The 922,746-nt window shown below is 59.6% G+C and carries 855 protein-coding genes, 14 tRNA genes, 3 rRNA genes, 1 other RNA gene, 15 pseudogenes and 1 riboswitch (2 of these 889 cut by a window edge); of the genes and pseudogenes, 364 read left to right on the top strand and 524 right to left on the bottom strand.

Annotated elements, in window-relative coordinates; genetic code table 11:
• The 18 genes from EL217_RS05545 to uvrA form a co-directional block, all read right to left on the bottom strand.
• Positions 1–765, bottom strand: the 5' portion of a protein-coding gene (locus tag EL217_RS05545; protein WP_023017897.1) for an amino acid permease. 753 nt of this gene lie to the left of the window's left edge; only the first 765 of its 1,518 coding nucleotides appear in the window; the start codon lies at positions 763–765; the stop codon falls past the left edge of the window.
• 216 nt (positions 766–981) lie between these two features.
• Complete coding sequence (argH, locus tag EL217_RS05540) at positions 982–2,412, bottom strand: argininosuccinate lyase (RefSeq protein WP_126318957.1); 1,431 nt, start codon at positions 2,410–2,412, stop codon at positions 982–984.
• Between the two features lie 6 nt (positions 2,413–2,418).
• Positions 2,419–3,639 (bottom strand): argininosuccinate synthase, encoded by a 1,221-nt coding sequence (locus EL217_RS05535; RefSeq protein WP_126318955.1) that lies wholly within the window; start codon positions 3,637–3,639, stop codon positions 2,419–2,421.
• A 78-nt stretch (positions 3,640–3,717) separates the two neighbouring features.
• Positions 3,718–4,200, bottom strand: a complete 483-nt coding sequence (locus tag EL217_RS05530; RefSeq protein ID WP_005282729.1) for an arginine repressor — start codon at positions 4,198–4,200, stop codon at positions 3,718–3,720.
• 2 nt (positions 4,201–4,202) lie between these two features.
• Positions 4,203–5,123 carry an ornithine carbamoyltransferase gene (gene argF, locus EL217_RS05525; RefSeq protein WP_005282715.1) on the bottom strand — a complete coding sequence of 307 codons (921 nt, stop codon included), beginning with the start codon at positions 5,121–5,123 and terminating at the stop codon, positions 4,203–4,205.
• Positions 5,120–6,298, bottom strand: coding sequence for an acetylornithine transaminase (locus tag EL217_RS05520; RefSeq protein WP_126318953.1), 1,179 nt, complete (start codon positions 6,296–6,298; stop codon positions 5,120–5,122). The genes argF and EL217_RS05520 overlap by 4 nt, the downstream gene beginning before the upstream one ends.
• Complete coding sequence (gene argB / locus EL217_RS05515) at positions 6,295–7,230, bottom strand: acetylglutamate kinase (protein ID WP_005280334.1); 936 nt, start codon at positions 7,228–7,230, stop codon at positions 6,295–6,297. Before argB ends, EL217_RS05520 begins: the two co-directional genes overlap by 4 nt.
• Before the next feature lie 8 nt (positions 7,231–7,238).
• Entirely contained in the window at positions 7,239–8,408 is a 1,170-nt protein-coding gene (argJ, locus tag EL217_RS05510; protein WP_172596744.1) for a bifunctional glutamate N-acetyltransferase/amino-acid acetyltransferase ArgJ, read from the bottom strand.
• A gap of 28 nt (positions 8,409–8,436) precedes the next feature.
• Positions 8,437–9,480, bottom strand: coding sequence for an N-acetyl-gamma-glutamyl-phosphate reductase (argC, locus tag EL217_RS05505; protein WP_126318949.1), 1,044 nt, complete (start codon positions 9,478–9,480; stop codon positions 8,437–8,439).
• 202 nt (positions 9,481–9,682) lie between these two features.
• Positions 9,683–12,199: a phenylalanine--tRNA ligase subunit beta gene (pheT, locus tag EL217_RS05500; RefSeq protein ID WP_126318947.1), complete on the bottom strand. Its 2,517-nt coding sequence runs from the start codon at positions 12,197–12,199 to the stop codon at positions 9,683–9,685.
• 23 nt (positions 12,200–12,222) lie between these two features.
• A complete protein-coding gene (gene pheS, locus EL217_RS05495) occupies positions 12,223–13,269 on the bottom strand; it encodes a phenylalanine--tRNA ligase subunit alpha (protein ID WP_126318945.1) in 1,047 nt (348 codons plus the stop codon).
• A gap of 120 nt (positions 13,270–13,389) precedes the next feature.
• Positions 13,390–14,196 carry a TrmH family RNA methyltransferase gene (locus EL217_RS05490; protein ID WP_023017887.1) on the bottom strand — a complete coding sequence of 269 codons (807 nt, stop codon included), beginning with the start codon at positions 14,194–14,196 and terminating at the stop codon, positions 13,390–13,392.
• A gap of 93 nt (positions 14,197–14,289) precedes the next feature.
• On the bottom strand, positions 14,290–14,715 hold the full coding sequence (locus EL217_RS05485) for a TM2 domain-containing protein (protein ID WP_005280328.1): 426 nt from the start codon (positions 14,713–14,715) through the stop codon (positions 14,290–14,292).
• 163 nt (positions 14,716–14,878) lie between these two features.
• Entirely contained in the window at positions 14,879–15,262 is a 384-nt protein-coding gene (gene rplT, locus EL217_RS05480) for a 50S ribosomal protein L20 (RefSeq protein WP_023017886.1), read from the bottom strand.
• A 56-nt stretch (positions 15,263–15,318) separates the two neighbouring features.
• A complete protein-coding gene (rpmI, locus tag EL217_RS05475; RefSeq protein WP_005280326.1) occupies positions 15,319–15,513 on the bottom strand; it encodes a 50S ribosomal protein L35 in 195 nt (64 codons plus the stop codon).
• 36 nt (positions 15,514–15,549) lie between these two features.
• Positions 15,550–16,071 carry a translation initiation factor IF-3 gene (gene infC / locus EL217_RS05470; RefSeq protein ID WP_081443661.1) on the bottom strand — a complete coding sequence of 174 codons (522 nt, stop codon included), beginning with the start codon at positions 16,069–16,071 and terminating at the stop codon, positions 15,550–15,552.
• Between the two features lie 271 nt (positions 16,072–16,342).
• The gene (locus tag EL217_RS05465) at positions 16,343–17,197 is read right to left on the bottom strand and encodes a hypothetical protein (RefSeq protein WP_126318943.1); all 855 of its coding nucleotides are present in this window, start codon (positions 17,195–17,197) and stop codon (positions 16,343–16,345) included.
• A gap of 65 nt (positions 17,198–17,262) precedes the next feature.
• Positions 17,263–20,103, bottom strand: coding sequence for an excinuclease ABC subunit UvrA (gene uvrA, locus EL217_RS05460; RefSeq protein ID WP_005282689.1), 2,841 nt, complete (start codon positions 20,101–20,103; stop codon positions 17,263–17,265).
• 64 nt (positions 20,104–20,167) lie between these two features.
• Between uvrA and EL217_RS05455 the strand changes: the two genes are divergently transcribed.
• From EL217_RS05455 to EL217_RS05445, 3 genes are all read left to right on the top strand, one after another.
• Complete coding sequence (locus EL217_RS05455; RefSeq protein WP_023017883.1) at positions 20,168–20,770, top strand: MBL fold metallo-hydrolase; 603 nt, start codon at positions 20,168–20,170, stop codon at positions 20,768–20,770.
• A gap of 77 nt (positions 20,771–20,847) precedes the next feature.
• Positions 20,848–21,864, top strand: a complete 1,017-nt coding sequence (locus EL217_RS05450; protein WP_126318941.1) for a DoxX family protein — start codon at positions 20,848–20,850, stop codon at positions 21,862–21,864.
• Positions 21,865–22,005: 141 nt separating this feature from the next.
• Positions 22,006–24,264, top strand: a complete 2,259-nt coding sequence (locus EL217_RS05445) for a HelD family protein (RefSeq protein WP_126318939.1) — start codon at positions 22,006–22,008, stop codon at positions 24,262–24,264.
• An 89-nt stretch (positions 24,265–24,353) separates the two neighbouring features.
• On the opposite strand, the gene EL217_RS05440 is transcribed toward EL217_RS05445, so the two are convergent.
• The 7 genes from EL217_RS05440 to rpsA form a co-directional block, all read right to left on the bottom strand.
• Positions 24,354–24,794, bottom strand: coding sequence for a universal stress protein (locus EL217_RS05440; protein WP_005280319.1), 441 nt, complete (start codon positions 24,792–24,794; stop codon positions 24,354–24,356).
• 83 nt (positions 24,795–24,877) lie between these two features.
• Positions 24,878–25,330: a universal stress protein gene (locus EL217_RS05435; protein WP_005280318.1), complete on the bottom strand. Its 453-nt coding sequence runs from the start codon at positions 25,328–25,330 to the stop codon at positions 24,878–24,880.
• A 149-nt stretch (positions 25,331–25,479) separates the two neighbouring features.
• Positions 25,480–27,573 (bottom strand): excinuclease ABC subunit UvrB, encoded by a 2,094-nt coding sequence (gene uvrB / locus EL217_RS05430; protein WP_126318937.1) that lies wholly within the window; start codon positions 27,571–27,573, stop codon positions 25,480–25,482.
• Between the two features lie 39 nt (positions 27,574–27,612).
• Positions 27,613–27,975 carry a DUF4259 domain-containing protein gene (locus EL217_RS05425; protein WP_126318935.1) on the bottom strand — a complete coding sequence of 121 codons (363 nt, stop codon included), beginning with the start codon at positions 27,973–27,975 and terminating at the stop codon, positions 27,613–27,615.
• A gap of 75 nt (positions 27,976–28,050) precedes the next feature.
• Positions 28,051–28,653: a dephospho-CoA kinase gene (gene coaE / locus EL217_RS05420; RefSeq protein WP_005280314.1), complete on the bottom strand. Its 603-nt coding sequence runs from the start codon at positions 28,651–28,653 to the stop codon at positions 28,051–28,053.
• Positions 28,654–28,726: 73 nt separating this feature from the next.
• On the bottom strand, positions 28,727–30,775 hold the full coding sequence (locus EL217_RS05415; RefSeq protein ID WP_023031132.1) for a glucose PTS transporter subunit IIA: 2,049 nt from the start codon (positions 30,773–30,775) through the stop codon (positions 28,727–28,729).
• A gap of 313 nt (positions 30,776–31,088) precedes the next feature.
• A complete protein-coding gene (gene rpsA, locus EL217_RS05410; RefSeq protein WP_005280312.1) occupies positions 31,089–32,552 on the bottom strand; it encodes a 30S ribosomal protein S1 in 1,464 nt (487 codons plus the stop codon).
• A 249-nt stretch (positions 32,553–32,801) separates the two neighbouring features.
• Between rpsA and EL217_RS05405 the strand changes: the two genes are divergently transcribed.
• Complete coding sequence (locus tag EL217_RS05405; RefSeq protein ID WP_126318933.1) at positions 32,802–33,533, top strand: class I SAM-dependent methyltransferase; 732 nt, start codon at positions 32,802–32,804, stop codon at positions 33,531–33,533.
• A 10-nt stretch (positions 33,534–33,543) separates the two neighbouring features.
• Positions 33,544–34,011, top strand: coding sequence for an RDD family protein (locus tag EL217_RS05400; protein WP_126318931.1), 468 nt, complete (start codon positions 33,544–33,546; stop codon positions 34,009–34,011).
• Here the strand turns inward: EL217_RS05400 and EL217_RS05395 are convergent.
• Genes EL217_RS05395 through polA form a run of 3 tightly spaced genes read right to left on the bottom strand, consistent with a single transcriptional unit; the run spans position 33,975 to position 37,977 of the window.
• Positions 33,975–34,346, bottom strand: coding sequence for a hypothetical protein (locus tag EL217_RS05395; RefSeq protein ID WP_126318929.1), 372 nt, complete (start codon positions 34,344–34,346; stop codon positions 33,975–33,977). The genes EL217_RS05400 and EL217_RS05395 overlap by 37 nt on opposite strands.
• Positions 34,347–34,373: 27 nt before the next feature.
• On the bottom strand, positions 34,374–35,324 hold the full coding sequence (locus EL217_RS05390) for a DNA glycosylase AlkZ-like family protein (RefSeq protein ID WP_126318927.1): 951 nt from the start codon (positions 35,322–35,324) through the stop codon (positions 34,374–34,376).
• A 4-nt stretch (positions 35,325–35,328) separates the two neighbouring features.
• Entirely contained in the window at positions 35,329–37,977 is a 2,649-nt protein-coding gene (gene polA, locus EL217_RS05385) for a DNA polymerase I (RefSeq protein ID WP_005280307.1), read from the bottom strand.
• 144 nt (positions 37,978–38,121) lie between these two features.
• Here polA and EL217_RS05380 point away from each other — a divergent pair.
• The 5 genes from EL217_RS05380 to EL217_RS05360 all read left to right on the top strand — a co-directional run bounded on the left by EL217_RS05380 (position 38,122) and on the right by EL217_RS05360 (position 41,985).
• Positions 38,122–38,195: transfer RNA gene (locus EL217_RS05380), tRNA-Leu, on the top strand.
• 356 nt (positions 38,196–38,551) lie between these two features.
• The gene (locus tag EL217_RS05375) at positions 38,552–39,388 is read left to right on the top strand and encodes a DUF368 domain-containing protein (RefSeq protein WP_126318925.1); all 837 of its coding nucleotides are present in this window, start codon (positions 38,552–38,554) and stop codon (positions 39,386–39,388) included.
• Positions 39,388–40,275, top strand: coding sequence for an ABC transporter substrate-binding protein (locus EL217_RS05370; RefSeq protein ID WP_126318923.1), 888 nt, complete (start codon positions 39,388–39,390; stop codon positions 40,273–40,275). Before EL217_RS05375 ends, EL217_RS05370 begins: the two co-directional genes overlap by 1 nt.
• Positions 40,268–41,221, top strand: a complete 954-nt coding sequence (locus EL217_RS05365; RefSeq protein WP_005282650.1) for an amino acid ABC transporter permease — start codon at positions 40,268–40,270, stop codon at positions 41,219–41,221. Before EL217_RS05370 ends, EL217_RS05365 begins: the two co-directional genes overlap by 8 nt.
• Positions 41,221–41,985, top strand: coding sequence for an amino acid ABC transporter ATP-binding protein (locus EL217_RS05360; RefSeq protein ID WP_005282644.1), 765 nt, complete (start codon positions 41,221–41,223; stop codon positions 41,983–41,985). The genes EL217_RS05365 and EL217_RS05360 overlap by 1 nt, the downstream gene beginning before the upstream one ends.
• A 28-nt stretch (positions 41,986–42,013) precedes the next feature.
• Here the strand turns inward: EL217_RS05360 and EL217_RS05355 are convergent, their stop codons facing one another.
• Genes EL217_RS05355 through EL217_RS05320 form a run of 8 tightly spaced genes read right to left on the bottom strand, consistent with a single transcriptional unit; the run spans position 42,014 to position 49,251 of the window.
• Entirely contained in the window at positions 42,014–42,760 is a 747-nt protein-coding gene (locus EL217_RS05355) for a sulfite exporter TauE/SafE family protein (RefSeq protein WP_005280302.1), read from the bottom strand.
• The gene (gene coaD, locus EL217_RS05350; protein ID WP_126318921.1) at positions 42,757–43,230 is read right to left on the bottom strand and encodes a pantetheine-phosphate adenylyltransferase; all 474 of its coding nucleotides are present in this window, start codon (positions 43,228–43,230) and stop codon (positions 42,757–42,759) included. Before coaD ends, EL217_RS05355 begins: the two co-directional genes overlap by 4 nt.
• A 15-nt stretch (positions 43,231–43,245) precedes the next feature.
• Entirely contained in the window at positions 43,246–43,848 is a 603-nt protein-coding gene (gene rsmD / locus EL217_RS05345) for a 16S rRNA (guanine(966)-N(2))-methyltransferase RsmD (protein ID WP_126318919.1), read from the bottom strand.
• Positions 43,849–44,061: a biotin/lipoyl-containing protein gene (locus EL217_RS05340; RefSeq protein WP_005282633.1), complete on the bottom strand. Its 213-nt coding sequence runs from the start codon at positions 44,059–44,061 to the stop codon at positions 43,849–43,851.
• A gap of 19 nt (positions 44,062–44,080) precedes the next feature.
• Complete coding sequence (locus EL217_RS05335) at positions 44,081–46,207, bottom strand: ATP-dependent DNA helicase RecG (RefSeq protein WP_126318917.1); 2,127 nt, start codon at positions 46,205–46,207, stop codon at positions 44,081–44,083.
• Between the two features lie 2 nt (positions 46,208–46,209).
• Positions 46,210–47,562, bottom strand: a complete 1,353-nt coding sequence (locus EL217_RS05330) for a DAK2 domain-containing protein (RefSeq protein ID WP_126318915.1) — start codon at positions 47,560–47,562, stop codon at positions 46,210–46,212.
• Between the two features lie 10 nt (positions 47,563–47,572).
• A complete protein-coding gene (locus tag EL217_RS05325) occupies positions 47,573–48,211 on the bottom strand; it encodes a uracil-DNA glycosylase (protein WP_126318913.1) in 639 nt (212 codons plus the stop codon).
• Positions 48,212–48,213: 2 nt separating this feature from the next.
• Positions 48,214–49,251: a thiamine-phosphate kinase gene (locus tag EL217_RS05320; protein ID WP_126318911.1), complete on the bottom strand. Its 1,038-nt coding sequence runs from the start codon at positions 49,249–49,251 to the stop codon at positions 48,214–48,216.
• Here EL217_RS05320 and EL217_RS05315 point away from each other — a divergent pair.
• A complete protein-coding gene (locus EL217_RS05315; protein WP_126318910.1) occupies positions 49,199–50,098 on the top strand; it encodes a DUF3515 domain-containing protein in 900 nt (299 codons plus the stop codon). The genes EL217_RS05320 and EL217_RS05315 overlap by 53 nt on opposite strands.
• Before the next feature lie 15 nt (positions 50,099–50,113).
• Here EL217_RS05315 and EL217_RS05310 read toward each other — a convergent pair whose 3' ends face one another.
• On the bottom strand, positions 50,114–51,181 hold the full coding sequence (locus EL217_RS05310; protein WP_126318908.1) for a D-alanine--D-alanine ligase family protein: 1,068 nt from the start codon (positions 51,179–51,181) through the stop codon (positions 50,114–50,116).
• A gap of 22 nt (positions 51,182–51,203) precedes the next feature.
• Positions 51,204–52,202, bottom strand: coding sequence for an NAD(P)H-dependent glycerol-3-phosphate dehydrogenase (locus EL217_RS05305; RefSeq protein ID WP_126318906.1), 999 nt, complete (start codon positions 52,200–52,202; stop codon positions 51,204–51,206).
• Positions 52,203–52,352: 150 nt separating this feature from the next.
• Here EL217_RS05305 and EL217_RS05300 point away from each other — a divergent pair, with 150 nt between their 5' ends.
• Positions 52,353–53,351, top strand: coding sequence for an NUDIX hydrolase (locus EL217_RS05300; RefSeq protein WP_023028732.1), 999 nt, complete (start codon positions 52,353–52,355; stop codon positions 53,349–53,351).
• A 45-nt stretch (positions 53,352–53,396) separates the two neighbouring features.
• Here EL217_RS05300 and EL217_RS05295 read toward each other — a convergent pair whose 3' ends face one another.
• Genes EL217_RS05295 through leuC form a run of 3 tightly spaced genes read right to left on the bottom strand, consistent with a single transcriptional unit; the run spans position 53,397 to position 56,265 of the window.
• Positions 53,397–54,182, bottom strand: a complete 786-nt coding sequence (locus EL217_RS05295; RefSeq protein WP_023017842.1) for a hypothetical protein — start codon at positions 54,180–54,182, stop codon at positions 53,397–53,399.
• Between the two features lie 48 nt (positions 54,183–54,230).
• Positions 54,231–54,821 (bottom strand): 3-isopropylmalate dehydratase small subunit, encoded by a 591-nt coding sequence (gene leuD, locus EL217_RS05290; protein ID WP_126318903.1) that lies wholly within the window; start codon positions 54,819–54,821, stop codon positions 54,231–54,233.
• Positions 54,822–54,843: 22 nt separating this feature from the next.
• Positions 54,844–56,265 carry a 3-isopropylmalate dehydratase large subunit gene (leuC, locus tag EL217_RS05285; RefSeq protein WP_023017841.1) on the bottom strand — a complete coding sequence of 474 codons (1,422 nt, stop codon included), beginning with the start codon at positions 56,263–56,265 and terminating at the stop codon, positions 54,844–54,846.
• A 52-nt stretch (positions 56,266–56,317) separates the two neighbouring features.
• Between leuC and EL217_RS05280 the strand changes: the two genes are divergently transcribed.
• The 4 genes from EL217_RS05280 to EL217_RS05265 all read left to right on the top strand — a co-directional run bounded on the left by EL217_RS05280 (position 56,318) and on the right by EL217_RS05265 (position 62,604).
• Positions 56,318–57,001, top strand: a complete 684-nt coding sequence (locus EL217_RS05280; protein WP_126318901.1) for an IclR family transcriptional regulator — start codon at positions 56,318–56,320, stop codon at positions 56,999–57,001.
• A 217-nt stretch (positions 57,002–57,218) separates the two neighbouring features.
• Positions 57,219–57,512, top strand: a complete 294-nt coding sequence (locus tag EL217_RS05275; RefSeq protein ID WP_005282583.1) for a hypothetical protein — start codon at positions 57,219–57,221, stop codon at positions 57,510–57,512.
• A gap of 233 nt (positions 57,513–57,745) precedes the next feature.
• Complete coding sequence (locus tag EL217_RS05270) at positions 57,746–60,418, top strand: YhgE/Pip domain-containing protein (protein WP_126318899.1); 2,673 nt, start codon at positions 57,746–57,748, stop codon at positions 60,416–60,418.
• Entirely contained in the window at positions 60,415–62,604 is a 2,190-nt protein-coding gene (locus EL217_RS05265; protein WP_126318897.1) for a YhgE/Pip domain-containing protein, read from the top strand. Before EL217_RS05270 ends, EL217_RS05265 begins: the two co-directional genes overlap by 4 nt.
• A gap of 493 nt (positions 62,605–63,097) precedes the next feature.
• Here EL217_RS05265 and EL217_RS05260 read toward each other — a convergent pair whose 3' ends face one another.
• Together EL217_RS05260 and EL217_RS05255 are read right to left on the bottom strand one after the other, a co-directional pair.
• Positions 63,098–63,979 (bottom strand): hypothetical protein, encoded by an 882-nt coding sequence (locus tag EL217_RS05260; protein ID WP_126318895.1) that lies wholly within the window; start codon positions 63,977–63,979, stop codon positions 63,098–63,100.
• 311 nt (positions 63,980–64,290) lie between these two features.
• Entirely contained in the window at positions 64,291–64,668 is a 378-nt protein-coding gene (locus EL217_RS05255; protein WP_126318893.1) for a hypothetical protein, read from the bottom strand.
• A 190-nt stretch (positions 64,669–64,858) separates the two neighbouring features.
• Between EL217_RS05255 and EL217_RS05250 the strand changes: the two genes are divergently transcribed.
• A complete protein-coding gene (locus tag EL217_RS05250; RefSeq protein ID WP_126318890.1) occupies positions 64,859–65,701 on the top strand; it encodes a hypothetical protein in 843 nt (280 codons plus the stop codon).
• Here the strand turns inward: EL217_RS05250 and EL217_RS05245 are convergent.
• Complete coding sequence (locus tag EL217_RS05245) at positions 65,698–65,907, bottom strand: hypothetical protein (protein WP_126318888.1); 210 nt, start codon at positions 65,905–65,907, stop codon at positions 65,698–65,700. The two genes, EL217_RS05250 and EL217_RS05245, sit on opposite strands and share 4 nt — an antisense overlap.
• A gap of 695 nt (positions 65,908–66,602) precedes the next feature.
• Positions 66,603–66,675: transfer RNA gene (locus tag EL217_RS05240), tRNA-Glu, on the bottom strand.
• Between the two features lie 486 nt (positions 66,676–67,161).
• Here EL217_RS05240 and EL217_RS11480 point away from each other — a divergent pair.
• Positions 67,162–67,296 (top strand): annotated as a pseudogene (locus EL217_RS11480) (IS256 family transposase); the annotation flags it as partial.
• 142 nt (positions 67,297–67,438) lie between these two features.
• Here the strand turns inward: EL217_RS11480 and EL217_RS05235 are convergent.
• From EL217_RS05235 to gltX, 3 genes are all read right to left on the bottom strand, one after another.
• Positions 67,439–67,511 (bottom strand) — tRNA-Glu (locus EL217_RS05235).
• A 39-nt stretch (positions 67,512–67,550) separates the two neighbouring features.
• A tRNA-Gln gene (locus EL217_RS05230) sits at positions 67,551–67,622 on the bottom strand.
• Positions 67,623–67,850: 228 nt separating this feature from the next.
• Entirely contained in the window at positions 67,851–69,344 is a 1,494-nt protein-coding gene (gene gltX / locus EL217_RS05225; RefSeq protein WP_126320035.1) for a glutamate--tRNA ligase, read from the bottom strand.
• Between the two features lie 233 nt (positions 69,345–69,577).
• On the opposite strand from gltX, the gene EL217_RS05220 reads away from it, so the two are divergent.
• From EL217_RS05220 to EL217_RS05190, 7 genes are read left to right on the top strand one after another with little or no spacing between them, the layout of a single operon-like run.
• Positions 69,578–72,055, top strand: a complete 2,478-nt coding sequence (locus EL217_RS05220) for a choice-of-anchor M domain-containing protein (RefSeq protein ID WP_232018398.1) — start codon at positions 69,578–69,580, stop codon at positions 72,053–72,055.
• A 57-nt stretch (positions 72,056–72,112) separates the two neighbouring features.
• Positions 72,113–73,699 carry a choice-of-anchor M domain-containing protein gene (locus EL217_RS05215; RefSeq protein ID WP_126318886.1) on the top strand — a complete coding sequence of 529 codons (1,587 nt, stop codon included), beginning with the start codon at positions 72,113–72,115 and terminating at the stop codon, positions 73,697–73,699.
• Entirely contained in the window at positions 73,699–75,204 is a 1,506-nt protein-coding gene (locus EL217_RS05210; protein ID WP_126318884.1) for an anchored repeat ABC transporter, substrate-binding protein, read from the top strand. The genes EL217_RS05215 and EL217_RS05210 overlap by 1 nt, the downstream gene beginning before the upstream one ends.
• Complete coding sequence (locus EL217_RS05205) at positions 75,197–76,087, top strand: choice-of-anchor M domain-containing protein (protein WP_172596716.1); 891 nt, start codon at positions 75,197–75,199, stop codon at positions 76,085–76,087. Before EL217_RS05210 ends, EL217_RS05205 begins: the two co-directional genes overlap by 8 nt.
• The gene (locus tag EL217_RS05200) at positions 76,074–76,814 is read left to right on the top strand and encodes an anchored repeat-type ABC transporter ATP-binding subunit (RefSeq protein ID WP_126318880.1); all 741 of its coding nucleotides are present in this window, start codon (positions 76,074–76,076) and stop codon (positions 76,812–76,814) included. Before EL217_RS05205 ends, EL217_RS05200 begins: the two co-directional genes overlap by 14 nt.
• Positions 76,811–77,731, top strand: a complete 921-nt coding sequence (locus tag EL217_RS05195; protein ID WP_126318878.1) for an anchored repeat-type ABC transporter permease subunit — start codon at positions 76,811–76,813, stop codon at positions 77,729–77,731. The genes EL217_RS05200 and EL217_RS05195 overlap by 4 nt, the downstream gene beginning before the upstream one ends.
• On the top strand, positions 77,728–79,266 hold the full coding sequence (locus EL217_RS05190; protein ID WP_126318876.1) for a choice-of-anchor M domain-containing protein: 1,539 nt from the start codon (positions 77,728–77,730) through the stop codon (positions 79,264–79,266). The genes EL217_RS05195 and EL217_RS05190 overlap by 4 nt, the downstream gene beginning before the upstream one ends.
• Positions 79,267–79,292: 26 nt before the next feature.
• Here the strand turns inward: EL217_RS05190 and EL217_RS05185 are convergent, their stop codons facing one another.
• Positions 79,293–80,354 carry an alpha/beta hydrolase family esterase gene (locus EL217_RS05185; RefSeq protein WP_232018397.1) on the bottom strand — a complete coding sequence of 354 codons (1,062 nt, stop codon included), beginning with the start codon at positions 80,352–80,354 and terminating at the stop codon, positions 79,293–79,295.
• Positions 80,355–80,454: 100 nt separating this feature from the next.
• Here EL217_RS05185 and EL217_RS05180 point away from each other — a divergent pair, with 100 nt between their 5' ends.
• On the top strand, positions 80,455–81,558 hold the full coding sequence (locus tag EL217_RS05180; protein ID WP_126318874.1) for an isochorismate synthase: 1,104 nt from the start codon (positions 80,455–80,457) through the stop codon (positions 81,556–81,558).
• Positions 81,559–81,572: 14 nt separating this feature from the next.
• Here the strand turns inward: EL217_RS05180 and EL217_RS05175 are convergent, their stop codons facing one another.
• The 9 genes from EL217_RS05175 to EL217_RS05135 form a co-directional block, all read right to left on the bottom strand.
• Positions 81,573–82,091 (bottom strand): class I SAM-dependent methyltransferase, encoded by a 519-nt coding sequence (locus EL217_RS05175; RefSeq protein ID WP_126320032.1) that lies wholly within the window; start codon positions 82,089–82,091, stop codon positions 81,573–81,575.
• A 106-nt stretch (positions 82,092–82,197) separates the two neighbouring features.
• Positions 82,198–83,010, bottom strand: a complete 813-nt coding sequence (locus EL217_RS05170; protein ID WP_023017826.1) for a fumarylacetoacetate hydrolase family protein — start codon at positions 83,008–83,010, stop codon at positions 82,198–82,200.
• 115 nt (positions 83,011–83,125) lie between these two features.
• On the bottom strand, positions 83,126–84,145 hold the full coding sequence (locus EL217_RS05165; protein ID WP_126318872.1) for a 3-isopropylmalate dehydrogenase: 1,020 nt from the start codon (positions 84,143–84,145) through the stop codon (positions 83,126–83,128).
• A gap of 133 nt (positions 84,146–84,278) precedes the next feature.
• The gene (gene serA, locus EL217_RS05160; RefSeq protein WP_005280258.1) at positions 84,279–85,865 is read right to left on the bottom strand and encodes a phosphoglycerate dehydrogenase; all 1,587 of its coding nucleotides are present in this window, start codon (positions 85,863–85,865) and stop codon (positions 84,279–84,281) included.
• Between the two features lie 64 nt (positions 85,866–85,929).
• Positions 85,930–86,841 carry a hypothetical protein gene (locus tag EL217_RS05155; protein ID WP_023028713.1) on the bottom strand — a complete coding sequence of 304 codons (912 nt, stop codon included), beginning with the start codon at positions 86,839–86,841 and terminating at the stop codon, positions 85,930–85,932.
• Positions 86,825–88,615, bottom strand: a complete 1,791-nt coding sequence (locus tag EL217_RS05150) for a GmrSD restriction endonuclease domain-containing protein (protein ID WP_126318870.1) — start codon at positions 88,613–88,615, stop codon at positions 86,825–86,827. The genes EL217_RS05155 and EL217_RS05150 overlap by 17 nt, the downstream gene beginning before the upstream one ends.
• A gap of 124 nt (positions 88,616–88,739) precedes the next feature.
• The gene (gene ilvC / locus EL217_RS05145) at positions 88,740–89,753 is read right to left on the bottom strand and encodes a ketol-acid reductoisomerase (RefSeq protein WP_005282520.1); all 1,014 of its coding nucleotides are present in this window, start codon (positions 89,751–89,753) and stop codon (positions 88,740–88,742) included.
• A gap of 102 nt (positions 89,754–89,855) precedes the next feature.
• A complete protein-coding gene (gene ilvN / locus EL217_RS05140) occupies positions 89,856–90,371 on the bottom strand; it encodes an acetolactate synthase small subunit (protein ID WP_126318868.1) in 516 nt (171 codons plus the stop codon).
• 3 nt (positions 90,372–90,374) lie between these two features.
• On the bottom strand, positions 90,375–92,225 hold the full coding sequence (locus EL217_RS05135) for an acetolactate synthase large subunit (RefSeq protein WP_126318866.1): 1,851 nt from the start codon (positions 92,223–92,225) through the stop codon (positions 90,375–90,377).
• 305 nt (positions 92,226–92,530) lie between these two features.
• On the opposite strand from EL217_RS05135, the gene EL217_RS05130 reads away from it, so the two are divergent.
• The 3 genes from EL217_RS05130 to EL217_RS05120 all read left to right on the top strand — a co-directional run bounded on the left by EL217_RS05130 (position 92,531) and on the right by EL217_RS05120 (position 96,333).
• Positions 92,531–93,073 carry a PH domain-containing protein gene (locus tag EL217_RS05130; RefSeq protein WP_005280251.1) on the top strand — a complete coding sequence of 181 codons (543 nt, stop codon included), beginning with the start codon at positions 92,531–92,533 and terminating at the stop codon, positions 93,071–93,073.
• A 56-nt stretch (positions 93,074–93,129) separates the two neighbouring features.
• Positions 93,130–94,983 (top strand): dihydroxy-acid dehydratase, encoded by a 1,854-nt coding sequence (gene ilvD, locus EL217_RS05125; protein ID WP_126318864.1) that lies wholly within the window; start codon positions 93,130–93,132, stop codon positions 94,981–94,983.
• Positions 94,984–95,061: 78 nt separating this feature from the next.
• The gene (locus tag EL217_RS05120) at positions 95,062–96,333 is read left to right on the top strand and encodes a glycosyltransferase 87 family protein (RefSeq protein ID WP_126318862.1); all 1,272 of its coding nucleotides are present in this window, start codon (positions 95,062–95,064) and stop codon (positions 96,331–96,333) included.
• Here EL217_RS05120 and EL217_RS05115 read toward each other — a convergent pair.
• From EL217_RS05115 to EL217_RS05105, 3 genes are all read right to left on the bottom strand, one after another.
• Positions 96,308–96,625 carry a transcriptional regulator gene (locus tag EL217_RS05115; RefSeq protein WP_005280248.1) on the bottom strand — a complete coding sequence of 106 codons (318 nt, stop codon included), beginning with the start codon at positions 96,623–96,625 and terminating at the stop codon, positions 96,308–96,310. The two genes, EL217_RS05120 and EL217_RS05115, sit on opposite strands and share 26 nt — an antisense overlap.
• Complete coding sequence (locus tag EL217_RS05110; protein ID WP_005282503.1) at positions 96,615–97,070, bottom strand: hypothetical protein; 456 nt, start codon at positions 97,068–97,070, stop codon at positions 96,615–96,617. Before EL217_RS05110 ends, EL217_RS05115 begins: the two co-directional genes overlap by 11 nt.
• 147 nt (positions 97,071–97,217) lie before the next feature.
• On the bottom strand, positions 97,218–98,108 hold the full coding sequence (locus EL217_RS05105) for a DoxX family protein (RefSeq protein WP_005280246.1): 891 nt from the start codon (positions 98,106–98,108) through the stop codon (positions 97,218–97,220).
• 413 nt (positions 98,109–98,521) lie between these two features.
• Between EL217_RS05105 and EL217_RS05100 the strand changes: the two genes are divergently transcribed.
• Both EL217_RS05100 and EL217_RS05095 read left to right on the top strand, forming a co-directional pair.
• The gene (locus tag EL217_RS05100) at positions 98,522–99,730 is read left to right on the top strand and encodes an IS110 family transposase (RefSeq protein ID WP_126318860.1); all 1,209 of its coding nucleotides are present in this window, start codon (positions 98,522–98,524) and stop codon (positions 99,728–99,730) included.
• Between the two features lie 271 nt (positions 99,731–100,001).
• On the top strand, positions 100,002–101,099 hold the full coding sequence (locus EL217_RS05095) for a glutathione S-transferase family protein (protein ID WP_005280245.1): 1,098 nt from the start codon (positions 100,002–100,004) through the stop codon (positions 101,097–101,099).
• Here the strand turns inward: EL217_RS05095 and EL217_RS05090 are convergent.
• Complete coding sequence (locus EL217_RS05090) at positions 101,068–101,940, bottom strand: ArgP/LysG family DNA-binding transcriptional regulator (protein WP_005280244.1); 873 nt, start codon at positions 101,938–101,940, stop codon at positions 101,068–101,070. The genes EL217_RS05095 and EL217_RS05090 overlap by 32 nt on opposite strands.
• A 69-nt stretch (positions 101,941–102,009) precedes the next feature.
• Between EL217_RS05090 and EL217_RS05085 the strand changes: the two genes are divergently transcribed.
• Complete coding sequence (locus EL217_RS05085; protein ID WP_005280243.1) at positions 102,010–102,735, top strand: LysE/ArgO family amino acid transporter; 726 nt, start codon at positions 102,010–102,012, stop codon at positions 102,733–102,735.
• Positions 102,736–102,851: 116 nt separating this feature from the next.
• Here the strand turns inward: EL217_RS05085 and EL217_RS05080 are convergent, their stop codons facing one another.
• From EL217_RS05080 to gatB, 3 genes are all read right to left on the bottom strand, one after another.
• Positions 102,852–104,282 (bottom strand): hypothetical protein, encoded by a 1,431-nt coding sequence (locus EL217_RS05080; RefSeq protein ID WP_005282500.1) that lies wholly within the window; start codon positions 104,280–104,282, stop codon positions 102,852–102,854.
• 202 nt (positions 104,283–104,484) lie between these two features.
• Complete coding sequence (locus EL217_RS05075; RefSeq protein WP_005282497.1) at positions 104,485–105,537, bottom strand: NAD(P)-dependent alcohol dehydrogenase; 1,053 nt, start codon at positions 105,535–105,537, stop codon at positions 104,485–104,487.
• 126 nt (positions 105,538–105,663) lie between these two features.
• Positions 105,664–107,169 carry an Asp-tRNA(Asn)/Glu-tRNA(Gln) amidotransferase subunit GatB gene (gatB, locus tag EL217_RS05070; RefSeq protein ID WP_005280240.1) on the bottom strand — a complete coding sequence of 502 codons (1,506 nt, stop codon included), beginning with the start codon at positions 107,167–107,169 and terminating at the stop codon, positions 105,664–105,666.
• A 57-nt stretch (positions 107,170–107,226) separates the two neighbouring features.
• On the opposite strand from gatB, the gene EL217_RS05065 reads away from it, so the two are divergent.
• Positions 107,227–108,012 (top strand): DUF4261 domain-containing protein, encoded by a 786-nt coding sequence (locus EL217_RS05065; RefSeq protein ID WP_005282491.1) that lies wholly within the window; start codon positions 107,227–107,229, stop codon positions 108,010–108,012.
• Here EL217_RS05065 and EL217_RS05060 read toward each other — a convergent pair.
• From EL217_RS05060 to EL217_RS05050, 3 genes are all read right to left on the bottom strand, one after another.
• Positions 108,009–108,974: a bile acid:sodium symporter family protein gene (locus EL217_RS05060; RefSeq protein WP_126318857.1), complete on the bottom strand. Its 966-nt coding sequence runs from the start codon at positions 108,972–108,974 to the stop codon at positions 108,009–108,011. The two genes, EL217_RS05065 and EL217_RS05060, sit on opposite strands and share 4 nt — an antisense overlap.
• Positions 108,975–109,046: 72 nt before the next feature.
• Positions 109,047–110,078: an ATP-dependent 6-phosphofructokinase gene (locus tag EL217_RS05055; protein WP_005280236.1), complete on the bottom strand. Its 1,032-nt coding sequence runs from the start codon at positions 110,076–110,078 to the stop codon at positions 109,047–109,049.
• 24 nt (positions 110,079–110,102) lie between these two features.
• Positions 110,103–111,479 carry a DHA2 family efflux MFS transporter permease subunit gene (locus EL217_RS05050; RefSeq protein WP_126318855.1) on the bottom strand — a complete coding sequence of 459 codons (1,377 nt, stop codon included), beginning with the start codon at positions 111,477–111,479 and terminating at the stop codon, positions 110,103–110,105.
• Between the two features lie 47 nt (positions 111,480–111,526).
• Here EL217_RS05050 and EL217_RS05045 point away from each other — a divergent pair, with 47 nt between their 5' ends.
• On the top strand, positions 111,527–111,850 hold the full coding sequence (locus tag EL217_RS05045) for a membrane protein (RefSeq protein ID WP_005282483.1): 324 nt from the start codon (positions 111,527–111,529) through the stop codon (positions 111,848–111,850).
• A 77-nt stretch (positions 111,851–111,927) separates the two neighbouring features.
• On the opposite strand, the gene EL217_RS05040 is transcribed toward EL217_RS05045, so the two are convergent.
• The 3 genes from EL217_RS05040 to gatC form a co-directional block, all read right to left on the bottom strand.
• Positions 111,928–112,461 carry an META domain-containing protein gene (locus tag EL217_RS05040; protein ID WP_126318853.1) on the bottom strand — a complete coding sequence of 178 codons (534 nt, stop codon included), beginning with the start codon at positions 112,459–112,461 and terminating at the stop codon, positions 111,928–111,930.
• Between the two features lie 104 nt (positions 112,462–112,565).
• On the bottom strand, positions 112,566–114,053 hold the full coding sequence (gatA, locus tag EL217_RS05035) for an Asp-tRNA(Asn)/Glu-tRNA(Gln) amidotransferase subunit GatA (RefSeq protein WP_005282476.1): 1,488 nt from the start codon (positions 114,051–114,053) through the stop codon (positions 112,566–112,568).
• Positions 114,054–114,350: an Asp-tRNA(Asn)/Glu-tRNA(Gln) amidotransferase subunit GatC gene (gene gatC, locus EL217_RS05030; RefSeq protein ID WP_005280231.1), complete on the bottom strand. Its 297-nt coding sequence runs from the start codon at positions 114,348–114,350 to the stop codon at positions 114,054–114,056.
• A gap of 199 nt (positions 114,351–114,549) precedes the next feature.
• On the opposite strand from gatC, the gene EL217_RS05025 reads away from it, so the two are divergent.
• Positions 114,550–115,212 carry a hypothetical protein gene (locus tag EL217_RS05025; RefSeq protein WP_005282473.1) on the top strand — a complete coding sequence of 221 codons (663 nt, stop codon included), beginning with the start codon at positions 114,550–114,552 and terminating at the stop codon, positions 115,210–115,212.
• Positions 115,213–115,229: 17 nt separating this feature from the next.
• On the opposite strand, the gene ligA is transcribed toward EL217_RS05025, so the two are convergent.
• Complete coding sequence (ligA, locus tag EL217_RS05020) at positions 115,230–117,299, bottom strand: NAD-dependent DNA ligase LigA (RefSeq protein ID WP_126318850.1); 2,070 nt, start codon at positions 117,297–117,299, stop codon at positions 115,230–115,232.
• A gap of 45 nt (positions 117,300–117,344) precedes the next feature.
• Here ligA and EL217_RS05015 point away from each other — a divergent pair, with 45 nt between their 5' ends.
• From EL217_RS05015 to EL217_RS04995, 5 genes are all read left to right on the top strand, one after another.
• A complete protein-coding gene (locus tag EL217_RS05015; protein ID WP_005280227.1) occupies positions 117,345–118,016 on the top strand; it encodes a 3'-5' exonuclease in 672 nt (223 codons plus the stop codon).
• A 40-nt stretch (positions 118,017–118,056) separates the two neighbouring features.
• The gene (locus EL217_RS05010) at positions 118,057–118,554 is read left to right on the top strand and encodes an ArsR/SmtB family transcription factor (protein ID WP_005280226.1); all 498 of its coding nucleotides are present in this window, start codon (positions 118,057–118,059) and stop codon (positions 118,552–118,554) included.
• Positions 118,554–119,543 (top strand): serine hydrolase domain-containing protein, encoded by a 990-nt coding sequence (locus tag EL217_RS05005; protein ID WP_126318848.1) that lies wholly within the window; start codon positions 118,554–118,556, stop codon positions 119,541–119,543. The genes EL217_RS05010 and EL217_RS05005 overlap by 1 nt, the downstream gene beginning before the upstream one ends.
• Before the next feature lie 9 nt (positions 119,544–119,552).
• On the top strand, positions 119,553–119,813 hold the full coding sequence (locus EL217_RS05000) for a hypothetical protein (protein ID WP_126318846.1): 261 nt from the start codon (positions 119,553–119,555) through the stop codon (positions 119,811–119,813).
• Positions 119,814–119,917: 104 nt separating this feature from the next.
• A complete protein-coding gene (locus EL217_RS04995) occupies positions 119,918–121,048 on the top strand; it encodes an ATP-binding protein (protein WP_331855697.1) in 1,131 nt (376 codons plus the stop codon).
• Here the strand turns inward: EL217_RS04995 and EL217_RS04990 are convergent.
• Entirely contained in the window at positions 121,045–121,965 is a 921-nt protein-coding gene (locus EL217_RS04990; RefSeq protein ID WP_126318842.1) for a methionine synthase, read from the bottom strand. The two genes, EL217_RS04995 and EL217_RS04990, sit on opposite strands and share 4 nt — an antisense overlap.
• Positions 121,966–123,051: a tRNA 2-thiouridine(34) synthase MnmA gene (mnmA, locus tag EL217_RS04985; RefSeq protein WP_023031058.1), complete on the bottom strand. Its 1,086-nt coding sequence runs from the start codon at positions 123,049–123,051 to the stop codon at positions 121,966–121,968.
• 96 nt (positions 123,052–123,147) lie between these two features.
• Between mnmA and EL217_RS04980 the strand changes: the two genes are divergently transcribed.
• Complete coding sequence (locus tag EL217_RS04980) at positions 123,148–123,984, top strand: spermidine synthase (protein WP_126318840.1); 837 nt, start codon at positions 123,148–123,150, stop codon at positions 123,982–123,984.
• On the opposite strand, the gene EL217_RS04975 is transcribed toward EL217_RS04980, so the two are convergent.
• Positions 123,965–125,128, bottom strand: coding sequence for a glycoside hydrolase family 25 protein (locus EL217_RS04975; protein WP_034653894.1), 1,164 nt, complete (start codon positions 125,126–125,128; stop codon positions 123,965–123,967). The two genes, EL217_RS04980 and EL217_RS04975, sit on opposite strands and share 20 nt — an antisense overlap.
• A 204-nt stretch (positions 125,129–125,332) precedes the next feature.
• Here EL217_RS04975 and EL217_RS04970 point away from each other — a divergent pair, with 204 nt between their 5' ends.
• Positions 125,333–126,511 (top strand): HNH endonuclease signature motif containing protein, encoded by a 1,179-nt coding sequence (locus tag EL217_RS04970; RefSeq protein WP_126318836.1) that lies wholly within the window; start codon positions 125,333–125,335, stop codon positions 126,509–126,511.
• On the opposite strand, the gene EL217_RS04965 is transcribed toward EL217_RS04970, so the two are convergent.
• The 25 genes from EL217_RS04965 to rho all read right to left on the bottom strand — a co-directional run bounded on the left by EL217_RS04965 (position 126,508) and on the right by rho (position 148,833).
• On the bottom strand, positions 126,508–127,623 hold the full coding sequence (locus EL217_RS04965; protein ID WP_126318834.1) for a cysteine desulfurase family protein: 1,116 nt from the start codon (positions 127,621–127,623) through the stop codon (positions 126,508–126,510). The genes EL217_RS04970 and EL217_RS04965 overlap by 4 nt on opposite strands.
• Positions 127,623–128,564, bottom strand: coding sequence for an electron transfer flavoprotein subunit alpha/FixB family protein (locus tag EL217_RS04960; RefSeq protein WP_126318832.1), 942 nt, complete (start codon positions 128,562–128,564; stop codon positions 127,623–127,625). The genes EL217_RS04965 and EL217_RS04960 overlap by 1 nt, the downstream gene beginning before the upstream one ends.
• A gap of 8 nt (positions 128,565–128,572) precedes the next feature.
• Positions 128,573–129,355 carry an electron transfer flavoprotein subunit beta/FixA family protein gene (locus EL217_RS04955; RefSeq protein ID WP_126318830.1) on the bottom strand — a complete coding sequence of 261 codons (783 nt, stop codon included), beginning with the start codon at positions 129,353–129,355 and terminating at the stop codon, positions 128,573–128,575.
• A gap of 26 nt (positions 129,356–129,381) precedes the next feature.
• Positions 129,382–130,515, bottom strand: coding sequence for a THUMP-like domain-containing protein (locus EL217_RS04950; protein ID WP_126318828.1), 1,134 nt, complete (start codon positions 130,513–130,515; stop codon positions 129,382–129,384).
• Entirely contained in the window at positions 130,512–131,339 is an 828-nt protein-coding gene (locus tag EL217_RS04945; RefSeq protein WP_005280210.1) for an NUDIX hydrolase, read from the bottom strand. The genes EL217_RS04950 and EL217_RS04945 overlap by 4 nt, the downstream gene beginning before the upstream one ends.
• The gene (locus EL217_RS04940; RefSeq protein ID WP_005282434.1) at positions 131,339–132,157 is read right to left on the bottom strand and encodes an ABC transporter ATP-binding protein; all 819 of its coding nucleotides are present in this window, start codon (positions 132,155–132,157) and stop codon (positions 131,339–131,341) included. The genes EL217_RS04945 and EL217_RS04940 overlap by 1 nt, the downstream gene beginning before the upstream one ends.
• 50 nt (positions 132,158–132,207) lie before the next feature.
• A complete protein-coding gene (locus EL217_RS04935) occupies positions 132,208–133,125 on the bottom strand; it encodes a tetratricopeptide repeat protein (RefSeq protein WP_126318826.1) in 918 nt (305 codons plus the stop codon).
• Positions 133,125–133,433: a thiamine-binding protein gene (locus tag EL217_RS04930; protein WP_034653892.1), complete on the bottom strand. Its 309-nt coding sequence runs from the start codon at positions 133,431–133,433 to the stop codon at positions 133,125–133,127. The genes EL217_RS04935 and EL217_RS04930 overlap by 1 nt, the downstream gene beginning before the upstream one ends.
• 10 nt (positions 133,434–133,443) lie before the next feature.
• Positions 133,444–133,728, bottom strand: a complete 285-nt coding sequence (locus EL217_RS11335) for a hypothetical protein (RefSeq protein ID WP_081445490.1) — start codon at positions 133,726–133,728, stop codon at positions 133,444–133,446.
• Complete coding sequence (gene nucS / locus EL217_RS04920) at positions 133,728–134,420, bottom strand: endonuclease NucS (protein ID WP_005280206.1); 693 nt, start codon at positions 134,418–134,420, stop codon at positions 133,728–133,730. Before nucS ends, EL217_RS11335 begins: the two co-directional genes overlap by 1 nt.
• A 21-nt stretch (positions 134,421–134,441) precedes the next feature.
• Positions 134,442–134,921, bottom strand: a complete 480-nt coding sequence (locus tag EL217_RS04915) for a DUF2550 domain-containing protein (RefSeq protein ID WP_005280203.1) — start codon at positions 134,919–134,921, stop codon at positions 134,442–134,444.
• Between the two features lie 183 nt (positions 134,922–135,104).
• Positions 135,105–135,479: a F0F1 ATP synthase subunit epsilon gene (locus EL217_RS04910; protein ID WP_005280202.1), complete on the bottom strand. Its 375-nt coding sequence runs from the start codon at positions 135,477–135,479 to the stop codon at positions 135,105–135,107.
• Positions 135,480–135,489: 10 nt separating this feature from the next.
• On the bottom strand, positions 135,490–136,935 hold the full coding sequence (atpD, locus tag EL217_RS04905; protein ID WP_005280201.1) for a F0F1 ATP synthase subunit beta: 1,446 nt from the start codon (positions 136,933–136,935) through the stop codon (positions 135,490–135,492).
• Positions 136,936–136,938: 3 nt separating this feature from the next.
• A complete protein-coding gene (locus EL217_RS04900) occupies positions 136,939–137,928 on the bottom strand; it encodes a F0F1 ATP synthase subunit gamma (protein ID WP_005280200.1) in 990 nt (329 codons plus the stop codon).
• Between the two features lie 50 nt (positions 137,929–137,978).
• Positions 137,979–139,619 (bottom strand): F0F1 ATP synthase subunit alpha, encoded by a 1,641-nt coding sequence (gene atpA / locus EL217_RS04895; RefSeq protein ID WP_023017789.1) that lies wholly within the window; start codon positions 139,617–139,619, stop codon positions 137,979–137,981.
• Between the two features lie 60 nt (positions 139,620–139,679).
• Positions 139,680–140,495 carry a F0F1 ATP synthase subunit delta gene (locus EL217_RS04890; RefSeq protein WP_005280198.1) on the bottom strand — a complete coding sequence of 272 codons (816 nt, stop codon included), beginning with the start codon at positions 140,493–140,495 and terminating at the stop codon, positions 139,680–139,682.
• Positions 140,496–140,501: 6 nt separating this feature from the next.
• Positions 140,502–141,071, bottom strand: coding sequence for a F0F1 ATP synthase subunit B (locus EL217_RS04885; protein ID WP_005280197.1), 570 nt, complete (start codon positions 141,069–141,071; stop codon positions 140,502–140,504).
• Between the two features lie 43 nt (positions 141,072–141,114).
• Positions 141,115–141,354, bottom strand: a complete 240-nt coding sequence (locus EL217_RS04880; protein WP_005280196.1) for an ATP synthase F0 subunit C — start codon at positions 141,352–141,354, stop codon at positions 141,115–141,117.
• A gap of 104 nt (positions 141,355–141,458) precedes the next feature.
• The gene (gene atpB / locus EL217_RS04875; RefSeq protein ID WP_005280195.1) at positions 141,459–142,259 is read right to left on the bottom strand and encodes a F0F1 ATP synthase subunit A; all 801 of its coding nucleotides are present in this window, start codon (positions 142,257–142,259) and stop codon (positions 141,459–141,461) included.
• Between the two features lie 445 nt (positions 142,260–142,704).
• Positions 142,705–143,136 (bottom strand): hypothetical protein, encoded by a 432-nt coding sequence (locus tag EL217_RS04870; protein WP_005280194.1) that lies wholly within the window; start codon positions 143,134–143,136, stop codon positions 142,705–142,707.
• A 10-nt stretch (positions 143,137–143,146) separates the two neighbouring features.
• A complete protein-coding gene (locus EL217_RS04865; protein ID WP_005280193.1) occupies positions 143,147–144,322 on the bottom strand; it encodes an MraY family glycosyltransferase in 1,176 nt (391 codons plus the stop codon).
• 14 nt (positions 144,323–144,336) lie between these two features.
• Positions 144,337–145,005: an L-threonylcarbamoyladenylate synthase gene (locus tag EL217_RS04860; protein ID WP_023017786.1), complete on the bottom strand. Its 669-nt coding sequence runs from the start codon at positions 145,003–145,005 to the stop codon at positions 144,337–144,339.
• 32 nt (positions 145,006–145,037) lie between these two features.
• Entirely contained in the window at positions 145,038–145,871 is an 834-nt protein-coding gene (gene prmC / locus EL217_RS04855) for a peptide chain release factor N(5)-glutamine methyltransferase (RefSeq protein WP_023031045.1), read from the bottom strand.
• A 9-nt stretch (positions 145,872–145,880) separates the two neighbouring features.
• A complete protein-coding gene (gene prfA, locus EL217_RS04850; RefSeq protein ID WP_023028674.1) occupies positions 145,881–146,957 on the bottom strand; it encodes a peptide chain release factor 1 in 1,077 nt (358 codons plus the stop codon).
• Positions 146,950–148,833, bottom strand: a complete 1,884-nt coding sequence (gene rho / locus EL217_RS04845; RefSeq protein WP_126318824.1) for a transcription termination factor Rho — start codon at positions 148,831–148,833, stop codon at positions 146,950–146,952. Before rho ends, prfA begins: the two co-directional genes overlap by 8 nt.
• 373 nt (positions 148,834–149,206) lie before the next feature.
• Between rho and EL217_RS04840 the strand changes: the two genes are divergently transcribed.
• From EL217_RS04840 to mobA, 5 genes are all read left to right on the top strand, one after another.
• Positions 149,207–150,994: a long-chain fatty-acid--CoA ligase gene (locus EL217_RS04840; RefSeq protein WP_005282405.1), complete on the top strand. Its 1,788-nt coding sequence runs from the start codon at positions 149,207–149,209 to the stop codon at positions 150,992–150,994.
• 61 nt (positions 150,995–151,055) lie between these two features.
• Positions 151,056–152,171 carry a GTP 3',8-cyclase MoaA gene (gene moaA, locus EL217_RS04835; protein ID WP_126318822.1) on the top strand — a complete coding sequence of 372 codons (1,116 nt, stop codon included), beginning with the start codon at positions 151,056–151,058 and terminating at the stop codon, positions 152,169–152,171.
• An 11-nt stretch (positions 152,172–152,182) separates the two neighbouring features.
• Positions 152,183–153,382, top strand: a complete 1,200-nt coding sequence (locus EL217_RS04830) for a molybdopterin molybdotransferase MoeA (RefSeq protein WP_126318820.1) — start codon at positions 152,183–152,185, stop codon at positions 153,380–153,382.
• A gap of 15 nt (positions 153,383–153,397) precedes the next feature.
• On the top strand, positions 153,398–153,877 hold the full coding sequence (gene moaC / locus EL217_RS04825) for a cyclic pyranopterin monophosphate synthase MoaC (protein ID WP_005280185.1): 480 nt from the start codon (positions 153,398–153,400) through the stop codon (positions 153,875–153,877).
• A complete protein-coding gene (gene mobA, locus EL217_RS04820; RefSeq protein ID WP_126318818.1) occupies positions 153,877–154,452 on the top strand; it encodes a molybdenum cofactor guanylyltransferase in 576 nt (191 codons plus the stop codon). The genes moaC and mobA overlap by 1 nt, the downstream gene beginning before the upstream one ends.
• Before the next feature lie 66 nt (positions 154,453–154,518).
• On the opposite strand, the gene EL217_RS04815 is transcribed toward mobA, so the two are convergent.
• Positions 154,519–154,998, bottom strand: a complete 480-nt coding sequence (locus EL217_RS04815) for a molybdopterin-binding protein (RefSeq protein ID WP_232018396.1) — start codon at positions 154,996–154,998, stop codon at positions 154,519–154,521.
• A gap of 228 nt (positions 154,999–155,226) precedes the next feature.
• Here EL217_RS04815 and EL217_RS04810 point away from each other — a divergent pair, with 228 nt between their 5' ends.
• From EL217_RS04810 to narI, 5 genes are read left to right on the top strand one after another with little or no spacing between them, the layout of a single operon-like run.
• Positions 155,227–156,552 carry a nitrate/nitrite transporter gene (locus EL217_RS04810; RefSeq protein WP_023017778.1) on the top strand — a complete coding sequence of 442 codons (1,326 nt, stop codon included), beginning with the start codon at positions 155,227–155,229 and terminating at the stop codon, positions 156,550–156,552.
• A 19-nt stretch (positions 156,553–156,571) separates the two neighbouring features.
• Complete coding sequence (locus EL217_RS04805) at positions 156,572–160,309, top strand: nitrate reductase subunit alpha (RefSeq protein WP_126318816.1); 3,738 nt, start codon at positions 156,572–156,574, stop codon at positions 160,307–160,309.
• Positions 160,309–161,901: a nitrate reductase subunit beta gene (narH, locus tag EL217_RS04800; protein ID WP_126318814.1), complete on the top strand. Its 1,593-nt coding sequence runs from the start codon at positions 160,309–160,311 to the stop codon at positions 161,899–161,901. Before EL217_RS04805 ends, narH begins: the two co-directional genes overlap by 1 nt.
• Before the next feature lie 8 nt (positions 161,902–161,909).
• Complete coding sequence (gene narJ / locus EL217_RS04795) at positions 161,910–162,737, top strand: nitrate reductase molybdenum cofactor assembly chaperone (RefSeq protein ID WP_005282382.1); 828 nt, start codon at positions 161,910–161,912, stop codon at positions 162,735–162,737.
• A 10-nt stretch (positions 162,738–162,747) separates the two neighbouring features.
• Entirely contained in the window at positions 162,748–163,527 is a 780-nt protein-coding gene (gene narI / locus EL217_RS04790) for a respiratory nitrate reductase subunit gamma (RefSeq protein ID WP_005280178.1), read from the top strand.
• A 289-nt stretch (positions 163,528–163,816) separates the two neighbouring features.
• On the opposite strand, the gene EL217_RS04785 is transcribed toward narI, so the two are convergent.
• The 3 genes from EL217_RS04785 to EL217_RS04775 are packed head-to-tail and all read right to left on the bottom strand — an operon-like array spanning position 163,817 to position 167,468.
• Positions 163,817–165,202: a multicopper oxidase domain-containing protein gene (locus tag EL217_RS04785; RefSeq protein WP_005280177.1), complete on the bottom strand. Its 1,386-nt coding sequence runs from the start codon at positions 165,200–165,202 to the stop codon at positions 163,817–163,819.
• Entirely contained in the window at positions 165,203–166,402 is a 1,200-nt protein-coding gene (locus tag EL217_RS04780) for a hypothetical protein (protein ID WP_005280176.1), read from the bottom strand. It lies immediately after the preceding gene.
• Entirely contained in the window at positions 166,392–167,468 is a 1,077-nt protein-coding gene (locus EL217_RS04775; protein ID WP_005280175.1) for a hypothetical protein, read from the bottom strand. The genes EL217_RS04780 and EL217_RS04775 overlap by 11 nt, the downstream gene beginning before the upstream one ends.
• A 70-nt stretch (positions 167,469–167,538) precedes the next feature.
• On the opposite strand from EL217_RS04775, the gene EL217_RS04770 reads away from it, so the two are divergent.
• From EL217_RS04770 to EL217_RS04755, 4 genes are all read left to right on the top strand, one after another.
• Positions 167,539–167,799: a DUF2249 domain-containing protein gene (locus tag EL217_RS04770; RefSeq protein ID WP_005282371.1), complete on the top strand. Its 261-nt coding sequence runs from the start codon at positions 167,539–167,541 to the stop codon at positions 167,797–167,799.
• Between the two features lie 84 nt (positions 167,800–167,883).
• Positions 167,884–168,645 carry a molybdate ABC transporter substrate-binding protein gene (gene modA, locus EL217_RS04765; RefSeq protein WP_023017772.1) on the top strand — a complete coding sequence of 254 codons (762 nt, stop codon included), beginning with the start codon at positions 167,884–167,886 and terminating at the stop codon, positions 168,643–168,645.
• Positions 168,646–168,648: 3 nt separating this feature from the next.
• Positions 168,649–170,505, top strand: coding sequence for an ATP-binding cassette domain-containing protein (locus EL217_RS04760; protein WP_005280172.1), 1,857 nt, complete (start codon positions 168,649–168,651; stop codon positions 170,503–170,505).
• Positions 170,506–170,509: 4 nt separating this feature from the next.
• Positions 170,510–171,169, top strand: a complete 660-nt coding sequence (locus tag EL217_RS04755; RefSeq protein ID WP_126318812.1) for a helix-turn-helix transcriptional regulator — start codon at positions 170,510–170,512, stop codon at positions 171,167–171,169.
• Here the strand turns inward: EL217_RS04755 and thrB are convergent.
• The 4 genes from thrB to argS all read right to left on the bottom strand — a co-directional run bounded on the left by thrB (position 171,156) and on the right by argS (position 176,622).
• Positions 171,156–172,085, bottom strand: coding sequence for a homoserine kinase (thrB, locus tag EL217_RS04750; RefSeq protein WP_005280170.1), 930 nt, complete (start codon positions 172,083–172,085; stop codon positions 171,156–171,158). The genes EL217_RS04755 and thrB overlap by 14 nt on opposite strands.
• A 23-nt stretch (positions 172,086–172,108) precedes the next feature.
• Entirely contained in the window at positions 172,109–173,452 is a 1,344-nt protein-coding gene (locus EL217_RS04745) for a homoserine dehydrogenase (protein WP_023017771.1), read from the bottom strand.
• Between the two features lie 179 nt (positions 173,453–173,631).
• Positions 173,632–174,969 carry a diaminopimelate decarboxylase gene (gene lysA, locus EL217_RS04740; protein WP_023017770.1) on the bottom strand — a complete coding sequence of 446 codons (1,338 nt, stop codon included), beginning with the start codon at positions 174,967–174,969 and terminating at the stop codon, positions 173,632–173,634.
• Positions 174,970–176,622, bottom strand: a complete 1,653-nt coding sequence (argS, locus tag EL217_RS04735; RefSeq protein WP_126318810.1) for an arginine--tRNA ligase — start codon at positions 176,620–176,622, stop codon at positions 174,970–174,972.
• Positions 176,623–176,848: 226 nt separating this feature from the next.
• Here argS and EL217_RS04730 point away from each other — a divergent pair, with 226 nt between their 5' ends.
• The 6 genes from EL217_RS04730 to EL217_RS11225 all read left to right on the top strand — a co-directional run bounded on the left by EL217_RS04730 (position 176,849) and on the right by EL217_RS11225 (position 181,858).
• A complete protein-coding gene (locus EL217_RS04730) occupies positions 176,849–177,634 on the top strand; it encodes a (Fe-S)-binding protein (protein WP_126318808.1) in 786 nt (261 codons plus the stop codon).
• A complete protein-coding gene (locus EL217_RS04725) occupies positions 177,634–179,139 on the top strand; it encodes a lactate utilization protein B (protein ID WP_005282359.1) in 1,506 nt (501 codons plus the stop codon). Before EL217_RS04730 ends, EL217_RS04725 begins: the two co-directional genes overlap by 1 nt.
• Positions 179,136–179,756 carry a LutC/YkgG family protein gene (locus tag EL217_RS04720; protein ID WP_005282357.1) on the top strand — a complete coding sequence of 207 codons (621 nt, stop codon included), beginning with the start codon at positions 179,136–179,138 and terminating at the stop codon, positions 179,754–179,756. The genes EL217_RS04725 and EL217_RS04720 overlap by 4 nt, the downstream gene beginning before the upstream one ends.
• Before the next feature lie 111 nt (positions 179,757–179,867).
• On the top strand, positions 179,868–181,424 hold the full coding sequence (locus tag EL217_RS04715; RefSeq protein WP_126318806.1) for an alpha/beta fold hydrolase: 1,557 nt from the start codon (positions 179,868–179,870) through the stop codon (positions 181,422–181,424).
• A 53-nt stretch (positions 181,425–181,477) separates the two neighbouring features.
• A tRNA-Arg gene (locus tag EL217_RS04710) sits at positions 181,478–181,551 on the top strand.
• 148 nt (positions 181,552–181,699) lie between these two features.
• Positions 181,700–181,858 (top strand): hypothetical protein, encoded by a 159-nt coding sequence (locus EL217_RS11225; RefSeq protein WP_023017767.1) that lies wholly within the window; start codon positions 181,700–181,702, stop codon positions 181,856–181,858.
• A gap of 516 nt (positions 181,859–182,374) precedes the next feature.
• Here EL217_RS11225 and EL217_RS04705 read toward each other — a convergent pair.
• Positions 182,375–182,824: a Panacea domain-containing protein gene (locus EL217_RS04705; protein ID WP_005282350.1), complete on the bottom strand. Its 450-nt coding sequence runs from the start codon at positions 182,822–182,824 to the stop codon at positions 182,375–182,377.
• 197 nt (positions 182,825–183,021) lie between these two features.
• Here EL217_RS04705 and EL217_RS04700 point away from each other — a divergent pair, with 197 nt between their 5' ends.
• Together EL217_RS04700 and EL217_RS04695 are read left to right on the top strand one after the other, a co-directional pair.
• Positions 183,022–183,921 carry an ABC transporter ATP-binding protein gene (locus tag EL217_RS04700; protein ID WP_126318804.1) on the top strand — a complete coding sequence of 300 codons (900 nt, stop codon included), beginning with the start codon at positions 183,022–183,024 and terminating at the stop codon, positions 183,919–183,921.
• Positions 183,922–183,924: 3 nt separating this feature from the next.
• Complete coding sequence (locus EL217_RS04695; RefSeq protein ID WP_023030975.1) at positions 183,925–185,094, top strand: ABC transporter permease; 1,170 nt, start codon at positions 183,925–183,927, stop codon at positions 185,092–185,094.
• A gap of 56 nt (positions 185,095–185,150) precedes the next feature.
• Here EL217_RS04695 and EL217_RS04690 read toward each other — a convergent pair whose 3' ends face one another.
• The 7 genes from EL217_RS04690 to EL217_RS04660 form a co-directional block, all read right to left on the bottom strand.
• Complete coding sequence (locus EL217_RS04690) at positions 185,151–185,354, bottom strand: hypothetical protein (RefSeq protein ID WP_023017763.1); 204 nt, start codon at positions 185,352–185,354, stop codon at positions 185,151–185,153.
• 72 nt (positions 185,355–185,426) lie between these two features.
• Positions 185,427–185,747 (bottom strand): molecular chaperone GrpE, encoded by a 321-nt coding sequence (locus tag EL217_RS04685; RefSeq protein WP_126318802.1) that lies wholly within the window; start codon positions 185,745–185,747, stop codon positions 185,427–185,429.
• Positions 185,734–186,240 carry a MarR family winged helix-turn-helix transcriptional regulator gene (locus EL217_RS04680; protein ID WP_005282341.1) on the bottom strand — a complete coding sequence of 169 codons (507 nt, stop codon included), beginning with the start codon at positions 186,238–186,240 and terminating at the stop codon, positions 185,734–185,736. Before EL217_RS04680 ends, EL217_RS04685 begins: the two co-directional genes overlap by 14 nt.
• A gap of 5 nt (positions 186,241–186,245) precedes the next feature.
• Positions 186,246–188,834: an AAA family ATPase gene (locus EL217_RS04675; RefSeq protein ID WP_126318800.1), complete on the bottom strand. Its 2,589-nt coding sequence runs from the start codon at positions 188,832–188,834 to the stop codon at positions 186,246–186,248.
• 5 nt (positions 188,835–188,839) lie between these two features.
• Positions 188,840–189,955, bottom strand: coding sequence for a metallophosphoesterase family protein (locus EL217_RS04670; protein ID WP_126318798.1), 1,116 nt, complete (start codon positions 189,953–189,955; stop codon positions 188,840–188,842).
• A gap of 2 nt (positions 189,956–189,957) precedes the next feature.
• Positions 189,958–190,779, bottom strand: coding sequence for an SWIM zinc finger family protein (locus tag EL217_RS04665; RefSeq protein ID WP_023017759.1), 822 nt, complete (start codon positions 190,777–190,779; stop codon positions 189,958–189,960).
• Positions 190,780–190,783: 4 nt separating this feature from the next.
• Positions 190,784–193,813 carry an SNF2-related protein gene (locus EL217_RS04660; RefSeq protein ID WP_126318796.1) on the bottom strand — a complete coding sequence of 1,010 codons (3,030 nt, stop codon included), beginning with the start codon at positions 193,811–193,813 and terminating at the stop codon, positions 190,784–190,786.
• Positions 193,814–193,981: 168 nt separating this feature from the next.
• Between EL217_RS04660 and putP the strand changes: the two genes are divergently transcribed.
• Genes putP through EL217_RS04645 form a run of 3 tightly spaced genes read left to right on the top strand, consistent with a single transcriptional unit; the run spans position 193,982 to position 196,654 of the window.
• The gene (putP, locus tag EL217_RS04655) at positions 193,982–195,553 is read left to right on the top strand and encodes a sodium/proline symporter PutP (RefSeq protein ID WP_005282330.1); all 1,572 of its coding nucleotides are present in this window, start codon (positions 193,982–193,984) and stop codon (positions 195,551–195,553) included.
• A gap of 34 nt (positions 195,554–195,587) precedes the next feature.
• Positions 195,588–196,154, top strand: coding sequence for an HNH endonuclease family protein (locus EL217_RS04650; RefSeq protein WP_023026312.1), 567 nt, complete (start codon positions 195,588–195,590; stop codon positions 196,152–196,154).
• A gap of 56 nt (positions 196,155–196,210) precedes the next feature.
• Positions 196,211–196,654 (top strand): hypothetical protein, encoded by a 444-nt coding sequence (locus EL217_RS04645; protein WP_005280147.1) that lies wholly within the window; start codon positions 196,211–196,213, stop codon positions 196,652–196,654.
• Positions 196,655–196,662: 8 nt separating this feature from the next.
• Here the strand turns inward: EL217_RS04645 and EL217_RS04640 are convergent, their stop codons facing one another.
• The 4 genes from EL217_RS04640 to EL217_RS04625 form a co-directional block, all read right to left on the bottom strand.
• Complete coding sequence (locus EL217_RS04640) at positions 196,663–197,901, bottom strand: HNH endonuclease signature motif containing protein (RefSeq protein WP_126318794.1); 1,239 nt, start codon at positions 197,899–197,901, stop codon at positions 196,663–196,665.
• 147 nt (positions 197,902–198,048) lie between these two features.
• On the bottom strand, positions 198,049–199,920 hold the full coding sequence (locus tag EL217_RS04635) for a DEAD/DEAH box helicase (RefSeq protein WP_023017755.1): 1,872 nt from the start codon (positions 199,918–199,920) through the stop codon (positions 198,049–198,051).
• 46 nt (positions 199,921–199,966) lie between these two features.
• On the bottom strand, positions 199,967–201,136 hold the full coding sequence (gene hutI / locus EL217_RS04630) for an imidazolonepropionase (protein WP_005280144.1): 1,170 nt from the start codon (positions 201,134–201,136) through the stop codon (positions 199,967–199,969).
• Positions 201,137–202,813, bottom strand: a complete 1,677-nt coding sequence (locus EL217_RS04625; RefSeq protein ID WP_126318792.1) for a urocanate hydratase — start codon at positions 202,811–202,813, stop codon at positions 201,137–201,139.
• 181 nt (positions 202,814–202,994) lie between these two features.
• On the opposite strand from EL217_RS04625, the gene EL217_RS04620 reads away from it, so the two are divergent.
• Positions 202,995–203,795: an SGNH/GDSL hydrolase family protein gene (locus EL217_RS04620; protein ID WP_232018395.1), complete on the top strand. Its 801-nt coding sequence runs from the start codon at positions 202,995–202,997 to the stop codon at positions 203,793–203,795.
• Here EL217_RS04620 and hutH read toward each other — a convergent pair.
• Together hutH and EL217_RS04610 are read right to left on the bottom strand one after the other, a co-directional pair.
• The gene (gene hutH / locus EL217_RS04615) at positions 203,776–205,326 is read right to left on the bottom strand and encodes a histidine ammonia-lyase (RefSeq protein WP_126318788.1); all 1,551 of its coding nucleotides are present in this window, start codon (positions 205,324–205,326) and stop codon (positions 203,776–203,778) included. The genes EL217_RS04620 and hutH overlap by 20 nt on opposite strands.
• A gap of 74 nt (positions 205,327–205,400) precedes the next feature.
• Positions 205,401–206,144: an IclR family transcriptional regulator gene (locus EL217_RS04610; RefSeq protein ID WP_126318786.1), complete on the bottom strand. Its 744-nt coding sequence runs from the start codon at positions 206,142–206,144 to the stop codon at positions 205,401–205,403.
• Positions 206,145–206,206: 62 nt separating this feature from the next.
• Here EL217_RS04610 and hutG point away from each other — a divergent pair, with 62 nt between their 5' ends.
• Positions 206,207–207,145 carry a formimidoylglutamase gene (gene hutG, locus EL217_RS04605; protein WP_126318784.1) on the top strand — a complete coding sequence of 313 codons (939 nt, stop codon included), beginning with the start codon at positions 206,207–206,209 and terminating at the stop codon, positions 207,143–207,145.
• 3 nt (positions 207,146–207,148) lie between these two features.
• Here the strand turns inward: hutG and EL217_RS04600 are convergent, their stop codons facing one another.
• Positions 207,149–208,495: a YjiH family protein gene (locus EL217_RS04600; protein WP_126318782.1), complete on the bottom strand. Its 1,347-nt coding sequence runs from the start codon at positions 208,493–208,495 to the stop codon at positions 207,149–207,151.
• Between the two features lie 247 nt (positions 208,496–208,742).
• On the opposite strand from EL217_RS04600, the gene EL217_RS04595 reads away from it, so the two are divergent.
• The 7 genes from EL217_RS04595 (at position 208,743) to EL217_RS04565 (ending at position 217,374) form a co-directional block, all read left to right on the top strand.
• A complete protein-coding gene (locus tag EL217_RS04595; protein WP_126318780.1) occupies positions 208,743–211,454 on the top strand; it encodes a Z1 domain-containing protein in 2,712 nt (903 codons plus the stop codon).
• Positions 211,441–212,421, top strand: a complete 981-nt coding sequence (locus EL217_RS04590; protein ID WP_172596713.1) for a PD-(D/E)XK motif protein — start codon at positions 211,441–211,443, stop codon at positions 212,419–212,421. Before EL217_RS04595 ends, EL217_RS04590 begins: the two co-directional genes overlap by 14 nt.
• Positions 212,414–212,851: a hypothetical protein gene (locus EL217_RS04585; RefSeq protein WP_126318776.1), complete on the top strand. Its 438-nt coding sequence runs from the start codon at positions 212,414–212,416 to the stop codon at positions 212,849–212,851. The genes EL217_RS04590 and EL217_RS04585 overlap by 8 nt, the downstream gene beginning before the upstream one ends.
• 101 nt (positions 212,852–212,952) lie before the next feature.
• Complete coding sequence (locus EL217_RS04580) at positions 212,953–214,392, top strand: hypothetical protein (protein WP_126318774.1); 1,440 nt, start codon at positions 212,953–212,955, stop codon at positions 214,390–214,392.
• Entirely contained in the window at positions 214,392–215,303 is a 912-nt protein-coding gene (locus EL217_RS04575) for a hypothetical protein (RefSeq protein ID WP_126318773.1), read from the top strand. Before EL217_RS04580 ends, EL217_RS04575 begins: the two co-directional genes overlap by 1 nt.
• A gap of 8 nt (positions 215,304–215,311) precedes the next feature.
• The gene (locus EL217_RS04570) at positions 215,312–216,067 is read left to right on the top strand and encodes a DUF6339 family protein (protein WP_126318770.1); all 756 of its coding nucleotides are present in this window, start codon (positions 215,312–215,314) and stop codon (positions 216,065–216,067) included.
• Positions 216,068–216,129: 62 nt separating this feature from the next.
• Positions 216,130–217,374: an ATP-binding protein gene (locus tag EL217_RS04565; RefSeq protein ID WP_232018393.1), complete on the top strand. Its 1,245-nt coding sequence runs from the start codon at positions 216,130–216,132 to the stop codon at positions 217,372–217,374.
• Here the strand turns inward: EL217_RS04565 and dcm are convergent.
• Complete coding sequence (gene dcm / locus EL217_RS04560; RefSeq protein ID WP_126318766.1) at positions 217,371–219,329, bottom strand: DNA cytosine methyltransferase; 1,959 nt, start codon at positions 219,327–219,329, stop codon at positions 217,371–217,373. The genes EL217_RS04565 and dcm overlap by 4 nt on opposite strands.
• A 380-nt stretch (positions 219,330–219,709) precedes the next feature.
• Here dcm and EL217_RS04555 point away from each other — a divergent pair, with 380 nt between their 5' ends.
• A complete protein-coding gene (locus EL217_RS04555; RefSeq protein WP_126318764.1) occupies positions 219,710–221,002 on the top strand; it encodes an Nramp family divalent metal transporter in 1,293 nt (430 codons plus the stop codon).
• Between the two features lie 91 nt (positions 221,003–221,093).
• Here the strand turns inward: EL217_RS04555 and EL217_RS04550 are convergent, their stop codons facing one another.
• Positions 221,094–222,332 (bottom strand): MFS transporter, encoded by a 1,239-nt coding sequence (locus EL217_RS04550; protein WP_126318762.1) that lies wholly within the window; start codon positions 222,330–222,332, stop codon positions 221,094–221,096.
• Positions 222,333–222,443: 111 nt separating this feature from the next.
• On the opposite strand from EL217_RS04550, the gene EL217_RS04545 reads away from it, so the two are divergent.
• A complete protein-coding gene (locus EL217_RS04545) occupies positions 222,444–222,956 on the top strand; it encodes a hypothetical protein (RefSeq protein ID WP_126318760.1) in 513 nt (170 codons plus the stop codon).
• Positions 222,957–222,960: 4 nt separating this feature from the next.
• On the opposite strand, the gene EL217_RS04540 is transcribed toward EL217_RS04545, so the two are convergent.
• Together EL217_RS04540 and EL217_RS04535 are read right to left on the bottom strand one after the other, a co-directional pair.
• The gene (locus EL217_RS04540) at positions 222,961–223,815 is read right to left on the bottom strand and encodes a DNA primase (RefSeq protein ID WP_126318758.1); all 855 of its coding nucleotides are present in this window, start codon (positions 223,813–223,815) and stop codon (positions 222,961–222,963) included.
• Positions 223,816–223,896: 81 nt separating this feature from the next.
• The gene (locus EL217_RS04535; protein ID WP_126318756.1) at positions 223,897–225,600 is read right to left on the bottom strand and encodes a carboxylesterase/lipase family protein; all 1,704 of its coding nucleotides are present in this window, start codon (positions 225,598–225,600) and stop codon (positions 223,897–223,899) included.
• A gap of 146 nt (positions 225,601–225,746) precedes the next feature.
• Between EL217_RS04535 and EL217_RS04530 the strand changes: the two genes are divergently transcribed.
• Positions 225,747–226,484, top strand: coding sequence for a hypothetical protein (locus EL217_RS04530; protein ID WP_050749146.1), 738 nt, complete (start codon positions 225,747–225,749; stop codon positions 226,482–226,484).
• 163 nt (positions 226,485–226,647) lie between these two features.
• Positions 226,648–230,403, top strand: coding sequence for a multifunctional oxoglutarate decarboxylase/oxoglutarate dehydrogenase thiamine pyrophosphate-binding subunit/dihydrolipoyllysine-residue succinyltransferase subunit (locus EL217_RS04525; RefSeq protein ID WP_023030954.1), 3,756 nt, complete (start codon positions 226,648–226,650; stop codon positions 230,401–230,403).
• A gap of 542 nt (positions 230,404–230,945) precedes the next feature.
• Here the strand turns inward: EL217_RS04525 and EL217_RS04520 are convergent.
• Positions 230,946–231,686: a hypothetical protein gene (locus tag EL217_RS04520; RefSeq protein ID WP_023017741.1), complete on the bottom strand. Its 741-nt coding sequence runs from the start codon at positions 231,684–231,686 to the stop codon at positions 230,946–230,948.
• A 102-nt stretch (positions 231,687–231,788) separates the two neighbouring features.
• Between EL217_RS04520 and EL217_RS04515 the strand changes: the two genes are divergently transcribed.
• The gene (locus tag EL217_RS04515) at positions 231,789–232,919 is read left to right on the top strand and encodes an Mrp/NBP35 family ATP-binding protein (protein ID WP_005280121.1); all 1,131 of its coding nucleotides are present in this window, start codon (positions 231,789–231,791) and stop codon (positions 232,917–232,919) included.
• A gap of 12 nt (positions 232,920–232,931) precedes the next feature.
• Here the strand turns inward: EL217_RS04515 and EL217_RS04510 are convergent, their stop codons facing one another.
• The 3 genes from EL217_RS04510 to sigE all read right to left on the bottom strand — a co-directional run bounded on the left by EL217_RS04510 (position 232,932) and on the right by sigE (position 234,649).
• Positions 232,932–233,456, bottom strand: coding sequence for a twin-arginine translocase TatA/TatE family subunit (locus tag EL217_RS04510; protein ID WP_005280120.1), 525 nt, complete (start codon positions 233,454–233,456; stop codon positions 232,932–232,934).
• A 21-nt stretch (positions 233,457–233,477) separates the two neighbouring features.
• Positions 233,478–233,954 carry an anti-sigma factor family protein gene (locus tag EL217_RS04505; protein ID WP_005280119.1) on the bottom strand — a complete coding sequence of 159 codons (477 nt, stop codon included), beginning with the start codon at positions 233,952–233,954 and terminating at the stop codon, positions 233,478–233,480.
• A gap of 65 nt (positions 233,955–234,019) precedes the next feature.
• Positions 234,020–234,649 (bottom strand): RNA polymerase sigma factor SigE, encoded by a 630-nt coding sequence (sigE, locus tag EL217_RS04500; RefSeq protein WP_126318754.1) that lies wholly within the window; start codon positions 234,647–234,649, stop codon positions 234,020–234,022.
• A gap of 151 nt (positions 234,650–234,800) precedes the next feature.
• On the opposite strand from sigE, the gene EL217_RS04495 reads away from it, so the two are divergent.
• Both EL217_RS04495 and EL217_RS04490 read left to right on the top strand, forming a co-directional pair.
• Positions 234,801–235,448, top strand: a complete 648-nt coding sequence (locus EL217_RS04495) for an O-methyltransferase (protein ID WP_023030949.1) — start codon at positions 234,801–234,803, stop codon at positions 235,446–235,448.
• 190 nt (positions 235,449–235,638) lie between these two features.
• Positions 235,639–237,081, top strand: a complete 1,443-nt coding sequence (locus EL217_RS04490) for a GH32 C-terminal domain-containing protein (protein ID WP_126318752.1) — start codon at positions 235,639–235,641, stop codon at positions 237,079–237,081.
• A gap of 526 nt (positions 237,082–237,607) precedes the next feature.
• On the opposite strand, the gene EL217_RS04485 is transcribed toward EL217_RS04490, so the two are convergent.
• The 7 genes from EL217_RS04485 to dapE are packed head-to-tail and all read right to left on the bottom strand — an operon-like array spanning position 237,608 to position 242,376.
• Positions 237,608–238,477: a methyltransferase domain-containing protein gene (locus EL217_RS04485; protein WP_126318750.1), complete on the bottom strand. Its 870-nt coding sequence runs from the start codon at positions 238,475–238,477 to the stop codon at positions 237,608–237,610.
• A gap of 9 nt (positions 238,478–238,486) precedes the next feature.
• Complete coding sequence (locus EL217_RS04480) at positions 238,487–238,654, bottom strand: DUF3117 domain-containing protein (protein WP_005280113.1); 168 nt, start codon at positions 238,652–238,654, stop codon at positions 238,487–238,489.
• Positions 238,655–238,665: 11 nt separating this feature from the next.
• The gene (locus tag EL217_RS04475; protein WP_005280112.1) at positions 238,666–238,971 is read right to left on the bottom strand and encodes a DivIVA domain-containing protein; all 306 of its coding nucleotides are present in this window, start codon (positions 238,969–238,971) and stop codon (positions 238,666–238,668) included.
• A gap of 3 nt (positions 238,972–238,974) precedes the next feature.
• A complete protein-coding gene (locus tag EL217_RS04470; protein WP_005280111.1) occupies positions 238,975–239,697 on the bottom strand; it encodes a glucosyl-3-phosphoglycerate synthase in 723 nt (240 codons plus the stop codon).
• Positions 239,694–240,506 (bottom strand): dihydropteroate synthase, encoded by an 813-nt coding sequence (gene folP / locus EL217_RS04465; protein WP_005280110.1) that lies wholly within the window; start codon positions 240,504–240,506, stop codon positions 239,694–239,696. Before folP ends, EL217_RS04470 begins: the two co-directional genes overlap by 4 nt.
• 14 nt (positions 240,507–240,520) lie before the next feature.
• Positions 240,521–241,285, bottom strand: a complete 765-nt coding sequence (locus EL217_RS04460) for a TIGR00730 family Rossman fold protein (protein WP_005280109.1) — start codon at positions 241,283–241,285, stop codon at positions 240,521–240,523.
• Between the two features lie 2 nt (positions 241,286–241,287).
• Complete coding sequence (gene dapE, locus EL217_RS04455; RefSeq protein WP_005280107.1) at positions 241,288–242,376, bottom strand: succinyl-diaminopimelate desuccinylase; 1,089 nt, start codon at positions 242,374–242,376, stop codon at positions 241,288–241,290.
• Between the two features lie 88 nt (positions 242,377–242,464).
• On the opposite strand from dapE, the gene EL217_RS04450 reads away from it, so the two are divergent.
• From EL217_RS04450 to EL217_RS04425, 6 genes are all read left to right on the top strand, one after another.
• Positions 242,465–243,823 carry an amino acid permease gene (locus EL217_RS04450; RefSeq protein WP_005280106.1) on the top strand — a complete coding sequence of 453 codons (1,359 nt, stop codon included), beginning with the start codon at positions 242,465–242,467 and terminating at the stop codon, positions 243,821–243,823.
• Positions 243,824–243,840: 17 nt separating this feature from the next.
• Entirely contained in the window at positions 243,841–244,812 is a 972-nt protein-coding gene (dapD, locus tag EL217_RS04445) for a 2,3,4,5-tetrahydropyridine-2,6-dicarboxylate N-succinyltransferase (RefSeq protein WP_005280105.1), read from the top strand.
• A gap of 101 nt (positions 244,813–244,913) precedes the next feature.
• Positions 244,914–246,245, top strand: a complete 1,332-nt coding sequence (locus EL217_RS04440; RefSeq protein ID WP_269471492.1) for an amino acid permease — start codon at positions 244,914–244,916, stop codon at positions 246,243–246,245.
• A gap of 410 nt (positions 246,246–246,655) precedes the next feature.
• Positions 246,656–247,501, top strand: coding sequence for a type IV toxin-antitoxin system AbiEi family antitoxin domain-containing protein (locus EL217_RS04435; protein WP_126318746.1), 846 nt, complete (start codon positions 246,656–246,658; stop codon positions 247,499–247,501).
• Positions 247,502–247,566: 65 nt separating this feature from the next.
• On the top strand, positions 247,567–247,776 hold the full coding sequence (locus EL217_RS04430; RefSeq protein ID WP_121911075.1) for a helix-turn-helix transcriptional regulator: 210 nt from the start codon (positions 247,567–247,569) through the stop codon (positions 247,774–247,776).
• The gene (locus EL217_RS04425; protein WP_126318744.1) at positions 247,769–248,248 is read left to right on the top strand and encodes a transcriptional regulator; all 480 of its coding nucleotides are present in this window, start codon (positions 247,769–247,771) and stop codon (positions 248,246–248,248) included. The genes EL217_RS04430 and EL217_RS04425 overlap by 8 nt, the downstream gene beginning before the upstream one ends.
• Before the next feature lie 436 nt (positions 248,249–248,684).
• Here the strand turns inward: EL217_RS04425 and EL217_RS04420 are convergent, their stop codons facing one another.
• The 7 genes from EL217_RS04420 to EL217_RS04390 are packed head-to-tail and all read right to left on the bottom strand — an operon-like array spanning position 248,685 to position 254,442.
• A complete protein-coding gene (locus EL217_RS04420) occupies positions 248,685–249,245 on the bottom strand; it encodes a GtrA family protein (RefSeq protein WP_023028619.1) in 561 nt (186 codons plus the stop codon).
• A gap of 29 nt (positions 249,246–249,274) precedes the next feature.
• Positions 249,275–250,063: a pseudouridine synthase gene (locus EL217_RS04415; protein WP_126320031.1), complete on the bottom strand. Its 789-nt coding sequence runs from the start codon at positions 250,061–250,063 to the stop codon at positions 249,275–249,277.
• Positions 250,064–250,115: 52 nt separating this feature from the next.
• Complete coding sequence (dapC, locus tag EL217_RS04410; RefSeq protein ID WP_005280093.1) at positions 250,116–251,204, bottom strand: succinyldiaminopimelate transaminase; 1,089 nt, start codon at positions 251,202–251,204, stop codon at positions 250,116–250,118.
• Between the two features lie 3 nt (positions 251,205–251,207).
• Entirely contained in the window at positions 251,208–251,531 is a 324-nt protein-coding gene (gene fdxA, locus EL217_RS04405; RefSeq protein ID WP_023017724.1) for a ferredoxin, read from the bottom strand.
• A 55-nt stretch (positions 251,532–251,586) separates the two neighbouring features.
• Complete coding sequence (locus tag EL217_RS04400; protein WP_005280091.1) at positions 251,587–251,964, bottom strand: hypothetical protein; 378 nt, start codon at positions 251,962–251,964, stop codon at positions 251,587–251,589.
• Positions 251,964–252,833 (bottom strand): PIG-L family deacetylase, encoded by an 870-nt coding sequence (locus tag EL217_RS04395; protein WP_005280090.1) that lies wholly within the window; start codon positions 252,831–252,833, stop codon positions 251,964–251,966. Before EL217_RS04395 ends, EL217_RS04400 begins: the two co-directional genes overlap by 1 nt.
• Complete coding sequence (locus tag EL217_RS04390; protein ID WP_005280089.1) at positions 252,823–254,442, bottom strand: ABC transporter family substrate-binding protein; 1,620 nt, start codon at positions 254,440–254,442, stop codon at positions 252,823–252,825. Before EL217_RS04390 ends, EL217_RS04395 begins: the two co-directional genes overlap by 11 nt.
• 88 nt (positions 254,443–254,530) lie before the next feature.
• On the opposite strand from EL217_RS04390, the gene EL217_RS04385 reads away from it, so the two are divergent.
• Entirely contained in the window at positions 254,531–255,187 is a 657-nt protein-coding gene (locus EL217_RS04385; protein WP_023017721.1) for a GOLPH3/VPS74 family protein, read from the top strand.
• 9 nt (positions 255,188–255,196) lie between these two features.
• Here the strand turns inward: EL217_RS04385 and typA are convergent, their stop codons facing one another.
• Positions 255,197–257,107, bottom strand: coding sequence for a translational GTPase TypA (typA, locus tag EL217_RS04380; RefSeq protein ID WP_005280085.1), 1,911 nt, complete (start codon positions 257,105–257,107; stop codon positions 255,197–255,199).
• A 271-nt stretch (positions 257,108–257,378) separates the two neighbouring features.
• Here typA and EL217_RS04375 point away from each other — a divergent pair, with 271 nt between their 5' ends.
• The 3 genes from EL217_RS04375 to EL217_RS04365 are packed head-to-tail and all read left to right on the top strand — an operon-like array spanning position 257,379 to position 259,588.
• Entirely contained in the window at positions 257,379–258,107 is a 729-nt protein-coding gene (locus EL217_RS04375) for a hypothetical protein (RefSeq protein WP_172596712.1), read from the top strand.
• Positions 258,107–258,643: a DUF402 domain-containing protein gene (locus EL217_RS04370; protein WP_126318743.1), complete on the top strand. Its 537-nt coding sequence runs from the start codon at positions 258,107–258,109 to the stop codon at positions 258,641–258,643. The genes EL217_RS04375 and EL217_RS04370 overlap by 1 nt, the downstream gene beginning before the upstream one ends.
• A 3-nt stretch (positions 258,644–258,646) precedes the next feature.
• Positions 258,647–259,588, top strand: a complete 942-nt coding sequence (locus tag EL217_RS04365; protein WP_023030934.1) for a DUF808 domain-containing protein — start codon at positions 258,647–258,649, stop codon at positions 259,586–259,588.
• Position 259,589: 1 nt separating this feature from the next.
• Here the strand turns inward: EL217_RS04365 and zupT are convergent, their stop codons facing one another.
• Together zupT and EL217_RS04355 are read right to left on the bottom strand one after the other, a co-directional pair.
• Complete coding sequence (gene zupT / locus EL217_RS04360; RefSeq protein WP_126318741.1) at positions 259,590–260,387, bottom strand: zinc transporter ZupT; 798 nt, start codon at positions 260,385–260,387, stop codon at positions 259,590–259,592.
• A gap of 35 nt (positions 260,388–260,422) precedes the next feature.
• On the bottom strand, positions 260,423–262,339 hold the full coding sequence (locus tag EL217_RS04355; RefSeq protein ID WP_420026259.1) for a BCCT family transporter: 1,917 nt from the start codon (positions 262,337–262,339) through the stop codon (positions 260,423–260,425).
• A 250-nt stretch (positions 262,340–262,589) separates the two neighbouring features.
• On the opposite strand from EL217_RS04355, the gene EL217_RS04350 reads away from it, so the two are divergent.
• Entirely contained in the window at positions 262,590–263,729 is a 1,140-nt protein-coding gene (locus EL217_RS04350) for a hypothetical protein (protein WP_126318740.1), read from the top strand.
• 15 nt (positions 263,730–263,744) lie between these two features.
• Here the strand turns inward: EL217_RS04350 and selB are convergent, their stop codons facing one another.
• From selB to EL217_RS04335, 3 genes are all read right to left on the bottom strand, one after another.
• Positions 263,745–265,529 carry a selenocysteine-specific translation elongation factor gene (gene selB / locus EL217_RS04345; protein WP_126318738.1) on the bottom strand — a complete coding sequence of 595 codons (1,785 nt, stop codon included), beginning with the start codon at positions 265,527–265,529 and terminating at the stop codon, positions 263,745–263,747.
• Positions 265,530–266,792, bottom strand: coding sequence for an L-seryl-tRNA(Sec) selenium transferase (gene selA, locus EL217_RS04340; protein ID WP_126320029.1), 1,263 nt, complete (start codon positions 266,790–266,792; stop codon positions 265,530–265,532).
• Positions 266,793–266,881: 89 nt separating this feature from the next.
• A tRNA-Sec gene (locus tag EL217_RS04335) sits at positions 266,882–266,976 on the bottom strand.
• A 78-nt stretch (positions 266,977–267,054) separates the two neighbouring features.
• On the opposite strand from EL217_RS04335, the gene selD reads away from it, so the two are divergent.
• Positions 267,055–268,041: a selenide, water dikinase SelD gene (gene selD, locus EL217_RS04330; RefSeq protein WP_126320028.1), complete on the top strand. Its 987-nt coding sequence runs from the start codon at positions 267,055–267,057 to the stop codon at positions 268,039–268,041.
• 1 nt (position 268,042) lies between these two features.
• Positions 268,043–268,624 carry a hypothetical protein gene (locus EL217_RS04325; RefSeq protein WP_126318736.1) on the top strand — a complete coding sequence of 194 codons (582 nt, stop codon included), beginning with the start codon at positions 268,043–268,045 and terminating at the stop codon, positions 268,622–268,624.
• Between the two features lie 15 nt (positions 268,625–268,639).
• Here EL217_RS04325 and nrfD read toward each other — a convergent pair whose 3' ends face one another.
• From nrfD to EL217_RS04295, 5 genes are all read right to left on the bottom strand, one after another.
• A complete protein-coding gene (nrfD, locus tag EL217_RS04320) occupies positions 268,640–269,755 on the bottom strand; it encodes an NrfD/PsrC family molybdoenzyme membrane anchor subunit (RefSeq protein WP_126318734.1) in 1,116 nt (371 codons plus the stop codon).
• Positions 269,752–270,810 carry a 4Fe-4S dicluster domain-containing protein gene (locus EL217_RS04315; protein WP_126318732.1) on the bottom strand — a complete coding sequence of 353 codons (1,059 nt, stop codon included), beginning with the start codon at positions 270,808–270,810 and terminating at the stop codon, positions 269,752–269,754. Before EL217_RS04315 ends, nrfD begins: the two co-directional genes overlap by 4 nt.
• Positions 270,811–274,086: a formate dehydrogenase-N subunit alpha gene (fdnG, locus tag EL217_RS04310; protein WP_232018392.1), complete on the bottom strand. Its 3,276-nt coding sequence runs from the start codon at positions 274,084–274,086 to the stop codon at positions 270,811–270,813.
• A gap of 47 nt (positions 274,087–274,133) precedes the next feature.
• The gene (pcp, locus tag EL217_RS04300) at positions 274,134–274,775 is read right to left on the bottom strand and encodes a pyroglutamyl-peptidase I (RefSeq protein ID WP_232018391.1); all 642 of its coding nucleotides are present in this window, start codon (positions 274,773–274,775) and stop codon (positions 274,134–274,136) included.
• A 250-nt stretch (positions 274,776–275,025) separates the two neighbouring features.
• The gene (locus EL217_RS04295; protein ID WP_126318728.1) at positions 275,026–276,144 is read right to left on the bottom strand and encodes a thermonuclease family protein; all 1,119 of its coding nucleotides are present in this window, start codon (positions 276,142–276,144) and stop codon (positions 275,026–275,028) included.
• A 455-nt stretch (positions 276,145–276,599) separates the two neighbouring features.
• Between EL217_RS04295 and EL217_RS04290 the strand changes: the two genes are divergently transcribed.
• A complete protein-coding gene (locus EL217_RS04290; protein WP_005280065.1) occupies positions 276,600–277,961 on the top strand; it encodes a dicarboxylate/amino acid:cation symporter in 1,362 nt (453 codons plus the stop codon).
• A 45-nt stretch (positions 277,962–278,006) separates the two neighbouring features.
• Here EL217_RS04290 and EL217_RS04285 read toward each other — a convergent pair whose 3' ends face one another.
• The 3 genes from EL217_RS04285 to ychF all read right to left on the bottom strand — a co-directional run bounded on the left by EL217_RS04285 (position 278,007) and on the right by ychF (position 280,943).
• The gene (locus EL217_RS04285; RefSeq protein WP_005280064.1) at positions 278,007–278,879 is read right to left on the bottom strand and encodes a cation diffusion facilitator family transporter; all 873 of its coding nucleotides are present in this window, start codon (positions 278,877–278,879) and stop codon (positions 278,007–278,009) included.
• A 346-nt stretch (positions 278,880–279,225) separates the two neighbouring features.
• Positions 279,226–279,759: a type 1 glutamine amidotransferase domain-containing protein gene (locus EL217_RS04280; protein WP_126318726.1), complete on the bottom strand. Its 534-nt coding sequence runs from the start codon at positions 279,757–279,759 to the stop codon at positions 279,226–279,228.
• Positions 279,760–279,857: 98 nt separating this feature from the next.
• Positions 279,858–280,943: a redox-regulated ATPase YchF gene (gene ychF / locus EL217_RS04275; protein WP_005280062.1), complete on the bottom strand. Its 1,086-nt coding sequence runs from the start codon at positions 280,941–280,943 to the stop codon at positions 279,858–279,860.
• A 29-nt stretch (positions 280,944–280,972) separates the two neighbouring features.
• Between ychF and EL217_RS04270 the strand changes: the two genes are divergently transcribed.
• The 3 genes from EL217_RS04270 to EL217_RS04260 all read left to right on the top strand — a co-directional run bounded on the left by EL217_RS04270 (position 280,973) and on the right by EL217_RS04260 (position 284,445).
• Positions 280,973–282,460 (top strand): AI-2E family transporter, encoded by a 1,488-nt coding sequence (locus EL217_RS04270; RefSeq protein ID WP_005282140.1) that lies wholly within the window; start codon positions 280,973–280,975, stop codon positions 282,458–282,460.
• 36 nt (positions 282,461–282,496) lie between these two features.
• Positions 282,497–283,567: a DNA recombination protein RmuC gene (locus tag EL217_RS04265; RefSeq protein WP_126318724.1), complete on the top strand. Its 1,071-nt coding sequence runs from the start codon at positions 282,497–282,499 to the stop codon at positions 283,565–283,567.
• 65 nt (positions 283,568–283,632) lie between these two features.
• A complete protein-coding gene (locus tag EL217_RS04260) occupies positions 283,633–284,445 on the top strand; it encodes a DUF6542 domain-containing protein (protein WP_232018390.1) in 813 nt (270 codons plus the stop codon).
• 78 nt (positions 284,446–284,523) lie between these two features.
• On the opposite strand, the gene EL217_RS04255 is transcribed toward EL217_RS04260, so the two are convergent.
• Positions 284,524–285,474, bottom strand: a complete 951-nt coding sequence (locus EL217_RS04255; protein WP_005280054.1) for a 4-hydroxy-3-methylbut-2-enyl diphosphate reductase — start codon at positions 285,472–285,474, stop codon at positions 284,524–284,526.
• Between the two features lie 153 nt (positions 285,475–285,627).
• Here EL217_RS04255 and xseA point away from each other — a divergent pair, with 153 nt between their 5' ends.
• Genes xseA through EL217_RS04240 form a run of 3 tightly spaced genes read left to right on the top strand, consistent with a single transcriptional unit; the run spans position 285,628 to position 287,552 of the window.
• Positions 285,628–286,869 carry an exodeoxyribonuclease VII large subunit gene (xseA, locus tag EL217_RS04250; RefSeq protein ID WP_126318722.1) on the top strand — a complete coding sequence of 414 codons (1,242 nt, stop codon included), beginning with the start codon at positions 285,628–285,630 and terminating at the stop codon, positions 286,867–286,869.
• 24 nt (positions 286,870–286,893) lie between these two features.
• On the top strand, positions 286,894–287,172 hold the full coding sequence (locus EL217_RS04245) for an exodeoxyribonuclease VII small subunit (protein WP_005280052.1): 279 nt from the start codon (positions 286,894–286,896) through the stop codon (positions 287,170–287,172).
• Complete coding sequence (locus EL217_RS04240) at positions 287,172–287,552, top strand: hypothetical protein (protein WP_005280051.1); 381 nt, start codon at positions 287,172–287,174, stop codon at positions 287,550–287,552. The genes EL217_RS04245 and EL217_RS04240 overlap by 1 nt, the downstream gene beginning before the upstream one ends.
• Here the strand turns inward: EL217_RS04240 and EL217_RS04235 are convergent.
• A complete protein-coding gene (locus tag EL217_RS04235) occupies positions 287,536–288,105 on the bottom strand; it encodes a DUF4245 domain-containing protein (RefSeq protein WP_126318720.1) in 570 nt (189 codons plus the stop codon). The two genes, EL217_RS04240 and EL217_RS04235, sit on opposite strands and share 17 nt — an antisense overlap.
• A 217-nt stretch (positions 288,106–288,322) precedes the next feature.
• Between EL217_RS04235 and glpX the strand changes: the two genes are divergently transcribed.
• The 4 genes from glpX to EL217_RS04215 all read left to right on the top strand — a co-directional run bounded on the left by glpX (position 288,323) and on the right by EL217_RS04215 (position 293,249).
• Complete coding sequence (gene glpX, locus EL217_RS04230; RefSeq protein WP_023017698.1) at positions 288,323–289,336, top strand: class II fructose-bisphosphatase; 1,014 nt, start codon at positions 288,323–288,325, stop codon at positions 289,334–289,336.
• Positions 289,337–289,444: 108 nt separating this feature from the next.
• Entirely contained in the window at positions 289,445–290,845 is a 1,401-nt protein-coding gene (locus EL217_RS04225) for a class II fumarate hydratase (protein WP_126318718.1), read from the top strand.
• A 218-nt stretch (positions 290,846–291,063) separates the two neighbouring features.
• Positions 291,064–291,687, top strand: a complete 624-nt coding sequence (locus EL217_RS04220) for a TetR/AcrR family transcriptional regulator (RefSeq protein ID WP_126318716.1) — start codon at positions 291,064–291,066, stop codon at positions 291,685–291,687.
• Entirely contained in the window at positions 291,681–293,249 is a 1,569-nt protein-coding gene (locus tag EL217_RS04215) for an MDR family MFS transporter (RefSeq protein WP_126318714.1), read from the top strand. Before EL217_RS04220 ends, EL217_RS04215 begins: the two co-directional genes overlap by 7 nt.
• Positions 293,250–293,424: 175 nt before the next feature.
• On the opposite strand, the gene EL217_RS04210 is transcribed toward EL217_RS04215, so the two are convergent.
• From EL217_RS04210 to EL217_RS04195, 4 genes are all read right to left on the bottom strand, one after another.
• Positions 293,425–294,003, bottom strand: a complete 579-nt coding sequence (locus EL217_RS04210; protein WP_005280037.1) for a GNAT family N-acetyltransferase — start codon at positions 294,001–294,003, stop codon at positions 293,425–293,427.
• A 77-nt stretch (positions 294,004–294,080) separates the two neighbouring features.
• Positions 294,081–295,445, bottom strand: a complete 1,365-nt coding sequence (locus EL217_RS04205; protein WP_126318711.1) for a PhoH family protein — start codon at positions 295,443–295,445, stop codon at positions 294,081–294,083.
• 238 nt (positions 295,446–295,683) lie between these two features.
• Positions 295,684–296,283, bottom strand: a complete 600-nt coding sequence (locus EL217_RS04200) for a hypothetical protein (RefSeq protein WP_330919333.1) — start codon at positions 296,281–296,283, stop codon at positions 295,684–295,686.
• Between the two features lie 154 nt (positions 296,284–296,437).
• Positions 296,438–297,112 carry a LysR family transcriptional regulator substrate-binding protein gene (locus EL217_RS04195; RefSeq protein ID WP_005280034.1) on the bottom strand — a complete coding sequence of 225 codons (675 nt, stop codon included), beginning with the start codon at positions 297,110–297,112 and terminating at the stop codon, positions 296,438–296,440.
• A 77-nt stretch (positions 297,113–297,189) separates the two neighbouring features.
• On the opposite strand from EL217_RS04195, the gene EL217_RS04190 reads away from it, so the two are divergent.
• Positions 297,190–297,552, top strand: a complete 363-nt coding sequence (locus EL217_RS04190; RefSeq protein WP_050755837.1) for a DUF5997 family protein — start codon at positions 297,190–297,192, stop codon at positions 297,550–297,552.
• On the opposite strand, the gene glyA is transcribed toward EL217_RS04190, so the two are convergent.
• Complete coding sequence (gene glyA / locus EL217_RS04185) at positions 297,549–298,832, bottom strand: serine hydroxymethyltransferase (RefSeq protein ID WP_005280032.1); 1,284 nt, start codon at positions 298,830–298,832, stop codon at positions 297,549–297,551. The two genes, EL217_RS04190 and glyA, sit on opposite strands and share 4 nt — an antisense overlap.
• A 119-nt stretch (positions 298,833–298,951) precedes the next feature.
• On the opposite strand from glyA, the gene coaA reads away from it, so the two are divergent.
• A complete protein-coding gene (gene coaA / locus EL217_RS04180) occupies positions 298,952–299,878 on the top strand; it encodes a type I pantothenate kinase (protein ID WP_005280031.1) in 927 nt (308 codons plus the stop codon).
• 3 nt (positions 299,879–299,881) lie between these two features.
• On the opposite strand, the gene EL217_RS04175 is transcribed toward coaA, so the two are convergent.
• From EL217_RS04175 to mca, 3 genes are read right to left on the bottom strand one after another with little or no spacing between them, the layout of a single operon-like run.
• On the bottom strand, positions 299,882–300,652 hold the full coding sequence (locus tag EL217_RS04175; RefSeq protein ID WP_005282106.1) for an isoprenyl transferase: 771 nt from the start codon (positions 300,650–300,652) through the stop codon (positions 299,882–299,884).
• An 18-nt stretch (positions 300,653–300,670) separates the two neighbouring features.
• The gene (locus EL217_RS04170; protein WP_005280029.1) at positions 300,671–300,982 is read right to left on the bottom strand and encodes a hypothetical protein; all 312 of its coding nucleotides are present in this window, start codon (positions 300,980–300,982) and stop codon (positions 300,671–300,673) included.
• Between the two features lie 3 nt (positions 300,983–300,985).
• Positions 300,986–301,876, bottom strand: coding sequence for a mycothiol conjugate amidase Mca (gene mca / locus EL217_RS04165; RefSeq protein WP_023017686.1), 891 nt, complete (start codon positions 301,874–301,876; stop codon positions 300,986–300,988).
• Positions 301,877–301,968: 92 nt separating this feature from the next.
• Here mca and EL217_RS04160 point away from each other — a divergent pair, with 92 nt between their 5' ends.
• The 3 genes from EL217_RS04160 (at position 301,969) to EL217_RS04150 (ending at position 303,410) form a co-directional block, all read left to right on the top strand.
• Positions 301,969–302,439, top strand: a complete 471-nt coding sequence (locus tag EL217_RS04160; RefSeq protein WP_005280027.1) for a DUF4307 domain-containing protein — start codon at positions 301,969–301,971, stop codon at positions 302,437–302,439.
• A gap of 120 nt (positions 302,440–302,559) precedes the next feature.
• Positions 302,560–303,081 carry a transcription elongation factor GreA gene (greA, locus tag EL217_RS04155; protein ID WP_126318709.1) on the top strand — a complete coding sequence of 174 codons (522 nt, stop codon included), beginning with the start codon at positions 302,560–302,562 and terminating at the stop codon, positions 303,079–303,081.
• Between the two features lie 56 nt (positions 303,082–303,137).
• Entirely contained in the window at positions 303,138–303,410 is a 273-nt protein-coding gene (locus EL217_RS04150) for a hypothetical protein (protein ID WP_005280024.1), read from the top strand.
• Positions 303,411–303,473: 63 nt separating this feature from the next.
• Here EL217_RS04150 and EL217_RS04145 read toward each other — a convergent pair whose 3' ends face one another.
• The 3 genes from EL217_RS04145 to EL217_RS04135 form a co-directional block, all read right to left on the bottom strand.
• A complete protein-coding gene (locus EL217_RS04145) occupies positions 303,474–305,138 on the bottom strand; it encodes a hypothetical protein (RefSeq protein ID WP_005280022.1) in 1,665 nt (554 codons plus the stop codon).
• A gap of 306 nt (positions 305,139–305,444) precedes the next feature.
• On the bottom strand, positions 305,445–306,170 hold the full coding sequence (locus EL217_RS04140; protein ID WP_023028592.1) for a hypothetical protein: 726 nt from the start codon (positions 306,168–306,170) through the stop codon (positions 305,445–305,447).
• A gap of 369 nt (positions 306,171–306,539) precedes the next feature.
• Positions 306,540–307,313 (bottom strand): Bax inhibitor-1/YccA family membrane protein, encoded by a 774-nt coding sequence (locus tag EL217_RS04135; protein ID WP_035108611.1) that lies wholly within the window; start codon positions 307,311–307,313, stop codon positions 306,540–306,542.
• Between the two features lie 456 nt (positions 307,314–307,769).
• Between EL217_RS04135 and EL217_RS11395 the strand changes: the two genes are divergently transcribed.
• Positions 307,770–307,904, top strand: coding sequence for a hypothetical protein (locus tag EL217_RS11395; RefSeq protein WP_005280019.1), 135 nt, complete (start codon positions 307,770–307,772; stop codon positions 307,902–307,904).
• 193 nt (positions 307,905–308,097) lie between these two features.
• Here EL217_RS11395 and EL217_RS04130 read toward each other — a convergent pair.
• The 7 genes from EL217_RS04130 to EL217_RS04100 form a co-directional block, all read right to left on the bottom strand.
• Positions 308,098–308,171 (bottom strand) — tRNA-Leu (locus EL217_RS04130).
• Positions 308,172–308,212: 41 nt separating this feature from the next.
• Entirely contained in the window at positions 308,213–309,178 is a 966-nt protein-coding gene (locus EL217_RS04125) for a Ppx/GppA phosphatase family protein (RefSeq protein WP_005280018.1), read from the bottom strand.
• A 9-nt stretch (positions 309,179–309,187) separates the two neighbouring features.
• The gene (locus tag EL217_RS04120) at positions 309,188–309,736 is read right to left on the bottom strand and encodes a DUF501 domain-containing protein (RefSeq protein WP_126318705.1); all 549 of its coding nucleotides are present in this window, start codon (positions 309,734–309,736) and stop codon (positions 309,188–309,190) included.
• A gap of 8 nt (positions 309,737–309,744) precedes the next feature.
• A complete protein-coding gene (locus EL217_RS04115) occupies positions 309,745–310,356 on the bottom strand; it encodes an FtsB family cell division protein (RefSeq protein ID WP_126318703.1) in 612 nt (203 codons plus the stop codon).
• A 178-nt stretch (positions 310,357–310,534) separates the two neighbouring features.
• Complete coding sequence (eno, locus tag EL217_RS04110; RefSeq protein WP_005280015.1) at positions 310,535–311,812, bottom strand: phosphopyruvate hydratase; 1,278 nt, start codon at positions 311,810–311,812, stop codon at positions 310,535–310,537.
• A 92-nt stretch (positions 311,813–311,904) separates the two neighbouring features.
• On the bottom strand, positions 311,905–312,666 hold the full coding sequence (locus EL217_RS04105; RefSeq protein WP_005280013.1) for a lytic transglycosylase domain-containing protein: 762 nt from the start codon (positions 312,664–312,666) through the stop codon (positions 311,905–311,907).
• Positions 312,667–312,756: 90 nt separating this feature from the next.
• The gene (locus tag EL217_RS04100) at positions 312,757–313,347 is read right to left on the bottom strand and encodes a MazG nucleotide pyrophosphohydrolase domain-containing protein (RefSeq protein ID WP_005280012.1); all 591 of its coding nucleotides are present in this window, start codon (positions 313,345–313,347) and stop codon (positions 312,757–312,759) included.
• A gap of 69 nt (positions 313,348–313,416) precedes the next feature.
• Between EL217_RS04100 and EL217_RS04095 the strand changes: the two genes are divergently transcribed.
• The 3 genes from EL217_RS04095 to nadC all read left to right on the top strand — a co-directional run bounded on the left by EL217_RS04095 (position 313,417) and on the right by nadC (position 316,954).
• Positions 313,417–314,892: an amino acid permease gene (locus EL217_RS04095; RefSeq protein ID WP_126318701.1), complete on the top strand. Its 1,476-nt coding sequence runs from the start codon at positions 313,417–313,419 to the stop codon at positions 314,890–314,892.
• 133 nt (positions 314,893–315,025) lie between these two features.
• Positions 315,026–316,024 carry a quinolinate synthase NadA gene (gene nadA / locus EL217_RS04090; RefSeq protein ID WP_042403631.1) on the top strand — a complete coding sequence of 333 codons (999 nt, stop codon included), beginning with the start codon at positions 315,026–315,028 and terminating at the stop codon, positions 316,022–316,024.
• Positions 316,025–316,954 (top strand): carboxylating nicotinate-nucleotide diphosphorylase, encoded by a 930-nt coding sequence (gene nadC, locus EL217_RS04085; RefSeq protein ID WP_126318699.1) that lies wholly within the window; start codon positions 316,025–316,027, stop codon positions 316,952–316,954. It abuts the gene before it with no gap.
• Between the two features lie 41 nt (positions 316,955–316,995).
• Here the strand turns inward: nadC and mfd are convergent, their stop codons facing one another.
• The 5 genes from mfd to EL217_RS04060 all read right to left on the bottom strand — a co-directional run bounded on the left by mfd (position 316,996) and on the right by EL217_RS04060 (position 324,871).
• Positions 316,996–320,637, bottom strand: coding sequence for a transcription-repair coupling factor (mfd, locus tag EL217_RS04080; RefSeq protein WP_172596711.1), 3,642 nt, complete (start codon positions 320,635–320,637; stop codon positions 316,996–316,998).
• A complete protein-coding gene (locus tag EL217_RS04075) occupies positions 320,638–321,255 on the bottom strand; it encodes a TetR/AcrR family transcriptional regulator (RefSeq protein WP_005280007.1) in 618 nt (205 codons plus the stop codon).
• A 729-nt stretch (positions 321,256–321,984) separates the two neighbouring features.
• Positions 321,985–322,458: a hypothetical protein gene (locus EL217_RS04070; protein WP_005280005.1), complete on the bottom strand. Its 474-nt coding sequence runs from the start codon at positions 322,456–322,458 to the stop codon at positions 321,985–321,987.
• 354 nt (positions 322,459–322,812) lie between these two features.
• Positions 322,813–323,592 (bottom strand): DUF4300 family protein, encoded by a 780-nt coding sequence (locus EL217_RS04065; RefSeq protein ID WP_232018389.1) that lies wholly within the window; start codon positions 323,590–323,592, stop codon positions 322,813–322,815.
• A 370-nt stretch (positions 323,593–323,962) separates the two neighbouring features.
• Entirely contained in the window at positions 323,963–324,871 is a 909-nt protein-coding gene (locus tag EL217_RS04060) for an NAD(P)/FAD-dependent oxidoreductase (RefSeq protein ID WP_023017673.1), read from the bottom strand.
• A 443-nt stretch (positions 324,872–325,314) separates the two neighbouring features.
• Between EL217_RS04060 and EL217_RS04055 the strand changes: the two genes are divergently transcribed.
• From EL217_RS04055 to EL217_RS11220, 3 genes are all read left to right on the top strand, one after another.
• On the top strand, positions 325,315–325,623 hold the full coding sequence (locus tag EL217_RS04055; RefSeq protein ID WP_126318695.1) for a hypothetical protein: 309 nt from the start codon (positions 325,315–325,317) through the stop codon (positions 325,621–325,623).
• A gap of 86 nt (positions 325,624–325,709) precedes the next feature.
• Entirely contained in the window at positions 325,710–326,330 is a 621-nt protein-coding gene (locus EL217_RS04050) for an Ltp family lipoprotein (protein ID WP_005280001.1), read from the top strand.
• Positions 326,331–326,379: 49 nt separating this feature from the next.
• Positions 326,380–326,526 carry a hypothetical protein gene (locus EL217_RS11220; RefSeq protein ID WP_005280000.1) on the top strand — a complete coding sequence of 49 codons (147 nt, stop codon included), beginning with the start codon at positions 326,380–326,382 and terminating at the stop codon, positions 326,524–326,526.
• Positions 326,527–326,564: 38 nt separating this feature from the next.
• Here EL217_RS11220 and EL217_RS04045 read toward each other — a convergent pair whose 3' ends face one another.
• Positions 326,565–327,281 carry a trimeric intracellular cation channel family protein gene (locus EL217_RS04045; protein ID WP_005279998.1) on the bottom strand — a complete coding sequence of 239 codons (717 nt, stop codon included), beginning with the start codon at positions 327,279–327,281 and terminating at the stop codon, positions 326,565–326,567.
• Positions 327,282–327,418: 137 nt separating this feature from the next.
• On the opposite strand from EL217_RS04045, the gene EL217_RS04040 reads away from it, so the two are divergent.
• The 4 genes from EL217_RS04040 (at position 327,419) to EL217_RS04025 (ending at position 332,254) form a co-directional block, all read left to right on the top strand.
• The gene (locus EL217_RS04040) at positions 327,419–328,615 is read left to right on the top strand and encodes an MFS transporter (RefSeq protein WP_126318693.1); all 1,197 of its coding nucleotides are present in this window, start codon (positions 327,419–327,421) and stop codon (positions 328,613–328,615) included.
• Positions 328,616–328,740: 125 nt separating this feature from the next.
• Positions 328,741–330,129: a bifunctional UDP-N-acetylglucosamine diphosphorylase/glucosamine-1-phosphate N-acetyltransferase GlmU gene (glmU, locus tag EL217_RS04035; protein WP_232018407.1), complete on the top strand. Its 1,389-nt coding sequence runs from the start codon at positions 328,741–328,743 to the stop codon at positions 330,127–330,129.
• 16 nt (positions 330,130–330,145) lie between these two features.
• Positions 330,146–331,120: a ribose-phosphate diphosphokinase gene (locus EL217_RS04030; RefSeq protein WP_005279993.1), complete on the top strand. Its 975-nt coding sequence runs from the start codon at positions 330,146–330,148 to the stop codon at positions 331,118–331,120.
• Between the two features lie 468 nt (positions 331,121–331,588).
• On the top strand, positions 331,589–332,254 hold the full coding sequence (locus EL217_RS04025; protein ID WP_005279991.1) for a 50S ribosomal protein L25/general stress protein Ctc: 666 nt from the start codon (positions 331,589–331,591) through the stop codon (positions 332,252–332,254).
• Between the two features lie 73 nt (positions 332,255–332,327).
• Here the strand turns inward: EL217_RS04025 and EL217_RS04020 are convergent, their stop codons facing one another.
• Positions 332,328–332,483: a hypothetical protein gene (locus EL217_RS04020; RefSeq protein ID WP_005279990.1), complete on the bottom strand. Its 156-nt coding sequence runs from the start codon at positions 332,481–332,483 to the stop codon at positions 332,328–332,330.
• A gap of 154 nt (positions 332,484–332,637) precedes the next feature.
• On the opposite strand from EL217_RS04020, the gene pth (EL217_RS04015) reads away from it, so the two are divergent.
• The 7 genes from pth (EL217_RS04015) (at position 332,638) to EL217_RS03980 (ending at position 339,140) form a co-directional block, all read left to right on the top strand.
• Positions 332,638–333,171: an aminoacyl-tRNA hydrolase gene (gene pth / locus EL217_RS04015; protein ID WP_126318689.1), complete on the top strand. Its 534-nt coding sequence runs from the start codon at positions 332,638–332,640 to the stop codon at positions 333,169–333,171.
• Between the two features lie 5 nt (positions 333,172–333,176).
• Complete coding sequence (locus EL217_RS04010) at positions 333,177–334,016, top strand: fumarylacetoacetate hydrolase family protein (protein ID WP_005279988.1); 840 nt, start codon at positions 333,177–333,179, stop codon at positions 334,014–334,016.
• A gap of 99 nt (positions 334,017–334,115) precedes the next feature.
• Positions 334,116–334,991, top strand: coding sequence for a polyphosphate kinase 2 (gene ppk2 / locus EL217_RS04000; RefSeq protein ID WP_005279987.1), 876 nt, complete (start codon positions 334,116–334,118; stop codon positions 334,989–334,991).
• A gap of 30 nt (positions 334,992–335,021) precedes the next feature.
• On the top strand, positions 335,022–336,200 hold the full coding sequence (locus EL217_RS03995; protein ID WP_023028575.1) for a sensor histidine kinase: 1,179 nt from the start codon (positions 335,022–335,024) through the stop codon (positions 336,198–336,200).
• Positions 336,193–336,852 (top strand): response regulator transcription factor, encoded by a 660-nt coding sequence (locus EL217_RS03990; RefSeq protein WP_126318687.1) that lies wholly within the window; start codon positions 336,193–336,195, stop codon positions 336,850–336,852. The genes EL217_RS03995 and EL217_RS03990 overlap by 8 nt, the downstream gene beginning before the upstream one ends.
• Before the next feature lie 85 nt (positions 336,853–336,937).
• Positions 336,938–337,651 carry an ATP-binding cassette domain-containing protein gene (locus tag EL217_RS03985; RefSeq protein ID WP_126318685.1) on the top strand — a complete coding sequence of 238 codons (714 nt, stop codon included), beginning with the start codon at positions 336,938–336,940 and terminating at the stop codon, positions 337,649–337,651.
• Positions 337,644–339,140: a hypothetical protein gene (locus tag EL217_RS03980; RefSeq protein WP_023028572.1), complete on the top strand. Its 1,497-nt coding sequence runs from the start codon at positions 337,644–337,646 to the stop codon at positions 339,138–339,140. Before EL217_RS03985 ends, EL217_RS03980 begins: the two co-directional genes overlap by 8 nt.
• 46 nt (positions 339,141–339,186) lie before the next feature.
• Here EL217_RS03980 and EL217_RS03975 read toward each other — a convergent pair whose 3' ends face one another.
• Positions 339,187–340,641, bottom strand: a complete 1,455-nt coding sequence (locus EL217_RS03975) for a glyceraldehyde-3-phosphate dehydrogenase (protein WP_005279979.1) — start codon at positions 340,639–340,641, stop codon at positions 339,187–339,189.
• Between the two features lie 63 nt (positions 340,642–340,704).
• Positions 340,705–341,700: a nitronate monooxygenase gene (locus EL217_RS03970; RefSeq protein WP_126318683.1), complete on the bottom strand. Its 996-nt coding sequence runs from the start codon at positions 341,698–341,700 to the stop codon at positions 340,705–340,707.
• Positions 341,701–341,735: 35 nt separating this feature from the next.
• On the opposite strand from EL217_RS03970, the gene pth (EL217_RS03965) reads away from it, so the two are divergent.
• Positions 341,736–342,383, top strand: coding sequence for an aminoacyl-tRNA hydrolase (gene pth, locus EL217_RS03965; protein WP_126318681.1), 648 nt, complete (start codon positions 341,736–341,738; stop codon positions 342,381–342,383).
• Here pth (EL217_RS03965) and EL217_RS03960 read toward each other — a convergent pair.
• Positions 342,380–343,072, bottom strand: coding sequence for a potassium channel family protein (locus EL217_RS03960; protein ID WP_005279976.1), 693 nt, complete (start codon positions 343,070–343,072; stop codon positions 342,380–342,382). The genes pth (EL217_RS03965) and EL217_RS03960 overlap by 4 nt on opposite strands.
• Complete coding sequence (locus tag EL217_RS03955; protein WP_126318679.1) at positions 343,065–344,417, bottom strand: TrkH family potassium uptake protein; 1,353 nt, start codon at positions 344,415–344,417, stop codon at positions 343,065–343,067. The genes EL217_RS03960 and EL217_RS03955 overlap by 8 nt, the downstream gene beginning before the upstream one ends.
• A gap of 117 nt (positions 344,418–344,534) precedes the next feature.
• Between EL217_RS03955 and EL217_RS03950 the strand changes: the two genes are divergently transcribed.
• Positions 344,535–345,371 (top strand): SDR family NAD(P)-dependent oxidoreductase, encoded by an 837-nt coding sequence (locus EL217_RS03950; protein WP_005282036.1) that lies wholly within the window; start codon positions 344,535–344,537, stop codon positions 345,369–345,371.
• A gap of 24 nt (positions 345,372–345,395) precedes the next feature.
• Complete coding sequence (locus EL217_RS03945) at positions 345,396–347,030, top strand: peptide chain release factor 3 (RefSeq protein WP_126318677.1); 1,635 nt, start codon at positions 345,396–345,398, stop codon at positions 347,028–347,030.
• 17 nt (positions 347,031–347,047) lie between these two features.
• On the opposite strand, the gene EL217_RS03940 is transcribed toward EL217_RS03945, so the two are convergent.
• Both EL217_RS03940 and EL217_RS03935 read right to left on the bottom strand, forming a co-directional pair.
• The gene (locus EL217_RS03940) at positions 347,048–348,610 is read right to left on the bottom strand and encodes a TrkA C-terminal domain-containing protein (RefSeq protein ID WP_126318675.1); all 1,563 of its coding nucleotides are present in this window, start codon (positions 348,608–348,610) and stop codon (positions 347,048–347,050) included.
• Between the two features lie 153 nt (positions 348,611–348,763).
• Positions 348,764–349,633 carry a patatin-like phospholipase family protein gene (locus tag EL217_RS03935; RefSeq protein WP_126318673.1) on the bottom strand — a complete coding sequence of 290 codons (870 nt, stop codon included), beginning with the start codon at positions 349,631–349,633 and terminating at the stop codon, positions 348,764–348,766.
• Positions 349,634–349,707: 74 nt separating this feature from the next.
• Between EL217_RS03935 and EL217_RS03930 the strand changes: the two genes are divergently transcribed.
• Entirely contained in the window at positions 349,708–350,091 is a 384-nt protein-coding gene (locus EL217_RS03930) for a hypothetical protein (RefSeq protein WP_126318671.1), read from the top strand.
• Positions 350,091–350,630 carry a gamma carbonic anhydrase family protein gene (locus EL217_RS03925; RefSeq protein ID WP_126318668.1) on the top strand — a complete coding sequence of 180 codons (540 nt, stop codon included), beginning with the start codon at positions 350,091–350,093 and terminating at the stop codon, positions 350,628–350,630. Before EL217_RS03930 ends, EL217_RS03925 begins: the two co-directional genes overlap by 1 nt.
• A 7-nt stretch (positions 350,631–350,637) precedes the next feature.
• On the opposite strand, the gene EL217_RS03920 is transcribed toward EL217_RS03925, so the two are convergent.
• Positions 350,638–351,291: a hypothetical protein gene (locus EL217_RS03920; RefSeq protein WP_126318666.1), complete on the bottom strand. Its 654-nt coding sequence runs from the start codon at positions 351,289–351,291 to the stop codon at positions 350,638–350,640.
• Positions 351,292–351,475: 184 nt separating this feature from the next.
• On the opposite strand from EL217_RS03920, the gene EL217_RS03915 reads away from it, so the two are divergent.
• Genes EL217_RS03915 through EL217_RS03905 form a run of 3 tightly spaced genes read left to right on the top strand, consistent with a single transcriptional unit; the run spans position 351,476 to position 355,653 of the window.
• Entirely contained in the window at positions 351,476–353,854 is a 2,379-nt protein-coding gene (locus EL217_RS03915) for an MMPL family transporter (RefSeq protein ID WP_126318664.1), read from the top strand.
• The gene (locus EL217_RS03910) at positions 353,847–354,446 is read left to right on the top strand and encodes a TetR/AcrR family transcriptional regulator (protein WP_126318662.1); all 600 of its coding nucleotides are present in this window, start codon (positions 353,847–353,849) and stop codon (positions 354,444–354,446) included. Before EL217_RS03915 ends, EL217_RS03910 begins: the two co-directional genes overlap by 8 nt.
• Positions 354,447–354,471: 25 nt before the next feature.
• Positions 354,472–355,653 carry a DUF6882 domain-containing protein gene (locus tag EL217_RS03905; RefSeq protein WP_126318661.1) on the top strand — a complete coding sequence of 394 codons (1,182 nt, stop codon included), beginning with the start codon at positions 354,472–354,474 and terminating at the stop codon, positions 355,651–355,653.
• Here EL217_RS03905 and EL217_RS03900 read toward each other — a convergent pair.
• Positions 355,643–356,677: a 3-hydroxyisobutyryl-CoA hydrolase gene (locus EL217_RS03900; protein WP_126318659.1), complete on the bottom strand. Its 1,035-nt coding sequence runs from the start codon at positions 356,675–356,677 to the stop codon at positions 355,643–355,645. The genes EL217_RS03905 and EL217_RS03900 overlap by 11 nt on opposite strands.
• A gap of 68 nt (positions 356,678–356,745) precedes the next feature.
• On the opposite strand from EL217_RS03900, the gene EL217_RS03895 reads away from it, so the two are divergent.
• Both EL217_RS03895 and EL217_RS03890 read left to right on the top strand, forming a co-directional pair.
• A complete protein-coding gene (locus EL217_RS03895) occupies positions 356,746–357,543 on the top strand; it encodes an HAD family hydrolase (protein WP_126318657.1) in 798 nt (265 codons plus the stop codon).
• 139 nt (positions 357,544–357,682) lie between these two features.
• Complete coding sequence (locus tag EL217_RS03890; protein ID WP_126318654.1) at positions 357,683–360,850, top strand: acyltransferase family protein; 3,168 nt, start codon at positions 357,683–357,685, stop codon at positions 360,848–360,850.
• A gap of 271 nt (positions 360,851–361,121) precedes the next feature.
• Here EL217_RS03890 and EL217_RS03885 read toward each other — a convergent pair whose 3' ends face one another.
• The 4 genes from EL217_RS03885 to EL217_RS03870 all read right to left on the bottom strand — a co-directional run bounded on the left by EL217_RS03885 (position 361,122) and on the right by EL217_RS03870 (position 365,770).
• Positions 361,122–361,445: a putative quinol monooxygenase gene (locus EL217_RS03885; RefSeq protein WP_005279956.1), complete on the bottom strand. Its 324-nt coding sequence runs from the start codon at positions 361,443–361,445 to the stop codon at positions 361,122–361,124.
• Between the two features lie 100 nt (positions 361,446–361,545).
• Positions 361,546–362,124 carry a hypothetical protein gene (locus EL217_RS03880; protein ID WP_126318652.1) on the bottom strand — a complete coding sequence of 193 codons (579 nt, stop codon included), beginning with the start codon at positions 362,122–362,124 and terminating at the stop codon, positions 361,546–361,548.
• A 137-nt stretch (positions 362,125–362,261) separates the two neighbouring features.
• A complete protein-coding gene (locus tag EL217_RS03875; protein WP_126318650.1) occupies positions 362,262–363,995 on the bottom strand; it encodes an alpha/beta-hydrolase family protein in 1,734 nt (577 codons plus the stop codon).
• Positions 363,962–365,770 carry an ABC-F family ATP-binding cassette domain-containing protein gene (locus EL217_RS03870; protein WP_126318648.1) on the bottom strand — a complete coding sequence of 603 codons (1,809 nt, stop codon included), beginning with the start codon at positions 365,768–365,770 and terminating at the stop codon, positions 363,962–363,964. Before EL217_RS03870 ends, EL217_RS03875 begins: the two co-directional genes overlap by 34 nt.
• Positions 365,771–365,861: 91 nt before the next feature.
• Between EL217_RS03870 and EL217_RS03865 the strand changes: the two genes are divergently transcribed.
• Positions 365,862–367,181: a hypothetical protein gene (locus EL217_RS03865; RefSeq protein WP_126318646.1), complete on the top strand. Its 1,320-nt coding sequence runs from the start codon at positions 365,862–365,864 to the stop codon at positions 367,179–367,181.
• A 55-nt stretch (positions 367,182–367,236) separates the two neighbouring features.
• Here the strand turns inward: EL217_RS03865 and EL217_RS03860 are convergent, their stop codons facing one another.
• The 4 genes from EL217_RS03860 to EL217_RS03845 all read right to left on the bottom strand — a co-directional run bounded on the left by EL217_RS03860 (position 367,237) and on the right by EL217_RS03845 (position 371,472).
• Positions 367,237–368,217 carry a 4-(cytidine 5'-diphospho)-2-C-methyl-D-erythritol kinase gene (locus EL217_RS03860; protein ID WP_005279951.1) on the bottom strand — a complete coding sequence of 327 codons (981 nt, stop codon included), beginning with the start codon at positions 368,215–368,217 and terminating at the stop codon, positions 367,237–367,239.
• Complete coding sequence (gene rsmA, locus EL217_RS03855) at positions 368,214–369,077, bottom strand: 16S rRNA (adenine(1518)-N(6)/adenine(1519)-N(6))-dimethyltransferase RsmA (protein ID WP_005279949.1); 864 nt, start codon at positions 369,075–369,077, stop codon at positions 368,214–368,216. The genes EL217_RS03860 and rsmA overlap by 4 nt, the downstream gene beginning before the upstream one ends.
• A gap of 108 nt (positions 369,078–369,185) precedes the next feature.
• A complete protein-coding gene (locus EL217_RS03850; RefSeq protein ID WP_005279948.1) occupies positions 369,186–370,361 on the bottom strand; it encodes a resuscitation-promoting factor in 1,176 nt (391 codons plus the stop codon).
• A gap of 274 nt (positions 370,362–370,635) precedes the next feature.
• A complete protein-coding gene (locus EL217_RS03845; RefSeq protein ID WP_035108602.1) occupies positions 370,636–371,472 on the bottom strand; it encodes a TatD family hydrolase in 837 nt (278 codons plus the stop codon).
• Positions 371,473–371,497: 25 nt separating this feature from the next.
• On the opposite strand from EL217_RS03845, the gene EL217_RS03840 reads away from it, so the two are divergent.
• Positions 371,498–371,992: a GNAT family N-acetyltransferase gene (locus EL217_RS03840; protein ID WP_126318644.1), complete on the top strand. Its 495-nt coding sequence runs from the start codon at positions 371,498–371,500 to the stop codon at positions 371,990–371,992.
• 11 nt (positions 371,993–372,003) lie between these two features.
• Positions 372,004–372,504 carry a GNAT family N-acetyltransferase gene (locus EL217_RS03835; RefSeq protein ID WP_126318642.1) on the top strand — a complete coding sequence of 167 codons (501 nt, stop codon included), beginning with the start codon at positions 372,004–372,006 and terminating at the stop codon, positions 372,502–372,504.
• A 93-nt stretch (positions 372,505–372,597) separates the two neighbouring features.
• On the opposite strand, the gene metG is transcribed toward EL217_RS03835, so the two are convergent.
• The 3 genes from metG to rsmI form a co-directional block, all read right to left on the bottom strand.
• On the bottom strand, positions 372,598–374,430 hold the full coding sequence (gene metG, locus EL217_RS03830) for a methionine--tRNA ligase (protein ID WP_005281993.1): 1,833 nt from the start codon (positions 374,428–374,430) through the stop codon (positions 372,598–372,600).
• Between the two features lie 134 nt (positions 374,431–374,564).
• Positions 374,565–376,421: a BCCT family transporter gene (locus tag EL217_RS03825; RefSeq protein ID WP_126318640.1), complete on the bottom strand. Its 1,857-nt coding sequence runs from the start codon at positions 376,419–376,421 to the stop codon at positions 374,565–374,567.
• Positions 376,422–376,703: 282 nt separating this feature from the next.
• A complete protein-coding gene (rsmI, locus tag EL217_RS03820) occupies positions 376,704–377,552 on the bottom strand; it encodes a 16S rRNA (cytidine(1402)-2'-O)-methyltransferase (RefSeq protein ID WP_126318638.1) in 849 nt (282 codons plus the stop codon).
• A gap of 120 nt (positions 377,553–377,672) precedes the next feature.
• Here rsmI and EL217_RS03815 point away from each other — a divergent pair, with 120 nt between their 5' ends.
• A complete protein-coding gene (locus tag EL217_RS03815; protein WP_172596741.1) occupies positions 377,673–379,202 on the top strand; it encodes a dolichyl-phosphate-mannose--protein mannosyltransferase in 1,530 nt (509 codons plus the stop codon).
• A 20-nt stretch (positions 379,203–379,222) separates the two neighbouring features.
• On the opposite strand, the gene EL217_RS03810 is transcribed toward EL217_RS03815, so the two are convergent.
• Complete coding sequence (locus EL217_RS03810) at positions 379,223–379,924, bottom strand: zf-HC2 domain-containing protein (RefSeq protein WP_005279937.1); 702 nt, start codon at positions 379,922–379,924, stop codon at positions 379,223–379,225.
• Positions 379,911–380,324 (bottom strand): DoxX family protein, encoded by a 414-nt coding sequence (locus EL217_RS03805; RefSeq protein ID WP_005279936.1) that lies wholly within the window; start codon positions 380,322–380,324, stop codon positions 379,911–379,913. The genes EL217_RS03810 and EL217_RS03805 overlap by 14 nt, the downstream gene beginning before the upstream one ends.
• 171 nt (positions 380,325–380,495) lie before the next feature.
• On the opposite strand from EL217_RS03805, the gene EL217_RS03800 reads away from it, so the two are divergent.
• Complete coding sequence (locus tag EL217_RS03800) at positions 380,496–381,158, top strand: DNA-3-methyladenine glycosylase I (RefSeq protein WP_126318634.1); 663 nt, start codon at positions 380,496–380,498, stop codon at positions 381,156–381,158.
• Here EL217_RS03800 and glpR read toward each other — a convergent pair.
• The 4 genes from glpR to EL217_RS03780 all read right to left on the bottom strand — a co-directional run bounded on the left by glpR (position 381,155) and on the right by EL217_RS03780 (position 385,807).
• Positions 381,155–382,618 carry a gephyrin-like molybdotransferase receptor GlpR gene (gene glpR, locus EL217_RS03795; RefSeq protein WP_126318632.1) on the bottom strand — a complete coding sequence of 488 codons (1,464 nt, stop codon included), beginning with the start codon at positions 382,616–382,618 and terminating at the stop codon, positions 381,155–381,157. The two genes, EL217_RS03800 and glpR, sit on opposite strands and share 4 nt — an antisense overlap.
• A gap of 145 nt (positions 382,619–382,763) precedes the next feature.
• On the bottom strand, positions 382,764–383,474 hold the full coding sequence (locus tag EL217_RS03790; RefSeq protein ID WP_126318630.1) for a GNAT family N-acetyltransferase: 711 nt from the start codon (positions 383,472–383,474) through the stop codon (positions 382,764–382,766).
• Positions 383,474–384,808 (bottom strand): gephyrin-like molybdotransferase Glp, encoded by a 1,335-nt coding sequence (glp, locus tag EL217_RS03785; protein WP_126318628.1) that lies wholly within the window; start codon positions 384,806–384,808, stop codon positions 383,474–383,476. Before glp ends, EL217_RS03790 begins: the two co-directional genes overlap by 1 nt.
• 72 nt (positions 384,809–384,880) lie before the next feature.
• A complete protein-coding gene (locus EL217_RS03780; protein ID WP_034658348.1) occupies positions 384,881–385,807 on the bottom strand; it encodes a UTP--glucose-1-phosphate uridylyltransferase in 927 nt (308 codons plus the stop codon).
• Positions 385,808–385,875: 68 nt separating this feature from the next.
• Between EL217_RS03780 and EL217_RS03775 the strand changes: the two genes are divergently transcribed.
• The 3 genes from EL217_RS03775 (at position 385,876) to mscL (ending at position 387,947) form a co-directional block, all read left to right on the top strand.
• Entirely contained in the window at positions 385,876–386,457 is a 582-nt protein-coding gene (locus EL217_RS03775; RefSeq protein WP_023028539.1) for a 5-formyltetrahydrofolate cyclo-ligase, read from the top strand.
• Positions 386,458–386,496: 39 nt separating this feature from the next.
• Positions 386,497–387,222 (top strand): SAF domain-containing protein, encoded by a 726-nt coding sequence (locus EL217_RS03770; RefSeq protein WP_126318626.1) that lies wholly within the window; start codon positions 386,497–386,499, stop codon positions 387,220–387,222.
• A gap of 227 nt (positions 387,223–387,449) precedes the next feature.
• Positions 387,450–387,947, top strand: coding sequence for a large-conductance mechanosensitive channel protein MscL (gene mscL, locus EL217_RS03765; RefSeq protein WP_126318624.1), 498 nt, complete (start codon positions 387,450–387,452; stop codon positions 387,945–387,947).
• Positions 387,948–388,009: 62 nt separating this feature from the next.
• On the opposite strand, the gene EL217_RS03760 is transcribed toward mscL, so the two are convergent.
• The 3 genes from EL217_RS03760 to EL217_RS03750 form a co-directional block, all read right to left on the bottom strand.
• Positions 388,010–388,243, bottom strand: coding sequence for a hypothetical protein (locus EL217_RS03760; RefSeq protein ID WP_126318622.1), 234 nt, complete (start codon positions 388,241–388,243; stop codon positions 388,010–388,012).
• A 28-nt stretch (positions 388,244–388,271) separates the two neighbouring features.
• A complete protein-coding gene (locus EL217_RS03755; RefSeq protein WP_126318620.1) occupies positions 388,272–388,880 on the bottom strand; it encodes a MogA/MoaB family molybdenum cofactor biosynthesis protein in 609 nt (202 codons plus the stop codon).
• Positions 388,881–388,941: 61 nt separating this feature from the next.
• The gene (locus EL217_RS03750; RefSeq protein ID WP_126318618.1) at positions 388,942–390,444 is read right to left on the bottom strand and encodes a S1C family serine protease; all 1,503 of its coding nucleotides are present in this window, start codon (positions 390,442–390,444) and stop codon (positions 388,942–388,944) included.
• Between the two features lie 318 nt (positions 390,445–390,762).
• On the opposite strand from EL217_RS03750, the gene EL217_RS03745 reads away from it, so the two are divergent.
• A complete protein-coding gene (locus EL217_RS03745) occupies positions 390,763–392,136 on the top strand; it encodes an MFS transporter (RefSeq protein ID WP_005281963.1) in 1,374 nt (457 codons plus the stop codon).
• Positions 392,137–392,312: 176 nt separating this feature from the next.
• On the opposite strand, the gene rpmF is transcribed toward EL217_RS03745, so the two are convergent.
• Together rpmF and EL217_RS03735 are read right to left on the bottom strand one after the other, a co-directional pair.
• Positions 392,313–392,486, bottom strand: a complete 174-nt coding sequence (gene rpmF, locus EL217_RS03740; RefSeq protein WP_005279913.1) for a 50S ribosomal protein L32 — start codon at positions 392,484–392,486, stop codon at positions 392,313–392,315.
• Positions 392,487–392,501: 15 nt separating this feature from the next.
• Positions 392,502–392,771 (bottom strand): type B 50S ribosomal protein L31, encoded by a 270-nt coding sequence (locus EL217_RS03735; protein WP_005279912.1) that lies wholly within the window; start codon positions 392,769–392,771, stop codon positions 392,502–392,504.
• 513 nt (positions 392,772–393,284) lie between these two features.
• Here EL217_RS03735 and rpmB point away from each other — a divergent pair.
• The 6 genes from rpmB to EL217_RS03705 all read left to right on the top strand — a co-directional run bounded on the left by rpmB (position 393,285) and on the right by EL217_RS03705 (position 396,212).
• Complete coding sequence (gene rpmB / locus EL217_RS03730; RefSeq protein WP_005279911.1) at positions 393,285–393,521, top strand: 50S ribosomal protein L28; 237 nt, start codon at positions 393,285–393,287, stop codon at positions 393,519–393,521.
• 2 nt (positions 393,522–393,523) lie between these two features.
• Positions 393,524–393,688 (top strand): 50S ribosomal protein L33, encoded by a 165-nt coding sequence (rpmG, locus tag EL217_RS03725; RefSeq protein ID WP_005279910.1) that lies wholly within the window; start codon positions 393,524–393,526, stop codon positions 393,686–393,688.
• A gap of 3 nt (positions 393,689–393,691) precedes the next feature.
• Positions 393,692–393,997, top strand: a complete 306-nt coding sequence (rpsN, locus tag EL217_RS03720; protein ID WP_005279906.1) for a 30S ribosomal protein S14 — start codon at positions 393,692–393,694, stop codon at positions 393,995–393,997.
• Positions 393,998–394,012: 15 nt separating this feature from the next.
• A complete protein-coding gene (rpsR, locus tag EL217_RS03715; RefSeq protein ID WP_005279904.1) occupies positions 394,013–394,267 on the top strand; it encodes a 30S ribosomal protein S18 in 255 nt (84 codons plus the stop codon).
• 330 nt (positions 394,268–394,597) lie between these two features.
• On the top strand, positions 394,598–395,380 hold the full coding sequence (locus EL217_RS03710) for a putative nucleotidyltransferase substrate binding domain-containing protein (RefSeq protein WP_126318616.1): 783 nt from the start codon (positions 394,598–394,600) through the stop codon (positions 395,378–395,380).
• 112 nt (positions 395,381–395,492) lie between these two features.
• Entirely contained in the window at positions 395,493–396,212 is a 720-nt protein-coding gene (locus EL217_RS03705) for a TetR/AcrR family transcriptional regulator (protein ID WP_005279901.1), read from the top strand.
• A gap of 60 nt (positions 396,213–396,272) precedes the next feature.
• Here the strand turns inward: EL217_RS03705 and EL217_RS03700 are convergent, their stop codons facing one another.
• From EL217_RS03700 to EL217_RS03680, 5 genes are read right to left on the bottom strand one after another with little or no spacing between them, the layout of a single operon-like run.
• Positions 396,273–396,887: a hypothetical protein gene (locus EL217_RS03700; protein ID WP_232018388.1), complete on the bottom strand. Its 615-nt coding sequence runs from the start codon at positions 396,885–396,887 to the stop codon at positions 396,273–396,275.
• A 32-nt stretch (positions 396,888–396,919) separates the two neighbouring features.
• Entirely contained in the window at positions 396,920–397,909 is a 990-nt protein-coding gene (locus tag EL217_RS03695) for a hypothetical protein (RefSeq protein WP_232018387.1), read from the bottom strand.
• A gap of 31 nt (positions 397,910–397,940) precedes the next feature.
• Positions 397,941–399,473 carry a bifunctional phosphoribosylaminoimidazolecarboxamide formyltransferase/IMP cyclohydrolase gene (purH, locus tag EL217_RS03690; RefSeq protein WP_126318614.1) on the bottom strand — a complete coding sequence of 511 codons (1,533 nt, stop codon included), beginning with the start codon at positions 399,471–399,473 and terminating at the stop codon, positions 397,941–397,943.
• A 27-nt stretch (positions 399,474–399,500) separates the two neighbouring features.
• On the bottom strand, positions 399,501–400,109 hold the full coding sequence (purN, locus tag EL217_RS03685) for a phosphoribosylglycinamide formyltransferase (RefSeq protein ID WP_172596740.1): 609 nt from the start codon (positions 400,107–400,109) through the stop codon (positions 399,501–399,503).
• Between the two features lie 22 nt (positions 400,110–400,131).
• Positions 400,132–401,895, bottom strand: coding sequence for a DUF6350 family protein (locus EL217_RS03680; protein ID WP_197719665.1), 1,764 nt, complete (start codon positions 401,893–401,895; stop codon positions 400,132–400,134).
• Positions 401,896–402,413: 518 nt separating this feature from the next.
• Here EL217_RS03680 and EL217_RS03675 point away from each other — a divergent pair.
• Together EL217_RS03675 and EL217_RS03670 are read left to right on the top strand one after the other, a co-directional pair.
• Positions 402,414–403,169 carry a M23 family metallopeptidase gene (locus EL217_RS03675; protein ID WP_023017615.1) on the top strand — a complete coding sequence of 252 codons (756 nt, stop codon included), beginning with the start codon at positions 402,414–402,416 and terminating at the stop codon, positions 403,167–403,169.
• A gap of 802 nt (positions 403,170–403,971) precedes the next feature.
• Positions 403,972–404,730 carry a M23 family metallopeptidase gene (locus EL217_RS03670; protein WP_005279895.1) on the top strand — a complete coding sequence of 253 codons (759 nt, stop codon included), beginning with the start codon at positions 403,972–403,974 and terminating at the stop codon, positions 404,728–404,730.
• Here the strand turns inward: EL217_RS03670 and pcrA are convergent.
• Positions 404,727–407,270 carry a DNA helicase PcrA gene (gene pcrA / locus EL217_RS03665; RefSeq protein WP_126318610.1) on the bottom strand — a complete coding sequence of 848 codons (2,544 nt, stop codon included), beginning with the start codon at positions 407,268–407,270 and terminating at the stop codon, positions 404,727–404,729. The two genes, EL217_RS03670 and pcrA, sit on opposite strands and share 4 nt — an antisense overlap.
• A gap of 97 nt (positions 407,271–407,367) precedes the next feature.
• Here pcrA and EL217_RS03660 point away from each other — a divergent pair, with 97 nt between their 5' ends.
• The 3 genes from EL217_RS03660 (at position 407,368) to pgi (ending at position 410,838) form a co-directional block, all read left to right on the top strand.
• Positions 407,368–407,691, top strand: a complete 324-nt coding sequence (locus EL217_RS03660) for a chorismate mutase (RefSeq protein ID WP_005279891.1) — start codon at positions 407,368–407,370, stop codon at positions 407,689–407,691.
• Between the two features lie 65 nt (positions 407,692–407,756).
• Positions 407,757–409,103 carry a Na+/H+ antiporter family protein gene (locus EL217_RS03655; protein WP_126318608.1) on the top strand — a complete coding sequence of 449 codons (1,347 nt, stop codon included), beginning with the start codon at positions 407,757–407,759 and terminating at the stop codon, positions 409,101–409,103.
• 97 nt (positions 409,104–409,200) lie between these two features.
• On the top strand, positions 409,201–410,838 hold the full coding sequence (gene pgi / locus EL217_RS03650) for a glucose-6-phosphate isomerase (RefSeq protein ID WP_126318606.1): 1,638 nt from the start codon (positions 409,201–409,203) through the stop codon (positions 410,836–410,838).
• Between the two features lie 202 nt (positions 410,839–411,040).
• On the opposite strand, the gene EL217_RS03645 is transcribed toward pgi, so the two are convergent.
• The 3 genes from EL217_RS03645 to EL217_RS03635 form a co-directional block, all read right to left on the bottom strand.
• Positions 411,041–411,466, bottom strand: coding sequence for a YccF domain-containing protein (locus EL217_RS03645; protein ID WP_023017610.1), 426 nt, complete (start codon positions 411,464–411,466; stop codon positions 411,041–411,043).
• 35 nt (positions 411,467–411,501) lie between these two features.
• A complete protein-coding gene (locus EL217_RS03640; RefSeq protein ID WP_126318604.1) occupies positions 411,502–412,308 on the bottom strand; it encodes a DNA-formamidopyrimidine glycosylase family protein in 807 nt (268 codons plus the stop codon).
• A 70-nt stretch (positions 412,309–412,378) separates the two neighbouring features.
• Positions 412,379–417,316: a DEAD/DEAH box helicase gene (locus EL217_RS03635; protein WP_172596709.1), complete on the bottom strand. Its 4,938-nt coding sequence runs from the start codon at positions 417,314–417,316 to the stop codon at positions 412,379–412,381.
• A 35-nt stretch (positions 417,317–417,351) separates the two neighbouring features.
• Between EL217_RS03635 and EL217_RS03630 the strand changes: the two genes are divergently transcribed.
• Positions 417,352–418,110 (top strand): 3'(2'),5'-bisphosphate nucleotidase CysQ, encoded by a 759-nt coding sequence (locus EL217_RS03630; protein ID WP_172596708.1) that lies wholly within the window; start codon positions 417,352–417,354, stop codon positions 418,108–418,110.
• Here EL217_RS03630 and EL217_RS03625 read toward each other — a convergent pair.
• Positions 418,107–418,775, bottom strand: coding sequence for a TetR/AcrR family transcriptional regulator (locus EL217_RS03625; RefSeq protein ID WP_005279883.1), 669 nt, complete (start codon positions 418,773–418,775; stop codon positions 418,107–418,109). The two genes, EL217_RS03630 and EL217_RS03625, sit on opposite strands and share 4 nt — an antisense overlap.
• 107 nt (positions 418,776–418,882) lie before the next feature.
• On the opposite strand from EL217_RS03625, the gene EL217_RS03620 reads away from it, so the two are divergent.
• The 11 genes from EL217_RS03620 (at position 418,883) to EL217_RS03570 (ending at position 428,919) form a co-directional block, all read left to right on the top strand.
• A complete protein-coding gene (locus EL217_RS03620; protein ID WP_005279882.1) occupies positions 418,883–419,776 on the top strand; it encodes a hypothetical protein in 894 nt (297 codons plus the stop codon).
• Between the two features lie 48 nt (positions 419,777–419,824).
• Entirely contained in the window at positions 419,825–420,652 is an 828-nt protein-coding gene (locus EL217_RS03615; RefSeq protein ID WP_005279881.1) for a thymidylate synthase, read from the top strand.
• Positions 420,652–421,182, top strand: coding sequence for a dihydrofolate reductase (locus EL217_RS03610; RefSeq protein ID WP_126318598.1), 531 nt, complete (start codon positions 420,652–420,654; stop codon positions 421,180–421,182). Before EL217_RS03615 ends, EL217_RS03610 begins: the two co-directional genes overlap by 1 nt.
• Complete coding sequence (locus tag EL217_RS03605) at positions 421,182–421,463, top strand: glutaredoxin domain-containing protein (RefSeq protein ID WP_005279878.1); 282 nt, start codon at positions 421,182–421,184, stop codon at positions 421,461–421,463. The genes EL217_RS03610 and EL217_RS03605 overlap by 1 nt, the downstream gene beginning before the upstream one ends.
• A gap of 114 nt (positions 421,464–421,577) precedes the next feature.
• A tRNA-Arg gene (locus tag EL217_RS03600) sits at positions 421,578–421,653 on the top strand.
• Positions 421,654–421,766: 113 nt separating this feature from the next.
• On the top strand, positions 421,767–422,369 hold the full coding sequence (locus EL217_RS03595; RefSeq protein ID WP_005279876.1) for a DJ-1/PfpI family protein: 603 nt from the start codon (positions 421,767–421,769) through the stop codon (positions 422,367–422,369).
• Between the two features lie 205 nt (positions 422,370–422,574).
• Positions 422,575–423,210: an MptD family putative ECF transporter S component gene (locus tag EL217_RS03590; protein ID WP_035108592.1), complete on the top strand. Its 636-nt coding sequence runs from the start codon at positions 422,575–422,577 to the stop codon at positions 423,208–423,210.
• Between the two features lie 296 nt (positions 423,211–423,506).
• A complete protein-coding gene (locus tag EL217_RS11410) occupies positions 423,507–423,932 on the top strand; it encodes an energy-coupling factor transporter transmembrane component T family protein (RefSeq protein ID WP_005279872.1) in 426 nt (141 codons plus the stop codon).
• On the top strand, positions 423,929–425,398 hold the full coding sequence (locus tag EL217_RS03580) for an ABC transporter ATP-binding protein (RefSeq protein ID WP_005279871.1): 1,470 nt from the start codon (positions 423,929–423,931) through the stop codon (positions 425,396–425,398). The genes EL217_RS11410 and EL217_RS03580 overlap by 4 nt, the downstream gene beginning before the upstream one ends.
• A 7-nt stretch (positions 425,399–425,405) precedes the next feature.
• Positions 425,406–427,154, top strand: a complete 1,749-nt coding sequence (locus tag EL217_RS03575; RefSeq protein WP_005279870.1) for an ABC transporter ATP-binding protein — start codon at positions 425,406–425,408, stop codon at positions 427,152–427,154.
• Positions 427,147–428,919, top strand: coding sequence for an ABC transporter ATP-binding protein (locus EL217_RS03570; RefSeq protein ID WP_126318595.1), 1,773 nt, complete (start codon positions 427,147–427,149; stop codon positions 428,917–428,919). The genes EL217_RS03575 and EL217_RS03570 overlap by 8 nt, the downstream gene beginning before the upstream one ends.
• Before the next feature lie 62 nt (positions 428,920–428,981).
• On the opposite strand, the gene EL217_RS11330 is transcribed toward EL217_RS03570, so the two are convergent.
• The 5 genes from EL217_RS11330 to EL217_RS03555 all read right to left on the bottom strand — a co-directional run bounded on the left by EL217_RS11330 (position 428,982) and on the right by EL217_RS03555 (position 430,912).
• Positions 428,982–429,515 carry a hypothetical protein gene (locus tag EL217_RS11330; RefSeq protein ID WP_005279868.1) on the bottom strand — a complete coding sequence of 178 codons (534 nt, stop codon included), beginning with the start codon at positions 429,513–429,515 and terminating at the stop codon, positions 428,982–428,984.
• Complete coding sequence (locus tag EL217_RS11325) at positions 429,473–429,736, bottom strand: MFS transporter (protein ID WP_005279867.1); 264 nt, start codon at positions 429,734–429,736, stop codon at positions 429,473–429,475. Before EL217_RS11325 ends, EL217_RS11330 begins: the two co-directional genes overlap by 43 nt.
• 39 nt (positions 429,737–429,775) lie before the next feature.
• Positions 429,776–430,018, bottom strand: a complete 243-nt coding sequence (locus EL217_RS11320) for a hypothetical protein (protein WP_005279866.1) — start codon at positions 430,016–430,018, stop codon at positions 429,776–429,778.
• 2 nt (positions 430,019–430,020) lie between these two features.
• Entirely contained in the window at positions 430,021–430,467 is a 447-nt protein-coding gene (locus EL217_RS03560) for a DUF2871 domain-containing protein (RefSeq protein WP_035108588.1), read from the bottom strand.
• A gap of 199 nt (positions 430,468–430,666) precedes the next feature.
• Entirely contained in the window at positions 430,667–430,912 is a 246-nt protein-coding gene (locus EL217_RS03555; protein WP_005279864.1) for a hypothetical protein, read from the bottom strand.
• A gap of 432 nt (positions 430,913–431,344) precedes the next feature.
• Here EL217_RS03555 and EL217_RS03550 point away from each other — a divergent pair, with 432 nt between their 5' ends.
• The 3 genes from EL217_RS03550 to EL217_RS03545 are packed head-to-tail and all read left to right on the top strand — an operon-like array spanning position 431,345 to position 433,314.
• Complete coding sequence (locus tag EL217_RS03550) at positions 431,345–432,523, top strand: DUF262 domain-containing protein (RefSeq protein ID WP_005279862.1); 1,179 nt, start codon at positions 431,345–431,347, stop codon at positions 432,521–432,523.
• Between the two features lie 12 nt (positions 432,524–432,535).
• Positions 432,536–433,012 (top strand): MAE_28990/MAE_18760 family HEPN-like nuclease, encoded by a 477-nt coding sequence (locus EL217_RS11475; RefSeq protein WP_420026256.1) that lies wholly within the window; start codon positions 432,536–432,538, stop codon positions 433,010–433,012.
• Positions 432,910–433,314 carry a HEPN domain-containing protein gene (locus EL217_RS03545; RefSeq protein ID WP_126318594.1) on the top strand — a complete coding sequence of 135 codons (405 nt, stop codon included), beginning with the start codon at positions 432,910–432,912 and terminating at the stop codon, positions 433,312–433,314. Before EL217_RS11475 ends, EL217_RS03545 begins: the two co-directional genes overlap by 103 nt.
• Positions 433,315–433,490: 176 nt before the next feature.
• Here EL217_RS03545 and EL217_RS03540 read toward each other — a convergent pair.
• The 4 genes and pseudogenes from EL217_RS03540 to EL217_RS03525 form a co-directional block, all read right to left on the bottom strand.
• Positions 433,491–433,934 (bottom strand): annotated as a pseudogene (locus tag EL217_RS03540) (transposase); the annotation flags it as partial.
• 177 nt (positions 433,935–434,111) lie between these two features.
• Positions 434,112–434,939 (bottom strand): TIGR02391 family protein, encoded by an 828-nt coding sequence (locus EL217_RS03535; protein ID WP_035108585.1) that lies wholly within the window; start codon positions 434,937–434,939, stop codon positions 434,112–434,114.
• Positions 434,940–435,623: 684 nt separating this feature from the next.
• On the bottom strand, positions 435,624–435,962 hold the full coding sequence (locus EL217_RS03530; RefSeq protein ID WP_005279856.1) for a P-II family nitrogen regulator: 339 nt from the start codon (positions 435,960–435,962) through the stop codon (positions 435,624–435,626).
• Positions 435,963–435,989: 27 nt separating this feature from the next.
• A complete protein-coding gene (locus EL217_RS03525) occupies positions 435,990–437,312 on the bottom strand; it encodes an ammonium transporter (protein WP_126318592.1) in 1,323 nt (440 codons plus the stop codon).
• Between the two features lie 311 nt (positions 437,313–437,623).
• Here EL217_RS03525 and EL217_RS03520 point away from each other — a divergent pair, with 311 nt between their 5' ends.
• The 3 genes from EL217_RS03520 (at position 437,624) to EL217_RS03510 (ending at position 441,047) form a co-directional block, all read left to right on the top strand.
• Positions 437,624–439,624: a prolyl oligopeptidase family serine peptidase gene (locus EL217_RS03520; protein ID WP_126318590.1), complete on the top strand. Its 2,001-nt coding sequence runs from the start codon at positions 437,624–437,626 to the stop codon at positions 439,622–439,624.
• Positions 439,625–439,634: 10 nt separating this feature from the next.
• The gene (locus tag EL217_RS03515) at positions 439,635–440,063 is read left to right on the top strand and encodes an OsmC family protein (RefSeq protein ID WP_126318588.1); all 429 of its coding nucleotides are present in this window, start codon (positions 439,635–439,637) and stop codon (positions 440,061–440,063) included.
• Between the two features lie 78 nt (positions 440,064–440,141).
• Complete coding sequence (locus tag EL217_RS03510; RefSeq protein ID WP_126318586.1) at positions 440,142–441,047, top strand: DUF1906 domain-containing protein; 906 nt, start codon at positions 440,142–440,144, stop codon at positions 441,045–441,047.
• A 2-nt stretch (positions 441,048–441,049) separates the two neighbouring features.
• Here EL217_RS03510 and EL217_RS03505 read toward each other — a convergent pair whose 3' ends face one another.
• The 6 genes from EL217_RS03505 to EL217_RS03480 all read right to left on the bottom strand — a co-directional run bounded on the left by EL217_RS03505 (position 441,050) and on the right by EL217_RS03480 (position 447,152).
• Positions 441,050–441,979, bottom strand: a complete 930-nt coding sequence (locus EL217_RS03505) for a hypothetical protein (protein WP_232018386.1) — start codon at positions 441,977–441,979, stop codon at positions 441,050–441,052.
• 39 nt (positions 441,980–442,018) lie between these two features.
• On the bottom strand, positions 442,019–443,662 hold the full coding sequence (locus EL217_RS03500) for a cation acetate symporter (RefSeq protein WP_126318584.1): 1,644 nt from the start codon (positions 443,660–443,662) through the stop codon (positions 442,019–442,021).
• Entirely contained in the window at positions 443,663–444,010 is a 348-nt protein-coding gene (locus tag EL217_RS03495; RefSeq protein ID WP_005279845.1) for a DUF485 domain-containing protein, read from the bottom strand. It abuts the gene before it with no gap.
• A 393-nt stretch (positions 444,011–444,403) separates the two neighbouring features.
• Entirely contained in the window at positions 444,404–445,267 is an 864-nt protein-coding gene (locus EL217_RS03490) for an aldo/keto reductase (protein ID WP_126318583.1), read from the bottom strand.
• 111 nt (positions 445,268–445,378) lie between these two features.
• Positions 445,379–445,738, bottom strand: a complete 360-nt coding sequence (locus tag EL217_RS03485) for an FKBP-type peptidyl-prolyl cis-trans isomerase (protein WP_005279843.1) — start codon at positions 445,736–445,738, stop codon at positions 445,379–445,381.
• Between the two features lie 121 nt (positions 445,739–445,859).
• Positions 445,860–447,152 carry a citrate synthase gene (locus EL217_RS03480; protein WP_005279842.1) on the bottom strand — a complete coding sequence of 431 codons (1,293 nt, stop codon included), beginning with the start codon at positions 447,150–447,152 and terminating at the stop codon, positions 445,860–445,862.
• Between the two features lie 157 nt (positions 447,153–447,309).
• On the opposite strand from EL217_RS03480, the gene serC reads away from it, so the two are divergent.
• The 3 genes from serC (at position 447,310) to EL217_RS03465 (ending at position 450,217) form a co-directional block, all read left to right on the top strand.
• Complete coding sequence (serC, locus tag EL217_RS03475; protein WP_023025861.1) at positions 447,310–448,428, top strand: phosphoserine transaminase; 1,119 nt, start codon at positions 447,310–447,312, stop codon at positions 448,426–448,428.
• Positions 448,429–448,534: 106 nt separating this feature from the next.
• Entirely contained in the window at positions 448,535–449,383 is an 849-nt protein-coding gene (gene sepH, locus EL217_RS03470) for a septation protein SepH (protein ID WP_023017574.1), read from the top strand.
• Positions 449,384–449,386: 3 nt separating this feature from the next.
• Entirely contained in the window at positions 449,387–450,217 is an 831-nt protein-coding gene (locus EL217_RS03465) for a DUF6928 family protein (protein ID WP_023017573.1), read from the top strand.
• Here the strand turns inward: EL217_RS03465 and EL217_RS03460 are convergent.
• From EL217_RS03460 to EL217_RS03450, 3 genes are read right to left on the bottom strand one after another with little or no spacing between them, the layout of a single operon-like run.
• Entirely contained in the window at positions 450,178–450,984 is an 807-nt protein-coding gene (locus EL217_RS03460; RefSeq protein WP_005279837.1) for a TrmH family RNA methyltransferase, read from the bottom strand. The genes EL217_RS03465 and EL217_RS03460 overlap by 40 nt on opposite strands.
• 10 nt (positions 450,985–450,994) lie before the next feature.
• Complete coding sequence (locus EL217_RS03455; RefSeq protein ID WP_023028486.1) at positions 450,995–452,398, bottom strand: NCS2 family permease; 1,404 nt, start codon at positions 452,396–452,398, stop codon at positions 450,995–450,997.
• A gap of 51 nt (positions 452,399–452,449) precedes the next feature.
• Complete coding sequence (locus EL217_RS03450; RefSeq protein WP_126318581.1) at positions 452,450–453,118, bottom strand: DUF3027 domain-containing protein; 669 nt, start codon at positions 453,116–453,118, stop codon at positions 452,450–452,452.
• Between the two features lie 5 nt (positions 453,119–453,123).
• Between EL217_RS03450 and EL217_RS03445 the strand changes: the two genes are divergently transcribed.
• Both EL217_RS03445 and EL217_RS03440 read left to right on the top strand, forming a co-directional pair.
• Positions 453,124–453,930, top strand: a complete 807-nt coding sequence (locus tag EL217_RS03445; protein ID WP_126318578.1) for a glutaminyl-peptide cyclotransferase — start codon at positions 453,124–453,126, stop codon at positions 453,928–453,930.
• Positions 453,931–453,936: 6 nt separating this feature from the next.
• Complete coding sequence (locus EL217_RS03440; RefSeq protein ID WP_005279829.1) at positions 453,937–454,470, top strand: DUF2771 domain-containing protein; 534 nt, start codon at positions 453,937–453,939, stop codon at positions 454,468–454,470.
• Here EL217_RS03440 and EL217_RS03435 read toward each other — a convergent pair.
• Positions 454,467–454,847, bottom strand: coding sequence for a cold-shock protein (locus EL217_RS03435; protein ID WP_005279828.1), 381 nt, complete (start codon positions 454,845–454,847; stop codon positions 454,467–454,469). The genes EL217_RS03440 and EL217_RS03435 overlap by 4 nt on opposite strands.
• Before the next feature lie 295 nt (positions 454,848–455,142).
• On the opposite strand from EL217_RS03435, the gene EL217_RS03430 reads away from it, so the two are divergent.
• Positions 455,143–455,763 (top strand): resuscitation-promoting factor Rpf1 domain-containing protein, encoded by a 621-nt coding sequence (locus tag EL217_RS03430; RefSeq protein WP_005279827.1) that lies wholly within the window; start codon positions 455,143–455,145, stop codon positions 455,761–455,763.
• Positions 455,764–455,809: 46 nt separating this feature from the next.
• Here EL217_RS03430 and EL217_RS03425 read toward each other — a convergent pair whose 3' ends face one another.
• A complete protein-coding gene (locus tag EL217_RS03425) occupies positions 455,810–455,995 on the bottom strand; it encodes a hypothetical protein (RefSeq protein WP_005279826.1) in 186 nt (61 codons plus the stop codon).
• A 65-nt stretch (positions 455,996–456,060) separates the two neighbouring features.
• Here EL217_RS03425 and EL217_RS03420 point away from each other — a divergent pair, with 65 nt between their 5' ends.
• The 3 genes from EL217_RS03420 to EL217_RS03410 are packed head-to-tail and all read left to right on the top strand — an operon-like array spanning position 456,061 to position 460,339.
• The gene (locus EL217_RS03420) at positions 456,061–458,088 is read left to right on the top strand and encodes a helicase-associated domain-containing protein (protein WP_126318576.1); all 2,028 of its coding nucleotides are present in this window, start codon (positions 456,061–456,063) and stop codon (positions 458,086–458,088) included.
• Positions 458,085–459,710: a DNA repair helicase XPB gene (locus EL217_RS03415; protein WP_126318574.1), complete on the top strand. Its 1,626-nt coding sequence runs from the start codon at positions 458,085–458,087 to the stop codon at positions 459,708–459,710. The genes EL217_RS03420 and EL217_RS03415 overlap by 4 nt, the downstream gene beginning before the upstream one ends.
• On the top strand, positions 459,707–460,339 hold the full coding sequence (locus tag EL217_RS03410) for a DUF3239 domain-containing protein (RefSeq protein ID WP_005279823.1): 633 nt from the start codon (positions 459,707–459,709) through the stop codon (positions 460,337–460,339). The genes EL217_RS03415 and EL217_RS03410 overlap by 4 nt, the downstream gene beginning before the upstream one ends.
• A 59-nt stretch (positions 460,340–460,398) precedes the next feature.
• Here EL217_RS03410 and EL217_RS03405 read toward each other — a convergent pair whose 3' ends face one another.
• The 15 genes from EL217_RS03405 to ftsE form a co-directional block, all read right to left on the bottom strand.
• Complete coding sequence (locus EL217_RS03405) at positions 460,399–460,662, bottom strand: type II toxin-antitoxin system RelE family toxin (protein ID WP_023017564.1); 264 nt, start codon at positions 460,660–460,662, stop codon at positions 460,399–460,401.
• A complete protein-coding gene (locus tag EL217_RS03400; protein ID WP_005279821.1) occupies positions 460,646–460,882 on the bottom strand; it encodes a hypothetical protein in 237 nt (78 codons plus the stop codon). The genes EL217_RS03405 and EL217_RS03400 overlap by 17 nt, the downstream gene beginning before the upstream one ends.
• A gap of 136 nt (positions 460,883–461,018) precedes the next feature.
• Entirely contained in the window at positions 461,019–462,200 is a 1,182-nt protein-coding gene (locus tag EL217_RS03395; protein ID WP_005281849.1) for a hypothetical protein, read from the bottom strand.
• A 113-nt stretch (positions 462,201–462,313) separates the two neighbouring features.
• A 5S ribosomal RNA gene (gene rrf, locus EL217_RS03390) occupies positions 462,314–462,431 on the bottom strand.
• Between the two features lie 154 nt (positions 462,432–462,585).
• A 23S ribosomal RNA gene (locus tag EL217_RS03385) occupies positions 462,586–465,666 on the bottom strand.
• 510 nt (positions 465,667–466,176) lie between these two features.
• A 16S ribosomal RNA gene (locus EL217_RS03380) occupies positions 466,177–467,694 on the bottom strand.
• Together the 16S, 23S and 5S rRNA genes form the textbook arrangement of a ribosomal RNA operon.
• A gap of 585 nt (positions 467,695–468,279) precedes the next feature.
• Entirely contained in the window at positions 468,280–469,035 is a 756-nt protein-coding gene (locus tag EL217_RS03375; RefSeq protein WP_005277617.1) for an ABC transporter ATP-binding protein, read from the bottom strand.
• Positions 469,032–470,009, bottom strand: coding sequence for an iron chelate uptake ABC transporter family permease subunit (locus EL217_RS03370; protein ID WP_005277616.1), 978 nt, complete (start codon positions 470,007–470,009; stop codon positions 469,032–469,034). The genes EL217_RS03375 and EL217_RS03370 overlap by 4 nt, the downstream gene beginning before the upstream one ends.
• Before the next feature lies 1 nt (position 470,010).
• Positions 470,011–470,976 (bottom strand): ABC transporter permease, encoded by a 966-nt coding sequence (locus tag EL217_RS03365; protein WP_005277614.1) that lies wholly within the window; start codon positions 470,974–470,976, stop codon positions 470,011–470,013.
• A 68-nt stretch (positions 470,977–471,044) separates the two neighbouring features.
• Positions 471,045–472,037, bottom strand: coding sequence for a siderophore ABC transporter substrate-binding protein (locus tag EL217_RS03360; RefSeq protein WP_420026255.1), 993 nt, complete (start codon positions 472,035–472,037; stop codon positions 471,045–471,047).
• Positions 472,038–472,273: 236 nt separating this feature from the next.
• Positions 472,274–472,656, bottom strand: a transfer-messenger RNA (tmRNA) gene (ssrA, locus tag EL217_RS03355).
• 66 nt (positions 472,657–472,722) lie between these two features.
• Complete coding sequence (locus tag EL217_RS03350) at positions 472,723–473,088, bottom strand: DUF488 domain-containing protein (RefSeq protein WP_126318568.1); 366 nt, start codon at positions 473,086–473,088, stop codon at positions 472,723–472,725.
• A complete protein-coding gene (gene smpB / locus EL217_RS03345) occupies positions 473,081–473,584 on the bottom strand; it encodes an SsrA-binding protein SmpB (RefSeq protein WP_023016945.1) in 504 nt (167 codons plus the stop codon). The genes EL217_RS03350 and smpB overlap by 8 nt, the downstream gene beginning before the upstream one ends.
• A gap of 44 nt (positions 473,585–473,628) precedes the next feature.
• Positions 473,629–474,531 (bottom strand): permease-like cell division protein FtsX, encoded by a 903-nt coding sequence (gene ftsX, locus EL217_RS03340; protein ID WP_126318566.1) that lies wholly within the window; start codon positions 474,529–474,531, stop codon positions 473,629–473,631.
• A complete protein-coding gene (ftsE, locus tag EL217_RS03335; RefSeq protein ID WP_126318564.1) occupies positions 474,528–475,226 on the bottom strand; it encodes a cell division ATP-binding protein FtsE in 699 nt (232 codons plus the stop codon). Before ftsE ends, ftsX begins: the two co-directional genes overlap by 4 nt.
• A gap of 120 nt (positions 475,227–475,346) precedes the next feature.
• Here ftsE and EL217_RS03330 point away from each other — a divergent pair.
• Positions 475,347–476,967 (top strand): annotated as a pseudogene (locus EL217_RS03330) (AbgT family transporter).
• A gap of 21 nt (positions 476,968–476,988) precedes the next feature.
• On the opposite strand, the gene prfB reads toward EL217_RS03330, so the two are convergent.
• Positions 476,989–478,092, bottom strand: a complete 1,104-nt coding sequence (gene prfB / locus EL217_RS03325; RefSeq protein WP_126318562.1) for a peptide chain release factor 2 — start codon at positions 478,090–478,092, stop codon at positions 476,989–476,991.
• Positions 478,093–478,152: 60 nt separating this feature from the next.
• On the opposite strand from prfB, the gene EL217_RS03320 reads away from it, so the two are divergent.
• Positions 478,153–478,989, top strand: a complete 837-nt coding sequence (locus tag EL217_RS03320; protein ID WP_005281837.1) for an inositol monophosphatase family protein — start codon at positions 478,153–478,155, stop codon at positions 478,987–478,989.
• On the top strand, positions 478,982–479,764 hold the full coding sequence (hisN, locus tag EL217_RS03315) for a histidinol-phosphatase (protein WP_023016942.1): 783 nt from the start codon (positions 478,982–478,984) through the stop codon (positions 479,762–479,764). Before EL217_RS03320 ends, hisN begins: the two co-directional genes overlap by 8 nt.
• Here the strand turns inward: hisN and EL217_RS03310 are convergent.
• From EL217_RS03310 to EL217_RS03295, 4 genes are all read right to left on the bottom strand, one after another.
• On the bottom strand, positions 479,761–480,021 hold the full coding sequence (locus tag EL217_RS03310) for a hypothetical protein (RefSeq protein WP_023016941.1): 261 nt from the start codon (positions 480,019–480,021) through the stop codon (positions 479,761–479,763). The genes hisN and EL217_RS03310 overlap by 4 nt on opposite strands.
• Positions 480,018–481,955: a ferrous iron transport protein B gene (gene feoB / locus EL217_RS03305; RefSeq protein WP_172596706.1), complete on the bottom strand. Its 1,938-nt coding sequence runs from the start codon at positions 481,953–481,955 to the stop codon at positions 480,018–480,020. Before feoB ends, EL217_RS03310 begins: the two co-directional genes overlap by 4 nt.
• Positions 481,956–481,958: 3 nt before the next feature.
• Complete coding sequence (locus EL217_RS03300) at positions 481,959–482,255, bottom strand: FeoA family protein (RefSeq protein ID WP_126318561.1); 297 nt, start codon at positions 482,253–482,255, stop codon at positions 481,959–481,961.
• Positions 482,256–482,493: 238 nt separating this feature from the next.
• Entirely contained in the window at positions 482,494–483,585 is a 1,092-nt protein-coding gene (locus tag EL217_RS03295; protein WP_126318559.1) for a S1 family peptidase, read from the bottom strand.
• Between the two features lie 209 nt (positions 483,586–483,794).
• On the opposite strand from EL217_RS03295, the gene EL217_RS03290 reads away from it, so the two are divergent.
• Complete coding sequence (locus EL217_RS03290; RefSeq protein WP_126318558.1) at positions 483,795–484,235, top strand: DUF1990 family protein; 441 nt, start codon at positions 483,795–483,797, stop codon at positions 484,233–484,235.
• A 64-nt stretch (positions 484,236–484,299) separates the two neighbouring features.
• Here the strand turns inward: EL217_RS03290 and EL217_RS03285 are convergent, their stop codons facing one another.
• A complete protein-coding gene (locus EL217_RS03285; RefSeq protein WP_126318556.1) occupies positions 484,300–484,917 on the bottom strand; it encodes a kinesin in 618 nt (205 codons plus the stop codon).
• A 318-nt stretch (positions 484,918–485,235) separates the two neighbouring features.
• On the opposite strand from EL217_RS03285, the gene EL217_RS03280 reads away from it, so the two are divergent.
• The 3 genes and pseudogenes from EL217_RS03280 (at position 485,236) to EL217_RS03270 (ending at position 487,116) form a co-directional block, all read left to right on the top strand.
• Complete coding sequence (locus tag EL217_RS03280) at positions 485,236–485,679, top strand: MarR family winged helix-turn-helix transcriptional regulator (protein ID WP_172596705.1); 444 nt, start codon at positions 485,236–485,238, stop codon at positions 485,677–485,679.
• Between the two features lie 74 nt (positions 485,680–485,753).
• Positions 485,754–485,987: pseudogene (locus tag EL217_RS11470) on the top strand (MFS transporter); the annotation flags it as partial.
• Positions 485,988–486,060: 73 nt separating this feature from the next.
• Positions 486,061–487,116, top strand: coding sequence for an MFS transporter (locus EL217_RS03270; protein ID WP_126318552.1), 1,056 nt, complete (start codon positions 486,061–486,063; stop codon positions 487,114–487,116).
• 40 nt (positions 487,117–487,156) lie between these two features.
• Here EL217_RS03270 and EL217_RS03265 read toward each other — a convergent pair whose 3' ends face one another.
• From EL217_RS03265 to EL217_RS03255, 3 genes are all read right to left on the bottom strand, one after another.
• Positions 487,157–488,956 carry a siderophore-interacting protein gene (locus EL217_RS03265; protein ID WP_232018385.1) on the bottom strand — a complete coding sequence of 600 codons (1,800 nt, stop codon included), beginning with the start codon at positions 488,954–488,956 and terminating at the stop codon, positions 487,157–487,159.
• Positions 488,957–489,362: 406 nt separating this feature from the next.
• Entirely contained in the window at positions 489,363–490,346 is a 984-nt protein-coding gene (locus EL217_RS03260) for an ABC transporter substrate-binding protein (protein ID WP_005277584.1), read from the bottom strand.
• Between the two features lie 339 nt (positions 490,347–490,685).
• Positions 490,686–491,702, bottom strand: coding sequence for an iron-siderophore ABC transporter substrate-binding protein (locus EL217_RS03255; RefSeq protein ID WP_005277582.1), 1,017 nt, complete (start codon positions 491,700–491,702; stop codon positions 490,686–490,688).
• Between the two features lie 631 nt (positions 491,703–492,333).
• Between EL217_RS03255 and EL217_RS03250 the strand changes: the two genes are divergently transcribed.
• The 3 genes from EL217_RS03250 to EL217_RS03240 are packed head-to-tail and all read left to right on the top strand — an operon-like array spanning position 492,334 to position 495,298.
• Positions 492,334–493,359, top strand: coding sequence for a FecCD family ABC transporter permease (locus tag EL217_RS03250; protein WP_005277580.1), 1,026 nt, complete (start codon positions 492,334–492,336; stop codon positions 493,357–493,359).
• Complete coding sequence (locus tag EL217_RS03245) at positions 493,359–494,471, top strand: FecCD family ABC transporter permease (protein WP_005281828.1); 1,113 nt, start codon at positions 493,359–493,361, stop codon at positions 494,469–494,471. Before EL217_RS03250 ends, EL217_RS03245 begins: the two co-directional genes overlap by 1 nt.
• Positions 494,468–495,298 carry an ABC transporter ATP-binding protein gene (locus EL217_RS03240; protein ID WP_005277575.1) on the top strand — a complete coding sequence of 277 codons (831 nt, stop codon included), beginning with the start codon at positions 494,468–494,470 and terminating at the stop codon, positions 495,296–495,298. Before EL217_RS03245 ends, EL217_RS03240 begins: the two co-directional genes overlap by 4 nt.
• An 88-nt stretch (positions 495,299–495,386) precedes the next feature.
• Here the strand turns inward: EL217_RS03240 and EL217_RS03235 are convergent.
• Positions 495,387–495,463: transfer RNA gene (locus EL217_RS03235), tRNA-Met, on the bottom strand.
• A 161-nt stretch (positions 495,464–495,624) separates the two neighbouring features.
• Positions 495,625–498,594 (bottom strand): UPF0182 family protein, encoded by a 2,970-nt coding sequence (locus tag EL217_RS03230; protein WP_197719664.1) that lies wholly within the window; start codon positions 498,592–498,594, stop codon positions 495,625–495,627.
• 123 nt (positions 498,595–498,717) lie between these two features.
• Here EL217_RS03230 and EL217_RS03225 point away from each other — a divergent pair, with 123 nt between their 5' ends.
• Both EL217_RS03225 and EL217_RS03220 read left to right on the top strand, forming a co-directional pair.
• Positions 498,718–499,254 (top strand): PPA1309 family protein, encoded by a 537-nt coding sequence (locus EL217_RS03225; protein WP_005277569.1) that lies wholly within the window; start codon positions 498,718–498,720, stop codon positions 499,252–499,254.
• Between the two features lie 36 nt (positions 499,255–499,290).
• Positions 499,291–499,959, top strand: coding sequence for a hypothetical protein (locus EL217_RS03220; RefSeq protein WP_023016930.1), 669 nt, complete (start codon positions 499,291–499,293; stop codon positions 499,957–499,959).
• Positions 499,960–499,981: 22 nt separating this feature from the next.
• On the opposite strand, the gene EL217_RS03215 is transcribed toward EL217_RS03220, so the two are convergent.
• On the bottom strand, positions 499,982–501,046 hold the full coding sequence (locus EL217_RS03215; RefSeq protein WP_034653501.1) for a PDZ domain-containing protein: 1,065 nt from the start codon (positions 501,044–501,046) through the stop codon (positions 499,982–499,984).
• Positions 501,047–501,139: 93 nt separating this feature from the next.
• Here EL217_RS03215 and EL217_RS03210 point away from each other — a divergent pair, with 93 nt between their 5' ends.
• Positions 501,140–502,597: a zinc-dependent metalloprotease gene (locus EL217_RS03210; protein WP_035108331.1), complete on the top strand. Its 1,458-nt coding sequence runs from the start codon at positions 501,140–501,142 to the stop codon at positions 502,595–502,597.
• A gap of 6 nt (positions 502,598–502,603) precedes the next feature.
• On the opposite strand, the gene EL217_RS03205 is transcribed toward EL217_RS03210, so the two are convergent.
• Positions 502,604–503,125 (bottom strand): M48 family metallopeptidase, encoded by a 522-nt coding sequence (locus tag EL217_RS03205; protein WP_126318547.1) that lies wholly within the window; start codon positions 503,123–503,125, stop codon positions 502,604–502,606.
• Between the two features lie 120 nt (positions 503,126–503,245).
• Between EL217_RS03205 and EL217_RS03200 the strand changes: the two genes are divergently transcribed.
• Positions 503,246–504,112 carry a hypothetical protein gene (locus EL217_RS03200; RefSeq protein WP_232018384.1) on the top strand — a complete coding sequence of 289 codons (867 nt, stop codon included), beginning with the start codon at positions 503,246–503,248 and terminating at the stop codon, positions 504,110–504,112.
• Here EL217_RS03200 and EL217_RS03195 read toward each other — a convergent pair.
• From EL217_RS03195 to EL217_RS03160, 8 genes are all read right to left on the bottom strand, one after another.
• The gene (locus EL217_RS03195) at positions 504,090–506,144 is read right to left on the bottom strand and encodes an ATP-dependent DNA helicase UvrD2 (protein ID WP_005281820.1); all 2,055 of its coding nucleotides are present in this window, start codon (positions 506,142–506,144) and stop codon (positions 504,090–504,092) included. The two genes, EL217_RS03200 and EL217_RS03195, sit on opposite strands and share 23 nt — an antisense overlap.
• Positions 506,137–506,868, bottom strand: coding sequence for an NAD(+) diphosphatase (locus EL217_RS03190; protein WP_126318545.1), 732 nt, complete (start codon positions 506,866–506,868; stop codon positions 506,137–506,139). The genes EL217_RS03195 and EL217_RS03190 overlap by 8 nt, the downstream gene beginning before the upstream one ends.
• The gene (locus tag EL217_RS03185) at positions 506,869–507,987 is read right to left on the bottom strand and encodes a potassium channel family protein (protein ID WP_005277555.1); all 1,119 of its coding nucleotides are present in this window, start codon (positions 507,985–507,987) and stop codon (positions 506,869–506,871) included.
• A gap of 99 nt (positions 507,988–508,086) precedes the next feature.
• Positions 508,087–511,266, bottom strand: coding sequence for an ATP-dependent helicase (locus tag EL217_RS03180; RefSeq protein WP_126318543.1), 3,180 nt, complete (start codon positions 511,264–511,266; stop codon positions 508,087–508,089).
• Entirely contained in the window at positions 511,259–514,366 is a 3,108-nt protein-coding gene (locus EL217_RS03175; RefSeq protein WP_172596738.1) for an ATP-dependent helicase, read from the bottom strand. Before EL217_RS03175 ends, EL217_RS03180 begins: the two co-directional genes overlap by 8 nt.
• Positions 514,367–514,398: 32 nt before the next feature.
• Positions 514,399–515,187: a hypothetical protein gene (locus tag EL217_RS03170; RefSeq protein ID WP_005277551.1), complete on the bottom strand. Its 789-nt coding sequence runs from the start codon at positions 515,185–515,187 to the stop codon at positions 514,399–514,401.
• Between the two features lie 10 nt (positions 515,188–515,197).
• Complete coding sequence (locus EL217_RS03165) at positions 515,198–516,151, bottom strand: DUF3152 domain-containing protein (protein ID WP_126318541.1); 954 nt, start codon at positions 516,149–516,151, stop codon at positions 515,198–515,200.
• Positions 516,152–516,217: 66 nt separating this feature from the next.
• On the bottom strand, positions 516,218–516,442 hold the full coding sequence (locus EL217_RS03160; RefSeq protein ID WP_005277549.1) for a DUF3107 domain-containing protein: 225 nt from the start codon (positions 516,440–516,442) through the stop codon (positions 516,218–516,220).
• Between the two features lie 74 nt (positions 516,443–516,516).
• Between EL217_RS03160 and EL217_RS03155 the strand changes: the two genes are divergently transcribed.
• Complete coding sequence (locus EL217_RS03155; RefSeq protein ID WP_126318539.1) at positions 516,517–517,875, top strand: DEAD/DEAH box helicase; 1,359 nt, start codon at positions 516,517–516,519, stop codon at positions 517,873–517,875.
• Positions 517,872–519,110 carry a hypothetical protein gene (locus EL217_RS03150; protein WP_126318537.1) on the top strand — a complete coding sequence of 413 codons (1,239 nt, stop codon included), beginning with the start codon at positions 517,872–517,874 and terminating at the stop codon, positions 519,108–519,110. The genes EL217_RS03155 and EL217_RS03150 overlap by 4 nt, the downstream gene beginning before the upstream one ends.
• Positions 519,111–519,160: 50 nt before the next feature.
• On the opposite strand, the gene EL217_RS03145 is transcribed toward EL217_RS03150, so the two are convergent.
• On the bottom strand, positions 519,161–519,640 hold the full coding sequence (locus EL217_RS03145) for a hypothetical protein (protein WP_232018383.1): 480 nt from the start codon (positions 519,638–519,640) through the stop codon (positions 519,161–519,163).
• A gap of 517 nt (positions 519,641–520,157) precedes the next feature.
• On the opposite strand from EL217_RS03145, the gene EL217_RS03140 reads away from it, so the two are divergent.
• Positions 520,158–520,418 carry a WhiB family transcriptional regulator gene (locus EL217_RS03140; protein ID WP_126318533.1) on the top strand — a complete coding sequence of 87 codons (261 nt, stop codon included), beginning with the start codon at positions 520,158–520,160 and terminating at the stop codon, positions 520,416–520,418.
• Positions 520,419–520,523: 105 nt separating this feature from the next.
• Positions 520,524–520,598: a 50S ribosomal protein bL37 gene (locus EL217_RS11465; RefSeq protein ID WP_369707509.1), complete on the top strand. Its 75-nt coding sequence runs from the start codon at positions 520,524–520,526 to the stop codon at positions 520,596–520,598.
• A gap of 156 nt (positions 520,599–520,754) precedes the next feature.
• Here the strand turns inward: EL217_RS11465 and EL217_RS03135 are convergent, their stop codons facing one another.
• Together EL217_RS03135 and EL217_RS03130 are read right to left on the bottom strand one after the other, a co-directional pair.
• Positions 520,755–521,027: an anti-sigma factor gene (locus EL217_RS03135; RefSeq protein WP_005281801.1), complete on the bottom strand. Its 273-nt coding sequence runs from the start codon at positions 521,025–521,027 to the stop codon at positions 520,755–520,757.
• Positions 521,027–521,629, bottom strand: coding sequence for a sigma-70 family RNA polymerase sigma factor (locus EL217_RS03130; RefSeq protein WP_005277540.1), 603 nt, complete (start codon positions 521,627–521,629; stop codon positions 521,027–521,029). Before EL217_RS03130 ends, EL217_RS03135 begins: the two co-directional genes overlap by 1 nt.
• A 36-nt stretch (positions 521,630–521,665) precedes the next feature.
• Between EL217_RS03130 and ybaK the strand changes: the two genes are divergently transcribed.
• On the top strand, positions 521,666–522,172 hold the full coding sequence (gene ybaK / locus EL217_RS03125; RefSeq protein WP_126318531.1) for a Cys-tRNA(Pro) deacylase: 507 nt from the start codon (positions 521,666–521,668) through the stop codon (positions 522,170–522,172).
• On the opposite strand, the gene EL217_RS03120 is transcribed toward ybaK, so the two are convergent.
• The gene (locus EL217_RS03120) at positions 522,155–522,805 is read right to left on the bottom strand and encodes an SOS response-associated peptidase (protein WP_126318529.1); all 651 of its coding nucleotides are present in this window, start codon (positions 522,803–522,805) and stop codon (positions 522,155–522,157) included. The two genes, ybaK and EL217_RS03120, sit on opposite strands and share 18 nt — an antisense overlap.
• Between EL217_RS03120 and aroA the strand changes: the two genes are divergently transcribed.
• Both aroA and rsgA read left to right on the top strand, forming a co-directional pair.
• A complete protein-coding gene (gene aroA / locus EL217_RS03115; protein ID WP_126318527.1) occupies positions 522,804–524,105 on the top strand; it encodes a 3-phosphoshikimate 1-carboxyvinyltransferase in 1,302 nt (433 codons plus the stop codon). The two genes, EL217_RS03120 and aroA, sit on opposite strands and share 2 nt — an antisense overlap.
• Positions 524,098–525,132 carry a ribosome small subunit-dependent GTPase A gene (gene rsgA / locus EL217_RS03110; protein ID WP_126318525.1) on the top strand — a complete coding sequence of 345 codons (1,035 nt, stop codon included), beginning with the start codon at positions 524,098–524,100 and terminating at the stop codon, positions 525,130–525,132. Before aroA ends, rsgA begins: the two co-directional genes overlap by 8 nt.
• Before the next feature lie 6 nt (positions 525,133–525,138).
• On the opposite strand, the gene EL217_RS03105 is transcribed toward rsgA, so the two are convergent.
• Positions 525,139–525,615 carry a DUF6912 family protein gene (locus EL217_RS03105; protein ID WP_126320018.1) on the bottom strand — a complete coding sequence of 159 codons (477 nt, stop codon included), beginning with the start codon at positions 525,613–525,615 and terminating at the stop codon, positions 525,139–525,141.
• A 38-nt stretch (positions 525,616–525,653) separates the two neighbouring features.
• Positions 525,654–526,064 carry an HAD family hydrolase gene (locus EL217_RS03100; protein WP_126318523.1) on the bottom strand — a complete coding sequence of 137 codons (411 nt, stop codon included), beginning with the start codon at positions 526,062–526,064 and terminating at the stop codon, positions 525,654–525,656.
• A 177-nt stretch (positions 526,065–526,241) separates the two neighbouring features.
• Between EL217_RS03100 and EL217_RS03095 the strand changes: the two genes are divergently transcribed.
• A complete protein-coding gene (locus EL217_RS03095; protein ID WP_023028441.1) occupies positions 526,242–526,625 on the top strand; it encodes a hypothetical protein in 384 nt (127 codons plus the stop codon).
• A 79-nt stretch (positions 526,626–526,704) separates the two neighbouring features.
• Here EL217_RS03095 and secA read toward each other — a convergent pair whose 3' ends face one another.
• The 8 genes from secA to EL217_RS03055 form a co-directional block, all read right to left on the bottom strand.
• Entirely contained in the window at positions 526,705–529,290 is a 2,586-nt protein-coding gene (secA, locus tag EL217_RS03090) for a preprotein translocase subunit SecA (protein ID WP_126318521.1), read from the bottom strand.
• A gap of 236 nt (positions 529,291–529,526) precedes the next feature.
• Complete coding sequence (gene hpf / locus EL217_RS03085; RefSeq protein WP_005277524.1) at positions 529,527–530,171, bottom strand: ribosome hibernation-promoting factor, HPF/YfiA family; 645 nt, start codon at positions 530,169–530,171, stop codon at positions 529,527–529,529.
• 136 nt (positions 530,172–530,307) lie between these two features.
• Positions 530,308–530,931 (bottom strand): ComF family protein, encoded by a 624-nt coding sequence (locus EL217_RS03080; protein ID WP_232018382.1) that lies wholly within the window; start codon positions 530,929–530,931, stop codon positions 530,308–530,310.
• A gap of 69 nt (positions 530,932–531,000) precedes the next feature.
• The gene (gene lpqB, locus EL217_RS03075; protein WP_023030250.1) at positions 531,001–532,746 is read right to left on the bottom strand and encodes an MtrAB system accessory lipoprotein LpqB; all 1,746 of its coding nucleotides are present in this window, start codon (positions 532,744–532,746) and stop codon (positions 531,001–531,003) included.
• Entirely contained in the window at positions 532,747–534,588 is a 1,842-nt protein-coding gene (mtrB, locus tag EL217_RS03070; protein WP_126320017.1) for an MtrAB system histidine kinase MtrB, read from the bottom strand.
• Positions 534,589–534,678: 90 nt separating this feature from the next.
• Positions 534,679–535,371, bottom strand: coding sequence for an MtrAB system response regulator MtrA (gene mtrA / locus EL217_RS03065; protein ID WP_126318516.1), 693 nt, complete (start codon positions 535,369–535,371; stop codon positions 534,679–534,681).
• A gap of 3 nt (positions 535,372–535,374) precedes the next feature.
• Positions 535,375–535,989, bottom strand: coding sequence for a dTMP kinase (locus EL217_RS03060; RefSeq protein WP_126318514.1), 615 nt, complete (start codon positions 535,987–535,989; stop codon positions 535,375–535,377).
• A 63-nt stretch (positions 535,990–536,052) separates the two neighbouring features.
• Entirely contained in the window at positions 536,053–536,406 is a 354-nt protein-coding gene (locus EL217_RS03055) for a DUF4259 domain-containing protein (RefSeq protein WP_005277508.1), read from the bottom strand.
• A 212-nt stretch (positions 536,407–536,618) separates the two neighbouring features.
• On the opposite strand from EL217_RS03055, the gene EL217_RS03050 reads away from it, so the two are divergent.
• The gene (locus EL217_RS03050; protein WP_126318512.1) at positions 536,619–537,491 is read left to right on the top strand and encodes a hypothetical protein; all 873 of its coding nucleotides are present in this window, start codon (positions 536,619–536,621) and stop codon (positions 537,489–537,491) included.
• Positions 537,492–537,567: 76 nt separating this feature from the next.
• On the opposite strand, the gene manA is transcribed toward EL217_RS03050, so the two are convergent.
• Positions 537,568–538,821 carry a mannose-6-phosphate isomerase, class I gene (gene manA / locus EL217_RS03045; protein WP_126318511.1) on the bottom strand — a complete coding sequence of 418 codons (1,254 nt, stop codon included), beginning with the start codon at positions 538,819–538,821 and terminating at the stop codon, positions 537,568–537,570.
• 6 nt (positions 538,822–538,827) lie between these two features.
• Positions 538,828–539,877 carry an exopolyphosphatase gene (locus tag EL217_RS03040; RefSeq protein WP_126318509.1) on the bottom strand — a complete coding sequence of 350 codons (1,050 nt, stop codon included), beginning with the start codon at positions 539,875–539,877 and terminating at the stop codon, positions 538,828–538,830.
• A gap of 41 nt (positions 539,878–539,918) precedes the next feature.
• On the opposite strand from EL217_RS03040, the gene cobA reads away from it, so the two are divergent.
• Positions 539,919–540,671: a uroporphyrinogen-III C-methyltransferase gene (gene cobA / locus EL217_RS03035; protein ID WP_126318508.1), complete on the top strand. Its 753-nt coding sequence runs from the start codon at positions 539,919–539,921 to the stop codon at positions 540,669–540,671.
• Here cobA and EL217_RS03030 read toward each other — a convergent pair.
• From EL217_RS03030 to EL217_RS03015, 4 genes are read right to left on the bottom strand one after another with little or no spacing between them, the layout of a single operon-like run.
• The gene (locus EL217_RS03030) at positions 540,668–541,687 is read right to left on the bottom strand and encodes a sulfite exporter TauE/SafE family protein (protein ID WP_126318506.1); all 1,020 of its coding nucleotides are present in this window, start codon (positions 541,685–541,687) and stop codon (positions 540,668–540,670) included. The two genes, cobA and EL217_RS03030, sit on opposite strands and share 4 nt — an antisense overlap.
• Complete coding sequence (locus EL217_RS03025) at positions 541,681–542,418, bottom strand: sirohydrochlorin chelatase (protein WP_126318504.1); 738 nt, start codon at positions 542,416–542,418, stop codon at positions 541,681–541,683. Before EL217_RS03025 ends, EL217_RS03030 begins: the two co-directional genes overlap by 7 nt.
• 9 nt (positions 542,419–542,427) lie before the next feature.
• Complete coding sequence (locus EL217_RS03020) at positions 542,428–542,679, bottom strand: hypothetical protein (RefSeq protein ID WP_005277497.1); 252 nt, start codon at positions 542,677–542,679, stop codon at positions 542,428–542,430.
• Entirely contained in the window at positions 542,676–544,352 is a 1,677-nt protein-coding gene (locus EL217_RS03015) for a nitrite/sulfite reductase (protein WP_005277495.1), read from the bottom strand. Before EL217_RS03015 ends, EL217_RS03020 begins: the two co-directional genes overlap by 4 nt.
• 276 nt (positions 544,353–544,628) lie before the next feature.
• On the opposite strand from EL217_RS03015, the gene EL217_RS03010 reads away from it, so the two are divergent.
• A complete protein-coding gene (locus EL217_RS03010; protein ID WP_126320016.1) occupies positions 544,629–546,008 on the top strand; it encodes an FAD-dependent oxidoreductase in 1,380 nt (459 codons plus the stop codon).
• Between the two features lie 8 nt (positions 546,009–546,016).
• Here EL217_RS03010 and EL217_RS03005 read toward each other — a convergent pair whose 3' ends face one another.
• Together EL217_RS03005 and EL217_RS03000 are read right to left on the bottom strand one after the other, a co-directional pair.
• The gene (locus tag EL217_RS03005; protein WP_126318502.1) at positions 546,017–547,384 is read right to left on the bottom strand and encodes a phosphomannomutase/phosphoglucomutase; all 1,368 of its coding nucleotides are present in this window, start codon (positions 547,382–547,384) and stop codon (positions 546,017–546,019) included.
• A gap of 107 nt (positions 547,385–547,491) precedes the next feature.
• The gene (locus EL217_RS03000; protein WP_023016906.1) at positions 547,492–547,989 is read right to left on the bottom strand and encodes a DUF3499 domain-containing protein; all 498 of its coding nucleotides are present in this window, start codon (positions 547,987–547,989) and stop codon (positions 547,492–547,494) included.
• A gap of 88 nt (positions 547,990–548,077) precedes the next feature.
• Between EL217_RS03000 and EL217_RS02995 the strand changes: the two genes are divergently transcribed.
• Entirely contained in the window at positions 548,078–548,554 is a 477-nt protein-coding gene (locus tag EL217_RS02995) for a metallopeptidase family protein (protein WP_005281750.1), read from the top strand.
• A gap of 88 nt (positions 548,555–548,642) precedes the next feature.
• Here EL217_RS02995 and EL217_RS02990 read toward each other — a convergent pair whose 3' ends face one another.
• From EL217_RS02990 to EL217_RS02980, 3 genes are all read right to left on the bottom strand, one after another.
• Complete coding sequence (locus EL217_RS02990; protein ID WP_005277485.1) at positions 548,643–548,936, bottom strand: WhiB family transcriptional regulator; 294 nt, start codon at positions 548,934–548,936, stop codon at positions 548,643–548,645.
• Positions 548,937–549,374: 438 nt separating this feature from the next.
• Complete coding sequence (locus EL217_RS02985; protein WP_126318500.1) at positions 549,375–550,469, bottom strand: sugar phosphate nucleotidyltransferase; 1,095 nt, start codon at positions 550,467–550,469, stop codon at positions 549,375–549,377.
• Positions 550,470–550,562: 93 nt separating this feature from the next.
• Positions 550,563–551,471 carry a glycosyltransferase family 2 protein gene (locus tag EL217_RS02980; protein WP_126318498.1) on the bottom strand — a complete coding sequence of 303 codons (909 nt, stop codon included), beginning with the start codon at positions 551,469–551,471 and terminating at the stop codon, positions 550,563–550,565.
• A gap of 134 nt (positions 551,472–551,605) precedes the next feature.
• Here EL217_RS02980 and EL217_RS02975 point away from each other — a divergent pair, with 134 nt between their 5' ends.
• The 7 genes from EL217_RS02975 to EL217_RS02945 all read left to right on the top strand — a co-directional run bounded on the left by EL217_RS02975 (position 551,606) and on the right by EL217_RS02945 (position 558,425).
• Positions 551,606–553,237, top strand: a complete 1,632-nt coding sequence (locus EL217_RS02975) for an LCP family protein (protein WP_126318496.1) — start codon at positions 551,606–551,608, stop codon at positions 553,235–553,237.
• A gap of 25 nt (positions 553,238–553,262) precedes the next feature.
• On the top strand, positions 553,263–553,925 hold the full coding sequence (locus EL217_RS02970) for a TIGR03089 family protein (protein ID WP_126318494.1): 663 nt from the start codon (positions 553,263–553,265) through the stop codon (positions 553,923–553,925).
• A gap of 28 nt (positions 553,926–553,953) precedes the next feature.
• Entirely contained in the window at positions 553,954–554,691 is a 738-nt protein-coding gene (locus tag EL217_RS02965; protein ID WP_126318492.1) for a sulfite exporter TauE/SafE family protein, read from the top strand.
• Positions 554,692–554,880: 189 nt separating this feature from the next.
• Positions 554,881–555,516: an ABC transporter permease gene (locus EL217_RS02960; protein WP_126318490.1), complete on the top strand. Its 636-nt coding sequence runs from the start codon at positions 554,881–554,883 to the stop codon at positions 555,514–555,516.
• Positions 555,517–555,518: 2 nt separating this feature from the next.
• Positions 555,519–556,733, top strand: a complete 1,215-nt coding sequence (locus tag EL217_RS02955; protein WP_126318488.1) for an ABC transporter ATP-binding protein — start codon at positions 555,519–555,521, stop codon at positions 556,731–556,733.
• Entirely contained in the window at positions 556,720–557,472 is a 753-nt protein-coding gene (locus EL217_RS02950; protein ID WP_197719663.1) for an ABC transporter permease, read from the top strand. Before EL217_RS02955 ends, EL217_RS02950 begins: the two co-directional genes overlap by 14 nt.
• Positions 557,469–558,425: a glycine betaine ABC transporter substrate-binding protein gene (locus EL217_RS02945; protein WP_126318484.1), complete on the top strand. Its 957-nt coding sequence runs from the start codon at positions 557,469–557,471 to the stop codon at positions 558,423–558,425. The genes EL217_RS02950 and EL217_RS02945 overlap by 4 nt, the downstream gene beginning before the upstream one ends.
• A 368-nt stretch (positions 558,426–558,793) precedes the next feature.
• Here the strand turns inward: EL217_RS02945 and EL217_RS02940 are convergent, their stop codons facing one another.
• Both EL217_RS02940 and EL217_RS02935 read right to left on the bottom strand, forming a co-directional pair.
• Entirely contained in the window at positions 558,794–560,065 is a 1,272-nt protein-coding gene (locus tag EL217_RS02940; protein ID WP_172596737.1) for a threonine/serine ThrE exporter family protein, read from the bottom strand.
• 335 nt (positions 560,066–560,400) lie between these two features.
• Positions 560,401–561,309: a hypothetical protein gene (locus tag EL217_RS02935; protein WP_126318482.1), complete on the bottom strand. Its 909-nt coding sequence runs from the start codon at positions 561,307–561,309 to the stop codon at positions 560,401–560,403.
• Between the two features lie 225 nt (positions 561,310–561,534).
• Between EL217_RS02935 and EL217_RS02930 the strand changes: the two genes are divergently transcribed.
• Positions 561,535–562,929, top strand: coding sequence for a GntP family permease (locus EL217_RS02930; protein WP_126318480.1), 1,395 nt, complete (start codon positions 561,535–561,537; stop codon positions 562,927–562,929).
• Here EL217_RS02930 and EL217_RS02925 read toward each other — a convergent pair.
• Both EL217_RS02925 and EL217_RS02920 read right to left on the bottom strand, forming a co-directional pair.
• Complete coding sequence (locus tag EL217_RS02925) at positions 562,926–563,435, bottom strand: gluconokinase (RefSeq protein ID WP_126318478.1); 510 nt, start codon at positions 563,433–563,435, stop codon at positions 562,926–562,928. The genes EL217_RS02930 and EL217_RS02925 overlap by 4 nt on opposite strands.
• Before the next feature lie 325 nt (positions 563,436–563,760).
• Positions 563,761–564,702, bottom strand: a complete 942-nt coding sequence (locus EL217_RS02920) for a nucleoside hydrolase (protein ID WP_126318476.1) — start codon at positions 564,700–564,702, stop codon at positions 563,761–563,763.
• Between the two features lie 150 nt (positions 564,703–564,852).
• Here EL217_RS02920 and EL217_RS02915 point away from each other — a divergent pair, with 150 nt between their 5' ends.
• Positions 564,853–566,055: an amidase gene (locus EL217_RS02915; protein ID WP_005281718.1), complete on the top strand. Its 1,203-nt coding sequence runs from the start codon at positions 564,853–564,855 to the stop codon at positions 566,053–566,055.
• 56 nt (positions 566,056–566,111) lie between these two features.
• Positions 566,112–566,528: a nucleotidyltransferase domain-containing protein gene (locus EL217_RS02910; RefSeq protein WP_005281716.1), complete on the top strand. Its 417-nt coding sequence runs from the start codon at positions 566,112–566,114 to the stop codon at positions 566,526–566,528.
• Positions 566,529–566,536: 8 nt separating this feature from the next.
• On the opposite strand, the gene EL217_RS02905 is transcribed toward EL217_RS02910, so the two are convergent.
• The gene (locus EL217_RS02905; RefSeq protein WP_005281714.1) at positions 566,537–567,046 is read right to left on the bottom strand and encodes a 2'-5' RNA ligase family protein; all 510 of its coding nucleotides are present in this window, start codon (positions 567,044–567,046) and stop codon (positions 566,537–566,539) included.
• Positions 567,047–567,395: 349 nt separating this feature from the next.
• Here EL217_RS02905 and EL217_RS02900 point away from each other — a divergent pair, with 349 nt between their 5' ends.
• The 4 genes from EL217_RS02900 (at position 567,396) to EL217_RS02885 (ending at position 573,630) form a co-directional block, all read left to right on the top strand.
• Positions 567,396–569,339 (top strand): fructose-specific PTS transporter subunit EIIC, encoded by a 1,944-nt coding sequence (locus tag EL217_RS02900; RefSeq protein WP_126318474.1) that lies wholly within the window; start codon positions 567,396–567,398, stop codon positions 569,337–569,339.
• 145 nt (positions 569,340–569,484) lie between these two features.
• Complete coding sequence (locus EL217_RS02895) at positions 569,485–570,246, top strand: LamB/YcsF family protein (protein WP_005281702.1); 762 nt, start codon at positions 569,485–569,487, stop codon at positions 570,244–570,246.
• The gene (locus EL217_RS02890; RefSeq protein WP_126318472.1) at positions 570,246–571,847 is read left to right on the top strand and encodes a 5-oxoprolinase/urea amidolyase family protein; all 1,602 of its coding nucleotides are present in this window, start codon (positions 570,246–570,248) and stop codon (positions 571,845–571,847) included. Before EL217_RS02895 ends, EL217_RS02890 begins: the two co-directional genes overlap by 1 nt.
• The gene (locus tag EL217_RS02885; protein ID WP_126318470.1) at positions 571,837–573,630 is read left to right on the top strand and encodes an acetyl/propionyl/methylcrotonyl-CoA carboxylase subunit alpha; all 1,794 of its coding nucleotides are present in this window, start codon (positions 571,837–571,839) and stop codon (positions 573,628–573,630) included. The genes EL217_RS02890 and EL217_RS02885 overlap by 11 nt, the downstream gene beginning before the upstream one ends.
• On the opposite strand, the gene EL217_RS02880 is transcribed toward EL217_RS02885, so the two are convergent.
• Positions 573,627–574,625 carry an ATP-binding protein gene (locus EL217_RS02880; protein ID WP_232018381.1) on the bottom strand — a complete coding sequence of 333 codons (999 nt, stop codon included), beginning with the start codon at positions 574,623–574,625 and terminating at the stop codon, positions 573,627–573,629. The two genes, EL217_RS02885 and EL217_RS02880, sit on opposite strands and share 4 nt — an antisense overlap.
• A 272-nt stretch (positions 574,626–574,897) precedes the next feature.
• Between EL217_RS02880 and EL217_RS02875 the strand changes: the two genes are divergently transcribed.
• The gene (locus EL217_RS02875) at positions 574,898–575,515 is read left to right on the top strand and encodes a GntR family transcriptional regulator (RefSeq protein ID WP_126318468.1); all 618 of its coding nucleotides are present in this window, start codon (positions 574,898–574,900) and stop codon (positions 575,513–575,515) included.
• Positions 575,516–575,535: 20 nt separating this feature from the next.
• On the opposite strand, the gene EL217_RS02870 is transcribed toward EL217_RS02875, so the two are convergent.
• The 3 genes from EL217_RS02870 to EL217_RS02860 form a co-directional block, all read right to left on the bottom strand.
• Positions 575,536–576,315 carry a putative hydro-lyase gene (locus tag EL217_RS02870; protein ID WP_126318466.1) on the bottom strand — a complete coding sequence of 260 codons (780 nt, stop codon included), beginning with the start codon at positions 576,313–576,315 and terminating at the stop codon, positions 575,536–575,538.
• Entirely contained in the window at positions 576,306–577,469 is a 1,164-nt protein-coding gene (locus EL217_RS02865) for an NRAMP family divalent metal transporter (RefSeq protein ID WP_005277435.1), read from the bottom strand. Before EL217_RS02865 ends, EL217_RS02870 begins: the two co-directional genes overlap by 10 nt.
• A gap of 196 nt (positions 577,470–577,665) precedes the next feature.
• On the bottom strand, positions 577,666–578,241 hold the full coding sequence (locus EL217_RS02860; RefSeq protein WP_126318464.1) for a DUF559 domain-containing protein: 576 nt from the start codon (positions 578,239–578,241) through the stop codon (positions 577,666–577,668).
• Positions 578,242–579,030: 789 nt separating this feature from the next.
• Here EL217_RS02860 and EL217_RS02855 point away from each other — a divergent pair.
• A complete protein-coding gene (locus tag EL217_RS02855; protein WP_126318462.1) occupies positions 579,031–580,083 on the top strand; it encodes a ribonuclease HI in 1,053 nt (350 codons plus the stop codon).
• A 20-nt stretch (positions 580,084–580,103) separates the two neighbouring features.
• On the opposite strand, the gene galK is transcribed toward EL217_RS02855, so the two are convergent.
• From galK to EL217_RS02825, 6 genes are all read right to left on the bottom strand, one after another.
• Positions 580,104–581,330 (bottom strand): galactokinase, encoded by a 1,227-nt coding sequence (gene galK, locus EL217_RS02850; protein ID WP_126318460.1) that lies wholly within the window; start codon positions 581,328–581,330, stop codon positions 580,104–580,106.
• Positions 581,323–582,417, bottom strand: a complete 1,095-nt coding sequence (galT, locus tag EL217_RS02845) for a galactose-1-phosphate uridylyltransferase (protein WP_126318458.1) — start codon at positions 582,415–582,417, stop codon at positions 581,323–581,325. Before galT ends, galK begins: the two co-directional genes overlap by 8 nt.
• Positions 582,417–582,659 (bottom strand): cell wall anchor protein, encoded by a 243-nt coding sequence (locus tag EL217_RS02840; RefSeq protein WP_126318456.1) that lies wholly within the window; start codon positions 582,657–582,659, stop codon positions 582,417–582,419. Before EL217_RS02840 ends, galT begins: the two co-directional genes overlap by 1 nt.
• Before the next feature lie 10 nt (positions 582,660–582,669).
• Positions 582,670–584,319: a sodium:solute symporter family protein gene (locus EL217_RS02835; RefSeq protein WP_005281657.1), complete on the bottom strand. Its 1,650-nt coding sequence runs from the start codon at positions 584,317–584,319 to the stop codon at positions 582,670–582,672.
• An 18-nt stretch (positions 584,320–584,337) separates the two neighbouring features.
• Positions 584,338–585,237, bottom strand: coding sequence for an aldose 1-epimerase family protein (locus EL217_RS02830; RefSeq protein WP_126318454.1), 900 nt, complete (start codon positions 585,235–585,237; stop codon positions 584,338–584,340).
• Positions 585,238–585,515: 278 nt separating this feature from the next.
• Positions 585,516–585,971 (bottom strand): YdcF family protein, encoded by a 456-nt coding sequence (locus EL217_RS02825; RefSeq protein WP_126318452.1) that lies wholly within the window; start codon positions 585,969–585,971, stop codon positions 585,516–585,518.
• Between the two features lie 121 nt (positions 585,972–586,092).
• Between EL217_RS02825 and EL217_RS02820 the strand changes: the two genes are divergently transcribed.
• The 5 genes from EL217_RS02820 to EL217_RS02800 are packed head-to-tail and all read left to right on the top strand — an operon-like array spanning position 586,093 to position 591,410.
• The gene (locus tag EL217_RS02820; RefSeq protein WP_126318450.1) at positions 586,093–587,082 is read left to right on the top strand and encodes a LacI family DNA-binding transcriptional regulator; all 990 of its coding nucleotides are present in this window, start codon (positions 586,093–586,095) and stop codon (positions 587,080–587,082) included.
• The gene (locus tag EL217_RS02815; protein ID WP_126318448.1) at positions 587,079–588,629 is read left to right on the top strand and encodes a sugar ABC transporter ATP-binding protein; all 1,551 of its coding nucleotides are present in this window, start codon (positions 587,079–587,081) and stop codon (positions 588,627–588,629) included. Before EL217_RS02820 ends, EL217_RS02815 begins: the two co-directional genes overlap by 4 nt.
• A 9-nt stretch (positions 588,630–588,638) precedes the next feature.
• A complete protein-coding gene (locus EL217_RS02810; protein WP_126318446.1) occupies positions 588,639–589,580 on the top strand; it encodes an ABC transporter permease in 942 nt (313 codons plus the stop codon).
• Positions 589,581–589,590: 10 nt separating this feature from the next.
• Positions 589,591–590,505, top strand: a complete 915-nt coding sequence (locus tag EL217_RS02805) for a substrate-binding domain-containing protein (protein ID WP_126318444.1) — start codon at positions 589,591–589,593, stop codon at positions 590,503–590,505.
• On the top strand, positions 590,502–591,410 hold the full coding sequence (locus EL217_RS02800) for a ribokinase (RefSeq protein WP_126318442.1): 909 nt from the start codon (positions 590,502–590,504) through the stop codon (positions 591,408–591,410). The genes EL217_RS02805 and EL217_RS02800 overlap by 4 nt, the downstream gene beginning before the upstream one ends.
• 18 nt (positions 591,411–591,428) lie before the next feature.
• On the opposite strand, the gene EL217_RS02795 is transcribed toward EL217_RS02800, so the two are convergent.
• The 3 genes from EL217_RS02795 to EL217_RS02785 all read right to left on the bottom strand — a co-directional run bounded on the left by EL217_RS02795 (position 591,429) and on the right by EL217_RS02785 (position 594,320).
• On the bottom strand, positions 591,429–592,292 hold the full coding sequence (locus tag EL217_RS02795; RefSeq protein WP_126318440.1) for an endonuclease domain-containing protein: 864 nt from the start codon (positions 592,290–592,292) through the stop codon (positions 591,429–591,431).
• A gap of 298 nt (positions 592,293–592,590) precedes the next feature.
• The gene (gene purE / locus EL217_RS02790; protein WP_005277415.1) at positions 592,591–593,091 is read right to left on the bottom strand and encodes a 5-(carboxyamino)imidazole ribonucleotide mutase; all 501 of its coding nucleotides are present in this window, start codon (positions 593,089–593,091) and stop codon (positions 592,591–592,593) included.
• 20 nt (positions 593,092–593,111) lie between these two features.
• Complete coding sequence (locus EL217_RS02785) at positions 593,112–594,320, bottom strand: 5-(carboxyamino)imidazole ribonucleotide synthase (protein WP_126318438.1); 1,209 nt, start codon at positions 594,318–594,320, stop codon at positions 593,112–593,114.
• Here EL217_RS02785 and budA point away from each other — a divergent pair.
• Positions 594,306–595,037, top strand: coding sequence for an acetolactate decarboxylase (budA, locus tag EL217_RS02780; protein WP_023016860.1), 732 nt, complete (start codon positions 594,306–594,308; stop codon positions 595,035–595,037). The two genes, EL217_RS02785 and budA, sit on opposite strands and share 15 nt — an antisense overlap.
• On the opposite strand, the gene EL217_RS02775 is transcribed toward budA, so the two are convergent.
• Both EL217_RS02775 and EL217_RS02770 read right to left on the bottom strand, forming a co-directional pair.
• A complete protein-coding gene (locus EL217_RS02775) occupies positions 595,015–595,455 on the bottom strand; it encodes a membrane protein (protein WP_034653800.1) in 441 nt (146 codons plus the stop codon). The genes budA and EL217_RS02775 overlap by 23 nt on opposite strands.
• A gap of 87 nt (positions 595,456–595,542) precedes the next feature.
• Complete coding sequence (locus EL217_RS02770) at positions 595,543–596,412, bottom strand: biotin--[acetyl-CoA-carboxylase] ligase (RefSeq protein WP_126318436.1); 870 nt, start codon at positions 596,410–596,412, stop codon at positions 595,543–595,545.
• Between the two features lie 43 nt (positions 596,413–596,455).
• Here EL217_RS02770 and EL217_RS02765 point away from each other — a divergent pair, with 43 nt between their 5' ends.
• From EL217_RS02765 to treS, 6 genes are all read left to right on the top strand, one after another.
• Entirely contained in the window at positions 596,456–597,445 is a 990-nt protein-coding gene (locus tag EL217_RS02765) for an ABC transporter ATP-binding protein (protein WP_126318434.1), read from the top strand.
• A gap of 101 nt (positions 597,446–597,546) precedes the next feature.
• The gene (locus EL217_RS02760; RefSeq protein WP_126318432.1) at positions 597,547–598,809 is read left to right on the top strand and encodes an ABC transporter substrate-binding protein; all 1,263 of its coding nucleotides are present in this window, start codon (positions 597,547–597,549) and stop codon (positions 598,807–598,809) included.
• A gap of 195 nt (positions 598,810–599,004) precedes the next feature.
• Positions 599,005–600,012, top strand: a complete 1,008-nt coding sequence (locus EL217_RS02755) for a carbohydrate ABC transporter permease (protein WP_126318430.1) — start codon at positions 599,005–599,007, stop codon at positions 600,010–600,012.
• Positions 600,012–600,833, top strand: a complete 822-nt coding sequence (locus EL217_RS02750) for a carbohydrate ABC transporter permease (protein WP_023016855.1) — start codon at positions 600,012–600,014, stop codon at positions 600,831–600,833. The genes EL217_RS02755 and EL217_RS02750 overlap by 1 nt, the downstream gene beginning before the upstream one ends.
• Positions 600,833–601,018, top strand: coding sequence for a hypothetical protein (locus EL217_RS02745; RefSeq protein WP_023028381.1), 186 nt, complete (start codon positions 600,833–600,835; stop codon positions 601,016–601,018). The genes EL217_RS02750 and EL217_RS02745 overlap by 1 nt, the downstream gene beginning before the upstream one ends.
• Complete coding sequence (gene treS, locus EL217_RS02740; protein WP_126318428.1) at positions 601,015–602,520, top strand: maltose alpha-D-glucosyltransferase; 1,506 nt, start codon at positions 601,015–601,017, stop codon at positions 602,518–602,520. Before EL217_RS02745 ends, treS begins: the two co-directional genes overlap by 4 nt.
• 227 nt (positions 602,521–602,747) lie before the next feature.
• Here treS and EL217_RS02735 read toward each other — a convergent pair whose 3' ends face one another.
• Genes EL217_RS02735 through EL217_RS02725 form a run of 3 tightly spaced genes read right to left on the bottom strand, consistent with a single transcriptional unit; the run spans position 602,748 to position 605,193 of the window.
• On the bottom strand, positions 602,748–603,326 hold the full coding sequence (locus EL217_RS02735) for a hypothetical protein (RefSeq protein WP_005277394.1): 579 nt from the start codon (positions 603,324–603,326) through the stop codon (positions 602,748–602,750).
• A 3-nt stretch (positions 603,327–603,329) separates the two neighbouring features.
• Positions 603,330–603,902 (bottom strand): hypothetical protein, encoded by a 573-nt coding sequence (locus EL217_RS02730; RefSeq protein ID WP_005277392.1) that lies wholly within the window; start codon positions 603,900–603,902, stop codon positions 603,330–603,332.
• 22 nt (positions 603,903–603,924) lie between these two features.
• Complete coding sequence (locus EL217_RS02725; protein ID WP_126318426.1) at positions 603,925–605,193, bottom strand: hypothetical protein; 1,269 nt, start codon at positions 605,191–605,193, stop codon at positions 603,925–603,927.
• A gap of 323 nt (positions 605,194–605,516) precedes the next feature.
• On the opposite strand from EL217_RS02725, the gene EL217_RS02720 reads away from it, so the two are divergent.
• The 4 genes from EL217_RS02720 to EL217_RS02705 are packed head-to-tail and all read left to right on the top strand — an operon-like array spanning position 605,517 to position 608,227.
• Entirely contained in the window at positions 605,517–606,977 is a 1,461-nt protein-coding gene (locus tag EL217_RS02720) for an acyl-CoA carboxylase subunit beta (RefSeq protein WP_126318424.1), read from the top strand.
• 6 nt (positions 606,978–606,983) lie between these two features.
• Entirely contained in the window at positions 606,984–607,193 is a 210-nt protein-coding gene (locus EL217_RS02715) for an acyl-CoA carboxylase subunit epsilon (RefSeq protein WP_005281605.1), read from the top strand.
• Positions 607,193–607,780, top strand: a complete 588-nt coding sequence (locus tag EL217_RS02710; protein ID WP_126318422.1) for a Maf family protein — start codon at positions 607,193–607,195, stop codon at positions 607,778–607,780. Before EL217_RS02715 ends, EL217_RS02710 begins: the two co-directional genes overlap by 1 nt.
• Positions 607,781–607,810: 30 nt before the next feature.
• Positions 607,811–608,227: a DUF3151 domain-containing protein gene (locus EL217_RS02705; RefSeq protein WP_126318420.1), complete on the top strand. Its 417-nt coding sequence runs from the start codon at positions 607,811–607,813 to the stop codon at positions 608,225–608,227.
• Positions 608,228–608,316: 89 nt separating this feature from the next.
• On the opposite strand, the gene EL217_RS02700 is transcribed toward EL217_RS02705, so the two are convergent.
• Entirely contained in the window at positions 608,317–609,036 is a 720-nt protein-coding gene (locus EL217_RS02700) for a DUF4282 domain-containing protein (protein ID WP_126318418.1), read from the bottom strand.
• A 335-nt stretch (positions 609,037–609,371) separates the two neighbouring features.
• Here EL217_RS02700 and EL217_RS02695 point away from each other — a divergent pair, with 335 nt between their 5' ends.
• The 7 genes from EL217_RS02695 to EL217_RS02670 all read left to right on the top strand — a co-directional run bounded on the left by EL217_RS02695 (position 609,372) and on the right by EL217_RS02670 (position 615,866).
• Positions 609,372–610,235: a sulfurtransferase gene (locus tag EL217_RS02695; RefSeq protein ID WP_126318417.1), complete on the top strand. Its 864-nt coding sequence runs from the start codon at positions 609,372–609,374 to the stop codon at positions 610,233–610,235.
• A 150-nt stretch (positions 610,236–610,385) separates the two neighbouring features.
• Positions 610,386–612,146, top strand: coding sequence for an acetyl-CoA carboxylase biotin carboxylase subunit (locus tag EL217_RS02690; RefSeq protein ID WP_126318415.1), 1,761 nt, complete (start codon positions 610,386–610,388; stop codon positions 612,144–612,146).
• A 22-nt stretch (positions 612,147–612,168) separates the two neighbouring features.
• Positions 612,169–612,627: a hypothetical protein gene (locus tag EL217_RS02685; protein ID WP_005277373.1), complete on the top strand. Its 459-nt coding sequence runs from the start codon at positions 612,169–612,171 to the stop codon at positions 612,625–612,627.
• 158 nt (positions 612,628–612,785) lie between these two features.
• Entirely contained in the window at positions 612,786–613,367 is a 582-nt protein-coding gene (locus EL217_RS11315; RefSeq protein ID WP_232018380.1) for an ATP-binding cassette domain-containing protein, read from the top strand.
• Complete coding sequence (locus EL217_RS02680) at positions 613,286–614,290, top strand: ATP-binding cassette domain-containing protein (protein ID WP_232018379.1); 1,005 nt, start codon at positions 613,286–613,288, stop codon at positions 614,288–614,290. Before EL217_RS11315 ends, EL217_RS02680 begins: the two co-directional genes overlap by 82 nt.
• A gap of 86 nt (positions 614,291–614,376) precedes the next feature.
• Positions 614,377–614,745, top strand: a complete 369-nt coding sequence (locus EL217_RS02675) for a GntR family transcriptional regulator (protein ID WP_023016844.1) — start codon at positions 614,377–614,379, stop codon at positions 614,743–614,745.
• A complete protein-coding gene (locus EL217_RS02670) occupies positions 614,742–615,866 on the top strand; it encodes a DUF1648 domain-containing protein (RefSeq protein WP_023016843.1) in 1,125 nt (374 codons plus the stop codon). Before EL217_RS02675 ends, EL217_RS02670 begins: the two co-directional genes overlap by 4 nt.
• Here EL217_RS02670 and EL217_RS02665 read toward each other — a convergent pair.
• Complete coding sequence (locus EL217_RS02665) at positions 615,863–617,149, bottom strand: thymidine phosphorylase (RefSeq protein WP_023016842.1); 1,287 nt, start codon at positions 617,147–617,149, stop codon at positions 615,863–615,865. The genes EL217_RS02670 and EL217_RS02665 overlap by 4 nt on opposite strands.
• 201 nt (positions 617,150–617,350) lie before the next feature.
• On the opposite strand from EL217_RS02665, the gene EL217_RS02660 reads away from it, so the two are divergent.
• Together EL217_RS02660 and EL217_RS02655 are read left to right on the top strand one after the other, a co-directional pair.
• A complete protein-coding gene (locus tag EL217_RS02660; protein ID WP_023016841.1) occupies positions 617,351–617,791 on the top strand; it encodes a cytidine deaminase in 441 nt (146 codons plus the stop codon).
• Between the two features lie 34 nt (positions 617,792–617,825).
• Positions 617,826–619,046, top strand: a complete 1,221-nt coding sequence (locus tag EL217_RS02655; RefSeq protein ID WP_023025404.1) for a NupC/NupG family nucleoside CNT transporter — start codon at positions 617,826–617,828, stop codon at positions 619,044–619,046.
• A 94-nt stretch (positions 619,047–619,140) separates the two neighbouring features.
• Here EL217_RS02655 and EL217_RS02650 read toward each other — a convergent pair whose 3' ends face one another.
• From EL217_RS02650 to prpD, 4 genes are all read right to left on the bottom strand, one after another.
• Positions 619,141–622,572, bottom strand: a complete 3,432-nt coding sequence (locus EL217_RS02650) for a pyruvate carboxylase (protein WP_126318413.1) — start codon at positions 622,570–622,572, stop codon at positions 619,141–619,143.
• Between the two features lie 456 nt (positions 622,573–623,028).
• Positions 623,029–624,189, bottom strand: a complete 1,161-nt coding sequence (locus EL217_RS02645; RefSeq protein ID WP_005277363.1) for a bifunctional 2-methylcitrate synthase/citrate synthase — start codon at positions 624,187–624,189, stop codon at positions 623,029–623,031.
• Between the two features lie 13 nt (positions 624,190–624,202).
• Positions 624,203–625,135 (bottom strand): methylisocitrate lyase, encoded by a 933-nt coding sequence (prpB, locus tag EL217_RS02640; RefSeq protein WP_126318411.1) that lies wholly within the window; start codon positions 625,133–625,135, stop codon positions 624,203–624,205.
• Positions 625,135–626,646, bottom strand: coding sequence for a 2-methylcitrate dehydratase PrpD (prpD, locus tag EL217_RS02635; protein ID WP_126318409.1), 1,512 nt, complete (start codon positions 626,644–626,646; stop codon positions 625,135–625,137). The genes prpB and prpD overlap by 1 nt, the downstream gene beginning before the upstream one ends.
• A 165-nt stretch (positions 626,647–626,811) precedes the next feature.
• Between prpD and EL217_RS02630 the strand changes: the two genes are divergently transcribed.
• Positions 626,812–628,125, top strand: coding sequence for a short-chain fatty acyl-CoA regulator family protein (locus EL217_RS02630; RefSeq protein WP_126318408.1), 1,314 nt, complete (start codon positions 626,812–626,814; stop codon positions 628,123–628,125).
• 9 nt (positions 628,126–628,134) lie between these two features.
• On the opposite strand, the gene EL217_RS02625 is transcribed toward EL217_RS02630, so the two are convergent.
• From EL217_RS02625 to upp, 4 genes are all read right to left on the bottom strand, one after another.
• Positions 628,135–629,562, bottom strand: a complete 1,428-nt coding sequence (locus EL217_RS02625) for an NAD(P)H-quinone dehydrogenase (RefSeq protein WP_005281545.1) — start codon at positions 629,560–629,562, stop codon at positions 628,135–628,137.
• 70 nt (positions 629,563–629,632) lie between these two features.
• Entirely contained in the window at positions 629,633–630,823 is a 1,191-nt protein-coding gene (locus EL217_RS02620) for a M20 family metallopeptidase (protein ID WP_023016834.1), read from the bottom strand.
• Between the two features lie 78 nt (positions 630,824–630,901).
• On the bottom strand, positions 630,902–631,264 hold the full coding sequence (locus EL217_RS02615) for a helix-turn-helix domain-containing protein (protein ID WP_051141754.1): 363 nt from the start codon (positions 631,262–631,264) through the stop codon (positions 630,902–630,904).
• 53 nt (positions 631,265–631,317) lie between these two features.
• Complete coding sequence (gene upp / locus EL217_RS02610) at positions 631,318–631,953, bottom strand: uracil phosphoribosyltransferase (RefSeq protein WP_034653796.1); 636 nt, start codon at positions 631,951–631,953, stop codon at positions 631,318–631,320.
• Positions 631,954–632,010: 57 nt separating this feature from the next.
• Here upp and EL217_RS02605 point away from each other — a divergent pair, with 57 nt between their 5' ends.
• The 3 genes from EL217_RS02605 to EL217_RS02595 are packed head-to-tail and all read left to right on the top strand — an operon-like array spanning position 632,011 to position 634,491.
• A complete protein-coding gene (locus EL217_RS02605) occupies positions 632,011–632,289 on the top strand; it encodes a chemotaxis protein (protein WP_126318405.1) in 279 nt (92 codons plus the stop codon).
• The gene (locus EL217_RS02600; RefSeq protein ID WP_126318403.1) at positions 632,290–633,198 is read left to right on the top strand and encodes a C40 family peptidase; all 909 of its coding nucleotides are present in this window, start codon (positions 632,290–632,292) and stop codon (positions 633,196–633,198) included.
• Positions 633,199–633,252: 54 nt separating this feature from the next.
• Positions 633,253–634,491 carry a hypothetical protein gene (locus EL217_RS02595; protein ID WP_126318401.1) on the top strand — a complete coding sequence of 413 codons (1,239 nt, stop codon included), beginning with the start codon at positions 633,253–633,255 and terminating at the stop codon, positions 634,489–634,491.
• A gap of 139 nt (positions 634,492–634,630) precedes the next feature.
• Here EL217_RS02595 and EL217_RS02590 read toward each other — a convergent pair whose 3' ends face one another.
• From EL217_RS02590 to EL217_RS02545, 10 genes are all read right to left on the bottom strand, one after another.
• Positions 634,631–635,308, bottom strand: coding sequence for a type 1 glutamine amidotransferase domain-containing protein (locus EL217_RS02590; RefSeq protein ID WP_023030183.1), 678 nt, complete (start codon positions 635,306–635,308; stop codon positions 634,631–634,633).
• Positions 635,309–635,339: 31 nt separating this feature from the next.
• The gene (locus tag EL217_RS02585; protein WP_232018372.1) at positions 635,340–636,251 is read right to left on the bottom strand and encodes an adenosine deaminase; all 912 of its coding nucleotides are present in this window, start codon (positions 636,249–636,251) and stop codon (positions 635,340–635,342) included.
• Positions 636,252–636,297: 46 nt separating this feature from the next.
• The gene (locus tag EL217_RS02580; protein WP_126318398.1) at positions 636,298–637,191 is read right to left on the bottom strand and encodes an RDD family protein; all 894 of its coding nucleotides are present in this window, start codon (positions 637,189–637,191) and stop codon (positions 636,298–636,300) included.
• Positions 637,192–637,246: 55 nt separating this feature from the next.
• A complete protein-coding gene (locus EL217_RS02575) occupies positions 637,247–638,323 on the bottom strand; it encodes a YhjD/YihY/BrkB family envelope integrity protein (RefSeq protein WP_126318396.1) in 1,077 nt (358 codons plus the stop codon).
• Positions 638,324–638,418: 95 nt separating this feature from the next.
• Positions 638,419–639,450 carry a tryptophan--tRNA ligase gene (gene trpS / locus EL217_RS02570; RefSeq protein ID WP_126318393.1) on the bottom strand — a complete coding sequence of 344 codons (1,032 nt, stop codon included), beginning with the start codon at positions 639,448–639,450 and terminating at the stop codon, positions 638,419–638,421.
• 11 nt (positions 639,451–639,461) lie between these two features.
• Positions 639,462–639,941, bottom strand: a complete 480-nt coding sequence (locus EL217_RS02565) for a DinB family protein (RefSeq protein WP_126318391.1) — start codon at positions 639,939–639,941, stop codon at positions 639,462–639,464.
• Between the two features lie 15 nt (positions 639,942–639,956).
• Complete coding sequence (locus EL217_RS02560) at positions 639,957–640,148, bottom strand: hypothetical protein (RefSeq protein WP_005277318.1); 192 nt, start codon at positions 640,146–640,148, stop codon at positions 639,957–639,959.
• A gap of 50 nt (positions 640,149–640,198) precedes the next feature.
• Positions 640,199–641,146, bottom strand: coding sequence for a trimeric intracellular cation channel family protein (locus EL217_RS02555; protein WP_126318389.1), 948 nt, complete (start codon positions 641,144–641,146; stop codon positions 640,199–640,201).
• On the bottom strand, positions 641,146–642,039 hold the full coding sequence (locus tag EL217_RS02550; protein ID WP_005277312.1) for an exodeoxyribonuclease III: 894 nt from the start codon (positions 642,037–642,039) through the stop codon (positions 641,146–641,148). Before EL217_RS02550 ends, EL217_RS02555 begins: the two co-directional genes overlap by 1 nt.
• A 35-nt stretch (positions 642,040–642,074) precedes the next feature.
• Positions 642,075–643,328 (bottom strand): MFS transporter, encoded by a 1,254-nt coding sequence (locus EL217_RS02545; protein ID WP_042403997.1) that lies wholly within the window; start codon positions 643,326–643,328, stop codon positions 642,075–642,077.
• 191 nt (positions 643,329–643,519) lie between these two features.
• Here EL217_RS02545 and EL217_RS02540 point away from each other — a divergent pair, with 191 nt between their 5' ends.
• The 3 genes from EL217_RS02540 to EL217_RS02530 all read left to right on the top strand — a co-directional run bounded on the left by EL217_RS02540 (position 643,520) and on the right by EL217_RS02530 (position 649,869).
• On the top strand, positions 643,520–645,733 hold the full coding sequence (locus EL217_RS02540) for an NADP-dependent isocitrate dehydrogenase (RefSeq protein ID WP_126318387.1): 2,214 nt from the start codon (positions 643,520–643,522) through the stop codon (positions 645,731–645,733).
• A gap of 598 nt (positions 645,734–646,331) precedes the next feature.
• Positions 646,332–647,744, top strand: a complete 1,413-nt coding sequence (locus tag EL217_RS02535) for a PepSY-associated TM helix domain-containing protein (RefSeq protein WP_126318385.1) — start codon at positions 646,332–646,334, stop codon at positions 647,742–647,744.
• A 55-nt stretch (positions 647,745–647,799) separates the two neighbouring features.
• Positions 647,800–649,869: a M3 family metallopeptidase gene (locus tag EL217_RS02530; RefSeq protein WP_126318383.1), complete on the top strand. Its 2,070-nt coding sequence runs from the start codon at positions 647,800–647,802 to the stop codon at positions 649,867–649,869.
• Here EL217_RS02530 and pdxT read toward each other — a convergent pair.
• Positions 649,866–650,423, bottom strand: a complete 558-nt coding sequence (gene pdxT / locus EL217_RS02525; protein WP_420026258.1) for a pyridoxal 5'-phosphate synthase glutaminase subunit PdxT — start codon at positions 650,421–650,423, stop codon at positions 649,866–649,868. The two genes, EL217_RS02530 and pdxT, sit on opposite strands and share 4 nt — an antisense overlap.
• A gap of 61 nt (positions 650,424–650,484) precedes the next feature.
• Positions 650,485–651,372: a pyridoxal 5'-phosphate synthase lyase subunit PdxS gene (gene pdxS / locus EL217_RS02520; protein WP_126318381.1), complete on the bottom strand. Its 888-nt coding sequence runs from the start codon at positions 651,370–651,372 to the stop codon at positions 650,485–650,487.
• A gap of 81 nt (positions 651,373–651,453) precedes the next feature.
• Here pdxS and EL217_RS02515 point away from each other — a divergent pair, with 81 nt between their 5' ends.
• Entirely contained in the window at positions 651,454–652,770 is a 1,317-nt protein-coding gene (locus EL217_RS02515) for a PLP-dependent aminotransferase family protein (protein WP_126318379.1), read from the top strand.
• A 37-nt stretch (positions 652,771–652,807) separates the two neighbouring features.
• Entirely contained in the window at positions 652,808–653,005 is a 198-nt protein-coding gene (locus EL217_RS02510; protein ID WP_005277293.1) for a hypothetical protein, read from the top strand.
• A 4-nt stretch (positions 653,006–653,009) separates the two neighbouring features.
• Here EL217_RS02510 and EL217_RS02505 read toward each other — a convergent pair whose 3' ends face one another.
• From EL217_RS02505 to EL217_RS02495, 3 genes are read right to left on the bottom strand one after another with little or no spacing between them, the layout of a single operon-like run.
• The gene (locus EL217_RS02505; protein WP_005277292.1) at positions 653,010–653,846 is read right to left on the bottom strand and encodes an SPFH domain-containing protein; all 837 of its coding nucleotides are present in this window, start codon (positions 653,844–653,846) and stop codon (positions 653,010–653,012) included.
• Positions 653,847–654,491, bottom strand: a complete 645-nt coding sequence (locus tag EL217_RS02500) for a hypothetical protein (RefSeq protein ID WP_005277290.1) — start codon at positions 654,489–654,491, stop codon at positions 653,847–653,849.
• A complete protein-coding gene (locus EL217_RS02495) occupies positions 654,491–657,052 on the bottom strand; it encodes a nitric-oxide reductase large subunit (RefSeq protein WP_126318377.1) in 2,562 nt (853 codons plus the stop codon). The genes EL217_RS02500 and EL217_RS02495 overlap by 1 nt, the downstream gene beginning before the upstream one ends.
• Positions 657,053–657,273: 221 nt before the next feature.
• Here EL217_RS02495 and EL217_RS02490 point away from each other — a divergent pair, with 221 nt between their 5' ends.
• Positions 657,274–657,498, top strand: a complete 225-nt coding sequence (locus EL217_RS02490) for a hypothetical protein (protein WP_005277286.1) — start codon at positions 657,274–657,276, stop codon at positions 657,496–657,498.
• On the opposite strand, the gene EL217_RS02485 is transcribed toward EL217_RS02490, so the two are convergent.
• From EL217_RS02485 to EL217_RS11390, 3 genes are read right to left on the bottom strand one after another with little or no spacing between them, the layout of a single operon-like run.
• Complete coding sequence (locus EL217_RS02485; protein WP_005277283.1) at positions 657,495–658,106, bottom strand: anti-sigma factor; 612 nt, start codon at positions 658,104–658,106, stop codon at positions 657,495–657,497. The genes EL217_RS02490 and EL217_RS02485 overlap by 4 nt on opposite strands.
• Positions 658,103–658,711 (bottom strand): sigma-70 family RNA polymerase sigma factor, encoded by a 609-nt coding sequence (locus EL217_RS02480; RefSeq protein ID WP_005281476.1) that lies wholly within the window; start codon positions 658,709–658,711, stop codon positions 658,103–658,105. The genes EL217_RS02485 and EL217_RS02480 overlap by 4 nt, the downstream gene beginning before the upstream one ends.
• Positions 658,712–658,720: 9 nt before the next feature.
• On the bottom strand, positions 658,721–658,855 hold the full coding sequence (locus EL217_RS11390; RefSeq protein WP_269471490.1) for a hypothetical protein: 135 nt from the start codon (positions 658,853–658,855) through the stop codon (positions 658,721–658,723).
• Between the two features lie 162 nt (positions 658,856–659,017).
• Here EL217_RS11390 and EL217_RS02475 point away from each other — a divergent pair, with 162 nt between their 5' ends.
• The 4 genes from EL217_RS02475 (at position 659,018) to metX (ending at position 663,680) form a co-directional block, all read left to right on the top strand.
• Positions 659,018–660,586 carry a cytochrome c biogenesis protein CcdA gene (locus EL217_RS02475; RefSeq protein WP_005281473.1) on the top strand — a complete coding sequence of 523 codons (1,569 nt, stop codon included), beginning with the start codon at positions 659,018–659,020 and terminating at the stop codon, positions 660,584–660,586.
• Between the two features lie 10 nt (positions 660,587–660,596).
• A complete protein-coding gene (locus tag EL217_RS02470; RefSeq protein WP_232018369.1) occupies positions 660,597–661,004 on the top strand; it encodes an MBL fold metallo-hydrolase in 408 nt (135 codons plus the stop codon).
• A 256-nt stretch (positions 661,005–661,260) separates the two neighbouring features.
• Positions 661,261–662,577 carry an O-acetylhomoserine/O-acetylserine sulfhydrylase gene (locus tag EL217_RS02465; protein WP_126318375.1) on the top strand — a complete coding sequence of 439 codons (1,317 nt, stop codon included), beginning with the start codon at positions 661,261–661,263 and terminating at the stop codon, positions 662,575–662,577.
• Entirely contained in the window at positions 662,574–663,680 is a 1,107-nt protein-coding gene (metX, locus tag EL217_RS02460) for a homoserine O-acetyltransferase MetX (protein ID WP_126318373.1), read from the top strand. Before EL217_RS02465 ends, metX begins: the two co-directional genes overlap by 4 nt.
• Positions 663,681–664,017: 337 nt before the next feature.
• Here metX and EL217_RS02455 read toward each other — a convergent pair whose 3' ends face one another.
• The 3 genes from EL217_RS02455 to EL217_RS02445 all read right to left on the bottom strand — a co-directional run bounded on the left by EL217_RS02455 (position 664,018) and on the right by EL217_RS02445 (position 666,261).
• On the bottom strand, positions 664,018–664,986 hold the full coding sequence (locus EL217_RS02455; protein ID WP_126318371.1) for an HNH endonuclease signature motif containing protein: 969 nt from the start codon (positions 664,984–664,986) through the stop codon (positions 664,018–664,020).
• 115 nt (positions 664,987–665,101) lie between these two features.
• Entirely contained in the window at positions 665,102–665,416 is a 315-nt protein-coding gene (locus tag EL217_RS02450; protein WP_023030162.1) for a DUF3017 domain-containing protein, read from the bottom strand.
• Positions 665,413–666,261 carry a bifunctional methylenetetrahydrofolate dehydrogenase/methenyltetrahydrofolate cyclohydrolase gene (locus tag EL217_RS02445; protein WP_023030161.1) on the bottom strand — a complete coding sequence of 283 codons (849 nt, stop codon included), beginning with the start codon at positions 666,259–666,261 and terminating at the stop codon, positions 665,413–665,415. Before EL217_RS02445 ends, EL217_RS02450 begins: the two co-directional genes overlap by 4 nt.
• A 23-nt stretch (positions 666,262–666,284) precedes the next feature.
• Here EL217_RS02445 and EL217_RS02440 point away from each other — a divergent pair, with 23 nt between their 5' ends.
• Positions 666,285–666,755: a tRNA (cytidine(34)-2'-O)-methyltransferase gene (locus EL217_RS02440; RefSeq protein WP_126318369.1), complete on the top strand. Its 471-nt coding sequence runs from the start codon at positions 666,285–666,287 to the stop codon at positions 666,753–666,755.
• On the opposite strand, the gene EL217_RS02435 is transcribed toward EL217_RS02440, so the two are convergent.
• Together EL217_RS02435 and EL217_RS02430 are read right to left on the bottom strand one after the other, a co-directional pair.
• Entirely contained in the window at positions 666,739–668,040 is a 1,302-nt protein-coding gene (locus tag EL217_RS02435) for a PH domain-containing protein (RefSeq protein ID WP_126318368.1), read from the bottom strand. The two genes, EL217_RS02440 and EL217_RS02435, sit on opposite strands and share 17 nt — an antisense overlap.
• Positions 668,037–668,498, bottom strand: a complete 462-nt coding sequence (locus tag EL217_RS02430) for a PH domain-containing protein (protein WP_126318366.1) — start codon at positions 668,496–668,498, stop codon at positions 668,037–668,039. Before EL217_RS02430 ends, EL217_RS02435 begins: the two co-directional genes overlap by 4 nt.
• Before the next feature lie 112 nt (positions 668,499–668,610).
• Here EL217_RS02430 and EL217_RS02425 point away from each other — a divergent pair, with 112 nt between their 5' ends.
• Together EL217_RS02425 and EL217_RS02420 are read left to right on the top strand one after the other, a co-directional pair.
• Entirely contained in the window at positions 668,611–669,159 is a 549-nt protein-coding gene (locus tag EL217_RS02425; RefSeq protein WP_172596701.1) for a hypothetical protein, read from the top strand.
• A 40-nt stretch (positions 669,160–669,199) separates the two neighbouring features.
• On the top strand, positions 669,200–669,370 hold the full coding sequence (locus EL217_RS02420; protein WP_126320012.1) for a helix-turn-helix domain-containing protein: 171 nt from the start codon (positions 669,200–669,202) through the stop codon (positions 669,368–669,370).
• Positions 669,371–669,490: 120 nt separating this feature from the next.
• Here EL217_RS02420 and EL217_RS02415 read toward each other — a convergent pair whose 3' ends face one another.
• Positions 669,491–672,610, bottom strand: coding sequence for an error-prone DNA polymerase (locus tag EL217_RS02415; protein ID WP_126318361.1), 3,120 nt, complete (start codon positions 672,608–672,610; stop codon positions 669,491–669,493).
• Between the two features lie 136 nt (positions 672,611–672,746).
• Between EL217_RS02415 and EL217_RS02410 the strand changes: the two genes are divergently transcribed.
• The 3 genes from EL217_RS02410 to EL217_RS02400 all read left to right on the top strand — a co-directional run bounded on the left by EL217_RS02410 (position 672,747) and on the right by EL217_RS02400 (position 675,397).
• Positions 672,747–673,610 (top strand): MetQ/NlpA family ABC transporter substrate-binding protein, encoded by an 864-nt coding sequence (locus EL217_RS02410; protein WP_023016795.1) that lies wholly within the window; start codon positions 672,747–672,749, stop codon positions 673,608–673,610.
• Positions 673,611–673,682: 72 nt separating this feature from the next.
• A complete protein-coding gene (locus tag EL217_RS02405; RefSeq protein WP_126318359.1) occupies positions 673,683–674,720 on the top strand; it encodes a methionine ABC transporter ATP-binding protein in 1,038 nt (345 codons plus the stop codon).
• Positions 674,717–675,397, top strand: coding sequence for a methionine ABC transporter permease (locus EL217_RS02400; RefSeq protein ID WP_005277229.1), 681 nt, complete (start codon positions 674,717–674,719; stop codon positions 675,395–675,397). Before EL217_RS02405 ends, EL217_RS02400 begins: the two co-directional genes overlap by 4 nt.
• Here EL217_RS02400 and EL217_RS02395 read toward each other — a convergent pair.
• Positions 675,384–676,256: a sucrase ferredoxin gene (locus EL217_RS02395; RefSeq protein ID WP_126318356.1), complete on the bottom strand. Its 873-nt coding sequence runs from the start codon at positions 676,254–676,256 to the stop codon at positions 675,384–675,386. The genes EL217_RS02400 and EL217_RS02395 overlap by 14 nt on opposite strands.
• 110 nt (positions 676,257–676,366) lie before the next feature.
• Here EL217_RS02395 and EL217_RS02390 point away from each other — a divergent pair, with 110 nt between their 5' ends.
• Complete coding sequence (locus EL217_RS02390) at positions 676,367–676,924, top strand: AMIN-like domain-containing (lipo)protein (RefSeq protein ID WP_126318354.1); 558 nt, start codon at positions 676,367–676,369, stop codon at positions 676,922–676,924.
• On the opposite strand, the gene EL217_RS02385 is transcribed toward EL217_RS02390, so the two are convergent.
• Both EL217_RS02385 and EL217_RS02380 read right to left on the bottom strand, forming a co-directional pair.
• A complete protein-coding gene (locus tag EL217_RS02385) occupies positions 676,921–678,453 on the bottom strand; it encodes a DNA polymerase Y family protein (RefSeq protein ID WP_126318352.1) in 1,533 nt (510 codons plus the stop codon). The two genes, EL217_RS02390 and EL217_RS02385, sit on opposite strands and share 4 nt — an antisense overlap.
• The gene (locus tag EL217_RS02380) at positions 678,450–679,118 is read right to left on the bottom strand and encodes a hypothetical protein (protein ID WP_126318350.1); all 669 of its coding nucleotides are present in this window, start codon (positions 679,116–679,118) and stop codon (positions 678,450–678,452) included. The genes EL217_RS02385 and EL217_RS02380 overlap by 4 nt, the downstream gene beginning before the upstream one ends.
• A gap of 58 nt (positions 679,119–679,176) precedes the next feature.
• On the opposite strand from EL217_RS02380, the gene EL217_RS02375 reads away from it, so the two are divergent.
• Complete coding sequence (locus tag EL217_RS02375) at positions 679,177–679,596, top strand: hypothetical protein (RefSeq protein WP_126318348.1); 420 nt, start codon at positions 679,177–679,179, stop codon at positions 679,594–679,596.
• A 137-nt stretch (positions 679,597–679,733) separates the two neighbouring features.
• Positions 679,734–680,798: an HNH endonuclease signature motif containing protein gene (locus EL217_RS02370; protein ID WP_126318346.1), complete on the top strand. Its 1,065-nt coding sequence runs from the start codon at positions 679,734–679,736 to the stop codon at positions 680,796–680,798.
• 63 nt (positions 680,799–680,861) lie between these two features.
• On the opposite strand, the gene guaA is transcribed toward EL217_RS02370, so the two are convergent.
• The 3 genes from guaA to guaB form a co-directional block, all read right to left on the bottom strand.
• Complete coding sequence (gene guaA / locus EL217_RS02365) at positions 680,862–682,436, bottom strand: glutamine-hydrolyzing GMP synthase (protein ID WP_023016787.1); 1,575 nt, start codon at positions 682,434–682,436, stop codon at positions 680,862–680,864.
• A 254-nt stretch (positions 682,437–682,690) separates the two neighbouring features.
• Entirely contained in the window at positions 682,691–683,842 is a 1,152-nt protein-coding gene (locus tag EL217_RS02360) for a GuaB3 family IMP dehydrogenase-related protein (RefSeq protein ID WP_005277202.1), read from the bottom strand.
• 7 nt (positions 683,843–683,849) lie between these two features.
• The gene (guaB, locus tag EL217_RS02355) at positions 683,850–685,370 is read right to left on the bottom strand and encodes an IMP dehydrogenase (RefSeq protein WP_023016786.1); all 1,521 of its coding nucleotides are present in this window, start codon (positions 685,368–685,370) and stop codon (positions 683,850–683,852) included.
• 120 nt (positions 685,371–685,490) lie between these two features.
• Here guaB and EL217_RS02350 point away from each other — a divergent pair, with 120 nt between their 5' ends.
• Positions 685,491–685,862: a DUF5319 domain-containing protein gene (locus EL217_RS02350; protein WP_023028325.1), complete on the top strand. Its 372-nt coding sequence runs from the start codon at positions 685,491–685,493 to the stop codon at positions 685,860–685,862.
• A gap of 47 nt (positions 685,863–685,909) precedes the next feature.
• On the opposite strand, the gene EL217_RS02345 is transcribed toward EL217_RS02350, so the two are convergent.
• Positions 685,910–686,668, bottom strand: coding sequence for a hypothetical protein (locus EL217_RS02345; protein ID WP_023028324.1), 759 nt, complete (start codon positions 686,666–686,668; stop codon positions 685,910–685,912).
• A gap of 65 nt (positions 686,669–686,733) precedes the next feature.
• Positions 686,734–687,305, bottom strand: a pseudogene (locus EL217_RS02340) (sigma-70 family RNA polymerase sigma factor).
• 419 nt (positions 687,306–687,724) lie between these two features.
• Between EL217_RS02340 and EL217_RS02335 the strand changes: the two are divergent.
• Positions 687,725–688,021 carry a WhiB family transcriptional regulator gene (locus EL217_RS02335; RefSeq protein WP_126318344.1) on the top strand — a complete coding sequence of 99 codons (297 nt, stop codon included), beginning with the start codon at positions 687,725–687,727 and terminating at the stop codon, positions 688,019–688,021.
• Positions 688,022–688,394: 373 nt separating this feature from the next.
• Here the strand turns inward: EL217_RS02335 and groL are convergent, their stop codons facing one another.
• The 4 genes from groL to EL217_RS02315 all read right to left on the bottom strand — a co-directional run bounded on the left by groL (position 688,395) and on the right by EL217_RS02315 (position 692,485).
• On the bottom strand, positions 688,395–690,020 hold the full coding sequence (groL, locus tag EL217_RS02330; protein ID WP_023028322.1) for a chaperonin GroEL: 1,626 nt from the start codon (positions 690,018–690,020) through the stop codon (positions 688,395–688,397).
• A gap of 9 nt (positions 690,021–690,029) precedes the next feature.
• A complete protein-coding gene (gene groES, locus EL217_RS02325; RefSeq protein ID WP_023028321.1) occupies positions 690,030–690,323 on the bottom strand; it encodes a co-chaperone GroES in 294 nt (97 codons plus the stop codon).
• Positions 690,324–690,633: 310 nt separating this feature from the next.
• Positions 690,634–691,896 carry an FtsX-like permease family protein gene (locus EL217_RS02320; protein WP_126318342.1) on the bottom strand — a complete coding sequence of 421 codons (1,263 nt, stop codon included), beginning with the start codon at positions 691,894–691,896 and terminating at the stop codon, positions 690,634–690,636.
• Positions 691,880–692,485 (bottom strand): ABC transporter ATP-binding protein, encoded by a 606-nt coding sequence (locus EL217_RS02315; protein ID WP_126318340.1) that lies wholly within the window; start codon positions 692,483–692,485, stop codon positions 691,880–691,882. The genes EL217_RS02320 and EL217_RS02315 overlap by 17 nt, the downstream gene beginning before the upstream one ends.
• Before the next feature lie 112 nt (positions 692,486–692,597).
• On the opposite strand from EL217_RS02315, the gene EL217_RS02310 reads away from it, so the two are divergent.
• Positions 692,598–693,794, top strand: coding sequence for a sensor histidine kinase (locus EL217_RS02310; protein ID WP_126318338.1), 1,197 nt, complete (start codon positions 692,598–692,600; stop codon positions 693,792–693,794).
• Positions 693,791–694,426, top strand: a complete 636-nt coding sequence (locus EL217_RS02305; protein ID WP_005277175.1) for a response regulator — start codon at positions 693,791–693,793, stop codon at positions 694,424–694,426. The genes EL217_RS02310 and EL217_RS02305 overlap by 4 nt, the downstream gene beginning before the upstream one ends.
• 11 nt (positions 694,427–694,437) lie before the next feature.
• On the opposite strand, the gene EL217_RS02300 is transcribed toward EL217_RS02305, so the two are convergent.
• The 10 genes from EL217_RS02300 to EL217_RS02255 form a co-directional block, all read right to left on the bottom strand.
• A complete protein-coding gene (locus tag EL217_RS02300) occupies positions 694,438–694,866 on the bottom strand; it encodes a hypothetical protein (protein ID WP_005277173.1) in 429 nt (142 codons plus the stop codon).
• A gap of 89 nt (positions 694,867–694,955) precedes the next feature.
• The gene (tsaD, locus tag EL217_RS02295) at positions 694,956–695,999 is read right to left on the bottom strand and encodes a tRNA (adenosine(37)-N6)-threonylcarbamoyltransferase complex transferase subunit TsaD (RefSeq protein ID WP_126318336.1); all 1,044 of its coding nucleotides are present in this window, start codon (positions 695,997–695,999) and stop codon (positions 694,956–694,958) included.
• Positions 695,999–696,520, bottom strand: coding sequence for a ribosomal protein S18-alanine N-acetyltransferase (gene rimI, locus EL217_RS02290; protein WP_126318334.1), 522 nt, complete (start codon positions 696,518–696,520; stop codon positions 695,999–696,001). Before rimI ends, tsaD begins: the two co-directional genes overlap by 1 nt.
• Positions 696,517–697,191, bottom strand: coding sequence for a tRNA (adenosine(37)-N6)-threonylcarbamoyltransferase complex dimerization subunit type 1 TsaB (gene tsaB, locus EL217_RS02285; protein WP_126318332.1), 675 nt, complete (start codon positions 697,189–697,191; stop codon positions 696,517–696,519). Before tsaB ends, rimI begins: the two co-directional genes overlap by 4 nt.
• Entirely contained in the window at positions 697,191–697,700 is a 510-nt protein-coding gene (locus tag EL217_RS02280) for a hypothetical protein (protein ID WP_126318330.1), read from the bottom strand. The genes tsaB and EL217_RS02280 overlap by 1 nt, the downstream gene beginning before the upstream one ends.
• Positions 697,701–697,873: 173 nt before the next feature.
• Entirely contained in the window at positions 697,874–699,463 is a 1,590-nt protein-coding gene (locus EL217_RS02275) for an aspartate:alanine exchanger family transporter (protein WP_126318328.1), read from the bottom strand.
• 88 nt (positions 699,464–699,551) lie between these two features.
• On the bottom strand, positions 699,552–700,052 hold the full coding sequence (gene tsaE, locus EL217_RS02270) for a tRNA (adenosine(37)-N6)-threonylcarbamoyltransferase complex ATPase subunit type 1 TsaE (protein WP_126318326.1): 501 nt from the start codon (positions 700,050–700,052) through the stop codon (positions 699,552–699,554).
• Entirely contained in the window at positions 700,042–701,139 is a 1,098-nt protein-coding gene (gene alr / locus EL217_RS02265; RefSeq protein ID WP_126318324.1) for an alanine racemase, read from the bottom strand. Before alr ends, tsaE begins: the two co-directional genes overlap by 11 nt.
• A 211-nt stretch (positions 701,140–701,350) precedes the next feature.
• On the bottom strand, positions 701,351–701,716 hold the full coding sequence (locus tag EL217_RS02260) for an SdpI family protein (RefSeq protein WP_126318322.1): 366 nt from the start codon (positions 701,714–701,716) through the stop codon (positions 701,351–701,353).
• A gap of 372 nt (positions 701,717–702,088) precedes the next feature.
• Positions 702,089–703,281 (bottom strand): IS3 family transposase gene (locus EL217_RS02255; RefSeq protein ID WP_126318320.1). Its coding sequence is split into 2 segments (ribosomal slippage): positions 702,089–703,002 and positions 703,002–703,281, totalling 1,194 coding nucleotides; the frame shifts between segments, so codons are not numbered across the junction.
• A gap of 66 nt (positions 703,282–703,347) precedes the next feature.
• Here EL217_RS02255 and EL217_RS02250 point away from each other — a divergent pair.
• Positions 703,348–704,025 (top strand): annotated as a pseudogene (locus tag EL217_RS02250) (IS256 family transposase); the annotation flags it as partial.
• Here the strand turns inward: EL217_RS02250 and EL217_RS02245 are convergent.
• The 3 genes from EL217_RS02245 to EL217_RS02235 form a co-directional block, all read right to left on the bottom strand.
• On the bottom strand, positions 703,945–704,397 hold the full coding sequence (locus EL217_RS02245) for an ATP-binding cassette domain-containing protein (RefSeq protein WP_232018366.1): 453 nt from the start codon (positions 704,395–704,397) through the stop codon (positions 703,945–703,947). The pseudogene EL217_RS02250 and the gene EL217_RS02245 overlap by 81 nt on opposite strands.
• A 196-nt stretch (positions 704,398–704,593) precedes the next feature.
• Entirely contained in the window at positions 704,594–706,465 is a 1,872-nt protein-coding gene (glmS, locus tag EL217_RS02240) for a glutamine--fructose-6-phosphate transaminase (isomerizing) (protein WP_023030137.1), read from the bottom strand.
• Positions 706,466–706,690: 225 nt separating this feature from the next.
• Positions 706,691–709,495 (bottom strand): FAD-binding and (Fe-S)-binding domain-containing protein, encoded by a 2,805-nt coding sequence (locus EL217_RS02235; RefSeq protein ID WP_126320010.1) that lies wholly within the window; start codon positions 709,493–709,495, stop codon positions 706,691–706,693.
• Positions 709,496–709,698: 203 nt separating this feature from the next.
• Between EL217_RS02235 and EL217_RS02230 the strand changes: the two genes are divergently transcribed.
• Positions 709,699–710,532, top strand: coding sequence for a dienelactone hydrolase family protein (locus EL217_RS02230; RefSeq protein ID WP_126318318.1), 834 nt, complete (start codon positions 709,699–709,701; stop codon positions 710,530–710,532).
• A 22-nt stretch (positions 710,533–710,554) separates the two neighbouring features.
• On the opposite strand, the gene EL217_RS02225 is transcribed toward EL217_RS02230, so the two are convergent.
• The 4 genes from EL217_RS02225 to glmM form a co-directional block, all read right to left on the bottom strand.
• Positions 710,555–710,833 carry a hypothetical protein gene (locus EL217_RS02225; protein ID WP_023016768.1) on the bottom strand — a complete coding sequence of 93 codons (279 nt, stop codon included), beginning with the start codon at positions 710,831–710,833 and terminating at the stop codon, positions 710,555–710,557.
• On the bottom strand, positions 710,833–712,608 hold the full coding sequence (locus tag EL217_RS02220; protein WP_126318315.1) for a hypothetical protein: 1,776 nt from the start codon (positions 712,606–712,608) through the stop codon (positions 710,833–710,835). The genes EL217_RS02225 and EL217_RS02220 overlap by 1 nt, the downstream gene beginning before the upstream one ends.
• Entirely contained in the window at positions 712,608–712,922 is a 315-nt protein-coding gene (locus EL217_RS02215; protein ID WP_034653448.1) for a hypothetical protein, read from the bottom strand. The genes EL217_RS02220 and EL217_RS02215 overlap by 1 nt, the downstream gene beginning before the upstream one ends.
• A 95-nt stretch (positions 712,923–713,017) precedes the next feature.
• A complete protein-coding gene (glmM, locus tag EL217_RS02210) occupies positions 713,018–714,361 on the bottom strand; it encodes a phosphoglucosamine mutase (RefSeq protein ID WP_005277129.1) in 1,344 nt (447 codons plus the stop codon).
• A 196-nt stretch (positions 714,362–714,557) separates the two neighbouring features.
• Between glmM and EL217_RS02205 the strand changes: the two genes are divergently transcribed.
• Positions 714,558–716,483, top strand: a complete 1,926-nt coding sequence (locus EL217_RS02205) for a BCCT family transporter (protein WP_126318313.1) — start codon at positions 714,558–714,560, stop codon at positions 716,481–716,483.
• 327 nt (positions 716,484–716,810) lie between these two features.
• Here the strand turns inward: EL217_RS02205 and rpsI are convergent, their stop codons facing one another.
• From rpsI to eccCa, 6 genes are all read right to left on the bottom strand, one after another.
• Positions 716,811–717,353 (bottom strand): 30S ribosomal protein S9, encoded by a 543-nt coding sequence (gene rpsI, locus EL217_RS02200; protein WP_126318311.1) that lies wholly within the window; start codon positions 717,351–717,353, stop codon positions 716,811–716,813.
• Complete coding sequence (gene rplM, locus EL217_RS02195) at positions 717,353–717,796, bottom strand: 50S ribosomal protein L13 (RefSeq protein ID WP_126318309.1); 444 nt, start codon at positions 717,794–717,796, stop codon at positions 717,353–717,355. The genes rpsI and rplM overlap by 1 nt, the downstream gene beginning before the upstream one ends.
• A 359-nt stretch (positions 717,797–718,155) precedes the next feature.
• Positions 718,156–718,443 (bottom strand): WXG100 family type VII secretion target, encoded by a 288-nt coding sequence (locus EL217_RS02190; protein ID WP_005277116.1) that lies wholly within the window; start codon positions 718,441–718,443, stop codon positions 718,156–718,158.
• 44 nt (positions 718,444–718,487) lie between these two features.
• Positions 718,488–718,802, bottom strand: a complete 315-nt coding sequence (locus EL217_RS02185; protein ID WP_005277114.1) for a WXG100 family type VII secretion target — start codon at positions 718,800–718,802, stop codon at positions 718,488–718,490.
• A 133-nt stretch (positions 718,803–718,935) separates the two neighbouring features.
• Positions 718,936–720,114 carry a type VII secretion-associated protein gene (locus EL217_RS02180; protein WP_126318307.1) on the bottom strand — a complete coding sequence of 393 codons (1,179 nt, stop codon included), beginning with the start codon at positions 720,112–720,114 and terminating at the stop codon, positions 718,936–718,938.
• A complete protein-coding gene (gene eccCa / locus EL217_RS02175; protein WP_126318304.1) occupies positions 720,115–723,804 on the bottom strand; it encodes a type VII secretion protein EccCa in 3,690 nt (1,229 codons plus the stop codon). It abuts the gene before it with no gap.
• 152 nt (positions 723,805–723,956) lie between these two features.
• Here eccCa and EL217_RS02170 point away from each other — a divergent pair, with 152 nt between their 5' ends.
• Positions 723,957–725,405 (top strand): type VII secretion integral membrane protein EccD, encoded by a 1,449-nt coding sequence (locus tag EL217_RS02170; RefSeq protein WP_126318302.1) that lies wholly within the window; start codon positions 723,957–723,959, stop codon positions 725,403–725,405.
• On the top strand, positions 725,405–726,655 hold the full coding sequence (locus EL217_RS02165) for a S8 family serine peptidase (protein ID WP_126318300.1): 1,251 nt from the start codon (positions 725,405–725,407) through the stop codon (positions 726,653–726,655). The genes EL217_RS02170 and EL217_RS02165 overlap by 1 nt, the downstream gene beginning before the upstream one ends.
• Here EL217_RS02165 and eccB read toward each other — a convergent pair.
• The 12 genes from eccB to secY all read right to left on the bottom strand — a co-directional run bounded on the left by eccB (position 726,652) and on the right by secY (position 736,640).
• Positions 726,652–727,935 carry a type VII secretion protein EccB gene (gene eccB, locus EL217_RS02160; protein WP_126318298.1) on the bottom strand — a complete coding sequence of 428 codons (1,284 nt, stop codon included), beginning with the start codon at positions 727,933–727,935 and terminating at the stop codon, positions 726,652–726,654. The two genes, EL217_RS02165 and eccB, sit on opposite strands and share 4 nt — an antisense overlap.
• Before the next feature lie 93 nt (positions 727,936–728,028).
• Complete coding sequence (gene truA / locus EL217_RS02155; RefSeq protein WP_126318296.1) at positions 728,029–728,910, bottom strand: tRNA pseudouridine(38-40) synthase TruA; 882 nt, start codon at positions 728,908–728,910, stop codon at positions 728,029–728,031.
• Between the two features lie 409 nt (positions 728,911–729,319).
• The gene (rplQ, locus tag EL217_RS02150; RefSeq protein ID WP_005277082.1) at positions 729,320–729,832 is read right to left on the bottom strand and encodes a 50S ribosomal protein L17; all 513 of its coding nucleotides are present in this window, start codon (positions 729,830–729,832) and stop codon (positions 729,320–729,322) included.
• A 67-nt stretch (positions 729,833–729,899) separates the two neighbouring features.
• Positions 729,900–730,910 carry a DNA-directed RNA polymerase subunit alpha gene (locus tag EL217_RS02145; protein ID WP_005277080.1) on the bottom strand — a complete coding sequence of 337 codons (1,011 nt, stop codon included), beginning with the start codon at positions 730,908–730,910 and terminating at the stop codon, positions 729,900–729,902.
• Positions 730,911–731,024: 114 nt separating this feature from the next.
• The gene (gene rpsD / locus EL217_RS02140; RefSeq protein WP_023016758.1) at positions 731,025–731,630 is read right to left on the bottom strand and encodes a 30S ribosomal protein S4; all 606 of its coding nucleotides are present in this window, start codon (positions 731,628–731,630) and stop codon (positions 731,025–731,027) included.
• Between the two features lie 21 nt (positions 731,631–731,651).
• Positions 731,652–732,056 (bottom strand): 30S ribosomal protein S11, encoded by a 405-nt coding sequence (rpsK, locus tag EL217_RS02135; protein WP_005277076.1) that lies wholly within the window; start codon positions 732,054–732,056, stop codon positions 731,652–731,654.
• 3 nt (positions 732,057–732,059) lie between these two features.
• Positions 732,060–732,428 carry a 30S ribosomal protein S13 gene (rpsM, locus tag EL217_RS02130; protein ID WP_005281309.1) on the bottom strand — a complete coding sequence of 123 codons (369 nt, stop codon included), beginning with the start codon at positions 732,426–732,428 and terminating at the stop codon, positions 732,060–732,062.
• A gap of 197 nt (positions 732,429–732,625) precedes the next feature.
• On the bottom strand, positions 732,626–732,844 hold the full coding sequence (infA, locus tag EL217_RS02125; protein WP_003854422.1) for a translation initiation factor IF-1: 219 nt from the start codon (positions 732,842–732,844) through the stop codon (positions 732,626–732,628).
• Positions 732,845–733,104: 260 nt separating this feature from the next.
• Positions 733,105–733,896 carry a L,D-transpeptidase gene (locus tag EL217_RS02120; protein ID WP_005277016.1) on the bottom strand — a complete coding sequence of 264 codons (792 nt, stop codon included), beginning with the start codon at positions 733,894–733,896 and terminating at the stop codon, positions 733,105–733,107.
• Positions 733,897–733,975: 79 nt separating this feature from the next.
• Positions 733,976–734,770, bottom strand: a complete 795-nt coding sequence (map, locus tag EL217_RS02115) for a type I methionyl aminopeptidase (protein ID WP_126318294.1) — start codon at positions 734,768–734,770, stop codon at positions 733,976–733,978.
• Positions 734,770–735,315: an adenylate kinase gene (locus EL217_RS02110; RefSeq protein ID WP_126318292.1), complete on the bottom strand. Its 546-nt coding sequence runs from the start codon at positions 735,313–735,315 to the stop codon at positions 734,770–734,772. The genes map and EL217_RS02110 overlap by 1 nt, the downstream gene beginning before the upstream one ends.
• Positions 735,315–736,640, bottom strand: a complete 1,326-nt coding sequence (gene secY, locus EL217_RS02105) for a preprotein translocase subunit SecY (protein WP_023030124.1) — start codon at positions 736,638–736,640, stop codon at positions 735,315–735,317. The genes EL217_RS02110 and secY overlap by 1 nt, the downstream gene beginning before the upstream one ends.
• Positions 736,641–737,018: 378 nt before the next feature.
• Here secY and EL217_RS02100 point away from each other — a divergent pair, with 378 nt between their 5' ends.
• Positions 737,019–738,326 (top strand): class I SAM-dependent methyltransferase, encoded by a 1,308-nt coding sequence (locus EL217_RS02100; RefSeq protein WP_126318290.1) that lies wholly within the window; start codon positions 737,019–737,021, stop codon positions 738,324–738,326.
• Between the two features lie 11 nt (positions 738,327–738,337).
• On the top strand, positions 738,338–739,840 hold the full coding sequence (locus EL217_RS02095) for an FAD-binding oxidoreductase (protein ID WP_126318288.1): 1,503 nt from the start codon (positions 738,338–738,340) through the stop codon (positions 739,838–739,840).
• 107 nt (positions 739,841–739,947) lie between these two features.
• Here EL217_RS02095 and EL217_RS11210 read toward each other — a convergent pair whose 3' ends face one another.
• The 7 genes from EL217_RS11210 to rpsH form a co-directional block, all read right to left on the bottom strand.
• Positions 739,948–740,088 carry a hypothetical protein gene (locus EL217_RS11210; protein ID WP_005277003.1) on the bottom strand — a complete coding sequence of 47 codons (141 nt, stop codon included), beginning with the start codon at positions 740,086–740,088 and terminating at the stop codon, positions 739,948–739,950.
• 142 nt (positions 740,089–740,230) lie between these two features.
• Positions 740,231–740,677 carry a 50S ribosomal protein L15 gene (rplO, locus tag EL217_RS02090; RefSeq protein WP_005277000.1) on the bottom strand — a complete coding sequence of 149 codons (447 nt, stop codon included), beginning with the start codon at positions 740,675–740,677 and terminating at the stop codon, positions 740,231–740,233.
• 3 nt (positions 740,678–740,680) lie between these two features.
• Positions 740,681–740,866, bottom strand: coding sequence for a 50S ribosomal protein L30 (gene rpmD, locus EL217_RS02085; protein ID WP_005276997.1), 186 nt, complete (start codon positions 740,864–740,866; stop codon positions 740,681–740,683).
• 3 nt (positions 740,867–740,869) lie between these two features.
• Positions 740,870–741,493 (bottom strand): 30S ribosomal protein S5, encoded by a 624-nt coding sequence (rpsE, locus tag EL217_RS02080; RefSeq protein ID WP_005276995.1) that lies wholly within the window; start codon positions 741,491–741,493, stop codon positions 740,870–740,872.
• Positions 741,494–741,533: 40 nt separating this feature from the next.
• The gene (rplR, locus tag EL217_RS02075; RefSeq protein ID WP_023016753.1) at positions 741,534–741,935 is read right to left on the bottom strand and encodes a 50S ribosomal protein L18; all 402 of its coding nucleotides are present in this window, start codon (positions 741,933–741,935) and stop codon (positions 741,534–741,536) included.
• 3 nt (positions 741,936–741,938) lie between these two features.
• Positions 741,939–742,475: a 50S ribosomal protein L6 gene (gene rplF, locus EL217_RS02070; protein ID WP_005276991.1), complete on the bottom strand. Its 537-nt coding sequence runs from the start codon at positions 742,473–742,475 to the stop codon at positions 741,939–741,941.
• A 15-nt stretch (positions 742,476–742,490) separates the two neighbouring features.
• Entirely contained in the window at positions 742,491–742,874 is a 384-nt protein-coding gene (gene rpsH, locus EL217_RS02065; protein WP_005276990.1) for a 30S ribosomal protein S8, read from the bottom strand.
• Between the two features lie 354 nt (positions 742,875–743,228).
• Here rpsH and EL217_RS02060 point away from each other — a divergent pair, with 354 nt between their 5' ends.
• Positions 743,229–743,477: a DUF6457 domain-containing protein gene (locus EL217_RS02060; RefSeq protein WP_023030121.1), complete on the top strand. Its 249-nt coding sequence runs from the start codon at positions 743,229–743,231 to the stop codon at positions 743,475–743,477.
• Entirely contained in the window at positions 743,477–744,295 is an 819-nt protein-coding gene (gene fdhD, locus EL217_RS02055) for a formate dehydrogenase accessory sulfurtransferase FdhD (protein ID WP_023030120.1), read from the top strand. Before EL217_RS02060 ends, fdhD begins: the two co-directional genes overlap by 1 nt.
• Here fdhD and EL217_RS02050 read toward each other — a convergent pair.
• Positions 744,292–745,077 (bottom strand): formate/nitrite transporter family protein, encoded by a 786-nt coding sequence (locus tag EL217_RS02050; RefSeq protein ID WP_126318286.1) that lies wholly within the window; start codon positions 745,075–745,077, stop codon positions 744,292–744,294. The genes fdhD and EL217_RS02050 overlap by 4 nt on opposite strands.
• Before the next feature lie 162 nt (positions 745,078–745,239).
• Here EL217_RS02050 and EL217_RS02045 point away from each other — a divergent pair, with 162 nt between their 5' ends.
• The 3 genes from EL217_RS02045 (at position 745,240) to EL217_RS11305 (ending at position 749,890) form a co-directional block, all read left to right on the top strand.
• Complete coding sequence (locus EL217_RS02045) at positions 745,240–746,223, top strand: hypothetical protein (protein ID WP_126318284.1); 984 nt, start codon at positions 745,240–745,242, stop codon at positions 746,221–746,223.
• A gap of 216 nt (positions 746,224–746,439) precedes the next feature.
• Positions 746,440–748,266, top strand: a complete 1,827-nt coding sequence (locus tag EL217_RS11310; RefSeq protein ID WP_232018360.1) for a choice-of-anchor M domain-containing protein — start codon at positions 746,440–746,442, stop codon at positions 748,264–748,266.
• Positions 748,157–749,890 carry a choice-of-anchor M domain-containing protein gene (locus tag EL217_RS11305; protein ID WP_232018357.1) on the top strand — a complete coding sequence of 578 codons (1,734 nt, stop codon included), beginning with the start codon at positions 748,157–748,159 and terminating at the stop codon, positions 749,888–749,890. Before EL217_RS11310 ends, EL217_RS11305 begins: the two co-directional genes overlap by 110 nt.
• A gap of 145 nt (positions 749,891–750,035) precedes the next feature.
• Here EL217_RS11305 and rplE read toward each other — a convergent pair whose 3' ends face one another.
• From rplE to rplN, 3 genes are read right to left on the bottom strand one after another with little or no spacing between them, the layout of a single operon-like run.
• The gene (gene rplE / locus EL217_RS02035) at positions 750,036–750,587 is read right to left on the bottom strand and encodes a 50S ribosomal protein L5 (protein WP_005276969.1); all 552 of its coding nucleotides are present in this window, start codon (positions 750,585–750,587) and stop codon (positions 750,036–750,038) included.
• A 2-nt stretch (positions 750,588–750,589) separates the two neighbouring features.
• Positions 750,590–750,904, bottom strand: a complete 315-nt coding sequence (gene rplX / locus EL217_RS02030) for a 50S ribosomal protein L24 (protein WP_005276967.1) — start codon at positions 750,902–750,904, stop codon at positions 750,590–750,592.
• A gap of 4 nt (positions 750,905–750,908) precedes the next feature.
• Complete coding sequence (gene rplN, locus EL217_RS02025; RefSeq protein ID WP_121910625.1) at positions 750,909–751,277, bottom strand: 50S ribosomal protein L14; 369 nt, start codon at positions 751,275–751,277, stop codon at positions 750,909–750,911.
• A 542-nt stretch (positions 751,278–751,819) separates the two neighbouring features.
• Here rplN and EL217_RS02020 point away from each other — a divergent pair.
• The 6 genes from EL217_RS02020 to EL217_RS02000 all read left to right on the top strand — a co-directional run bounded on the left by EL217_RS02020 (position 751,820) and on the right by EL217_RS02000 (position 756,550).
• Positions 751,820–752,857 (top strand): hypothetical protein, encoded by a 1,038-nt coding sequence (locus EL217_RS02020; RefSeq protein ID WP_126318282.1) that lies wholly within the window; start codon positions 751,820–751,822, stop codon positions 752,855–752,857.
• Between the two features lie 473 nt (positions 752,858–753,330).
• Positions 753,331–754,170, top strand: coding sequence for a MetQ/NlpA family ABC transporter substrate-binding protein (locus EL217_RS02015; RefSeq protein ID WP_172596700.1), 840 nt, complete (start codon positions 753,331–753,333; stop codon positions 754,168–754,170).
• 16 nt (positions 754,171–754,186) lie between these two features.
• Positions 754,187–755,209, top strand: coding sequence for a methionine ABC transporter ATP-binding protein (locus tag EL217_RS02010; RefSeq protein ID WP_126318280.1), 1,023 nt, complete (start codon positions 754,187–754,189; stop codon positions 755,207–755,209).
• Positions 755,209–755,886 (top strand): methionine ABC transporter permease, encoded by a 678-nt coding sequence (locus tag EL217_RS02005; RefSeq protein WP_005281257.1) that lies wholly within the window; start codon positions 755,209–755,211, stop codon positions 755,884–755,886. Before EL217_RS02010 ends, EL217_RS02005 begins: the two co-directional genes overlap by 1 nt.
• A gap of 146 nt (positions 755,887–756,032) precedes the next feature.
• Positions 756,033–756,158 carry a hypothetical protein gene (locus tag EL217_RS11385; RefSeq protein WP_269471489.1) on the top strand — a complete coding sequence of 42 codons (126 nt, stop codon included), beginning with the start codon at positions 756,033–756,035 and terminating at the stop codon, positions 756,156–756,158.
• Entirely contained in the window at positions 756,155–756,550 is a 396-nt protein-coding gene (locus EL217_RS02000) for a multidrug transporter (RefSeq protein ID WP_126318278.1), read from the top strand. Before EL217_RS11385 ends, EL217_RS02000 begins: the two co-directional genes overlap by 4 nt.
• 45 nt (positions 756,551–756,595) lie before the next feature.
• Here the strand turns inward: EL217_RS02000 and EL217_RS01995 are convergent, their stop codons facing one another.
• The 4 genes from EL217_RS01995 to EL217_RS01980 all read right to left on the bottom strand — a co-directional run bounded on the left by EL217_RS01995 (position 756,596) and on the right by EL217_RS01980 (position 760,569).
• Complete coding sequence (locus EL217_RS01995) at positions 756,596–757,423, bottom strand: ABC transporter ATP-binding protein (protein WP_126320008.1); 828 nt, start codon at positions 757,421–757,423, stop codon at positions 756,596–756,598.
• Positions 757,424–757,507: 84 nt separating this feature from the next.
• On the bottom strand, positions 757,508–758,542 hold the full coding sequence (locus EL217_RS01990) for a FecCD family ABC transporter permease (RefSeq protein WP_126318277.1): 1,035 nt from the start codon (positions 758,540–758,542) through the stop codon (positions 757,508–757,510).
• Positions 758,539–759,618 carry a FecCD family ABC transporter permease gene (locus EL217_RS01985; RefSeq protein WP_126318275.1) on the bottom strand — a complete coding sequence of 360 codons (1,080 nt, stop codon included), beginning with the start codon at positions 759,616–759,618 and terminating at the stop codon, positions 758,539–758,541. Before EL217_RS01985 ends, EL217_RS01990 begins: the two co-directional genes overlap by 4 nt.
• Positions 759,619–760,569, bottom strand: coding sequence for an ABC transporter substrate-binding protein (locus tag EL217_RS01980; protein WP_005276951.1), 951 nt, complete (start codon positions 760,567–760,569; stop codon positions 759,619–759,621). It lies immediately after the preceding gene.
• A 101-nt stretch (positions 760,570–760,670) separates the two neighbouring features.
• On the opposite strand from EL217_RS01980, the gene EL217_RS01975 reads away from it, so the two are divergent.
• Positions 760,671–761,492: a siderophore-interacting protein gene (locus tag EL217_RS01975; RefSeq protein ID WP_126318273.1), complete on the top strand. Its 822-nt coding sequence runs from the start codon at positions 760,671–760,673 to the stop codon at positions 761,490–761,492.
• A 71-nt stretch (positions 761,493–761,563) separates the two neighbouring features.
• On the opposite strand, the gene rpsQ is transcribed toward EL217_RS01975, so the two are convergent.
• The 11 genes from rpsQ to rpsJ are packed head-to-tail and all read right to left on the bottom strand — an operon-like array spanning position 761,564 to position 766,738.
• Positions 761,564–761,872 (bottom strand): 30S ribosomal protein S17, encoded by a 309-nt coding sequence (rpsQ, locus tag EL217_RS01970; protein WP_005276946.1) that lies wholly within the window; start codon positions 761,870–761,872, stop codon positions 761,564–761,566.
• A 2-nt stretch (positions 761,873–761,874) separates the two neighbouring features.
• On the bottom strand, positions 761,875–762,105 hold the full coding sequence (rpmC, locus tag EL217_RS01965) for a 50S ribosomal protein L29 (RefSeq protein WP_005276944.1): 231 nt from the start codon (positions 762,103–762,105) through the stop codon (positions 761,875–761,877).
• On the bottom strand, positions 762,105–762,521 hold the full coding sequence (gene rplP / locus EL217_RS01960) for a 50S ribosomal protein L16 (protein ID WP_005276943.1): 417 nt from the start codon (positions 762,519–762,521) through the stop codon (positions 762,105–762,107). The genes rpmC and rplP overlap by 1 nt, the downstream gene beginning before the upstream one ends.
• Before the next feature lie 3 nt (positions 762,522–762,524).
• Positions 762,525–763,271 (bottom strand): 30S ribosomal protein S3, encoded by a 747-nt coding sequence (gene rpsC / locus EL217_RS01955; protein ID WP_005276941.1) that lies wholly within the window; start codon positions 763,269–763,271, stop codon positions 762,525–762,527.
• The gene (gene rplV / locus EL217_RS01950; protein WP_005276938.1) at positions 763,271–763,633 is read right to left on the bottom strand and encodes a 50S ribosomal protein L22; all 363 of its coding nucleotides are present in this window, start codon (positions 763,631–763,633) and stop codon (positions 763,271–763,273) included. The genes rpsC and rplV overlap by 1 nt, the downstream gene beginning before the upstream one ends.
• 3 nt (positions 763,634–763,636) lie before the next feature.
• Positions 763,637–763,915, bottom strand: coding sequence for a 30S ribosomal protein S19 (rpsS, locus tag EL217_RS01945; protein WP_005276936.1), 279 nt, complete (start codon positions 763,913–763,915; stop codon positions 763,637–763,639).
• 13 nt (positions 763,916–763,928) lie between these two features.
• On the bottom strand, positions 763,929–764,765 hold the full coding sequence (rplB, locus tag EL217_RS01940; protein WP_005276935.1) for a 50S ribosomal protein L2: 837 nt from the start codon (positions 764,763–764,765) through the stop codon (positions 763,929–763,931).
• A gap of 35 nt (positions 764,766–764,800) precedes the next feature.
• Complete coding sequence (rplW, locus tag EL217_RS01935; RefSeq protein ID WP_005276934.1) at positions 764,801–765,103, bottom strand: 50S ribosomal protein L23; 303 nt, start codon at positions 765,101–765,103, stop codon at positions 764,801–764,803.
• Positions 765,103–765,756, bottom strand: a complete 654-nt coding sequence (gene rplD / locus EL217_RS01930; RefSeq protein ID WP_005276933.1) for a 50S ribosomal protein L4 — start codon at positions 765,754–765,756, stop codon at positions 765,103–765,105. The genes rplW and rplD overlap by 1 nt, the downstream gene beginning before the upstream one ends.
• Positions 765,753–766,409, bottom strand: a complete 657-nt coding sequence (rplC, locus tag EL217_RS01925; RefSeq protein WP_005276932.1) for a 50S ribosomal protein L3 — start codon at positions 766,407–766,409, stop codon at positions 765,753–765,755. Before rplC ends, rplD begins: the two co-directional genes overlap by 4 nt.
• A 23-nt stretch (positions 766,410–766,432) precedes the next feature.
• Entirely contained in the window at positions 766,433–766,738 is a 306-nt protein-coding gene (gene rpsJ / locus EL217_RS01920; RefSeq protein ID WP_003848085.1) for a 30S ribosomal protein S10, read from the bottom strand.
• A 711-nt stretch (positions 766,739–767,449) separates the two neighbouring features.
• Between rpsJ and EL217_RS01915 the strand changes: the two genes are divergently transcribed.
• From EL217_RS01915 to amaP, 6 genes are read left to right on the top strand one after another with little or no spacing between them, the layout of a single operon-like run.
• Entirely contained in the window at positions 767,450–767,929 is a 480-nt protein-coding gene (locus tag EL217_RS01915) for an Asp23/Gls24 family envelope stress response protein (RefSeq protein WP_005276899.1), read from the top strand.
• A gap of 5 nt (positions 767,930–767,934) precedes the next feature.
• Entirely contained in the window at positions 767,935–768,282 is a 348-nt protein-coding gene (locus EL217_RS01910; RefSeq protein WP_005276897.1) for a hypothetical protein, read from the top strand.
• Positions 768,283–768,284: 2 nt separating this feature from the next.
• Positions 768,285–768,479, top strand: a complete 195-nt coding sequence (locus tag EL217_RS01905; RefSeq protein ID WP_005276895.1) for a hypothetical protein — start codon at positions 768,285–768,287, stop codon at positions 768,477–768,479.
• Positions 768,479–769,642, top strand: a complete 1,164-nt coding sequence (locus tag EL217_RS01900; protein WP_126318271.1) for an Asp23/Gls24 family envelope stress response protein — start codon at positions 768,479–768,481, stop codon at positions 769,640–769,642. Before EL217_RS01905 ends, EL217_RS01900 begins: the two co-directional genes overlap by 1 nt.
• A complete protein-coding gene (locus tag EL217_RS01895) occupies positions 769,635–770,201 on the top strand; it encodes a DUF6286 domain-containing protein (protein ID WP_126318269.1) in 567 nt (188 codons plus the stop codon). The genes EL217_RS01900 and EL217_RS01895 overlap by 8 nt, the downstream gene beginning before the upstream one ends.
• Entirely contained in the window at positions 770,194–770,769 is a 576-nt protein-coding gene (amaP, locus tag EL217_RS01890) for an alkaline shock response membrane anchor protein AmaP (protein ID WP_126318267.1), read from the top strand. Before EL217_RS01895 ends, amaP begins: the two co-directional genes overlap by 8 nt.
• Here amaP and EL217_RS01885 read toward each other — a convergent pair.
• Positions 770,758–771,456, bottom strand: a complete 699-nt coding sequence (locus EL217_RS01885) for a hypothetical protein (protein ID WP_126318265.1) — start codon at positions 771,454–771,456, stop codon at positions 770,758–770,760. The genes amaP and EL217_RS01885 overlap by 12 nt on opposite strands.
• A 347-nt stretch (positions 771,457–771,803) precedes the next feature.
• Here EL217_RS01885 and EL217_RS01880 point away from each other — a divergent pair, with 347 nt between their 5' ends.
• The 4 genes from EL217_RS01880 (at position 771,804) to EL217_RS01865 (ending at position 777,514) form a co-directional block, all read left to right on the top strand.
• A complete protein-coding gene (locus tag EL217_RS01880) occupies positions 771,804–772,787 on the top strand; it encodes an ABC transporter permease (RefSeq protein ID WP_126318263.1) in 984 nt (327 codons plus the stop codon).
• A complete protein-coding gene (locus EL217_RS01875) occupies positions 772,788–773,780 on the top strand; it encodes an ABC transporter permease (RefSeq protein WP_023016732.1) in 993 nt (330 codons plus the stop codon). It abuts the gene before it with no gap.
• Entirely contained in the window at positions 773,777–775,660 is a 1,884-nt protein-coding gene (locus EL217_RS01870) for an ABC transporter ATP-binding protein (RefSeq protein ID WP_126318261.1), read from the top strand. Before EL217_RS01875 ends, EL217_RS01870 begins: the two co-directional genes overlap by 4 nt.
• 147 nt (positions 775,661–775,807) lie before the next feature.
• Entirely contained in the window at positions 775,808–777,514 is a 1,707-nt protein-coding gene (locus EL217_RS01865; RefSeq protein WP_005276887.1) for an ABC transporter family substrate-binding protein, read from the top strand.
• A 540-nt stretch (positions 777,515–778,054) separates the two neighbouring features.
• Here EL217_RS01865 and tuf read toward each other — a convergent pair.
• The 8 genes from tuf to EL217_RS01825 all read right to left on the bottom strand — a co-directional run bounded on the left by tuf (position 778,055) and on the right by EL217_RS01825 (position 786,589).
• Positions 778,055–779,245 (bottom strand): elongation factor Tu, encoded by a 1,191-nt coding sequence (tuf, locus tag EL217_RS01860; RefSeq protein ID WP_005276884.1) that lies wholly within the window; start codon positions 779,243–779,245, stop codon positions 778,055–778,057.
• Between the two features lie 390 nt (positions 779,246–779,635).
• Positions 779,636–781,765, bottom strand: coding sequence for an elongation factor G (fusA, locus tag EL217_RS01855; RefSeq protein WP_023016729.1), 2,130 nt, complete (start codon positions 781,763–781,765; stop codon positions 779,636–779,638).
• A 318-nt stretch (positions 781,766–782,083) separates the two neighbouring features.
• On the bottom strand, positions 782,084–782,551 hold the full coding sequence (gene rpsG / locus EL217_RS01850) for a 30S ribosomal protein S7 (RefSeq protein WP_005276881.1): 468 nt from the start codon (positions 782,549–782,551) through the stop codon (positions 782,084–782,086).
• A 6-nt stretch (positions 782,552–782,557) separates the two neighbouring features.
• Positions 782,558–782,929, bottom strand: coding sequence for a 30S ribosomal protein S12 (rpsL, locus tag EL217_RS01845; RefSeq protein WP_005276879.1), 372 nt, complete (start codon positions 782,927–782,929; stop codon positions 782,558–782,560).
• Between the two features lie 263 nt (positions 782,930–783,192).
• A complete protein-coding gene (locus EL217_RS01840) occupies positions 783,193–783,744 on the bottom strand; it encodes a hypothetical protein (protein ID WP_126318259.1) in 552 nt (183 codons plus the stop codon).
• A gap of 26 nt (positions 783,745–783,770) precedes the next feature.
• Positions 783,771–784,541, bottom strand: coding sequence for an energy-coupling factor transporter transmembrane component T family protein (locus EL217_RS01835; protein WP_023016728.1), 771 nt, complete (start codon positions 784,539–784,541; stop codon positions 783,771–783,773).
• Positions 784,534–785,961, bottom strand: a complete 1,428-nt coding sequence (locus EL217_RS01830) for an ABC transporter ATP-binding protein (protein ID WP_126318257.1) — start codon at positions 785,959–785,961, stop codon at positions 784,534–784,536. Before EL217_RS01830 ends, EL217_RS01835 begins: the two co-directional genes overlap by 8 nt.
• 13 nt (positions 785,962–785,974) lie before the next feature.
• Positions 785,975–786,589 carry an ECF transporter S component gene (locus tag EL217_RS01825; RefSeq protein ID WP_126318255.1) on the bottom strand — a complete coding sequence of 205 codons (615 nt, stop codon included), beginning with the start codon at positions 786,587–786,589 and terminating at the stop codon, positions 785,975–785,977.
• Positions 786,579–786,734, bottom strand: a riboswitch (TPP riboswitch). Its footprint overlaps the gene before it by 11 nt.
• A gap of 285 nt (positions 786,735–787,019) precedes the next feature.
• On the opposite strand from EL217_RS01825, the pseudogene EL217_RS11460 reads away from it, so the two are divergent.
• Together EL217_RS11460 and EL217_RS01815 are read left to right on the top strand one after the other, a co-directional pair.
• Positions 787,020–787,141: pseudogene (locus EL217_RS11460) on the top strand (IS256 family transposase); the annotation flags it as partial.
• Positions 787,142–787,589: 448 nt separating this feature from the next.
• A complete protein-coding gene (locus tag EL217_RS01815; protein ID WP_232018353.1) occupies positions 787,590–788,345 on the top strand; it encodes a hypothetical protein in 756 nt (251 codons plus the stop codon).
• A gap of 161 nt (positions 788,346–788,506) precedes the next feature.
• On the opposite strand, the gene EL217_RS01810 is transcribed toward EL217_RS01815, so the two are convergent.
• The 3 genes from EL217_RS01810 to EL217_RS01800 form a co-directional block, all read right to left on the bottom strand.
• Positions 788,507–792,502 carry a DNA-directed RNA polymerase subunit beta' gene (locus tag EL217_RS01810; RefSeq protein WP_126318253.1) on the bottom strand — a complete coding sequence of 1,332 codons (3,996 nt, stop codon included), beginning with the start codon at positions 792,500–792,502 and terminating at the stop codon, positions 788,507–788,509.
• A 132-nt stretch (positions 792,503–792,634) separates the two neighbouring features.
• On the bottom strand, positions 792,635–796,129 hold the full coding sequence (locus EL217_RS01805) for a DNA-directed RNA polymerase subunit beta (RefSeq protein WP_126318251.1): 3,495 nt from the start codon (positions 796,127–796,129) through the stop codon (positions 792,635–792,637).
• Between the two features lie 375 nt (positions 796,130–796,504).
• On the bottom strand, positions 796,505–797,518 hold the full coding sequence (locus EL217_RS01800) for a DUF3068 domain-containing protein (protein ID WP_126318249.1): 1,014 nt from the start codon (positions 797,516–797,518) through the stop codon (positions 796,505–796,507).
• A 366-nt stretch (positions 797,519–797,884) separates the two neighbouring features.
• Here EL217_RS01800 and EL217_RS01795 point away from each other — a divergent pair, with 366 nt between their 5' ends.
• From EL217_RS01795 to EL217_RS01775, 4 genes and pseudogenes are all read left to right on the top strand, one after another.
• On the top strand, positions 797,885–798,880 hold the full coding sequence (locus EL217_RS01795) for an ATP-grasp domain-containing protein (RefSeq protein WP_126318248.1): 996 nt from the start codon (positions 797,885–797,887) through the stop codon (positions 798,878–798,880).
• Positions 798,881–799,123: 243 nt separating this feature from the next.
• Complete coding sequence (locus EL217_RS01790) at positions 799,124–799,933, top strand: SagB/ThcOx family dehydrogenase (protein ID WP_331855617.1); 810 nt, start codon at positions 799,124–799,126, stop codon at positions 799,931–799,933.
• A 24-nt stretch (positions 799,934–799,957) separates the two neighbouring features.
• The gene (locus EL217_RS01785; RefSeq protein WP_172596699.1) at positions 799,958–801,208 is read left to right on the top strand and encodes an MFS transporter; all 1,251 of its coding nucleotides are present in this window, start codon (positions 799,958–799,960) and stop codon (positions 801,206–801,208) included.
• A 657-nt stretch (positions 801,209–801,865) separates the two neighbouring features.
• A pseudogene (locus EL217_RS01775) lies at positions 801,866–803,214 on the top strand (IS256 family transposase).
• A 383-nt stretch (positions 803,215–803,597) separates the two neighbouring features.
• On the opposite strand, the gene rplL reads toward EL217_RS01775, so the two are convergent.
• Together rplL and rplJ are read right to left on the bottom strand one after the other, a co-directional pair.
• Positions 803,598–803,987, bottom strand: a complete 390-nt coding sequence (rplL, locus tag EL217_RS01770) for a 50S ribosomal protein L7/L12 (protein ID WP_005276856.1) — start codon at positions 803,985–803,987, stop codon at positions 803,598–803,600.
• An 88-nt stretch (positions 803,988–804,075) separates the two neighbouring features.
• Complete coding sequence (rplJ, locus tag EL217_RS01765) at positions 804,076–804,597, bottom strand: 50S ribosomal protein L10 (protein WP_005276854.1); 522 nt, start codon at positions 804,595–804,597, stop codon at positions 804,076–804,078.
• 286 nt (positions 804,598–804,883) lie between these two features.
• Here rplJ and EL217_RS01755 point away from each other — a divergent pair, with 286 nt between their 5' ends.
• Positions 804,884–806,221, top strand: coding sequence for a cryptochrome/photolyase family protein (locus EL217_RS01755; protein ID WP_126318241.1), 1,338 nt, complete (start codon positions 804,884–804,886; stop codon positions 806,219–806,221).
• 111 nt (positions 806,222–806,332) lie between these two features.
• On the opposite strand, the gene rplA is transcribed toward EL217_RS01755, so the two are convergent.
• The 7 genes from rplA to EL217_RS01720 all read right to left on the bottom strand — a co-directional run bounded on the left by rplA (position 806,333) and on the right by EL217_RS01720 (position 809,665).
• Entirely contained in the window at positions 806,333–807,037 is a 705-nt protein-coding gene (rplA, locus tag EL217_RS01750; RefSeq protein ID WP_005276847.1) for a 50S ribosomal protein L1, read from the bottom strand.
• A gap of 68 nt (positions 807,038–807,105) precedes the next feature.
• Entirely contained in the window at positions 807,106–807,549 is a 444-nt protein-coding gene (rplK, locus tag EL217_RS01745; protein WP_005276845.1) for a 50S ribosomal protein L11, read from the bottom strand.
• 170 nt (positions 807,550–807,719) lie between these two features.
• A complete protein-coding gene (gene nusG, locus EL217_RS01740) occupies positions 807,720–808,625 on the bottom strand; it encodes a transcription termination/antitermination protein NusG (protein ID WP_005276843.1) in 906 nt (301 codons plus the stop codon).
• 129 nt (positions 808,626–808,754) lie between these two features.
• Complete coding sequence (gene secE / locus EL217_RS01735; RefSeq protein WP_023016713.1) at positions 808,755–809,087, bottom strand: preprotein translocase subunit SecE; 333 nt, start codon at positions 809,085–809,087, stop codon at positions 808,755–808,757.
• A gap of 172 nt (positions 809,088–809,259) precedes the next feature.
• Positions 809,260–809,332, bottom strand: a tRNA-Trp gene (locus tag EL217_RS01730).
• A gap of 137 nt (positions 809,333–809,469) precedes the next feature.
• A tRNA-Met gene (locus EL217_RS01725) sits at positions 809,470–809,541 on the bottom strand.
• 48 nt (positions 809,542–809,589) lie between these two features.
• Positions 809,590–809,665: transfer RNA gene (locus EL217_RS01720), tRNA-Thr, on the bottom strand.
• 174 nt (positions 809,666–809,839) lie between these two features.
• Here EL217_RS01720 and EL217_RS01715 point away from each other — a divergent pair.
• The 5 genes from EL217_RS01715 to EL217_RS01695 all read left to right on the top strand — a co-directional run bounded on the left by EL217_RS01715 (position 809,840) and on the right by EL217_RS01695 (position 815,225).
• Positions 809,840–810,775, top strand: coding sequence for a sugar-binding transcriptional regulator (locus EL217_RS01715; protein WP_126318239.1), 936 nt, complete (start codon positions 809,840–809,842; stop codon positions 810,773–810,775).
• 113 nt (positions 810,776–810,888) lie between these two features.
• On the top strand, positions 810,889–811,614 hold the full coding sequence (gene deoD, locus EL217_RS01710; RefSeq protein WP_126318237.1) for a purine-nucleoside phosphorylase: 726 nt from the start codon (positions 810,889–810,891) through the stop codon (positions 811,612–811,614).
• 15 nt (positions 811,615–811,629) lie between these two features.
• Positions 811,630–812,985: an MFS transporter gene (locus EL217_RS01705; RefSeq protein ID WP_005276835.1), complete on the top strand. Its 1,356-nt coding sequence runs from the start codon at positions 811,630–811,632 to the stop codon at positions 812,983–812,985.
• A gap of 11 nt (positions 812,986–812,996) precedes the next feature.
• A complete protein-coding gene (gene deoC / locus EL217_RS01700; RefSeq protein ID WP_005276833.1) occupies positions 812,997–813,644 on the top strand; it encodes a deoxyribose-phosphate aldolase in 648 nt (215 codons plus the stop codon).
• A 3-nt stretch (positions 813,645–813,647) separates the two neighbouring features.
• Entirely contained in the window at positions 813,648–815,225 is a 1,578-nt protein-coding gene (locus tag EL217_RS01695) for a phospho-sugar mutase (protein WP_126318235.1), read from the top strand.
• Between the two features lie 165 nt (positions 815,226–815,390).
• Here the strand turns inward: EL217_RS01695 and EL217_RS01690 are convergent, their stop codons facing one another.
• On the bottom strand, positions 815,391–816,386 hold the full coding sequence (locus EL217_RS01690) for an ABC transporter substrate-binding protein (RefSeq protein WP_126318233.1): 996 nt from the start codon (positions 816,384–816,386) through the stop codon (positions 815,391–815,393).
• Positions 816,387–816,568: 182 nt separating this feature from the next.
• On the opposite strand from EL217_RS01690, the gene EL217_RS01685 reads away from it, so the two are divergent.
• Genes EL217_RS01685 through EL217_RS01675 form a run of 3 tightly spaced genes read left to right on the top strand, consistent with a single transcriptional unit; the run spans position 816,569 to position 819,394 of the window.
• A complete protein-coding gene (locus EL217_RS01685; protein WP_005281133.1) occupies positions 816,569–817,516 on the top strand; it encodes a FecCD family ABC transporter permease in 948 nt (315 codons plus the stop codon).
• A complete protein-coding gene (locus EL217_RS01680; RefSeq protein ID WP_005281130.1) occupies positions 817,513–818,568 on the top strand; it encodes a FecCD family ABC transporter permease in 1,056 nt (351 codons plus the stop codon). Before EL217_RS01685 ends, EL217_RS01680 begins: the two co-directional genes overlap by 4 nt.
• 22 nt (positions 818,569–818,590) lie before the next feature.
• A complete protein-coding gene (locus EL217_RS01675) occupies positions 818,591–819,394 on the top strand; it encodes an ABC transporter ATP-binding protein (RefSeq protein ID WP_005281128.1) in 804 nt (267 codons plus the stop codon).
• 172 nt (positions 819,395–819,566) lie between these two features.
• Here the strand turns inward: EL217_RS01675 and EL217_RS01670 are convergent.
• A pseudogene (locus EL217_RS01670) lies at positions 819,567–819,725 on the bottom strand (IS256 family transposase); the annotation flags it as partial.
• 47 nt (positions 819,726–819,772) lie between these two features.
• A pseudogene (locus EL217_RS01665) lies at positions 819,773–820,198 on the bottom strand (transposase); the annotation flags it as partial.
• A gap of 70 nt (positions 820,199–820,268) precedes the next feature.
• Between EL217_RS01665 and EL217_RS01660 the strand changes: the two are divergent.
• Together EL217_RS01660 and EL217_RS01655 are read left to right on the top strand one after the other, a co-directional pair.
• The gene (locus tag EL217_RS01660; RefSeq protein ID WP_232018350.1) at positions 820,269–820,577 is read left to right on the top strand and encodes a transposase; all 309 of its coding nucleotides are present in this window, start codon (positions 820,269–820,271) and stop codon (positions 820,575–820,577) included.
• Positions 820,577–821,101, top strand: coding sequence for an IS3 family transposase (locus EL217_RS01655; RefSeq protein WP_126318229.1), 525 nt, complete (start codon positions 820,577–820,579; stop codon positions 821,099–821,101). The genes EL217_RS01660 and EL217_RS01655 overlap by 1 nt, the downstream gene beginning before the upstream one ends.
• Here the strand turns inward: EL217_RS01655 and EL217_RS01650 are convergent.
• Positions 821,098–821,439, bottom strand: a pseudogene (locus tag EL217_RS01650) (transposase); the annotation flags it as partial. The gene EL217_RS01655 and the pseudogene EL217_RS01650 overlap by 4 nt on opposite strands.
• Positions 821,440–821,658: 219 nt before the next feature.
• On the opposite strand from EL217_RS01650, the gene EL217_RS01645 reads away from it, so the two are divergent.
• The 3 genes and pseudogenes from EL217_RS01645 to EL217_RS01635 all read left to right on the top strand — a co-directional run.
• A complete protein-coding gene (locus tag EL217_RS01645; protein WP_005276821.1) occupies positions 821,659–822,063 on the top strand; it encodes a hypothetical protein in 405 nt (134 codons plus the stop codon).
• The gene (locus EL217_RS01640; RefSeq protein ID WP_005276819.1) at positions 822,056–822,385 is read left to right on the top strand and encodes a transcriptional regulator; all 330 of its coding nucleotides are present in this window, start codon (positions 822,056–822,058) and stop codon (positions 822,383–822,385) included. Before EL217_RS01645 ends, EL217_RS01640 begins: the two co-directional genes overlap by 8 nt.
• A 125-nt stretch (positions 822,386–822,510) precedes the next feature.
• A pseudogene (locus EL217_RS01635) lies at positions 822,511–822,717 on the top strand (IS1249 family transposase); the annotation flags it as partial.
• Positions 822,718–822,841: 124 nt separating this feature from the next.
• Here the strand turns inward: EL217_RS01635 and EL217_RS01630 are convergent.
• Both EL217_RS01630 and EL217_RS01625 read right to left on the bottom strand, forming a co-directional pair.
• Positions 822,842–822,923: transfer RNA gene (locus EL217_RS01630), tRNA-Tyr, on the bottom strand.
• A 110-nt stretch (positions 822,924–823,033) separates the two neighbouring features.
• Positions 823,034–824,038: a polyprenyl synthetase family protein gene (locus EL217_RS01625; protein ID WP_023016701.1), complete on the bottom strand. Its 1,005-nt coding sequence runs from the start codon at positions 824,036–824,038 to the stop codon at positions 823,034–823,036.
• Between the two features lie 98 nt (positions 824,039–824,136).
• Between EL217_RS01625 and EL217_RS01620 the strand changes: the two genes are divergently transcribed.
• Positions 824,137–825,405: a geranylgeranyl reductase family protein gene (locus EL217_RS01620; protein ID WP_126318225.1), complete on the top strand. Its 1,269-nt coding sequence runs from the start codon at positions 824,137–824,139 to the stop codon at positions 825,403–825,405.
• Positions 825,406–825,420: 15 nt separating this feature from the next.
• On the opposite strand, the gene EL217_RS01615 is transcribed toward EL217_RS01620, so the two are convergent.
• From EL217_RS01615 to EL217_RS01590, 6 genes are all read right to left on the bottom strand, one after another.
• Complete coding sequence (locus EL217_RS01615) at positions 825,421–826,125, bottom strand: demethylmenaquinone methyltransferase (RefSeq protein WP_005276807.1); 705 nt, start codon at positions 826,123–826,125, stop codon at positions 825,421–825,423.
• Between the two features lie 11 nt (positions 826,126–826,136).
• Positions 826,137–827,336: a glycosyltransferase family 4 protein gene (locus EL217_RS01610; RefSeq protein ID WP_126318223.1), complete on the bottom strand. Its 1,200-nt coding sequence runs from the start codon at positions 827,334–827,336 to the stop codon at positions 826,137–826,139.
• A gap of 60 nt (positions 827,337–827,396) precedes the next feature.
• Entirely contained in the window at positions 827,397–827,858 is a 462-nt protein-coding gene (locus EL217_RS01605) for a DUF3592 domain-containing protein (RefSeq protein ID WP_126318221.1), read from the bottom strand.
• Complete coding sequence (gene menD / locus EL217_RS01600) at positions 827,859–829,481, bottom strand: 2-succinyl-5-enolpyruvyl-6-hydroxy-3-cyclohexene-1-carboxylic-acid synthase (protein WP_126318219.1); 1,623 nt, start codon at positions 829,479–829,481, stop codon at positions 827,859–827,861. It abuts the gene before it with no gap.
• Positions 829,482–829,588: 107 nt separating this feature from the next.
• Positions 829,589–830,335: a hypothetical protein gene (locus tag EL217_RS01595; protein ID WP_005281101.1), complete on the bottom strand. Its 747-nt coding sequence runs from the start codon at positions 830,333–830,335 to the stop codon at positions 829,589–829,591.
• 75 nt (positions 830,336–830,410) lie between these two features.
• Positions 830,411–832,825, bottom strand: a complete 2,415-nt coding sequence (locus tag EL217_RS01590; protein ID WP_005281098.1) for an excinuclease ABC subunit UvrA — start codon at positions 832,823–832,825, stop codon at positions 830,411–830,413.
• Positions 832,826–833,088: 263 nt separating this feature from the next.
• Between EL217_RS01590 and EL217_RS01585 the strand changes: the two genes are divergently transcribed.
• Positions 833,089–835,068 (top strand): FAD/NAD(P)-binding protein, encoded by a 1,980-nt coding sequence (locus EL217_RS01585; protein WP_126318217.1) that lies wholly within the window; start codon positions 833,089–833,091, stop codon positions 835,066–835,068.
• A 541-nt stretch (positions 835,069–835,609) separates the two neighbouring features.
• Here the strand turns inward: EL217_RS01585 and EL217_RS11300 are convergent.
• The 5 genes and pseudogenes from EL217_RS11300 to EL217_RS01560 all read right to left on the bottom strand — a co-directional run bounded on the left by EL217_RS11300 (position 835,610) and on the right by EL217_RS01560 (position 840,032).
• Positions 835,610–836,521: a hypothetical protein gene (locus EL217_RS11300; protein ID WP_232018348.1), complete on the bottom strand. Its 912-nt coding sequence runs from the start codon at positions 836,519–836,521 to the stop codon at positions 835,610–835,612.
• 116 nt (positions 836,522–836,637) lie between these two features.
• A pseudogene (locus EL217_RS01575) lies at positions 836,638–837,177 on the bottom strand (IS6 family transposase); the annotation flags it as partial.
• Positions 837,178–837,200: 23 nt separating this feature from the next.
• Positions 837,201–837,965 carry an ABC transporter ATP-binding protein gene (locus EL217_RS01570; protein ID WP_005276779.1) on the bottom strand — a complete coding sequence of 255 codons (765 nt, stop codon included), beginning with the start codon at positions 837,963–837,965 and terminating at the stop codon, positions 837,201–837,203.
• A complete protein-coding gene (locus tag EL217_RS01565; protein ID WP_232018346.1) occupies positions 837,958–838,848 on the bottom strand; it encodes an ABC transporter permease in 891 nt (296 codons plus the stop codon). Before EL217_RS01565 ends, EL217_RS01570 begins: the two co-directional genes overlap by 8 nt.
• A gap of 14 nt (positions 838,849–838,862) precedes the next feature.
• Complete coding sequence (locus tag EL217_RS01560; RefSeq protein WP_126318215.1) at positions 838,863–840,032, bottom strand: ABC transporter substrate-binding protein; 1,170 nt, start codon at positions 840,030–840,032, stop codon at positions 838,863–838,865.
• Between the two features lie 227 nt (positions 840,033–840,259).
• Between EL217_RS01560 and EL217_RS01555 the strand changes: the two genes are divergently transcribed.
• Positions 840,260–840,805, top strand: a complete 546-nt coding sequence (locus tag EL217_RS01555; RefSeq protein WP_005276776.1) for an OsmC family protein — start codon at positions 840,260–840,262, stop codon at positions 840,803–840,805.
• A gap of 294 nt (positions 840,806–841,099) precedes the next feature.
• The gene (locus EL217_RS01550) at positions 841,100–841,315 is read left to right on the top strand and encodes a transposase (RefSeq protein ID WP_126318213.1); all 216 of its coding nucleotides are present in this window, start codon (positions 841,100–841,102) and stop codon (positions 841,313–841,315) included.
• Between the two features lie 679 nt (positions 841,316–841,994).
• On the opposite strand, the gene EL217_RS01545 is transcribed toward EL217_RS01550, so the two are convergent.
• On the bottom strand, positions 841,995–843,005 hold the full coding sequence (locus EL217_RS01545; RefSeq protein ID WP_126318211.1) for an o-succinylbenzoate synthase: 1,011 nt from the start codon (positions 843,003–843,005) through the stop codon (positions 841,995–841,997).
• A 77-nt stretch (positions 843,006–843,082) separates the two neighbouring features.
• Here EL217_RS01545 and dcuC point away from each other — a divergent pair.
• The 6 genes and pseudogenes from dcuC to EL217_RS01520 all read left to right on the top strand — a co-directional run bounded on the left by dcuC (position 843,083) and on the right by EL217_RS01520 (position 848,632).
• Positions 843,083–844,482: pseudogene (gene dcuC, locus EL217_RS11455) on the top strand (C4-dicarboxylate transporter DcuC).
• A gap of 72 nt (positions 844,483–844,554) precedes the next feature.
• A complete protein-coding gene (locus EL217_RS01535; RefSeq protein WP_126318209.1) occupies positions 844,555–845,016 on the top strand; it encodes a DIP1984 family protein in 462 nt (153 codons plus the stop codon).
• Positions 845,017–845,318: 302 nt separating this feature from the next.
• Complete coding sequence (locus EL217_RS01530; RefSeq protein WP_126318207.1) at positions 845,319–846,287, top strand: 1,4-dihydroxy-2-naphthoyl-CoA synthase; 969 nt, start codon at positions 845,319–845,321, stop codon at positions 846,285–846,287.
• 15 nt (positions 846,288–846,302) lie between these two features.
• Positions 846,303–846,443 carry a hypothetical protein gene (locus EL217_RS11205; RefSeq protein WP_023028231.1) on the top strand — a complete coding sequence of 47 codons (141 nt, stop codon included), beginning with the start codon at positions 846,303–846,305 and terminating at the stop codon, positions 846,441–846,443.
• Between the two features lie 66 nt (positions 846,444–846,509).
• Positions 846,510–847,646: an o-succinylbenzoate--CoA ligase gene (gene menE, locus EL217_RS01525; RefSeq protein ID WP_126318205.1), complete on the top strand. Its 1,137-nt coding sequence runs from the start codon at positions 846,510–846,512 to the stop codon at positions 847,644–847,646.
• 80 nt (positions 847,647–847,726) lie between these two features.
• Positions 847,727–848,632 (top strand): 1,4-dihydroxy-2-naphthoate polyprenyltransferase, encoded by a 906-nt coding sequence (locus EL217_RS01520; protein WP_126318204.1) that lies wholly within the window; start codon positions 847,727–847,729, stop codon positions 848,630–848,632.
• Positions 848,633–848,639: 7 nt separating this feature from the next.
• On the opposite strand, the gene EL217_RS01515 is transcribed toward EL217_RS01520, so the two are convergent.
• Positions 848,640–848,963: a DUF4229 domain-containing protein gene (locus EL217_RS01515; RefSeq protein ID WP_023016670.1), complete on the bottom strand. Its 324-nt coding sequence runs from the start codon at positions 848,961–848,963 to the stop codon at positions 848,640–848,642.
• A 38-nt stretch (positions 848,964–849,001) separates the two neighbouring features.
• Between EL217_RS01515 and EL217_RS01510 the strand changes: the two genes are divergently transcribed.
• Positions 849,002–849,277: a hypothetical protein gene (locus EL217_RS01510; protein WP_126318201.1), complete on the top strand. Its 276-nt coding sequence runs from the start codon at positions 849,002–849,004 to the stop codon at positions 849,275–849,277.
• On the opposite strand, the gene EL217_RS01505 is transcribed toward EL217_RS01510, so the two are convergent.
• The 7 genes from EL217_RS01505 to hemL form a co-directional block, all read right to left on the bottom strand.
• Positions 849,274–849,531: a helix-turn-helix domain-containing protein gene (locus EL217_RS01505; protein WP_023016668.1), complete on the bottom strand. Its 258-nt coding sequence runs from the start codon at positions 849,529–849,531 to the stop codon at positions 849,274–849,276. The two genes, EL217_RS01510 and EL217_RS01505, sit on opposite strands and share 4 nt — an antisense overlap.
• Complete coding sequence (gene ccsB / locus EL217_RS01500) at positions 849,532–850,638, bottom strand: c-type cytochrome biogenesis protein CcsB (protein ID WP_126318199.1); 1,107 nt, start codon at positions 850,636–850,638, stop codon at positions 849,532–849,534.
• A gap of 82 nt (positions 850,639–850,720) precedes the next feature.
• Positions 850,721–852,352: a cytochrome c biogenesis protein ResB gene (locus EL217_RS01495; RefSeq protein ID WP_126318197.1), complete on the bottom strand. Its 1,632-nt coding sequence runs from the start codon at positions 852,350–852,352 to the stop codon at positions 850,721–850,723.
• Between the two features lie 7 nt (positions 852,353–852,359).
• Positions 852,360–853,163: a cytochrome c biogenesis CcdA family protein gene (locus tag EL217_RS01490; RefSeq protein WP_126318195.1), complete on the bottom strand. Its 804-nt coding sequence runs from the start codon at positions 853,161–853,163 to the stop codon at positions 852,360–852,362.
• Complete coding sequence (locus EL217_RS01485) at positions 853,164–853,781, bottom strand: TlpA disulfide reductase family protein (protein WP_126318193.1); 618 nt, start codon at positions 853,779–853,781, stop codon at positions 853,164–853,166.
• Complete coding sequence (locus EL217_RS01480) at positions 853,781–854,389, bottom strand: histidine phosphatase family protein (protein ID WP_023028225.1); 609 nt, start codon at positions 854,387–854,389, stop codon at positions 853,781–853,783. Before EL217_RS01480 ends, EL217_RS01485 begins: the two co-directional genes overlap by 1 nt.
• A 36-nt stretch (positions 854,390–854,425) precedes the next feature.
• Positions 854,426–855,736 (bottom strand): glutamate-1-semialdehyde 2,1-aminomutase, encoded by a 1,311-nt coding sequence (gene hemL / locus EL217_RS01475; RefSeq protein WP_126318191.1) that lies wholly within the window; start codon positions 855,734–855,736, stop codon positions 854,426–854,428.
• 136 nt (positions 855,737–855,872) lie between these two features.
• Between hemL and EL217_RS01470 the strand changes: the two genes are divergently transcribed.
• Together EL217_RS01470 and EL217_RS01465 are read left to right on the top strand one after the other, a co-directional pair.
• Complete coding sequence (locus EL217_RS01470; RefSeq protein ID WP_126318189.1) at positions 855,873–856,712, top strand: NAD(P)-dependent oxidoreductase; 840 nt, start codon at positions 855,873–855,875, stop codon at positions 856,710–856,712.
• Between the two features lie 115 nt (positions 856,713–856,827).
• Complete coding sequence (locus EL217_RS01465; RefSeq protein ID WP_023030052.1) at positions 856,828–857,874, top strand: HNH endonuclease signature motif containing protein; 1,047 nt, start codon at positions 856,828–856,830, stop codon at positions 857,872–857,874.
• 404 nt (positions 857,875–858,278) lie between these two features.
• On the opposite strand, the gene EL217_RS01460 is transcribed toward EL217_RS01465, so the two are convergent.
• The 9 genes from EL217_RS01460 to EL217_RS01420 form a co-directional block, all read right to left on the bottom strand.
• Positions 858,279–859,661: a protoporphyrinogen oxidase gene (locus tag EL217_RS01460; RefSeq protein ID WP_126318187.1), complete on the bottom strand. Its 1,383-nt coding sequence runs from the start codon at positions 859,659–859,661 to the stop codon at positions 858,279–858,281.
• Positions 859,662–860,696: a uroporphyrinogen decarboxylase gene (gene hemE, locus EL217_RS01455; protein WP_023030050.1), complete on the bottom strand. Its 1,035-nt coding sequence runs from the start codon at positions 860,694–860,696 to the stop codon at positions 859,662–859,664. It lies immediately after the preceding gene.
• A gap of 183 nt (positions 860,697–860,879) precedes the next feature.
• Positions 860,880–861,434 (bottom strand): hypothetical protein, encoded by a 555-nt coding sequence (locus EL217_RS01450; protein WP_023030049.1) that lies wholly within the window; start codon positions 861,432–861,434, stop codon positions 860,880–860,882.
• Positions 861,431–862,516: a proline-rich domain-containing protein gene (locus EL217_RS01445; RefSeq protein WP_126318185.1), complete on the bottom strand. Its 1,086-nt coding sequence runs from the start codon at positions 862,514–862,516 to the stop codon at positions 861,431–861,433. Before EL217_RS01445 ends, EL217_RS01450 begins: the two co-directional genes overlap by 4 nt.
• 9 nt (positions 862,517–862,525) lie before the next feature.
• A complete protein-coding gene (hemB, locus tag EL217_RS01440; RefSeq protein WP_126318183.1) occupies positions 862,526–863,509 on the bottom strand; it encodes a porphobilinogen synthase in 984 nt (327 codons plus the stop codon).
• 29 nt (positions 863,510–863,538) lie between these two features.
• A complete protein-coding gene (locus EL217_RS01435) occupies positions 863,539–865,215 on the bottom strand; it encodes a uroporphyrinogen-III synthase (protein ID WP_232018344.1) in 1,677 nt (558 codons plus the stop codon).
• A 209-nt stretch (positions 865,216–865,424) separates the two neighbouring features.
• Positions 865,425–866,312, bottom strand: a complete 888-nt coding sequence (hemC, locus tag EL217_RS01430; protein WP_126318179.1) for a hydroxymethylbilane synthase — start codon at positions 866,310–866,312, stop codon at positions 865,425–865,427.
• Positions 866,313–867,647 carry a glutamyl-tRNA reductase gene (locus tag EL217_RS01425; RefSeq protein WP_023028215.1) on the bottom strand — a complete coding sequence of 445 codons (1,335 nt, stop codon included), beginning with the start codon at positions 867,645–867,647 and terminating at the stop codon, positions 866,313–866,315.
• A 76-nt stretch (positions 867,648–867,723) separates the two neighbouring features.
• Positions 867,724–867,963 (bottom strand): glutaredoxin family protein, encoded by a 240-nt coding sequence (locus EL217_RS01420; protein WP_126318177.1) that lies wholly within the window; start codon positions 867,961–867,963, stop codon positions 867,724–867,726.
• A 97-nt stretch (positions 867,964–868,060) separates the two neighbouring features.
• Between EL217_RS01420 and EL217_RS01415 the strand changes: the two genes are divergently transcribed.
• Entirely contained in the window at positions 868,061–869,098 is a 1,038-nt protein-coding gene (locus EL217_RS01415; RefSeq protein ID WP_172596696.1) for an HAD family hydrolase, read from the top strand.
• Positions 869,099–869,173: 75 nt separating this feature from the next.
• On the opposite strand, the gene EL217_RS01410 is transcribed toward EL217_RS01415, so the two are convergent.
• From EL217_RS01410 to EL217_RS01385, 6 genes are all read right to left on the bottom strand, one after another.
• Complete coding sequence (locus EL217_RS01410) at positions 869,174–869,479, bottom strand: DoxX family protein (RefSeq protein WP_420026254.1); 306 nt, start codon at positions 869,477–869,479, stop codon at positions 869,174–869,176.
• A gap of 272 nt (positions 869,480–869,751) precedes the next feature.
• Positions 869,752–869,853 (bottom strand): 30S ribosomal protein bS22, encoded by a 102-nt coding sequence (locus EL217_RS01405; protein ID WP_003855542.1) that lies wholly within the window; start codon positions 869,851–869,853, stop codon positions 869,752–869,754.
• Positions 869,854–870,197: 344 nt separating this feature from the next.
• Positions 870,198–870,386, bottom strand: coding sequence for a helix-turn-helix domain-containing protein (locus tag EL217_RS01400; RefSeq protein WP_005276651.1), 189 nt, complete (start codon positions 870,384–870,386; stop codon positions 870,198–870,200).
• Between the two features lie 252 nt (positions 870,387–870,638).
• Positions 870,639–871,430, bottom strand: coding sequence for a pyrroline-5-carboxylate reductase (gene proC, locus EL217_RS01395; RefSeq protein ID WP_023016649.1), 792 nt, complete (start codon positions 871,428–871,430; stop codon positions 870,639–870,641).
• 81 nt (positions 871,431–871,511) lie between these two features.
• Positions 871,512–872,753, bottom strand: a complete 1,242-nt coding sequence (locus tag EL217_RS01390) for a tripartite tricarboxylate transporter TctB family protein (protein ID WP_126318173.1) — start codon at positions 872,751–872,753, stop codon at positions 871,512–871,514.
• Between the two features lie 9 nt (positions 872,754–872,762).
• Positions 872,763–873,692, bottom strand: a complete 930-nt coding sequence (locus EL217_RS01385; RefSeq protein WP_172596695.1) for a Ppx/GppA phosphatase family protein — start codon at positions 873,690–873,692, stop codon at positions 872,763–872,765.
• A gap of 33 nt (positions 873,693–873,725) precedes the next feature.
• Between EL217_RS01385 and EL217_RS01380 the strand changes: the two genes are divergently transcribed.
• A complete protein-coding gene (locus EL217_RS01380; RefSeq protein WP_126318171.1) occupies positions 873,726–874,625 on the top strand; it encodes a hypothetical protein in 900 nt (299 codons plus the stop codon).
• On the opposite strand, the gene EL217_RS01375 is transcribed toward EL217_RS01380, so the two are convergent.
• From EL217_RS01375 to mshA, 4 genes are all read right to left on the bottom strand, one after another.
• A complete protein-coding gene (locus EL217_RS01375; protein ID WP_126318169.1) occupies positions 874,622–875,332 on the bottom strand; it encodes a response regulator transcription factor in 711 nt (236 codons plus the stop codon). The two genes, EL217_RS01380 and EL217_RS01375, sit on opposite strands and share 4 nt — an antisense overlap.
• Positions 875,329–876,591 carry a sensor histidine kinase gene (locus tag EL217_RS01370; protein WP_420026253.1) on the bottom strand — a complete coding sequence of 421 codons (1,263 nt, stop codon included), beginning with the start codon at positions 876,589–876,591 and terminating at the stop codon, positions 875,329–875,331. The genes EL217_RS01375 and EL217_RS01370 overlap by 4 nt, the downstream gene beginning before the upstream one ends.
• A 68-nt stretch (positions 876,592–876,659) precedes the next feature.
• Positions 876,660–877,406 carry a phosphoglyceromutase gene (locus EL217_RS01365; protein WP_005276632.1) on the bottom strand — a complete coding sequence of 249 codons (747 nt, stop codon included), beginning with the start codon at positions 877,404–877,406 and terminating at the stop codon, positions 876,660–876,662.
• Between the two features lie 41 nt (positions 877,407–877,447).
• Positions 877,448–878,713 carry a D-inositol-3-phosphate glycosyltransferase gene (gene mshA, locus EL217_RS01360; RefSeq protein WP_126318166.1) on the bottom strand — a complete coding sequence of 422 codons (1,266 nt, stop codon included), beginning with the start codon at positions 878,711–878,713 and terminating at the stop codon, positions 877,448–877,450.
• A gap of 66 nt (positions 878,714–878,779) precedes the next feature.
• On the opposite strand from mshA, the gene EL217_RS01355 reads away from it, so the two are divergent.
• The 4 genes from EL217_RS01355 (at position 878,780) to EL217_RS01340 (ending at position 884,415) form a co-directional block, all read left to right on the top strand.
• The gene (locus tag EL217_RS01355; RefSeq protein ID WP_126318164.1) at positions 878,780–880,498 is read left to right on the top strand and encodes a long-chain-fatty-acid--CoA ligase; all 1,719 of its coding nucleotides are present in this window, start codon (positions 878,780–878,782) and stop codon (positions 880,496–880,498) included.
• Between the two features lie 20 nt (positions 880,499–880,518).
• A complete protein-coding gene (locus EL217_RS01350) occupies positions 880,519–881,046 on the top strand; it encodes a methylated-DNA--[protein]-cysteine S-methyltransferase (RefSeq protein ID WP_126318162.1) in 528 nt (175 codons plus the stop codon).
• 70 nt (positions 881,047–881,116) lie between these two features.
• Positions 881,117–882,826, top strand: a complete 1,710-nt coding sequence (locus tag EL217_RS01345; protein ID WP_126318160.1) for a long-chain-fatty-acid--CoA ligase — start codon at positions 881,117–881,119, stop codon at positions 882,824–882,826.
• 11 nt (positions 882,827–882,837) lie between these two features.
• On the top strand, positions 882,838–884,415 hold the full coding sequence (locus tag EL217_RS01340; RefSeq protein ID WP_126318158.1) for an AMP-binding protein: 1,578 nt from the start codon (positions 882,838–882,840) through the stop codon (positions 884,413–884,415).
• Between the two features lie 48 nt (positions 884,416–884,463).
• Here the strand turns inward: EL217_RS01340 and EL217_RS01335 are convergent, their stop codons facing one another.
• Entirely contained in the window at positions 884,464–885,633 is a 1,170-nt protein-coding gene (locus EL217_RS01335) for a YihY/virulence factor BrkB family protein (protein WP_126318156.1), read from the bottom strand.
• 70 nt (positions 885,634–885,703) lie between these two features.
• Between EL217_RS01335 and EL217_RS01330 the strand changes: the two genes are divergently transcribed.
• Positions 885,704–886,180: an S-ribosylhomocysteine lyase gene (locus EL217_RS01330; protein WP_126318154.1), complete on the top strand. Its 477-nt coding sequence runs from the start codon at positions 885,704–885,706 to the stop codon at positions 886,178–886,180.
• Positions 886,181–886,397: 217 nt separating this feature from the next.
• Here EL217_RS01330 and EL217_RS01325 read toward each other — a convergent pair whose 3' ends face one another.
• Entirely contained in the window at positions 886,398–887,519 is a 1,122-nt protein-coding gene (locus EL217_RS01325) for a UDP-N-acetylmuramate dehydrogenase (protein ID WP_126318152.1), read from the bottom strand.
• Between the two features lie 24 nt (positions 887,520–887,543).
• Between EL217_RS01325 and EL217_RS01320 the strand changes: the two genes are divergently transcribed.
• The 3 genes from EL217_RS01320 to EL217_RS01310 are packed head-to-tail and all read left to right on the top strand — an operon-like array spanning position 887,544 to position 889,730.
• Positions 887,544–888,035 (top strand): DUF2505 domain-containing protein, encoded by a 492-nt coding sequence (locus EL217_RS01320; protein WP_005276611.1) that lies wholly within the window; start codon positions 887,544–887,546, stop codon positions 888,033–888,035.
• 32 nt (positions 888,036–888,067) lie between these two features.
• Entirely contained in the window at positions 888,068–888,877 is an 810-nt protein-coding gene (locus tag EL217_RS01315) for a class I SAM-dependent methyltransferase (protein ID WP_126318150.1), read from the top strand.
• A 49-nt stretch (positions 888,878–888,926) separates the two neighbouring features.
• Entirely contained in the window at positions 888,927–889,730 is an 804-nt protein-coding gene (locus EL217_RS01310; protein ID WP_126318148.1) for a DUF2993 domain-containing protein, read from the top strand.
• Positions 889,731–889,789: 59 nt separating this feature from the next.
• Here EL217_RS01310 and EL217_RS01305 read toward each other — a convergent pair whose 3' ends face one another.
• Genes EL217_RS01305 through EL217_RS01290 form a run of 4 tightly spaced genes read right to left on the bottom strand, consistent with a single transcriptional unit; the run spans position 889,790 to position 892,331 of the window.
• On the bottom strand, positions 889,790–890,233 hold the full coding sequence (locus tag EL217_RS01305) for a deoxyribose-phosphate aldolase (RefSeq protein WP_126318146.1): 444 nt from the start codon (positions 890,231–890,233) through the stop codon (positions 889,790–889,792).
• Between the two features lie 2 nt (positions 890,234–890,235).
• Complete coding sequence (locus EL217_RS01300; RefSeq protein WP_005280977.1) at positions 890,236–890,526, bottom strand: DUF2516 family protein; 291 nt, start codon at positions 890,524–890,526, stop codon at positions 890,236–890,238.
• A gap of 5 nt (positions 890,527–890,531) precedes the next feature.
• The gene (locus tag EL217_RS01295) at positions 890,532–890,966 is read right to left on the bottom strand and encodes a CGLAU_01105 family protein (protein ID WP_126318144.1); all 435 of its coding nucleotides are present in this window, start codon (positions 890,964–890,966) and stop codon (positions 890,532–890,534) included.
• Positions 890,967–890,999: 33 nt separating this feature from the next.
• Positions 891,000–892,331: a DUF445 domain-containing protein gene (locus EL217_RS01290; protein ID WP_126318143.1), complete on the bottom strand. Its 1,332-nt coding sequence runs from the start codon at positions 892,329–892,331 to the stop codon at positions 891,000–891,002.
• Between the two features lie 163 nt (positions 892,332–892,494).
• Here EL217_RS01290 and EL217_RS01285 point away from each other — a divergent pair, with 163 nt between their 5' ends.
• From EL217_RS01285 to EL217_RS01275, 3 genes are read left to right on the top strand one after another with little or no spacing between them, the layout of a single operon-like run.
• Positions 892,495–895,209 carry a DNA methyltransferase gene (locus EL217_RS01285; RefSeq protein WP_126318141.1) on the top strand — a complete coding sequence of 905 codons (2,715 nt, stop codon included), beginning with the start codon at positions 892,495–892,497 and terminating at the stop codon, positions 895,207–895,209.
• 8 nt (positions 895,210–895,217) lie between these two features.
• Positions 895,218–897,209, top strand: coding sequence for a DEAD/DEAH box helicase (locus EL217_RS01280; protein ID WP_126318139.1), 1,992 nt, complete (start codon positions 895,218–895,220; stop codon positions 897,207–897,209).
• Positions 897,210–897,214: 5 nt separating this feature from the next.
• Positions 897,215–898,408, top strand: coding sequence for a GIY-YIG nuclease family protein (locus EL217_RS01275; protein WP_126318137.1), 1,194 nt, complete (start codon positions 897,215–897,217; stop codon positions 898,406–898,408).
• Positions 898,409–898,966: 558 nt separating this feature from the next.
• Here EL217_RS01275 and EL217_RS11450 read toward each other — a convergent pair.
• From EL217_RS11450 to EL217_RS01235, 8 genes and pseudogenes are all read right to left on the bottom strand, one after another.
• Positions 898,967–899,114, bottom strand: a pseudogene (locus tag EL217_RS11450) (transposase); the annotation flags it as partial.
• Positions 899,115–899,362: 248 nt separating this feature from the next.
• The gene (locus tag EL217_RS11445) at positions 899,363–899,845 is read right to left on the bottom strand and encodes a DUF4411 family protein (protein WP_126318133.1); all 483 of its coding nucleotides are present in this window, start codon (positions 899,843–899,845) and stop codon (positions 899,363–899,365) included.
• A 2-nt stretch (positions 899,846–899,847) separates the two neighbouring features.
• Positions 899,848–900,996 (bottom strand): ImmA/IrrE family metallo-endopeptidase, encoded by a 1,149-nt coding sequence (locus EL217_RS01260; RefSeq protein ID WP_232018402.1) that lies wholly within the window; start codon positions 900,994–900,996, stop codon positions 899,848–899,850.
• 252 nt (positions 900,997–901,248) lie between these two features.
• On the bottom strand, positions 901,249–901,533 hold the full coding sequence (locus EL217_RS01255; protein ID WP_126318129.1) for a transposase: 285 nt from the start codon (positions 901,531–901,533) through the stop codon (positions 901,249–901,251).
• Between the two features lie 209 nt (positions 901,534–901,742).
• The gene (locus tag EL217_RS01250) at positions 901,743–902,117 is read right to left on the bottom strand and encodes a hypothetical protein (RefSeq protein WP_005276566.1); all 375 of its coding nucleotides are present in this window, start codon (positions 902,115–902,117) and stop codon (positions 901,743–901,745) included.
• A gap of 56 nt (positions 902,118–902,173) precedes the next feature.
• Positions 902,174–902,923, bottom strand: coding sequence for a succinate dehydrogenase/fumarate reductase iron-sulfur subunit (locus EL217_RS01245; protein WP_126318127.1), 750 nt, complete (start codon positions 902,921–902,923; stop codon positions 902,174–902,176).
• Positions 902,923–904,938: a fumarate reductase/succinate dehydrogenase flavoprotein subunit gene (locus EL217_RS01240; RefSeq protein WP_126318125.1), complete on the bottom strand. Its 2,016-nt coding sequence runs from the start codon at positions 904,936–904,938 to the stop codon at positions 902,923–902,925. The genes EL217_RS01245 and EL217_RS01240 overlap by 1 nt, the downstream gene beginning before the upstream one ends.
• A gap of 15 nt (positions 904,939–904,953) precedes the next feature.
• Entirely contained in the window at positions 904,954–905,709 is a 756-nt protein-coding gene (locus tag EL217_RS01235) for a succinate dehydrogenase cytochrome b subunit (protein WP_023030021.1), read from the bottom strand.
• A 372-nt stretch (positions 905,710–906,081) separates the two neighbouring features.
• On the opposite strand from EL217_RS01235, the gene ramB reads away from it, so the two are divergent.
• Complete coding sequence (gene ramB / locus EL217_RS01230) at positions 906,082–907,491, top strand: acetate metabolism transcriptional regulator RamB (protein ID WP_126318123.1); 1,410 nt, start codon at positions 906,082–906,084, stop codon at positions 907,489–907,491.
• A gap of 92 nt (positions 907,492–907,583) precedes the next feature.
• On the opposite strand, the gene lpdA is transcribed toward ramB, so the two are convergent.
• Positions 907,584–908,996 (bottom strand): dihydrolipoyl dehydrogenase, encoded by a 1,413-nt coding sequence (lpdA, locus tag EL217_RS01225; protein ID WP_005276561.1) that lies wholly within the window; start codon positions 908,994–908,996, stop codon positions 907,584–907,586.
• 634 nt (positions 908,997–909,630) lie between these two features.
• Between lpdA and EL217_RS01220 the strand changes: the two genes are divergently transcribed.
• The 6 genes from EL217_RS01220 to rfbA all read left to right on the top strand — a co-directional run bounded on the left by EL217_RS01220 (position 909,631) and on the right by rfbA (position 917,160).
• Positions 909,631–910,710 (top strand): alpha/beta hydrolase, encoded by a 1,080-nt coding sequence (locus EL217_RS01220; RefSeq protein ID WP_005276560.1) that lies wholly within the window; start codon positions 909,631–909,633, stop codon positions 910,708–910,710.
• A gap of 36 nt (positions 910,711–910,746) precedes the next feature.
• Positions 910,747–912,072 (top strand): M1 family metallopeptidase, encoded by a 1,326-nt coding sequence (locus tag EL217_RS01215; protein ID WP_126318121.1) that lies wholly within the window; start codon positions 910,747–910,749, stop codon positions 912,070–912,072.
• Positions 912,073–912,225: 153 nt separating this feature from the next.
• Positions 912,226–913,782: an HNH endonuclease signature motif containing protein gene (locus EL217_RS01210; protein WP_023030017.1), complete on the top strand. Its 1,557-nt coding sequence runs from the start codon at positions 912,226–912,228 to the stop codon at positions 913,780–913,782.
• Between the two features lie 134 nt (positions 913,783–913,916).
• Entirely contained in the window at positions 913,917–914,921 is a 1,005-nt protein-coding gene (rfbB, locus tag EL217_RS01205) for a dTDP-glucose 4,6-dehydratase (protein ID WP_126318119.1), read from the top strand.
• A 2-nt stretch (positions 914,922–914,923) separates the two neighbouring features.
• Positions 914,924–916,309, top strand: coding sequence for a dTDP-4-dehydrorhamnose reductase (rfbD, locus tag EL217_RS01200; RefSeq protein ID WP_126318117.1), 1,386 nt, complete (start codon positions 914,924–914,926; stop codon positions 916,307–916,309).
• 2 nt (positions 916,310–916,311) lie between these two features.
• Positions 916,312–917,160, top strand: a complete 849-nt coding sequence (rfbA, locus tag EL217_RS01195; RefSeq protein ID WP_126318115.1) for a glucose-1-phosphate thymidylyltransferase RfbA — start codon at positions 916,312–916,314, stop codon at positions 917,158–917,160.
• Here the strand turns inward: rfbA and EL217_RS01190 are convergent.
• Genes EL217_RS01190 through EL217_RS01180 form a run of 3 tightly spaced genes read right to left on the bottom strand, consistent with a single transcriptional unit; the run spans position 917,157 to position 919,742 of the window.
• Positions 917,157–917,771, bottom strand: a complete 615-nt coding sequence (locus EL217_RS01190) for an MBL fold metallo-hydrolase (protein WP_126318113.1) — start codon at positions 917,769–917,771, stop codon at positions 917,157–917,159. The two genes, rfbA and EL217_RS01190, sit on opposite strands and share 4 nt — an antisense overlap.
• Positions 917,771–918,871, bottom strand: a complete 1,101-nt coding sequence (locus tag EL217_RS01185; protein ID WP_126318111.1) for an S-(hydroxymethyl)mycothiol dehydrogenase — start codon at positions 918,869–918,871, stop codon at positions 917,771–917,773. Before EL217_RS01185 ends, EL217_RS01190 begins: the two co-directional genes overlap by 1 nt.
• Positions 918,872–918,923: 52 nt before the next feature.
• On the bottom strand, positions 918,924–919,742 hold the full coding sequence (locus EL217_RS01180) for a GDSL-type esterase/lipase family protein (protein ID WP_023016607.1): 819 nt from the start codon (positions 919,740–919,742) through the stop codon (positions 918,924–918,926).
• Between the two features lie 152 nt (positions 919,743–919,894).
• Between EL217_RS01180 and EL217_RS01175 the strand changes: the two genes are divergently transcribed.
• Positions 919,895–921,517 carry an AMP-binding protein gene (locus EL217_RS01175; protein WP_126318109.1) on the top strand — a complete coding sequence of 541 codons (1,623 nt, stop codon included), beginning with the start codon at positions 919,895–919,897 and terminating at the stop codon, positions 921,515–921,517.
• Here EL217_RS01175 and EL217_RS01170 read toward each other — a convergent pair.
• The 3 genes from EL217_RS01170 to EL217_RS01160 all read right to left on the bottom strand — a co-directional run.
• A complete protein-coding gene (locus EL217_RS01170; RefSeq protein WP_232018341.1) occupies positions 921,501–921,842 on the bottom strand; it encodes a hypothetical protein in 342 nt (113 codons plus the stop codon). The two genes, EL217_RS01175 and EL217_RS01170, sit on opposite strands and share 17 nt — an antisense overlap.
• Before the next feature lie 223 nt (positions 921,843–922,065).
• Positions 922,066–922,141 (bottom strand) — tRNA-Thr (locus EL217_RS01165).
• A 143-nt stretch (positions 922,142–922,284) separates the two neighbouring features.
• Positions 922,285–922,746: the end of a DNA polymerase III subunit delta' gene (locus EL217_RS01160; RefSeq protein WP_126318105.1), read on the bottom strand. The gene runs 738 nt beyond the window's last position; only the last 462 of its 1,200 coding nucleotides appear in the window; the start codon falls outside the window, past its right edge; its stop codon occupies positions 922,285–922,287.

Here is a 922,746-nt window from a genome sequence, read left to right as displayed (position 1 = left end):
CTTTTCTACGTCCTTGGTCTCACCGGAGGTGGTACCCACCAGCTCGATACCTGCATAAGCAAAGACAACACCCTGGATGACAATCACGGCAGGTAGCAAGCCATTAGGCAGCCAGCCACCGGTACTAGAAATCAGGCTGAAGCCAGTCGGGTCTCCACTCGGATGACCAAAGATTAGAACACCGATGGCCACTAGCATAAAGATAATCAGAGCGACGATCTTAATCAGTGAAAACCAGTATTCCAGCTCACCGAAGATCTTCACCGAAAGCATGTTGAATACCAAGATGCTGCAGATGACGACGAGGGCAAGCGTCCACTGCGGTACCGAGTCAAGCCATGTTGTGTACTGGCTAAACCACTTGATGTAGATGGCCACCGCAGTACCATCCGCGACCAGAGTCATGGCCCAGTTTCCCCAGTACAGCCAGCCGGTAACAAACGCAGCCTTCTCGCCGTAGAACTCTCGAGCATAGGAGACGAAAGAGCCGGAGCTTGGGCGGTAGACGATGAGCTCGCCAAGGGATCGCAGGATTATGTAGCCGAAGAAACCACAGATGAGGTAAAGCACCGCTAGGAACGGGCCGGCGGTTTGCAGGCGGCTACCAGTACCCAAAAGAAGACCGGTACCAATCGCGGAACCGATGGCAATCATCTGTAGCTGGCGATTGCCCATCCCCTTTTGCAGGCCATGATCTTCCGATGCGAAAACCGCCTTCTCATTCTCGTGCGGCCCAGTACTAGACGGTGGAGAATTTTCAGTCATTTAGAGATCGTCCTTTCATTGGCAGGAATGCGTGTACTAGGTCTCATTCCTCGAAAAGACATTAACACAACACTATGTAACCCACGTCACCACTACCCCCAATTTGTTCAACAACACGGTTAGTACCTTGGGAATGGGCCGTTCTCCTACCCCCGTTGGTAAACATAAAAGAACCGCATGGCCGTAGACCATGCGGTAAAAAGAGGATTTCGCCGTTTATCGCAGCGGCTTCTGCGCCCACTCGCGCGCCGCGGCGGCATGCTGGCGGACGGTTTCGCGCTGCTCAGCAACGCGGACGCCGGCGGTTCCGCCTTTTGTTGTGCGGGAAGCAACGGCACCGTCGATGGTGAGGACCTCGCGCACCTCTGGGGTCAGTCGCTTGTCGACGCCCTTGAGTTCCTCATCAGTGAGGTCCACCAAGTCCACTCCCCGCTCTTCGGCGATGCGTACGCACGCGCCGGAAGCTTCGTGCGCTTCGCGGAAGGGCACGCCTTGGCGAACCATCCACTCGGCCAAGTCGGTGGCCAGGGTGAATCCGCGTGGCGCCAACTCGCGCATCCTGTCCTCATTGAAGGACAAGGTGGACACGAGCCCGGTCATCGACGGCAGCAGCAAGTTGAGCTGTGCTACCGAATCCACGATCGGTTCTTTGTCCTCTTGTAGGTCGCGGTTATAGGCCAGCGGCTGTGCCTTCAGCGTGGATAGCAAGCCAGTGAGGTTGCCAATCAGGCGCCCAGTCTTGCCGCGGGTAAGTTCCGGGATATCCGGGTTCTTCTTTTGCGGCATGATGGATGAGCCCGTGGACCATGCGTCGTCCAAGGTGACGTAGCCGTATTCCGGGGTGCACCAGTAGATGATCTCTTCTGCCAGCCTGGACATGTCAACGGCAATCTGTGCCAAGACAAAGGCCGTCTCCGAAGCGAAATCGCGTGAAGCGGTGCCATCCAAGGAGTTTTCAGCGGCTGAATCGAAGCCGAGTTCCGCCGCGATGGCCTCTGGATCAAGCTGCAGGGAGGAACCTGCGAGTGCACCCGAGCCATACGGGGATACGGCTAGCCGCTTATCCAAGTCCTGCAGGCGCTGAATATCGCGCAGCAGTGGTTGGGCGTGGCCCAGCAACTCGTGCGCAAGCAGGATGGGCTGCGCGGCCTGGGAGTGAGTTTTACCCGGCATGATGGCCTTGGGGTGCGCTGCGGCTTGATCCGCTAGGGCATCGACAAGCTCGGAGACCTGCAGTGCGGTATCGCGGATGGCATCGCGCACCCACATGCGAAAGAGCGTGGCGACCTGATCGTTGCGGGAACGTCCCGCGCGCAGGCGGCCGCCTACTTCGGGCCCGACGATGTCGATGAGGCCACGCTCCATGGCGCCGTGCACATCTTCATCGGTGGGCGCTGGGACAAATTCGCCCGAAGCTACCTTCTTCCCGAGCTCGGTGAGCCCGGAAAGCATGGTGTCGAGGTCGGCATCGGAAAGCAGCCCTGCCTTGTGCAGCACCTTGGCGTGCGCCTTCGAGGCGAGTACGTCGTAAGGGGCAAGCACCCAGTCAAAGTGGGTGGAAACCGAAAGGGCGAACATCGCCTCGGAAGGGCCGCCGGAGAAACGGCCGCCCCAGAGCGCGCCTTCGTTAGTCTTGTGTGGTTCCATCGGTGCCTATTTTTCTGCGCTGGTGGGGAAACCACCCTCGCGGTCACGCTGGTTGGAAATCTGGGTGGACAAGCCGTGCAACTGGACAAAGCCCTTTGCAGCGGTCTGGTCGAAGGTATCGCCGGTGTCGTAGGTAGCCAGATGGAAGGAGTACAGCGACTGGCCGGAGCGGCGGCCGGTGACGGTCGCAGTACCTGCGTGCAGGCTCAGGCGGATATCGCCGGTGACGTTCTCCTGGGATTCCTCGATGAAGGAATCCAGGGAACGCTTGAGCGGCGAGTGCCACAGGCCGTCATAGACCTCCTCGGACCACCGCGCATCCGTCAGGCGCTTGTAGCGCGCCAGCTCGCGCTCCACGGTGACATCCTCCAGCGCCTCGTGAGCCTGGATGAGCACCATGGCACCCGGTGCTTCGTAGACCTCGCGGGACTTAATGCCCACCAACCGGTCCTCCACCATGTCCAAGCGGCCGATGCCCTGGGCACCAGCACGGCGGTTGACCTCTTCGATGACCTGCAGCGGGGTCAACTTCTTGCCATCGACGGCAACCGGAACACCCTTCTCAAAGGAAATGATGATCTCATCCGGAGCATTGCCCAGGCCCGGGTCTTCCGTATATGCGTAGAGATCCTTTGTCGGTGGGTTCCACAGATCCTCCAGGAAGCCGGTTTCTACCGCACGGCCCCACAGGTTCTGGTCGATGGAAAATGGCGAGGCCGCCGATTGCTCAATGGGCAGGTTAATCTCTTCGGCAAAATCGATGGCCTTATCGCGGGTCCATGCATAATCACGCGCTGGGGCGACGATCTCTAGCGATGGATCCTGGGCGCGGAAGGACACCTCAAAACGCACCTGGTCATTGCCCTTACCGGTGCAACCGTGAGAAACGTGCGTTCCGCCGTGCTCCTGCGCGGCCTTTACGAGGTGCTTGGTAATAAGCGGACGGGAAATGGCAGATACCAGCGGGTACTGCTTCATGTACATGCCATTCGCCTTAATGGTGGGCACGCAGTATTGCTCCGCAAACTCATCTTTGGCGTCGATAACGATGGATTCCACCGCACCGCAATCGAGCGCACGCTGGCGTACGGACTCCATATCCTCGCCGTCCTGACCCAAGTCGAGGGAAACGGCAACGACATCGCCGCCGGTCATCTTTGCCAGGTATGGAATGGCTACCGAGGTATCGAGGCCACCGGAATAGGCCAAGACTACGCGTGCAGACATGCTAAGACTCCTTAATTAATTGAAAACAATTCGGTTAGTTAAATAATATACGAGCGGGTGTGAGAATGCCACAATTTATTAAATCCTCTGCGAGGTCAGCGTCTCCGCCAATTCTGCGCCGGTAACTCCCTCGCGCGCCAGCACAAAGATGGTGTCATCACCAGCGATGCACCCCACCACGTCATGCAGACCCACTCGGTCGATAAAGCTGGCGAGGTATTGCGCCGCGCCCGCTGGTGTGCGCAGCATCGCAATATTCATCGAGGAATCGTGGGAGACCACCAATTCATCCAACATGCGCCGCAGCTTCTCGCGCGGACCGCCCACCTGGTCTTCGAATTGCTCCAGCTCGCCGGCGACCATATAGTACGAGCGCCCGCCATCTCGCTTGACCTTTTTTGCTCCCAGCTCATCAAGATCTCGCGAGAGCGTGGCCTGCGTAATGTCGATGCCTTCTGCCAACAAGAGCTCCGATAATTGGACCTGGCTCGTGACGCGGTTGCGGTCCAGGATTTCCAAAATCTTTGCCTGCCGGGCAGTACGAGTGCTCGGGGTACTCATGGCTAGCTATTCTCCTTATTGATATCGAGCAACCACACCAGCAATGCCTTTTGGGCATGCAGGCGGTTTTCTGCTTCATCAAATACCCGGGACTGCGGTCCATCGATAACCTCTGTGGTCACCTCGTTTCCACGATAGGCCGGCAGGCAGTGCAAGAAAATCGCGTCCTTCTTTGCCTTTGCCATCACGTCTTTAGAGACCTGATACGGCAAGAACGGGGTGCGCCTGTCCTGCCCATCGTTTTCCTGTCCCATAGATACCCAGGTATCCGTTATTACCACATCAGCGCCGGACACTTCTTCCACATCATCGGTCACCGTCACATTGCCGCGCTGCCGTGCGCGCTCGACAAATTCGGGACGCGGTTGGAACCCTTCCGGTGAAACGATGGAAATATCCATGCCTGCGGTAGCAAAGCCAATCATATAAGAATTGGCCATATTATTATTGCCGTCCCCCAGATAAACCGCCTTGCGGCCTGTAAGGTCACCTAGGTTTTCCCGGCAGGTCAGGAGATCGGCCAGGATTTGGCAAGGATGCAGGTCATCAGAAAGCGCATTGACCAGCGGAGCCGTCGAAGTCTCCGCCATCTGCTCCAGGTTGTCGTGGGCATAAGTGCGCCAGACAATGGCCTCCACGTAGCGGGACAAGACCGCACCCGTATCCTGATAGGACTCGCCCTTACTCATATGAGTGCCAGAAGAATCAACGGTAATGGCGCTGCCGCCCATGTGCGCAATTCCGGTTTCAAAGGAAAAGCGGGTACGTGTAGATGTCTTATCAAAAAGGACGGCTACCGTCTTTGGCCCCTCCAACGGGCGCCGCGCGAACGGGTCGGCCTTGAGCTGGACCGCCAAATCGAGGACTTCCTTTTGTTCCTCTGGGCTCAGGTCATCATCGGCTAAAAAATGGCGCAAGTTCATACTAATTCCTCCACAACGGTGCGTAATTTTTCCAGGGCAGCATCGATTTCCTGCTGCGATATGATCAGCGGCGGGGTAAGGCGCAGGACGTTCTCGCTCGGGGCGTTGAGAATAATTCCCTGCGCGAATCCGCGCTTGACGGCCTCGCGAGCAACCGGTGCATTTAATACAACTCCGAGCATGAGACCGCGCCCGCGCACCTCGCTGACCCCGGGAATCTCCTTGACTTGCTGCGCCAAGTACTCGCCTTTGGCGGAGACCTCATTCAAGAACTCCTGATCCAGGGCATCGAGTACAACATTGGCCGCCGCACACGCCACGGGGTTTCCGCCAAAGGTGGTCCCGTGGGAACCTGGCTGGAATAAGTCCTTGGCGCGCCCACGGGTGATGGTGGCGCCGATGGGCAGTCCGGCACCCAACCCCTTGGCCATGGTGATGACATCGGGGGAAATTCCATCAAACTCGTGGGCAAAGAACTGCCCCGTGCGCCCAGCCCCGGCTTGGACCTCATCGACGATGAGCAAAATGCCGTGCTCATCGCATAACTCAGAAACGGCCCGCATAAAACCGGCAGGAGCAGGAATGACTCCGGTCTCGCCCTGAATGGGCTCGAAGATGATGGCGGCGGTATCCGCGGCGTCTTGCTCCACCAACTGGCGCAGGTAATCGATATCGCCGTAGGGGTAAAATTCCACGCCACTAGGCAGTGGGCGGAATGCCTTTTGCTTATCAGGCTGCCCAGTCATGGCCAAAGAGCCCATCGTGCGGCCGTGAAAACCATGGTGCGCAGCAAGGATGCGCCGCCTACCGGTCAGCCGCGCGAGCTTGAATGCGGCCTCGTTTGCCTCCGATCCGGAGTTGCAGAAAAATACGCGCGCCTCACTATCGCCCACCCGTTCAATCAGCTTTGCCCCAGCGTCTAGCACGGGTTGGGTGGCAAAAAGATTGGAGGTATGCACAAGGGTGCGGCTTTGCTTGGCAACAGCATCCGCTACCTCCGCATTGCCATAACCCAAGGAAGTAACGGCGATACCGGCCAGCAGGTCAATGTAGGTTTTCCCGTTTTCATCAGTAAGGGTGGCGCCCTCCCCGGACACCAAGCCGAGTGGTGGCTGGCCATAGGTATTGGCCAGCGTTTCTGACCACCGGCCGGTTAATGTTTCTTGCGCGTTCATGCGATATCGTCCTTCCTGAACACTGTGCCTTCGGGATAATCGTGCTTTTCGTAATCATCGGGCAGGACCATCGTTCCAATGCCGCCCGGGGTTAAAAGCTCAAGGAGCACGGAATGGCCTATTCGGCCGTCGATGACGTGCGCCGCGGAAACCCCGCCCTGCACGGCGTTGAGGCAGGATTCCATCTTGGGGATCATTCCGGAGCTCAGGCCGGGAAGCAGTCCGGTCAGTTCATCGCTTTCGATTTTGGAGACTAGGGAATCCTTATTCGGCCAGTCGGTATAAAGGCCTTCCACGTTGGTCAAAATGACCAGGCGTTCTGCTCCCAGTGCGCTCGCTAGCGCACCCGCGGCGCTATCGGCGTTGATGTTATACACCTCGCCATCAGATCCTGGCGCGATGGTAGAGACCACCGGGATGCGGCCGGCCTCGATGATGTCATTAACGGCTGCCGGATTGACCTCCACGATATCGCCCACCATGCCGATATCGGTTGCCTCTCCTTCTACCTCCACAAAGCGCTTGGTAGCGCGGAAAAGCCCAGCGTCTTCGCCACTTGTGCCCACGGCGTAGGGCCCGTGCGAGTTAATGAGGTTCACCAGACCGCGGCCGACTTGGCCAAAAAGGACCATGCGTACCACGTCCATGATTTCGGGCGAGGTGACGCGGAAACCGCCCTTAAACTCGCCTTCTATGCCGAGCTTCTCCAGCATGGAATTGATCTGCGGTCCGCCGCCGTGGACGACAACGGGCTTTGCCCCAATGGTGCGCAGAAACACCATATCCGCAGCAAAGGCTTCCTTGAGCTCCTCATCCACCATGGCGTTGCCGCCATACTTGACGACGACGATTTTATCGCGGAAGTGCTGCAGCCACGGCAAGGCTTCAGCCAGCACCGTAGCGCGTTCTTGATTATTTAATCCGGGAAACATTTCTCCTCCTAGGAGCTATACGCCGAGTTAATCTCAACGTAGGAGTAGGACAAGTCCGTGGTGCGGACGAACGCTGTACCCTCACCGCCGGTGCCGAGATCCACGCGGACATCAATATCCGCCCCGCTCAAGTCCACATCGCGGGCTCCGGACGCGCCCGTCGAGTGCACGCATACCGGCTGGTCATTGAAGTAGACGGAGATATTGTCTGGGTCCATGTCCGCATCCGCCATGCCGACGGCGGCCAATACCCTGCCCCAGTTGGGATCGGAGCCAAACATGGCGCACTTAAATAAATTGTCCCGACCCAGGGTGCGAGCGGCATTGAGCGCTTGCTCATCAGATCCCGTGCCTTCGACGGTGATCTTTACGCGCTTTGTCACTCCCTCAGCATCGGCTTGGAGCTGATCCGCAATATCCGCGCAGACCTCTAGGATTGCCTGGTCCAACTCTTCTGAGCTGGGCTGCACGCCGGAGGCCCCGGAAGCCATGACAATCACGGTGTCATTGGTAGAGGTCGAACCGTCCACGTCCAACGTATTAAACGTCTGTGCGCAGGCCTTCTCCAGCGAGCTTTGCAGGATAGCTGCGTCAGCGACGGCATCGGTAGTAATGCAGACCAACATCGTGGCTAGCGACGGCGCCATCATGCCAACGCCCTTGCCCATAGCGCCCACGGACCAACCATCGCCAGCACAAGCGGATTCCTTAGGAACGGTATCCGTGGTCATAATGGCAGTGGCGGCGTCTTTGCCGTGCTGAGGGGTAGTACCCACGTGGTTCACAACCTCCGCGATGCCCGCAAGCGCATTGTCCATGGGCAGCGGCTCACCGATGAGCCCGGTAGAACAGATGGCAATATCCTTCACAGCGATTAACGTGCCATGAGAAACGGCATCGACCATTGTGCGTGCATCGACATCGCCTTGCGCGCCATTGCACGCATTGGCATTGCCGGAGTTGATGACTACGGCACGCAACTGGCCATCCGCTACCGCCTCGCGGGAGACCTTAACGGGGGACGCCACCACGCGGTTGCGCGTGAACACTGCCGCTGCGTCCGAGCGCGGGCCTTCATTGATAATCAATGCCAAGTCCGACTTGCCGGAGGGCTTGATTCCGGCCTTTACCGCGCCGGCGCTAAATCCGGCGGGTCCGGTGATTCCTAGTGTAGTCATCATATTCTCCTCTTCTTAATGCGCAGCCCTACGGGGCGACTGCGGCTTGGGGCAATCCCAAAGTTTCTGTCCATCCCAATGCAAGGTTCATGCATTGCACGGCGGCACCGGCGGTACCCTTGCATAAATTGTCGAGCGCCGCGGTGATGATGAGGCGGTGGGAATTGTCATCGACGTGGATTTGGATATGCACCATGTTCGTACCCACCACGTTCTGGGTTTCCGGTTGCTGGCCTTCTGGCAGCACGAGGCAGAAGGGCTCATCAGCATAGAATTCCTCGAATGCGGTGCGCACCTGCTGCTTGCCGATGCCCCCTTTTAACTCCGCCGTAATCGTCGCCAGAATCCCACGGGTCATGGGTGCCAGCACTGGGGTGAAACTCACGGAAACCTCATCGTGGGAAAACGGTTGCAGGTTCTGCACGATTTCCGGGGTATGCCGGTGAGTGCCGCCTGGTTTATATGCCTTAACGTTTCCCATGGTCTCCGCGCCCAATTGCGCGACGGATGCCTTCTTTCCCGCTCCGGAGACGCCGGTAATAGCGATCACGGACAGGGCGGGCTCAACGAGCTCGCGGGCAATGGCGGGCAACGCCCCCAAGGTAATGGCCGTGGGGAAACAACCAGGCACGGCTACCCGGTTTGTACCTTTGAGGTTCGACCTATTATCAGGGATCTCCGGGATGCCGTACGGCCACTGCCCCGCATAATTCCCGCCGTAATAGGCAGCCCAATCACTCTCCTTGCGGAGCCGAAAGTCAGCGGCGCAATCGATGATGGTGACCTCACCGCCCAATTGCTCCGCCAGCCGCGCCGAGTGTCCGTGCGGCAAGCCCAAGAAGACGACGTCATGTCCCGCAAGTTCCTCGGGCGTGGTGTCAGCAATGACGCGATCCGCCAGCTGCGGGAGGTGCGGCATAATTTCTGCGACGCGCTGGCCCACTTGGGAATTTCCCGTCAAGGCACCAATGCGCAGGTCACCGGAGTGATAGGCAGGGTGGGATAGCAGCAGGCGCAGTATCTCTCCGCCGGCGTACCCTGTGGCCCCTGCCACTGCTACTGAAATCGTCATACGAGAAACTATAGCAAGAAATACGCTCCACTGTATGTTATTCAGTGAACTGAATTACTTTTCGCAGCTCATAGGGCATGAAAATAATTAAAAATCTGCATGAAAAAGCAGAACGGCGAAGACCCAAGACCCGAGTGGCTTATGTGCCACCAAAGTCTGGTTCTTCGCCATTTAATGCAAAAGGCTAGGCTTCTGGCCCGTCCTATGCTCGCATTTCTGCACCGAAGCGCTGCTTGGCCAATTCGGCTGCCGTCGTGCGGTGCTCGTTGACCTCTTCATCGGTCAAGGTACGGTCCGCAGCGCGGAATTGCAGCTGGAAGGCCAAGGACTTCTTGCCCTCACCCAATTGCTCACCGCGGAAGATATCAAACAGGTCGACCGACTCGATGAGGTCTCCTGCGCCCTCTTCCACCGTTGCGCGCACCTTTTCCGCTGGAATATCTTCATCCACCACCAGCGCGATGTCCTGGTGCAAGGCTGGGAATGCCGACAATACCGGCGCTGGGAAGCGCTCGGTCAGCGGCAGCGCGGTGATATCAAGCTCCATCGCGCACGTGCGCGGTGGCAGGTTGAGGGCTTCGAGCACCTGCGGATGCAATTCACCGGCATAGCCCACGATGTCATCTGTTCCTGCCACCTTGATGGCGGCGCACCGGCCTGGGTGCCATGGCAGGTGGTCCGCGGCTTCAACCTCGATATCCAGGCCAGCGGCGCGGGCCACCAAACGCGCGGATTCAATCGCGTCCGCGTAAGTGTAATCGCGGCCTTCGCCCCACGGGCCCTCGTGCTCCATCTTGCCGGTTGCAACGGTTGCCACGTGCAAGGGCTGTTCAGGAAGCGTGCGCAGGAGTTCTTCTACCACTTCATCACCAGGACGCTGTGCAACAGACGGCATGGGCGAAGATTCTGCGCGCTTGAAGGCCACCTGCTGCAAGCCATAGAGCGCCAGATCTTTGCGGCCGCGAGCAACATTGCGGCCCAAGGCCTCAAGCGTTGCGGGAAGCAAGGTCGTGGCCAAGATGGCTTTGTCAGATTCCAAGGGATTCTGCACGGCGACGGTATTGCGGCGGGCATCGTCAGCCGCAAGGCCCCACACATCAAAGGTGTCGTTTGCGATAAACGGCGTGGGCAAAACCTCTGCATAGCCGGCATAAGCCAAACCGTGGCCGATGGCGCGGCGGCGTTTTTGCGCTGGGGTCAAACCGCGACCGCCTGCCGGGGTGGGCAGAACGGTGGGGATATCTTCCAGGCCTTCCAGGCGCAGGACCTCCTCGATGAGGTCAACATCCATGGAAATATCGGTCCGCCACGTCGCGGGCGTGACCTGCAGAACCGAATCCGAACCTTCCTCGACCGTGCAGCCCACCTCTTTAAGGCGAGAGATAACGGTCTCGCGGGAGTATTCGACGCCGGCGTATTCACTCGGCTTTTCCGCACGCAAGCGAATGGCTTGGGGCTCGGCTACCTCTCCGACGAGGGTACGTCCCTTTTCCACCGTTCCGCCCGCGATGGAGTGCAACAATGCACACGCAATGTCGAGGGCCACCTCAACGATGGCTGGATCGACGCCACGCTCAAATCGGCGGGATGCCTCAGAGGAAAGCTTGTGGCGGCGAGAGGTACGGGCGACGGTAATGGGATCCCAGATAGCGGATTCGAAGTAGACATCCGTGGTCTGATCAGAAATCTCTGAGTGCGTGCCGCCCATAACACCGGCCAAAGATTGGATGCCGTTGTCATCGCAGATGACCACGTCCTCACCAGAGAGCTCGCGCGTGACGTGATCAAGGGTCTCAAACCTCTCGCCCTCTTGTGCATTGCGCACCGTGAGATCGCCCGCGACTTCATTGGCATCAAAGGCATGCATCGGGGTGCCCAAAAGCAACATGACGTAGTTGGTCACGTCCGTTGCCACATTGACGCTGCGCTGGCCGCACAGCATGAGCTCGCGCTCCATCCAAAATGGGGTGCGCGCTTGCGGATCGATGCCGGTTACCTTGCGCACGCCAAATCGCTGCGCCTTGGTTTCCTCGCGCAGATCGATGTTGAGAAGTGAACCTTCGACTTCTGGCACAGCAGAGGTATCGATTCCGGCTACTGCAGGGTCATCGGCGACGTCCTTAAACTTCAGATCAAAAGAGGAAGCAATTTCGCGGCTGAGGCCACGCGCAGATAATGCGTAGCCGCGGTCTGGGGTGATATTGACATCAAAATCGGTATCGGACAGGCCGATAGCTGGACGGGCATCTTCACCCACCATGTCCGCGACTTCCTCACCAAGCACGATGATTCCGTTTGCCTGCGCGCCCAGCCCCAGCTCAGCAGCGGAGCACATCATGCCGTTGGAGATATGATCATAGGTTTCGCGCGCAGCGATTTTGAAGCCACCGGGCAGCTCTGCTCCCGGCAAAGAGACAACTACGTAATCGTGCAGGCGGAAATTGCGGGCACCACAGATAATGCCTTGTAGCTCACCGGTGCCATTGGCCTGGCCGACGTTGACCTGGCAATACCGAATGGGCTTTTTGAACTGCGTGAGCTCCTCGATTTCTACGACCTGGCCAATGACCAACGGGCCAGTGGTCTCAGGGATCGGCTCATATCCTTCGGTTTCAAAGCCCACACGGACGAAACCAGAATCCATATCGGCAGCAGACACGCTCCAATTCGGATTGGAAGCACCAAGGATACGGGTAACCCAGTCTTGGGAAATAAGCATGCTGTATCTATCCTTTCTGGGTTTTAAGCCTGTACGCCAAACGGCAGGGTGAAGCGGACATCGCCTTCGACCATGTCGCGCATATCGGTCAGTCCATTGCGGAATTGCAGGGTGCGCTCAAGGCCCATCCCGAACGCAAATCCCGTATATTCTTCCGGATCAACACCTACCGCACGCAGCACGTTGGGGTTGACCATTCCGCACCCGCCCCATTCAATCCAGCCGGCGCCGCCCTTTTTATTGGGGAACCAGACATCTACCTCGGCAGAAGGCTCCGTAAATGGGAAGTAATTAACGCGCATGCGCGTAGTGGTCTCGGGGCCGAAGAGCACCTTGGCTAGGTGCTCGAGCGTTCCGCGCAGGTGAGCCATGGTAAGCCCCTTATCCACGGCAAGGCCCTCCACCTGGTGGAAGACTGGGGTGTGAGTAGCATCCAGCTCGTCCGTGCGGAAAACGCGCCCCGGGCAGGCGATGTACAGGGGCACGTCGCGCTCGAGCATCGTGCGCACCTGCACCGGCGAGGTATGCGTGCGCAATACCTGTTTGGAGCCTTCCTTGCCCACATGGAACGTATCCTGCAGGGTGCGCGCGGGGTGATCGGGCTTGAAATTCAGGGCGTCGAAGTTAAAGTACTCTGCTTCAATCTCTGGGCCATCAGCGATCTCCCACCCCATACCAACGAAGATATCGGCAATACGCTCCGATAATGAGGTAATCGGGTGCAGCGCACCCGTCTGCGAACGGGTCGTGGGAATGGTCACGTCAACAGTTTCGGCCTTCAGCTGGGCCTCGCGAGCCTGCTGCTCCAATTCCTCCTTGACCTGCGCAAAACGCTTCTCCATCTTGCCTCGGGCCATGTTTACGGCCTTGCCGGCGGCTTTACGTTGATCCTTGGGGATTTGTCCAAGAGACTGGCGGGCTTGCGGGATATATCCGTTATCACCCAGGTGCTCGCGGCGGGCAGCGGTGAGATCCTCTAGCGTCTCTGCTGCTTCGAAGGCTGCGATAGCCTTATCGGCCGCGGCCCCCAGGGCCTGTTCGGTCAATTCGATCTGCGGTGTATCGGACACGTACTTCGTACCTTCTTCTCGCGCGAAAACTAACGCGTGCAATCTTACTCTGTCATTAGGACACGGACAGCCCCAGGGACCCCCTTTTCATTCGCTACCGCGGAGCTACGCGATTGCGGCCTAGTTCTGGTCCTGCGCCTTGGCGGATTCGTACAAGCAGATGCTGGCCGCGGTGGCAAGGTTGAGTGACTCCGCGCGCCCCCGCAGTGGGATGCGTACCCGCATATCGGCCTCTTCAAGCAGCTCGCCCAGCCCGTGGGCCTCATTGCCGAAGAGCCAGGCGGTGGGTTGGGAGAGGTCGGCATCGGCAAGCTCTACTTCCCCATCCGCGGCTGTGGCGACGATTTGCATGCCAGACTTGCGCAGCTGCCCCAATACGTCCTTGATATTTGGATCGCGCGCGACGGGGACGTGGAATAAGGAGCCGGCTGAAGCGCGGGCAACCTTGCTGCCTAGGGGATCCACGGTCTCGCCCGCGAAAATCACGCCATCGGCGCCCATCGCATCCGAAGTCCGAATCAACGTCCCCGCGTTTCCGGGCTCAGAGGTAAGAACCGGTACCGAAATCAACTTCGGCTTCCCGTTGAGGATCTTTCCCGCAGACCACAAGACGGAGGAACTGCACAGAGCGAAAATTCCCGTCGTCGTCGCGGTATCGGCCAGGTGCTTGGCGGCCTTGTCCGTAATGGGGTGGACGTAGACATTCATATACCCACAGGCCGTAACGATGTCCGCAAAGCGCTCGGCAGCCTTCTCCGTCACGAATACGTCCGTCGCCGCACCCGTAGACACCGCAGCATCCACCGCATTTTCGCCCTCGATAATGAACTGCTTGGCCTTCTTACGATTAGCAGCCCGGTGCAATTTCGCCGCGTTGACGATGCGCGGAGTGCGTTCAGTAAAGGCGGAGTCAAAGTCTAAATTCATAGGCCCTACCCTACCTTGAGCGCTGAACTGCTCGTTTCACGCCTCAGACATGACAAAGCCCTGCCAGAAATCCGGCAGGGCCATGGCAAAAAATTACTTCTTTAACGGGACTCCGCGTGCGTCCTTGTCGTAATCGCCCACGCCAAGGAGAATCATGAAGAACTCAATGAACACCCAGATTCCTAAAACGGTCCAGAAAAGGAAGCCCAATAGGAACCAGAAGGTAAACCAGCCAAGAATATTCAGCGACAACTGCACGACCCCATAAGTTGTGCGGCCAGTGTAGAAGTTATGCGCGCCGACACTGCCCAAGAAGAAGCACAGAAGCAACGCAGCTACCCAGGACTTTTGGTTACCTGCCGCCGCATATTGTTGCTGAGGATAGCCCTGCTGCGGATAGCCCTGCTGCGGATAGCCACCAGAGTGGAATTCCTGGGAGTAATACGGCCGATCCTGGCCAGGAAATTGACTCGAATAAGGGTTGCCTTCTGGTTGCTCGCGGTTATATGGGCTCGTCATGGCGCGGAGTTCTCCTTGCAAATGCTGGGTTTATAGCCCCATTAATTTAGCACACACATCGGACAGGTTATTAGCAGGCTTGAGGCAGTGAGATAGCACAGAACCCACCCCTCACCGTGTCGAGCGGTGTGGAGTGGGCAATCAGCTATGTAGCTGGAGAGGCTTACGCAGCCTTCGGTGCGTTGACGTCCTCAGGCAGGGCGGCCTTAGCGGTCTCGCACAGTGCGGAGAAAGCCTCGAAGTCGTTGACGGCAAGCTCGGCGAGGATCTTGCGGTCTACCTCGATCTCAGCCAAGCGCAGGCCGTGGATGAGGCGGTTGTAAGTGATGTCGTTCATGCGGGCAGCAGCGTTGATGCGCTGGATCCACAGCTTGCGGAACTCGGACTTACGCGCGCGACGATCGCGGTAAGCGTAAGTCATAGAGTGCAGCCACTGCTCCTTAGCCTTACGGTACAGGCGGGAACGCTGACCACGGTAGCCCTTGGCGGACTTCAGGATCGCGCGACGCTTCTTCTTTGCGTTAACTGAGCGCTTTACTCGTGCCACAGTAATACTTCCTTAAATTCTGGTTGAGATGGTGGATGTGGGTTGATTGGGCGCTATTAAGCGCGACCGAGCAGGCGCTTGACGCGCTTGGTGTCTGCCTGGGAGACGGACTCGGTGCCCTTGAGGCGACGGGTACGCTTGGAAGGCTTGCCCTCCAGCAAGTGGCGACGGTTTGCCTGCTCGCGGCGCAGCTTGCCGGAACCGGTCACCTTGATGCGCTTTGCGGTGCCCTTGTGGGTCTTCTGCTTCATGAGTATTAAGTCCTTAAATCCTACGTGGAATACGGTTTACTTTTTGCCCTTACGAACCGGACCCAAAACCATGGTCATATTGCGACCATCCTGCTTGGGGCGGGACTCAACTACGCCAACCTCGGCGACGTCATCGGCCAACCGCTCCAAAAGCCGGAAACCCAGCTCCGGTCGCGATTGCTCACGGCCGCGGAACATGATGGTCACCTTGACCTTGGATCCCTTTTCCAGGAAGCGAACTACGTTACTCTTCTTGGTCTCATAATCGTGATCGTCGATCTTCGGACGGAACTTCTGTTCCTTCACCACGGTCTGCTGCTGGTTCTTACGAGATTCGCGAGCCTTCTGGGCTTGCTCATACTTGAACTTGCCGTAGTCCATGATTTTGGCAACTGGGGGCTTAGCCTTAGGAGCTACCTCGACCAAATCCAGGTCAGCTTCATAGGCAAGCTTGCGGGCATCATCGGTACGGACGATACCCACCTGTTCACCACCGGGGCCGACAAGACGGACCTCGGGTACTCGGATACGCTCATTAATGCGAGCTTCAGCGCTGATTGTGGTTCTCCTCGATTAGGGGGTTATGGGTAATGAGTTCACCTACCGTGGCCCACAAACGAATTTAACCCGGTCTGCCATAGACAGCCGGGAGATCTCACAGAGCCAGACACGAATGCCTGGTTACCTTTACCGTTATCCAACGAACCTGAAGTTCGCGGCATCGGGTGGGAGAATCTCCGCTTGTGACCCAGGTTCCTAGAAAAGGTACCTTGGGCGGTAGTGGATACGACACTAGCAGCCGCTACCGCCTAAGGCAAACCGCAGGAAACTAGGCCTCCTTGCAGGTGGAATCGGGCTCTAATTTTTCATCCGCGATAGCTTTGTCGATGGCCTTGAGGACGTCATCGGCAAGATCATCAATCGCGGCGGAACCATTCTCATAGTCCTCGCCCTCAACGATCACGCTTAGGGCTACCCCTACCCTTTTGCCGTCCTTTTCATGCACGCCGAATTGCCGGAAGGTGTAGTCATCGCTATTTTCATCCAGCCCCCAGCCGCTTTTGGCCCGGGTGCTTGTGTGTTTGGAGAGGCCAACGTTTTGCCATTCCACGATGTCATTTAATACTTCATGGACGTATTCGGCTTCCTTAATGCAGGGCAATTGCGCACCGAAATTTGCCTGCTCCTGCAATGGCCAGGTGGCATACCCGAAAGAACCTTCCTCGATGGAGGCTTTCGAGCCGTGCTCGCGCAAGAGCTTTTCCACCGCCTCTGAGGCCTCGCCTTCCTCCCACTGCACCTGCGACCACAATGCGTAGGCGGCGTCGTTGTCGGATTCCTTGATGGCCAAATCCACCAAGGATGGATCGGCACCGTCCTGCAGCGCCGTAATGGCGATGGGCACTTTGATGGTGGACCATGCTGGGCCTTCGCCCTTGTCTCCCGCGGAGATTTTTTGGTTACCGGCGGCGATGGCCACGCCAACCTTGGCATCGTAGTCCTTGGACACTGCCTCAACTGCGCGGTCTAGATCTTTGGCGATTGCGGCATCGGCATTATCGCTAGCGCTTGCCGATGCCCCTTCCCCCGCCGTATCCGGCGCCTGCTCAGGCGACGAGCACGCCGACACGGCAGCAAGCGATACCGTGGCCAGTATCGCTCCTAATCTCTGCCGCAGGTTCATTCCTCACAGACTAGTCCATGATTTAAAAAGAGGACAATTTTTCACAGAAACTATCGCCCTTATTTTTAAGGCAGCATTTCCTTGAGGTAGCCGCCGGTATAGGAACCTTCCACTTGTGCAACCTTTTCCGGAGTACCCTGCGCGACCACGGTGCCGCCGCCGGCACCGCCTTCGGGCCCCATATCCACAATCCAGTCCGCTGCCTTGATGACATCGAGGTTGTGCTCAATGATGAGCACGGAATTGCCCTTATCTACCAAGCCTTGGATAACCAGCATCAACCGGCGAATATCTTCAAAGTGCAGACCAGTCGTCGGCTCATCCAAGATATAGATGGTGCGGCCATTGGTGCGCTTTTGCAGCTCCGAGGCAAGCTTCACGCGCTGGGCCTCGCCGCCGGACAACGTGGTGGCGGCTTGGCCGAGGCGGACGTAGCCTAGGCCAACATCGACAAGCGTGGCCAAGTAACGGTGGATGGAGGTGATGGGCTCAAAGAAGTCCGCGGCCTCAGAAATCGGCATGTCCAGCACTTCCGCGATGTTTTTGCCCTTGTAGTGGACCTCCAGGGTCTCGCGGTTATAGCGCGCGCCCTCGCAGACCTCACACGGGACATAAACATCCGGCAAGAAATTCATCTCAATCTTGATGGTGCCATCGCCCTGGCAGGCCTCGCAGCGCCCGCCTTTGACGTTGAAGGAAAAACGGCCGGCCTTGTAGCCGCGCACCTTTGCTTCTTGGGTCTCCGCAAAAAGGTTGCGAATCTTATCAAAGACGCCGGTATAGGTAGCCGGGTTGGACCGCGGGGTGCGGCCAATCGGGCTCTGATCCACCTGCACCAATTTATCCAGGTGCTCAATGCCCTCCACGCGCTTGGCGCGCCCAGGAACCTGCCGGGCGCGGTTCAAGTTATTGGCCAAGGTCTTGGCCAGGATTTCATTGACCACGGTGGACTTGCCGGAGCCGGATACACCGGTAATGCACACCAGCACGCCGAGCGGAATCTCAACGTTGATTCCCTTGAGGTTATTTTCCCGGGCACCAACCACCTTCAGGGTGCGGTCCTTATCGATCTCGCGGCGGTGATCCGGAACGGCCAGGACCTTGGAACCGGATAGGTACTGCCCCGTTAAGGACTCCTTTACCTGCTCCACGCCGGCGGGCTCGCCTTGGTAGACCACTTCACCGCCGTATTCGCCGGCGCGCGGGCCGACATCCACGAGCCAATCGGACGAGCGAATGGTGTCCTCATCGTGTTCGACCACGATGAGCGTATTGCCGATATCGCGCAGGCGCTGCAAGGTCGAAATCAGGCGGTGATTATCGCGCTGGTGCAAACCGATGGACGGCTCATCCAAGACGTACAGTACCCCGGCGAGCCCAGATCCAATCTGCGTGGCCAGGCGGATGCGCTGGGCCTCGCCGCCAGACAGGGTCGAGGCGCCGCGATCCAGGGTGAGGTAGTTAAGGCCCACATCCAATAAGAAGCGCAGGCGGGCTTGGGTCTCCTTCAACACCGCCCCGGCGATGATTTCCTCGCGGTGTCCTAAGACCAGCGAATCCAAGAATTCCGAGGCATCTTCGATGGACAGGGCGCTCAGCCCCGCGATGGACTGTTCGCCATGCGTGGTCGACGCCAGGCGCACGGCGAGGATTTCCGGCTTCAGGCGCGTTCCCTTACACGTGCTACACGGCACCCGGCGGGTGTATTGCAGCAGCCGATCCTTTTGGGACTGCGAATCCGTCGTATCCAATTTGCGGTGCAAGAATCCGACGGCACCCTCAAAGGGCGCGGTCCAATTGCGCTGGCGGCCATAGCGGTTCTTATAGCGCACCCGCACCTCGGTTTCGGTGCCGTAAATCAACGCATCGCGCTGCTCCTTGGTCAGCTCGCTGACGGGGGTCTGCGGGTCAAAGCCCAGGGCCTTGCCCAAACCTTCCACGAGTTTGACGAAGTACCGGGAGTTCGGGCTGGAATGCCACGGCTGCACGGCATCGACGGCCGGGGCGTCCGGATCCGGGATGAGCAGATCTACGTCCACTTCGAGCTTCGTGCCCAAGCCATCGCAGACCGGGCAGGAACCAAAGGGCGCGTTAAAGGAAAACGCGCGCGGTTCGTATTCCTCGATGGTAAGGGTATGGCCATTGGGGCAGGCCGCCTTCTCGGAATAGGTATGCGTGAGTTCTTCTTTATCAACGAACTCGATGGTGACGAGGCCATCGGCAAGCCGCAAAGCCGTCTCCACGGAATCGGTCAGGCGCTGCTTCTGCGATGCCTTAACCTGCAGCCGGTCCACCACCACCTCGATGGTGTGCTTAACCTGCTTCTTCAACTTCGGCGGATCGCTTAATTGATGGGTCTCACCATCCACGCGCACGCGGGAGTAACCCTGCGCTGAAAGATCTTGGAAGAGGTCAACAAATTCACCTTTGCGCTTGCGCGCTACCGGGGCAAGCACCTGGAATTTCAGCTTTTCTTCCTGCTCCAGTACGGCATCAACGATCTGCTGCGGCGTCTGGCGCTCGATGACGGCATCGCACTTGGGGCAGTGCGGGGTGCCGGCGCGCGAGAAGAGCAAGCGGAGGTAATCGTAAATCTCCGTAATCGTGCCCACGGTCGAGCGCGGGTTGTGGTTGGTGGATTTCTGATCGATGGACACCGCCGGCGAAAGGCCGCCGATGTATTCCACGTTGGGTTTATCCATTTGGCCCAAAAACATCCGGGCATAGGAGCTCAACGATTCCACGTAGCGGCGTTGGCCCTCCGCGAAGATGGTATCGAAGGCCAGCGAGGACTTACCAGAGCCCGAAAGCCCAGTAAAAACCACCATTTTATCGCGCGGGATATCGATATCCACGCCCTTGAGATTGTGTTCCCGTGCGCCTCGCACAATCAATCGTTCTGCCACTGCGCTCCAGCCTCCACATCATAGATTTTAATCTCCCCTTGAATGTACCCGTAGGCTGGGACGTATGACTAACGAGCTACATCTTCACCAGATCTCCGTTTCGGAGATGGACAATAACTGCTACCTGCTCACTGCCGGCGACCAAGGCTTGCTTGTCGATGCCGCCGATGATGCCCCCGCCATCCTCGACATGGCCCGCGAGGCAGGCGTTGACATCACCGCCGTTCTCACCACGCACCGCCACTGGGATCACGTGCGTGCGCTCGGCGAGGTTTTGCAGGCCACCAACGCAAAGCACTACGCCTCCTTCATTGATTCGCCGGCCATTCCAGAAGACGTAGACGTTGAGCTGCGCGAGGGCGATTCCATCGAGTTTGCCGGCATGAAATTGCCCATCATCATCCTGCGCGGCCATACCCCCGGCGGCGTGGCGCTCGTGGCCACCGTTGACGGCGTCACCAACCTGTTTGTGGGAGACTCCGTTTTCCCCGGTGGATTGGGTCGAACGACCTCTGAGGGCGACTTTGTGCGGCTATATAAGGACGTCACCAAGCGCGTCTTCGAGGAGTTCCCAGATAACGCCATCATTCGCCCGGGGCATGGCAAGCCCACCACCTTGGGGGAAGAACGCCCCAAGTTGGGTGATTGGTGGGAGCGCCGGTGGTGATCTAGGCGGCTATTTCAGCGTATAATGGTCAATCACACGATTGGTCTAGAACAACGAGCTAAGGAGCTTAAAGGACTATGATTCGCAAGTTTGCCCGCCCCATGCTGGCATCGGTATTTGTATGGGAAGGTGTAGACGACCTGCGCAATGCCTCGGAGCACACCAAGGAAACCGAAGGCTTCCTCAAGACCCTGCGCAAGTTCGTCCCCTCCGGTTACAAGAACCTCATTCCCAATGATCCGGAGCTAGCTACCCGCGCCCTTGGCGGCGCAAAGATCGGTGCAGGTACCACCTTGGCTCTGGGCAAGGCACCGCGCACCTCCGCAGCCGTGCTGGCTGCCGCTACCGTGCCCAACTTGGTGGGCAAGAATAACTTCTGGGCCGCAGATAATAAGAAGGACAAGGAAGACCGTCGCAACGGCTTCATTACCAATACCGCCCTGCTCGGCGCGCTGTTTATCACCACCCAGGACACCGAGGGCAAGCCGTCCCTGCGCTGGCGCGCACAGAAGGCCGGTGAGCGCACCAATAAGAAGATTCAGCAGGCGCTGCCCACCAAGTCTGAGTCCCAGGAAAAGCGCGAGGAGCTTTCCGCTCGCGCCAGCGAGCTGTCCAATAAGGCCGGCGACTGGTTCAATGAGACCTCCCAGAAGGCTCAGGCCTATGTGGATGACAATAAGGATGATTGGCAGTCCACCGGTCGCGGCCTCCTGGATACCGCCAAGTCCTATGTCGATGACGCCAAGGACTACGTCGATGACAACAAGGATGACTGGCAGGATTCCGGCCGCGACTTCTTGGACAACGCAAAGTCCTTCATCGAGGACTCCGTCGATAGCGCGAAGTCCTACGTTGATGACAACAAGAAGGACTGGCTGAAGTCCGCTGAGTCCAACGCCAAGACCGCCCGCAAGGGTGCCGTCAAGGCCGCGAACAAGGCACAAAAGCGCGCCGATGACGCCGCATCGAAGCTCGACAAGGCAGATTCCAAGCGCGCTGCTAAGAAGGCTTCCAAGCAGGCAGACAAGCTGCAAAAGAAGGCTAATAAGAAGATCGACGCCGCTATCAAGAAGATTGAAAAGCGCGCTAAGTAATTCGCCTTAACCCTCGCACACGGCCCAGCCCTACGCTGGGCCGTTGTTCTTTGTCACGGCAAGGTCTAAACTCGAACCTCCCCTACGCGGCACGCGGATGCGCGCCCACCCATATTTTCGTGTTTCATTCTGAGGAGTCTTGTGAACTCTGCACCGAAGAATTCTCCAGCCACTCATTCTCCCGCTGATGCAACTTCATCTAGCCGCGCGGAAAACGCTGGAATTTCTGCCATCGAAGCCGAGCAGAACTATGTCGATGGCCTTTTTGACCGCCTCGATGACGAGGTAGCCGCGGCAAACGCGCGCCTAAATGAGGTCCAGGCCGAGGTCGATCCAGCGACCCCCGATGCCGATGCCTTAGTGCGCCGCGAAACGGAATACCACGGCCTCCAGGCCAAGTTGGATCGCCTGAACGTGGCGCAAATGGGGCTCGTTTTTGGCCGCATCGATATCGATGCCCCCGGCGATAACCCGACGGAAGAAGGACTCGATCGCCGCTATATCGGCCGCATGGGTTTGGATGCGCGCGAAGAAAACTACCGCACCCTGCTGCTGGATTGGCGCGCGCCCATGGCTCGCCCCTTTTACCTCGCCACTACCGCACAACCTGAAGGCGTACACACTCGCCGCCAGATCCGCATGACCGGGCGCACGGTCACTGATGTCAATGACGAGGCCTTAGATGGCCCAGGTGTGCGCGAGGAAGAAGCAGGCGTGGCGAGCGAGTCCGCCCTGTACTTTGCCATGCAACGCGCCCGCACGGGGCACATGACGTCCATCGTGGAAACCATCCAGCGCGAGCAGGACGAAATCATCCGGGATAATACCCGCGGCGTCATGGTCGTAGAAGGCGGCCCCGGCACCGGTAAAACTGCCGTCGCGCTACACCGCGTTGCCTACCTGCTCTACACCCACCGCGAGCAGCTATCTTCCACCGGTGTACTCATCGTTGGACCCAATACCAACTTTTTGGACTATATTTCCCGCGTGCTGCCCGAGCTCGGCGAGACCGGCGTCGTGCTCTCAACCATCGGTGGGCTATTCCCCGGCATCACTCCCACCCATACCGAGGGGCTTGTGGGCCGCGAAATTAAGGGCAGCGCGGCCATGGCGGAAATCCTGAGCGCCGCCGTCAAGGATTATCAGCAGGTGCCAAGTGAGCCCCGGGACATCACCGTAGATGGCCTGACCCTGACCATCACGCCGTCCATGGTGAAGAGGGCGCGCACCCGCGCTCGCCGCTCACGCAAGCCGCATAATCAGGCGCGCGAGGCGTTCATCGAGCACTTCGTGGAGGATCTCGCCCAAGAGATGGCCACCAAGGTGGGCACAGATCCCCTGGGCGGGGAAAACCTCCTAAGCCGCGCGGATGTGGACCAATTCCACGACGATCTTGCCGTTGATGAGTCCGTGGTGGGATGCATCGATGATTTTTGGCCCGAGCTTGATCCCTCTGAGGTACTCGCCGCGTTATTGTCTTCCCGCGAACGCATTGCCTCGGCTGCCCGTGGCTACGATGAGGAGACCCAGTCTGCCTTGTACCGCGCAGATGGATACGCTTGGACCGATTCCGATGCTGCCCTTTTGGATGAGTTGGCCGTCCTCATCGGGCTGCCCAATCCTGAGGAGAAGAAGGCGGCCAAGGACGCCGAGTGGCGCGAGCAGATCGCGGATGCAGAAGATGCGCTGGATATTCTTTCCTCCTCCGAATCCACCGATAACGATGATGACATGTTCGAGGCGGAGATTCTTTCGGCGCACGACGTGATCGACGCGGAGACCCTGGCGCAGCGTCAAGAGGTACGGGATACGCGCACCACCGCGCAGCGTGCCCGGGAGGATCACACGTGGGCCTTTGGCCACATCATCGTGGACGAAGCGCAGGAACTAACCCCGATGGAATGGCGGATGCTCTTCCGCCGCTGCCCGTCGCGGTGGATGACGCTGGTGGGCGATACCTCGCAGACGGGCTCCCCTGCCGGCGTGGATGACTGGGGCGAGGCCCTAGAGCCGTTCATCGCCCAGCGCTTCCGCCACCACCTCCTTACCGTCAACTACCGCACACCTGAGCCCATTACCGAGCTTGCTAATGGCCTGTTGGCCTCCATCGATCCGGACGCCACCCCGGCCATTGCCATTCGCGATGGCGAGCCGGTGCGCCGGCTTGCCGATGCCGGCTTCACCCCCGGCGTGACCACCGAGGACGATGGCCGCCTGACCGCGGTCATTGACGCCACGAATGCCGAAGCAGTCAAGGGCCTCGAGTTCGACCACGTGATCGTGCTTAACCCGCGCGAGATTGTCGATGTCTCCCCGCAGGGGCTGCAGAACCTGTACGTCTGCATCACCCGGGCCACGCAAACGCTAACCCTAGTGGGAGATACGTCCGGCGTGCTTTAGCCCGCTGGGATCACAAAACCCACCGCGCGAATCCAGAGGTGGACTCGCTGCGGTGGGTAAGGCGAAAGCCGGTCAGGCGAAGGCCTAGATTAATTAACGGTGTGAACAATCATGACGTCACAATCGGACTGACGCGCCACATCCGCTGGCACAGAGCCGAGTAGACGACCGGTCAGGGAATTAATGCCGCGGTTACCAACGATGAGCAGGTCTGCATCATTGTCATTGACAATGGACATCAGGGCTTGCACCGGCGTGCCAGGGCGGACGGCGGTTTCTACCTTGGAAACCCCGTGCTTTTCCGCTTCTTCCTTGCCTGCATGCAGGTTGGCTTCGGCTTTCTCATCACCAAGAATAGTGACGGAATCCTGACGCAAGGTCTTCGAAGCCTGCTCTTGATTCTCGTAGTAAGCACAACCGATGATCAGCGTGGCATCGAATGCAGCGGCAATCTTGGCTGCTCGCTCCACGGCGAGGAGGGAGGACTTGGAACCGTCAGTACCGACAACAATCGTGCTGTAGTCGCTCATGATGACCTTTCTTTGTGGGTGTGTACCCTAACTATTCTAGTGTGCCAACTTGGCGTTACTGCAAGTCTAACAATGAAAAGTGATTAACGTTTTTCACTCGTGTTAACCACCACGACATCCACCTTGGATTTATGGGTAAGTTCCGTTGGCACCGAGCCAAAAACGCGCCCGCGCACGGAATTAACACCGCGGTTGCCCACGACTAGGAGCTCAACGTCGTATTTCTCCGTGACCTCGATTAAGGCGTTGACGGGGTCACCGGGGGTGGTGACCACCTCAATGTTTTCCGCACCTTCGGACTCGGCAATCCGCTGCGCGTTCGTGAGGTAGGTATCGGCCATTTCTTCGCTGACCACCGGTAGCCTGGAGCCCTCACCGCTGGGGGCGCCGAGCATGGAGCCAGAATGGTTATAGGCTGCGGAGACGATGATCAGCTTGGCATCGTATGCCCGCGCCATGGATGCCGCCGAGCGCACGGCGCGCAGGGAAGTTTCGGAGCCATCGGTACCGACGGCGATGGTGTGATACGTAAGCATGATTCTCCTTGCTGGTGAATTACTAGGTCGGCACATTGAACCGGCTTTTAGTCGCCCCCAGTATAGTCAGGACGCCGAACCAATAAGCCTATGGTTGCAGTAGTGCGCACTTTTAGGGGGAGCCTGTTATTGAGACACTGCGAGCGGCGTTAAATTCCGGCTTCCTTTAGGCCGCGCAGCTCCTTCTTCAAATCAGCAATCTCATCGCGCAGCCGGCCGGCTAGCTCGAATTTCAACTCGCGTGCGGCAGCGCCCATCTGTGCCTGCAGGTCATTAATGAGAGCCTCAACCTCATCGGTGGCCATGCTGGACACGTCGCGCTTTTCCACCACCGCCGAAGGATCCGACTCGGCGGCCTCTTCCCCATTATTCTCATAGACTTGGTCCAAGATATCCGCGATCTTCTTGCGCAGCGGCTGCGGATCCACGCCGTGTTCCTTGTTATAGGCAATCTGCTTCTCGCGGCGGCGCTCCGTTTCATCGATGGCTTCTTGCATCGAGTCGGTGATTTTATCCGCGTACATGATGACCTCGCCCGATACGTTACGGGCAGCGCGGCCAATGGTCTGGATGAGCGATGTTGTCGAGCGCAAGAAGCCTTCCTTATCCGCATCGAGGATCGCCACGAGCGAGACCTCGGGCAAGTCCAAGCCCTCGCGCAAGAGGTTGATGCCCACGAGCACGTCGAATTCGCCCTGGCGCAATTGGCGCAGCAACTCCACGCGCTGCAGCGTATCGATATCCGAGTGCAGGTAGCGGACCTTAATCCCCTGCTCCAAGAGGTAATCCGTCAGGTCTTCTGCCATGCGCTTGGTCAAGGTGGTGACCAGAACGCGCTCCTTAGAGGCAATGCGGCCGCGGACCTCATCAATGAGGTCATCGATCTGGCCCTTGGTCGGTTTCACCGTGACCTTAGGATCGACCAGGCCAGTCGGGCGAATGACCTGCTCGACAAACTCGCCGCCAGAGGAGGTCATTTCGAAATCGCCAGGGGTAGCGGACATATAAACGGTTTGACCAACGCGCTCTTCAAATTCGTCAAAGGTCAGTGGCCGGTTATCCACCGCGGAGGGAAGGCGGAAGCCAAACTCCACCAGGTTTCGCTTGCGCGACATATCGCCTTCGTACATGCCGCCGATCTGTGGCACGGTCACGTGGGACTCATCGATGATGGTAAGAAAGTCCTCCGGGAAATAATCCAAGAGCGTAGCTGGCGCGGACCCAGCCGGGCGGCCATCCACGTGACGGGAGTAGTTCTCAATGCCGGAACAGAATCCCACCTGCTCGATCATCTCTAGGTCATATTCCGTGCGCATGCGCAGCCGTTGCGCTTCTAGGAGCTTGCCGCGGTTTTCTAGATCCTCAAGGCGCTCAGCCAACTCTTCCTTGATATCGGCCACGGCCTTTTCCATGCGCTCTGGGCCGGCCACGTAGTGCGTGGCGGGGAAAATGCGCACTTCATCGACCTGCTCGATAACATCACCTGTCACTGGGTGGATATAGTACAGCGAATCAATATCATCGCCGAAGAACTCGATGCGCACCGCGCGTTCCTCATATGCCGGAATGATATCGACCGTATCACCCTTGACGCGGAAGGTACCGCGGGTAAAGCCCACATCGTTGCGCTCATATTGGATATCTACTAACAGCCTTAAGAAACGGTCCCTATCGAGCTCCTCGTCGACGGCGATAATCACCGAGCGATCCAAATAGGATTGCGGGGTACCCAAGCCGTAGATACACGAGACCGAGGAGACCACCACAACATCGCGCCGCGAGAGCAGCCCAGAGGTGGCCGAGTGGCGCAGGCGCTCGACGTCCTCATTAATGGAGGAGTCTTTTTCGATATAGGTATCGGTCTGCGCGATATAGGCTTCTGGCTGATAGTAATCGTAATAGGAGACGAAGTATTCCACCGCGTTATTGGGCAATAATTGGCGCAGCTCATTGGCCAGCTGTGCGGCCAAGGTTTTATTGGGCGCCATGACGAGCGTGGGTCGCTGCTGCTTTTCAATCAGCCACGCGGCCGTCGCGGATTTACCAGTACCGGTTGCGCCCATGAGCACAACGTCGCGCTCGTCGCGGTTGAGGCGCTCATCAAGTTCCTTGATGGCCGCAGGCTGGTCACCTGCGGGTTCATAATCAGAAATGACCTGAAACTTGCCGGGGGTACGTTCTACCTCGCCGACGACGCGGTGTTCAGAATTTGGAATAAGGGGATGTTCAGCAGCAAAAGCCATGCCCGCTATTCTACTGCTTATACGCTGCTGATAGCCATTTCATGGGAGCGCGGCTTGGGCGGTGTGCAGCCACTGGTCCAGCTCCCCTGTCGGTTCCCAGAGCGCGTAGACCGACGAGGAATCAGAGCACATCGCTTGATTGATGCGCCGGCGCAGCCACGCCTTAGATTGCGGCGTGTACAGGGACGCTAGATCCGTCGGGGCTACGCCGTCTGGCAGGCCATCGGCAGGCAGCTTCGTCAGCGCCCCTAATGCGATGACCGCTTCGGCTTCATCGGAATCGAGCACTCCAGTGCCGCACGAGCGCTGAAAGTGCCGGAGATCAAAAGAACCATTCCGCAGGCTATCGAGTACGTCTCGCGCCGCGTGATTATCGAATGGTCCAGTGCCCCAAGTTCCCACGCTCAAATAGTGTAGGGACCAAAAGTAAACGTTAATAGGAAAAGACGTTAACGCTACTTACCAAAAAGGTTAAGGTTAAGAAGACGCCGCCTCAATCTCATCGCAGACCGCCGCTGCGCGCTCGGCCAGTTGTTCCTGCGTGCCGTTATTATCTATGACATGGCTTGCTGCCGCGAGCCGCTTGTCATCAGAAATCTGGGCGTTAATCCTTTTGCGCGCGTCTGCTTCATCGAGTCCGCGGAACTCCACGAGACGACGCACCCTCTCTTCTGGATCCACGTCAACGACGATGACAAAATCCATATCCCCGTCGAGCCCATTATCCACCAGCAGCGGCATATCATAAACCGTAAAATCAACGCCCTCTTCGCGCGCAGCAGCAAATTGTCGCTGGGTCTCTTTTTGGATACGCGGGTGTGTAATCGAATTCAGGAGCTCGGTGTGCTCCTTATCCACGAACGCACGGCGGGCTAGTTCCTTACGGTCGAGACTGCCATCTTCCTGCAGGATGTCCTGGCCAAATTTCTCTGCTAGCTCGGCTAACGCCGGTTGGCCAGGCTTGACGATGTCCCTCGCTATGCGATCTGCGTCCACCACCCGCCAGCCGCGCTGAGCGCACAGCTTCGCTACCGTAGATTTCCCGCTGCCGATTCCCCCGGTTAATCCGATTAGCTTCATAAGATACCAGGGTACGCGAAAAGGAGCCCGGCACGACTGCCTAGGCTCCTTGCTGCGGAATTTAAGAGTGCCTTTAGGACTCGAGTTCTTCTTCCAGCTTTGGATGAACCTGCAAGAGTTCATCGCTTGGGGTGACAGCGCCGGTAGCGCCGCTCACGGAACCAAATTTCTTGGCGTTGGTAACAACGACCGGGGTAATCAGGTTGTAGTCCTTGGACTTAATGAAGTCTGCGTCAAAGCTGATGAGCTTATCGCCAGCGGAAACGCGCTGCTTCTTTTCCACGTGGACATCAAATCCCTCGCCGCCCAGTTCCACGGTGTCTAGGCCAACATGGATGAGCAGCTGTACGCCGTTATCCAGGTTCAGACCGATCGCGTGGCCGGACTTTTGGACGGTGAGCACGGTACCATCGGCAGGCGCGTAGACGGTATTGCCGGTTGGCTTCACGGCAGCGCCCGGCCCAAGCTTGGCGCCAGCGAAGATGGGATCCGGTACCTCGGACAGGTCCACTGCCTCGCCCTCCAAAGGAGAGTCCAGCTTCATGATTGCCTGTTCTGCTTCCTTGGTGGCGATTCCGGTGGCAGCAGCAACCCCTGCAGCCTGTGCATTCTCGGAACCGTCCGACTCATCATCGGATCCTCCGATGATGCGGGACTCGGAGCGGCTAGCAACCTCTTCCACGGTCTCGTTATTTTCGCGGGCGATGCGCTCGAGGTCGGCCTGCTTTTCCTCTGCGGTGCGGTAACCAAACAGCAGCGTGAGGGAGAAGGAGGTGAAGAATGCCACGGCGATGCCGATGACGTAGCCCACGTGCGGGATCATGGCTGGGGTGGTCAAGATGGAGGTGAAGACGAAGGCGTTAGCGCGGACATCGAAAAGCCCCATCACTGCGCCACCGATGGCACAACCCGGCAGCAGGCGGTAGTAGGTGCGGCGGAAGCGGAGCAAGATGCCGTAGAGGGACGGCTCCGAAATACCGCCGAGCATGCCGGCTGCGAATGCACCGACGGAAACCTGGCGCATGGAGTTGTTCTTCTCCTTCATGGAGATGACCATTACGGCGCCGGTGACGCCGAAGCAGGCAAAGTTCCACGCACCCATCGGGCCTTGGATGAAGTCGTAGCCGTAGGTCGTGATGTTTTGAATCATGATCACGTTGAGCGGCCAGTGCAGGCCCATGGGCACCAGGAACGGGTACAACAGCGGAATGACAATGGCCAGGATGAACGGCGAGAAGTCATTGATCTGGAACAGTACCCAAGAGATGCCATTGCCCACGCCGATGCCGAATGGGCCGAGCAGGAAGGCCGTAGCCGGAATCATGATGAGCAGCGAGAAGAATGGCACGAAGACCATGTGTACGGCGCTCGGGATGATCTTCTTCAAGCCCTTTTCCACCCAGAACAGGCCGATGGCGGCCAAAATCGGCGGGAATACCTGGGAGCCGTAAGAGTTAATCACCAGCGGCAGGCCGAAGACGTTGACGGTATCGCCCTGTTCACCCAGGGACATGAATTCCGGCGTGAGCAAAGCGGCCGGAATGGCGGCCGAGACCCACATATTCGCGCCCAACTTCTGCGCGGCGGTGGCACCCACCATCACCGGCAGGAAGTAGAAGACCGACTGGAACATCGCGTGGGCCAAGCGGTAGCCCTCAGGCTGTTCTTCCAACGGCGCGCGAAAGTCTTGAATGCCAATGGTATCCGCCAGCACCAGCAGCGTGATGATGAGGGAGGCACCAAGCAGCGCCCACAGAATCGGGCGGAAGGTATCAGAGAGGAACTCGAAGCAGTAGTCGATCCAATCGTACTTACCGCGCACACCGTCGTAGTTCTTCTTAGATGAGGAGGCCTCCTCATCCGGCGGATTGACCCCAGGGTCCTTGATGATTTCGCCGTAGTAGCTGGCCACGCCGCCACCCATGACTACCTGGTAGCCATGGGTACCCTGCGTGACGGAACCGAGAACGGCCGTATCGCTTTCCAGCTTTTCCTGATCTACTTTCCCCACATCAGCGAGTTGAAAACGCAGGCGCGTCGCACAGTGCGTCAGCGACGTGATGTTATCGGCGCCGCCCAAGCTATCGATGATGTGTGTGGAAGTGTCCTTCACAGATGCCACTTCATACTCCTTGCATAAAGACAAAACAATAGTCAGTACTCAACTGGCTATTACGTCACACTTGGATTATAAGTGAGAGGCAACACAAACAAAAGCCCAATTTAGTGGTCTTAAGTGGGGATAGTTGTCTTTTTTGCAGGCGCCATTGCTTTGCCGCAGGTCAAGAACCCGCAAACGAAAAATACCGGGCAATCGTTTGCATATACTGTCATAAAAGTCACAAAGCCGCGTCCTGCCTCCCCGAAGGAGAAGGACGCGGCTAGTGCAGCTGCGTGGAGTTAGGGACTATCTCACCCTAAGCTCCAAAGGCGTCTTAGTTGCCGGCGAGCTTGTCGCGCAGTGCGGCGAGCTGCTCGTCAGAAGCCAAGGATCCGCCGGACTCTGCCTGAGTCTCCGATGCCGGAGCTGCATCGGTGGAGTCAGAAGAGTAGTTGGAGGATGCTTCAGCGGACTCTGCAGCCTCTGCGGCGGCAGCGCGGTTGCGCTCGATCTGAGCGGTGTGCAGGTTGAAGCGGCGCTCGGACTCTGCGTAGCGTGCCTCCCAAGCCTGACGCTGCTCGTCGAAGCCTTCCTTCCACTCGTTGGTGTCCGGGTCGAAGCCTTCTGGGAACACGTAGTTGCCCTGCTCGTCGTAGGAGTCAGCCATGCCGTACTTGGACGGATCGAACTCTTCGGAGTAGTCCTCGTCAGCCTGCTTGACGGACAAGGAGATACGACGACGCTCGAGGTCGATGTCGATGACCTTGACCATAACTTCCTGGCCAACGGTGACAACCTGGTCCGGAACCTCGACGTGGCGCTGAGCCAGCTCGGAGATGTGAACCAGGCCCTCGATGCCTTCCTCGACGCGAACGAACGCACCGAACGGAACGAGCTTGGTGACCTTGCCCGGAACGATCTGGCCCACAGCGTGGGTGCGGGCGAAGACGCGCCATGGGTCTTCCTGGGTTGCCTTCAGGGACAGGGAAACGCGCTCGCGGTCCAGATCAACGTCCAGAACCTCAACGGTTACCTCGTCACCAACGGTGACAACCTCAGATGGGTGGTCGATGTGCTTCCAGGAAAGCTCGGACACGTGAACCAGGCCGTCGACGCCGCCAAGATCGACGAAGGCGCCGAAGTTGACGATGGAAGAGACAACGCCCTTGCGGACCTGACCCTTCTGCAGCTGGTGCAGGAATTCGGAACGGACCTCGGACTGGGTCTGCTCCAGGTATGCACGGCGGGACAGGACAACGTTGTTGCGCTGCTTGTCCAGCTCGATGATCTTAGCTTCCAGCTCCTGGCCAATGTAGGGCTCCAGGTCGCGGACGCGACGCATCTCAACGAGGGAAGCAGGCAGGAAGCCGCGCAGGCCGATGTCCAGGATGAGGCCGCCCTTAACAACCTCGATGACGGTACCGGTAACCGGCTCTTCCTTGGCCTGCAGCTCCTCGATGGCGCCCCAAGCGCGCTCGTACTGTGCGCGCTTCTTGGACAGGATCAGGCGGCCTTCCTTGTCCTCCTTAGTCAGGACAAGCGCGTCAACCTCATCGCCGACCTCGACAACTTCGTCGGGATTGACGTCGTGCTTGATGGACAGCTCGCGGGAAGGGATAACACCTTCGGTCTTGTATCCGATGTCCAGCAGTACCTCGTCGTGGTCAACCTTGACGACGGTACCCCCGACAATGTCACCATCGTTGAAGTACTTGATGGTGGCGTCTACAGCTGCGAGGAAGTCCTCTGCGGTTCCGATATCGTTGATCGCAACCTGAGGGGTAGTAGAAGATGGCATATTGTAAAAATGCTCCGAATAAATGTAGGAAATCGTTCGTGGACAACTGCGTGTCTCTCGAATTAAAAGCCCATCTGCGCTGCACAAATACAGGAGATAGAGGCCACATTCGATCCCGCCGCGTGATTGCCCCAAGCTTTCCTACAATAGCCTGCAACAACCCGTGGCATAGACATGCTTGTAAAAGCCTACATCTGTCCAGCTTATACGGCAAATATTGGACGCCAACCAGAAAGGTAACCCACCCCAGTGACTTCGCCTTCTCACGCCAATCAATCCCACTGGGACGGTGATGCGGCCAACTACCATGCCGAGCACCCCGAGTACCTTTCCTCTTTTTATTGGTGCCCAGAGATGCTGCACGAGGCCGATGCGCAGCTGCTTGGCGATGTCTCCTCTGCCGCCGTCCTCGAAATCGGCTGCGGTTCTGCCGCCTGCACCCAGTGGCTCAGCACCCGCGCCCGCTTTGCCACCGGCTGCGATATTTCCCGCGGAATGCTCGCCCACGCAGATCCCGGGTTGGCGCTCATCCAAGCCGATGCGCTGGCACTGCCCTACGCCACCGACTCCTTTGACGTGGCATTCTCTGCATTCGGCGCATTCCCCTTCCTCGCCGATCTCGATGCCGCGCTCGCGGAAGTTGCCCGCGTTGTGCGCCCAAGTGGGCGCTTCGTATTCTCCGTGACCCACCCAATGCGCTGGATCTTCCCCGATGATCTCACCAGCCTCACCGCTGAGATAAGTTACTTCGACCGCGCCTATCTGGAACACGATTCCGCCGGGACGCTCACCTACGCCGAATTTCACCGCACCATCAGCGATTGGTTCCGCGCGCTCCAAGGTCGCGGACCATTCCTCATCGAGGACATCATTGAACCGGAATGGCCCGAAGGCTTAGACATCACGTGGGGCCAGTGGTCCCCGCAGCGCGGGGAAGTTTTCCCAGGCAGCATGATTTTCATCTGCCGCGCATACAGCTAACGTAGAGAACATGATTGCCGAAAGACTAGGAATTGCCCTGCGCCGCGCCGTGGCGTGGTGGATCGACGCCTTTCTCGTGGCCGCCATCGTCACCGTGGTGCGGTGGGTGATTAATGCTCTTGCCGGTACCCCCTTATCCGGCCGCCCCGAAGAGATCTACGAGGCGGTCGCTCTCGCCGTGGTCTTCTATATCTACCGCGTGTGGGTGGAAACGAAAAAGTCTACGTCCCTGGGCAAATGGTCGATGCAGCTCGAAATCATCCCGGCCCGCTCGCCGTTTGTCACCGCGTGCCTGCGCAATTCGTGGCTGCTGCTCACGCCCCTGACGCTTACCGGCTGGAACATCGACGGCATTATCCTTGCGATTTTAGGCCTTTCGGTTTTAGCCATCGGCCAAACACCCTTTGACCTCTTGGCCGGTTGCCTAGTGGAAAAGCGACCTCAGGAGGATTCCACCGCGATGCACGGCCAGAGGTAGTACACCACGGCAGCAATAGTAATGAGCGCAAATACCCACGAATACGGGAAGGCCACGGCAATGACAGTTACCGCGATCATTACACCGGCCGCCTGTATTCGGTAGCGCCACGGGTTCTCGCCTTCTCTGGCGGCGTTGCCAGCAGAAAGGAAAAACCCAAAAGTTATAACCGCATAGAAAATGAAGTAAGATTTATCGCTGCTTACTGCTTCTTTTAAACCGCTCTCAGCAATTTGTCCCGCCGGGTATGCGACCATGACTGCCCACGTAGTCTCAAAAAAGCGCAAGACGTAGGGATGGGACTTCCAGGTAATACGTTTTCCGAGAAACTCCATGGAACTACTTTAAAATCCTCATCTGCTTCACGCACTTCTCAGCCAGTCTTTCCACTGCCGTTCCACGCGGCGTGACGCGTAGGCGGGAATACCCCAGTCCTCAATCCCCTGCTTATTCCACATGCCGCGCACTTGGCCGTCAATAACGATGGCGCGGCGGAAAATGCCCTGGTTCCCGGGAACGAGCGCGTGGTGCATATCCGCTGACATGGCAAAAAGTCGATCTTGGTAGCCCAAAATGTATTCATCAAAGGCGCCCAATAGCAGCACCGATTTCTTCCTTCTCACCTCTGGCAGCTCCAGCACCTCTGTAGAGACCAGCTCCTCGCCTTCCCTACCTATCCGGATGAGGTCATCCGGCAAATTCTCCGCTGCGGGACGAATGAGCTTTTGGGGCAGCTTGGACCACCACGCAAAGTCTTGCAGCGTCGCCGGACCATGGGTGCGAAAATAGCGCGTCATCAATTCCGTCGTGGCGGCCACCGAGTCGCCGTTAAAGAGGGCCTCCAGGCCGTCTAACTCCACCGGAGTAATGAGCTGCTCTTCGCCTACATAACACGCATGCCCGCTTTCCATGGCGATGCGTACCACGTGCCAGAAAGGTAGCTCGGGCAAGGCCCGGGCGGCGCGTGCTTTCAATTCTGCGCGCGTTAATGGGGCATCGATAAGCTGAAGCACGGCTTCCCGTACCGCTGCATCGCCTTTTCGAGGCTTCGCGCATAGCTCGGTTATCCAGCCCATATCCTTGACGGAGGCGGCGAATAGCGTATTGCGCATCGCATAGCCGCGCACGATCTCGGACTTATCCGATTCATCCGTTGCGCGCAGCGCCAAGGACCGGCGCACCGAATGCAGGTCCTGGCCTTGCGTAACGCCAAAGGCGCGAACCGCCTCTGCAGCGGTGTGCCAGCGTTGGGCCGTGAGCCCCTGGGCGGCCAAGCGCATGCGGGCGCGTTCGCGCCGGTTAAGCGTCATCATCGAACTAGTGGGCCGCGGCGTCCCAATCCGTACCGGCACCTGCAGAGACTTCGAGTGGCACGTTCAGCTCGATGGCAGAATCCATCTCGCGCTCAAGAATCTCGCGGACTTGATCGGCCTCGCCGGGGGCGACTTCCACCACCAATTCATCGTGTACCTGGAGCAAAACACGAGATTTCATATCGCGCAACGCACGGTCCACGCGAATCATCGCGACCTTGATGATATCCGCGGCCGTTCCCTGGATCGGGGCGTTGAGCGCAGCGCGCTCCGCGTTTTCGCGGGCCAGCCGGTTATCGGAGTTGAGCTCTGGCAGGTAGCGGCGGCGGCCAAAGAGCGTGGCCGTATAACCATCCTTGCGGGCTTGCTCCACGACATCATCCAGGTACTTCTTCACGCCGCCAAAGCGCTCGAAGTAGCTTTCCATAATCGACTTGGCTTCACCGGCAGGGATTCCCAGCTGCTGCGAAAGTCCAAACGCGGACAGGCCATAGACAAGGCCATAGGACATGGCCTTTACTCGGCGGCGCAGCTCAGGAGTCACCTGATCCACGGGCACATCGAAGACCCTAGAACCAACGAAATTGTGCAGATCTTCGCCGGCCTTGTAGGCCTCAATCAGCCCGGGATCGGCAGACAGGTGCGCCATAACGCGCATTTCAATCTGCGAGTAGTCCGCGGTCATTAGCTGCTCAAATCCCTCGCCTACGATAAACGCCGAGCGAATCTGGCGACCGGCCTCAGTGCGCACCGGGATGTTTTGCAGATTGGGTTCCGTCGAAGACAAACGCCCCGTCGAGGTCACCGTCTGATTAAAGGTGGTGTGGATGCGGCCATCCGGTTGGACGGTCTTGATGAGGCCCTCCAACGTGGTCTTCATCTTTTGGTACTCGCGGTGAGCCAAAAGGTGATCCAAGAACGGGTGCGGGTGCTTGATAGCCAGCTGCTCGATTTCCTTCGCGGCCGTGGAATAGCCCGTTTTCGTCTTTTTCGTCTTGGGCATATCAAAGGTCTCAAAAAGCACCTTTTGCAGCTGCTTAGGAGAATTTAGGTTGAGCTTTTCATCGCCAGCAAGCTCGCGCGCGGAGCGTTCCTGTTCCGCGACCTGCTCCACAAAGGCATCCTTTTGGGTTTCCAAAATATCTACATCGACCGCGATACCCGTAGCCTCCATGCGCGCCAGGATGGTCACCAGCGGCAGTTCCAGGTCGGTGTACAACTCGAAAGAGTCGATGTCCTGCAGCTCCGCGGTGAGTTTTTCCGCCAGCTCCATGATTGCCGCCGCCTGATCCACCAGGGAGGAACTATCGAGCAACGACATCTGCTCCGTGGCGGCGCCGAGGGACTTTTGAAGGTGGCGCTGGTAGACATCGGAAAGCTCGTAGGTGCGCTGGCCTGGGCGCAGGATATACGCCGCCAAGGCCGTATCGTGCGCAAGCCCGTCGAGCTCAATGCCGCGCCCTGCCAGCATGTGGAACGCGGCCTTCGCGGCGTGGAAATACTTAGGGGCCGGCGATTCTAGCCACTGGACCAAGACCTTTTCCTCATCGGCGGAAAGCTCCCCGAGTTCTACCTGCAAGCCGTGGTGGTTGCGGTCCACAAAAGCGATGGCAGAGGCATCGCCTTGGCCCGGGGTACCCTCACCTTGCACATACACGGCTACGTGCTCGCGGTTAGGTAACCATTCGCTCAGGGAGGCGTCATCGATGGTGAGCTCGACATCTGGGGAATCCGCAACTTGCTCAGCGGCCTCAGCGCCATCGTTGGGAATGGCCGCTAAGACACGATCGCGCAGGTTGGTGCCAAACTCCAGTTCATCGAACTTCGCGGCAACATCGGCAACCTTGACTTCCCTGAATGCCAGATCATCCGGGCCGACGTCTAAGTCCATATCTGTAATCATCTGGGTGAGCTTCCGGTTCATCTGCACCTGCTCGATGCGTTCGCGGAAGTTATTTCCCACCACGCCATTGATTTCTTCGGCGTGCTCTACCAGCGAAGCCAAGTCTCCATACTTGACTATCCACTTGGTGGCGGTCTTTTCTCCCACCTTGGGAATGCCGGGGAGGTTATCGGAAGGATCGCCGCGCAAGGCAGCAAAGTCGGGATACTGCGCGGGGGTCAGCCCGTATTTATCCTCGACGGCTTCTGGGGTAAACCGGTGCAGCGTGGATACGCCTTTCATGGGATAGAGCACCGTGGTCGAATCCGTAACCAGCTGCAGGTAATCGCGATCACCGGTAACGATCAGCGTCTCGTAGTCCTGCGCCTGGGTTGCTAGGGTGGCCAAAATATCGTCGGCCTCGTAATTTTCGCGCGAGAGCGTCGTAATACCCAAGGTCTCCAAGGTATCGCGAATGATGTCTACTTGGCCCTTAAATTCTTCCGGCGCGGCCTCGCGCTGCGCCTTATAATCCGGGAACATCTCCGTGCGGAAAGTCTTCCGGCCAACGTCAAAGGCAACCGCGATAGCATCCGGCCTTTCCTCAGAGACGATATTGGACAGCATGGATAAAAAGCCATACACGGCGTTGGTGTGCTGGCCGCCGGAGGTAGAAAAGTTTTCCACCGGCAGGGCATAAAAGGCACGAAATGCCATGGAATGGCCGTCAATGAGCAAAAGGCGGGTCTTATTGGAAGTCACCTGCCCCATACTAGGCAACACCGTGGACACGGCGATACCCCACCCAGCTTCACCGTCTTGAGCTGGCTTTTTTACTGGACGGGGACCCCAATTAGGAATTGCGCCAACCTCTGCGCTAGTATTTCCAACAGTCAAAGGCGCTCGCTTTTGATTGCCCCTGTAGCCCAATTGGCAGAGGCAACGGATTCAAAACCCGTCCAGTGTGAGTTCGAGTCTCACCAGGGGCACAGTACAACCCCGCTTCCTTCCGGATACATATCCATGAAGGAAGCGGGGTTTCGTCATGCCACTTTCTTTCTCTTACTGCGGCCTCGATTCAGCGTATATCCTTCCGCGAATTGCATATTTACACAACGCCCGAGAACCATGAATGCTGCAAAATAATACCCTCTTACCTCGAGACTTTAAGCACACGCCCATCTCATATAGGGTAGATAACCGTTAAAGTAATGAAAGATATGCAGGATTAGGCCACCTCGGGCGCAGCGTCGCCCCACGGTTCGGTTCTGAGCCACGAGTTTTTGACACCCCGAGTGGCCCGTCAACCGCAGTCATGTCTTATACCCAGGTAGATTTTTAATTTATGCACTTTATTTTGAACGCCATTCGTGGCGCCCTTATCGGTATGGCCGAGCTAGTTCCCGGCATCTCCGGCGGAACCGTCGCCCTCATCGTGGGGATTTATGAGCGCGCCGTCCGCAATGCCAATGACCTCATTTCCGGCAACTTTAAAAAGGTCGAGTGGTCCTTTCTGGGCTCCGTCGCCGTCGGCATGCTCATCGCCGTTTTCGGCTTTTCCACGCTCCTGTCCAACTTCGTCGACAACAACGTCTCTGCCTCCAGCGCGCTCTTTTTAGGCATGGTGGTCATCTCCATCATCGTTCCGCTTTCCATGTTGTCTAAGGCGGAGCGCACCGCCCCCTCCTCCATCATCGCGTTTATCGCTGCTGCCGTCGTGATTTTTATCGTCACGGGCTTTACCTCCGAGCCGCAGGATGACCCGAGCCTTATCGTGGTCTTCTTTGCCGCAGCGATTGCTGTATGCGCGCTAATTCTGCCGGGTATTTCCGGCTCGCTCATCTTGCTGACTATGGGGCTATATCAGCCGATCATCGGTGCGGTATCGGACCGCGAGTTAGGCACCATGGGTGTCTTTGCATTAGGCGCCCTGTGCGGCCTTGCCGCATTTATCAAATTGCTCAACTATTTGCTCAGCACCCACCGCGCTCCCACCCTGGCCGCCATGGCGGGCTTCATGCTGGGATCCCTGCGCGCCCTGTGGCCCTGGGGTGCGGACCAGGACGCCTCTTCGGGCGCCATCATCGGATACTTCATCCTTGGTGCCATCGTCGTGTCCATCTTCATCTACGTAGACCGCAGGAACGCACAAGCCATCGATGAAAGGACGGCGGAATATTAATGCCCTGGGCGATTAATCATCGACCACTAACGGCCGCCGTGATGGCGTGTGTACTGCCCTTGAGCGCGTGCGTGGTCAACGAGGAGGATTCGACTCCAGAGGGCTGGGAGGAGCCACAGACCAGCGAGGTTCCAGAGATCGCCGCGATGTACCACGACGATGATGGCGTGCTGACGGCGGGAACAAACCCGCCCTATGCCCCGTTTCAGCTCAAGGACTCCCACGGAGATCTGCAGGGCGTAGAGCTCGACCTAGCCCGCGCCGTAGCCGGGGTGCTGGGCCTGAAATTCCAGGCGCTGGAGCAAGACTTCTCCATGATCTTGCCGGCGGTACAGTCCGGCCAGATAGACATGGGGGCCTCCGGGTTTACGGATACGGCCGATCGCCGCGATGAGTTCGACTTCGTGGACCACCTCTATGCGGGCATCCAGTGGGCAGAGCTTGTCGATGGCCCCAATAAGGTCGATCCCCAAAACCCTTGCGGTTTGACCGTCGCCGTGCAGCGCACCACCGTGTCAGAGACCGATGATGTGCGCCCCAAGCAAGAAGCCTGCGATGGCGATCTCACCGTCTTGTCCTATGACACTGGGGATAACGCCGCGCTCGCCGTCCTGATGGGCCGCGCCGATGCCCTATCCGCAGACTCGCCGGTAACGGCTTGGGCGGTCAATCGCTCCGAGGGAAAGATGCGCGCAGTGGGCGATATGTTCCAGGCCTCTCCTTACGGCTTCGCAGTTCCGAAGGATTCGGACTTGGGCAAGGCCTCAGCCGCTGCCCTCCAACACCTCATTGATACCGGTGAGTACGCGGAGATCTTGGCCCGCTGGGGAATTGAAGATGGATTAGTAGACCAGGCGATGATTAATGAAAGGCCCATCAATGGTTAACGAGCACAAAGAGGCAACCGGCCCCACGGCACAGCAGGAGGCACCCGCCAAGATCGAAGCCCGGCCACTGCGCCACCCTTGGCGGTGGCTCTGCGCGGTCGTGCTGCTCATTCTTGGTCTGTGGTTTGTCATTGCCTCCGCGCGCAATGAGGCCTTTGGGTGGGATACGTACTTCCAGTATCTCTTTGATCAGCGCATCGCCATCGCCTCTCTGCACACGATTGCGATCACCATCTTGTCCATGATCATTGGCGTGATAGGCGGCGCCATCCTCGCCGTAATGCGCATGTCGCCCAACCCCATCCTGCGCGCCATTTCCTGGATCTTCCTGTGGATCTTTCGCGGCACGCCGATTTATGTCCAGCTTGTCTTCTGGGGCTTGCTATCTGCGATTTATCAATCCATCAACTTGGGCTTTGCAGAGGTCTCCCTGCAAAGCGTGTTGACCAATGCCTTCTTCTTGGCGGTCATGGGCTTGGGGCTCAATGAGGCCGCCTACATGGCCGAAATCGTGCGGTCTGGCATTTCCTCGGTGCCAGAAGGCCAAAAGGAAGCCTCCAAAGCCCTCGGCATGTCTTGGTGGATGACCATGCGGCGCACCGTATTGCCGCAGGCGATGCGCATTATCATCCCGCCGACAGGCAATGAGTTCATTTCCCTGCTCAAGACCTCGTCACTGGTGGTGGCCATCCCCTATACCCACGAGATCTTCGGCCGCGCCACCGATATTTCTGCAGCCCTCTTCCAGCCCATTCCGCTCTTGATGGTCGCCGCCTCGTGGTACTTGGTCATTACTTCCCTGCTCATGGTGGGCCAGTACTTCCTCGAGCGCCACTTTGAGCGCGGCGCCACCCGCGAGCTCACCGGGCGCCAACTTGCCGCGCTTGCCGATGCCGAAGGTACTATCCCCCGCAACGTCTCTGTAATCCAGGAGGGTAAAAACTAATGACTACTCCCATGATTTCCGCCCAGAATGTGCACAAATCCTTCGGGCAATTCGAGGTGCTCAAGGGCATCGATTTAGAGGTCCAGCCCGGCGAAGTTGCCTGTCTTTTAGGCCCTTCCGGTTCAGGTAAGTCGACCTTCCTGCGCTGCGTTAACCACCTGGATAAGGCCACGGCGGGCCGACTTTATGTCGATGGTGAGCTCATTGGTTACCGCGAAAAGAACGGAATCCTCTACGAAATCAGCGAGAAGCAAGCTGCGAAGCAGCGCTCCGATATCGGCATGGTATTCCAATCTTTTAACCTCTTCCCCCACCGCACGGTGATTGAAAACATCATTGAAGCACCGATGCAGGTCAAGAAGGTGCCAGAGGATAAGGCCCGGAAGCGTGCCATGGAGCTGTTAGATGAGGTGGGACTGGCGGCGAAGGCCGATAACTACCCGGTCCAGCTGTCCGGCGGCCAGCAGCAGCGCGTTGCCATCGCTCGCGCCGTGGCGATGGATCCAAAGCTCATGCTTTTCGATGAACCTACCTCCGCCCTGGATCCCGAGCTCGTCGGCGAGGTACTTCGCGTGATGAAGGATCTCGCGGCCCAGGGCATGACCATGCTCGTGGTTACCCACGAGATGGGCTTTGCGCGCGAGGTCGCCGATAAAATCTTCTTCATGGACGGCGGCGTAGTCTTAGAGTCCGGTACCCCGGCTGAAGTGCTCGACAACCCCCAGCAGCCGCGCACCAAAGAGTTCTTGTCCTCGCTGCTTTAGGTAGCCCTCGCGCGGTGTCAGCCGCGCCCTAGGCACCGTAGGTGACGACGCCGCGAATCAGCGCACTGAGAGCGCCGAGGCTAGCTACCGATAGCGACAGTGCGCGCGCGATATCCCTGGACACGATATGCGCGATGCGCGAGCCCAGCCAGATGCCGATGAACATGCCGGCAATGCCTGCGGGCCAAATAACCCAGGGCAGGCCATCGAATGTCGCAGCACCGAGCGCGGTCTTGGTGATAACGGAAAAGAGCCCGCCCACCACAAAGATCGGCTGCAAGGTCGCCGTGTACATTGCTTGCGGCCATTTGGCCGCTTGGGCGTAGACGGTAATGACTGGGCCTGCCACTCCCGCCAAGGTATTGGTAAATCCGCCAAGGATGCCCGCGGAGATGGCCGGGCCCTTGCCCTCCATCGGCGGGACGAACCTAGCGCCGTAGGTCACCACCGCCAGGGCGATAAGCAGTGCTGCACCCACCACTATCAATAGCCCTGCGGTATCGATCTTGCTAATCAACGCCGCGGCCGCCAGAGAACCGATAATCATCACGGGCGCGATGAGCCCAAACATTCTCCAACTGACATTGCGGCGAACAGTCACCGTGGTAAGCAGAGCATTGACCGCCGCCAAGACGTTGATCACGAGGATGCCTTCTACTGGGCCCATGACCAGCATCAGAATTGGCCCGCCAATAAGGCCAAGCCCCATGCCAGAGACGCGTTGCAGGGTGGATCCCGCGACAACGACGGCAAAAATAATCAGCGCCAATATCATCGGCGGTATTTTTCCTTCACCGCTTGTACTACCGGATCAGGAAGCATGCCGGTGACCTCGCCGCCGAATTGCGCGACCTGCTTGCATAGCGAAGAGCTGATGTAGCCGTACTTTTCATCGGTAAGCAAAAAGACCGTATCGATGCCGGACAAGCGCCGGTTCATCTGGGCCATCGGCAGTTCGTATTCATAGTCCAGGGAAGAACGCAGTCCCTTGACCAAAACGTCGACGCCGTGCTGCGAGGTATAGTCCACGAGCAGGCCGGACCAGTAGTCCACGTTAATACGCGCATCCACGCTTTGCCGGATGAGATCCATGCGTTCGTGCACGCTAAATAACCCGGAAGGCTTTTCTGGGTTGCCAGTAACGAGCACCGTAACCTCATCAAACATCTGGCTGGCGCGCTCAAAAATATTAACGTGGCCAAGAGTGATGGGGTCAAAAGACCCGGGACACACGGCTGTGGTCATAAAATATCGCTTTCTCTAGTTATCTAAGGTGTCATCGGTTTCGTCGGCATCGTCGGTACCGGGACGGGTATAGACTGCCATATCCATGCGCGCGATGCCGAAGGTACGCTTCTTTAATTTCTGCCCCGTCGGCTCAAAACCTTCGGGCCAGTCGGTCTCGGGCGATTCGACGTGGCGTTCAATGACCACCATTGCGCTATCTGTAAGCACTCGCTCTATTGCGGCGATGAGCCCGGCGACATCGTCAAACGCATAAGGCGGATCCGCTAGAACCAGATCAAAGTAGCCGCGCGGGGCGCTGGCCAGGTACGTAGATACCTTCCTTTCCTCCACGCGGGCACCGGGATGTTTCACCACGCCTATGTTGTGCTTGATGATGGACACCGCCGCAGGGTTGGACTCCACCAGCACCGCCTCGTCTGCCCCACGGCTTAATGCTTCCAGCCCCAAGGCGCCGGATCCAGCGAATAGATCAAGCACCGTGGAGCCTGCGAACCCCCAGCGGGCATTCAACGAGGAAAACAGGCCTTCCCTCGCGCGATCAGCGGTCGGGCGGGTTCCCTCTGCCGGAACTTTAATAGTCCGCCCCCGCGCTTCGCCTGCAATAATCCGCGTCATTTACGCTTCTCCAATCTCCATAATTAAGTCTCCGCCAATAACATCGCTAAAATCCGCCACCGCAATGCGAGAGATCGTCCCTGGACCAGGGGACACGACCGGCGATTCCAGCTTCGTTGCCTCAACGGTGGCTAGCTCCTGACCAGTGCTGATTTTCTCGCCTACATCGACATGGCAGCGAACGATGCCCGCGAAGGGGGCGTAGATTTTCATACCTATAGCCTATCCCCTCTTAGTTTTTCTCCAAGTATTCCTGCTCGCTTTGGCTCAAATTCCGCGTCAGCTCTTCGGCCAACTGGGGGTTGCGCTGGACCATGGCATACGCATCCGCGTGAGTGCGCTCGACAATATCTTGGTCATCGGCAAGGTTGAGCAACCGCAGCGTCCGGTGCGTACCAGATTGCACCGCACCCAGGATATCGCCCTCGTGGCGTTGCCGAAGGTCTAATTCCGCAAGGTCAAACCCGGACGAGGTCTGGGCAATCTGGGTTATGCGCCTATACGAGGGCGAATTATCCTCCGCTTTCGTATGCATCAGGCAAATGGACGCATTGCCGCCGCGGCCTACGCGCCCGCGTAATTGGTGTAACTGGGAGACGCCGAAGTTCTCTGCCTCGCGGATGAGCATGACCGTGGCGTTGGGAACATCGACGCCCACCTCGATGACCGTGGTGGATACCAAGATATCGATCTCGCCCCGGGCAAATGAGGTCATGACCTCATCCTTATTCGGCATCTTGCCGTGCAAGATATCTACCCGCAGTCCCTTAAACGGGCCAGCAGCAAGCTGTTCCGCCAGTTCAAGCACGCCGCCCTCGCCTTCGATGCGCGGGCAGACGATATACGCCTGGTGGCCATGCGCCACTTCCTCGCGAATGCGCTCAAGCGCCCGCGCCACCCAAATGGGTCGCCACTCCGCCACCACGGCGGACTGGATCGGCTTTCTCCCGCCGGGCAGCTCAGCGAGCGTCGATACGGCGAGATCGCCGAAAATCGTCATGGCGATGGTACGCGGGATGGGGGTTGCCGTCATAACCAGGACGTGGGGGCTTATCCCCTCGCGCGTCTTAGAGCGCAGGCTATCGCGTTGCTCCACGCCAAAGCGGTGCTGCTCATCCACGATCACCAAGCCCAAATCGAAAAACTCGACCGATTCTTGAATGATGGCATGCGTGCCGATGACGATATTCGCCTCACCCGAGACGATATCCAGGAGGGCTTGGCGCTTCTCGGCGGTCCGCATGGAGCCGGTTAAGAGCACAACCTTGACACCGTCTGGAACCGACGTGCCAATAGAGGCCGCGTGCTGGGAGGCCAAGACCTCGGTGGGAGCCAGCAGCGCCGCCTGGCTTCCGGCATCGATGGCCTGCAGCATGGCGCAGGTGGCGACCATGGTTTTTCCCGAGCCCACCTCGCCCTGCAACAAGCGCATCATGGGTAAGGAACCAGACAGGTCATCATCAATCTCAGTGATGACCCTGCGCTGGCCCTGTGTGAGCTCAAAGGGCAGGTGCGTCAATAACTCTTCGCGGAAACCGCCCAAAATGGCGGGCATCGTCGGCGCCGTGTGCGCATGCGCATCGCGCTGGCGCAGCGCCATGACCAGGCCAATGGAAAGCGCCTCGTTGTACTTAAGGCGCTGGATCGCGCGCTGTGGGCCAGCCGCGCCGGGCTCGTGGATTTCGCGCACCGCTTGATCCAGGCTGATAATCATCTGCTGGTCCAAAGGCTCCCGGATGGTGGGGGTATGCGCGAGCACGTAGTGGATTGCCCCCATGAGGTACCACGAGGTTATCTTTGCCGTGGCGGGATATACCGGGATCCATTCCCGCTCGAGCAATAATTTATCGAGCCGTCCGAATTGGGACAGGTTGCGCAGGGACCCGGTCGCCTTCTGCGGTTTTTTCTTTCCCGCCGCAGGCGCCTGGTAGGCGGCGAGTTCCCCGTCTGGGCGCCCGAAGGCATCGATTTCTACGAAATCCGGCTGTTGTAGTTGGGGCTGTTGGCGGAAGTACTTCAATTTTCCGCTCATCATCACCCGCTGCCCGCGGTGGAGCATGCGCAAAACGTACATGGCATTAAAAAACGTGGCGATGATATGACCATCAAGCTGGACGTTGATGATGGTCGTCTTCCCCGTATCGCGGGTTGTTATTCCCGTTACTGTTCCGGTGACGGTGACGATATCGCCCTCGGCGGCATCGCCAAGCCCCACGTCTTGATTATGGCGAATGTAATCGCGCGGATAGTGCGCCAAGAGCTCCCCGCAGGTCTTATATCCCAGCGCCTTGGTGATCTTCGTGGCGTCTTTTTTATCCAGTACATCGGTCAAAGGGCGGTCATCCTGCCAGCCAAGCATCGCTATTCCACCCCAATCTCGGTGGGAATATCCGGCACCTGCAAGGCAACCACATCGACGCCGAGCTCTGCCGCCAATGCTTCTTGCGAGATCTTGAGTGGGCTAATGACCGTGACCTGTTCTCCGCCTGCGGCAAGCAGCTGGCGGCACATCTGCGCGATGGCTGCCTCTGTTTCTTCTGTTGGGTGCGCCACCCGCATCGACTGCGCAGCATCGCGCATGGATTCTACGACCGCGGCGGTATCCGCATTATCCGGTTCATAGACGGAGATGGCGGGCAGCCCCGCCGCAAGGGAAGAAATGTCCACGGTATGCGCTGCAGTTGCGTGTTCTTCTAGCCCGCTGGATAAAACGATATCCTCGCCCGCCGCGTGGATGGTTTCTCCTGGTTCGACCACCGTAACCCCAGCGGACTGCACCAGCTCGGCCATGGGGCCGGCGGGCACCGCGGCATAGACGGTGCGCGTATGACCGGCGCCAGTGTCTCCGCGCGGGGCCGAGGTTTCCGGAAGTGCCTCAAGGCGCAGGTTGCTGACAGATCCTGCGGCAAAGGCGGTTTCGATGACCTTGCCGGCTTGGGTGGAATGGATGTGGATCGAAGCGCTATCGTCGCTTGCTTGCGCGATGACCAAGCTCGTGCCCAAGGGAGCAATCTTCTCCTTCAGTACCGCGCTATCGCCTTCGAAAAAGAAGACCACCTCAAGTTCGGTGACGGCCTCCGGCATGGATTCGGCTGCGTGGCTAGTCGTGCCCTCGATTTCTGCGAGGAGGGCTTCTAAAAGGATGACTAAACCGGCACCGCCTGCATCCACGACCCCGGCTGCGCGCAGTTCTGGCAGCTGCGAGGGTGTTTCCGCAAGGGCTTTCTGGGCGGCGGAAATCGTCTCCGCTACGACGCCGTGAAAACTAGATTCGGGTTGCCGCGCGGTGCTTTCCGCTGTTTCTGCGGCGCATCGCAGTACGGTAATAACCGTTCCTTCCACCGGTTCCGCAATCGCGCGGTCCACGAGCTCTACCGCATGCATAAGCGAAGCTGCAAAGATGGCGCCATCGATGGTGGAATCCACGGTGGCCTCCGCGACCCCGCGCAAGACCTGCGAGAGGACCATTCCGGAATTTCCCCGCGCCCCGCGCACGGCCCCCATCGCAAGCGCGGCCGCAACGTCGCCGTCGCCTTTTTCCACCTCGGCGACGGCGGCTTCCATGGTGTGCGCCATATTCGAGCCGGTATCAGAATCCGGCACCGGAAAAACGTTGAGCGCATTGATTTCGGCGCGCCGATGGGAAAGCTCGCCTACAGCGCGGTGCGCCCAATTGCGCAATCCGTGAGCGTCCAGCGTGCTGGGGTATGACATGCGCAATAGTTTACAAGTCCCACGCGATCTCTCGCGCGCCTTGGTCCCGCAAAAGGGCGTTTGCCCGCGAAAATGGGCGGGACCCAAAGAACCCGCGGCTGGCCGAAAGCGGCGACGGGTGCGGCGAGGTAATGCAGGGCACATCGGGAAGGAAGCGCTCGCAGGATTGGGCATCGCGGCCCCATAAAATGGCCACCATAGGCGTGCGGTTAAGGGCGCGAATGGCGGCCTCGGTCACCTCTTCCCAGCCGATGCGCCGGTGCGATCCCGTCTGCCCCGGCGCCACGGTCAGCACCCTGTTCAGAAGCAGTACCCCCTGGTCGGCCCAGGCGCTCAGATCGCCGTCTTCGCGCCCGCGAACGCCCACATCGTCATACAGCTCACGGTAAATATTGACCAAGGAGCGCGGGGGTTTGACCCCCGGCTTGGTGGAAAAGGCCATCCCCATCGCGTGGCCCGGGGTGGGATAGGGGTCTTGGCCAACGATGAGCACGCGGACATCCTCAAGCGGCATCTGCAATGCCCTGCACACGTCTTCTGCCGGCGGCAGGTAATCCTGGTTGTCCAGCGCCTGAGAAATACGTGGCCACTGCTGCTCCAGCACCGGCGCGAGAACCGGTTCCCACGAGGGATGGTAAGTCGGGTGCATATCTAAAATCCTGCCCACCCTTCTGCATAACGGGGTCGTTGACCATCTACGGTGATGCCGCTCCCGCGCGAGACGGTGCCGATTTCCCGGAACCCCGAAGGCGCCTGCTTCGCGGTGGTTCCAATCAGGGTATGGTCCTCGCCGCCGGCCAGGACCCACTGCCACGGATCGCAATCGAGGACGGCGGCCGCGGCATGCAGGAGCGGATCGGGCTGGATGGCATCGGCATCCAAATCGATGTGCACCCCGGAGCGCTGCGCCATGGTTCCGCAGTCTTGGATGAGGCCATCGGAATTATCGGTCATTGCGGTGACCTCGGCGGCGCGGGCGATAACGCCGCGGCCGGGGCTGAGCCAGGGGGCGCAGTGGGCATCAATAAGCGGGTACAAATCCGCATGCTCTGCCGGTAGATCGCGGCCAAAACGCTGCAGCAACGACAAGCCCGCCGCCGCATGGCCAATCGCGCCGTGGGCTACGACCTTCTGGCCCGTGCGCGCCGCATCAAGGGTCAACGCTGCCCGGCTACCGCCCAAAAAGCCGATGGCGGTGATGTTGATAACCAGCAGGTCCGATTTCGTAATATCCCCGCCCACCAGCTCGGCGTTGTAGAAAGAGCAATGCTCGGCGATGCCCTTAGCCACGCCCCTGACAAAACTCACCGGCGTATCACCCGGTGCGGCGATGGCTAAAAGGGCCGCCACTGGGCGCGCGCCCATGGCCTCGATATCGGCGAAGTTGCGCAGGATGGCCTTCTTACCGATTTCGCGCGGGGTGGACCATTCCCGCAGGAAGTGGCGGCCATCTACCATCAGATCGGTAGAGGCCACCGTGCGCGAATTGGGCGGTGCCGCGAAAAGCACAGCAGCATCATCCCCATTCAAGCTGCTGGGAGCGGCCGCGGTGATTTCTCGAATCACCGCCTGCTCCCCCACGTCCGCGAGAGTCTGACTTAAGTTCACCGGCATCCTTTCGATAAAATGAACCCCTATGACATCCCAATTTAACCGCACCGCGATCTTCATTTCACTTGGGTTGTCCATAGTGATGGTTTTAGCGGTCCTTTTCGGCGCGAAATACGTATTCACAAACACGGCCAAGGCCCCCGTGGCGGTCTCCCCGGTGGATTCGCCAGAGGCCGATTCGCAGGCGTGCACGGACTTCGTGCATGCGCTTCCCGATGAAGCCATGGGCCAACCGCGCGCCGATATTGCAGAGCCCGTCCCCGCCGGCGTTGCCGCCTGGGCCGCTAACTCCCAGGAAAAGGTGACGGCGCGCTGCGGTGTTGCCATGCCCTTCCAGTACACCGATTACTCCACCACGCAAGACGTCGATGGTGAGCAGTGGTTCAAGGTCAAGGATGCGACCTCTGGTTCTAACCTCTCTACCTGGTATTCGACCCAGCGCTTCCCGGTCGTGGCGGTAACGACCTTTAATGATGAAAAGCCGCAAGACCTCAACGAGGCCGTTGCCACCCTGGAGAACAAGCCGGCCGAGGCCCACCCGGCACCCTTGCGCGATCTTAAGGCGGCAAAAAATGACCGCTGCGCCGCGGTAGAAAAAGCGCTACCGGATGAGATTGCGGATGGGTACCACCGCCGCGAGGTGGACGATAAGGACACCTACGTGTGGAGCTCTGAGGGGCACGAGGACATCGTCGCGCGCTGTGGCGTCGCCCAGCCAGAAAACTACGAGGCTGGCGTGCAGCTCCAGCAGGTCAACGATATTGCCTGGTTTGAGGATACGACCTTGGCCCAAGGCACGACCGCAGGAACCTGGTTTGCGCTCGGCCGCGAGAATTACCTAGCGCTGCACGCCCCGCAGGATTCCGCGCAGGCAGCACTGGTGGCGCTCAGCGATATCACCGCGAAGCACGTCCCAGAAAGGTAAAAGGAAGCCGCAGACCTACGCAGTGCGGGCCTCTGCGCTGGCGATGAGCACCTCAAGCAGCGTGGGGTAATCCACGCCAGAGGCCGCCAGCACCTGCGGGTACATGGAAATCGGGGTAAATCCCGGCAGGGTATTGACCTCGTTGATGTACAGGCCCTCTTCGGTAACGAAGAAATCCACGCGGGACAGCCCGGTGCAGTTAAGCGCCTTAAAGGCCCGAATCGCCATATCGCGCAATTGCGCCGTGAGTTCTTCTGGGAAAGGCGCGGGAATTTGGGCCGTGACCACGTTATCTAGGTATTTGGTCTCAAAACCATAAAACCCTTCATCGGAGTCATCGATGCCCTTAAGCAGCGCCGGCACAGAGGCAATAAGCTCGCCATCTGGGTATTGCAGGACGCCGACCTCTACCTCGCGGCCGACGATTTCTGGCTCGACCAAAATCTTGTCATCGTCTTCCAAGGCAATGCGCACGGCTTCTGGGAAATCCGCCCAGTCGCTGACCTTGGAGACGCCAATCGAGGAGCCCCCGCGGGCAGGCTTGACGAAGACCGGCAGGCCAAGCCGTTCTTTTTCTTCCACGGTCAATTCCGTGCGACCCTGCACGATGACCTCTGGTGCCACCGGCAGGCCCGCTGCGGATAAAATCTTCTTGGTAAATTCCTTGTCCATTCCCACCGAGGACGCCAATACGCCGGGGCCCACATAAGGGATTCCGGAGAGCTCGAAAAGCCCCTGCATAGTGCCGTCTTCACCATAGGGTCCATGGAGAATGGGAAAGATAACGTCAACCTGGGCATACAGCGAACCGTCACTAATCGCGCGGATTTCGCCCTTGCGCGTTGGATCCGCAGAAAGCGCCAATTCCGTGCCGCGCTTGACCTCAGGCATGACGCCATCGACGATTTCTAAACCCTCGGTATCGCCCGGTGTCCACGTGCCCTCGCGCGTAATGCCGATGGGCACCACCTGGAATTTTTCCGGGTCGAGGTGCTTCATAATTGCGCCTGCGGATACGCAGGACACGGAGTGCTCGGTACTGCGGCCACCGTAAAGGACGGCCACGCGGGTCTTTTCAGTCATGGGCGATGATTTTACCTTTCTGCTACTCCGACTTCTTGGAGCGACCCATAAGGGCAATGATCATATCGTCTACAGCCATGCCCTGATGACACACGCCGTAGACGGCTTCCGTAATGGGCATCTCTACCCCAGCCTGCTGGGCTAGGCGGAAGATGGAATCAGAGGAAAACACGCCTTCTGCCACCTGTCCATTGGTGGCCGCCTTCGCTTCTTCTAGGCTGCCACCTTGACCAAGGCGGTAACCGAAGGTCCTGTTGCGCGAGAGCGTGGAGTTACACGTGGCGACCAAATCGCCCAAACCCGCCAGGCCGGAAAAGGTAAATGGCTCCGCCCCCAAGGCCGTGCCCAGGCGCGTAATTTCCGCCAGGCCGCGGGTAATCATCGTGGCCATGGTGTTATTGCCCAAGCCCTTACCCGAGGCCATGCCGCAGGCCAAGGCGATGACGTTTTTGCACGCGCCACCGATCTCCGCGCCGATGACATCGGTATTTGTATAGGGCCGCAAGTAGGGCGCGGCGATGGCCGCCTGTACCGCCTTGGCGCGCTCTTCGTCGGTGCAGGCGATGACCGTGGCCGTAACCTGCCCCGCTGCTACTTCTTTGGCTAGGTTGGGCCCAGATAGAACCGCCACGCGCTGCGGATCCACACCCGCTGCATCCACGATGACTTCGCTCATGCGCTTGAGCGTGCTGGTTTCTACGCCCTTAGAAATGGAGACCAGCGTGGAATCCGCGGGCAATGCGGGCGCCCAGCGCTCCACGTTGGCGCGCAGGGACTGCGATGGCACACCGAAGACCACGATATCCGCGCCGGAAAGCACCTCTTCCTCATCGTGCGTGGCGCGCAGTGCCGCCGGAAGGTGGACATCCGGCAGGTAGTCAGGGTTGGTATGCGTTTCATTGATCGCTTCCGCCAATTCGGTCCTGCGCGCCCACAGGGTGACATCGTTTCCTGCGTCCGCAAATACCTTGGCCAAGGTGGTGCCCCAGGAACCGGCACCCATTACCGCTACTTTTACCATGGCTTCCTCCAAACGTTTTTCCTATTAGTTCCACCTTAAGGCATTTATCACTCCGGGCGTGGCAAGGATGCGGCAGGGATCTCCCCCGTGGAACAATGATGATGAGGTTAACGCCAATTTTTCACTTACCGAAGAAAGGCACGAAAAGCTATGCCGAGCGCGAAGAAGATGCACGAGACCGATAAAGATAAAAAGTCCGAAAAATTCATTTCCGGCCGGCACCAAGAAATTCCGGTGGATCCAGCCAAGGAATTTCCCCGCACTACCCTTGCCGCCGGCGCCGTAGTCTGGCGCGGCGACCCCGCGAACCCAGAGATCGCACTCATCCACCGCCCGCATTACGACGATTGGTCCCTGCCCAAGGGAAAGGTGGATCCAGGCGAATCCCTGCCTACCACCGCGGCGCGCGAAATTGAGGAAGAAACCGGCTTCCACGTACGCCTGGGCAAGTTGATTGGCAAGGTCACCTACCCCGTGCAGGGGCGCACCAAGGTGGTCTATTACTGGGCGGCGTTCTACCTCAGCGGCACCTATACCCCCAATGATGAGACCGATGAGCTGCGCTGGGTGCCCATTGACCAAGCACAGCAGTTTTTGTCCTATGACGTGGACAACGACGTCGTCTCCAAGGCACAAAAGCGGCTGCAGCTCGCCCCCACAACGCGCCTATTGTACGTTCGCCACGCCCACGCCCACGACCGCAAAAAGTGGGAGGGCGATGACAACCTGCGGCCTTTGGATAAGAAGGGGCGTCGGCAAGCAGAAATGCTCGTGCCCATGCTGGCGGCCTACCACCCCACCGCGATCTATTCCGCTCGCCCGCACCGGTGCCAGCAAACCGCCGCGCCGCTTGCCGACGAACTGGGCAAGGACATCGCCATTAATAAGGACTTTGGCGACGAGGCATGGGAAAAGAACCCGGCGGCCGCCAAGAAGGCTTTCCGCCGCGTAGTTGAAGACGGCGGGGTGCCGGTCATTATCAGCCAGGGACAGACCATCCCCGGCATCATCGAGGATTTGGCGCCGCAATTCCTCAAGAAGCCACAGGAGGAATTGAAGTTTAAAAAGGCCTCGGTGTGGGTCTTGTCCTTCAATAATGGTGAATTAACCGGGGCAGATTATCTTCCCAGCCCCCTGCCGGTGCGCTAGCTGGCTTGGCGCTAGCTGGCTTGAGGCGAGCGAGCCCCCGCCTCCCTAGCCGTGCATGCCGAGGTTGCGGCGCACGAACAAGGTGGGGGCCAAAGCCATGAGCCCCGGCAGCACGACGATGCCCACCACGGTTGAGCCCAGCGCCATGTAAAGGATGATGAGGACGATGCCCACCAGGAAGGTGGTGCCGATGTTCCTCTTTGCGATCTCCGCGGAAAGCTTAAAGCAGGCCCCTAGGCCTAGGTCAGGGCGTGCTGCCTTGACGGCTGGGACCCACCACCAGAAGAACAGGGCGAAAAGTCCGGGGATTATGAGCAAGACAAAGCCCATGCCGATGACCACGCTGGTCACGAGGTATGCCAGCATGATGCCGCCCATGCCCTTAACGGTAAAGAAATCCCCGAAAGTTAAGTCCTGGCCGTTGACCTGCTTAGTAGCGGCTTGGTACCAGATGGCGTTTGCCCACAGATAAATAACTAACAGGGCTATTACCCCGAGAATAAGTAACAGCACGCCCAGTACGCCAAGGGAACCGTCTAAGGCTCCCTCGGTCGACGCCTCGATGGAAAGAGATCCGCCACCGGCGGCAAAGACTACGGCGATTACGGCGTAAGCGACAAAAAGGACGACCATCTGCACGAGCGGGGCAAAAAGCCACGGCACCCAATTGCGGCCGAAATAGCGGAAGCTATCGCCGATGATGCTGACGGTATCTATGCCGCCTGGGGCGGGCGGCTCGCCGGAATATCCCGGCTGCCCATTTGAATAGGGCTGCTGGGAATAGGGATTGTATCCGTCGTGGTCGCGTGAACCGGAATAAGGCGAAGTCATACCGCAGACAATAGTGGATAATCCCGTTTCACGGCTACGGTGCTGCCGCTATTCCGGGTGAACCGCGGGCTTAAAGCTGGCGCGGGAGTTCTCGAAGCTCGTGATCGCCTCTTCATCGCGCAGGGTGATGCCGATGTCATCAAGGCCTTCCATCAGGCGCCAGCGCGTGTAGTCATCGATGTCGAATGAGTAGGTGTTTTCGCCAACCTGAACGGTACGCGCCTCCAGATCGACCGTAACTTGGGTTTCCCCCGCTTCCAGCTGCTTCCAAATAAGCTCGATGTCTTCTTGTTCCATCAGCCCGGTAAGCAGACCAGACTTTCCTGAGTTACCGCGGAAGATATCCGCAAACCGGGAGGAGAAGACAGCCTTGAAGCCGTATTCGCGCAAAGCCCACACTGCGTGCTCGCGCGAGGAACCGGTGCCGAAGTCGCGGCCGGCGAAGAGAACGGAGCCGTTCTTGAACTGCTCCTGGTTAAGTACGAAGGTGGAATCGGCGCGCCAGTTGGAAAACAGCCCCTCCGCAAAGCCCGTGCGCTTGACCGATTTGAGGTAGCGCGCGGGGATGATTTGATCCGTATCCACGTTGGACGCCCGCAGCGGGACTCCGGTGCCGGTATGGGTGATGAATTTCTCCATTGTTTCAACCTTTCTCGCGTGCTTATTTCAGGTCAGCCGGGCTGGACAGGTATCCGGTGACGGCGGTAGCGGCAGCAACCTGTGGGGAAACGAGGTGGGTTCGCCCGCCAGGGCCCTGCCGGCCTTCAAAGTTGCGGTTGGACGTGGATGCGGAGCGCTCCCCTGGTTTCAGTTGGTCGGGGTTCATGCCCAAACACATGGAGCATCCCGCCGTGCGCCACTCTGCGCCGAAGTCTTGGAAAATCCGGTCAAGGCCTTCCTTTTCCGCATCGGCCTTGACCACCGCGGAGGAAGGAACCACGATCATGCGCGTAGTGGAATCGATGGTGCGGCCCTTGACCACCTCAGCGGCGGCGCGCAGGTCCTCGATGCGCGCATTGGTGCACGATCCCACGAAGACGGTGTCGATCTTGATATCGCGCAGTGGGGTACCTGGTTGCAGGTCCATGTACTCCAATGCCTTTTTCACGGTGGCCTTGGAATTGTCATCGCCGAAGTCTTCTGGATCCGGTACGGTTTCGCCCAGCGGCAGGCCTTGGCCCGGGTTCGTTCCCCAGGTCACGAACGGTGTCAATGCTGAGCCGTCGATTTCTACGACGCGATCGAATTCGGCGCCATCGTCAGTAGGCAGCGTCTTCCAGTACTCCACCGCAGCATCCCAGTCGGCGCCCTTAGGAGCGAACTCGCGGCCCTTGACATACTCGAACGTCGTCTCATCGGGCGCAACCATACCGGCACGGGCACCGGCTTCAATGGACATATTGCAGATGGTCATGCGGGCTTCCATGGACATCTTGCGGATGGCTTCACCGCGGTATTCGATGATGTAGCCTTGGCCGCCGCCGGTGCCGATCTTGGCGATGATGGCAAGGATGAGGTCCTTGGCGGAAACGCCTTCCTGCAATTCCCCGGTGACTTCGATGGCCATCGTTTTAAATGGCTTCAAAGACAGCGTCTGGGTGGCCATGACGTGCTCTACCTCTGAGGTTCCAATGCCCATGGCGATGGAACCGAATGCGCCGTGGGTAGAGGTATGCGAATCGCCGCACACAATCGTCATGCCGGGCTGGGTAATGCCCAGCTGTGGGCCCACGGTGTGCACGATGCCTTGCTGCTCATCGCCCATCGCGTGCAACCGCACGCCAAATTCTTCGCAGTTCTTGCGCAAGGTGGAAACTTGGGTCCGCGATACCTCATCCTTAATCTCTAAGAGGTTGCCGGATTTAATCCCCAGCGTCGGCACGTTGTGGTCCTCGGTTGCCAGGTGCAATTCTGGGTGCCGCATAGTGCGACCTTGCAGTCGCAGCCCATCAAAGGCCTGCGGGCTGGTAACTTCGTGCAAAAGTTGAAAGTCAATATAGATAAGGTCTGGTGCACCTGCATCGCCCTCTTGGACAACGTGGTCGCGCCATACTTTTTCAGCCAAGGTCAGCTTCTGGTTCATAAACATCACTCCACACTTGAAATCTCATAATTTGGGACGTAGATTTCATTATATGGGAGAGTATAGCGCAGTTTCCGGCATTAAGGTACTAGATCGTGCAATGGCCATCATGATGGCCGCCGCGAACCATCCATCGACCCTTAATGAATTGTGTGAAACCACGGGGCTACCTCGGGCGACGACGCACCGGCTGGCCACCGCGCTGGAGGCACACCGCATCCTTGTCCGCACCCCTGAAGGAAAGTGGAAGGCCGGCCCCGCACTTCCCGGTAACCGCGATCACATCCTAGAAGTTGCGGGCCCCATCATGGACCAACTCCTCAACCGCACCGGCGAGTCCATTCAGCTTTATGAGTTCACGGGCACCACCCGCACCTGCATTGCCACCCGCGAACCCACGTCCGGCCTACACAACGTGGTCCCAGTAGGCCGCCAGCTGCCGCTGACCTCCGGCTCTGCAGCCCGCATTATCGCAGGCTATGTGGACTTTCCCCTAGACGCCGCACAATTCAGCGCTGCCGATGTGGAAACCGCCCGCCGCCAGGGCTATGCAGAATCCATCGAGGAGCGCGAAGCTGGCCTAGCCTCCATTTCCGCTCCCATCTTTGATTCCTCCGGCGTTTTCCGCGCGGCACTGTCCATCTCCGGGTCCTCCGAGCGCTTCCGCCCCTCGCCCGCCAAGAAGTACGCCCACCTGCTTACCTCCGCCGCCCGAGAACTTTCGGAACTGCTCTAGCTTTACAACCATCTCACCACTACCCCTGGGCCACCCGCTGGCCCAGGGTTTTGTCATGTTTTACCTCCACATACCCCGCTCCTCCGCGGTCTAATGAAAAAATATCGAAACTCTCCCGCGCGCTATTGAAACCGAACTGAAAACATGATTTAATGAAAACAGAGTGAAAACGAAAAGGACACTCCCCAACCACAAAGCGCAGAAAGGATTCATGATTATGACTCACGCTACCCACACTGAACACGAGCACACCCACGGTGAAGGCTGCGGCCACGTTGCCTTCCCACACGAGGATCACACCGACTTCGTGCACGATGGCCACATCCACCGCGAGCACGAAGGCCACTGGGACGAGTGCGAGACCACTGAGCACGTCGAGGCTGAGCCACACAGCGAGCACACCCACGGCGAAGGCTGCGGCCACGTTGCCGTCCCCCACGGCGACCACGTTGACTACATCCACGACGGCCACCGCCACGCCGCTCACGGCGATCACTACGACGAGCACTAAGCCTCGCCGCCAAGCGCCCCGCAGTGCCCTAGCGCCGCGATAATCCACCGCTTCGATGCAAGGATTATCGCGGTGCTTTTCTACGCATTAGCCCAGCGTGAATTAACCTTTTATTAACCCTAGCCGCATTGATGCGCAAAGCACGGTGCCTGAGAGGTAACCAAGCTATCAATTTCGCGGAATCTGCCTGCTTGACTATTAGTTAACACCGTTTCGGTGCTACGGTCTTTCGAGTGATTACTAGTTGGAAGCTTTTTCTCCAAGACTTCGTCCGCCTGTGGCGGACGCCGCAAGTCTGGGTGATTCTCATCGGTTTGATGATTACCCCTGCCTTATACTCTTGGGTCAACGTCTCCGGTTTTTGGGATCCCTATGGCAATACCGAACACCTCAAGGTAGCCGTGGTGAATGAGGACAAGGGTGCCTCGTCAGATCTCACCGGCGATATTGACGTCGGCGGGCAGATGATGGAAAAGCTGCACAACAACGACAAACTCGGCTGGCAGTTTATGGACCGCGGCGAAGCCGAGCACGCGGTGAAATCCGGCGATGTTTTTGCCTCCATCATCGTCCCGGAGGATTTTTCTTCTGACTTTGTCAGCCTCTTCGAGGGCACGTACTCTCAACCCACCTTGGAGTATCAGGTCAATGAGAAGATCAATGCCATTGCCCCCAAAGTCACTGACTCCGGTTCTTCTACTCTCGAAACCACGATTAGCGCCACGTTTAATGAAAATGTCGCGAAATCTGTAGCCACCGAGTTGAGGAATTCCGGCGGCGATCTCAGCGATAAGATCAATAGCACCGCGGGCAATACCGCTAATTCCTTTTCAGAGACCGCCGATACCGTGGCCAATTCGCGCAATTCCCTGGCGGATGTCAACGCCACTATCGAGGGTGCCCGCCCCACCATCGCGCAGGCGCGCAAGTCCCTGGGCTCCGTGCAGACCACGATCGATGACGCACAGCAGGCTTTAAACCAGGTCACCGCCTTGACCGACGAAGTGCAAAAGGAAGTAACCTCCTTCGCTGACGATGCCACCGCCGCTTATATCCAAGGCACGACTGCGCTTGCCGATGGCACCGCGAACGCCAATGCCAATATCGGTTCTGTCACAGGGAAGTTAAACGGCGCTCTCAACCGCGTCGATGCCGCGACCGACGGCGCACAGGGCATCCTTGGTCAAGCCGATAAAGCCATCGACCAATTAGCCGGTGTCGCTGCCCTGCCGGCCCTTCCCCCAGAGGTATCCCAGCAGATCAACCAGTCGGTCTCTGAGCTGCGCGACCGCAATAACCAAAACCGCGCGGTGCTAGGCGAGCTCGATTCCCTCAATAGCGATACGAATGCCACCCTGGATTCGCTGAATAAGACCTCAGAATTGCTCAATTCCATGGCCTCCCAAGCGCGCGATGATTCCCATGGACTCCGCGATGACGTGGCCAACGGCCTGCCTAAGCTCAATTCCGCGCTTTCTAATGTCTCCGCTACGGCCGGGCGCCTATCTGCCTCGCTCAACAGCCAGAAAGCGCTGGTTGGGCAAACGGACGGGCTTCTCGGGGGCGTCGACGAGCAGCTGACCCACGCCCAAGAAGTGGTAAAGCGCTTCTCGGTCGACCTGGATCGCGTCGAGGAAGGCCTGCGTTCCGCGCGGACCGATGTCATTGCCTTGAGCAACACGGCCACTAATAACACCGTGCTGAAGTCCGTCAATGGCCTTGATACGGACCACGTATCTTCCTTCCTCTCCTCGCCCGCAGAGATGGAAAGCCACGCGGTCTTCCCCGTTACCCACTACGGCTCCGGCATGTCCTCGCTGTTTATCAACCTCACGCTGTGGATCGGTGCCTTCATGCTTTTGATCATTTTCCGCGCCGAGGTTGACCCGCAGGGCCGCCGGGATCTGACCATCAATAAGGCCTATTTCGCGCGCTTCTTGCTCCTCGGCTTTTTCGCCATTGCCCAGGCGCTAATCGTGTCCATCGGTAACTTGGTCATTGGCGTGGAGCACGTCAGCGCCACCGCCTATGTCCTTACCTCCGTATTCATCAGCCTGTGCTACCTCAGCATTACCTATGGCTTGGTCTCGACATTTGGCCACGTGGGCCGCGGTATCGCGGTGGTCCTCGCCTTCATCCAAATTCCCGGCGCATCGGGCCTGTATCCCATCGAGATGACGCCGGACTTCTTCCGCGCCGTCCACCCCTTCTTGCCCTTTACCTACGGCATCGACGCCATGCGCGAGACCGTGGGTGGGTTCTACGGCACCCATTACATCCGCGACATCGCCGCGCTGACCGGTATGGCGGCTATCGCCTACCTCATGGGCACCTTTTTAAGGCGCGGGTTGTCCAACGTCACCATGCTGGTCAATGACGAGCTGGCCAAGGGCGGGCTCGTCATCAACGAGCAGGTCCACCTCATCGGCAGCCGCTACCGCTTCACCGATCTGTTGTATGCCTCCGCGGACCGCGAGGGATATCAAAAGAGCTTGGATACCAAGTGGATGACCGCGCGGAAGAATTATTCTCAGTTGATGAAGCTGACCATCGCCATTGGCTTGGCCTTGGTTACCGTGCTCGTTATTTGCTCCCGGTTCATGCCGGATCAAAAGGCGATCATCTTCGGCATTGCCTGCCTCGTGGCGCTGATTGCGGTCGCGACCATTTGTTCGCTGGAATACGTGAAGCAAAGCATCGCGCACGATAACCGCCTGGCAGACCTCAGCGATGAGGAAATCCAGCAGCACCTTGAGCATCAACGCCGAAACCCCAATCAGTATCGGCTAGAAGATGTGCAGTCGGATAAACACGCCGAAATATCTTCTACCCCACAATCGCAGGGCGATACTGCAGATAAGCCCGCCGACGGCGGCGAAGAATCCGGAAAGGGAGATAAGTCATGAACAACATCCTGACCATTCTCCGCGATGACCTCAAGGCCATCCGTGGCAACGTAATGACCGCCGTCATCATTTTCGGCCTCGCCATTATCCCGCTGCTTTTTACCACCTTTAACGTGCTCGCCAGCTGGGACCCGTTTGCCAATACCAAACAGCTCAAAATCGCCGTCGCCAGTGAGGACAAAGGCCACCAAAGCGACCTAGCTTCGCTCAAACTCAACCTAGGCGATGAGGTTTTATCCCAGCTCAGCCGCAACGATGAAATCAACTGGGTCCTTACAAATAGCGACGATGCCATTGAGGGCACCAAGTCCGGCGAGTACTACGCCGGCATCGTCTTGCCCAAGGACTTTAGCGCCAACCTCCTTACCTTCTATGTGGAAGGCACCGAGCCGAGCAAGCTGAATCTTTACACCAATGAGAAGAAGAACGCGCTGTCGACCACGATTACCCAGCGCAGCGCTACCGGCGTGATCGAAAAGATCGACGAGTCCTTCACCCGCGTCGTGTCCAATGTGGGCCTTGGCGTCATTTCCTCATTGGACCAGTACTTGGATGAGGGTGAAACCCAAGCCGCGCTCAATAACGTGCACCACCGCGTCAACACGGTGCAATCGCGCCTCGATGCGGCCTCAGGCACGGTCATGGCGCTAAGTAATCTGGTTGATTCCACCATTCCGCTGACCCGAGCCGCCAATAACATCCTGAATGAGGCGGGAAACCAGGCCTCCAGCACCACGAATGACAACGGCGAGTCCCCCATCGACATCCTTAAATCCACGCTGGATGAGTCCACTGGCTCTTTGGATGCGTCCCTTGCCGCGACGACACAAAGCTACGAGGTCCTATCCGCGCAGATTGAGGAATTGCTCAACAACGCCAGCGCCACCTCCGCGCAGACCGCTCAGACCTTCCGCACTGCCGCGGACCGCGTGGGACAGCAAACCGCTGCTTTCCAAGGCGTAAAGGACAGCATCCAAAAAGAAGCCGATAAGGTCAATCTTCCCGCCCCTGTGGCAGCGGGATATAAGGCCGTCATGGGGCAACTCGATGCCAGCATCGCCCAAAGCAATGCGCTACACGATTCTTTGACCTCAACGGCCAATAACATTGAAAATGGCGGTAAGTCCCAGGAGTCCAAGCAGCAAACCCAAGCTGCGATCGCTAGCGCCAAGCAGGCCGTAGAAAACGCCCGTAACTCCTATAACTCCAATCTCAAGCCGCAGCTAGCGGCCCTAGGAGATAGCGTGGGCACGGTGGCCAACGATGTTGATGCGGTCAAGCGCGATATCGCGGGCGTCCGCAATACCATCTCCAATGACAACGATGCCCTCGTGCGGGCCCGCGATATGACCGCCGGCCTATCCGGCACCCTGCAGCAGCAGGCGGCCCGCTTTGGTGAGCTCAGCCAAAAGATCGATGAGATCCGCGACGGCGGCGATCTCAGCCAGCTCGCCGATCTCATCGGCGATGATCCCGAGCTACTGGCCTCCCGCATCGCCTCACCGGTCAATGTGGACCGCCAGCCCATCTACGAGGTTGCCGCCTTCGGTGTTGGTATGACGCCGTTCTACCTCACGCTCTCGCTGTGGGTCGGCGCCCTGCTTGCCTGCGTGCTGGTACACACCAACGCCGAGCGCAAGTACTTGAAGAAGAACGAAAACCTCGACAAGAAGGATCACTTCACCAGGAACCAAGTCTTCTTGGGCCGCTTCATCACCTTCGGGCTCATCGGCATCGCCCAATCCACCCTTGTGGTCCTCAGCCTGATTTTCTTCGTGGAGATCGAGCCCGAGCACCCATTCATGATGCTCTTTGCCTCGTGGATAATCACACTGGTGTTTATGTTGATAATCTATTCACTGGTTATCACATTCGATAGCGCGGGCAAGGCCCTCGCGGTGCTGCTCTTGGTCATCCAAGTCTCCGGTTCCGGCGGCGCCTATCCCCTGCCGCTGCTTCCAGAGTGGTTCCAAAATGTCAGCCCGTGGCTGCCGGCCACCTACGGCATCGACGCATTCCGCAGCGCCATCGCCGGCATTTATGAGGCCGATATCCTCCGCGAGCTCGGCATGCTCCTCCTCTTCGCCATCCCGGCACTCATCCTCGGCCTGTTCTTGCGCCCCGCCATGGATAACTATCACAAGCGCCTCCAGAAGGCGATTAAGAAGACGAAGGTCATGGCCTAGCCACACACCTATGCACAACGCCCAGTGCAGCCTGAGAGGCTCGCTGGGCGTTCTTTTTGCAGTGTGGCGGACCCATCCCCCTCCCTTGGCGCTCACGGGCCCACAGCCCGCCCCAGTCCTCGCTGAGTTCGTGAGCGCAAAGGGCGGGCTGCGGCTAAAGCAGACGCTTTCCGATGCCTCCCCCCTCACCCACCTAACGCCCTCCTTCGCGATGCTCATTGCAGCGCAGGGAGAGCCGTTTAAACGCCGCTTGATCAACTTCTCCTGGCCTCTAGAGATGCAGGAAGAAAATGGCAAAAGAAAAAGGCTGCGAGCGGTGAAGCTCGCAGCCAAAATATGGCACTTTCACGAAACTCCCCACCATCCTGAACCCCCGACCTGTTAATACCCCTGCACCACAGAATTCCGGGGTGTGCACCACGGCATGACAACTACCTCGGTGTTCTCACCCAGCGAGGATGCGAACTAATCCACGAGTCACTTCGCTCACAGTCTAAAGTTCCAACTCCATCTGTTCGCCAGTTTCACCATCGTCTGTATATACGGTCAACAGCTCATAGCTCGACTTCTCTTCATCGTCCGGTCCGACCTGAGTCTCTACACGGATCCGCATGTCGTACGACCGCGCAAGGTTCGCTTCGCCCGAGCTAACGAGAGCTGCAAACTCTTCGTCAAGCAGACGAATGGATATCGTTCCAAACTCTTCAGTCTCAATCCGCCATTTGCGCTTAAGAGGCTCAATGAGATTTGCAGTGGCAAAGCGAGCCGAGACGGTCGCAACTTGAACTGTTGGCTCTGGAAGCGTCTCCGCGTAGTTGACCATTCTCCGTGCCTCTTCTTCGTTGATGTGCACTTCAACGCTGCGAGAGCCGGCCAGTTCGACTGCTTCAATCCCTGGTTCGAGAGTCGGCTTTACGATCGCTGCAACATTTTTGCGCCCCCGAGACTTTGCTAAAAGCGCATCAGTTAGCCTTTCAAGTTGCAAGTTCTCACGAAGATCTGGATAGGGAACTTCTGTTTGCTCCTGCATCGCGGCTTTGTTTGACAGTGCCTTCATGACCCAGCCGATGATTTCTTTGACAGTCACAACACCACCCCCAAGGGTGAGTGCAGTGTTGACTTTCGAGCCCGAGGCCCAGTTCAGAACCCCATCGAGAGCCTGACTTCCAACATCAAAGAAGACCGAATACGAGCCTTGCTCGACTCCAACGATCTCCAGCTCAGGCACTTCAGCGGACAGTGGATCGACGTTGCGGTAGATAGCCTTAACGAGTTCGTCCAACGCCAGGAAGACGGGACCGATCTCTGCGACCGACATCGGCTCGGACTGTAGACGTGCGCCGTCGTACTTCAGCAGGAAAGACTCTTCAGACATGGAACTATATTAACGGGTGCACGCTTGGGCCGAGCTGGGCGCACAATAATTCATGATCAATCAAGCCCGTCAGCCACTCCCTTACCGCCGCGAACCTCGTCACCTGCCATGCCGGCAACCTATCCCCCTCCCGCACCGCTGCCACAGCATTCTCAATCAGCCAATGCAGTTAGTTACGCCGCAGTTCCGATCGCCACAATTCCAGTTCGCAGTCAGCAAGCCCAGCTGGGTCGTACGGGAGCGTCAACAAGGCCTCGGGGCTTTGCACCCCATGCTCTTTGAGCACCTTGCGGCCTTCCATCGCTTACCGCTCATCGTTCATGGCCCACAGCAACAGGTCCTCGATGATGCCGCTGCAAAAAAGCGAACTCCTTATCCTCGACCTCGGCTGTTACCCGCGCTACGATTCGCTGGGCTTGACCGGATTCATACAGCCCCGTCCAGCCGCTGAGCATGTCCCACTCGTTGTGCAAAGCGCGCTTCAAGTCAGTGATAAGTTCCTTGGCTCCTAGATGGTGTTGCTCCATCAAGTCAAGGTCCACGTGAGGGAGGTAAGGCCAGTATCGCCGAGCTGTGAGCAGATCAATCATCGCCACGATGTCGGGTGGGAAATCGGATTGTGGGATTGCGGCTTTGGTCTCGACTCCAATGATCCAGTAGCCATCTGATGTGAATAGGGAGTCAGTCATGATGCTCCAGTCTCGTAGGGAGAGGAATGCGTATGCCGGATGGGAGCAGGATCAGCGAACCCCGCGCCGTCGAGTCAACGGAGCGGGATTGGTGTCAACGGCTGAGATTAGAAGGTCAGGCCAGGAATGTTCATGGTCTGAGCCATGAACCTCCGAGTTCGTTGTCCCCCCTCCAGCTATCCTATTCGACATGATGCAAACCCACGCCAATTATTCTCGCCCCTTCCCAGACCACTGGTTTCCAGCATTAGCGAGGCTGTGTCGAGAAACAGCTCAAAATATGCAGACGATCGGCCAGGCCAACCTCAGTCTCACAGCGGAAGAAAAGCAAGACATAAACGAGTATTTCCACGCCGAGGATTACAACGTTGCTCTCATCGGCGAAGAAATAACCGGAGGGTCTGCAGACCTCGTTGGAGGGTGGCTCTACACGATCAACAATCTTCTCGATGGTCCTTTCGTCAGCCCCGTGACCATCGCCCCCGTTGCTCGTGCAGCAATCGAGACCAGCGCACAGATCGCTTACCTCAATGCATTTGAACCAATCGAGCGATGTTTCTGGGCCATGCGAGCGGTCACAGACAAGATTCATTATGAAAAGGAGCGTGACCTCGTTCCAGGTGTATTCCCCCGACTCAAAGAAGCAACAAAGGTCCACACGGACCGGCATCGTGGGACGAAATTTGAGTTCCCTGGCAATACCACGCTAGTACGTGAAACGCTAAAAGTCTTGGGCGGCTACCGGATGTACAAGGAGACGAGCGCATATACGCACCAGCATGCTTGGACAGCCTACAAGCACAGCAATTACGTCATGTACAACCCTTTGCCGTTAGAGCTCCGAACGATTCGCTTCGTCTTAGACGCGTTAGCAGCAGCTGACTACGCAGCACGCTCCTTCATCAACTTTCGAAATACGACAAAGACTGCTACTGCGTACTCTAACCTCGACATATTGCTAGGCAGACGCAAAGCAGTCCATGACGAGTTCGTAGCTTGGATGACCGAGAACAACGTCGCTCTCGCCCCCTAAACCACCCGCAGCCCCTCGCCACGTCCGTGTCCATGAAACAGCCCCCGCACCGCCACCAGATCCTTATCCCTGAGGTCTGGGCGGAACGACTCGAAGCGCTTCAACGTCTCGATCCCCGCCGCGTGACAGATAAACGCATCGGGCACATATCGGTCCATCAAGTCCACGATCCATGTCGCTTTGAGCCGGCGAATATCAGGCTGCATTCCTGACTCGACCTTGTTGCGTGCCGTCCTGCCCGGCACATCATCAGGGTCTCGGCTTGTCACATTGGGGCGCAGGATGTACTCATCTCGCCCCGCCTTGGTCGGACCTGACCCCTGTGGATGCGGCGGCAAAACACGTTCAGACGGGCCAGGCTTGGGGTACTCAGGAATGGGCTGACGCGTATCGTCGTGGACGAAACACGATTGAAAGCCGTAACGCCCTTCTCAAGAACGGTCGTATGGGGGTTGGGGGACACGACTCGGCGTCTCGTCCGTGGGTTCGCTAACGCCACCCTCGTCCCCGCTCTGGGCATTGTGGGTGTCAACATTCACCTGATTCAGAAGTTCCTCCACCGAGTCGTATTCGACTTGAATACGAATCCCAGCGATCCGGTAACAACTCAGCCGCGTAAGCGAGTCTCCAACTGGAACACGTTCGGTAACGCCGCGCCACAGGCTCCCCCCGGCTGCAGCCTAGAGATCAGCAAAGTCCACCGCCCATATGGGCCGTGCTCTACAGGTCGTGGGCTACTGCCCAACTAAACAAAATCTCGCCCGATCTCTGTTGCTTTTAAGCACCAGGAATCGGACAAAACAAGTTAAATCCCGATCCTCGGAAACGAGAATCGGGATTTCGTTTGGCAGTTCGTAGTTTCGTGAACTCTGCAGGTCAGAAAGGTGAAACCGCCTATATGTACCCCGTACGGGATTTGAACCCGTGTTACCGGCGTGAGAGGCCGGCGTCCTAGGCCGCTAGACGAACGGGGCTCGTTCGCACGTAGCAGGCGAAGCAAAAGCTGTACTGCCCTAGACTCGCTTGCTGCGGACTCGTTAAACAGTAAACGATGGGTAAACACAATACAAATCAGCAGATAGTACGGGGATTCGTGCCGGTAAGTCCCCCAGTTAAGACCCACTTTGGTCCCGATTAAGTGGCCTAAACGACAGGATGTGTTGGTGAAGTTATATGATTAGCACGTCTGGCCTGCTGGTATTAGGACTATTTCACTTATCCGGAGGGATAACGCAGCCTCGGACCTGAAATACCGCCGGGGGCATGCTGATGTGCTAAGCGCTGAGGTTCACGATGAATGGATGAGTAAGAATCATCCTCGATACCCCGTCTGTAGCGAGGTGTGCACCAAAATACGGGACTACAAGCACCAATCCGCCAGCGAAGGCGATGGAACGCCTGTAAAGCCACTGTCACTCGCGCTAGAGGCCGACCCAGGAAAGTGGACGCATCAGGGCGCAGACCCACGAGCCAAAGCACACACCCTAGCCAACCAAGAAACACAAGCCACCATCGGCCGTGAATACGGCCGACCAGCAACTTTCGACAGTGCCTACAACCACTCTATGGGAAAACGCAAAGGCCACATGCCCTAAACCACGCAGTCCGCCAACACAAAATGTCGTTTACCCCGACACGCCGGAAAACAACACATTTTGTCGTTTAACCCGATTAAGTCGCAAGCGCACATACGAAAAATTCCTCCAGCCGCAATGACTGGAGGAATCTTTTTATTTGTACCCCGTACGGGATTCGAACCCGTGTTACCGGCGTGAGAGGCCGGCGTCCTAGGCCTCTAGACGAACGGGGCATAGAACTAGTGAGCCTGCTTTAGAAAGCATTTTCACTGCTGGCCTACCAGGACTCGAACCTAGAATGGCGGTACCAGAAACCGCTGTGTTGCCAATTACACCATAGGCCATTTGCTCACTCGCTTGGAACCGCACCGTTACCGTCTGCGCTCCCTTGCTCGCTGCAACGTGTTATAACTATAATGATCGTTGCCCAATGCGCCAAATCGCCAGCACAACCGGCATTTTTAGGCGTTTTCTTAGAGATAAAATAAAGCGGCGGATGACATCTATGTAAGTTCGATGTTCATCCGCCACTTTAGTGGGCTTTCTCCGTCAGGCTTCGGACGGTTCCGGTATTACTCGGCGGCCGGAACGTACGGAGTTGCCTCGCGGGCAGCGCGCAGGCGCGCCAAGGTGGACTCTTTGCCCAGAAGCTCCATGGACTCAAAGAGCGGCGGCGACACCTGAGCGCCGGAGATGGCTACACGCAGCGCGCCGTAGGCCTTGCGCGGCTTTAGCTCTAGGTCCTCGATGAGCGCCTTGGACAGCGCTGCCTCGATAGCGTCGGTCTTCCATTCCTCTACCGCTTCAAGGGTGTCAATTGCCACCTCGAGCGGCTGGACGGCGTCGTCCTTCAGGTTCTTCTTGGCAGCCTTCTCATCCAGGGTGAGCTCAGCATCGGGGGTGATAAGGAAGCTGAGTAACCCGTAGGCATCGGCAAGTGTCTTAATGCGCGTTTGCACCAGGTCCGCGGCGAAGGCGAATTTCTCGCCGTCATAATCGGCCGGGAAGTCGGTGTATTCCGTTAGGTAGTTGCGCAGACGGAAGGCAAATTCCTCGGGTTCGAGCAGGCGAATGTGATCGGCGTTGATCGCCTCGAGCTTCTTCTGATCAAAGCGCGCAGGGTTGCCCAGAACATCATTGACATCGAAGTTCTCAATTAGCTCGTCCATGCTGAAGATGTCCTGATCCGCAGACAAAGACCAGCCCAACAGCGACAGGTAGTTGAGCATGCCCTCTGGGATGATGCCGTTATCGCGGTGGTTGAAGAGGTTGGACTGTGGGTCGCGCTTGGACAGCTTTTTCTTCCCCTCGCCCATCACGAAGGGAAGGTGTCCAAACTCTGGGGTAAATTCCGCGATGCCAATTTCCTTCAGCACCTCATACATGGCCAGCTGGCGCGGGGTGGACGAGAGCAGGTCCTCACCGCGTAGCACGTGGGTAATCCGCATCAGCGCGTCATCCACTGGGTTGACCAGGGTGTAGAGCGGGGCGCCGTTGGAGCGCGCCACCACATAGTCAGGCTGCGTTTCGGACTTGAAGGACATCTCACCGCGTACAAGGTCGGTCCAGGACCAATCCTTGTCCGGCATGCGCAGGCGCCAGACGGGCTTGCGGCCTTCCGCCTCAAAGGCGTCAATCTGTTCCCGAGTAAGGTCACGGTCGTAGTTGTCGTACCCCAGCTTCGGGTCACGGCCTGCAGCCCGGTGGCGCTCTTCTACCTCTTCGGCGGTGGAATATGCGGGGTAGACATGGCCGGCATCGATAAGCTTGTTCAGGACATCCTTGTAAATGTCCATGCGCTGAGACTGCCGGTACGGTTCATGCGGGCCGCCTACATTGACGCCCTCGTCCCAGCCCAATCCGAGCCAGGTCAAGGAATCAATGATGGCCTGGTAGGACTCTTCCGAGTCGCGGGCAGCATCAGTATCTTCGATTCGGAAAATCAACTTTCCGCCGGTGTGGCGGGCATAGGCCCAGTTGAACAGGGCCGTACGCACCATGCCAACGTGCGGGGTACCAGTGGGAGAAGGGCAAAATCTAACGCGAACTTCAGTCATGGCCACCATCGTAGTGGAGCCGGGGGACACAGTCCGCACCAGCCCAAACCATCGCCTCACTCACATACCTAAAAGTGTGCACCCATCTATGTGGACACACACAAAAGGGGGTAGACGATAACGGTATTCATTATAAACCCACAGGTAAACGGGAACCGGTTTCAGTTGATTATCTAGTAATAGGAATCATTTTCTATAGTTTCGGAGTGAACCACTGACAACTGCAGAAAGGTAACGCGCTGGTGGCTTCTCCTCGTATCCGCTTCATGGCCGCGCTCAGCACAATCGCGCTGATTACCCCGGCTACCGCCTACGCCGGTCCAGATGATGGCAAAAACATCGCAACCCAAACCCACGTCGATTCCCCCAAGAGCTTTTGGGAAAGCGACAACTTCCTGCTGCGATCCGAATTTTCCGGTCAAACTCCGCTTATCGATGACACCGTTGCCTGGATTGGCAAAGGCTATTCCCGCGAAGACGAAGACGGTAAGCGCCACCAGAACTTTATGTATTCCCTGCCGCAAAACGGTACGCAGGATTACATCGGCGACCCAGGCACCATGTACTACACTGCCCCGTGGCAAGCCTCCGCTAACCAACAGCCCATCTGGATCGGATTCGGTTCAAAGGGGCTTCCCGTGGAAAATTTCCGCAACAACATCGCCTTCCTCGATCTTTTAAGCGTGGATGGCCCAGGGGACGTGGAGCTTTTTACCAATAAGGACGATAAAGACGGCACCGATCTCAATCGCATGCTGGGTTCGTTCGAGGACTCACCACACTCTGCATTTCTCGAACGTGGTAGCCACACTCACAACTACACGCTCTTTACCAAGCCCGGCCGTTATCGCTTGACCTTTCGCACCACCGCGCGCACGGCGGATGGGCAACTCGTGGCCAGTGAACCGCAGACCACCAGCTACCAAGTGGGTGGTCAAAAGCCAAAGGATGAAAAGACCCCGAGCCTCAAGGAACGTTTCGATAAATCCTCCTCCGGTGATGCCGCCGCTGCTGGCTACAGCCTGAGCATGGACAAAAAGCAGAACCTGGAAAAGGACGGTGACGATAAGCTCACCACCATTTCCTTTGATGCAAAGAATAAGGCATCCGGTACGCTTACGCTGCTTATCGATGGCTACTTCCTCACCGATCTGCCCGTCACCGATGGCCACGCCGAGTGGGATGAGTACATGGGCCCAGAATCGTCCAATATCCAGGCCGTCTTTACCCCAGAAGACGATGCACCGCGCTGGATTTCGCAGCAGGTGAAATTTACCCCCGGCTCTCCCGCCCACACCGATTCTTCCACTACCGAAGAGAAGTGGGAAGAAACCGAGAATCCGCGCCAGCTGGCTCCTACCGAAGAGGTAACGCTGCAAGAAACCGGCTATACGGTGCGGATGCGCAAACAGGGTGAAGAAGGAACCAAAATTATCATCGACATGGATGATAAAAACTTCAGCGGCGTGATGACTGGTGGTCTCTACAAAAACAAGAACGACGAGAAATCCTCTACTTCGGTGGAAGCAGCGATTACCAAGGGCCACGGAGAAGCCACTTTTACCTTCGGTAGGTACTCTGAAAACTACACTGCCAAAGTCAACGTCTTCCCGCACTCAACTGTCAAGGCCGGTCACGGAAGCACGGTGCTGACCGAGTCCTACAAATTCGATGAAAACTACGAAGTAAAAGACGAGCTTTCTACCAGCGCGGACGGGAACACCGCTACTCCAGGCGAAAAGCCTGGGGCCGGCGATTCATCCGCACCCAGCGATTCACCCGCGCCCGGTGATACGCCGGCACCATCTCAACCGCCACAGGACGAGGAAGCTCAGCGCTGCAGCGAAAAGCAGGTACTTGACCGTGGGCACGTCGATATCAAGGCACTGCCTACAGACGATGGTTTCCGTACCGTCCTTCGTGATGACACAGGACAAATTGATAAGAACTCGGTAGACCGCTCGCTGGATGACGTAGTGCTTGGCGTGCACAATAACGCGCTTACTCCTCGCGGCAAGCAGCTGGGTGATAAGAAATTCGATTTCCTTGGCAATATCGGTGACCGTTTTTACCACCTGCCACAAACGCAGAACCAAGCCATCATCTGGCCGGGGTATAACACCGAAAAATTGGATTACTCCAAGATGAAAGATGGCACGGTCAATTTGAACCTCAAGCCCACGCACACACCAGAGGGCGCTGAGTGGGGCGCATATATCGATAAGGCCAGGGGTGTCGGATATGACGTCCTTGCCAATTCCGCCGAAGACGACCACACGATCGAGACCACTTTCGCATCGCATAGGCATACCCATTGGGCTTTTACCAAGCCAGGAATCTACACGTTCGAGGCAACCTATACGGCAAGTACCACCGATGGCAAAGAACTTGCATCCGAGCCACAGACGTTGACCTTTGCCATTGGTGATGACGCGGTGAAGTCTTGTTCTACGCATGCGCCTTCCGATGCCCCATCGGAAAAGCCGTCCGAGAAGCCGTCCGACAAGCCTTCGGACTCGGCCAAGCCCTCGAAACCGTCTAAGCCTTCCAAGCCCTCGAAGCCGTCCGAGCCATCTAAGCCGTCAGCTCCTGCAGGCAACTCGTTTAATCCTTGGGCCTTGGTCTTGCCGGCGGTCCTTGGCATCACCTTCAAGGCCTTCTACAACTTCTTCCGCGACAACCAAGATCTCATTCGTGAGCGCTTTGGCTGGCGCATCTAATAACTAATCCGCAGCTAATGGGAACCCCACCCCAGGCGCTTTAAAGGAATTTCAACCATGGATACCAACACCACTTCGCGCACCAGAGCCCACCGGCCTGGCAGCCGCATTTTCGCGGCGGTGATTACCGCCCTCATCGCGTTTTTCGTTCCGGCCACGCCAGCCTTGGCCTTCGAGGACGTCTTTGACTCCGGCCATATCGATGCGTTCTACGTCACCGCACCGGATGGCCAGCTGCACCTATCCATGCAGGAAGACGTCACCGGTTCGCACGTCCAGCGCCCCGGCGATGACGTGCTGCTCCAGGTCGTGGAATCGGCATGGTCCGATGCCACCGAGGCTGTTCCCGAGATTGGTCAGTCAACCTACTTCCTGCCCCAGACCCAGGACCCGAATATCATCTGGCCAGGCTGGGATACGCAGCCGGCACGCGATGGCGGATTCACCAACATTGACTTCGAGTTCACCAATATCTCCGGGCCGGGCTCGGTCTATGTCTTTGAAACCACTGGGTTTGGCAACGTCGGTGCCGTGACCAATTCCGGTTCGATGGAGCTGACCAGCGGCGAGGTTATTAACCAGCCGAGTCCTGCACACCGCCACGTTAACTGGGCCTTTAGTGAGGCCGGTACCTATGAGATGACCGTTCAGGCCTCCTCCAATGGCCAAACCAGTAACGCGGTGACCTATACCTGGCAGGTGGGCGAAGGCGGAGAGGCAGTCTCCGGTCACCGTTCTGCGGGCGGTTCTGGCGATGCAGATAACTCCGGCAATAACGCTGGACACAGCAATTCCGAGGGTGGCCAAGGCGGCAACGCTGCAAGCGGCGGACAGTCCACGGACCCAGAGTGCCGTCCGGGTATTATCCCGAAGATTAAAGACGATACGGTCTCGCCACCGCAGTGGCGCGATGCCGATGGCGCGACTTTCTACCTCTCCGATAATTCCGGCGTCGAGCTGCCAGAAGATGTTGGACCCGTTTCGGCCGGCCAGGCGTGGATGATCGGTTCTACGCAGGTCGATGGCGTGCCGTGGCTTGGTGCGAATACCCAGAGCCCCTCCATGCGCGAGCACATTCCGGGCGACGTTACCTGGGAACTCGTAGACATGAAGGGCCCTGGTGCCATGATGGTCTACAGCCAGGGTGGCCTGGGCAAGATCGTCGGCGATGAATGGTTCCGCGGTGCCAACGGCGCCGTTGAAGGCAGCTACAATATCGCGCCCAATACCCACGTGCACCCTAACTGGGTCTTCGAAAAGCAGGGCACCTACGACGTCACCATTCGCCAGGTGGCGCAAACCTCCGCCGGCAAGCAGGTGGCAGGCCAAGCAACGCTGCACTTTGTCGTCGGCGGTGGCAGGCCAGAGGGCTCCTTCGATAATGGCCACTTTGACCTGGGTGCGGAAGTGAACCCGGATGGCGGTGACTGTGGTGTTGGCGCCGCAGCCGGCGCGGGCTCTAATGGCTCCGGCGCTGGCCAGGAAGCCGGTTCCGGTGCGAACGCATCCGGTAAGGGCGGCAACGCGGCTCTTGCCAATACTGGGACCCCCACCATGCCGCTCGGGATCGGCGTGCTCGGCTTGGGCATGCTGTTCCTTGGCCTGGGTATTGCACGCCTAGCTGTCGCGAGGGCAAAGAATTAATGCCAGTGCCCCACTACCGTTTCGTACCGCGCGGGCTGCAGGCCGTCGGGGCGCTCTTTAGCGTCTCCCTCCTTGCGGCAGGCTGCACGACCTCGGCAGCGGTGGATACCTCGGATCGCTTCAGCGTGGTGGCCACGACGCCCATTTTGGCGGATATGGCACGCCACGTCGCAGGCGAGGATGCTTCGGTCACCGGCCTTATCCCAAGCGGAAAGGACCCGCACACCTTTGAGCCGACGCTGCGCACAGTGCGCAACGTGGCCAATGCGGATCTTGCCTTGAGCAATGGATACCTCTTGGAACCGCAATCCCTGATAGATACCTTGCACGAGTCCACGGATGCGCCCGTGGTAGAGGTCGCTGACTCCGCCTCCACCCGCGGTGCGACCCTCGTACCGCTGGTTGAAGATGTCTCCCTGGATGCCATCTGGTTGGGCCTGCGCATTAGCGGTGCCGAACAGCGCAACTCCGGCGTGGATTTCCGCATGGTCTCTGCCGAAGGGCCAGGCGATGTCGCAGCCTACGTGGTCTCCACCTTCGGCACGCCGGAGGTGCTATTTAATAGCGCCGATGGCATCGACGCCGGCGATGACGCGGTCACCCTCCCGGCCAATGCTCACACGCACGTCTCGTGGGGTTTTTCGGAGCCGGGCATCTATAAGCTGGGCTTTCAGGCAGATGGCACAGAGGTAGAGCACCTCACCGTCGCGGTGGGCGTGAACCCGCCGGCAGATATGGATGTCATTGATTCCGGCCACGTGGATATTGCCGCTGATGTGGCTAAGGGATCTATTGATCTACGCGATCAAGACCAGCATTTTGATCCCGCGCTTACCGCGGTAGCGGTCCCCTCCTCGGTTTTGCAGCCCATTCCGCCGGACCCCGCCTATCGCTTCTTGGGCACGCCCGGTGCGGATACGTACCTGCTCCCCCAGGCGGTCTTGGGTAAACACATCCACGGCGAGGTGGATCCGCACCTGTGGCACAACGTGGACAATGCCATTGCTTATGTCGATGTCATCGCTGAAGAAATGGCGAATGCGGATCCGTCCCACGGCGCCGAATACCGCGCCCGTGCTGAGTCCTATATCGCGGAGCTGCGCGAGCTTGACGGGTATGTGGACCGCGCGATCTCTTCCATCCCGCAGAGCAACCGCCACTTGGTCACCACCCACCACGGCTATGCCTACTTAGAGCAAGGCTATGGCCTGTCGGTGGCTGGGTTCGTGACGCCCAATCCCGCCATTGAGCCTTCGCCGCGGGAGGTCATTGCCCTGCGCCGGACGCTGGAGAACCTGCACCTTCCCGCGGTCTTTGTGGAGCCGGTGGAACAGGCCAGCGCCAGCACGCTGAAGGAGGCCGCCGCGCAGCAAAACGTGGAGCTATGCCCCATTTACGGCGACACGCTTGATGATGCCGTGCCTACTTATATCGATCTCATGAAATTCAATGCTGACTCGCTGCAGCGTTGCCTACATCCTTCGAATGGAGATAACCATGCTTAACATTGCCTCTCGAACCGTTACCCGCGCGGCCACTCGCACGGCAGCCTGCATCGTCACCGCCGGATTGGCCGTATCCGCAACGCCCGCTTGGGCCGGCGACCTCGCGCAGGTGGTTGGCGCGGATGAAACCGTGGCGCCAGAGGGCGAAGAAAAGGTCATCGATGCGGGCCACGTTGATATCGGCACGCTGCTTAATGGCTCTGATGCCGAGCTATTGGCCCGCGATGATGCAGGCGATTCCCCGGTGTGGCGTCACCTTGATGACCTGGTGTTCTCGGTGGGCGATGCGGCCCAGCAAACCCTGCCGGATACCGATGATTTTAGCTTTGTGGGTGCCCAATCCGGCGAGGATGTCTGGGTTGTACCGCAAACAGAACAGGTCGGCGTCCCGTGGCTGGGGTGGAATACCCAGGCGCCTTCGCTTGTCGATAACGCCGATCGCGGCGTCACCATGGAATTCCTCGGACACTCCGGCCCAGGGGATTTTTCCCTCTTCTTGCAAAACGGCGGCTTTGAGGCACCCCAGCTGCTGTGGTCTACGGCAGAAAAAGGCGAGTCTGAATTCTGGGTAGACCTTAATACGCACACCCACGCCAACTGGACTTTTACGGAGCCGGGCACCCACCAGGTGGGCATCCGGATTAAGGGTGAAACCACAAACGGCGAGGAGTTTAGCACCGATGGCGTACTGACCTTCGCCGTAGGCGATGGCGCAGACATCCAGGCCGCCCAGGATGCGGAGTGGAACCCAGCAGACGCCACAACCGAGGATTCTTCCCTGCCGGTATGGGTGTATGTTTTGGTCGGCGGCGGAATCATCGTGCTGATCGCCGGTGTTGCCGTGCTCGCGAAATCCCGCAAGCGAGGCGATGGCCATGTCTAAGCCGTGCATTCAGGTGCGCGGATTGCAGGTAGCCCTATCTCTATCTGGCCGCACCGTGATTGAGGACGCCAACCTCGAGGTAGGTACCGGTGAATTCATTGGGCTTCTAGGCCCCAACGGTGCAGGTAAGACCACGCTGATGCGCTCTATTTTGGGCCTTATCCCCTCCTCCGGCACGTGTACCGTCACCGGCTCTGTGGGCTATGTTCCCCAGCGCCACGAGGTGGAATGGGGTTTTCCCATCAACGTGTACCGCACCGTGCTCAGCGGGCGTACCGGGCTCATCGGGTGGTTCAAGCGCCCGAGGAAAAAGGATCACGCCGCCGCTGCGGAGGCGCTGCGCTTGGTGCATATGGAGGAATTTGCCTCCCGTCCCATCGAGGAGCTTTCCGGCGGCCAGCGCCAGCGCGTACTGATCGCCCGCGCCCTCGCCATCCAGCCACAGGTCTTGCTGCTCGATGAACCTTTCACCGGGCTCGACGCCCCGAATACCGAGGCCCTTTTGGAGCTTTTCGCCGAGCTTGCGGAGCAAGGAAAATCCATCGTGATGTCTACCCACAACCTGTCTGAGGCGGCGCACACGTGCAAGCGCCTGGTGCTATTTAATCGCACGGTCATTGCAGACGGTCCCGCCGAGGAGCTTTTGGCCGACAAGGATCCGTGGACCCGCGCGTTTGGCGTCAGTGCCTCGTCCCCGTTGCTCGCTGCGATTGGAGTGGCTGCATGATTGATATCTCATTTATCGATTTCCTGCGGGATTTAACCAATCCCCACCTCGATTTCCTCGCCCGGGCGGTGGGCATTTCGCTCATCGCCGCCATCGTGTGCGGGGTCATCGGTTGTTATGTGGTGCTGCGCGGAATGGCCTTTATTGGCGATGCCGTCTCGCACGCCGTGTTCCCAGGCCTAGCCATTGCCTTTGCGCTGCAGACCTCAGTCCTCTTGGGCGGGGCGGTTGCCGGTGCGGTCGTCGCGGTGCTTATCGCCGCGTTTTCGCAACGCAACCACGTGCGCGCGGATTCCATCATCGGCATCTTCTTTGCCGCCGCCTTCGCCTTGGGCATGGTGATCATCTCGCGCACGGATGGCTATAGCGCCTCGCTGACCAGCTTCCTCTTCGGATCGCTCACCGGCGTTTCGAGCACGGATATCACCGTCGCCGCGAGCGTCTGCCTCGTGGTCCTAGCCGTAGTCGTGGCCTTTGGCCCGCAACTCAATGCCACCTGCTTGGACCGAGAGACCGCCCGCGCCATGGGCCTGCCGGTCTTTGCCCTGGATATCATCCTCTACCTGTGTGTGACCGCCGCGGTGGTCATTTCCGTAAGCACCATTGGCAATATCTTGGTCCTCGCCCTGCTGATTACCCCGGCCGCCACGGCGCGCCTGCTGACGGCCAACCTCACCACGATGATGTTCCTCTCGGCCATCATCGGTGCCGTCTGCAGCTTCTTCGGCATCTATTTGGCGTGGGCCATCGATCTTCCCGCGGGCGCAACCATCGTGTTAACGCTCACGGTCCTCTTCCTCATTGTCTGGGCCCTGCACCCCTTCCTGCGCTCTCGCCGCAAACCGGGCCACTCTTCTCCTCGCGTGCCAGCCAACGCTTCCGAGAACACCCCACGAAAGGAAACCATCGAATCATGAAACCCTTGTGCCGTACCGCCCTTGCCCTAGGCACCGCCGGATTCCTCAGCGTGGGAACCCTCACCGGTGTGGGTCTACCCTCTTCCGTTATGGCCACTGCGAATGCCGCAGAGACCTGCAGCGCCGAGGACTTTATCCGCATCACCGAAGGCCACCAAGACATGGCGCTCAAGGATGAAGGCGGGGATATCAGCTTTGTGGTCAAAGACGACCAAAAAGAAAAGGAATACCAGTCCGAAGAATTCGCGGTAGAGGTAGCGGAGAAGAACAAGCAGCGTATTTCTGATCTCAAGATCCCTTCCCTGCCCGACGAGGGATGGGTGCTCCCGCAAACCCAGATTAAAGACGTTCCGTGGTTGGGGTTTAATACCCAGGAACTCTCGGAGGAATACCTCGGCTCGAAGCAGACCGCGACCCTAAGCATGGCCATCGCGTCTGGTCCCGAGGATGGGCGCATCGTGGCCTTCCAGAATGAGGGCATCGGCGATCTCAAAGTCCGTATGGACACCGAGGACGGCACCGCTTGGGACTATCCGGGCAGGTCCCACTCCCACCCTGCCTTCGCTTTTACCAAGCCAGGCACCTACGCCGTGAGCTTTACCTTTGAGCTTCCCGATGGCTCCCGCCACCACCTGCACGCCGGATTCCTCGTGGGCGATGACGCGGATCCAGCAGAGCTGTGCGGCGTGGACTACGACGAGTCCGATGATGCCGAAGGAAGCGTCCCTTCGGGCGGAACCTCCCGCCCAGATCAGCTGGCCAAGGACATCAAGGGAGTAGATAAGGCCATCGCGGGCCTGGATAAGGAGCTGGAAAATACCCTGAAGGAAGGCCAAAAATTCCTCGAGGGCGATAAGAAGAAGGAGAAAGACTCCAAGGATAAATCGGGCGATAAGCCGTCTAAGCAGGGTCAGTCCGGTGGATCCGGCGGCTCCGGTGGAAAGGCCGCAGAGAAAAAATCTGGTTCGAAGCAGGGATCCACCCAAGGCTCTAAGTCGGGGTCAAACTCCGGATCCAACAAGGGATCGGCCCACGGTTCTGGGGCAGGCTCTGGTGCTGCGTCGCGCAATTCGGGTGGAGGCTCATCGAAGGGATCATCGTCAAGCAGCGGCTCTCGCTCCGGTTCTAAGGCCTCGCAATCCAAGTCCGGCGGAAATTCTGGCCAGAAATCCGCGGGCAAGTCCACCCCGCAGTCCAAGAGCAGCAAGTCTAAGGACAGCAAATCCAAGGGCACTAAGTCCGAAAACCGGAGTACGGAGCCTGCACCCAACGCCTCCGCGGGCGGCAAGGGCCAGAACAATGAGGCGCTTGCCGATGCCGCCTACACCGCCTCGCTGACCAAGAGCAGCTTCTGGGCTGGCATCTTGGCAGGGCTCGGCGCATTCGCGCTCGTGCTAGGAATTGGTCTTTTGGTCTATGTCCAATTCTTCCGCAAGAAGGGCGCCGGCGAGCAGGCTGCACAACCCGAGCAGCCAGAGCAATCTGTGCCGCCGCAGGCCGATGATGCCACGACGCAGATTCCGCGCGTGCGCTAATGCTGCCCCGGGTTGCGCCCGGGCCCCTACACGTGGGTTTTGGTGGCTAAAAAGGACCACACAATGTTTGCGGTATCCGGCTGCCAGAACCACGTGTGGTCGCCGGGTACCTTGTACAGTTCCACGTCCTTGGCGCACCCATTAAAGCCCAGGCGCTCGGAGTGACCGGCGGCGGGGTGGGACTGGAAGGTCATATCGCAGTGGTTGCGGTGCAGATAGCCGCCTAAGACGGTGCGCACGGGAAGGTAGCCGGATTCATGGCGGGTGCCACCCTCATAGGTGAGCATTTTATCCCTGGTGCCGTGCATGATGAGCGTGTGCATCGGCGCATCGACGCAATTGGTTTCCACTGGGGTATAAAACGCCCCGGAGACCATCGCTACCGCCGCGAACATATCTTGGGCGTGGCAGCCCAATACTGAGGTAAAACCGCCCCCATTGGACATTCCCATGGCGTAGACGCGGTTGCGGTCCACGTGATAGTCCGCATCCACAGCATCTAAAATGCGCTTGATAAAGCGGATATCCTCGCCGTCGCGCGTCTTTGCATAGGGCGCTGGCTCCCAGGCGCGTTCGAAGCCTTCTGGATAGACGATGATCGCATCATCGGTGGCCTTAGTCGTTCCCATGCGCGCGTAGCCAGAGAACTCCTCCGGGGAATCTCCCCACCCACCAAATCCAAAGAGCACCGGTGTAGGAGCCTCGGGCGAGTAATTATCTGGGATGCGCAGGAGGTAGCGACGCTTTTTGCCTTCATGCTCCATCTCCAGCGACCGCGTGTCCCCAGGAGCAATGGGCGGATGGGGGTTGATGCTGGCATCAGGCGCTGGGCGCGCCGGCGCCACGTCTGGGGCTGGGGCCGGCGCGGGTGCTGGCTGGTTCGGCGTGGATTCCTCAACGCCTTCTGGCAGCAGGTGGGAGTCATCCGGTGCCGGTTCCGGTGCAGGGGCGGGAGGGGCCGGTTTCTCGGGAGCTGCTGGCGTTTCTTGCGCAGAAGCCACTGCCGGGGCAGAGAACGCACCGCTAGCAATCAGGAGCGCTGCAAGGAGATAGCCGGCCCGTAGGGAAAATTTAGTAACATTAGCCACATTGTTAACACTAGCCACAGCCGCCGCGCCAACGGGTGCCCACACGCTTGGCGGAGGGCAATTTCTACCATCTTTTAATAAGGCACTAAGCTAGATCCTCATGCACGAAGACAGACCAAGCACCGCCCCCGATTTCTTGCTCTCCCGAGCAACGGGGTCTGTCCGTACCCAAGGTGCGCGGGCAACCTTTACCAGTGCCGAGGCCGCGGTTGACTCCTTGCGCCGCGGCGATGCCGAGATGGTAGTTGGCGCCATCCCCTTCGACTCCGATACCCCCGCCGCCTTGACCGTTCCAGAGTTCATCATCCGGGAAGACGGGCCGCTAGAACCCCACGCGTTTTACCGCAACCAATCGCTCAATTCCCGCGTCGTGGGCTTTGACCCAGAGCCCGAGGAGCACCTGCGCCGCGTGGAGGCGGCCATCGGCACCATCGAGACCTCCAAACTAGAAAAGGTGGTCCTCGCCCGCGCGGTCGATATCGAATTTGCCGCCCCCATCGACCCCCGGCTCGTGGCCGCGCGCCTTATCGATCTCTCCGTCAACCGCGACGGGTTCATTGCGGATCTCTCCCCCGCAGGCCGCCCAGGGGCCATGCTGGTTGGTTCCTCGCCGGAGGTACTCATCAAGCGCCAAGGCTCGACCGTGTCTGCATTTCCACTCGCCGGCTCCACGCCGCGCCGAGCCAATAAAGCGGCAGACCACATTGCCAGCCAAGACCTCTTGCACTCCGCCAAGGATCTGCTCGAGCATTCCTTCGTGGTAGAACACCTGCGCAGGATATTAGAGGCGCTGTGCAGCAGCCTCGATATCCCCGAGACCCCGCAGCTCATACACACCAGTGAGATGTGGCACTTGGGCACTCCGGTCACCGGCACCTTGCGGGATAAAGAGCTCACCGCCCTGGAATTGGCAGAAGTAGTCCACCCCACCCCTGCAATCTGCGGCACGCCAACGGAAGCGGCGCAGGCGCTTATTGAGACCGCCGAGACCGACCGCGGCTTCTATGCCGGCACCGTCGGCTGGTGCGATAGCTCTGGCGATGGTGAATACATGGTAGCCATCCGTTGCGCAGAAGTTGCCGGCGATGGCCTCTCCGCCCGCGCGTGGGCCGGCGGCGGCGTGGTCGGTGCCTCCAATGCCCAAGCCGAGCTGGAAGAAACCACCGCCAAGCTCCAAACAATCCTTCGCGCGCTCAGCCTTTAAAAGCGCGGTGGGGCTTAGCGCCTCTTCGCTACCAAGACCACATCACTGGTGTGATGGGCGCCTGCGCCGCTAGTAACATGGCGCGGCGATCGCCGCAGGGTCTGCACCGTCAATTCGGTAAGATTTTCTGCCAGCCATTCCGGCATAGCAATTTCTTCTGATTCCATGTCGTGGTGAACATAGAGCAAGGTTCCACCCGGGCCAACGAGTTTTTCCAGCAATGCTACTTCCCCTGCGGTGGCGCGGACGCTGCCGTAGTGGACTGTAACCAGATCAAAGGGGGCGTGGCTAAATTCATCAAAGGTGGCAACCTCGGCGGGGACTCCACGCGCCTTGGTCCGCGCTACGGCCGTGGGAGCAAAATCGATGCCGAGCACTTGCCAGCCACGCTCGTGTAACCACTGGGCGTCAGCGCCTTCCCCGCAGCCGATATCGAGGGCGGTACCGGCCGGAAGGTCGCTGACATGGTCCACCAGCGTGGCATTCGGGCTCCCTGACCACACCTGTGCGGTGGCGCGGTAGCGCTCCTCCATCTCCTGCGCGCTCGGCGCGGACCCGCGGTGGCCTTGATGCGAATGTTCCGGCACGCCGTTCTCCTTCTACCAGTACCTCACCAGCGGCAGCTGCATTGCAGTGAACCTACTGCGCCCTGGCAATCGTATTGCGCAGGGTGCCAACCCCTGGAATCTCAACCTCAATGGTATCGCCCGGCACCATTGGTGCGGTTCCTGCAGGCGAGCCGGTAGTGATGACATCGCCAGGCAGCAAGGTATAGGCGGCAGAAATCTCTTCCAAGATGCCGCCCATCTTGACGATCATCTGATCCGTATTGGAATCCTGCTTCTGCTCCCGAGAACCATCGTGGGTCAGGTACGCATTGATCTTCTGATCATCAAGATCCAAGCTCTCTAGGTCCGTTTCAATCCACGGGCCCAGCGGGCAGAAGGTATCAATACCCTTGGCGCGCGCCCACTGGCCATCCTTAAATTGCAGGTCACGCGAGGAAACATCGTTGCAAATGGTGTAGCCCAAAACGTGGTCTTTCCAGTTTTCAGCCTTGATATTCTTCGATGGCTTGGAAATAACCACGGCCAGCTCGCCCTCAAACTCCACGTTGGTGGCGTAATCGGGAATCTTGATGGCCTCATTCGGGCCGATGACCGCGGTCGATGGCTTCAAGAAGATGGTTGGCGGCAGCGAATCCGAGGACTTCTTAAAGACCTCCGCGACGTGGTCGGCATAGTTCCGGCCGAGCGCTACGACCTTGGTAGGCAGGGTCGGCGCCAAGAGCCGCACCTCGCCCAGCTTCCATTCACGGCCGGTGGGCTCCGGTGGGGTAAATGGCGTGCCGGAGATTTCTTTAGCTACAAGCTCCTCCATCGGGGCATCTTTCGGCCCGTCAATGATGGCAAAGCAAATTCCTTCTGGGTGTGCAATTCGTCCTAAACGCATAACGGCCATCCTACTAAACGGTAGCCTTTACATGTGTGCAAAGTTTGCGGTGTTAATTTGCGAAGATCCTTTAGGTCCCCGCCGGAACCGGATTCGCACTCAGGATTCCTTACGCTTAAGCCTTCAGGCTCCCCGCGATGCGGTCTCCCACCTCGACGGTCTTGATTGGGGCATCGCCACGCTTGGCGATGTCCTCCGCCACCGCCTTTTCAATCTTCTGTGCATTGTCTTCATCACCCAGCTGCCGCAAGAGCATCGCCGCCGACAAGATGGCCGCGGTTGGATCCGCGATGCCTTGTCCAGCAATATCGGGCGCCGAACCGTGCACCGGCTCAAACATGGAGGGGTTCTTACCCGAGGCATCGATATTGCCCGATGCAGCCAATCCAATTCCGCCGGTAATAGCGCCTGCTAAGTCCGTTAAGATATCGCCGAAGAGGTTATCGGTAACGATGACATCGTAGCGGGCCGGATCCGTCACCATGTAGATGGTCGCGGCATCGATGTGGTTGTAGTCCACTTCCACCTGCGGATATTCTGCCGAGACTTCTTCTACCGTGCGGTGCCACAGATCGCCGGCATTGACGAGGACATTCGTCTTGTGCACCAGGGTCAGGTGATTGCGGCGCTGCGATGCCCGCTCAAAAGCCTCCCGCACCACGCGCTCTACCCCAAAGCGGGTATTTTGCGAAACCTCGCTGGCTACCTCGTGCGGCGTACCTTCCCGCAGCGTGCCGCCATTGCCGCAGTACAGGCCCTCGGTGCCTTCTCGCACCACGACGAAATCAATCTCGCCCGGGTTAGCCAGCGGCGAGTGGGCCGTGGGATACAAGATGGAGGGGCGCAGGTTCACGTGGTGATCGAGTGCAAAGCGCATCTTCAATAACAGGCCGCGCTCCAGAACACCTGGGGGGACCTCGCCGGGTGCACCAATGGCGCCCAGCAAAATGGCATCGTGCTCGCGCAGGCTGGCCAGGTCCGCGTCCGTTAAAAGCTCGCCATTGCGCAGGTAGCGCCGCGCGCCCAGGTCATAATCGGTGGTTTCAATATCGCTGCACACCGCCCGCAATACCTTCAGGGCTTCCGCCGTTACTTCTGGCCCAATGCCGTCGCCGCCAATAACCGCTAATTTCATTAGATAAGATTCCTTTCTCACATAGTGGATTAAACATTAGCCTACCAAAGGAAACCCGCCCATCGCAGCAGAAATCTGTGCGATGGGCGGGCACACGTACGCGGTTAGGCCACTCTCCTAACCTGCGCTGAGGTTATTCATCCATGTCGAATTGCTGGCACGTAGCGCCAAGGGCCGAGTTGATCTCCTCGATGAGAGAATCTGGCACCTCGGACTCCACGCGCAAGATGAGCACGGCATCGGATTCCTGCTTGCCCTGCGTCAAGGCCGCGGCGATGATGTTGATACCTGCTGCACCCAGCTTGGTACCCACGGTACCCAGCGCGCCTGGGGCATCGGCATAGCGGAAGAAGAGGTTGCGGCCCTCAGCCCGCATGTCCACGCCGCGGCCATTGATGCGCACAAACTTTTCGGTCCCGTCGATGCCAATGAGAGCACCGGTAAGCGAAGACGTCACGCCCTCTGCGCTAATGACCTTGACCTGCAAGGAAGAACGGTGGCCCTTGGATTCTGGGTTGGTGGATACCGAAACCTCGACCCCGCGGCTTTCGGCAATCTTCATCGCGTTGACGAAGGTAACCGGCTCTGAGGTCACGCCGCTAAACAGGCCGCGTACGACGGAAAGGCCCAGTACGTCCACGTCCTCAGTGGACAGCTCGCCGCAAGCCTCGATCTCCACGGCGACGGGAGCCTGGTCCAACAGGCGTCCGGCCGTAAGGCCCAGCTTGCGGGCGAGGTCGAGCCAGCCGGCAACCTCTTCTCCCACCGTGCCGCCGGAGACGTTGACCGCATCGGGAACGAACTCGCCGGCCAGAGCCTTGAGCACAGATGCGGCGACATCGGTACCCGCGCGGTCCTGTGCCTCCACGGTGGACGCGCCCAAGTGCGGCGAGACCGTGACCTGCGGCAGCTTAAACAACGGGGAATCCGTGCACGGCTCCGTGGAGTAGACGTCAAAGCCCGCACCGCGGTGGTGGCCGGAGGTAATGGAATCCGCCAAGGCCTGCTCGTCTACGAGGCCGCCGCGGGCGGCGTTGATAAGAATCTGGCCTTCCTTTGCCTTGGCCAGAAGCTCCGCGTTGAACATTCCGGCGGTCTCGGGCGTCTTTGGCAGGTGAATGGTGACAAAATCTGCCTGCGCCATCAGCTCTTCCAGCTCGACCAATTCCACGCCAAGCGCTGCCGCACGCGCCGGATTGGCATAAGGATCGTGGGCAATAATCTTCGTTTCAAAGGCGCTTAACCGCTGGGCAAAAAGCTGACCGATGTGGCCGAAGCCGACGATGCCAATAGTCTTACCGTAAACCTCGACGCCCTTGAAGGAAGAGCGCTTCCACTCGCCCTCGCGCAGGGACTGATCCGCCGCAGGAATCTGGCGGGCAGTGGCCAAGAGCAGGGCAATCGCCTGCTCGCACGCAGAGTGGATATTGGAGGTGGGAGCGTTGACCACCATGACGCCCTTATTGGTGGCAGTGTCAATATCCACGTTATCCAGTCCCACGCCTGCGCGGCCCACAATCTTCAGTTTGGGCGCTGCTTCTAAAACTTCAGCGTCGACCGTGGTGGCCGAGCGCACGAGCAGCGCATCCGCCTCTGGAACCGCGGCAAGCAATTCCTCGCGGTTCGGGCCATCTACCCAGCGCACCTCGACGGAATCCCCCAAAGCCGTCACAGTGGATTGGGCCAATTTATCGGCGATAAGAACTACCGGCTTCGACATATCATCCTTCGTTTCACTTCGTTGTGCATTACGCGACAATAACCGCGTGTGAAGGAAGTGTAGTTCAGTTTGGGGTGCCCTGCCGTATTTTTTCCTTAAATTCTTTCACATGACCGAATTCCGGGCCCAAAGCGATAAGCGAGCCCTCATCGAGCCCTGCCACCATGGCCATACTCCGCTTATCTTCCAGCGGATCCGCCGTCGGCATCACCAATACCGAGCCACCATAGGCCGCGGCAGTAATGACATTGGCTACCGGACTATCCGCCGTGGCCACGATATTGGGCGCCATCTGGCCATCGCGCCGCGACTGTGCCGGGACGGCCGGCAGCTTTTTGCCATCATCGTCAGGTTCGCCCTCATAAGGAATCCAGGCAGGACGCAACTCAACGTAGGGTGTTTTATCCAGCCGCGCGATGTCCTTGACCACCTGGTTCGGCGAGGCAACCACCTTGGACTCGTACTGGAAGGCCGTAAAATCCCCCAGCGCTTCATGCGTTCCCGGATCCTTGATGACAGTGAAATCACCGCTGGATTGCGTCCACGGGATATCGCCCACGATGACGAGTCGTTTTACCTCCAAGTCTCCGACCAAGTTGAGGATGTCACCGCGGCGCGAAGGATCGTATTCCACGGCTGGCAAGTGCTGGTTAATCGCCAACGTTGCCGCGCGCAACACGGATTTATCATCGGGCGCAAAGAGCACCATGGAATCTGAATCATCGAAGAAGGCCCGCGCGGCGTCGATGCCACTCGGATCGTCGATGATGTCCAGCTTGCCGGCGAATTTGGGATCGATAAGGCGGTTTTGATTCTCTGACTTGGCGCGCTCAAGCTCAACATCGGACTCGGAGAGATCCGAAAGCCCACGCTTAACAAGCTTGGGCTCCTGCAAGGCATCACCGCAGCCAACAAGTACGAGGGAGGCTGCGATAACCACTGCAGCCGCCCGATACCTCTTAGCGGCCAAACGCATGTGGCCCCTCTTCACCGCCGGCCAGGTTTGCTTCATCGACATCTCGAATGACGGGAATGCCTAAGGTTTCTTCCACTAGATCCACGAAGCGATGGCGACGATCAGCCAAGAATTCCTGAATTTTTGACTCCCTCAGGTTAGCGACATCGAGGTCGTGCGATGCCAGGACGGCATCAAATTCCTCGTCTTCCATGATGGACTTGGACTGCACGCGAGGCAGGTAGCGGTTCGGCGCGAACCCATCGAGGACGACCTCTGTGCGCTTGCCCATCGGAGTGTAGTTCATGACCGAATAGGCCAAGACCGAATCCACCCCGTGGCGCTGGCACCAATTCAGTGGGAATACCGGGAAAAATCCGGGCTTCAATTCTTCAAAGGTGTGGCGAGTAAATTCGCTGCCCGTCCGCCAATCCTTCGCGCCGCGGGCCATAAGCAGGGCGTAGATTCCGTGCCACACCCCATCGTTTTCATCGACCGAAAGCAGGCGGGATTCCCGGAATCCTGCATCCGCGACCGTCTTGGGAACATCGTCGGTGGCCCCGGCAACCCACTCGGTCACCTCGTCCACGTCGCGCGCAGCGCGCAGCGGCACCGCGGAAGAACCGTAGAGCTCGCCAAAGACGCCACACCAGAACCACTGGTCAATGCGATCCCATGCCTGCTGGCTGGAAAGGGCCCCAGGCCGCTTGGCCAGGCGCGCGATGATGACCGCCAGCGGCACGATCTGTTCCGTATAAGGAACCTGATCGAGGCTTAAAATGCGGCGCTGCGCCAAGAATTCGGCAACCTCGTGGAAGGTAATGCGCAGGTCGTGCGCGGCCGCCTTGTACTCGGACAGGGACAGCTTCAAAATGTCTTCGCGCTGGCCGCCGGCATTGCCCTTCTCCCCTGTGACCAAGAGGGATACTGCGGAGAGGAATTCATTACGTCCGATGCCATCGAGCGCAGGAGAATCCCGCAGATCCTTTTCCACCTGCTGCCAATCGTTGGCAAGGTGGAAGGTCGGATCTTCGGAGGCAAAGACGGCGGTTAAGAGATCGAAGACATCCATCTGTAAGCCTGCGGAATTTGCCTGGGCAAAGATGGAACCGATTCCGGAGCGCTCCGTTTCGCGGGATAGCCGGATCATGGGGATATCGTAGCCCGCTAAGGGGCGCACGATGCGGTTATTGAACGCGGCAAGTTCGGCGCTGTATTGCTCGTGTGTGGCGGCGAGCTCGAAAAGCATGCTGGTGCCTTCCTCGCTGAGTAGCGAGGCCACGGGGATGCACATATTGTCCAGCCCATCCTGGCGGCAGGTAATAGCCCCATCAACGTCGGGGCCGAAGTGCGAGCAGATCTCGCCGTTTTGGTCGACGGCGAAAATGGCGTCATCGGCAAGCAAGTCCCCGCTTACCGCGGCGCGGACGTCGATGAAAAAGCGGCGGTGGACCTTCTTTTTCCGGAAGTCAGTGGTCTTGACAAAACCCTCGCCATTAAAGCAGTGGTACAGGGAGGTAAGGCGCTGTTGGCCGTCCAAGAGCAGCAACCCGGGCTCGACGCCAACCTCGGGCGCACCCGCCAGCACCCTAGGGCGGAAACGCATCTTTTCATTGCGGGTATCCAGGGCCATCAGCGCGCCGATGGGGTATCCACGCAGGACCGTAACGATAAGTGAGCGGATGCGGTCTTCATCCCAGGCGTAGCTGCGCTGGAAATCCGGAAGCTGGATATCGCCCCGGTCAATCCGCGAAAAAAGGTCCTTGAGATCATAGCTTGGCGTCGTAAAACCCATAGGGCCAATACTACCCGCAACATCTTCGCGATACCTCACGGGCGTAGCGCTGGAATCCAAGGTACAAGTAAGAAAAGCGGCCCACGGGGAGTTTCCCGCGGGCCGCACTGGATTCAGCTATTGACTAGGCAGTAGCGTCCAAAGGATTCTTGACCCAGCTCATGAGATCGCGCAGCTTGGTGCCGGTCTTTTCGATCTCATGCTGCGCAAATTCATCGCGCAGGTCTTCCAGTTCCTTGTTGCCGCCCTCAACGTTGGCGAGCAGGCGCTTGGTGAAGGTGCCGTCCTGAATATCGGACAGGACATCCTTCATGCGCTGCTTGGTATCGGCGTTGATGATGCGTGGACCGGAGATGTAGCCACCGAACTCAGCGGTATCAGAGACCGAGTAGTTCATGTTGGCAATGCCACCCTCGAACATCAAGTCCACGATGAGCTTCATCTCGTGCAGGACCTCGAAATATGCCATCTCTGGCTCGTAGCCGGCCTCGGTGAGGACCTCGAAACCGTTGCGGATGAGGAACTCGACACCACCACACAGGACGGCCTGCTCACCAAAGAGGTCGGTGACCGTCTCTGCCTCGAAGGTGGTAGGGATAACGCCGGCGCGGGCGCCACCGATGGCAGCGGCATAGGACAGGGTCAGGTCATGGCCCTCGTTCTTCGGATCCTGCTCAGTGGCAATCAGGCAAGGAACGCCCTTGCCGTCAACGAACTGGCGGCGGACCAAGTGGCCCGGACCTTTAGGTGCGACCATACCGACGGTGACGGACGCAGCCGGCTCAATCAGCTTGAAGTGGATATTCAGGCCATGTCCGAACAGCAATGCATTGCCGTCCTCCAGGTTTGGGGCGATGTGCTCTTCGAAGATCTCCTTCTGGGAGGTATCCGGTGCCAAGAGCATCACGACGTCGGCCCACTTGGATGCCTCCGCGACGGACTTGACCTCGAAGCCGGCCTCTTCTGCCTTGGCTGCAGACTTGGAGCCCTCGCGCAGGCCGATAACAACCTCGACGCCGGAATCGCGCAGGTTCTGGGAGTGGGCGTGGCCCTGGGAGCCGTAACCGATAACCGCTACCTTGCGGCCCTGGATGATCGACAGGTCAGCATCGTCGTCGTAGTAGGTATCAATTGCCATTTCAAATCCTCAATTCTTTGGTAGGAAAAGCTGTAATGAAGCGTCCTAACGCAGAGTATATACCACTGCGCGAGACATTGTGTTCACATCGTGAGATTTTATTTACTTTTTGGGAGCCGTAGCCTTCGGGCCGCGCCCCAAGGCTACGTGGCCCGATTGCACGAGTTCGCGAATGCCGAAGGGCTCGAGGACCTCAAGTAGCGCCGCGAGCTTGCCCGGCGTACCGGTAGCCTCCACGATGACCGATTCCTTTGCCACGTCCACCACGCGGGCGCGGAAGATATTTACCGCATCCACCACCTGCGCGCGGTTAGAATTATCAGCCGCCACCTTTACCAACATGATGGCGCGGGCGACGGTGGAATCTTCCTTGAGTTCCACGACCTTGATGACCGGAATGAGCTTATTGAGCTGTTTGGTGACCTGCTCAATAATGACCTCAGAGGCATCCACGACGATGGTCAGGCGGTTAATCCCTGGGGTTTCCGTGTGTGCGGAGACCAAGGACACCAGGCTGTAGCCACGGCGGCTGAACATTCCCACCACGCGGGCGATGATGCTTTCTACATCCTCGACTAATACCGATAAGGTATGGCGAGTTACCTCGTTGTGCGTCATGGTTTATGCCTCCTGGATGGTTTCGTCGATCTCAGCCGGGGTTTCCGCGGCGGATTCAGCTTCATCAAAAAGCGGGCGCAGGCCGCGGGCGTACTGGATTTCCTCATTGGAGGCACCGCCGCCGATCATGGGCCAGACTTGCGCATCTTGGCCGACGATGAAGTCAATGACAACTGGCTTATCGTTAATTGCCTGCGCGCGCTTAATGGCCGGAACGACATCCTCTTCGCACGTGACCCGGATAGCTTCGCAGCCAAGAGCCTCGGCCAAGCGGACGAAGTCCGGGGTGAAGGCGTTTTCTTCGCGCAGCTTGGTGTGCGAATAGTGCCGATCATAAAACAGCGTCTGCCACTGCCGGACCATTCCCAGGTTGCCGTTATTGATGACGGCAACCTTAAACGGGAAGCCCTCCAAGGCTGCGGTGGTAAGTTCCTGATTGGTCATTTGGAAGCAACCATCGCCGTCGATGGCCCAGACTTCTTTATCTGGGCGCGCCGCCTTTGCACCCAAGGCAGCGGGAACGGCGTAGCCCATGGTTCCGGCACCGCCGGAGTTGATCCACGAACGCGGGTGCTCAAAGTCCAAGAACTGCGCGGACCACATCTGGTGCTGACCCACGCCCGCACAGTAGATAGCTTCCGGCCCAACGGTCTCGCTGAGCTTTTCTAGGACGAATTGTGGGTTCAACAGGCCATCATCGGTGGGCTCATAACCGCGCGGGAAACGCTCCTGCATACCGCGCAGGTAATCGTGCCACTGTTTCACATCGGCGGCAGGCTGCACGTCCTTCTTGCGGTACTCCTTGCTCAACGCGGTCAAGCACTTTTGCGCATCGCCGACGATGGGGACCGCAACTTCCCGGATCTTGCCAATTTCTGCCGGATCGATATCGGCGTGGATAACCTTCGCATTGGGCGCGAAAGTGGAGGTATCACCGGTCACGCGGTCATCGAAGCGGGCACCAATGGCGATGATGAGGTCCGCGCGCTGCATGGCCGCGACGGCTGGGACGGTGCCGTGCATGCCAGGCATTCCCAGATGCAGCGGGTGGGAATCTGGAAAGGAGCCCAGGGCCATCAAGGTGGTAACCACGGGGATATTCGTCAGCTCTGCAAACTCCAGCAGCTCCTGGGAGGCGTTGGCTTTCATGACTCCGCCGCCGACGTAGAGCACGGGCTTTTCCGCATGCGCCATCAAATCCACGGCCTGGGCCACCTGCCGGTGGTGCGGCTTGGTAACCGGCTTGTAGCCTTGCAGGTCAAGCGTTTCCGGAAAGTGGTAATCCAAAAAGCCGTTTTGCACGTCCTTCGGGATATCCACGAGCACCGGACCGGGGCGGCCGGTAGAAGCCAAGTGGAAGGCGGCCGAAATAGCGGAAGGGATCTCTGCGGGATCCGTCACGATGTAGTTGTGCTTGGTAATCGGCATGGTGACACCGCGGATATCGGCCTCTTGGAAGGCATCGGTGCCCAAAAGGTTGCTGCCCACCTGGCCGGTGATGGCGACGATGGGAACGGAGTCCAGGTTGGCATCGGCAAGCGCGGTAACCAGGTTGGTCGCACCAGGACCGGAGGTAGCGATGCACACGCCCACCTTTCCGGAGGCCTGCGCATAACCCTCGGCGGCGTGGCCGGCGCCTTGTTCATGGCGGGTTAGCACATGGCGCAGCTTCGTTGAACCATGCAGTGCATCGTAGAGCGGAAGCACGGCACCGCCTGGAATACCGAATACGAGATCGGTGCCCAGATCTTCCAGCGTGCGGACAATAGCATGAGCCCCACTCATTCGCTCCGTGGGCGCAGCAGAAGTCGCAGCGGCCGCGGAAGCGGGCGTGGGCGAGGATGTCGTTACCACGGTGTATGTGCTCCTTGGGTTGGTCTGTCATGGAAACTGATCATCGAGGGAAACGCCCTAGTTACAACTAAAGCCCCCGCGGGCCGGTGGTCTGCGGGGGCGAAAGCGTCGACGTTCAGGAAACGCCGCGGTCACCGCCGCGCTCGCACCACCTGAAGTCGAATAATGATCATATTTCCAACTATATACCGATAGAATTATATCTGGAAGCGGTTACCCCCTTTTGGGAAAACTTTCCCACATGTTGAAACGCGGCGGAAAAATGGTTCGCTTCCCCACCGCATGGTCAATTAGGCTGGCTGATTATGACCCCACCAGCACAGGACAAACAACCTCGTCAGTCCACCTCCCAGGCAGAGGTCTTCACCCCTTCCCGCGACCACATCTTGGGCATTTTAATTCTGTCCACGATCGCCTTGTTGAGCATCGGCTGGGCGCCCAAATACCTGGGATGGCTGCTCATTATCCCCGTCATCGGCCTATGGTGGGTCCTCAAGGCCCGCACGAGGGTCTCTGAGAAGGGCATCTCCATTTCCTATGCATTCCGCAAGAACGTCTCCATTGCGTGGGATGACTTCGCCGGGATTGGGTTCCAGCGCGCCCGGGCCTTCGCACAGACTAAAAATGGTGCGAAGCATAACCTACCTGGCGTAACCTTCAACTCGCTGCCCCGCTTGGCACAAGCATCCCGCGGACGCATTCCCGATGCCCTCACCCAGGGCCGCGAGGCAGCCGATGACAAGGTCGTCATCGTGCACCGCGACGGGCAGCAGATCCTCTTAAGCAAAGAGGAATATGCTGCGTACCTTGAAAAACACCCCGAGCTTAAAGATTCGGCAGATAATTAAATTTACTTTCTCCTCCTCCCCATCTGATTAATCTATAAGGAATGGTGACTTAAACCATGTTCCCGCTGCGCTCTAAAGTAACTACCGTCGGACGCCAAGCCTCCGGTGCGCGTGCCTTGTGGCGCGCTACCGGCACCAAGGAAAATGACTTTGGCAAGCCGATTGTCGCCATCGCCAATTCTTATACGCAGTTCGTGCCCGGCCACGTGCACCTGAAAAACGTCGGCGATATCGTCGCCGATGCTGTCCGCGAAGCCGGCGGCGTGCCCAAGGAGTTCAACACCATTGCTGTCGATGACGGCATTGCCATGGGACATAGCGGCATGTTGTACTCTTTGCCTTCGCGCGAGATCATCTCCGATTCCATCGAGTACATGGCCAATGCGCATACTGCCGATGCCCTCGTCTGCATCTCCAACTGCGATAAGATCACCCCGGGCATGCTCAATGCCGCGATGCGCTTGAATATCCCCACGATCTTTGTCTCCGGCGGGCCGATGGAGGCCGGCAAGGCCGTCGTGGTCGATGGCGTTGCCCATGCACCGACCGACCTGATTACCGCAATCACCGCATCCGCAAACGAAAGCGTTAGCGATGCCGGCTTGGCCCAGGTCGAAGAATCCGCCTGCCCCACCTGCGGTTCCTGCTCCGGCATGTTTACCGCCAACTCCATGAATTGCTTGACCGAAGCGCTCGGTTTGGCGCTTCCGGGCAATGGCACCACCCTGGCTACCCACAGCGCGCGCCGTGAGCTCTTTGAAAAGGCCGGCTCCACCATCGTGGATATGTGCCGCCGCTACTACGGCGAAGAAGACGAGTCCGTCCTCCCCCGCAATATCGCCACGAAGGAAGCCTTTAGCAATGCTATGGCCCTCGATATGGCCATGGGCGGATCCACCAACACCATCCTGCACACCCTCGCCGCAGCGCAAGAGGGCGAAGTGGACTTCACGCTGGATGACATTAATGACATCTCCTACCGCGTGCCTTGCCTGTCCAAGGTCGCGCCCAACGGCACCTACCACATTGAGGATGTGCATCGCGCCGGCGGCATTCCGGCCATCTTGGGCGAGCTGCGCCGCGCGGGCCACCTCAACCTCAAGGTGCACACCGCCCTCTATGACAATGCGGAGCAATGGCTCGATGATTGGGATATCCGCAATCCCCGCGTAACCGATCAGGCCCGCGAGCTGTACTACGCCGCCCCCGGTGGCGTGCGCACGACGGAGCCGTTCTCCCAGTCCAACCGGTGGGATGAACTGGATACTGACGCGGTCAATGGCTGCATTCACGATGCTGACCACGCCTTTTCTTCCGACGGCGGCCTGGTGGTCTTGCGCGGCAACCTGGCACCAGACGGGGCCATCGTCAAGGCAGCCGGCGTGGAGGAAGAACTGTGGACCTTCTCCGGCCCGGCCCGCGTCGTGGAATCCCAGGAGCAGGCCGTATCCATCATCTTGAATAAAGAGGTCCAGCCCGGCGATGTCGTCGTCATTCGCTACGAGGGCCCATCCGGCGGCCCCGGCATGCAGGAGATGCTCCACCCGACGTCCTTCCTCAAGGGCGCAGGTTTAGGCAAGGCGTGCGCCTTGATTACCGACGGCCGCTTTTCCGGCGGCACCTCCGGTCTCTCCATCGGCCACATCTCCCCGGAGGCCGCCCACCAGGGCCTTATCGGGCTCATCGAAAATGGCGATACCATTTCCATCAATATCCATGAGCGCGAGCTCACGCTCGACGTGGACGATGATGTTCTGGAGCGCCGCCGCGCCGCGCAAGAGCAGCGCGAAAAGCCGTGGACGCCGGTGGACCGCAACCGCCCGATTACCAAGGCGCTGCGCGCCTATGCCGCGATGGCGACCTCCGCGGACCGCGGCGCGGTGCGCGTGGTAGACGGCTTTGTAAACTAGCACAATTGGCTGCTAAATCGCTGTGACCTCGAAGGGGGTGCGAGCTCTGTAGTTAAATATCGCGTAGTTTGTATCGCGATGAAATTCGCTCGTACCCCGTTATTCCGATATATCGTGGCCCTGCTGGGGTTCCTTTTCGGCGCTTGGAAGGTCGTTGAAGACACCCGCATCACAGACTTCCCCATCGATATGGTGGTCTACCGCGAGGGGGTCAAGGCCTTCCTCGAGCACCGCTCCGTCTATAGCGCGCCGATGCCCGCCGGCGATATTCAGCTGCCCTTCATTTATCCGCCCTTTGGCGCCTTAGCGATGGTGCCGCTGACGGCCTTTGACGCTGTCGACCACAATCTGGCCGGCAATATCATGGATATCCTTTCGGATCTTCTGGTGCTCGCGTGCCTTTACTTCGTTTTCAGGGCGGTGCTCAAGAAGCCAGAATTCCTCTTACCCGTAACCGCCATTACCTGGGCCATTGTCTTACACTTTGAGCCGGTTGACCTCAATAACAACTATGCCCAAATCAATATAGTGGTCATGGCGCTTGTTATCCTCGACATCGTTCCGCGCAAGCAATTCCTGCCGCAGGGAATCCTCATCGGCGTGGCGGCCGCCATCAAGATAACCCCTCTGGCGATGTTGCTCTACTTCCTTGTGCGCAGGGAATGGAAGCAGATTGCCACCGCGTTGCTCTCCGCCGTAGCGGCCACTCTTCTTGCCGCGGCCTTCCGCTGGGAGGCGTTCGTGGAGTTCTTCAGCTCCACACTGCTCGACATGGGCTCCGGCCGCGACTTCGGCGTGGGAACCGAGTACCAGTCCAATAGCTCCATCAAGGGCGCCATTCAGCGCATGTATCCATCCACCGAACCCATGGAGGCGAATGGCCTGACGATAGGCTTCGCGTGGATCGCGGCCTCCCTTATTGTCATCGTCGTTGCAGCGTGGCTCATCAAGCGCCTGTGTGAGGAGCATTTGCTTGTCGATGCCCAATTGGTCACCGCCCTCACCGTCCTGCTCATCTCCCCTGTTTCTTGGTCCCATCACTGGGTCTGGCTCACGCTTATCATCCCGGTCTTCGCCTACCGCGCGTGGAGCTGGCTTTCTACCGCATGGGCTGCCCGCAGCCTCCTGGCCGTCCTCATCGCTTGGGCAGCCCTGCTGCTCACCGTTCCGCCGAAGTGGTGGTGGGGAGATCAAGTCGATGTTCATGCCATGAACCACTTCCAGAAATTCTGGGTGGATGACTTCGTCTGGCTTACCCTGGTTACAGTAGCGCTGTATACGGCAGCGTTCTTTGCCGCCCAGCGCAAACAGACCACACGTAGCGCTACTCCTGCTCCGCTAGCGACTTAAGCGCGGCGAGGTGGGCATCGAATGCGGACTTGCCGGTAGCAGTGAGCATAACCCACACGGTGTCCTTATCGCGGGAAGACCCGTACTCGCGGAATCGGCTGATATAGCCTTCCTTTTCTAGGGCGGTTAATTGTTTGGATAAGGTGGCGGCCGATTGCCCCACCTCTTCCCGCAGCGCCGCGAAGCGCATTTCGCGGCGCACCTGTCCCTCCACCGCACCTCGTGCGTTTAATACCGCACAGATTTTGAAGCGATTGAGCGGATAGATAACCGGGTCAATATCACTGAGCACTACGGCCTTCTCCTTGCCGCGCTGCAACGTCCAAGGCACGAGATTGCAGCACCCAGACCATTGCCACTGCCCACACCGCGATGAAGATTACCAGAGCCCACATGTGCTCACGCAGCATGTTGGTGACAAAGATCGGGATAAGTATTACTGCCATCCCCGCGTAGTATTTCTTATCGGCCTTGGGCTGGGTATACGGATCCTGGCGATAGCTGGTCCGCACCTTGCCCTGGTAATGAAGTAGCGCCCACACCATGAGTCCTATAAGGACAAAGTAGAAAATCAGAAACGCGACGGGGTGCATTATCTCCGCGAATACGGTCACTCCCACATAGAATGCTGCCAATGCGATCACTAGGAGGATATTTTGCACAAGCCGCTTTCGCTCAGCGCCTTGATCCTGCAGGCTGTCATTAAACTCGAGCGACTTCTTTAGCTCATCTTCCATCTTCTACCACCATCTCCAATATCCAGCTTTGCTTACTTTCCTTTATGGCAATTCTTTCACTTTCCATAGCGGAAAGCAAGAATGGAAAGAAAATCCCCACCGCATGGCCTGCGGCAGGGATCCACTCAAGCGGTAGCGAATAACAGGCTAAGCAATCGGGTTTACTGCCGCGCCAAAGACCCACACGGCAACCAAGATGGCGATACCAACCACCACAAAGACCCACGACGTACCCAGCGGGCGCCGCGCCCAAGAGCGGCCAAAGTCCAAGGAAATGAAACCAGGACCGGTAAATTGCAGGCCAATCGCGATAATGAAAAGTACCAGGGACAGCCATACCGAGTCCGGCCAGTCAAAGACCTGGAGACCAGCACCCGATTCCGCCAGCTCGTGCAATGCGGTAAAACCGGTAACGACCAAGCCAAGCATGGCCGCAAGCGGGCTAATCAGGCCCAAAAGGAGGAATGCTCCGGCGATCAGCTGCACGGTCGGCACCGCTAGGGCAAAGGAATTAGCCCAAGCGTACTGCGAGTAATCGCCTTCCAGCCCGGAGACTCCGGAGCCATCGCCCAGCGAGAAGAACGTGGACACGCCAGCGATGATGAGATAGGCGCTCATCGCCAAGCGGACGAAAAAGAGGCCAAAGTCAATGGTGCCGCGGCGCCCATAGCGCTTGTAGCCTTCCTTGTCCTCCTGCTCCTGCTGCAGCTTGCGCTCTTGTTCCGCCAGCTCTTCTGGACTCAAGCCGGCATCATCTGCCGCAAAACCTTCGGCCTGCGACGCCGCTGCGGGATCCAATACCGCGGTATCCTCACCTGCGGATTGCTGGTTTCCCTGCTGCGTGGCCCCATTAGCGGCAGGGTTGGGCAAAACCTCCGTCTCCGCCGCCTCTTGTTTCTGCGGCCGAATTTCTTGCGGTTCGGCGCGCCCAGCGCGGGCAAAGACATCGGGGTTATCCTGCCGCATGGAATCGTAGGCTGGGACGTTAAGTTCCTCGTCTAAGGGATTGGCTTTATCCGGTTGCTGCTTATCGCTCATATGACCAATTTAAGACAGTTGCCTGCAGTTTTGCGGTACCGTTAACGGCGCGCCGCAATTGTTCCCACGCCCCCATTACGTTGTTAGCAGTTCCACCTCAGGGCGCCGAAGATTCATAGCCTGTCCACCCGATTGGGCGGGTTATGTTTATTTCCGTTCCCTCCGTCTGAAAGGACAGTGGAACTAGTCGCTGGCTTCGGTATGGCTTATTTTCGTCCCTGTCTGACAATGATCCGGGGGGTGATGCCGCCGAAGACAGTGACATACTCCAGACTGCTAATAGGAACCTGACCCAGCCCAGGTGGTATGAGGTCTCACAGTAATGTGGATGCCAGCGTGAAGTATGTCCGACCAACCCAGCGATGAAGCTCAAATAATCCAACTTCTAATTCATCGCTAGGAGGCATACACCCATGGCCTATGACTTCGTCATTGGCGTGGACGTCGGCAAATACTTCCACCACGCCTGCGCCCTCGATCCCCAAGGCAGGCAAGTCCTGTCCAAACGCATCAACCAGCATGAAGGCTCGCTACGCAAGCTCTTTGGCCAATTCCTCGCTGACGACGCCTCGGTCCTTGTCATTGTCGATCAACCCAACAACATCGGCCGGTTAACCGTCGCAGTCGCCCAAGACATGGGCGTCGACGTTCGCTATCTACCAGGACTTGCGATGCGACAGCTTTCTCGCATCCACGTCGGCAACTCCAAGACCGATGTACGCGACGCCTACGTTATCGCCCATGCCGGTCTTAACCTTCCAGATTCCTTGCGCAGTGTCGACCGCGTTGAGGACGTCTTTATCCAGCTGAAAGTTCTCAACGGTATCGACGAAGACCTCGCCCGGGCCTACACACGCCTGATTAACCAGATGCGATCCGCGCTCGTAGGAACCTATCCTGCATTCGAACATGTCCTGCGCGGACAGATGATTCACCGAAAGTGGATCCTCCACCTACTTGCAAAATACGGTGGCCCCACCAAGATTCGACGCATCGGTAGAACACGCCTGAAAGCCTTTGCACGCAAACACAGGGCACGCAATCCTGAGCCTGTCATCGATGCCATGCTTGCTGCCATCCACGAACAGACCGTATCCATTGCCGGCGCAGAATACGCCGAACTTGGCGTAGCAATGTCCGCCACAGATGCACTAGCCAAACTCGAGCATCGTAAAGAAATCGAAGCGCAGGTACTCAAGCTGATTCAGGACATTCCGCAGACCGAGATTCTTTTATCCATGCCTGGTATCGGCCCGCGTAGTGCAGCGCAGATCCTCATGACTGTTGGCGATATGTCCGACTTCCCCGATGCAGCGCACCTAGCATCCTATGCAGGGCTATCACCGCGGACGAATCAGTCAGGAACGTCTATCATGTCGAATTCGCCTAACCGGGCTGGCAACAAAAAATTAAAGAACGCCCTATGGCAATCGTCTTTTGCATCGATCAGATTCCACGAGCGTTCCCGGCAATTCTATGAACGAAAACGCAAAGAAGGCAAAAGACACAACGCCGCAGTCGTCGCACTCGCACGCCGGCGCCTCAACGTTCTCTTCGCCATGATGCGAAACGGCGAGCTCTACCGAGACATCTCCACAGTCCAGGAGGCCGCAGCAGCCTAGAACCAACAGACCCTCACCTCAAGCCGATTGCACAGCAAGCCCAATCGGCTCCTCACCGTGCCCGAAAACAACATCCACAAGGAAAAGCAGAAACCCTTCACACCCCCAACAAACTCACCCACGGAATTGACAAACTATATAGGAACACCCCCCTTTCCCTAGCCCCCATCTTGTTGTAATATCAACAATGTCACATAGTTGACATATAAACATTAATTACCGGCGGGATACTTCCCCGCCTTATGAATCCACCAGAATTGGGAATGAATCGATGACTTCACACGACTCCGATTGGGCAGGAGATGCCCGCAATGCGTCACCAGATGGCGAGTTTATTCGCGATACCACCTACATCGAAGACCGCATTTCACCAGAGGTATCCGAGGTAACCGCGCAGGACGATGGCACCTTTTACTGGCCCATGGAGGCTGGCCGGTACCGCTTAGTTGCGGCCCGCGCCTGCCCGTGGGCGCACCGCGCGGTCATCGCTCGCCGCCTGTTGGGCTTAGAGGACTCCATTTCCTTGGCCCTCGCCGGGCCCGTGCACGATGCGCGGTCCTGGACATTCGATCTCGACGAGGGCGAAGTAGACCCGGTTTTGGGCTACAAGCGCCTGCAGGAAGCCTACTTCGAGCGCTTTCCGGACTACCCCCGCGGAATTACCGTGCCAGCCTTGGTAGAAGAATCCACTGGCCGGGTAGTCACCAATGATTATCCCTCTATGGTGCGCGATTTTATTGAGCAGTGGACGGACTTCCAGGCAGAAGGCGCCCCCGATCTCTTCCCAGAAGAGCACCGCGAGGAGATGGAAGAACTCAACGAGTACATCTTCCATGGCATCAATAATGGCGTGTACCGCTGCGGTTTTGCCGGTTCGCAAGAAGCCTACGAAGAGGCTTATGACCAGCTGTGGGAGGCGCTCGATTGGGCCGAGGAGCGCCTGGGCACGCAGCGCTATATGGTTGGCGATCACATTACCGAAACCGATATCCGCCTATTTGCCACCCTGGTGCGCTTCGACCCCGTGTATTATTCGCATTTCAAGTGCTCGCGCCACAAGATCCAGGAACTGCCCAACCTGCGCGGCTACCTGCAGGAACTATTCCAGCTACCAGGCTTTGGTGATACCACCGATTTCACCGAGATCAAGCAGCATTACTTTGCCACGCACACGGAAATCAACCCCACCCGCATCGTTCCGGTGGGACCGGATATGTCCTGGTTAGCAGACCCCCATGACCGCGATCGCTTTGGCGGCCAGCCCTTTGCCCCCAGCGTGCGTCTCCCGGGCCCCATTCCCTCCGGCGAGGAAGTCAAGAATCCGGAAGACTTTCAGCTTAAGCTCTTCCCAGCCCCGCAGCCGCGTTAATCACAGACCGCGTCAGATCGCTTAAGACCTCGGATTCTAGGCGCCAGCGCTGCCAGTAGAGGTCGATGTCGAGCTGGTGGTCATCGAGAAGCAGCAGCTCTTTCGATTCCACCAGTGGCTGGGCTTGGGCCTGCGGCAAAAGCCCCCACCCCAGGCCCACGCGCACGGCCTCCAGGTAGCCTTCCGAAGAGGGAATCTGCGAAACCCGGGCGCGCACAACGTGGGAATCAATAAAGCGCTCGCGCATAGCATCATCGAGCACCTGATCATTGGGGCCATAGCCCACCAGCGGCATCGTCTCCCAGGTAAACCGCCCTGAATGAAAGCCCTCCGCGATGTGCGGGGCGGCAACAGCGAAATAGCGCATGGTCCCCAAAAACGTGGAATCGCACCCGGATACCGGCGAATGCTCCCTCGTTACCGCACCCAAGACATCGCCGCGCCGCAGCATCGCAAGCGTGCGGGCCTCATCCTCAATGCGGATGCGCAGGGCAACATCACCCCGCTGCGCGGTATCGCTTAATACCTGCGTAAACCAAGTGGCGAGCGAGTCGGAGTTGATGGCCACCGACAGGGGCACGCGCGCTAGGCGCTGGCCCAACCGGGCATCGGTTTCTGCCTGCACCAACGCCATGCGCCGGGCCGCCTGCACCAGAATTTCGCCGGCTTCCGTCGCCCCCACCGGGTTCGCCCGCCGCACCAACACGCGGCCGGTGCTCGCCTCCAACGCCTTAATGCGCTGGCTTACCGCCGACGGGGAAATCCCCAGGACCGAGGCGGCGACCTCAAAGCTTCCTTCCTCCACGATAGCCAGCAAGGTTTCCAAATGTACCGGGTTCATGAAGCTATTCTAAACCATATGAAGATAGATTAACTGGACTTATTTACCGCTTGGATTCACACTAGAGGCATGTCCATCGTGCTTGCTGGTTTTGTGCTTGGTTTATCCCTCATCGTGGCCGTCGGCCCCCAAAATGCGATGCTGTTGAAATACGGCATCCGCCGCGATCACATCGGGCTCATCATCGTGGTGTGCGCGCTTTCCGATGTCATCCTCATTACCTCCGGCACCGCCGGTGTCGGCTACCTGGTTGAGCGCTTTCCCAATGCGCTTGAGGCGCTCAAGTACATCGGCGCGGCATACCTCGCCTTTTTCACCTTCACCTGCTTCCGCGATGCCTTCAAAACCAAGGGCGAAGCCATCGACGTGGAATCCACTTCCCCCAATTCCACCGAGGAAGTAGCGACCTTCGACGGCGACGGCGACAGCACGGGTGGGGTCGGCACCGAGCACGGGTCTGTCGCCACCGCTACCGCCACCCAGCGCCAAGAGATAAAGCGCTCGCCATCTTGGGTCAAACCACTCCTTACCGCGCTGGCGCTAACCTGGCTCAACCCTGGCGCCTATGTCGATGTGTTGGTCATGCTCGGCGGCATCGCCAACCAGTATGGCGACCCCGGCCGGTGGCTGTTCGCCGGCGGTGCCATCGCCGCCAGCTTTACATGGTTCCCCGTCATTGGCTTTGGCGCTGCCCGCTTCTCCCACGTTCTCTCCCGCCCCGAGGTATGGCGCTGGATCAACGTTGGCATCGGCGTCATCATGATTGGCCTGACCCTCAAGCTCCTCCTGCTGTAATCCCCTAGCCCAGCTCCAGCCCCAAGCGTTAAAAGGGGGCATCGGCAAGCACAAGGTATAGAAAATCCCTCCCCCGGGAAATCCAGGGGAGGGAAATTTATTGCTCTAAGGCGAGATTACTTCTGGGAGCTTTCGGCTTCAGACGACTCATCGTCTTCCTCTGGGTCACCGATAGCACCGGTTTCTTCGATCCACTTTTCAATCTCTTCCGGCGAGCGGTCGTGCTCTACGCCCTCGCGTTCGATGTAGTAGGTGTGATCGTCCTGGTTTTGCTTCTCAAATTCTTCCTTATCAAAGTCCACATCGTCATCACCGTCGAGCTTTTCCGTCACCTCGGTCACGAGCTCTTCATAGAGGGACTCGCTATCCATATTGGAATCCTCGAGGTGCTGGCCAATCTCGTCGTCGTAGCGATCCGCGTCGTATTCCTTGTTCGGATTCAGCTTCAGGTGCATCAGCGAACGCACGCGCTCGCGGCGCAGCGCCTCGTCCTGAATCTTGGACTGGCTGCGGAACCATGCAAAGACCAAAACGGCCACCATCGCAATACCCATGTAACCGATGACCGGGTAGACGTACTGCATCAAGGTCTTGAAGCCGAAGAAGGAGACGCCGAAGCCCGCGAAACAGCCAGCGATGAAGATAACGCGGAACTTGGCCTCATTGCCCGCGGAAAGGCGCTTACCCAATGCGTAGAACATACCGATGGCGGTATTGAAAATCATCAGGTAAATAACGATGGCCATGATCCCGCCCAAGACTGGGTTGACGCTATCGACCAAGGACAGCATCGGGATATCGGAGCCCTCGATCTCCTCGGCGTTCATCAACAGCGCAAAACCTGCCAGGCCCATCATGACGGAGTAGACGATGCCACCAAAAATACCGCCCCAACCGGCCTCGCGCGGGCTAATATTATCGCCGCCGATAACCAGGGACATGGATACCGCCAGCATCAAAGCCAGACCGTTGTAGTTCAGCGCGGAGACCAACCAGTTGCCAATCGGGGTATCGATTTGGCTAGAGGCTTCCATCGCTGCGCCAATATCGTCCGGCATATGGAACATGGTGTAGATGGCCACGCCAATGACGGCGATGATGATGGACGGGGTGAGCATACCGATGACCTTGGACACCTTATTGACGTCCATCATGCCGACGGCAATCACGAGCCCCAGCATCAGCGTCGAGCCGATCCAAGCCGACCAACCAAATTGCTGCTCCATATTGGAACCTGCACCGGCCAGCATCACGAAGCCGATGGCAAAGAGCGTGATGATAACGGCCACGTCCAATAGCTTGGACACGATGGGATGGGTGACTTTGCGGAAGACCGTGTTGTGCTCAGTGGCGTGGAAATAGCTGCCCAATTGCAAGAACACGGTGCCCGCCAGCGTCATAATGGCCGCTGCGACAATAATGCCGGCAATACCCCAGGAGCCGAAGGCGGTGAAATATTGCACGACCTCTTGGCCCGTAGCAAAGCCTGCGCCTACCAGCAGGCCCACGAAGGACATGGCCATGGCGAGAATATTTTTATAAGACACAGTTGCCTAACTTTTGTAGCGGATAATTTTCACACACCAGTGCGCGAGTTCCAGGCCCCCTCCTTATCCCCCGACGCATGCAGGGAGGCGCGGCGCAGGAGTGTGCTCCTGTGCACATGGTACGTAAGCCAATAACGAAATCCTACTTGCACGTGCGTGAAATACAATACAACATCTTTTGTCGATGAAGTAGCTTACATACTTAATCCGCGAAAGTTTCTGTATCAATGACGAAGCGGAACTTTACATCACCGGCGACAACCCGCTCATAGGCTGCGTCAACGTCATCAACGCCCACCTTTTCGATGACCGCGCCAATACCGTGTTCTGCACAGAAGTCCAGCATCTCTTGGGTTTCGGCAATGCCGCCAATATTGTTTCCGGTCAATACCTTGCCGCCACCGACGAGGTTGCCCATGGTGATTCCCAATTCCTCTGGGGGCAGGCCGACCACAGACATGATCCCCCGGGGCTTCAACAGCTGCAGGTAGTCATTGAGGGAATAGGAGGCGGAAATGGTAGACAAAATCAGATCGAACTCGCCCTTGTGGTTAGCAAAGAAATCGGGGTCCTCACCCGATGCCAGTACCCGCTTCGCGCCGAGCCCATAGGCTTCTTGTTCCTTGCGCAGGGACCGGGAAATGACGGTGACCTCAGCCCCCTTGGCGGCGGCGATCTGCACACCCATGTGGCCCAGTCCGCCAAGGCCAACGATGGCTACCTTATCGCCTTCCTTGACCTGCCACCGGGCCAAGGGCGAGTAGGTGGTAATACCGGCGCACAAGAGCGGGGCGGCAACATCAAAGTCGAGGCCTTCTGGAATCGTCAACACGAAATTCTCATTGACCACGACCTTTTGCGCATAGCCACCCTGGGTAATGGTTCCATCAACGTCTTCAGAGTTATAGGTTCCCACCGAGCCGTTCAGGCAGTTTTGCTCCTGCCCATTGCGGCACTGCTCGCACACCCCACAGGAGTTGACCAAGCAGCCGACCCCCACGCGGTCGCCCACCTTAAACTTAGTGACCTTGTCCCCTACGGCTTCGACCACGCCGGCAATCTCGTGGCCCACCGTCAGCGGGAAGTGGGCCTCTCCCCACTCATTGCGAATGGTGTGGATATCCGAGTGGCAAATGCCCGCCGCCTTGATATCGATGACGACGTCATCTTCGCGCGGATCGCGGCGTTCGATTTCTACGGTGCGAAATGGTGCACCCGGGCCCGTTTTTTGCAAAACTTTAGATTTAATTGGCATGTCACATAGTCTACGCTTTACCGCCCTGACCTGCCCAAATGAAAATTATGGTCAATTTAAAACCACGAAAGCCAGCCTCCGACCCCGCCGGATGCAGGGCCGAAGACCGGCTGGATTAGTGGGCGTTTAGCTCAGCTTTTCCGCGATCAGCTTATTAACCTGACCCGGATCCGCCTTGCCCTGCGTCGCCTTCATCACGGCACCGACGATCGCACCGGTGACCTTCTTATTGCCGGCGCGGTACTTCTCCACGATGTCCGGGTTGGCGGCCAAGGCATCATCCACGGCCTTTTCGATGGCACCGTCATCGCGCACGACCTCGAGGCCGCGCTTGGCGACGACCTCGTCCACGTCGCCCTCTCCCGCCAGCACGCCATCGACGGCTTGGCGCGCTAGCTTGGTGGTCAGCTTGCCTTCCTTGACCAAGGCAATGACGCGGGCGATGTGGGCCGGGGTGATATCAAGCTCAGCCAGGGTCTTGTCCTGCTCATTGGCCTTACCTGCAAGATAAGACACCCACCAGGAACGAGCCTCGTCCGGCTTCGCACCGGCTTCGACCGTCTCCACGATGAGATCCAGCGCGCCCGCGTTGACCAGGTCGCGCATCTCCTCGTCCTTAATGCCCCACTCCTTTTGGATGCGGGCGCGGCGGACCCACGGCAACTCCGGAAGGGTTGCGCGCAGCTCTTCTACCCACTCGCACGGGGCAATGACCGGCGGCAAATCCGGGTCGTTGAAGTAGCGGTAGTCCTCCGCGGTCTCCTTCGGGCGGCCCTTAGAAGTAGAGCCATCGGTTTCTTGGTAGTGGCGGGTCTCCTGCTCGATGCTGCCGCCATCTTCCAGCACCTGCGCCTGGCGCTGCATCTCAAAGCGCACGGCCTGTTCAACAGAGCGCATGGAGTTGATGTTCTTCGTCTCGGTACGGGTACCGAATTCTTCTTGGCCGATAGGGCGCAAGGAAAGGTTGGAGTCCACGCGCATGGAGCCTTGATCCATGCGGGCATCGGACACGCCCAATGCGGCGACGAGCTCGCGCAGCGCCGAAACATAGGCCTTTGCCACCTCAGGGGCGCGCTCGCCGGCACCGATGATGGGCTTGGTAACGATCTCAATGAGCGGAATGCCCGCGCGGTTGCAGTCCACCAGGGATGCGGTAGCGCCGTGGATGCGACCGTCGGCGCCACCCAGGTGGGTCAGCTTACCGGTGTCTTCTTCCATGTGGGCGCGCTCAATTTCCACGCGCCATTCCGTGCCGTCTTCCAGCACGACGTCGAGGTAGCCGTCATAGGCAATCGGCTCATCATACTGGGAGATCTGGTAGTTCTTTGGCTGGTCTGGGTAGAAATAATTCTTGCGGGCAAAGCGCGAGGACTCCGCGATGGAGCAATTAAGCGCCAGGCCAATCTTGATTGCACCCTCCACACCCTTGGAATTAACCACGGGAAGAGCCCCGGGAAGGCCCAGCGATACCGGATCGGTATTGGAGTTAGGGGCTGCGCTGAAGTTCGTGGCAGAAGTGGAAAACATCTTGGTTTCCGTATCCAGCTCCACGTGGACTTCCATGCCCATTACCGGTTCATACTTGTCGAGGACCTCGTCGAAGTCCATCAGGTCATACATCGCAGCAGTCATGCGTGCCATCTTAATACGTCCGTGCACTCTCGCGCGCTAGCCCCTAGGGTGACTGTCATGACGACTCCACATACAGTAGACACTTCGCTTGTCGATGCCCCACTGATTAACATCGCGGTCTTTTCCACCGCGCCCTCTACCGAAGAGATCAAAGAGGCCGTTACCGGGACCTTTTCGGGGCGTGCCGGCGAGATTACTCCCGGCAAGAACCCGGGCAGCCTCGTAGTTCCTATCGATGGCGCGTTTGTCCTGCACTACCAGACCATCGATTCTGCACCCACCCCAGATAGTTACGGCCTCCACCCCATATTGAGCGCTGATGCCGGCGACCTCGATACCGCGGGAGCCCAGGTACTGGTCTCGGTCCTTCCGGACAACCAGGAACACAACCTCTCCCACCAATTCCGCGAGCCGCGCCGCGAGCACCTAGAGCTGCTATCCCAGGCGACGTCCGCGGTAGTCCAGCACCCCAACTGCCTTATCATCCATAACCCGCGCGGCAACGTCTCCATCTCTCCGGCGATGTTTAACGATGCCGTGCGCAATAACCTCGCCCCCATGCACATCGCGCCGGTGTGGATTACGCAATCGGACGGCGAGCTCCGCGGCTATTCCATGGGACTGGTCCAAGCGGGCCACCCGGAAATCCAGGCGCGCACCAGCTCGATGGATCCCACGGATCTCTATTACAAGCTGGCAAATATCGCCGACCACATCCTGCAAGGCGCCACCGTCAAAGGCGGCGATACCTTGGCCTTCGAGGAAGGCCAAGCCCCACTCACCATCACAGAGGAGCCCTGGTTCGTAGACCAGAACTTCCCCGCTGTCACCATTCTTTTTTAGTTGGCTTTGGCCTTGCGGGCATCGCTAAAGCGGCACAGCGCAGCCAGGATCGCGCCGGACAAGTTGTGCCACACGGAAAAGACAGCACCGGGCAAGGCAGCCAGCGGGCTCATATAGGAAGAGGCAAGGCTGGTGGCCAGCCCGGAATTTTGCATTCCTACCTCCACGGCCATGGTGCGGCGGACCGGAACCGGCTGGCGGGTAAATAGGCCCGCGAGGTAGCCCAAGCCATAGCCGCACGCATTGTGAATGACCACGGCGGCAAAGACCAGCGCACCGGCGGTGGCGATGTTGTCATGCGCGCCGCCGACCACGATGCACACGATCAAGGCAATCGCGGTAACCGAGATCCAAGGCAATGCCGCCTGAATCTTCGCCACGAGCCGTGGAAGCAGCATGCCGATGACGATGCCCGCGATGACCGGGACGAGCACCACCTTCACGATGGACCACGCTATCGACGCCGCGGAGACCGGCATGTATTCGCCCGCCAACCACAAGGTCAATAGCGGGGTGAGGATGGGCGCCAAAAGCGTAGAGATGGAGGTCATGGTCACCGAAAGCGCGACATCGCCGCGCGCTAAGTAGGACACCACGTTAGAGCTCGTGCCACCTGGGGCGCAGCCGACCAAAATCACTCCAGCCGCAACCGCTTCTGGCAGGTCCATGACTGCCACCACCACGAGCGCGATAAGCGGCATGATGACGAACTGCGCCACCACGCCGAGCACCACCGGCAGCGGCCGTCGCACCACGAGCGCAAAGTCTACCGGCTTCAGTGTAAGCCCCATGCCGAACATAACGATGCCCAACAGCGGTGTTACCTGCGGGGCAAAGGATGCCGCGGTATCCGGAGCGATGTAGCCAATAATGCCGCCGATGATAACGAGCACGGGAAAGCCGAGCGCCGCGATGAGCGCCTGCCGTTCTTCCTGTTTTTCTGTAGCGCTATTGGTACTCATATACAAAAGAATACCCTCCCACCACGTGAGAGGGCGATCTTAATATTCGAGACGTTCGAGGTTTAAAGGACCTTAGCCAAAGAGGGCCTGCGCATTGCGGTAGCGGGCATCTGGCACCGTCTTCAGCGTACCCACGGCCTCTTCCAATGGCACGAGGTCGATATCTTCGCCGTGCAGGGCAACGCACATTCCCGAATCTCCATTGTGCGCCGCGCGGGCAGCGTGCACGCCGTAGCGGGTCGCAAGGACGCGGTCATATGCAGTGGGTGTGCCGCCGCGCTGGATATGGCCCAAAACGGTGGTGCGCACGTCATAGCCGGTGCGCTTATTGATTTCATCACCAATGACCTGGCCAATCCCGTTAAAGGTTTGGTGGCCAAACTGGTCGACACCACCGGCTTCAAACTCCATGGTGCCCTCCTTTGGCAGGGCGCCTTCGGCCACGCAAATGATGCCGTACTTCTCGCCCATCTGGAAGCGGCGTTCCATCGCCTTGGTAATCTCCGCGATATCGAAGGGCTCTTCCGGGATCACGGTGTAGTGCGCACCGCCGGCCATGCCTGCGTGCAAAGCAATCCAGCCCACGTGGCGGCCCATGACCTCCACGATGAGGATGCGGTTGTGGGATTCAGCCGTCGTGTGCAGGCGGTCGATCGCATCCGTTGCCACCGATACCGCGGTATCGAAGCCGAAGGTATAGTCCGTGGCATTGACGTCATTGTCAATGGTCTTCGGCACGCCCACGACGGGAATGCCATTATCGTTGAGCCACTTAGCGCCCTTGAGCGTGCCTTCGCCACCGATGGCAACGAGGGCATCGACCTCGGCCTCGCGCATATTCGTCTTGATCTGCTCCAGGCCGGCCTTAAATTTATCGGGGTGCAGCCGGCCGGTGCCCAAAATGGTGCCGCCGCGCAAGAGAATACGGTCGATGCCGGCATCGTCGTAAAGATCGCGCCGGCGGTCTTCTAAGAGACCAACCCACCCGTCTTCGTAACCCACGACGGTATCGCCGAATTCGTTGGATGCGGTTCGCACAACCGCACGGATTACAGCATTCAAACCGGGGCAATCGCCACCGGAAGTCAGTACAGCAAGACGCATATCCCCCAATTTAGCGCAGGATTTTTATCCATGCAGCGTGTCCATGTAGCGCAGCGAGGAGATAAGTCCCACTACCAGCGCGATGACAATCACGAAAAGCGAATTGATGATCGCCGTGGTCGGATTACCCGTTTGCATGACGGCGGAAACTAGGGCCACGCCCACCACGGATCCCACCTGGCGGGAGGTGTTATACGCCCCCGATGCCGCGCCCATGTGGTGAGGTGAAATATCGCGCAGCGTCGTTGCCGCGTTGGAGCCCCAGATAAAGGACTGACCAATTCCTAGAACGGCGATGGGCAGGGCGAGCCACCACGGATTGGCATCGGCATGCATGACCCACCAGGCCAAACACAGCGAGGCGATCATGAGGCTAAATCCCACCAGCCCCATCAGGCGCGGATTCACCGCGTCCGCGAGGATGCCCGCAATGGGCGACATCAGCATCGAGACCAGCGCCATGGGAGCCACGATAATGCCGGCTTCCCCGGCGGATAGCCCCTTGACCGATTGCAGCCACAACATCACGGGCAACATGACCGAAGCTGCCATAAAGCCCATGGTCAAAATGCCCACGGAGCCCGCCGCATAATTGCGGTTGTGAAAGAGCTCCACCGGAAAGAGCGGCGTAGAGCCGCGATTCTGCGCGCTAGCCTGCAAGCGCACGAAGGCGATGCTTGCGACGATTCCGATGGCAAGCACCACCAGGACCCGCCAATCCCAATCCAGCTCTGGGCCTTGTTGGATGCCAAAGACGATGGAACCTAACGCAATGAGCGAGACTATGGCAGAGGGCTTATCGATGTCCTGGGCTGTGGTCGGCAGCTTCGGTATCCACAGCAGGGCCAGCACGATGGCGGCAATGACAAATGGTATGTGCACCCAAAAGGCCGCCTGCCAGCCAAAATAAGCCACGAGGAATCCGCCGAGGAGCGGCCCGGCCAAGGATGCCACCGAGCCGATAATCCCCCACACCCCCAGCGCGCGCCCACGGCGCTCACGGGCGAAGACCCGGTTAATAACGGACATCGTCTGTGGCATTTCCAGCGATGCCCCGAGGCCCTGCACGATGCGCGCGACGATAAGCACTTCCATCGACGGCGCCAGCGCGCACACTACTGCGCCGATCCCAAACAGCGCCACGCCGATGCAAAACAGGGCGCGCTGGCCGAGGACATCGCCAAGCCGCCCCGTAAAAAGCAGCGGCACCACCACGGCAAGCAAATAGGCGGCCGAGACCCACATGATTTCATTGACTGTAGCGCCCAAATCCGCCTGAATCTCCGGCAGGGCGATGGCCACCATCGACTGATCCAAGAGGGACACAAAGAAACCGAGGGATAGCGCGAACATGGCGCGCCATGCTTGGCGCTCAGGTGGCAGGTTAGTCTCCACAGTCATGGCAGGAATTCTAGCGGGGCACACAAATCAGGCCTAGACTGGCCACCATGTCCATGATTGATATCAAAAAACCACAAGACGTATCCACCGCCACCACCGTTACCCTCGGCCTCATCGGTGGTTGGGTCACCGCCCGCGAGACCGGCATTCGCCCGCTCGGCGGCGTCATCCTCGGCGCTGCGGGCCTGTGGGCCGGCCGTTCCTGGGCAAAGAAGACCAACCCAGCCACGACCGCTGGCCTGTCCGCCCTGTACGTCGGCGCGTTCGGCGCTTCCCACCCATTGGCAAAGAAGATTGGTTCCTGGCCAGCAGTCCTCGCCGTGACGGCCGCCTCTGCGGGCGCCGCCTACGCGCTTTCCGATGCCAAGTAGTCCACCCCACCACATACACAACAGCACCATGGTCCCCCGCCAAGGAGGATCATGGTGCTGAGTGATCTTGTGAGTATTTACTCAACAACGTTGAAGACAACGGCGTTGTCCTCAGTGCCCAGTGCGGCCTGGCCGTCAGGCAGGGCGTAGAAGGAAGGCTCGGACTCGAGGACGTCACGCAGCGAATCAGAAAGCTCCTGGGTGTGGTCATCGCATGCCGCCATGGTGGAGGCGAAGTCACCTACGTGGATGGTGCCGTCCTTATCCACATCGTAGGAGGTGGTGTAGGTATTGCAACCATCGTTGAGGACCAAGGACTGATCCTTGTCGAACTGCACGGTGAACTTGCCGTCTTCCTTGACGGAGTGCAGCTCACCGGTGATGGTCTGGCCCTCGATATTCGGCACCAGCTTGTCAGCGTCTGCCGACAGGGATTCCACCAAGTCGCTCTTGGCGGTGGAGTCTGCTACCTCGGTACCGGGCTCAACCGGTGCGGGGTTTTCTGCTGGTTTGGGAGTTGCTGCGGGCTGTTCAGCGTTTGCTACGCCCATGGCCATGAGCGCAGCTGCGGAGACGGACATCGTCGCGGTTGCAATCTTTTTCAAAGTCATACCCAGTAATTTACCCCTGCCGGATGGGCATCCGACAGGGGTGTAAACGAATCGTTATCTAATCCGCAGCTATTTCACAGTGACAACTATTTTAAATAGCGCGGCTAGTTTTGGCGCTTCGCTTCGTAGGCCGCACCCACCTTGTACAGGCGATCATCCTGGAAAGCCGGTGCCATGATCTGCAAACCGGTAGGCAGGTTGGTATCGGCTGCCATGCCGGAAGGCACGGACATGCCGCACAGGCCGGCGAGGTTGAGCGGCAAGGTGCACAGGTCGAAGTTGTACATCGCCATGGGGTCTTCGGCCTTCTCCCCCAGTTTGAACGCGGTGGTTGGGGTCGTCGGCGATACCAGCACGTCAACCTGCTCGAAGGCGCGGGCAAAGTCCTGGGCCACGAGGGTGCGCACGCGCTGCGCCTGCAGGTAGTAGGCATCGTAGTAGCCCACGGACAGCGCATACGTGCCCAGCATGATGCGGCGCTTGACCTCGGGTCCGAAGCCCTCTGCGCGCGACTGGGACATGACCTGCTCCGCGGAGTGGGATCCGTCATCGCCAGCACGCAGGCCATAGCGCATGCCATCGAAGCGGGCCAGGTTGGACGAGACCTCACACGGCATGATCAGGTAGTAGGCGGCCAATGCCTCATCGAAGTGCGGGCAGTCCACCTCGACGATTTCCGCGCCCTGCTCGCGCAGCTGTTCCACGGCGGCGTGGTAGTTTTCCATCACGCCGTCCTGCCAGCCATCGCGCTCGAATTGCTTGATAAGGCCTACCTTGACGCCGCTCAGGTCGCCATTCGCGCCTTCGCGAGCAGCCTCCACCACGGGGGCAGCCGGCTTGTCCACAGATGTGGCGTCGAAGGCATCGTGACCGGCAATAACCTCGTGCAAGAGCGCGGTATCCAGGACGGTACGGCCACAGGGACCCGCCTGGTCCAGCGAGGACGCGGCCGCGATCAGACCGTAGCGAGACACCGTGCCGTAGGTGGGTTTTACGCCCACGGTATTGGTCAGCGCCGCCGGCTGGCGGATGGAACCGCCGGTATCGGTACCAATGCCCAGTGGAGCCTGCCCCGAAGCCAGCGCCGCTGCGGTACCGCCGCCGGAACCGCCCGGGGTGCGCTCGGTGTCATACGGGTTGTGAACCGGGCCAAAGGCGGAGTTCTCATTTGAGGACCCCATCGCGAACTCGTCCAGGTTCGTCTTGCCAAGGATGGGGATGCCGGCCTCGCGCAGACGCTTGGTCACCGTCGCGTCATACGGAGACATGTAGCCTTCGAGCATCTTGGATGCGGCGGTGGTGGGGGCATCGGTAGTAACCAGCAGGTCTTTTAGGGCCAGCGGCACACCGGCCAATGCCGATGCGGGCTTTTCGCCGGCGTCGAGGGCCTTATCCACGGCATCGGCAGCCGCCAATGCTTCCTCCTGCCCCACGTGCAGGAAGGAGTTGAGTTCCGGGTTGGTTTCTGCGATGCGATCCAAAAAGGCCTGGGTAACCTCGCGGGAGGTCACCTCGCGCGCGTGAATCTTGTCCGCCAGCTCGGCGGCGGTCAAAGAGGTCAGTCCCTCCGCAGGTACAACAACGTTGGTCATTTACTCTCCTCCCAAAATCTGCGGCACGACGAATCGCTCATCTTCCACGGCCGGCGCTTGGTCCAAGGCCTGCTCGGCGGTAAGGGTGCGCACGATGACGTCTTCGCGCATCGGTGCATCCACGGAGTGCGGGTGGCTCATCGGTTCCACGCCTTCAGTGTCCACGTTCCTTACTGCGGAAACGGAATCAACAATTTCATCAATCTGGCTTGCGAATTGGGCTAGCTCTTCATCGCTTAATGCCAGGCGGGAAAGCTTGGCAAGGTGGGCTACCTCATCACGCGAAATCTCAGACACGCGAACTCCATCCTTTTTCCATAATCGGCGCGCAGGTGAAAATTATTTTCCCGCGCGTACTATGTAAATTGCTAAGGCTCCATGATACTGCACCAACCCGCGCGGTTGCCGAGTCACCCCGAATTATTGCCCCTTGAACGCCGCACTGTGACCCAGGTATCGTAAATGGGACTACAAGCTACTGAAAGCGTGCGACTTAATGTCTTACCTAATCCGTGTCCTGCTTCCCGATACCCCTGGTAGTTTGGGCCAGCTTTCGGAGGCCTTCGGGCTGGTTGAGGGCAATATCCAATCCGTTGATATCGTAGAATCCTTCCCGGATGGCACCGTCATGGATGACATTGTCATTGAGCTTCCCGCAGACGCTATGGCCGATGCCCTGATTACCGCCGCCGCCTCTGTTCATGGCGTGGAAGTAGATTCCATTCGGCCCTTCAGCGGCCGCGTGGACCGGCGCGGGCAGATCGAGTTATTAGCGCGCGTTGCCGCCAATGCCTCCAATGTCACGGCAGCGATGGAGGAAGTCGTCGCGGCCATCCCGAAGGCGGCGACCTCCACGTGGGCCATCGTCATTGACAATAATGAGCCCATTCACCGCGTGGCCTCCTCAAACGCGGCCCCTGCCGATGACGATACGATTCCGGTCGATCTCAACATCGACAGCGCGCGCACCTTGCACCCCGATAAGGACGAATGGGTGCCAGAAAGCTGGGCGTTGCTCGATTCCGCCCTGGCTGCCGCTCCCCTGGGAGATACCGGGATGGTCATCGCCATGGGCCGCACCGGCGGGCCTGAGTACCTGGCCTCCGAGGTCGAGCACCTCGGCCACATCGGCACGATTTTGGGCGCCTTCCTCAAATAAGCCCCGGCCCGGCGCGCCTATACCTCCCCGGTATCCAAGAGCGTGTGGAACTGCTCTTCGTTCAAGATAGGCACGCCAAGGTCGCGGGCCTTATCCTCCTTTGAGCCGGCATTCGCCCCGGCGACGAGGTAGGAGGTTTTCTTCGATACGGACCCGGTTGCCTTTCCGCCGCGGCTTATGATGGCTTCCTTGGCGGAATCGCGCGTGAAGTCTTCGAGGCTGCCGGTGACAACGATGGTCAGGCCCTCTAGGGTCTGTTCTTTCCTGTCCTCGGCGGCTACCTCCATGGCTAGGCCAGCCTCCGCCCATTTCTCAACGATGGTGCGGTGCCAGTCCACCTCGAACCAGGCGTGGAAGGATTCCGCGATGACCGCACCCACGCCGTCTACCTCTGCAAGATCCTCGGTCTTAGCGGCACGCAGCTTTTCCATGGAGCCGTAACGCGCTGCCAAGGCGCGGGCGGCAATGGGGCCGACGTGGCGAATGGATAGCGAGACCAGCACGCGCCAGAAGTCGCGGTCTTTGACCTCTTCTAAGTTCTGCAGCAGGTTCTTGCCCGCGGTATTGACCTTGACGTTGCCCTCTTTTTTGCTGCGCTTATCCTTCGTATCGCGCTTGGCCGTATAGACATCGGAAGCAAGCAGCTTTTCTTCCGTTAGCTCAAAGAGCTCGGATTCATCGGTGAGGATGCCGTTCTCAATGAGGTTCATGGCTCCCTTCTCCCCCAGTGCCTCGATATCGAGGCCCTTGCGGGAGGCGAGGTATTCCAGGCGTGCGGAAAGTTGGGCTGGGCAGGATTGGGTATTGGGGCATCGCCAGTCAGCATCGCCATCCTTTTGTGGGGCGAGCGTCGTGCCGCAGGCTGGGCATTGCGTGGGAAAGCTCCATTCGTATTCGCTGCCATCGCGCTGTTCGCGCACGGGGCCTAGTACCTCAGGAATGATTTCCCCGGCCTTGCGGATAATAATGGTATCCCCGATAAGCACGCCCTTGCGCTTGACCTCGGACTGGTTGTGCAGGGTGGCCATGGATACCGTGGAGCCGGAGACAAAGACCGGTTCCATGATGGCAAAGGGGGTAACGCGCCCCGTACGCCCCACGCCGACCTCGATGTTCTTCAGCTTTGTTGTTACCTCTTCCGGCGGGTACTTATAGGCAATGGCCCAGCGCGGTGCGCGGGAGGTCGCCCCGAGCTGGCGCTGTGAGCCCAAGTCGTCCACCTTGACCACGAGCCCATCCATTTCAAAAATCGCATCGTGGCGGTGTTTGGCCCAGTAAGATACTTCCTTTTGCACTTCCGCGGCGGAGTGAACCTGCGTGGTATAGGGCGAGACGGGCAAGCCCCATGCGGCGATGGCCTTATAGGCATCGTGCTGGGAGGAGGGGGAAAATCCCTCGCGCGCGCCTAGGCCGTGACACACCATACGCAGGCGGCGTTTTTTCACCTCGGCGGGATCCTTCATGCGCAGTCCGCCGGCCGCAGCGTTGCGGGGATTGGCAAACCGCGCCTTGCCGTCTGCCGCGCGCTCCTCATTGATTTCTTCGAAGTCCTCGGGGCGCATATAGACCTCGCCGCGGATTTCAATGAGTTCCGGGACTGGGTACTCATCGGTGCCTGTAAGTTCGTGCGGGATATCAGAAATAACCCGCGCATTGGCGGTAATTTCCTCGCCCACGGTGCCATCGCCACGGGTAGCAGCGGTATCTAAGCGCCCGTTGCGGTAGACCAAGTCGATGGAGAGGCCATCGATCTTCAGCTCCGTCAGGTAGGTTTTGGCGGGCGTCCTATCCAGCCAGTCCTGCATCTCACCGGCGCTAAAGACGTTATCGAGGCTCATCATGCGCTCGAGGTGCTCGATATCCTCGCCAGCGTTCGGCGTTGCACCTACCTGCTGGGTAGGCGAATCCGGAACCGCCAGCTCCGGGTGCTGCTTTTCTAAGTCCACCAGGCGCTGGAAAAGCGCATCAAAGTCGGCATCGGGAATTGCCGGTTCACCGTTGTAATACAGGTTGCGGTGGCGGCGTACTTCCTGTGCCAGGTCGTTCCATTCACGTTGCACATCAGCTGGATTAGTCACGGTATCCAAGTCTAGCGGTCCCCCATGTCCTGGCGAGCTACTAAGGTATGGACCATGAACTTCGACGCCTCCCGCATGCTCGCCTTCGACCTTGAAACCACCTCCGCTAATCCCAAAGACGCTCGCATCGTGACTTCGGCCCTCGTCCGCATCGACGGCCGCGATGTTCAGAAGGTAGAGCACCTTGCGGATCCTGGCATCGAGATCCCCCAAGCCGCCACCGACGTGCATGGGATTACAACGGAAAAGGCCCAGGCAGAAGGCCACCCGCACGAGGAGGTCCTCAAGAACACGGTTGATGCCATCAAGGAAGCGTGGGACGACGGCCTGACGCTCATCGTGTATAACGCGGCTTTTGATCTTACCGTCCTGCGCAGCCTCACCGGCGATTTCACGGTCACCGGCCCGGTCTTTGACCCGTATGTCATTGACCGCGTGAGCGATAAGTGGCGCAAGGGAAAACGCACCCTCGGCGCGGTGTGCGAGCACTACGGTGTGGAATTGGGCAATGCGCACGAGGCCACTGCCGATGCCCTCGCTGCCGCCCGCGTGGCCTGGAAGCAGGTGCGCCAGCACTACCCCAACCTCGCACAGATGGACGAAAACGAGCTCATGGAATTCCAAGCGGTCAAGTGGTACGAGGACCGCGTCGCCTTCAAGAAGTACCTAGAAGGCAAGGGCCGCGATGCCTCCGATGTCTCGACGGCGTGGCCGCTCATTTCCTAATCCCCTTGCCATATTTCTAGAGTTTTGGAATTCTAGAAATATGAATATCGTTGAATCTCGCCTTAGCGATCTCGAGGCACGCGTCGCCAAACTCGAAGGCCAATCGAGCGCCCCACCGCAGCCTCCCTCGGAGGAGTCGACCTACTGGCTTGTCGATGCCCTTGCTCCCTCCACTCAACTACCCGATGGATCGGTAATTTTCGGCGGCAACATTGCGCTCGGCAAGCGTACCTACGCCTATCAGTGGCAGCGTCCCACTACTGCAATAACTGACGAGGAGTGGTCAGAAAATCTCGAACGCCTCGCCGCACTTGCCCATCCCGTACGTGGCGAGATTCTTCGACGCCTTCTCGCGGCACCTGCTACCGCCGCGGAGCTCGTGGACGAGGATATTATCTCTTCCACCGGCACGGCCTATCACCACCTCAGCGCTCTAACTAGTGCAGGTTGGACTACAAAGACAAGTGGCGAGTACTCAATTCGTCCCGCCCGCGTTATTCCTTTGCTCGCCATTATTACCGCTAGCGAGGACCACTAATGCGCAGACTCGCCCTCAGCATCGGCACCGCCATTTCTATCGCTTCCGTCCTCCTACTGGCTGGCCCTCGGCACCTCACACTCGCCCTAACAGATACAGGAGATGCAGCCCTTGCCTCCACACTGCGAGAACACGCGGAGCCGGGGTTTCATCACCTCACGGCTTTCACACTCCGCGACGGTAACGCCACCTTTGCGGGTATAGGCAGCAACGAGCACACAGAAGTAGAAATTGGTTCTGTCACCAAAATGTTCACCGGCGAACTCACCCACCAGCTTGTAGAAGAAGGCACACTGCGACTCGATAGCACCGTGGGCGAGTTTCTAGACGTAGACAACGCGCCCATAGCGGATGTAACGATTAAAGAACTACTTGATCACACCTCTGGCCTACCTCGCTCAGCAGACGGGGATTTCTTCGCTTCCCTATGGTCCGCAGTGGCCGGTACGAACCCATATGCAGGCGAAAGCACTCAAGATATCGTCGATGCTGCCGCCGCAGCAGAGCTCAGCAACCGCGGGGAGGAATCCTATTCCAACCTCGGATACGCCCTGCTCGGGCACGTAATAGAAACAGCGGCAGACACGCCTTATGAGGGGTTACTAAAACACCGAATATTCGAGCCAGCCGGATTAACGGAGACCTACCTTATGACCCCCGGTGCCGTGCCTGCCGATGCCCCGCGCGGCCGCACCGCCACTGGGCGGCGGGCCCAGCCTTGGGAGATGGACGGTTCTGCGCCTGCAGGGGCGATCCGCTCGACCGCGAGCGATATGGCTAAGTTCGCGGAGTGGTTTATGGCCCACGGCGATCCCGCATACGGATGGCAGAAGAACGATGACGGCACCGGCTTCTGGCATAACGGCGGAACCTACGGCTATTCCACCATGCTCATCATCGACCCAAAGACAAAGCGAGCCGCATTTGCAAACAACGATTCGCTCGCCGGTACCGAAGAACTTGGCCACACACTCTTCGCTGAGCTTTAAGGAAACACTATGCCTACGTCCATTATCCTCGCCGTTTTCATCGCCTCCGAGCTCTGGGCCGCATGGAAGGCTTTAAAGAAACCCGGCTCGACGGCATTTCGCGTCTTTTCGGCGGTACTGACCGCCGTCGTCATTATCTTCTTAGGCCACGCCTTGCCCTGGTACACCTCCGTGCATTTTTACTGGTGGTATACACTGGTTGGCTCCTTCGCCCTCCATGTGGGAGCCATGACGTGGGGTGCCACCAGCCCTGCTGCGGGACGCACCTAACCTTGCAGGCAACAAACGAGGCGCCCACACAAGAGTGAAAAGTCTCCCAAATCTCCGGTTGTTAAAAAGTCTCCCAAATCTCCGGATGGACTACGATGGAGACCATGTCCTTTCACGAGAACCCCTTCCGCCCCACATTTGGCGTCCCACCGCTGTTTTGGGTCGGCCGCACCGCGGTCCTCGATACGTTTCGCGCAGCGCTCGATGCCCAACCTGGACACCCCGGTCGCTCACTCGTCATTAGCGGCGCCCGTGGTATTGGCAAGACGGTCCTCCTCAACGAGTTGGAGGACATCGCCGCCGCCCGCGGATGGATTACGCTGCGCGCCTCCGGCCGCAGCGCCATGGTGGAAGAACTCGTCGAGACCACCATCCCCCGCATCATGGACACGCTTGCGCCGGCAGATAAGCACAAAGTCAACCGCATCGGAATCGGCGGCCTTGGTTCCATAGGAATCGAACACAACACGGATGAAGCCTATAAGCCCACCTTAAATACCCGGCTACGCGAATTACTAGCCCAGCTCAAGGGTGCAGGTGTGCTCCTTACCATCGATGAAGTCCAAGATGCCGATGCCCAAGAATTGGCCTCCTTGGCCGTTACTTACCAAGACTTAGTGCGCGATGAACTCGATGTTGCCATCGTCGTAGCCGGCCTGCCACAGGGCATTAACCGGCTGCTGGAGCTGCCCGGAGTAACCTTTCTGCGCCGCGCGCAAAAGTTTGTGCTGGGCCCGCTGTCACCCGCCAACGCTACCGTTGCATTTAAGGAAACCGCCGCACACTCGGGCCTCGACTTCAGTGCAGATGCAGTCTCCGCCGCCGTGGAGCTATCTCGAGGCTATCCCTACCTGGTTCAGCTCGTCGGATCACTAGCGTGGGCCCACGCACAGCGCTCTGGCGCCACCCGCATAGAAGAAAACACTGTCCTAGCCATCTCGGCCGAGGCGATATCCGTCCTAGGCACACAAGTGCACCAGCCCGCAACCCTCACGCTCCCACCCGCACAGCGCCGCTTCCTTGAAGCCATGAGTGCTGTCATGGACAGCGACACTGCAGAAATTCAAGCTATCGCCGCACACCACGACCGCACGGTGCGGTCCCTATCGGCCACGCGCCAGCGGCTTATCGATGCCGATCTCATCGAACCCACCGGCCACGGCCAGCTTAGATTCGTCATTCCCTATATGGAGGCCTATTTCACAGCCACCGACAGCTTGGGTCGAGTGGATTAAAGGTCACCGGCGTCCCGGACAAGGATGGACGAGGTCTCCGTCACCGAACGCAGGGTTCGGGCAGAGGCCTGCACGGGATACACATCAAAGCGATCAACCAAAAGTTCGCGTGGCATGCCGATGCGGTCGAGGTGCCTAGCCAGCGCGATGGCCTCGGCACGGGCATCCGATCCGGAAATCCCCACACCAATGCGATGGCCTTCGCTCAAGTGCTCTCCCAAGCCATCGAAATGCTCAGGGGTATCGAGGCGATAACGAGGGCTATGGAAATCGACGAGGAAGGTCGTTGCGGCAACAGCAATGGACCACAGCGGCGGGGCATGCAGGTAGTCCGCGTCAAAGCCGAGCAGAGTTTCTAGCGCTACCTCATCAGCCACGGCGGGGATAGAATCAAAGTCGGTGGTTCCTGGAATGCGGCCAGCCACGATATCCACAAGCAAAGGTTCATCAAGCTGCACCACAACCTCGCCGTGGAAGCGGCGTGCCACATCGTCTGCATGCGCGCGCAGCCCATGAAGAAGGGCTTCAGAAAGCTCGGCGAAGGCACCGCGGTCACTAAGAACACGGTGGCCATCGGCAAGCTCAATGCTGGCTGCCAGCGACCACGGCCCTAGCGCCTGGACTTTAACGCGGGGCACGCTTTCTCCCCATACCTGCTGCACCTCGTCAAGATCGCGCTCGAGGCGATCCCACGCGCGGCGGGTAAGCAGCTGGGGGCGAGCCGTCATGCGCCACGAACGAGGGCCGCGGTCGATGGTGATGGCCTCGAGCATGCTGGCGGTGCGCCCCACCGAATCTGAGCCCAGCCCGCGTTCCGGCAGCTGCGGGATGGCGGGAAGCTCGGTCTCGCCCATGATGATGTCCGCTGCCTCCGCCATGGACGTGCCGGGCATGGGCCCGAGTGCGAATCCGGTCATTTACACGGTCTCGCAAATGGTGCCGGAACCAATGACGATATCGCCGAGGTCATCTGGGGACGGCAGGTACAGCACCGCCGCCTGTCCACGGGCAACGCCAGACAGTGGCTCCTTGAGCTCTAGGCGCATCGAATCCGCGGCGCGGTCCACGTGGGCGATGCACGGCACGACGGAACCGTGCGCGCGGACCTGCACCTCGCACTCGAAGTCGCCATCCATGCCAGGGTGCAGGTACTTCAGGCGATCGGCGCGAATGGCGGTGACCGCCAGGTCCTCGCGCGCGCCGACGGTCACCGTGCCCGTTGCAGCGTCAATATCGGTGACGTAGCGCGGGCGGCCATCAGCGGCCGGGGCCTTGATGTCCAAGCCCTTGCGCTGGCCGATGGTGTAGTTCCACGCGCCATCATGTTCCTTAAGCTCCGTGCCCTCTTGATCCACGATCATGCCGGGGCGAAGCCCGATGCGCGCTCCAAGGAACTGCTGGGTATTGCCGTCTGGAATGAAGCAGATGTCATAGGAATCCGGCTTCTTCGCTGTGGAAAAACCGTACGCCGCAGCCTCTTCGCGGATCTGCGGCTTAGGGGTATCACCGATGGGGAAAAAGCAGTGGTCCAGCTCCTCAGCAGAAATGACGCCGAGCACATAAGACTGGTCCTTATTCTCATCCTTGGAGCGGCGCATATAACCGTCATCATCAAGCGTGGCGTAGTGGCCGGTCGCAACGGCATCAAAGCCCAGGGCCATACCCTTTTGCAGCAATGCGCGGAATTTAATCTTCTCATTGCAGCGCAGGCAAGGATTCGGGGTTTCACCGCGGGCATAGGAATCCACGAAGTCCGTGATGACCTCTTCCTTGAATTCCTCCGAAAAGTCCCAGACGTAAAACGGAATGCCCAACTTATCGCAAATGCGGCGGGCATCGGCGGAGTCCTCCAGCGAACAGCAGCCGCGGGCTTTTTCGCGCGTTTGCTGCGCGTCCTTATGCAGCGCCAGGTGCACGCCGACGACATCGTGGCCAGCCTCCACCGCACGGGCGGCGGCGACAGATGAGTCCACGCCGCCAGACATTGCTACCAATACTCGCATTGCATTCCCCTTTAAATACCTCGACTACAGGCCCGAAAGTGTACTCCCTTGCCCCAACGCAGCTTAAATCGATTCCATTCCCTAAGCTTGAACCCCATGGGTAGAAAGCGAGCCGCGAACAGGTCAGGCATCACCGGCACCTACGAGATCTCCACCGGCACCGCCGAGGTTGTGCCGGATGAATTCCGCGACGGGGCCTATATCCTTAACGTCAATGGCGTTCCTAGCAGCCATATCGTGCTGGGCGAGCCGCAGGAACTCGACTTTGAGTACATGCGCTGGATCGCAGCGGCGGTAGAACAGCTAAATACGGTCTCGCCCAATAAACTGCGCGTTACCCACCTCGGCGGGGCAGGTTGCTCACTCCCGCGCTATTTTGCCGACCTGTGGCCGGACAGCCGCCATACGGTAGTCGAGCTCGATGCCAAACTGGGCGAATTAGTCCGCGATCTTTTCGATGTCCCCCGCTCCCCCACCGTCAAGATCCGCCCCGGCGATGCCCGAAAGGAAACCGAAAGTTTTCTACCCGCCAGCCGCGATATCATTATCCGCGATGTCTTCGCTGGGGATAAAACCCCGAAAGACCTAACCACTGTGGAGTTTTTCCACGCGACTAAGTCATCCCTGTCTGCCGGCGGCCTCTACGTGGCGAACTGCGGCGATCACTCGGATCTCCACTTGGCTAAGGAAGAGCTGGCCGGGCTTTCTGGGGTCTTCGATCACCTCGCCGTAATCGCTGACCCGCCCATGCTCAAAGGGCGCCGGTATGGAAACATCATCTTGCTGGCCTCAGACACGAAACTGCCAGCTGAGGGCTCGGTACAAGCCGCTCAACTGGCAAAGGCACTCTTAGGTGGGGCCGTCCCAGCTCACTTTAAGGATGAAAGCTGGACCCGAAAATTCTTTGCGGGAGCTACTTCAGCACACGATTGAGCAGCTCGGCCACCTGATTAGCGTCGAAGTCGGGGACATCGGCACCGGCCTTCTTCGCCGCATCCTTGGCTTCTTCTACCTGAGCTCCAGAGACTTCGCCCTTGTCGACGCCATTGACATGGCCAGCGTTTTCTAGCAACATCGCCAAGTCACCGACGGTGAAGTCACCGACTGCCATCTTGCCAAGCTGCTTGAGAGGCAGAGCGTCCTCGTCTTCCAAGGTCTTCACAAAAGCTGCCAAGCCCTCAGCAGCTTGGGCATCGAGGCCGGCGTCCTTGGCGGCATCGGCAAGCTGGGGCATTGCAATAAGGCCAGCCGCAAGGGCAAAGATTGCACCAATCAGCGGAGTGCTATCGGCGCTCAGATCGACGCCATCATCAAGCACGAGACTATCGAGCGCGCCGCCGATATCGACGTAATTGCCGCCGCTAAAGGAATCAAGCTGCTGCTTCGTGCCATTGAAGAGGTTCAAATCCACATCGGTTGGAATACCGGCAACCTTGCCCGATCCGGAGCGCTGCCAGAAGGACAGGTTCTTCCACCCACCCACTGGATCCGGCGCTTCATCCTGGTATGCCGCCAACCACAGTGGCATATTGGAGAACTTCTGGGAGTTATTCATCTCACCGATCCAGAAGTACTTATAGGTATAAATCATTGGCGTGCGGTTGGTCAGGCGCTTGAGCTCTCTGGTAAATTCCTCGATCCAGCTCTCCAACTGGGAGGCGGACTTGCCCTCGGAAACCTCGATATCGAGCACCGGCGGCAACGTCTGATTCGGCGCCAATGCAATCTGCGTGGCAAAGTTTGCGGCCTGCGTCTTCGCATCGCCAGCTGGACGCGCATAGTGGTATGCGCCGGTCTTCAGGCCATGCAGATTGGCGGCTTGAATATCTTTGACGTAGTGCGGGTTAATCCAGTCCCCACCCTCAGTTGCCTTCACAAAGGCAAAGGACTGGCCATCAGACTTCACCTTATTCCAGTCAATAGGCATGCCACCTGGGTGCTGGTGGGCAGCAATATCAATACCTTTTGGTGCGCTGGTTCCCAATGCTGCCTGTGCGGCAGCGGTCCCGCTTACCGTGACTGCAACTGCAGCGATAACCGCGATGATGCTCTTGCGGAGTGCCCTCATAGTTGTCATGCGCGAGAGTTTAACAACCATTCACACAAACCACATTTGCAACACACATCACGGAGACAAATTTTTCACTCGCGTAGACAATTTCGTTGGAAATGTACCATCTAGAACATATATTCGCTTTTCGGCTTGCGGCAGTCAAACGGATGACTTATGGTAAACCTATGAACATTAGAAACTTAGTGCGAAATTCGGGGGATAATCGCCGTGGAACCCTACTACCTCATCACTGACCCACACGATGACATCGCGGTTAGTGCCACCTGCAATAGAAAGTCCGACTACCTGCTCTGGAAGGAAATTAAACCTAGCCTAGAAGACGATTTCAATATCTCGTGCCATACCTTGGCGGGGCGCACCGGCTTGAGCGAGCGACGTACGAGGGATATCACCATGGCCCTGTACCGCTTAGAAGAGTTGCCGCGCACCCAACTCCTGCAGGAGACCTACTACTTCCTCGATTTCTCTCGGCTTATCACCATCGACGCCGTCTTAAGTAAGCTTGGCGAAGTAGACAGCGGCATCCTTCAGCGCATAGACGCAGAATTAGAAAAGTACCTCACTCCCACAAAGCCGGGCCAAAGTTTTCCATCGAACGCTGCCCTGCGTCGAAAGCTCAATGGGCTCATCACGATGGAATCCCCGGACACTACGGGAGACAAGGACGCCGAGGAAGAGGAATCTCAAAATGAATCCTATTTCATCTACCCGACCGCGGGTGGACGAGCAGGGTTAAACGTAGAATTCGACGAAGACGCGCTCATCCTCATTGACGAGGTTGTTCAGCGCACGGCGGAAGAGCACGGAATTAGCAAGGCCGATGCCCTGGCCCAGCTGATCCTCGGAACCGTCGAAGATAAATCTCAGGTGCACCTTTATATGTATCGCGCCAGCGATATAAAAGCGGCGCCCGGTTTCATCCAGGGCTATGGATGGGTTCACCCAGATACCGCAGACCGGCTAGCCCCGACTACGACACGGGATATGGACCAAGCGGCAACAAGGGTAAGTCCGGCCTACTCCACGCCGCCGCTCATCGGTGCCTATGTGGAGGGTCGCGATGGTGTGTGCCGCTGGCCAGGGTGTAACCGCCCGGCCTACAGGTGCCAGAAGGACCACCGGATCGATTTCTCAGAGGGAGGAAAGACGACGGCTGGAAATTTAGCCTCGCTGTGCCAGCACCACCACAACGTAAAGACGGATAAAAGCGCCTTTTACATCATGGATCCGCACAGCGGGGATATCATCTGGCTCTTCCAAGACGGACGGTGGGAATACGATGAACCGCAGGGTCCGCTAGCGACGAAGAATAGGAACTGGGCACTGACCGTTGCCCAGGCAATCGCCGCCCGGCGGAATGCTGCCAAAGAAAGGGCTGATACTTAAACCGTGCGGGCTCGGGCGACGACCTCTGGTAAATGCGCGAGCACGTAATCCACATCGTCTTCGGAAGTAAGGCGTCCCAGAGTGAACCGGAGGGACCCAATTCCTTCTTCCTCGCTGACACCCATTGCAGAAAGCACATGGGACATGCGGTTGACGCCTGCGCTGCAGGCACTGCCAGTCGATGCCTCAATCTGCAGCGAGTCCAGCAACATGATGAGGCTATCGCCATCGGTGCCGGGGAAAGAAACGTGTAGGTGCGACGGCAAGCATGGCTCGGTGGAATTCACTACAACGTTGTCGATGGATGAGAGGATCCCATCCCGCAGCTTATTCCGAAGTGCAGCGATGCGCTCGCCCTCGGCAGCGCTTTCTGCGATCGACTCCTCCAACGCAGCGGCGAGCGCGGAGGCGCTAGCTACGTCTACCGTGCCAGGGCGAAGTCCGCGTTCTTGCCCGCCTCCGTAGGAAATCGGCTGCGGCGCAGGGGTGCGCTTGGCCAAAAGCACGCCAATACCGCGCGGGCCACCAAATTTGTGGGCGCTGGCGGCAAGCGTTGTGATGCCCAATTCCGCAAAATTGATGGGCAGCTTGCCCGCTACCTGCACCGCATCCACGTGCATGGGAATACCGGATTGTTGCGCGAGGGAGGCAAGATCCTCGATGGGCTGAATCGCACCGGTTTCGTTATTGGCCCACATGCAGGTGGCAAGGTCGGCAGGTTCCGCGAAGGCGCCCCCATCGCTGATATGCCCGTTGCGGTCCACAGGGAGCAGATCCACGGTGGCGCCACCCTGGGCAAGCTTGCTCACGGTATCGCGCACCGCTGGGTGCTCAATATCCGTCGAGATGATGCGGTTGGTATTTCCCGCCGCAAAAAGCCCCTGGATAGCGATATTATCCGCCTCGGTCCCAGAAGAGGTAAAAATGACCTCGATGGGTTCGCACCCAAGGAGGGAGGCGACTTTCTCGCGGGCATCGTCAAGCACGGAGCGGGCCCTACGGCCAGAGGCGTACTGCGCGCTGGAGTTGAGCGATCCGGAGGCGGCAACCCATGCGTCGATGGCGGATTGGCGCATCGGCTGGGTTGCTGCGTAGTCGAAATAGTGCGGCATTACTGGCGCGCCTTCAATTCCTCGGTCAAAGCTGGGGCGATTTCGTGCAGGTCTCCGACGACGCCGAGATCGGCGATTTGGAAGAACGGTTCATCTTGGTCCTGGTTAATCACCACGATGGTGCCGGAGGTCTGCATGCCCGAGGTGTGCTGAATGGCACCGGAAATGCCCAAACCAATGTAGAGATCTGGCGACACGGTCACGCCTGTCTGGCCCACCTGGTGGGTAGCGTCGTAGAAGCCTTCATCGACGGCGTCGCGGGTGGCACCGACGGCGCCACCGAGGGCATCGGCAAGCGGCTCTACGATCTCGCCGAACTTATCGCCGACGCCGCGGCCGCCAGAAACCACAACCTTGGCTGCGGTGAGCTCGGGACGGGCGGACTTCTCGGCCGGAGTAAAGGAATTAACCTTGACATCCTTCTCGGTTGCCGCAGGCAGTGGCATTGGGGCCGCCTGAGTTTCCACCTGCTGGGGCTCCGCCGCAACGGAACCCGGCTGCAGGGTATAAATCGGGCAGCTGCCAGTGGCCTGCGAAGTGGTCTCGTAGGTGCCGCCGAAAATGGTCATCGTTGCAGACCCATCCGCCTCAATGGAATCCACATTGACGAGCGCACCGGAAGCAAGGCGGGCGGACAAGCGGCCCGCAATCTCGTTATTCGTCGGGCTGGCGGCCAGAACGATGGGCGCCGGATTGGCTGCGCCCAGGGCGTGCAAAGCATCAACCTCGGGGGTCACCAGGCGCTGGTCATAATCCTCCGCCGTTGCCTGCACCACCTGGGCGGCGCCGAGGGCGGCTAGCTCGGCATCGAAGGAATCTGCCTGCTTTCCGACGACCACCGCAGACACCGTCCCCAATTCGCGTGCGGCGGTAATGAGCTCACCGGTAACGGGGAGAATGCTGTCTGCATCGTGTTCAACAAGTACGTAAACGTGAGACATTTCTACTCCTAAATCAAGTTCTTTGCGGCAAGGAAGTCAGCAATCTTCTTCGCAGCATCCTGCGGCTGCGGCTCAGAGATAACCTCGCCGGCCGTGCGCGGCGGGCGCTTGGAAGATTCGGTAACGGTCGTGGTGGGCGCAATGGCTTCGATGCCTAGGTCCGCCACGTTCAAAGTGGTGATCTCTGCCTTCTTTGCAGCCATAAGTCCCTTGAAGTTGGGGAAACGCGGCTTATTCGCCTTATCGGTGACGGACACAATCGCAGGAAGGGCGGCCTCGAGCTCCCAGGTTCCGCGGGCGTCTTCGCGGCTGCCTTTTACCGCGCTGCCCGAAAGTTCTACCTGGTGCAGCTCGGTCAAGGCGGGCAGTTGGCGGTATTCAGCGAGCAATCCAGCCAGCGTTCCGGTCGAGGCATCGGAAGCCTCATTGCCCAAGGTGATCAGTTGGACATCCTCTAGCGTGTTAATCGCTGCGTTCAGGGTCCACGCGGTAGACAGTGCATCGGCGCCGGCCAGTGCGTCGTCAGATACGAGGACCGCGTCATCTGCACCCATCGCAAGCGCCTTGCGGAGGGCCTCATCTGCTTGTGCGGGGCCCATCGTTACAGCGACAACACGGTAGTTTTCATCCGGATTTTCATCGCGCAGGCGCAGCGCCTGTTCCACGGAGTATTCATTAATCTCATCAATGATGTTGTCCACGGAGGTGCGATCCAGGGTGTGGTCATCCTCCAGAGATTTGGTGGACCACGTATCCGGTACATGCTTGACCAGAGCCACAATCGTTGGCATTGAGGGCACTCACCTTTCCGATAGATTTATATTGCGTAATTCTCTTCGGACGATAATACTCGGGGTTGGCAGAGCAACGCGATACCCTGTGAGCCAATTCGCGTAATGATAACCGCGAAAGGCCGCGTTCCCTTCAACTTCATCTGTTTCCTTAGCTGGTCAGGGTCAACATCGACGCCGCGCACAAGGATTTCTAGGCTGCCTGCATCATAGGCCTTTAGTACAGATTTTAGGCGCTTTAGGGGGACCTTTTCTATGAATGGAAATCCCGACGTTCCCTGTGGAATGCGCTCGCCCGTCAGGTACGCAATTCGCGGATCAATCTGCCACAAGCCCTCGCGCGCCGCGTAGTGCTGCACGAGTCCAGCGCGCACCACTGCCCCATCTGGATCAATGAGGAAGGTGCCGATGTCGCCAGCCTCAGGCAGGTTCTGCTCTTCATCCGTGAGGACGTCAACTGTCTCGCCCTGAATCATCACCGCGTGCCTGCCCGTTCCGAGGCCTGGTGTGTAGAGGCACGATTCCTTAACTGCCCCATTGACGCTGCTGACGGTGACCAATCCGTCCCAGTCACTAAAATCAAGGCCGGGTGCGCACTTAATGGCCAGGTGTGCGTCCCGGTGCGCGGCGATCAGGTCCGGTAGCGGTGGCAGCAAATCCTCCGGACGGGAGATGCGACGCCCCGCCTTTCTGCGGGCGGGATCGGCGATAATGACGTCCGCTGTGGTGGTTGTGGTGAGTGCATCTGCTTGAAACAAGGCGTTAGAAGCCAAATTATGCCGGGCCATGGCAAGGCGCGAAGCATCGATATCGGAGCCGAAGTAGTCAAGGCTCGTTCCATAGCCTTCGGTACCGATGGAGCACGTGACATCGTGCACGGTGCGCATTCCCCGCTGCCGCAGGAACTCGGACCGATAGCACGCAACCGACAGCGGGGTGGCTTGCTGGGCGGAATCGGCATCCATAAGCCAGGTCTCGGGCAGTTTTCCGCCCCGCCGGGCAGTAAGTAGCTCCATGGCGCAGCGCGCATAGTCGCCGTAGGCTGCTTTCAGCTTTTCCAAATCCTTCAACTGCGAAGCCTTGCTCAGATCCAAGTCCAAGCTAGCCAGTTCGGCGTTATGTTCACTTAAGAAACGGACTTCATCGAGGTTAAAACTCATATGCGCTCTGTAGGGGTGGTGGCGAAATATTCCGCGTACTGCGGGTCATCGCGGGGATCGCCGATGACGGGGCGAAGGTCGGACGAGGAGGCATCATCAAGCACCTCCTGGACGGTGGAGTACTTGCATAACCGTTGCATTTGCGCCCATGTAGGAACTACGAGGCGGACGAGGCCTGCCCGCCAGCCCTCTAGGATGAGCTGCGGCGAAAACCACCCGGCATCATCTGCTTCGTGAGTGTCCCCGTCCGGCTCCTGCCCGCTCGGAAGCAGGCCAACGAAGAAAAAAGTATCAAACCAATGGTTTTTGCTTTGCCCCACCCACCGAGCCCAGGGAAGGAGCATATCGGCATCGACGCGCATCCCGTTATTGCTAAGGAACTCGGTGAAGGAGATGGTGTGGCTTTCTAGGAGCCTGCGCTCGCGGTGATACCGGCGCGCATTAGAAATCGTGCCGTCATCCCGGATCGCAAACAAGGTACCGGATTCCTCGAAGAGCTCGCGGGCCGCGGCGAAGACGAGGGCGTGGGCCTTGTACTTGGTGACTCCCATCCGCCGAGCCATAGCCACAACGGACTTTCCGGCCCACAAATCACCGGAATCCCACGAACGCGGTGGGAAATCGCGCGGGTCTACCCCACCGCCGGGGAATACGGCATGGCCCGGGTAGTTACGCATGGTGCTCACGCGTTCTTGGACCCAGACCTCGAGCCCGTCGGGGCCATCGCGAAGCAAGAGCACGGTCGCCGCCATGCGCCCACCATTGAACCCGGTGGTATCGCTGGCGTCGATCGCATCGAGCCGGTCATGAATCTGGTTGTTCATTAAGATATCCGGCGGGCAAAGTACCGCTGCCCAATGCGATCTACTTGGATGGGCTGGTGGAAGGCCTGAGACAAGTTCTCCGAGGTCAGCACGGAGTTAATGAGCCCCTTCGCTACTACTTCTCCGTCATCCAGAAGCATCGCGTGGGTAAAGCCGTACGGGATTTCTTCCACGTGGTGGGTAATCATGACGATGGCCGGGGCATCCGGATCCATCGCGAGATCGCCCAAGTATCCCACGAGGTCTTCGCGCCCGCCGAGGTCCATGCCAGCAGAAGGCTCATCCAGGATGAGCAACTCCGGATTGGACATCAAAGCGCGGGCGAGGATGACGCGCTTCTTCTCGCCTTCCGAAAGCGTCGTCCACGTACGGTCCTTTAAGTGGCTAGCGCCAACCTGGGCCAAGATGTCATCGGCGCGGGAAAAGTCCATGTCTTGGTATTCTTCGCGCCACCGGCCCAAGACCGCGTAACCGGCAGAAATGACGAGGTCATAGACCCGCTCATCCGCGGGAATGCGCGATTGCACGGCGGCGGAGGAAAGACCAATCAGCGCGCGCAGATCACGCATATCGGTCTTGCCAATTTGCTCGCCCATCAAAAAGGCCGTGCCCTTGGAAGGAAATTCCTCCGCGGCCGCCATGCGCACCAGGGAGGTCTTTCCGGCACCGTTCGGCCCGATGATGACCCAGCGTTCATCGAGCTCGACCTGCCAGTCCACGGGCCCTACCAAGTTCTTGCCACCGCGGCGAAGCTCCACGCCACGGAAGTCGATGAGCCAGTCTTGATCAGTTGGGGTTACGTCGTTCACGCCTTCCATTGTGACTGATCTATTCACCGCCCGCAGTAATTGACACAGCTCCGCCGACTTTAATACAGCGCGCTTGCCAGCTTCGTGCGCGCTTCAAGAACGCGCGGATCATTGCCGGCAAAGAGGCCGAAGAGCTCGAGCAGGCGTTCCCTGAGCTGCGCCTTCTCATCGCCGGCGGTGACTTTCATGGCCTCGATGAGGCGGTCAAAGGCCTTTTCAGGGGCACCTGCCACCACTTCGGCATCGGCGGCACGCATTTGCTTGCCGATGTCCCCCTTATCCCCATCCGCAGCAGCAATCGGGTCCTCGGTTTGATTGGCCGGGTCCAGCCGCTTGAGAAGCTTCGTTGTGTCCCGCGCCTGCTTAATCTGCGTATTATCCGGTTCCGCTTCCAAGATGGATTCGTAGACCTTGATCGCGCCATCGAAATCGCCGGAGTTCAGGAAGGATTCTGCCTCCTGCAGGCGAGGGTCATCCTCTTCTTCCTCCTCTGCTGCGGACGGTGCGGACTCAAGCCCCTTGAGCTGCGGTCCGACGTTTTCTACCAAGCTATCCAGCCACTGCTTGAGGGCCTCCTTCGGCTGCGCTCCCTCGAAATTGGTCAGCGGTTGGCCTGCGCCAATGGCCACCACGGTCGGCAGGTTCTTCACGCCGAAGGCCTGCGCGACCTGTGGAGTGGCGTCCGCATCCACGTAGCCTACGAGGAAGCTTAAGTTTCCCGCCGCGGCTAATTCCTGCAGGTCCTGCTTCAGCTGGTCGGATTGGGTAGAGCGCGAGGTGCCAATGAGGACGACGACCGGCACCTCAGTGGAGCGGCGCACCACCTCGGTCTCGAAATTCGCCTCGGTGACGGTAAAAAATGGCTGGACTCCGTTAGACTGCGGCTGCTCTTGTGCCTGCTGGCGGGCTTCCGCACGGGCCTTGACCTGGCTGAGATCGAGGGCGCCGCCTACATAAGCATTATTCGCAGAAGTCATTAATCCTCCTTAGCTAAACGACGATTCACGGCGTCTACTTTATCTGTCAACTGATTCGTCACGCCTTCGCGGATATCGGCCTTAATAACCAACGAGGTGCGCGGCGATACCGCACGTACCGCTTCGGTGGCCTTCTTAATCGTGCCGAAAACCTCGTCCCACTCGCCTTCTACAAGGGTAAACATGGCGTTGGTTTCATTAGGCAGGCCGGATTCCCGCACCACGCGGACCGCCTCCGCCACGGCATCGGCCATCTCGCCGGAGTCATTATCCACCACTGCGGGTGCTACTGAAAATGCAACAATCATGCCCGTAAGTCTACCTTCGCTCCCAGCAATGCCGGTGCCAATGACGGCGGTCATCGCCCTGCCTGCCGGTATCGCGCGGCCAGGCGACGATGTGGGCAACCCCAGGCGGAATATTTTGGTTACACCCCGGGCAAATATAGAATTTTTGCGCCCGCGCTGAACCGATGTGCCGCATGATATACGGCTCCCCGTGCGTCCAGCTGGGGCCCTCGACCGTCTGCGAACCAAGGAAGGTAGAGCCGTCCTTGGGCAGCGGCCGGAATTCCTGTGGTTTCCGCCTATTTCGCCGTGGCATTAAAACAACCGCAATTCTTTCGACTCGAGCCCGCGCAGCTCTTGGTAATCCAAGACCACGCAGCGGATGCCGCGGTCTTCGGCAAGCGTTCGGGCCTGTGGCTTAATCTCTTGCGCAGCAAAAATGCCAGATACCGGAGCGATTAGTTCATCGCGGTTCAATAGCTCGAGGTAGCGGGTCAATTGCTCTACTCCGTCGATCCCGCCGCGGCGCTTGACCTCCACGGCAACATTCCGGTTATCAGCATCTTTAGCCATGATGTCTACCGGGCCAATGGCCGTGGGGTACTCGCGGCGCACGAGGGTGAAATTAGAACCCAGCGTGTCGATCTTTTCGGCCAAAAGCTCCTGTAGGTGCGCCTCCACGCCGTCCTTTACCAGGCCGGGGTCTTCGCCCATCTCGTAGGAGATATCCTCGTGGATTTCCGCGATAGTGATGCGCAATTGCTCACCCTTCGGGTTTTCCACTAGCCACAAGACCTCGCCGGTGTCATTGCCATCCACGTCCTCGATGACGGATTCACTCACCGTACACGGCGGCGTCATCCAATTGAGGGGCTTATACGCGCGGTCATCGGCATGCACCGATACCGAGCCGTCTGCTTTGACGATGAGCAGGCGGTCCGCCAAGGGCAGGTGGGCGTCGAGCCGTCCCACGTAATCAACTGAACAACGGGCGATTACTAAGCGCATGGCTACTACCCTAGCCTGTTGCTATTGGCGCTTGGACTGCCGGGTGGCTCGCTCCCGCAATTGCTTGTAATCAAAGCGCTGTTGCCGCTTGGACGGCGCAGCCTCGACCCAGGCTTCGAAGGCCATGATCCCGCGGGCATCGGAAGCCAGCTCGTATTCCGCATCCCCGGTACTAAAGTGCACTACCTCGGTGGCATCAGACATGAAAGAAGCCTCGTCATCATCCAAAGAACGAGAGTTCAAAATGGTGATGTCGAGGCGATTAAACCACAGGTTATAGCGCGGAAATACAGAGCGCAGTTTGAAATATTCAACAACTTCTCCGGTATAGCGCAGCACGCCATGGCGCCAAGAAAAGCTATCCTTCGCCGGCATTGAGCGCAACAACACCGCGGTTCCGCGCGAGCGCAGAGTAAAAAATCGCAGGGCCGCCAGCAGAACTACTAGCAATACCACCAACGCTAAGGCCCACAGGACCACCGAGATAACCGTTGAATTCATGGGCTCCACACGCCATCCTTGGTTAGTGAAAGAACAATTATTTGGATTGTAGCGCCTGATTCCGCCTCCGCGCCAATAAGAAAAGGCAAAGAAAACGTGAAAAAGCGCACCGGATACATTCCAGTGCGCTTTTCTGAGAGCAGGAAGGGCGGCTATTGCTGCCCTCTCCTACCAATCCAAGGTTTATTCAGCCTTTGCTGCGCGGCGAAGTGCACGCAATGCAGCCTCACCGCGGGACTTGGTGAGCTCATGAGCCGAAGAGGAGTCCTCTTCCGCCTGGGCCTCATCCACCTCATCGGACCAGATGGCCCAATCAGCGAGGACGGTAATCTTGTCCTGGGTAACGGAGAGGAAGCCACCCTGGACGGCGGCAACGCGCCGCGCGCCATCAACTGGGTGGATGGTCACTACGCCATTGTCGATCAACTGACCGATCACAGGCTCGTGACCGGGAAGCACGCCGATCTCACCCTCGGTGGTCTCAGCCGTCACTATGGAGGCCTGACCAGACCACAATGAGCGCTCGACGGAAACCAATTCGGCGGTGATGTCAGCCATGTGCCTCTCCCTACTTCTCGTTCAACTTCTTGTATGCAGCTTCGACATCGTCCAAGCCACCCAAGCCGTTGAAGGCCTGCTCTGGGTAGTGGTCAAACTCACCGTTGCAGATGCGCTCGAAGGCATCGATGGTGTCCTGCAGCGGCACGTAGGACCCCTCCAGACCAGTGAACTTCTGCGCGACGAAGAAGTTCTGGCCCAGGAAGCGCTCGATACGGCGGGCACGCTGCACGGTCACCTTGTCTTCTTCAGACAGCTCGTCCATACCAAGGATGGCGATGATGTCCTGCAGTTCCTTGTTCTTCTGCAGAATACCGATGACGCGCTGTGCTACCTCGTAGTGCTTCTCGCCCACAATGCCTGGCTCGAGGATACGAGAGGTAGAGGTCAGCGGGTTCACTGCCGGGTAAATACCCTTAGAAGCAATGGCACGGTCCAGCTCGGTCGTCGCATCCAAGTGGGCGAAGGTCGTGGCTGGGGCCGGGTCAGTGTAGTCATCGGCAGGCACGTAAACGGCCTGCAGAGAGGTAATGGAACGACCCTTGGTGGAGGTAATGCGCTCCTGCAACACACCCATCTCATCAGCCAAGGTTGGCTGGTAACCCACGGCGGAAGGCATGCGACCCAGCAGGGTGGATACCTCGGAGCCGGCCTGGGTGAAACGGAAGATGTTGTCGATGAACAGCAGCACGTCCTGGTTCTGCACATCGCGGAAGTACTCCGCCATGGTCAGGCCGGACAGGGCCACGCGCATACGAACTCCTGGTGGCTCGTCCATCTGGCCGAAGACAAGGGCGGTATCTTGCAGAACACCCATCTCTTCCATTTCCAGGAAGAGGTCGGTGCCCTCACGGGTGCGCTCGCCGACGCCGGCGAAGACCGACGTACCGGAGAACTCGCGGGCAATACGGGTAATCATTTCCTGAATCAGGACCGTCTTACCCACACCTGCACCGCCGAAGAGGCCAATCTTGCCGCCCTTAACGTAAGGGGTCAGCAGGTCAATGACCTTAATACCGGTCTCGAGAATCTCGGTCTTGCCCTCGAGCTGGTCGAACGCTGGTGGCTCGCGGTGGATGCCCCACTGCTCGCCATCGCGGCCGAGGCCTGGCTCATCGAGGCAGTCACCGAGGGCGTTAAAGACGTGGCCCTTGACGACGTCGCCGACGGGAACGGAGATAGGCTCTCCGGAGTCGACTACCTCGGCGCCACGAACGAGGCCATCGGTAGGTGCCATGGACACGGTACGAACGAGGTTGTCACCGAGGTGCTGAGCGACCTCGAGGGTGACGGTCTTTGCCACAGCTTCGAGCTTAATCTCGACGTGGAGTGCGTTGTACAGGGCCGGAAGTGCCTCGCGTGGGAATTCCACGTCCACCACCGGACCGATGACGCGCACGACACGACCGGCGACTGCCGAAGACTGTGCATTCTGCTCTTGCAGAGCTGTAGTCATAATCTAGTCACTTTCTGCGCTGTCAGATAGCGCGCCAGCGCCACCGACGATCTCTGAAATTTCCTGGGTAATCTGCGCCTGACGGGCCTGGTTGGCCACGCGAGACAGGTCATTGACCATCTCGGTTGCATTGTCAGTAGCAGATTTCATAGCTGTACGGCGTGCAGCGGACTCGGAAGCCGAAGCCTCCAAGAACATAGCAAACAGGATACGCGAGACGTACTGCGGAAGCAGCGCTTCCATCAGGGTATCCGCGTCCGGTTCGAACTCGAAGTCCGCGGAAATGTTTTCCGTCGGCTCCGGATCTTCCAGTGCGGAGTCACCCATCTCGTACTCCTCGCCCTGCACGACAGGCTCAACAGGCAAAAGCTGCTGCGCACGCGCGGTTTGAGTCAGCATGGATTCAAACTCGGTGTAGACGACGTGTACCTGGTCGAAACCGGTAACACCTGCGCCTTCACCTTCCGCATGCAGGCCCTCGCGGCCCTTGGTAGTGCCCTTCGAACCAGCCACGAAGCCATCGATCATGTGGCGACGCACATCGTGGGTACCCTCCCAGGTTGGATCCTGAGAGAAACCATCCCAGCTGCCTGCTACCTCTTCCTCGCGGAAGTTGTAGTGGCCGATGCCCTTGCTGCCGGTGACGTAGCGAACTACCTCGTAGCCCTTGCTTTCGAGGAGGGCCTTGAGCTGGGCTGCCTTCTTGAAGACGTTGTTGTTGTAGCCACCGCACATGCCTCGGTCAGAGGTGATTACGAGAATCGCGGCGACGTTGCCGTCTTCACGCTCGCGCAGCATAGGGTGCTCTAGCGTCGACGCTGCAGCCAACCTGTTCATGACATTGGTCAGCTCAGTCGCGTACGGCTGAGAGGCTTCCACCCGAGCCTGCGCTTTGGTAATGCGCGAGGTAGCAATGAGCTCCTGGGCTTTAGTGATCTTCTTAGTCGAGTTCACGGACCGAATGCGGTCGCGCAATTCGCGAAGATTAGCCATCGTTTCTCCTCCCTTCTTTCATATAGACGGTTAATTACGAGAGCTGAACTCTACTTAGCCGTCTTCCGGGAGACGTTGAGCTCGGTGCTTTTCACGTCATTTTCGTCCAAAGGATCTACAGGCTCTTCGGTACCCAAGTTGTGGCCCTCGGAGGTGCGGAACGTAGGAGCGAACTCCTTGGCTGCGGCCTCGAGTGCTTCCTTGGACTCATCGCTGAGCGCCTTGCCGCCGGCGATCTGCTCAAAGACCTCTGGAGTATTGGCGTTGAGGTACTCGTGCACCTCGGCCTCGAAGCGGCGAACGTCTTCGACGGGAACGACGTCGAAGATGCCTGCCTCTGCGAGGTAGATGGATACCATCTGGTATTCCACCGGCTGCGGCGAGGATTCGGACTGCTTCAGCAGCTCGACCAAGCGAGAGCCGCGCTCCAGCTGTGCCTTGGAGGCAGCGTCCAAGTCGGATGCGAAGGCAGCGAATGCCTGCAGGTCACGGTATGCAGCCAGGTCAAGACGGAGGTTACCGGCAACCTTCTTCATACCCTTGGTCTGTGCCGCACCACCAACACGGGAGACGGACACACCGACGTTAATAGCCGGGCGAACACCCTGGTTGAAGAGGTCGGACTCCAAGAAGACCTGACCGTCAGTAATGGAAATGACGTTGGTCGGAATGAAGGCACTGACGTCATTAGCCTTGGTCTCGATGATGGGCAGTGCGGTCATGGAGCCGGCACCCATGTCATCGGAAAGCTTGGCAGCGCGCTCCAGCAAGCGGGAGTGCAGGTAGAAGACGTCGCCTGGGTAAGCCTCACGTCCCGGCGGGCGGCGCAGCAACAGCGAAATTGCGCGGTATGCCTCAGCCTGCTTGGTCAGGTCATCGTAGATAACCAGGACGTGGTTGCCCTGGTACATCCACTGCTGGCCCAATGCAGCACCGGAGAACGGTGCCAGCCACTTGTAGCCGGCGGAATCAGAAGCTGGGGCCGCCACGATGGTGGTGTAATCCAGCGCGCCGTGCTCCTCAAGGGTGCGGCGCACGCTGGCGATGGTCGAGCCCTTCTGGCCGATGGCGACGTAAATACAACGGACCTGCTTGTCCTTGTCGCCAGACTCCCAGTTAGCCTTCTGGTTCAAAATGGTATCGATGGTAACCGCGGTCTTACCGGTCTTACGGTCACCAATGATCAGCTGACGCTGACCACGGCCGATCGGGGTCATCGCATCGATAGCCTTGATGCCGGTCTGCATTGGCTCTTCAACCGGCTGGCGCTGCAGCACCGAAGGTGCCTGCAACTCGAGGACGCGCTCCTCTTCGCTTTCGATTGGGCCCAAGCCGTCGATGGGCTGGCCCAGTGGATTAATAACGCGGCCGAGGAAGTCCTCGCCCACGGGGATGGAAAGGACCTCTCCGGTCCTCTTAACCTCGTCGCCCTCCTTGAGGGACTCGTAGTTACCCAGGACCACGACACCAATGGAATTGGTGTCAAGGTTCTGTGCGACGCCAATTACGCCGCCGGGGAACTCGAGCAGCTCATTCGCCATAACGGATGGCAGGCCAGAAACCTGCGCAATACCGTCAGCTGCCGAAATGACCACGCCGACCTCCTCACGGGAGGCCTCCGCGGAGTAGCTCGAGGTGTAGTTCGCAATCGCACTACGGATCTCGTCGGAGGAGATCGTCAGCTCCGCCATGTTCTTCCTGCTCTCGGTAGTATCTTCCAGCACTTACTTAAATCGTTTCTGTCGTTTCGGCTACACCATCTGGGCACGGAAGCGGGCAATCTTGCCTGCCGTCGAGCCGTCAATGATTTCATCGCCGACGCGGATGCGCATGCCACCGAGGAGGCTGGTGTCAACCTCAGAGTGAATGGACATCGCACGACCATAAATTTTGCCCAGCTTCTCAGCGAGTACTGCCTGCTGGCCTTCATTCAATTCACCCGCAGCGACAACGCGCGCGATGGTGCGATCCTGCAGGGCTGCTGCAGTATCGGCCAATCCGGCTACGTCATCAATCGGGTTTTGCTCTGGGCGGCTGATGGCCTGCAGCGCGAGCGCCTCAGTAAACATCGTTACCTTGCCGTAGAGCACGTTTGCCAGCAATCCGCGCTTGCGTGCGGATTCAGCAGTTCGATCGGAAAGCAGCTGGGTAAGCTCGCCCTCGCGGTCCAGAATCTGCGCCAAGCGGAAAAGCTCGTCTTCGACCTGGCCCAATTGGCCCTGCGCCTCGGCGGCGCGCAGCAATGCGCGGCGGCCCAAGGATACAAGCCCGTTGACGAAGTCCTTCGGCGAAGACCATTGGTTCGCCGCAGCTTCCTGCAGGATGCTCAGTGCACCGGCAGAAATCTTGGAGCCAAAGAGATTCTCGGCCAAGGACTTGCGTGCTTCAGCCGGGGCTGCAACGTCGATGAAGGATACGCGCAATTCGCGGTCCCCATCCAAAACGTCGACGACCTCGAAGATATCCAGGCCCGCTTGGACTGCACTAGCGACATTCTTATCGCCAGCGAGGATTTCATCCACACGGGATTGTGAGTTCGCGAGTGCTTCGCGGCTAGCTGCCTTCATAGTTGCCTACTTTCCGGCCGGTGCCACAGAGTCGAGCTCGGACAAAAAGCCATCGATGGTAGAGGACTTCTTGGAAGCGTCAGAAAGCTCGCCGCCCAGAATCTTTTCTGCCAGGTTGATGGAGTTCTGTCCCATTTCGGAACGCAGCTCAGTAACAACCTGCGCACGAGAAGCTTCCAACTGCTTTTCGCCATTGGCGACGATGCGGCGGGATTCCTCTTCCGCTTGGCTCTTCGCGTCAGCCTCGATCTGCTTGCCGCGCTCGCGCGCCTGCTCGCGGATCTCGGCTGCCTCTGCGCGGGCATCAGCCAGCTGAGCATTGTACTTTTCTAGAGCAGCCTTGGCCTCGGCCTGCTGGGCCTCAGCGCGCTTCATGCCGCCCTCAATCCGGTCTTCACGCTCTTCGAGCAACTTGGTGTAACGAGGAAGCACGAACTTCCAGAACAACCAGAGAATTACGATGAAGCACAGCAAAGACCAGAAAATGTCATAGTTCTTGGGCAGAAGAACGGAGAAGCTACCCGAACCTGGGTTCTCCTCGCCCTCTGCTGCAAGCATATAAACGACGTTATTCATAGCTCTCCCGTCTTAAAAGTTTCGGTTTGGAAAACTCGTACTTTTAGAACAGGAAGCCGGCAACCAGGCCGATAAGGGCCAGGGCCTCGGTGAAGGCGATACCAAGGAACATGGTGGTACGCAGCTGGCCGGCCATCTCCGGCTGGCGAGCCATAGCCTCAACGGTCTTGCCGGCGACGATGCCGATACCGATACCTGGGCCGATAGCAGCCAGGCCGTAGCCGATGGTGCCGAAGCCTTCGAACGTCGTAGCAGCATCCTGTGCCAGAATGATTTCGTTCATGGTGAAAGTCGTTCCCTTTCGTAAAAATCTTCAGTCCGAACCGGACCGAATGTCAGTGTTGTGTAATTAGGTGGATTACTCGGTCGCGCTCGTCGACCTCGTCCTTAGTGCGAATCAGCGTGCAAGGACAACTCGATGTACACCGCCGTCAACAAAGCGAAGATGTACGCCTGCAAGAAGATAACCAGAATCTCGAACAGGCTCATAGCCAAGCCCAAGACCACGGTCAGCCCAGACAGGACGGTCCAACCATTTAGCTGCCAGAAGAAGAAGTTCGTAGCAGAGAAGAGAAGAACCAGGATGATGTGTCCAGCAAGGAAGTTCGCCATGAGACGAATTGCAAGGGTAACCGGTCGCAGAATGAACGTAGAGAAGAACTCAATCGGTACCACCAAAAGGTGCAATGCCGGTGGCAAGTTCGGAATCACTACGGAGGAGCGAATGAACTTACCAAAGCCGTAGCGCTTGGCGCCGGCGTAAATCATGACGATGTACGAAACGGCTGCCAACACAATTGGCATACCAATACGACCGTTGGGCGAGACGTTAAGTCCCGGGATAACGGTCGCGACGTTCATAAACAGAACCGCGAAGAAGATGCTAGCGATAATTGGCAGGAATCGCTTTCCCTCCTTCTTACCCAAAATGTCCTCGGCGATGTGGACGCGGACGAAGTCGACCGCGTTCTCGCCCACATTCTGAATGCCAGAAGGAACCAACTTAGGGTTCTTAAAGGCAGCCCAGAAAAGGATCACCACAATTAGCGTCATCAAAATGCGAATCAGCATCAGGCGATCAAGCGCGAACCATCCGTCGGCGAAGTCACCGAAAAACAGATGGTCGGCATCAATTTGCCCCGGGAAGAATTCTTCACCTAGATCGGGCGTATGGAAGTGCCCTTTCATAGCCAATGTTGTAACGCTCAGCGTTCTCTCCCGTGTTCGGGCCACACAGCCATTAGCTGGCTTCTGTGGTGCGATGGACGTCTCAAACTCTCTGCCTTGAACACGGACTCCGTCGCACATCAGCGTGAACAAGACAGGGATTTACCGTGCAGGATAAAAGCGCAACACTTAACCCCACGGTAACCCGAAGCAAATCGTATCAGCTGGATCAACAGTTTTCGCACGTGGGGGCCCCATAAGCCACACCCGATACCGCCATATCCGCCTTTTGGCAGACAAAACCGCGCTATTCCTGCCTAATTCACAAACGTGCATTTGATCACACCCCTAAGCCAACACACCTCCTCGGGGGTGGCGGCCTGCCATTAATGCCAGCATGCAGGCACAAAAAGGCCGTCGCGCACCACCCCAGTGCGCGACGGCTAAGCCCTAATGTGGGCACGAATTAGGACACGTAGGTGACCCGAGAGGTGACCACGGCCCAGACTTCGGAGCCTAAGGTAACGATGAGCGCGACGACGACGGTAAGAAATAGCGCCCACGTGTCATAGAAATCCATGTCCCGGATAATGGCCAGCACGCCGATAAGCACGATCAGCTTGATAAGCCAGCCGCCCAATACCACCGCGATAGTGGTAGAGGGGGTCGAGTTCGCGGTAAAGAGGACCGACAGCGCGGTAAACAAGACAAAGCCGCCGCCGAGAGCAGCGCCGACGATAACGCCCCAGAGCCCGGCGACACCTTGTGCCCCTCCCCAGACGGCGAGGGAAATGATGGTAAAGATGCCGAGAGCGGTAGCCCCTTTCTTTACGGCGCGCTGCAGCGGCACGCGCGGGTCATCGAAATTAGCATTTTCCGTTGTGTCACTCACGGACATTCACCCTACATCACGCGCTCGCAGAGTCATGCAATACGCAATCATCCGATGACCGGAGGCCAATCTTGCCCTGCCGCAGTGGAATCAGCGTCGCGCCAAAGGCAACCAATAATGCCGTGATGGACAAGCCGACCGCTACCGGGGCCGGCACGATGGAAAAGGACACCGCACCGAAGGCCACCGCAGATACCCAGAGGTACAGCACGAGCACAGTGCGCCGGTGCGTATGCCCCAACGACAACAGGCGGTGGTGGATATGCGCCTTATCCGCAGAAAATGGCGAACGGCCTTGGGACAGGCGGCGAATGACCGCCCAGACAAGGTCTAAGACTGGAATAAACACCGCTGCGATCACCACGAGGATGGGCGACATTAGCGCCACCATGTCCACGGTGCCGTACAGGGACATATTGATCTTGCCGGAGGCCGAAGTAGACGCTGCGGCGAGCAAGAGCCCAATAAGCATGGAGCCGGAATCGCCCATAAAGATTCGCGAGGGTTCAAAGTTATGGGGCAAAAAGCCCGCACACATCCCCACCAACGCGGCGCTGATGATAGCGGGTGGATACGCCGATACCGCCCCGCCCTGGTCATGCAGAACGGTGAGCGAAAAGACCAAGATGGCGCCACCGGCGATGAGGCCAAGGCCAGCTGCGAGGCCATCGAGGCCGTCGACGAAGTTGATAGCATTGATAAGCAGAACGGTGAAAAACGCGGTAAGCAGGGTGCTTTGAATCTGGTCGAGCACTACCGTGGTGCCGCCACCGAAGGGGATGAAAAGCAGCGTCCACGTCAGGCCCAGGCCACTCATGAGCGCGGCGGCAAAGAGCTGCCCGAAAAGCTTGATGAGGGCGCCGAGCTCTAGGTAGTCATCGGCAACGCCGACAAGCACGATGGCCAGCGCCGCCCACATCACCGCACTCATCTCCGGGGTGACGGGCATAAACCCGCGAGTCAAGGCTGGAAGCTGGGCTGCGAGGAATATCGCCGCGCCAAAACCGGTAAACATGGCGAGCCCGCCCATGCGGGGCGTGGGCTGGGAGTGGGAATCACGCAGGCGAATTTCTGCCACCCGGCCCGTGCGGACCAAAAAGGACCGCACCACTCCGGTGGTCAGGTAGGTAAATGTCGCTGCTACGAGGATGACCAAGGCCAACTCGCGCAGCGGTACGCCAGTGCCGCTCACGCGAAATGCTCCTTCTATCCTTGGGGCCGGGTCCGCAGGGAATCAGCCGAGACGCCGAGGACCTCACCGATCTCCTCTGCGGATAATGCACCCTCCCGCAGCAGGTATGGATGGTCGCCGGAGAGATCGATGATGGTGGAGGGCTTGCCGATGTCCGTCTCTCCCCCGTCCAAGTACACGGTCACGGCCTTGCCCAATTGGTCCTTGGCCATTTGCGCCGTAGTTGGTGGTTGGTGTCCGGAGATATTGGCAGATGAAACCGCCATCGGTCCTACCTCGCGCAAGAGCTCGATGGCAATCGGGTGAAGGGGCATCCGCAGCATGACGGTGCCGCGGGTATCTCCCAAGTTCCACGGCAAGGATGGCGCCTGCGGCACGACGATGGATAGCCCGCCTGGCCAAAAGGCCTCGACGAGGTCGCGGGTGGAATCGGAGTACGAGGCGACGAGTCCGCGCACGGTATTCCACGAGCCAACGAGCACGGGAACCGGCATATCCGGCCCGCGCTGCTTGGTGGCGAGCAGGTTGGCTACCGCGTCATTATCGAAGGCATCGCAGCCCAAACCGTACAGCGTATCGGTGGGCATGACCACGAGCCGCCCAGACTTGGCGGCCTTGGTGGCGATACTCACGCCTTCCTCACGCTCGGTGTCATCGGCGCAATTATAAATTTTTCCTTGCATCAATTATCCCCTTCTTGCCCGACGGTGATGCCTTAGTCTACCGCGCGCTGTGCAGTAATAAAGCGCGGCGTGCCTGTTAAGTCCTTAAGCGGAGCGATATGGGAAAAGCCGCCGTGGTCACGCACCGCATCGCGCACGGCATCGCCAGTCGTATCGTCGTGTTCAATCGCCATGACCCCGCCCGGGCGCAAAAGCCTGGCGATGGTGGGAATCAACCCGCGGATTACTCCCATGCCGTCATCGCCGCCGAAGACGGCCACGCGCGGATCGTGATACACCTCCGGTTGCAAGTTCGGATCTTCCGGAACGTATGGCGGGTTGCTCACCACGAGATCGACCGTGCCATTCCAGTCCGCCAGAGTCTGACTGTCGGTCGCGTCCGCCTGCACCACCTCTACCCCGGTGCCGAGAGTATTGGCGCGGGTGAACTCGAGGGCGGCATCGGAAAGCTCTACTGCCTTAACCTCCGCCTGCGGTACGTAATGCTGCAGGTAGAGCGCCAGCGCGCCCGAACCCGAGCACAAATCCACCATGCGCGGGCCTGGTGCGTGGTGGACCGCCCAGTCCGCCATCACCTCCGTTTCCGGGCGCGGAATGAACACGCCTGGGCCCACCTTTAGGTCTAGGGGACCAAACCACGCCGTACCCAGCACGTATTGCAGCGGCTCGCGCTGTTCCCGCCTGCGCAAAAGCGCCTCAAAAGCCACCTCGAAGCCGGGCATGGGTGGCTCGTGCAGCGGGATATCCAAATGCCCGCAGTGAATGAGGTGGGAGATGAGGATCCGCGTATCCCACTCGGGACTTCCTACTCCAGCAACGCGAAGGCGCTGCACCCCATGGCGCAGCGCCTCACCGTACGATTCCATCGACCGCAATTACCCCTCGGCCTCAAGGCGCTCGGCGCGCTCTTGGTCCTGCAGGGCTTTGATGAGATCCTGCATATCGCCGTTTAACACGGAATCCAGGTTATTGGCCTTGTAGCCAATGCGGTGATCCGTGATGCGGTTTTCGGGCCAGTTATAAGTGCGCACGCGCTCGGAGCGATCCATGGTGCGCACCTGGGAGGCGCGCTGCTCGCCAGCCTCGACCTCGCGGGCCTCGCGCTCCATCTGGTCCAGGCGAGCCTGCAGCACCTGCAGGGCGCGGGCCTTGTTCTGGATCTGCGAACGTTCCTTCTGGCAGGTAACAATCAACCCCGTGGGCAGGTGGGTAATGCGCACCGCGGAGTCGGTGGTGTTCACGCCCTGACCACCCTTACCGGAGGAGCGGTACACATCGACGCGGATATCCTTGTCATCGATATTGACCGATTCCACCTCTTCGGGCTCCGGGTACACCAGCACGCCAGCAGCGGAGGTCTGGATGCGGCCCTGCGATTCCGTGACCGGCACGCGCTGCACGCGGTGCACGCCGCCCTCGAATTTGAAGACGGACCACGCGCCATCGCGCGTCGGAGACTTAGCGCGGAAGGAAATGGTCATGTCCTTTACGCCGCCCAAATCGGACTCGTTAAGGCCCAAGACCTCCCACTTAAAGTCGATCTTATCGGCAAAACGCTCGTACATGCGGGCCAAGTCGCCGGCAAAGAGCGCGGCCTCTTCGCCGCCGGCGCCGGCCTTGATCTCCATGATGATATCTTCCGAGTCCTGCTCATCGCGCGGGGCGAGCAGGTCAGCCAGCTTTTCTTCCAGCTCTTCCACCGACGCTGCTAGGCGGTCCGCTTCTTCCTGGAAGTCGTGGTCTTCATAAGCCATCTCCTTGGCGTCCGCGAGATCCTCGCGCGCCTGGGTCAGCTCCTCGTTGACCTTGATGATGGGGCGCAGCTCCGCGTACCGCTTGGATAGCTTGCGAAAAGCCTGCTGATCGCCGGCGATTTCTGGGTCGCCCATCTGCATTTCAATGCCCTGGTATTCCGACACAATGTCATCAACCATGGAAACTTGATTAGACATAGTCTTCCTCGTCCTTATCCGCAGCCATCGGTGCAGAAGAAGCCACCTGCATGAGGAACTCGCCATTCGAGCGGGTCTTCTTAAGCTGCTTGATCAACAGGTCAATTGCCTGGTGGGAATCCAGGGCCGACAGGATGCGGCGCAGTTTGGTCATGATGCGCGCCTCTTCAGGCACCAGCAGGAGCTCGTCCTTGCGGGTTCCGGAGGGGTTGACATCCACAGCTGGGAATACGCGGCGTTCCGAGATCCCGCGGTCCAGCTTCAATTCCGCGTTGCCCGTCCCCTTGAATTCCTCGAAGATGACGGTATCGCCGGTCGAACCGGTCTCCACCATCGCGGTGGCGATGATGGTCAGCGAACCGCCCTCTTCGATATTGCGGGCAGCGCCCAAGAAGCGCTTTGGCGGGTAGAGCGCATTGGAATCCACACCACCGGACAGGATGCGGCCCGATGCCGGGGAGGAGTTGTTGTAGGCGCGGCCCAGGCGGGTAATGGAATCCAGCAGCACCACGACGTCCTTGCCCTGCTCCACCAAGCGCTTCGCGCGCTCGATGGCCAGCTCGGAAACGGAGGTGTGCTCTGAGGGCGGGCGGTCAAAGGTGGAAGAAATGACCTCGCCCTTCACGGAGCGCTGCATGTCCGTGACCTCTTCGGGGCGCTCATCCACCAGCACCACCATGAGGTAGCACTCAGGGTTATTGGTGGCAATCGCATTCGCGATATTTTGCAAAATCGTGGTCTTACCGGCCTTCGGCGGCGAGACGATGAGCGCGCGCTGGCCCTTACCAATCGGCATGATCAGGTCGATGACGCGGGTTGTCAGGATCTTTGGATCCGTTTCCAAGCGCAGGCGCTGGTTGGGATACAGCGGCGTGAGCTTATTAAAGTGCGGGCGCTGCTTGGCCTCTTCTGGATCGATCCCATTGACGGTATCGACCTGCACCAACTGGTTGTACTTGCGGCGGTTGCGGCCATTGCCGTGGGTGTGGGTAGGCCCAGCCACCTTCACCTGACCGGTAATGGCATCGCCAGAGCGCAGACCCAGCCGGCGCACGATGTTCTTATTAACAAAGACGTCCGCATCGCCCGCGCGGTACCCAGTGGTGCGCAGGAAGGAGACGTTATTGTCTACAACATCCAAGATGCCGCCGACTGCCTGCAGCTCATCGCCCTCGCGCACCTGCAGGTCATTGCCGCCGCCGTGGTTATCATTATTACCCCGGCCACCCCGGCGATTCCGGCGGTTGCGACGGCCACGGCGGTTACCGCGGTCAAAATTATTATCGTCATTGCGATTATTGCGGTGATTATTATCGCCGTTCTTCTCGCCCTGCTTGTCTCCCTGATTATCGGAGCCATCCTGGGAGTCATCGCGGCGATCCTGGTGGCGATTCTGGTTCTGGTTGTGCGCGTCGCCCCGGTTGTTGTCACTCCGGTTATTCTCGCCCCGGTTATTATCGTCCTGCTCTAGACGCTCCTGGCGGCGGGCGCGGTTGCGGCGGGCACGGCGGGCCTGCGACCGCGATTCATAGCGCTGGTCGTCGCTGTTGTCCTTGCGGTCTTTGCCGCGATTGTCCTGTTGGTCGCCGGACTTGCCGTTATCGCTCTCGCCGCGATCGTCCTTCTTAGGCGGCTTATCTTTCTGCTTGGCAGGCGCCGCATCCTTAGCGGATTTCTCGGCCTTCTCGGCCTTTTCTACCTGCTCTATTTTTGCCTTCGCCTTTGGGGGAACCTGACCGGTCTTAATGGCGGTGATGAGATCCCCTTTGCGCAGGGCAGAGACGCCGCGAAGGCCGCGCTCAGCGGCCATTTTGCGCAATTCCGGCAGCTTCAGGGATGCGAGATCCTGTGCCGCGGTGTTGTCCGTATCGCTCACGGATATCCTTTCGTTGCTTGACCAGGTCCATAGTTGGGATCCGCCCTCCCCCACTTCAGGGAAGCTTGGGCGGGTGCACTGGAAGCCGATGTGTATTTTTCTTATCTTTTCGCCCTCGTGCCAAGGCGCTAGCGCACCCTGCCGGGCAATAAGCATGAGGCCTCTTCCGGTTACCGTATGGGAATTCCCCCTTGTAGCTCGTACGCGGGGGCGGAAGAATTCAAGAAACGACTGTGGGCAATGTTTAACGATGGGACCTGTCACTGGGCCCGATTGCATAGGATTGGGAAGATTTCCCGCTTTCCTATCAGTCGATGGCAAGTATAGCGCATTCGCTACACCGTGAGTACTTGGACACCGCTACAGTGGAAGCATGCTTTCCACGATGATGGATATTCCCCTGTCTTTAACCCGTATTTTGGAATACGGCGCGTCGGTGCATGGCAATACCACTGTTACCACCTGGCACGGTGAGGGCACCGGATCCGAGTTTGGCCCCGCAGAAAAGGTCACCTTCCGCGATATCGCCGCCCGCGCGGCGGCCTTTGCCCATGTTTTACACGATGACCTTGGCATTACCGGTGATCAGCGCGTGGGCAGCTTCATGTGGAATTGCGCCGAGCACCTCGAGGTCATGTTTGGATCCGCCTGCAAGGGCGCGGTTTTTACCCCGCTGAATAAGCAGTTGATGAATGACCAGATCCGGCACATCATTAGCCACGCTGAGGTCTCCGTCATCGTGTGTGATCCCCGCCTCGCCCCGCAGTTGGGCACGGTTTTACACGGCGCGCCATCCGTGCATTCGGTGATTTTCACCGGCTCCCAATCGCCGCAGCGCTTTGCCCACCATTTCCCGCGCGGCATCGAGTTTTATTCCTACGAGGCGCTGCTGGATGGCCGCTCTACCATCTACGATTGGCCCGAGCTCGATGAGCGCACCGCCGCCGCTTTGTGCTATTCCACCGGCACCACCGGCGCGCCGAAGGGCGTTTTATATTCCCACCGCTCGCTGTACCTCGAGGCCATGCAGCTGCGTTCCTCGGATTCGCTGTGCATTACCCACGGTGAGACCTTCCTGTGCTGCATTCCCATCTATCACGTGCTGAGCTGGGGCGTTCCCTTTACGTGTTTCATGACGGGTACCCCGCTCGTGCTTCCCGATGCCGATGTTTCCGCCCCCACCCTTGCCAAGGTCATTGCGGCCACGTCGCCGCGCGTGGCCCACGGCGTGCCCACCATCTGGATCCAGCTCTTCGTGCACTACATGCACAATCCGCCAGAGCGCATGACGCTGACGGAAATTTTCGCCGGCGGCTCCCCTGTGCCGCCGCAGCTTATCAAGATGTGGGAGGAGCATTACGGCGTCGACGTCGTGCACGTGTGGGGCATGGTCGAAACCTCGACGGTCGGCAGCGTTGCCCGCCCGCCACAGGGCGCGTCCGGCGATACCCGGTGGGCCTATCGCATCTCCCAGGGAAAGATCGCCGCCTCGCTGCAGTACCGCGTGGTCAATGATGGCCAAGTGGTATCCAAGACCGACCGCAATGCCGGTGAGCTCCAGGTGCGCGGCAACCTCGTGACCGGTTCTTATTATCATTCGCCCACCGCCGAGCCGGGCGAGGTGGCCTCCGAGTTCCGCGGCAAGCCGGTCGAGGCCGCGGAATCCAAGTTCACCGCAGATGGTTGGTTGCGCACCGGCGATGTCGGTTCCGTGACGAAGGACGGCTTTCTTACCGTTGAGGACCGCGCCCGCGATGTCATCCGCTCCGGCGGCGAGTGGATCTATTCGGTACAGCTGGAAAACCTCATCATGGCCAATTCCGATGTGGTGGAAGCCGCGGTGATCGGCTACCCCGATAAGCAATGGGTGGAACGCCCACTTGCCGTCACCGTCTTGGGCGAGCAGGCCTCGCCCACCATCGAGACCGCCGAAAAGTTGCGCCAGAGCCTGCGCAAGGAATTGCCCAGCTGGATGCTGCCGGAGTACTGGACCTTCGTAAAATCCATCGATAAGACGTCAGTGGGCAAGTTCGATAAGAAGGATTTGCGCGCCCACTTGGCCGAAGGCGATTACAACATCATCCGCCTCAAGGGCCCGGGTGAAGCCCAGCGCCTTGACGATATCGACGAAAGCGATTTTAACCGGGAAAACGAGGAATAATCCCCGGCCAGGTGGCGTTGTAGCTTGGTGTACCTTGTTCCCCACTCTTAGACTGGCAGCAATGACTTCACCAACGCCTTCTTCTTCAGCGGTCTCCCTGCCCCTGCCCACCGTGGGCCGGTCGCAGCCGCCGGAGGACTTACCTGCCGCAGCAAGCGACGGCACCCGCGCCTTGGTTGATCGCTACGGCCGCAGGGCCCGCGACCTGCGCGTGTCGCTTACGGATCGCTGCAACCTGCGCTGCACGTACTGCATGCCGGCCGAAGGCTTAGAGTGGATGCCCACGCAGCAAACGCTATCCGATGAAGAAACCATCCGGCTTATCCGCCTCGGCGTGGAAAAGCTCGGCATCCGCCAGGTGCGCTTTACCGGCGGCGAACCGCTGTTGCGCAAATCCTTGGCAGATATCATCGCCGCCACCAAGGAACTCACCACGGATGAAGGCATCGCACCGTCCACGGCGCTGACTACCAATGGGTTGGGTCTGGAAAAGCGCGCCGCAAAGCTTGCCGCCGCGGGGCTCGACCGCATCAATATCTCGCTGGATACCATCGATCCTCAGCGCTATGCCGCACTCACCCGCCGCGACCGCCTATCCCACGTGCTCGAGGCCATCGCCGCTGCGGCCGATGCCGGATTGAATCCCGTCAAAATTAACGCCGTGGTCATGCCGGGTGTCAATGAAGACGATATCGTCCCGCTGGCGGACTATGCACTTCACCAGGGAGCCCAGCTGCGTTTTATTGAGCAGATGCCGCTCGGCCCGCGCGAAAAGTGGCGCCGCGAAGACATGGTCACCGCGGATGATATCTTGCACCGGCTGCGCAATCACTTTTCCATGCGCCCGGCGCGGGAGCCGCGCGGATCGGCCCCGGCCGCGTTGTGGGATGCTATCGCCCCCGATGGCACCGCCGGCAAGCTGGGCATTATCGCCTCGGTAACCCATCCCTTCTGTGGCGACTGCGACCGCACCCGGCTTACCACCGATGGCGCCGTGCGCAACTGCCTTTTTGGCAATTCCGAAACCCAATTGCGGGATCTCATGCGCTCTGGCGCGAGCGACGAGGAGTTGATGGAGGCATGGGCCGGGGAAATGTGGACGAAGAAACCCGGCCACGGCATTGATGATGAAGGCTTTTTGCAGCCGGATCGTCCCATGTCTGCCATTGGCGGCTAATCTAATTATTTATGTCCGCATCGCGTTCCATTTCTGAGCACCTTTCCGCGGTTCTGGCGCTGGCGCCGGCCCCGCGCGCAGAGTCCGTTCCCGTGGGCCCAGCGCTGCGCGGCCGGGTATTAGCGGAGGATGCCACCGCGCGTTTTCCCGTCCCGCCGTTTGCTAATTCCGCCATGGATGGATTCCTCGTCCGCGCCACTGATATTTCGGGCACGGGCCCGTGGACGCTGCCGGTCGCAGGCGATGTCCCCGCCGGTGCAACCGCCCAGGCAGTTCCCGCCGGCCAGGCCGTTCGCATCATGACCGGTGCGCCGGTGGGTGATACCGCTGGCCTGCTCGTCGTCCCAGTAGAAAACACCACCGTCCCGCCCGGGCCTACGGAGCTGCCGCGCAGGGTCACCATCACCGAAGCGCCCGCAAAAACGCATATCCGCCCCGCCGGCGAAGATATACGGCCAGGCACCGTCGTTGCTACGGCCGGGACCACCGCGAATGCAGCGGTTATTGCAGCGCTTATATCCACCGGCATCTATTCGGTGCAGGCCTACCGGCGCCCACACATTGCGGTGATTTCTTCCGGCAATGAGCTTTCTTCGTATCCAGACGAGCTTTCCCCAGGGCGCCTGCCAGATTCCAATGGGCCGATGCTCGCCTCCCTCGCCCACACGGAGTCCTACTTCCACGTCGGCGACGACCCCGCGGAGTTATCCAGATTGCTCGATGAGCTCAGCGCATCCCACGATCTCATCATTACCTCCGGCGGGGTATCGGCCGGCGCCTTCGATGTGGTGCACGGGGTGCTCGGCGCGGGCGATAATTCGTGGTTCGGGCACGTTCATCAGCGGCCCGGCGCGCCGCAGGGCATCGGCACGTGGCGGGGTGTTCCAGTGCTTGCGCTGCCGGGCAATCCGGTGGCGGCTTTCGTTGGTTTCCAGCTTTATGCCCGCCCGCTTATCGCCGCCTTATCGGGCCAGCCACATCCGCGCGAGACCGTGCAGGTGCGTGCGGAGGTGGCGGTGCCACTGCCACCCGCAAGCACGCGCCCCTTCATCGTTCCTGTAACCGTAAGTTTTGCGGGAAAGCCCAGGATTACTGGCGCGTTAAGCCGCGGCAGCCACCGCGTGGTCTCGCTGGCAGGTACGAATGGGTATTGCATCATCGATGGACTTGCCCCCGCCGCGGGCGAAGAAACCACCGTCTATCTGTATTAACGAGGAGAATTTTCTATGGAGTTTACCCACCTCAATTCCGCCGGTACCGCCTACATGGTCGATGTGACCGAGAAGCAACCGACCGTGCGCACGGCCACCGCTGAGGGCGAGGTCGCCTGTTCCCCGGAGGTCATGACCGCGCTGCGCGAGGGCACCGTGCCCAAGGGCGACGTGCTGGCGGTCGCGCGCATCGCCGGCATTTCCGCGGCGAAGAAGGTCCCAGAGCTCCTGCCGCTCGCGCACACCATCGGCGTGCATGGCTGCGCGGTGGATCTCGAGCTTGCTGATGCCCACGTGAAGATCACCGCCACCGTGCGCACCGCCGACCGCACCGGCGTGGAAATGGAGGCACTGACCGCGGTCAACGTTGCCGCCTTAGCGCTCATTGACATGGTCAAGGGCGTCGATCGCTCCGCGTATATTCGCCGGTGCGGCATCGTGGCGAAGTCGGGCGGGCGCTCCGGCGATTGGTCTAGGACCCTCCCGGAGGCTTAATGGATGGCGCGATCATTTTGGCCGGCGGGCAATCGCGCCGCATGGGCGGGGCCGATAAGGCGCAGGTGCGCGCTTTTGGCCTGCGCCTGGTGGACCGCCTGCGGCGCCAGCTTCCCTATGGCATGCCGTCTATCGTTATTTCCCCGCATTACCTCGGTATGCCGCAGGTCTGCGAGTCGCCGCTTTTTGGTGGCCCCGTCGCCGGCATCGAGGCAGGTGCGCGCGCTTTGTCGCATTGTGACCGCCTGGCACTCTTCGCGGTGGATGCTCCCGATTCCCCGCAACTGCTCCCACACCTGAACGGAGCATTGCATGCCGCGCCCACCGCCGGTGCCGCGATTACCCGCGCCGCGGACGGGTATTTACAACCCCTGTGTTCGCTGTGGCATACCGATGCGCTCTTTGGGTGCCTAGGTGCGTTGGCGTCCACCCGCAATGTCTCCGTGCGAAGGCTGGTTCGCGGCGCCGATTTCGTCGAGGTGGCCGGCACCGGTGCCGAACGCGATTACGATACCCCGGCCGAATTGCAGTCTATTCCGCCGCACCCCTCCCTTCGCGCTCACCGGCGCGGCTAATTTAGACACAGTCCACCCTCCCCGTGAGCACGAAGGGAGGGTTACGGGGAGGGGTGAGGAGGAGAATTATTCGCCGCGGGAGCGGAAGACATCGGCAAGCAGCGGCGCAATAACCCCAAGGGCATCTGCCACGGCGCCGGTAGACGAGGCACAATTGATGATGAGGCTGCCGCCGCCGTGCTCGGTCATGCCGATGATCCCGCGAGACAGGCCAGCCTTGGGCGAGGACTCGAGCCCGCGCAGGAGCACCTGGGTCTCTAGGCCATAGAGGCGGGCCTTGATATAGCGCTCGGTGACCTCTGGGGTCAGGTTCGTCGCCCCGATGCCGGTGCCGCCGATAATCACGACAATATCGGTGCCGGTATCCACGGCGGTGCGCAGCGCGTCATCGACTGGCGTAAAGCCTTCCGGCACGATGCTGGGTGGTGCCACATCGATGTCGTGCGCGCGCAGGATTTCTGCCGCTTTCTCCCCGGCGCGGTTCGATTTTTCCCCGGCCAGGATGCGGTCTGAGCTGACGATTATCTGCGCCTTTCTTTGGGACATGAGTCTCATTCCTTCCCCACTATAGAGTGTGGTTAATATCACATTATTCTGTTTTCGATACCAACACACCTGAGGCACGGGGCTAACCAGCAACATCGGAATCGATCAAGAATTACGCAACATTTGTGTGTCGTAATTAGATACGGATTTTATCGGTTTTATTTACCTTTTTGAGCATAGTCGCCGGTAGATTAAAGAGTTGAACAACCTACTATCTGTGAGGAAATCATGACTGCTCTTGATACCTCAGGCAAAGTCATCCAAGGTTGGGATCCAGAAGATTCTGACCACTGGGACTCTAAAATTGCCTGGCGCACGCTGTGGATCTCCACATTCGTCCTTATCATTGGCTTTGCCACCTGGTACCTCGTATCGGCAATTGCCCCACAGTTGAACCAGATCGGTTTCGACTTATCCCGCAGCCAGCTCTACTGGCTGACCGCCATCCCCGGATTGGCGTGCGGTATCTTCCGCCTCATCTTCATGTTCCTGCCGCCCATCCTCGGCACGCGCAAGCTCGTCTTCAGCTCCTCGCTGCTGTTTATCATCCCCATGCTGGGCTGGTTCTTCGCGGTGCAGGACTCCTCCACCCCGTACTGGTGGCTGATGACCCTCGCCTTCCTCTCCGGCATCGGCGGCGGCGTGTTCTCCGGCTTCATGCCCTCGACCGGCTACTTCTTCCCCAAGCGCCTGTCCGGTACCGCGCTGGGTATCCAGGCCGGCATCGGTAACTTCGGTATCTCCTTTATCCAGCTGGTTGCCCCATGGCTCATGGGCTTTACCCTGTTGGGTGTAGGTTTTGTTGCCCCGCAGCGCACCGATGACGGCGAAATCTTTGTCCACAACCCCGCCATCTTCTTGGTCCCGTGGGCCATCGTCGGCGCATTCCTCGCATGGACCCTGCTCAAGGACGTTCCCGTGAAGGCGAATTTCCGCCAGCAGATGGACATCTTTGGCAATAAGAACACCTGGATTCTTACTGTCGTCTACTTCATGACCTTCGGCGCATTTTCCGGCTTCGCGGCACAAACCGCGCTGCTTATTAACCAAATCTTCGGCGAAGGCTCCGAATTTGCCGGCACCTACGACAACCTTCCTGCCGGCGCGAGCTACGCCTTCCTCGGACCACTCATCGGCGCGCTCGTCCGCGCGCTGTGGGGTCCACTGTGCGATAAGTTCGGCGGCGCCATCTGGACCTTCATTGGCTGCCTGGGCATGACCATCTTTACCGTCGTGGCCACCTTCTTCCTCACCCCGGACGAGCCGGATGAGGTCTGGTGGTTCCTGGGCACCATGCTCATTTTCTTCTTCTTCACTGGCCTGGGCAATGCCGGCACGTTTAAGCAAATGCCCATGATTTTGCCCAAGCGCCAAGCAGGCGGCGTTATCGGTTGGACCGGTGCCATCGGCGCCTTCGGCCCGTTTGTCGCAGGTGTCTTGCTCTCCATGATGTCTGCACCGACGTTCTTCTGGGGCTGCGCCGTGTACTTCGCCATCACCACCGTGCTGGTGTGGATCTACTACGCCCGCCCCAACGCCCCATTCCCCGGATAATTAGGAGCTTTCATTCCCCATGACTGCATACTTCGCGCCCGAACAAGGCAACTCAAATCCACTCTTTAAGCTTGGCGCCTACCTGCGCAAAGGCGAAGCTACCGACTCTGGCCAGCAACTTTTCTTAAAGGGCGGCCGCCAGGCAGACGTCTTTTACCGCAATCGCTGGGCCTTCGACAAGATGGTGCGCTCCACCCACGGCGTGAACTGCACCGGTTCGTGTTCGTGGAAGGTCTACGTCAAAGACGGCGTCATCACCTGGGAATCCCAGGCGGTGGATTACCCCACCACCGGCAATGACATGCCAGAGTACGAGCCCCGTGGCTGCCCGCGCGGTGCCTCCTTTTCCTGGTACACCTACTCTCCTACCCGCGTGCGTTACCCGTATGCCCGCGGCGTGTTAGTGGATATGTTCCGCGAGGAAAAGGCAAAGCACGGCGATTCCGTCCTGGCATGGCGCGCCATCCAGGAGGACCCAGAAAAGCGCAAGGCGTATATTTCCCAGCGCGGCAAGGGCGGGCTTATCCGCATTTCTTATGAAGAGGCCATCGATATCGCCTCGGCCGCGCACGTCTACACCATCCGCAAGTACGGGCCGGACCGCATCAACGGCTTTACCGTGATCCCGGCCATGTCCCAGATCTCCTATGGTGCCGGCATGCGCTTCCTGCAGACCATCGGCGGCGTCGCGCTCTCCTTCTACGACTGGTACGCCGACCTGCCCCCGGCATCGCCGCAGACCTTCGGCGACCAGACCGATGTCCCCGAATCCGGTGACTGGTACAACTCTTCCTACCTCATGATGTGGGGCTCGAATATCCCGGTCACCCGCACCCCGGACGCCCACTTCATGGTGGAATCGCGCTACAAGGGCACCAAGGTCGTCGTGGTCTCGCCCGACTTTGCGGATAACACCAAGTTCGCCGATGAGTGGGCCCGCATCGAGCCAGGCACGGATGCCGCACTGGCTTTTGCCATGGGTCACGTCATCTTGAAGACCTTCCACGTGGACCGCCAGGAACCGTACTTCCTGAACTACATGCGCAAATACACCGACTCGCCCTTCCTGGTCTCCCTGGAAGACCACGGCGACGGCACCTACACCCCAGGCAAGTTCCTCACCGCCTCGCAGCTTGCCGATGCCACCTTGAATTCCTCCCCCAACGCCACCCACCGTGGCTTGGTGATGGAAGAAGACGGGCGCATCGTTGACCCCGGCGGCACCGTGGCAGACCGCTGGGATAACGAGAGCGCCAAGTGGAACCTGGCGCTGGATAACGCCGATCCGGTCATGTCCATCGCAGAAACCGATAGCTTTGACACCGCCGAGGTGCTCTTCCCCCGCTTTGACCTCGATACCAATCCAGAGGACGTGGGAACCGATAAGCCGATTGGCGCGGGCATCGTCCACCGCGGCGTTCCCGTCCGCGAGGTCGACGGCAAGCTGGTTACCACCGTCTTCGACATCATGCTCGCCCACTACGGCGTCAACCGCGAGGAACTCCACCTGCCGGGTAGCTGGCCGAGGGACTTCCACGATTCCAGCGAAGTCGGCACCCCCGCTTGGCAGGAAGAGCTCACGGGCGTGGCCGCCGATACCGCCATCCGCATCGGCCGCGAATTCGCGCAAAACGCCGCGGATTCTAAGGGCCGCTCACAGATCATCATGGGCGCTGGCGTCAACCACTACTTCCACGCCGATAATATCTACCGCACCTTCTTGGCGCTGACCTCCATGTGCGGCACCCAGGGCGTTAACGGCGGCGGTTGGGCGCACTACGTGGGCCAGGAAAAGCTGCGCCCGATCAACGGCTGGACCCAGTGGGCCATGGCCGCCGACTGGCAGCGCCCGCCGCGCCACATGATTTCCACCGGCTTCTACTACTTCGCCACCGAGCAGTACCGCTACGATAATTCGCGCGCCTCTCACTTGGGTTCGCCGCTTGCTAGCCACGGCTCCATTGGGGACAAGATGGTCTCCGATACCATGGCGGAATCCATGCGCCGCGGCTGGATGCCGGCCTACCCGCAGTTCAACCGCAACTCCCTCTTCCTTGCCGATGAAGCCGATGAGGCCGGCATGGACATCAACGACTACGTGGTCCAAGAGCTAGAAAATGGCCGCCTGGAATTCTCCTATGACAACCCGTCCGCCGAGGAAAACTGGCCGCGCATCCTGCTCAACTGGCGCACCAACCTGCTCGGCTCGTCCGCCAAAGGCACCGAGTTCTTCCTGCGCCACCTCTTGGGCATCGACTCGGATGCCACCGCGGAAGAACTAGCCCCCGAAGACCGCCCGCGCAGCATCAAGTGGGTGGATAAGGCACCGGAGGGCAAGTTGGATCTGATGATGACCACGGACTTCCGCAATACCTCCACCACGCTGGTCTCGGACCTCATCTTCCCGGCCGCAACCTGGTACGAAAAGCACGATATGTCCTCTACCGACATGCACCCGTACCTGCACTCGTTTAACGCGGCGATCAACCCGCCGTGGGAGGCGCGCTCGGACTACGAGGTCTTCCGGGACTTGGCCGCAGCGCTCTCCGATAAAGCCACCAAGTGGCTCGGTGTGCAACGCGATGTCATTACCCAGCCGAGCCACCACGACAGCCCGGACGAGCTCGGCATGCCCAACGGCATCGTCCCCGACCCCGAAGAACAGGGCCTTATCCCTGGGGTCACAATGCCGAAGCTGCATGTGGTCGAGCGCGATTACACCAAGGTCTACGAAAAGTGGGCTCACTTAGGCCCGCTTCCCGCCAAGGCCGGCACCGGCGTGCACGGCACCAAGTTCAACGTGGAAAAGCAGGTCAAGGAGCTCGAGCTCATCTGTGGCACCACGGAGACCTCGATGGGCGAGCTGGTGGACCTGTCCAAGGACACCAAGGTCATCGACGCCATTTTGCACCTTTCCGGTGTCTCCAACGGCGAGCTAGCCAAGCAAGGCTTTGAGTTCCTGTCCTCGCGCACCGGCAAGGATCTCACCCCGCTGGGCGCTCCCGATGAAGACGTACGCATCACGTGGGACGACATCAAGGAACGCCCGAAGGAGGTCATCACCTCTCCCGAGTGGACCGCCGATAAGCGTAATAAGCGCCGCTACACCGCCTTTTCCATCAACGTCGAGTTTGATAAGCCGTGGCACACGCTGACCGGCCGCATGCAGTACTACATCGACCACGACTGGTTTATGGACTACGGCGAATCGCTGCCGATCTTCCGCCCACCGCTGGATCACGTCCACATGCACGGCGAATTCGCGCCGGGCACGGAATTGACCAATGACCGCGGCGAGGCTGAAGTCACGCTGCGTTACTTGACCACGCACAATAAGTGGTCCATCCACTCGCAGTACTTCGACAACCTGCACGTACTGTCCATCTCGCGCGGTGGCCAGGTGGTCTGGATGTCCAATAAGGACGCCGAGAAAATCGGTGTGACGGACAATGACTGGGTTGAGGTATATAACCGCAACGGCGTCGTCTCCGCCCGCGCCATCGTCTCCCACCGCATTCCGGAGGGAACCATGCTGTGCAACCACGCGCAGGAGCGCACCGTGGGCACGCCGATCAACGAGCACACCGGCCGCCGCGGCGGCACGCACAACTCGCTGACCCGCATTTCCATCAAACCGGTGCACATCGCTGGCGGCTATGGCCAGCTGACCTACCACTTCAACTACATCGGCCCTACCGGCAATAACCGCGATGAAGTCACCCGCGTACGCCGCCGTTCCCAGGAGGTATCCTACTAATGAAAGTCATGGCCCAAATCTCCATGATCATGAACCTGGACAAGTGCATTGGTTGCCACACGTGTTCAGTTACCTGTAAGCAGGCATGGACCAACCGCGAAGGCACCGAGTACATCTGGTTCAATAACGTCGAAACCCGCCCCGGCCTCGGCTACCCGCGCACCTGGGAGGACCAGGAAAAGTGGAAGGGCGGCTGGGAGCGCACGGCATCCGGCAAGATCAAGCCCAAGGCCGGCGGGCGCCTCAAGAAGCTTGCCACTCTCTTTCACAACCCCAACCTGCCCACCATCCAGGATTACTACGAGCCCTGGACCTACCAGTACGAGGACCTGATGGGCGCCGAGGCGGGTCAGAAGACCCAGCCCACCGCCAAGCCGGTCTCCCAGATCGATGGCCGGGACATCGGCAAGATTGAATGGTCCTCCAACTGGGACGATAACCTGGGTGGCTCTACTGCCACGCTTGACGATGACCCCGTGCTCCACAACATGAACCTCGAGGTCAAGAAGGAAATCGAGGACTCGTTCATGTTCTACCTGCCGCGCATTTGCGAGCACTGCATGAACCCGACCTGCGTATCCTCCTGCCCCTCTGGCGCGATGTACAAGCGCACCGAAGACGGCATCGTCCTGGTGGACCAAGACCGCTGCCGCGGCTGGCGCATGTGCGTATCCGGCTGCCCGTATAAGAAGGTCTACTTCAACCACAAAACCGGCAAGGCCGAAAAGTGCACGCTGTGCTACCCGCGCCTCGAGGTTGGCCAACCCACCGTATGTTCCGAGACCTGCGTGGGCCGCCTGCGCTACTTGGGCGTCATCCTCTACGATGCCGACCGCGTCGCCGAGGCAGCCTCCACCGAGAATGAGCAGGACCTTTTCGAGGCACAAAAGTCGATCATGCTCGACCCCCACGATCCAGAGGTAGTCCGCGCGGCCCAAGCCGAGGGCATCCCGCACTCCTGGATCGATGCCGCGCAGCAGTCGCCGATCTACGACCTCATCTTCAAGTACGGCGTCGCTCTGCCGCTGCACCCGGAGTACCGCACGCTGCCGATGGTCTGGTACATCCCGCCGCTGTCGCCCATCGTTGACAAGGTGACCGCAACCGGTAACGACGGTGAGGACCACAAGATCCTCTTCTCGGCGCTATCGAATATGCGCATTCCTCTGGAATACTTGGCGGGCCTATTTACCGCCGGCGATACCGTCCCGGTGGAAAAGTCCCTGCGCAGGCTCGTCGCCATGCGCTCGTATATGCGCGATATCAACCTGGGCAATGAGCCGCAGGAGGAGATCGCGCAGGCAGTCGGCATGACGGGCAGGGACATGGAAGGCATGTACCGCCTGTTGTCCATCGCCAAATACGATGACCGCTACGTCATCCCAACCGCCTCGCCCGAATCCCCGCGCGGCATTACCGATTTGGATCCATTCGGCGATGTGGACCCGGCCAAGGCCTCCGAAGACGTCTTCCACGACCTGGGCATGGGCGCGCCCGAGGCCTGTACCCACGGCGCGGAACCACAGGGCAAGGTCTCGCTGCTCTCCTGGAGCGGCGACCGGCCCGATGCCATGTTCCCGCCGCGGAAGTAGGTTAAGCCGTGAATATCTTCGATAAACTCCGCAAACGCCAGGAATCCCTGCAGCGGCAATCGGCCCAGCAGGGTGGCGATGCCCCCGTGGCAGGATTCGGAACACCCGCCGGCATCGGTTCCATGGGCGGTGCCAAGGACGTCGAAAAAACGCTGCGCACCCACACCGGTCAGGTCCCTAACGAATTCGTCACGCCGGTCGAGGTCACCGAAGACCAGCGGCGAATCGTCGCCATGGCCGTGTCCGTGCTGCTTAATTACCCCGGCGAAGACATCTTTGACCGCCTCTCAGTGGTCGAAGACCAGGTAGATGACCTGCCGCTGGCCATTGCCACCGACTTCATCAACTTCGCCGAATGGGCCCGCAGCATCGGCCCCCGCGGCTTGGAAGAGCACTACGTCGAGACCTTTGACCAGCGCCGCCGCTGCGCGCTGTACCTGTCCTACTTTGCTGTTGGCGATACCCGCCAGCGCGGAATGGCCATCTTGTCCTTCCGCCAGCAATTGGAGTCGCTCGGCTTCGAAATTTCGGATGAAGAACTACCGGATCACCTCTGCGTCGTCCTCGAAGCCCTCGCCATGAGCGAGGGGGACACGCACGAGCGTGCCGTTGAATTGGTGGCCAGCTACCGCGAAGGAATCGAGGTGCTGCGCGCTGCCCTCGCTCACGAGCGCTCGCCGTATGTCAGCTTGATCGTCGCGCTGTGCAAGGCCCTTCCAGAAGTCGATTCTGATACCGCGCAAAAGTACGTCGATCTCATCCGCACCGGCCCACCCGCCGAGATGGTCGGCATTGCAGACCTTCCCTTCCCCACTACCCAACCAGACCTCGTCTAGGAGCCACATCATGTTTGATAACTTCCTCTGGGGTGCCTTCCCGTGGTTAGCCATCGCGGCATTCTTCGTGGGCATCTTCTGGCGTTGGCGTTCCGACCAATTCGGCTGGACCACCCACTCCTCCCAAATCTATGAATCCAAGCTGCTGCGTTTATCCTCGCCGCTTTTCCACTGGGGCATGGTCTTCGTCGTCATCGGCCACCTGATGGGCTTGGCTTTCCCCAAGTCCTGGACCCAGGCCGTTGGCATCAGCGACCACGCCTACCACCTCCTGGCCACCATCCCAGGATCCATCGCCGCGCTGGCAGTCCTGCTGGGCTTTGCCGGATTGCTGTATCGCAGGCTGAAGAACCGCTCCGTGTTCTTGTCCACCTCTACCTCGGACAAGGTCATGTACGCGCTGCTCGGCCTCGCGCTGGTATCGGGTTCTTTTGCCACCTTTACCCTGCAGCTTTTTGACCTCGCCGGCACCGGTGGATACGACTACCGCGAAACCATTTCCCCGTGGCTGCGCCAGCTGTTGATCTTCAACATCCAGCCCGATCTCATGGCCAGTGCCCCGTGGCAATTTAAGGTCCACGTCCTCTGCGGTTTCACCATCATCGCCGTGTGGCCCTTTACCCGCCTGGTCCATGCCTTCTCGGCGCCGGTCGGCTACGTTACCCGCCCGTACGTGGTCTACCGTTCCCGCGATGAGCGCACCACCCCGATGCGCTCCAATACCGCGTGGGAGCCTATCCGCTCCAACCGGAAGCAATTGGAAGGAGAAACCCCGGGCCACGGTGCCTAGGTAGTTTCCTCCCCCTCTTCACCGCCGCGCGCTGTCCAATATTTGGATGGCCCGCGGCGGTTTCCTTATGTCTACATCTACTCCGGCGCTCCCCATGCACCCACCACTCGCCCTTCACGCTCACCGGCACAGCGGTACGACCGCAATCACAGCCGCCCTGTGAGCGCCAAGGGAGGTGGGCAATAAAGAACCCCCGCCCTTCGCGCTCACGGTAAGAGGTGGAACTACCTCTCGGCAGTGCCCTGGTGAGCGCGAAGGGCGGGGGTGGGGACGGGAAGTTAAGAACGCTTTATTCGGTGACGACGAACTTGCCGTGCTGTCCCTTTTCCGCGTTGGTCATGATGTGGTTGACAAAGGAATAGGTTCCGGGCTCGTTGAAGGTCATTTCCACAAACCCGCCTTGCGCGGGAAGTAGGTCGAAGGCCTGCGAGCCGGTCTTATCCTCGTCCTTGATGAGGTAGGCGCCTTCCTTATAGGCAGTATCGAATTGCTCGCCCACCACGTGGAAGCTAAGCGGCTGATCGGGGCCCACGTTCAGGATCCACAGGCGAACGGTATCGCCTACCTTGGCCTTGATGGGATCGACGTCGTACTGGCTGGGGTAGTAATTAAAGGCCATGAGGTCGAACTCGCCATCGGCTACGCGCTGGGCATCGGCGCCGGTCTTTTCCTCGCCGAGGAAGACATCGTTGGCGATGAAGTTGTACTCGGCATCCACGTCCTTAAGATCTGGTGGATCGATAATGACGTTGCCGGCCATGCCGTTGGCGATGTGCAGGGACATCGGGGCAGTTGAGCAGTGGTACATCCAGATTCCGGCGCGATTTGCGGTGAACTCGTAGGTCAGTTCTTCCCCGGGCTGGATGGACTTCATGTTTTCATCGGGGCTGACCTCACCGGCGTGGAAGTCGATGGAATGGGCCATGCTGCCCTCGTTCTTGATGGTGATCTTGAACTTATCGCCCACCTTGCCGCGCAGCGTCGGCCCGGGCGCTTGGCCGTTAAAGAGCCATTGCATCTGCTTGACACCGGGGGCTACCTCAACGATTTCCTCGGTCATAGACCAGGTTTCTTCATGCGTGGTGGTATTGGCCGCTGGCGCGAGGGAGGCGTCATGGGCTTTAAAACCTTCGCGGGAGGCACCGAGTTCGGCGGCGCTGGGAACATCAACGTGCGGGTTGGACGCCCCGGCCACGGCGTGATGGTGATGATCGTGCCCGCCGGTACTTGACGTGGAATCGCCCACGTTGACGTCAAAGGTCATGCCCTGCAGGCGGTGGCCGGCGATGGTGCAGTAGCCTTCGATGCTCGAGTCGATGACGCCGGCATCAAGCTGCACGGTATCGCCGGGATCGACGCGGCCGGTTTCGGCATCGCCAATCTTGAGATCGTGGACTTGGTCGCCGGTATTGGTGAAGTTAACCACCAAGTGGGTGCCGGGATCCACGTCAACGTGGTTGGGGACGAAGGCCATGCCATCGACTTCCACGTCAATGGTGTGGGTTTCGCCTTCGGCCACAGAGCTCGACGGCTGGGAGTCCTTAGAGGTGGTATTGACTAGGGCCAGTGCGATAACCGCGGCAAGCGCGATGCCGATGAGCAACCACGAGGCCCACTGGGAGTTACCGGACTCCGGCGGCTTATCCTGTGGCTGTGGGGAAGAAACACTAAGCATTTAATTCTCCAGATTCTGTTGTTGGTAAACGGCGCGGCCCACGGCAAGCACGTTTAATGCTAAGCCTATCCCCATGAGGATAAGCCCGGCAGCCAGGGCATTGACAAGGCTCAGCAAGGCGCCGAGGTTGATGAGGACGAGTCGGGCAAAACCCGCGCGGTCCGCGGTAGCCCGGCCGTGGTGCACCTTGGCAGGTCCCCCTCCCACCAGCGTGGGCAAGAGGTGGTGCAATACGCCCGTGACCATTTGCAAGACTCCACCACCGATGAAGGCCGGGACCAAAAATAGCGTGATGACGCGCGGATAGGCACCAAGCGCTGCGGCCACGGCATCCCCGGCACACAGGGCCACCATCCATAGCAGCCCCGCGATGACGGAAACCGATGCAGTGGTCAGCCGGGGGTTGCGCCCCAGCACGGTGGCCAGTACCGGTTGGATGATCATGATGGCGGCGAGCACGACGAGCAGCTGGGCGATGCCCGCCGCGCGCGTCCACCCCACCGCGCCGCAGACCATGGTCAGTGCCAGCCCGGCGCAGTGGACGATGAGCCCGCGCGTGCACCTGGTGCGCGCGGTGGGCGAAATCGCGGTGCTGGACAAGGTGGGAAGCAGCGTCACGATGGTGCCCACGATGGTCAGCCATGCAAATCCCCACACCATGCCGCGCGAATGGGCGGCCACCAAAAAGGAATAGTTGCCCACGCCATTGCCGCTTAAGATCACGAGCACCACGGAGGCGATCATGAAGATGGACGCGGCCGCGTAAAACGGCACCGTGACCGCGAAGGACCCGGAAAGCGATCCGCGCAAACGCGTGTAAGTGAAGGCGAGCTGCCAGGCAAGGGCGGCGATGATGAGGAGGGAGGCGGCATCGGCAAGCAGGCCCCAGTCATACCCCGCGCGATCGATAATGAGCAGGATAAGGCCCACCTGGATGAGCGCCACGCGCGCGCCCACGCCGCGGTAACCGTTATTGGCGGTGCGGGTAAGCGCCTCGGTGAAATGGGTGGAAAATACGACGATGGCGGTAGTCAGCGCGCCGATGGTCAGCGGGTGGATGAGATCCCACCACACCACCGGCGCGCCCAGGTGACCCGCCACGTTGATGCCGATGCCGATGAGCACCCACGCGCCGATAAGGGCTGCGGTCACGATGTGCCAGCGGCTGCGGGCGGCCAGGGAGATGTCATTAATGTGCACGGTGGGCCTCCTTGACCGTCAAAGTTACGCCGCAAGCGAGGAAAACCAAGACGGCGGCAATGGTGGTCAGACCGCCTACCTGGTAGGCAAGGGTGTGGCGGGAGACATCGGCAAGAATGCGCAGCGCCAGCCCGCCGTGCAGGACCGCTACGGGGAGGAACAGCACCGGATGGTAGGGCAAGTGGCGGCGGATGACGGAGGTAATGATGATGGGGGCATGGGCAAAAATCATGGACATGACAAAGCCCAAGAAGATGGCGTGCACGGAGGCGTCGTAGGCAAAGCCGGAGCTTTCCCCGTAGAGCAGCCAGAAATATCCGCCGAGGGCCAGCCAGAAATACCCGGCGAGCATGCAGGCGGCGGAATAGCGCGGCAGCCCGCGCGAGCGCACCAGGTTCTTCGCCACATCCACGCGCACGGTAGAAACCGCAACGCCGATAAGCGCCGCGCCCATGGCGCGATAGCCCACTGCCGGGGAGAGCATATAGACCACGCTGAGCGCCGCCAGCCCCAAAACCCACAGGGTAATGCGCTTTTCTGCCTGGGTGCCGGCCATGGTGATGCGGGCTAGCTCCATGCGCTCGCCGATGATCGTCGCTACCACGTAGAGCACGCACAGCGGCATCGCAGTAGAAAAGGCCGGCTCCATGGCCCACAGCAGGGCCGCCGCTACCCCGCCGATGACGCCGGTGGCCTGCACGATGATGGACAAGGCGGGCTGGCGCCGGTGGATGGTGGCATAGATAAACCCCAGCACTATGAAGCCTGCGGCAAAACACAAAGCCGGAACCTGCCGCGGCAGGCCCGCCACGATGCCCACGAAGCCGGCGACGTGGAAGATGGGGCCTATCCATGCCCACCGCGTGCGCACGGCGACGGCGCGCTCCAACCCGATGGCGCCGCCGACAAAGCCGAAGACCATCAAGGGGCCATGATCCGCAGCCAGAGAAGCTGCCGGTGAGAATCCCACGCCGAGCAGGGATGCCCCGGCGGCGAGCCCAAGCAGCAAGGACAGCCCGGCGCAAGCAAGGAAGAAGAAGCGGTGCGCGAGCCTATTATTTATCACGGCTTTAATCGTACTAATATTGGTGGCAAGGTAAAACTCTCACCCCACCTCCGAAAGGATGACTCTCCCCATGGAACTTCCCATCACCGATTCCTCCCAGCAACACTCCATTCCCACCCTCAACGCCACGGAAATCCCCCACGCCGTGCGCCACGGCGCCATCCACGGCGCTTTGGGCACGCTGAACGTGGGCCAAGCCATGATCCTCATTGCCCCGCACAACCCACTCCCTCTACTCAAGGAAGTGGAAGAGCGCGCGGAGGAATTTGAGCTGTCTTACCTCAAGGAAGAAGAAAACGACTATCACATCAAGTTCACGCGAATTTCGTAGTGTATTCCCGTGCTAATCGATAGGCTAAGTGGTGATAACTCTATCTCTCGTACATAGTTGTCTACATAACACGGAGCATTCACTATGAATAAGAAATTTGCCGCAGCCGCCGTGGCTGCGACCGGCTTGGCGCTCTCCGCCTGCTCTCCCGATACCTCCACCACCTCCGATGCAGAGCAGACCAGCTTGAACTTGCTGGCTGCATCGTCCACCCGCGTCATCAACGATGAGCTGGAAAAGCGCGCTTCCGAGTTCGACACCCCGGTTGACCTCGAGTTCCAAAATGGCGGCTCTTCCGACTTGGTCAATAAGCTGAGCGAGGGCGCTCCTGCAGACCTGCTGCTCACCGCGTCCAAGAAGACCATGGACAAGGCAATCAATGACGGAACCGTCAAGGACCCGAAGGTGCTTGCCACCAACGTCATGGTGATGGTTGTACCGAAGGGCAACCCGGGCAATATCCACTCCATCGAGGATCTGCAGAACGAAGACCGCTTCGTCATCTGTGACCCACAGGTTCCATGTGGCGATATCTCTTCCCAGATCATCGAAGAAAACAACCTGGACGTAAAGCCTGCCTCCCAGGAGCAGCAGGTCGCTGACGTTTTGGGCAAGGTTGTCTCCGGTGAGTCCAATGCCGGCTGGGTCTACTCCACCGACGCTGCAGCCGCTGGCGATGACGTAGAGGTCATCGAGATTCCGGATGCTGATAAGTTCGCCAACCAGATCCTGGGCGCCGTTTCCGCCGAGGCTGAGCACCCAGAAGAGGCGCAAAAAGTCCTCGACCTGTTGGCCGATGACTTTGATAAGACCTGGGAAGAGTACGGCTTTAACCCAGCAGATTAATAAATGACCCCTCCCCAGCCCATACGCCTTAAATCTCCCCTCGTTATCGGCCTTATCGGCCTCATCGCGGTCGTTGTCATCCTCGTTCCCGTAGCCTCCCTGGGGCTGCGCGTACCGTGGAACCGCATCGGCGAATACCTCGCCAAACCGGAGATTTGGGACATGCTCAAGCTGTCCCTTACCGCGGCATTCCAATCAATGCTGCTGGCGATGGTGCTGGGGACCGGTCTTGCCTTTTGGGTCCAACAGCTCGGCCGAGGCAGCGGCGTTATCCGCCTGTTCATTTATTTGCCCCTGGCCATGCCGCCCGTGGTGGGCGGCCTCGCGCTTACCGCAGCCATTGGCCGCAGGGGCTACTTGGCCCCGTTTCTTGACGCCATAGACTTCCATTTTGCTTTTGCTTTTCCCGGCGTCATCGCCGCGCAGTGCTTCGTCGCCTTGCCCTTCGTCGTGGTGGCGGTCGATTCCGCCCTGCGCCAATTGGATCAAGAGATCTTGGCCTCTGCCGCCAGCGTGGGACTTTCCCGCTGGGAGGTACTGCGAAAAATCACCATCCCCTCCATCGCCCCCGCCCTGGCCACCGGCGCCGGCCTTGCGTTTGCGCGCTCCCTTGGCGAGTTCGGTACCACGCTGACCTTTGCGGGCTCCCAGCCGGGCGTGACCCGCACGATGCCGCTCGGCATTTACTTGGAGCGCGAGGTCGATACCGATGGTGCCTATGTGCTCTCCGCCATCCTCATTGCGATGGCTATCCTCTGCCTCGCCCTCGCCGGGCTTCCCTCTCTCCTCCAGCGTTCCTACCGAGCGCAGGCCCGCGAGCTACACAGCATGGACTATGAGAAGCTCAGCGCCCTGACGGCCCCAGAAAAGGCCCCCACCCTAAACGTCACGGCGGATGGAGAGACCACGGAATTTACCCCGCGCGCGATCACGGCCATCGTCGGTTCCAATGGCTCGGGCAAGACCACACTCATGGGGCGCATCGCCGGGCGGCTGACCGGCGCGGAGATTACCGCCGACCCAGATGAGATCGTCCTGCTTACCCAGCGCCCCGGCCTGCCGCCGCGGGCCACCGCCAACCAGGCCATTGCGATGGTCACCCGCGATAAGCAGCGCGCCACGGAGTTGCTGGAGGCGGCGGGCTTGTGTGAGCTTAACGATGTCCCCGTGCCCGCCCTTTCCGGCGGCCAGGCCGCCCAAGTGGCCCTCGTCCGCGCGCTCGCCGCGCGGCCCACCATCCTGATTTTGGATGAGCCCTTGGCGGCCATCGACGTGGAATCCGCCAGCAAGTGGCGCCGCTTCCTGCGCGCTACCCGCCATGACCGCACCACCTTGCTGGTGACCCATAATGCGTTGGATATTGCCGGGCTTGCCGATGACATGGTGGTCATGAATTCCGGCCGCGTCACCGCCCACGGACCTGCCGCAGACCTCCTCGATGTCCCACCCACCGGCTTTGTGGCTAATATTGCAGGGCTCAACCGCGTGGAAGGCACCGTTTCAGAGGCCACCGCTGCCGAAACCGTCGTTACCTGTGGAAACACTACCGTCACCGGCGGGCCCGCCGAACTCCGCGCCGGCGATAAGGCAGCGGTCACGTTTAAGCCAAGCGACGTGCACCTGACGTCCGACGAGGCTACCGGGGTTAATCACTGGTCCACCAAGGTCATCGCGGTGGAAGCAGCCAGCATGGCGGATGCCCGGTTGAGCCTGAATATGGACGGCCACACCATTACCGTGCCGGTAAGCAGGCAGGTGGCTTTAGGTATTGATACGGGCGATACCGTATCCTATAGCGTGGCTAAAGATAAGATTTCTGTTAATCAAGCCCCTCATCAGCACTCAGAGATACGAAGTTAATCGCATGCCCAATTCGCTCCCCCGCCCCAGCTCCGATCTTTTCCCGGAAGCGCTCAAGCTATCGCCTAAGCAACGCGAGGTACTCACGCAGCTGCAGCATTATCCACGGGGAGCGCGCGCTGCAGAGGTAGCAAAAGATTTAGGCATGCACGTCAATACCGCGCGCGGGCACATCGATGAGCTCATTCAGGTCGGCGCCATTACCGCCGTTCCAGAACACAGCTCTGGGCGCGGGCGCCCTTCCCTTGTGTACCAGGCCCGCGTGCCGGATAACCGTGCCATCGCAGAGGAATACGTCAGCCTCATTAGCGTGCTGACCTCCATGCTCGCGGGCAAGGAAGAGCTCGATGATTTCTCTTCCCCACAGGCACGGGAATTGGGGCGGCAGTGGGCGCGCGCCACGGGCGCGGATATCCAGAGCGGCGCGCTCGATACCCTTTTTGCCACCCTGCGCGATATGGGTTTTGATCCCTCGCAGGGCGCGGATCCTTCCGAAATCGAGTTGAATGCCTGCCCGTTCGTCTCCTCCGGAACCACCCCGAGCCCCTTTGTCTGTGCCATACACGCTGGCTTTTTGCAAGAAGCCAGCGGTACGGACACGGGCATCGCCTTAACGCCGATGCAGCGCCCCGAAGTGTGCCAAATCGAGATTAAGCCTGTGTAACTTCCACGCGGACCGGGCCCGCGACCTTGAGATCGAAGACGCGCAGGCCCTGCTCGCGGGCATCATCAAGAATGCTCTCGTCGATGTCCTCCGTGTGCAGCACCATCACCGTCGGCCCCGCCCCGGAAAGATAGGCGGCGTACCCGCGGTTGCGCAGGCGGTTCACCCACTCCGCGGTCACGGGAAGCACGTCGGCGCGATACGGCTGGTGCAAGCGGTCGCGGGTGCCTTCCCACAAAAGCTCTGGGTAGTTCTGCAATGCGGCTACCTGGACTGCGGTGCGGGAGACGTTAAAGGCGGCATCGGAATGCGTCACGTGCGAGGGCAGGACGCGGCGCACCGCCTGGGTGGAGGCATGGGAATCCGGCACCAGCGCGGTCGCCCGGATATCGGGATGCACGTTGATGGTAGCGGCCTTGTATTCCGGCAAGGAGCGGCCATCGACGGGCACCGTCGTCCACGAGACCACGGCGCTGCCCAGTACCGAGGCCGCGGCATTATCCGGGTGGCCCTCAAACGCCGAGGACAGTTGCACGAGCTGATCTTGGGTCAGCGGGCTGCCCGCCAAGGCATTGCCCGCGGCAACGCCGGCGACCGCTGTAGACGCCGAAGAACCCAGACCGCGCGATTGGGGAATCGTATTATGCGAGACCACGCGCAGCCCTGGCACCGTAGCTTCGGCAGCAGATAGTGCGGACCGGATGGCCTTGACCATCAGGTGCGATCCATCGCGCGGGAGGTCATCTGCCCCCTCGCCAAAAATCTCCACCTCGAGGCCGGAGGGAATGACCTCCACCTCGGCGGTGTCGTACATGCTCAGTGACATGCCCAGGGTGTCATATCCCGGCCCCAAATTCGCCGTGGAGGCGGGGACGGTGACTATCGCTTTGGTGCCGACTTCAACTTCGATGCTCATGGTGACTAATATATCGAACCGTTTTAGCTGCCCAGGCGGATGACCGAGTGAACGGTTTTGACCTCATCGAGCTCGCCCAAGGCGGAGACGATGTTTTCCAGAGTTGCTTCCTTGGCTGCGTGGGTAACCACGATAAGGCGCGCGGTGTCCTCGCCGTCTTCTTGGCGCACGGTGCGCAGGGATACCCCATGCTGTGCGAAAAGCGCGGAAATGGCTTCCAAAACGCCGGCGCGGTCTTGGACCTCCATATCAATGTGGAAGCGGGTATCGACCTCGCCGAAGTCCGCAATCGGCAGGTTGGCGTAGGTATTCTCGCCAGGCGCGCGGCCGCCGTGGACGATATTGCGGGCGGCACCGACGACATCGCCAAGCACGGCCGAAGCGGTAGGGTTGCCGCCGGCACCATTGCCGTAAAACATGAGCGAGCCGGCTGCCTCTGCCTCGACGAAAATGGCGTTATAGGACTCGCTGACGGTAGCCAGCGGGTGCTCCTTGGCCACCAAGGTCGGGTGCACACGCGCGTTGACCACTTCGGATCCGTCCTCGCGGCGCAGGCGCTCACAAATGGCCAGCAGCTTGATGGAATAGCCGGCATCGTTTGCCGCGGCGATATCGTCTGCGGTGATATCGGTAATGCCCTCGCAGTGCACGTCCTCGAACTTCACGCGGGTGTGGAAGCCGATGGAGGCCATGATGGCGGCCTTCGATGCGGCATCGTGGCCCTCTACGTCCGCGGTGGGATCCGCCTCGGCGTAGCCCAAGCGGGTGGCTTCCGCTAAGGCCTCATCATAGGAAGCACCGGTGGATTCCATGGCGTCCAGGATGTAGTTGGTCGTGCCATTGACGATGCCGGAGATGCGCTCGATCTGGTCGCCAGCCAAAGAGCGGCGCAGCATGCCCACAACCGGAATGGCGGCAGCCACGGCCGCTTCAAAGTAGAGGTCAACCCCGGAGCGTTCCGCAGCCTCGGCCAATTCATCAGCGTGCGCGGCAACCAGCGCCTTATTCGCCGTCACCACGGACTTGCCGGAATTAAGCGCGGTCAAAACCAGCTCGCGCGGGAAATCGATCCCGCCGATGACCTCCACCACCAAGTCAATATCATCGCGGGAGATCAGGGCCTTAGCATCATCGGTCAACAATTCGCTGGGCACGCCCGGGCGCAGCTTATTCTTATTCTGGATGGCGATGCCACGGATCTCTGCTGGCCCACCGATGCGATGAGCAAAGGCATCCGCATTTTCATCTAAGAGGCGGAAAACTTCCGCGCCCACGGTGCCGAATCCAAGCAGCGCAATGCCAACGGTTTCGCCTTCGCCCTTGCCGGTACGCGAATGTAGCTGTAGCTGACTGTTTGAAGCATCCATAGTCCGTCTCCATGTCGATTAAGTGGTGGAAAATGTCTCCCGCTGTATGCGGCTACAGGTCACTATACAGAACGAGCTGTCTATATTGCGACATGCGGGGGATAATATTCGTTCAGCTACAGAAAACCCCCGCCGCACGGGCCGAATGCGGTCCCTGCGTTACGGGGGTAGTACTGGGCTTAATCCACTTCCAAGGACAAAAGATCCTCAATGGTTTCGCGCCGCAACATGGGCTTGGTATTTCCCACGCGCGTTGCCACCACAGCCGGGCGCACCGCGCCGTTATACCGGGATGACATCATGTACTGATACCCGCCGGTAGCCGCGAAAGCGAGCAAATCTCCCGGCTGGATATCATTGGGCAATTCGCCTTCCTCCAGCAGGATATCGCCGGATTCGCAGTGGAAGCCCACGATGCGCGAGGGCACCATCTCGCCATCGCTAAAGCGGTTCACCAGTCGCACATCGTATTCGGAACCATAGAGCGCGGGACGAATATTATCGGACATTCCCCCATCAATGGAGATATACCGGCGCACCGGCAAATCGGCCTTGCCGGTTTCCACGTCCTTGACCGTGCCCACGCGGTAGACGGTCACGGCAGAACCCGCTACCAAGGAACGCCCCGGCTCCACGAGGAGGAACGGCGCCTTAATATCGAGATCTTCCGCGGTCTGGTCCACGGCGCGCAGCATGTCCTTTGCCACGCGGTCAATATCCAGCGCTTCCTCATAGGGCATATACGGAATACCAAAACCGCCGCCCAAGTCCAGCTCGGCTAGGTCAACGCCCAGCTCGGTGTGGATTTGGCGGTAGAGCTCCAGCACGCGCTCGGCGGCGAGTTTAAAACCCTCGGCATTGAAAACCTGAGAACCCACGTGGCAGTGCAAGCCACTCAAGTGGAGGTTTTCCACCTCAAGGCAGCGCTTCGCGGCGGCAAAAGCCGCACCGGTAGCCAGGGAAATACCGAATTTCTGGTCCTCGTGCGAGGTAGCAACGAACTCGTGCGTATGCGCATCCACACCCGGCTTAACGCGAATCATTACCGGCTGCACCACGCCAGCCTCGCCGGCGATGCGGTTGAGCTCTTCGAGCTCCTGCTCATTATCAATGACCACGTGGCCCACGCCTGCATCCACGCACAGGCGCAGGTATTCCTCGTCCTTATTATTGCCGTGCGCAGTAATGCGCGCGGCTGGGAACTCTGCGGCGAGGGCAATCTTTAGCTCATTGAGCGCGGCGGCATCGAGACACAGGCCCTCTTCGTTGACCCACTGCACGACCTTTTTGGAAATGAATGCCTTAGAGGCATAGTGCACGTGATCGGGTCCACCGAAGGCGCGGGCCATGTCTTGGCAGCGCGAGCGGAAGTCGTCCTCATCGAAGACGTACAGCGGAGTCTGGAACTCCTCTGCCAAATCCGGCAAGGGCACTTCCGCCACGGTGACGACGCCATCTTCCTGGCGGCTCGCATTCCGCGGCCACACGTGGGCGGGAAGCTCATTGAAATCAGTCATTTACATCTTCTCCGGTGAGCTCACGCCAACCATGGTCAATGCATTGGACAGGACGACGCGGGAGGCTTCCGCCAATGCGAGGCGTGCGCTGTGAATGGGCTGCTCTTCCTCCCCTGCCTTGGGCAGAACCTGGCAGGTGTCGTAGAAACGGTGGAATACGCCAGCCAACTCTTCGGCATAGCGCGCCACTCGGTGCGGCTCGCGCAGTTCCGCGGCATCTGCCACTACGGCAGGGAACTCACCCAGGGTGCGGATGAGGTCGCCTTCGCGCTCATGCTCCAGCAGGGAGAGGTCCGCACCCTCGGAGCTCACTCCTAGCTCGGCGGCCTTGCGCCCGATCGAGCACAGCCGCGCATGGCCGTATTGCACGTAGTAGACAGGATTATCCGAGGACTGCGACTCCCACAGGCCCAAGTCGATATCGATGGACTGATCCACGGACGAGCGCACCAGCGAATACCGCGATGCATCGACACCGATGGCGGCGACCAAATCCTCAATGGTGATCACGGTGCCCGCGCGCTTAGACATGCGCACCGGCTTGCCATCGCGCAGCAGGTTGACCATCTGGCCAATGAGCACCTCGACGCCATCGGCGTCATAGCCCAGGGCGGCTGCTGCCGCCTTCAAGCGCGGGACATAACCGTGGTGGTCAGCGCCCAACATGTAGATATTGAGATCGTGACCGCGGTCGAATTTATCGGCCACATAGGCGATATCGCCGGCGATATAGGCCGCATTGCCGTCTGATTTCACCACGACGCGATCCTTAGAATCACCATAATCGGTGGACTTTAGCCACCACGCGTTGTCCGCCTCATAAAGGTGGCCTTCAGACTTCAGGGTCTCAAGCGCCTTATCTACTGCGCCAGATTCAAAGAGCGAGTTTTCGTGGAAGTAGACATCAAAGTCCACTCCAAATTCGTGCAGGGATTGCTTAATCTGCGCAAACATCATCTCCACGCCATCGGCGCGGAAGGCTTCTTGCACCTGCGCGGCATCGCCCCCGAGCGCGCTTGGATTCTTTTCCACCACCGCGCTTGCGATGTCGTGGATATAATCTCCGCCGTACCCGTCCTCCGGCGTGGGCTCGCCTTTAGCTGCGGCAACAAGGGAGCGCGAGAAGCGGTCGATCTGGCCGCCGTGATCGTTGAAGTAGTACTCGCGGGTGACCTCTGCGCCGGAAGCAGTGAGCACCCTGCCCAGCGAATCGCCGACGGCGGCCCACCGCGTACCACCCAGGTGAATCGGGCCGGTGGGGTTGGCGGATACGAATTCCAGGTTAATTTTCTTGCCCGCAAAGGAATCATTGGAACCGTAGTCCGCGCCGGCCTGCAGAATCTGAGCGACGATCTCGCCCTGGGCAGCGGCGGCCAGTCGGATATTAATAAAGCCAGGGCCGGCAATATCGGCCTCTGCAATCGCATCGTGCTCGGCCAATTTTTCCGCTAGCCAGCCGCCAAATTCGCGCGGGTTAGCGCCGGCTTTCTTGGCCACCTGCAAAGCAAGGTTGGTGGCATAGTCACCGTGTTCTGGGTTGCGGGGGCGCTCAACCGTCGCAGTGTCCGGCAATACGGACGCGTCTAGGTCATGTTCTGCCATGACCGCGGTGGCGGATTCTTTAACTAAGGTGGCCAAATCAGCTGGAGTCATGTGGCAAGAGTCTAGTTCACTGCCCCGACACGTGCGAAAAGAAGCACTGGCTAACTTTTCCGGGGGCCGAAATTGGCCGTTTGATAGACCTCTTAGGCAAACCTATATTGCGATATATATTACAAAATATATGCTGATAACAAGGTGATACACCCTACGATTCACCTGGTGAATGTGTAGGGTTAATTACACCTCCATGACTTAAAAAACTAATAAGGAGCACCGTATGCGCATTGCGCTTTTTTCTACTTGCATTGGTGACACCCTGTTCCCGGACGTCCAAAAGGCGACGGCATTGGTCCTTTCCCGGTTAGGTCACGAAGTGGTCCTTCCGGAAGAGCAAACCTGCTGCGGCCAGATGCACATCAACACCGGCTACCAGAAGGAAACTCTGGGGATGATCCGCTCTTATGCGAATGCCTTCGCAGATCCTTCCATTGACTACGTCGTGGCCGCCTCCGGTTCCTGCGTGGCAGCAGTTCGCGACCGCCACGAGAGCATCGCCGACCGCTACGGTACTTCGGCCGATGTGGATGGCGCGCAGAAGACCGCGGGAAAGACCTACGACCTCACGGAATTTTTGGTCGATATTGAGGGCGTGACCAACGTCGGCGCTTTCTTCCCGCACCGCGTGACCTACCACTCCGCTTGCCACGGCCTGCGCTTCCTTAAGCTAGAAGACCGCCCCTACAAGCTTTTGCAAGAAGTCGAGGGCATCGACTTGGCACCGCTGGCCAATAGCGAGGAATGCTGCGGCTTCGGCGGCACCTTCGCACTGAAGAATCCGGAGGTCTCCCAGGCCATGGTCTCCGATAAGACTCGCCACATTAAAGACACCAAGGCCGAGTACGTGACCGCCGGTGACTCCTCCTGCCTGATGAATATCGGCGGCGCCCTGCACCGCCAGCGCTCCGGCATTCGCGCCCTGCACATGGCAGAGATTTTGGCCTCCACGAAGGAACACCCGTGGCAGCCTGACTCCGCCGCTTACTCCAAGGAGACGATGCTCTAATGACCTCTTTCCTCGATACCACCCCACCACGCGCCCCTGAAGGCTACGGCAACCTGCGCGGTAGCAAGGCCTTCGTCCCGCTCGCGCACGTTGGGCTGAATAATGCTACCCAGCGCCACAACCTGCAGCACGCGACCACCACCATCCGCCAAAAGCGCGCCAACACCGTGCAGGAAGTAGATGACTGGCAGCAGCTCCGCAACGCCGGTTCTGCCCTCAAAGAGGACGTCGCTGCCCGCATGCCGGAACTGCTCGAGCAGTTTGAAAAGGCCGTGTCTGACCGCGGCGGCATCGTCCACTGGGCACGCGACGCCAAGGAAGCCAACAAGATCATTGAAGGGCTCATCCGTGAAACGGGCGAGACCGATGTGGTCAAGGTGAAATCCATGGCTACCCAGGAAATCGGCTTAAACGAGCACCTCGAAGAAGCCGGAATTCACGCCCAGGAAACCGACTTGGCAGAGCTCATCGTCCAGCTTGGTGACGATAAACCATCGCACATTTTGGTGCCCGCAATCCACCGCAACCGCGCGGAGATACGCGATATCTTTGTCAATAAGATGCCCAATACGGATGACTCGCTAAAGGCTGAGCCCGCCGAATTGGCCGAGGCATCCCGTAAGTTCCTGCGCCAGCAGTTCATGAAGGCCAAGGTCGCCATTTCCGGCGCCAACTTCGGCGTGGCCGAGACCGGTACCGTAAACGTCGTGGAATCTGAGGGCAATGGCCGCATGTGCCTGACGCTGCCGGAAACGCTGATTACCGTCATGGGCATCGAAAAGCTCGTGCCTACCTTCCAGGACCTGGAAGTCTTCCTGCAGCTGCTTCCCCGTTCCTCCACCGCGGAGCGCATGAACCCCTATACCTCCATGTGGTCCGGTGTGACGGAGGGCGATGGCCCGCAGAACTTCCACATCGTTCTGCTGGATAATGGACGCACCGCTGCGCTGTCCTCGCCTATTGGCCACCAGGCGCTGAAGTGCATCCGTTGCTCGGCCTGCCTGAACGTCTGCCCCGTGTACGAGCGCGCCGGCGGACACGCCTACGGCTCCGTGTACCCGGGCCCCATCGGTATCTCGCTGACGCCGCAGCTTACCGGCATGAAAGACCACAACGATCCATCGGCAAGCCTGCCGTATGCCTGCTCGCTGTGCGGGCGCTGCGATGACGTGTGCCCGGTGAAGATTCCGCTTTCTGATGTCATCGTGGAAAACCGCCATCAAAAGGTCACCCACGCTGCCTCTCCGATCGAGCCGAAGCTCTTCAAGACGGTGCAGCTGCTCTGGGATAACCCCAAAATGTGGGATAAGGTCACCCACCTCGTCGCACTTGGCCGCGTGATGGGTGGATTCAACGGCACCATCGAATCGCTGCCGCTGTTTATGTCCGGTTGGTCCGATGGCCGCGATACCGCGATTCCACCGAAGAAATCCTTCCGCCAATGGTTCGACTCCGAAGAAGGCAAAGAGCTGCTGGCTAATGCCCGTAAGGAGGCCACCAAGTGAGCGCAAAGCAAGACATCCTAAACCGCATTCGCTCGGCACAGAAGCAGGCTGGGCTTGCAGATCACGTCGATGTGCCGCGCGAATATCAGCGCAAAGGCACGCTAAACGATGACGAGCTGCGCGAGATGCTGGTCGATCGCCTTGAGGATTACAAGGCGGAAGTACACGTCACGGAGGAAAGCGATCTTAAAAAGACGCTGGATACCATCGTCGCCGACCGCAAATGCACCGACATCCGCTACGCCCCGGGTATGAATGCCGATCTTTTTGACGGCCTTCAGGCGCGTCCGGACGACGAGGACGCGGACCCGCGCGAGCTTGACGATGCCGACGCCGTCGTCACCGAGTCCCTCGTGTCTTCCGCACAGACCGGCACCATCGTATTGCAGTCCGATTCCCGCTGCGGCCGCCGCGCACTGACGCTAGTACCGGACCGCCACATCTGCATCGTCCGCCGCGACGAAATCGTCTACGGCATCCCCGAGGTCATCTCCCGGATGGACCCCGACAAGCCCGCAACGTGGATTTCTGGTCCTTCCGCGACCTCCGATATCGAGCTTTCGCGCGTCGAGGGCGTGCACGGCCCGCGCGATCTCATTGTGATTATTGTGAAGTAGCGTGGTTAGGGTGCCGAGTTAGGGCACCCGCCGCGTGGAAATCACTGCCACGAACCTGAAAAAAGCATAAGCTGACTCTGACGAACGCTATAGAAGTCGGAGCTTTAGCTTATGCTTTCTTTTTCTAGAAAAATTTCAACCGTAGTGTGCGCCAGCGCCCTCGCACTGGGCGTGGCAGCCCCCACCGCCGCGGCGGCGGAGCCGGACATCACTTGGGAGGATTGCCCCGAACAGGTCAACCTCAATGGCGCCGAGTGCGGCCGGATAGAGGTGCCTACCTACTACGATAATCCCGCGGCCGGCACCATTAGCGTCGGTTTCGTTCGCGTGCCCGCGGCACAACCAGATGCGCGGCGCGGCGCGCTGTTTACCAACCCAGGCGGCCCAGGCGGTGACGCTTATTCTTGGGCTGGAAACGATGCCGTCGAATGGCCCGAGGAAATTCGCAACGAGTGGGATCTGATCGGCGTCCAGCCGCGCGGCCTGCCTGGTTCCACCCCGGTGGACTGCGCTACCACCCCGAACTTCAATCCCATCGAGGCCACTACGCAGATCGGCAAGGCCACCCGCGATGCCTGCGAGCAGAATACCCCTGGCTATACCAACTCTTTGACCACCGCCAATACCGCCCAAGACTGGGAAATGGTGCGCCAAGCGCTGGGTGAGGACGTCATTGACATCGCCGGCGTTTCCTACGGCACTTACCTTGGCTCGGCTTATGCCACCAAGTATCCGCAGCACACCGGCAAGGTGCTGCTTGATTCCGGCATGAGCCCGCAGCTGGCATGGAACGGCATCTTCGCCTCACAGCAACAGGGATATGAGAATGCGCTGCACGATCTGTTCCAGTTCATCGCGGATAATGACGCCACCTATCATTTGGGCACTACCCCACTCCAGGTCTATGAAAAGTGGTCGCAGAAAGTCGCCATGGAAGCCGGTGCCCGCCCCACCGTATTGCCACCGGATGCGAAAATCGGTGACCTTCCCCCAGGGCTCGAGTTCGCCGGCCAACCGGGCGCGGACATCATGACCGCCACGGGTGAGCTGCGCGTACAGGCGGAATTCCTCGCCAACAAGGCTCTTAACCCACAAGCAGATCAGAGGGCCTCAATCACCTTAGGCAAGACCCGCGAGGTAGTTCCCATGCCCGCGCACTGGGATGAGTTTGCCAAGTACTTAAACGGCAGCAAGCCCCTCGAAGTCGTCGATGATCCGGAGCTTGCCCGCGCGGTGCAACAGCAAACAATCCAGATGATGAATATGCAAAACCTCATCGTCTGCAACGAGAACACCGTCGCCGGTAACCCGTGGCTCTTCCCCACCTACCTGTGGTCCAACTTCGTCACCGGCGATATTTTCTCCTTGGTTAATTCCATGTATGGATCTGGCGCCGGGTGTGGCGGCCGCGGACCCGTTACCGGCGGGGCACCACTCGATGGCTCGCACCTTGCCACCAAGCCCCTGCAAATCCAAGGCACGGGCGATCCGCAGACCCCGTACCAGTACCATGAGGCCCTCTCCCAGCCCATGCAATCGCGGGTCGTCACCGTCCACGGTCCCGGCCACGGACACTTTGCGCTGGGTAATAAGGCCGTCGATGAGATTGGCGTGCACTATCTACGCACCGGTGAGGTAACCACCGCTGACGCACCGGGCCTGATTTAGTTCCGCGGCGGCCGATGCGCTAGAATCACATCGTTGGGAATTTTCCCAGCGATGTCTCCGTAGCTCAGCGGATTAGAGCATCGGTTTCCGGTACCGAAGGTCGCAGGTTCGATCCCTGTCGGGGACACAAAATTTTTAGCCCTCTCGCTTTTTCCAGCGAGAGGGTTTCAATATACGCCCCGTTTGCGGATTAAGTAGCCACCGGAGGTTCAGGAAGCCCTTACCATCCTGAACCTCCGGGCTACCCCTCCAATTCTAAACGGAAGGATAAACCCATGACCACACGAACTCTCTACTTCATCGCCCTGGCCCTACTAGCCATATCTTTGATCATCAACGTCATCAACGGGTTCACTACCTCCAGCACCATTCTCACCGGTATGGCGGTGGTTGTACTTGGCTGTGCCACCTACAAGAAAGTATGGAAAAAATAAGCCTGCGAATCACGGACACAAACGCCGAGCGAAAATTGTGAGACGGGGCTAGGGCCAGCGCGTGGCAGGTGTCGCGGGCCCCGCTTTAATGTGAGTAAAGATCCCCATACTTAGTCTCTATCCATAGAACGTAGAAAATTCCACCGTCTTTCCAGCCAACGAATGGAAGGTTCTCTTGGTGCCGGAACACGCGGAATTTGGTTAGCTCTTGGAACTGCCTAGGGATTTGAGCTTTGATTTCGTTTTTTGGGATAAATTCCGAGCCGAGCCCGTGCCTGTGGTGATTAACGAGATCTCTCCAAGAAATTAGTGAGCATTTGTGCCATTTGTCGAGGAACTCGCGGCGCATCCTATCGGTCATTTGCCCGAATCCCCATCCGCTCTGCAGAAACCTAGTGGACAGGAGCGGGTATTCGTTCGATGCCGCTCGTATGGCGCTCAAGACGCCTGTATCTGCACCACTGTGATTCTTCGAAACCGGGCGCGTGCCACGTCTCTTACTCTTCTTTGCCATACCTAGTTGAAGTATTCTTTGAGGTCGGCATCAGAAATCTCAAGCCCCCGTTTTTCTTCAACGAAGTTTTTCTTCCAAGGTGACTCCGTGTGGGTTTTATTACGTAAAGCCCACGCCGAATAGGGGCCATACTTATTCCATACGTCAATCAGGGTATCTTCTACAGGCCGATAATCATCCCAATTGAAGTCATCAGAAATAAAAGTATCGGGGTCGATCGGGCTCTTACCGTACTTTTTAAGTTCGCGGTAGATGTCTACAACGACAGGTCCGTGGGCCCATGCTTCCATCCGTTCATTGAAGAGCGGCACCCCTCCGGAGGCTCGCATGTAAAGGCCCTTTGCGTAGTAAAGAAGCTTTTGAATTTTCAGCGGTGTGAGCTCGGCTTCTTCGGTTTCTTCAGCCCAAGCTACGAGCCATTCTGCGATTTGATGAGCAGTGTATTGCTTCATTGTGCACCTCCTTCCTGCTTGTTTTAAACGCTACAGCACGTGGAGAGCACTTTCTATTCCTACCTACTCGGTGGGGGCTTGACCCATGCAACCTGGCTTTCAATGGATTCCATAGCCAAACTGTTAGGTTTATGAAATACTAAGGTATCTAGAACCACGAAAGTTATGCAGTATAGGCGCGCCATGGAGGATACCCCTTGCCCACCTTAGAAATCGACCATCTCAATAAATCTTTCGACAGCGTCCGCGCGCTGCGGGATATGACCTTTAGCGTGCAGGAGGGCGAAATCTTCGGCTTCGTCGGTTCCAATGGGGCGGGCAAGTCCACCACCATGCGCATCGCACTGGGCGTGCTCGCGAAAGACTCCGGCGAAGTTTATTTCGATGGCTCCCCCATTAATGACGATAACCGCCGCCGCATTGGCTATATGCCAGAAGAGCGCGGGCTCTACGGCAAGGAACCGCTGCTTAGCCAGCTGACGTTCCTGGGCACCCTGCACGGCATGAACAAGCAGGCCGCCCAGAAATCCGGCTCGGAGCTGCTGGAACAGCTAGGGCTGGGAGAGCGCCAGGACGACAAGCTCGATGACTTGTCCTTGGGCAACCAGCAGCGAGTGCAGCTAGCCGCCTCCCTCATCCATGACCCCGATATGTTGATTCTGGATGAGCCCTTTTCCGGCTTGGACCCCGTTGCGGTCAATGTCATGTCTGACATGCTGCGCGAGCGCGCCGCCCGCGGTGTGCCGGTCATCTTTTCCTCCCACCAACTGGACTTGGTGCAGCGCCTGTGCGATCACGTGGGCATCGTCACGCAAGGCCGCATGGTGGCAGAAGGCACGGTAGATGAGCTGCGCACCCAAGGCGCCTCGCGCTATGCGGTGGAAACCCCTGCTCGCGGTTGGTACCCGGAGGGCACCCACCTCGTGGAGGAAACTGACCAGGGCGTGGTGCTCGAGGCCGATGATGGCACCGATGACCAAGCCATCTTGCGCGCTGCCATGGCCGCTGGCCCCGTCCACTCCTTCGGCCTCAAGGTCCCTGACCTTACCGAGCTTTTCCAAGACGTCGTCACCAGCACCACCACCGAGGAGGCCTAGCCCATGCAGTATTCGGCAATGAAGACCATAGGGACCGTCGCCAAGCGCGAAATGGCGGTTGCCCTCAAGACCAAATCCGTTGTCATCATGATGCTGCTGCTTATCATTGGTGCCATCGCCACCCCCATCATCATTGACTTGCTGTCCGGTGGTGACGATGAACCAGACTCCGTCGCCGTGGTGGGCATGGAGGCAGACGCATTCGCTGATTCCGGGCTGGAGACGCAGGCCGCAGATGACCGGGATAGCGCGGTGCAGCTTATCGATGACGGCGACGTCGACGCCGCCCTCGTGCCCGCCAACGACGAGGGGTGGGAGCTTTTGGCCAACGGCACCGTCTCCACCACGATCTCCACCACGGTCAATCAAGTGGTTGCGGCGCAGGCGCAGGCAGAGGCACTAGATACGCTGAATATTGATCCCCAAGAGCTTGCCGCCGCCACCCCATCAGCCGAAGTGACCGCGGTAGATCTGGAAACAGATGAGGCCTCCGAAGAACAGATGGGCAATGTTGCCATCGTCCTTATCGCCGCCATCGTGGTGGTCTTTTCCATCATGACCTTCGCAGGGCTCATCGGTGGCCGCGTTACAGAAGAGAAGTCTTCGCGCGTGGTCGAAATCATCCTTTCCACGGTGCGCCCGGTGGATTTCTTGGCAGGCAAGGTCATTGGCAATACCATTATCGGGCTGCTCGGCACCTTCCTCATCTTGGCCGGCGGCGTGGCTTCCCTGGCATTTACTGGAGCAGCAAGCGAAATCCAGCTCGACTATGGTCTAATCGCTGCCCTGCTCGTCGGGGAAATCCTCGGTCTCTTATTCTTCGGCAGCCTCTATGCCGCAGCCGGCTCCATGGTGCAGCGCACCGAGGATCTGCAATCGACGCAGATGCCCATCCTGCTCATCGTCTTTGCCACCATGTATGTCCCCATGTTTGGCTGGACCAACTTGGATGCCACTTGGATGCAGGTCATGGGCTGGGTGCCGCCGGTCTCTATGTTGGTCGCTCCCCTCCAAGTTGCTGGCGGCAATATGAGCTGGCTGGGCTTGGCGGGAAGCTATGCGGTCCTCGCTGTAGTTACCGCGCTCATTCTCATCGTTGTCGCGCGCATCTACCGCCGCGCCATCTTGAATAACGGCAAGAAGATGACTTGGCGCCAGGTGCTCAAGAAATAAAAATAAATCCGGCCTCCCACTTTCAAAGGGAGGCCGGATTTTTCTATTGCGCAGAATTACTCAACGATGAATTCGTTGGTGATCGGCTGGGTGATATCCAAGGTGCCGTGCTCGATGTAGTACATGCCAAAGAACATGGCGCCGAGCAGCACTACGGACAGCAGCATGCAGGGAATCCACTGGACAAAAACGGAAACCCAGCCCTCGGATTGCTGGCGGGCCGCCGCCTCGCGTTGTTCTTGAGCCTCGCGCTCGTTCATAATGATAAAACCTCTCGCTTCACCGAAGATTAACTAAAAGTATCTTAACAGTTTATGGTCTCCGTGGTGACATTAGATCCCCGGATCTTCATCATTTAATAAAGCCTCAAGGAATGCCTCGCGGTCTGTGAACATTTTCTCGATATCCTCTTCCGCGCCCACGATCCAGGCACCGGCATCCTCATCAAAGGTCAACGCGGACTCGGGGTAGGCTTCCAAGGCTTCCTCCATCGCGGCAATCTGATCGGCATCGGCACGGTCCTCAGCAAAAGCTTCCGGATCACCAATGCGCTGGCCCAGCTCGCCCAAAGCCGTTAAGCCATACGTTTTATGCTGCTTTTTCGGGTGCTCGAAAAGTTCTTGGCCCATCATGGCGGTGTTATTTTCCTCCATTCAATAAAGAATCCGGGACGAATCCCGAATAGCCGGGGATATTATTGACCTGCAATACCCCATGGAAAAAGCGCTTGAGCGCGGGAACGTCCTCCTCGTGGAGGTGGTCGAAGACCAAGCGGCGGACGGATTCCACGTGCTCGGGGGCCGCGCGCTCGAGGTGGTGGAGCCCGGCCTCCGTAATGTGCACGTTGACCCCGCGGCCATCATCGGTGGTCTTTTCTTTAACCAAGAGCCCACGCTTTTCCATGCGAGTGACCTGGTGGGAGGCGCGCGAGCGATCCCAGGCGAGCTCCGTGCACAGATCGCGCAGGCGCAGGTGCTGATCTGGGGCTTCCGAGAGGGATACCAGGACCGCGAATTCGGAGACGGAGATTTCCCCGCCAGCCTTGAGCGTCTCGTCCATGCCCCTATCTATCTTGCGGGTCGCGGCCAATAATAGGCGCCATAGCTCCTGTTCATCATCGTTTAACCAGCGGGTTTGTTCAGACATAAGGACTAGATTACCTCCTTCAGCGTGGCGATGTCGCGCTCGCTGCGCCCAGGCACTCGGGAATAGCGCTGCGGCATGCAGGTAAAGACCAAAACCTGGTTCTCGCGGCCCACCTGTGAGAACAAGGTGGACATCAGTTGCAGGCGGTGGGCGTCGGTAGAGCCCAGCGCGTCATCGACGATGACCGGCACGGTTTCCTCCCCCGCCACCAAGCGCGCGATAGCAAAGCGGGTAAGGATGGCCAGCTGCTCGCGCGCGCCGCCAGACAGGCTGGTCATGGCCACCGTTTCATTATCGCGGGTGCGCGCGGTAACAGAGAGATCGTCTGCCAATTCAAAGCTGATATCCCCGCCGTAAATGGTGCGGGACAGTTGGGCGAGCGCCGCCACGAAAGGCTCGGCATAGCGCTGGCGCGCGGCATCGCGGTGCTTGAGCAGCAACTCACGCAGGTAGCGCGCCGCCAGTGCGCGCTTTTCCACGCTTTCTAGCACCGCTTGGGCCATCTCTGCTTCCGCCTGCGCCTGCTGCTCGCGCTCTGCCGCGCCGGAGTGATAATTAATCTCGCTAGACAACTTGCCGAGCTCCACCTTCGCATCTTGCACCTGATTCTGCAGGTAATCCAGGTGCGATTGCGCGCCCTCCACCAGGCTCTGGGCGGTGGCCAGGTCCACGGCCTCCATCTCAGAAAGCTGCTCCTGCAGCTTGCCTACCAAAGCACCCAACCGCTCTGTCTCTTCTTCCAAGCCGGCATCGGAGGTTTTCTCCCGCGCTTCAGCCAACTCGCGCTCGGCACGTTCGGCCTTCTCGGTAGCGGCAGCGAGCTCGGCCTCCAAGCGCACCACGTCGTGGGCGATGCGGCTATCGCGGAAGGGAATAAGCTCGCGGTCGAGGGCATCGACAAGCTCGCGCGCCTCTTCCTCAGCTTCTTCTGCAGCGGATAGGTCCATGGCCGGGGCTTCATCGAGCTCGGCGACCTTCTCCTTCAGCGCCGCGTGCTGGGCGCGCAGTTCGCCCAAATCATCCGGCCCCAGCTCGCCCTCGAGCTTGCGCGTAGCGGCATCCAATCCAGCATTCTGCTCGGAGTGCGTCTTAAGCAGGGCCTCGGCGGCGGCGATGGACTCGACGCCGGTGGCATCGAAAAGCTCCTGCAGGCGCGCCTCGGCCTGATCTACCTCGCGTTGGGTTTTATCGGAAGAGTACGCACCGGCCACAAAGCGGGCGGTGATATCGCCGATGGTGATCTCGCGGCCATCGACAAGCTCAATTGCGGGCTGCTTGCCGATGTCCACCAGCTTCCCATCCACCCCAATCTCCGCGCCCTCGGGCCCGGAAAACTCCACCTTGGCGGCGGTGGCATCGTGCAGGCGCTTAGCCAGTGACAGATCGGCATCCGCCTTGCGGAGTTCCTCGACATCCGCGGCGGTCATCTCGCGCCCGCGCTGGGCGATCTCCGCCTGGGCCTTCTCCACGCCACGTGCCAAGACCTCCACCTTGAGCAGGCGCTTATCCAGGCGCTTAAAGGTCTCCTTGTCCTGATGCAGCCGCGCCTGCTTGAGCGTTGCGCGCGCGGTGGCGTAGTCCTCTTTGGCGGTAGCCAGCTTCTTTTCCACCGCCTCTTTATTCTCGTTTTCCTCCGCGGCCTTCTCGCGGGCGGTCGCAAGTTTATCCGCGGCGCTCGACTTTGCGGTGCCAGCGGCATCGAGCGCCTCGACCATCTCCTGGCGCTTAGACTGCGCATCCTTCGAGCGTTGGAAATCCTCCTTGGCGCGGGTGAGCTCGGCCTTGTGCGCATCCACTTGGTGCTGGGCCTTCACGGCCTCGTCCGCGGCGGCCTGCTTCTCGGCGAGGTCCTTGCGCGCCGCGGGAAGCTGCGCCTCGGCCTCTTCTTGCTGGCGTTCCAAGTGCTCGTAGCGTTCCACCACGGAATCGAGCCCGCGCACCGCAGCGGTTGCTTCTTCCAACTCCTGCTCGGCACGCTCCGCATTGTCCTGGGCCTTCTTGTATTCGCCGGCCGCCTTGCCCGTCTTTTCGGTGTAGTAGCGCTTATATTCCTTATCCACCTTGCCCAAAAGCTGAGAATCATCGCCGGATACCTCGTCCTCCGCCAGGCCGGACTCCTGCTCGAGGGCCTGCGTCAGCGACGGAATGCCCACCGCGGAGATGGCGTCATTGGGGTCATCCTGGCGCATAAAGAGGACATCGAGAAGCTGGCGATCCATGTTCTCGCTTAAAATCTGTTCCAGCTCGTCATCGGCCTGGCGGCCTGTATATTGTGCGTGGCGCGGGGACGAGATGGCCAGCTCACAGTACTTCTTCTGCAGCCAGCGCTTGGCAATGCGAAAGCGGTACTCCCCCACGGAAATATCCGCAATGACCTCAGGCGATACGTCCTTGCCCACCGGCTGCAGATCCCGGATACCGCTGGGGCGCGCCGTGTGCTTTTCAGTCAGCACCACATCGAGGGCCTCCACGATGGTAGATTTACCGGCCTCGTTCTCGCCGTGAATGACCACCACCCCGGTTTCTGGAAGGTCATCCAACACCAGATGCTCGATGCCGCGGACGTTTTTAATCTCTAAGCTGTGGATGCGCATGTGGTTTATCCCTCCAGGCGAAATAGCAGGTTGGCGGCGTCGCGGGCCACCGGATCCTCGCGGTTATCCAGCAGCTCCTGCAGGGCGTCGGCAGCATAGCCGGAAATATCCAGGTTGGCTAGTTCATCTTCGCTAGGCTCCAGGAACAGGTCCATGGTCCGCTCGCGCGGGCGCAGCGAGGCAAAGACCGCCTCCAACTCATCCAGCCCACGCTGGAGCCGGGCGTGCGCCGCAATGCCGAGGGTCCCCTGCAGGCTGTATTTAACCGCCGTGCGCACCTTATCCGGGTACTCCTCCAGACTGCGCAGGAAGCGCTCGACGTCCTCGGTGGAATTGACGGAGGCATCGAGGGCTTCAAACGTCCAGCGCCCGATGCTGCGTTTATCGATGTCTATATCCTCCCCCTCAATCCTTACCACCAGCGCATTCCCGGAATCGGCCTCACCGCCACCCGTGGAGCACTCCTTAAAGTCCGTGGTCTCCGGGCTGCCGGAGAACCAGACGCGCCCGGTTGTGCCCAGGCTGGCCGTCGAGTGGGTATCGCCCAGCGCCAAGTAATCAATCACCCCGCGCTCCAAGCACTGTTCGACGAATTCCAAGTCGATGGTATCGGCATCTCCCCCGCTAGTACGCGAATCCACCTGGCCATGGCCCACGGCAATCCGAATTCCTTCCGTGGAATCGAGCGGTTCTAAGGCCTGGCGCACCAAATCGTGGTTGGCGCGCTTGGACAGGTATGGCGCCCCGACCACTTCCACGCCCTTGCCCACCTCGATGGGCTCAGAATCCGCGATGACGTGCACGTTGTCGGCGCTGGTGCGATAAAATACCGAGTCCGCGACCAACGGATCGTGGTTTCCGGGCAGCACATACACCGGTACCGGCAGGCGCTTAAACATCTCGGTGGCGCGGGCCAAGATCTCCCGGGAGAGCGCATTGTGCTCAAATACATCGCCGGCGACGACGATGAACTCCGCGCCAACCTCCTCCGCGAGCTGGCCTAGGTGCACGATGGCGGACTCGCGGTCATCGTTGAAACGACCTTGTGCCTCCCCCTTCAAGAACCAGCGGGTCATGCCCAGCTGGAAGTCGGACGTGTGGATAAAGGTCGTTGCAGTCATAATCAGTGCGTTAAGTGGTAGTAGAGGTCTTCGATGTCGGACACGGCGCGCAAGAGATCAATATTGGTATGCGATACGGCCCGCAGGGCTTTGCGCAAAAGGTCTGGATCGGAATCTTCCAATGCTGGGGCAACCTTGGGGTGCGGCAGCTTGGGCATCTCGCGGCCATTCCAGAACACATCGTTCTTTTCTTCCGCGGATAAATCGCTAGCCCCAAAGCTTTCGCGGGAGACCTGCTGCGATTGCTCCATGACGGCCTTTTCCAGGCGCGCAAAGTCCAGCCCGCGCATATTGAAAATCACGGCGGGATCCGCATCCGCGCGGGTGGCGAGCCTATCTCCCACCGCCACGATGTGCTTGCAGGCATAGGCGGAATCCGGGCAGGTGCAGGAAAGACGCAGATCTTCGGCGTCGCTGGCGAACAAGGTATCCAGCGCTTCCTCAGATAGCAGGCCCTTGCGCGCATTCGCTACGGAATTAGGCGTGCGCGCGAATTGGCTGGCGAGTGCCGCGATATCGTCATTATCGCGGTACGGCAGCTGAATGAGCACGGAAAAAGGCTCGTTCTGGGAACCGGCCACGCGTCCGTGGATGGCACCGTTACGGATCTCCAATCCCACGACGTGCCCGCCCTCGGCGTACTGGCGCCCGCGGGTAATCCGCCCCCGGTCCGCGTCATGGCTGGTAAAGGAAGAAATCCGAGCGGCGGTCTTGGACAGCAGCCGCCCGCTGCGGTCAACATGGTTGACCTCATCCGGGGTGCTCACGCGCTTGCGGGTACCAAAGTTTGCGTAGATGACATTGTCATCGCCCTTGACGGCCATCCGCTTACTCCTTTCCCCGGTAACTCATGAGCTCCGCCAGCTGGTCCGGCTCCAGTTCCGTAAGCCAGCCTTCGCCTTCACCGACGACGGCCCCAGCCAGCTGCGTCTTTCCATCCAAGATGTCTTGAATGGATTCTTCCAACGTGCCAGCGGTAATCATCTTATACACCTGCACGTTGCGGCGCTGACCGATGCGGAAGGCACGGTCCGTGGCTTGGTTTTCCACTGCGGGGTTCCACCAACGGTCCATGTGCACCACGATCGATGCCGCGGTGAGGTTGAGGCCCGTGCCACCCGCCTTCAGCGAAAGGATCATCGCCTGTGGGCCATCATCGGCCTGGAAGTCCTCCACCATCTGGTCGCGTTTATTTTTGGTCACCCCGCCGTGCAGGAAGGGAATCTCATGGCCCAGCTGCCCGCTCAGGTAGGGCTGCAGGATAGCCCCGAAGGCCTTGTACTGCGTAAAGATCAGCAGGCGCTCACCGGATTCGGTGGCGGCATCGACAATCCGCATCAGCTCCTTCACCTTGCCCGAGCGGTGCTTGCCCTTGATAACCACCGGTGAATCATCCCCCAGGTAATGCGCCGGGTGATTGCAGATCTGCTTAATGCGGGTCAGGGAGGCCAAGACGATGCCGCGCTTGCTGATGCCCGTAGCATCCTCCAAGCTCTTCTTCACCTCATTGACCAGCGCTTTGTACAGCGCGGCCTGTTCGGTGGTCATGGATACGGTAAGAATCTGCTCGGACTTTTCCGGCAGGTCATCGATGATATTGGGATCGGTCTTGACGCGGCGCAGGATGAGAGGCGCGGTCAGCGCGCGCAGGCGCTCGGACATCTCCTCATCATTATTGCGCTCGATGGCCTTGGCAAAGTGATTGCGGAAGAAGGACGACGTACCCAAAATTCCTGGGTTGCAAAAGTCCAAGATGGACCGCATCTCCGATAGCCGGTTTTCCACCGGAGTACCGGTTAGCGCCACGCGGTGCTCAGAGGGCAGCGATCGCACCGCCTTGGAGGAACGCGTGGCCGAATTCTTAATGGCCTGCGCCTCATCGAGGACCACGCGCTGCCAGGACACCTCACCCAAGAGGTTGAAATCCCGGCTGACGGTGCCGTACGTCGTGATGACCAGATCGGCTTTCGCGGCGGCCTCGAGGAACCTCTCTCCGCCCGGACGCCCCGCGCCGTGTTGCACCATGACCTTAAAATCCGGCACGAAGCGGCGGGCCTCGCGAGCCCAGTTGCCCACCACGGAGGTGGGGGCAACGACCAAGGTGGGCCCGGTCTGTTCGCCGCGCTCTTTCTCCACTGCCAAAAGGGACAGTAGTTGAAGTGTTTTGCCGAGCCCCATGTCATCGGCAAGCACGGCGCCAATATTATTGCGCGACATCCAATACAGCCAGTCCACGCCCGTGCGCTGATACTCGCGCAGCTCCGCGTGGACGGTCTCCGGGATGTCCACGCGCTTAGGTGCGACCGTATCCATGCCGCCGAGCAACGCGGTATGCCACGTGCTGCCGGTAAATTCGATGGGCTCCTGAGCCATCGACTCGAGCGCCAGCTCCCGCAGCTCCGCCACCGTGACCTGGTGCTCGCTCTTCTCGTTGAACTCCGCTCGGCGACGCTCAACCTCCGCCATGAGCTGCTGCCAGCCCGGCTCACCTAGCTTCTTGGCCATCTCCGCCGAGGCCGCCAGCTGCTCGAGCTCCTTCTTGGCGCGTTCGCGGGACTTATCCGCCAGCTCCTCCATATAAGAGGAAACCTTAGATACGACCTGGGTATCGGCCATCACCCACTTGCCACGCAGCTGGATGAGCCCGGACTTGGAATTGACCAGCTCGTCCATCTCGGACTCGGTAAGCTCCACATCGCCCACGGACATGCGCCAGTTATAGTCCACGAGCTGATTCATGCCGATGTGCTTCTTCGTGGCGGCCTCCGCCGGATCCCGCGCCTCGCGAGTTTCCAGCTTGGCCTTCGTATCCATCTGCGCCCACGATTTGGGCAGCATGACGGTAATGCCCCGCTTCTTCAGCTCGGGTACCTCGTGCGCAATAAACTGCGTGAGCTGCTCCGTATCCAGGTAAACATCCCAATCGCCGTCGCCAGGCTGGGGCATTTGCGTACTCTGGCCTAGGCTCGGCGCCGCGTGCACGGCCTTGCGGTGGTTTTCGCGCAGCTTCTCGATGCTCGCCCTATCCAACTCATCCGCCAACACCGGCCGCGGCGAATCCGTTCCAGAGCGCACCCGCACCCGAATCGGCCACGCTGCGTCTTCTGGATCCTGTTCTTCCGGCTCCTCCACGATGTAGACGAGCTGGAGTTCCACCTGGTAAATGGAATTCTTCCATTCATTAAGCCCGCGCAGTAGTTGCGCGCGGCCGCGGCGAATGGGAGACGTCGTCAAAAGTGCACGGGCGAAGTCGTGCCACGGCATGGGCCGGGGTTCATTGAGCAGCGGCTGCAATTCCCGGTTGGCAATCCAATGCGTTAGTTCATCCGCTAGGTCATCTGAAAGAGCCCTATTATTTATATGGAGAATCCCGGGTGCCGCGGCCATCATTTCTGCGAGCCAACCGCGCTCGCCCAAGCCTGAGGCCAACTGCCACATGGGGAACCACTCGTTAGCCTGGTACGCCAGCCGGAACGTCACCCTGCCCGCGCGGACAAACTTGCTCAGGCCGCTATATGCGTGAATGAGCCAGTGCAGATCCGGTGCAATCGATTCCGGTGGATGGTGATCCAGGTATTCCAGCTGGGCTAGGGCTTCTACCGCTTCTTCCGGGGCAAACATGGCCATGGGCACCATGAGCGAGACGTCCTTACCCTTTGGGGTCCGCAGTGATACTCGCGCCCGGTTCCGGAAGGATTTCTTAGCCAAGATAGCATCGACTGCCTGCGGAAACGTCCCCTCCGGCACGGCCGAAGGCATAACAATCTTGTGTCCTTCTACCTGCTCAATCCATAGACCAAGCCCCGAGACTGGCAGCCAAAAGCCATGCACAAGGTAAGAAGCCATAACGGCCAGCATAGCAGCCCCGTATAGTTTTGTTACAAGCTCGTTATATTCACGTCTTTACGCAGTTAAACGGTGAAAAACATCACCGGAGATCTATGCCACAGCTGAATTTTAGCTTGGGTGAACCTGAAGTCACCGTTAACGTAAAAATGTCCGACAAATCACTACAAGGAGTGAAACGTGCAAGAATCAACTTGGTACGTCATTGCGATGATTGTGTACTTCCTCGTAATGGCAGCCATTGGCTACTGGAGCTACAAACAAACCGACGAATATGACGATTATGTTTTGGGCGGCCGTGGCCTGCACCCATTCGTAGCTGCTCTCTCCGCCGGCGCATCCGATATGTCCGGCTGGCTGCTTATGGGTCTGCCTGGCGCGCTCTTCCTTTCCGGTTTTTCCGAGCTGTGGATGCCTATCGGCCTCCTTATCGGTGCATGGGCAAACTGGAAGTGGATTGCGCCGCGTCTGCGCGCTTACTCGGAGGTTGCGGGCGATTCCATTACGGTCCCCTCCTTCTTCGAGAACCGTCTGCGCGATAAGTCGCGCATGCTGCGTATTATCTCCGCAGTTATCATTATCTTCTTCTTTACCTTCTACGTCTCTTCCGGCATGGTCTCCGGTGGTCGTTACTTCGAGTCCACCTTCGGTGGCGACTACATCACCGGTATGTTGGTCATCGCCGCAGTGACCATTTTCTACACCTTCATCGGTGGCTTCCTGGCAGTGTCCTACACCGACGCTATGCAGGGCATGCTGATGTTCGTCGCCCTGCTGATCGTGCCAATCATGGCGCTTTTCGCTCTTGACGATGCCGGCGCGATCTTCTCCTTCGCTACCGAAAACAGCTACGCTACCGACGGGGCTCTCGAGCCAAACGATAACTACTTCTCTCTCTTCGCTGGCGTTTCCGCTGGTGTTATCGTTGGTAACGCCGCTTGGGGCTTGGGCTACTTTGGTCAGCCGCACATTATCGTGCGCTTCATGGCGCTGCGTAAGCCTTCCGACGCCAAGCAGGGCCGTTTCTACGGCATCACCTGGATGGGTCTTTCCGTCATCGGCGCTATCTTCGTTGCGCTTACCGGTACCGTGTACTTCACCCAGTTCGGTGAAACCATCACTGACCAAGAAAACTTCGAGACCATCTTCTTGGATATGGCTCAGGCCATGATGCACCCATTGCCTGCAGGTTTCGTCTTGACCGCAGTTCTGGCAGCGATCATGTCCACCATGTCCTCCCAGATGCTCGTGGTGTCCTCTTCCCTGATTGAGGACCTCTACCTCATCATCGCAAAGCGCAAGCCTTCCGAGGGCGTTCTGATTAACCTGTCCCGTACCGCCGTTGTGGCCATCGCGGTTATCGCCGCACTCCTGGCTATCAACCCGTCCGACTCCATTCTTGGCCTGGTCGGCTTCGCATGGGCTGGTTTCGGTTCCGCATTCGGTCCGCTGGTCATCCTGGCTCTGTACTGGAAGCGCCTCAACGCAACCGGTGCAATCGCCGGTATGGTTACCGGTGCAGTCGTCGCCATCGGTTGGGGCATGTCCCCGCTCGGCGATTCCCTCTACGAGATGGTTCCGGGCTTCTTCTCCGCACTCATCGTCACCGTTCTGGTCACCTTGGCTACCAAGCAGCCAGACCAGGAGGTCTTGGACGAGTTCGAGGAAGCCGAAAAGCTTGCCAAGCTCGTTGAGAAGGACGACTCCCTGGACTTCGAGGAAGCAGCAGAAAAGGTTTCCGATAACAAGTAGGAACCTTCCCGCACCTCGCGGAGTCCAATAGGACATGAAGTCCTATTACCTGGCCGCGCTATCATGCATAACCGCTCTCGTTATCGCATGGTATGCGTGGCCTTTTCCGCGTTTTGATGTCTCCACCGTTCCATCCCGCGCGGAATTGCAGGGCTACGACCGCGACGAGTTCGGCGGCTGGCAGCCCAACGGTGCATGCACCACGCGTGAGGCCATCATGGAGAACCAAGCCAGCGAGGCGTTCGCAGACTGCCGGCCGCAATCCGGCACGCTCTATGACCCCTACGCGGGCGAGATGATTTCAGCCACCTCCCCTATTGAGGTTGACCACATCTTCCCACTTTCTGCCGCCTTTGACATGGGTGCCGCACAGTGGGACCAAGACACCAAGATCCGCTTTGCCAACGATCCCCTCAACTTGGTGGCGACCAGCCGGAAGCTCAATCAGGAAAAGTCTGATTCCCTCCCCTCTGAGTGGTTACCGCCCGCTAACCGCTGCGATTACTCGCGGCGCCTCGCAAAAATCGCGCGCAAGTACGAGTTACCGTTGCCCCGCGCGGATGTCCGTGCAATGAGAAGGCAATGTCGGTTCGATTTCTAGCAGTTAAATTGATTAGGGTGAACAAGGCAACTTTTCTTAACTGAAGGGCATCCTCCATGACTACTTTGTTCATCTTCCTGCACGTGGCAGCGGCCATCGTTTTGCTCGGCCCCGTGTGCATTTCCACCTCCATCTACCAGACCCAGCTGCAGGGCGCAGCGCAGGGCGATAAGACGGCCCTCGGCGCCGCCCGCAACTTGCACAACATCACCAATACTTACGGCTACATTTCCGCCCTCGTGCCGGTCCTTGGCCTTGCAGTGTTCCTGTCTGATATTGAAACCTTCAAGAGCCAGGTCAACTTCCACATCGCCATCCTCGTGGCCATCATCGCGTGGTGCCTGCTCTTCTTCCTCATCCTCCCTAAGCAGCGCACGGCGCAGGCAGCCCTAGAATCCGGCGATACCGCCAACCTGGGCTCCATCAAGAAGTCCCTGTCCGCTTTCGGCGGCGTCTTCAACCTCCTGTGGATCATCTGCCTTATCCTGATGTACATCTAGGAAGCCATTTACTCTCCGGGGACAGTGTCATCGCTGTCCCCTTTTTCATGCGTGGACTCCTCTCTGAGCTCTTCTTTTAGTTGCTGCGCATCTGCGTGCGCATTCTCCCGCCGCTTCTGCGTGGCCTGCGCTACCGTCTGCGCCCACCTGCGGTTCTTCGGCGCCAGCGGTCCGCTCGCGGAGTCGTAGACCCACGTAGAGTCATCAAAAAGCCAGACGATGTCCCCGCTTATCGGGTCCTTGATATAAAACGCCCTCCCATCGGTCTTAATATTGTGATGGTGCTGGCATAAGCAGGTGAGGTTTGCTGCCGAGGTCGGCCCACCATCTGCAAAGTCGTGCCGATGGTCCATCTGGGACGCCACCGCCGGCCGCGTACAGCCTGGCCACCGGCACGTGCCATCCAAGCCCTCTACAAACGCCCGGATATCTGGCGGCGTCACATAGTTAGGGCTCTCCGCCTGACCGGCCTTCTCCATATCCCTTGTCGTTGTCGCGCGAGCCTGTAGGTCATCCGCGATCTCCGGGGATACCCAGCCTAAGTTCTGTACAAACGCGGGTGCATCCGGCAGGTCGCAGCGATACATATTCAACACGACCTTGGCCTTAGCCTGTGCTTTTCCAGTCAACAGTTCCACTGCGGCCTCAGCCATCGTGAGGTCCTTGTCCGTAGCGATATCCCGAATATTGCGGTCGATTATCTCCGCGGTTTCTAACCCGACGTCCAGGCAAACCGCAGCCCACTCCCCGCCTGTAGGTTCAACGCTATAGGCTTGCTTGCGGCGCGGATCCCGCGCGGCAATAGAGGGATCGAGGCGCACGATGAGCTCGCGCAGCTTTCGGCGGAGATTGCGGTGCGAGGGCAGCTTTTGATTGGGACGGGTTGGGGTCAAGTAGTTGGTCAGGGCGTCATCGATAGTGAATTTCTTCTCCGCATCAATGGCGCCGAGTTTGGCTAGGGTTTGGTCAATCGTAATGAGTCGGTCTAAATCTAAATGGAAATGCTGTTCTTGCCGAGCGCGCAGCCGCGGCAGCTCTTTTAATCGCTCGAAGGCGAAAATAATATTCCTAATTCGGGACTGACGCGCCCCAGTTAAGTTAGACAGGGATTGGCTAATAATTTCGATATCGTCATCTGAGCCAGGATGAAGCTTCTCCCAGAACTGGTATTCCGCCTTCCTAATCTCCGTAGCTGCACGGGAGGTAGAATTTTCTGGATTGGTATTGGCATAATATGGCGCATTCATGGACTTTCTTTCGAGAGATTTACTAGAACATTCTTTCGCCATACACCATACAAAACCGCCCCGACACGCTACCCCCGTTTATAGTAAAAGCGCAGGTCACAGGGCATGAAAAAAGGGCCTCTAAAAAGAGGCCCTTTGGAGGTTTAATTAGTCGCGGAAGCGACCACCGTGCTTGCGGCCACCGCCGCCGCCATCACGGCGAGGCGGGCGACCGGTATCCTTCTGAATCTTGATGAGCTGGCCAGAAATCCGGGTATCCTTCAGGCGGTCCAGCACAGCCGGGTCCATGTTCTTCGGCAGGTCCACGAGCGTGTGCCCCACCGCAATGGTGATGCGCCCGAAGTCCTTGGCAGACAGGCCACCTTCGTTGGCGATTGCACCGACGATGGCACCCGGGCGGACATTCTGGCGCTTGCCGACGTCCAACCGGTACGTCTCAAAGTCACCATCCGGCCGCTTGGAGCCGCCGCGGTTCTTGCCGCCACCCTTGAAGTCGCGGTCGCGCTTGCGGTCATCGCGATCGCGGCGGTCCTTCTTTGGCTTGGGCAAAGGCTTGTCTTCCAATAGGAAGTTCTTGCCACCCTGGTGCATGACGGCCAAGGCCGCGGCGATGTCATCCATCGCGACGTCATTGTCTTCCGAGTACTTGCGCACCAAGTTGCGGAAGAAATCGGCCTGCTTGTTGTCCATGGACTGGGTAATGGCCTGCGCAAACTTTTCCTTGCGCTTCTCATTGACCTCATCGACGGACGGCAGATCCATCTCTTCGAGACGAGCGTTGGTCACGCGCTCGATGGAGCGCAGCATGCGGCGCTCGCGTGGGGTGACAAACAGGATTGCCTCACCGGAGCGACCGGCACGGCCGGTGCGGCCGATGCGGTGCACGTAGGACTCGGTGTCGTTCGGGATGTCGAAGTTCACCACGTGGGTGATGCGCTCCACGTCGAGACCACGCGCGGCGACGTCGGTAGCGACGAGGATGTCTAGGCGACCATCCTTGAGCTGGTCAACGGTGCGCTCGCGCTGCGCCTGGGCGATGTCGCCGTTAATGGCAGCAGCGCTGTAGCCGCGATCGCGCAGGGCCTCGGCCACCTCTTCGGTTTCGTGCTTGGTGCGGCAGAAGACGATGATGGCGTCATAGGTAATGACCTCGAGGATGCGGGTGAAGGCATCCATCTTTGCGCGGTGCGGAATCAGCAGGAAGCGCTGCTTAATGTTGTCGTTGGTGCGGCGCTCGGACTTAACGGTTACTTCCGCCGGGTTGTGCAGGTACTGCTTGGACAGGCGGCGGATGGCATTAGGCATGGTGGCGGAGAAAAGCGCCACTTGCTTGCGGTCCGGGGTGCTTTCCAGGATGCGCTCGACGTCTTCCTGGAAGCCCATGTTCAGCATCTCATCGGCCTCATCGAGGACGAGGAACTGCAGCTGGGACAGGTCAAGCGAACCCTTTTCCAGGTGGTCGATGACGCGACCCGGGGTACCCACGATGACCTGGGCACCGCGGCGCAGACCAGACAACTGGATGCCGTAGGCCTGACCACCGTAGATGGGAAGAACCTCGATGCCTTTGAGGGTTTCCGCGAAGGATTGGAAGGCGTCTGCAACCTGCAGGGCGAGCTCGCGGGTTGGCGCGAGGACGAGCGCCTGCGGATGGCGCGCTTGCGGGTCAAGCTGGGACAAGACCGGCAGCGCGAAGGCTGCGGTCTTGCCTGTACCGGTCTGTGCAAGGCCCACGACGTCGCGGCCTTCCATCAGGATCGGGATGGTTTCTGCTTGGATGGGGGACGGCGTGGTGAAGCCTACTTTCGCAACGGCTTGCAGAATTTTATCTGGCAGGCCGAGGTGCTCGAACCCCTGGGAGTTGTCGTTGGCCGAGTCCTTGGACTCAGCGCCGGTGCCCTCAGAAGTATTCGCAGCCCTGGTGTCCTGGTTGACACCTTGCGAGTTGTCCTGAGATTCCGACTTATTAAAATCTTCCGGCTCGTTTACGCCGCCGGTGGCGTTATCGGTAATGCTCATTGCTCGTCCAACCCTACGCGATACCGGCGGCAAACTCCATTCCTCGCTATACCCCCGCCACGAACGTGCGGTAGCTCAGCGGCATGCCCGGCCGGTAGGCCAAGTGCACCGCGCTGGGAGCATCGAGCACGTGCAGGTCAGCGGCAGCTCCTTCCACCAGGGTGCCCTTCGCGGGGCGGCCCTGCGGGTCGAGTCCGTTGCCCACATTATGGCGGCGCAGCGCCGTGGCACCGCCGGTGGTGGCGGCGTGGATGGCCTCATCGACGGATAGATGCTGCTGCAGGACAGCCGTGGTCACGCAGTAATTCATCGACGAGGTATAGGAGGTACCTGGGTTGAGGTTGGAGGCGATGGCGAGGGTGGCGCCGGCATCGAGAAGCGCACGGCCAGGCGCTAAGGGCTCGCGCGTGGAGAGATCGCAGGCTGGGAGCATGGTGGCCACGGTCTCGGATGCGGCGAGCTTTTCGATGTCACTATCGCTCAGGTAGTTCACGTGGTCCACCGAGGCGGCGCCGAGATCGACCGCGAGGCTAACACCCGGGCCCTCGCCAAGCTGGTTGCCGTGCACGCGCAGGCCAAGGCCCAACTTTTTACCGGCTTCGAGAACGCGGCGCGACTGCTCTTCATTGAACGCGCCGCGCTCGCAGAAGACGTCGATCCACTGGACATATTCGGCAACGCCGTCCAGCATTGGGCCGACGACCTCATCGAGGTAGTCTTCCGCATCCGCTCCCGGCGGCACGAGGTGGGCACCCAGGAAGGTGACGTCATCGACGTGCTGGGATGCCACGCGCGCGGCTTCCACTTCAGATTCCGTATTGAGGCCATAGCCAGTCTTAGTCTCGAAGGTGGTGGTGCCACCGCGGCGGCCGGCTGCCACGCGCTCGGCGACGAGCTTATCCAAGCGCTCCGCCCCCGCCTCCCGGGTGGCGTCCATGGTCACAGCGATGCCGCCGGCCTCGTAGGAGCCGCCGGACATGCGGGCCTCAAACTCGGCGGAGCGGTCGCCGTCGAAGACCATGTGGGTGTGCGAATCCACCCAACCGGGCAGGACGGCGCGCCCGCCCAGGTCCACCTGGTCATCGGCGGCAGGCGCCTGGGAGGCGGGGCCAATCCAGGCGATGGTGCCGTGGTCGGCGATAAGGGCGGCATCGTTAAGCGTGCCGTGCTCGCTGACCGTGCGGAGTTCAGAAATTCCGGTAAAAAGTGTGCTCATTTAATCCCTTGCCTTAAATTCCATGGGTACGCGAACGCCGCGTTCTTTGGCTACTTCCTCTGCGCGAGAGTACCCGGCATCGACGTGGCGGATAACGCCCATGCCTGGGTCATTGGTCAGCACGGCGCGCAGCTTGGCGGCGGCGAGATCAGTGCCATCGGCAACCGTGACCTGACCGGCGTGGATGGAGCGGCCCATGCCCACTCCGCCGCCGTGGTGAAGGGAGACCCAGGTGGCGCCGGAAGATACGGCAGTCATGGCATTAAGCAGCGGCCAGTCAGCGACGGCGTCGGTGCCATCGAGCATGGCTTCGGTCTCGCGGTACGGGGATGCAACCGAGCCGGAGTCGAGATGGTCGCGGCCGATGACGATGGGGGCCTTGATCTTGCCCTCGCGCACGAGGTCATTGAAGAGCAGGCCGGCCTTGTGGCGCTCGTTGTAGCCGAGCCAGCAGATGCGGGCGGGCAGGCCTTCGAACTCGACGTATTCCTCGGCGGCGTCCAGCCAGTTGTGCAGGTGCTCGTTCTCCGGGAACAGCTCCTTCAGGGCTTGGTCAGTGACCTTGATGTCTTCTGGGTCGCCGGACAGCGCCGCCCAGCGGAACGGCCCCATTCCCTCACAAAATAGCGGGCGGATATAGGCGGGGACGAAGCCGGGGAACTCGAAGGCGCGCTGGTAGCCGGCGTGGCGGGCCTCATCGCGGATGGAGTTACCGTAGTCAAAGACCTCAGCGCCCTCGTCCTGGAATTCCACCATCGCTTGGACCTGTGCGGCCATGGATTCGCGGGCCTTTTTAGTAAAGGTCGTCGGATCCGCCTTGGCCTCAGACTGCCAATCCTCCACCGGGATTTCGGTGGGCAAGTAGGACAGTGGGTCGTGCGCAGAGGTCTGGTCGGTGACGATGTCTACCTTGAATTCCCCGGCGCGCTGGCGGCGCAGCACCTCAGGGAATACCTCGGCGGCATTGCCCACCAAACCAACGGAGAGGGCTTTCTTGTTTTCTTTGGCTTCGAGGACCAAGCGCAGGGCCTCGTCCAAGTCAGTGACTACTTCGTCGAGATAGCGCTTGTGCTGGCGGCGGCGCAGGCGGGATTCTTCCACGTCTACAATGAGCACCGCTCCGCCGTTGAGGGTGACGGCAAGCGGTTGGGCACCGCCCATGCCGCCGCACCCACCGGTCAGGGTCAGGGTGCCGGCTAGGCTGCCCTCGAAGCGCTTCTTGGCCACGGCTGCGAAGGTCTCGTAGGTACCCTGCAAGATGCCCTGGGTGGCGATGTAGATCCAGGAGCCAGCCGTCATCTGGCCGTACATCATCAGGCCCTCGTCCTCGAGCTTGCGGAAGTGCTCCCAGTTGGCCCAGTCGCCCACGAGGTTGGAATTGGCAATGAGCACGCGCGGTGCCCATTCATTGGTCTTCCAGATACCCACCGGCTTACCGGACTGGACAAGGAGGGTTTCATCGCTTTCTAGGTCCTTCAGCGATTCCACAATGGCATCGAAGGCCTCCCAGCTGCGGGCTGCGCGACCGGTGCCGCCGTAGACCACGAGGTCCTCCGGGCGCTCTGCCACCTCTGGATCGAGGTTATTCATCAGCATGCGCAATGGCGCTTCAGTTTGCCAGGATTTTGCGTTGAGTTCGGTGCCGCGGGGTGCGCGGACTTCGCGTGGTTCAGACATGGCTTCCTTTCGCTCGTGCTTATCGACGCCGTGCCCTACCCCAAGGCCGGTTTCCCGGGGCTGTCTCCCGGGGGCTTGGCGAGCGTCACAGATATCAATTTAGTGTGATGCACAACGTATTTAGAGCTTGCACAGTCACCAACTGTCTGGCATTTCAGACTCTGCGGCTACGATGGCATCCATGCGCCACGTATTGCCCGCCCTCGCCGCCGCCTGCCTGCTGGCAGGATGCTCCAACCAGCCAGAGGAAGCTCCAGAAGAACCAGAAAACTATGTGGCCCTCGGGGATTCCTACGCGGCGATGGGCTCGACGACGCTCCCTCTCGATCCGCCCGATTCCTGCGCACGCGCGCAAGATTCCTATCCGGAGCTCGCCGCGCAGGACATCGCCACGAGCTCTTTCCGCAATGTCGCCTGCCAGGGCGCGAGCACGCTCGATGTTTTATCCTCCGCGGGCGAGCACCCCGCCCAGGTGGACGCGCTTGCCCCGGATACGTCCCTTGTCTCCTTGAGCATCGGCGGCAACGATGCCAGCTTTGTGCGCCTGACCCAATGCGCAACGGACGATATATGCCAAGACGAATCGGGCCCGCAGATAGAACTGGAGCTACACGATCTGCCCCAACGCCTGGACAAGGTCTACGGGGAAATCGCCCACCGCTCACCTGAGGCAAAGGTCATTGCCACCGGCTATATCCCCCTCATCAACCCCGGCGAGACTTGCCCCTTCATAGAAAAAATCCCGGCCACAGACCGGGAGTGGCTGGCAGATACCATCCAGCGCATCAATCAAACAGTGCGCGAGGCCGCCGAGCGCAACGGCGCCACCTATGTGCTGCCAGACGATGCCGCGCAACATTCCGCCTGCTCAGATGAGCCATGGGTGGACTTTACGGGGCAGGACACTGACTCCTTCCCCATGCATCCCACCCACGCGGGCCAAGCGGCGATGGCGCAGGCGGTTAGCGCAGCTCGCTCGTAGCGGCCTCGACGGCATCGATCAGCGCGCCAGACTTGACCAAGCGCACGGTCTCCTCGATTTCCGGCGATAGGTAGCGGTCGGTGCCGGGACCAGGAACGGTCTCGCGCAGGGCGGCAATGACCGCGCCGGTGCCGCCAGCGGGCGTTCCTTCGCGCATGTCGATGGCGCGCGCCGCGGTGAGGATCTCCACGGCGAGCACGCGCTGCAGGCCATCAACGGCCTTGCGCAGCTTGCGGGCGGCGGACCAGCCCATGGACACGTGGTCTTCCTGCATGGCAGAAGAAGGAATGGAATCGGCCGAGGCCGGGGTGGCTAGGCGCTTTAATTCGCTGACGATGCCCGCTTGGGCGTATTGGGCGATCATGTGGCCGGAGTCGACACCGGGGTCATCGGCAAGAAAGGCATTCAAGCCGCGGTTGCGGGCCGGATCCAGGAAGCGGTCGGTGCGGCGCTCAGAGATGGACGCCAGATCCGCGGTGACGATGGAGAGGAAATCGAGCGCATAGGCCACCGGGGCGCCGTGGAAATTGCCGTTGGAGACCACGCGGCCGTCCTTGGTCACGACCGGATTATCAACGGCGGCCGCGAGCTCGCGCTTTGCTACCTGCGCGGTGTGCGCCAAGGTATCGCGGAAACCGCCGGCCACCTGCGGCGCGCAACGCACCGAGTAGGCGTCCTGGACCTGGTTCTTCTTGAACTCCTCCAGCGCTGCCGCGAGGATCTCGGAGCCGTCCGCCACCTGGCGGATATTGGCGGCAGAATCAGCCTGGCCCGGGTGCGGGCGCAGCTGCTGGAGGTCATCGGCAAAGACAACGAGCGTGCCAAGCAGGCCTTCTACCGTCATGGCGGTGGCGATATCGGCGGTCTTGGCGGCCGCGCGCAGGTCAGTGATGGCCAGGCAGAGCTGGCCAAGCATGCCATCGGTGCCGTTGATAAGGGCAAGGCCCTCCTTTTCGCGCAGCTCCAGCGGCTCGATGCCGGCGGCAGCAAGGGCCTCGCCGGCGTCCTTGAGCTCGCCGCCCACGCGCACCTCGCCCTCGCCCAGGAGCGCTAGGGCGCAGTGGGCCAGCGGGGCCAAGTCGCCGGAGCAGCCCAGCGAACCGTATTCGCGCACCACCGGCACGATGCCGGCGTTAAGGGCCTTGGCGTAGGTTTCTACCACCACGGGGCGCACGCCGGTACGGCCAGTGCACAGGGTGGATAGGCGCAGCAGCATGAGCGCGCGGATGACTTCTTCTTCCACCTCAGGACCGGTGCCGGCCGCGTGGGAGCGCACCAGGGATAGCTGCAGTTGCGCGCGCATCTCTTCTGGGATGTGGCGGCGGGCAAGCGCGCCGAAACCGGTGGAGATGCCGTAGACCGGCGTGGGATCCTGGGCCAGTTCTTCGACTCGGTCGCGCGTGGAGGCGACCTCGTCCAGGGCCTCGGCGGAGATTTCTACCGTGGCACCATAGCGGGCAACGGCAACGACTTCCTCAATGGTCAGCGCTCCGACGCCGACGGTAACGGTGGATGGGTATGCATTAGGCATGATGACTCCTAGTGTCTTTAGGGCAGCAAAATATAGCTCACGTCACAGCCTAACGCGCTAGCCCGCATGCTACCTCACTTTTCGCGCTGGCGATACATTTTTCCCGCGACTTTCTCCGCGGCCTGGCGCAGCGCCGCGATGAGCGCCTCCACCCTATCGCCCGGCGTGGACACGGGATAGGTCACCGCAATGGCCGCCGCGGGCCGCTCCAGGTGGTCCAGGATGGGCACCGCCACCGAGGCCTGTCCCCGCGAGATTTCTTCCACCTCTTGGTCCCATCCGCGCGCAAGGGCCCGGTCCAGCTGCTTTTTCAGGAGACCAAAATTTTCCCCGCCCGCGGTATCGAAGGCGGCCTTGACCTCCCATTCCGGCAGGTGCGCCAGCATCACCCTGCCCGAGGCCGTCTTATGCGCCTGCAGGCGCACCCCGACCTCCGTAACCAACGAGGTAGCGCCCGGCGCGCGGACTTCCTGCAGGTATAAAATCTCCGAGCCCGCCATGCGCGAAAGATGACCGGATCCGCCTACCAGCCGCGCGCATTCTTCTAGGTCGCGCGTTGCCATGCGCACCAGCGGCTGCTGGGTTACATACGCAGAGGCCATCGAGTACGCGGCCAGCCCCAGGCCGTAGGTCTTGTGCTCCGGCAGGTGGGCAACGAACCCGGCATCGACCATTTCCGCGAGCAGGTGGTACGTGGTCGAGCGCGGCAGGCCGAGCTCGCCTTGGATGCGGGCGGCGGAAATCGGGACATCGATAGTAGATAGCAGCTTGAGGATGTCTAGGGCATGGCGCGCGGCGGGGACTCGGTTAGCACTCACAACGTCCAATTATATTCCGCCATTGACAGACAAATTCACCGCACGCTTCTAGTATCGGCACTATGAATACCGAATCAGCCCCACTTTTTACTCCCGCCCCCGAATGGTCCGGCCGCTCCGATGGCCCCGGCGCCGAGCACGCGCGCTGGCATAGCGTCATCAACCAGACCGAATCCGCGCCCGTAACCCTGCTGGGGTTTGCCTCCGATGAGGGCGTGCTGCGCAATGGCGGCCGCCAGGGTGCCGCCGCCGGCCCCGCCGCTCTGCGCACAGCCCTTGGCTCCCTAGCGGTCCACCACGGCCACGCGCTTGCCGATGCCGGAACCATCACCACCCAAGGCGATGATCTCGACGGCGCACACGAGGCCCTATCTGACAAGGTCGAAGAACTCGTCCGCAGCGCTACCCTGCCGATTATCTTGGGCGGCGGGCACGAAACCGCCTTCGGCTCCCACCGTGGCCTGTTCCGCGCGCGCGGTGCCACCCCGATCATCAACTTGGACGCCCACTTCGATCTCCGCCACGCGGACCACGCCACCTCCGGCACGCCCTTTACCCAGATTTCCCAGCTCACCGATGACTTTGACTACACCGTCTTCGGTATTTCCCGCCCCAATAACACCGCGGTGCTCTTCAACGATGCCGATAAGTTCGGCGTTAACTACACCCTGGATGAGGAGCTGGTGAACCTCACCCCGGCCGAATGCGGCGCGCTCGCCACCCAGGCCACCGCCGCTGCGGACAAGGTCCACCTCTCCATCGACTTGGACGTGCTTCCCGCCTCCACCGCGCCGGGTGTATCCGCCCCGGCTAGCCTCGGCGTTGCCTACGAGCGCATCCGCGCCCTGGCGGTCGCGATCGCGGCGACGGGCAAGCTCGCGCTTGTCGATGTCGTCGAGCTCAACCCCACCTTCGACATAGACAACCGCACCGCCAAGGCAGCGGCGCGGCTTATCGATGACATCGTTAACGCTCACCTCACTGCGGTAAGCGGGCAGTAAGACTCAGAACAGGAGGTGCGCAATCGGGGTCGCAATCACGATGGTGAGAGCAACGCGCTCAAACCAGATGATGACCAGGTGGGATAGCTTCACCGGAATCTTGGTGGCCAAAATGCACGGCACCAGGGCGGAGAAGAAGATGATGGCAGAGACCGCCACGACCCCGATGACGAATTTCAGCACCATGGAATCGCTGCCTGCTACAGCGGTGGCGGGTAGGAACATCTCCGCGATGCCCATCGCCGCGGCCTTGCCGCCGAGTTCCGGCTCCGGCAGCTGCACAATCCAAGCAAAGGGGTAAAACAGGTACCCAATCCATTCAAAGATCGGGGTAAACCGCGCAAGCAGCAAGCCAATAAGGCCCACCGACATAATGGACGGGACGATGGCTGCGGCCATGCGCACGCCGTCGCGCAGGTTATCCCAAATGGCCTGTGGCAGCGACGGCGCGCGCTGCAAAGCCAGCATCGCCTCGCGCCACGCATTCTTAAACCGCGATCCTTCTACCGGCTTTTCCGGGTCTGGCTCTACACCCGCGCAATATTCATCCGGGATCGTCCGCAGCGGCGGGATGCGCACGGTAATGGCCGTAACCAGGAACGTCACCAGCAGCGTGACGGCAAAGTAGGTGCCCCAGATATTCATCAAATCCAGCTGCTTGGCCACGATGACCATAAACGCCGCCGATACCGTGGAAAACCCCGTGGCAATAACGGCAGCTTCCCTGCCGGTATAACCGCCCTTTTGATAGACGCGGTCCGTGACCAAAATGCCCAGCGAATACGAACCCACGAAGGATGCCACCGCATCGATGGCGGATCGACCCGGCGTCTTCCACAGCGGGCGCATGATGGGCTGCATCAGCACCCCAACAAATTCCAGGAGCCCAAATCCAATAAGAAATGCCAGGAAGGTACCGCCGATGGGCACGATAAGCCCCACCGGCGTGGCAATAGAGTTCCACAAGAAGGGAACCAAGTCCTCATCGCCCAATACCCACGGCAGCGCGTCAATGACCATGAGGAAGGAAATGACCGCGCCTGCGATATTGAGGACCGCAAAGACCGCTTGCAGCGCGCTTTGCCTAAACGCCCCAGTACTAAAGCTACGCACCGTTCCATACACGGCGAGCGCAAAAATAAGCCACGGCACCACCGCCGGGATGCTATCGCGCACGATGGTGACCATGTGGTCCAAAAGAATGGAGTTCTTTTCCTTATACGTCACAGGAAAGAAGAACACGAACGCGCCAATGGCGCTATAAACAAAGAGTTTCCACCGTCCCTCAGGCCGCGGGACTTCCCCGTCATGGCTCTGGATGCAGGAATTAACTGAATTAGTAGATGTCACGATAGACCGCCCCTCAAGCTTGCATGATGATCAAGCCCGCGCGACAGCCTGACGCGAACATTGGGAATATGTTAGCTAAATTACATCTTGTTGTCCAGAGAGTACCCCATCACTCCATCGAGCTATTCTTCAGTCCCCTCCCTTCTGTCCGGTCAACTCTTGGTTTTATGGGGGTGATCCGTCATCTTTTTCATGCCACTAAGGTTAAAGTTACTTATGCAACTCCCCACACTGTGAAAGGCGAAGCATGTCTGAAGGCATCCTTAACGAAGAGAGCATTGAGTTTTTCCTCGAAGAATTCGCTAATACCTCAAGACTTGGCCAAGACTTAGATTACAAAAAGAGCAAGATGCTCCGCTTTAGCCCGACGCAGGAAGCAGAGATTGAAGAAGCTTATACAAGGCACAAACGCCAGATTGGCCACGTTGTCGATCGGGGAATGGCGGCCTACAAGCGTGAGAAGCGTGGAGAGAATTGGTATATCCCAAACCTCAATCGTGACATCTATTGGCCACCGCTTCGTGCATCTATTGAGGAAGACTTAGGTCCTGCAATCGAGCAAATCGATCGCTCTTCGACAGCTGTTATGAATGGGCTCCGCCCAACTACTGCCGCGAAAAACCAAAAGTCAAAGGGCCTAGTCCTTGGCTATGTCCAGAGTGGCAAAACGACAAACTTCATGTCAGTTATCGCCAAAGCAGCTGATTCCGGTTATCGCCTCATTATTGTGCTAACTGGTATAACAGAGAATCTCCGCCGCCAAACTCAAAAACGCATCGACGAGCAGCTAATCAGTTTACACAGGAGTCGTTGGACACGATTAACGGACGAAGAATCCGACTTCAGTGGGGACCGCAATTCAGCTCGAATCGAAGATGATAGGGCACGATTCATTGCGGTGGTTAAGAAGAATGGTCCTCGCCTGCGCCGACTAAATCAATGGCTATCCGCGGCAGGAGCAAGGGCTGATAAATGTCCCATATTGATCATCGATGACGAATCCGACCAAGCAAGTATCGATGTCTCTCCACAGACTCGTGCTGAACGATCTGCGATTAACCAACAAATTTCGAATCTGCTCGAATATGAGATGGCCTCATATATTGCCTACTCTGCTACTCCGTTCGCCAATATCCTGATTGACCCTTCCAAAGAAACCGACCTGTATCCCTCTGACTTCATTATCTCTCTTCCAGAGCCAGAAGGTTATTTCGGTTCTCGGTCACTTTTTGGCCGAGAACCCATCGGCAGTGAAAGCCTCGAAGAATTGGATAACGATGGCTATGACATGATCCGGACCATCTCTGACGCTGAAGTCGAAGGGATCCGACTGAACAAGAAGCAAAAGGAAAACCAGTCGATTATCGGAGGACCAGCGCTCACCGAAGCAATCCGATGGTTCATTTTGGCGACCGCTGCGCGATGGTCAAGAGGGCAACAAGATAAACACTCTTCGATGCTCATCCATACCTCGATGCTTCGCAATGATCACGATGATCTCGAAATCCTGGTGAAGGCAGAATTAGACACTTTACGGCAGCAGTTCGCCCAAGGAGAAAGTGAAACCTCTAACTGGCGTACTCAATGGGAAGAAGAAGCAGAACGCGTTCCCGCCGCGGACTTCGGACTACAGCCAGTTTCTTTTGAAGAGTTGGAGGTCCACCTTCAGGAGATTCTTGATACCACCTCTATCGCAGTTGACAACGGAACTTCAGATTCGCGTCTGGATTACGACAACTCAACTCAAACAGTCATCGCAATTGGCGGTAATACCCTGTCCCGCGGACTGACTCTAGAGGGGTTAGTCTCTTCCTATTTTGTTCGCCGCGCGTCAGCTTACGACACCCTCCTACAGATGGGTCGTTGGTTCGGATTCCGTAGCGGGTACCAAGATTTGCCTCGAATCTGGATGCCGGGTGAACTGCGAAACTGGTTCCATGACTTGGCAACCGTGGAAGCCGAGCTGCGCGAAGAACTTGATGTCTATATTCAAGAGGAAACTAGCCCAATGGAAGTACAGGCTAGAATCCGGATGCACCCGGATATGGTGATTACCAGCAAAGCAAAGATGCAAGATGCGGTACAACGCCAAATGAGCTTTTCGGGTAAAAAAGAGCAGACTATCAAGTTCAAAGAAACTGATACAGAGTGGCTACAAAACAATCTTAGCGCCACGAAAGACCTCTTTAAATCAATCCAAAAACGCGGAATTGACCAAGAAACTGGGCTATTTAACTTCCCGGTCTTTCGAGATGTGCCCTATGTCGAAATACTGGATTTCTTAGAAAAATATGAAATCCATGGCGATACACGCCTTGGAAAGGAGGACGCAAAACTTCTCATCGACTACATAAGGCAAGAGTCAGTGGAACGGCGAATCAAAAAATGGAACGTATCCGTCGTCACTCAAGCAAAGCCACAATTTGGCACAATCGATCTCGGATTTGGCGATGTCAACCTGATTTCCCGTTCTCCTTTAGCTAATAGCCCCAAAGGATCGGCGAACATTAAGACCTTGGTCACAACTACCGACCGTGTCAATGACGTGATCAGAAATAGTGATGAAGAGCGTCTGGAATTCCGAAAACAACTGGCGGAGTCTTTCGAGGGTGGACACAAAGAAGCCAAGCTTCGCAAGGCACACGATAGTTACGCCGGAACTGGCGTTGGCCACCTAGCGATCTATCCCATTAGCAAGGATTCAGTCCCTCGGTCGGGGACCACCGAAAATCCTAGGAAGGTACACCGAAAACCGCTAGAGGCTGAAGAAAATATTATCGGCATCGGTATCTTCTTCCCCACTTCAACTGCACATGATTCCAATGTCGACTACATGTCAGCGCCTGAAGCGGACGATGAAATCATGGAGGTTTACAAGCAAGCCGATGAAGAGATTCGCATGCTTAACGAGCTAGATGAGGCCCAAGCTTCAGCCGAGGAAGAGCATGCAAAGCACTAAATTTTACTTCGAGGAACTACAGTCAAAGAAACGAACCAGCAACTCATTACTTGGGGATGGTTTTCTATTTGCTCTGCCAGTAAAAAATAGTAACGGATTTGTACGCCTTTTCTCTGACAATGATGACAGTTTTGGGCTGCTAGTTCCGTTAGGTTCTCAGGACCCGAAATGGATTCAAGCTGATACGCACAGCGAGCACATCAAACTCCTTTGCAAGCCGCTTGAAGGCAAACTTCATGCAGAAGTTCGTCTTTCCTCCTCTGCATTTGTTGAGGTATTTTGTGCCTTTTCTGACTCGCTATTGCAAGAGATTGAACAGAATCCGGAAAACGCTGGACTTGCGGCGAGTGCACAACTAACTAAGTGGAGGGCTCTCTTTACCCGAGAACAGAGCAGATCCCTGTCCCGCTCCGAGGAGATCGGGCTTATCTGTGAGCTTCAGACCATGCTTGAGCTCTTAGACAATGGCCAAGACAACGCCTTCTACCGTTGGACCGGTCCGGATAGTCAGCACCATGACTTTCGATTCGAAGACCGCGGGATTGAGTGCAAAGCAACCGCTGTTGCAAAGGGCTTCCCTGTCTCTATTCACGATGTGCACCAGCTCGATCGGGAGCCAGACATTAAACTGCTGCTCCGGGCAAATAAATATGAGAGCAGTCCAAATGGCAACATCACAGTACGAGGCATAGTAAACCGGCTACTCCAACGTAAGGAAGTTCCTGCTGACGAGTTTCTTCATAAATTAAAGGCAGTTGGTTATTCACTGCCCAGATGGGAAGAGCCTACTGATGAATCTGCATATCATCTTGTAGATTCTCAAACTTTTGAAGTCGTTGATTCCTTCCCCATGATCCCCTCAGTAGGACTCTCCGAACGAATTAGCAACGTCCAATACACCATAGAGCTTGCTGAGCCTGAGCAATTGCCAGGCCATAGAGAGGATGGATCCCTTAACTATGAGTAAAGCCGCCTTTCATCATGAAGAGTTCTTCCAGGACTCTGGGAACATGCATGGCAATTCAGCCACGAATGCTTTGGGGCGCCCCAGCTTAGAAAGCTGGGATCTTTTTACCCGGGAAACTTTGCAAAACAGCTGGGATGCACGAGATACCAGCAGTCACGACGATGGCGTTAGCTATTCGATTCGTTATCACGAGTTAACGGGGTACAGAGCGGACGAATTGCGCAATTTCTTTGATGAAGGAACCCGTGGACTAAATAACCTCGACGAATATCTGCATGGCGAGGACGCCGACACACTTCCGATACTAGTCGTCTCTGATTCAGGAACTGCTGGCCTACGAGGCCCGACTTCTGCGGCTATGAAGTACGAAAAAGAAGATGATTTCGTGGCTCTAGTTCGTAACATCGGCCGAAATTCCTCGAAAAGCTAAAAGGTGGCACCTATGGGTTCGGCAAAGGCGTTTATTTTAGTGTAAGTACGACTAGGACTGCACTGGTATATACCCGAACAACTGATGAGCACGGGCAAGAGGTGAGCCGCTTCATCGCTATGGCGAATAGTGACGGCTATACCGCCTCGGATCTTAATTACACCGGACGGCATTGGTGGGGCGTTCGCGCTGAAGGAGTAAGGGGTAGTGTTTTTGCCAACCCCTTTACAGGCGCACAAGCCGATTCTCTTGCACGTCATTTCCTCATGGATCAAGACTTCAGCGATGAACGACCACACGGTACTGCGATCGCCGTACTCGGTCCTGACTTCGACGCCGGCGAAGGTGAAGGAGTGCTCGAAACCATCGCAGATGCACTGACCAAGTGGGCATGGCCCCATATGATTGCCAAAATCGAAAACATGGATCCGATCGACTTCACCGTCGCGTATAAGAATCGAGAAATTCCTGTTCCTGACCCTCAGCGTGACCCAGTTTTGCGTCGATTCGTAAATGCTTATCAGGTGGCAGTTTCCAAGCCCGAACCACCAACCAAAGCCGATCACCAGAACTCTTTCAGTGCTGTGGGCCTAAGCCATTGGAAAGACATTACTTCAAAGAAACCCATCGAGTATTTAGGGCGTCTAGTTACTACTAGATTCGACTCAGACGGAATTAGCCACCGCTCTGTCTTCGGTCGTAATGAAGAAACGCTTCATCAACACATCGCCCTGATTCGTAGCCCTCGCATGGTTGTTAACTATTGGAAAGGGCCTTATCCAGGAGATGACTCATTTTACAATGGCGTCTTCATTGCCTCTTCCAAATTGGATGCCCTATTTGCTAGCAGTGAACCGCCTGCTCACGATGAGTGGAACCCATCAACGGTGGATCTGAAGGATGAACGCTTCTATATGGAGGGCTCAAACCGCCCTAGGAGGTCAAACCCAGTCAACATTGCTCTCACCCAAATAAAATCCTCTCTTCAAAGAGACAACAAAACTGGATCTCAAGATGAGCTCACACAATCCAGCTCTGCTGTGAGCGGACTATCTTCGGCTCTAGGGGAACTGATTTCTACTGCTCCTGGCACCAGCAAAAGGGTAAAAAAGATTACAACTTCCAAAAGGCCACAGCAAGCTATTCGGAAGACTAAAAAGGCGAAGACCTCAGTCTCGCTCGATAATCTAGTCTCTACAAGCGCTGGAACCGTCGCCATATTTGATGTCAGTTACTCTAAAGCTAATTCTTCGTCCGCCTCAAGCGCGTCGCTTTCAGTTGAAGCCAGCGTGCTAGTTGACGGCAAACGAGTAAAAGACGAAGAAGATGGTGTTGAAATGCCAACCCACTTGGGATGGCTCAACACTTTTAGTACTGAACATGATTGGGAAAAGCTTGTTGCCAATCCACCTGAACATCATGCTCTTGAAAAACAGATGCGTGGCAGCTCTTGGAATGGAAAGTATGCTGTCCTTCAACCAAAAGATTCAGCTATTAGCGTAGAAATCAACGTAGAAGACGAACCGGAGGATAACGCCTAATGGCAAGTACAAGCCTTGGGTTCAATATCCCATCTGAGGAAACTATTGCGTTATTCGACTTTGATGTCTTGATTGATGGGTACTCTCTCCAGACTGCTGAGTCGAGCAGGCAAGTAGAGTGGACCCCTTCTGCTTCTGTCGAGATCCAGGCTGAAGTAGACATCTCTTTAAAAGAGGCACTATCCACTGCTTCCCTAATAAATGACAAACAGGAAGTTGTAGGCATACTAGGCCTAGTTCTTACTTGGAAGTCCACTCGTACGAATCTCCATGGGGCCACGGCACCTATTGAAGTCGTGGATGGTCTAAACCGAATCAGCACCGTTCTTGATGGCTCAGTTCTAGGGGGAGACCTTCAAGTTTCAACGCAAGTTATTTTACTTGCCAACTTGGATCCAGATAGCACTCCCCTAGCCGCTCACAAATTGGGATCACGGCTTTGGTCATCAAGCTATTCAGTGGCGTTAGAGGGTACCGGTTCCCAGTTCCCAGTAAGTTTCCTGGATTTCAAGAATTTTCATGGCCTTCCTGATAAAGCATTGTGGAAAATTGAGGTCCAAGGCGACTTGGAAGCACATGCTTCTTCAGCCGTCCGTCTGAAACTAAATTCTTCGCATCCTAGGATTCAAAAATATCTGGCTGACGTAAATTCTTCGACGAATGAGGACTTGGCTTTCCAGCTGCGCGTTGCTTCTGTAACTCAAATGCTCGCATTCGCTTATCTACAAGATATACCGCAACTACAGCAGTATGCAGTGGAAGATGAGTCCACCTTGGCCGCCATCCTCCAGACCACCCACGATACTTATTTCCCGAATATCACCTTAGAAGAAAATTCTGAGAAGTTTAAGGAATCACCTGGTTGGTTAGAAGCTGAACTACAGAGTGCTATGTATAAGAAGAAAGACTAAACGTTCTAATGAATGAATTTAGGTCACTACCACGTCTAGACCGAGACGACGCCGTCGCCGTTTCTTCAGCGATGATCAAGACTTCAATAGAGCGTTGTTCAGAGCTCGTTGATATTTTTCACCCAAAACAGTATCCTCCGCCATTGGGCGGATTAATGGTTCCTCCTAAAGAGATAGAGGAGTTGCGAGAAAATTTACTCAAGCTAGCAAATGAGTATGGATTTCCAAAAAGAAGTAAATTAAAAAATGTTTCCTTCTCTGAGTTCGATGCGAGGCTAGGAAATACACTTTTCCATACGCTCAGGATCTCCCCAGCCGAAGCCGGCACCGAGGAAGTATGGAACTTTTTATCACTAGCTGTATTTCCTGACCTCAGCAAGTGGAGGTACCAAAACCCCAACCGAAAAGAAGACTATGAGCGGTGGGTTGGTAAGCCCCGCAATACCTTTCGAAAAGCTTGGTGGAGAGCCTACTGCTTCGGTTCCGATCTTAACTTGACTCTAGGTGAAGACGAAGGCGTTGCAATTATGGAGCGTCCAACCTTTGGAATGAATCCAATCATCGCTAAAGCTATCGCGTCAGTTCACTATGAGCACAGCTCTAAAATAGACTCTTCCAAAAGTGATGTCCTCCGAAGGGTAATGGTTCAGTTAGGAAAGCTCAGCAGCATTATGCATTTTGATGTGCTTTCCCCAGAGCAAACGACTACCCTGGTGCGAGAGGTATATGACGATACGCTCGACTCATTGCTCTCAACTGAATAGTTTTCGAGGAGTTTATTTCTTCAATGTCCAAAAGGTTATCTGTCGCCCCTTCCGCACGGCGATTGACCACTTCGCTTCGCGATATCGGCTATAGCTTTGAATCAGCGGTAGCCGATATCGTTGACAACTCGATCGCTGCTGGTGCGACAACTATTGACATTCAGATAGCCTTCCAAGGTCGAGATTCATATGTCATCATCGTTGATAACGGCAATGGCATGGACACGGATCGGATTAACGAAGCGATGCGATTCGGTAGCCGTAGATCTTACAAGGAACAAGAGTTAGGCCGGTATGGTCTAGGTCTAAAGACCGCTTCGCTTTCTCAATGTCGCCGTTTGGAAGTTATTAGCAAGAGTCGGAATGTCCCTCTTGAAGCTCGTACCTTAGATCTGGATTTCATTCAGAACATCGATTCTTGGGTCACGCTAGACCACAGTGATGAAAAAGAAGTCCAGGAATTATTTGATCAAACCGGTGGATGTGCTGGAACCATCGTCGTGTGGAAAAAACTTGATCGGCTGCTACCGGCAAAGTCTCCTGATAGTGGTTGGGCAAGGCGGCGTATTGAAGGCTTAGGCCCCAAATTGAGTGGATATCTATCCATGGTGTTCCACCGATTTCTCAGCGGCGAAGCTTATACCAAGGTCTCTATTTGCGTAAATGGTGAAGAACTAGAGCCATGGGACCCGTTCGCCCGAAACGAACCTAAAACACAGATGCTTGACGTCGATGAATTCGAAGTTGAGCACGGAGATGCATCGGGAACCGTAACTCTGAAGAGATATCTTCTCCCCCAAAGAGACGAGTTTAGTTCCCGCCCTGCTTTCGATAAAGCATCTGGGATTGACAAATGGAATAAGCAACAAGGCCTGTATATTTACCGGGCAGATAGGCTGGTTCAATGGGGCGGTTGGTCAAAAATACGGACCATTGACGAGCATACGAAACTCGCTAGAGCTTCTCTTGACTTCAATACCCGCCTTGATGATGCGTTTAATATCAACGTAGCAAAAATGCGTGTTAGTTTACCCAGTCAGTTGCGGAAGATGATTTCTCGGCCTGTAAACGAACTGTGCATTGCAGCTGATGCTGCATATAGGCGAGCAAACGCCAAGAAATCTTCGACAAAAGATACCCCAGACGATGTTCCCTCAAGTTTTTGGGGAAGCGATTCGGGTGAGGCTATTGGTCTTGCTTTAAGAACTGCAGCGGCTAGGACTGGGAACTTCGATGCGCTAGAAGCGATCTCAACTCTTCTCAAGGAAGAAATGCCAGATTTAGCTCGTCATTTGGGGTTTGATTAAAACAATGCCGCCGGTGCGGAGGCTTCTTCCGCACTAGCAAAATGACACCACTGCTGTAGTGGACAAAGACTGCAGCGCGGTCCTTCGCTCAAACAAACAGTTCGACTGAGCTCAAATAATGCTAGATGCGCTTTCTGTGCGTTTTCATTTAAGCCCAGAATCCGAGCAATACTGATTCGACCATCGGACTGCTTGTTTCTCGATTCGGTATCTTCTCCCTGAAAGCGAGAAGTAACTCGTAACACGCCCTTCGCAACGATTACTGGCTCTTCGCTTCGGTCTGCAATACGAATCTCAGGTGCGGAAAGCTCAAGAACGCGACGAAGACCAGTATTGATCGTTGGGAACAAATCAGCATCCAAATTCGGACGCCAAAAAGCTTCAGGATTCTGATTAATCTCTTCGACAGTCTTCAAAAACTTTTCGCGACGCTTCGCAAAACGGTCCCCTTGGAAGACTCCCAAGACTGTATTAACAGTTCCATCAGGAACATTAGACTCTGGCGTGGGACCTTCGAGAGCGTTTATTAGCGGCCACAGCATTCGGGTCTGCTCCAGCGTTGTTCGCTCCATAAAAATTTCGCACACCAAAATTTGCCAGCGATCCCCGTCTCGTAGCCAAGGACTGGTTAAATCACCGCTAGCGCGATCGATATACCAACCCGCCAGGGCCGCAGAAGTTGTCCTAGAATCGAATCTCTTCTTTTCCTGTAGCTCCAAAGCTGAAAGCACACTTTGGCCGATATTCTCGCCAAGTCTAACTGGAACAGCATTGCCAATCTGTTTAAAAGCCGCACTGGGTGGGCCGCTAAAACGAAAATCATCGGGAAATGTTTGAAGTCGTGCAGCTTCGCGGATCGTCAAAGTACGAGCCTGGCGTGGATGGATGAAACCATAGCCATCCTTAGCGATGTGCGCAGTGATAGTACGGGACAGATCGTTTTCATCGAGCCGTTTGTACTTATCATTAAAGATATCGCTTCGATACCTGCGTAAGTGCTCCGGCAAATCGGAGTACTTTGTATCGGAAGTCATCATCTCGAAAGCGACACGGTCGTCTTCTCTCACAGGCCGAGTGATGTGATCATAAAGTCGATCTGATTGTTCTGTAGGCACTCCTTTACGGATGTACTTTTGAAATTCAGTCCGCGGGCCATCATAAGCTTGCCATCCATCAGCACCACCCTCTGGGCGCCATCCACCATCGACCTCAGGCATGTCACCAATTGCATTCCAGACCGTGACTTTTTTGCTCACTTCCTCAGGCCAAATGAACTGGATTCCATCTCTGAGGCCAACCAAGATATACCTCTGCCGGAATTGAGGTACGCCATAGCGCCAAGTATCGATGACGCGGCTTTCTACCGAATAACCGATGCTCTCTAGTTCCTCGATCATGCTTCGCATGATGAACATTTCATCGTCTAACGCCATGTCTGGGACGTTTTCCAAAATGACTGCACGCGGACGGGCAAGCTGCGCAACTTCTAAGTATGCGCGCCAAAGGTCGCGCCGTTGGTCGTGCGGATCTCTGAGACCTTGCTCTACCAAATACCGGATACCATTCCGTCCCGCTTTAGAGAAAGGCTGACATGGTGGGCCACCAGCAAGAACATCGATGTCGCAGTTTTTCATCAAGTTTGCAACTTTTTCCACATTCTCAGGAGTCGAGAGGTCCCAAGCCGCAGAAATCCCGGGAAATCGCGCAGCATGAGTCTGAACGGCATAGTCGTAATGATCTACGCCTAATACGATTTCGATGCCTGCGTTGGTAAGCCCTTGGCTCAGTCCCCCTGCCCCAGCGAAAAGATCAACCCCGAGAACAGCACCCTGCGATTTCCGCTTTTCAGCGTACTCAATGAGTTCCTCAACCGAGTCACAATGGTCCGCATGGAGAGGCAATTTAACATAAGGGCCTCGTATTTGCTTTACAGCGAACTCATCAACAGGTTTCACGTTGAATAATGTAACTAGGTTGTCTTCTTTTCACTAATTAATCGTTTCCTATACCTGCTGAAACCCGTACGACCAGGGCAAAAGGCTTTTGCGGTTACCCCCGTGCATCTTAGCTCTCAGAATTCAATCAGCGCATTTAGTCGCTAAGGCAATTTCTGCCAGCAGCAAGGTCACCCCAGGCTAGAAGACATGCGCGAGTGAGTAGTAACCAATCCGAAACCGCCCTATTCCTATGGCTAAGAACCATGCCAAAGGCGCTGTACGCTGCTGGTCGGACCGTCGCTTAGCACGCGTGATTGAATAATTGGGCTGCACTTCACCCGTCAATAGTGATACATTTCCTTTAAGTGATTCGGACCACAGCCACCTAAGGAAGTGTCATGAGCCAATCAAATAACCACAACGGCGCAACATCCGCCGAAGGCCAACAGACACACAACTCTGAGCCACAAGCCAAAGTAAAGTGGACCCTCGTAGGTCCGGGTTTGGTCGCCGCAGCCACCGGCGTCGGTGCCGCTGACCTAGTGGCAACCATGATTGCCGGCCAGCGCTACGGTTACGCACTGTTGTGGGCCGTCATCGTCGGTACGATTATGAAAATCGTGCTGGTGGAAGGCGTCGGCCGCTATAGCTTGGCCACTGGAAACACCATGTTCCACGGCTGGCGGGAGCTAGGACGCTGGACCTCGTGGTACTTCGCGCCCTACATCGTCATCTGGGGATTGGTATATGGCGCAGCGGCCATGTCCGGCACCGGCTTGGCATTAAGCGCGCTCTTCCCCGGTACTAGCTTGACCATGTGGGCCATCCTAACCGGCGTATTGTGCTTTGCGCTTACGTGGTTGGGTCAATACCAGCTCTTTGAAAAACTTGCCGCCATCTTGGTTGGCATCATGTTCGTCACCGTGGTGGGCATCGCCGCAATTACAGCGCCTAATTTGCCAGAGATTCTGCGCGGACTCGTCCCCACCATCCCGGATGGTTCTTTCGTCTACGTGCTCTCCATCGCCGGCGGTGTCGGTGGCACCATTACCCTTGCTGCCTACGGTTACTGGCTGCGTGAGAAGAAATGGTTCACGCCCAAGTGGATGAAGGTCATGCGCATGGATAACTCGGTGGCTTATGCCGTCACCGGTATCTTCGTCCTGGCTACGCTGGTCCTTGGTGCCGAGCTTTTGTACAGCGCTAATGTCGCTGTCTCCGATAATGACCAGGGCTTGGTGGACATGGCGGACGTGCTGGAGGCTCGCTACGGAACCTTTATTTCTAAGTGGTTCATCGTCGGCTTCTTCTCTGCCGCATTCTCTTCCTGCTTGGGCGTGTGGAACGGTGTGTCCCTCATGTTCGCGGACTACGTTGGCCACCTGAAGAACCTCCCACAAGGCCACCCCAGCACCAGCACGGGCGGTAAGTACTACCGCGCTTACCTCATCTGGTTGACCTTCCCGCCAATGCTGCTCCTGCTGCTGGGCAAGCCCACCGGGTTGATCATTGGCTACGGCGTCTTGGGCGCATTTTTCATGCCCTTCCTGGGACTTACGCTCTTGGTACTGCTTAATACCAAGCACACCCCGAAGGAATGGCGCAATGGCTGGTTCATCAACACCCTGATGGGCATCATTTCCGCGGCCTTTGTCTACCTGTGCGTGTCTCAGGTCGCAGGGCTCTTCTAGCCTTGTTGCTCGTAGTCTTCAAGGTACGCGCCGATTACCCTTAAACTCTCGACCTAGTGAAGCGGGATGCGCCGACACAGAGCATTTTCCGTTAACTATTTTTCGGCATGCGCTTTACTTCCACCGTGGACTCCTCGCGGGGTTCGCGGCCGAAGAGCCAGGCGATGATGCCGAAAATGGCAATGGCACCGCAGACGGTGAAGGCTGTGGGGAAGCCATAGACATCGGCAAGCAGCCCAATGAGCATGGGGCCCACGATCTGGCCGAAGTCTCCTGCCATCTGGAAGGCGGACAATACCTTGCCGCCGGAGCGCTCGTTGCCCACGATGTCTGCCACCGCGGCGGTCTGGGAAGGATTGATTAGGCCCGATGCTGCACCCGCAAGGGCGGATACGAGCAATAGGAACCACACACTGGTGGCCAGTCCCATGAGCACCATGAAGATGGCGGAGCCGACCAAGCCAATCAAGATAAGCGGCTTGCGGCCATGGAGATCGGACCACCGGCCGGAGAACTGGAGAATAATCGCATTGCCTGCGGCGAAGGCCGCGAGAGCCAAGCCCGAGGCTGCGGCGCCATTATGGAAAATCGCGGCGGCGAAAAGCGGCAGGACGGACACGCGCACGCCCATATTGATCCACCCGTGGGCGAAGTTGGAGGTCAGCACCGCGCGGAAGGCAGTATCGCTCCAAGCTTCCTGCAGGCGCATGGGCGGCAGTTCCGAGGTGGTGGTTTGGGAGTGGTTGACCCGCGGCATCTGCCACCAGACAACGAAAGCAGCGAGCATCACGCCGATGCCGTAGATGAAAAATGGCCAGCGGAAGCCCAGGAAGGACAGGCTGGCGCCGAGGACAGGGCCAGCGACATTGCCCAGTAGGAATGCCGTGGCGTAGGTGGCAGAGCACTTACCGCGAATCGACGGTGGAGACAGGCGCACGATAAGGCCCATCGCGGAGACGGTAAACATGGTCGAGCCCAGCCCCGCCAATGCGCGCAACACCACAATGTGCCAATACTCTTGGGCAATGGCAACCAAACCCGTGGTCACGGCCACGGTCATCAGGCCCACCAGGTAGACGCGGCGCGAGCCGACGCGGTCCACCAACGAACCAGACACGGGCGCGAAGATCAGCCGGGAGGCGGCGAAGATGGAGACCACCAGGCCGGCGGCGGCCATCGAAACATCGAAGCTGACCACGAACTGCGGCAAAAGCGGTGCGATAAGGCCATAACCTAAGGCGATAATGAACGCCGCCGTTACCATTACCCAGATTTCCCGCGGCACCTTGGGCTTTTCGTAGGGCGCCGGTTCGGCATTAGCACTCTTCATAGCACGTGCAACCTTATGCCTTTGAAGGTCTGAAAGCTATTTAAGCTACTTTTCGAACATGTGTTTGTATTGTTCGAACTCGTGTCGGCCCTGCGGTTTAGAGTGAGCGCCATGCACAACGTAGATAAGAACTTTTCGCACACAGTACCCAGCCAACCCAGCGCCACGGCGACGGAAATCGCCGCCAACTTGGCCTATCACCACTATGAGACGGTCAGCTCAATTTCCGCCATCATGCACCACCCGCGGTCCTTGGCTCGTCCCACCCCGACGTGGCGCCCGCCCATCAAGCAGTTGCCAGCCACGCCAGGCGGCGCGGACTACAGCATGAGCATTACCCGCCACCGCGTGGGAGCACGAGTGAAGGCACGGATCCGCGGGTTCGGCGAAAGCCGCATCCCCGCCTACCTCATCACCATTCGGATCACCGATAACTTTGGGCAGATAGTCGATCCCGCCACGGCGGAAGGATGGGTGCGCACGCTTGTCCCCGCCGAGTTAGCTGGCGCCGTCCACGAGATCTCTCGCGGACCCAATGCCACCTACGTGTGGCTGGTGGATAGCGCCTTTAAGCCCGTACGCTCGCCGGAATCCCTTTTCGCGGGATTCCAGCAAGCGGCTTAGGGGCTTAGTTGTTGTCGCCCTCGTCGTCAGCGTCAGCGTCGTCGTCTTCGGTGAAGGTGTCGAAGAACTCAAGGTCCTCGTCATCGTCATCATCGGTATCTTCGCCGAAGATGTCGTAGACGTCTGGTTCCTCAAAGTCGTCCTCATCAAAGTTGACGAGCTGGGCCTCCCAATCAAGGGCCTGTTCCGAGACCAATCCGAGCACGTCAAAGAGGCGGTCGAAATCGGTGTAGGTGCCCAGTTCCAGGGCCTCAGCGGGGACTTCCACGATGGGGATGTCATCAGAATCGGTGTTGCCAAAGAGGGCAAGGCGCTCGTTCTCATCGAGGTCCTCGCCTTCCTCGTCCACCTGCCACAGCTCCGTGACGGCCTCATCCTCGAGCTCTTCCATGTCTTCTTCATCGAAGTCGAAGGCCAAGAAGCGCACGATGGCAGAGGGCACACCGTCGATGGTTTCTACCAATACGCGCAGCTCTGAATCGTTGCCTACTTCCGCGACCACCAGGTGCGGGTTGAGTTCATCCTGGTCAAACTCCAATTCCGCGATGCGCTCATCGGTGCCTTCCAAGAGGTCCCGCAAGACGGTGACAACCTGGTCGGTGGCGATGTGGCGGGAAACAGCTTCTACGGCGTCGTCGACGGAAAAGGCGACGGAGACCAGGACGGCCTCGAATTCTTCATCGTCTTCATCCACATCCGCGGCAGCGATGTACACGTTGGCCGCCGGCAAGAGAGGATCGATTTCAACAAACTGGATTTCCAAATCAGAGGTGATTGGAACGAACATGACGTCTTCGTTGACGCGGGACTCGATGCCCTCGGCGTCCAATGCGGAAGCGATATCTTCGAAAAAGCTCATGGTGGTGAAAAATCCATCCTTCGGAAGCAGAGGTCCCCGCGGTAGGCAAGACGCCGGCCGCGGTCACTCTGGAGTCTACCGCTAATCCCTCCTGTGTGGTTGGAAACCAAGGGAGCGCACGAGCTCTGGGCGCCCACTTCCCCACTCCACCATGTGGTAATCCTCCCACGCCTTGCGGCGACCGTCATTGGGGGCGTGCACGATATAGGCCTGTTCATCAAAGATCATGGTCGCGCGATCGCCGCCGTCATAGCGCGGCCACTGCAGCTTCGGGCTGCCGCCATGGATGAACGCGGCCCAGTGATCTTGCATGGTGGAAGTCAATTCCTCCATCTCAGCGCGCGAGCCCCAGCCGGTTAACAGGGAGGCGCGCGAGGATTGGGGATCGCCAAAGACATTGCCCAACTCCATCGAGTGCATGGCACCTAAGCCCAGCCACTTCAAGACGGCAGAGGCGAAGTCGAAGCGGTACATCCAGGTATCGGCCACTTCAGAGTGGGCGCTGGCGATGCGGGTGGAGGGTGCCCAGAAGAGGGCATCGGCAAGCAAGTGCGCAAAATCCTCCCTGCGGACCGCACCGCGGTAGGCGGCGACGACCTCGGGGGCGTGGTGGGGATCGTAGGAGGCCAATAGCCGCAGGGCGGCGCGCTCTCGGGCGCTTTGGCGCTGAAAGAGGAATTTGCCAAAGCTGGCTTCGTCCGAATTCGTGCCTATCAGCAGCGGGATTTTGTGCTGGTGGCCCTGCTCAAAGGCGGTGATGGGGTGCTCGGGCAGAAGCTCGCCGTCCACCGTGGGCGCGTAGCAGGAGTTTAAGTGCAGTAGCTCGCCGGCGCGCCACATCATGGATTGGCCGGAGCGCACCACATCCGCGCAGTCTTCCTGGCGCAGGTCATCTACGCTAACCCGGCGCGGCAGGCCCACCCGGCGCGCAAGTTCGCGGGCCCACAAGGTGGATTGGGCGCGGGAGTGCACCAGCGCGATGGGTGGGGATTGGGCAATGGCGCGGTGGAAGAGCCCCTCGGCCGTCGGGCTGGTCATGAGCGCCAGCACCGCGGCACCGCCGGCGGATTCGCCCATGAGGGTGACCGAGTCTGGGTCGCCGCCAAAGGCAGCGATATTGTCGCGGACCCAGTTAAGGGCCAGAATCTGATCCGCCACGGCGGGGTTGGCGCTGCACTCGCCGCCGAGGCTGCGCAGATCGAGATATCCCAGGGCGTTGAGGCGGAAGTTGATGGATACGTAGACCACGTTCATGCGGGTGGCGAGCTCAAACCCGCGCAGCATGAGCATGTGGGACGAGCCCATGATGAAGCTGCCGCCGTGCAGATACACCACGACGGGCAGCTTTTCCTCTGTGCGGGGGCGCACGATGTCGAGGTACAGGCAATCCTCGGAGCCGACGATGCGGTCGGTCCAGGAGTATGTGGGCTGTGGGGCGATCGGCCCGAATTGGCTGCAATCGCGCACGCCGTTCCAGCGAGGTGCCGGGCGCGGGGCGCGGAAGCGGTTCTCGCCGGCCGTGGAGGCGCCGAAGGGAATGCCGCGCCACGTGCGCACTGGCCCGGCGCTAATGGGGCGATCTACTCGCAGGTCTTCTTCGATGACCCCGCGTACCCAGCCGGAGGTCGTGCGCACGGTGAGTTCATCCGCGTAGGCATTTTGTGCCTGTTCGTGGGCCTTACGGGCGCGCTCGTGTGCGCGCATGGCCCGCAAGCGCGCGGCAGCGGTGGACTCTTCGGAATAAAAGTCCCCAGTGTCACGTTGATTTTCCTGCGGGTAAGGCATACTCCCTACCTTAGGTAGGTTGCACGCCGGTGGCGATCCGAATCGCACATGCGCGCCCACCTTATTTCAAGGTCAGGGCTATGCTAGGTAAAAATTCAATTAATACCATTGCCCCAACGAACTTAAGGATTGGTGTGGGAAAAGGCATGTCCATATTTAAAAAGTCCACCCCGGATAAAGCAGCTAGCGACACGTATGACATCGATCCGGAGCACAGCGGGCGGTTTACTAGGGCGCTGCTGAGCTCCCTGGACCGCGCGGTATCCGTGCAATCTGGTGTTATTTCCAAATACGTCAAGAACCTAAAGAAGCACCACCCGGATGCCACTGACCAGGAGTTGCAGGGCTTTATTAACAAGCACTTCATCAATATCACTACTGGCACGGGCGCGGCCGCCGGTGCCTCCGCATCCGTGCCCGGCATCGGGCTCTTTACGGGTGCGGCCACCATCGGTGCGGAATCCGTGGTCTTTCTTGAAGCCGCCGCGTGGTACATCCTGGCGTCAGCGTACTTGCGCGGCGATGACATCTCCTCGCCCGAGCGCCGCCGCGCCCTAGTGCTGGTGGTATTGACGGGCTCGAAGGGCTCTGCGGTGGTCGATACCTTTGTCGGTGACCTCGGCACGGTCACGGGGGCGCGTTCCGTGGCCTCCCTCTCCCGCTTTTCCGGGCCCACGCTATCTGGCATCAATGGCCGGTTGACCAAGGTATTTACCAAGCAGATCACCAAGCGCATGAAGTGGGCCTGGGTGGGCAAACTCATGCCCATGGGTATCGGGGCGGTCATTGGCACGAAGGCCAATCGCAAGCTGGCCAATCAGGTCATCGAACACGCCCGCCAGCAGCTCTCCCCTCTTTCCCACACAAAGGCGGGGATTCGATGATCGTTTAGAGCGAATTCGCTACCCCTAACATAGTGAAGGTGAGGGATTGGCCCGTATCATATAGGCAGACACTTTGGCGGGTGAGATATGCGCTCGTGCAAAGTCCGAACTAAAGTCGAATAAACGACCATTTTAAAGCAGAGAAATGAGGCGAATACCTGCCGTGAGCACATCGAGCATCTTCGGCCCGAATGCGTGGCTGATAGACGAGCAATTCCAGCAGTACTCCAAGGATCCTAGCTCCGTAGACAAGGAGTGGCGCGACTATTTCGAAGCAAACGGCGCGCCCAAGGCGCAGCCAGAAGCTGAGGCTCCTTCTCAAGCATCTAAGCCACAGCCACAGAAGGCGCAGGCAGAGTCTAAGTCCTCGGCCAAGAAGACCGAAGGCACTACCACCGCCCGCAAGCAAGAGGCGCGCGATACCAACGTGAAAGAGTCTGTATCTAAGGCCAAGGAAAAGTCCGCGAAGGCTAAGCATTCTGCGGGCAAGAATGCGCAGTCTCCGCTGGATAACCTAGAAGATTATAAGGGCGGCGACGAGCGCCAGCTCAAGGGCATGTTCAAGGCGATTGCTAAGAACATGGAAGAATCCCTCGAGATTCCTACCGCTACCACCGTGCGCGATATGCCGGTCAAGCTCATGTGGGAAAACCGTTCCATGATCAATGACCACCTGAAGCGCACCCGCGGTGGCAAGATCTCCTTTACCCACATTATTGGCTACGCCATGGTCAAGGCCGTGCAGCTGCACCCTGGAATGAACGTGCGCTACGAGGAAAAGGACGGCAAGCCCTTCGTCGTCCAGCCCGAGCACATCAACTTGGGCCTGGCAATCGACCTCCCGCAGAAGGATGGCTCCCGCGCCCTCGTGGTCGCCGCCATCAAGGAGTGCGAGACCAAGTCCTTCGCCGAGTTCATTGAGGCTTACGAGGACATCGTTACCCGTTCCCGTAAGAACAAGCTCACCATGGATGACTTCTCTGGGGTCACCATTAACCTGACCAACCCGGGCGGCATCGGCACCCGCCACTCCATTGCCCGCCTGACCAAGGGCGCAGGCTCCATTATCGGCGTTGGTTCCATGGATTACCCGGCAGAGTTCGCCGGCGCCTCCGCTGACCGCCTGGCTGACCTCGGCGTCGGCCGCTTGGTCACCCTGACCTCCACCTATGACCACCGCGTCATCCAAGGTGCAGAGTCCGGCGAGTTCCTGCGCACCATCGGCCAGCTCATTGTTGATGACGCCTTCTGGGACGAGCTCTTCGAGTCCATGGGCGTTCCTTATGAGCCCTTCCGTTGGGCACAGGACATCCCCAACTCTGGCGTGGACAAGAACACCCGCGTCATGCAGCTCATCGAGTCCTACCGCTCCCGCGGGCACTTGCTTGCCGATGTCAACCCGCTCGGCTGGTCCCAGCCCGGCCTGCCTAGCCCGGATCACCGCGACCTCGACATCGCTACGCACGGCCTGACCATCTGGGACCTGGACCGCGTCTTCAACGTCGGCGGCTTCGGTGGCAAGGAACAGATGACCTTGCGCGAGGTACTCTCCCGCCTGCGCGCTGCTTATACCCTGAAGGTCGGTTCCGAATACACCCACATCCTGGACCGCGACGAGCGCAGCTGGATGCAGGACCGCCTCGAGGCCGGCATGCCAAAGCCGACCAATGCCGAGCAAAAGTACATCCTGCAGAAGGTCAACGCCGCCGAGGCATTCGAGAACTTCCTGCAGACCAAGTACGTGGGCCAGAAGCGCTTCTCCCTCGAGGGTGCTGAGACCCTCATCCCGCTGCTGGATTCCATCATCGACACCGCTGCGGGCCAGGGCCTCGACGAGGTCGTCATGGGCATGCCGCACCGCGGCCGCTTGAACGTGCTGTTCAATATCGTCGGCAAGCCGCTGGCGGATATCTTCGGCGAGTTCGACGGCAACTACAAGGGCGGCCAGCTCGGCGGCTCCGGTGACGTGAAGTACCACTTGGGCTCCGAGGGCGAGCACCTGCAGATGTTCGGCGATGGCGAAATCAAGGTCACCCTTGCCGCCAACCCGTCGCACCTCGAGGCCGTCGACCCAGTCATGGAGGGCATCGCCCGCGCCAAGCAGGACATCTTGGACAAGGGCAAGGACGGATACTCGGTCGTTCCCGTCATGCTCCACGGCGATGCGTCCTTCACCGGCCTCGGCGTCGTGCAGGAGACCATCAACCTGTCCCAGCTGCGCGGCTTTACCAACGGCGGTACCGTCCACATCGTGGTCAACAACCAGGTGGGCTTTACCACCACCCCGGATTCCGGCCGCTCCACCCACTACGTCACCGACTTGGCCAAGGGCTTTGACTGCCCGGTCTTCCACGTCAACGGTGATGACCCAGAGGCCGTTGTCTGGGTAGGCCAGATGGCCGCAGAATACCGCCGCCAGTTTGGCAAGGACGTCTTCATTGACCTCGTGGTCTACCGCCTGCGCGGCCACAACGAGGCCGATGACCCATCCATGACCCAGCCGCAGCTGTACTCGGTCATCGAGAACCACGAGCCGGTGCGCGAGCACTACACCAACGAGCTCATCGGCCGTGGCGACCTGTCTGCCGAGGACGCCGAGGCAGCCGCACGCGACTTCCACGACCAGATGGAGTCCGTGTTCACCGAGCACAAGGAAGCCGAGAAGGCCGGCCCGAAGGAACAGACCGGTATTACCTCTTCGCAGGAGCTCACCCGCGGCCTGGATACCTCCATCACCGCAGAAGAGATGGCCGAGCTTGGCGATGCCTACGGCAACCCACCCGAGGACTTCGAGTACCACAAGCGCGTGGCCAAGGTGGCCAAGGACCGTGCGAAGTCTGTCCGCGAAGGCGGCATCGACTGGGGCTGGGGCGAGCTGCTCGCCTTCGGTTCCCTGGCTAACCAGGGCAAAGTCGTGCGCCTGGCCGGCGAGGATTCCCGCCGCGGTACCTTTACCCAGCGCCACGCCGTGACCTTCGATCCCCGCAATAGCAACGAGTACAACCCGCTCAACTCCTTGGCAGTGTCCAAGGACAACGGCGGCAAGTTCATGGTCTACAACTCCGCGCTGACCGAGTTCGCCGGCATGGGCTTCGAATACGGCTACACCGTGGGTAACCCCGACGCCCTTGTGGCATGGGAGGCTCAGTTCGGTGACTTCGCCAACGGTGCCCAGACCATCATCGATGAGTACCTCTCTTCCGGTGAGGCCAAGTGGGGCCAGTTGTCCAGCCTGGTTCTCCTCCTGCCGCACGGCTACGAAGGCCAGGGCCCGGACCACTCCTCCGCCCGCATCGAGCGCTACCTGCAGCTGTGTGCGGAAGGTTCCATGACCGTGGCTCAGCCGTCCACCCCGGCTAACCACTTCCACCTGCTGCGCCGTCAGGCTTTGGGCGAGATGAAGCGCCCGCTGGTCGTCTTCACCCCGAAGTCCATGCTGCGTAACAAGGCCGCCACCTCCTCCGTTGAGGAGTTCACCGAGGTCAAGAAGTTCCGCTCCGTTATCAATGACCCCCACTTCGTGGACGTCAACAACAAGAAGGTCGGCGACACGGACAAGGTCAAGACCATCATGCTGGTCTCCGGCAAGCTCTACTGGGACCTGGAGAAGAAGCGCGAGGCCGACGGCCGCGATGACATCGCCATCGTCCGCGTGGAAATGCTCCACCCGATTCCGTTCAACCGCCTGAGCGAGGCATTCGAGATGTACCCGAACGCCACCCAGGTCCGGTTCGTACAGGATGAGCCCGCCAACCAGGGCCCATGGCCGTTCTACAACGAGCACCTGCGCGACCTCATTCCGGATATGCCGGAAATGGTCCGCGTCTCCCGCCGCGCCCAGTCCTCTACGGCTACGGGTAACGCCAAGGTGCACCAGATTGAGCAAAAGAACCTGCTCGAAGAGGCCTTCGACGTTTAACCACGTGTAACCGCCGAAATGGCGCCTAGCGCGCTGCGGCGCTAAATGCCCCAGTGAGGTTATTTCCTCACTGGGGCATTTTCATGCGTCTTTACCTCCCGCCAGCCACCTACCCGCCCCTCGCGCTCACCGGGAAAGAGTTGGGGCGTCGGCGAGCAACGCCCGTAAGCGCCAAGGGAGAATACGGCAGCTAGGCGCGAAGCCACCCGCCCTTGCCGCTCACGGGGAGGGCAATCGCACGCTGAAGGTCAGCTGCCGGTGAGCGCGAAGGGCGCGGTGCAGGTATCGCAGCCCAGGAAAGGCGCGGCCGACACAACCACACCCCACCTACTCTCCCCTCGCGCTCACCGGGAAAGAGTTGGGGCGTCGGCGAGCAACGCCCGTAAGCGCCAAGGGAGAATACGGCAGCTAGGCGCGAAGCCACCCGCCCTTGCCGCTCACGGGGAGGGCAATCGCACGCTAAAGGTCGGCTGCCGGTGAGCGCGAAGGGCGGGTGGAGGTGCCAAGGGGCGCGCCGGGGTGAGGCGTGATTGAAGCGCAGGCTAGGAGCTCGTCAGGCCCGAACCGCCGGTGGACGCGGAATCGCCTTCGCTGTCAACGATGTCGCCGCCTGAGGATTGCATCCATTCGCGGACGGCCTTTTCCACGCTGCCCTTTTCCTCGGCGTCTTCGGCTAAGTCGGAGAGGTCTTTTTGCGTGATGAACTTGGTGAGGGAAGCAAAGGCGATTTCTTCCTCACGGTCGAAAAGCCCCTTCTGATAAACCACCACGAAGTTTTCGGGCAGTTCCGGCTCCGCGTCCTCGCAACCGTAGGCTCCGGAGGGCTCTACGGTGGCTAGATCCGTGGGCAGAGAGGACATCAACGCAATATGAGTGCGGGCGAGGAAGTCTTCCCCGCCAGGCTGAGTGTCTTGTTCGGCCTTCTTATAATCTTGCGAGATGTCGCGGGCCTCGCTGGGGTTTAGAAAGTTAAGGAAATCGCCCGTACAGCCAACATAGAAGTTGCCTTCTGGATTGAGGCTGCGGCCTTTGTCTCCGTGGGACTGGTATTTGTCCTCTTTGAGCACGGTGGCCTCGCGCCCTGCCCGCGCGAGCGTTTGGCGGTAAATCTCGCCCAGCACCACTTGGTCGGTGTCATCTGGGTCGACCACGATGTCTACGGACTTGCGGTCACTAGCCTCTGCGGAGGGCTCGGTAACAACGTGGTCAGCGCACCCTGCCAGCAACGTGGCGCTGAGTACAGCGCCTGCACAGGCAAGGGCAGGACGGGCGAACATGCGCATGGTGTTAGACGTTCTCCTTCACTAAATGCAGTGGCTTCTCGCTGAGTCTACCGCGCGGGCGTGTTTACCTGAGGTAGCGCCGTGACTAAGATGGCAAGAGTTATGTCTAGCTCTATTACCGAATCAGCCGTACGCGAGGCTCTTTCCCACGTACAGGATCCAGAAATCGGCCGCCCCATCACCGAACTGAATATGGTGAAATCGGTCGATATCGAAGGAAACGACGTCACCGTTGGTATTTACCTGACCATCGCAGGCTGCCCCATGAAGTCCACCATCGAGACCAATACCCGCGCCGCGGTCGAGGATATCGACGGCGTTGGCAAGGTTACCGTGACCATGGACGCGATGAGCGATGAGCAGCGCCGCGCGCTCAAGCAGAAGCTGCGCGGCGGCCAGGCCGAGCCCGAGATTCCTTTTGCCAAGCCGGATTCGACGACCCGTGTCTTTGCGGTGGCGTCGGGTAAGGGTGGCGTCGGCAAGTCCTCGATGACCGTCAACCTGGCCGCAGCGCTGGCGGATAAGGGCCTGAAGGTGGGCATTGTCGATGCCGATATTTACGGCCACTCCGTGCCCAGCCTGCTCGGCTCGACCGATGGCCCCACCGTGCTTGATGATGAAATGCTGCTGCCGCCCATCTCTCACGGCATTAAGCACATCTCGATTGGGCAGTTTGTGGAGGGTAACGCGCCCGTCGTCTGGCGCGGGCCCATGCTCCACCGCGCGCTGCAGCAGTTCTTGGCGGACGTCTTCTGGGGCGATCTCGATGTCCTCCTCCTCGACCTGCCCCCGGGTACCGGCGATGTGGCGCTGTCCGTTGCGCAGCTCATCCCGAATGCGGAGCTGCTCATCGTCACCACGCCGCAGGCCGCCGCAGCCGAGGTGGCCGAGCGCGCCGGATCCATCTCCCAACAAACGCGCCAACGCGTGGCCGGCGTGATTGAGAACATGAGCGCCATGGTCATGCCGGATGGCTCCACCATGGACGTCTTTGGTGAAGGCGGCGGCCAGATCGTCGCAGACCGCCTCGGCGTCATCCTGGGCCACGAGGTTCCGCTGCTGGCCTCCGTGCCGCTGGATCCGGCCCTGCGCTCGAATAGCGATGCCGGCACGCCCATCGTGCTCGAGGCACCCGACTCCCCTGCCGCGAAGGAAATTAGGGCGGTGGCTGATAAGCTCGCCATCCGTTCCGATTCCCTCGTGGGCAAGAGCCTCAACCTAGGCGTGAACTAAGGGCGCATTGTATTAGGTAACGTCGCTCCACTCAGAGCCGCCGCCGGTGGAATCCTCCCCACCACGCTGCGGCTTTTGTTGTTGCTGGGGCGGCTGCTGCGCCGGCTGCTGTGTAGTTTCGCCGTATACCTCGGCATAGTTAAAGGTGGGCCGGGCGGGGCCATTGTTGTCCTGCGCGCGCTGTTCGGGCTCTTTCGGCGCGGTGCCGGATTTGATGTCTTCGGCCATCTTCTTGGGGTTGAAGTCGTCCCAGGCGGCATCATCGCCATCGAAAAGCGCCTTGGTAATAGCGCCTTTGGGGCCTAGCCGCGTCCACTGCGCCGCCTGGTTGAGCGGGCCGCGAATATCGTCAAATTCCGCGGAGATGGACCCCATCTCGCCGTTGAGCTCGGCCTTCGCGTTATTGATGGCCTTGCGGGCGGCGTAGATGGCCGCGCGCACGTCCTTGATGACCTCCGGCATGCGCTCCGGGCCGATGATGACGATGCCGAGGAGGACAATGACAATAATCTCGGGCCAGCCAATGGAAGAAAACACGGTTAAATCCTCGCCCTCCGTTTAGTTCTGCCCGCGCTGATTGTGTTTAATCGCGCGTACCACCGTCTCGACTTTATCCAGGAAATCCTGCTCCGGCCGGTGCGCCGGGGTCGACGCATCGGGGCCCGGGGCCACACCCTCCGTAGCCATTCCCGCCAGCTTGGCCAATAAGGACTGCGGGGCCTTCACCGCGGAATCATCGCTGCAGTGACGCACCCACTCGGAGGCGTGACGCTGGTGGTGCACGTCGGCGCGGCACTCCGCGCAGTGGACTAGGTGGATGCGCACGCGGTGCATGGCTTTGGGCTCCATCTCCCCGTCCACGAAGGCAACGACGGCCTCTGGGCCAAGGTGACCGATGGAATCGCTGCGCCGCGCCCGCGCCTTTGCCTTATCCCGGGCTTTCGCCTGCGCGGGAGTGAACTCGCCCCGCACGCTGAGCGTGGAGAGGGTGCGGCGTCCTCGCAGTGAGTCCATCGACACCCTCCTCACGTTCATTCCACAGACGGATTACTCACACTTAAGTCCCCCTGCCGCGTGGCAGGGGAGGTAATGATTCGATTCTAGCGCGTGCGCAGCAAGATGCGCGCCTCCGCATTGGTCTGTGCCTCTTTTTCCAGCGCCGCGCGCAGTTGGGAGCGGCCGCGGTGGATGCGAGAGCGCACCGTACCCATTTTCACGCCAAGGGTTTCGGCGATTTCGTCATAGCTCATGCCTTCGATATCACACAGAACCACGGCGACGCGGAAATCCGGCGCCAAGCTATCCAGCGCGGACTGCAGCACGGGGTCCAAGTTGGCCACGGTATAGGCCTGCTCCGGGGTCATATCCGTCCCCGGCACCCGCTCGTAATCCTCAGGCAGGGACTCCATGCGGATCTTGGAGCGGTGGCGCACCATATCCAAAAAGAGGTTCGTAGTGATGCGGTGCAGCCAGCCGCCGAAGGTACCCGGTTGGTACTTATCCAAGGAGCGGAAGACACGCATGAAGGTCTCTTGGGTGAGATCCTCGACATCCTGCTGGTCACCGGATAAACGGTAGGCCAAGCGGTACACGCCATCGGCGTGCTCTGCCACCAATTCGGCCCACGAAGGCATCGTGGCTTCCCCAGCATCGAACGCCGCGGTACCGGTCAACTCCACGTTCGGATCGGTGGAGGCAACGGACTCGGCATCGCGCTTCGTTTCTGTCATGGGTGTCATTTTTCTATACTCGGCGCGGAAACTCCAGCCACTGCGCTGATAATATCCTGTGAGTCCGTCACATACTTCCCACAGACCACAATTTCGCTGGCTAGGCGCGTTTTTGCCACCCTTGCGCGCAACTTTACCTATTGTTTTATTCGTGACTACTACCGCATATGACGCACTGCGCTCCTATATCGATTCCACCAGTGAGCCTTCGGCGGCTCTCCGCGGCGCCCGCAACCACGCCGAGGAATACGGCCTGCCCGTCCCGGATGAATCCACCGGCCAGCTTCTCACCACGCTGACGGCGACGTCTTCCGGTGTGGTAGACCGCCCCCAGGCCGTGGCGATTACCCCCGCAGCCTCCGTCGTGGGCCTCTACCTGTTCGCAGGCATGCCGGATAACGGCATCCTCACGTGCATCGACCCAGAAGCCGAGCACCAGCGCAGCGCCAAGGCCGCCTTCCGCGAGGCCGGCTACGCCCCCACCCGCGGCCGCTTCCTCCCCTCGCGCCCCCTCGACGTGCTCGGGCGCCTGGCTACTGAGGCCTACCAGGTCATTTACGCGGACGTCGCCGCCCTCGATCTCCCCGCCCTCATCAAGGCGGCCTGGCCCCTGCTGCACCAACACGGCACGCTGGTGCTTGCCAATGCGCTTCTCGATGGCACCGTCGCCGACACCTCCCGCACCGACCGCGATACCGCCGCCGCGCGCGAGGCCGATGAATACCTCCGCGAGCTCGAGGGCGCCACCGTGACCCGGCTCCCACTGGGTTCGGGGCTGACGCTGGTGACAAAACTTTAAGGGGGCATCGGCAAGCAAGGGCCCCTGCACGCGCTAAAAGATATCCGTATTCTGGGTGTACATGACAGCCGGACACTGCCCCATAAAGTTCGCGAAAGCACCGCGTGGCAGGTCAACGAGTTTCCTCCCCGGCGTGGCTGCCACCCCAACCCAAGCTTGTAACCCGCACCTGATTTAAGAGAGGAATGCCGTGACGACTCACCGCCCCGAACTCCACTTCATCCCCGATGCCGGCATCCTAGACGCGCCCGCCGGCGTCCTTCGCGATGGCGATACCTGGCACATGTTCTACCAGTACCGCCCCACTCCCGATGCCCCGGCCCGCTGGGGACACACGTACTCGGAGGAAGTACCGTTTAACTGGCTGGACTGCGATGACGTCCTCGCGCCCGTCGGCGGCGAGCTCGCCCTCCGCGCTGGGTCCGTGGCCCAGGGTGAGGACGCTATCAACCTCTATTTCACCTCCGTGACCGCGACGGGCACCTCCATTCGCCTCGCGCGCTATTCCGGCATCGACGATGTCTGCGAGGTCTCCGATGACTCCTCGGCCCTCGACCCCAACGTCGTGCGGTTTGGCGAGGTGGCTGGCAATACCACCGACCACACCCGGTTCCGCTCGCCTTCCGTTGTTCCCGATTGGGCCACCGATGACCGCGAGGACGGCCACAAGGGCTGGCTCATGCTGGCACTTTCTGGCCGCACCGACACCCCGCAGCCAGTCATTCTAGAAAGCCACGACGGCATCTCGTGGTCCCTGCGCGGCGGCCTTACCTTCGAAGGTGACCCGGGCTTCCTCGACGGCGAAGTGCCTGCCAATTCCCCTATTCCTCCGGTGGTTTCCCCGCGCATCGTGCGCCTGCGCGATGAAGTCGACGAAGAGATCTACGACGTACTCTTTGTCACCCTCGAGCGCGACGGCCGCGATGTCTCCGGCTACCTCGTGGGCCAGCTGGAAGACACCACCTTCACGGTGGTCTCCGGTTTCCGCCGCGTGGACTTCGGCCACGATTTCTCCCGCCCGCGCAATACGAATGCCACCGCAGGCACGATTCCTGAAGAAAGCCGCTACGAGCGCGCCGTCATCCTCGGCCTGCTCAACGGCAACGGCCGCGGCGACGACGCCACCCAGCACGCCTCCTGGGATGCCGAGGGCTGGTCGAATGCCCTCTCCCTGCCGCGCCAGGTCACGCTCGAGGGCGGCGTCCTGTACCAGGCACCGGCCACCGGCCTGCCCGAAGCGGTCAAGCTTTCGGATTACGCGCGCTCCTGGACCGGCGTCATGGAGGTTCCCACCGGCTCCAGCGTCACCATCACCCTTCGCGATGGCAACGGCGACCCCGCCGCCTCCATCTGCCACTCCGGCGAGGAAATCAGCCTCGATCGTTCCATGAACAAGGCCTTCGATCACTTCTTCGCCGATTCCGCTCCCGCCACAGCCACGCTTGCCGATGGCGACTCCGACACCCTCACCATCATCCAAGACGGCTCCACGGTGGAGGTCTTCGTCGACGGCGGCCTCATCGCCATGGCCTCCCGCGTGTACTTCGACGGCGGCTGCTCCGGCATGGATGTCGAAACCACCGGCGAAGCAGTCATCGAACAAGACTGGCAGCGCTCCGGCTCCAAGCTCTAATACTGCAGCCCTCCTACCCGGCCACCCGCCTCTCGGCCCCGCCTTTCTGCCCCGCCTGTCGCCACCCGCCCTTCGCGCTCACGGGCAAGGTGGAGGGGCATCGGCAAGCAGCTCCTCGTGATCGCCAAGGGAGGGTACGGTGACTGGCCGATTCCACACCCGTCCTTCGCGCTCACCGGCAAGCGACTCCAGCCATCAGAATGTGCTTGCCGTGAGCGCAAAGGGCGGGTATTCTTTCCATCTGGCCCCAGGACCGACCGCACGGGTCAAATGATGCCGTCCTTAGCCGCATTCTGCACCCTCGTTTTCCGTCAGCCACCGCCCTGCCGATGCCACCAGCCCTTCGCGCTCACCGGCGAGGCGTCGCAACATCGGCAAGCAGCTCCTCGTGATCGCCAAGGGAGGGTACGGTGACTGGCCGATTCCACACCCGTCCTTCGCGCTCACCGGAAGCGAAAAAGAACCGCCCCGCGCGCTGCTGGTGAGCGCGAAGGGCGGTACAGGTTGCCGCGAGGCAGGTGTGCGATTAAGAAACCGCGCGGAGGCGGTCTAGCCGGGCGCGGGCGGTGACCGTCAGCGTGGGTGGAAGGGCGGCCATGCGCTCGGCGAGCTCGTCGGCGCTGATGTGCCGGGCGGACGGGCTCATTCCTACCTGTGCGGCGATGGCCGCTTTATCCAGGTGAATGGGGAAGGAAATATCGACGGGGTCGGCCGCTTGCTCGAGGTAGCCTTCCGCCTGCTCATACATGCGCTCGACCTTGCCCTCTTCCACACCGAGGATGCCGAGGGGTTCGCGCAGCTCATCGAGGTGCCCGGCGCCCGGGGTCAGAACGATGACCTGGCCGCCGGGGGCGAGGACGCGCTGGAATTCGGATGGGTTGCGCGGGGCGAAGACCACGGAAATGGCATCGATGGATTCATCGCGGATGGGAAGTTGCTGCCAGACATCGGCAACCACGGCGCCCACGCGCGGGTGACACTTGGCCAGGTGCTTGGCCGCATGCGGGGAAATATCGAGGCCAACGCCGCGCGCGCCATCGATGGAATCAAGCGTGTGGGCTAGATAGTAGCCGGTTCCGGCGCCGACCTCGAGGAGCGAGGCGGGCGTAGATGCAGACAGCGAGCTGGCATCGAGCGCGTCTTGCACCGCGCCGGTCACAGACTCGACGAAGGGCGCGAAATGGCCGGTGGCTAGGTACGCTTCGCGGGCGTTGACCATATCCATGTCATCGCCCTTGTGCTTCAGGCCAGCACCGGCCGCTAAGGTCACATACCCTTGCTTGGCCACATCAAAGGAATGGCCAGACTCCGAAACGAGGCGGGAAAAATCATCGGCGCCGGAAAGCGCCGTGCCGTCGTTTGGATCGGCCAGAATGTCGACGATATGAGAAAGCATGTACCCAGACTAGCTAGAAACCTCGGTCAACAAAGAACCGAGCTCCGCGGCCTCTTCTTTGTTCAGCTCGATAACGATGCGCCCGCCGCCGTCGGATGGGATGCGCATGACGATCTTGCGGGATTCCACCACCGCTTCCATTTCGCCGCCAGTGGTACGTGGCTTCATTGCTGCCATAGTAGGGCTCCTTAACTTTCTTCGTTTCTTTCCAGCTTAGTCCCTTTTTGCCCGCTTTTCCGCGCGGCCTCCAATTCCTGCTCCAGCTGGGCGAGCAGATCATCGACCTGATCCTGGCGATACCCACGCGGGACGACCTCGAATTGCACATCCTCAAAACGGCCTTGAGCTGCGGCGACGCGGTTATTCTCCAGTACCTTCTGCGGCTCATCGGGCGGGTCCATCACCGTCCCGGGCCCAAAAATCGAACCCCACAGCCACGTTCCGATCACAATGAACGCAATGAGCACCACAATGAGCACAATCCAGGACAGCATGGCTTAAATCCTACCTAGCAGTGGCGGGCGCTGAGCAATCGGCGCACTCACCCCAGCGCGCGAAAGCAGCGTGCGTGCCACGATATCCGCCATCGGCGCGAGCTCATGAAGCGGCCGGTTGCGGTGGACTCGAGTGCCTAGGTCGACTTGTGTCAGCCCGCCGCGCTTACCGATGTCCACCAGCAGCCCCGCTTCCACCCCATAGCCCTCCACGAAGGGCACCTCTAGCGCGGCAGAGCGGCGAAGCGCGTACTCGCCGCCTAGGGGCTGATCGATGTGGGCTAGCTCTGGGAAGAATTGCCGGATGAGCGGCTTTGCGGTCAATTCGGTCACGCGTCCGCCGCCGGTGGGTTGGCCGTTCAGGCTGCGGCGATAGCGGGCCTTGACCATGTTCACACTCGGATCCGCAAAGGGCGCCGCGAGCGCTGTGACCATGCCGGGCGCGGCGGATTCTAGGTCGGCGTCGATGAATACGACGATGTCCCCGCGCGCGGCGGCGACCCCGCGCCAGAGGGATTCGCCCTTGCCGGGGCGCGGCGGTTCGGGTAGGATATGGCGCCAATTGCGCACATCGGCACCGGCGGCGCGCGCCACTGCGGCGGTGTCGTCGGTGGAGTCGGCGTCGATGACGAGCACTTCGAGTGGGTCATCGGCAAGGCAGGCGCGGATAACGCCGGCCACGGTGGATTCCTCATTGAGCGCCGGGATGATGACGGAAACGCTCATGCGAGCCCGCGCGTGGTGTCAAGGGGTGCGGCCGTGCCCTGGATGGCGGCGGTCATGCGGATGACGTCGACGGTCTCAGCAACCTCGTGGACGCGGAAGGCGGCCACCCCGTGCGCTGCGGCCCAGGCTGTAGCGGCGAGCGTTCCGGCGACGCGGTCTCCTACCCCGCGCGCGAGGGTTTCGCCCACGAAGTCCTTATTGGATAGCGCCATGAGCACGGGCCAGCCGGTGTCGACGATCTCGTCGATGCGCCGCAAGAGTTCTAGGCCGTGATAGGTGTTTTTACCAAAGTCGTGCGTGGGATCGATGAAGGTGAGCTCTTCCGGGCAGCCGAGCCCCGCGGCCCTTTCTGCCAGGGCGGTGGTCTCAGCAATGACATCGGCGACGACGTCATCAAAGTGGACGCGGTGCGGGCGGGTGCGCGGGGTAATCCCGCCGGTATGCGAGCACACGTAACCCACGCGGTGGTGGCCGGCGACCTCGATAAGCTGCGGATCCCAGCCGGCCCACGTGTCATTGACCAGCCCGGCCCCGGCGGCGATGGCGGCCTCGGCCACCTCGCTGCGCCAAGTGTCGACGGAAATGAGTACCTCTGGGTGGCGCTCGTGCACGCGGGCGATGGTGGGCACGACGCGGTCGATTTCCTCCGCGCTATCCACCTCCTCACCCGGCCCAGCCTTGACTCCGCCAATATCGATGATGGAGGCCCCTGCCGCAATGGCTTCATCGCAGCGCTTAAGGGCGGGGTCCATGTCAAAGGTGGCCCCCTTGTCATAAAAGGAATCCGGGGTGCGATTGACTATCGCCATCACGCGCGCGAGGCTCAACGCGGCTCCCTAATGCGTTTATCGCTCATGACCTTGTGGCGCTCGATGATGTGGGCGACGGCCTCATCGGGGTCATCGGTAAGCAGGAAAAGCTCTTGGTCATCTTCGTTGATGTACCCGCCGGCGGCAAGGGTATTTTTCATCCATTCCAGCAGGCCAGACCAGTACTCGGTGCCCATGAGTACGATGGGATAGTTGGTGACCTTACCCGTCTGAACCATGCAGAGAACCTCGAAGAATTCATCCATGGTGCCCATGCCGCCGGGCAGGCAGACGAAGGCCTGGGAGTACTTCAAGAACATGGTCTTGCGGGCAAAGAAGTAGCGGAAGTTCAGGCCCAAGTCCACGTACTTATTGAGGCCCTGCTCGTGCGGCAATTCGATGCCGAGTCCCACCGAGAGACCATCGCCCTCGTGCGCGCCCTTATTCGCAGCCTCCATGATGCCGGGGCCGCCGCCAGTGATGACGGCGTAGGCGCACTCGGCGAGCTTGCGGCCGAGTTCTTCGGCCATCTGATAGCTCGCATCCTCAGGCTTGGTGCGCGCGGAACCAAAAACCGTCACTGCCTTAGGCAGCTTAGCCAGCGCATCGAAGCCGGCGACGAATTCACCTTGGATGCGCAGCACGCGCCACGGATCGGCATGCTGCCATTCGTGGTCCGCGCCGGATTCCAGCAGGCGTTGGTCAAAGGTGGAGCCTTGTTCTCCCTCGCTGCGCAGCAAGAGCGGGCCGCGCAGGGTACGCATGTGGTCAGGGGTCATTTTTATCCCTTCAAGTAATTAAGCAGAGCGGTTGAAACTTCGGTGATTTGCGCCGTGGGCACCTGCTCGTCCTTCTTATGCGCAAAGCCCGGATCGCCGGCGCCAAAATTCACGGCCGGAATGCCCATCTCAGCAAAGCGCGAGACATCGGTCCAGCCGAACTTGGCGCGGACGTTGCCACCGACGGCATCGACAAGCGCGCGTGCCGCAGGCTGCCCCAAGCCAGGCAGGGCGGCACCGGCGATGTCATCGATCTCTATGGTGACGTCCTCATGCTTGCCGATGACCCCCTTCATGTACTCCAGCGCCTCCTCCGTGCTGCGATCCGGGGCGAAGCGGAAGTTGACGAACATCCATGCCTCGTCCGGCAGGGTATTGGTGGCCACGCCAGCCTCCATGTGGACGATGTTCAGGCCCTCGCGGTAGGTGCAGCCATCGATGGTGACCTCGCGCGGCTCGTAGTCAGCAATGCGCGTCATGACGGGGGCGAGCTTGTGTGCAGCGTTGGAGCCGAGCCAAGCGCGGGCCGAGTGCGCGCGGGTGCCATGCGCCGTCACGCGCAGGCGAATCGTGCCCTGGCAGCCGGCCTCGACCAGGGCACCGGAGGGCTCGCCGAGGAGCGCGAAATCGCCCTGCAACCACTCGGGGTGGTCCTTTTGCAAGTGGCCCAGTCCATTAAATTCAGTGGATACCTCTTCGCCCTCATAGGCGATGACGGTCAGGTCATGCTGGAGCTCTTCCGATTCATGCAGGTGAGCAAAGGCGTTGAGGTAGACCGCCATGCCGGATTTCATGTCCACGGTGCCGCAGCCGAACATGATCTCGGCGCCATCTTCGGCGGTGTCCATGCGATGCGGTACGTTATCTGCCAATGGAACGGTATCGATGTGGCCTGCAAGAACCACGCGGGAATCCATCCCCCGGTTCGTGCGCGCGCACACGGTATTGCCAAAGCGGGCGACCTCCACGTCTAGACCACGCAGGGCTTCTTCCACCGCATCCGCGATGGCCTCCTCGTGGTGGGAGGGGCTCGGGATATCGACGAGCGCCTTGGTCACTTCAATGGGGTCGGCATATAGATCTAAAGTCACAAGCCGCCATGGTAGCGCCCCGCTGGGTCCGTTGCATTGTGTAATGTTCACTTCACTGTAAAAAATAACCTCTCACAAGGTGGTAATTATGGCCGAAGCCACACAATTGAAATCGCGACACCTCACCATGATGGGCCTTGGCTCCGCGGTGGGTGCCGGTCTCTTCTTGGGCGTCGGATTGGGAATCCAAATCTCCGGCACCTCGGTGCTCATTTCTTATGCCGTCGCCGGCGTCCTCATCGCGCTCATCATGTGGATGCTCGGGGAAATCGCCGCGGCCCGCCCTTCTCTGGGTTCTTTTTCCACCTACGCCGGCCAGGCCTTCGGCCACTGGGCGCGCTTTACGATGGGCTGGATCTACTGGTTCATGCTCATCATGGTCATGGGCGCCGAAATCACCGGCGCCGCCGCGATCATCGGCAGCTGGTTCGATATCGCCCCGTGGATTCCCGCGCTCATCGCGGTGGCCTTCTTCGCCGTGGTGAATTTCGCTGCCGTGCGCGGTTTCGGTGAATTCGAGTTCTGGTTCGCCATCATCAAGGTCGCCGTCATCATCGCCTTCCTCGTCATCGGCATCCTCATGGCACTGGGCATCCTGCCCGGCATGGATCTCTCCCGCGCTGGAACCAACTTCACCGATAACTTCCTACCCAATGGCATGCCCGGCTTCGCCGCGGGCCTGCTGGCCGTGGCCTTCGCCTTCGGTGGAATCGAGCTGGTGACCATCGCCGCCGCCGAGTCCGAGGACCCCGCCCGCAACGTGGCCACTGCAGTGCGCGCCATCATCGTGCGCATCATGATCTTCTACATCGGCTCCATCGTGGTCATCACCATGGCCTTGCCGTTTAGCCAGATCCAAGACGCCGATGCCGCCGCCGATTCGCCCTTCACCCTGGTGCTTGAGGCTGCCAAGATTCCTTTCGCCGCAGGCTTCATGGAGGCCATCATCGCGCTGGCCCTCCTGTCCGCCTTCAACGCGCAGATTTACGCCACCTCCCGCCTAGTCTTTGATATGGCCAAGGACCACTGCGCGCCCAAGTTCTTCCTCAAGACCAACCACTCCGGCTCCCCCATCAATGCCGTCATCTTGTCCATGATCTTCGCCTTCGCCTCAGTGGGCCTCCAATTCTGGAACCCGCCGGGACTGCTGGCCTTCCTCTTCAACGCCGTCGGCGGCTGCCTCTTGGTGGTCTGGGCCTTTATCGTCGCCTCCTTCCTCAAGCTGCACCCGCAGTTGAAAGCGAACGGCGAACTAACGGACATCCGCGTGCCCGGCTACCCCTGGTTGCCTTGGGCAACCGCCGCCGCGTTGGCCGCGCTGACCATCTTCATGCTCTTTGATCCCTCCGCCCGCAACCAAGTCATTGCCGTCATCATTCTCTTTGCCGCGCTCGTCGCCTTGTCCTTCGTGGTTCCCGCGGGCAAGCGCGAACAAGTACGGCAGTAATTGCTAAGCTAGCCACCATGACTTCTGCATCCGCACGTGGCCTGGCAACCATTACCCACGACGGCACCGTCTTGGACGTTTGGTTCCCAGCAGTTCATACCGATAAGCAAGTAGAGACCACCGGCACGACGCGTTTGGAGGAGACTCCGCAGCAGTTCTCCGCCCTCGTCGGCCCCGATGAGGAGCGCGGCGTGGCCCGCGTGGCGGTGGAAACCTCCATCGCTGACCTCGACGAGGCCCCCACCGATACCTACGACGCCTACCTGCGCCTCCACCTGCTCTCCCACCGTGAGGTAAAGCCGCACGGCCTCAACATGGACGGCATCTTCCGCCACCTCAATAACGTGGTCTGGACCAACTACGGCCCCTGCGCCGTCTCCGATTTCCAGATGGTGCGCGGCCGCCTCGCCTCCCGCGGCCCCGTCGTGGTCTACTCCGTGGATAAGTTCCCCCGCATGGTGGACTACGTTGTCCCCTCCGGCGTGCGCATCGGTGACGCCGACCGCGTCCGCTTGGGCGCCCACCTGGCAGAGGGCACCACGGTCATGCACGAGGGCTTCGTCAACTTCAACGCCGGTACCCTGGGCGCTTCCATGGTGGAAGGCCGCATTTCCGCGGGCGTCGTCGTGGGCGATGGCTCCGATATCGGCGGCGGCGCCTCCATCATGGGCACCCTGTCCGGCGGCGGCAAGGAAGTTATTTCCATCGGCGAGCGCTGCCTACTCGGCGCTAACTCGGGTATTGGCATTTCGCTTGGCGATGACGCCGTTGTCGAAGCCGGCCTCTACGTCACCGCCGGCACCAAGGTCGCCGTCTTTGGCAAGGTGGCTGAGGCCTTGGGCGTCGGCAATGGCGAGGCCGTCAAGGGCTCCCAGCTTTCTGGCGCCTCTGGCCTGCTGCTGCGCCGCAATTCCGTCTCCGGTGCCGTCGAGGCCGTGGAGTGGAATGCTGAGGCCGTCGCACTGAACGAGGACCTCCACAAGAATTAACGCCACCCCAATTCCGGTGCCCTGCGGGCGAGAAATACCATGGAGAAGTGTCTGATAACTCTTCTACCCTTGGTTCTGGCCTGAAGGTCCGCCACCTGACCATGATGGGGCTTGGCTCCACCATTGGCGCCGGTCTCTTCCTCGGCACGGGCGTCGGCATTTCCGCCGCCGGCCCAGCGGTAATCATCGCCTACGCGATCGCCGGATTCCTCGCCATCCTCGTGATGCAAATGCTTGGGGAAATGGGAACGGTCATCCCCGCCTCCGGCTCCTTTTCCGAATACGCCGAACACGGCATCGGCCGCTGGGCGGGCTTTACCCAAGGGTGGATCTACTGGTGTGCCACCGTCGCCGTCCTTGGCGCCGAAATCACCGGCGCCGCAGGCTTCATCGGCTCGTGGTTCGACGTCCCGCCCTGGATCCCCGCCGCCATCTGCGTCGCCGCCTTCGGCCTCGTCAACTTGCTGCGCGTGCGCACCTTCGGCGAGTTCGAGTACTGGTTCGCACTCATCAAGGTCGTCGTCATCATCGCCTTCCTCATCATCGGCGTCCTCCTCATCTTCGGCCTCCTGCCCGGCCACACCTTCGTGGGCACATCCGTCTTCCTTGCCGATGGCTTCATGCCCAACGGCCTCGGCGGCGTCGCCGCCGGCCTGCTCGCCGTAGCCTTCGCCTTCGGCGGTATCGAGGTCGTCGCCATCGCCTCCGCCGAGTCCGAGGATCCCGAGAAATCCCTGGTCAACGCCGTGCGCTCCACCATCTTGCGCATCTCCGTGTTCTACTTGGGCTCCGTGCTCGTCATCACGTTCCTGCTTCCCTATTCCAGCCTGGACGCCGCCTCCACCGCCGCCGAATCGCCATTTACCATGGTCCTCGACCGCGCCGGCATTCCCGGTGCCGCCGGCATCATGGAGGTCATCATCGTCCTCGCGCTGCTATCCGCCTTCAACGCGCAAATCTTCGCCTCCTCCCGCATGATGCACTCGCTCGCCTCCCGCGGCGAGGCCCCGCGCATCTTCGCCGCCACCAATACCGAAGGCGTGCCCACGACCGCCATCGCCTTGTCCGTCGCACTGTCCGCGCTCATGGTCGTCCTCAATTACGCCGATACCGGCTGGTTGCTCACCTTCATGCTCAACGCCGCCGGCGCTTCCCTGCTCATCGTCTGGGTCTTCATTGCCGTCAGCCAGCTGCGCCTGCGCCGCCAACTCGAGGCCCTGCATCCCCTCCCCATCCGCATGTGGGCCTTCCCCTATCTCACCTGGTTCGCCCTCGGCCTCTTCGCGGCCATCGCGGTGCTCATGCTTACCGATTCCACCGCCCGCACCCAACTCCTCTCCGCCGCCGCCATGTTCGCGGTGCTCGCCATCGCGGGCGTGCTCAATTCCAAGGCTCGCGGCATCGACCCGACCTCCACGCTCCCTCTGATCTAGCGGCCACTCCCCGCCTCCAGCCCACCATCACTGCCCTCACGCCCCATTACCCCGCCCTTCGCGCTCACCAGCGCTGGGCGGGGTACGGCGTTTTCACCTCCCGGTGAGCGCGACGGGTGTGGGGCCGCCCCTCGCGGTCACGGGGAGGAGGAAATGGGCATCGGAAAGCGTGGGCGTGAGCACAAAGGGCGGGCTGGGACCACACTCGCCTCTCGCGCTCACCAGGGGACGTTCCAGCGCACCCAAGTGGCCGCCGGTGAGCGCGAAGGGGGGCGTCGAGGGAGGAGTGGAGGGAGTTATCCACAGGGCAGCGCCGAGAAGGGAGCGCGAAACCTCAAAATAGGCGGGTTATCCACAGGCTGTCGGACCCCGTCTGGACGGGGAGGCGGCCGCTTCTTTAGGTTGAAGCCATGGGGGCATGGACGACTGCGCAGTTGCGCGAGCAGGGGCTAGGCAAGGACACGATTCGGCGACGGGTGCGCGCGGGGAAGCTATTCCGCGTGCACCGGGGGATTTATACCGACGAGTGGTCGCCGCTGGCGGTGGCGAAGGCGCTGGTGCATGGGCTGAGCCGCATTCATTTTACGGGGAAGACCGCGCAAGAAATTCACCTCGACCGGCCGCTGACGTTTCCGCTGGAGGCGGAGGGCCCGCGCACGCTGCGGGGTAAGAATTTCCGGGTTTCGCATTCTCGCCTCAAGGCAACGAGCCTAGTCAAAGGGCTGCCGGTGGTGCAGGTTCTGTGGGCTGCTCGCAAGATTGCTAGGGCCTGTGGCCCGCTGCTGGAAGAGTTTTACCGCGGTGAAAAGGGGCCCGGCCGGCTGGACCGGGACCGCAAACGAATGGGCCGGACACCGCGCGCGTTGAAGGAGACGATTCGGCGCTCCGCCATCGGCGCGGATAGCCCGCCGGAGAGGAAGGTCAGCCGCGCTCTGCGCGCAGAAGGCATTTTCCCTGTTCACAACGCCCTGGTGTGTGGATACCGGTTCGACCTACTGATGGGCAAGCTCATCGTGGAAATCGACGGCTGGACCTACCACAGCCACAGCGTCGCGTTCCAGGCCGACCGTTCCAAACAGAACGCCGCAACCGCGCACGGGTACACGGTTTTGCGCTTTACTGCCGATGACGTCACGCACCACCTTGACCAAGTCATTCTGCTCATCAAAGCCACCCGTGACCTGCTCAAAGGCCGCAAGCCACAGCTTCCCATGTCCGCCACCCAGCCATATTGGCGCTGGCATCTGTGCGTCTAGCCCTTGCCATAATGTCAAGTTTGCTTTACATTAAGTCATGTAAACATGACAAGAGAGGTGATGATGTGGCCGGACAACCCAACATGGTCCGCAAGTGGCGGCGCTGGCGCGAATGGTCGCAAGGCGAACTAGCAGAGCGCGTCGGCGTCTCCCGGCAGACTATCGCAAATATCGAACGCGGCAACTACTCCCCGTCCGTGCACCTCGCATTGGACATCTGCCACGAACTAGACAAAACAGTCGAAGAAATCTTTGGAGCTGAACAACATGATTAACGCCATCGCCAACATATCCCTCAACCACATCGAGCGCGCCTCCACCGACGAGTTCGAGCGGGACATCCTCACCAAGGCCTCCGCCATCACCCTCACCCCAATCACCTTCCTCGAGCTCATCGTCGCGGCCACCCTCGCCTGGTCCCTCCCCGGCCGCCTCAGTCTCCTCGCACTCCTCGCCATCGTCCCCTCCATCGCCGGCACCTCCCTCAGCCTCGCCTGGATGCGCAGGCGCATCGCCACCCCCACCGTCCGCTCCAACTGGACTTTGACCGCCCTCTACCTCATCCCGATGTTCCTCTGCTTCGCCGGCATCGCCTACCACGCCTTCGCGCTTTCCGATGCCGCCGCTGCCCCCTACCTCATCGGCGCCACCGTAGGTGCCATCACGGCCGTCCTCCTCTCCCCCACACTCCGACGTAAGCAAAACCGCCGCGATCAGTCCCGCCTCGACGCCGAGCTCGAGGACTAGTACCTCACCTCCACCACCCGCCTTCAGGCACACCCCACCACCCGCCCTTCGCGCTCACCGCAGACGGCGGGTGGTTTCCGTTTTCTACGCCCGTGAGCGCGAAGGGGTGCTAGCGTCAGCGGCTCCCGGCCTCCCCGCCCTTGCCGGTCACGGGGAGTAGGTTTCACCGCCGGCAACTGTTGTCGGTGAGCGCGAAGGGCGAGGCCTCCCGTGCCGCTCACCGGGGGCGAGCGCTGCGCACGACGACCACCTTCCCGTGAGCGCGAAGGGATGAGTGCCCTGCACGCACTCGCTTGGCGATGCCCCTCCCCGCCCTTGCCGCTCACCGGCGGCATAAAAAGACCCCAGCAGCCCACCCTGGTGAGCGCGAAGGGCGGTTGGGGCGGCTGGGGTTGTGCGGGCGGCAGGGCCGTGGCCGGCGGCGAAGGGCGGGTAGTTAAACCGGCGCTACCTCGTCGACGACGACGGGCTTATTGGGCTTGGAGCGGAACGTCCAGAGCTTGTTGATGATGAAGTTGATGGGCATCGCCACGACGATGGAAATGGCCTGCGCCCAATAGGACTTGGTGCGCAATCCGGTGGAGTTATCGAAGACATCGCTGGGCAGACCCACGGGCGAGTTGGGGTTCATGAGCAGCGTCAGGATGACCTGACTGACGATAAACGCCCCGATTCCCGCCAAAAGGAACGGGAAGAAACCGCGAATCCAGGACACCTTGGACACGGTACGGAAGGTCCACATGCGGTTGAGCTGGTAGTTCCAGGTATTGGCCACGAGGAAGGAGATGGTGGCAAAGACGTGGTACCAGCGGATGTGGAATGCAGAACCGAAGAGGTTCATGAAGGGATCCTCGGCAAAGATATCCGCCGCGCCAAAGAGTTTCTGCGCGAGAAAATACACGAAGAGGTTAACCGCGGTACCCGAGCCGCCGACAAGACCGAACTTAAGGAATTGCCCAAAATTGGACGCAAAGCGCGCAACGCTGAGGTCTGCCATGGGCCGCCTTTCTTGCCGGAGGTTAGTAATTACCTGATTGTAGTTCCTAAGCCCCGCGAACTGAAAAACTGACGCTCCGAATGTGATAAAGGATCTATAAAAGATATAGTTTCGTGCAGCAAGGAAAGCGGGCGCCAGAAGTCATAGAGGTCGAGCGGACGCGGCGTGGGATAGGTGTCATCGCCAATGAGCGGGCTCCCAAGGTGGTTCAGCAGCACCCGCAGCTGGTGCGTATGCCCGGTCCGCGGCCACATGGTCACCTCCCGCCCCGCAGCGCGCACATACGTCGAAGTCGGCGTGCCATTATCAGCCACGAGCACCTGCCTGCTGCCCCGCGGCTTGTGCATCGGCAGCCTGATTTCCTCATCGCAGAAAAGCGGCTGCTTGACGATGCCCCTATACCTCTTCACCGCCCTCCCCTCCAGGAAGATGCGCTGGTAGTCCGCGCGGGTCGCAGGATTGCGCGAGCAGATGACGAGACCGGCGGTCAGGCGGTCGAGGCGGTGAAGCGGCACGATTTCGTCTTCGCCGAAGTCCACGCGCAGGCGGGTTTGCAGGGTTTCACGCTGCAAGCGGCCATTCGTGGTGGTGGGAAGAAAGTGCGGTTTATCGGCAACCATGATGTCTTCATCCGTGTGGACTACGCAGTAGTCAAAGGGAATCGGATCCTCCGGCGGGACGAAGGGGTGATACCACGCGGGAATGGGGCGCGAAAGAACCGTACCCGCGGGAAGGAGGGTTCCCTCCGGAAAAGGCGAGTCGCCAGCGCGGGCGGCCCAATATTCGCCTTCTACAGGAACGCGATCGCGCAAGACCACCCTGCGGGGAGAAATCCCCTCCCGCGCAGGCGGGCGAAACGCGCGAGGTGAGTTAGGCACTGGCGAGGCGTTCGACGGCGGCGCGCACCCGCTCATCGGTGCCGTTTAAGCCAATGCGCACGTGTTGTGCGCCCGAGGGACCGTAGAAATCACCGGGGGCAGCGAGGATACCGAGCGAAGCCAACCAGTCGATGGTCTCGCGGCAGTCTTCGCCGCGGGTGGCCCAGAGGTACAGGCCGGCGTCCGAGTGGTCAATGGTAAAGCCCGCCTTGATGAGCGCCTGCATCAATTCGGCGCGGCGCGCGGCGTAGCGCTGGCGTTGGAGGGCTTCGGTGGGGTCATCGTCAAGCGCGGCAACCATCGCCGCCTGAATCGGGCCTGGCACGATGAGGCCGGCGTGCTTGCGCAGCTCTAGGAGCTCCGCGATGAGGTCATTATCGCCGGCGAAGAATCCGGCGCGGTAGGAGGCCATATTCGCGGACTTGGACAGCGAATGCATGGCAATAAGCCCGGTATTATCTCCGTCGGTCACGCGGGGATCCAGGATGGATACCGGCGGGTTGTCGTCGTTCCAGCCCAAGCCCATGTAGCACTCGTCGGAGGCGATGATAGCGCCCGTCGAGCGGGCCCAGGCCACGATGCGGCGCAGCTCCTCTACCCCAGCGACGCGGCCCGTGGGATTGGACGGGGAATTAATGAATACCAGGGAGGCATCCTGGAAGTCTTCGTCGACGCGCAGCGGGGTGGCCCCAGCGAGGAGGGCGCCAACCTCGTAGGTGGGATAGGCCACCGAGGGGAAGGCGACGGTCTCGCCGCGCATGCCCAACAGGGTAGGCAGCCAGGCGATGGCCTCCTTCGTGCCCACCACGGGCAGGACGCGGTCTACGTCCATGTGGTAGCGGCGGCGGAGGGCGGAGGCGATGGCTTCGCGCAGCTCGGAAGTGCCCTGCGTTTGCGGATAACCGGGGGCCTCGGCGGCAGAGGACAGCGCCAGCTGCACGCCGGGGGCGACCGGATCTACGGGGTTGCCCACCGAAAGGTCAACGATTCCATCTGGGTGCGCCTGGGCCTTCTTCTTGGCGCCAGCCAGCGAGTTCCAGGGGAAATCCGGAAGCGATTGTCCTAGCGGTGTGCGGGCCATGAATTACTCCTGATTCTGTGGGGGCAGCGCGGCTACCATTGACGCATCGAAATCTTGCGGGCCAAGGGCTGCCGCTCCACCGGGTGAGCCCAAGTCATCGAAGAATGCTGCGTTGGCATCGTTGTAATCGATCCACTCATCGGGAACGTCGTCCTCGTAGAAGATGGCTTCTACCGGGCATGCGGGCTCGCAGGCGCCGCAATCCACGCACTCATCTGGGTGGATGTAGAGCATGCGCTTGCCTTCGTAAATGCAATCGACGGGGCATTCCTCAACACAGCCGCGGTCCATTACATCAACGCAAGGTTGAGCGATTGTATAAGTCATGGAGAATCCTTGAATCTTCCTGATTTCATGGGGTTGGGGGATGAAATATAGTATGTCACTTCTGCTTTAGGAAAGGCCAAACGCCGCCGCCAATCCCAGCCAAAAGCAGGAGCAAGCTGAGAATATTATTGCCCACTATGACATCGCCGGTAATCGGAACCAGCAGCATAAGCCCGAAAAAGCCCAGGCCCCAGACAATGAGCGGGATGGCTGCGATGTAAGTACTATCACTCCACAGCCGCGCGGTGCGGGTTAACACCACATTGAATGCGGCGGCGATGAGGATGGTGATGGGAAACGCGATGCTCGCGCCATCAGCCAGCGGAATCCGGGCGGTGAGGTAAATGACCTCCAGAAATAGCGATAGCAGAGCGCCGAGGGAGAGCCAGATAAGCCCTGTGACCTGCTCGCCGCGGCTAAAATCAGTGCGCATTACAGATCCCCTAGGAGGTCGGTTGCGCCCGCGCCCCTGCCGAGTTGGAAGTATTCGGCACGCAGCAACGGCATGAGCAATCTATTGGACAGGCAGTAGGCCCCTGGCACCGCGGCGGGGTCGTGGACGGCGGCCACGGCGGCCTCGGGGTTGGTGGCGGTGGTGGTGCCATCAGCCAGCCAGATTTGGGTGGCGTGGGCGCGCATGGCGGCGCGTTTGGCGTGCAGGGCGGCATCGTCAAGCGCGAAGGCCAGATCCGCGCCGGCGGTGGTGAAATTATCCAGGTACGCGGCATCGGGCTTGCGCCAGCCCGCGGGCGCGTCGAGGGTCTCCAGGCCGGAGTAATTGGCGGCGCGGTCAAAAATCGCCCACCAAATGCGCGTGCTTGCCGATGCCGCCTTTTCCACCACCCTATGCACCGCCACGTGGTCCGGGTGGTTATAGCCGCCATCCGGCCCATAGGTCAAGATGGCGTGCGGCTGGAGCACCTCTAATTCCGCGCGGAGCAGATCTACCGCCTCATCCAGGCGATTGACCAGCGCGCGGGGGTTGTCGTGAGAGGGCGATCCCACCATGCCGGAATCGTGGAAGTGGCCGAATCCACCCAGCTGTATGCCTTCTACGCCTAAGGCAGTGAGGGCGCAGGCCAATTCGCGGGCGCGGAAGCCGCCGAGCTGATGGTGCTCGGCAAGACCTTGATAGGGCGCGCCGATGACCTCGCCGTCCTCGCCAAGAGTAAGGGTGATGACCGTGACCTGTGCCCCGCGCGCGGCCAGGGTGGCAAGGGTGCCGCCGGTAAAAAGCGTTTCATCATCGGGGTGTGCGTGCACTGCAACAACGCGGTAGCCCACCAAGTCCTTAGTCCTCATCTATCCTCCAAACCGGCGCGGTGACCAGACCTTTATCCCAATCATCAATACTTTGGCCGGGGCCTACAATACCCTCCCCCAGCGCGTGCACACGCGTTTCATCTAAGAGCGGGACGTATAACACGTCCTGGGCGTTGATCTCGCGGATTCGCCCCAGCGCGGTCGAGGGGCTTATCTTTCCGGAAAGGATGTCCATGCGCGTCTCAGCAGCGTTGTCGGGGCAGAACCCGGAGAGATCCCCGGCGAGCGGTTCGTCTTCGGCGCAATTGAAGATATTCGCGGCCGACAGCGAGGTTAAGGTGATATCCTCCCAGGTCACGACCGCATCCACCTTGCCTTCCGGCAGCAGCTTAGAGGTAATGGTGGTAAGCCTATCGGTGGTGACCTCGGCGGGGATGCCGTGAGCCTCGAGGATATCGTAAAGCGTATTTGCCGCAGCCAAAGCCGTGGGGCTGGTCGGATCGACGGCGAAGCGGATGGGTTTCTTGCTGGCGCGCTCGCGCAGGGCGGTCAGGTTCGCCTCGCCGGAGACCGGGTTATGCCCGGCCTTCAGGTTGGAGGCGCGGCCGGTGGCGAGACGGGCGACCTGCCCGGTATCGATAAGCGAGGCCAGACCGCGTCGCGCGGCGGCGTCCTCCAAGGCTCCTTGCTCGGTGGACATGTGCAAGCGCAGCTGGCGCGGGCGGGTGACCGTCTTATCGCTCACGTGCCCGAGCAAGCCAAGCGCCTCCTGCGAGGTCTGATCCGGGGTGAAGTCCGCGAACCCAATCTGGCCGGAGCGCAGCATATTCAGCGCCTGGGTGCTATCGCGCACCTCGCGCAGCTGGACGACGTCGATATGGGCGGGGTCGGCACCCCAAAAACGATCGTTGCGGTTGAGGGTGATGACCCCGCGGCTGCGGTCCACGCTATCGACCGAGAAGCGGCCGGCGGAGGCTGGGATGTCATTGGCCAGCGCCGAATCAAAATCGGAATTCTGCAGCAGGTGCGAGGGCAGGAGTTGGTTGAATAGCTGCTTCCAATCTTTAACCCGCTCCGCAAAATCCACCGTCACCACGCGCCCGCCATCGGAGGTGGTCACCGCGGAAATGGCGCGGTAGCCCGCCGGGTCCTTGACGCCTGCGGTGGTGATCATCTTCTTCCACAGGTAGTTGAAATCCGCCCCGGAAATCGGGGTGCCATCGGACCACTGCGCGGGAGTGGCGATGACGTAGCGCACCCGCTGGGCTACGCCCTCCGGCGCGGTGACCTCCGCGGCGGATTCTAGGACGTCTGTATCCATGCGTCCCCAGTGGAACGTCGACGGCAAGACCAGCTCGGCGATTTGATCCACGAGCTCGGAGTTATTGGCCACCAGGTGTGGGTTAAGTCCGGCGCGCAGCGGATCGACACCGATGGAAATGGTAGGCCGCGACTTTTCTTCCTCCGCGCGCGGCGGCTCATCGTCCGTCGCGGTCGTCGTTGATGCCGTTTCCTGGGCGGTAGATTCCTGGTCGTCCGAGTCTTCTACCACCGGCGGAGGGCCAGGATTGGCCGAGCACCCGCTGACAAACGCGAGGCCGATGGCGGCAGTGGCAGCAAGTGCGCGGGCCTTGAGACTATTTTTCATCGCGGACTACTTTAATACCTTCTTCCCGCCACACGAAGATTCTGCGCGCTAAACTCGAGCAAAATCACTGTTGAAGGGATTCCCCACCATGCTTATCTGCCAAGAAATGTTCCTCCTGCTTACCAAGGACAACGGTAAAAAGGAGGTGCTATCAAATAATGAAACCGCCCTGCGCGCGGGCCTTTTTAGCGATTTGCTCCTGCACGAGGCGGTTGCCATAACTGCAAAGAATAAGGTGCACGCCACTGATAAAAAGCCAGAGCACCCGGTGCTTGCCTGGGCGTGGGATAGCCTGCACGAGCACCGGACCGGCTCGGTAAAAACGCTGCTGCAGGCGCGGTGGTTCTCCCCACGCGAGAAGATTGCCCAGGATTTTCAGGACCGCGGCCAATTGGAGATCGAGGATTCCGCGTGGTGGCAGCTGGGCGGTGACCGTTACATCATGACGGATACGGCGCTAGAAGATGAGGTGCGCGAGAGGCTCGCCGCGGTACTTGACGGCACCCAAAACCCAAGCACCAAAGACATGATTATCTTGGATATTCTGCGCGAGGTTAATGGGGCCTATCCCCTACTCAAGGAGGATGCGCCCGAAATGAAACGCCGGGAGATGCGCAACCGCATCAAAGAATTAAAACAACAGGTGGAATACGACGATGCCGCCGCCTCTGCGGTAAAAACCATTTTGCAGGAGACGACGGCGATTATCGCGGCGGTTGCGGTATCAACCGCAGGCACTACTTAGGCCGGCAGGTTACTTCTTCATCTGCTTAGCGCGGGAAGCGGCGCGCTTGCGGTCGGTGGCGGAAAGCTCCAGCTTGCGCACGCGCAGCACGTCTGGGGCGACCTCGACGCACTCGTCGTTGCCACAGAATTCCAGCGCTTCTTCCAGGGAAAGCGTGTGGGCCTTGGCCAGGGTGACCGTGGCGTCTGCGGTGGCAGAGCGCATATTGGTCAGCTTCTTTTCCTTGGTGATATTGATGTCAATATCCTCATCGCGGTTATTGGCACCCACGACCATGCCTTCGTAGGCCTCGGCGCCTGGCTCGACGAAGAAGTTGCCGCGGTCAGCCAGCTGCATCAGTGCGTACTGGGTGATCTGGCCGGTGCGGTCAGCCACCAAGGAGCCGGTGGCGCGGGACTTGATCTCGCCGGCCCAGACATCGAGGCCATCGGAAATGGAGTTGGCGATGCCGGCACCGCGGGTCTCGGTCATGAACTGGGTGCGGAAACCGATAAGGCCGCGGGCGGGAACGCGGAAGATCATGCGCACCCAGTCACCCTCGCGCACGTCCATGGACTGCATCTGGCCCTTGCGGGAGGCCAGCAGCTGGGTGATGGCACCCTGGTGCTCCGACGGGGAGTCGATGGTGAGGATCTCATAAGGCTCGTAGGTCTTGCCATCGATCTGCTGGGTCACAACCTGCGGCTTACCGATGGTCAGCTCGAAGCCCTCGCGACGCATGGACTCGATGAGCACGGACAGAGCCATCTCGCCGCGGCCCTGAACCTCCCAGGTATCGGGGCGCTCGGTGGGCAGCACGCGCAGGGAGACGTTACCGATAAGCTCCTGCTCCAAGCGGGCCTTGACCATGCGGGCGGTCAGCTTGGTGCCGCCGCCGCGGCCTGCCATCGGCGAGGTGTTGACGCCGATGGTCATGGAGATGGCCGGCTCATCAACGGTGATGCGCGGCAGGGCCTCGGGGTTTTCTGGATCGGCGATGGTGTCACCAATCATGACATCGGAGATACCAGAGATGGCGACGATATCGCCGGCGATGGCCTCTTCGGCCGGCTGGCGCTCGAAGCCGACGGTGCGCAGCAGCTCGGCGACCTTGACGGTCTTGGTGTGCTGGTTGCCCTCATCGTCGTAGTGGATCCAAGCCACCTGCTGGCCCTTCTTGATGCGGCCGGCGTAGATACGCAGCAGCGCGATACGGCCGAGGAAGTCGGAGGCGTCCAGGTTGGTCACGTGCGCCTGCAGCGGGGCATCGACGGTAGCGGAAGGCTCGGGCAGGACGTTGTAGATGACATCGAAAAGCGCCTGCAGGTCCTCGCTATCGGGGACGTTGCCATCGCCCGGGTTCTCGGTGGAGGCAACGCCGGCACGGCCAGAGGCATACAGGACCGGGAGATCGAGCAGCTCTTCGGCGGCGGCTGCGGCCTCCTCATCCTCGAGGCCGGCGGCGATTTCCAGCAGCAGGTCCTGAGACTCGGTAACAACCTCGTCGATGCGGGCATCGGGGCGGTCGGTCTTGTTCACGCAGACGATAACCGGCAGCTTGGCCTCGAGCGCCTTGGTCAGGACGAAGCGGGTCTGTGGGAGGGGACCCTCAGAGGCATCGACAAGCAGCACGACGCCGTCCACCATGGAAATGCCGCGCTCGACCTCGCCGCCGAAGTCGGCGTGGCCCGGGGTGTCGATGACGTTGATGATGAGGTCTGCGCCGTCCTTGCCCAGACCCTGGCGGCGGATGGCCGTGTTCTTGGCCAAAATGGTAATGCCGCGCTCGCGCTCCTGATCGTTGGAGTCCATGACGCGGTCCGTGTGCTCACCGTGTTCGCCAAAGGCACCGGACTGCTCCAGCATGCCGTTGACCAACGTGGTCTTGCCATGGTCAACGTGCGCGACAATGGCAACATTACGGAACTCGGTATTACTCACTAGTTGGGTTCTCCTTCGGAGGATCTACAAGCGCTGGTGCGCGAGAAATGTTCTTGAACGACGTCCTACGATACCCCCTAACAGGGCATAGTGCAGCATCGGGGAGCCAAGACGCGACCTATGCCACCCCGTAACGTCTCGCGCGCCGGAAACGACCTAGTACTTGACACTTCCCAGCGGATCACTATCGTTACTAGAGTTATTATTGTTACTGATGTGATTAATGGGGCTGTATTGCTTTCCCTCCGCGAGATAACAAGGACCTGATACCGTGAGCCACGCCCGAACCTCTTGGCGCCTAAGCGGGCGCACCGGCTATATCGCCGCTGCCACCGCCGCACTAATTGGCCTTGCCTCTCCCCTGGTTGCGCCCGCGCAGGCCTTCGCCCCGGACCTCTCCTCACTGGCCCAGCAGCACTTGCCCGCCAGCCCCTTAGATGAGCTCGGCCGCCCCGCCCCGGAGACCCAGGACCGCGTGCGCGCCTTTGCCGCACAGCCGTGGATCCCCGAAGAGGCCCGCAATGCAATCCTGTCAGGCCTGGCCTTCTTTGCCGGCAACGGCGACGGCGATGGCGGCGTCGCCTTACCACAGGGCGATAACCCGCACTTCCGGCAGTTCTACTGGCCCACCGTCTCCGCGCACTGCATCGGCGGCACCAACGCCGCCACCGGCTCTGCCATCGCGGTCCCCGGACCCACAGAGATTCCCGCCCCGGGCGCCGGCGAGGGCGAGACCGCCTTCCTCTTTACCGCCCTGGGCACCCCACCGGCAGCACCGGATCAAGGCGGCATGCATGTGCAGTGGTTCAATATCAATACCCTGCAAAGCGGCATTACCCCGCTGCACAATAACGGCATCAACCAGGATGGGCCCACGACGCTCTCCGGCACCGCGCACACGGGCAAGGGCCTGGTCATCGCGCTGCTTTCCGGCTCCGTTAATACCACCGAGGCGCGCTGCGATTTCGCCCCCACCGCCGCCTTCCTGGAGGTGAAGTAATGGCCGTTGATCTCCACCCAGTCAAGCGCGAGACCTTTAATACCGCGGATTTTACCAATACCGATCCCAAGGGTTACCTCCGCCAAGTCGATACCTACACCGAAACCGAGTTCGGCCTGTACATGGCCCGCGGCGCCGATCACCCGCGCTTTGGCTACCTCGAATCCTGGCTCCTGCCAAGCCTCAACCTGCGCGCGAATATCTTCCACTTCCGCCCCGGCGTTGAGGTGGAACAGGACTTTTATATCGACGTCGCCGAAATCCAGCGCCACGGCAACGAATGGACCACCCGCGATCTCTACGTTGATCTGGTGACCACCACCGGCGAGCCCATCACCGTCCTCGACATCGACGAGCTCTCCGCGGCGACGTCTGCCGGCCTCATTTCCGCCGAGGACGCCGAGCTCGCCATCGACACCACCCTGAACGCGGTCGAGGGAATTACCCGCCACGGCGACGATGCAATGACCTGGCTTGCCCACCACGGCATAGACTTGTCTTGGTCAGACAACGTAACTTTAGCCCCCGAAGGATAAGCCATGGCCGGTGGCCTTTTCGCCCTGCTTGACGATGTCTCCTTAATCGCCCGCGCCGCCGCCTCCAGCGTCGACGATGTGGCCGCCCTAGGCGGCAAGACCTCCATGAAGGCCATCGGCGTCGTCGTCGATGATGCCGCAGTAACCCCGCAATACGTCGAGGGCATCAAACCGCAGCGTGAGCTGCCAATGATCTGGCGCATCACCAAGGGCTCGCTCATCAATAAGCTCGTCATCATCTTGCCTATTGCGATGATCCTGTCCTGGATCGCGCCGTGGGCGCTGACACCCATCTTGATGTGCGGCGGTACCTATTTGTGTTTCGAAGGCGCGGAAAAGATCCTCTCCTTCTTCCACTCCTCCCCAAGCGATGCCACCGATACCGTCCAGCACAAGGGCCCCGAGGCCGAAGATAGCCTGGTGAAATCCGCCATCACCACCGATCTCATCCTGTCTGCTGAAATCATGGTGATTTCCTTAAATGAGGTCATCGATCAGCCCTTCTGGCTGCGCCTCGGCGCGCTCATCGCCGTCGGCATAATCTTGACCCTAGGCGTCTACGGTGCCGTGGGACTGCTGGTCAAGATGGACGACATCGGCCTAGCCTTAACCCAGCGCCGCGATGGCAACTCCCTTCTCGGCAATGCCTTGGTCAAGGGCATGCCCATCGTGTTGGACATCATCGGCATCATCGGCACCGCCGCCATGTTGTGGGTAGGCGGGCATATCGTCACCTCGGGCCTCCACGAATTCGGGGTAGACCAGCCGCACGGGTTTATCGAGGCCGCCACTGAACATATCCACAATGACGCGCTGAGCTGGCTGGCCGAAACCGGCCTGTCCATGGTGTGCGGGCTCATCCTCGGACTTGTCATCGCCAGCATCGTCATGGCGGTCAAGGCCTCGACCGGCTCGCCGTCTGCCACCTCGGCAGCGCAGCACTAAGTTACATAAACAGCATGAGCGATACAGCCATAATGGCCATACCGGCGATAAGGCCGTAGATGGCGTAGTGGTGTTCACCAGTTTCTTCCGCGGTGGGAAGCAGCTCATCGAGGGAAATAAACACCATGATTCCTGCCACGGCGGCAAAGCTAATGCCCATGGTGGCCGGCCCCAATACCGGCATGAGCAGGCCAAAACCGATGAGCGCGCCGAGTGGTTCAGCCAGTCCGGAAAGCGTGGCCCACCAGAAGGCCTTCTTGCGCGAGCCGGTCGCCTCCCGCAGCGGCACTGCGACGGCGATGCCTTCCGGGATATTGTGAATGGCAATCGCCACGGCCACCGGCACCGCAATCTCCTTGGACTCCAGGCCGGATAAGAAGGTGGCAAAGCCCTCCGGGAAATTGTGTAAGCCCAGCGCTACTGCGGTAAATACGCCCGTCTTCATCAACCTGCCCCGGCGGGCGTCTTCTTCCGTCGTGCCCGGTTCGTGCGGGTTAATTTCTTCTGGCACCATCCGGTCAATAATCGCGATGACCGCAATACCGGCAAAGAAGGCCCCTACCGCGGCCCAGGTGCCAGGCTTTTCGCCCCCGAGGGCATCGCCAAGCTGCTCTATGCCTTCCGGCAGGATTTCCATGAAGGAAACATAGAGCATCACACCCGCCGAAAGGCCCAGGGCCGCGGCCATAAACGCGGACCCTGGCTGGCGCTTTCCCACCGCCAATGCCCCGCCGATGGAGGTGGACAGGCCCGAGAGCAGGACCAATCCAAAGGCGAAGGCGAACGTGGACAAGGTCATGGTCTGTGACTGTACCTAACTAAAATTATCGAGCCTTAATGAGCGGGCGGGGTCTGTGCATCGTCATCGGTGGAGCCCGAGACGAACTCGCCGTCGGCCACCGAAGGATCATCATCCACGTAGCGGCCGGCTTCATAGTCATATCCGATGGCGTGGCCTTCCTCATCGGTGCGCGCGTACCACTCAGTGACCTCTGCGGCGGTGGAATCAAATTCGCCGCCGGTGGCGTAATCGGAGTCTCCCGCAGTGGGCTCGATCGACAGGGCAAAGTTATCGCCGTATTCGCGCACGCCGTGGATGACCGCATTGGACACGGCCTGGTGCTCGTAATAGTGGCGGATGGAGGCCGGATCGTGGCGCAGTTCCCTAATCAGGGCAATGCACATCAACACGATGATGACGGCAAAGGGAAGCGCCGTAATGGTGATGAGGTTTTGCAGGCCTTGCAGCGCGTTTTTGCCGCCGGAGATGAGAATAACCACGGCGATGCCCGCCATGCAGATCACCCAAAAGACGGTGACCAAGGGCTTCGGCTGTGGGTTGCCGCGCTGGGTGAGCTGGGAATTGACCAGCGAGGCTGAGTCCGCAGTGGTGATGAAAAATACCACGAGCATGACGATGACCAGCGGGGCCATCCAATTGGATCCGGGGAAATGGTCCAAGACGTTGAAGAAGATGTCTTCGGCCGCCGGCATGGAATCGATGGTGCCATCGGGGGCGATATCGCCATCGCGGCGCTGCAGCCAAATGGTGGTGCCGCCCAAGATGGTGAATGCGGCGATGATGATGGCAGAAGGAATAAACAGCACGCCAAGGACGAATTGGCGGATGGTGCGACCGCGGGAAATCTTGGTCACGAATACGCCGACGAACGGCGACCAGGATACCCACCACGCCCAGTAGAACGTGGTCCACGAGGATAGGAAGGAGACCATATCTTCGCCTTCACCCATGTTGGCGGACAACATTTCAGGGGTGTTATCGAGGTACTCGATGATGACTGCGGGCATCATATTGGCCAGCAAGGCAGTCGGTCCGATGACGAAGAAGAAGATGGCGATGCCTAGCGCCAATGCCAGGTTGATATTGGATAGCCACCGCACGCCCTTAGCCACACCAGACACGGCGGAAAAGATGGTGCCGATGGACAGCACAATGATGATGACCAACGCCGCGGTATTGCCAGCGGTGGACCAGCCACTGACGATTTCCACGCCGCGGCCGATCTGCAGCGCGCCAATGCCCAAAGTAGCCGCGGTACCAAAGAGGGTGGCGATGATAGCCAGGCCATCGATAATGCGCGCCGGTGTGGAATCGGTGGAGCGGTTGCCAAAAAGCGGCATCAAGATAGAGCTCATCAGGGGTACGCGCCCGCGGCGGAAGGACACGTAGGCCACGCACAGCCCGACGATGGCATAGATAGCCCATGCATTAAGGCCCCAGTGCATGGCCGATTGGGCCAGCGCGCCGAGCACCGCTTCATCGCTGGCGGCCTCATAGGCACCAGGGCGCGGCGAGAGATAATGCGTAAGCGGTTCGTAGGGGCCGAAGAAAATAAGCCCGATGCCGATGCCCGCGCCAAAGAGCATGGCGGCCCAACTGATCGTGGAAAACTCCGGCTTTTCGCCATCCACGCCGAGTGGGATTTTCCCGTACTTGGAAAAGGCCAGGATCAACAGCAGGAACATCAGGAAGGTGGCCAGGGCCGTAAAGATCCAGCCTAGGTTGCGCATAACCCAGTCCAGGGCCGTAGAGGAGGTATTAAAAACCTGTTCGGGGGCGAGCACTCCCCACACCACGAAGGCGATGACGAGCCCACCGACAACGCTCAAGATGGTCTTATCCACACTGTATTTAACCTTTTGGTCCTCAATGGATACGCCAGGGACCAAGGCGGGGTGAATATTGTGCGGGTAGATGATGTCGTGCAGGATGCGCTTGGCGCCGCGCACGCGCTTTTGGCTTTCTTCCGTATTATTAACGTTTTCCAGCCCACTGGTGGTTCCGTTATCGGGCTGGGGCGATGAATTAGACGACAAAGCCCTACTCCTATTTCGTTATGCACTATTCAACTTAAGGGAATCATTAATACGTTAACGAACATTGGCTAAAACCACCGACTAAGCGCTGTTTTACCCCCACATGCGTAAAATGAGATCCGTACGTTACGCCCCGCTTTAGAGCTTTGGAGTTACTTTTCCTATGGTGCCCTACCCGCTTGCGACCAGCTACTTCGGCGTCGAACACGTCGCCATCCTGGAACATGTCATCTCCGGCACGGTGCTGAGCATTCCTGGCGTGGGTAGTCAGCCTACTCTTATCGATGTCTCTCTAGAGCCCGATACCTACTCCAACGGCTGGCGGGTGCGTTCGGAATTTGGTTTCATCGGGTTCCTCGATGAGGTAGAGGCAGCCGAATACCCGGACCTACACCGGTTGAAGGCCTCGCAGGCCACCCCGCAGACGGTAGCCACGATCGGCATCATTGACGGTGAACTCGAGGTCGCCGTCTCCCTCGGGCTGTGGCCGTGGATGGTGCCAGTCAATGACCAGCCGGCCGAATCGGCGCTGCTCGCCGGCGGTCACGGCGCGGTCGTTGATACTGCGGCGGGCGACCTGACCGAGTCGCAGCTATCTCAACTTGAAACGCAGCAATTCTTTGTCACGCTCAAGATCATCGATGACGCCGTCGTGGCCTCGTGTGGCGATACTGTGGTCGGTCCGTGCGGCGTGTTGAGCCAGTTGCCGGGTCTGCGCGCCGCGTATGCGGCGGCACAAGAAGCCGGTACTGTGTTGGCAGCCCGTGCCTATAGCGGCGGCGGGATGATCGCGGTGGATATCCCGGCAGCGAATGCCACAGATACCGAATTATTCTCCCCGGCGGTACCACCCCTGCGGGTGCCGTCTGGCCGCACCGCGCTTCCCAGCACCACCACATCCCGCCCTACCACCCCAGCCCAGCCCGAGGGGTGGGAGTTCGCGCTGGAGTCCGCCGACATTGCAGGCGATCTTCCCACCGGCTCCCGGCGCCCAGTCAGCCCGAGTGCCAACAAGGATCTGGGCTCGGCCGAAGCGTCGCCCGCGACGCCCAGCACTGCTCCAGAGAACGACGCTGCCCCGACCACGCCTCGTGCCCACGAGAAGAACGAGGCTGCGGCACCGCCCGCTAGCAGCGGCTTGGCCGACTTGGTCTCGTCCATGCCGGGCTCACAGAACCTAAGCTGGCGCGCGCTTCCCGTCGCAGAGGAACCGGGCCGCTTTTCTTCCGAATCCGCCCGCGTGCGCGCCCGGCGCGTGGCGCGCGAGCAGTCCCGCCCGCGCGGCGGCAATCACCGCAAATAAGGCGCCCGCTTGTGCTTAGCGCAGTGTGCGCTTGCCACCCTCGCCACGGCGGGTAATGCCTTGGGCATCGAGGTATTCCAGCAGTGGGATAGCCACCCGGCGGGTGGTCCCCAGCACTTGGCGCGCGGCGGACAAGGTAAAGGGCTGTTCGAGTTGTGAGAGGTGCTCCCGTGCCTTGTCTGGGGCGTCCGGCAGGAGGATGATGCCATCTTTCAGACGTAGCAGGCGCCCAGCGCGCTCGGCGGCGGCCAGTTCTTTTTCGCTCAGCCCCAGCTCTTTAAGCTCGTGTGCCTCTGGTGCGGCAAAGGGTTCAGTTTCTAACCTGCGTTCCAATTCGGCCACGGCGGGCTCGGCGGCGCCGAGATCTACGGTGTGGCCAGGCAGCCGGATTAAGCCTTCGGATTCTTCAGCGTGCGCAGCGGCTACCGCTAGGCGCAGCAGCCCTTCTTCCTTAAGGCCCAAGGCATCGAGTGCCGCATTGCGCGGCATGCCCGGTGCGAGCGGATTCGCTGCAGCGTGCTCCTGCAGCGCGGTAGTCAGCGCTTCTTTCCAGCGCGTTACCTGGCGGGCGGCAATCCACCACTGTTGGAAGTTAATGATGCCCGGCGGCGTGGCATCGGTGTCATAACCATCGAGTTCCAGGTCCGCGCGCCGGGCATAGCCCACACGCTGCAGGTAGGAGGAAGGATTGCGGAAAGAGGTGTGCTCCGCCAATGCCTCGGCACGCTTGCGGGCGGCGCCGCGGCGGTCTAGCTCCGGCGGGCGCACGTCGATGACCTCCACGCCGGCGCTAACATGTCGGCCGCCGGGGCTGCGGACGACTAGGCGATCCAGGATGACCAGCGGCATAGCGCGCGATAGGCGCAGGCGGGCAAAGTCCGCTGACAGCGGCCGCAGGTGCGCTTCTACCCCGGCGGTACCGCAGTGGACCACGAGGTTATCGGGCAGTTCATCAAGCGCGGTGCCAAAGGTGCGGTGGACGTCCACGGTATCGACGCCGCGCCACGCACCTGGGGTAAGCAGCAGATCACCGCGGTGGATATCGGCGGCATCGACCCCGCGCAGGTTGACCGCGGCACGTGTTACGGGGCCCAAGGATTCCTGCGCGGTATTTTCGCTATGCAAGCCACGGATCTCCACCCGCTTGTCCCCTGCCGCGGTGGAAAGCACCAGGGCATCGCCGGTGCGCAGCGTGCCAGCACTCAGCGTCCCGGTCACCACGGTTCCCGCGCCCTTGACGCTAAAAGCGCGATCGATCCACAGGCGCACCGGGGCGTCTGTGTCGGGTGCGGGCACGCGGGCCACCAAGTCATCGAGCGCCGCGCCCAGTTCCGCCAGGCCCTCGCCGGTGTGGGAGGAGACGGGGATAATGGGGGCATCGGCAAGCGGGGTGGCAGAAAACTGCGTGCGTACCTGGGCGGTGACCTCCGCGCGGCGCTTTTCATCGGCGCGGTCGCTGCGGGTCAAGGCGATGACGCCGTGCTCGATGCCCAGCGCGTGCAGCGCGTCGCGATGGTCGGTGGATTGGGCCTGCCAGCCCTCGTCCGCGGCAACCACGAAAAGCACCACGGAGGCCGGGCCCACCCCGGCGAGCATATTGCCAAAGAACTTTTCGTGGCCGGGAACATCCACAAACGCCACGTCCGCGCCGGAGGGCAGCGCCGTCCAGACAAAGCCTAAGTCAATGGTCAGCCCGCGGCGTTTTTCCTCGGCCCACCTATCCGGATCCATGTCTGTGAGGGCGCGCACCAGGCTGGACTTGCCGTGATCGACGTGGCCGGCGGTCGCGATGACGTACACCTACATCACCGCCCGGATGGCCGCGATGAGCACCTCGTCCTGGGACTCGGGCACGCAGCGCACGTCAATGAGGCAGCGGCCTTGGTGCTGGCGCGCCACCACCGGCGGGGTGTGCTGGCGCAGCTTTGGTGCAAGTTCCTCCGGCAAGGACACCGCAACGCCGGGCAGCGGGTACTCGGGGGCGCCTCCCCCGCCCACGCGGCCAGCATGCTCAACAACCTCGCCACCCACCGCCGCGGCGATGGCCTCGGTGCGCTCGCGGTGGCGCGCCGGGTCAAGGTGGAGGGCCTGATTCACCGCATTGGCAGGCGTCGTGATCGCTGCCTCTAAGGCATTGAGCCGCAGCTTATCTATGCGCACCGCCCGCGCCAGCGGGTGCTTTTTCACCGCCGCAATCGCGTCCTTAGTGCCCAATAAGATGCCGGCCTGCGGCCCGCCCAAAAGCTTATCGCCCGAGGCGATGACAATATCCGCCCCGGCTTTCAGCTGCGCGTGAATATCGGGCTCGTCTGGCAGGACCGGATCGTGGGTGAGCAAGCCCGAGCCGAGATCCACAATAAGGTTCGTGCCTTGTTTCTTCGCCAGGCGCGCCAGCTCGCCCACGCCCACAGAGGAGCTAAACCCCTCAATCCGAAAATTGGACGGGTGCACCTTCAAAATCGCGCCGGTCTCCTCCCCCAGCGCGGCTTCATAATCGTGGAGGTGCGTCCGGTTGGTCGCGCCCACCTCGCGCAGGCGCGTCGCGGTGGATTCAATAAGTTCCGGCAGGCGAAACCCCGCGCCAATTTCAATGAGCTCGCCGCGCGAGATGATGACCTCCTTGCCCGGGGCCAGCGCGGCCGTGGCCAGCAATAAGGCCGCCGCACCGTTATTGACCACCAGCGCATCCTCCGCGCCGGGGCACGCCGCCAATAGGGCCTGGGTGGCACCGGCACCGCGCCGGGACGAGCGCCGCCCGGTGTCTAAGTCCATTTCCACGTCGGTATATCCGGCCGCGTCCTGCAGCGCGTCGATCGCGGCCGCAGGCAGCGGGGCGCGGCCCAAGTTTGTATGGATGATGACGCCGGTGGCATTGATGACCGGCTGCAAGGAATGGGTGCTGTGGTCAGCCAGCCTTAGCGCTATTTCTTCCTCCACGCTGGCAACGGGCACGTCCCCGCGGCGGGCGGCAGAGAGCACGGCCCTAATCGTGGCGCGGATGGCGTGTTCAGCGAATATCTCCCGTGCGCGCTCTACCGCGGGGAGCCGCAATAGCTCATCCATGCGGGGTAAATTCCGGCGGGGATCACGGGCATTATTCGCGGGGCGACCAGCGTTATGACTCGGCACTCGTTTTCCTCCTTGCGCGCTTTTGGCGGAGACGGACAGGAATCGAACCTGCCAGACCGAGATGCTCGGCCTCACCGGTTTTGAAGACCGGGGCGCCCACCAGGACACGTACGCCTCCGCCTGGCTACTTTACAGATCCCGCGCGCACCCCACCGCCGCCGCCCCACCACTTCCGGCGGGTAAAATGACCAACATGATGGAGCAGATTAATTTAACCTCTTTCGCCGCAGGTGGCGGCTGCGCCTGCAAGATTCCCGCCGGGCAATTGGAATCGGCGGTAGAAGGGCTCATCGGCAAGGCCGATCCCAATGTCTTGGTCGGCCTCGACGATGGCGATGATGCCGCAGCGGTCAAGATCGACAACGGCGTCGCCGTGATTTCTACCGCGGACTTTTTCACCCCCATGGTCAATGATCCCTATACCTGGGGCCAGATTGCCGCGGCCAATGCGCTATCTGATGTCTACGCAATGGGTGGCACCCCCATTACCGCCATCAACCTCGTGGGCTGGCCCAATGAGAAGCTTGGCTTGGACGTCCTGCGCGAGGTGCTGCGCGGCGGCATGGATAAGGCCACCGAGGCGGGCATTTCTATTACCGGCGGCCACTCCATTACCGCCCCGGAGCCTTTGTACGGCATGGCGGCGACGGGCATCGTTGATCCCGAAAAACTCATGCGCAACGATGCCGCGGAGGCCGGCCTGCCCATTACGCTGACCAAGCCCATCGGCGTGGGCATTTTGAATAATAAACACAAGGCCACCGGCGAGGTGTCCCAGGCCGCCATCGATTCCATGACCGCGCTCAACCGCCAGGCCGCCCAGGATGCGGTCGCCGCAGGTGCGCGCGCGGCCACCGATGTCACCGGCTTCGGGTTACTGGGCCACCTGTACAAGATGTGCCGCGCCTCTGGCGTATCGGCTGAGCTGGACTTTTCCGCGGTCCCCACCGTGGACGGCGCCACCGATGCCCTCGCGGAAGGCTTTATCCCGGGCGGTTCGCGCCGCAACCTGGATTGGGTGCGCCCGCACCTGCAGCCCTCCTCCCTTACGGAGGAAGAGCTAGTGCTGCTTGCCGATGCCCAAACCTCCGGCGGCCTCCTCATCATCGGCGAGGTCCCGGGCTACCCGGTCATCGGCCGCACTACGCCGCTTTCTGACGATGCCTATATCACCATTTCCTAAGATGAATCACCGCATTTTTAGCCTGCCCCTTGCCACCCTCGCCCTCAGCGCGGGCTTAGTCGCCTGCGCCGATGAGAGCACCAATCGCGGTTGCTCGCCCATCGAATTATCGGAACTGCGCACGTCATTGCCAGACACCCTGATCGGCGCTAACCAGGATCCCGATTCCACCAGCGATGAGGATGACTCCTTTTCCGTGCTCTATGGCGGCGATTCGCCGGAAAAGATTAGCGTGCTGGGCACGAAATACGAGTCCGATAATGAGGCCGTATGCCCCGATGACCCAGATGCGGCGGCGGAGCGCTACTTGGAGCTGGTCAATGAGGACATCGATAAGCAAAATGCCGCCCAAGGCCGCGTGGGAAATGAGTACAAGCCGTTCGATTTCACCGCCGCGGACCGGCATTTTTATTGCTCGGCCTGGGAGGTCGAGGATGCCGTCTCAACCACCTGCGTGACCACGGTGCATGACGCTGCGGTGAACTACTATCTCCACCGCGATTCCGAGTCCTTGGAGGCGGAGCAATCGCGCATGCAGGAGATCGGCGAAGAGCTTGCCGATTCCTTCGCCAACCTCGACTAAACTAGCTAGCCCTCGCTAGCCTGCGCTGAGCACGTCGGTGGCAAGCCCTTGCTCGCGCCGGCGCCGCTCCGCACGGCGTTTTTGCGGCCCCATCGTGGTGGCCGGGTTCTTCACCGCCTCCAAGCCAGCGTTGAGCACACCAAAGCGCGTGCACGCAGAACCAGCAAGCAAGGCCAGGCCCGAAGCCACAGACACGGCGCGGGACTTCGTCGCCGCCGCCACCGCGCTGCCCACGCCGCCAGCGGCAATCAGGTACTCCGAGGCGCGCATGAGCTTCCCCGGTGCGCCGTGGTGCAATTCCTCGCGCGGCTCCGGCTCCATATTGTTTTCTAATACCTTCGTCGCCGCGATATCGCTGGCCGCAGCCGCCATGCCCAAGGCCCGGGCAGGCCCGGCGTGTTTCACCGGGGTGGTGACCATGGCCAGGCCGGAGGCCGCTGCCGAGGCAGAGGATACAAAGACATAGGGCAAGTGCCGCTTCATGTCATTCCACACCGGGTTGGACGTATTGGACAGCAACACCGCCGTATATCCGGCCAACGGGCCGCCGAGCACACCGGTTATCACCCCGGCCGGAGTCGCGGCCTTGCCTAGGCTCGCGCGCAGCCACTTCGGAAGCGGCAGCTTCCGCTTGGTCGCATTATCCACCTCTACCGCTGCCGGAATGGCCGCCGCGGTGGAAAAGCCCGCGAGCAGCCACGATCCGAGCGACATCGGTGAGGTCACCTTGAAGACGCGGAACATATTCAACGCGCGCTCCGGCCGGCCCAGATCTAAAATCAAAAAGACCGAACCGGCGGCCGCCGCGCCAAAGGCCGCTACCCGCGTGGTCCGGCGCAAAGGTGCGTTGCCTGCGGCCTGTGCACCGGTGGCGAGAAGACCCGAACCGCCGGCAATACCGCCCAAGAAGAAATACCCACCGATGGGCCACTCCCACGGCGGGGCCTTGACTACCGGCCTGCCGTAGTAGGAAGAAAACTCGAAGTCTTCTGCCATCCGCTCCTCCTTGGAGCCATCCTGCGCACCCGCACCCGGGCGCTTGCGCTTCTTCTTGCGCTTCGGCCCATCGAAGTTGCGGTAGCGATTCGGCCGCTCCGGCTGCGGTGGCCGGTACTCATCAAAACCGCTCATTTGCGCCCTCCAATCAAAAAGGAACCCGCCACGGCCAGCGCCATCCCGCCGATGGCCTTGGCCGCGGTCTTATACATGCTCGGCAAATCCGCGGTGGGCACGCGCGGATCCGGCGGCAGGCCATAGACCTCTGGCGAATCTAGCAATAAGAAGATGGACCCGGTTCCGCCCACGCCATCGTTATCATTGGCGCCATAAAGCCGCGCCTCCGTTATGCCCTGTTCGTGCAGGACGCGCACGCGATCCTTCGCCGCGGCCAGCATGTCCTCATAGGTACCGAACTGGATGGAATCCGTGGGACACGTCTTGGAACAGGCCGGTTGCTCGCCCTGTTTCAGGCGGTCATAGCACATGGTGCACTTCTGGGCGACGCCCACATTCTTAATCGGCATCGCCTCGCCCGGCGTGTGATCCGTGCCTTGGGGTTTGCGCTGCTTGAGCTTTTTCAGCACATTAATACCGGCGTGCGAATTATCCTGATAATCCACCGTCGCGGTCTTATCGTATTTCAACGACACCCCGCCGTCATCGCGGCGTTCGATGACGCCGAAGGGGCACCCCGCCACGCAGGTTCCGCAGCCATTACACACATCATCTTGGACGACCACGGTGCCAAACTCGGTGCGGAAGAGCGCGCCTGTGGGGCACACGTCCAAACACCCCGCATGCGTGCAGTGCTTGCAAACATCCGAGGACATCAACCACCGGAACGTATCCGTATCCGGCGGAGTGGTATCGACCTCGTCAGGCTTTCCACCGATGGTGGGCATGCCCAGGGAAATAAGCTGTTTTCCCTCTTCGCGCGCCTTCTCAATGCGGTCATTGTTTTGCTCCACGAAGGCGACGTGCCGCCACGTATTAGCACCCAAAGCGCCGGTGTTGTCATAGGAATTACCGGTGACGTCATATCCCTCTACCGGGTTGCGGTTCCATTCCTTGCACGCCACCTCGCAGGCCTTGCAGCCGATGCACACGGACGTATCGGTGAAAAAGGCCATGCGGCGGTAGGAATCATAGCCGTGCCGGCCCGCGTCCTCGGTCAGTAGATTAGTCATTTACTTACCTTCTTCGCCTTTACTTGCCGTCTCGCCGTCACTACTTTCCGCCCCAGGCTGGCCATGCTTTTCGGGTTCCGGGTTATAGGTAAACGAGTCAGGAACCGACAACAAATCATTGCCGGAATCCACACTTAACTGCGCCCTCTCCTGGTACTGCTTGAGCAGCTTCAAGCGACCTTCTCCCCTTGGCCGGCGGCCCGGTTGGATATCGCAGGCACCAATCTTTGAGTTCTGAATGAACACATTCGGCTCGAGCGTAAGGCCCAAGAGATCGTTAGCGCCGTCGCCTGCCACAGCGGTGGTCTCGGACTCGCCGTAGTGGAAGGGCAAGCCAATCTGGTGGAATTCTTCCCCATTGATCTTCAGCATCTGCATGCGATCGGTGACCAAGACCTGCGCCTCAATCACACCGCGCGGCGAGATAATCGTTGCCCACTCGCCATTTTCCAAGCCGCGCTTTGCGGCCAAGTCCTTATCCACCTCGCAGAATAGGCCCGGCTGCAGCTCCGCCAAATAAGGCAGGCGGCGCGACATCGCACCCGAGGTGTACATCTCCGTAAGGCGATAGGTAGAAAATACGAACGGGAACACCTCCGCACCGGGCATGCCCGGTTCTGGGCGCTGCAGGTTATCCGGGCGTTTGATGGTCAAGCGCGTCGGCGATTGCTGCTGCTTATACAGCACGTTGGTCACCGGGGACTCCTGCGGCTCATAGTGGGTGGGCAGGGGGCCATCGGAAAGCCCGGAAGGCGCAAAGAGCCAACCGCGACCGTCCGCCTGCATGATGAAGGCGTCCGTGCCATCGAGGGCGTCGGGACCGACGGCATCGGCAGGAGCCTTGTACTCTGGCGACTTCGTCACCGGGAAGTCAGGGACGTCATCGCCTACCCACTTGCCCTGGGCCTCGTCCCACCACACGTACTTCTTGCGCTCGGACCACGGGGTGCCATCCGGCTTCGCCGAAGCGCGGTTGTACAAAATGCGGCGGTTAGCAGGCCAGACCCAGCCCCACTCGGGTGCGACCTCGTTCTGCTCCGAGCCCGGGACCTTGCGTGCGGACTGGTTGACGCCATCCTTGTACACGCCGGTGTAGATCCAGCAGCCGCCGGAGGTCGTGCCGTCTTTCTTCATCTCCACGAAGGTGGGCAAAAGCTCGCCCTTCTTGGGCCCATCCAGGTAGTAGCCGTTGATCTCTTTGAGGACGTCCTCGGAATTCGGCTCTCCTTCCTCATTTTCCACGTAATCCCACGTCACCTTCTGGAGCGGGAGATCGCGCGGATCGGTGGAATCGCGCAGGCGTTCCTTCAGCTTCTTACCCAGCTGGTAGAAGAACCACAGATCGCTCTTGGCATCGCCTGGCGGCGGTGCCGCTTGGAAGCGCCACTGCAGCATACGTTGGGTCTGAGTAAAGGTACCGGCCTTTTCCACGTGGGTGGCTGCGGGCATTAGGAAGACCTCGGTTTCGATGTCTTCGGTCTTCAGCTCGCCGTTTTTAATCTCCGGCGCGTCCTTCCAGAACGAAGCGGTTTCGATTTCCTGGAAATCGCGTACGACCAGCCACTTCAGCGATGCCAAACCGCGGCGCTGCATGCCACCATTGGACTGCGCCACCGCCGGGTTTTGGCCGAATACGAAGTAGCCATCCACCTGACCATTGAGCATGGCCTGCAGGGTTTCATAGGTAGAATGCGCGCCGGAAATGCGCGGCATGAGGTCATAGCCCCAGTTATTTTCCTTGGTAGCCGCATCTCCCCAGTAGGACTTCATCAAGGACACGGCGTAATTCTCGCCAATCTGCCAGAAGCCCTTTTGGGACTCATCCCGGATCTCATCCACAAATTCCGGCCACGTCTGCTTTTCCACGCTCGGCATGGGCAGGTAGCCAGGCAGGGAGTGGAAAAGGGTCGGGATATCGGTGGAACCCTGAATGGAGGCATGCCCGCGCAGGGCCATGATTCCGGAGCCCGGGCGGCCCACATTGCCCATCAAAAGCTGCAAAATGGCAGCGGTACGGATGAACTGCGCGCCCAAGGTGTGCTGGGTAAAGCCCAACGCATAGGCGAAACACGTGGTGTGTTCCGGATCAGAATTCTGCGCAATGGAATCCGCCAGGTAGTAGAAGTCTTCCTGCGCGATGCCGCAGGTTTCTTCTACCAGCTCAGGGGTATAACGCGCATAATGGCGCTTGAGAATCTGGAAAACCGAATTCGGATGCTCCAGGGTGTCATCGCGCTCGACATTCCAGGAGGAACCTTCCGGTTTTTGCACGTATTGCCACGAATCGGTCACGTACGTGCCGGTTTCCGGGTCATAGCCAGAAAACAGTCCGTCCAATTCCTCGGTGTCTTGGTAATCCTCCGAGATGATCATCGGCGCATTGGTATACGCGACCACATAATCGCGGAAATACAGCTCATTTTGGAGCATGTAGTTAATGACCGCACCCAGCAGCACCACGTCGGTACCGCCGCGAATGCCAATGTGGCGGTTAGAGAACGCAGAGGTACGCGTATACCGCGGATCCACGTGAATAATGCGGGCACCACGCTTTTTGGCTTCTACGACCCACTGGAATCCCACCGGGTGGCACTCGGCCATATTCGAACCCTCGATGACGATGCAATCAGCATTCGCCATATCCTGCAGCGGTTGGGTTGCGCCGCCGCGGCCAAACGAAGTTCCTAAACTAGGAACTGTGGCGGAGTGTCATATGCGCGCCTGGTTTTCGAGCTGCACCGCACCGGCAGCGGTAAAAAGCTTCTTAATGAGGTAGTTTTCCTCATTATCCAAGGTCGCGCCGCCAAGGCCAGCGATACCCATCGTGCGGTTTAGAGTCCGCCCCGAATCATCGGTGTCTTGCCAGCCCTTCCGGCGCGCTTCCAAGAAACGATCCGCGATCATGTCCATCGCGGTGTCTTCATCCAGCTCCTGCCACTCGGTGGAGTGCGGGGCGCGATATTTAATCTTGGTCAATCGCGTTGCGGAGTTGACCAACTGCTCCGATGCCGAGCCCTTGGGACACAGACGCCCGCGCGAAATCGGCGAATCTGGATCGCCCTCAATCTGGATGACCCGGTCATCTTTGACATACACGCGCTGGGCGCAACCAACCGCGCAATATGGACACACGGATTGCACCACGCGGTCAGCTTCCACTGTGCGTCCGTGCTTTTCCTTGCTCTTGGTTGATTGCGTATTGATATCCCTGCCAAAGGGATCGCCGCTACGCAGCTGGCGCACCACCGGCCAGTTGAGAGGACTTAAGCGAGACATGACTTTAAATCTATATTTGGGCGGAAAATTTCTCTAGCAAGGTGATCCTAAGCGTTTTTCGCAACTGCGCTGATCGCGCATTCCACGCCCCGCACGACGTCCGTGAGCTCCAGCATCGGGCTGTCTTCCTTATTCTGCTCCTTAATAAACGGAACGTGGATAAATCCCGCCTTTACCTGCGTATCTTTGAAATGGTGCAACAGGCCATAGAGCAGGTGGTTGCACACAAACGTCCCCGCGGTGGTGGAGACCCGCGCTGGAATCTCAGCCTCCTGAATCGCTGCGACCATCGCCTTAACCGGCAAGGTGGAAAAGTACGCGGCTGGGCCACCTTCAACCACTGGTTCATCGCTTGGCTGGTTGCCTGCATTATCCGGAATGGAAGCATCCGCCAAATTGATGCCCACCCGCTCCGGAGTGATATGACCGCGCCCGCCGGCTTGCCCCAGGCAGACCACTGCGTCCACGGCTTCTTCCTCGGCCACAGCAATGGCCTGCTTCAGTGCTTCACCGAACACTGTGGGCACAGGATGCTTAATAATCTGCGCGCCACCGATTTCATCCGGCAAGCGATCCAGCGCGCGTTCCGTAGGGTTAATTTCTTCGCCACCAAAGGCATCAAAAGCAGTTACCAGAATCTTCATCATTCCAGTATGGCAGCTGACGGCGCCCCGCTGCTGTGATTCCACGCTGTTCTCTTAGTTTCCTCGTGGTGCCCCACCGCCCTTCGCGCTCACCGGCGGTGGCCTTTAGCGGGGCGCCGTTCTCGCGGTGAGCGCGAAGGTGAAGTGAACGAATGCGAGCGGACGGGCAGTGCGCTCAATCGGGTTCTAGGGTGCGCCTCCCCACCCCCGCCCTTCGCGCTCACGGGGAAGCGCTCGCTCAGGCCACTCGACTCTCACGGTGAGCGCGAAGGGCGGGGTGATGAAAACTAAGCAGTTAGCCGATTTGTTGCTTGGTCGTGCAATCAATCTTTGCGTAGGCACGGCCCTTCTTATCCACGGAGGAAAAGGCGTAGTTACCACCGTATGCGCGACAACCGGTGTAGGTATCCATGCTCGGTGCCTTCTGCGGTTGCGGGGCGACGTGCTCACTTCCGCCAGTGTTTGAATTAGACCCTGCGGCGGGCGCTGTGGCGTCTACATGTGCAGCTTCTTCTGCCAGTCGCCTCTCGCGCTCAGCCTCTCGCTCCGCCGCTTCACGCTCAGCCGCCGCCTGGCGCTCGCGCTCTTGTTCCCTTCGCTCCTCTTCTTTCGCCTTTTCCCGCTTGGCGGTCTCTACCTGTTCCTCAATTTCTTCTTCATGTTCAGATAGTTCCTTCTCCATCTGTTTTGCCAAGCGCTCTGGAGCTTCTGGATATGCGGCTTTTTGGAACTCACTGCGATCATCGCTACGTCCGCGCAAGGCGTCCAGCCCCTTCCGGGCAGCGTAGATCTGTGCAAGAGCCTTTGCGGCCCCACCGTCGTCGTCGCTATCGATGTTGGCAGCAATAATTCCGATCCCCGCGGCAGCAGCCGTAGCACCTTCAGCTTGCTCAAGTGACTCTGCCATATCTTCATCGCTGGATACTTGGCATTCATCGGAAACCCCGAAGACTCCCGTGCCCTTAGTCCTTGGCCCGCTTTCTGCTTCTTTTACCTCGTTATAGAACTTGCCATTAGCGCCAATCTTTTTGGCAACCGCAAGCCCCTCAGCAGCAATGTCTGCATTTACAAGATCGCCTCCAAGAAAGACACCGGCCAATGTGCGCCCATACTTATCAGTCTTCTCCTCGTCGTATTCCAGTGTCACCTCGGTTCCTTGTGGCAATCGACCTTCGAGGTACTCCTTGGCTTCTTCCGCTAAGCACTCGCTGGGCTTCCCATTGCGCCCGATTTCGGGAGTATCGATATTGAGGAATCGAACCCTCGTCTTTTCGCCATCAAGCGTGACGTCTATGGTGTCGCCATCGATGACGCGATTGACCACTGCGTGCTCGTCACTCTTCGCTACACCGACTCCCATCGACACCACGCCACCGAGTACGGCAACGCCAATTAACGGCTTTATCCAGCCCATACCTCTACCTCCTGTAAAAGAAATAAGAGTAAAGGTACCAGGAGGTTCACGGGCTACCTATTGGGTACACCCAGCATCTTGTTTGCGCCATCCCCCTCTCCCCACCCTTCGCGCTCACGGGGGATAGGAGCGCTAACCGAAATGAGGCTCGCGGCAAGCGCGAAGGGCGGGTTACAGGATGAGGATTGAAGGGTGGGGTTGCAGGACAAGGGATGAAGCGCGAGGTTTACGGATGAAGATTGAGGGCGCAGGTTGAGGAGCGCGGTGTGGGTAAGAGCGTACACAGGTGCTGAACTGCTTAGTCTACAAAGCAGTCTTAACGGCATCGCAGCTGGAAACGAGACCCTTTTTCCTTGTGGTTTGACGCATGGAATAAAGTAAGACTGGTCGAAGTTGAACAGAATCGTACTAACCAAATAGTCAGACCTGTTCAGTTTATTTCCAAAGGACGTTCTATGACACAAAAAGTTTCCTCTCGCTCCAAGCTCCCTAGCTGGGCAACGGGATTTGGCGCGCAAGTCATTGCGGGCCTTATCATCGGCCTTATCCTGGGACTGATCGCATCTGGCATGGATACCGATCCTGATAATCCAGGGTGGCTGACCAATCTGCTCAGCGGTGTCGGTGGCGCCTATGTCCAGCTATTGAAGGTCATGGTTCCGCCGCTCATCTTCGCCGCGGTGGTCACCTCTGTGGCTAACCTGCGCAAGGTTGCCAATGCCGCATCCTTAGCCGTTTCTACGTTGATGTGGTTCGCCATTACGGCGTTCTTTTCCGTCATCGTGGGCATCGTCGTGGCATTGGTCATGAAGCCCGGTGCTGGCGCGAGCGTCGATGCATCCGCTGCAAAGGATCCATCGAGCGTCGGTTCGTGGACTGCCTTCTTCGAGCAGCTGCTCCCTCAAAACTTCATCGGGCTTACGGCCTCTGCTAGCGATGGCGAAGTTACCCTCAACTTCGGTGCGCTCCAGCTGCTGGTTATTTCCTTGGCCATTGGCATCGCCGCGGTACAGACCGGTAAGGCTGCCGATCCGTTCTTGCACTTTACGGAGTCCTTCCTCAAGGTCATCCAAAAGGTCCTGTGGTGGATTATCCGCCTGGCACCGATTGGTACCGCAGCGCTTATCGGTAAGGCCGTTGCTACCTACGGGTGGGACGCACTTGGTTCGCTGGGCAAGTTCGTCTTGGCAATGTATGTGGGTCTGGCCATCGTCTTCGCCGTGGTCTACCCTGCAGTGCTGAAGTTCAACAATATTCCGGTCAAGGGCTTCTACAAGCGCATCTGGCCGGTAACCTCCTTGGGCTTTGTCACCCGTTCTTCCATGGGTGTTATGCCCGCAACGCAACGCTTTAGCGAACGCGCCCTGGGCGTTCCCACCGAGTACGCGTCCTTCGCAGTGCCCCTCGGCGCTACCACGAAGATGGATGGCTGCGCCTCCGTCTACCCTGCCGTTGCTGCGATCTTCGTTGCGCAGTTCTATGGCGTGGACCTAGACTTCACGCAGTACCTGCTCATCATCTTCGTCTCCGTCATTGGTTCCGCGGCTACCGCGGGTACCACTGGCGCGACGGTTATGCTCACGCTGACCCTGTCCACGCTGGGTCTGCCGTTGGCTGGCGTCGGTTTGCTGCTGGCCGTTGAGCCCATCATTGACATGGGCCGTACGGCGCTGAACGTCACGGGTCAGGCATTGTGCGCGACGGTCGTCGCCAAGCGCGCAGGCATCCAGAACCAAGAGGTGTGGGATGAAGCCGAAAATGGCGTCAAGCACATCATGGAGGAAGACTCCGACGAGGAAGTAAGCGTCAAGGCTTAATAAATCGCGAATGAAGGCCCAGAGCAGTACGCCTTGGGCCTTAATTTATTGCCGGAATGGAAGTGGGCGGCGATGCGCGACGCCGGCCGGCTCCACGTGGATAAACACGCTGCATCCGGGGAAAAGCTGGTCGAGGGCGACTTCGACGTCGTCGGCGATCTCGTGCGAGTATAAAACGCTCCAGCTCGCCGGCACCTCCATGGTCAGGTAGACCATCCTTTGCCTGCCGGAGGCTACCGTGCGCCGGTCCGTGAAGGTCACGGCCTTTTCTTTTTCCAGTTCAGTTAAGAGATCCCAAATCTGATCCTGCTCTTCTTCCGGGAGCGCCTCAGAAAGCAGGCTGCTGACGGATTCGCGCAAAATCTTAAATCCTGTCCACAAGATATTGATGCCAACCGCCAAGGCTACAAGCGCATCGAGCCACAGCCAGCCCGTGAGATACACCGCAGCCATGCCGGCGAGGACGCCGACGGAGGTCCACACATCCGTAAGCAGGTGGTGGCCATCGGCATTCAGCGTCGCGGAACGGTAGCGCTTGCCCGCCTTAATCAAGGCCAACCCGACGCCCAGGTTGAGCAGCGAGGACAAGAGCGACAGCGCTAAGCCCCAGCCGCCTTCTTCAACGGGCTGGGGAGTAATGAGGCGCTGGATCGCGGTGTAGATGATGGCCCCTGCGGCGAGGAAGATCATCGCGCCTTCTACCAACGCGGACACATACTCGGCCTTGCCGTGTCCAAAGTGATGATTATGGTCGGCAGGCTTGGCGGAAATGCGCAAGGCGCAATAGCCCGCGATGGCGGCTGCGAGGTTCACGAGGGACTCAAGGGCGTCAGAGAAGAAACCTACCGAGCCCGTTAGCCAAGCCGCCAGGGATTTCAAGATAATCGTCGCCACTGCCGCGGCGATGGACAACATCATAAAGCGCTCTAAAATGCGCTGCTCAGAACTTAAAGAAGACAAGGTCTACTACTCTCCCTTCGGCAACCAGAATCAGTCCGAAGGTCTCGTTCGCATCGGGTGCATCGATGCTGAGTGGCCGGGCTTTGAGGCCAGTGTGTCGACCAGTCATCGCGGCGCAATGGGCGCCGTAGGAACTACTCCCCTTCTGAGGTCATAGGTTAGCAGACAGAGGGAAGGGGAAAAATACAGCCAAAGCCTGAATCTTCCCATGGGCCCTGCAGCCGCTAGAGACGAAAAACTCCCTACGAACCAGGAGGTTTCTCACAATCTGGCCCGTAGGGAGTAATTAAGGCTCAAGCCTAATTTAGTGCTGACCCTCTCCGAACTCTTCAACCAACTTCGCATTGAATGCAGGCAGGTCATCCGGGGTACGGGAGGAGACCAAACCCTGGTCGCAGTGGACCTCCTCGTCAACCCAGGTAGCACCTGCGTTGCGGAGATCGGTCTGCAGGGACGGGAAGGACGTCAAGGTACGGCCCTTGAGTGCTTCTGCATCGGCTAGGATCCAACCGCCGTGGCAGATGGCGCCCAAGGGGCGGTCCTCGCCCATGTGCTTGCGCACAATGCTAACGGCTGCCTCGTCCAAGCGGATGAGGTCGGCGTTATTGGTGCCGCCAGGCAAGATGATGCCGTCGAAGGTCTCACCCTCGGAGTCCTTGGTCGTAGCATCAACGTTAATTTCGGTACCGTTCTTGCCCGTAATGGTGCCGGCCTTAGGTGCCAATACCTTTACGGTGGCACCAGCCTTCTGCACGGCCTCCAGCGGAGAGGTCAGCTCGGAGTCTTCAAAGTCATTGGTAGCAATGATTGCGATCGTCTTGTTTTCTAGCTCAGCCATTATTATGACCTCCTTATTGTTGTTAAGTACGCAAATAGGATAACTCTAAATTCGCGCACTCGCCACGTCTACTCCCGCGACCTGCAACAAGCTAGGATTTAGCCACCGATCTTGAAGTCACACACGTCGCCATCGTGCATGATGTAGTCCTTGCCTTCTTGACGGACCTTGCCGTTGGCGCGCGCTTCGGCCATGGAGCCGGCGGCAACGAGATCGTCGAAGGAGACGATTTCCGCCTTGATGAACTTCTTTTCAAAGTCGGTGTGGATAACGCCAGCGGCCTGGGGTGCGGCGGCGCCTTGCTTAATGGTCCACGCGCGGGTTTCCTTTTCACCGGCGGTGAGGTAGGTCTGCAGGCCCAAGGTGGAGAAACCGGCCTTGGCCAAGGTAGCCAAGCCAGGCTCTTCTTGTCCTACGGCCTCAAGCAGCTCGCTTGCCTCGTCCTCATCCAGCTCCAAGAGCTCGGACTCGGTCTGTGCATCGAGGAAGACGCAATCTGCGGGGGCGACGAGCTGGCGCAGTTCGTCCTTCTTGGCGGCATCGGTAAGCACAGCCTCATCCGAGTTAAAGACGTAGAGGAAGGGCTTAGCCGTCATCAGGTGCAGCTCGCGCACGAGGGAGAGATCGATCTCGCCGGTCTTGGCGGCGGCGAAGAGGGTGCGGTCATCCTCCAGGATTTCCTGCGCCTTCTTGGTTGCCTCCACCACGGGTGCCAAGTCCTTATTCTTCCGGGCATCCTTTTCCAGGCGCGGCAGGGCCTTCTCGATGGTCTGCAGATCCGCCAGGATCAACTCCGTATTAATAACGGAAATGTCGTTGCCGGGATCTACCTGGCCATCGACGTGGATGACATTGTCATCAGAAAAGGCGCGGACCACCTGGCAGATGGCGTCGGCCTCGCGGATATTGGCTAGGAAGGCGTTACCCATGCCCTCGCCCTGCGAGGCGCCTGCGACGATGCCGGCGATATCCACGAAGGACACGGTCGCCGGCAAGATGCGCTCGGAATTGAACATCTTGGCAAGGGTGTCCAAACGGGGATCCGGCAGCTCCACCAAGCCGACATTGGGCTCGATGGTGGCGAATGGGTAGTTGGCCGCCAGGATTTCGGAACGGGTCAGGGCATTAAACAAAGTGGACTTGCCCACATTGGGCAAGCCGACGATTCCTAGTGTAAGACTCACGGGGCTAATCCTAACGCACCTACCACGTTATGAGGCAAGATGGTGGGGTGAGTTCTGATAAGCAACCAAAACCCGAAAAGCCGCAGGCAAGCCCGGGCGATAAATTGGACGGTGACTTCGACACCAGCCAATTGGACGATGTATCGCCACATCCCCCGGGCAATCAGGTCGATCGCTCCGTCATCGCGGGCGAAATGGTGAAGTCGACCTCCCTGTGGGCCGTACGCCTGCTGATCATCGGCGTGTTCCTTTTTGCGATCTATCACGTCCTGGGCAGCTTCTGGCAAGGCATCCTCCCGGTGCTCTTGGCCCTTATTATCTGTACCGTCTTAAACCCCATCGCGCGGTGGATGCGCACAAAGGGCCTGCCCGCGGGCTTGGCGGCGATTACGACGATCCTTATCTCCTCGGCCGCGGTCGGCGGCCTCATCGCCTCGGTGGCGCCGGACTTTATGCGGCAATCCCAGTCGCTCTACCTGCAAACGGTCTCCGGCATCCAGCAGCTGCAGCTATGGGCCCAGGGCCCGCCGCTGAATCTCGATAGCGACGATATGAGCACCTATATCGACGAGGCCGCAGGCTGGTTGCAGGGGCGCGCCGGCGTGATTGCTGGGTCGGTGTTTACGGGCATCGGCAATGCCACCTCATTTTTCATCACGGTATTCATCGTCTTGGTGCTCACCTTCTTCTTCCTCAAGGACGGCACCAAATTCCTGCCGTGGCTGCGCGATGCCACCGGCCGGCGCGCCGGCTGGCATCTCACGGAATTGCTCACGCGCGCTTGGAATACCCTGGGCGGATTCATTCGGGCGCAGGCAGTGGTCTCGCTTATCGATGCCATCTTTATCGGCCTCGGCCTCGTGCTTATCGGCGTGCCCTTGGCGATGGCCCTGGCGATCATCACCTTCATCGCCGGCTTCATCCCGTTTGTCGGCGCCATCGTCTCTGGCGCGCTCGCGGTCGTTATCGCCTTGGTGTCTTTGGGCTTTACCCAAGCCCTGTTGGTCTTGGGCCTTGTCCTTTTGGTCCAGCAGCTTGAGGGCAATGTCCTCTCGCCGTGGCTGCAGGCGAAGGCCATGAACCTGCACCCGGTGATTGTTTTGGTCTCCGTCATCGTCGGTTCCGCGCTCTTTGGGCTCATCGGTGGGTTCTTGGCCGTACCGACCGCCGCCATGATCGCGGTGGCTTATCGCTACGTCCAAGACATGATGAAGCTGCAGTCCGGGGAAAAGCACTCCTCTGAGCTCAATTACTCCACCGTCGCGGGCTATCTCATCGGCCGCTATACCGAAGAACAGGCACAATACAAGCGCGAGCAGTGGCGCAAGGTCCCAGAACACGCCAACCCCGATATCGCAGGCGCCGATGCCGCATCCGATGGCGCGTCTAATACGCTGGATGATTCCGTCGACGTCGATTCCACCCCAGACGACTATGACGATCCGAGCATGCGCTCCAACCTGCGCCGGGCGCGAGATGCCTTCGAAAATCTTTTGAACGGAGATTCGAATAAATAGTCAGGCGTGTCCGCGCCGCGTGCCATAGTGGATCCCATGACTTCCACTTTGCCCGTGCTGCTGCTGTTCATCGGTCTCTTATTGGGCGCCGTGCTGGGGTGGTTGGCCCACTCCCATTCCGCGTCCCGCTCCGCGCCGAGCGAGGAGCACCGAGCGCTGCAGGAATCGCAGCGGCGCCAGGCCGAGCTGCAACCGCTAGAAAAGGCCATGGATAGACTGGGTTTCCAGCTACAAGAACTAGAAGAAGACCGCACCGCCCACTTGGCCTCACTATCTAGCCAAGTGCAGGCGGTGACCCGCACCTCGTCCCGGCTCACGGAGCGCACGGATCAGCTCGTTACCGCGTTGCGCTCGCCCAATGTGCGCGGCCGGTGGGGCGAGATTCAGCTAGAGCGCGTCGTCGAACTCGGCGGCATGACAAGGCACGTGGACTTCGATTCCCAAGTTTCAGCTCCCTTAAACGGCCGCATCGTGCGCCCAGATATGCTCATCAACTTGGCCGGTGGCAGGCATATCATCGTCGATGCCAAGGTTCCATTCTCTTCTTACCTCGATGCGCTAGAAACCGAGGATCCAGAAGAACACGCAGGCTACCTGCGCCGCCACGCGCACCAGCTGCGCAGCCACATCCAGGCGCTGTCCCACAAGGACTATATTGAGGCCTTCCAGCCCACCCCGGAATTCGTGGTGCTCTTTGTGCCCGCGGATCCCTTCCTCGATGCGGCGCTGTCGGTCAATCCTGAGCTCATCGAGTTTGGTTTTGAACGCAACGTCGTCATCGCCACCCCGAGCTCGCTCTTCGCGCTCTTGCGCACGGTGGCCATGGGATGGCACCAGGAAGATATTTCCGCCAAAGCAAAAGAAGTCCAGCGGCTAGGCCGCGAGCTCTATTCGCGGCTCAATACGCTCTCGGAGCACTACGGCAAGGTGGGCCAGAGCCTCGAAAAGGCAGTGGAGGCCTATAATTCCACGCTCTCTTCGCTGGATTCGCGGGTGGGCGTGACCGCCCGCAAGCTCCACGAAATGGAGATTCCCGGCCGCACAAACCGGGCACCTCGCGAGCCTTCCCCTATTGATACGTGGCCGCGCGGGACAAATTATTCCTAAATTCTAGGCGGTTTCACTGCGTGGATATAGCCATTGGCCCGCGCCAGGCGGTAGGATTTTGCGACGTGTCACTAGCCAAACAACGAAAGCCTACCGCCGCGCAACGCCTAAGCATGCCGAGCATCTCGCTGCTGAAAGGCCTTGGGCTATTGGCGGCACTTTTGATCACCGGCGCATTGATTTCCATTCTTGCCGGCTCCATAGGCTGGATGTACTTTGCCTTCCTCATCATCAGCTCGCTGCTCATAGCGCTCATCGTTGAGGAACGGGGCTTATTCCTGTCCATCGCGTCCATCCCCATCTTTTACGCGGTAACCGTGGTGACGGCGGGAATCGTCATTACCAAGTCCAATACCCCGGAAGGCACCAGTTTTTCTAAGACGTCGCTGCTGACCTCCGTGTACCCGCTGGTCCAGAACTTCCTGTGGCTGCTTATCGCGGTTGTTGGAGCAACTGCAATTGGAGTCTTACGCTGGATGCGCTTCCGCAAGACCGCGCAGCGCGCCGTCAACCAGCAAAAGGTATCGCGGCGCGCGGACATGAAGCGGGACCGCCAAAACCGCGCTGAGCGGCTCTCCGTGGCGGAACTCATGGCGCGCGATAGAACCGAAAACGGACAGGTTCAGTCCCCACGCGCCTCCCGCCGCAGATCGCATGCACAGGCGCAACCGCCGCAGAAGCCGCAGGATCGCATCCGCGGACGCGACCGAGAAGAGCGCCGCCGCGAGCAACAGGCAGAACGCGAAAATCGCTTGCAGCCGGATCCGAACCGGCGCGCGGGGGACGTGATACCACCGGCTCCCGAACGAGGCCCCTCCTCTTCAGCAAAAGACGAGGCTGCCAAGAAGCAGCGGTGGGACGATAATCTCTATGAGTAAATAAAACCGTGAGCTCCCGGCGCTCTTTTACGAGGCCGCGGGGCTCACGGTTTTTCGTTGCCTGTAGGCGGTTACGCGCTAGGTGCGCGCGGGGCGCAGATCGCGCGGCAGCGCGAAGGTAATGGATTCGGTGGAGGTGGTCACTTGCTCCACGTCATTAAAGCCGCGATCATCCAAGTACTCGAGCACCTCGCGCACCAAAAGCTCTGGCACGGAGGCGCCACAGGTCACGCCAACGGTCTCTACGCCGTCAAGCCATGCTTCATCGATTTCTTCGGCAAAATCCACCAAGTGGGAGTCGCGCGAACCCGCCTCGAGTGCAACCTCTACCAGGCGCACCGAGTTGGACGAGTTCTTAGAACCCACCACGATCATCAGATCGCACTTCGGCGCGATGGCCTTGACGGATTCTTGCCGGTTTTGGGTGGCGTAGCAAATATCATCTGACGGCGGGTTTTGCAGGTGCGGAAAACGCTCGCGCAGCTTATTGACGATGACTACGGTCTCATCCACCGAGAGCGTGGTCTGCGAAAGCCAAATGAGCTTTTCATCCTGCAGGTAATCCGGCAGCTTGTCCACGCCGTCGATACCATCGACCAGGTGCGTAACATCGGGGGCCTCTCCCGCGGTGCCTTCTACCTCTTCGTGGCCTTCGTGGCCCACGAGGAGGATGTGGTAGCCATCGCGCTCAAAACGCTGGGCCTCCTTGTGCACCTTGGTCACCAAGGGGCAGGTGGCATCCAGGGTCAGTTGCTTGCGCTCTTGCGCCTGATTGCGCACCGCCGGGGAAATGCCGTGGGCGGAAAAGACGAGGTGGGCACCCTCTGGGGCCTCGGCGGCCTCTTCAACGAAGATGACTCCGCGCTTGGCCAAAGATTCAACGACATAACGGTTGTGGACGATTTGCTTGCGCACATAAATGGGTGCGCCGTATTTTTCTAGCGCCTTTTCTACGGTCTCGACGGCGCGGTCCACTCCAGCGCAGTAACCGCGCGGTGCCGCGAGGAGAACATTTTTACCATCAGTCATGCCTCCCAGAGTATCGAAAGGTAAAGCAAAACAATAGTAAGGCCTATCCAGCAGGGAAAGCGCCCATCTAGGCCACCCAAGCGGGGCGCCACGGGCCCTGAGCACCTACACTAAAAGGCACTGTATGGCGCTGTACAAGGAAAGGGTGGCTGCGTGAACCAACCGGCAAATACTCCAGAGACCCCGTGGCCCGTGGGCCAGGTCAATGACCAGGTGAAGGGATGGATCGAGCGCCTTGGATACCTGTGGGTGGAAGGCCAGTTAACGCAGATTAATTACAAGCCCACCTGGAAGCTGTCCTATCTCACCCTGCGCGATGTCCAGCAGGAAAAGTCGGTGCAATTGACTTGCTCGTCCTCAATGCTGCACAACTTGCCCACGCCGCTAAAAGATGGCGACCGCGTCATCGTGCACGGCAAGCCCGCCTTTTATGCCGGCCGCGGATCCTTTTCCCTGTGGACCACGGAGATCCGGCACGTAGGCATCGGCGATTTGTTGGCGCGCATCGAAAAGCTACGCGCGCAGCTTGCCGCAGAAGGCCTCTTTGATCCCGCGCGCAAGCGCCCGCTTCCCTACCTCCCGCAGAAAATCGGCCTGATTACAGGCCGCGGTTCTGCCGCCGAGCGCGATGTCATGGCGGTTGCCCGCGACCGGTGGCCGGCCGTGCAATTCCGCGTCATTAATACTGCGGTCCAGGGGGCGAATACCGTCCCCGAGGTGATTTCCGCCCTGCAGGAGCTCGACGCCGATGCGCAGATCGATGTCATCATCATCGCCCGCGGTGGCGGTTCCGTCGAAGACCTCCTGCCCTTTTCTGAAGAAGCCCTGCAACGCGCCGTCGTGGCCGCAAGTACCCCGGTGGTCTCCGCGATTGGCCACGAGCCGGATAGCCCGGTGCTCGATAACGTGGCGGATCTGCGCGCGGCTACCCCGACGGACGCCGCCAAGCGCGTGGTCCCGTCGGTAGCAGAGGAACGCGCGGTCATCGCTGAGGCGCGATCCCGCATGGCGGCGGCCTTGCGCGGCTGGGTAGAACGCGAGCGCCGTGGATTGGATAATATCCGCTCGCGCCCGGTGCTGGCCGATCCGATGACGCCCATCCGCGCCCACCGCGAGGAGGTCGAGCGCATGCGCACGAGTATGCGCCGCGAGCTGCGGGTGCTCTTGGATCGCGAGAACCGGCACGTGGAGTCCCTGCGCGCGCGGGTTTCTGCTTTGGGGCCTTCCGCCACGCTTGCCCGTGGGTATTCTATTGTCCAGGTCTTGCCCAAAAATGGCAGCGATCCGGAGGTCGTCAGCTCTTATGAGCAATCACCGCCCGGCGCGCAATTGCGAATTCGCGTGGGCGATGGTTCCATCACCGCCGTGTCCATGGCCTCCCAGGCCGCCGATTAGCCAGAAATAGTAGGAGAATTGCTGATGTCAGATGAAACCATTGGTTCCGGCCAGCCGGGCCAGGATGCCTTTACTCCCGTAGAGGAGTTGAGCTACGAGCAGGCGCGCGATGAGCTCATTGAGACCGTCAAGATTTTAGAGCTCGGCCAGATGGGCCTGGACGAGTCCCTGAAGTACTGGGAGCGCGGCGAGGCGCTTGCCCGCACGTGCGAGTCCCACCTGGATGGCGCCTCCAAGCGCGTGGAAGATGCCCTAGAGAAGGCAGAAAACAACGAGCAGCAGGCCGAGGAGGGTGAAGAGTAGTGCAGATTTATGGTTACCCGGGAAAGCGGATTGATTTCGTATCCAAATCGGCATCGGCAGGCTCCATCATGGGCGGCGATTCCCGCGCGCTGGTAGAGGAGTTCTTCGGGCCGGCGCATACCAGCACCCAGGTTTCGGGCACCGAGGAGGAACTCAGCTACTTTTCCCGGTCCATCGTGCTGCTGCTTGCCGATGCCCACGTGGTCCAAGTCTCCATCTACCCGCAGCGTTCTCAGCGCGAGCGCGTGGATGTCTACCTAGAAAAGACGCGGCTGAGCGGCCTGGATGCCGCTGGCTTAGAAGAAGCCACCGGTAATACTGAAGGAATCACGGTGGAAGCGGACTCTGAGGGGCTCAGCGAGGTTACTTTCCGCTTATAGGCTTGGCCTTGATAAAGGCCTCGGTGGCGGCGGCGAATTCTTCATCGGGGGCCGCGCCAGAGATGATGAGGCGGGCATCGCCCAGGTCAACAATCCACAAGCGGCGCACCGAATCGTCATCGCTTGCCAGCACGCGCACCTGCTGACCGGCTACCTCGCGCGTAGAGTTCAGCCCGCGGTAGTTCGCATCGTATTTTTCGCCCACGTCTTCTGCAGAAACCTGCGTTTGGGTGGATTCCACGTAGTTTCCGTCCGCAGTCAGCCAGCTGACGACGGTGGCTGTCTCGCCGCCTAGCTGCGAGCGGCGGGCCGCATTGGCCTGCCAGCCTTCAGGCATCTGGGGATCTCGGATGGCGCCAATACCGGCGCGGGCCTGCGTATCCAGGAAGGTCTCCTCGTCTACCTCTTGGACTGGGCCTTGCGCTGTTTCCGGATTGACCGAGCAGAGCCCGGTCGCGCCCACCACGAGCAACATCATGACGACCACTACGGATAGGGACAAAATGATGTCGCGAGCGCCTTCGAAAATCTTCGGTCTTTGTTCTGCTGCCACGCGCCTTAGTATCGCATGAGCCGCCGTGAAAGTGCCACATGCCTCCCGCGTGCGCACATTCGCGCCGATAATGCTGCCTGGAGAGAGGAAAATCCCCACAAAAGGGGCCCCAAATCGGACCTATTGGCGCCAAAAAGTGCCAGAATAGGAAAAGTAGAACACTAAGCGCGTGGGAATTACCCCCACGGTGAGAACACATGGAAGGCAACCACTACACATGTCCGAAAATACTTCTTATTTGCCCGACCGTAACTTGGCCATGGAGCTGGTGCGCGTGACCGAAGCCGCCGCCTTGGCCTCTGGCCGCTGGGTTGGTCGTGGCATGAAGAATGAGGGCGATGGCGCGGCAGTCGATGCCATGCGCAAGCTGATTAACTCCGTGGCGATGAAGGGCGTTGTCGTCATTGGTGAGGGCGAAAAGGATGAGGCCCCGATGCTCTTCAACGGCGAAGAGGTCGGCACCGGTGAGGGCGCGGCGATGGACATCGCCGTGGATCCCGTGGACGGCACGCGGTTGATGGCTGAAGGCCGCCCCAATGCCATTTCCGTTATCGCCGCCGCTGAGCGCGGCACCATGTATGACCCGTCCGCGGTCTTCTACATGGAAAAGATCGCCGTGGGTCCAGAAGCCGTCGGTTCCATCGATATCAACCAGTCCGTGCAGTGGAATATCGAATCCGTGGCCAAGGCCAAGGGCCTGCGCACAGCAGATGTCACGGTGGTGGTTTTGGACCGCCCGCGCCACGAAAAGCTCATCCAGGAAATCCGCGAGGCTGGCGCCAAGGTGCGCCTCATCATGGACGGCGATGTGGCAGGCGCCATCGCTACCTGCCAGGATTCCAACTCCATCGACATGATGATGGGCATTGGCGGCACCCCTGAGGGCATTATCACCGCCTGCGCCATGCGGTGTATGGGCGGCGAAATCCAGGGCAAGCTGTGGCCAAAGGATGAAGAGGAAGCAGAAAAGGCCCGCGCCGCCGGACACGACCTGGATAAGGTCTTGGGCACCAATGACTTGGTCTCCTCCAAGAACTGCTACTTCGCCGCCACCGGCGTGACCAACGGTGACATGCTGCGCGGTGTCTCCTACCGCAATAATGGTGCCTCCACCCGTTCGCTGGTCATGCGTTCCAAATCCGGCACCATTCGCTACGTCGATTCCTTCCACAAGCTGGCTAAGCTGCAGGAATACTCCGTCGTGGACTACTCGGACCCCACCAAGAACTAAACCTCACCCCCAAATGGCGGGGCGGGCTTGGGCTTTTCGCGCTCTAGTTTTTAGCTTTTCGCCATACTGGGGGTAGACGCACACATTCAATTAACCGAGGTGATTTTCATGACCGAATACCGTACCGAACATGACACTATGGGCGAGGTTAAAGTTCCCGCCGATGCCCTGTGGCGCGCACAGACCCAGCGCGCGGTAGACAACTTCCCCATCTCCGGCCGCGGCCTGGAAAATGCGCAGATCCGCGCGCTCGGCCTGCTCAAGGCTGCATGCGCACAGGTCAATAAGGATTCCGGCAGCCTGGATGCGGAAAAGGCAGACGCGATTATCGCCGCCGCGAAGGAAATCGCAGAAGGCAAGCACAACGACGCCTTCCCCATTGACGTCTTCCAGACCGGCTCCGGTACCTCGTCCAATATGAACACCAACGAGGTCATCGCTTCCTTGGCACATAAGCAGGGCGTCGAGGTTCACCCGAACGATGACGTCAACATGGGCCAGTCCTCCAATGACACCTTCCCCACCGCTACCCACGTGGCGGCTACGGAAGCTGCCGTCAATGACCTCATCCCTGGCCTAAAGGTCCTGCACGAGTCCCTGACCAAGAAGGCGAAGGAATTCGCGGACGTCGTCAAGGCCGGCCGCACCCACCTCATGGACGCCACCCCAATCACCTTGGGCCAGGAGTTCAGCGGCTACGCCCGCCAGGTGGAGCTCGGCATCGAGCGCATCGAGGCTACCCTCCCGCGCTTGGGCGAGCTCGCCATCGGCGGTACCGCCACCGGTACCGGCCTGAATACCTCCGCTGAGTTCGGCGGCAAGGTGACCGAGGAGCTCAAGAAGCTCACCGGTGTTGAGAACTTAAAGGAAGCAGAAAACCACTTCGAGGCACAGGCTAACCGCGATGGCCTCGTAGAGTTCTCCGGCGCCATGCGCTCGGTCGCCGTATCCTTCAACAAGATTGCCAATGACCTGCGCATGCTGGGCTCCGGCCCGCTGACCGGCCTGGCAGAAATCCACCTGAAGGACCTGCAGCCTGGTTCCTCAATCATGCCGGGCAAGGTCAACCCGGTTATCCCTGAGGCGGTCACCATGGTGGCCGGCCAGGTCGTGGGCAATGACGCAGCCGTTGCCTTCGGCGGCGCACAGGGCCAGTTCGAGCTCAACGTCTTCATCCCGATGATGGCGCGCAACGTGCTCGAGTCCGCTCGCCTGCTGGCCAACTCCGCCCGCGTCTTTGCTGAGAAGTGTGTCGACCACATCGAGGCCAACGAGGAGCGCATGAAGCACTTCGCGGAGTCCTCCACTTCCATCGTGACCCCGCTGAACTCCGCTATCGGCTACGAGAACGCTGCAAAGGCCGCAAAGCACGCCCTCAACGAGAAGATCACCGTCCGCCAGGCCGTTATCGACTTGGGCTTTGTTGACGGCGAGAACCTCACCGAGGAAGAGCTGGACAAGCGCTTGGATGTATTGAGCATGACCAACCGCGAGCGCGACAATATCTAATCTCAGCCGCTTTTAGCGCTGTAACCCCGCTCGGAAATCACTTCTGAGCGGGGTTTTCGCATGCCTGGGAACATGACCGGGTACGGGAAGTGCGCGCAAAGACAGGGGCATCGGCAAGCGCATGCTGTGACCCCCCACCATAAATTCAGCGTACACATCTACAAAATCACCCGTTTTGCACTTGGTGCAAGTTTGCACCGAGTGTAAAGTTGCATTCTGTGCAAGAAGAACTATCACTACGCGAGCAGAAACGCCTAGAAACGCGGCTACGCATTGAGGATGCCGCCACCGAATTGGTGGATAAGCATTCCTTTGGCGAGGTCACTATTGAAGAGATCTGCGAACTAGCCGGTATTTCTCGGCGCACGTTTTTTAATTATTTCGATTCGAAGGAATCCGCCGTGCTTGGGGCGCCAAGCGCTGACTTCACCGCGGAAATGCGCGAGTATTTCCTCCACGAGCCCACCACCAACATCATGGAGCTCGTCCTTAACCTGGTGGAACAGCACATGGAGGGCCATCACGTTAATCCCACGATTCGGGAGCGACGCAAGCGCATTGCTAATGACCCAGAGGCGGCCGCCGCCTCCATTAGCCGCAAGCGGGCGAAATCCATCGAGCTTATTGGGCTCATTGAGGAGCGCCTTGACTGGGAACCGGAACTGCGCGTCCTCGAGGACCATTCCACGGCAACGGAGGCCATGGTCATCGCCGGAGTGGTCCGCGAGGCCCTCTGGCTTTCCATCGCCGCTCCCGATAGCGATTGCAGCCACGCCCTGAGTTCGCGTCTGAATGATTCACTGATGTTGATTAATGATGTTATGAAAGGAATCCGATGGTAGATACAGCCGAAAAGGCTCCTGCGCAGGGCCAGTCGCGGGCGGATAACCTGGGGCTCATTTTCTCTGCGCTGGTGCTCACCATGTTGATGAGCTCCCTGGGCCAAATGATCTTCTCTTCCGCTTTGCCAACGATTGTTGGTGAGCTTGGCGGCGTTGACCACATGAGCTGGGTCATCTCCGCATTCCTTGTCACCATGACCATCGCCATGCCGATTTCCGGCAAGCTAGGTGACATGCTGGGCCGCAAGTGGCTCTACATTGGCGGCATCGCCGTCTTCGTCGTGGGTTCCGCCATCGGCGGTTTTGCCGATTCCATGACGGTGCTCATCATCGCCCGCGCCGTGCAAGGCTTCGGCGCTGGGTTCATGATGATTTCCTCACAGTCCATCATCGCCGAGGTCACCTCCTCCCGTGAGCGCGGCAAGTTCATGGGCATCATGGGCGGCGTCTTCGGCCTGTCCTCTGTCCTTGGCCCCGTCTTGGGCGGCTGGTTTACTGATGGCCCCGGCTGGCGCTGGGGCATGTGGATGAATATCCCGCTCGGCCTGCTGGCCATGGTGGTCTGCATTCTGGTGCTCAACCTGCGCGTGGGCCAGGCCGATATGAAGCGCTTTGACTGGCTCGGCGCCACCTTCATCGCCATTACCACCGCCTCCCTTATCCTCATGACCACCTGGGGCGGCACCGAGTACGACTGGGATTCCACCATGATCCTCACCCTCGGCGCCATCACCCTCGTCGGCGCGATCATTACCACCATCGTGGAATTGCGCGCTGCCGAACCGCTCATCCCGGTGCGCCTCTTCAAGAACCGCAATATGGCCCTGACCACGCTTTCCGGCGTCATCTTGGGCCTGGCCATGTTCGGCGTGCTGGGCTATATGCCCACCTACCTGCAGATGGTCCACACCCTATCGCCCACTAACGCGGGCCTGATGATGATTCCGATGATGATTGGCCTTATCGGCACCTCCACCGGCGTCGGCTTCATCATCGCCCGCACCGGCCGCTACAAGATCTACCCCCTCATCGGCCTGGCCATTACCGCCGGCGCCCTGTTCTGGATGTCCCGCCTCTCGGTAGACACCTCTCTCACGCAGCTGGGCTTCGAGTTCCTGGCCTTCGGCATCGGCCTGGGCATGGTGATGCAGGTGCTCGTGCTCATCGTGCAGAACTCCTTCCCACTGTCCCAAGTGGGCACGGCTACCGCGGCGAATAACTTCTTCCGCCAGATCGGTTCTGCCCTGGGCGCTTCCCTGGTCGGTTCCATGTTCATCAACAACATGCAGGATGAGATGGCCAACCGCCTGCCGCGGGCCATCCAGCAGCTGGGCCCCGAGGGCGCGGCCTATGCTGAGAAGTTCAATAACGCCAATGGCAATGCCAATAGCCTCACCCCGGATATGGTCTCTTCCCTGCCAGAGCCCCTTGAGCAGGCGATCCTCAATTCCTATAACGATGGCCTCACCCCGGTCATCGCGCTGATGGTCCCGCTCGTCATCGTCGCCCTGCTCGTCCTGCTTCCCCTTCGTGAAGAGCGCCTGAAGGAGACAATCGATTAAGGAAGCTGCATGCGCTGCGCGAAAGCCTGCCGCTTGCCGATGCCCCCATCGAGTCCGCCTTCGCCTACCCAACCGGCGGCCTCGCGAAGTAGAAAACGACCAAAGGCCGTAGCGACCGAGATTATTAATTCCCTCGGCAGCGCTACGGCCTTCGTGGTTACGAGGCACAGTGTATTTAGCGGTTCTTTTCCTCCGGCTTGGGAAGCAGGAGTTCGTAAACATCAGTATCGCGCCACTGACCGGCCAACTCGCCATAGGTCATCTTGGCCATGTGGGAGTAGGTGCCGACCTTTTCAAAGCCGCGGGACTTGTGCAGGCCCGCAGAGCCTTCATTTTCCGGGAAGATCCAGGAGTGGATGGCCCACTTGTGCAGGTCCTTGCACACCTCAATGAGGCAATCGAGCAAGGCCCCGGCGATACCACGGCCTTGGGCATCAGATCCCAAGTAGATGGAATCCTCCACCACGCCGTGAAAGACTGTGCGCGAGGAAATTGGGGCGGCCGAAACCCACCCCAATACCTTGGAATCATCGTCCGCCTCAACGGCTACGTGCACCGAAGCCATGATCTTGGAGTTCGTAAACTCCTCGTAGGTCAAGGAACGGGTCTCATAGGTGGCATGGCCGGTTTGCAGGCCCTGCTCGTAGATCTCCCGCATCTGCGGGTAATCGGCCGACGTGAAGGGCCGGATACGGAAATCCTTTTTCTTTTCGTCCGCAGACGTCTGCTTGGCGTTCTCGCTCATAGGCACCATTATTACTGGTCTTGGGTAATTTTTGCCATATAAATTTGATTAAATTCGCTGTCTGCGAACACGCTTTCATCTCTCCCTTAATCATTGCCCTCCAACAGATCTGTTACTAGCTCCGCAATGGCAGAGCGCTCCGATCGCTGAAGGGTAATGTGCGAGAAAAGCTCATGGCCCTTGAGCTTTTCGATGACCGCCTGTACCCCATCGTGGCGGCCCACCCGCAGGTTATCGCGCTGGGCAACGTCATGGGTGAGCACTACTCGCGAACCTTCCCCCAAGCGCGAGAGCACTGTGAGCAAAACATTGCGCTCCAGCGACTGCGCCTCGTCCACGATAACGAAGGCATCGTGCAGGGAGCGACCACGAATATGGGTCAGCGGCAGGACCTCGATGAGACCGCGTTCGTGGATCTCCTCGAGCACATTTTCAGAGACTAGGCCTTCCAAGGTGTCATAGACCGCCTGGGCCCACGGGTTCATCTTCTCTGATTCGGAGCCCGGCAGGTACCCCAGCGATTGCCCGCCGACGGCGTACATGGGTCGAAATACCACGATGCGGCGATGTTCACCGCGCTCTAAGACCGCCTCCAAGCCGGCGCATAAGGCCAGCGCGGATTTGCCGGTGCCTGCCCTTCCGCCGATGGAGACGATGCCGACCTCCGGGTCCAACAGGAGATCGAGGGCGATGCGCTGTTCCGCCGAACGACCCTGCAGTCCAAAGGCATTTCGATCGCCGCGTACCAGGCGCACCGCCCCGTCCGGCATGATGCGGCCCAGAGCAGATTGCGCGCCGGCTACCAAGGTGATGCCGCAGTGCACCGGCAGGTCTTCCACCGGGGTGTCATCGTCCGTGACGGCCCCATCGAGCAGCACTTCCCCATCGCTGTAGAGGGCATCGATGACATCCGTGGTGGTATAGGCGGTGGCCATACCGGAGTACCCGGTCAAAATGACATCCTGGGCGTGGTATTCATCGGCCGGCACGCCCACGGCGCCGGCCTTGACGCGCAGCGGTACGTCCTTGGTCACTAGGACCGTGTCCTTGCCCTCGTGCGCGAGGTTCAAGGCGCAGGCCAAGATGCGGTGGTCTCCTTCCGGACCGCGGAATGCGGCCGGCAAGAGCGATTGGTCTTGGTGATTGAGCTCTACCCGCAGGGTACCGCCGGCCACGTTGACCGGAACGGGTTGGTCAAGCGCCTCATAGGTAGCGCGCAGCTCTTCCAAAAAGCGAAGAGCTTGGCGGGCGAACCAGCCAAGCTCCGGGTGATGACGTTTTCCTTCCAATTCAGAGATAACCACGACGGGAAGGACAACCTCGTGTTCGGCGAATTTTCGCAGCGCCCACGGGTCAGATAATAAGACCGAGGTATCAAGGACGTAGGTCTTGGTAGCGACGTCATTTTCCGTGGTGCCTAGTGGAGTAGAAAGTACAGAGGGGCGAGTCATGGTGGCAGGAATCTTCCTTTGTGAAACGGTAGAAAGCTGTTCTTCCTTGTCTATCTCCCCCAGGACCGCTAATGATCGCGATCCTTTAGGGGTTGCCACCCAACCTAAGCACCCAAGGTTGAAATCACATGGGTGGAAGATGAACTTTAAGAAAACGACAAATCCCTGCGGGAAAACCCGCAGGGAAAGTGACGAGAGTGTTCGGCGTGCCGCTTGGGCAGGCGCCGAATTTTAGCCTTTAGGCCTCGATATCAGCCTTGAATTGGCCGTCTTCACCCTCGGTCCAGGAGATGGTGCCGTTGCTAAACTCTTGGGTCCAGCCGTTTGCGTCGGTTGCGTCAGCCTCTGGGTTGGTAGGCAGGCCAACGGAGGCGTCGAGGCCGCCCTCGTTGACCCAGGTCTCAGCAATCTTGCCGATGACCGGCTGTGCGCCAGTCTCCTCAGAGTAGACCAAGTGCTTGCCACCCTCGAAGGTAGCCAGGGTGCCCTTATCGGAGGACTCTACGCTCTGCACGTCGCCCCACTCAGCCTGCTTTTCCTCGATGGCGGCGGCGAGATCAGCCGGAACTTCCTCCTCGCCATGTGCGGTGGTGATGGTCTGGGTATCGCCCTTGGCGCCCTCTGCATTATCGTCTTTAGAGCCGGTTGCCTCTGCGGCAGCGGAACCAGCGGCATCGGTAGCATCGGATGCGGCAGAACCAGCAGCATCCGAGGCGTCTGCGGCTACGGAGCCAGCGGCATCCTTCGCGTCATCGGCAGCATCCTCTGCATCTGAGCATGCTACGAGAGCAACGGAGAGGGTTGCGGCCGCGAAGCCACCTGCGATACGACGAGTCATCTTGCGCATTTCTAGATCTACCTTTCGATTTTCAGCCGAAAATTAGTTCACTGTAGTTTTAGGCCGCCGTTGAGGCGAGCGCAGCCCACCGTAGACCCCAAGTGCACTATGTCGCCACTCTGTGCACCGAGGTTTGCGCGGTTCAGGTTTCAGTTCATCGCCGTTTACGCTGCTTAGGGCGCTTCTTTTGTTTCTGTAACGGATTGTTAACAATCCTTCGAGACTGTTTGGCTTTAGCTTTTTCGCGGGCCGTGCGCTTCGGCTTCTCCTGCCTGGAGGAGCGGGCGGTACGCCCCTTAGCGATGCCCACAAAGTCCTGAATTGCCTCGCTATCCTCCGCCTTTCGCCAGACCAAGGCAATTTCGGTGACCGGCACCTCGCTGCCCTTCAGCGCAAGCGGAACCACCTGTTTCTTGCTGAGGATTTTTAGCAGCGGCAGCGGTGCGATGGCGATGCCCACATTGGCCGCGACCACCTGCAGGGCCTCGCGCACGGCGGCGATATCGACCTCACCGGCATCGGTGAGGCGGTAGTTAAGGTGCTCATCGGAGACATCGGCAAGCGCAAGCGCCTCGCCCACCTCCGCATAAACTGAATCTTTCGGGACCGCAATGCCAGGGGCCTCCTCATAAAGGCGCACCACGTGGAAAGAGTCATCCACCCGCGGATCCGGCAGGCGCGTTAGCGCCAGATCCACGTGACCTGCGAGCAATTCTGCCATGCTGTCATCCGCATCGACGGTGGATAAACCGCCGTGGGCAGTATTGTCCTGAAATCTCTGAAACCATTTTCCAGGTTCCGTACCGGTCACAAAGGCTAAGCGCAGCATGGAGCACAGTCTACTGAAAGTGCTACGGTTAAACCGTGAGTGAACAACATAACCAACAGCAACCGTCCGGTACCGCGATGCGCGCGCAGACCGCCGCTAAAAAGCTGAATATCTATCTGCCCGCCGCGCCTGAAGAATTTCAAAATAGCGCGGTCAGCCACGAGGAACTGCGCGAGCTGCAGCACAATCCCCCGCAGTGGCTGCAAACGCTGCGCCGCAAAGGCCCCCACCCCCGGCAGGAAGTTGCCCACAAACTGGGCATTTCCGTTACCGCGCTAAAGAAGAATGACATGGATAAGCCGCTGACCACCGCGGAAATCAGCGAGCTTTTGGAAAAGCAGCCGGAGTGGCTGCAGCAAGCCCGCGCCACGCTGGCGCAGGCTCGCGGCCACGACGTCCACAAGGACGCCGCAGAGGAGTCCTCAGAAGATAAGGACTAAACCAGCTTCCAGTCCTCGAGGCCCTCATACAGCGGGTAGTCCTCCGCGATCTTATCGACGCGCCGGCGAAGTGCCTCGACATCGGCATTATTGCCCTGTGCCAAGGCGGTACCGATGACATCGGCAACCTCGGTGAAGGCTTCCGCATCGAGGCCACGGGTGGCCAGGGCGGAGGTGCCGATGCGCAGGCCCGAGGTGACCATCGGCGGGCGAGGATCGTTCGGGACCGCATTGCGGTTGACGGTGATTCCTACCTGGTGCAGGAGATCTTCTGCCTGCTGACCATCGAGCTGCGAATTGCGCAGATCCGCCAGGACGAGGTGGACATCGGTGCCGCCGGAGACGACGTCGACGCCAGCTGCCCGCGTATCTTCCGCCAAAAGGCGATCGGCCAGAATGCGGGCACCCTCGAGGGTGCGCTCCTGGCGCTCCTTGAATTCCTCGCTGGCCGCAATCTTCATGGAAATGGCCTTTGCCGCCACCGCGTGCATCAGCGGTCCACCCTGCTGGCCGGGGAAGACATTGGAGTTCAGCTTCTTTGCGTACTCCTGCTTGGCCAAGATCATGCCGGAGCGCGGACCGCCCAAGGTCTTGTGCACGGTGGTGGAGACGATATCGGCGTGCTCGACAGGGTTCGGGTGCAGGCCCGCGGCAACCAGACCCGCGAAGTGGGCCATATCAACCCACAGGTAAGCGCCCACCTCATCGGCAATTTCGCGGAAGGCCGCGAAATCCAGGGTGCGCGGGTAAGCGGACCAACCGCCGATGATAACCTTTGGCTTCTCCTCAATTGCCTGCTCGCGCAGCTTATCCATGTCCACGCGCATGGTCTCTGGATCCACGCCATACGCTGCGACATCGTAAAGCTTGCCGGAGAAGTTCAGCTTCATGCCGTGGGTCAGGTGCCCACCGTGGGCCAAGGACAGGCCGAGGATCTTATCGCCCGGTTCCGCGATGCTGGCCAGGACTGCGGCATTAGCCTGCGCGCCGGAGTGTGGCTGCACGTTGGCAAATTCCGCGTTGAAGAGCGCCTTCGCGCGGTCGCGGGCAAGATCCTCAACGACGTCGACGTGCTCACAGCCGCCGTAGTAACGACGCCCCGGGTAGCCCTCGGCGTATTTATTGGTCAAGACAGAACCCTGTGCCTGCAGGACGGCGCGCGGCACGAAGTTCTCAGAGGCGATCATTTCCAGGGTTTCACGCTGGCGGGAGATTTCTCCCTGGATAGCGCCGAAAACATCTGGGTCAAGATCGCGCAGGTCAGTATTGAAAGAAGCCATATAAGACTAGTCCTCTTCTCGGTAGGAAGCAGTATGAGCCATTACATATCATAACCTTTCGGCTACCTTACAGGGGGCAAATTTTTCATTCCCTTGTTACGGCGTGCGACAATTAAGCCATGGCGCGCAACCTGGATTCGAGCCCCTACCTCGACTTTGACCGTGAAACCTGGCGTGAACTACGCAAATCGATGCCGCAGGTGCTGACAGAAAACGAGCTTGAAGAACTTCGCGGCATCGGTGACCGCATTGATTTGGACGAGGTCGCAGACGTCTATCTCCCCCTCTCCCGCCTTATCCACATGCAGGTCACCGCCCGGCAGCAGCTCACCGCCGCCACCGAGGCCTTTTTGGGCAACCCGCCCACGCACGTGCCCTTCGTCATTGGCGTGGGCGGTTCCGTGGCCGTGGGTAAATCCACCACCGCCCGCCTCCTCCAGGTGCTCTTGCAGCGCTGGGACTCGCATCCGAAGGTGGATCTGGTTACCACGGACGGATTCCTCTTTCCCACCCAAACGCTTAAAGAGCGCGGGCTAATGAAGCGCAAGGGTTTTCCCGAATCCTATGACCGCCGCGCGCTCATGCGCTTTGTCACCGACGTCAAGTCCGGAAAGCCCGTGGTCAAGGCGCCACTGTATTCGCATATCACCTATGACATCGTCAAAGATCGCTACCAAGAGGTCAACCAGCCCGATATTCTGATTTTGGAGGGCCTCAACGTCCTTCAGACCAGCCCCACCCTCACCATTGCGGATCTCTTTGATTTCTCCGTCTACGTCGATGCCCGCACGGACGATATTGAGCAGTGGTACATCGATCGCTTCCTCACGCTGCGCAATACCGAATTCCGCCGGCCGAATGCGCACTTCGCCGCCTATGCCGATATGGATGATGACCAGGCGCGCGCCCAAGCCCGCGAAATTTGGCAATCCATTAACCTGCCGAACCTGGTAGAAAACATCCTGCCCACCCGCGTGCGCGCCTCGTTGGTATTGAAAAAGGGCTCGCATCACCTCGTTGAAAAGGTACGGATGCGAAAAATCTAGCCGCTACTTGCCAAAGCGGCGCGAACGCTGGGAATAATCACGCAGCGCGCGCAGGAAGTCTACCTTCCGGAACGCCGGCCAATAGGTATCGGTGAACCAGATTTCTGAATAGGCCGCTTGCCACAGCAGGAACCCGGAAAGGCGCTGCTCACCGGAGGTGCGGATCACCAAATCCGGATCCGGCAGGCCCTTGGTATACAGGTGTTCTGTGATCGAGTCTGCGGTGACTCGCTCCGCCATCTCGGCCGCGCTGGTGCCCTTTTCGGCCTCGCTGCGCACCAATTTTTGGACGGCATCAACGATTTCTTGGCGCCCACCGTAGCCCACAGCCACATTGACGATGACGCCCTGGTTATCCTTGGTTTCCTCTGCGGCATCGACCATGCGCTGGGTTACCGGCGCGGGCAATAAATCCAAGTTGCCTACAAGGCGCACCTGGCAATCCAAATCTCCCCGGGACAGATGCGTGACCACATCAGAGATGATGTCAAAAAGCAGCTGCACTTCCTGCTGGCTGCGCTTCAAGTTCTCCGTGGATAAGAGGTAAATGGTGACTACCTCAATATCGGTATCGCGACACCACGCGATCATCTCTCCGATTTTCTTCGCACCCTGGCGGTGGCCATGGCTAATATCAGTAAACCCGGCTTCCCGCGCCCAGCGGCGGTTGCCGTCAGCCATGATCGCCACGTGCTTCGGCTGTGGCCTGCCCTTGATAAGCCGCACGAGGCGCGCTTCATACAAGGGGTACATCAGCCGCTTGAGAAATGTCACGTTGTTTACTCCAGCCGGCTAGAAAATCGACTTCTTGCGGTTATCGTAAAGGCCAGCTTCCTTGAGCGCAGCATCCACAGCTTCCTCATCAAATGGATCGATTCCGTGGTCCTCAGCGAACATGGTACGCCGGCGAAAGCGCGAAAAGCGGCGGTGGAAGTTCCAGCCCGCTACCAGCACGGCAACGCCCAAGATGGCCAAGATAAGCAGCCCGATGGGCGAAGCCTTACCAAACTCAGGGCCCATTGGTCCGCCCTCAGCACCTTCTGTGCCTTGCGCAAGAACAGTGACATCGTGCGCAGCAAGGAAAAGGGAGTCATAGACGCTCATATTTTAAGTCTCCTCGTTCTTTTCAATGCCCGCAAATAAATCATTTTCCGGCAGCGAGGTCGATACTCGAGTCTTAGCTAGCTCAAACTCCTCCGTCGGCCACAGACGCTGCTGGACCTCCACGGAGGTGGCCAAGAATGCACCGGCCGGATCGATCTGCGTCGCGTGCGCCCGCAGCGCATCGTCGCGGTTTTGGAAGTAATCGGCGCACTCCACCTGCGTGGTAACGCGAGCCATAATATCGCCAAAAGCAGTATCCCAACGCGCCAGCATAGGGCCATACGGGCTGGGCTTTCCCTCCTCAAGGAGGAGATCGTGGAACATCTTCATGCGTTGGTACACAAAGCCATGCGAGTAATACAGCTTCAGCGGCTCCCAGGGCTCTCCCAATTCTGGGTGGTAGTCAGGGTCGCCTGATTTGTCCCACGCAATCATGGATGCTCGGTGAACCATAAGGTGATCCGGGTGCGGATAGCCGCCATTTTCGTCATAGGTAATGATGACCTGCGGGCGGAACGAGCGAATAACGCGCACCATTTCCTGAGCCGCTGCATCATCGCCCATCAGGGCAAAGCAGCCTTCCGGCAAGAGGTCTTCCATGCTCTTGCCTTCCTCGGGATCTGGCAGGCCGGAATCTACGTGGCCTAACCACTGGTGTTGGACCCCAAGCGCGCGGGCTGCCTTAGCCATTTCCTCGCGGCGTACCTCAGCCATGTTTTCCTTAACACCAGGACGGTCCATAGCCGGGTTAATAATGTCACCGCGTTCACCACCGGTGCAGGTCAGCACCATTACATCCGCACCTTCTGCAGCGTAACGGGCCGTAGTCGCAGCACCCTTGGAGGATTCATCGTCCGGGTGTGCGTGGATTGCTAGGAGGCGAAAGTCGCTCACTGAAAATCCATCCCCTTTAAAACTAGCTTTTAGAACAGATCACTATCTTAGTAGATAATGGGAAAATGGTACTCCTCGGTTAAAGTAGGGCTATGACTTCCGCCGGAAATTCTCGCTCCGCCGCGCGCTACGGCTCGCGCGATAAATCACAAAAGAACTCTGGTAGCTGGACCAATAAGGCGCTGGTGTTGATTTTCGCCGCCATGCTCGTCACCCTTCTTTACTACGGTTTCCAGTATTTTCGGGAAAAAGAATCCGTCAATGCGCAGATCTCTATGGTCACCCAGGAGGTTCTCAGTGATGACACCACGCGCGTCTGGGTCGATGTGACCCGCAATCACACCGATGAAGACGCCTATTGCATCGTGCAGGCCTACGATTACTCCAAATCCGAGGTGGGCCGCCGCGAATTCGCCGTTCCTGCCGGCGGAAATGAAACCCACCGCATTGCTGTCGATGTCCCCACCAATGCCCGCGCCGTCGCCGGTGGCGCCTACGGCTGCTCCGGCAATATCCCGGATTACCTGGATATGGACAATCCCGACTACGCGGAAAGTCGCTAGCCCCATGTGCTAGGATTTGTACAGCCTAGAACTGGGCATTTGCCTGGTTGCATACTTAACTTCGGTCCCGCCATCATCGCGGGACTTTGACCACTATTCCACAGCACGGAAGGTTTTAGAATGGCTGAGCAGCAAAAGCAGTACATCACCCCAGAAACCAAGGCAAAGCTCGAGACCGAGCTGCAGGAACTCATCGATCACCGCCCTGAGGTTGCGGCGGAAATCAATGAGCGCCGCGAAGAGGGCGACCTGAAAGAAAACGCCGGCTACGATGCCGCCCGCGAGATGCAGGACCAGGAAGAGGCCCGCATCAAGCAGATTTCTGAGCTGCTGGCTAACTCCACCACCGAGCGTGGCACCATGCAGGAAGGCGTTGCCTACACCGGCAGCGTCGTTCACGTGTACTACAACGGCAACAAGGACGATAAGGAAACCTTCCTCATCGGTACCCGCGCCGCTGCGACCGATAACAAGGACCTGAAAACCTACTCCGAGCAGTCCCCGCTGGGCGCCGCCATCATCGGTGCACAGGAGGGCGAAACCCGCGAGTATTCCGCGCCAAACGGTAAGACCATCTCGGTGACCATCGAGTCGGCTGCCCCATACGATTCCGCCAAGGCTGCCACCCCGCGCGAGTCCTAATTTCCTCCGTCCACCCCACTACCGCCTTCACTACTCTGGAGAAAGAGCACATCCCCATGAAGAAATTCTCCCGTTTCGCCACCGCTGGATTAGTATTTACCGCCGGCCTTTCCTTGGCCGCCTGCCACCCGCCGAACGAGCAGGATTCTGAATCCGGCAAGATCGACAACGCATCGACCTTTACCGGCGAGGCACCGGCACAGAAGAATGCTGAGACGTCTTCCTCTGCTGCTACCACCGAGCCTGGCGTGGATCCGGAGGGCCTGCAAAACGGGGTCGAGGAACCTGAGCAGCTGCCAAACGCTACCGCGACACAACTGCCGCAATAAAAATAAAAGAATTGGGCTGAAGGATACTTTCCTTCAGCCCTTTTTCTTTCCCCAATTCACTACCTAGGATTCTCGCGCCCAATTGCCGATGACCCCAGGCACGACCGCCGGCGGCTCGCCCAACAGATCCCGCTTATTCGGTTCGCGCTCAACCTGCGTGGTTACCGCCTTCACCCGGTTCTTGTCATTTCCCTGACCCCGAGTTCCCATCATTGGTGCAAAGGCGCGCATGCCAGCGGCCGGTCTCCCGGCACCGGATTTAACACCGGTGCTATTGGCGGCGCCTCCCCCGCGGACCACAGCTTCACGCGCAGCGCCCCGTTCTAGGTGTCCGCGGCTACCGTTACCGCCGCTGCTATTGCCAGCGGCTTCACCTGCGGCCCGAGGAAGCGCGCCTCCCACGCCGCGGGCGCCGACACCCTCACCGGCACCACCGCGCAAGCCTGCTCCGCCGCGCGCAGCGGTTCCGCCACCTCCCAAACCTGGGGCGGAATTTACGAGTGCGCCCATATTTCCACCTGCTCCAGAACCAGGCCTTCCGCCCGTACCGATGGCCCCGCTGCCAAGCCCGGCCAGCGAATTGAATCCGCCTCCGCGAAGCGCACCAGCGTTTCCGCGTCCAGTTCGCCCGCCGAGGCCAGGACCGCCCGCTGCAGCGGCAATACCGGTTCCTGTGCCTACCCCGGATCCGGCTCCGGTACCAGAACCTGTTCCACGTCCAGCACCAAGCGGTGCTCCCATCCCGGTAGAACCGAGTCCACCGCTACCGCTGCCAGCTCCAGCACCGATACCCGCGGTACCGGGAGCGGCACCTGCCGTTGGCATAGATCCTAAGTGGCCATGCGATGCCGTCGCCCCAGGAAGTGAGGCCCCACTGGTTGCGACATCGCGACCGCTGATATCTATACCGTCGCCCACACCTAGCTCAGAAAGCGCCCTTCTGCCATCTGCATGCAATTGCTCCTGGAACGCGGCAGTTTCCTCTGGAGTCATGCCGACGGACTCCAAATCGTGGACCGTACCATTAGCCACGTCAAAGTTTCCTGGGCCCACATCGCCCCGAGCAATAGCTTCCTGAATTGCACGCGGCCAGACGACGTTATCGGTGTTGTATTTCTGGCCATCGCCCTCCACACCTGACAAACCAGCATCTACGCCGCCGCCTCCAGAGGCCGGCGACTGTTCCATCAGCGGATGTTGATTGGGCATTGCGTCAATGGCAAACCTCTGGAGGTCCGGCTGCAGCTTTGCCAACGCTGCCTTCTCTGCGACTTTTCGCTTCGCTGGGTCAGGGATTTTCATAATATCCATCGCCATGGCCATCGCCGAAGGCTGAATCATCATCAACCGCGAGTGGAACCCAGTAAGCTTTTCTCCCATTGCTGCGGCATTGGCCACAAAGTGCTTTCCCGAGGCTGCCACTTCCCTAATCTTCGCCGCCGCGCGCGACGTCGTTTCGCTGTCATTCTCACTTTCCAGGGACCCTGCGGCTTCTTCAAGCCCGCTGACGATCTCCCGAACCTCAGAACCTAACGACGCCCAACGCGCATTAGCTTCAGACACACTCCAAATCTGCGTTGACATCAAGTCCGTCGCCAACTTGGTAATCGATGTGCCGACGTTAACTACCGGAGGAGTAAAGGCGAAGGGGCTATACCCCGGCTCCGGCTGGTCCATAATCGGCATCGATTCAACGCCAATCTCACCACCCGCATCAGCGATATCCATCGCCCTACTATTTGCATTTTCTTGGGCTTCAAAGCCTCGCGCTTCTCGGGCAAGAGCCTGCGACAACCATTCAACTTGCGAGGCGTAGTCTAGGAGCGTCCCCTTAGCCGAACCTGGGTCGGTGGTGAGTGCCCTTTCATGCACACCCCCTACGTGATCAATGCCCGACACATTCGAAAATCCCGAATTAAGTGGGCTGTTCACTCGGTCTTTTAGCGACTGAGCTCGTCGATACAGCTCGGATATTATGCTGGTATTCCGCTGTAGATTTTTGACACTAACAAGCATGTTTCCCCCAAAACACGATTATTTTTTGAGATTAGTAATTATGTCAGCAGCCAATTGACATCTTTTCATTGGACTCGAATGTGGCGTGACATCATTTATGCCGATTATTATCGTCCCTCGGCTAGTTGAAAGATATCCATTGCACTGGGATTCTTTAAAGAGTTCAGAGTTAAAGAGGTGGATACCTTCGCTATCCGCGGTTTCATCTTTTTGTCGAAGGTCTTCATTTAGCCCTAGCTCTTCGAATGAAGTTGAATCGCTAGCTGCGGATACTAAAATATTTTCCGAAAAATTCCTCCCGTTCGATGCGATATTACAAAAATAGTGCCCAGATTCTTTCCGATAATCAAGGATCTTCGGCTCAAGGCCAATTTCTTCCAGCCTCTTCGGAGCAATCTCCGTACATGGATCGAATAGCTCGAAATCTAGATCAGCAGGATCAAATTCTCCCGGTGGCGGCAGTACCCCGGAATCCTCATCTCCCGTGGCGCCGGTCTCCCCCCGAAGACCGGCGCCGGCCCTCGAATGCTCGCCTTCGGGGTGTTCCGAATCCCCCGGATTGTCTTCCACATCATCCCCCTGGCTCCCGTTGGCATCACCCGCGCCATCGACTGAACTAGTGCCATCAGTTTCTGCCGTCATCGCGGCATCTTCTGATGCGCTCTTCGAGCCGACTTCCGCAGCGCAGCCACTCAGCGCGACCGAGCTGACTACCAGCGCTGCTACGGTTGCCTGACGTTTCACAACAATCCTTCGGTTACTCCTTTTAGACGAGCTGGAACGAGAAGAAAATAGAGGAGAGAACTCTCTACCTTCCGGTTTCCCGTTCCCGCCACATAGCATGCATGAATCGTGCAAGAATTTCTCGTTGAGAGCGCAAATTAGTCAATATTTAACTATCTCATTAGTCTCATTCGCCACATTTAAGTGTTTTCAAATGGTGAAATTAGCTGCTCATTAGCTGTCTTTAGCCTGAAAGCCCGCCCCTGCCCGGCTAAAGGCTAAAGAACGGCTTAATACCCCCTGAATTACCCCAATAATTACACGCCCGTAAGCCAAAGGAAAACACAAAAATGGCCCGCACCGAAGTGCGGGCCGAAAGCGCGAAGAGGCTTAGTTGCGCTGAATGTAGCTCAACAGGCGAAGGATTTCGGTGTAGAGCCAGACCAAGGTCACGGCCAAGCCAAGGGCTACGCCCCATGCCTGCTTGGCAGGAGCACCGGCACGGATAAGGCGGTCTGCTTGGTCAAAGTCAGTCAGGAAGGACAGAGCGGCCAAGACAATGCAGACCAAGGAGAAGATGATGGCGAGGGGGCCACCATCGCGCAGCGGGTTGAAATCGAAGAAGATGGCACCCAAGAAGTTAGCGAGAGCCATCACCGCGACACCTGCAATGAGGCCGACCAAAATCTTAGTGAACTTTGGAGTGACCTTTACTGCACCAGTCTTGTAGACGATCAGCATGCCGATGAACACGCCGATGGTGCCGACGATTGCCTGGCCAATCAGTGCCATGCCATTAGAACCACCGATGGTGCTGTTGGCGAAGACGAAGGAGAAGCCACCAACGAAAAAGCCTTCGAATACTGCGTAGATGAGGGTCGCAGCCGGGGAACCCCACTTACGGCCAAAGGAGGCCACGAGTACGGTGATGAATCCGCCGATACCGCCGACCAGCATAAGCATCATGGCGGTGCCCGGGTTCATGGTGCCTAGGTAGAAGTTGATAGCAGCGGCCACGATAATGATGCCGAGGGTGATGCCCGTCTTGGTGACGACGTCATCCACGGTCATGGGGCGAGGGGCTTCGCTCGCGTAGCCGGAGCCGGGGTTCTGCTGCTGGCTAGTTTCAGTCAGCGAGGTCATAACCGGATTGCTTGAACGCACGGTTGTCCTTTCTCAGTGATGTACGAATCATCTTTCTCATGTAGATCAACGTCATCACGCCTCACAAAGTTCCTCATTTAGAATAATTTGTTCAAGATTCCAAGAAATTTATTGCTGGACCGGCCCCTCCTGTGACCTGTCCCGAGTTTTGTTGCTAGGAACTTGCTCTCGTGTCGGGTGAGCCGCCGGAAAGGTTCTCGGCGTAGAACCACAGCTGATTGCCAAGGATTTTCTGACTACAAGGCGGTCCACTATGGTGAACAGCTCCTCCAGGGCTCTAGCGGCCCTATTTCCTGCCGCTCTGCTATCAATATTTCGCTAGCCATCACTCCCTGTCAGGTGCACCGCGGATTTACTATCCGCAGTTTCGATATAAACTTAAAAGAGGCATCTTCTTCATGAGCTAATCCTCGTGTGCCTAGACAGTCATACTTCGGCTGAAAGTGAAGGAATATCTTGCGATTTACACTCATTTCCATTGCCACAGCAATCATCATGACGCTGGCGGGCGCTAGCGCATTTTTCATCCCTGCATTCATCGCAGTCGGAATTGCCATCGACGGCAACAACCGGAAAAACCGTACAGCCTAAAATTATTGACGCGGGTTCAGACAAGGAGCTGTGTACCGGCCAGGATATAGGCTGCACGCGTCTTTGGCTCGCAGATGAGGTGTGCGAATGGCATGCGAACAGGCTAGGCTCTCCCAGCCAGTTCAAACGCTAGGCTCAGCCATACGAAAAGTCTCGAGACACCTTAGGAGCGGTGTCTCGAGACTTCACACGGTGCCCCCAGTGGGACTCGAACCCACACTGAATCGATTTTAAGTCGACTGCCTCTGCCGATTGGGCTATGGGGGCGGGGTGCAAGGAATAGTGTAGGACACTATTCCTAAAAAGAGTTAATGAGGGGTAGATTCACTAACCAGACCTGCAATGATGCCGTCTAGGATGTCTTTTTCACTGATGAAGAAGCTACGTGCATCGCTGGTGCGCTCGATAAGCTGCATGATTCCTTCAACGGCTACTGCCCCACCGCCGATGACATCGGCGCGGCCCGGGTGAATGACCGGATTGAGGGCGCGTTCCTCAGAGGGAATGCTGACGAGTTGCTTGAGCAGCACCCGCAGGGCATCAAAACGCAGCTCCGAGCCGTGGATTGCATCGGGATCATAGCGCTCTAGGCCCTGGGCTAGGGCGGATAGCGTGGTAAACGTGCCCGCACAGCCCACAATGGTGCGTGCCTTGGACATGGGGACGATCTTTTCCACCTCGCCCATGCGCTCTGCCACGTATTCGGAGGCAATTTCGATTTCTGACTCCGTGGGGGGATCGGTGCGCATGATGCGTTCTGTCAGGCGCACACAGCCCATATACGCAGAATGTGAACCTAGAATCTCTTCATCGGCGGTGCCCACGACGAATTCGGTGGACCCGCCGCCCAAGTCAATGACGCAGAAGGGGCCACGGTCCGGCTCCATATCGGCTACCGCGCCGTTGAAGGACAGGAGTGCTTCTTCTTCGCCGGAGATAACCTCCGCCTTAGCGCCGGATTGGATCTGACCCAAAAGCTCGGCGGTCATATCGAAAAATTCCTGCTGGTTCTTCGCATCGCGGGTGGCACTGGTTGCCACCATGCGCACGCGGGTAACCTTTTCAAACTTCATCTGGCGCACATAGCCCTCCAAGGCCACGCGGGCACGCTCTAAGGCATCGGGGGCAATTTCACCCGTTGCATCCACGCCTTGGCCCAGGCGAATGATTTCCATGGTGCGGGTAATATCGCGCACCTTGCCGTCTTCATCGATCTCAGAAATTAACAGGCGAATGGAATTGGTACCGCAGTCAATGGCTGCCACGCGAGTCATGTCTTACTCCTATTCCGCGTTGGAAAAATCGAACTCCGCCAGGTCGATGCCCAGCTCTTCCACCGTGGGCCAGTCCTGCGGAATCGCCGTCCCGCGCAGTTTACCGTGGTCGGCCGCCATGGCCACGGCCTCGGTGCCGAGGCGGAAATGCTGGGGGCCTTCGGCAAGCGCATAGGCGATGAGCACGTGCAGGCACTTCACTCGCTCTGGCATGCCGCCGCCAGAGAAATCAGTGCCCAAATCCTCAATCTCGTTGCGCTTGGCCAAGAAGTGCTCGTGGGCGTGGTGATAGTCCGCGGCGAGCTCTTTGTCCTCTGCTAAGCGGGACTCCATCCACTTCATCACGTGGGCGACCTCCAACCGGGACGCTTCCGCGGTCAGGCGGGGATCGGTGAGGTAATACAGCGTGGGAAATGGGGTGCCATCCGGCAGCTTGGGAGAGGTTTTAATCACGGCCGGTTGGCCGTCCGGCGTGCGGAAGGATATCTCCAGCACGCCGCGTGGGGTGCGGTCCAATTGCTCGGAAACGATGGCTAAATCTGCATCAGTGACGGTCATGCGAACAATTATCGCACATCGCCGCTTTCCTCAGGCGCTGGCTCGATCGGCAGGTGATGCGACTCGCCCGCTGGGGCCTCTTCCTCGGGCGGTTCTGCCACCGAATCCCACAGCACCTCAAACCACGGGCGCGAATCCTCCTGCTCCTTGCTATTGGTCGTGACCTGGTTATCGGGCTGGATATTCGGATCAAGGATGCGGTACGCGGTCGTGACCTGGTTATCGGGCTGGATATTCGGATCAAGGATGCGGTACGCGGTCTCGCCCTGCTCTACCACGCCGAAGCGGCGCCGGGCTTCCTGCTTGATATAGTCCTCGGATTTATATTTATCGATCTCTTCCAACAGGGCATCTTTTTCATCCTGCTTCGCGGCAATCGATTCATTGAGCCGGGCAATTTCGGAGCGGCCGTGGTAGTAATTGCGCAGCGGCACCGCGATGATGACGAGCATCAATAGGACAAAGACCACGATGACGGTCATGCCGACGATGCTCATGCGATCGGGCTTGCGGTTCTTCTTTTCCTGCGCCCGCTGGGATTTGCGGATATCCGCAGCACGCGAGGCCACCGGAACCCTAGTGCGGCTCCGGCGGCGCTCCGTCTTCTTCTCACGTGCCATAGGGTTACTATCCTAGCGCCGCCACACCAGTAACACGGGCGTGGCACGCGCGGAAATTTACCAACTTTCTCAGGCGCTCGGGATGCTTAGAACGAGGAAGTCCCCGCCGCACCTTTGTGGGGTACAGCGGGGACTAATTTCCTAGCGGCGTCTAGCTTCTAAGCTAGACCGCTAGGTCTTAAGCGTTGAAGCGTGGGAAGGCGGCGCGGCCGGCGTAGACGGCGGCATCGCCAAGCTCCTGCTCAATGCGCAGCAGCTGGTTGTACTTAGCCACGCGCTCGGAACGGGCCGGGGCACCGGTCTTGATCTGGCCGCAGTTGAGGGCGACAGCCAAGTCAGCGATGGTGGTGTCCTCGGTCTCGCCGGAGCGGTGGGACATCATGGTGCGGTAGCCGTTGCGGTGCGCGAGCTCTACGGCATCGAAGGTCTCGGTCAAGGTACCAATCTGGTTGACCTTTACGAGCAGCGCGTTGGCTGCCTTCTTGTCGATGCCCTCCTGCAGGCGAGCCGGGTTGGTGACGAAGAAGTCATCGCCGACGATCTGGACCTTATCGCCAATAGCGGCGGTCAGGGTGGTGTAGCCTTCCCAGTCGTCTTCCTGCAGTGGGTCCTCGATGGACACGATGGGGTACTCGTTGATGAGCTCCTCGTAGACCTTGGACATCTCCTCGGCGGTGTGCTCGCCGCCTTCGAAGTGGTACTTGCCGTCCTCGTAGAACTCGGAGGAAGCGACGTCGAGGGCCAGGGCAACGTCCTTGCCCGGCTCGAAGCCGGCCTTCTTGATGGCCTCAACGATGACGTCGAGCGCAGCGCGGGTGGAATCGACGGAAGGAGCAAAGCCGCCCTCATCGCCCAAACCGGTGGACAGGCCCTTGTCCTTCAGGACGGCCTTCAGGGAGTGGTATACGCCAGCACCGATGCTGAGGGCCTCGGTGAAGGTCTCTGCGCCGATGGGGGCAATCATGAACTCCTGCACGTCCACGCCGGAGTCAGCGTGGGAACCGCCGTTCAGGATGTTCATCATGGGAACGGGAAGAACGTGAGCGTTTGGGCCGCCGATGTAGCGGTAGAGCGGCAGCGCGGCGGACTCGGCCGCGGCCTTAGCGGTAGCGATGGAGACACCGAGGATGGCATTGGCACCAAGGCGGGACTTATTATCCGTTCCGTCCAGCTTGATGAGCGCCTGGTCAATGAGGCGCTGGTCATCAGCTTCGAGGCCAGCGATTTCATCGCCGATTTCCTCGTTGATGTTTTCTACGGCCTTCTGCACGCCCTTGCCCAGGTAGCGGTCGCCGCCGTCGCGCAGCTCGTGTGCCTCGTGCACACCGGTGGATGCGCCGGAGGGAACGCCGGCAACGCCGTGGGCGCCGTCCTCCAAGAAGACCTCGGCCTCTACGGTCGGGTTACCGCGGGAATCCAGGATCTCGCGTCCAAATGCGTGGATGATACCAGCCATGCTGTAACTCACTCCTTATAGATGATGTTCGTCGCTGAGCCACTTAGTTCAGTTACAGGCCCAATTGTTCCAGAAAACCGCGACGCGTGAGGCTAGCGAGCCGGTTGCGGTACCGAGTAGGCATTGGCCGCGTGGGCTACCTTGTCCAGATATTCCCTGGACTGGTTGTAATTTAAGATGGCCTCTTCCCACTGATCCGGGTTACTGAGATCCCTATCACCAAAGCACAAGAGGTTCGCCGCGCCCAGGGCGGCATCGTCGATCTGGTTCGGGTCGGCCTTGCCATCGCCATTGGCATCGCCGCCGACGGACTCCCACGAGGTCGGGATGAACTGCAACGGACCTACCGCGCGGTCAAATTCCGTATCGCCATCGATCTCGCCGTTATCGGTATCTGGGGTGTGCGCGGTGTTATTCGAGCCATCCAGGGTAATACCGACGATGGGCGGCTGCGGGTAGCCGTTGTCATCCAGCTTGGAGGACTTAAACCAGTTGCCGTTATAGGTGCCGTGCCGGGTTTCTACAAAGCCCAAACCCGCGAGTGTATTCCACCGCAAATTGCACCCCGGGTGCTGCTGCCGAGCGATAAGTTCCGCGTTGCCATAGGCACGCAGCGCCTGCGGCGGGATATCGGTCGCTTCTGCCAAATCCGATGCCCAGTGGGTGAGCTTATCGGCCGTGCGGCCCGGCGCGTTGACATCGATATTGGCCACCTCTTTTCCACCTACGGGCGGGGTGGCATCTGGGACCGAGGAATCATCGGTGGAATTGGATACAAATAGCCCCATTACCAGCGCAATGATGATTACTACGGCTAGCCCGCAGCCCCCGATTGTTCGCAGCAGCCTGTTCATGAGTAGCCATCCTACTAAGTGACATTCACCCCGCCGGATAACTACACGCGCCCGCCGCGCGTAAAAGTCCCTGAGACTCTTAGCCGGCTTTTACTCCCGCGATTTCCCCTCCGCCCAGAGGCGGTTTTGTTCTTCTACGCCCACTATGTCCACCGTGCCATCAAAGAGATACGGCGCGCGGGAGCGCATCTTGCGCAGGAAACTAGCGGCGACATCGTCTAGCGAGAAGGAGGAAATCTCGGCGTGAAAAAGCACCTGCAGGAAGATATCCCCAAGCTCTTTGAGTAAATCTTCCTCGGGCGCGCGCTGGCGCACGGCCGCCGCAAATTCGCCTGCCTCTTCTTCTAGGTACGGCAGGAGGGATTCGTGGGTCTGCTCGCGCTCCCATTCGCCGATGCGCCGGGCCGTCGCCATGGCGCTGCGCGCCTGCATCACGGCATCGTCAAGCGACTCGGCCTTAATGACCTGCTCGCCGGTGGCAATGCGCGCTTGGGTTTCTGGATCGTGTTCATCGGTGGTGACCAAGGTGCCGGTGGCATCATCGCCGCTTAAGAGATCCGAAAAATTCCACCGCACTGATACCGGCACTTCCCCGGTGAACTGAACGGGTCCATATAACCTGCCATAGGCGCGCATGGGGATCATGGTGGGCCAGCGTTCATCGAGCAACAGGACTGTCATAGCTACAAAGTCTATCCCGTGTAAATTCTCAAGTTCCCTTTAACGGGGCAGGCGCGGTACTTTAGGCCAATGACCTCCAGCCAAAATAAGTCCCACTCGGTGTCGTTGTGGACGCTTGTCGCGCTGATTATCGGATCCACCGTCGGCGCGGGCATATTTTCGCTACCCCAAAATATTTCCTCCGTGGCGGGCCCAGGTGCCATGCTCATCGGTTGGTTGGTGGCGGGCGTCGGCATGCTCTCGGTTGCCTTTGTCTTCCAGATTCTGGCCTACCGCAAGCCCCACCTGGATTCCGGCGTCTATTCTTATGTGCGCGCTGGCCTGGGTGATTTCATCGGCTTTACCTCGGGCTGGGGCTACTGGCTGGGCTCAGTGATGGCGCAGGTGGGTTATGCCACCCTGTTTTTCAATACGATTGGGCATTACCTGCCGCTTTTCGATGCCGACCACCAATGGCCCTCTGCCATCGCCGTCTCCCTCCTATCGTGGGGAATCTTCGCCGTTTTGGCCCGCGGCGTGCAACAGGCCGCATTCATGAACCTGGTGACCACGATTGCCAAGATCGTCCCCATCCTGGCCTTCATCGTCTTGGTCGCGTTCATCGGCTTTAGCTGGGATAAATTCACCCTGGATTTCTGGGGCCAAAATTCCAATGCCAGCGTCTTTGAGCAGGTCCAAGGAATCATGCTCTTTACCGTCTGGGTCTTTATCGGCGTAGAGGGTGCCTCCGTCTATTCCAAGCAGGCCGCTAAGCGCACCGATGTCGGCCGCGCTACCGTCATTGGCTTCTTCTCCGTGCTGGCGCTCTTGGTTTCCGTATCCACCTTGAGCTTTGGCGTGATGACCAAAGAGGAGCTGGCCGCGCTGCCGGATAACTCCATGGCTTCGGTGCTTACGGAGGTCGTCGGCCCCTGGGGCGGCGCGCTGATTTCCATTGGCCTATGCCTTTCGGTCCTTGGTGCCTACGTTTCCTGGCAAATGCTGTGCGCTGAGCCCATCGTCATGATGGCCATCGATGGCCTAATCCCCCGCCGCATCGGCACCATCAATGTGGCCGGCGCCCCGTGGGTAGCCCAGTTGATTTCCACCTCCGCCATCCAGATCTTCATCGTCGTCTTCTACGTCAACGAGGCGTCTTATGCCGCGATGGTGCAGCTGGCCACCATCATGTACCTCCTGCCCTATATCTTCTCCTCGCTGTATCTGTTGCTGCTAGCGATACGCGGCAAGGGCGTGACCCACCCGCACGCCGGGACGCGGTTCGATCTATCTGGGCCGGATATTCCCAGGCGCGAAAACCGGCGCCACTTTGGCATCGCGCTAGTGGCCTTTGTGTACTCGCTGTGGCTGATTTACGCCGCCGACCCGGTTTATATTCTCTTCGGCGCCCTCGCCGTCGTGCCGGGACTTATCCCGTATGTGCTCACCCGCCTATCGCGACGCGAAAAGCTTTTTAACCGATTTGAGTGGTCAATCGTCATCGTGGTGCTGGTGGCCGCCATCATCGCTGCGGTCGGCCTCGCCCAAGGATCGCTGGAGCTCTAGCCGCCTCGCCCGCCAGCCAAGGGCCATCGCAAGTGGTCTTGCGCACAAACAGTTTAGTACGGTTATAACACCCCACTTATTCCCGTGACTATCACTTTTTGGAGCACTTGTGACTCAAACGAATGTTGGCGTCATGCCCTCTGCCACTTATGCCGGTTCGGACACCGAAACAGGTAAGGCCTGGGCCGAGCGGATCAAAGAATTAGCGGAGCAGCGCAATGCCGTGATCCTGGCCCATAATTACCAGATCCCGGAGATCCAAGACGTTGCCCACCACACCGGCGATTCCTTGGCGCTCTCGCGCAAGGCGGCGGAAACCGATGCAGATATCATCGTCTTTTGCGGCGTGCACTTCATGGCGGAATCCGCCAAGATCCTTTCGCCAAATAAGAAGGTTCTCATCCCCGATGAGCGCGCTGGGTGTTCCCTGGCGGATTCCATCACCGCCGATGAGCTGCGCGCCTGGAAGGCCGAGCACCCCGATGCGCTGGTGGTCAGCTACGTTAACACCACCGCTGAGGTCAAGGCGCTGACCGATGTCTGCTGTACCTCCTCCAATGCCGTCGACGTGGTCAACTCGCTGCCGGCGGATAAAGAGATCCTCTTTTGCCCTGACCAGTTCTTGGGCGCCTACGTCAAGCGCGAGACCGGCCGGGAAAATATCCGCATTTGGGCCGGTGAATGCCACGTGCACGCGGGCATCAGCGCCCAGCAGCTGACCCAGCAGACCCAAGACAACCCGGATGCGGACCTGTATATCCACCCGGAGTGCGGCTGCTCCAATTCCGCGTTGTACCTGGCCAACGAGGGCTTGGTGCCACAGGAACGCGTGCACATGCTCTCTACCGGGCAGATGATCACCCAGTCCCAGAAGCAGCCGCAGAACAAGGTGCTCGTTGCCACCGAGACCGGCATGCTGCACCAGCTGCGCCAGGCCGCACCAGACATCGATTTCCAGGCCGTCAACGATCACGCCGAGTGCAAGTACATGAAGATGATCACCCCAGAGGCCCTGGAGCGCTGCCTGGTGGAAGAGACCGATGAGGTTACGGTGCCAGAAGATACCGCGAATGCGGCGCGCAAGTCCCTCGAAGCCATGATTTCCATTGGCAACCCCGGCGGGGGCGAGTAAATGGGAAACCTGCGCCTGCCGGATTGCTCCGGGCTCATTGCCACGGCCTTGGACGAGGATTTCGCTTACGGGCCGGATTACACCTCGCTTGCCACAGTGCCGGGTAAGGCCCGTTGCACGGCGGAGTTCACCGCGCGCGAGGCCGGTACCATCGCAGGCTTGGGCCTTATAGAGCAGGTCCTTGATGCGACCGCCCAGCGCTTGAGCCAGTGGGGCGTGGATACAGGCCCCACGCTTGGCGATGCCCCCTCTATCACCCTCCACTCCACCGACGGCGACCGCGTTGCCCCAGGCCAGGTCATCGCCACGGTGCAGGCCCCTACCCTCCTCGTGCTGGCCGCTGAGCGCACCATGCTCAATATGGTCTCGCACGCAAGCGCCATCGCGACGCAGACCCGGCGTTGGGTCGATGCCATCGCAGCAGCGGCGGCGGACACAGGAACGCCGGATGGCGTTAACCAGGCCCAGGTGCGCGATACCCGCAAGACTCTTCCTGGCCTGCGTGCGCTGCAGAAATACGCCGTGCGCGCCGGCGGCGGGGCAAACCACCGCATGGGCTTAGGCGATGCCGCCATGATTAAAGACAATCACGTGCTCGCCGTGGGCGGCAGCGTGGCTACGGCCCTGCGCCGCGTGCGCGAGCATGCCCCGGATATCCCCTGCGAGGTCGAGGTCGATACCTTGGACCAGCTCGAGGAGGTGCTCCCGCTGCGCCCGGATATGGTGCTGCTGGATAACTTCGCGCTTGCCGATGTCCACACCGCCGTCCACCGCCGCCAAGCGCTCAGCCCAACCACGGCGCTAGAAGCCTCCGGCGGGTTGCAGCTTGAAAACGCCGGCGAGTACGGCACCTCGGGCGTGGACTATATCGCCGTCGGCGCCCTCACCCACTCGGTGCGCGTGCTGGATATCGGCTTGGACTTCTCCTAAGCGTCGACCAGCTATGCGCCGAGGGGCTACGCGCCCTTCGGCTACTCGCCTACGCTGATGACCGATCCGGCGCCGGCTTTCTCGCCGGAGACGTTGATGGGTTGGACATCAAAAAGCGCGCTCAAGAAGTCCGCCGCCCACTGGATGAGCTCCTCATCGCGCAGCTTGGGCGAAGTGACATTGCGCCCAGCCTTGGGGAAAGGCACATTGATGGCCTTGGCCGCGGCCCGGAAGCTCGAGCCCGGGTAGAGGCGCTTTAGGCGCACCTGCTTGGAATCGGGCAGTTCCACCGGGTGGAATTTCACGCGGGTGCCCTGCACTGTAATGTCTGCCACCCCGGCGCGGCGGGCTTGGTGGCGCAGACGCGCCACGGCGAGCAAGCGCTCGACCTCCTTGGGCAAGGGGCCGAAGCGGTCTTCCATTTCCTCCCGCGCCGCCGCCAGATCCTTGTTGTCCTGCGAGGCCGCGAGTTTGCGGTAGACCTCAAGGCGCAGGCGCTCGGAATCGATATAGGACTCTGGAATGTGCGCATCCACGGGGAGATCGATGCGAATTTCCTTGGGTCCTTCGTCTGTTACCGCAGGTGCCTCGCCGCGGGCCAAGGACTTGAAGGCCTCCACGGCCTCGCCGACCAAGCGCACGTAGAGGTCAAAGCCCACGCCTGCGATGTGGCCAGATTGCTGCGCGCCCAGCACGTTACCGGCACCGCGCATCTCCAGGTCCTTCATGGCCACGGCCATGCCGGCGCCCAGATCGTTGTTCTGGGCGATGGTGGCCAGGCGGTCATAGGAGGTCTCGGTCAGCGTGGCACCCTTGGGGTACAGGAAGTAGGCATAACCGCGCTCACGGGAGCGGCCCACGCGCCCGCGCAGCTGGTGCAGCTGCGACAAGCCCATGTGGTGGGCATTTTCCACGATGAGCGTATTGGCATTGGCGATATCCAGGCCGGTTTCCACGATCGTGGTACAGACCAAAACGTCATACTCGCGGTCCCAGAATCCCTGGACGGTCTTTTCCAGCACGTCCTCATTCATCTGACCGTGGGCGACGACGATGCGCGCTTCTGGCACCAAGTCGCGCAGTTCGCGCGCCTTCTTTTCAATATCGGAGACCTTATTGTGGATAAAGAAGGTCTGACCATCGCGTAAAAGCTCACGCCGAATCGCCGCTGCGACCTGCTTGTCCTCGTAGGCGCCGACATAGGTCAACACCGGGTGTCGATCCTCTGGCGGGGTGAGGATGGTCGACATTTCGCGGATACCCGCCATGGACATCTCCAGGGTGCGGGGAATCGGTGTCGCGGACATGGTGAGCACGTCGACGCTGGCTTTCAGCGCCTTAATGTGTTCCTTGTGCTCTACGCCAAAGCGCTGCTCCTCATCGACGACGATAAGGCCCAAGTTCTTCCAGTGCACGCCGGTTTGCAGCAGGCGGTGCGTGCCGACGACGATATCAATCGAGCCATCGGCAAGCCCCTTAAAGATCTCCGTGGCTTCCTTCTTGGAGGTAAAGCGCGATAGCACCGCCATCTTGACGGGGAAACCGGCCATGCGCTCGCTAAAGGTATCGTAGTGCTGCTGCGCCAGCAGCGTGGTCGGCACTAGGACGGCGACCTGGGTGCCATCTTGGACGGCCTTGAAGGCGGCGCGAATGGCGACCTCAGTCTTGCCATAGCCCACATCGCCGACGACCACGCGGTCCATCGGCACCGTGGATTCCATGTCCTCCTTGACCGCATCGATGGCCAGCATCTGATCCTCGGTTTCAACGAAGGGGAAATTATCCTCCATCTCCGCCTGCCAGGGGTTATCGGGCGCGAACTGGTGACCCGGAGCGGCCTGACGCTTGGCGTAGAGATCCACCAATTCGCCGGCGATCTCGCGCACGGCAGCGCGCGCCTTCTTCTTGGTGTTCTTCCAGTCCGAGCCGCCCATCTTGGATAGGTGGGGCGATTCGCCGCCGGTGTATTTGCTGAGCAGATCCAGCGAATCCATCGGCACCCACAGCTGGTCCGCCGGCTGCCCGCGCTTGGAGGGCGCATACTCCAGCACGATGTATTCGCGCCGGCTGGTCTCATCGCCGGATTGGATGGTGCGCTCGGCCATCTTCAAAAACTTGCCGATGCCGTGCGTTTCATGCACCACAAAATCACCCTGCTTGAGCGCCAGCGGGTCCACCTTATTGCGTCGCTTGGCCGGCCGCCGCTTGGCGTCCGCAATATCGCCGACGCGGTTACCGGTCAGGTCCGTTTCCGTCACCACGACGAGCGGGAGTGCCTCGGCATCTTTGAGCTTGCGCACCTTGGGAAAGACCAAGCCGGCGTGGCTAAGCGCCTGATACAAGGTGACCTCGCCCGCGCTGGGCTCCCAACCGGGGGTTGCCACCTTGGTGCGAATGCCCTGCTCGGCAAAGCGCTCCACCATGCGCTTGATGGCACCCTGTGCGGGCGCGATAAACGCCGCGCGCCCGCCGGCGTTGGTATGCGCCAGCAGCTGGGCCATCATGGCGTCGATTTCTTTGATATCTCCGCGCGGGGTGGGCCCGGGCTCGAACTCGAGCGGCAGGGTTTCTTCCTCTGGCCCGGCCAGCATGCCCGGTGGGGAAAATGTCCACAGCGGCTGGCCGGCCTCGCGAATGGAGACCTCCAGAGACTCAAAGGAGCGGTAGCTCGAACCTTCGGTATCGAGCCCTTCCGTGGACAAGGGGCCATCCGCGCCCATGGCCGCGGCCTCCCACCCGGCGGCCAGGAATTCCGCGTCGGTCTTTTCCAGGTCTTCCACGCGGCGCCTGATCTTTTCCGGCGCCACCATCACCACGTGCGTGGCGGCGGGAAGGAACTCGGAGAGGGTGATCAGTGGGACATCGGAAAGCACGGGCAAAACCGCCTCCATGCCCTCTGCCGGAATATGCTCGCTGACCTTGGTGAGCAGCTCCACCAGCGCTGGGTTTCCGGTATGCGTCGCCGCCAATGTAGCCGCGCGCTGCGCCACCGCATCCGTAATCGGCAGCTCGCGGGCGGTAAAGATATCCACGCGACCGACCTCGATTTCCGGGATGGTGCGCTGGTCAGCAACAGAAAACTGGCGGATATCGGTGACCTCATCGCCCCAAAACTCCACGCGCACCGGGTAATCCAAGGTGGTGGGAAAGACATCGATAATGCCACCGCGGGTGGCAAACTCACCGCGCTTGGCCACCATGTCCACGTGCTTGTATGCCCTAAATTCCAGGCGGCGCACCACATCATCGAAGCTATATTCGTGGTCTTCTTCCAGGTGCACTGGGGCGCGGCCCTCAATTTCTTGCAGGATGGGCTGGGAGAGCCCGCGCGCGGCCGTTACAATAATGCGCAGGTCATCAATGTTGTGCAGCACCTGCGCGCGCTTGCCGATGATATCCACGCCCGGGCTCAGCCGCTCGTGCGGCAGCGTCTCCCACGACGGGAACATCGCGACCTTATCGCCCATCATCGCGGTAAGCTCCGCGGTGAGATCCTCGGCCTCGCGGCTGGTGGCCGTGACCGCCAGCACCGGCGCATGGTGGGCCAAGGTGCCAAGAGCCCAAGGGCGCGCCTGATCAATACCCGTAATGTGCAGGTCCTGGCCCACATTGGCCACGAGCCCCTTGAGCTTCGGGTCCGTGGCCGCGACCTTAAGCAGACCTGCCAGCATTGGCGTCGCCATTTACTTCCTGCCTCCTAGCTTGGGCTTAATTTCCATACCGGACAAACCATTCCAGCATAGATTGACTATATGCGTAGCGACGACTTCCTTATCCGGTTTATCCGGGCTGCGCTCATCCAACCACCACTGCGCCGTGGTAGAGACCATGCCCACGAGGGCCTGGCCGTAAATATTGGCTAGCTCCGGATTAATACCGCGGTGCTCAAAGGCCTCGCCCAAGATATAGGCCACCTGCCCCACCGCGGCATTCAGCAGCGTGGAAAAGCTGCGTTCCTCGCCCGGCTTCGAATCGCGCACCAAGATGATGAAACCATCGGTTTCTTCCTCAACGTAATTCAGCAGCGCCATCACGGCCTGCTCGATGCGCTCGCGCCAACTGCCTTCTTCTAAAGAATCCTTAATGACTTCTTCCAGCGCCAGCATCTCCCGATCCACGACCACCGCATACAGGCCTTCCTTGCCCCCAAAATGCTCGTAGACCACCGGCTTCGATACGCCGGCGCGGGACGCAATCTCTTCGACGCTCGTGCCTTCAAACCCCAATTCCGCAAAAGCAGCGCGCCCAATAGAAATCAATTGCTCGCGGCGCTCGCGCCCGGTCATTCTCTGTCGAACCATGCCCTCTACCCTATCCTTTGCCCCACCCCTACCTAGTAATTTGTTATTTACCCGGGGGCGTCAGGTACGCTATAACTACAGCATTCGCTGTGGTTCCCCATGGTGTAATCGGCAACACTGCGGTTTTTGGTACCGCCATTCTAGGTTCGAGTCCTGGTGGGGAAGCATTTTTACTGCCCGTTGACCGGTTTTCTGGTTACGGGCTTTTCTTTTTCTCCCGGTTGCCTTGAATTCTTGGGTCATTGCAGCAAAGCAAACGCCTCACAGGAAAGTGAGGCGTCGCGGTAAGTATGGGAATCAATGCGGTATGGATACCCGCTATTTATGGGTAATAAGTCTGAGACTTGGCCCATCTGGCGCTTGCTTTTAGTCTGAGACTATGGCTCCAGCACCTAGCCGGAACATACGTCATCTCTTCAACTCTGTCAAAGACTTCTCGTGGCTCATCTACAATTTCAGTGGGTCTGTCCGATAACCAGCAGGATGCGCAACGCCTTCGATTAAAACAGGTAGGTGCACAAGAGGAGATGACGAAGGAGAAGGGCTGCTCCTGCAACCACATTATTGAATCCCCACCGCTCAACGCTGTTGCTACCAGTTGGTCCGCCAATAAGAAAACCGTCCGGTGCGCTAGATGCGCATCGGACGGTTTCGCTGGGTTCCCAAAAAGAACCAATTATTGAGTGCTCTGTATAGTCACAAAGCCTATACAGAAGCGGGATGACCTATTTAGCGGTCGACGCTAAGTACCAGGCCGTTCTTGTCGATGTCGATGTCGACGCCACCAACTTCAACTTCCCAGTAGCCGTCGTTGTCCCACTTGACCTTGCCTTCGCCATTGTGGGCACGCTGCAGAACCTGGGTCACTTCATCCTTGGTCAGGCGCTCTTCGGTGAGGTCACGCTCTGCTTCACCGGAGTAACCGGTGATTTCGGTTGGCAGGTCGTTGGTAGCTGCGTTGCCACCAGCCTGGCCGCCCTGACCAGCGTTGCCGCCGTTCGCGTTAGCATCAGCACCAGAGGTGACGGTGACGGTTTCCTTGCCACCGTTCTGGTTGCTCTGGTTGCCCTGATCAGTCGAGGCAACGGTCTCAGTGACGGTCGCTGGGGCGGAGCTGCCGTTATCGCTGCAGGCCACCAGAGTCAGGCCCAGAGCGGCGGTTGCAGCTGCGATGGAAACGCGGCGGTAATTCTTCATTTTCATGTCTTCAACCCTTCTTGTGAGTCTTGTGAGTTTTCCCAACGTTTGCTGGGGAGGCGGTGTCTAGCCTCTGAGAACTCCAGCTCGACACGATTAGTGAGTATACCTATAGGGACATATCTATCAACTATCGCAAGCCCGAAATGTGAGGCATATATCACAGTAGCGCGCGACGTGACCGTGGTTATGCTTGCCTTAATACACTTAGCCGACCCCTTCAAGACCAAAAGTCGCCACCGCATGATCTGAGAGCGTGTCAGGTGTTTTGTGTGAGAGGTCGCGATTATAGATATTTGCCCAAACCGTCGAAGCAGGCCACGGCCATTTGGCTAAGGGCCTATTTCCAGCCCTGCCCTTTTACTTCTTGACGTAGCGCATACCTTCTATGACGTCATCATTGTCAAAGATGACGGGTTGGCCGTACTCCAGATCGGGGCCGTCGTCGTATTTATGCATCAGGTAATCATTAAGCTGCTGCATATCCTTCACCGTTACCGCCTGGTAAGGCATATCGAAGGCGAGCTTCTCCAAGAATAGGTAGCCATCCTCATATGGCACGGCAACGCCGGTATGTCCGATGAAAAGCGTGGCCGGTTCGGTCAAGGTATCGTGCGAGAATACCGAGACCACTCGGGCATCGGTATCCGCGAACTCGATGCCGCGGTCTTTAAAATAAGCCTTGATATCGGCGATGTGCCGCCCCGGATCTTGCTCCATGGTGGTTTCCACATTCCCATAAAAAGCCTCAAACTTGGCACGCTCGGCTTCATCAAAGATTTGATCCGGCGCATTATCTAGGGACTGTTGATCTAGGAATAACAAGGAATCATTGGGGTTGTCCTGATCATCAACGGAAAAGAGCGAATCCGCCAGGGTGAAGGTATTGATGCGGCAATTGGTACCCACATAGTCCGCGTGATGATCATTCCAGGCCTTTGAAATGGCCTCCACGTCGTATTCTGGGTCTTGCGTCCCGTAATCCGTGAAGCCTTCGGCCACCATGCTCTCCGTCGGTACGGCAGTGTTATATTCGTCTACCAACTCAAAGAAGCCATCGATACTTTCTTGTGGCACTCCGGCATCGGCAAGCGCGGTGCGGGCTACTTCTTGCGATTGCTTATCGACGAGATTGCTCATCGTCATCCCAGCCAGAAGCTGAGACGCATCACCATCTGCGGTCGGAATCTCCGTATGCTGTGCGCCCGCCGCCTTTGACTGCGCGGCGGCACTGGAGGACGACGCAGATTCGGAACCACTCGCAGCTTGATTCGTGTCACCACTATCGGGATTCGAGCAGGCCGCTAACAATAAACACGCTGTCACAGTGGGGACAGTCAGGTAGGAAAAGCGCATCATCACATGCTAGCGAAAAGGGACCGTACACGATAGCCCCGTGAAAATAGGGCAGGCTTGATTTTCAACACTCCTAGCGGCACATCGTGTTGGTTCTTTATTGAGAAAACACCTCTATCCTCAGCTTTTTATACCCAACAAAGATATAATTCCTCTAGCAGGAGACATCCTCATCAAACATCTTCTGATCCACCTTGATGGCAACGGCGGCTCCAGCTCCCATGGCTTGAGGCATCTGGTCTGGAGAGCTGATGACATTTCCGGCGGCCCAAATTCCCTCACACGAAGTCATCCCAGAATCCGCTTTAATCCAACCGTTTTCTACAGCGCATCCAGCTTTCCTGAGAATCGAATCATTGGGAACAAATTCAGGCCCAGTAAAGCAAGCTTCGTATTCTCTCTTTTCCTGCCCTACGTCAAGAACTACGCCACCATCAAATCGCTCAGATTCTGTAACCCCTTGCACTAAATTAAGTTCGATCGTGATTCCTAGCGATTCCATACGCCGCTGTTCCTCTTTCGGAAGCTCCAATCCATTTGGATAGAAAGTCACTCGATCCGTCCACTTAGTGAGCAACATTGCTATGCGGAAAGTAAAGGGAGGGTTCTTTCCTCCAATGACGGCTAGGTTCTTATTTTTGACCTCGTAGCCATGACAGTAGGGGCAATGAAAAACTCGTGAGCCCCACAGCCGCTCTAGTCCGGGAACATCTGGCAAATCGTCAGTGATACCTGTAGCAACGATTACATGACGCGAGTAGATTACCTCACCGCTTTCCAATTCGGCTTTCCACCCAGATGAGTCATCCTCAAAAGGAGAGAGCAACTTTGCCTTTTCAGAGATAATCTCTCCTCCAAACGATTGAAATTCACGGCGGCCACTTTCCAGCATTTGAATAGGCGAAGCTGACTCAAAACCTAAAACTCCGTGGGAATGCTCGCTAAACCTATTCCGTGGCTGATGTGAGTCCACTAAGACGACAGACCGGTTCGCGCGAGCCAAAGTAATTGCTGCAGAAGTGCCCGCAAAACCGCCACCAATAATTACTACGTCCGTCCTCATAGAATTTCTTCCCTTCCCAACTGCTTAGTCATTGATAACCGAGTTTTCCTAATCCCATCTTAAGACAAAGCGAGTTAGGGAGCAGAGGCCGAATGCCTGCGGCTGCATTAATCGAGGATCCCACGAGTTAACAGATACGTTGAGACAATACGAACCGTTCGCACACATAGGCGATTTCCCTTACTCTCCACCATACTTATGTCCAGACCGGTTGATTTATTAAAAGCTGTTGAAGCTTCACGCCCCAGCCCGATGCCGGGGTGCGTACCGGCAACAATCACTCGTTACTCCTCTTCCGAAAGACCCTAGCGTTGGACAACTCTCCATATCAGACCCCCTATCCCACACAACCGGTCCCAGTTCCCACAACAAAGCCGAAAAAGCCGCTTTTTAAGCGGTGGCGGTTCTGGCTATTACTCGTCGGGGCCGCCCTCGTAGTGTTCATGGCCTTTATTTTTGTCATACTAAAGATAAGCGAAGCCCAAGATACTGAGGCTGCTTTGGATAAATGCCGCGAGCAAGTAACCAACCGGGCCAAGTATCCCGGCGGAGTCAGTTTTCCAGAAGAGATTGATATTCAGTCGCCAGATTCTATAACCGATTCGCCACGGACGTACCACGCCTTTGGCCAAGTTGATTTTCCCAATGGCTTTGGCACCCCAGTCCGAGAGTTCTATTCCTGCACCATCGTTGTTGATCTGGGTGATGTACAAGATTCCACTGTCCATGTTGCTAAAGATCCGCTTCGTTAATCTCTCTCGACCACAGTCACGACAATGTGGCCAATGTCGGAAAACTTTCTTCCATACCCCCACCCACATTGAAAGGAACGCTCACCATGAGTACCCCCTCCTCTTCTCCCTCTCCGTATTCCAATAACTCTCAACCCGCGGGCCAACCACCGGTGGGTCAACCACCAGCTGACGCGCCGCAGAAGAAAAAGGGCGGGTGCCTCAAATGGGGCGCAATCATCATCGGTGTCCTCATTGTTATTTCCATCATTGCGGGTTTGGGCGGCAGCGATGATGAAAACAGCAGCAGCACAAACTCCACGGACCAAACCACCCAGCAAGACACTGTGGAGGCCAACCCAGAAGAAGAGGCTCAGGAGGTTGACGCAGGCGAAGATTCTCACGCTGCGCAGGATGACCAGGACGTCCCGCGCGAATTCAAGAATGCCCTGAAGAGCGCCAAGGTGTACTCAGACACCATGCACATGTCCAAGCAGGGATTGTACGACCAGCTCAGCAGCGAGTACGGTGAGCAATTCAGCCCGGAAGCCGCCCAGTACGCCATTGATAATTTGGAAGCGGACTACCACGATAATGCTCTTCAAACGGCTCGCAATTACGAAGAAATGATGAGCATGTCCCCCAACGCCATCTATGACCAACTCGTCAGCGAATACGGTGAAAAGTTCACCGCAGAAGAAGCACAGTACGCAGTGGATAATCTGTAGTCACCCTCACTAGCATTGAGGCACCACTGCACTCGAAAGGATTCCTGCCATGAACGCTCCACACTCCACGTCTTCCCCGGAACCTGATGACGACTCCCAGGAGCCGTTGCCTTTAACCAAGGATCCATTCCTTAGGTGGAGCGTTCTTGTCCTTATTATCCTTGTCATCATCGCCATCGTCACCAACCTGCCTTAAAGCTGGCGACGGCATGGTCCGACTAGGCGTCTAGTCCGCTAGCGCTTGCGCCGGCCGCGGCGAAAACCTTTTAGCTCCGCCTTCTTGGCAATCGCGGCCACCTGTGCCGCGGTGTAGTTCACCGGCGCGACCCCGGCGCGCGGCAGGACCCAGCCCCGCCAGTAGGAGATGATGGCCATGCCACTGCCGACGATCGGGGAAACCACCATGCCCATGGCGAATTGGTCATAGGATGCAAAGGTCACCATGACGATGCCGGTGACGATGGATGGCACCGCGTAGAGGGGGCTGCCGCCGAAAATGGACGGGATTTGTCCAGAGGCGACATCGCGGACCATTCCCCCACCAACGGCGGTAAGAACTCCCAAAAATACGCACGGGATCATGGGCATGCCCGCAGCCAGTGCTTTCACGCAACCGGTGGTAGACCACATGCCCAAAATGATGGCATCGCCGTGCTCGCGGAAAATCTCCCACGCCTTTCCCTTCAGTTCAATGAGGAAGGCGGTCAGCGCGCCGGCGCAGGCAAGGCCCAGGTACCAGGGGTCTGAAATGGCGGCGGCGGGGCCGTCATCGATAAGCATGTCGCGGATCATGCCGCCTGCCAGGCCAGAGAAGAGGGCGAGGAAAATAAATCCCACGATGTCGAATTCGCGACGGCGGGCGATCGTGCCGCCGATGATGCCGTTCAAGGCCACTCCGATCAGATCGAAGGCCTGGTACATCGTGTTGATGAGGGGATCCACGTCGTGCATAACAACTACTGAACATAGCCGATCACACCGGTTTCGCCCTTTCCAGGGGTAGCGGGCGAGTAAGGTTGATAGACGGTCTCTTGTGACCGGATTACAGTGTTATCCCGCTTTGTCTCGGTTATCTCGAAAGTTCTTTCATGTCTAACTCAAATGCCAGGTACTTCATCTGGTCCAATGGCCTGCAAAATTTAGGCGATCAGATCGTTGCCTCCAAAACGGTGCTGCCAGCACTCTTTAATGCGGCAGGCGTTCCCGCCTTCTTCACCGGCCTGCTTACCCCTATCCGGGAATCTGGCTCCATGCTGCCGCAAGCCGCCCTTACCCCCTGGGTGACCACGCACCGCGCCCGCAAGCGCTTGTGGATGATCGGCTCGACCGGTCAAGCCATCTCCGGCGCCGTCATCGCCCTCGCCGCATTCTTTATCCGCGGCGCATGGCTGGGCGTGGTCGTGCTTCTCGCCTTGGCGGCGCTTTCCCTGTTCCGCGCGTTGTGTTCCATCGCAGGCAAAGACGTGCAGGCGCGCACGATTTCCAAGGGCCAGCGCGGGCGGGTCACCGGATCAGCAGCGGCCTTGGGCGGCGGGGCCACCCTGTTAGCCGGTGTCATCTTATTCCTCTTGGGGGATCTCACGATTTCCACTATGGGCATCGTTTTATTGGTCGGCGCTTCTACCTGGGCCATTGCTACGTGGGTATTTTCGCACGTGGAAGAGCCGGTGCCGGAGGGGGAGCAAGAGGGCATCGATAAGAGCTGGTGGTCAGATACCTGGAAGCTTTTTACTGGCGATGCCCAATTCCGCAACTTCGTCATCGTTCGCGCTCTGTTGCTGGTCTCGGCGCTTTCTACCGCATTTATCGTGCTGCTGCACGATGACCTTTCCGGTATCTACGGCTTCGTGCTTGCCTCCGGTCTGGCTTCGCTCGTAGGTGGGCGCGTTTCTGGCATATTTTCTGATAGATCCTCCAAGAACACTATGGCGGCTGGTGCGGCCATTTCCTCCGTCATCATCCTGCTCATCGTGGTTAGTTCCCATTGGGCCCCAGACTCCGTGAATGCTTGGGTCATGCCGCTCGGCTTCTTTGCCGTCAACCTCGCGCATACGGCAGTCCGCGTGGCCCGAAAGACCTACGTTGTGGATATGGCCGGCGGCGATAAAAGGACGCAGTACGTGGGTGCCGCTAATACAATGATGGGCATTATTTTGCTCATCGTGGGTGGTATTTCTTCCGTCATCGCTCTCGCAGGACCAGAGGCAGCGTTGATTTTCTTGGCGCTCGTTGGCTTTGTTGGCGTGTGGCGCGCGGGCAGCCTAAAGGAGGTTTCTCGCACATAGTTTAAATAGGGACTATATGATGAAGCCCGAAGAACTAATCAAACTCAACCCCAGGAGTTTTGTTGACCGTGGAAGCAACTACCCCAAGTGCCGTCGTCGTCCTCGCGGCGGGCGCCGGCACGCGCATGAAATCCACAAAGCAAAAGACTTTGCACGAAATTGGCGGTCGCACGCTGCTTGGACACGCACTGCACGCCGCGGCGGGAATTAATCCAGACCACCTCGTGACCGTCGTGGGCCACCAGCGCGAGCAGGTCTCACCCGTCGTAGAAAAGATTTCGAATGAGCTGGACCGCGAGGTTGTGCAGGCCGTGCAGGAAGAACAGCGCGGTACCGGCCATGCCGTGTCCTGCGGGATTTCCCCGATTTCGGATTTCGAAGGCACCATCATCGTCACCAATGGTGACGTGCCGCTTTTGACCCCAGAAACCATCGAGGGGTTGCGCGATACCCACACCGCTCAAGGCAATGCGGTCACGGTATTATCCATGCGCCTTGCAGATCCCACCGGCTATGGCCGCATCATTCGCGACACGGATGGGTCTGTCTCCGCCATCGTGGAGCACAAGGATGCCACCGATGAACAGCGCTTGGTTGATGAGGTCAATTCCGGCGTTTTCGCTTTCGATGCGGCAGCATTGCGCGATGCCCTAACCAAGCTTGATACCAATAATGCGCAGGGCGAGCTTTACATTACCGATGTCCTCGAAATCGCCCGCACCGCTGGGCATGGCGTGGGTGCGCACGTGGCCGCGGATCCGCAGGAACTCGCCGGCGTCAATGACCGCGTGCAGCTGGCCGCCGCTGGCCGCGAGCTCAACCGCCGCATGGTGGAAAAGGCTATGCGCGGCGGCGCCACCATCATCGATCCAGAGACCACTTGGATCGGTGTCAATGTCACCATCGGCACCGATGTCACCATCCACCCCGGCACCCAGCTGTGGGGTGCAACGAGCATCGCCGATAATGCCGAGATCGGCCCAGATTCCACGTTGACGAATATGCAGATCGGTACCGGCGCGTCCGTCGTCCGCACCCACGGCAGCGATTCCGTCATCGGCGTCAACGCCAAGATCGGGCCTTTTACCTTTATTCGCCCGAATACCATCGTGGGCGAAGACGGCAAGCTCGGCGGCTTCGTGGAGGCGAAGAATGCCGAGCTCGGCCGCGGTACCAAGGTGCCGCACCTTACCTATATTGGTGATGCCACCGTGGGCGAGGAATCCAATATCGGGGCATCCTCGGTCTTCGTCAATTACGACGGTGTGAACAAGCACCACACCACCATTGGCAGCCACGTGCGCACCGGCTCGGATACGATGTTTATCGCTCCGGTCAATGTCGGTGATGGCGCGTACTCCGGTGCGGGTACAGTAATTAAAGACGATGTTCCCGCGGGAGCACTCGTAGTCTCCGGTGGCAAACAGCGCAATATCGAAGGCTGGGTTGAAAAGAAGCGTCCGGGCACCCCAGCGGCACAAGCCGCAGCCCGTGCACAGGACAACGAAAAGTAAAGGGGCATATTCTCCTATGACTGGCAAGGTAACTGGTAGTAGCAAGAACATGAAGCTCTTTTCTGGGCGCGCACACCCAGAATTGGCAGAGGCAGTGGCAAAGGAACTTAACACCGATCTGGTTCCTACCACCGCCCGGGACTTCGCCAATGGCGAAATCTTTATCCGCTTCGAAGAGTCCGTGCGCGGCGCTGACTGCTTCGTCATGCAATCGCATTCCCAACCGCTCAATAAGTGGTTGATGGAACAGCTCATCATGATCGATGCGTTGAAGCGTGGTTCCGCCAAGCGCATCACCGCAATCTTGCCGTTCTACCCATATGCGCGTCAGGATAAAAAGCACTTGGGCCGCGAGCCCATCTCCGCCCGCCTGGTCGCAGACCTCCTGCAAGCAGCCGGTGCGGACCGCATCGTCTCAGTGGATCTGCACACGGACCAGATTCAGGGCTTCTTCGACGGCCCTGTGGACCACATGCACGCCCAGCCCATCTTGACTGACTACATCAAGTCCAAGTACGCCACCGATAACATCGCCGTCGTCTCCCCCGATGCCGGCCGCGTGAAGGTCGCCGAAAAGTGGGCCCACGACTTGGGCGATGCCCCGCTGGCTTTCGTGCACAAGACCCGCTCCAATACCGAGGCCAATAAGACGGTCTCCAACCGCGTGGTGGGTGAAGTTGAGGGCAAGGACTGCGTGCTTCTCGATGACATGATTGACACCGGCGGCACCATCGCCGGCGCCGTGCGCGTCCTCAAGGAAGCAGGTGCAAAGAAGGTCATCATCGCCTGCACCCACGGCGTCTTCTCTGACCCCGCCCGCGAGCGCCTGTCCGAGTGCGGTGCCGAGGAAGTCATCACCACCGATACCCTGCCGCAGTCCACCGAAGGCTGGTCCAACCTCAAGGTCCTGTCCATCGCCCCGCTTCTGGCTCGGACCATCCACGAGATCTTCGAAAACGGTTCCGTGACTACCCTTTTCGACCGCGCATAAGCGTTTAGCCGGTCGCACTACACCTCACACCCCGCCCTTCGCGCTCACCGTGAACGGCGGGGTGTTGGTGTTTTCCATCCCCGTGGGCGCCAAGGGCGGCGCAGGTACACGCAAGCACTACCGCACTACCGCCTGCTGTTCTCCAACCCGCCCTTCGCGCTCACTGCGTAACCCGAGCTACAGACATACGCGCCGCCGGTGAGCGTGAAGGGCGTAATCAGAGGAAAGGGCGCGAAGGAAGATTAACGGGGTGGGTTTTGGTTTCGTCGGCCGAGAGATGCTAATCTAACTCAGTCTCGGCGAGGGCGACTCAAAAATTGGGAAGCCGTTATCGACGCGATTGAAGTTAGAGCATGTTGCTTTTATTGACGCCTGCGATGACTCGTCCAAGACGTTCATCGGCAGGCTTTCGTCGTTTTTATAACTTCGATAGCCTCGCCGCACTACACCGACAAAGGAGATTGCATCATGGCAGAGCGCCCAATTATTAAAGCAGAACCACGTACCGTCTTTGGCAAGGGCTACGCCCGCCGCCTGCGCCGCGACTGGAAGGTTCCCGGCGTAATCTACGGTAGCGACCAGGAGCCCGTACACTTCGCAGTGCCGCTGCTGGACATCCAGTCCCTCGTTCGCAACAACGGTGTCAACGCCGTTTTGGAGCTCGAGATCGAGGGCGAGCAGTACCTGACCATGGTCAAGAACGTTGACCAGAACGTGCTCACCATGGACATCGACCACGTTGACCTGCTGCTGATTAAGCGCGGCGAGAAGGTCGAGGTTGAGGTTCCGATTACCCTGACCGGCGAGTCCGCACCGGGCACCATGCACATCCAGGATGCAGACGTCCTCATGGTTGAGGCTGACGTACTGAACATTCCGGAAGAGATCGAGCTGTCCATCGAGGGCCTCGAGGACGGCGAGGTCATCACCGCCGCCGACATCACTATGCCGGAAGGCACCACCCTGGTGGCAGACCCAGAGACCGTTATCCTCTCCATCACCCTGCCTGAGGTTGACGAGGAGCTCGAGGAGGCCGCTGAGGCTGCCGAGGAAGGCGGCGCCGACGCTGGTGCCGACTCCGTCGACGAAGAGGGCGAAGGCGAGTCCTCCGAGTCCGACGACTCCGAGGAGTAATTTCCCACTCCCCCAAACGCATATCGCCGTGAGCATTGCTGCTCACGGCGATATCGTGGTTTTATAGATGGTTTTATAAATCTTGTCCGGCAAGTTCACGAATTCTAGGCGTGATTTCGATCTTGCCTTTGCCTTCCTTAGCGCGTTTGATAATGAGCCGCGCAGCAGCAACTTTGCTACTAGGAATCTTTTCGGTTTCGCGATCATCTTCAGGTAGTTTTTCGGGCATGGGACGCACCTCCTTAATCACTACGATACTTCTCCAAGTCCACCGCTGTAAGAGGTATTTTTAGCAACCGAGCAGCAATGATACTCGGCGGCATATTCTATGGAGCATGGAAGTGTATTTCCAATAGAATTTCAATCTATGCGACAATAATGCAGTGACTCCACTACTCGTAGTAGGCCTTGGCAATCCTGGCCCGAAATATTCAGGCACGCGGCACAATATCGGCTTCGACGTTGCCGATGAGCTCGCCGGTGAATTAATGAGCAGCTTTTCGGTACATAAGAAGACTAATACCGAGGTTGCGGAAGGAATGCTATCCGGCCGCAAGGTAATCTGCGCTAAACCGCGGTCCTTTATGAATCTTTCTGGCGGGCCGATCAAGGCACTCGCCCAGTACTTCCATCTGGCGCCCGCGGATATTGTGGTGGTGCACGATGAATTAGAGTTCGACTTCGGGACCGTGAAATTGCGCCAAGGCGGTGGCGATCACGGGCACAACGGTCTGCGCTCTACTACGAAGTCGCTCGGTACTAAGAACTATCAGCGTCTTTCCATCGGCATCGGAAGGCCGCCAGGCCGGATGGATCCGGCATCGTTTGTGCTCAAGCCATGGTCCAAGCAAGAAAAGGTGGAAATCCCTATCCTCTGCGCTGACGCGGTAGCAGAAATAAGGAGTGCGCTAGACTAGCTGGCATGAAATTGGCTACTCTTCGCACCGCGTTCGGCACCTCCGCAATCCGCATTGAAGGCGATAATGTGGGAGTGGAGCTGGACTACGAAGACGTAGGAGCGCTGCTGCGCAGCGAAGATTGGCGCAAGGCCGCACAGCTATCCGGCGAGCCGATAGTCTTTGATCAGCATGATTTAGAAGCAGTCGTCCCAACGCCAGGAAAAATCATCTGCGTAGGCCTTAATTACGCCAAACATATCCGGGAAATGGGCCGCGACTTTCCCGAGCACCCCACGCTGTTTATCAAGTTCGCCGATGCCCTGACCGGCCCCTTCGATGACGTCTATATCCCCGAATACGCTACCCAGAAGCTGGACTATGAGGGTGAGCTAGCGGTGGTCATCGGCGAGCGCGCGCACCGCGTAACCCGCGCGGACGCATTGGATTACGTGGCGGGGTATTCCATCATGAATGACTACACCCTGCGCGATTTTCAGCGCCAGACCAGCCAATTCCACGCTGGCAAGTCTTTTTATCGCACCGCAGGGTTTGGGCCTTGGCTGACCACCCCTGATGAATGGGCGCCAGGTGGTAGCGCGCGGCTGACCACCACGGTTAATGGCGAGGTGCGCCAGCAAGACAATACCGATGACCTCATCTTTTCCATCGCTGAGCTCATCGAATTTTGCTCACAGCTCTATCCCCTCAACCCCGGTGACGTCATCGTGACCGGTACGCCCGAAGGCGTTGGGTTTGCCCGCGACCCGCAACAATTCCTCCAGGATGGCGATACGGTAGCCATCGATATCGAAGGGCTCGGCCATATTTCTAATACCACTCGCTACGGCGAGCCCGGCCTCTAAGCCTGTTGCACATACCCTGCACATGCTGTGGCTGGGTTCTCACTCCAAGAGGGCACACCAGTTTTCTAGATAGAGCCATCTAGCCGTTAAGCTGGAAGAATGAGCACCAAAAGCAGCAAATCCCCTAAGAAGCTGAATAAGAAGGCCTACGAAAAAGAGCTCGAGCGGTTGCAAGCAGAGCTCGTCGATATGCAGCAGTGGGTCGTTGAAACCGGCGCCCGCGTGGTCATCATCATGGAAGGCCGCGACGCCGCCGGCAAAGGTTCTGCCATCAAGCGCATCACGCAGTACCTCAACCCCCGCACCTGCCGCATCGAGGCGCTTCCCGCCCCGAACTCGCGCGAACAGGGCCAGTGGTATTTCCAGCGCTACGTGGAAAAGCTGCCGACCAAAGGCGAGATCGTCATCTTTGACCGCTCTTGGTACAACCGCGCCGGCGTTGAGCGCGTCATGGGCTTTTGCACCGACCAAGAATACGTCCGTTTCTTGCACCAGGCTCCCACCTTTGAGCAGATGCTTGTGGAAGACGGCATTATCCTGCGCAAATACTGGTTCTCCGTCTCTGATGAAGAGCAGATTAAGCGCTTTGAATCCCGCCGCAATGATCCGCTGCGCCGCTGGAAGCTCTCCCCCATGGATCTGCAATCCATTACCCGCTGGGAGGACTACTCCCGCGCCAAGGATGCCATGTTCATCCACACCGATACCCCGACCGCGCCGTGGTACACCGTGGAGTCCGAGGATAAAAAACGCTCGCGCATCAACGTCATTTCGCACCTGCTCAATACCATCCCTTACGAAAAGATCGAGCGCGAGCTGCCGGAAATCCCACACCGTCCCGATTCCGATGGCAAGACCTACGAGCGCCCAGACCGCGAAGAGTTCCGTTACGTACCGGATGTAGCCGCCAAGCTAGAGGACTCGTCTAAAAAGAAAGGGAAGAAGAAAGGCAAGAAGAAGGACAAAAAGAAGTAGTCCCCCGAAGGCGTACTACTATGTCCGACTATGAGCATTGACACCGTGGCAAAAGCACGCTTAGGGGATAAAATCCTCACCGCGGTGGCAGCGCTCATCGCGCTGTTTTATCTCATCGGGGCTTGGGCGGCTCCAGGAGCTATCGAGCTCATCCAAGCAGCGCTTTCGCTTTTATTCTTGCCCTTCATCTGGGTCTGGCGTACCAAACCAGTACTCAGTGCAGCTGGCTTTATTGTCCTCCTTGGTGCGTGGGCCGCGGCGTGGATAAGCCAGCTACCAGCCAACCTCGGGGTTACTCCATGGGCATTGACCGCGCCGATGGCCGTCTACGCCACCTCCCGCTACGTGGAACGCCGCTCAATTCCCCGCGCGGTGCTTACCGCGGCGCTCTTGGGTTCCTTTATATCGCCCGCGATGTGGCGCATTGACCCCGAGTCCTTTTTATTATCTTTCCAGCTCGATCGCCGCTACATCACCTTGCTGGTGGTGCATTGGGCGGTGCTCGGCAGCGCCTACTTCATCGCCGCACGCTATTTTGACCTGGATAGGCAACGCGAGCGCTTAGCTCAAGAACGGTTCCACCAAGCGCAGGAGGAAGAGCGCTTACTCATCGCGCGGGAATTGCACGATGTCTTGGCCCACTCCCTCACCTTGATCAAGGTTCAGGCTAATGCCGGGATTATCGCCGCGCGCACGGATACCACCGCTGCCGAGGACACCTTGCAGAGCATTCGCGATGGTGCGGATTCCGCGCTGGAGGAAGTGCGCGGCATCGTCACGGCACTACGCAGTACGGGGCCTGCAGCTTTGGAACCCGCGCAGCAGCTCGAGCATGTACAGGGCATCATCGACGGCTTTCGCACCGCTGGCCTGAAGATTGACGCGGAATTGCCTTCCTCCTACGAGGTTTCCGCGCTGACTCAGCTAGCCCTGGTGCGCATCATTTCTGAAGGGCTGACCAATGCCTTGCGCCATCAAGGCCCCGGCACGCATGTGCAGCTAAAACTTACGCTTTCCGATGCCGCACGAGTCACCCTCACCTCCACCGCTACGTCGCCTACGCCCAGTGAGGTATCCGGCAGCGGTGTCGGATTAGTGGGAGTAAGAGAACGCGCCCAAGCCTTGGGCGGATACTTAACCAGCAGTGGCGATGCCCAGAAATTTACACTGGCTGCGGAACTCCCACTACACAAGGACAACCATGCCTAAGATTCGCGTCATGCTTGCAGATGATCAAGCAATGCTCGTCGCTGCCTTATCGACCATCTTGAACGCGCAGGAAGATATTGAGGTGGTGGCTACCGCAACCTCCGGAGGCGACGCCGTTTCCTTGGCACTTCGCCACCGCATTGATGTGGCCATTTTGGATATACGAATGCCGGGCATGGATGGAATTGCCGCGGCCCAAGCCATTCTTTCCCGCACCCCTAACTGCCGGATTATCATGCTCACCACGTTCAATGAAGAGGATCTGGTATCGCAATCTATTGCCGCCGGTGCGCATGGATTCTTGCTAAAAGACGCCGACCCAGAGGTTCTGGTAGAAGCCGTACGCGACGTTGCCAGGGGCGAGTCTGTCCTCGCCGCCCAGGTAACGGGCCCTGTTTTAGAGGGCTACCGCAAGGCGCTAACGCACAGCCAGCTCAGTCCGCACGAGCGCCAAGGACTGAGCCTAGTTACTCGGCGCGAGATGGAGGTGCTCACGCTCATCGCGCGCGGTGCTACAAATAGCGAGATTGCCGGCCACATGTCTATCGCAGATACCACGGTAAAAACGCATGTCTCTGCACTGATGTCCAAGCTAGCTGCACGCGACCGCGTGGCTTTGGTGCTGCTGGCGCACAAAGCTGGCATTGCCTAGTCTCCTACTGTGGTAGGACTACCCCGGCGCGAAGACCGTCTCGCAGGCTGAAGATTAAGGCAGTAGCGCAGCTCATACTTTTCGTATGAGCTTTGAAGTTTCTCTCGAACACATCACAAAGTCTTTTGGTTCCCAGGCAGTGCTGCGGGATATAAGTTTTCATATTTCGCCTGGCCGCGTACACGCTGTGCTCGGGAGAAATGGCGCCGGCAAGTCCACCTTGTTTTCCATTTTCCTCGGTCTGCTGCCCGCCGATTCGGGAACGGTGCGCGTGGCCGGACAACCATGGTCGCGCGAAGTCCTCGACCATGTTGGTGCCTCGGTTAACGGGCCGGCTTTCTATGGCCACCTTTCTGCTACGGATAACCTCCGCGTGCATACCCGCCTTCTCGGATTACCTGATACTGAAATCGACCGTGTCTTGCACATTGCTGGTCTAGCCGGGGCTGGTTCTAAGAAGGCAAAGTCGTTTTCCACCGGAATGAAAGCCCGCTTGGCCTTAGCCCAAGCCCTACTCGGTGATCCAGAAATCTTATTGCTCGATGAACCGCAAAATGGACTCGATCCACAGGGCATCGCGGAGCTCCGCAAACTCCTCCAGCAGCTCGCCGCCGCTGGGCACACAGTCGTAGTCAGCTCCCATCAACTCGGTGAGGTCCTTCACCTAGCCCACGACATCACTATTTTGTCCCAAGGCACCATCCGGTACTCCGGCTCCCTACAAGAACTGGCCCCAAGCGGTGAATTGGAAGCCGAATTCTTCCGCCTGACTTCTGCAGATGGTGAGTCCGATGAGTAACCAGTATCGACGGTATCTTTCTGCAGAACTACTGCGTTGCCGCGGCAGCGCCCTGCAGTGGTTACCCTTGCTCGCCCTGCCCCTAGTGGTAATGACGGTATTCTTTTCTGCGTTCGCCTCCTCCGCCGAGGACGCTACCGGGGTTCTTGGCTGGCAATCCATGTTTATCACCGGCATGTACGCGCCGCTCATTGCGGTTTTTGCTGGGGTTCCAGAGCGCCGCGAGGTGCTCAGCCGCGGCGGCGGCACCCTATGGCGCCGGCTTCATCCTCGCTACGAGCACGCGTCCCGGTTCCTCTTCGTCGTGGTAAGCCTCGCAGTTTTTCACCTTCTTAATTTCGGTCTGTCCTGGGCGGCGGTTGCAGCGCAAGGGCGTGCAGACCACCAGCTGCTTCTCATCACTGGGGCTTATTCTTTCCTCGGAGCCATCGGCATCGCGGGGCTTGCGACCGCATGCGCCCGCAGGCTGGGCCTTGCCGTCACACTTATCCTCGCGGTTATCTGGCAGGTCATTAGCGTGCTTCCTCGCGTTGTCGAGGGGCAGCTATGGTGGGCCTTTCCGCCCGCGTGGCCGCTGCGGTTACTGTTGCCTGCGCTGCGTATCCACCAAAATTCGGTTCCGCTCGAGCCTGGCGATCCACTCCTGCAGGAAAGCCCTCTTCCTGCACTGGCGTTGTGCCTCACCCTCGCTGTAGCAGGCTCTTTGACCGTGACCATGACGCCTCGGCGAGTACGTCCGCTTTCCCGACGCCGGCGCGTAGCGATACCCACGACCAGTACCGCCGCCACGCCAGCTCAAGGGTGGCAGCCTGCGAGTGCCTCTCGTGCCGCTGCCTGCTCCCGCCTTTCCGATGCGCTCCGGGGCTTTCACCGGGCCATAATGACGCCAGCGGTCATTACGTGCTTGGTATTAAGCGCCTTAGCGCTGATCTTTATTGCCCTTTACTACCCACCACGCTATGTACAGGGATTCTTCGTATTTCTGCTTCTCCCCGTGGGTGCCGGTGTACTTCCTGTACTGGTCTGGCCGGGGTTCTCGGGCGCGTGGCCGATTGTCTATACAGAATCTCGCCACTGCTCTACTGCCCTTCTCCTGTGGTTACTGGGCATCATCGCAGCGGTGTGCACGTGTGCTTCGGTCGCAGTTATCTTCGCCGGTGAAGCCACCCTAGCTGTGCTCGCCCAACTGCCGCTGACCATCGGCGTCGGGTACGTGCTCGCGGTGGTCTCGCTCATCATGGTGATCCGCTTTGGTATCTGGAGCTCGCTAGTTCTCACCATCATCGGCACCATTGTCTCCGTGACGGTAGGCGGCGATGTCCTTGCAAAGACCGTCCTCTGGCTCGTTGCTTTCCCCGCCTGGCCGATGAATGCGGATTCTCCTGGCCGCTACGCCTGTGCTGCGATAATGACCCTGCTTTTCGCCGCCATTACTTCGTGGGCCGCCAGGCGGTTGCTGCGCACACGGGCACTTCGCCCTACCGATTAAATAACTAAGGCCCGCGGGGACTCCGCGGGCCTTAAACTATGCGAGCTTAAAGCTCAGAGGGAGATACGCGCTTGGGCAGGACCACCGGGCGGGCATTAGAAAGCCCTTCCACCACGCGGATGACCTGGTTGGAGTAACCAAACTCGTTGTCGTACCAGACATAGAGCACCAAGTGCTTGCCGGAGGCGATGGTGGCGATGCCATCGACGATGCCGGCATTGGTATTGCCCACGAAGTCGCTAGAGACGACCTCTGGGGAGGCGATGTAGGAAATCTGCTGGCGCAGATCCGAGTGCAGGGAGACGTTGCGCAGGAAGTCATTGACCTCATCGCGGTCGACTTCTTGCTCCAGCTCTAGGTTAAGCACCGCCATGGACACATCCGGGGTAGGAACGCGGATGGCGTTGCCGGTCAGCTTGCCTTCGAACTCCGGCAGGGCCTTGGCCACGGCCTTGGCGGCACCGGTGGCAGCAAGCACCATGTTCAGGCCGGCGGCGCGGCCGCGGCGCTCGCCCTTGTGGTAGTTATCAATGAGGTTTTGGTCATTGGTAAACGAGTGCGCTGTTTCCACGTGACCGTGGGCCACGCCGTAGCGGTCATTGATGACCTTGAGCACTGGGGTAATGCCATTGGTGGTGCACGATGCGGCGGAGAGGATCTTATCGTCATCGGTAATAGCGGAATCGTTGATGCCAAAGACGATGTTTTTAATATCGCCCTTGCCCGGCGCGGTCAGCAGCACGCGGGCCACGCCCTTGGCCTCCAGGTGCTGGGACAGGCCTTCCTTATCGCGCCAAACACCGGTGTTATCCACCAAAACGGCGTTGTTGATGCCGTACTCGGTGTAATCGATCGTGGCCGGGTCGTTGGCGTAGATCATCTGGATCTTCGTGCCATTGGCCCAGATAACCTGTTCTTCCTCGTCCACGCTGATGGTGCCGTTGAAGGCACCGTGGACGGAGTCGCGGCGCAGGAGGCTGGCGCGCTTGATGATGTCCCCTTCGCCCTTATTGCGCACCACTATCGCACGCAGGCGCACGCCGCCGTAAGCGGCTTCGCGAGCGACGAGAATGCGCGCAAGGAGGCGGCCGATGCGGCCAAAGCCGTAGAGCACGACATCGGTTGGGTCGATGTCCTCGCCGGCACCGACGATTTCCGTGAGTTCATCTTCGAGGTAGCGGCGCAGGTCGTCTTCGCCCGACTCTTCAAAGCCCAAAAGGAGGCGTCCGACGTCGATGGACGCGGAGCTTAGGTTCATATCCGCTAACTCGGACAGGATGGGCAGGGTTTCTGCCGTGGAGAGCTGGCGCTGGGCAATGCGGCGTCCGTAGCGGTGGGACTTGATGATGTCGATATCGGTCTGCCCCACCAGCGGGCGGCCGAAGATGGTGGCGACGACGTTGTTATTGCGGTGCAGTTGGTGGATGAGGGGAATCATCTGTTGCGCCAATTCGAGGCGCTCGTTCCAGTCATCATGTCCAATATGTGCGTTCGCAGTCACGAGGCTCCATCCATTTCTATTTCGGGGGTGGCTAGCAATCTTCGCCCCAAATTTTAGCGTGTATCAGTGTTTGTTTTGGCATAGGGAGTCCAGAATGTCTGCGACACTACCCCCGCGGATTTTGGCCGCCGGCTCACCTACGAGGCAGTAGGCTACGGCGTCATCGTGCTGCGCTCGGCGTTCCTTGAGCACGGAATTAAGCATGGGATATACCGGGGGTACATCGGGGTGGGCGCGGGTGTAGTCGTTTTCCAAGCCGCGAGCATGGCGCCCCGAAAAAGCGCGGTTGGATACGGTGGCCCCGCCACGCTGGAGAAGCTTGCGGTTGTAGTCACTGGTTCCGGCTTCTTTACTCAGCAAAAAGGCAGAGCCGCACGATGCGGCGGCCACGCCGGGCAGGCTTAATACCTGGGTTACTTCTCTTGCTGTGCGCAACCCACCTGCGGCAATCAGCGGGATGTTTGGTGCGACCGCGTGGACGGCTTCGTGGACGGCGGCAATGAGCTCTGCCAGGGGTCGATCATCGGGAAGCGCGGTACGGTCCCACGTGCCGCGGTGCCCACCGGCAGCGGGCCCTTGTACACACAGCGCGTCCACTCCCAGCGTGGCGGCGGCGCGGGCCTCGTCGGGCGTGGTGACGGTGGTCCAAGCTTCGGCACCAGCGGCGTGGATGCGGGCAAGCTGCTCAGAGTCAAAGGTGCCGAACATAGACCACGCGACGCGCGCGCCGCCCTGGAGCGCCAGCTCGAGCTTGTCATGGAAGCCGAAGGAATAATCGGGATCCGGCAGCGTGGCACCTTCGGCCGCAGCCAATTCCGCGGCGGCGGCCAACTGCTCGGGTGTTAACGGATCCTGCGGGCAAAACAGGTTCACCCCAAAGGGGATGCCGGCGCAGGCATCAATCTGGCTGCGGGCAGAGTCCACGCTGGCAGACCCGAGTCCCAGGGTGCCAAAGGAACCGGCCTGATGCGCGGCGCGCACCAGATCCACGGTGGTAGGCCCGCCCGCCATGGGCGCTGGTATTACGGTTCGTCGCAAAGATTGAATAACCTGGCTCATAGGAAACTACTGTACCGAGCTAGAAAGGCGCATTCGTGGCAGCTTTGACAGATTTTATTGCCCGGATTTTCTGCGGTCCCTCGCCAGTGCAGCAGGGGCTGGATCCGGCCGAGTTGGAGGCAGACTGGCTCATCATTGGCCTGGGAAATCCCGGCGCGAAGTACGCCGCCACGCGCCATAACGTGGGATATATGGCCGTGGACGATGTGCTTGCCCAAGGCGGCGACGTGCTCGAGCCGGTGCGCGGGATGGACCTCGAGGTAGCCCCGCTGCGCTGGGGCGATACCCGCGTACTGGCGGTGCGCACGATAACGTTTATGAATCTCTCTGGCGATCCGATTGCCCCGCTGGCGCGGGCTTTGGGTGTTGCGGCAGACCACATCATCGTCATCCACGATGAGCTCGACCTGCCGGCCAATAAGATTCGTCTGAAGCAGGGCGGCAATGAAAATGGGCACAACGGGCTGAAGTCGCTCACGCACAACCTGGGTACGCGGGATTATGTGCGCGTGCGCATTGGCATCGCGCGCCCGCCCAAGGGCTCGTCGATTCCGGATTATGTTTTAGCACCTGTCGATGCCGGCCCCGGCTTCGATACCGCCATCGCCACCGCCGCCGAAGCCGCCCAACTCATCGCAACGCAAGGGCTCGTACAAGCCCAAAACCGCATTCACTCGCGCTAGGACTGGGAAAATTTCTCCAGCGCCTGCGGGCTGCCGGCGGCGACGATGAAGTCGGTGGGGGCGAGCTGGGTGGCATCGGCAAGCGGGGCCCAAGCACCCTCCGCCTGGCAGACCGAGACCAATTGCACGTGGTGGGTGCGCCAAACCTCGCCCAGATCGAGCGGACGCCCTGTAACCGAAGAGGGCGCGGCCATCTGCGTCACTCCGTAATACGGGGCGATCTCAGCAAAGTCGCGGAAGCGCCCGCCCAAGAGGTAGGCCACGCGGCGGCCGGTATCGCGCTCCGGGCGGATGACGTGGTGGGCGCCAATCTGGCGCAGGATGCGCTCGTGGGCCTCCGAATTGGCCTTAGCCCAAATATCCTTGACGCCCAGCTCCACCAGGTTGGAGACGGTGAGGATGGACGCCTCCAGGTGCGAGCCGATGCCCACGATGACCCGCTCCACCTCGTCGATGCCTAGTTGGCGGAGCGCCGCCGGATCGGTGGTATCCGCGGAAATAGCCTCGGTTAAGTGCGGTGCTCGTTCGCGCACGATCTTTTCATCGGAATCGATTCCAAGGACCTCTACCCCATGGCCCATGAGTTCGCTTGCCAGGGAGCAACCAAACCGCCCCAAGCCAATGACGACGACCGGGGCGATGTCGAGGGTGGCGCGGGAGTGGCCCAACGCCTTAAAAATGCTAGCCAATGAAGGGCCTTTCTTCGGGGTAGCTGTAGCGGCGGCTTAAATTCTTTGCTGCCAACGCTGCTACCAGGGTGGTTGGGCCAACGCGGCCCAGGTACATGATGAAGCACAGCACGATTTGGGAGGGTGCGGACAAGCTGGCGGTAATCCCGGTGGATAGGCCCACGGTGGCAAAGGCGGACATGACCTCGAAAGAGACCTGATCGCCGGAAAATTGCGGGTCGAAAAAGCGCAGCGCCGCCACGCCAAGGGTCACCACCAGCACGCCGGCGAAGCTCAATGCTAGCGCCTGTCGGGTCACACTATGGGGAAGGCTGCGGTGGTAGATGGAGGTCTTTTCCTTGCCCAAGAACTCCGCGGCCATGGCGGCCAATAGCACGCACGCGGTGGTGACCTTGATGCCGCCGGCGGTACCGGCCGAGCCGCCGCCGATGAACATCAAGGTATCGGTGCCCATGAGCGTTACCGGGTGAACCTCACCGTAGTCGAAGGTATTAAATCCGGCCGTGCGCGGGGAGACGCTGGCAAAGAACGCGTTGAGAATTTTCTCGCCCCACGACATCGGCGCCAGCACGCCATTCCACTCCGTAAGGGCAAAAAATATCGTGCCAGCTACGAGCAGTACGCCGGTGGCCGCCAGGGTCATGCGGGCCGTAATTGAGATGCGACGCGTCGCCTCTGACCCGCGACGCACGTGGCGCACCAATTCCGCCCAGACTGGAAAACCCAGCCCGCCGCCGATGACCGCCCCGGCCAGCGGCAAGAGGATCCAGGCATCGCCCACAAAGGGCACGAGGTTATCGCTATTGGTGCTAAACCCAGCGTTATTAAAGGCCGAAATGGCGTGGAAGATGCCCTCCCATAGCGCCCGCGGGAAGGAATGCCCGTAGCCCACCATAAGCCGCGCGGTGACCGCCGTGGCGATAATGCTTTCTACCACCGCGGTAAAGGCGAAGGTGAAAATCAGGGTGCGGCGAATGCCACCGGCGAGGATAGGCCGGCTTTCATAGGCGCCGGTCTTGCGCGCCTTAAAGCTAATCCGGCCGGTTAAAAGCAGGCCGGATAGCGAGGCCAGCGACATAATGCCCAAACCGCCCAGTTGGATAAGGGCCAAGATGACCACTTGCCCGGCTGGGCTCCAGAAACTGCCGGTATCGACCACGACCAGCCCGGTCAATGAGACCGCGGAGGTCGCGGTGAAAAGGGCGGATGAAAACGAGGCGCGGGAATCTCCGGCCTCGGCGAACGGCAGCAATAACAATACCGTTCCTATCAGGATGAGCAGTAGAAACCCGGTGGCGGTTAGCCGCGCTGGTCCCCACTGCCGCAGAAAAAGCAGGCGCTTCACAAGCCGGAAGTATAGACCTGTCCAGACCCAAGCGGAACTGCACGGCGGGATGCCGCGGATAAATATCACGGAAGGATATCGCGGACGGATGTCACGGCCGCGGCTAGAATCAGGCCCATGACTTCGCCGTACTCAGCAGCTAGGACAATCGTGATTACCGGGGCTTCGTCAGGCATTGGTGCCGCGGCCGCCCGGCAGATTCACCGCACCCGCCCGCAGGATAACCTCGTCATCATTGGCCGCAATCCGGACAAGACTAAGGCCGTTGCTCAAGAGGTAGGCGGGCAGTATTTCCTCGCCGATTTCGAGTCACTGGCTCAGGTCCGCCAGCTGGCCGATGACCTGCAGCAGCTAGAGCGCATCGATGCCTTGGGCAATAATGCCGGCGGTATTTTCGATGGACCCACCATGACCGCCGATGGATTCGAGCGCACGTGGCAGGTCAACGTGGTCGCGCCGTTCCTGTTGACGTCCCTGCTACAAGACAAGCTGCGCGAGAGTAACGCCACCGTGGTCAACACGGCGTCGTTGGCCAATATGGTGATGTCGAATTTCGATCCGGCAGATCCCAATACGCTGGAGCATTTCAGCCCAGAGCGCGCCTACGGCAATGCCAAGCTGGCGGATATCTTGCTCGCCCGCTTTATCGATGCCCACGGCATCAACGCGGTGTCCTTTCACCCGGGCGTTTTAGCTACCGAGTTTGGCAAGTCCTCCACGGGGCTTACGGGCAAGTTGTACTCCGGGGTCATCGGCAAGGCCTTTGGCACCGCAGAGGCCGGCGGCGAGAACTTGGCCTACTTCCTTACCGGCACCGAGGGCATCCATTTCCAGTCCGGGGAGTATTACAATAATAGGCGCACGCTGGGCGTGCAGCGCCCGATTGCGAAGAATACCTCCGTGGCCCACCGCGTCTTTGAGGATCTGGGCCGCCGCCTCAATGTGGAGTGGTAGCGCTCAAGCATTAGACTATGGCGCATGAGTTCTGTCGCTTTTGAGGCCTCGCGCCGCCGCACGTTCGCCGTTATCGCCCACCCGGATGCCGGTAAGTCCACGCTGACGGAGGCGCTGGCGCTGCATGCGCACGTGATTAATGAGGCCGGCGCGGTCCACGGCAAGGGCAACCGCAAGTCCACCGTGTCTGACTGGATGGATATGGAGAAAAACCGCGGTATCTCCGTGGCTTCGTCTGCGCTGCAGTTTGAATACGCCCCGGAGGGACACGAGGGCGAGCCTTATATGATCAACCTGGTCGATACCCCAGGTCACGCGGACTTTTCGGAGGATACCTACCGCGTGCTTACCGCCGTGGATGCCGCAGTGATGCTTATCGATGCCGCCAAGGGCCTCGAGCCGCAGACCCTCAAGCTCTTCCGCGTCTGTAAGGCGCGCGGCCTGCCCATCGTCACGGTGATCAACAAGTGGGACCGCGTGGGCCGCGAGCCGCTCGAGCTCGTTGATGAGATCGTGAATGAAATCCAGCTTCAGCCCACCCCGCTGTACTGGCCGGTGGGTATGGCGGGCGACTTCCGCGGCCTGGCCCACATCAATGATGACGGCGAGGCCGATAACTACATCCACTTCATCCGCACCGCCGGTGGTTCCACCATCGCGCCGGAAGAGCACTACGATCCCGCGGCCGCAGAAGAAAAGGAAGAGGATGTGTGGGAAACCGCGGTGGAAGAAGCCGAGTTGCTTGCCGCCGATGGCGCGCTGCACGATCAAGAGCTCTTTGAGCAGTGCGTGACCTCCCCGCTCATCTTCGCCTCGGCCATGTTGAACTTCGGTGTCCACCAGATCCTGGATACCCTGTGCGCCATCGCCCCAGCCCCGCATTCCCGCGAATCCGACCCCAAGGCCGTGGAAGCGGCCACCAGCGCCATCGATGAGGTGCGTGAGGTGGCCGATGACTTTTCCGGCGTCGTTTTCAAGGTGCAGGCGGGCATGGACCAAAAGCACCGCGATAACCTGGCGTTTATGCGCGTGGTTTCCGGCGAATTTGAGCGCGGCATGCAGGTCAATCACGCCCAATCCGGGCGCAGCTTTTCCACCAAGTATGCACTGACGGTCTTTGGCCGCACCCGCGATACCGTGGATACCGCGTACCCGGGCGATATCGTGGGGCTCGTCAACGCGGGCGCGCTGGCACCGGGCGACACCATCTACTCCGGCAAAAAGGTCCAGTTCAAGCCCATGCCCCAATTCGCCCCGGAGGCCTTCCGCATCCTGCGGGCGAAGTCGCTGGGCAAGTATAAGGCCTTCCGCAAGGGCTTGGAGCAGCTCTCGGCCGAGGGCGTGGTGCAGATCCTGCGCAACGATGCGCGCGGCGATGCCTCCCCGGTCATGGCTGCGGTCGGCCCCATGCAGTTCGAGGTCATGCAGGCCCGCATGGAATTCGAGTACAACGTCGAAACCGTCACCGAGCCCATCCCCTACTCCGTGGCGCGTCGCACCGATGCCGAATCAGCCCCAGAGCTGGGCCGTCAACGCGGCGTGGAGATCTTTACCCGCCAAGACGGCGAGCTCATCGCCCTATTTGGCGATAAGTGGAAGCTCGCCTTCATTGAAAAAGAACACCCCGAGCTGACCATGGAGACCTTGGTCGCGGATTAATAGAGCGGCTGCCCCCGTCAGAGCAGCATGACCGGGATGACCACGATCTTCATGAACTGCGCCACCACAATGGTGGAGGTATAGCCGGTAAGGATGCGCGAATCCGAGCTGGCGCCCGTGGCGTAATTGACCACCGCGGGCTGGCCAAAAAGCCCGGAAATGCCGCCTGAGGTGCGGGTTTCGGATTGCCCCATAAACCGACTGGCCGCCGCGAAAATCCCGATGATGATAACAGCGATGATCGCGGCCAGCACCATGGATTTCAGGCCCATCCAGGAAAAGGCGGTGGAGACAAAGGCCTCTCCGGAGGACAGGCCCACCGAGGCCAAGAAGATGGCAAGGCCCCACTGCTGGAATGCCGTATTGATCGGGGAGGGAATCTGCCACGGAATGCGGCTGGTGCGGTGCAAGGCACCGAGGACCAGTCCGGTGATCAGTGGGCCCAGCGCGAACCCGAGCTCGAAGGACGCGCCACCGGGCAGCGGAACCACGATAAGCGAAATAAGGTAGCCGATGGTCAGCCCACCGCCGAGTGCTACCCAGTTAAGCTGCGAGTATGCGGTCACGGAATCGCCAAAGTAATCGCGGACATCGCCCAGGCGATCGTGTTTGACCACGATCTCTAGGTCATCGCCGGATTCCAGGTGGGTCTCGTTGGTGGCAAGGAATTCCTCATCGCCGCGGCGCACCCGCACAATCCGCGCGCCGTAGCGCGAAAAGAGGTTGAGCTCCTTGACCTTGCGTCCCTCGATATCCTCGTTGGAGATGGCCACGGTCTCATTGACCAGACGCTTATCCACAAACGGGGTTTGGGGCTGACGCTTTCCCAAGGCATCGGTAAGCTCCTTAGCTTTAGCCTTGGTCACCAGCACGCGCAGGACATCGCCGCGGTGCAACTCTGGGTTATCGCCCGGCACGTCGACATCGCGGCCGCGGCGGATGGTAGCGATGATGAAATGATCCGCGAATTTCTCGCGCAGCTCAGCATAGGAAATATCGCGGGTGACCTTAATCGTTCGCGAGCGGAAAATCTTTTCCGCCGAGTGGTCTTGGTCCTTCTGCGCTGGCCAGCTATGCCGCAGGACGAATGCCACAAGGAGGATGGCCACGGCCACGCCGACCGGATAGGCCAAGGAGTATCCCACGGCGGGCAGCTCCTCGCCGGATTGCTGCTGGGCCACGGCGAGCGATGCCGTGGACGTCGTTGCACCGGAGAATACGCCGGTCACCGCCAGCGGCGATAACCCCATGAGGCTGCCGATGCCCAGCGCGGCGGCCGCCGCGGCTATTACCGCCACAGTGGCGAGCAGCATGTGTTTTAGCTGGGTGGAAAAGCCCTTGAAGAAGGCCTCGCCGGCAGACAGGCCTTGCATATAGATAAAGAGTCCCAAGCCCAGCTCCTGCAAGGAACTGAGGATATTGTCATCTAGATCAATAAAGGATCCGAAGGCTAAGGCGACAAAAAGGGTACCCGCCGCGCCGAAGCGCAGCGGGCCAAAGGGAATCATGCCAAATAGCGTGCCGAGCACGATCATGAAGAAAATGCTCAGCCAAATATTGCCATCAAAAATCGCTAACACGCTGTGCAATCTTAGGAGCTTGGCGCGATTTAGCTAGCTGAAAATGCTTGGCACCGTGCACCGAATACCGCCATTAGTGCAGCGCACGCGATTACCCCTCCTGATGCCGCCAAGAACCAGGAGGGCGATCTCACACCACCGCGCAGAGGTGAGCTAGTCCAGCAGGAATTCCTTCCACTTCGGCCACTCGGCGTGGGTTTGCGCCTTGCCGGCTTGGTAATTCGCGCGCAGCTTATCCACGTTGCGCTCGGTGGAGGCCACCTGCATGTCTTCGGGGAAAAACAGCTGCGCCTTGCCCTGACGTTCTAGCTCGAGGAGACGGTCCTTGGCCGCGTTATAGATGGGTGGGCGGCCAATGAGGGCATCGGCAATAGCGGGGTATTTACGGAAGACGCGGCGGGTAATCGCCGGGCGCGCCACCTCGGGGCGGACGTACCCGCGCGGCTTGGAGCCGATGAAGAGGAATTTCTCATAGCCGGCTTCTTCAGCCTGCTCGATGGTAATGCCGCCGGACGAGCCCAGGGCGCCGTCCACATAGGGCGAGCCATCGATGATGCGAATCGGCATGAGTAGCGGCAGCGTGGACGAGGCGCGCACCCGCACATACAGATCTTCCGGTTCTGTCACATCATCGCGGGTCCAATACACGGATTCGCCGGTATCGGCCCGCGCGGCGGCGAGCACCATATCCGCTGGGTGCTTACGGTACGCATCCCAGTCAAAGGGCATATCTTTATCCGCGGAGCGCTCATAAATATATTCCGCATTGAAATAGCCATTGCCGCGCACCAGCGATCCCACGCCACCGAAGCTGGGGTTATTGACAAAATCCGTGAAGGATTCTTCCGCGCGCTTGGCATCGTGTGACAGGTAATTGACCGTGTGAGAAGCGCCAGCGGAGACCCCGCCCACCCAGCCAAAGGTGACGTTTTCTTGGATGAGCTTGACTATGCAGGCGGCGGTATAAGAATTGCGCATTCCGCCGCCTTCGATCACAAGGGCGGTGTTACTGGCATCAATCATGGTCTCCCATAGTACGCGCGGCGATGTTACGGCGGTCAACCCGCTACCTGGCTGCGCGGCTAGACTTGAACGCTATGGGAATATTGGAGGCTCTTGCCAAGCTCACCGGAAATGGGGCGCCACACTTGGCGCGGCCCGATTCCGCGGCAACAACCGTGCAGGTGGACCGGCTGGATATTAGGACCGCCGACCAGCTGATCATTATCATCACCGGCCAGCAGGGCGCGCGGGCCCTTGCTGAACTAGCCGGATCGCGCGAGTCCGCCGCCCTCGTCTCCCCCACCACCACGGCGCATTTTCCTGCCGTGACGAAAGACGTCCTGCCGGTCAAAGACCCCAAGCACGGCTGGATCATCCCCATTACGCCGTCGCTGGCGAGCGCGCTTTCTCAGGCTGAGCTTGCAGATGCCTCGGGCGAGTACGAGCTATCCCCTAACCTCGCGGTGGTGGTGGAATAATGCCTATCTATCCTTTCCAAGGCACGCGCCCGCGCATCCACCGCAGCGCTTGGATCGCGCCGAATGCCACCATCATTGGTGATGTGGAAATCGGCCCGGATTCTTCCGTGTTTTATGGCTGCGTGCTACGCGGCGATGTCGGCCCCATCCGCATTGGCAGTAGGTGCAATATTCAGGACAATAGCGTTATCCACGTGGAGCGGGAGGCCCCGTGTGTGCTCGAAGACGATGTCACGGTAGGCCACATGTCCATGCTCCACGGCACGCATGTGGGTGCCGGCAGCCTAGTGGGCATGTCCGCTACCCTGCTGTCTCGCTCCACCATCGGACCCGGTTCGCTCATCGCCGCCGGTGCACTGGTGCGCGAGGGCGCGGATATCCCGGCCCGCTCTTTGGCCGCCGGCGTTCCAGCTTCGGTGCGCCGCGAACTGTCCGCCGAGCAATCCGCGGCGTTTATCCCGCACGCCGCGCGCTACGTGGACATTGCTAAGCAACAATCTGCTACCGCGCTCACGCTTGATGATGTCTACTTTGACTAGCGCATCCTTATAGGTTCACGACACCCATGATGATAAGGAAAGCGGCGACGACATAACCGCCAATGAGCGCGACCCGCGTGCTATTATCGCGCGCCGCCGCAAAAACTCGGCCCGCGGCTGAGTCTGGATGGGCGCGCACGACGGCGATGAAGAGCCCGCAGATCACCGGCAGGGAGAGCGCCAGGGTGGCGTACCACAACAGGCCGCCGTATTGGGCGGCGAGCGAAAGATCCTCGGTGGCCAAGAACATGAGCCCGAAATAAAACGGCACGGAGGTCAGCGATTGCACCACGCCCATCACAAACCCGATAAGCACGGTGATGATAGAAGGCGTGCGCAGCGGTTGCAGCATTCGTCCGATCAAGGCATTGGGTTTTCCCTGGGAATGCCAAGCGCCGAAGGCCAGCGCGATACCGACGATGATGAGGATGCCGCCGGCAATCGGTGACTCCAAGATGGCCGCGATCTGTTCGCGCACGCCCAATAAGACGAACATGACCACGGCCGCGGCCGTGAGAACTCCCAACCAATCGCCCAGGATGACTAGGCCGGCGATCCAGCGGTATTTCCCGCGCGGGAGCATGATGCCGATGGCCACGAGGATGCCAATGAGCAGGGCATTGACCGAATCCAAGAGGGCGAAACTTACCGCGTGAATCATGCGCGATAGTCTACCTATCCTTCCCGCCGCCCTGTGCTCTCTGGCCGCGCCTGGGTTATAGGTCACACTAAAGAGTTACTATACCCACCTGCACCTTATTTTGCACCACATACGCAGGATTGCATAGACTATGCACGATTTTAGAAGCAGCGCCCACCTCTCTCACTCATAAAGGAGCTCGCCCATGTCCAAATTCCTCTACCGGCTGGGAAGCTGGTCCTACCGCACGGCATGGCCCTTCCTCGCCTTCTGGCTCATCGTCTTGGTGGCGATGGTTGGCCTCACCGCCGGCTTTGCCAAAACCCCGAACCCCAACTTCGCCATGCCGGAGATGGACTCCACCACCACTCAAGAAGAGATGATGGAGCACTTCGATCAAGATACCGATGCCATGAGCGCCCCGGAGGGCACCGTGGTCATCCAGGCCCCTGCGGGCAAGGAGCTGGGCGATGATGCCGTTGCCGGGGACATCGACAAGCTGCTTCAAGACCTCAAGGACACCGGTGCCCTGAAGAACCAGGATGAGTTGGTCAGCCCGGTCCTCGCCGCCGCAGGCATGGAAAAGCAGATGGGCGAGCAGATGCGGGCCCAGGGCATGCCCGAAGAGCAGATTGCGAAGAACCTGCAGCAGCTGTCCCCGCTGAGCGAGGATAAGACCACCGGCACCGTCACCATCGCCTTCGATGCCGCTGATGTCATGGACATCAATGATGACGATATGGCTGCGGTCACGGATGTCCTGCACCAGCACGACGGCGAAGGCCTTTCCGTTAAGTACCAGGGCAATGCCTTTGCGATGGCCGATGCCGGCATGAATGGCAGCGCTGAACTCATCGGAATGGTGGTTGCCGCCATCGTGCTGCTGGTGACCTTCGGCTCTTTCGTAGCTGCCGGCATGCCGCTAATTTCCGCCGTCATCGGCGTGGGCATTGGTATCCTCGGCGTGCAGCTGGCCACCATCTTTACCGATACCGTCTCCGATATGACCCCGACGCTGGCCTCCATGATCGGCCTGGCCGTGGGCATCGACTACGCCCTGTTCATTGTCAACCGCTTCCGCAATGAGCTCATTACCTCCTCGGGCTTAAATAACCTGACGCCCAAGGAACTGGCCAAGGAACTGAAGAAGATGGATAAGGGCACCCGCGCCCACGGCATGGGCATGGCGCTGGGCACCGCCGGAGGCTCCGTCGTCTTCGCCGGTACCACCGTGGTCATCGCCCTAGCAGCCCTGACCATTATCGGCATCCCATTCCTGTCCACCATGGCTATCGCCGCCGCGGGCACCGTGGTCATCGCCGTGCTAGTGGCCAATACCTTTATCCCCGCCGTGCTGGGGCTGCTGGGCACCAAGATCTTCGCCGGGCGCGTGCCCGGCCCCAAGGTCCCAGACCCCGAAGACGAGAAGCCAACCATGGGCCTGCGCTGGGTCCGCCGCGTGCGCGCCCACCCGTGGCTGCACCTCGGCGTGGGCGTCATCGTGCTTGCCATCCTGGCCATCCCGTTTGCGAATATGCGCCTAGCCATGCCTACCGATGGCTCCGCCAAACCCGGCACCCCGCAGCGCGAGGCCTACGAGATGTCCGAGGAGGCCTTTGGTCCAGGCCGCAATGCCCCGATGATCGCCTTTGTCAATGTGGAAGACGTCTCCGAGCAAGACCGCATGCCGGTCTTCCAGGATCTGCTCCACAAGTTCAATGACACCGAAGGCGTAGACAACGCCCAAATCATCCAAACCACGGACAATGGCGATGCCGCCCAGATCATGATCACGCCGACGACAGGTGCGACCGATGAGAAAACCACCGAGACCTTGGAACGCCTGCGCGAGTACCGGGGCGAGTTTTCTAAGGACGGCGGCTCCTACGGCATTACCGGCATCACCCCGATCTTCGACGATGTTTCTGAGCGGCTCAATAGCGTGCTTGTTCCCTATGTGGCCATCGTCTTGGGCCTTGCCTTCATCGTGTTGATGCTGGTCTTCCGCTCCATCTGGGTCCCGCTCATCGCCGCCGCAGGCTACGGGCTGTCCGTGGCCGCCACCTTCGGTATTACCGTCGGCATCTGGCAAGAGGGCATGTTCGGCCTCGTCAACGACCCGCAGCCGCTGCTATCCTTCCTGCCCATCATGCTCATCGGCCTGACCTTTGGCCTGGCCATGGACTATCAGGTCTTCTTGGTCACCCGCATGCGCGAGGGCTACGTCAGCGGCAAGACCGCTGCCAACGCGACCTCGAATGGCTTTAAGCACGGCGCGCGCGTGGTCACGGCAGCAGCACTCATCATGATTTCGGTCTTCGCAGCCTTCATCTTGATGGACGAGCCATTCATCAAGACCATGGGCTTTGCCCTGGCTATGGGCGTGCTTATCGATGCCTTCGTTATCCGCATGATGGTCATCCCCGCCACCATGTTCCTCCTAGGAGACAAGGCGTGGTGGTTTCCCAAGTGGTTGAATAAGATCGTGCCTAATATGGATATCGAGGGCGAAGCCCTGCACAAGGAGCGCGAGGCGCTCCTAGGCTTTCAACACGACAAGGTAGGAAAGGTTCATCGTGACTAGTTTGCGCGAATCCAAGAAGCGAGCAACGCGCCAGGCCATGTCTGATGCCGCGGCCCGCCTCGCCTTGGACGGCGGCGCTGAGGCAGTCACGGTCTCAGGTATCACCAGCGCCGTCGGGGTCTCCCCGCGCACATTCCACAATTATTTTTCTTCGGTGGCGGATTCCCTCTTGCACTACACCGCGGATGTCCTCGAGGCATTCGCAGAAGATATTCCCACCGCATTTCCCGGCGAGCCCATCTCTTCGGTCTTGGAATTAACGCTCATTGATGCCCTCGACAACGAATACATGGAGCTGCGCTCGCTGCACAGCCTGTTCAAAATCGGCGAAGCGATGGAAAACCTCAGCCACACCGCCGAGGAAAAGAAGAAATTCGATAGCGTCACCCACAGGATCATCGCTGCTTTTCAAGAGCGCTACCCCGAATATTCGACCTTCGAGCTCACCATCATTTTGAACGCGTGCGGCAGCACCGGCAATGCCTGCCAGCAAGAGCTGAAAAGGCGCTGCGAAATGGGCAAGGCGCCCAGCAAACGGGAACGCGATGAGCTGGTCCACCACGCCTTTGCCACCCTGCGCGGCCTCGTATGAGGTTTCAGTATCCTCGTAGGTAATTATGGATACTTCAAATTCGCTTGCCCAGGCCACCCGCGATGCCTGCTTTATTCAGGCGGGCCTTGACGCCGCCTTCCGGGCCCGCCTGGGTGATACCACCGACGTGGAATTTAATTTCCTCACCCCCTCGACGGATGCCGAGGGGCGCCTTAGCCACAATCAGCCCGTGGAAATCCGCTGCAGCTCGTCCTCCAGCGTCAAAGACTTCCGGGGCACGCGCATCGCCGTCATCGATCGCGCCGCCTCGCCCACCTGGCGGTGGGCGATGCAAGCGGAAACCGATCTGCCGCAGGGCGGGGATGATCCGGCGAAGTTTATCCCCCTCGCCCGCCTCCTGGCCGGCAATGCCCCGGTGCTGCGGGCGCGGCAAGGCGATCATGAGGCGATCATCGCCGTGGATTTTCATCCGCGGCTCGATTTTCCCACCAGCATTGCCGCGGGGCTTCGCCGCAGCGCGCCGGACATTGATGAGCAGCGCGCGGTGCACGAACTCGCCCACCACTTGGGCATTACGCTCGCAGAGACTGGCGCGGGCTCCCCTGCGGAGTCTGCCGAGCATTATTCCGATGGAACGACGCTGCATTTTTCTAGAGCACTGGGTGCGCCGCAGATCACGGCAATCGAGCCGGGCATGAAGGATACCCGCATTATCGAGGATGCTTTCTATTACGGCATGGAGCACCAGCTGTATTTCCAGGGCAATTTCCCGGAGGCCACGGTGCACCTCGATCTGGACGGTGCCACGGCGGAGATCCGCCACTCTGGCGGGAGGGACGAGGCCACGGCGGTGCTCATCGCCACCATTTCGGAGGATCAATTCTTGTGGTCTTGGGCCGATCCCGCGGTCAAGGACACCGCAGCCGCGCAGGCTGCCGCGAACCTGTACCGCTTCGGCATCGATCACCAGGTACCGGCGCTAATCCGGCCCGCGCTACCCTTGGACTACGCGCGCGCCCGGCAGGTACCGCAGCTGGCCCTGCCCATCCTGGGCATGTGGACGCTGGTGGGCACCACGCTTGCCGATGGCCGCGTCGGCCTCGCCCTCCTCGATTCCGAGGCGCTGCATCTGCCGCAGCCCACGTCAGCGGCCACGGAGGCAACGCTCGCAGTGACCCCGCCCCGAGAGATCAATGAGGCGCAGGCCCGATCGGCCTACGCCTCCTTCCGCGGGATTAACCTTTAGCTAATACGCCGCGGATGGCGTCTACATCCACCTCCGCGACGCTTGCGGGGTTGAATGCCGCGTCATTGGATTTATCCACCAATACCGCGCGCACGCCATCGGAAAAGTCATCGCGGCGATACATATAAGCGCCCAGTTTCTTTTCCAGCTCGAGGGCATCGCGAATGCTCGAGCACTGCGCCTCTGCCCGGTAGAGCTCCAGCGCGGCCACGATGGAGGTTGGGCAGGCCTGCGCGGTGAGCTTGTCCACCAGCTCCTTCAGCTCCGGGTATTCCTTAGCAGCTGCGGTGATGTCCTGCCAGGAATCGTGGCGGAAGCTGGCCTCGATCCCCTCGATGAGCTCTGCAAGCGGGGCCTCATCTTCTGGCTGCACGGAGTGCTTGTCCAGCGCGGCATCAATGCCCTTGTCAATGACGTCGCTAGCAAAGGCGTCGCCGTCTTTAACGTAGTCAGTAGCCAGCCCGCTCCACACGAGGTCTGCGGCGTACATGCGGTAGCCGGTAATGCCCCAGAACTTCGCGAGTTCTGACGAGGCCTTGCCGCGCGTGCCCACGGCATTTTGGGAGGCATAGGCCATGCCCACATCCGTGACGTAGCCGATATTCATCTCCGGCATGGAGGCGAAGGTCTTGTCCGTGACCACGCAGTGCGAGCCGTGCGCGGATACGCCAAGCCCGCCGCCCATAGCGATTCCATCCACAAGCGCGATGACCGGCTTGGGGTATTCCGCAATATCCCCGTTGAGGGTGTACTCCGAGGCGAAGAAGTCATCGACCTCGTCGTACTTGCCGTCGACGATGCCATCGCGAGCCATGCGGACATCGCCACCCGCGCAATAGGCCTTGGGATTTGTAGAGGTCAAAAGGACCTGCTCTACCTCGTCATCACCCCGCCACTTATCCAAGGCAGCGGCGATGAGATCGATCATTTCTGGGCTGAGAGAGTTGAGAGCCTTTGGGCGGTTGAGCTCAATGACTCCGGTATGGTTGCGGATTGAGGACACGATAGGTGCATCATTAGTCATATCCTCTATTGTGACACACAACTCATGTACCTAGCTACCGTTTGCGACTTCACAGATAGGTCTTAATTTTGCTTCCACAGCTTATCGCCCTAGACATGGACGGCACCCTGCTCGATGGAAACGGCGACTTGCCGCCAGGATTCGCGGCGACCAGCCAGCGCGCAACCGAGCTTGGCGTCACCCTCGTTCCGGCATCTGGGCGCCAGCTCGCCACCCTGCAACAGATGTTTCCTCATGAGGAGACCTTTATTGCAGAAAATGGCTCCGTGGTCGTGCACAATAACGAGCTGCTGAGCACCACTCCCCTGCCGTCATCGGCCGTCCGCGCTGCGGTAGCGGCGCTCGACGCGGTGTCCCAACCCCACACCGTGGTGTTGTGCACGCCAGCTACGGCGTTTGTGGAAAGGGGCATCGACAGCCAAGCCTCCGCCGAGATCTCCAAATACTATAAATCCATCAGCTGGGTAGATGATCTCCATGATCTGCTCGATGAGGAGATCATCAAAATCGCCGCCTTCTGCGCCAATGGCAGCGAAAGGCACCTCCACGAACCGCTGCGTGAGGCCGTGCCTGAGCACAATATCGCGGTATCTGGGGCGGTGTGGCTCGATGTCATGGCGGCCGGGGTAAATAAGGGCGTGGCGCTAGAAACCATGGCGTCGCTGCTGGATATCTCCCAATCCCGCACCGCGGCTTTTGGAGACTTCCTCAACGATTTCGAACTCCTCCAAGCCGCCGGAACCGCCATTGCCATGGACAATGCGCATCCTAAGCTCAAGGCGATTGCCGATACCATCGCCCCGCCCAATACCGAGTATGGGGTGCTGACAGTGCTGAATCAGCTTTTTGACAGCCAACAGGATTAGACTTTCTTCTTTCACCATCTATCCGCCAAAACATTGCCAATTTCCCGCGCCACGCCGTGCTCTCTACTTTGGGTAATGGCGCTTCTCGCGGTCTAAAATTGGCCGACTAGTACATTTTCGTAGTGCAATGGGAGTTCACGTGAATCGTTTTCTGCGCTCGCTGCTGGGGAAGAAAGATTCCGAGCGTAATGAGGCCACGCCGCCCACGACGCGGCAATCAGATGGGCCTACAGGTGATTCCTCCACTGGGGCTTCCACGCCTAATTCCGGTATCCCTACCGGGCCGGATCCACATGCCCGCAATAATCACGAGGCGCGCACGGAACACCAGCCGCCCACCTCGAATGCACAGGATGGCACTAAATCCTCGCACGCACAGCCCACGGATCCCACCCGTGGGTTCGCTCGCCAATCCCGCCAGGTGGGTAACCCCACGCCTCAAGACAAAATCCCTTCCCGAAACCAGGGTGCGCAGACCCCCAAATCCGCTGCCGCCAAAGGCTCTGCCCAAGACAAGCAGAATAATTCTGCCCAGAAGAAAACCGGAGCAAAGCCACACCAGCAGGTAAAGCCTGCCACGCCCAAGAATCCACAGAAACCGCAGCAACCAGCCGCCGAAACGAAGGAATTTCCCGCCAGCCCCGCCAGTGCTTCCCGCGCGTCCGGGACCTCTGGCGCCTCTCGAACTTCCACATCCGCCGGTTCCAAGAATTCTTCCCGCTCCAATAACTCCGCTGGCACTCCTCGGCCTTCCGACGCCAATCGATCCACCGGCACCGGCTCCTCGAAGCCTTCCGACGATGCGAAGAACTCCGCGCAGGGAACCACGGAATTTCCCGCCCAGCAGTCGTGGCCTGCCCAAAGGCCAGAGCAGCGCAAGCCTGAACAGCGCAAAACTGAGCAAAGCAAAGCCGAGCCGCGCAAGCCGGAGCAGCGTAAGCCAGGGCAGCGCACATCTGGGCAGCAACAGCCTGTTCAGCGCGAGCAGGAGCAGCGCCAGCAGGAGCAGCGCCAGCAGGAGCAGCGCCAGCAGGAGCAGCGCCCGCCAGAACAGCGTAAGTCTGCACCGCACCAACCGGAGCAGCAGGCATCCGGATCCGGGCGTCCGCAAGCAGAGCAGCGCAAGCCTGCGCACAAGCCTGCCTCTGCGCAAGAGCAAGAATCAGGGATTCCTGCTGGAGAAAAGGCCGCCGCAATGGGGGCTTCTCAACCACAGCGCATTCCTGCCGAACAGACTGCACGGGAGCACCAGCCCGCGGCCGTTCAGGCTGGCAAGCAGTCTTCTCCGCACGAGACACAAGACGCCAATAAATCGAAATATCCCTTGCAGAACCAGCAGAACGACTCCGAAGTACTCGCAGTCCCGCCAGAGGATAAGAACGTGCGCAAGAAGCGGCACGCGCGGCTGCGCCAAGTCAAGGGCCTTGACGGCCTGCGCGGCCTCGCCGTTATTGCCGTGGTCTTATACCACTTCTTCGGCGATGCCCTACCCGGCGGTTACCTGGGCGTGGACATGTTCTTCGTCCTCTCCGGCTTCCTTATTACCTCGCTGCTCGTGCGCGAGTACCGCACGTCCGGAACGATTAGCCTGAAGGACTTTTGGGTGCGCCGCTTTAGGCGCATCTTGCCCGCCGCCGTCGCCGTACTCGTTTTCTGTACCGCGATCGTCGCGTGGATTGGCGGCGATTTGGCCGTTGGCCTGCGCCAGCAATTCTTCGGCACCCTCTTCTTTGTCAATAACTGGACGCAAATTGCCACCTCGCAATCCTATTTTGCCGATAACGAAGTACAGGTCTTTGCCCACTACTGGTCGCTCGCGGTTGAAGAGCAGTTCTACCTCATCTGGCCGCTGCTCATCCTAGTTATTTTCCGCGCCTCGTCGCGCCAGCCGCGCCGCCTTCCGGTCGTGGTCGCCAGCGTGTTGGGCTTGGCATCCTTTGCGGCCATGTGGTTCATCTTCACCCCAGGCGAAGACCCCACCCGCGTCTACTACGGCACGGATACCCACGCATTCGGCTTGTTGACCGGCGCGGTCCTCTCCTTGTTGATGACCTCTACGAAGTCCGATCCCAACGCGGATTCCTGGGCCACCTCCGGCAAGGTCGAAACCCGCGCCGCCGGCATCATCGGCTTCTTGGCGCTTATCGGCTATGTCGCGCAGCTATTTCTCATGCCTGACGATGCCGAATTTACCTACCGCGGCGGCCTTTTCCTCACCAGCATCCTTGGTGCCCTCATGGTGTGGGGCGTCATCCACGAGTACGGCCCAATGACGCCGCTGTTTAGGACGAAGGTCATGCGCTGGTTCGGTCAGCGTTCCTTCTCGCTGTACCTGTGGCACTGGCCGGTCATCATGATTTTGGAGGCACTGTTCCACGGCAATCAGAATTCTGAGAATACGTGGATTCTGGGCCTTGTCGCCGTCCCCATCTCCCTGATCCTTTCGGAGATTTCTTATCAGTTCATCGAGAACCCATTCCGCCGCGGCGGGTACAAGAAGACATGGAAGAACTACTGGGCTGCGCGCCCAAGCTTCAGCGAGCTCAAGGACGGCTTTGGCAAGGCCATGTGGCCAGTGGTCCCGTTGTTGGTTGTCGCTTCTTTGGTTGGCGTTGTCTACGGCGTGGTCAACTCCAACGATAAGACGGAATTGGAGCAGCAGCTCGACCAGCTCCAGCAGCAAAACCAGAATAATAATCCTGTCCCGCCAGAGGCGGCCGCACCCTCCACGCCGCCTGCCGAAGATAAGGAAGACGACGCAAAGAAAGAGGACGATACTAAGACCCGTCCGATGCCACAGGGCACGAATATCACCGCAATCGGTGACTCGGTAATGCTGGCGGCCAGCGATGCCTTAAGCCAACGCTTCCCCGGCATTTATATCGATGCCGAAGAATCCCGCCACTACGCGTCAGGTATCCAAATCCTCCAACAGATGAAGAACGCCGGCACGCTGCGCGATACCGTCTTCTTGGGCTTTGGTACCAACGGCGCCGCCCAGCCGAACCAAATCAGCCAGGCCATGGATATCATCGGCGAGGATCACACCGTGGTCATGGTGGTTCCCTATGGCGACCGCGAGTGGATGGCGCAGTCCCAGAAGGACGTCATTGACGCCGCCAAGGAGTACGACAACGCCTATATCGCGGACTGGTGTGGCTATGCCAAAAACAATCCGGAGATGCTCTACTCCGATGGCGTGCACCCGCTTCCCGAAGGCGCCAGCGGCTACTCCGATGCCTTCTATAACGCCCTGAAGCAGTACTCCAAATACGACAAGAGCGTCTCTTCGCAATGCCAGGCTTAGTGAAGTCCACGAGGGCAGGCAGCTAACCCCAACTCGGCTAGCCTGCTGCCCCGGCTCCTCACCTCGGCCCCGGCGCCAAACCCGGCCTCAGCTCCAGCCCGCCCTTCGCGCTCACGGGTTCCGTTCTCACGAGCGGGTACCCCGCTCCCTGTGAGCGCGAAGGGCGGGTTCGCAAAGCGCGGGGCTGTAGATCCCGGCTCGAAGTAGTCGCAAAAATAAAGACCGCACTCATGGTTCACATGAGTGCGGTCTTTCGTATTAAGCGGCGAGATTAGTCGACGGCGAACTCGCCCATCTTGTCCCAACCGGTGCGGCCATCGATGTGGACATTGATGATGTCTGGGGTCTCTACGAGGTACTTGGGGAATTCGTCGCAGGCGCGCTTGAAGTGCTCGCCCTGAACGTGCTCTACGTCCTTGCCATCAGCGTAGGACTCGAGCAGCAGGAAGCGCTGAGAGTCTTCCGGATCGCGGTACCACTTGAAGTCGATGCAGCCGGGCTCGGCGTTGCAAGCCTCGGTGTACCAGTTGATCTCATCAAGGAAGGTATCGGCGTATTCAGGCTTTACGTGGAACTGTACGTTAATCAAAATCATGCCCCCGATTCTACCAATGATATGTCCACTACGTCATGGCTGCTCTGCCATGCACGCGGGTCTCGGAAGAATCGGGGGCAGGTTCCGCGAAAGCTAAGAACTAGTTAAGGAAGTACTCCGCGATGTAGATGAACTCGCCGTCAAAGGCGGTGGCGACGCCATAACCGTACTCAGGTCCGGGGGTTACCTCGAGGCCTCGGTTGAACCAGTTGAGGCGCTCTTGGGCTTGTTCTTCGGACAGACGGTAGACGTTGCCCTGGCCTTCCTCGGTGTGGGTAACGCCGTTTGCCACGTCGCCGTAGTACGTTAGCTCACCGTTTGCGCCCTGGTTTGCCCATTCCTGCGCGATGGCGGCAGCGTTCTCATCTGGGTGGTGACCGGCCTGAGCCAAGTGGTCCGCGGTGGCCGCCTGCAAGTCAGCGGCAACCTGTGGAGCCTCGGGCGCCTGTGCCTCAGGGGCGGCTTCAGCCGTGGCCGCTTCTTCCGCGGCCACCTCCGGCTCGGCATCGGGTGCAGCTTGGAGGAAGCTGGGCAAAGTAACGTTGTACTTTTCAGCAAGGGTGGACACCTGCTGTACCTGCGGGGCCGCGGTGAGCTCCGCAGAAGCCGCTGCCGTGGTACCGGACAGGGCGAGTACGGTGGTCAGGACTGCTGCGGTGGCGCTTCGAATCGGCTTCATGTTTTTCAGCTTGTCATAACTTTTCAGAGGGCGAAAGGTTATTACCGGATACGCTCCACTTCGATATGGCTTTGTTATATAAACGGCATTCTGAGTGATCTGGGTTACTGCGCGAGAGGTATAACGTCCCAAGAAGTCTAATAAATACCTACATCGAGTTCATCGAATTGCCGCTGCAGTTCTTCCGAGTCAATGGAACGCGCAACGTCGGGCCCGGCGATGGCCGCAAAGCCATCGAGGACAGAGGTCCCGTAATTATGGCCCACACCGTCGGGCACATCCTTGGCCCCAGGCAGGTCTGCGGCAACTTGCAGGTAGGTAATAATAGGCATCCACTGCATCACGCGCTCACGGGAATAGGAGGTATCTTCCTTCATCCAATCGGGCTCTTTGAAGGCCAATTCGGGCGACCACCAGCTCACCGGATCGGATGGGTGCTGGATATACAGCATACGGGTCCTGCCCCACTCTTCTTCCGGCACGCGTCCCCAGCGGCGAACTTGGTCCACGTCGTTGGCAAAGCGGACCACGAGGCCGCCGGCGTAGACCGGCGAGATTTCCGTGGACCCGGGATCGCGGCGCTCCACAAACTGCGAGCGCAACCGGTTAAAGTGCGGCGGGCCAGTCAATAAGATGCCATCGACGGAATTGGCGATATCGCGCACGCCGGAAAAGGCGGCCTCGATGCCGGTGGTGCCCAAGGATTCGCCATAGAGGTAGAGCTTGGGCCGGTCATCTTCCGGCAAGGAATTCCACCAGTCCACGATGGGGTTGATGAATTCTTCCCCGGCGCGCTCTACTTGGCTACCGCCGCCAAAGAAGTGAAAGACGGACGGCATGGCGGAATACTGTGCGGCGGCGATGGCGGTATCCCCGCCATAGAGCAATTCGAAGGCTTGCGCGGAATAGGACGATACCCAGCCGGTGCCGGTGGTCATGGTCAGCAGGAGGGCCTTGCGGTCCTGGGCGTGGGTGCGCTCGAGCTCATCGATAAGCAATTGCGCCCGCCCCTCATTGGAGTCGCGGTTGCCCAGGCCGGCGTAGGCACGGATGGGCTCCTTGGCGGGTTTGCCGGTCACCTGCTCTAGCTCGTCCTTATGCGCACCGGAGCTTAGGAAGCGGGAGCCTTGCAAGCCCACGCCGTCCCAGTCGACATCGGAAGTAGGCGATCCGGAGCGCTCGCTGAGGGTGGGGCGCTGGGTGTCCGGATCGGGGTCGGCGTTTTGGGCGGTAAATACCCTATCGCCCAAGCTCACGATAGCACCGGGAATGATGTTTTCAACGGTGTAGATGGCAATCACCGCAACGATTAATACCGCCCCCAGGCGGCGGTAGGTGGAGCGAAACCGCTGCGGGAAGCGCCGCGCCAACCAGCGGACCAAAAAGATAATGGAGCGCAGGATCAGCAGGAAGAGGGTAAATACCGCCAGCGCCAAGGGCACCACCAGCAGGTAGCTGGACATGGATGGCGCGGGCACGGAATATACGCTCGCGAGCTCACGCTGCCAGCGCACGGCGATAATAACGAAACCGACCAGCCAGGCGATGAACGCACCTGTGGCGATGCGCGCGAGCAATCGGTAGCGCTTTGGCTCCCAAGCGGAGGCGGCAAGCCAGGGATACTTATCTGCCCATTTGCTCACGACGAAGCGGTACCACACCAGCTTCACGCCGATGCCCACCACGTAGCCGAAACCAGCTGCAAGGCCCGAAATCAGGCCTTGATAGGGCCAATCGCGGGGCAAAATAGACGGAGTAAGGCCCAGGGTAGACAGAATGGCGGCGCCGATAACGCCCCACGGATCGAGGTGGCGGACGATATCGGCGATGCGAGCTTCTACTGCTCGAGCTTCTCCCCTAACTCCAGCCATTCCATCTCCAAATCCTCATAGGCGCTGCGGTTGTCCTTTAATTCCGTATCAAGCCGGGTCATCGCTTCGGTATCGACTTCTTCTGCCGCCGCGGCCAATTTCTCATTGATCTGCGCAGCGGATTTCTCCAGCTTCTGCATCTTCCGCTCAAGCGCATTCATCTTCTTGGTGATTTCGCGCTCTTGCTGGGAAGAAAGCTTCTTTTCCGGCTTCGGCGCCGGCGCACCCGTCTTCTTTTCTCCCAGGTTTATAACCCCAGTGTTCTTGCCGGCCTCGATTTCTTCGCGCTTGCGCAGGTACTCGTCGATGCCGCCGGGAAGGTTCGTCAGCTTGCCATCGCCAAATAGCGCGTACGTATTATCCGCAATGCGCTCGATGAGGTAGCGATCGTGCGAGATGACCACCAGGGTACCCGGCCAGGAATCGAGCAGGGACTCCAGTTCCTGGAGGGTATCGATATCCAGATCGTTGGTGGGCTCATCGAGGAGCAAAACATTGGGTTCTGCCATAAGAACGCGGGTGAGCTGGAGGCGGCGGCGCTCGCCACCAGACAAATCACCGACCGGGGTGCGCTGGCGCTTGGCGGAAAAGCCGAGGCGCTCGGCCAGCTGGGAGGCGCTGAGTTCCTTTTTGCCTAGCTGCACGTAGGTGGCAACGTCCTCGACGGCATCGAGAAGCCGGCGCTGCGGATCCAAGTCATCGAGTTCCTGGCGCAGCCAACCTAAGCGCACGGTTTGGCCCTCGATGCGCTTTCCGGCCGCGAGCTCGTATTCGCCGGCGAGCGTGCGCAGCAGCGTGGTTTTCCCGGAGCCATTCACGCCAACGAGGCCGATGCGCTCGCCCGGGGCTAGGCGCCAGGTGAGGTGATCGACCAAGGTGCGACCATCCGGGGACTTTATCGTGGCATCTTCTAGTTCAATGACCACGCGGCCCTGTCGCTGCTTGGAAAAGGACATAAGCTCAACCTTGTTGCGCGGCTCGGGGACATCCGAAATAAGCGCTTCCGCGGCCTCAATCCGGTAGCGCGGTTTGGAGGTACGGGCCGGCGCCCCGCGGCGCAGCCACGCCAATTCCTTGCGGGCCAAATTTTTGCGACGCTGCTCCATCGCATCGGCCTGGCGGGCGCGCTCGGCGCGGGCGAACGTCCAGTCGTTATAGCCGCCCTCGTAGGCATCGACGGTGCCGTCGTGCACCTCCCACGTCCAGGTGGCGATGGTATCGAGGAACCAGCGATCGTGGGTGACCACGATGACGGCGAGGTTGCGCTTGAGCAGGTGATCCGCCAGCCACTGCACACCTTCCACGTCCAGGTGGTTCGTCGGCTCATCGAGCACCACGAGATCTAAATCCTGCACCAGAGCGGCGGCAAGGTTCACGCGGCGCCGCTCGCCACCAGACAGGGAGCTCACGGGGGCATCCAGCCCCAAGTCCACGATGCCGAGTCCGCCGAGCACGTCGCGCACCTTGGCATTGGAGGCCCATTCATAGGTCTCGAGCTCTAGGGGTTCGATGATCGCCTGAGCGATGGTGAGCTCTTCGGGCAGATCAAAGCGCTGCGTCACCACGGCCATGCGCAGATCCGAGGTATGGGATACGCGGCCGGAATCTGGCGGCTCGATGCCGGTGAGCACTTCCAGCAGGGTGGTCTTACCGCCGCCGTTGACGCCCACGATGCCGATGCGGTCCCCGGTTTGCACGCCGAGGGATACCCCATCAAGGAGAGTTTTTAAGCCATAGGATTTGGTGACTTGCTCGAGGTTAATCAGGTTTGCCATAACAGGGACTCATCTTAATACCTCCCCACCGCTACCCCCGCATTCCCAAACATGTTGCTACCGAAATTCACTTGCAATACCCTGCGCATGTATGAAGAAGCACACACTTACCCTCTGTACTATCCTCTCTGCCACTGCGCTCACCATCGCTGCCTGCTCGGCGCCGGAAGAAGACACCGACGCCCAAAACACCAGCGAATCCACCACCACGGAAAGCCATGACCACGATCATGACCACGATCATGATCACGAGGGCCACTCCCACGACGGCATGGAGGCTGAAGAAGGCCAGACCGAGGTAGCACAGCTTCCCACCCGTATCGTCTTCTCCCACGCCGGGGGCCTGACCACCTACGATGCCAAATCCGGCGATGTCCTCGATGAAGAGGACATGAACGCCTTCCTCCGCCTTAACGATGCAGGCAATGACCGCCACGTCATGGTGACCAAGGGCGATAACTTCCTTACCTACGATACCGGCCGCATCACCAAGGAACACGGCGACCACAACCACTACTACACCGCGGATCCGAAGCTGGGCGATGACAAGATTAAGGCACCCCACGCCGGTCACGTGGTCCACCACGATGGTTTTACCGCCCTATTTTCTGATGGCGATGGCGTAGCCAAGATTTATAAAACCGAGGACATCGGCTCCAAGGACGCCAAGCCCGTCAACACCGTCAAGACTGGCGAGGGTCACCACGGCGTGGCCGTCCCGCTTGAGGATGGCTCCGTGGTCATCACCAAGGGCACCGAGGACGAGCGCCACACCATCCAGCACCTGAATAAGGATGGCAAGGTCCTGGATGAGACCACCGAGTGCCCCGGCGTCCACGGCGAAGCAGCCGCTGGAAACGGCAAGCTCTTCTTCGGCTGCGAAGACGGCCCCGTAGTCTTTGACGGCTCCAAGTTCCACAAGGTAGACGTCTCCGATTACGCCGGCGCCGAAGGCTACCAGCGCTCCGGAAACGCCGCGGGTTCTGAGGAATCGAACGTCATCTTGGCCGATAATAAGACCGACAAGGACGCCGAGCACGAGCGCCCCACCTCCGTGACGCTGATCAATACCGAGGACTACTCCGCCAAGAAGGTGGACTTGGACGGTTCCTACTGGTTCCGCTCGCTGGCGCGCGGCCCAATGGGCGAGGCACTGGTGCTGACCACCGACGGCAAGCTCAACATCATCGATCCAGACTCCGGGGAAATCACCAAGCAGATCGACGCGATTTCCAAGTGGAAAGAAAACGAGGAGTGGCAGCAGCCGGGCCCGATCCTGAAGGCCGCCAATGGCTATGCCTACATCACGGACGCGCAGAAGAAGGAGCTCGTCGTCATCGACCTCTTGCGCGGTAAGGAAACCGACCGCTACGAGCTGGACTTTGAGCCCACCGAAATGGCCGTGCTCTAAATATCCAGCGCTCTAGCGCTTGTGCTTGGCGATGCCCCTCCTCCATCGCCCTAAGCTAGAGCACTTCCGCACCCGCAGCCGGGCCCTGGGCGACAACGCCCTTGGTGCCCGGTATTTCTATGCTGACCTGCGCTGCGATTTCCTCCGCATCTTCCTGCGAAGCACATAAGAAGGCGCAGGTAGGCCCGCTGCCGGAGACGATGCCATTGAGCGCGCCCGCATCCATGCCTGCCTCCAAGGTTTTGCGGAGATCTGGGCGCAGGGATAGCGCGGCGGGCTGCAAGTCATTGTGCAGGTGCGCCGCCACGCGCTGGGCATCGCCGGAAATAAGTGCCTGGGAAATCTCCGTGGTATCGAGGGCCGGTGCACTAGCCCGCCCCGCATCGCGCAATTCATCGAGCTTGCGGAATACGCTAGGCGTAGAAAGGCCGCGATCAGAGGCGATCAGCGCCCAGTGATAGGTGCCCCTTGTCATCATGGAAGTCAATTGCTCCCCGCGCCCAGTCCCTAACGCCGTACCGCCCAGCAGGGTAAAGGGAACATCGGAGCCAAGGGCGGCACCCAAGGCATCCAGAATGTGATCGCCTACCGAATCGATCCCGTAATAACGGCCGTAACAGCGCTCGGCAAGGCGCAGCGCAGCCGCAGCATCCGCGGAACCGCCCGCCATGCCACCGGCGGTAGGAATCGCCTTGTGGATCTCGAGTCCGACCTCCGGAATCTTGATGCCCCCGCGGGTGACATACAAGTGCTGCATGATGCGGTCCACCGCAGTCCAGGCCAGGTTCGTATCGTCCTCGGGCACGCCCGCCTCGTGCGGACCGGATACCTTGAGGTATTGCACGCGTGGCTTATCCACTTCGGCATTGCCTAAATCAGTCAGCGTTACCGTATCGTGCAGGCTCAAAGACTGAAAGACCGTGACCAGCTCGTGAAAGCCATCCTCCCGCGGCTCGGCCACGCCAAGGTGCACATTGACCTTGGCGTGCGCATGCGCGGTATAGGTAATCGGCTCGTTTCCGTGCGATGCGTTCACTGTAGTCCTGCCAATCGTACAAAGTCTGCAACAGCGAGCTTCTCCCCGCGCTGCTTCGGATCGATTCCGGCCGCGCGCAAGGCCTCCTCGGCGGCTGCGCCGGAGCCGTAGTGGCCCGATAGCGCGGCGCGGAGGGTTTTGCGGCGTTGGGCAAAGGCGGCATCGACAAGCGGCCATACCGCAGCGCGCGCGGCATCGTCGACCGGCCAAGGCGGGGTATCGAAGACATCGATGCGCACCAAGCCGGAGGCGATATTGGGCGCGGGCCAAAAGACATTCTTGCCAATGGTCCCAGCCTGGCTCACCGCGCCATAAAAGCCAGCCTTCACGGAAGGCACGCCGTAGATCTTGCTGCCGGGCTCCGCAGCGAGGCGCTGCGCCACCTCCAGCTGCACCATAACGAGCACGCGGCGGATGGAGGGAAAGGTTTCCAAAAAGTGCAGGAGCACCGGCACCGCCACGTTATAAGGCAGGTTGGCCACCAGCGCCGTAGGTGCAGCGACATCTTCGCTGGTCACGCGCAGCGCGTCCTTTTCCACCACGCGCAGGCGCTTAGCGTAGTCCTCCGCGCGCTCGCCCACCGTTTCCGGCAGCTGCGCGGCCAAGCGCGGATCGATCTCCACCGCGGTGAGATCCTGGACGGTCTCCACCAACCCGAGGGTCAGCGACCCCAACCCAGGGCCGACCTCCACGACGTGGTCTGTGGGGTCCAGGTCCGCCGCCGCGATGATGCGGCGGATGGTATTGGGGTCGTGGAGAAAATTCTGCCCCAACTTCTTGGTGGGCGTGATATCCAGTTTCTCCGCTAAAGCTCGGATTTCTACTGGGCCTAAAAACGCGGCGCCCGGGGAATCAGTCATGTTTTCTAACCTAGTAGAAGAATGCAGAAAGTCGCACCCCGCGTCGTGGTGACGCGGAATGCGGTGACGCGAGGTGCGGTGCAGAATGCGCGGTGTGGCGCGTGCTTTTTAGCGCAGTCCCAACTTGGCGGTACATGCAGGCCATGCGCCCCAACCCTGGGCGGCCTGCACCTTTTGTGCCACGGCAATTTGTTGCTCGCGGGTGGCCTGCCAAGCCTCAGGGGCGTATTCGGTACCGCCGAGACCAGCCCAGGTGGACGGCGCGAACTGCAGGCCCCCGGAGAAACCATTGCCGGTATTAATGGACCAGTTACCGTTGGACTCACACTGCGCGATGGCATCCCATACGGAGCCATCAGCCACGGCAGGGGCAGCCGCGCCCGAGTTACCGCCTTGCGGTTCCGGCTCCGCCTGCTTGGTGCCTCGGGCGATGGTCGCAGGCTTTGGTCCTACAACGACCTCATCCTTGATGACCTCTTCGGATTCCTTCTTGCCGTTTTTCAGCACCACCTTGCGGGTGATCTCGCGCTTACCCTTTTCGCCCTGCTCGCGCACCTCTTCGGCGCCGGCTTCCAGCTCAGGGTCATCCACGAAATTCGGCTCGGCGTCGAATTCCTCGGTGACATCTTCGGTCTGGATGTCTATCCGCTCTACCTTGATAGACATGCCCTCGGTGACCTTTTCTTCCTTGGCCGGGAAGACGCGGTCATCCTCACCGAGCTTGATACCGCGCTCCTTGAGCACATCGCCCACGGTCTTGGCGGCAATCTTGGTGTAGGTATTCTTGCCGCCATCGTTGATCTTGATGATCTTCGGGGAGACGACTTCTAGATCCATGCCGTCTTTTAGCTGGGCATCCTTATCCACGTCATCCTCGCCAGACTTCACGGCAGCTCCTGGGTTTACACCCTGCAGGTTATTGAGCAGATCAGAAACGGTGAGATCGGTGGTAGAAAGCTGCTGCTGTTCACCATCGATGGACACGGCAACCGGCTTGGCGGTGCGCACGGAAATCTCATCACCATCGGCCACGGACTCAGACGGTGCGGGCGAGACGATATCCTCTTCTCCCACCTGGACGCCGGCGGCCTGCAGTACACCGTCTACGTCCTTGGCAAAGGTAGCCAGCTCAACCTTGTCGCCGTTGACGTCTACGACCAGGTCCTTCTGCGCGGCAACCGCCACGACACCGCCGACGGCGAGGGTGCTCAAGACGCCACCCGTTGCCAGGCGCAGCGGCAGGGAACGTGAATTATTGATGCGCTTAATGTGGTGAGGTGCCATGTGTAGTTAATCTCCGGTGGTGCTGTCTATCCAGTATCACAATTGTTGCCGCTGGCCTAGGGGAAACCAGCGGCGGTACCGCGACTGCCCCACTGTGGAGCAACGCTGCGGGAAGGTAGAGGCATAAAGCCTCAACGAACAATCAATAACAATACGATAACGGGTGGGGAAAGTCGAGAAGCGCTGCGCCACAGCTATAACGGGCGAAAACAGTTGTCACATCCAGCACCCATGCCACCAGCGACCAGCGGATTTAATTTTGTGACGATCCTCACTACTGCTCTGTATTGAGCCCATATACGCGGTCAAAAGTCTCATTGACCTCCGCCGCCAAGGCCTGCGTGGTCTGGTGGCGCGCCCGGGCGATGCAGTCATAGGTGTGCCCGATGAGGGATGGCTCGTTGCGCTGCCCGCGGAAGGGCTCCGGGGTCATAAATGGCGCATCGGTTTCCACGAGCAATTGCCCCGCCGGGGCCAGCGCCGCCGCCTGACGCAGCTCCGCATTGCGCTTGAAGGTGACATTGCCAGCAAAGGACAAGACGTAGCCGCGCTCGAGCGCCTCTTCTGCCACGCGCAGCGGCGAGGAGAAGCAGTGGAGCATGACGGTGGTGGGCGTGGGGGCATCGGCAAGAATGCGCAGCAGGTCTTGGTCCGCCTCGCGGTTGTGGATCATAAGCGTCTTGCCGGTGCGCACCGCCAGATCGATATGCCAGCGCAGGGATTCCTCCTGCTGGACCAAGCTCGCGGTCGTCTCCGGTTCGTGGTGGACCCAATAGGCATCCATGCCGGTCTCCCCCACCGCCACGCACCGCGGATCCGCCACCATCTCCTCCAACGCGGCTTTGGTGGGCGCGTCTAGTTCATTCGCCCGCACCGGGTGGATGGCGCAGGCGGCATACACATTGGGAAAAGCGCGCGCGGTCGCAAGGGCCGCCTCGGACTCGCGGCGGTCATCGCCAACCGTAACCAGGCGGGATACCCCTGCGGCGCGGGCGCGGTTGACCAGCACCTCATCGGTGTCTTTATGCGAGAAAAGGTGGGTATGCGCATCGCTGAGGCCGCTGAGCCCTGGGGCCGGAATGGGAGTAGGACGTGGCTTCTTTTTAGACATACCCGCAATTGTAATATTGGCAGCTATGTTGATCAGACCAGCGGACCTGAGCGATGTCCCCGCCATGACCGATACCCTCAACTGGGCCATCGAGCATACCGACGTCATCTTTGACTCCACCCCAGTTACCGTGGCAGAGCGCGAAGAACACCTGCGTCATATTCAGGAATTGGGATGTCCCTTCCTCGTTGCCGAAACCAATGCTGGCGAATACCTAGGCTGGGCGCTCTATCACCCCTACCGCGATGCCCGCATCTGGCAGGGCTGCTATGAAACCACGATTTATCTTTCCCCCAATGCCCAAGGCCAAGGCGTAGGCACCGCGCTTATGAGTGAGCTAGTAGACCGCGCCCGGGCAGATGACAAGGTGCATGCGCTGCTCGCCTTAATCGTGTCTACTAATACAGCATCATTAAAGTTGCACGAAAAGTTCGGGTTTGAAAACGTGGGAACTCTCAAAGAGGTAACCTACAAATTCGATCACTGGCTTAGCCTCACCCACTTAGAACTTCTGGTGTAAAGGACTTTTTGATGCATATTCGCCCCGCCGAGCTTGCCGATGCCCCCTCCATTTCCGCCATCTACAACGCCGCCTCCGCGGCTAAACCGGCCAATAACCTCATTACCTGGCAAGAAGAGGTTTCTGAGCGCGAGGATTGGCTAAAAGAATTGTCCAAGGCCGGCTCGCCCGTGCTCGTTGCCGTGGACGATGATGAAATCATCGGCTGGGCCGCCTACTTTCAATTCGTCACGCCCGCCATCTATTACGGCACCGTCGAAGATTCCGTGTATATCTCCCCCGCAGCCCAGGGCAAGGGCGTGGGCTCTGAGCTTCTCGATGCCCTCATGGACATCGCCGCCGATGATCCCTATATCGAGACCATGATTACCTATATCGTGGATACCAATGCCGGTTCCATTGCGCTGCACAAGAAGTTTGGGTTTAAAGAAACCGGCCGCATGCCCAATATCCACACCAAGGACGGCGTGCGCCTGGGCTTAGTTCACCTGCAGCGCGATTTCCAGCACTAGGCAGAGCCTTTAAGGCATAGCAAAAGCGCGGTGGCCTCCCCCTCTCATTGGGATTGGCCACCGCGCTTGTGTATCTACGCGGGGTTATCCGTATTAGTTCATCACTGGTGCCCACTCCGGGCCGGTTTCACCAAGCTCTGGATCCAGCTTGGAAATCAGCGGCTTCGGCTTTGCCAAGGTCGTACCCGGTGCCACCTGGATGCGCTCCCACTTGGCCTGCTGCTGGGTGTAGTCACCCATAATCACCGGATATTCGTGGTTTTCTGGGGGAAGCCCCGCACCCACGAGCTCAACCGGGATATCGTCCTTGACCTCGCGCACCTCAGGCTGCGCGGCCCATTCGCCGGTGCGGCCCAGGGTCTCGTGCACCTTTTGTGCGGTAAACGGTAGGAACGGGGTGAGCATGACGTTGCAGTCAGACACGACCTGCAGGGCGGTCCACAACACGGTAGCCAGGCGCTCGCGCTGGGTTTCATCCTTGGCCAGCTTCCACGGCTCCTGGGAGGCGATATAGGCATTCGCCTCGCCCACCACGTGCATGATGGAGACAATGGCCTGCTTGAACTTGGATTGCTCCAGCAGGTTACCGGCGGTGGTAAAGGTCTCCTCCGCCAGCTGCAAAATGGCCTCGTCGCGCTCCTCCAGGGCCGCTGGAACCGGAACCTCGCCAAAGTTCTTGTGCGCCATGGATACGGTGCGGTTGACCAGGTTGCCCCAGCCATTGGCCAGCTCATTATTGATGCGACGCACGAATTCATCCCACGTAAAGTCTGCGTCGTTGTTTTCCGGACCGGCTACGGCAATGAAGTAGCGCAGCGGATCCGGGCCGAACTCAGCCAGGAAGTCCTTAACGTAGATCACCACTCCCTTGGAGGAGGAGAACTTTGAGCCGGACATAGTCAGGTATTCCGAGGACACGATCTCCGTTGGCAGGTCCAGCTCACCGTACTGGTGCAGCTCGCCGCCCTTCGAGCCCTTGCCGGCATAGCCCAGCAGTTCCGCCGGCCAGATCTGCGAGTGGAAGGTGATATTGTCCTTGCCCTGGAAGTAATAGTGGCGGGTTTCTGGGTCCTGCCAAAATTCCTTCCACGCCTCCGGCTGGCCGGTGCGGTGCGCCCACTCGATGGAGGCAGACAGGTAGCCCACGACGGCATCGAACCACACGTACAGCTTCTTCGCGTTATTGTCCTGCCAGCCGTCCACCGGAATGGGAATGCCCCAGTCGATATCGCGGGTCATGGTGCGCGGGCGCATATCCTCCAGCAGGTTCAAGGAGAACTTCAGCACGTTCGGGCGCCAATCCTCGCGGGTGGAAAGCCACTTTTGCAGCTCGTCCTTAAGGGAGGGCAGATCCAACAGGAAGTGCTCGGTCTCCACGAACTGCGGGGTTTCGCCGTTGATCTTGGATACCGGGTCAATGAGGTCTACCGGGTCCAGCTGGTTGCCGCAGTTATCGCACTGATCACCGCGGGCGCCATCCGCGCCGCAGATGGGGCACGTGCCCTCGATATAGCGGTCTGGCAGCGTGCGGCCGGTGGACGGCGAGATTGCCCCCTTGGTGGTCTCCTTCAGCATGTAGCCGTTCTCATTGAGGCCCTTGAAAAGTTCCTGCACCACCGAGTAGTGGTTACGGGTGGTGGTGCGGGTAAATAGGTCATAGGACAAGCCGAGGTTAGCCAGATCGTTGACAATCTGGCGGTTGTAGCGGTCTGCGAGCTCGCGGACGGATACGCCTTCCTTATCGGCCTGGACCAGCAACGGGGTGCCGTGCTCATCCGTGCCGGAGACCATGAGTACGTTGCGGCCGCGCATTCGCTGGAAGCGGGCGAATACGTCAGAGGGAACGCCAAAGCCAGCCACGTGACCGATGTGGCGCGGGCCATTGGCATATGGCCAGGCAACATTTACTACTAAAGACTCAGTCATGGAGTCCAGTTTATCGAAGCACCTGCACGAACACACGTTGAGGGCACATAACCTCTACAGCTGAAAAGCGCCCGCCTCCTTCCCTCGTGCGGGAAAGCGGCGGGCGCTGCTACCAAAGGCGGTAGATGCTTTATCTACTTGCGCTTCATCGGGTTCTTCAAACGCTCGTTGCGACGCTTCTTGAGTTCCTGCGTGCGCTGGTAGTCGCGGTGCAAGCGGCGCTCGCGGGCCATCTTGCGCTGGAACTGCTGCGCCTCGCGGTACTCGAGGTAAATAATGTCATTGCTCAAGTCCTTGTAGATGGCGAACATCAAGCCAATGACGATGAACAAGAACGGCAGCGCCGCCACGATGGTGACGTTCTGCAGGTTGGACAGCGCGTCCTCATTAACCAAGAGCAAGGTCAGGCCAACGGCTGCGGTCAGAGCACCCCACATGGCGGATAGCCACGGCTTCGCGGTTGCGGCACCATTCTGGGTCATCGATCCCATCACGGTGGAGGCGGAGTCCGCAGACGTAATGAAGAAGGTGGACAGCAAGATGACGGCGACGACGCCGGCAATGAAGCCACCAGGCAGGTTGTGTAGGAGGTTAAACAGCTCTACCTCGGCGGATTCGCCGGTGATGGATTCGCCGTTTTGCTCCATGTGGATTGCGGTGCCACCGAAGATGGCGAACCACAGGGTGGAAACGCCGGCTGGGATAAGCAAGACGCCTAGGCAGAACTCGCGGACGGAACGGCCGCGGGAAATGCGTGCCAAGAACATGCCCACGAATGGGGACCAGGAGACCCACCATGCCCAGTAGAAGATGGTGTAGCTAGACAGCCACTCGCCGGCGGTGCCGTTTTCGGATTCTGCGGTACGGCCGATCATCTCGGTGAAGTAGTTGAAGTAGTTACCGATGGAACCCGGAACTTGGTTCAGGATGGTCACGGTTGGACCCAAGATGAAGACGAAGATGGCCAGCACCGCAGCCAAGACCATGTTGGCATTGGACACGTACTGAATGCCCTTGCCCACACCGGAGAGTGCGGAGAGCAAGAAGGCCAGGGTCAGGACCAAAACAATGCCGATAACCACGGACTGGGTTGGGTTATCGATGATGCCGGAGGCTTCCAGGCCGGCCTGGATCTGCAGCGCACCAAGACCCAGGGAGCAGGCGGTGCCGAAGACGGTGGCGAAGATGGACAGGATGTCAATGAACTTGCCCAATCCACCATTGGCCCGGCGCTCGCCGATGAGCGGCACGAAGGCCTGGCTCAACAGCTGCTTGCGGCCGATACGGTAGGTCGAGTACGCGATGGCCAAACCAACAATGGCGTAAACAGCCCAGGGGTGCAGCGTCCAGTGGAACATGGCATAGGCCATGGACGAGCCCACGTTTTCCGTTCCCCGGCCAGGCGTACCGTCGCGGTAGTTCGCCAGCGGCTCGGAAGCGCCATAGAACATCAGGCCGATGCCCATACCGGCAGCGAACATCATGGCAATCCACGAAGGCGTGGAAAACTCCGGTTCCTCATTAATGTGGCCCAACTTGATGGTGCCAAATTTAGAGGAAGCGATGAAGATAACGAAGGCCACGAAGACGGTGCCAAAAAGCACGTAAGCCCAACCGAACTTATCGACGACCCACGTCAGGGCCGCGGAAGAAAAGTCCGCGAAGTTATCCGGCGCGGCAAGGCCCCAAATAACGATGGCGGCAACAAGCACACCGGCGATACCCATGATGGTCCAGTCAATCGGGATATTATCGCGGTCTGCGGCGATTTCGATTTCCGGATCGTCATACTCTTCGGGGTGGAACCCCTCAGAGTTGATCATGTCCTGGATTTGGCTCGTCGCCGTCTGCTCATCCAGCGTCTCTTCTACCGTTTGATAATCCTCAATCGGCTGATCGCTCGAAGCAGTAGAAGTGGCCCCAGCAGGAGATTCGCCGGGCCCCTTCCCTTCTTCGGGCACACCAGCGCCGTTATTTTCAGTATTAGTCATGCTTTCTACATTGGTGGCGTGACCCCAATTTTTCAAACCACTTTTCTATCAAAACCCCAGCTTACGCACATTTTTGAGCGTTTCCTTAAGGTTTCCTGCATGACTATAGGTGGCATATCCCCACGTAGACGGCTTTTAGGCGCCACACGCCCGGAAAGTATAACGATTCGATAACTTATACAGAAGCGTGAAACTACCTGCTAGCACGGTTAATTGTGACCTTTTATACACTGCATAGAAATAAGCTGCTGTCACCTCAACAAGTGCTCAGCTAACGGGCACTCAGCGGGCCTCTAGTGCGGCATCATAAAGCTCCCGATTGGATACCCCACTCCCCTTGGCGGCCTGCTTGCACGCGTCCTTCAAGCGCATGCCAGCCTCGGCCAACTCCAAGGCCTGTGGGACGAGATCCGCGGCGGTCACGGCAGCGCCGGTTCCGCCTTCAATGACCACGGTAATCTCGCCCTTGACTCCCTCGCTCGCCCATTCGGCCAGCTCAGCTAGCGAGCCGCGGCGCACTTCCTCGTATGTCTTGGTCAGCTCGCGGCACACCGCGGCGGGGCGATCGCCGCCGAGGACCTGGGCGGCATCGGCAAGCGTATCGACGATGCGGTGGGGCGATTCAAAAAATACGATGGCACGCTTTTCATTGCGCAGCGATTCCAGCCACGCCTTTCGCGGACCGGGCTTGCGCGGAGGGAATGCATCGAAGAGGAAGTGGCCCACGCCCAGACCAGAGAGGGCGAGCGCCGTGGGCACCGCCGAGGGGCCTGGAAAACACGTCACGGGAATATCTCTTTCGGCGGCCGCGGCCACCAGTGACAGGCCGGGATCGGAGATGATCGGCATGCCGGCATCGGTGACCACGAGGACGGTGCCGTGCTGGGCGGCATCGATAAGCTGCTGCGCACGCGCCTGCTCATTGTGGTCAAAGTTGGATACCACGGACCCGGAAATTTCGATGCCCAGGGCCTGCGCCAGGTTGCGCACGCGGCGGGTATCTTCGGCGGCGATGACATCAGCATGCGCCAATGCCTGCATCAGGCGCGCCGAGGCATCACCGACATTTCCCAAGGGCGTGGCGGCAAGGATAACGCCGCGCGGAAGTGGGTCCAGACCTAAAGCTGACATGCCTCTAGCATTCCACATTCTCCTATGCGCCCGCGCGCAGGCTCGTGGCCTAAACTCTTCTTCGTGACTATTGCTACCGCTGCCCCCGCTAGCTCACCGCGCACCCCGCATAACCGTGTGATGCCGCCGGCACCGCGTGCCTATACGTGGGGCAAGGCCGATTGGATTAGCACCGGCATCATCGCGGTTCTCGCGCTCATTACCCGGTTCGTGGGCCTTACCGCGCCGGTGTCCCAGGGCACGCCCGTCTTCGATGAAAAGCACTATGTGCCGCAGGCCTGGGACATGGTCAAAAGCTGGGATAACTTATTCATCGGCGGCATTGAGACCAACCCGGGCTTTGGACTCGTCGTTCACCCGCCGCTGGGCAAGCAGATCATTGCCCTTTCAGAATGGGTCTTTGGTTATACCCCGCTGGGCTGGCGCTTGATGACGGCCCTCTTCGGCGTCGCCACCGTGCTGATGACCATGGCGCTGGCCCGCCGGCTGTCCTTTTCCTGGCAGGTGGCCACCTTTGCCGGCATTTTGGCCGTCTGCGATGGCGTACTCTTGGTCTCCGCGAAGTTTGGCATGCTGGATATCTTCCAGGTCTTTTTCATCGTCGCCGCCGCGTGGGCGCTAGCCCGCGATCATCAACAAATGCGCGAGCGCCTGCACGACGCCCTGCTGAGCGGCGGAATAGGCACCTCCCCCTTCGGCCCGCGTTTTGGCTTCCGGTGGTGGCGCTTTACCGCTGGAGTCTTCCTAGGACTATCGCTCGCCGTGAAGTGGTCCGGGCTGTACTACATCATGTTCTTCGGCCTGCTCTGCGTCTTTAGCGACCTCGCATTGCGCCGCAAGTACGGCATTCGCCGCTACATCGTGGGTACGCTCATTCGCGATACTCCCGCGGCACTTGCCTCCCTAGTAGCCGTGCCAATAATGATTTATGTGTGGAGCTGGCGCGCGTGGTTCGCCTCAGAAACCGCGGTCTACCGGCACGCCAAAGTGGATGGGACCATCGGGGAAGACTCCTGGCTCATGCACTTACCGGAACCTGTGGCCGGCTGGTTTTATTACCACTTATCCGTATTGGATTTTCACGCCAGCTTGACCTCTTCTGGTGGCCACCACCACCCGTGGGATTCCAAGCCGTGGGCATGGCTGGCCGGGGCCCGGCCCATTTTGTACTACTCCAGCACGGATCTGGAATGCAGCGGCGGTGGCGAATGCCGCAAGATGCTCTACCTCTTTGGCACCCCGGCGATCTGGTGGCTGGTGGTCCCCGCGGTGCTATGGGGGCTGTGGTCCCTTATCATCCGCCGCAACCGCGCCTTCCTCATCCCCCTCGTGGGCTTCGCGGCCGGATTCCTCCCGTGGCTCGCAGCCTTTGACCGGCAGATGTACTTCTTTTATGCCACCGCGTTTATCCCCTTTGTCATCGTGCTTCTTGCCCTCGCGCTGGGCCAAATGGTCGGGCACGGTAAGCCCATCAGGTGGCGGTGGATTACACGCATCGCTGGTGGAACGATGCGGCGGGGAACGTTTGCCGCCGCCTGCTACCTTGCCTTGGTGGTCGCGATGTTCTTCTACTTCGCGCCCATCTTATACGGCTTCATCATCCCGGAATCTTGGTACCAGTCCATGATGTGGCTGCCCAGCTGGAAATAGGTGGCAGAGGCCCGTTCGCCTTAGTGTGGCTGCGCGTTCAGGGATTTCCACCACGCGCGCACCAGGTAGCCCTTCTCGGCCGCCCATGCCCAGGCCAGGCTGATGGTCGATAGCGCGGTGGCAATAAGCAAATAGACCTGCTCCATGGTGACGGTCCCCAGCGCAATATCGCGCACGCCAAAACCAAAAAGAAACGCAAACATCGTGGCTGATACCGGGAACAACCCGGTCACAGAGGCTGGGCGCCACGCGCTCCACAGCAGTCCGCACGCCATGCCAAAGCGCACGGCCGCGCCCTCCATCAGGAGGTTGGCGCGCTCCGGATCGGCTGCCGGATCCAGCACCGCCCCCTCTGCGCCCATCGGTACCAGGCCGGAGGCGCGTACCACCTGCACGATGGCCCACACTGCAAAGACAAGTCCCATGACCACCAAGGCGATGCGCGCCACCGTGAGGTTGGCCTGCCTAGCGCTCGATGCCCGCTTCCACTCCGGTTCCACCCCGGCGAGGATCACCTCTGAGAGGTCCGTCGGCGGTGCCATGCCGGAATCCGCCGGTTCCACGAAGCTTAAGGAGCGCGATAGCGCCGCTGCCTTATCGCGAAAGGCCCGGCACTCCGCGCAGTGTTCTAGGTGGGCGTCGATGACGTCAGCGGAAAGCTCCGCTTCTTCCCCATCCAGCTGGGCAGAAATCGCCGCTTGCACTTGGCTATGCGTCAACATTGCTTAACGCCCTATCCAAGCTCGCCCGGCCAGAACCAAAAATAACGATCATTATGAGCGACATGCACAGCACCAGCGGGTACTCGATGCCGCCGTCGCCAGCAAAAAGGCCGTTGCCCCAGTGCACGAAGTACAGCGCGCCCACCATATCCACGGCCAGCGCCGCCGCGGCAAAGGTGGTTAATAAACCAATGACGAGGAAGGCGCCGCCTACCATCTCCCCGATTGCGGCGGCATAACCGGCAATCTGTGGCTGCGGGATGCCCAGGGCAGAAAACTGCCCTACCGTCTCATCCATTCCATCCATGAACATCTTGTCCACGCCGTGCGCGATAAAAATGAGTCCGAGGACCAACCGAAAAAGCAGCAATGCGGCATCGCGAACGGCAGGTCTATTCATGGTCAATAGACTACATCGAATGCCCACCCCAACGCGAAGACGCCACCGCCCCACCCGCCTAGCTTGCAATTTCACCATCTAGCAAGACTCACGCTGCGCCTCACCCGCCATCGCTGCTTCAATGGGAAAGACAAGGACAATAGGCACGACATACCAACAGGAGAACCTCCCATGGACACTGAAACCACCACCGAAGAACGCACCCCGCTGGCCTACGATGAGCACGGGGTAGCCCGCACGCCGTGGGCCGTGACATCGTCGCTGTTGACGAATTATTACGATACCGAATGGGGCCTTCCCATTAGGGACGAGGCCGGTCTTTTTGAGCGCCTGAGCTTGGAGTCCTTCCAGTCTGGGCTGTCTTGGGCCGTGGTATTAAAAAAGCGCCCGGCCTTCCGCGAGGCCTTTTGCCATTTTGATCCAGAAAAGGTCGCGGAATTCGGCGAGGCCGAGGTGGAGCACTTGCTTGCCGATGCCACCATTATCCGCAACGAGCCCAAGATCCGCGCCACCATCAATAATGCGAAGGCCACCATTAAACTGCGCGAAGACGGTGGACTAGCGGATTTCATTTGGAGCTTTCAGCCCGCAGAAAATATCTATCCCGAGGTCATGGAGGATATTCCGAAGAAGAGCCCCGAGTCGCAGGCAATGTCGCGGGAATTGAAGAAGGCCGGATTTAAGTTTGTGGGGCCGGTGACCTGCTTTGCGCTCATGGAAGCCATCGGTATGGTCGATACCCATCTCTTAGGCTCCCACCGCCGGGCTTCCTCCGGCGTATGGCCGGAGGAAACCGAAAAACTGCACGGAAGCCAGGCGCAGCGGGCTAATTAACCCGCGCGGCGAGCGGCCAGGTCATCGCGGCGCCCTACCCCATCGGGCCCGGCGTGTGGGCCATCAAAGTCACCGTCTTCATCGTCGCTGTAGCTTAAGGGAAGGTGCTCAAAGTCGGGGCTTTCATCGTCGATTTCGACGACGACCGCACCCGGACGGCGCAGGTTGCGGGGGATCTTCAATGCCTCATCATCAGTATTGTGAACGCCCAACCGCGCCCGGCGCAGGTGCTTTACGCGACGGCGCAATAGCGCCTGCTCTTGGCGGACTTGCGCGCGCAGCGCCACAAGATAGGTACCGGTCAGAACGCCGACGATTCCTGCCAGCCACCAGGTCCATCCGCCGGCCACAATGCCCAAGGCCACGGTGAGGACCACGGCGATGGCTAGGCCAATGAGCGTGCGCTGTCGGCGTTGATAGCGAGTGGCGGACTTCTCTTTATCCGCCACTGGGTCCCAGCCGCCGCGGCCAAGGCGGCGCTGGGCAAATGCGACCTCGTCCTCAGAAAGGTCGGTATTTAACGCCGCGTCCCCGGCACCATAGGCACCGTGCGCATCCGCTTCCGCGGATTCCTCGAGTGCACCGTCGTTCTCCGGCTCTTCCGAGTCGGTCTCTGCGGTGTCTGCCTCTTCGGCATCGATAACAGGAGCAGGATCGACCGCACCTGGGTACATCAGATCTACCGGGGAGGTATAGGTCTCGTCATAGTCGTACGCATCCTCGGCAATGTCTGCTGCCACCGGCGCGGTGAAAGACTCGGTGGAATTGGCAACCACATCGCCGCGGCGGCGCTTGCGCTTTGCATCGCCTTCTTCCCCGGCGGCGCGCTCGTCATCATCAAGCAAGACATCATCGGCATCGTCAACGTCCGCATCTGCATCGTCGGAATCATTGGACGTGCGTGCGCTATCGGCTGCTTCTGTGGAATCGGTCGCGTCGGGTGAGTCAGCAGCTGCTGGAACCGCGGATTCCTCAATGACTTCACCCTCGATGGTCTCTGCCGGCCCATCAGCCTGGGTGGCCTGCTCGTCGCGCGCGTCAGCCTCATCCTCGTCTGCGGCGGAGCGGTATGCGCGGCCACCTACGCCAAAGGGTTGCGCCCGAGCGCGGCGGGCAGCGCCAGCAATGGTCCGCGACTGCGCGTGGGAAGAACGGTCTTCTGCGCCCTCATCGATCAGCACGTCATCGACGTCTGCCTCGCTGTCCGGGTCCTCAGCGGCAGCGGATACGACCTCGTAGTCGTAATCCTCATCCGAGCCGCTGCGGTGGACATCATCGGCCCGCAAGCGCGGGCGGCGGCGGCCGGCGACGTTTCCGGAATCTCCGGAAAAGAGCACGCGGGTATCCTCAAATGCCTCGCCGGTATGGCTCATCGGGCGGTTGCTCCTACCCAGTAGCCACGGCGCGAGCACGAAGAGCCACACCACGATGATTGCGATAACTGGCACAGCTGTGGACACGACTTAAGGACCTTCCCTTGGGATACAGATGATTACTCCACTGTAATCGCTAAAACCGCACTTTAGGGCCCACATAAGCTGTAAATTACAATGTTGTTACTTATGTGAAAATTGTGAAAGCATTACCCAGATTTAAGGAAGGTTTTCACACCAAACGCCCAGCTTGGCGCAGCCGCTCCACCGCCGTGGATGAGAAGTCTTCCTTGACTAGGGCCACGAAATGGTGATCCCGCCAAGCGCCATCGATATGCAGGTTGCGGCGCAAATACCCCTCGGACCGAAAACCATTGGCCCCCAGCACGCGCCCGGAGGCGGGGTTTTGCTCCAAGTAGGTGGCGGTCACCCGGTGCAGGCCCACCCGCCCAAAGGCATGATCCACGCCCAGGGCTGTCGCCGCGGTGGCAACGCCTGCGCCCTGCACGGCGGAATAAACCCAATACCCGATCCAGCAGTCCCGGATGCTGCCGTGCTGGATATTGCCGAGCGTTACCTGGCCGACGAACTTTCCCTCGAGCTCAATGGCCAAAGGGATTACCTGGGCATCGCGCGCGGAATTGCGCAGAAAAATGAGGTAATTCCACCAGGCCTGCGAGCTGTGGGCCTCTGTCCAAGTGGTCGCTTGGGTCGGCTCCACCGGCCGGAGCAATGGTTCATCCTCAATGCGCTGGCGCCGCCACTCGGGACCATCCGAGCGCAGCAAGGGTCTCAGCCGCATTCGCCCGCCAGACGGCAGTGTCCCCGAGGAAGGAAGCTGCACCGTCGGCGTCGCTTCCGGCCAACCGGGATGCAGATCATCAGTGGGCCCGGTAACTGGATGACGCAGCTTGGCTGAGGCGGTACCGAAAGGGTCAAGCATTAGCTGCGCTGGGTCAGAAATAAGACGTCAACAACATCGCCCGGGCGGATCTCGGTGACTTCCTCTGGCACGCGGATCATGGCGTTGGCCTCGGAAAGTCCGGCCAGTAGGTGCGCCGGCGCGCCGGTCGCACCGCCAAGGCCCTCAACCAGGTAATCGGCGGTCTCGGCATCGCGCATCAAGCGGGCGCGGATGAAACCACGGCGCCCGGGGCGGGAATCAATGTGGTTGAGCGCGCGGGCACGCACCACCCGGCGGTGGGCGTTGCGCTTGCCCAAGGCCAGGCGAATCAAGGGTCGAATATAGATTTCGAAAATAACCAGCGACGATACTGGGTTCGAGGGAAGGAGGAAGGTGGGGATGCGTTCATCTCCTACCAGCCCAAAACCTTGCACGGATCCTGGGTGCATAGCCACGCGGGAGGTATCGATATCGCCGATTTCCGCCAAAATCTCGCGGATTTGCTCGGCACCGGCGCCACCAACGGCACCGGTAATAACGAGGGCCTCGCTGCGCGTGATATGGGTTTCTAGCACTTCCCGGATGCGACGGGGCTCGCCTTCGGCAATGCCCACGCGGACCACGTCCGCCCCCGCTTCTTTTGCAGCGGCAGCCAAGGAGTAAGAGTTCACATCAAAGACTTGGCCTAGGCCCGGTTCCTTGTCCACATCAACGAGCTCGCGGCCAAAGGACACGATGGTCACACGGGGTCGAGGATAAACCAGCACCTTGGAGCGCCCCACGGCGGCCAGCAGGCCAATCTGCGCCGGGCCAAGGACGGTGCCGGAGGACACAGCGACATCGCCGGGCTGAATATCATCGCCCACGCGGCGGACGAAGTCGCCCGAGCGCACCGTCCGGTGCGCCGTGATGCGCTTGCGGCCGCGATCGGTCCACTCGAGGGGCAGGACGGCATCGGCAAGCGTGGGCAAGGGCGCGCCCGTATAGACGCGTACGGCCTGCTTGGGCTGCAGGCGCAACGGCTGCTTCGAACCGGCCGGAACCTCGCCCACGACGGGCAAGGAGCGCTCGACCTCGGGTGGGGCGGGCTGCGCGGCGGCGTCCTCGGCCTGCTCGGCAGATCCCTCCCCTTCGCTGCTTTCCTGGTCCTGATTCTTCGGGCGCCGGACCTTCAGCCCGCGCTCGCCGCCGATATCAACGGCGCGAACCGCATAACCATCGATGGCCGCCTGGGGAAAGCCCGGTAAGGGCTGATTGGCCTGCACCTGCTCGGCGCACATTAACCCCAGCGCATTAGAAATGCTCATCCGCACCGGCTCCGGGGTCGTCGCCGCATCAGTAACCAGAGCCAACTGGTCATCAACTGAACGCATACGGTCTCTGCCCGCCCTTTCTTATTGGCCTTTACCTTGCTGCCCTCAACACACGTGCGCGCGGCAAGATAATTAGTTAAGGCCTTGCTCCGCCTCGAAATCGGACATGATTTGTTTAATAGCTTTATACAGCGCTGGGCCGTATTTTTCATCGCGCAGGCCAAAGTCCACGTTGGCCGGGATATAGCCGCCGGGGTTGCCCAAATCGTGGCGCTTGCCCTCGTGGACCACCACGTGGACGGGCTCGCCTTCCTCAATGAGCAGCTCGATGGCATCGGTCAGCTGCAATTCCCCGCCCTTGCCCGGTTCGATCCGGCGCAGCGCATCAAAGATCTTGCGGTCCAAAAGGTAGCGCCCCGTAGCAACCAGGTTGGACGGTGCGTCCTCCGGGTCCGGTTTTTCTACCATGCCGATAACCTTTTTCACGCCCGGCGCGTCAGTATCTTCTACGTCGAATACGCCGTAGTTAAACGTCTGCTCCTGCGGCACCGCAAAGGCACACAGCACGCTGCCGCCAAGCTCAGCGCGAACGCGCGCCATATCCGCCATAACGGTGGCCGGCAGCACGATGTCATCCGGCAGCATGACGGCAAAGGAGTCTTCGTCCTCTGCCAGGACTTCTTCCGCCAACCCCACGGCATGGCCCAAGCCCAAGGGCTTTTCTTGCTCTACCGCGATGGGCTCAATGAGCTGGTGGGCGCGGTTGACCTTGGCTACCTGCTCATCCTTGCCGCGGGAATCTAGGGTTTCTACCAGATCCGGAAATTCCGCAAAATGGCGCATTACTTCTTGCTTTTCGGGTGCGGTAATAACCGCAAGCCGGCGCGCGCCCACAGAGGCTGCCTCCTCAGCAATCAATTCAATGCCGGGAGTATCCACAACGGGCAGCAATTCTTTGGGGACGGTTTTCGTGGCGGGCAGAAAGCGGGTGCCCATGCCAGCCGCTGGAACTACAACCGTGGTGATTCCGGTGGCGGAATCTTCGCGTTCATTAGCCATGGATCTTAGGGTACAACGGCGCACTATTTTCCTGTGTAGCGCTACGCCACGGACGCTATTATTTATTTATGCCTTCTTCCAGCGATATCAAAGAGCAACTGCGCACCCGCCTGCTTCGCGCGCGCCGCGGCCTCACCGCCGATAAGCGCGCGGAATGGACCACTGCCTTGCGCGAGCAGTTAGAACCTGAGCTTGCCGGTGTATCGAGCGTCGCTGCCTATTGGCCGCTGGGCTCAGAGCCGGGCGGGGCGGATTTCATCCCGTGGCTTTCCCGCCGCGTCGACCGCGTATTATTGCCCATCACCTGCGGTAACGGCGTTTTAAACTGGGCAGAATACAAGGGCACGCACAGCATGCAGCCTGGCCAGCTGGGCATATCCGAACCCGCCGGCCCGCGTTTTGATAGCCGCGTGCTGTGCGGTTGCGATCTGATTTTGGCTCCCGCCATGGCCATCGATGCCGCCGGAAACCGCCTGGGCAAGGGCGGCGGGTACTACGACCGCGCACTTTCCCTGGTGCCGCGCAACCACCCCGCGGTACTCGCCATGGTCTATCCCACCGAGTTCCTTGACTCTATCCCGGCCACATCCCACGATCGCCGGGTCGAGGCCGTGGTTACCGCCGCAGGAATCCACCGCTTTTCTTCCTAGACGGGGAACCGCGCGGGCAGTAGCGCAGTCTAATTGTGCATGGCTCATTCCCCGTCCCCGCGAATCTCACAGTTCTTCCGCACCCTGCGCACCCCTGGCCACCGCCGCGGCGTGCTCGTGCGCCGCGCGATCGCGCTAGCCCTGCTCATCGCTGCGTTGGTCTCCGCGATTTCCAGGGCGAAGGAACTGCCGCAGGTGCTGGTCTTTAGCCACGATCTGCCCGCCGGTGCGGAGCTTTCCGCCTCCGATGTCTCCCTCGAGCCCCTGCCTTCTTCTTCCATTCCTAGCAGCGCGCTTGCCGATGCCCCCTCCGATCTCGCCGGCCGCATCATCACCGCCGCTGCGGGCAAGGGCGAGGTTGTCACCAGCCAGCGGCTCCTGGGCCAAGAGTTGGTCTCTAGCCTCGTCGCGAACTCGGGATCTGCCGATTCTAAGGGAGGCGGCTCCGGCCGCATGATCCCAGTCAAACTTGCCGATCCAGACATCATCCCCCACCTTCACCACGGCGATACCGTCGATATCGTCACGGCAAGCGATGCCACCGATTCCCAGCCCGCGACCGCACGCGTCATCGCCTCCGGCGCCCGGGTGGTCTCCACCACCACTGCGGAGGGTGAAGTTTCTTCTGCCACCGTCTTGCTCGCACTTCCCAATGAGCACGCCAACGATGTAGCCGCGGCCTCATTGAACCAACCGCTGACCGTGGTCATCGTGGGCGATCGCGCCCAGCCTCAAGCCGTTGATGACGCAGATACTGCTGCCTAAAGACCGCACGAAGGTTGACCATTGCCCCGATAATCTGGGCAAATTCTAGGAGAATGGAATCTCCATCTGATCGGTTGGAGCAGGTCAGTCACCACTGCACCAATCAAGTGAAGTGTGCCATTCATTTGTCTTCCAGGTTGTGATGACTTTTAGCTTGAACTAAACTCCCAGCGTGCTCATGGATCGCACCCACCCTTACCTATCCCCAGAAAGGTCCGTTTTCTCCCATGCTCAAGGGCTTTAAAGACTTCATTATGCGCGGCAACGTCGTCGAACTTGCCACCGCAGTCATCATCGGTTCCGCATTCACGGCCATCGTCACTTCCGTGACGGATTCCATCATTCAGCCGATCATTAACTCCTTCGGCTCCGCCGAGGTCGACGGTTTGGGCTTCCAAATCACCGATAATAAATCCACCCTCGTGGACTTTGGCGCCGTTATTACCGCCGCGATTAACTTCCTGATCATCGCCGCAGTGGTCTACTTCCTCATCGTGATGCCGCTCAACAAGCTCACTGAAGCATCCAAGCGCCGCCAGGGCGTGGACCCAGAGGCCCCGGCACCAACCTCGGAGGAACTGTTGGCTGAAATCCGCGATCTCTTGCAGGCCCAGAACGCGGGCGCTGTCACCGCCGCAGATAAGGCACTTGGGGAGGCCACTGCAACAGATGCGATCGAAAACTCCACCGCGTCTGAGGGCAAGCACAGCCGCCACGACGACTAGTTCTTACTAAGCGCAGTTAAGACTGCTTCAGAATTTCCGGGCTCGGGACAAGGATGTGCGGGCTACCCGCCGTGGTGCGGCGGCTGATTCTCCCGGTAAAACTCTTCGCCGCGCTCGGCGGCTTGGGCGCCGTCGCCTTCCACTGCAGCATCATCGAGGGTAACGATGCGCTGGGCATCGGTGCCTTCTCCGCTTGCTAAGTCCTGCCCTACTGGGCGATCCGCGCTGCGGTCATATTCCGGCGCATCTGACTGCCGGAATACGCGCCTGCGCTGGCGACGTGGTTGAGAGGTCATGGCAGTATCTCCACCCCTTTCCTTCGCGTTATTGCACGCTGGATTCTTGCAATTGATCCACAAGGTGGTGGACCAGCGGGGTCAACGTGGCCATGCCATCGCGCACGGCAGCGCGCGATGGTGCGAGGTTGACCACGACGGTGGAACCAGAAACGCCCGAAATGCCGCGGGATGCGCACGCATCGACCGCGCCGCACGCCTGACCGGAAGAGCGCAAGGCTTGGGCCACGCCTGGCACCATCTTGTCGATGACCCCAGCGGTAGCCTCTGGGGTCTTATCGCGCGGGCTCACTCCGGTGCCGCCGACGGTGAGAACGAGGTCTACACCGCCGACGACGCCAGTCTCAATGGCCTGCCGGATCTTGGATTTCTTCGAGCGCACGACCACCGAACCATCGATGCGGAAATTCGCCTCTGCCAAAAGTTCAGTAACCAATTTGGAGGTGCTATCTGAATTTTCGCCGGGGTGATCCGTGACTATCACGACGAGCGCGCGGCGCGGCGCCGCCACCCGGTCCTCTTTCTCGCTGGCCAAAAGGTAGGCATCATCCGGCTCCGCCACATCCCGCAAAGCGTCTGTGGAAGCCGAATCCTCCAACCTGGTGGAGTCGGTCAAGTCTTGCTGGGAGTCTGCCATTTTTCTCCTTCAAAGAAACGTCGGGGGCGCAATGCGGACACGGCGCGGGCTGCGTTTTAATCTACTCGCCTGTCAGGGTTACCTCTACCTGACGAGTGTCATCCGAATGTCCATCGGATACTTCCAAGGTGACGGTCGCACCGAAGTCCTGGGAACGCGCGGCAGCGATAAGCGCATCGGCGTTTTCAATCAGCCGGTCATTGACGCGGGTGACGATATCGCCCTGTTTCAAACCTGCTTGATCCGCTGGCCCCCCTGGCTCGACCTCTGCAATGCGCGCGCCATTTCCGTCATCGCGCGCCAGGACCTTAACCCCCAAGGTGGGGTGGGTTACGTGGCCTTTATTGATGAGCTCATCAGCCATGCGCTTGGCAAAGTTGGAAGGAATGGCAAACCCGAGGCCGATAGATCCGCCCTCACCCGAGGTCTTATCGGACAACGATGCAATCATCGAGTTCATACCAACGATATTGCCCTCCATATCCACCAAGGGACCACCGGAGTTGCCGGGGTTGACGGCGGCGTCGGTCTGGATGGCATCGATAAGCGAGGACTCGCCACCCTGCTGAGATGCGCGCACCGGGCGGTTCTTCGCGGATACGATGCCGGAGGTCACCGTGGCATTGAGGCCGAGCGGCGAGCCGACGGCGACTACCTCTTGGCCAACCGCAACCGCATCCGAGTCGCCGAATTGCAGGTGCGGCAAGTCGTGCACGTCCTTGATCTTGATGATGGCAACATCCGTATTGGCATCGGAAGCCACGAGATCGGCTTCGTGCTTGCTGCCATCGTTCAAGGTGACCTGCATGATGCCGCCTTGCTCTGCACCGGCGATGACGTGGTGGTTGGTCAAGACGTAACCATCAGGAGAAATGATGGAACCGGAACCTTCCGCAGCCGAGGTCCGAGTCGCAGTCTGAATGGATACCACGGCCGGCAAAACCTTAGCCGAAACCGCTTCCACCGAGCCCTCCTCCGGTTCCTTACCCATACTATTGGCGGCCGGTTTACTATTGAGCGCCTCATTGACCACGGACGTACCGCTACTGGACTGGTTCTTGCCCACGACCACACCGGTAATGGAACCTGCAGCGATTGCCGCTACCGCAGCAATTGCCGTCGCGGCACCCAGCCCGATCTTCCTTTTCTCCTTTGGCTGCGGCGGCAAAGGCGTTACCCCAGGCACGGGCGGCTGGCCAGGCTGGTTATTCGCAGGCCCCTGCTGGGAGTAATCGCCCTGCTGGGTAGCGAAGCTAGATGTTTCCTCCTGCCCGCGGGTAGCACCCGGCTGAGTGCCACCAAAAAGGCGATTGCTGGGCGGGGTGTGCTGCGCCTGCCACGGTGCCTCGCTCCCGTGCGCGGAGGCTTGTGCCTCCTGCTCGTTGATGCGCGGCTGGTTCCAGCCTTGGGAATAGGTTCCGTTGGAATACGCGGATCCAGAATCCTGTTGGCCGCCGCGCGGCTGGTTATATGGCGTCTGCCCGTTACTCGTGCCGTAGGGATCCTGCGGGACACCGTGCGACCCACCATTATTGCCGCGGTTGTCATCATTCCTCATGTTCATAGGAACACTATGCCTCGCTTCGCTTAGTCACAACTTAAACTATTCTGCCAACCTACTAGAAGTTCCTGTGAAGTTACTGTAGGCGATAAGCTGGTCAAACTCACCACATTTGACGCCCTCTTGACACTCGCACGCGACTGCACCATTACCCCTATTAAGCATCCTTCCACCCTGCGGCGCGCACCACTGTCAACAGAATCACCGGGGCATAAAATCGATCCACCATCAGGTTAGTGTACCTTTATATTTAACTTAGGGTTAGCTTAGTTTTAACTTTAAGTTAATTTCGTTGAATCTTTACGACCCAAGGAGTAGGCAGTGCTGACATGGCTCAAATCTCCCCGCCCACGCCCTCAATTACCTAAAGAGGACGTTGACAAGAAATTCCCCCGGCTTCGTTTCCAGGTCTTTATGGGAATCTTCCTGGGTTACGCGGGCTTTTACCTCATCCGCAATAACATCTCCACCATCGCGCCGCTGCTGCTGGAAGATAACGGGACCATCGACAAGCCTGCAATAGGCATCATTAGTAATGCCGTGCTGATTTCTTATGGCTTATCCAAATTCTTTTCCGCCATGCTCGCGGACCAATCCAATGCGCGTTACTTCCTGCCCATCGGGCTGAGCTTGTCCGCGCTGATGAACCTGATAGTCGGGTTCGTCCCGTGGGTCTCTGCATCCGTAGGCGTCTTTGCCACCGTCATGTTCCTCAATGGCTGGTTCCAAGGCATGGGACACCCGCCATGCGGCCGCGTCATCGTGCAGTGGTTCTCTACATCCGAGCGCGGTTGGAAGGGCTCGCTGTGGAATACCTCGCACAATGTGGGTGCAGGCGTATTACCGCTGCTGGTAGGCGTCGGCTTGGCGATGACCGGCAATCAATGGCAGGTAGCCTTTTGGCTCCCCGCCGTCGCGGCGCTGATCATCGCGGCCTTAGCTTTCTTGCTCATCCGCGATAACCCGCCTTCAGAAGGACTGCCGACGGTCGATGAATGGCGCAATGATCCCGCCAAGGTTGCAGATATCCAGCGGCAAGAAGGCGATGGAATCTCCACCAAGGATCTCATTTTCAAATACGTCCTGCGTAACCGCATCATTGTCCTTCTGGCCATTGCCAACGTATTTGTCTATGCACTGCGCTACGGCGTGCTCAACTGGATTACGACGTACCTCGCCGAAGTCCACCACATGAACATCAATTCCGGTTTGGTCGCCTTCGGCGCCTTCGAGCTCGCAGGCCTGCTGGGCACCATTCTCTGCGGCTGGATGTCCGATAAGCTCTTCCACGGCAACCGCTCTAAGGTCATCTTGATCTTTATCTTGGCTACGGGCCTGTCCATCGCCGGCTACTGGCTGGCCCCCGTAGGCACCCCGTTCGCGATCATGGTTATCTTCATCGCGCTCATCGGTGCCTTCATCTACGGTCCGGTTGGCCTCATCGGTTTGCAGGCCCTCGACCTCTCCCCACGCAATGTGGCAAGTACCGCCTCCGGCTTTACAGGCCTTTTCGGTTACCTGCTTGGTGCCACGCTCGCCTCGACCGGCGTAGGCTACTTGGTCAAGTACGCCGGCTGGAATGTCACCTTCATGGTCTTCCTGCTCTTTACCATCCTCGTTCTGGCCATCTTCCTCTTTATTAATAAGGAAGAAGTGCGCCTCACCGAAGAACGCAAGGCCGCGCTTGAAGCATAAGCCTTCAACTTAGGAGCACGCACTATTACTGCGCACTCTCCTTACACCGCCTGTCACCCACCCGGGATGGCAGGCGCTCTTTATTGCCCATCACCGGTGCCTAAAAAGGGCCTAAAACATCACAACCCCTCGCAGTTGCCAATAAGCAACTGGGAGGGGTGAGACTGAAAGCAGGCTTAGAACTGCTCTACGTCAACCAGGCCGAGCTTAGCGGCCTTGACCAGGCGGCGCGGGATGCGCACGGTCTGACCATCGATGGTGACTTCCTGGAGAGCGACGTTGTCAGCCTTCCACTGGGAACGACGTGCGTGGGTGTTCGCACGGGACTTCTTAAACTTAGGAGTTGCCATTTTCTCTTCTTCTCCTTACGCGTTCTTCTTCTTGCGGCGAGCCATGGCACCGAAGCGCTGGTTGAAGCGCTCGACACGGCCAGCGGTATCCATAACGCGCTGTGCACCAGTCCAGAACGGGTGGGACTCAGCAGTAACGTCAACGACGATGAGCGGGTACTCGTTGCCGTCTTCCCACTCAACGGTGCGAGAAGAGGTAGCGGTGGACTTGGTCAAAAAGGAGTGACCGGTACCAGCATCACGGAAGACCACTGGGTGGTAATCCGGGTGGATGTCTTTCTTCATAGATATTCCCTCAGGGTTGGACTACGGGTCGGTTCCGCACACTGAATAATGACGGTACGGATCGTGCCCGAGTTGGGATGTACAGTTACAGCTCGCCCGGCGCCACTAAGCGCGCCGACCGATAACCTGAATTATCCTACATTCCACCGCCATATATACGAAATTGCTCACCTGCGGCAACCACAGTCGCCACAGGCGCACATATGCGCCCCATTCGTTATAGTAACCATTAAAACCTCCCCAATGCGTTAGGCAGTGCTGCTTGATCATCGACGCAAAGCCGACGGCTTAATGCGCGAGGCTATCGCGGCAGCGATTAGGTATATCGCGAGTAAGGCTGTAAGATTTGCTCTTGCTGTTGTCAAAATATACGTATTACGCCCCGTCTACTGGTTTTTGACGACGATGCCGCACCTGCTCACACCTCACTTTTTGAGCACTGCCACCCTCACACGGCAGTCGGCACGTAGTCGTTTATAGCCACGATGTGGGCGGCTAGGAGAAAGAAGACCCATGTCGGCTATTTGCCAGGTAACGGGCCGCAAGCCGGAATTCGGCAAGCAGGTCTCGCACTCGCACCGCCGCACTTCGCGCCGTTGGAACCCCAACGTGCAGCGTCGTCGCTACTACCTGCCCTCTGAGGGCCGTACCATTACTCTGAATGTTTCCACCAAGGGTATGAAGATCATTGACCGCGACGGCATCGAGTCCGTTGTTGCCAAGATCCGCGCACGTGGGGAGAAGATTTAAGTATGGCACGTAACGATATTCGCCCAATCATCAAGCTGAAGTCCACTGCGGGCACCGGTTACACCTACGTGACCCGTAAGAACAAGCGCAATAACCCGGATCGCATCACCCTGAAGAAGTTCGATCCGATCGCCCGCAAGCACGTCGAATTCCGCGAGGAGCGATAATTCATGGCTAAGAAGTCCAAGATCGCTAAGAACGAGCAGCGCAAGGAAATCGTCGCCCGCTACGCGGAGCGTCGCGCTGAGCTCAAGAAGATCATCAAGAACCCGAACACCCCGGATGAGGAGCGTTTGGAGGCTCAGTTCGAGCTGAACCGCCAGCCTCGTGACGCTTCCCCAGCCCGCGTTCGTAACCGCGACGCAGCCGATGGCCGCCCGCGCGGTTACCTCCGCAAGTTCGGCCTGTCCCGTGTCCGTATGCGCGGCATGGCTCACCGTGGTGAGCTGCCGGGCGTTCGCAAGTCCAGCTGGTAAAGGGGTAATTGCACAATGGCTAATAAGCGCAATAACCAAAAGAAGTTCCGTATGGAGCAGAGCCGTCGCCCGAAGAAGAACCCTTTGAAGGCTGAGGGCATTGAGAAGGTGGACTACAAGGACACCAAGACTCTGCGTCTATTCATCTCGGATCGCCACAAGATCCGTTCCCGTCGCGTCACCGGCTTGACCCCGCAGCAGCAGCGTCAGGTTGCTACCGCAGTCAAGAACGCACGCGAAATGGCTCTCCTGCCGTTCACCACCCGCTAAACAGTAGCTGGGTATCAACAGCGCACTTTTGCCGCTGGCAAGTGTGACACGGTAAAAGAACCATAAACTTTCGCCGCCTACCTTTCGAGGTGAGGCGGCGAAAGTCGTTTTCGGGGTATTCTTTGGCGCTACGCCGCAAACGCCAGTTCCCACGGCAACACCAGCCGCAAAGCTCCTCCGCGAACGCCCATAGGCACGGACGCGACGAACCCGCTGCACACTCCCCCAAACGCTACTGCGCAATTGCATAAGTGTTACATTTATAGCAATCCTGCGCCGCACAACTTTTAGATGCGCACCGCTTTGCAATGAGTGAAAGGCAGTGACTGTATGGCCCTGCATCAATCCCTTCTCGATCTTTCGGAGCTTGCTCCCCATTGCCAGTCTCGGGCAACCGCTCGCGGCTTATTGGCGGAAGCGCAAGATGTCTTGCGCAATGCGGTAGCGCACCAGGACGATGAGATTGAATTAGCCAACTGGTTTTCGCGGCTGCTGACAGATATCGTGCGCGCACCAGGCGTGGATGCGGATATCCGCTTAACCGGCGCGGCGGCGCGCGGGGATCAGCTACCCAGCATGCCCATCGAGTGGATGGGAGAAGACAGCGACTTGGAGTCCGTCTTTCGCGATGTGGGGCTTGAGGTACATCAAGCGGCCGGTTCCATGGCAGCGCGCGTCGATGCCGGCCTGCCTTTAGGCCGCGGCGGTGAACAGGCTTTGTTGGAGGAGGCGTTGTCCCAGCGTCCGCCTCTGCTCCAGCGCGTTGGGGGTTTGCCCGATCGCAACGCGGCCGTGGATATCAAGTCCATGCTGTTATCCCCCATCGCCGCCATTGCGCGCTGGGCGGCACCGAGCCCGCGTCCCACGGTCGATCGCCTCGCCATTGGCCAAGAGCGCGGGATGCTCACCGCGGAGGACGCAGAGACCCTCGACCTTGCGTGGCGCACTGGGTATTCGGTAGAAATGCGCCGCTGGTACGACAATGTGCACGGCCGTGAATCCGTCCTGCAAGACCTGCCACCACTGGAGCGCACGGCCTACGGCACGGCCTGCCGCATGGTGTCTGCGACCTTCGAGTCCATCTCCCAACGCACCGCGGACGGCGCACATTAAAATCGCCACAAAGTTTTTGTGGCTACGCATGCGATCCGCGCCGGCGGGCTGCAGGGCTGTAGAGTTGTTGAGTAAAAGCATTTTCTGCTGAGAGAAAGGAGGCGTCCGCCGCATGTCAGGAAACGTCGGTAGGCCGCGTAAACATAGCCCCCGCCGCAGAGGCAATAGCGCCCGGGAAGAGATTTTGGACGCCTCCTCAGAGTTATTTACCACCCAGGGCTTTGCCACAACGTCGACTCACCAAATTGCGGACGCGGTAGGCATCCGCCAGGCATCGCTGTACTACCACTTTCCTTCCAAGACGGAGATTTTCCTCGCGCTGCTTAATTCCACCATCGAGCCTTCGCTGGAGCTTGCCGATGAGCTGGTGGATTCCGATGCCGAGCCGGAGCAGCGCCTGTGGTCCCTAGTCGCCGCGGAATCGCGCCTTCTGCTCACCAGCGGTTGGAATGTCGGCCGGTTGTACCAGTTGCCGGTGGCCAATTCGCCGGAGTTTTCGGAGTACCACAGCTCCCGCGAGCGGCTGCAGAGCCACTTCCGCACCACCGCCGCCGCCATTGTGGGCGATGCGGATCCGCGCATCGAATTGCCCTTCCACATCGCGCTATCTGTCATCGAGATGCGCCCCAATAACGGCACGCCTCCCTATGCCGCGGCCCAGTCGGTTCCGGAGACTGCCGCCATGCTTGCCGATGCCGCCCTTGCCGTCCTCGGCGCCACCGTCCCCGAGGACGCCGAAGCCATGACGCTTGAGCTGCTAAAGAACCGCAATGACTCGATCTCTGCGGCTGCGGCGGCGGCAGCGGACCGCAAAAAGAAAAAGTCTCGCTAACCTATTCCTTGTGGCATCGTTAACCGCTTCCTTGTAGCGTCGCTAACCACTTACTAGTGGTTAGCGTTGCCAGGAATCATCAAAGTCCGCGGTGGCAGCCAAGCCGCCGCCCTCGCGCACGCTAATGCCGCTGGGGGTTACGACGATGGTCGAGGGCGAGGCGTCCACGTAGTAGTTACCGCCGTCTTGGCCAATGATTGACCCAGTAAATTCGCCACCAAAGATGGTCGAGCGGTACGTCAGGACGTTTCCCTGGTTCTCACAGATAATGGCCCTGCCGTCAGGGCCTTTGCCGGCAAAGACGACGCGTTCATAACGGTGGCAATTGGCGTAGGTATTGGTATCGGTCCACCCGTATTCACCTAGGCCGTCGATGAGTTCATTTCCGCCGCCATTAGTGGTCTTCGGCGGCTGTGCCTGTTCTTGTTCGGTCTCGGTCACCGTCACCACGGGTGGTTCTTTGCCTTGGGTTTCCGGGGACTTTGTCGCCGTAGAGGTTTTTTCGGTGGAAGTCTCCGTCGTACTTTCGACGGTGGTCATGCCGCCATCGCCGGAAAAGTCGGGCTGATCCCCATCCGTGCTACTGCTGCAGGCGCTTAAAACGATGCCCGCGGTCGCTACCGCGCCGAGGTGCAGCCCCCAACGCAAACGAGGAGTTAATTGAAAGTGCGGCATGATAAGTCCTTTCTCATAAGCCGGAAGTGGGGCTAACAAGCTGGGGTGGGCCAAGCTATTTCGGCCTTGGAGAGATCGAGCGCCATGCCCGAAAGTAATGGTTGGGCGGAGGCGTACTGACCATCCGGGGCCGAGGCGATGAGTGCTACCGCCACCTCGCGTCCGCCGATGGTGGCAAGACCCATCTGCCGCACATCATAGCCGCCGGCGATATCTGGCCCCCAGCCGCCTTTGAGGGCGGCACCCTCTAGGTTACGCAGGCCATAGCTTTGAGCGGGGTCGGGCGTAGACATCGCGGTGAGGATGGGTTCGGCACCGTTGACGCAGCGCAGCTTTGCCATGAACGCGGCCTGGTCGCCCACGCTCCACTGCGTTTGCCCGAAGGCGCTAAATTCCGGGCGGGTGACCTGGCTTTGGACCTGGGTGGTGGTATCGCCGGTCTCGGCAAGCACTTGTTGCGCGGCCTGGGCGGCTTGCGCTCCGCCGCCGAGCGCGTCCCAGGCGGATTGCGCCGCCGCATTATTGGAATAGGTAATCGCAGATGTCACCACGTCGGGGCCGATGAGCCCTGCGCGATGGGCGGCGATGAGCACCGGCACCTTGGAGGTCGACCATGCGGTTTCGGGCGCGGTGCGCCCGGCGGCAATGGTGGTGGTGCCATCCGATACCGCGATGCCTACATTCCCGTAGTTGGCGGCGATACGGTCGAGTTCGCGCTGCAGGTCACCAACCACAGCCGGCCCGCCATCTTCGGCAGCTTTCGCGGCATCGGATTGGTCATCGGCCTGCGCAGCCTCATCCTGCGCTGCGGAATCGCGAGGGCTATCCGCCGTATCCGCCCTATCCGTCGCGCTCTCCGTAGAGCGCGGCGTCGCCTGCTTGGCGATGCCCGGCTCGGATCCCGTCTCCTGCTCGCCCTGCCCGCACGCGCTAAGACACAGCGCCCCCGCCACAAGTAGGCCGCCGAGCGCCATGCGCTTCGGTGCAGTACGCCTCGGCGCGGTGCGGGTGGGTGCGGGCATAACGAGGTTCCTTAGGTTTCAGGCGCTATCGCTAGTGAGCGAAGTGGCGCGTTCCAGTGAGATACATCGTAACACCAGCGGCCTTAGCTGCCTCGATAACTTCTTCATCGCGGATGGAGCCGCCGGGCTGGACAACGGCTTTGACGCCGGCATCGAGAAGCACCTGCAAGCCATCGGCAAAGGGGAAAAAGGCATCGGAGGCGGCGAAGGAGCCTTGGGTGCGGTTGGTGGCATCGGCAAGCGTATTGGCGCGCTCGACCGCAAGCTTGGCGGAATCCACGCGGTTGACCTGGCCCATGCCCACGCCCACGGTCGCATTGTCCTTAGCCAGCAAAATCGCATTGGACTTGACCGCGCGCACCGTGCGCCAGGCGAACTCGAGCTGGGCCAAGTCCTCGTCGCTCAGGGCCTCGCCCGCTGCCAGGGTCCAGTTTTCGGGCTTATCGCCTTCGGCCTGGTAGGTATCCGGCTCTTGGCGCAGCACGCCTCCGGAGATGTACTTGCGCTCCTCGCCCTTTTCCTCCGGCTCGGCCAAAAGCACGCGTAGGTTCTTCTTGGACTGCAGAATCTCCAGCGCCTTGTCCTCATAGGCGGGCGCGACGATGACCTCGGTGAAAATGCCCTTGACCTGCTCGGCCATCTCCTCGCTAACCGCGCGGTTAACGGCGATGACGCCGCCGAATGCGGACATCGGGTCACAGGCATGCGCCGCGCGGTGGGCCGCAGCGATGGACTCGTCCGATACGGCGATGCCGCACGGGTTGGTGTGCTTGATAATCGCCACGCAGGGGCGCTCGTGATCCCAGGCCGCACGCCAGGCAGCATCGGCGTCCTGGTAGTTGTTGTAGCTCATTTCCTTGCCGTTGAGCTGCTTGGCATTGGCCAGGCCCTTGGTGCCAATCCGGGTCACGGTGGCGGCCTGGTGAGAGTTCTCGCCGTAGCGCAGCGAGGTGGTCTCCTCGCCGTCGCTGAGCTGGTCCACGAACCACGCGGAGACCGCCGCATCGTAGTTTGCGGTGTGGAGGAAGGCATCGCGGGCGAGGCCACGGCGCTGGTCAAGGCTAAATCCACCCTCTTCAACGGCCTGGGTTACCTCGCCGTAACGCGCCGGATCCACAACCACGGCAACGGACGGGTGATTCTTGGCCGCCGCGCGCACCATGGAAGGTCCACCGATATCGATCTGCTCCACGCAGCCATCGAAGTCCGCGCCGGAGGCAACGGTTTCCTGGAAGGGGTACAGGTTCACCACGACGAGCTGGAAGGGCTCTACCTCAAGCTCTTTGAGCTGCGCCAGGTGGTTTTCCTTGCGAGTATCGGCCAGGATTCCGGCGTGCACGCGCGGGTGGAGCGTCTTGACGCGGCCTTCCAGGCACTCGGGGAAACCGGTGAGCTTTTCTACCGGGGTGACCTCGATTCCCAGGTCAGCAATCTTCTTGGCGGTGGAGCCGGTAGAGACAATCTCTACGCCTGCCTTATCAAGTGCGCGGGCCAGATCCTCCAGCCCCGTCTTGTCGTACACGCTAATGAGTGCGCGCTTTACCTGCTTGCGGTCTTCGCTCATGAGGAGGAATAAGCCTTTCGAAAAGTCTTAGTCTGCGAGTTGAATAAAAAGCTCCTCGCCGCGGGGCTGCGCCGCGCGCAGCACGTCGACGATGAGTTCGCGCTCTACCTTTTTAATGCGTTCGTGGAGGCTGGCCTCATCATCATCTGCCCGCACGGCCACCGGCCGCTGCGCAATGATGGAACCAGTATCCACGCCCGCGTCCACGAAATGGACGGTAGAGCCTGTGACCTTCACGCCGTATTCCAACGCATCGCGCACCCCGTGCGCGCCCTTAAACGCAGGCAATAACGCCGGGTGGGTATTGATGGTGCGGCCTTCGAAGCGGCGGAGGAAGCCCTCCCCCAAAATCTTCATAAAGCCTGCAGAAACAACAATGTCTGGCTGCGCAGCATCTACTGCATCAGCCAGACATGTATTCCATTCGGCACGGTCCGCGCCCATTTCCACGATCTCGGTATCGATATCGCGTTCTCGGGCGCGTTCAATACCTCGACACGGTTTATCCGCCACCACTTTCATCACACGGTAGCGCTCATCTTGGGCATCCAAGATGGCTTGCAAAAGCGAGCCCGTCCCAGAGACAAGCACGACAACTCGTAGGCGATCAGTGGCAGCAGTAGCGCGTGGTGGCATCGGTGAAGTCACGCGCTATAGCCTAGTCCCTCTTCCCGCTTTCAGTAGAATCTGCCGCGTCAGGCTCGCCCTCATTTGCGTCCTCTTCCACGAGTTCGCCTTCCAGGATCTCGGGGTCTTCAGCCGCTTCGCGCTCGCTGCTTTCCGATGCCCCTTCTTCCCCACCATCGCCCGCGGTACTTTCCGCGTCATCGTCGTCGGTGTCTTCGACGACCTCCCCTTCGATGACCTCGTCGGTGCTGTCTGCGCTGCCCTTGGATTCTGCGGCAGCGTCATCGTCGTCGGCTGCGTCGTCCGCGTCATTCGCTGCTGACTCGGAGTCCTCACCGTCGCCAGATTCTGATTCGTCCTCGTCCGTTTCGCTCTCGTCCAAATCGGCATCAGCATCGTCGCCGTCAGCCTCGTCGGCCTCGGCCTTGTCCGCGTCAGATTGTTCTGCGTCAGTGGTGTCCTCAGAAGCGGTATCTTCTGCCGACTCTGCAGCGTCTTCTGAATCCTCTTCGGAGGCCTCTGCCTCTGCGACCTCCTCCGCCGAAGACTCTGCCTCCGCTTCGGCCGCGCGGGCGTCGCGCCAGTTCATAAGCGCAAAGGCTGCCGCGACGGCCAAGCCCACGACGGCGATCCATAGCGCGGCAAGGCCAGCAGCAGTCCACAGGTGCGGGCCGGTGTAGCCGTAATAGCCAAGCGTGCCGCTAACCAGATAGCACGCGAAGAACATGATGACCGCGGTAGCCACCGTGGCCGCGAGCACCTTCTGGAAGGACGGGCGCTTCTTATACAAGGACATCGTCGCCGCGATGAGGGGAACCACCATGAACACGACCGCCCAGCCGGGCGAGGATGCCGGGATGCCACCAGTAATGGGCAGCGGCGGCAGCGGAACAAGGTGGGTACTAAAGAGGCTGACCTGTGCCTCACCTGCCGAAAACTCCGAGCCCACCAGCACTGCCCCGGTACTGACGATGGCGTTGGGGATATACAGCAGGCTCAACAGGATGAGGGTAAAAACGCCCAACCCAGTGATGGACGGATATTCATCCATCATCTCCCCCTGGCGCGAGAAGTTCACGATGAAGATGAGCACGAAGACCACGGTCGCGCCAATGGCGAGGTAGGCGAGGTAGCGCAGGGCGATAAGGGCGGCATCGACAAGCAGCGGCGGGGCACCATAGCGCTTGGCCAAGGCGCGCCACAGGCGGGTACCCATGCCGGCTGCCATCGCCGCTAGGTGCACGACGATGACGCGAGCAAGCGCAGCAGCGAGGTTCGGCGGGGATACGTCGAAAACCTTGCCGGCATCCCACAACATCACCCAGGCAATGCAGGTCAGTACCACCGGCACGCCCATCACGCAGGCGACAAGAATAGCCAGATCCTTCACGCTGACTTTGTGTTTTACCGCGGCGCGCACGCGCACCGCCACCACCGTGGCGAGGATGAGGGCGGGCAAGGCGGGGAGGAACGACAGGTCCACCCCGGCCGCAGATACCGGCGCGAGGTTAAAGACCATCCACGCTTCCGCCACGATGGTCGGCAGCCACGCAAGGGGCGAGCCAAAAAGCAAAAGCGCGCCGAATGCAAGCGCCACAATAATAAGGACGACAATAATATTCGGCAGCGCCGCCGACATGAATAATTGGCGTATGCGCCCCGCCTTCGTCAGCGGGGCCGGCGTGCGACGGGCCTTCGCCTTCGACCCAGCTTTGCGGGCGACGCGTTCTGCGGAATTATGCGGCTTCTGCGTCGCAGTGGCATGCGGTGCACGAGGGGCGCGCTCTGTCTGCACTGTCCGGCCCCGCGCCTGGCTACGCGGGCGGGGCGTTGACCGAGATTGGGGGCTGGTGTTTTTGTTCATCGGCGTCCACTTTGCCACCTTTTGTGCGTGGTATCGGGGTGGCGCGACGAGGCACCTCCAAAATCACCGTGGACTTGTTCAGTAACTACTGTAGACATATATATAAGGAATAAAGTTTTAACTCTTATCCCCCACTGGTCACAGTAATTACATGCCATTGCATTTCCACGGCAGGACGTTACAGCGCACCATTACAGCTTCGGGGCTACCGCGGGGGCTTAGTTTTAAGAGATTTATATCGCACTATGCGCCACAACTTTCCATAACGTGCCTGCATGTAGGCTTATTCCAGACCGGCGCGAGAAAAAATTCATTTTTGGCTTGCTGTTATCTTTTTGAGACGCTACTGTTACATCTCGTTGGTAACAAGAAGGTCACAATCTCGTAACTAACCCAGAGACGGTGTAACGCTCTTTTTGAAGATTGTGAAAGACACGAAAGAAGATTTAATGCGAAGCAAAGTTCAGCGTGGCGCCGGCCGCCATCGCAAGATTGTCACCTCGCAGACCACCAAGGGTCGTATCGCTGTCATGACCGTTGCAGCCGGTGCCGTGTCCACCGCCGGCGTAGGCGGCGCAGCTGCCGCTAACGTTGAATCCGACAACGCTGCATCTTCCACCACCACGACGCAGTCTGTTGACTACAAGCTTGCCGCTGATACTTCCGAGGTCAACAACACCCCAGCCGGCTCCTCTGATGCTGCACCACAGATCCTCAACGTGGCTGAGGCAAAGCCGGTTACCAATCTGGTTGACCAGCTGAGCAAGTCCATCCAGGCTTCCGCTGACCGCGCCGCCGAGGACCTTGCCGCTCGCGCTCCTTCCATTGCTCGCCCCGCTGAAGGCGCCTTCACTTCCGGCTTCGGCCCGCGTTGGGGCTCCTTCCACTCTGGCGTGGACATCGCCAACGCCGTTGGCACCCCCATCCTTTCCGTCATGGACGGCACCGTCATCGATTCCGGCCCAGCCTCCGGCTACGGCCAGTGGATTCGCATCCTCCATGATGATGGCACCATGACCGTCTATGGCCACATGCAGACCCTCGATGTTGCCGTGGGCGAGCACGTGCACGCTGGCCAGAAGATCGCCGGCATGGGCTCGCTCGGCTTCTCCACCGGTTCCCACCTCCACTTCGAGGTTCACCCGAACTCCGGTGACGCCGTTGACCCACAGGCATGGCTGGCCGAGCGAGGCATTCAGCTCTAAGAGCCTTCTTTCCTTCTTGTTAAAGCGCCGCAGATAGCCTCTGCGGCGCTTTTGCTATGCCTAGACCCCAATAAGCTCCACTCGCCCGCAGTCCCCACAACAAGCCCCTCGTGCGGAGCCACAGCCCCACCTTCGCCCACCAGAGGCGATCTCCGCGATGGAGATAGTTCTACCCCACCCAGAAGGGCAGATTGCGTCCCAAAGGATGCTAGAGAGCCGCACAGCCGCCCTCCAGGGCCCGTATGAGCCCCCTAGGGCCCCATAGCCGCCCAAGCCTCCACATCGCGGGATTAGGGCCCCTCCATTCGCCCTGAGCGCCGTTGCACCGAACGAGAGCACATACACGCGGCGCCAGGAATTATCACCGGCGAGCGTCGCCATAAACGAGCCACCAATAGAGGCCCCAAAATAGCCCCACCGACTGCCAGTTAAGTCCAGCATCCAGCCTTGTCGCAGGTAGATGGCAGTTTTCTAGCTTGGTGCCAGTAACCCCCTCTCCTCACCCCCGACAGCCACCCCCAGAGCTTAAACCAGTACTTCAAACCCGCAACTTTGGCCACTTTCGTAACACGCGCAACAAGCTGGCATGTTCGAAGCTTTTCGAATAAACGCCTTTTCTACCAGCATTTTTACAGATTGCGCGGTCTCTATGGGCAGGCTAACTTTTAACTCGTTGCCACAAGCGAACGCCAAATGGGGTATTTCCATTCCTCGGCGTGTCGCAGAGGGCAGTTGAAAGACGCCAAACCTTTAAGGTTTGCGCGCCTCGAGACCATGCACAGCCATGAAAAGGACTTAAACTATGAAGCGCATGAACCGCGCACGCAGGAATGTAGCGCTAAGCATCGTTACGCTTGGCACCGTTTTTGCTACCGGCACCTCCGCTTTTGCTGCTGATCCAGTGGCCAGCGTGGACGTTTCCAATGGCTCCTCTGAGCCGCAAGCAACCAACGTTGATAACGCGGGCGTTATCGACGCCGCCGTCGGCTTCGCAAACGCCGCCGCCGGTGTACTCACCGGCAAAGACGTCCCGGAATTTAGCCCGAACGAATCCGGCGGGATCAACATCATCTTGGACCCCTCCTCCGTTCCTGGCCTACGGGAAGCTTTCGCCCCCGAGGGCGACCGCTCTGGACTGACCCCTCAGCGCAGTCGCGATGCTGCCGGCAATACAGTGGTCTTTCCCACCTCCGGCACCTTGACTTCTGGATTCGGTATGCGCTGGGGCGCGATGCACAACGGCATCGACGTGGCTAACCCAGTCGGCACCCCGATCTACTCCGTCATGGACGGCACGGTCATTAACTCCGGTCCGGCACAGGGCTTCGGCAACTGGATTCGCATCCAGCACGTCGATGGCAGCATCTCCGTCTACGGCCACATGTCCGCTAGCTCGCTGCGCGTGAACGTGGGCGACCACGTTTCTGCGGGCGACCACATCGCGGACATCGGCAACGAGGGCCGCTCCACCGGCCCACACCTGCACTTCGAAATCCACCCAGGTGGCGGCGCGGCCGTTGACCCAGTGGGCTGGTTCAACGAGCGCGGGATCTCGGTCTAGAGCTTTTCCATCGGCACACCGCCGATGAGCATGAGCCGCACCTTGCCGGAGGAACCAAAGTCCACGGTCACCGTGGCGCGGGCACCGGAACCGGCCGTTTCAATTACGGTTCCGAGCCCGTACTTGGCGTGGTTGACGCGGTCTCCCACAGCAAGGTTGAGGTTCTTATTCTTCGGCATGGAATTAGCTGCAGGCTGGCGAGTGCGTTGCGAAGGGGAAGACGTAGCGCGCTGGCCAAACCCAGCACCCCCACCACCGGAATAGGCGCCACTAGAACCGCGGCGATAGCTCCGGCCATATTGATAGTCATCGGCTCCCCAGGAACCGGTGAGGTCACTATCGGAATCCTCTCGCCGCCAGTCGATGAGATCCTCTGGGATCTCGGCGAGGAAGCGACTGGCGGGATTGGTTACCGGATTGCCCCACGCAGAGCGCAAGATGGCGCGCGTGAGGTACAGCTTTTCGCGGGCGCGGGTAATGCCCACATAGGCCAGGCGGCGTTCTTCGCTTAATTCCTTCGGGTTACCCAGTGAGCGCATGTGCGGGAATTGGCCGTCCTCCCAGCCGGCGACAAAGACGACGGGAAACTCCAAGCCCTTGGCCGTATGCAGGGTCATCATGGTCACTACCCCAGTCTCAGAATCCGGGATCTGATCCGCATCTGCGACCAGGGAGACCTTTTCCAAAAAGGCCTGCAACGAGCCCGGCGCGGCTTCGCCTTCTTCTAATAGCTCATTGGGATCGACCGCATCCGCCCCGGCGGCGGCCAACTGGTTGGCGGCCTCTGAGGTAAATTCGCGGGCCACGGATACCAGCTCATTGAGGTTATCGAGGCGCGCGCCGTCCTGCGGGTCGTTGGAATTTTCTAGCTCCGCCTTATATCCGGTGGTATCCAGGATGGCGGTGAGCAGTTCGCCCAGATCGGGCTGGCCGGTCACCTCATCGCGCATGCCGGGGATTTGTGCGCGGATGCCCTCCATCATGTCGTTGAACTTGGTAACGGCATTAACGGCGCGGGTGCCAAGGCCGGGGACGTCGCCCCGGGGGACATCGGCAAGCGCCTTGCCAAAGCTTATCCCCTGGTTTTCCGCGTGCAGGGCAATCTGGCCCTGGGCCTTATCGCCGATGGCGCGCTTGGGAACATTGATGATGCGGCGCAGGCTCACCGTATCGTCGGGGTTATCCATAATGCGCAGGTAGGCCACCATATCGCGGATTTCGCGGCGTTCGTAAAAGCGCGTCCCGCCCACGACCTTATAGGGAATGCCGGAGCGAATGAAGATATCCTCCAGCGCGCGGGAGGAATTATTGGTCCGGTACATCACGGCGATATCGGAATAGCTGTGGCCCTTATCCGCCAGCGCGTCGATCTCTGCGGCGATAAAACGGGCTTCATCGTGTTCGTTATCCGCCACATACCCCACGATGGATTCGCCATCGCCGTGCGCGGTCCACAGGTTTTTCTCCCGGCGGTTCTCGTTTTTCGCAATCACGGCATTAGCCGCGTTCAAGATGGTCTGCGTGGAGCGATAGTTCTGCTCCAATAAGATGGTGTGCGCCTGCGGGTAGTCGCGCTCGAATTCCTCGATATTGCGGATGGTGGCGCCGCGGAAGGCATAAATGGACTGATCGGAATCACCCACCACGCACAACTCTGGGGCATCAGGACCCAGCTCGCCCTTGCCCACGAGCGCTGCTACCAGCGCGTACTGGGCGTGGTTGGTGTCCTGGTACTCATCAATGAGCACGTGCTTAAACCGCCGGCGATAAAACTCCACTACCTGCTTGTGCTCGGTGAAAATGCGCACTACTTCCCCGATGAGGTCATCAAAGTCCACCGCATTGGCCGCGCGCAGGCGGCGCTGGTACTCGGCGTAGACATCCGCCACGGTGGTCTCAAAGGGGTTCTTGGTCTGCTGCGCCTTGTCGGCTGCCTCGGCCGGGCCCACGAGCTCGTTTTTGTGGTTGGAGATCTGGTTCGCCAGCACGCGCGGGGTGTATTTCTTCAGATCCAACTGCATGTCCTTGGCAATCATGGATAGAAGCCTGCGGGCATCGTCGCCATCATAAATGGTGAAGTTGGTATTTAGCCCCGGCACGAGCTGGGCGTTCTGGCGCAGGATGCGCACGCAGATGGAGTGGAAGGTGGATACCCACATGCGCTCGGCCACCGGACCGACCAGGGAACCCACGCGCTCCTTCATCTCTGCGGCCGCCTTATTGGTAAAGGTAATGGCGAGGATTTCCCACGGGTTTACCCCGCGGTGGCGCATGAGGTACGCGATGCGGCGGGTAAGCACCGCGGTCTTGCCAGAACCCGCGCCGGCGACAATCAGCAGGGGCCTGCCGGTATGGGTGACCGCCTCTAATTGCTGTGGATTCAAACCTTGGGTTAAAGGATCGGATTCCGCGGGCCTAGGCGTGCTGCCAAAGGGGTTCTGCTGCTCGGGCTGGCTAGGGGCGAAGCCGCCGCGGGAAGCAGCACCGGATACGGGTTCGCGCGGGGTAGAAGTTGGGCTAAATGGAGAGTTATTCGTCATAATGCCTACCAACCTACTAGCCCCACCGGACATGGCCCGTATTTGCGGCATACCCTGCGCTTTCTAAATACCTGACCAAGTGGCACAATAAGGGACCATGACCGCTGAAGATAATGAATCCATCGTTGACAATGGCTTGGATATCCGCACGCCCACCGGCACGGATGATCCCCTATCTGATGCGGAAATCCAGCAGTATCGCGAGGAAATCAACCGCCTGGATCAGATCATCTTGGATGCCGTCAAACGCCGCACCGAGGTCTCCCGCGCGGTGGGCCGCACCCGCATGAGCTCCGGCGGCACACGCTTGGTGCACACCCGCGAGATCGCCATTCTCAATGAGTTCCGCGCGGAACTTGGTGAGGAAGGCCCCACCATCGCCTCTGCCCTGCTGCGCATGGGGCGCGGCCGCTTGGGATAAGTCCACCTCTCAACCCCTCGGATTAATTACGGGCTCGCCCATAGTATGCAGTACGCTTGCGGGGCATGAACGCAGTACTCATCGCCGTCATCGTCATGCTCGCGCTCGCCCTCCTGCGCGTGCACGTGGTGGTGGCGCTTTTTATCGGCGCGATCGCCGGCGGCCTCCTATCCGGTATGGGCCTGGATGCCACCATGTTGGCCTTCCAGGACGGGCTCGGCGGCGGCGCCAAGATTGCCTTAAGTTATGCCCTCTTGGGCGCCTTCGCGATGGGTGTTGCCTCCGCCGGGCTGCCGCAGATCTTGGCCAACGTTCTCATCGCCAAGCTCGGCGGCAGCGGCGAATTAGATCCCAAGGCCGCGGCCACCACCAAGTGGATGCTCGTTATTGGCCTTATCGCCATGGCCGTGATGAGCCAGAACCTCATCCCCGTCCACATTGCCTTCATCCCGCTGCTCGTCCCGCCGCTCTTGGCGGTGATGAATAAGCTCAAGCTGGATCGCCGCCTTATCACCACGTGCCTGACCTTCGGCCTTATCACCACCTACATGTTCATTCCGGTGGGCTTCGGGTCCATCTACTTGAACGATATTTTGCTCTTCAATATTGAAGAGGCCGGCCTGGATACCTCCGATATCAATATTATGCAGGTCATGGCCATCCCCGCCCTGGGCATGCTCGCCGGCCTGCTCATCGCCATCTTTATTAGCTACCGCGCCCCGCGCGAGTACGAGGACCGTCCCATTGCCGCCGCAGAGCACCAGGAAACGCCCTCGCGGTATAAAATCTGGGTTTCCATCCTGGCGATTATCGCCACCTTCGCCGTCCAAATCATCATGCAGGCGCTCGATTTCGAGTCCGATGGCCTGCTCGTCGGCGCCCTGACCGGCCTGGGCATCTTGCTCATTTCCGGCGCGGTGGATTGGAAGCACGCCGATGACGTATTTACCAACGGCATGAAAATGATGGCCCTTATCGGCTTTATCATGATCACCGCGCAGGGCTTTGCCTCAGTCATGACGGCGACAGAGGAAGTCGGCCCGCTTGTCGATGCCACCGCCAACCTCTTTGGCACCAATAAGTTCCTCTCCGCAGGCGCCATGCTTTTGGTCGGCCTAGTGGTCACCATGGGCATCGGCTCGTCCTTTTCCACCCTGCCGATTATCTCCGTTATCTACGTTCCCCTGTGCGCCTCGCTTGGCTTTAGCCCCGCGGCCACGGTGGCGCTCATTGGTACGGCAGGCGCGCTTGGCGATGCCGGCTCCCCCGCCTCCGATTCCACCCTCGGCCCCACCGCCGGCCTCGGCGCCGATGGCCAACACGATCACATCCGTGACTCCGTCATCCCTACCTTTATTCACTTCAATATCCCACTTCTAATCGCCGGCTGGGCGGGCGCGCTCATGCTCTAAATGCCACACTTCTCACGGTGCCGTTGGCACTCATTCTCGACTACGGTGGGAGGGGTACACATTGCCAATGCGCTCGTCGCCAGAAAGGCCAATTGCCATGGATATCACCGCATCGCCCCAGTGGAAAGACCTGGTCAAGGTATTTGAAGATAAGCAGGACATGCTCCTGCGCGATCTCTTCGCCAAAGACGCGAACCGCGCCGAGAACTACACCTTCGACGCCGCAGGCCTGCACGTGGATTTATCCAAAAACCTCATCGATGAAGACGTCCTCCAGCACCTGGTCGAGGTAGCCCGCGCCGCCGACGTGGAAGGCCGGCGCGATGCCATGTTTGCAGGCGAGCACCTCAACAACACCGAGGATCGCGCCGTGCTGCACACCGCGCTGCGCCTGCCGGTAGAAGATGACCTGCACGTCGATGGCCAAGATGTCGCCGCCGATGTCCACGAGGTTTTGGGCCGCATGCGCGATTTCGCCACCGCCCTGCGCTCCGGTTCCTGGTTGGGGCACACCGGCCACACCATCAAAAAGGTGGTCAATATCGGCATCGGCGGTTCCGATCTCGGCCCCGCCATGGCCGCACAAGCCCTGCGCTCTTATGAGGTGGCCGGCATTTCCGCGGAGTTCGTCTCCAACGTGGATCCCGCCGATATGGCCGCCACCTTGGACGGGCTCGATGCCGGCTCCACCCTCTTTATCGTCTCCTCCAAGACCTTTACCACCCAGGAAACCCTGACCAATTCCCACGCGGCCCGCCGTTGGCTCATCGAACAATTCGATGGCGATGAATCCGCCGTAGCCAAGCACTTCGTGGCCGTATCTACCAATGCGGAGCAGGTGGAGAAATTCGGCATCGATACGGATAATATGTTCCCGTTCTGGAATTGGGTGGGCGGGCGCTACTCCCTCGATTCCGCCATTGGCCTATCTTTGATGTGCACCATTGGCCCGATGGACTTCATGCGCTTGTTGGAAGGCTTCCACGCCATGGATGAGCACTTCCGCACCACCCCGCTAGAGCGCAATGTGCCCGTACTCATGGGCTTGCTGGGCATCTGGTACACCAATTTCTTCGGCGCCCAAACCCACGCCGTGCTGCCCTACTCGCAGGACCTCGGCCGCTTCCCGGCCTACCTGCAGCAGCTGACCATGGAATCCAACGGCAAGTCCGTGCGCCGCGATGGCACCGCAGTGACCACTGGGCAGACCGGCGAAATCTACTGGGGCGAGCCGGGCACCAACGGCCAGCACGCCTTTTACCAACTCATGCACCAGGGCACCCGCCTCATCCCAGCGGACTTCATCGGCTTTGCCCGCCCCAAGGAGGACTTCCCCACCGCGGACGGCACCGGCTCGATGCATGACCTGCTCATGGGCAATTTCTTCGCCCAAACCAAGGTGTTGGCCTTTGGCAAGACGGCAGAAGAAATCGCTACCGAAGGCGTTGAGGAAGACCTCGTGCCGCACAAGGTCATGCCGGGCAACCGCCCCACCACCACGATTATGGCCGAGGAGCTTACCCCCTCCACCCTGGGCGCGCTCATCGCGCTCTACGAGCACATCGTCTTTACCCAAGGCATCATCTGGGATATCAACTCCTTCGACCAATGGGGCGTGGAGCTGGGCAAGCAGCAGGCCAATGACTTGGCCCCCGCCGTCTCCGGCAGCCAAGAGGTAGATTCCGGCGACCAGTCCACCGATAAGCTCATCGGCTGGTACCGCGCCAACCGTTAGCTCCGGCCCGTGCCCGGGTCATGCGCCCCAGGCTCTAGCGTAAAAGTGTCCAAAACAACCGCGTTCTTAAAAAATCTGCCCTCAAATTCAGACAAACGCGGTTGTTTTGGACATATTCGTGCCTAAGCACCACAGATCACTAAAGCGCCCAGCCGCGAAGCAACATGTCGCTTCGGGCCAGGCGCTTTCAAACTAGGTGAATTTACAGCTTCACCATGGGCTGCCAGCCGGCCGGGATGCTCTTCGAGCTAACAACCTTGCGTCCGAAGGGGAAGCAGGTCACTGGAATCATCTTGAGGTTGGCCCAGGCAACGGGGATACCGATGATGGTAATCGCCTGGATGACGGCGGTAACGACGTGGCCGATGGATAGCCACAGACCAGCGATGACGAACCAAATGACATTGGAGATGCCAGACATCCCGCCGGTGCCCTTGCGGGGCTCCACCACGGAGCGGCCGAATGGCCACAGCGCGAACTGGCCCATGCGGAACGAGGCCACGCCCGCCGGAATCGTCACGATGAAGATGCAGGCGATGATGCCGAAGAGGAAGTAGCCCAGCGCAAGAACGATGCCGCCGGAGAGTAACCAGATGATATTAAATACAAGATTTAGTAGTGATCGCATGCCCGCCAGCTTAGCGCGAAAAGCGTAAAGGAACCTTAGAGCGGCTGGCAGTGCGGGCAGAACCAGATGATGCGCTCTAATTCGCCCTCGTCCCCACCGCGGTCAACGCCGCCCAGGGAATCCTTCTGGATGATGGTGCCGCAGCGCCGGCAGCGCTTGCGGTTGCGCCCAAAGACATAGGTAGTCTCCCCGGCCCGGCGCACGCCGGTGGTCACGCGGATGGGCGAGTTCCGGTTGGCCCACATGATGCGCTTGCCGATGTCCACTACCTGTTCCACATCCACCTCTGCCACCGGGGTGGCCGGGTGAACGCCGGCGAGGAAGCAGATTTCGGCGCGGTATTCATTGCCAATGCCTGCCACGATCTTCTGGTCCAAAAGCGCCGTGCCGATGCTGCGCTCGGGTCGCGCGCGCAAACGGCGCACCGTCTCTTCGCGATCCCAGTCGGGGTCCAAGATATCCGGGCCAAGGTGCGCGATGCGGCTAAAGTACTGATCCGCGTCGAAGATATCGACAAAGCCCAACCAGTGGCCTACGAGTTCAATATCGCGCGGTGAATGGGACAGTTGCAGCACGATGCGCGCGCTATGGCCGGGCTTGCGCCAGCGGTCGCCGGCGTAGTGGATGGCCCAGGTGCCCTCCATTTTTAGGTGGGTGTGCACGATGGTCTGGTCGAATTGCATAAAGAGGTGCTTGCCATAGGGCCACACGCGCTCGCAAATGGTGCCGGTGAGGTTAACGGTAGCGTGCTGCGGCACGCGCACGGAACAGCCGGTGACCTCGCGCCCGGCCATAAACTGCAGGCGGCGCGAAAGTTGTAGGACGGAATCGCCTTCGGGCATGGGAGCTGTCCTCCTTCCGTCGGACTCAGACACAGTGGCCCCACCAAAATACACCTGCGGGCGGGTAGCGCTAGCGGCGGTATCCGCCGCGCGGGCGGAAGCCACCAGAATTGCGAGGTGGCGGGGGCGGAGGCGGATCGTCGAAGCTGAGCTCCTCGATGGCCTCGGAGGCACGCCTGCCGCCGCGCAGGTCACCGCTCGAGCCACCCCTTGAGTTGTCCGGTGAGCCGTCCCGCGCTCCACGCTGCGGGACGCGCGGTTCACGCGGCGGCGCAGCCTGCCCGGCAATGCGCACGCCCTTCGGGGTGATTCCGGCCCCCAGCGAGCGCAGGATATTAGCCGCCGGGGTGTGGTGGATGGGGTTGCCATTGCACTTTTCAATCACCAGCGGTGACATGTGCCCGGCGGCGATGAGTTCTACGAGCGCGGATAGGAGGCGGGCGTAGACGTCGGTGGTCTCGATTCCATCGGGCAGGGCTTCGATAAACGTGGTCAGGGTCTTGCCGCCGCGGGTGAGGTGGGCAATGGGGAGGCCATCGCAAAGCACGACCAGTGCCCCGGCGGAGCGGGCCGGCCCGCCGGTGGCTTTGCCACCCGCATCATCGCGCTGCGGCCAAGGCAGCGCCGCGCCGTAGGGGTTGGCGGGATCCACGGCGGCGAGCACGAAGGTCTCTGGATCGGTGGTACCAGACGGCCAACCGGTGACATCGGGGGAATCCGCTAGGCCACGGAGGCGATCGATAATGGCCGGGGTGGAAAATTGCGCGGCACCGAGATCTTCGATGACATAGCCGCGCATGGCCTTGCCGGATTCCTCAAAGCCGGATAAGACCTTATAGGCCAGCGCGAAGCCGCCGAGGACGTCCTCGGCCACCACGGAGCCGCGGGTGACCACGCCGTAGCGATCCAGCCAGGCCTCGCCGTGCGCCACGGACCGCGAGGTGGCATCTTGGGCTGCGGGCACCGCCAGCGACCAGCGGCCGAGCATATCGGGTGGGGTCTGGCCAGCGCTTCCGCTGGCGTTTTGGGTCTGGGCGAACGAGGTGCGTCCCATGCGCAGCCGCGAGCGCGTGGGGCGCCGCTTGGAGCGGTGGGCGGTAGAACCGCGGCCCGCGCGGGAGGCACCGCGCCCGCCTGACGATAAGCGCGTGCGGATGGGCGCGAAGGAATCTGGGCTGGCCAGGCCCATTTCCACCAGCCCCCAGAGGGCCTCGCGGGTTTCCTCGGCGGTACCGGGGACCTCGGCGGCGATATCGGAAAAGAGGAAGCCGCCGCCGCGCTCGAGCACGCCTAAAATGGCGCACTGCAGCATGCTTACGCCCTCCGGATCGGTTTCGGGGGCCAGCTGGGCGGCGTAATCGGCAGGTAGCAGCATGACCCACGGGTCGGCGGCCCCGGCCTTTCCGGCGCCGAGGATCATCACCTCACCATTGGCGGTCAGTTCATCCAGCATGCGGGGCGAATAATCCCCCACGCGGGCGGGCAGAATGATGGATTCCCAGGCAGAAGCCGGCAGGCGCACCCCGGCGAGCTGTTCGATAGCGGAAAATACGCCATCGGCACCGCGCAGCGCGGGTCGTTTTCCGGCTGGCGCAATGCCATGCCACTCCGGGAGGAAGCGGGCGAAGGCGGCGCCGGAGACCGGCTCGGTATCCGCGCGCGCGGCAGCAAGCGAGCGCGAGCGGATGGTCTTTAGCACCTCGGCGGCGCAGTACTCTTGCTCATCGATGCCCTGCCGGTAGTGGCCCTCCACAATCGAATCCAGGCCGGCCAGGGTGGTATGCGCTGCGGAGACGGAAATGCCGAAGGCAGCGGTTAGGTCCGCGAGCACGAACGGGCCGCGGGTGCGCGCCCAGCGGCTGATGAGCTGTGGGAGGGCATCGGCAAGCGTGGCGACCTGGGCGGGGATGCCGGGAGGAATGGGGATACCGAGGGCATCGCGAAGCAGCGCCGCGTCCTGGGACTGGGCAAGGTGCTCGCGCCCGCCGATGCGCACCCGCATAATCCGCGAGCTCAGGCTATCCAGGGCGGCTAAGGGAACGTCCGTATACTCGCCCAGCTCCTCGACCGGGATGGGGCCGAGCACGCGCAGGAGATCCGCGACCTCCTCGGTAGTGCGCGCCCGGCGCGAGGGTGCGGTGCGCTGCAGCTGGGCATGGACCTCATCGATGATCGCGGGATCCAAGAGCTCGCGCAGCTCCACCGTGCCCAGCAGCTTGGCCAGAAGCGCCGGATCAAGGGCGAGCGCCGCCGCCCGCTTTTCCGCCAGCGGGGAATCGCCCTCGTACATGAAGGCGCCGGTGTAATTAAAAAGCAGCGAGGAGGCAAAGGGCGAAGGCTGATCCGTGGTGACCTCCGCGATGCGCACGCGGCGGTGCCCCAGATCGCGCATGACCTCCTGCAGCGCCGGGACATCGTAAACGTCCTGCACGCACTCGCGCACCGTTTCCAAAATAATGGGAAAGGACGGGTACTTGCGGGCAACATCCAAAAGCTGTTCGGCGCGCTGGCGCTGCTGCCATAGCGGGGCGCGCTTGCCGGGATTGCGGCGGGGCAAAAGCAGCGCGCGGGCCGCACACTCGCGGAAGCGGGAGGCAAAAAGGGCGGAATTGCCCACCTGCTCGGCAACGACATCGGCAATATCGTCGGCGTCGAAGGCAAAAATCGTGCCATCGGGATCGGCCTCGCCCTCGGGCAGGCGCAGCACGATGCCATCATCGCCGGCCACCGCCTGCGGGTCCATGCCGGTGCGCTCCCCCACCCGCGCACCTACCGCCAAGGCCCAGGCGGAGTTGACCGGCCGGCCAAAGGGCGTGTGCAGCACCACGCGCCAGTCCCCCAGCTCATCCTTGAAGCGCTCGAGCACGAGCGTCTTTTCATCCGGAATAACCCCGGTGGCCTCCTGCTGTTCGCGCAGGTAGGACAAGATATTGCTGCGGGCATTCTCATCAGCATCCGCGATAATGCTCGGGTCCGTATTTACCTCGCGGCGGTACTCGCCCAAGGCCTGGCCCAGCTCATAGGGGCGCCCCGCGCCATCGCCATTCCAAAACGGCAGCCGGCCCGTATGCCCCGGCGCGGGCGTGACCAGAACTTGATCGCGAGTGATCTCCTCGATGCGCCAGCTGGTCGCGCCCAGGGTAAAGACATCGCCCACGCGGGATTCATAGACCATTTCTTCATCGAGCTCGCCCACCCGGCGCGGGGCCTTGCCGGATTCGCCACCGCTATAGAGGAAGACGCCGAACATTCCCCTATCCGGGATGGTGCCGCCGCTGGTCACCGCGACCCGCTGCGCGCCCGGCCGCGGGGTCATCACACCAGAGACGCGGTCATAGACCACGCGGGGTTTTAGCTCCGCGAAATCCGTGGACGGGTAGACGCCGCTGACCAGATCGATGACGGAGTCATAAACCTCGCGGGCCAGCTCGCGGTAGGGATGGCTGCGCTTGACGGTGTCATACCAATCATCCGCGCTTAAGCCTTCCTCGCCCGCTGCAGCGACCGCCGCCACGGTCTGCTGCGCGAGCACGTCCAGCGGGTTGCGCGGGGTATGCATCTTCTCGATCATCCCGCCGCGCATGCGCGCAACCGTTAGCGTGGATTGCACCAGGTCCGCGCGGTGCTTGGGATAAAACGCGCCGTGCGATACCGCGCCCACATGGTGCCCGGCGCGGCCCACACGCTGCAGGCCCGAGGCCACCGAGGGCGGCGATTCTACCTGCACCACCAAATCCACCGCGCCCATGTCAATGCCCAGCTCCAGCGAGCTCGTGGCCACCACGGCCTTCAGCGTGCCTTCCTTCAGCATCGTTTCCGTCATGGCGCGCTCGTCCTTGGACACCGAACCATGATGCGCCCGGGCGATGACCGCCGGCGCCTTGCCCGCAACGTGCGAGTGCGCCATCAACTGGGCGGGATCGCGCCGGGTTTCCGGCGAGAGCGAATCCGGGTCATATTCCTGCGCGTAAAGCTCGTTAAGCCGGCTGGTCAGGCGCTCGGCGCTGCGCCGCGAATTTACAAAGACCAGCGTGGAGCGATGCGCCATGATGTCTGCATAGAGGTCCTGGGTAATAAACGGCCAGATGGAGTTCGCGGTGGGCAGCGCGGTGTCTTCTTCCCCACCGAAGTCCTCCCCGCCGAAATCCTCCAGACCGTCGCCGCTGCCTTCCGGCCCGCCGGTAATGCCAATGGCATCATCAACGGTAAGCTCCCCGATGGTCGAGCCCGCCTCCGGCGTGGGAAGATCCGACATATCCTCTACCGGCACGCGCACGTCCAGGTCCCACTTCTTGTGGGCCTCCGGCGCCACGATTTCCACCGGGCGGTTGCCGCCTAAGAAATCCGAGACGGCCGAAAGCGGGCGCACCGTGGCAGAAAGCCCGATGCGCTGAAAGTCACCGGCAATTTCTTGCAGGCGCTCCAGCGTCAGGGCGAGGTGCGCGCCGCGCTTGGTGCCGGCCAGTGCGTGGATTTCATCGATGATGACGGTATCGACGGTTTTCAAAATCCCCGCCGCCTTTGAGGTCAGCATCAAATATGCCGATTCCGGGGTGGTAATGAGGATATCCGGTGGCTTGCGCACCTGCCGGGAGCGCTCTGCCGAGGGTGTATCGCCCGAGCGCACGCCCACGGAAATATTCGGCGCCTCCAGGCCCAGCTTTTCCGCGGTGCGCGCAATGCCGGTTAGCGGCGCCCGCAGGTTATTTTCCACATCCACGCCCAGCGCTTTTAGCGGCGAGATATACAGCACCCGCACGCCGGTGGCGGAGCCTGCGGCGTTTCCCACCGGCAGGGCCAGTTGTCCTTCGCGCTCCACCAGGTTATTTAGCGCCCATAAAAACGCCGCGAGCGTCTTACCAGAACCGGTGGGGGCAACCATCAGGGCGTGATCCCCGCGGGAAATCTTGTCCCAGGCCTGGGCTTGTACCGCGGTGGGAGCGGCAAAAACGTCCTGGAACCACCGCGCCACTTGGGGGCGAAAGCGCTCGAGGATGTTTTCTGGCATGACCACACTCTAGTCCCCGTTGTAATGTGGGCACCATGACCGTCGAGATTTCTGATTCCCGCCTGACCAATTCGCTCGCCCAAGGCTGCGGCGAGATTTTAAAGGGTGTGCGCAATGGTGGCCTGCTACGGGGCCTTTCGCTTGGCGATGCCGGCGATGACGCCGCCCAAGAATGGATCGCCCGCGTATTAGAACAGCACCGGCCCGGCGATGGCGTGCTTTCTGAAGAGGCCTCCGATGACCTTGCCCGGTTAAAAAAGAAGCGCGTCTGGATCGTGGATCCGCTTGACGGCACCAAGGAATTTGCCACCGGCCGCCAGGACTGGGCGGTACACATCGCCCTCGTTGAGGACGGCACCCCAGTCCACGCCGCGGTGGGCCTGCCGGATTACGGCGTGACCTTCAAGTCCTCCGATGTGCGCGCCGTCGCCGGCCCGCTATCCAAGAAATTCGTCATCTCCCGCAACCGCCCGCCCAAGGTGGCCGGCTACATCGCAGAAAAAATGGGCTATGAAACCGAGGGCGTCGGCTCCGCCGGGGCCAAGGCCATGCACGTTCTGCTGGGCGATTATGACGGTTATATTCACGCCGGCGGCCAATACGAATGGGACCAGGCCGCCCCGGTAGGCGTTGCCATGGCAGCGGGCCTGCACTGCTCTCGCCTCGACGGCAGCCCCATCACCTTCAATAACGAGGACACCTTCATCCCCGATCTGCTCATCTGCCGCCCCGAGCTCAAAGACGAGATTCTAGAGCACGCCGCGGCCTTTGCTGCAGACAATGGCGGATTTTAGAGCCCTAACTCATCGGCGAGCCGCGACACAGCGCGGGTATGGAACTCAGCGAACTCGCTCAGCGTATCGCGCCCTAGGTAGCCGAAAACCTCGGCGTTGATCAGCCCGATGATCCTCACCCAAGCCTCCAACGCCATTTCCATGGCGTCCGCGCTGAGCTCGGAGCCCATATCTTTCGCGGCTGCCTCCATATCTGCATCCAGTTGGCGCGATCGCTGCCCCAACGACGCGACCGTAGACTGTTCTAGCAAGGCGGCGAGGCGGCGGCTAACTTTGGTACCCGCTGCTATCGTCTCGGCAGCTGGCGCTTGATAGCCCACAATCGGGGTGCCGTAAATCAGCCCCCACCGTTGCGGAAATTCAAGGGCCCACTGCCTCATCGCACCTACGAGGCCAATGAATCGCTCACGCGGTTGCGCACTCGGATCATCGCGCCGCACCACTGCCCCATCAAGGGAGTCAAAAGCATCAACAATGAGGAGAGTAATAAGGCTCGCCCTATCCGGTACGTAGCGGTAAATACCAGAAGGGACGATTCCTAGCTCACGGGCTATGGCCCGTAGGTTCAGCGCCTCTACACCACCACTAGCTAGTTGCTGCCGTCCCAGCTCGATGATGCGGGTCATCGTCTGCTCTCGGGCGCGCTCGCGTGGGGTTTGTGCCATGGGAAAACTATAGCAACTCACAAAAGAGAGCACTGCTCTTGCTTTCAGTGGCCCCGCCCTATACTTTTAGAGAGCACCAGTCACTAATATGAATAGGACTCCGGATAATGAAATACCTTATCACTGGCGCTGGACCCGTTGGCCGTGCGGTTGCCCGCGAACTCACCGCCCGAGGCCATGAATGCATCATCATGAGTCGCCACGGTTCCACACTCGACCTAGGCCCACACGTACAGCACATCACCGGCGATGCCACCCAAAAAGAGTCCTATCCCGCAGACGTCGACGGCATTGTCCACTGCATCCACGCAGCTTATAACGTCGAGGCATGGCGTACGCTCCTCATCCCCGCTGAGGACACAGCCCTCCACATCGCCGCCGAACGCGCCATCCCTATCGTCTTTCCAGAATCCATCTACGGATTCGATCCGAGCTACAAATCGTTTTCACCCGGTACCCCTTTAACCACATCCAGACAAGGAAAACCCGGTGTGCGCGCTGCGCTCATCAATACTCGCCTCGCTTCACCTGCCCGCACCGTATCGGTGGTGGCCGCAGATCTATTTGGCCCGGATTCTGGCCCGGGGTGCGTGTATCACCAACTGATCATCGGCAAGCGCATTCCCCTCGCGCTCTTCAATGCGCATACCAAGCATTCGGTTACCTACCTTCCGGACTTTGGCCGCGCGCTTGCCGATGCCCTCCTTGACCCCACCAGCCCACCTATCATTTCCGTACCCTGCGCCCCTGCAATTACCCAAGCGGAGTTCGCACATCTCGCAGGCTGCCGGCACTCGCCCATAACGCTGCGTCCGTGGATGCTCAAGCTTGGCGGGCTCTTTAACTCCGATCTTAATGGGCTGTTGGAGATGAGCTACCTGTGGGAACACCCCTCCATTTTGAGCGGTGCCACCGCCCAGTGGGAAGCCACCCCGATCGAGCAGGCACTGCGAGAAACACTTCGCGCAAGCAGTCCCACTACCAGCGCCGACAGGAAATAAAAACTCCAACTATCCCCATGGCTTTCTAACGTTCTACACTGGGGCACCATGAGTGATACGTCCACCGCCTCTAGTGCCACTATCAAAACCCCGTATGAGGATCTCCTCCGCCGCGTCCTCGAATCAGGCACGGCCAAAGGCGATCGCACCGGCACCGGCACGCGCTCCATCTTCGGCGCACAGCTGCGCTATAACCTGGCCGAATCCTTCCCGCTGCTGACCACAAAGAAGGTCTACTTTCACGGGGTCGTCGGCGAGCTGCTGTGGTTCCTGCGCGGCGATTCCAATGTGAAATTCCTGCAGGATAATAACGTGCGCATTTGGAACGAGTGGGCCGATGAGAATGGCGATTTGGGCCCGGTCTATGGCGTGCAGTGGCGTTCCTGGCCCACCCCGGATGGGAGCCACATCGACCAAATTCAGCAGGCGCTCGATACTCTAAAGAATAACCCGGACTCGCGCCGCAACCTGGTCTCCGCGTGGAATGTATCTGAGCTCGACCAGATGGCGCTTATGCCCTGCCACCTGCTCTTCCAGCTCTACGTAGCCAATGACACGCTGTCCCTGCAGGTATACCAGCGCTCGGCGGATATGTTCTTGGGCGTTCCCTTCAATATCGCCTCCTATGCGGCGCTGACCCACATGTTTGCTCAGCAGGCCGGCCTCAAGGTGGGCGATCTCATCTGGACCGGCGGCGATTGCCACATCTACAACAATCACATCGAGCAGGTCCAGGAGCAGCTTTCCCGCGAGCCGCGTGAGTACCCGCAGCTTAAACTCAACAAGGCGAAGGACCTCTTCTCCTATGACTTCGCCGATTTTGAGGTGCAGGGCTACGACCCGCACCCGGCCATCAAGGCGCAGGTGTCGGTCTAATGCTTGGCGCGATTTGGGCGCAGTCCCTGGACGGCATCATCGGCGATGGCGCGCAGATGCCCTGGCACGTGCCGGAGGATCTCAAGCACTTCAAGGACGTCACCATGGGCGCGCCGGTCATCATGGGCCGCAAGACCTGGGAGTCCCTCAACCCCAAGTTCCGCCCCCTGCCCGGCCGGGAGAATTACGTGCTCTCCTCGCGCGCACCCGGCGCGTGGTCAACTGGTGCTACGGTGGGCAGAACGATGCCCGCGCTTGCCGATGCCTGGGTCATCGGCGGCGGCCAAATCTACACCGCCGCCTTGGACCAGGTGGACCGCATCGAGGTCACTCTCATGGGCGTAAACATCGGCGATATCTATGGCGAGGACGCCGTCTTTGCCCCGGATATTCCCGATACGTTCGGCCTGGCCTACAGCACGAATTGGCTCACCTCTGACACGGGGCATTTAGAGCTTCCCGAGCAGCCAGCCAGCGAGCTACCCATGAAGTACCGCTTTTTAACTTACGATAGAAAGGACGCAGCCTAATGACTGTACAAGCACCCGAAACCAACGCCGATGTCACCATCTTCTACGCCGACTGGTGCCCATTTTGCGCCAAGCTCATCAAGAACTTGGATCGCACCGAAACCCCCTACGAGCTCGTGGACGTAGAAGGCGATAACGCCGACGACATCAACGAGTGGATCAAGTCCGTCAACGACGGCAACCGCATCATCCCCACCGTCTTGTACTCCGACGGCACCCACGAGACCAACCCGCCTGCATCCTCCGTGCGCAACAAGCAGGAAGAGCTGGCAGGCGCCTAAACCCCATAGCTAAGGCTGCTTGCCCGACCTATACAAACGGCCGCGCACGCAGCCTTTTGGGGCGCACTCGCGCCGCACTGCTATGATGATCCGAGTTGCATGAGCAACATCCCCGCCCCAGTAGCTCAGGGGATAGAGCACGGCTCTCCTAAAGCCGGTGTCGGAAGTTCGAATCTTCTCTGGGGCACCAATTTGTACCCCTCTGACCTGCATCAGAGGGGTAGATTTTTCCACGCTTCTGCTTATTGACCCCGCGTACCAAAACACTAAGGTCGTCAAAATCGGTTTTGATACGGTTTAGTCATGAGCCAGACGCGTCCGCACAACATTGGCATCGTACTTTTTGATGGGTTCGAGTTACTCGATGTTTTTGGCCCCGCAGAAGTACTCGCAAATACACCAGGCCTTGAAGTCAACTATCTGTCAAAACATGACAGTCCGGTAAGCAGCGCTCAAGGGGTACGCATAGTTCCGACAATGCGTTTTGAATCTTTCTCTGGAGATACTCTGCTTGTGCCAGGAGGACGCGGTACACGCTCACTTGTTCAAGATCCAGAATTCCTCCGCCAGCTAACCGCCCTTGCAAGCTCGGCGGACATCATCACCTCAGTTTGTACTGGGTCAGCGCTACTCGCCGCCGCGGGCCTTTTAGAAAACAACACCGCTACCACAAATAAGAACGCGTTCGACTGGGTTAGAACGCACGGCCAGAAAATTGAATGGAAAAAGCAAGCTCGATGGGTCCACGACGGCAACCTCTGGACATCATCCGGTGTGGCGGCAGGAATTGATATGGCGGTGGCTTTCATTACTCACTTCTTCGGTGAAGAAACAGCATCCTCTGTCACCAATCATATTGAGCTCATCGTCAACAGCAATCCCGATAACGATCCGTTTGCTGTCTGATTTCATTCGGTCCAAGCATGCAGAGGCGGTACACCTTAGTTCCCTCATATCAATAAATAGTTATTTTATGATCCCTAAAACCGCTTATCTGCATTCGCCCCCATTAAGGGTAAATCTTCAGATCCGGCTAGAAATAGCTTATAAACAGTATTATATGTTTTAGATAAGCCTTACTTTCCCTACTGTTTATGAATCGAGGTTTACCATGACCCAACAGTCCTCTACGCCTGCACGGAATACAAGCTCATCCAGTGGGTCGACGGCACGTTTAAACACCAGAGATCTCATCAACGCTGGCATCTTTTCCGCACTTTACTTTGTAATCACTTTTGTAACCGGGATGGTTGGATTCGCAGGACCCCAATTCATGTTCATTGGCTGGTTCATCGCGGCAATCGCAAATGGAATCGTGCTAGCGCTTTATGCTGCCCGCACGCCCAAAATGGGCGCTTTCACCCTTGTCGGCGGTATTAACGGATTAGCATTCATGCTCACCGGGCACTACTTCTGGACCTTGCTGGGAAGCATAATTCTTGGGTTTATCGCGGATTTGATTATCACAAAAAGCCACCTCGGGATTGCCAAGTCCTTCCCTATTGCCTATGGCGTCTTCTGTGCCTGGGTTTCTTTGCCTTTTATCCCGCTAATTATGGATACGGACTCATACTACGTCGATATCGCAGACCAAATGGGCCAAGAATACGCCGATGCTATGTCGGATATCTTCCAGCCATGGACCATTGGAGTACTGGCCATTTGTGCGCTCATCGTCGGCTTTATCGGAGGAAAGGTCGGAGTTCGCGTCAGTCGCAAACACTTTGAAAGCGCTGGTCTCCTGTGAGCTTGGACAAACAGGGCGTGCTTCGTCGATCTTCAATCGATCCACGGACCGTGCTGCTTTCTGTTCTAGTAATCAATGCGGTAGCTCTCAGCCACGGCCACCTACCGACACTGCTGATTTCTATCGCCTTCAGCTCCATCGCACTAGCTACAGTAAAGCCACACTATGGTCTTATTTGCCTGTGCGCTTTTGCATTATCCTATCTAGGGTATTGGGGCCTTTTACAGCTTCCTGGCTCCACATTTTTCGCTTTTTCGGCGGCAGTTTTTTCGTGGCTAAGCCGTTTCGTCATCAGCATGTCCATCGGCGCATTCGGCTTGCTCACTCTCACACCATCCACGTTGACCTCAGCACTGCGGGACCTGCGTTTACCAGGCTGGGCCACCATTCCACCGGCGGTATTCCTGCGTGTTTTGCCGATCATCGTGGCAGAAGCCAAAGCCATCCGCGATGCCATGGTCCTTCGGGGTCTCCAGCCTGGAGCGAAAAGCTGGTTCACACAGCCCACACAATCGTCCGCGATGCTGATCATCCCCTTGTTAGGCGCCGTCGTCCGCGCTGGTGATGAGCTCGCTGCCTCTGCTCTTGTCCGCGGATTGGGAGGACCCACACGCCCAACCACCACCGCTGATCTTTCCTTCAAGCTTGTCGATGCAACTGCAATAGCTGGGTTGGGCCTCGTTGTTGCCTCTGTCTGGCTTCCCACGGAGGTCCACTTATGAACGAACGCAGTGTCGCAACCAGTGTAAACGCCCATAACGTTTCTTTTACATATCCATTGGGCGCTCGGCCAGGCATTCAAGGTGTATCTGATGTGTCTTTTTCTGTCTCTCCAGGACAGTGCCTACTGATTACCGGTGATTCCGGATCGGGAAAGTCCACGGTACTCAAGTTGATCAACGGACTCATCCCCCATTTCAATCCAGGAGAGCTACTAGGTACCATCACTATTACAAAGGATGGCCAGGACTTTAACCCTGCGCAGGAACCGCTGTCCCGCGCCATCGAGTTCAGCGCCTCAGTATTCCAGAATCCACGGACGCAGTTTTTCACTGAAAGCGTCAATGCAGAATTAGCCTTCGGGCTAGAAAACCTGGGTGTGGATCCCACAGAAATTGAATCTAGGATTCAATCAGCGGTCGAGTTGCTAGGCATTAACGATCTTCGGGGCCGGCGATTCAAAGAATTATCCGGTGGACAGTTACAAACCGTGGCATGCGCATGCGCGCTTGTGTCCCCGGGCAGTCTCGTGCTTCTCGATGAACCCACGTCCAATCTCTCCATGGAAAGCATCGATATTCTTGCACGCGTACTACACCGCTTGAAGGAATTAGGCACAACGATCATTATCGCTGATCACCGCCTCTTTTTCTTAAAAGATATCGCTGACCAAGTTATTTACTTGACTCAGGGAAAAATAGCGCGCAGTTTCCACGCCCAAGAGTTTTATGCCTTAGACGAACCCGAACGCAAACAATTGGGGCTACGCAGCTTACACCACGTTCCACTCCCCGCGAGCGTGCCCGAACCACCCACGCCCGAAAACGCCGATCCCCAGCGGAGCGGACTCGAGTTAAGCGATATCCGTTTTTCTTATGGCACGCATGAGGTGCTCAACATTGACCACGCATTTTTCCCCAGCGGCGAAGTCACCGCCTTAATCGGGCCCAACGGCGCTGGAAAAACCACCCTCGCCAGGATCATTTGTGGTCTTGCTTCTCCCAAACGCGGCGGTAGTCTCCGTTTGAACAGCAAACGAGTAGGAGCAGCAGCTCGGAGGCGCAGCGCGTACATGGTAATGCAGGATGTTGGCCGCCAGCTATTCGCTGCCACCACCGAAGAAGAGGTCACGCTCGGACTGGCAAAGAAGAAGCGGGACCACATCGATGTCAACGAGATTCTCCATCGCCTCGATCTGGAAGAGATGGCCCAACGGCATCCGCAGTCTCTGTCCGGTGGGCAACGGCAACGCTTAGCCATAGCTTCAGCCCAAGCCGAGCAAGCAGAGGTCTACATCTTCGATGAACCTACCTCTGGAGTGGGCTGGCGCCAACTGCAATCCATCTCTGCGCTGCTTCGCTCTCTTACAGCAAGCGGCGCAGTGGTCATCGTTATCACCCATGACCACGAATTCATCCAAGAATCAGTCACCAGAATCATCGATATGACTGACATCAACAAGAATTGAGAAAGAAATGTCTGAGGTAAAACAAAGTTCCACAGAATCAAACGGAACCCACGCACCAGAATCACACGGTGCGTCACCGGAAGAAGAGGCTCGCGCAAAACAAAAAGCCGGCCAGGCCGCTCTAAAAAAGCTACTGGCCCCAGTACAAATAACCATCTACTTCGCACAGTTTCTCGCGCTTATATCCTCGGTACTCGCCGTAGCACCCTACGTCGCGTTGGTGGCATTGGGAAATGCTCTAATCGACGGCAATACTGATGACGTCGCGTCCATTGTGAAATGGCTACTTGCTGCATTTTTGGGCCAGCTATTCTTCTATTTCCTTGCCCTTACGATCACCCACTTCGCTGATGCAAAGCTGGTGGGGATTAACCGGCACCGAATTATTACCGCTATTGCGAAAGCACCACTCTCGTGGTTTAGCCAGACTAATTCCGGCAAAGTCCGCAAAGCTGTCGAGGACGATACGCTAACTCTGCACACCCTGACAGCCCATGCTCCTGTAGAGCAAGTTGCCGCAATCTTCACGCCTCTTGCGCTTCTGGTTTATGCCTTTATTTTGGATTGGCGCCTTGGCCTACTTTCTATTGCCACTGTGCCCATTTTCCTAGCAATCCAGGCGTATTCAATGAAAGATATGGGCACAAAAACTGCGGAAATGGACGATTATCTTGGAGAGGTTTCTGCCACTGCAGTGGAGTTCTCCGAAGGTATTTCCGTCGTCAAGGCTTTCGGCACCGTTGGCAAAGCCCACGCTCGGTACCGCGAAGCTGCTAAACAATTCGCTATCTTCTATTACGAGTGGGTACGTCCGCTTCTGCGTGTTAGCGCAATTTCAGAATCCGTGGTGGCGGTTCCTGTCCTCATCCTTATCAATGTAGGAGTCGGTTCCCTGCTAATAGCCGGGGACTATGTCACGGTTGCTGAAGTCATCGCCACAACATTGATTGCACTGGTGATCCCAGGCACGATTCAAACCGTCGGCCGCATGATGTGGTCTTACCAGCTCGCTGGCAATGCGGCGTTGCGCCTTGATGAAGTCATGACAATTTCCCACGTGAAAGAAGGCCAAAAGAGCCTCGATGCCAGTAGTCAAGACATGGAGGTGGAGTTCCATAAGGTCAGCTTTAGCTACGCCCCAGACACACCAGTCCTCCAAGACTTTTCTGCGCAATTAAACGCAGGCACTGTCACGGCATTGATTGGCCCCTCCGGGTCTGGCAAATCCACAGCAGCAACGATGCTGGCGCGTTTCCAGGATCCAGATTCGGGCACAATCACTATCAACAACGTGGATATCCGTGATCTCACTTTCGACAGTTTGTACCGCACTGTGGCTTTCGTCTTACAAGATCCTCACTTACTGCGAATGAGTATTCGGGAAAACATTCGCCTTGCACGCCCAGAAGCTCGTGATGAAGAGATCTGGCAAGCAGCAGAGGCCGCGCACATAGCTGCTGATATTCGCGCTTTACCGGCTGGGCTCGACACCGTTGTTAGTGAGGACATCTCTTTATCCGGTGGACAACAGCAACGCATTTCTATTGCCCGGGCAATTATTACCAATGCCCCAATCTTGATCCTGGATGAAGCTACTGCGGCAACTGATCCTGACTGCGAAGCAGAAATTCAAGCAGCTCTAGCCACACTCGTCAGAGACAAGACCGTCTTAGTCATCGCCCACAAGCCAGAGTCCATCCAAGGCGCAGACCAAATAATCCGCCTCAAGCCTGTGAAGGATAATTCTCATGTCTAATGCCACCACGCCTGCTAGTTCGCGGCTTCGTGATCCGTTACTTACTCGCAGTGTCAAAAAGCTGCAAAGTCCTGTAGGTCATAAGCTCAATAAAAGGCATGCTTGTCTATCGCTTATCGTTGGCGTGCTTGACGGCCTCGCCGTTCTCACGCTCGTGCCACTTACAAAGGCACTCGATGGGGATACGACGATCGCACCATGGATGTGGACGCTTTTGGCAATTGCGCTCGTAGCTTTTGCGCTACGATTTTTCGCAACCATGGCCTCTTACCACACGGCCTTGGATTTCATCCGAACCGCGCACACGACTGTGGGCGATAAATTGGCAACGCTACCGCTCGGCTGGTTCATACCGGCTAATACCGGCGGGCTATCTCGTCTCGTCTCAGATCGTTTTATGGTGGCGGCCGAGACTCTTGCACATACTCAAGGTATGGTGTACCGCGATAGTGCAGCACTTATGACCCTGTTGGTTGGAGCGTGTTTCTGGAATCCACGGTTGGGATTGGTCTTTCTAATCATCGCACCATTGGCGCTCGTGGTGATGCAGTTGGCTGCGTGGATTCGTGAGAAAGCATCGAACCGCGCACTCGGGCCGAGTAAAGAGCTCTCCCAGCGCATCGTAGAATTTGCTAACCGCCAGCCGGCCTTGCGCGCGGCGGGAAAATCACAAGGGTTTGCGCCGCTTGAGCAAGCACTAGAAATCGATCATAAAGCACGGATACGCGAGCTATGGGTATCCACATTAGCTTTGCTACTCAACGGCATAGTAGTGCAGATCTTCATCGTGGCTCTCATTATGGTCTCCGCGGATCTTGCCGTTGAAGGCGCCCTATCGCCACTAGAAACAATTGCGATCATCGGAATCAGCTTGAGGTTTACCCGCACGCTTGAGCAGCTGGGCTCTTGTTTCGTCGGTTTAGACGCAGGCCGTATCGCGCTCGCAGAAACCGAGCTCATCACCGATGCCCCTTCCCTGCCAGAACCCACTACTCCGCGCACAGGAGACGGTTCGGGCAGTGTTGAGCTGCGCGATGTCACGTTTGGGTACGGAGATAAGCCGGTATTGGTCGATGTCGCCTTCCACGCCCAACCGGGCACCGTTACCGCCATTGTCGGTCCTTCTGGCTCCGGAAAGACCACAATTGCGCGCCTTATTTCACGATTCTGGGATGTAGATTCCGGGGCGGTGATGGTTGACGGCGTAGATATCCGCGAGCTTGGAACCGAACAGCTAATGTCCAAACTATCCATGGTCTTTCAGGACGTCTACCTCTTCGATGATTCGCTGATTGCTAATATCCGCGTTGGTCGTCCCGACGCCTCCGATGAGGAAATCTTCCGCGCAGCTGATCTTTCAGGCGTGACTGCTATTGCCAACCGCCTAGGGTGGCACACTCCTGTTGGTGAAGGCGGGCGGCTTCTGTCCGGCGGCGAGCGCCAGCGCGTATCTGTTGCTCGCGCGCTGCTCAAACAAGCGCCGATTGTCCTCTTTGATGAGGCTACCTCCGCGCTCGATGCAGAAAATGAGGCAAATATCCTTGCCGCAATGGACGAGCTACGGGAGAAGTCTACTTTTATCGTCATCGCCCATAAGCTGGATACAATTAAATCTGCTGATCAAATCGTAGTCTTGGATGAACACGGGCACGTCAGCCAGCTGGGCACGCATTCTGAGCTTTCCGATGTCCTCGGAATCTACCGCCACTTCTGGCAGCAACGCAAAGCAGCACGCGGGTGGAAAATCAGTTCGGGACGCGATTAACGCGGGCACCGAGATCGGCGTTGTTTGCGGGGGCACCCTTCTCCCCCGCAGCACGGCGCACCCTAAGTGCACCGACAAAAGCTCAGAACGAAGAATGCGGTAGCGGCTACGAGCGACCACTGCGCGGCGTTGGCCATGTCTTCGCTTAAGGCCTGCACCACTGCCCCAGGCGCCCCGTACCGTGCCGCGACGCGGCGGGCGGCTGCACCGGAGAAGAATGCACCAATTGCCATGGCTGCCAGCACCAGGCCAGCCAACATCGTGCTGAGGTCTAGCGCATTAATCAGGTACAGCGGCAGCACGAAGATGATGGCAAACTCGCCGATTGCTACCGCACCAGCGGTGATGTTGCCCCACGAGAACGTGGAATAAGAAAACAATTCAAGATCCAACAGCGCCGAGCGGTGCCTCCGCTCGCGGTGCTTTTCCCACCTGATAAACAGCACGAAGCCCACGGCCGAAATCGCGGACGCTAGCGGAACCGGTGAAATAGCCGCGTTTTCGGACCAGGTCCAGCCAAAGATGCTGAATGAGGATTGGGGCTCCCACCAGCCTAGGTCGGGGCCCTCGATAATCGCGAATACCAGGACACCCATTCCGTCAGTGCACCACCGGCAGGCGGTCCGACCGCTGCCGCGCCGGAAATCACCGCGCCCCACACACCAAAGGCTGCTGCGCGGTATTTGCCGCGGACTACGGTATTAACCGTGGAAAGCGTGGAAGGCATGATGAACGCAGGACCGATTGCCTGTACTGCGCGCACGGAGATCCACGTGGCGGCGGAGGTAGAAAATCCCGCCAATACGCTGCCTGCCACGAATATTGTCAGGCCGGTGAGGAACGCGCGCTTGCGTCCTCAGGTATCCGCATTCTTGCCCGTCGACAGCAGCAGCGCCGCCAGCAAAACCGCATAGAGGCTGTTGCCCCACTGCGCCTGCGTCAGGTTGAGCTGCAAGTCAGTGATAATCGACGGCAATGCCACGCCGACGATCATGCCATCAAGAACGATGACGCCCAGTCCGACGGAAAGAACCGCCAAGCTTATCCAATCGCGGCGAGTAGGCACCGTGACGTTTTCTTGTGCGCTGTGCTCGCTCATTGTTAGGCGTTCACCGAAGCTTTGGCGTTGCCGTCATCTGGCTCCTTGATGGCCCGGCCCAAATTCACGAGGAAAACTGTCAGCCCCACCGTGATGAAGATGTGTCCCAAACCTGCGATGCCAGAAATCATCTCATTGGACTCCTTGCCCAGCACCGTCAATATGCCGTGTGAAATTTGCATGCCAACGGTAAGCACCACGCCCACGTTGTACAGCCAGAAGAATGAGTTGAATAGCTGGCAGTACCGCGACAGTGCGAAGACCTTTTCCAGCGCCAAGAAAATGAGGAACAGCATGAAGCCCAGCGCTAGCAAGTGGGTGTGGGCCACGCCTAGCTGCGTATATTCGCCTTCGGGAAAATCCTGTAGCTTCGTAAACTCCCGATAAAACAAACCAGCGACCAAGCCCAAGACGAGGTAGAAAATCGCTGCCCTGTACAAAGCCTTCATGTCATTACTCCTTCCCAGCCACCGCCGTGACTGGATAGCCGAGGGGATCAATTTCTCTAAATACATATCTTGCCCCGACTTGCTCGGCTTTGAATCGCAGAGGCGGTTGAACATTGAATCCACCAGTAGGTTGATTGGAGGTGCTTAACGTCGTGTCCTCTGCATTCCCGCAAGGAGTGCAGCCCCAAAACTAGCGCTTCTAGCGCTCGGCTTTTATATTTTTCTTTTCAAATACAGGACCGGAACGGGCCAGCGCGAGGATCACCAGCACGGTCCCGAGGCCCGCTGAAAGCAATGGAACTACAGCATTACCTGACTGCTGCCTAGCCTCGGCATCCATTTCCGCATTCAGCTCGCGGGTAATTGAGTCTTGCAGTAAAGCCCAAACTAGGGAATTGGCATCCGTGGTGGATATGGCTAATTCATCAATAATTTCCGCGTGCACGGGGTAGCGAAAAACTTCCTTATGGTCGCATTATCGGACGGCTCTCGGCGTGCCATATTACGCATTCTGGGTTATCTCCTTATGCAGGTTGGGAACCTACACACCAACCATCGGATCCCCTCAATGGCCGTCCCCCGACTGCTTCGATAAAGCCTATAATCCAGACCCCACGCATGAACAACTTAACAGGCTCGATGAAGCTGACCCTGGAGCAAACAGGATGGTCAGCCCAGTCGTCTTCGAAAACCACATCGGATTTACTGCCGACAAAATAGATGGTTGTCTAACCTCAAGGTAGCTTCACTGCGTGTCCACGATTTGCGGGAACCCCAGAGGACTTAACGGGCGCTCAAAAAAGGACCCACGCATTTAGTTTTCACGATATAATTGCGAGTGGATTTTGTAGTTCTATACGAATTGAAAGGACGATTTATGTCAGCCATTAGTGAAGAAGAGCTTGTCAACGCTGTTAAAGCTAGGTCTCAAGAAGTCCGGGCAGCAACAACCTCGTACTCGGTGAGGGAGTTAAGGAGCATGTTTGAGGAAGGGCAGATAAATATCCGCCCAGAGTTTCAGAGAACGTTCCGGTGGACCAAAGAACAGAAATCTTCTCTGATTGAATCCATGTTGTTGTCCATTCCACTACCCTCAGTCTTTGTTTCCGAAGATTTTGATGGTGATTGGGATGTGGTTGATGGTGTACAGAGACTCTCCACCATTTTCAGTTTTATGGGGATGACCTTTCCGGATTCGGACAATAACCTTGAGTCGGGCGACAATAGCATGGACGGTGCCGATGAAGAAGCATTAACCGATTCGGGTAGGGACTCGGAATTTTCTCTTGAGCCATTTGCTCTGTCTAGATTGGAACACCTAGTCGAGGCAGAAGATCTTAGTTGGATCGACCTACCGAGAGCGCTTAAAAGAAAACTAGAAACTACGCGTATCGATGTCACGATGCTGGAGAGTACTTCTTCTGCAGAAGCTAAGTACAATTTATTCTTGCGCTTGAATTCTGGAGCTAGCCTTACTCAGCAAGAACTCCGAAACTGCCTGTTACTGATGGTTAACCCGAGTTTCTTTAAAACCATTAAGTCATGTGCACAGAACGAGGACTTCCTTAAACTTGTTCAACTCTCAGATAGAAAGTCGAAACAAGCTTTCAGCGATGAGCTTGTTTTACGATTTTTCATGCAGAGCGAATTTTCCGGAGACACCTCGTCACTTCGAGAAGACTTCGGAGAATACCTGACGGCGTGGGCGAAAGGTGCTGCTTTACGGGAAGAGTCCAGTTATACTCCCGATACGGATTTGTTTAATAGGACTGTTTCCTTGGTTCTGTCTGCAGGAGGCAGTGATGCGCTCCGTCGACTCTCTGAAGATGGGAAATCCCGTCGCGGTCCAGCATCAAATGCTGCCTTTGAATTTGTAATGTCCGGCGTATCAAATGAAATAGACTTCTGGGAGAGTACACCTGAAACCCTCCAAGGATTACTGTCCGATTTTTGGACTTCTGATGAATTCCGCGAACACGTAGGATCTGGAGTAAATGCCCGCGATCGTTTTCCAAAAATGATTAACTTCGGACGTCAATACTTTAAAAGGCGTTAGAAATTGAAACAAATGCGTGACATCGATGAATTATTTGGTGCATTAACCGAGGCCAGCGCGTGGAGGAAAAAAGAGCTAAACAAACTGGTGAGCAAGTTCAACTTCCAGTATCGAAAGACAACTCAAAAAGATCCCAACAACCCCGAAAAAACTATCGTTCGCTATCAATATATTGAAGATGACAGCAGTGGACGAGTAGTTCCGTTATCGGCTTTAGACAAGCGTGCGATGTATATACTTACCTATTCCCATTGGGAAGGATACGTAAAGCAAGCTATTCAAATTTACTTGAAATCATTAGGTTACGTATCTTTTCGGGAAGCCCAATCACACCCAAGGGCAGTTCGACGTATCCTGAGGACGAGACTGGAAGAGCACAAAAAGCCATGGAGAACTCGGATCTTTCTCCTGAAGAACTTCAAAAACTACGGGCGCGTTTCATTGAACAGCTCGATGATGATCGATTGGAGCTTCAGGAACAAGAAATAAAAATATTTTCTAATACTTCCTCAAATCTCAGAATCAAAGTTTTAAAAAAATTGTTACGCGATTTGGACATACGCATCCCTGAATTTTTCCACAGAAATGGCGAAACTATTGATAAAATGGTCGAAATACGCAACGGCATTGCGCACGGTGATCCCACATATAGAAGTGATAGTTTTCCAGAGGAAGTACAGGACGGCTTACCCAAAACTATTGATTTTGTAGAGGAGTCGTTTTCTGAATTGCAAAAAATTTTAATAGAGAAAGCAGATTCTTCCTTTACTGTCGAAAAGCGGTTGGCTTAGTAGAGTGACGGCCTGATAATCAAGTTTCAATATCCTGGTTTGATGTTAGTAAAATAGGATTTTAAATTCTGCGTTTCCCGCAGGTCGTGAAAACATAGCATTGTTAGCTAGTTGCTAGGTAGCTATTTCCGCTCCCTGCGCCGAGCGTGTCAAGTTGTTTGTGTGTGGGGTTAGGTTTATAGGTATTTGTCGAAGCGGTCAGGAAAGGCCACGGCCATTTGGTTGATGGCTTGTTTCCAGCCGGATACTCGTGCTCCTTCCACGAGCCTGCTGGTTGTAGCCGAGGCCCGTTTGCCTTGTTTCGCCCGCTTGATAGCTCGTTTGTCTTCAATATTGCAGATCATCAACCACAGCGTCTTTAACGCGGAATCATCATTAGTAAATTGGACCCGGTTGCGCGTGGCTTTACGCAGCTGGTTGTTAAACGATTCAATCGAATTCGTCGTATAGATAACCTTCCTGGCCGCTGGAGGAAACTGCAAAAATGGCACGAATCTATCCCACGCATCCTCCTAGACCTTGACCGACTGAGGGTACTTCACACCCAGTTCAGACTTGGAGAATTCCTTCAACGCCGCTTCTGCCGTGGATTCATCAGTAGCTGTATACACCTTCTTCAACGCTGCTGGGGCCTGACCCCCGGAAAGTGGACACGCCGGAGGCTGGGTCCTTCTTGGCAAGTTCCAGGTTTTCCATCTACTCAAACAGAACAAACCTGGGACGCTTAAGTTCTATGGTTACTAGAATCGAGCGAATTGATGGGTGCCACTTTCGGAAGATAGGTTCGGGTGCGACTTCTATCTGAAGGACTGATCAAGCTGGGCTGAATCGAGGCGACGGTGAACATAAGAAAATAAGCTAAAAGCATCGAGAAAGTCATGTTGGTCTTCCTCACTTCCCCGCCGGGTTTGATGTGCGCGAGGATTCCGGTAGTGCCCATAGATACCTACCAGAAGGTTCCTAAACCCTTTTTGTTCTGATTCCTCCGACTGTGTGGAAAGTCCATTAATTAAAAGCCTAGGAGCAGAATTCTTTGTTCCCAAAGCGGTGTCGAACAAGTCCTGGCCATCATCCGTCAGGCCTGTAAGGTTACGGATGCGATCAGGAATCGACTTGGCGGCCTCGGATATCGCATGGAACAGTGACTGGGAGATCAGTTCTTGACTGCAATATTCCAGCAGATGCTCGTGAGTACCTCGCCGATGTAGCTCCTCCATGAGAGAGTTTGTGAGACGGTCAATATCGTCAAATTTATTTGCTACTTCGCCGAATTCGATCAACCGGCAATCTTCGTCGATGTGCCACCCCTCAGTGATCAGTACCCGGTTGAGCTGGCGACGCAAATCCTCCCAGAACTGGCGGTTGTTAGTGTGTCGTGCCGGACTCATTGCCGCCGCTATGAAGTCACGCGTACGTTGAGCGGCTGACTCCGAATTGGACGTGTTAGTAAGCGCGCCAAACAGTCCCTCTCGTTTATTTCCGGTTCCACGTGGTGGCGCGTCTATATCTTGCAGAAGCTGGTCAATCTGACTTCCAGTCAGGCACGGTGGTTCAGGGCTGGCCAGGACGTTTGCAATATTGCGGATCGTCGAACGGTGAGGAAAAGAAGAAGAGGATTGACTCATTCTTCAAGCTTCTCATGTGTAAAGCAGGAAGCTAAATATTTCCATCAGGGCCAGTGTCCAGTTCAAAGGGGTCCTTGAGAACACATGCGTAAGCGCCCTACACGGTCACGCCCTTGGCTTGTCGGAATTCACGTCAAGGCTTGCTCTTATAAAGGGCCGATAATGGCTGCTACTGACCTCCTGACATGTACTAACGATGCAGGTGGAATTATCCCAACTGCCGAACAAAGGGCAATGCCTATTTCCGTGGCCGCGGTCCTGCTGCCACAGCGTTCGGTAACAGCAACATAAACAAGGTAATCCAGGATTAACGCAAGGGTTCCATTTCGGCATCCATTGCGTTGTCAGCAGTTCCGCTTAAAGGTACCCAAAATTCCTAACTTTACCCCTGGACAAGGGCAGGTTATGTTCGTCTGCGTTTCTATTACTTTTCTTTTGATGAGCAGTAGAACTTGTCGCTAGCTTCGGTTAGGCACCGCCCGATGCCTGAGGAATGATCTTTAGCCAGTGAGTAGCCGTCAAAGGAGAGCACACACCCTCTCATCGTTTTAAGGCCGATAGTTCCGATTCGGCACAAACCGGTTCGATGGTCCCATTGTTTCTTCACCATAAGATTTAACGACAGCTTAGAGCCCCAGCCCTCCACTCTTCTGAGGAGGCCTGGGGCGCCGGTGTCTTGGAGGCTTAAATAGCCTTCTCCCCACGCTCGTCGGTGCGGACGCGGATGACGTCTTCGACGGGGGCTATCCATATCTTGCCGTCGCCGATTTCGCCGGTGCAGGCGGCGTCGACGATGGCATCGACAATTGCTTCGGCGTCATCGTCTGCCACGATGAGCTCGATTTTGGCCTTAGGCACAAAGGAGGTGGCGAATTGGGCGCCGCGGTAGATTTCCTTGTTGCCGCGTTGCTGGCCAAAGCCTTCGATTTCGGTCACCGTCATGCCGGGCGAGCCGAGCTTTTGTAGGGCTTGCTGGATATCATCAAGAGTAAAGGGCTTGACCACGGCTGTTACGAGTTTCATTGTTGCTCCTAGGTATCGCTGGGCGTTTTAGTTGCGGCTGGTGGTACCGCGCATGGCACGGCCGCCAATGTCATAGCCGGTCTCACGGTGACCACCAAAGTCAATGCCGTCGGTTTCAATCTGGTCGGTCACGCGCCAGCCAATGGTCGCCTTCAAAATCACCGCAATGATGGCGGTAATGACTGCGGCGAAGACCACGGCGATTGCGGCGATGAGGATCTGTACGATGAGCAGCTTCCAGCCTTCGGCGCCGCCGCCGGTAAAGATGCCGCGATCATTGGCAAAGAACGCAACCGCCACGGTGCCCCACAAGCCAGCGACCAGGTGGACGCCCACGACGTCGAGGGAATCATCGAAGCCGAAGCGGAACTTCAGGCCCACGCCCAGGCAGCCCAGCATGCCGCCGAGGGCACCCATGATGAGGGAGGTGACCGGGTTCAGGTCGCCGGCGGCCGGGGTAATGGTGACTAGGCCGGCAACCACGCCGGAGGCTGCACCTAAGGAAGTGCAGTAGTTATCGCGGAGCTTTTCCACGAGCAACCAACCTAGGATTGCGGCAGCCGTTGCGGCGGTGGTGTTGACCCAGGCCAGGCCGGCGAGGCCATCGGCTGCGAAGGCGGAACCGCCATTGAAGCCGAACCAACCGAACCACAGCAGGCCGGCACCGAGCATGACCATGGGCAGGTTGTGGGGACGCTGAACGCTCTTCGGGAAGCCTTGGCGCTTGCCCACGACAATCGCTAAGACCAGTGCGGCCGTACCGGCGGAAATGTGGACGACGATACCACCGGCAAAGTCAATCGGTGCCACAAGCGCTTCCCCACCTTCGCTGCCAAAGATCCAGCTGGTGACGCTGCTTTCACCCTCACCCAGGATGCCACCGCCCCAGACCATGTGAGCCAGCGGGAAGTAGACAAAGGTTGCCCACAGGCCACTGAAAATCATCCAGGTACCGAACTTCACACGGCCCGCGAGTGCACCGGAGATAATCGCGGTGGAAATAACGGCGAAGGTGAGCTGGAAGCCGATATCGATGATATTGGCGTAGCCTTCCGCACCTTCGAGGTACTCACCGTTGGCATCAAAGATGGAATCCTTGAGCCCGAAGAACTCGAAGGGGTTGGCAACGATGCCGCCCCAAGACTCCGTGCCGTAGCTCATTGACCAGCCCCAGAGGATGTAAATGATGCTGACTACCGCTAGTGAGCCGAAGGACATCAGCATCATGTTGAGCACACCGCGGCGCTCTGTCATGCCTCCGTAAAAAAGTGCCAGGGCTGGGGTCATGAGCAGCACGAGAGCCGCGCTCATGAGCATCCAGCTCGCATTGCCTGCGATCACCGAATCCATTGTTTCTCCTTGTAGGGTTCCTTCATTGCTTTTCATAACGGTAGTACTACAGGTATACAAATATCTATTGGGCTATAGGTTAATCCCCCAATGTGGGGTTGCCGCACCCCTTACCCTCCTCGCGTAATTAATTCACTGCGCCGGGCGGAATTTAAGCAGCTCAGCGTCCGTACAGCACTCCTGGAAAGTGCACCGTTTGCACCGGCTTTCGGGCGGACCTAATGTGCTTCCACGCTGGACTTTAAGTTTTCCACTATCGGACTTTCAGCCCACTCGTTTCAATGAAGTACCACCCCACAAGGAACGCGTATATGTCCGACTCCACATCCCTCTCCTCCGCTCCCATGGAAGAGCGGTCGTCCCTTTCTCTAGAGCAGCAGGCACAGCAGTTGCCCGCTGAAGTATCGAAGAAGCGCCGCTTTAGCGATGGCTGGAAGCTCCTCGTGTGCATCGTCATCGTGCTCGTCGGCGCCCTGGGCTCGTCCCTGGTGCAAACCGATGGCGGCAATGTTCAAGTCACTGACCTCAAAATCGCCGGCAAGCACGGCGCTACCGTCACCGCCGATCTCTTCCGGCCGAAGGACGCGACGCCGGAGAATAAAGCGCCGATGGTCATCGTCTCGCCCGGTTTCCAGCGCACCAAGGAAACTCAGGTCTCCAACTCGCTGGAATTGGCCCGGCGCGGCTTTGTCACCCTGGTAGTTGACCCATATAACCAGGGCGAATCGAGCTCGCAGCACCCGGACGATGGCGATACCGCCGTCGTAGCTGCCATTGATTACGTCACGGATCACCTGGATACGTTCAATTACGTCGATGAGGATCGCATCGGCATTACTGGCCACTCCGCCGGCGGTACTGCGGTGCGCACCGCAGCCAATAAATACGGCAAGAAGGTCGATGACGCCCTCGAGGCCGCCAAGGATCCGGATAGCGAAGGCGGCACCACCATCACGGATGGCGAGCGCAAGCGTGCCGAGGACCTGGACAAGATCTCCGCGGTCTTTATCTCCGGCTGGCTCAAGAACTTAAACGATAAGAAGTTTGCCCACGTGCACTCCAATATGGCGCTGGGCTATGCCCGCTACGATGAAGGCGGCTACCGCAATATCAACGGCGATGGCGATCTGCGCGATGCCCCAGAGGCCCTGTCCATGGTCAACTCTGGGCTCAAGAAACAAGACCAGGTGGACCGCATTGAGATCGGCCGGGGCTACGGGGACATCGACAAGGGCACCTACCGCGTTGCCTATAACGATGAAACGCTGCACCCGCTGCAGCCGCTGACACCCAGTGCCATCGGCAGTATCCTCGAGTTTTTCGATGACACCCTGGATGCGCCGGTGAAGATGGATTCCGGCAACCAGACGTGGTGGCTCAAGGAGGTCTTTAACCTCATCTCCCTCATCGGCGGCATTGCCATGCTTTTCCCGCTTACCCGCATGCTATTGCGCACCCGCTACTTCGCCCCGGTGGCACAGGCGCTCCCGACGGTACCGAAGCGCCCGCGGGGCAAAGAGGCCGCGAAGTTCTGGGCATTCTTCGTGCTTTCGGCGGCCATCGCATTCTTCACGTTCATGCCGCTGGCGAACCTTTCGCAGGACGTCTTCTACGATGCCGCGAATAAGGTCAGCACCTGGTTCTTCCCGGCGCGCATGGTCAACTCGGTGGTCTTGTGGGCCATCGTCAACGGCATCGTGGGGCTTATCTTGTTCTATATCACCCGGGATAAGTCCACCTATGCCCGCGGCGAGCGCGCCCGCGCGTGGGGCATCACGATGGGCCGGCGCACCTTCTGGCGCACGCTGCTGCTGGCCTTCATCTTGCTCTTCGTGTACTTCTCGGTGCTATCCATCGTCTACCTTGCTTTCCACAGCGATTACCGCTTCTTGGTCGTGGCCTCGCGCCCGCTGACGCTGCGCTGGTTCCTGGTGGCGCTGATGTACGTGCCGGCGATGTTCATCTTCTACCTGGCCAATTCCATTCGCGCCGGTGTGGGCACGCGCTATAGCGATACGCCCAAGTGGCAGACCTACCTCATTGCGGCGCTAGCTAACTCCGTCGGCTTGGCGATGATCTTCGTTATCCAGTACTCCGTCTTCGCCGCCACCGGCACGGTGCACTGGACCGATGACTGGCTGTATGTGAATATGCTGCAGTCCATCTTGCCCATGATGATCCTGCTGCCCATCTTGAACAAGATGTTTTATGCCAATACCGGCCGCGCATGGCTTGGCCCCCTGGTTATCGCGCCCATCTTTATCACGATGTCCTTGGGCGGCAGCGTGGCCTATATCCCGAGCCTGGCTTAAGCTTTAAGCCATGAGTGAAATCACTAAGCAGTATTCCGTTGACCTTAACCGCGTAGAAAATTCGGTGTACCGCGCCACCAATGCGGATGGCGCCAGCATCGAATTCGGCCGTGGGGAGGGCCTGTTATCGCCGGTAGAGCTCCTGCTGGCCGCCGTCGCTGGGTGCACCGCGGTGGACGTGGATGTCGTGACCTCCCGGCGCACCGAGCCGGAGTCTTTCCAGGTACGCGCAGAGGGCGACCGCGTGGATGAGGATGGCGCCTCGCGGCTTTCCGATGTCCGCGTCGCCTTCGACCTCGCCTTCCCCTCCACCCCGGACGGCGATAAGGCCCGCACGCTCGTGGATAACCTCATCCGCATCTCCCACGAGAAGGACTGCACGGTATCTCGCACCGTGGAACACGCCACGAACGTGGAATTTAGCAACGAGTCAAAATAAACACGATTCCCCCACTATCTCCTACTATGGTGCATTTGTTAACTATTGTGACTAATGCGATCACTGCAGGAGCTTTTCATGTCACCATCTCTATCTCGTCGCGGCCTCTTGAAGGCAAGCGCCCTTGCCGTTACCGCCGGAGCCATCGGTGCGGCCGCACCCTCTGCCGCCGCCCTCGGCCCAGTGCGCGGGACCATCATCGACTTCTCCTCCGGCATACCCTCCCCCGCCGCCATCAAGCGCGCGGGACACATCGGTGCCATTCGCTACGTCTCCAATAAGCGCCCCGGCGCGGCTTGGATGACCGGCAAGCCGGTCACGCTGCAAGAGGCTGCCGCCAATGCCGCCGCCGGCCTGCCCACGGCCTCGGTCTATCAATTCGGCCGCGCCGAAACCGCCGATTGGAAGCAGGGCGCGGCCGGCGCTGCCATCCACGCCCCGCAGGCCATTTCGCTGCACAAGGCCGCCGGTGGACCCACGCACCGCCCCATTTATATCGCCATCGACGATAATCCCACCCGCGAGCACTACACCCAGTTCATCCGGCCATACCTGCAGGCATTCTCCAAGGCGCTGTCTGTCGCCGGCTACCAAACCGGCGTCTACGGCAACTACAACACCATCGAGTGGGCCAGCCAGGATGGGATTGGCACGTTCTACTGGATGCACGATTGGGGTTCCAACGGGAAAATCCACCCCAAGACCACCATTCACCAGCTACCGCAGTCGCGCCAGCAGACCATCGAGAACGTCATTGTCGATGTCAACGAGGTCTATGCCAGCGACTGGGGCCAATGGACGCCCGGTTCCAAGCAGCCAGGCATCCAGGATCTCAGCTCCACCCTGGACAAGGCCATCCCGAATATGCCGGAGCTGCCGCAGCTCAACGCGGATGGGGTGAGCTTTAAGGGGTCATCGCTAAGCAACGAGCAAATTCGCGGGCTTGCCGATGCCGCCCAGGACATCGCCAAGGCCATTAAGTAGGCCTATTTCCCCTTGGGCTCGGAGGACTTCTTTTCGTCCTTCTTCTCCTCGTCCTTCTTCTCGCTCGAGGACGGCTTCTCCGAGGTCGTCTCGATGGGCGGGACGTCCTCGCCGTCCTTGTACTTCAGGAACCGCTCGGTAGCCTTGCCCAGGTTCTCGCCATTGATTTCGCTCTTCACGTAGTCCGTGAGGTCATCGGCAGAACCATTAATGGAGGCTGCGGCGACGAAGTTCTTGCCAAAGGACACCGAGGAATTGATGGACTTGTCATTAGACCAGCCCCACTTGCTGCCCACCACATTTGAGAGCTTCGCGGTGCCATAATCCTGGTCATAGCCATCTTCTGAGACGGGATCCGCGTGCGACATCGCCACGAGCACGGGGTGGATTTCATCGCGCTTGATGAGCTGGGAGATGAAGCTGGCCACGTCATAGGTGGAGGTTTCCGAATAGCCCCAAGTCTCGCCCGCCTTGGTGGATTCCAGATCGTATTCCTTGGCAATCTTATCGATGGAATCCGGATACTTTTTAAACAGCTCCTCGGCGCTCTTATCAGAAGAGCTGGCGATCATACCGAGCGCCTCGTATTTGTCCTCGTACTCGCCCTGCTCAATGACGTAGGTAGCAATATAGAGCTTGATAAGGCTAAGCGCCGGGCGGGGATCGTGTTCTGCCGCAGAGCCCATATACATACCATCGTGCAGGCGAATATAGCTAATGGAATGGTCCTCATCCCCCTTGAGGAACTCATTGATCCGCGGGGGCACCGTTGTCGCCCTATGCGCGGTGATCGTGGTGTCTTCGGCTTTGGCGGTGCTATCTCGCTCGCTATTGCTGCACCCAGTAACCGTAGAGCAGGCAAGCATGCACACGGCAAGGGCGGCACCAGCCTTTACTGATGCCGCCGCGTTGAGAGAGGACGGATTAAACACGTCGAACCATATTACCGGTAATTGCTACCTTTCGGGCAATTAGTGCTGGACTGGGGCCTCGACGCCCACACCGGTCAGGGAACGAACTTCCATCTCTGCCGCCAACTCGTCCAAGTTATCCGGCTTGGTCACGATGGAGACGAACCAGCCAACGAAGAAGGACAGCGGGATGCTGACCAGACCCGGCGAGGTCAGCGGGAAGATAGCCCAGTCCGCGTTCGGAAACATGGCGCTGTCGGTGCCGGATACCGCTGGGGAGAAGAAGATGAGGACCAAGCAGGAGACAACACCGGTGTACATGGAGGCCACGGCACCCGCGGTGTTGAAGCGGCGCCAGTACAGCGAGTACAGGATGGTCGGCAGGTTAGCCGATGCCGCCACTGCGAAGGCCAGGGAGACCAAGAAGGCCACGTTCTGGGTCATCGCCAAGATGCCCAAGATGATGGAGACGATACCCAGGATTACCACGGTGGCCTGCGAGACGCGCACCTGCTCTGCCTCGGTGGACTCACCGTTGCGGATAACCGCGTGGTAAATATCGTGCGCGATGGAGGCGGAGGCGGTAATCGCCAGGCCCGCCACCACGGCGAGCACGGTAGCAAAGGCCACAGCGGAAATAATGGCCATGAAGATGGAGCCACCGATTTCCAGTGCCAGCAGCGGTGCCGCGGCGTTCGCGCCACCCGGTGCGTTCAGGATGCGGTCCGGGCCAACCAGTGCGGCTGCACCGTAGCCCAGAATCAGGGTCATCAGGTAGAAGGCACCGATGATAACGATGGCCCACGTCACGGAGCGGCGCGCCTCAACGGCGGTCGGCACGGTGTAGAAGCGCATCAGAACGTGTGGCAAGCCGCCCACACCCAACACGAGGGACATACCCAAGGAGATGAAGTCCAGCTTAGCGGCGGTAGAGCCACCGTACTTCAGGCCCGGCTCCATGATTTCCTTGGCCTCATAGCCCTTTTCATGGAGGTAATCGGACGACGCGTGCATATCAATCGCTGTGCTGAACATGTTGCTGAAGCCACCGCGCAGGGAGACAAACACCATGATGCACATGACGACCACACCGGTCACCAACAGGACGGCCTTAATCATCTGCACGTAGGTGGTGCCCTTCATGCCGCCGACCAAGACGTAGAGGATCATCAGCACGCCGACGATACCGACGACAACTGCCTGCCACTTAAAGTCGTGGATGTTCAGCAGCACGGCCACCAGGGACCCGGCGCCGGCCATCTGGGCGATGAGGTAGAACAACGTCACGAAGAGCGTGGCGATGGACGCGGCCACGCGCACCGGCTTTTGCTTCAGGCGGAAGGACAAAACGTCCGCCATGGTAAAGCGGCCCACGTTACGCATCGGCTCAGCCACGAGCATCAGGGCTACGAGCCAAGCGACGAAGAAGCCGACGGAGTACAAGAATCCGTCGTAGCCGTTAAGCGCCACCGCACCAACGATGCCGAGGAAGGATGCCGCAGAAAGGTAGTCACCGGAAATGGCCAAGCCATTCTGGCGGCCGGAGAACGAGCCACCGCCGGTATAGAAGTCAGACGCCTTCTTCGTAGTCTTGCCGGCGCGCAACACGACGGCCATGGTAACCACGAGGAAGATGCCGAAGATGGAGATATTCAGAATCGGGTTACCGGCAGAAGTTTCTTGTGCAAGGTAAGTGGTAGTCATTTACTTGGCCTCCAACTTCTCGCGAATAGCAACCGATTTAGGCTGAATATTCTTATTGGCGTACTTCACGTAAATCCAGGTAATGATGAACGTGGTCAGGAACTGGGCCAGGCCGAAGACGAGGCCGACGTTCCAGCCGCCATCGCCAAGCTCAATGGCCATAAAATCAGGCGCAAACACGGCGGTGAGCACGTAGACGATGTACCACACGAAAAACGCGACGGTCATGGGAAAAGTGAAACTACGATAAGCGCTGCGCAGCTCGCCAAACTCTTCGCTATCGCGCATTTCTATGTAGTCGGCTGCCGTAAGCTCACGGCGCTCGACTGGAGCAGTTGTATCACTCATAGAAGGGTTGTCTCCTTGGGTGAGAGAGGTTCTGTACAAACGAGGCGCAATGTGTTGTCCATCACTACCCGCGTTGCTATGTAAGATACAGAACAATCTTTGCAAAGCAGTAAATATTGCCAATATGCCTCACAAAAACTCCCCCCTTTTAGCCCGATAGGTTCCGGTGAACTGGGCTAATATTCTTTGCAAATCACCCCCTCCACCCCAGAGTTAACGTGTTCGCAAATTTTGTTAACCAGACATTAACTAATGAGTAAAGGCGGCGCGAAAGGAACCACCTATCAGCGAGGTGAGTGCCTTAACCAGCACGTACTTCCCACTCAGCCATCCTGCACAGCAAAAGCCACCGACGACGCCGTCGCCGGTGGCCCCTGAGCCCGAGGTGTGTTCTTAGCCCTCCGCGCCCGGGAATTCGCGGGGGTCATTAAACATGCGGCCAAAGCCTTCCTGACCTTCCAAGGAGTCAATCGCTGCGATTTCATCCTTGCCCAGCTCTAGCTCCGCGGCGGCCAAGTTCTCCTTGAGTCGCTCGCTGCGGGCAGACTTCGGAATAACGGAAATGCCCTTGGCCATCAGGTACGCCAGCACCACCTGGCCCTCGGTAGCCTCGTGCGCGGCGGCAATCTTTTCAATCTCCGGGTTATTGAGCACCACACCGCGCGCCAGCGGCGACCACGCCTCGGTCACGATGCCGTGCTTGTGGTGGAATTCGCGCAGCTCCGGCTGGGTGAATCCAGGGTGCAGCTCTACTTGGTTGAGCACCGGGGTAATGCCGGTCTTATCAATGAGGTCCTCGAGGACTTCCTCGTAGAAGTTAGCAACACCAATGGAAGCGATCTGACCCATACCCTGCAGGCGCGCAATGGATTCAAAGGTCTCCACGTACAGCCCGCCCTGTGGCCACGGCCAGTGGATGAGGTACAGGTCCAAGTAATCCAGCTTCAGCTTCTCCATGGATTCCTGGAAGGCTTGTTCCGCCTTCTGCGCGCCGTGGTGGGAGTGCCAGACCTTGGAGGTGATAAACAAGTCCTCGCGGCTGACATCGCCCGCGTCAATGGCTTGGTTCAGCGCAGTACCCAAGGCCCCCTCGTTCTTGTACAGCGTCGCCGTATCAAAGTGGCGGTAGCCCAGGTCAATGGCTTCGCGGACTACGCGAATGCATTCATCGTCGTTGAGCTTGTAGGTACCCAGACCGAGCTGGGGCATCTCGCGGTCATCATTGAAAGAAATAGTTGGCACAGTCATAGTTCCCATTGTGCCCCAGTTTCCCGTCTTATGCGGGCACTTGAAAGAACTAAGGCCCCAGTACAACGAAAAACCGGCTCCCCTTTTTTTCGGGAGCCGGTTCAACGTTTGTAGCGCAGTTTAGTCGGCGCGGATGAGGTCAATGATAAAGACCAAGGTGCGGCCGGACAGCGGGTGCGCACCGCCGGCTGGGCCGTAGGCCTTTTCCGGCGGGATGATGAGTTGACGGCGACCGCCCACCTTCATTCCCGGGATGCCCTCTTGCCAGCCGGCAATGAGACCGGTCAGTGGGAACTCGATGGACTGGCCACGGTCCCACGAGGAATCGAATTCTTGGTTGGTCTCATATTCGGCACCAACGTAGTGGACCTCCACTACGCCACCAGGCTGAGCTTCAGCGCCATCGCCTACGACGATGTCCTCGATGACGAGGTCGGTCGGCGCCGGGCCAGACTGGGCTTCAATAACAGGTTTATCCATGGGGATTATTCTCCTTGGGAAATCTAGTTTGTTCGTGCGGTCGCAATAAAACCGAACCGAGCTGCACCAATTATAGTGCTCAAGCCCGATTCGGCTGAATTGGGGCGACCAAAAGCGCTATTTAGCGCTCACTGCGAGGGGTAACCTTGCGCAGGGTTTCACCGGTGTAAATCTGGCGAGGACGGTTGATCTTGGTGTTCATCTCCAGCTGCTCGCGGTACTGAGCGATCCAGCCCGGCAGGCGGCCGATGGCGAAGAGGACAGTGAAGAAGTCCGTCGGGAAGCCCATGGCGCGGTAGATGAGGCCGGTGTAGAAGTCCACGTTCGGGTAGAGCTTGCGGGAGACGAAGTAGTCATCGTTCAACGCAATCTCTTCCAGCTTCATGGCCAGGTCCAGCATCGGGTCGCCGCCCAGGTGATCGATGATCTCGTGTGCGGTTTCCTTGACGATGGCCGCGCGTGGGTCGTAGTTCTTGTACACGCGGTGACCGAAGCCCATCAGGCGAACGCCCTTTTCCTTGTTCTTCACGCGGTTCATGAAGTCGGTAGCGTCGCCGCCGTTGTTCTTCTCGATGTCCTCGAGCATCTCCAGCACGGCCTGGTTAGCGCCGCCGTGCAGCGGGCCGGACAGGGCGTTGATGCCGCCGGCGATGGAGACGAACATGTTGGCCTGTGCGGAGCCAATCATGCGGACGGTGGAGGTGGAGCAGTTCTGCTCGTGGTCAGCGTGCAGGATGAGCAGCTTGTCCAGTGCCTTGGAGACAACCGGGTCAACCTCGTACTCCTCGGTGGGGTAACCGAACATCATGCGCAGGAAGTTCTCGCGCGCGTTCAGGTTGTTATCCGGGTACATATATGGCTTGCCCTGGGATGCGCGGTAAGCGTAAGCGGCCAGCATCGGCACCTTAGCCAGCAGGCGAACGGTGGCCTTGTCCAGCTGCTCCTCATCCAGTGGGTCCAGCTGATCCTGGTAGTAGCTGGAGAGAATGTTCACGGAGGAAGCAAGCACGGCCATCGGGTGGGCATCGCGCGGGAAGATGTTGAACTGCGCCTTAAAGTCCTCATCCAAGAGGGTGTGGTGGCGGATGGCGCTATTGAACTGCGAGAGTTCCTGCTCATCCGGCAGGTGGCCCTTGATCAGCAGGTAGGAAACCTCATTGAAGGTGGCGTTATTTGCCAATTCAGCAATATCGTAGCCACGGTAGCGAAGGATGCCCTCCTCACCGTTAATAAAGGTAATCTTGGACTCGGTGGAGCCGGTGGAGGTGTAGCCGGGGTCGAAGGTAACAAGCCCGGTTTCCTTGCGGAGCTTGGAGATATCGAAGCCGGAATCGCCCTCAGTGGACTGCTTGATATCCATCTCGTACTCGTTGCCAGCGTGCTTGAGTACTACCTTGTTTTCTTCAGTAGACACGGAATTTCCTTTCCCTGCTAAAGAGTTCTTTAAGGCACTAACTTAGACAAGTCAGCCTTATACCTATTCACACTCTAGCAAACTTTGTGATTCTGCCAACAAGTTTACGGGCATCAAAATACCTGCCGTACAACCGGAACTGTTCTACACTGGCGGCATGAGTACTCCAGAAATCACCCTGCCAGCAGATCTCTTGCCTTCCGATGGCCGCTTTGGCTGCGGCCCCTCCAAGGTACGCCCCGCCCAGATCGAGGCCATAGACCCCGCTATCGTGGGCACCTCGCACCGCCAGCCGGCGGTGAAAAACCTCGTGGGATCCGTGCGCGAGGGCTTAAGCGATCTGTTCTCGCTTCCTGAAGGCTACGAGATCGTCCTGTCTTTGGGCGGCGCCACCGCCTTTTGGGACGCGGCTACCTTTGGCCTCATCGAACGCCGGTCGGCCCACCTTACCTTTGGCGAGTTCTCCACCAAGTTTGCCAAGGCAGCCTCCAAGGCCCCGTGGCTCGATGCCCCGGCTCTTACCGAATCCCCCGCCGGCACCGCCCCGGATCCGCGCGAGCTTGCGGCCGATGCCGATGTCGCCGCTTGGGCCCACAATGAAACCTCGACCGGCGCGATGACGGAGGTCGTTCGCCCACATCCCCACAACGACCAGCAGCTTGTGCTTGTCGATGCCACCTCTGGCGCCGGCGGCCTTCCCGTCAATATCGCTGAGACCGACGTGTACTACTTCTCGCCGCAGAAGTGCTTCGCTTCCGACGGCGGACTCTGGCTCGCCGCGATGTCCCCGGCCGCGCTGGAGCGCATCGAAAAGATCAATAACTCCGATCGCTTCATTCCGGAGTTTTTGAACCTGCAGACCGCGGTGAATAACTCCCGCAAGAACCAGACCTATAACACCCCGGCGATCGCCACCCTGCTCATGCTGGATGACCAGATTCAGTGGATGAATGACAACGGCGGGCTCGACGGCATGGTCAAGCGCACCACCGAGTCCTCCTCCACGCTGTACAACTGGGCCGAAGCTCGGCCGGAGGCCACCCCGTTCGTCAGCGATCCGGCAGCGCGCTCCCTAGTCGTGGGCACCATCGATTTCGATGACTCCGTGGATGCTGCCCACCTTGCCGCGACCCTGCGCGCCAACGGCATCCTCGATGTCGAGCCGTACCGCAAGCTCGGCCGCAACCAGCTGCGCGTGGGCATGTTCCCGGCGATTGAGCCTGGGGACATCGCCAAGCTCACGCAGTGCATCGACTACGTGCTGGATGCCAACTAAGTCATCAACATGCCCCGCCGCCTCGCATGGCGCGGGGCCTTTTCGCGTTATAGTTGACTGCATCACAGATCCGTCCTTCCGTCGATAGGCAAAGGAGCGCCACACTATGCGCGAGCTGTTTCTCGTTGACAGCGAATCGAGCGAAGACTCATTGGTGCTACGCACCGAAGAAGGCGAAGAGTTTTCCCTTCCCATCACCGATGAGCTGCGTTCCGCCCTCACGCCCGCCGCTAGCAAGCCGGAGCCGCCGAAGCTAGCGCCGATGCCGAAGCCCTCCCACGAAGAGGAAGAAAAGCAGATCCGGCCGGCAGAGATCCAAAACCGCATCCGTGCCGGTGCCTCCACCGCGGAGCTCGCGGAAGAGATGCATGTCGATGAATCGCGCATCGAGCCCTTCGCCTACCCGGTCATGCTGGAGCGCAACCGCATTTCTGAGGTGGCCAAGCAGGCCCACCCGGTGCGCGAAGACGGCCCGGCCAAGCTCACCCTGTGGGAAGTACTGGCGAGCTCCTTTGCCGCCCGCGGCCACTCCCTCTCGGAGTCCACGTGGGATGCCTACCGCCACCAGGGCGAGCCGTGGGTAGTGCGCGTGACCTGGAAGGCTGGCCTTTCTGAAAACGAGGCGGAATGGACCTTCAAGCAGTCCATGTCCTCCCCCGCTACGGTCGAGGCCCGCAACTCGGTCGCGGCAGATCTTACGGACCCGGACTTCGTGCAGCCGGTGCGATCGCTGACTTCCTTGGGCAGCGGCCGCTACGACGAAGCCATTGACGGCGATCAGCCCGCCAATGTCACCGATATTTCCGGTTCCAGCGAAGAGACGGAAGAAGAGGAATTCCTGCAGAATCCGTCCTCCGAGCCCAAGCCCTCGAAGCGCCGCCGCAAGGCCGTCACCCCACACTGGGAGGACGTGCTCTTGGGCGTTCGCTCCAATACCAAGCGCCCGAGGGACTAAACAGTGGACATCTCTCATGCCGTCCTCACGCTGTGGTACATCTCCAAGCCCGGCGCCGAAGAAGTTCTCAAGACCGAACCCAAGGCGGACCGCGGTTTCGGCCGCAAGTTCCTAGCCCAGCTCAACCCCAAGTTCCCGGTCACCCCGATTGGGCAATTCCCCCTGAACCGCTCCGCGCAGACGGATCCGAATGAGTACTACATCGGCGGCTACCCAGGGATTGCCGTGGTGCAAACGGTCTGCGAGGGCGATTCCGTCCTATTATCCCAACTGCCGAATGACCTCTTAAGTGCAATCCCTGCCCAGCGGGTTATTGCCCTAGTCAGCAACGCGGACGAGGACTATGCGGGTTTCGCGCTGTGGGAAAGCGGTGAGCTCAAGCGCAGCTTGTGTGCCTCCCGCGACCGTCTCTACGAGGACACCGGCCTGCCCGAGCCCTTCGAGGCACCGTTTTGGGCCGGCGAAAAGGACGAATCCCTCGGCGGTATTTCCCTGCCGTTTCGGCCCCACAGCATCATGGAGGCCGCCCAAGAACACTGGTTGGGCATCACCGTGGGACAGGAAGGCCCAGACCTGGATGTCGTGGGTTATGCCGTGGACGGGCGCCCAGAACCCAAGATCGATCCGCCCAAGCCAAAGCAACCGGTCAGCGAGTTCGCCGCCCAATCAGCGAATAGGCTGGGCCTGAACGATTATGACGACTACGAGGACCACGATGCCGAGCCGGATTCCACCGGCGATGAGATCCTTTCTACCGCCAAGCACCTCGGCTCGTTGATTGGCAATTGGCTGCGTCAGACGTTCAAGTCGCTCAAGGAACGCTGGCGCTCATAAAAGGAAATGGCGGCCGCGGTCGCAACATTTAGAGAATCGGTACCTGGGGCCATCGGTATCCGCGCGCGGATATCGGTGGCCTTCATTGCGTGCTCGGTAAGCCCGGGGCCCTCCGCGCCTACCAGCATGGCCACTTTGTCCTGCCCGTGCATGGCCTCTGCCAGGTGCACCGCCTGGGGGTTGGGGGTTAAGGAAATGAGGGTAAAGGAGGCATCGGCAAGCGCCTGCAACGAGCGCTGCCAGGTGGTGAAACCGCCCTCTAAATGCGCAAACGGCACGCGCAGCACGTGGCCCATGGATACGCGCACCGAGCGGCGATAGAGCGGATCCGCAGCACCCGAGCCGAGCAAGACAGCATCCACGTTCATGCCGGCCGCGTGGCGGAAGATGGCGCCGATATTTTCATGATCCCCCACGCCCTCCAGCACGGCGATGGTGCGGGCCTGCTCCAGGATCTCGCCCACCTCCGGCTCTGGGGCGCGGTCCGCTGCGGCAACCAAACCGCGGTGCATATCGAAGCCCGCGACCTCCGCCAGGGTCTCGCGCGAGACCTCGTAGACGGGGCACTCGGGCTCGCCGTACTCGGCAAAGAAGGCCTCCAGCTTCTGGGGAAAGCCCACCAAGCAACGCATGGGAAACCGCGATTCCATCAGGCGGGCGGCCACCAAGGGGCCTTCTGCAATGACCAAACCCTCGCCGGATTTATCGGATTTATTGAGGTTCCGAATATCATCCAGACGAGGGTCACGGGGATCAGAAATGTGCATGCCTTCCAGGCTAGCCGATGGCCTCCGAAATCGGATCGATGCCAAAGTAAATGACGAACAAGCCAGCAAGCAGCCACATGATCCAGTGCACCTGCTTGGCCTTACCAGCAAAGGTGGACATGAGCGCGAAGGTAATAAAGCCCACGCCGATGCCGTTGGCGATGGAATAGGTAAACGGCATGACCACGATGGTTAAAAACGCCGGGATGGCCACTTCCATGCGCGTCCACGGGATATCCGTGAGCTGCGCGGCCATCATCACGCCCACGATGACCAGGACGGGCGCGGCGGCCTCGATGGGCACTATCTCATAGAGCGGGGTGAAAAACATCGCGGCGATAAACAGCAGGCCGGTCATGATATTGGCCAGGCCGGTGCGCGCGCCATCGGCAATGCCGGCAGAGGAATCCGCAAAAACGGTATTCGAGGATGCCGAGCCCAAGCCACCGGCCACCGCGCCGGCGCCTTCCACGACCAGCGCCTTCTTCATGCCCGGCAGGTTGCCGTTGTCATCCACGAGCTTGGCCTGCTTGCCCAGCCCGGTCATGGTGCCCATGGCATCAAAGAAGTTGGTCAGCAGCAGGGTGAAGATGAGCAGGACCGTGGAAATCACGCCAATATTGGCAAAGGCGCCAACCAGGTTCACATCACCCACGATGGAAAGATCCGGCAGGCCTCCCAGCCCGTCCGGGGCCTCTGGGGCGGCCATGCCCCAGTCCTCGGAGTCCGTGAGCGCCTGAACAATAAAAGCAATCACGGTGTTGAGGATGATGGCAATAAAAAGCCCGCCCGGCACATTGCGGATGACCATAAAGGCACAAACAATAAGGCCGATGACGAAGACCACCGCCGGCCAGGTGGCAATCGAACCATTAATGCCCAGCCCCACCGGCACGGTGGTCTGTGCGGCATCGGGCACGCGGGTAACAAACCCGCCGTCCACGAAACCGATCATCGCGATGAACATGCCAATGCCCACGCCCATCGCGGCCTTCATGGGCTGCGGGATGGCGTCAAATACCGCGGTGCGGAATCCGGACACGGCGAGCAGGACGATAATAAGGCCCTCGATTACCACGAGGCCCATGGCTTCTTGCCAGGTCAGCCCGCTGGTGGCGACCATGCTGACGGCGACGAAGGTATTCATGCCCAGGCCCGCGGCCATGGCGAAGGGGTACTTCGCAATCGCGCCGAAGGCAATGGACATCACGCCGGCGACCAGCGCCGTGGCGGCCGCAACCTGCGGCACGCCTAAGGTATAGCCCTCCGCGTCCGGGCTCGTGCCCAGGATCAGCGGGTTGAGCAAAATAATATATGCCATGGCGAAGAACGAGACCGTTCCCGCACGTAGCTCGGTTCCGATGGTGGAACCGCGTTCAGAAATGTGGAAATAGCGATCGAGAGTGGCTTTCACGCCGTGCCCTTTCACGTAGAGCGGTATTTTTTACGCCCTAAGTGTGCTGCCTTAATCCTCAAAATCAAAATCTTGGTAAATCGGCTTTTCATCATCGAAGGCCGCGGCCGGCGCCTTCTCCTCGCTCACCCGCGTCTGCGAATGCGCACCGCAACCGTAGCGCGCATGCACCACGCGGCCATCGGCGGAATACTCGTTAGCGCATACCCCAAAGTTATCCATGAATTGCATATAAAAAGCGCACGTGCGGCACTGCAGTTGCGCCTTCGCCGCCATCTCCGAGGTTGGGCCATATTCTTCTTGCCAGCGATGCTTGGCATCCGCCAGCCCCTTGGCGGAAAGCTCATCTCCATTCAGGCGCTCATCATCGATGGCCGGCGGCATGAGATCCCCCGGGCCCAAATCCCCCGGCAGCACGCGATCCTCATACGGCACCCACTCCGGGGCCTGCAGCGCCTCCCCGCCCGGCACCAGCGCCACCTCGTTGACGGTGACGTAGCGCGAGCCATCCGCGCACGCGAGCACGGCCTGCCATTCCCATCCTGGGTAGCCCGGCATATCCGCCGCAAAGCGATGGGTGACAACGTTGCGGCCCATTCCGGCGACGCCCCTATGCTTGCCGATGCCCCCTTCCCCCACCTCTTCCAATGCCTCACGCGCAATGCGTACGGCGCGGGAATCGATCAACGGATTTGCTTTTCGCTTACTCACGCCCCTCATTATTCATGATGGCCCGCCAACAGTGGTACATATGGTGCATGTCGTTTCTCCGCCGCGCCGCGCTCATTGCCGTGCCCTGCTGCGCCTTAACAGCCTGCTCTTCTGATGCTTCTGAATCTTCCTCCCCCGAGCACCTATCAGTGGAAGTCCTCGATACCGCGCCGCTGCCAGAGAACTCCTTTACGCAAGGCCTAGAAGAAGACGGAGAGGGCAACCTCCTGCTCGGCACCGGGCAATGGGGCGAATCCAAGCTCATCCGCTTCTCCCCTGAAACCGGCGAGGTCCTCCAAGCCCATGCCCTGGATGACTCGCTTTTTGGGGAAGGCATTACCCAATACGGCGATTCCATCTGGCAATTGACCTGGAAGCGCGGGCAGGCCCTGCGCTATGACGGCGACTTCCAGCGCACTGGGACCGCCACCTATACCGGCGAAGGCTGGGGGCTTTGTGCCAACCAGGACGAGCTCATCATGTCCGATGGCACCTCTACCCTGCGGCACATGGATCCGGAAACCTTTGCGGAGCGCTCCACCACCGAGGTCACCCTCGAGGGCTCGCCCGTAGAGGATCTCAACGAGCTGGAATGCGTGGACGGTGATGTCTATGCCAACGTGTGGCAGACCAACGATATCTACCGCATCGATCCCTCCTCTGGGGAGGTCACCGCGGTGATTTCTACCGATGCCATCGATAAATCGAAATACACCGATCCCGATGATGTCTTAAATGGCATCGCCCATATCAAGGGCACCGATGAATTCTGGCTTACCGGCAAGCGGTGGGATGAGCTCTACCGCGTTCGAGTACAGTAATGGGCCATGGCAACCCGTAAGGAAGCAAGGAAAAAGTCGCTGCTGCAAATCCTCGCGCTCATCGTGGTCGTGGCGGTCATCGTCGCCTCCGCGGTGATCTTCCAGAGCTGGCGCAATTCGCGGCCAGGCCCTGAGCCGAGCGAGATTGCGATTACCGCCTCCGTGGGGGATAACACCAAGGAGGTCACGCCCTACCTCGTATGCGAGCCGGGAACCGATTGCCCTGAAGGCGATGTCCCCCAGCTAACCGTGGGCGAGGATGACACCTTGCATCTTGAAATCCCCGAGGAGATTTCTAATCACGAATGGAAGGTGCTGTCCATTTATGATGACCCCGCCGCCAATGATGAGACCTCTCACGGTGCGAATGAAACGACCGAGGTAGATATCCCCGGTTCGGTAGATCCCATCGAGGCATCGACTGGCGAGCGCCCCCGGCTCATGGTGGTGGAGGTCTCCTCCCTCATGATTGGCACCGACGACGATGGCGAAGAAACCCCCCTCGCCACCGTGTGGTCCCTATCCACCATGGATAATTAACTATCTAAATCCTTCGCAATCGCGCGGAGGATTTCTGCTACTTGGCGCCCGGTCTTGCGCTCGGGGTAGCGCCCCGAGTTCAGCACCGGCTGCACCTGGGATTCCAGCAGGGTCATGACATCAGAGACCATGCTGCCGAGCTCTTCCGGCTTGCGCGACGGCGTGCGGCGGCGTGGCTTATCCAGCACGCGCACCCGCAGCGCCTGCGGCCCGCGGCGCCCCGCCGCAAAATCGAATTCGATGCGCTGGCCCGGAAAGATTTCTTCTACTCCCTTGGGCAGGACATTCCGGCCAACGTAGACGTCTTCATCGCCCGGGTTGCTAACGAAACCGAAACCTTTCTCGGCGTCATACCACTTCACTTTGCCAATGGGCATAGGTATCCACCTCTTCTCTTGGGTAAATTCTTAAGTTTAGCTGGAAGTTATACAGAACAGAAGTTCCACATGTAATGTGATACAGTTCACACCGCCGCGCCTACCTGCGGAAACTTTGCGGACAGAACCACAATAGTCTCAATTCTTTCCCATTTAGTGCCCAGAACGTGACTATTTCGTTATAAACCGCTACGCTGGCCCCCAGTGTCGCCGCAAAGAAGGTTTCCCCGCCCATCCTTTCTTCTAGGCGCAAAACATTTCCACGAAAACGGGCACCACGGAAAGGACTACTTTTATGGGACGCCACTCCGCTAAGACTAACCACTTTGCTGCTAAGTTCACCGCAGGCACCGTTGCCTTGGGTGCAGCCGCCGCCATCATGGCACCGAACGCCGCCGCCGCCCCTGACTCCGACTGGGATCGCCTCGCACAGTGTGAGTCCGGCGGCGACTGGCACATCAACACCGGCAATGGCTACCACGGCGGCCTGCAGTTCAACGCGCAGACTTGGCAGGCATACGGCGGCGGTGAATTCGCCCCTACTGCTAACCAGGCAACCCGCGAGCAGCAGATTGTCATCGCTGAGCGCACCCTGGCTAACCAGGGCTGGGGCGCATGGCCCGCATGCTCGGCCTCCCTCGGCCTGAACTCCGCGCCGACCGAGCGCACCGCTCCTTCCGCACCCGCTGAGGCACCGCAGCCAGTGCAGCAGGCAGTAGAAAACAAGTCCGATGAGCTCGCCGTAGACGCCGTCTACAACCTCATCAAGGACACCGCTAACGCTTATGGCCTGCAGCTGCCGGCGCAGTTCACCGACTTCTACCACGCCAACCGCCACGACTTTGATGCGTTCTACTCCGCAAACCGCAACGTCATCGACCCGGTTGCACAGCTGGTTGAGAACTTCAGCCGCTAACAAGCGCATAAAAATTCCCCTTGCCTTTCACGGCAAGGGGAATTTTTTAGCGGTTGATGCGGGTATAAGGATGAACGTAGTTCAACTTCTCTGCCGGCATCGGCAGCACCAAGTCATCGCCGTAGGGGCTGGAAGCACCAGCAAAAGGCGCAGAAATTTCCGTAATTGCATGCTCGCGGTGTTCATTGTCCGGCCACGCCGGGGAAACAAAGCCATTCTTTTCATTCGACATAGCTTTATTATTTCAAACCTCGGGCAAAAACGTAACTCAATCGGGCGCTAAAATTGTGATTTATCATGACTCAGTCCTCCCACCTCCCGCATTTTCGCACCTGGCTTAATTCCCTTTCAGAAGAGGAACTGGCCACCATCCTTCGCCACCGCCCCGACGTTTTAACCCCGCTGCCGCCCTCCATCGCGGCACTGGCCACGCGGCTCCTCTTGCGCACCTCCATCGCCCAAGCGCTAGCGGAGTGTAACGCGCAGCAGTTGGCGGAGCTGGAGGACATCGCCAAGCGCGGCGGCGAGCTTGCAGAGGTAGAAGACCACAATCCCGCCATAACCCGCGAACTCAAGGACCGCGGCCTCGCCTTCGGCGCGGTGCAGATTCCGCCGGAGGTCATGCCCGCGCTGCCCACCGGCTGGTCGCTGCTTAATCAGCTCGAGGTATCGCCCGCGACAATCGATGCCCTTGCTGAAGACGAACGCCACGTCCTTGCCACCCTGGCGCGCTCCAATGGCATCGGTACCACCCGCGAGACCAATCCGTCCCACCCCGTGCCGCGGCTGATTGCGAAGCAGCTTTTGCAGCGCGTCGACTCCCAGACCGTTCGCCTCCCGCGCGAGGTGCACCGCGCCATGAAGGGGCACACCGTCCCGCACATTCCCACCGAGCCCTCCGCGCGGCGCGGCGAGCCCACCGCTGACCGCAAGGCCGATGACGCCGGCACCGCCGCGGGCCTGTCCGTGGTGCGCGGCATGCAACAGCTGATTTCTGCCCTCGGCGCCCGGCCGATCGAGCTGCTCAAGGATAAGACCGTCGGCGTGCGCCCCCTTGCCCAGCTCAGCAAGCAGCTGGACATCGCGGAACTAGAACTGCGCCGCCTGATTACGCTTGGTCTATCTGCGCGGCTTATCAACCGCGGCGAACCATCCGGGTACGAGGGAAACTTCCTTGCGCCCACCGACTCCGCCCAAGAGTGGCTCGATGCAGGACTAGCCGCCCAGTGGCGAGTGCTCCTCGCGGCCTGGGAACATTCTCCGTGGACCCCGTGGGAATCGGGCCGGGTGCTCGCTGCCAGCACCGATCGCCTGCCCAAGTTCCGCCGGCATATCCTCGATGTGTATCTCCACTCCGCAGAACCGCTTTCCGCAGCGGAATTTCAAGCGGATCTGCATTTTTCCTTTCCCCTTTTTGCAACGCACACCTCCCCAGAGACCATCGAGGAGCTGCACCGCGAGGCCGAATGGATCGGTGCCATCGCGCTCGGGCGAGCCACCAGCGTGCTTATCGATGGCTTCGATGCCGCCGATTCCCTCACCCCCGACACCATCGATTATTTCCTGGTCCAGGCGGATATGACCGTGCTCGTGCCAGGCCCCCTCGAGCCCGCGGCCCACCACACCCTGGAGTCCCTCGCGGACTTGGAATCACCTGGACTCGCCAGCGTCTACCGGATTAGCGATGCCTCTCTTCGCCGCGGCCTGGACCGCGGGATGACGGGCACTGAAATCCGCGATTTCTTCGCCGCGCATGGCGATGTCCCGCATACATTGGAGTTCCACATCGAGGACATCGCCAAGCGCCACGGCACCTTGCGCTCCGGCCCTGCCCTGTCCTACCTGCGCAGCGAGGACCCAGCCCTCTTGCAGATCGCCGCGAAGGCCGCCCCGCTGCGCCTGCTGGCCCCCACGGTCGCGATTTCCCAGCTGCGCGTCAGCGAGCTGTTGGAGCGCCTGCGCGAAAACGGCCTCTCCCCCGCTGCCGAGGACGAAAACGGCGCTAGCCTGTCCATCGCGCCCGAGCCCGCAACGCTTCCCACACCCAGCCCTCGCGCCCAGGCCGCGCCGCCGGATATCGCGCGTGCGCTGCGCAACCTCACCACCGGCGAGGCCCCGAGCCTGCCCAACCTGGATCTGGTCCACGCCGCCGCGCGCACCGCACGCCCCATCACCATTGGCTACGCCGATAAAAATGGCAATACCAAGACCCGCACCGTCACCCCACTGACCGTCGCCGGTGGCCAAATCGATGCCCGCGCCGCCGATGGCTCCACCATCCGGTTTCCCCTGCACCGCATCACCTCCGTTACCCTAGACGCATGAACGGACCACTGATTGTGCAGTCGGACAAGACCGTCTTGCTGGAAGTCGATCATCCAGATTCCGCAGCTGCGCGCACCGCCCTCGCGCCGTTCGCGGAGCTGGAGCGCGCCCCAGAGCACGTGCATACCTACCGCATTACTTCCCTGGCACTCTGGAATGCCCGCGCCGCCGGGCACGACGCCGAGCAGGTCGTCGATGTCCTAGAAACCTACTCCCGGTTCCCGGTCCCGCAATCGCTGCTTGTCGATGTCGCCGAGACCATGTCACGCTACGGCCGAGTCCGCCTCCACGCCCACCCCGCCCACGCGCTCATCCTCGAATCAGAAGAGCCTGCCATCCTTACCGAGCTCTCCCGTGGCAAGGTAGGAAAACTGCTTGGTGCGCGCATTGATGACAACACCATCGCCGTCGCACCCTCTGAGCGCGGCCGCCTCAAGCAGGAACTCCTCAAGGCCGGCTGGCCCGCCGAAGACCTCGCCGGCTATATCGACGGCGAATCCCACCCCATCTCACTCAACGAGGACGGCTGGCACCTGCGCGATTACCAGGAATACGCCACCGATGCCTTCTGGTCCGGCGGCTCCGGCGTCGTCGTGCTGCCCTGCGGTGCCGGCAAAACCATCGTGGGAGCCGCCGCCATGGCAAAGGCGCAATCCACCACCCTCATCTTGGTTACCAATACCGTCGCCGGCCGCCAGTGGCGCGACGAACTCCTGCGCCGCACCACGCTTTCTCCAAACGATATCGGCGAATACTCCGGCGAGAAGAAGGAAATCAAGCCGATTACCATCGCCACCTATCAAGTGGTCACGCGGAAAACAAACGGTGAATACCGCGCCCTCGAGCTCTTCGATTCCCGCGACTGGGGCCTTATCATCTACGACGAGGTCCACCTGCTTCCCGCACCCGTATTCCGCATGACCTCAGACTTGCAATCGCGGCGCCGGCTAGGGCTTACCGCCACCCTCGTGCGCGAGGATGGCCGTGAAGGCGATGTGTTCTCCCTCATCGGCCCGAAGCGTTACGACGCGCCGTGGAAAGAGCTGGAAATGGCCGGCTATATCGCCACCGCGGAGTGCATCGAAGTCCGCGTGGATATGGATCCGGAAGAACGCATGCTCTATGCCACCGCGCAGCCGCGCGATCGCTACCGCATCGCTGCACAGGCCTCGGCCAAGCTCCGCGCCGTCGATAAGATCCTTGCTTCCCACGACCAGCAAGCGCTCATCATCGGCGGATACGTGGACCAACTGCGCGAATTAGGTGAACACCTCGATGCCCCCGTCATTGATGGCACCACCTCTACCGCCAAGCGCGAAAAACTTTTCCAGCAATTCCGCGAGGGCGAGCTGGCCATCCTCGTCGTTTCCAAGGTGGCCAACTTCTCCATTGACCTGCCCGAAGCTGCACTAGCCATCCAGGTCTCCGGCACCTTTGGCTCCCGCCAAGAAGAGGCCCAACGCCTCGGCCGCCTGCTGCGCCCGAAGGAAACCGAGGCGCTCTTTTATACCCTGGTCACCCGCGACAGCCTAGATGCGGACTACGCCATGCACCGCCAACGCTTCCTCGCCGAGCAAGGATATGCCTACCGGCTCATGGACGCAGTAGACTTAGGCCAATGAAGATCTTTAAGTTCGACGTTGACGAGTCCTTTGCCAAGGCCAATAACGAGTTATTGCGTGATTCCAACCGGCTTCGCGTGTCCGGGCTTATCTTCGGCCTCATCCTGATCATCGCCGGTGCCGCTGTTTGGTGGAGCTTTTCCTGGGGAATCACCTTGGGCTTAGGGCTCATCCTCTTTGGCATCGTCGTTGCCATCGTCGGCGTCGCCGCCGCAAGCAAGGTAGGAACGGCCCAATCCCTCTATGATTCTTATCCGCTCGCTCCCGCCGTCATCGCACAGGTCAACGAACGAGATATGATCCTTCTTGCCTTGGTAAATACTAATGTGGATCCGTCCCTTCCCCCACGCTGGGGCGCGTGCCTGCGCACGGTGTCTTCCATCCCCGGCGTCCAACGCACCGTTGGCACCAAGGTTCCGGTCGCCGCCGTATCCGGCCAGCGTTCCACCTCCGATAAAGAGCATTGGCAGCAAATCTCCCCCATGCCCATTGCTTGGGGAACCCCCGATGCTGAAACCGTCACCATCGCCCGCAAATCCATCCCCCAGGAACAATGGCAGCGCCTAGAGCGCGCCCGCAAGCGGCTTTCCGATGTCAAAGCAACCCGCTATGACCTACTCGTCCTCTAGCTAGGACTCTCAAGCACCAGATTGTTTCTGGTGCTTTTTCTTTTACCTATGTCAAATGGCTAAAGGTAAATATTGCGTCGGTGTCCTACATCGATGACGTTGACGACCACAGCTTCATCGAGGATAGAAACAATCACCCGATAATCCCCTACTCTCCATCGCCACAATCCAGACTTGTCCGCAACGAGTCCTTTACCGCGCACACGGGGATCGTCTAACTCTGCTACCTCGCGAAGAAACTTACTGATTTGTTTCTGCACGGGTTTGTCAAGCTTCCGAAACGACTTTGCCGCACGCGGGGTGAACTCAATCGACCAAGCCACACTCGTCCTCTAAGTCCTGCAGGGAGATTGTGTCCAATTCTCCGCGTCGTGCTGCTTCGGCTTCGGCTTCAAGCGCATACACATACTCAAGTTCATCTAGGTAGGAATCTAGGGCCTTGCGAAGATAGAAGGCCCCAGTCCGCCCAGTCCGCGAAGCAAGCGCATCTAGGCGCTCTTTCTGCTTCGCGTTAACGCGCAAACTAATTACTGACTCGCTCATGTAAACATGTTTACAACAAGTAAAGCGATTTGTACACCACCCTGTGAGCATTGCCGGCGCTTTGCTGTGGTCACGTCGTACTGCTGACTCCCTTCTCACCCATAGGCACAAATTGAGCGTTTTCTCGGTAGCCGAATCAAGTGATAAAGGAAACCTCGTCCAGTCTCCTTAAGACGACATACCGCTCTGCATAGCGGCACCGTAGATCTGTCAAGAGCGTGTTGAAATCCGCATCCCAGGGCGCTCCCAGCTCCGACGACTTTTCTCTCATGGTCTGCAGCAGCTCGATGCCCATGTCACGACCGACCTTCGTCGAATCTAGGTAAGTTGTGACATTGTCGCGAACGAAAGGAAGGACCTGCGCCGGGAGGTCATCGAGGAACCGTTGCGCCATTGGCCGTTCCATTCCCGCCTTAACGACGGTGCTCCAGGCAAGTCCAGGGTCTTCAAGGCACAAGTGCTGAAACATCACCAAATCCCATGGCTTATCCTCCAACGTGTGTTGTATATGCGCCGCCGATTCCGCCTTGTCGGGGGCGACTGCATAGAGTTCCTGAGCGGACGGTAGTTCCGGGTACGTATCGAATACTTTTCGGGCGACGCGTTCCGAATGTTCGGGAAAATGCTCCCTGGCAAGAACAGCCCAACCCGAGGCTATATTTCGGGTTTCCTCCACGGCGCACTCGTTAACCGCCTTCTCGGACCAATCGAAGGCAAGACCATAGCGGCCGATGTCACAAAGGCCGCCAATGATCTCCTCATATCGCAACGCCGCACTTCCCTTGAGACCATGGGTCCGAAGAACGGCTTCAGCACTGCCTTCAAGCACCGCTAGCCGACGCCCCACGTAGCCACCGACCTGTTGTGAAGCATACCACGAGCGGATGCAGGCCACGCCCTCTTCCCCGAGAGCAGGTGCCAAAAAGACTGGGTCGAGGTCTATTTCTTCGGCCGGAAGAATCTCATTCATTCGTATAAACCAATCAGCCAAAGCGCTACCGGAGTAACTAGCTTGCTGCGCCGCGAAAGGAACTACCCGCGCCAAGACTTCGCCGGCATCCCTTACGGCATGGGCATAGTCATTCACCCTCGGAATAGTCTTGAGGACCTCTTCTACTGCGTCTAGGGAAACAAGCACAATGTCGGATGGACTCGGCGGCATAATGCCGAGAAGTTGCGCAGGATCCTCCACTGCCTGTTCTAATAGCTCAGCGGCTTCATATATTCGGTCGCTGTAATAAACGGCGCGGGAACCCTTGTACAGGTCTGGGTCATTGGTCCGAACGAGAGCGGTTACCGCCTGTGCAAGAGTCCTCATAGGCTTCATTATAGAAAATTATGGGATCACGAAAAAGAGGGGCAAAGACTCCGTAGAAATCGGTGTCCTTGCCCCTCTCGGTACGAACTTTATTTTGTTGTTTTGTTGTTTGGTGTCGGCGGTGACTTACTCTCCCACAACCTCCCGGTTGCAGTACCATCAGCGCGTACAGGCTTAGCTTCCGGGTTCGGAATGGGACCGGGCGTTTCCCTGTAGCTATGAACCACCGACAAACCTATCAGAACACTACCCACTGTGTGTGGTGTTGTGTCAGATACTGCATAGTGGACGCGACACACACGATAATGTGTATTTTTGTTTGTTTACTCGCTTCACAAGTCCACCCAACAATCATCCCCACACGTGGTGTTCGGGGGTTGTTGTGGTGTGTTTGTTTTGGTCAATTAGTACCAGTAGCCTTCACACCTTACAGTGCTTCCAAGTCTGGCCTATCTACCCCATAGTCTTTAGGGGACCTCAAAAGAAACCTCATCTTAAAACAGGCTTCCCGCTTAGATGCTTTCAGCGGTTATCCCTTCCGTACGTAGCCAACCAGCGATACCCCTGGCGGGATAACTGGCACACTAGAGGTACGTCCGTCCCGGTCCTCTCGTACTAGGGACAGCCTTCTTCAAGTTTCAACGCGCGCGGCGGATAGAGACCGAACTGTCTCACGACGTTCTGAACCCAGCTCGCGTGCCGCTTTAATGGGCGAACAGCCCAACCCTTGGGACCTACTCCAGCCCCAGGATGCGACGAGCCGACATCGAGGTGCCAAACCATCCCGTCGATATGGACTCTTGGGGAAGATCAGCCTGTTATCCCCGGGGTACCTTTTATCCGTTGAGCGACACCACATCCACAAGTAGGTGCCGGATCACTAGTCCCGACTTTCGTCCCTGCTCGACATGTCTGTCTCACAGTCAAGCTCCCTTGTGCACTTACACTCACCACCTGATTGCCAACCAGGCTGAGGGAACCTTTGGGCGCCTCCGTTACATTTTGGGAGGCAACCGCCCCAGTTAAACTACCCACCAGGCACTGTCCCCAACCCAGATCATGGGCCAAGGTTAGATGCTCAATCCGATCAGAGTGGTATTTCAACAACGACTCCACCACCACTAGCGTGATAGCCTCAACGTCTCCCACCTATCCTACACAAACCGAACCAAACACCAATACCAAGCTATAGTGAAGGTCCCGGGGTCTTTTCGTCCTGCCGCGCGTAACGAGCATCTTTACTCGTAATGCAATTTCACCGGGCCTGTGGTCGAGACAGCAGAGAAGTCGTTACGCCATTCGTGCAGGTCGGAACTTACCCGACAAGGAATTTCGCTACCTTAGGATGGTTATAGTTACCACCGCCGTTTACTGGGGCTTAAATTCTCAGCTTCGCTAACAAACGTTAACTAACCGGTCCTCTTAACCTTCCAGCACCGGGCAGGCGTCAGTCCATATACATCAACTTAACGTCTTCGCATGGACCTGTGTTTTTGATAAACAGTCGCTTCCCTCTATTCTCTGCGACCCCACAACACTCCAACCGCACAGGGTCTTCACGTCACAGGGCCCCCCTTCTCCCGAAGTTACGGGGGCATTTTGCCGAATTCCTTAACCACAGTTCACCCGAACGCCTTAGTATCTTCAACCTGACCACCTGTGTCGGTTTAGGGTACGGGCCATACACACACTCGCTAGAGGCTTTTCTCGACAGTACAGGATCACCACCATCAACCCTTTTAGGGTCTACGCATCACGCCTCAACCTCTATGTGTGGCGGATTTACCTACCACACGGCCTACACGCTTACACCACCAATCCACTAAGTGGCGCGGCTACCTCACTGCGTCACCCCATCACTTGAACCACACATCAGGCCCCACGACATCAACACCACCAACACTCAAAAAAGTGAAAAGGTAGCGTATCCGCAGTGGTTAGTATCCGTGCTTTATCATGGGCGCACATGTACGGGTACCAGAATATCAACTGGTTATCCATCGACTACGCCTGTCGGCCTCGCCTTAGGTCCCGACTCACCCTGGGAAGACGAACTTGACCCAGGAACCCTTAGTCATCCGGCGGTAAGGATTCTCACCTTACAATTCGTTACTCATGCCTGCATTCTCACTCGCACACAGTCCACGCCTCCTCACGGTAACGCTTCCACCCATGCACGACGCTCCCCTACCCAAACAACAAAAAAATGTTGCTTGCCGCGGCTTCGGCGGTGTACTTGAGCCCCACTACATTGTCGGCGCAGAACCACTCGACCAGTGAGCTATTACGCACTCTTTCAAGGATGGCTGCTTCTAAGCCAACCTCCTGGCTGTCTTCGCGATCCCACATCCTTTTCCACTTAGTACACCCTTAGGGGCCTTAACCGGCGATCTGGGCTGTTTCCCTCTCGACTATGAAGCTTATCCCCCACAGTCTCACTGCCGCACAACACAATTGATGGCATTCGGAGTTTGGCTGACATTGCTAAGATTGTAGTCCCGCTCAACCAACCAGTCGCTCTACCTCCACCAAGCTAATACGACGCTGCACCTAAATGCATTTCGGGGAGAACCAGCTATCACGGAGTTTGATTGGCCTTTCACCCCTACCCACAGCTCATCCCCGCAGTTTTCAACCTACGTGGGTTCGCGCCTCCACAACCTCTTACAGCTGCTTCACACTGGCCATGGGTAGATCACCCCGCTTCGGGTCCAGGACATGCCACTTATCACCCCATTAGGATTCGGTTTCCCTACGGCTACCCCACACGGGTTAACCTCGCGACATGCCGCTGACTCGCAGGCTCATTCTTCAAAAGGCACGCCATCACACTATAAAAAGTGCTCTGACGGATTGTAAGCACATGGTTTCAGGAACTATTTCACTCCCCTCCCGGGGTACTTTTCACCATTCCCTCACGGTACTATCCACTATCGGTCACACTGAGTATTTAGGCTTACCGGGTGGTCCCGGCAGATTCACAACAGATTCCACGAGCCCGTTGCTACTCGGGAACCCAACAACCCCCACATCATCATCTTCAGCTACAGGACTCTCACCTACTCCGGTAGGCCATTCCAAACCACTTCACCTAACAACAATGCAAAAAGGGCGTGCCACTGGTAGATGACACAAAATCAGGCCCCACAACACCGCACACACAACCCCTACCAGGTATCACATGCACACGGTTTAGCCTCATCCACGTTCGTTCGCCACTACTAGCAGAATCATTATTATTTTCTCCTCCTACGGGTACTGAGATGTTTCACTTCCCCGCGTAACCCCCACAACAGCTATGAATTCACTGAAGGGTAACCCCACATAACCAGGGCCAGGTTTCCCCATTCGGACATCCTCGGATCAACGCTTTATTGACAACTCCCCGAGGCTTAACGCAGCCTTACACGTCCTTCATCGGCTCAGCATGCCAAGGCATCCACCATGCGCCCTAAATAACGAACACACCAACCACCACACACAAACCACACAACACGAAGCCATGCAGCCAGCATGTGGCAGCAACAAGTGAACTTGACAAAATAAACAAAAAGAAAAATCACATCACACACACAACACCACCCACACACAAGCAGATGGCATCATGTGAGATGCTCGCGTCCACTATACAGTTCTCACACAACACCCCAAACCAGCAACAAACACCACCACAATGAATGGCATCCATCAACCAGTCAGGCACACAAAAAAGGGGGATAATGCCCCAGACACCCAACAATGCACCAACGTACAATCAACACTCATTTTTGCCTGCATGGACACTTTTACGCATGTCACAAAGCACTGTCTCAACACTTAGACCCTGCTGATTAAGGTGTATGTCCTACCCGGAATTTCCAAATTCGGTGGCAGCAGAACACTCGCCCACTCAACCACCAACCCACCATCAAACAACAGTGGACAACCCACAACTGTGGGTCATGGCTGCAACTGCAGCCTAGTAAAAGCTCCTTAGAAAGGAGGTGATCCACCCGCACCTTCCGGTACGGGTACCTTGTTACGACTTCGTCCCAATCGCCGATCCCACCTTCGACGGCTCCCTAACACGTTTAGGCCACCGGCTTCGGGTGTTACCAACTTTCATGACGTGACGGGCGGTGTGTACAAGGCCCGGGAACGTATTCACCGCAGCATTGCTGATCTGCGATTACTAGCGACTCCGACTTCATGGGGTCGAGTTGCAGACCCCAATCCGAACTAAGGCCGGCTTTCAGCGATTCGCTCCACCTCACAGTGTCGCAGCGCGTTGTACCGACCATTGTAGCATGTGTGAAGCCCTGGACATAAGGGGCATGATGATTTGACGTCATCCCCACCTTCCTCCGAGTTAACCCCGGCAGTCTCTCATGAGTCCCCAACCAAATGCTGGCAACATAAGACAAGGGTTGCGCTCGTTGCGGGACTTAACCCAACATCTCACGACACGAGCTGACGACAACCATGCACCACCTGTACACCAACCACAAAGGGACGAACTATCTCTAGCCCAATCTGGTGTATGTCAAGCCCAGGTAAGGTTCTTCGCGTTGCATCGAATTAATCCACATGCTCCGCCGCTTGTGCGGGCCCCCGTCAATTCCTTTGAGTTTTAGCCTTGCGGCCGTACTCCCCAGGCGGGGCGCTTAATGCGTTAGCTACGGCACGAAAGTCGTAGAAAGACCCTCACACCTAGCGCCCACCGTTTACGGCATGGACTACCAGGGTATCTAATCCTGTTCGCTACCCATGCTTTCGCTCCTCAGCGTCAGTAACTGCCCAGTAACCTGCCTTCGCCATCGGTGTTCCTCCTGATATCTGCGCATTTCACCGCTACACCAGGAATTCCAGTTACCCCTACAGCACTCAAGTTATGCCCGTATCGCCTGCACGCCCGGAGTTAAGCCCCAGAATTTCACAGACGACGCGACAAACCACCTACGAGCCCTTTACGCCCAGTAATTCCGGACAACGCTCGCACCCTACGTATTACCGCGGCTGCTGGCACGTAGTTAGCCGGTGCTTCTTATCTAGGTACCGTCACAAAAAGCTTCGTCCCTAGCGAAAGGAGTTTACAACCCGAAGGCCTTCATCCCCCACGCGGCGTCGCTGCATCAGGCTTGCGCCCATTGTGCAATATTCCCCACTGCTGCCTCCCGTAGGAGTCTGGGCCGTATCTCAGTCCCAATGTGGCCGTACACCCTCTCAGGCCGGCTACCCGTCGCCGCCTTGGTAGGCCATTACCCCACCAACAAGCTGATAGGCCGCGAGCTCATCCTACACCGAAAAAACTTTCCAACCACCACACTAAAGATGGCTCCTATCCGGTATTAGACCCAGTTTCCCAAGCTTATCCCGAAGTGCAGGGCAGATCACCCACGTGTTACTCACCCGTTCGCCACTCGAGTACCCTGCAAGCAGGGCCTTTCCGTTCGACTTGCATGTGTTAAGCACGCCGCCAGCGTTCGTCCTGAGCCAGGATCAAACTCTCCACAAAAAGAATTTCAGCACAACACTGAAAAGGCCGTGAAAAGCCCAAACCTAACCAAAAGAACAAACCACCACAAACCCACAAAAGCAGGCCCATGCTGGCGTCCAAAAATTACTACAAAGAAAAAATCACTGCCTCCCCAACCCGACGGGGCACAAAAAAGGGAGACAAAAAAGTTGAACACAATCACATGCCAACCAATCCATCAATGCAGCCGAAACACTAAACAGTATTCAAAAAGATGCGTATTCCAACACCTTACCGGCACACACCAACCAACAAACCAAATCTAGGCTTGCCGACCAACAGACCAATCAACACACAACCATGCACACAAAAATAAAAAATAAGTACATTGGCACACTATTGAGTTCTCAAACAACATCCACACACCACAAGAAAATTAACCAAACGTTAACCTCTCAGCGGCGGCTCGTACCAACCTACCCAACAACCTGAACCAAGTCAAATCCTCGAGCCAAGTCAGTACAAAAAGTCACTCAAAAGTAACCAACCGGCTACCTCTCGGCGACTCGCTAAAATTTATACCACCCCACAACACAACGCAAACCCCCAGCACAGCGCCTGTTTTTAGTGATAACAGGCGATCTTTCCATCGGGCCCATCGATTACGCGGACCGGAGTATTAAAGATGGGGGTCAAGATATCGTCCCGCATAATGTCCTCGGCTGGGCCGAATTCGACAATCTGGCCGTTTTTGCAGGCGCAGATATAGTCCGCGTAGCGCGCAGCAAAGTTGATGTCATGCAAGACCACGATGACTGTGCGGCCCAGCTCCTGGGCGGCTTCGCGCAGGTGGCGCATCATGTCCACCGAGTGCGAAATGTCCAGGTTATTTAGCGGCTCATCCAATAAGACGTAATCGGTTTCTTGGCACAGCACCATAGCTACGTAGGCGCGCTGGCGCTGACCACCGGAAAGCTGGTCAAGGTAACGGTGCTGCAATTCTTCCAAGTGCAGGAAGTGGATGTATTTAGAAATAACCTCTTCATCGTGTTGGTTGAGCCTCCCCTTGGTGTACGGGAAGCGGCCAAAGCCCACGAGCTGGCGCACGGTAAGTTTCGTGACGAAGTGATTTTCTTGCCGCAGGATGGACACGATCTTCGCTAAGTCAGCGGACTTGCTGGATTGGATGTCATAGCCGGCGATTTCGATGCTGCCTTCATCCATGTCGAGCAGCCGCCCAACCATGGTGAGCATCGTGGACTTGCCCGCACCATTCGGCCCCACCAACGCGGTAATGCCTCCCTGCGGGATGGTCAGGTTGAGCGGACCAATAGCAGTTTCGGCGGAATAGGTTTTAGAAACGTTTTTTAATTCGATCACAGTCGGCCCTTTCGCATAATGACAAACAGGAACACGGAGCCACCTACTAGCTCAATGATGATGGACACCACGCCTTGGGCGGAAAATACGTGTTGCATGAGGAAGTACGCCGCAATGAGCACGAAGAATGCTAGCCCCACCGCCATCGGAAAGATATAGCGGTGATCGTAGGTATCGGCGAATTGATAGGCCAGCGTCGCTACCAAAAAGCCCAGGAAGGTCATAGGACCTACCAGCGCGGTCGTCGTCGCCATCAACAACGAGACCAAAATCAGCGTGTAGATCGCATGCACTTTATGGTTCACGCCCAGGTTGGTGCTGACGTCAGCGCCTAAGGAAATCACATTGAGCTTACGCGCATTGAGCACCAGAAGCGTGGTGGCAATGGCCACGACGGGAATGGCAATGGGATAGTACTCGGATTCGGCGTTGTTGACGGAGCCAAACAGGCGCGCGGTAAGCACGTCGAATTCGCTGGGGGAAAGCATGCGCTGCATAAAGGTCGATAGCGAGCCCAGGCCACCACCGATGACCACACCGACCAGCAGCATGGCATGCATATTCTGCTTCCTATTGGTCAGCAACCACGAGTAGAGCACCAAGGAAAGCCCCACCATGACGGCCATTTGCATCAGGAAGGTGGGCACAGTGCGGGCATCGTTAAGCCCACTAGCACCCAGGAAGAAAATGGTCGCCGTATTGATGGCAACATACAGTGACTCAAAGCCCATGATGGATGGCGTCAAAATACGGTTATTCGTCACGGTATGAAAAGACACCGTGGCCATGGCTTGGCACACGGCGACAATCGCCATGGCAATGAGGGCATCAGCACGCCGCTGGGCAATGAGCCAAAACTTGCGGGTGCCAAATTCCATCGGGTTGCCATAGGCCAGGTACGCAAAGGCCAGCGCCACAGCTAGGCCCCATACGCAGGCCAGGGTGATCCAGTATTTCTTGGGCGGGGCGGACATCTTAGTTCGCACGGGTCGACCTCACAATCATGATGATGAAGACGATGGCGCCGATGACTCCCAGAATCACCGAAACCGGCATCTCGAATGGGGCGATGATCACGCGGCCCACCAGGTCACATACCGTGACGATGCCGATGCCCAGCAAGCACACCCAGGGCACGTTGGAACGCAGGTCATCGCCGCGCACCATAGAGACGATATTGGGCACGATAAGCCCGAGGAATGGCAGAGATCCTACGACAACGGTGACCACGCCCGTAGCAATGGCAATGAGGCCGGTTCCAAGCAACAACATGCGGTTATAGTTCAGCCCAACGTTGGTAGCAACGTCCTCGCCCAAACCAACAACCGTGAGGCGGTCAGCATAGATATACACCGCCACCAGCACCAAGAGGACCAGCCACAAAACCTCGTATTGGCCCTTATATACCGCGGTGAATGAACCCATGAACCAGATTCCCAATTGCTGGAGCATATCCGTCATCAGGGCGAAAAACGTCGAGACCGCAGACACCACGGCACCCAGCATGATGCCGATGATCGGCACGATGAGCGAGGAGCGCAGGGTCACCCGGCGTAAGAAGAGGAAGAATACGACGGTACCCAGGAAGGAAAAGATCACCGCACCTATCATCTTCACTAGAATCGAGGACGTGGGTGCGACGACCATGACGAAGAGCAGGCCCAGCCCGGCCCACTCCGTGGTGCCGGTGGTAGATGGTTCAACGAAGCGGTTTTGGGTAAGCAGCTGCATGACCAGGCCGCTAACGGCCATGGCCGCGCCGGCGAGCACCAAGGCAATGGTGCGCGGTAAGCGGGTAATGCCGAACATGGCGGCGCCATCATCAGCGCCAAAAACGTCGTACTGCCCGGTCAACAAAGAGGTAACGAGCAACGCGGCGACGATGAGTATGCCAAGGCCCAGCTTCCAGTCCCAGACCTTTGTGCGGGTGGTGGTTTCCATAACTATCCTTTACGCACCTGAAAACCGGAGGGCACAAAATCCCTCCGGTTTCCGGTTTTTAGTGGTGGCTAGTTCTTTTCAAACGCGTCTGCCATCGCGTTGAGCGTCTCCGTGAAGGTAATGATGTTTTCATTGGTGTAGGTATCCTGCGGAGCGGCAACGATCTTGCCTTCCTTCACGGCAGTCACGTTCTTGAGTGCCGCGGAATCCTCTACCAGCTTCTTACCTGGGGTGTAGCCTGCTTCATCCTTGGCAATAGCACCGTCGCGGTCCATGATGAGGATGTAGTCAGGGTTGGAATCAGCGATTGCCTCGACGGAGATGTCATCGCCCTCGTGGTCATCGCTGGCGTTTTCCACCTCGAGGGATGGCTTCATGCCCAGCAGGTCAAAGAATGGCCCGAAGAAGCGGCCCTTGCCTGGGGCGATGTAGTTAATATCGCCACCGGAGGTGTTGACTGCCATGACGGTCTTCTCAGGATCGTAGGCATCCTTGGCGCGGTCCAGCGCCTTGTTGAAGTCATCGACAAGCTTCTTTGCTTCATCTTCGTGGTCAAAGATCTTGCCCAGTGCTTCGGTCTGGCGGATGAGTTCTTCCGCCATGTCCTTATCGTCGCGCGGGGAGAAGTCGAGGACCGGGGTATCTTCCATCAGTGCCTCGATATCAGCCTGGTGCTGGGTGAAGCGCTGACCGTTGATGACGATGTCCGGCTCTGCGGCAACCAGTGCTTCCAGGTCAGGTTCGCGGTGCATACCCAGGTTGGCCTCGATCGAGTCTTCATTGATCTTGTCCGAGAGGGTATCTGGGACAATGCCGAGCGGGGCAGCCACGATATTGAGGTCCCAGTCCGCGAGGATTTCGAAGGCGCGGTTATCCGTTACCGCGACGCGCTCGAACGGTACGTCCAGCTCGTGGGTGCCGTTATTATCTTCGATCTGCAGTGCGCTTTCCGATGTCCCCTTATTCGAACCCTGGTCCTCTTCTTCCGCAGTGCTACATGCGGTAAGTGCCAAGGAGGCGACAGCTACGACAGACAAAAGAGCGCGATGAATTTTCTTCATTGTGCTTTCCTTATAGACGAGAAACAAATGCCCCATTAACTTATCTTAAGTCACCTTAACCAATCAAGGTTGAGGGTAACCTTTCCTAAAGAGCATCGTCCCGACCGTAGAAACGCGCTGCATTTGCGAAAGAAAACCCCTGTTGCGAGGACAAATCGATACCCGCCTACCCTACCCCCGCGCGGATGGATTTTATGAGAAAAGCCCCAGCTAGAACTGAATCTAGCTGGGGCTCTTGGTGGAGCTGCCGGGACTTGAACCCGGGTCCTTCGTCACCTTGCCAGGGCTTCTCCGTGCGCAGTTCGCACATGATCTCTGCTCGGCCCTCCGGTTCGGGCGAACTCGTACCGGATGATGGGCCCAGTCACCAGTAAGAGTCCCATCTGGTCCTGATGACACAGCCAGACGGCAAGTTCCTTAGTCGATGCCAGGTTCTAGGTCAGGAACAAAACCTAGGCTGACAGACACGCGTCGCTGTAATTAGGCAGCGAGGGCGTAGTCACGCTGAGAGTTCTTCTCTGCGTTTATTTGTTTGCTACGACGCTTAAACGGTGGTCGATAGCCTTCACCGGCACGCTTCCCCTGGCGCAGTGTACGAAGTCGAAACCAAATCAACCCCATAGCACTGTAGGGACGGGATAGTGCATCATTCCCTACGGTTATTCCAACACTACCGCAGACGCTTTTATTTCTCCAAGTGCTCTTCCAGCCAGTCTTTTAAGACCACCGCGTGGTTAATCTCGCGGTCGGCAGCACCAAAGAGCAGGGTGAGGTCCCCCTCCTTTGCCAAGGAGAGCAACCGGGTGAGTTCCTCGGACTCGCGGTCATCGAGCTCGGCGCGGTAGCGGCGCGAAAACTCCTGGAAGGAATCCTCGTCATGGTCCCACCACTTGCGCAGCTCGGGGCTGGGCGCCACGTCCTTAAACCATTCATCATAGTCCAGGTCCGCCTTGGCGATGCCCCGCGGCCACAGGCGGTCTACCAATACGCCGGTTCCGGAAATGGAGTCCTCGCCCTTGACTGCATCGTGAACCTTTACCGTTTTAAGCATTAATCCCCTTCACGCGGCGGCCGAGCTCGCGGGTGATTTCGCGGTTCTGGTCGCGCCGCTTGATGTCTTCGCGCTTGTCATAATCCTGCTTACCCTGCGCGAGCGCCAGCGACAACTTCGCGTACCCATTTTTGAGGTACACCTTGAGCGGCACCAAGGTTTTATTACCATTGCGCACCTGCCCGTAGAGCTTGTCGATCTCCCGGCGGTGCAGCAAGAGCTTGCGGGTGCGCCGCGGGCTGTGGTTGGTCCACGACCCCATCGAATACTCCGGGATGTGTAAGTTCCGCAGGTACACCTCGCCATTATCAATGGTGGCGAAGGCATCATTGAGCGAGATCTTTCCCTCCCGGAGGGATTTGATCTCCGTGCCGAGCAGGACGATGCCGCACTCGAATTCTTCGAGGATCTTATAGTCGTGCCGGGCCCGGCGGTTGGTCGCAAGCGTGGCGTCCCCGGATGCCGCCTTCTTATTCTTCTTGCCCTTTTTAGCCATAATTGCCTCAGTGTACTGCTCGTTTACCGCACCCGGCAAACGGCTTAGCGGCGGACATAAGAACGCAGGGTAATCTGCGCGGTGGCAGCGGTAACCACCAAGGCAAGGAGCCCCACCAGCGGTAGCGCCAGCCACAGATCGCCGGACTTCATCGGTGCCAGCAACTGCGATTCATACAGGCCCTGCAGCGCAGGATCTATCACTTGGGACTTCGCCACCAGCAATCCGGCTCCACCCAGGACCACACCGATGAAGGAGGCGAGCACGGCTTCTACCACGAACGGCGCTTGCGTCATCCAGCGCGAGGCGCCCACCATGCGCATGATTTCGGTCTCGCGAGTGCGGTGGAAAGCGGCGATTTGTACCATATTGGCCACCAAGAAGATGGCCGCAATGGACATCACGATGGCCACGATGAAGGTGGCGGTGCGGATGGAATCGAGGTTGCTTGCCGCCTCACGCACCTCTTCTTGCTGGTCCACGACCTCTTCTACCGCCGGGTTATCCCGCACGGCATCGATGGCGGAGGCTTCCTCCGGATCAACAAGGCGCACGTGCAATGCTGCAGGCAGCGCATCCGGCGAGGTCTGTTCCACCATCACCGGGTCCGTGTCCTGGAATAATTCGCGGAAGCGCTCGTAGGAGGCCTCCCGATTGCGAAATTCCACGGACTCTACGGAACTATCGGATTCCAGCTGTTCTTTTAAATCCGCGCAGGCGGGGGTGGTGCAGTCTGGATCTGTGGCGGAAATATCCTCATTTAACTGGACCATGACCTCCACGCGGTCCAAGTAGATATCCTTCGTATCCTTGGTGAGGTTGGTGACCATGATGCCGGCGACCACGGCGCCGACAGAGATGGCCGTGGTAATGATCATCGCGATGGTCATGGTCAGGTTGCGGCCCAAGCCCTTGCTGGCCTCGCGGAAGATGAATCCTAACTTCATGCCTGCTCCTCCTGCGCCGAATAGGTGGCATTGTGCTCATCGCGAACGAGCGTGCCTTCGCGCAATTCCAGCACGCGTTTCTGTGCCTTATCCACGGCACGGGAATTGTGGGTGGACATCACCACGGTGGTGCCACGTCGGTTGATGCGCAGCAGCAAGTCCATGATCCCGTCGGCGGTCGCGGGATCGAGGTTGCCCGTGGGTTCATCGGCAAGCAAGAGCTTCGGCCGATTGACCAAAGCGCGCGCGATGGCCACGCGCTGCTGCTCACCACCGGATAGCTCGTGCGGCATTGCGTGGTGGCGGTTTTCCAGCCCCACCATCTCCAGTACCTGCGGCACCGCGGTGGAGATGCGGTGCTTGCTCTTGCCGATGACCTCCAGGGCAAACGCCACATTCTGGTACACGTTGAGCTTGGGTAGCAGCCGAAAGTCCTGGAATACGTAGCCAATGGATTGGCGTAGGGCGTTAATATCCTTGCCGCTTAGCTCGTTGACGTGGAAGTCACCGAAGTAAATATCGCCCGAGGTCACATTGCTATAGCGCACCATGAGCTCAAGAAAAGTGGACTTTCCGGACCCCGAAGGGCCGATGAGGAACGCAAACTCACCGTCCGCAATTTCAAAAGACACCCCATCGAGCGCGGGGCGGGACTGGGCGGAATACACCTTAGTCACGTTATTGAAAGTAATCACCCCGCCACTGTAGCAACCAAAGTTGACAGTGACCTGTGAACGCTATTTAGTAGTGTAGTCTAGAACACAAAATCTGGTACGCAATGATGCCCGACCCGATCGACAGAAAGTGCCGATACTATGGCCGAGACTAAAACCAAAGAAAAACCGGAGAAAGCAAGCGGCTTTTTAGGCACCGTAGAAAAGATTGGCAATAAACTCCCCCGATCCTTTCTGGCTCTTCGTCATCCTCGCGATCATCGTCGCCATTACCTCATGGATTGGCCACTTAATTGGCATGAGCGCCGAGGATCCTAAATCCGGCGATACCATCGAGGTTGAATCCCTCCTGACCACCGAGAATATCTCGCGCATGGTCACGGACGCGGTGGAGAACTTCACGAGCTTCCCGCCACTGGGCGTCATCCTCGCCGTGATGCTGGGTGTGGCCGTGGCCGAGCAGTCTGGGCTCTTGTCCGCGCTCGTGCGCGCCATGGTGACCAAGGTCAGCCCGAAGTTCCTTACCTTCATCGTCGCCCTGGCCGGCGTGACCGGTTCCGTGGCTTCGGATGCCATTTATGTCATCCTCATCCCGCTGGGCGCGATGGCCTTCCACTCGGTGGGCCGCTCTCCCATCGTGGGTGCCATGGTGGCCTTTGCGGCATCCTCGGCGGGCTTCAACGCCTCGCTAATCCTCAACATCACTGACCTCCTGCTGGCCGGTATTTCCACTCCTGCCGCACAGTTTGTGGATGAGGCTTATGAGGTCAGCCCGCTGGCCAATATCTTCTTCGTCATCCCATCCGCCATCGTGCTGTCTCTTATCATCACCGCCGTCACGGAATGGTTCATGGTGAAAAAGGCCCGCGACCTGGTCAACCACGACAAGATCAATTACGAGGAAGTCTCCTTCTCCCAGGCCGCCGGCGCCGCTGATAACGAGGCGGACGAGGAAGAAAGCGACGTTGATTTCGAGGAAGAAGACGAGCTGCGGGTAAAGCCGGAGGAGCAAAAGGGCTTGACCGCTTCTGGCATCGCGCTACTCATCTTCCTCGCCGGATTCTTCGCCCTACTCTTCATCCCAGGCTCCCCGCTCGCTAGCCAAGAAGATAGCTTCATGGAATCGCCGCTGATTAGCGCGATTGCGGTTCCCATTGCCCTGGCGTTCTTGGTCTGCGGCATCGTCTACGGCATCTACGCCGGCACGCTGAAGTCCGCCTCGGACGTGCCAGATTTCATGGCTAAAGGCATTAAGACCTTGGTCCCCATGCTGGTGCTCTTTTTCGCCGTCGCTCAGTTCTTGGCGTGGTTCCAGTGGTCCAACCTCGGTGTCTGGACCGCGATTAAGGGTTCTGAGCTGCTGCAGGCATGGTCGCTGCCGCCCATCTTGATGTTCGCCGCACTCGTGGCCATGGTGGCAATCCTCAACCTGTTCATTACCTCAGGTTCCGCGCAGTGGGCGCTGATGGCGCCGGTGATCGTCCCGATGATGATGTACGTGGGCATCTCGCCCGAGGTCTCCCAGATGCTCTTCCGTATCGGTGACTCGCCGACAAATATCATCACACCGATGTCGCCGTACTTCGCCCTCGCACTGACCTTCCTGCAGCGCTACTACAAGCCAGCGGGTGTTGGCACGCTGATGTCGCTGGCGCTGCCGTATTCCATCGCCATGATCGTTGGCTGGTTCATCTTCTTTATCGTGTGGTACCTGCTGGGTATCCCACTTGGACCGGGCGCACCGATGCACTACCCGGCTTAATCCTGCAGGGCGCGGTTGAGGTTAATCCTCACCGCGCTCTTGTTGCATGCGCCACCGGATGCCGGCTTCCAAGAAACCGTCGATATCCCCGTCGAGCACCTTGGAAGGATCGCCCAATTCAAAATTGGTGCGCAGGTCTTTGACCATTTGGTACGGGTGCAAAACATAAGAGCGCATCTGGTTGCCCCAGGAGGCATTGCCGCCGGCGCCAAGCGCATCGAGCTCCGCCCGCTCTTCTTGGCGCTTGCGTTCCAAGAGCTTTGCCTGCAAAACCCGCATGGCAGAGGCCTTGTTTTGGATCTGCGACTTCTCGTTCTGGCAGGTGACCACGATGCCGGTGGGGATATGGGTCAGGCGCACCGCGGAATCGGTGGTGTTGACCGATTGTCCACCAGGCCCGGAGGAACGGTACACATCCACGCGCACCTCATTATCTGGCACGTCAATGTGGTCCGTTTGCTCCACTACAGGAAGGACCTCGACCTCTGCAAAGGAGGTTTGTCGCCGGCCCTGGTTGTCAAAGGGCGAAAGGCGCACGAGGCGGTGCGCGCCCTGTTCCACGGAAAGCTGGCCGTACATGTATTCCCCATGCACCACGAAGGTGGCGGATTTAATGCCTGCTTCCTCGGCATAGGAAATATCGTAAATATCCACCTTGTGGTCGTGCTTTCCTGCCCAGCGGGTGTACATGCGCATAAGCATTTCCGCCCAATCGGCCGCATCTACCCCACCGGCGCCGGAACGGATATTGATCACGGCCTCGCGCGGGTCATATTCCCCGGAGAGCATGGTTGTTACCTCGAGGGATTCGATAGCGCTTTCCAGCTCAGCAAGGTCTTCATCGGCAATAGAGGCGGTGCCTTCTTCCTCCGCGAGCTCGTACATCACCGGCATATCATCTAAGCGCCCGCGCAAGGATTCCAGTTTGCGGACCTTTGCCTGTGCTGAAGACAGCTCAGAGGTGACCTTTTGTGCGTGCTCGGGGTCATCCCACAGCGAGGGATCCCCAGCTTGGGCTTCCAACTCCCGAATGCGCGCAGCCAAGGCTTCCGGATCCATGACCTTTTCAATGGTGGTCAGGGTGGTGTCCAATTGCTTGAGCCGTGTAATTACTTCGGGACGCATAGGCCCCAATCTTACCCACCTCCCCCACAGAATTAGCCATTGGCTGGATTTAGGGCGACAATGGTGTGCATGGATCAAAAGCCAAGCTTGCAGGAGATGATCGATGCGGTCATCAAAACGTTTATTGTCGCGCATGCAGACGATGGGGATGCCCATTTGGCGCAGGCGCTTGTGTATAACGCCGGACGCTTGGCTTGGCGCTTGCGCGAGATGGGCGTCTCGGTTGAGCAGAAAACCTCTATTTCTGACGTGGTCACGGATGCGGACCGCGCCGCCGAGCGCTTTATCGCCGGCGTGCTAGAGGCCGTGCGCCCTGAGGATGGTCTCGTGGGCGAGGAAGGCACCGCCCGCGAGTCCCAGTCCGGGCGCAACTGGGTCATCGATCCGGTGGATGGCACCTACAATTTCACCTCTGGCTCGGATTATTGGTGCTCGGCGCTCGCGCTTACCGATGCCTCCGGGGTCGCCCTCGGCGCCGTCCACCGCCCCGCCATGGGCTATACCTGGTTTGGCGGGCGCGACTACCCCACCTCGCTCGATGGCAAGGACGTTGCCAAGCTGCAGGATAAGCCGGCAGAAGAAATCTCTCTCTCGTCCTACCTACACCCAACGTCGCTGGCGGATCCAGAAATTCGTGCCGCGTGGCAGCGGGTGGCCGAAAACTTTGCTACAGTCCGTATGCTTGGTGCCGGTTCGGTGGACTTGGCCTCCGTGGCAGAAGGCACGTGGGGCGCATGGATGCAGCATTCGGTAGCGGATTGGGATTGGTTCCCCGGCAAGGCTCTCATTGAAGCCGCCGGTGGTGCCGCCCGCAAGGTAGAAGCCGGTGGCGTCGAGTGGTGCTTGGCCGGAAATAAACAGGTAGTTCAACAAATGGAGGAATGGCTCCGTGGGTAAATTCAAAGAAGACTTAGGTCTCGCTCTCGAGTTAGCCGGTCACGCCGATGTGGTCACGATGCATCGCTTTGAGGCCACCGACCTTTCCGTCAAGGAAAAGCCGGACCTGACCCCGGTTTCGGATGCGGATCTGAACTGCGAGAAGCACATCCGCGATTCGCTGAAGCGTTCCCGCCCGCGCGATGAGGTTTTGGGCGAAGAGTTTGGTGGTCAGGCCTGCTACGAAGGCCGCCAGTGGGTTATCGATCCCATCGATGGTACGAAGAACTTCGTGCGCGGCGTGCCGGTATGGGCCACGCTTATTTCCCTGCTTGAGGACGGCGAACCGGTCGTCTCCGTGGTCTCCGCGCCTGCCCTGCGCCGTCGCTGGTACGCGGCGAAAGGCGCCGGTGCCTACCGTGTTTTTGGCGGCGAGCCGAAGCGCCTGCACGTCTCCCAGATCGAAAAGCTTGGGCACGCATCCCTGGCCATGAGCTCGCTGACAGGCTGGTCCGAGCGCGGGTTGCGCGATAAGTTCCTCAACCTCACGGATAAGACGTGGCGCCTGCGCGGCTACGGCGATTTCTGGTCCTATTGCCTCGTGGCAGAAGGCGCCGTCGATATCGCCACCGAGCCGGAGGTCTCCCTCTGGGACCTCGCCGCCCCATCCCTGCTCGTGACCGAGGCCGGCGGCACGTTTACGGATCTGTCCGGCAATCCCGGGCCGCACGGCGGATCGGCCATTGCCTCCAATGGCCGCCTGCACAAGGCCGCGCTGCAGATGCTGCAGGATTAGGGTCGGGCCGAAAGCTTCAATAGGACCGGTTCGCGGCGCCCGCCCTCGGCGCCGGAGCAACCATCGCTGTGCGAGCAACTTCCGCAGCCACCCGTGGGGCACGAGGACAGCGATTCGCGCACGAGCTGCGCGCTGTGTTCCAAGTGGGCGAGGATAACCTCCACCGTCCCCTGGCCTAATCCCGTTGCCCGAGCGATATCCGCGGGCGTGGAGTGACCGCCGCGGATCGCTTCTTTTACCTTGTCTGTAGGGCTCATAGGAATAACCTCAGCACTTGGAAGACGCCAACGGCCAAAACCCATGCCGTGACGAGCTGCAGCACAAAGCCGATGAGCGTCCACTTCCAGCCAATTTCGCGCCGCTGCGCGGCCACCGTGGCTACGCACGGCGTATAGGCCAAGAGGAAGACCATATACGCCCACACCGCGGCCAGGCCGTGTCCGCCGGAGGCGGCGTCGAAGTCGCTGCGGATGTGATCGGCCAGCGAAGACTCGGCCTGTTCCTCAGGATCCGCATCCGTGACATCATCGACGGCGTAGGTCTGTGCCCAGGTGGAAATCAGTGTTTCCTTCGCCACAAAACCTGTTACCAGCGGGCCGGTCAGGGACCACGAATCGAAGCCAGCCGGCGCAAACGCCGGGGAAATCGCCTTGGATACCGCTCCATAGGCGGAGTCCTCCGGCGGGACGGCCTCCTCGTCAAAGGAATGCCCACCGGTAACCGGGATGGACATGAGCAGCCAAATGACCACCACCGTGGCCACGATGATGCCGCCTGCGGTGTGTAAGAACCCCTTCAGGCGCACCCACATGACCGAAAGCGATAGCTTGAACGTGGGCAGCTGATACGACGGCAGGTCAATAACGAGCGCCTCGGACGGCATGGCGCGCCAGACCGTTTTGCGCAGCGCTAAGCCCACGGCAACCACCAAGGCGATGGATAAGACATACATGCCAAAGACGGCCGATCCGGCGTGATCTGGGAAAAAGACCTGCGCCAGCATCATAAAGACGATAAGGCGCGCCGAGCACGAGGTAAACGGGATGAGCAGGCAGGTAAGGATGCGGTGGCGGACATCGCCAAGCACGCGCGTGGCCGAAATCGCTGGCACGTTGCAGCCATAGCCCACCACGATGGGGATAAAGGCCTTGCCAGGCAGACCAATCGAGCGCATCACCCTATCGGTGACCACCGCGGCGCGCGCCATATAGCCGGAATCCTCCAGCACCGCGAGGCACAAGAACATCAGCGCCAGCAGCGGGGCGAAGGTCAGGACCATGCCGACGCCGCCAATGAGGCCATCAACAAGCAAGCCCGTAATCAGCCAATGGTCGAGGCCAATGGCTTCCAGCCCGGCGCGAGCAGCGTCCGAGACCGGACCGGTAATAAGGTCCTCGAGGCCATCCTGCATGGGCCCTGCCACCGTGGTGGTGATGAAGAAGACCGCCCACATCACCGCGAGGAAGAGCAGCGGGCCCACCACCGGGTGCAGCACCACGCGGTCGACGCGCTGGGTGAGGGTCTCACCCACCTCCACGCGGTGGACCGCGGCCTTTTCGGCGGCATCGAGATCCGCGAAGCGCTGATCCAGGCCAGAATCCTCGCGAATGATGATTGGCTCGGCGCGCATGGCCTGCGCCACGGCGCTTTCCAACCCGTCGAGGTTGCGCCGGCGCCGTCCATTGACGCTGACCACTGGCATGCCGGTAGCGCGGGAGAGCGCATCAGTATCGATGCTAATGCCCTGTTGCTCGGCCATATCCTCCTTGGTGACGCCGAGGACGACGCGGTACGGCTCGGCGGCGATTTGCAGCGCCAAGTTGAGCCCGCGGGCCGGGGCCGTTGCGTCCACGAGGACCACGACGACATCGGGGCGCTCATCTGCGGGGCAGTCAATGAGCATCTGCTTAGTAAAGGCCTCATCGGGGCTCATGGGGTCTAGGGAATAGGCGCCGGGTAGGTCGATGATGTCGAAGGCCTCTGGCTGCGCATTCCAGAGCCCGCGGCTGACCTCGACCGAGGTGCCCGGCCAGTTGCCGGTCTGGACCTTCGCGCCGGTCAATGCGTTAAAGAGTGTGGATTTTCCGGAATTCGGCGCGCCCACCAGTGCCAGGACGGGCGTGCCTTCCGCCGCTATCCGCATGGTGGAGGTGCTGTGGCAGCTTGCTGGGGCCGTGGAGTTATGTGCCATCGCTTATGCCTCCACTGGAATGACTTCGAGTTGGCGCAGCGTGTGCGCATCCACCGCGTAGCGGGCCGTTCCCATGCTCACCACACGCGCGCCACCTGCGACGGTGCGGCCGATCTGCACGCGGGTGCCGGGCCGAAAGCCCAGCTCGCGCAGCCGCACGGCCAGCGCGGGTTGAGTCTCGACCGCGTTGTGCAGGCACTCAGCGGACAGTTCTACCACGGCATCAGTGGGTGCTTGATCCGCGCGCATGGGCCCGGATTCTGGCGGGGTGGGATGGGATGAGGAAAAGGGGTTGTGCATGGGGAAACCTCGGTTCAAACTTCGCCGTGGACGGGGCATCCACAGCAGATATTGACTAACCCTAAGTGGGCAATAGGTAAGTCTCAGTTTAGTTTAGGCCGCTGTCTGCGAACGAGGATAGCCTTCGCTTTCCCCTACTTTGGCGGGACGGATACGCGTTATATGGCTATAGAAATTGCACATAAAAAAGCGCCCCGTCCGGCTTTCGATGCCGAATGGGGCGCTACCTGCTTCGCGGTTATGCTTCGGGGAGCTTGAACCCCGCGCCAACGCCACCGCGGCGGTTCATATCCGCCAGGACGGTATCCATGTTGGTAGCGGCGGTGGGGTTGTGAACCGCGCCCTGCAGCGGGGTGCGGCACGGGAAGTTCACCGGCAGGAAGCCGCCGGAGATGGAACCGATGAGGCGGTCACCGGCAAGCAGCGGCGCGCCGGAATCGCCCATCATGGCGCAGGCCTGGTTGACCTGGACGCTTTGCGCCTGCTGATAGGTCATACCGCAGGTTTTGCCGGTGGCAACGCCTTGCTTGCACACGGTCTCACCCGGGTTGACGGTCCCGCCTAGGGAGTTAACGGTAACCCCGTTGTAGGTGCGGGTGACCTCAGCGTTGGAGCCGAATTCGATCACCGAGTAATCCAACGCAGCGTTCTTGGACACGATGGTGCCCGTCGGGCCAATGTGATCAGAATCGGCCGAGGTAATCGCATCGCCCTCGTTGCCGCAGTGTCCTGCGGTTAGCCCCACCTTGCGGCCGGCGGCGTCATTGCCGGCAACGCTCAAGGTGCACATGGTCTCACCATTGACGTAGATAGGGGTGCCGGGGCCATACAGGGACTTGCCCTGATTCATGGCGGCATCGGATTCCTCGGGGATGCGCGGGGCATCGAAAAGGGAACCCGGCACGCGGTGCAGGACAAAGTCCGCGTCAGGCTTTCCCGCAGCTACCTTGGAAAAGCCATCATTTTTCCACTGGTAGTTGGGGTTATTGCCCAAGGGCTTTTGCTCTACCTGGGTGGCTTGTTCCAGCAGCCCGAAGGGGTTCGGGTTGGTGGCCGGCTCCGCATACTGAGCCCCCTGCTGGGCGCGATCCACCACCGTGTCGCGGGCGCTTTGCAGCGCGGAATCCACGGTATCGGTGACCTGCTTATCCACCTCTGGGGTCTCAACGCCAAAGCCCGCGAGACCCTCGCGCACATGGTTGATAAACCCTGCCGAGTCAATATCCGGTTGGGGCAATTCTTGGGCTCCTGCTGCCGGGGAACCCAAGAAAAACGCACCAGCGAAAGCCGAGCCCACCAGGACTTTCTTTAGGTGCGGAATGCGAAGCATCAAACTACCTTCTTTCAGTTGTCAAGATCGTGCTAGCTAAATCCTGACATGGATCGCGTGTGAAAGCAGCTAAGTCCTGTGACTGTTTCCAAGCCGTTACCGTTCTTTCAGGTTTCGGGGGTGATCGCGCAATTAATCCGTCCCCAAAACTTTTCGATGGCCTATTCTTCACCCCATGAGCTCCCCACAGATAGGCACCGGTGCTTAAGATGCCAGAGCCGCTTTCCTATGCCGATACCGCCGGATTCCCGCAGCTGCACATGAGCCGGGTCATCGACGCCGATTTCGATACCGCGGCCCACCGGCTCTTTCGCTGGGGCATCCAGCGCAGCGGCCTCTTCCGCGTGCGCCCCAGCCACCCGGTCGTCCAAGAAGGCGCCGAAATCACCATGGGCCTTGGCCCATTTGATTTCCGCTGCCGCGTGGTCGAGGCTTTCTCCGGCGATGGCCGCTGCGGCTTTACCTACGGCACCTTGCCCGGACACCTCGAGCGCGGCGAGGAAACCTTCACCTTAGAGCGCCTGCGCGATGGGCGGACGCTGCTGCTTATCGATGCCGCCTCCGAGCCCTTCCTGCCCTTCTTGCGCCCGCTTGTCGATATCCCCCGCCGCCTGCTCATCCGCCGGTTCTACCTGCACGCGCTGGACTAGCGTGGCAGCACAAAGGCCGCTGCCTCTCCCCCTACGGGAAAAGCAGCGGCCTAGGCGCGGTTAACTACTTACGCTTTTCGTCGAGGTTATCGCGAGCCTCGCGCACAACGTCTTTCACGCGGTCAAAGAATCCGCCCTTCTTACCGGATCCCTCCTGGTATTCCTGCGCCTTGTCTTCCACGAAGTCCTTGGCGCGGTTGATGGCTTGTTCAACGACGTTTCCGGCCTCGGTGACCTTGTCCTTCAGGTCATCAAAGTCATCACGCTCTTCATCAGCTGCATCCTCTGCCGGCTGCTCCGGTGCGGCAGCGATGTGTTCCTCTTCGGCCTCGCCCACCACGTGCTGTGAGGGCTCATAGTCCGCGTTGTCCTCATCCAGCTTTTCCTGCAGGTCCGGCTGCTCGGACGCAGCGGCGACGTGCTCTTCCTCAGCGCCGGTAACGACGTGATTCTTCGGCTCGTAATCGCTCTGCGCCGCAGCATCATTTTGCTCATCTGCGCTTGCCGTTGCGGCGGCGTTGGCAGCAGCAGCTCCGCCAGCCGCGGCTCCGGCTACACCGGCTCCCGCAGCCTTGCCGGATTCAATCTTGTTGCCATTGGCATCAGTCGATGCCAGGTAAGTAAATTTTTCGCGATCCACGTCTACTTCGTGGCCAAGGGCGCGTGCAGTTTCTTTAGCCATTGCTTTGTACTCCTTAACTAGATCTATTTTCTCCTATCCTAGCGTTCCAGAAAGTTAAGGTGCGTGCACGGGAACCGAGAATGGAAGAATCGGTATCGCTTTTCGCACGTTTGAGGCGCCGGCCCCGGCAGAAACAGGCTCGGGGGAGCGCCACGTTGTCCAAAACAACCGCGTTTCACCAAAAATCGACCCGAAAAATGGACAAACGCGGTTGTTTTATACGCTTTCCGGTCTTCACCGCGATCATCTCGCCAAAATTAGCGTGCAATAAACACGCGTGCACTAGACACGCGTGCACTATGCATGTATTCTTCTGGCATGGACACTCCAAGCAAACAAGTCGCCGACGCACTGGGACTCCTTTCCCAGCGCAGCCTCCGTCGACGTATGTACACCCACCTCACCGAGGGGCTCGGTGAAGAAATCAACGAATCCACATATTTGGTGCTCAGCGGCCTAGACCGCTGTGGACCCTCCACTCCGAAAGAGCTCGCCTCAGTCATCGGCTTAGACCGCTCAGTGGTATCCCGCCACGCCTCGGCCCTAGAAAAGGCCGGACTCATCGCGCGCGCTACCGATCCCCGCGACGCGCGATGGATACAACTGTCGCTGACCCCACTGGGAGAAGACAACGTCGCCGTGATGCGCTCGCGCCTGACCCAACAATTGGAAGAATTCCTCGCCCGCTGGCCGGAGCCCGCGCGACAACAATTCGCGGAAATGCTCACCGCCCTCACCCACGACGGACCATTCGCCTCCTAATACCTCCATCACTCTCTCCATCATGACCACACCTCACCACGCCATCTGCGCACGCACTTCGAAGGAAACCCCTCATGCAGGAAGAAGAAAAACTCGACCCCCAGACCAGGCGGGTCGTCATTGCCCTAGTCTTCGGCTCAATTTTGCCGCTGCTAGATATCAGCATCGTTAACGTCGCCATTCATTCCATCAGCGAGGCGTTCCACGCACCGATAGTTCTCGCCCAATGGGTCATCACCAGCTACGGGTTGGCCTCTACTATGGCCATTCCGCTCAGCAGCTGGGCAACGCGCCGCTTCGGCGCCAAAAATCTCTGGATTACCGCGCTCGCAACCTTCACCGTCGCTTCAATCCTGTGCGCGATGTCTACCGCATATAGACATGCTCATCGCCTTCCGCGTCCTGCAGGGATTCGCGGCGGGCTTCTCGGTGGCGGTGATGCAGACGCTCATCGTCACCAATGCCGGGAAGGACCAGGCCACACGCGCTATCACCGCAATCGGTCTACCAGCGGTCATTGCGCCTGCGATTGCCCCGCTACTGGGCGGGCTGCTTGTCGATGCCATCGGCTGGCGCGCCATCTTCCTCATCAACGTCCCCATCGGCATCGCCGCGATTGCCCTTGCCGTGCACTATCTAGAACGGACCCCAGCAGACCCTGCAGCCCAGCCGGACCGCATGGGATACCTCTTGCTCGCGCCAGGTTTGCTCGCGGCGGTCTATGGCTTTACCACCATCGGGCACATGAGTTCTTGGGCAAGCGTAATTCTCCTCGCCGCCGGTGCGGGGCTGATTGGATACTTTGTGCTGCATGCGCTCCGGGCGCCATCGCCGCTTATCGATGTCCGCCTATTTACCCACCCCTCGTTTGCCTCAGCGTGGGCAACGCTGGCCATTGCGAGCACCGTGTTTTATGGCGGGCTGTTCCTCATTCCGCTGCACTATCAGAGCAACTACGCCTACACCGCACTGCATGCGGGACTTCTGTTAGCCCTACAAAGCGTGGGCGCCTATTTCAGCCGCTCGGCATCGAAAAAATTCATCGCCCGTTGGGGTACGCGGAAGACCGTCTACATGTGCATTGCCGCCACTATTATCGGAACGCTACCTTTCGCCTTTCCCACCGGCCAGGCGGCAGGCTGGCTCATCCTTCAAGGCTGCGCGCTATTCGTGCGCGGCGGCGGAATCGGAGCCCTTACGGTGCTCACGATGTCCGCGACCTACCACGGCTTATCCAAAGGTGAAGTCGTCCATGCCAGTGCTGCGGGCCGCATCGCGACCCAACTTGGTAGCGCACTCGGCGTATCCGTCTGCACGGTGCTGATGACCCTCACCCACGGGATCGGCTGGACAACCTTTGCCTACTTCACCGTGTTCACCACGCTTATGGCAGCCACGGCCACCCGGCTCCCGTCCGGGACCGTGGTCCGGAAATAAAAGGTTAAGCTCGAGGCATTTGTCCTACCGAGGTTCCTCTTTAGGAATTCGCTTCTGCTTCCAGGACGAAAAGGTGTTTGCCCCAGCCAACAGCCGTAGCAGAAGAAATAAGAGCGGAGCTATCAGTTGTAGCAGCGCTGACATCGTCCTGAGTAGGCACCTTGGTGCCGAACATGGAAAGCCTCACCAAGTCCTCTTCATAGGAATGCTCATCGCCGCCGGTTTCCTCGAGGACCTCGGTAAGGATATAAGCCCGGCGGGACTTATCCCCACTAACCGCGCGGCCTAATTCGACAGCCACCTCTTCGCTACCAAAGATGCTCCAGGGATCGATGAAAATCACGTCAGTTGCCCACGCATAGTCTGTTTCGGTGGGAGAAAGCCCGCGTCCGTCGCCGCCCATCTCGCAGCGTGCATGAGAGGCCACTGCGATTTCCCGTAGCACCGCTTCCGATGAAGCATCGGTGATAATCCGGCATTCAGCATGCTCGCATCGGCGAAGGATTTCATCTGCATATACTGCACCGCCCTGTCCAACGATAAGCACGCGAGCCCTTTCACAGAGATAATGCTGCAGTTCCTTTGCCGCGGAAGGAGCAGTCCACCCAGCACTCACATTCTTTTGCTCAAAGCGTTCGGCTGCCAGGTGCGGGTCTTGGCCAAGATATTCTGACCACGGCAATCCCCTTTCGCCTTGCGGCGCCGACTCTCCGGTACGAAGGCTGTGTTCAAGGCGCATCAGCGCCATCGCCTCAAGATGCGCAGGCCCGCTTAACCAACGCACCACATTGGAATCTGGGTCCGCCAACTCAGTTCCCATTGCGGTCAACGCGAGGGTACGCTCGCGTACTTCGACGAGTTGAAGAGCCGCCAGGTAACGGATAAACCTCCGTAGCGCATCCTCGTGCAGTTCTGTCGCAGCAGCAAGAGCAGGGACCGTGTTCGCACCTGCATCGATTTCTTGGAAGAGCCCTAAACGCACGGCAGTGCGGAGCGCAAAGGCTGAATTCAGCTCAGCCAGATCATGGATATTGTGCAAAACACTATTGCTGCTGTTCGATGCGCTTTCTTTAGCGTCGCTTTGGCTGGTACGCCGCCAGTAGCCTGTGATTTCCCGATGCTCAGGGGAAATTCCGGAAGCCTTAAACAAACGCCGCAGCGGTTTCAGCCGGGAGGCCTCCCCCGCCGCCCATGCGTATGCTTCGCCACCTGGCAATGCCGACTGAGAAGTCTCCTCAAAAAGCGCACGCGACTTTTCTACGAAGTCCTCGCCTCGGTCACGTATGGCCCAGTGGATCTGTACCGAATCGGGAATGTCTAGGTCTTGAATATCAGCGCTCGTCGGAACCTCTATCACCGCAACCGCGCGATGCCCTGGCGAGAGTGATTCCAGGCAGCGGCCGATTGCTGGGAGCGCCGTCTCGTCTCCTGCCAAGAAAAGCCAATCGGTATGCGTGGGTAACTGTGCACACGATTTCGGCCCTGCCACAAAAATGGGGTCACCGATGCGGGCATTCTGGGACCAGTTTTCGGCCAAGCCCTGACCATGGCGCGCGAAATCTATGGCTAATCGCCCGCGTACAGCGTCAAAGTAGCGAACCGTGTATGTGCGGAATAGGTTTTTAACGGCTTCTGGCCACAATAAGTTGCCATCATTTTGCGCTATTGGGTGCGGCCGCTCCCCCGTTTCCGGATCCGGGAAGATGAGCCGAACGTCGTCGTCAAAACCATGGCTTATCAGCGAAGGAACGGAAATACCATCGCGATCGTGGTCTCGGAGTTGCTCCCCGCTGAGCGTAATTCGCCGCATGGCTGGCGATATATCTTCGATATTTTCCACATACAATTCCCGGTAAGAAATTGGATAAATTTCCCTGCTCCGGCTGTTCCTTGGCATTTTTGAGACCATTCCCCTCTCGGTTTTGATGGCTTTTATTTCACTTTATTCGATGGCCTAAATTGTCTTATTAAGTTGTGCTGACGCCTTGAACGCCTCTCCCAGCGCCAAGCATTTTCCGGCTCACCTACACACCTTTTAATACAGTCATCGTGCTGTGCCGATGAGCGAATATGCGGGAAGCGTGAGGCCAGGTTTTCGGTTTTCGAAGGGCAAGAACGGACGCACCACTGCCTTGGGTACAGTCCATTGAAGAGAACGCCTCCCGATAAATCGGAAGGCGTTCATGACTACCTGCTGCAACGGAGCGAGCCTCTTCTAGCAGGTATCAGGGTTATGCGGACCTTGACTACTTTCCAACCTTTTCCAGCGTCGGCATCGTCTTATCCAGCACCCAAGCTCGGCTCAAGCTCGTTGGGTTGTTGAGTCCGGCGACGACAGCTTCATCGCCAGCGAGAGTCGCATCGGATTTCACCTGCGGCAGATCTTTGTAACCCGGAATATTTTCAACCTCTTCGATTGAGCCGGTGCGGTTATAAATAACCATAAAGTCGGCCGCCAGGTAGGACACGTTTTCCGGAGAAAGCGTGACGCGACCCTTATCAACAGGCACGGATCCGTCCGTCAGCTTGTCTGGGAACTTCATGCCCAGATCGTAGATGAAGGATGCACCCGGATCCTCAGGGTCAGCAACGGCACCAAAGGAGCCCTGGGCAAATTGGGAAACAATGCCGGTCTTACCGGAGAGGTTAGGCAGTTTCTCCTTCACGTCGGAGAAACGCTTCTGGTCCTCTTCAATGGCTTTCTTCGCTTCGGATTCCTTATTGAAGATCTTGCCCAAAGCTTCTAGCTGAGATTCCCAGCCAATTCCCTCACCCTTATCGGAGATTCCGCCGAGAGTCGGTGCGATTGCAGACAATTCCTTGTAATTAGCCTCGGAAATTGTCCAGTAGTCACCAACGATGAAGTCGGGTTCGATTGCCGCAATCTGTTCCTGGGGCAGAGTCTTGAAGTCTGTCTGGTCGATCACCTTGACGCCATCAAGCTTGCCCTCGCGCCAGGGCGAGTTCTTGTCTTTTGCATTCTGCACGACGGCTGCCGGTTTAATTCCAAGTTCCAGCAGGTTATCAACGGCCGGCCCCACGGCAACCACGTTCTGCGGGTTGACCGGATACGTATCCGTGCCGCGTGCGTGCTCAATGGTCACGTCCTCTGCGACTTCGGAGGTTGTTGCCGCTTCATCGGTTGAATCGTTCGACGAGCAACCTGACAGAACCAATCCGGCACAGATAGCGGCAGCGATAAATGAACGCGCGCCCCTTTTTACTGACATCCCTTTTCCTTAAAGTCGGTTTCCTGAGGTTGCCTTTCAGCTCTTTTCATCGGATTTTCCGGTAGACCCGAAGGCAACTTTTAAGTTAGGTTAGCGTTACCTGGGCCACGTTGCAATAGATTTGTTAAACTATTTTCCTATAGATATTTCCTATTTACAGGACCCCTAAGCCCACACCTGCACAAGACCCATTCCCCTAGCTATAAAAGTGCGGGGGCCAAAGAAAATGCTGCTTGACGATGCACTTCCGGGCAGCGGATCGGCGGTGCGACCGGCTTCCCACACAGCGAAAACCGCCCCCTCACATTCATGCGGGAGCGGTTCAGCGATTGACTCCTATTACTTCGTGGCGTCCGCCAACGGCTGCTCGATCTTATCCAACAGGTAGTCCAAGCTCAGCACGGTCTGCCATCCGAAGGCCTTTTCTAGGTCACCTTCCAAGTAGACACTGTGCCCGTCCTTAACGGCGGGTAGCTTGCTCACGATTGGATCCTCGGTAACAGATGCCTTGTCCTGCGTCGGAGCGTAGGACAACTGGTCCCACACCAGTACGTCGGAATCAACCTGGTCAGCGTTTTCCTTGGAGACCTCGCCGTAGAATTTATCCTTGGTGATTGCCGCGTAGGCGGGGTTGATCTTGAACCCCAGCTCGGTAAAGAAGCGGCTGCGCGGATCTTCTTCAGCAAAGACGGCCAGGCTGTCGGCAGAGACGGTGGCCACACCGAGTTCCTTCTCGGCCCACTCTGGGTGACGGCCCTTTAGGTCTGCAAACTTCGCTTTAACCTGCTCCACCTGACGTTTTGCTTCTTTAGGCTTTCCTACGGCTTGCCCAATCTCTTCCGTAGTCACGTCCCACGGTTGCTGCAGCTCTTTATATTCACCCTTTTGCACGACGACAGGGGCGATATCGGAGAGTTTCTTGTATGTATTTTCATCAATATCCGAGTACACGGCCACGATGAGATCTGGTTTGTCTTTAGCAATGGCTTCCGCATTGACCTCTGTGTCTTTATCGATTCGAGGGGTATCCCCCTCGATCTTGTCGTTAGACCAGTTGCCCGCAGCCTGCCCGTCTGGGGTCATGCTATCCCAATACTTCACGGAAACCGGCGTGATTCCGAGCGCCAGCAGCGCGTCCTGATCCGTATAGCCTAGGGAGACCACACGCTGTGGGGCTTCCTTGATTTCGGTGGAACCATAGCGATGCTCGATGGTGGTGGGGAATGCGCCTTGCTCGGCGTTGACCGCCTGGGAGTCTGCAGAGTTTTCGGACTGGTCATCAGTCGAACACGCCGTCACCGCGGTGCCCAGAGCCAGCACAGTAGCAGTACCGACAAGAATTTTCTTGAGTGTCATTTTTCTCCGTTATTACTGGTGACGGATCTCAGCGCAAGGCCTAGTCCGTTCACGAATGGGGAAAGGTCAGAATTTTTGGTCGGTTATACCCAAATGGGGGGGAACCAAGTTCCCCAATCGACAGCCATGATGACGCATTCTTGCACGTTAAAAAGATAACTTAGGCTTGCCTAAATAATCAATGTTACGCTGGTCACTAAAGATTTCCAGCTACCGCCTATGCGATGCACATGCAGCACACTCAACTTTGAGACAGGCACTACAAAAGGTGCCGCATAGAGTTTCACCTAAATAGTGGGCGCCTAGGGCCAGTTGCGATGACTTGCAGCCCTTCACTTTTACAGTCTTTTAATTAAATGAAGGCTTACCTTACATGAAAACGGTAATATGCTTGTCCATGATTGACAATCACACCCAGCAACAGCCTGAGCCACGCCTCGGGCGCAGCTCCCCTCCCCGCCCAGCGGGAGTAGCTAGGTACCTTTCTCCACCCCGCGACTTAGGGAATCCCATCGCAACCTGTGAGCCAGTACTTTCCGTGGCGTCACTCCGCAGCACCGGTGCTCGCTGGGCACTATTGGCTGGGCGTGGGGGGCATCGGCAAGCGGAAGCAGCGATTGGAGGCCACGCCATGAGTGTGCGCACTACCCGCCTCCTGGGTCTAGGGGCGCTGCTCCTGCTGGTCCTCGTTGGCACTATCTGCAGTTTGCTGTATGGCGCCCGTTCCATTCCTGCGGAGGACGTGTGGACTGCGCTGCGGGAACTCCCGGCCGCACGCGGTGGCCAGGAGGAAGTTTCCACCAACCAACGCGTGGTAGCTGAGCTGCGGCTGCCGCGCACCATCCTGGCCATCATCGTGGGGGCAGCACTCGGAGTCGCCGGTGCTCTCATCCAAGGCCACACCCGCAATCCCCTGGCGGATCCGGGAATCCTGGGTGTCAGTTCCGGCGCGGCGCTCAGCGTTGTGGTCAGCTTCGCTTTATTTGGCATCAGCGCCCCGTGGGCCACCGTCGTGGTAGCGTTCCTCGGCGCGATTGCGGCCACCGCACTCGTCTTTGGCCTGGCCTCCGCGGGCAAGGCAGCGGTCGATCCTTTGACCTTAGTGCTAGGCGGTGCCGCGCTGTCGGCGGTCTTAAGCGCTATTACCAGCGCATTCGTTCTCACCAATGAGAATAACCTGGACCGGATGCGCTTTTGGACCGTTGGCTCCCTGGCCGGCAGGGATATGAACATTGCGCTCGGCATCTTGCCGTTCGTGGTGCTGGGGCTGGTCCTGGCGTTCGCCACCGGCCCGCAGCTGAATATCTTGAACTTAGGCGACGACGTCGCCGCAGGGCTCGGCATCAATACCGCGGCCGCAAGGCTGGGCGGCATGGGCATCATCGCGCTGCTGGCCGGCGCGGCCACGGCTGCCGCGGGCCCGCTGGGCTTCATTGGCCTGGTAGTGCCCCATATCGTCCGGGCTCTTACCGGCCCAGATTATAAGTGGATTTTGCCGTACTCAGCACTTGCCGGCGCGGCGCTATTGCTGTGTGCGGACGTGGTAGGCCGCCTCATCGCCCGCCCCGGCGAGCTCCAAGTGGGCATCGTTTTGGCCTTCGTTGGTGCACCGTTCTTCATCGCCTTGATTTACCGGAAGAAGGTGATGACGCTGTGATGCGACGCAACAAAGCTGCACAAGCTGTACAGGATAAACAAAATACGCCGTGGCAAATGCCCGGCGGGATACCATTCCGGGCTGGGCCCATCTCCTTCCTCTGGCGCCCGAGGGTGGTGCTGGTATGCGTTATCGCCGCAGCGCTCATTGTCTTTTTGGGTGCCCTTTCCATTGGGCTGGGCGATTACCCCATCTCCGTTCCCCGGGTACTTGAGGTGATCTTCCAAGGGGAAGGAAGCCGCGTGGAAAGGCTCGTGGTCCTGGAGTGGCGCATGCCCCGCGTGGCCACCGCCATCGCGGTCGGCTGCGCGCTGGGGCTGTCCGGCGCGCTCACCCAAACAGTCACCCGCAACGCGCTGGCCAGCCCCGATATCCTCGGCATCACCACGGGAGCCTCGGCCATGGCCGTCACGGTCATCGTCCTCGGCAGTGGCGGTGGGTTCGCCGGTTGGCTCGCCGGAATCGGCATTCCTCTGGCCGCGTTGCTGGGTGCGATCCTGAGCGCCACGGTGATTTGGGCGCTGGCTTGGCGACGCCAAGCCGATTCCTACCGTCTCGTCCTCGTGGGCATCATTATTACCGCGCTGCTGAGTTCCTACATCAATTTCCTCATGGTCCGCGCGGAGCTGCGGGATGCAAGCCAGGCACAGTTCTGGCTCACCGGTTCCCTAGCGAGGTCGGAGTGGAGTACCACCATCCCCATCGCCGTCCTTGTGATCGTCTGCGCCCCGTTGCTGGCCTGGATCGCCTACCAAGCACTGGCCACCACTCTGGGCCCCGACCTCGCCAGAGCGCTGGGCCAGCGAGTCAACGCCGTGCAGGTAGCGATGCTGGCATTGGCCGTAGCCCTAGCTGCGGTAGCGGTCTCCGCTGCCGGGCCCATCGGCTTCATCGCCTTCGTAGCGCCCCAGGTGGCCCTTCGGTTGTGTGGCGTACCCAGTCCCCCGCTTGCGGCGTCGGCGCTTACCGGCGCAGTACTGCTGCTCGGCGCGGACATCGTCACCCAAGCGGTTCTGCCGGTGGAACTTCCGGTGGGTATTGTCACCTCCGCACTGGGCGGCATCTTCCTCATCTACCTACTCGTTCAACGCACTAGGAGCACAGACGCATGACCTCCCCCATTCCCCAGCCAAACGCAGACCGACCAAATACCGCCGGTGGCGTCGTCGCTTCCTCGGTCACGGTGGGCTACGGACAGCGCACCATTATCCGCGATCTCAGCGCCACGTTCCCGGCCGGAAAGATCACCACCATCGTGGGGCCCAACGGATGCGGTAAATCAACCTTGCTGCGCGCCATGTCAGGACTGCTCAACCTTGATACCGGGACCGTGAGTGTGGATGGCCAGAATATCTCGGACATGAAGCGCAAGGACGTCGCCCGCATACTGGGCATGCTGCCCCAATCCCCCGTGGCCCCTGAAGGCCTGTTGGTCTCCGATCTGGTGGCCCGCGGGCGGCACCCACATCAGGCCTGGTTCCGCCAGTGGTCCTCCACAGACGAAGACGCAGTATTCGAGGCCCTAAAGCAAACCGGTTCTGCAGATCTTGCTAGCCGCACGCTGGATGAGCTTTCCGGCGGCCAACGCCAGCGCGTATGGATCTCCATGGTGTTGGCGCAAAACACCGACATCCTCTTCCTAGATGAGCCGACGACGTACCTTGATCTCGCGACCTCCGTGGACATCCTCGAACTAGTCGATAGCCTGCGCCAGGAACTAGGCAGAACGGTGGTAATGGTGCTACACGATCTCAACCTGGCGGTGCGCTACTCCGATTATCTCGTGGTTATGAAAGACGGCCAGGTCATTGCTTCCGGTACACCCGCAGAGGTCATCACCGCAGAGCTCCTGCAGGAGGCTTTTGATCTGCGGGCGCGGGTCATTGAGGATCCGGAGACTGGAGATCCACTCATCGTTCCACTCAGGAAACCGGCTTAGGTCTACGCCCAAGGGTTAAGCCCACCCACTAGGGTGGCGCATAAGTAAAGGCCCCGGCCAGAATCTTTTCTGGCCAGGGCCTGGAAGTTGGTAGCGGGGGCAGGATTCGAACCTACGACCTCTGGGTTATGAGCCCAGCGAGCTACCGAGCTGCTCCACCCCGCGTCGAGATGACTTCCATCATCTGCGCTTGAACAGTGCGTTAATACTTATGTATTCGCTCTGTCCCGGCGACTTCTGTAACTATACAGACAGGAAGGCACCTACCCAAATCCCCTGGGTAGGTGCCTTATTTCCTGAGTTTCTACTACGCGAAGTGAGAGGCTTTAGCCCTCGGACTTCTGGTAGGACTCAACTGCCTTGTCCAACTCATCCAAGGCGCGGCCGTACTCTTCAAAGGAGCCATTGCGGGCATCCTCCAGGCCCTTCAGGGCCTTGTTGATGTCCTCGATAGCGCCTGCTTCATCGGAGGAACGAGGGGCCGAAGCCGGAGCGGATTCCTCAGTAGATTCCTTCTTCTCGTCCTTCTTGTCCGCAGAAGAGCTGTCCTTAGCGGCATCGTCGTCGCCGGAGTCACCCTCGATCTCTTCGATGTCCTGGGCGGACTTGGCGTCGATTCCCACCTGCTCAAGGGCATCACCGATAGTCGGTGCGTAGCCCACGCGGCCCTTGTAGGACACGAGCACGCGCAGCAGCTTCGGGAAGGCGGAGGCCTGATCCTTGCGCTGCGAGTAAATCGGCTCGAGGTAGAGGATTTCGCCGCCGCCGACCGGCAAGGCCAGCAGGTTACCGTTGTGCAGATCGTTGGTGCCTTCCCACAGGGTGCGGTCGCGGGCCACCTGGTCAGAAGACATCATGGCGTCCTGTGCCTGCTTCGGACCCTGGGTCTGCGTATTGGTTGGCAGCACGCGCACGGTGATATCGCCGTAGGTATCCGGATCGGAAGATACCGCCATGTGTGCGGACAGGAACTCACGGTTCAGACCACGGTATGAGGTAGTCAGCTGGAAGCTCGGGTCGCCGGTTTCCGGATCGGCAGCCATCACGTAGTACGGCGGCTGGTTCAGGTCACGGGATTCCTCTGCGGTCGGGTCATTCGGTACGGACCAGAAGGCGTCGTTATTGAAGAAGACGTTCGGGTCATCAACGTGGTAGCGGGCCAAGAGGTCACGCTGCACCTTGAACATGTCCTCTGGGTAGCGGAAGTGCTCGCGCAGCTCATCGGAGATCTCGGATTCCGGCTTCACCACATCCGGGAAGACACCTTCCCATGCCTTGAGCACGGGGTCTTCCTTGTCGAACTCGTAGAGGTCCACGCTGCCGTCATAGGCATCCACGGTCGCCTTCACGGAGTTGCGGATATAGCCCACCCGGTCATTGACCAAGCGCTGGGTTGTGCCATCGGGGTTGAGGGCGTCCTGGGTGGCATCGGAAAGCGAAGCGCGCTGCGAGTACGGCAGGGAGTCCAGGGTGGTGTAACCATCGACGATCCACTTCAGATGACCATCAATAACGGCCGGGTAGGTAGCGGAATCGGTGGTCAGCCATGGGGCAGCCTTCTCCACGCGCTCGCGGGGGTCGCGGTCATAAAGCAGCTTGGATTCGCTGCCCACGCGGTCCGAAAGCAGGAAGTTCAGCTCGCGGTACTTGGCGGCATACATGGTGCGGTCAAAGAGATTGCCAATCTCAACGCCGCCCTCACCGTCATAGGTGTAGTTGGTGCTATCGGTGTCGTACTCCACTGGGTTCTCGCCGGTGGTACCGGTAATGGCGTAGTCCAAATTATCTGCGGCACTAGCGATGACCGGGCCGTAGTAAATGCGGGGCTGGTCTACCTTGATGCCCAAGGACTTCTCGGCATCTTGGGTCTCGCCCTCACCCTCGGACTCGCCGGCCTGGGTCTGTAGGTCAGAGACGGTGAAGATGGGGTAACCACCGCGAGCAGAACCGGCATCGCGGGCAACCTCATCGACGGTATTGGCCTGCGCGGCTACGAAGCCATTGCCGTGGGTATATACGGTGTGGCGGTTGATCCAGTCGGACTGGTTTTCGCGCAGCTCATTCGGGTCCAGCTCGCGGGCTGCAACGACGAAGTCGCGCATCTTGCCATCGATTTCATAGCGGTCCATGGACAGCGTTTCTGGGAACCCATAGAAGTTCTTCAGCTGCTGCATCTGGGTAAACGTCGGCGACAAAATCTCTGGATCCAGCAAGCGCAGGTTATTGATGGTGGCGTTATCGGAGGCAACCTTGTCATCCGATACGTTGTCGCCGCCCCAGTTTTCCTTGTAGGTCACGTGGTCATCGGTAAGCCCATAGGCATACCGCGTGGCCTCGATATTGCGGGCAATGGACTCGTTTTCCTTCGCCTGGCGGTTTGGCTGTACCGAGAAGCGCTCCATGAGCAGCGGCCATGCCTGGCCGATGATGAGCGAGGACGCGAGCATGAGCACGACGGCGAGGCCAGGGATGCGCAGGTCCTTGATGACGATGGCCATAAAGAGCGCAATAGCGACGAAGACGCCGATGATCATCAAAATGATCTTGGCGGGCAGGTAGGCGTGGATATCCGTGTAGGAACCACCGGTAAACAGGTCGTGCTCGGAATACAGCAGCCCGTAGCGCTCCAGCCAGTATCCGGCGACCTGGGCCACCATCCACAGCCCGGCCGTAATGGCAAGCTGCAGGCGCGCCGAGCGGGAGATAGAGCCGCGCACGCCCGCGGCCTTATTGCCAATGCGGATTCCGCCCAAGATGTAGTGGCCGAATAGGGCAATGAGGAAGGCGAGTACAAGCAGGATGGACAGGGTGCTGACCACCATCTGCAGCACGGGCAGGCTAAAGGCATAAAAGCCCAAGTCGTGGTGGAATTGGGGGTCTTGTACGCCGAAGTCCTGACCATTGAGGAATAGCATCACATCGCGCCAGTGGGACTGGCCGATGAAACCGGCGATGATGCCCACGATGGCCGGGATGACCTTGAACAGCACGCCCATGGACTTCTCAATGGACTGGCGGTACTGATAGACCGGCGAATTCAAATCCCCCATATCCAGGGAATCGGGGCGGCCGCGCCAGGCAAAGAACCCGGCTGCCCACACCACTGCGGCAGCAACGAGCCCGAAGATGATAAAGAGGACTATGCGCGCAATAATCGCGGTGGTGAAAACACTGCGGTAATCAATGGAGCCAAACCACCTCCAATCCGTGTACATACCCACGAGCATGGGTCCGAAGAATAAGAGGACGGCAATGATGGCCGCAATAATTGCCGCGACCTTAGGTGGCCGCTTCAATGGGGCGGCTGGTGTGGATGACCCTAGGGACAACGCCAGCTCCAATCAAATAGTGCGAATATTAAACATGTAGACTTTTTCCAGTTTAAGGAATCAATACCCAGATAACGAATAAGGATGCCTATGAGTTCCCCCGAATTATCACAGCCAGCTTTAAACCGCGCTATGACGGAGGCCGTGGAGTTCGTCCATGCTGAAGGTTGGGACGCCCGCCCCACCATCTTCGCCCTTGTTCCCACCCATCTGGTGGCGGACCAGCTAGCGGCCATGGATGAGGAAACCGCGTCCCCGCTGACCCTTATCGTGCAAGACAATGTCCCGGAAAACATCGAGCCGGGTTCCGAGGAATTGGCTGATTACGTCTCCCGCTTGGCCTGGCCGCGCGAGGTCGCGGGCGCCATCTTGGCCCAGGAGATCAAGTTCCGGGATACTTCTAGCGAGGACCCCTCCCCTCGCCCGGCGCGCCTGTATTCGGGTGCCCTGCGCGAGGAAGGAATTGAGACCACCTTGCTGCAGCTGCGGCCCACTGAAGAAGAGCTTGAGGCGGCCGGCCCCTTTGCTGAGGACGATATTCAGCTCCGCGGCGGCCCGCAGGTGGCCCCTGGCGTAATCGCCGCGCTGCGCTATGGCCTCAACCAGGATCCGGATGAACTAGACTAAGTGGCAATTAAGCCCGCAACCAAGGAGTTCTATACAGTGCGACGCCTTTCCTTCACCCGCCGTTCTTCTGCCCGCACCGCTACCGCGGCGGCGTTACTAGGGCTCAGCGTGGCTGCGGCAGGTTGTTCTTCCGATGCTGATGCGCCTGACGATGCCCCCGTAGAGACCACCTCTGCGGCCACCACCACCACGACCTCTGAGAACGACAAGGAGTCCGCGGCATCAAGCACCGAATCCTCCACGTCTTCCACGGAGTCAGAATCGGCAGACAAGGACGAGGACGAGGCTTCCGAGGAAAGCACCACCCGCGAGCCGAGTGCTGGCGGCGAATTGGATAAGTCAGTCGCCAAAGTCTACGACGTATATAAGTCGCTGGCACCCAAGGACTTATTCGCCCAGTTTGAGCGCTGCGATTCCACCGGCGGGGACTCTTCCTACAATTGCTCCGGCCCTAAGGTGGGGCAATTCCAGTTCTTTAAGTCGCACTCCAAGGCCTCCCAGACCACCCAGGTACTTACAGAGCTGCGCAGCTCCCATGCCATCGAAGACGATGGCGATCGCGTCGTCGGCTGGTCCACGTTGGGCACCACGGCCGTTATCACCGTGGTGGATAATAAGGAAGGCCTGGTCATGCAGCAGATGATCTCTTCTGACCAGGTGGACCCGGAAGAAAAAATTAAGGAATTGGGCCTAGTAAAGGACTAGGCCCCGGCCTTATGAGTTTTTATTAGGTGCATTCCTTGACGTCTTTGCCCGCCGCAAAGTCCTTCATGGCCGCCACGGCATCGTCGAGGTTTTCTACCTGCGCAATGGTCATATCGCCGTGGTCGCTGCCGGCCGCCGCTGAACAGTTGTCCTTAGGCGCCAAGAAGAGCTCGGCGCCTGCCTCGTGCGCGGCGGCGATTTTATGCTCGATGCCACCAATTGGCCCAACCTTGCTATCGGCCTGAATGGTACCGGTGCCGGCCACGAAGGTACCGCCGGTTAAGTCTTCATCGCTGAGCTTATCGATGACCGCCAGGGTAAACATCATTCCCGCTGATGGCCCGCCGATATCCTGCAGGTTGTAGTTCACCGAAATATCGTCCTTGGGCTGCGATAGCATGGCGATTCCCAGCAACGCCTTGCCCTTATCGTGCGGGTTTTCGCCCAATTCAATCTCTTCGCTGAGCTCTTTGTCCCCGCGGGTGACGCTGATTTTTACCTTATCGCCGGGGCTTTTGTCCTTGATCATGTCTTGGACCTCGCTTGGCTCGGTGACCTCGGTGCCATCGACGGCGGTGATGACATCGTCCTTTTTAAGGTGCTCCGAAGCGGCGCCGTCCTCGATGACCTCGGCCACGGTGATTTTGACCGGCAGGTGCAAATAGTCCATCGCCGCGATGGTGGCCGCGGACTCCGATTGGGTAAAGGCCTGCTTATTGGATTCTTGGACCTCTTCATCGGTCATGTTTTGCGGAATGACGGTATCGATGGGCACCAGGGTGTCATCGGTAAGCGTCCAGCGCCCCAACGCCTGCGCCAAGGTCATATTGGTGCGCACGGATACGGTGGTCATATTCAGGTGCCCACTGGGCTTATAGGTCTTTGGCGCCTGCACATCAACGACTTGGGTGCCATCAACCTCGCCCAGCGTATCCACGGTGGGGCCAGGGCCTTCGGCGGCATAAGGAACGGTCAGCGAGACATCGGTGCCCGGGATATGGTCAAGCGATACCAACGCACCGGTAAGCACAACGGGGATAGCACCCCAGGCGATGGTGCGGACGCGACGGCTAGCAGGAGAATTCACGAAGCAATAGCCTACAACCTTTGGCGTACTGTTCGCTGTCAGCGTTGCTGTGATCATGGAAACTTTCCGCACGGTGCCGGTAGATTGGAGCGCATGAGCAACGGATTCGGTTTTTCTTTCCCAAATAACGATGACGACGATAATGACGGCCGTCGTGACCAGAACCCGTTCGGCGCATTCGGCGGCGGTAATGGTGGCGGCCTCGGAGACATGCTGAACCAGTTCGGTCAGATGCTATCCGGCATGGGCTCGTCCATGAACTCGCCCCAGAACTCCGGGCCGGTCAATTACGATATGGCCAAGCGCATCGCCCTGCAGCAGATCCCCAAGTCAAAAGACATCAGCGCGGAAGATTCCAAGGCAGTAGAAGAATCGGTGCGCCTGGCGGAGCTCTGGCTTGACGATGCCTCTATTCTCCCCACCGCTTCCGGTACCACGCAGGCATGGGATTCCAAGCAGTGGCTGGAAGAAACCATGCCCGCCTGGGAACGCATGGTCACCCCCGTGGCCCAGCACATGAATGATGCCCAGCTGGAATCCATGCCGGAAGAGGCTCGCGAAATGATGGGCCCGATGACCAAGATGATGGGCCAGATGTCCAGCATGAATTTCGGCATGCAGCTAGGCCACGCCCTAGGCGATCTCGCCAGCCAGGCACTGACCGGCTCCGATTTTGGCCTGCCCATCGCCCCGGCCAATACGGTGGCGCTTTTGCCGCATACCATTCAGAAGGTCGCGCGCGAGCTCAACGTTCCGGGCCAAGAGGTACTGGTTTATATCGCCGCGCGCGAGGCCGCCCGCCAGCGCCTGTTTAAGCACGTGCCGTGGCTGGTAGAGCGCATCGTCTCCTCCGTGGAGGAATACGCCATCGGCTTGGTCATTGATACCTCCCACATTGAAGAGCTCGCCCGCGAGCTGAACCTGGAATCCGGCGACCCGCAGGCCATCCAGGAAGCCATGAGCAAACTGCAGGGAATGGATCTCTCTCCGCGGGTTACCTCCAAGAACACCGCCGCCGCCTCCAGGCTGGAAACCCTGCTGGCCTTGGTCGAGGGCTGGGCCGAGCACGTCGTAAGCGAGGCCTTGGGCGAGCGCATCCCCTCCACCTCCAAGCTCACTGAGGCCTGGGCACACCGCCGCAGCACCGGCGGGTCTGCCGAGCGGGCCTTTAGCAAGGTCGTGGGCATCGAGCTCAACGCCCCCAAGGTCACCGAGGCCGCCGAGCTGTGGCGCCGCGCCACCGTGGCCGTAGGTGCCGAAAAGCGCGATAAGGCCTGGGACCACCCAGACTTCCTGCCCACCGCAGAGCACCTCGATAACCCGGCCGCCTTCATCGATTCCCTCTTGGATGATGAGCCGGATGAGGGCTTCGAGGAAGAATTTGCCAAGCTCGAAGAGATGCTCAAAAACGGCGAGGGCTCCGGCGAGGACTCCGAAAGCAAGTCCGAAGAGGACAAGGATTCTGCAGAAGACAAGGACGCGCAGAGCAGCGACGACGCGGACGACGGCGACAACAGCTCCGAAAAGGACAACGGCGGCGAGGATAAGTAGCTCGCGCTAACCGCCCCAGCGCTGGTAGGCCTCAAGGTAGCCCTTGGCCCGCTCGGCGTGGGGTGCCCTATCGGCCCACTGCCAGAATTCGCGCCCATGACGCGGGATGAAGGTATGGGTCAACTCATGGATGATGACCGAATCCAACACATAATCCGGCACCTGCTGTAAGCGGTTGCTCAGCCGGATATCCGCGGTGGAGGTAGTACAACTACCCCACCGCGCATTTTGATTGCTCACCCACCGGATGGACCCAATCCATGCACGCCCGTCCAGGTACTGTGCGTTGAGCTGTTCGGCGCGCTGGAGGAGCGCCGCATCGGTCTTCGCCGCACCACCGGTTTTCTTTTCTAAGCGCGCGAGCATATCCTGTACCGCCTCGTTTTCCTCGCGGGCGGACATCCAGGCCGGAATGCGCACTTCTAATACCCCGGCCACCATGCGCGCCTGCACGGACTTTCGCCGCCGCGCAGAGCGGATAACCTTGACCTCAGGGTGGGTACGTCCTGGTGGTTGCGTGCTCGACATGACAGGCCATTGTACCTGTGGTGCAATGGACGCACATGCGGCACATATGCCGTATTCGGGGTGATAAAAGGGGAATCGAGGGGAAAACCAGTGACTGCCTCACAAGGCACGGCTCAACGTGTGACATTAGCTCCAGGGTGTGGCGTATTTTGCCGCGAGGATTCCGTGGTGCAATTTGGGATGGACGCCACCCGGGTGGCGGTGGCGGATACGGGCAATGCGCAAGGTGTGGCCCGCGCTTTTGCCACGGCCCATCAGCCGGTCGATTCCGGGGAATTGGCGGCGCGGTTGGAAGCGGCCGGCTTGGATAGCGCCGCCGCCAGCAGCCTCATCGATGATGCTCTGGACTATGGCATCCTCTGGCCCCAGCCACCACATCCCGAGCAGCATGAAACCATCATCATGCTGGGTGAATCCCCGCTTGCTCTGGAGTTGCGCGCCCGCTTGGCAGCAGATGGATATACGGTGCGCATCCCCCTTGATGAGGACAATATCTTTTCCTATATCCACGACCTCGATGGGCTTTTTACGGTGCTTGCCATCGACCAGCTCCACTGCCCCATCGATTGCGCCAATGCGCTTGCCGGCACCCCGACAACCTGGCTGCCCATTTCCTTACAAGATAACCGCGGCATCATCGGGCCCCTGCGTGTGGAAGGGCAAGGCCCCTGCCCGCTGTGCATTCACTTATTCCGCGTGGATGCGGATCCGCAGTGGAGCACCATTGCCTCCCAGCTCACCAGCGTGCGCAGGCAGCCAGAAAAGCTGGTCATCGATGCGGTAGCGGCCCAAGCACAGGTGGTGATCCGCCGCCTAAGCAAACGCCCCCTCCCGCCAGGCGCGCCAACCTCATTTCCGCGCCCAGGCCAACAATGGGAGGTAGACGTCTACGGCCGCCACCAGCAGCGCACGGCCATCGCCCATCCGCGGTGCCCGGTGTGCTTCGGCGGCAAGGTCAACCTGGCTACAACCGCACAGAGCGAATGACCTCTAGGATTTGCTCGCCGTAGCGCTCCAGCTTATTGGGCCCTATTCCGGAAATGGACAGCAACTCCGCCTCATCTACCGGCAGCTCTTCTGAGATGGCCTGCAGCGTGGCATCGGTAAAGATAACGTATGCCGGAACCTTTTCTTCCCGGGCAACCTGCGCGCGCCACGAACGCAGGGCGGAAAACACCTCGTCATCGCCATTGCCCTCACAGTCTTCATGCCGGCCAATGACTTTTTCCGCTGGGGTCTCTAGAACACCGCTGCATACGCGGCAGCGCTTCGGGCGACGGGAGCGCCCACTTCCCGCAGCCGATTCCACGCCTGGCGCGATGCCGTCGAGGAACCGAGTGCGCTCCCGGGAGGCCCTGGAACCGGCGGTCTTCGCCAATGCCCACGACAGGGCTAGGTGCTCGCGGGCGCGGGTAATGCCTACATAAAACAGGCGGCGCTCTTCCTCGATCTGCTCGTTACCCGCCTTAATGGCGTGGTTGATGGGCATGAGCTTTTCGCTCAGTCCGACGAGGAAGACGGCGTCCCACTCCAAGCCCTTTGCCGCGTGCACCGTAGCGAGAGTAACGCCCTCCATGGCGGGGGCTTGCTTATCGGTAGAGCGGCGGCGCAGCTCACCCAGCACCCCGTTGAGATCGATGCCCGGGGTGGATTCCACGATCTTCTCAATCAATCCCACCAGCGCGTTCAGCGATTGCCAGCGCTCGCGGGCCTGCGCGCCCTGCGGTTCGGTGGCGCTGAGCCCAAGCTCGACGAAGGCGGCCCGCGCAATCGCCACGGGGTCCTCCGGCAAATCATCGCGGCGCGTGGCGGCAATGAGCACGCGAATGGCCTCCAGAATCTCCGGGCGGCGGAAGAAACCTTCACCGCCGCGGACTTGGTAGACCACTCCGGCATCGGCAAGCGCCTGCTCAAACTGCTCCGACTGGGCGTTAATGCGGTACAAGATGGCAATCTCTGAGGCCGGCACGCCCTGGTTGAGCAGGGTCAGCACCTGCCCGGCCACCTCTTGCGCCTCATTTTCCTCAGACTCGTAGGCCTTAAACGTCGGCTCCGGCCCAGGCTCGCGCATGCCCTGCAGCTCCAAGCGGGTGCCCGCCGCGCGCCCCGTCGCCTTGCCGATGACCCGATTAGCCAGGTCCGTGACCTGCGGCGTGGAACGATAGTCGCGCTGCAGCTTGACGATGGTCCCGTCCGGATAGCTGCGCGAAAAATTCAACAGGTACTCCGGCGAGGCGCCATTGAAGGAATAGATGGTCTGGTTGGCATCGCCCACCACGGTGAGATCATCGCGATCACCCAGCCAAGCATTCAGCACGCGCTGCTGCAGGGGCGTGACGTCCTGGTACTCGTCAACGACGAAGGTGCGGTACTGCTCGCGGAAGGTCTCTGCAATGGCCGGGACGTTTTCGATGGCGCCAGCGATGTGCATGAGCAGATCATCGAAGTCCAGATGCATCATATCCGGGGTAGCCTTGGCCTTCTCGTAGCGCCGGAAGGCCTCGGCCACCTTGGCGGCATCGGCCGGGGCGGTGCGATCCGTTTCCGCGATGACGCTCTCATAGTCCTCCGCACTGACCAGCGCGGATTTCGCCCATTCGATTTCTGCCAGCACGTCGCGAATCATGTCTTTGGAATTATCCAGCCCCACCGAGCGCACCGCGCGGGCTACCAGCGGGAATTTATTATCCAAAAGCGTCCACGGCAGATCGCCTGCGACCTGTGGCCAGAAATACTTCAGCTGGCGCCGCGCGGCCGCGTGGAAGGTTTGGGCCTGCACACCAGCCACGCCCATCATGCGCAGGCGATCCCGCATTTCTCCTGCCGCACGCGCGGTAAAGGTCACGGCCAAAACGCGCTGGGGGTTTACGAATCCTTGATCCACCATATTGGCGATGCGATAGGTAATGGTGCGCGTCTTACCGGTGCCCGCGCCCGCCAAAATGCACACCGGCCCGCGCGGGGCGGTGGCCGCGCGGCGTTGATCCTCATCCAGCAGGGACAAATCCGGCTTATTCACCGTGATACCACTCCATAATCATCGTGTGTGCGATAGAACCCGCGGTGGCCAACGGGAGCTTAGGCAGCTCGGCGCGGGTCACCCAACGAATTTCTTCCAGTTCCCCATCAGTATGGCAGGTGGGCTGGACATCCGATGTCTCTGCGTGAAAGCCCAGCATAAGCGAGCCACTCGGCGGCCACGGCTGGGATCCCCAGTAGCGAAGATTCTCAATGCGCCGCCCAGTTTCCTCCATGGTTTCGCGGGCAAAGGCGGCCTCAATGGTCTCTCCCGGTTCCACGTATCCGGCGATCAAGGAAAAGAAGCTATTGCGCCCGCGATTGCGCGCCAGCAAAATCTGCTCCTCGCCCTTGAGTTCAATGAGCCCGATAACCGCCGGGTCTAGGCGCGGAAACACCATGCGGCGCGAATCCTGCGGATCGCGGCCAATAATACCCGGCGTGGGATAGTCCAACGGGTGGCCCGTGCGCGGATCGAAGCGTTGCTCCAGCCGGTTGCGAATCAAGGCAATGGCCTGCATGACGAGGGAATCATCGGCGAAAAAGGTCGCAGGTTGCAACTGCCCCATCCGCCGCGCAATTGCTTCCGGGCAGGCAAAAACGTGCAGCGTGCCGATGTCCACCATCTCCGGTGTCCCCACGCCTTCCGGCAATTCCTCCACCAACGCGGCGTCCCCACTGGCGGTGGCAGGCACTAGTCCCGTATGCGTTACGGGCAAATACAATTAATCCTCCTCGTCCTCATCTTGCACTTCCACGGGTTGTTCCAAGTCATGCTTGATATACAGCAGGCGGTCGCCCGGTTTCAGTGCGGAGGCATCAGCGGTATCAACGCGGTGAAGTTCGTTATTGCGCAGCACCGCGAGCACGATATCCGCCAGGTGGCGCGGGTTGGAACCAACCTCGAACTCGCGCACGGCGCGCTCTGATACGGAAAAGCCCTCGTTAGGAGAAAGCAGGTCCTCCATCATTTCCACCACGGTGGGGGTCACGGTGGCAAGCCCCAGCAGACGGCCGGCGGTCTCTGCAGACGTCACCACGGAATCTGCACCGGATTGGAGCAAGAGATGGCGGTTTTCGGACTCGCGCACCGAGGCCACAATCTTGGCCTTGGGGGCAAGCTCGCGCACGGATAGGCAGCACAGCACCGCGGTATCGTCCGAGGACGGGGTGACCACAATGGAGTTTGCGTGCTCCACCCCGGCGATCTTAAGCACGTCCTGCTTGGTGCCCGAGCCAAAGATGGTGACCAGCCCATGGTGTTCCGCATGAGCCAGCGAGGCGCGGTTATTATCGATGACCACAATCTGGGAGGTGGGCACGTCATCTGCCAAGAGCGCGGCGACTGCCCCAGCGCCCTTCGTTCCATAGCCGATAACGACGGTGTGGTTACGCAATTGCTTTCTCCAGTTCTGGATTTCAAAGGTGCGGCGGGCCTTGTCCGTGAGCACGGATAGCGTCGCACCAACCAACAGCACAAGGAAGACGAGGCGGGCTGGGGTAATAAGTACGAGGTTGATAAACCGCGATTGCTCCGTAACCGGAACGATATCGCCATACCCCACGGTGGTCAGCGTGACGGCGGCATAGTAGGAGGAATCCAAAAGCGACATGTCCTCGCTATAGCCCTCACCGTCTAAGTACACCACGATGGTGACAAAGATGAGGATGCCAAATGCCCACAGCGCGCGTTTGGCCAACTGGCGCCACGGGCTGGCGTTTTGATCCTTGGGCACAGTGATGACATCAAGGAGCGCGTGATCAGGTTGCGAGGACAACTCGACCTGCGGCAAAAAGCGCTGTTTAATACGCCCTTTGAGCACCTTCGCATGTTTTTTGGCCACTGGCCCAGCCTTCTTTTCTGGATCGAATTTTCATTTCGCCGGTTATACGGGGACGCAACTATCCATTCATCGTCCGCGTTCCGTTCCCATACCTTAGCCCTAATGGCCTGCTACTGACGATTCAAGCAGGCTACGTAGCTCCTCGCCTTGGGCTAAAGTATCTGGTTCAAAAGTATAACCATCGTGAACGTAATGGAAAGCCGCGCGGATTTTATCGCCGCCGTGGATGCGCCGCCAGGCTTCGGCATAGACCGCCAACTGGATCTTCGCCGCTTCCATGGCCGCGCCCTTGGGAGGACGGCCAGTCTTCCAGTCCACCACCATCCAGGTGTCATCTGCCAAGCGGAAGACGGCATCCATTCGCCCGCGCACCACCGCGCTGCCGATGGTAATTTCAAACGGCGCCTCCACAAAGTCCGGCTGGCGCTGCGCCCACTCGGAATTCAGGAAAGATTCCTTAAGCTCTTCCAGATCGAAATCCTCCGGCTCATCGATGCCCGGCAATTCCTCTTCCCCTAGCAGCGCGGGGCTGCCAAAGCGCTCTTCCAGCCACGCGTGGAAGGCGGTGCCTCGCTTGGCATAGGAATTGGGCTTAAACGGCACGGGGCGGCGTTGCCGGCGCGCAAACTGTAGCGGATCGCTGCCCAGGGCCACCATGTCAGAAGCGGTAAGTTCACTGGGAAGTTCCACATCCACAACCGGTTGCTGCAAGGACTTGTATTCCTCAATGAGCGCGCCCGCATCCTGTTCCCACAACTCGAAGGTCTCGCCGTGGCTTAACTCAGGAAGGTCCTCCATCGCGGCTAGGACCGCATCCGCGCCGGCTAGGGAATCCGGATCTGCTTCAAGGGCCGGGAAGAGCCCACTTTCTGCCGCATGAGCCGAGGTTTCCACCGGCTCTTCGGGCACCGTCCATTCCCCTACGTACTGGGGGAAGGTTTCTTTTAGCCTTTCGAGGTACTCGTACGGGCCCTTCTTAGCCTTGCCCGTCCGGTTATTCGTGCCGGAGCCGGTAACGGTCAACGTGGACTCGGTTCTGGTGAGGGCCACATAAAACAGGCGAGCCGCTTCCTCCGCGTTATGCGCGCGGTCATCATCCAAGAATGCCTTGCAGGCTTTTTCGAATTCTGAGCGGGTAACCGCATCCGGTGAGACCTCGATGTAGTCATTGTCACCGGGCACCTTTTCGATCTTGGACAAAAAGGTCTCTGCTTGGGCCTTATAGCTCGAAGAGTCAGCGTGCACGACATAGACGTGTTCCCACTCCAGGCCCTTGGCCTTATGCACGGTCATGATTTGTACGCGATCCGTTGAGGCGGGCACCTCCCCGAGCTCAAGGCCATCTTCATGCTCGCGTGCGAGCTCCAAATAATCTAGGAGCGCATACAGGGAATCCCCGTGGAATCCGGCGACGATATCGGCGAATTTATCTAGGTGGGTGGCTCCCCCGGCGCTGCCGCGGGCAAGGACCTCGGTACGGATATTGAAGATGGCCTCGATGTCCGCAAAGAGATCGCTTAAAGGCTTGGATAGCGAGTAGGTGCGCAGGTAGCGCAGCTTGGCAGATACCTCTTCCATGCGCGCCAAGCCCTGCGGGGTATAGCGGTCGCGCTCGCCGAGGTCCGCCAGGGCATCGGCAAGCCCCACCGTTTGATCTGGGCCCTCAGCCGTAAGCTGCGCTAATTGGGCGCGCAGATACTCCTCAGGATCCATACCCTCTTCCCACTGCAGGCGCTCTTGTTTTGCCCCCGCCAGGTTCTTTTGGCGCGCGGCAAGGGCTTGAATATCGCCCATTCCCAGCCCGCAAATGGGCCCGGCGAAAATGCGGAGGGCCGCTTGCGCGTCTTCCGGCCGCACCAGCATGGTCGCCAGCGCTACGAGGTCCTGGATTTCCGGTTGCCACAGCAGTCCACCCAGGCCATTGATTTCATTGGGGACATCGACGGCATCCAAGGCTGCTGCAATGGCCGCGGTTTGCCGGTTGGTACGCACCAGCACCGCTGCGCGAAAGCCATCGCCCTCGCGCGCATCCCACTGCTGTTTTAATTTCTGCGCAATAAACTCGTGTTCCTCATCTTCGCTGGCGAAATAGCCCAGCTCAATCTCGCCTTCGCCCTTGTGCGGGGCCGCGTGCAGCTCATCGACGGGCCGCGGGCCGCCCCCAAAGACCCCGGCCGCCACCGAGTTGGCCAGCTCCAAGGCACCCGACGGGTTGCGCCACGAGGTAGTCAGCTGATCCTTGGGAGCAGGCGTGCCATCGGCTTGCGGGAAATCCTCCACAAACGCGGTGAGGTTTTCTGAGGTAGCCCCGCGCCAGCCGTAAATGGCCTGCATGGGATCGCCCACCGCGGTCACGGAAATGTCCTTGTGTTCCCCACCAAAGAGGCTGCGCAGGAGTACGCGCTGGGCATAAGACGTATCTTGATATTCATCCAGCATGACCACGCGGTAGCGCTGCGCCTGTTGCTTGCCCACCGCCGGGTGCTCTTGCGCAAGGCGCGCTGCCACAGACATCTGCTCGCCAAAAGTGATGACCTGCTGCTCTGCCTGCGTGCGCTTGAGTTCCTCGATCAAAGGCACGTACTGCACGCGTAGATCCTGGACATTGATGTACTTCTGCAGGTCCTTGGAATACTCGCCCTTCGTCCTCGGGGCCTTTTCCAGGTTGTCTATATCGGCGCGAAAATCCCGTGCGAATTCGGCGATATCATCCGGATCCTTCAAGGAATTGTCCATATCGGAGGTGATCTTGAGCAGGACTTCCGTAATGGAACCCAAGGTCTTTTCATCCGATAATTTGCCGCCGTAGTTTTTCACCACGTCGTAGGCAATGGCGAAGCGCTCTGCTTCCGTGATGATGCGCGCCGAGGGCTCTACTGGGACCAGGAGGCCGTATTCGCGCACGAGCTCGCCGGCATAAGAATCATAGGTGGCCACGGTAGGTGCGATATTGTTAAGCGCCTCCGCAGCGGGGCTGCCGGGGACGATGAGCCCGGAATCGCGCAGCTGAATGAGCTGGCGGCGAATGCGCTGTTCTAGCTGCTGCGCCGCCTTGCGCGTAAAGGTCAGCCCCAGCACTTCCTCTGGGCGCACGTAGCCATTGGCTACCAAATAGACCACGCGGGAGGCCATGGTTTCCGTCTTACCGGCACCGGCCCCAGCCACCACGAGCTTGGGGCCAAAAGGACCCTCGATGACGTGGGCTTGTTCCTCAGTGGGTGGGTAGTCCTTGCCCAGTGCTTTCGCTATTTGTTCCGGGGAAAAATCCTGCTTAGGCATGGATGGTCATCTTTCCTTCCTCCTGCACTGGGCAGATGGTACGAATGGGGCACTTATCGCAATCTTTATTGGTGCGGGCGGTAAGCTGCGGGCCGCGCAACTCCGCTGCCAGTGATGGCAAAAGTGCGGAGAATTCTTCCAGGGCCTCTGCGGTAAGCTGGCTTTGTGTGCGGGTGGTAATTTTGCTGGAATCTTTTCCGGGATAGACAAGAACTCCGCCTGCGCGCGGCATCCCTTCGCCATCGCGCACGCGCTGCCCGTCGAAGCTGCCCCGGGACAAGGCCAATTGGTAGGTCATTAGCTGACGGTTTTCTTCTGCCTCTGCCTGCGTCGCTGCAGATTTGCCGGTCTTGAGGTCCACGACCAGGTAATTTCCATCCCCGTCCTTCATCAAGCGGTCCATGAATCCACCTACCCGAATATCCGGGGCGACCTCGACGTAGACGGGTACTTCCACCCCGGCGAGTTCATTTTTAACCTCGGATTGCTGTGCCCATTGCTGCGTGCGCTCCAGCAGGCGGGAGAATTCTTCCAACTTGCTCTGTAGCTGCCACTGCGGAACATCCAGGATGAGCTCATAGGCTTCCATGACGAGCAGGCGGGCCTTTTCCGCATCCATGCCGCGGCCGATGGCCTCCAAGAAGGCGTGTGCCATGGTGCCGCGCAAGAGGTGCTCGGCGCCGCTGGGATCTTCGGCCAAGTTTCCCACAATCGCCTTGAGCGGGCAGTTGAGCAGGGCTTCGACCCGGGATGGCGATAGGCTCTTGCTACCGCGCAGCTGCGTATGCGATGCCACAGAGCGCGCGGAGAACCATTGGTCTGGGTGGGCGCCTGGGATTCCCGCCTGCGCTAAGCGCGCCAACTGCCGGGCTGCTTGGCGCCGCTCCGCCTCGCCGGATTCTGGGTTCGTGACCACGCGGCGCAATTGCGCCACAAAGGAAGGAACGGAAAGCACCGCCACGTCGAGGGGATCGACCTCGAGCCCATCGCGCAGGGACACCGGTGCCGGCTCGGGAACATCCAAGCCCAGCTCGCGGGGAAATTGGGTGGCGCGCAAGGCGCGGCTGGCTTCCCGGCGCGCCATAGTCCCGGGCACATCGACCCCGCGCCCGGTAAATTCCGCGATGAAGCGGGAAGGCTCTGCAAAGGCATCCTCATTGGAGTTTTCCACCGCGGCGATGAGTAACCGGCTCCGGTGGCGCGTGGTGGCGACGTGGAAGAGCCGGCGCTCTTCTGCCAGACGGGAGGCAATGTGGCTAACAGGGGTATCAGGCTCAATATCGCGGTCCAGAAGATCGATGAGATCTTCTTGGCCAAAAATGGATCCGGTCTCCCCCAGCGAGGGCCACGCGCCTTCTTGGGCTCCGGCGACGATGACGGTATCCCATTCGCGGCCAACGGCACCGTGGGCAGTGATGATCTCTACGGCCTGCGGGATGGCGGTGCGGCGGTCGCGGACGCCGGTGGGCAGTTCTTGTTCGGTGATGTGGGTTAAAAAGGACTGCAGCGAGGAGCCGGGACGGCGCTCGGAGTAATCACCGGCGGCGTCAAAGAGCGCCATCATGGCATCGAGGTCGCGGTCCGCCTGCGAGCCGGTGGCGCCGCCGCGCAAGGCGGATGTCTGCAGGCGCATATCCAACTCAGTGGCGCTCCATACCTCCCACAGGATTTCTTCCACAGAGGCTTGGGCTTGTATAGCCTGCCGCCCCGCGGCGAGTACCGCGCGCACGCGCTCCAGGATAGAAAACTCGCGTTCCGTGAGCTGTCCGTTGAAGTCCGGCAGCTCGCCGTGCAAGAGCTCTCGCAGGCTATCCATGCCGCGCGTATCGGGCGCCCACCGGCGCAGGCCGCGAATCAGGCGGCGCAGTGTGACGGGATCCGCCCCGCCCACGGGCCCAGTAAGCAATTCCTCGAGCTCCGCATTGCTGAGGTCTTCTTCCAAGGCGCGCAGGGCAAGGAGCATGGCGGATACTAGGCGCTGCTCAGCCAAAATGACGTCGGTTGGGCTGATATGCACGGGCACCCCGGCGGCCAGCAAGGTGCGGCGCATCTGGCCAATATCCGCCGTTGAGCGCACAATGACGGCGATATCGCGCCACTGCACGCCATCGTCCAAATGGCGGCGGCGCACGGTATCGGCCACCACATCGCGCAGGCGGCCCTCAGAATCCACGATGGAAACGCAGGCCGGGGATCCGCTGCGGTGCGGCTGCGAAAGCTCGACGGAGTTCTCCGCGGGAAATTCCTCGAGGAACTGCGAATTCGCACCGCGGAAGGCAAAGACGGATTGGTCCGCATCGCCGCCGATGACCAGCAATTGTGCATCGGAGGCCAAGCGAGAGATGAGCTTGCCCGCGGTGGGATCTAATAGCTGGGCATCATCGACCACGATGGTGTGCCACGGGTGCGAACTCGTAAGTTCTGGGCGCAGCAAGACTTGGTTGACTAACTCGGCCGCGGAATAGGAATGCGCCCCGGATAGGGCTTGGACGCGTTCATATTCGCGCAGGAACGTACCGGCAGCACTCCACATACCGCGGCCGTACTTAGCTCCGAGGCTCTCTAAATCCGCGGGGCTAAGTCCTCGTTCAATGGAGCGCAAAAGAAAATCGCGCAGTTGGCGGGCAAAGCCTACGTACTCAAGGGCGGGGCGGACTTCCTCTGGCCAGTCGCCGTGGCCGGATTCAGCGTGGCCTTCGAGCAATTCCCGGATAACGGCATCTTGTTCCGCGCCGGTAATAAGGCGCAATTCCTCGTCGCTTGCACTGCGCAGAAGGGCAAAGGCCAAGGAGTGGATGGAGCGGACCATGGAGGATTGTGCCGCATAATCTTCGAGGCGTTCCGAAAGCTCGCGGCGCAGGCGGGCGCCGGATTCCTTGGAGGCGGCGACAACGAGGATGCCGGAGGGATCTGCCCCCGTCTCCTGGGCGCGGTCGAGGGCATGAATGACGGTATCGATAAGAAAACTGGATACGCCGGTTCCAGCGGTGCCGGTTACCTTCCAGGTACCGGTTTCCGGCAGCTCAACAGGCCAGGAACGAGCGTATGCGGACGGGGTGCGGGCGATGAGTCGTACCTCGGGCGACGGCGGTAAGACCACTCCCGCGCGGGCGGTGGAATGGGGATTGTAAGTCACCGCCCCAGTATCGCAGATGCCCTAGACACAAGAAACTGTTCTACCCGCTCAATATTAGAACGCACATTCGAGCGCGACCGCGGATTCAGATCATTGATATGCCGGCGGTAAGACACCGCCCGCAGCAAAAGCTCCTGCATGCCCGGCACGTGGCCAAACCGCTGGCAGATATCATCATCTACCACCTGTGCGATCAAACCGTCCACGATCACGAGCGCTGCGCTCCACCCCGCCGGGCGGGCAGATTGGCTCGGCACGAGATCCACGATTCCCGGTGGGTGCGCGCCATAAAAGACCGTGGTGGTCAGCAGAGCGGTATGAGCGGTGACCAAGGGGACATCGGCAAGCGCGGCCTTATCGTAGGCCTCCCCCGTCTCCGCCCAGGCGGTGCGCTCCGCGCGGGCAAAGGCATCATCGCGGTGCGCCCCCGGCGGCGCAGGTGCATTGGCCATGGCATCGTCCAAGCGCAAGGCCGTCTGCGCCGCTTCATCGATGCGCCCGGTGACCTCGCCGGGAAGGAACTGCGTCGCCTTCCACCCGGCCGCGGTATGGCGCCCGTCGCTCGCGAGAACCGGCCTCGATACCCGCGCGCCCGGCACGCTGAGCCTTTCGCGCACCTTGGCAGACCACGCCGCGAAAGGGCCGGCCTGGGAGTAGACAACGTCTCCCACCTTGATGCCGTTATCCCAAACCGGGCCCAGCTGATCGCCTTGGGCCCGGCGCGACCCTGTCGCTCCGGTCTCCGCGTGGAAGGCGCTTAAAACATGCTCTGGGGGAAGCGGCATCCAGTACTCCTTATTGGGGTTGGTGGGGATCCTTGTGCTCCGGATTGGGATATGGCCACGGGTTAGGCTCGCAGGTCACATCCTCATCAGGATAGACCTCCTTGGGATTGCGGTCATGCAATTGTTTATTGTTCAAGCTCAGCGTCTGCTGCATCATCACCGGGGCCAATTTGCCCTCGCCGCCGCATTGCTGGTGGGAGGCATAGCCAATGGCGTGGCCCAATTCGTGATTGATGACGTACTGGCGGTAATTGCCCAAATCGCCCTCAAAAGGCGTGGCTCCGCGTACCCACCGCGCCTCATTGATGATGGTGGTGGATTCGCCGGTAAACATGGTGTGGCAGGAGGTTTCCGTTTCGATCTTCTCACCACACCGCTCCGCGGCCGTACCTAATGAGGTCAGCTGGATGCGAGTATCGGGATCGTCTGCGGAGGCAACGTGCTCGAATTCGAAGTCACCTTGGGCGGTCCACCCGCGTGGATCCGCAAGGGTTGCCTCCACCATTGCGGCAAAGGCATCATCGCCGCCGTAGGGAGCGGTATTAAGTCCATCTTCTACCTCGATGGAATAGCGGACCTTCTTCTCGCCGCCTTCACCGGCTACAGCACCGGGGCGGCCGATTCCGTGGAAAGTACCCTTTCCCTTTTTGGTGAAGTCACTTCCAGGGGGCATCTCACTAATCTCGCGCTCTACCGCCTCCGCATTTGCGGGATCCGGGCCCGTGAGATCTTCGTGGGTAGGAGTGGCGGCGGCGGTAGTTTCCGCACTGGATGCATCGCCATTGTCATCGCCCGAAGAGCCAGACGCGATATCCACAATCACCCAGACGGTAAGCAGCACCATCACGGGGATAGCCACCACACGCCACCAGCCGTAGCGGTGGGCGAACCGGACCACCGGGTTCGGGTGATCCGGAATTCGCCTATGGCCCTGCTGAGCCTTGCGATTCTGCCTACTTTCCATAGGCATTGAGGATACCCGGTTGCTTATTCACACACTGAATTAGCAAACCTTTAGAAAGCCCCAAGCTTAGGCGCCGGCGAAACCGACGGACTGCTTCTTCGCGGCACCAACCTCGACGTACACCACGCGGTCCGTGCGCACGAGGTACTTGCGGCCCTTGTCATCTTCTAGCTCCAACGTGGAGTTTTCCGCCAAGGCGCTATTAATCTTTTTCGTCAGCTCCGCCTGCTCGCCGGTGGTGCTAATGATCAGCTCGCGCGGGGTATCTGCAAAACCAAACTTGATATCCATAAAAATTATCCTCCTCTAACGAGAATTTTACATGCCAATGGCCCCACTATAACCATCCCGGCTACTATCAAGGTGTGTCTGTCATAAAAACCCAGCCACCGACCTTCGCGGAACTCGGCGTCGCCGCCGAAATCTGCGATGGGCTCGCTGACCGTGGCATCGCGCGAACCTTTGCAATCCAGGAATTAACCCTGCCCATTGCGCTCAATGGCCAAGACCTCATTGGCCAGGCGCGCACCGGCATGGGCAAGACCTTTGGCTTTGGCGTACCGCTGCTCGATCGCGTTTTTGATGACGCGGATATTGCCCCACCGGATGGGACGCCGCGGGCTCTCATCGTCGTGCCCACCCGCGAGCTAGCCCAGCAGGTCACCGCTGATCTGCAGGACGCGGCCGCACACCTGCCGGTCCGCCTCGCTGCCATCTACGGCGGGCGCCCCTATGAGGAGCAAATTAAGCTCCTCCAGCGCGGCGTTGATGTGGTCATCGGCACGCCAGGCCGCCTGCTCGATCTGCATGAACGCGGCGATCTGGTCCTGCGCCACGTCGCCATCGTGGTGCTCGATGAAGCCGATGAGATGCTGGACCTTGGCTTTTTGCCCTCCATAGAGGCGATTTTGGAAGCGCTTGATGGCAATGCGCACCAAACAATGCTGTTTTCTGCCACCATGCCGGGCGCCATCTTGAACCTATCGCGCCAGTTCATGCATAAGCCCGTACACATCCGGGCCGAATCGGATGCGGATGAGGTCACGCACGAAACCACCCGCAAGGTCACCTTCCAGGCCCACCGCATGGATAAGGTGCCGGTCATCGCGCATATCCTGCAGGCCCAAGGCCGGGGGCGCAGCATCATCTTTACCCGCACCAAACGCTCGGCGGCGCAATTAGCCGATGACCTTGCTGAGCGCGGCTTCCGCGTCGGCGCCGTGCACGGTGACTTGGGCCAAAAGTCCCGGGAGAAGTCCCTGCAGGCCTTCCGCTCGGGCGAGGTGGATATCCTCGTCGCCACCGATATCGCCGCGCGTGGCATCGATGTCGATGATGTAACCCATGTCATCAACTACCAGGTTCCCGATGATCCCATGACGTTTATCCACCGCATCGGGCGCACCGGCCGCGCAGGGCATACCGGCACCGCCGTTACCCTCGTAGGCTACGATGAGCTGGCCAAATGGCAGGTCATCAACGATGATCTGGGCCTAGATTCGGCCACGCCGCCGCAGTGGTTCTCCACCTCCCCGGAGCTTGCCCAGGCGCTGTCCATCCCCGCTGGTGTGCAGGAAAAGGTGGGGCCTGCCACCAGCGTGATTGGCCAGCTTCCGGCGCATCAGCGGTCCGCGGGACAGACCCAATCCCGGTCCCAGTCGCGGTCGCGGTCCCGTTCCGGAGCTCGGCGCGGTAATGGCACGCCCCGAGGAGGGCGCCGATGACTAAGGCCCCCATCTTGCGGGCAACCGCGGCGGATTGGAAGGCCACCGGCATTATCGGCGCTATCTGCGCCGTCGCGGTGGGCGGCGCGGTCGCCACCGCCAATATCCACCAGGCTGACCTGCACCAAGAGGCGGTTCCTGGGGAAGGTGATGCCACTGTGCTTGCCGATGTCCCCTCCTCCCTCACTACCGCCTACAGCCTGCCCAACCAGTCCGTACCCGGCCAATACCGCGCCATTTCCGCCCACGGGTTGAGCATTAGCCACGATGGCGATGTGCTCACTGCCACCAATGGCGACGGTTCCACGGCTTGGACCTATTCCCGCAGTGATGCCGAGATCTGCTCGCTATCGACCGCCTGGGGCAAGGTGGTTGCCACCTATCGCACGGGCGTGGGCTGCGGGGATACGGTTGCCATCGATGCGGCGACGGGCGAATATGACTCCACCCGCAGCGCTATTAATTCCCCGGATGTTGTACCCGTGCAATCCAATGACCGGGTAGGGACCGTTTCTGCCGGGCGAATCGATCTGTGGCGCTCAGATCTCGTGCGCACCGTGGAATACGGCGACGTAGAGGCCAAGCAGGAGGCGCAGAAGCAACCGCACGAGGAGTGCACCATTTCTTCGGCGTTGACGCGTACCGAGAATCTCGCGCTGACGGAATCATGCCCGGAAGAACCTCACACCACCTGGTTAAGGTTTCAAACCACCACCCCGGAAGACTCCCGGGAACCAGAAATGGACGTGGATGTCTCCGTCGATCGCGATGGAGCGCGGCTTATCGCGGTGGGCCAAGACGCCGCCGCGGTCTATATCCCCGGCCCAGAACCCCGCATTGAGTCCTACAACAACCAGGGCGACAAGCTTTCTTCTACCCCCGTAAAGCCTTCCGACGCCATCGATTCCGGCACAAGCCCTTTCGCCCCGGCCGTTGCGGATCTCCCGCACCACATGACGTGGTTTGATGGGCAGCGCCTCTACCTTTTAACCCCCAGTGATTTGCGGATCGATCACGTCATTGACGGCGCCATCGGCACCCCAATTTCAGTGGCTGGGCGCATGCTGATGCCCACCGAAAAGGGCATATCAGTGGTGGACTGGTCTACCGGTGAGGTACTGCGCGAAATTGCCGTCGACCGCGGAGATTACCGCGGTCCTGTCCACCTCACGTTAGCGGGCGAGACCATTGTAGAAACCCGCGGCGATACCGTCGTTGGCCTCAGCGGCGACTAAGCGAGTGCCACTCGCTGCTCCCGCGCGAATGGCCCAAACGCGAGTGACCCTTAGAAATTCGAGGCGGCCCACTCCGAGGACTCGCGCCTAAACATCAAGAGATAAAGCACCGCAACCGCGCTTAACAGGGTGATAGTCCCCAGTACCGGGGATCCACCGCTATACATTTGAAACGCGCTCGCGCCCAAGATGAGCTCTACGAGGACTACGGCGCCTCTTCCCCATCGCTTTCCCTTCACCATGGCCCAGGCGCCTGCGATGACAAAGCCAAAGACGATGAAGATAAAGATGGCGGTGCCAAGCCCCACAAAGCTTCCCGATCCGGAATCAGAAACCATAGAGTCATTTTCCGCGCCCATCGCTTCGCGCACGATGAGGAAAATACCAAAACAAATAACCGCGATGGATTGCACCGTGGCAATGCCAGCGCCTATCAGCACCGACTGCGGGGCACTATCCGGTGCCGGCGCGGGCGCTGCCGCCTTATCTCGCTGCTGTTTATTTACCTGGCGTTTGTTCTGCTTAGACACAAAGCCACAGTCTACTAATCCGGCGTGAATTTTTTCTGTGCCACCCACGGCAAGGCCTCGATGTTTCCTGCACTAGCGCGGGGGCAAGGGGCTGAGCTGGGAGATTTGACGGTCTCTTCCTCACCACACTCACAACATAGCACCTATAGCTGCAGCTCACGGCGATTCTCACAGGCTTCTTTAAAATTTGATTTTAACATTTATGGCCCCCACACTGCGCCTATTTGCGTGATGTTAACCACAATTTAGCCTTTAACCCTAGCGGCGATCGGGTAAACATGTCATGATTCTCTAGTAGCAAAAAGAAAGAGGGCGTAAACCTCTTCTTAACCTGGAGGAAACTTCAGGCAACAACACCGTGAACCATAGGCGGCGGCGACGCTGGCCCGACCTCGAGACCGGGCCCCACTGCTAGCAGACCAGTTCACACACCACCTAAAAATCAAGGTGCTTTCCTGCCCCGCACGGATTGCGCTCGTATTTACTGCTGTCAAAAATTTGTTAGGAGATATCAATCATGGATTGGCGCCACGAAGCCGTTTGCCGCGACGAAGACCCAGAGCTGTTCTTCCCAGTAGGTAACTCTGGCCCTGCTCTTACCCAGATCGCTAAGGCCAAGCTGGTCTGCAACCGCTGCCCCGTCGCTACTTCCTGCCTCAACTGGGCACTCGAGTCCGGCCTCGATGCCGGCGTCTGGGGCGGCCTGTCTGAAGAGGAGCGCCGCGCCCTCAAGCGTCGCCGCAACCGCGGCCGCGGCCGTTCCCGCGTGTCCGCCTAAAAGCACAGACCCGGGAAACCTAAACCCCTACCCCAATTTTCGTTTCGGCGCCCTTAGCCGCTACAGTTGAATAAAGTTCAGAAACCCTCAACGAAGGAGTGCGCAATGAGCAAGCGTGGTCGCAAGCGCAAGGATCGCCGCAAGAAGGCCGCTAATCACGGCAAGCGTCCTGGCGCATAACGTACAGCAAACATAAAGCCCGGCTTAGTTGGCAGTGCATTTCAGCACTACCCAGCCGGGCTTTTGCTATATCTAAGTTAAGATCTAAACAAGAAATTTCTGCACCCCAGGAACCCAGAAGCCTCCAGAGGTTTTCGTAGCTCTGAAGGGCGCTTCTTACCAGCGGGATTCGATCTCCGTAATTTCTACCGAGATGCGGCGGCGCAGCGATTGCGGTGCCTTAGCTTGGCCGGCACAGCAATTGCGCACGAGGGAGCGGACGAGTTCTTCGCGCTCTAGGCGTTGCTGGCAAAAATCGCATTGGGCGATGTGCTCGCGGATGGCTAAAGCGCGGGCGTAGGTCGTGGATTCATCGAGAAGCTCGCAAAATAGGTTGTGTACCTCAGTGGAGCTGCACGCACCACAGTTCTTTCCGGTTGCGCCTTCCATTACTTGTCCTCCATGTCCGGGTGTTCTAATCCAATTCCTTGTTCACGTGCTACGTCCTTCAACGCCTTGCGGAGCATTTTTCTTCCACGGTGAAGGCGAGACATCACCGTTCCCAATGGAGTATCCATGATTTCGGCGATTTCTTTGTACGCTAAGCCCTCCACATCGGAGTAGTAGACCACCATCCGGTAGTCTTCCGGCAAGTCATTAATGGCCTGCGAAATGGACCTATCCGGCATCTCTTTAAGCGCTGCCACCTCGGCGGATTCCAACCCGGTGGAATCGTGTCCCGCGGTGGTATAGAGCTGAAAATCACTCAGATCATCGGCAGAAGACTCGGTAGGGCGCCGCTTCGCCTTGCGATAAGAGTTGATGTAGTTATTGGTCATGATGCGATACAGCCATGCCTTCAGGTTCGTTCCCTGCTTAAAGGAATGAAAGGACTTATAGGCCTTCAGATAGGTCTCTTGCACCAAGTCTTCCGCGTCTTGCGGGTTTCGCGTCATGCGCAGCGCGCCGCCATAGAGCTGATCGAGCAGCGGGAGCGCTTCCTTTTCAAAGCGGCGCTGCAGCTCCTTCTCGCTCACTGTTTCTTTAACCACACAATCTATCCTAACGTCTCACGCTAAAATTCCTATATGGCCAAAAAGTCCCCGCATGCCGCTACCCCGGCACTGAAAGTCATCGAAGATGCCGGAGTCAAACACTCCGTATCCACCTTCGAGGCGGGCAAGGATCACTTTGGTGATCACGCCGCGGCGGCCTTAGACGTAGAACCCGAACGCGTGCTGAAAACGCTCATCATTGATCTCACCGCGGGCAAAGGTCCGCGCCGTGAGTTGGCGGTGTGCGTGATTCCCACCACGCACCATTTAAGCCTCAAGAAGGCCGCCGCTGCCCTTGGCGTATCTAAGGCCGCCATGGCGCAGGTGCACGATGCTGAGAAATCCTCAGGCTACGTGCACGGCGGCATTTCCCCGCTCGGGCAAAAGAACGCGCTGCCCACGGTGATCGAGGAATCCTCGGTGCTTTTCGATACTGTCTTTATCTCCGGCGGCCGCCGCGGCCTAGATATCGAGCTCAACGCAGAAGACCTCGCGCACTTGTGCGGGGCAGACTTTGCCGATCTACTGGCGGATGAGTAGCTCCGGATAGTCATTAGAGACAGTCCCCACGGCCTTGTCCACAGCGTGGTACTCAAACCCTCGCAGGCCCGTGGGCACTAGCAGCTCCTTGGCCTCCTCGGCGCTACCCTCGAGCCAGGTGCGCATCTCCTCCGGCGCCAAGAATCGCGGCAACCTGTGGTGCAGCCACTCCATCTCTTCGGTAGCCGCGGTGGTCACGATGGTGGCAGAGAGCCGGTCCAACCCGGTATCCCAGAGCCCCGCGGCCCACAGCAGTCCCTGGTCTGGGTGGACGTAGTACGGCGTCTTGGTGGAGCCATCCTTGTGCCACTCGTAATAGCCGTTCATGGGGATAAGGCAGCGCTGGGATTTAAAGGCGGTGCGAAAAGACGGCTTGCTCGCCACCGTTTCTGCCCGGGCATTAAAAAGCGGCGGGCCATCTAGGTCTTTCTTCCACTGCGGCAAGAGCGCCCACCGCGCGGGATCGACTTCCGCTAGCTCCTCGCGCACGCGCACGATGGGAATGGGCTGAGTCGGGGCAATATTATATCGGGGCCCGGGCGTACCCTGTGGGGCGTGGACTTCCTGGATTCCCGGGAGGTTTCCCACCTCATCGAGAAGGGACTCGGTAAAAAGAACGAATCTTCCGCACATGGCCTCTATTATGGACACTATGTCTCAACCTTGGACCGCCCCGCTGGCTACCAGCCCCGTTACGGGGGAACACCAGGTGCCTGGATCGAAATCGATTACCAATCGCGCCTTCATCTTGGCCGCGCTGGCTAATTCTCCGTCTATCCTGCACGCCCCGCTGGTTTCGCGCGATACGCAGCTGATGGAGGATGCGCTCAGCGCCATGGGGGTTCGCTTCACCCATGAGGGGGCCGATATCCACGTCCAGCCGGGAAAGCTGCACGGTGCCACGGTGGATTGCGGGCTGGCCGGCACCGTGATGCGCTTTGTGCCACCGGTCGCGGCGCTGGCGGATGGCCCGGTGCGCGTCGATGGCGATAAGCAGGCCTATAACCGCCCCATGTCCACGACGCTGGATGCGCTGCGCAGCCTCGGCGTTGATGTAAAAGGCGATAGCCTGCCCTTTACGGTGTCCGCCAACGGCGTACCAGAAGGCGGGAAGGTCACCATCGATGCTTCTGGTTCTTCCCAGTTCGTCTCCGGCCTGCTGCTGAGCGGGGCACGTTTTTCCCAGGGCATCCAGCTCACCCACGAGGGCGGCCAACTGCCGTCCATGCCGCACGTGGAAATGACGGTGGGCATGCTACGCCAGGCGGGCGTGCGCGTGGATTCGGATGGCACGACGTGGACGGTGCATCCCGGCCCCATTGCCGGGCGCGAATGGTTCATTGAGCCGGATCTCTCCAATGCCACGCCGTTCCTCGCCGCAGCGGCGGTCACCGGCGGGCGCCTGACCATCAAGAATTGGCCGGCGAATACCACCCAGCCGGGCGATGCCATCCGCCATATCCTGCTGGATATGGGCGTGATGGTAACCCAGGAGCACAATAGCGTCACAGCAGAGGGCAACCCGGCGGGAAGGCTGCAGGGCATCGAGCGCAATATGGGCGATATCGGGGAGCTTACCCCCACAGTTGCGGCCCTGTGCGCGCTCGCGGAAACGCCGTCCCGACTCACGGGCATTGCCCACCTGCGCGGCCACGAGACCGACCGTTTGCAGGCACTCGCGGCGAATATCAATGCGCTGGGCGGCAGGGTCACCGAGCTTGACGATGGCCTGGTGATCGAACCCGCCGAGCTCCACGGCGGCAATTGGCCGTGCTATGCCGATCACCGCATGGCCACCGCCGGTGCCATTCTGGGTTTGAAAGTCCCTGATATCCAGATTGAGGATATTTCCACCACCTCCAAGACCTTGCCCGGTTTCGCCCGCATGTGGGAGACGATGCTGCACCCCGACCAACAGGATTTACATGGCTAGACGTTTCGGTTCCTTTGATGAATCTGATGTGCGCGTGCGCCCCGGCAAGGGCTCGCGCCCGCGCACCAAGGATCGTCCCAAGCACAAAAATGCCAAATACGGAATGGTAATCACCAAGGACCGCGGGCGGTGGGGCGTCGCGCTTGACGATGGCCCCCACGTCACCGCCATGCGCGCCCGCGAGCTGGGCCGCACCGCCATCGAGGTCGGTGACCGCGTCGGCGTGGTTGGTGATACCTCTGGTGCGAAGGACACGCTGGCGCGCATCGTCAAGCTGGCGGATCGCACCTCCGTGCTGCGTCGCACCGCCGATGACACGGATCCGTATGAGCGCATCGTGGTGGCCAATGCCGATCAATTGCTGATCGTTTCTGCCGTGGCCGACCCGCCCCCGCGGTCCGGTTTTGTCGAGCGCGCCTTGATTGCCGCGTTCGTGGGCAACCTCCACCCCATCTTGTGCCTTACCAAGACGGATCTCGCGGACCCGACGCCGTTTGCAGAAGAGTTCGCCGACCTAGATGTCACGGTGGTCGAGGCCGGGGTCGAGGATGGCTTGGAAGCCGTGCGCGCGCAGGTAGATGGCCATATTACCGCGCTCATCGGGCATTCCGGGGTGGGCAAATCTACGCTGGTCAATCGGCTGGTCCCAGATGCGGAAAGGGAAACGGGGGAAGTATCGGGCATCGGCAAGGGCCGGCATACCTCGACGCAATCGGTGGCCCTCCCCTTGCCCACCGACGCTCCTAGCACCGACTCCCAGGGCGGCTGGATCATCGATACGCCGGGCATTCGCTCCTTTGGGCTGGCACACGTGGACGCGGATACCGTCCTCGGCGTTTTCGAGGACCTCGCCGCGGCTATTGAGGAATGCCCGCGCGGCTGTACGCACGCGGGGCCACCGGCGGATCCCGAATGCAGGCTCGATGATCCAGAGATCATCCCCGAAGGCACCGCTACCGCCCGCCGCCGCGATGCGGTACGCGGGCTGCTGCAAGCCCTGCGCACCAACGTGGAGTGGGAAAACTAGCGCGGCTTAAAGCAATTCCACGAGGAAGGGCAGCTCCGTGGGGTGGTAGAAGGCCATGAAGTTATCCAGGGCATCTCCCACCGCGAGCTCCGCGTCCTCATCGCCGAGGTCAGCGGAATCAATGGCCTCGATGGCCTTGGCGGTTGCCTCTTCGGATTCTTCAATATCTACGTGAATGGCGGCGAGGTTATCGGTGCCAAACTGCGCTGGCTGGAGCTCTACCACCGGCTCGCCCATATCTGGGCGCGGGGTGACTGCAGCGTCATCAACGTCGATGGAAATGACCACGCGACGGTGCGGGAACTTCTCCTCATCCCCAATGGTCAACAGGCGCAGCGAGGCCATGGAGGCCTCGAGGAAGGCGGAGTAGGCGATCTCTTCTTCATCGCCTGCGGTATAAAAATCGCGCAGGGCTGGGGTGACCATGAATCCCCACCCAGAGCGCGCCGCGAGCGTACCGGTTTCTGCGAGCTCCGCCAGCATGGCATAGGTCGCCGGAATATAGACGCGGGCTTCAGCCACTAAAATTCCCCTTCAATATCGAATACGGCTTGAATTTCTACAGACACGCGGTCGAAGCTGGTGTACAAGAAACCGATCATCCCGGCATCGACGGCGGCGCGCACGTTGAGGATCGAATCATCGACCATGACGCAATCGCTCAAGGGCAGCTCGAGGGTATCGGCAGCCGCTTGGAAGGCCGCAACCTCCGGTTTTTCCGCCCCGATTTCGCCAGACAACACCACGGCATCGACGTTGCCGCGGTATTCCCACTCGCGAATGTGCTCGGCTCCGGAACCACCCGGGTCATTAGACAAGATAGCGGTTGCGGCACCATTTGCCTTCGCCGCAGATAGCAGAGCCTTCCAGCGGCGATTGTCCTCTTCAGCGCCATCGAGGACGCCGACATAGTCAACGATGAGACCACGCATAATTTTTAATCCTTCAGTACACGAATTCTTTGTAACTCCCGAAAGTATAGCGAACTGCGCTTATATTCTCGCCCGCCTCATACAGGAAACTGCCAGAAATAGCGCGCGCAGCGCCCCCATGAGATAATTATCACGCGTTCGCCTCCCTGCCCTTTTCGCAGGAGCACTCATTTCACCATGTATGAGCCCATTCCCGGCTACTCTCATCTCAAGCTATATATCGCCCCGCACCGCATCCATTACGGCCGCCTGCCCACTACGGCCGAGGTTGCCGTCCAGCACCATATCCAAGCCTGGGTCGTCTTTATCCTTGAGGTCGCCGCCGGCTACCGCCCCATTGCCCACCTCAATTCCCCGCGCTTTTCGGATTCCATCCGCCTGCATATCGGCTCTTGGGTGCACCGCCGGGAAAGCCCCTATGACACCGATGCCCTGCGCCTTACCAGCCTGCACGCGCGGCCTAATGGCGAATACTTCGGTTCCGCGGTCATCGGCACCCAGCGCCACGCCTTTACCGGCTCCGCCACAGACCAGGGCCTGCGCTCGTTTCGGCTGCTCTAAAACTGACCGCACCCTCCCTCTTTCACCCACCGCGCGAGGGCCGGAGGAAAAGGAAGGGGCGCAAAAGAGCGCGGAGGTTTTATGCCTCTACGGTTTCTTGGCCTGCAGGACCAGAGCCCGAGTCACCGCCGGACTCTTGGTTTTCTTCCTGCTGCTTGAACTGCTTGCGCAGCATGAACAACTGGCGCACGGTTTCTTCCTTCACGCCTTCATTCATGGCATTGAACATATCGCCACCCTCCTTCTGGTATTCCACCAGCGGGTCGCGCTGCGCCATCGCGCGCAGGCCGATGCCCTCCTTGAGATAGTCCATCTCATAAAGGTGCTCGCGCCATTTCTGGTCAATAATCGGCAGGATGACCATGCGCTCGGTATTGCGCATCTGCTTGTCTCCGCCGATGGCAGACACGGCTTCCTCCAGCTTGTCGTACTCCCGGTTCGCGTCGGTGACGAGGGCATCGCGCAGCTGCTCCGCGGTGAGCTCGCCTGGGGAACCGTACTCGGAGCCTTCCACCAATTCTTCTGGGGACATCGTGGGACCGTACAGTGCCTCGAGGGCATTCCAGAGTTCCTCGAGGTTCCAGTCCTCGACATAACCGGTGGCGGTAGCGCCCGCGACGTAGGCAGAGACCGTGTCATCGATCATGGTGCGGATATCGTCCTTGATGTCATCGGCATCGAGGATGGAATAGCGCGTGGAGTAAACCACCTTGCGCTGCTCATTGAGCACCTCATCGTACTTCAGCACGTTCTTGCGCATCTCGAAGTTCTGGTTCTCCACCTGCGCCTGGGCGCCCTTAATGGAGTTCGAGACCATCTTGGCCTCAATGGGGACATCATCAGGCACGTTGAGGCGGTTCATCATGTGCTCCATGGACTGGCCCACAAATCGCACCATCAATTCATCGCGCATGGACAGGTAGAAGCGGGTCTCGCCCGGGTCCCCCTGACGGCCGGTACGACCGCGCAGCTGGTTATCGATGCGGCGGGACTCGTGGCGCTCGGTGCCCAAGACATAGAGTCCGCCCGATTCGCGCACCTCATCGCCCAAGCGCTTCGAGCGCTCTTTCTCGCCGTCGATCTCGGCTTCCCAGGCCTCCTGGTACTTTTCCTCATCTTCAAAGGGGTCGAGGCCGCGTTCGCGCAGCTTTTCATCGAGAATGACTTCCGGGTTACCGCCGAGCACGATATCGGTACCACGGCCGGCCATGTTGGTTGCCACGGTCACGGTGCCAGGGCGGCCCGCACGGGCAATGATCTGACCCTCTTCTTCGTGGTGCTTGGCATTGAGCACGTTGTGCTGCACGCCGCGCTTGCTAAGCAATTGCGACAGATACTCGGAGCGCTCCACAGAGGTGGTACCCACCAAGACCGGCTGGCCATGCTCGACGTGTTCTGCAATATCATCAACCACCGCGGCGAACTTTGCCTCTTGGGTCTTGTAAATGCGGTCCGAATGATCGGTGCGCTGGTTCGGCTTATTGGTAGGAATAGGAACCACATCCAGCCCATAGATGGAATGCAGCTCCGCAGCTTCCGTTTCCGCGGTACCGGTCATGCCGGAAATCTTTTCATAGAGGCGGAAGAAGTTCTGCAGGGTAACCGTCGCCAGCGTCTGGTTCTCGTTTTTGATCTCCACCTGCTCCTTGGCCTCAATGGCCTGGTGCATGCCCTCGTTGTAGCGGCGTCCTGCCAGAACGCGGCCGGTAAAGCCATCCACGATCATCACTTCGCCGTTGCGGACGATGTAGTCCTTATCGCGGGTAAATAGCTCCTTGGCTTTCAACGCGTTATTGAGGTAGGAAACCAACTGGGAGTGCTCCGGCGCGTAGAGGTTATCAATGCCGAGTTGATCCTCGACGTACTCCACGCCTTCTTCCAAGACGCCGATGGTGCGCTTTTTGTGGTCCACTTCGTAGTGGATTCCCTCGCGCATGCGCGGCGCCAGCTGCGCAAAGACGCCGTAGAACTGGGAGGAGCCATCGACCGGGCCGGAGATGATGAGTGGGGTACGGGCTTCATCGATAAGAATCGAGTCCACCTCATCCACGATGCAGAAATTGTGTCCGCGCTGAACTACATCATTGAGGGTGCGCACCATGTTATCGCGCAGGTAGTCAAAACCCAGCTCGTTATTGGTGCCGTAGGTGATATCGCAGTCGTAGGCTGCCTTGCGCTCTTGCGGGCGCATTTCAGACAAGATAACGCCCACGGACAGGCCCAACCAGCGGTGCACACGGCCCATCATCTCAGCATCGCGCTTGGCCAGGTAGTCATTGACCGTGACGATGTGGACGCCCTGGCCCTCCAAAGCGTTGAGGTAAGCGGGCAACAGGGAGGTCAGGGTCTTGCCCTCACCGGTGCGCATCTCTGCAACATTGCCAAAGTGCAGGGCGGCACCGCCCATGATCTGCACGGGGTAGTGCTTTTGTCCCAGGACGCGCCAAGCGGCTTCGCGGACGGTAGCAAAAGCATCGAGCAAGATGTCGTTCTTTTCTTCGCCATCCTTCAGGCGAGTCTTGAACTCGTCAGTCTTGGCCTTTAGCTCATCGTCCGAAAGCTCCGCGTACTGATCCTCGAGTGCAATTACATCGTCTGCAATCTTGCCCAGGCGCTTGACCGTACGGCCCTCGCCCGCGCGCAGCAGCTTGGAAAGTCCAAACACTATTCGTTAGTCCTTCTTGTCGCGACACATTAGTTAACTTCCCGCAATTGTACTCACGCCACTGCCCTTGTCGCGTTCCACCCGCCCTTAAACGATAGTGATTTCACACTAAACGCACTAAGAAAATGGATAGCTCACAGCATGACAAATCACCCCCTCCCCGCCTCATCGAGCGATCGCGCGATGGGCAGGAAAGGGGTGAAGAAACTTAACGCCCTAGCCGGGCACGAGGGATTTTAGCCCTCTGCATCCTCAGACAAGGAGATGATGCCGTAGTCGAAGGCGTGGCGGCGGTAAACCACGGAAGGCTTGTTGTTTTCCTCATTAACGAAGAGGAAGAAATCGTGGCCAACCAGCTCCATCTCGCTCAAGGCATCGTCCACGCTCATCGGGGTGGCCGGGTGTTCCTTGGTGCGCACGATCTGGCCGGGGCGAACGTCCTCGACGGTCTCGGCATAAGGATCGACCAAGCGCTCTTCCTTGGCGCGCTGTGCTTCTGCCTCCGCAACCATCTCTGCGGCGATTTCGCCGGTGCCCTTCTGTGCGCGGTGGCCGCCCTTGACGTATTCGCGGCGCACCTTCACCTTGCGCAGGGAACGTTCCATCTTCCCCATCGCGGTTTCCAGCGCTGCGTAGAAGGAGTCTTCCTTAGCCTCTGCGCGGGCGATGTGGCCCTTGCCGGTCGCGGTGATCTGGATGCGGTCGGACTCTGCTTCGCGGCGCGGGTTTGGCTCGTGCTGCAATTCCACGTGGAAGAAGGTCAGTGTGGGATCAAGGCGTTCAATCTTTGCCAGCTTGTCGTTGACGCGCTCCTGGAAGTGTTCCGGTACATCAACGTTACGGCCCGTAATCGTTACCTGAGCTTTGTTTGGCTGGGACATTGAGATGCCTCCCTTTGGTAGTGGGGACTAGAAACAATCACAGTAACTGTTCCTCTGTGACACCTCTAATAATACCAGTGGTTATGACCTGATGGCATTAGGGGGTAACACCGTGCACCCTACTGTGTGATGCGCCTTAAGCATCGGCAAAAGCCAACGCCCCATAGACCGTAGCGCCAGCGGCGCGCAGGGCCGCCATGCTGGCCGCGAGGGTGGCACCGGTGGTTATAACGTCATCGACAAGCAGCGCCTGCTCACCGCCCATCGGGGCTCTAATCCCCACGCGCCCCTGCAGATTCGCCCATCTATCCTGCGCATTGAGCTCGGATTGGTCCGCCGTATCCGCGCCCATGACAAGCGCCTCGCGCACCCGCAGGCCCTGCTGCCGGCGCGCCGCACCCTGGCACATGGCCGTCACGGGATCACCGCCGCGCATGCGCGCCGAGCGGCGCCGCGTAGGGGCCGGCACCAGGCACAGCTCGCGGGGAATCTCGCCACGGGCGGCCAAGTGCGCCACGCCCGCGGCCACCACCGCACCTATATAATCGCGCACTTCCCTATTGCCCTGTTCTTTCATACTGATGACGATGTTGCGGCGAATATCGGAATAAGGCCCTAGGGCGAATACCGGCGCCCCGAGCAACCGCGGCCGGCTTACCAGGTAGGGAGGCTGGCGCAGGTGTTCCCGGCACTGCGGGCACAAGACGTGGCCGGGCGCGCGGCACCCGGCACACGCACGCGGAAAAATCAGCTCTCGCATGCTCACGGCGCGACACCACCCCATCCCCGAAAGGTCCTCTGCGGCAGCGCCGCCCAGCGCCGCTGCCTTCTAACTGGACACGATAGGCGAAGAGCGCCGACCCTGCAGGCCAGGCACCTCGCGCCAGTTCACCTCATCGACCACCGTGGCGGGAAGCTCCAGCATGGCGTGGGAATCCGTAATATAAAGCTTCGATGGCGAGGTAGCCACCGCAACAACCGGGGCGGTGATATTACCCGTCGGCATGGTAGAGGCCGAGGAACCATCTTGCTCGATGCGCCATACCGGCGACTGCCCAGAGGACGTACCCACGATGAGCGAGCCATCGTTATTCCAATCCAAAGATAATGCCGAGCCGGAGACCTCAGGGCCCACCTCGCGGGCGTTGACGATGCGCTTATCGCCGCTGCTGGATTGAGCCACCGCGGCGATGTAGACGTGGCCATCGATGATCATCGCCGCGCGTGCGCCGCTATGGGAGAGGCGGATAACGGAGATTTCGCCCTCGATATCGTCGATGCTGCGGGCATCGACCTCGGATTCTGAAATCCGCCCGGTGGTCTTGGAACGCACGACGCGCACGATGCGGTCACCATCGACCACCGTCCAGACGGCCTGCCCGTTATATTCAAAGGTGGGCCGCGCCAGCGTCTTACCTTCGACCGAATCCTGCAGCGCGGCACCAATCTCGCCCATCTGCAGCTTGAAGTCGCCGCTAGGCTTCCGGCTAACCGCCGCAATCATGCCGGACTCGGTGACATCGACCGATTGCACATTGCCGCTCGAGCCCAAAGAGCCCTTAACCGGCTCGGCCACCCCGCTATCGACCTCCAGCACGTTGCCCTCGTTCAAGGCGTACAGCGTGGACAGGGAATTACTGTTTACCTTGGGGTTATAGTCAGCAAAATCGTCCACGCTGACGGTGTCCATGCCTTCTAACAGATTGCTGCCATCGGCCTTGACCTTGAAGGGGCCGATATGCCCGGCATCAGAAAGCGTCCAGACCAACTGCGCCGCAAAGCGGGTGCGGTCATTTTCATCCAGGTCCGACAGGCCCTCGAACTGGTAGCCGTTTTCGTTGTCATAGCCGGCGAAGGTGACCTTTTCATCCGCCGCCCGGCGGGTGGCCGGAGCAATGCTGCTAGATGGGCCTTCCATCAAGAGGGTAATCAGCGTGGACTCGGATTCCTCGCTGCCCTTATACAGCCACCGGCGGTCCGGGGCGAGGACGTCATCGGTTTGTTTATAAAAATAGAGCGATTGCGGGGTGTAATGATTGCGCAGCTCATTGCGCTCGATAACCAACCCGGCCGGCAGACTATCAACAAGCCACTGGTCATCTACCATTTTCATGTCGATGGTAGCTTCGTAGCTCTCATTTTCCGGCACATAGGCCCCGCCGGATTTGAGGCGTCCAATGATGGTGCCGCGCACATTGAAGGAGCGCGCATCCGCCGCCGTATTTTGCTTCTTATCGGGCGCGGTCACGATATCCAGGCTATCGACCACCATGACATCGCCTGAGGCATCCCAGGCCCCGCGGGCGTTATTCGTGAGGAACCCGCGAGCGGCATCGTGGTCATTGGTGGGAACGGCCGCGGCGCGATAAAAATCGCGCAGGGTAAGGTCCGGGTCCGCCCCCACCTCTGGGGCAATGACCTCTTCCGGGCCATCGGCCTGTTTGTGGTAGGTACCCACGACCTGGGGGCTCGTATCGTGCGGCAAGGTTGAGCAGCCGGTGACAAAGCACAGCGCCGCCACCGCGCCCACGGCGGTGCTCCGCCGCCACAATCCATTGCGTATGACCGAATTCATTTATTTATCCCCCTTAAAATCCGGCGCCTTATAGGAGCGCCTCTCGGGCGAGGCGGCCCCACGGTTGCGCTCAGAAGGCCACAGGATTCCGTCACCATCCGCCTCGGCTGCCTCCGCCGAGTCATCGTCGATGCCAATTCCGCGGCCTACCACCGAGCTGCTGCTTGGCGATGCCCCACCGGCGCCACCCTCGCCCTCATCTTCTGCTGCACCAGCAGCCGCTTCCCCAGCATCCGCTGCATCAGATTCCGCTGAACCAGCATCACGAGCTGCATCATCGGCAGCGCCAGTTGCGCCGCTGGGTTCTGCGGTAGCAGGGGCATCGTCAAGCGAATCGTGCCCGTCGTGCGCGGCGTCTGAACCGGTGCCCGGGGCGCCTGGAATCTCGCGGGAGATGGGTTCTTCACCGATCTCGGTATTCGGCTCGCGCGGGATGATGAGGCGGAAGCGGGAACCGTAGCCGAAGACGCCAAAGGCATCGAGCGTGCCGCCGTGCAAGACCGCGTCCTCGCGGGCAATGGCAAGGCCCAGCCCGGTGCCGCCAGAGTGGCGCTTACGGGAGGAATCCGCGCGCCAGAAACGGTTGAATACTAGCTCTTCTTGCCCGGGTTTCAGGCCCACGCCGTGATCCGTGACCGCCACGCCCACGGCCTTCTCCGTGGTGGAGATATCGATGACCACGGGTTTGCCCTCAGAGTGGTCGATGGCATTGGCCAAGAGGTTGCGCAAAATGCGCTCGATGCGGCGCGAATCGGCCTGGATGGTGATCCGCTCGTCTGGCATATTGCGGACCACCTCCACGTCGAGCTTTTGGGCTAGGTGCTCAACCTGGCGGTAGGCGGCATCCACGCAGGATCGCAGGTCAATGGCCGTGGTGGACAGGTCCGCCACGCCGGCATCGTGGCGGGAAATCTCGAGCAGATCCGCGAGCAGCTCCTCGAAGCGGTCCAGCTCCCTGGACATGAGCTTGGAGGCGCGCTGGGCGCCCGCGGGCAGGCTATCGGCCTCGGATTCGATGAGGTCTGCTGCCATGCGCACGGTGGTAATGGGGGTGCGCAGCTCATGCGAGACATCGGAAGTGAATTGCCTCTGCAAATCGCCGTATTCCTCCAGCTGCGCAATCTGGGAGGACAATTTATCCGCCATATTATTAAAGGAGGCGGCAAGCCGGCCCATCTCATCGTCCCGGTCCACGGCCATGCGCTCCTTGAGGTGACCCGCGGCCAGGCGCTGGGCGATGCGGGACGCGGACTTAATCGGGGTAATGACCTGCTGGGTTGCCAACCAGGCAATGCCCACCAGCAAGACCACGACCACCACGCCGGCGGCAGAGAGCAGGCCGCGCATCAGCGCCATCGTGGACTCTTCCGATTCCATGGACAGGGCCAGGTAGACCTGCAGATTCGGAATCTCTGCATCGGTGGGTGTGCCCACCATGAGCGCGTTATAGTAATCGCCATTGCCGCGCGGGACCGGGTAATACTGCTGCGCAATCTGGTCCTGGCCCACCATCTGCCGCATTTGTTCCGGCACCGGGAAATCCTCCGGTGAGGTGGTGATGGATCCATCTTGGTTTTCCACCACGATGACGGGTTCATATACGGCCTGCGCATCGCCTTGTTGCGCAGAGAGTTGATCCAAAGAAGCGCGGGCGGAATTGATGCGCACCTGCACCGAGTTGGCCGAGCTGGTGGCATCGATTTGCTGTTCCACCGCCGTGCGGGCGCGTTCGAGTTCCTGCAGCGCCACGTCTTCTTTTTGGGATACCAACCGCTGGGTCAGCACGGAGACCAAGGCGTAGGCCAAGATGATCATGACCACCGAGGAGGCGACCACAATCATGCCGATAACGCGCGCCTGCAATGAGGTGCGCAGCGTATCTACTATGGCGTCACGAATGCGCCGCACGCGGTCCAGAATTCTGATGTTTCCTTACTCCCCGGCACCGGCTTTGCCGGTCTTATACCCCACGCCGCGCACCGTCAGCACGATCTGCGGATCTTCCGGATCGTGCTCGATCTCGGCGCGCAGGCGCTGCACGTGCACGTTCACCAAACGAGTATCGGAGGCATTGCGGTAGCCCCAGACGGACTCCAGGAGTGACTCGCGAGTATGCACCTGGCCTGGGTGGCGCGCCATTTCCAGCAGGAGATCGAACTCCAGCGGGGTCAGGTTCAATTCGGTGCCATCGGTACGGCGCACCGTATGTTCCGGCACGTCGATGATCAGGTCGGCGACCTCAAGGGTTTCCGGTTCCGCGGAATCGGTGCGGCGCAGGCGCGCCCGAATGCGGGCGATGAGCTCCTTCGGCTTAAAGGGCTTGGTGATGTAATCATCCGCGCCGGATTCAAGGCCCAAGACCACGTCTACGGTATCGGTCTTGGCGGTCAGCATGACGATGGGCACCGCGGATTCGCGCCGGATGGTGCGGCAAATATCCACACCGTTCATGCCCGGCAGCATAAGATCCAAAAGGATGAGATCCGGTTCGTGCTCGCGGAAGGCAGGAACGGCATCGTTGCCATCCATGACGGGGACGGGGTTTAGTCCCTCAGATTCAAGGACAATGGTCAGCATTTCCGAGATCGCTGGATCATCATCCACGACCAAAATCGTTGGCGCCACGTTTTAATCTCCTACAAGGTCATTAATTGCTGCCGTAATAGTATCCGCATCGGCGGTGGCGATCCAGCGCCCACCCCAACCGGATTCGACCAAGCGCCGGTAGGCGGCGGCGGTGCGCTCCTGTAATCCCCCATCGCGTTCATAGTGGTCGCGCTCGCGGGTGGAATCGGTGGCGGCCCGGGACTGCGCTCTTGCCGATGCCACCTCCACCGCCGTATCCACATACACCTGCAGGTCCGCTTTCGGCAGGCCCAAGGTACCAAATTCTAGGTCGTAGACCCACTGGAAGAGGCTATCGTCGCGCAACCGGGCCGCGGAATAGGCAGCATTGGAGGCCACATAGCGATCCAAGATGACTATCTCGCGGGTTTCCTTCGCCGCCCGCAATTCCTCTTTTATCCCAAAGCGGTCGAGGGCGAAGAGCGTGGCCATACCGTAGGCCGAATCCGTGAGATCGCCCATCTTTCCGTACAGCGCCTCGCGCGCTAGCTGCGCGTGGATGGAGGTCTCATAGCGTGGAAAGGCTATGGTCCTTACCGGGACTTCGAGGGCGCCTCGCACTGCGGTCGCAAGCGTATTTTTCCCGGCGCCGTCAATGCCTTCAATGCTTATGAGCATGGTGAGATACGCAGAATCCTTTCTGCTCTGTGGCGGCGCCTTAGGCACCGAAGGACATGGTTTTTAAGAAAGTGCCTCGATAAACGGTTCCACGTCGTAGTCTTCTTCGACGGTGTCCAAGATCTCGAGGGCGTTTTCGGTCAAGGTATCGTCAACGGTTCCCACCAAGTCCCTAATATAGGGGTAATCCTCGACGGTTTCGCTGGCGCTGAACGGCGCGCCCGCCCAAATGGCGGCGATCGTGGCCGCAGCGTGGGCGTTGAGCTGTTCCTCTTCGGTTATATCGTCCTTGCTGCGGGCTACCTCGCAGGCATCCTGCACAGCGCGGATTACCCCTTCTTCATCGAGGTTTGCCAATTCATCTAGAAAATCCACGTTGAGATCGGTGCTAAAAATCTCTTCGTCCCAGCTGCTCATCTCTCACTCCTTCGACGGGTTTAGCGCCATTTATACACGCTTTTCCGGCGGAGAAAAATCGGGCATGAAAAGGATTGCATAGGCACTGCCATTTCTCATCCCTGCGTTGTTTACATATCACGGGATCCGCAGCCTGTCGCGGAAATTCCAATACATGATATTCTCGTTATCAACTTGTTACCCACCCTATGCAACCAAGAAAGGAGGGCACGATGAAACCAGATTCACGTCGCGTGTACGTCTTCATCGTGCTCGGCCTTATCGCCGCCGTCGTCGTGGGAGTGGGCGTGTGGCGCATGAGCACGCCGAGCGCCCGTTACTCCAACGCCGCGAATGAGTCCCCTACCTCTACCGTGGCACCAAAAAATACTTCCGCTGAAGAATCGACGACATCGTCGACGCATAAGAAGCCTTCGACGGAAAACTCTGCCCCCGCAGAAGCCAATTCTGGCGCCGGTGAATCAGACCACCAGCACCCTGAATCAACGGACCCATACTTGGCGCCGAATGCCGTCACGCATCCCCACGCGGCCACCCGCCCTACCAAGGTGTATCGCCCCGAAAATGTGTACTCGCCAGGCACTTCCGTTAATAATGCCCCGTCCAACCAGGGCGGGCAGGTGCCGCAAAATGGTAACGGCACAGGCACCGGCACCATGCAGGCGGTCCCGGATAACCCCAGCAAGCCGGATAACCTAGCACCGTCGTCCCCGGCACCGAGCTCCCCTGTTCCATCCCCCGCCCCGGGCGAAGAGAAGCCTGTTCAAGGTGGCGAGCCCGGCAAGCCGGGTAAGCCGGAGGAGCCCGCCGAATCCGGTACCCCGGCGCCGCCAGCGACGCAGGCTCCGCACAAGCCTCGTCCCGAGTCGAGCACGCAGCGCACCCCGTCGGCCCCCGATGCCACTACCGAGGGACACGGTGCGGGAGCGGGCGCACCCTCTGGCACGCAGCAGACGAAAAATAAGTCCCACGCCGAGCCGCAGGCAACCGAGAAGCTTGCCCCTACGCAGCAGCCAGGTAACCAAGAGCCCACGGATCTCCCGGCAACGGGAAGCTCAGCCGCCAGTTCTTCTACTGCGCGCTAACTTTTCACCGCGGCCAGCGCCTAAAAATGCCCCCTTGCTGGGATTTTCCAGCAAGGGGGCATTGTTGTGAGGCCGCTTAGACTCGGGCGACGAATAATTGCGCCGTGCTGCCCTCAGGATTTTCCTTTTCTACAGCGTGAGCTTGGGCGGTAACCATGCCGTCGGAGGCCGGCAGCCATGCGGCCTGGCCCGGGGAAAGGATCAATTCCTCGCCCGCAGCATTGCGCAGGTTGAGGGACCCACCGGTGCACAAGGCGATGGTGGGGCCGTCATAGTCGAGGTCGACGGAAGAATCCGGCCCGAGCTCGGCGCGGTCGAGCAGGAATTCATCGATGGGCACTGGATAGGACCACGCCTCGGCGCCGTGGACATTGTCCTGGTTATGCTTATCCTTTTGCTGCACCCGCGGCTCATTGGCGGCCGCATAGGTCAGGACCTTGACCAGCTCCGGCACATCCACGAATTTCGGGGTCAACCCGCCGCGCAAAACGTTATCGGAATTGGCCATGATTTCTACGCCCAGCCCGGAGACATACGCGTGGAGTTGCCCGGCGTCGAGGTAGACGGCCTCGCCTGGGGCAAGCTCGATGTGGTTGAGCAAGAGCGCACCAAGCACGCCGATATCGCCAGGATAGCGGTCATTAAGGTCCACCACCGTAGCCATGACCCGCGCCTTCCAATCCTTGGGATCGACGGCAATCAGGCGCTCGCCGGCGGCAACGATGGCCTTAATAAGCTCCTTGCGCTTGGCCGAGGGGATGGTAATCCACGTGGTAAAAAGCACCCGGAGGTTGGCGGACTCGGAGGATTCCGCGGGGTCATCGTCAAGCATGGCCAGGTAGCGCTCAAGCTCTGGGCACTGCAAGGCGGCAAAGAGCTCGCGGGTTTGTGCCAGGGGACGGAAACCCGCCATGGCGTAGAAATCCGAAAGAGCCACGATAAGTTCCGGCTTGTGGTTATCGTCCTTGTAATTGCGGTTTGCAGCCTGCAGGGCAATGCCCGCCTCGTTTTCGCGGGCGAAACCCTCCTCGGCCTGCTCCTTAGACGGGTGGGCCTGCAAAGACAGCGGATCTTCGGCGGCGAGGATCTTCAACAGGAACGGCAGGTTCTCGCCGTATTCTTTATAGACTCGAGCGCCCAACTGGCCTTCTGGATCCGCCGCAATAACCTCATTGAGAAGCTGGCCATCCACCGTGGAGGGATCGCCTGGGTGGGCGCCAAACCAGAGTTCAGCCACCGGCTTTTCTGCGGCTTCTTCGCCCCGCAGCTCAGGGATGAGGGTGCGCGAACCCCACGAGTAGTTGCGGGTAGCGCCTTCCAGTAATTGCATTTATTTCTATCCTTTAGAAATCTCGTAGGCGGTCGCGGCAAAACTCCGCGTAATAAGCTGCAGTGAGCGGGCAAGATGCCCAAGGCCCGGTTCCGGGTCGGTGCTGCGGACTGCAAGCGAGTTGGGCAGGTTCGCCTCTTCCTGCCCCCAGAAAATCACTTTCAAGGGTATCAAAGGTGTATCCGCGCCAGCACCGTCGATGAAGGGATCGTAGAAAAGGTCATCGGCAGGCGCGGGCGCCGTACTAGATTCAGCACCCCGATCGAGTGCGCCGCGCAGGTCAGCGGGCTCGACGAAAGTGCCGGGCAACCCGTGCACAGCCCAGATGGTTGCTGCCATGCGGGCGACCAAGGTATCGATGTGTACGCGCTCGCGGCGCTCGGCATATGCATAGGGATCGATGACGCAGGAGTGAATAATCCGCGCGCCCTCGGTGTATTCGCGCAGCTGCCGGCCGGGATTGATGGCATCATCGCGCTCTGGCGAAAGCTGCTCGATCTCGCGGTCCACGGCGGCGGCAAGGTCCTCTAATTCTTCGCACACCGCGCGCGGGGAGGTATGAACGATGCTGCACAGCGCGTACAGGGCCGTGATAAATCGCGCCGGCGAGCAGCCCTCTGCGGTGGGAAGCGACGGGGCAATCAGGGTGTCTTCCGGGCAATCCTCTACCAAGGGGCCGCTTGCCGGGCCCACCAGGATGGTGGTGGCGCCGCGCTGGCTCGCCGCAATGAGCGCGCGGGAGGCCCAATCGCATTCTGCGGGCTCGCCCACCGCCACGACGATATCGAGTGCGCCCACGTATTGCGGCAGCGATTCCGTCACCACCAGTGGAATGCGCAGCGGTTCGGCCAAGCCGACGCCAAGGTGCGCTGCCTCGCGGGCGATGGCATCGGTGGGCAGGATGACCAGGGAGCGCGGATTGAGCCCGTTGAGGATCTCACCCCAGCGCTCCATTTGCCCGGCGAGCAGACGAATCTGCGCGCCCTCGTGGGCGACATCAAAAAATCGCACCGTTTCGGTGTCGTAGGCGGAACCCTCAGTGAAACCGTTATCCATATCGCTCAAGCATAGTCTGGCTCCCACTATGATGGTGCGGCATGACGTCCGCACAGATTCACCCCGTATCCCTTATCGGCGGCGGCCCCGGCGCGTGGGACCTGATTACGGTTCGCGGCATGCGCGCCTTGCAGGAGGCCGAGGTCATCCTGACCGATCACCTGGGTCCGGCCCCGCAATTGGATAAACTCTGCGATATTTCAGCCAAGGAGCTTATCGATGTCTCCAAGCTGCCCTACAAGAAGTCGATTACCCAGGACAAGATCAACGAGCTGCTCATCGAGCACGCCCAAGCCGGGCGGAAGGTAGCGCGGCTGAAGGGCGGCGATCCTTTCGTGTTCGGCCGCGGCTTTGAAGAGGTACAGGCCCTAGCCAAGGCATCTATCCCCACCACCGTCATTCCAGGGGTGACCTCCGCGGTTTCCGTGCCCGCGGGCATTGGCATCCCCGTCACCCAGCGCGGAATGGTTCACGGCTTTACCGTCGTATCAGGGCATCTGCCGCCTGGCCACGAGAAGTCCCTGGTGGATTGGCACGCCCTGGCCCAGTCCGGCGCGACCTTGTCCATCATCATGGGCGTGAAAAATGCCCCGGCGATTGCCAGGGCATTGCAAGACGGCGGGCTTGCTGGGTCGACACCGTGCGCGATTATCCAGGAGGGCACCCTGGATACGCAGCGGGAATTTCGCTGCGATTTAGAACGCCTTGCGCAGACAATGAAGGACAATAACGTCTCCTCCCCCGCCGTCTATGTCATTGGCGAGGTTGCCGGCCTCGACCCAGCCGGGGATTAGGCCTTATCCGCCTGCGGTGCGGATTCCTCCACGATGCTCGCGTCCTTAGAGGCACCGGCCGCGCTGTGTGCAAAGCCTGCGGCATGAAATTCCGCGTGCGCCTTGGTCTCGGCGTTTTCGGCTTCCAATTCCCTTGCGCGGGCTGCCCGGGTAGCGCGCGCACCGTGGATGGTGGCGGAAATGCCCACGACGAGGACTAGGACCATGAGCAGCGGGGAGACAAAACCCGGTGCCGTCAGCCCGAAGTAGGTTTCTAGCCCGCCTAAGACCTTGCCGATATTGAGAGCCACGATGGCCGTACCCACGAGTCCACCGAGGACGACCGGCTCAATCCGGGAAATCACCCAGGCCGCAATCGGGGCGGCAATGGAACCACCGATGAGCAGGGCCAGCACGGCGGAGAGGTTGGCGACGATATCCTGCCACAATCCAACGACGAAGCCGAGGGTGGCCCCCAGTGTGACCAGGAATTCGGCGGTATTTACCGTGCCGACGATGCGGCGGGGCTGCTCGCGGCCAATCGCCATGAGCGTCGAGGTAGACACCGGGCCCCAGCCGCCGCCACCGGTAGAGTCAACAAATCCGCCGACGGAACCGAGACCGATCAAAAATGGGGTGGAATGGCTGCGTTTTTGCACGAACTTCGCCCGGCGCGGGCGGGAAAAGCGCCAGATGAGGTTGCTGCCGATGGCCACCAAGATGAGCGCGGTAATCGGGGCTGCCGCATCGGTGGAGATATTGGAGAGCACGGTGGCGCCGATAAACGCCGCGATGGCACCCGGCACACCCAGCCGGAAGACGGTTTTCCAGTCCACATTGCCAAAACGGGCGTGGCTCAAGCCCGACATTGCGGTGGTTCCTAGCTCCGCAGTGTGGACTACGGCGGATGCTTGGGCGGGCCCAAGGCCCGCCAGGAGAAGGATGGTGGTTGAGGTGACGCCGAAGCCCATGCCGATGCCGCCATCGACAAGCTGGGCGGCCGCACCGGCCACGGCGATTAAAATCAGGGTTAGCATGGAACACCGACCTCCTGGGCGATGTGGTAGTGAACAGCAACGATGCCAGCGAGATCGGTACCAAGAACGGGATCGACGGTGACATTGCTGGGGGTAGATGACAGTGGTTTAAGGAGCAGTCCTGCGGTGACAAACAGCGGGATAACCCGCATTCGCGCAGTGCTCCTCGCCAGTGCATGGATGTCATTGCTGCCACCCCGGGTAGCGAACGCGGCCGTGGCGGGGACGCCGGTGAGCTGGGATACCCGAACGGCCAGCCGGTGGATGGAGTCATTGGCCGCAGCATCAGAGGAACCGACGGAGTAGATGACGTGGTGGGTATCTTCCGGCCTTGCGCGTGCCGCGAGCACCGCCGCCAGGTCCGCTTCTGCGGCTTCCCGCCTGCCCACATCTCGTACGCCATGTTCTGCGGCGCGCCCTCCGCCCAAGCACTCGCCTTGTACCAAGCGCACGCCTGAGGCCTGTTCGGCCGCGGCAATAACGCGGGGAACGTCAACGCGCTGGTGGTAGCCCTGCGTAAAGAGCAATGGAATGACTACGGCCGTATCCTCCCCACAACGGGCGAGGTCGACCGCAGCTGCGGTGAGATCGGGAGTATTGAACTCTAGGTGCGCCGCCCGATAAGCAGGGCGGGCTGGTATCGCGGCAGCAGCGGCCTGGGTGAGCCGTTCAATGCCAGCGGCGGCGCCCGGGTGGCGCGAGCCGTGGGACAAGGTGATGAGTGTGGTCATGGTGCATCCTTAATCCACCGGAGCCGTGGAGTGTCCGCGGCGGGCTAGGGAGCGCTGCAGGGCTTCGGTGGAAGAAACGGCCGGGGCCGGTGCCACGGGGGCATCGTCTTGGCCGTGGAAGCGGACCGAAAATACGCGCAGGCATTCCTGGCAATTCCAGGCAAAGTCGTCTTCTTCATCCGGGAACAGATCGGTGCCGGCGCAGTAAGGGCAAAAGGTGGGGTGATTGCGATTGGGATTAGGTTTACGGCGGAAATTCACTGCAGATCTTCCTCCTCGGCGCGCAGTACCCAGTGGCGAAACTGCTCGCCTTCTTCGCGTTGTTCCTTATATTTATTGACCAGCCGTATGACGTAGTCCGGTACCTCATCGGCTACGACCTTGTGTCCGCGGAGCTTGCGGCCCCAGTCGGGAGAAAGGCCGAGGGCACCGCCTAGGTGGACTTGGAATCCTTCGACGCGGTTGCCATCGGCATCGGTGACGATCTGACCTTTAAGTCCGATATCGGATACCTGGGAGCGCGCGCACGCATTGGGGCAGCCATTGAGTGCGATAGAAATGGGTACGTCCAAATCCCCCAGGGTGTCTTCGAGGATGTCCACCAATTCGATGGCGCGGGCCTTCGTGGTCACGTGCGCCAACTTGCAAAATTCCAGCCCAGTGCAGGAAATGACGCCGCGGCGAAACTCCGTGGGCTGGGAATACAGGCCCGTTTCATCCAGCGCGCGCGAAAGTGCCGGAATATCGTCTTCTTCCACATCGAGGAAGAGCAATTCCTTCATCGGGGTGGTACGGATGCGCGAAATGCCGAATTTTTCCGCGACATCGGCAATGGCAATGAGCTGCTCGCCCGTTGCATGGCCCACGGTGGGTTTTACGCCGACGTAGAACTTGCCGTCCTTTTGCCTGTGCACGCCCAGGTGATCGCGGCTGCCGGGATTAACCTCGAGCGGGATGCCATCGGCAAGCGGCTTCTCCAGGTACTCTTCCTCGAGGACCTGGCGGAACTTGTCGATGCCCCATTTAGCCACCAAAAACTTCAGCCGCGCGCGGTTGCGGTTGCGGCGGAAGCCGTAGTCGCGGAAGATGCTGACTACACCGGCCCATACTTCCGGCACGCGCTCGAGTGGCACCCACGCGCCCAAGGATTGCGAGAGCATCGGGTTGGTGGATAGTCCCCCGCCCACAAAGCAGTCAAAGCCGGGGCCATATTCGGGGTGGTTGACGCCGACGAAGGCAACGTCTTGAATTTCGTGCGTCACGTCCTGGCGCGCATTGCCGGAAATAGCGGTTTTGAACTTGCGGGGAAGGTTATGGAACTCCTCGCGCGGTAAGTAATTATTCTTAATCTCCTCGATGGCTGGGGTGGCATCGATGATTTCATCCTCGGCAACTCCCGCGACCGGCGAGCCCAAGATGACGCGCGGCACATCGCCACACCCCATCAAGGTGCCCAGGCCCACAGATTCGAGTTTGTCCCAGATGGTGGGTACGTCTTCGATCTGAATCCAGTGCAGCTGAATATTCTGGCGGTCCGTAAAGTCCGCGGTGGAGCGGGCATAATCGCGCGAGATTTCTCCCACCGCGCGCAGCTTGGCTGGATCGGCGCGGCCGCCATCGAAGCGCACGCGCATCATGAAGTATTCATCTTGCAATTCCGCGTTAGATAATTTGGCGGTCATCTCCCCGCCCAGGTTCTGGTTGCGCTGCGTATACAGGCCTAACCATTTAAAGCGCGGTGCTAAATCCTCCGGCGGGATGGAGGAAAATCCCTGCTTGGAGTAGATGTCTATCACGCGCTGCTTAGCGGAGAGACCACCATCATCCTGTTTGATGGCCTCATCGTTATTCAACGGTTCTTTACCGTCGATTTTCCACTGGCCCTCGGGCTTATTGGCGCGTGGCTTGCGTTTGGTCGTTGTTGCGGTAGCCATAATGTGGTGTAGACCTCCCTTTCAAAGCGTTGAGGGAAAACCTACCCGTCTATAGATTACAGACAAAGCGGTCTGTTTTATTTTCACTTTTCCCAAAGCTATGACCTGCACTTTGAGAAGGTTTAATAAAGAATCTAATTATTCCGCTTGTGCGCAAACAGACCATACGGTTCACTCTCTTAAGAGAAATCCCGCGCTCGCCCACGAGAATTAGACTAATTGGTCTATTTACGCATATTTATCGAGGGCCCGTTCCCTTCACCCCACCGCGGGAGAATACGCAGACAAGAAAGGCAAAATTACCGTGTCAGAAAACCCTTAAACGTAGCCGTCATCGGTGCCGGCCCCGCCGGCATTTACGCCTCCGATATCTTGGTGAAAAAGACCGGTGGCAATGTACACATCGATCTCATTGAGCAAATGCCCGCTCCCTTCGGCCTCATCCGCTACGGCGTGGCCCCTGACCATCCACGCATTAAAGGCATCATTAAATCCCTGCACCGCGTATTGGACACGGAGCAGATTCGCCTGCTTACCAACGTGCACATCGGCCGCGATATCACCGTGGACGAGCTGCAGCAGCACTACGATGCCGTCGTCTTTGCCACCGGTGCGGTAGGCGATCGCCACCGCGATATCCCTGGCGCACAGCTGCAGGGCGTGCACGGCGCCGGTGAATTCGTAGGCTTCTATGACGGCAATCCGCGCTTTGAGCGCGAATGGGATCTCTCCGCCAGCGAGGTCGCTGTCATCGGCGTGGGCAATGTGGGCTTGGACGTCTCGCGCATCTTGGCCAAGACTGGCGATGAGCTTAAGGTGACCGAAATCGCCGATAATGTCTACGATTCGCTGGCACAAAATAAGGCAGAGACCGTGCGCGTCTTCGGGCGCCGCGGGCCCGCCCAAGCCAAGTTCACCCCGCAAGAGCTCAAAGAGCTCGACCACTCGGATAACATCAATGTGGTCGTCTCCCCCGAAGATATTGATTACGATGAGGCCTCGCTAGAGGCACGCGCTTCCAGCAAGTCCACGGATTTGGTCTGCCAGGTTCTTGAGCAATATGCCATTCGCGATCCCAAAAAGGCCCCGCATACGCTGCAGATTCATCTCTTTGAGCAGCCGGTGGAGATCCTCGGTGAGGACGGCCGGGTGAGCGGGATTAAAACGGAGCGCACCGAGCTGACCGGCGATGGCAGCGTGCGCGGGACGGGTAAATTCACCACGTGGCCAGTGCAAGCGGTCTACTTTGCCACGGGCTACCGCTCGGACGCAGTGGATGGCGTGCCATTTAATAGCGAGAAAAACGTCATCAATAATGACGGCGGACACGTCATCGACGAAGAGGGCGCCATCGTGCCCGGTCTCTACACCACCGGCTGGGTAAAACGCGGGCCCGTGGGCCTGATTGGCAATACCAAGTCCGATGCCAGCGAAACCATTGGCATGCTGCTTGATGATGCCGCCGCGGGCACCCTACCGTCCCCCACCGCCGGCGATATCACCGAGGCCTTCGCGGATAAGGGCATCGACTACCTCACCTGGCAGGATTGGCAACGCCTCGATGCCGCTGAGCGCGCTTTGGGCGAGCGCGAAGGCCGCGAGCGAAAGAAGTACGTGGAGTGGGAAGACATGGTCGCCCACTCCCGCGCGCAGTAATTCAGTAATTACCGTCTGATGATGGCGAGGACCTCGTCCACAATCTGCTGGACCTCTTCGGAGGTCTTCGCCTCAACATTGAGTCGCAGCAGCGGCTCGGTATTGGAAGCGCGCACATTAAACCACGCGTCCGTGTCCTTGAGCTCGACCGTAACGCCATCGAGCTCATCGACGGATTCGATCTTATCCGCCAGCTCATCGAGCACGGCCTGGGTGGCGGCCTTTTGATCCGCCACCGTGGAGTTGATCTCGCCGGAGGCCTCGTAGCGGGAGTACTCCGCCATGAGCTCGCTGAGCGGCTTATCCGTCTGCCCCAGCGCAGCGAGCACGTGCATGGCGGCCAGCATGCCGGAATCGGCGTTCCAGAATTCCTGGAAGTAGTAGTGCGCGGAGTGCTCGCCACCAAAGGCCGCCTTGTGCTCGGCCATTTGGGCCTTAATAAAGGAGTGGCCCACGCGCGTGCGCACGGCGGTACCGCCCTTTTCCGCGATGAGCTCCGGCACCGTCTTGGAGGTAATCAGGTTGTGGATGATGGTCGCGCCCGGGAACTTATCCAAGTAGCGGCTGGCCACCAGCGCGCAGATGGCAGACGGCGATACCGGCTGGCCCTTTTCATCCACCACGAAGCAACGGTCGGCGTCGCCGTCGAAGGCAAGGCCGATATCGGCGTTTTGCTCTACGGTGAATTTCTGCAGATCCTCCAAGTTCTTGGGATCCAGCGGGTTCGCCTCGTGGTTGGGGAAGGTGCCGTCGAGCTCAAAGTAGAGATCGCGGACATCAAAGGGCAGGCCATCGAAAACGGCCGGGACCGTGTGCCCGCCCATGCCATTGGCGGCATCGACGGCGACGACCAGCGGCTTGGATTCTTCCAGCGGCACGAGGTGACGCAGGAAGTCCGCGTAGCCGGTCAGGATTTCTTGCTCGGCGATGGCACCATTAGGGCCGTCGTAGCTTGGGGTGCCATCGATAAGCATCTGCTTGATTTCTTCCAACCCAGTCTGTTGCCCCACGGGGACGGCACCGGCGCGGCAGAGCTTGATGCCGTTGTACTTCGCCGGGTTGTGGGAGGCGGTAAACATCGCGCCCGCGCACTCCATAGAACCCGCCGCATAGTAGAGCTCATCGGTAGAGGTAAGCCCCAAAAGCGTCACATGGAGGCCTTGGCTCACCACGCCCTCAGCAAAGGCTTGCGCCAACGCGGGAGAAGACGGGCGCATATCGTGGCCTACAGCCACGGTGTTTTCGCCTTCTTCGCGCAGGATTGCGGCGAAGGCGGCGCCAGTATCGCGCACGAAGTCTTCATCGATATCTTCGCCCACCACGCCACGGACGTCATAGGCCTTAATCACTGCATCAAGATGCTCACGAGTTCGCATACCTCGCAATAATACTCCCTGCCTACGGGCAACTAGCGCAGTGCTCCTTCCGTGTCTGCGGCTAGGTAGCGCGAGTTTTCTCAGGCGCTGTGCTCAGCGCCCTTGCTTTAATCAGATTCGGTGTCCGTGTCCTGCCTCTCGGCAGAATTATCTTCGCTCTGCGCATCAGGAACGACGGACAGGTGAGCGCGGCGGGCCTTTTTGGCATAGGCCACGCGGCGGGTGCGAAATACCGGATGATTGGAATTGGCGGGATCAGCGCCATCGAAGGTGGCGGCGTAATCGATGGGATCTGCCCCGGAGCCGGCGCTGCGGTCATCGACAAGCCCAGTGGTCACCCTGCCATCTTCCTTGACCGCCTGGGCCAGGGCCATAAGGTCGTCATCCTCGTCGAGCTCGATGCGGTCTACGCGCACCAGCTCCCAGCCCACCGGCGCGGAGATGCGGTCGCGGTGGGTGCTGCAGAGATCCCAGCTGTGCGGGTTATCCTCTTCTGCCAGCGGGCCAACCACGGCGGTTTGATCCGCGTATGCGTAGGTCAACGTCGCCACGGCGGGTCGGCCGCAGCCTGGGCGGGAGCAATGGCGAGATTCAGTCACGCGCATTAGTCTAAACCCTTGGTTGAGATTTAGATAGTACTTCCCCGGCGTGGCTGCACTTATTGCGCAACCTTAGAGCTTTAGAATCAACGCCATGACCGCTGCTCGCCCCCGCCCGCATATCCGCCCCGCCCACGATCGCCACGGGCGCGGCCTGCACGGGCCCCTTCTGCCGCAGCAAACCCCACGCTACCGCAGCGCCCGCGAGCTTTTCGATGCCGCCGTCCTCGAGGCCTACGCACCCATTCAGCACGCCTTCGCCCCGCAATTGCGCGGGCTCGACCTTGCGGTAGACACCATCCCGCGCATGCGCCTTTCGGCGGATATGACGGTACTGCCGGATGAAATCATTGCCGATGGCCCCGTGCCGCTCGGCCGCATCGTGCCCGCCGGTGTCGATTCCGCTGGTAGCCCTACCCGCGCTCGGCTCGTTATCTTCCGCATGCCCATTGAGCAGCGTGCCGTCACCTCCGCCGAGCGCGCGGAGCTCCTCGGCACGGTCATTACCGCCCTGGTGGCCAATTACTTAAACCTCGCCCCAGAGGAGGTAGACCCGCGCTATAGCTGGTAGGGACACTTTTTCGCACCACAGAGAAAACTCTAGCCCTTGGCCACACCACTCAGGGTTGCAGCCAAGGGCTAGAGCACACACAACTTAATTAACCAATCTCGCGCTTGAGGCGGCGGCGTTCGCGGTCCGAAAGCCCGCCCCAAATTCCGAAGCGTTCATCGTGCTCCAGCGCGTATTCCAGGCACTCATCGCGCACCGCGCAGGCTTGGCAGATACGCTTTGCCTCACGGGTGGAACCTCCCTTTTCGGGGAAGAATGCCTCTGGATCCGTCTGCGCGCACAACGCTTGATCCTGCCACTCCTGCTCGACGGCACCGAAGAGTTCATCGAGCGATACCTCTGCAGCAGCACCGCCACGGAGAATGGCGTTGTTATTAGCCATTTTGTCCACGCCTTTTCCTTTCTCCGAGGTTGGGTAATCCTAATCAGTGCAACCGACTGTACACGAGGCTGAAGTGCGGCTGAATCGCCGTCAATCCGCGAGCCAATCCGTAAAAACGGGTGTGTCGGTCGCCGTTTCTTGCACTGATGTAATTTCACACCGGATCACTAAATATCGTCAACCTGAATTAGTGCCTTTTCCGCACTTTATTGCAAAAACGCTGCACACGATCCCCATCCGTCACATTAGTAACATCCGGTGCCATCCGGGGGTATAGGTAGGGGGTACTAGATATAGTGGTGCCCGGTTTTTCTGTCAACAATTTTCAGGAAGTGTCGGCGTGTCTCCCAAAATCTCGGCCGGGCGGGGATCACAAAGCCCTCCACACCGCGCTCGTGGCCGAGCTGAAAGCGGTGCGGAGGGTAGGTGGTGGGTGCTTTAGGCGTCAGAGCTAAAGCGAATGCCGGCATCGGGGATGGTCACACCAGGAAATACCCGCATGCCGTCCACGAGCTCGCAGCGGGCGCCAACGTGGGCGCCTTCGCCAATGACGCAGTTTTCGATGACCGCATTGGCGCCAATATGCGCGCCGGAGGCGATGATGGAGTTGTGGATGATGGCGCCCGGTTCAATGCGCACGCCATCAAAGACCACCGTTCCCTCCAGGCGGGAACCAGCACCCACCTCGGATCCGCGGCCCACCGCGGTGCCAGATAGCAGCAGCACGCCGCCGGCAATGCCCGCAGAGGATTCCACGAGGGACTCGCCGGTGCGGCCTTCCAACAGCGGCGATGGCGCGATGCCGCGCACCAAGTCGGAGGAACCGCGGGTGAAGTCATCCGGGCGGCCCATATCGCGCCAGTAGGAGTTATCGATGTGGCCGACGACCAAGCGGCCATCGGCAAGCAAGCCCGGGAAGGTCTCGCGCTCGACCGAAACTACGCGACCTGCCGGGATGGATTCGATGACGGAGCGGTCAAAGACGTAGCAACCGGCATTGATCTGGTTGGTTGGTGGATCCTCGGTCTTTTCCAAAAAGGCCGTGACCCGACCCTCAGAATCCGTGGGCACGCAGCCAAAGGCGCGCGGATCCGCCACGTTGAGCAGGTGCATGGTGACATCGGCACCCTTGTTGTGGTGCGTGGTCAAGATGCCCTCTAGATCCATGCCGGAGAGCACGTCGCCGTTGAAAACCATGACGGTGTCATTGCGCAACTTGTCATAGACGTTGCGAATACCGCCGCCGGTGCCCAGCGCGGTTTCTTCCACCACGTATTCAATGTCCAGGCCAAGCTCAGAGCCATCGCCAAAGTATTCCTCGAAAACCTCTGCCTTGTACGAGGTGGACATCACCACGTACTCAATGCCCGCGGCCTTGATGCGGGCGAGCAGGTGCTGCAGGAACGGGTAGTTTGCCGTCGGCAGCATGGGCTTGGGCGTACCAATGGTCAGTGGGCGCAGGCGGGTACCGCGCCCGCCCACCAAAATCACCGCATCGGTGGTGGCACCATAAGTGGTGGCTGCTTCAGTCATAGTCATCCTTTGTATGCAGACAATCTTATTCTGAGGTTTTTCGAAGGTCAGTGTATGCGGCCGCGGCCAGAAACCAGGTCAACGGCACGCGCTTCAGGCCTCCGAATCTTTGGCCGTGCTGGCGCGAGCGGCCGTTACCGCTCCCCGCGCCTGCAAGCCCAGCCACAGCGCGGCGCGCAGCGGGGCCTGCCACCACGCCGGGTGACGGTCCGCTTGGAAGCGGTACGCGGAACTGTGGTGCGCCCGCAGCATCGCCCCGGCGTGCGCCTGGGTGGAATGCCCCTTGGCGTGGCTAATGACGGCTTCTGGGCAGAAAATGTTTTGGTACCCGGCGCGGGCGAAGCGATCGCCCAAGTCCACATCTTCCAAATACATAAAGTAGCGCTCATCAAAACCGCCAATGGCATCGAAGGCGTCCCAGCGCACCAAGAGGCAGGACCCGGACAGCCAGCCGGCGGGGCGCTGGACGGACATATCGGCATCGTTGCGGTACGTGCGCGTCCATGGATTAGAGGGCCATAGGTTGGAAAACAGCGCGTGACCAATGCCGGTGGATATATTCGGCACCGACCGGGCGGACGGGTAGTTGCTCCCATCGGGTTCCACAATGCGTGGGCCAACCGCCGCGGCATCCGGCCAACGGCGCGCGCACGCGATCATCTGGTCAATCGCGCCTTCACTGAAGGTGACATCCGGGTTAGAGATAAGGAAGAACTCATCGTCTACGCGCCGGTTCTCGCGCACCCACCGCGCACCGGCGTTCATGCCGGCGCCGTAGCCGATATTGCCGCCGGTATCGAGGAAGTGCACGTCCTCTTCTTCCGCAGCGGCGGCTTCAGGGATGCCATCGGTCGAGCCATTATCCGCCAGCACCACCTGGGTACCGTTAGCACCGGCGTCCGGCAGGGAGTCTAAAAAGCGCGCCAGGTACTCACCGGGGTTATAGGTCACGGTGATAACGGCGAGCGGAGCTGTAGTTTCAGTAGTCACAATGGGCCCCAAGCTTAGTCATGCGAGAGGCCCCGTCAGGAGACAGACACTGTTTCAAACACGCGAAACTGGTCACGGATCCCTAATTTCGGCGAGATCTCCCCTAAACTATCTCCAGATCCCCGGAAAGTAGAAAGCCTTCACTTGTGACTTCTGAGAACACTCGCCGGGCGCGCAATATCCAACCCGCGCCCTCTGCCGCTAGCGCGGTTAAGCAAAAGGGTTCCACGGCCACCAAAACCATCGTGGCTGTTATTTCTGCCCTCATCCTAGCTGTCTCCGGCGTGGGCTACGCCACGGTGGGGCGCCTGGATACGGGCATGTCCTCCGCCTCAGACTTATCTTTGGGCGAGGATGGTCTATCCGATCCTTCCTTGGACGGCGCCGCCGATATCTTGCTCGTAGGCAAGGACTCGCGCACCGATGCCCAGGGCAATCCGCTCTCTGAAAAGGAGCTGGCGGATCTCCACGCCGGCGTTGCCGAGGGCGAGGAAAACACCGACACCATCATGCTCGTGCGCATTCCGGAAGACGGCTCGCGCGCTACCGCGGTATCCATTCCGCGCGATACCTATGTCAACGATCCGGACTACGGCAATATGAAGATCAATGCCGTCTACGCCTCGCACAAAAACGACAAGGTCCAAGAGCTCCAGCAGGAAAACGCCCAGGCGGAGGCGCAGGGCGAAAAGGCACCGTATACGGATAAGGACATCGAAAAGCGCGGCGTAGAAGCCGGCCGCGAAGGCCTGCTGAAGATGGTGCACTCCCTGACCGGCGTATCCATTGACCACTACGCCGAGGTGGGCCTGCTGGGCTTTACGCTGCTTACTGATGCCGTCGGTGGCGTCGAGGTCTGCCTCAACGAGGATGTTGAGGACGAGATGTCCGGCGCTAATTTCCACAAGGGCACCCAGACTCTCGATGGTGCGCAGGCGCTGACCTTCGTGCGCCAGCGCTATAACCTGCCGCGCGGTGACCTTGACCGCATCGTACGCCAGCAGGCGTATATGGCCTCGCTGGTGAATAAGGTGCTCGATAATGACACTCTGACCAGCCCGTCCAAGCTCTCCAAGATTGCCAAGGCCGTGGAGCGCTCCGTGGTCATCGATGACGGCTGGGACATCATGGGCTTTGTCACCCAGCTAGCAGGCCTGGCCGGCGGCAATGTCACCTTTACCACCATTCCGGTGACCTCCATCGATGGCCGCGGCGATTACGGCGAATCCATCGTCACCATCGATACCAATGAGGTCCACCGCTTCATGGAGGATCTGGCCATGTCGCACGAGGAAGCCGAAGAAGACGCGGCCCACAAGGAGGAAAATGCCGAAAACGCAGCGGAGCACGATGCCGATATCAACTCCGATAACGAGGTCCACGTCCTCAATGCCGGCAATATCGATGGCTTGGCCGCCGGCATCGGCACCTGGCTGGACAACACCGGCTATACCGTCGAGCGCTCCGCCAATGCCCAGCCCGGCATCTACTCTGAGTCCCAGGTCGTTGCCGCAGACCCGGAGAGCGAAGATGCCAAGAAGCTGGCGGAAAAGCTCGGTGGCCTACCGGTGGTAGAAAACCCACAGCTCGATGCCAATACCTTGCTCGTCGTGGCCACCGATGACTACCAGGGCCCTTCCGATGAGGAAGCCAGCGCCGAGGAATCCGCGGCCGAAGAAGATACCGACCTGGTAGGAACCCCGGGCAATGACTTCGGTGCCAACAAGGTTGCCCCTGAAATCGACGCCGGCGGCGACGGTCCGCGCTGCGTGAACTAAGCAGGCTGGCCTACGATGGGCGGGTATGGAACTACTCGCCCATCTTTTAAACGCCGATGCCGCCACCCCGCGGCTGACTGTTTATAACGAATCCACCGGCGCGCGCATGGATTTTTCCGCCCAGACGCTAGATAACTGGGTGGCCAAGATCGCCAATATGCTGGAAGAAGAGCTCGATTTGGAGCCGGATTCCACCATCGCCATCGACGTGCCCACCTCGTGGCAGGCCGCCGTCATTGCCTTAGGTGCCCTCGCCGCCGGGCCCAGCTTTGATTTCGGTGAATCGGCCGCGCTTGCCGATGTCGTCTTTACCTCCCCCTCCCGCTACCTCGCCGCCCAAGAGCGCCAGCCGCAGGCCGATATCGTGCTCATCAGCGACGACCCCTTTGGCCGCGGCATCGTTGAATCCGGCGGGGATCTGCCCACCGGTACCATCGACTTCGGCCCCACCGTCCGTTTTTATGGCGATCAATACTTTGGTGAAACCCAGCCCCTGCCGGAATTGGTGGCCCCGCGCGGCGGCGCCGAGCGGCTGCTATCTACCGGATGGAGCGACAAGGCTTCCTTCACCCGCGCCGTCCTCGATCCCTTAGCGGCTGGCGGCTCCGCCGTCATCGTCGCAGGACTTTGCCCCGCGTCCCGCCTGGATGAAATTGCAGCGAATGAGAAAGTAACCGCCCGGCTCTAGGCCACGTGGCCTATACTTGCCTTCCATCATGTTCTTGGAAATCTCTTCAGACGCGTGGGTCTACATCTTTATTGGTGTGCTCATTTTGGTCGGCACCATCACTCAGGGCTCGATCGGCTTTGGGCTCGGCACCATCGCCACCCCCATCATCGCGCTCTTGCGCCCGGATTTAGTCCCCACGCTCATCTTGCTCCTCGCGCTGTGCATTTCCATCTATACGTTGGCGCGAACCTACCGCGAAACCTCATGGCGCCTAGTCGGCATATCCGTCATCGCCCGCATTCCGGGCTCATTTGCCGGCGCGTGGGCGATCGCTTCCCTCTCGCACGATGGCCTTTCCATCTTCATCGGCTGCGCGGTGCTCTTGGCGATGTCCCTCTCCAGCCTCGGCTGGAGCCCCGAGCCCACCAGGCGCAATACCGTTCTTGCCGGCCTTACCTCCGGATTCCTGGGAACCTCTACCTCCATCGGTGGCCCACCGATGGCGCTGATTATGAAGCGCTTCGACCCACAGCGCACGCGCGGCAGCCTCGCCGGCACCTTTGTGATCGGTACCGTCATGTCCCTTATCATCCTGGGCTTTAACGGCCAGGTGACCCAGCCACAGGTCTACGCCGCCGCGGCTTATAGCCCGTTAGTAGTCGTCGGCTTATTCATTGCCAACTACCTCAACCACTTCATCGATACCAAGCGCTTGAACCGCATCGTCACGGTGGTAGCTATTACCGCTGCCCTGGCACTTATCGGCCAAGTGCTGTTTTTCTAGGCCGCCACTAAGACCGGTATTACCTCGTGCTCACTGCCCCCGGTTTTGTGCCCAGCCTGTCACGCTATTGTTTCGCGCGTAAAAAGGCTTGTACGCTAGAAGCACATCATCAGCGCAGAGGAAGGACCAGAGAGCCTGTGCCCCTAATAAATTTCCCTGCGCCCTATTCTCTTTCTTTTAGGTGATGAAATGAACGAATTTATCGCTGCGCGCTGGCAGGATATCCTTTTCCGCAGTTACCAGCACGCAAGCCTTGTCATCCAATCAGTTGCCGTGGCCTTGGTCATCGCGCTGATTATTGCCATTTTTGTAGCCCAACGCCCGCGCGGTGCGGCTATTGCTAATGCCTTAACCTCCATCGGCCTGACCTTGCCTTCGCTGGCGCTGCTTGGCCTTGCCATCCCGCTCTTTGGCATCGGCACCATACCGTCGGTTGCCCTCGTGGTCTTTTATGCCGTCCTTCCCATCCTGCGCAATGCCATCGTCGGCTTGCACAATGTCAGCGACGATGTCATCGAATCCGCCCGCGGGCAGGGCATGAGCTCGACGGCTATCCTCTTCCGCATCCGGCTGCCGCTGGCCTGGCCGGTGATTATGACCGGCATTCGCGTCTCCACCCAGATGTCTATGGGTGTTGCCGCCATCGCCGCCTATGCGCTCGGCCCAGGACTGGGTGGATATATCTACTCAGGACTCAGCCAAATCGGCGGCACCAACGCACTTAATTTCACGCTGGTGGGCACCATCGGCGTCGTCATTATTGCGCTCATCGTGGATGCGATTCTCGACGGAATCCAAAAATTGACCACCCCGAAAGGTATCTAAGAATGTCTGATTCAACGCACGCTTCATCCACGCACGCCGCGGACGCGAGCAATAGCGGTGCCAGCATCGTCTTCGATCACGTCACCAAGGCCTATTCGGGCCAAGACTCCCCCGCCGTGGAGGACCTTTCCTTCGAAATTCCGGCAGGCGAGCTGGTCGCTTTCGTCGGGCCGTCTGGTTGCGGTAAGACCACCTCGCTGAAGATGATTAACCGCTTGGTGGAGCCGACCAGCGGCACCATTTATATCGATGGAGAGGATGCCACCAAGAAAAATCCCACGCAGCTGCGCCGCGATATTGGCTACGTCATCCAAGGCGGCGGCCTCATCCCGCACATGTCCGTCGCGGATAATATTGCGCTTGTGCCCAAGCTGAAGAAGTGGAAGGCCGATAAGATTGCTCAGCGCACCGATGAACTTTTGGATATGGTCGGGCTCGATCCTGCAACCTACCGCGATCGCTTCCCCAGCGAGCTATCCGGTGGCCAGCAACAGCGCGTCGGCGTCGCCCGTGGCCTAGCGGCGGATCCGCCGGTGGTCTTGATGGACGAGCCCTTCGGCGCAGTAGACCCCATCACCCGCACCCGCCTGCAGGATGAATTGGTCAATATCCAATCCGAGTTGAAAAAGACCATTATTTGCGTCACGCACGATATCGATGAGGCCATCAAGCTGGGCCACCGCATCCTCATCTTTGAACCGGGCGGAAAAATCAGCCAGTACGATACGCCCGAAAATATCCTGGCCGCGCCCGCGAATGACTTCGTGGCCGACTTCATTGGTTCCGGCTCTGCCCTAAAACAGCTCAACCTGCGCCGCGCGGATGAGCTGGAGCTTGTGGACCAGGCCACCGCGCGCATCGGCGAACCCACAAGCGAGGCGCTAGCGCGCCTGCGCGAAGCCGGCGAAGAAATGGTGGTCATCATCGATGACAAGGGCCATCCCCGCGACTGGATCTTCGCCCGCCAGCTCGAGCGCTACGAGACCATCCCGGAGCCGCAGTTCGAGCTCAACTCCGTTGTGGATGCGCGCTCTACGCTTAGCGATGCCATGTCCGCCATGCTTGCTTCCTCCCACAGCGGGGCGCTTGTTACCCGCCGCGGTGAATTCGTGGGCGTTTTGTACTACGAAACGGTCACTGATTATATCCAGCAGATGAATGCCGCGGCTCAAGAGGCTTTAGATGACAAGGAGGTGGATTCCGGTGGAGAAATTTAAGCGCCTGACCGGTGAAGACCGCCTCCTAATCATCGGCATCCCCATCCTGGTCGTACTCACGGTGGGCGGCTGGCTCTTCTGGCACGCCACGGCCGAGCTGGATGATATTGAAGAGCGCACCCTGCAGATTAGTTCTGTGCTCACCATGACCCGCGAGCACTTAGTCCTCGTTGTCATCTCCGCACTGCTGGTCATCGCCACGGCCGTGCCGCTGGGCATCGTGCTAACGCGCAAGTCCACCAAGTTCATGGCGCCGATCATCACCAGCATCGCGAATATTGGACAGGCCGCGCCCGTCGTCGGTGTCATCGTCCTATTGGCCATCTGGCTCGGCTTTGGCGAGCCTGTGGCCATCCTCGGCCTCTGGTTCTATGCCTTCTTGCCGGTACTCGCCAACGTGATTGCGGGCTTGCGGGGCGTGGATAAGCAGCTTGTCGAGGCCGCCTACGGCCTCAGCATGTCACCCATCCAAGTGCTCACCAAGGTCGAGCTGCCCATGGCCCTGCCGGTCATCATGACCGGCATCCGCACCTCCCTGGTGCTCTTGGTCGGCGCCGGTGCGTTTGCCACCTTTATCGATGCCGGCGGCCTCGGCGGGCTGATTACCACCGGTATTACCCTCTACCGCAACCCTATTCTCATCTCTGGCGCGGTCCTCATCGCCGCCTTAGCCTTAGCGGTCGAATGGGTGGGCCGCGTTCTTGAGGTTGTCTTCGCCCCGAAGGGAATGATCAAATGAAACGCCTCCTCGCAACACTTGCCGCCGCAAGCACCTTCTTCCTCGCTGGATGTGGCCTCGGCACCGCCGGTGGCCTCATCCCGAGCGGACAGTTAAAGGGCGACCTAGCCGATATCGACTTGGACGGCGCCAATATTTCCATCGGTTCCAAAAACTTCACCGAGCAGGTCATCCTGGGCAAGATTGGCGCCATCCTCTTGGAATCCGCCGGTGCCAACGTAAAGGACCTGACCAATATCCCCGGCTCTACCTCGGCGCGCCAAGCGCTGGAGGTCGGCGATATGGACTCCATGTTTGAATACACCGGCACCGCCTGGATTACCTACCTGGGCAACGCCGATCCGGTCCCCGGCTCGCAGGAGCAATACGAGGCAGTGAAGGAGGCCGATAAGGACCATGGACTTACCTGGCTGCCCCCAGCGCCGATGAATAATACGTACGCGCTGGCCATTAGCGAGCAGTCCCACGCACAGTACGGCCTTGAGTCGCTGGCCGATATCAAGGGTATTCCCACCAGTGAACAGACCTATTGCACCGATAGCGAGTTCTTAGCCCGCAATGACGGCCTGCTTACCATGTTGGATAGCTATGGCATTGAACAACCACCGCGCGACCGCATCAGGATTATGGATTCCGGCGCCGTCTATGCCGCCTTGAATAAGGGCGAGTGCACCCTCGGTTCCATCTTTGCCACCGATGGCCGCATTAAGTCCTTAAACCTCACCGTGCTGGAGGACCCTGAGCTCTTCTTCCCCAAGTACAACCTCGCCCCGGTTGTGCGCACCGAGGTCTTGGAAGAATACCCAGAGATCAAGGATCTCTTCGCTCCCCTCGCGAAACTCCTGACGGATGAGAAGATGCAGGAGCTCAATGCCCGCGTGGACGTCGACGGTGAGGACTACACCGCCGTGGCACAGGATTTCCTCATCGATGAAGGCCTGCTAGAAGGATAATCTTTGAGGGCCGCTTACCAGCGCAAATGGATTTACAGGAAACTTTCAGTATTTTTCAGCGACCTATCAGATAGATTCCATTGCTGTTCCAGCCGCGTGCCCCATACTTAAATCATGCGTTTGAGAGAGCGCATACGAGAGAGATAGAGAGAACCCCTCAGTTTCCAGAGGGCGGTGAAAACCGATACATGGAAACACCCTTGTAGAGAGAGACGCCAGCGGCACTCGGAACCGAAAGGAACCGAGTGCCGCTGGCGTTTTACTATTCGTGTTATTGGCTGCCGCTTTGCCTGTTGCCTCTGGCCGCCGTCTCTGGCCGCCGCCGCTGGCTATCGCCTCGGCCCCGCTGCAAGGCCGAACCACCCGCGCTAGGCGGGCTTCTTTCGTGGGATTTCCTTATCGAAATCAATGAGCCGCCCCAACGCCCAATCGCGGTCCGTGAGCAACCGGGCAAATACCATTCCTGCGCCGATGGCTCCTACCACCATCAAGCCGGTGGCCACATTTGCCACCGCCTGATCCATTTGGCCGTCATTAAGGTAATAGACCGCGCGAAACATCGTCACTCCAGGAATCATGATGACGGCGGCCGGCACGGTGGTGGTGATGCGCGGCAACCGCGCCTTTTGGGAGGCCACCGCACCCAAGAGCCCGATAATCAGCCCACCAATGAACGCCGCAAAGTAGATGGTCGTGCCCAGCTCAAGGAGTACAAGGCGCACCGCGTTGGCCACGGTTCCCACGCTTGCAGCCACCAACACCATGCGGCGCGAGGAGTTAAAGAGGAAGGCAAAGCCCGCGATGCCGAAGAAACTGGCGACAGAAGCCAGCAGGTACCACCGCGTATCCGGTGCAGGAACCGGCGGATCCGGGCTGAGATCCGTTAGCCAACTGACCATGGAGACGGTAAACGTAGCGGTAAAGATGACCGTAAACGCATAACCCAGCCGGGCGATACCCGCATCAAAGTCAAAGCGCGCGATATCAATCAGGGCCGAGAACAGCGGGAACCCCGGAATCAAAAAGAGCACCGCCGCAACATAGCCCGAGGACAGCGAGCTCGGCTCTACTACCCCGGCAAATCCGAGGAGCTCGATGAGGATAAAGAAGGTGATGCTGGCTGCCGCGCCACCGGCAATGATCCCGCCAATTTGGTGCACGTGCTGGTGAAGCACTTCATAGCGCACAAACTGCCCCACGAATGCCGCCAGCGCCACGAGCCCTACCGCTTGCACTGGGAAGAAATTTAAGAAAGCAAACGCCGCGCACGCGACCGCGGCCGCTGTGGATAGGACCCACACGCTCCAGCGCTTTTTCACATCGCTTTCTATGGAATCGAGCATCCCCGAAAGCTCTTCCGCGGTAATGCCGGAATATAGGTGGTTATGGGTGAGATCCTCCAACGCCTCAATGCGGGAGGCATCGACGGCCGGCGAGTGCGTGCGCGCAATCACGGTGCGAAAGGAATCGCCCCGGTGAAAGGTACAGGTAATCTGCGTCAGGCCCACATTGGCGTCCAGATGATCAAACCCCAACGCCCGGGCGCTGCGCTTCATGCCGCGCAGCACGCGATAGCCTGATGTGCCAGCCCCCATCAGCATCATTCCGACGCGCAAGACGACGTCAGCTTCCACGCCCATCTGCCGGTGAAAATTCGGATCATACTGCGACGACAAATCTTCCACCTCTACCTCGCGGGAAAGCTGCGATCCAGGCCACTTCTCGGCGGCCATTGCCCCAGCTTCCACCCACATTTTGGCTATTTCTTCTACCTCCCAGACTAGCGCACCGCGTGCCTACCCCGTGATCTTCTTAGCCTGCACTAACTTTCAGGAAAATTTCAGCTTTTTTCAATGCCTATAACAGGATTTAGGCCCATACTTTCCTTAGCGTTTGAGAGAACGCAAGAGAGATAGAGAGAACCAGCTCCAGCGCCCTGCGGCCCTTCACTGCGGCCCGGGCGCTGGAGTTGTTTTTACTGCGCCATCTGGCTTGCGCACTGTTGCGTCCACCCAGTCGTCCCATCCGTGAAATAGGTGGTCCCTGGTTGCTGATTGGATGGGTCGCCACAGGAAGCAACTGTTTTATCGAGAGGGTGCGGATTCTCCACGCCAGGGGCTTGGGTAATTCCTACGACAGGCGCATCGCCAGCATTCTGGAGCGCATCGCCTTCCTGGTTGTTCGGGTTTACCTGCTGTTGTCCCCCACTATCTGTTCCCGATTTCGGCTGTGGGGCGGGCTGCTCAGCTTCGCCTGCGCGCTCTTGGGCAGGGTCATTCTTGGGGCTTGCTTCATTGGTTGGCTCCTGTGAAGAAGGCTCCGCTTCACCGCCGCTTTCCACCTTAATCTTGTAGCTCACCTCATTCGTAGCCTTAAAGTGCAGCATATTGGTGTCTTTAGAAACATCGAGGAAAGCCGTACCGTCGGCGCTGTAGCCTGGGAATTCATCCATGAGGTTGAGGTAGCTGCCATCATCGCAGCTAACTTCTGCCCGTGCATTATTAATTTTGTTGTCAGCGGTGCTTGCTCGCCACGGCATAGACCTAAAAGGCGAGGTGAATCCGTCATCCGCGCCCTCAGGCATGGACGCGGAAATCTCTACCGCGACAAACTTCCCTTTCTTCGACTCGGTACTTGCGCAGTGCGCATCATCGACAATGTCGTTGATTTTCACGGTCATGCACGTGGTGTCATCATTGCCGCTGCACGGTACATCGAAGCTATCGCCCTTGCCTAAGGCTTGCGCAGCCTCTGAGGTAGAGGACGTCGCTTCCGATTGTGCACTGGTAGATGGTTCTGCAGCATCATCGCCGCCGGAAGAACACGCCCCGAGTGCCACCGCACCTGCCAATATCAATGCCGAAAAGCCAAGCTTGCGCTTCATAAAGAGTCCTTTCCAAAGGTGAGAGAGATAATTCCAATGTAGCCTTGTCTGCTCATCCCAGGAAACCCGCGGCGGTTCACCTCCATCGGGTGTCGCGTCAGCCTCATTTTCCACGATTACACGCAGAACGCGTTCCAGGGCGAATTCAATACTGCTACCGTGACGGATTGAAAAGGCCAATACGCCCTATTAAATTTCAAACGGACGCAAAGGATCCTTTAGCTCATGGATACTTGGGAGCCAACACTTTCTACTGGCCCACTCCTCGGCATCGCCATCGCCGCGATTGCATTAATCCTCGTGCTTGTCATCTATTTCAAGCTGCATGCATTTTTAACGTTGCTGGTGGTCTCCGCCCTAACAGCACTTGCGGCCGGCATACCCCTCGAGGGCATTGTCCCTACGATGACGGAAAGCTTCAGCTCCACACTTGGCTCGGTGGCGCTTCTGGTGGGACTCGGCGCCATGATCGGCCGGCTCGTGGAGGCTTCCGGCGGTGCTCAGTCGCTTGCCGATGCCATGGTTCGCCGCTTCGGCGAGAATAAAGCGCCGCTTGCACTCGGCATCGCCTCGCTGATTATGGGCTTTCCAATCTTCTTCGACGCTGGGCTTATCGTGATGCTCCCGGTTATCTTTGCCGTCGCCCGCCGCTTGGATGGCCCAGTCCTTGCCTTTGGCCTGCCGGCCGCTGGCGCCTTTTCTGTCATGCATGTCTACCTGCCACCGCACCCTGGCCCTGTTGCCGCCAGCGAATTCTACGGCGCCGATCTCGGCTTGGTGCTGCTCGTCGGCCTGCTTCTGGCCCTGCCTACCTGGTATATCTCCGGCTATCGCTTTGGACTTTTTGCCGGAAAGAAGTTCCCATTCAAGGTCACTGACGCCATCGCCGGGCCTGTCCTTGAAAAGGAAGAACAACCCTTAAAACCTGCCTCCGCCACCACAGTGATTTCTATTTTGCTCATCCCGATGGTGCTCATCTTCTTTAATACTGGGCTCAACGCCCTAGCTTCTTACGGCACAATCGATGCCGATGCCACGTGGGTCAGGTTCTTCGTCATGCTCGGCCAAACTCCAATCGCACTGCTGATTACGGTGCTTATCGCGCTGGTAGTCCTCGGCCTGCGCCGCAGCGTGGAAAAGACGGCGCTGGAAAAACTCGTTGACTCCTCGCTTGGCCCTATCTGTTCCGTCGTGCTCATCACCGGCGCGGGCGGCATGTTCGGCGGCGTGCTTCGCACCTCAGGCATTGGCGATGCGCTTGCCGATTCCCTCTCCGGCCTCGGCATCCCCGTCATCCTGGCCTGCTATCTCATCGCCGTAGCCCTCCGCCTGGCACAGGGCTCAGCCACCGTCGCGCTCACCACGGCCGCCGCCCTCATGGTCCCCGCCGTGGAAGCTGGCGGTTTCAACGAAATGCAACTCGCACTCATCGTCGTAGCCACCGCCGCCGGTTCGGTCTTTGGCTCCCACGTCAACGATTCCGGCTTCTGGCTCGTCGGCCGCCTAATGGGCATGGATACCATGACAACTCTGAAGACGTGGACCGTCAACCAGATGCTCATCTCCGTCATCGGCTTCGCACTCGTCCTCGTCCTCTACGGCGCGGCTGCAGTCTTTTAGGCGCCGAACTCTATCCAAGCAGCAGCGTCTTCTGCAATATCTTCCGCTGGCCGCGTCACATCGAAAACGCGGCCAGTTTCGTCCTCTTCCAGCGGCTCCAAAGTATCGAACTGCGATTGCAACAGCGACGCCGGCATGAAATGTCCCGGTCGGTGTTGCATCCGCTCATACAACACATCAAAGTCCCCGTGCACGTGCACAAACGCCACGCCTGGGCAGTACTGCCTAATCAGATCCCTGTACTTGCGTTTTAGCGCGCTGCACCCCACCATCGCACCTTCCGGCCTATCCGCCAGCCACTGCCCGATCTGTTTTAGCCACGGCTCCCGGTCCTCATCATTCAGCGGCGTTCCCGCGGCCATCTTGTCGATATTTGCCTGCGGGTGCATATCATCGCCGTCGCGGTACTCTAGCCCCACCAACGGTGACAGGGCCTCCCCCACCGTTGTCTTACCCGAGCCAGAGACTCCCATGACGACGACGTGACGGAATTTGTTCTGGTCCATGGTGGCTCCTCGAGTTGGGTTTTCCTGTTCAGTTTATCCGCATCGAGTTACCAGCCCCGAACTGTGAATTTGCGGATGTGGATATTGACGAGGAGCAGCCTCATTCCCAAAAATTGCGAGGACTTCTCAATTCTGAAGAAGTCTACAAAGATCCTTGACCCCACAACCGGCTCTTAAAGTGAGAAGTAGTACTCCTTCATTTTCTTCGCCATCAAACGCCGCTGCTCTATATCAGTATTTATAAAGCAATGCCGCCCTTCTCAATCGGGACTCGGTTCGCTTAACTGCAATGAAGCAGTTTACGTTGGTCAAAGCACACAAAGAGCTAGGCGAGATTTTTAAGGGCCTCGGTTACCAAATTCCAGAAGCCCGCATGGTCCAGCTTGGTAGCGACCTGAGTATGGCAAGTGTCATCGGCGGGCTCCCGCAAATCAGTCACGGTCATGCCGGTGGTTAGTGCGCCGGCGAGCTCGACGTGCACGGGCGCCTTGCGCGTTTGCACGATGCTCGGATCGATGAGGTAAGCCACCGTGCACGGATCGTGAACCGGAGGATCCGTAAAGCCCTGGTTTTGCTGATACGCCTCACGAAAGAAGCCGAAGAGGCCGACGACAAAGTCTGCGACGGGCGTATTTAACGCCTTAATTTCGGCTTCGACCCCGGCTGTGGCCAGTGCTTGGTGGGTAAGGTCGAGCCCGACCATGGTGACCGGCCACGGCTCTTCGAAGACGATATGCGCCGCCTCAGGATCAATCTTGATATTGAATTCGGCAACGGGGGACCAATTGCCTTCGTGGTAGCCGCCGCCCATAAGCACAACCTCTTTGACACGCTCTACGATGCGCGGTTCTTTGCGCGCGGCCATAGCGATATTGGTCAACGGACCCGTTGGAACCAAGGTAATGGTGCCGGGTTCGTGGGACATGACGGTGTCGATGATGAAGTCGATGGCGTGGGCATCGGCAAGCGCGGTGCTTGGGTCCGGAAGCTCGACGCCATTGACATCCATGCCGGTGGAGCCGTGGATAACCTCGGCAACTTCTACGGGGCGCACGAGCGGGCGATCGCAGCCGGCGTAGACCGGAATCTCCGGATGACCGGCGATTTCCTTGACGACCAGGGCATTGCGGGCGACCTTGTCCAAGGTCTGGTTGCCGCCGACGGTGGTAATGCCCAGCAGATCGATGTTGGGATTGCCCATAGCCAAGAGCAGGGCTACCGCGTCATCGTGGCCGGGGTCGCAGTCCAGAATAATTTTTCGCGTCATGTCTCGAGCCTACTTTTGGTCGGTGAAGACCGCCACGGTTTCAGCGTGTGGAATTGCTTCAATTCCTCCGAGCTCACCAGCTGTACCCTGGAAAGCAGCAAGTCACCCCGCAAACGGTATGAACCGTCGTGGAAAGGAATTCACCCCACCATGTCCACAATTTCTGACCGACTGTCCCACGCGCAGCAAGAATTTAACGCGGTGATTTCCACCATTTCTTTTAATGAAGACGCGGTGGATTCCGCGCCTACGCTGCGCGGATTGCCCATTGCCTTTAAAGACATCGTGGATATCGCCGGGGTGCCAACGACCTGTGGCACCAACGTTGATACGGGACCAGTTCCGACCAAGAACGCCACGGTGGCACAGCGGCTAATGGATGCCGGCGCGATTCCCGTGGCCAAGGCCAACCTCCAGGAATTTTCCTATGGCATCTTGGGTGATGCCTCCGCATATGGCCGCGTCATCAATCCGCGCGATCCGCAGGTCTGCGGCGGCGGATCCAGCTCTGGGTCGGCGGCGCTAGTTGCGTCTGGGGCGCTCGAGCTCACGGTGGGTTCCGATAGCGCCGGTTCCGTGCGCGTCCCGGCCGCCAGCCAGGGCGTGCTGGGATTTAAGCCCACCACCGGTACGATCCCGCTCGATGGCGTCTTCCCCTTCGCGCCGAGCTTCGATTGCATCGGATTCTTCGCCACCTCCATAGAGCTCATCGAGCAGGCCCTGCTAGCCACGGTGAATGAAGAACCGACTCCGGCCGAGAACGTGGCCACCATGGATATTTCCGCATTGACGACCAAAGGTGAGCGCTTTGCTGGTCTGCTGTCTGCGCTGCAGGATTCCACATTCGCAGCCGTGGAGCGCCTCGATTACTCCCAGCTCGAATCCACCATCGCTACCACCGCGAAGCTCTACGCGCCGATGCGCCTAAAGGAGGCTTACGACGTCCACCAGCCCTATCTTGACCAGCGGGATAAGTACCAGGGCGTCATCTTGGAGCGCGTCCTCGGCGGGCAGGATATTACTCAGGCAGACTACGACGCTGCAGCACAGCAGGTTCAAACACTGCGCACGAAAGCACTCACGCTTGTCGATGCCTCCCCCATCATCCTCACCCCCACCCTCGACGCCGGCCCGATCAGGTGGGACGACATCACTGCAGAAAATACTGCGGATTCTGCTGCCAGCCTGCGCCGCTGGACCGAGCCATTCAATGTATTGGGCTGGCCGGCGATCACTGTCCCGCTGCGCACGACGGAGACCACGGGAGTGGGTGATGCGGTGCAGGTCATCGGCAAGCCGGGCCAGGATCTCACCGTCTTGCGCGTCGCCCGCGAGATTCAGGCGCTGCTTTAAGCACACCGCAATTCTGCGCGTCTCTGCCTGCTGACGTCGTTGGTAAGGTGATCGTTATGAGCACTCCAGCACAGCTTGCCGCGCGGTTGCGCGCTGAGGCCGATGACGGGTCCTTGGAGTCATTCTGCTTGGATACCGGCATTGACCTGCTGGTTCTTTTTGGCAGCGCGCACGTAGATGCCACCAATGCTAATGATGTTGACCTTGCCTATTCGGTCGATTTCTCGCGCGCAAAAGCTGAGCGTCCCAACGTACTCGACGTTGCCACGGCGTTTTACGCCCGCTATGGCGACGGCATCGATCTCATGTGCCTGGATACCGCAGACACGGTGGCGCAACATGAAGCTCTGCAAAAGTGCGAGCTCTTGGTCGATCCGTCCAATTCCAAGTATGGAACGCTGCAAATGATGGCGGCACGGGAGTACATCAATACGGCGTATCGCCGCGAGTTCGAGCTCAGGAGCTTAATGTGATGAGCTGGCTAGCCTCCCGCTAGCACCGTCTTTTCTTGCGTGCGCGGGCGCCAATACGCAGCTTCTACTGCGTTAAGTTCCTTGAAATGCGAGGACGTCAGTTCATCCATCGCGGTTAAATAGCCACCCACATCCTCGCGCGGTAAGCGCAGGCCCATCGTCAGGTGCGGCGTCCAGCGCGGTCCGCGGCCCTCGGGATTGGCGGCGCTAATCTTCCGCGCTGCGATTTCGAGTTCATCGCTAGTTTCTAATAACCACGCCACGGTTCGTTTCCGCTTGGTGCCGAAGATGACATTTCCCACGCGCCGAAACGTCGCCGGAATAACCGCCGGTAAAAGCTCCGCGGCAAGCTCTACAACGTCGGGGTCCATCTCCGGCGCGAAGGTCACCGTAATATGCGGGCGCTGGTTCTGCACGGGGAATCCGCGCTCGGCAAGACCTGCAAAGATCTCCCGAATCTGCTCTTCCTGCTTTTCTGGCAAGTAGAGCAGGATATTATCCGGCGATGCTGTACTCATGATGCGGCTTTCTTCGTTTCAAGTGGGCACGATTCATTCGTGTTCCCCAAGTGCGGGCGGCTTCGGTTCTGTTTCTAGCTCTGGTTCTAGGGTACCGCCGGTCTTCGCTTGTGCGATCTCCGCGATGCTATAGGTCCTTTGCACAGTTTGAGCAAACTCGCCCTTCAAAAATCGCATCGCGCCTTCAATTGACGCAGAGGAGGATGCGCATAGGACCCTGCACAGAGGAGGTTGTACATCGGGCACTGCGCATTGGCTCCCGCACACAGGCCCCCGCACAGCGGACTCTGCGCAAAGAACCTCCCCTTTTTCCTTGTGCTCGTTTACACGGGTGCTTTATAATTAGAGTATGAGCACATCAGATTCTTCGCCTTTCATTCTCGCCATCACGGCGTGCCCAACGGGTATCGCCCATACTTATATGGCCGCCGAGAACTTAGAGGCCGCCGCCGAAAAGCTGGGCTACCGCATCAAGATTGAAACGCACGGTTCCATCGGCGTGGAGGGCCACTTCAGTACACAAGACATCGAGGAAGCCGATGCCATTGTTATCGGTGCCGATACGACCATCGCAAAGGACCGATTCCACGGCAAGCGCTTGGAGGCCACCGGCGTGGACGAAGCCATCAAGCACCCCGAACAGCTGTTAACCAAGTCATTGGAGGCGGCAGCGTGGAAGGGTGAGGATGAGGGGGCATCGGAAAGCGAGGCAGAGGACGCCGCGGAAGATGCTGGGCTGCGCGGTATTGGGCAGACCATGTACAAGGCGCTGATGAATGGCGTTTCCCACATGATTCCTTTCGTGGTCACCGGCGGATTGCTCATCGCCGTGGCACTGTCCTTGGGCGGCACGCCCACGCCGGAAGGGCTGTCCATTCCTGAAGATAGCTTCTGGAATACCCTCAATGAGCTCGGTGGCCTGGCATTTTCGCTGATGGTCCCGGTCTTGTCTGGCTACATCGCCGTTGGCATCGCGGATAGGCCGGGCTTAGCGCCAGGCCTTATCACCGGGCTCATCGCCACGACCGGCTCGCTGTACGGGTCCGAGGCTGGCGCCGGATTCTTGGGCGGTATCGTCACCGGTATTCTCTCCGGCTACGTGGCCCTTGCAATCAAGAAGATTCCGGTGCACAAATTCATCGCGCCGATTTGGCCGATTATCGTCATCCCAATTTTCACCACGCTAATAGTGGGCTTGGCCTTCATCTATTTCATCGGCGCGCCGATTGCCACCGCCTTCGAGGCCATGACCGAATACCTCGGCGGGCTGGAAGGCTCATCGGCGATTGTGCTGGGTCTTATCATCGGTGCGATGATCGCTTTCGATATGGGTGGGCCGTTCAATAAGACTGCCTTCCTGTTTAGCGGCGGCATGATCGCTGCGGGAAATGCGGCCCCGATGGGTATGGCCGCCGCCGCGATTGCGGTCCCGCCGCTCGCAGTGGGCGTGGCTACCCTCCTGCGCCGGGGTTGGTTCAATAAGGCGGAAACGGATTCCGGTATCGCCGCGCTATTCATGGGATTTTTCGGCATCACCGAAGGCGCCATTCCCCTAGCCGCAGCGCGCCCCCTGCAGGTCATCCCGGCCAACGTGGTGGGCGGTGCTGTGGCCGGTGCCATGGCTGGCGCGTTCGGGGTCCAAGATCATGTCATGCACGGCGGCCCGATCGTCGCCGTCCTCGGCGCGGTGGATCACGTGGCGTGGTTCTTCCTGTCCCTGCTCTGCGGCGTTGCCGTGTGTGCCGCGCTCATGCTCCTGCTCATTCGCCTGACGCAACGCTCCCCGCAAGCGGACGAGGCGACGGAGTCCACCGCGCTCCCGCTTCTCGATGCCTCCACCATCAGCCTCGATGAGCCACTCGGTAATGACTCCGAGGCCGTCATCAAGTCGCTCGTTTCCCTCGCCGCAGCCGATGGCCGCATTAGCGACGCCGCCGTGGTTACCGATGCCGCCCTTGTCCGCGAATCCCAACACTCCACCGGCGTAGGCCACGGAGTGGCAATCCCACACGCTCGTTCCGCTGGGGTTACCACACCGACGCTGGCCTTCGCCCGGCTTCCCGAAGGTGGCATCACCTGGGGCGCCGGAGAAGGACCCACGAGCTTAGCGTTCCTTATCGCCGTGCCCGATGACGCTGGGAAACAGCACTTGAAGCTGCTGTCCACCCTCGCCCGCGCCATCATGAAGGAGGATTTCCGCGCCCAGCTGCACGAGGCCAGCTCCCGCGAAGAGGCAGAAGGGATTATCTCCTCTGTCCTCCAGGTCAAACCCCAAGCCGCCGTGGAGTCTTAGTTTTCTGCCTTGCCCTCGGTCTGTCCGGAAAGGAGCTGTTCCACCGACACCACTCCGCCCAAAAAGTAACCGCCTTCACAAATGGCAGTGGCACGGGTTACACTTGGAACCACACTTATTGTTCAACAATTAAGGATGGTGTTGAATGGCTTCGCTCCACATTGATCTCAACGCGGACTTGGGTGAAACCACCGCTGGCAACCCGGTAGCCGATGATGCCGCGATGCTGGAGATGGTCTCCTCCGCCAATGTCGCCACCGGCTTCCACGCCGGTGACCCGCACTCCATTGCCCAGACCCTTAAATCCGCGGCGCGTGCGGGAGTCACGGTCGGAGCACACGTGGGCTATAACGATCCGGCCGGTTTTGGCCGCCGCTTCATCGACTACAACGCGGCGGAGCTCGCGGACGAGGTCACCTACCAAATTGGTGCGCTCGATGCGCTGGCGCGCGCCAATGGCACGCGGGTGTCTTATGTGAAGCCGCACGGCGCGATGTACAACACCATCGTCAAGGACGAGGCACAAGCCAAGGGAGTTATCGCAGGCATCAAGGCCTTCGGTGACCTCCCCGTGATGCTGCTGCCGGGCGGCCTCGCGGTCGATATTGCAGAATCCCAAGGCCTCACCGTCATCCGCGAGGCCTTCGCGGATCGCAACTACAACCCGGATGGCACGCTGGTCTCCCGCAAACAGGACAATGCGGTATTGGGGGATGAGGGGGATGTCGTCAAGCGCGTGCTGGAAGTCGCCCAAACCGGATCTATTACCGCCATCGATGGCACCACGCTCGATGTCGATGCCCAATCCGTGTGCACCCACGGTGACTCACCGGGCTCCGTGAAACTGCTGCGCGGTGTGGTCGAACGCCTCAGCGCGGAAGGAATCGATATTCGGAGCTTTATCTAATGCCGCATATTCACTTCGTTGGCACCCGCGCCCTCCTCATTGATTTGGACGGGCTCGAGCAGGTCATGGCGTGGCACGCGGCGCTGTCCGCTAAACCGCTCAAGAATCAGGTGGATTGCATTGCCGCCGCCACCACGTTGCTCATTACCTTTGAGGCGCCGAATGCCGCGCGCGCGGCCGCGGAGTTCCTGACGGACTTCTCCCCTGCCGCCGCTACCGCGAAGGAGACGCGCACGGTAGACATCGACGTGCTTTACGATGGCGAAGATGTCGACGCCGCCGCCGAGCTCCTCGGCATGTCGCGCGAGGCCTTGATTGACTGGCATACCTCTACCGAGTGGACCGCCGCCTTTGGTGGTTTTGCCCCCGGCTTTACCTACTGCGCGCCTTCTGATCCGGCCCAGGCCAAGGCCGTGCCACGCCGCTCCGATCCGCGCACCGCCGTTCCGGCTGGCGCCGTGGGCATCGCGGGCGAGTTCTCCGCGGTCTACCCGCGCGTTTCCCCAGGTGGCTGGCAGTTGCTCGGCACCACCAATACCCCGATGTGGGATTCACACGCTAACCCACCCGCGCTGGTGCAGCCCGGTGACCGCGTGCGCTACCGCGCAGTGGACGAGCTACCGGACTTGGTGGATCGCAGCGCGGAATCCAAGCGCTCGCCGGCCCGCCTGCCCCGCATGGAGGTCCTCGATACCGGCCTGCTCACGCTTTTTCAAGACCTTGGCCGCCCCGGCGTAGGTGACTTGGGCGTAACACCCTCCGGTGCCGCCGATCACGCCGCCGCGGCAACCGCGAATGTCGCCGTGGGCAATCCGCGGGGTGCGACGGTGCTAGAAAACATCGGCGGCATTAAGCTGCGCGCGCTGACCGATACCGTCATCTGCGTTACCGGCGCCACTGCCCGCGTCCGCCTAGGTGAGATGCCCGTGCACCTCGCCCGCCCGGTGCTCGTAACCGCTGGCCAGACCGTGACGGTCGGTGCCGCAACAGTGGGAATGCGCAACTACGTGGCCATTCGCGGCGGCATCATCGCCGAATCCGAGCTCGGCTCCTCTGCCACCGATGTCCTCTCCGGCCTCGGCCCCGACCCCGTCACCACCGGCGATGTCATCGGCGTGCTGCCCCGCTCCACCGGCATGACGGATGCGCAATTGGTCAACCCCCTGCGCGTATCCGCTGATTCCGCTGGCAAGACGCGCGCGACGCTGCGCTGCGTGCTGGGCCCGCGCGATGACTGGTTTGGCGATAATATCTCCACCTTCCTGGATACCGAATGGATCGTTTCCTCTGATTCCAATCGCGTTGGCCTGCGGCTTTCCGGGGCTAAAGACAGCGCAGGGGCTTCCGATATCACCGTGCAGCGCGTGAAGGATGGCGAGCTGCCCTCCGAGGGAATGGTGGCCGGTTCCATCCAGATCCCGCCGAATGGCAAGCCGGTGGTCTTCCTGCGCGACCACGCCGTCACCGGCGGCTACCCCGTCATCGCCACCGTGCTGGAGGAAGATATCGACATCGCCGCGCAGCTCCCGCCCGGCGCGCGCGTGACCTTCCGCCTCGTGACACCCCAAGCTTTAAATACTGGAGAAGAAAATGCAGATTAAAACCGTCCTCATTGCTAACCGCGGCGAAATCGCCGTGCGCATCGCCCGCGTGGCCCGCGATTTGGGCATTAAGTCCATCGCCATTTATTCCGAGGCCGACGCCGGCGCCCTGCACACCCAGGTTGCCGATGAAGCCTATGCGCTGCCCGGCAATACCGCCGCCGATACCTATATGAATACCCCGGCGCTACTGGATATTGCAGTGCGCGCCGGCGCCGATGCCATCCACCCGGGCTACGGTTTCCTCTCCGAAAACGCCGACTTTGCCCGCACCGTCACCGATGCCGGCATGATCTGGATCGGCCCCTCGCCGGAATCCATCGAGCTTTTGGGCGATAAGATTGCCGCGCGCCGCGTGGCCGAAGAGGTCGGCGCGCCCCTGGCTCCGGGCACCTCCGATCCGATTGATGATTGGCAGGAGGCCCGCGCCTTTGCTGAGGAGCATGGGCTGCCGATTGCCATCAAGGCCGCTTATGGCGGCGGCGGGCGCGGCCTTAAAGTCGTGGACTCCATGGATGAGATCGAAGGCGCGTTCAACTCCGCCGGGCGCGAGGCTATGGAGGCATTCGGCCGCGCCGAGTGCTACGTGGAGAAGTTCCTGACCCACCCACGCCACGTAGAGGCGCAGGTCCTGGCGGATACCCACGGCAACGTCCGCGTGCTGGGCACCCGCGATTGCTCCACCCAGCGCCGCTTCCAAAAGCTCATCGAGGAGGCCCCTGCGCCCGCGCTTTCCGATGCCCAGCGCACCGGCATCATCGAAGGTGCCCGCTCCATCTGCTCCCACGTGGGCTATACCGGCGCCGGCACCGTGGAGTACATCGTCTCCGAGGATGGCACCATCTCCTTTTTGGAGGTCAATACCCGCGTCCAGGTCGAGCACCCTGTGACCGAGGTAGTGACCGGCACCGATATCATCGCCGAGCAATTCCGCATCGCCGCGGGCGAGCCTCTGTCTATCTCTGAGGATCCAGCCTCCACCGGCCACGCCTTCGAGTTCCGCATCAATGCCGAGGACATCCTCAACGGCTTTGCTCCCTGCCCCGGCACCATCGTCTCCTTCGAGCCGCCCACCGGCCCCGGCATCCGCGTCGATTCTGCTGTCCGCTCGGGATCCATTATCCCGCCGTACTATGACTCGCTCATTGCCAAGCTCATCGTCTGGGGCCCCACGCGCGAGGTGGCCCTCGCCCGTTCGCGCCAGGCGCTGCGCGAATTCGACGTCTCCGGCGTGCGCACCGTGCTGCCCTTCCACCGCGACATGATGGACGAGCCAGCACTTATTGGCACCCCGTCTTCCGCCGACACCGATGCGGGTGCCAGCGACATCGGCGTGTTCACCGACTGGCTCGACCACAACTACCGGCCCTCTGCCGCCAACCAGGTAGACAAGGTCGAGGCCATTTACACCAAGCGCCGGACGGTCGCGGTAGAAATCGACGGCAAGCTCGTCAATATCGGTGTGCCCCTAGACTTCCTCGCAGGCGCCGGTGCCAGCGCTGGTGCGGGCGCCGCGGATGGTTCTGGTGCCACTGCCACCGCTCCCTCGACGGCCGGGGCACAGTCCAGCGACGATAACGCGGTCACCTCCCCCTTCGAGGCCAACCTCGTGGCCTGGAATGTATCCGATGGCGATAGCGTCTCCGAGGGCGATTCCATCGCCACGGTCGAGGCCATGAAGATGGAATCTGCCATCAAGGCCCCGCGCGGCGGCACCATCAAGATCCTCGCTGAAGAGGGTGACCGCCTGGATTCCGCGACGGTGATTGCGACCATCGACTAGCGCGTGCTGCGCAAATACTCGCCAAGGTAGGGCAAGAGGAAACGCACGGTTCCGTAGCGGCGGCTAGCGATGAGATCGCGTTCTAAAAGCAGCTTGCGGGCCATGGAAATGGCATTGGGAGTCTTGCCTAGGTGCGCCGCGATGGCACCGGTGGGAATATCAGCCCCGTGTTCGGATTCCAGCTCCGCCATGGCGTTGAGAAAAGCGCGCTGGGCGTCAGGAACATTCTTCAACGCAATCCTGTGCACCTGGTTGCCCATATGCGCTGGAATCTCGCGCGCAATAGAGGACACGTGACGCTCTTCGATGGCATCCGCCCCATCGAGTACCGCACGGGTCCACGCCAAAGCACCGACCAGCTGCAATAGGTACGGATACCCCTGCACCAATGCGGTCGCCTCCTTTAAAGCGCGCTCGCTGAAACCGCGCCCAGCCGCGATGGCGGTGCTGTGGAGGGTTTCGGCTACGGTGGCATCATCAAGCAGCCCCAAATCCAGCCGTTGAGCGCGGCGCAAAAAGGTGGTGCCCTCGTGCTCCAATAGCTCTTCTACCCCAAACGTCAATCCCGCGGCGGCGAAGGCAATATCGTACTCGTCGCGAATGAGATCCTGGATGGCGGTGGCAAGTTGCGCAAGCTCATCCACGCTGGCCGCTTGCACCTCATCGACGGTCAATAGGACGCCCGCATCATGCGCACGCGCGGCCTTCAGGAGGCTGCGCAGCCGCGAAACCAAGCTGGGTTGGGCCTGGTTGTGGGGCAATTGCGTCGTTACAGATCCCACGCCCGCCACAGAAAATCCCGTGATCTTTCGGCCCGGAGTCTCCGTATAGTCCAGCTCCTCTATGGCTTCCGGAATCGTGGAATCGCGCAGCTGCGCCACCATCTGGGCATCCGCATAGGCGCGGATGACAACCCACCCAAGGCGGCGCGCGGATTCTTCGAACTCATTGAGAAGTACCGTTTTGCCCACCCCGCGCGTACCGCTGACCAGCAAGCGCGCTGCATGGCGCCCACGCCACCCAGGAGCCCATAGTTAAACGAGCTGATTTCAAAATCGCGCCCGGCCAGCTGCACCGGCGACGCGCCAAAACTGGGACGAAAAGGATTCTTATCCGGAATCACTATGCCAGACCTTCCTTTTAGAACCTTTAGAACTATGGTCTCAGTTTAGATCCTTTAGAACTTCGCCGCCTCTTTAGAACTTTTAGATCTTTAAGTCATACGGAATGGCCGTTGACGCCTCACCCATTCAGTAAGGTGAGGGTCATGCTTTCCCAGTCCGTCGCCACCGCTTTGCGCCAAGAGATGTCGGCCGGCAATTTTCAGCCCGGCGAGCAGCTCAGTGAGGTAAAGGTGGCCGAGCAATTCGGTTGCTCCCGCAATACCCTCCGCGAGGCCTTTACCACGCTCGCCGCCGAGCGCCTGGTCGAGCGCATCCCCCACCGCGGCGTCTTCATCGCCACCCCGGATGCCGCCTATATCCGCGATTTATTCGCCGCTCGCGCCGCCATCGAACCTGCCGCCGCACGGTGGGGCGCGTTTGCCGATGCCCCCTCGCTTATCTCCCTCGCTTCCTCCGCCTTCGAGTGTGCGAGGCGGAATAAGCACCAGGAGGTCTCATCCATTAATCAGCGCTTCCACCAAGCACTGGTAGCAGGGCTGAATTCCCCCACCTTGGATGAGCAAATGAGCAACCTGCTCGCGCGCATGCGGCTTACCTTCTTATTGGTCATCCCCCGCTACCCGCAGCTGCACGCCGAGCACATTCAAGACAACGTTAATGTGGCCACTCTCATCGCGGACGGGAAACGCGAAGAGGCCACCACGCACCTGCGCGATAGCCTCTTAGAAACCTGCGATACCATCTTGTCCTTCACAGACTAAGTAAGCGGCGGGGTAAATGCCTAAGGGATGAGGTACTCCGCATCGCGGGCATTGGTCACCAGCATCTTGCCCGGAGCATGGGAAATGGCCAGCTCCGGCTTTGATTCCATCACGATGGCCTGCGGAGTAACCCCACACGCCCAAAAGACGGGCAGGCAACCTTCTGGGATGTCCACCGCATCGTCAAAGTCCGGGTGCGCTAGATCCACAATGCCGATGGCCGCCGGATCCCCCACGTGCACCGGCGCCCCGTGCACGGACGGATAGCGGGAGGTAATGCGCACCGCATCGGAAACCTGCGATGCCGGAATCGGGCGCATCGATACCACCATTGGCCCGGAGAATACGCCCGCAGGAGTAGTGGGGATATTCGTCCGGTACATCGGCACATTGCGCTGCTGTTCGATATGCGCGATCTCTATACCCGCATCCACCAACGCCGTTTCAAAGGTAAACGAACAGCCGATGAGGAAGCTGACCATGTCGGGGGTGTAATAGGAGGTGGCATCGGCAAGCGTGGCCGTGTGCTCACCGTTTTCAAAGATGCGATAGGCCGGAATATCGGTGCGAATATCGCCACCAGGCAGCAGATCCGAGGTGTACTGCCCCGCCTCAAGTACACCGACGATGGGGCACGGCTTGGGGTTGCGCTGGGCAAAGAGCAGGAAGTCGAAGGCGTATGCGCTGGGCAGCGAGAGCAGGTTGGCCTGCATGTAGCCCCGCGCGTGCCCGGCGGTGGTGGTCATCTCGTGGGTGCGCGCGAACTCGCGCACCTCTTCTGGCGTGTGCATTATGCCCATATTGCTGTGATTCCTGAGACTGCGCGGAGGCCGATGAAAATGGTAAGCAACCAGGCCAAGCCGCCAAGGATAAGCAGCCACTTTGGATACTTATAACCCTGCAGCAGATCCTTGCGGCGCCAAGCTACCCACATCACCAGCGCGAAGCCGATGGGAAGGATGAGCCCGTTAATCGCACCGGCGAAGATCAAGAGCTTTTGCGGCGCGGAGTTGATTATTACAAAAATGACCGTGCAGACCGCAATGAAGATAACGGTGAAGATATTACGGGTCCGGGCCGGGGTTTCCTGGGTGGTCACGAAGGAAACCGAGGTATAAGCGGCACCGATGACCGAGGACAGTCCTGCGGCAAAGAGCACCATACCGAATGCACGAAGGCCGAATTCACCGGCCGCGTGGTAGAAGGCATCGGCGGCGGTATTATTTTCTTTTAGCGTGACGCCGGTAGCCACCACGCCCAATACCGCTAAGAAGAGCAGCATGCGCATAATACCGGTGACGATGATGCCGCTGACGGAGGTCCGCGTAATATTCTTGACGTTTTCAACGCCGGATAAGCCTGCATCGATCAACCGGTGCGCGCCGGCGAAAGTGATATAGCCACCGACCGTGCCGCCGATGATGGTGGTAATGACGAAGAAATCGATTTCACCCGGCGCGACGGTATTCTTCAGCGCCTCCCCTACCGGCGGCTGGCTGACGATGGCCACATACAGCATGAGCAGGATCATCACCGCGCCCAGGGCTGCCACGAGGCGGTCCAGCGCCATTCCAGCGCGGCGGGAGAGGAAGATGAAAACCGCAATCGCCGCCGCAATGACGCCGCCAATGCGCGCATCGATGCCCAGCATTGCGTTCAGACCCAAGCCTGCGCCGGCGATATTGCCGATATTAAAAATCGCTCCGCCGAAAAAGACGAAGCCTGCGAGCACCCAGCCCAAGCCGGGAAGAACGGTATTGCCCAGGGTGTTTGCGCGCATTCCCGTCACGCAAAGCACGCGCCACACATTGAGCTGGATGGCAATGTCCACGAGGATGGACAGCGCAATGGCGAAGGCAAAAGAAGCGCCCATCTGGACGGTAAAGACCGAAGTCTGGGTCAAAAAGCCCGGGCCGATAGCCGAGGTAGCCATGAGGAACATGGCGCCTGCCATGGCGCCGATGCCCTTGGGCGGGGTCTTCGCATCCGCCTGCGCCCCCGCCTGTGCCGGGGCGGAAGCCTGTTTTTCAGCACTCACTAATTTCACCTTTCGTGACGCCGGTCTCTCTTAAATGTGATTCGCATCATCATAATTGCTCCCCCGGAGGTTGTTCAACAACATTTATGGCAAGGGGTGCTGCGGGGGTGATCTACGCTACTTTTCCTGCCTTTCGCTCCAGGTATTCAACTATCGTCTCCACTACCTTATTCGGGTCATTGACCAGATCTTTTGGCCCGAATCTCAATACCGTAAATTGCTGGTTTTCGATTTCGCGTTGCCGACGCATCTGTTCTTTGACCACCGCTTCCGGCGGTTTTCCATAGGTACCGTCATACTTGGTATCCCCGTCGACCTCGATAATGAGCCATCCATCGATACATAAGTCGGCTCGGTACTTTCCCAATACGCGAAATTGAGGGTACACAGTGGCAGCGGGAATCCTTTCAATAATTAACGCCCGCAAAAGCGACTCGTACGGTGATTCGGATCCTGCGTACGCATGCTCCACCGCCATTTTCATGGGGATAGGCCCCTTCATCCGAGCCATTGCTGCCCGTGTTTCCTTCAGATCTTCTACCGACACCAGGCCCGCGCGCAATGCGGAATCGACCGCAACAAGCCCTTCCGCAAACCCATGTAACCTTGCGATATCCAAGCATGTCCGCGCCGGATTCGTCACCCGAACTCCGGACTTTTCCACCGTTGTCTCCTCTATGCGTGCCATACGGTAGTAATTTCGCGGCCACTGCGTTTTCGGTGGAATACTTCCTGACGGCGAGGCGAGTTCAATGACCTCGTTTCTCCGGGGGATCACCCATATTCCCCACATACGCGCAGCCGACTTAGCCACCAATGACGCTCGGTGCGCACTTAGGCCGGCCGCTAAAGTAAGGGCAACCTGTTGCTTATGCCATGGCCAGCTTTCCCACGTCGTTGTTTTCACTGCAATCCATGGAGCGACTCGCTTTAATTCTCCCGTGTACAACGCGGGATAGTAAGGACTAGTTGAACCTGCGTAACGAAGATTAATTAACTCATGATTTAGCATGCCCTTTATCTTCGCGGCTCTGTGGAGAAACTGCCGAGCGTGATGCTCCAAATGGTCATATTCTGAGCTCCCTGCTGGAAACCTGCACCGAATGGGTGCCAATCCCACGGAACGGGCGACTAACACCTTTTGCGAAGGCCAGGCAGTCGGTCGCTTTGGTCAGGGTTGGAAGGCCAGCCTCCTATGTTCAACCTCCACTGCAATAACTGAGCAAAATGGTGCCTCAAATATCGCAAATTTTCTTCAAATGTTGCATAGGACCCTGCACTTCTTAGGAGCAACCTGAAGAGGCCTTTAAGCAGCCGGTTGCGGAACATCCTGAGGAGGCTTTTGCACAGCTCTTTTGCGACCCTGTTGCGGGTTGGAACGCAATGAGGCCTAGAACTATCGCGAACCTTCACGAATCGAGCCCACATCAGGCGCGTGCAGCTCACAGCTGGAATGGGGCGTGATTTACTAGAACCAATGGAACCCCTCGAGCTCTCAGCACTTACCGGCACGCAATCGCGCACCTATGGCACCCGCAAAATCACCAAGGACATGGTGTCTGCGCCGGTTCATGTGGCGATCGCCCTGTGGGATGAGCGCTGGGATTCAGCGGAGGATGGAACCATCGAGGGGTGGGTCATTGCGGTCAATACCGCCCAGGCACGCTTCGTGCGCAAAGGCCAGATCAAAAAAGGCGATATCGTTAAAGTTGCGGTACGCGAGCTGCAACGCGCCCTGCACGGAATCGATGGGCGCACCTGGATTGTCACCGGGCGCAGGCAAAATGCGCTCCGAGCGGCGCTCGAGAAGCGCGGCTATACGGTGACGGGGAGCTTTGCGGGGGAGAATCGGGCATCGGCAAGCGCGAGCTCCGCACGCCGCAAACAAGCTGGCCTGACCGCGCGGAAGGCGCGCAAGCTGGGCGAGGCCCCGAAAAAGAAAGAAGCCAACCACGTCGAAACGCCAGAGGCGAAATGGTGGCCCAACTTCTCGCACACGACGTCGTGGCCGGCGGGCGCGGTAGCGCGCATCGCTACCGACGCCTCCTCCGATACCGTATTCAAGGGCTCGATGTGTTTCGTGGCGGGAAACGGTGACTACCGCCTGCGCACCCGCGAGACGAAAGCCAGCACGGACGAACTGGAACTAGAAGCGCTCACGCTCGCGTTAAAGTACCTGCTCAAGGTAGGTGCGACAAAGGCTGTCATCGAATCCGATTCTGTTGCGGCATTGGATGCGGTCAACCACATTGTGAACAAGAAAGGCTCGAAGGCGGCGCGGTCCGGACGCAGGTGGCGCGGGGTATCCTCTGGCGCGCGTTCCCGTTTCCAACAGGCCTGGGGCGACCTCGAAGGCACCTGCGAAGTGGATATCCGCAGGGTGCTCGGTCATGCCGGTGATCCGCTCAATCGCGCCGCCGATCAGATTGCGTATATGGGGCTGCGCGCCATTGCCCACCCCATGAAGCAATCGCGGCCTACCTTGCAAAGCGGGATCAGCAAGGCGCTCAAGGCGGTAAAGCCCCGGTAACGGTTTCCGCCGCAGCACGCTTAGTGTAATCGGCGCGCGCCCTCTCCGGGGCGGGCCACCACGAAGGTCGGAGCGGGAAAGCCTTGCTGTGCCGCTGCTTCTTCAATGGCCTGCGCGGTCGCGTCTACGTCGTCCTTCGCTATTAGGGCGATAACTGCGCCGCCAAAGCCACCGCCAGTCATGCGCGCACCGAACTCACCTGCCGCGTTAAAAGCAGAATCGAGTTCGGGCGTTGTGACCTCGTAAAGATCCCGCAGCGAGACATGGCTATCGCGCATCAGCTGGCGAAATGTATCCATATCGGATGCGCACAAGACGGAAGCAGCACTCAAAGTGCGCTCGGTTTCTTCCACCACATGGCGCACGCGCCTTTGGTACAGCTCGGCCGAGTCCGAGGACTTTTCGGCAACAGTTGCGGCAAAATCCACAGCATCCGGAATATCGCGGATGGTGCACCCAGCTGCGGATTGCACATCATCGATAATCCCGCGGCGGGAGGCATACTGGCCATCGGAAAGCGTGTGAGGTGCGTTGGTATCCGCAATGAGCAGCACCAAGTCTTGGGAGGCGATATCGAAGGGGATGCGTTCGACGGCACCGGTAGCAAAATCGAGGAATAAGGCCTTTCCGCGCTGCCCAAAGAGGCTGGCATTTTGATCCAGTCCCCCGGTGGAGGCACCCACCACTTCATTTTCTGCACGAATACAGGCTTCAACCAACCCAGCGCGCGCAGCATCATCGGGTAAATGCCCATGGTCAAGTTCATAAGCCGCTACGGCAATAGAGCACTCCAACGCTGCAGAACTGGATAAACCAGAGCCAACGGGAACGTCCGATACAATCGCGATATCGAGTCCATCGCATTGCAATAGATCGGCTTCCACCGCCGCCCAAATTGTGCCAGCGACGTATCCTGACCAGTCAGCGGGATGCCTCGGCCACACGCTAGAAAGCGGGACACAGGCCTGAGCTACGGAACCATCGAATTCCGATGCAATGCGAATTGCGCCATCTGTACGCGGGCGCACGGCCACGGCCGTATTTTGTTCCAAGGCAAAAGGAATGGATGCGCCACCGGCATAGTCAATATGCTCGCCGATGAGGTTTACCCGCCCTGGAGCCGCCCACACCCCCACCGGCTCAGGGGCAGCAGCACCTGCCTCATCTTCAGCGAAAGTCTCCACGAAAAGCCGATGGGCAGCGGTTGCGAGTTCCTCGTCCGTGCGCGTAGTAAACCAATTAGGCATCCCAGACCTCCTTAAAGCGTGCAGCGATGCGTTCTGGGGTGGTGTCATTAATCCACACTCCCTGCGCGGATTCAGACCCGGCAAGATACTTCATGCGATTTGGCGAGCGCATGAGCGAAAATAGCTGCAAATGCATGCGGACGCCTGGGCGAAGCTCCGGATCCACTGGGGCTTGTGTCCAGCCGGCAATATATGGTGTCTTTTCCACGCCCTCAAAAAAGCGATCGACCGCGGAATAAAGCTTTTTCAGCACTCCAGCAAGGTCGGCGCGTTGTGCTTCATTGAGCGCCGAAAAGTCTGGGACATCGTCATTAGGCAGAACCATAGCCTCAAGCGGCCATTTAGCTGCCGCAGGAACGAAGACCGTGAAATATTGAGTCTCCGCAATGATGCGATCGCCTGCTTCCCGTTCCCTATCGAGAAGATCCTGAAAAAGATCGCCGTCATAGGCGCGAACCGAATCCACAATCGAGCGCAACCGCGGGGAAAGGAACGGGTAAGAATAAATCTGGCCATGCGGGTGCTGGAGGGTAACCCCAATTTCTTCCCCGCGATTTTCAAAGGGGAATACTTGCTGCACTCCGTCGATGGCGGATAATGCGGCGGTGCGGTGTGCCCAGGCCTCGATCACGGTGCGAATACGGGATTCAGGCAAATCGCGGAATGAAAGGGTTGGGTCCTCGGTAAAGCACACCACCTCGCAACGGGCATGGGCTGGCAGGCGCGGGACCATGCCGAGGAGCTCATCTTTATCCGGTTCCTCAATCGTGGCGGCCATGGAGAACGAGGGAAAGCGGTTTTCAAAAACCACCACGTCATAGCTGGGGCTGGGAATCTCAGTAGGCAGTTGGTCTGGCCGCGTCGGGGCTAGAGGGTTCTCATTTGCCGGCGGCATGAAGGTCCTGTTCATGCGGTGTGCGGCAAAAGCAACCCAATCTCCCGTCAATGGATCGCGCCGCATTTCGGAAGCGGGAGCAACGGTGGGAATATCGCGGGCATCATCAAGCACGCGGTCGGAATGCGGCTGATCGTCGAAGTAGATGATCTCGCGGCCATCGGCAAGCTGAGCGTGAGTGATATCAACCATTAGTCTTCTCCTGGGATCCTGATTGGTTTCAGGCGCGCCCACAGAACAAAAATCGCTGCTACCGCGAGCATTGCCAGGCCTGCCCACAGGTTATTCGCCGCCTCTTTTGGCATTGCGGTATCCGGGTTGACGCCAGGGTCAAGGAAGAAATAACAAGCAATGAGAATAATTCCGTACAGGCCTAATAAGGCGCCAATCACATTGCGCAAGTCAAACGCGCCTGCGTGTTTTTTATCAGACATGAGCTACTCCTTAGGCAAAGATGATGTTGAGGCCGACGGCAATGACGAGGCAAATAATGCCCAGTGGGACAGTTTGCTGGTACCACGGCAGGGACTTTTCGGTGTAGTCCTCGAAGTGACCCTTTGGGGTAACGGAGGAGACGAAGCCCACAAGCTCGCTGTCAGGTTTGGGCTGGGTGCACATGCTGACGATGATGGACACAAGGATATCCACAACGAAGGCGACACCAGCAGCAACGAACGCAGTTCCCTGCCCCGGAAGATTAATGGCGTCAGTGAAGGTAGCTACGTACCAGAACGCAATCGCCGAAGCCGTACCGGCAACCAAGCCCGACCAACCGGCGTGCGGAGTCATCCGCTTCCAGAACATGCCCAAGATGAACGTGGCGAAGAGCGGCGCATTAAAGAATCCAAAGAGCGTTTGCAGGTAATCCATGATATTGCCAAAGTTTTTCGCCAACAACGCGGTGAAAATCGCAATCGCCGTCGCCGCTACCGTAGCCCATCGCCCGAACTTGAGGTAATAATCGTCCTCACGATCCTTAACCACATACGTTTGCCAGATGTCATAGGACATAACTGTGTTAAAGGCAGAGATATTGGCGGCCATACCAGCCATAAAGGATGCCAACAAGCCCGCAATGGCCACGCCCAAAAGGCCATTAGGCAGCAAATCACGCATCAGCAACAAGATGGCATCATTCGGTTCAGCCCGTTGTTCCATCAGGTCCGCAACCGATACCGAAGCCACCATGCCCGGAATTACCACCAAGAATGGGATAAACATCTTTGGGAAGGCACCGATAATCGGAGTCTTGCGAGCAGCGGAAATGGAATCTGAGGCCATTGCTCGCTGCACCTCGACGAAGTTCGTGGTCCAGTAGCCGAAAGACAGCACAAAGCCCAAACCCAAGACGATTCCGATGACCGACCACACGGGGTTTTCGAAACCGGAAATTTCCGTGCCCGGCCACGTGTGAAAGTGCGATTCATCAGCAACGGCATCTTTCAAGCCGCTCCATCCGCCGACTCGGTTGAGGCCGATAATCGTCAAAGGTGCGAGTGCCGCCACGATGACAAAGAACTGCAATACCTCGTTATAAATGGCTGCGGAAAGGCCACCCAATGTGATGTAGGACAGCACGATAATCCCGGCTACCAGCAGAGATACCCACATCTGCCATCCCAGCAAGGCTTCTACGATGGTGGCTAGAAGGTAGAGGTTCACGCCGGCAATGAGCAGCTGAGCGATGGCAAAGGAAATCGCATTCACCAAGTGTGCTGCGTTGCCAAACCGCTTGCGCATGAACTCTGGGACCGAACGCACCTTGGAGCCGTAATAAAACGGCATCATCACGATGCCAAGAAATACCATGGCGGGAACGGCGCCGATCCAGAAGTAGTGCATGGTCTGGAAGCCATATTCGACACCGTTGGCGGACATACCGATAATCTCCACCGCACCCAAGTTGGCAGAGACGAAGGCCAACCCGGTTACCCAGGCCGGAAGTCCCCTACCCGATAAAAAGAAGTCAATGGAGTTTGAGACCCGGGCCTTTGCCGCCCAGCCGATGCCCAAAACGAATAGGAAGTAAATGGCTACCAAGAGGTAGTCCACCCATGAGGCATCCAGCCTCAATACGGATTCGGCTGTTTCCATCGCTGACCTTTCTCGATTTTATTTTTCTACGGCAGACAAATGCAGGCTAAAAACGTGCGGTTTTCCCTGTTTAAGTCGCACAAGATCTATCCCACTGCGCAAGGCATTAGGTGGCGCACTCATAGGTTCAACGGCCAAGGCCTTGCCCGATGGTGCTACATCGCGGGGAAAATTCTCCGGTGTATACAGTTGCACCCACTCCACACCGCTATCCATTTCCAAGCGGACCCCGCGGCCATCGGCGGTATAGTCCGCTACAAGCGGGCCGTGTCCGTGAAAACAGTCATCCCAGTTCACACGGTCCAGCGGTGTGTCCACCAACTTCGCCGGGCGCACCTCACCGGTGGGCAGGTTTCTTTCATCCAAAAGGTGGTGCTCATCCACATTCAGTTTGAGCACGCACTCGTGGGTGGGCGCACCCTGCGCAGACAGGTAGAGGTGAAGCCCATAAGCAAATGGGATGTCCTCGGCGTGCTCGGTCACGGCCTTCAGATGAGAATGCAAGCCGCTGTCATCCACGGCGTAGGTGGCCACTAGCTCTACAGTCCAAGGCCAGCCATTGTGGGGCCCAATGCTAAAAGTTAGCGTGCCCTCGTCTTTATGCTGTTCAACTAGCTTCCACCAGTTCACTGCAAGCCCATGAATAGCGTTATTGCGCTCTGGTTCTGTAATGCCCAGCTGGTAGTGCTCACCCTGCCAGGTGAATTGACCGTCTTCGGTGCGGTTAGGCCACGGCGCCATTACCACCCCGGCCATCATCGGGGACTTGTCCTTATAGGTTTCTAACAGCGGCCGTCCCTGAAAGGTCAGGGACTTCACGCCGCCGCCCCATAGGGCAATTTCGGCTAAGTAATCGCCATGAGAGATGCTGACGCACTCAATGTCGGCGCGCTCTTCATTCGATGTATAACCGGTCATATTAACGACCTTTCTGGCTATAACGTGTGATTGAAATCAGCTTAAGATCTCGCGCAAAATCAAGTCAATCGTTTGCACAACCATCTCCTTAAAAGGAGCATTTGGCCAGCTCGGACACTGCAAGATTGACCCATTTCAGGGCTACTGCGGTGTACATACCCACACCATTGCGTACCCACATGCCTGAGATTGATTTTTACCTCTCCCCCAGAATGCGAGGAATACTGGCCCCAGCAGTCCAAGTCAGACCAGATCACCCCCTGCACAATCGCTATCCACTACCTACGCAGTCTCCGCCACAGGATGCGCGCCGCGGAATGCGGGGTCGCCACAACCTCGCGCAGGTAATTGCTCGGCATCGAGAGCCACGGCGTGCGCGCGGGGTGAACGGTTATCGCAATGCCCAAATGCCAGGCCCACAATGTGGTGCGCAGCGCATGGAAATCGTTGGTAACCACCTGCAACACGTCATCTGGTGCGAGGCCGTGCGCGTTTTCTAGGTTCTCATTTGTACTGGTAGCGGCCGGTTCCACAAGTACATCCGCAGGATCCACACCCCGCTGGAACAAGTACTCAGCCATCGCGCCCGCTTCCCCTCGGCCAGAGACGATGACCGTCTGCCCAGAATAGAGCTCGAGTGCCTTATCCAAGCGAGACCGCAGCATGGCGCCCGGATGGCCGTGGGTGACACGGGAGCCCAATACAAGGAGCGGATCGCGCTGGGAATTATCCATGATTATTAGCTTAGACCGGCGGGAACCCTTGACACTGATAAGAGCCAAACCGTAGAGTTAAAATAATCGTGCAAACGATTGCACACTTAGTCGTTTATTCCCCATCTATGAGGAGCTCGGCATGGCTACAACCACGCTGAAAGACGTCGCCGCGGCTGCTGGGGTGTCCATTTCCACCGCCTCACGCTCGTTGGCGGGAAATACCTCCATTTCAAAGGCCACGCGGACCCGGGTTCAAGACGTCGCTGAAAAGCTTAATTACAGGCCCAATGCCCAGGCGAGGGCTCTGCGCAGCGCGCGCTCACACGCCATCGGGCTCATCATTCCCAATCTAGATAACCCCTACTTCGCTGCCATGGCAGCGGCGGTGGAAAAAGAAGCAAACACCCAAGGTATCGCCACCATCATTACCAGTTGCGGGGAAGATCCGGAACGCCTAGTGACAGCATTGGAAGCATTGGGACAACGACGAGTCGACGGCATCATCGCCGTACCGCTCGCTGGAACAAAGGATGCCCTGGCGCAATCGCAGGAACAACGCCCCCTCGTTCTCATTGACCGCGAACTCTACTCGCTGCCATCCGTGGTTTCAGACCCCTCCCCTGGAATCAACGACGCCGTGGCCCAACTCAAGGACAAGGGCCATACCAAGATTGGTTATCTCTCGGGGCCGCAAGAAACTTCTACTGGCCGCCAGCGCCTCGAGGTGTTTAAGCAGGCCGCTCAGGGAATGGATATACACATCCATCAAGGCAACTTTCGACACAGGGAAGGCTACAAGGGCGCCATCGAACTGCTGCAAGCAGAAGTCACCGCAATTGTTGCCGGGGATTTCATGATGACTGCCGGCGCATTAGAGGCCTGCCATAACGCCGGTAAAGCCATCGGCCAAGAAGTAGCGCTCGTTGGTTTCGATGATTTTATCTATCTGCGGTTTCAAGCAGCCCCAATTTCCGTGGTGGACCAAGATGTCGCCTGCATGGGCCGAACCGCCGCTGCTGAACTCATCGCATCCATCGAAGACAAACGACAACCCCAAGGAAAAATCCTTCCCACCCGCTATATTCCGCGGATGTCCACAGCCCACGAGGTGCAGGGAGAAAACACATGAGCGATACCGTCCTCAAACTCGACAACGTTACTAAGTCCTTCGGACCAGTCGAGGTCATCAAAGGCGTAGATTTAGACGTACGCTATGGGCAGATTCAAGCCCTCCTCGGTGAAAATGGTGCCGGGAAATCCACACTCATCAAGATGATCGCAGGCGTACACGAGCCGGATTCAGGACGAATCCTCATTGATGGATCCGAGGTAAAAATCCCCGATACTAAAGCCTCCGAAGCGCTTGGCATCGCCACAATCCATCAAGAGCTCAACCTCGTTCCCACGATGTCTGTGGCAGAAAACATCATGCTCGGGCGGACGCCGAATAAGTTTGGCCTAGTCAACAGAAAACACCTTAAAGCACAGGCTAAAGCAGCATTGGACCTCATCGGCTTGGACGTTGATTTAAATCAACCGGTAAGCGAGCTGGGCATCGCCAAGCAGCAATTGGTAGAAATTGCCAAAGCCCTATCGATGAATGCGCGCATCCTCATTCTTGATGAGCCAACCGCGGCATTGACGGGCAAGGAGGTCGATGCCCTTTTCACGGTATTAGAGGACCTGAAAGCCAAGGGCGTCGCGATGGTTTTTATCAGCCATCACCTCGATGAACTGGCGCGAATCGCAGAAACCATCAGTGTGCTGCGAGACGGCGCCTTCATCGCTGAAGTCCCCGCTGATACCGATAAGGACGAGCTGGTGCGGCTTATGGTTGGCCGTGAGATTGAAAACCAGTATCCGCGCGAAGCTTCGGCTCAGTTTGGTAAGGCACTGCTTGAAGTTAAAGACCTGTCCTCCGAAGGCGCATTTCACGATGTCTCGTTTGAAGTGCGCGCCGGCGAGGTGGTCGGGCTGGCCGGCCTTGTGGGAGCGGGCCGTACCGAGATTATCCGCGCTATCGCCGGTGCGGATTCGTATGATTCGGGCGCGATACATGTCGAAGGAAACGCTCTACCCAACGGCGATATCAGTTCCTCCATCGCCGCGGGGGTAGGCCATATTCCGGAAAACCGTAAATCACAGGCCTTGATTCTCGATGCCTCAGTATCCGACAACCTTGGCCTTGCCACCTTGTATCCCACGGCGAAGGCAGGGCTCGCAGACCGCAAGGGGCAACACCGACGTGCCGGTGAGGTTGCCGAAACCCTTCGGATCCGTATGGCCGGGTTGGACCAACCTATCCGCGATCTCTCGGGTGGTAACCAGCAAAAGGCTGTGTTCGGTCGGTGGGTACTGGCCGGCTCCAAAGTCTTATTGCTTGATGAACCAACGCGCGGCGTCGATGTTGGCGCAAAGGTAGAAATCTACAACATCATCAACGAAGTAACTGCAGAAGGCGGAGCAGTACTCATGGCTTCCTCGGATCTACCTGAGATTCTCGGCATGTCTGACCGCATCCTCGTAATGTCCGGGGGCCAACTGGTAGGACAACTGCCCAAGGATTCCACTCAAGATGAAGTCATGGCCTTGGCGGTTTCTAACGTAGCTGCGGCTACGGACGTCTCCGAGGTCAATACCGAATCCGCCACATCACCCTCCGCCTCTACAAAATAAGGACTACTCATGACCAAGAATCGCATTGCCAACTGGGCCATGAATAATGGCGCGCTCGTGGGGCTCATCGCCTTATGTATTGCGCTCTTTATCGCCACTCCCTATTTTCTTACCGTCGCCAATCTCCTCAATGTAGGCATCCAAGCCGCCACGGTGGCAATCTTGGCCTTTGGCATGACCTTCGTCATCGTTACCGCAGGCATTGACCTTTCTGTTGGCTCGGTAGCCGCCTTAGGAGCGATGGTATCGGCCTACATGTTCTCCACTGCTGGGCTTCCCGGCTGGCTGACTCTGCTTATAGGTTTATTCGTCGGCGCTCTTGCGGGCGCAATCTGCGGTATGGCCACGGCTTGGGGAAAAATACCGTCATTCATCGCCACTCTGGCCATGATGTCCATCGCCCGCGGCATCACTCTTGTGATTTCACAGGGCTCGCCCATCGAAACCGCCCCCACGGTTAACGCCTTCGGCGGCGACGTATTCGGCTTCCCGGTTCCCATCATCATGATGGTCATCGCTGGCGTTATCTGCTGGTTCATCTTAGAGCGCACCGTCCTCGGCCGTTCGATGTATGCCATTGGCGGAAACCTTGAAGCCGCGCGCCTGTCTGGCCTGCCAGTAAGGCGTATCCAAATCGCAGTATTCGCGCTTTCCGGATTTTTCGCCGCCTGGGCAGGAATGGTTATGGCGGGCCGCCTTGAGTCCGCACAGCCACAAGCCGGAACTGGCTATGAGCTAGATGCTATTGCAGCCGTTGTCATCGGTGGTGCCTCCCTTTCCGGCGGACAAGGCAAAGCGACGGGCACACTCGTTGGCGCCATCCTTTTGGCCGTGATTCGCAATGGCTTGAATCTGCTCAATGTTTCTTCTTTCTGGCAGCAGATTGTCATCGGCTTGGTCATCGCCCTAGCCGTGGGCTTCGACGTATTCCGTAATAAGACCGCGAATTAGGCAGGACACCATGAAGAAACTTTTAGCCTCACTCATCGTCCCAGCACTAGCGTTGGGCCTTGCCTCGTGCAATCGCTCCGAGGAGGACCGAAACCGCATCACCCTTTCCGTATCGACGCAAACTAATCCATTCTTCGTAGAATTACTCCACGGCGCGCAGGATAAGGCCAAAGAGCTGGACGTTCCCCTCGATATCCAAGATGCCTCCGATGACCCGGCTCAACAGGTCAATCAGTTGGGAAATGCGACATCCATGGGCGCAAAAGTGGTGGTCATTAACCCCACCGATTCTGATGCCGTCGCCCCCGCTGTACGCAGCATCAAAAATGATGGTGTGCCAGTCATTGGGGTCGACCGAGACGTCAACGGCGTGGAACTAGATTCCATGGTGGCTTCTGACAATGTGGCCGGTGGCGCCCAAGCGGCGGATAAACTCGCAGAATCTATCGGCGAAGAGGGCGAAATTCTCATCCTGCAAGGAACCGCTGGTACCTCTGCCTCGCGCGAACGAGGCAAGGGGTTTGAGGAAAGGATCGCGCAGTACCCCGGCATCAAGATCGCCGGCAAACAGTCCGCGAATTTCGACCGCACTGAAGGCCTCAACGTAACGACCAATCTGCTGCAGGCGAACCCGAATATCAGCGCCATTTTTGCAGAAAACGATGAGATGGCTTTAGGAGCTGTTGAAGCCCTCGGCTCCAGAGCCGGCAAGGAAGTCAAAATTGTTGCCTTCGATGGCACTTTTGACGGACTCAAAGCCGTAAAAGATGGCAAGCTGGAAGCCACAATCGCCCAGCAGCCTGCCGAGCTTGGCGCCCGCGCAATTGAACAAGCAGCAGCGCTTCTACATGGCGAAAGCGCAGAAAAGAATGTCCCTGTAGAGGTAATTACCGTCACCAAAGACACCGTGGAGGAATTCCAATGAGCAAGCTAACCGTCGTCGGCTCCATCAATGCTGACCTCATCGTCCATGCCGAGCGCCACCCCCACCCCGGCGAAACCCTGCTGGGCTCTGGCGGTGAGATTCTAGCTGGCGGCAAGGGCGCTAACCAAGCGGTCGCCGCCGCACAGTTGGGCGCCAACGTAGCTTTCGTCGGCGCGGTCGGTTCCGATCCCTATGCCGAGCCCGCCATGCACTACATGCACAGCTCCGGCATCGATCTCAGCGCGGTGGAACAGTCCGATACCACTACCGGCTTGGCGGTCATCACGGTCTCCGCCGATGGCGAAAACACCATCGTCATCTCCCCTGGTGCGAACGCTCTTGTCGATGCCCCCTTCGTCACCGCCCGCCAATCCACCATCGCCGATGCGGACGTGGTCCTGCTCCAGGGCGAAATCCCCGCGTCCGGTTTCAAAGCCGCCGTCGATGCCGCCCAAGGACGCGTGGTTGTCAACCTCGCCCCGGTCATCGAGGTAGACCGCGACGCACTCCTGCAAGCCGATCCCCTCATGGCCAACGAGCACGAAGCAGGGCTTATCCTCGAACAATTAGGCCTTTCTTCCACCGGCACCCCGCGCGAGCTCGCCCACCGCCTGGTTTCCGCCGGCTTTAAATCGGTGGTGCTGACCCTCGGGGCCGAAGGCGCCTACGTGGCAACGCCCGAATCCAACACGGACATCCCCACCCCACAGATCACCGCGGTCGATACCACCGGCGCCGGCGATGCCTTTGCCGGAGCATTTTGCACCAAGCTCCTTGAAGGCGCCACGCTTGTCGATGCCGCCACCTTCGCCGCCCGCGTCGGTGCCTTCGCCGCCACCAGCGCCGGCGCCCAACCGTCCTATCCCACGACCTCTTCACAATTGCCAGAGGTCACGCAGAAATAGAACTGTGTTCGGTGGTATCTAGCCGTAGATTGGTTCGGACTCAAATCCGGCAAGAATCCAATGCCACTGCCACACGGGCTTGTGAACGTGCGACGTGAAGTTGGTGCGGCCCTCGTCTGCTTCGATTATTTGCTGCACTACATCAACTAAGTGGTGCTTCACGCAGCTCCCCGAGTACCGCAACACCGTATAGCCTTTCAGTGCAGCGTTATTTCCCTTCCATCGGTCCTTAATGAAGGTCCCTAGGTCTTCAGCCTTGTGGTAGTCGTAACCATCAATCTCTACCGCCACCTTACCCACCACAATGTCCCACAGGTACGGACCGATTTGGTGGTTAACCTGCACCTTTTTACCGCGCTTCTGCAATGCGCGGGTCACCTTTCTCTCCACTTCACTATCGGCACCGATGGCGGCCTTTTTCACCAATTCTTTAACCCTTGCTGGTACCCGAGAGATAGCGCCCCGTTCCTTCTCTAGGGCTTGTTTCCCGCGTCGCGTCTGATAGCGCGCTTCTAGCATCGCCACCGCGTCCGCTTCGCTTACTTCTCCCGCAGCCAAAAGCGGATTCTGCACGGGAACGCCTTCATGGCTAAAGGTCGTTGTCTGACGCGTACGCTGCACTTTTAACCAAGTGGAGTTGGCTAGCGGGTGCTCGTAGGCACAATGCAGCGGAAAGGTCAGTTCCTTCTTGGAATAGAGCTCAACCGCAGATTTCCCCGCGAGCATTATTCCAGGCCATTTTTCATGCACGATGCGAGTAAGCTCGAATGGCGTAGGTTTCCGCCACGTATACAGCCCACGGCGAATTTTAATTATCTTGCCGCTGGCCAGACCGGACCTCAGTTGCCTTTGATTCAACCCCGATACTAAAAGTTCCTTCATCTACTCCCCCTCGGAGCACTTACGCCCCGAGTGGAAGTGTAAGTGAGGCAGCGCGGACTCGCAGGGCCACGTGCCACCGACCTCAGCCCTGAGGCGTCCATAATAACCGCGTTCCTCTAAAAATCAGGCCGAAAAATGAAGAAACGCGGTTGTTTTGAACGCAGCGCCGCCCGATGAACGCCCTAGGAGCCAGGAAACCTACGCAATCATACAAAAATGTCCAAAACAACCGCGTTCTTATAAAAATCGGGCCCAAAATTGGAGAAACGCGGTTGTTTTGGACACGGCGTGCTAGTGACTACTCCCCTAGCAGCTTCGAGCGCAGGTTCTTATCCTTTTGCTCAACCTCGTCCGCCATCTGTTCTTGGTAGGCAACCATCTTGTCTTGCAATGCGGGGTCGCCGGCACTCAAGATGCGGGCGGCTAGCAAGCCAGCATTCTTCGACCCTCCGATGGACACCGTGGCAACGGGTACGCCGCTGGGCATCTGCACGATGGAAAGAAGGGAATCTAGGCCATCGAGATCTTTAAGTGCGCGCGGAATGCCGATGACGGGCAGCGGGGTGGCCGCCGCGACCATACCGGGCAGATGTGCAGCACCGCCGGCGCAAGCAATGATGGTCTTCAGGCCGCGGGAGTGCGCGCCCTTGGCATAGGCCAGCATCTTTTCTGGGGTACGGTGAGCGCTGACCACGCCAACCTCAAAGGGGATGCCGAAGTCCGCGAGGACCTGCGCAGCCGGTTCGACGGTGGGCCAATCCGAGTCTGAGCCCATGATGATTCCTACCTGCGGTTCCATAATGTCCTTTCTAGAATTGGTTAAGCCCAGGTCGCGTGCATGAGAAAGTGCGCAGCTTGGCCAGCAGCATCGCGGGTCTCTTCAAGAGAAGTACCAGCGACATTGACGTGGCCGATCTTACGGCCAGCGCGGTGGTCCTTGCCGTACAGGTGAATCTTGGCGTGTGGGTAGCGTTCCATGACCTCGCGAACACGCTGCGGCATAGGCATCTTGGGGTCTTCATCCGCGCCGAGCACATTAGCCATAACGGTCACCGGAGCCAAGGCATCCACCGCACCCAAAGGTAGATCGAGTACCGCGCGCAAGTGCTGCTCAAATTGCGAGGTCACGCAGCCATTCTGCGTCCAGTGGCCGGTGTTGTGCGGGCGCATGGCCAACTCGTTGATGGAAATCTCTTCGCCGTTCTCACCGGCAAACGCGAAAAGCTCTACGGCTAGAACTCCAGTCACGCCAAGGGATTCAGCGATGGACAGGCCTAGGGCGGCGGCGCGTTCGGCTAGCTCGGGTGCGAGGTTGGGAGCTGGCGCGATGGCCTCGGCGCAGATGCCGTTTGCTTGGCGGGACTGGGTAATGGGCCAGACCTTGGCCTCGCCGGAGGGACGCCGCGCCACCAAAATGGATAGCTCGCGGGTCAGGTCCACCTTCTCTTCGGCCATGAGCGGCGTGCCGGCCTCTAATAGCTCGGCGACGAGCTCATCAAGATCCGCATCCGAAGGAAACCACACGCCCTTGCCGTCATAGCCACCGCGGCGGGCCTTGAGGCAAACGCGCCCGTCTACGGCATCGAAAAAAGCGCGGGCATCGGCGACTGATTCGATGGCGCTAAACCGCGGGACGGGCGCCCCCAGAGCGGAAAGATTTTCGCGCATGTCCAGCTTGTCCTGGGCATAGCGCAGGGCGCTGGGCTGGGGCTGGACGTTGAAGGAGGCATCGATAAGCGCGGCGGAATGCTCATTGGGCACATGCTCATGCTCAAAGGTAACCGCATCCGCGCCGCGGGCTGCCGCGAGCAGATCCTCGTACTTGTGGTAATCGCCCACCACGATGTCCGGGGTAACCTGCGCGGTCGAAGAATCCGGGCTACCAGCAAGAATCCGCAGATGAATATCGAGTTCAGCGGCGGCAGGCTGCATCATGCGCGCCAGCTGACCATCGCCACAGACAGTTACAATAGGTTTTGAGACACTCACGCCCACAATATTAGCTTGGATACCATGTTTACCCGTCATTCGATCTTCCAGAACTCCCTCATGAGCGCCCTCCTTGATGGCATCTATGACGGCGAGATGACCATTTCTGAACTGCTAGGAAAGGGCAATTTTGGCATCGGTACCTTTAACGGCCTCGATGGTGAAATGATCATTCTGGACGGGACCTGCTACCAACTGCGCGGCGATGGCTCCGCGCGGGTAGCGGACTTGGACCAGCAGACTCCTTATGCCGTGGCCACTAACTTTGTGCCTCGCATTCTTGTCGATGCCCCACGGGGCCTGCGCCGCAACGAGCTTTCCGCCTTCATCGACGAGGTGGAGCCTTCCGCCAACTACATGTACGCCGTCCGCATCACGGGCAGGTTTTCTGAAGTCTCAACGCGCACCGTGGTTAAACAAACCAAGCCCTATCCCCCAATGACCAAGGCGGTCGGCGGCGATAAAGAGATGCTCTTTAGCGATGTCGAAGGCGTCATCGGCGGCTTCCGCACTCCCGTATACGAGCGCGGGATTTCGGTGCCCGGCTGCCACGTGCACTTTATCGACGCCGCGCGTAAGTCTGGCGGACACGTGCTGGATTACACCGTGGATGAAGCGAAAATCGAGCTCTGCCCCGGTTCCGATCTAGAACTGCGCCTGCCGCTGACCCAAGAATTCGGCCGCGCAAACCTCGCGCCGGAGGATCTTGATAAGCAATTGCACTCCACCGAGGTTAAAACCAGGGGCGATCATTAATAATCTCCGCCACCTGCTTTGACTTGGCTACGGTGGGAAAATACATGGCTCTGTCCCAGCCGTTGAGCGCAATGGAAATACCGCCGCGGCGCTTGCGGGCGCCGCGAATATCTTCCAGCGGGATCGAATCGATGTGGCGTCCTTCCCGCACGATGACGCGGCGGTTGGTCACGATGAACCGCTTGCGGCGGGCCTTATATAAAGGAATAAGGAAGCGCCACGTGCTCAGCCCAGCCCACAAAACGACGAGTCCATTGCGCAGTATTGGTTCTACCCCCTCGGCATCGCACCAGCCGATGGCAATCCACAGCACGCCCGTAATGAGGATGAGCTCCAAGAATGGGAAAACGAGCGCGCGAAACGGCGCGGACACGTCCGCGCGCTTAACCTCGCCTTGGCCCATCTTCATCAATCCCATAGCCATGGATAGTACCAGTGCGAGGCCGTGCTGCTCAGTCCACGCGGACTCCGCAGCACCTGCCGCGCGATGCCTATCGAGCGGCGTCTATCGTGCCGGACGCAGATGCGTCACGTCGCCGGCGGAGTAGTACTCGCCCGCGACATTAATGCGGCCGTCATCGCCGATGCCCTCGACGCGGCCGATGACATCGCCAGTCGGGGTCTCCAACCGCACCTCTTGGTCAATGGATGAGCACACCGCGCGGTAATCCTGCATCAGCTGCGGATCCTGGTTCTCCCACTGCGTAATGCGCCGGCGCAGGTTTTTCAGCACGGTAATGGCCAGCTCGGTGCGGTCGGTATCGCGGCCTTCAAGCGCCAGCGAGGTCGCCTTTTCAATGGGCAATTCCTCGCGGGTGAGCGTGACATTAATGCCCATGCCTACGACCACGCGCGCGGAGGGCGCCTGCCCGCCGACGGCCTTATTTACCTCGGCTTTATTGACTTCAGCTTTATTCATCTCGGCCTTGTTCAACTCAGTCTTATTGAGTTCTGCCTTATTGATCTCGGTCTTCGGTGCGGACTTGAAGGCTTGGCCCACGGGACCGGCCTCGGCAAGGATGCCGCAGAGTTTATTGCCATCGATATGCACGTCATTCGGCCACTTCAGCACGGAGCCCTCGATGGAATCGGTCATGGCCAGGCCGGCAGCCAGCGGAAGCGTGCCCAAGTAATCGAGGGAATCGGGCAAGAGCAGCACGGAAAAGATCACTTGGGAGCCAGCCGGTGCCGTCCACGCCCGGCCGAGGCGGCCCTTGCCGGATAGCTGCTCATCGGCAAGCAGCACGGTGCCATCGGCTACATTGGTGGCCTGCATCAGATCGGTATTGGTGGAACCGGTCTGATCCACAAAATCGATGGTGGTGAAGTCCTCTGCCAGGGCGGTGCGGATGCGGTGCTTATCAAGTGCAGTCATAGATTCCAAGATACCGCCCGCCGGTGGTGCTAGTGTGTTGCGCATGGCAAAGGTCACTTTTGAAAAGGTAAATATCACCTACCCCGGCGCGGCGGCGCCCACCGTGAAGGAATTGGACCTAGAAATCGCGGACGGCGAGTTCCTCGTTTTGGTGGGTCCGTCTGGCTGCGGCAAGTCCACTACGCTGCGTGCGCTGGCGGGCCTTGAACCAATTTCTAGTGGCCGGATCTCCATCGATGATGCGGATGTCACGGGCCTCGAGCCGGGCGATCGCGATATCGCCATGGTCTTTCAGAATTACGCGCTCTACCCGCACCTTTCGGTGGAAGAAAACATGGGCTTTTCGCTCAAACTAGCCAAGCTCCCGAAGGCTGAAATCAAGCAAAAGGTCCAGGATGCCGCGGAGATGCTGGGCTTGAGCGAATTCCTCAAGCGCAAGCCCAAGGACCTATCGGGCGGTCAGCGCCAGCGCGTGGCCATGGGCCGTGCCATTGTGCGCAATCCTAAGGCCTTCCTCATGGATGAGCCGCTATCTAACCTGGATGCAAAGCTTCGCGTGCAAACCCGTACGGAACTTGCGAGCCTGCAGCAGCGGCTTGGGACCACCACGGTCTATGTCACCCACGACCAGGTCGAGGCGATGACGCTGGGGCATCGGGTAGCGGTGCTCAAAGATGGCGTATTGCAGCAGGTTGCCCCGCCGCGCGAGCTTTATGCGGAGCCAGCCAACGAGTTCGTGGCTGGCTTTATCGGATCGCCTGCGATGAATATCTTTGACCACAACGGCGAGCGCCTGGGCGTGCGCCCGGAAAACATGCACCTCAATGAGGGTGCTGAGGGCCTGCGCGGCGTGGTCGACCTGGTTGAAGAATTGGGTTCCGAATCCTTCGTTTACGCCACGGTGGGTGGCGAGCGTTTCGTTGCGCGCTGCGAAGGCACCCCGCCGCAGCGCGGCGAGGAGGTTGTATTGACCTTTGATGAAAGCGCCGCACACCGCTTCGATCCAGAAACCGGGCAGCGCATCACCACCTAAAGCACCCCCGTATAGAGGTGAATAATCAAAATCTATTCAGCGCGCGGTGTTTGTAAATTATTTTTAAGGAACACCCAAGCTTTCTGAAAGGTGAATCCCCCATGAAGAAGTACTTCATTCGCACCACAGTCGCCACCACGGCGGTACTGGCCCTTGCCGGCTGCTCCACGTCTGACGATGGTGCAGATAACGCGGATGGCTCCGCATCCGGTTCCGGTTCCGGCGCTGACTCCCACGGCCCCATCACCTTTGCCATGGGCAAAAACGACACGGATAAGATCACTCCCATCATCGATAAGTGGAATGAAGAAAATCCGGATGAAAAGGTCACGCTCAAGGAGCTCGCGGGCGAGGCCGATGCCCAGCGCGAGACCCTGGTGCAGTCCCTCCAGGCTGGCAATGATGACTACGATGTCATGGCCCTCGATGTGGTCTGGACTGCGGAATTCGCCGCCAACCAGTGGCTCCAGCCGCTCAACGGTGACTTCGAGACCGATACTTCGGAGCTCTTGCCCGCCACCGTGGAATCGGCCACCTACAATGACGTACTGTATGCGCTCCCGCAAAACACCAATGGCCAGCTCCTCTTCCGCAATACTGAGCTCACGGACGCTACCCCGGAGAAATTCGCTGACCTCGAATCCGCCTGCAAGGCCCTGGAAGATGGCAAGAAGTGCCTGACCACCCAGCTCAAGCAGTACGAGGGCTTGGCTCTGAACACCGCCGGCTTCATGGAGGGCTGGGGCGGCTCGGTGCTTGACGATGACGGCAATGCCACCGTCGACTCCAAGGAAGCCCAGGAAGGCCTGCAGGCCATGGTGGATGCGTATGAAGACGGAATCATTTCCAAGGATTCCACCGCCGCCACCGAGGAAGAGACCAACATGGCCTTCACCGAGGGCAAGACCGCCTTCGCAGTAAACTGGCCCTACATGTACACCAACGCGGTCGATGCCGGCATCGACGTTGAGGTCCAGGCACCGCTGGGCAAGGACGGCGTTGGCGTATCCACCTTGGGCGGCTACAACAACGGCATCAATATCAATTCCAAGAACAAGGGCACCGCCCTGGACTTCATGAACTTCATCATCAATGAGGAAAACCAGAAGTCCTTTGCTGAGCAGTCCTTCCCGCCGGTTCTTTCCTCCATCTACGATGACCCGCAGCTGCAGGAGGAATTCCCCTACCTGCCAGCGCTGAAGGAATCCCTGGAAAACGCCGCACCGCGCCCAGTATCGCCGTTCTACTCCGCCATCTCTAAGGCCATTCAGGACAACGCTTATGCAGCGCTGACCGATGGCAAGTCCGTCGAGGATGCCACCTCCGATATGAAGGCGGCTATCGACTCTGCTTCGCAGGGTTAAAGATACGCTCCTTGCCCCTCGTATCCCACGAGCAGGGAGCATGCATAAAACTGAGAAATACATAGCGAACCGCTAGTGCACAAATGGGTGAGGAAGGCGCATACGCCATAGCCTCACCCTTTGTGGTTTTCCCACCCTAGTTGGGGATAGAATCTAGCGCACCAGAAATTATCTGAACCAGAAAGGCGAATAACCATGGTCACCACTTCGCCGACGCAACAGACGCACCCATCATCGAAGAAACCCAAGCGCACCCCTAGCTCCAGCAGGTTTGCCAATTTCGGGCGGCCCGCCGCGCTGATCGCCCCGGCGCTCATCGTGCTGGGCATCATCATCGGCTACCCCATCGTGCGCGCGGTCATCCTGTCTTTCCAGGGAAACCGGCAGCTTAACCCACAAACGGGCATCTTTGAAGAAGGCGGTTTCGCCGGCCTAGACAATTACCTGTACTGGATCAATAACCGCTGTGTTTCCGGTGCGGGTGAAATCACGACGTGCCCGCCCGGTGTTATCGCCACCGACTTCTGGCCCGCCGTAAAAATCACGCTGTTTTTCACCGTGGTCACCGTCGCCCTGGAGACCATCCTCGGCATGTTCATGGCCATCATCATGAACGGCGAATACCGCGGCCGTGGCTTAGTGCGCGCCGCCGTGCTCATCCCCTGGGCCATTCCTACCGCCGTGACGGCCAAGCTATGGCAGTTCATGTTCGCCCCGGAGGGCATAGTCAATTCCTTGCTTGGTACGAATATCGCCTGGACCACGGACCCGTTTTATGCGCGCTTTGCCGTCATCATCGCAGACGTGTGGAAGACCGCGCCGTTTATGGCGCTGCTCATCCTGGCTGGCCTGCAGATGATCCCCAAGGACGTCTACGATGCCGCCCGCGTCGATGGCGCCAACCGCATCCAAACCTTCTTCCGCATCACCCTGCCGCTGGTGCGACCAGCCCTGATGGTGGCCGTGCTCTTCCGCACCCTGGATGCGCTGCGTATGTATGACCTTCCCGTCATCATGATTTCGAGCTCGTCTAACTCCCCTACCGCCACCATTTCCCAGCTGGTGGTGGAAGATATGCGCCAAGGTAACTTCAATTCCGCCTCGGCGCTGTCCACCCTTATCTTCTTGCTCATCTTCTTCGTCGCCTTCATCCTCATCCGCTTCCTCGGCGCGGATGTCTCCGGTAGAAAGGGTGCAAAATAATGCGTAAATTCGGACACTACGCGGGCATTATCTTCATCATGTTCTGGGGCCTTGCCCCCTTTTATTGGATGGTGGTCACCGCCCTGCGCAGCCAGGAATTCACCTTTGATACCACGCCCTGGCCAACGCATATCACGCTCGATAATTTCCGCGATGCCCTCGCGACGGATAAGGGCAATGATTTCCTCGGCGCGCTGGGCAATTCGCTGTTCATCTCGCTCGCAACCACCGCGGTAGCCGTCTTGGTCGGCGTATTTACCGCGTATGCGCTCTCCCGCTATGACTTTCCCGGCAAGGGTATTGTCACCGGCATCATCCTGGCAGCCTCCATGTTCCCCGCCATCGCGCTGGTTACCCCACTCTTCCAGCTCTTTGGCCGCCTAGAGTGGATCGGCACCTACCGCGCGATGATCATCCCGAATATCTCCTTCGCCCTGCCCCTGACTGTCTATACCCTGCTCAGCTTCTTCCGGCAGCTGCCGTGGGAGCTCGAGGAGGCCGCCCGCGTGGATGGCGCGTCGCGCGCCCAGGCCTTCCGGCTCATCCTCCTGCCGCTGGCCGCCCCGGCGCTCTTTACCACCGCGATCATTGCCTTTATCACCACGTGGAATGAATTCATGTTGGCCAAACAGCTGTCCACGACGGGCACCGAGCCGGTCACGGTGGCCATCGCCCGTTTCTCTGGCCCCTCGGCCTTCGAGTACCCTTATGCCGCAACCATGGCGGCTGGTGCATTGGTGACCATTCCGCTTATCATCATGGTGCTCATTTTCCAGCACCGCATCGTCGCCGGGCTTACCGCAGGAGGTGTCAAGGCCTAATGCGCCGGTCCCTGCTGTGGGATTCGCTCCTCGGATTCCTCGGCTTCTTCGCGTGCCTTGCGGTTATCCAAGCCGTAGTGAACCTATTTGAAGACTCTCCCGCCGTATGGCCCGGCCTAGTGGCCGGCGCGCTGTGCGCACTGACCTACCTTGCCTGGCGGGCAAAAAGAAAGGATCTGCAATGAGCTGGTACCACAACGCCGTCTTCTATCAAGCCCTCGTGGGCTCCTTTAAGGACTCCGGCAATAACGAGGCCGAGAATAAGGGCGTCGGTACGCTGCGCGGGGTCATCGACAAGCTGGATTACCTCCAGTGGTTGGGCGTGGACTGCCTCTGGCTCTCGCCGTTTTATGCCTCGCCGCTGCGCGATGACGGCTACGATATCGCCGATTATTATTCCATCCACCCCGATTACGGCACGATGGCGGATTTCGAGGAACTGGTTGAGGAACTGCACCGCCGCGATATGCGCATCATGACGGACCTGGCGCTCAACCACACCAGCTCCGATCACCCGTGGTTCCAGGCCTCGCGCTCCGACCCGGATGGCCCATTTGGGGATTTCTACGTCTGGGGCGATGACCCCGAGCGCTACCCCGAAATCCGCGTCATCTTCACGGACGTTGAGACCTCCAACTGGACCTGGGACGAGGAGCGCCAGCAGTACTATTTCCACCGCTTCTACTCCCACCAGCCGGATCTCAATTACGATAACCCAGACGTGCAGGACGAGGTCTTTAATATCTTGTCCTTCTGGATGGACAAGGGCCTCGATGGCCTGCGCCTCGATGCCATCGCGTACCTCTTCGAGCGCGATGAGCTCGGCGGCGAGTCCCTGCCGGAAACGGTGGAGTTCGTGGAAAAGATTCGCGCCTTTATGGATACCCACTATCCCGAGGCCGTCCTCATTGCGGAGGCCAACCAGCCGCCCAAGGAGACCATGGAGTACTACGGCTCCGGCAATCGCTTCCACATGGTCTTCAACTTCCCGGTCATGCCGCGGCTGTACCAGGCGCTCGCGCTTGGCGATGCCACCCCCGTCTACGACATCCTCGACCAGCTACCGCCGCTGCCCGAGGGGTGCCAGTGGGGTACCTTCCTGCGCAACCACGACGAGTTGACCTTGGAGATGGTCGATGATGACGTCCGCGAGCTGATGTATCAGACCTACCTGCCAGAAGAAGGGATGCGGGCGCATGTGGGCATCGCTAGGCGGCTCATGCCGCTCATGGGCGGGGACCGCCGGAAGGTGGAGCTGATGTTTTCGCTGCTGATGACCCTGCCTGGTGCGCCATTTATTTATTATGGCGATGAAATTGGCATGCTCGATGACACCTCTTTGCCGGATCGCTATGCCGTTCGCACCCCTATGCAGTGGGACGATAGCGAAACCGCGGGCTTTAGCGCCCGCACCCCAGCGCGGCTGCCTATTGTCGGCGGCACGTCCGTGGAATCGCAGCTCAACGATGCCACTTCTCTGCTGCACAGCGTGCGCACCATGATCACGGAGCGCCACGCGCACCCCGAGCTGGGAACGGCACCCTGCGAGCCTGTGGAAACCGGTAAGGAAAACGTGCTCGGTTACCAGCGCGGCAACCTGTTGTGCCTGCACAATTTCAGCGACCGCTCCGTTGACCTAGGCCCCGTCGAGCTCGGGCCTTATGGGTACGCGTGGTTGCCGGCTTAACTTTGTGCATCCTCCACTGCGATAACTGAGCAAACCCGACCCTCAGATATCGCAAATCTTCCTCAAAAGTTGCAGGGGACCCTGCACTTTGGAATGTGCACTTTGGAGGATGCACTTCTACAAAGCGGGCAGTGCGCGACACGGGCAGTGCCCGCGGTCCTGCCACACAAAGAGCCCAGCTCCACACCCCCATTCACAGGGCGCGGCTGGGCTCATTTCCTGAAGAATTAACTCCAGTCCGGGGCGTCTTCTAAGCGCAGCTCGGAATAGCGGGACTCTGGAACGGTGGCCGAGTATGGTTTGCCCACCGTTTCCCATACTTGATCTTGATTGCAGCGCACATCCTGGCCGTCTGTATCCAGCATGGTAAAGCCCCATACCAACTTGCCTTGGGAATTAGCGGGCAGGGTATAGGGACCAACTACCTGGTTAATCTTCCAGTGCTGTTCGCTGACGTAGTTGAAGCCGTAGGTCTTGGTCAGGATCTTGGCCAGATCGCCTTCACCGCGCACGGAGCCAGACACTTGAACGGTTTCCGTTCGCGCTTTGGATACGGTGTGTTTAACCGGCAGCGGCTCAGCGTTGTGGTTTGCCACGCTGGCAGCATCGGTTTGCTTGAACCAGCGGCGCTTCGCGGTGACATAGGTGGAGTTCTCCCCCGGCGTTGCGCAATGCGTGCCGGGCTTAAAGTCATCGTTCCAGCGCTGGGGCAGCTCAAAGTCTCCGCCGAAGTCAGAGGCGTGGGCGACGGGGACGGCCACCAGGCTCAGCGCTGCGATCGCACTAGCGATGGACTTCGCCTTCACGGTTTAACCCCAATCGTTGTTATCGCGGGTGGAGACCGCGACGTGGCGTTCCTTGGGCAGGGTTGCGGTAAAGGTATCGCCGTTGGCCTGCCAGGTGTGGTCGGAACCGCACACGGTCTTTTGGCCCTCAAAATCAGAAACTACCCATCCGGCCTTCAGCACAGCGGTCTTGCCCGGCGCGATATCGTATGGGCCGATCTGCTCGCCAACCTCATAGGACTGGCTCGAGGTGTAGCTGGAGGAGAAAGTGAAGTTGATCAGATCCAGCAGCTTGAAGTCCACACCAGCAGAAACGTTCCACTCCTTGGTCTTGGTTTCCTTGATGGAACGGGTCACTGGAAGCGGCTCGTCGTTGTAGTTAGAGATGGTCCAGGTACCGGCGGAGCCGTCGAAATAGGTGCGCTTGATGTCAACGGTTTGGCCGGTATCGCCGGGGTTGGCGCAGCGCTCGCCAATGGTAGTGGGGTTTGCTGGGCCCAGGTCGCGCTGTGGCAATGCGTTAGCGGCTGGGGCAGCGAATACGCCGGTGGCAACGGCCAAAGCCGCGGTGGTGGACGCAATCTTGGACATGCGCATGAGGTGTGCTCCTAAAAGGTAGTTAGTAGATGGTTTGGGTGGGTACGGGCAGATCGCGGTATTCGTCAGGGGTGACGTCTACGGTGCGGGTGCTGCCGTCTTTGGAGGTGATGGTGGCCTCGGCCCAGAAACCGCTCGGGGCGGTGGTCTGCTTATAGTCTGAGGTGAGGTCGTACTTGCCGGATTTTCCGCAGTGCACCTCGCGGTAGTTGATGCGGGTCATGGTGGTGCCGTACTCCACGCGCACGCGTTCCCCGGGCTCAAGGTGTACGTGCTTGAGCTCGGTACCAACCGGCATATAGGCGCGCTTGACGGCACCGACGGATTCGAGCCAGCCCTGTGGGATATCGCCCCTATTGCCCCGCCAATTGGTATACGGATCGTGCTGGGCACCGACGACGAAGTCGGTCACTGGCGCAAATTCATAGTCCCCGTGCGACCAGTTGAGGAAGTCGGTGGAATAACCGGGCTTGCGGAAGGTGGGCTGCACTGCGGTGATATCCAGCGGGTACCAGGACTTATCTTTGGCCTCGCAGGTATCGCCTTCCTTGGGCCAGGCGGGATCGCGTTGGGGTTCGGCGGCCGGCTGCACGATCTCGTCTTTGTCTGGGTCAGCAATCTTTTCCAAGCTGGGACCGGAGACCGCGGTGTAGTTTCCTTCGATGGGCTTGGAATTCGTGCTGCCGGAGCGGGAAGGAATTTCCATGGCCAAATCCGATACGGAGCCATCGGCCTTGATGATATAAGCAAAGGCATAGCGCTCTGCTGGGCCTTTACCGCGGATGACATTGGCGCCTGGGATGTTTTCGAGGCGGTCATCATTGCAGCCGACGAACATGGAAATAAAGTCCTTTTCCACCACGCCGTACTCCACGCGGAAGGATTCGCCCGGCTTGAGCTTGACGGGGCCAAAGGTTTCCTTGTCCCGCCAGCCATTGGCCAGTTTTAGGCCGATATCGGATTTAGCGGTGGTATCCCAGCCAGAGGGCAGCTTAGCCTTGGAATTGGCATCAATCTCGTGGTTGGTGCCGGTTTCTACCTCTGCGGTATACGGCACTTCCTGGTCGGTGCTGTTTTTAAATTGCAGGGTGCCATCGCTTAAATAGCGACGCCCGGTCTCGGCAAAACGCCATTCGCGCTCGGCGTTATCGCCGGCGGCACTGCAGCTTTTGTAGAGATTGGTAATGGGATATGCCTGTGGCATTGGAGGAATATCGCGCGCCTGTGCCGCCGGCGCAATCAGCGCGGCGATGGCAAGCGGGGCGATAAATCGCAGTCCCTTTGAAATCACCTGAAGACCATCCTTGTGGTTGTGAAATATACAAGAAATTATTCGTGAAGACGCAGCTAATATTAAGCCCGCTGTTATAAGTCCTCAACAGCTACAGATTCTTTCGCCCATGCCCTCTCCCCCTCCTTGCGGTGGGAAAATGCCGTCTTACCGGTAAGAAATGCCAGAGATTTCACCGCTCACCCCCATCCCCCAATAAAGGGGATCTAATGCTTCCTAATGGCCCAGCCCCACCGATGCCGCGCCCATACCGCGCCGGCGCCGACCCTGTAGCGGTGGACAAGTTCCGCATCTTTAGCCTTCCACTAGTAAACTCAACGCCTATGACTGACCTGAAGACCACCGCTGGCAAGATTGAGGACCTGGATAACAAGCTCACCGAGTCCCGCGCGCCGCTGGGGGAAGGCGAGCCAGCCGCCCGCACCCGCGTGAATCAGCTGCTCGATGAGGGTTCCTTTGTAGAAACCGATGCACTGGCCCGCCACCGCTCCACCGACTTTGGCCGCGAACACGATCGCCCGTACACCGATGGCATCGTCACCGGTTACGGCACCATCGACGGGCGCCGCGTGTGCATCTTCAGCCAAGATGCCACCGTCTTTGACGGCACGATGGGTGAGGTTTATGCGGAAAAGCTCACCAAAGTCTATGACCTTGCGCTGAAAACCGGGGTGCCCATCGTTGGCATCTATGATTCCACCGGCCCGCGCGTGCAAGAGGGCATCGTCACGCTGGCCGGCTACGCCCGCATCCTCGCCCGCGCAACCGAGGCTTCCGGCCTTATTCCACAGATCTCCGTGGTGGCCGGGGATACAAGCGGCATTGCGGCTTTTGCGCCCACGCTTGCCGATGTCCTCATTGTCACCCACGGCACCAGCCTGCACCAGGCAGCCGGCGAGGTGGCCGACGCGGAACCGGAAACCTTTGGTGGTGCCGCAGTCCACGCGCAGTCCGGTACCGCGCAGCTCAGCGCCCCGAGCGAGCAGGCAGCCCTCGCGCTAGTTCGCGACGTACTGGCTTACCTGCCGGCCAATAACCGCGCCGAGGCAACGCGCATCGATACGCGCGAGGTCGCCGAGTTCGATCTGGATTCCGTTATTCCGGATTCAGCAGCGGATGCTTATGACATGCGCGAGGTGGTCAACGCGGTCGTCGATAAGGGCTCCTTCTTTGAGCTTTCGGCCGAGGCTGCGCCCAATATCATTACCGGCTTTGCCTTCGTGGATGGCCGCGCCGTGGGCATCGTTGCCAACCAACCGCTTTCACTTGGCGGCGCGTTGGATTCTGCCGCGGCGGAAAAGGCGGCGCGCTTTGTGCGCCTGTGCGATGCCTTTAATACCCCAATCATCGAGTTCGTGGACTCGCCCGGTTTCGTTGCCACCCCGGCGGAAGAAAAGGCCGGTCTCCTGCGCCGGGCGGCGGGGTTTGCGTATGCGCAGGCGGAGGCGAGCGTCGGCAAGCTTACGGTGGTCACCCGCAAGGCCATTGGCCCGGCCTACGCGTTTATGGGGTCCAAGGATCTGGGCGCGGATTTGGTCTATGCCTGGCCGACCGCGGAAATCTCCGTCGCCGAGGCGGCCGAGACCTCGCTGGCCATCTACGGCGATAAGGACAAGCAGGAAGAAATGGACGAGCTCTTCTTGCACCCCTACGCCGCCGCCGAGCGCGGCCTGGCCGATAATGTCATCGAGCCTTCCGCCACCCGCCACTACCTGGTTGAAGGCCTGCGCCTGCTAGAGCGCAAGGTCGTGGCCCAGGTACCCAAGAAGCACGGAACTGTTTAGGAAAAAATGTCTGAAACCGAAATCAAAGTCCTGAAGGGAAACCCCACGGAAGAAGAGCGCGCCGCGCTATCGACGGTGCTCAAGCAGATGAAAAAGGACCACTCCGGTGCCTTTGGGGATCGCAACCACTGGGGCAGGCCCGGTGAGCGCTTCGACCACTACGGCGCGCAGCGCGTTTTTAATCCATCTGCCTTCCACACCGTGCGGTATTACTAATGCGCCTCATTTTGGCCTCGCAGTCGCCCTCGCGCGCCGCCATCCTGCGCGGGGCCGGGGTGGAACCGGTGCTCGAGCCCGCCGATATTGACGAGCGCGCCCTAGAAGCCCAGTTGGCGGGGCACTCGCCTGCCGATACCGTGGCAAAGCTTGCCACCGCCAAAGCCGAGAAGGTTGCTTCCCGGTACCCCGACGAGCCGGTCATCGGCGGCGATTCCATGCTGCTATTGGATGGCCAACTGCAGGGCAAACCGCACACCGTCGACGCCACCATCGAGCGTTGGCACCACCAGGCAGGCCGCACCTCGCAGCTGCTTACCGGCCATTGCCTGATTTTTGGCGCGCAGCGCCACGTGGAAACCTCCACCACTACCATCCGCTTCGCAGAGGCTTCTGCCACCGATATTGAGGCCTACGCCCGCACCGGCGAGCCTTTAGAATGCGCGGGCGCGTTTACCTTGGAGGCCATGGGTGGCTGGTTTATCGATAGTATCGACGGCGATCCCTCCTCTGTCATTGGGCTGTCCCTACCGGTGGTGCGCCGCGCGCTCTACTCTTTTGGGCTCAGCGTTTCTGATTTCTGGTAGGCCCGCACGAGCATCGCTAGAGTGTGTCTTATGGAAATGAAAGACATGCTTGCCCCAGAACCTATTAAGTTGCCCGCCGATCCCGGCGCTAAGGACGCGGCCGCGCCTGCGGCCGGCATCGTAGACCACCCAGATTCCCCGTTGCTATGGGCCATGCTCGCGGAGCAGGAGCTCGCCAAGCTCGAGGGCGCGGACCCCAACGAGTACATCACCGCTTATGCCTATGCCCGCACCGGCTACCACCGCAGCTTGGACCGCCTGCGCGGCAACGGCTGGAAGGGCTGGGGCCCAGTCCCCTTCTCCCACGAGCCCAACCAGGGTGTCCTGCGCGCCATTGCCGCCCTCGGACGCGCCGCCAAGGCCATCGGCGAGGACAATGAGTACGACCGCATCCGCCAGATGCTTTCCGATGCCGACCCCGATAGCGTTGCCCAGCTGCTCGACTAAGCCCACACTGCGGCTTATTAGGCCAATATAAAAAGCACATTCTCCCTGTTCAATCCCAGAGGAGAATGTGCTTTTCTTGTAGCTTATGCCTAGTTCAGCCGGTGCAGGATTTCGCGGGTATATTGCGTCGTCCGGATATTTGCGACTGCGAACTCTAAAAAGAGCCTCAAGCCAATGAGCTCGCCAAAGCAGATAAGCGTAACCAAGATGGCGGTGATAATCCCGAACGGACCAAAGAAAACGAATCCTAAAAGTAGGCCCAACAACCACGTGCAGCCAAGGATGATCATGCCGATGACATAAATCGCCGAAGCATAGCCTACGGTGATGAATTTATCGAAGCTGAAGTCCAACAGTCCGGAGAAGAAGCCATCGGTTGGCGTCTTCGTGCGCGGAGCCTGTGGCGGGAACTGCCCGCTGTTATTCGGATACGCAGTAAATCCTGGCTGCTGTCCATTCGGCGCGTTCCACGCCTGCTGTCCCTGCCAAGAATTGGTCTGTTCTGGATAGGAATGCGGCGGCTGCGCGGGCCCCGGTTGCGCTGGACCCGGTTGCTGCGAGTACTCGGGGTGCTGATAAGCCGCCTGTTCCTGGCCCGATTGCGGGTGCTGCTCTTGGCTGCTTTGCGAGCCTTGTTCCTGGCCAGCCTGCGGGGTGCCATGGGAACCGAAAGCTCGCGCGTCATTGTCCGCAAAAGCACCGAAATCCTCGGTAGTGTCATTGCGCGGACCCTCAGAGAAATCACGGGCAACGAAGCCCTTCGAGAATTCCTCGTTGTCGTTGGTGGAGTTGTCGCTATGATCAGCCATAATCGCAGCCCATATTCCTAGGTCTAGGGAGAAAACAGAACGATCTGACTATAGACCTTTTCAGCGCCTGGCGCGGTGTAAACATGATTAAAATTCGCTGCCCCGATTAATCTTCGAGAGCTGCTGGGTGCGCGCCTTAAGTAATGCGGCAGGAAAACTTGTAGAATCGCGGCTCCAAGTAAAAGCACTATTATGTTCAATGCTTTCCCGCCCCCACTTGACTGTTTTATTGTATGGAATACCACACTACGGCCTCCCAAGTGATCAATTTGGCATTCATCGGGTTAGAGTGGTGGGAGCGAATCATCCCGTTTTATTAGAAAGGCAGGCGGGCAGTGGCAGAAGTAGACCCCTATCCCCCATTCCAGCAATATGCGCACCCAGAGCGGCTTGTCTCCGCTCCGTGGCTGTCTGCGCGCCTGGGCGTTAAAGGGCTGCGCGTCATCGAGGTCGATGAAGACTCCCTTTTGTACGATATCGGGCACATTCCCACGGCCACGCGGATTAATTTCCGCACCGAGCTGTTGAGCTCGCTGACGCGCGACTTTATCAACGGCGAGGAATTTACCCGCCTGATGCGGGAAAAGGGCATCCACGAAGACGATACCGTTGTTTTGTATGGCGATAAGTCCAATTGGTGGGCGGCCTATGCGCTGTGGGTATTTACCCTCTTTGGACACAAGGATGTTCGCCTTCTCGATGGCGGGCGCGATGCGTGGATGTCGGAGGAGCGCGATACCTCCTTCATGGTCCCGGAATTCCCCGAGTCCGAATATCCAGAGGTAACCCGGGACGATTCCGTCCTGCGCGCCTTTGTTTCCGATGTCCGCGAGGCAACTGGTTCCCTGGTTGATACCCGCCCGCCGGAGGAATTCGCGGGTGAGGCGACGGAGTTCGACCCGAATGGAAACTCGCCGTATGGCACGACCATGTGCCACGGCCACATTCCGGGTGCGATCAACTTGGAATGGGACCGCGCAACGTACCCCAACTCCTGTTTCCGCAACGTCGATGACCTCAAGGTCAACTACGGCATGCTGGAGCCGGATACCCCCACCATCTTGTATTCCCACGTGGGCGCGCAGGCCGCGTTTACGTGGTTCGTACTGACCTACCTTTTGGGCTTTAAAAAGGCGCAGGTCTACGATGGATCATGGTCTGAGTGGGGCAACATGGTCAATATGCCGATTGAAAAGTAGATTTTCGTCCGGTCATTAATTACCCACATCGTGACGATGTGGGTTTATTTTTGTTTAAACGTAACAATTATTGCCAAACGGACGAATTAATATTTTGGTGTGCAACAATAGATCCCGTAGTAAACGAAGTGTATTCAGGAGGTTACTGCCGTGGCAGTAGAAACCAAGAAGATCTCCAAGGTTCTCGTAGCGAACCGAGGTGAGATCGCCGTGCGCGTCATTCGTGCTGCTCGCGATGCCGGGATCTCCTCAGTCGCCGTTTATGCCGAGCCGGATGCGCAGGCGCCCTTCGTCACGCTTGCCGATGAAGCCTTTGCCCTCGGCGGTTCCACCTCTGCTGATTCTTATCTTGTCTTTGACAAGATTCTGGACGCTGCCGCTAAGTCCGGCGCGGATGCCATCCACCCCGGCTATGGTTTCTTGTCCGAAAATGCCGATTTTGCTCAGGCCGTTATCGATGCCGGCCTGACCTGGATCGGCCCGCCTCCCCAATCCATCCGCGCTTTGGGCGATAAGGTCACGGCCCGCCACATCGCCGAGCGCGCCGAAGCTCCCATGGCCCCTGGTACCAAGGATCCTGTGGCCAACGCGGACGAGGTCAAGGCCTTCGCGGATGAGCACGGCCTGCCCGTGGCCATCAAGGCGGCGTTTGGTGGCGGCGGCCGCGGCATGAAGGTCGCGCACACCGCCGAAGAGATTCCGGAGCTTTTTGAATCCGCGACCCGCGAGGCCACCACCGCCTTTGGCCGCGGCGAGTGCTTTGTCGAGCGCTACCTCGATAAGGCCCGCCACGTGGAGGCCCAGGTTTTGGCGGATAAGCACGGCAATGTGGTGGTCGTCGGCACGCGCGATTGCTCCCTGCAGCGCCGCTTCCAAAAGCTCGTAGAGGAGGCGCCGGCGCCTTTCCTGAGCGACGAGCAGCGCGCCTCCATTCACGAGTCCGCCAAGCGCATTTGCCGCGAAGCTGACTACTGCGGCGCCGGCACCGTGGAGTATTTGGTCGGCGCCGATGGCCTGATTTCCTTCCTCGAGGTCAATACCCGCCTGCAGGTGGAGCACCCCGTTTCGGAGGAAACCACCGGGCTGGACCTCGTGCGCGAGCAGTTCCGGATTGCCCAGGGCGAAAGGCTTTCGCTGAGCGAAGACCCGGCACCGCGCGGGCATGCCTTTGAGTTCCGCATCAATGGTGAAGACGCCGCGGCCGGCTTCATGCCCGCCCCCGGGACCATCGTCAAGTACTCCGAGCCCGCTGGGCCTGGCGTGCGCGTGGATTCGGGCGTCGTCGAGGGCTCCGTCATCGGCGGGCAATTCGATTCCATGCTGGCCAAGCTCATTGTTTGGGGTCCGGACCGCGAAACCGCCCTGCGGCGCTCCGCCCGCGCCCTGGCTGAATACCAGGTTGAGGGCCTGCCCACCGTGCTCCCCTTTGACAGGGCCATCGTCGCCGATCCCGCCTTTACCGCGGAAAATGGGTCCTTCGATGTCTACACCAAGTGGATCGAGGAGGCGTGGGATAACCAGCTGACGCCGCATGATGATTCCACCGATGCGGAAGCCGGCGCGCCCGAGGCCTCCCAGGTCCACACCGTAGAAATCGACGGCCGCCGCATCGAGGTAGCATTGCCCGCCACCTTTGGCATTACCGGCGCGCGCAAGCGGAAAAAGCGCAAGGGTGCCGGTGCCAAGGCCGCGGTATCCGGCGATGCCGTGACCGCACCGATGCAGGGCACGGTTATCAAGGTGAACGTAGAAGAGGGCCAAGAGGTAGAAGAGGGCGATATCGTCCTGGTCCTTGAGGCAATGAAGATGGAAAACCCCGTCAAGGCCCACAAGTCCGGCACCGTGACCGGCTTGGCGGTCGAGGCCGGCTCGTCCACCACCAAGGGCGCGCAGCTGCTGGAAATTAAGTAGCCGCGCCAGCTAGCCTGGTAGAATGACTGATTCTTCTCTTGGTGTTCGCTTGGCCAAGGAAGAGGACCGCGACTACCTTGCGGGCCTCTTCCCCTCCCATATCGCGGACTGGTCCCCCATCGTTGATGGCGGCGTCATCGCCTTGCCCCTTGCCGCCAATGAGGATCCAACTGTAGAGCCCGTGGGGGCCGCGCTCCTGCGCTACTACCCCGCCGCCACCAAGGGCCCAGCCTTCCTTGGGGATCCGGGCGCTGACCCGCTTGACGATGCCACCTGGCTCACCCCCTTCGATCCCGAGGACATCCCCGAGCTCATCGTCGCCACGAATGGCACCGACGACGAGGCTTCCCGCGCCCACGACCTGCTCGTTGCTAACGCCATCGATCTCGCGGCCGAGCAAACCGCCCCCGGCATCGCGTCCGCCACGCCACTACCGGGCTTCGAAGAACTCGCCCCAGATAAGTTCTTCCGCCGCTTCTAATCTGGCGTCTGTCTCTTGCAGGCCTCCGGTTCCAGCAAGAGATGAATTTTAGCTAGTACCCTTGTGTTCTGCACCACAGCTGCTATTGTTGAGGGCTATGAAGATTTCCGCCTAGTACGACGTCCCTTGCACACTCGTTCTTTAAAGGTGGATTCTTCATGCCGATTTCTTTTTCCCAACTCAGCCTGTCGTGGCCAGACGGCACGCCCTGCTTTTCACAGCTTTCCGGAACGATCCCTGACTCGGTTACGGGGATGATTGGCGATAATGGCTCCGGAAAGTCAACCCTTGCTAAGGTCCTGTCCCACCAGATCGCGCCGTCCTCGGGTACATTCACGGCACCAGAGGTCACGTACCTAGACCAAGATCTTGGCTTGCGTGATTCCTTAACCATCGCCGAAGTATTCGGCGCGGCGGAAAAGATTGCCGCGCTCCACGCACTTGAAGCGGGAAATTACTCCGAGGATCTGCTGAAAACCATTGGTAACGACTGGGATATCGAAGACAGGATTCATGCTTGCCTTCATAACGTAGGCGTTGCCTACCCGCTAGATCGCACCATCGGTACGCTGTCTGGAGGCGAAGCGGTCACCATCGCATTAAACGCCGTCTTTTTGATCACCCGGACTTTGTCATCCTCGATGAGCCGACCAATAACTTGGACGCAGCAGGAAAATCCAAGGTCACCGAGCTCATTTCCAGCTCTTCTACGCCCATTCTTGTCATCTCCCATGACCTAGACCTGCTCTCCCATGTCGAGCACATTGCAGAACTCTACGCGGGAAGTTTGCGGTTATTTTCCGGAAATTATCACGCCTACCGGGAGGCCATTGAAACCGAACAGCGCGCTGCTGAAGCAGAAACTCGCGAGGCCAAAGCCGAACACCGCAAGCAAGTGCGCGAGCGCGAGGCGATGCAAGTGCGCATTTCCAGGGATCAGCGCCGCGGCAAGGCCTTCTCGCACAACCGCCGAAAGCCCGGGATGGCGATGGGAAACGATAAGAACCGCTCCCAAAATACCGCGGCTAAGCGGTCTGCTCAGGCATCGGGTTCGGTGCAGGAGGCATTTGCTGCCTATCAAGCTGCGCAAAATAAGATCCGCCCTGACGAACATGTCCACGTCGATCTCCCAGGCACGCAGTTGCCTAATGGCACCCGCGTGCTCACCAGCAGCATCGTGGACTTAACCGGCCCTGAGCATGTACGCCTTATGGGGCCAAATGGCAGCGGGAAAACCACATTCCTTAATAAGGTTGCCCGCGGTGACGTTGAGTACAGCTTGGACTGTGGATATTTGCGGCAGAAAATCACCTTGCCGGAAGATCGCACAATCTTAGAAATGGTCACGGAGGCCAACCCCACTGCTCACCCACAATTCATCCGCGATCAATTGGCACAGCTACTATTTCGCGATGACCAAGTGCACCGCCGCACCGACCAGCTATCGGGCGGCGAACGCTTCCGCGCGGAATTTGCCCGGGTGTTGCTAGCCGAGCCCAGCCCGCAATTCCTCCTGCTTGATGAGCCCACCAATAATTTGGATATCACCACCATAAAGTGGCTCGTGCAGATTCTTGAGTCCTACGAGGGTGCGTACCTGCTGGTCAGCCACGATGAGGGCTTCTGCAAGCAGCTCAGCTTAACCTCGCAGGTTCATATCTAGCTCCCTCAGCCTTCACTCTGTATCACTCCCACTAGTACAGTTTGTGCTACTATTAGTAATACAAAAATAGTCGGAGGAGGTAGCTCATGCTCATCACACTCAACCCCGACGTGGATGTGCCGGTCTTCCAGCAGATTCACGATGAAATCGTGCTGGCCATCGCCCGCGGGCAGCTTTTTGCCGGCGACAAGCTCGATCCCGTGCGCCAGGTCGCCGCGGATATTGGTATCAACCCGGCCACCGTAAAACACGCCTACGACTTGCTCGTTGCTGATGGCCTCGTCGAAACCGCGGGTCGCTCCGGATCGATCGTCCGGCCCGGCGCGCACACCGCGGCGCAAGAACAGCAGGTTCGGCAACGCCTGCGCCGCGTGGCAACCCTCGCCCGCGCCCAGGGCTTTTCCACTGAGGAGCTCCACAGCTATCTCGATTCCACACTGAAGGAGCTTGCATGATTCTTACCGTCCTCATGGCCGCCACCACGTTGACAATAACGTGGATAATGACCACAATCCCGGCCCTTACGGCGCAAGGGGCCCCGCTCGGCGTCCGCGTTCCTAAGAGTCATCTTTCTGATCCGGTTGTGGTCGGCGCCATTTCTGGTTTTAAAACCCGGACGTGGATAGTGGGCATCGCCGCAACGGTTATTTCGCTTTTCTACGTTAACCACTCGTGGGTGGCGGCCCTGTCTTCCCTGCTGGTCGTCTTCGGTAGCATGTGGGCTTACCTCTCCCAGCGCCGCTACATCATCGCGGCCAAGAAGGAGGGCGGCTGGTTCGACGGGGTAGAAACCGCCGTCAGTGCCCGAGTAGCAGGGCGGGACGCTGACGCTGTGCAGGATATTGATGTACCAACCCCGTCTTTTCCCTGGCTAACCATGCTAGGTTCCTTGCTTGCCATCATCGCTGGCGCACTCATCGTCGCCGCCAATTGGTCCACTATCCCCAATCCCGTGCCGGTGCACTGGGATGGTTCTATGGAGCCCGATAGTTGGAGCGAAAAGTCTATAGGCAGCGTCTTTTTCCTCACGTTTATTGCACTGGGGGTGTGGCTGCTTTTCGCAGCCATCTGCTGGTTTATCCAATACGCCGCGGTACGCCCGCGCTCGGAGCGCTCCATCAAGGCGCGGCTGCGCAATCAAGCAAATCTAGCAGCCTCCAATGAAGCGATGGGCATTTTGCTGCTTCTCATGTCCCTCGGGCTGTCCTTTATGCAGATCACCGGCCCGCTACCGGGCTATCAGGACTTAGTAGGACTCTCCATTATCACTATGCTTGTGATGACCATTGGTGGCTCCATTGCCATCGTGGCGATGATCCTTCGCGCCCAATCGCGGCTCGAGGATCAGCTGCGCGGAGTGAAATTTCCCGATGACAACAAGGAATCCCCCGATAATGACGAGCATTATAAGTGGGGGATCCTGTATTACAACCCCGATGACCCAGCGGTGCTGGTGGAAAGGCGCCTAGGCGTCGGAATTTCCTTCAACTACGCCACGTGGCAGGCGAAGGTCTTTCTCGTCGTCATGGCGCTCATCATCATCGGATCGATTGCGCTTCCGTTCATCCTGAATTAGCTAATGCGGTCCAGGATGATCTGGCGCTCTTTATCCAGCGGGGCATCCGTAATCTTGAAGCCCTGCTGCAAGGTCTCCAGGGAGCGTTCGAAGCGTTCTGGGGTCTCCGTATGCAGGGTGAAAAGCTTCTGGCCCTTGGATACTTTCTCACCCTTTACCGCGTGCAATTCAATGCCTGCGGTTGCCTGGACTGGGTCTTCCTTCCGCGCGCGGCCAGCGCCCAGGCGCCAAGAGCTTATACCTACGGACAGGGCATCGAGTTCAGTCAAGTAACCATCGGATTCAGCAATGACATCATGGGTATGCGTAGCCTGAGGAAGCTGGGCATCTGGGTCTCCGCCCTGTGCCTTAATCATTTGCTTCCATTTGTCCATGGCGCGGCCATCCTTGAGCGCCTTTTCCACGTCGGCATCGTGCACGCCCGCTGCTTCCAGCATCTCGCGCGCGAGCGCTAGGGTCAGCTCGACGACATCGCTTGGCCCGCCGCCAGCCAGAACCTCGACAGATTCTTCGACCTCGAGCGCGTTGCCCACTTTTCGGCCCAACGGGGTGGACATATCCGTCAATAGTGCCGTGGTGGCCGTACCGGCGTCGTTACCCAAGTCCACCATGGTCTGCGCCAACTCGCGGGCCAAGGTCTTATCCTTCATAAAGGCACCGGAACCCACCTTGACATCGAGCACCAAAGACGAGGTACCCTCCGCAATCTTCTTCGACATGATGGAAGAAGCGATAAGTGGAATGGCCTCAACGGTGGAGGTGATATCGCGCAAGGCATAGATCTTCTTATCCGCAGGTGCCAGCCCTGAACCTGCCGCACAGATGATGCAGCCCGGATCCTCCAGGATATCCATCAAACGCTTATTGGAAATATCCGCCTGCCAGCCCGGGATGGACTCCAGCTTGTCTAGTGTGCCGCCGGTGTGGCCCAACCCGCGACCAGAAAGCTGCGGTACCGCCACGCCAAAGGCGGCCACGAGGGGTGCAAGCGGCAGCGTGATCTTATCGCCGACGCCACCGGTGGAGTGCTTGTCCGCAGTCTTCTTGGACAAGGAGTCAAAGCTCATCGTCTCACCGGAGGCAATCATTGCCTTGGTCCACTGCGAGATTTCCTCGCGGTTCATGCCGTTGAGGAAGATAGCCATGTTGAGTGCAGCCATCTGCTCATCGCCCACCACCCCGCGCGTATAGGCATCAATGACCCAGTCGATTTCCTCCGGGCTAAACACCCCCTTGTCGCGCTTGGTGCGAATAACATCTACCGCATCGAATTTCTCGGCCACGACGACTCCTCCTGTAATGATCTGGAAACCGAAGCGCACAAGCACATATTGTGATTTACTGCACTATATATAGCGGTTGTACACTTCACCACGTCCAATTATCATTCCCTATAGAACAGATGTCAACGAGAATTTTTCTTTTTGTTCTAATAGAGAATTAATACACTCTCTTCACCCCGTAGAAAGAAAGTCCATACCGCAATGAACGCTACCCCGGATGCGCCTTTTACCGATGCCGAATTGCTCAGCCTCGCAGAAAAGGCAGCCCACCACGCCTGGGCACCCTATTCCTCTTTCCCAGTCGGTGCGGCTTTGCTGCTTGCCGATGGCCGCATTGTCACCGGCTGCAATGTCGAAAACGCCTCCAGCCCGCTGGGCATTTGCGCCGAACGCAACGCCGCTGCACACATGGTCACCACCGCAGACGTAACGGCCACCGATGGCCACTTGCCCAGTATTCCGCAGATTAAAGCGGTTGCCATTGTCGGCTTAAAGTCCGCGCCTTGCTACCCTTGCGGGGCCTGCCGCCAAGTCCTGCGGGAGTTTAACTGCGAGCGCGTCATCGTCTCCGTCGATGGAAAGCCCCGCAGCCATGACTTTGCCGAAATCCTCCCCCATTCCTTTGGCCCAGAGTCACTCTAACTAAAAAGTCCCTTCAAAGAACGGTCAGAAAAATATGGAACGTCTACAAGGATTGCTCGGCATCATTGCCATTCTTGCAGTGATCTACGTCCTGTCGAGCTCGCGTAAAAATATCAAGTGGCGCACCATTGGCGTGGGCCTTGTCCTGCAGGTGGTCTTCTGTTTCTTGGTCCTCGCGTGGGAACCTGGATTCAAAGCCCTCAAGGGCATCGCCAATGGGCTGACAAAGCTCACGGAATTTACCAACGAGGGCACCCAATTCGTCTTCGGTGGACTCTTCGGTGACGACTTTGTCTTTGCCCTCAATGTGCTGCCCGTGATCATCTTCTTGGGTGCTATCATCGCCGCCCTGTACTACCTTAGGGTTATCCAGTACTTCGTGGAATACGTCGGCTCCGCCATCAAATGGCTCATGGGTACCTCCAAGGTGGAATCGGTCTGGGCCACCACCGTGATCTTCCTCGGGCAATCCGAGGCCCCACTGGTGATTAAACCCTACCTTCCCAAGCTCACCCGATCCGAGCTTTATACCTGTATGGTCGGCGGCTTTGCCTCCGTGGCCGGATCCACGTTGATCGGCTATTCGCTCTTGGGCGCGCCCCTGGAGTACTTGCTCGCCGCATCGCTCATGAATGCGCCGGGCTCCCTGCTCGTCGCCAAGGGCCTTATGCCAGAGACGGAAGAAACAAACCTCGACGCCACCGTTAAAGACGTCCGCGATACCGAATCTAAAAACATCATTGACGCCATCAGTAGCGGTGCCATGGCCGGCGGTAAGATCGCCATCTCGGTTGCCTGCTTGCTCATCGCCTTCATCGCCTCGATCGTGATGCTCTCTGCCATCCTCGGCGGCATTGGTTCCCTCTTCGGCCAAGATAACTGGTCGCTGGAAGGCCTCTTCGGCATCATCTTCGCCCCAGTGGCCTGGCTTATCGGTACGCCTTGGAACGAGGCCCTCGAGGTGGGTAACTTCATCGGCCAAAAGACCATCCTCAACGAGTTCGTTGGCTACACCGCATTCGGTGAAAGCGTCGATGAGCTCAGCGATAAGGCCGTCTTGATCTCCTCCTTCGCCCTCGCTGGCTTCGCCAACCTGTCCTCCATCGGCATCCAGATTGGCTCCATCGGTGGCCTCATCCCTGAGCGCCGCGGTGAAGTAGCCAAGCTTGGCCCGCGCGCACTCTTCGGTGGCTTCCTTACCAATATGCTCAATGCCGCTATCGTCGGCGTCATCGTTGCACCAATGGTTCTCTAACCCGCCGCGCTACACTTACGGCATAGAAATCCCCTCCTAGCTGGATATTCATCCAAGCAGGGAGGGGATTTACGTGCCTGCGCTAGTTAGCGCGCTATTTGATCACGGCGATGAGATCGCCGCCTTCCACCTTGGTGGCCTGGCCAATGGCCACGCGGTCCACCACGCCATCCTTGGTGGCGGAAATGGAAGCTTCCATCTTCATGGCCTCGATGACCGCGATTTGGTCGCCGGCCTTGACCTCGTCGCCTGCCTCTGCCGTGGGGTTCACCACGCCGGCGAACGGGGCCGCTACATGGCCGTCATTGGACGGGTCCGCCTTTTCCACCGTGGCCACGGTGGACTCGGCGTTTTCATCGCGCACCTTCATCGGGCGGATTTGGCCGTTGACGTTGAGCACAACATTGCGCATGCCCTTCTCATCTGGCTCACCCACCGCGTCGAGGCGGACCACGATCTGCTTAAGGTTGGAGCGATCGGTGGAGTTTTCTGGGAAGAAATGCACCACCTTTTCTTCGCCTTCGGTCAGACCGTAGAAGAAGGTCGTATCCGTCAGCGCCTCGGTATTGCCAAACTTGCGGCGGAACTCATTGAATTCCTCAAACTGCTTAGGAAAGAGCAAGCGGTTCAGGCTGGCGCGACGCTCATCCGAGTCATCCGAGTCCAAGTGCGGCTGTTCCTCAGCCGGGACATCGTTAATCTGCGCACCGGTTTCGGTTCGGCCATCAAGGACCTTATCGCGCAGCTCAGGCCAGCCACCCGGAGGGGTGCCTAGCTGGCCGCGGAGGAATTGGTCCACGGAATCCGGGATATCGTACTTCGTAGGGTTGGCCGCGAAGTCTTCCGGAGCAACGCCAGTGCCCACGAGGTGGAGTGCCAAGTCACCCACCACCTTGGAAGATGGGGTGACCTTGGTAGGCCGGCCCAGCATCTCGTTGACGGCGGCATAGTTATCCTCGATGACCTCGAAGCGATCCGCCAGGCCCAATGCGACGGCCTGCGCGCGCAGGTTCGACAGCTGACCACCCGGAATCTCGTGCTTGTACACGCGGCCGGTCGGGCCAGGAATGCCGTTTTCAAACGGAGCATAGAGCTGGCGCACGGCTTCCCAGTACGGCTCCAAGTCCGAGACCGCTTGCAGGTCGATTCCGGTATCGCGCTTGGAGTTGGAGAAGGCGGCGATGAGCGCGGAAAGCGATGGCTGCGACGTGGTGCCAGCCAGCGGTGCCGAGGCACCGTCGACGATATCGGCGCCAGCCCGCGCCGCCGCGAAATAGGTAGCAATCTGGCCACCGGCGGTATCGTGCGTGTGAACGTGAACCGGCAGGTCGAATTCCTTGCGCAACGCGGTCACTAGGGTCGCTGCGGCCTCTGGGCGCAGGAGGCCGGCCATGTCCTTGACGGCCAGGATGTGCGCGCCGGATTCTACGATCTGCTCGGCGAGCTTCAAGTAGTAATCCAAGGTGTAGAGGTCTTCCTTCGGCGAAGAAAGGTCACCGGAATACGCCATGGCAACCTCGGCCACGGTGGTATTCGTCTCGAGCACGGCATCGATGGCGGGGCGCATCTGGGAGACATCATTGAGCGCATCGAAAATGCGGAAGACATCCACGCCGGACTTGGCCGCTTCCTGCACGAAAGAGCGGCAGACCGAATCTGGGTACGGGGTATAGCCCACGGTATTGCGCCCGCGCAGAAGCATCTGGATGTTCTGGTTCGGCATGGCCTCGCGCAGCAGGTCCAGACGCACCCAGGGATCCTCGTGGAGGAAGCGCATGGCGACGTCATAAGTCGCACCGCCCCACGCCTCCACGGAGAAGAGGCCTGGGGTCAGGCGCGCCACGGCTTCTGCCGCAGAGACCAAGGCCGTGCTGCGCACGCGGGTAGCAAGCAAGGACTGGTGGGCATCGCGGAACGTCGTATCCGTAACCATCAAGGAATCCTTGGCGCGAATCTGTTCCGCGTACTTCTGCGGCCCGAGCTCCAAGAGGTCATCGCGGGAACCGCGCGGGAGCGGCTCTTCCGCATTAAACTTCGGCAGCTTATCAAATGGGCGCAGCGCGGTGGGGCGGTCACCATTGGGCTTATTCACGGTGACATCCGCGATGTATTCCAGGATACGGCCGGACTCATCCACCGCCGGTGGGGCCTTGAGCAGATCTGGGTGTTCGGTGATGAATCCGGTATCGACGCGGGTATTGACGAAGTCAGACTCATTGAGCAATGCGCGCAGGAAGCCGATATTGGTGGCCACGCCGGATACGTGGAACTCGTTTAACGCGCGGCGGGCTCGGTGAACAGCCTGCTCGAAGGTGGTGCCGCGGCAGGTCATCTTCACCAAGAGGGAGTCGAAGTTGGGCGAGACTTCAGCACCCACGGAGGTCGCACCATCCAAGCGCACGCCAGCGCCGCCCGGCGAGCGGTACGCTGTCAACGTACCCGTATCTGGGCGGAAGCCGTTATTCGGATCTTCGGTAGTAATGCGGCACTGCAGGGCAGAGCCGGTAATGGTGATATTTTCTTGCGACAGGTTGATGTCTTCCAAGGAAGCGCCGGCGGCGATATTCATCTGCGCCTTGACGATGTCCACACCGGTAACCTCCTCAGTCACGGTGTGCTCCACCTGCACGCGGGGGTTCATCTCAATGAAGACGTGGTTGCCGCGCTCGTCCACAAGGAATTCCACCGTGCCGGCGCCCTCATAGTTGATGTGCTCGCAGAAGTTCACGGCATCCTGGCAGATGCGATCACGCAGCTCCGGATCCAGCGATGGCGCCGGAGCGATTTCCACGACCTTCTGGTGGCGGCGCTGCACGGAGCAGTCGCGCTCAAAGAGGTGGATGACATTGCCCTGGGAATCCGCAAGCACCTGCACCTCAATGTGCTGCGGATTAATCACCGCGGTCTCGAGGTATACGCTGCCATCGCCAAAGGCCGCCTCGGCCTCGCGCGAGGCCTCTGCCGCCCGTTCGCGCAGCTCAGATTCGGATTCCACGTAGCGCATACCGCGCCCGCCGCCGCCGGAGACGGCCTTGACAAAGACCGGGAAGCTGAAGTCACCGGCGTCTGCTACCAGCTTATCGATGTCCGTGGTCGGCTGCGAGTCCTGCAGCGTCGGCAGCCCCGCTTCCTTCGCGGCGTTGACCGCGGCGGATTTGTCACCGGTGAGATCTAGCGTGCTCGGGGTGGGGCCAATGAACTTAATGCCATTGTCCTCGCAGGCGCGGGCCAAATCGGCGCGCTCGGACAAGAAGCCGTAGCCCGGATAGATCGCATCCGCCTCAGACTTCTTGGCAGCGCGGATGATTTCCTCGATATCGAGGTACGCCTTAACGGGCTGTCCCTCGTCACCAATGCGCACTGCTTCATCCGCAAAGGCGCGGTGGAAGGAGTTGCGGTCTTCACGAGGATAGACGGCGACGGTCTTCGCCCCCGTTTCAAAGGCAGCGCGGAAGGCACGCACGGCGATTTCACCGCGGTTGGCTACCAAAATCTTGTCGAACGATGGAAGGGCGGAATTGGCCACTTGGGTGTTCCTTTCAACTTGGAAGACGCCGCCTTGCAACGTCCCCACTGGGGTGATCCGTCTCTCAGTTTAGAGATAAGAATAGTTTTTATCATCCCTTTTTAAAAACGGGATTTTCTACACTCACCTGCAACTTAAACCCCACGTAAGCAATTTCTGCCAGCCAACCAGTATTAACAGACCTAGCAATTCTGCAAAGTCTGCAAATTTTCAGGCAGCAAATTTTTCGCAGCCGTAGCCGCTACATGTGCATCCTCCTCTGCAATATCTGAGGAGAAAATGCAACATCTGAGCGCGCGGGTTGCTCAGTTATACCGTAGGAGGATGCACATTTAACGCCGATAAACGCAGCAGGATGCACAAATGCTCCCCACGTGAACGTGGGGAGCAAATGCGGTCCACTTAACGGCCTACTCTACGGCCCACCGCGGGCCGCAAGCGCGCGGGGCCGAGCGATTAGAAGGACTTCGGCGGAACGGAGCGCTGGTCTTCGCCGGCGTAGGCGGACAGCGGGCGAATCAGCGAGTTGTTCTCGTTTTGTTCCACGATGTGCGCGGTCCAGCCGGTGATGCGGGCCATGACGAAGATCGGGGTGAAGAACTGAATATCGAACCCGAGGATGTGGTAGGCAGGGCCGGCCGGGAAGTCCAAGTTCGGCTTGATCTTGATCGAGGTGTTTTCTTCCATGGTCTTGGCCATGATGTCGTACATCTCGATCCACTTGGTCTGGTCGTGCTGCTCGGCCAACTCCTTGAAGGCAGCTTCCATGGTGGGAACGCGGGAGTCGCCGTTCTTGTACACGCGGTGACCAAAGCCCATGACCAGGTCCTTATTGGCCAGCTTGTTCTTGGTCCACTCCTCTGCCTTGGCAGGATCGTCCACCTCGAGGAAGTTCTTCATGACGGCCTCGTTGGCACCACCGTGCAGCGGCCCCTTGAGCGCGCCGATGGCGGCGACGATGGCGGAGTAGGTATCAGACATCGTGGAGGTAACCACGCGCGCCGAGAAGGTGGAGGCATTGAAGGAGTGCTCGGCGTAAAGGATGAGGGACTTATCAAAGGCCTCGATATCGGCGCGGTTGACCGCTGGGGAGCCTTCTTCATCGCCGAAGACCATCCACAGGAAGTTTTCGGCAAAGCCCTTCTTGCGGGACGGCTCGATGTAGCCCTCACCGCGGCGGCGACGGATGTCGAGCGCGATGATGGTGGGGATCTTCGCCATGAGTTCGAGCGCGGTACGGCGCACGTGCTCGGAGTCCTTGGTGTATTCCTCCGCGTCCTGGGCACCGATGAAGGAGATGGCTGTGCGCAGAACGTCCATGGGGTGGCAGCTTTGCGGCATGGACATGATCAGGTCAATGAGGTGGCGGTCTAGGTGTCGCAATGCCTTCTCACGCGCGGAGAAGCGGATGAGGGATTCTTGCCCCGGCAGCTTGCCATTCCACAAGAGGTAGGCCACCTCTTCGAAGGAGCAGTAGCGGGCCAGTTCTTGGACCGGGTAGCCGCGGTAGGTCAAAGAGTTGGTCTCTGGAACGACCTTGGAAATGGCGGTTTCATCGACAACGACACCGTAAAGGCCCTTGCGGATTTCTGGGGTTTCGTTTTTCTTATCGGACATGGTCACTGGCTCCTTAGCTTTCAAAAGTGGGTTGGTAGCTGTCTTTGGAATAGGTGAATACGGACTGGTCAAACTCGTTGTATTCCTGGTAGCGGACCAGTTCGTACAGGCGGGAGCGGTGCTGCATGCGCTCTAACCACTCGGTCTGGATGCCGGTATCTTGCAAGTCGCGCAGGAATTCTTCGGTAGCGCCCATGGCCACGCGGAAGCTGGAGACCGGCCAGATCACGGCGTTGTATCCCAACCCGTCGAGGGTCTTTGCTGATTGCAGCTCGGTCTTGCCAAACTCCGTCATATTCGCCAACAGCGGCGTATCCACGGCGGCGCGGAACTTTTCAAAGTCCTCGGGGGAATACAGCGCCTCGGTGAAAATCAGATCCGCACCGGCTTCGGCATAGGCCTTAGCGCGGTCGATGGCGTCATCGATGCCATTGACACCGGCGGCATCGGTACGCGCGCAGATGATGAAATTAGGATCGCGGCGCTCGTTGACGGCCGCGCTGATGCGGCGGACCATGACTTCCTTGTCCACCACTTCCTTGCCGTCGAGGTGCCCGCAACGCTTCGGGTTGACCTGATCCTCCAGGTGGCAGCCGGCTAGGCCGGCATCCTCGAGGGCGGCGACGGTGCGGGCGGCGGACATGGGTTCGCCGAAGCCGGTATCGGCATCGACAAGCACGGGCAAGTCGGTAGCGCGCGCGATCTGCCCGGCGCGCTGGGCCACCTCGGTCAAGGTAGTAAGCCCAATATCAGGCAGGCCCAAATCATTAGCCAGTACCGCGCCGGATACATAGACGCCGTCGAAGCCGCCGATGTCCTGGATAAGGCGGGCGGTCAGCGGGTTAAACGCGCCCGGCAGCGTGGTGATCGATCCGGATTCGATGGATTTGCGGAAGTTCGCACGCTTTTCAGCGTTGGTGATTGTAGAACCAAATAGTCCAGCCATTAGAAGATTCCCTCCGGTTTCTCGGGCGCGGTGGCAAGGTGCTCATCGCTGACCCGCACGTTGAGTTCGGTTAGATCGGTGAGGTTTTCTAGGTCTTGCACGGCGGTGAGGAAGCGCTCTTGCTCGGCCTCGTCGACGACGCCATCGGCAAGCTTTTTGAACTTGGCAATGTACTGCTCGCGGGCGAAGGGGCGGGCGCCCAGCGGGTGGGCGTCAGCTACGGCGCGCTCGTCTTCGATGACGGTGCCGTCCTTGAAAGTGATAACGGCCTTGCCGCCGAAGGCTTTTTCCTCAAGGTCGTTGGAGTGATAGCGGCGCGTCCACTCGGGATCCTCAACGGTGGAGATCTTCTGCCACAGCTCGATGGTCTCCGGGCGGTTGGAGCGCTCAGGGGAATAGGAGGTTTCGTGGTCCCAGACGCCATCTTCTAGCGCGACCGCGAAGATGTACATCACAGAGTGGTCCAGGGTTTCGCGGGAGGCGGAAGGATCCATCTTCTGCGGATCGTTCGCGCCGGTGCCGATGACGTAATGGGTGTGATGGGAGGTGTGCAGCACGATGGACTCGATATCCGCCGTCTTCAGGCCCTTATCCTCCAGCGTCTTTTTCAGCGCAAAGGCCATGTCGATGGGAGCCTGCGCCTGGTATTCCGCGGAGTGTTCCTTGGTGTAGGTATCCAGGATGGCGGTCTTGGCCTCACCGTTTTCTGGCAGGGGCACGGTGTAGGTGCGCTCTGGTGAATGCAGCATCCAGGCGATGAACCCGTCCTCGCCCTCCCAGATCGGTGCCGGGGCACCCTCGCCGCGCATGGTGCGGTCGACGGCCTCGATGGCCATCTTGCCCGCGAAGGCCGGCGCGTAGGCCTTCCACGAAGAAATCAGGCCCTTGCGGGACTGGCGGGTTGCCGTGGTGGTGTGCAGCGCCTGGCCGACGGCCTGGTAAATCGTGTCCCTATCCAGGCCCAACATGGTGCCAAGCCCTGCGGCTACCGATGGCCCCAAGTGCGCCACGTGGTCGATCTTGTGCTCGTGCAGGCACATGCCTTTGACCAGGTTGACCTGGATTTCATAGCCGGTCGCAATGCCGCGGATAAGGTCGCGGCCGCTCAGACCCTTGTGCTGCGCTGCGGCAAGAAGCGGTGGAATATTGTCGCCGGGGTGGGAATACTCGGCGGCAAGGAAGGTGTCGTGGTAGTCCAACTCGCGGACCGCGGTGCCATTGGCCAGTGCGGCCCACTCCGCGGAATAGGTGCCATCGATGCCGAAAATGGTGGAACCGCCCTTGTCCACGGGGTGGGCTTCTGCCATCACTCGCGCGGACGTCACAGGGCCACGGGCAACAGAGGCCATAGCCACGACAGCATTGTCGATGATGCGGTTGATGATCATCTCGGTGGTTTCTTCCGGGACCTCTACGGGGTCCGCGGCCACCTCGGCCACCTTGAACGCCAGGTGCTCCTCGTATGGGAAGTCCTCGGCGGATTTATGGGTGCGTACCTCATGGTTTTTCACTAGTTGCGTCCTCCTTCATCAAGAATGCGTTGTAAATCACAGTAAATGTTTGCATGTGGTGCACGCTATAAGTAATGTTTGTGGAAATTAGCGGACTTCTTTTGTGAAATCTGCAAAACTTGTGATTTTCACAGCGCAGGGGACTTAAAGGAAGGACGGGGACGCATGACCAAGCACTATGCGGGGGCACGGATTCACGCTTTGCGCAAGCAGCGCGGGCTCACCCAGGTGGCGATGGCGAAGAAGTTGGGGTTATCCACGAGCTACCTCAACCAGTTGGAAAACGACCAGCGCCCGCTGACCGTCACCGTGTTAATGCAGCTAGCCCAGCGCTTTACCGTGGATCCCAGCTACTTCGCCGAAGACCGCGATATCCATACGATTACCGAGCTCCGCCACATCTTCCCCGATGCCTCTGAAGAAACGCTCTCGGATCTCGCCTCTCGCTTTCCCGAGTTGATGCCGCGGTTTGTTGATGTTGCTTCCCGCGCGCCCGCTGCGGACCCCTCCCCCTTTGAAGTGGTGCGGGATTTCTTTTATGACGCGCATAATTACATCCACGAGCTCGATGTGCTCGCAGAAGAACTCGCTGGCCAGTTGGGCGATCGCGTCCTGCGCCGCGGCCGGCTCGCCTCCCGCATGCATGAGGATCTGGGGGTTACGGTGCGCTTTTCCCGTCCCGGCCCTCGGCGCAGCTTCGACCCAGATACGCGCGAGCTCTCGCTGCGCGATGGGTTATCTGAGGCGCAATTGGTCTTTGAAATGGCCCTGCAATACTGCTTACTTGCCTACGGCGATATCTGTGACAACCTCGTATCTGAACTGCCCGAAGGCGAATCCCAAGACTTAGCAACCCTAGGCCTTGCGCAGTATTTCGCGGCGGCTGTCACCATGCCCTACCAGCGCTTTCTCACGATAGCAGAAGATACTCGCTACGATATCGACCTGCTATGCAACTACTTTGGAACCGGGTTTGAAACAACCGCGCAGCGCCTTGCCACGCTCCAGCGCCCAGGGCTTAAGGGCGTGCCGTTTTCCTTCATCCGCACTGACCGTGCGGGCAATATTTCCAAGCGGCAGTCCTCTACCGCCTTTCACTTCGCGCGCTCTGGCGGATCCTGCCCCCTGTGGGTAGTCCACCGCGCCTTTGAAACCCCGAACCGGATTACCCGGCAGGTCGCCGCCATGCCGGATGGCCACGCCTACCTGTGGATCGGGCGTTTCGTGCAGGGAACGGCCAAGTCTTGGGGCACGCCGCGCAAAGAATTCGCGGTGGGCCTAGGCTGCGATATCACTCAGGCCGATCGCATCGTCTATGCCGATGCCCTGAACCTGGACAGTTCCGCCGCCACCCCGATTGGCCCAGGCTGTACGGCCTGCCCCCGCGAATTCTGTCCACAGCGCGCCCTGCCGGAGGCAGATAGGCCGATCAAAATCGAGCTTAACCGCACTGCGGAGCATGCTTACTCCACGTTCTAGGAACGAGGTTTACTCCAGGTCATCATGGGCCACCAAGCGGCGGGCGGCCTCGGTGATGGTGCCAGATAGCGATGGGTAGACCGCAAAGGAATCGGCCAGCTGGTTCACCGTGAGCTGGTTGGTCACTGCCATAGCGATGGGCAGGATGAGCTCGGAGGCGGTCGGCGCGACGATGACGCCACCGATCACGCGGCCGGACGTTGCGCGGCAGAATAGCTTGACAAAACCGTGCTGCAGCGAGCGCATCTTCGCACGCGGGTTGGTATTCAGCGGCATGGTAATGGCGCGGGCGGCGACCTCACCGGCCTCGATCTCAGCCTGGGTAAAGCCGACCGCGGCGATCTCCGGGCGGGTAAAGACCGCGTTAGCCACGGTCTTCAGGCGCAGCGGCGAGACGCCTTCACCAAGCGCGTGGTACATCGCCACACGGCCCTGCATCGCGGCCACGGAGGCAAGCGGGAAAAGATCGGAGCAGTCACCGGCTGCGTAAATGCCGGCAATATTGGTGCGCGAGACGCGGTCTACCTGGATGTGACCAGACTTCGCGGTTTCCACGCCCACGTTTTCCAGCTTCAGATCCTTGGTATTCGGGACAGAACCAATGGACATGATGACGTGCGAGCCGTGAATCTCGCGCCCGTCCTGCGTGGTGACCAGCACGTTACCGTCCTCGGTGCGGTTAACGGTTTCCACGCGGCAGTTCTTTTCCAGCTCCACGCCGCGCTCGCTCAGCACGGTTTCGAGGACGTCGGCGGCATCGGCATCATCATGCGGCAAGATGCGATCGCGCGAGGCCACCATCGTAACTTTGACGCCCAGCTCAGCGAAGGCGGAGACAAACTCGGCACCGGTGACACCGGAACCCACCACAATGAGGTGCTCCGGCAGCTCGGTAAGGTTATATACCTGCTGCCAGGTCAGGATACGCTCGCCATCCGGCTGGGCGCCGGGCAAAATGCGTGGGGTGGCGCCGGTAGCCACCAAGACGAGGTCCGCATCCAGCGTCTCCTCGTGGCCATCCTCATTGAAGACCGCGGTGACCTTGTGCCCACCAAAGGCATCGGCCTGCTGATCCTCCGGGAAGTGCGCGCGGCCATCGATAACGCGGGCACCCAGGGAATCCATGGTATTGCGGATATCACCGGATTGCTTAGCCGCCAAGTCCTGCACGCGCTGGTTCAGCGCACTGATGGAAAGCTGCGCCTTGCCGATGCCCTCGTTCAGCTCCATGTCATCCGCGCGGCGCAAGTCCGTTTTAATATTGGCGCCGGCAATAAACGACTTGGAGGGAACACAGTCCAAGACCACGCTATTGCCGCCCATGCCTTGGTCTTCGATGATGGTGATTTCCGCGCCGTACTTGGCGCCAGCCAGCGCTGCCTCGTAGCCCGCCGGGCCACCGCCGATGATGACAATTCGCTTGGTCTGGTTCAACACGCAATTGCTCCTTTATAGGCTCCACTTTTAAAGTCGCCTACGAGTCTAACCCGTAGGTAACCCCAGCGCGTTAGTCCGCCTGCGCATTCTCCCCCATAAATTGCTCGACAACGGCCCCAAAAAGCTTAATGCCCACACCAATTGCCCGCTCATCCACGATGAGGTCGCCCATGTGCAGATCGTGCTGCTCCCCTTCCCCGGACCAGCAACCAAGGCGCGCCATGGAACCGGGCACCTTTTCCAAATACCAGGAAAAGTCCTCGCCACCGGAAGACTGCGGGGCCTGAACCACGGCCTGCGGGTCGATGGACTGTGCGGCAGAAGCAAGCATGGCGGTAGCGACGTCATCGTTAAGCACCGGCGGCACGCCGCGGTTATAGGACAATTCGTGTTCTACCCCCACCGGCGCGAGGATCTGATCCACTAGCTCCGCGAAAAGTTCCTGCATCTGGCGCCAGATGGTGATATCGGCGGTGCGCATCGTGCCGGTCAGCATGCCGGTTTCCGGGATTGCGTTAGGGGCATAGCCGGAATTGACCTGGCCAAAGACCAAAACCGTGCCGGTGCGCGGATCAACGCGGCGAGACAGCAGCGCCGGCAGCTCCGTAATAACCTTGCCCAGCGCATAGACCACATCCGCGGATAGGTGCGGGCGCGAGGTATGCCCGCCCGGGCCCTTGATCTTGAGCTCCACCACGTCCGTTGCCGAGGTAATAGCCCCGGCGCGGATGCCAATGCGCCCCACGCGCAGCTTCGGCTCGGCGTGGATGGCGAAGATGGAATGCACGCCTTCTAACGCGCCCCAAGAAATAACGTCGGTGGCCCCGCCGACCCACACTTCCTCCGCCGGCTGGAAGATGATGCGAATGCCCAGCTCCAGCTCATTAACCCGCTGAAAATCCGCCAGCGCGCAAGCCAGGCCGAGCGCCACGGTGGTGTGCACATCGTGGCCGCACGCGTGCATGGTACCGGGCTTCTCAGAGGTAAACTCCAGCCCAGTTACCTCGGTAATGGGCAAGGCATCGATATCGGCGCGGAAGGCCAAGCGGCCAAGCTCTGTATCCGGGCCGATATCCACCATGAGGCCGGTGTGCGGGAAGCGCTGCGGCTCGAGCCCGTAATCCGCAAGGATATTCGCGATGTAATTGGTGGTTTCCACCTCTTGGTTCGCCGTTTCCGGATTGCGGTGGATATGGCGCCGCCACGCGATGACCTCCGCACGGTGAGCATCGAACCACTCGTTAATAAACTCCGAGATCACGCGCACGCCTCCCTGTTGCTGGACTATCTCTTGGAGGCAGTCTACAACTAGACCATGCGGTTCAGTAAGTCAGGGTGGTTAGCCCCGCGCATCACTAAAGCGCCGCTGGTTGATGTAGTCCTGTGGAAAGGGCGCCACATCTTCTACCCCGAGCACGGCGGAGTCTGCCAAGTGGCCCTCCACCACGTCCCCACCGGCCGGCAAGAGGACCGCCGGCGGGATTTCTAAAGCCAGCGCCAGTTTGTACACCGTGGATAATTGCGGGTCCGCCATGGTGTGTAGGCCATTTTCATTGCGTTCCAGGTTTGAAATCTGGCTGCGCGATACCCCCGAAATATCCGCAAGCACTTGCTGAGATACCCCGCGCCGCTCGCGCACGCGGCGCAGTTGTTGCGAAAATCCGTAGCCGTAGCTCGACCACATTAGTTGAATAAAACTCACGATCTTTTCCCCCTTTGAAAGCCGCCTTCGGGCTTTCAGGGAGAAATACTAGCTTAAAGATCGATATTGCGCGGGCCGTAGAGGCGATCGCCGGCATCGCCAAGCCCCGGCACGATATAGGCATCCGCATTGAGTTCGGGGTCAATGGCGGCGGTGACGAGGCGGACGGGAAGGCCCGATTTCTCCAGCGCATCCACGCCGTTTTGGGCCGAGACCATGCAGATGGCGGTGATATCGGTAGCGCCGCGGGCGGCCAAGAGGCGCAGGGCGTGCAGCAGGGAGCCACCGGTGGCCAGCATGGGATCAACGACGAAGACGGTGCGCCCGGTGAGGTCTTGCGGCAGGGCCTCTAGGTACGGCACGGGTTCGTGGGTTTCTTCATCGCGCGCCATGCCAATGAAGCCGACCTGGGCATCCGGAATCATCGACAAGGCGGGATCCACCATGCCTAGGCCTGCACGAATGATGGGCACGATGATGGGCGGATCCTGCAGGCGGGTGCCTTGTGCTGTGGCAACCGGTGTTTCGCAAGCGAAGTTTTCTACCGCCAAATCGCGGGAGGCTTCATATACGAGCATGGTTCCCAGGTCCTTGAGCGCAGCGCGAAAAGCGGAGTTATCACTGCGCGCATCGCGCATCAGGGTCAGGCGGGAAGCGGCAAGCGGGTGGTCTACGACGTGGATATCCATGCCCACTACTTTAAACTTTTTGGGAACCACTTGGGCCATTGGCCAGTCCAATAGGACATGAGACCATTTCAGATAGATACCGCCCACGCCCGCCATTTAGCCCGTGACCTGCATGCGAACGCGCAGGGAGACAATCCACCCCACCCGGCATTGCCCGAAGATTCGACCTTTACCGGGTTCAATGAGACCGTTCATGCCGCCTTAGACAATATTGGGGCGCGGATGACCATGCTGCGCCACGATATGGGGCACATCGCGCAGTCTTCCTTCCAGATGTCGCGCGAGGCGGAAGACTCCGATGCGGCGCTGCGCGACTTACTCGGGGCGGCGATCTAAGTGCTTGCTACCGCCATTAAAAATATCGCCGCGCTGCAGCCTTCGCCGCTTCCCGATGTCCAACTTCCCCGCGTCCCAGATCTCTCCGCCGCCCAGCCGCTGGCGGATATCGCGCACGGTGATGCCTCGCAGCTTATCGCCGCCGCGAACCTCCTCACCGGCGATAACGAGACCATCTCCGCAGTACTCAACCAGGCCCGCGGCCTCGTTACGGCGGCTGCCGGCGATATCTTTGGCATCGGCACGCGGCTCATCCAGGCCGCTGCGCCCATCGCGATGGGATTAATCTCCCTTGATCCCGCCTCCCGGGCTGCAGCGCTTGCGTCCCTTCGCACCGTGATAGACGAGCACATTGGCTTGGCGATGGCCCGGGTCAACCGACTGAAAGACGAGCTCACCACCACCGCCGCGGCCCTGTTGCCCATCTCCCAGCGACCGGTGGAATCAGCCGTTGGCCAGCCCCAGCAGGCCACGGCCGCCGCGGCGACGCATACCGCGGTGGCTCCTCCGGCGGAGCTCGGTGCTGCACCCGCGCCGCACGCATCAGCGGGCGCAGAAGCTGGCTCAGAGGCAGGCCGCGCGGCCGTGGCCGCGGCCAAGAGCCAGGTGGGCCAGCCCTATACCTGGGGCGGAACCGGCAACGGTGGCTTTGACTGCTCAGGGCTTACCCAGTGGGCCTATTCCCAAGCGGGGGTGGATATACCGCGCACGGCGGACCAGCAGGCCATCGGCAAGCAGGTCAGCGCCGATCAACTCCAGCCCGGCGATCTGGTGGTCTGGGATGGCCATGTGGCGATGTATTCCGGTAATGGCGAGATTGTGGAGGCCGGCGACCCCGTACAGACCAACCCGCTGCGAACGAATAATATGGGCATGCAATTTAAGGGTTTTTGGCGGCCGACTGCCTGACAAGGCCCCGGCAATTCCGCGCGGCAGCTGGGGCGTTGGGTAGACTAAAAGCTCATGAGTACCCGTGCGATTGTGCCTATTAAGCTCTCCTTGACTGAGGGCGATTTTTATACCCTCTGGGCGCCCAAGTGGCGCGAAAATGGCTCCGAGTGGCAAGCCTTTTTGGGCGACGATGACTCCGTCTTGGTCTTTGACTCCCCCGCTGAGCTGCTGTGCTACCTAGAGTCCGATGCCAAGCATGACCTGCTGGATCACCCGCAGTGGGAGCAATTTTCCGCCCGCCCGGCGCACCGCGTCACCCCGGCCAAGCGCGATGAATACGATCTCATCGGCATGCCAGAAGCCCTCGCCGGCCGCCCCAGCCACGCCAATGTCTCCACCGTGGCGCGCGATCTCGAGGTGGCATCCGCGCTTGCCGATGTCGCCGCTGCCGAACAGACCACCATCTTCTTCGCCACCCACTCCATCCTGCGCAACGTCTCCCGCGGCGCCGATCACTACTCGGGCGAGCAGGGCCTGAATGAGTGGACCGGCGTCGGGCGGGTCATCTTGACCAACTGGAAGAAGGTCATCGCGGATCTGGATAAGCACGTCCGTGTGGTCCCGAGCGATGAATTCGACGCCGCCGCTATCTCCGATGCCGAAACCCGCATCTCCGAGGCCGCGAGTGCCGCCGAAGCCGCAGCCAAGGAAGCTGAAGAAAAGCGCAAGGCCGCAGCAGACGCCGCCGATCCTTATGACGAGTCTCCCTGGGCCGCCGCCGGAATCGACCCGGTTAAGATCACCGCACAGTCCAAGTCCGTCTACACGCTGCGCACCTACCTGGACGGCAAACCCATCTTCTTGGGCAAGTGGGGCGAAATCTTTACCTTCGATTCCTCCAAGACGCTGGTGCGGTGGCTCATCGATAATGACGACCACGACTTGGCGCGCGTGTCCACCTGGCAGGACGTCGTCACCGCCGCCAACGCCGGCGAACTAGAGGTCCAAGTCCACCCGGATAACCAATATTCCTTTAACGGCCTCGTGCGCGATATTGAAAAGGGTCCAGAAGCGGTAGACTCCGACCAGCTGGCCCGCTGCTACGAGGTCTGCGCCGATGCCGCGGACTGGGCCGGGGACGATTCCATCAACTCCTATATGCTGGCCAATCCGCGCCTGCAGGACTACCTGGGCTACATGCTCGGTTCCACCGAGCACGCCGGCTACGTCCCGTCGAAGCCGTATAACGAGCACGCCGAGTCCTGGAAGGGCCTCGAGAACATGCTGATTAAGCGCTTCTCCCGCTTCTAGAAGCACCAGGCACCTAAAACAGAAGAAAGCCAGCCACTCCCCGATCTGGGTGGCTGGCTTCTTTTGTGGCCAAGAGCCCCGACGAGGCGGCTAGGAACGGCGGCTCCTGTTGGCGCCGCTTCCCAGCGTGCCCCCGGTTTTAGAAGTCGCGCAGGATGCGCTGTGCCAAAGGCTCAGAGGATGCCGGGTTCTGGCCGGTGTAGAGGTTGCGGTCAACCTCAACATAAGGCTGCATCGGGTCGGTCTGCTTGAAATCAGCGCCGAGCTCGCGCAGGCGGGTCTCAACAACCCACTTGGCGGCGGCGATGGTCTCCTCGCCCTCTTCGGCGTTGGTAAAGCCGGTCATGGTGTAGCCCTTGAGCGGCCAGTTGTCATTGTCGAGTGCGAGCAATGCGGCCGGTGCGTGGCAAACCAGGGATAGCGCGCGACCGGAGTCGATGCGCGCCTGCAGCAGCTTGGCGGAGTCCTGGTCATAAGCCAAGTCCTCCATCGGGCCGTGGCCGCCGGGGTAAAAGACAAGGTCGTAATCGGCTTCCTTAACATCGGCCAAGTTCAGTGGGTCTTCCAGATCTGGACCGATTTCTGCGAGGTAGTTCTCCTGCTCGGCGCGGTCGCCCTCAGACAATACCTCGAGGCTGTACTCGTCTACCACGGGTGCCTTTGCGTTCGGCGTAGCAAAGTCGATATCCCAACCAGCGTTCTTAAACACGCGGTGCGGAGCGATGAGCTCCTCGGCCCAGTAACCGGTAGGACGGGCGCTGCCATCAGCCAGCGTCCACTTATCAGCGGCGGTAACAACGAATAGTGCGGAAGGCATGTCTTCCTCCTTTATGTAGATTAACTATCTATTACTCTTCGGAAGCGTTGTCATTCAGGTTCATTGAGAACCCGGAATCTTGGAGCGACTCCTCAGTATCGGGGCCGGCAAGTTCCGGATCGGAGAGGTCCTCGTAGGCCGGAAGGACAACGGTCTCAAGGATACGCTGCCTTGTCTCCTCCGTGCCGAAAATATTCTCAATCGCCTTTACGGTGAGATCGAAAAACTCCTCCAAGCCGTATCCAAAGGTCTCACTCAAGGCGAGAAATTGCCTGCTCAGCGTGGAATCGCCGGAAGAGACGGAACAGGTAAAGCCAAGCTGCTGCAACAGCGGCAGCGGATGATCCGTCAGTTCCTCAACGTCATCCACGGGCGAAAATACCAATGGAATGTGTCGGTCGCGGATCCATCCGGAGGCCTTGCCCGGGCGGATTCCATCGACATCGGCGGTGAAATCATCAATCATATTCACCGGTTGCAGCAAGCGGTTGACGCCGGCCTGCGCCGCGCTTTCGGTGGCGGCGAAATCCTCACCCACCGCGATTTGGGTAGGCAGGTACTGCGCGCGGAATTCAGCCGCCGCGGCAGCGCTACCATCCGGCAGGGTGTAGCCCCCAACGCCCGCAGCATCCCCTGCGTTAGCCGCCGGCTCTGCCGCCTCGAGGACAAACCGCACCTCGAGCTCGCCGAAGCGTTCCGCGGCCACCTCGCGTACGACCGCTGACGTATCGAAAGAATAAGCCGCGGGGTTGAGCTGCAGCTCGGCATAGACCACGTGGTCATCGGCAAGCTGGGCGCACTGCTCGCGAATATCCGCGTTCAATTCCTCCGCGGTGCCGGCCTGCGAACGAACCGGTTCCCAGAGGGATACCTTGGGCAGTTGTTCCACCACGCTCTCGGCGGAATCCTTGTTTTCGGGGCTAATTAAAGGTGCATCATGCATGCGCACCATCGTAGGCACCAGCCCTGGGATGCGCCATATCAGCGTTCTACTTGCGCGGCTTCCTCTTGACCACTTCTGCGTTTGCGAGATCATCGTGGGAGCCGCGCAGGTTGTTTTCCTCGCTGATGGTGGTCGCGTGCACCACCGCGCCCAGCATGCCCACCAACTGCCCAATGCCAGGTATCACGTTGATAAGGCGCCACCACTGGCGCTTGGCGGACTGGCTAAGGCTGAGCTTTTCTTTCGTATCCACGTCCCGCACGGTATAGCCGGCAAGAATCTTTGCCGGGCTAGCGCCCAACCAAACTTCGCTGCCCAGAACGTAGACCACCATGACGATGCAGAAAGCGACGACGGACAACGCTTCCACATCCGCGAGCTCGTCGACGCCCGCGCCAACCGCGCCGCTGATGCCGCCGGCCAAGAAAAAGTCCAAGATGCCCATGCCGATGCGCGTTTCTTGGGACGGCCGTTTCTGCGCTTGGTGCTGGACTGGCGCCGGCGCGGCAGCGGGCGATGGCACCATCTGCTGCTGCGGCGAAGCATGCTGGGCGAATGGATCGCGCGCGTACGGGGAGCTATACGGGCTGGGCTGGGCAAAACCGGGTGCCTGCGCCGGGCCCTGCGGTTGATCGTGGAAGCTCGGTTGCGGGCGCGGCGCCGGCGACCACTGCCCCACCGAGCTCAGCGTGCCGAGCTCGCCCCACGTCGGGCGAAGGCCGGTGCGCAATGCTTCATCGTATTCGGCCCTCTTCTTCGCCGAACCCAGGATGCTGGCAGCTATGCGCAGCTGGACGCGCCGCGGCTCATCCTGGTTATATCCCTGCTGCCCGAGCTTGATGTCTTTTGCTTCCAATAAAACGGAAAGCTCATCCTCGCCACCATTGCGGTCGAGGTCCCACTTTTCGTAGAGGTCTGGGGCAATATCATCGGCGTTCATAGTGTCCTATCTTAAAGGTAAGGCGCGCGGCGGTCCTCACCCGTAGGGAGGATAATTATTTCCGGCGGAAAAGCTTCGCCACGCCTACGGCCGCAGCACCCAAAGCGGCACCCACACCGAAGACTGCACCCGCTGGTGCACCCTCGCGCACCTCATTGCGCACGCGAATAACAGCAGGCTCCGGAACCGGCGGGTGAGCGTACTTCAGGGATTCTGCGGTCGTCGCGGTCCATGCGGAAACATACAGCACCACCCGCCACACCAGGTACATGACAATCATCAGGACGATGACCGGACCAAAGACCGCACCGGCCGGGCTGCCGGTGGCAGAGGCCATAATCACCGTGGACAGCTGCTTGATGGCCTCGAACGCCACCGCACCGATGGCGGAACCGATAAAGCCGGATTTCTTAGGCACCTTCGTACGCGGCAGGATCATAATCAGCCACCACATGACGATGAAGTTGGCGATGAGACCCAGCAGCAGGCCGCTAAAGAAGAAGACATAGCCCATGCCAGGGAAGGAATCGATGCCCAACAGATCAAATACCTTCTGCGTGAGGCCGGAGGAACCTGCAGCGGTCACGCCGAAAGCGACGACAAAGGCGACGATCAGGCCAATGAGACCCAGCAAATCCGAGAACTTCTTCTTCAGGAAGGAGCCACCGTCGTTAGCATCGATGCCCCACATGGCAGAAATGCCGATGCGCAGATGGTTCATCCACCCCAGTCCGGACCACAGGGTGGTCAAACCACCGATACCGAACATGGCACCGCGCTGGTCAATGGCCTTATCCAAGATCTCATTGACCGACTCGCTGAGGTTCCCGTCAATGGAGTCCGTGATATAGGACTGCAAGTCATTGAGCAGGTCCTCGCGATTAGCAAGGACAGCGGCGATGGTGGCCACCAGCAGCATCGCCAACGGGAAGATGGACAGGACCGAGTAATAGGTAATGCCCGCGGAAAATTGGTTACCGCCCTCTGCGGCATAGCGCTCCTGCATGCGCATGAGGTGATCAACCATGGGCGATTTACGCCGGACCTTATCTATCGCTCCCGGATCATCGGCGTTGGCACGCTCGATACCGTAGTGGTCCGTCTTTTTAGAGGAGGATTGCGTGGTGGACACGTGCTTCCCTTCTTGTTCGCACAGCGTTTATCCTCGTATAGCGTAGCTGGCAAACACCCACTTGTCCCTCGGTGGGGTGGGTTAAGGGGTACCTACTACCTGCGCGGGCGAGGAAGGAAGCCGACTTTTTCATAGACGGCATCGACAAGCGGCTGCGCTACTTCCTGTGCGGTCTGGGCACCGCGCTCCAAGATGCGCTCCAGCTCGCCGCGATCCGCCATGAGCTCGTCGTAGCGCTGCTTGAGCGGGGTGGTAAAGGCCTCAAGCGCCTCCGCGGTATCCACCTTCAGGTGCCCGTAGCCCTGGCCGGCGTACTTCTCCACCAAGGAATCGATGGACTCACCAGTCAGCGCGGACTGGATGACCAGCAGGTTCGATACGCCCGGCTGGTTTTCCCGGTCGAAGGCGACGGTGCCCAGGTCATCGGTGACGGCGGACTTGATGCGCTTGGCAGAGGTTTTCGGGGCATCGAGCAGGTTGACCAGGCCCTTGGGGTTGGGGCCGGACTTAGACATCTTGGACGTCGGATCCTGCAGGTCATAGATCTTCGCCGCGCCCTCTGGAATGAACGGCTCCGGCACGTGGAAGGTCTCGCCGTACTTCTTATTAAAGCGCTCGGCCAGATTGCGGGTGAGCTCCAGGTGCTGGCGCTGGTCCTCGCCCACCGGCACGTAATCCGGCGAGTACAGCAGGATATCGGCCGCCATCAGGATGGGGTAGGTAAAAAGACCCACCGAGGTGCGATCGGCGCCGCGCTTGGCGGATTTATCCTTGAACTGCGTCATGCGGGAGGCTTCACCGAAGCCGGTCAGGCACTGGAATACCCAGGTCAGCTCCGCATGGGCGGGCACGTGGGACTGGACGAAGAGGGTGGATTTTTCCGGGTCGATGCCCAGCGCGATGAGCTGTGCAGCCCCCGCCATGGTGCGGTTGCGCAGCTCCTCCGGATTCTGCTCCACGGTAATCGCGTGCAGATCCGGGATGAAGTAAAAGGCATCGTAGCCTTCCTGCAGGTCGATCCACTGCTTCAGCGCTCCCAAGTAATTTCCCAAGTGATAGGAATCAGCGGTGGGCTGAATGCCGGAAAGTACGCGGGACGCAGAATTAGATGCAGTGGAATCAGTCATGTCAGGTAATGTTACTCCGTCATTTTTGCTTGTTGATTGGCCGCCCCAAGATGTTGCGCGGCGTCATCAAAAATCGAGACCAGCCGGACACCGCGGGTAACGTGCGGGGTCCACGAGGTATCGATCACGTCATCGAGGTTGTCATCCTCCAGCGAGGTCACATACGCCTTGACCTGCTCCAATGCTTCCTGGGTATAGCTGCGGAGCTTGCCGATGTCCTGCGTGGTCACCGCACGCGCTTCCTCCGCCGATTGGCCATAGCCCATGGCATCCGGCAGGTCGAGGTCGTAGCGCTGCCACAGCTCTTCTTCCCCAGTCAGTTGCGCTAGCTGCAGGTCTGCCATGCGGCCGGTGTGCCATAGCAGCCACGTGATCGAATTCGGGTGATCACCAAAGTGCGCATTGGCGGTCTCGTTAGTCAGATCCGGCAATGCGGCGAGCGCATCGAGCGGGCGTTGCGCCATGTCCGTGAGCAGATCGATAGCCCTCATCGCCAGACCGCGCCCTTAGACCTTGCGGGAGGTGGGACTGACGATGTCCATGAAGACGGCGAAACCGGTCACCATGAAGGCACCGCCGACGCCCATGAGGACGATGGGGCCAAGGAAGGCGAAGGACGGTCCGACAGCGGTCCACCACCAGATGCTCAGGGCGAGGATTACGGCGCCAAGGACAAAAGGAATAATTGCGCGAGCCATGAACTTTCTCCGTTGCAGATTTCGAAATTTTTAACGTGTTTATACTAGCACTACTGCTTGTGCTTGGGGGTCCTTTGCCTGCCCACATCCTCCTTGTTAAAGGTCCATTGCTGCTGTACATCCACTCCCCTCGCTCCGGGCGAGTGCTTCCCACTGGGGCGGGTAATCGATGCGTGAGCGGTCGGCCGCGCGATCCGGTTGCTATTTAGCTCCTCGAGGCTGAGCGGGGAGGAAAAATCGCTTGCGGTGCGCTTGTTACGAACCAGCGGCCGGGTAATCGGGCTGGCGTAGCGGGTGGCCGCGCCCGCCTTCCGCTTGGCCCGGCGGGCACCATCGCGCACGATGCGCGCCGATAGCCGCAGGCGCGGATCCATCTGTTGCTCGCCGTCGCGGTACTCGAAGACCGGCAGGCCCTTCTTGAAGTAGATAGCAGCAAGGCGCGCGGTAAAGCAGACCAAGGCGGTGATGATCGCTGTGGGTTCCTCCGATAGCCCGGCGCGCAGGAGGATCATGTACAGCCCGGCCGCGAGGATCGAGATGGCCGCATAAAACTCGCCGGAAAATACCAGCGGAATGCGGTCTGAGAGCAGATCGCGCAGCACGCCGCCGAAGACGCCGGAAATAACCGCTGATACCGAGGCGATGATGAAGCCGTAGCCCAAGTGGGCGGCAATCTGGGTGCCCAGCACGGAAAAGACCGCCAGCCCCAAGGCATCGAGGATGAGGAAGAGGTGGCGGAAATAGTGCATGAGGAAGGACATGCCCACCGTGACGATGGCGGCGGCGATGACGATGACCAAATAGATGGGGTGTTCCACCCAGGTCAGCGGTGGATCCGCAAGCACGATATCGCGGACGGTGCCGCCGCCTAGTGCCGTGATGGAGGCGATCATCGTCACGCCGAACAGGTCGAGTTTTTGCCGGCCGGCCGATAGCGCAGCGGTCATGGACTCGGCGGTAATGCCGATGACGTACAGGACGCTAAATAGCGGCGACATCAGGCGTATTCCACCAGCAGCGGCGAGTGATCGGACCAGCGCTGCTCCACGGTCGGGGCCTTATCCACCCAGGTGCGCTGCGCGCGATCGAGCAACGGCTGGGTAGCGGCCTGGTAGTCAATGCGCCAGCCCGCATCATTATTGAAGGCCTGGCCGCGGTAGGTCCACCAGGTATAGGGGCCATCGGCCTCTGGGTGGAGGCGGCGCGCCACGTCGAACCACTGCGGCGCGGTGGCCGGCTCCCACGGCGTGGTGCCCGCGTAGTCCACGACTCCGAGCCACTCCCCCAGGTTCTTTTTCTCCTGCGGCTCCTCATCCGGGAAGCTGCCGAAGACGTGGTCCAGAAAGGCGCGCTCTTCTGGCAGGTGGCCGGCCTTCTTCTCGTTGGCCTTATTATTCTTCAAATCCTGGGCGCGGTGGCAGATATTCCAGTCACCGCCGATGACCATGTCCTTATCGGCGTTTTCTGCCAGCACGGCATCGAATTCATCCAAGAAACGGTACTTTTCATCCAACTTTGGCGAATCGGTATCGCCGGAAGGCAAGTACAGCGAGGCCACGCGGATATCGCGGGTGGTGGCGGCAATCCAGCGGCCGGCATCGGTGAAGGAGCCGAAACCGATTTCGACATCGGCAAGCGGCGTGCGGGAAAGGATGCCTACTCCGGCGCGGCCCTTGGCGGCGGCATCGGCAAGCTCTAGGTGCCAGCCCGCCTCCAGGGCGGGTGCCAGGGCTTTTCTGGCTTGGTCCGGGGTGGCGCGGACCTCTTGCATCAGCACGATATCGGCCGGGGTCTGTTCCAACCAGGCATTCATGCCGGGGTTATTCTCATTGCGCTGCTTGCAGGCGGCGCGGATTCCGTTGACGTTGACGCTAGCGATGGTAAGGCTCATGGTGCTCCAGAATATAGGCGTGTGCGGTGGTAGTTCTAGCCACGATTGGCAAGGCGTTTTTTATCCCACATTGTTATCGCCCACACAACGCAACCCGCGGCCGCCAAGCCGGCGCCCGCCAGCGCCGGAGCAGAGTAGCCCAGGCCCGCGCCTACGACGATGCCGCCGATGGTCGCACCGGCCGCGTTCGCGATATTGAGCGCGGATTGGTTGAGCGCTGCGGATAAGGTCTGAGCATCGCCCGCCACGTGGACCAGGCGTAGCTGCAGCGACGGCACCAACGTGGAACCCATAAACGCCACCATGCCAAAGCAAATGGTGGCGGCGATGGCGTGGCTGGAAAGGAAGTAGAAGGCCGTGAGGATGATGATCAGGCTGGCTAAGGCGAAAATGATGCCAAATTCGAGGTTGCGGTCTGCCAACCAGCCACCAAAGGCATTGCCAATCGTCATGCCAATGCCGTAGGCCATGAGCACGACCCAAATCAGGCTATCGCTCAGGCCCGCGACCTCGGTCATGGTCCAGGAAATATAGGTATAGACGGAGAACATGCCGCCGAAACCCACCACGCCCATGATGACGGTGAGCCACACCTGGCTGTTTTTAAAGGCGCCGAACTCGGTGCGGATATCGGTCTGTTTCATCTCCGTCATGTGCGGCATGAGGAAAAACAGGGCTACGGCGGTAATAAGGCCGATGACCACGACCACCAGGTATGCCGCGTGCCACCCCAGCGCGGAACCCAGGGCCTGTGCCGCGGGCACGCCGATGACCGTGGCGATGGCAAGGCCCATGCCCACAAACGCCATGGCCTTGCCCCGCCCGCCGGGAGGGGCCATCGATGCCGCGGACAGGTTAGCCACGGAGAAGTACGCGCCGTGGGGCATGCCGGCGATGAAGCGGGCCACCATGAGCACCCAGTAATTCGGCGCGAGGACCGAGAGCAGGTTGCCCACCACCAAAAAGCCGATGAGCAAGAGGATGAGGCGGCGGCGCGGGAGCTTGCCGGTAAAGGCCGCAATCAGGGGCGCACCGACCACTACGCCGAGTGCGTAGGTGGTAATCAGCGTGGAGGCGGTATCCTCAGAAACCCCGAAGTCCTCCGCGATCAGCGGCAGCAGGCCCATCGAGACGAACTCGGTAGTACCGATAGCAAACGCACCAAGGGCCATCGCCACCATGACGATGGTGCGGCGCGCGGTAGAAATCTCCGTCTGGCGGGGCAGAGGCCGACGGTGAATGCGATGTTCATGGGCGCTGCGCGGGCTTAACTGATCGATAATTTTCACGAGGGGCGACGATACACCCCACCTGGGCATAAAGCATGTTCAGGGCGTGGACAGGTGAAGAGATTTACCCAGCGCATGGCCCCGTGACCGATGCCACCCAGCCCCAGAATGTACCGAGCGCTCCACATGGAGCGGACAAAATCGGTAATCTGGTCACCTGAAGAAATTTTCCCACATTTAATAGGAGAATCATGGCTAAGATTACGTGGACCCGTACCGATGAGGCGCCGCTTCTGGCGACCTATTCCCTCAAGCCCATCGTGGAGGCCTTCGCTTCCACCGCGGGCATTGACGTAGAAACCCGCGATATTTCCCTGGCTGCCCGCATCGCCGCGCAGTTCCCGGAGCGCCTCACCGAGGACCAGAAGGTGGAAGACGCCCTGGCTGAGCTGGGCAAGATGGCCAAGACCCCAGAGGCTAATATCATCAAGCTGCCGAATATCTCGGCTTCCCTGGTGCAGCTGAAGAAGGCCATCGCCGAGCTGCAGGCCGCCGGCTACGACTTGCCTGATTACCCGGATAACCCCTCCACTGACGAGGAAAAGGACATCGCGGCCCGCTACGATTCCGTCAAGGGCTCCGCCGTTAACCCCGTCCTGCGTGAAGGTAACTCCGACCGCCGCGCGCCGGAGGCCGTAAAGAACTTTGTTAAGAAGCACCCCCACCGCATGGGCGAGTGGTCCAAGGATTCCAAGACCAACGTCGCCACCATGGACGATAACGACTTCCGCCACAATGAGAAGTCCGTCATCATCCCCGAGGAAGATACCCTGTCCATCGTACTGAAGACCGCTGACGGCGAGCAGACCCTGCTGCCGGAACTGCCGGTTCTTAAGGACGAGGTCATCGACGGCACCTTCATGTCCGCCAAGGCCCTCGATGAGTTCCTGCTACAGCAGGTCAAGCGCGCCAAGGAAGAGGGCGTGCTCTTCTCCACCCACCTGAAGGCCACCATGATGAAGGTCTCTGACCCCATCCTCTTCGGCCACGTCGTGCGCACCTACTTCGCCGATGTCTTTGATAAGTACGGCGACGAGCTCATCTCCGCCGGCCTGAACGGCGAGAACGGCTTGGGCTCCATCCTGGAGGGCCTGGACAAGCTCGACAATGGCGAGGAGATCAAGGCTGCTTTCGACACCGCGCTTGCCGATGGCCCCGATCTCGCCATGGTCAACTCCCACAAGGGCATCACCAACCTGCACGTGCCTTCCGATGTCATCATTGACGCCTCCATGCCGGCCATGATCCGCACCTCCGGCCACATGTGGAATAAGAACGACGAGGAGCAGGACACCCTCGCCGTCATCCCGGACTCCTCCTACGCCGGCGTGTACCAGGCCGTCATCGAGGACTGCAAGGAAAACGGCGCCTTCGACCCCACCACCATGGGTACCGTGCCGAACGTCGGCCTGATGGCCAAGAAGGCCGAGGAGTACGGCTCCCACAACAAGACCTTCAAGGTACCGGCAGCCGGCACCGTTGAGGTCCGCAATTCCAAGGGCGAGGTGCTCATCGAGCACGACGTCGAGGCCGGCGATATCTGGCGCGCCTGCCAGACCAAGGACGAGCCGATCCAGGATTGGGTCAAGCTCGCCGTCAACCGCGCCCGCCTGTCCGGTATGAAGACCATTTTCTGGCTCGACCCAGAGCGCGGCCACGACCGCAATATCCAGTCCCTGGTGGAAAAGTACCTGAAGGACCACGACACCGAGGGCTTGGACATTGAGATCCAGGATCCGGTCACCGCTACCAAGACCTCCATCTCGCGCATCCGCCGCGGCGAGGACACCATCTCCGTGACCGGTAACGTGCTGCGTGACTACAACACGGACCTCTTCCCCATCCTCGAGCTGGGTACCTCCGCAAAGATGCTGTCCGTGGTTCCATTGATGGCAGGCGGCGGCCTCTTCGAGACCGGTGCCGGCGGCTCCGCCCCGAAGCACGTCCAGCAGGTGCAGGAAGAAAACCACCTGCGCTGGGACTCCCTCGGTGAGTTCCTGGCGCTGGCCGAGTCCTTCCGCCACGAGAACCAGACCAACGGCAACGAGAAGGCCGGCGTGCTGGCCACCACCCTGGACAAGGCCACCGAGCGCCTGCTCAATGAGGGCAAGTCCCCATCCCGCAAGGTGGGCGAGAACGACAACCGCGGTTCCCACTTCTTCCTGGCCACCTTCTGGGCCGAGGAGCTGGCTAACCAGACCGAGGATGCCGATCTCGCGGCCGCCTTCAAGGACGTCGCCTCCGACCTTTCCGGCAAGGCCGATGAAATCTCCCAGGCTCTTATCGATGCCCAGGGTGAGCCCGCCGACCTCGGCGGCTACTACTGGCCCAACGACGAGAAGACCTCCGCTGTCATGCGCCCTGTCGCACAGTTCAACGAGATCATCGATGGCCTGAAGAAGTAAACCCGCGTTAGGTTTCTAGCCACAGACCGCCTCGATTACTCCTCGGAGTTCGAGGCGGTCTTTTCTTGCTTCGTTCGCCGAAATCCGGCCAAAACAACCGCTTTTATCACCAAATCTACCCATCTACCTGCGCAAACTTTTTCTTGCTCGTTTCTTGCTTCTCAAGCCAAAACGGTTGCGCCCGCTAGCGTGGTGTGGAGCTCGTGGTAAGCCTCACGGCCGTGCACAATAGGGCGACCATCATATCGATCCAACGGACCTGACCTCCGCCTCGTCGGCGCCGTACTAGCTGAGCAGCATAAGGATTGGGTTCCGCAAAAACTCTTTACGCGGCAGGCGAGCACAAGCGGCTAGCCGAGGAAACCAGGAACAACTTCATCGATGGCCTGAGAAAGTAAAAGCTTCTTCACCAGCTAATTTTCACCGCGCGTTCCCTTCACTGGGGCGCGCAGTGTCGTCGTTTTCGCTCCTTCAATTTCACACAACTGAAAAAATTTTTTCACCTTCCGGGAACCAGGGTTGCCTAAGTTCCGACTATTAGTGCAGTTGATATCAGCACCCATGCATCTGACCACTAAGCACGAAAGAGAACTATTTTATGAGTCGGACGGCTCTGCGTTCCTTCATCCAACGCATACACTTCTACGGCGGCATGTTCGTCGGTCCCTTCATCCTGATCGCGGCATTGACCGGCTGCCTCTATGCACTGGCGCCGACCCTGGAAAAATTTGCTTACCGCGACGTCATGACCGTTGAGGAAGTAAATAACCCGGTAAGCCTGGAGGACCAAATCAGCGCTGCCCAAAAGGAGCACCCGGATATGCCGGTCTCCCAGGTATGGCCGGCGGAATCGGCGACGGACTCCACGCGCGTGCTGGTGGCGGATCCGGGCATCGACGAGAGCCTGCAGCGCACCGTGTTTATTAACCCGGCCGATGGCGAGGTCATTGGTGACTACCCCACTTATTCTGGCCTGGGCGAAATGCCGCTGCGCCGCTGGATCTCCTCGCTGCATGAAAGCTTCCACCTGGGCCAGCCGGGCGAGCTCTATTCCGAGCTAGCCGCCTCCTGGCTGTGGGTCCTGGCCTGCGGCGGGCTCTACATGTGGTGGATTCGCCGCCGGCCCAAGAAGGCGGCCGCGCCGCTGAAGAAGCAGCCACAGCGATCCAAGCGTTGGAAGGCCACCCGCCTGCACTCCACGATGGGCGCATGGATTTTCATCGGGCTCATTGGCCTGTCCGCTACCGGCATCACCTGGTCCCAGCTCGCCGGCGAGAACGTCAATTCCGTGGTGGAGAAGATGAACTGGAAGGCCACGCCGGTAGAAACCGCGCTCACCACCGATGCCACACACGATGCCCACGCCGGGCACGAAGGCCACGGTGCCCACGGCGCTCACGGTGGGGATGCGGAAGCTCCGGGCGAGGCACCGGAGCCGGAGGTCATCGCCAAGCAGGCCGAGCGCGTCTATGCCACCGGCCGAGCGGAAGGACTAACGGGCCCGCTGCGCCTGTACGCCCCGGAGGACACCGACTCGGGGTGGAAGGTGAGCGAGCGCTGGGTCGAGTGGCGCTATACCTCCGATGAGGTCTCCGTCAACGGTTCCACCGGCGAGGTCATCGACCGCCTGCCATTCTCCGAACTGCCGCTATTTAGCAAGCTCAGCAGCTGGGGCATCTACCTGCACATGGGCATCATGTTTGGCCTACCGCTGCAGATTGCCCTCTTCGCCCTCGGCCTCGCCATTGCCGCCATGGTTGTTCTGGGCTACTACATGTGGTGGAAGCGCCGGCCGCAATTTACACCTGGCTCCAAGCGGCACTTCTCCTGGGCCACCACCGGCCTGGGCGCTCTCTTTGCCGCAACCGTCGGTGTATTTATACCGCTTTTGGGCATTACCCTTGCCGCATTCCTCGTACTAGACATCATCGTGATGAATACCGGAAAGCGAAAGGCCACGCCGCCGCAGAAGGAGCAGGATGAAGACGCGGAGCTAGTAACGGTGGGCTAGCCTTCTTAGTGAAAGCCATCACAGAGGGTGGAGTTAATGGGTACATTGGTCATTTATGACTAATCCATTACTCCACCCTTCATCGTTGCCCTACCAACTCCCGCCGTTTGCGGAGATTAAGGTCGAGCACTACCGCCCCGCTTTCGACGAAGCGCTCGCGCGCCACGACGCCGAGCTCACCGCCATTACCGAAAACACCGCCGCCCCCACGTGGGAAAACACCGTGGAGGCCCTCGAGCGTTCCGGCCAGGACCTCGACCGCGTGATGTCGGTCTTTGGCAATCTTTCTGGCACGGACGTCACCGATGAGATGGAAGAGATCGCCGCCGATATCTATCCGCGCCTGTCCGCCCACTACGACGCGATGTACCAGGACGAAAAGCTCTATCAGCGCATCAAGGACGCTACCCCGCCCGCCGGCGATGAGGAGGGCGCGCGCCTGCACGAACACCTGCTACGCACCTTTGCGCGCCAGGGAGCGGATCTCGATGCCGCCGGCAAGGCCCGCCTCTCCGATATCAACCAGCGCCTGTCCGCCCTATCGGAGGAATTCGGCCGCAATCTCATGGCCTCCACGCGCGAGCGCGCCGTCGAGTTCACGGAGGAAGAGCTCGAGGGCCTGCCGCCGGAACGCATCGCCTCAGCCAAGGCGGATGCCAAGGCCCTAGGCCGCGAAGGCTACGTCATCCCGCTCGAGCTGCCTACCGTGCAATCGGAGCAGTCCCGCCTGGCTCGGGAGGGGGCGCGGAAGAAGCTCTATGCGGCATCGGCAAGCAGGGGCTCCGAGAACAACATTCCAGGGCTTATCGAGGCCGTCCAGCTGCGCGCCGAGCGCGCCGAGCTGCTGGGCTATGCCTCCCACGCCGATTACGTGATCGCGGAAGAAACCGCTGGCAGCGCCGACGCCGCGCGCGACATGCTCGCAGACCTCGCTCCCGCCGCCGCGGCCAATGCCGCCGGCGAGCACAAGCTGCTAGCCGAGGAAGCCACGCTCAACGAGCAAGACTTCCACGCCGCCGACTGGCCCTACTGGGAATCCAAGGTCCGCGCCCGCGACTTCTCGCTCGACGAGGAGGAACTGCGCCAGTACTTCCCCCTGGACAAGGTCCTTACCCAGGGCGTATTCGCTGCTGCCGAGCGCCTGTACGGCATTACCGTTGCCCCGCGCGAGGACCTGGAGGGCTATGCCGAGGGCGTGCGCGTCTGGGAGGTGCTCGACAAGGGTGTCGAGCACGGAGAAAATGACGAACACGAAGATAACGTCGAGCACGGCGATAAGGGAATTGGCCTGCTGCTCACGGATTACTTCGGCCGCCCCACCAAGCGCGGTGGCGCGTGGATGAGCCAGTTCGTGGGCCAGTCAGGCCTGCTGGAGCGCAAGCCGGTCATCGTCAACGTGCTGGGCATTACCAAGCCCGCCGATGGTTCCCAGCCCCTGCTGAGCCTGGACGAGGTGCACACCCTCTTCCACGAATTCGGCCACGCCTTGCACGGGCTGCTTTCCGATGTCCACTACCCCACCTTCGCCGGCACCAACGTCCCGCGCGACTGGGTGGAGTTCCCCTCGCAAATCAATGAGAACTGGGCGCTGGATAAGCAACTGGTCAAGCAGTATGCGCGCCACGTCGACACCGGCGAACCGATCCCCGATGAGCTGCTCGATGCCGTGACCGCCGCCTCCGAGTTTGGCCAGGGCTTTGCCACCTCGGAGTACTTGGCGGCCTCCATTATCGATTTGGCGTGGCATTCGCTCAGCGCCAAGGACGCCGCAACGCTGGAGGCCACTCCTGAGGCCGTGGACGCATTCGAGGAGGAGGCCCTGCGCGCGGTGGGGTTAGATAACCCGCACATCGCCCCACGCTACCGATCGACATATTTCAACCATATCTTCGCCGGCGGCTACTCCGCGGGCTACTACTCCTACCTGTGGGCGGAGGCGCTCGATGCCGATGGCTTCGAGTGGTTCAAGGAACAAAGCGATCTGCGCGCCGCAGGACAAAAGTTCCGGGACCTCATCCTCTCTCGGGGCGCCTCCCGCGATTTCGGCGCGGCCTACCGCGACTTCCGCGGGCGCGATAAGGACGTCGCGCCGCTGCTCAAGCGCCGCGGCCTCTCCGGCGTCTAGCGGATACTGTCCAGCCAGGCGGCGTGCACGCGCGCCTCATCGTTTTCTTCCGGGTGAAAGCTCAAAGCGGTGACGGCGCCGTGGCGCACGCCGACGACCGCCTCCTCCGCGCCGTCGCGCGGCACGGTCGCGATGACCTCCACGCCCTCGCCCACGCGGGTGACCAGCGGGGCGCGGATGAAGCTCGCCTCGATGGGCAGCGTTTCTTCCCCGACCACGACCGGCACGGTGCGCTCAGCGGAAAAGCGCTGGTTGCCAAAGGCATTGCGCCGCACGGTGATATCGAGCAGCCCCAGGGTCTGCTGGCCCGGCGAGGGGTTATCCAGATCGCGGGCGCAATAAATCAGCCCGGCGCAGGTAGCAAGCACGGGAAGGCCGTGGTTCACGGCCTCGCGCAGCGGACCTGCCACGCCGAAGGTGCGGGCGAGCTTGTCGATGACACTCGACTCCCCGCCCGGAATCACCAGCCCATCCAGGCCTTCAAGGTCGCGCGGCACGCGCACCCGGCGCGTGTCCGCCCCCAGGCCTTCGAGGATGCGCAGGTGCTCTTCCACGCCTCCCTGCAGCGCGAGCACGCCGATCGTGGCGCTTGCTTCTTCTGGGTGTGCCACGCGATTACCAGCCGCGCTCGGCCAGGCGGTGCGGTGCCGGCACATCGCCGACATTGATGCCGACCATGGCCTCGCCCAGGCCGCGGGAGAGCTTGGCGAGCTCGGCGGGGTCATCGTAAAGCGTGGCGGCTTTCACGATGGCCTCCGCGCGCGCCGACGGGTTACCGGATTTGAAGATGCCGGAGCCCACGAAGACGCCTTCGGCGCCCATCTGGCGGACGAGGGCGGCATCGGCAGGCGTGGCCACGCCGCCGGCAACGAAGAGGACGACCGGCAGCTTGCCGGTCTCCGCAACCTCCGCAACCAGGTCATACGGCGCCTGGAGTTCCTTGGCGGCGACGTACAGCTCGTCGCGGTCGAGGTGCTGCAGGCGGGCGATTTCCGCGCGAATAGTGCGCAGGTGCTTGACGGCCTCGGAGACATCGCCGGTGCCGGCTTCGCCCTTGGAGCGAATCATGGCCGCGCCCTCGGTGATACGGCGCAGGGCCTCGCCCAAGTTGGTCGCGCCGCACACGAACGGCACGTCGAAGTCCCACTTATTGATGTGGTTGACGTAATCGGCTGGGCTGAGCACCTCGGACTCATCGATGAAGTCCACGCCGAGCTCGCCCAGAATCTGTGCCTCGACGAAGTGGCCGATGCGCGCCTTCGCCATCACGGGGATGGATACGGCGTCGACGATGCCCTCGATAAGCTCCGGATCGGACATGCGGGCCACGCCGCCCTGGGCGCGGATATCGGCAGGCACGCGCTCAAGTGCCATGACGGCGCTCGCGCCCGCATCCTCGGCGATGCGCGCCTGTTCCGGGGTTACGACGTCCATGATGACGCCGCCCTTGAGCATGTCAGCTAGTCCACGTTTCACGCGCGTGGTCGCAATGTTTTCGGTCATGCGCTCTATACTGCCCTGCCGAAGTGGTACAAGTAAAGAACCATTTCCCGCGTGTTGGGTTGTACCACTTATACTGTTTTCATGCCCCTGCGCTTCGACCCCGCCGATACGCGCGCCCTGCCGGTACAAATCGCCGCCGCCGTGCGCGCCGATGTCACCTCCGGCGCCCTGCTGCCCGGCGAACCCGTCCCCTCCACCCGCGCGCTGGCCACCCAGCTCGGCGTCTCCCGCGGCAGCGTCGTTACTGCGTATGAGCAGCTCACGGCCGAGGGCTACCTCAGCGCCGAGGTCGGCTCCGGTACCGTCATCAATCCCCGCCTGCCCCACAGCCCGCCGCCACGCCCCGAGCCCGCGCCGCAGCCCACTCCCGCGCCCAACCTGCTGGAACTGACGCCCGGTCTGCCCGATACCGCCGGCATCATCACCCCCGAATGGCGCGCCGCCTGGCGCGATGCCGCCGCCCAGCCGCTTTCCGATGCCACCCCGCTCCCCCACCACATAGCCAACCACCTGCGCCACATGCGCGGGCTGCGGGTAGATCCGCGGCGCATCGTCATCACCGCCGGTGCCCGCGATGGCCTGGCCTTAGTGCTGCGCACGCTCGGTACCGCGCTGCGCGTCGGCGTCGAATCGCCCGGTTACCCCAGCCTGCGGCGCGTTCCTCAGGCGCTTGGCCATGAGCTGGTGAACGTGCCCACCGATGCCGATGGCGTTACCGTGCCCGATACCGACCTCGACGCGCTGATCGTGACCCCAAGCCACCAGTATCCGTATGGCGCGTCGCTGCCGGCCGAACGCCGCGCCGAACTCGTGGCCTGGGCCCGCCAGAACGGCGCTTTACTCATCGAGGATGACTTCGATTCCGAGCTGCGCTACGTGGGTCAGCCGCTGCCCGCGCTCGCTGCGCTCGCCCCAGAGCGCACCGTGCTGCTCGGTACCTTTTCCACCGTGATTTCGCCGTCCATCGCCTGTGGCTATGTGGTGGTCCCGGATGGGCTGCGCGGGGGCATCGACAAGCAGCGCGAAATCTTTGGCCAGCCGGTCGGCACCATCCCGCAGGCCGCGCTCGCCCATTACCTGGCCAGCGGGGCGCTGCGGCGCCACACCGGCCGCATGCGCCGGACCTATAAGCGCCGCCGCGACCTCGTGGCCGATGCCCTGGGATCTCTCCCCGACGCACGCCTGTTGCCCATCAACGGCGGCCTGCATGCGGTTTTGCTGTGCGACCCGGCTATCGTCCCGCGCGCCGCCGCCCGCGGCATTAAGCTGACCCCGCTACGCGAATACTGGGGCGGCGTGGACGCCGAAGACGGCGTCGTTTTAGGTTTTGGTCATTTAAGCGATGACGACCTGCGCCACAGCCTGAGCGCGGTCGCCGCCGCGCAACGCGAATGTTAGCCTGAATTTAAATGCCCTCGCACAGAAAGACGTAAGAATGACGCTTGGCCCGCTCGAACTTCTGCTCATGCTCATCCCGCTAGCTATCTACATCGGACTTATAGCCGGTGTCATTTATTTAATCGTGCAGGTCGCGCGTAATTCCAATGATATTAAGCAGAATTCGCAGGCCATCGCGCAGCTTCGAGAGGCACAGAAAAACGGCCCCTCCGCTGAGCAGGGGCCGCATTCTTAAATACCTAGTCCGCAGGCTTTTCCGTATTTACCGCCTGCGAGAAGCTCTCGCTGAATTCCTTAAATCCCTTATTAAAGGTGCCCAGGTTTTCCATGAACCCACCCATGATGTCTATGGGCAGCGGGAAGACGATGGTGGAGTTTTGGTCCGCGCCGAGCTCCAGCACCGTTTGTAGGTAGCGCAGCTGCAGCGCCGCCGGGGCCTTGCCCAGCTCCTCGGCTGCCTCGCGCAGCTCGCGGGAAGACTGCAGCTCACCGTGGGCCGAAATGACCTTGGCGCGGCGCTCGCGCTCCGCCTCAGCCTCGCGCGCTAGGGCGCGCTGCATCATCTCTGGGATCTCTACGTCCTTGATTTCCACGATGCGGGTGAGCACTCCCCACCGTTCGGTTTGGCCGTTGATGATCGCCGCTAGGTCCTCGTTGAGCTCCTCGCGGTGGGCCAGCAAATCATCGAGGCTTGCCCGCCCCAAAAGCGAACGCAGGGTGGTCTGCGCAATCTGCGAGGTGGCCACGGCGTAGTTTTCTACCTCGAGGACCGCCTTGCTCGAATCGGTGACCTCGAACATGACCACCGCATTCACGCGCACGGACACGTTGTCCTTAGTGATGATTTCCTGCGGCGGAATCGTCAGCGTCACCACGCGCAAATCCACGCGCTCCAGCTTATCGATGCCCGGCAGCAAGAAATGCAGCCCCGGCTCCAGCATCGGCCGCAGGTGGCCAAAGCGGAAGGTCACGCCCCGCTCATACTGCTTAATCACCTTGAGCGAGTAGGACAAAAACACCCCGATGAGAGCGATAATGATGCCGATGACGATCGGCCAGAATACGGGAGCGGACACTTAGACTTCCCCTTCCAGTTCTTGACGCACCGAGCGATAGCGCGTGGATTTTCCGTACTTCGAACCATAGCGATCGACCTGCGCGGCCAATTCCGCCTCGCGGTTATCCATCTCCGGCACCACAAGCTGCGGCGCGTTCGAGGGCGTATTCCACAGGTGGCGGGCCAGCGGGTACACGCCGAATCCGGTAATGATGAGCACCGTGGCCAGCGTCAACGCCACCTCCGATGGCGAATGGTGGCTAATTAGCGAGGCCAGCGGCAGCAGGTAGCCCATCGCCGCCACTGCCAGCGCGATGCCGCGGTGGAAGCGCCCCGAATCCGAGTGCGGCCACGGGTCCAACTGACGCGTGACCTCTCGGCCGTGGTGCGAGACCGTGCACTGTTGCTTGACCGGGCAGGTATTGCACACGGTCGGGTTCGCACGGTAGCGCATGACGCGGTTTTCCGGGTCGAAGCTGGAGGGCCAGAGCCAGTGATCTTCGGGGCATCGCCAAGCATCGTGGTCTTCCAAGTACCGGAACGTGCCGGATTGGTTGGACATGGTGCGGTTGGCGGTTTGTTGCGCGAGCAGGTCGAATACCCAGGCCACTGCGAGCAGGAAGAGCCCGTAGCACGCGGATAATACGGTAAATGCACCCGGCATTAGTCGTCCTTCTTATCCGAGCGGTAGGTACCGCCCCACTTGGTGCGCGATTCAAATTCCTGGCGCGGCGCGGTGGCGGAATCGCCGCGCTCGGCGTCGGGATCTTCCTCCTCAACGAAGGCACCGCGCTCATCGATGTACCCGTAGCGCCGGCCCGTGGAGCTGCGCTTGTCGACGCGCCCCTTGCCGCCCGAAACCAGCCCCACCGAGGAACCCACGGGGACCTCGCCCGCGTGGTCGTCCTCGTCCGGGGTGATGATGCTAAACAGCGGGTTGGTTGGGTGCTCCTCCACCGTTGGGATCTCCTTCTTGTAGAGCACGCCACGCAGCGCCATCCAGAGGAAGGGCAGGACGCCGAGGAGGAACATGACATCGCCAGGCAGGCGCAGCCATTCCATGATGAAGTTGCCGGGCTGGGTGATATAGCCCAGCGACCGCGCTTCCACGTAGCCCGATCCGACGGATTCGTAGAGCTGCATGATGCCCAGCGGCAGGAGCGAAATGACCACCATCCAGAGCAGGCCCAGGTTTTGCAGCCAGAAGGCCCAGCCCATGGCCTTATCGGACCACTTATCCTTGGGGATGAGGTAGCGCAGCGCAAAGACCGACAGACCCACGGCCAGGAAGCCGTAGACGCCCATCATCGCGCCGTGGGCGTGGTTTGCGGTAAGCGCCGTGCCGATTTCGTAGTAGGACACGATGGGCAGGTTGACCAGGAAGCCGAAGATACCCGCGCCCAAGAAGTTCCAGAAACCGACGGAGACCAGGAACATGACTGCCCAGCGGTGCGGGAAGGGGCGCTCGCCCGAGGCGCGTTGGCGGGAGCCCAGCTGCATGAAGGTCCATGCCTCAACGGTCAACAGGGTCAGCGGCACGACCTCTGCGGCCGAGAAGAATGCGCCCAGGGCCATGTGCTCGACCGGGGTGCCCGAGAAGTACAGGTGGTGCATCGTGCCCAGCACGCCACCGGTGGAATAGAGGATGACGTCCAAGAAGATGATGCCCAGGGCGATCTTTTCGCGAACCACGCCGAGCAGGACGAAGACGTAGGCCACCATGACGGTGGTAAATAGCTCGAGGAAGTCTTCCACCCACAGGTGAACCACCCAGAAGCGCCAGAACTCTGCGACGGAGATGTGGGTTTCCGATCCCGCCAGGTTGCCCACTGCGTAGAACGCTGGGATGGCCAGGCCGGCAAAGAAGAAGAGCCACGGCATATTGGACTTGTGCTCGTTTTTCAGGCGGCCGCGCAGCTGTCGGTAGATAATGCCAATCCACACGAACATGCCGATGGTAAGCAGTACCTGGAAGAAGCGCGGCAGGTCCAGGTATTCCCATTGCTGGGAAAATAGCGTGCCCTCTTCGATGTAGCCCATGGTAGAAAGCCATTCAAAGGCCATGGAGCCAAAGACCACGACCGCGATGGCGCCGAGCAGGAACCATACGAGCCAATCCTGCTTCTTCGGTTCCTTCTTGCCCACGAACGAGGCCAGGAAGATGCCGGCCGCCAAAAGCCCGCCGGCGGTCCATAGGAGGGAGAGCTGCACGTGCCAGGTGCGCGAGACGTTATACGGCAGGATTTCTTGCAGCGGGATGCCGAAGAAACCGGTGAGCTCGGTGCGATAGTGCTGGCTGGCCGCACCCAGCAGCGCCTGAATCAAGAACAGCAACGCGATGACCAGAACAAACCAGGCCACCACCTTCTGCGACTTGGTCAGCCCGACCTCGCCCGGCTGCTTAAAGTCCAGGTTCGGCGCTTCTTCCGAATGCCAACCGATGGACTTGGACCACCGTCCGTAAATCGCAAAGATCAGGCCGGTACCGCCGATGAGCGCGATGAGCGAGAGCACCGACCACACCACTAGATCCGCGGTCGGACCGTTGTCCACTCGCGATTCCGCTGGCCAGTTATTGGTATAGGAATAGTCATGGCCCGGACGCTCTGCCGCCGAAGCCCACGCGGTCCAGCCGAAGAAACCAACGAGGTTATTGATGTCTTGCTCATCGGTAATAAAGTCCGACGGCAAGCCACTATTGTGGGAATCGGGGCCAAAGTACTGGGCGTAGTAGTCCTTATTGGCCTCGAATGCCGAAATCTGGTTATCGGTCCACTCCAGCACGCCCGTTTCTTCGTCATAGCGGTTGGTGCGGAATTCTTCAACCACGGCCTCTTCGGGAGTGGCGGAGGAATCAACGAAATCGGGGATACCGTTCGCGTCATTTTCCTCGCGGGCATGGTCGAGGGCGCGGCGCAGGTACTCCGCCGTATAGTCAGGGCCCAGGTAGGCACCGTGCCCCAGCACGGAACCGTATTGCTGCAGGCCGCGGGCCTGGTACAGCGCCTGGCCGTTAGTGATTTCGTCCTTGGTGAGGACCGTTTCGCCCGTGGATTCGGAGACAATCTTTTCCGGCAACGGCATGGATGCGTCATAGGTGCGGTACGCCAAAAATCCCATGACCAAAAAGCCAAAGATCATGACAAGGGCGATACCCTGCACCCACACGTTGCTCACCTTGAGGACCGGTTTCTTCCGATCCTCAGCCCCAGTAGTGGTGGCCATAATGCATCCTTTTCACAGTTCTAGAGAGTTCGACATACATCATTATGAACGGACAAAGCGGTGTTAAATAGTCGAACAACAAGCACCTACCCCCATTCACCCTCATCGGCCGGCCCTCACGCGGGCACTGTTGGGAAAATCGGTGCACCATATAGCCGGGTTCCGCCCCCAAAATTCCCACCCAGCTTGTTTACCCCCGGTTTTTCCGTAACAATTAATGCATGACATTCGCAGAGCACACCAAGCGCAATTGGCTCATCACTTTTTTCGCTGCGATTTTCCTCGCCGCCATCGTCTGCATGATTTTCTTAAACGATCCGCACCGCACAATGGTGATCGCGATGGTTTTCATCGCATCATCACTCCTGCTCTTCGGCGCGATCCTCGGAATCTGGTACCTGTTTCAGCGCAAGCCAGAAAAGGAATCCGCAAGCGAGGATCGCTAGCTCAGGCGCACCTCGACGAGCGTGCGCCCCGTAGGTTCCGCACTGCCTGCGGCGGGCTCCTCCGTCACCATGACCTTGACGGCATTACTCTCAAAGGGCATCCACACACCGTCGTGCGGGTCTTGGCCGATGACGCCGGCCGAGGTCATCGTTTTATCCTCGGAAATCGCCCACACCTGCGCGCCCATGCCTTCCTTCAGCTCGGGCTGGCCATCGACCATCGCGCCGGATTTACCCATCGAGGCCGAGGACACGATATCCAACCGCGCGCCTGAGGCATCGGCCTTTCCTTGAATCAGGTCGTCGGCCTCCATGATGTGGTGCATGGACTCCTTACCAGGCGATTCTGCCACCACGGTATTGTCCTCACCAGCGTCTTCTCCATCCTGGTGGGGAATCCACAACACCACACCGGCAATCAAAACGGCCGCGGCCGCGGGGACCGCAACAAAAGCCCGCCAGCGCCGGCGCGGCAGCTCCACCACCTCGGCCTCCGCATCGAGGGAGGAAAACACCTTGTCCTTCATCTCGGGCGGCGGATCGATCTCAGGAAGGGAATCGAGGAAATCATCAAACTCCGCTTCAGAAAACTCGTGAGTGTTGCTCATTTCCCCTCCTTCCCGAGTATAAGTTTTAGTTTCTGCACACCATCGCGCACGCGCGTCTTCGCCGTACCAATCGGTACATTTGTTGATTCTGCCAATTCGGCGCGGGTTAATCCAGCAAAGAATGCAAGCATCACGGCCGTGCGGTGCGGCTCGCCAATCTCGTCGACGGCCGCGCGCAAACGCTGCGATTCCACATTGCTGAGGGCTTCATCTTCGATGTCTAGGTGAAAGGCGGCATCGGCAAGCGCGGCTTCGCGGTCATCCCGCTCCACGCTGGCAACATGGCTGCGCAGCTTATCGACGGCCCGCCCATGCGCAATCCGCCCCGCCCACGAACGCGCCGTCCCCTTCTCCGGATCGAAGTGCACGGCCTTAGTCCACACCTCAACAAAGACGTCCTGGGCCACTTCCTCCGCCAACGCCTGATTGCGCAGAACGTGCAGGCAGACGCTGTAAATGGTCGGCGCGAGGGCGTCGTAGAACTGGCTGAAGGCACGCTTATCCCCCGCGGCGGACGCCGTCAAGAGGCGGTTTAATCGCGCGTGGTCGTCGGGAGTGAGCGTAGACACAGGGTGTGAGTTTACCTCCAGCAGTCGGGCGGGCATAACGGCGAATTAGTGCGCCATCTCAGACGACGGGGTCATCATCTCAGACGAGGTCTCCCCAGACTTCGAGTCCTCGTTATTGCAGGCAGCCAGGCTACCGGCGGCGATAGCAAGGGCAGCTGCGGCGGAAATGATCTTCTTCATGAGGGTTCTCCTTGTAGTCGCGGGCCGGCTTTTCCGGCCCTCTATCCACCCATTCGGAGCGGTAAGCGTAAACGGATTGGAAAACTTTCCAGCAATCCATTCTCGCCCCGACTCCGAATTGGTTGATATATCACTGCACCGACATTTCGGAGGACACAACGAATGCTAGAGACACTGTTTATCGGGTTTACCGGTGGCCTCATCACGGGAATTTCCCCGTGTATCCTGCCGGTTCTACCCCTCGTCGTCGCGGTCAGCGGCGGCTCGCGCCGGCGGCCTTGGCAGGTAGTAGGTGGGCTGGTCACTAGCTTCACCCTCGTGACGCTTTTCGCCACTACGGTTCTCAACGCCCTGCATCTGCCCGCCGACATCGTGTGGAAGGTGGGCGTCGTCTTACTCATCCTCGTGGGCCTCGGCATGATTTTCCCCAAGGTGCAAGAAATACTCGAATGGCCCTTCCAGAAACTGCCACACGCCGGCGGGCTGCAAGCCAAGGCGCGCGATAAGGGAGGATTCGCCGTGGGCCTGGCCATGGGCGTCATCTTCGTCCCCTGCGCCGGGCCGGTCCTCGCGACGATTTCCGTCGCCGGGGCTACCGGCCAGATCGACGCCCATATCCTTGTGCTCTGCCTGTCCTTCGCGGCTGGCGTCGCCATCCCTCTTCTTGCCTTCGCCCTTGGCGGCAACGAGGCCGGCAAACGCGTTGACGCTTTCCGACGCCACCAACGCCCCCTCCGCATCACCGCCGGCATCTTGGTCATCGCCATGGCGATTGCCATTGCCGCAGGCGTGCCGACGTGGCTGCAAAAGAAGCTGCCGAGTGTGGAGTGGAAGGGGGAGACATCGGCAAGCGCGGAGGGCACCCCCGTACCCGAGTTCCAGGGCCTGACCGGGTGGTTTAATACCGACGAGCCCGTAGATCCCCGCACAAATGGGAAGGTAACGCTCATCGACTTCTGGGCCTATGCCTGCATCAACTGCCAGCGCAACAACGAGCACATCACCAAAATCTACGACCACTACAAGGACTTTGGACTCGAGGTCGTGGGAATCCACGCGCCCGAGTACGCCTTCGAGCGCGAGGCCGCCAACGTCCGCAAGGCCGCCAAGGAGCAAGGCATCAATTATCCGGTCGCCCAAGATAACGACTTCGCCACGTGGAAGGCATTCGACAACCACTACTGGCCGGCGCACTACTTGGTAGACAGCAACGGTACTGTGCGCGAAACCCACCACGGCGAGGGCGATTACGCCGCCACCGAGCGCCACATTCGTGAGCTTTTGCTCGAGCGCGACCCCGGCGTTGCGCTACCCGAGCCGTTGGAAGGAAGCGATTACACAGGGGCCTCGGAGCGCAATCCGGAAACCTACCTGGGCACGGATCGGGCTCGTTATTTCGACAACAACGGTTACCGCCCCGGAACCCACGATTTTGAGCTCGGCGAGCCGAAACCGGGCCAGTATTCGCTGGGTGGGACGTGGACGCTGGAGGACCAGCCCATTACTGCGGGCGACAACGCCCGGCTTCGCCTGAACTATCACGCCGCATGGGTACAGTTGGTGGTCTCCGGGAAAGGCACCGTTACCCTGCACCGCGGAAACGGCGATACCGAGGAATTCCCCATCCACGAGGATGGCACGATTGACCTGGTCAAGGGAGAGGAAATGTCGGAGACCATCGAGCTCGAGGTCAGCGAAGGACTAAAGCTTTACTCGTTTACCTTCGGTTAAGCTGGGGCGTATGGAATTTAGTCTGCTTGGCCACGCCTGCGTCGCCGTTGCGGCGCCGGGCGGGCGTATCCTCATCGATCCCGGAACCATGACGCCCACCATCCCCGACGCCGATGCGGTGCTCATTACCCACGCGCATGCGGATCACCTAGACCCAAACCGGCTTCCCGATGCCCCACTCTGGGCGCCCGCCGAAGCCTGCGAACAGCTGGGGCGCGGTACCGCGGTTGCACCGGGCGAGACCATCACCGTCGCCGGCCTCGACATCGAAGTACTCGGCGGCCAACACGCGCCGATCCACCCGAATATCCCGCGCCCGGCCAACGTGGGCTACTTTTTGGAAGGCCTGCTCCACCCGGGCGATCAGTACATCGATCACCCGGCCAACGTGTTGCTCCTGCCCATCGCTGGACCCTAGGTAAAGGCCGCGGAGGCCGCCGATTATGCCCAGCGCGTCGGCGCCGCTGTCACGATTCCCATCCATGACGCCGTGCTTTCCGATGTCGGCCGCACCGCCTTCGACACCATGCTCACCAAAGCCGGAGTACAGGGCTATAAGCGGCTAAATCCAGGCGAGAAATTTACCGCTTAGTCTATTTTTATTCTCTGACTACCCTGCGGTTTCGCAGCGGGGTGCTGTACGTTACATACCGCTTGGTCTAGTCTTGCGTGGCATGACGACGAAATACGATAATTCCAACGCAGACTGGTCCTTCGCTACCCGCTCCGTGCACGCAGGCCAAAACCTCGACGGCGCGCACAATTCCCGCAACGTGCCGATTTACCAAACCACCTCGTATGTCTTTGATGACGCCGAGCACGCGGCCAACCGCTTTAACCTCTCCGATGCAGGCCCCATCTACACCCGCCTGACCAACCCAACGCAGGATGCGCTGGAAGAGCGCCTGGCTTCCCTTGAAGGCGGCGTGGCCGCCGTGGCCTTTGCTTCTGGCCAGGCAGCAGAGACCGCGGCTATTTTCAACCTTGCCTCGGCAGGCGATCACATCGTTACCTCCCCGCGCCTCTACGGCGGCACCTCCACGCTTTTTACCGTCACCCTCAAGCGGCTTGGCATCGACGTCACCCTCGTCGAAAACCCGGATGATCCCCAATCCTGGCAGGACGCCGTGCAGCCCAATACCAAGGCCTTTTACGGCGAGACCTTTGGCAACCCGGTAGCCGATGTCCTCGACATCCCGGCCATCGCCGAGGTCGCCCACACTAACCAGGTCCCGCTCATCGTGGATAACACCATCGCCACCGCGGCGCTGGCCCGCCCGCTCGACTTGGGCGCGGACATCGTCGTGGTCTCGACCACGAAGTTCTACACCGGCAACGGTTCCGCGGTGGGCGGCGCGATTATCGACGGCGGCTCCTTCGACTGGACCGTCGAGCGCGACGGCAAGCCAGTATTCCCCTACTTCGTCACCCCGGACGAGGCCTACCACGGCCTGAAGTACGCCGACCTCGGCGCCCCCGCCTTCGCGCTCAAGGCCCGCGCCGGCCTGCTGCGCGATACCGGCGCCGCCATTTCCCCGTTCAATGCATGGCTGACGCTCAATGGCATTGAGACGGTAGGGCTGCGCATCGACAAGCACAATGCCAACGCCCAGGCCGTGGCCGAGTACCTGGAAGGCCACGCCAAGGTGACGAAGGTCAACTACGCCGGCCTGGATTCCTCGCCGTATAAGAAGGTCAAGGAGAAGCTGGGCTATTCCTACACCGGCTCTGTGCTGTCCTTCGATATTGAGGGCGGGCGCGAGGAAGCATGGGTGTTTATCGATGCCCTGAAACTCCACTCCAACCTCGCCAATATCGGCGATACTCGCTCGCTCGCCGTTCACCCGGCAACCACCACGCACTCGCAGTCCGACGACGCCGCCCTAGCCGCGGCGGGTATTGCGCAGTCCACCATCCGATTGTCCGTGGGCATTGAAGATATCGACGACATCATTGCTGACCTCGAATTGGGATTTAACGCACTGGCATGAGCTGTATAAGTATCGGCGATTTTCGCACCGAAGCAGGCGCCACGCTTTCCGATGCCCACATCGCCTACCACCGCTTCGGCCATTTCCTCGGCGATCCGCACGGCGGGAATAACGTCATCCTGGTGGAACACGCGCTGACCGGCAATGCCGATGTTGCCGAGTGGTGGTGCGATCTCATTGGCCCAGGCAAGGCGCTCGATACGACGAAGTGGTGCGTTATCGCCATGAACGCACTCGGTGGCTGCAATGGCTCCACCGGCCCCTCTTCCCCGCATGCGGATGGCCGCAGTTGGGGATCGCGCTTTCCGGCGCTATCTATTCGCGACTTGGTGGCCGCAGAGAAAAAGGCGTTGGAAGAGCTGGGCATAACGCGCGTGCATGCGATCATCGGTGGTTCCATGGGTGGCGCGCGCACCTTGGAATGGACGCTGATGTATCCCGAGGCCGTCGATGCCGCGTGCGTTATTGCCGTCTCCGCGCGCGCCTCCGCGTGGCAGATTGGTATCCAGTCGGCGCAGATTTCCGCGATTGAACGCGATCCCTTCTGGCACGGCGGCGACTATTATTCCTCCTCTCAGCGCCCCCGCGAGGGCCTGGCGGCAGCGCGGCGCATCGCGCACTTGACGTATCGCGGCGAGCAGGAAATCGATGAACGCTTTGGTGTTCAGGCCCAAACCGGCGAAGAGCCGCTGGGACCTTACCGCCGGCACGACCAGCGCTTCGCCGTGAACTCGTACCTGGATTACCAGGGCTCGAAGCTGGCGGATCACTTCGATGCCGGTTCCTACGTCACGCTTACCGAGGCCCTCAACCGCCACGACATCGGCCGCGGCCGCGGCGGCCTGAACCGCGCGCTCGGTTCTTCACAGGTGCCGACCATGGTCGTGGGCGTCGACACGGACATCCTTTATCCGTATCACCAGCAGGAACACCTCTCGCGCAACCTGGGCAACCTGCTGGCCATGGCAAAGGTGGTCTCCCCCGTTGGCCACGATGCGTTCCTCACGGAATCGCGCCAGATGGACCGCATCCTGCGCAACTTCCTCACCCTGTCCCAACCGCACCCGCTGGACGTGGACAGCATGATCGACTACGCCATTTAACCGACCCCGCCTGCGCACGGCGCACTCGGCCCCAGATACAGCTTCTTGCGGTTGCCGAGTGGTCCGGCAAGGCTGGAACAAACAGCGTCCAGGTGGCGGGCGGTCCGGCGAGGCTGGGACGAGCAGCGCGCGGGTGGCGGGTGGTCCGGAGCGGCGTGCGGTGGCGGGCAGTTCGGCGAGGCTGGGACGAGCAGCGCGCGGGTGGCCATCGAGCTGGCAAGTACTGACGCATGGCTTGTCGTCGCGGGGTCCGCGCGGCGCGCCGGGCGGCAAGGATGCTTATACAAGGTTCGCCGAAGCGGCGCAGGTTTTAACTGCGCTGGTTTCGGCGATGTTTTTATCGGGCCCAGGGCGGGCGCCACACGATACCTTCATGTGGGCGGCGCTCTAAGCGCCCACGACGGGGCGGGGCATTCGGGTCATCGTCGTTAACGGCATTGTGATACTTGCAAGCGATGGTCAGGTTCTCAGCATTGGTCTCGCCGCCGAGCAACCACGGTTGCAGGTGGTGAACCTGGCATTCATCGGCCGGAATATGGCAATCGGGCCACGGGCACACCGGATTTTCCGCCATCGCCATCTGTCGCTGCTTCCAGGTAGCCAGCCGGCGCGTGTGGTACAGGTTCACGGGGCCGGTGACGGGGTGGATGAGGGTGATGAGGCCGGCATCGGCAAGCGCGCGCTCCGCTAGCTGCGCACCGGTGATGGTGGCGCCGTTGGTCAGCTGCAGGGTGACCTCGTCCTCGCCGTGGGTGACCTTCACCATGTCATCCAGGGTCAGGACCACGTTGGTGGTGATGGTGGAGGTAGCCGCGCCCTCTGCAAAGACCCGGCGCGCATCGTCCACGGTGGAGACGTGGTTATTAATCTCGGCCACCAAGTCCGATTCCGCGGTGATGGTCAGCGTCCACAGGTCATCGGTGCGGCGGGTGAGCCGGACGCCCTCCGCGCGCTTTTGGGTGCGTTCTTCTTTGACGCGGCGGCGGGCGCGCTTTTCTATCTCGCTGGTAGAAACGTTGAGCCGGCACAGCTCCTCACGCAGGGCCCACGCCGCGCGCTGGGTCTTCAGCTTCTGCGCGTGCACCTCAATGATTTTCAGCGCATCGAGCGGGAGCGCGGTGGTACGGGCGGCGCGCTGCTTTGCGCTAAACGATGTCCTGCCAAAATACGTATCCGCCAACCGCGCAAATTCCGCGGCCTCTTTGTCGCTGAAACCGCGGTCTACCAATTCGGCTTCGGATAGCCCAGCGCACTCCCCGATGAGCGCCATCGGGGAGTTAATCGCTGCGAGGTAATCCGAAATCATGGCCCCGAGCCTAAACCGCGGGTAGCGGAGGGCGCGAGGCCAAGAGTGCTGCGGCTGTGGATAACCACGCGACACGCCGCAGATTGGTGATACTGAAACAATCACCTGTGGATAACTAGCTGCCCAGCGCGTCCACGGAGTAGGCGAGAAAGGCCATCAGCGCACCGATGACGCCGGTAAACGTGGCATCGAAGCGGCGCGAGCGCACCGCCAGCACGCCGACGCGGCTCGAATCGCACGTCAGGCGCACCACCGTCAGCCACAGCAGCGCAAGCCCGAGCAAGAAGGTGGCCCTGCGCCAATACTCGAAAATGGCATAGCCGCCGGACAAGGCCACCCCGGCGATGAAGAGCCCGATGGCCACCCACTGCACGGAGGCGGGCAGCGGGGACGGTGCCAGGTGCGCGTCGTGGGGGTTGTCTAAATTCACGCCAGCTTTTCCGCGCGCTCAACGATGTTGCGTACCAAAAAGGCGCGCGTGAGCGGTCCGACGCCGCCTGGATTGGGCGAGACGTATCCGGCCTTATCCCAGCAGTCGGGGGCGATATCGCCGGTGAGCTTGCCGTCGACGCGGGACACGCCGACATCGAGAAGCGCGGCGCCTTCCTTAATCATGTCCGCGGTGAGCATGTGCGGCTGGCCGGCAGCGGCGATGACGATATCGGCTTCACGGGTTTCGGCGGCAAGATCCTTCGTTCCGGTGTGACACAGGGTGACGGTGGAGTTCTCGCTGCGGCGGGTCAGCATCAGGCCAATGGGGCGACCGACGGTCACGCCGCGGCCGATGACGACGGTCTTAGCGCCGTTCAGCTCCACGCCGAAGCGGCGCAGCAGGTGCAGGCAGCCATTCGGGGTGCACGGCAGCGGGGCTTCCTCGTTAAGCACGAGCTTGCCCAGATTGACCGGGTGGAGGCCATCGGCGTCTTTTTCGGGATCGATGCGCTCGAGAATGGCGTTCTCATCCAAGTGCTTGGGCAGCGGGAGCTGGACGATGTAGCCGGTGCAGGCGTCATCGGCATTGAGCTCATCGATGACCGCCTCGAGCTCTTCCTGCGAAATATCCGCCGGCAGGTCCTTGCGGATGGAATTAATACCTAACTTTTCGCAATCGCGGTGCTTCATCTTTACATAGGACTGGGAGCCTGGGTCCTCGCCCACCAGAACGGTGGCCAGGCCAGGGGTTATCCCCTTGTCTTTCAGGGCGGCCACGCGCTCGGCGAGGTCCGCAAAAATCTCGTCACGGTACAAGGTGCCATCTAGTTTGGTAGCGCTCATAGCCCCCATCCTAGACTGAAGGCATGAGCCAGCTGCACATCGTCTTTGATAATCCCGTCATTCCCACCAATACCGGCAATGCCATTCGCACCGCGGCGGTGACGGGCGCGAGCCTACACCTGATTGAGCCGCTGGGGTTTAACTTTGACGATAAGCACCTAAAGCGCGCCGGGCTGGACTATCACGACCTGGCGGATGTGCAGATTCATAAGGATTTCGACGCGTGCATGGAGGCGCTGCCCGGCGCGCGCGTTTTTGCCTTTACCACGCACACGGATAAGTGGTTTACGGAGGTCGACTACCAAGACGGCGACGTGCTGCTCTTTGGCACGGAGCCGACCGGCCTGCCGGATGAGCACGTCAACCATCCGCGCATCACCGAGCAGGTGCGCATTCCGATGGTCCCGGCCAGGCGCTCGATGAACCTCTCCAACTCCGCATCAACCGCGGTCTTTGAGGCCTGGCGCCAGCTGGGTTTTAAGGGAGCGGTGTAAGTTCTGTCAGGTCGCGGGAGCGCAGGCGGTTAAGCAGCGCGTGGGCATCGGCAAGCGCGAGGTTGCGCGCCGCCATCTTCACGGGCCCCTGCACGAGGTCAAGCTCCACCGTGGCTAGGCCAAATAGCTGTGAAATCGGGCCGCGGCGCAGGGTGAGCTCCTGGATGTGGCGCAGCTCGATGGCCTGGACGCGGCGGTTGAAGCGGCCGGCGCGCACGATGACGTAGTCGCCGGCCAGCGCGACGGTTTGCTGCCGGTAATCGATGGGCGAGACCCATTTGGCGCGCGCGGGCGAGGCGTAGGTCGGGGCGGCATCGGCGGGCAGGAATTGCCGGGCTTGCTCGCGCTTGCCGACGGGCACGATCCGCGTCGATCCCGATCCCTCGCCGCTCGCCGTGCCACCGTAGCCGGCGACCAACACGCGCGTTTCGTACCAGTCGAAGGGCCGCCACAAGAACGGCTGGGTGACCTGGACGGCGTGGATGCGCTCGAGGCGGATGTTTTGGCGGCGGCGATCGGCAAGGCCGTAGGTGATATTGAGCACGCCATCATCAAGGGTGGCGGTATAGCGCCACGAGGAGTCAATCACGTTCCAGGCGCGCGGGACGGTGGCCACAAGGATGGGCAGCGTGATGGTCAGGGACATCGGCGTGACCACGAGGAATAAGAGGGCTGTAATGAGAATAATCGTGGATACATGCAAAGCGGCCGCGGCCAGGGAACGCGCGATGGGGATTTCGGGGATAAGGACATTGTCTTCTTCTTCAGCCGGCCGTTCTTCAGCCGGCCGCTCTCGTGGCTCGCCGTGGACGCGGGAGAGGATTTCGGCGCGCAGGGCCTCGGCATCGCGCTTTGTCAGGAAGGCGATTTCGATGGCGGACGACTGCCCGCCGGCCGTTTCCACGCGCACGGCCGCGAGCCGGAAGAGACGGGCGATAACGGGCTCGACAACGTCTACAGCCTGCGTGCGGTCATAGCGTGCCGTGCGCTGCTGCTTCGAAATTACCCCGCGGCGCAAGGTGAGTTCCTCCTCGCCCAGCTGGTATCCCATCTGGCGCCACCACACGCCGGAGACGAGCCAGACCACCGCGCACACTGCGATGAACCCGGCCAGCGCGAGGCCAATATCGCGCAGGTCTGCCGCGCTGTGTTCGCCGGTAACGAAGGCAAAGATTCCGCGCAGCGCCTCCATATTGACGTTTAAGGCAAAAGCCGCGATGACGGCCAGGATGACCGACCACAGCCGCAGCAGCGGGGTCATGCGGTGGACGCGGTGGTACCTCATAGCCCGCTCATCCGTTCGCGGGCGTGGTGGGTGAGGCGGGTGCGGAGGGCATCGGCAAGCGGGGCTTCCAAACCCTTCACCGTGGCGTCCGTGGTTGCGGAGGCGGTGTGCAGCTGCAGCTCCTTGAGCCCGAAGGCGCGCTCGAGGGGGCCGGCGGTCACGTCCACGAACTGGATGCGGCCGTAGGGCACGACGGTAAAAGTATGCCAGAGCTTGCCGCGGGTAATGAGCAGCTCATCGTCGGTTTCGCACCAGCCCAGCCGGCGCACTTGTGCCGGGATGAGCCACAGCAGCCAGAAAAAGAGGACAACAAAAAGCCCCGCCGCCCAGTAGAACCACGGGGTCCACCAGTACCCGGCCGCTGTGGCCGCCGCGGCGAAGATGCTCGTCCAGCCCAGGTGGCGGATGTAGCGCACCTTCACCAAGCGCGGCGAAACGGGGTTCATTTCTTCGCTCATAATCATTGACAGTAGCAATGAACCCCACACCCTTGCGCAACTTATCGTTCCTCGATATTATCGAATTGCGACAACATCGAAAGTCGATAAGGAATCGACGGAAAGGATTGCCATGACCACCCCACACCCCACCCCCAAGGCTGAGCGCCGCGAAATTAATGCGGCAGCCGGTCTCGCCCTCCTCACCATCATCATCCTCGGCCCCACCTACCTGCGCGACCTTGCCACCGGACGCTTTTCCACCGCGCTGAGTGCGGCCGTCCCGGAAGGCCTAAGCAAGCACAACCTCGACGGCGGGCCATTCTGGATGCTCACTGCGGGGCTCGTCGTCAAGATTGCAGGAATCTTGGTTATCGCGTTCTTTGCCTACCGCTTGGTGAAACCAATGCTTCGTGGGCAGGTTTTCAATACGAAAAATACCCGCTTCCTTAATGGAATGACCTTTGGGATTTTCGTCTGGTTTATCGGACGCTTCCCACTCGAAGGCATGGGCAATAACTGGGCTTCCTCACAGCTTGGAATCGATTGGTGGGCCAGCCAGGGTGGAACGTCGCTTGGCGAGCTAGCCTTGCCCTACCTCTTTGCCTGCGTCCTGCAACTCTTCTCGGCCGCCATCAAACGCGGCTGCAGGCTGGAAGAGGAGGTCGACGGTCTTGTCTGAGGCACAGGATCCCCAGGTGATCTGCCACCTCGACCGGATAATGGAGGAGCGCGGTATTACCGGAGCGGCGCTCGCCAAGGAGGTGGGCATCACCCCAGTTAACCTCTCCGTTCTAAAGAATAATCGCGCCAAGGCCGTGCGCTTTAGCACCCTAGCGGCACTGTGCACGGCATTGGAGTGCCAGCCGGGAGATATCTTCGCTGTGGAGTAAAACCACGCCAAGTTGTTGGGATTTATACAATGCGGTGGTTTATGTCCCCCAAAGAAAAAGCCTTCTTCGCCCATTTGTACTGCGCGCCGAGCGGGGACATATCGCGCGCAGCGGAGGCAACTAGCGGAAATCGCGGGAGCCGCGCGAGAGGAAATCGCCAAAATCCAGCGGCTCGAGCTTGTCTGCAACCACGCTTACCGCGCCGGTGGCATTTTGCACGATGCCGCGGATGATAAGGGCGCGGGCGGTGCGGGCGAGCACCTTCTGGCGGGACCACAGCCCGGGCGAGACCATCACATTCATCAGGCCGGTTTCGTCCTCCACGCCCAAAAAGGTCAGGCCGGAGGCGGTGCGCGGGCGCTGGCGGTGCGTAATGATGCCGGCGATGCGCACGCGGGTGCCATCGGGGACGTGGGGAAGGTGGGAGGAAGGCAGGACATCGCCAAGCGCGGCCCTGACTAACTCCATAGGCTGCTTATCGTGGGTGACGCCGGTGGCGGCGACATCGGTAGCCATCAGCTCGAAGGCCGACATGCCGGGCAGGTGCGGCGAGGCGAGCGCGGACGTGCCAGGCAACATGCCCTCGCGCTCGGTGGCGGCGACGCCAGCCTGCCAAAGCGCTTGGCGGCGTTCCAACCCCAAGCACTCCAGCGCCCCCGCCGTGGCCAGCGCCTCCACCTGCTCCACGCTGAGATCCGCGCGGCGCGACAGATCGGAGACGCTGCTAAAGGGCGCGGCGGCCTCCACGCGCTCGGCGGCCTTATCCCCCAGACCCTTGATGAGGTTGAGGCCCAACCGGATTTCGCCGGTGGGCAGCGCCCTGGCCTGCGCGCCGGAGTCGTTGATGCTCACTGGCAGCACGCGCACGCCGTGGCGCCGGGCGTCCTGAATGAGCGACTGCGGCGAATAAAAGCCCATGGGCTGCGCGCGCAGCAAGCCCACGCAGAACTCCGCTGGGTAGTGGTGCTTGAACCACGCGGAAAAATACACCAGCGAGGCGAAGGACTGCGAGTGCGATTCCGGGAAACCGTAGGCGGCAAAGGCGGTGATCTTGGCCCAGAGCTTCTCCGCGACCTCACCGTCGATGCCGTTGGTGGCGCGCAGGCCCTCGAAAAAGCGGCTGCGCAGCGCGGCCATCTTGGTGGGCGAGCGCTTCGAGCCCATGGCGCGGCGCAGGTCATCGGCCTCGGCGCCGGTAAAACCGGCGGCATCCACCGCAATCTGCATCAGCTGCTCTTGAAAAAGCGGGATGCCCAAGGTCTTGCCCAGCGATTTCTCCAGCACCGGGTGGTCATAGGTCACGGGCTCGAGACCATCGCGCCGGCGCAGGTAGGGGTGCACGGAACCGCCTTGGATGGGGCCGGGGCGGATGAGCGCGACCTCCACCACGAGGTCGAAGAAGCAGCGCGGTTTGAGCCGCGGCAGCGTGGCCAGCTGCGCGCGGGACTCCACCTGGAAGACGCCGACGGCATCGGCGCGGCAGAGCATGTCATAGACCGCGGGCTCGGCCAGGTCGAGCTCCCACAGGCGCACCTCGCGGCCGGTGGTGGCGCGCACGGCATCGATCATGTGGTGCAGCGCCTCCAGCATGCCGAGACCCAGCAGGTCGAATTTCACCAGCCCGGCGGCGGCGCAATCGTCCTTATCCCACTGCAGCACGGAGCGGTTTTCCATGCGGGCCCATTCCATCGGCACCACGTCCGCAATCGGCCGGTCACATAAGACCATGCCGCCGGAGTGGATGCCGAGGTGGCGCGGCTGGTCGAGGAATTGCTCGGCGAGTAAGGAGACATCGGCAGGCGGCTCGGCTATGCCCTTCGACCACGCATCGGCCGAACCCTGCGGGTAGCCCAGCGCGCGGGCGGCGTCGCGGGTAGCCCCCTTGCGGCGGTAGGTAATGACGTTGGCTACCTGCGCGGCGCGGTCGCGACCGTGGGTGCGGTAGACGTACTGGATGACCTCCTCGCGCCGGCCGGATTCGATGTCGATATCGATATCGGGCGGGCCATCGCGTTCCGGAGACAGGAAGCGCTCGAAGAGCAGCTGCGCGGAAATGGGCTCGGCGTTGGTAATGCCCAGCGCAAAACAGACGGCGGAATTGGCTGCCGAGCCGCGCCCCTGGCACAGGATATTTTCCTGGCGGCAAAAATCCACCAGGTCGCAGACGATGAGGAAGTAGCCCGGAAAGCCCAGCTGCTTGATGATGCCCAGCTCGTGCCGCATCTGCTTTTTCGCCCTGGCCTGTATTTCGGGCGGGCGCGAGGCGTAGCGCTTTTTACCGCGCCGCCACACCTCGTGCTCGAGCCAGCTCATCTCGGTATGCCCCTCTGGGACGACAAAGTCCGGCAGGTTGGGCGCAAGTGTACCCCAGGTAAAGGAGCACTCGCGGGCAAGGCGGACGGTTTCGGCGATAAGCTCGGGCCGGCCTGGGAGCAACTGGGCCATCTGCTCGCCGGAGCGCATCCAGCCTGCGCCCATCGGGTGGGCATCCGGTGCGGCTTCCTCTAAGGATTGGCGGTGCGCCAAAGCGCGTTTGGCGGCGGCGAGCCGTACCTGGTCGCGCGTTGCTGCCGCAGGTCGAGCGGTTGCGATGGCGCGGAGATTATTGTACTTATCCAGGAAACTGTGGTGATCCGCATCTTCGGGAGACATTGTGCACGCATATTCGAGAACTGTGCTGTCTATTTTTATTCTTTCGAGAACGTGATCGATTTTTTGTATAGCCTCCCACCCCAGCAGGAAAAAGCACTCTTCCTCCAGCTCGCGCGCCACGGCGTCTAGGGGCGGGTACGCGACACTCCCCTTCTCCCCGGCATCCATCCGCGCGCGGGCAATAAGGCGCGAGAGGCGGCGATAGCCTTCCGGCGTGCGCGCGAGCACGGTCACTGGGGCCTCCGTGAGGGAAAGCTCCGCACCATACATGGCCGGAAGGCCCGCCTTAGCTGCGGCTTCCGCGAATTTCATCAGGCCGTAGAAGCCATCCCGATCCACGACGGCCAGCCCCTCGAGGCCAAGCTCTAAGGCGCGGGCGACCAGCTCTTCCGGCTCGGCGGCACCGTCGAGAAAGCTATAGGAGCTTACCGCGTGCAGCTCCGCAAAGGGCACGGCGGAGTGCCCACGCTGGACAGACTCATCGCCGCCACCGAGGTGATGTACGGCGACGGGCGCGGCAGTGTCCTTGCCGGATAGTATCCTTTCTAAACGCGACCACGGTAGCGCCTTTCCACCATTAAATTTCACCCTTCACAGGGTAATATCGAATCGGTGTTCTATACAACCCGGCGCAATGAGACGCGTTCAATAGACAAAGCGGTTCGCTTATTGCTAGATTGCTAAACGGTCAATTTATTTCAACTCCTACATGTAAGGGGACCTCATGCAGATTCGTCGCGCAGCGGCCGCTACCGCCGCCGTTACCGTCGCCGCCACCAGCCTCGTGGCCTGCTCCTCCGACGCAGATGATGACAAGACCATCACCGTTGGCACCACCGATGATGCAAAGCAGGCCTGGGTTGCCTTTGAGCAAGAAGCCAAGGACGCCGGCTACGACATCGACATCAAGTCCTTCTCGGATTACAACACCCCGAACCAGGCCCTAAACCAGGGCGAGCTGGATACCAATAACTTCCAGCACCTGAAGTTCCTGGCTGAGTACAACCACGGCAACGGCACCAACCTGGTGCCCATCGTCGCCACCGAAATCGTGCCGCTGGCGCTGTTCTGGAAGGGCCACGACTCCCTCGACGGCATCGAGGGCGAAGAAGTTGCCATCCCGAATGACTCCACCAACCAGGGCCGCGCCATCAACGTGCTGGTCCAGGCTGGCCTTATCACCTTGAAGAAGGACGGGCTTATCACCCCGACCCCGCTGGACATCGATGAGAAGAAGTCCAAGGTCAAGGTCGTGCCGGTCGATGCAGCCCAGACCCCATCCGCGCACGGCGAGGGCACCCCGGCGATTATCAATAACTCCTTCCTGGAGCGCGCCGGCATCGACCCGGCCACCGCCGTCTTCCAGGATGACCCGAACTCCGAGGAGGCAGAGCCTTATATCAACGTCTTCGCCGTTCGCGAGGAAGACGCCGATAACGAGGACATCAAGAAGCTCGCCGAGCTCTGGCACTCCGATGCGGTACAAAAGGGCGTCGACGAGGACTCCGCAGGTACCTCCGTCGAGGTCGAGCGCACCCCGGAAGAACTCCAGGAAATCCTGGACAAGCTCGAAGCAGATTTGGACTAATCACCCTTGCCTTCTACCCCGCCGGTTTTCACCCCGGCGGGGTTTGGCACTTCCTCACTAAGGACGCAACCCGTGGCAGATTCCACCCAGAACGGCACTCGCATTGAGTTCCGCAATATCACCAAGGTCTTCCAGCAGAAAAAGGCCAAGGTCAAAGCTCTTGACGATGTCTCCTTGACCGTCGATTCCGGCGAAATCATCGGCATCATCGGCTACTCCGGCGCCGGCAAATCCACCCTGGTCCGCATGATCAACGGCCTGGATACGCCCACGTCCGGTGAGTTGCTACTCGATGGCCAAAATATCGTCGGCATGTCCGAAAAGAAGCTGCGCGGCATCCGCCGCAATATCGGCATGATCTTCCAGCAGTTTAACCTCATGAACTCCCGCACTGCGGCGGGCAATATTGAGTACCCGCTGCAGCTGCAGGGCATCGGCAAGCGCGAGCGCCAACAGCGCGTGCAGGAGCTGCTGGATTTCGTTGGCCTGGGAGATAAGGGGAAAAGCTACCCGGAGCAGCTTTCCGGCGGCCAGAAGCAGCGCGTGGGCATCGCGCGCGCCCTGGCCACGAATCCGTCGCTGCTGCTTGCCGACGAAGCCACGTCCGCCCTCGACCCCACCACCACGCAGGAAGTCCTCGACCTGCTGCGCCGGGTGAATAAGGAACTCGGCATCACCATCGTGGTTATCACCCACGAAATGGAGGTCGTGCGCTCCATCGCGGATAAGGTTGCGGTGATGGAAAATGGCCACGTTGTGGAACAAGGCAGCGTCTACCAGGTCTTTTCCAATCCCCAGACCGCCGTGGCCGCCAAGTTCGTCGCCACCTCGCTGCGCAATGAGCCCGACGTGGTGGAAACCGATGACCTGCTCGCCCACGAAGGCCGCCTGTTTACCATCAACCTGACCGAGGAATCCGGCTTTTTCGGCGCCGCGGCCAAGCTGAAGGATGCGGGCGTATCCATCGCCGTCGTCCACGGCGGCATTACCACCTTGCAGCAGCACTCCTTTGGCAAGCTCACCGTGCGCCTAAGCGGCAACGACGCCGCCATCGAAGAGTTCTACCGCGCCCTATCTGCCACCACTCAAATTGAGGAGATTGAACGATGAACGTCAACTATCTCGCTGCCGCCGACTGGGACCGCTTGGGCGGATCGCTTGTCGATGCCATCGTCGACACCCTCATCATGGTCTCGACCACCCTCGTCGTCGCCGGCATTCTGGGCCTGGGGCTCGGCATCTTGCTCTACACCGCCCGCCCGGGCGGCATCCTGCAAAATAAGGCCGTCTACCTGGTGGTCAACCTGCTGGTGAATTTCGTTCGCCCCATCCCGTTTATTATTTTGCTGGCGTTTGCGCAGCCGCTCACCGTCGCCGTGATGGGCGGATCCATCGGCCGCGAACCGGCCACCTTCGTGATGGTCATCGCCGCCACGTTCTCCGTGGCGCGCGTGGTGGAACAAAACCTCGTGGCCATCGACCCCGGCGTTATCGAGGCCGCCCGCGCCATGGGTGCTTCACCGTGGAAGATCATTACCTCCGTGATTATCCCGGAGGCCCTCGGCCCGCTGATTCTGGGCTATACCTTCCTGTTTATCGCCATCGTGGATATGTCCGCCATGGCCGGCTACGTCGGCGGCGGCGGACTGGGTGACTTCGCCATCGTCTACGGCTACCGCGCCTTCGAGTGGGAAGTCACGGTCGTGGCCACGCTTATCATCATCGTGCTGGTGCAGGCCGCGCAGTTCTTTGGCAACTGGCTCTCCTCCAAGGTTATGCGCCGCTAATAAGCTCCACGCCCGTGGCCACAAGCGCCTTGCCGGTCTTGGGTGCGTCGCCGCAGGAAGAAACCACTCCTTCCACGGCGCGCTGCTCGAGCGTCACGCTCCACCGCCGGCCATCGGCATGCGTGACCACGGGGCCCTGCTTTTCGTCTTCTGCGTGGAGCTGACCGTAGTAGAGGTCCTCGGAGGCATCGATAAGCTCGCGCGCTACCGCCAACTCCGCCACCTGGCCGCGCGGGCCGAAGATGCCGCGCCCGCGATTGACCGGGTAGAAATACTTTCCTTGCGCCGCCGCCGCAATCATCTGCGCGGCGGCTTCTTTATTCATCCGGCCAAAGGAATAGGCCCACGGCATGAGCATGACCGAGGGCGCGAAGCGGTGCCCCTTCGTGTGCGAGGTCTCCCACACCATATCCGGGTAATCCTCCACCAGCTCCGCGGCGAGCGGCCGGCCCTTCACGGCGCAGCACTTATCGCGCTTAGCGTGGGTGCACACCAAAACCAGCGGCGTATCGAGGGATCCTCCCCCGTTGCGACCCGGCGCGGTGAGATCCAAATCCAGGATCTTTTCCGGTCCGGTCAAAAGGACCAATTCCATCACGCCCTGCTCGGCCCACACCAGGTAGCACCGGTGCATGGTGCCGATTTGGCGGCCATCGCGGCCGGGGCGGCGAATCAATTGCAGCCCGGCCTGGCCCTTGAGCTTCTTCTTCAGCTGGGCCGTGAGCTCCGGGCCAAAAGTATCGCCATCAAGCACATCGCGCGACCAGCCGCCGGGCCACTCAAAGAGGACAAATACGGACTCTTTTTTCGCCGTGCCGGGCAGCGGTTCCACCTGGTAATCTGAACAGAAATCGGTCATGTATCTTAGCCTATCCCGTCTGCAACTCAGCTCACATATTTGGCAACAATTCGGTCAAGATCTGCCCCCAACGCTAGGCAGCAATTACTGGAAATTATACTCTAGTGGTCATGTATAAAGCCCGCCTCTCGCTCCTGCTTGCCGCCGCAGCCTTCCTCACCGGCTGCAGCACCGAATCAGCGGATGACACCACCATGGCGGCCTCTGTGGGAAACTCGCACATCAACCCGCTGGGTGAGGCGGATATGAGCATGAAAACGCTGCGCCCCGAGGCCCCTTCGCAGCTCGTGGTGACCAAGGTGCGCGTGGGCCAGCACGATGGTTTTGAGCGCGCCGTCTTCGAGCTCGAGGGCGAGGGTTCCCCAGGCTGGTTCGTGGATTACGCCGATAACCCCAAGCAGCAAGGCTCCGGCCAACCCATTAACTATGCCGGTGATACCACGCTCAATGTCAATATCGATGGCGTGGTCTATCCGTTTGAGGCGGGCATCGACGAGCCGCGCATTGGCATCGTCGAGGCACCTGCCGGCGGCGTTATTACCCAAGTGGTCAACGGCCGCACCTACGAGGGCCGCAGCCAGTTTGTCATCGGCATGAACCAGCGCAAGCCTTATTCCGTGCAGGTGCTAGAAAATCCCACGCGCCTCGTGGTAGATATTCGCTCCTAATACGTCGCTTCCACGCGCCAGCGCCCCTCTGCCCACACCAAGAGCCAGGCGCGCTGGCGCTGTTCCCGCTCAGCCTGGCCCACAATTTGTAGCCGCGCCGCGTGCTGTGGCTTTTCGGTCCACCACTGCGTATCCACCGGCCACGGGCCAGCCCAGCCGATAACGCGGTAGCGGTGCGCGCCCCACCCGAGTCCCACAGGCACAGAGGATAGGAGGGCCTCGGCGGTGACGATGACGTCCCGGGCGACGGCATCGATAAGCCGAATGCGCGCGGCCGGGTGGTTCGGCCCGCCGCCTAGGCGGGCGGGAAGCGGCGCGGGAATCCTGCCCGGCCAGCTGCCTTGCGGTGTGGCATCGCGCTGCTCCCCATAGGGCACGTACTCGATGCGCTCGGCCACCCCACGGCCACCGGCGGCCCGCGGCTGCAAGACGCGGTCTATGCCCAGCTGCGATTGCACGCGCGAAATCACCCGCTTGACCTGTTCCTGTGAGGCATCCCCGCCCCAGAGGCCATCGGCCTGCGGCTTGGCCACCTCCACCGGCTCGAGCACCAGCCGCACGATCGCGGCGCCGTCCTTGCCGCTCGAGCGCGCCGCTATAAGCCACCCATCCAGCTGCCAGCGCACCCGGTCCGCGGTCGCTTGCTCCGTCAACGCCTCGTGCGTGCGCCATACCCGGGCCACGGTTTCACCAGTGGCCAGCTCCGCCACCACGCGCAGGCGCACGCACACCACTTCCGCCTCCGCCAACCGCACGTGCAACTGCGCGGCCAATTGCCTGGCCACGAATGCCGCCGCATCCACGCGCTCGATGGATTGCTCGCTGCTCACGGACAGATCGGGCCTCGCCATTTCCGGGGACACCCGCCGGTCCGCCCGCGCGTGCGCCACCTCGTGCGCGCGTTTGCCCTGCTGCCCAAACCGGGTAACCACCTGCTTAAATGGCAGCGCCGCCACATCACCTAACCGACGCACGCCCAATTTCTGCAGCTGGGCCACAAATTCCGCAGAAAACCCCAGCGCAGCCTCCTCGGCTAAGACGCCCACGGGCTGGGCGGTCAAGAAATCCCGGGACCCGCCCTCCGGCACCACCGCGCCTACCCCGCGATGTCGGGCCGCGATGATGGCCGTGGCGATCTCGTCTGCCACGCCGAGGGTGGAATCAAAACCGGCGTGCGCGGTGGCATCGGCAAGCATCTCCAGCGCCTCCGGCCCGTGATAGCGCAGCGCCGCCCCCGCGTCCACGATGGCCAGGCCGGGCCGCAGCACCTCCACGGACGAGGCCACGGCGTCCAAGCCTGCCGCAATCTCCGCGAAGGCCGCGCCGTCCCTATCCGGGTTCGCCTCCACCACCTTTACCTCAGGGCAAATCGCCTGGGCCTGGCGCAGGCGCATCCCGCGCCGAATGCCGGCCCGGCGCGCCGCGCTATCGCAGACCAGCACCGCATGATTGCGCGCAACCAGCACCGGCCCTGCCTGCGCGACCGCCTGGATGGGCCAATCCGGAAACCACACCGCGGCCACCCTCATACGGCCTCCAACCTGCGGGCTTCGCCCATGGTGAGGCTCCCGCGCGCCGTGCCCTTTTTCGAGTCCACCGCAAGATCGATATCCACGCCGCGGATGCGCCCGCTGCCCTTGCCGATGCCCCGATACGTACTCACCTCCGCCCCAATGCGCACCGCGGTGCCCGGCAGCCGCGCGCCCACGGTCAGCACCGCAGCCTGCCCGCCGCGGATCTTCGCCCACACCGGCCGCGCCTTGGCCGGGCTCAGCTCGCCGGGCGGGCCATGGTGGACGATAAGGTCCATGCCCTCTGCCAGCACACTGGTTACCGCCCATGACTCCAGGCCCGGATCGGGGACGGTGACCACGTTGTTAAGCTGCCCCATTTCGGAAACTTGTGCGAGAGAAAGATCCGGCCACCCCACTATCCCCACATGGCCCCCGCGGGCCGTAAGATGGCAGATAAGCTCCACCACGAGCGCGGGACACTCCGCACACGAGACCACCTTCCGCCGAGCGAGCCCACCTGCGGGAAGTAGCCGCGCCAGCTGGGGAACGGTATCTACCAGCTCGTCTTCATCCTCCTGCTCCATCGCCTGCATGCGGGCGCGCAGCACCGCAACGCGGTCGGACCTCTCCAGCCCCGCTACCGCTTTTTCCAGGCGAACGTTCGTTTGACTCACCCACACAGTATGAACCCTCAACCGGACACATGCAACTGTATGTTCGAATGGTAGTCTTAAGCGCATGAACCTGAACGAGGCCTACGGTGCTATGCGCGAGAATCCAACCCCCATCCCCACCCCGCCGTGGGTGCGCCTCGGATCCTCCATCCTGCTCGGCGCCACCGTCGCGCTGCTGACCACCCGCACCCATTTCTTCGCCACCCTATCTGGGGCCGCGGTCTGCCTCGTGGCGGCCTTCGTCTTGGTCTTTGCCCACCCCTACCGCCGCGAGATGCGCTTCTACACCGACCGGCACGATGCCGATCTCATCCCCACCATCGCGCAGCTAGTACCGCTGATGATTTTATGGCTCCTTATTATGCTCGCGCCCATCCTCGGCCTGCCCGCGTGGGGCTCGGCGCTGGTGTGGGTTGCGGTCTCAGGTATAAGTTTTATCGCCTTCCCCCACGTGGATGGCACGCGCCGACTGGCCTTTGTCTAATCCATGCGACACTGCGGGGACTTATCCACAGGATTTCCCCTGGTTTTCACGCTACGGATCCGGGTTATCCACAAATTGCGCCTTTGCGGTTGCCCTAGCGATTGAGCGCGGGCTACTACCGCCCTAGCGTAGGCGGCATGAACGCACTCGAGACCTACCTCACCGCCCTCGCGCCCGGCATGGATATCATCGCCGCGTGCCGCGGGCTCTCTGGGTCTGAGCTTATGGAGCGCGGCGCGCCCGATGCCATCGCCGCCGACCTGCTCCTTCTATGCGAAAGCTACTACGGCCACACCGCCTTTAGCCGGATGCAGCGCCGCGCCATTGCCGATGCCCGCGCCAACTCCCACCCCATTGCCCTCCTCGCCGGCATCGAGCGCGTGGTCAACCGCGCGCCCAGCAAGAAGCAGGCGTGGGAGCTGCGCGCGGAGTGCTGTGCGATGTCCGCGGAGATGAGCGCCATTATCAAACACGCCCGGCGCCGGGTGCGCGAGATGAAAAAGTCCACGGTCAGCCCCGGCGTGCGCACCTACCGGCGCCCCAATGACTACTGGACGCTCGCCATTACTGGTACCTCCCGCTTCATTGCGGATCTGCAGGGCGCGATTACAGCCGCCGATAAAAAGCCGCTGCAGGCGGTGGAAGATATCTTCTTCGGCGCCGGCAGCGCCGCGCGCTCCACGGTGGTCACCAACGCCATCGTGCCGCTGGAGAAATTCATTCGCCTCCGCGACGGCCACGGCGACGACGTGCAACTCGATCTCACCAACGGTGCGACCATGTCCGGTACCGAGTACCTGCGCCGCGTGCTTAACGATGCCGGCTATTCCGCCCCCGGCCCCAGCGGCAACGGCAGCGGTGATGGCGAAACGGGCTATGTCACCCTCGTGCATCCTGTAGAAGGGCCGGTCAACCTCTACCGCACGGCGCGCGTGGCCACCGATAAGCAGAGGATGATGGCGGCCGCGGAAAATCCGCGCTGCGCCTGGCCCGGATGCAATCAACCGGCCGATTTATCCCAGGTCCACCACCTCACGGCCTGGAGCCGCGGCGGGGAGACCAATATGAACAACCTCGTCGTGTGCTGTGCTTACCACAACGGCATCAACGACGACGATCCCAATGCCCCGCCTCGGCGCGGGCGGCTAGAAAGGGTGGGCGGTCGCATCGTCTGGCGGCCACCCGTAACACCCCGCAACTAGCCGCAGGTATGCGAAAAGGCGCTCAAGTACTGAGCGCCTTATACGCATGCCGTTTTGTGGGTTTTACTCCCACTCGATGGTTCCCGGTGGCTTGGAGGTGCAATCCAAGACCACGCGGTTGACGTCCTTAACCTCGTTGGTGATGCGGGTGGAGATCTTCTCTAGCACGTCATACGGCAAGCGGGTCCAGTCCGCGGTCATGGCGTCCTCGGAAGATACCGGGCGCAGCACGATGGGGTGGCCGTAGGTGCGGCCATCGCCTTGGACGCCGACGGAGCGGACATCGGCAAGCAGCACGACCGGGCACTGCCAAATCTGCTCGTCCAATCCGGCATTGGTCAGCTCGGTGCGGGCAATCAGATCCGCCTGGCGCAGGGTCTCGAGGCGGTCCTCGGTGACCTCGCCGATGATGCGGATGCCCAGGCCCGGGCCCGGGAAGGGCTGGCGGCCGACGATCTCTTCCGGCAGGCCCAACTCGCGGCCTACCGCGCGCACCTCGTCCTTAAAGAGCAGGCGCAGCGGCTCGACGAGCTCGAACTCGACGTCATCCGGGAGGCCGCCGACGTTGTGGTGCGACTTAATATTGGCGGTGCCGTCGCCGCCGCCGGATTCAACGACGTCCGGGTACAAGGTGCCCTGGACGAGGTAATCGACGGTGGAGCCGGCGGGGGCATCGGCAAGCACGCCGGCTACGGCGCGTTCAAAGGAGCGAATGAACTCCGCCCCGATAGCCTTGCGCTTAGCCTCTGGATCGCTCACACCTGCCAGCTTGGCTAGGAAGGCAGAACGCTCATCCGCGGTGACTAGCTTGGCGCCGGTAGAAGCGACGAAGTCGGTTTCGACCTGCTCGCGCTCGCCCGCGCGCAGCAGGCCGTGGTCGACGAAGACGCAGGTCAGGCGATCGCCAATGGCGCGCTGCACCAAGGCTGCAGCGACCGCAGAGTCCACGCCACCAGACAGGCCGCAAATAGCGCGGCCTTCCTTGCCTACTTGGGTGCGGATATCCGCGATGAGCTGCTCGGCGATATTATCGGCGGTCCAGTTCTGCTCCAGACCGGCGATCTCCGTGAGGAAGCGGGTGAGCACTTCTTGGCCGTGGGGCGAGTGCAGCACCTCTGGGTGGTACTGCACGCCGGCCATCTGCTTGGCCGGGCACTCCATCGCGGCGACTGGGGCGCCGGCGGAGGTTGCGGTTACGTCGAAGCCCTCGGGGGCGGCGGAGACGGCGTCGCCGTGGGACATCCATACCTTGTGCGTGGGCTCGAGGCCCTCGTGCAGGATGCCGCCCTTGACGTCGATATCGGTGCGGCCGTATTCACGCTCACCGGTAGAAGATACGGTACCGCCGAGGATGTGGTTCATGGCCTGGAAGCCGTAGCAAATGCCGAAGACTGGTACGCCGAGCTCCAGCAGCTCAGGCTTGAGCGCTGGGGCGCCGTCGGCATAGACGGACGACGGGCCGCCGGACAAAATAAGCGCGGCGGGGTCTTTGGCTTTGATTTCCTCGATAGAGGCGGAGTTGGAAACAACCTCGGAGTAGATTTTGGCCTCGCGCACGCGACGGGCAATGAGCTGCGCGTACTGAGCGCCAAAGTCCACGACGAGGACTGGGCGCGGGGTAGTATTTGGCTTAGTCACGCCCCATAGTCTAACCCATCGGCCCCGCGGCCCAGGAAGCGCTTGCCCCTGCGGGGCTTTGCGGCGGCTTTCGCGCCGTGGTGGCGCGGGCCGCGCAAGCGAATCGGGGTGCGCGAGGGCCCATGGACGCAAGTAACACAGGGTGCGCCAGGAAGCCGTGGGCGCGGCGGCGCCGGGCGCAGCGATTCGGCGCGCGGTGGGACTCGGGGCGCAGCAGCGCGAGCCCGCACCGTGCGAGGCGCGCCGCGCGCTACTTAGTAGCGAACCGCGAGCTCGACCTTCTGGAACGACTTCAAGTCGGTGTACCCACACTTTGCGAGGGCACGCCGCAGCGCACCCACGAGGTTGGTGCGGCCGAATGGTTCGCTGGATGGGCCGTGCAGCACGGTTTCCAGGCTCGGCGCAGCCACGGGCGCAGCATCGCCTGCGGTGAGGAAATCCACATCGAGGTCGGTATCGACGCCGGCGAACTGCGCGTATCCGCGCGGGAACCGAGGATGGCCTGCGGTAGCCGGCCAGTACCATCCCCTACCGCCTGCCTCTCGGGCCTGGGCAAGAAGGGGGCCGAGCGCGACGCTATCGGCGCCGCAGGCGAAGGCCTTGGCGATGGTCCCGGAGTTATCGAACTCCGCATCCGCAATGATGTGCACGTAGCGGCCTTCGGTCTCGTCGAGGTAGTCGCGGCGGGCGGCGGCGGCATCGGCAATGGCGGTGGCCATGGCGGTATCGATGCCGACGGTTTCCGCGTTGGTCGTCACGCCCGCGCCCACGATGACGCCGGCCGCCCCGGTGCGCATCAGGTGCAGCGCCGTGGTGTAGTCGGCCACGCCACCGGCGATGACGGGTACTTCGAGCGAGCCGATAAATTCCTTCAGGTTCAGCGGCTCGCCGCCGGTGGCGACGTGTTCCGCGGACAGCAGCGTGCCCTGGATGAACAGTAACTCGGCCCCAGCCGCGATGGCCTTGGGCGCCATCTCGCGGGCGTTTTGGGGCGAAACGCGCACGGCGACGGTCACACCGGACTCGCGCACTTGGGCAATGCGGGAGGCAAGGAGGGCATCGTCAAGCGGGGCGGCGTGCAGCTCCTGAATGGTGGAATTATCGCCCGGCTGGGAATAGATGCGCGCCAAGGCACCCTCGAGGTCCTCGTGGCGGCCCCACAGGCCTTCGGCGTTGATGACACCGAGCCCGCCCTGCTTGCCCATCTCGATGACAAACTCGGGCGTGGCGAGCGCATCGGTGGGGTGCGAAACGAAGGGGGTATCGAAGGTATAGGCATCGATATTCCAGGTGGTATCCACGTCCTTGGACGAGCGCGTGCGGCGCTGGGGGACGATGGAGACCTGGTCTAAATCAAAGGTGCGGCGGGCCTCGCGGCCGATGCCGATTTCGGCGTATTCACGCATGTTTGTCCTAGCGGTAGTTCGGGGCTTCGGCGATTTGCTGCAGGTGGTGCGGGTGGGATTCCTTCAGTCCCGCGGCGGTGATCTGGACAAATCGCTTGGTCTTGAGCTCATCTAGGGTGGCCGAGCCGGTGTAGCCCATGGCCGCGCGCAGGCCGCCGATGATTTGGTGCACGATGGCATCGATCTCACCGCGGAAGGGCACGCGACCCTCCACGCCTTCTGGCACCAGCTTGTCCTCGCTGCGTACGTCGGCCTGGAAGTAGCGGTCCTTGGAGTAGGAGCGCTTTTCGCCGGAGAGCCCGCGGCCCTGCATAGCGCCCATGGAGCCCATGCCGCGGTAGCGCTTGTACTGCTTGCCCTGGTAGACCACGATGTCACCGGGCGCCTCAGTGGTGCCGGCAAACATGGAGCCCAGCATGACGGTATCGGCACCGGCGGCCAACGCCTTGGCGATGTCACCGGAGTACTGCATGCCGCCATCGCCGATGACCGGCACGCCCGCGGGGGCGGCGACGGCTGCGGCCTCCATCAGCGCGGTGATTTGCGGCGCACCGACGCCGGCGACGACGCGGGTGGTGCAGATGGAGCCCGGGCCGATGCCGACCTTGATGGCGTCCGCGCCGGCGTCGATCATCGCCTGGGCGGCCTCGCGGGTGGCGAGGTTGCCGCCAATGACATCGACCTTGTCGCCGAAGTCCTTCTTCACGCGGGAAACCATCTCGAGCACGCGGTTATTGTGGGCGTGGGCGGAATCGACGACAAGGGCATCAACGCCGGCATCGACAAGCGCGGCGGCGCGCTGATAGGACTCCTCGCCGGTACCAATGCCCGCGGCAACCAACAGACGGCCGGAAGCATCCTTGGAGGCGTTGGGGTACTGCTCGGATTTGACGAAGTCCTTGACGGTGATAAGGCCAATGAGCTTGTTATTTGCATCAACAATCGGCAGCTTTTCTACCTTATTGGCCGACAGCAGCTCTAGGGCCTCGTCCTTGGACACGCCCTCGCGCGCGACGACGAGCGGCATCGCGGTCATGACATCGCTGACCTTGCGATCAAAGTCCGGCTCGAAACGCATATCGCGGTTGGTGCAAATGCCCAGCAGGGTGCCGTCCTTATCCACGACCGGCAGGCCGGAAATGCGGAAGCGGGCGCACAGGGCGTCGACCTCGCCAATGGTCATCTCGGGGCGGGCGGTGACCGGGTCCGTGACCATGCCGGACTCGGAGCGTTTGACGATTTCTACCTGCTCAGCTTGCGCTTCCGCAGAAAGGTTGCGGTGCAGCACGCCGATGCCGCCCTGGCGCGCCATGGCGATGGCCATGCGGGCCTCGGTCACGGTATCCATCGCTGCGGATGCCAGCGGCACGCCTAGGCGAATATTGCGGGTAAATTGCGCGCCGGTATCGACCTCGGAGGGCACGATATTGGACTCGGCGGGCAAAAGAAGCACGTCATCAAAGGTCAAGCCGCGCAGGGCTACCTTGTTCGGGTCATCTCCACCAGTGTGAATAGGGTAATCGCTCATCGAGGTATCTCCTTAAACAGGTTCAGCGGCTACCCCAACTGTAGTGCGTGCCCGGCCAATGACACCATTCAGGCTAGGGGTTAATTGCCTTAAGCGGGCAAGTTCAATAGGCTCGCAGGCGTGAACTTCTTCGCCAATATGCCCCGCGATCCTTTTGCAGACGATCCGAATGACCCCGCCTCCTTCTTGGAGGAGGACGAGCAGGTCATGCCGCTTTCCGATGAAGACCGCCTCGCCCTCATCCACGATCTCGCCCTGGTAGAGAAATTCGCAAGTGTGCTCGGCCCGCGCGGGATCGATGGCATCTTCTTCCTGTGTGAAGACTGCCAGGAAAACCACTTCTACGAGTGGGACATTATGGCCGCCAATATGCGCGCCACGCTGGCAGGCGAGCTTGCCCCAGTGCACGAGCCTGGAGCAGAGCCGGACCCGCGCCGCTACGTGCCGTGGGACTACGCGCTGGGTTACTTGGACGGCTTGGAAAACCGCTAGGGCTTTAGTGCGAGGGCTTTAGCCCTGCCCTCGTTACTCGAAGCCTGTTACTCGGAGCCTGGCCCCAACTGAATGGTTGTGGTGGGGCTTTCTTCGGGCTCGCGCGTCTCAGGCTGCGAGTTCTCCGGTGCTTGCTCCGTTACCACCACGGTTGAGGTCTGGTACTGCGTTTCCGTCACGGTCTTCGGCGCCGGTTCGGGCTTGTCCTGCGGCTGCTGGCCCGGCACGGTCTCGGTGGCGGTTTCCGTCACGGTCGTGTGCTTCGGACGGGCAGAGCGCTTCTTTTCGGCCTCTTCCTTGGCGGCGATGGCGTTTTCTTCCTTGCCTTCAGCCTCTTCGAGCTTGGCGCGGGCTTCCTTCATGAGTTCGCGCGCGCCTTCGATATCTCCCTCTGCCGCGCGGGATTCCATCTCATCTAAGGTCCCGGCCAGCTCCACGTTGCGGGTTTCATCTGGGTGATCAAAGGCGCCGGAATTAACCATGACCCCGCCCGCACCGGCGAGGATCACAGTGGCGGCGGCCGCGCCGATAAGCCCATGCATCACGGGGCGATTGCGCCGGCGAGACCGCACCTTATTGAGGCTTACGACTTCCGGTTCTTCCTCTACCCCATCCACGCGCGGGGCTGGCGGCATCTGCTTATCGATGTCCCCCTTCAGCCCCAACAGCAGCCCAGCGAGCTCATCGCTGCCATTGGAGGGATCTTTACCCTGCGACAGCTCGGTGAGGAATGCATCATCATCTACCAAGGGCTGGAGCTGCTCCGTCAGGTCATCGTTATTCTTTTTAGAATGCTTGGAGGCCATGATGGTTTCTGTCCCTCCTTCCTTTCTTAAGGTGTACGCGTGCGACTAGAGCGGGGGTTGTGGCTTTAGCCCTCGGTAGCTAGTTGTTGCCCAAGAGCCTTTCGCAATTGTGCGAGAGCTCGGTGCTGTGCGACGCGAACCGCACCCGGGGTAGACCCCACGATATCGGCGGTTTCTTCTGCCGAAAGACCAACGAACACGCGCAAAATAACGATGTTTTTGCCTTGTCACTTAAGGTATCGAGCAAGGCGCGCATTCTGTTACTACCGTCATTTTCCAGCGCCCATTCCTCGGGAGTCGCCTCGTTCGCGGTGCTTTCTGGAAGCTCTTCGGTGGGTGTAGAGCGGTCGCGGCCCATGGCGCGGTGGGCATCGGTGACCTTATTAAAAGCGATGCCGTAGACATAAGCCATAAACGGCCGGCCCTTGTCTTCATAGGAATCGATAGAGGTGGCGACGGCGAGGCAGATTTCTTGGGTCACGTCTTCCGCGGTGGGCTGGCGCCCGCCACCGATGCGCGCGCGGCAATAACGCAGCACCTGCGGATGAATAATTTGCAGGATAGATTGCAGTGCGCGGCGGCTACCACCAGCGGCCAGCGGGACGAGTTCCGCTAGCTCTTTATCCTTATCGCTCACGAGTGCACCCTCTGCAGACTATTAAATCGATATTCAACCATATTTCCTCTGGGGTAGGGAGTGCAAAGGGACTATTGCGTTGCACACCTCCGCCTCGGCACTGCCCTTGCTTGGCGATGCCCCAGCAAAGAAACCCCCACCAAGAAACCCGCGCCCAGCGGTTGTACCCGCATTGAAGGCGGGTTTATGCCCCCTGCACAATAGAAAGAGGAAAATTCATAATTCGTTAACCTTAGTCATTATTGCAGGTAAATGGGCGCTAACGAGTCCCATAAATAGATACAATACCTAGAAGTTAAATACTAGTAACCCTTTGTTTACCAAGACGCGACACACTACAAATCGTTGCGGTTCGCGGATGACTCTCCACCGGCCGCCAGCGTAAGAATTCTCGTCCTGTTATAAGGAGCTTAAGAAACGTGTCTCAGTCCAAGTCTCTTCTCGGACCTACTGCAGATGTTTGGGATTGGCAGTTGCAAGGTGCGTGCCGCGGTGAAAACTTGGACGTGTTTTACCATCCAGACGGAGAGCGTGGCCGCGCCCGCGCCCAGCGCGAAAACCGCGCCAAGGCCATTTGCAATTCCTGCCCGGTTATCGAGCTCTGCCGCGAGCACGCCCTGCGTTCGGCAGAACCGTATGGCGTCTGGGGTGGCATGAGCGAGTCTGAGCGCGTGGTGGCGCTGCGCAAGCGCCGCCGCGCAACGGTCAACGCTTAAGCCAAAACTAAAGTTGGCGCACAAAGTCCACACACCTCGCTCGCGGCGGGCGGGAGTGCGGGGTTCCGGATTAGCCCTGCGTAGCAAGCGCCTGCTGCAAATAACGCCCCGTGAGGGACTCCTTCGAGCCCGCTAAGTCCTGGGGTCTTCCGCTAAAAACGAGGCAACCTCCGGCTGAGGAGGAACCCTAAGCTTGGCGCCTTTTGTGAGCTAGCCTCTCTCGTGCTGCCGCTGGCGGCTAAAAAAGCCTACCGTGGCATCGCACGGGTTATGTGGTTCCCGCGTGCTTTACATATAAGCCAGAAGCCCGCCGCAGCCTCCCCAACAAGGCGGGGAAGACGCGGCGGGCTCTGGGCTATATGCAGCGCAGGAATTAGTGGTGGTGATGGCCGTGGCCGTGACCAGCCTCAGCGTTATCTTCTTCCTGCGGCTTTTCCACAACGGATGCCTCGGTGGTAAGAACCATGCGGGCAACGGAGGTGGCATTGACCACTGCGGAGTGGGTGACCTTCACGGGATCGATGATGCCGTTATCGATGAGGTTTCCGTACTCCAGGGAGTTGGCATTAAAGCCTTCGCCGTTGGCCATCTCGGATACGCGGGAGACGATGACAGAGCCATCAAGACCTGCGTTTTCTGCGATCCAGAATGCCGGGCGGGTCAGAGCGCGGGCGACGGCGAGCACGCCGACCTTAGCCTCGCCCTCAAAGTCCTGGGCAAAGGACTCAAGCTCCTTGGAGATCTGTACCAGCACGGAACCGCCGCCGGCGATGACGCCTTCTTCCACGGCCGCGCGGGCGGCGTTGATGGCGTCCTCGACGCGCAGCTTGCGCTCGTTGACCTCGGTCTCGGTAGCGGCACCGACGCGGATAACGGCGACGCCGCCGGAGAGCTTGGCCAAGCGCTCCTCGAGCTTTTCCTTATCCCAGGTGGAATCGGTGCGGGCGATTTCGCCGCGGATCTGTTCACGGCGATCATCGAGGGCTGCGGCGCTGCCGCCGCCATCGACAAGCACGGTGTCTTCCTTGGTGATGGTCACGCGGCGTGCGGAACCCAGTACCTCAAGGCCGACCTCGTTCAGGTTGACGCCCACCTCAGGGTCCACCACGGTGGCGCCGGTAACCACGGCCAAGTCATCCATGAAGCCCTTGCGGCGCTCGCCAAAGTACGGTGCCTTCACGGCGGCGACCTTCAGGACCTTGCGGATGGAGTTGACCACGAGCGCCTGCAGCGGCTCGCCTTCAACGTCTTCCGCGATGATGAGGGTCGGACGGTTGGTTTCCGCGATCTTTTCCAATAGCGGCAAGAAGTCCGGCAGGGAAGAAATCTTGTTGCGGACGAGCAAAATGGCGGCATCGTCAAGCACGGCGTGGTTGGTCTCTTCCTCCGTAGCGAAGTACGGGGAAAGGTAGCCCTTGTCAAAGGAAATACCTTCGGTGACATCCACGGTGGAGTCCATGGTCTGGGACTCTTCGACGGTGACCACACCATCCTTGCCCACCTTTTCCATGGCGCCGGCGACCATCTCGCCGACCTCCGGATCGCGGGAGGACACGGTGGCTACCTGCGCAATTTCAGAGGCGGAATTGACCGGGGTGGCGCGTGCCTTGAGCTCTTCGACAGCCTTTTCCGCCGCCGCGGAGATGCCACGGTTAAGCTCTACCGGATTAGCGCCGGCTGCAACGTTGCGCAGGCCCTCAAAAATGAGCGCCTGGGCCAGCAAGGTAGCGGTGGTGGTGCCATCGCCGGCGATGTCGTTGGTCTTGACCGCAACGGACTTGACCAGCTGGGCGCCGAGGTTCTCGAAGGGCTCCTCGACGTCGATATCGCGGGCGATGGTAACGCCGTCGTTGGTGACGGTCGGGCCGCCGAAGGCCTTGGACAGCACGACGTTGCGGCCGCGGGGGCCGAGGGTGACCTTGACGGCATCAGCCAGCGTATCGACGCCGCGCTGAATTCCCTCGCGGGCTTCTTGGTCGAATGCAATAAGCTTTGCCATAAGTATTTCCTACTTCTCGATGATGGCGAGGATGTCGCGCTGGCTCAGCAACAGGTACTCTTCACCGTCGTACTTGAGCTCGGTGCCGCCGTAGCGGGAGAAGACAACGGTGTCGCCTTCCTTAACGTCCATTGGGATGCGGTCATCTTCGTCTTCCCAACGGCCCGGGCCGACGGCAATAACGGTAGCTTCCTGCGGCTTTTCCTTTGCGGAATCCGGGATAACCAGGCCGGATGCGGTGGTGGATTCTGCTTCTACGATCTGTACGAGGACGCGGTCCTCAAGCGGCTTAATAGTTGCCATGATGTTTCCTCCGTATTGTTCGTTTGCGCGCTCGATGGCGCGCGCGTGCCGGTTGTGGATGTCCAGCACAGCCGTCGTCGCAGGTGAACAACTGTGGGTCAAACAACCTGATTAGCACTCTACCCTCGTGACTGCTAACCCTCAACAACGACGCGACCCCCGCAGCGGGGCCACACTAATGCGCCGTGTAGGTCAAAGACGGTGAATAAGCAGCCTTGAGCAGTCATTTTAAATCCATCCACCAGTTTGAAGCCGTTTCACCCATCAGTTTGAGCGCGTTCTACCCATCAGAATATCGGCGATTCATCCATCAGTTTGTGCGGATCTGGGCGGTTGAGCGCAGGAATCCCGCGAGAATGAGCTTGACCGCGCACAGCGCAAGAAACATGGCGCCAAAAATTAGGCCGAACGGCGCCCACCACACTCCGGCAAGCCCCTCCCACAGCGCGCCTATCCCGGAATGAGAACCGGGATACAACAGCTCGTTGAGCACCGCGACCACCGCGACGCTCAAGGCGATGACTAGGACCGCAGCAGTAACAGTCAGGCAAAATGCCTCTCCCACCTGCACCCGTGCCCACGCCGCCGGTGAGGCGCCGGCCAGCCGCAGTCCGCGAACATCGCTGGCGATGCGCGAGCGCATAATGAGTGAAGTCAACACCGCACCAACGATGCTTGGGGCCACGACTGGGCCGAGAAACGCCGCGAAGACCTGCCCCGATGACAAGGTGTCTAAGTCGCCCATACTACTTTTGAACATCCTTATCCCCGAGCCGACCGCGACAATCAAGCCACCAAACAGCACCCACGGGACGATATGGGGCACGGAAAAGCGGCGGCGCACCCGCACATTGGCCCCGGCGATGCCGCATAGTCGCGTCCATTGGTCCACGGCGGGCATGAGCCATGGCGTCATGAATGCCACCAGGATGACCAGCCCCATGGAAGCGGCGATGCTATCGGCCGGCTCCTCTATCTGCAGGCAGCCGTATACGGCGCCGCCTACCAAGCCTGCGGCCACGAGGCAGCGCAGCACCACCCACACCGGGCGAGGTTCCACTCGCGGGCGAAAGACCCGGCGCAGCGGTATGAGGGCACCGCAAACCGCTGACGCCACGCACACGGACACGGCGATGCGGATGACCAGCGGGGTAATGGCCAACTCCGGCATGGGAATCCCATCGCTGCGAAAGGCCGCAGTCATGGGTTCAACCAATAGGCGCGCTGGGAAGGTCCCGATGAACGCCGCGATAGCGCTCACGGCACTGACCTGCCCCACAATGAAGCTATTGATCATCCACCCGGGCATGCCAATCATGCGCCACGAGCGGTAGACGGGTTCGCGTTCCTCAATGATCAGCCGCATCTGCGACAGCGTGATCAATACGACGGCGCAGACCGCCATGCCCAGCACGGTGCCGCCGAGCGGCCCCGTGGGATCTTCGTCCGCATCCGAGGTGGCCACCAGCATCGATACCGCCAGCGCGCACGCGGCCGATGAGACCACCATGGTCAAGGCCACGGCAAGCCATGAGAGCCAATTGCTTTGTAAGTCCTTAAGCCACACCAGCATGGTTGGCCTCCTGGAGCTCGATAATGCGGTCGGCGGCCTCCGCGGCGAGGTGCGAGTGGGTCACCATGACCACCGCGGCCCCGCCCCGTGCGGCGGTGCGGAGGTGGGTGAGGACGAGTTGGGCGGTGGCATCGTCAAGCGCGCCCGTAGGCTCATCGGCGAAGATATACGACGCACCGGCCAGCAAGGCGCGGGCGACGGCGACGCGCTGCTGCTGACCGCCGGACAGCTGCGTGGGCAAGCGGCGCTCCAGTCCGTCAAGCCCCAAAGACGCGAAGGTTTTCTGCACCTCGTCGCGGCTGCAACGCCGACCAGAAAAGTGCGCGGTCAACGTGGCATTTTTGCGGGCGTTCAGCGATTCCAGCAGGTTATAATCCTGGAATACGAAGGCGCGCTCTGTGCGGCCCGGTGCGTTGACCGTGCCGGAACTGGGCTTATCCAGCCCGGATAGCAGGTTCAACAGCGTTGTCTTGCCGCTTCCGGATGGCCCCATAATCGCGACAAATTCCCCCGGCTCGATGCTTAGGTCCACTTCGGCGAGTGCGGTATGGCTGCCGTAGCGCTTGCTCAGATTCTGTGCTTTCAACATGCCCTCCATTCCACCGGCCGTGCCCCGCACGCGCGATGGGGAAGGCTGCCCGAAAAATGGTGGGGCTAGCTCTACTGCCCCCACCCCGGCGCGGCGGCTAGGCTGAACGGATATGCGAACTGTCAAGGCCAACGGGTGGAGCCTCGTCCTCGGAATACTTGCCCTTCCGGGACTGGTGATTTCGGTGCTCATGCTGCCGTGGATTCCGCTGGTAGCCCGCGCCGCGGAGTTTATCGGCCGCTGTGGCGCGAAGTGGATGGGCGTTGATATTCCCCCGCGACGGGCCAACAGATGGTTTGATTGGCAGCAGTTTTATCACCTTTTACTACAGCTTCTTATTTGCGTGGCCTGCTTTGTCAACTGGGTCTCTGTCGGTTTTGTCGCGGGCGTACTGGTCATCGCGCCGTTTATTCCGCAGGCCGAGTTCAATGCCGGCGAGTGGACCACCGATAATCGCCCATTGATTTTTGTCGTGTGCTGGCTCGCGGCCGCCGTGCTCTTCGTCCTACTGGTGGTGCTCAACCGCCTGCTGGTCAAGGCCTCTATTTCCCTCACCCGGCTCGCGCTGAGCCCCTCCGCGGAGGAGTTGGCGGCCTCGCGCGCCACGCTTATTGATGCCTTTTCGGGCGAGCGCCGCCGCATCGAGCGCGAGCTCCACGATGGCCCCCAGCAGTACCTGACCGCGCTCAAGCTCAACCTGGCAGCAGCCAAACTCCAGTCCCCGCCCGAGGCCCAGCAGGCGCTTGCCGATGCCGAACATAACGCCACCCAAGCCCTATCCGCCCTGCGCGCTACCGTGCGCGGCATTGCGCCACAGGTGCTTTTCGATGACGGCCTCATCCCCGCCCTCGATGAGCTCTTGGCCCACAGCGGGCTCGACGCGGAACTGCACATCGAAGGCGCGGAACGATCGATTGGGGAAACGACGGCGCTACTGGCCTACCACGCGGTAGCAGAGGCGCTGACCAACGCCTCAACCCACGGCGCGGCCACCGCCGCCACCGTGTCCATCTCTTTTGGCGACGATCTTCACCTCAGCATCCGCGATAACGGCTCCGGTGGCTTCTCTACAGGAGTAGGCCCTAGCGCGTCCGACCCCGCGCACTCCCGGGTCGACGCTGGTACCCGCACCGATACGGGTGGCGAATCGACTACCGCAAAGACCACCGGTGCAACCGCGGGCACTGGCCTGGCCGGGCTGCGCGAGCGGGCCGCGGCGCTCGGCGGCAGCGTCGACTTCTCCCCCGCGCACGCAGAAGGACAAGGAGCAACATTGACCATGTCACTACCGCTAAAGGAGGCCCGATGAAACTCTTATTGGCAGAAGATTCTGCCCTTTTGCGCGCCGGGCTGGAACAGCTTTTGGCGGCACTGGGCCATAGCGTGACCGCCGTCAACGATGCGGAAGAATTGCGCGCCTGCGCAGGCAGCGATGACTTCGATCTGATCATTAGCGATGTCCGCATGCCGCCCACCATGAGCGATGATGGGCTGCGCGCCGTGCACGATGTGCGAGCAGCAGACCCGTCGCAACCGGTGGTGGTACTCAGCCAGTACGTGGCGGCAAGCTACTTGGACCGGCTCTTAGAACACGGCGGATTCGGCTACCTGCTCAAAGAGCGCGTATCCGATGTGGATGAATTCGTGCACACCCTTGAGGAAGTGGCAGGCGGCGGCACCGTCGTCGACCCAGAAGTGGTCACCGCCCTGCTCTCCGCGCGGCGCACGGGGCTGAGCCAGCTAACCGCCCGCGAACGCGAGGTTTTGGGGCTGATGGCGCAGGGATTGAGCAACCAAGAAATCGAAGACAAGCTGGTATTAACCGCTGGGGCGGTAAGCAAGCACGTCTCCAATGTTTTTCTCAAGCTCGGGTTTCGGCCCGAAGACGCCAATCGCCGCGTCAAGGCCGTGCTGATGTGGCTGCGCCACACCGAACGCTAAAGGATGGGTGCTTACGCGCTCTTCGTGGAGTTGATGACCGCCGCGCGCCAGAGTGTGTACTCGTCAGGGAAATCCTCGCGGTAGTTTTTCACCGCGCGGATGCCGTGCTCGACGGAAGCGATGACCTCATCGATGGAGTCCTCCTCGCCCTCTGCATCCACGAAGATGACCGGGCCGCTGATAGCGCGGATGGGGTCTTGCAAAAAGGCGGAGTTTCCCGTGTCCGCGGCATTGCGCGCCAGGGATGCAACCGGGTTGGGCTCGGCGCCTTCCTGCTTGGCTTCTGGGTTATACAGCGCGGCGTAGGTCGTACCGTCATCTTGAAAGACGACGGAGACGCGATCCTCGGTGGTGCCGCCCAAGAACTGGTTGGCGTGTTCTAATTCGAACTCGATTTTTCGGCGCGTGAGATCGGGGTTGACGAGGAAACCAACGGTCATGAGAGAAAGCTCCTTTAAAGCGGAGAGGGCGTGAACGCGTTAAACGTTACCGCCGACTCCCCCACCCCGCAGTGCGAGGAAAAAGAACTTTAGGTTAACTGTGGCTCTTCCACGTCCAGTTGCGTATCGGTGCCGATACCCAGGCCCGACGGCTCAGCACCCTCATGAATGAGCTGGGCGCCGAGGGCAGCAATCATCACGCCGTTATCGGTGCACAGATTAAACCGCGGCACGCGCAGCTCCACACCAGCGGCCTTGCAGCGCTCGGCGGCCAGCTCCCGCAGCCGGGAATTGGCCACGACGCCGCCACCGAGCAGGAGCACCTTCGCCCCGGTATCCTCGCAGGCGCGAATGGCCTTGGCGGTGAGCACATCGGCCACAGCTTCTTGGAACGAGGCGCATACATCCTCCACGGAGATGGTCTCGTCGGCCTTTTCGGCGCGCTCCACATAGCGCGCAACGGAGGTCTTTAGCCCCGAGAACGAGAAATCATGCCGGTGCTCGCCGCGCAGGTCCTCGGCGCGCGACATGCCGCGCGGGAAATCAATGGTGGGTTTTCCGCGGCTAGCCAGCTTATCGATGACCGGTCCACCCGGGTACCCCAGCCCTAGGAGGCGGGAGACTTTGTCGTAGGCTTCACCGGCGGCATCGTCAAGCGTGGAGCCCAATTCGCGCATGGGCTTTCCCACGGCCTCGACCTCGAGCAACTGCGTGTGCCCGCCGGAGACCAGCAGCGCAACCGAGTGCGGCAGGCTCTCGCCCTCGAGGTTGGCCACGGCCACGTGGCCGCCGAGGTGGTTGACGCCATAAAAAGGCACGCCCCACGCGGCGGCATAGGCCTTGGCAGCGGAAGCGCCGACGAGCAGGGCGCCGGCCAGGCCCGGGCCCACGGTGGCGGCAATGGCATCGGGCTTATCGATGCCCGCCTCATCCAACGCCGCCCGCATCACCTGCGGCATGGCCTCCAGGTGCGCGCGGGAGGCAATTTCGGGCACGACGCCGCCAAAGCGCGCGTGCTGCTGCATCGACGAAGCAACGGCATTGGCGAGGATCTCCATATGGCCGTTCTGGTCCAGCTCGACGATGCCCACCCCGGTCTCATCACAGGAGGACTCGATGCCCATGACCTTCATTACTGCTCCTTTGCTTCGCGCTGGCTTGCTTGTGGCGACTGGCTGGGGCGCACCATGACGTGCGCATCCGCGCCGGAGGGCTGGTAATAATTGCGGCGGATTCCCTCGATGCTAAAGCCATAGCGCCGGTATAGCTCGATGGCGGAATCGTTTCCCACCCGCACCTCTAAGAAGATGGGCGCGCTTTTTAAGTCCGCGATATAGCAAATATTGTCCATCATCATGCGCGCGATGCCGCGGCGCTGGGCCTGCGGATCGACGCCGATGGTGTGGATTTCAAACTCTGGATCTGCGGCTGGGCCCATCATGCCGATGCCGGCATAGCCCAATAAGACCGGATCCTCGCCCTCCTCTGGCGCTGTGGGATCGAGGGCGCCTTCCACCCCGAGGTAGAAGTTGAAGGGCTGGGCCATTTCTTGCTCAAATACTGCTTCCGTCCACGGGGTTTCACCGGGAAATAGCACCTTTTCCAGCTCGGCGCAGCGCGGCGCATCGGCGGGGGTGAGCTCGCGCAGGTTCACAGGCGCACCTCTGGAATGGCCGCGGAAAGCTGCTGCTTTTTGGGCGGAACCGCATCGGGGCGGCGCAGGTACATGGGCACGAATGGCGCCGGTTCTGCGTCGAGCCGCGCGACGGCCACCAAGCCCTCGGCGGTGGGTGCGCCCTCGCTACGCGGCAGCGTGGCGAGTTCTTCCGGCAGCTGGTCAGCCAGTTTTTCTGGAATGATGATCTGCGCGATCCCCTCCAGGGTGAGATCCCCCGGCTTCGCTACCTCTGGGCCCATAAGGCGTTGCCCCGCGCGGTAGGTGGCCCAATAAATTTCCTTGCGCCGGGCATCGGTGGCGACCAGCGCCGCGTCCTTTTCATTCGCCCCTGCTAGCGCGGTATGCGCGATGGCATCGTGGGTGCAGACGCCGTGGAGGGGGATGGAGAGGGCATCGGCAAGCGCCGATGCCGTGGACATGCCAACGCGCAAGCCGGTAAAGGGGCCAGGCCCCATGCCTGCAACGATGGCGTCGAGGTTACCGAGCTCAAGCCCGGCCTCGCTCATCACCTCGAGGATGGTGGGCATGAGCCGTTCATTGTGCGCGCGCGTATCGGCCAGAACTCGCTGCGTGGTCTGCCCAGACTCGGTATCGACTACCCCGGTGACCAGGGCGGTCGTCGCCGTATCAATGGCTAGCACGCGCATTAGCCGACAAGCTTCCACACGCCGTTATCGCTCTGGAAGGTCAGCGGCTGGGAGCCCTGGACCAGCGGGACCCCACCGTCAAGGCCGTGGCCCTGCTGCTCCATAGCCTTGACCTGCGCGTTGATCATCTCGCAGACCTCAACCTCGGAGGAATCCAATTCCTCTACATAGGGCTCGACGTTGTGGCCCAGCGCCATGACGTAGCTCTTGCCTTCGGGGACAACACCGTCCTCGAAGGTGATGTCATCAGGATTCGGGGCGGCTTCCTTGACCTTATCTTCTGCCATGCCCGGGCAGATGAAGCCGAAGGCATTGTAGTCGGCGCCGTAGACATCCGAAGGAATGAGAGACATTACCTCGAGGTTCCGCGGGGCGTGCTGCAAAGTCGTAGTGAGGTTGCCCTCCAAGGAATCCTCATCACGCAGGGTAGCCCCGGCAACGAGCACCATCATCACAATGATAAACAGCGCGATAATGGTTGTGGTCAGGTTGCGAGCAAATTTAGTCATGGGGTGAGTAAAGCTCCTCGAGTCAAGGGGGTCATATAAGTGCAAATGGGAAGTGATTGTCAACTCTATTACCGAGGCTACTCGGCGGCTAACAAACACTCACCCACGGGGTAGTGCCTGCCAGTGTAGGCGGCTTACCCAGTGGGTGAATAATTAGCGCGGGACATACGGGGCTAAAGCAATAACAATAGCAGCACCTGAGCGGCGATAATCTTGCCAATGATGGTGGTCGGATACACCGTTGCCCAGCCGCGCCCAGCAAGCTCCGTTCCGGTTTGGCCCCGGATATAGGCAAACACGGCCGGGTTCGTGGTCATGCCGGCCGCACAACCCATGGCCTCGTCCCACTTCAAGCCCAGCACCAGCATGCCGATGACGCCGATGAGAATGGCCGATACCAAGGTAATGATAAAGCCGACGCCGATGATGGTCAGCGAGGACGGATCCGTAAGGGCATCGCGGAACGACGCGCCTGCCGATGTCCCCACGCCCGCCAAGAAGAGTGTCAGCCCCAGGTTCGAGAGGGTTTCCCTGGTATGGAAGGGCATCTGCCAATTGATGGGGCCGGTGCGGTTCAGATAGCCGAGGATTAGACCAACCACAACGGGACCGCCACCGAAGCCCAGCTGCAGGGTCGATCCGCCCGGCATAGGGATGGGAATAAGGCCCAGAAGCATTCCCAAGGTCAAACCGATGGACATGGACAATAGGTCAGCATTGCCGAGCGCCGTTTCGGAATCGCCCAAGTATTTGCGCACCTCGCGCACGTGGTGCGGGCTACACACCACGCGCACGCGGTCGGAGTAATTCAGCACCATATCTGGGTGCGGGACCTCATCGCTATCGCCCTTGCGCACGCGCGCGATGATGAATCCATGCTCGAGCGCATCGATATCGCGGATGCGCTTGCCCGCAATTTGCGGATTAGACACGGTTATCCGCTTAAATTCCAGGCCCGCCTCTGGGGTGAGCTCGACGGGGTATTCCTCACCGAGCACCTCGATGGCACCGGCGACGTCTTTTTCGGAGCCATTAATAAGGAATGCTTCGCCCTTGCGCAGGGGCATATCCGGCTGCGCCAGCCGGTGGTGCTCCATATCGGAAATCTCGCGGGTGGCCACCACGCTGTGCCCGGTAACTTGATACAGGTGCCCGGCCGTATCCGGGAAGTCTTTGGTCAGCCGCACGCCTTTAGCCACCAGCGGGGCGGGAATCATCCCCTCTTCCTTGGCGTCTGCCTCATGGTCCACCTTCAGTATTTTCGCGCCGATGGCGGCGACCAGGATCGCGCCGATGACCGCGCCCGGATAAGCCAGCGAATAACCGACGACCGGGGTGGAGTTGCCCAGCATATCCACCACCGCCGCCATACCTGGCGTGGACGACAGCGAACCGGCAAACATACCGGCGGCCACATCGGTTTCGAGGCCGAATACGCGAATGAGCCCGAAGCCTACGCCCACGAGCAGGACCAACATGCCGATCATAAAGACGGTCAGCTTCCAGCCGCGGGTAGCAAATTCGCGAACGAACGACGGCCCGAAATTAAGGCCGATGGCATAAACAAAAATGGCCAAGCCGAATTGATACACCAGCGGTGGAATCTGGATATCCGGATTGGCGGTAGAAAGCCCAAGCGCCACGAACATCGCGGCCGCGGCGCCCAAAGAGATGCCAAAGAATTTGATTTTGCCGATGGCCAAACCGATGGCCATGATGGCAAAAAGGGCGAGCAAAGGACTGGAGGCTAGGAGATCTAACACCCTTCAAGGATCCCGCACCTTAAATACCTAAAGCAACTTGACGCCCTAAGATATCCATCACTTATACCTTCAAATTAATGAGGCCCAGCTAATCATTGTGGCGCCACGACCAGCTGACGCGGCGCACGTCCTCATCGGCGCCGGCGAACTCCGCCGGTTCGCGGTCGATGCTGACAAAGAGGTAGGAATCCGCAATCTGCTCGATAAGGCCGCCGCCCCATTCGGCGACGACGACGGCATCGGCAAGCTCGGTATCCAAGTCCAAGGCATCCAGCTCCCCCAGGGGATCGCCGGAATTGGCCCCGCCCTCATCCAAGAGGCGGTACGCATCCACGTGCACCAGGTCCGGTCCCCCAACCTGGGAGCGGTGCACGCGGGCGATCACGAACGTGGGCGAGGTAACGCGGCCTTTAACCTGCATCCCCTGGGCTATGCCTTGGGTGAAGGTGGTCTTGCCCGCGCCCAATGGGCCATCCAAGATGACGACATCGCCAGCTTCCAGCGCTGCGCCCAGTTCCTTGCCGCAGGCGTGGGTCTGTTCCACCGTTGCCAGATCGCGGGTTCCAGACTCCGGAAAATTACTGCGCATCGGCCCCTCCTATATATTCGCGTTCGGTGCGGCCGGTGGGTCGGCACACCACTTCATAGTTGATGGTGCCCACGGCATCAGCAAGCTCGGTGGCAGACATGCCACCCTGTCCAAAGATGGTCACCTCATCACCGGGGGCAATACCGTGCGGGTTATCTCCTAGATCCACTACTATTTGGTCCATGCACACCCGGCCTACCTGGGGATACAGCCGCCCGCCGATGCCCACCTGAAGGTGGCCCTGGTACGCGCGCGGCAGGCCATCGGCATAACCACAATCCACCGTGGCCAGGAACCCTGGCTTATCCGCGCTCCACGTGCGCCCGTAGCTGGTGGCCTCATTCTTATCAATTGGCTTGACCCCGAAGACATTTCCGGACCAGGTCATTGCCGGGCGCAAGCCATGGTCCCGCCCCGCTATGGGCTCGAGCCCATAGCACGCGATACCCACCCGCACCTGGTCAAAGTGCGCCGATGGGCGCGAGAGCGTGGCCGGCGAATTAGCCAAATGATTGACCGGACACTCCAGACCCGCCGCGCGCGCCGCATCCAGGGCGCGCCGAAACTCTTCTTCCTGGGTGTCATTATGCGCATTATCCGGATCATCCGCGCAGGCAAAGTGGGACATGAGGCCCAGCACGGTGATATGCGGGGCTTCCCGCAGCAGCGCGAAAACCTCATCCCAGTCCGCCTTATCCACCCCGGAGCGGTGCATTCCGGTTTCAACCTTGATATAGATTTCGGCGGGAATCTCTGCTTCTACCAGCTTCTGCGCCTGCGCCGGGGAATTGACCGCAATCTGGATGCCAGAGGCCAGGGCCTCTTCAAGCACCTGATCCGACTGCCAGATCCATGCCGCAATGGGCGAATCGACCCCCATGCGCCGCAGCTGCACTGCTTCTGTCAGCGTGGCGACGCCAATGGAATCCGCCCCCGCTTCCAGCATCACGGGCACGACCTTTTCTACGCCATGCCTGTAAGCATCCGCCTTCACCACGCACATCAACTTGACGTCTGGGCCGATCTTCTCCTTAATCAGCCGCACATTATGCGCGATGGCAGCAAGGTCAATTGTGGTTTTCAGCATGCCACTATTGTGCCACTTTCCACCCGCGCGCTGAATTTACTCCACATACACCAAACCCCACTCCCCTCGGCCCCTCTTGATCAGCAGGCAAAGAAGAAGCAACCGACGAATTCGCCCACTGCACTAAAACAGAAGAACTTGCAGCCGCCTCGAAATTACCACCTACAGTAGAACCTACTACCATCAAACCGAGCGCCCGAAGAAAACCGACCTACTTAATTCGCGAAGCAACCCGATCCCCCATGATCACAAGACCCAAAAACATGCCAATACCAAGCATAATGGTCACGGTGAAAACAACCTCGCTATTAACATCCACCCTTGCCCATAAAACAACTAGATTAACGACGGATCCCAGAGCAAAGTAGACAGCAAGAAGCATGAAATAAAAGGAAGTAGAACGATGTGCTGCCTTCCAAGCTTCTCGAGAACTTAACGTGTTAGACGTCATGATACCAGGCATCCTGCTGTAATCCCATGACTTAAAGCTTCCCTTGGGTGACTCCTTAGAGATGAAGAAGCACAACAAACTCAAAACATTAAAAACAATAATGATAAAAACTGTCGAAACAAGCATTAAAGTCTCTTTTCCGCCCTTTGGAACATTTCCGGCCTAAGCAATAGCAAATTTAAATACGAGATACTCGCCAGCATGAATTAATCTGGCACGTGGGATCTATAGCGCCGACGCCCCACTTCGACACCTCCAAAGTAAATAGTAGCGGACCCTAAGTACATCACGAGGGCGCCCGTCATCACCATAGAGAAACTAATCAACCCCATAAAAACAGCTATGCCTAGTGAAAGGCAATCCCGACAAATAGCAAAATTACTTTCGCCCGCACATTAGAAATCCAAGCTGCTGCCAACAATAATTCGAGCAACAGAGTACCCCAAGTTAGCGCAACCACGGGCCCGACCCCCGAAAAGTGGACACGTCGGGGGTTAGCTATGCTGCTTTGGACGGTGTAGCTGAAGTCTCGGTTTCAAAGACATCAGGAGCTACGAGATTGCACCAGGAGTGGCGCCTGCGGGTGTTGTAGCGCATGCACCACCGGAAGACCTCTTGGCGACAGCTAATTGGGTTGTCAAAGACTTTCCGATCACGTAGCACTTCACGTTTTAAGGTGGCGTTAAATGATTCTGCCAGGGCGTTATCAGCACTCGTTCCTACCGCTCCCATGGATTGGCGTACACCTAACGACGAGCAGTAGTTTCTAAAGGCTTGTGAGGTGTACACACTGCCGTGATCGGAATGGAAAATAGCCCCGTCAAGACTGCCACGCACATGGTGTGCGTGGGCTAGAGCATCGATAACTAGTGAGACACGCATGTGGTCTGCGAGTGCATAACCTGCAAGTTTACGCGAATAGGTGTCAATGACTGTGGCCAAATACATGTTCTTGCCGCCCTTGCACGGCAGGTAGGTAATGTCGCCGACATAAACACAGTTCGGCGTATCAGCGGTAAATGTACGGCCTAGTAAATCCGGCATGACGCGGTGACCAGGCTTGCGCCTGGTAGTAATGCATCGACGCCGTTTGCTAAAGCCTTTTAGTCCCATGGATTTCATGATGCGTGCAACTTTCTTGTGATTGACCGGGGTATACGCCGTGTCTTCCTTAAGGCTTGCGGCGATGCGTTTAGCCCCGTAAAGACCATGCTCATCATCGAAGATGGTCTTTATTCTTGCACCAATAAGACCGTCGGAATACATCTTTAACCTGCGTTCTTGACGGGTGTGGACCCATTTGTAGAACGAGGAACGATTCAGCTTTAACACATCGCACATCCGCTTAACCGAGTACTCGGTTCGGTGGTCATCGACAAACTGGAAGCGGATCACCAGTGAGTCTCTTCGGCAAAATACTTAGCAGCCTTACGCAGGATATCGCGTTCTTCGCGCAGCTTCGCGTTTTCTTTCTCTAGCTGTCGGATCCGTTCGGAATCATTCGCCGCTTGGGCTTTCTCGTGCATGGCTTTTATGCGGGCACGTTTGCCGGTGCCGTACTTTTTGACCCAAGAATGCAGCGAGGCTCGATTGATGCCGAGCTCTGCTGATGCTGAGTTCAACGAGAGGTCCTCATTGTTTTCATAGAGGGCCACAGCATCGCGTTTGAACTGTTCGGAGTACCTGGACATGGTGGTAGATTACCTTTCTTCCCAGCTCGACTGGGCTGGATATCAGGTGTCCACCAAATGGGGGTCAGGTCCTATGCCGGCGGAATGACCATTCGGGATATCCAGCACCATATGGCAACTGCGATGCGGGTTGATATCTCCCATGAGACGATTTCAGCGGTTACAGACGCAGTCTTGGATGAGGTCATGATCTGGCAAAACCGCCAGTTAGACGAGTTCTACCCAGTCATTTTCCTGGATGCACTACGTATTAAAGTCCGCGACGGCGGCCGAGTAGTCAACAAGAGTGCTTATATGGCCATCGGCGTGGATTTAGATGGCATCAAACACATCCTGGGATTGTGGATTGCCAAAGAAGAAGGTGCTTCCTTTTGGGCACACGTGTGCGCCAACTTATCTAACCGTGGGGTCAAAGACGTCTTTATTGTCTGCTGTGACGGGCTGAAAGGCCTACCAGAGGCAGTGGAGGCAACCTGGCCGAATTCAATGATACAAACCTGTATCCTGCACCTGATTCGCGCCGCAAACCGATGGGTAGCCTACGGGGATCGCCGGGCTGTATCAGCCACGTTGAAAAAGATCTACACCGCCGCAGACGAGTCCACAGCTAAGGCGGCCTTAGACGAATTCGAGTCTTCCGAGCTAGGTGAGAAGTATCCCCGCTCAGTCAAGGTCTGGCAGGACGCATGGGGCCGGTTTGTCCCGTTTCTGCAGTTCCCGCCAGCAGCCAGGAAGGTCATCTATAGGGCCCGACCCCCGACGTGTCCACTTTTCGGGGGTCGGCCCCCCGATTAACTCATAAAGTTCTGGCTCATACTCACCAGCTTCGACCTTGGAAATCGCCGCGAGTACCTGGGAGACACCGAAAATGTCTGCTATCACATCAGTTTCATTCCAAGCGAGGTCTTGCGGCAGGTACGCTACCGATTCCGGCTTTTCCACCGTCCCCGCAGTGGCTGGAATATTTCCTAGTATGACCTCTAAAAGAGTTATCTTTCCTGCACCATTATCCCCAATTAGCGCAGTTAAAGGGCCAGAAAAGGCACCGTTTAGGCTGCTAAAGCAGGTTTGACCATCTGGCCAAACTAACGAAAGGTCATTCAATAAAATAGGCATGCTTAAATCCGTTCTTTATCTTGTGTCTTACGCGAAACCACGACGGATGAGCACTGCCCACTCCTTTCACCGGCAACTATTGCTGCGAAAAGTATAGCAATTTCAAGCCTAGAAAAGCGAAAGCCCCCTTTTTCTTCCCGCGCAAGAAAATGCAGCAGGAAGAAAAGGGGCTTGGCTAATGCCGTGCAGTTGTGGATTACTCCACGGTCACGGACTTGGCCAGGTTACGTGGCTGGTCCACGTCGTAGCCCTTTGACTTTGCCACGTGCGCGGCAAAGATCTGCAGGGGCACGGTTGCGAGGAGCGGCTGCATCAACGTCGGCGCCTTTGGCACGCGGATAACGTGGTTAGCGTAATCCTCTACCGCGGTATCGCCTTCTTCGGCGATCACGATGGTGATAGCACCGCGGGCGCGGATTTCCTGGATATTGGAAACCACCTTGGAATGCAGCGAATCGCGCCCGCGCGGAGACGGCACGATGACGAAGACCGGCTGGCCCTCCTCAATAAGCGCAATTGGGCCGTGCTTGAGCTCGCCTGCGGCAAAACCTTCCGCGTGCAGGTAGGCGATCTCCTTGAGCTTCAGCGCGCCTTCAAGGGCAACCGGGAAGCCCACGTGGCGGCCCAAAAAGAGCACGGATTCCGCATCCTTCATGGAGTTAGCCAGGCCGGCTACCTGCTGTTCTTCATCGATGACGCTTTGTACCTTATCCGGCATATTGCGCAGCTCAGCAAGAACCCCCTGAATTTCATCAGAGAACATATTGCCGCGCAGCTGTGCCAGGTACAGGCCCAGCAGGTAGGTCGCGGTAATCTGCGCCAAGAAAGCCTTGGTTGAGGCCACCGCGATTTCGGGACCCGCGTGGGTGTAGAGCGCCGCATCGGATTCGCGCGGAATGGACGAGCCCTGCGTATTGCAGATGGCGATGACCTTCGCTCCCTGCTGGCGGGCGTGGCGCACGGCCATCAGGGTATCCATGGTCTCGCCGGACTGGGACAAGGCCACGACCAAGGTCTTCTCGTTGACGATCGGATCGCGGTAGCGGAACTCGTGGGCGAGCTCGACCTCGGTGGGGATGCGGCACCAGTGCTCGATGGCGTAGCGCGCCACATGGCCGGCATAGGCCGCCGTGCCGCAGGCGATCACGATGATCTTATCGATGGACTTTAAGACCGATTCATCGATGCGCAAGTCATCCAAGGTCAGCTGGCCCTGCTCATCAAAGCGGCCCAACAGGGTATCGCGCACGGCGGCGGGCTGATCGTGGATTTCCTTTTCCATAAAGGAATCAAAGCCACCCTTTTCAGCGGCGGCCGCATCCCACTTGATCTCAAAGGACTTGCCCTCGGTGGGGTTACCGTCGTAGTCAGTAATGACCACATCGTCAGCAGTGATGGTGACCACCTGGTCATTGTCCATTTCCACTGCGGACTTGGTGTAGTCAATAAAGCCCGAGACGTCAGAGCCCAAGAAGTTCTCGCCCTCGCCCAAGCCGATGACCAAGGGCGAATCACGGCGGGCAGCAACGATGCGATCCGGCTGGTCAGCGTGAATGGCCAGCAGGGTAAACGCACCGTCGAGGCGCTTAGCGGTCAACTGCATTGCCTTAGTAAGGTCACCGGCGGCGTCGTTGTGGAAAACATCGCCAAGCAAGGCCGCGGCAACTTCAGTATCGGTTTCAGAAACGAAGTTGTAGCCCTTGTTCAACAACTCGGTGCGCAGCTCCGCGAAGTTTTCGATGATGCCGTTGTGCACCACGGCCAGCTTGCCACCGTCAACGACGTGCGGGTGCGCATTGAGATCGGTCGGACCACCGTGCGTGGCCCAACGGGTGTGCCCGATTCCCAAAACTGAATCCTTCAGCGGACGGGCTGCGATCTCATCGTCCAAGGCAGCAACCTTACCCGCCTTCTTCCGCCAGCTAATCTCCCCATCGGCGTACATCGCCACACCAGCGGAGTCATAGCCGCGGTATTCCAGTCTGTGCAGACCTTCCACGACTACATCCAGAGCGAAGTATTCGCGGTCACCGCTAGCGTGACCAACATATCCAACAATTCCACACATAAAAAGGAATCCTACCTCATTGGTCAACACGAACCGGGGGTTGGACTAGGGGCCTGTTATTTATGGCCGCATACTAATTCGGGCCGTTTATAGTTACTGAAAACTGGCCTGCACACCGCTAGTTTTTGCCCGTTCGGTGAGCAACCCTCCCGCGCTGCAGCTGACCGGGAACGCGGGAGAAGAAGGGGCATCGGCAAGCAGCCGCGCCCCTTCCCCACCAGACCGCTAGCGGGTGGCGCGCTCCAGCATCTCTAGGACGTGGTGGTAATCCTCGCCGGTGGCGCGGGTCATGCCCAGCTCACACGTGCGGTTGGTCGAAGCGTGACACTGCGCGCCCAGCTCCGTGACCTGGGTGGCCTCGGCGCGGGTGGCAGACTCCGTGAGTTCCGGGTGGAGCATGCCGCGGTCACCGGCATAACCACAGCAAGTCCAGGCGGTGGGGATATGTACCTCCGTGGCTGCAGCACGCGCGACCTTTTCTACATCCCCCATCATGCCGAGCTGGAATGCCGAACAGGTCGGGTGAATCGTCATCGAACCCACCGGCTGGGTGGTCTCGAGGCGCGGCAGCAGCGTATCTGCGGTAAAGCTCAGCGCATCGATGACGGTAATGCCAATGGATTCCAGCATCTCCTGAAAGCCCGCGGTGCAGCTGGAAGCATCGACGATCACGGGAAGGCGGGTATTATCTGTGGCCTCCATAATGCTCTCGCGCACGCGCTGCTCCATGATGGCGTGGCCTTTGCGCATGCCCTTTGATGCCCATGGAGTTCCGCAACAAAGCTTCTCGATGCCCTTGGGGATCTCCAGCGCGATCCCCGCCCGCTCCAACACGGTGATGAAGGCTTGCGTTGCACCCATGCCCTCGCCCTGCGGGGCGAACATGGAGTTTACGCAGGCTGGAAGGTAGATTCCCGAGGTCTCAGCGTAGCGATCTCCCACGCGCCCGGCCAGGCGCTCGCGGGACTTGCCGCCCTTGCCGAGCTCCGGCTGGTATCCCGGCACAGTATCGGGGCCGATGAGCGAGCGGGCCACATCGGTGACTTTCGTGACCAACTGTGCCGGCAACATGTGCGCGCCGGTTAGCGCCGTTGCTGCACCACGGCTGGTGACCTGCCAATTCTTGGCGGCAGTAGACCAAACCTTTTCTTCTGCGGCCCCAGCATTCTCGTGGCGCAGCTTCTTAATGAATTTACCGGTATCAATACCCACCGGGCAGGCGGTTAAGCACATGGAATCCACGGCGCACGTATCGATGCCCATGTACTCATAGGCCTCATCGAGTTCTGCAACCAAGTGTGTATCGCCACTTTCTTGCGCCCGCTGGCGGGCACGGCGCACCACGATGCGCTGGCGTGGGGTCAAGGTGAGATCCCGCGATGGGCAGACCGGCTCGCAATAGCCGCACTCAACGCACGGGTCGATTTCCTCTTCCACCGTGGGATTGAGCTTGATATTTGTAATGTGCGCATCTGGGTCATCATCCAGGATGACACCCGGGTTCATCGTGCCGGCGGGATCGCAAGCGCGCTTGAGCTGCTGCATGACCTCGTAGAGCTCATCGCCGTACTGGCGGCGCACATACGGAGCCATGGCGCGGCCGGTGCCGTGCTCGGCCTTGAGGTTTCCCTCCGCCGAAAGCACCAAGTCCACCATTTCCTCATTGAAGTTGTTATAGCGGCCAATGGCGCTATCGCCTTCGAAGCGGTCCGTTAGAAGGAAGTGGATATTGCCGTCTTTCGCGTGGCCGAAAATGACCGCATCATCGTAGGAATAGCGGGTAAAAAGCTCCTGCAAGGAGGAACAGGTATCAGCCAAATCCCCCACTGGCACCACAACGTCTTCCAAAAGCGCCGTGGTTCCTGAGGGCCTAGCCTCTGCTACCTGGGCATAAAGGCCCTTGCGGAAGTTCCACGCGGCGGTGCGAGTGGGGATGTCGGCAGAAAACTCCGCCGGTGATTGCAGGTCCAATTCGCGCAGTAGCGACGAGCCTTTATTTTCTTTTATCCGCAGCTCTTCTTTGTCATCGGATTGGTACTCGATGAGCAGTGCGGCCTGCGAATCCACGTCGAAACCGGTAATGGCCTGCGGAACCTTATCAAAGCCTTGGCCCACGCGAATGGAGGCAGAATCCATCAACTCCAGGGTGGCGGCACCGGTATCTACCAGCGAAGGCAGCGCCTTCGTAGCGGCGGAGAGATCATTAAAGACCGCCACGGTGGTCGTCGTTAATGCAGAGATAGACACGGTGCGAAAGACGGCTTCCGCGATAAACGCGAGAGTTCCTTCGGACCCCACCAACAGGTGCTCAAAAAGCTTGACTGGGCTGTCAAAGTCTAGGAAGGAATTAAGCCCGTAGCCCATCGTATTTTTCAGCTGGAAGTGGCGGCGGATGATTTCTACTGATTCCTGGTTATCGCGCACGCGGCGCTGCAGGCGGGTCAGCGTATCCACCAGCTCGGGTTCTTGCGCCTGGAATTGCCGGTCCGCATCCGCGTCCGCAGTATTGATCACCGTGCCAGAAGGCAAGACAAAGGTCAGCGATTCCAAGGTGTTATAGGTATTGAATTCGGTGCCGCAGGCCATGCCGGAGGAATTATTCGCCACCACGCCGCCGATGGTGCAGGCCGCCTCGCTGGCCGGGTCCGGGCCGAGCTTGCGGTTGCGCAGCCCCAAACGCGCATTGACCTGGCGCACGGTTGCCCCTGGCTGCACGCGCACCCGCTTGCCATCATCGAGAACTTCTATGCCCCGGAAATGCTTGCGCACATCCACGAGGAAGCCATCGCCAGAGGCCTGACCGGCCAAGGAGGTACCGCCCGAGCGCAAGGTCACCGGAATGCCCTGCTGCCGGCCCGCCTTGAAAATGGCGGCCACATGTTCTGCCGAGCGCGCTTCGATAACCGCCTTCGGGGTATAGAGGTAGTGCGAGGCATCGGAGGCATAGGCCACCCGATCGATGATGCCGGTCTTCATCTCCGGCCCATCCTGCGGAAATAATTCGTCGATCTTAAGGGTGCCGGTGGTCATTTGCGGCGGCCTGCCTTCCCAGAAAAGCATAGAAAAATGTTACGTAGTGCACATTTTCGCTTGCTTTCTCGCCGCCGCGCAAGTAAGGCAACCCATACAATTTCGGTGGCACGTAGCCCTATTGGCCTCCGCGAATCCCCCGCATGTGCCACTGACCACCCCTTGCCACCAGCACGGGGTGATCTTCATCTATCCTAGAATGCGTGTCTGCGAATTTGAATAAACACCTAGGAACGTTATCTAAGCGTGGCCGCAACCGCGTGCTGGTTGGCGACCTTGATTATGCAGGTATTACCGGCAAGGTTTATACCCCTGCGGAGGGCCAAGGCCTGCCCGCCGTCGCCTTTGGCCACGATTGGATGCACAGCATCAAGGATTACCACGCCACGCTGCGCCACCTCGCCAGCTGGGGCATCGTCGTGGTTGCCCCCAATTCTGAAACCGGCTTTTTCCCGGACCACCACAACCTGTCCGCAGACATGGAATCTGCGTTGCAGATCGCCGCTGGGGTGAGGCTGGGGACCGGCAATATCACAGTATCGCCGGGCAAACTCGGCATGATCGGTCACGGCATGGGTGGCGGCACCGCGGTTTTGGGCGCGGTTGATAACCCCAAGGTGAAGGCCGTTGCCGCGATTTATCCCGCCGTGACCGCCCCGTCCGCCGTCGAGGCCGCCCGCAGCCTCGATACGCCGGGCCTAGTCATTGGCTCTGGGCGCGATGATATTTTCAATGCCGGAAACCCCGCCAAGCTGGCCTATAACTGGCGCGGCCAGGTGGCTTACCGGGCCATCGATAAGGGCACGCAGGCCGGCTTTAGCGAAGATCGCTTCCGCAAATTAGCCATCGGTTCCGGCGCCTTCCAATCCGGCCCCACCGAAATCGCCCGCGGCCTCGTCACCGGCTTCTTGCTCTCCACCCTCGCCGGCGAGTCCGCCTATGACGGCTTTGCGGATCCTGAGGCGAGTGCGAAGAAGCTAGAAAGCTTGACCGGCGATGAACTGGCCGAGCGCGCCGGCATTTCCCGCGATGACTAAAAGCTAATTCGCTGAAATAGACCTATCCACGTCGCAGCACAGATTTCACCTGCCCCGATGCGTTATTGACACGCGTTGGGGCAGCACTATTTCGGCGCCACGTTCCAGCAGCTGCTTGCCGATGCCCCACCGCATCACCGTCCCTTCCCCCGCGCTGCTCATTTTTAGCCTGTTGCACGGCCTTGGCCGTGGACTTTTCTAGCTCGTCTTGGGCCTTAGCCAGGCTTTTTTCAAATTCCAACATGCGCCGCGCGGTGCGCTCGCGAAACCCCTGCGCGAATTCTGCAAAATCGTTATTCATTACCACTGCCCTGCCTTTCGTGCAGTCACGGATGGTTCATCTGAGCTTGGCGCTGGTGCAGGCTCGGGGGCCGGGGCTGGTTGCGGGGCTGGGGCCTGTGGCTGCGCAGGTTCCGGTGCAGGCGCTGGTGCAGGCTCAGGTTGAGGCTGCGGCTCTGGCGAAGGTGCTCCAGCTCCAGCGGCTTCCGCTGCCTGCAGGTGCTGCACCTTTTCTGGAGGCGGGGCCGGCTCTTCCACCTGAGAAAGCTCCGGAGGTGGCTCAATTGTTCCGTCTTCCGGGCAGGGTTCAGGCGCGGGCTCGGGCTGCGGCTCAGGTTCTGGGCACGGCTCCGGCTCCGGTTCCGGTTCTGGTTCTGGCTCAGGACAAGGTTCTGGTTCAGGCTCCGGTGCGGGCTCGGGTTCCGGCTCAGGCGCAGGTTCCGGTTCAGGCTCTGGGCAATCTGCATCGGCGATATTTTCCAGGCACTCCGCAGCACCCTCAATGATGAGGCCTACACCTACCAAAGCGATTCCGGCGCCGACGATTCCCAAGCTGCCGCTGCAGGAGGACTCGATGTCACAGGCCGCATCATCTTCCACGGCAGCCGGTGTTGTTGGTTCCTCTTCGCACTCAGAATCTTCCGGTACAGGCTCAGGTACTGGGTCCTGTTCAGGCTGCGGTGCGAGTTGTTGCTGTTCCGGTGGGCAGTCTTGTGGTTTGGGTTCCGGCTCAGGATTCGGATCTGCGTGCGCCGGAGTGGTCGTGGATTCGTTCTGTCGAGGCGCCTCGTTTACGAAACCGCGGCACTGTTGGCACTGGCACCCGGAAAGGTGCTGCTCAGGTGCGGGTTCAGGAGCCGGTCCTGGTTTCGGCTCCGGTTGCGGCTCGGGAGCTGGTTTCGGCTCGGGTACGGATTGTGGTTGCGGTGCCGGTTTCGGATCTGGCTTCGGATCTGGCTTTGGCTCCGGGGTCGGCTCTGGCATCGGTTCCGGCTTGGGTGGGCACTCAGCGGTAGATGCGGGTTGCGTCGGCTGCGCTGGCTGTGGCGGGTTGGAAGTGGTGTCGCCCCCGCCATCGGGCATCGGGCGCGTGGGAGCTGGCGTATCTAGGCACTTTTCCACTGGCGGTGGGCAGGAATCCTCCTCGGCCTCTGCCGGCTCGGGGCATTCCTCAGGAAGAGGCCGCTCACAGACGCATTCGCAGCGGGATTCAAACTCGTCATAGCAGGATTCAATGGCATCATCGCGGTCCCGGCACGTGCTGGCGATAGAGTCATTGGTGTCATCGATGATCTTCGCACCAATAGTGGAGACGATGGGAATAATGAACTTGGCCAGCGGGTGCCTAGTGGCCACCATGGACAAGATATTGAGCAGCGGGATGACCGCGGAAATCAGCTCGGTGAGTGCGGTATCGGAGGTATCGACGACATCGGAAATAGCGCCGGAGCATTGCTTGGCAGAGTCAGTAAGCTGCTTGCCTTCATCGCGGTGGATATCAAAATCTTTTTGAATGCCGGTCAGGTGCTCGCGCAAGGTGCCATGGGCGACTTCGGAATCATCCGTGCGCAGAAAATCCGCAAGCCCCGTGCCGCCGCCGTGCGGGAGATTTCCTCCCACCGCGGAGATGGTGTGGCGCAGTATGTTTTGTGGGGCGATTCCATCTACCGCGCTGATGAGCTCACTCAGAAGCCCCAAGGGCATGCTGGGGCCGGAGTAATTTCCCAGGCAGGCCAATTGGAACTGCGAAATGGCGGCGGAATAATCCCCTAAAAGCGATTTAGTCAGCGTACTCATTAGTCCACTGCCTTTCCGCTTTCTCCTGCAAAGGAGCGGCTAAAGCCGGCATCGTACGTGGCGAATGCGCGCATCTGATCGTGCGCTGCCTGGCCCGTGGCAGAGATATTGTCTAAGCGCCATGTTCCATTGTCATGAATGCGCGCGAGGATGCTGCGTATGCGCTCCCCGTGGCCGGAAAAATTCCGCCCAGCCGCGGCAACGGGAAAGTCTGGAACATCGGCGCGGTGGGCTTGGCGCTGTTCATCGTTGGCGCTTATAGCTTGTTGTAGTGCGGACATCGCCTCTGCGGGGCGAAGAAAAACCTCAGACATCGGTATAATCCCCAAATCCATATGCGGTAAGTGTGCTCACCTTCATTGGACTGGGGTTTATACCAAATGGTTCCCGGTACTTCTTATTTTCCTGCCTATACCGAGGCGACGACGGCAGAAAGCCTGCCTGCTACCTTGCGGGCGTGTTCTTCTTCGGCCGCTTCCACCATGACGCGGAACAGCTCTTCGGTGCCAGAGGGTCGGAGCAGGACGCGGCCGGTTTCCCCGAGCTCTTCTTCTGCCTCCACAATGGCTTGTTTGACCTCGGCAGAATCCATGATCGCCGCCTTATTGGATACCGGAACGTTGATGAGCACCTGCGGCAATACGGTCATCACGGAGGCCAATTCCTTCAGGCTCTTTCCGGACTTGGCCATACGCGCCATGATGGAAAGGCCGGTGAGAGTGCCATCGCCGGTAGTGGAGTCATCGGGAAGCACGACGTGCCCAGATTGCTCGCCACCCAGGGAGAAATCGCCGCGGTGGAGCTCTTCGAGCACATAGCGATCGCCCACCGCCGCGTGGCGGACCTCAATGCCTTGCTCCTCCATGGCAAGCGTCAGGCCCAAATTGGACATGACTGTGGCCACGAGCGTGTTGAAACGCAGGTCATTGTCTTCCTTCATGCCTACCGCGAGCAGCGCCATGATCTGATCGCCATCGACCACGTTGCCTTCGGCATCAACGGCGAGGCAGCGGTCCGCATCGCCATCGTGGGCAAGACCCAAATCTGCGCCGTGTTCGAGCACCGCTGCCTGGGCTTTTTCGATATGGGTAGAGCCACAGTTTTCGTTGATATTAAAGGCATTGGGCCGGTGGTAGATCGGGATGACCTCAGCGCCTGCTGCTTCATAGGCGCTCGGAGCAACCTTTGAGGCTGCGCCATTGGCCGTATCCACGACCACCTTGATGCCGCTCAAGTCAGTGGAGACGACCTCCTTCAGGTGCGCTAGATAGCGTTCACGGCCATCGGGCGCCTCCGAGATAATACGGCCCAGCTTGGTGCCCGTCGGGCCCTCCTCAACGAGGTTATCCATCGCGGCCTGAATCTTATCTTCCACGCTATCCGGCAGCTTCTTGCCGCCTGCGGAGAAGAACTTAATGCCATTATCTGGCATCGGGTTATGGGAGGCAGAGATCATCACGCCGAGATCCGCTCCGTAATCATCCGTCAAAAAGGCGATGGCTGGGGTAGGAAGCACCCCCACGCGCACAACGTCCACGCCGCGCGACGCCAAGCCGGCGGCGATGGCGGCATCGAGCATCTCGCCCGATACGCGGGGGTCACGGCCGATGATTGCCAATGGGCGGCGCTCATAAGATTCGCGCTGCGCAGTAAAGACCTCCGCCGCCGCTTGTCCCAGCGTCAAGGCCAAAATGGGAGTCAGCTTTTTATTCGCGAGGCCGCGAACTCCATCGGTTCCAAATAGTCGAGTCATGAAAACAATTATGCCCTGTAAGTCCCACCCGTTGCATGTTTTGGGGCATCGGCAAGCGGGCTAATTGGGTAACCAACATCACGAAAAATGTCCTTGTGATGAAAAGCAAAATTTGCTTAAAGTCGTACTTTTTGGCATTTATATGAAATTATTAGCTAGGTTATACTTCACTCTTTTGCCCTAGAGAGGATCAACGATGAACGAACCTAGATCTTCAGGTGACAAGTCACCTGAAACTACCTCGCAGAAGGCTCGCTCAGCCATTGCGAAAGCCACTTCTGGGGAACGCGCTATTCATCCAGCCCTCATTCCCGGAGTAAGTGTCGAAAACACCCGCGCCGATTTCAAGACCAATAAAACCGTCTTTGCGGTGGCCTTGGCATCAACCTTCGCCATCATCCTGTGGGCCATCATTGCCCCAGATAATCTGGCAAACACAGGAAGCACCATGCGGGCATGGGTCGTCCAAAACTTTGGATGGCTATTTACGATCATCATGATTGCCACCACGGCATTCCTGCTGACGATCGCCATCGCCCCAACCGGAAAAATTAAGCTCGGCGCCGATGATTCCAAGCCTGATTTCTCCCGGAACGCCTGGATCGCCATGCTCTTTGCCGCCGGTATGGGAATCGGCCTGGTCTTCTACGGCCCGATGGAGCCGCTTGCCCTATTCTTGACTCCCCCGCCTTATCTCTCCGGCGTCGAATCCGGCAGTCAAGAAGCCATCCTTCCTGCCTTTGCCCAGGCAGTGCTGCACCACGCGACGTTGCCATGGATGATCTTTGCGCTGGTGGGCGGTGCGCTTGCCTATGCCGCTTATCGACGCGGCCGTATCCCGCTCATTTCCTCGCTATTTGAACCCCTCATTACGGATTCGAATAACCGGGTATTTGGAAAGATCGTCGATATCTTCGCAGTGTTAGTCACCCTCTTTGGCACGGCGACCTCGCTGGGTATCGGTGCCCTGCAAATCCGTACGGGAACCTCGATCCTTACCGGCAAGCCCCTCGAAGGCAACGGCATCATGGTGGTGATCATTACAATCCTCACCATCCTTTTCATTCTTTCCGCAATGTCCGGCATCAAGCGCGGCATCCGCATCCTGTCCAATATCAACATGGGCCTGGTCATCGGCCTCGCGGTCTTCGTGCTCATCACTGGGCCGACGCTCTACATTCTGGACCTGCTTCCCGCCTCCCTGCTGCAGTTCTTCAAGCACTTCGAAGACATGATGTCCCTGTCGGCCTCCCAGGGTGAACCGGAAAAGGAATTCGTCACCGCATGGACCATGCTGTACTGGGCGTGGTGGATTTCTTGGTCGCCCTTCGTCGGCATGTTCATCGCGAAGATTTCCCGCGGGCGCACCATTCGCGAATTCGTCTTCGTCATCATGCTCGTGCCCACCACCCTTTCGCTTTTCTGGTACGTCATCTTTGGTGCCACGGCTATCAAGACTCACCTGGACGGGGATGGAATCGAGATCGAAGGTTCCGGCGAGAATGTGATGTTCGATCTCATGAGATCGCTGCCGCTATCCAGCATCACCACGGTCATCGTCCTCCTCGCTGTGGTGGTCTTCTTCAATACGGCTGCGGACTCCGCTACCAACGTCATGGGCTCTATGTCCCAATCCGGCCGACCGGTACCTTCGACCGCGATTTCTGCAATTTGGGGCGTTGCCCTGGGCGGCATTTCCCTGTCCCTGCTGCTTATCGCCGGCAAGGATGCCCTGAGCGGCCTGCAGTCCATCATGGTCTCCAGCTCGCTGCCGTTTACCTTCATCCTCATCGGCATCATGGTGGCCTGGGGCAAGGACTTGGCGCGCGACCCTGCAATCCTGCGCAGGAAATATGCCCATGCCGCCATTGAGCGCGGCACCCACTTGGGCCTCCAAGAGCACAATGGCGACTTCGTATTCAGCTCTTCTGCCGTTCCAGAAAACCACGGCGCCGGGGCTGAAATTGAAAACGATGACCCGTACCTCCACGAGTGGTACACTATCAATGCATCGGATGAATACCTTGCAGAGCAGGCCGCCCTCCGCGAAGAGCGCCGCGCCGAGCTCAAGGACTTTGCACAGAAGAAAACCAAGGACAAGGCCGCAGAAGACGATGAATAATCTCTCTGCCTAACCGGCCTTCTCCTCTAGGTTCTAGGTCCCTAGCCCGCCTCCATCGCGCTGCGCATTAGCGCTCACCGCGATGAGAGGCGGGCTTTCTCTGTCCCTACAGTCCGTGGCGCGCTGCGGCGTGCGGGCGCTTCATCGCGGCCCCGACTGAGCGCTTATGCCTCGTGCACGGCTCAGCCTCAAGAGGCCGGCCAGGTGGAGTTTGGCCGTCCCAAACGAAAGGGACACCGGCAAGAGCGATAAAACGACAAAGCCGCCGCCTCCCAAAATGGGAAGCAGCGGCAATGTATGGCGCTTGCGCGCGCAGTAGAAGCGAAATTAACGCTTGGAGTACTGCGGTGCGCGACGTGCCTTGTGCAGACCAGCCTTCTTACGCTCAACTGCACGAGCGTCACGGGTGAGCAAACCAGCCTTCTTCAGGGCGGAGCGATCAGCCGGGTTGTAGATGTTCAGCGCACGAGCGATAGCCAGGCGCAGGGCGCCGGACTGACCGGTCGGGCCACCACCGTTAACGGTGACCTTCAGGTCAAACTGGTTCTCGCGGTCCAGCAGGGTCAGCGGGGTGAGGATGTCCTGCTGGTGCAGCTTGTTCGGGAAGTACTCCGCGAACTCGCGGCCGTTAACCACGATCTGGCCGGAGCCAGCAACGAGGCGAACGCGAGCGACGGCGCGCTTACGGCGACCGACGGTCTGAATTGGGCCCTCGTGAACCGGAGCAGCGGCCTCAACCTCTGCCTCGGTCTCAGGGTTGGCGCTAGCCAACGAATCACCGATGGTGTTGGTGAACTCTTCGGTAGCGGCGCTTGCTGCAGCGATGTCAGCAGCCTCGGCTACATTGTTGTCGATGTTCTGCTCAGCCATTACTGTGCCACCTGCTTAAACTCGAAGGTTTCCGGCTTCTGACCGGCGTACGGGTGCTCATCGCCTACGAAGACGTGCAGCTTCTTGATGGAAGCGCGGGAGAGCTTGTTGTGCGGCATCATGCCGGCAACAGATTCTTCGATAACGCGAACCGGGTTGGCGTCCAAAGACTGACCCAGGGTCATGGACTTCAGACCGCCCGGGTAACCGGAGTGGCGGTAGCGCATTTCGCGGTCGCGCTTGGTGGAAGAAACGTGAATCTTGTCAGCGTTGATGATGATGACGTGGTCACCGGTGTCAACGTTGGGTGCGAACTGTGGCTTGTGCTTGCCGCGCAGCAGGTCTGCCACGGTGGAAGCAAGCTTGCCCAGCACCACGTCAGTAGCATCGATGACGTACCACTTGCGGGTGATGTCACCGCTCTTTGGGTGGAAAGTAGACAAAATGACTCCTTGAAAGTCTGTCTCGGAACTGCCGGCCAGCGCTAAGCATCCATTCGCTTCCCAACAGCGGCCGGTGGAGACCTGCGGGAAGCGCTTCGCCAGCTGCTTGCCGACGAGCGAACACATAGGGCTACAACTTTAGCCGCTATCGGAGTAAAAGACCAAAACGCCGAAACCGGCACCTTTCCAGGAAGAAAAGGTACCGGCAAAAGAGGTTCTATGTGGCGGTTTGTGCAAGTGGCGCGGTAGGGGACGGCGGCTGCGTTCGCCTCCTGCCGGATGGATACGGGCACGGGCACCGCCCGACTCCCCTACTGCGCTTTAAAGAAACAGGCTAGATAGATGCTGCCAAGGGTGCGTTAACCCCAGCTAGCGGCGGCGCGGCGGTTGACATCGCTCATGGCGTCATTGCCCTGGGACACGGTCTTGGAGATGGTTGCCAGCACCGTATTGAGTTCCTGTGCCGCCTTATCCCACTTGGCCTGGGCCTGGTTATAAGCCACTGCGGATTCACCTTCCCAGGTGCTCACCATGGGCTGAAGGCGGGATTTGAGGTCGGCCAAGGTGCTGTTGATGCGGCCGGAGGTGGCGTTGATATCAGCTGCGGCAGAAGAGATGGCGCCGAATTGGTACTTGATCTCGGACATGTGGAAAATGGTTCCTTTCGAAATTGCTAGTGAAGGTGGCTTGGTTACAGGGCGAGGCCGCCGCCAACATTGGAGAAGGCCTGGGTGTTTTCGGCTTCGACGTTGTCGAAGTTGTGGGCATTGCTGCGGATGTTTTCAGAAATCGAGGTCAATGCCTCGCGCAGTTGCTGCGCGGAGGTGTTGTAGCGCTGCATCAAGTTATCGAATGAAACCTGTGCCTGGCCGGCCCAGCTGCCGCGGACAGAATCCACTACACCCTGCAGGCGGGTGAGCTCGCCTTGGACTTCGTCATTGGTGTTATCCACGCGGCCGGCGGTGGAGACCATGACATCGGCTTGTGTCTTAAAAGTCTGAGACATAACAGTGCGCCCCTCCTTAGGGCGGGAAGAGATGTTGAGTGTGATTTCCCCCGAAAAAGCTTCTGTGCTTTCTCACCGTTATTGGACTGTGCTCAGACCCATTTGGTTCCCGGGACGTTAAAAACTTTTCTGTTTATTTCTTACTCAGGGATTCGGTGGCCATCCGGCACGCGGCTTTTTGCACGGCATTGGCATTATGACGGGTATGGCACCCCACCGACATGTGGTGCCCGGTATCTTCCCAGATGGTCCATTCCACAACGGAGCCATCGCCGGGGTCTTCTATATAGTGCAAACGCCCTGCGTCCTCGGATACATCGCGCAGTTCCGGATCCTTGTCTACCTGCGCTTTGATTTCATCAAAGAGTGCCCTGGCTGGCACGTTAAAAAGCGAGTCCGCCGCTAAGAGAATCCTTAAATCAGGGTCTTCTCCTGTGGCGGTCACTAGGCCTTCCTCCACAGTGGCCTGAAATCCGGTGGGAAGGACGACGGACAGCCCTTCGATATCAAGGCGCTTTTCGCCTGGGTTGAGCTCGCCGTCACCGCCCGCGTCGCCAGCCGCGTCCGCGTTGCCATCGCTGCCACCACCGGATTCTTCCTTTGGCACGGAGTCGGCGGCGCTCGCAGCGGTGGCACTTCCAGCGGCGGTGCCGGCCTCGCCGCCGTCCTCATTATCGGACGCATTCGCCCCCATGGCCCACCACGAGGCGCCGACGACGGCGAGGATCACCACGACGATGGCGACATGAAACATATCGATGGCACCTATCCAGCCGCGCAGCTTATCGGCCCACCGCGTGCCTGTCCCCTGCCCTTTTTCTGCTCGCGCACCAGTTCCCGGGTCAGCCGTTGTTTCCGTGCGGCCCGTGGAAATATCCATCTGGGCGGTGGGCGCGGATTCTGGGGCATCCGCAAGTGCCGATGCCGCCGCTACTGCCGACGGTGCCCCTGCCTCGCCCGCAGCCGATTCAGCCTCTCGTGCTGGAGTTGATTCCGGTGCGGGTGTTGCGTCCTGCTGCCGCACGCGGGCGCCGGCTACATCGAGTTGGCGGGTAAGAATGGTGACGGCCTCGCGGGAGACGGCGGTGCCAGAGGGATCCGCGATGACGGATACGTCCACGTCCGGCCAAGCGGATCCAGCGATCTTCGCAATCTGGTCCATGACGTGGCCTAAGGCCTTGCCTTCTACGATGCCGGTCCCGGCGAGATCGTAGCGGTACACGGTCTCTGGGCCTTCAAAGATGGTGGCCGCATCCATAACGGTCACCGTAATCGTTGCCGCTGGTGAGGAGATAGGTGTTTCTGTAGACATTTATTCTTCTCCTTCCCCATAGACCACCTGGGCGATTCCCAGGTTTTCGCCGCGGATGCTCCACTGCCCGCGCCCGGGCGGCTGGTGGCTGGGCTTGAGCCCGAAGATGGTGCCTTCGTCGCGGTCGGCATCGAAAAGCAGGAATGCGGGTTGCAGATCGCGCACCGCGGAAAAGAATTGGCCGAACAGTGCCCGGCCGATGCCGCCGGATTTTCGGGCGATGACCATGTGCAAGCCGATGTCCCGCGCATGAGGCAGAAGATCGAGTAAGGGTGCCAAGGCTATATCGCTGACCAAGTCCGCATCATCGATCACCACGTAAATATCCGGGCCCTCCCACCAATCGCGGGCGGCGAGTTGCTCTGGGGTGATATCCGGCCCCGGCAAGCGTTGTTCCAGCGTGCGCACGGTATTAACGATTGCCTCCTGCGCGCTTGATTGCGTTGCGGCATAGGCCGCCACCATGTCCTGATCCAGCGTGCCCAGGTGAGCGCGGCGCTGATCGATGACCACCAATCGCGCCGCCTCCCGCGGAAGGCTACTAATCCCGCGCATTATCTGTGCCAAGAAATTGGACTTGCCGCAGCCTTGGGCGCCGATGGCAACTAGGTGCGGCTCGCGCTCCGGATTCCACGCCAAGGTGGAAAGGTCGCGCCCGCCGATGCCCCACGGGATGCCGCCAGTAGGTGCTTCGCCATGGGCGGCGAGCGCCTCTGGGGTCAGGACCGCCGGCAGCATCTTCAAGCGCGGGGCGGGAACGGCGTTTGCATGCACGCGGCAGATATGGGCAATATCCTGATTCGAGGTGTGGGCGAGCAGCATATTTTCGCCGGCCTGTGTCAGCCCCCTGCCCGGCGCGCTGGGCAGTTTTTGCTGCAGCTTGCGGTCAATAAGCGAATCGAGCGCCTCGCCCAAGCGCAGCTCGAGGCGGTTCGCAATGAGATCCCTAATCGCCGGCCGCATCGTGGTCCACCGGGAGGTCGCGATGACGACGTGGACATTGGCGGAGGCGCCATCAGCGACGATATCCGTAATGGATTCGGCTATATCCTCAAACTCCGCATTGGATGGACCGATGTGGTGCCAGCCATCGATAATCAAGAAGGTCTCGCGCGATTCCGGCCGGCGAATAAACCCGGCAACCTCATCGACGATGCGGCGGATCTTTTCGCCTTCCTCGCGCCCGGCTACCCCGGCAACGTGCGGTAACCGGTCCAGAGCGGCTAACTGCCCACCGCCCAAGTCGATGACATAAAAGCGGATATCTTCCGGCCGCCGGTTAAGCGCCAGAGAGGAGACTATCGTGCGCAGCGCACCGGACTTGCCGGATTGCGGTCCCCCGCACAGGGCAAGGTGGCCGCCGTGTTGGTGAAAGTCGATGACTAGTTGGTCTTGGCGCTGGTAGTACGGCCTATCGATAATCCCGATCGGCGCGGATAGTTCCGCTGCATTGGAACCCGCATTCTCCATATCGAGGGACGATAGTTCAATGACCGGCGGCAGCGGAGGTAGCCAGATGCGGTGGGCCTCCTGGCCGCGTGCGGCGGCCTCTTCGCCGGCGGCGCGAACCACCTCAGTAAGAACCGATGTGGATTCATCCATCACCACAGCAGGAGAACTCTGTGCAGCGGCATCGTCCTGCGCCCAGCCTGTAAAAAGCTCCACCCGGCGCGGCGGGCCTGCGGGGTTGCCGTCCTGGTCCGTGGCCGCGTGCATCCCCGTGCCAGGTGCAGCCCGGCGCGCGAGTGGCCCTGATACGTAGGAAGCCTGAAAGCGGGTGAGATCCTCGGCATCGGATTTCAGGTAACCGGCGCCGGGTTGGCCGGGAAGGTGGTAGGCATCGGTCACGCCAAGGACCTGGCGGGATTCGGCGGAGGAAAAGGTTTTCAGGCCGATTCTGTAGGACAAGTGGGAGTCCAGCCCCCGCAAGCGCCCTTCCTCGAGCCTTTGGGAGGCCAAAAGAAGGTGCACGTGGAGGCTGCGCCCCAAGCGCCCCACGGCAACGAAGAGCTCGGCGAAGTCCGGGTGCTGGCCCAAGAGCTCGGAAAATTCGTCGACGACGATGACCAGCGCCGGCAAGGGCCCATAGTCCCGCACGGCATCCGCAGAAGCGTTGTACTCGCCCACATTGGCAAAGTTGCCGGCGGTACGCAGGAGTTCTTGACGGCGGTTCATCTCCCCGGAAATGGCATCGTACATGCGCTCTACCAGGGTGGATTCCTCTTCAAGGTTGGTAATGACCGCGGAGGTATGCGGCAGGCGATCGCAGCCTAAGAAGGTCGCACCACCCTTGAAATCTACCAACACGAGATTGAGTTCATCCGGGCTATGCGTGGCGGCAAGTGCGGTCACCAGGGTGCGCAGGAGCTCAGATTTACCGCTGCCCGTCGCCCCGATGCATAGGCCGTGCGGCCCCATTCCGCCATGCGCGGATTCTTTGAGATCCACGGTCACCGGCTGCCCGATGGAATCGATGCCGATGGGCACCATGAGCCGCGAGGCACCATCGCGCCCGTGCCACATGCCGCTGGCGGCCAACTCGTCCACGCCGCTGTAACCGAGCAGCCCCAGCAAATCATTGCCCCGGCGCCCAGAGGTGCTATCGGGGCGGCGAAAGACCGCCATCCGGCGGGCCATAATCGTGGCCGCGGCAGTGCCCAAACTATCGGGTGTGCCTAGTTCTTCCACGCCCGCGGCCGTGACCGCCTGCAGGGTATCCGCCGCGACGAGGCACAGGCCTTCTTGTTCCGCGCGCAGGCTCAACGCAGACGACGGCGCGCCGCCTACCTCAATGACGGTGGTATAAGAATCGCCGTGGAAGAAGTCTTCGGTGCCGGTGGCCAGGAGGGCATCGACAAGCACAATGCGAAACCGCGCCTTATCGGGCTCCCGGGTATGCGGCAGCCATTTTAGCCACTCCCACTCGCCGCCGATGGCCTCAACCCCGATGGTCTCGGGACCGTGCGCCAGGGCTAGCTGCATGACGAGGGCGCGCACCGTATCGCGGGCATTATCGCCGGTAAAGGATAAAAACCTAAAGGCCTGCAATTGGATCACCACCGGGAGATCCGGCACGGTGCCCACCGCCTTGATGGCCTGGCGCATGCTCACCGCACAGACCGGGTCCAGGTCCTCGGTCGCACCAGAATCAGGCACGTTGATGGGCGTGCACAACGTGGTGGGCCCAGTGCCCACGCGCACCTCCAAGGCATCCGGATCATCAGGCCCACGCTCCCACATGCGCCGCGATCCCACCAGCGGTTCCAGCCCCGCCGGATCCGGATGCCGGTACAGCTCGTGCGCACGCTGCGCACCGGCATTATCCAGCGCCTTTTCCCGCAGCGCCTTAATGTGGCGCAAGTAGGTCCGCCGGGTTTCATCCGGGTCCTGCCCGCTATTGTGCGGCCCAAACATCATGGCCATACTGGCCAGCATCATCAGCGGAAACATCAGGGATACCGGGCTGATATGCCGCGAATCGCCCGCGCCCAACACCATCAGCGCCACCATGCCCAACATCGCGGCGATCATCACGATGGGCAGCAGCAGACGCACCAGCGGCACCGGCTGCGGGCGCACCGCTTCCGGAACTTCCTCTGCCTCGATGGTGCCGGTGGGAAGCGGCGGTGGCGCGTCCCGAAGCGGCATGGACAATGGCTCCACGATGTGGGTTTCCCCGATCCCAAGCATGGGCAAAATCCTCCCCCGATCCACACGCTTAGCGCCCTTGGCCCCCTGCCAAGATTCCCCGCGCTGCGGTGGACACGACGCCACCAGTAAGCCACAATATGTGGCATTGGGCAAGGGGGACGCCCACAATCATGAGACAATTCGGGGGAATTATGACCGCTCCAACGGCGCATCACCTGCGCCTTACCATCCGCATCCACGCCGATTCCTTCCACAAGGAAGCAGACGTGGCATTGCCATTAAGCTCCAGCCTTGGCGAGCTCATGGCAGAACTTACTGACCTTGTCGATGCACCCGCGATCGCCTCGCCGTGGCGCGCCAGCACGGCCTCTGGGCGCACCATCGACCTCACCGCACCGCTTGCCGCCACGCCGCTAGCGGAAGGCTCCATCCTGGTGCTCACCCCGCGCGAGGAGCGGCCCGCGCCCGTCATCCGCGACGCCGCCGAGTCCCTCGCCGCCCAGAGCCACGACGACACCACCTCCGCCATTCCCATCGTCTGGGCGTGGGCGGGGCTTGCCGCGGCCTTCGCCGTCGCTTGGGTGCTCTCGCTCCCAACCGTAGCCTGCTCCGGGCTTGCCATCGCGGCCTTCGTGCTCGCACTGTGGACGCGGGCGCTATCGCTTGTCATGCTCACCCTGGCGGCAGGGGCGGCGAGCGGCTGGGCACTTATTTCGCCCGCGCTTGCCGATGCCCCCTATGCCGCCCTCACCACCAGCGCCACCCTGCTCGCGGCGTTATTGGCCTGCCACCTCACCCGGTTAAGCACGGTACGCATTACCTCCGGCGCGCTCACCATCGCCGGGCTAGTGCTCATTGCAGCCGTGAGCTACCTGCTTCCTGGGCTCAGCGGCAATTCGGGCATCGGCACGAGCCACGGCACGGCAGCGGCTGCGGGCGCCGTTATCGCAGGCGTCATAATGCTTGCCACCGCCCCCGCGCTGACCATCGCCACCGCGGGGCTCAAGGTGCCGCAATTGCCCACCGCTGGCCAAGACCTCGCCGTCTCGGATGAACTCCAGCCCGATGTGGACGATCGCGCCACCCGCGCCGGGTACGCCTACGAGGGCATCTGCTGCGCAATCGCGCTCTGCCTCATCCCGGCCCTTATCGCGCTCAGTTTCACCGGCACCGGCACCCTCGTGGCCACGGACGGGACCGTGGACGATGCGGGATCCGCCGCTACCATCGGGTCTCGCATCGCCGTGCTTTTCGGCACCGGTTTAACCGGGCTCGGCTTCGTCCAAGCACTCTGCGTCTCCGTTGCCGGAACGGTGGTCATGCACGCCGCGCGTCACGGGCGCGTGCTTGCTAGCTGGGCTCTCATGCTCGTCGCCATGGTTGCCTGCCTCACCGCCTGTCTGTGCGCTGTGCATGCGATTGCCGCAGATGGGCTTGCTGGCGCTTGGGCGCCAACGGTGGTTGCGGCCCTCCTGCTTACCGCGATGCTAAGCGCACCACTGTGGACGGCCAAAATGAGCGAGGTGGAACCAACGACCATCGCCTGGTTCGAACGCATTGAGTCCCTCACCATCGCCGCCTGCCTGCCGCTTGCCGCGCACCTCGCCGGAATCTTCGAGCTCATCAGGGGGCTGGGATAATGCGCCACACCCGCTCGCGTCGTTCTTCCGCACTACCTGGTTTCAGCGGCGGTTCAAGGCTTGCTGCTTGTGCCCTCACCGCGTGTGTCCTCGCCGAAACCGGCGGCTTCATCGCAGCAGCTCCCACCGCGCCCATCGCGGGCGCGCGGGAACCGGACCGGGAATGCGCCACCGCGCATCCTTCTCCCCTAGCGCCAGAGCCTTCCGAGGACCAGCGCGCCTACCGCTCCCAGCTGCATTCCTTTGCCACTGGCGAGGGCATAAAGGTAGCCGTCATCGATACCGGCGTTGCCCACCACGATCAGCTGCCGAATCTCACCGCAGGCGCGGACCTGGTCACTCCGGAAGAACCGGATCCGCACCGAGATTGCGACCTGCACGGCACCGTCGTAGCCGGCATCATCTCCGGGCACGATATTGGCATCGCCCCACGCGCTGAGATCCGCGCCATCCGCCAAACCAGCGCGCATTATCGCCAATACGATGGCACGGCCGGCGAGTCCGACGAGGACAGCACCACCGGCTCGCTCGATACATTGGCCAGCGCCATCGATCATGCCGTGGAGGACAACGCCCAGGTGATCAATATTTCCGTCGTGTCCTGCGTTCCAGAGAAGACCGCACAGCGCATCGATAGCTCCCGCTTAGATGAAGCGCTCGGCCACGCAGAAGATGCCGGCGCGGTAGTCATCGCAGCTTCGGGCAATATTTCCTCCGGCACCTGTGAAGAAGGCGATCACGTCTTTCCCGCTGATTCACCAACCGTTTTATCCGTTAGCGCCCAAGAAGATGCCCACGCGCTGGCTGAGTACTCCCTCACGCCTGCCGATGGCCCACAATTATCCGCCCACGGCTTCGTCCCTTTAGCGCTTAATCCCGCCGGTGGTTGGGCAGACGGGAAGAACCAGCAGGATTCCCTGGCACAGTTCCACGGCACCTCGTTCGCGGCCCCGGTGGTTAGCGGCACCGCCGCCTTATTAGCTGAGCGCTACCCAGACGCCAGCGCCGCCGATATACGCCAACGGCTCCTCTCTGCCGGCGAGCCCGGCAACGGTTTCATCGATCCGCTCGCCGCCCTGACGCATATCGATGGCGAATATGCCGCACCCGCGCGCGATCTGACCATCCAACCCGCCAAAGACGAACACTCCCCAGCGGCGAGCCGCACCGGGTGGGTGCTCGGCGGGTTAGTTCTGCTGCTTACCGGCTTGGCGGTTGCCCGCGGGCTACGCCGACCCAAGTCGGCCTAGTGGCTGACCTGCAGAGCTTCGTCCCGGTCCAAGCGCGAAGCCTCTGGCAGTAGCCGGATGATTTCCCACGGAACTTCCGCCCCAATACCGGTGCCGAGGGCCTCCAAGAGTTCCTTATTGTCCACCGCATGGCGCTGCCCCGTAGGCGAGACAACGTGATAGCCATGCCCGGTATCCACGCCAACTCCTCCTGCCGATAGCCCACCAAAACGTTCCGCTACGCCCTCACCGGCGAGCGCTACCGTTCCGGGGTTCTCGGTGACCGTCGCTGCGCCACCGTCGCTATCGGCGCACATCCAGCCCTCATCTGGGTCAACGAAGTCAAAGGTGGTGGCGGGCAGGCGGAAGTTTAAGGGGGCATCGGCAAGCGAGCCTACCTCTTGCGATGAGACTTCTTTGCGCGTCGCGCCGTAGCTAACCAACATGTCAGCCTGGGTGGCAGAGAGCTCGGCGACGCCGTCGTCCGTCCGGGCCCACTGACCCTGCCCGGTATCCATGATGTCCGGCAGCGGATCGGGAAACGTCAGCGGCGGCTGCTCTGCAAAGGCATTGAGCAACTCCGCGGGAACGGGCCAGGCATGGGTGCTCCCGTCGATGCCAATCCCGCGGCGGATGACCCGGCCCTCCGTGCTCTGCGCATCGGGCAAGCGCACCCGCCCGTCCGCGGTGAGCAGCCACTGCGCACCATCCGTTTCTGCGAGCGCGGCGCGCTTCTCCCCAAAGCCCTCCTGTGGCGGATCCGCCACCACGATGACCTCTTCTTGGGCAACCTGTTGGCCATCGATGCTGGTCGGGTTATCCGCGGGCTGCTCATCGTGGCCGGCAAGGCACGCCGCCCACGAGCGCTGCGGGGTCTCGCCCGGTGCGGCCAAATAGCCAGGCGCATCCGAAATCCCCACCGGCGTGCCCAACGAGGCCTCACGCAAATGCTCGTCCCCAATGGTCTGCGCCTCGGCCGCTTCGCCGGCGATGATCCGCGCGGAAGACAGGTTATAGACGGGGTGGTACGTATCGTTGACGTCCACGAAGAGCTGGCCTTGCTCCGAGCGCACGATGGGCGCATCCCCTGGCTGCGGGCTCGGCTGCAGCCAAGCCAAAAGGCCCGAGCCGACCGCTAAAAAGGCCACTCCTACTCCGCCGAACATCATCGCCTTGCGGCGGCGAGCCAGCGGATCGTGGATCATACGGGTATCGCCCAATACGAGCCCGTGTTCCACACGCCGGCGTAAAAATTTATGGCCCGAGACTTGGGCCTTGGTCGTTGGCAATGGACGTGCCATGAATTTCCCCCCGAAAATTCCCCGAAAAGTCTAAATAAACCCAGACCTCAGGCTAGCGCAGGCTCCTCACCCCTGCCACTTGGCAGCGTGTTTTCACAAGGTCGTGCGCTTTTCCCTCGTTATATCCGCCCGCGCGGACATTTCGCCCGCCTCCGGGTAATCCACCTGCACTAAAGACAGGCCCTTCGCCGGTGCCACTGGGATGCGAGAGGAGCGCTTGGTTTCCTGCAGCAACGCCGCGGCAAAGTCGACGTCCCTGCGGCCTTCCCCAACGCTTAAGCAACAGCCAACCAAAGAGCGCACCATCGACCAGCAGAAGGCGTCCGCGGTCACCCGGGCCTCAAAGAGCTGCGGTTCCTCCGGCGTCGAGACATCCTGCCAGCTAAATTCCTGTAATTCGCGAATGGTGGTGGCATTCGGCTTGGCCTTACAAAAGGCCGCAAAATCGTGCAGACCCACCAGCGCATTGGCCGCGTCTTGCATGGCCCCGATGTCTACCGGTTTGAACCATTCGGCCGTATCGCGCGCCCGCGTCGGCAGCGCACCCCGCGGGCTGGTGGTTATCCGGTACACATAATGCCTGCGCAGCGCAGAAAATCGGGCATCAAAACCTTCTGGCGCGAAATCGCAGCCGTGCACCCGGACGTCTTCCGGCAACAACTTGGCAAGCCTGCGCACCAACTTCCCGGGATCATTTGCTACGGACCGTTGCTCCAGCATCTCCTGCGGCACATCCACGTGCGCCACCTGCCCGCGAGCATGGACGCCCGCATCCGTACGCCCAGCTACCGTCAGCGGTACCTCCGTCCGAGCGATCATTGCTAGCTGCTCCTCGAGCACGCCTTGGACGGTGCGCAGTCCGCCCTTTTGCCTGGCCCATCCGTGAAAATCGGTGCCGTCATAGGCCAGATCTAACCGGATCCGAACGAATCCTTCTGCTGGTCCCTCATCTGCGATCGCTGCTGCTTCAGTCATGGTGGACCTAATGCTACCGGAGGCATCGGCGAGTTCCCGAAATGTGCAACCTCTCCTGCTACACCTCCCCTGTTCGTTTTGAGCAGAAAATGCAATATCTGAAGGCCGTATTTGCTCAGTTATTGCAGTGGAGGATGCGCATAGGAGGTTGAGCGTTGGGGGGTTGTACATAGGTGTCGTTGTGCATTGGAAATTGGGTGGCCTGCTGCATGGCGAAGCCGCACGATGGAGCCGCACGACGGAGCGGGACCGGGTATATGAGGTTCCACGTTCAAAACGACAAAGGCCGCCTTCCCGTGTCTCTTCGTAAAGAGAATGGGAAGGCGGCGATTGGGCGCTACTGCTGCGAGTAGTCGGTGCAATCCACGCGCGGCGTTGGGGCCGGCGCGGATTCAGCGGCCGAGGGAAATTACTTCTCCTCGGACTCCTCAGCAGAGGTGTTCTCAGCAGCGGTGTCCTCGGCCGGAGCCTCGGTCTCTGCAGCCTCGTCTGCCTGAGCTTCTTCAGCCTCAGCGGCCTTGGAAGCGGCAGCGCGGGTAGCGCGGTTAGCCTCGGAGGTCACGGTCTCCTCAAGAACGAGGGAGATCTGGGACATCGGGGCGTTGTCACCGGTGCGGTTGTCCAGCTTGATGGTGCGGGTGTAGCCACCCTCACGGTTCTCAAACTTCGGTGCAACCTCGTCGAACAGGTGGGAAACAACATCCTTGCGCGGGATGAGCTTCAGCACTGCGCGGCGGTCAGCAATGGTGCCGGACTTAGCCTTGGTGATGATCTTTTCGACGTACGGGCGAAGAACCTTCGCCTTGGCATCGGTGGTCTTGATGGCGCCGTGCTCGATCAGGCTAGCTGCCAAGTTGCTCAGCATGTGAGCTTGCTGCTTGGCGGAGCCACCGAGACGGGCACCCTTCTTCGGGGTAGGCATTGTTTACTCCTCGTGTGCGGTAAAAGTTGAGCGCGCGGCAACGAGTGCCGCAGTTCAGGGTGATTCTTTACTCGGAATCGTCCGCAGCCGGGTCCTTGAAGTCACCGGTTTCTGCGTCGTAGCCCTCGAGCTGGGTGGGGTCGAAGTCCTCAGGGGTATCCTTCAGAGCAAGGCCCAAGTTAGCCAGCTTGATCTTTACCTCATTAATCGACTTCTGACCGAAGTTGCGGATATCCAGCAAGTCGGACTCGGTGCATTCTGCAAGCTCGCCGACGGTGTGGATTTCCTGACGCTTCAGGCAGTTATAGGAGCGAACGGAGAAGTTCAAGTCCTCGATAGGCATGCCGTAGGCGGCGATGTACTCGGTCTCCTGCGGGGAGGGGCCGATCTCGATGCCTTCGGCTGCGTTGTTCAACTCGCGTGCCAGGCCGAACAGTTCGACCAAGGTGCCACCGGCAGAAGCCAGGGCATCGCGGGCGGAAATCGAGTTCTTGGTTTCGACGTCGATGGTCAGCTTGTCAAAGTCGGTGCGCTGCTCAACACGAGTAGCTTCGACCTTGTAGGAGACCTTCAGCACTGGGGAGTAGATCTGGTCGATTGGAATACGGCCGATTTCCCCAGAGGTTGCGGCAGCCGGGACGTAGCCACGGCCGCGCTCGACGACGAGCTCAATGTCCAGCTTAGCGGTGTCATTTAGCGAAGCGATGTGCAGATCCGGGTTGTGGATCTCCACGCCAGCCGGCGGCTGGATATCGCCCGCGGTGACATCACCAGGGCCTTCCTTGCTCAGGTACATAACCACCGGCTCATCGGAGTCGGAGGATAGGACCATGCTCTTGATGTTCAAGATGATCTCAGAAACGTCTTCCTTCACACCGTTGATGGTGGTGAACTCGTGGAGCACACCATCAATCTTGATGGAGGTTACCGCTGCGCCCGGGATGGACGACAGCAGGGTGCGACGCAGCGAGTTACCGAGGGTGTAACCAAAGCCCGGCTCGAGCGGTTCGATGACGAACTTGGAACGAGACGAGTCGATGAATTCCTCGGTGAGCTGAGGACGCTGGGAAATGAGCATTGCAATTCTCCTTTTCGGCGACCGCTATTTGACGCCGGTAGAGGGGGTAAAAATCTTGAGGTTGAAGATTCCTGATGGACCGCGTGGCCGTGAAGGGCCGTGCGGTATAACAGTTTACTTCGAGTAAAGCTCGACGATGAGCTGCTCTTGCAGCGGAATGTCGATCTGAGCGCGCTCGGGCAACTGGTGCACGAGGATGCGCAGCGTATCAGGAACGACCTGCAACCATGCCGGTACGTTGGCATCGATAAGAGCGTCCTGAGCGTCTTCGAACCATTCCATCTTCTGGGAACGCGGGCGGACATCGATGATGTCGTACTGCGTAACCCGGTAGGACGGGATGTTGATGTTCTTGCCGTTCACGGTGAAGTGACCGTGGGAAACGAGCTGGCGAGCCTGGCGGCGGGTGCGTGCCAGACCTGCGCGGTAAACCACGTTGTCGAGGCGGGTCTCCAGCAGGATGACCAGGTTGTCACCGGTCTTGCCCGGGAGGCGGTTAGCCTCGGTGTAGTAGCGGCGGAACTGACGCTCCAGCACACCGTAGGTGTACTTTGCCTTCTGCTTCTCCTGGAGCTGCAGCAGGTACTCAGATTCCTTGATGCGGTTGCGGCCAGCCTGTCCCGGAGGGTACGGGCGGCGCTCGAATGCCATGTCTCCGCCGACCAAGTCGACGCGAAGACGGCGGGATACGCGGGTAGCGGGGCCAGTGTAACGAGCCATTTTCTTACCTCTTTCCTTCCCTTAAACCTTGCGACGCTTGGTCGGACGGCAGCCGTTGTGCGGCTGTGGAGTTGCATCCGTGATCGAGGAAACCTCGAGGCCTGCAGCCTGCAGGGAACGGATGGCGGTCTCGCGGCCGGAGCCCGGACCCTTGACGAATACGTCAACCTTCTTCATGCCGTGGTCCATTGCCTTGCGTGCGGCGCTTTCAGCGGCCATCTGCGCAGCGAACGGAGTGGACTTACGGGAACCCTTGAAGCCAACGTGGCCAGAGGATGCCCAGGAGATAACAGCACCGGTCTGATCGGTGATCGAGACGATGGTGTTGTTGAAGGTGGACTTGATGTATGCGTGGCCCAGAGCCACATTCTTCTTGACGACGCGACGGCCGGAACGGCGTGCGCCGGAACGAGTCTTTGGAGGCATGAACTACTTCTTCTTTCCTGCGATCGTCTTCTTCGGGCCCTTACGAGTACGCGCGTTGGTCTTCGTACGCTGACCGCGTACCGGCAGACCGCGACGGTGGCGCAGACCCTTGTAGCTTCCGATTTCAATCTTGCGACGAATATCAGCCTGAACCTGGCGGCGGAGGTCACCCTCTACCTTCCAGGAGCCTTCAATTGCGTCACGCAGTGCCGAAACCTGTTCATCTTCCAGGTTGTCGGTGCGCAGGTCAGGAGAAATGCCAGTCTTTTCTAGCAATTCCTTGGCACGGGTTGGACCGATGCCGTAGATGTAGGTGAGAGCGACCTCCATACGCTTATTGCGTGGGAGGTCAACACCAGCTAGACGTGCCATAAGGCGTGTCCTTTCGGGTTGTTACGGCGGTTTTCTCCCCATCCGTCCCGCTCCATGCAACGCTTCGCCCGGACCGTGCCGGGGATCCTTGGGTTGCTTACCAGTGCGGGCTCAGGCCACCGTAGCCTGAGGTGTACAGGGACAAAGCTGTGCTTCACAAAGCAGCGCTTGCCCTTGGGTGAGGAGGCTGACTGTGTTTACTTGTAGCGGTAGACGATGCGTCCGCGGGTCAGGTCATAAGGAGACAGCTCTACGACGACGCGATCCTCCGGGAGGATGCGGATGTAGTGCTGACGCATCTTACCGGAAATGTGTGCAAGAACCTTGTGCCCATTGTCGAGCTCGACACGGAACATTGCGTTTGGCAAAGGCTCGACGATGCGACCCTCTACCTCAATTGCGCCTTCCTTAGCCATAACCTCTACTTTTCTGGCGACAGACAAGTACCTGTCACCTGCATGTTTGTTGTCTACTGCGGTGGTGCAAGCCAACCAGACCTACTGGCGCTATACACCGTCAAACCAGCATACGCTGCAGCGACACGATTTCCAAACCGTACGCTCTTTCCCCAATCCCCTACCCCGGTAGCAGAAAACTAAAAATACCCTCGCGCTCAGTTCCAGGTTCTGGAACAAAGCACGAGGGCGGGTGCGCTCACGCGGTGAGCTACACCGAATTAGTAGATATAGACCTTGTCACCAATCTGGACATCGTTCCAGTAGCGAACCGCTGCATCGTACGGCAGGTGGACGCAACCGTTGGAATCAACGTTGGTGTTGTCCAGGTGGAATGCGTGGCCGTTGTTGGTGAAGTAGATGGAGAACGGCATCGGCGCATTGTTGAACTCGCGGGAGATTTCGTCCTTCACCTTGCGGTTGACGTGGAAGGTACCGCGCGGGGTTTCCTCGCCCACCATGCCGGCGGACATGGATGGGGAAATGTAGGACACGTCGCCACCTTCCTGCAGCCAGGTGCGGCGGCCGTCAAGGTCGACACAAATCTTGGCGTCTGCCGGGCAGGAGCCGCGGTCGAATTGGTTAGCGCGGCGCTGCTCCTCCGCACGGCGCGCCGCCTCTTCAGCCTTCGCCTTTTCTTCCGCAATCTGCTGTGCGTGTGCGCGCTCAGCAGCCTCGCGAGCCTGGCGTGCTTCCTCGTTCTTCTGGGCCACTAGGCCCGGGAAGAGGAATTCCAGGGCGCTATCGACTGCGGACTGCACGTTCGGCACCAGTTCCGGGGTGTACTTCTCAGCCTGGTCCAGGATGTCATTGCGGGTCTGCCATGCCTGGTCGCGGGTCTGGCCGTGGAAGTTATCAAGCTGCTGCTGGGCCTGGGCAGTGAGCTGATCGAGGGAAGGGAGTTGCTGAGCAGAAGCTGCTGGAGCGCCGGCAATCGTGCTCAATGCCATGACGCCAGCCACTGCTGGTGCAGCAACGGTGGCACTTAACTTGCGGAGGCTGAATTTAGACATAGTGGTGAGTATAAACCTTTCAGGGGATTTACGCCTAGTTTAAGCGGCGATTTTTCAGGGAATATGTACTGGGAATTTATTAGTAGCGCCTGGTGAGGATGCGCGGGCCGTCCGCCGTCGCAGCTACCGTATGTTCCCAGTGGGCGGCAACGGAACCGTCGAGGGTGACCACCGTCCAGTCATCTTCTAGCACCGCACTATCGACGGTGCCCAAGGTGAGCATGGGTTCGATGGCCAGGACGGAACCTTCCTGAATGAGGGGCCCGCGGCCAGGCTTTCCCTCATTTTCCAAGTAGGGCTCTTCGTGCATGGTGCGGCCAATGCCATGTCCGCCGTAACCATCCACGATATAGAGGGATACGCCAAACTTGTCCTCGGCGCGGTAAGTCGCCTGCTCCAAGGCGTGGGAGACGTCCGTCAGGCGGTTGCCCGGGACCATCGCCTGCAGCCCTTCCATGAGCACCCATTCGGTCGCTGCATTCAATGCCGCAACGTCCGGATCGGGTTCGCCGATGGGAAAGGACCACGCGCTGTCTCCTACCCACCCATCGAGGGTGGCGCCGCAGTCGATGGAGACGAGGTCGGCATCGGCAAGCACCGTCTTAGCGTCCGGGATGCCGTGCACGATGACATCGTTGACGGAGGAGCAAATGGAGCCCGGAAAGCCTTCGTAGCCCTTAAAGGTAGGGGTGGCACCGGCATCGCGGATGGTCTGTTCCGCCACCGCATCGAGCTCGAGCGTGCTCACCCCCGGCGCCGCCGCGGCGCGGACTGCTTGCAGCGCCTTGCCGACGATCTCGCCGGCCGCCTGCATAGCATCCAGCTCGCCCGGGGTGCGGGCGGGAATGCGCTTGGTGCCGCGCCGAAAAGCCATTACTTGCCCAGCGCTTCCATGGCGCGGGCGTTGATCTCTTCGACGGAGCCTTCTGCCTTGATGGGGATGATGGCATCGCCGTAGTGCTCGATGAGCGGGAAGGTCTCATCGCGGTAGACACCCAGGCGGGTGCGGATGGTTTCCTCGTTATCGTCGGCGCGGCCGCGGGCCATCATGCGCTCAACAACGACGTCCTCAGAAACCTCGAAGTTCAACACACCGTCGAGCTTTTCGCCCTTTTTGGACAACAGCTCTTCCAGGATGTCTGCCTGCTCGGTGGTGCGCGGGAAGCCGTCCAAGAGGAAGCCATTCTTGGCGTCGTCTTGGCTGAGGCGCTCTTCTACCATGCGCGCGGTGACATCGGTAGGCACGAGCTTGCCGGCGTCGATATAGGACTTCGCCTCAACGCCCAGCGGGGTGCCCTCGCCAATATTGGCGCGGAAGAGGTCACCGGTAGAGATGTGCGGAACGCCGAGCTTTTCGCTCAGGATTGCTGCTTGGGTGCCTTTGCCAGCACCGGGAGGGCCGAGAAGTACAAGACGCATTATTTCAGTAGTCCTTCGTAGTTGGATTGGAGAAGTTGAGATTCAATTTGCTTGACCGTGGTCAAGGCCACGGAGACCATAATCAAGATGGCCGTACCGCCAAAGGCGGAGGTGCCGGCGGCCGAAGAGTGGCCAACGCCAAGGTCCAGCAGGATATTCGGCAGGATGGCGATCAACGCCAAGTACAGGGCACCGACGCTCAGCAGGCGGTTCATGACAAAGCCGAGGTACTCCGCGGTGGGGCGGCCCGGGCGGATGCCTGGGATGAAGCCACCGTACTTCTTCATGTTATCGGCTTGCTCGGCGGGGTCGTACTGCACCGAGACGTAGAAGTATGCGAAGAAGATGGTCAGCAGGAAGTACAAGACGATGTACTGCCAAGACGACGGCGCCTGCAGGTGCGCAATAACGTTGCGCTGCCACCAGTTATCCGGGGTGTGCACGGAGCTGGAGTTAACGATCTGCGTGATCAGCACCGGCATGTAGATAAGCGAGGAGGCGAAGATGACCGGGATAACGCCGGCCTGGTTGACCTTGAGCGGCAGGTAGGTGGAAGAACCACCGTACTGGCGCCGGCCCACCATGCGCTTGGCGTATTGCACCGGAATGCGGCGCTGGCCCTGCTCGATGAAGGTAATGCCGACGACCAGGACGATAAGGCCGGCCAGCACCATGGCAAAGACCATGCCGCCGTTGTTTTGCAGGATATTCATGCCATCGGTAGGCAGGCGCGTCGCAATGCCGGCGAAAATGAGCAGGGACATGCCGTTGCCAATGCCCTTTTCCGTAATCAACTCGCCCATCCACATCACGAGGACGGCACCGGAGGTCATCGTCACCACCAGCAGGATGAGGGTGAAGAAGTTGCGGTCTTCCGCCAAGACCGGCACGCCCTGGCCCAGCAGCTGCTCGCGGTCCGCCAGCGCGACGATGCCGGAGGATTGCAGCAGCGCCAAGGCGAGCGTGAGGTAGCGGGTGTACTGGGTCATTTTCGCCTGCCCAGACTGACCTTCCTTCTTCAGCTGCTCAAAGCGCGGGATGACCACGGTCAGCAGCTGCACGATAATGGACGCCGTAATGTAGGGCATGATGCCGATGGCAAAGATCGACAGCTGCAAAAGGGCGCCACCAGAAAACAGGTTAATCACGGAGTAGAGGTCTCCGGACTCCTCTGTCAGCTGACGCAGGCGCCCTGCAATTGACGCGTAATCTACACCCGGCGACGGGATCTGTGCACCGATGCGGTACGCAATGATCATCACGATGGTGAAGATGATCTTCTTGCGTAGGTCGGCATCCTTAAAAGCCTGCAAAATGGCGGACACTACAAAATCCTCCTGGCCTACCGCTGTCACGCGCGAATCTTAAGGATTCTTATCGCAGCAACACACGGAGGTGGACACTCTATGGCTCCCGCAGGGCTCCACATCTTCCTCACTTGGCGTTAAGAAGTAAAGACAAGGAGTCCCAAAGGAACGGTGGAACACTTTTGACCCCATAACCCTACCAGCCTTATATCTGCGCGCCACATCTAACCCGCATTATGTGACAATGATTGCCTATTCTTTCGCGCTTATTCCGCTGGGGGTTTACCATGTTAATTATTGCCCTGCGCAATTTTTTACCCGTAGTTTTCCGGCCTGGCGGTCCCTAAACGCCAAGGTCGTTATTGGTGTGAACCCAACGTTGCGAAAGAAGTCTGAATGAGCAAAAAATTCACGCCGATGACCGTTGCTGAGATCATCGACGTCTTTATCCCTAGTCCCAACCCCTTCCGCTGGGAGGCCTTTGATGGCTCGGCCACCGGCCCTGCCGATGCCGATTACAAGGTCACCATCAATAGCCTCGGCGGACTTGCTTATATTGCCACCCACCCAGGCGATGTCGGATTCGCCCGCGCCTACGTCACCGACGGCATCTCTGTAGAAGGCGAGCACCCCGCCCACCCGTACGGCATCTTCAATGCCCTGCATGCCATGTATGACAAGTTCGAAAAGCCCGGCGCTAAAGACTTGGCCCGCGTGATTCGTTCGCTGGCTTCCATGGGCGCCTTCCACATCCAGCCGGTGCCTGAGGTAGAACGTGCCTCCTGGCTGCGCCGCAAGCTGCACGATGGCCTGTCCAAGCACTCCAAGGAGCGCGATGCCGACGTCATTTCTGATCACTATGACGTGGGCAATGACTTCTACGAGCTCTTCTTGGGCGATTCCATGACCTATACCTGCGCCTACTTCCCCACCCCGGATGCCACCTTGGAGGAAGCGCAGGAAAACAAGTACCGCCTCATCTTTGACAAGCTGCGCCTGAAAGAAGGCGACACCCACCTGGATGTAGGCTGTGGCTGGGGAGGCATGGTGCGCTACGCCGCCCGCCGCGGCGTGAAGTCCATCGGCGTGACCTTGTCGCAGGAGCAAGCCGAGTGGGGCCAAAAGAAGATCGAGGAAGAAGGCCTACAGGATCTGGCTGAGGTCCGCTTCATGGACTACCGCGATGTCACCGAAGAAGGCTTTGATGCCATCTCCGCCATCGGCATCATCGAGCACATCGGCGTGCAGAACTACAATGACTTCTTCAAGTTCATGTACAGCAAGCTCAAGGTCGGCGGATTGATGTTGAACCACAACATCACCTACCCGGATAACCACAAGACGCCCAAGGGCGGGTTCATCGACCGCTACATCTTCCCCGATGGCGAGCTCACCGGTTCCGGCAACGTCACCAAGGCCATGCAGGACAATGGCTTCGAGGTCTTCCACACCGAATCCCTGCGCTTTGATTACATGCGCACCCTGCACGAGTGGTGCGAGAACTTGAAGGAGAACTGGGAAGAGGCATGCGATTTGGTCGGCCTGCCCACCGCGCGCCTCTACGGCATCTACATGGCCGGCTCGGAGTGGGGCTTCGAGCGCAATATCATTAACCTCTACCACTTCTTGGGCATCAAGCTCGGCGAGGCCGGCTCCCGCGCCGGCGTTCCTGAGCGCCGTTGGTGGGAAGACAGCCGCTTTTAAAAGGAGCCCATATGACCCTTTTGGATCACTTACGCGAGCGCGTTTCTGCCCTGCAGCCGCGCCCGGTCGATGCCGTGCGCATCGAGCCCGTGGGCTGGCAGGCCCACCGCGCCGGCGTCGATACCTTGCTGCGCAGCTTCCGCGAGGTCCCCGCCGGCAAGCGCGTGCGCCTGGCCAAAAATACCTCTAACCTCTTCCGCGGCCGCAGCGAGAATCAGATAGGCCTTGATGTCTCCGGCCTGGGCGGGGTCATCGAGGTCGATCCCCTCGCCCGCACTGCCGATGTGCAGGGCATGTGCACCTACGAGGACTTGGTTGATGCCACCTTGCCGCACGGCCTCATGCCGTTCGTGGTTCCGCAGCTAAAAACCATCACCCTGGGCGGCGCGGTGACCGGCATGGGCGTGGAGTCCACTAGCTTCCGCAACGGCCTGCCGCACGAGTCCGTCATCGAGATGGATATCCTCACCGGCACCGGCGAGATCCTTACCTGCTCGCGCGAGCAGAACGTCGATCTCTTCCGCCTCTTCCCCAATTCCTACGGTTCTCTGGGCTACGCGGTGCGCCTGAAGATCGAGCTCGAGCCCGTGCCGCCCTACGTGGAGCTGCGCGAGCAGCGTTTCCACACGGTGGAGGAGGCAAGCCGCATGCTTGCCGATGTCTCCGTCAGCCACACCCACGAGGGTGAGACCGTCGATGGGCTAGATGGCGTGGTCTTTTCTGAGGACGAGGCTTACCTCGTCTTCGCGCGCTTTACCGATGAGGAGGGCCCTACCTCCGATTACACGCGGAATAAGATCTACTACCGCAGCCTGCAGCACGCCCAGGGAATGCGGCGCGACCGGCTTACCATCCGCGACTATATCTGGCGCTGGGATACTGACTGGTTCTGGTGCTCGCGTGCCTTTGGCGCCCAGAATCCCAAGGTGCGCAAGGTGTGGCCGCGCGAGCTGCGCCGCAGCTCCTTCTACTGGAAGCTCGTGCGCCTGGACCGAAAGTACGAGTTGGAGTACAACTTCATCAAAAAGCCGCACGGCAAGCCGCGCGCCGAGCGCGTGGTCCAGGATATTGAGGTCACCCCGGAAAACCTTCCGGAGTTCCTCCACTGGTTCTTCCAGGCCTCCGATATCCAGCCCGTGTGGCTGTGCCCCATCCGCCTGCGCGATGGCGTGGGCGAACTCGTGGGCAGCGGCGACATTGCCGCCGAGTCCCAGGACCCCTGGCCGCTGTATCCGCTGCGCCCCGGCAAGACGTGGGTCAACGTCGGCTTTTGGTCCGGTGTGGATGGCGATCACGTCGATCCCAGCGCCCCCGGCAACGGCGCCTTCAACCGCGTCATTGAAGAAAAGGTCAATGACTTGGGCGGCCACAAGTCGCTGTACTCCGAGGCCTTCTACTCCCGCGAGCGGTTCGAGGAACTCTATGGTGGGAAGCTTCCCGATGCCATCAAGGCCGTAACGGACCCCGATGACCGCTTCCCCGGCCTTTTTGAAAAGACCGTGGACGAGGCATAGGACGGCTCCCAAAACCACATAAGGGTGGAACGCTCGTGAAAGCGTTCCACCCTTTTTGCAGCTACGGGCCCAATCTCTGACGAGGCCCGAGGCTTAAATCAGCGCGATTACTGCTCCTGGGCCACCTGCGCGGTCTCAGCGTTATCCGGCTGGGACAGCTGCGGGTTGGCGTCAACGGGGCCGGTGGAGCCGGCGAGCGCCAGCACAGCGGAGATGACAGCGGCAAGGAATGAAGAAATGGACGACATAGCAAACTCCTAGCTAGTAGGGATGAGTGTTTACGGTGATAACACTACCACTGCCATGCATACGTCCGCATAGATCGACTACACCCCCTCGCCCCGCACACAAGGTGCGAGGAAAGGGGGTGTAGTTAGTCTCTAGTCCAGATTACTTGGTGTTGGCGGAACCGCCAGCAGCCTCAATCTTTTCTACAGCGGACTTGGAGAACTTGTCTGCGGTGACGTTCAACTTAACGTTGATGTCGCCGCTGCCCAGAACCTTGACCGGCTGGTTAGCGCGGACGAGGCCAGCAGCTGCGATGTCAGCAACGGTGATGTCGCCGCCATCGGCAAACTTCTCGGCCAAGTCAGCCACGTTAACAACCTGGTACTCAACGTGGTTCGGGTTCTTGAATCCCTTGAGCTTAGGCAGACGCATGTGGATGGGCATCTGTCCACCCTCGAAAGCAGCGGGAACCTGCTTACGAGCGCCGGTACCCTTGGTACCGCGACCAGCGGTCTTACCCTTGGATGCCTCACCGCGGCCAACGCGGGTCTTGGGCTTGTTTGCTCCTGCGGTTGGGCGCAGGTCGTGCAGCTTGATGATATCAGCCATGGTTTACTCCCCTGCCACTTCTTCGACGGTGACCAGGTGGCGAACCTTGTGAACCATGCCGCGGATGATCGGGGTGTCCTGCTTAACAACGGACTGACCGATGCGCTTGAGGCCCAGAGCCTCAATGTTCTTGCGGTGGTTCGGCTTGGTGCCCACCAGGCCCTTTACCTGTGTAATCTTCAGAGCCATTGTTTATGCCTCCTGACCTGCGCGCTTGCGCAGCATACGGGCCGGGGTGACCTCTTCGATGGACTTGCCGCGGCGTGCGGCAACCTCTTCGGGGCGGACCAGCTGCTTGAGGCCGTCCACGGTAGCGCGGACGACGTTGAGTGCATTGTCGGAGCCCAGGGACTTCGACAGAATGTCCTGCACGCCAGCGCATTCGAGCACCGGACGAGCAGCACCGCCGGCGATGACACCAGTACCAGGAGCGGCAGGCTTCATCATGACGATGCCCGCTGCGTCGCGACCCTCTACCGGGTGGGTGATGGTGCCGGCAACCATAGGTACGCGGAAGAAGTTCTTGCGAGCCTCTTCTGCACCCTTCTGGATTGCAGCCGGAACTTCCTTAGCCTTGCCGTAGCCAACGCCTACCTGACCCTGGCCGTCACCAACGACGACGAGAGCGGTGAAGGACATGTTGCGGCCACCCTTAACGGTCTTGGAGACGCGGTTGATGGTCACAACGCGCTCGATGTACTTATCGCGCTCGTTGTCCTGCTGGTTACGACGATCGTTGCGACGGCCGTTGCCGCCGCGGTTGTTCTTGTTGTTCTCGGCGGAGCGTCCGCCGTCACGCTGTTCACGGTCCGACATTACGCGATCCTTCCGTTGATGTTTCCGTTGACGATGATCATTAGAACTTCAGACCACCTTCACGTGCGGCGTCTGCCAGCGCAGCGACGCGGCCGTGGTACTTGTAGCCTGCGCGGTCAAAGACGACCTGCTCAATGCCAGCGGCCTTGGCGCGCTCAGCAATCAGTTCGCCCACCTTGGCAGCCTTTGCCTTCTTATCGCCCTCGAGTGCACGGATGTCCGCTTCCATGGAGGATGCGGAGGCCAGGGTGTGGCCTGCCAGGTCATCGATGACCTGGACGTGCATGTGGCGCGAAGAGCGGTGCAGGACCAAGCGCGGGGACTCAGGGGTGCCACGCAGGGTCTTACGGATACGGAAGTGGCGGCGTGCGCGTGCTTCGCGACGACGAGAAGAAATGTCCTTGCCGACTGGAGTGCGCTTCGTGTTTTCAGTGTTTGCCATTGCTTACTTACCCGTCTTTCCGACCTTGCGACGGATCTGCTCGCCTTCGTAGCGAATACCCTTGCCCTTATAAGGATCGTCCTTACGCAGGCGACGGATATTAGCGGCGATCTGTCCGACTAGTTGCTTGTCAATACCGGTAATGGACAGCTTGGTGTTGCCGTCCACTGCGAAGGTGATTCCCTCCGGAGCCTTGATGAGGATCGGGTGGGAATAGCCCAGGCTGAATTCCAGGTCCTGGCCCTTTTGCTGCACACGGTAGCCGACACCAAAGATTTCCATCTTGATGGTGAAGCCCTCGGTCACGCCGATGACGGCGCTGTTGAGCAGCGAGCGGGACAGGCCGTGCAGTGCACGGTGCTTGCGGTGATCATCAGGGCGGGAAACGGTCAAGATGCCGTCTTCCACGTTGATGGTGATCGGATCCGGAACGTTTACGCTCTGGGTACCCTTAGGGCCCTTGACCTCAACGTCTTGGCCGTTGATGTTGATTTCGACGCCGTTTGGTACGGCGATCGGTGCTAGACCGACTCGAGACATGTGTCAAACCTCCCTTTACCAGACGTAGGCGAGAACTTCTCCGCCTACGCCCTTCTCCTCAGCCTGACGGTCAGTCAGCACACCGTGGGACGTGGAAATGATAGCCACGCCCAGGCCGCCCAAGACCTGTGGCAGTTCGGTGGACTTTGCATACACACGCAGACCCGGCTTAGACACGCGACGCAGACCAGACAGGGAACGCTCGCGGTTGTTGTACTTCAGCTCGAGGGACAGGGTGTGGCCCTCAACGGTGTAGTCAGCGATGTAGCCTTCCTGCTTCAAGATGTCAGCAATATTTGCCTTCAACTTGGAGGTAGGCATCGACACAACGTCGTGGTGTGCGTTACTTGCGTTACGCACGCGCGACAGCATGTCGGCAATAGGATCAGTCATAGTCATATGAGTGACCGTGTACCTTTCTCGTTGCGGTTCCCGTGCTCACCAAAGCGTTTTCCGTGTGATTTCGGGCTACTCACGCTCCTCACGGTCAATACCGCAAGGCGCTCGCCACCCTTTGATTCAGACAACGGTCCGCTATAAACGGCGAGGGGCCTACAACAAAGTTGATGTTCAATTCTTTTTCGGCTCTGCGTTTAACCAGCTCAGCACGCAAAACCCGCAGGGCTTCGCGCGTGCACCGGCTGCAGCGCAGGCACGCCGGAACACTTTACGCCATATCCTGCGGTTTTCCAAATAAATCCCCTGCATTCATTACAGTCGGATACAGCGCCACATAGTTGAGGAGTAGTTGAGATGAATACCGAGAACGAAGATCCGATCCGCACCGCCCACCAATGGCTCGAAGAAGCCGCGCGGCTATTAAACCTCGAGCCCCATGAGGCCACGGCGCTAACCCGGGAACTGCTGGATTTAACCAAGGACGTGGCCCATACCCAATCGCGGCCGGCAGCACCGTTGACGGCGTTCGTGGTGGGGTTGGCATCGGCAAGCACGGCAGAAGCCAAGGTAAATATCGAAACCCTCAAGGAGGCGCTGAAGTAATGGCCGGACGCAAGAATGCCACCTTTGCCGTCACGAAGGTGCGCCTGGGCGAGCACGCGCAGGTAGATACCCGCGCCGATACCGTCGCCGGTGAGGAGCCGCTTGAGATTCGCGTGGGTGGGCAGACCATCACCACCACCATGCGCACCCCGGGCCACGATATTGAGCTGGCGCACGGTTTCCTCCACTCCGAGGGGCATATTGCCGCGCTTTCCGATGTCACCACTGCCCGCTACTGCGCCGGTTCCACCGTCGAGGGCATGAATACCTATAACCTGCTGGACATAGACTTGGTGAAGAATACGCCGTTGGACTTGAGCGATCTCCGCTTGACCACGACGACCTCCGCCTGCGGCGTGTGCGGTACCTCGTCTATCGAGGCGCTGGCGAAGAAGTCTCGCTACCCCATCCCCCAGATCCCCGTGGACCCACAGCTGGTGGTCCAGCTGCCGGAGAAACTGCGCGCCGCCCAAAAGGAATTCCGCAAGACCGGTGGAATCCACGCCGCCGGCGCCTTTACCCTCGAGGGCGAGCCGGTGGTCATCCGGGAGGACATCGGCAGGCACAACGCCGCCGATAAAGTCATTGGCCACCTGCTCATGGAAGAGCGCCTGCCCGCCGATGACCTCATTTTGGTCATGAGCTCCCGCGCCAGTTTCGAGCTGGTTCAAAAGGCCGCCATGGCCGGTTTTGGCATGCTGGTTGCCGTCAGCGCCGCCTCTTCCCTTGCCGTAGAGACCGCCCGCGAGACCGGCATGGCGCTAGTGGGCTTTGCCCGCGCCGATCGCTTTAACCTTTATTCGGGCACGCTGGCCTAGTCGCGGTAGTCCTCCGGCCCATTATTGAGCCAGGCGTAGACCCCGCCGATGAGCAGGCCGCCGCCGATGAAATTGCCAATCCACACCAGCGTCCAGTTGAGGGCGACGTTGCCAACGGTCAGCGCTGCTGGCAGCGGATCGCTGCCGAAGAAGGTGAGCGCAAAGAGGCAGAAATTGGCAATGACGTGCTCGAGGCCCAAGCCCACGAAGATGCCGATGATCGGGACGATGACGATGAACTTCGACACGATTTCCTTGGCAAAGACCGCGCCAACGATGCCCATATTGACCACGAAGTTCGCGGCTACGCCCTCTACGAGCATTCCCTGCGGGGATTTGGTCAGCTTACCCTCAGAGATGGTGACCAACAGGTGCGAGGGATCCATATTCGCGAGCTTGGCGGACATCCCCATGACGGCGGCAAAGATGATGGCGCCGACGAGGTTAAAGATCGTGGTAATAAGCAGTACATAGAAGGCCTTGCCCCAGGAAAGGTGCTTCTGCATCGCCCCGTAGACCATGTACATCATGTTGCCGGTGGCCAGCTCCGCGCCGAGGATAACGATGGCAAAGAGGCCTAGGCCGAAGAACAGGGCAAAGGTCACGGACCCCAGGCCCGGGGCAAGCCCTTCCACCGCTTGGCCTACGACGCCGGCAAATACGGTACCGATGCACAAATAGACACCGGCGAGGATTGCGCGGACAGAAAAGCGTGAAAATGATTGATCGAGTAGGGCGGCCTTTTTCAGGGATCCGGCCTTTGCAGCTTCGTTGAGAGACACGGTTTTTATTTTCCTTATTTAACTGTGGTTATACGGACAAGAGAATCACGGATTATCGTAGCGTGTTGCGCATTCCCCGCGTCAATAAACAGTAAATAGAAATTATTACTATAAACTTGGTTCACACCCACCCCTATTGTCCCCATTTTCCTCGGAGGTCGCATGGACCACCAAGACCGGCCACGGAGGGAGAGGCCCCAACGTTCTGCGGCGCACTCGCGCCACTCGGCGGCACCAGAAAGCAACACTGCCGCTACGTCCTATTCCCGCAGGACCCGCAGCACGCGCCCCCGGCCATCGACCAGCGATGCCAAAGGAACCCAGCCCAGGCGCTCCGGCAGGCACCGCTCCGACGATCGCGATTGGCGGAAGGCCGAAAACCACGCGCGCCGCATCCAGCGCCGCTACCCCAACCGCCGCCTCGAGGAGACCTCTTTGCCTCGGCACCGGAAGAAGCCTTCCGGATGGGATCGCGTCAAAGATGCGTGGAAGTCTTCCTGGGTCCTCCGTATCGCGGCCGGCATCGTGGTAACCCTGCTGGTCATCAGCTCCATCGATCGCAGCATCAGCCCGCCGGAAGGGCTGGAGACCAACGAGGTCACGGCGGAACAGGCCCCCGTCATTGAGCCATCCGCCGCGGTAGAGATGTTCATTCCCGCCATCGATGTCCATGCGAAGTTCGACGATGATAATTGCCGCGTGCTCGATGGCGCCATCAACCCTGACACCATGGATAAGGCCTGCACTTATACCGCCGATGATCGCCCGTATTCCCTACCGGGAACCAATGCCGAGGATATCGTCGTCATCGCCGGACACACCGGCGCGGGTGTGCCTGCCGTATTCAATAAGCTTTACGATGGCGCTGCCAACGAGCACAAGGTCAGCATCGGCGATAAGCTCTACGTCCGCACCAAAAATTCCGACCAAAATTGGCTCATCTACACCGCAACCGATCTCCACGACCCCGATAAACAGGGCTTGGCCGGTGACTCCAGCGTATGGGGCGAGGACGCGATGCCAGGCAGGCTGCTGACGATTAGCTGCATCCAGCCCGCTAACCCCCTCGAGGCCGCCGTGCGCAATGCCGTCGTGGGCTGGCAATACGAGGGCACCACCCATACCGCAGAAGATAAGAAGGCTTAATCGCCGAGCACTCCTCCGCCGCTTACTCCCCCGAACCCCGCAGTCCCTACTTCCACCGCCGGAAGTAGGGACCTTTCATATCCTCCCTTTCCCCAGCGCACCAGCACATTTTTCCTTACCTCACTACATGTACCGATAACGGTTTGCAATAGTGTAATATTCGTTTGAATCTACATAAAAGTTCACTGCCTTTAACCTTGGGAGAACCTTATGCCTTTGCGCACTTCATTTGCGCGCCTTGCCACCATAGTGATGGCCTTGGCGCTCGCGTTATTCCACGCTCCCCTCGCCCTCGCTGGCGACGCCCCGATTGTCCGCACCCAAACACACGTGGATTCCCCGCACGCGGTGTGGCAGGACGGGAACTTCAAGCTCATGTCCAATAGTGCGGGCCTCGTCCCCATCGAGGACACGATCAACTGGGTTAGCCACGGCCGCATGGATGGCGGCCTAGGAGCCTATGCCTGGCGCGTTCCCAATGACCCGCGCTTTGATTTCCTTAAGGCCAAAGATAACCAGCTCATGTACTACGGCGGCCCCGCGGTAGGCTTCCCGAAAGACACCATGCCCATCTGGGCTGGATTCGGCGCCGCCGCGGATCTGCCTACCGATCAATTCCGCGATAAATCCTTCAACATGGAGATCGTGGACTTTAAGGGTCCCGGCCGCATGGAGCTATTTAGGTACAACGGAGAGGACTACCCCCTCAACCGCCTCTGGTCCTCCCACGATCCGGGATTCCGTACCACATGGGTTAACGCGGGAACGCATACGCATAACGCCACAACGTTTACCCGCCCCGGCCACTACGAGGTAACCTATCGCGCCTCTGCACGAAAGAAGGATGGCACCTTCATCCACTCCCAGCCCCAAACCCTGGTCTGGCAGGTAGGCGGGACCAACCCCGCCGAGCGCACGATCACCGACCTTGATGCTGCCTTTAACGATGCCAAGTCTGAAGGCTCCGCAGCCGAAGATTCCGAGTCCAATGCCCCTATGTTTAAGATGGCTCCCTCCACGGCCGATACCAAGGGCGCGAAGGAAGGCATCCTCACCACGCTCTCCCTCGATACGGGAAACGCCAAAGACACCGGCCGCGCCGTCTTCACCATCAACGGCCACTACCTTGCCGAGCGCAAGGTAGAAGGTGGTAAGGCCTCGTGGGATGAAATGATCGGTGAAGAAAAATCCGATTTCCAAGCCATCTTTATCCCTGACGATAATTCCCCAAGCCCACGCTGGGTATCCGAACCCGTGGAGTTCTGGACCAGCGCCGTCACCGCCAAGGAAAGGGCCGCTAAAGATGACGAGGCTTTTACAACAAAGAGCGGCGAGCTTCCTACTCCCGAAATAGAAGAGATAGAGCCGTTTGAGACAGAGCCCCTTGAGATCACGAGCTCAGATATCACCGTGTCCACCAGCGAGGTGTATGGCAAGGAGGACAAAAATATCGACATCACCGTAGAGCCCGAGGATGACCGCACCACGGTGCGCGTTACCGGCGGCTTTTACAAGGTAAATGGCGAACCGATGACCAGCCTGCCGGAAAAGCATATTGCAGATTGCGAAATCGGCTTTACTTCTGGACCGGGCCAAAGGACGAGCAGGCAACTCATCGATAGCTGTAAGCAGCCCGGCTACCAGCTCATGCTACGCATAGTTCCTGACTCACGCTCCGATGCCGGCGGCGCCACGCTATTTAGCCATACACACAAAGATGCTTATAAGCCGATAGCTGAGACCACCGTCTCGTTCGCAGATGCTCCCGATTCCGCAGACCCGCAGGAACCCGAAGGATCGGAAGAAGCAGAAGACTCCAACGCGCCAAAGAAGCCGCAGGGTTCGGAAGAAGCAGAAGGGTCAGAGGATTCCGCCCCAACCGAAGAGTCTTCCCCTGAAGCACCTTCCACGACCCCGAAGCCTTCTGTTCCCAATGCCCCCAAACCCAAACCGCAGGGCCCGAAGGATAAGGACACCCCCCAACAAGGAGCTCAATCTGCACCGAGGCCACGTCGATATCGCCCCAATCCACGAGGACGGTGAGCTGCACCTAGGCATCAAGGACGAGACGAACCTGTACCACATTGGTGCAATCTGGCGTAAGCCTTCCGATGTCTTTTTCACCGTTCCCAAGCAGGTCAAGACCACCGTGAACAAGGACATTCCGCACTTTGGAAAGAAAGGCAGCGCTGCCTACGTCCTGCCAGAGACACAGCGCACCGGAGTGGTGTGGCCGGGAATAAGTACCGAGGATGCTTACAAGGACACCAAGAAGAATTACACCTTTACCTTCACCCCCGTCAAAGCCCCGAAGGACGGCGAATGGTTGGCTTACCTGGCTGATCAAACCGGCCTGGACCAGCGCCTTGCCGGCAGCGATGGTACGCATTCCTATACCACCGAAGGTCCTGACCACATGCACCTCAACTGGGCATTCAACAAGCCCGGTACGTATGAAGTTGGTGTCACGGTCGCCGAACAAGACGGCAAAACCGCGAAAAATGCCATTCTGCGCTTCAAGGTAGCTACCGAGGATTCATCATCTGCTACCCCACCCACCACTGGGAACGACAATGCCACTGAAGGCGGCTCCAATGGCAGCACTGATGGCACGACCGACAACAACGCCCCATCGAAGGAACCAACCCCAGAATCACCGGAACCTGCTCCCAGCGAAGAGCCGTCCAAAAAGCGTGAGATCACCAAAGGTCACATCGACTTCGGGCCAAAGGTTGTGGACAATAAGCTCGGTTTCTATGTCAACGAAGACGACCGCCACAACGTGCCTGAAGACGTCGCGCTGCGCATCCACGATGCACGCCGCGTTACGGTCGCTGACTCTTTGGCTAAGACGCTGTCCTTCACCGGGATGGTAAAGACTGGCTCAACGATTTATCACCTGCCATTGCAACAGGACCATAACGCTGTCTGGCCGGGCTGGGACACGATCAAGGTCGGGCAAGACTACCGTGACGCTGCTATCGAGGTTCGTCCTAAGTCAGCGCCTACGGACGGACAATGGTGGGCCGGACACACTGCCTCCCTGAACACACCGGAACGCACCTTAGCCGATAGCAAAGGTACCCATACGATTAAGGGCGTTGAGGATGGTCCTTTCCATGTCCACGCGCACTGGATCTTTACCGAACCGGGCCGCTATGAGATAGACATGCGCACCGTCAACAACAACGGCGACAAACTCACCGACTGGCACACCGTGACCTTCCTCGTAGGTGATTCAACCACCCAGCCCGGTGGAAATGACTCCGAGGAAGAAGGCGAAAAGGAAAAGGACAAGCCTGCTGGCTCCTCGCAGGATAAGCAGCCAGGTGCTACCAAGCCAGATAAGGGTTCGAATAGCACCGGTACTAATAAGCCGAGCTCTGATAAGTCCAAGGCTTCCAACTCGTCTGGCTCGAATGCGGGCGCCAAGGCATCCAAGGGAAATGGCACTGGGAAGTCGGAAGGCTCCAGCAAATCCACTACTGCTAAGGGTGCAGGCGGTGGATCTGGCCCGGGCTCCGGCTCCAGTGGAGGCTCCTCCAGCTCCCACAACGGTGCACTAGCCTCTACGGGTGCCAATGTTGGTTGGGTTCTCGTGCTCGCCGCACTCTTTATTGCCGGCGGCATAATGTTGGTGGAAAAGCGCTCTAAGGACAGCCAGTAGGCCTTAAGCTCCAGAGGTCGTTGCACCGCTCCTCTGCAACGACCTCTTACCGGGGAACTGTTCGATTCCTTAGAATCCACCACTGACATTTAAAACTAGAAAATCCCAACTCCTTGCAGGGAGTTGGGATTTTTTAGCGCTCTATTTACTTGAACGGGAAGCCGAGCTCGCGCAGGAGCTTACGGCCTTCTTCGTCGTTGGTAGCGCTGGTAACGACGGTGATGTCCATACCACGGGGACGATCGATCTTGTCGATGTCGATTTCGTAGAACATGGACTGCTCAGACAGACCGAAGGTGTAGTTACCGTGGCCGTCGAACTGCTGGTCAGACAGACCGCGGAAGTCACGAATACGTGGCAGCGCGATGGTCAGCAGACGGTCCAAGAACTCCCACATGCGGTCGCCACGCAGGGTAACGCGTGCACCGATGGGCATGCCTTCGCGCAGCTTGAAGTTTGCGATGGACTTCTTCGCGCGACGCAGCTGTGGCTTCTGACCGGTGATAGCGGTCAGGTCCTCGAGAGCGCCATTGATGACCTTGGAGTCACGGGCAGCTTCGCCAACACCCATGTTGACGACGACCTTGGTGACGCCAGGGATCTGCATGACGTTGTCGTAGTTGAACTCTTCGTTCAGGTTCTTGCGGATTTCCTCGCGGTAGCGAGTCTTCAGACGCGGGGTGTAGTTCTCGCTCATTTTTAGATGTCCTTCCCGTTGCTACGCGCGATACGGACCTTTTTGCCGTTCTCGTCGAAACGGTAGCCCACGCGGGTCGGGTTGCCCTCGGAGTCAACGATCGCCACGTTGGACACGTGGATCGGAGCTTCTTGGGTAACAATTCCGCCGGACTCGGCGCCACGCTCGGTAGCGGAGTTTGCGACGTGCTTCTTGATGCGGTTAACGCCCTCAACGAGGACCTTTTCGCGCTTCGGGTATGCCTCGATGACCTTGCCCTTCGCACCCTTATCTGGGCCCGAAATGACAATCACCATATCTCCCTTATGGATCTTCATAAGATTAGATCACCTCCGGTGCTAGAGAAACGATCTTCATGAAACGCTTGTCACGAAGTTCACGAGCAACCGGGCCGAAGATACGGGTACCGCGAGGTTCGCTATCGCCCTTCAGAATAACTGCAGCATTCTCATCAAAGCGGATGTAGGAACCGTCTGGACGACGGGTTTCCTTCTTCGCGCGGACGATAACTGCCTTAACTACATCGCCTTCTTTTACGCTACCGCCTGGAACAGCGTCCTTGACGGTCGCGACGATTACGTCGCCGATGCCAGCGAAGCGTCGGACGGAGCCACCGAGAACGCGGATGCACAAAAGCTCACGTGCACCAGAGTTGTCGGCGACGCGCAGACGCGATTCTTGCTGAATCACTATGGGTCTCCTGACCTGGATTGATGTGCGACAAGATTTCCGTCCTTGCCACACGCGGTCTACAAACTTGCTGTGCTCGAGCCTTTACAACGAACACCGTAAAGCGTCGATGGGTCTCGGACCGGCGATTCGGAAACGCACCGCTACGGACCGACCAGCTCTCGCAACCTATACATTGAACCACAAGGCTTAACTACTTCCAAAACACCGCAAACGCAGCGCTTTGACTCCGCCAATCACCCCCATGGAGGTGTAGCACTCTTACTTCTGACAATGTACTACATTTCGATTTTCTGAAATTCTGTTAATTAAGTGCGCAAAACTTACGTTACCTGCAATTTTAGTACTCCATCCACCACACTGACGCCACCAAGCACCACCGTCCACCAGTTCTAATTTCCGCAGTCTTTTAAAAACTAGATTCAGTTATCCGCACAAATGATTACAGTTTTAAGATGACAGCTTAAACAGCTGTGGCTAATGTTATTGCTGTCAATTGTAAATTCCCCTCTTGACGGAGACCATCCCCTAAGGAGAACAATATGAAGCGTCTTCCAAAGACTCTTACCGCCGCTGTACTCACTGGCGCACTTGCTTTGGGGGGCACCGCTGTCGCTCAGGCTCAGCTGCCCCTTCCGGACACTACGACCATCCGCGGCCTTGAATACCATAAGCAGGATGACAACACCTGGGTACAGGTTGAAAAGCAAGAAGACGGCAGCTACGAAAAGGTTGACGGTGGAAAGTCTTTCACCAGGGAGCAACTTGCAGATGAGTTGGGCGTCGATTTCCAGCCATTGGCTCCACTCGATGAGGACTCCGAATCAAACACCGCCAACACCGACGGCAGTGAAGTAACTCGCCACGACACCGGTGGCGCTCCCATCACCGTCGATGGCGTTAAGTACTTCCCACAGGAGGACGGCTCCTACCTTTCGAAGCCCGAAAATGGTAACCCGGTTAAGCTCACCGCGGATCAAGCTAAGCCATTCCTACCTGGACAGCAAGACTCCGGCGTCGACACTTCCGACATCCCGGCTCCTGCCACCAAGGAAGACAAGGATGGAAACACCTGGTACCAACACATCCAGGATCCCACCATCTACGTCAAGGACAGCAATGACGTCAACGTAGAAATCACCAAGGAAATGCGTGAGGCTTACGCCAAGGCTTTCCCCGGTGAGACCGAGACCGAGAAGAAGTTCGACGCCAAGAAGCTTGCTTGGTTGGCTCTTCCTGCAGCGCTGATCATCGGCGGCATCACCTGGTACCTCACCCACGACGGCAAGACCTACGTCAAGGACGAGGCTCGCAAGAACGAGCAGCCTACCGCTGAAGAGAAGGCTGCTTCCGAGCAGATGCTGAAGGAAAACAAGGACGAGGTCATCGCTCAGGGCGGCAAGCTTGCTGAGGGTAACTCCGCACAGGGCACCACCAATGGCGCTCAGTCCACCGATAACGTTCGTGGCATGGCCGCAGAGACCGGCAACAACTCCATCGCACGTGGCGCTGTTGCACTCGCTATCGCAGGCCTCCTTGCTGCAGGTGCATTCGTTGCACGCCGCAAGTTCTTCGCTTAAGCGAAACACCCCTACACGGTAAAACCGTAAAAAGGACTGGCTGTGCCGGTCGGGAACGATTTCCGGTCGGCACAGTCTTTTTCTATGCGCATTAGGAATTCCAGTGTCCTAAAAATGTGAGGCTTTCATGGCTGGCAGACTCAACGGCCTACAGCTCGACAGTCCTCCCCTGCTCTCATTTGTCCTTTCCTATGCGCCCCATCCCCTCCGAAAAGTCAGACCGCAATGCTGCTTGTGCCCTGACACACAACTAGACCGGCCTGTACAATTTCACATAGTAAATCCTATTAAATTGTCCCGATTATTTATACAAGTTCTATCTTTTCTCCGCGCCACCTGCGGAAATGTCGCCCCTAACGGGCGGGTCAATCGCAAAAACATAGAAATTCTCGCTCCGTACAACTTGGTCTAATTAGTTGAACCGGGTAGTCTATGAGACGTCCACTTTTACGTCTACTATTCCAAGGTTCCTCATGACACGCTCTCTATTTACAAAAATCGGCGCATCGGTAACGGCTGCTGCAACCGCACTTACGCTGAGCGCTTGCGCTAGCGATAGTGAAGACAACGGCGATACGGATACGATTCAGGTTGGTACTTCCCCAGGACCATATTCTGAACTTTTCAAGGACGGAATTGAGCCAATCCTCGAAGATAAAGGCTTTAAGGTCGATTACACGGACTTCTCTGAGCTGCGACAGGCAGATGTCGCTCTATCTGAAGGCCAAATCGATCTCAACGTAGACCAGCACACGGCGTATATGAACGTCTACAACCAAGAGACTGGGTCCGAGCTGACCAACCTCACCGATATCCCTACCGTCAAGACCAAGATTTACTCCAAGTCCCATAAGTCCATTGATGATGTGGATAAGGGACACACCGTTGCCATCCCTCAGGACGGTTCGAACCAAACCCGCGCGTTCCGCCTATTGGTCAAGCTTGGCTGGCTCACCATGAAGGACGATGCTGACCAGAACCTCTTGACGGTCAATGATATTGAGGACAATCCGCACGACCTCAAGATTCAGCCGATGGATTCTGCCACTATTCCTCGCTCCATGGACGATGTTGACTGGGGGGTTATCCCAGGCTCCATCGCTTATTCCTCCAAGGTCGATCCAGCCTTGGCTCTTGGGGAAGAAGATCTCAGCGATGACCTCATCCTCCAGGCCGTAACCACGGAAGACAAGAAGGACGCCGACTGGGCTAAGGCAGTTATTGATGCCTATAAGTCCCAGAAGTTCCTCGACCACGTCGATAGCGTGAACGAGGAAAACTACTGGTTCGTCCCAGACTCACTCAAGAAGTAATACGGAACTTTTCTCCATGCTTGATGTTGAATTTCGCGACTTAGGCAAGACCTTTCGCACCAAGTCGGCCTCGGTGACGGCACTGGAAGGTGTCAACTTGGACATCGAAAAGGGCTCCATTTTCGGGGTCGTCGGCACGAGCGGTGCCGGCAAGTCCACCTTGCTGCGCACCATTAACGGGCTGGAAAAGCCCACCGCTGGAACGGTCAATGTTCTAGGCCGCGACCTTAACGCGCTGTCCAAGAAACAACTGCGCGAGCTGCGCGGAGAAGTGTCGATGGTATTCCAGCACTTCAATCTGCTCGATACGCAGACGGTAGCCCAGAACGTGGCTATGCCGCTCATCCTGGCCAAGACGCCCAAGAAGGAAATCCAGCAGCGCGTCACCGAGGTGCTAGAGATGGTGGGCCTTGAAGGGCGCGCTCAATCGCTGCCGAAGCAGCTTTCCGGTGGTCAGCGCCAACGCGTCGGGATCGCCCGCGCCTTAATCACCAACCCAAAGATTCTGCTGTGCGATGAACCGACGTCAGCCCTCGACCCGCTAACGACTGACCAGATTCTGGATCTCATCGTCCGTGTGAACCAGGAACTGGATATCACCGTCGTCATCATCACGCATGAGATGGGTGTTATCTCCCGCATTGCGGACACCGTTGTGGTCATGGAGGACGGCCATGTCATCGAAAATGGTGCCGTAAGCGGCGTCTTTTCTGCCCCGCAGCAACCCCTGACGCAGCGGCTCGTGGAGACAGTGCTCCCGCAACACCTTCCAGTATCAGTGCAAGAAACGGTCAATGCTTCCGACTATGACCGCGTCCTGCGCGTAACACACCACAGCGGCGCAGCGAAGGGGCTTGTCAGCGGCCTGGTGCAACGAGGCATCGACACAGATATTGTCCACGCCTCCGACGTGGCCCTGCGCGATGGCACGGTTGGCACGTTGGTGCTCGGGCTCGCCAATAAGGATGAAGCTGCGCTTAACGATGCCGTGCAATGGATACAACAGCAGAGCCAACTCAACGCAGAGGTAGTGAACTAATGGATTTAACCGAGATTTTCGATACCAAGGTTTCTATCGATCAATACCTAGAGGCCGGCTGGCAAACCCTTTATATGGTGGGTATTTCCCTCTTTTTAGGAACGATCGGCGGGGTCGCCCTGGGAATCATCCTGGTACTTGCTAACCCACAGGGCATGTATCCCAACCGCGTTCTGTTTAGGATCACGGACTTCCTAGTCAATACGGTACGCTCCTTGCCGTTCATCATCTTGATGGTGGCAATCGTCCCGTTCACGCGCCTTATCGTCGGAACTTCCATTGGCATGACCGCGGCACTGGTGCCGCTAACCATCTTCATCGCGCCGTTTATGGCCCGCCTCATCGAGCAATCGGTGTTGGAAGTTGGGGATGGAATCCTAGAAGCCGCGGAATCCATGGGCGCTTCCCTGTGGCAAACCATCCGCTATTTCTTGCTGCCGGAAGCTAAGGCCTCGATCATCCTTGCGCTGACTACCTCCACCATCACTCTGATATCTGCCACTGCGATGGCCGGAACCATCGGTGGCGGCGGCGTCGGTGACTTGGCGGTCTCGTATGGTTATCAGCAATTCGATACCGTAGCCATTATCCTCACGGTGATTATCCTCATCGTGGTGGTACAAGCAATCCAGGGCTTGGGCAATGCTCTCGCCCGCCGGGCGCGCAACGGCGCCTAAAGTACGTCAAAAAAAGACAAAGGCTGGGGTTTATCCCCAGCCTTTTCTTGTGCCAGAACATTTCCCCTTGAGTCGTTGCTACCACCCCAGTGATTGCACAAGGTGGAAGTTCGGTCGGCGGTTCATGTCCCCGATACTATGGAACTATGATTATTCATGTGTGCGGCGAAGAACCGACTACTGTGGCGATGACCAGCAGCGCGGATAACAGAACGACCTCCCGCACCGGCGCCAATCCCCCACTGCGCAAGGAAGTAGAGTCAGCCCTATGAGCTACACCAAACGCACGCTGTGGATACACCTGGGCCTATTCCTCTTAGCATTCCTCGCGTTCATCCTCCCCGTCGTCGTTGGCACCGCAGCCCTGCTCCCGCTCTGGCTCTCGGGTGGATTAAGCATCGTCCTTGCAGCGGGCGCGCTTATCGATGCCGCCTTTAAATTCTTCGCCCCCGCCTCCCCACGCAGTCTCAAGCTGCTCTCCGGCATCGCCGGCATCGTGCTGCTGGTGGGCTGGGGAATCTGGATCTACATCTACGGCAACATGGCGGCAGTAGGTACAGGAACCTACCGCATCGGCAACTTCCTGCTCAGCGTGGGCTGCGTGCTCAACCTCTTTATTATCGCCATTTCGGTTTTGGATATCCGCCGGTTGGCGCGGCAGTAGCCGATCTGAGCAACACGCTCCCCGCGCTTAGCGGGGGGGGAGCGCTTAGCTCTCGCTGGGGAGAACGCGGCGGGGGACGATAATGGGGGCATCGCCAAGCGGGTCGTCCCAGGCCTCCGCCTCAATGCCATAGGCCTGCGCCAATACCTTGGGGGCCAGCGCCTGCTTCGGTGCGCCGCGAGCGATGATATCGCCGGCCTTCATCACGACCATGGAATCGGAGTAGTGGCCCGCGAGCATGAGATCGTGCAGGACCACAACCACCGTTTTGCCGACGCAGGCCTGTGCGCGAGCCAGCTCCAGCATGCTCATGGCGTGGGCGGGGTCGAGGAAGGTCGTGGGTTCATCGAGAAGCAGCACCGGCGTATCTTGCGCGAGCGCCAAAGCCAGCCAGACGCGCTGGCGCTGCCCGCCCGATAGGGAGGCAATATCGCGGTCGAGGAAGTCCACAATCTCCGTGGCCTCGCAGGCTTGGGCGATGATCTCTCGGTCCGTAGGCGAAAGGCCGCGCATCCTGCCCTGATAGGGGTGGCGCCCGCGCGCGACCAACTCGCCTACCCGCAGCCCATCCGGCGCCACGGGGTGCTGCGGCAGCAGCGCCACCTGCTGCGCGGCTTCCTTCGCGTTCATCGCATGCAGGTCAGCCTCCCCGACCATGACGCTGCCCTGCCGCGGGGCCAGGATCTTAGATAGCGTCTTGAGCAGCGTGGACTTGCCGCAGCCATTGGGCCCAATGAGCGTGGTGACCTCACCGGCGCGGGCATGCAGATCGACGCCGGAGAGGATATCCTCGCCGTCCTTATATCCCGCATGGATGCCGGTGGCCTGGAGGCTGCACCGGCGCTTCGAGCGCGTGGGCTGATTATCCGTCATATCTTTTCCTTCATCCACGTACGAGTGTGTAGCACTATTTGGGTGGCGGGCTGGACTGAACTTCGCTGTGCCGCGCCACGGCTTTTAACTGCGCCGGGCCGCATTCCACACCAATACCACCAGGGCGCAGCCGCCGATGACCGAGGAAACCGCGCCCACCGGGGCGTTAACCGGAATCGCGCCAGCAATGACGGCGCACACGGTCAGCAGCGCCGCGCCCGCGGCTGCCGATGCCACCGGCGAGGGCGTAGGCGTGCGCGCCACCATCCGCGCCAGGTGCGGTGCCAGCAGGGCGATAAACCCGATGGGCCCCACCACCGAGACCACCACGGCGCAGATCCCGGTTGCCGCGATGAGCAGCAAGGCGCGCTGGCGGGAGATATTCACGCCCAGGGTGGTGGCAGAGGAATCATCGTGGGCAAGCAGCGGCAGCTCCCGCGCGCACCAGATGCCTATGGCAATAAACGGCGCTAACGCCACGAGTAAGGGAACGATGACCTCCATGCGCACGAACCCGGTCGAGCCCGCCAGCCACGTTTGTGCCTCCGCCGCGCGCTGGATCTGCGCGCTGCGCATCAAATACGCCACGATGGCCTGAAACATCAGCGATAAGGCGATGCCAACGATGACGATGCGATTGCTCGTGCCGATGCCACCCAAGACGGCGAGGAGGATGACGACGAGGAGGGCGCCGATCATCGCCAAGCATGCCCGCCACCAGAAGTCCGGAATGCCGTCCGCGAAACTGGGGCGCGAATGCACGGTGCCCAGCACTACCAGGACCGATGCGCCGCCGGTCACGCCCAGGATATCTGGCGATGCCAGCGGGTTGCGCGCCATGGTCTGCGTCCATGAGCCGGCCACGCCGAGGGCGGCGCCGACGATGACGGTGGCGATGGCAACAGGCAGGCGCAAGTCCCACACCACCCTGATGTGGCTCTCGCTGCCGCCGCCGGTGAGCACATCGAGGACCTGCCGCGGGCTTAGGTCCAAAGGCCCTTGCCCCAGTAACACCAAGTACGCGGCGAGGGCGATAAGGGCAAATACCAGCGTGGCGGCGAGCACGCGGACGTGCCTGCGACGCTGCTGCGCTTGCAGGGTACTGCTTATTGTTGTCATGCGTTATCGCCCCACGCTCTGCCCACGCCGCGGTGGGCGCCCCAAATGAGGAAGGGCGCGCCCACTATGGCAAGCACGATGGACATTTCTAGCTCCGAATTACCCACGATGAGCCGGCCGATGATATCCGCGGCGAGCACGGCGCAACCGCCCAAGAGCGCGGAGGGCAGGATCATCGTGGCAACGCTGGGGCCGACCACCCGCCGCACGATGTGGGGAATGGCGAAGCCAACAAAGGCGATGGGACCCGTCGCCGCCGTCGCGCTGCCGGCCAACACCACGACGCTTAGCGCCGCGCCCACCCGCGCGGTGGTCGGGGATCCGCCCAAGGCGAGCGAGGACTCCTCCCCCATGGCCAAAAGGTCAAGCGGCCTGGCCGCCATCGCCGCGCACGCCAGGCCGATGAGCAGGCCAATGCCCGCGATGGTGACATCTTCTGGGCCGCGCCCGAAGGTTGAGCCGATGGTCCAGCGCCGCATGCTATCGAGGACGTCCGTGGAATACAGGCCGATGATCACCGCGCCCGATCCCAGGGCTGCTGAGACGCCGGCGCCGACGAGAATGAGCGTTAGCGGATCCTGGAACCGCCGCGAGACGGCCAGAACCAGCAGCGTGGTAATGCCCGCGCCAACGAGCGCAAGGGTGGTGCGCATGCCGGTGGTGGTAGCAATGCCAATGGCCGTGCCCAGGGCAACGAAGAACGAGGCGCCTGCGGTAATACCGATAAATCCGGGGTCCGCCAGCGGGTTCCTGGTCCACGATTGCGCCAAGACACCGGCGACGGCAAGGGCAGCGCCGGCGAAATAGGCCAAGAAGGTGCGCGGCATGCGCAGGTTCCACACGATATCGCGGATATCCTGCTCGCCTGCCCCGCGCAGCGCGGCGATGACCTCATCAGGCGGAATGGAACGGGAACCCAGCGCCAAGGACGCCACCGCCAGCACGAGGCTGGCGAGAATCAGGGCAACAAGGAACGTCGTGCGCCCCTTTCCCCGCGCTATCACTGGTGTGGCTGTGCGGCTTTCCGCCGTGGAACCCGTCTGAATATTCTGGCCGCCCTTCGTGGTTGCTGACAATTACAGCTTCTCTTCAAACTTATCTATTGCCCAGGGGATGGTCACTGGGTTCGGCATGCTCATGGCGTTGCCGGTATCCGTATCCAGGTAGCGCACGCGCCCATCCTTGACAATATCGAGCCCTTGGAAGGTCTTATCCTTCTTCAAGACATCTGCGGAGCCGTTGTAATCCAGGACAAAGAGGTGTTCCACCTGGTTGAGCTTTGCGTAGTTTTCTGGGGCAATGTCGACGAAGAAGCTGCTGCCATCACCCTTCAGTTCATCGGGGATCTCCATGCCAAGATCCTCGATGAACTGTCCGCGCCCGTCCTCATCGGTGTACAGGCCAATCTTGCCGTCATAAGGCATGACGATAGCCGCGGACTTGCCCTGCAATTCGGTGTGCTCGCGGCGGAATTCCTCGAAGGCCTTTTCGGTGTCCTTGATAAGCTTTTCGCCGTCGTCTTCCTTATCCACGGCGTCCGCAATGGCCTCTACCTGCTTTTCCCAGGGAATCTGCCAGTCTTCATACCCATCCGGCTTGACGGTAGTCGGCGCGATTTCTTCCAGGGATTCCTTCGCGCGAGCATCCACCGCCTGGTTCACCGCAATGATCTTGGTGGGATCGGCAGCGGTGATCTGCTCGAAGGTCTCCGCGGTGAAACCAGTTGCGGTGTTGTAGATGGTCTCAGGTTTGGCATCGCCAAGCAGCTTCTTTGACCAAGGGCCAACACCGGAAGGATCGCCGTCGCCCTCAGCGCCCCACGGCGCCACCGTCACGGGGGTGATGCCCAAGGCGAGCAGCGTATCGGCGTCACCCAGGCCCAGGCTAGCCACGCGCTCCTCGCTGGCGGCTTCGGTGGACGACTGCGTGCTTTCATCGCCCTCACCGCGCGAACAACCAGCTAAGGCTACGGCTCCGGCGGACAGCAGTGCCACAACACCCATGGTGCGGCGTCCGAAAATCTTCATGAGGCTAACCCTTTCAATAAAGGAGGTAAATGACGTGACATATCCTATCCCCCCCCGAAAGGATTAGGCAAGGCTTAACTGTGCACAGGTATGTTGGACGCATGAACTCTTCCTTACAATCGTCCACGATGCCTGAACACGAATTGATCCCCGTTACCCTCACCGCCAATGAGCAGATCCGGCCGCGGCTGCACCGCCTGACGTTTCACGCTGAGGCGTTCCGGACGTATGAGCTCGCCGGCCCCGATGAATACTTTGGCCTCGTCATGCCGCAAGCCGGGCAGGAATTTGCGCCCTTCCCCGTCGATGGCGTCAATATCCGCGCGGCGGTGGCCGCTATGGACGAGGAAACGCGTCCAGACCTGCGCTGGTACACCATACGCGCGCTGCACCCTGAGGACGCGACTGTCGATGTCGATGTGGTCACCCACGGCGATTCCGGCCCCGGCTCGCGGTGGATTCTGCGCGCGCAACCCGGCGATACAGCAGGGTTCTTTACTTGCAAGGACTTGTGGCGGCCCACTGAGGCGGAGCAACTACTCGTCGCCGATGCCTCCGCACTGCCGGCCCTGCGGCATATCCTTACCTATCAAGAAGGCCGTGACCCGGCGAAGCTCGCTTCCACCGACGTTGTGGCCGTGGTCACCAGCGATGACGAGGTAGAACCCGGACTCGCGGCCAGGTGGGAGCCCAGCCTGCGCAGCCTGCGCGTCCTTCGCACCGAGCCGAAACAGGAGGCGGATTCCGTCGTTGCCGCGCTGGAAGCAGATTATGCCGGTGTCCCGGCGCCAGGATACGTGTGGGTCTCCGGCGAGGGAGATTTGGCAAAGAAGGTGCGCGGCCTCGCGGTGAAAGGCTGGGGCTTGCCCACCGACGACGTCACCTGGGTGCCCTATTGGTTTTATGGAAGGGCCCGTCCTTAAGAGCCCTAAAACAGCGAGAGGCCCCTGCGCCGAACAATGTGGTCCGGTACAGGGGCTGCGCTGGCTAGGGTTTACTTAGCCTTCTCGATGATCTTTACGAGACGGAAGTGCTTGTCCTTGGACAGCGGGCGGGTCTCAGCGATACGTACGAGATCGCCTACGCCTGCGATTTCTTCCTCATCGTGCGCCTTAACCTTCTTGTTAGAGCGCATGATCTTGCCGTACAGAGCGTGCTGCTTGCGGTCTTCAATCTCGACGACGATGGTCTTGGACATCTTGTCCGAGACGACGTAGCCGGTGCGGACCTTAGGAGCACCCTTGACCTTCTCCTTCTTCGGAGTTGGTCCCTTCTTGGATTCAGTCACGTTAGCCTCACTCATGATTAAGCCTCAGCTCCCGGAGCGACAGACAGGCCCAGCTCGCGCTCGCGCAGAACGGTGTAGATGCGGGCAATGTCGCGCTTAACCGTGCCGATGCGGCGGTTGTTGGTCAGCTGGCCGGTGGCCTTCTGGAAACGAAGGTTGAACAGTTCTTCCTTCGCATCCTTCAGACGGGTTTCCAGCTCTGCGTTGTCGAGCTCACGGAACTCGTGGGCGGGGGTACCGGTTGCCATTAGAACTGGTCCTCCTTCTTGATGATGCGGACCTTGCAAGGAAGCTTCTGGCCAGCGCGGCGCAGAGCCTCGATTGCAACAGCCTCAGTTGGGTAGCTCATCTCGAAAAGTACGCGGCCAGGCTTCACGTTAGCCACCCACTTCTCAACCGGGCCCTTACCGGAACCCATACGAACACCGAGCGGCTTCTGGGTCAACGGACGGTCCGGGAAGATGTTGATCCACACCTTGCCACCACGCTTAACGTGGCGGTTGATGGCAATACGTGCGGCCTCAATCTGACGGTTGGTGATGTACGCAGGCTCCAGTGCCTGGATTGCGTAATCGCCGAAGTTAATGCGGTTTCCGCCCTTGGACACGCCACGACGGCTCGGGCGGTGCTGACGGCGGTACTTAACACGCTTAGGAATCAGCATGGATTAGCCCTCCTGCTTCTGCTGTGCACGCTGGCGGCGCTGGCCACCGCGGCGGGAGCGACCGTTGCGGTCACCGCGGCCACGGCCCTGTGCCGGAGCGTTCAGTTCGGACTCGCGTACGCCACCGACAACGTCACCCTTGTAGATCCACACCTTGATGCCGATGCGGCCGAAGGTGGTGTGGGCCTCTGCGGTGCCGTAGTCGATCTCGGCGCGAAGAGTGTGCAGCGGAACGCGGCCCTCGTGGTAGCGCTCAACGCGGGACATTTCCGCACCACCCAGGCGGCCGGACAGCAGAATCTTGATGCCCTTAACCTGTGGCTGGCGCATAGCGGACTGGATAGCCTTGCGCATTGCACGACGGAATGCGACGCGGTTAACCAGCTGCTCCGCGATGGAGTGAGCAACCAGGGTTGCGTTTGCGTCTACCTGCTTGACCTCGAGGATGTTGAGGGCAACCATCTTGCCGGTGAGCTTTTCCAGCTCGCGGCGGATGCGGTCAGCCTCAGCGCCGCGGCGGCCAATCACGATGCCCGGACGGGCGGTGTGAATGTCCACGCGGACGCGGTCACGGGTGCGCTCGATAACGATGTCGGCGATGCCGGCGCGCTCGAGGCCCTTGTTGAGGTAGTTACGAATCTTGATGTCTTCGGCTACGTAGTTCGCGTAGTCCTTATCCGCGAACCAGTGGGTCTTCCAGTCGGAAGTGATGCCCAAACGTAGGCCGTGAGGATGGATCTTCTGGCCCATTACTTGGCCCCTTCCTGCTGGCTTTCGACAACCACGGTGATGTGGCTGGTGCGCTTACGAATCATGAATGCACGACCCTGTGCACGCGGCTGGAAACGACGCATGGTCGGGCCCTCGTTGGCGTATGCCTCGGAGATGACCAGGGTGCGTGGGTCGAGGCCGAAGTTGTTCTCAGCGTTAGCGGCTGCGGAAGCAACGACCTTTGCAACTGGCTTGGAAGCACCCTGCGGTGCGTACTTCAGGATTGCCAAAGCTTCGCTTACGGACTTGCCGCGGACCAGATCGAGCACACGACGTGCCTTCATCGGGGTAACGCGGACGTAGCGGGCCGTGGCGGATGCGGAGGTGATGGTCTCACTCATCGCTTATCGACGTCCCTTCTTGTCATCCTTGACGTGACCCTTAAAGGTCTTGGTTGGTGCAAACTCGCCCAACTTGTGGCCGACCATGGAGTCCTCGATGAAGACCGGCACATGCTTGCGGCCGTCGTGGACGGCGAAGGTGTGACCGATGAAATCGGGGAGAATGGTCGAGCGGCGAGACCAGGTCTTGATGACCTGCTTGGTGCCTGCATCGTTTTGAGCATCCACCTTGTTGAGGAGGTGCTCATCGACGAACGGGCCTTTCTTAAGGCTGCGTGGCATTGTTTACCTCCTCTTAGCGCTTCTTGTTCGGGCGACGACGGCGCACGATCATGTTGTTGGAGTAACGGTTCGGGTTGCGGGTGCGACCCTCCTTGTGACCCCATGGGGACACTGGGTGGCGACCACCGGAGGTCTTACCCTCACCACCACCGTGTGGGTGGTCAACCGGGTTCATAACGACACCACGGACGGTCGGGCGAACGCCCTTCCAACGCATGCGGCCGGCCTTGCCCCAGCGGATGTTCATCTGCTCGGCGTTGCCAACTTCGCCAACCGTTGCGCGGCAACGGATGTCCACGCGACGGATTTCAGAAGACGGCATACGCAGAACGGCGTACTTGCCTTCCTTACCCAGCAGCTGGATGGAAGCACCAGCAGAGCGGGCCAGCTTTGCGCCAGCGCCCGGCTTGAGCTCAACGGCGTGGATGGTCGAACCGGTCGGGATGTTGCGCAGCGGCAGGTTGTTGCCCACCTTGATATCTGCGTTCGGGCCGGACTCGACAACAGCACCCTGCTTCAGGCCCTTCGGCGCGATGATGTAGCGCTTCTCGCCATCTACGTAGTGCAGCAATGCAATGTTTGCAGTGCGGTTCGGGTCGTACTCGATGTGAGCGACCTTTGCCGGAATGCCGTCCTTGTCGTTACGACGGAAGTCGATCAGACGGTAACGGCGCTTGTGGCCACCGCCGATGTGGCGGGTGGTGATGCGGCCGTAGTTATTACGACCACCGGTTTTGCTCAGCGGGCGCAGCAGGGACTTCTCCGGAGTCGAACGAGTGATCTCGTCGAACTCAGATACGGAGGATGCGCGGCGACCCGGAGTTGTCGGCTTGTACTTACGAATAGCCATAATTCTTCCTTTTCCTTTCGGCTCTCCGGTGGCGCTTAAGCGCCTGCGCCGAAGACGTCGATGGAGTCGCTGCCTTCACGGAGCGTCACGTATGCGCGCTTGGTGGACTTACGCTGACCGAAGCCGGTGCGGGTGCGCTTGCGCTTACCTGCACGGTTTACGGTATTCACGGAGTCGACCTTCACGTCAAAGATCTGCTCGACGGCATCTTTAATCTGGGACTTGTTGGAGTCTGGGGAGACGAAGAACGTGTAAACGTTCTGCTCCATCAGACCGTAGGACTTCTCAGATACAACCGGGGCGATGATGACATCGCGCGGGTTAGAAATCTTAGCCATTAGTTGTCCTCCTTATCCGCGCCGGTAGCGCGAGTGATGAAGGTGTGTAGCGCCTCAACGGAGAACACAACGTCATCAGAGTAGAGAACGTCGTAGGTGTTGAGCTGACCGGCGTCCAGGATCTGAACGTTCGGCAGGTTATTAGCGCTACGACGGGCGTTGATGTCCTCGCGGCCGATAACCAGCAGCACGTTGTCGCGCTCGGTCAGGGACTCGAGGAAAGCCTTGGCCGCCTTGGTGGACGGCTTCTGGCCTGGAACCAACTCTTCGATGACATGGATGCGCTCGTTGCGAGCACGGTCAGACAACGCACCGAAGAGAGCAGCCTTGATCATCTTCTTAGGGGTGCGCTGTGCGTAGCTACGTGGCTGCGGGCCGTGGACGGTGCCACCGCCGGTGTAGTGCGGCGCACGGATGGAACCCTGGCGCGCACGACCGGTGCCCTTCTGGCGGAAAGGCTTGCGGCCACCACCACGGACGTCGCCGCGGGTCTTGGTGGCGTGGGTGCCCTGACGAGCAGCAGCAAGCTGTGCGTTGACAACCTGGTGCATCAAAGCAACGGATGCCTCGGTGTCAAAGATTTCAGCCGGCAGGTCCACGGAGCCATTGGTCTTACCTTCAGAGGTGTGGACGTCTAGCTTGAGGTTGCTCATGCGTGTGCACCGCCCTTCACTGCGGTCTTAACGGTGACGAGGCCGCCGCGCGCACCAGGGATAGCACCCTTGATGAGCAGCAGGTTGGACTCGACATCGACTTTCTGAATCTTCAGGTTTTGGGTCGTCACGCGGTCGTGGCCCATGCGGCCAGCCATGCGCTTGCCCTTGAAGACGCGGCCTGGGGTAGCAGCGCCACCGATACCACCAACGCGGCGGTGAGCGGCCTGGTTACCGTGAGCTGCGCCCTGACCCTGGAAGCCGTGGCGCTTCATAGCACCAGCGTAGCCGTGGCCCTTGGTCTGGCCGGTGACGTCAACGAAAGTGATGCCTTCGAAGATGTCTACCTTGACCTCTTGGCCAACCTCGTATGCGGAGGTGTCGTCCATGCGGATTTCCGCAACATGGCGACGCGGGGTTACGCCAGCCTTTTTGAAGTGACCAGACTCAGGCTTGTTTGCCTTGCGTGGGTCAATCTCGCCAAAGGCGATCTGGATGGCGCTGTAGCCATCGGTTTCGGGGGTGCGAATCTGGGTGACAACGCATGGCCCTGCTTCGACGACGGTAACCGGAACGACGCGGTTCTCGTCATCGAAGACCTGGGTCATGCCGAGCTTCTTGCCCAGAATGCCCTTGATCTCGTTTTCACTCATTATTAGTTCTCCACCAAAGTCGCTTACTGGATGTTCACGTCGACGCTTGCCGGAAGATCGATGCGCATCAAAGCATCAACGGTCTTCGGGGTCGGGTCGAGAATATCGATCAGGCGCTTGTGCGTGCGCATCTCGAAGTGCTCGCGAGAGTCCTTGTACTTGTGCGGAGAACGAATAACTGCGTACACGTTCTTCTCGGTTGGGAGCGGCACTGGGCCAACTACACGAGCACCCGTACGGGTAACGGTCTCGACGATCTTCTTTGCAGAAGCGTCGATTGCCTCGTGGTCATAGGCCTTCAGCCGAATGCGGATCTTTTGTCCCGCCACGCTTATCCTCTTCCTCGCTTCCCCACTTTCACATTCCCGGCGTTTCCGGGGCGTGAAGCGGTGGGAAATTGCTTCTCGATTTCTCTATAACGTTGTCCGGGCCTGGGGCCTGACACAACGCCAGTGGTCTGACTGTCATGACAACCAAGAGATACAGCACATGACAAATGCCAGTCTGCAGTGCTCCTGACGGGGTACAAGACCCGTAGTCAAAGTATTGTGAAGAGGACGGTTTTCACGCATTACACGTGGAGAGTGTCCTATTCGCTAACTGCCGCTGTTTATTTGCCATGCCCCTTCTCCGGTCCATCGTCTCGGGGTGTCTCTGCTCTAGCGCGGACCTAGCCCGATCGGATGACCTTCCAGTCTGTGTTTCAGGAAAGCCCTGATCCACGGTGACAACGAAGGTGTCATGTTCGCTTTACCAGCTCAGCGTCTCCCCGATATGCACCGTGTTAAAGACGGTCCGTTACCGGTTCGCGCTGCCCTGTTAAAGCAACCTAAGTATTTAAGCACGATGGGCTGGTGTTTTTCAAACCACCCCGGCAATAGTGCCAATAATCACGTTTTGGTAAATATTGTTGTCACAGACCCCACGTCCGGTTAGGCGGTAGGTACGCTCAAAGAGGGATTTTGAACCGTTGGTTCTTGGTCCTTCAATTTCATATTGCGACCATGCAAGTCAATATTTAAGGAAAGGCCTTAAAGACCATGTCTGAGAACAACACTCCTGCAAAGCACTCTGAGAACAACGTTGCCGCTTCTGAAGAGCGCGAGGTAAACAACAACTTGGAGACTCAGTACGGCACCACCACCATTGATGACGTCGTTGTTTCCAAGATCGCCGGCATTGCAGCCCGCGAGGTTTCCGGCGTTGACTCCCTCGGTGGCGGCGGCGCCCGCATGATGGGCACCATCCGCGAGTCCTTCGGTGCATCCGAGGACGTACGCCAGGGTGTTGACGTAGAGGTAGAAAACGGCTCCGCAAAGATCGAGATCGCCATCACCGCTGAGTACGGCGTTGCCATCCACGAGCTGGCTGAGGCAATCCGCCGCAACATCATGAACGCTGTCGAGCGCATGACCGGCCTGACTGTAGAGCGCGTTGACGTTGTTGTTCACAACGTCAAGCTGCCGAAGGAAGACTCCGAGTCTGAAGAGCAGGCTGCACTGAACCAGGGCCAGGCATAAGAACAATGCCTGAACCCCGAGCGCAATTTGAGCTCGAGGTAAGCCACGCTCACGCAATTGCGGAAGCGGTGCAAAAGCTCAACGGTGTCGCGGGCCTTGACGGCGGACGCTACGGCTCGGTGAACCTACTCTTCCCGGGCGAAAGGGTTTCCGGCATGCGCCGGCCCGATCCCCGCGACGATCGCCACCTGCAAATCAACGTCCGCGTTGATATCAGTGCGCAACCTGATCTGTACCGTCTGGCGGAAGAAATCCGCTCGACCGCCCGCAAGGCATGTACGGAATTAGATCGCGTCGACGTTGAGTTTTCTGATGCCGTAGATGGCTTATCCGCTGCTCCCTCGAAGGATTAGATATGAAAAATTACACCACATTGGGCATTGTTATCGGCCTGCTACTTGCCTTCTTTTTGTACTTAGGTTGGGGTTGGATGCTGCTCGCCGTGCTGCTTGCTGCTATCGGTGGCCTCTTGGGCTCCCATTTTGATGGCCGCATTGACCTCAGCGCTGTGTGGAATGGCCTCATTGGCAAGGAGAAAGGCCAAGGCTAATGTCAGAAGGTTCCACTAAGGGCCACACGCGTTTCTCGCTGCGGACCATGGAACGAATCGTGACCGCCGCAATTGCTAGCGTGCCTGGCACAAAGGATTTAGATGCCAAGCTTGCTGGCATTGGCGGACGCGGTTATCCACGGGTTTCGGTACAGATGGACCCAGAGCGTGAGGTCGCCGCAGTAAGCGCGACCATCGCTGTGGTGTGGCCATCGCCGGTTACCGCAGTCGCGGAAAGTACGCGTGCCGCCATTTCAGAGGCCATTGCTGCCCACACCGGCTATACCACCACCCGCGTTAATGTCACCGTTGGTGAATCGGTTCCGGATACTCGCGTTACCGCAGAACAGGTAGCGCAGCGCCCTGCTGCTTCGGCTTTTACGCCGGAGGTCACCCCGTCTACCGTGACCCAGCCTGTCACCCAGGACTCGGTCGAGGTGCGAGGCATCGAGACCCCGGAAGAAGCCGCGGTTCGCACCGTCGATACCCCGCAAGAGGCGGTGGTTCGCACAGTGGCCGTTCCACCAGAAGCGGATATCCGCGAGATTTCTTCTGGGAAGGAAGTTGCCGTCCGCGGAGTATCGGCGCCGCCTGGCGATACTCCGGTGCGCTCTGTTGACACGCCGCGGGAGGCGCCGGTGCGAAGCATTTCCGCTGATCTTCCGGATCACCAGCTGCTAGACATCAGTGCTCCAGAAGATCACGAACCGCGCCGCATCATCGAACCGCGCCCAGAGCGGGTACGCAGTGTTCGCGCCCCGCGCCCTGCTCGGTTGCTCCCGAGCGGACAGGTACGTCCCTTCGCCAAGAAGGCAAAGGTCTCTGTCCCTCGTCCGCAGCCTTTGCGCAAGATCGACATCGACAATGCGCAACAGTACAAGCGCGTTCGCGTTGCGCGGCCGGCTCCCCTGCGCAAGGTGCAGTCACCTCGCCCACGACCACTGCGCAAGATCGAGATCGATAATTCCCGGAGCGAGCAGCGCGTGCGGACCGCAAGGCCCGCCCCGCTGCGCAAGGTTCAGACCCCGCGCCAGGAACCGCTCAAGCGCATCAAGGTAACCCCAACGAGCCAGCGCCCGCTGCATGTCTATGCGCCACGGCCTGAGCCGCTGCGTGCCATTTCCATCACCCCATTCCACGAGCAAGGAGGCAACAATGGCTGAAATGAATATGCCTGAGCATTTCGGGCAACAGCCCAAGGCGTCTCCTGCCGTGCGTACGTGGACCGTCATTCTAGGTTTCATCCTGCTGGCCATTGGCATTGTGGGCGTACGCGAAACCTGGCTCGTCGGCGCAGACGCCAATGCCCAATCGTGGGTCCAGCCGGTCCTCAATCTTATTGCCACCGAGCAATTAGAAACGTGGATGATCTGGGCTGGGGTAGGCTCTATCGTCGTTGGTCTCATCTTTATGATCGCTGCGGTAAAGACGCGCCGCAATACCCACATCCAGGTCGCTTCCGAGTCCGCTTCCATGTGGATGCGTCCGGTTGATGTCGCGCGCTTGAGCTCTGCTGCAGCGCGCCGCGTTCCGGGAGTCGCGTCCGCGCAGACTTCCGCGGATACCAAGAGCGCGAAGGTTACCGTCAATGGCGATGAGCAAGACTCCGAGTTGCCGGGGCGCGTAGAAACTGCTGTCACCCGTGCCTTGGAAGTGCTTGCGCATCCACCAAAGGTCACCGTAGCCGTAGAGAAGATTCCGGAGATGGATAATCATGTCTAAAAAGCTTGCTACCTTTGACCGAATCCTCCTCGGCCTGCTCGGAATCATCCTCATCGCGCTCGGTGTGTGGCCGATTCTCATTAACTTCAATGTGGAATTTGCTGAGTACCTAGCGGAGTGGGTAGACCACGATACGTGGCGGACTTTGGGCGACAATAGTTGGTGGGTCTGGGTCTTGGCCGGTGCCTCTGCCCTATTGCTCATCATTGGTTTGTGGCTCATCGTCGTGAACCTGCGTCACCGCCGCTTTAATAATGTGGAATCCTCAGCTTCCAATGAAGATGGCGCAATCTCTGCATCCATGAACGCCATCGCCACCGCGGTGGCCAAGGATCTGGACTCGCTCGATGGTGTGGACCGGGTCGAGCGCTTGGTTGCATACGACCGCGCCCGCCCAACGCTGCAGTACACGGTGGTTGCCAACCCAGACACGCCGCTGGAGCGGCTGACCAACGCTGTAGAAACGAATGAGCGCGACTTCCGGGAGGCTTTCCCCGACGCTGACCTAGATACCAGCTATAAGCTGCACTTCACCAAGGTCAAGCCGATGAAGGATTTAGCTGAATAAGGGGTTTGGGGTCTCTGCAACAAGGACCTCAACCACCTTGCCCAATCGCGCATAATCGCCGCCCTCGAGGAGTAACTCTAGCTCCTCGCCAGGGCGGCATTTTTCTATCCTCTTCCACGCATAATTATGGGCAACCACCCGCCGGTTTTCCTTGTGAAAGAGATGCAGTCCGTGGTCTAGGACAGCGATAGCGTCGCCCACGCGGAGGACATAGACAAAGTCACCCAACTCGTAACGGCTCAGGCCGCTAAGTTCCGGCAGCGGCTCATCCAGGCGCATGATGTTGGAGACGATCCCAAGGCGGTGTTCAAAGCCCTCAGTATCCGTAACCACGAAGGTCCGGCCAGGCCCCGTTGGCCTAATGGCGCTGTATTCCCACACCACCGGCTGAGCATTCGGGCGGCGCACGATGATGCGGGAGGAATCGGCGGTGATGCGGGAGGTGGGGGCATCGCTAAGCACGAGCCACACACCAGTGCCCACGCGGCCGCCCTCCAAGGGCAATAGCGGCGGGTGAACCTCGGCCTGCCGCTCGAGTTCGGTGACTAACTCCGCGTCGCTCACGCCCCAGCCGATGCCCCGGTTGGCCAATAAGGCAAAGAGCGTCGGCAGGCTCAGATCGGGCTGGCCCTCCCATGCCTTGCGCAGCGCTGCCAAGGTCGGGTCAATGCGAGTGGGATCTTCCATAAGGGTCTAGCCTACCGAGGCGTTCCGCCCTATTACAGCCACGGGGCAGCAGCCCGCCTTGGCTGATTGGTTACCCCCGTTTTCACTTATTTTCAGGTAAGCATTCCCTATAACTGTTGAACAATTCAGGTTTTTAAATCTGCAGCTGAATCCCATTTTTCTTTTTAAGGCCCTAAGCGTCTACACTGAAAAAATACCTGTCGTTTGATTGGCGATGTACATCACGGGGCTACGTGAATTGTGTGCTCGCTTATATCTTATTAGATTGGTCACATACAACGACTCCATCGTTGGCTTCATATTTATTCGCACTGTTTCCTGCTTAACCGCGCACGGAGAATTTCCCCATGACAAAGTATTTGATCAAAAAGATCTTGGGCTGGTTACTCATGATCTTTTTAGCCACTAACTTGGCTTATTTCTTGGCGGCCTCGTTTTTGGACCCGCGTTCGAACTACACCGAGCGCCGTCCACCACTTTCAGATGAGGAAATCAATAACCTCCTCGAGCCTTATAACCTCAGCCCAGACACCCCGCTCTTGGAGCGCTGGTGGACCTGGCTGACCAATATCCTCACGAAGTGGGACTGGGGACAATCTCCGGTCGGTGAGATGGTTAACGAAGAGATCAGCTACCGCATCTGGGTATCCGCACAGCTGCTCTTGCTGGCCACCATCCTGTCCATCGTCATCGGTGTGGCCGTTGGTGTATACACCGCCTCCCGCCAGTACAAGACCGGTGACCGCGTGTGGCAGGGAATTTCCATCATTGCAATGAATACCCACGTGGTTGTTGCCTCCATCGCCGTCGTCTGGGCCGCCCTGGAGATCAACGATTTGACCGGCAAGAAGATTTTCTACGTCGTCGGCTCTAAGTCCTTGGGGGTTGAGGGATTCTTCCCCAAGCTCCTGGACTCCGCGCAGCACCTCGTCTTGCCCACGATTTCCCTGGTGATCATCAGCTACGCCAGCTACCACATGACTCAGCGCACGCTGCTGCTCGATAACCTCGATGCGGATTATGTCCGCACCGCACGTGCAAAGGGACTTACCCGCCAGCAGGCCATCCGCAAGCACGCGCTGCGCACCTCCATCATTCCGGTGGCAACGTCCGTCGCCTTCTCTGTGCCCGGCATCTTCACCGGTGCCGTGATGACGGAGCGCATCTTCGGCTGGAACGGTATGGGCCAGTACTTCATCCAGACCATCAGTAAGAACGACATCAATGGCGCGGTAGCCGTGGCGGCATTCGGTGCCGCAATGACGGCCGTGTCCGCCGTCTTGGCAGACCTCGTTGTTGTCGCCTTGGATCCACGAGTAAGGGTGAGCTAAATGACAAATCCCAAAGAACCAAAGATGTCCAAGAAACAGCCCCGTGGCGAGGTTTCTACGCGCACCGAGGTCGTCTCCGAGGATCCTTTAAGCAATGAGGAAGCCGAGCGCATGGCCACGCTGCCGGAGGTTCCCCGCGGTACTTCCCGGTACAAGCTGTACGTCCGCCGCTTCTTCCGCAACAAGCTAGCCACCGTCGGTGTTTTCATCCTGGGCTTTCTCATCTTCGCCGCCCTTTTTGGCAATTTCTTTGCCCAGTGGGACTACACGGAACCGGACTTCCTCGCCCTGTCTGAGCCACCGAGCTCCGAGCACTGGTTCGGTACCAACGATTCCGGCAATGACCTTTATGCCCAAACCATCCACGGCCTTGGCAGGTCCCTAACCATCGCCATCGTGGTGTCCTTTGCCACGTTGGTTATCTCCGCATTCATCGGCTGTGCCGCAGCCCTGTGGGGCGGAATCGCGGAAAAGGCCGTCCTCGCCGTTATCCACTTCCTGCTGTCCATCCCGACCTTCCTGCTCATCGCCCTCGTGGTGGCAGACTCCGGCGGTGACTGGAAGCTTTTGATGGTCGTCCTTATCGCCTTCGGCTGGATGTACCAGGCCCGTGTGATTTGGTCCTTGGCCCTTACCGTCCGCGAGCAGGACTATGTCCGCGCCGCAAGCTACATGGGCGTATCCAAGATGCGCACCATCATCCGCCACGTCATTCCCAATATTGGTTCGCTGCTTATCATCCAGTTCGTCTTCGGCGTGGTGGGCACCGTGGGCTCTGAGACCGCCCTGTCCTTCCTGGGCTTGGGCGTGAAGCTTCCCGATGTCTCCCTCGGTACCTTGCTGCAGGGCGGCACCGCCTCCCTGCAATCCGCCCCATGGCAGTTCTACTTCCCCGCCGCTACCTTGACGCTGCTGACCGTCTCCATGGCATTTATTGGCGATGGTCTGCGCGACGCACTCGATCCCAACTCCAATTCCGGAGGTAAACTATGACTTCGCCTATCTTGTCCGTCAATGACTTACGCGTCAGCTTTCCTTCTGAAGCAGGTACCGTCTCTGCGGTGCGCGGTGTCAGCTTTGATCTGCACCCCGGCCGCACCCTGGGCATCGTCGGCGAATCCGGCTCCGGTAAGTCCGTGACCTCCATGTCCATCATGGGCCTGCTGCCGGAATACGCCAAGGTAGAAGGCTCCGTGAAATTCGATGGCCGAGAGCTCCTCGGGCTTTCTGATAAGGAAATGTCGAGCATCCGCGGAAATGGCATCGGCATGATCTTCCAGGATCCGCTCTCCGCGCTGACCCCGGTCTTCGATATTGGTTCGCAGCTGGTGGAGGCCATCCAAGCCCACCAGGACGTCAGCAAGAAGGCCGCACTCAAGCAAGCCACCGAGCTGCTAGATCTGGTGGGCATCCCCGAGCCCCACCTGCGCCTGAAGTCCTTCCCGCACGAGTTTTCCGGCGGTATGCGCCAGCGCGTGGTCATCGCCATTGCTATTGCGAATAACCCGCGCGTGCTCATTGCCGATGAGCCGACGACGGCCCTGGACGTCACCATCCAGGCCCAGATCCTGGACGTCATCCGAGTAGCCCAGCGCGAGACCGGCGCCGCGACCATCATGATTACCCACGATATGGGCGTGGTGGCAGAAACCGCCGATGATGTCATGGTCATGTACGCCGGCCAGCCGGTAGAGCACGGCGACGTCGATACCATCTTCTCTAACCCCCGCATGCCTTATACCGTGGGCCTGCTTGGTTCCACCCCGCGCCCCGATGCCTCTGCCTCGGAGCCCCTCACCCCCATCGAGGGCAACCCGCCGGTCTTGGTGGATCTAAAAGATCGTTGCCAATTCGCCCCGCGCTGCCCCGTCGCACAACAGGCTTGCCTTTCCGGCGAGCCAGACCTGCTTCCACTCAAGGACGAGTCCACCTCCCACCGCAGCGCCTGCCTGCGCGCGCCGGAGATCCACGACCGCAAAATTGACGGCGAGCTGATGTTCAAGCCGCCGCAGCTTGCCGATGACATCTTGGCCGACGTTCCCCGCGCGGATCGCAAGACCACCCTCGCCGTGAACGACTTGCGTAAGCAGTTCCCGCTGACCAAGGGCGCGTTGATTAAGCGCAAGGTGGGTACTGTCAAGGCCGTGGACGGCATTACCTTCGATATCCGCGAAGGCGAGTGCCTGGCCATCGTCGGCGAGTCCGGCTGCGGTAAGACCACTACCCTGCTGGAGATCATGGACTTGGACCCAGAAAACGGTGCCGTGGTCCTCAACGGCAAGGACGCCAATGGTATGAGCGGCTCCGAGCGCCGCGAGGCCCGTAAAGACATCCAGATCGTCTTCCAGGATCCCATGAGCTCGCTCAACCCCCGCCTGACCGTGCGCGAGGTCATCGCGGAACCGCTCAACTCGCTTGGCTACGACGGGGATGTCGATGCCCGCGTGAATGAGCTCATGGGCCTAGTCGGCCTGGACTCTTCGCAGCTGGACCGCTTCCCTAGCCACTTCTCCGGCGGCCAGCGCCAGCGCATCGGTCTGGCCCGCGCCCTGGCCACGCGCCCTTCGGTGCTCGTGCTCGATGAGCCCGTCTCCGCTTTGGACGTATCCATCCAGGCGGGTGTCATTAACCTGCTCGAGGACCTGAAGCGAAAGCTGGGCCTGTCCTATCTCTTCGTTGCCCACGACCTTTCCGTTGTGCGCCACCTCTCGGACCGCGTTGCGGTGATGTACAAAGGCAAGTTCGTCGAGTCCGGTTCGACGGATGAGATTTTCGATAACCCACAGGACGACTACACCAAGAAACTTCTGGATGCCATCCCGAATCCGGATCCCAAGGTTGCCCGCGCACGCAGGGAAAAGTCTCGGGCCTAGCTACCCCCTAGCCCCGCCTTCTTTTCTTAAAGTGATTGCGGACACAAATTTGAATATTGTATAGTTATTCACACAGTTGGAGTTTGCGGTTACTTCACTCTCCGTTTATGCCAACTTCATCTTCATCTCACGCAAGGAGTAATCCCCATGAAAAAGTTCGGTCGCTTCCGTATAGCAACGGTTGCCACTCTCTCCGCCACGGCACTCGCACTCACCGCCTGCTCGAGTTCTGACGATGGCGACGGTAACGGTTCCTCCAAAAAGGCAGTCGGTGGCCTAGAGATCGACGTCAAGCCCACCGGTGACTACAACGAAAAAGACCGCGATGAGATTAAGGACGGCGGTGAGCTGACCCTCGCCCTTGGCGAGCTGACTGAACAGCAAAACAGCTTCCACGCCAACATGACCACGGATACCCGCACCGTATGGAGCTGGTACAACCCGCAAATGGCGCTCTTTGACGGCGAAGGTAACTACACCCCGAACCCCGCTTACTTGGATTCGGTAGATGAGTCCACCGAAGGCGATAAGACCGTCGTGACCTACGAGATCAACGACGAAGCCACCTTCAATGACGGCACGCCCATTGACTGGACCGCTTTCGAAAACACCTGGCGTTTCAATAACGGCAAGGACATGGATGTCCAGGTCAACTCCACCGACGGCTACGAGCTGATCGAATCCGTGGAGAAGGGCGAAAACGACAAGGAAGCCGTGGTCACCTTCGAGAGCCCATACCCATGGTGGCAGGGACTTTTCAACGACATCCTGCACCCAGCGATCGATACCGCCGAGAAATTTGACCAGGAATACTTGGGCAAGCTCAACCCACAGTACGGCGCGGGCCCATTCAAGGTAGAAAATGCCGACTTCCGGGGCGGGAGCGTTTCCTTCGTACCCAACGAGAAGTGGTGGGGCGATGAGCCGAAGCTCGATAAGGTCAGTTACCGCGTGATGGAGTCCCAGGCAACCATCAACGCCTTCCAGGCCGGCGAGATCGACGCCGCTGGTGTCGGCAGCAAGAATAACCTCACCATCGCCGCAGACATGGGTGATTCCATCGACGTCCGCGCAGCTACACGTCCCGCTAGCGTCCTTTTCACCTTGAACTCCAAGGCCCCACAGCTGGCTGATAAGGATGTTCGCCACGCAGTCTTTGCAGCCATCGACCGCGACCAGCTCGCGGAAATCCGCTACAACGGCCTGGGCTATGAAGAGGAAATGCCTGGTTCCTTGACCCTCTACCCAACCCAGGACGGCTACAAGGACAACCTCTCTGAGGTCCTCGAGTACGACGTCGAAGAGGCTAAGAGCCTGCTGGAAGACGCCGGCTACTCTGAGGGCGATGACGGCTACTACGCAAAGGACGGCGACAAGCTGTCTCTGCGCTACGTTCTTATCGGCGATGACGAGGTCTCCAAGTCAACTGCTACCGCAGTCCAAAAGATGCTGAAGGACGCCGGCATCGAGCTGAAGATTGAGGAGCGCCCGAGCTCTGACTTCTCCAAGATCAGCAACGAGCGCGACTTTGACCTCTTCCTCTCCGGCTTCGCTGCAAGTGACCCATTCGGCGCAGCATACTTCGGCCAGACTTACGCTAGCGACTCGACCCTGAACAAGTCTTCTACCGGTACCGAAGAGTTTGACAAGAAGATCGAAGAGATGCAGAAGCTGCCGACCCGCGATGAGCAAATCGAGCGCATTAACGAGCTCGAGTCCGAAGCTTTTGCAGAGTACGGCCTGCTTCCGTACGCTAACGGCCCAGTGATGGTCGGCCTGAAGAAGGGTATCGCCAACATGGGTGCCCCTGGATTCGCCGTCGTCCCTAAGGAAAACATCGGCTGGGAGAAGTAATAACTACTTCCCTTACTAGGTAAAGGCCTTCCACTACCTGCCTGCAGGTAGTGGAAGGCCTTCCTTTGTGTTTGGGTGTGTTTGGACCCTGCAAACCCCAACAGGATCCAACTTAAGGGGACAAACTCGCTGCCCAGGCGTGGGCAGCGAGACTGGCTCGCGTTGGCGGCCCATTAGCCGTCAGCGCAGACCGTCCGGCAGCTTATCGGACTCGCTACTACACGGGTGCCCTAGAGCAAACACATTGCGACTCCTACCTAGGAGCGGCCCGCGCCAATGGCGCCTGCAGCTAAAGGCCTCCGAGATGGCCTCCACCCTGGCACAGCCATATCGCTGCATTCAGGCCTCTAGCGGCGTGAGTAGTCTTAAGCTGGCCCTACAGTTCCCTCGGAGTGCAGAAAAAGCCACTAAAGCACCAGCACTGCCTGTAGCCAGCGACCTCTCCAACTCAAGGCGCGAGTAGGGATCAAAAAAGTCCGCCACACCGGTATGCGGTGCAGCGGACTCTTAAAGCTCTACTGAGCGGTTACGAAGCCTCCATTAGTCGAGAACCTTGGTAACGCGACCAGCGCCGACGGTGCGGGAGCCCTCGCGGATAGCGAAGCGCAGGCCCTCGTCCATAGCAACAGGCTGGATGAGCTCAACGGACATCTCAACGTTGTCGCCAGGCATAACCATCTCGGTGCCCTCAGGCAGGTTCACAACACCGGTAACGTCGGTGGTGCGGAAGTAGAACTGAGGACGGTAGTTGTTCATGAACGGGGTGTGGCGGCCGCCCTCTTCCTTCTTCAGGACGTAGACGGAACCCTCGAACTTGGTGTGAGGGGTGTAAGCGCCCGGCTTGATAACAACCTGACCACGCTCAACGTCCTCACGCTTGGTACCACGCAGAAGCAGACCACAGTTGTCGCCAGCCTCGGTGTAGTCCATCATCTTGCGGAACATCTCGATACCGGTAACGGTGGTGTTCTGGGACTTCTCCTGGATACCGATGATCTCAACGTCCTCGTTGACGTTCAGACGACCACGCTCAACACGGCCGGTAACAACGGTACCGCGGCCGGTAATGGTGAAGATGTCCTCGATAGGCATCAGGAACGGCTGATCGGTAGCGCGCTCCGGATCAGGGATGGAGTTGTCGCAGGCATCCATCAGGTCAACGATGGACTGTACCCACTTCTCGTCACCCTCGAGTGCCTTCAGAGCGGAGATGTGAACGATAGGAGCTTCCTCATCGTAGTCCTGCTCTGCGAGCAGCTCGGAGATCTCCATCTCCACGAGCTCGATGATTTCCTCATCATCAACCATGTCGCACTTGTTCAGTGCAACGAGGATGTAAGGAACGCCAACCTGGCGAGCAAGCAGAACGTGCTCGCGGGTCTGCGGCATCGGGCCATCGGTTGCAGCAACAACCAGGATAGCGCCGTCCATCTGAGCCGCGCCGGTAATCATGTTCTTGATGTAGTCGGCGTGGCCCGGGGCGTCAACGTGTGCGTAGTGACGCTTCGGGGTGGAGTACTCCACGTGGGAGATGTTAATGGTAATACCGCGCTCCTTCTCCTCAGGAGCCTTGTCGATCATGTCGAACGCGAATGCCTGGTTCTCCTCAGGGTACTGGTCAGCCAGAACCTTGGTGATCGCTGCGGTGGTGGTGGTCTTGCCGTGGTCGACGTGTCCGATGGTGCCGATGTTCACATGCGGCTTCGTACGCTCGAACTTCTCCTTTGCCACTGTATGTCCTCCTGGACTATATGGTGGCTACGACCTTCGCAGCCACGTGGTTGACAGTTGTCATTGGCACCTGACCCACTATCTGGGACAAAGCGCTAATGACGCTTTCTTTACGTGCCAGTTACACGATCCTAGATTTATCCCGCGGTTTTTTCAAACCGCCATTATAGGAGGTAACCCCGCGAATCTTCGCGGCCATTTCCCTCAACAAGAGTCTCAAATAAAGGATCCTGGGAGGGTAACGGCCGGCTCAATTCACAACCACTGGTTTTAGCTGCAAACTCAGCCCGCCGCTACCCTGGCCCAGTTGCCACATTTAGCGGTGAGGCTGGCATCTACTGGCAGAGACTACCAGCCCTTAGCCACCGCTGAACGGGCGGGGCGTCGCTATTAGTTAGCGCCGCCGGTGCGCTCTTCGATGATCTCCTGAGCCACGGAGGAAGGGACCTCAGCGTAGGAGTCGAAGACCATGGTGAAGTTAGCGCGGCCTGCGGTGGAAGAACGCAGGTCACCGATGTAGCCGAACATCTCAGACAGCGGAACCTTAGCCTTGACGACCTTGGCACCGGAGCGGTCTTCCATGGCGAAGACCTGACCACGACGGGAGGAGATGTCACCGTTAACGGTACCCATGTACTCCTCAGGGGTAACAACCTCAACGGCCATCATTGGCTCCAGCAGAACCGGCTTTGCCTTGGCCATAGCTTCCTTGAATACCTGGGAGCCGGCCAGCTTGAAGGCCATCTCAGAGGAGTCAACGTCGTGGTAAGCGCCGTCTTCCAGCGTTGCCTTGATGTTGACCATCGGGAAGCCAGCCAGGTAGCCGTACTGCATTGCGTCCTGGATACCAGCATCGACGGAAGGGATGTATTCCTTCGGCACGCGGCCACCGGTCACGGCGTTCTCGAAAGCGTAGGTTGCGGACTCGCCCTCTTCCAAGGTCTCTGGGTCCGGGTTGTACGGCTCGATGGTGCAGATAACCTTTGCGAACTGACCGGAACCACCAGTCTGCTTCTTGTGGGTGTAGTCGATGGACTCCACCTTGCGGCGAATGGTCTCGCGGTAAGCAACCTGTGGGTTACCGATGTTTGCCTCGACCTTGAACTCGCGCTTCATGCGGTCAACCAGCACGTCGAGGTGTAGCTCGCCCATACCGCCGATGACGGTCTGGCCAGTCTCATCATCCAGCTCAACGGTGAAGGTTGGGTCCTCGGCAGCGAGCTTCTGGATGGCGTTACCCAGCTTCTCCTGGTCGGCCTTGGTCTTCGGCTCGATGGAGACCTTGATAACCGGGTCCGGGAAGTCCATGGACTCAAGAATGATCTGGTCATTCTTGTCACACAGGGTGTCACCGGTGGTGGTTTCCTTCAGACCAACAACGGCGTAGATGTTGCCGGCGTCAGCCTGCTCCACCGGGTTCTCCTTGTTGGCGTGCATCTGGAAGAGCTTACCGATGCGCTCCTTCTTGCCCTTGGTGGAGTTCATGACCTCGGTACCAGGGGTGACCTGGCCGGAGTACACGCGCACGAAGTTGAGCTGACCGAAGAACGGGTGAGCTGCAATCTTGAAGGACAGTGCGGAGAAGGAAGACTCAACGGAAGGCTTACGGGTAAGCTGCTGGTCCTCATCGCCCACAGCGTGGCCGATAACCTCGCCCACGTCCAGCGGGTTAGGCAGGAAGTCCACAACAGCATCCAGCAGTGGCTGGACACCCTTGTTGCGGTAAGCGGTACCGCAGTAGACCGGGTAAATCTCAGAGTTGATGGTCAGCTTGCGGATGCCGGCCTTCAGCTCGTCGATGGAAAGCTCTTCGCCGCCGAAGTACTTCTCCATGAGTTCTTCATCGGACTCTGCAACGGCCTCAACCAGCTGCTCGCGGTACTGCTCAGCCTTTTCCTTGAGGTCCTCAGGGATCTCCTCGTAGGTTGGCTCTGCACCGGTCTCGACCTTGCCGCGCCAGGTGATAGCCTGCATGTTCAGCAGGTCAACAACGCCGTCGAAGTCATCCTCAGCGCCGATAGGCAGCTGCATAACGAGCGGCTTAGCGCCCAGGCGCTCAACGATGGTGTCAACGGTGTAGTAGAAGTCTGCGCCCAGCTTGTCCATCTTGTTGACGAAGCAGATACGCGGAACGTCGTACTTAGCAGCCTGGCGCCACACCTGCTCGGACTGTGGCTCCACACCTTCCTTACCGTCGAAGACGGCGACGGCGCCATCGAGGACACGCAGGGAGCGCTCAACCTCAACGGTGAAGTCAACGTGACCCGGGGTGTCAATGATGTTGATCTGGTTGTTGTTCCAGAAACAGGTCACGGCAGCCGAGGTAATGGTGATGCCGCGTTCCTTTTCCTGTGCCATCCAGTCAGTGGTGGATGCACCGTCGTGGGTCTCGCCCACCTTACGGTTGATACCGGTGTAGAAGAGAATACGCTCGGTGGTGGTCGTCTTACCAGCATCGATGTGGGCCATGATGCCAATGTTGCGGACCTTGTTCAGATCCTTGAGCACTTCTTGTGCCACGTTTATACCCCAACTTAATAGTCGTCGACGCCGTGACCAGAAACCTGGCTAAGACGCCTGCATGGATAAGTTCTTGAAAAGTTTGCCATTGTGTGGCCGTGCTAGGTGCCCAGCGGCTCCTAGACTTCCATCGCTTCAGTGTACTGGACACAAAGCGAATGCGCTGGACTAGCCCAGCTGTGCTGGACTAAATCACACCCTGTGCCACCAAAATGGCCCAAGCAAGAGATATGAAGTTTTGTGTCGCCGCCGGGAACCCGGAAATCAGCGCGAAACTCGTTTCTCGTTGCTTAGGCCATTGATGAAGGTGCTGAAAAATTACCAGCGGTAGTGAGCGAAGGCGCGGTTAGCCTCAGCCATCTTGTGTGTATCCTCACGACGCTTGACGGAAGCACCGAGGCCGTTGGAGGCATCCAGGATCTCGTTGGCGAGACGCTCGATCATGGAGTTTTCGCGACGCTGACGGGTGAAGGTCACCATCCAGCGCAGTGCCAAGGTGTTGGCGCGGTCCGGACGGACCTCAACCGGCACCTGGTAGGTAGCGCCACCCACGCGGCGGGAGCGAACCTCGAGGTCCGGGCGGATGTTGCCCAGCGCCTTTTCCAGGGTGCCAACCGGGTCAGTGCCGGTCTTCTCGCGGCAAGCCTCAAGCGCGCCGTAGACGATGCGCTCTGCGGTGGACTTCTTGCCATCCTGGAGGATCTTGTTGACGAGCATGCTTACCTGCTCGGAGTTGTATACCGGGTCCTTTACTACAGGACGCTTCGGAGCAGCATTCTTACGCATTGTTTATTACTGTCCCTTCTTTGCGCCGTAACGGGAACGAGCCTGCTTACGGTCCTTGACACCCTGGGCATCCAGGGAGCCACGGATGATCTTGTAACGAACACCTGGAAGGTCCTTCACACGGCCGCCGCGAACGAGGACCATGGAGTGCTCCTGCAGGTTGTGGCCCTCACCTGGGATGTAGGCCGAAACCTCGATGCCGCTGGTAAGGCGCACACGAGCAACCTTACGAAGAGCGGAGTTCGGCTTCTTCGGGGTGGTGGTGTACACGCGGGTGCACACGCCACGACGCTGCGGGGAACCCTTCAGCGCAGCGGTAGAGACCTCTTTGCGCTTGGTCTGGCGGCCCTTGCGGACCAGCTGTTGAATAGTTGGCATTAAACAGTCTTTCTGTCGAATTGCACCACTTCTTAAGAAGGGAACCAAACATGCAAAAATAGGCGCTCTTTCCCGGGGCGCTTCCGCATGTCCAGAACTCTTCCCAAGGCGGGCGCCTTGTTAAGGATCAGACTTTTCACCATGTTCTTTGCGCGCCATGTTCACACAGGGTGCGCAGTACATAGTGAACTAGAGAGAAGACTAGCAAAGCCAGCGCTATGAATACAAAACAGGGAATGCATCCTGCCAGCGGTGTGGGTGGGCTACTCCCACTCCCATGTCAGGTCTGGCTCTGCTGCCTTATCAGAAAAGTAGGATTTCTCCTGCTCTTCCCAGGTACTAAACCACTTCTCGTAGGCCGGCTCGCGCGCAATCGCGCGCTCATAGCGCTGCTCGCGGGGGCCATCGATGCGCACGGTCACCACCGCGCCGCGCTTTTTCGCCGCCGCGATATTATCCGCGGTCACGGAGCCAACGCCTTCAATAATGAGGTCATCGCGCACATCAAGGCTTGCCCAGTCACCGGGGCAATTGGCTTCCCAATCCCAGCGCCAATAGCCGGGGTTCATGGTGCGCAAAACCTGCTCGCCCACCATCTCGGAGCCCTTTTCCAGGCCATGCCAGCCGGGATAGAATTCATCGAGGTGAACCACGCGCCAATTGGTGCGATCTGCCAAGGCTGCGGAGGTCCAGGTTTTGCCGGAGCCAGAGGGGCCATCGATAAGCACCGTGATGGGTTTAAACGCACGCTTTCGCGAGGCTGCTAGCTTAACGATGTCCTCCAAGAGGCGCTCTTGTTCGGCATCAATGTCCATAGTGCTTGAATCACTGCTTTCGCGGATTAAAGGCCAAAGAATCTCCAGGCCCCAGTAAGTACCGAAGTTACCACCGGTACACAAGCAAGGGCGAGGCCGCAGGCCATCACCCACCCATCGCGGGCGTGCAACCTGGATTCTCGGGCCCAGGTCCGCTCCCCTCCTCCGGGTGGGGTGCGCCCAAATCCGCGCGCTTCCATCGCCGTCGCAAGCTTGCCGCCGCGGCGCAGGGCAATGACCAATAGGCCAAAGGACATTGTAAGCAAGTGCTTGAATCGACCTTCATCCGTAAGCCCGCGGGCCCTGCGCGCCATGCCGAGCGATTGCCAATCGGATTTCAGCAGCGTCATCATGCGCACGCCGGCCACAGCACCAATGACGAAGCGGGAGGGAAGGCGGAGGATCTGCGAGAGGGCATCGCCAAGCTCGGTGGGATCGATATCGCGCGCGAGCACCACCGTGGGTAGCGCGACCGCCAGCACACGCAGCGTGATCGCGATGGCCAGGGTGACCGAATTTTCCGTCACCGTAATCAGCCACCAAGTGAAATACTCCTCTCCGCCGGGAGCGCCATATAACAGCATAGAGATGCCTGACAACGGGGCGATAAGGAATAAAAACCAACCGGCCTTCCACATCCGCAACCAGGAAACACCACACAAAGGCGCCAAAATGAGCGTCAGCCCCAACGATAAGGCCGCCGATATCCAGTCAATGGACGCAAGCAGTGGCGTTACCCACACGAACATGAGGAAGATACGGGTCAGCGGGTTGACGTTGCGCAAAAGATTAGGCACCCTGCACCTCCACCTTGTGATCTCCCAAGGCCGCCATGAACAGCGGGTCGTGGGTAATGGAGGCAATGGTGGTGCCGTCATCGGCCAATTGGCGCAAGAGCCCCACCAATTCCACAAAGGTGCCGGGATCCTGGCCAAAGGTCGGCTCGTCCAAAAGCAGCACCTCCGGCGCGGTCACCAGGGCCGTTGCGACCGAAAGGCGGCGTTTTTCGCCACCGGATAGCGTAAAAGGATTGGCCTTGAGCAGGTGCCCCAGGCGAAGCGATTCCACCAGTTGCGCGATGCGCTTTTCTGGGGGATCGACGCGCATGACCTTGGGCGCGACCCGCAATTCCTCTTCCACGCTGCGGGCGACAAATTGGTGTTCCGGATTTTGGAAGACGAAACCAATGCGGTCAGCCAATTCGCGGGATTTCCACCGGGAAGGCGGGCCCTTCACACCGCGGCGGATGGAGTCCGCGACCCCGATTTCCCCGGATTCAGCTGGCAATAGGCCCGCCATCGTCATCAGCCACGTGGATTTACCTACGCCATTGCGGCCGGTGATCACTGTCGAGGCCCCCGCTGGCAGGGAGATAGACCGCGGCGGCCCATAGCGAGTCACCAAATCCTCGCTCCACAGCGCTGCATTAGGCTGCTGGAGCGCGTCGCTTCCCAGCGTTCTCGCCTGCGGGAGACCGGTGACCTGGCGCTTGCGAGCGGCATCGGCAAAGGGGCCATCGGAAATGATGCGTCCATCCCACAGCTCTACTGCGCGGTCCAACACGCCTTCCCACGCCGCATGTTGATGCTCGACTACCACCAAGGTCGCACCCGTGTGCTCTACCAGCTTGCCGACGGCCCGCACCACATCCTGCGCGCCTTCCGGGTCTAGGTTGGCGGTGGGCTCGTCCAATAAGACAACGCCGGCTCCCATGGCGATGACCCCGGCAAGCGCCAGGCGCTGCTTCTGTCCACCAGAGAGGTGCTCGGTGGGAAAATCCAAATCCACGTAGGGGCCGACCAGCTCTTGAGCTTGTTGGACTCGACGCCAGATCTCTTCGCGCGGATAGGCCAGATTCTCGCAGCCAAAGGCGATATCATCGCCCACGCGCGCGGAGATGACCTGCGAATCCGGATCCTGGAGGACCAAACCCACCGGAATGGTCCGGCCCGGTTCTTCGACCGTGCCCGCAGAATCCTCCAAGGTGATCTCGCCGGTACGCGTGCCTTCTTCATCGGAGCCCAAGACGCCGGCGATCGCCGCCAAAAGCGTGGATTTGCCGGAACCGGAGTCCCCGCACAGCAAGACCTTCTCACCGGGTTCGATGACAAGGTCTATGTCCTGCAGCGCCGGTTGCGAACGCCCAGCGTGGGTCCACCCGTAACCGCGGGCCGCGATTTTTGTGGCATTTCCTGCTAAGCGTGAAAAATCAGTCACGGCAGTCTAGACCCTAAGCGCGCTGTTCGCGGCCTACCGCAAAGCGGTCAAGGGCACCGGTCTTTGCCAATGCCTTCACCAGGTAGAAGCCCAGGGCGCCCGCCAAGATGGCACCGGAAAAGGTCAGGGTGACCAAGTAAATCATATTGAACTCGAAGGACTTCGCGAGGTTACCGGAGGTAAACAGCTCCAGGACGAAAGCGCCCCAGCCTGCTGCCATACCGGCCAGGATGGTCACCCCAAGGTTGAACTGCCGGTACATGAATATGGCAAAGATGATCTCCACGCCAATACCCTGTGCCAGGCCCGAGTACAGGGTGCTAATACCCCACTGCGAGCCCAAGACGGCCGACACCGTCGCGGCAAGGACCTCCACGTAGACTGCCGCACCCGGCTTGCGGATGACCAATCCACCCAGGATGCCGCCCAGTAGCCAGATACCGGTGGCCAAGCCACCAAGCCCCGGCGTGAGCGCATCCATGGCCTCATACCAGGCATAGCCCACGGCATTCCAGCCCAAGAATACGAAGCCACAGGCAACACCCAAGACGGACGCCACCACAATATCCACCACGCGCCAGTTCAGATTGCGCTTTGGCGCTGCGGACGCAGCTGCATTAGTAGTCATTATTTCCTCCCTCTCGCCGGAATTACCCGGATCAGGTTCAACGGTTCACCGCGTCATATCGCAGTATCTCAGCCTTCATTTCTGTGCCTGTGCGGCCTGTGCGCCCGCGGGCCCACAGATTCTGAAAGCTCCCGTGTATTGCTTTAAATCAAGTAGTCCAAGGCCCACGTTTTACTTATCTGGGCCACAGGCTTTACTCATACTAGCAGGCACATATACCAGTCCCCACAACCAATTCGGCGGCCGAATTGGGCTCCCAGTAAGAAACCGGCCTAAACGACAGGATGTGTTGGTGAAGTTATATGATTAGCACGTCTGGCCTGCTGGTATTAGGACTATTTCACTTATCCGGAGGGATAACGCAGCCTCGGACCTGAAATACCGCCGGGGGCATGCTGATGTGCTAAGCGCTGAGGTTCACGATGAATGGATGAGTAAGAATCATCCTCGATACCCCGTCTGTAGCGAGGTGTGCACCAAAATACGGGACTACAAGCACCAATCCGCCAGCGAAGGCGATGGAACGCCTGTAAAGCCACTGTCACTCGCGCTAGAGGCCGACCCAGGAAAGTGGACGCATCAGGGCGCAGACCCACGAGCCACCATCGGCCGTGAATACGGCCGACCAGCAACTTTCGACAGTGCCTACAACCACTCTATGGGAAAACGCAAAGGCCACATGCCCTAAACCACGCAGTCCACCAACACAAAATGTCGTTTACCCCGACACGCCGGAAAACAACACATTTTGTCGTTTAACCCCACACAATCCATTAGACGCTCTCAAAACGAAAGGGCCCCGTCCGATGCTTCGGTTTGTAACCGGTGTTCGAACGTGGCCCTTCCTACTGGAGTGAATTAAGATCCTAGGTGGCTATATCACTCTCTCCATTCCGAGAATAGACCAAAAAGCACACTATGACAAGATCGCCCAATCCGCGATGCCGAGAAAGACGAAGCAATGCACGGATCCAGACATGAACAGCATGTACTACAGACGTTGGGAGAACAGCGCACTGAAAAATATTTAACCCAAATGGGAAATCATGCTGGTCGAGCCCTCACGCTTTATAGGTGGGACCTTCAACTATCTGCGGCGCTTTGGAACTTATTATCCGTTTTTGAGATTGTCCTCAGAAACAAGATTTGCAAAGCGATCGATGAATGGAGCGATGAGCAGGAGCCTCAAAGCAATAAAAATTGGATTGAACATCCCACTTGCAATGTATCCTTCCCTCTCTCCAAAGTCAGCCAACAAATTGCAAACAGAGCCCTAGGAAAAGCCAGGAATGCTAAAGGGATTCGCGACAACGGAACTGGGCTCGTCGAAGGAACTCATCCGCGAAAAGGTCAACCCATTAACCGTGATGACATTATTGCCCAAGTCACCTTAACTCAATGGAAGGAAGCTTTCTTCTACCGAGAACCGACAATTCGCCCCGATGGCACCCGCAAGTATTACCCTAACGAGACCACCTATACGAATCTCAAGTCCGTGTACAAAGAGATAACTAGCCGGGCGCTGTCATCGGGTCCTAAGACTATTTCCCCTGATCGAGCCAGTTTTATCATGCATCACGCCGTTTTGCTTAGAAATAGAATTAGCCACCAAGAGTCACTGATCGATATCGATTGCAGCATCTACCGGAAGGAAATTTTTGAATTACTTAATTGCTTGGATCCTAGCGTTCTTCAATATTTTTCGGCGAGCGATCCCCTTCCGGAAATTCTGAAAAACGATCCTCGTTCAAAGTGACGTTAAATTGTATCCCAATTCAAAGCCCATATTTGAAAATTAAAATATTTATAGGCCATCTGCGTTAATAGAGAAATATCCTGAAAGAGCCCCCGCTTACCGTGTGCACGGAAGCGGGGGCTCTGACTGGACGCGGTGCCGCGGGGCACGCGCTCTAGGACTTAGAAGGTGAAGTCCTCATCCAGCGGAACGGAAGCGCCGGTGAATTCACCGAAGCCATCGTCACCGTAGATGGAATCGCCGTAAGTCGGAATCGAGTATGCGGCGTTGCGCGCAGCCTCGGTCGGCTTAACGGAGATATTGCGGTAGCGCGAGATACCGGTACCGGCCGGGATCAGCTTACCGATGATGACGTTCTCCTTGAGGCCGATGAGCTTATCGGAGCGCTTGTTAATAGCGGCATCGGTAAGCACGCGCGTGGTCTCCTGGAACGAAGCAGCGGACAGCCAGGACTCGGTAGCCAAGGAGGCTTTGGTAATACCCATAATCTCCGAGCGCAGCTGAGCCGGCTCGCCACCTTCTGCGACCTGTGCAGCGTTCATCTGCTTAGCCTCAGAAAGGTCGATCAGGTTACCCGGCAGCAGCTCCGTGGTACCGGCGTCAATGACGGTACCGCGGCGCAGCATCTGGCGGATGATGATCTCGATGTGCTTGTCGTGGATGGCCACACCCTGGGTGCGGTACACGGCCTGCACCTCGTTGATGAGGTGTTGTTCCACGCCGCGACGGCCCAGAACCTCGAGCACGTCGTGCGGGTCAGCCGCACCACGCATCAAGCGGTCACCGGTCTCAACGTGGTCGCCGTCCTTCAAGGAACGCTCGATCATCGCATCCGGGTTGGACTCCATCGGGCGACGCACCTGGGCCAAGCCTTGGCGCTTGGACAGCTTCTCGTAAACCACGTCATCGGAACCGTCATCCGGGGTGATGGTCATGGTCCAGAAGTTACCCTCATCGGACAGGGACACGGTGCCGTCCACGGAGGCAATCGGTGCGCGGTTCTTCGGGTTACGGGCCTCGAAGAGCTCCTGAACACGCGGCAGACCACCGGTAATGTCGCCACCGACACCACCCTGGTGGAAGGTACGCATGGTCAGCTGGGTACCAGGCTCACCAATGGACTGTGCAGCCACGATGCCGACGGCCTCGCCGATGTCAACCAACTGGCCAGAAGCCATGGACTTGCCGTAGCACTTAGCACAGACACCGGCCGGGGTCTGGCAGGTCAGCACGGAGCGGACCTTGACGTCGGTGACCTTGGCATCGAGAAGCTTCTGCGTGAGCTCCTCGGTCAGGTCTGCACCAGCCTCTGCGACGACCTCGCCGCTTTCGTCCTTGACGTCGGTGGCAAGCACGCGACCGGAAGCGGAGGTCTCCCACAGCTCGGAGAGTACGACCTTGTCGCCGGAAACCTCGCCGATAGGAACGCGCACGCCCTGGCGGGTGCCACAGTCCTCTTCGCGGACGATAACGTCCTGAGCAACGTCCACCAGACGGCGGGTGAGGTAACCCGAGTCAGCGGTACGCAGCGCGGTATCGGCCAGACCCTTACGGGAACCGTGGGAGTTGTTGAAGTACTCCAGCACGGACAGGCCTTCACGGAAGGAGGTCTTAATCGGACGGGTGATGTAATCACCGTGCGAGTTCACAACCATGCCCTTCATACCGGCCAGCGTCCAGATCTGACGCATGTTACCGGCAGCACCCGACTTCACAATCATTGGAATTGGGTTGTAATCCGGGTAGATGCTCTCAACGGCCTCACCGACGGTGTCGGTAGCGTCCTTCCACAGCTCCACCAGGCGGTCATAACGCTCGCGCTCCGTCAGAGCACCCTGCTCCCAGTACTTACGCTCGATGCGCTCTGCTTCCTTCTCATAAGACTCGAGGATCTCGGTCTTATTCGGAAGCACGAGCACGTCAGACATCGTAATGGTCACACCGGAACGGGTTGCCCAGTAGAAGCCAGCATCCTTCATGTTGTCCAGAACCTGGGCCACGGTGATCATTGGGTACTTGGTGGCCAAGTCATTGACCACGTCACCAATGAGGACCTTGCCGTCGGTGCCGCCGCCCTTGCGGACCATGATGCCCTCAAGGTACGGGTAGTTCCACGGCAGCAGCTCGTTGAACATGATGCGACCGATGGTGGTGTAGCCCAACCATGCCTGGCCCTTGGACCAGCCATCGGGGAAGTACTCTGCCTCGATGTCCTCTGGCGGGCGCAGGTGATCGATGCGGACCTTGATCGGTGCCTGCAGGCCAACCGTTCCACGGTCGTAGGCCATGAGGGCCTCGGCGTAGGACGAGTACACGCCCGTTGCCGGGTAATCCTCGCCAGCCTCGCGGTAACGACCGTTGCCACCGATCTCGTCCTCTGCCTTGTCCATGGTGAGGTAGTACAGGCCAGTCACCATGTCCAGACGTGGCATAGCCAGTGGCTTACCGGATGCCGGGGACAGGATGTTGTTGGAAGCCAGCATCAGCACGCGAGCTTCTGCCTGCGCCTCGGCGGATAGCGGCAGGTGGACTGCCATCTGGTCACCGTCGAAGTCGGCGTTGAAGGCCTCACAGGCCAGCGGGTGCAGCTGGATAGCCTTACCCTCAACCAGCTTAGGCTCGAAGGCCTGAATACCCAGGCGGTGCAGCGTAGGCGCACGGTTGAGCATCACTGGGTGCTCAGAAATGGCCTGCTCCAGCACGTCCCAGACCTCTGGGCGCTGGCGCTCCACCATGCGCTTTGCAGACTTGATGTTCTGGGCGTAGTCATTTTCAACCAAGCGCTTCATGACGAAAGGCTTGAACAGCTCGAGTGCCATCAGCTTCGGCAGACCACACTCGTGCAGCTTCAGCTGCGGGCCGACGATAATAACGGAACGGCCGGAGTAGTCCACGCGCTTACCCAGCAGGTTCTGGCGGAAACGACCCTGCTTGCCCTTGAGCAAGTCAGACAGGGACTTCAATGGGCGGTTGCCCGGGCCGGTAACCGGACGGCCGCGGCGGCCGTTATCGAAGAGCGCGTCCACAGACTCCTGCAGCATGCGCTTCTCGTTATTCACGATGATCTCTGGTGCACCCAGGTCGATCATGCGCTTCAGGCGGTTATTGCGGTTGATAACGCGGCGGTACAGGTCATTCAGGTCCGAGGTGGCGAAGCGGCCACCGTCCAGCTGCACCATCGGACGCAGCTCAGGCGGGATAACCGGAATAGCGTCAAGCACCATGCCTGCCGGGTCATTGCCGGAGTTCAGGAATGCGGCAACAACCTTGAGGCGCTTAAGCGCGCGCATCTTCTTCTGGCCCTTGCCGTTGTTGATGATCTCGCGCAGCTCCTCGGCCTCTGCCTCGAGGTCGAAGTTGCGGACCAAGGTCTGGATGGCTTCTGCACCCATGCCGCCGGTGAAGTAATCCTCGTAGCGGTCAACCAGCTCTTCGTAGATGGTCTCATCGATGACCATCTGCTTCGGAGCAAGCTTCAGGAAGGTGTTCCAGATTTCATCCAGGCGTGCGACCTCGCGCTCGCCGCGCTCGCGGATGTGCTGCATTTCCTTATCGGCAGCGTTTTGTACCTTCTTGCGGGCATCGGCACGCGCACCGGCTGCCTCCAGCTCTGCCAAGTCGGACTCGAGCTTGGAAGCGCGCTCTGCGATCTCGGACTCGGTATCGTCCTCAACGTCCTTCTTCTCCAGCAGCATTTCAGCTTCCAGAGTGGACTGATCGTTGTGGCGAGCCTCTTCATCAACGGAGGTGATGATGTTGGCAGCGAAGTAGATGATGCGCTCAAGGTCCTTCGGCGCCAAGTCCAGCAGGTAGCCCAAGCGGGAAGGAACGCCCTTGAAGTACCAGATGTGGGTTACCGGAGCGGCCAGCTCGATGTGGCCCATGCGCTCACGGCGCACCTTGGACTTGGTGACCTCAACGCCGCAACGCTCACAGATGATGCCCTTGTAACGGACGCGCTTGTACTTACCGCAAGCACACTCCCAGTCACGGGTAGGTCCGAAAATGCGCTCGCAAAACAGGCCGTCCTTTTCCGGCTTCAGCGTGCGGTAGTTAATGGTCTCGGGCTTTTTAACCTCGCCCTTAGACCAGCGACGGATATCGTCAGCAGTGGCCAGACCGATGCGGAGCTCGTCGAAGAGATTTACGTCAAACACGTAATGTCTCCCTTTCATCCTCGTCATGTGAGGAATTGATGGCTTTTAATGAATTAATCTTTATTGCCCGCCCGCGGCGGCCCCGGTGTTAAACACCGGAACCGTGCATTCCGCAGTGGACCGAGAATCTATTTAGGCGATGTCAGCGGAAGAACCCTCATCGCGGGACAAGTTAATGCCAAGCGATGGGCTATCCATGTCATCGTCATCAGAGCCAGACAGCTCCATCGGGGTGCCGTCAGTGGAAAGAACCTCCACGTTCAAGCACAGGGACTGCAGCTCCTTGAGCAACACCTTGAAGGACTCAGGGATGCCCGGATCTGGAATATTGTCGCCCTTCACGATGGCCTCGTAGACCTTCACGCGGCCTACCACGTCATCGGACTTGATGGTAAGCAGCTCCTGCAGGGTGTAGGCAGCGCCGTAAGCCTGCATTGCCCACACCTCCATCTCGCCGAAGCGCTGGCCACCGAACTGAGCCTTACCACCCAGTGGCTGCTGGGTAATCATGGAGTAAGGACCAGTGGAACGGGCGTGAATCTTCTCATCGACCAAGTGGTGCAGCTTGAGCATGTACATGTAGCCCACGGAGATGGGGTACTTGTACGGCTCGCCGGACCGGCCATCGAAAAGCGTGGCCTTACCGTGCTCATTGACCAGTACGTCGCCGTCGCGGTTCGGGCGGGACGATGCCAACAGGCGCTCGATCTCGTGGTTGGTAGCACCGTCGAAGACCGGGGTGGCGGTCAGGGAGTCCGCTGGGACATCGTAAAGCTCTTCCGGCAAGGTCTTGAGAAGCTCGGCATTAGCCGGATCCTCGGTGTCGACCTTCCAACCAGCGTGAGCCAACCAGCCCAAGTGCAGCTCAAGAACCTGGCCGATGTTCATACGACGCGGCACACCGTGGGTGTTCAGCAGGATATCCACCGGGGTGCCGTCCTCCATGAACGGCATATCCTCTGGCGGCAGAATCTTGCCCACAACACCCTTGTTGCCGTGGCGGCCGGCCATCTTATCGCCGTCCTGGATCTTGCGCTTTTGCGCAACGTAGACGCGGATCATCTCGTTGACGCCAGGTGCCAGGTCGTCATCGTCATCGCGGGAGAAGCGAGCAACACCAATGACCTTGCCCACCTCACCGTGCGGAACCTTCATGGAGGTATCGCGCACCTCGCGGGCCTTCTCACCGAAGATGGCGCGCAGCAGGCGCTCTTCCGGAGTCAGCTCGGTCTCACCCTTCGGGGTGACCTTACCCACCAGGATATCGCCGGCACGAACGTCAGCACCGATGCGGATGATGCCGCGCTCATCGAGGTCGCTCAAGACGTCCTCGGAGACATTTGGAATCTCGCGGGTGATTTCCTCAGCGCCCAGCTTGGTGTCACGAGCATCGATCTCGTGCTCCTCGATGTGGACGGAGGTCAGGATGTCCTCTTCCACGATGCGCTGGTTGAGGATGATGGCGTCCTCGTAGTTGTGGCCTTCCCACGGCATGAATGCAACCAGCAGGTTGCGGCCAAGCGACATCTCGCCATTGTGGGTACCTGGGCCATCGGCCAAAACCTGGCCGGCTTCTACGCGCTGACCCATGGACACCAGCGGGGTCTGGTTGTAGTTGGTGCCCTGGTTGGTGCGCTCGAACTTGCGCAGGATGTAGGTATCGCGCTGGCCCTCATCATCCATGATGGTAATGACGTCAGCGGTGACGTTTTCTACTACACCGGCCTTTGGCGTGATGACGACGTCACCCGCGTCATAGGCAGCGCGCTGCTCCATACCGGTACCCACCAGTGGGGCCTCGGAGCGAACCAGCGGGACCGCCTGCTTCTGCATGTTCGCACCCATCAAGGCACGGTTAGCATCGTCGTGCTCCAAGAACGGAATCATGGCGGTACCAACGGAGACCATCTGACGCGGGGAAACGTCAACGTAGTCCACACCGGAGGCATCGGTCACTCCGATGTCGCCCTCCTTCAGGCGGACCTCGATGCGCTCGCCGATCAAACGGCCTTCCTCGTCCTGCTCGACCTCTGCCTGAGCAATGGCGAAGCGGTCTTCCTCATCAGCGGTGAGGTACTCCACCTGGTCCGTAACCTTGCCGTCAACGACCTTGCGGTACGGGGTCTCGATGAAGCCGAAGGGGTTCACGCGGGCGTAGGACGCCAGCGCACCAATCAGACCAATGTTCGGACCCTCGGGGGTCTCAATCGGGCACATGCGACCGTAGTGCGAAGCGTGCACGTCTCGCACCTCAATGCCGGCGCGCTCACGGGACAGACCGCCTGGGCCCAGCGCGGACAGGCGGCGCTTGTGGGTCAGGCCAGACAGGGAGTTGTTGTGGTCCATGAACTGCGAGAGCTGGGAGGTACCAAAGAACTCGCGGATAGCAGCAGAGACCGGACGCACGTTAATCAAGGACGTCGGCGTGATGGACTCAGCGTCCTGGGTGGTCATGCGCTCGCGCACGACGCGCTCCATGCGGGACAGGCCCACGCGGACCTGGTTCTGGATGAGCTCACCCACGGTGCGCAGACGACGGTTACCAAAGTGGTCGATGTCGTCGGTGTTCAGCGAGATCATCTCGCCGTTTGGCGCCTTCATCTCACGCTCGCCCACGTGCAGGCGTACCAGGTACTCCAGGGTGACGGCGATGTCTTCTTCAGTCAGGGTCATCAGACCGTCGTGGTCGCCGCCAAGGCCCAGCTTGCGGTTGGCCTTGTAACGGCCAACCTTGGCAAGGTCATAGCGCTTAGCGCGGAAGAAGGAGTTATCCAACAAGGACTGCGCCAGCTCACGGGTAGGCTGCTCGCCCGGACGCTGCTTGCGGTAGATCTCCAGCAACGCTTCATCGGTATTGGATACACCGTCAGATTCCAGGGTGGACATCATGAGCTCAGAGAAGCTGAAGCGCTTCCTGATCTGCTCCTCGCTCCAACCCAGCGCCTTCAACAGGACGGTTACCGGCTGGCGGCGCTTGCGGTCAATGCGCACGCCGACGGTATCGCGCTTGTCCACGTCGAACTCCAGCCAAGCACCGCGGGAAGGAATGATCTTCACGGAGTGCAGCGGACGTTCGGTGGACTTATCGATGGAACGATCGAAGTACACGCCCGGGGAACGCACCAGCTGGGAGACGATGACGCGTTCGGTACCGTTCACGATGAAGGTACCCATATCCGTCATGATCGGGAAGTCACCGATGAAGACGGTCTGCGACTTAATCTCTTGGGTGTCGTTATTAATAAACTCTGCGGTCACGTACAGCGGCGCGGAGTAGTTGATGTCCTTTTCTTTACACTCGTCGACGGTGTTTTTCACCGGCTCGAAGCGAGGCTCCGACAAGGACAGGGACATATTGCCCGAGTAGTCCTGAATCGGCGAGAGCTCTTCGAGGATATCCTCAAGGCCGCTCGTCACGCGTGCGTTATCGCCGCGCTCAGCCTGCTCACGCTCGCGCCATTCCGGCGAGCCGACGAGCCAAGCAAAGGAATCGAGTTGTACGTCAAGGAGGCCCGGCAGGGCGATAGGCTCGCTAATTTTTGCAAACGAGTATCGCTTCGGGGCTCCGGGGATATTGGCCACTGACTTGGTCTGGCGGGAGACTGCCAAGATGGGTCCTTCCAGCACCTCACGCGGATTGCTACTCGCCCTGGCCGACGAGCAGCAAAACCGCTGGTAATTTTAGCATTCGGTCTGCTGTGGAGTGTCTGGGTTCAGAATGCACAAAATCACCTTGTCAAGTCGGTTTTGCCATCACCAACCCGAAAGGCTAAATGTGCACCGAAGATCCAGATTCCAGCGCAACGAATTAGTGTATAGGAAAAACTCAGGTATGTAAAGACACACCACTCTTAAGGCTTTTTCTTTCCGCGCTAGGGGGCAAGCTCTCGCTCGCCGCTGCGCCAACGCGGCAATAATGTTGCGCCAGATCTAGTGGGGCAACCACAAGCACCGTACCACTAAAAACTCATTCCACCGCAACCCGAACCGCGCTTAATACTCTTAGCTGACACTTTCGCTAGTCATTTCGCTGGCGCTTTTCTTTCCGCGTCGGCGCACATGCTTGTTTTTACGGTCGTAAATTCCCAGCGCCCCAATGACTCCAATAAAGGTGAACACGATACCGATACCCAGTGCCGCCCACCGCGCAATCTCCGCCACGCGGTTACGTGGGAACGATTTCGCTTCATCGAGTAGCGCCGCGCGGGACTCCTCTGAGGTGGAACCATTAAAGACGAATGCTCGCTCGCGGCCTACGCCCTCTCGGTCCGCGTAGTAGTCATCGATATCCATGTCCATGCCCACCACCAAGCCGGTAGCTTGGTCGACGTAGAAATCCGTACTGCCCGAGTGCATCAAATAACCAGGTTCGTGTCCCCCATCTTCCTTGGGGAAAGAGGTGGTATTGCCATCGGCGGCATAAAGCTGCGCTACGTTTGTTGGCTCGATTTCCTGGTGATACCGATACACCGTACGGCCATCTATTTCAGTTTCTTCTTCAAAGACCGCGTCCACTGCCTTGCGCAAGGTGGGGTCAAAGACTGGGTAATTCGTCTTTTCCGCATCCGCCGGGAATTTTAGCCAGTACCCATCGACAGCAACCTTCTCCTCAGGGCTGGCCAAGGTATGGCTCAGGCTGGCCTCTGCCTTTGCCTCACCGCTCAGGCGGTCAATGGGATAGGTCCACACCTGCGCCTGGCTTAAATCATCGAGTCCTTGGCCATCGCCGCGCAGGCGCGTCTCCCCTATGCGCAGCGTCGCAGTATCTTCATCCGAAGGCTCTTGGATGCCCGCATTGATCTGGTAGGTCATCGGCCCGGAATAAGGCGACGTTCCATCCTTATTGACCACTTGTGAATCCGCGGACTCATCCTTAAGAGTCCACGTGGTGTTTTTGAGTTCCAACGGCAGCCGCGGCGAGAAATCCAAAAACGCCGGCGCCGCTACTCCGGCGGCCACCAGCGCAACGCCGAGGCCGAGCAGGAGGACGGAGAAGATGCGGGACTTGGGCAGCATGGTGGCTTATCCTACCGACTCGTTTGTTCAAAACACACTTCTTGAAACGAGATATAGAACTTTTGTAGGATACCCGGATCCAAAGTGCTCATGTAGATTCTAATTACCTCAAGTAATGCACATCACACTACCGGGAGATTTTACCTTGCATCACGCAGAAGTAGCACCGCGTCTCAGCGCTCAGATAGCACGGGAGATTCTAAACCAGACAGAACACCCCACACCACGACCCAATCACAAGCTGGACGCCTTTGTTAATGATTACAAAATCAAGGCAGCAAATCACGACGTAAAAAAGGACTTTTAGCTACCCCCTGTGGATGCAAGCCCCTCAAGCATGCATCCACAGGACCCCGCCATGTATCTATGACGATCCTTATAGACAAAAATATCACCATAAGACTTCAAGGCCCAAGCAACGATTTTCAGCGAGAATTCCGCCACAATCACCCCGAATCGCTTCCATCAAAAAGTGTAGTCTTCATAACCCGCCAAGATGACCGAGAATGTGACCTCCTGTCGCTGATTCTCGCCAGCCAAAACATTGGAGTCGTACGAATTGACAGCGACGGCGAACTCAGTAAAGAGCTATTACCAATAGATAACTTCGGAAGACTGGTTACGGAACATGGCAACACCACGGTGGTAGTAGCTTGGATCCGCCATTTTTCACGCGAATCTATAAAAATTATATCCTGCGTTAAAGAGGAAATAATTTATATCAAAGATCAGGCAATATCCTACATACAAACGCTTGAAGAGATTGCTTTATTTAGCGTAAATCAATTTTGTAACGCTCGGTCACGGCTTGCACAAATTCAGCTCGCCAATTCTATTGGACTTACTACCCCTCAAACGTCAATTGGATATGAAGCGGCGTTTCCCTTTTCAATTGCCAAACCGATTGGCCCCCACTGGGTAGAACCGACTCCGGGAACACTTCTTGGAGCTATGCCTAAACGTTTGAAGCTAGATCAATCAACTCGTGATGAGCCGGTACCTCTCCTATTCCAGAAGTATATGAACTCAGAGTATGAGCTCCGCTGCTACGTAATCGACCAAGAAGTTATCGTTTTCCGAGTATCGGGATATGACAATGCAGACGACCTGTGGCAAGAGAACAACGGCGTGAGCGTATCTCTATATAAATCTACCCAAAGATTAAAAGATATTCTAATTGAATACTCCCAACTATCCGGTTGTAATTTATGTGCCATCGACCTCCTAATACAAGGAGGTGACCCAATATTTCTTGAATGTAACGTTTGCTTCGATTGGCTATTCTACGAAGACCGAGCTGGCACGAATCTCGTCTCCAACGCCATTGCTAGATATTTACAAAGGACTTTAAACGATGCTTAGAATAGCGACAGTGGGCCATTTTCGGTTCAAGGGACCGTATCTCGTTTGGGACAACCCTCTAGAGCAAACTCAGACAATCTTAAACCAGAAGGCAAGGGAGGAACTCTTCCGCTTACTAGATAGTCAAACTATTAGTGGAGTAACGGTCGTGTCTAGCGAAGATTCATTTCCGGAACTCCAGAACTTAGGGGTACTACAGCATTTTTCTAATGACCCCCCAATACCGAATGCACGGTTCTAGATATGTGGCCCGATACTCCTCCGCTCGCGCGCGACTACGCATTTGCCAGCGGAGTCCGTTCCGACGAGACAATCGCTCAACTAGATGAGCATCACCAGCATTTAATGGAAAAACTCGCGCTCACCGGCCCACCGCATCATGTATGGGAGAATCCGATTTTCGCCAAGCAAGAATTGAACCTTCCGCACGGCGAGATAATAAGCGACACCAGAAGCTTCAAATCTGTTTTGAATTCTCGAAAATCCGCACGTTTTACGAATACAGAGCTAAAATCAATTAGCCTTAGGTCACTAGCATCAATCCTTTACGATTCCGCAAGCTTTTCAAAGCGCCCAACAACAAACGAACAGAAGTCCGGAAACATCCATTTTCGTTCGGCCCCATCTGCCGGAGGATTATGCTCAACCGAGCTCATTGTCCGCGTTAGTAGATGCGATTCAATCGACGATGGTTATTATTTATACCCCCCGAAAAACCATTCCTTACTGTTTCTCAATCATCTAGAGCCCTATAAGGAATGGAAGACCGCGGTTGGGAAACAATCGCATGTCGTGGATGCCCCAATACATTTTATTACTCTTGGTGATCCTCGAGTCATATCTTGGAAATACGAAAGTCTAAACTCGATTCGAACGCTCTGGCTAGAAATTGGGCACCTTAGCCAAGTTATTCAAATGGTTGCTACAGCCACTGACCACCTCTCTCGGGGCATTTCTCTCTTTCGGGAAGACATCATCGCTGACAACGCGGGACTAGATTGGCGATCTTTCCTCTGGGGCATGCTAATTGCAATTGGGCCTAGGGACGACTGAGATGGCTTTGTTATAGGAGGAGCATTGAATATAGATGAAGTTGATCGCACCAACCCAAGTGATTTTAGACTATTCCTGTGGTCTGACCTCGTGGCTCAGATAGCCGGGGTAGGAGCCGGGCTTGCTATTCCGGTGGTCACTCTACGCTTGAGCGATAGCCTTACCCTTGCCGGCCTGTATGGAACCATCACCGGAATAGCTGCACTGGCAGGCGGAATCATCGGCGGCTCTCTTGCGGATATGTGGCGCCGCAAGCCACTCATCATTGTGACCAACGCTCTGGCCGGGGTACTCAACCTCGCGTTAGCGAGTCTCATCCTATCCGGAAGTTTCTCCCCCATGGTCTTCGGTGCGCTTCTCGGGAGCATGATGTTCTTTTACCGGATAGGTCAAGCTTGCTCCGACCCTTGCCTGCCCCAGCTCGTTGAGGAAGAACAGCTCGCCGCCAAACAAGGGCTCATCCAAGCACGTCTGCAATTTGCGGGACTCATCGGCCCCACTGTGGGCGGCGCGCTTCTAGAAGTCAATGTGGCACTGCCCTTCGTGTTTGTCGGTCTGGCAAATATCCTCACCATTGTCTTCTTCCTCTTCATCAGGGCTCGCCTAGACCCCACAAAGAAGGCAGAGAACAAGCTCCTACGCACGACGAAGGAAGGCTTAGCCATCGTGGCTCGCGCGCCACTACTTCGCGGGCTCATTGCCATGCAAACACTGTCGAACTGCGCAATTAACGGCTCGCTGTTCATGGCGGTCCTCATACTGGAGGAGGGGAATAACCCTGGATGGGTAACGGGACTAGCCCGCACGTCCATAGGCCTCATCGGGATTGTGGGGGCTTTGTCGACGGGTTGGTTGCAGAAGAAGTTCTCCTTCGCCACCCTTCAGGTAGGCACATGCGCCTGGGTTGCTGCATCAATCGCCTGTGGTGCCCTGCTCAGCCCCAGTCTGTTGATGATCATCCCCTTAGGGCTGTCTGTTCTTACAGCCCCAGCCGCGGGCGCGGTAACCTATGCCGCACTCCACAGGCTTCTGGCAGAAGAAACTTTTGGCCGAGTCACCAATATCCAAATGAGCACCGTCGTTTCACTCTCTAGTGTGTGGTCGACCCCGCTGGCCGCATTGTCTCATCGCTGGACCTTGACCACTGGTTTGTGGGCCAATGCGCTCGCCGGGCTCCTCGCTATCGGGCCCGCCCTTATCTTTGTGCGCCGAGCCGATCGCGTCCTTGCGCAAGCAGACGCGAGGGAGAAAGGGAATTCCCCTAGCCACTCATGAGCGCAAGTCAACTGTTCCTATGAATGAGACTCGGCTTCTTCTTTGTGATTCCACGGAACGATGGCGCTGACATCAGTGGTCTGGCGAGTTTTCCACAGATCGTATTCCTCTTGAGTCCGAGCCAGAACTCCGCGGAATTCCCAAAGTAGGCCGACCAGCGCAAGGCCATATCGGCGCTGATACCGAGCGCACCGCGGGTGATTTTGCAGACTTGAGAGCGGGTAGTGCCAATGTCGTTGCCAGGCGATACTGGGTAATTCCGCAGGGTTTGAGGAATTCTAGGAGAAGAATTTCTCCGGGATGCGGAACGGGAACAACATCAACATGAGTGCGTGCTTCAGTGGTAGTCGATAAAGTCAACGCCAACAGCTCCTTCGGGGGCCTAAACGACAGGATGTGTTGGTGAAGTTATATGTTTAGCCGGTCTGGCGTGCTGGTATTAGGATTATTTCACTTATCCGGAGGCATAACGCAGCCTCGGACCTGAAATACCGCCGGGGGCATGCTGATGTGCTAGGTGCCGAGGGAGAGTGTCAGGAAAGTCGGCCCGGCAACACGCAAGGTCATCGAAGAACTCATCGCGGCGAAAGCCATCTCGGCCGAGGGTGTCAGGAAGTTTGTGTGTGAGGCTCTGATCTAGAAGGAGTTTCACAGATAATGACTACTGTGTCACCGAAGAAAAACCATGACCCGGCGAGGGTCAACGACATCAGTGAGAAGCTGATGGAAAATCCTTAAGCTCGCCAGCTTGATTGGCGTGCTGTCGATGTCCACCGATGACGCCAGCGAGCTGGTCAAAGGCCTGTTGCAGGCTTCGATTAACGCTGGTCTTAAGGCAGAGATGGATGCGCATTTGGGCTATAGCCATTCCGAACACAAGGCCAAAGCCCAGGTGGAAACCGCACAGAGCAGCAATCACCGCAACGGGTCGTACACCAAAACCGTCAACTCTGGCTACGGCGCGGTGGAAGTGACCGTGCCCAGGGATCGCGCCGGCACGTTTACTCCCCGGATGATGCCCAAGGGCACACGTCGGCTCACAGAGCTCGACGACATGATTATCTCGCTGTACGTCGGCGGGATGACCGTGCGCGATATGTGCCACCATCTCGCAACCACCCTCGGTGTGGATATGAGCCCGGATACGATCAGCACCATTACCGACGCGGTCTTGGAAGAGGTCATGATCTGGCAAACCGCCAGCTCGACGAGTTCTATCCGGTGATCTTCCTCGACGCGCTACGCGTTAAAATCCGTGACGGCCACCGCGTGGTCAACAAGTCCTGCTACATGGCGGTTGGTGTCGACATGGACGGCATCAAGCACATCCTGGGATTGTGGATCGCGGACAATGAAGGCGCCGCATTTTGGGCATCGGTGTGCGGATCTGGCCAACCGCGGTGTCCAAGACGTGTTCATCGTGTGCTGCGACGGGCTCAAAGGCCTGCCGGAAGCCGTGGAGGCAACCTGGCCGAATTCCATGGTGCAGACCTGTATTGTGCACCTGATTCGGGCTGCGAACCGGTGGGTGTCCTACCAGGACCGCAAATCAGTCTCCCGCACACTGCGTGAGGTCTACACAGCCGCTAACGAGGACACTGCACGTGCCAGCCTGGATGCCTTCGAGGCCAGTGAACTTGGCCGGAAATACCCCCAGTCGGTCAAAGTCTGGCGGGACGCATGGGAGCGGTTGGTACCGTTTCTGCAGTTCCCGCCAGCGGCGCGGCGAGTGCTCTACACCACCAACTCGATCGAATCGCTCAACACCCAACTGCGTAAAGCTACCCGTAACCGGGGGGCAATTCCCGAACGATACTGCCGCACTGAAGACGCTGCGGCTGATGATCTGCGACATCGAAGACAAGCGCGCTGCCCAGCGAGCGAAGAAAACAAAACGCGACATTGAAGGCAACGGCTATATTGAAGGAGCGAAAGCCACCGGGTGGAAACAAGCCATCAACCAACTAGCCGTGGCCTACCCCAACCGATTCGCGGATTACTTGTAAACCAAGCCCCCGCACACAAAGAATCGGACACTCTCTTTTTCTTCATCTGCCCTGCACAAATAGGGCATCGTTCTCGGTTAGTAGTCACCGGAAGAATCAACCAGCTCACTATATACCATATGCACGTAATGACAGCCAAGCTCACCAGCAGCCGAACGAACGCTACGCCCACTGCCAACCAAGGCGACCAAGCCACGACGATCCGACTCAGACAACGAATGAAACGGGCCCACAACTCCAAGCACAACAACACCCTCCTAAGGGAAAGTGTTGCAACGACCCTCTGAACTCAAGAGGGGCATATAAAACGGGAGAAGCCCCCATCTCCCACCGCATTTAGCGCGGTAAGAGTGGGGGCTTCGAAAGCGTGAAGCTCAGTTAAATTACTTGAGCTCGACGGAAGCGCCAGCCTCTTCCAGCTTGGTCTTAGCAGCCTCAGCGTCGTCCTTGGAAGCGCCTTCGATGATGGCCTTAGGTGCACCTTCAACCATTTCCTTAGCTTCCTTCAGGCCCAGGCCGGAGACGAGCTCGCGGACAGCCTTAATAACGCCGATCTTCTTAGCGCCAGCGTCGGTCAGAACGACGTCGAACTCGGTCTGCTCCTCAGCAGCGGAAGCGCCGCCCTCAGCCGGAGCGCCCGGTGCAGCAGCAGCAACCGGTGCAGCAGCCTCAACGTCGAAGACGTCCTCGAATTCCTTAACGAACTCAGACAGTTCGATGAGGGTCATTTCCTTGAAAGCTTCAATGAGCTCGTCCTTGGTGAGCTTAGCCATGATGGCAAGTCCTTTCTGTGTTGTGTGCTTGTTCCCCGGTGATGAGGTAGCAAGCACGGTGTTTTATGTGTGCGTCTGTTGTGACGACTTAAGCTTCTGCTTCCTTCTTGTCCTGCAGAGCAACAACGGTGCGAACCGCCTTGGTTGCAGGAGCGTTGAAGACAGCGGCTGCCTTCGCCATAGAACCCTTCATAGCGCCAGCCAGCTTTGCGAGGGTGGTCTCGCGGTTGTCCAGCTTGGCGATGGCCTGAACCTGCTCCGCAGACAATGCGTCGCCGTCCATGTAGCCACCCTTGATGACGAGTGCCTTGTTGTCATCAGCAAACTTGGTGATGATCTTCGCAGCATCTACTGCCTCGCCCTTGATGAACGCAATTGCGGTCGGGCCAGTCAGCAAATCATCAAGACCTTCGATGCCAGCTTCGTTGGCAGCGATCTTGAAGAGGGTGTTCTTGGCGACGGAGTAGTCAACGTCAAAGCCCAGGTTGTTACGCAGCTCCTGCAGCTGGGATACGGTCAGGCCGCGGTACTCAGTCAAAACGACGGAGCTAGAATCGGCCAGCTTCTCCTTCAGCTCTGCCAAGTCTGCAGTGTTCTTTGGGTTTGCCATTGTCTCTCGCCTCCTTCCAAAACATCTCTTTTATTTTCCGCTGGGGCCTTCCAAAAAGAAAAGCCCCGTGCAAGAGCACAGGGCGTGCGACATGAGAAATGCCGCGGAATGCACAAAGTGTCTCCTGCGTGGGCCGCCTCCAGGGTGGAGAACTTTCAATCCTTAGTGGATGACCAACGGTCTTCGGTGAACTTTGACTCGGCCACAAGGCCGTTCAAACTTCACAAGGGATACTACCGTGCTTTCCTCGCATTCCCAAATTGCCCAGCCGCGTAGGCTATCTAGTATGACTTCCCTCATGTGGTTTCGCGATGACCTGCGCTTATCCGATAACCAGGCCCTTACCCGCGCCGCGGAGGCCGCCACCGATAAAAACGGTTCTAAGCCAGAGTTAGTGGCCGTTGTCCTCGATGAGCCCGCCTACCCCAGCACCCGGCCGCTCGGTGGCGCCACTCACTGGTGGCGGGAGCGTTCGCTCCATGCCCTAGCGCAGGAGCTTGCCTCCCGTGGGGTGAAGCTTCTGCGCGCTACCGGCGATGCCCGCACCGTCATTCCCCGCATCGCCCACGAGGTTGGCGCCGATACCGTCACCTGGAACCGCCGCTACCACGGCCCGCTGCGCGAGGTAGACGCGAGGGTCAAAGCAACGCTTGCCGATGCCGGAATTAACGCCATCTCCTGCCCCGGTTTCACCCTCGTGGAGCCATGGGAGGTCACCAACGCCCAGGGCAACCCTTATAAAGTCTTTACTCCCTTCGCGGCCGCCGCGCGGTCCCAGCTTGCTGATGAGGAACCGCTGCCAGTACCGGAATTGCTGGCGGGGCGGGAGATGGGGGCATCGGCAAGCAGGAGCTGGCCCAACCCCAGCGCCGATGAACCGCAGTGGGCTGCGTCGCTCGCCCAGTATTGGACTCCCGGAGAGGCCGGTGCGCGCGAACGCCTAGCCCAGCTCGACTTAGCTCACTACGCCGAGGAGCGCGATATACCCGCGCGCAACGCCACGTCCCTGCTCTCGCCGCACTTGCGCTTTGGCGAGGTATCCCCGCGCGAGGTCTGGGTGGCCGCCGCCGAGGAGCCCGACGCGGAGAAATTTCAGTCCGAGTTGCTGTGGCGCGACTTTGCCTGGCACCGGCTCTACCACCTGCCCGATCTGGCCACCCGCAACGTGCGGCAAAAATTCAACCGCTTCGACTGGTCCTGGAATGACCCGCGGCTAAAGGATTGGCAGGAGGGTACGACGGGCATCCCGCTTGTCGATGCCGGTATGCGCGAGCTCTGGCACACCGGCTACATGCACAACCGCGTGCGCATGGTGGTGGGTTCGTTTCTTACCAAGAACCTGGGCATCCATTGGCGCCTAGGCGAGGAATGGTTTTGGGACACCCTGGTGGATGCCGATGCCGCCTCCAATCCGTTTAACTGGCAATGGGTGGCCGGCTGCGGCGACGATGCCGCACCCTTCTTCCGCATCTTCAACCCGGAAACCCAGGCCCAGCGCTTCGACCCGGATGGCGCGTATATCCGCCAGTGGGCGCCCACGCTATCCGCCCCGCCCATCGTGGACCTCAGGCAGTCGCGCCAAGCGGCGCTAGATGCCTACGCCGAGATCAAAGACGCAAACTAACGCCCAGTACCTTGGCTTTTCGTTCACACCGCAGGGCCTGATGTTCGATGCAAAAAGACCCCAAGGAAAATCCTCGGGGTCTTCATTCACGCGCTATGCGCTATCACCGTCTTAGTCGGTGTAGCCCTTCTGCACGGAGCCGTCCACAGGAATACCTGGGCCGGAGGTGGTAGAGATGGTGGCGCGCTTGATGTAGATGCCCTTTGCGGAAGCTGGCTTCAGGCGCTGGATTTCATCCATGAGGGCGCCGTAGTTCTCAGCGAGCTTCTCAGCATCGAAGGAAGCCTTACCAAGGATGGCGTGCAAGTTTGCAGCCTTGTCCACACGGAAGGAGATCTTACCGCCTTTGACCTCGCTAATTGCCTTAGCAACGTCGTTGGTCACAGTGCCGGTCTTCGGGTTAGGCATGAGACCACGTGGGCCCAAGACGCGGGCGACGCGGCCAACCTTGGCCATCTGGTCCGGGGTAGCGATGGCAACGTCGAAGTCCAGGTTGCCCTCATTGATCTGCTCGATCAGCTCGGAGGTACCTACGATGTCAGCGCCAGCTTCCTGAGCTGCGGTTGCCTTCTCGCCCTCAGCGAAGACGGCGACGCGAACGTCCTTACCGGTGCCGTTAGGCAGGGAGACAGTACCGCGCACCAGCTGGTCAGCCTTGCGTGGGTCAACGCCCAGGCGGAAGACGACGTCAACGGTGGCGTCGAAGTTCTTTGAGGAGGTCTCCTTGGCCAGCTTTGCGGCCTCGATCGGACGGTACAGGCGGGACTTATCTACCAGTTCCGCAGCGGCCTTAAAAGCCTTAGACTTGGTGCTCATTTAACAATTCCTTTTCTGGATTGGCGTGGTATTTGACGGGCCGAAGCTGGCCCTACCACATAAAGTTTTTACTTCTCCGGTGCGCCATCGATGTTAAGGCCCATGGAGCGGGCGGTACCAGCGATGATGTGTGCGCCGGCCTCGATGTCGCGGGCGTTGAGGTCCTCGAACTTGGTCTGTGCAATTTCCTTGCACTGATCCCAGGTGACGGAGCCGACCTTATCGGTGTGCGGGACACCAGAGCCCTTCTGAACGCCTGCGGCCTTCAGCAGCAGCTTGGCTGCCGGCGGGGTCTTCAGCTTGAAGTCGAAGGAGCGGTCTTCGTAGACGGTGATCTCAACAGGGACCACGTTGCCACGCTGGTTCTCGGTAGCGGCGTTATAAGCCTTGCAGAATTCCATGATGTTGACGCCGTGGGCACCCAGTGCCGGGCCAACTGGTGGTGCCGGGTTAGCGGCGCCAGCCTCGATCTGCAGCTTGATGAAGCCAGATACCTTCTTCTTAGGAGCCATCGAATTACCTCTTTCCTGTGGTACCGGACCTGCGTCACGATGAATAACGCGGCCCGTCCGGATGCTCACCTCAGTGGGCCACCGGAGGATGAAACGATTTACGTGTGCGCACGCAAAAGGCGCACGGCGTTCCAGTCTAGAACACCGTGCGCCCTGCACAAAATCATTTTTTAAGAAATGCGCTCGATTTCCGTCGGCGACAACTCCACTGGGGTTTCGCGGCCGAAGATGGAGACCAAGCCCTGCATCTTGCCGGTTTCCGGGTCGATTTCGGAAATGGTGGCAGATACGGCAGCCAGCGGGCCGGACAGGATGGTAACGGCCTCGCCCACCTCGAAGTCGTGGGCGTATTTCTTGGCCACTTCCTTCTCTGGCATTTCGACGACCTGCTCGCCCTCTTGCTCGTTCGGGGCGGCCTCGCCCTTGGTGGCGGGCGCTTCATTCGGCATGAGGAACTTAGCCACATCGCGGGTCTTGACCGGCGTCGCGTTGCCTTCATTGCCCACGAAGGAGGTCACGCCGGGGGTTTCGCGGATGACGGACCAGGCGGCATCGTTAAGCTCGGCGCGCACCAGGACGTAGCCCGGCAGCAGCTTGCGCTTAACAATCTTCTTCTTGCCGTCCTTGTTTTCCATGATCTGCTCGATGGGGACGACGACCTCGAAGATGGAGTCTTCCACCTCAAGGGTCTGGGCACGCATGTCGAGGTTGGTGCGCACCTTGTTCTCGTAGCCGGAGTAGCACTGGATGATGTACCACTGGCCCGGCTGCTTCTTCAGCTCGCGGGTGAAGTCGCGCAGGCGCTTGCGGTAAGCGGCGTCCTCGGCCTCTTCCTCGGTTTCGGCGGACTCCGCTGGGGCAGCCTCTGCGGACTCCGCGGCGGACTCGGCTTCTGCCGCGGGGGCATCGGCAAGCGCAGCGTCTGCGTTGTTGGTGCCATCCTCAGCCGGCGCTGCGGCCTCCTCTTGGGCGTCCTCGACTGCGCTGGCGTGCTCTGCAGCCTGCTCCTGCACGTTGGACTGCATGGCCTCCTCTAGGGAGGTTCCTGGGTTTTCGACGTTATTCTCGTCGCTCATGAGTGGTACTCCAAAATGTCATCGGCGCGTGTTGTAGAACCAGCCTACCCGCGGCGCGTGTGGGCAAAAAGTATCCCGCCGTTCCGGAGTGCGGAAACAGCGGGATAAAAGATTATGGGGTCATTCTAGCTAATTAGTCAGAATCTTCTCAACTCCGAGGCCAGCCAGGGTATCAACGCCCCAAACCAGCGCGGTCATGACAATCAAGAAGGCGAACGTAATGAGGGTGTACTGCAGCATCTCCCCACGAGTGGGCCAGACCACCTTCTTCATTTCAGAGACAACCTCGCCGGGGAATGCGGCGATGCCGCCACCCGGGCTGTCGGTGCGGTTTTTATCCTCAACGCGGACGACGTTCTTCTTCGCCGAGTCCGTGGAGGTCGTGGAAGCCGCACCAGAAAGCTGGCGCTTACCGGTGGGACGCGGGGCCGCCGAGCCGTTCGGCTGCTGCTCATCGCTCACAGCTAACCCTCCTTGGGAAATGAAATCTTTTTCTGGGCGCGAAACCCCGCCCAGACATAACTTTGTCAACCCTAGCAAAAGCTGCACGGGCAGGAAAGCACGCCAGGCGGGTACGCCGCATCTGTGACAAAAATATCCCCGCCACCTGGAAAGCTGGTGACGGGGATTCTTGCAGGGGCGACAGGACTCGAACCTGCAACCTACGGTTTTGGAGACCGTTGCGCTACCAATTGCGCCACGCCCCTATTTTGTTATCCGTGACGCTTGAACGTCACGCGCCGATGACCTTACCAGATCCCTAATTCCGCACGGAAACCAGTGCTCTGTTAAGGCCATAGGCACGGTAGTAAAAAAGCGCCGCAGTGGCGCTTTTCTTTCCCGGTAGCGATGGCGAGAATTGAACTCGCGACACAGCGATTATGAGTCGCTTGCTCTACCACTGAGCTACACCGCCATGGTGAACACCTTCATCCTGCAGGAAGATATTTCCTCCAGACATGAATGGAGCCCCCTGACAGAATCGAACTGTCGACCTTTTCCTTACCATGGAAACGCTCTGCCGACTGAGCTAAGGGGGCATATCCCAGCATCAAGCACGTCAATATTTCGTTGTGCTCTCCGTTGCGGACTTCAATAATTTAACCTGCCACCTCCACTTTGCACAAATCGCCACGTCAGCGCCCATAAGTGAGCAAATTTCTGCGGCTTAGACGATGGTGGTCCTGCCCGCCCGGTGTGCTTGAATGAAAGGCATGCTGGATCATAAAGACTGTCTTTCTCTCGACGCCGCGAAGCTCTACTACAACTCCGGTTTTTCGCAGGCGGAGGTGGCGGCGCACCTGGGAATTTCCCGGCCGACGGTCTCCAAATTGCTCACCCACGCCGCCGAGCGCGGCTTTGTCACCGTGAGTATTACCGATCCCCGCGAGCAGTCCGATGAGCTGGTTTCTGCGCTCTGCGAGCGCTTTTCGCTTGCCGATGCCCGCGTCACCGCCACCCCTCCCGGCGGATCCCTGCTCGCTGATCTAGGCAGCGCTGGCGCCGCCCTATTGGAAGAACTCATTACCGATCACACCTCGGTGGGCCTTTCCTGGGGCGAGACCATGTCCGCGGTGGCCTCCCATTTACGCAAGCGTCCGCTAGAGGGCGTGGACATCGTCCAGCTCAAAGGTGGACACTCCCACTCGGAGCGCTCCACCAAGGATCTGCAGACTATGCAGGCATTTACCCAGGCCTTTAATGCCGAGGCACACCTACTCCCCCTCCCGGTCATCTTTGATTCCGTCGAGGCCAAGGAGTGGGTCGTCCGCGACCGGCACATTTCCACAATCCTCGATATGGGGGCGTCCGTGGACGTGGCGGTATTTACCGCGGGGGCCATCGAAAAGGAGTCCCTGGCGCTGAACCTGGGCTATCTCACCGAGGAAGAAAGTGAGGAACTTCTCACCAATGCCGTAGGCGATGTCTGTTCCCGCTTTTATACCGCCGAGGGCGCCATCGCCTCCCCCGCCGTGGATGCGCGCACCGTCGGCATCGGCTTGGACGATTTAACCCAACGCCCCACTCGCGTACTCGTGGCCGGCGGACACACCAAAACCCGCGCCATCAACGTAGCCCTTGAGATGGGCTTGGCCACCCACCTTGTAACCGATCAATCCACAGCTCACAGGCTATTGGAGCATAATTAACATAAAACGCGTCACACTGAGGGAACATTTGTTAACCATCCCATTGACATTGGTTCCGGGCGGACTAGACTAACCCATGTACACACCCGAAGTTCACATGGAGGAGCACGTCAATGTCCGCCACCGACATTTCCACCCCGCACATCAACCCGCACGGCGCACCAATCGCAGAGACCATCCTGCTGCCCGGTGACCCACTGCGCGCGAAGTTCATTGCTGATAACTTCCTCGAAGACACCGTCCAATTCAACGAGATCCGCAATATGCTGGGCTTTACCGGCACCTATAACGGCAAGCAGGTATCCGTCATGGGCACCGGCATGGGCATCCCGTCCATCGGCATTTACTCCTGGGAGCTCATCCACAAGTTCGGTGCGAAAAAGCTCATCCGTGTCGGCTCCATCGGCGCGATGCAAGAAGACATCGAATTGCACGATGTCATCGTTGCTTCCTCTGCCTCCACCGATTCCAACTTCCTGTCCCAGTATGACCTGCCAGGCACCTACGCTCCCACCGCATCGTGGAAGCTGCTCAAGGCCTTGGTTGATGAATCCGAGAAGCAGAACCAGCACATTCACGTGGGCAATATCTTGAGCTCGGACATCTTCTACAACATGGACCAGACCGTGAACGACCGCTGGGCACACATGGGCGTGCTCGGCGTGGAGATGGAATCCGCAGCGCTCTATGCCACCGCCGCCGAAGCCGGCGTTGACGCCTTGGGCCTGTTTACCGTCTCCGACAACATCGTCACCGGCAAGCAGCTTTCCGCTGAAGACCGCCAGACCGCCTTCCGCACCATGGTGGAGCTCGCTCTGCCGCTCAACGCGCTGGACTAAAAGGACCCCGCCGCCATGCTGAAAAAAGTTAAGGCCACCCCGGGTGAGCGCACCCAGGTAAATCCCAAGGCCGCCGTCCCCATCCTGCTTTTCGTCTTCGTCTTCTCCCTCATCATTGACAATGGTTTCAAGACGATGACCATGCCGATCGCGGAAGCGCTCGAAATTTCCGATAAGACCGCGTCGCTGCAGGCCTCCCTGGCCGGCGTGATCATTGGTATCGGTGCCGTTGTCTACGCCGCCTTGGCAGACTCCATCTCTATCCGGAAACTGATGCTTACCGGCATCGTTTTTGTGGCCGTAGGTTCCATCCTGGCCTTCGTCTTCTCCGGTTCGTGGGCCATGGTATTAACCGGCCGCCTGATTCAAACCACCGGTTTGGCCGCCGCTGAAACACTCTATGTCATCTACGTGACCAAGCACTTGAGCGAGGATGATCAAAAGACTTACCTCGGCTTTTCCACCGCCGCCTTCCAGGCTGGCCTGCTCATTGGCGCGCTGACCTCCGGATTCATCTCCACCCACGTGTCTTGGACCGCGATGTTCCTCATCCCGCTCATCCTCCTGCTGACCATTCCGCCCATCATTAAGAATGTGCCGGAAGATGAGGCCGTGGAAAGCCACCTGGACGCGCTCGGCCTGTTCTACGTAGCCCTCTTTGCCAGCGCGCTTATCTTGTTCATGCAGGATTACGCCTGGTACTGGCTCATCTTTGCCATCGTGGGCGTTGCCGCATTCACCGTGCACATCAAGAACGCAAAGAACCCCGTGGTCACCCCGGAATTTTTCACCAATGGCCGCTACGTGTGGACCATTATCATGGTGCTCTTTGTCTATTCCACGCAGCTGGGCTTTATCTTCCTGCTGCCCTTCGCAGCCCATGACATGCACGGCATGAGCTTGGATCAGGCTTCGCTGTTGATGGTTCCGGGCTATATCTGCGCCATCCTCGTCGGTATCTTCTCCGGCAAGATTGGCAAGGTCATGTCCTCTCGCGCCACCATTTACACCGCCTTTGGCATGGTTGCCGGCGCGCTCTTGTTCGCCGCGTTCTTCGCGCAGGTTCACGTTTCCGTACTCATCATCGCCATCGTGGCCTTTGCCAGCGGCTTTGCGCTGATGTACGCCCCACTGGTCAACACCGCCCTGCGCAATATCAGCGCAGCCAAGTCTGGCATCGCCATTGGTTTCTACAACCTCACCATCAATATCGCCGTGCCCCTGGGCATTGCCTATACCGCCAAGCTGCAGGAATCCACCAGCTACACCACCACGCTGTTGGTCCTCACCTTCATCGCCGCCATCGGCTCTGGCCTCTATGTGGTCTCTGACCTCAAGATGGCCCGTAAAGAATCCGCTTCTATTTCCTAAAGGAGAAAATCATGACTTCTCGCACTGACGTTGCTTCCTACATCGACCACACCCTGCTCAAGCCGGAGGCCACCTCGGAGCAGTTCCGCGCCTTGGTAGAAGAGGCCACCGAGCTTGGCACCTATGCCGTGTGTGTCTCTCCTTCCGCCCTGCCGCTCGAGACCCCAGAGTCCCTCCATGTCGCCACGGTCGTGGGCTTTCCTTCCGGCGCCGTCAAGCCGGAAATCAAGGCTGCTGAGGCAGCCCGCGCGGTTGCCGATGGCGCCGAGGAAGTAGACATGGTCATCAACATCCCGCTGGCCATCGAGGGCCGCGCCGAGGAGCTGCAGGCAGAAATCCAGGCCGTGCGCGATGCCATCCCAGGCAAGGTGCTCAAGGTCATTATCGAGTCTGCCGCGCTTTCCGATGCCGCCATTGTCCTCGCCTGCCAGGCTGCCGCTGCCGCTCAGGCGGACTTTGTCAAGACCTCCACCGGTTTCCACCCCGCCGGCGGTGCCTCCACCCACGCGGTCAAGCTCATGCGCGAGACCGTGGGCGACAAGCTGGGCGTGAAGGCTTCTGGTGGCATTCGCACCGCCGAGGATGCCCTCGCCATGATCGAGGCCGGCGCCAGCCGCCTGGGGCTATCCTCCTCCGCCAAGATCCTCGAGGAGCTTTAAGCCATGGCTGTGGATACGAGCTTCGATTTCGACTACGCCCGCACCTGGGCCGAACACGATCCGGATGCGGACACCGCCCGCCAGGTGCTGACTTGGATCGAGGAAGAAAATTCCCAAGAACTCGCCGCCGCCTTCGCGGGCCCCCTGAACTTTGGTACCGCTGGCCTGCGCGCCGCCGTGGGCGCGGGCGAATCCCGCATGAACCGCGCCGTGGTCATTCGCACCACCTACGGGCTTATCACTTGGCTCAAGCAGCAGGTGGATGCGCCGGTCGTGGTCATCGGCTGCGATGCCCGCCACGGATCCGCACAGTTCCAGCGCGATGCCGCGCAGGTTATCTCCGCCGCCGGCGGCAAGGCCCTGGTTCTGCCTGCACAGAATCCGACCCCACTGACGGCTTTTACGGTCCGTTCCTTGGGCGCGGATGCCGGTATTATGGTCACCGCCTCCCACAACCCACCAGCCGATAATGGCTACAAGGTGTACTTGGGTGGACGCATCGCCACCGGCCCGGGCGAGGGCGTGCAGCTTATTTCTCCGGCGGATTCCGAAATTGCCGCCGCTATCGCTAAGGCTCCCTATGCCGACGAGATTGCGCTCTCTTCTGAGCGCATAGAGGACGTCGATACCCGCGCGGACTATCTCGACCGCGCCGCCGCGTTGGTCGGTGACAATACCGATATCACCATTGCGCTGACCGCCATGCACGGCGTGGGCGCCGAGCTGGGTAAGGAACTGCTGTCTCGCTGCGGATTTACCGTCTCGCTGGTGCCAGAACAGGCCGCTCCTGACCCAGATTTCCCCACGGTTTCTTTCCCCAACCCGGAAGAGCCCGGCGCGCTGGACCTTGGCATTCAGCACGCCGAGAAAATCGGTGCCGATATCCTTATCGCTTACGACCCTGACGCCGATCGCTGCGCAGCCGCTGTGCCTACCGATGGCACCTGGCGCCAGCTCAGTGGCGATGAAACCGGTGCCTTGCTTGGTGATTACCTCGCCCGCCGCGGCGCTACCGGTAACTTCGCCAACTCCCTCGTATCGTCCCGCCTGCTCGGGCGCATCGCCGCGCACTACGGCCTCGGCCACGAGGAAACCCTGACCGGTTTCAAGTGGATCGCCCGCACCCCGGAGCTGGCCTTCGGCTACGAAGAAGCCATTGGCTTCTGCCCCGATCCCAACGCTGTGCGCGATAAGGACGGCATCTCCACCTCCGTGGTGCTCGCCAGCCTCACCGCCGAATGCAAGGCCGCTGGAAGCAGCCTCCTAGGCCGCTTGGATGATATTTACGCCACGGTCGGCGCCCTGCACACCCAGCCGCTGACTTTCCGCGTCGAGGACTTGAGCCTGATTACCCAAGCAATGGACAAGGTTTCTACCACCCCGCCGACCGAGCTCGCCGGTTCCCCGGTATCCAAGGTGGAAAAGTTTGCCCAAGGCTCGAAGTTCTTCACCGAGAACGATGACCGCGTCATCGTTCGCCCCTCCGGTACCGAGCCCAAGCTCAAGTGCTACCTGGAGTCCCCCGACGCCGGTCGCCTCGATGCCATCGCGGCTGATCTGCGCGATTACTTCGGGCTCTAATCCGCCCGCTTACTGAAGACAGTTTTATGGGCCAGCAGGATTTCGCCACCATAGTGCGAATCTGCTGGCCCATACGGCTTTATAAGGCGGTCTAGAGCACAAGGGCTCTTCTTTCCCTACGCGGGAAGCGCCCAACTCGGGCGGGCCCTCATGCCATCAGGTCAATTACTTAACATCCAAGTACTCGACTAGTTCCTCCGCGATCTTTTTCGCACCCGTTGGGCCAAGGCCCAAGAACCAGAGGTCATCGCTGACGCGGAAGGCCTTGCCTTCCTTCACCGCTGACAGATTCTTAAATTGTTCGGATTCGACAATTTTGTCCTCACCAGTGGCCGATGGGTCGCCATAGCTGGAGTAGAACAGGTAATCTCCGTCTGCCTCAGAAATGGACTCTGGAGAAATCTCCGCTGCCAGCTCATCAATGTCCTGGTTTTCTGGGCGATCCAGTCCCGCATCGCGCAGAATGACACCGATGAGGGACTTATTGGCGTACAAGCGGATCTTGTCTGGCATGAATCGAAGCATAGAGACGGTCGTGTCCTTCGGCATCTTCTCCTTGACTTCAGCCAAGGTATCCGCATAGTCATTGAGGATATCGACGGTTTTCTCCTCTTCACCGAGCGCATCACCGATCAGCCGGAAGTCTTCCTTCCATGGATATCCTGGGCGGATAGCCAACACAGTCGGCGCGATATCGGAAAGCTGTCCGTACAGATCGTCCACGCGCAGCTGGCTGCCCACGATGAGATCGGGCTTGAGCTCTGCGATTTTTTCGACGTTTACCTCCTGAATGGTGCCCACCGAAGGTACGTCTTTCACCTTGTCAGCCAAGTAATCCGGCACTGGATTCGCACCCTTAGAGGTAACCATGCCTACCGGCTTAATCCCCAAGGACAGCACAGAGTCGAGCTCACCCATGTCCAGCACCACTACGCGCTCTGGCTTCTCTTTAATCTCAGTTTCACCATTGGCGTGTTTGATGGTGCGCGGGAACTGGCCGGGCTCAGCATCGGTTCCCAACTTGGCGGTTTCTTCATCTGCGGTACCAAAGCGCTCACCGCTATGGGAGACGCTTTCATTGCCCGGACCGCCCTTGGAATCGTCATTTTCGGCGGCACTGCAAGCAGACAGTGACAAGGCAATGGCGACGGCGGCAGCCATGCTTGATAGCAGGCGTTTTTGTTGAACACTATTTCTGACATAATCGTTAGCCTAAGCTAACTTACTTATTTATTGAAAATAATATGACGCATACCAAATCAACGCTCCCCCCAATGGGTGTACCGAATACTCGTCGCCGCAGGTGGCGGGTCGGCGCCTTCCTTGCACTTGCATTTCTGCTAATGGCGCTTCTGATTGTGCTCAGCCTGTTCATCGGCGCGCAGTCTTTTAGCCCCTCTGAAATAGTCGCAGGCCTCCGCGGCGGCCCCGGCAGCAGCACGGCTGGAGACATCCTCTACGAGCGACGAATCCCACGCACCATCGCCGCCATCCTCGCGGGTACTGGGCTCGCGGTCGCCGGTTGCATTCTCCAGATCATCACCCGAAACCCGCTGGCAGATACCGGAGTATTCGGCATGAACGCCGGCGCCGCCTTCGCGGCCGCGCTCGCGCTTAGCGTATTCGGGCTAACTTCACCCCTAGCTTTTACCGCCGCTGCCTTGATCGGTGCGGGTGGCACCATGCTATTAGTTGCGCGCCTAGGCCGAGACATCTCTGGCGCCATTGATCCGCTCCGTATCGTGCTTGCCGGCGTGGCGTTAAGCGCTGTGTTCGAAGGCCTTTCTGAGGGCATGTCGCTCCTAGATCCGCAAGCCTTTGCCCGAATCAAGGCATGGATGGTGGGCAGCATGGATATTGCTTCTACCACCCCGCTTTATCTCATAGGGTGTGGATTGGCCGTCGCCGCAGTGATGTTGGTTTTCCTAGCGCCCCGCCTGACCGTCCTGCCGCTGGGTGAAAACGCTGCAGAAGCACTTGGCATCAACGTAGCCCAAACCCGCGCATTGGCCCTCTTTGTTGTGTCTTTGCTCGCCGCAACGACCACTGCCGCAGTCGGCGTTTTAGCATTTGTCGGCATGCTTGTCCCCCACTTGGTTCGCCAAGTAGGCATCACCAATGAGCGCGATCAGATTTGGATTAGTGGGTTAATCGGTCCAAATCTGCTTCTCTTCGCCGACATCATTGGGCGGCTTATCTTGCCCGGCGAGTTACCCGCCGGAGTAACCGTCGCGATAATCGGTGCTCCTTTCCTCATTTTCCTTGCACAACGCAAGCAGGTGGTTCTATGAGGACCACAGACCTAAATGCCACGAGGACCGCTACCACCTCGGTACGCACCATCGCTGCGCGATACCGCCGCCGCGAAATAATCGTGCTTTTTGTGGGCATCGCCGCAGTCCTTCTCGCTGCCGTCGTAGCGCTGACGTACCCTGGCGCAGGACTAGATCGCGTGTCGGCTTGGCAGGCGCTCATTCACCCCGACTCCGGCTTCGGCACCACCGTAATCTACGAATGGCGCTTGCCCAGAGTCACCGCTGCCATCGTGGTAGGAGCTGGCCTCGCTATCGCCGGCACACTTTTTCAGACCGTAACCCGCAACCCGCTGGGCTCGCCCGACATCATTGGTTTTAACACCGGTGCCTATACCGGGGTGATCGTGGTGAGCTACTTAGGGTTCAGCAGTTTTATTAACGTCGCATTAGGAGCGGTGATCGGAGGCGGGATCACCGCGCTGATCATCGTCGTCCTGGCCCTGCGCAGACAGGTAAGCGGCATGCGACTCATCCTGGTCGGTATCGGAGTCTCCCTTACGCTCTCCGCGGTCAACCGTTACCTCATCTTGAGCGCAGATTTGGACACGGCCATGACTGCGGCCACGTGGGCTGCTGGTTCGCTCAACGGCATTGAATGGATTTTCGTCGGCCCAGCGGCCATCGTGCTGGCACTAATCATCGTGCTAGCTTTCACGTTGAGGTCGCGCTGCGAGGCCCTAGAGCTTGCCGATGACACCGCCTACTCCCTCGGCCTAAATGTAACCCGCACCCGCCTTGTTCTAGTGTTTCTCTCTGCCCTTTTAACAGCACTGTGCACCGCGCTGGCCGGTCCGATTTCTTTCGTAGCCTTAGCGGCACCACACCTGACAAGGTTCCTTACCGGCGGCCAACGAGTCAGCCTCCCTGCTGGTGCACTTATCGGCGCCACCTTGCTATTGGTCTGCGACATCATAGGGCAACAGCTTTTCCATCCCACCATGCTTCCGGTTGGCGTCGTAACCGTCACCTTGGGCGGCACATACCTGATCATCCTCATGCTCTTCGCGCACCGCACCTACCGCAGGTAATTTTGAAAGGACTTTTCCCATAATGGCTTTCCCAGATTCAGACAGCGATGGAGACATCGCGGTAGCAGTACAGGGCGCTACCATCACTTACGGCGACTTCACCGCCGTAAACAACGTAAGCGTAAACTTCCCGCGCGGAAAATTTACGTGCATTATTGGCCCCAATGGCTGTGGCAAATCCACCCTTCTGCGCGCTATGGCGCGAGTATTGCCCACAGAAGCAGGCACTATTTCCTTAGAAAACAAAGAGATTGATTCTTTCGGCCGCAAGGAATTATCGCGGCGCATCGCACTCATGGCCCAAGATGCAATAGCCCCTGAGCATCTCACCGTGACGGAACTGGTAGCGCGTGGCCGGTTCGCACACCTGGGAACGTTGGGACAACGCAGCAGCCAGGACTTCGACAAGGTATCCCAAGCAATATCGACGGTGGAACTGGATTCACTGGCTGACCGCAGAATGAATGAATTATCAGGCGGTCAACGCCAACGCGCTTGGTTGGCCATGGCGTTAGCCCAAGACACCCCGGTGCTCTTACTAGATGAGCCCACAACCTTTTTGGATTTGGGCTATCAGCATGACTTGCTCACTCTGGTGAGAAACCTCAGCAAAAACGAGCACAAAACAGTCATCGCCGTAGTACATGACCTCCAGCAAGCGATACGTTTCGCCGACCATATAGTAGCGATGCAAAGCGGGCAGTTAGTCGCCCACGGAAATCCCGTGGACATAATCACCTCAGAACTAATTGAGCACCTATATGGCCTACCCGTAGAGGTTACCAAGGCTGGGCAGCAAGGACGGACAGTAATCATTCCAGACTGAAGTTTGAAGTGTCCCAGGTTTTTCCTCTGAGTAGACGGGAAATCTAAACTAGGGCCTGACCCCCGGAAAGTAGACACATCGGGGGTCAGGCCCAGCGGATTCATAGGTCAAGTCCCGTGTAGTGGTGTAGCCGTTTGTGCTTTCGGCTCGGTATTCAGTTCTGTGTTTGAGGTCAGGCGGTTAGCTGGTTGTGGTCACCATTGGCGTCTCCTGTGCGGTGCATGAGGTGTCTGGTGTGTTCGAGTGCGGTCAGTGACATGTAGCGTTTTTGTTGGATCCAATCGTCGTGTTGCTCGGCTAGGACCGCACCGACAAGCCGGATGATGGATTCGTGGGGTTGCCCGCAAATCGTGGACACGTTGTTAAGCTGCTTAGGGGTTAAGCAGCGGCCTTCTTATTACCATTTTGATCAGCGAGCTGGGCTTCGAAATCGACGGGGCTTACCATCCCGATGGACGAGTGGCGACGGCGCCGGTTGTAGACAATCTCAATCCAGCGAGCCACCGCCTTCCGGGCTTCGTTGCGGGTTCGCCATTCCTTCCGATCGTAAAATTCGGTCTTCAATGTCGACCAGAACGACTCGGCCATCGCATTGTCAAAGCAGACACCAGTACGGCCGACCGATTGTGCAATCCCTAGTTCTTGACAGACCTGCCACAGCTGTTCGCTGGTGAACTGGGTACCACGATCGGCGTGGAAGACCACGCCGTCGGGTACTTCACCACGCAGGGTGTAAGCCATGCGCAGTGCACGTTCAACTAGGTAAGAATCCTGCACACTATCCATGGACCAGCCTAGGACTTGGTGAGGTTACCCTCGTTTAGTGGACACCCGATTAGTGCGGATCTTGTGTCCGTAGGAGAGGATGTTCATTGTGAGTTCGTCAAGGAAGAAGTACACCCCGGAGTACCGGCAGGAGGCCGCCAGACTGGTCATTGAGTCTGGGCGCCCAATCGCTCATGTGGCTAAGGAAATTGGCGTATCGGCCACAATTTTAGGCAGGTGGGTCAAACTTGAGCGGGAACGCCAAGGCTCGGTAGATGGCCGCAGTGATGCCGATATACGAGCCGAAAACGCTCGCCTGCGTCGTGAGTTAGCTGAGGCCAAGATGGATAATGAGTTCTTGTCAAAAGCCACCGCCTTCTTCGCTGCGAAGCAACGCGATCGGAAAAATTTGAGCTAATGCAGCAGGAGAAGGCGAACTACAGCATCAAACGAATGAGCAGGTTATTAGAGGTTTCTCGTTCTGGCTACTATAAATGGCAAAAGGCTCAAGCAGTACGGCTTCGTGGTGAAAATCAGCGTCAGAGATTCCTCGACCAGTTAGACAGGAAAATTCATGACATCTGGGAAGATTCTGACGAAGTCTACGGTGCCCCACGGATTACTGCAGAACTCGCCGAGGGTGGGGTCTATGTGAATCGTAAAACCGTGGCCAAACGCATGCGGATGATGGGTATTGAAGGCATCTCACCCAGGGCGTTTGTTCCCGTAACGACGATTCAATCCAAGCGGAAGTCAACGCTTCCAGACCTAGTGAAACGCCTATTTGATCAAGGGCAGCTTAATCGAGTGTGGATGTCGGATATTACCTATCTACGCACGAATGAGGGCTGGCTGTACCTATGCGTTATCCGCGATGGACACTCCCGCCAAGTGGGGTTGCCCGCAAATCGTGGACACGTAGTTAAGCTGCTTAGGGGTTAAGCAGCGGCCTTCTTATTACCATTTTGATCAGCGAGCTGGGCTTCGAAATCGACGGGGCTTACCATCCCGATGGACGAGTGGCAACGGCGCCGGTTGTAGACAATCTCAATCCAGCGAGCCACCGCCTTCCGGGCTTCGTTGCGGGTTCGCCATTCCTTCCGATCGTAAAATTCGGTCTTCAATGTCGACCAGAACGACTCGGCCATCGCATTGTCAAAGCAGACACCAGTACGGCCGACCGATTGAGCAATCCCTAGTTCTTGACAGACCTGCCACAGCTGTTCGCTGGTGAACTGGGTACCACGATCGGCGTGGAAGACCACGCCGTCGGGTACTTCACGATGGCGATGTAAGGCCTGCGGAGCCTCAGTCAATAAAAGTCGGCCAGATGTCACAGTAGCAGACCACCAGTCCCGTTAGACCCCCGAGCGTAGCTACATTCCCACTATGCACAGTCCTTCACTTGCATACTTGGCAAGCATTAGACTTGCATGCACAGCGAGTGTTACACTTGCCTTAGTTGCAAACCAGGGAAGTTGGCGTTAGGGAGAAGAACGATGAGCGACGACCTTAAGATCATTCACGACGTTCAAAAGCGCACCACGTGGAAACAGAGCTGGTGGGCGGTGGCGATAGTGGCGCTTGGCGTCGGCGGCGGTCTCGCGCTAACCAAGCTGTCATGGTGGTACGGCCTCGCGGTTCTTGTACCGACGTTCGTTCTGGGCTATCTCCTCAAGGATAAGATTGCAAACCCATTCGTGCGCCTCGATCCAAATATGGGTCCGAGCAACGATCACGCAACCTGGTCACGAGTATTGCTACCCGGTGCAATGATCATGTCTACAACACCGACGCCGGATTCATGGCCCTGGATAGTGTTCTCCGGAGCGGTAGTCACTGCAGCTACCGCGTGGATGTTGTATGAGAACCGCAACGCCGCTGTAAAGGGTGTCAATGTCTAAGGATTCTTCACCACGCCCAGCAAAGCTGGATCCGGTCATCCACCCCATCAATCGGCTTAAAATTTGTGCCGCGCTGTTCCATTCAGGCGCAACCGACGGCAGGCAGATGAAATACGCCGTGCTTGCAGAACTCACCGAGCTTCCCGCCGATACGCTGTCCAAGCAGTTGAAACATCTTGAGGACAGCGGCTATATCAGCCGCACCCGCGAATATGGCTCCACGCGCGCGAAAGACGCCGTCTGGGTCGCGTTGACTCAGACTGGAACAGGAGCCTATGCACAGCACGTTGCCGCACTTAAAGCCATGACAGAGGGCTCATAGGCTGCGCAGCCACTGCATAATGTGCTGCCACAACTGCGGAAATTCGAGGTAGCCGTCACTCCCTGGGAAGTGCCCACCGTTCTCAATGGTAGTGAGCGGAGCCGAGAAAACGTCGGCAAGCGTGATGGCTGTATCTAAAAACAGAACTGCCCGACGATCCCGTAGAAATCGCCAGGCAGTCCAACTGGGGCCAGGACCAACTCGCCAAAGTACAAACCCTGACCCACAACGAGAACCAAGCCGACCACGAAACAGGACGACCAACCCTCTACGACAACGCTATCGACACCAACTACACCCATTCAATCGGCATCCAAAAAGGCCAAATCTAGCCCAAGCGACACGCCGAGCCAGACACACATTTTGACCCTTAACCCACCTTTAAGCCCCAAGACACACTTTTTGTCGCATATGCCACGAAGCCCCGCAAGCTTCAGCTTGTGGGGCTTCATGTTGTGCCAGGTAGAAGATTCGAACTTCTGAAGGCAATGCCGGCGGATTTACAGTCCGCTCCCTTTGGCCGCTCGGGCAACCTGGCATGCACTCTGTGGTGCGTGTATGTACTTTACTATGAAGCACCCACCTACCTCCAAATCGCCAGCGCAGCAGGGAGAAATGGGGTGTGTAAGAGGGGGCATCGACAAGCAGCTAGCCCACGCGGCGAACGGTGTAATCCGCGAGCTGGCGCAGCGCTTGGCTAGCGGAATTTTCCGGCAGTACGGAAAGCTGTTCTTCTACCGTGCGGAGGTAGGCGTTAATGTCCTCTAGCGCCCGCTGACGGCCGCCAGACTGGCGCAGGAGCTCGATGGCACGCTCGACCTCAGCATCGGTTTCTAGGGGGCCTGTCAGCAGCTCACGCAGCTGGTCTCCCACCTCCCCGTCTTCTTCCAAGGCGTAGAGGACCGGGAGGGTAAAGACACCCTCGCGCAGGTCGGTTCCCGGGGTCTTTCCGGAGTCCTTCGGGTCGGAGAAGATATCAATGACATCGTCCACGATCTGGAAGATCATGCCGATGGCACCGCCAATGCGGTATAGGGCCGCAGCGTGGTCGGCCGAGGCGCCCGAGTGGTACGCGCCGAGGTAGCCGGCCGAGGCGATAAGCACCGCGGTCTTTTCCTGAATAACGGCCATGTAGTGGTCCACGGGGTTGGCTTCACCGGCACCGATGGTCTCGCGCATCTGGCCGGTCACCAGCTCTTCAAAGGTATCCGCGAAGTGGCCTACGGTATGGGTATCTAGTTGGCTCATCAGGCGGGAGGCGTGTGCGAGGAGGGCATCGCCGGCAAGGATGGCTACGGAGTTATTCCACCGAGAGTTGGCGGATTCCACGCCGCGGCGGCGGTCCGCCTCATCCATCACATCATCGTGGTACAGGGTAGCAACGTGCACCATCTCCACAACGGTGGCGGACTTAATAACCTCTTCACAGCCCGGTTTGGTGCCGTACTCAGAGGCAAGCAGGGCCATCATCGGGCGAAAGCGCTTGCCGCCTGCCTTGGACAGATGGCTTACCTTGTCCTTCAAGAAGTCCTGGCCGCGGTCAGTTTCACTGCGCAGCTTTTCTTCTACTGCTTCCATGCCCGCGCCAATGCGTTCATTAAGCTGTGGATCACCAAGATCCACGTGAGTGGCATGCGAGTGGCCGTGAGTCATTAAATAGCGTTCCTTGCAATTAAAAGCCAGAGATAATCGTTTATCTACCGTAGTCCAAACCAGCCCCCTTAACACACTTGAGGGGTTGAACTAGTGCAATGATAGTCCCTATGTCGGAACAGATCGATTCCCCCCGCCCTGTCGAAGTCGCCATCATCGGTGCAGGACCCGCAGGAAGTGCCGCGGCCATCCACGCCGCCCGCGCAGGCTATGAGACTGTCTTCATTGATTCAGCCACCTTTCCCCGCGATAAAACCTGCGGCGATGGCCTCACCCCGCGGGCAATGCACCAGCTAGACAAGCTCGGCATCACCGTTAACGCCTCCTACCGCAACCGCGGGCTCAAATTGCACGGCTACGGCGGGGACGTCACCGCCCCGTGGCCGCAGACCTACCCTTCCCAGGTGGGCACTGCCCTGCCGCGCTTTAGGCTCGATGCGCAGCTGGTAGAGGCAGCCACTGCCGCAGGCGCGACGCTTATCTCTGGTACCCCCGCGAGCGCCCCGGTCATGGAGGGCAACCGGGTGACATCGTTTCGCATCGGCAAGCAGATAATTCGGCCGAAATGGCTCATCGTGGCCGATGGCGTGCGTTCTACCTTTGGCAAGCAATTGGGCCGCACCTGGCACCGGGACGAGGTCTATGGCATCGCCGCGCGCTCCTATGCCGCCTCCCCTAAGGCAACCGAGCCGTGGATGCACTCGCACGTGGAATTAAAAGATGAAGACGATTCCGTCCAGCCCGGCTACGGCTGGATTTTCCCGTTGGGAGCAGAGCTTGGGCAGGTTAATATCGGCGTCGGTGCGCTTTCGACCGCGCAGCGGCCGGCCAAGATTAATACCAAAAAGTTGCTGGAGTTCTACGCCACCCAACAGCGCGCGGAGTGGGGCCTTGGAGACATCGAACACGTCACCTCTGCCCTGCTGCCCATGGGTGGGGCGGTCTCTGATGTAGCGGGGGCCAACTGGATGCTCATTGGCGATGCCGCCGCCTGCGTCAACCCCTTAAACGGCGAGGGCATCGACTACGGCCTCGAGACGGCAGCGCTCGCAGTAGCCATGCTCGGCCCGAAGGATTTCACCCTCGCGTGGCCGGCCACCCTGCGCGAGCACTACGGCGAATCCTTCCTGCTCGCGCGCACGGCCGCCCGCCTGTTGACCTACCCGCAATTCCTGCCCGTGGCGGGGCCATTGGCGCTGCGCGGGCCGGTGGGCCGCTTGCTGATGCCCGCGGCGGCGCGCCTTATGGGCAACCTCATCACGGAGGAGGACCGCGACCTTATCGCCCGCCTGTGGCGCACGGCCGGCCGCACCGTAGGGGCCGTCCGGCGCGATACGCCCCTGTGGGCCTCCACCGCGGCGGTCTAGGCGGGCTACAAGGGGTTACTGTGGGGCATCGGCAAGCGGCTTCGTTGCCGAGTGCAAGGCGACGATGCCCAGAGTGAGGTTTTGCCAGCCCGCGTCGGCCCAGCCGTTGCGGTTGATGGCCGCCGCCAACTCCTCTTGGCCAGGCCAAGCGCGGATAGATTCCGCGAGGTAAATATAGGCGTCCGGGTTGGAGGAGACCACGCGCGCAACCGGAGGCAGCAGGCGCATGAGGTATTCCTTGTACACGGTGCCAAATACCGGGACGATGGGGGTGGAAAATTCCGCCACCGCCAGGCGCCCGCCCGGCTTGGTCACGCGCGCCATTTCCCGCAGCCCCAGCTCGTAATCGTGGATATTGCGCAGACCGTAGGAGATGGTGACGGCGTCAAACGTATTATCCGCAAAGGGCAATTTCATGCCATCGCCGGCCACCTTGGGCACGTCGCGCTCGCTTCCGGCGGCGAGCATGCCGCGCGAAAAATCACAGGCTACACACCACGCGCCGGATTTGGACAGCTCTTCTGTGGACACCGCGGTTCCGGCCGCGAGGTCGAGGACCTTTTCCCCTGGCTGCAGGTTAAGGCGTTCGCGGGTGCGCTTGCGCCAGCGCTTGTCCTGCCCAAAGGACAAGACGGTATTGGTGAGGTCGTATTTTTCGCCGACGGCGTCAAACATGCGCGCGACGTCGAAGGGCTTTTTATCCAGATCTGCCTTAGACACAAATGCCTAGTCTAGGCTACGCGTGCCCCAAGGGCACGAGCCGCCCACCGTGGCAGCTCTGGGCGCTGCCCCAAAATGGTCAGCGGCACCCGGCGGGTATCCTCCAGCACCTCTTCGTAATAGCCCACCAGCTGCTCGCACAGCGCGGTCCACGTCTTAGAGGAAATGGAGGCGCGAGCATTATCCCGCAACTCCGCATGGATCTCTGGGTTTAAAAGCGCATCGACGGCATTGGGCAGATCCTCGACAAAACTATCCACGTCTAAGAGCAGGCCGTTATAGCCTTCCTGGATAAGGTCCACGGGCCCGCCTGCCCGCGGGCCGATGGTGGGCACACCAGAGGCTTGGGCCTCCTGGATGGACTGGCAGAAGGTTTCAAATTCGCCGGCGTGCACAAAGACATCGAGCGAGGCATAGGCCTGGGCCAGTTCCTCACCGCTGAGCGCGCCGGTAAACACGGCACTAGGAAGCTGGGCCTCCAGCAGGGGGCGCTCGGGGCCATCGCCGACGATGACCAGCTGAATATCCTCGCGGCCATTAAGCGCGGACAACCGGTGCACGCCCTTTTCCGCGGCCAAGCGGCCGACGAAGCCGACGATGTTTTTCTTTCCGCTCCGGTCCCAGCTGCGGCGCAGGCTAGCAGAGCGCTTTTGGGGATGGAAAAGCTCGGCATTGACGCCGCGGCCCCAATGGCGCACGTGCTTGATGTGGTGTTTTTCCAAGTCCCGGATGGTCAGCGAGGACGGCGCCAAGGTCATCTGGCAAGAGTTGTGGATCGTGCGCAGCCACTCCCACACGGCGTAAGCCAAGGCGGAGGCATGGTACTTGGTGGCGAATCCTGCGACATCGGTTTGGTAGAGCGCCACTGCCGGAATGCGCTGTTGGCGGGCCGAAAATGCGCCCGCTGCACCCAACACGAACGGGCTGGCTAGGTGGATGATATCGGGCCTGAATTTCCGCAACGCGTCATCCACGGCCGTGGTTGGCACGCCCACCGGCAGCGAATCCACCAGCGGCACGCGCACGGTGGGCACGCGGTAGATGGGAAAGCCTAAATAATCGGGGATTTCTTCTTGGCCCTCGCGGGCACCGGGGGCGATGACAATCGCATCGTGTCCGGTTTCGTGCAGGTGCTCCAAAACGCGCAGCACCGAGTTTGTCACGCCATTGACATTGGGGAGGAACGATTCGGCCACGATTGCAACTCGCATGCCACCATAATGGCCTATTTTTCTTGGCCTTTGGTGAATCCAATGAAAAATCTGGGTAAATTATTTTTCAGCCCGATTTTCAGCGGGCTTTTCAGCACGGCGGGTGGTCAGGTTAATAAGCCGCCACAAACCCACGGCGGCAAGCGTAGACACGATGGCCACGGACAGCGCCGGTATGACCGCCAAGGTCCATTCGCGGCCTTCTACCTTCACCAAATCCGGATTATCCTCGGCGTACTGCACCCATACCTGCTGTCCCTCGCCCAGGTCGGTGGGATAGAGCAATCCTTGCCGCGGGGCATGGTAGATCCCGTCGCTATCTTGAAAATCCACGGTAGTGCGCAGCACGCCGACGTCCTTGACCGTTGCCAAGGCCCGGCTAGGCTGCGCGGAAATGGCGCGGTCATTGAGGAAGGGCCCTACCACCAGGCCCACCGAGCCCACGATCAGCGCCACATAGACGGCCAGCACGAGCTGGTGCAGCCGGCGCCGAAAAACCGCTGGCCTATAGCGCGGGGACACTTACTGGCCCACCTTCTGCGTGAGCTTATCCTGCAGCGCCCGGCGCGTGGCACGGGTGGTCTGCGCCTCCACGATGGTGATGCCCGTGGAGTATTCCTTGAGCTCTGCCAGGGTATCCAGCAGCTCCTGCGGGGTGGTCACCAGGCGGTAGTCTGCGTCATAAGCCTCTGCCAGCTTGCCGATGCCCACCCCATGCGGCGTTCCAAAGGCCGGCTCGAAGGCATCGCGAAGCGCGGGCGCGCCTTGCTCCAGGGTCTCGAAGATGCCGCCGCCATTGTCATTGGCCACCACGATGGTGAGGTTTTCCGGCCGCGGCTGATCCTCCGGGATCAGAAGCCCATTGGCATCGTGCAGGAATGTCACATCCCCTACCAGGGCCATCACGCGTGGGGCGCGCCAATTGGTGGGATCCAGCGATTGCGTGGCCAGGGCGACGCCAATGGCTTGGGAGACGGTGCCATCGATGCCCGCCACCCCGCGCGGGGCGTAGGTATCCACACCGTCAAAGGGCATACCGATGAAGGAGGCATCGCGCACCGGATTCGAGGCGCCAAGCACCACCGTGTCATTGACCGCGAGCGTATCGCCTACCGCCGCCGCCACGTGCAGTCCGGTAAACCCGAGCTCTTCATCCTCCAGGGTTGTGCGCACTGCCTCGCCGGCCATGTCGGTCGCGCCTTGGCAGATCTTGAGCCACTCGCGGGTTGGCTCCCCGGTGGTCTTGACGGTGGTGCCAAGGCGCGCGTTATCCCCGCGCTGGTTGGTAAAGTCCGCCGTGCGCGAGAGCACCACGAGCTCGATATCCGGGTCATTCATCAGCGCGAGCACGCCGCGATGCAGCGTGGGATGGCCCACCACGATGACCTGCTCAACCTTGGTATTGACCACGTAGTCATTCGCGGAGACCTGCGCCTTGCGGAAAATATGCGCCGCGGCCGGGTGCACGGGGTGGAAGGGTCCCGGCGCGGAGGGCTCCGCGATGGTCGGCACGTCTTCCAAGCCCTCGACCTCCCAGGCCTCATCGCCGGCGATGACGAGGGTATTTTTACTCAAGTCCACCGCGACCTCGCCGTGGTCATAAAACCTTGGGGTGGCCGCGCGAGTGCCATCGCCACCTACAGGTTCCGGCAGGCTATCTCCTACCAGCGGCGCGTCAAAGGCGATATTGATGTGCACCTGAAGATCGCGCTCAAATCGCTCCGCAATAGCGGCGATATCTTTTTGCTCGTTGACCTGAGTGGTATCCGCATAGACGCCGAAGATGCCGTCTTGCACGATGGTTTGGGAAGCACCGGTGCCGATCAGCCGCTCTGGGCGGTCGGCGCTAATAATGGCGAGCGGGGTATGCGAATAGTGCGCTTCAACCACCGCGGGCAGCGTATTGGCCACGGCCGTGCCGGAAGTCATCACCACCCCGACGTGGCGGTGCTGCACGCGCGCCATACCCAAGGCGGTAAACGCGGCGCCGCGCTCATCAATGCGCGTATGCACCCGGATATCCTCGCGCGCCAGGAGCGCGAGCGATAGCGGTGCATTGCGGGATCCCGGGCACAGCACCACATCGGTAAGGTGGCGCGCCAATTGGGCGGCCACCTGTTCAGCCAGCTGCATCGATTCATTCATGCTGCCAGATTTTACCTACTGCGGAGCAGCGGCTGGGAATCGGCAAACGGCAATCCCGCCGCGCCGTGCGGTGCAACGCCGCCGCGCCAAGCCGCCGCTACTACTGCCTAGCCCTGCTGCTGGTTGCCGCTATTGCCAAAGAGATCCCGCAAGAGGCGCTCCACGTCGAGGTCATCGCCTTCTTCCAGGCGGTCCTGGATTTCCGGTGGCAGCTCGGTAGGAATATCTTCGGGGAGATCGTCTTGTAGGTTCGGCAGATTGCGCAGGCGCTCAGAAATGCCAGGGCCCGCATCCTCGGTCTCGGTCACCGTGGTGGGCACCTGCGTAGTCGTGGTTTCCGTCACCGGTTCTGGCGCCGGCTTATCGGCATCGCTCGCGGCATTGCGCCACATGAAGAACAGGGCGCCCGCCGCCAAGATGGCAACGACGGCGATGGCGGCAAAGACCCCGGCCATCCCGCTGTTTTTCTTTCCCTTGCCGCGCTGATCTGGGTCATAGTCCGACGGCACCGGCTCATACTGCTGCTGGGCGTATTGTTGCTGGCCATACTGTTGTTGACCGTACTGCTGGCCATACTGCCCGCCGGGCTGTTGGTAGTTTTGTTGGTAATTCTGCTGGTAATCGGCGTTTGCGTCGAATTGCCGCGTCTCATTCTGCGGCTGCTGCGCGCCCGGGAAATACTGCTGTGGGCGCTGGCTGCGGGCATTACCGGCCGCATTATCTGGGACGCGGCCTATCTGGCGCGTGGCATCCTCGGCCGGGCCAGACCACTGGCGGGTGTCGTCAGTGCCGCGGTCGTCATAGGAGCCTTTTCGGCCATTGGAACCGTTTTCACCAAAGCCATTATTTGTCATGCCTACCAGATGTACATCATTTTCCTGTGAGATCCCAGGGAATCTCCCAGATGCCAGCGCCGAACCGAGGAAATGCTAGCTCTGCCGCTGGCGCGCCCGCAGCGCCCGGCCGGTCGCGGTATCTTCCGCGGCCAGCTGGCTTGGGGTGGCATCCGCGATGATCTGCCCGCCGTCTGCACCGGCGCCAGGGCCCATCTCAATGATGCGGTCCGCGCTCGCCAGAACGTTGAGATCGTGTTCAATGACGATCACGGTATGCCCGGCATCGACAAGCTTGTGCAGCTCCGCATTGAGCAGGGCAATATCGGCCGGGTGTAGGCCGGTGGTGGGCTCATCCAGCATGTAGACCGTGTGCCCGCGCCGCGAATTGCGGGAGCGCTGCAGCTCTGTGGCGAGCTTGATGCGCTGCGCCTCGCCGCCGGAAAGCTCCGGCGCGCCTTGTCCTAAGCGGAGGTAGCCCAAGCCCACGGCCTGCAGCGTGGCGATGGCCCGGTGGATCTTTGGTTCATCGGCAAAGAACTCGGCGGCCTCGTCCACGGTGAGCTCCAGCACCTCTGCGATGCTGCGCCCGTGCCAGGTCACCTCGAGGGTCTCATCGTTAAATCGGGCACCGCCGCATTGCGGGCAGGTGGTATAGGAACCCGGCAAAAAGACCAGTTCTACCTCGATTTTTCCGGCGCCACCACAGGTGGGGCACTGACCCTGCTTGACGTTGTAGGAAAAGCGCGAGACCGTCCACTTGCGCTCCTTGGCCTCCGGGGTAGAGGCAAAGAGCTTGCGCACGTTATCGAAAAGGCCGGTATAGGTGGCCAACGTGGACCGCGGGGTGCGGCCAATGGGCTTTTGGGAAATCTGCACCAGCCGGGAGACCTTATCCAGGCCTTCTACCCCGGCTAGCGAGAACTCGTGGCCGCCCTCGTCTGCATCATCTTTATCCTCATCGGCCACAGCGGTGGCGGACTCCTTGAGGGTTTCTGCCAGCACGGTGCTTACCAGCGTCGACTTACCCGAGCCCGATACACCGGCCACCGCGGTAAATTGCCCCAGGCCAAAGTCCACATCGAGCCCGTCGATGCTGCGCGCAGAAATGCCGTGGAGGCGGAGGTGGTTGGAGGGGGTACGGGGGGCATCGGCAAGCGCGAGCTCACGCTGCGCCAAGGCGCGGGCGGTGGGGGTATCGGCGTCGTAGTCCTCGACCGGCCCGGAATAGACCACCTTGCCGCCGCCCTCGCCGGCGTAGGGGCCGACGTCCACAAGCCAATCTGCCTGGGCCACCAGGTCCATATCGTGTTCTACCAGCAGCACCGAATTGCCGGCGTCAATGAACCGGCGGCACATCTCCAGCACCGCCCCGCGCTCATCGGGGTGCAGGCCGGCGGACGGCTCATCGAGCACATAGGCCACGCCAAAGAGGCCGGAACGCAGCTGGGCGGCGAGCCGAATGCGCTGCAATTCACCCGCCGAGAGGCTCTGGGTGGGCCGGTCCAGGCTGAGGTGCGCCAGACCCAGCTCCAGGGCGGAGGTCAGCGCCGGCAGCACCTGTTTGAGCAGCAGATCCTCCGCGGAATTCTCCTTCGGTTCCTGCGCGCTGAGTACCTCATAGACCCGGTCCAGCGGCAGGGCGCCCAGCTTGTCGATGCTCATTCCCGCATACGTCACCTTGAGCGCCCGCGGGTTCAACCGCCGGCCGTGGCAGGTATCGCACTCGCGGGATTCCATGAAGGACAACGTGCGCTTGCGCAGCGATTCCGATTGGGTCTCCTGCAGCGTCTTGGTGAGGTAGCTGGCCACCGAGCGCCACGTGCCCTCATAATTGCGCTGAATCTGGTCCGCGCCGCGCAAGGGCTTCACAGTGACCACGGGACGTTCTTCGGTAAATAGGATCCAGTCGCGATCTTCCTGCGGCAGGTCTTGCCAAGGCGAATCCAGGTCATAGCCCAAGTTCATGAGGATATCGTGAAAATTCTTGCCCGCCCACGCACCGGGCCAGGCCTTAATGGCGCCCTCCTCAATGGACAAGGTGGGATCGGGCACCATCGATTGCTCGGTGGGCTCGTGCACCACGCCCGCGCCCTGGCACTGCGGGCACATGCCCTCAGGGGTATTCGGAGAAAAGGCATCCGAGTAAAGGCCCTCAGGGTTATCCCCGGCGCGCGAGTACAACAGGCGCACGCTATTAGATAGCGCGGAGACCGTGCCCACCGTGGAGCGCGCCCCGCCGCCGGAGGTGGATTGCTGCAGCGCCACCGTGGGTGGCAAGCCCTCCACCTGGCTGACCTGTGGGTCCACCGCGGAGCTAATGAGCCGGCGCGCAAACGGCGCCACCGATTCCAGGTAGCGGCGCTGCCCTTCCCCGTGGATCGTACCAAAGGCCAGGGAAGATTTTCCGGAACCGGATACTCCCGTCACCGCCACGAGTTGGCCGCGCGGCATATCCACATCGACATTGCGCAGGTTGTGTAAGTGGGCATCGCGAACCTTAATTGTCATGTCCGCGATCCTACCCGCGCACCAGCTTCCTGAGGCAACGCTTCGGCCCGCCACCCCCACGCGCACGTGCCTACCGCTCTGTCTACTATTCCGCCTGCCCAAGAATTAATTTCACGCCCGTCCGGGGTGTTCCGGCTGGCGAGCGCGCCCTGTCACCACCGAGCTGCGGTCGGTGCATATTTAGCCAGCGCCCCAACTGATAGACTTCATTGTCTATTATGACAATTCCGCTTGGTCTATAAGCTAGAAGGTAGGGCTCCGCGTTGACCGATAACACTTCATCCATCGCGCTGATTGGACTTGGCCCCCGCGGCATTTCCGTCCTCGAGCGCCTCGTGGCACAACTCAATACTGTGTCTCACCCACCAGAAAAGCTGACGCTGCACCTTATCGATGATGCCCAGCACGGCGGCGGCAAGATTTGGGATATCAACCAGCCCAAGTACCTGTGCATGAATACCTTCGCGCACGGCATGACGCTGTTTTCTGAACCCGGCTCCACCGTGGAGGCCCCAGTGGTGGAAGGCCCCACCATCTACGAGTGGATCCGCCTGACGCTTGGCGATGCCCACGTGTCCCCCGGCGCCCGCGATTACGTCGCCGCCCATCCGCTCGATCCGCAGGTCCTTGAAGAATTCGGCCGCGCAGAGCTGGAGAAGCTACGCCCCGAATCCTATTTGCCGCGCGCGCTGTACGGCCACTACATCCTGTGGTTCTTCCGCTCTGTCTTGCAGGACGTGCCGGAGTGGGTTGAGGTCAAGCAACACCACGCCCGCGTAGTGGATATTGAATCCCGCGATGGCGCAGATATTTTGCACCTCAATAACGACACCACCGTTGCGGCCGGCTCCACCTTGGCGGTCACCGGCTGGCAAACCCAAGGCTATACCGAAAACGAGCGGTGGATCTTAAAAACTTTGGAAGAAAACCCCAGCCTGCGCTGGATTCGCGCCGATAACCCCATTGACCAGGGCATTGACTCCATCAAGGACAACGAGAAGGTCCTCGTGCGCGGGCTTGGCATGGGCTTTTTCGATATCCTCATCCTCTCCACTGTGGGCCGCGGCGGTAAGTTCGTCGAGGATTCCTCCAAGCCCTGGGGCATGCGCTATGAGGCCACCGGCACCGAGCCCACCTTTGCAGCCGCATCCCGGCGCGGCTATCCCTTCCTACCGCAATCCGATGAAGGCTCCCTGCCACCGGCCGCGGAGATCCCGCGGCTGAAGAAGGTCGTCGCCGAGCTTTCCCACCGCACGGGCGCGCGCTCCATTAACTATGACACCGAGGTGTGGCCGGCGGTTGCCCGCGATGCCTACCAGGCCTATATCGATTCCCTCGCCCGCGTCGAGCCTGAGAGCCTGCGCGCCTCCCGCGAGGAGATCATCGCCGCCCTCGATGCCACCCCGGTAGATGCTGGCGTGGCCTATAACGGCCTGGCCCAGCTCGATGAGGTCATTGCGCGCTATACCACCAAGGACTTCAGCCTGCTGCGCTGGATGCACCTGCTCACGGAGGATTTTTCCAGCCAACAGGAGCTCACCCAGCACATCGTGAAGAGCCTGTGCGAGGACTTGGCAGAATCCCAGAAGGGCCCGGATAGCCCGGTCCGCGCCGCTTTGTGGTCGGTCGGTTTCTCCCGCAAACCCACCCAGGTCCTCGGCGCCGAGGGCCGCTATACCTTGGAGTCGCGCCACCACATGTTTGATAAGGCTATTACCTTGGGCCAAACCACGTGCTCCGGCCCGCCGCCCTTCCGCACGCAGCAATTGCTGGCGCTTGTTGATGCCGGCATCGTCAGCTTCGTCGGCGGCAACCCCGTCTTGGGCACGAATGCCGATGCCGACGAATGGACCATGAGCTCCAGCGCCTCCGGTGGCAAGCGCATCCCGGGCACCACGCTTCTCGATGCCTGGGTACACAAGCCCGACATCCGCCGCACCCCTCACGATTCCTTCATGCACTCCCTCGTGGAATCCGGGCGAGTGCGCGCCTTTACGGAAACCGCTCGCGATGGCATCGAGGTGCCCACCGGCTCGCCTGCTGAGGACCCCGATACCCGCCAGGTCCACAATGCCGACGGCACGGTGGATAAGCGCCTGCACCTCGTAGGAATCCCTGCCCACGCCGAGTACCCGGATACCACCCTGGCCCCGCCCATTCCGGGCACGGATTCGTGGTTCATCCAGGAAGCCGATAAGGCCGCCGTGCACGCGGCACAGGTAGCACTCACGGGGCAAGCGTAGCTAGCAGCGAGGGCAGGCAACCGCCTGCCCATTACGCTGTTAGCAGTTCCGTTCGGAGGAGCCCAGGATTCATACTCCTAGCCCCATGCTGGGGCAGGTTATGTTTATCTGCGTTCGGACCTGACCCCGCTTCCCACAGGCTTGACAACACAATCCTTGACCAGGGACGGGTCTAGATAAAGGCTGTCTTGTGCAGAAGCGGGGGATAGGGTAACAGACCTTGGGGCACGCAGTCCATATTGGTGAGCAACTTCAATCATTCCTTGCTTATGGCGACGGTGCCAGATCTTCTCTCTACCGTTATGCGGTAGTCCTAACTCAGCTGAAACCCACTCAGCTATGGATACTCCTGATTCGCTTCCCGGCACAACAAGGTCAAATTTTTCTTGGCTACATTCCCGGAGTAGGGCCAGGGCCCATAGATCGGAAATGCTCCCGTCTTCGTTAGCTGAAATGGCATACGGCGGGTTAGCAGTAGCAACCTCTACGTCCCTTTTTTTGGCACAGGGTTGCCACCAGATCGGCGCCACTTGAAGAATCATCAACTACTAATATTTTCATTTTTCCGTGTTCCCCACATTGCTTGGCTTATGGTTATTGCCACAATGAGCATCAACAAAGTTAACTGAATTGGTTCGACTTGAGAGCCCAATGCCACCTCGGTAGCCATCACCACGGCCGGAAGGGCCGCGATGATCAGTGCCGAGATGAAAGGCGGCGCTAAGGTAATTCCCCACTGCAAGAGCAGGATAGGAAAAGTAATGCACATCACCGATAGCAGGACGATTGACAGGGTAGAGCCTCGAAGCATCTCCGCTTCCACGGAAAAGAAAGCCACGAGACCGCTAATAATCCAAGCTAAGTGAAACCTCACTGCTGCAATCGTGAGAACGCTGTTCCCTTGTTCAGTAGCCCAGCGCGAGGAGTAAAGCACTCCTACCGCAGAAATTCCTGCGCCTACAGCTAGAGCAAAACCCAGATAAGACTGGGGTGAACTGCTTCCCGTTCCTAGGAAGAAAAAACATAGAGCCAGAACCACTACTGCAGTTGTTGACACCAATGAACTGCTGAGCCTTCTGGCCGACCAAGTCATTATTACTGCGACAATAAAAGGGCCGACTCCTGTTTCGATGACACTTGCTGCAGTGGGCTGCATCAAAGTAGTGGAAATATAGAATAAGCAGAAAGCGCCCGCAGTAAACAGATTGAGGCTTGCTGCAGTTGTCATTTTCATGGGGGGATGCGGTGTTTCCGTAGCTCGGTATTTTCTACGATAAAACGCTAAATAGATCACTGTGGAGATAATCGCCGCGATAAGAAACGCTGAAAACGTAGTAAAAGTAGATAGCTCTGGGTCTACTTGGGCTCCGACTATCGCAGTGCCGATTCCTTGCCATAGGACAGCTAGGGCTACGATAACCGCCCCTACACCTGGTTTATTGGACTGGATCATAAAACCTTACCCTCAAAATCCGTAAAGTTAACTTAATAGGTGCTGTTGCAAAGTTGGGCGGAGAGCAGCGAAGACTCAGTTTCTCATTCCCTGACGGCTGCTGCGTGTGGGCGTTGTTAGGCCGTCTCGAAGACCTGGTTGACGATCACCGTGTCCGGGTTCGGTTGCCCGTAGGCAAACATCGTACCTTGCCCTTTCCGCAATGAGTGCATCGCCTCCATCCCTTTCAACGTCCGATATGCAGATGTCCGGTTCTTAAACGCGCCTTTCGGCCCGAGGATCCGCTTCAGCCGACCATGGTCGCCTTCCAGGATGTTGTTGAGGTATTTCACCTGCCGGTGTTCCACTGTTGGCGGGCAGATTCCCTCTGACTTCAACTCGGCGATTGCCCTGGCTAGGGAGGGTGATTTATCGGCGTTGATCACTCTGGGATACCCGGCTGACGCATTGGATCTGACGGCCTTGGCCAGGAAACACTTCGCTGCGGCCACGTTCCAATTCGGAGAGAGGTAAAACTCCAAGGTCTGGCCACCGGCGGTGATCGCCCGATAGAGGTAGCACCACCTGCCGCCGACCCGGATATAGGTCTCATCCACCCTCCAGGAACTGGCCTGCCAGTCAGGTACCTGCCGGTACCACCGTGTTTGCTTGTCCAGCTATATAGGAACATCCTCTCGCTCTAGCCGTTTTCGAGCAGCCCAAGGAGCCGTTCGCGCAGCTCATTTTTGCGCTCCACCACCGCGGAGTCATCGCTACCGCTGCGTGGGCGGGGCAGCCCTACTTCGATGTCCTCGATGATGGTGGCCTCTGGCCCCGGCGACATGACCACAATGCGATCCGAGAGCAATACTGCCTCATCCACGTCGTGGGTGACCATGACCACCGTGCGGCGGTTTTCTTCCCACACATTCAACAGCAGCGACTGCAGCTGGCGGCGGGTAAGCGCATCCAATGCGCCGAAGGGCTCATCGAGCAATAAGATATCCGAGCCGATGGCGAAGGCGCGCGCCAAACCGACGCGCTGTTGCATACCACCAGATAACCGCGACGGGCGCCTATCTGCCGCATGACCCAGACTGACCTCGTCGAGGAAGTCCTGTGCAATCTGGGTGCGCTCAGCCTTGGATAGCTCCGGGCGGGCCGATCGCAGCCCGAATTCGATATTCCCGCGCGCCGTCATCCAGGGCAGGAGCGCGTGATTTTGAAATACCACGCCCCGGTCAGGACCTGGGCCGGTCACGGCCTCTCCTCGCGCGCGCACCTCGCCGGTAGAGGGAAATGCCAGGCCCGCGATCATATTCAGCATGGTGGATTTGCCAGAGCCCGATGGCCCCAGCACGGACACGAACTCGCCTTCCCCAATGGATACTGAAGTTTCCCCAATGATCTTCGTTGGGCCGTAGCTTTTGGTAATACCAGCAAATTCGATATGGGCATTAGTCATAGCGCACCACTTTCTGCAGGGAGGCAACGAGGTAATCCAGAGCCAGCCCGATGACACCGATTAAGACGATGACCACGACGATGGCGTCAATATCGAGGCGGTTCCACATATTCCAGACAAAGAAGCCGACACCTTGCCCACCGACGAGCATTTCTGCGGCCACGATGACCAACCAGGCGGTGGACAACGATTGCCGCATGCCGGTAATAATCCCGGGAAGTGCGGCCGGGCCGACGATATAGAGGAGCTGTTGCATCCGGTTCGTTCCCAGCGTGGACGCCAGGTTCTTATACGTGGGGTGAATCCCGCGCACCGCCTCGATGGTATTGAGCAGCGTCGGCCACAAGGCAGAGAGGATAATGACGAAGACGGCGGTATTTTCGGCATCGCGAAGCAGCGCCAGGCCTAGTGGCAGCCATGCCAGCGGGGACACGGGGCGCAGGATTTGGACAAAGGGATCCGTTGCGCGGCGGAAGGTGGCAGAAGAACCCAGCCAAAAGCCCAGCGGAATAGCAATCGCCATGGCGATGACAAAGCCAATGAGCACGCGGCGCAGGGAAGCCACCATGTGCCAAAAGATACCCACTGAGGCCGGCCCATCCCGGTAGAAGGGATCAGAAAGGATCTCTACGGCCCTATCCCAGGTACGCGCGGGGGTGGGGGCGATATCGGAAAGCCAGCCCGCAGCCGCCACCGCCTGCCAGATGCCGATAAAAACAATAAAAAGCGCGATGCCCAGGCCCATCGCCTTCCACGGGCTATCCCGCCGCTTCTTGCGGCCAGCGGTGGCGGTGCGGCCTGGGCGGGAGGCTGCTGCTTGGTTGTCAGTGGAGTATGCAGTGCTAGTACTGGTGCTAGCGCTGTCATTTTTTACTGTGGTCATAAGGGAAAGAGTCCTTAACGCTGGTATCCGGCGGTGGGGTGCAGGGGATCGAAGGTATGGCCGTTGATTTTCACCGGGTCCGTGGTGAGATCGGCTTCGCGCGGCAAGACGGATTTTGTGACGTCTATGAGCGCTTGATCATCCATCGGCATTGCCTTTCCGCCCAGATCCCAGCGGGCCATTTGGGCGGCCATCCACGTAATTGCGGTGGCAGAGGTGCTGCCGCCGAACTTAATCATCTGTGGATCCACCATGTCCTTGCCGTCCCAGGTGGTGTAGTTTCCGGCCAGCGCCCGCGAGATCAGCTCTTCCTTCTGATTCAGGTACTTCTCCTTGGCCAGCATGGAGGCCGATTCGTGGACGTGGTGCGGGCTATCGACGTACTGGGCGCCTTCGTGCAGCGCCGCGACCACGCGGTCGCGCACGTCCCGGTCCACTTCCTTTGCCACGGCCACCGAGCAGCACGGGTGGTTATCCCACATCTGGCGGGTGGGCACAAAGGCCCGGCCCGATCCGGTAGTCAGGGCGCGCTGGTTGAAAGGTTCTGGGCCAATGAAGCCGTCGATGGTGCCTACCGAAAGTTGCGCCACCATATCGGCCGGGCGCAAGAGGCGCAGCTCCACATCGGAGACCGGATCGACCCCGCCGGCCACGAGGTAATCGCGCAGCAAGAGGGCATGCACGGAGTATTCAAAAGGTATGCCCAGGACCATGCCCTTCAGATCCGCGGGCCGCGACACGGTGTCCAGGTGGGAAGTGGACAAGGTCAGTGCCTGCCCATTGGTGTTTTGCGTAAAGGCCAACTCGGTGGGCCGGGAGGCATTGGTGGCACCGGCATCGATGGCCAGCGGCATGGGCGAGAGCATGTGCGCTACGTCTAAGGCGCCGGTGGCATAGGCGGTCCAGAGATCTGCCCATCCCGCGAATTTGCGCAGCTCAACGTTGAGGCCCTGCTTTGCAAAGGCGCCCAGCCCGTCGGCGGCGACCAGCGGGGACGCGCACGCGATGGGCACGAATCCGATGGTGAGGGTTTCCCCGCCCCGCCCGGATGTCCCGGACTGAGCCTTGTCCTCCTGCCGCGGCGTGGAACACGCAGAGAGCACCTGCGAGCCCACTGCTACTCCGCCCATTGCTACTGCGCTGCGCAGTATCTGCCGTCGCGACAGCTTCAGATCGTGAACCATGCGTTCTTTCTTAACTAGACCAAGTGGTTTGTTCAGAACGAACCTAGGCTAGGCGCACTACGGTGTCAATTTCTAAATTCACAGGTCAGCAAATGCGGTGCACACATTTATATTCACTCTAGACCTGGCATTCTCTACAAAATAGACCCCTTGTTCTAGATTTATATTTGCCTTCGCGTTACCATGGCGCCATCAGTTAATAAACATCTGATACAAGGAGCAATTTAATGTCTGATCTCACCCCAAACCACAACGAAGGCGACGCTCTCGAGCCCATTGATGGCGAGAAGCTCAACGACCTAGCACAGAAGAACATCGACAACCCTGAGGGTGCCAAGAAGCACGTCCGCACCCACACCGAGGCTGACGGTTTCTTCCGCAATAACACCACCGTGCGCGACCACACCATCAAGGTGGGCGAGCCTTTGCCGCTGCTTGGCGATGACTCCGCACCCAACCCCACCGAAGTCGCCCAGGCCGGTCTTGGCGCCTGCATCAACGTTGGCATCCAGGCCATCGCTCAGCACCGCGGCGTCACCCTGACCAAGCTGGAGCTCGACATCGTTGGCGACATCGACCTCTCCCCAACCTGGGGCGTTGGTGACTTGGGCGAGGACAAGCGCCCGGGCGTTTCCGACGTCAACGTTAAGGTCGACATCGACGGCGACGCCGACCAGGAAACCCTGCAGAAGATCGTGGACGACGCCATCAAGTGGTCCCCGGTTGTTAATACCTACACCCGCCCGGCCAACCTCACCCACGAGTTGGTCTAAGGTTTAGATAGACAAAAGTGAAGTGCCCCGAGTTTTGTTCCTAGGCATTTGCCTTGGTTTCAATTATTTCCTGTTGCGGGTCTGCTTCCACAATTCGGTTTCCGCCTCGGCCGGGATTCGATCTCCCAGGCTCAGGTGGAGCCTTACCTAATTCCGCCACGGGACCCACTCAAACGTGGCTACTTCTATCTCAATAACATCATCCCACCAGCATGTATGGATGAGTTCGGGATCTGACCCCCTGTTTGGTGGACACCTGATATCCAGCCCAGTCGGGCAGGGTGATCTACCACCATGTCCAGGTACTCCGAACAGTTCAAACGCGATGCCGTGGCCCTCTATGAGAACAATGAGGACCTCTCGCTGAACTCAGCATCAGCCCAGCTCGGTATCGACCGTGTCTCGCTACATTCTTGGGTCAAAAAGTACGGCAGCGGCAAACGTGCCCGCATTAAAGCCGTGCAGGATAAAGCCCAAGGGGCGAATGATTCCGAACGGATCCGCCAGTGAAAGAAAAGAAGTCTCTAAGCTGCGCGAAGAACGCGACATCCTGCGCAATGCCGCCACATATTTTGCTTAAAGCAACTCACTGGAGTTCTGCTTCCAGTGTGTCTATGACCACCGAACCGAATACTCGGCTTATACGGATGTGCCACGTTTTAAAGCTTAATCGTTCCTCGTTTTATTAATGGGCCCAAACCCGTAAAACTCGCAGGTTAAAGATGTATTTTGATGCCGTTCCGGGAGGTCTTCCGGTGGCGCATGCGCTACAACACGCGCCGACGGCACTCCTGGTGCAATCTTGTAGCGCCGGATGTCTTTGAAGCCGAAACTTCAGCTACACTGACTAAAGCAGCATAGCTAACCCCGACGTGTCCACTTTCCGAGGGCAAGACGACTACGAGGATCACAATGCCGTTAAAAGCTCGCGATTTTATACCACCACTAGTCTTTCTAGGAATGGCACTCTATTTTGCAATCGAGTGGCAGGTAATTGCAACGGTTATCATTGTTTGGTTTGGCCTAGTGTTCATTGAATATTTGGTCTCCAGAAAAAAGCCCAAGCAGCAACAATAAACCTTGGATTCTAGGGGCCGTTGCAACATGCACCTAAGGGAAAGTGTTGCAACGACCCTCTCAACGCAAGATTAGCTGTTAAGCACCTGTAGTTTGCGCTATCAGGAGCAAACTACAGGTGCTGCCACGATTCCCGGAGGCGCTCGAACCACCACTCGCGGCGATCGGCCGGCGCGGCTAGGTCGGACAGACGGTCCGGTTCTGGGGCGAGGATCTCAGCGCGCAGGTGCCCGTCGTGTAGCTGGCGTGGCGCGGTGACATCTTCTTCGAAAAGGATGCCCGTGGCCAGGCCTGCTGCGGCCGGAGTGACGTCGATGTCCTCGTCATCATAGATTTGTGGCAACGCCGCCACCGCCGCCAAGCCCATATTGATGCCGATGGAGGTATCCAGCGCCGAGGCCACCGTAATATCCATATGCCGTTCGCGCAGGTGCTGTGCCACGTCGAGGACGCGGCGCACCCCGCCCAGCGGCGCGGGTTTGACCACCGCCACATCGGCTGCCTGCAGATCTGCCACGCGGTACGGATCCTCAACTTTGCGAATGGATTCATCCGCGGCCACGCGCACAAAAAGTCCGTTGCGCATGAGCTGCCTGCGCACCTCCGCCAATTCTTCCGCGCTCGAACAGGGCTGTTCCATATAGTCCAGCGGCATGAGCGCCTGGGCGGCCTCTACCGCTTCGGCCACACTCCAGCCGCCATTGGCGTCCACACGCAGCACAGGAATAACGCCCCGGGCACTCACGTGTTCGCGGACGGCGTGGACGCGTGCGATGTCATCGGCAAACGTCTGGCCTTTCTCCGCCACCTTGATCTTGAACGTCCGGCAGCCTGGATAGCGATCCACAATCGCGGGTACCTCGTTGGCAGGAACGGCAGGAATGGTGGCATTGACCTCTACCCATTCGCGGACGGGTTTAGGAAAGCCCTCGTAAGCGGCCTCCAGCCCGGCGCGCAGCCACGCGGCCGATTCCGCGGGCCCGTATTCCAGGAACGGCGCAAATTCACCCCAACCGGCAGGCCCATCAATGAGCAACGCCTCCCGCGTAGTGATGCCGCGAAACTTCACGGCCAGCGGGAGGGAGACTACGTGGGCGCGGTCGAGAACGTCATCGATCTTCATAGGTTCATAGTACTTATCTTATTTATGAGTGCTACATTAAATACGTAAGTGGTTATAACCGGAATGAAGGTTCTGCAATGCTGTACCTCTTGATAGCCCTGGCAGCGCTTGCGGCCGTGGTCTACCTTATCTACAAAAAAGTCCACGCTGCGGCGGCAATTTTCTCAGTAGGTATCGTCCTACTCATGCTCGCCGCGCTCACCGGCCGCGCCGATTTTAGAACCGTCGATATCGACGCTACCGGCAATTCCTTCTATGACCAGCTCTTGGTGGTAGACGCCCTTTTCAAAGAGCGCTTTTCCGGCATCGGCATGGCCATCATGGTCCTATTTGGTTTCGTGTCATACATGCACCACATCGGCGCCGATGCCAAGGCGGTGGTGATTCTCTCCTCCCCTCTCAAACGCTTTGAAGGTTCCTATTGGTTGGTCCCAGTCGGCTTCCTCATCGGTAGCCTCCTATCGCTGGTGGTTCCCTCCGCCTCTGCGCTTTCATTGCTGTTGGTCGCAACGCTGCTTCCAGCGCTTATCGCCGCAGGGCTTACGCCCCTGACTGTTGCTGCGATTGTTGTCACGTCGTCCACAATCATGCCCACTCCCCTAGAAGCGGGACTTATTCAAGGTGCTGCGCTTACAGATATGCCGGTGACGGAATTCGTCTTCGGCTCAGTCGCGTATGCGGCCATACCAACCTTGGTGATAACCGCCTTTGTACACATGTGGTGGCAATGCCGCTGCGATAAAAAGAAGCAGATACCGCAGGGTTTGCAGATGGTGAGAATGCGTCCTTGGCAGATACCGAAGAATCCATTGCGCGTGCTTCTTCCCTCCCCGGCTATTACGCAGTTCTGCCGTTGCTGCCGCTCTTGCTCATCGTTCTATCAGCCATCCTGAACCAGCTTGGCGTTCTTTCCTTCGAGGCGGGAATCCTGCCAGTTACCGTGACGTCACTATTTATTGCGATGCTCATCGAATCCATCCGCAAGCGCACGGTTACCGGCGCCATCGATTCCACCGCTACCTTCTTCAAAGGAATGGGCGAAGGCGCGGCTGGCGTCGTCGCGCTCCTAGTGGCGGCCGCCGTCTTGGTAGAAGGCATCACGCAGATGGGCGTCATCGACATGCTTATCAACGTGGCACAGGATTCTTCGGGTGCCGCCATCACGCTCGTGCTGATCTTCGTCGCCGCCACGGCGGCCATGGCCGCGCTCACCGGTTCCGGCACCGCACCCTACTTTGCCTTCGCGGAGGCGGTACCTGACTTGGCTGCGCAGACCTCGATCCATGCTCCACAGATGCTCACTGCCATCTGGGGAACCTCAAACCTCATGCGCCAGGTTTCGCCGGTCAACGCTGCGGTACTCATCGTGTCTGGGGCCATTAACGTCAACCCCATCCGGCTGGTCAAGCGCACTGCCGTTCCGATGATCGTCGCTACGGTGCTCAACACGCTCTTTGCCTTCATGTTTATCGGGTAACCCAAGAAAACCATTGACCCCAGCCCCCACCCCGGCTAGGTTGGTTCCTACCTACCCCCTGAAGGAGGAACCATGTTACTGGCAGAGGCATTAGCGGAGCGCGCCCAGGCGCAGGACCGGCTCAATGAGCTGCGCGAGCGCCTGCTCTCCGTAGTCCGCGTGCAGGAGGGCGATACCCCGGACGAGGATCCGGCCGAGCTTTTGCGCGAGTTGGAGGGCATTACTGGGCGCATCGATAAGCTCGTGCAGGCCATCAATGCCACGAACGTGGCCACCGATTTTGATGGCGAGAAAAACTTGATGCAGGCGCTGGCGCTTCGCGATGGCCTCGTGCGCACCCGCCGCATCTACCACGACCTCGCCCAAGCCGCGGGCGCGCGCCAGGACCGCTACTCCCGCGCGGAGATTAAGTTCGTGGCCACGCTGCCGGTAGCAGAGCTGCGCAAGCGGGTCGATGACCTGTCCAAACAATACCGGGAGCTTGATACCCGGATCCAGCAGTTGAACTGGAATACGGAACTGATAACTCCATAGCGAAGCTTTAGTCATGCCACGCCGCGCGCGTGGCGGTAGCCTTTTCGCACATGCAGCGAGTATGCCCCCGCCTTCGAGGGGAAATTCGAGGACATCTAGGCACCCTTTGGCGTTAAAGGGTTGAGGAAGTTCGAGTCTTCCCACCGTATTGATGACCGCGCCGGCATAGGGTACACGGGTACATTGCGGGGTAACCCCTCGCAGTTATTGAGTATCGATTATTACCAGCATACTGGGCAGTGCGTAGAGGTGAGGGTTGGGAATGGGGACTAAACTTTTTCGCGCCCACTATGCTGGGCGCTATGAGCGAGCAGAAGAAATACAGCACCGATAATCCGTTCCGTGAGGAATTGTGGCGCCCGGTTGAGGGCTTTGGGAATCTCACGGACGTCACCTACCACCGTCTGGCGGCAGACGGGCGGAAGAATGGCATCGTGCGCATCGCCATCGACAGGCCGGAGGTGCGCAATGCCTTCCGGCCGCACACCGTGGATGAGCTGTATCGGACCTTGGATCACGCCCGCCGCACCCCGGATGTGGGCACGATCTTGCTTACCGGCAATGGGCCATCGCAAAAAGATGGCGGCTGGGCGTTTTGTTCCGGCGGCGACCAGCGCATTCGCGGACGTTCCGGATACCGTTACGCCACCGAGCATGCCCACGATGATGCCACGGCGGATGAATCCAGCGTCGATGAGGCCCGCGCCAAGGTTGAAGGCGGCCGCCTGCACATCCTAGAGGTCCAGCGCCTTATCCGCACCATGCCCAAGGTGGTTATCGCCGTGGTCAATGGGTGGGCCGCCGGTGGCGGGCACTCGCTGCACGTGGTCTGCGACATGACCGTGGCCTCCCGCCAGGAGGCACGCTTTAAGCAGACGGACGCGGACGTCGGATCCTTCGATGCGGGCTATGGCTCGGCCTACCTGGCCAAGATGGTGGGCCAGAAATTCGCCCGCGAGATCTTCTTTCTGGGCCGCACTTACGATGCCCAGCGCATGTATGAGATGGGCGCGGTCAATGAGGTCGCGGACCACGGCGAGCTCGAGGACGCCGCCATCCGCATGGGCCAGGAAATCAACATGAAATCCCCCACCGCCCAGCGCATGCTGAAATTCGCGTTCAACCTCACCGATGATGGCCTGATGGGCCAGCAGGTCTTCGCCGGCGAGGCCACCCGCCTGGCCTATATGACCGATGAGGCCGTCGAGGGCAAGCAGTCCTTCTTGGACAAGCGCGAGCCCAACTGGGACGAGTTCCCTTACTACTACTAAGGAGTGCCCCGCACCGTGCTCATCGCATTCTGTATCCTGCTCGCGGTCCTCGCCGTCGCGGGCGTTCTCGGCTCCCGCGTGTGGATGCTGCGCCGCATTAAAGAGGCCGAGGCCAATAACGAGCGGCCCTTTGATCAGGAGGACACGTACCGCTGATTCCTGCATCGACTCACCCCGGCCGCAACCGGGGTTTGTCCCGCTGTGGCCTTAAGATCTAGTGCCGTGACTATCCTCGCCCCCTTGCCCGTCGACCCGCACGATCCCGCGGCCATCCTGCCGGACCTCGAATCCGCCATTGCCGGTAGGTCCTGCTTTTTGCCGCTGCCGCTTGCCGATGCCACCCGCGCCACCCTCCTGCGCAATTCCCAACGCGCCGGTGAACCCATCGCCGAGGACATCGCGCTCGTGGTCTCCACCTCCGGGTCCACCGGCACCCCAAAGGGTGCGCAATTAACGCCGGCCAACCTGGTGGCCAGCGCCGATGCCACCCACCAGGTCCTCGGCGGCCCTGGGCAATGGCTCTTGGCGATGCCCACCCACCATATCGCCGGCATCCAAGTCCTCGTCCGATCCCTTGTGGCCGGGGTGGATCCGCTCTGCCTCGATCTCAGCGCGGGCTTTAATATCTCTGCCTTCGCCCGCGCCGCCGCGGAGCTTTCCCGCACTGGCGACCGCACCTACACTGCGCTCACCCCGCTGCAGCTGGCCAAGGCCATGGACTCGCAGGAGGGCATCGATGCGCTCCAGAGTTTCGATGCCATCTTGGTGGGCGGTGCCGCCATCCACCCACGCCTGCACGCCGCAGCCACGGAGCACGGCATCACTATCACCACCACCTACGGTTCCTCCGAGACCGCCGGCGGCTGCGTCTACGATGGCCGCCCCCTGCCTGGAACGACCGCCCGCGTCCAGGACGGCCGCATCTTGCTCGGCGGGCCCACCATCGCGCGGGGCTACCGCAATGCCCCGAGCCACGAGGCGTTTCCTGCAAACGGGTGGTTTGCCACTTCCGATGCCGGCGTCATCAAAGACGGCATCCTCACCGTCACCGGGCGCCTCGATAATGTCATCGACTCCGGCGGGCTGAAGCTGCACCCAGAGGTCTTGGAACGCGAGATCCTTCGGGTGCCCGGTGTTGCCGAGGCGTGCGTCGTCGGCATCCCGCACCCGCGGCTGGGCCAGGCCATCGTGGCCGCCTATACCGGTGATGCCGAGCTTGGCGATATCTTCGAGGCCCTCGAAGACGCCGAACTCCCCCGCTGGCAGCTGCCTAAGGACTTAAAGCGCCTCGCGGACTTTCCCACCACCGGCCCTGGCAAGGTTGACCGCCAGGCCGTTGCCGCCCTCTTTAGCGCCTAACCTCCACCGCGGGCCCCGGCCTCGGCTCCAGCCCCGGCCCCGGCTTACTGATTGCTGAACGCTGCTAGCCCAGTGGCACAATGGTGGCTATGACTTCATCAGCCGGTAATTATTCCGCTACCGCACAGGATTGGATCAATGGCGCTCGCCCGCATACGTGGGCCAACGCCTTCGCACCCGTTGTCGCAGGTACGGGCGCGGCCTTCGGCATTAGCGGCGGGCATATCGGCCGCGCGATGCTCGCGCTCATCGTGGCGTGGGCGCTTATCATCGGCGTGAACTATGCCAACGACTATTCCGATGGCATCCGCGGTACCGATGATGACCGCACCGGCCCGCAGCGGCTGACCGGCAGCGGACTTGCACAGCCGCGCCACGTGAAATACGCCGCGTTCGGGTGCTTTGCCGTCGCAAGCTTAGCCGGAATCATCCTGTCGCTGGCCGCTGGTGCCTGGTGGCTCATCCTCATCGGTGCGCTGTGCATCGCCGGCGCGTGGTTTTATACCGGCGGCAAGAACCCCTACGGCTACCGCGGCCTGGGCGAGGTCGCCGTCTTTATATTCTTCGGCCTCGTCGCCGTGCTCGGCACCGAATTTACCCAAGCCGGCCGCATTTCCTGGACGGGCCTGGCCCTGGCCATCGGCATCGGCGCCATGAGCTCCGGGGTGAACCTGGTCAATAATATCCGCGATATCCCCTCCGATGCCGAGGCCGGCAAGATCACCCTCGCGGTGCGGCTAGGCAATAAGAACGCCCGCCTGCTGTTTACCGGCCTGCTACTCTTGCCCTTCGTGCTCACCATCGCGGTTGCCTTCGGCAGCTGGCTCGCGCTCGCTGGTCTGGTCTACTTCCCGTTTGCACTCCGCGCGGTGCGCACCGTCAATCGCGGCGCCACCGGAGCCGAGCTCATCCCCGTGCTGGGGCTGACCGGGCGCGCCATGCTCATCTGGGCAGTGATCGAGGCCATCGCCGTCGCCCTCGTCTAGTCCAGGGCTAGGCTTCCGCGCGGCCTTCCAATTCGGCCTGCACCCACTGCTTATGCGCCTTGCGCTGCGCGGAGTATTCCGCCAACGTCTGCGTAGCCTCGATGCGCCAATTTTTAAAAATCAGCATCGATAGCGGCAGGGCCACAAAGAGCGCCAAGAGCGCTGCCACGAGGACGGGAATGGGGAACTTAATCGCTACCGCCAGCAGCTCGATGACCGCGGTGAGCGCGATAAAAAGCACCACGCGCGCGAGCCCGTATTTCCATAGCGCCTTGCGGGAGCGACGGCGCAGTTCGGGGTCCGGTTTTGGTGGCTCAGGGTTGTGCGTCATGGGGGTCGATTGTACGCCGTACAGGTAGAATAATCTGCATGGGTCGACTAATCCTCCTACTACTTTTTGTCCTCGCCGCCTACCTGGTGTGGAAGGCCTTTGGGCCATCATCCTGGAAGTCCCGCCAGGTTGAAGAACAACCGCGTTCCATCAAGGGCCCCGATGATGACGAGGAATTCCTGTGGAACCTGGAAAAGGAGCGCTTCAAGCAGCGCCGCAAGCAGGAGGCCGAGGAAGAAAAACGCCGCCAGCGCCGCACTCGCGATGCCGACGGCAAAGGTGGTTCAAAGGGCCAGGACGACAACCAGGATTAATCCTTTGGCACGAACCGCATCTCAAGTCCCAGCGCTTCTGCCACAGCGGTAACCTTTTCCCACCGCACGCCTGCCCCACCGTGTTCGATGGTGTGGAGGGTGGAGCGGGAGACTTGGGCGGCATCGGCAAGCTGCTGCTGGACGATGCCCAACTCCCGCCGCCGCTGCGCAATCTGCGCTCCCAAGCCCAGGATGAGCTCGTTATCGCCGGCGGGCTTTCCCTGCTTATTGCGCGGGCTATGGTTGGTGGCCATTTAGTTCAGCCCCGCATAGGAGTGCAGGCCGGAGACCACCATATTGATGAAGAAGAGGTTGAAGATCATCACGGCCGTAGCCAAGATGTTAATCCACGGCGCGGCCTTGCGGAAAGCCGGGGTCGCACGCGCGTGCAGGTAGGCCGCATAAAGAATCCAGGTGGCAAAGGACACGGTTTCCTTCGGGTCCCAACCCCAGGGGCGGCCCCATGCGGATTCGGCCCAGATGGCGCCCAAGATGATGCCCAGGCCCAAGGTGGGCAGGGTGATAACGCCCAAGCGATACGCCAGGCGGTCAATCTTGGCCGCGGACGGCAGCGGATAAGCCAGCGCGCCAAAGAAGCCGCGTTCGGCGTCCTTTGGCTGCCACAGGCGCAATAGGCTCAATAGCGAGGCAATGCCGGAAACGATGCCGATGGACGCGCCCAAGGACACCACCGTGACGTGGATGGGCAGCCAGTGCGATTGCAGCGCCGGCACCACCGGTGCGGAATCCGCATAGAGCTTGGTGGAACCGTAAAACATCAGGGCCAGCACCGGGGTAAGGATCCACGGCCAGACCGTGCGCCACTCCTTGCGCTGCATGGCGATATTGCCCACCAGCAGCACGCCGAAGCACACCATCAACACGTATTCGTAGAGGTTGCCAAATGGGAAACGGCCCGTGGCCAGCCCGCGCAGCACGATGGCCGCGGCGTGCAAAGCAATGCCCACCCACATCAGCGAGGTGGTCATCCCGCCGAGCTTATCCAGCTTGCGTTCCTTCTCCGCGACTTTGTCCTCGCTCGAGGTTGCGGCCGCGGAGGCGGCCTCAGCCTCGTAATCGGTGCTGGCAGCTGCTGCGTCCGTACCGGTTGCAGCGTCAGAGGCGGTACCAGCGTCTGCGCCGGTGCCAGCCCCGGTGGCGGTCCCGGCAGCGGCTCCAGCCTCGGCTCCAGCGCCGACCAATACCTTGGACGCCTCCGAGCGGCCCGCGCGGCGCGCCTCGATGAGGCTGCGAATGCGGCCGTAGTACAACAGCGACATAAATAGCGCGACGCAGTACACCACGAATGCAGTCTGCACCGCGAGATCCGAGAAGTTCGACAGATTCTGATCGATCTGCAAGGGAGTCCACCTAGCCTTCACACGTGCGGGATAATGCTGAATACCTTACTCATGCACACAGCGGGATCCAACTATAGTTGGATTAATCATCAGTATAGAGTTTGTCTTCTTCCACCTCATCTGGATCCGGAAGCTCCAAGAGCGCGCGGTGCAGCTCGTGGAATTCCTCAGACCAGCCGGCGCGGTCGGTGCGGGCGAGACCACCCATCTCGATGGTGGTGCCGCCGGCGGAATCCGGCCGCAGGCGAATATAGACGCGGCGGCGCTTAATCATCAACGAGGCCACGAGGGATACCAACATAACCAGCGCGGATGCCAACACCCACTTCTGGAATGGGTCATAGGAGACCTGGTAATTGGCAAACTCATTAGCGCCGTCAAAGGTGATCTTGGTGCCATCATCAAGCGTGACGTCATCGCCCTGACTCAGGTTCACACGGTCGATCTTCTGCAGTTGCCCCGAGTGCACGAGGCTTGTGTCCAGCGAGAAGAGCGACTGCGGCGTACCGGTATCGAGGCCAGCATCGCCGCGGTAGATATCAACCGCCAGCGCCGGATCGTTCAGGCCCGGGTGGGAGGATTGCAAAAGCTTGCCGTTCTCACCGCTCCACTCGGCCGTTGGGGCGAAGAGACCCTGGATGGCCAGCTGGTTTTGGCGGCGCTCAAAAAGATCCGGGTACATGCCCGCCGGCGGGTCAAAGCGCAGCACGCCGGATGACAGGAAGAAGGTCGTGTCAGTGGGCTGGAATTGGATGGTCTGCGTGCGCTTTTCCCCATCCGGCCACTCCACCGTCACTGTTGGTGCATAGCCGTGGCCCTGCAGGTAGACGCGGTTTTGCGCTAGGCGCAGCGGGTGGTTGACCTTGAGCTCATAGTCCTTCCATTCGGAAGGGTCCTTATAAATATCGTCGCCCTCCGCGTAAGAGACGTTGGAGGTAAACATCTCCGCCTGACCATTGGGCAGGTACTTCGCGGTGAAGTCGTGCGCGGTCATGCAGAAGGGGTGGAGCCCGGTGCCATCGAAAAGCGGCCCTGCCCGGAAGGAGTCAAAGTTTGAGGTGGAGGTATTACAAAACTCCGTGGACTGCTCCAGGGAGGTATTGCCGCCCTGCGAGCCGGACTCCGTAACCACGATGACCTGGCCCTCATAGTTGACCAGGCGGCCGGCGGCCACGGTGACCAGGATCGCCACCAACGCGACGTGGAAGATGAGGTTGGCCAGCTCGCGGCTGTAACCGCGCTCGGCGGAAAAGGCGTGCACCCCGGCGCGGTCCTTATCCGGGCTGTACTCGGCCACGCGCCACCTTTTCAGGCGCTTGTGGATCTCCGCGCTGAGTTCTTCCTCGCTCTTTTCCGAATGCCCCTCGGCGCTCAGCGGCAGGCGGTGCAGGTACTTCGGCGCGCGCGTGGGCTGCGTGCGCCACGCCTTGTAGTGATCGATGGAGCGCGGAATGATGCAGCCGATGAGCGAGACCGCCAACAGCAGGAAGATGGCTTGGAACCAGATGGAGGAAAAGACATCAAAAAGCTGCAGCTTATCGTAGATTTCCGCTACGGTGCCATTGGATTCGATGAACTCCTGCACGTTCTGCTCGTTCAGGTCGCGCTGCGGCAAGAGGGAGCCGGGGATGGCGGCGAGCGCCAGCAAGAAAAGCAGGGCCAGCGCAGTGCGCATGCTGGTAAGCCAGCGCCAGGCTTTGCGGATATATTTCACGTTTCTCCTAAATGAGGGTTGCGCCGTAGTCCACGGTCCATTTCTGGATATAGGAAATAAACTCGCCCCACAGGCCGGTAACCAGGGCAAGGCCCACGAGGATCATCGCCACGCCGCCAATGATCTGAATGGTGCGCGAATGCTTGCGGGCCCACGAAATGGTGCGCATCGCCCGCGCGGACCCGAGCGCCACCAACAGGAACGGCAGGCCAAGGCCCAAGCAATAGCCCACGATGAGCAGGGCGCCGCGGGCGGCGGTCACGCCTTCGGTGCCGGCGGAAATGGACACAATCGCCGCCAGCGTGGGACCCAGGCACGGCGTCCAACCCAGCGCGAAGACGCCGCCCAAAAGCGGCGCGCCCAGCCACGTGGTCCAGCGCTTCGGCGCCAGGCGCGTGTCTTTCTGCAGCGCCGGAATCGCGCCCAGGAAAACCACGCCCATCAAGATGGTGACGCCGCCGCCCACGCGCATCAGCGTATCGGCGTTGAGCGTGAGCGCGGAAATCGCGCCAAAGACCGAGACCGTCGCCAGCACAAAGACCACGGTAAAGCCCAAAATAAAAAGCGCTGCCGCCAGCACGACGGCCCATTGCCTGCGCTTGCCGACGCCCACCCCCAACTTCTCGTCATAGCTCACCTCACCGCCAACCACGCTGGCGAGGTAAGAGATATAGCCGGGCACCAGCGGGATGACGCAGGGGCTGGCAAAGCTGACAAGACCCGCCAGAGCCGCGGCGAGGATGCCAAGGATCAACGGGCCGGAGGTGGCAGCTTCGGCAAACTGGCCGCCGATATTTGCTGCGTATTCCATTTATTCCTTTTCTAACTTATCCACAACATCCATCACGTCATCGGTGGTGATGGACCGCAAGAAGACGGTAGCCGGGCGGTGTTGTTTATCCAAGACGATCGTGGTCGGCACCACGGACGTAGGCACGCCGCCGAGCGCCGCGGCCGTCTTAAACGGCGGGTCATAGATGGAGGGGTAGTCCAAGCCGTTATCGTCCAAGAAGTCATTGGATACCTGCGGGTTATAGTCGCGCACGTTGATGCCTAAGACCGTGCCCAGGTCGCGTTTTTGCAGCTCGGCGTGCACCGCCTGCAGGTCATCGGCCTCAGCGCGGCACGGCGCGCACCACTGGCCCCAAGAGTTCAAGACCACGACTTCGCCCTCGTAGTCATCCAAGGAAATGGTCTTATCCGTATCGCGGACGTCCGCGCCGCTAAAGCTGCGCAACGGTTTCCTATCGGCTTCCTCGTAGTGAATTTCCCGCTCCCCGCCCGGGGAGATGAATTCAAACTCGCCGCCGGTGGCCACCGCGTTTTGGGCGTTTTCGGCATCCTGCGTACAGGCGGTCAAGGTCAGGACGGTTGCAGAAAGCGCGGCTGCCACAACGCGCGTTGCCGCACGGGTGCGTGTGCGTGCCATTAAATCTCCTGCGCCGGCGAGGAGTAGAAGATATCGGTGACCTGGTTATCCTCAAAAAGCAGCGAGGTTACCGAGGCCAACGCGCACTCGCGGTTCCACGGCGCATGCGGCAGGCGCTGGCCCAGCACCGTGCGCTGCACCATCACGATGGGCAGCTGGTGGCTCACCAGCACGGCCTCGTGCCCCTCCGCCGCAGTATGCGCGCGGTCGACCGCCCCGAGCATGCGCTCGGCGATGCCCTCATAAGCCTCACCCCACGACGGCTCCAGCGGATTGACCATCTTCGGCCAGTGCCGCGGGTTCCACAGCGCCGAGCGCAAACCCTTGGTGCGCAGGCCCTCGAATTGGTTACCGGACTCAATGAGCGTCTTATCGACGTCCACATTTAGCCCCGTCACCTGCGCAATCGGCCGCGCCGTTTCCTGCGCGCGCTGCAGCGGCGAGGCCGCCAAATAGGTCACATCATGATCGCGGAAGCTTTCCGCCGTCCGCGCGGCCATGGAATGCCCGCGCGAGGATAGGTGGTAGCCCGGGATGCGCCCGTACAGAATCTTGCCGGGGTTGTGTACCTCGCCATGGCGCACGAGGTGAACGATGGTGCGTGTCATGTCTCTCCTTGTTGAGTAGGCCTAGTTGCGCAGGCCTTATTGTGCGGGACGCGCTGCGGCCGCGGCCTTCGCGGCGGACTTGAGGGCGGCATCGATGCGCTCGAAGTCGGCATCGCCAAGAGCATCAGAGACGAACCAGGTCTCGAACGCGCTCGGTGCCACGTAGATGCCATTTTCAAGCAGCGCGTGGAAGAACGGGGCAAAGCGGAAGTTCTCTGCGGCCTGCATGTCCGCGAAGTTGCGGCCCTCGCCCTCTGCAAAGCGAATGGAGAACATGGATGCCGCGCGCTGAATGTGGTGCGCCACGCCCTCGGCCTCCAGCGCGGAGGAAATCATCGCGCCAAGCTGGTCGGCCTTTTCTTGAAGGCGGGGGTAAAGGGATTCATCGGCAAGCTGCAGCGACTTCAGGCCCGAGGCCATCGCCACCGGGTTACCGGACAAGGTGCCCGCCTGATAGACCGGACCATCCGGCGCCAGGTAGTCCATGACCTCGGCGCGACCGCCAAAGGCCGCGGCCGGCAAGCCACCGGAAACCACCTTGCCAAAGGTCACCAGGTCCGCCGCCACGCCATCGACGCCGTACCAGCCCTTATAGGAGGTGCGGAAGCCGGTCATGACCTCGTCGAGGATGAGCAGGGCGCCATCGGCATGCGCAATTTCCTTCAGCGCCGCGTTGAAGCCCTCGTTCGGGGCCACGGTGCCCATATTGCCGGCAGAAGCCTCCGCAATGATGCAGGCAATCTGACCCTCGTTCTCCGCGAAAAACTCGCGCACCGCATCCAGATCGTTATAAGGAACGACGATGGTGTCCTTCGCCGTCGCACCCGTAACACCCGGCGAATCCGGCAGGCCAAACGTCGCCACGCCCGAGCCCGCCGATGCCAACAGCGCATCCACGTGCCCGTGGTAGCACCCCTCAAACTTCAGCACCTTCGCGCGGCCCGTATAGCCGCGGGCCAAACGCACCGCCGACATGGTCGCCTCCGTGCCGGAGTTGACCATGCGCACCTTATCGGCCGCGGTGCGCTTGACGATTTCCTCCGCCAGCAGCGCCTCACCCTCCGTTGGCGTGCCAAAACTCAGCCCGCCGGTGGCAGCCCGCTGCACGGCTTCGACGATTTCCGGGTGCGCATTGCCGTGGATCATCGGGCCATACGAGCTCACGAGGTCGACGTACTCATTGCCGTCGACATCCCACAGGCGCGATCCTGCGCCCCGCTCGATCACGCGGGCCTGGCCGCCCACGGAGCCGAAAGCGCGCACCGGCGAGTTCACCCCGCCCGGGATCACTTTGGAGGAACGCTCGAACCACTGTTGCGACTGGGAAGTATTAGGCATGTCTGTCATTCTAGCGACTCGCGCGACATACAAAAGTTTGACTATGCATGTCGGTGGAATTCACAGCAACCCTCCAACGTTCCCTGAGGTTCCGTGATACGTCATAGAAAACGGCATTCCCGCTGAGATGGCACACTGGGGAGGTATGAAGATTGCATTTTTAGGAACCGGACGCATGGGCACCGAGCTTGCCCGCCACCTACTATCTGAGCACGAGCTGACGGTGTGGAACCGCACCGCTGAGCGCGCGCAACCGCTCGTGGATGAGGGCGCGGCGCGCGCCGATACCCCCGCCGCGGCCATCGAGGGCGCCGAGGTCATCATCACCTCTCTCTTCGGCCCCGACCAGATCCGCGAGGTGGTCATCGAGCCGCAGCTTATCCCCGAGGGCATTACCTGGATCGACACCACGACGGTCTCGCCTGACGATGCCCGCGAGTTCGCCGCCGCCGTCGATTCCTACATCCACTCCCCCGTCGTGGGCTCGCTGGGCCCGGCGCGCGAGGGCAACCTGGGCGTTTATGTCGGCACGCCTGACGATGACCGCCGCGAGGTCGCCCTCGGACTTGCCGAGGCCTGGGCGGGCGAAGAAAAGCTGATTGGGGTGGAAACGGCGGCGACGGCGGCCATCGGCAAGCTGCTGGCCAACCTCGCCCTCGCCGTGACCGCCGAAGGCCTGCTCGAGGCCCTGCAGCTCGGCGAATCCGAGGGGCTCGATTCCGAGGTCATCTTGCAGATGCTCGATATCACCGGCCTGTCGTTTATGTCCAATATGAAAGGCCCGTTCATCACCGGCGAGCGCAATACCGACCCCGGCGATTTCACCGTCGATGCCCTGGCCAAGGACGCCAAGCTCATGGAGAAGACCTCCGATAAGCCCCTGCCCGCCGTAACTGCTGCCATCGAGCGCTTCGCCGAGATGCAGGACATGGGCCACGGGAACCAGGACTTCTCATCCATCTTCGTTTTCCGCAATAAGGGCTAGTTATTCACATGTCGCGTCAACGAACCGCGGCTTTTTAGCGCTTTTCGGGCGAGTTATCCACAGGCTGCGCCCGCGCGCCGCGCTTTAGTTGCGCTATCACCTTAAGCTGCGGGGCATGACAGCACTTCAGGCATACCTCGCGGCTTTAGCGCCCGGCATCGACATCGTCGCCGGGTGCACTGGCATGTCCGCCCGCGAGCTGCGCGCGGCCGGTGCGCCGAACCGGACTGCGCGCACGCTGCTCACGCTTGCCGATGCCTTCTTCTCCCCCACCTCCTTTTCCCGCCAACAACGCCGCGCCGTGGCCGCCGCCCGCGAACGCGCCCACGCGCTGCCAACACTCGAGGTCATCGAGCGCTACGCCACGCGCGCCAAGACCAAGCGCCAGGCGTGGCAGCTGCGGGTGGAGCTTTGCCGCACCGCCGCGGATACCGATGAGATGGAAAAACTCGCGCGCAAGAAGCTGCGCGAGATTAATCCGCCCACCCCGCCGCGCCCTGGCGTGCGCATTCGCCGCCGCAAAGACGCGCCGTGGACGCTCGCGATTACCGGGCCGTCTGCCCTCATCGCTGACTTAGAATCCAACTTGGACGAGGATGCGCCTTTAGATTCCGTCGCGGGGCTTTTCTCCGGCTCCGGCGCCGCCGCCCCGCGGCCGACGGTAACGACCAATGCGATCATCACGCTCGACGATCTCGACCGCATCATCGACGGTGACGGCGAGGAAATCACCATCCAACTCACCAATGGTGCGCGGCTTACCGGCGCCGAATTGGTCGCGCGCACGCTTTCCGAGCGTGGCCTTATCACCCTCGTGCATCCCTTCGAAGGCGCGGTAAACCTCTACCGCACCGAGCGCATGGCAAACGAGAAGCAGCGGCTCATGGCCGCCGCCGAAAATCCCGTCTGCCCGTGGCCGCGATGCAATTATCCCGCGGATAAGTGCCAAATCCACCACCTCGAAGCCTGGCAGCACGGTGGCGATACCAATATGGCCAACCTTGCGGCCTGCTGCTCATATCACAACGGCGTCAACGACGATGACCCGAATGCCCCACCTCGCCGTGGTCGCCTCGCCCGCAGACGCGGGCGGGTGGTGTGGCAACCGCCCTGGGCCGACACCGTGCCCGATGCCGTGCCCGGCCCCAGCGCCGGAACCTAGTGCTAGCGCCTAGCATAGGCCCCCAGCACGGACTTTCGGCACTGCCCCGTAGCGCTGGTTCCTAACACCGGTTCTCAGCACTGGAACCTAGCGCCCAGGGCCCGCTGCCATTCCCAGCCGAGGGACAGCTCCTCGCACATGCCAATTATCTGTGCGCATGTCAGGTTTCCGCACGCGCGGAATCAGCCGCAAGCGCCTGTTCAGGCAGCAGTAGCCCTGCTGCCTGTTTAGGCATGCCCAAAACCGATTCGCTCCAGCTCCGGACCGCGTCGCGGTACAGGCGCGGGACCGCCGGCGATTCTTAACTACCGGCAGCGTCAGCCACCGACTTCGCTAGCTGCAACCGACGCCAGTTGCAGCCGAGGCCAGCTTCTGATGCTAGATGCGGGTCCCAGCCACGCGAGCTAGCTGCTAGAGATGCGTGCGGCAGCAGCGCGCGCATCTGCGATGACCGCGGGCACGCCCACGCCGCCGGCCCAGGCACCCGTGGCGTCGACGCCTGGGGATTGGGACAAGGCATCGCGCACGGCGGCTACGGTGTCGAGGTGGGTGGCATCAAAGCGCGGCAGGCCACCGAACCAACGCTGGGTGAAGATTTCGGCAACGCCAGCCGCGCGGCCGTCGAAGCCAGTCAGGTGTTGCAGGTCATCGAGGACGTAGTCCACGAGGTCGTCTTCTTCGGCGCGGACGATGGCGTCGTCGCCGAACCGGCCGAACGAGGCGCGCACCAGCGCCCCGCCGCGCTCTGCCAGGTGGGGCCATTTGCGCGACGACAACGTAAACGCCTTTGCGTGCACGTCATCTTGGTCGGTGGCTACGAGGATGCCGGAGTTTTGTGGCAGCGCGGTGCCGGAGGGATCGGTGTCGGATTCGAATTTGAGGCCCACGACTGCCGATGCCGCCAGCTTCACCCCCTTCAACCGCGTCGCCGCATCCGGCGCCACCTTGGGCAGCAGGCGCGCGGCGGTCGGCGCCGGGGTAGCTACCAACACGCGGTCGAAGGTCGCGGTATCGCCCGGCGCGCCGGTGAGGCGGAACTTATCGCCCTCGCGCGAGATGCCAGAAATGAACGTGTCAACGAAAATCTTCGCGCCGGATTTTTCCGCCAGGGTCTCATAGAGTTCGGCGTAGCCGCCGCGGAAGGTCTGGAAAACGGGCCCGCCGGCGCTGGGGTTATCTGCACGGGCTTTCTCAAGGGAGCGCACGGCCGCAGAGAGGGTGACGGGGCCGGAGGCGGCGAGGGTATCGAGGGCATCGGCAAGCGTGGGGATGGTGGCGCGGAGGCCAAGGTCATCGGCGGTGCATGAGTACACCCCGCCCAACAGCGCAGAAACCACGCGGTCCACCAGGTCCCCGCCGTATTGTTGACGCACCAACTCACCAACCGAGACGTCGCCGCCCACGGTCCACTCGAAAGGCTGCTCGTTATCGATGCGCCGCGCCGTCTCTTCCGAAACCAGGTGCGCAACCGGCGCGGAATGCGACGGAATGCCCATCACCCCGCCCTGCGGCAGGGCCTTGAGCTCCCCGCTGTAGACCAGCGAGCGCAAACCTGACGGGTCAACTAAACTCCCGGCAAGGCCGAGGGAGTGGAAGAACTCCACGGCATCGCGCCGACGGGCGAGGAAAGCCTCGGCACCCATGTCGGTGGGGCCGTCATTAAACGGCACGGAATACAGCTTGCCGCCAATGCGCCCGGCGGCCTCGAAAACCTCGACATCGTGATCGCGCAGTTCGTAGGCAGCGGTAAGGCCGGCGAGGCCGGCACCGATGATGGCAATACGCATTTAGCCCTCCTCGTGAATGATGGATACGGCGCGGGTGATGGCCTCCGCGTCGGTAGTGGGCAGCACCCCGTGCCCAAGGTTCCAGATATGGGTGTCGATATCGCCGCGCTGCTGGGCGCGCTCGACCTCGCCGCGGATGGTGCGCACGGCCTGGCGCACGGCATCGTCGCCGGCAAAAAGCAGCGCTGGGTCGAGGTTGCCCTGCAGCACGCGCGAATTCACGCGCTGCGCGGCGGTGTCCATGGCCACGCGGTAGTCCACGCCCATGACCTCGGAGCCGGCTTCGGACATCGCCTGTAGCAGCTCCCCGGTGCCCACGCCGAAGTGGATGCGCGGGATGTCGACGCTGGCCAGGATTTCCTGCGAATAGGGCAGCACGAACTCGCGGTAGTCGCGCTCGTTGAGGTAGCCGGCCCAGGAATCGAAAAGCTGCATGGCGTCAATGCCGGCATCGACCTGCACCTGCAGGTAGTTGATAATCGTGGGCACGAGCCGGCGCATGAGCATATGCCATGTCTCGGGCTCGGCGTGCATGAGCGCCTTGGTCCGCTCGTGATTCTTTGATGGCCCGCCCTCGATGAGGTAGCTCGCCAGGGTAAATGGCGCGCCGACGAAACCGATAAGCGCTTGGGTCTCGGTCAGCTCGTCGAGGATTCCCGCAATGCCTTGGGCGACTTCAGGCACGTCAGCTTCCAGAATAGGCAGCTTGCCGATGTCCCCCTTCTCCCTCACCGCCTTCTCCATCACCGGCCCGCGGCCGGGCACGATGTCAACGTTGACGCCGGCGGCCTTGAGTGGGACCACGATATCGGAAAAGAGGATGGCCGCGTCCACGTCGTGGCGGCGCACCGGCTGCAGGGTGATTTCTGCCAGGAGTTCCGGCATGAAGCAAGAGTCCAGCATGCTGATGCCCTCGCGGGCGGCGCGGTACTCCGGCAGGGAGCGACCAGCTTGTCGCATCAACCACACCGGCGGGCGGGAGGGAGTGCGGCCGAGGGCGGCGTCGATAATGGGGGCGCGGTTAAGTCGAGACATACCCCTCATTATGAATCAAAAGTTGGAGCAGGGGCTAATTTGCCGCGCCTTTGCCCGCGCGCTTCATGCGTGTCAATGGCGCCTCGGCTTGCGCGCTAGCCCTGCGTTCAGCGTCCGTCAGCCGTAGGCCAGCTGCGCACTAACCTCGCGTGAGGCGAGCGCTAGCCCTGCGATCAGCGCCCGTCAGCCCCGCCCGTGGAGGCTGCGGTGGGCGATAAACCGATTGGACTGGGGCCGGAAGAGCAGAACCACCGCGATAAGCAGCGTCACGGCGATAACCAATAAGCCAAGCCCGCCGATACCAAGCGCCAGGGCTGCGATATTGAAGAAGAGGGCAATCGCAATGACAACGGAAATAATGCGGCGCGCCCACTTCGATCCATTGGCGAGTTGCGCGGAAAAGAGCGCCAGAATGATTGCGCCTATGATATTAAACACCGCGACGAATAGGCGGTTCGACCGCACGTACTCGGCGACGCGCGAATCCGAGGGATCCATCTGCTCGCCGCCTCCGCCGAAGATGCCGACCATGCCACTGACCAGCATGATGACGGCGGCAACAACGAGAACCCAATACGCCCACTGGAGCGGGCGCGGCCACACGGACAAGTCTTGTTCCTGGGTGATGTTCTGTACGGGGCGGTTATAGTCGCGGGGCCCTGGGCGTTGATTCTTATCCGCAGGACCGTCGCTTTGACCATCATCGCGCCGGCCGTGGCCGGGGAACATGCTGGTCATCGGTTGACCCTGTCGTCATCGCCCCTGTTTTGGGAGCCGTAATTCCGCGGAGACTGATTGCGACCGCCTTTACCCTTGGGGTCCTTTTGCTTGGCGTCCTTCTCTTTGACGCCCTTCTCCTTGGCTTCCTGCTTTTCGCGCTTCTCGCGTTCTTTATCGCGGCGCGCCTGCTCGAGTTCCTTTTCCAGCTCGCGCATTTGTTCGAGCTCGCCGGTGTAGTCAAGGGTGTCGGGCTTAATGGAGAAGATGAGACCCAGTACGGCGGCGACGCCGACCAGGATTTGCACCATGCCGTCGGCGGCGAAGAGCCAGTCGGGGACGTCGGCACCCGCGGGCGTGACCATGAAGGTCAGCAGGATGCGGAAGCCGAAGTAAATGGAAAAGGCGAACCAGATACGGCGCGAGGTGCCCGCGCGTTTTGATGGCCCCGCCAGCGACTTCAGCAAAAAGAGCAGCAGCACCAGCACGCCGATGGCAATGGCAGCCGACAGCGCCACCGATCCATAGGCGGCCATTTCAATAAAGGAGTCCGAAACTTCTTCGCCGTCTTCGCCACCCGAGGCACTTTCGACCATCTGCTTGGCCTGCGCCATGAGCACATCGTGGTTGAGCAGGGTCAGCACCACGTTGAGGATTTGGTGGACGGTCTCGCCGGCGACGACGCCCAGCCAGAGCCACAGCATGTAGACCACGGTCTCGGGGCGCTTGGAACCGCCCTTCGCGTCCTTGCCGCCCTGCCGGCCACCGCCAGTTTGATTCGGGCTCGGCTTCCCGTGCTGGCCGCGCTGGTTTCGCTGGTTCTGCGGTTTGCCCGACTGTGGCTCCTGCTGGCCGCGCAGTTTGCCGGGCTGCGGCTTGGGCCGCGATTCTCGTTGAGGCTCACGCTGCTTATCGCGCTGCGGCCCCGGGGTTCCGGGTTGTTGCCCCTGCTGGCCACGCGGATCCCCGGGCTGTGCCCCTGGAGCACCCGGCTGCGGCTCCTGTTGACCGTGCTGTGGCCGCGGATCGCCTGGCTGTGGGCCTGGGTTGCCCGGCTCCGGCGACGCGGGCGGCGGCGTCGGACGAGAAGAAGGCTGTGTCACAAAAATCCTTTACTTGAGCAGGCGTGCGGCTTCGGTGGCGAAGTACGTCAGGATCTGATCGGCACCGGCGCGCTTGAAGGCGGTGAGCGACTCGAGCATGATGGCCTCGCCATCGACCCAACCGTTGGCGGCGCCGGCCTTGATCATCGCGTACTCGCCGGAGACCTGGTACACGGCGACGGGCACGGAGGAAGTCTCCGCGATTGCGGACAAGACATCCAAATACGGCAAGCCCGGCTTGACCATGACGAAGTCGGCGCCCTCCTCGATATCGAGTTCGGCCTCCAGCAGGGATTCGCGGAAGTTGCGCGGGTCCTGCTGGTAGGTGCGGCGGTCGCCCTCTAGGGAAGAGCCGACGGCCTCGCGGAAGGGGCCGAAGAAGGCGGAGGCGTACTTCGCGGAGTAGGCCATGATGGAGACGTCGTCGCGCCCGGCCTCATCCAGATCGGCGCGGATGGCGGCAACCTGGCCGTCCATCATGCCGGACGGCGAAATGATCTGCGCGCCGGCTTCGGCCTGAGAGCGGGCCATTTTTTGGTAGAGCTGGACGGATTCATCGTTAAGCACGCGGCCCTGGTCATCGAGGACACCGCAGTGCCCGTGCGAGGTGAACTCGTCGAGGCAGGTATCGGCCATGATGATGAGGTCATCGCCAAATTCCTCGCGCAGGGCGGCAATCCCGCGGTTCAAAATACCGTCGGGATTCCAGGCCACGGAGCCGGTGGCGTCCTTGTCCTTTTCCAGCGGAACGCCGAACAGGTCCACGCAGGTAACGCCGGCCTCGAGGGCCTCTTCGGTCGCGCGGCACAGCGAGTCAAAGGTGTGCTGGTACACGCCGGGCATGGAGGAAATCTCATTCGGCTCATCGAGGCCGTCTGCAATAAACATCGGCAGAATTAAGTCCGATGGGCGCAGCGTGGTTTCGGCGACGAGGTTGCGCATCTGCGGCGTGGAGCGCAGTCGGCGGGGGCGGCGGGCAGGAAAAGAGCTCATTGGGTACTCCTTAGAGCGAGACTAAAAACTTACGCCTTCTCGACCTTAGTAGTCTTCTTGCGCGCGCGACGCTTCTTGCGGGGCGCGGGCAGGTTACCGGCAGCGCGGAGGGCGGCGACGTGGCTGGCGAGGGCATCGACAAGCGCGGGCACGTCCGCAACATCCGGCACGACATCGACGCGCAGGCCCAGCTCTTCTGCGGCCGCGCTTGCCGATGGCCCGATGCACGCGATGATCGTCCGCTGGTGCGGCTTGCCGGCGATGCCCACCAAGTTGCGCACGGTGGATCCGGAGGTAAAGGCCACGGCGTCGAAGCCGCCGGTCTTGATCATGTCGCGGATTTCTGCCGAGGGCGGGGCGGCGCGCACGGTGCGGTAGGCCACGACGTCATCGACGTCCCACTGGAGCGCCTGGAGGCCATCGACAAGCGTATCGGCAGCGATATCGGTGCGCGGCAGGAGGACGCGGCTCACGGCGTCGATGTCCTCGACGTAATTGGGAAAGACCTCGAGCAGGCCCTCGGCGTTTTGCTTCTTCTTGTGCGGCAAAAGCTCCGGCACCATGCCCTTGGCGCGGATGGCATCGGCGGTCTTGGTGCCCACTGCGGCGAGGTGCACGCCGGCGAAATCGCGGGCGTCCAGGCCGAGCTGGGAAATCTTATCCCACACGGCGGTCACGGCGTTGACGGAGGTAAAGACGATCCACTTGTAGCGGCCCTCGACAATGCCCTTGATGGCGCGGTCCATCTGCGCCGGGTTGCGGGGCGGCTCGATGGAAATCGTCGGCACGTTCTGCGGGATGGCGCCGTAGCCGGCCAGGCGCGCGGACATGGGCCCGGCCTGTTCCTTGGTGCGCGGCACCAGCACACGCCAGCCGTAGAGAGGGCGGTTTTCCCACCACGAGTACTTGGTGCGGTCATCGATGCTGCGGCCGAGCGTGACCACCAGCGGGCCGGACAGGTCCGCGTCCAGCTTGGCGATGGTCCCCAGCGTCGTCTCGTACGTGCGCTGCAGGCGCGTGGTGCCGTGGACGGTCACAAACGCCTCGGTTTCCGCCGGCATGCCGCGCTGCTGCAGCTCGGTGGAAATCTCCGCGAGGTCTTCCTTGGTGGCCTGCAAGACGATGGGCTGGGTGGCATTGGCGAGCGCGTCCCAGTCGGCACCATCGGTGACATCAGCCTCCGTGTACGTCGAGCCCAGGGCCAGCCCGGCAAAAGACGGCACGGTTGAGGGCAGGGACATGCCCGGCACGACCTGGAATTCCAGGCCCGCGGAGGCCACGGCGTTGATTTCGGCCTTGATGGATTCGCGGTTGAGCGGGTTGCCGGTCACGAGGCGGATGACGTCCTCGCCATCGGCCTCGGCAAGGCACTCGCGCAGCTGGCTTACGATGTCCTCGCCCGGTCCGTAGACCACCGCGGCGGTCGGTGCCGGCGGGCGGGGCGGCTTGCGGCGCGCGCCCTTGGCCTTGGCATCGGCGCACATTTGCGCGTATTCCTCTTCCGCGGCATCCAGCAGCTCTTGTGGGACGGGCAGCGCGGTGGCGACGGCATCGCGCACGCCCTGCATGACCTGCGGATCGGCCACGGCGATAGCGTTATTGGCCAGAACTTCGCGGGCGCGGACGGTCAGCAGGTCTGGGTTTCCCGGACCAGCGCCCACGAAGACGATCTTGCCCAACTGGGTGTCTGACACAGCATTGCTCATAAAGTTCTTTTCTAGATCTGGGCCCGCGGCACCGCACACGGACATGATCGCCTGCAGTGTTTCTCCCCGCGCCGTCGGTGGATATCAAGGTCATAACGGCCAAAATCCCAGGCGCGACGTCCTGGGATGCCCTTAAAGGGGGCCGGGTATCATTGCAAAAAATGATCTATGGTATCTACACCTTAAATTATTAGCGCTTAAAGTAGAAATTACTGACCTAGCAGGTCGGCCGCGCCTTGGGCGAAAAGCTCATCAGAGACCCGCGCGCCCAACTCCGCTGCGTCCGCCGCGGTGCCGGAGGCGGTGGCGGTCAATTGGCGGGAACCATCCAGCGCAAAGACGCCGCCGCGCACCGTGAGCTGATCACCATTCCAGCGAGACGTAGCGGCCACGGGCGCGGTGCAGCCGGCCTCGAGGCGGGCGAGGACGGCGCGCTCGGCAAGGGCTGCGGCGGTGGCTTGTTCATCGACAACGGCGTCTAGTGCCGCGGCCGCCTCGGTGCCGGCGACGGCCTCGATGGCAAGCGCACCCTGGGCGGGGGCGGGCATGAATAATTCTGGATCGAAAATATCGCTCGCCCGATCCTCGTAGCCGCCGCGCAGCAGGCCGGCATAGGCCAGCACCACGGCGTCAAGCTCGCCATCGGTCACCTTGGACATGCGGGTATCGATATTGCCGCGCAGCGGGCGGATATCCAGGTCCGGGCGCAGGGCGGCCAGCTGGGAGATGCGGCGCGGCGCCGAGGTTCCCACCCGCGCGCCCTCCGGCAGCTGCATCAGGGTCATGCCATCGCGGGCGACCAGCACCTCGCGGCTGTCCTGGCGCTGCGGGATAACCAGGCGGAAGCGGTCATCCTCGGCCGTGGGCAGGTCTTTGAAAGAGTGCACGGCGATATCGCATTCGCCGCGGTACAGCGCCTCGCGCAGCGCCTGGGTGAATACGCCCACGCCGATGCGCTCGACCGGGGCCATATTGGTATCGCCTGCGGTGGTGACGATGTGGAGTTCGGAATCGAATCCGGCATCGATAAGCCAATCGCGGACGTGTCCTGCCTGGGTGGTGGCGAGCTTGGAGCCACGGGTACCAATCTGGAACATTTACGCCTCCTTATTCAGCGTGGGCAATTCATTGACGGCAACGGCAACGCCGGAGCCTTCCAGCTGCAGGCCAAAAAGCTCCTGCAGGGCATTTTCGCTGTTAAAGCTGCTATCCGATGCCGCCAGCTTCTTCGCCCGCACCGTCGGTTCATGCAGCAGTTTGTCGGCGACGCGCTTGAGGGCGCCTTGGACATCGGCAAGCTGCTTGCCCTCTAGCTCCGGGTGCTTTTGCTGCAGGCGGGCCGCCTCGCACTCCACGAGGTCCGCCGCGCGGCGGTGCAGGGCGCTAACAGCCGGTGCCACATCGCGCACGCGCTGCGCGGAGGTATAGGCGGCAAGCTCCTCGTCCACGATGGTGCGGGCCTGCTCGTGCGGGCTCGTGCCGGCCGCGACGTCGGTGGCGGCCGCGGACAGGGACTTGCTGAGGCGCTCGATGTTCACCAAGTCCACGTCATCGATTTTCGTTGCCTCGTCATCGATATCGCGTGGGAGGGAGAGGTCAATGAGCATCAGCGGGTGCGCGGGCGGGATATCGCCGGCGGTGATGGTAAAGCCTTCGGCGCCGGTGGCGGAGATGGCGAGGTCGACATCGGCAAGCGCGGTGGCGCGGTCCTGAAAGTCCACCACGCGGGTGCGCACCCCGGCCTCTTCTGCGTGGCCGGCAAGGCGCTCGGCGCGCTCGCGGGTGCGGTTGGCAATCACCAGCTCGCCGATGCCCAGCCGGCCGGCGTGGGTGGCCGCAAGCGAGGCCATTGCCCCGGCGCCGAGCACCAGCGCGGACTTGCCCTGCAGATCCTCCGCATCGAGGCGCTGCAGTGCCTGGTCAAAGGCGAAGGTCACCATCGAGACGCCGGCCTTGTCGATCTCCGTTTCCGAGTGCACGCGCTTGCCGGCCCGCAGCGCGGACTGTGCCAAGGCGTGGATGCGCGGGCCAACCGTGCCCTGCTCGGAGGCGGACTGGTAGGCAGAACGCACCTGGCCGATGATCTGCTGCTCGCCCACCACCATTGAATCCAGGCCGGAGGTAACGGACATGAGGTGTTCCGCGGCGGCATCGGCATAGCGCACGTAGAGGTAATTGCGCAGTTCTTCCTCATCGACCTGGGAGACTTCCTTAAGCACCCGGATGACGTCCTGCACGCCGGTGTGGAAGGCATTGGTCACCGTATAGACCTCGAGGCGGTTACACGTGGAAATAATCATCGCCTCAGTCAGGGACTCGGCATCAACCAACTGCCCGCAGGCGGAATGCTGCACCACATCGTCCATGCTCAACTTTTCCAGCAACGCCACGGGTGCCGATTGGTGGGACATTCCCACAACAAGCACGCTCATGCTCCACACTCCTCAACCTTTTGATTGACCGCAATGGTTCCAAAGACTACCCCGCATGGGCGTGGAACCCGAATCGTCAGCGCAGCTCGTCAGCTAGCTCTTCGTTATCGACTTCCCAGCAGGCGAATTCTTCTCCGTCTACCACTACAACGGGAACGCGGTCACCGAATTCCATCTCGAGCTCGCGGCTGTCTTCCACGTTGCGCACTTCCAGCTGGGCGCCGGCCGCCTGGATAACGGGGGTAATCTGCTCTTTTACCCGTTTACAGGAACCGCAGGTGGGGCGCACCATGAGCTCGACTAGATGCTGGGACATAGGGGCGGGATTCTCCTCATAAGGACGCCGACGGTGGAAACGTTTACTATGGACATATTAGTCCACCCCGCGTTTGCGAAAGCTGTTTATTCCACTCGTGTCCGCTATACCTCCCCCCGGATTCCCCGAATCTCCCCGCGACTTTTTGGCCAATTGGACGGCCTCGCGCGGCAATCTGCGCAACTTTCTAGAAAACCAGGCGCTAGCCCCCTTGGGCGAGGAAGAACAACGCGCCGCAGGTGAGGCGGCCGCTGCCGCCGCCTTAGAGGAATTCGGGCTCGAGCTCGAGGACTTCGCCTCCGGCATCGCCTCCGTCTCCGGCTCTTATGACGCCGCAGGCTCCCCGCGCATCACGGACCAAGATCCGGACGTCCCCGTCGATGTCGGCGCCGCCGCCTTTTTCGACGTGGACAATACCCTCGTTCAGGGTTCCTCCTTGGTGGAATTCGGCTTTGGGCTCGCCCGCCGGCGCTATATCCGCATCTCTGAGATACTCCCGGTTGCCTGGAAGCAGCTCAAATTCCGTCTCTCCGGCGCCGAGAATGCAAAGGACGTCGCCGCCGGCCGCGCGCAGGCCCTAGAGTTTGTCAAAGGCCGCAGCGTGGACGAGCTCATCGATCTCTGTGAGGAAATCGTCGAAGCCTCCCTCGCCCGCCGCGCGTACCCCGGCACCACACAGCTCGCTGAGATGCACCTGGCCGCCGGCCAACAGGTGTGGCTGGTAACCGCTACCCCGGTCCAGCTCGCCCAGGTCTTGGCGCGCCGCTTTGGCTTTACCGGCGCCCTCGGCACCGTCGCGGAGGTAGAAGACGGCAAGTTCACCGGCCGTCTGGTGGGCGATATCCTCCATGGCCCGGGCAAGAGGCACGCCGTGGCCGCCCTCGCTACCATCGAGGGCCTCGATCTGGACCGGTGCACCGCCTACTCCGACTCCGCGAACGATATGCCCATGCTCACCATGGTGGGCACCCCCGTGGCCATCAACCCGGACCGCAAGCTGCGCAATATCGCAGAAGAGCGCGGTTGGATCGTCCGCGACTACCGCTCCATCCGCCGCGCCATCCGCACCTACGGCCTTCCAGCGCTTGTCACAGCCGCCTTCTCCTATGGCAGCTGGCGCTATTTCCGGAAGTAGCAATACAGCCAGCAGTGCCGTCTCACAACGGGCACTCAGCGCATTACTTTCTCAAGCCCCTCGGTGTGGCTATTGCTACCCTATCGCCGCGACGTTGAACACTAGAACAACCACACTAAGAGCAGTCATCCCGAGACAATTTACCCAGAACTCCTTACCTACGAAGTTCGCCTTGATATGAGCGATGATGGCGAAAATAAAGTAACCAAGTACGCCGACTGAGACAGTGGCTGTAATCGACGGGTTATTCAAAACGGCTCCGACGATCAAGCCAAGCGCGGCCAGCGCCTTAATTCCGATAAGCGCCCACCACCAGTCTTGAGGAAAATTGACGCCCCTAAGACAGCGACTAATGAACTTGGGTGGCTTCACAGAAAGCACGGCATCGCCTATCAAAAACGATGGCTAAAAGATACGTACCAAAGACAGCTAAGGACCCCACTCGGGAACCTCCCTTGAATCAGATGCTAAGCACATGAAGCATCGCATGGCCCAACTTTTGTGGGTTGAATTGATTCTACAGCTCAAAACAAGCAAACGTATGTGGAGAGGCGCAGCGGAGTAACGACCGAGAATCCACGCTCGGCCCGAAAACCAGAAATCCTCCGCCGCCGCGTAACAACGCGGTGCGGAGGATTCCTAGGCTATTGGGTTTACTTGCCCAACTTACGACGCTGCACGCGGGTGCGGCGCAGCATCTTGCGGTGCTTCTTCTTGGACATGCGCTTGCGGCGCTTCTTGATGACAGAACCCATAACAGGCGTCCTCACTTTCTTTTAGTACGTACTGTGAACCTGCCGGCGCCTGAAACGACAAAGGTGCACTCTTTGCCACCTTGGCCGCACATATGCGGGCCATCACGGCGTGCCGACACGAATGCGATCCATCTTACCTAGTCCCCAGCGCGTCTCCAAAAGTGGCCCCGGCGGCGACGCGCGGAAACGGCGCGCAGGAATAACCTGCGCGCCACAAAAGGGTGAAGCGCGCCGCAAAAGGGTAATGCGCGGTAAACGGGCGATGCCGACAAAAGGGACAGCGCCCACCACCGCTGACCAAGAGTGGCCAACAGAAGTGGGCGCTGCCTGAAAGGCGCGAGAACCTACGCTCCGTAAACGGATGCCTCGAGGTACTCGTTGACGGCGGACTCGTGAACGCGGAAAGAGCGTCCGACGCGGACTGCCGGCATTTCGCCTGCGTGAACCAAACGGTAGACAGTCATCTTGGAGACGCGCATGATTTCAGCGACCTCCGCGATGGTCAGAAAGGTTCCTTTTTCTTCATTTGCCATAATTATCTAACCCTTCAGCTCGTTACGCGCTGTAGGCTTCCCCTCCCACAGGACTTCACGCACGTGCTTGTCCCAGCCTATCGTGAAACATGTGACTAATGCGACCCAAGTGCCAAATTTTTTTCACAGCAGTTGTTCAGTTCACCGCCAAAAGCGCTGCGTAACAACCGCCTCATGGCTCCCGTACGGCCCCCAAGTGGTGTGAGGCAACTACACCCCCACCACGGGTAACTGGTCGCATTAGGCGGGCTTCTAGCCCAGCTCCTTAGCCTTATCGGAGCATGCCTCGGCGGCGCGGTAGAACGCACCGCGCAGGCCGGACTCTTCCAGCTCGCGCACGGCCGCGGCGGTGGTGCCGCCTGGCGAGGTCACGCCTGCGCGCAGCTGCGTTGCCGAGCGGCCCGAATTGGCCAACATATCGCCCGCGCCAGCAGCCGCCTGGGCGGCGAGCTTTTCGGCGATATCGCGGGGGAGGCCGAGCTGCACGCCGGCATCGACAAGCGCCTCTGCCACGAGGAAGAAGTACGCCGGCGAGGAACCCGCCAGGGCGGTCGCGGCGTCGATATTCTTCTCCGGAATGACCGCAACCTCACCAACGGCCTCGAGCAGCTCCGTCACGCCCTGCATCTGGGCCTCAGTGACGTGCTCGCCGGCGGCGCAGGTGCACATGCCGCGGCGCACCAGCATCGGCGTATTGGGCATAACGCGCACAACCGGCACGCCCTCGCCCGCAGCGGCCTGCAGGGCCTCCAGCGTCAGCCCAGCAGCCATAGAGACCACCACGGCGTCCTTGGCTGGGTTAATCTCGCCCAGCAGGTCCAAGATGGCGTAAGGCTTGACGGACGCGAAGATATAGTCCGCGCCGTCCACCGCCTCGGCGTTATCCGTCGTGACGTTAACGCCATAGTTGCTCTTGAGTTCTTCACCGCGGGAGGCCGTGCGGTTAGTCACCGTGATATCGGAGGCATTAAAGCCCGATTCCACAAGACCCGAGGTCAAAGCCTCACCGATTTGTCCTCCACCTAAAATTGCAATCTTTGTCATAGTCTCCACCATGCCAAAAATAACGACACCCGGCTACCTCCACGAGGGAAGCAGCCGGGTGGTTCTCAGCGGGTGGCTGGTTTAGAGCATGACCAAAAGCAGCGGACCAAAGGTCAATATGAGGCCGGTAATGCCTGCGAGGAACATGGAGAAGCCATCGCGGGCGGTGCGCAGCGCATGCGTGACACCAGCCATGATTGCGGTGACGCAGAGCGCCAGGATGGCCACGACGATGCGCGGGAAGTTATCCCAGAGCACCTCAAAGCCCTTGAAGATGATGATCGCCAAGACGATGCCCACAACCACCATGATGAGGATGGACATGGGATTGAGCTTCTCGTGCTCTTCGGTGATTTCCTCGTCCCGCACCTGGGGCAGCTCGCCGGTATCGTCGGACTTCTTTGCGGCCGCGGCAGGTTTTTGCGCAGGCGCGCCAGCCTTGCCCTTGGTTCCCGCGTCCTTGGCATCCTTGGCTCCCGCTGCGGTCGCAGCAGCGGCAGCGCTAGCTGCGCCTGCCTTTTCCTTGGTGCCGGATTCGGCGCCGTCAGCAGCGTCCTTGCGCTTGTCCTGCGAGGGCTGCGAAGACTGCGACTTGCCGATGCGCTGGATCACCGCAGTGTCATCCGCGGACGGCTGATAAGACTTCTTCTCGGCGTCCTTAGCCGCAGCCTTGTCCTCCGGCTCCGACTGCGCAGGTTTCTTTGCTTCCTGCGCGTTAGTCTTCTGCGCATTAGCCTTCTGCGCGGGGGCAGGCTTGGCCGTCGGCTGCGAGGCAGAACCTGCTGCCGGCTTAGGAGAGGCGGTAGGCCCGCTCGGCTTGCCGTTCTGCTTCGGCGCAGGCGACGCGGTGGGGGTACCAGCGGAAGGCTTCTCAGCAGCCGGCTTAGGGGAAGCGGATTGGGGCTGGGATGGCTTGCTTTGCGCAGGCTTGCCGATGCCCGACTGCCCCACGCCCTGCTTCGAGCCTTCCTGCGTGCCCGCGGCTGGCTTCTCCGCGCTTGGCTTACCTGCAGCGGCCTTGCCCGCTGCAGGCTTGGACTCCGAGGTCTTAGACTCCGCAGCCTTGTTTCCCGCGGACTGCTCGTCCTTGGACTTCGGCGCGCGGATGACAGGGGCGTCATCGTCGATGGAGACGCTGGTGTGCTTCGCCTCAGGCGGGGTGGACTTTACCTTCTTCAGGCTGCCGGTGAGCTCGGCAACGGAGACGCCGCCCTCATCGAGGCTCCGCCGACGGCGGCGAGAGGTCTTCTCGTCCTTATCCGTGCGGTCCTTCTTATTGCGAGCTAGCAGCTCGGCCACGGTCAACTGTTTTTCGTCAGCCATGATCTCTTCCTATTCCAATCCCTTGTCGGTCCGGCGCAAAATAACACCTTCGCGCAGCGCCCATGGGCAGATTTCTAACTTCTCAATTCCCAGAGCTCGCATGCTTGCCTCGGCAACCAAAGCGCCGGCGACGATTTGGTGCGATCGGTTCGAACTTACACCCTCGAGGTCCGCTCTGTCTGCTGCAGTCATGCGCGTGATGAATGAAATCAACTGGCGCAGGCCCGGTGCGGTCAAGGTGCGCTTGACATATGGCCCTGCAGACGAGGGTGCCGCGCCGGTCAGCCGCGATAGGGTGCGGAAGGTTTTCGAGGTGCCCACGGCTAGGCCGGCGGGGCCCATCGCCTTCATCTGCGTGACGGCATCTTCAAGCTCTGCATCGATGAAATCGCGCAGCGCACTGACCTTCTTTTTCTCCGGCGGATCGGTATCGAACCAGTTATGGGTAAGCCGGCCTGCACCCAGATCGAGGGAGAAGGCCAGGTCAGGGTGTTCATCGGTACCGGTGGATAGCTCCAGGGAGCCACCGCCGATGTCCAAGTTGGTGATGCGCCCAGCGGACCAGCCGTACCAACGGCGAGCAGCGAGGAAGGTAAGCTGGGCTTCCTCCACGCCCGAGAGGATCTGCAGGCGCACGCCGGTCTGCTTTTCCACCTCATCGAGCACTGCTTCAGAGTTAGGGGCAGAGCGAACCGCGGAGGTCGCGAAGGCGATAAATTCGGCGCACCCGAGTTTTTCACCCAGCTCACTTGCCTCACCCACGGCAGAAACGAGCTTTTTCAGGCCCTTTTCGTGGATGTTTCCCTTCTTATCCAGCTGCTCTACCAGCCGGAGTGGGGTCTTCCAATCGCTCATCGGAGTAGGCCGTCCCCCCATTGCGGCATCGACCGCAACGAGGTGGACGGTATTACTTCCAACGTCTAATACACCTAATCGCACACTAATAGCGTAGTAGGTCTACCGTGGTTAGGTGTGAATCGCCCAAAATCTGACACCGTTTACCTAGGTTTTCCCGCGAGCTCGCCAGCGGCGGCATCGATTAAAGCCGGGCGCGAAGAGGCCCCAGATTTTCCGCGGGAGTGGTTCGAATTTACCAACCCAAACGACCCTTACCACGTCTTTTCCATCGATCTGACGTGGGTGGAATCGCACTACAGCTGCCAATTTGGCACGTCGGCGTGCAGGGGCATCGATAAGAGCCAGCCCGATGTGGGCTGCTGCGTGCACGGTGCATATATGGCCGATGAACAAGACCGGGACCAGCTTTACGATGCCGTCTCCCGCATGCCCGCGCGCTACTGGCAGCTGCGGCCAGCGGGGGTAGATGAGTTCTTGGCGCAAGAAAATACCGATGAGCTAGAGCCGTGGTTGGAATGGGATGAGCTTGACGGCGAGGACGGCGAACCTGAGCCGGCGCTGAAAACGCCCATCGTGGATGGCGCCTGCATCTTTGCCAACCGCGCCGGCTGGGAAACGGGCACCGGCTGCGCGCTGCACCAATGGGCCGTCGATAGCGGCGAGGAACTGACCGTGGTCAAGCCGGAGGTGTGTTGGCAGCTGCCGCTGCGGCGCTATGAGGATTATGAAGAACGTCCCGATGGCCAGGAGATTTTGCGCACCACCATCGGCGAATATGACCGCCGTGGCTGGGGCAATGGCGGCGAAGACTTTGATTGGTACTGCTCTACCGATAGCGCCTGCCACGCCAATCCGCTGCCGATGTGGCAATCGCACGAGGACGAGCTCGTCGCGCTCATGGGGCGCGAAAGCTACGATATTTTGGCGCAACAATGCCGTGCCCGCGCAGAAGCCGCCGAGCACGGCGTAAAGCTTAGCCAGCACCCAGCCAGTATCAAGGCCGGCTGGTATTAGAGCTCGAATTTATAGCCCAGGCCGCGCACCGTCACCAGGTGCTTCGGGCGGGAGGGGTGCTCCTCAATCTTGGTGCGCAGGCGCTTGATATGCACGTCGAGCGTTTTGGTATCGCCCACATAATCCGCACCCCAGATGCGATCGATGAGCTGGCCGCGGGTCAGCACGCGCCCGGCGTTGCGCAGGAGGTATTCCAGCAGGTCAAACTCCTTGAGCGGCATCGCTACCGGCTCGCCCGCCACGGTGACGATGTGGCGCTCCACATCCATCTTTACGCGGCCGCCGGACAAGATCTGCTCGTCTTCTACCTCGGCGCCCTCCGCGGCGTCGGCGTGGGAGGACTGATCGTTGCCGCGGCGCAGCACGGCGCGGATGCGGGCGATGAGCTCGCGGGAGGAATACGGTTTGGTGACGTAATCGTCCGCGCCCAGCTCTAGGCCCACGACCTTATCGATTTCCGCATCGCGCGCAGTCACCATAATGACCGGCACGGAGGAGGTAGCGCGCAGCTGCTTGCACACGTCGGTGCCGGACATGCCGGGCAGCATGAGGTCAAGCAGCACGATGTCGATGTCATTATCGGCGAATTTCTCCAGCGCGGATGGGCCATCGAGGGCGATAATCGGCTCGAAGCCTTCCTTGCGGAGTAAGAATGCCAGCGGATCGGCCAGCGACTCTTCATCTTCCACGATGAGAATGGTGGTCATTGTGCTTTATCCTTTCGACGTGCTGCTACGCGTGCTACCGCACGCTGGAGCCCAGGAGCCGCCGCATCGACGGAATCCCTGTCTTCATTATCCTGCAAGTCAGCCTCGTGCGCTGGCTTCTCTTCCTTATATATGGGCAACTCGATGGTAAAAGTAGAGCCCGTGCCAGGCCGCGACCACAGCTTGATATTGCCCCCGTGGTTCGCCACCACGTGTTTGACAATTGCTAATCCTAGGCCAGTACCTCCCGTCTGCCGCGACCGGGCTTGGTCAACGCGGAAAAAGCGCTCGAAGACGCGCTTTTGATGCTCCGGCGGGATGCCGATGCCGCGGTCCGTTACCCGGATCAGCACGACGTCATCCCCCACCACCTTCTGTGAGACGGAGACCGGCAATTCCTCCGGCGAATAATTGATCGCGTTGGAAATGAGGTTGGACAGCGCGGTTACCAAGAGGGAGCGATCGCCCATGACCTGCACGTCCTCTGACGGCCCTTGGGTCAACCTGATGGAGCGCGCGTCTGCGGCGAGCTGGTTGCGCGAAATCGCCTCGTCAATGAGGTCGTCCACGAAGAGCGGTTCCATCTCCGGCAGTGCTTCGGCGCCCTGCAGCTTGGACAGGGAAATAAGCTCGCTGACCATATCCGCCATGCGGTTGGCCTCTTTTTGCACCTTGGTGCCGAAGTACTTCACGTGCTCCGGGTCCTCGGGGTCTTGCAGCAGGGCCTCGGCAAGCAACGCGATGCCACCCACCGGGGTCTTCAGCTCGTGGGAGACGTTGGCCACGAAGTCACGGCGCGCGGATTCCATGCGCACGTTTTCGCTCTCATCGGTGCCGTAGATGATGATGAAGCGGCCATCGTTAAGCGTCAGCGGCTTGATGACGGCCTTGACCTGCGTGACGCGGTGCCCGGTGCGGCGCTTGGGGATGGCCAGGTCCACGGTGCGGGTTTCCTTATCCTCAAAGACCTGCTCCGCTGTCTTCCAGATCTCCGGATTGACGGCGCGATCGTGAACCACGGACATCTCGTGCGCCGCGGGGTTGGACAGGATGATTTCCTGGTTCCTATCGAGCACCGTCAGCGCCGTGGGCGAGCCCTGGACCGCGAGGTGAAGGCCTTGGCTCACGGTGGTGACCTGGTTTGCCTGGGCATCGCTGGCGCGCTGGCGGCGTGCCATACGCTCGCGCACCCGGGAAATTAATGGCAGCGTCACCGCGCAGACGAGCACGCCCGCGAGAAAGACAAAAATTAATTCCACGTGATTAAGCCTAATCATTAGAAAGTCCCCAGGGAGCACCTCCCCAGGGACTTATATGCAGTAGCGGGTTACTTGCCACCCTGCGCGGCGACGGCAGCGGCCCCGGCCTCGGCGGCCTCTGGGTCCAGGTAGGTGCCGCCCTCGTTGACCACGGAGCCATCCTCCGCAATCTCGTACACCAGCGGGATGCCGGTCGGGATATTCAGCCCGGCGATGTCATCATCGGAAATACCATCGAGGTGCTTGACCAACGCGCGCAGGGAGTTGCCGTGCGCTGCGATCATGACTGACTCGCCCTTCTTAGCCCGCGGCAGAATCTCTTCCTCGAAGTAGGGCACGAAGCGCTCGACAACGTCCTTCAGGCACTCCGTCTGTGGGACCTTGTCCAAGTCCGCGTAGCGGGGGTCGTTGGCCTGGGAGTACTCGGCGTCATCGGCAAGCTCGGGCGGGCGCGTGTCATAGGAACGGCGCCATGCCATGAACTGGTCCTCGCCGTATTCTTCCTTGGTCTCGGCCTTGTTCAGGCCCTGCAACGCACCGTAGTGACGCTCGTTAAGGCGCCAGTCACGGATGACCGGGATCCAGTGGCGGTCGGCCGCATCCAGCGCGATATTGGCGGTGCGGATGGCGCGGCGCAGCAACGAGGTGTACAACACGTTAGGCAGGATGCCCTCTTGCGCGAGCAGCTCGCCGCCGCGCTTGGCCTCTGCCTCACCCTTTTCTGTCAGATCAACATCGACCCAACCGGTAAATTGGTTGGATTCATTCCAGGTGGATTGGCCGTGGCGAAGAAGAATCAGTTTTCCGTTAGTCATGCCTCCAGCATGCCACGAAACCGCCCGGCGCGTCAGTGAGGCTAGTCTCCCATCGCGCGGCGTTGGTGGCAGTCAGGCACCGGAATCTGCTGGGCTTCGGCATAAATCTCCGTCAGCTCCCGGGCCGTGTTGGTCCAGCTAAAGCGCGTGGCGTGCGCGACGGCGGCCTCACCCATGGCGATGCGCCGGGGGTCATCGTCCAGCAGCTGGGTCAAGGAATCCGCCCACTCCTTCGGATCGTGGGACGGCACCAGCAGCCCGGTCTCACCATCGACGACAGCGATGGACAGCCCACCCACGGCCGCGGCGACGACCGGCGTGCCAGAAGCCTGGGCCTCGAGCGCCACCAGGCCAAAGGATTCGTTGTAGCTGGGCACCGCCACGATATCCGCGGCGCGGTACACCCCCACCAACTCCTCGGGTGGGCGGGGTCCTAAAAAGCGCACGCGCTTGTTGACGCCCAACTCCCGCGCCAATTCCCTATACGCCTCCGGCGACGCATTGGCTCCCGATGGCCCGCCGCAGATGAGCACCCGAAAATCGCGGGTGGGCTCGCGGTGGCACAGCTCGGCGGCGGTGCGGATGAGGACCTCCGGTCCCTTGAATTTTTGCAGTCGCCCTACAAAGGCGATGACCTTGGTGTGCAGCGGTATGCCCAGCTCGCGGCGGGAGCGCTCCGTATTGCGGTCGGTGCCAGGGGTGAAAAGGCCCACGTCGGCCCCCGGTGAGACCACGCGGATGATATCGCGCTCGGCATCGTAGTGCTCGGCCAGATCGCGGGCTTCCTGATCGGTATTGACCACGAGGAGATCGGCATTATCCACCAATTGTTGCTCGCAGATGCGCCGCGCTTCTGATTCCACGGTGTCCTCGGCCGTGCGGTAGGCGTTTTTCACCGCGGCCAAGGTGTGGGCGGTGTGGACCAGCGGGATGCCCCATAGATCGCGCAGCAGCCACCCCACCTGGCCAGAGAGCCAATAGTGGGAATGAATGAGGTCATATTTTTTGCCCTGCCATTTAGCAAATTGCACCACGCCGCCGGAAAAGGCCGCGAGTTGGGTGGGCAAATCTTCTTTTTCTAGCCCCTCAAAGGGGCCTGCCACGATGTTGATCACCCGCAGGTTGGGGGCCACGTCCACGATTTCTTTGTGGCTGGGGCGGGTCGCACGGGTATAGACATCTACCTCTACGCCTAGCTGGGCTAATTGGCAGGCAATATTTAAAACGTAGACGTTCATTCCGCCGGCATCCCCGGAGCCAGGCTGCTCAATGGGGGAGGTATGCATAGAAATCATGGCGATGCGCATGTTGTCCCATCTTAGCGGCGCTATACTGGCCCCTGCCAACAACCTACGCTACCGAAAGGTCACGCATTGTCCGCTTATGAATCAAAGGCATGGCTCCAGTATTACCCGGAGTGGACGCCGCATAGCCTCGACTATGGCACCACCACCCTGTTGGACCTGTATGACAACAACCTCGAGGTCAATGGCGATAAATCAGCCACGTATTTCTTTGGACGCACCCAAAACTATTCCGAGCTGGACCGCCAAGTGCGCGCCGCCGCTGCCGGCCTTAAGGCCTTCGGCGTGCGCCCCGGTGACCGCGTAGCCATCGTTGCCCCCAATAGCCCGCAGTACATCGCGGCCTTTTATGCCATCTTGAAGCTCGGCGCCCAGGTTGTGTTGCACAATCCGCTTTATACCGCCCACGAGCTGGAGGGGCTTTTCCAGGATCACGGCGCGCGCATCGCCATCGCCTGGGACAAGGCCGCCCCCACCCTGGAGAAGCTGCGGGCTACCACCAACCTGGAAACGGTCGTGTCCATCAACATGATCAACGCCATGCCCACCCTGCAGCGCGCCGCGCTGCGCCTGCCGCTTCCCCCTCTTAAGGCCAAGCGCGAGCAGCTTTCCGCCCCAGCGCCGAATACCGTGCCGTGGGAGGCGCTGATTGGCGATGCCATCGGTGGCAACGGCAGCGATATTAAGACGCCAGAGGACATTGATAAGGACACCGTCGCGCTGGTGATGTACACCTCCGGCACGACCGGTGCGCCCAAGGGCGCGATGCTTTCGCACGGCAACCTCGTATCCAACCTGCTGCAGGGCAAGGCATGGGTCCCAGGCTTGGGCGATAAGCCTGAGCGCATGCTCGCCGCCCTACCCTTCTTCCACGCGTACGGCCTGACCATGAACGTCACCTTGGCCCAGCTCATCGGCGGCGAATTGGTCATCCTCCCCGTGCCGCAGATCCCGCTCATCATGCAGTTGATGAAGAAGCACACCCCCACCTGGGTCCCGGGCGTTCCTACCTTGTACGAGCGCATCGTCAAGGCCGCCGAGGAACAAGAGGTTCCCATCAAGGGCGTGCGCGCTGCCTTCTCCGGTGCATCCACCCTGCCTTCTGAGACCGTCAATAAGTGGGAGCACGCCACCGGCGGCCTGCTCGTGGAAGGCTACGGCCTTACCGAGTGCTCGCCGATTATCGTGGGCAACCCCATGAGCACCGACCGCCGCCCCGGCTACGTGGGCATTCCTTTCCCAGATACCGAGGTGCGCATCGCCAATCCCGATAACCTGGATGAAACCCAGCCGGACGGCGTTGAGGGCGAAGTGCTGGCCCGCGGCCCGCAGATTTTCAAGGGCTACCTCAATAACCAGGAAGCCACCGATGCCGCCTTCCACGGCGACTGGTTCCGCACCGGTGATATGGGCATCATGGAAGAAGACGGCTTCATCCGCCTGGTCAGCCGCATCAAGGAAATCATCATTACAGGAGGCTTCAACGTCTACCCAGGCGAGGTCGAAGAAATCCTGCGCGAGCACCCCAGCATCGACGAGGCAGCCGTGGTGGGCCGCCCGCGCGACGATGGCTCCGAGGACGTCGTAGCCTGCCTCGATCTTGCCGATGGCGCCGCGCTCGACCCCGAGGGCCTCAAGGACTACTGCCGCGAGCGCCTGACCCGCTACAAGGTCCCGCGCACCTTCTACCACTTTGAAGAGCTGGCCAAGGACCAGATGGGCAAGATCCGCCGCCGCGAGGTGCAAGCAGACCTCATCAACCGCCTCGAAGCGGAGAAGAACGCCTAAGAACTAGCGTTCACACCACCATGCTGCGCACCATCGACACCCCCATCGGCCCGCTGCTACTCACCGCGGACGCAGACGGGCTGTCCCGCGTTGACTTCGTCGCGATCCAGTTGGGTCGCGACGGAACCAGCAAGGGACACCGCGAAACCAATCAGGTTCGCGGCGAGGTGAGCGGCGAGGTGAATGGGGGCATCGACAAGCGCGGTGCAGACATCTTAGATGCGGCGCAGGAGCAGCTCGCGGAGTATTTCGCCGGGCACCGCCGCGAGTTTGACCTGCCGCTCAATCCGGCACCGACGACGGAATTTCGCGCCCTGATCCATGCGCAGCTAGACACCATCAGTTATGGCGAGGTCTCAAGCTATGGCGAGCTCGCCGCCGCCGTGGGGCGCCCCGCTGCTACCCGGGCGGTCGGTACCGCCTGCGGCGCCAATCCCCTGCCGATTATTCGGCCCTGCCACCGTGTGCTGCGCAGCGATGGAACGCTCGGCGGCTATGCCGGCGGCCTGGATATCAAGCGTTTTTTGCTGACACTCGAAGAAAACTAGAGGATTTCCTCACGTTCTGGGTATACTCGCCCTTTGTAATATTTTTCTTTACCAAACGAAAGGGTAGCGCGTGTCCGCATACGAATCCCGGGCCTGGGTCAAGCACTACAGCGACTGGACCCCCGCCACGCTTGATTACGGCGATAAAACCATCGTTGACTACTACGTCAATAACCTCCGCATCAATGCGAATAAGTCCGCTACCTACTTCTTCGGCAGTACGCAGAGCTACGCGGACCTAGACGCACAGGTGCGCGCCGCTGCTGCGGGGCTTAAGGCCTTTGGCATCCGGCCTGGCGATAGGGTCGCCATCGTCATGCCCAACTGCCCCCAACACGTGGTAGCGTTTTATGCCATCCAGCTGCTCGGGGCCACCGCGGTAGAGCACAACCCTCTCTACACCGCCCACGAGCTCGAGGGGCTTTTCCAGGACCACGGCGCGCGCGTGGTCATCGCCTGGGATAAGACGGCGCAGACGCTGAATAAGCTGCGCGCCACCACCCCGCTAGAGACCATCGTGTCCGTGAACATGATCGATGCGATGCCACCGCTCAAGCGCCTCGCGCTGCGGGTTCCCCTGCCACCGCTGGCCGCCAAGCGCGAGCAGCTAACCGGCGCGGCCCCAAATACCGTGGCCTGGTCCACGCTTATCGGTTCTGCTATCGGCGGCGATGGCAAGGACCTCGAGATTGCCCAGGTTACGCAGGACGATATCGCGCTTATCCTCTACACCTCCGGCACCACCGGAAAACCCAAGGGCGCGCTGCTTTCGCACGGCAATCTCATCGCCAACTGCGTGCAGGGCGAGGCCTGGCTGACGAATATGGATGCCACCGACCAGCGCTTCCTCGCCGCCTTGCCGCTCTTCCACGCCTACGGCATGACCACGCTGTGCGTGCTCAGCATCTATTTCGGCGCCGAGCTCATCTTGGTCCCGTCCCCGCAGATGCCGCTCATCATGGACATCATTAAGAAGCACACCCCCACCTGGCTGCCGGGCGTGCCCACGCTGTACGAGAAGATCATGGACGCCGCCGAGGACAAGGGCGTGGATCTCGCCGGCATCAGCAACGCCTTCTCCGGCGCCGCCACCCTGCCGGTTGACGTGATGGAGCGCTGGGAATCCATGACCGGCGGCCGCCTCGTGGAGGGATTTGGCATGACGGAGACCTCCCCCGTGCTCATTGGCAACCCCATGAACGGCAACCGCCGCCCGGGCTATGTGGGCCTGCCCTTCCCCGATGTTGAGGTGCGCATTGGCAACCCGGATAACCTCGATGAAACCCAGCCAGATGGCGAGCCGGGCGAGATGCTGGCTCGCGGGCCGCAGATCTTCCAGGGCTATTTCAATAACGAAAAGGCCACCGCGGAGTCCTTCCACAACGGCTGGTTCCGCACCGGCGATATGGCCATCATGGATGAGGATGGCTGGGTCCGGCTGGTCAGCCGCATCAAGGAAATCATCATCACCGGCGGCTTTAACGTCTACCCAGCCGAGGTCGAAGAAGTGGTGCGCAAGCACCCAGACGTCAAGGAGGTCGCCGTGGTGGGTCGCCCGCGCAAGGATGGCTCCGAGGACGTCGTCGCCTGTGTCATCCTGCGCGATGGCGCAGTCCTGGACCCAGACGGCCTCAAGTCCTTCTGCCGTGAGCGCTTGACCCGTTACAAGGTCCCCCGCACGTTCTACCACTTTGAGGAGCTGGCTTCGGACCAGCTGGGCAAGATCCGCCGACGCATGGTGCAACAGGATCTGCTCGATCTCCTCTCACAGAAGGCTTAGTATTAACCACCATGTCAGACCTCGAATACGACGCCACGCTGACGGATTTCCTCGCCACCGCCGTAGCCAACTTCCCCCACCGTCCCGCCACCTTTTTCGGCGGCGAGACCCTGAGCTACGCGGAGCTGGATACCCGCATCGCCGCTGCCGCCGGCGCCCTGCGGGAGATGGGAATCCGCCCCGGTGACCGGGTAGCGCTGGTCTTGCCCAACTCCCCGCAGCACCTCATTGCCTTTTTCGCGGTGCTGCGCCTGGGCGCGGTCGTAGTCGAACATAACCCTCAGTACACCGCCCACGAGCTGGCCCCGCTCTTTGCCCACCACGGCGCCCGCATCGCCTTGGTGTGGGATCAGGTTGCCGCCGTGGTCGATGGCCTGGCCAGCACGGTGATCCCCGTGTCTTTGGAGGCGCCCCTTCCCCTCTCCGGCACCCCAGTTCCCCACCGCCAGGCCGCGCTTGCCGATGCCGCCCTTATCCTCTACACCTCCGGCACCACCGGCCAGCCCAAGGGCGTGGTGCTCACGCACGGCAACCTGGCCGCGAACTGCATCCAATTGGAAGCCCAAGCCGATCTGCGCCCGGGCCACGAGCGCTTCCTTGCCACGCTGCCGATGTTCCACTCTTACGGATTGACCATGAGCGTCTTGCTCGCCGTGCGCTGCGCCGCCGAGATCATCCTGCTGCCCGCCCCGCGCCCCGCGGCCGTGGTCGGCGCCTTGGCACAGCGCCGGCCGACCTGGATGCCGGGTGTGCCCACCATTTATGAGCGAGCCATGCACGAGTTGGCTGCTGAATCGGGTGCCGAATCTGGCGCAGAACCAAGCGCTGCACCGGCAACAGGAGCGACCACCGAAGCAGCCGTGGACCTGGGCGGAGTGCGCTACGCCATTTCCGGGGCTGCATCGCTGCCCGCGCGCATCATCGAGCCCTGGCAAGACCGCACCGGCGGCATGCTCGTCGAGGGCTACGGGCTCACGGAGGCCTCCCCCGTGCTGACCATTAACCCGCTTGGTGAGGGGCGGCGCGTGGGGACCATCGGCAAGCCGCTTGCTGATACCGAATTGCGCATCGGGGATCCCGCCGACCTTGACCGCAGCCAACCCGATGGCACGCCCGGTGAGATTCTTGCCCGCGGGCCCCAGGTTTTTGCGGGTTACCTCGATAATCCCGCCGCCACGCGGGAGGCATTCCACGGCGATTGGCTGCGCACCGGCGATATGGGCGTGCGCGAGGCCGATGGCCATTTCCGGCTGGTCGGCCGAATTAAAGAGGTCATCATCACCGGCGGGTTTAACGTCTTTCCCAGCGAGGTGGAACATGCATTGTTGAGCCACCCCGCGGTGGGCCAAGCAGCGGTGGCAGGCGTCCCGCGCGCCGATGGTTCAGAGGACGTCGCCGCCTGCCTGGTGCTCCACCCCGGCGCCACCTTCGACGCGGAAGCGTTGCGCGAGCACTGCCGCGGCCTTTTGGCCCGCTATAAGGTCCCGCGCCATTTCGTAGTGCACGAAGAATTGCCCACCGATCAGCTGGGCAAGCTGCGCCGCCGCCAGGTGCAGGACATCTTGGTGGCAGCAGTGTCCTCACACTAATCCTCAGCAGCGGTGGATTCCCGGCGCGGGCTACGTCCCGGTGCGGGGCTATTCCTCGCCGCGGGCGGCATCGGCAAAGATGCGCCCCGAGCGCTCTTCTAGTTTCTTCTTCGCGCGCACCTGCTGCTGCGCCGCGAATTCGGAACGCGGCGGGGCTTGAATATAGCGCTCAGCGTGTAATCCAAGCTGCAGCTCCTTGGCACGCAGGACCTCCGCATCGATCTTGATGCCCAAAATCAGCATCGTATTGGACAGCCAGACGGTCATAAATACCGCCATGACCGTTCCGAATGCCCCGTAAATGCTCACCCCGGCCAGGTACTTGATGTAGAGGGAAAATGCGCCCCACACCACCAGGTTCGTCACTAGCGCTACCACCGAACCCAAGGTGAGCCAGCGGAAGCGGCTGGGCCGAACGTTGGGTGCAAAGTGGTACCACACGGCAATGAGTGCCAGCGCCACCACGACCGTTATAGGGAAGCGCAGCCAATTCCACACCGGCATAAAAATGCCACCGAAAAAGTCCACGGTTCCATGCAGCCCTAGGCGGAGTGCTACGGGCTCGATGACGCTGTCCACGACGGTATCGCGCAATAAATTGGCACACAGGACCACCACCGCGCCGATGACGAGGACCACGGTAATGGCCCACATCAACGCCCATGTGCGGATAGTGCCGCGTCCCTCCACCCGGCCGTAAACAGTATTGGCGGTGCGCGAGAAGGCACGCACATACGCCGAGGCGGCGAAGAGTGAAATCAGGACGGAGACCACCAGTGCAAACGTGCCCTCCCGCGTGGAACCGATAATGGAGCTGACAATGGTGCCGGCCTCCTCCGCCATGGAACGGGGCACGTACGTATCGATAAACTGCGCGGTCAATGCCTCCACTTCGCCCCGGCGCGAGGAAAAGACCAGCGTGGCAATGGAATACGCCGCTAGGACAGTGGGCGCGAAGGCCATGAGGGTGAAGTAGGTCATCGCCGCGGCGCGGTCCATTAAGGCATCGTGGAAGAAATCAGCCCACACGCGTCGCATTACCAGACCCCAGCTGTCCTTGCGCAGGCGATTGCCGCGCGCCCACGGATCGGCATCGGCGGCTGGGCTTTCCACGGTGACCAGGGTGGTAACGGTGCTTGGCACGATCTTTTGCTGTTGGGCAGTCTGCTTCCGGGCTTGCTTGCTGCCGGTTGCGGGGGCATCGTCCAAGGCACTCATAGTTACGCAGCGTATGCGGCCTAAGAATCTATTCTGTGAAGTGACACTCGCAGCGATTAGGCTGGGGAGTATGACTGAACAGAACGAACAGAAGATTAACGTCAAGTCCTTCGAGCTCGACCACCGCCTCGTCAGCGCGCCTTATATCCGGGTGGCTGACCGCACCGATTTGGGCGGCGGCGTGGAAATTATCAAGTATGACCTGCGCTTCTGCCAGCCCAATAAGGAGCACTTGGACACGGAGGCGCTGCACTCCGTGGAGCACATGATGGCCAACTTTATGCGCAACTACACCGATAAGCTCATCGGCTTTGCTCCCATGGGCTGCCGCACCGGCTTCTACGCCATCACCAACGGCATGGAGCAGGATGAATTGCTGCGCGCCGTTGAGGGTGCGCTGAACGATATCCTTACCGCCACCGAGGTTCCCGCCGCCAACGAAGAGCAGTGCGGTTGGGGCGCGCACCACAGCTTGAAGGGCGCGCAGGATGCGGCCCGCAAGTTCCTGGACGCCAAGCCGGAGTGGCTCGAGGTCATGGCTGCCTAAGATGCGCCGGCCGTAGCGCAGAGCATTGCGCTGGGGCGGCTTTTGAGCCGCCCGCGCTGCCCGCAAGCAACGATTACGTCCAAAACAACCGCGTTTCGCCAAAAATGAGGGCGAGTTTTAGAAGAACGCGGTTGTTTTGGACGTTTTTATGTGCGCGCAGGCCTAAAACCCGGCGCGAACTTAGTGGCCGATGCCCCGTCGCGCCGAAAGGCGCGGCCTAGTCCTCGTCCATGGATAGGCCCAGCCACACGGGCTCGGACACGAGCTCGACGCCGAAGGCCTCGCGCACGCCATCGCGGATGGTGCGGGCCAGGGCGACGATATCGGCGGCGGTCGCGTTTCCGCGATTGGTCAGCGCCAGGGTGTGCTTGGTAGATAGCGTTGCCGGGCCGGAGCCGGGGTAGCCCTTTGTGAAGCCGGCGTTATCGATAAGCCAGGCGGCCGAGAGCTTCTCGTGCGGGGAGGTATCGCCCTGTGCGGCGGCGGGGTGGCGGGGCATGCGGTCGGCGGGGGCATCGCCAAGCGTGGCGCGTACCTTGTCCTGGATGGCGTCGGCGACGCTGGATTCGACCACGGGATTGGTGAAGAAGGAGCCGGCGGACCAGGTGTCGTGGTCGGCGGCATCGAGCACCATGCCCTTGCCGCGGCGCAGGGCGAGGACCTCCTCGCGGACTTGGGCGACGGGGCGGCGCTCGCCGGGGTTATCGGTAAGCTGCCCAAAGCGCAGGGGGCGAGAGAGCCCATCCGTGGTTAATTGCACTTCGACCTCGAGCACGACCGCGCGGCCGGTGAATTTCAGGTTGGAGTAGCGGTAGGCCAGATCGAGATCGGAGACGGGAACCCACTCATCGGCATCGGTGCGCAGGTTATACAAGCGCACGCGGGTCAGGACCTCAGAAATCTCGGCGCCATAGGCACCCACGTTTTGCACGGGCACCGCGCCCACCGTGCCAGGGATGCCGGACAGGCACTCGATGCCGCCCAGGGACAGCGCGACGGATTCCGCCACAACCTCGTCCCATACCGCGCCGGCTTGGGCGCGCACGAGGCCAGTTTCGGTATCCATGTCCACCGCGGCAAAGTCCAGGACAACGGCGACCACGTCTACCTCGCCATCAGAAACCAGCAGGTTGGAACCGCCGCCGACCACGATGAAAGGAACTTTTTCTTTCGCGAGGTACCGCAGTGCCGCAACCGCTGCTTCAGGCCGCGAACAACGCAACGTGACCTGTGGCTTTCCCCCCACGCGCAAGGTGGTGAGATCGGCAAAGCTCGCCGTGGGATCCACGTCTACGCCGTCGATTGCTGTGAGTTGTTGCGTCAAAAATTTATCAAGCACGTATACCAAGGTAGTCTGTTAAGCATGTCAACTCGTAGTGAAAACACCGTAACCATCAATCAGCCTATCGACATGGTTCACAAGGCGCTGCTTACCCAGGGATACTGGGAGTACATCGTGGAAAATCTTTCCCCGGAGGCAGGCCAGGTTCACGATTTCTCCGATAACGTAGCAACTCTCTACGAGGTCCTGCCGACCAACCTCTTGCCAGAGGCTGTGCGTGCCATGGTCTCGCAGGACCTCAAGGTCAAGCGCGTGGTCACCGTGGGCGAGCTCAACGGCCAGGCCGCTGACGTCAATTACACCGCTGACGTCAAGGGCACCCCGGTGGACTTCAAGGGCGAGATTTCCCTGGCCGGCGAGGGCGAGATGACCAAGCTGACCTACACCAACGAGATCTCCGTCAAGATCCCGATGATGGGTGCAGCCATCGAGCCGAAGGTGGGCGAATCCCTGGCAGAGCTCTTTGATAACGAGGGCAAGCTGACCGAACAGTGGATTTCTGAAAACTCCTAAGGCATCCCCAGCCTTAGCATCCACCGATTCCCATGGCCTACCACGCTCATAACCTGCGCGCCAGCGCAGCAGCGGGTCGGCCTTTTGGCGTTATTACCCGCGGCACCACCAACTACAACCGGCTCAGGCGCTGCGATAGGTGGATGATGGCGCACCCGGAAATCTCGGCCCTGCTGCGCCACGTGCGCACCCCGCTCGCGCTCGACGTGGGCTATGGCGCCTCCCATACCACCACCGTGGAGTGGGCGCGGTGGCTGCGCCGCATCAATCCCCGCGTGGATGTGCGCGGGCTAGAAATCCACCCGGACAGGGTGCTGCCGCCGCGCGATGGCGTGAGCTTTGAGCTGGGCGGATTTGAGCTGGCGGGCTACCGGCCGCAGGTGGTGCGCGCCTTTAATGTGCTGCGCCAATACGATGTGGATCAGGTTGCGGAGGCCTGGCAGACGGTGTGCTCGCGCTTGGCACCTGGCGGGTTCTTTGTGGAGGGCACCTGCGATGAGCTGGGGCGACGCGCGGCGTGGGTCCTGCTCGATCAGCATGGGCCGAAGACGCTGACGCTCGCGTGGGATCCCTTCGACGTGGCCCGCCCCTCCGATGTGGCCGAGCGCCTGCCCAAGGTGCTCATCCACCGCAACGTGCCCGGCGAGCCCATCCACGAGCTCCTGCAGGCCGCCGATAGGGCTTGGGATCGCGCCGCCGGGTGGGCCCCGCACGGCCCGCGGGTGCGGTGGCGCATGGCGCAGGCCCTGCTTGCCGATGCCCCCTTCAACCTCCACCCTCCCCGCCGCCGGCTGCGCGATAATACGCTCACTGTGAGCTGGGAGAGCATCGCGCCCCGCTAATATCCAGCACACATTGCCACCGGCCGCCTCATGCGCCACACTGGTAGTCATGGCTGCAAAGAAATCGGGCGGATCGCTCGCTTGGAAAATTGTCGTAGGCGTCCTCGTAGCGCTGCTTGTTTTAATCCTCATCGCCGAGTTTGGCCTGCGCTGGTTCATTGGTAATCAGATGACCGAGGAGTTTAAAAATAGCGCCAAAGAAGAAGGCATCGAGGTCACGGAGGATCCCTCGGTAAGCTTTGGCGGCAGCCCCCTCCTCTTTGGGCTTATGCGCGGCTCGATTTCCCAGATGGATATGACCACGCCCTCGACCCTGCAGATCGAAGGATCTCAGATCAAGGGCCAACCCGCCTCTGAAATCCACGTGGAAGACATGTCCACGGATGCAGATAACCCCGTGGCCGGCTTCCTCCGCGCCACCACCACCGTTCCGGATGATTACCTGCTGGCGAGCTTCCAGAAGGGAATCTCGGACCAATCCGGCAGCGAAACCATTGGGAATATGGTGGTCACTGAAATCACCGCGAATGACCAAAGCGACGAGCTGGAAGTGAAATTCGGCGGCGGCTTGGCCAGCCTTTCGCTCAAGCCCACCGCCCGTGACGGCAAGCTGGAGATCAATGCCACCGAGGCCGCCATCTTTGGCCTCTCCCTGCCAGAGCAAGCCACTAGTGCCATTTCTGATGCCCTACAAGACGGCATGTCTGAACAGCTCGTTGCCAATGACATGCAGGTCGAATCCGTGGACGTGGGCGATGGCAAGCTCACGCTGACTATTACCGGCACAGATGTCCCGATGAACGATATGGACCACTTCTCAGGCGAAAGCGGTGAGCAGAAGAAGGCCGCCTAAAGGGCACCGGCCTAAGGCGGTGCCGACCTAGAGTGGTGCCGGCCTAGGGCGGAGCCGATCTAGGCGGTGGGGAATTCTACAACGGGCAGCGAGTTGGAAGACTCGCTGCCTTTTTCTATGACGATCTTGTGAAAACCGGCCTGGGCGGCAGCGGTTTCCGCGAGGGACCGCGCCGGTTCTGTCTCCGGCAGGATGAGGCCCACGCGGGCCGGGTCTGGGCAGGCCTCGCGGATGGCGACGAGCTCGGAGAGGATGGGGGTGGCATCGGCAAGCGTGGCGTCCACGCTGACCCACACCTCGTCCGCGCCGGACTGGATGGCCAGGCGGGCCTCAGAGGCCTTGATGAGCGTGTGGTGCCGGCCGGTGGGATAGCCCGCCACGGCGGTAATGCCCGCCGGCTCTGCTGCAGCCGCCACCGTCACGTGGTGCGGCGAGACCAGCACATGCTGCCCGGCGGACTGCTCCCTGACTTCGGCGGCGGAAGCGTGCAGGAGATTTTTCATGCTTAGTAGCTGTAGTCGCCGTTGATGATGGCCTTGAGCTGCGGGCGCACGTCAAACCAGTAGATGCCGGTGATGACCGTGCCAATCCACGCCAAAAATTGCAGGCCGGTAGCCATCGCCACCGCCGAGCCCGCAAGCAGGCCTACCCATACCCATTTACCTTTGCGGTCGCCGGCCCGAAACGCATCCTCGCGCGTCGATGCCGCGAGTACGGCCCCGATGATGGCGGTAATGGTCAGGACCTGGAAGAAGTAGATGGGAAACTTATAGGCAATGTCAAGTAAGAGGTACATGCAGATTAATTCGTGGGTTCGTCGGTATCGATAACTTCGCCATCGATAATATTATCGTCCTTGTCCGCAGCAGCGGAATTACCGTTCTTGGGCGCGTTCTTCTTCTCGTTCACGCGCTCCTGGGCATAGTCATACGCGTCCTTCACGCCCTCGCGGGTTTCCTGGTACGCATCCGCGAACTTGTCCTTCGCCTCAGAGAAAGCCTCCGAGTCGCGGGTTTCCTCCGCAGCCTTCTTGATGGACGCACCCCACTGCTTGGCGGTGGTGGTGGCCTTATCCAGCATGCCGTCGTTCTCGCCCTGTGGGCCCTGCGCACCTGCGCCCTGCGCGCCCTGGTTCTCGCGCTCTTCCTGCAGGCGGCCGCCGAAATCCTTGGCGGTATTCAGCGCGGACGCGCCAGCTTCCTTCAGGGAATCAAAAAGCTTCTTCTTCTCAGTCATGAAATCCTCCGTGTGATGAATTATTCCGGCGCATTAGGCGCCGAAAATGAGATGATTAACAGCATATATGGCCAAGCCTGCCAGGGAGCCGACGATAGTGCCGTTAAGGCGAATAAATTGCAGATCCTTGCCCACCATCAGCTCGATATTTTGCGAGGCCTCCTGCGCATCCCAGCGCTTAATGGTCTCCGGGATGATCGCGATGATTTCCGGGGCGAACTTCTCCACCGCGTAGCGCGCGGCCTTGTCCACGAGGTCATTAGCTTGGGCTAGGAACTCGGAATCCTCAAGCAAACGGTGCGCCAATTCCTTCACCTTGGCCGTCATCTTCTGCCGCAGGAAGGATTCCGGGTCATTGAACTGATCAATTAGCGTAGTGGAAATCGTGCGCCACATCGCTGCCGGCGCCTGCTGCACCTGATCAGAGGCGAGCATCTCCTGTTTGATGCCCTCGATGCGCTCGCGCATATCCGCATCCCACTGCAAGTCCGCAGCCAGCTTGGACAAGTTGCGGCGAATGGCCAGGCGGGCCTCGTGGTTACCATCGCGGCGAACCTCATCAGCGAACTGGACGAGCTCGCTATAGACCTTGTCCCCCACCATCTCGCGGGCAAAGCGCGGCGCCCACCCAGGCATGCGCTCATCGATGGCCGTGACTACGGTCGATTCCATCCCAAGGATCTTGCCGTGTGCCCAGTCAATGAGGTCATCCTCCAGTGGGCGCGCCTTGCCGTCCGCGATATAGCCCTCCAGCAACCGACCCAACGGCGGCCCCCACTCGGGCTCCGCCAGGCGGTCCACGACCTGAGTGCGGATGAACTGCTCTGCCTCAGCCGGGTTAAGGTCCTCCACGACGCTGGCGGCACGCTTACCAATCCATTCGGAGACTTCTTCCGCCTTGCCGGGTTCTGCCCCCTGGTGCGCCAGCCACAGCGGCAGCTCGGCATCTCGCACCTTGGCACTCAGTGCATCCGCGGTAAGGAAGTTCTCCTCCACGAAGTCCTTCAGCGCATCGCCCACGCGGTCCTTATTATTCGGAATCAGCGCGGTGTGCGGAATAGGCAGCCCCATCGGCCGGCGGAATAGCGCGGTCACCGCAAACCAGTCCGCCAGGCCACCGACCATGCCAGCCTCTGCTGCCGCACGCACGTAGCCAACCCACACCGGCGCGCCGCCTTCCGATGCCTGCCACCACGAGCACCCCAAAAAGATCACCGCCGCCAGCAGAAGGAGCGACAGCGCAATCGCCTTCCACCTCCGCAGGTCCGCCCGACGGGCCTCCTGGTTACCGGCCTGCGGCACACCGGTGCCTGATGATGCCGGCTCCCTAGCCGTATCGAGCGCTGCGTCCGAGCGGTGCGTCATGTGTTCTCCTTGAGGATTGTGAAGGTGCATTCGAGCTTCGGTCTATAACACTAGTGGGCATTGCAAAGGCGCAAGAAAGCTGGCTTGGCTAAAATCGATCTTTAGCTTTATAAACCACTGAAATGCACTTCCCAGTGGCGTAGATCGACGAAGGACGATTCAGGTGGCACGACTCAATCTCAAAGCAATCGAAGAACGCATCAAGCCCCTTGCCGGGCAGGATGACTATGACCGCGAGTTCATCTTTGATCTCATGCTCGCATACGGTCGCTCTAAGGGAAATATCACGCGCCTGCGCAATGGCTCGCTCAACATTGCTGAGGACCCAGAGCACGAGGTAGCCCAGAAAAACATCGTCTACTTCCGTGAGACCACCGGTGATCTCCTCGAAGAACTTGAACGCCTGCGCGTTTCCCCCACGGTGGTGAAGTTTGCCACCCGCTTTGTCATCGTCACCGATTACACGGAGATGATCGCGTACGACCTGAAGACTAGGGAGAATCGTACCTTTCCTCTGCGCGAAATTGATCAGCATTTCACCTTCTTCTTACCTTGGGCCGGCATGGAAAAGGCCCAGTACACCGCCGAATCCCACGCGGATGTTAAGGCCGCAGAGAAGATGGGCACGCTATTCGATGAGCTTGCTTCCGCGAACCCCAGCATCATGAAAGACCCTGAACAGCGCCACGGTCTGAACGTATTTTTCACCCGCCTGCTGTTTTGTTACTTCGCCGAAGACACCGGCATCTTTGGGGAGAACCAATTCACCAATGCGGTAGGCTCGCACACGCTGGAAGATGGCTCCGACACCGCCGATTTCATCCGCGACATGTTTGCCGCCTTGGATGAGCCAGACCCAACGAAAAAGCCCAGCCACTTGGCTAACTTCCCTTATGTCAATGGACGGCTCTTCCGCGCCGACGCCCATCTAACGGTGCCGCGCTTTTCCCCCAAAGCCCGTGAGATGCTCATCGAGCTAGGCCGCCAGATTTGGCTCGACATCAACCCAGACATCTTCGGCTCCATGTTCCAAGCAGTCGTTGCACCAGGCAAGCGCTCCAACTTGGGCCAGCACTACACGTCAGTGCCCAACATCCTCAAGACCATCGAGCCACTATTTATGGATGATCTCAAAGAGGAATTCGACAAAGCCTACGACAGCACCAATAAGCTGGATAAGCTGCTCAACCGCATCGCCCACATCAAGGTCTTCGACCCAGCCTGTGGTTCCGGCAACTTCCTCGTTATCGCGTACAAAGAACTTCGCCGCCTCGAGCACGCCATCCTCCGGCGCCAAAGCGAACTCGGTTCCAACCATGCCCTGTTCAACGAGTCCCGCATCAACATCGAGAACTTCTACGGCATCGAGATTGATGACTTCGCCGTCGAGGTGGCGGTGCTTTCCATGTGGATTGCCAAGCACCAGATGAACCGCGAGTTCAAAGAACAATTCGGCATTTCCATCCCCCTCATCCCGCTCAAGGAAACCGGCCAAATCCACGCCGGCAACGCCACCCGCATTGATTGGAACGATGTCTGCCCTAATAACGGAACAGATGAGATTTACGTTATCGGAAATCCACCCTATGGCGGATTTAGTGGTATGAGCGACAGGCAAAAGGAAGACTATCCCGTCGCATTAGACGGGGTGGCTTATTCAAAGAAAATGGATTACGTAGGCCTGTGGCTCTACAAAGGAAGCCGATATATTTCGCACACTCAGGCAGAGCTAGCATTCGTATCCACGAATTCCATCTCCCAAGGTGAACATGTCTTATTCATAGACCCATTTTTAAAAGATGCCGATGTAGAAATCTCCTACGCTTATCCATCATTTAAATGGGAAAACAACGCAAAAAAGAACGCTGGTGTTACCGTCGTAGTTATTGGCTTGCGTCCTAAGGTTAACAAACCAAAATACCTATTCGTAGATGGAATGCGACAGCATGCCGACAACATCAATCTCTATTTGACCGACGCACCCGACACTTACCCAAGTAAACGGAAAACGCCACTTTCGCCTATTGAACAAATGGTCTTGGGGAGCGCCCCTAAGGACGGCGGCTACTTACTGCTCTCTCCTACCGAACGGCATGAACTACTCGATTCATATCCAAGTTCCACCAAATGGATCCATAAATACATCGGATCTGCGGAGTTTATCAAGGATGAAGCTCGCTTTTGTCTTGTAATTCCAGACAAAGATCTTAGTGAGGCCAAAGGCATTCCACCTGTGAACCTAAGTTTGGAGCGGGTAACCTCCACCAGGCTTCAAAGCAAAAAGATTGCTACCCAGAAGCTTGCGGCCGTTCCACACCACTTTGGCGAGTTTCGCTACAAACCAACCGACTCGATCATTGTTCCAAGCGTTTCCTCAGAACGTCGCGAGTACATTCCGATGGGATACCTCGGTCCGGATACTGTTATCTCAAACGCCGCATTCGCCATCTACGATGCAGAACCGTGGCTATTTGCGCTGCTCACCTCTCAGATGCACATGGCATGGACCAGTACTGTGGGTGGAAAGATGAAGACAGATTACCGGTACTCCAACACCATTGTGTACAACAATTTCCCCGTCCCTGAACTTTCTGAACGTCAGAAGCAGCGCTTGACTGAATTGGCCCTCCGGGTGCTCGACGTACGCGAATACCACTGCGATAAGACACTGGCGCAGCTCTATGATCCGGACTTGATGCCGGATAACCTGCGCCAAGCACACCTCGAGGTCGACGAGTACGTGGACTCGCTGTACTCCAAACGCACGTACGAGACTGACGAGGATAGATTGTCCGACCTATTTGCTAGGTATGAAGAGATGATTGCCGCAGAAGAAGCGGCCAAGCCTAAGAAGAAAACACGCAAGCGGAAGAAGTAGTACACGATATGGGCAAGCACTCCCGAGACAACCTGGTCAATGTTGAATACGCGCAGGCGGGGACATCGGTAAGCACCGATACCCTTGGCATGCGAGAGATGCAGCGTCGCGTTTACGAGGAACGTGATGCTGAATACCTGCTGATTAAGGCGCCACCGGCTTCGGGTAAGTCGCGTGCGTTGATGTTCGTCGGCTTGGACAAGCTCTTCAACCAGGGGCGCGAGAAGGTCATCGTTGCAGTACCGGAACGCTCGATTGGTGGCTCTTTCAATGACACCGAGCTGAAGAAATTCGGTTTCTTCGCCGACTGGGAAGTTAAGCCAGAGAATAACCTCTGCAGTGCCGGAAGCTCCTCCAGCAAAGTTGACGAGTTCATTCGGTTCCTCAAAGGCAATGACTCGATTCTGGTGTGTACACACGCGACTCTTCGCTTCGCGTTTGAAAGGCTCACTCCTGAGGACTTCAATGGCACGGTGCTCGCCATCGACGAATTCCACCACGTTTCCGCGGACTTGGATAACAGCCGTCTGGGCAAGCTGCTGCGCGATGTCATGAATGGTTCCGACGCTCACATCGTAGCCATGACGGGTTCCTACTTCCGCGGCGATGCCGTTCCTGTTCTGCTTCCTGGTGACGAAGCAAAGTTCACCCCGGTGACGTTCAATTACTACGACCAGCTCAATGGCTATGAACACTTGAAATCTCTGGGCATTGGCCACCACTTCTACCAGGGTCGATACACCGATACGGTCCATGAGGTCCTTGACCTGGATAAGAAGACCATCGTCCATATCCCGAGCGTAAACTCTGGTGAATCTACGAAGGATAAGATCGAAGAGGTCGGTCTCATCCTCGATGTCATTGGTGAGCACGTGGGAGTGGAAGAAGACACCGGAATCATCCTCATGCGCCGCCGTGACAATGGGGAGATTCTGCGCGTTGCAGACTTGGTCGATGACACCGACCAGAAGGCCCGTGCACGCACCCTTCTCTACCTCACCGAGACTGCTTCCAAGAAGCGAGATGCTGTCGACATCATCATCGCGCTTGGGATGGCCAAAGAAGGCTTTGACTGGCCGTTTGCGGAGCACGCCCTCACGGTGGGTTACCGCGCTTCGCTGACTGAAATCATCCAGATTATTGGACGCGTGACGCGCGACTCTGAGGGCAAGAACCACGCGCAGTTCACGAATCTCCTCGCCGAGCCGGACGCAGCTCAGAGTGAGGTTACGGTGTCAGTCAACAACATGCTCAAGGCAATCACGGCCTCGTTGCTCATGGAACAAGTCCTGGCGCAGAACTTCGACTTCAAGGCTAAGTCTGGTTCCGATGACAGGAGCGAACCAGGAACGCTCAAGATCGATGGGTTGAAAGAACCTTCCACCGATCGCGTCCGTCAAATCATTTCGACCGATCTTAATGATTTGAAGGCAAAGATTCTCCAGGACGATACTTTCGAGCGTGCTGCAGTGGGCAATGTAGATGCGGAAACAACCAACAAGGTCCTCATCCCGAAGATCATTCGCGCGCAGTACCCTGAGCTTACGCCTGACGAGGTAGAGGAAGTTCGCCAGCGCGTAGTCGTCGATTCCGCTATCAAGACTGGTGAGGTCCGCGAAGTAGGCGATCAGCGCTTTATCAAGATGGCTAACCAGTTCGTCGACATTGATGATCTCAACATCGATCTCATCGACAAGATCAACCCCTTCCAGAGGGCGTTTGAGATTCTGTCGAAATCGGTGACACCAACGGTTCTGCAGCTTATTGCTGATTCTATCTACACCAATAGGCTCGATATTTCTCTCGAAGAGGCCATGGAGCAATTCCCGAAAATCCAGGCATGGATGAAAGCAAACAGGCGCAAGCCTGAGCGTCGCGCCGAAGACGCTGAAGAGCGCCAACTCGCTGACGCGTTGTTGGTCATACAAAAGGCTGCTAACGAGCGAAAAGCTGAGAAGGCAGCACAAGCTCAGCCCGTTAACAACGAGTTCGAAGGATAAGTCCTATGAGTGAAAAAACCGATAATGATGCTGTAGATCCTTCCGTCCTAGAACAGCTCGATGCGCTCATTGACGCGGACACGGAAGGGCTGCTGGAGCTTCCTGAGAAGCCTAAGCCGGTAACGGATGTCGACCGGCTGACCAAGGCATTCCGCGAAGTCTCAGAGTTCTACGCTGAGCACGGACGCGAGCCTGATCCGGACACGATGGATATTTCGGAGCGAAAACTCGGCGCACGTCTTGTAGGGATCAGGGCCAGCGACGAAAAAATGGGAGCACTCAAAGACGTGGATGAGCACGGCCTACTCACCGCATCTAAGCCACCCAGTTCCTTGGACGAGCTACTGGAATCAGATGAGCTCGGCATCGTCAGCGACATTCCCGACATCTTTGACACCTCATCGCTTCCGGTACGGAAGAGCCCAACAGATGACGGTCAGCGCGCAGTAAGAGTGAAAGCCGAGGATTTTCAGTCCTTTGCAGAACATTTCAGGGCCAAGCACACAGGCCTATCAGATGGCTCGTGGGGGCTTACGAACTTCGCGGGCGAGCACACCATCCGCGAGGGCCGATTCTTCGTCATCAACGGCATAATGTGCTTCGTCGCTGAAGTACGGGATCCAGACACCCAGCATGCCGAAGAAAAGCCGCGGCTGCGAGTCATCTTTGAAAACGGTACTGAATCGTCGATGTACCGCGAGTCACTGGCCAACCGCCTCTACGAGACCGGTGGTCAGGCGCTTACCCGTACCTCGATGGACGCGACGGAGATCGGCGACGCGGATGAGGAAACGGGCTATATCTACGTCTTGCGTTCCCTTAGCGATAACCCAGAAATTACCTCTCTTGAGAATTTGTACAAGATTGGTTTTTCTCGTGGCCCAGTTGAAAAGCGCATCCGCGGTGCCGAGAAGAGCCCAACGTATCTAATGGCACCCGTGGAAATCGTAGCCAGCTACCGGGCATATAACCTCCGCCCATCGGCCCTCGAGCACCTGATTCACCGCGTCTTTGATTCCGCGCGGCTCAATGCGTCCGTCATCAACGCCGCTGGGCTTTCCGTCGAAGCAACGGAGTGGTTCATGGTTCCGCTCAAGGTCATCGATGAGGCAATTGAACTCATCATGTCTGGGGACATCATCAATTACGTCTATAGCCCCTCAGCCGGCGAGCTGGTGGTGAACACTTCTTCAAAGTGAGGGCTTGGCTTCAGCCCCGAGTGATTAGGCCACTCCTCCACAGAACTGTGTGAGCATAGGATGACGCTGGGGAGGCATCGACAAGCGCATGCTCCTCCCCTTGTACGCCTCCCTCAGCCTGTTAAGTGCATGGAAGAGACAAGCTATTTACTGGGACGTCCGGCGGGCACCGCAATTGCCACCTGGAGAAAGCATAAAATCGTTTGCGTCCACTAGCGTGGTGTATCTGTAGCCCGTGGTAAGCCTCAGGCCGGTGCAGAAGGAATTAATTGCCCGGAAAAATCAATAACCTCGGCGATTTACTCCCACTTTCGTAGTGCAGGGATCGTTCCGAGGCTTTCAAGATAAAGTCTAGCGTTTCCATAATGAATAATCCAAGATCGACCATAGAATGGGTCTTGACCCAGGAAAGTGGACACGTCTGGAGTTAGAGCCGACTTCCAGTGGGCCTGCTTTAGGCAAAATATTTGGCGGCTTTGCGCTTTCTTTCTCCAGCTGGCATCCGTTCGGAATCATTCGCCGCTTGGGCTTTATCCTGCAGGGCTTTCGTGCGGGCACGTTTGCCGGTGCCGTACTTGGTGACCCATGAATGTAGCGAGGCACGGTTGATGCCGAGCTCGGCTGATGCTGAGTTCAGCGAGAGGTCCACATTGTTCTCATAGAGGGCCATGGCATCGCGCTTGAACCGTTCGGAATACCTGGACATGGTGGTAGATTATCTTTTTCCCAGCCCGACTGGACTCGATATCAGCGGTCCACCAAACAGGGGTCAGGACCGCTCTACTACGTGTCCACGATTCGCGGGCACCCCACCGGGGGTATCCCACCAAAGTAACCATCATCGTTGCAACAACCACTAGAATCCAAGGAGATCCGTAAAACAGCGAGAATCCCAGCGTGTACTAGGGCACATTAAGTCGTCGCTCCGAATACAACACACATCGTGGCACACTCTTAAAACCTGAGGTTATGCCGGCGAAGAAACTGCAAATTCGAGATGCAAGGTATAGAAAAGGCTTCTGCAGCGTCCGGTATCTTAATCCTCTTCTCTTTTGATGCGGCTGGGGTCTCGTTGGTCAGAATAGTAAACCGCTTTGCGTGGGCACTCGCCACCAACCATGAATCCGCGATGTTCAGGAACTGTCGCACTTCCTGAGGATTGTATGCAGGCTGTCTGTCCACTCGTGCCCATTTAGCTACAGCTCGATAACTCTCTATTTCGTCGTCACGACGTATCCAACAATCCCGAGGAACTGTCTTCTTTAACCACGATGATTTATCATCCTCATGTATGAGAATTTCCTCACAAACTTTTTCGTGAAATAAGAACTTCCCCCTTTCGACAAAGGATTCAATGGCCCGCCAATAACTGGGAAAACTATCTGGGGGATAGGTTCTGAAACCGTTGATGACGATGTTCGAGTCGACCAAGTACATAACTAGACCAATGCTCCAGGGGTAATCCCTTGAAGTTGACTGACTAGGCTCTCTAGCGCGGAGGCCTTCGGAACACCTAATCGGCGTGATGCCTCTTTACGAGAGATGCGCCCTTCTGCAAAAGCATACGTTACCGTGTCTGAAAACCTCTGCCCGAGTCGAGAGGTGATGTTACTGTAATAGTTTCCTCCTCTGTTTGAATTTTGCCTTTGGTTCGTCAATGGTTCGCCAGACAGGTAATGGAGGGCGTCCAAGCGAGTGATGGCACCATTGTCGGATAGCGTCCAGATGGCAGTATCTCGGCTAACGCCATATTGTCGATACGCCGTTGTCACGTAGTCCTCCAAGTTCTGAGACTGATTGAACAGATCTAAAGCGCTAGCCGTTGGGAGAATAAACTCGGAAGCGAAACTATTGCACCACCTTTCGACACGACGGTGTTCGTTCCTCTCGCCCGAAATTCCCGCTTCGCCCAAGAGGACATGCCCCAGCTCGTGAGCCAAACTAAAGAGCTGGGCAACTGCAGCATCTGAGGTGTTGATGAAGATAAGAGCGTATCCCTTTTTGAGAAGGGTAAAGCCTCTGAACTCCTCAATATCAAGCTTTCGACTTGTACTGTTGCCAACGACAGAGCTACGCATGACCAGAACACCGAGAGATTCAATCGCATCCCTGAGAATCAAAGCTCGGTCTCGGGTGCCGTCTTTTTTCCCAGGGAACCAGTCGACTTCTTCTAAGACCGCCCTAGCTGCTTTTTTGCTGTCATCCTCAAGACTATATTTCCCACAAACCGCTGGGGCTTCTTCGCCCATTTCAGTTACGAAATCGGAATACCACGCTAGTGCGGACTCGGAGTTGAGAAGAACTTCTTCCAAATCAGGACTGTAATCAATCCGTTCTCCGCTTTTGACAGTTCTGAAGTCGGCGACTTTTACACTGTCGTCTACAGGCTCATCTAGCAATAGATACCCAAACGGTATCCGTGCCCGTTTAGCTAGATTTTCCGCTTGGTTGAGCGTGGGGTTCTTCTCTCCTTCGAGCCATTTGTCGACGAACTTAAAGCCGGCAATTTCTTTAAGGTGCTCGACTGGAATCCGTGTACGTTCCACAGCCCATGAAAGAACGGAAGGAGCGATTTCAACATGTACCATCAAATTCCTTCCTAGGTTACATCTGGGGTCGGGGTAAACGTTTCACGTGATCATTTAGAGAATACTTATTCTGCCTATCTTTGACGTTGGACCGTATTTTATCTCTCGTCCCATTTTCTTCCTAGTTCGGGTGTGATGTCATACCCCTGTTGTCCTAACCGATAGCAGATAGTTCGGGCGGTGAGCGATCGGGGGACTTGACCGCGGAAAGTGGACACGTCGGGGATTAGGGCCGATCACCAGTGGCCTGCTTTAGTTAAAATATGTGGCGGCCTTGCGCAGGATGTCACATTCTTCGCGCAGTTGTGCTTTTTCTTTTTCTAACTGGCGGATCCGCTCGGCATCATTCGCCGCTTGGGCTTTATCCTGCATGGCTTTTATGCGGGCACGTTTACCGGTGCCGTACTTCTTGACCCATGAATGCAGCGACGCACGGTTGATACCGAGCTCTGCTGATGCTGAGTTCAGCGAAAGGCCCTCATTGTTCTCATAGAGGGCCACGGCATCGCGTTTGAACTGTTCGGAGTATCTGGACATGGTGGTAGAGTACCAATCTTGCCAACGCGACTGGGCTGCATATCAGGTGTCCGCCAAACAGGGGCCAGTGAAAGCTGAGCAGATCCGGGGTGTGGGGCAGCTGGGGCATCGGAAAGCACATGCTCCCCGTCAAAACAGGAACAGCCCCGCCTCCTGGCATGTTCTCAATGCTATTGGAGGTGGGGCTGGAGGTGCTTTAAGAGCGAATACTAGTTAACTCGGCCGGTTTCCTTGCGGTACTGGCGGTAGTAACGGCGTCCATAGTGGATGGTGCCGGCGGCGGCGATGGCCACCACAACCAAGGAAATGACGCCGATGGCGATGGTCAGGCCGTAGTTGCCTTCACCTGCGGTGCCCAGCGGGGTATCCCAGACGCCGAGGCCCCAGATGAGGATGCCGGCTGCCGGCAGGCAAGACAGGATCAAGCCCATGCCGACCCACGTGGAGGTGCGGAGAAGGGAAGAGTGAGGAGCTGCGAAGGATACTGGGTCGTAGCCTTCGATGTAGTTGTCCTGAATCTTGCCGGAGAACTCCGGATACGTTTCGCTCTGGTAGTCAGCAACTACGTGGGTGTTATCGCTCATGGCGGAGTCTTTCTGTCTTTCTCTCGTTCCTAGTATTCCTACGGAATAACTCTAGCTTAGTCGTCCTTGCCACGGAAAGCAGCACGTGCACGTTCGCGGGTAACGGCAGATACTGCGGTCAGTGGGACGCCCGCCGGGCAGACATCGGCGCACTCACCGTAGAGGGAGCAGTGGCCGAAGTTGGATTCCAAATCAGCAACCATGTTGCGGGCACGGCTGCCGCGCTCTTCCTTACCCAGCGGCATCATGGACAAGTGAACCAGCTTGGCGCCGGTGAACAGGTGTGCCGCACCGTTCGGGCAGGCAGCAACGCAGGCACCGCAACCAATGCAGGCTGCGTGGTCCAGCGAGTACTCGGCGGTCTCGTGGTTGATGTGCATGGTATCGGCATCCGGTGCGGTGCCGGCATCCATGGATACGTAACCGCCCTGCTCCATCACGTGGTCCAGTGCGGAGCGGTCAACCACCATGTCCTTGATGACGGGGTACGCAGCGGAGCGGAAGGGCTCGAGCTGAATGGTGTCGCCATCGTTGAAGTTGAACAGGCGCTGCTGGCAGGCAGGGGTGTTCTGGCCCGGGCCGTGTGGGCGACCGTTGACGGTCAAACCACAGGTACCGCAGATGCCCTCGCGGCAGTCAGAAGCGAAAGCGAACGGTTCTTCGCCGCGCTCAACATAGCCGTCGTTGACGTGGTCCAATAGCTCCAGAATGGACATCTGCTCGGAGGCATCATCCACCTGGACGGTTTCGAATTTACCTTCCTGGGTGGGTCCGGCTTGACGCCAGATCTCAAGTGTCAATTTCATTACTTGTAGTTCCTTGTCATCAGCGGGATCGAGTCAAAGTACAGGGGTTCTGCGTGGCGGATGAACTCGTTCTTGTTCGCGCCCGGCTCCCAGGCGGAAACGAAGCACCAGTTTTCATCGTCACGCTCGGCTTCGCCTTCTTCAGAAAGGTGATCTTCGCGGAAGTGAGCGCCGCAGGACTCATCGCGGTCGAGGGCGTCGATGCACATGAGCTCACCCAGGTCCAGGTAATCGGCAACGCGCAGGCCGTATTCCAGGACTTGGTTCATGTCATTCGCCTCACCAGGGATGCGGACGTTCTTCCAGAAGTCATCGCGCAGCGCGCGGATCTTCTCGATGGTGTCCTTCAGGTCATCGACGTTACGGGACACACCGCAGCCGAAGTACAGCAGGTCACCCAGCTGGCGGTGGTAGTGGGACGGACCGTGCGGGTCATCGCCGTGGACCTGCATCAGCTTATCGATGCGCTCCTGGGACTTCTGCACGGCTTCCTGTGCCTCAGCGGAATCCTCGGCCAGCTTGTCCTCATTGAGGTGGTCAGCCAAGTAGTTCGGGATGGTAAACGGCAGGGTGAACCAGCCATCAACGGAAGCCGAAAGCAGGGAGTTAGCGCCCAGGCGGTTAGCACCGTGGTAGGTCCAGGAGCACTCACCGGCGGCGAAGAGGCCGTCAATAGAGGTCATCTCGTTGAAGTCGGTCCACAGGCCGCCCATGGTGAAGTGGCAGGTAGGAGCGATGCGCATGGGGGTCTCGTACGCGGACTCACCAATGGCCTCTTCATACATCTGAATGAGGTTGGAGTAACGCTCGCGGATCTTATCCTTACCCAAACGTTCGATGGCGTCGCGGAAGTCAAGGTAGACCGAGTTCTTCAGCGGTCCAACGCCCAGGCCCTTGTTGATCTGCTGGGAAATTGCACGGGAGGCAACGTCACGGGGAACCAGGTTGCCGAAGGCCGGGTAGCGGCGCTCCAAGAAGTAGTCGCGCTCTTCCTCCGGAATGGTGTTCGGGTCGCGGTCGTCGCCCTCTTCCTTGGGCGACCAGATGCGGCCATCGTTACGCAGGGACTCCGACATCAAAATGGTCTTGGACTGCCAGTCAGAGTTGACCGGCAGGCCCGTCGGGTGAAACTGCACGAACGCCGGGGAAGCCAGATAAGCGCCCTTGTCATAAGCGCGCATCATGGCGCTGGCGTTGGAGTTCTTCGCCAGGGTGGACATGTGGTAAACGTTGCCGTAACCACCGGTACCCAGGATGACGGCGTGGCCGGTGAAGGCCTTGAGCTCACCGGTAATCAGGTTGCGGGTGACAATGCCGCCCGCGCGCTTCTTGCCGTTGTCCTCATAGGTGATGATGTCCTGCATATCGTTGTGGGCAAAAAGCTCCACATTGCCCAGGCCGATCTGACGGTACAGTGCAGAGGTCGTGGACAGCTGCAGCTGCTGACCTGTTTGGCCACGGGTGTAGTAGGTACGGGAGACCTGCACACCACCGAAGGAACGGGTGGCCAAGGTGCCGCCGTATTCACGGGCGAACGGGGCGCCGATGGCGTTCATGTGGTCGATAACACGAACGGACTCGTTAGCCAGGCGCCAGCAGTCAGACTCGCGGCAGCGGTAGTCGCCGCCCTTTACGGTGTCCTTGGTGTGGCGGTACGCGGAGTCGTTATCCACCTTCTTGGCGCGGGAGGCGTTGACACCACCCTGCGCAGCAATGGAGTGCGCGCGGCGCGGGGAGTCGTGGTAGGTGAAGACCTTGACGCCGTAGCCCAATTCACCAAGGGCTGCCGCAGCAGCACCCGCGGACAAGCCGGTACCTACAACGAGGACCTCGAACTTGCGGCGGTTCAGTGGGGAGACCAGGTTCATGTGGTCAACGTGGTGAGCCCACATATCCTTCATCGGCACGCCGTGCGGTTCCTGGGATTCCAGGATATTACCAGCGGAGACGCCCTCAACGATGGACTTTGGGTGCGAGAAGTTGGGGTGTTCACGCTTGAGTTCAGTAGTAGTCATGGGTTCCTATCTCCTTTAGCTGACCAAGCCCAGGGCAACGGACAAAGGCATAACGATGTTGCCGATGCATACAACGGCCGGGATGATGTAGGCCAAGACCAAGAAGGTCTGACGCCATTTGGCACCGGTGATACCCAGGTCAGATGCGGCGAGGCGAATGCCGTGGGTCAGGTGCAGGAAGAGGCAGCACATTGCCAGCACGTAGAAGATGGTGACCGGCCAACGGCTAAAGGTTTCGATCATATTGGCCTTGACAGAGCCTTCAACGAAGCCCTCTGGGGCCATCGGCTGTACACCCAAGGTGAGGTCCAGCAGGTGGAAGATGATGAAGAGCAGCAGCACGACACCGGTTACCAGCATGGACTTGGTGGCGAAGGAATCCAGGCCACCCATCAGGTTGGTGCGCTTGAACTTTCCGCGGGATGCCTTGGAGCGAGAAGCCAAGGTAAAGGCACCGTAGATGTGGGCAAGGATTGCCACGATCAGCACGATGCGGATGATCCACAGGGCAGAGCCATGCGGCAACAGCGGTTCACCCATAGAGCGCAGGAACTCGCCGTACTCATCCAGGGCGGGCTCACCGTTGTGTGCCGGCATGTACAGCTTCAGGTTGCCGGCCATGTGGCCGACGACGAAAAGCGCAAAGAGCAAACCGGTAACGGCCATGATGAGCTTCAGTACCCACGATGGCGTTCCGGGCTGCTGACGAATTGGTTCATTAGTGATGTGGCCGTGAGCGATTGCCTCACGGTCCGGATTTCTTAAAGTCATGACACCTCCATAGTCGTACTTACCTTAACTGGGCTTAACCGCTGGTTACTAGTTATTTTCGAGCGGCCAATTGCTCCTGGTTCGCAAGCGCGACTAGGCGGTGAGATCTTTTAGGTAAGGGTATCCTGAGAACAAGAATGCGAAAACGCTGTTACCTTGGGTACCTTCATTTCCGCAATGCAGATGTTTCATATTTGTAGCCCAAATTGTGAGCTTCGCCACTCCATGTTGCGCAAGTGATTAACCCACCCCTTTATGTGTCAAACTTTCGCATGAAACCCCACAAACAGCGTGTCCAGGTAGCGAAGAGTCTTCACAAAATTTTCGCCATAAAGATGCACAGCCGCGCTCGCTACTAGTAACCTTTGGCGCATGAGTAAGACGTATGTGGGATCTCGCCTTCGCCAGCTTCGCCGCGAACGCGATCTCAGCCAAGCCTCCCTAGCTGGCGCCCTCGGCCTTTCCGCTAGTTACGTCAACCAGATTGAACACGACGTCCGCCCGCTGACGGTGCCGGTGCTGCTGCGCATTACCGAGGTCTTTGGCGTCGACGCCACGTTTTTCTCCCGCGACGATGATTCCCGCCTCCTCGCGGAGATCCAGGACGTCATCCAAGACAAGGAGCTCTGCCCCTCCCCGGTGGAGCTCCAGGAGCTATCGGAGCTGGTATATAACCACCCCACCGTTGCCCGCACGCTTGTCGATGTACACCGTCGCTACCGCAATGTGCGCGATAAGCTGTCGCTGGCTACGGACACGAGACGGACATCGGAAAGCGCCGCCGCCTTATCCATGCCGCACGATGAGGTGCGCGACTTCTTCTATGCCCGGCAGAATTACCTGGACGGGCTGGACCATCACGCGGAGGAGCTCGCCGGTGACCTCGGCGTTTCCGGGTTCGGCATTCGCGATACTGAGCAGGCGCTGGCGAACCGGCTGCGCGAGGAACACGGCGTAGAAATCGAGCTCACGGCGCAGATGGATGGCACGCTGCACCGCTTTGACCGCGAGAGCGGGAAGTTCACGCTCGCCTCGCGCTTGAGCGAGGGCCAACGCGCCTTCCGCATGGCCGCCGAGCTCGGCCTGCTCGAGGCCCAGAAGCAAATCTCCGCGCTCGTGGCCGATGAACCCTTTACCTCTGATGCCTCCCGCAGCCTGGCGCAACGCGGCTTGGCCAGCTACTTTGCAGCCGCCACGCTCATGCCCTATGCCATGATGCACAGCGAGGCCGAGCGCGCCGGCTACGACGTGGAGTATCTGTGCCAGGTCTTCGGCGTGGGATACGAGACGGTCGCCTCCCGGCTTTCCACCCTGCAGCGCGATAACTTGCGCGGCGTTCCGTTTACCTTCGTGCGCGTGGATCGCGCCGGCAATATGTCCAAGCGGCAATCCGCCACCGGCGTGCACTTTTCCAATAATGGCGGCACCTGCCCGCTCTGGAATGTCTATGAGACCTTCACCCGCCCGGGGGTCATCTCGCGTCAGCTGGCGCAGATGCCTGATGGGCGCAACTACCTGTGGATTTCCCGCGCCGTGCAGCACCACCAAGGGCGCTACGGCGATACCAATAAGCTCTTCGCCATTGGCCTGGGCTGCGAGGCCCGCCACGCCGATCGCACGGTTTATGCAGACGGCCTCGACCTCACCAATCTCCACGCCGCCACGCCCATCGGCCCTGGCTGCCGTACTTGCGCGCGCGAAAACTGCTCGCAGCGCGCTTTCCCGCCCATTAACGAGGCGATCGATATCGATATTCACCGCTCGGCGGTCGCGCCTTACTAGCTGGGCTTTTAGCTGCACACAGCGAAACGGCACCGCGGTCCTCCTTTCTGGAGAACGCTGCGGTGCCGTTATGCGGTATAGGGGACGCTTGTTTAGAGGTTGATCATGTGGCCGCTGATACCCTCGGCGGCTTCCTTCATGGCCTCAGACAAGGTCGGGTGGGTGTGTACGTTGCGGCCGATTTCCTCAGTGGTCAGGTCGAAACGCTGCGCCAAGGTCAGCTCTGGCAACAGCTCCGACACGTTGGAACCCACCATGTGTCCACCGATGAGCTCGCCGAACTCGCCGTCAGCAATAAGCTTCACAAAGCCGGCGGTCTCATTCAGGCCGGCTGCCTTACCGTTTGCGGAGAACGGGAAGGTAGCAACCTTGATGTCCTTATCAGGGAACTTCTCCTTGGCTGCCTCTTCGGTGTAGCCGAAGGATGCGACCTGCGGGTTGCAGAAGGTGGCTCGCGGCATGTTGTTGTAGTCACCCAAGAGTTGGGTTTCTGCATCAGCAATGGTTTCTGCCGCTACAACGCCCTGTGCCTCTGCCACGTGTGCCAGCTGCAGCTTCGCGGTGACGTCACCGATGGCGTAAATGTGGTCAACGTTGGTGCGCATGCGGTCATCGATGTCGATGGCACCGCGCTCAGTCAGCTCAACGCCGGTGTTCTCAAGGCCAAAGCCCTCAACGCGCGGAGCGAAGCCGATGGAAATCATGGCGCGATCCACGGTCAGCGTGTCCTGCTTGGAACCATCCTTGGATTCCACCTCAACGGTGACATCGTCGCCGTTGTCCTTCACAGAGGTGGTCTTGTAACCGGTCAGGAGCTTCACGCCGAGCTTCTTGTACTGCTTGGCAATCTCCTTGGATACGTCCTTGTCCTCATTCGGCAGGACGCGGTCCATGAACTCCACGATAGTGACGTCCACACCGTAGTTGGCCAGCACATAAGCAAACTCCATGCCGATGGCGCCGGCGCCCACAATGACCATGGACTTCGGTGCTTCCTCGTTCAGGATCTGCTCTTCATAGGAAACGATATTGCCGCCCAGCTCAACGCCAGGCAGGGACTTGACCACGGAGCCGGTAGCGATGATGCAGTCATCGAAGGTAACGGTCTTACCTTCATCATCGCCCTCAGTAATCTCAATGGTCTTATCGTCCTTGAAGGAACCCAGACCGTTGATCTCGGTGATCTTGTTCTTCTTCATCAGGTAGTGAACGCCCTTGACGATGCCCGAAGAAACCTTGCGGGAACGCTTGTGGGCCACACCGAAATCAAAGGAAACATCGCCGGAGATGCCAAAAGCCTTCGCCTCGTGGTTGAAGGTGTGGGCAACCTCTGCATTCTTCAGCAGCGACTTGGAGGGAATACAGCCTACGTTGAGGCAGACTCCGCCCCAGTACTGCTTTTCAATAACAGCGACTTTCTTTCCAAGCTGAGCTGCGCGGATGGCGGCAACGTAGCCGCCAGGGCCCGCACCGAGTACTACTACGTCATAATGTTCGTTAGTCACGCCCTACAGGATACGTAACTTTCTCCTCATTGTCGCGTAATTGGTCACACTTGGGGGCACCCCACCCCATGCGGCGGTGAGAAGAAGGAAAGGGCCCTGCGAAGGGAGGCATCGGCAAGCAGCAGATGCACCCCCGCAGGGCCCTTGAGGCTTCGCAGGTTTAGATCAGGTGAAGGGAAACCAGCAGCTTGGAGTAGGCCTCCAACGCGGAGTGGATGAAGGGGCCGAGGAATTCGTTGATGGAAACGAGGACGGTATCGAAAACGTTCATTGAGGTTCTTTCTTTTGTTGGAGCGCACGTGCACAATCGCACTGCTTAGCTTTTCACACTAAAAGCACTAACGCAGCCATTTCTGCTGGCGTTACAGCTGCGCCGCGACTTCTTGGGAGATTATGACACACAAACCTCTATTGTCACAGTGTTTGTTATTATTAACAAAGGTACAGGCGTATAGAGCACCGCTTACCCCCGCTCATGCCCCAAATCGGCCTAGGTCTTTACCGGCGGGCATTTATTGGGCACTATAAATGGCGATATCTATATGGCTAAACACTGAATATACTTCCTCAATATGCCGATTTTTCGCGGCCGAAGTATAGTTATCGAGTCCACTCCCTACAGGAAAGAAGCACCATGAAGCGTCTCAATTCTGTCCTCGCGGCAGCTGCGGTTTGCACGGGCTTGGCTTATGCCCCCGTGGCAGGCGCGGCCGAGCTGACCCCGCAGCAGGTGGCGGGCGATGCCGCACAGTCCACGATTTCCCCGCTGGAGCCTACCCCGGAAATCGAGGGTAAGTCCTGGTACAAGAAGTACAAGGATGACGCGCGCGTTGAAAAGCTCGAGGCAACCTCGCCGGCGATGAACGGCCGGAAGATTCCTTTGGCCGTCGTCCGCGCCCAGCATGAAAACCGCCCGACCGTGTACCTGCTCAACGGTGCAGGCGGCGCGGAACAGGACATGGATTGGCTGAAGCTTTCTGATGCCGTTGACTTCTACCACTCGAAGGACGTCAACGTCGTTGTCCCGCAGGCCGGCGCTTTCTCCTACTACACCGACTGGATCTCTGAGCCGAATTCGGGCTTCCTCCAGGGGCCACAGAAGTGGGAGACCTTCTTGACCAAGGAGCTGCCGGGGGCCATCGAGAAGCACATCAATGCCGATAACCACCGCGCCATTGCGGGCATGTCCATGTCCGCAACCTCCTCCCTGCTGCTGGCACAGCACAACCAGGGCTTCTACGACGCCGTTGGTTCCTTTGCAGGTTGCGCGGCTACCGCGTACCCCATTGAGCGCCAGGGCGTAGAGCTGACCGTTGGCCGCGGCGGCGGCAGCGTGGACCAGATGTGGGGCCCGCTGGGTTCTCCCACCAACCGCTATAACGACGCCATGATGAATGCCGAGAAGCTGCACGGCACCGAGCTGTACGTGTCCTCCGGCTCTGGTCTGGCTAGCGAGGAAGACACGTTCTCCTACATCCAGTCCAAGGGCTACAACCCGCTCCAGGCAGCGCAGGGCTCCGCTACCCTGCAGGTTGAAGGCGGCGCCATCGAGGCCGGGGTGAACTACTGCACCCACAACTTCAAGGCCAAGCTTGACCAGGCTGGCGTGCCAGCAACCTTTAACTTCCGCAATACCGGAACCCACTCGTGGCCACACTGGAACCAGGATCTGAAGGATTCCTGGCCAGTATTCGAGCGGGGCTTCAATAGCTAAATTTAGGCTGCGCGCAACGGGCGGTAGGGTGCAATTATGACATTGCTTCCTACCGGCTTTTCGCGTGCGCATACTGATCCTTATACCGGCGTGAACTTCAACCTTGGTTTTGAAGTCACCCACTACACGCTGTACTTGAACTACCGCGTGGAGCCTAACCTGCTGCAGGGCGAGGCCATTTTGAGCGTGCGCGCGGTGGAGGAACTGACCTCCTTAACCTTAGATCTTGGCGGGGCGATGGTGGCGCGGCGCGTGACCGCCAAGCACGCGCCCCGGGTGGCCAAGTTCCGCCAATCTTCTGGGAAGCTGCGCTTGCGTTTTGCCTCCGAAATCCCTGCCGGAACCGAGTTTGAGCTGCACATTCGCTACGGCGGCAGCCCGCGCCCCATCCGCACCACATGGGGTGAAATTGGTTGGGAGGAAACCGAATCCGGCTCGTTGGTGGCCAGCCAGCCCAATGGCGCGCCCAGCTGGTTCCCCTGCGATGACACGCCTTCTGAAAAGGCGACGTATGACATCATCATCACCGCCGATAGCCCCTTTACCGTCATTTCCAATGGTGAATTGGTCTCCCGCAAGGCCGGCGGTTCCACCACTCGGTGGCACTACCGCACGCGCCACCCCATGGCCACATACCTGGCAACGGTGCAGGTAGGCGAGTTCTCTTCATATTCGCTGGGGGCTGATACCCAGGCGTGGGCGCCGGCGTTCTTGCGCGAGCGCGTGCGCGAGGAGTTTTCCCAGCAGCAGGAGATGGTGGATTTCTTCTCCTCTCTCTATGGGCCTTATCCTTTCCCCGCCTATCAGGTCGTCATTACCGAGGATGAGCTGGAGATTCCCCTCGAGGCCCAAGGCTTGTCCATTTTTGGTTCCAACCATGTCAAGGGCGATCACGCCTTCGAGAGGCTCATCGCCCACGAGCTTTCCCACCAGTGGTTTGGCAATTCCGTCGGCCTTTCTGCGTGGAAGGATATCTGGCTCAATGAGGGTTTTGCCTGCTACAGCGAGTGGTTATGGGGCGAGCACAAGGGAGGCGCGTCCGCGCGCGAGGCGGCGCGCTCGCATTACCAGGTCTTGGCCCGCAAGCGGCAGGACATCAAGGTTTCTGACCCGGGCGCGCGCGATATGTTCGATGACCGCGTGTACAAGCGCGGTGCCCTCGCGGTGCACGCCATTCACCGGCTGCTTGGCGATGCCTTCTTCCCCACCCTCACCTCCTACCTCACCCAGCATCAGCACTCCGTGGTCGAGCCCGCAGATCTCCTCTCGTCCTTCCGGGAGGCTGCGCCGGACGCCGCTCTTTTCGATGCCACCGTTGCCGCATGGCTCGATGAAACCGCGTTGCCCAAGTTTCCGGACTAGTGGTTTTGGGCGCTATTTGCCGTGGTTTTGTTTATGGACAGGCCCGTACTAGTGGGGATTGTACAGTCTATTGACCAATTCCTTTCTTGCGGTTGCGCTGGTGTTTTATTGACCTAGAATAGAACATGAAAGCGAAACAGGAAGGAGGGAACCATGGAAACTGCTAAGCATACAGAAATCAATTCAGCGATTTCTGATGTGACTGCGGGGCTTACGCGCCTGCGCAACCTTATGCAGAATCCGGACGATCTCTCCTTCGAATTGCTCCACCCTAACTTCGAGCATTTAGAACGGGCGCTGGGCAATAAATCCACTATCGATGCCGCCTTTGCCTTTATTGCAGAGCGCGATGATGCCGGCAGGCGGGTCGGCTCCTCTAAGGCTAAGGACTATTTAGTCGCCCGCCTTGGCCTCACGGAGTCCGAAGCCGCCGCACGCCTGCGCAACGGCAAGAACCTCTTTGCACCCATCGAGGATCCTGAACCTACTCCCCCGCCAGCAGACGACGAGGCAGACGCGGCCGCGCAAAAGAAAGCCGAGGAGGAAGCGCGCCGCCGCGCCGAACGTGAGCGCCGCGCGGAAGAACAGCGCCGCAAGAAGCTCTTCGAGGAAGACCCTATCCCAGAGCGCATCCTCAACCTCATCGAACGGGAGCTGCGCAACCTCAATAAGTTCGCGGTCCCTGGGCCGCGGGAGCTGCGCAATAAGGCCTTGGAAGAGGCCAAGCGCCGCTCTTATGAATCTCTGCGCGATTGGCTGCGTCAGGCCATCCGCAAAGCAAATAAGCACGCCGTCGATCCCTCTGGGAAGCGCGATCCGCACGCGGCCACCCGCAAGCGCCGCTTCAGCATTTCTAACCAAGATGCAGACGGTGGCGTGCACATCTCCGGCTACCTCGATGCCTCCGCCGCCGCGGTCTTGGCCAGCGCCTTCGCCCCTGCCAAGAATAAGGGCAGCGAGAGCCTGAGCCCCGAAGACGATACCCGCACCTATGCCCAGCGCATGGCGGATCAGTTGACCGCGGCACTAGGCAGCTATTTGTCCGCGGGCCAGAAGAAATCGGATGGCCTCGGCTCCTTCTTCGTCGCCACCACTCTGGAAGAGCTACAAGCGATGAGCAGCGATACCCGCTTCACCACAAGCGCGGGAATCGATCTATCTCCGCTCGATCTTCTCCGCTTGGGCGCTGCGCAGCACGACTTTTTCTGCGCCGTCGATGACAAGGGCTTCCCGCTCGAGCTCGGTCGCACCAAGCGCACCGCTTCGCTATGGCAAAAGCTAGCGCTCGCTGCCGGGGAAATCGTGTGCACCCACCCGGACTGCAACCGGCCATGGCAAGACTGCGATGTCCACCACCTGCAGGCGTGGTCCCACGGGGGAGCTACAGACCTCCGGAACCTCACCCTGCTCTGCCGCCGGCACCACGTGGACAATAACGATAACCGCGATGGCGGCAATGGCATGGGGCATGCGGAAAGAGACCCAGAAACGGGCCGAGTGGGCTACCGCTCAGCGCATACCGGCGGGCTTTCACCCTCGGTGGAGCTCAATGACTCCCCTGCGGCAGAGCAAGCCCCGGCGCGCAAGCTCGCCGACCCGCCTGCTCAGCCTCATGCCCCGGTGGATTCACCACCCAGTTCCCCGGGCGATTCGCCGCAGCCTTCGGCTCCGGACTCACCACCTTCTCCGCCGCCTCCCGGCGCAGCGTGAGCATACCCTACCACCCACTCTCTACCGTGCCTTCAGGCCGTACGATCATGTCGTGCGGCCTAGAAGTGCGTGTACAAGCGTTTTGGGGCTGGCCACGCGCAGCGCTTGTACGGACTGCCCTACACTGGAGACTCATGCACACCATGCTCGTTACTGGCGGCGCCGGCTTCATCGGTGCCAATTTCGTGCGCCTCATGGCCAAGGTCCGCCCAGATACCCGCATCATCGTCTTGGATAAGCTGACCTATGCCGGCAACCGGGATAACCTTGCGGGGCTCGATGTGGAATTAGTGGAGGGCGATATCGCGGATGCTACGGTGGTGAATCCGCTCGTCGCTAAGGCGGATATCGTAGTGCACTTCGCCGCGGAGTCTCACAATGATAATTCCCTGCGGGATCCCTCCCCTTTTATCCACACCAATGTGGTGGGTACATATACCCTCCTAGAGGCCTGCCGGGCATACGATGTCCGCTTTCACCACGTTTCTACCGATGAGGTCTTCGGGGACTTGGAAATTGGGGCGGATACCAAGTTCACGGAGGAGACCGCCTATGCACCCTCCAGCCCTTATTCGGCCACCAAGGCGAGCTCCGATCACCTCGTGCGGGCATGGGTCCGATCCTTTGGCCTGCGCGCCACCATTTCTAATTGCTCAAATAATTACGGGCCTTACCAACACATCGAAAAATTCATCCCGCGCCAAATCACCAATATCCTCTCCGGGCATACCCCCAAGCTCTACGGCACGGGCGAGCAGGTTCGTGACTGGATCCACGTCGACGATCACAACGCGGCGGTGCTAAAAATCATCGAAGAGGGGCGGATTGGTGAAACGTATAATATCGGCGCTGACCAGCCGGACATCGATAATAAGCGCATCATCGAGATAATCTGCGAACTCATGGGGCATACCCAGGAAGGTCGAGCCCTGTACGAGCACGTGGCGGACCGCCCCGGCCATGACCAGCGCTATGCCATGGACGCTACCAAGCTGCGCCGCGAATTAGAGTGGCAGCCCCGCTTTACCGATATCCGGGCGGGCTTGGAAAATACCATCGCCTGGTACCGCGATAACGAAACGTGGTGGCGCTCCCAAAAGGAATCTGTAGAAGCCCACTATAAAGAGCGAGGACAGTAATTATGCAGGTACACAACACCGCCATTGAAGGCCTACGCATCATCGAGCTGGACGTGCACGGGGATAACCGTGGCTGGTTCAAGGAAAACTGGCAGCGCGAAAAGCTTGGTGAGGTCGCACCAGAGTTGGCTTCGTTCCAGCCGGTGCAAAATAATATTTCTTATAACCGCACTGGTGCCACGCGCGGGCTGCACGCCGAGCCTTGGGACAAGCTCGTCTCCGTCGCGAACGGCAAGATCTTTGGCGCTTGGTGCGATCTGCGGGAAGGCTCCGCAACTTTCGGCGAAATCGTCACCCATGAAGTGGGTCCGGAGACCGCCGTATTTGTGCCCCGCGGGGTTGCCAATGGCTTCCAAGCCCTCGAGGATACTTCTTATTCTTATCTGGTCAACGAGCACTGGTCCCCCGAAGCGCGCTATACCGGAATCAACCTCGACGTGGTGGAGTGGCCCCTCGAGCCACGCGAGGTATCAGAAAAGGACAAGCACCTGCCTGCGCTTGCCGACGTCACCCCCATGCCACCCCGCAAAATCCTCGTGACCGGTGCGAATGGTCAGCTCGGTAGGGCGCTGAAGCGGGTTCTCAAGAATGCCGAGTTCTGCACGCATGCGGAATTCGACATCACCAATCCCCCGCAGCGCCAGTGGAAGCAATACGAGGCCATCATCAACTGCGCCGCCTACAACGACGTCAATGGTGCGGAGGACGATCGCGCCGCCGCCTGGGCCGTCAACGCCGAAGCGCCGGCCAAGCTCGCCCGCATCGCTGCCGAAAACCAGCTGACCTTCGTGCACGTATCCAGCGACTACATTTTCGATGGTTCTAAGGAGCTGCATACCGAAGACGAGATTCCCTCGCCCCTTTCCGCCTACGGGGCGTCGAAGGCCGCTGGCGAAACCGCCGCGCAAACCGCGCCGCAGCATTATGTCGTGCGCACCTCGTGGGTATTTGGCGATGGCCCAAACTTCATCGCCACCATGCGCCGTCTTGCCGAAGCGGATAAAGAGCCGAAGGTCATCCATGACCAGCGCGGACGCCCCACCTTTGCCGAGGATCTGGCGAAGGGCATCGCGCATCTCTTGCACACCCAGCCCGAGTACGGAATCTATAATATTTCCAATTCTGGCGATACCGTCGGGCGCGATGAAATGGCGATGTCCGTATTCATCGGCTTGGGCCATGACCCATCAGAGGTCACGCCGGTAAGCACGGAGGAGTATCGGGAAATCGCCGGCCCCGAAGCACCGCGGCCCAAGGAATCGACGCTTGCCCTAGATAAAATCGAGGCCACGGGCTTTTCCCCGCAGAATTGGCGGGCCGCCCTCGCCTTGTACCTCGCGCTGTACCCTAGCGTTCCTGGCGAGCCCAGCAAGGCCAGCGAGGAGTAGCGATGAAAGGCATAATCCTCGCCGGTGGATCCGGAACGCGGCTTTATCCCATTACTAAGGGCATCTCTAAGCAGCTCATGCCCATCTATGACAAGCCGATGATCTACTACCCGTTGACCACGCTCATCCAGGCGGGCATTCGGGAGATCCTCATCATCACCACCCCAGAGGACGCTGGGGCGTTTCAAAGGCTCTTCGGGGATGGATCCCAGCTCGGGTTGATGATCGATTACGCCGTGCAGGCCCGCCCAGAAGGATTGGCGCAAGCCTTTTTGATTGGGGAGGATTTCATTGGTGATGACAGCGTTGCGCTGGTCCTCGGCGATAATATCTTCCACGGCTTCGGCGGGGAACTAAGGCAGTGCCGCAATCCAGAGGGCGGCATCATCTTTGCCTATGAGGTATCGGATCCGCAGCGCTACGGAGTCGTGGAATTTGATCAAGCCGGCCAAGCGCTCAGCATTGAAGAAAAGCCGGCGGAACCGCGGTCTAATCATGCCGTCGTCGGGCTGTATTTCTACGATAATTCGGTCATCGATATCGCTAAGTCCATCACGCCAAGCGATCGCGGGGAGCTCGAGATTACCTCCATCAACGAGGCCTACCTGCGCCGCGGCGCGCTGAGCGTGCAGCGCCTCCATCGCGGCAGCGTGTGGTTGGATACCGGCACCGTCGATTCCATGAGCGAGGCCGCCGCCTATGTAGAGGTGATGCAGAAGAGGACGGGCATCATCATCGGTTCCCCCGAGGTGGCGGCCTGCGAAGCCGGATTCATCTCCCAGGCAGAGCTGGAAGCGCTAGCCCAGCCCCTCCTCAAATCCGGCTACGGAGAGTACTTGCGCGATTATTAGTAGCCGCGCTCGATGTACTCGTCGATGCGCGCCGCTTCCGCTCCCACCGTCGTGGCATCGCCGTGGCCCGGCAAGACCTTCGTGTCATCCGGCAGGTTGAACACGACGTTGCGCAGGGATTCGATGATGACATCGAAATCCGAGTACTTGCGCCCCGTCGCGCCAGGGCCGCCGTTGAACAGGGTATCGCCAGACAGCAGCGTGCCATCGACGTAGAGGACGACGCAGCCCGGCGAGTGGCCCGGGGTGTGGTAGACGGTGATCTTCTCGCCGTTGATGTCGAACTGGCCGTTATCGGCTAGGTCGATGTAGTGGGCATCGCCATTCGCCTCTCGCCAGAGCATATCATCGTCCGGGTGCATGTAGACATCCGCATCGAAGCGCTTCGCCGCCTCCGGCGCGAGCTCGCAGTGATCGTTGTGGCCGTGGGTCAGGATGATGCCCTCGACCTTGCGGTCGCCCACCAGCTCTGCCACGGCATCGAGGTCGTGGGAGGGGTCGACGATGTAGACGCTGGAGGCATCGCCTAGCACGTAGACGTTATTGTCCACGTCCCATTCGCCGCCATCCAAGCGGAACTTGCCAGAAGTTACCGTGCTTTCAATCTGCATTAAAATTCCACCACCGAACGTAGTACCTTGCCGTCCTTCATAGTTTGGAAGGCAGACTCGACATCGTCAAGCGCGATGCGCTCCGAGACGAACTTATCCAGCGGGAAGTTGCCGGCCTTGTGCAGGGCAACGTATGCGGGGAAGTCGCGCTCCGGCAAGCAGTCGCCGTACCAAGCCGGCTTGATGGAACCGCCGCGGCCGTAGAGGTCGATGGCGGGGATATCCACGTGGTCGGTCAAGTTAGGAACGCCCACCATCACCATGCGGCCGGCATGATCGCGGGAGTAGAAGGCCTGGCGCCACGTCGGCTGGATGCCCACCGCGTCGATGGAAACGTCCGTGCCGAAGCCGCCGGTGAGATCGCGCACCGCATCGATGACCTCCTGCCCCGACATGCCCTTCGAGCAAATGGTGTCGGTGGCGCCGAACTCGCGCGCCGTCTCCAGCTTGGACTCGTCGATATCTACGGCGATGATCTTCGCCGCGCCCGCCAGCTTCGCACCAGCAATAGCCGCGACGCCGACGCCGCCGCAACCGAAGATGGCCACGGACTCGCCCAGCTGGATATCGCCGGTATTGACGGAAGCGCCCAAGCCGGCCATGATGCCGCAGCCCAGTAGGCCGGCAGCTGCGGGGTCCATGTCATCGACCTTCGTGCACTGGCCCTCGTGGACCAGGGTTTTCTCTGCGAAGGAACCGATGCCCAGCGCAGGGGTGAGCTCGGTGCCGGCGTCCGGATCATCGTCCGCGAGTGTCATGCGAGCGGACGCGTTGTGGGTATTGAAGCAGTACTTGGGCTCGCCCTTCTTGCAAGCGCGGCACTCGCCGCACACTGCGCGCCAGTTCAGAACGACGAAATCGCCCTCTTCCACGTGGGTAACCGCAGAACCTACGGTCTCCACCACGCCTGCCGCCTCGTGGCCCAACAGGAAGGGGAAGGCATCCTCGATGTCACCATCGCGGTAGGCCAAGTCGGTGTGGCATACACCGCAAGCCTGCACCCGCACGATGACGTCATTGGGGCCGGGATCGGAAACGACGATATTTACGGTCTCAACTTCCGCGCCCTTAGAGCGGGCAATAACAGCTTTTACAGTCATGTCCACAACCATACCTACATTTTCAATATGGCCGCGGTAATGAAAATAGTTGCTAGGAAGCCGCAATCACATTGGCCGCGTGCTCGTGGCCACGCTGGTTCATGTGGATAGGCAAGTTACCCGCGCCCGCCGTAAAGTCCACGAGACCTGCCCACATGCGGTCATTCGCATTAGCGCACATGCCGTTATTGCGGGTCGATGGCTTCATATCCAAAAACTGCACGCCGGTGCGGGCCGCCAGATCAACCTGCATCCACTGCGCCTTATTCTCGTAGTCCTGAACCATGGGCAGGAAGGTCGAATCCAGCGGCGTCGGGCCAACGTGGACGAGGCAGTAGTGCGGCCCCGAACCGATGGTGGGGTAGCCCACGATCTGAATGCGGGCATTCGGTGCGGCCTGCTTAATCCGCTCAACCTGCGGGGCGGTGCGATCCGTAAATTCCCGGCGGATCTGATCCATGTTCAGATCGCGGTGGTTATAGGTGTCGTTGAAGCCGGTGGTAATCAACACGCGCGCCGTATCCGGGGTCAGCGCGCCCGATCCGATGGCGGCATCCACCTGCTGCCAAATCTGCGGGCCGTTCGACATCGACACCGCACCAGAGCAGGAAAAATCGCGCACCGGCAGGCCCATCTTGGCGCCGGCCCGCTTCGCATAGTTGAAGGAGGTGGGGCAGTTTTCTCCGATTACCCGCGTTGGATTGAAACGGTCCTTCAAGTATTCCCCGCCGTTCGGATCCGCCATGACCGAGTCGCCGAAGGAAACGAGATTGCGCTCTGCCGCGCTAGCCTGCGGAGCCGCTACCGCCACGCCCACCACCGCAATCGCGGAAGCGACGACCGAAAATGCCTTGAGTTTTAGGGATTTCATTGAGGGACCTTTTCTTCAAACCTTGTAACTTAAGTGTAGATTAGTCACTCCAGTAACATTTTTCGAGTTAGAAGCAACATCATCTTTCCTTCTAACGATATCGATCGTAGTTATATTTTTGTTATCTTCGCCTTTTCGGAGTTATCTCTTTCATGAAATTGTCTGATGTTTCTTTCCACGCGTCCGCGCTCAGCCAGTTCTTCCCTGCCCTCTTCAAATCGGGGCTGATAACCCGGCAAGACGGGCTGAGCGGGCAGCTCAAGCTCCTACCCAACCTTGCGCGCTATCGCTTTACCACGGCCCGCGAAATCGAGCAGGCCTATTTAACCTGCCCCGATCGCCTCGCGCTTATCGATGACGACGGCACCCTCACCTACCGCCAGCTGCGATCCCACACGCAGAATTTTGCCCGCTACCTGCAGTCTTTGCAGCTGCCAGAAATCCGGCTCGGCGTCATGGCCCGCAACGGCCGCGGCATCATCATCCCCCTCGGTGCCAAGGGCTACGCCGGCGCTGGGATCTATCTGCTCAATGTCGGTTCCTCCCCAGAGCAGCTCGCCGGCTGCATCGAAGAAAATGGCATTAACGTCCTGGTCATCGATGATGAATTCATCGACCGCGTCGATCCCAACCTCGATATCCCGGTCATTATCGCCCACGATACGGGGGCAAGCGATCTACCCACGCTCGATAAGATCGTGAAGAATCCCCTGGATATCGCGCTGCCTACCTTTCCCAAGCACGGCCCCATCGTGCTGATGTCCTCCGGCACCACCGGCATCCCCAAGGGCATCGTCCGTCCCGAGCCGACCTTGCCGGTTGTCCTCGCCTCCATCGTGGGCAATATCCCGTGGCGCGCCGATCAGCGCGTGCAGATGACGGCCTCCATCTTCCACACCTGGGGTTGGGCCTGCATCAATATCGCCTTGGGGCTGCGCAATACCATCGTCACCCGCCGCGTTTTTGAGCCGGAGCAGGTGCTTGATGATGTCCAACGCTACCGCCTCGACGGCATGCTCTCCTCCCCCATCTTTTTCAAGCGCTTGGTGGATCACGATCCCGAGGGCGCCTTCGATACCTCGAGCCTGAACTTCATCGCCTCTGCCGGCAATGCCCTTACCCCGCAGGTGGTCAAGGACACCAATGCGCGCTTCGGCCCCATCCTCTGCAATGTTTATGGTTCCACGGAGCTGGCGCTTGCCTCAACGGCCACGATGGAACAGGTCGCAGAAAACCCCGACGTAGTGGGCAAGGTGGCCAATGGCACCAAGCTGCGCATCCTCGATAAGGAGGGCCACCCCGTTCCCCGCGGCGAGGTGGGCGAAATCTACCTCACCAATTCCACCGCCATGACCGGCTATACCAACCCCAAGCTCAAGCTCAATCGGGTCGATGGGTTGTTGTCGATCGGTGATCTGGGGTACATCGACAAGCAGGGCTTCCTCCACGTCGTGGGCCGGGCCGATGACATGATCATCGTGGGCGGCGAGAATGTCCACCCCCAGTCCGTGACCGAGGTGCTCGAGGCCATGCCCGGCATCGATGAAGTGCACGCGGGTGGCGTGGAGGATAGCGAGACCTTCAGCCGCATCGCCGTCTGGGCGGTGCCTACTGCCGATGCCGCTGGCCGCGAACTGACTGCCGATGCCATCCGCGCCTGGGTGCACGATAAACTCGCCGAGCACTCCGTGCCCCGCGATGTGCATTTCTTATCCAAGCTGCCGCGCAATGCCACCGGCAAGGTGGTTCCGCGCCTGCTCAAGCACGGCGACTAAATTTTTCAATGCCCCACCACATCGGTGGGGTAAAGAGCACGGCAATAAGCCAATAAATCAACCAGAAGCTGCCGTTTAGCCCTACCACCGCGATGCTAACTATCAGGATCGCAGCCGTCACCGCACTAGCATATACGGATTTTCTTACATTATTATCGGACTGATTCCCAGACTCGGTTTTCGACTTCCCGCTGAGTTTCCGATCAACCGCGCGGATAATATCGCCGCCAAAGACCAGCGAAAATGCGATATAAAAAGCTGCGAAACCGTGCATGAATCCCGCTTCGCCGTCATTATGCAGAGTGAAAAATGAGAAAATTAACAAGACTATGTCAATAATTGGCGTAGCGATAAAGAATGCCAGTCCAATTCTTGGGGCCTTGACGATGTAGCGGAGAACACCGCCCAGAATAAGGCACGCCCAAAAGAGGATTTCTGCTGCGACGGTAGCAATAAGCAGTGTCTCGTTCCTTCCCTCATCGAGGCCATATGGCCTGCTTCTATTGAAGGAGAGTTTATATTAAGGAAGAACCCCGCACATATAAAAATGGAGCCGCCTGCGAGAATCGAACTCGCGACCTTTTCATTACGAGTGAAATGCTCTACCGACTGAGCTAAGGCGGCGCGCTGCTTAAAGCAGCACTGGCGATTCTATCGCAGGGGTGGCGCGGAAAAGAAATCGGGGCTCAGGCCTGGTTTTTGGCGGGCCGGTGTTAAACTCCGGCCCGATACTAGCGACGGTCCCGGTACTAGACAGCGCCCCAGCGCTAGAGGCAGGCCCGCCGCAGCCTGCCCACCAAGCCGTCGAAAGCAATCTGCGTGCCCACGTTCTGGGTCAGCTGCTCGCGGCAATAAGAAATGGCGGACTGGCACTCCAAGAGGCCCTCCTCGCTCACCCGCTGCGCCAGCTCGCCAGATAACCCCGCGAAGTCCGGGTGTGTCATCTCCACCTGCGCGCCCACCTTTGTCATCAGCGCGTCGCGGTAGATTCCGGAGAGATCGACGAGCACCAGGTCGAGGTTATCGATGACCCGTCGCTTCGCCCGCTTCTTGTGCTGTTCCTGTAAGTCCTTGATGGCGGAGCGGGCATCGCGCTGCGCTTTCGCCGCGCCCTTGCCCTTCGCGCCCACGCCAAAGGTATTTTCCAGCTTGGCCAGCTCCGCTTCTTCTTCCTCCTTGTGCGATTCCTTCGCCTCCGCATCCACCAGCTTGAGAAGCGAGGTCACCGC

The organism is Corynebacterium segmentosum (assembly GCF_900637825.1).
Taxonomy (GTDB): domain Bacteria; phylum Actinomycetota; class Actinomycetes; order Mycobacteriales; family Mycobacteriaceae; genus Corynebacterium; species Corynebacterium accolens.
The sequence above is the reverse complement of the archived record's forward strand: the minus strand, read 5'-3'. Positions and strand labels throughout refer to the sequence as shown.

Bases quoted from the DNA above. Each gene is read 5' to 3' on its own strand.
- argH (WP_126318957.1), bottom strand. From the start codon at position 2,412: ATGGAACCACACAAGACTAACGAAGGCGCGCTCTGGGGCGGCCGTTTC.
- EL217_RS05535 (WP_126318955.1), bottom strand. From the start codon at position 3,639: ATGTCTGCACGCGTAGTCTTGGCCTATTCCGGTGGCCTCGATACCTCG.
- EL217_RS05530 (WP_005282729.1), bottom strand. From the start codon at position 4,200: ATGAGTACCCCGAGCACTCGTACTGCCCGGCAGGCAAAGATTTTGGAA.
- argF (WP_005282715.1), bottom strand. From the start codon at position 5,123: ATGAACTTGCGCCATTTTTTAGCCGATGATGACCTGAGCCCAGAGGAA.
- EL217_RS05520 (WP_126318953.1), bottom strand. From the start codon at position 6,298: ATGAACGCGCAAGAAACATTAACCGGCCGGTGGTCAGAAACGCTGGCC.
- argB (WP_005280334.1), bottom strand. From the start codon at position 7,230: ATGTTTCCCGGATTAAATAATCAAGAACGCGCTACGGTGCTGGCTGAA.
- argJ (WP_172596744.1), bottom strand. From the start codon at position 8,408: ATGACTACACTAGGAATCACCGGACCCGCCGGATTTAGCGCCGGCGCG.
- argC (WP_126318949.1), bottom strand. From the start codon at position 9,480: ATGACGATTTCAGTAGCAGTGGCAGGGGCCACAGGGTACGCCGGCGGA.
- pheT (WP_126318947.1), bottom strand. From the start codon at position 12,199: ATGCTTATTTCCCAAGACTGGGTTACCCGTATCCTTGGTGCTTCCAAT.
- EL217_RS05490 (WP_023017887.1), bottom strand. From the start codon at position 14,196: ATGAATTTAGACTTTGACTCCGCCTTTACTGAACGCACTCCGCGCATC.
- EL217_RS05485 (WP_005280328.1), bottom strand. From the start codon at position 14,715: ATGACGAGCCCATATAACCGCGAGCAACCAGAAGGCAACCCTTATTCG.
- rpmI (WP_005280326.1), bottom strand. From the start codon at position 15,513: ATGAAGCAGAAGACCCACAAGGGCACCGCAAAGCGCATCAAGGTGACC.
- EL217_RS05465 (WP_126318943.1), bottom strand. From the start codon at position 17,197: ATGAACCTGCGGCAGAGATTAGGAGCGATACTGGCCACGGTATCGCTT.
- EL217_RS05455 (WP_023017883.1), top strand. From the start codon at position 20,168: ATGACTAACGAGCTACATCTTCACCAGATCTCCGTTTCGGAGATGGAC.
- EL217_RS05450 (WP_126318941.1), top strand. From the start codon at position 20,848: ATGATTCGCAAGTTTGCCCGCCCCATGCTGGCATCGGTATTTGTATGG.
- EL217_RS05440 (WP_005280319.1), bottom strand. From the start codon at position 24,794: ATGAGCGACTACAGCACGATTGTTGTCGGTACTGACGGTTCCAAGTCC.
- EL217_RS05435 (WP_005280318.1), bottom strand. From the start codon at position 25,330: ATGCTTACGTATCACACCATCGCCGTCGGTACCGATGGCTCCGAAACT.
- uvrB (WP_126318937.1), bottom strand. From the start codon at position 27,573: ATGGCTTTTGCTGCTGAACATCCCCTTATTCCAAATTCTGAACACCGC.
- coaE (WP_005280314.1), bottom strand. From the start codon at position 28,653: ATGAAGCTAATCGGATTAACCGGGGGAATCGGCAGCGGGAAATCTACG.
- rpsA (WP_005280312.1), bottom strand. From the start codon at position 32,552: ATGCCATCTTCTACTACCCCTCAGGTTGCGATCAACGATATCGGAACC.
- EL217_RS05400 (WP_126318931.1), top strand. From the start codon at position 33,544: ATGATTGCCGAAAGACTAGGAATTGCCCTGCGCCGCGCCGTGGCGTGG.
- EL217_RS05395 (WP_126318929.1), bottom strand. From the start codon at position 34,346: ATGGAGTTTCTCGGAAAACGTATTACCTGGAAGTCCCATCCCTACGTC.
- EL217_RS05390 (WP_126318927.1), bottom strand. From the start codon at position 35,324: ATGATGACGCTTAACCGGCGCGAACGCGCCCGCATGCGCTTGGCCGCC.
- polA (WP_005280307.1), bottom strand. From the start codon at position 37,977: ATGGGGCAGGTGACTTCCAATAAGACCCGCCTTTTGCTCATTGACGGC.
- EL217_RS05375 (WP_126318925.1), top strand. From the start codon at position 38,552: ATGCACTTTATTTTGAACGCCATTCGTGGCGCCCTTATCGGTATGGCC.
- EL217_RS05370 (WP_126318923.1), top strand. From the start codon at position 39,388: ATGCCCTGGGCGATTAATCATCGACCACTAACGGCCGCCGTGATGGCG.
- EL217_RS05365 (WP_005282650.1), top strand. From the start codon at position 40,268: ATGGTTAACGAGCACAAAGAGGCAACCGGCCCCACGGCACAGCAGGAG.
- EL217_RS05360 (WP_005282644.1), top strand. From the start codon at position 41,221: ATGACTACTCCCATGATTTCCGCCCAGAATGTGCACAAATCCTTCGGG.
- EL217_RS05355 (WP_005280302.1), bottom strand. From the start codon at position 42,760: ATGATATTGGCGCTGATTATTTTTGCCGTCGTTGTCGCGGGATCCACC.
- coaD (WP_126318921.1), bottom strand. From the start codon at position 43,230: ATGACCACAGCCGTGTGTCCCGGGTCTTTTGACCCCATCACTCTTGGC.
- rsmD (WP_126318919.1), bottom strand. From the start codon at position 43,848: ATGACGCGGATTATTGCAGGCGAAGCGCGGGGGCGGACTATTAAAGTT.
- EL217_RS05340 (WP_005282633.1), bottom strand. From the start codon at position 44,061: ATGAAAATCTACGCCCCCTTCGCGGGCATCGTTCGCTGCCATGTCGAT.
- EL217_RS05335 (WP_126318917.1), bottom strand. From the start codon at position 46,207: ATGCTTGGCTGGCAGGATGACCGCCCTTTGACCGATGTACTGGATAAA.
- EL217_RS05330 (WP_126318915.1), bottom strand. From the start codon at position 47,562: ATGTCATACCCCAGCACGCTGGACGCTCACGGATTGCGCAATTGGGCG.
- EL217_RS05325 (WP_126318913.1), bottom strand. From the start codon at position 48,211: ATGCACCCGACTTACCATCCCTCGTGGGAACCGGTTCTCGCGCCGGTG.
- EL217_RS05315 (WP_126318910.1), top strand. From the start codon at position 49,199: ATGACATCCCAATTTAACCGCACCGCGATCTTCATTTCACTTGGGTTG.
- EL217_RS05320 (WP_126318911.1), bottom strand. From the start codon at position 49,251: ATGGACAACCCAAGTGAAATGAAGATCGCGGTGCGGTTAAATTGGGAT.
- EL217_RS05310 (WP_126318908.1), bottom strand. From the start codon at position 51,181: ATGACTGAAAAGACCCGCGTGGCCGTCCTTTACGGTGGCCGCAGTACC.
- EL217_RS05305 (WP_126318906.1), bottom strand. From the start codon at position 52,202: ATGGTAAAAGTAGCGGTAATGGGTGCCGGTTCCTGGGGCACCACCTTG.
- EL217_RS05300 (WP_023028732.1), top strand. From the start codon at position 52,353: ATGCCGAGCGCGAAGAAGATGCACGAGACCGATAAAGATAAAAAGTCC.
- EL217_RS05295 (WP_023017842.1), bottom strand. From the start codon at position 54,182: ATGACTTCGCCTTATTCCGGTTCACGCGACCACGACGGATACAATCCC.
- leuD (WP_126318903.1), bottom strand. From the start codon at position 54,821: ATGGAGAAATTCATCACCCATACCGGCACCGGAGTCCCGCTGCGGGCG.
- leuC (WP_023017841.1), bottom strand. From the start codon at position 56,265: ATGAACCAGAAGCTGACCTTGGCTGAAAAAGTATGGCGCGACCACGTT.
- EL217_RS05280 (WP_126318901.1), top strand. From the start codon at position 56,318: ATGGGAGAGTATAGCGCAGTTTCCGGCATTAAGGTACTAGATCGTGCA.
- EL217_RS05275 (WP_005282583.1), top strand. From the start codon at position 57,219: ATGACTCACGCTACCCACACTGAACACGAGCACACCCACGGTGAAGGC.
- EL217_RS05265 (WP_126318897.1), top strand. From the start codon at position 60,415: ATGAACAACATCCTGACCATTCTCCGCGATGACCTCAAGGCCATCCGT.
- EL217_RS05260 (WP_126318895.1), bottom strand. From the start codon at position 63,979: ATGTCTGAAGAGTCTTTCCTGCTGAAGTACGACGGCGCACGTCTACAG.
- EL217_RS05255 (WP_126318893.1), bottom strand. From the start codon at position 64,668: ATGACTGACTCCCTATTCACATCAGATGGCTACTGGATCATTGGAGTC.
- EL217_RS05250 (WP_126318890.1), top strand. From the start codon at position 64,859: ATGATGCAAACCCACGCCAATTATTCTCGCCCCTTCCCAGACCACTGG.
- EL217_RS05245 (WP_126318888.1), bottom strand. From the start codon at position 65,907: ATGCAGCCTGATATTCGCCGGCTCAAAGCGACATGGATCGTGGACTTG.
- gltX (WP_126320035.1), bottom strand. From the start codon at position 69,344: ATGGTGGCCATGACTGAAGTTCGCGTTAGATTTTGCCCTTCTCCCACT.
- EL217_RS05215 (WP_126318886.1), top strand. From the start codon at position 72,113: ATGGATACCAACACCACTTCGCGCACCAGAGCCCACCGGCCTGGCAGC.
- EL217_RS05210 (WP_126318884.1), top strand. From the start codon at position 73,699: ATGCCAGTGCCCCACTACCGTTTCGTACCGCGCGGGCTGCAGGCCGTC.
- EL217_RS05205 (WP_172596716.1), top strand. From the start codon at position 75,197: ATGCTTAACATTGCCTCTCGAACCGTTACCCGCGCGGCCACTCGCACG.
- EL217_RS05200 (WP_126318880.1), top strand. From the start codon at position 76,074: ATGGCCATGTCTAAGCCGTGCATTCAGGTGCGCGGATTGCAGGTAGCC.
- EL217_RS05195 (WP_126318878.1), top strand. From the start codon at position 76,811: ATGATTGATATCTCATTTATCGATTTCCTGCGGGATTTAACCAATCCC.
- EL217_RS05190 (WP_126318876.1), top strand. From the start codon at position 77,728: ATGAAACCCTTGTGCCGTACCGCCCTTGCCCTAGGCACCGCCGGATTC.
- EL217_RS05180 (WP_126318874.1), top strand. From the start codon at position 80,455: ATGCACGAAGACAGACCAAGCACCGCCCCCGATTTCTTGCTCTCCCGA.
- EL217_RS05175 (WP_126320032.1), bottom strand. From the start codon at position 82,091: ATGGAGGAGCGCTACCGCGCCACCGCACAGGTGTGGTCAGGGAGCCCG.
- EL217_RS05170 (WP_023017826.1), bottom strand. From the start codon at position 83,010: ATGCGTTTAGGACGAATTGCACACCCAGAAGGAATTTGCTTTGCCATC.
- EL217_RS05165 (WP_126318872.1), bottom strand. From the start codon at position 84,145: ATGAAATTAGCGGTTATTGGCGGCGACGGCATTGGGCCAGAAGTAACG.
- serA (WP_005280258.1), bottom strand. From the start codon at position 85,865: ATGTCGAAGCCGGTAGTTCTTATCGCCGATAAATTGGCCCAATCCACT.
- EL217_RS05155 (WP_023028713.1), bottom strand. From the start codon at position 86,841: ATGCGTTTGGCCGCTAAGAGGTATCGGGCGGCTGCAGTGGTTATCGCA.
- EL217_RS05150 (WP_126318870.1), bottom strand. From the start codon at position 88,615: ATGGGTTTTACGACGCCAAGCTATGATCTCAAGGACCTTTTTTCGCGG.
- ilvC (WP_005282520.1), bottom strand. From the start codon at position 89,753: ATGGCAATTGATACCTACTACGACGACGATGCTGACCTGTCGATCATC.
- ilvN (WP_126318868.1), bottom strand. From the start codon at position 90,371: ATGACGCACAACGAGGTAACTCGCCATACCTTATCGGTATTAGTCGAG.
- EL217_RS05130 (WP_005280251.1), top strand. From the start codon at position 92,531: ATGACCCCACCAGCACAGGACAAACAACCTCGTCAGTCCACCTCCCAG.
- ilvD (WP_126318864.1), top strand. From the start codon at position 93,130: ATGTTCCCGCTGCGCTCTAAAGTAACTACCGTCGGACGCCAAGCCTCC.
- EL217_RS05120 (WP_126318862.1), top strand. From the start codon at position 95,062: ATGAAATTCGCTCGTACCCCGTTATTCCGATATATCGTGGCCCTGCTG.
- EL217_RS05110 (WP_005282503.1), bottom strand. From the start codon at position 97,070: ATGGAAGATGAGCTAAAGAAGTCGCTCGAGTTTAATGACAGCCTGCAG.
- EL217_RS05105 (WP_005280246.1), bottom strand. From the start codon at position 98,108: ATGAGCGATAAGCAGCAACCGGATAAAGCCAATCCCTTAGACGAGGAA.
- EL217_RS05100 (WP_126318860.1), top strand. From the start codon at position 98,522: ATGGCCTATGACTTCGTCATTGGCGTGGACGTCGGCAAATACTTCCAC.
- EL217_RS05095 (WP_005280245.1), top strand. From the start codon at position 100,002: ATGACTTCACACGACTCCGATTGGGCAGGAGATGCCCGCAATGCGTCA.
- EL217_RS05090 (WP_005280244.1), bottom strand. From the start codon at position 101,940: ATGAACCCGGTACATTTGGAAACCTTGCTGGCTATCGTGGAGGAAGGA.
- EL217_RS05085 (WP_005280243.1), top strand. From the start codon at position 102,010: ATGTCCATCGTGCTTGCTGGTTTTGTGCTTGGTTTATCCCTCATCGTG.
- EL217_RS05075 (WP_005282497.1), bottom strand. From the start codon at position 105,537: ATGCCAATTAAATCTAAAGTTTTGCAAAAAACGGGCCCGGGTGCACCA.
- gatB (WP_005280240.1), bottom strand. From the start codon at position 107,169: ATGACTGCTGCGATGTATGACCTGATGGACTTCGACGAGGTCCTCGAC.
- EL217_RS05065 (WP_005282491.1), top strand. From the start codon at position 107,227: ATGACGACTCCACATACAGTAGACACTTCGCTTGTCGATGCCCCACTG.
- EL217_RS05060 (WP_126318857.1), bottom strand. From the start codon at position 108,974: ATGAGTACCAATAGCGCTACAGAAAAACAGGAAGAACGGCAGGCGCTC.
- EL217_RS05055 (WP_005280236.1), bottom strand. From the start codon at position 110,078: ATGCGTCTTGCTGTACTGACTTCCGGTGGCGATTGCCCCGGTTTGAAT.
- EL217_RS05050 (WP_126318855.1), bottom strand. From the start codon at position 111,479: ATGACTGTGGAGACTAACCTGCCACCTGAGCGCCAAGCATGGCGCGCC.
- EL217_RS05045 (WP_005282483.1), top strand. From the start codon at position 111,527: ATGTCCATGATTGATATCAAAAAACCACAAGACGTATCCACCGCCACC.
- EL217_RS05040 (WP_126318853.1), bottom strand. From the start codon at position 112,461: ATGACTTTGAAAAAGATTGCAACCGCGACGATGTCCGTCTCCGCAGCT.
- gatA (WP_005282476.1), bottom strand. From the start codon at position 114,053: ATGACCAACGTTGTTGTACCTGCGGAGGGACTGACCTCTTTGACCGCC.
- EL217_RS05025 (WP_005282473.1), top strand. From the start codon at position 114,550: ATGTCTTACCTAATCCGTGTCCTGCTTCCCGATACCCCTGGTAGTTTG.
- EL217_RS05015 (WP_005280227.1), top strand. From the start codon at position 117,345: ATGAACTTCGACGCCTCCCGCATGCTCGCCTTCGACCTTGAAACCACC.
- EL217_RS05010 (WP_005280226.1), top strand. From the start codon at position 118,057: ATGAATATCGTTGAATCTCGCCTTAGCGATCTCGAGGCACGCGTCGCC.
- EL217_RS05005 (WP_126318848.1), top strand. From the start codon at position 118,554: ATGCGCAGACTCGCCCTCAGCATCGGCACCGCCATTTCTATCGCTTCC.
- EL217_RS05000 (WP_126318846.1), top strand. From the start codon at position 119,553: ATGCCTACGTCCATTATCCTCGCCGTTTTCATCGCCTCCGAGCTCTGG.
- EL217_RS04995 (WP_331855697.1), top strand. From the start codon at position 119,918: ATGTCCTTTCACGAGAACCCCTTCCGCCCCACATTTGGCGTCCCACCG.
- EL217_RS04990 (WP_126318842.1), bottom strand. From the start codon at position 121,965: ATGACCGGATTCGCACTCGGGCCCATGCCCGGCACGTCCATGGCGGAG.
- mnmA (WP_023031058.1), bottom strand. From the start codon at position 123,051: ATGCGAGTATTGGTAGCAATGTCTGGCGGCGTGGACTCATCTGTCGCC.
- EL217_RS04980 (WP_126318840.1), top strand. From the start codon at position 123,148: ATGGGTAGAAAGCGAGCCGCGAACAGGTCAGGCATCACCGGCACCTAC.
- EL217_RS04975 (WP_034653894.1), bottom strand. From the start codon at position 125,128: ATGACAACTATGAGGGCACTCCGCAAGAGCATCATCGCGGTTATCGCT.
- EL217_RS04965 (WP_126318834.1), bottom strand. From the start codon at position 127,623: ATGCCGCACTATTTCGACTACGCAGCAACCCAGCCGATGCGCCAATCC.
- EL217_RS04960 (WP_126318832.1), bottom strand. From the start codon at position 128,564: ATGTCTCACGTTTACGTACTTGTTGAACACGATGCAGACAGCATTCTC.
- EL217_RS04955 (WP_126318830.1), bottom strand. From the start codon at position 129,355: ATGCCAACGATTGTGGCTCTGGTCAAGCATGTACCGGATACGTGGTCC.
- EL217_RS04950 (WP_126318828.1), bottom strand. From the start codon at position 130,515: ATGAGTTTTAACCTCGATGAAGTCCGTTTCTTAAGTGAACATAACGCC.
- EL217_RS04945 (WP_005280210.1), bottom strand. From the start codon at position 131,339: ATGAACAACCAGATTCATGACCGGCTCGATGCGATCGACGCCAGCGAT.
- EL217_RS04940 (WP_005282434.1), bottom strand. From the start codon at position 132,157: ATGGAAGGCGTGAACGACGTAACCCCAACTGATCAAGACTGGCTCATC.
- EL217_RS04935 (WP_126318826.1), bottom strand. From the start codon at position 133,125: ATGACTTCTGCGAATAATGCTTATGTAGGCGGCGCCCTCGATCTCAGC.
- EL217_RS04930 (WP_034653892.1), bottom strand. From the start codon at position 133,433: ATGATTGTTGCATTTTCAGTAGCACCCGCAGTGGTGGATAATGACTCC.
- EL217_RS11335 (WP_081445490.1), bottom strand. From the start codon at position 133,728: ATGCCACGGCGAAATAGGCGGAAACCACAGGAATTCCGGCCGCTGCCC.
- nucS (WP_005280206.1), bottom strand. From the start codon at position 134,420: ATGCGCTTAGTAATCGCCCGTTGTTCAGTTGATTACGTGGGACGGCTC.
- EL217_RS04915 (WP_005280203.1), bottom strand. From the start codon at position 134,921: ATGAATTCAACGGTTATCTCGGTGGTCCTGTGGGCCTTAGCGTTGGTG.
- EL217_RS04910 (WP_005280202.1), bottom strand. From the start codon at position 135,479: ATGGCTGACATCACCGCCGAATTGGTTTCCGTCGAGCGCTCATTGTGG.
- atpD (WP_005280201.1), bottom strand. From the start codon at position 136,935: ATGACTACAGCTCTGCAAGAGCAGAATGCACAGTCTTCGGCAGTCGCC.
- EL217_RS04900 (WP_005280200.1), bottom strand. From the start codon at position 137,928: ATGGCTAATCTTCGCGAATTGCGCGACCGCATTCGGTCCGTGAACTCG.
- atpA (WP_023017789.1), bottom strand. From the start codon at position 139,619: ATGGCGGAGCTGACGATCTCCTCCGACGAGATCCGTAGTGCGATTGCG.
- EL217_RS04890 (WP_005280198.1), bottom strand. From the start codon at position 140,495: ATGAAGGCAGCTAGCCGCGAAGCACTCGCGAACTCACAATCCCGTGTG.
- EL217_RS04885 (WP_005280197.1), bottom strand. From the start codon at position 141,071: ATGAATAACGTCGTTTATATGCTTGCAGCAGAGGGCGAGGAGAACCCA.
- EL217_RS04880 (WP_005280196.1), bottom strand. From the start codon at position 141,354: ATGAACGAAATCATTCTGGCACAGGATGCTGCTACGACGTTCGAAGGC.
- atpB (WP_005280195.1), bottom strand. From the start codon at position 142,259: ATGAAAGGGCACTTCCATACGCCCGATCTAGGTGAAGAATTCTTCCCG.
- EL217_RS04870 (WP_005280194.1), bottom strand. From the start codon at position 143,136: ATGTCCGTGAGTGACACAACGGAAAATGCTAATTTCGATGACCCGCGC.
- EL217_RS04860 (WP_023017786.1), bottom strand. From the start codon at position 145,005: ATGCAAGGAAAAATTTATAATTGCGCCGATGACACCGAGCGTGAGGAA.
- prmC (WP_023031045.1), bottom strand. From the start codon at position 145,871: ATGGAATCGTACGGTGAGGCGCTGCGCCATGGGGTGCAGCGCCTTCGC.
- prfA (WP_023028674.1), bottom strand. From the start codon at position 146,957: ATGTCTAATCAAGTTTCCATGGTTGATGACATTGTGTCGGAATACCAG.
- EL217_RS04840 (WP_005282405.1), top strand. From the start codon at position 149,207: ATGCTTTCCACGATGATGGATATTCCCCTGTCTTTAACCCGTATTTTG.
- moaA (WP_126318822.1), top strand. From the start codon at position 151,056: ATGACTTCACCAACGCCTTCTTCTTCAGCGGTCTCCCTGCCCCTGCCC.
- EL217_RS04830 (WP_126318820.1), top strand. From the start codon at position 152,183: ATGTCCGCATCGCGTTCCATTTCTGAGCACCTTTCCGCGGTTCTGGCG.
- moaC (WP_005280185.1), top strand. From the start codon at position 153,398: ATGGAGTTTACCCACCTCAATTCCGCCGGTACCGCCTACATGGTCGAT.
- mobA (WP_126318818.1), top strand. From the start codon at position 153,877: ATGGATGGCGCGATCATTTTGGCCGGCGGGCAATCGCGCCGCATGGGC.
- EL217_RS04815 (WP_232018396.1), bottom strand. From the start codon at position 154,998: ATGTCCCAAAGAAAGGCGCAGATAATCGTCAGCTCAGACCGCATCCTG.
- EL217_RS04810 (WP_023017778.1), top strand. From the start codon at position 155,227: ATGACTGCTCTTGATACCTCAGGCAAAGTCATCCAAGGTTGGGATCCA.
- EL217_RS04805 (WP_126318816.1), top strand. From the start codon at position 156,572: ATGACTGCATACTTCGCGCCCGAACAAGGCAACTCAAATCCACTCTTT.
- narH (WP_126318814.1), top strand. From the start codon at position 160,309: ATGAAAGTCATGGCCCAAATCTCCATGATCATGAACCTGGACAAGTGC.
- narI (WP_005280178.1), top strand. From the start codon at position 162,748: ATGTTTGATAACTTCCTCTGGGGTGCCTTCCCGTGGTTAGCCATCGCG.
- EL217_RS04785 (WP_005280177.1), bottom strand. From the start codon at position 165,202: ATGCTTAGTGTTTCTTCCCCACAGCCACAGGATAAGCCGCCGGAGTCC.
- EL217_RS04770 (WP_005282371.1), top strand. From the start codon at position 167,539: ATGGAACTTCCCATCACCGATTCCTCCCAGCAACACTCCATTCCCACC.
- modA (WP_023017772.1), top strand. From the start codon at position 167,884: ATGAATAAGAAATTTGCCGCAGCCGCCGTGGCTGCGACCGGCTTGGCG.
- EL217_RS04760 (WP_005280172.1), top strand. From the start codon at position 168,649: ATGACCCCTCCCCAGCCCATACGCCTTAAATCTCCCCTCGTTATCGGC.
- EL217_RS04755 (WP_126318812.1), top strand. From the start codon at position 170,510: ATGCCCAATTCGCTCCCCCGCCCCAGCTCCGATCTTTTCCCGGAAGCG.
- thrB (WP_005280170.1), bottom strand. From the start codon at position 172,085: ATGAGCATCGAAGTTGAAGTCGGCACCAAAGCGATAGTCACCGTCCCC.
- EL217_RS04745 (WP_023017771.1), bottom strand. From the start codon at position 173,452: ATGGATGCTTCAAACAGTCAGCTACAGCTACATTCGCGTACCGGCAAG.
- lysA (WP_023017770.1), bottom strand. From the start codon at position 174,969: ATGACTGATTTCAATGAGCTTCCCGCCCACGTGTGGCCGCGGAATGCG.
- argS (WP_126318810.1), bottom strand. From the start codon at position 176,622: ATGACTCCAGCTGATTTGGCCACCTTAGTTAAAGAATCCGCCACCGCG.
- EL217_RS04730 (WP_126318808.1), top strand. From the start codon at position 176,849: ATGCGCATTGCGCTTTTTTCTACTTGCATTGGTGACACCCTGTTCCCG.
- EL217_RS04725 (WP_005282359.1), top strand. From the start codon at position 177,634: ATGACCTCTTTCCTCGATACCACCCCACCACGCGCCCCTGAAGGCTAC.
- EL217_RS04715 (WP_126318806.1), top strand. From the start codon at position 179,868: ATGCTTTCTTTTTCTAGAAAAATTTCAACCGTAGTGTGCGCCAGCGCC.
- EL217_RS11225 (WP_023017767.1), top strand. From the start codon at position 181,700: ATGACCACACGAACTCTCTACTTCATCGCCCTGGCCCTACTAGCCATA.
- EL217_RS04705 (WP_005282350.1), bottom strand. From the start codon at position 182,824: ATGAAGCAATACACTGCTCATCAAATCGCAGAATGGCTCGTAGCTTGG.
- EL217_RS04695 (WP_023030975.1), top strand. From the start codon at position 183,925: ATGCAGTATTCGGCAATGAAGACCATAGGGACCGTCGCCAAGCGCGAA.
- EL217_RS04690 (WP_023017763.1), bottom strand. From the start codon at position 185,354: ATGAACGAGCGCGAGGCTCAAGAACAACGCGAGGCGGCGGCCCGCCAG.
- EL217_RS04685 (WP_126318802.1), bottom strand. From the start codon at position 185,747: ATGGAGGAAAATAACACCGCCATGATGGGCCAAGAACTTTTCGAGCAC.
- EL217_RS04680 (WP_005282341.1), bottom strand. From the start codon at position 186,240: ATGTCTGAACAAACCCGCTGGTTAAACGATGATGAACAGGAGCTATGG.
- EL217_RS04675 (WP_126318800.1), bottom strand. From the start codon at position 188,834: ATGCGCATCCACAGCTTAGAGATTAAAAACGTCCGCGGCATCGAGCAT.
- EL217_RS04670 (WP_126318798.1), bottom strand. From the start codon at position 189,955: ATGACTGCAACGACCTTTATCCACACGTCCGACTTCCAGCTGGGCATG.
- EL217_RS04665 (WP_023017759.1), bottom strand. From the start codon at position 190,779: ATGGCCGTCAAGGGCGATGACAATGTCATCTACGCAAACTTTGGTACC.
- EL217_RS04660 (WP_126318796.1), bottom strand. From the start codon at position 193,813: ATGCTGGCCGTTATGGCTTCTTACCTTGTGCATGGCTTTTGGCTGCCA.
- EL217_RS04650 (WP_023026312.1), top strand. From the start codon at position 195,588: ATGAAGTCCTATTACCTGGCCGCGCTATCATGCATAACCGCTCTCGTT.
- EL217_RS04645 (WP_005280147.1), top strand. From the start codon at position 196,211: ATGACTACTTTGTTCATCTTCCTGCACGTGGCAGCGGCCATCGTTTTG.
- EL217_RS04640 (WP_126318794.1), bottom strand. From the start codon at position 197,901: ATGAATGCGCCATATTATGCCAATACCAATCCAGAAAATTCTACCTCC.
- EL217_RS04635 (WP_023017755.1), bottom strand. From the start codon at position 199,920: ATGAGCATTACCGATAACGCCACCGGCGGCGTAAACGAGCCGGAAGAT.
- hutI (WP_005280144.1), bottom strand. From the start codon at position 201,136: ATGAGCACACTTTTTACCGGAATTTCTGAACTCCGCACGGTCAGCGAG.
- EL217_RS04625 (WP_126318792.1), bottom strand. From the start codon at position 202,813: ATGTCTGAACCACGCGAAGTCCGCGCACCCCGCGGCACCGAACTCAAC.
- EL217_RS04620 (WP_232018395.1), top strand. From the start codon at position 202,995: ATGCGCCACGTATTGCCCGCCCTCGCCGCCGCCTGCCTGCTGGCAGGA.
- hutH (WP_126318788.1), bottom strand. From the start codon at position 205,326: ATGCCTAATGCATACCCATCCACCGTTACCGTCGGCGTCGGAGCGCTG.
- hutG (WP_126318784.1), top strand. From the start codon at position 206,207: ATGAATACCGAATCAGCCCCACTTTTTACTCCCGCCCCCGAATGGTCC.
- EL217_RS04595 (WP_126318780.1), top strand. From the start codon at position 208,743: ATGTCTGAAGGCATCCTTAACGAAGAGAGCATTGAGTTTTTCCTCGAA.
- EL217_RS04590 (WP_172596713.1), top strand. From the start codon at position 211,441: ATGCAAAGCACTAAATTTTACTTCGAGGAACTACAGTCAAAGAAACGA.
- EL217_RS04585 (WP_126318776.1), top strand. From the start codon at position 212,414: ATGAGTAAAGCCGCCTTTCATCATGAAGAGTTCTTCCAGGACTCTGGG.
- EL217_RS04575 (WP_126318773.1), top strand. From the start codon at position 214,392: ATGGCAAGTACAAGCCTTGGGTTCAATATCCCATCTGAGGAAACTATT.
- EL217_RS04570 (WP_126318770.1), top strand. From the start codon at position 215,312: ATGAATGAATTTAGGTCACTACCACGTCTAGACCGAGACGACGCCGTC.
- EL217_RS04555 (WP_126318764.1), top strand. From the start codon at position 219,710: ATGAGCCAATCAAATAACCACAACGGCGCAACATCCGCCGAAGGCCAA.
- EL217_RS04550 (WP_126318762.1), bottom strand. From the start codon at position 222,332: ATGAAGAGTGCTAATGCCGAACCGGCGCCCTACGAAAAGCCCAAGGTG.
- EL217_RS04545 (WP_126318760.1), top strand. From the start codon at position 222,444: ATGCACAACGTAGATAAGAACTTTTCGCACACAGTACCCAGCCAACCC.
- EL217_RS04540 (WP_126318758.1), bottom strand. From the start codon at position 223,815: ATGAGCTTTTTCGAAGATATCGCTTCCGCATTGGACGCCGAGGGCATC.
- EL217_RS04535 (WP_126318756.1), bottom strand. From the start codon at position 225,600: ATGCCTTACCCGCAGGAAAATCAACGTGACACTGGGGACTTTTATTCC.
- EL217_RS04530 (WP_050749146.1), top strand. From the start codon at position 225,747: ATGTCCATATTTAAAAAGTCCACCCCGGATAAAGCAGCTAGCGACACG.
- EL217_RS04520 (WP_023017741.1), bottom strand. From the start codon at position 231,686: ATGCGCATGTTCGCCCGTCCTGCCCTTGCCTGTGCAGGCGCTGTACTC.
- EL217_RS04515 (WP_005280121.1), top strand. From the start codon at position 231,789: ATGTCTAGCTCTATTACCGAATCAGCCGTACGCGAGGCTCTTTCCCAC.
- EL217_RS04505 (WP_005280119.1), bottom strand. From the start codon at position 233,954: ATGAACGTGAGGAGGGTGTCGATGGACTCACTGCGAGGACGCCGCACC.
- sigE (WP_126318754.1), bottom strand. From the start codon at position 234,649: ATGACAGAAACGAAGCGCGATGCCGAGTCCGTTGCCTCCACCGATCCG.
- EL217_RS04485 (WP_126318750.1), bottom strand. From the start codon at position 238,477: ATGCTTTCTCATATCGTCGACATTCTGGCCGATCCAAACGACGGCACG.
- EL217_RS04480 (WP_005280113.1), bottom strand. From the start codon at position 238,654: ATGGCAGCAATGAAGCCACGTACCACTGGCGGCGAAATGGAAGCGGTG.
- EL217_RS04475 (WP_005280112.1), bottom strand. From the start codon at position 238,971: ATGCTGTCCTGGATTGTGCTCATTGTGGTGCTCATTGCGTTCATTGTG.
- EL217_RS04470 (WP_005280111.1), bottom strand. From the start codon at position 239,697: ATGAGCGTTTCCGTCATCATCCCGGCGCTCAATGAGGAATCCACCGTG.
- folP (WP_005280110.1), bottom strand. From the start codon at position 240,506: ATGGCGATAGTCAATCGCACCCCGGATTCCTTTTATGACAAGGGGGCC.
- EL217_RS04460 (WP_005280109.1), bottom strand. From the start codon at position 241,285: ATGACCCCTGACCACATGCGTACCCTGCGCGGCCCGCTCTTGCTGCGC.
- EL217_RS04450 (WP_005280106.1), top strand. From the start codon at position 242,465: ATGGCCGAAGCCACACAATTGAAATCGCGACACCTCACCATGATGGGC.
- dapD (WP_005280105.1), top strand. From the start codon at position 243,841: ATGACTTCTGCATCCGCACGTGGCCTGGCAACCATTACCCACGACGGC.
- EL217_RS04440 (WP_269471492.1), top strand. From the start codon at position 244,914: ATGATGGGGCTTGGCTCCACCATTGGCGCCGGTCTCTTCCTCGGCACG.
- EL217_RS04435 (WP_126318746.1), top strand. From the start codon at position 246,656: ATGGGGGCATGGACGACTGCGCAGTTGCGCGAGCAGGGGCTAGGCAAG.
- EL217_RS04425 (WP_126318744.1), top strand. From the start codon at position 247,769: ATGATTAACGCCATCGCCAACATATCCCTCAACCACATCGAGCGCGCC.
- EL217_RS04420 (WP_023028619.1), bottom strand. From the start codon at position 249,245: ATGGCAGACCTCAGCGTTGCGCGCTTTGCGTCCAATTTTGGGCAATTC.
- dapC (WP_005280093.1), bottom strand. From the start codon at position 251,204: ATGGCCCGCACACCGCTAGGACAATCGCTTCCGGATTTCCCCTGGAAC.
- fdxA (WP_023017724.1), bottom strand. From the start codon at position 251,531: ATGACTTATACAATCGCTCAACCTTGCGTTGATGTAATGGACCGCGGC.
- EL217_RS04400 (WP_005280091.1), bottom strand. From the start codon at position 251,964: ATGCGCACTGATTTTAGCCGCGGCGAGCAGGTCACAGGGCTTATCTGG.
- EL217_RS04395 (WP_005280090.1), bottom strand. From the start codon at position 252,833: ATGAGGACTAAGGACTTGGTGGGCTACCGCGTTGTTGCAGTGCACGCA.
- EL217_RS04390 (WP_005280089.1), bottom strand. From the start codon at position 254,442: ATGAAAAATAGTCTCAAGGCCCGCGCACTTGCTGCCACTGCCGCCATC.
- EL217_RS04385 (WP_023017721.1), top strand. From the start codon at position 254,531: ATGCTTATCTGCCAAGAAATGTTCCTCCTGCTTACCAAGGACAACGGT.
- EL217_RS04370 (WP_126318743.1), top strand. From the start codon at position 258,107: ATGGCCGTTGATCTCCACCCAGTCAAGCGCGAGACCTTTAATACCGCG.
- EL217_RS04365 (WP_023030934.1), top strand. From the start codon at position 258,647: ATGGCCGGTGGCCTTTTCGCCCTGCTTGACGATGTCTCCTTAATCGCC.
- zupT (WP_126318741.1), bottom strand. From the start codon at position 260,387: ATGACCTTGTCCACGTTCGCCTTCGCCTTTGGATTGGTCCTGCTCTCG.
- EL217_RS04350 (WP_126318740.1), top strand. From the start codon at position 262,590: ATGGTGCCCTACCCGCTTGCGACCAGCTACTTCGGCGTCGAACACGTC.
- selA (WP_126320029.1), bottom strand. From the start codon at position 266,792: ATGGATGAGCTATTGCGGCTCCCCGCGGTAGAGCGCGCACGGGAGATA.
- selD (WP_126320028.1), top strand. From the start codon at position 267,055: ATGGAGCAGATTAATTTAACCTCTTTCGCCGCAGGTGGCGGCTGCGCC.
- EL217_RS04325 (WP_126318736.1), top strand. From the start codon at position 268,043: ATGAATCACCGCATTTTTAGCCTGCCCCTTGCCACCCTCGCCCTCAGC.
- nrfD (WP_126318734.1), bottom strand. From the start codon at position 269,755: ATGAGCGGTTTTGATGAGTACCGGCCACCGCAGCCGGAGCGGCCGAAT.
- EL217_RS04315 (WP_126318732.1), bottom strand. From the start codon at position 270,810: ATGACTAATCTACTGACCGAGGACGCGGGCCGGCACGGCTATGATTCC.
- EL217_RS04295 (WP_126318728.1), bottom strand. From the start codon at position 276,144: ATGGGCTGGATAAAGCCGTTAATTGGCGTTGCCGTACTCGGTGGCGTG.
- EL217_RS04290 (WP_005280065.1), top strand. From the start codon at position 276,600: ATGACACAAAAAGTTTCCTCTCGCTCCAAGCTCCCTAGCTGGGCAACG.
- EL217_RS04285 (WP_005280064.1), bottom strand. From the start codon at position 278,879: ATGATGTTGTCCATCGCCGCGGCAGTGGCGACGATTATCTTGAAATCC.
- EL217_RS04280 (WP_126318726.1), bottom strand. From the start codon at position 279,759: ATGGCTGAGCTAGAAAACAAGACGATCGCAATCATTGCTACCAATGAC.
- EL217_RS04270 (WP_005282140.1), top strand. From the start codon at position 280,973: ATGAGGCAAGATGGTGGGGTGAGTTCTGATAAGCAACCAAAACCCGAA.
- EL217_RS04265 (WP_126318724.1), top strand. From the start codon at position 282,497: ATGACTTCCACTTTGCCCGTGCTGCTGCTGTTCATCGGTCTCTTATTG.
- EL217_RS04255 (WP_005280054.1), bottom strand. From the start codon at position 285,474: ATGACTGATGGTAAAAATGTTCTCCTCGCGGCACCGCGCGGTTACTGC.
- EL217_RS04245 (WP_005280052.1), top strand. From the start codon at position 286,894: ATGTCAGATGAAACCATTGGTTCCGGCCAGCCGGGCCAGGATGCCTTT.
- glpX (WP_023017698.1), top strand. From the start codon at position 288,323: ATGTCCGAAAATACTTCTTATTTGCCCGACCGTAACTTGGCCATGGAG.
- EL217_RS04225 (WP_126318718.1), top strand. From the start codon at position 289,445: ATGACCGAATACCGTACCGAACATGACACTATGGGCGAGGTTAAAGTT.
- EL217_RS04215 (WP_126318714.1), top strand. From the start codon at position 291,681: ATGGTAGATACAGCCGAAAAGGCTCCTGCGCAGGGCCAGTCGCGGGCG.
- EL217_RS04210 (WP_005280037.1), bottom strand. From the start codon at position 294,003: ATGGTGCCTATGAGCGAGAACGCCAAGCAGACGTCTGCGGACGAAAAG.
- EL217_RS04205 (WP_126318711.1), bottom strand. From the start codon at position 295,445: ATGACTCGCCCCTCTGTACTTTCTACTCCACTAGGCACCACGGAAAAT.
- EL217_RS04200 (WP_330919333.1), bottom strand. From the start codon at position 296,283: ATGACTCGTCGTATCGCAGGTGGCTTCGCGGCCGCAACCCTCTCCGTT.
- EL217_RS04195 (WP_005280034.1), bottom strand. From the start codon at position 297,112: ATGCTGCGCTTAGCCTTTGTGACCGGTACGGAACCTGGAAAATGGTTT.
- EL217_RS04190 (WP_050755837.1), top strand. From the start codon at position 297,190: ATGCGCGCGCAGACCGCCGCTAAAAAGCTGAATATCTATCTGCCCGCC.
- glyA (WP_005280032.1), bottom strand. From the start codon at position 298,832: ATGGCTTCTTTCAATACTGACCTGCGCGATCTTGACCCAGATGTTTTC.
- coaA (WP_005280031.1), top strand. From the start codon at position 298,952: ATGGCGCGCAACCTGGATTCGAGCCCCTACCTCGACTTTGACCGTGAA.
- EL217_RS04170 (WP_005280029.1), bottom strand. From the start codon at position 300,982: ATGAGCGTCTATGACTCCCTTTTCCTTGCTGCGCACGATGTCACTGTT.
- EL217_RS04160 (WP_005280027.1), top strand. From the start codon at position 301,969: ATGACTTCCGCCGGAAATTCTCGCTCCGCCGCGCGCTACGGCTCGCGC.
- greA (WP_126318709.1), top strand. From the start codon at position 302,560: ATGGCTGAGCAGCAAAAGCAGTACATCACCCCAGAAACCAAGGCAAAG.
- EL217_RS04150 (WP_005280024.1), top strand. From the start codon at position 303,138: ATGAAGAAATTCTCCCGTTTCGCCACCGCTGGATTAGTATTTACCGCC.
- EL217_RS04145 (WP_005280022.1), bottom strand. From the start codon at position 305,138: ATGGATATCGCTGATGCGGGTGGTGAGATTGGCGTTGAATCGATGCCG.
- EL217_RS04125 (WP_005280018.1), bottom strand. From the start codon at position 309,178: ATGACTCGCGTGGCAGCCATTGACTGCGGTACCAATTCCATTCGCCTG.
- EL217_RS04120 (WP_126318705.1), bottom strand. From the start codon at position 309,736: ATGACCGTCACTGATGCAGATTTAGCCATCGTTTCCGAGCAATTGGAC.
- EL217_RS04115 (WP_126318703.1), bottom strand. From the start codon at position 310,356: ATGGCACGTGAGAAGAAGACGGAGCGCCGCCGGAGCCGCACTAGGGTT.
- eno (WP_005280015.1), bottom strand. From the start codon at position 311,812: ATGGCTGGTATCATCCACGCATTTGGACGCGAGATCCTGGATTCCCGC.
- EL217_RS04105 (WP_005280013.1), bottom strand. From the start codon at position 312,666: ATGAACAGGCTGCTGCGAACAATCGGGGGCTGCGGGCTAGCCGTAGTA.
- EL217_RS04100 (WP_005280012.1), bottom strand. From the start codon at position 313,347: ATGACAGTCCTGTTGCTCGATGAACGCTGGCCCACCATGATCCCCATG.
- EL217_RS04095 (WP_126318701.1), top strand. From the start codon at position 313,417: ATGACCTCCAGCCAAAATAAGTCCCACTCGGTGTCGTTGTGGACGCTT.
- nadA (WP_042403631.1), top strand. From the start codon at position 315,026: ATGCCCTCTGCCACTTATGCCGGTTCGGACACCGAAACAGGTAAGGCC.
- nadC (WP_126318699.1), top strand. From the start codon at position 316,025: ATGGGAAACCTGCGCCTGCCGGATTGCTCCGGGCTCATTGCCACGGCC.
- mfd (WP_172596711.1), bottom strand. From the start codon at position 320,637: ATGGCGACGCCAATGCTGGCAGGTCTGCTTAAGGTCGCGGCCACGGAC.
- EL217_RS04075 (WP_005280007.1), bottom strand. From the start codon at position 321,255: ATGGTTCGACAGAGAATGACCGGGCGCGAGCGCCGCGAGCAATTGATT.
- EL217_RS04070 (WP_005280005.1), bottom strand. From the start codon at position 322,458: ATGAAAATGAAGAATTACCGCCGCGTTTCCATCGCAGCTGCAACCGCC.
- EL217_RS04065 (WP_232018389.1), bottom strand. From the start codon at position 323,592: ATGAGCAATCTCGTCGATAAGCAATCGCAAGAAGTAGCCCGCACCGCG.
- EL217_RS04060 (WP_023017673.1), bottom strand. From the start codon at position 324,871: ATGAGGACGGACGTAGTAATTATTGGTGGCGGTTTTGCGGGCACTTCT.
- EL217_RS04055 (WP_126318695.1), top strand. From the start codon at position 325,315: ATGGCCTTTATTTTTGTCATACTAAAGATAAGCGAAGCCCAAGATACT.
- EL217_RS04050 (WP_005280001.1), top strand. From the start codon at position 325,710: ATGAGTACCCCCTCCTCTTCTCCCTCTCCGTATTCCAATAACTCTCAA.
- EL217_RS11220 (WP_005280000.1), top strand. From the start codon at position 326,380: ATGAACGCTCCACACTCCACGTCTTCCCCGGAACCTGATGACGACTCC.
- EL217_RS04045 (WP_005279998.1), bottom strand. From the start codon at position 327,281: ATGCACGACGTGGATCCCCTCATCAACACGATGTACCAGGCCTTCGAT.
- EL217_RS04040 (WP_126318693.1), top strand. From the start codon at position 327,419: ATGTCTAACTCAAATGCCAGGTACTTCATCTGGTCCAATGGCCTGCAA.
- glmU (WP_232018407.1), top strand. From the start codon at position 328,741: ATGAAATCCACAAAGCAAAAGACTTTGCACGAAATTGGCGGTCGCACG.
- EL217_RS04030 (WP_005279993.1), top strand. From the start codon at position 330,146: ATGACTGGCAAGGTAACTGGTAGTAGCAAGAACATGAAGCTCTTTTCT.
- EL217_RS04025 (WP_005279991.1), top strand. From the start codon at position 331,589: ATGGCAGAGCGCCCAATTATTAAAGCAGAACCACGTACCGTCTTTGGC.
- EL217_RS04020 (WP_005279990.1), bottom strand. From the start codon at position 332,483: ATGCCCGAAAAACTACCTGAAGATGATCGCGAAACCGAAAAGATTCCT.
- EL217_RS04010 (WP_005279988.1), top strand. From the start codon at position 333,177: ATGAAATTGGCTACTCTTCGCACCGCGTTCGGCACCTCCGCAATCCGC.
- ppk2 (WP_005279987.1), top strand. From the start codon at position 334,116: ATGAGCACCAAAAGCAGCAAATCCCCTAAGAAGCTGAATAAGAAGGCC.
- EL217_RS03995 (WP_023028575.1), top strand. From the start codon at position 335,022: ATGAGCATTGACACCGTGGCAAAAGCACGCTTAGGGGATAAAATCCTC.
- EL217_RS03990 (WP_126318687.1), top strand. From the start codon at position 336,193: ATGCCTAAGATTCGCGTCATGCTTGCAGATGATCAAGCAATGCTCGTC.
- EL217_RS03985 (WP_126318685.1), top strand. From the start codon at position 336,938: ATGAGCTTTGAAGTTTCTCTCGAACACATCACAAAGTCTTTTGGTTCC.
- EL217_RS03980 (WP_023028572.1), top strand. From the start codon at position 337,644: ATGAGTAACCAGTATCGACGGTATCTTTCTGCAGAACTACTGCGTTGC.
- EL217_RS03970 (WP_126318683.1), bottom strand. From the start codon at position 341,700: ATGAGCCAGGTTATTCAATCTTTGCGACGAACCGTAATACCAGCGCCC.
- EL217_RS03950 (WP_005282036.1), top strand. From the start codon at position 344,535: ATGACTTCGCCGTACTCAGCAGCTAGGACAATCGTGATTACCGGGGCT.
- EL217_RS03945 (WP_126318677.1), top strand. From the start codon at position 345,396: ATGAGTTCTGTCGCTTTTGAGGCCTCGCGCCGCCGCACGTTCGCCGTT.
- EL217_RS03935 (WP_126318673.1), bottom strand. From the start codon at position 349,633: ATGATTGATGCCAGTAACACCGCCCTTGTGATCGAAGGCGGCGGAATG.
- EL217_RS03930 (WP_126318671.1), top strand. From the start codon at position 349,708: ATGGGAATATTGGAGGCTCTTGCCAAGCTCACCGGAAATGGGGCGCCA.
- EL217_RS03925 (WP_126318668.1), top strand. From the start codon at position 350,091: ATGCCTATCTATCCTTTCCAAGGCACGCGCCCGCGCATCCACCGCAGC.
- EL217_RS03920 (WP_126318666.1), bottom strand. From the start codon at position 351,291: ATGATTCACGCGGTAAGTTTCGCCCTCTTGGATTCGGTCAATGCCCTG.
- EL217_RS03915 (WP_126318664.1), top strand. From the start codon at position 351,476: ATGTCCAAATTCCTCTACCGGCTGGGAAGCTGGTCCTACCGCACGGCA.
- EL217_RS03905 (WP_126318661.1), top strand. From the start codon at position 354,472: ATGGATACTTCAAATTCGCTTGCCCAGGCCACCCGCGATGCCTGCTTT.
- EL217_RS03900 (WP_126318659.1), bottom strand. From the start codon at position 356,677: ATGACTAATGATGCACCTATCGTGTCCTCAATCCGCAACCATACCGGA.
- EL217_RS03885 (WP_005279956.1), bottom strand. From the start codon at position 361,445: ATGATTTTGATTAACGTACAGTTCCACGTAAAGCCTGAATACGCCGAT.
- EL217_RS03880 (WP_126318652.1), bottom strand. From the start codon at position 362,124: ATGAAGCCGATTCGAAGCGCCACCGCAGCAGTCCTGACCACCGTACTC.
- EL217_RS03875 (WP_126318650.1), bottom strand. From the start codon at position 363,995: ATGGCTGGAGTTAGGGGAGAAGCTCGAGCAGTAGAAGCTCGCATCGCC.
- EL217_RS03870 (WP_126318648.1), bottom strand. From the start codon at position 365,770: ATGGCAAACCTGATTAACCTCGAGCAAGTCACCAAATCCTATGGCTTA.
- EL217_RS03865 (WP_126318646.1), top strand. From the start codon at position 365,862: ATGAAGAAGCACACACTTACCCTCTGTACTATCCTCTCTGCCACTGCG.
- rsmA (WP_005279949.1), bottom strand. From the start codon at position 369,077: ATGACTGATTCCCCGGGCGCCGCGTTTTTAGGCCCAGTAGAAATCCGA.
- EL217_RS03850 (WP_005279948.1), bottom strand. From the start codon at position 370,361: ATGGCACCTCACCACATTAAGCGCATCAATAATTCACGTTCCCTGCCG.
- EL217_RS03845 (WP_035108602.1), bottom strand. From the start codon at position 371,472: ATGTCTAAAAAGAAGCCACGTCCTACTCCCATTCCGGCCCCAGGGCTC.
- EL217_RS03840 (WP_126318644.1), top strand. From the start codon at position 371,498: ATGTTGATCAGACCAGCGGACCTGAGCGATGTCCCCGCCATGACCGAT.
- EL217_RS03835 (WP_126318642.1), top strand. From the start codon at position 372,004: ATGCATATTCGCCCCGCCGAGCTTGCCGATGCCCCCTCCATTTCCGCC.
- metG (WP_005281993.1), bottom strand. From the start codon at position 374,430: ATGACTGAGTCTTTAGTAGTAAATGTTGCCTGGCCATATGCCAATGGC.
- EL217_RS03825 (WP_126318640.1), bottom strand. From the start codon at position 376,421: ATGACTAATACTGAAAATAACGGCGCTGGTGTGCCCGAAGAAGGGAAG.
- rsmI (WP_126318638.1), bottom strand. From the start codon at position 377,552: ATGTCAGCTTTAGGTCTGGACCCACTTCCGCGCGGCGTTATCCTTGCC.
- EL217_RS03815 (WP_172596741.1), top strand. From the start codon at position 377,673: ATGCCGCCGGCACCGCGTGCCTATACGTGGGGCAAGGCCGATTGGATT.
- EL217_RS03810 (WP_005279937.1), bottom strand. From the start codon at position 379,924: ATGTTGACGCATAGCCAAGTGCAAGCGGCGATTTCTGCCCAGCTGGAT.
- EL217_RS03805 (WP_005279936.1), bottom strand. From the start codon at position 380,324: ATGAATAGACCTGCCGTTCGCGATGCCGCATTGCTGCTTTTTCGGTTG.
- EL217_RS03800 (WP_126318634.1), top strand. From the start codon at position 380,496: ATGGACACTGAAACCACCACCGAAGAACGCACCCCGCTGGCCTACGAT.
- EL217_RS03790 (WP_126318630.1), bottom strand. From the start codon at position 383,474: ATGCTTGACCCTTTCGGTACCGCCTCAGCCAAGCTGCGTCATCCAGTT.
- glp (WP_126318628.1), bottom strand. From the start codon at position 384,808: ATGCGTTCAGTTGATGACCAGTTGGCTCTGGTTACTGATGCGGCGACG.
- EL217_RS03780 (WP_034658348.1), bottom strand. From the start codon at position 385,807: ATGGCTAATGAACGCGAAGATTCCGCCACCGGAATCACCACGGTTGTA.
- EL217_RS03775 (WP_023028539.1), top strand. From the start codon at position 385,876: ATGCCTTCTTCCAGCGATATCAAAGAGCAACTGCGCACCCGCCTGCTT.
- EL217_RS03770 (WP_126318626.1), top strand. From the start codon at position 386,497: ATGGCTCATTCCCCGTCCCCGCGAATCTCACAGTTCTTCCGCACCCTG.
- mscL (WP_126318624.1), top strand. From the start codon at position 387,450: ATGCTCAAGGGCTTTAAAGACTTCATTATGCGCGGCAACGTCGTCGAA.
- EL217_RS03760 (WP_126318622.1), bottom strand. From the start codon at position 388,243: ATGACCTCTCAACCACGTCGCCAGCGCAGGCGCGTATTCCGGCAGTCA.
- EL217_RS03755 (WP_126318620.1), bottom strand. From the start codon at position 388,880: ATGGCAGACTCCCAGCAAGACTTGACCGACTCCACCAGGTTGGAGGAT.
- EL217_RS03750 (WP_126318618.1), bottom strand. From the start codon at position 390,444: ATGAACATGAGGAATGATGACAACCGCGGCAATAATGGTGGGTCGCAC.
- rpmF (WP_005279913.1), bottom strand. From the start codon at position 392,486: ATGGCAACTCCTAAGTTTAAGAAGTCCCGTGCGAACACCCACGCACGT.
- EL217_RS03735 (WP_005279912.1), bottom strand. From the start codon at position 392,771: ATGAAGAAAGACATCCACCCGGATTACCACCCAGTGGTCTTCCGTGAT.
- rpmB (WP_005279911.1), top strand. From the start codon at position 393,285: ATGTCGGCTATTTGCCAGGTAACGGGCCGCAAGCCGGAATTCGGCAAG.
- rpmG (WP_005279910.1), top strand. From the start codon at position 393,524: ATGGCACGTAACGATATTCGCCCAATCATCAAGCTGAAGTCCACTGCG.
- rpsN (WP_005279906.1), top strand. From the start codon at position 393,692: ATGGCTAAGAAGTCCAAGATCGCTAAGAACGAGCAGCGCAAGGAAATC.
- rpsR (WP_005279904.1), top strand. From the start codon at position 394,013: ATGGCTAATAAGCGCAATAACCAAAAGAAGTTCCGTATGGAGCAGAGC.
- EL217_RS03710 (WP_126318616.1), top strand. From the start codon at position 394,598: ATGGCCCTGCATCAATCCCTTCTCGATCTTTCGGAGCTTGCTCCCCAT.
- EL217_RS03705 (WP_005279901.1), top strand. From the start codon at position 395,493: ATGTCAGGAAACGTCGGTAGGCCGCGTAAACATAGCCCCCGCCGCAGA.
- EL217_RS03700 (WP_232018388.1), bottom strand. From the start codon at position 396,887: ATGCCGCACTTTCAATTAACTCCTCGTTTGCGTTGGGGGCTGCACCTC.
- EL217_RS03695 (WP_232018387.1), bottom strand. From the start codon at position 397,909: ATGCCCGCACCCACCCGCACCGCGCCGAGGCGTACTGCACCGAAGCGC.
- purH (WP_126318614.1), bottom strand. From the start codon at position 399,473: ATGAGCGAAGACCGCAAGCAGGTAAAGCGCGCACTCATTAGCGTGTAC.
- purN (WP_172596740.1), bottom strand. From the start codon at position 400,109: ATGCCACCACGCGCTACTGCTGCCACTGATCGCCTACGAGTTGTCGTG.
- EL217_RS03675 (WP_023017615.1), top strand. From the start codon at position 402,414: ATGCGAAGCAAAGTTCAGCGTGGCGCCGGCCGCCATCGCAAGATTGTC.
- EL217_RS03670 (WP_005279895.1), top strand. From the start codon at position 403,972: ATGAAGCGCATGAACCGCGCACGCAGGAATGTAGCGCTAAGCATCGTT.
- pcrA (WP_126318610.1), bottom strand. From the start codon at position 407,270: ATGACGAATAACTCTCCATTTAGCCCAACTTCTACCCCGCGCGAACCC.
- EL217_RS03660 (WP_005279891.1), top strand. From the start codon at position 407,368: ATGACCGCTGAAGATAATGAATCCATCGTTGACAATGGCTTGGATATC.
- EL217_RS03655 (WP_126318608.1), top strand. From the start codon at position 407,757: ATGAACGCAGTACTCATCGCCGTCATCGTCATGCTCGCGCTCGCCCTC.
- pgi (WP_126318606.1), top strand. From the start codon at position 409,201: ATGGATATCACCGCATCGCCCCAGTGGAAAGACCTGGTCAAGGTATTT.
- EL217_RS03645 (WP_023017610.1), bottom strand. From the start codon at position 411,466: ATGCGATCACTACTAAATCTTGTATTTAATATCATCTGGTTACTCTCC.
- EL217_RS03640 (WP_126318604.1), bottom strand. From the start codon at position 412,308: ATGCCCGAAGGCGATTCCGTCCTACAACTTTCGCGCCGCCTGCAGTTT.
- EL217_RS03635 (WP_172596709.1), bottom strand. From the start codon at position 417,316: ATGCCAGAAAACATCCTCGAGCGCTTTCGCCCCCAAGTGGCGCGGTGG.
- EL217_RS03630 (WP_172596708.1), top strand. From the start codon at position 417,352: ATGACCGTCGAGATTTCTGATTCCCGCCTGACCAATTCGCTCGCCCAA.
- EL217_RS03625 (WP_005279883.1), bottom strand. From the start codon at position 418,775: ATGGCACAAACCCCACGCGAGCGCGCCCGAGAGCAGACGATGACCCGC.
- EL217_RS03620 (WP_005279882.1), top strand. From the start codon at position 418,883: ATGAAATACCTTATCACTGGCGCTGGACCCGTTGGCCGTGCGGTTGCC.
- EL217_RS03615 (WP_005279881.1), top strand. From the start codon at position 419,825: ATGAGTGATACGTCCACCGCCTCTAGTGCCACTATCAAAACCCCGTAT.
- EL217_RS03610 (WP_126318598.1), top strand. From the start codon at position 420,652: ATGCTTGGCGCGATTTGGGCGCAGTCCCTGGACGGCATCATCGGCGAT.
- EL217_RS03605 (WP_005279878.1), top strand. From the start codon at position 421,182: ATGACTGTACAAGCACCCGAAACCAACGCCGATGTCACCATCTTCTAC.
- EL217_RS03595 (WP_005279876.1), top strand. From the start codon at position 421,767: ATGAGCCAGACGCGTCCGCACAACATTGGCATCGTACTTTTTGATGGG.
- EL217_RS03590 (WP_035108592.1), top strand. From the start codon at position 422,575: ATGACCCAACAGTCCTCTACGCCTGCACGGAATACAAGCTCATCCAGT.
- EL217_RS11410 (WP_005279872.1), top strand. From the start codon at position 423,507: ATGTCCATCGGCGCATTCGGCTTGCTCACTCTCACACCATCCACGTTG.
- EL217_RS03580 (WP_005279871.1), top strand. From the start codon at position 423,929: ATGAACGAACGCAGTGTCGCAACCAGTGTAAACGCCCATAACGTTTCT.
- EL217_RS03575 (WP_005279870.1), top strand. From the start codon at position 425,406: ATGTCTGAGGTAAAACAAAGTTCCACAGAATCAAACGGAACCCACGCA.
- EL217_RS03570 (WP_126318595.1), top strand. From the start codon at position 427,147: ATGTCTAATGCCACCACGCCTGCTAGTTCGCGGCTTCGTGATCCGTTA.
- EL217_RS11330 (WP_005279868.1), bottom strand. From the start codon at position 429,515: ATGGGTGTCCTGGTATTCGCGATTATCGAGGGCCCCGACCTAGGCTGG.
- EL217_RS11320 (WP_005279866.1), bottom strand. From the start codon at position 430,018: ATGAGCGAGCACAGCGCACAAGAAAACGTCACGGTGCCTACTCGCCGC.
- EL217_RS03560 (WP_035108588.1), bottom strand. From the start codon at position 430,467: ATGAAGGCTTTGTACAGGGCAGCGATTTTCTACCTCGTCTTGGGCTTG.
- EL217_RS03550 (WP_005279862.1), top strand. From the start codon at position 431,345: ATGTCAGCCATTAGTGAAGAAGAGCTTGTCAACGCTGTTAAAGCTAGG.
- EL217_RS11475 (WP_420026256.1), top strand. From the start codon at position 432,536: ATGCGTGACATCGATGAATTATTTGGTGCATTAACCGAGGCCAGCGCG.
- EL217_RS03545 (WP_126318594.1), top strand. From the start codon at position 432,910: ATGGAGAACTCGGATCTTTCTCCTGAAGAACTTCAAAAACTACGGGCG.
- EL217_RS03535 (WP_035108585.1), bottom strand. From the start codon at position 434,939: ATGAGTCAATCCTCTTCTTCTTTTCCTCACCGTTCGACGATCCGCAAT.
- EL217_RS03530 (WP_005279856.1), bottom strand. From the start codon at position 435,962: ATGAAACTCGTAACAGCCGTGGTCAAGCCCTTTACTCTTGATGATATC.
- EL217_RS03525 (WP_126318592.1), bottom strand. From the start codon at position 437,312: ATGGATTCGGTGATCGCAGGCAATGCGAGCTGGATGCTCATGAGCGCG.
- EL217_RS03520 (WP_126318590.1), top strand. From the start codon at position 437,624: ATGTCCGACTCCACATCCCTCTCCTCCGCTCCCATGGAAGAGCGGTCG.
- EL217_RS03515 (WP_126318588.1), top strand. From the start codon at position 439,635: ATGAGTGAAATCACTAAGCAGTATTCCGTTGACCTTAACCGCGTAGAA.
- EL217_RS03510 (WP_126318586.1), top strand. From the start codon at position 440,142: ATGTCACCATCTCTATCTCGTCGCGGCCTCTTGAAGGCAAGCGCCCTT.
- EL217_RS03500 (WP_126318584.1), bottom strand. From the start codon at position 443,662: ATGACTACCACTTACCTTGCACAAGAAACTTCTGCCGGTAACCCGATT.
- EL217_RS03495 (WP_005279845.1), bottom strand. From the start codon at position 444,010: ATGAGTGATACAACTGCTCCAGTCGAGCGCCGTGAGCTTACGGCAGCC.
- EL217_RS03490 (WP_126318583.1), bottom strand. From the start codon at position 445,267: ATGGGAACTATGACTGTGCCAACTATTTCTTTCAATGATGACCGCGAG.
- EL217_RS03485 (WP_005279843.1), bottom strand. From the start codon at position 445,738: ATGGATAAACCTGTTATTGAAGCCCAGTCTGGCCCGGCGCCGACCGAC.
- serC (WP_023025861.1), top strand. From the start codon at position 447,310: ATGAGTACTCCAGAAATCACCCTGCCAGCAGATCTCTTGCCTTCCGAT.
- sepH (WP_023017574.1), top strand. From the start codon at position 448,535: ATGCGCGAGCTGTTTCTCGTTGACAGCGAATCGAGCGAAGACTCATTG.
- EL217_RS03460 (WP_005279837.1), bottom strand. From the start codon at position 450,984: ATGCACATTTCTGATCCCCGTGACCCTCGTCTGGATGATATTCGGAAC.
- EL217_RS03450 (WP_126318581.1), bottom strand. From the start codon at position 453,118: ATGAGGGGCGTGAGTAAGCGAAAAGCAAATCCGTTGATCGATTCCCGC.
- EL217_RS03445 (WP_126318578.1), top strand. From the start codon at position 453,124: ATGATGGCCCGCCAACAGTGGTACATATGGTGCATGTCGTTTCTCCGC.
- EL217_RS03440 (WP_005279829.1), top strand. From the start codon at position 453,937: ATGGCAACCCGTAAGGAAGCAAGGAAAAAGTCGCTGCTGCAAATCCTC.
- EL217_RS03435 (WP_005279828.1), bottom strand. From the start codon at position 454,847: ATGCCCATTGGCAAAGTGAAGTGGTATGACGCCGAGAAAGGTTTCGGT.
- EL217_RS03430 (WP_005279827.1), top strand. From the start codon at position 455,143: ATGGGACGCCACTCCGCTAAGACTAACCACTTTGCTGCTAAGTTCACC.
- EL217_RS03425 (WP_005279826.1), bottom strand. From the start codon at position 455,995: ATGTCGAATGAAAAGAATGGCTTTGTTTCCCCGGCGTGGCCGGACAAT.
- EL217_RS03420 (WP_126318576.1), top strand. From the start codon at position 456,061: ATGACTCAGTCCTCCCACCTCCCGCATTTTCGCACCTGGCTTAATTCC.
- EL217_RS03415 (WP_126318574.1), top strand. From the start codon at position 458,085: ATGAACGGACCACTGATTGTGCAGTCGGACAAGACCGTCTTGCTGGAA.
- EL217_RS03410 (WP_005279823.1), top strand. From the start codon at position 459,707: ATGAAGATCTTTAAGTTCGACGTTGACGAGTCCTTTGCCAAGGCCAAT.
- EL217_RS03400 (WP_005279821.1), bottom strand. From the start codon at position 460,882: ATGAGCGAGTCAGTAATTAGTTTGCGCGTTAACGCGAAGCAGAAAGAG.
- EL217_RS03395 (WP_005281849.1), bottom strand. From the start codon at position 462,200: ATGAGGACTCTTGCACAGGCGGTAACCGCTCTCGTTCGGACCAATGAC.
- EL217_RS03370 (WP_005277616.1), bottom strand. From the start codon at position 470,009: ATGTCCGCCCCGCCCAAGAAATACTGGATCACCCTGGCCTGCGTATGG.
- EL217_RS03365 (WP_005277614.1), bottom strand. From the start codon at position 470,976: ATGGAAACCACCACCCGCACAAAGGTCTGGGACTGGAAGCTGGGCCTT.
- EL217_RS03360 (WP_420026255.1), bottom strand. From the start codon at position 472,037: ATGAAGAAAATTCATCGCGCTCTTTTGTCTGTCGTAGCTGTCGCCTCC.
- EL217_RS03350 (WP_126318568.1), bottom strand. From the start codon at position 473,088: ATGCTTAAAACGGTAAAGGTTCACGATGCAGTCAAGGGCGAGGACTCC.
- smpB (WP_023016945.1), bottom strand. From the start codon at position 473,584: ATGGCTAAAAAGGGCAAGAAGAATAAGAAGGCGGCATCCGGGGACGCC.
- ftsX (WP_126318566.1), bottom strand. From the start codon at position 474,531: ATGAAGTTAGGATTCATCTTCCGCGAGGCCAGCAAGGGCTTGGGCCGC.
- prfB (WP_126318562.1), bottom strand. From the start codon at position 478,092: ATGCGTCCCGAAGTAATTACACGGCTCAAGCAATTGGACACCACCCTG.
- EL217_RS03320 (WP_005281837.1), top strand. From the start codon at position 478,153: ATGGTGTGCATGGATCAAAAGCCAAGCTTGCAGGAGATGATCGATGCG.
- EL217_RS03310 (WP_023016941.1), bottom strand. From the start codon at position 480,021: ATGAGCCCTACAGACAAGGTAAAAGAAGCGATCCGCGGCGGTCACTCC.
- feoB (WP_172596706.1), bottom strand. From the start codon at position 481,955: ATGGCACATAACTCCACGGCCCCAGCAAGCTGCCACAGCACCTCCACC.
- EL217_RS03300 (WP_126318561.1), bottom strand. From the start codon at position 482,255: ATGCACAACCCCTTTTCCTCATCCCATCCCACCCCGCCAGAATCCGGG.
- EL217_RS03295 (WP_126318559.1), bottom strand. From the start codon at position 483,585: ATGCTTCGCATTCCGCACCTAAAGAAAGTCCTGGTGGGCTCGGCTTTC.
- EL217_RS03290 (WP_126318558.1), top strand. From the start codon at position 483,795: ATGCCAGAGCCGCTTTCCTATGCCGATACCGCCGGATTCCCGCAGCTG.
- EL217_RS03285 (WP_126318556.1), bottom strand. From the start codon at position 484,917: ATGGCTAAAGAAACTGCACGCGCCCTTGGCCACGAAGTAGACGTGGAT.
- EL217_RS03280 (WP_172596705.1), top strand. From the start codon at position 485,236: ATGGACACTCCAAGCAAACAAGTCGCCGACGCACTGGGACTCCTTTCC.
- EL217_RS03270 (WP_126318552.1), top strand. From the start codon at position 486,061: ATGCTCATCGCCTTCCGCGTCCTGCAGGGATTCGCGGCGGGCTTCTCG.
- EL217_RS03260 (WP_005277584.1), bottom strand. From the start codon at position 490,346: ATGTCAGTAAAAAGGGGCGCGCGTTCATTTATCGCTGCCGCTATCTGT.
- EL217_RS03255 (WP_005277582.1), bottom strand. From the start codon at position 491,702: ATGACACTCAAGAAAATTCTTGTCGGTACTGCTACTGTGCTGGCTCTG.
- EL217_RS03250 (WP_005277580.1), top strand. From the start codon at position 492,334: ATGAGTGTGCGCACTACCCGCCTCCTGGGTCTAGGGGCGCTGCTCCTG.
- EL217_RS03245 (WP_005281828.1), top strand. From the start codon at position 493,359: ATGCGACGCAACAAAGCTGCACAAGCTGTACAGGATAAACAAAATACG.
- EL217_RS03240 (WP_005277575.1), top strand. From the start codon at position 494,468: ATGACCTCCCCCATTCCCCAGCCAAACGCAGACCGACCAAATACCGCC.
- EL217_RS03225 (WP_005277569.1), top strand. From the start codon at position 498,718: ATGAGTTCCCCCGAATTATCACAGCCAGCTTTAAACCGCGCTATGACG.
- EL217_RS03210 (WP_035108331.1), top strand. From the start codon at position 501,140: ATGAGCAACGGATTCGGTTTTTCTTTCCCAAATAACGATGACGACGAT.
- EL217_RS03205 (WP_126318547.1), bottom strand. From the start codon at position 503,125: ATGTCGAGCACGCAACCACCAGGACGTACCCACCCTGAGGTCAAGGTT.
- EL217_RS03180 (WP_126318543.1), bottom strand. From the start codon at position 511,266: ATGCCTAAGCAGGATTTTTCCCCGGAACAAATAGCGAAAGCACTGGGC.
- EL217_RS03170 (WP_005277551.1), bottom strand. From the start codon at position 515,187: ATGCCGCTTCCCCCAGAGCATGTTTTAAGCGCCTTCCACGCGGAGACC.
- EL217_RS03165 (WP_126318541.1), bottom strand. From the start codon at position 516,151: ATGGAAAGTAGGCAGAATCGCAAGGCTCAGCAGGGCCATAGGCGAATT.
- EL217_RS03160 (WP_005277549.1), bottom strand. From the start codon at position 516,442: ATGGATATCAAGTTTGGTTTTGCAGATACCCCGCGCGAGCTGATCATT.
- EL217_RS03150 (WP_126318537.1), top strand. From the start codon at position 517,872: ATGACTAAGGCCCCCATCTTGCGGGCAACCGCGGCGGATTGGAAGGCC.
- EL217_RS03140 (WP_126318533.1), top strand. From the start codon at position 520,158: ATGGATTGGCGCCACGAAGCCGTTTGCCGCGACGAAGACCCAGAGCTG.
- EL217_RS03135 (WP_005281801.1), bottom strand. From the start codon at position 521,027: ATGGAAGGCGCAACCGGAAAGAACTGTGGTGCGTGCAGCTCCACTGAG.
- ybaK (WP_126318531.1), top strand. From the start codon at position 521,666: ATGGCCAAAAAGTCCCCGCATGCCGCTACCCCGGCACTGAAAGTCATC.
- aroA (WP_126318527.1), top strand. From the start codon at position 522,804: ATGGCCTCTATTATGGACACTATGTCTCAACCTTGGACCGCCCCGCTG.
- EL217_RS03120 (WP_126318529.1), bottom strand. From the start codon at position 522,805: ATGTGCGGAAGATTCGTTCTTTTTACCGAGTCCCTTCTCGATGAGGTG.
- rsgA (WP_126318525.1), top strand. From the start codon at position 524,098: ATGGCTAGACGTTTCGGTTCCTTTGATGAATCTGATGTGCGCGTGCGC.
- EL217_RS03105 (WP_126320018.1), bottom strand. From the start codon at position 525,615: ATGCTGGCGGAGCTCGCAGAAACCGGTACGCTCGCGGCGCGCTCTGGG.
- EL217_RS03100 (WP_126318523.1), bottom strand. From the start codon at position 526,064: ATGCGTGGTCTCATCGTTGACTATGTCGGCGTCCTCGATGGCGCTGAA.
- EL217_RS03095 (WP_023028441.1), top strand. From the start codon at position 526,242: ATGTATGAGCCCATTCCCGGCTACTCTCATCTCAAGCTATATATCGCC.
- hpf (WP_005277524.1), bottom strand. From the start codon at position 530,171: ATGTCCCAGCCAAACAAAGCTCAGGTAACGATTACGGGCCGTAACGTT.
- EL217_RS03080 (WP_232018382.1), bottom strand. From the start codon at position 530,931: ATGCGAGAGCTGATTTTTCCGCGTGCGTGTGCCGGGTGCCGCGCGCCC.
- lpqB (WP_023030250.1), bottom strand. From the start codon at position 532,746: ATGAATTCGGTCATACGCAATGGATTGTGGCGGCGGAGCACCGCCGTG.
- mtrB (WP_126320017.1), bottom strand. From the start codon at position 534,588: ATGATTGTGGTCGCCTCCTCGGTGGTCATGATCATCTTGGCCTACGCC.
- EL217_RS03060 (WP_126318514.1), bottom strand. From the start codon at position 535,989: ATGCTCATAAGCATTGAAGGCATTGACGGCGCCGGGAAAAATACGCTT.
- EL217_RS03055 (WP_005277508.1), bottom strand. From the start codon at position 536,406: ATGAGCAGCTGGGACGAAGAGATTTTTAGCACCGATCTCAACGTGGAT.
- EL217_RS03050 (WP_126318512.1), top strand. From the start codon at position 536,619: ATGAAACCAGATTCACGTCGCGTGTACGTCTTCATCGTGCTCGGCCTT.
- manA (WP_126318511.1), bottom strand. From the start codon at position 538,821: ATGCAATTACTGGAAGGCGCTACCCGCAACTACTCGTGGGGTTCGCGC.
- EL217_RS03040 (WP_126318509.1), bottom strand. From the start codon at position 539,877: ATGGATAACGGTTTCACTGAGGGTTCCGCCTACGACACCGAAACGGTG.
- cobA (WP_126318508.1), top strand. From the start codon at position 539,919: ATGACGTCCGCACAGATTCACCCCGTATCCCTTATCGGCGGCGGCCCC.
- EL217_RS03030 (WP_126318506.1), bottom strand. From the start codon at position 541,687: ATGCTAACCCTGATTTTAATCGCCGTGGCCGGTGCGGCCGCCCAGCTT.
- EL217_RS03025 (WP_126318504.1), bottom strand. From the start codon at position 542,418: ATGACCACACTCATCACCTTGTCCCACGGCTCGCGCCACCCGGGCGCC.
- EL217_RS03015 (WP_005277495.1), bottom strand. From the start codon at position 544,352: ATGGCTACCGCAACAACGACCAAACGCAAGCCACGCGCCAATAAGCCC.
- EL217_RS03005 (WP_126318502.1), bottom strand. From the start codon at position 547,384: ATGCGAACTCGTGAGCATCTTGATGCAGTGATTAAGGCCTATGACGTC.
- EL217_RS03000 (WP_023016906.1), bottom strand. From the start codon at position 547,989: ATGCGCGTGACTGAATCTCGCCATTGCTCCCGCCCAGGCTGCGGCCGA.
- EL217_RS02995 (WP_005281750.1), top strand. From the start codon at position 548,078: ATGACCGCTGCTCGCCCCCGCCCGCATATCCGCCCCGCCCACGATCGC.
- EL217_RS02990 (WP_005277485.1), bottom strand. From the start codon at position 548,936: ATGGCTAATAACAACGCCATTCTCCGTGGCGGTGCTGCTGCAGAGGTA.
- EL217_RS02985 (WP_126318500.1), bottom strand. From the start codon at position 550,469: ATGACTGAAGCAGCCACCACTTATGGTGCCACCACCGATGCGGTGATT.
- EL217_RS02970 (WP_126318494.1), top strand. From the start codon at position 553,263: ATGGAACTACTCGCCCATCTTTTAAACGCCGATGCCGCCACCCCGCGG.
- EL217_RS02965 (WP_126318492.1), top strand. From the start codon at position 553,954: ATGTTCTTGGAAATCTCTTCAGACGCGTGGGTCTACATCTTTATTGGT.
- EL217_RS02960 (WP_126318490.1), top strand. From the start codon at position 554,881: ATGAACGAATTTATCGCTGCGCGCTGGCAGGATATCCTTTTCCGCAGT.
- EL217_RS02955 (WP_126318488.1), top strand. From the start codon at position 555,519: ATGTCTGATTCAACGCACGCTTCATCCACGCACGCCGCGGACGCGAGC.
- EL217_RS02945 (WP_126318484.1), top strand. From the start codon at position 557,469: ATGAAACGCCTCCTCGCAACACTTGCCGCCGCAAGCACCTTCTTCCTC.
- EL217_RS02940 (WP_172596737.1), bottom strand. From the start codon at position 560,065: ATGGGCGTGGAAGCTGACGTCGTCTTGCGCGTCGGAATGATGCTGATG.
- EL217_RS02935 (WP_126318482.1), bottom strand. From the start codon at position 561,309: ATGAAGCGCAAGCTTGGCTTTTCGGCATTGATATTGGCAGGTGCGGTG.
- EL217_RS02930 (WP_126318480.1), top strand. From the start codon at position 561,535: ATGGATACTTGGGAGCCAACACTTTCTACTGGCCCACTCCTCGGCATC.
- EL217_RS02925 (WP_126318478.1), bottom strand. From the start codon at position 563,435: ATGGACCAGAACAAATTCCGTCACGTCGTCGTCATGGGAGTCTCTGGC.
- EL217_RS02920 (WP_126318476.1), bottom strand. From the start codon at position 564,702: ATGACGCGAAAAATTATTCTGGACTGCGACCCCGGCCACGATGACGCG.
- EL217_RS02915 (WP_005281718.1), top strand. From the start codon at position 564,853: ATGTCCACAATTTCTGACCGACTGTCCCACGCGCAGCAAGAATTTAAC.
- EL217_RS02910 (WP_005281716.1), top strand. From the start codon at position 566,112: ATGAGCACTCCAGCACAGCTTGCCGCGCGGTTGCGCGCTGAGGCCGAT.
- EL217_RS02905 (WP_005281714.1), bottom strand. From the start codon at position 567,046: ATGAGTACAGCATCGCCGGATAATATCCTGCTCTACTTGCCAGAAAAG.
- EL217_RS02900 (WP_126318474.1), top strand. From the start codon at position 567,396: ATGAGCACATCAGATTCTTCGCCTTTCATTCTCGCCATCACGGCGTGC.
- EL217_RS02895 (WP_005281702.1), top strand. From the start codon at position 569,485: ATGGCTTCGCTCCACATTGATCTCAACGCGGACTTGGGTGAAACCACC.
- EL217_RS02890 (WP_126318472.1), top strand. From the start codon at position 570,246: ATGCCGCATATTCACTTCGTTGGCACCCGCGCCCTCCTCATTGATTTG.
- EL217_RS02885 (WP_126318470.1), top strand. From the start codon at position 571,837: ATGCAGATTAAAACCGTCCTCATTGCTAACCGCGGCGAAATCGCCGTG.
- EL217_RS02875 (WP_126318468.1), top strand. From the start codon at position 574,898: ATGCTTTCCCAGTCCGTCGCCACCGCTTTGCGCCAAGAGATGTCGGCC.
- EL217_RS02870 (WP_126318466.1), bottom strand. From the start codon at position 576,315: ATGGGCATAATGCACACGCCAGAAGAGGTGCGCGAGTTCGCGCGCACC.
- EL217_RS02865 (WP_005277435.1), bottom strand. From the start codon at position 577,469: ATGGCAGGCGCCATGTTCCTCATGGCTACCTCGGCTATCGGCCCGGGC.
- EL217_RS02860 (WP_126318464.1), bottom strand. From the start codon at position 578,241: ATGGCACGCATAGAGGAGACAACGGTGGAAAAGTCCGGAGTTCGGGTG.
- EL217_RS02855 (WP_126318462.1), top strand. From the start codon at position 579,031: ATGGAACCCCTCGAGCTCTCAGCACTTACCGGCACGCAATCGCGCACC.
- galK (WP_126318460.1), bottom strand. From the start codon at position 581,330: ATGCCTAATTGGTTTACTACGCGCACGGACGAGGAACTCGCAACCGCT.
- galT (WP_126318458.1), bottom strand. From the start codon at position 582,417: ATGGTTGATATCACTCACGCTCAGCTTGCCGATGGCCGCGAGATCATC.
- EL217_RS02840 (WP_126318456.1), bottom strand. From the start codon at position 582,659: ATGTCTGATAAAAAACACGCAGGCGCGTTTGACTTGCGCAATGTGATT.
- EL217_RS02835 (WP_005281657.1), bottom strand. From the start codon at position 584,319: ATGGAAACAGCCGAATCCGTATTGAGGCTGGATGCCTCATGGGTGGAC.
- EL217_RS02830 (WP_126318454.1), bottom strand. From the start codon at position 585,237: ATGACCGGTTATACATCGAATGAAGAGCGCGCCGACATTGAGTGCGTC.
- EL217_RS02825 (WP_126318452.1), bottom strand. From the start codon at position 585,971: ATGGATAATTCCCAGCGCGATCCGCTCCTTGTATTGGGCTCCCGTGTC.
- EL217_RS02820 (WP_126318450.1), top strand. From the start codon at position 586,093: ATGGCTACAACCACGCTGAAAGACGTCGCCGCGGCTGCTGGGGTGTCC.
- EL217_RS02815 (WP_126318448.1), top strand. From the start codon at position 587,079: ATGAGCGATACCGTCCTCAAACTCGACAACGTTACTAAGTCCTTCGGA.
- EL217_RS02810 (WP_126318446.1), top strand. From the start codon at position 588,639: ATGACCAAGAATCGCATTGCCAACTGGGCCATGAATAATGGCGCGCTC.
- EL217_RS02805 (WP_126318444.1), top strand. From the start codon at position 589,591: ATGAAGAAACTTTTAGCCTCACTCATCGTCCCAGCACTAGCGTTGGGC.
- EL217_RS02800 (WP_126318442.1), top strand. From the start codon at position 590,502: ATGAGCAAGCTAACCGTCGTCGGCTCCATCAATGCTGACCTCATCGTC.
- EL217_RS02795 (WP_126318440.1), bottom strand. From the start codon at position 592,292: ATGAAGGAACTTTTAGTATCGGGGTTGAATCAAAGGCAACTGAGGTCC.
- purE (WP_005277415.1), bottom strand. From the start codon at position 593,091: ATGGAACCGCAGGTAGGAATCATCATGGGCTCAGACTCGGATTGGCCC.
- budA (WP_023016860.1), top strand. From the start codon at position 594,306: ATGTTTACCCGTCATTCGATCTTCCAGAACTCCCTCATGAGCGCCCTC.
- EL217_RS02785 (WP_126318438.1), bottom strand. From the start codon at position 594,320: ATGACGGGTAAACATGGTATCCAAGCTAATATTGTGGGCGTGAGTGTC.
- EL217_RS02775 (WP_034653800.1), bottom strand. From the start codon at position 595,455: ATGGGATTGATGAAGATGGGCCAAGGCGAGGTTAAGCGCGCGGACGTG.
- EL217_RS02770 (WP_126318436.1), bottom strand. From the start codon at position 596,412: ATGACTGCACTTGATAAGCACCGCATCCGCACCGCCCTGGCAGAGGAC.
- EL217_RS02765 (WP_126318434.1), top strand. From the start codon at position 596,456: ATGGCAAAGGTCACTTTTGAAAAGGTAAATATCACCTACCCCGGCGCG.
- EL217_RS02760 (WP_126318432.1), top strand. From the start codon at position 597,547: ATGAAGAAGTACTTCATTCGCACCACAGTCGCCACCACGGCGGTACTG.
- EL217_RS02755 (WP_126318430.1), top strand. From the start codon at position 599,005: ATGGTCACCACTTCGCCGACGCAACAGACGCACCCATCATCGAAGAAA.
- EL217_RS02750 (WP_023016855.1), top strand. From the start codon at position 600,012: ATGCGTAAATTCGGACACTACGCGGGCATTATCTTCATCATGTTCTGG.
- EL217_RS02745 (WP_023028381.1), top strand. From the start codon at position 600,833: ATGCGCCGGTCCCTGCTGTGGGATTCGCTCCTCGGATTCCTCGGCTTC.
- treS (WP_126318428.1), top strand. From the start codon at position 601,015: ATGAGCTGGTACCACAACGCCGTCTTCTATCAAGCCCTCGTGGGCTCC.
- EL217_RS02730 (WP_005277392.1), bottom strand. From the start codon at position 603,902: ATGCGCATGTCCAAGATTGCGTCCACCACCGCGGCTTTGGCCGTTGCC.
- EL217_RS02720 (WP_126318424.1), top strand. From the start codon at position 605,517: ATGACTGACCTGAAGACCACCGCTGGCAAGATTGAGGACCTGGATAAC.
- EL217_RS02715 (WP_005281605.1), top strand. From the start codon at position 606,984: ATGTCTGAAACCGAAATCAAAGTCCTGAAGGGAAACCCCACGGAAGAA.
- EL217_RS02710 (WP_126318422.1), top strand. From the start codon at position 607,193: ATGCGCCTCATTTTGGCCTCGCAGTCGCCCTCGCGCGCCGCCATCCTG.
- EL217_RS02705 (WP_126318420.1), top strand. From the start codon at position 607,811: ATGGAAATGAAAGACATGCTTGCCCCAGAACCTATTAAGTTGCCCGCC.
- EL217_RS02700 (WP_126318418.1), bottom strand. From the start codon at position 609,036: ATGGCTGATCATAGCGACAACTCCACCAACGACAACGAGGAATTCTCG.
- EL217_RS02685 (WP_005277373.1), top strand. From the start codon at position 612,169: ATGACTGATTCTTCTCTTGGTGTTCGCTTGGCCAAGGAAGAGGACCGC.
- EL217_RS11315 (WP_232018380.1), top strand. From the start codon at position 612,786: ATGCCGATTTCTTTTTCCCAACTCAGCCTGTCGTGGCCAGACGGCACG.
- EL217_RS02675 (WP_023016844.1), top strand. From the start codon at position 614,377: ATGCTCATCACACTCAACCCCGACGTGGATGTGCCGGTCTTCCAGCAG.
- EL217_RS02670 (WP_023016843.1), top strand. From the start codon at position 614,742: ATGATTCTTACCGTCCTCATGGCCGCCACCACGTTGACAATAACGTGG.
- EL217_RS02660 (WP_023016841.1), top strand. From the start codon at position 617,351: ATGAACGCTACCCCGGATGCGCCTTTTACCGATGCCGAATTGCTCAGC.
- EL217_RS02655 (WP_023025404.1), top strand. From the start codon at position 617,826: ATGGAACGTCTACAAGGATTGCTCGGCATCATTGCCATTCTTGCAGTG.
- EL217_RS02645 (WP_005277363.1), bottom strand. From the start codon at position 624,189: ATGTCCGATAAGAAAAACGAAACCCCAGAAATCCGCAAGGGCCTTTAC.
- prpB (WP_126318411.1), bottom strand. From the start codon at position 625,135: ATGGCTGGACTATTTGGTTCTACAATCACCAACGCTGAAAAGCGTGCG.
- EL217_RS02630 (WP_126318408.1), top strand. From the start codon at position 626,812: ATGACCAAGCACTATGCGGGGGCACGGATTCACGCTTTGCGCAAGCAG.
- upp (WP_034653796.1), bottom strand. From the start codon at position 631,953: ATGGATATCCACGTCGTAGACCACCCGCTTGCCGCTTCCCGCCTGACC.
- EL217_RS02605 (WP_126318405.1), top strand. From the start codon at position 632,011: ATGAGACCATTTCAGATAGATACCGCCCACGCCCGCCATTTAGCCCGT.
- EL217_RS02595 (WP_126318401.1), top strand. From the start codon at position 633,253: ATGAGTACCCGTGCGATTGTGCCTATTAAGCTCTCCTTGACTGAGGGC.
- EL217_RS02590 (WP_023030183.1), bottom strand. From the start codon at position 635,308: ATGCCTTCCGCACTATTCGTTGTTACCGCCGCTGATAAGTGGACGCTG.
- EL217_RS02585 (WP_232018372.1), bottom strand. From the start codon at position 636,251: ATGCATGATGCACCTTTAATTAGCCCCGAAAACAAGGATTCCGCCGAG.
- EL217_RS02580 (WP_126318398.1), bottom strand. From the start codon at position 637,191: ATGAACGCCGATGATATTGCCCCAGACCTCTACGAAAAGTGGGACCTC.
- trpS (WP_126318393.1), bottom strand. From the start codon at position 639,450: ATGACTGATTCCACTGCATCTAATTCTGCGTCCCGCGTACTTTCCGGC.
- EL217_RS02565 (WP_126318391.1), bottom strand. From the start codon at position 639,941: ATGAGGGCTATCGATCTGCTCACGGACATGGCGCAACGCCCGCTCGAT.
- EL217_RS02560 (WP_005277318.1), bottom strand. From the start codon at position 640,148: ATGGCTCGCGCAATTATTCCTTTTGTCCTTGGCGCCGTAATCCTCGCC.
- EL217_RS02555 (WP_126318389.1), bottom strand. From the start codon at position 641,146: ATGTCGCCGCTATTTAGCGTCCTGTACGTCATCGGCATTACCGCCGAG.
- EL217_RS02550 (WP_005277312.1), bottom strand. From the start codon at position 642,039: ATGAGCCTTACCATCGCTAGCGTCAACGTCAACGGAATCCGCGCCGCC.
- EL217_RS02540 (WP_126318387.1), top strand. From the start codon at position 643,520: ATGGCTAAGATTACGTGGACCCGTACCGATGAGGCGCCGCTTCTGGCG.
- EL217_RS02535 (WP_126318385.1), top strand. From the start codon at position 646,332: ATGAGTCGGACGGCTCTGCGTTCCTTCATCCAACGCATACACTTCTAC.
- EL217_RS02530 (WP_126318383.1), top strand. From the start codon at position 647,800: ATGACTAATCCATTACTCCACCCTTCATCGTTGCCCTACCAACTCCCG.
- pdxS (WP_126318381.1), bottom strand. From the start codon at position 651,372: ATGACCGAAAACATTGCGACCACGCGCGTGAAACGTGGACTAGCTGAC.
- EL217_RS02515 (WP_126318379.1), top strand. From the start codon at position 651,454: ATGCCCCTGCGCTTCGACCCCGCCGATACGCGCGCCCTGCCGGTACAA.
- EL217_RS02510 (WP_005277293.1), top strand. From the start codon at position 652,808: ATGACGCTTGGCCCGCTCGAACTTCTGCTCATGCTCATCCCGCTAGCT.
- EL217_RS02500 (WP_005277290.1), bottom strand. From the start codon at position 654,491: ATGCCGGGTGCATTTACCGTATTATCCGCGTGCTACGGGCTCTTCCTG.
- EL217_RS02495 (WP_126318377.1), bottom strand. From the start codon at position 657,052: ATGGCCACCACTACTGGGGCTGAGGATCGGAAGAAACCGGTCCTCAAG.
- EL217_RS02490 (WP_005277286.1), top strand. From the start codon at position 657,274: ATGACATTCGCAGAGCACACCAAGCGCAATTGGCTCATCACTTTTTTC.
- EL217_RS02485 (WP_005277283.1), bottom strand. From the start codon at position 658,106: ATGAGCAACACTCACGAGTTTTCTGAAGCGGAGTTTGATGATTTCCTC.
- EL217_RS02480 (WP_005281476.1), bottom strand. From the start codon at position 658,711: ATGCCCGCCCGACTGCTGGAGGTAAACTCACACCCTGTGTCTACGCTC.
- EL217_RS11390 (WP_269471490.1), bottom strand. From the start codon at position 658,855: ATGAAGAAGATCATTTCCGCCGCAGCTGCCCTTGCTATCGCCGCCGGT.
- EL217_RS02475 (WP_005281473.1), top strand. From the start codon at position 659,018: ATGCTAGAGACACTGTTTATCGGGTTTACCGGTGGCCTCATCACGGGA.
- EL217_RS02470 (WP_232018369.1), top strand. From the start codon at position 660,597: ATGGAATTTAGTCTGCTTGGCCACGCCTGCGTCGCCGTTGCGGCGCCG.
- EL217_RS02465 (WP_126318375.1), top strand. From the start codon at position 661,261: ATGACGACGAAATACGATAATTCCAACGCAGACTGGTCCTTCGCTACC.
- metX (WP_126318373.1), top strand. From the start codon at position 662,574: ATGAGCTGTATAAGTATCGGCGATTTTCGCACCGAAGCAGGCGCCACG.
- EL217_RS02455 (WP_126318371.1), bottom strand. From the start codon at position 664,986: ATGATTTCGGATTACCTCGCAGCGATTAACTCCCCGATGGCGCTCATC.
- EL217_RS02445 (WP_023030161.1), bottom strand. From the start codon at position 666,261: ATGAGCGCTACCAAACTAGATGGCACCTTGTACCGTGACGAGATTTTT.
- EL217_RS02440 (WP_126318369.1), top strand. From the start codon at position 666,285: ATGAGCCAGCTGCACATCGTCTTTGATAATCCCGTCATTCCCACCAAT.
- EL217_RS02435 (WP_126318368.1), bottom strand. From the start codon at position 668,040: ATGAGGTACCACCGCGTCCACCGCATGACCCCGCTGCTGCGGCTGTGG.
- EL217_RS02430 (WP_126318366.1), bottom strand. From the start codon at position 668,498: ATGAGCGAAGAAATGAACCCCGTTTCGCCGCGCTTGGTGAAGGTGCGC.
- EL217_RS02425 (WP_172596701.1), top strand. From the start codon at position 668,611: ATGACCACCCCACACCCCACCCCCAAGGCTGAGCGCCGCGAAATTAAT.
- EL217_RS02420 (WP_126320012.1), top strand. From the start codon at position 669,200: ATGGAGGAGCGCGGTATTACCGGAGCGGCGCTCGCCAAGGAGGTGGGC.
- EL217_RS02410 (WP_023016795.1), top strand. From the start codon at position 672,747: ATGCAGATTCGTCGCGCAGCGGCCGCTACCGCCGCCGTTACCGTCGCC.
- EL217_RS02400 (WP_005277229.1), top strand. From the start codon at position 674,717: ATGAACGTCAACTATCTCGCTGCCGCCGACTGGGACCGCTTGGGCGGA.
- EL217_RS02395 (WP_126318356.1), bottom strand. From the start codon at position 676,256: ATGACCGATTTCTGTTCAGATTACCAGGTGGAACCGCTGCCCGGCACG.
- EL217_RS02390 (WP_126318354.1), top strand. From the start codon at position 676,367: ATGTATAAAGCCCGCCTCTCGCTCCTGCTTGCCGCCGCAGCCTTCCTC.
- EL217_RS02385 (WP_126318352.1), bottom strand. From the start codon at position 678,453: ATGAGGGTGGCCGCGGTGTGGTTTCCGGATTGGCCCATCCAGGCGGTC.
- EL217_RS02375 (WP_126318348.1), top strand. From the start codon at position 679,177: ATGAACCTGAACGAGGCCTACGGTGCTATGCGCGAGAATCCAACCCCC.
- EL217_RS02370 (WP_126318346.1), top strand. From the start codon at position 679,734: ATGAACGCACTCGAGACCTACCTCACCGCCCTCGCGCCCGGCATGGAT.
- EL217_RS02360 (WP_005277202.1), bottom strand. From the start codon at position 683,842: ATGCGTGAATACGCCGAAATCGGCATCGGCCGCGAGGCCCGCCGCACC.
- guaB (WP_023016786.1), bottom strand. From the start codon at position 685,370: ATGAGCGATTACCCTATTCACACTGGTGGAGATGACCCGAACAAGGTA.
- EL217_RS02345 (WP_023028324.1), bottom strand. From the start codon at position 686,668: ATGGCCTCCAAGCATTCTAAAAAGAATAACGATGACCTGACGGAGCAG.
- groL (WP_023028322.1), bottom strand. From the start codon at position 690,020: ATGGCAAAGCTTATTGCATTCGACCAAGAAGCCCGCGAGGGAATTCAG.
- groES (WP_023028321.1), bottom strand. From the start codon at position 690,323: ATGGCAACTATTAAGCCGCTTGAGGACCGCGTCCTCGTACAGATCGTA.
- EL217_RS02320 (WP_126318342.1), bottom strand. From the start codon at position 691,896: ATGCTGGTGTGGCTTAAGGACTTACAAAGCAATTGGCTCTCATGGCTT.
- EL217_RS02315 (WP_126318340.1), bottom strand. From the start codon at position 692,485: ATGTTGAAAGCACAGAATCTGAGCAAGCGCTACGGCAGCCATACCGCA.
- EL217_RS02310 (WP_126318338.1), top strand. From the start codon at position 692,598: ATGCGAACTGTCAAGGCCAACGGGTGGAGCCTCGTCCTCGGAATACTT.
- EL217_RS02305 (WP_005277175.1), top strand. From the start codon at position 693,791: ATGAAACTCTTATTGGCAGAAGATTCTGCCCTTTTGCGCGCCGGGCTG.
- EL217_RS02300 (WP_005277173.1), bottom strand. From the start codon at position 694,866: ATGACCGTTGGTTTCCTCGTCAACCCCGATCTCACGCGCCGAAAAATC.
- tsaD (WP_126318336.1), bottom strand. From the start codon at position 695,999: ATGAAGGTCATGGGCATCGAGTCCTCCTGTGATGAGACCGGGGTGGGC.
- tsaB (WP_126318332.1), bottom strand. From the start codon at position 697,191: ATGCGCGTGCTAGCCATTGATACGGCGACGACCGCCCTGGTCACCGGG.
- EL217_RS02280 (WP_126318330.1), bottom strand. From the start codon at position 697,700: ATGACTAAATTTGCTCGCAACCTGACCACAACCATTATCGCGCTGTTT.
- tsaE (WP_126318326.1), bottom strand. From the start codon at position 700,052: ATGCGCAGTAATTTTCCGGAGTCTGGAACCCGCGATCTGGCAACGGTG.
- alr (WP_126318324.1), bottom strand. From the start codon at position 701,139: ATGCTGAAAACCACAATTGACCTTGCTGCCATCGCGCATAATGTGCGG.
- EL217_RS02260 (WP_126318322.1), bottom strand. From the start codon at position 701,716: ATGCTTGTTTCGACAGTTTTTATCATTATTGTTTTTAATGTTTTGAGT.
- EL217_RS02245 (WP_232018366.1), bottom strand. From the start codon at position 704,397: ATGCCTATTTTATTGAATGACCTTTCGTTAGTTTGGCCAGATGGTCAA.
- glmS (WP_023030137.1), bottom strand. From the start codon at position 706,465: ATGTGTGGAATTGTTGGATATGTTGGTCACGCTAGCGGTGACCGCGAA.
- EL217_RS02235 (WP_126320010.1), bottom strand. From the start codon at position 709,495: ATGACCACCGGCACCCTTAAGATCGACGAATTATTTCCGCAGGATGGG.
- EL217_RS02225 (WP_023016768.1), bottom strand. From the start codon at position 710,833: ATGAATAACGATTTTGCAGAATTCGCGCAGGGGTTTCGCGAGCGCACC.
- EL217_RS02220 (WP_126318315.1), bottom strand. From the start codon at position 712,608: ATGAGTACGCTGACTAAATCGCTTTTAGGGGATTATTCCGCCGCCATT.
- EL217_RS02215 (WP_034653448.1), bottom strand. From the start codon at position 712,922: ATGTCTGAGGTTTTTCTTCGCCCCGCAGAGGCGATGTCCGCACTACAA.
- glmM (WP_005277129.1), bottom strand. From the start codon at position 714,361: ATGACTCGACTATTTGGAACCGATGGAGTTCGCGGCCTCGCGAATAAA.
- EL217_RS02205 (WP_126318313.1), top strand. From the start codon at position 714,558: ATGAACGAACCTAGATCTTCAGGTGACAAGTCACCTGAAACTACCTCG.
- rpsI (WP_126318311.1), bottom strand. From the start codon at position 717,353: ATGGCTGAGCAGAACATCGACAACAATGTAGCCGAGGCTGCTGACATC.
- EL217_RS02190 (WP_005277116.1), bottom strand. From the start codon at position 718,443: ATGTCCGAGATCAAGTACCAATTCGGCGCCATCTCTTCTGCCGCAGCT.
- EL217_RS02185 (WP_005277114.1), bottom strand. From the start codon at position 718,802: ATGTCTCAGACTTTTAAGACACAAGCCGATGTCATGGTCTCCACCGCC.
- EL217_RS02180 (WP_126318307.1), bottom strand. From the start codon at position 720,114: ATGTCTACAGAAACACCTATCTCCTCACCAGCGGCAACGATTACGGTG.
- eccCa (WP_126318304.1), bottom strand. From the start codon at position 723,804: ATGCTTGGGATCGGGGAAACCCACATCGTGGAGCCATTGTCCATGCCG.
- EL217_RS02170 (WP_126318302.1), top strand. From the start codon at position 723,957: ATGACCGCTCCAACGGCGCATCACCTGCGCCTTACCATCCGCATCCAC.
- EL217_RS02165 (WP_126318300.1), top strand. From the start codon at position 725,405: ATGCGCCACACCCGCTCGCGTCGTTCTTCCGCACTACCTGGTTTCAGC.
- eccB (WP_126318298.1), bottom strand. From the start codon at position 727,935: ATGGCACGTCCATTGCCAACGACCAAGGCCCAAGTCTCGGGCCATAAA.
- truA (WP_126318296.1), bottom strand. From the start codon at position 728,910: ATGACTGAAGCAGCAGCGATCGCAGATGAGGGACCAGCAGAAGGATTC.
- rplQ (WP_005277082.1), bottom strand. From the start codon at position 729,832: ATGCCTACCCCGAAGAAGGGTGCCCGTCTCGGTGGCTCCGCCAAGCAG.
- EL217_RS02145 (WP_005277080.1), bottom strand. From the start codon at position 730,910: ATGCTCATTTCCCAGCGTCCTCAGCTCACCGAGGAATTCATCGACTCG.
- rpsD (WP_023016758.1), bottom strand. From the start codon at position 731,630: ATGGCTCGTTACACTGGCCCCGCTACCCGCGTATCCCGCCGTCTTCGC.
- rpsK (WP_005277076.1), bottom strand. From the start codon at position 732,056: ATGCCTCCAAAGACTCGTTCCGGCGCACGCCGTTCCGGCCGTCGCGTC.
- rpsM (WP_005281309.1), bottom strand. From the start codon at position 732,428: ATGGCACGTCTAGCTGGTGTTGACCTCCCACGCAATAAGCGTATGGAG.
- infA (WP_003854422.1), bottom strand. From the start codon at position 732,844: ATGGCTAAGGAAGGCGCAATTGAGGTAGAGGGTCGCATCGTCGAGCCT.
- EL217_RS02120 (WP_005277016.1), bottom strand. From the start codon at position 733,896: ATGTCTAAATTCAGCCTCCGCAAGTTAAGTGCCACCGTTGCTGCACCA.
- map (WP_126318294.1), bottom strand. From the start codon at position 734,770: ATGGCTTTTCGGCGCGGCACCAAGCGCATTCCCGCCCGCACCCCGGGC.
- EL217_RS02110 (WP_126318292.1), bottom strand. From the start codon at position 735,315: ATGCGTCTTGTACTTCTCGGCCCTCCCGGTGCTGGCAAAGGCACCCAA.
- EL217_RS02100 (WP_126318290.1), top strand. From the start codon at position 737,019: ATGAGCAAAAAATTCACGCCGATGACCGTTGCTGAGATCATCGACGTC.
- EL217_RS02095 (WP_126318288.1), top strand. From the start codon at position 738,338: ATGACCCTTTTGGATCACTTACGCGAGCGCGTTTCTGCCCTGCAGCCG.
- EL217_RS11210 (WP_005277003.1), bottom strand. From the start codon at position 740,088: ATGTCGTCCATTTCTTCATTCCTTGCCGCTGTCATCTCCGCTGTGCTG.
- rplO (WP_005277000.1), bottom strand. From the start codon at position 740,677: ATGGCTGATATCATCAAGCTGCACGACCTGCGCCCAACCGCAGGAGCA.
- rpmD (WP_005276997.1), bottom strand. From the start codon at position 740,866: ATGGCTCTGAAGATTACACAGGTAAAGGGCCTGGTGGGCACCAAGCCG.
- rpsE (WP_005276995.1), bottom strand. From the start codon at position 741,493: ATGTCGGACCGTGAACAGCGTGACGGCGGACGCTCCGCCGAGAACAAC.
- rplR (WP_023016753.1), bottom strand. From the start codon at position 741,935: ATGGCAAACACTGAAAACACGAAGCGCACTCCAGTCGGCAAGGACATT.
- rplF (WP_005276991.1), bottom strand. From the start codon at position 742,475: ATGTCTCGAGTCGGTCTAGCACCGATCGCCGTACCAAACGGCGTCGAA.
- rpsH (WP_005276990.1), bottom strand. From the start codon at position 742,874: ATGACTATGACTGATCCTATTGCCGACATGCTGTCGCGCGTGCGTAAC.
- EL217_RS02060 (WP_023030121.1), top strand. From the start codon at position 743,229: ATGAATACCGAGAACGAAGATCCGATCCGCACCGCCCACCAATGGCTC.
- fdhD (WP_023030120.1), top strand. From the start codon at position 743,477: ATGGCCGGACGCAAGAATGCCACCTTTGCCGTCACGAAGGTGCGCCTG.
- EL217_RS02045 (WP_126318284.1), top strand. From the start codon at position 745,240: ATGGACCACCAAGACCGGCCACGGAGGGAGAGGCCCCAACGTTCTGCG.
- EL217_RS11305 (WP_232018357.1), top strand. From the start codon at position 748,157: ATGCCCCCAAACCCAAACCGCAGGGCCCGAAGGATAAGGACACCCCCC.
- rplE (WP_005276969.1), bottom strand. From the start codon at position 750,587: ATGAGCGAGAACTACACCCCGCGTCTGAAGACTCGCTACCGCGAGGAA.
- rplX (WP_005276967.1), bottom strand. From the start codon at position 750,904: ATGAAGATCCATAAGGGAGATATGGTGATTGTCATTTCGGGCCCAGAT.
- EL217_RS02020 (WP_126318282.1), top strand. From the start codon at position 751,820: ATGAAGCGTCTTCCAAAGACTCTTACCGCCGCTGTACTCACTGGCGCA.
- EL217_RS02015 (WP_172596700.1), top strand. From the start codon at position 753,331: ATGACACGCTCTCTATTTACAAAAATCGGCGCATCGGTAACGGCTGCT.
- EL217_RS02010 (WP_126318280.1), top strand. From the start codon at position 754,187: ATGCTTGATGTTGAATTTCGCGACTTAGGCAAGACCTTTCGCACCAAG.
- EL217_RS02005 (WP_005281257.1), top strand. From the start codon at position 755,209: ATGGATTTAACCGAGATTTTCGATACCAAGGTTTCTATCGATCAATAC.
- EL217_RS11385 (WP_269471489.1), top strand. From the start codon at position 756,033: ATGATTATTCATGTGTGCGGCGAAGAACCGACTACTGTGGCGATGACC.
- EL217_RS02000 (WP_126318278.1), top strand. From the start codon at position 756,155: ATGAGCTACACCAAACGCACGCTGTGGATACACCTGGGCCTATTCCTC.
- EL217_RS01995 (WP_126320008.1), bottom strand. From the start codon at position 757,423: ATGACGGATAATCAGCCCACGCGCTCGAAGCGCCGGTGCAGCCTCCAG.
- EL217_RS01990 (WP_126318277.1), bottom strand. From the start codon at position 758,542: ATGACAACAATAAGCAGTACCCTGCAAGCGCAGCAGCGTCGCAGGCAC.
- EL217_RS01980 (WP_005276951.1), bottom strand. From the start codon at position 760,569: ATGAAGATTTTCGGACGCCGCACCATGGGTGTTGTGGCACTGCTGTCC.
- EL217_RS01975 (WP_126318273.1), top strand. From the start codon at position 760,671: ATGAACTCTTCCTTACAATCGTCCACGATGCCTGAACACGAATTGATC.
- rpsQ (WP_005276946.1), bottom strand. From the start codon at position 761,872: ATGAGTGAGGCTAACGTGACTGAATCCAAGAAGGGACCAACTCCGAAG.
- rpmC (WP_005276944.1), bottom strand. From the start codon at position 762,105: ATGGCAACCGGTACCCCCGCCCACGAGTTCCGTGAGCTCGACAACGCA.
- rplP (WP_005276943.1), bottom strand. From the start codon at position 762,521: ATGCTGATTCCTAAGCGTGTTAAGTACCGCCGTCAGCACCGCCCGAGC.
- rpsC (WP_005276941.1), bottom strand. From the start codon at position 763,271: ATGGGCCAGAAGATCCATCCTCACGGCCTACGTTTGGGCATCACTTCC.
- rplV (WP_005276938.1), bottom strand. From the start codon at position 763,633: ATGAGTGAGACCATCACCTCCGCATCCGCCACGGCCCGCTACGTCCGC.
- rpsS (WP_005276936.1), bottom strand. From the start codon at position 763,915: ATGCCACGCAGCCTTAAGAAAGGCCCGTTCGTCGATGAGCACCTCCTC.
- rplB (WP_005276935.1), bottom strand. From the start codon at position 764,765: ATGGCTATTCGTAAGTACAAGCCGACAACTCCGGGTCGCCGCGCATCC.
- rplW (WP_005276934.1), bottom strand. From the start codon at position 765,103: ATGGCTAAGATTTCTAACCCGCGCGATGTCATCATCGCCCCGGTTGTA.
- rplD (WP_005276933.1), bottom strand. From the start codon at position 765,756: ATGAGCAACCTCAAGCTAGACGTCCACACCTCTGAAGGTAAGACCAAT.
- rplC (WP_005276932.1), bottom strand. From the start codon at position 766,409: ATGAGTGAAAACGAGATCAAGGGCATTCTGGGCAAGAAGCTCGGCATG.
- EL217_RS01915 (WP_005276899.1), top strand. From the start codon at position 767,450: ATGTCTGAGAACAACACTCCTGCAAAGCACTCTGAGAACAACGTTGCC.
- EL217_RS01910 (WP_005276897.1), top strand. From the start codon at position 767,935: ATGCCTGAACCCCGAGCGCAATTTGAGCTCGAGGTAAGCCACGCTCAC.
- EL217_RS01905 (WP_005276895.1), top strand. From the start codon at position 768,285: ATGAAAAATTACACCACATTGGGCATTGTTATCGGCCTGCTACTTGCC.
- EL217_RS01900 (WP_126318271.1), top strand. From the start codon at position 768,479: ATGTCAGAAGGTTCCACTAAGGGCCACACGCGTTTCTCGCTGCGGACC.
- EL217_RS01895 (WP_126318269.1), top strand. From the start codon at position 769,635: ATGGCTGAAATGAATATGCCTGAGCATTTCGGGCAACAGCCCAAGGCG.
- amaP (WP_126318267.1), top strand. From the start codon at position 770,194: ATGTCTAAAAAGCTTGCTACCTTTGACCGAATCCTCCTCGGCCTGCTC.
- EL217_RS01885 (WP_126318265.1), bottom strand. From the start codon at position 771,456: ATGGAAGATCCCACTCGCATTGACCCGACCTTGGCAGCGCTGCGCAAG.
- EL217_RS01880 (WP_126318263.1), top strand. From the start codon at position 771,804: ATGACAAAGTATTTGATCAAAAAGATCTTGGGCTGGTTACTCATGATC.
- EL217_RS01875 (WP_023016732.1), top strand. From the start codon at position 772,788: ATGACAAATCCCAAAGAACCAAAGATGTCCAAGAAACAGCCCCGTGGC.
- EL217_RS01870 (WP_126318261.1), top strand. From the start codon at position 773,777: ATGACTTCGCCTATCTTGTCCGTCAATGACTTACGCGTCAGCTTTCCT.
- EL217_RS01865 (WP_005276887.1), top strand. From the start codon at position 775,808: ATGAAAAAGTTCGGTCGCTTCCGTATAGCAACGGTTGCCACTCTCTCC.
- rpsG (WP_005276881.1), bottom strand. From the start codon at position 782,551: ATGCGTAAGAATGCTGCTCCGAAGCGTCCTGTAGTAAAGGACCCGGTA.
- rpsL (WP_005276879.1), bottom strand. From the start codon at position 782,929: ATGCCAACTATTCAACAGCTGGTCCGCAAGGGCCGCCAGACCAAGCGC.
- EL217_RS01840 (WP_126318259.1), bottom strand. From the start codon at position 783,744: ATGGACATTGATGCCGAACAAGAGCGCCTCTTGGAGGACATCGTTAAG.
- EL217_RS01825 (WP_126318255.1), bottom strand. From the start codon at position 786,589: ATGACTACTAATGCAGCTGCGTCCGCAGCGCCAAAGCGCAATCTGAAC.
- EL217_RS01800 (WP_126318249.1), bottom strand. From the start codon at position 797,518: ATGCTGCCCAAGTCCCGCATCTTCTCCGTCCTCCTGCTCGGCCTCGGC.
- EL217_RS01795 (WP_126318248.1), top strand. From the start codon at position 797,885: ATGACGATCCTTATAGACAAAAATATCACCATAAGACTTCAAGGCCCA.
- EL217_RS01790 (WP_331855617.1), top strand. From the start codon at position 799,124: ATGTGGCCCGATACTCCTCCGCTCGCGCGCGACTACGCATTTGCCAGC.
- rplL (WP_005276856.1), bottom strand. From the start codon at position 803,987: ATGGCTAAGCTCACCAAGGACGAGCTCATTGAAGCTTTCAAGGAAATG.
- rplJ (WP_005276854.1), bottom strand. From the start codon at position 804,597: ATGGCAAACCCAAAGAACACTGCAGACTTGGCAGAGCTGAAGGAGAAG.
- EL217_RS01755 (WP_126318241.1), top strand. From the start codon at position 804,884: ATGACTTCCCTCATGTGGTTTCGCGATGACCTGCGCTTATCCGATAAC.
- rplA (WP_005276847.1), bottom strand. From the start codon at position 807,037: ATGAGCACCAAGTCTAAGGCTTTTAAGGCCGCTGCGGAACTGGTAGAT.
- rplK (WP_005276845.1), bottom strand. From the start codon at position 807,549: ATGGCTCCTAAGAAGAAGGTATCTGGCTTCATCAAGCTGCAGATCGAG.
- nusG (WP_005276843.1), bottom strand. From the start codon at position 808,625: ATGAGCGACGAGAATAACGTCGAAAACCCAGGAACCTCCCTAGAGGAG.
- EL217_RS01715 (WP_126318239.1), top strand. From the start codon at position 809,840: ATGCTGGATCATAAAGACTGTCTTTCTCTCGACGCCGCGAAGCTCTAC.
- deoD (WP_126318237.1), top strand. From the start codon at position 810,889: ATGTCCGCCACCGACATTTCCACCCCGCACATCAACCCGCACGGCGCA.
- EL217_RS01705 (WP_005276835.1), top strand. From the start codon at position 811,630: ATGCTGAAAAAAGTTAAGGCCACCCCGGGTGAGCGCACCCAGGTAAAT.
- deoC (WP_005276833.1), top strand. From the start codon at position 812,997: ATGACTTCTCGCACTGACGTTGCTTCCTACATCGACCACACCCTGCTC.
- EL217_RS01695 (WP_126318235.1), top strand. From the start codon at position 813,648: ATGGCTGTGGATACGAGCTTCGATTTCGACTACGCCCGCACCTGGGCC.
- EL217_RS01690 (WP_126318233.1), bottom strand. From the start codon at position 816,386: ATGGCTGCCGCCGTCGCCATTGCCTTGTCACTGTCTGCTTGCAGTGCC.
- EL217_RS01685 (WP_005281133.1), top strand. From the start codon at position 816,569: ATGGCGCTTCTGATTGTGCTCAGCCTGTTCATCGGCGCGCAGTCTTTT.
- EL217_RS01680 (WP_005281130.1), top strand. From the start codon at position 817,513: ATGAGGACCACAGACCTAAATGCCACGAGGACCGCTACCACCTCGGTA.
- EL217_RS01675 (WP_005281128.1), top strand. From the start codon at position 818,591: ATGGCTTTCCCAGATTCAGACAGCGATGGAGACATCGCGGTAGCAGTA.
- EL217_RS01655 (WP_126318229.1), top strand. From the start codon at position 820,577: ATGCAGCAGGAGAAGGCGAACTACAGCATCAAACGAATGAGCAGGTTA.
- EL217_RS01645 (WP_005276821.1), top strand. From the start codon at position 821,659: ATGAGCGACGACCTTAAGATCATTCACGACGTTCAAAAGCGCACCACG.
- EL217_RS01640 (WP_005276819.1), top strand. From the start codon at position 822,056: ATGTCTAAGGATTCTTCACCACGCCCAGCAAAGCTGGATCCGGTCATC.
- EL217_RS01625 (WP_023016701.1), bottom strand. From the start codon at position 824,038: ATGACTCACGGCCACTCGCATGCCACTCACGTGGATCTTGGTGATCCA.
- EL217_RS01620 (WP_126318225.1), top strand. From the start codon at position 824,137: ATGATAGTCCCTATGTCGGAACAGATCGATTCCCCCCGCCCTGTCGAA.
- EL217_RS01610 (WP_126318223.1), bottom strand. From the start codon at position 827,336: ATGCGAGTTGCAATCGTGGCCGAATCGTTCCTCCCCAATGTCAATGGC.
- menD (WP_126318219.1), bottom strand. From the start codon at position 829,481: ATGAATGAATCGATGCAGCTGGCTGAACAGGTGGCCGCCCAATTGGCG.
- EL217_RS01595 (WP_005281101.1), bottom strand. From the start codon at position 830,335: ATGACAAATAATGGCTTTGGTGAAAACGGTTCCAATGGCCGAAAAGGC.
- EL217_RS01590 (WP_005281098.1), bottom strand. From the start codon at position 832,825: ATGACAATTAAGGTTCGCGATGCCCACTTACACAACCTGCGCAATGTC.
- EL217_RS11300 (WP_232018348.1), bottom strand. From the start codon at position 836,521: ATGATCCAGTCCAATAAACCAGGTGTAGGGGCGGTTATCGTAGCCCTA.
- EL217_RS01570 (WP_005276779.1), bottom strand. From the start codon at position 837,965: ATGACTAATGCCCATATCGAATTTGCTGGTATTACCAAAAGCTACGGC.
- EL217_RS01565 (WP_232018346.1), bottom strand. From the start codon at position 838,848: ATGACCACAGTAAAAAATGACAGCGCTAGCACCAGTACTAGCACTGCA.
- EL217_RS01560 (WP_126318215.1), bottom strand. From the start codon at position 840,032: ATGGTTCACGATCTGAAGCTGTCGCGACGGCAGATACTGCGCAGCGCA.
- EL217_RS01555 (WP_005276776.1), top strand. From the start codon at position 840,260: ATGTCTGATCTCACCCCAAACCACAACGAAGGCGACGCTCTCGAGCCC.
- EL217_RS01550 (WP_126318213.1), top strand. From the start codon at position 841,100: ATGTCCAGGTACTCCGAACAGTTCAAACGCGATGCCGTGGCCCTCTAT.
- EL217_RS01545 (WP_126318211.1), bottom strand. From the start codon at position 843,005: ATGAAGATCGATGACGTTCTCGACCGCGCCCACGTAGTCTCCCTCCCG.
- EL217_RS01535 (WP_126318209.1), top strand. From the start codon at position 844,555: ATGTTACTGGCAGAGGCATTAGCGGAGCGCGCCCAGGCGCAGGACCGG.
- EL217_RS01530 (WP_126318207.1), top strand. From the start codon at position 845,319: ATGAGCGAGCAGAAGAAATACAGCACCGATAATCCGTTCCGTGAGGAA.
- EL217_RS01520 (WP_126318204.1), top strand. From the start codon at position 847,727: ATGGTGGCTATGACTTCATCAGCCGGTAATTATTCCGCTACCGCACAG.
- EL217_RS01515 (WP_023016670.1), bottom strand. From the start codon at position 848,963: ATGACGCACAACCCTGAGCCACCAAAACCGGACCCCGAACTGCGCCGT.
- EL217_RS01510 (WP_126318201.1), top strand. From the start codon at position 849,002: ATGGGTCGACTAATCCTCCTACTACTTTTTGTCCTCGCCGCCTACCTG.
- EL217_RS01505 (WP_023016668.1), bottom strand. From the start codon at position 849,531: ATGGCCACCAACCATAGCCCGCGCAATAAGCAGGGAAAGCCCGCCGGC.
- EL217_RS01490 (WP_126318195.1), bottom strand. From the start codon at position 853,163: ATGGAATACGCAGCAAATATCGGCGGCCAGTTTGCCGAAGCTGCCACC.
- EL217_RS01485 (WP_126318193.1), bottom strand. From the start codon at position 853,781: ATGGCACGCACACGCACCCGTGCGGCAACGCGCGTTGTGGCAGCCGCG.
- EL217_RS01480 (WP_023028225.1), bottom strand. From the start codon at position 854,389: ATGACACGCACCATCGTTCACCTCGTGCGCCATGGCGAGGTACACAAC.
- hemL (WP_126318191.1), bottom strand. From the start codon at position 855,736: ATGACAGACATGCCTAATACTTCCCAGTCGCAACAGTGGTTCGAGCGT.
- EL217_RS01470 (WP_126318189.1), top strand. From the start codon at position 855,873: ATGAAGATTGCATTTTTAGGAACCGGACGCATGGGCACCGAGCTTGCC.
- EL217_RS01465 (WP_023030052.1), top strand. From the start codon at position 856,828: ATGACAGCACTTCAGGCATACCTCGCGGCTTTAGCGCCCGGCATCGAC.
- EL217_RS01460 (WP_126318187.1), bottom strand. From the start codon at position 859,661: ATGCGTATTGCCATCATCGGTGCCGGCCTCGCCGGCCTTACCGCTGCC.
- hemE (WP_023030050.1), bottom strand. From the start codon at position 860,696: ATGTCTCGACTTAACCGCGCCCCCATTATCGACGCCGCCCTCGGCCGC.
- EL217_RS01450 (WP_023030049.1), bottom strand. From the start codon at position 861,434: ATGACCAGCATGTTCCCCGGCCACGGCCGGCGCGATGATGGTCAAAGC.
- hemB (WP_126318183.1), bottom strand. From the start codon at position 863,509: ATGAGCTCTTTTCCTGCCCGCCGCCCCCGCCGACTGCGCTCCACGCCG.
- EL217_RS01435 (WP_232018344.1), bottom strand. From the start codon at position 865,215: ATGAGCAATGCTGTGTCAGACACCCAGTTGGGCAAGATCGTCTTCGTG.
- hemC (WP_126318179.1), bottom strand. From the start codon at position 866,312: ATGTTCCAGATTGGTACCCGTGGCTCCAAGCTCGCCACCACCCAGGCA.
- EL217_RS01425 (WP_023028215.1), bottom strand. From the start codon at position 867,647: ATGAGCGTGCTTGTTGTGGGAATGTCCCACCAATCGGCACCCGTGGCG.
- EL217_RS01420 (WP_126318177.1), bottom strand. From the start codon at position 867,963: ATGTCCCAGCATCTAGTCGAGCTCATGGTGCGCCCCACCTGCGGTTCC.
- EL217_RS01405 (WP_003855542.1), bottom strand. From the start codon at position 869,853: ATGGGTTCTGTCATCAAGAAGCGCCGCAAGCGCATGTCCAAGAAGAAG.
- EL217_RS01400 (WP_005276651.1), bottom strand. From the start codon at position 870,386: ATGGCAAATGAAGAAAAAGGAACCTTTCTGACCATCGCGGAGGTCGCT.
- proC (WP_023016649.1), bottom strand. From the start codon at position 871,430: ATGACAAAGATTGCAATTTTAGGTGGAGGACAAATCGGTGAGGCTTTG.
- EL217_RS01390 (WP_126318173.1), bottom strand. From the start codon at position 872,753: ATGGCTGACGAAAAACAGTTGACCGTGGCCGAGCTGCTAGCTCGCAAT.
- EL217_RS01375 (WP_126318169.1), bottom strand. From the start codon at position 875,332: ATGACCACCATTCTCATCGTGGAAGATGAAGAGTCGCTGGCCGATCCG.
- EL217_RS01365 (WP_005276632.1), bottom strand. From the start codon at position 877,406: ATGACTAACGGAAAACTGATTCTTCTTCGCCACGGCCAATCCACCTGG.
- mshA (WP_126318166.1), bottom strand. From the start codon at position 878,713: ATGCGCATCGCCATGATTTCTATGCATACCTCCCCCATTGAGCAGCCT.
- EL217_RS01350 (WP_126318162.1), top strand. From the start codon at position 880,519: ATGCTGCGCACCATCGACACCCCCATCGGCCCGCTGCTACTCACCGCG.
- EL217_RS01340 (WP_126318158.1), top strand. From the start codon at position 882,838: ATGTCAGACCTCGAATACGACGCCACGCTGACGGATTTCCTCGCCACC.
- EL217_RS01335 (WP_126318156.1), bottom strand. From the start codon at position 885,633: ATGAGTGCCTTGGACGATGCCCCCGCAACCGGCAGCAAGCAAGCCCGG.
- EL217_RS01330 (WP_126318154.1), top strand. From the start codon at position 885,704: ATGACTGAACAGAACGAACAGAAGATTAACGTCAAGTCCTTCGAGCTC.
- EL217_RS01320 (WP_005276611.1), top strand. From the start codon at position 887,544: ATGTCAACTCGTAGTGAAAACACCGTAACCATCAATCAGCCTATCGAC.
- EL217_RS01315 (WP_126318150.1), top strand. From the start codon at position 888,068: ATGGCCTACCACGCTCATAACCTGCGCGCCAGCGCAGCAGCGGGTCGG.
- EL217_RS01310 (WP_126318148.1), top strand. From the start codon at position 888,927: ATGGCTGCAAAGAAATCGGGCGGATCGCTCGCTTGGAAAATTGTCGTA.
- EL217_RS01305 (WP_126318146.1), bottom strand. From the start codon at position 890,233: ATGAAAAATCTCCTGCACGCTTCCGCCGCCGAAGTCAGGGAGCAGTCC.
- EL217_RS01300 (WP_005280977.1), bottom strand. From the start codon at position 890,526: ATGTACCTCTTACTTGACATTGCCTATAAGTTTCCCATCTACTTCTTC.
- EL217_RS01295 (WP_126318144.1), bottom strand. From the start codon at position 890,966: ATGACTGAGAAGAAGAAGCTTTTTGATTCCCTGAAGGAAGCTGGCGCG.
- EL217_RS01290 (WP_126318143.1), bottom strand. From the start codon at position 892,331: ATGACGCACCGCTCGGACGCAGCGCTCGATACGGCTAGGGAGCCGGCA.
- EL217_RS01280 (WP_126318139.1), top strand. From the start codon at position 895,218: ATGGGCAAGCACTCCCGAGACAACCTGGTCAATGTTGAATACGCGCAG.
- EL217_RS01275 (WP_126318137.1), top strand. From the start codon at position 897,215: ATGAGTGAAAAAACCGATAATGATGCTGTAGATCCTTCCGTCCTAGAA.
- EL217_RS11445 (WP_126318133.1), bottom strand. From the start codon at position 899,845: ATGTACTTGGTCGACTCGAACATCGTCATCAACGGTTTCAGAACCTAT.
- EL217_RS01260 (WP_232018402.1), bottom strand. From the start codon at position 900,996: ATGGTACATGTTGAAATCGCTCCTTCCGTTCTTTCATGGGCTGTGGAA.
- EL217_RS01255 (WP_126318129.1), bottom strand. From the start codon at position 901,533: ATGTCCAGATACTCCGAACAGTTCAAACGCGATGCCGTGGCCCTCTAT.
- EL217_RS01250 (WP_005276566.1), bottom strand. From the start codon at position 902,117: ATGAGCGATAACACCCACGTAGTTGCTGACTACCAGAGCGAAACGTAT.
- EL217_RS01245 (WP_126318127.1), bottom strand. From the start codon at position 902,923: ATGAAATTGACACTTGAGATCTGGCGTCAAGCCGGACCCACCCAGGAA.
- EL217_RS01240 (WP_126318125.1), bottom strand. From the start codon at position 904,938: ATGACTACTACTGAACTCAAGCGTGAACACCCCAACTTCTCGCACCCA.
- EL217_RS01235 (WP_023030021.1), bottom strand. From the start codon at position 905,709: ATGACTTTAAGAAATCCGGACCGTGAGGCAATCGCTCACGGCCACATC.
- ramB (WP_126318123.1), top strand. From the start codon at position 906,082: ATGAGTAAGACGTATGTGGGATCTCGCCTTCGCCAGCTTCGCCGCGAA.
- EL217_RS01220 (WP_005276560.1), top strand. From the start codon at position 909,631: ATGAAGCGTCTCAATTCTGTCCTCGCGGCAGCTGCGGTTTGCACGGGC.
- EL217_RS01215 (WP_126318121.1), top strand. From the start codon at position 910,747: ATGACATTGCTTCCTACCGGCTTTTCGCGTGCGCATACTGATCCTTAT.
- EL217_RS01210 (WP_023030017.1), top strand. From the start codon at position 912,226: ATGGAAACTGCTAAGCATACAGAAATCAATTCAGCGATTTCTGATGTG.
- rfbB (WP_126318119.1), top strand. From the start codon at position 913,917: ATGCACACCATGCTCGTTACTGGCGGCGCCGGCTTCATCGGTGCCAAT.
- rfbD (WP_126318117.1), top strand. From the start codon at position 914,924: ATGCAGGTACACAACACCGCCATTGAAGGCCTACGCATCATCGAGCTG.
- rfbA (WP_126318115.1), top strand. From the start codon at position 916,312: ATGAAAGGCATAATCCTCGCCGGTGGATCCGGAACGCGGCTTTATCCC.
- EL217_RS01190 (WP_126318113.1), bottom strand. From the start codon at position 917,771: ATGCAGATTGAAAGCACGGTAACTTCTGGCAAGTTCCGCTTGGATGGC.
- EL217_RS01185 (WP_126318111.1), bottom strand. From the start codon at position 918,871: ATGACTGTAAAAGCTGTTATTGCCCGCTCTAAGGGCGCGGAAGTTGAG.
- EL217_RS01180 (WP_023016607.1), bottom strand. From the start codon at position 919,742: ATGAAATCCCTAAAACTCAAGGCATTTTCGGTCGTCGCTTCCGCGATT.
- EL217_RS01175 (WP_126318109.1), top strand. From the start codon at position 919,895: ATGAAATTGTCTGATGTTTCTTTCCACGCGTCCGCGCTCAGCCAGTTC.